At 72.9% G+C, this 922,746-nt stretch carries 740 protein-coding genes, 8 tRNA genes, 3 rRNA genes, 29 pseudogenes and 2 riboswitches (1 of these 782 running past the window's edge); of the genes and pseudogenes, 492 read left to right on the top strand and 288 right to left on the bottom strand.

Annotation, left to right across the window (positions count from 1 at the left end):
• Positions 1 to 44: 44 nt before the first annotated feature.
• From ACSMXW_RS04895 to der, 10 genes are all read left to right on the top strand, one after another.
• Positions 45 to 1,184 (top strand): ParA family protein, encoded by a 1,140-nt coding sequence (locus tag ACSMXW_RS04895; protein WP_485804237.1) that lies wholly within the window; start codon positions 45 to 47, stop codon positions 1,182 to 1,184.
• Complete coding sequence (locus ACSMXW_RS04890; RefSeq protein WP_485804236.1) at positions 1,169 to 1,843, top strand: hypothetical protein; 675 nt, start codon at positions 1,169 to 1,171, stop codon at positions 1,841 to 1,843. The genes ACSMXW_RS04895 and ACSMXW_RS04890 overlap by 16 nt, the downstream gene beginning before the upstream one ends.
• 45 nt (positions 1,844 to 1,888) lie before the next feature.
• Complete coding sequence (locus tag ACSMXW_RS04885) at positions 1,889 to 3,349, top strand: segregation and condensation protein A (protein WP_485804235.1); 1,461 nt, start codon at positions 1,889 to 1,891, stop codon at positions 3,347 to 3,349.
• Positions 3,346 to 4,032 (top strand): SMC-Scp complex subunit ScpB, encoded by a 687-nt coding sequence (scpB, locus tag ACSMXW_RS04880; protein ID WP_485804234.1) that lies wholly within the window; start codon positions 3,346 to 3,348, stop codon positions 4,030 to 4,032. The genes ACSMXW_RS04885 and scpB overlap by 4 nt, the downstream gene beginning before the upstream one ends.
• 11 nt (positions 4,033 to 4,043) lie before the next feature.
• A complete protein-coding gene (locus tag ACSMXW_RS04875) occupies positions 4,044 to 5,129 on the top strand; it encodes a pseudouridine synthase (RefSeq protein ID WP_485804233.1) in 1,086 nt (361 codons plus the stop codon).
• Between the two features lie 326 nt (positions 5,130 to 5,455).
• Entirely contained in the window at positions 5,456 to 5,818 is a 363-nt protein-coding gene (gene aroH / locus ACSMXW_RS04870) for a chorismate mutase (RefSeq protein WP_485804232.1), read from the top strand.
• The gene (locus ACSMXW_RS04865) at positions 5,815 to 6,909 is read left to right on the top strand and encodes a prephenate dehydrogenase (protein ID WP_485804231.1); all 1,095 of its coding nucleotides are present in this window, start codon (positions 5,815 to 5,817) and stop codon (positions 6,907 to 6,909) included. Before aroH ends, ACSMXW_RS04865 begins: the two co-directional genes overlap by 4 nt.
• Before the next feature lie 431 nt (positions 6,910 to 7,340).
• Complete coding sequence (gene cmk / locus ACSMXW_RS04860; protein ID WP_485807812.1) at positions 7,341 to 8,003, top strand: (d)CMP kinase; 663 nt, start codon at positions 7,341 to 7,343, stop codon at positions 8,001 to 8,003.
• Positions 8,004 to 8,089: 86 nt separating this feature from the next.
• Positions 8,090 to 8,692: a lysophospholipid acyltransferase family protein gene (locus tag ACSMXW_RS04855; protein WP_485807810.1), complete on the top strand. Its 603-nt coding sequence runs from the start codon at positions 8,090 to 8,092 to the stop codon at positions 8,690 to 8,692.
• Between the two features lie 65 nt (positions 8,693 to 8,757).
• A complete protein-coding gene (gene der, locus ACSMXW_RS04850) occupies positions 8,758 to 10,251 on the top strand; it encodes a ribosome biogenesis GTPase Der (protein WP_485804230.1) in 1,494 nt (497 codons plus the stop codon).
• Positions 10,252 to 10,568: 317 nt separating this feature from the next.
• On the opposite strand, the gene ACSMXW_RS04845 is transcribed toward der, so the two are convergent.
• Positions 10,569 to 11,492 (bottom strand): class I SAM-dependent methyltransferase, encoded by a 924-nt coding sequence (locus ACSMXW_RS04845; RefSeq protein ID WP_485804229.1) that lies wholly within the window; start codon positions 11,490 to 11,492, stop codon positions 10,569 to 10,571.
• 48 nt (positions 11,493 to 11,540) lie between these two features.
• Here ACSMXW_RS04845 and ACSMXW_RS04840 point away from each other — a divergent pair, with 48 nt between their 5' ends.
• The gene (locus tag ACSMXW_RS04840) at positions 11,541 to 12,116 is read left to right on the top strand and encodes a helix-turn-helix domain-containing protein (RefSeq protein WP_485804228.1); all 576 of its coding nucleotides are present in this window, start codon (positions 11,541 to 11,543) and stop codon (positions 12,114 to 12,116) included.
• Positions 12,117 to 12,356: 240 nt separating this feature from the next.
• Here the strand turns inward: ACSMXW_RS04840 and ACSMXW_RS04835 are convergent, their stop codons facing one another.
• Together ACSMXW_RS04835 and ACSMXW_RS04830 are read right to left on the bottom strand one after the other, a co-directional pair.
• On the bottom strand, positions 12,357 to 12,749 hold the full coding sequence (locus tag ACSMXW_RS04835; protein ID WP_485804227.1) for a hypothetical protein: 393 nt from the start codon (positions 12,747 to 12,749) through the stop codon (positions 12,357 to 12,359).
• Positions 12,750 to 12,909: 160 nt separating this feature from the next.
• Positions 12,910 to 13,908, bottom strand: coding sequence for a hypothetical protein (locus ACSMXW_RS04830; protein WP_485804226.1), 999 nt, complete (start codon positions 13,906 to 13,908; stop codon positions 12,910 to 12,912).
• A 520-nt stretch (positions 13,909 to 14,428) separates the two neighbouring features.
• Here ACSMXW_RS04830 and ACSMXW_RS04825 point away from each other — a divergent pair.
• The 3 genes from ACSMXW_RS04825 to ACSMXW_RS04815 all read left to right on the top strand — a co-directional run bounded on the left by ACSMXW_RS04825 (position 14,429) and on the right by ACSMXW_RS04815 (position 18,009).
• Complete coding sequence (locus tag ACSMXW_RS04825) at positions 14,429 to 15,697, top strand: glycosyltransferase family 4 protein (RefSeq protein WP_485804225.1); 1,269 nt, start codon at positions 14,429 to 14,431, stop codon at positions 15,695 to 15,697.
• Positions 15,694 to 16,689: a hypothetical protein gene (locus tag ACSMXW_RS04820; RefSeq protein WP_485804224.1), complete on the top strand. Its 996-nt coding sequence runs from the start codon at positions 15,694 to 15,696 to the stop codon at positions 16,687 to 16,689. Before ACSMXW_RS04825 ends, ACSMXW_RS04820 begins: the two co-directional genes overlap by 4 nt.
• A 279-nt stretch (positions 16,690 to 16,968) precedes the next feature.
• Positions 16,969 to 18,009, top strand: a complete 1,041-nt coding sequence (locus ACSMXW_RS04815) for a helix-turn-helix transcriptional regulator (RefSeq protein WP_485804223.1) — start codon at positions 16,969 to 16,971, stop codon at positions 18,007 to 18,009.
• On the opposite strand, the pseudogene ctaD reads toward ACSMXW_RS04815, so the two are convergent.
• A pseudogene (gene ctaD, locus ACSMXW_RS04810) lies at positions 17,912 to 19,594 on the bottom strand (aa3-type cytochrome oxidase subunit I); the annotation flags it as partial. The gene ACSMXW_RS04815 and the pseudogene ctaD overlap by 98 nt on opposite strands.
• 462 nt (positions 19,595 to 20,056) lie before the next feature.
• Between ctaD and ACSMXW_RS04805 the strand changes: the two are divergent.
• Entirely contained in the window at positions 20,057 to 20,272 is a 216-nt protein-coding gene (locus ACSMXW_RS04805) for an I78 family peptidase inhibitor (RefSeq protein WP_485804222.1), read from the top strand.
• Positions 20,273 to 20,376: 104 nt separating this feature from the next.
• Here the strand turns inward: ACSMXW_RS04805 and ACSMXW_RS04800 are convergent, their stop codons facing one another.
• Both ACSMXW_RS04800 and ACSMXW_RS04795 read right to left on the bottom strand, forming a co-directional pair.
• Positions 20,377 to 21,390 carry a phosphatase PAP2 family protein gene (locus ACSMXW_RS04800; protein ID WP_485804221.1) on the bottom strand — a complete coding sequence of 338 codons (1,014 nt, stop codon included), beginning with the start codon at positions 21,388 to 21,390 and terminating at the stop codon, positions 20,377 to 20,379.
• 249 nt (positions 21,391 to 21,639) lie between these two features.
• The gene (locus tag ACSMXW_RS04795; RefSeq protein ID WP_485804220.1) at positions 21,640 to 22,824 is read right to left on the bottom strand and encodes a glycosyltransferase family 39 protein; all 1,185 of its coding nucleotides are present in this window, start codon (positions 22,822 to 22,824) and stop codon (positions 21,640 to 21,642) included.
• Between the two features lie 494 nt (positions 22,825 to 23,318).
• Here ACSMXW_RS04795 and ACSMXW_RS04790 point away from each other — a divergent pair, with 494 nt between their 5' ends.
• Both ACSMXW_RS04790 and ACSMXW_RS04785 read left to right on the top strand, forming a co-directional pair.
• Positions 23,319 to 24,974 carry an MFS transporter gene (locus tag ACSMXW_RS04790; protein ID WP_485804219.1) on the top strand — a complete coding sequence of 552 codons (1,656 nt, stop codon included), beginning with the start codon at positions 23,319 to 23,321 and terminating at the stop codon, positions 24,972 to 24,974.
• Positions 24,975 to 25,359: 385 nt separating this feature from the next.
• Positions 25,360 to 26,550, top strand: a complete 1,191-nt coding sequence (locus tag ACSMXW_RS04785) for an acyl-CoA dehydrogenase family protein (RefSeq protein WP_485804218.1) — start codon at positions 25,360 to 25,362, stop codon at positions 26,548 to 26,550.
• Positions 26,551 to 26,665: 115 nt separating this feature from the next.
• On the opposite strand, the gene ACSMXW_RS04780 is transcribed toward ACSMXW_RS04785, so the two are convergent.
• The gene (locus tag ACSMXW_RS04780) at positions 26,666 to 27,109 is read right to left on the bottom strand and encodes a cell division protein SepF (protein ID WP_485804217.1); all 444 of its coding nucleotides are present in this window, start codon (positions 27,107 to 27,109) and stop codon (positions 26,666 to 26,668) included.
• 1,485 nt (positions 27,110 to 28,594) lie between these two features.
• On the opposite strand from ACSMXW_RS04780, the gene ACSMXW_RS04775 reads away from it, so the two are divergent.
• The 7 genes from ACSMXW_RS04775 (at position 28,595) to ACSMXW_RS04745 (ending at position 42,030) form a co-directional block, all read left to right on the top strand.
• Positions 28,595 to 30,412, top strand: coding sequence for an FAD/NAD(P)-binding protein (locus tag ACSMXW_RS04775; protein WP_485804216.1), 1,818 nt, complete (start codon positions 28,595 to 28,597; stop codon positions 30,410 to 30,412).
• Positions 30,413 to 30,952: 540 nt separating this feature from the next.
• Positions 30,953 to 32,053, top strand: a complete 1,101-nt coding sequence (locus ACSMXW_RS04770; RefSeq protein ID WP_485804215.1) for an LLM class flavin-dependent oxidoreductase — start codon at positions 30,953 to 30,955, stop codon at positions 32,051 to 32,053.
• Positions 32,050 to 33,513: an LLM class flavin-dependent oxidoreductase gene (locus ACSMXW_RS04765; protein WP_485804214.1), complete on the top strand. Its 1,464-nt coding sequence runs from the start codon at positions 32,050 to 32,052 to the stop codon at positions 33,511 to 33,513. The genes ACSMXW_RS04770 and ACSMXW_RS04765 overlap by 4 nt, the downstream gene beginning before the upstream one ends.
• 712 nt (positions 33,514 to 34,225) lie before the next feature.
• Positions 34,226 to 35,116: a S1 family peptidase gene (locus ACSMXW_RS04760; RefSeq protein WP_485804213.1), complete on the top strand. Its 891-nt coding sequence runs from the start codon at positions 34,226 to 34,228 to the stop codon at positions 35,114 to 35,116.
• A gap of 460 nt (positions 35,117 to 35,576) precedes the next feature.
• A complete protein-coding gene (locus ACSMXW_RS04755) occupies positions 35,577 to 36,659 on the top strand; it encodes a S1 family peptidase (RefSeq protein ID WP_485804212.1) in 1,083 nt (360 codons plus the stop codon).
• Positions 36,660 to 36,883: 224 nt separating this feature from the next.
• Positions 36,884 to 40,624 carry a DNA polymerase III subunit alpha gene (locus ACSMXW_RS04750; RefSeq protein ID WP_485804211.1) on the top strand — a complete coding sequence of 1,247 codons (3,741 nt, stop codon included), beginning with the start codon at positions 36,884 to 36,886 and terminating at the stop codon, positions 40,622 to 40,624.
• A 263-nt stretch (positions 40,625 to 40,887) separates the two neighbouring features.
• Entirely contained in the window at positions 40,888 to 42,030 is a 1,143-nt protein-coding gene (locus ACSMXW_RS04745; RefSeq protein WP_485807808.1) for a DNA polymerase Y family protein, read from the top strand.
• A 93-nt stretch (positions 42,031 to 42,123) separates the two neighbouring features.
• Here the strand turns inward: ACSMXW_RS04745 and ACSMXW_RS04740 are convergent, their stop codons facing one another.
• Positions 42,124 to 42,810 carry a response regulator gene (locus ACSMXW_RS04740; protein WP_485804210.1) on the bottom strand — a complete coding sequence of 229 codons (687 nt, stop codon included), beginning with the start codon at positions 42,808 to 42,810 and terminating at the stop codon, positions 42,124 to 42,126.
• Between the two features lie 209 nt (positions 42,811 to 43,019).
• On the opposite strand from ACSMXW_RS04740, the gene ACSMXW_RS04735 reads away from it, so the two are divergent.
• From ACSMXW_RS04735 to ACSMXW_RS04720, 4 genes are all read left to right on the top strand, one after another.
• Positions 43,020 to 44,003, top strand: coding sequence for a Bug family tripartite tricarboxylate transporter substrate binding protein (locus ACSMXW_RS04735; RefSeq protein ID WP_485804209.1), 984 nt, complete (start codon positions 43,020 to 43,022; stop codon positions 44,001 to 44,003).
• 281 nt (positions 44,004 to 44,284) lie between these two features.
• Positions 44,285 to 44,767: a tripartite tricarboxylate transporter TctB family protein gene (locus ACSMXW_RS04730; RefSeq protein WP_485807807.1), complete on the top strand. Its 483-nt coding sequence runs from the start codon at positions 44,285 to 44,287 to the stop codon at positions 44,765 to 44,767.
• Position 44,768: 1 nt separating this feature from the next.
• Entirely contained in the window at positions 44,769 to 46,265 is a 1,497-nt protein-coding gene (locus ACSMXW_RS04725; protein WP_485804208.1) for a tripartite tricarboxylate transporter permease, read from the top strand.
• Between the two features lie 112 nt (positions 46,266 to 46,377).
• Positions 46,378 to 46,833 carry a GNAT family N-acetyltransferase gene (locus tag ACSMXW_RS04720; protein ID WP_485804207.1) on the top strand — a complete coding sequence of 152 codons (456 nt, stop codon included), beginning with the start codon at positions 46,378 to 46,380 and terminating at the stop codon, positions 46,831 to 46,833.
• Between the two features lie 236 nt (positions 46,834 to 47,069).
• Here ACSMXW_RS04720 and ACSMXW_RS04715 read toward each other — a convergent pair whose 3' ends face one another.
• Positions 47,070 to 47,243: a hypothetical protein gene (locus ACSMXW_RS04715; protein WP_485804206.1), complete on the bottom strand. Its 174-nt coding sequence runs from the start codon at positions 47,241 to 47,243 to the stop codon at positions 47,070 to 47,072.
• Positions 47,244 to 47,675: 432 nt separating this feature from the next.
• Positions 47,676 to 48,602, bottom strand: a complete 927-nt coding sequence (locus tag ACSMXW_RS04710; RefSeq protein WP_485804205.1) for a GNAT family N-acetyltransferase — start codon at positions 48,600 to 48,602, stop codon at positions 47,676 to 47,678.
• 69 nt (positions 48,603 to 48,671) lie between these two features.
• Here ACSMXW_RS04710 and ACSMXW_RS04705 point away from each other — a divergent pair, with 69 nt between their 5' ends.
• Positions 48,672 to 49,049: a GntR family transcriptional regulator gene (locus ACSMXW_RS04705; RefSeq protein ID WP_485804204.1), complete on the top strand. Its 378-nt coding sequence runs from the start codon at positions 48,672 to 48,674 to the stop codon at positions 49,047 to 49,049.
• A gap of 700 nt (positions 49,050 to 49,749) precedes the next feature.
• Here ACSMXW_RS04705 and ACSMXW_RS04700 read toward each other — a convergent pair.
• Entirely contained in the window at positions 49,750 to 50,844 is a 1,095-nt protein-coding gene (locus ACSMXW_RS04700) for a DUF5925 domain-containing protein (protein ID WP_485804203.1), read from the bottom strand.
• A 276-nt stretch (positions 50,845 to 51,120) separates the two neighbouring features.
• On the opposite strand from ACSMXW_RS04700, the gene ACSMXW_RS04695 reads away from it, so the two are divergent.
• Both ACSMXW_RS04695 and ACSMXW_RS04690 read left to right on the top strand, forming a co-directional pair.
• Positions 51,121 to 51,921: an SGNH/GDSL hydrolase family protein gene (locus ACSMXW_RS04695; protein WP_485804202.1), complete on the top strand. Its 801-nt coding sequence runs from the start codon at positions 51,121 to 51,123 to the stop codon at positions 51,919 to 51,921.
• Between the two features lie 248 nt (positions 51,922 to 52,169).
• Positions 52,170 to 52,430, top strand: a complete 261-nt coding sequence (locus ACSMXW_RS04690; protein ID WP_485804201.1) for a hypothetical protein — start codon at positions 52,170 to 52,172, stop codon at positions 52,428 to 52,430.
• 486 nt (positions 52,431 to 52,916) lie between these two features.
• On the opposite strand, the gene ACSMXW_RS04685 is transcribed toward ACSMXW_RS04690, so the two are convergent.
• Entirely contained in the window at positions 52,917 to 54,116 is a 1,200-nt protein-coding gene (locus ACSMXW_RS04685) for a type ISP restriction/modification enzyme (protein ID WP_485804200.1), read from the bottom strand.
• 236 nt (positions 54,117 to 54,352) lie between these two features.
• On the opposite strand from ACSMXW_RS04685, the gene ACSMXW_RS04680 reads away from it, so the two are divergent.
• Positions 54,353 to 55,279: a CPBP family intramembrane glutamic endopeptidase gene (locus ACSMXW_RS04680; protein WP_485804199.1), complete on the top strand. Its 927-nt coding sequence runs from the start codon at positions 54,353 to 54,355 to the stop codon at positions 55,277 to 55,279.
• A gap of 214 nt (positions 55,280 to 55,493) precedes the next feature.
• On the opposite strand, the gene ACSMXW_RS04675 is transcribed toward ACSMXW_RS04680, so the two are convergent.
• Together ACSMXW_RS04675 and hmgA are read right to left on the bottom strand one after the other, a co-directional pair.
• The gene (locus ACSMXW_RS04675) at positions 55,494 to 56,243 is read right to left on the bottom strand and encodes a GntR family transcriptional regulator (RefSeq protein ID WP_485804198.1); all 750 of its coding nucleotides are present in this window, start codon (positions 56,241 to 56,243) and stop codon (positions 55,494 to 55,496) included.
• 140 nt (positions 56,244 to 56,383) lie between these two features.
• Positions 56,384 to 57,727, bottom strand: a complete 1,344-nt coding sequence (gene hmgA, locus ACSMXW_RS04670; protein ID WP_485804197.1) for a homogentisate 1,2-dioxygenase — start codon at positions 57,725 to 57,727, stop codon at positions 56,384 to 56,386.
• Between the two features lie 145 nt (positions 57,728 to 57,872).
• Between hmgA and ACSMXW_RS04665 the strand changes: the two genes are divergently transcribed.
• The 6 genes from ACSMXW_RS04665 to ACSMXW_RS04640 all read left to right on the top strand — a co-directional run bounded on the left by ACSMXW_RS04665 (position 57,873) and on the right by ACSMXW_RS04640 (position 66,422).
• Positions 57,873 to 58,493, top strand: coding sequence for a hypothetical protein (locus ACSMXW_RS04665; protein ID WP_485804196.1), 621 nt, complete (start codon positions 57,873 to 57,875; stop codon positions 58,491 to 58,493).
• The gene (locus tag ACSMXW_RS04660; protein WP_485804195.1) at positions 58,490 to 59,119 is read left to right on the top strand and encodes a TetR/AcrR family transcriptional regulator; all 630 of its coding nucleotides are present in this window, start codon (positions 58,490 to 58,492) and stop codon (positions 59,117 to 59,119) included. Before ACSMXW_RS04665 ends, ACSMXW_RS04660 begins: the two co-directional genes overlap by 4 nt.
• Positions 59,120 to 59,532: 413 nt before the next feature.
• Entirely contained in the window at positions 59,533 to 61,914 is a 2,382-nt protein-coding gene (locus ACSMXW_RS04655; RefSeq protein ID WP_485804194.1) for a molybdopterin-dependent oxidoreductase, read from the top strand.
• A 320-nt stretch (positions 61,915 to 62,234) separates the two neighbouring features.
• Entirely contained in the window at positions 62,235 to 63,674 is a 1,440-nt protein-coding gene (locus ACSMXW_RS04650) for an aldehyde dehydrogenase family protein (protein ID WP_485804193.1), read from the top strand.
• Between the two features lie 22 nt (positions 63,675 to 63,696).
• Positions 63,697 to 64,776 carry a Zn-dependent alcohol dehydrogenase gene (locus tag ACSMXW_RS04645; RefSeq protein WP_485807806.1) on the top strand — a complete coding sequence of 360 codons (1,080 nt, stop codon included), beginning with the start codon at positions 63,697 to 63,699 and terminating at the stop codon, positions 64,774 to 64,776.
• 539 nt (positions 64,777 to 65,315) lie between these two features.
• A complete protein-coding gene (locus ACSMXW_RS04640) occupies positions 65,316 to 66,422 on the top strand; it encodes a lanthionine synthetase LanC family protein (protein WP_485804192.1) in 1,107 nt (368 codons plus the stop codon).
• Between the two features lie 324 nt (positions 66,423 to 66,746).
• On the opposite strand, the gene ACSMXW_RS04635 is transcribed toward ACSMXW_RS04640, so the two are convergent.
• Complete coding sequence (locus ACSMXW_RS04635; RefSeq protein ID WP_485804191.1) at positions 66,747 to 67,496, bottom strand: TioE family transcriptional regulator; 750 nt, start codon at positions 67,494 to 67,496, stop codon at positions 66,747 to 66,749.
• Positions 67,497 to 67,555: 59 nt separating this feature from the next.
• Here ACSMXW_RS04635 and ACSMXW_RS04630 point away from each other — a divergent pair, with 59 nt between their 5' ends.
• Positions 67,556 to 68,761: an erythromycin esterase family protein gene (locus ACSMXW_RS04630; protein ID WP_485804190.1), complete on the top strand. Its 1,206-nt coding sequence runs from the start codon at positions 67,556 to 67,558 to the stop codon at positions 68,759 to 68,761.
• Positions 68,762 to 68,776: 15 nt separating this feature from the next.
• On the opposite strand, the gene ACSMXW_RS04625 is transcribed toward ACSMXW_RS04630, so the two are convergent.
• Positions 68,777 to 69,430 carry a TetR/AcrR family transcriptional regulator gene (locus ACSMXW_RS04625; RefSeq protein WP_485804189.1) on the bottom strand — a complete coding sequence of 218 codons (654 nt, stop codon included), beginning with the start codon at positions 69,428 to 69,430 and terminating at the stop codon, positions 68,777 to 68,779.
• A 170-nt stretch (positions 69,431 to 69,600) separates the two neighbouring features.
• Between ACSMXW_RS04625 and ACSMXW_RS04620 the strand changes: the two genes are divergently transcribed.
• Together ACSMXW_RS04620 and ACSMXW_RS04615 are read left to right on the top strand one after the other, a co-directional pair.
• Entirely contained in the window at positions 69,601 to 70,752 is a 1,152-nt protein-coding gene (locus tag ACSMXW_RS04620) for an acyl-CoA dehydrogenase family protein (RefSeq protein ID WP_485804188.1), read from the top strand.
• A gap of 215 nt (positions 70,753 to 70,967) precedes the next feature.
• Positions 70,968 to 71,594: a TetR/AcrR family transcriptional regulator gene (locus ACSMXW_RS04615; protein WP_485804187.1), complete on the top strand. Its 627-nt coding sequence runs from the start codon at positions 70,968 to 70,970 to the stop codon at positions 71,592 to 71,594.
• 213 nt (positions 71,595 to 71,807) lie between these two features.
• Here ACSMXW_RS04615 and ACSMXW_RS04610 read toward each other — a convergent pair whose 3' ends face one another.
• Positions 71,808 to 72,269, bottom strand: coding sequence for a MaoC family dehydratase (locus ACSMXW_RS04610; RefSeq protein WP_485804186.1), 462 nt, complete (start codon positions 72,267 to 72,269; stop codon positions 71,808 to 71,810).
• Positions 72,270 to 72,485: 216 nt separating this feature from the next.
• On the opposite strand from ACSMXW_RS04610, the gene soxR reads away from it, so the two are divergent.
• Positions 72,486 to 73,001 (top strand): redox-sensitive transcriptional activator SoxR, encoded by a 516-nt coding sequence (soxR, locus tag ACSMXW_RS04605; protein ID WP_485804185.1) that lies wholly within the window; start codon positions 72,486 to 72,488, stop codon positions 72,999 to 73,001.
• Positions 73,002 to 73,166: 165 nt separating this feature from the next.
• Here the strand turns inward: soxR and ACSMXW_RS04600 are convergent, their stop codons facing one another.
• Positions 73,167 to 73,769, bottom strand: coding sequence for a hypothetical protein (locus ACSMXW_RS04600; RefSeq protein WP_485804184.1), 603 nt, complete (start codon positions 73,767 to 73,769; stop codon positions 73,167 to 73,169).
• A 251-nt stretch (positions 73,770 to 74,020) separates the two neighbouring features.
• On the opposite strand from ACSMXW_RS04600, the gene ACSMXW_RS04595 reads away from it, so the two are divergent.
• Positions 74,021 to 76,951, top strand: a complete 2,931-nt coding sequence (locus ACSMXW_RS04595) for a penicillin acylase family protein (protein WP_485804183.1) — start codon at positions 74,021 to 74,023, stop codon at positions 76,949 to 76,951.
• A gap of 59 nt (positions 76,952 to 77,010) precedes the next feature.
• Here the strand turns inward: ACSMXW_RS04595 and ACSMXW_RS04590 are convergent, their stop codons facing one another.
• A complete protein-coding gene (locus ACSMXW_RS04590; RefSeq protein WP_485804182.1) occupies positions 77,011 to 78,267 on the bottom strand; it encodes an exo-beta-N-acetylmuramidase NamZ family protein in 1,257 nt (418 codons plus the stop codon).
• Positions 78,268 to 78,455: 188 nt separating this feature from the next.
• Between ACSMXW_RS04590 and ACSMXW_RS04585 the strand changes: the two genes are divergently transcribed.
• Genes ACSMXW_RS04585 through ACSMXW_RS04575 form a run of 3 tightly spaced genes read left to right on the top strand, consistent with a single transcriptional unit; the run spans position 78,456 to position 81,556 of the window.
• Entirely contained in the window at positions 78,456 to 79,235 is a 780-nt protein-coding gene (locus ACSMXW_RS04585) for an SDR family NAD(P)-dependent oxidoreductase (RefSeq protein ID WP_485804181.1), read from the top strand.
• The gene (locus tag ACSMXW_RS04580; protein WP_485804180.1) at positions 79,232 to 80,935 is read left to right on the top strand and encodes a class I adenylate-forming enzyme family protein; all 1,704 of its coding nucleotides are present in this window, start codon (positions 79,232 to 79,234) and stop codon (positions 80,933 to 80,935) included. The genes ACSMXW_RS04585 and ACSMXW_RS04580 overlap by 4 nt, the downstream gene beginning before the upstream one ends.
• Positions 80,936 to 80,962: 27 nt before the next feature.
• Positions 80,963 to 81,556: a TetR/AcrR family transcriptional regulator gene (locus ACSMXW_RS04575; RefSeq protein ID WP_485804179.1), complete on the top strand. Its 594-nt coding sequence runs from the start codon at positions 80,963 to 80,965 to the stop codon at positions 81,554 to 81,556.
• Between the two features lie 175 nt (positions 81,557 to 81,731).
• Here ACSMXW_RS04575 and ACSMXW_RS04570 read toward each other — a convergent pair whose 3' ends face one another.
• The 6 genes from ACSMXW_RS04570 to ACSMXW_RS04545 all read right to left on the bottom strand — a co-directional run bounded on the left by ACSMXW_RS04570 (position 81,732) and on the right by ACSMXW_RS04545 (position 86,465).
• The gene (locus tag ACSMXW_RS04570) at positions 81,732 to 82,946 is read right to left on the bottom strand and encodes an acyl-CoA dehydrogenase family protein (RefSeq protein WP_485804178.1); all 1,215 of its coding nucleotides are present in this window, start codon (positions 82,944 to 82,946) and stop codon (positions 81,732 to 81,734) included.
• Positions 82,947 to 82,952: 6 nt separating this feature from the next.
• On the bottom strand, positions 82,953 to 84,020 hold the full coding sequence (locus tag ACSMXW_RS04565; protein ID WP_485804177.1) for a phosphotransferase family protein: 1,068 nt from the start codon (positions 84,018 to 84,020) through the stop codon (positions 82,953 to 82,955).
• A gap of 268 nt (positions 84,021 to 84,288) precedes the next feature.
• Positions 84,289 to 84,609, bottom strand: coding sequence for a DUF202 domain-containing protein (locus ACSMXW_RS04560; RefSeq protein ID WP_485807804.1), 321 nt, complete (start codon positions 84,607 to 84,609; stop codon positions 84,289 to 84,291).
• Positions 84,597 to 84,986 carry a YidH family protein gene (locus tag ACSMXW_RS04555; RefSeq protein ID WP_485807803.1) on the bottom strand — a complete coding sequence of 130 codons (390 nt, stop codon included), beginning with the start codon at positions 84,984 to 84,986 and terminating at the stop codon, positions 84,597 to 84,599. Before ACSMXW_RS04555 ends, ACSMXW_RS04560 begins: the two co-directional genes overlap by 13 nt.
• A 13-nt stretch (positions 84,987 to 84,999) precedes the next feature.
• Positions 85,000 to 85,563, bottom strand: a complete 564-nt coding sequence (locus ACSMXW_RS04550; RefSeq protein ID WP_485804176.1) for an NUDIX hydrolase — start codon at positions 85,561 to 85,563, stop codon at positions 85,000 to 85,002.
• Positions 85,564 to 85,571: 8 nt separating this feature from the next.
• A complete protein-coding gene (locus tag ACSMXW_RS04545) occupies positions 85,572 to 86,465 on the bottom strand; it encodes a DMT family transporter (protein ID WP_485804175.1) in 894 nt (297 codons plus the stop codon).
• 246 nt (positions 86,466 to 86,711) lie between these two features.
• On the opposite strand from ACSMXW_RS04545, the gene ACSMXW_RS04540 reads away from it, so the two are divergent.
• The 5 genes from ACSMXW_RS04540 (at position 86,712) to ACSMXW_RS04520 (ending at position 93,234) form a co-directional block, all read left to right on the top strand.
• Complete coding sequence (locus ACSMXW_RS04540) at positions 86,712 to 88,367, top strand: FAD-binding dehydrogenase (protein ID WP_485804174.1); 1,656 nt, start codon at positions 86,712 to 86,714, stop codon at positions 88,365 to 88,367.
• A 448-nt stretch (positions 88,368 to 88,815) separates the two neighbouring features.
• Positions 88,816 to 89,763 (top strand): hypothetical protein, encoded by a 948-nt coding sequence (locus ACSMXW_RS04535; RefSeq protein WP_485804173.1) that lies wholly within the window; start codon positions 88,816 to 88,818, stop codon positions 89,761 to 89,763.
• A 356-nt stretch (positions 89,764 to 90,119) separates the two neighbouring features.
• Positions 90,120 to 91,691, top strand: coding sequence for an APC family permease (locus tag ACSMXW_RS04530; RefSeq protein WP_485804172.1), 1,572 nt, complete (start codon positions 90,120 to 90,122; stop codon positions 91,689 to 91,691).
• Between the two features lie 132 nt (positions 91,692 to 91,823).
• Positions 91,824 to 92,489 (top strand): molybdopterin-dependent oxidoreductase, encoded by a 666-nt coding sequence (locus tag ACSMXW_RS04525; protein ID WP_485807801.1) that lies wholly within the window; start codon positions 91,824 to 91,826, stop codon positions 92,487 to 92,489.
• Positions 92,473 to 93,234, top strand: a complete 762-nt coding sequence (locus ACSMXW_RS04520) for a cytochrome b/b6 domain-containing protein (RefSeq protein WP_485804171.1) — start codon at positions 92,473 to 92,475, stop codon at positions 93,232 to 93,234. The genes ACSMXW_RS04525 and ACSMXW_RS04520 overlap by 17 nt, the downstream gene beginning before the upstream one ends.
• Positions 93,235 to 93,476: 242 nt before the next feature.
• Here the strand turns inward: ACSMXW_RS04520 and ACSMXW_RS04515 are convergent, their stop codons facing one another.
• Entirely contained in the window at positions 93,477 to 94,292 is an 816-nt protein-coding gene (locus ACSMXW_RS04515; protein WP_485804170.1) for a phosphotransferase family protein, read from the bottom strand.
• An 81-nt stretch (positions 94,293 to 94,373) separates the two neighbouring features.
• Between ACSMXW_RS04515 and ACSMXW_RS04510 the strand changes: the two genes are divergently transcribed.
• Both ACSMXW_RS04510 and ACSMXW_RS04505 read left to right on the top strand, forming a co-directional pair.
• The gene (locus ACSMXW_RS04510; protein WP_485804169.1) at positions 94,374 to 94,763 is read left to right on the top strand and encodes a cupin domain-containing protein; all 390 of its coding nucleotides are present in this window, start codon (positions 94,374 to 94,376) and stop codon (positions 94,761 to 94,763) included.
• A gap of 169 nt (positions 94,764 to 94,932) precedes the next feature.
• Positions 94,933 to 95,787 carry an NAD-dependent epimerase/dehydratase family protein gene (locus tag ACSMXW_RS04505; RefSeq protein ID WP_485804168.1) on the top strand — a complete coding sequence of 285 codons (855 nt, stop codon included), beginning with the start codon at positions 94,933 to 94,935 and terminating at the stop codon, positions 95,785 to 95,787.
• A gap of 149 nt (positions 95,788 to 95,936) precedes the next feature.
• Here the strand turns inward: ACSMXW_RS04505 and ACSMXW_RS04500 are convergent, their stop codons facing one another.
• From ACSMXW_RS04500 to ACSMXW_RS04480, 5 genes are all read right to left on the bottom strand, one after another.
• The gene (locus tag ACSMXW_RS04500) at positions 95,937 to 96,542 is read right to left on the bottom strand and encodes a GPP34 family phosphoprotein (protein WP_485804167.1); all 606 of its coding nucleotides are present in this window, start codon (positions 96,540 to 96,542) and stop codon (positions 95,937 to 95,939) included.
• A gap of 328 nt (positions 96,543 to 96,870) precedes the next feature.
• The gene (locus ACSMXW_RS04495) at positions 96,871 to 97,899 is read right to left on the bottom strand and encodes an L-idonate 5-dehydrogenase (protein WP_485807799.1); all 1,029 of its coding nucleotides are present in this window, start codon (positions 97,897 to 97,899) and stop codon (positions 96,871 to 96,873) included.
• A gap of 99 nt (positions 97,900 to 97,998) precedes the next feature.
• Positions 97,999 to 98,913 carry an SDR family oxidoreductase gene (locus ACSMXW_RS04490; RefSeq protein ID WP_485804166.1) on the bottom strand — a complete coding sequence of 305 codons (915 nt, stop codon included), beginning with the start codon at positions 98,911 to 98,913 and terminating at the stop codon, positions 97,999 to 98,001.
• Between the two features lie 74 nt (positions 98,914 to 98,987).
• Positions 98,988 to 100,385 (bottom strand): GntT/GntP/DsdX family permease, encoded by a 1,398-nt coding sequence (locus ACSMXW_RS04485; RefSeq protein WP_485804165.1) that lies wholly within the window; start codon positions 100,383 to 100,385, stop codon positions 98,988 to 98,990.
• Between the two features lie 215 nt (positions 100,386 to 100,600).
• Positions 100,601 to 101,125, bottom strand: coding sequence for a gluconokinase (locus tag ACSMXW_RS04480; protein WP_485804164.1), 525 nt, complete (start codon positions 101,123 to 101,125; stop codon positions 100,601 to 100,603).
• Between the two features lie 207 nt (positions 101,126 to 101,332).
• On the opposite strand from ACSMXW_RS04480, the gene ACSMXW_RS04475 reads away from it, so the two are divergent.
• On the top strand, positions 101,333 to 102,034 hold the full coding sequence (locus ACSMXW_RS04475) for a FadR/GntR family transcriptional regulator (RefSeq protein WP_485804163.1): 702 nt from the start codon (positions 101,333 to 101,335) through the stop codon (positions 102,032 to 102,034).
• 207 nt (positions 102,035 to 102,241) lie between these two features.
• Here the strand turns inward: ACSMXW_RS04475 and ACSMXW_RS04470 are convergent, their stop codons facing one another.
• Positions 102,242 to 102,721, bottom strand: coding sequence for a YchJ family protein (locus ACSMXW_RS04470; protein ID WP_485804162.1), 480 nt, complete (start codon positions 102,719 to 102,721; stop codon positions 102,242 to 102,244).
• Positions 102,722 to 103,013: 292 nt separating this feature from the next.
• Here ACSMXW_RS04470 and ACSMXW_RS04465 point away from each other — a divergent pair, with 292 nt between their 5' ends.
• Positions 103,014 to 103,817 carry an N-formylglutamate amidohydrolase gene (locus ACSMXW_RS04465; protein WP_485804161.1) on the top strand — a complete coding sequence of 268 codons (804 nt, stop codon included), beginning with the start codon at positions 103,014 to 103,016 and terminating at the stop codon, positions 103,815 to 103,817.
• A 145-nt stretch (positions 103,818 to 103,962) separates the two neighbouring features.
• On the opposite strand, the gene ACSMXW_RS04460 is transcribed toward ACSMXW_RS04465, so the two are convergent.
• Positions 103,963 to 105,102 carry a DODA-type extradiol aromatic ring-opening family dioxygenase gene (locus ACSMXW_RS04460; RefSeq protein WP_485804160.1) on the bottom strand — a complete coding sequence of 380 codons (1,140 nt, stop codon included), beginning with the start codon at positions 105,100 to 105,102 and terminating at the stop codon, positions 103,963 to 103,965.
• A 426-nt stretch (positions 105,103 to 105,528) separates the two neighbouring features.
• Here ACSMXW_RS04460 and ACSMXW_RS04455 point away from each other — a divergent pair, with 426 nt between their 5' ends.
• The gene (locus ACSMXW_RS04455) at positions 105,529 to 106,278 is read left to right on the top strand and encodes an alpha/beta fold hydrolase (RefSeq protein ID WP_485804159.1); all 750 of its coding nucleotides are present in this window, start codon (positions 105,529 to 105,531) and stop codon (positions 106,276 to 106,278) included.
• An 11-nt stretch (positions 106,279 to 106,289) separates the two neighbouring features.
• Positions 106,290 to 107,015 carry a GntR family transcriptional regulator gene (locus ACSMXW_RS04450; RefSeq protein ID WP_485804158.1) on the top strand — a complete coding sequence of 242 codons (726 nt, stop codon included), beginning with the start codon at positions 106,290 to 106,292 and terminating at the stop codon, positions 107,013 to 107,015.
• Positions 107,016 to 107,490: 475 nt separating this feature from the next.
• Here ACSMXW_RS04450 and ACSMXW_RS04445 read toward each other — a convergent pair whose 3' ends face one another.
• A complete protein-coding gene (locus ACSMXW_RS04445) occupies positions 107,491 to 108,303 on the bottom strand; it encodes an SAM-dependent methyltransferase (protein ID WP_485804157.1) in 813 nt (270 codons plus the stop codon).
• A 228-nt stretch (positions 108,304 to 108,531) separates the two neighbouring features.
• Here ACSMXW_RS04445 and ACSMXW_RS04440 point away from each other — a divergent pair, with 228 nt between their 5' ends.
• The 7 genes from ACSMXW_RS04440 to ACSMXW_RS04410 all read left to right on the top strand — a co-directional run bounded on the left by ACSMXW_RS04440 (position 108,532) and on the right by ACSMXW_RS04410 (position 118,275).
• Positions 108,532 to 108,735 (top strand): DUF2997 domain-containing protein, encoded by a 204-nt coding sequence (locus ACSMXW_RS04440; protein WP_485804156.1) that lies wholly within the window; start codon positions 108,532 to 108,534, stop codon positions 108,733 to 108,735.
• 154 nt (positions 108,736 to 108,889) lie between these two features.
• The gene (locus tag ACSMXW_RS04435) at positions 108,890 to 110,437 is read left to right on the top strand and encodes an AAA family ATPase (RefSeq protein ID WP_485804155.1); all 1,548 of its coding nucleotides are present in this window, start codon (positions 108,890 to 108,892) and stop codon (positions 110,435 to 110,437) included.
• Between the two features lie 6 nt (positions 110,438 to 110,443).
• Positions 110,444 to 112,516, top strand: coding sequence for a hypothetical protein (locus tag ACSMXW_RS04430; protein WP_485804154.1), 2,073 nt, complete (start codon positions 110,444 to 110,446; stop codon positions 112,514 to 112,516).
• On the top strand, positions 112,513 to 114,855 hold the full coding sequence (locus ACSMXW_RS04425) for a WD40 repeat domain-containing protein (protein WP_485804153.1): 2,343 nt from the start codon (positions 112,513 to 112,515) through the stop codon (positions 114,853 to 114,855). Before ACSMXW_RS04430 ends, ACSMXW_RS04425 begins: the two co-directional genes overlap by 4 nt.
• The gene (locus ACSMXW_RS04420) at positions 114,852 to 116,474 is read left to right on the top strand and encodes an Hsp70 family protein (RefSeq protein WP_485804152.1); all 1,623 of its coding nucleotides are present in this window, start codon (positions 114,852 to 114,854) and stop codon (positions 116,472 to 116,474) included. The genes ACSMXW_RS04425 and ACSMXW_RS04420 overlap by 4 nt, the downstream gene beginning before the upstream one ends.
• Before the next feature lie 226 nt (positions 116,475 to 116,700).
• The gene (locus tag ACSMXW_RS04415) at positions 116,701 to 117,108 is read left to right on the top strand and encodes a DUF1257 domain-containing protein (protein WP_485804151.1); all 408 of its coding nucleotides are present in this window, start codon (positions 116,701 to 116,703) and stop codon (positions 117,106 to 117,108) included.
• 303 nt (positions 117,109 to 117,411) lie between these two features.
• On the top strand, positions 117,412 to 118,275 hold the full coding sequence (locus ACSMXW_RS04410; protein WP_485804150.1) for an NAD(P)-dependent oxidoreductase: 864 nt from the start codon (positions 117,412 to 117,414) through the stop codon (positions 118,273 to 118,275).
• 103 nt (positions 118,276 to 118,378) lie between these two features.
• Here the strand turns inward: ACSMXW_RS04410 and ACSMXW_RS04405 are convergent, their stop codons facing one another.
• Positions 118,379 to 119,278: an ABC transporter permease gene (locus tag ACSMXW_RS04405; protein ID WP_485804149.1), complete on the bottom strand. Its 900-nt coding sequence runs from the start codon at positions 119,276 to 119,278 to the stop codon at positions 118,379 to 118,381.
• Between the two features lie 70 nt (positions 119,279 to 119,348).
• Positions 119,349 to 120,608, bottom strand: coding sequence for a DUF1349 domain-containing protein (locus ACSMXW_RS04400; protein ID WP_485804148.1), 1,260 nt, complete (start codon positions 120,606 to 120,608; stop codon positions 119,349 to 119,351).
• A gap of 53 nt (positions 120,609 to 120,661) precedes the next feature.
• On the opposite strand from ACSMXW_RS04400, the gene ACSMXW_RS04395 reads away from it, so the two are divergent.
• The 5 genes from ACSMXW_RS04395 (at position 120,662) to ACSMXW_RS04375 (ending at position 126,134) form a co-directional block, all read left to right on the top strand.
• The gene (locus ACSMXW_RS04395; protein WP_485804147.1) at positions 120,662 to 121,669 is read left to right on the top strand and encodes a sensor histidine kinase; all 1,008 of its coding nucleotides are present in this window, start codon (positions 120,662 to 120,664) and stop codon (positions 121,667 to 121,669) included.
• Entirely contained in the window at positions 121,666 to 122,355 is a 690-nt protein-coding gene (locus ACSMXW_RS04390) for a response regulator (RefSeq protein ID WP_485804146.1), read from the top strand. The genes ACSMXW_RS04395 and ACSMXW_RS04390 overlap by 4 nt, the downstream gene beginning before the upstream one ends.
• Before the next feature lie 374 nt (positions 122,356 to 122,729).
• Positions 122,730 to 124,682, top strand: a complete 1,953-nt coding sequence (locus tag ACSMXW_RS04385; protein WP_485804145.1) for a rhamnogalacturonan lyase — start codon at positions 122,730 to 122,732, stop codon at positions 124,680 to 124,682.
• Between the two features lie 607 nt (positions 124,683 to 125,289).
• Positions 125,290 to 125,643, top strand: coding sequence for a MerR family transcriptional regulator (locus ACSMXW_RS04380; protein ID WP_485804144.1), 354 nt, complete (start codon positions 125,290 to 125,292; stop codon positions 125,641 to 125,643).
• Positions 125,644 to 125,759: 116 nt separating this feature from the next.
• Positions 125,760 to 126,134, top strand: a complete 375-nt coding sequence (locus ACSMXW_RS04375) for a hypothetical protein (RefSeq protein WP_485804143.1) — start codon at positions 125,760 to 125,762, stop codon at positions 126,132 to 126,134.
• A 76-nt stretch (positions 126,135 to 126,210) separates the two neighbouring features.
• On the opposite strand, the gene ACSMXW_RS04370 is transcribed toward ACSMXW_RS04375, so the two are convergent.
• From ACSMXW_RS04370 to ACSMXW_RS04360, 3 genes are all read right to left on the bottom strand, one after another.
• A complete protein-coding gene (locus ACSMXW_RS04370; RefSeq protein ID WP_485804142.1) occupies positions 126,211 to 126,525 on the bottom strand; it encodes an SCO5918 family protein in 315 nt (104 codons plus the stop codon).
• A 46-nt stretch (positions 126,526 to 126,571) separates the two neighbouring features.
• Complete coding sequence (locus tag ACSMXW_RS04365) at positions 126,572 to 126,916, bottom strand: CBS domain-containing protein (protein ID WP_485804141.1); 345 nt, start codon at positions 126,914 to 126,916, stop codon at positions 126,572 to 126,574.
• Positions 126,917 to 127,327: 411 nt separating this feature from the next.
• Positions 127,328 to 127,531 (bottom strand): cold-shock protein, encoded by a 204-nt coding sequence (locus ACSMXW_RS04360; protein WP_485804140.1) that lies wholly within the window; start codon positions 127,529 to 127,531, stop codon positions 127,328 to 127,330.
• A gap of 654 nt (positions 127,532 to 128,185) precedes the next feature.
• Here ACSMXW_RS04360 and ACSMXW_RS04355 point away from each other — a divergent pair.
• From ACSMXW_RS04355 to ACSMXW_RS04345, 3 genes are all read left to right on the top strand, one after another.
• Positions 128,186 to 128,386: a hypothetical protein gene (locus tag ACSMXW_RS04355; protein WP_485804139.1), complete on the top strand. Its 201-nt coding sequence runs from the start codon at positions 128,186 to 128,188 to the stop codon at positions 128,384 to 128,386.
• A gap of 68 nt (positions 128,387 to 128,454) precedes the next feature.
• Positions 128,455 to 129,996: a class III lanthionine synthetase LanKC N-terminal domain-containing protein gene (locus ACSMXW_RS04350; protein ID WP_485804138.1), complete on the top strand. Its 1,542-nt coding sequence runs from the start codon at positions 128,455 to 128,457 to the stop codon at positions 129,994 to 129,996.
• Positions 129,997 to 130,000: 4 nt separating this feature from the next.
• Complete coding sequence (locus ACSMXW_RS04345) at positions 130,001 to 131,179, top strand: lanthionine synthetase C family protein (protein ID WP_485804137.1); 1,179 nt, start codon at positions 130,001 to 130,003, stop codon at positions 131,177 to 131,179.
• Positions 131,180 to 131,323: 144 nt separating this feature from the next.
• On the opposite strand, the gene ACSMXW_RS04340 is transcribed toward ACSMXW_RS04345, so the two are convergent.
• Entirely contained in the window at positions 131,324 to 132,232 is a 909-nt protein-coding gene (locus ACSMXW_RS04340) for a LysR family transcriptional regulator (RefSeq protein WP_485804136.1), read from the bottom strand.
• Between the two features lie 72 nt (positions 132,233 to 132,304).
• On the opposite strand from ACSMXW_RS04340, the pseudogene ACSMXW_RS04335 reads away from it, so the two are divergent.
• Both ACSMXW_RS04335 and ACSMXW_RS04330 read left to right on the top strand, forming a co-directional pair.
• Positions 132,305 to 132,688, top strand: a pseudogene (locus ACSMXW_RS04335) (RidA family protein); the annotation flags it as partial.
• Entirely contained in the window at positions 132,662 to 133,108 is a 447-nt protein-coding gene (locus ACSMXW_RS04330) for an antibiotic biosynthesis monooxygenase family protein (RefSeq protein ID WP_485807797.1), read from the top strand. The pseudogene ACSMXW_RS04335 and the gene ACSMXW_RS04330, both read left to right, overlap by 27 nt.
• A gap of 148 nt (positions 133,109 to 133,256) precedes the next feature.
• Here the strand turns inward: ACSMXW_RS04330 and ACSMXW_RS04325 are convergent, their stop codons facing one another.
• The 3 genes from ACSMXW_RS04325 to ACSMXW_RS04315 all read right to left on the bottom strand — a co-directional run bounded on the left by ACSMXW_RS04325 (position 133,257) and on the right by ACSMXW_RS04315 (position 135,851).
• Positions 133,257 to 134,750, bottom strand: coding sequence for an MFS transporter (locus ACSMXW_RS04325; protein WP_485804135.1), 1,494 nt, complete (start codon positions 134,748 to 134,750; stop codon positions 133,257 to 133,259).
• Between the two features lie 133 nt (positions 134,751 to 134,883).
• On the bottom strand, positions 134,884 to 135,285 hold the full coding sequence (locus ACSMXW_RS04320; RefSeq protein WP_485804134.1) for a hypothetical protein: 402 nt from the start codon (positions 135,283 to 135,285) through the stop codon (positions 134,884 to 134,886).
• Positions 135,282 to 135,851 (bottom strand): ATP-binding protein, encoded by a 570-nt coding sequence (locus tag ACSMXW_RS04315; RefSeq protein WP_485804133.1) that lies wholly within the window; start codon positions 135,849 to 135,851, stop codon positions 135,282 to 135,284. The genes ACSMXW_RS04320 and ACSMXW_RS04315 overlap by 4 nt, the downstream gene beginning before the upstream one ends.
• Before the next feature lie 361 nt (positions 135,852 to 136,212).
• Here ACSMXW_RS04315 and ACSMXW_RS04310 point away from each other — a divergent pair, with 361 nt between their 5' ends.
• The 4 genes from ACSMXW_RS04310 (at position 136,213) to ACSMXW_RS04295 (ending at position 139,469) form a co-directional block, all read left to right on the top strand.
• The gene (locus ACSMXW_RS04310) at positions 136,213 to 137,088 is read left to right on the top strand and encodes a helix-turn-helix domain-containing protein (protein WP_485804132.1); all 876 of its coding nucleotides are present in this window, start codon (positions 136,213 to 136,215) and stop codon (positions 137,086 to 137,088) included.
• A 23-nt stretch (positions 137,089 to 137,111) separates the two neighbouring features.
• Entirely contained in the window at positions 137,112 to 137,324 is a 213-nt protein-coding gene (locus tag ACSMXW_RS04305) for a DUF397 domain-containing protein (RefSeq protein ID WP_485807795.1), read from the top strand.
• A gap of 109 nt (positions 137,325 to 137,433) precedes the next feature.
• The gene (locus ACSMXW_RS04300) at positions 137,434 to 138,249 is read left to right on the top strand and encodes an SAM-dependent methyltransferase (protein WP_485804131.1); all 816 of its coding nucleotides are present in this window, start codon (positions 137,434 to 137,436) and stop codon (positions 138,247 to 138,249) included.
• Positions 138,250 to 138,653: 404 nt separating this feature from the next.
• The gene (locus tag ACSMXW_RS04295) at positions 138,654 to 139,469 is read left to right on the top strand and encodes a hypothetical protein (RefSeq protein WP_485804130.1); all 816 of its coding nucleotides are present in this window, start codon (positions 138,654 to 138,656) and stop codon (positions 139,467 to 139,469) included.
• 90 nt (positions 139,470 to 139,559) lie between these two features.
• On the opposite strand, the gene ACSMXW_RS04290 is transcribed toward ACSMXW_RS04295, so the two are convergent.
• Both ACSMXW_RS04290 and ACSMXW_RS04285 read right to left on the bottom strand, forming a co-directional pair.
• Positions 139,560 to 140,216, bottom strand: coding sequence for a response regulator (locus ACSMXW_RS04290; protein ID WP_485804129.1), 657 nt, complete (start codon positions 140,214 to 140,216; stop codon positions 139,560 to 139,562).
• Positions 140,217 to 140,232: 16 nt separating this feature from the next.
• A pseudogene (locus ACSMXW_RS04285) lies at positions 140,233 to 140,598 on the bottom strand (sensor histidine kinase); the annotation flags it as partial.
• A 234-nt stretch (positions 140,599 to 140,832) separates the two neighbouring features.
• Between ACSMXW_RS04285 and ACSMXW_RS04280 the strand changes: the two are divergent.
• From ACSMXW_RS04280 to ACSMXW_RS04260, 5 genes are all read left to right on the top strand, one after another.
• A complete protein-coding gene (locus ACSMXW_RS04280; RefSeq protein ID WP_485804128.1) occupies positions 140,833 to 141,678 on the top strand; it encodes a class I SAM-dependent methyltransferase in 846 nt (281 codons plus the stop codon).
• A gap of 327 nt (positions 141,679 to 142,005) precedes the next feature.
• Positions 142,006 to 143,796 (top strand): sugar ABC transporter ATP-binding protein, encoded by a 1,791-nt coding sequence (locus ACSMXW_RS04275; protein WP_485804127.1) that lies wholly within the window; start codon positions 142,006 to 142,008, stop codon positions 143,794 to 143,796.
• Positions 143,793 to 144,917 carry an ABC transporter permease gene (locus ACSMXW_RS04270; RefSeq protein WP_485804126.1) on the top strand — a complete coding sequence of 375 codons (1,125 nt, stop codon included), beginning with the start codon at positions 143,793 to 143,795 and terminating at the stop codon, positions 144,915 to 144,917. The genes ACSMXW_RS04275 and ACSMXW_RS04270 overlap by 4 nt, the downstream gene beginning before the upstream one ends.
• A complete protein-coding gene (locus ACSMXW_RS04265) occupies positions 144,914 to 145,918 on the top strand; it encodes a substrate-binding domain-containing protein (protein WP_485804125.1) in 1,005 nt (334 codons plus the stop codon). Before ACSMXW_RS04270 ends, ACSMXW_RS04265 begins: the two co-directional genes overlap by 4 nt.
• Positions 145,919 to 146,129: 211 nt before the next feature.
• A complete protein-coding gene (locus tag ACSMXW_RS04260) occupies positions 146,130 to 146,354 on the top strand; it encodes a hypothetical protein (protein WP_485804124.1) in 225 nt (74 codons plus the stop codon).
• A gap of 63 nt (positions 146,355 to 146,417) precedes the next feature.
• Here the strand turns inward: ACSMXW_RS04260 and ACSMXW_RS04255 are convergent.
• Positions 146,418 to 147,434: pseudogene (locus ACSMXW_RS04255) on the bottom strand (chitinase); the annotation flags it as partial.
• A gap of 523 nt (positions 147,435 to 147,957) precedes the next feature.
• Between ACSMXW_RS04255 and ACSMXW_RS04250 the strand changes: the two are divergent.
• A complete protein-coding gene (locus tag ACSMXW_RS04250; protein WP_485804123.1) occupies positions 147,958 to 148,665 on the top strand; it encodes a dienelactone hydrolase family protein in 708 nt (235 codons plus the stop codon).
• A 193-nt stretch (positions 148,666 to 148,858) separates the two neighbouring features.
• On the opposite strand, the pseudogene ACSMXW_RS04245 reads toward ACSMXW_RS04250, so the two are convergent.
• Positions 148,859 to 149,355: pseudogene (locus ACSMXW_RS04245) on the bottom strand (hypothetical protein); the annotation flags it as partial.
• Positions 149,356 to 149,562: 207 nt separating this feature from the next.
• Between ACSMXW_RS04245 and ACSMXW_RS04240 the strand changes: the two are divergent.
• Complete coding sequence (locus ACSMXW_RS04240) at positions 149,563 to 152,985, top strand: glycosyl hydrolase (protein ID WP_485804122.1); 3,423 nt, start codon at positions 149,563 to 149,565, stop codon at positions 152,983 to 152,985.
• A 608-nt stretch (positions 152,986 to 153,593) separates the two neighbouring features.
• Positions 153,594 to 154,388: a calcium-binding protein gene (locus tag ACSMXW_RS04235; protein WP_485804121.1), complete on the top strand. Its 795-nt coding sequence runs from the start codon at positions 153,594 to 153,596 to the stop codon at positions 154,386 to 154,388.
• 372 nt (positions 154,389 to 154,760) lie between these two features.
• Here the strand turns inward: ACSMXW_RS04235 and ACSMXW_RS04230 are convergent, their stop codons facing one another.
• A complete protein-coding gene (locus ACSMXW_RS04230) occupies positions 154,761 to 154,934 on the bottom strand; it encodes a hypothetical protein (protein ID WP_485804120.1) in 174 nt (57 codons plus the stop codon).
• 294 nt (positions 154,935 to 155,228) lie between these two features.
• On the opposite strand from ACSMXW_RS04230, the gene ACSMXW_RS04225 reads away from it, so the two are divergent.
• Positions 155,229 to 158,045: a family 78 glycoside hydrolase catalytic domain gene (locus tag ACSMXW_RS04225; RefSeq protein ID WP_485804119.1), complete on the top strand. Its 2,817-nt coding sequence runs from the start codon at positions 155,229 to 155,231 to the stop codon at positions 158,043 to 158,045.
• A gap of 100 nt (positions 158,046 to 158,145) precedes the next feature.
• Here the strand turns inward: ACSMXW_RS04225 and ACSMXW_RS04220 are convergent, their stop codons facing one another.
• Positions 158,146 to 159,180: a zinc-binding dehydrogenase gene (locus tag ACSMXW_RS04220; protein WP_485804118.1), complete on the bottom strand. Its 1,035-nt coding sequence runs from the start codon at positions 159,178 to 159,180 to the stop codon at positions 158,146 to 158,148.
• A 462-nt stretch (positions 159,181 to 159,642) separates the two neighbouring features.
• Here ACSMXW_RS04220 and ACSMXW_RS04215 point away from each other — a divergent pair, with 462 nt between their 5' ends.
• From ACSMXW_RS04215 to ACSMXW_RS04200, 4 genes are all read left to right on the top strand, one after another.
• Positions 159,643 to 160,554 carry a helix-turn-helix transcriptional regulator gene (locus tag ACSMXW_RS04215; protein WP_485804117.1) on the top strand — a complete coding sequence of 304 codons (912 nt, stop codon included), beginning with the start codon at positions 159,643 to 159,645 and terminating at the stop codon, positions 160,552 to 160,554.
• 117 nt (positions 160,555 to 160,671) lie between these two features.
• Positions 160,672 to 161,706, top strand: a complete 1,035-nt coding sequence (locus tag ACSMXW_RS04210; protein ID WP_485807794.1) for a LacI family DNA-binding transcriptional regulator — start codon at positions 160,672 to 160,674, stop codon at positions 161,704 to 161,706.
• A 221-nt stretch (positions 161,707 to 161,927) separates the two neighbouring features.
• Positions 161,928 to 163,223 (top strand): MFS transporter, encoded by a 1,296-nt coding sequence (locus ACSMXW_RS04205; RefSeq protein ID WP_485804116.1) that lies wholly within the window; start codon positions 161,928 to 161,930, stop codon positions 163,221 to 163,223.
• 56 nt (positions 163,224 to 163,279) lie between these two features.
• A complete protein-coding gene (locus ACSMXW_RS04200; protein WP_485804115.1) occupies positions 163,280 to 166,096 on the top strand; it encodes a family 78 glycoside hydrolase catalytic domain in 2,817 nt (938 codons plus the stop codon).
• Between the two features lie 104 nt (positions 166,097 to 166,200).
• Here ACSMXW_RS04200 and ACSMXW_RS04195 read toward each other — a convergent pair whose 3' ends face one another.
• From ACSMXW_RS04195 to rhaI, 3 genes are all read right to left on the bottom strand, one after another.
• Complete coding sequence (locus ACSMXW_RS04195; RefSeq protein ID WP_485807792.1) at positions 166,201 to 167,610, bottom strand: rhamnulokinase; 1,410 nt, start codon at positions 167,608 to 167,610, stop codon at positions 166,201 to 166,203.
• Between the two features lie 573 nt (positions 167,611 to 168,183).
• Complete coding sequence (locus ACSMXW_RS04190) at positions 168,184 to 170,229, bottom strand: bifunctional aldolase/short-chain dehydrogenase (RefSeq protein ID WP_485804114.1); 2,046 nt, start codon at positions 170,227 to 170,229, stop codon at positions 168,184 to 168,186.
• 161 nt (positions 170,230 to 170,390) lie between these two features.
• A complete protein-coding gene (gene rhaI / locus ACSMXW_RS04185; RefSeq protein WP_485804113.1) occupies positions 170,391 to 171,557 on the bottom strand; it encodes an L-rhamnose isomerase in 1,167 nt (388 codons plus the stop codon).
• A gap of 310 nt (positions 171,558 to 171,867) precedes the next feature.
• Here rhaI and ACSMXW_RS04180 point away from each other — a divergent pair, with 310 nt between their 5' ends.
• From ACSMXW_RS04180 to ACSMXW_RS04125, 12 genes are all read left to right on the top strand, one after another.
• The gene (locus ACSMXW_RS04180) at positions 171,868 to 173,388 is read left to right on the top strand and encodes a sugar ABC transporter ATP-binding protein (RefSeq protein WP_485804112.1); all 1,521 of its coding nucleotides are present in this window, start codon (positions 171,868 to 171,870) and stop codon (positions 173,386 to 173,388) included.
• Between the two features lie 2 nt (positions 173,389 to 173,390).
• Entirely contained in the window at positions 173,391 to 174,437 is a 1,047-nt protein-coding gene (locus ACSMXW_RS04175) for an ABC transporter permease (RefSeq protein ID WP_485807791.1), read from the top strand.
• Positions 174,430 to 175,464 carry an ABC transporter permease gene (locus tag ACSMXW_RS04170; protein ID WP_485804111.1) on the top strand — a complete coding sequence of 345 codons (1,035 nt, stop codon included), beginning with the start codon at positions 174,430 to 174,432 and terminating at the stop codon, positions 175,462 to 175,464. Before ACSMXW_RS04175 ends, ACSMXW_RS04170 begins: the two co-directional genes overlap by 8 nt.
• Positions 175,465 to 175,786: 322 nt before the next feature.
• Complete coding sequence (locus ACSMXW_RS04165; RefSeq protein ID WP_485798791.1) at positions 175,787 to 176,989, top strand: IS110 family RNA-guided transposase; 1,203 nt, start codon at positions 175,787 to 175,789, stop codon at positions 176,987 to 176,989.
• Positions 176,990 to 177,097: 108 nt separating this feature from the next.
• Positions 177,098 to 178,195 carry a rhamnose ABC transporter substrate-binding protein gene (gene rhaS / locus ACSMXW_RS04160; protein WP_485804110.1) on the top strand — a complete coding sequence of 366 codons (1,098 nt, stop codon included), beginning with the start codon at positions 177,098 to 177,100 and terminating at the stop codon, positions 178,193 to 178,195.
• A 220-nt stretch (positions 178,196 to 178,415) separates the two neighbouring features.
• Positions 178,416 to 179,441: a LacI family DNA-binding transcriptional regulator gene (locus tag ACSMXW_RS04155; protein WP_485804109.1), complete on the top strand. Its 1,026-nt coding sequence runs from the start codon at positions 178,416 to 178,418 to the stop codon at positions 179,439 to 179,441.
• Between the two features lie 264 nt (positions 179,442 to 179,705).
• Positions 179,706 to 181,850 (top strand): CocE/NonD family hydrolase, encoded by a 2,145-nt coding sequence (locus tag ACSMXW_RS04150; RefSeq protein WP_485804108.1) that lies wholly within the window; start codon positions 179,706 to 179,708, stop codon positions 181,848 to 181,850.
• Positions 181,847 to 182,866, top strand: a complete 1,020-nt coding sequence (locus ACSMXW_RS04145) for an ABC transporter substrate-binding protein (protein WP_485804107.1) — start codon at positions 181,847 to 181,849, stop codon at positions 182,864 to 182,866. Before ACSMXW_RS04150 ends, ACSMXW_RS04145 begins: the two co-directional genes overlap by 4 nt.
• Positions 182,867 to 182,935: 69 nt before the next feature.
• The gene (locus ACSMXW_RS04140; RefSeq protein WP_485804106.1) at positions 182,936 to 183,979 is read left to right on the top strand and encodes an ABC transporter ATP-binding protein; all 1,044 of its coding nucleotides are present in this window, start codon (positions 182,936 to 182,938) and stop codon (positions 183,977 to 183,979) included.
• Positions 183,976 to 184,782 carry an ABC transporter permease gene (locus ACSMXW_RS04135; RefSeq protein WP_485804105.1) on the top strand — a complete coding sequence of 269 codons (807 nt, stop codon included), beginning with the start codon at positions 183,976 to 183,978 and terminating at the stop codon, positions 184,780 to 184,782. The genes ACSMXW_RS04140 and ACSMXW_RS04135 overlap by 4 nt, the downstream gene beginning before the upstream one ends.
• Positions 184,782 to 185,435 carry an ABC transporter permease gene (locus ACSMXW_RS04130; RefSeq protein WP_485804104.1) on the top strand — a complete coding sequence of 218 codons (654 nt, stop codon included), beginning with the start codon at positions 184,782 to 184,784 and terminating at the stop codon, positions 185,433 to 185,435. Before ACSMXW_RS04135 ends, ACSMXW_RS04130 begins: the two co-directional genes overlap by 1 nt.
• A gap of 139 nt (positions 185,436 to 185,574) precedes the next feature.
• On the top strand, positions 185,575 to 186,354 hold the full coding sequence (locus ACSMXW_RS04125; RefSeq protein WP_485804103.1) for an SAM-dependent methyltransferase: 780 nt from the start codon (positions 185,575 to 185,577) through the stop codon (positions 186,352 to 186,354).
• 274 nt (positions 186,355 to 186,628) lie between these two features.
• Here ACSMXW_RS04125 and ACSMXW_RS04120 read toward each other — a convergent pair whose 3' ends face one another.
• The 3 genes and pseudogenes from ACSMXW_RS04120 to ACSMXW_RS04110 all read right to left on the bottom strand — a co-directional run bounded on the left by ACSMXW_RS04120 (position 186,629) and on the right by ACSMXW_RS04110 (position 191,385).
• Positions 186,629 to 187,147 carry an inorganic diphosphatase gene (locus ACSMXW_RS04120; RefSeq protein ID WP_485804102.1) on the bottom strand — a complete coding sequence of 173 codons (519 nt, stop codon included), beginning with the start codon at positions 187,145 to 187,147 and terminating at the stop codon, positions 186,629 to 186,631.
• Between the two features lie 307 nt (positions 187,148 to 187,454).
• Positions 187,455 to 187,967, bottom strand: a pseudogene (locus ACSMXW_RS04115) (SAM-dependent methyltransferase); the annotation flags it as partial.
• Positions 187,968 to 188,088: 121 nt separating this feature from the next.
• A complete protein-coding gene (locus tag ACSMXW_RS04110) occupies positions 188,089 to 191,385 on the bottom strand; it encodes a TIM-barrel domain-containing protein (protein WP_485804101.1) in 3,297 nt (1,098 codons plus the stop codon).
• A gap of 352 nt (positions 191,386 to 191,737) precedes the next feature.
• Between ACSMXW_RS04110 and ACSMXW_RS04105 the strand changes: the two genes are divergently transcribed.
• Entirely contained in the window at positions 191,738 to 192,949 is a 1,212-nt protein-coding gene (locus ACSMXW_RS04105; protein ID WP_485804100.1) for a cysteine desulfurase family protein, read from the top strand.
• 109 nt (positions 192,950 to 193,058) lie between these two features.
• Here ACSMXW_RS04105 and ACSMXW_RS04100 read toward each other — a convergent pair whose 3' ends face one another.
• From ACSMXW_RS04100 to ACSMXW_RS04060, 9 genes are all read right to left on the bottom strand, one after another.
• On the bottom strand, positions 193,059 to 193,691 hold the full coding sequence (locus tag ACSMXW_RS04100) for a helix-turn-helix transcriptional regulator (protein WP_485804099.1): 633 nt from the start codon (positions 193,689 to 193,691) through the stop codon (positions 193,059 to 193,061).
• A 61-nt stretch (positions 193,692 to 193,752) separates the two neighbouring features.
• Entirely contained in the window at positions 193,753 to 194,640 is an 888-nt protein-coding gene (locus ACSMXW_RS04095) for a TIGR03621 family F420-dependent LLM class oxidoreductase (protein WP_485804098.1), read from the bottom strand.
• Positions 194,637 to 197,780 (bottom strand): condensation domain-containing protein, encoded by a 3,144-nt coding sequence (locus ACSMXW_RS04090; RefSeq protein ID WP_485804097.1) that lies wholly within the window; start codon positions 197,778 to 197,780, stop codon positions 194,637 to 194,639. Before ACSMXW_RS04090 ends, ACSMXW_RS04095 begins: the two co-directional genes overlap by 4 nt.
• 20 nt (positions 197,781 to 197,800) lie before the next feature.
• Entirely contained in the window at positions 197,801 to 199,390 is a 1,590-nt protein-coding gene (locus ACSMXW_RS04085; RefSeq protein WP_485804096.1) for an amino acid adenylation domain-containing protein, read from the bottom strand.
• Positions 199,387 to 199,581 carry an MbtH family protein gene (locus tag ACSMXW_RS04080; RefSeq protein ID WP_485804095.1) on the bottom strand — a complete coding sequence of 65 codons (195 nt, stop codon included), beginning with the start codon at positions 199,579 to 199,581 and terminating at the stop codon, positions 199,387 to 199,389. The genes ACSMXW_RS04085 and ACSMXW_RS04080 overlap by 4 nt, the downstream gene beginning before the upstream one ends.
• Positions 199,568 to 200,362 carry a thioesterase II family protein gene (locus ACSMXW_RS04075; RefSeq protein WP_485804094.1) on the bottom strand — a complete coding sequence of 265 codons (795 nt, stop codon included), beginning with the start codon at positions 200,360 to 200,362 and terminating at the stop codon, positions 199,568 to 199,570. Before ACSMXW_RS04075 ends, ACSMXW_RS04080 begins: the two co-directional genes overlap by 14 nt.
• Positions 200,359 to 203,502 carry an amino acid adenylation domain-containing protein gene (locus tag ACSMXW_RS04070; protein WP_485804093.1) on the bottom strand — a complete coding sequence of 1,048 codons (3,144 nt, stop codon included), beginning with the start codon at positions 203,500 to 203,502 and terminating at the stop codon, positions 200,359 to 200,361. Before ACSMXW_RS04070 ends, ACSMXW_RS04075 begins: the two co-directional genes overlap by 4 nt.
• 2 nt (positions 203,503 to 203,504) lie before the next feature.
• Entirely contained in the window at positions 203,505 to 209,396 is a 5,892-nt protein-coding gene (locus ACSMXW_RS04065; protein WP_485804092.1) for a hybrid non-ribosomal peptide synthetase/type I polyketide synthase, read from the bottom strand.
• Positions 209,393 to 209,701 (bottom strand): phosphopantetheine-binding protein, encoded by a 309-nt coding sequence (locus ACSMXW_RS04060; protein WP_485804091.1) that lies wholly within the window; start codon positions 209,699 to 209,701, stop codon positions 209,393 to 209,395. Before ACSMXW_RS04060 ends, ACSMXW_RS04065 begins: the two co-directional genes overlap by 4 nt.
• A gap of 330 nt (positions 209,702 to 210,031) precedes the next feature.
• On the opposite strand from ACSMXW_RS04060, the gene ACSMXW_RS04055 reads away from it, so the two are divergent.
• Positions 210,032 to 213,355, top strand: a complete 3,324-nt coding sequence (locus ACSMXW_RS04055) for a non-ribosomal peptide synthetase (protein ID WP_485804090.1) — start codon at positions 210,032 to 210,034, stop codon at positions 213,353 to 213,355.
• 956 nt (positions 213,356 to 214,311) lie between these two features.
• Here the strand turns inward: ACSMXW_RS04055 and ACSMXW_RS04050 are convergent.
• Positions 214,312 to 214,578, bottom strand: coding sequence for a hypothetical protein (locus tag ACSMXW_RS04050; RefSeq protein ID WP_485804089.1), 267 nt, complete (start codon positions 214,576 to 214,578; stop codon positions 214,312 to 214,314).
• A 1,304-nt stretch (positions 214,579 to 215,882) separates the two neighbouring features.
• On the bottom strand, positions 215,883 to 217,295 hold the full coding sequence (locus ACSMXW_RS04045; RefSeq protein WP_485804088.1) for an MFS transporter: 1,413 nt from the start codon (positions 217,293 to 217,295) through the stop codon (positions 215,883 to 215,885).
• A 60-nt stretch (positions 217,296 to 217,355) separates the two neighbouring features.
• Here ACSMXW_RS04045 and ACSMXW_RS04040 point away from each other — a divergent pair, with 60 nt between their 5' ends.
• A complete protein-coding gene (locus ACSMXW_RS04040; RefSeq protein ID WP_485804087.1) occupies positions 217,356 to 217,811 on the top strand; it encodes a winged helix-turn-helix transcriptional regulator in 456 nt (151 codons plus the stop codon).
• 465 nt (positions 217,812 to 218,276) lie between these two features.
• Positions 218,277 to 218,756 carry a hypothetical protein gene (locus ACSMXW_RS04035; protein ID WP_485804086.1) on the top strand — a complete coding sequence of 160 codons (480 nt, stop codon included), beginning with the start codon at positions 218,277 to 218,279 and terminating at the stop codon, positions 218,754 to 218,756.
• A 125-nt stretch (positions 218,757 to 218,881) separates the two neighbouring features.
• Here the strand turns inward: ACSMXW_RS04035 and ACSMXW_RS04030 are convergent.
• A tRNA-Leu gene (locus tag ACSMXW_RS04030) sits at positions 218,882 to 218,969 on the bottom strand.
• A 204-nt stretch (positions 218,970 to 219,173) separates the two neighbouring features.
• Between ACSMXW_RS04030 and ACSMXW_RS04025 the strand changes: the two genes are divergently transcribed.
• The 3 genes from ACSMXW_RS04025 (at position 219,174) to ACSMXW_RS04015 (ending at position 221,752) form a co-directional block, all read left to right on the top strand.
• Positions 219,174 to 220,508: a M20/M25/M40 family metallo-hydrolase gene (locus ACSMXW_RS04025; protein WP_485804085.1), complete on the top strand. Its 1,335-nt coding sequence runs from the start codon at positions 219,174 to 219,176 to the stop codon at positions 220,506 to 220,508.
• 162 nt (positions 220,509 to 220,670) lie between these two features.
• Complete coding sequence (locus tag ACSMXW_RS04020; RefSeq protein ID WP_485804084.1) at positions 220,671 to 220,904, top strand: chaplin; 234 nt, start codon at positions 220,671 to 220,673, stop codon at positions 220,902 to 220,904.
• A 146-nt stretch (positions 220,905 to 221,050) separates the two neighbouring features.
• Complete coding sequence (locus ACSMXW_RS04015) at positions 221,051 to 221,752, top strand: chaplin family protein (protein ID WP_485804083.1); 702 nt, start codon at positions 221,051 to 221,053, stop codon at positions 221,750 to 221,752.
• 310 nt (positions 221,753 to 222,062) lie between these two features.
• On the opposite strand, the gene ACSMXW_RS04010 is transcribed toward ACSMXW_RS04015, so the two are convergent.
• Positions 222,063 to 222,251, bottom strand: coding sequence for a DUF5703 family protein (locus ACSMXW_RS04010; RefSeq protein WP_189930419.1), 189 nt, complete (start codon positions 222,249 to 222,251; stop codon positions 222,063 to 222,065).
• A 47-nt stretch (positions 222,252 to 222,298) separates the two neighbouring features.
• On the opposite strand from ACSMXW_RS04010, the gene ACSMXW_RS04005 reads away from it, so the two are divergent.
• The gene (locus tag ACSMXW_RS04005; protein WP_485804082.1) at positions 222,299 to 223,036 is read left to right on the top strand and encodes a hypothetical protein; all 738 of its coding nucleotides are present in this window, start codon (positions 222,299 to 222,301) and stop codon (positions 223,034 to 223,036) included.
• Between the two features lie 182 nt (positions 223,037 to 223,218).
• Here ACSMXW_RS04005 and ACSMXW_RS04000 read toward each other — a convergent pair whose 3' ends face one another.
• Entirely contained in the window at positions 223,219 to 225,753 is a 2,535-nt protein-coding gene (locus ACSMXW_RS04000) for a helix-hairpin-helix domain-containing protein (RefSeq protein ID WP_485807790.1), read from the bottom strand.
• A gap of 266 nt (positions 225,754 to 226,019) precedes the next feature.
• Positions 226,020 to 227,000: an aldo/keto reductase gene (locus tag ACSMXW_RS03995; protein ID WP_485804081.1), complete on the bottom strand. Its 981-nt coding sequence runs from the start codon at positions 226,998 to 227,000 to the stop codon at positions 226,020 to 226,022.
• Between the two features lie 164 nt (positions 227,001 to 227,164).
• Here ACSMXW_RS03995 and ACSMXW_RS03990 point away from each other — a divergent pair, with 164 nt between their 5' ends.
• Both ACSMXW_RS03990 and ACSMXW_RS03985 read left to right on the top strand, forming a co-directional pair.
• A complete protein-coding gene (locus ACSMXW_RS03990) occupies positions 227,165 to 228,238 on the top strand; it encodes an LLM class F420-dependent oxidoreductase (protein ID WP_485804080.1) in 1,074 nt (357 codons plus the stop codon).
• A 388-nt stretch (positions 228,239 to 228,626) separates the two neighbouring features.
• On the top strand, positions 228,627 to 229,421 hold the full coding sequence (locus tag ACSMXW_RS03985; RefSeq protein ID WP_485804079.1) for a ferritin-like domain-containing protein: 795 nt from the start codon (positions 228,627 to 228,629) through the stop codon (positions 229,419 to 229,421).
• Positions 229,422 to 229,571: 150 nt separating this feature from the next.
• Here ACSMXW_RS03985 and corA read toward each other — a convergent pair whose 3' ends face one another.
• Positions 229,572 to 230,570, bottom strand: coding sequence for a magnesium/cobalt transporter CorA (corA, locus tag ACSMXW_RS03980; RefSeq protein WP_485807788.1), 999 nt, complete (start codon positions 230,568 to 230,570; stop codon positions 229,572 to 229,574).
• A 201-nt stretch (positions 230,571 to 230,771) separates the two neighbouring features.
• Complete coding sequence (locus tag ACSMXW_RS03975; protein ID WP_485807786.1) at positions 230,772 to 231,806, bottom strand: LacI family DNA-binding transcriptional regulator; 1,035 nt, start codon at positions 231,804 to 231,806, stop codon at positions 230,772 to 230,774.
• Between the two features lie 142 nt (positions 231,807 to 231,948).
• Here ACSMXW_RS03975 and ACSMXW_RS03970 point away from each other — a divergent pair, with 142 nt between their 5' ends.
• The 8 genes from ACSMXW_RS03970 to mshC all read left to right on the top strand — a co-directional run bounded on the left by ACSMXW_RS03970 (position 231,949) and on the right by mshC (position 241,372).
• Entirely contained in the window at positions 231,949 to 233,247 is a 1,299-nt protein-coding gene (locus ACSMXW_RS03970; protein WP_485807784.1) for an ABC transporter substrate-binding protein, read from the top strand.
• Between the two features lie 44 nt (positions 233,248 to 233,291).
• Positions 233,292 to 234,230: a carbohydrate ABC transporter permease gene (locus ACSMXW_RS03965; RefSeq protein WP_485804078.1), complete on the top strand. Its 939-nt coding sequence runs from the start codon at positions 233,292 to 233,294 to the stop codon at positions 234,228 to 234,230.
• A complete protein-coding gene (locus tag ACSMXW_RS03960) occupies positions 234,227 to 235,048 on the top strand; it encodes a carbohydrate ABC transporter permease (protein ID WP_485804077.1) in 822 nt (273 codons plus the stop codon). Before ACSMXW_RS03965 ends, ACSMXW_RS03960 begins: the two co-directional genes overlap by 4 nt.
• Before the next feature lie 158 nt (positions 235,049 to 235,206).
• Complete coding sequence (locus ACSMXW_RS03955; protein WP_485807782.1) at positions 235,207 to 237,531, top strand: beta-xylosidase/alpha-l-arabinosidase; 2,325 nt, start codon at positions 235,207 to 235,209, stop codon at positions 237,529 to 237,531.
• Positions 237,532 to 237,720: 189 nt separating this feature from the next.
• Positions 237,721 to 238,434 (top strand): histidine phosphatase family protein, encoded by a 714-nt coding sequence (locus ACSMXW_RS03950; RefSeq protein WP_485804076.1) that lies wholly within the window; start codon positions 237,721 to 237,723, stop codon positions 238,432 to 238,434.
• Positions 238,435 to 238,588: 154 nt separating this feature from the next.
• Positions 238,589 to 239,179, top strand: a complete 591-nt coding sequence (locus ACSMXW_RS03945) for a DUF3090 domain-containing protein (RefSeq protein ID WP_485804075.1) — start codon at positions 238,589 to 238,591, stop codon at positions 239,177 to 239,179.
• Positions 239,143 to 239,970 carry an SCO1664 family protein gene (locus ACSMXW_RS03940; protein WP_485804074.1) on the top strand — a complete coding sequence of 276 codons (828 nt, stop codon included), beginning with the start codon at positions 239,143 to 239,145 and terminating at the stop codon, positions 239,968 to 239,970. The genes ACSMXW_RS03945 and ACSMXW_RS03940 overlap by 37 nt, the downstream gene beginning before the upstream one ends.
• A 172-nt stretch (positions 239,971 to 240,142) precedes the next feature.
• The gene (gene mshC, locus ACSMXW_RS03935; RefSeq protein WP_485804073.1) at positions 240,143 to 241,372 is read left to right on the top strand and encodes a cysteine--1-D-myo-inosityl 2-amino-2-deoxy-alpha-D-glucopyranoside ligase; all 1,230 of its coding nucleotides are present in this window, start codon (positions 240,143 to 240,145) and stop codon (positions 241,370 to 241,372) included.
• A gap of 400 nt (positions 241,373 to 241,772) precedes the next feature.
• Here the strand turns inward: mshC and ACSMXW_RS03930 are convergent, their stop codons facing one another.
• The 6 genes from ACSMXW_RS03930 to ACSMXW_RS03905 form a co-directional block, all read right to left on the bottom strand.
• Positions 241,773 to 242,756, bottom strand: coding sequence for a PAC2 family protein (locus tag ACSMXW_RS03930; protein WP_485804072.1), 984 nt, complete (start codon positions 242,754 to 242,756; stop codon positions 241,773 to 241,775).
• A gap of 318 nt (positions 242,757 to 243,074) precedes the next feature.
• Entirely contained in the window at positions 243,075 to 243,746 is a 672-nt protein-coding gene (locus ACSMXW_RS03925; protein ID WP_485804070.1) for a FadR/GntR family transcriptional regulator, read from the bottom strand.
• 435 nt (positions 243,747 to 244,181) lie between these two features.
• The gene (locus ACSMXW_RS03920; protein ID WP_485804068.1) at positions 244,182 to 245,807 is read right to left on the bottom strand and encodes a glycerol-3-phosphate dehydrogenase/oxidase; all 1,626 of its coding nucleotides are present in this window, start codon (positions 245,805 to 245,807) and stop codon (positions 244,182 to 244,184) included.
• A 162-nt stretch (positions 245,808 to 245,969) separates the two neighbouring features.
• A complete protein-coding gene (gene glpK / locus ACSMXW_RS03915) occupies positions 245,970 to 247,526 on the bottom strand; it encodes a glycerol kinase GlpK (protein ID WP_485804066.1) in 1,557 nt (518 codons plus the stop codon).
• 135 nt (positions 247,527 to 247,661) lie between these two features.
• Complete coding sequence (locus ACSMXW_RS03910) at positions 247,662 to 248,453, bottom strand: MIP/aquaporin family protein (RefSeq protein ID WP_485804065.1); 792 nt, start codon at positions 248,451 to 248,453, stop codon at positions 247,662 to 247,664.
• A gap of 239 nt (positions 248,454 to 248,692) precedes the next feature.
• The gene (locus ACSMXW_RS03905; protein WP_485804063.1) at positions 248,693 to 249,457 is read right to left on the bottom strand and encodes an IclR family transcriptional regulator; all 765 of its coding nucleotides are present in this window, start codon (positions 249,455 to 249,457) and stop codon (positions 248,693 to 248,695) included.
• Positions 249,458 to 249,918: 461 nt separating this feature from the next.
• On the opposite strand from ACSMXW_RS03905, the gene metH reads away from it, so the two are divergent.
• The 4 genes from metH (at position 249,919) to ACSMXW_RS03885 (ending at position 258,470) form a co-directional block, all read left to right on the top strand.
• Complete coding sequence (gene metH, locus ACSMXW_RS03900; RefSeq protein WP_485804061.1) at positions 249,919 to 253,464, top strand: methionine synthase; 3,546 nt, start codon at positions 249,919 to 249,921, stop codon at positions 253,462 to 253,464.
• 196 nt (positions 253,465 to 253,660) lie between these two features.
• Complete coding sequence (locus ACSMXW_RS03895; RefSeq protein ID WP_485804059.1) at positions 253,661 to 254,368, top strand: HAD family hydrolase; 708 nt, start codon at positions 253,661 to 253,663, stop codon at positions 254,366 to 254,368.
• Between the two features lie 873 nt (positions 254,369 to 255,241).
• On the top strand, positions 255,242 to 256,846 hold the full coding sequence (locus ACSMXW_RS03890) for an ABC transporter substrate-binding protein (RefSeq protein WP_485804058.1): 1,605 nt from the start codon (positions 255,242 to 255,244) through the stop codon (positions 256,844 to 256,846).
• A gap of 37 nt (positions 256,847 to 256,883) precedes the next feature.
• Positions 256,884 to 258,470: an ABC transporter substrate-binding protein gene (locus ACSMXW_RS03885; RefSeq protein WP_485804056.1), complete on the top strand. Its 1,587-nt coding sequence runs from the start codon at positions 256,884 to 256,886 to the stop codon at positions 258,468 to 258,470.
• Positions 258,471 to 258,653: 183 nt separating this feature from the next.
• On the opposite strand, the gene ACSMXW_RS03880 is transcribed toward ACSMXW_RS03885, so the two are convergent.
• Positions 258,654 to 259,325 carry a response regulator gene (locus tag ACSMXW_RS03880; protein ID WP_485804054.1) on the bottom strand — a complete coding sequence of 224 codons (672 nt, stop codon included), beginning with the start codon at positions 259,323 to 259,325 and terminating at the stop codon, positions 258,654 to 258,656.
• A gap of 14 nt (positions 259,326 to 259,339) precedes the next feature.
• On the bottom strand, positions 259,340 to 260,395 hold the full coding sequence (locus ACSMXW_RS03875) for a RecB family exonuclease (protein ID WP_485804053.1): 1,056 nt from the start codon (positions 260,393 to 260,395) through the stop codon (positions 259,340 to 259,342).
• A 109-nt stretch (positions 260,396 to 260,504) separates the two neighbouring features.
• Between ACSMXW_RS03875 and ACSMXW_RS03870 the strand changes: the two genes are divergently transcribed.
• The 9 genes from ACSMXW_RS03870 to prcA all read left to right on the top strand — a co-directional run bounded on the left by ACSMXW_RS03870 (position 260,505) and on the right by prcA (position 271,552).
• Positions 260,505 to 262,232, top strand: coding sequence for a site-2 protease family protein (locus tag ACSMXW_RS03870; protein ID WP_485807780.1), 1,728 nt, complete (start codon positions 260,505 to 260,507; stop codon positions 262,230 to 262,232).
• Between the two features lie 328 nt (positions 262,233 to 262,560).
• On the top strand, positions 262,561 to 263,463 hold the full coding sequence (locus ACSMXW_RS03865) for a tRNA (adenine-N1)-methyltransferase (protein ID WP_485804051.1): 903 nt from the start codon (positions 262,561 to 262,563) through the stop codon (positions 263,461 to 263,463).
• Between the two features lie 567 nt (positions 263,464 to 264,030).
• Positions 264,031 to 264,630, top strand: a complete 600-nt coding sequence (locus tag ACSMXW_RS03860; RefSeq protein ID WP_485804049.1) for a hypothetical protein — start codon at positions 264,031 to 264,033, stop codon at positions 264,628 to 264,630.
• Between the two features lie 683 nt (positions 264,631 to 265,313).
• Positions 265,314 to 267,080 carry a proteasome ATPase gene (gene arc, locus ACSMXW_RS03855; protein ID WP_485804047.1) on the top strand — a complete coding sequence of 589 codons (1,767 nt, stop codon included), beginning with the start codon at positions 265,314 to 265,316 and terminating at the stop codon, positions 267,078 to 267,080.
• A 231-nt stretch (positions 267,081 to 267,311) separates the two neighbouring features.
• A complete protein-coding gene (gene dop, locus ACSMXW_RS03850; RefSeq protein WP_485804046.1) occupies positions 267,312 to 268,823 on the top strand; it encodes a depupylase/deamidase Dop in 1,512 nt (503 codons plus the stop codon).
• A 203-nt stretch (positions 268,824 to 269,026) separates the two neighbouring features.
• The gene (locus tag ACSMXW_RS03845) at positions 269,027 to 269,245 is read left to right on the top strand and encodes a ubiquitin-like protein Pup (protein ID WP_485804044.1); all 219 of its coding nucleotides are present in this window, start codon (positions 269,027 to 269,029) and stop codon (positions 269,243 to 269,245) included.
• 8 nt (positions 269,246 to 269,253) lie between these two features.
• Complete coding sequence (locus ACSMXW_RS03840; RefSeq protein ID WP_485804043.1) at positions 269,254 to 269,841, top strand: endonuclease VII domain-containing protein; 588 nt, start codon at positions 269,254 to 269,256, stop codon at positions 269,839 to 269,841.
• Positions 269,793 to 270,638 carry a proteasome subunit beta gene (gene prcB, locus ACSMXW_RS03835; protein ID WP_485804041.1) on the top strand — a complete coding sequence of 282 codons (846 nt, stop codon included), beginning with the start codon at positions 269,793 to 269,795 and terminating at the stop codon, positions 270,636 to 270,638. Before ACSMXW_RS03840 ends, prcB begins: the two co-directional genes overlap by 49 nt.
• Positions 270,639 to 270,706: 68 nt before the next feature.
• Positions 270,707 to 271,552: a proteasome subunit alpha gene (gene prcA / locus ACSMXW_RS03830; RefSeq protein ID WP_485804039.1), complete on the top strand. Its 846-nt coding sequence runs from the start codon at positions 270,707 to 270,709 to the stop codon at positions 271,550 to 271,552.
• Between the two features lie 114 nt (positions 271,553 to 271,666).
• Here the strand turns inward: prcA and ACSMXW_RS03825 are convergent, their stop codons facing one another.
• Complete coding sequence (locus ACSMXW_RS03825; RefSeq protein ID WP_485804038.1) at positions 271,667 to 272,881, bottom strand: LacI family DNA-binding transcriptional regulator; 1,215 nt, start codon at positions 272,879 to 272,881, stop codon at positions 271,667 to 271,669.
• A 323-nt stretch (positions 272,882 to 273,204) separates the two neighbouring features.
• On the opposite strand from ACSMXW_RS03825, the gene ACSMXW_RS03820 reads away from it, so the two are divergent.
• The 17 genes and pseudogenes from ACSMXW_RS03820 to ACSMXW_RS03740 all read left to right on the top strand — a co-directional run bounded on the left by ACSMXW_RS03820 (position 273,205) and on the right by ACSMXW_RS03740 (position 291,800).
• Positions 273,205 to 274,461, top strand: coding sequence for an MFS transporter (locus ACSMXW_RS03820; protein ID WP_485804036.1), 1,257 nt, complete (start codon positions 273,205 to 273,207; stop codon positions 274,459 to 274,461).
• 9 nt (positions 274,462 to 274,470) lie between these two features.
• The gene (pafA, locus tag ACSMXW_RS03815) at positions 274,471 to 275,832 is read left to right on the top strand and encodes a Pup--protein ligase (protein WP_485804035.1); all 1,362 of its coding nucleotides are present in this window, start codon (positions 274,471 to 274,473) and stop codon (positions 275,830 to 275,832) included.
• Between the two features lie 154 nt (positions 275,833 to 275,986).
• On the top strand, positions 275,987 to 276,988 hold the full coding sequence (locus tag ACSMXW_RS03810; protein ID WP_485804033.1) for an FKBP-type peptidyl-prolyl cis-trans isomerase: 1,002 nt from the start codon (positions 275,987 to 275,989) through the stop codon (positions 276,986 to 276,988).
• Between the two features lie 57 nt (positions 276,989 to 277,045).
• Positions 277,046 to 277,420, top strand: coding sequence for an FKBP-type peptidyl-prolyl cis-trans isomerase (locus ACSMXW_RS03805; RefSeq protein WP_485804032.1), 375 nt, complete (start codon positions 277,046 to 277,048; stop codon positions 277,418 to 277,420).
• A 173-nt stretch (positions 277,421 to 277,593) separates the two neighbouring features.
• Positions 277,594 to 278,592 (top strand): helix-turn-helix transcriptional regulator, encoded by a 999-nt coding sequence (locus tag ACSMXW_RS03800; RefSeq protein WP_485804031.1) that lies wholly within the window; start codon positions 277,594 to 277,596, stop codon positions 278,590 to 278,592.
• A 17-nt stretch (positions 278,593 to 278,609) separates the two neighbouring features.
• Positions 278,610 to 279,621 (top strand): annotated as a pseudogene (locus ACSMXW_RS03795) (helix-turn-helix transcriptional regulator); the annotation flags it as partial.
• A gap of 394 nt (positions 279,622 to 280,015) precedes the next feature.
• Positions 280,016 to 280,333 carry a hypothetical protein gene (locus tag ACSMXW_RS03790; protein ID WP_485804029.1) on the top strand — a complete coding sequence of 106 codons (318 nt, stop codon included), beginning with the start codon at positions 280,016 to 280,018 and terminating at the stop codon, positions 280,331 to 280,333.
• Between the two features lie 9 nt (positions 280,334 to 280,342).
• The gene (locus ACSMXW_RS03785; RefSeq protein WP_485804027.1) at positions 280,343 to 280,558 is read left to right on the top strand and encodes a hypothetical protein; all 216 of its coding nucleotides are present in this window, start codon (positions 280,343 to 280,345) and stop codon (positions 280,556 to 280,558) included.
• A 258-nt stretch (positions 280,559 to 280,816) separates the two neighbouring features.
• Positions 280,817 to 281,095, top strand: coding sequence for a Sec-independent protein translocase subunit TatA (tatA, locus tag ACSMXW_RS03780; protein WP_485804025.1), 279 nt, complete (start codon positions 280,817 to 280,819; stop codon positions 281,093 to 281,095).
• Positions 281,096 to 281,145: 50 nt separating this feature from the next.
• The gene (tatC, locus tag ACSMXW_RS03775; protein ID WP_485804023.1) at positions 281,146 to 282,096 is read left to right on the top strand and encodes a twin-arginine translocase subunit TatC; all 951 of its coding nucleotides are present in this window, start codon (positions 281,146 to 281,148) and stop codon (positions 282,094 to 282,096) included.
• Positions 282,097 to 282,162: 66 nt separating this feature from the next.
• Complete coding sequence (locus ACSMXW_RS03770) at positions 282,163 to 283,053, top strand: diacylglycerol kinase (RefSeq protein WP_485804021.1); 891 nt, start codon at positions 282,163 to 282,165, stop codon at positions 283,051 to 283,053.
• Positions 283,054 to 283,407: 354 nt separating this feature from the next.
• Positions 283,408 to 286,218, top strand: a complete 2,811-nt coding sequence (locus tag ACSMXW_RS03765) for a DEAD/DEAH box helicase (RefSeq protein WP_485804020.1) — start codon at positions 283,408 to 283,410, stop codon at positions 286,216 to 286,218.
• 497 nt (positions 286,219 to 286,715) lie between these two features.
• Positions 286,716 to 288,305: pseudogene (locus tag ACSMXW_RS03760) on the top strand (ATP-binding protein); the annotation flags it as partial.
• Positions 288,306 to 288,673: 368 nt separating this feature from the next.
• Positions 288,674 to 289,081, top strand: coding sequence for a roadblock/LC7 domain-containing protein (locus ACSMXW_RS03755; RefSeq protein ID WP_485804018.1), 408 nt, complete (start codon positions 288,674 to 288,676; stop codon positions 289,079 to 289,081).
• Positions 289,078 to 289,452: a DUF742 domain-containing protein gene (locus ACSMXW_RS03750; protein ID WP_485804017.1), complete on the top strand. Its 375-nt coding sequence runs from the start codon at positions 289,078 to 289,080 to the stop codon at positions 289,450 to 289,452. The genes ACSMXW_RS03755 and ACSMXW_RS03750 overlap by 4 nt, the downstream gene beginning before the upstream one ends.
• Complete coding sequence (locus ACSMXW_RS03745) at positions 289,433 to 290,044, top strand: GTP-binding protein (RefSeq protein WP_485804015.1); 612 nt, start codon at positions 289,433 to 289,435, stop codon at positions 290,042 to 290,044. Before ACSMXW_RS03750 ends, ACSMXW_RS03745 begins: the two co-directional genes overlap by 20 nt.
• A 130-nt stretch (positions 290,045 to 290,174) precedes the next feature.
• The gene (locus tag ACSMXW_RS03740; protein ID WP_485804014.1) at positions 290,175 to 291,800 is read left to right on the top strand and encodes a cytochrome P450; all 1,626 of its coding nucleotides are present in this window, start codon (positions 290,175 to 290,177) and stop codon (positions 291,798 to 291,800) included.
• 361 nt (positions 291,801 to 292,161) lie between these two features.
• Here ACSMXW_RS03740 and ACSMXW_RS03735 read toward each other — a convergent pair whose 3' ends face one another.
• Complete coding sequence (locus ACSMXW_RS03735; protein WP_485807778.1) at positions 292,162 to 293,118, bottom strand: pseudouridine synthase; 957 nt, start codon at positions 293,116 to 293,118, stop codon at positions 292,162 to 292,164.
• A 381-nt stretch (positions 293,119 to 293,499) separates the two neighbouring features.
• Between ACSMXW_RS03735 and ACSMXW_RS03730 the strand changes: the two genes are divergently transcribed.
• From ACSMXW_RS03730 to ACSMXW_RS03710, 5 genes are all read left to right on the top strand, one after another.
• On the top strand, positions 293,500 to 294,204 hold the full coding sequence (locus tag ACSMXW_RS03730) for a PadR family transcriptional regulator (RefSeq protein ID WP_485804012.1): 705 nt from the start codon (positions 293,500 to 293,502) through the stop codon (positions 294,202 to 294,204).
• 501 nt (positions 294,205 to 294,705) lie between these two features.
• Positions 294,706 to 295,782 (top strand): ABC transporter ATP-binding protein, encoded by a 1,077-nt coding sequence (locus tag ACSMXW_RS03725; RefSeq protein ID WP_485804011.1) that lies wholly within the window; start codon positions 294,706 to 294,708, stop codon positions 295,780 to 295,782.
• A complete protein-coding gene (locus tag ACSMXW_RS03720; RefSeq protein ID WP_485804009.1) occupies positions 295,779 to 296,555 on the top strand; it encodes an ABC transporter permease in 777 nt (258 codons plus the stop codon). Before ACSMXW_RS03725 ends, ACSMXW_RS03720 begins: the two co-directional genes overlap by 4 nt.
• Positions 296,556 to 296,677: 122 nt before the next feature.
• Entirely contained in the window at positions 296,678 to 297,463 is a 786-nt protein-coding gene (locus ACSMXW_RS03715; protein WP_485804008.1) for a dioxygenase family protein, read from the top strand.
• A 264-nt stretch (positions 297,464 to 297,727) separates the two neighbouring features.
• Entirely contained in the window at positions 297,728 to 297,928 is a 201-nt protein-coding gene (locus ACSMXW_RS03710) for a hypothetical protein (RefSeq protein ID WP_485804007.1), read from the top strand.
• Positions 297,929 to 298,363: 435 nt separating this feature from the next.
• Here the strand turns inward: ACSMXW_RS03710 and ACSMXW_RS03705 are convergent, their stop codons facing one another.
• The gene (locus tag ACSMXW_RS03705; protein ID WP_485804006.1) at positions 298,364 to 299,206 is read right to left on the bottom strand and encodes a siderophore-interacting protein; all 843 of its coding nucleotides are present in this window, start codon (positions 299,204 to 299,206) and stop codon (positions 298,364 to 298,366) included.
• A gap of 116 nt (positions 299,207 to 299,322) precedes the next feature.
• Positions 299,323 to 300,261: a 5'-3' exonuclease gene (locus tag ACSMXW_RS03700; protein ID WP_485807776.1), complete on the bottom strand. Its 939-nt coding sequence runs from the start codon at positions 300,259 to 300,261 to the stop codon at positions 299,323 to 299,325.
• A 438-nt stretch (positions 300,262 to 300,699) separates the two neighbouring features.
• Between ACSMXW_RS03700 and ACSMXW_RS03695 the strand changes: the two genes are divergently transcribed.
• The 4 genes from ACSMXW_RS03695 (at position 300,700) to ACSMXW_RS03680 (ending at position 306,746) form a co-directional block, all read left to right on the top strand.
• Positions 300,700 to 301,857: a quaternary amine ABC transporter ATP-binding protein gene (locus tag ACSMXW_RS03695; protein ID WP_485804004.1), complete on the top strand. Its 1,158-nt coding sequence runs from the start codon at positions 300,700 to 300,702 to the stop codon at positions 301,855 to 301,857.
• A complete protein-coding gene (locus tag ACSMXW_RS03690; RefSeq protein WP_485804002.1) occupies positions 301,850 to 304,474 on the top strand; it encodes an ABC transporter permease/substrate binding protein in 2,625 nt (874 codons plus the stop codon). Before ACSMXW_RS03695 ends, ACSMXW_RS03690 begins: the two co-directional genes overlap by 8 nt.
• 373 nt (positions 304,475 to 304,847) lie before the next feature.
• Positions 304,848 to 305,408, top strand: a complete 561-nt coding sequence (locus tag ACSMXW_RS03685) for a helix-turn-helix domain-containing protein (protein ID WP_485804001.1) — start codon at positions 304,848 to 304,850, stop codon at positions 305,406 to 305,408.
• Between the two features lie 357 nt (positions 305,409 to 305,765).
• Positions 305,766 to 306,746 (top strand): aminoglycoside phosphotransferase family protein, encoded by a 981-nt coding sequence (locus ACSMXW_RS03680; RefSeq protein ID WP_485803999.1) that lies wholly within the window; start codon positions 305,766 to 305,768, stop codon positions 306,744 to 306,746.
• Here ACSMXW_RS03680 and ACSMXW_RS03675 read toward each other — a convergent pair.
• Both ACSMXW_RS03675 and ACSMXW_RS03670 read right to left on the bottom strand, forming a co-directional pair.
• A complete protein-coding gene (locus ACSMXW_RS03675; RefSeq protein WP_485803997.1) occupies positions 306,703 to 307,395 on the bottom strand; it encodes a gamma-glutamyl-gamma-aminobutyrate hydrolase family protein in 693 nt (230 codons plus the stop codon). The genes ACSMXW_RS03680 and ACSMXW_RS03675 overlap by 44 nt on opposite strands.
• A gap of 168 nt (positions 307,396 to 307,563) precedes the next feature.
• Complete coding sequence (locus tag ACSMXW_RS03670; protein WP_485803996.1) at positions 307,564 to 308,337, bottom strand: FadR/GntR family transcriptional regulator; 774 nt, start codon at positions 308,335 to 308,337, stop codon at positions 307,564 to 307,566.
• A gap of 74 nt (positions 308,338 to 308,411) precedes the next feature.
• Between ACSMXW_RS03670 and ACSMXW_RS03665 the strand changes: the two genes are divergently transcribed.
• The 4 genes from ACSMXW_RS03665 (at position 308,412) to ACSMXW_RS03650 (ending at position 313,102) form a co-directional block, all read left to right on the top strand.
• Entirely contained in the window at positions 308,412 to 309,776 is a 1,365-nt protein-coding gene (locus ACSMXW_RS03665; protein ID WP_485803994.1) for a glutamine synthetase family protein, read from the top strand.
• An 83-nt stretch (positions 309,777 to 309,859) separates the two neighbouring features.
• Positions 309,860 to 311,206: an aldehyde dehydrogenase family protein gene (locus tag ACSMXW_RS03660; RefSeq protein ID WP_485807775.1), complete on the top strand. Its 1,347-nt coding sequence runs from the start codon at positions 309,860 to 309,862 to the stop codon at positions 311,204 to 311,206.
• 4 nt (positions 311,207 to 311,210) lie between these two features.
• Entirely contained in the window at positions 311,211 to 312,023 is an 813-nt protein-coding gene (locus tag ACSMXW_RS03655) for a 3-oxoacyl-ACP reductase (protein WP_485803992.1), read from the top strand.
• A gap of 134 nt (positions 312,024 to 312,157) precedes the next feature.
• The gene (locus ACSMXW_RS03650; RefSeq protein ID WP_485803991.1) at positions 312,158 to 313,102 is read left to right on the top strand and encodes a DUF2510 domain-containing protein; all 945 of its coding nucleotides are present in this window, start codon (positions 312,158 to 312,160) and stop codon (positions 313,100 to 313,102) included.
• A 64-nt stretch (positions 313,103 to 313,166) separates the two neighbouring features.
• Here ACSMXW_RS03650 and ACSMXW_RS03645 read toward each other — a convergent pair whose 3' ends face one another.
• Positions 313,167 to 314,369, bottom strand: coding sequence for an amino acid deaminase/aldolase (locus tag ACSMXW_RS03645; RefSeq protein WP_485803989.1), 1,203 nt, complete (start codon positions 314,367 to 314,369; stop codon positions 313,167 to 313,169).
• Positions 314,370 to 316,120: 1,751 nt separating this feature from the next.
• Between ACSMXW_RS03645 and ACSMXW_RS03640 the strand changes: the two genes are divergently transcribed.
• From ACSMXW_RS03640 to ACSMXW_RS03630, 3 genes are all read left to right on the top strand, one after another.
• The gene (locus ACSMXW_RS03640; RefSeq protein ID WP_485803987.1) at positions 316,121 to 316,987 is read left to right on the top strand and encodes a hypothetical protein; all 867 of its coding nucleotides are present in this window, start codon (positions 316,121 to 316,123) and stop codon (positions 316,985 to 316,987) included.
• 19 nt (positions 316,988 to 317,006) lie between these two features.
• Positions 317,007 to 318,179, top strand: a complete 1,173-nt coding sequence (mycP, locus tag ACSMXW_RS03635) for a type VII secretion-associated serine protease mycosin (protein ID WP_485803986.1) — start codon at positions 317,007 to 317,009, stop codon at positions 318,177 to 318,179.
• Positions 318,180 to 318,349: 170 nt separating this feature from the next.
• On the top strand, positions 318,350 to 319,150 hold the full coding sequence (locus ACSMXW_RS03630; protein ID WP_485803984.1) for an SseB family protein: 801 nt from the start codon (positions 318,350 to 318,352) through the stop codon (positions 319,148 to 319,150).
• Positions 319,151 to 319,488: 338 nt separating this feature from the next.
• Here the strand turns inward: ACSMXW_RS03630 and ACSMXW_RS03625 are convergent, their stop codons facing one another.
• Positions 319,489 to 319,908 (bottom strand): DUF1844 domain-containing protein, encoded by a 420-nt coding sequence (locus ACSMXW_RS03625; RefSeq protein WP_485803983.1) that lies wholly within the window; start codon positions 319,906 to 319,908, stop codon positions 319,489 to 319,491.
• Between the two features lie 458 nt (positions 319,909 to 320,366).
• On the opposite strand from ACSMXW_RS03625, the gene infC reads away from it, so the two are divergent.
• The 9 genes from infC to ACSMXW_RS03580 all read left to right on the top strand — a co-directional run bounded on the left by infC (position 320,367) and on the right by ACSMXW_RS03580 (position 330,675).
• A complete protein-coding gene (gene infC, locus ACSMXW_RS03620; protein WP_485807773.1) occupies positions 320,367 to 320,990 on the top strand; it encodes a translation initiation factor IF-3 in 624 nt (207 codons plus the stop codon).
• Positions 320,991 to 321,126: 136 nt separating this feature from the next.
• The gene (gene rpmI / locus ACSMXW_RS03615; RefSeq protein WP_189798372.1) at positions 321,127 to 321,321 is read left to right on the top strand and encodes a 50S ribosomal protein L35; all 195 of its coding nucleotides are present in this window, start codon (positions 321,127 to 321,129) and stop codon (positions 321,319 to 321,321) included.
• 105 nt (positions 321,322 to 321,426) lie between these two features.
• Complete coding sequence (gene rplT, locus ACSMXW_RS03610) at positions 321,427 to 321,810, top strand: 50S ribosomal protein L20 (RefSeq protein ID WP_485803981.1); 384 nt, start codon at positions 321,427 to 321,429, stop codon at positions 321,808 to 321,810.
• Positions 321,811 to 322,201: 391 nt separating this feature from the next.
• Positions 322,202 to 323,065, top strand: coding sequence for a TrmH family RNA methyltransferase (locus ACSMXW_RS03605; RefSeq protein ID WP_485803980.1), 864 nt, complete (start codon positions 322,202 to 322,204; stop codon positions 323,063 to 323,065).
• 55 nt (positions 323,066 to 323,120) lie between these two features.
• Complete coding sequence (locus tag ACSMXW_RS03600; RefSeq protein ID WP_485803979.1) at positions 323,121 to 324,248, top strand: sensor histidine kinase; 1,128 nt, start codon at positions 323,121 to 323,123, stop codon at positions 324,246 to 324,248.
• Positions 324,249 to 324,437: 189 nt separating this feature from the next.
• A complete protein-coding gene (pheS, locus tag ACSMXW_RS03595) occupies positions 324,438 to 325,571 on the top strand; it encodes a phenylalanine--tRNA ligase subunit alpha (protein ID WP_485803977.1) in 1,134 nt (377 codons plus the stop codon).
• Positions 325,571 to 328,111 carry a phenylalanine--tRNA ligase subunit beta gene (gene pheT, locus ACSMXW_RS03590; RefSeq protein WP_485803976.1) on the top strand — a complete coding sequence of 847 codons (2,541 nt, stop codon included), beginning with the start codon at positions 325,571 to 325,573 and terminating at the stop codon, positions 328,109 to 328,111. Before pheS ends, pheT begins: the two co-directional genes overlap by 1 nt.
• A 616-nt stretch (positions 328,112 to 328,727) precedes the next feature.
• Complete coding sequence (locus ACSMXW_RS03585) at positions 328,728 to 330,068, top strand: NsdA family TPR-like regulatory protein (RefSeq protein ID WP_485803974.1); 1,341 nt, start codon at positions 328,728 to 328,730, stop codon at positions 330,066 to 330,068.
• Between the two features lie 52 nt (positions 330,069 to 330,120).
• On the top strand, positions 330,121 to 330,675 hold the full coding sequence (locus ACSMXW_RS03580) for an NUDIX hydrolase (RefSeq protein WP_485803973.1): 555 nt from the start codon (positions 330,121 to 330,123) through the stop codon (positions 330,673 to 330,675).
• A gap of 19 nt (positions 330,676 to 330,694) precedes the next feature.
• On the opposite strand, the gene ACSMXW_RS03575 is transcribed toward ACSMXW_RS03580, so the two are convergent.
• The 4 genes from ACSMXW_RS03575 to ACSMXW_RS03560 form a co-directional block, all read right to left on the bottom strand.
• On the bottom strand, positions 330,695 to 330,952 hold the full coding sequence (locus tag ACSMXW_RS03575; RefSeq protein WP_485803972.1) for a hypothetical protein: 258 nt from the start codon (positions 330,950 to 330,952) through the stop codon (positions 330,695 to 330,697).
• Between the two features lie 252 nt (positions 330,953 to 331,204).
• A complete protein-coding gene (locus tag ACSMXW_RS03570) occupies positions 331,205 to 332,065 on the bottom strand; it encodes a 3-hydroxybutyryl-CoA dehydrogenase (RefSeq protein WP_485807771.1) in 861 nt (286 codons plus the stop codon).
• 206 nt (positions 332,066 to 332,271) lie between these two features.
• Positions 332,272 to 332,466: a DUF1918 domain-containing protein gene (locus tag ACSMXW_RS03565; RefSeq protein ID WP_485803971.1), complete on the bottom strand. Its 195-nt coding sequence runs from the start codon at positions 332,464 to 332,466 to the stop codon at positions 332,272 to 332,274.
• Positions 332,467 to 332,696: 230 nt separating this feature from the next.
• The gene (locus tag ACSMXW_RS03560) at positions 332,697 to 333,536 is read right to left on the bottom strand and encodes a DMT family transporter (protein ID WP_485807769.1); all 840 of its coding nucleotides are present in this window, start codon (positions 333,534 to 333,536) and stop codon (positions 332,697 to 332,699) included.
• Between the two features lie 427 nt (positions 333,537 to 333,963).
• On the opposite strand from ACSMXW_RS03560, the gene ACSMXW_RS03555 reads away from it, so the two are divergent.
• Positions 333,964 to 335,400, top strand: a complete 1,437-nt coding sequence (locus tag ACSMXW_RS03555; RefSeq protein ID WP_485803970.1) for an aminotransferase-like domain-containing protein — start codon at positions 333,964 to 333,966, stop codon at positions 335,398 to 335,400.
• Positions 335,401 to 335,462: 62 nt separating this feature from the next.
• Here the strand turns inward: ACSMXW_RS03555 and ACSMXW_RS03550 are convergent, their stop codons facing one another.
• A complete protein-coding gene (locus tag ACSMXW_RS03550; RefSeq protein WP_485803969.1) occupies positions 335,463 to 335,795 on the bottom strand; it encodes a hypothetical protein in 333 nt (110 codons plus the stop codon).
• A 211-nt stretch (positions 335,796 to 336,006) separates the two neighbouring features.
• On the opposite strand from ACSMXW_RS03550, the gene ACSMXW_RS03545 reads away from it, so the two are divergent.
• Complete coding sequence (locus ACSMXW_RS03545) at positions 336,007 to 337,212, top strand: IS110 family RNA-guided transposase (protein WP_485803968.1); 1,206 nt, start codon at positions 336,007 to 336,009, stop codon at positions 337,210 to 337,212.
• Positions 337,213 to 337,475: 263 nt separating this feature from the next.
• Here the strand turns inward: ACSMXW_RS03545 and ACSMXW_RS03540 are convergent, their stop codons facing one another.
• Together ACSMXW_RS03540 and ACSMXW_RS03535 are read right to left on the bottom strand one after the other, a co-directional pair.
• The gene (locus ACSMXW_RS03540) at positions 337,476 to 338,042 is read right to left on the bottom strand and encodes a DUF6314 family protein (protein ID WP_485803966.1); all 567 of its coding nucleotides are present in this window, start codon (positions 338,040 to 338,042) and stop codon (positions 337,476 to 337,478) included.
• Positions 338,043 to 338,687: 645 nt separating this feature from the next.
• The gene (locus ACSMXW_RS03535) at positions 338,688 to 339,242 is read right to left on the bottom strand and encodes a CGNR zinc finger domain-containing protein (RefSeq protein WP_485803964.1); all 555 of its coding nucleotides are present in this window, start codon (positions 339,240 to 339,242) and stop codon (positions 338,688 to 338,690) included.
• Positions 339,243 to 339,299: 57 nt separating this feature from the next.
• On the opposite strand from ACSMXW_RS03535, the gene ACSMXW_RS03530 reads away from it, so the two are divergent.
• Complete coding sequence (locus ACSMXW_RS03530; RefSeq protein WP_485803962.1) at positions 339,300 to 340,817, top strand: MFS transporter; 1,518 nt, start codon at positions 339,300 to 339,302, stop codon at positions 340,815 to 340,817.
• Here the strand turns inward: ACSMXW_RS03530 and ACSMXW_RS03525 are convergent.
• A complete protein-coding gene (locus tag ACSMXW_RS03525; RefSeq protein WP_485803961.1) occupies positions 340,780 to 341,745 on the bottom strand; it encodes an SDR family NAD(P)-dependent oxidoreductase in 966 nt (321 codons plus the stop codon). The genes ACSMXW_RS03530 and ACSMXW_RS03525 overlap by 38 nt on opposite strands.
• 253 nt (positions 341,746 to 341,998) lie before the next feature.
• On the opposite strand from ACSMXW_RS03525, the gene argC reads away from it, so the two are divergent.
• From argC to ACSMXW_RS03500, 5 genes are all read left to right on the top strand, one after another.
• Complete coding sequence (argC, locus tag ACSMXW_RS03520; protein ID WP_485803960.1) at positions 341,999 to 343,027, top strand: N-acetyl-gamma-glutamyl-phosphate reductase; 1,029 nt, start codon at positions 341,999 to 342,001, stop codon at positions 343,025 to 343,027.
• Positions 343,028 to 343,139: 112 nt separating this feature from the next.
• Complete coding sequence (gene argJ, locus ACSMXW_RS03515; RefSeq protein ID WP_485803959.1) at positions 343,140 to 344,297, top strand: bifunctional glutamate N-acetyltransferase/amino-acid acetyltransferase ArgJ; 1,158 nt, start codon at positions 343,140 to 343,142, stop codon at positions 344,295 to 344,297.
• A gap of 120 nt (positions 344,298 to 344,417) precedes the next feature.
• Positions 344,418 to 345,341, top strand: a complete 924-nt coding sequence (argB, locus tag ACSMXW_RS03510; RefSeq protein ID WP_485803958.1) for an acetylglutamate kinase — start codon at positions 344,418 to 344,420, stop codon at positions 345,339 to 345,341.
• A gap of 176 nt (positions 345,342 to 345,517) precedes the next feature.
• Positions 345,518 to 346,708, top strand: coding sequence for an acetylornithine transaminase (locus ACSMXW_RS03505; RefSeq protein WP_485807767.1), 1,191 nt, complete (start codon positions 345,518 to 345,520; stop codon positions 346,706 to 346,708).
• Between the two features lie 19 nt (positions 346,709 to 346,727).
• On the top strand, positions 346,728 to 347,270 hold the full coding sequence (locus tag ACSMXW_RS03500; RefSeq protein WP_485803956.1) for an arginine repressor: 543 nt from the start codon (positions 346,728 to 346,730) through the stop codon (positions 347,268 to 347,270).
• A 151-nt stretch (positions 347,271 to 347,421) separates the two neighbouring features.
• On the opposite strand, the gene ACSMXW_RS03495 is transcribed toward ACSMXW_RS03500, so the two are convergent.
• Together ACSMXW_RS03495 and ACSMXW_RS03490 are read right to left on the bottom strand one after the other, a co-directional pair.
• A complete protein-coding gene (locus ACSMXW_RS03495) occupies positions 347,422 to 348,468 on the bottom strand; it encodes a bile acid:sodium symporter family protein (RefSeq protein ID WP_485803954.1) in 1,047 nt (348 codons plus the stop codon).
• Positions 348,469 to 348,543: 75 nt separating this feature from the next.
• On the bottom strand, positions 348,544 to 349,131 hold the full coding sequence (locus tag ACSMXW_RS03490; RefSeq protein ID WP_485803952.1) for a pyridoxamine 5'-phosphate oxidase family protein: 588 nt from the start codon (positions 349,129 to 349,131) through the stop codon (positions 348,544 to 348,546).
• Between the two features lie 220 nt (positions 349,132 to 349,351).
• Between ACSMXW_RS03490 and ACSMXW_RS03485 the strand changes: the two genes are divergently transcribed.
• The 3 genes from ACSMXW_RS03485 to argH all read left to right on the top strand — a co-directional run bounded on the left by ACSMXW_RS03485 (position 349,352) and on the right by argH (position 352,814).
• Complete coding sequence (locus ACSMXW_RS03485) at positions 349,352 to 349,696, top strand: DUF488 domain-containing protein (protein WP_485807765.1); 345 nt, start codon at positions 349,352 to 349,354, stop codon at positions 349,694 to 349,696.
• Positions 349,697 to 349,994: 298 nt separating this feature from the next.
• Complete coding sequence (locus ACSMXW_RS03480; RefSeq protein ID WP_485803951.1) at positions 349,995 to 351,188, top strand: argininosuccinate synthase; 1,194 nt, start codon at positions 349,995 to 349,997, stop codon at positions 351,186 to 351,188.
• A gap of 198 nt (positions 351,189 to 351,386) precedes the next feature.
• A complete protein-coding gene (argH, locus tag ACSMXW_RS03475) occupies positions 351,387 to 352,814 on the top strand; it encodes an argininosuccinate lyase (RefSeq protein ID WP_485803949.1) in 1,428 nt (475 codons plus the stop codon).
• Between the two features lie 151 nt (positions 352,815 to 352,965).
• On the opposite strand, the gene ACSMXW_RS03470 is transcribed toward argH, so the two are convergent.
• A complete protein-coding gene (locus ACSMXW_RS03470) occupies positions 352,966 to 353,640 on the bottom strand; it encodes a lysophospholipid acyltransferase family protein (RefSeq protein WP_485803947.1) in 675 nt (224 codons plus the stop codon).
• 382 nt (positions 353,641 to 354,022) lie between these two features.
• Between ACSMXW_RS03470 and ACSMXW_RS03465 the strand changes: the two genes are divergently transcribed.
• From ACSMXW_RS03465 to ACSMXW_RS03455, 3 genes are all read left to right on the top strand, one after another.
• Positions 354,023 to 355,198 carry a glycerophosphodiester phosphodiesterase gene (locus ACSMXW_RS03465; protein WP_485803945.1) on the top strand — a complete coding sequence of 392 codons (1,176 nt, stop codon included), beginning with the start codon at positions 354,023 to 354,025 and terminating at the stop codon, positions 355,196 to 355,198.
• A 154-nt stretch (positions 355,199 to 355,352) separates the two neighbouring features.
• Positions 355,353 to 355,973 carry an RNA polymerase sigma factor gene (locus tag ACSMXW_RS03460; RefSeq protein ID WP_485803944.1) on the top strand — a complete coding sequence of 207 codons (621 nt, stop codon included), beginning with the start codon at positions 355,353 to 355,355 and terminating at the stop codon, positions 355,971 to 355,973.
• Between the two features lie 40 nt (positions 355,974 to 356,013).
• The gene (locus tag ACSMXW_RS03455) at positions 356,014 to 356,517 is read left to right on the top strand and encodes a GNAT family N-acetyltransferase (RefSeq protein WP_485807763.1); all 504 of its coding nucleotides are present in this window, start codon (positions 356,014 to 356,016) and stop codon (positions 356,515 to 356,517) included.
• A gap of 54 nt (positions 356,518 to 356,571) precedes the next feature.
• Here ACSMXW_RS03455 and ACSMXW_RS03450 read toward each other — a convergent pair whose 3' ends face one another.
• Together ACSMXW_RS03450 and ACSMXW_RS03445 are read right to left on the bottom strand one after the other, a co-directional pair.
• The gene (locus ACSMXW_RS03450; RefSeq protein WP_485803943.1) at positions 356,572 to 357,024 is read right to left on the bottom strand and encodes a hypothetical protein; all 453 of its coding nucleotides are present in this window, start codon (positions 357,022 to 357,024) and stop codon (positions 356,572 to 356,574) included.
• Between the two features lies 1 nt (position 357,025).
• Positions 357,026 to 357,385 (bottom strand): hypothetical protein, encoded by a 360-nt coding sequence (locus tag ACSMXW_RS03445; RefSeq protein WP_485803941.1) that lies wholly within the window; start codon positions 357,383 to 357,385, stop codon positions 357,026 to 357,028.
• A gap of 627 nt (positions 357,386 to 358,012) precedes the next feature.
• Between ACSMXW_RS03445 and ACSMXW_RS03440 the strand changes: the two genes are divergently transcribed.
• The 8 genes from ACSMXW_RS03440 to ACSMXW_RS03405 all read left to right on the top strand — a co-directional run bounded on the left by ACSMXW_RS03440 (position 358,013) and on the right by ACSMXW_RS03405 (position 370,528).
• A complete protein-coding gene (locus tag ACSMXW_RS03440) occupies positions 358,013 to 359,047 on the top strand; it encodes a methionine ABC transporter ATP-binding protein (RefSeq protein ID WP_485803940.1) in 1,035 nt (344 codons plus the stop codon).
• Complete coding sequence (locus ACSMXW_RS03435) at positions 359,044 to 359,808, top strand: methionine ABC transporter permease (RefSeq protein ID WP_485803939.1); 765 nt, start codon at positions 359,044 to 359,046, stop codon at positions 359,806 to 359,808. The genes ACSMXW_RS03440 and ACSMXW_RS03435 overlap by 4 nt, the downstream gene beginning before the upstream one ends.
• Positions 359,809 to 359,962: 154 nt before the next feature.
• Entirely contained in the window at positions 359,963 to 360,793 is an 831-nt protein-coding gene (locus ACSMXW_RS03430; protein WP_485803937.1) for a MetQ/NlpA family ABC transporter substrate-binding protein, read from the top strand.
• Positions 360,794 to 360,971: 178 nt separating this feature from the next.
• Entirely contained in the window at positions 360,972 to 361,619 is a 648-nt protein-coding gene (locus ACSMXW_RS03425; protein ID WP_485803936.1) for a GNAT family N-acetyltransferase, read from the top strand.
• A 198-nt stretch (positions 361,620 to 361,817) separates the two neighbouring features.
• Positions 361,818 to 363,029 carry a precorrin-6y C5,15-methyltransferase (decarboxylating) subunit CbiE gene (cbiE, locus tag ACSMXW_RS03420; RefSeq protein ID WP_485803935.1) on the top strand — a complete coding sequence of 404 codons (1,212 nt, stop codon included), beginning with the start codon at positions 361,818 to 361,820 and terminating at the stop codon, positions 363,027 to 363,029.
• 497 nt (positions 363,030 to 363,526) lie between these two features.
• Positions 363,527 to 367,804: a nicotinate-nucleotide--dimethylbenzimidazole phosphoribosyltransferase gene (gene cobT, locus ACSMXW_RS03415; protein ID WP_485803934.1), complete on the top strand. Its 4,278-nt coding sequence runs from the start codon at positions 363,527 to 363,529 to the stop codon at positions 367,802 to 367,804.
• Positions 367,805 to 368,375: 571 nt separating this feature from the next.
• Positions 368,376 to 369,608, top strand: a complete 1,233-nt coding sequence (gene cobA, locus ACSMXW_RS03410) for a uroporphyrinogen-III C-methyltransferase (protein ID WP_485803933.1) — start codon at positions 368,376 to 368,378, stop codon at positions 369,606 to 369,608.
• A gap of 101 nt (positions 369,609 to 369,709) precedes the next feature.
• Positions 369,710 to 370,528 carry a TrmH family RNA methyltransferase gene (locus tag ACSMXW_RS03405; protein WP_485803932.1) on the top strand — a complete coding sequence of 273 codons (819 nt, stop codon included), beginning with the start codon at positions 369,710 to 369,712 and terminating at the stop codon, positions 370,526 to 370,528.
• A 66-nt stretch (positions 370,529 to 370,594) separates the two neighbouring features.
• On the opposite strand, the gene ACSMXW_RS03400 is transcribed toward ACSMXW_RS03405, so the two are convergent.
• Complete coding sequence (locus ACSMXW_RS03400) at positions 370,595 to 371,902, bottom strand: serine/threonine-protein kinase (protein WP_485807761.1); 1,308 nt, start codon at positions 371,900 to 371,902, stop codon at positions 370,595 to 370,597.
• A gap of 443 nt (positions 371,903 to 372,345) precedes the next feature.
• Positions 372,346 to 373,239, bottom strand: coding sequence for an IS982 family transposase (locus tag ACSMXW_RS03395; protein WP_485803931.1), 894 nt, complete (start codon positions 373,237 to 373,239; stop codon positions 372,346 to 372,348).
• A 278-nt stretch (positions 373,240 to 373,517) separates the two neighbouring features.
• Here ACSMXW_RS03395 and ACSMXW_RS03390 point away from each other — a divergent pair, with 278 nt between their 5' ends.
• The 3 genes from ACSMXW_RS03390 to ACSMXW_RS03380 all read left to right on the top strand — a co-directional run bounded on the left by ACSMXW_RS03390 (position 373,518) and on the right by ACSMXW_RS03380 (position 375,420).
• A complete protein-coding gene (locus ACSMXW_RS03390) occupies positions 373,518 to 373,718 on the top strand; it encodes a hypothetical protein (RefSeq protein ID WP_485803929.1) in 201 nt (66 codons plus the stop codon).
• 343 nt (positions 373,719 to 374,061) lie between these two features.
• Positions 374,062 to 375,012, top strand: coding sequence for a phosphotransferase family protein (locus ACSMXW_RS03385; RefSeq protein WP_485803928.1), 951 nt, complete (start codon positions 374,062 to 374,064; stop codon positions 375,010 to 375,012).
• Positions 375,013 to 375,141: 129 nt separating this feature from the next.
• Positions 375,142 to 375,420 carry a TFIIB-type zinc ribbon-containing protein gene (locus ACSMXW_RS03380; RefSeq protein WP_485803926.1) on the top strand — a complete coding sequence of 93 codons (279 nt, stop codon included), beginning with the start codon at positions 375,142 to 375,144 and terminating at the stop codon, positions 375,418 to 375,420.
• A 256-nt stretch (positions 375,421 to 375,676) separates the two neighbouring features.
• Here the strand turns inward: ACSMXW_RS03380 and ACSMXW_RS03375 are convergent.
• From ACSMXW_RS03375 to ACSMXW_RS03355, 5 genes are all read right to left on the bottom strand, one after another.
• Positions 375,677 to 375,748: transfer RNA gene (locus ACSMXW_RS03375), tRNA-Val, on the bottom strand.
• 48 nt (positions 375,749 to 375,796) lie between these two features.
• Positions 375,797 to 375,868 (bottom strand) — tRNA-Val (locus tag ACSMXW_RS03370).
• Between the two features lie 29 nt (positions 375,869 to 375,897).
• Positions 375,898 to 375,969: transfer RNA gene (locus tag ACSMXW_RS03365), tRNA-Val, on the bottom strand.
• Position 375,970: 1 nt separating this feature from the next.
• Positions 375,971 to 376,044, bottom strand: a tRNA-Cys gene (locus ACSMXW_RS03360).
• Positions 376,045 to 376,082: 38 nt separating this feature from the next.
• Positions 376,083 to 376,155, bottom strand: a tRNA-Gly gene (locus ACSMXW_RS03355).
• Between the two features lie 601 nt (positions 376,156 to 376,756).
• Between ACSMXW_RS03355 and ACSMXW_RS03350 the strand changes: the two genes are divergently transcribed.
• Both ACSMXW_RS03350 and ACSMXW_RS03345 read left to right on the top strand, forming a co-directional pair.
• Entirely contained in the window at positions 376,757 to 377,578 is an 822-nt protein-coding gene (locus ACSMXW_RS03350) for an aminotransferase class IV (protein WP_485803925.1), read from the top strand.
• Between the two features lie 201 nt (positions 377,579 to 377,779).
• Positions 377,780 to 378,604: a GNAT family N-acetyltransferase gene (locus ACSMXW_RS03345; RefSeq protein WP_485803924.1), complete on the top strand. Its 825-nt coding sequence runs from the start codon at positions 377,780 to 377,782 to the stop codon at positions 378,602 to 378,604.
• 473 nt (positions 378,605 to 379,077) lie between these two features.
• Here the strand turns inward: ACSMXW_RS03345 and ACSMXW_RS03340 are convergent, their stop codons facing one another.
• Positions 379,078 to 379,599, bottom strand: coding sequence for a DsbA family protein (locus ACSMXW_RS03340; RefSeq protein ID WP_485803922.1), 522 nt, complete (start codon positions 379,597 to 379,599; stop codon positions 379,078 to 379,080).
• A gap of 196 nt (positions 379,600 to 379,795) precedes the next feature.
• Between ACSMXW_RS03340 and ACSMXW_RS03335 the strand changes: the two genes are divergently transcribed.
• Both ACSMXW_RS03335 and ACSMXW_RS03330 read left to right on the top strand, forming a co-directional pair.
• On the top strand, positions 379,796 to 380,260 hold the full coding sequence (locus ACSMXW_RS03335; RefSeq protein WP_485807760.1) for a hypothetical protein: 465 nt from the start codon (positions 379,796 to 379,798) through the stop codon (positions 380,258 to 380,260).
• 561 nt (positions 380,261 to 380,821) lie between these two features.
• Complete coding sequence (locus ACSMXW_RS03330) at positions 380,822 to 380,974, top strand: hypothetical protein (protein WP_485803921.1); 153 nt, start codon at positions 380,822 to 380,824, stop codon at positions 380,972 to 380,974.
• 136 nt (positions 380,975 to 381,110) lie between these two features.
• Here ACSMXW_RS03330 and ACSMXW_RS03325 read toward each other — a convergent pair whose 3' ends face one another.
• Together ACSMXW_RS03325 and ACSMXW_RS03320 are read right to left on the bottom strand one after the other, a co-directional pair.
• Positions 381,111 to 381,671, bottom strand: coding sequence for a CGNR zinc finger domain-containing protein (locus tag ACSMXW_RS03325; protein WP_485803919.1), 561 nt, complete (start codon positions 381,669 to 381,671; stop codon positions 381,111 to 381,113).
• Between the two features lie 515 nt (positions 381,672 to 382,186).
• Positions 382,187 to 382,600: an SsgA family sporulation/cell division regulator gene (locus tag ACSMXW_RS03320; protein ID WP_003959770.1), complete on the bottom strand. Its 414-nt coding sequence runs from the start codon at positions 382,598 to 382,600 to the stop codon at positions 382,187 to 382,189.
• Positions 382,601 to 382,789: 189 nt separating this feature from the next.
• Between ACSMXW_RS03320 and ACSMXW_RS03315 the strand changes: the two genes are divergently transcribed.
• The 4 genes from ACSMXW_RS03315 to ACSMXW_RS03300 all read left to right on the top strand — a co-directional run bounded on the left by ACSMXW_RS03315 (position 382,790) and on the right by ACSMXW_RS03300 (position 384,836).
• Positions 382,790 to 383,221, top strand: a complete 432-nt coding sequence (locus ACSMXW_RS03315) for a TIGR02611 family protein (protein WP_485803910.1) — start codon at positions 382,790 to 382,792, stop codon at positions 383,219 to 383,221.
• A gap of 100 nt (positions 383,222 to 383,321) precedes the next feature.
• Positions 383,322 to 383,393, top strand: a tRNA-Val gene (locus ACSMXW_RS03310).
• Between the two features lie 867 nt (positions 383,394 to 384,260).
• A complete protein-coding gene (locus ACSMXW_RS03305) occupies positions 384,261 to 384,725 on the top strand; it encodes an SRPBCC family protein (protein WP_485803908.1) in 465 nt (154 codons plus the stop codon).
• Positions 384,726 to 384,764: 39 nt separating this feature from the next.
• Positions 384,765 to 384,836, top strand: a tRNA-Val gene (locus ACSMXW_RS03300).
• Between the two features lie 129 nt (positions 384,837 to 384,965).
• Here ACSMXW_RS03300 and ACSMXW_RS03295 read toward each other — a convergent pair.
• A complete protein-coding gene (locus tag ACSMXW_RS03295) occupies positions 384,966 to 385,691 on the bottom strand; it encodes an exonuclease domain-containing protein (protein ID WP_485803906.1) in 726 nt (241 codons plus the stop codon).
• Between the two features lie 186 nt (positions 385,692 to 385,877).
• On the opposite strand from ACSMXW_RS03295, the gene ACSMXW_RS03290 reads away from it, so the two are divergent.
• The 4 genes from ACSMXW_RS03290 to ACSMXW_RS03275 all read left to right on the top strand — a co-directional run bounded on the left by ACSMXW_RS03290 (position 385,878) and on the right by ACSMXW_RS03275 (position 391,019).
• The gene (locus ACSMXW_RS03290) at positions 385,878 to 386,510 is read left to right on the top strand and encodes a DUF4365 domain-containing protein (protein ID WP_485803904.1); all 633 of its coding nucleotides are present in this window, start codon (positions 385,878 to 385,880) and stop codon (positions 386,508 to 386,510) included.
• The gene (locus ACSMXW_RS03285; protein WP_485803903.1) at positions 386,507 to 387,889 is read left to right on the top strand and encodes a hypothetical protein; all 1,383 of its coding nucleotides are present in this window, start codon (positions 386,507 to 386,509) and stop codon (positions 387,887 to 387,889) included. Before ACSMXW_RS03290 ends, ACSMXW_RS03285 begins: the two co-directional genes overlap by 4 nt.
• Before the next feature lie 490 nt (positions 387,890 to 388,379).
• Complete coding sequence (gene thrS / locus ACSMXW_RS03280; protein WP_485803902.1) at positions 388,380 to 390,362, top strand: threonine--tRNA ligase; 1,983 nt, start codon at positions 388,380 to 388,382, stop codon at positions 390,360 to 390,362.
• 90 nt (positions 390,363 to 390,452) lie between these two features.
• Complete coding sequence (locus ACSMXW_RS03275; RefSeq protein ID WP_485803901.1) at positions 390,453 to 391,019, top strand: HIT family protein; 567 nt, start codon at positions 390,453 to 390,455, stop codon at positions 391,017 to 391,019.
• A gap of 148 nt (positions 391,020 to 391,167) precedes the next feature.
• Here ACSMXW_RS03275 and ACSMXW_RS03270 read toward each other — a convergent pair whose 3' ends face one another.
• The gene (locus ACSMXW_RS03270) at positions 391,168 to 392,835 is read right to left on the bottom strand and encodes a hypothetical protein (protein ID WP_485807758.1); all 1,668 of its coding nucleotides are present in this window, start codon (positions 392,833 to 392,835) and stop codon (positions 391,168 to 391,170) included.
• A 445-nt stretch (positions 392,836 to 393,280) separates the two neighbouring features.
• Positions 393,281 to 395,497 (bottom strand): elongation factor G-like protein EF-G2, encoded by a 2,217-nt coding sequence (locus ACSMXW_RS03265; protein WP_485803899.1) that lies wholly within the window; start codon positions 395,495 to 395,497, stop codon positions 393,281 to 393,283.
• 250 nt (positions 395,498 to 395,747) lie between these two features.
• On the opposite strand from ACSMXW_RS03265, the gene pgsA reads away from it, so the two are divergent.
• From pgsA to ACSMXW_RS03190, 15 genes are all read left to right on the top strand, one after another.
• A complete protein-coding gene (gene pgsA, locus ACSMXW_RS03260) occupies positions 395,748 to 396,416 on the top strand; it encodes a phosphatidylinositol phosphate synthase (RefSeq protein ID WP_485803897.1) in 669 nt (222 codons plus the stop codon).
• A gap of 92 nt (positions 396,417 to 396,508) precedes the next feature.
• Positions 396,509 to 397,438: a phosphatidylinositol mannoside acyltransferase gene (locus tag ACSMXW_RS03255; protein ID WP_485807756.1), complete on the top strand. Its 930-nt coding sequence runs from the start codon at positions 396,509 to 396,511 to the stop codon at positions 397,436 to 397,438.
• Positions 397,435 to 398,643, top strand: a complete 1,209-nt coding sequence (locus tag ACSMXW_RS03250) for a glycosyltransferase family 4 protein (protein ID WP_485803895.1) — start codon at positions 397,435 to 397,437, stop codon at positions 398,641 to 398,643. The genes ACSMXW_RS03255 and ACSMXW_RS03250 overlap by 4 nt, the downstream gene beginning before the upstream one ends.
• A 352-nt stretch (positions 398,644 to 398,995) precedes the next feature.
• The gene (locus ACSMXW_RS03245; protein WP_485803893.1) at positions 398,996 to 399,547 is read left to right on the top strand and encodes a LemA family protein; all 552 of its coding nucleotides are present in this window, start codon (positions 398,996 to 398,998) and stop codon (positions 399,545 to 399,547) included.
• A 571-nt stretch (positions 399,548 to 400,118) separates the two neighbouring features.
• Positions 400,119 to 401,042 carry a pyridoxal 5'-phosphate synthase lyase subunit PdxS gene (gene pdxS / locus ACSMXW_RS03240; RefSeq protein WP_485803892.1) on the top strand — a complete coding sequence of 308 codons (924 nt, stop codon included), beginning with the start codon at positions 400,119 to 400,121 and terminating at the stop codon, positions 401,040 to 401,042.
• Between the two features lie 58 nt (positions 401,043 to 401,100).
• Positions 401,101 to 401,709: a pyridoxal 5'-phosphate synthase glutaminase subunit PdxT gene (gene pdxT, locus ACSMXW_RS03235; protein WP_485803890.1), complete on the top strand. Its 609-nt coding sequence runs from the start codon at positions 401,101 to 401,103 to the stop codon at positions 401,707 to 401,709.
• Between the two features lie 48 nt (positions 401,710 to 401,757).
• Positions 401,758 to 402,510, top strand: a complete 753-nt coding sequence (locus tag ACSMXW_RS03230) for a YebC/PmpR family DNA-binding transcriptional regulator (protein WP_485803888.1) — start codon at positions 401,758 to 401,760, stop codon at positions 402,508 to 402,510.
• Between the two features lie 184 nt (positions 402,511 to 402,694).
• On the top strand, positions 402,695 to 403,351 hold the full coding sequence (gene ruvC / locus ACSMXW_RS03225; RefSeq protein WP_485803887.1) for a crossover junction endodeoxyribonuclease RuvC: 657 nt from the start codon (positions 402,695 to 402,697) through the stop codon (positions 403,349 to 403,351).
• Positions 403,348 to 403,956 carry a Holliday junction branch migration protein RuvA gene (ruvA, locus tag ACSMXW_RS03220; RefSeq protein ID WP_485803885.1) on the top strand — a complete coding sequence of 203 codons (609 nt, stop codon included), beginning with the start codon at positions 403,348 to 403,350 and terminating at the stop codon, positions 403,954 to 403,956. Before ruvC ends, ruvA begins: the two co-directional genes overlap by 4 nt.
• Positions 403,957 to 404,626: 670 nt before the next feature.
• Positions 404,627 to 405,742 carry a Holliday junction branch migration DNA helicase RuvB gene (gene ruvB / locus ACSMXW_RS03215; RefSeq protein WP_485803884.1) on the top strand — a complete coding sequence of 372 codons (1,116 nt, stop codon included), beginning with the start codon at positions 404,627 to 404,629 and terminating at the stop codon, positions 405,740 to 405,742.
• A gap of 165 nt (positions 405,743 to 405,907) precedes the next feature.
• Complete coding sequence (yajC, locus tag ACSMXW_RS03210) at positions 405,908 to 406,495, top strand: preprotein translocase subunit YajC (RefSeq protein ID WP_485803883.1); 588 nt, start codon at positions 405,908 to 405,910, stop codon at positions 406,493 to 406,495.
• Between the two features lie 138 nt (positions 406,496 to 406,633).
• The gene (gene secD, locus ACSMXW_RS03205) at positions 406,634 to 408,454 is read left to right on the top strand and encodes a protein translocase subunit SecD (RefSeq protein WP_485803882.1); all 1,821 of its coding nucleotides are present in this window, start codon (positions 406,634 to 406,636) and stop codon (positions 408,452 to 408,454) included.
• A gap of 1 nt (position 408,455) precedes the next feature.
• Entirely contained in the window at positions 408,456 to 409,577 is a 1,122-nt protein-coding gene (gene secF / locus ACSMXW_RS03200; protein WP_485803880.1) for a protein translocase subunit SecF, read from the top strand.
• A 35-nt stretch (positions 409,578 to 409,612) separates the two neighbouring features.
• Positions 409,613 to 410,155 carry an adenine phosphoribosyltransferase gene (locus tag ACSMXW_RS03195; protein ID WP_485803878.1) on the top strand — a complete coding sequence of 181 codons (543 nt, stop codon included), beginning with the start codon at positions 409,613 to 409,615 and terminating at the stop codon, positions 410,153 to 410,155.
• Positions 410,156 to 410,381: 226 nt separating this feature from the next.
• Entirely contained in the window at positions 410,382 to 413,021 is a 2,640-nt protein-coding gene (locus ACSMXW_RS03190; protein ID WP_485803877.1) for a RelA/SpoT family protein, read from the top strand.
• Positions 413,022 to 413,329: 308 nt separating this feature from the next.
• Here the strand turns inward: ACSMXW_RS03190 and ACSMXW_RS03185 are convergent, their stop codons facing one another.
• Entirely contained in the window at positions 413,330 to 414,559 is a 1,230-nt protein-coding gene (locus ACSMXW_RS03185) for a DUF349 domain-containing protein (protein WP_485803876.1), read from the bottom strand.
• Between the two features lie 135 nt (positions 414,560 to 414,694).
• The gene (locus ACSMXW_RS03180; protein WP_485803875.1) at positions 414,695 to 415,528 is read right to left on the bottom strand and encodes a peptidylprolyl isomerase; all 834 of its coding nucleotides are present in this window, start codon (positions 415,526 to 415,528) and stop codon (positions 414,695 to 414,697) included.
• 170 nt (positions 415,529 to 415,698) lie between these two features.
• On the opposite strand from ACSMXW_RS03180, the gene ACSMXW_RS03175 reads away from it, so the two are divergent.
• The 18 genes from ACSMXW_RS03175 (at position 415,699) to nusB (ending at position 436,012) form a co-directional block, all read left to right on the top strand.
• The gene (locus ACSMXW_RS03175; protein WP_485803874.1) at positions 415,699 to 416,412 is read left to right on the top strand and encodes an MBL fold metallo-hydrolase; all 714 of its coding nucleotides are present in this window, start codon (positions 415,699 to 415,701) and stop codon (positions 416,410 to 416,412) included.
• 12 nt (positions 416,413 to 416,424) lie between these two features.
• Positions 416,425 to 417,687 (top strand): histidine--tRNA ligase, encoded by a 1,263-nt coding sequence (hisS, locus tag ACSMXW_RS03170; protein WP_485803872.1) that lies wholly within the window; start codon positions 416,425 to 416,427, stop codon positions 417,685 to 417,687.
• 344 nt (positions 417,688 to 418,031) lie between these two features.
• Positions 418,032 to 418,691, top strand: a complete 660-nt coding sequence (locus tag ACSMXW_RS03165; RefSeq protein ID WP_485803870.1) for a vitamin K epoxide reductase family protein — start codon at positions 418,032 to 418,034, stop codon at positions 418,689 to 418,691.
• Positions 418,692 to 418,853: 162 nt separating this feature from the next.
• A complete protein-coding gene (locus ACSMXW_RS03160; protein ID WP_485803868.1) occupies positions 418,854 to 420,221 on the top strand; it encodes a replication-associated recombination protein A in 1,368 nt (455 codons plus the stop codon).
• Positions 420,222 to 420,836: 615 nt separating this feature from the next.
• Positions 420,837 to 421,451, top strand: coding sequence for a 30S ribosomal protein S4 (gene rpsD, locus ACSMXW_RS03155; protein ID WP_485803866.1), 615 nt, complete (start codon positions 420,837 to 420,839; stop codon positions 421,449 to 421,451).
• A 371-nt stretch (positions 421,452 to 421,822) separates the two neighbouring features.
• Positions 421,823 to 422,275: a DUF948 domain-containing protein gene (locus tag ACSMXW_RS03150; RefSeq protein WP_485803864.1), complete on the top strand. Its 453-nt coding sequence runs from the start codon at positions 421,823 to 421,825 to the stop codon at positions 422,273 to 422,275.
• A 7-nt stretch (positions 422,276 to 422,282) separates the two neighbouring features.
• Positions 422,283 to 422,738 carry a DUF6167 family protein gene (locus ACSMXW_RS03145; protein WP_485803863.1) on the top strand — a complete coding sequence of 152 codons (456 nt, stop codon included), beginning with the start codon at positions 422,283 to 422,285 and terminating at the stop codon, positions 422,736 to 422,738.
• Positions 422,738 to 425,419: an alanine--tRNA ligase gene (alaS, locus tag ACSMXW_RS03140; protein ID WP_485803861.1), complete on the top strand. Its 2,682-nt coding sequence runs from the start codon at positions 422,738 to 422,740 to the stop codon at positions 425,417 to 425,419. Before ACSMXW_RS03145 ends, alaS begins: the two co-directional genes overlap by 1 nt.
• A 190-nt stretch (positions 425,420 to 425,609) precedes the next feature.
• Positions 425,610 to 426,074 carry a Holliday junction resolvase RuvX gene (gene ruvX, locus ACSMXW_RS03135; RefSeq protein WP_485807751.1) on the top strand — a complete coding sequence of 155 codons (465 nt, stop codon included), beginning with the start codon at positions 425,610 to 425,612 and terminating at the stop codon, positions 426,072 to 426,074.
• Positions 426,075 to 426,198: 124 nt separating this feature from the next.
• Positions 426,199 to 428,193, top strand: a complete 1,995-nt coding sequence (gene mltG / locus ACSMXW_RS03130) for an endolytic transglycosylase MltG (RefSeq protein ID WP_485803859.1) — start codon at positions 426,199 to 426,201, stop codon at positions 428,191 to 428,193.
• Positions 428,171 to 429,013: a shikimate dehydrogenase gene (locus ACSMXW_RS03125; RefSeq protein ID WP_485803857.1), complete on the top strand. Its 843-nt coding sequence runs from the start codon at positions 428,171 to 428,173 to the stop codon at positions 429,011 to 429,013. The genes mltG and ACSMXW_RS03125 overlap by 23 nt, the downstream gene beginning before the upstream one ends.
• A gap of 458 nt (positions 429,014 to 429,471) precedes the next feature.
• Positions 429,472 to 430,656 carry a chorismate synthase gene (aroC, locus tag ACSMXW_RS03120; protein WP_485803855.1) on the top strand — a complete coding sequence of 395 codons (1,185 nt, stop codon included), beginning with the start codon at positions 429,472 to 429,474 and terminating at the stop codon, positions 430,654 to 430,656.
• A gap of 86 nt (positions 430,657 to 430,742) precedes the next feature.
• The gene (locus ACSMXW_RS03115; protein WP_485803854.1) at positions 430,743 to 431,225 is read left to right on the top strand and encodes a shikimate kinase; all 483 of its coding nucleotides are present in this window, start codon (positions 430,743 to 430,745) and stop codon (positions 431,223 to 431,225) included.
• Positions 431,222 to 432,340, top strand: coding sequence for a 3-dehydroquinate synthase (gene aroB / locus ACSMXW_RS03110; protein WP_485803853.1), 1,119 nt, complete (start codon positions 431,222 to 431,224; stop codon positions 432,338 to 432,340). Before ACSMXW_RS03115 ends, aroB begins: the two co-directional genes overlap by 4 nt.
• A gap of 163 nt (positions 432,341 to 432,503) precedes the next feature.
• The gene (locus ACSMXW_RS03105; RefSeq protein ID WP_485803851.1) at positions 432,504 to 433,595 is read left to right on the top strand and encodes an AAA family ATPase; all 1,092 of its coding nucleotides are present in this window, start codon (positions 432,504 to 432,506) and stop codon (positions 433,593 to 433,595) included.
• Between the two features lie 241 nt (positions 433,596 to 433,836).
• Positions 433,837 to 434,958 (top strand): aminopeptidase P family protein, encoded by a 1,122-nt coding sequence (locus ACSMXW_RS03100; protein ID WP_485803849.1) that lies wholly within the window; start codon positions 433,837 to 433,839, stop codon positions 434,956 to 434,958.
• Between the two features lie 53 nt (positions 434,959 to 435,011).
• Positions 435,012 to 435,578 carry an elongation factor P gene (efp, locus tag ACSMXW_RS03095; RefSeq protein WP_485803847.1) on the top strand — a complete coding sequence of 189 codons (567 nt, stop codon included), beginning with the start codon at positions 435,012 to 435,014 and terminating at the stop codon, positions 435,576 to 435,578.
• 2 nt (positions 435,579 to 435,580) lie between these two features.
• On the top strand, positions 435,581 to 436,012 hold the full coding sequence (nusB, locus tag ACSMXW_RS03090; RefSeq protein WP_485803846.1) for a transcription antitermination factor NusB: 432 nt from the start codon (positions 435,581 to 435,583) through the stop codon (positions 436,010 to 436,012).
• Positions 436,013 to 436,191: 179 nt separating this feature from the next.
• Here nusB and bldD read toward each other — a convergent pair whose 3' ends face one another.
• Positions 436,192 to 436,692 carry a transcriptional regulator BldD gene (bldD, locus tag ACSMXW_RS03085; RefSeq protein ID WP_189930573.1) on the bottom strand — a complete coding sequence of 167 codons (501 nt, stop codon included), beginning with the start codon at positions 436,690 to 436,692 and terminating at the stop codon, positions 436,192 to 436,194.
• Between the two features lie 390 nt (positions 436,693 to 437,082).
• On the opposite strand from bldD, the gene pyrR reads away from it, so the two are divergent.
• From pyrR to ACSMXW_RS03015, 14 genes are all read left to right on the top strand, one after another.
• Positions 437,083 to 437,667, top strand: coding sequence for a bifunctional pyr operon transcriptional regulator/uracil phosphoribosyltransferase PyrR (gene pyrR, locus ACSMXW_RS03080; protein ID WP_485803844.1), 585 nt, complete (start codon positions 437,083 to 437,085; stop codon positions 437,665 to 437,667).
• A gap of 192 nt (positions 437,668 to 437,859) precedes the next feature.
• On the top strand, positions 437,860 to 438,882 hold the full coding sequence (locus tag ACSMXW_RS03075) for an aspartate carbamoyltransferase catalytic subunit (RefSeq protein WP_485803842.1): 1,023 nt from the start codon (positions 437,860 to 437,862) through the stop codon (positions 438,880 to 438,882).
• A 5-nt stretch (positions 438,883 to 438,887) separates the two neighbouring features.
• On the top strand, positions 438,888 to 440,174 hold the full coding sequence (locus tag ACSMXW_RS03070; protein WP_485803840.1) for a dihydroorotase: 1,287 nt from the start codon (positions 438,888 to 438,890) through the stop codon (positions 440,172 to 440,174).
• Positions 440,174 to 440,779: a PH-like domain-containing protein gene (locus ACSMXW_RS03065; protein WP_485807747.1), complete on the top strand. Its 606-nt coding sequence runs from the start codon at positions 440,174 to 440,176 to the stop codon at positions 440,777 to 440,779. The genes ACSMXW_RS03070 and ACSMXW_RS03065 overlap by 1 nt, the downstream gene beginning before the upstream one ends.
• Positions 440,776 to 441,993 (top strand): glutamine-hydrolyzing carbamoyl-phosphate synthase small subunit, encoded by a 1,218-nt coding sequence (gene carA / locus ACSMXW_RS03060; RefSeq protein WP_485803838.1) that lies wholly within the window; start codon positions 440,776 to 440,778, stop codon positions 441,991 to 441,993. Before ACSMXW_RS03065 ends, carA begins: the two co-directional genes overlap by 4 nt.
• Positions 441,986 to 445,294 (top strand): carbamoyl-phosphate synthase large subunit, encoded by a 3,309-nt coding sequence (gene carB, locus ACSMXW_RS03055; RefSeq protein WP_485803837.1) that lies wholly within the window; start codon positions 441,986 to 441,988, stop codon positions 445,292 to 445,294. Before carA ends, carB begins: the two co-directional genes overlap by 8 nt.
• Positions 445,295 to 445,392: 98 nt before the next feature.
• Positions 445,393 to 446,517 (top strand): quinone-dependent dihydroorotate dehydrogenase, encoded by a 1,125-nt coding sequence (locus ACSMXW_RS03050; protein ID WP_485803835.1) that lies wholly within the window; start codon positions 445,393 to 445,395, stop codon positions 446,515 to 446,517.
• A gap of 10 nt (positions 446,518 to 446,527) precedes the next feature.
• Positions 446,528 to 447,370, top strand: a complete 843-nt coding sequence (pyrF, locus tag ACSMXW_RS03045) for an orotidine-5'-phosphate decarboxylase (protein WP_485803833.1) — start codon at positions 446,528 to 446,530, stop codon at positions 447,368 to 447,370.
• A 276-nt stretch (positions 447,371 to 447,646) separates the two neighbouring features.
• Positions 447,647 to 447,970, top strand: a complete 324-nt coding sequence (locus tag ACSMXW_RS03040) for an integration host factor (RefSeq protein ID WP_069814075.1) — start codon at positions 447,647 to 447,649, stop codon at positions 447,968 to 447,970.
• A 37-nt stretch (positions 447,971 to 448,007) separates the two neighbouring features.
• Positions 448,008 to 448,601 carry a guanylate kinase gene (gene gmk, locus ACSMXW_RS03035; RefSeq protein WP_485803831.1) on the top strand — a complete coding sequence of 198 codons (594 nt, stop codon included), beginning with the start codon at positions 448,008 to 448,010 and terminating at the stop codon, positions 448,599 to 448,601.
• A gap of 62 nt (positions 448,602 to 448,663) precedes the next feature.
• Positions 448,664 to 448,936: a DNA-directed RNA polymerase subunit omega gene (gene rpoZ / locus ACSMXW_RS03030; protein WP_485803829.1), complete on the top strand. Its 273-nt coding sequence runs from the start codon at positions 448,664 to 448,666 to the stop codon at positions 448,934 to 448,936.
• Positions 448,937 to 449,283: 347 nt separating this feature from the next.
• Positions 449,284 to 450,486 carry a bifunctional phosphopantothenoylcysteine decarboxylase/phosphopantothenate--cysteine ligase CoaBC gene (coaBC, locus tag ACSMXW_RS03025; protein ID WP_485803827.1) on the top strand — a complete coding sequence of 401 codons (1,203 nt, stop codon included), beginning with the start codon at positions 449,284 to 449,286 and terminating at the stop codon, positions 450,484 to 450,486.
• A gap of 591 nt (positions 450,487 to 451,077) precedes the next feature.
• A complete protein-coding gene (metK, locus tag ACSMXW_RS03020; RefSeq protein ID WP_485803826.1) occupies positions 451,078 to 452,298 on the top strand; it encodes a methionine adenosyltransferase in 1,221 nt (406 codons plus the stop codon).
• Positions 452,299 to 452,502: 204 nt separating this feature from the next.
• A complete protein-coding gene (locus ACSMXW_RS03015) occupies positions 452,503 to 454,659 on the top strand; it encodes a primosomal protein N' (RefSeq protein WP_485803824.1) in 2,157 nt (718 codons plus the stop codon).
• A gap of 411 nt (positions 454,660 to 455,070) precedes the next feature.
• Here ACSMXW_RS03015 and ACSMXW_RS03010 read toward each other — a convergent pair whose 3' ends face one another.
• Positions 455,071 to 455,610 carry a hypothetical protein gene (locus ACSMXW_RS03010; protein WP_485803822.1) on the bottom strand — a complete coding sequence of 180 codons (540 nt, stop codon included), beginning with the start codon at positions 455,608 to 455,610 and terminating at the stop codon, positions 455,071 to 455,073.
• A gap of 661 nt (positions 455,611 to 456,271) precedes the next feature.
• On the opposite strand from ACSMXW_RS03010, the gene fmt reads away from it, so the two are divergent.
• From fmt to ACSMXW_RS02960, 10 genes and pseudogenes are all read left to right on the top strand, one after another.
• Positions 456,272 to 457,216, top strand: coding sequence for a methionyl-tRNA formyltransferase (gene fmt, locus ACSMXW_RS03005; RefSeq protein WP_485803821.1), 945 nt, complete (start codon positions 456,272 to 456,274; stop codon positions 457,214 to 457,216).
• Between the two features lie 46 nt (positions 457,217 to 457,262).
• Complete coding sequence (locus ACSMXW_RS03000) at positions 457,263 to 458,723, top strand: RsmB/NOP family class I SAM-dependent RNA methyltransferase (RefSeq protein ID WP_485803819.1); 1,461 nt, start codon at positions 457,263 to 457,265, stop codon at positions 458,721 to 458,723.
• Positions 458,724 to 459,091: 368 nt separating this feature from the next.
• Complete coding sequence (rpe, locus tag ACSMXW_RS02995) at positions 459,092 to 459,784, top strand: ribulose-phosphate 3-epimerase (RefSeq protein WP_485803817.1); 693 nt, start codon at positions 459,092 to 459,094, stop codon at positions 459,782 to 459,784.
• A gap of 194 nt (positions 459,785 to 459,978) precedes the next feature.
• Entirely contained in the window at positions 459,979 to 460,995 is a 1,017-nt protein-coding gene (locus tag ACSMXW_RS02990; RefSeq protein ID WP_485807745.1) for a sugar-binding transcriptional regulator, read from the top strand.
• Between the two features lie 46 nt (positions 460,996 to 461,041).
• A complete protein-coding gene (locus ACSMXW_RS02985; RefSeq protein WP_485803815.1) occupies positions 461,042 to 461,416 on the top strand; it encodes a barstar family protein in 375 nt (124 codons plus the stop codon).
• Positions 461,417 to 461,816: 400 nt separating this feature from the next.
• Positions 461,817 to 463,283, top strand: coding sequence for a GuaB1 family IMP dehydrogenase-related protein (locus ACSMXW_RS02980; RefSeq protein ID WP_485803814.1), 1,467 nt, complete (start codon positions 461,817 to 461,819; stop codon positions 463,281 to 463,283).
• 482 nt (positions 463,284 to 463,765) lie between these two features.
• A complete protein-coding gene (locus tag ACSMXW_RS02975; RefSeq protein WP_485803812.1) occupies positions 463,766 to 465,316 on the top strand; it encodes an amino acid permease in 1,551 nt (516 codons plus the stop codon).
• Positions 465,317 to 465,326: 10 nt separating this feature from the next.
• Positions 465,327 to 465,782, top strand: a complete 456-nt coding sequence (locus tag ACSMXW_RS02970) for an Lrp/AsnC family transcriptional regulator (RefSeq protein ID WP_485803810.1) — start codon at positions 465,327 to 465,329, stop codon at positions 465,780 to 465,782.
• 152 nt (positions 465,783 to 465,934) lie between these two features.
• Positions 465,935 to 466,027, top strand: a pseudogene (locus tag ACSMXW_RS02965) (carbon-nitrogen hydrolase); the annotation flags it as partial.
• Positions 466,028 to 466,286: 259 nt separating this feature from the next.
• A complete protein-coding gene (locus tag ACSMXW_RS02960; protein ID WP_485803809.1) occupies positions 466,287 to 467,987 on the top strand; it encodes a flavin monoamine oxidase family protein in 1,701 nt (566 codons plus the stop codon).
• Between the two features lie 431 nt (positions 467,988 to 468,418).
• On the opposite strand, the gene ACSMXW_RS02955 is transcribed toward ACSMXW_RS02960, so the two are convergent.
• Positions 468,419 to 469,165 carry a DUF5995 family protein gene (locus tag ACSMXW_RS02955; RefSeq protein WP_485803807.1) on the bottom strand — a complete coding sequence of 249 codons (747 nt, stop codon included), beginning with the start codon at positions 469,163 to 469,165 and terminating at the stop codon, positions 468,419 to 468,421.
• A 302-nt stretch (positions 469,166 to 469,467) separates the two neighbouring features.
• Here ACSMXW_RS02955 and ACSMXW_RS02950 point away from each other — a divergent pair, with 302 nt between their 5' ends.
• A complete protein-coding gene (locus tag ACSMXW_RS02950) occupies positions 469,468 to 470,769 on the top strand; it encodes an alginate lyase family protein (protein ID WP_485803805.1) in 1,302 nt (433 codons plus the stop codon).
• A 335-nt stretch (positions 470,770 to 471,104) separates the two neighbouring features.
• Here the strand turns inward: ACSMXW_RS02950 and ACSMXW_RS02945 are convergent, their stop codons facing one another.
• Positions 471,105 to 472,328: an MFS transporter gene (locus tag ACSMXW_RS02945; protein WP_485803803.1), complete on the bottom strand. Its 1,224-nt coding sequence runs from the start codon at positions 472,326 to 472,328 to the stop codon at positions 471,105 to 471,107.
• A 220-nt stretch (positions 472,329 to 472,548) separates the two neighbouring features.
• On the opposite strand from ACSMXW_RS02945, the gene ACSMXW_RS02940 reads away from it, so the two are divergent.
• Positions 472,549 to 473,733, top strand: a complete 1,185-nt coding sequence (locus tag ACSMXW_RS02940; RefSeq protein WP_485803802.1) for an ROK family transcriptional regulator — start codon at positions 472,549 to 472,551, stop codon at positions 473,731 to 473,733.
• A gap of 264 nt (positions 473,734 to 473,997) precedes the next feature.
• On the opposite strand, the gene ACSMXW_RS02935 is transcribed toward ACSMXW_RS02940, so the two are convergent.
• Both ACSMXW_RS02935 and ACSMXW_RS02930 read right to left on the bottom strand, forming a co-directional pair.
• Positions 473,998 to 474,744 (bottom strand): SDR family oxidoreductase, encoded by a 747-nt coding sequence (locus tag ACSMXW_RS02935; RefSeq protein ID WP_485803800.1) that lies wholly within the window; start codon positions 474,742 to 474,744, stop codon positions 473,998 to 474,000.
• A gap of 473 nt (positions 474,745 to 475,217) precedes the next feature.
• Positions 475,218 to 475,382: a hypothetical protein gene (locus tag ACSMXW_RS02930; protein ID WP_485803798.1), complete on the bottom strand. Its 165-nt coding sequence runs from the start codon at positions 475,380 to 475,382 to the stop codon at positions 475,218 to 475,220.
• Between the two features lie 199 nt (positions 475,383 to 475,581).
• Positions 475,582 to 475,712, top strand: a riboswitch (FMN riboswitch).
• Between the two features lie 143 nt (positions 475,713 to 475,855).
• Here ACSMXW_RS02930 and ribD point away from each other — a divergent pair.
• The 10 genes from ribD to ACSMXW_RS02880 all read left to right on the top strand — a co-directional run bounded on the left by ribD (position 475,856) and on the right by ACSMXW_RS02880 (position 485,028).
• Positions 475,856 to 476,947, top strand: a complete 1,092-nt coding sequence (ribD, locus tag ACSMXW_RS02925; protein ID WP_485803796.1) for a bifunctional diaminohydroxyphosphoribosylaminopyrimidine deaminase/5-amino-6-(5-phosphoribosylamino)uracil reductase RibD — start codon at positions 475,856 to 475,858, stop codon at positions 476,945 to 476,947.
• Complete coding sequence (locus ACSMXW_RS02920) at positions 476,948 to 477,649, top strand: riboflavin synthase (protein WP_485803794.1); 702 nt, start codon at positions 476,948 to 476,950, stop codon at positions 477,647 to 477,649. It begins immediately after the preceding gene.
• The gene (locus ACSMXW_RS02915) at positions 477,646 to 478,299 is read left to right on the top strand and encodes a nicotinamide mononucleotide transporter family protein (protein ID WP_485803792.1); all 654 of its coding nucleotides are present in this window, start codon (positions 477,646 to 477,648) and stop codon (positions 478,297 to 478,299) included. Before ACSMXW_RS02920 ends, ACSMXW_RS02915 begins: the two co-directional genes overlap by 4 nt.
• Complete coding sequence (locus tag ACSMXW_RS02910) at positions 478,296 to 479,597, top strand: bifunctional 3,4-dihydroxy-2-butanone-4-phosphate synthase/GTP cyclohydrolase II (RefSeq protein ID WP_485803790.1); 1,302 nt, start codon at positions 478,296 to 478,298, stop codon at positions 479,595 to 479,597. Before ACSMXW_RS02915 ends, ACSMXW_RS02910 begins: the two co-directional genes overlap by 4 nt.
• Before the next feature lie 129 nt (positions 479,598 to 479,726).
• Entirely contained in the window at positions 479,727 to 480,239 is a 513-nt protein-coding gene (gene ribH, locus ACSMXW_RS02905; protein ID WP_485803789.1) for a 6,7-dimethyl-8-ribityllumazine synthase, read from the top strand.
• A gap of 8 nt (positions 480,240 to 480,247) precedes the next feature.
• Complete coding sequence (locus ACSMXW_RS02900) at positions 480,248 to 480,520, top strand: phosphoribosyl-ATP diphosphatase (protein ID WP_485803787.1); 273 nt, start codon at positions 480,248 to 480,250, stop codon at positions 480,518 to 480,520.
• 135 nt (positions 480,521 to 480,655) lie between these two features.
• A complete protein-coding gene (gene hisG / locus ACSMXW_RS02895; protein ID WP_485803786.1) occupies positions 480,656 to 481,546 on the top strand; it encodes an ATP phosphoribosyltransferase in 891 nt (296 codons plus the stop codon).
• Positions 481,547 to 481,601: 55 nt separating this feature from the next.
• On the top strand, positions 481,602 to 482,162 hold the full coding sequence (locus tag ACSMXW_RS02890) for a PH domain-containing protein (RefSeq protein ID WP_485803784.1): 561 nt from the start codon (positions 481,602 to 481,604) through the stop codon (positions 482,160 to 482,162).
• A gap of 389 nt (positions 482,163 to 482,551) precedes the next feature.
• On the top strand, positions 482,552 to 483,940 hold the full coding sequence (locus tag ACSMXW_RS02885; RefSeq protein ID WP_485803782.1) for a hemolysin family protein: 1,389 nt from the start codon (positions 482,552 to 482,554) through the stop codon (positions 483,938 to 483,940).
• Positions 483,937 to 485,028: a hemolysin family protein gene (locus ACSMXW_RS02880; protein WP_485803780.1), complete on the top strand. Its 1,092-nt coding sequence runs from the start codon at positions 483,937 to 483,939 to the stop codon at positions 485,026 to 485,028. The genes ACSMXW_RS02885 and ACSMXW_RS02880 overlap by 4 nt, the downstream gene beginning before the upstream one ends.
• Before the next feature lie 61 nt (positions 485,029 to 485,089).
• Here the strand turns inward: ACSMXW_RS02880 and ACSMXW_RS02875 are convergent.
• Positions 485,090 to 485,409 (bottom strand): annotated as a pseudogene (locus ACSMXW_RS02875) (VOC family protein); the annotation flags it as partial.
• A gap of 360 nt (positions 485,410 to 485,769) precedes the next feature.
• Between ACSMXW_RS02875 and ACSMXW_RS02870 the strand changes: the two are divergent.
• Positions 485,770 to 486,195, top strand: a complete 426-nt coding sequence (locus ACSMXW_RS02870; RefSeq protein WP_485803779.1) for a GNAT family N-acetyltransferase — start codon at positions 485,770 to 485,772, stop codon at positions 486,193 to 486,195.
• A gap of 307 nt (positions 486,196 to 486,502) precedes the next feature.
• Here the strand turns inward: ACSMXW_RS02870 and ACSMXW_RS02865 are convergent, their stop codons facing one another.
• A complete protein-coding gene (locus tag ACSMXW_RS02865) occupies positions 486,503 to 487,003 on the bottom strand; it encodes a MarR family winged helix-turn-helix transcriptional regulator (protein WP_485803777.1) in 501 nt (166 codons plus the stop codon).
• 131 nt (positions 487,004 to 487,134) lie between these two features.
• On the opposite strand from ACSMXW_RS02865, the gene ACSMXW_RS02860 reads away from it, so the two are divergent.
• The 3 genes from ACSMXW_RS02860 to ACSMXW_RS02850 all read left to right on the top strand — a co-directional run bounded on the left by ACSMXW_RS02860 (position 487,135) and on the right by ACSMXW_RS02850 (position 490,016).
• Positions 487,135 to 487,332, top strand: coding sequence for a ferredoxin (locus ACSMXW_RS02860; RefSeq protein ID WP_485803775.1), 198 nt, complete (start codon positions 487,135 to 487,137; stop codon positions 487,330 to 487,332).
• Positions 487,333 to 487,418: 86 nt separating this feature from the next.
• Entirely contained in the window at positions 487,419 to 488,663 is a 1,245-nt protein-coding gene (locus ACSMXW_RS02855) for a cytochrome P450 (protein WP_485803773.1), read from the top strand.
• 198 nt (positions 488,664 to 488,861) lie between these two features.
• The gene (locus tag ACSMXW_RS02850; protein WP_485803771.1) at positions 488,862 to 490,016 is read left to right on the top strand and encodes an NAD(P)/FAD-dependent oxidoreductase; all 1,155 of its coding nucleotides are present in this window, start codon (positions 488,862 to 488,864) and stop codon (positions 490,014 to 490,016) included.
• Between the two features lie 321 nt (positions 490,017 to 490,337).
• Here the strand turns inward: ACSMXW_RS02850 and ACSMXW_RS02845 are convergent, their stop codons facing one another.
• Both ACSMXW_RS02845 and ACSMXW_RS02840 read right to left on the bottom strand, forming a co-directional pair.
• Positions 490,338 to 492,212, bottom strand: a complete 1,875-nt coding sequence (locus tag ACSMXW_RS02845) for an AAA family ATPase (protein ID WP_485803769.1) — start codon at positions 492,210 to 492,212, stop codon at positions 490,338 to 490,340.
• A 713-nt stretch (positions 492,213 to 492,925) separates the two neighbouring features.
• Positions 492,926 to 493,465, bottom strand: a pseudogene (locus tag ACSMXW_RS02840) (uridine kinase family protein); the annotation flags it as partial.
• A 299-nt stretch (positions 493,466 to 493,764) separates the two neighbouring features.
• Here ACSMXW_RS02840 and ACSMXW_RS02835 point away from each other — a divergent pair.
• On the top strand, positions 493,765 to 495,237 hold the full coding sequence (locus tag ACSMXW_RS02835; RefSeq protein WP_485803767.1) for a peptidase C39 family protein: 1,473 nt from the start codon (positions 493,765 to 493,767) through the stop codon (positions 495,235 to 495,237).
• Positions 495,238 to 495,394: 157 nt separating this feature from the next.
• Here ACSMXW_RS02835 and ACSMXW_RS02830 read toward each other — a convergent pair.
• Positions 495,395 to 496,351: pseudogene (locus ACSMXW_RS02830) on the bottom strand (GNAT family N-acetyltransferase).
• Positions 496,352 to 496,534: 183 nt separating this feature from the next.
• The gene (locus tag ACSMXW_RS02825) at positions 496,535 to 496,759 is read right to left on the bottom strand and encodes a hypothetical protein (protein ID WP_485803766.1); all 225 of its coding nucleotides are present in this window, start codon (positions 496,757 to 496,759) and stop codon (positions 496,535 to 496,537) included.
• Between the two features lie 281 nt (positions 496,760 to 497,040).
• On the opposite strand from ACSMXW_RS02825, the gene ACSMXW_RS02820 reads away from it, so the two are divergent.
• From ACSMXW_RS02820 to ACSMXW_RS02795, 6 genes are all read left to right on the top strand, one after another.
• Complete coding sequence (locus ACSMXW_RS02820) at positions 497,041 to 498,153, top strand: GDSL-type esterase/lipase family protein (RefSeq protein WP_485803764.1); 1,113 nt, start codon at positions 497,041 to 497,043, stop codon at positions 498,151 to 498,153.
• 54 nt (positions 498,154 to 498,207) lie between these two features.
• Entirely contained in the window at positions 498,208 to 499,596 is a 1,389-nt protein-coding gene (locus ACSMXW_RS02815; protein ID WP_485803763.1) for an MFS transporter, read from the top strand.
• Complete coding sequence (locus ACSMXW_RS02810; protein ID WP_485803762.1) at positions 499,593 to 500,990, top strand: acyltransferase family protein; 1,398 nt, start codon at positions 499,593 to 499,595, stop codon at positions 500,988 to 500,990. The genes ACSMXW_RS02815 and ACSMXW_RS02810 overlap by 4 nt, the downstream gene beginning before the upstream one ends.
• Before the next feature lie 12 nt (positions 500,991 to 501,002).
• Positions 501,003 to 501,935 (top strand): LLM class flavin-dependent oxidoreductase, encoded by a 933-nt coding sequence (locus ACSMXW_RS02805; protein WP_485803760.1) that lies wholly within the window; start codon positions 501,003 to 501,005, stop codon positions 501,933 to 501,935.
• Positions 501,936 to 502,250: 315 nt separating this feature from the next.
• On the top strand, positions 502,251 to 502,982 hold the full coding sequence (locus ACSMXW_RS02800; RefSeq protein WP_485803759.1) for an alpha/beta hydrolase fold domain-containing protein: 732 nt from the start codon (positions 502,251 to 502,253) through the stop codon (positions 502,980 to 502,982).
• A 442-nt stretch (positions 502,983 to 503,424) separates the two neighbouring features.
• Positions 503,425 to 504,345 carry a helix-turn-helix domain-containing protein gene (locus tag ACSMXW_RS02795; RefSeq protein ID WP_485803757.1) on the top strand — a complete coding sequence of 307 codons (921 nt, stop codon included), beginning with the start codon at positions 503,425 to 503,427 and terminating at the stop codon, positions 504,343 to 504,345.
• A 248-nt stretch (positions 504,346 to 504,593) separates the two neighbouring features.
• Here ACSMXW_RS02795 and ACSMXW_RS02790 read toward each other — a convergent pair whose 3' ends face one another.
• Positions 504,594 to 505,454 carry an alpha/beta fold hydrolase gene (locus ACSMXW_RS02790; protein ID WP_485803756.1) on the bottom strand — a complete coding sequence of 287 codons (861 nt, stop codon included), beginning with the start codon at positions 505,452 to 505,454 and terminating at the stop codon, positions 504,594 to 504,596.
• Positions 505,455 to 505,719: 265 nt separating this feature from the next.
• On the opposite strand from ACSMXW_RS02790, the gene ACSMXW_RS02785 reads away from it, so the two are divergent.
• The 14 genes and pseudogenes from ACSMXW_RS02785 to ACSMXW_RS02720 all read left to right on the top strand — a co-directional run bounded on the left by ACSMXW_RS02785 (position 505,720) and on the right by ACSMXW_RS02720 (position 520,646).
• On the top strand, positions 505,720 to 506,550 hold the full coding sequence (locus ACSMXW_RS02785; RefSeq protein ID WP_485803754.1) for a hypothetical protein: 831 nt from the start codon (positions 505,720 to 505,722) through the stop codon (positions 506,548 to 506,550).
• Positions 506,538 to 508,376 carry an asparagine synthase (glutamine-hydrolyzing) gene (gene asnB, locus ACSMXW_RS02780; RefSeq protein ID WP_485803753.1) on the top strand — a complete coding sequence of 613 codons (1,839 nt, stop codon included), beginning with the start codon at positions 506,538 to 506,540 and terminating at the stop codon, positions 508,374 to 508,376. The genes ACSMXW_RS02785 and asnB (ACSMXW_RS02780) overlap by 13 nt, the downstream gene beginning before the upstream one ends.
• A 243-nt stretch (positions 508,377 to 508,619) precedes the next feature.
• On the top strand, positions 508,620 to 510,080 hold the full coding sequence (locus ACSMXW_RS02775; RefSeq protein ID WP_485803751.1) for a 4-hydroxyphenylacetate 3-hydroxylase family protein: 1,461 nt from the start codon (positions 508,620 to 508,622) through the stop codon (positions 510,078 to 510,080).
• Positions 510,081 to 510,100: 20 nt separating this feature from the next.
• On the top strand, positions 510,101 to 510,916 hold the full coding sequence (locus tag ACSMXW_RS02770; RefSeq protein WP_485803750.1) for a class I SAM-dependent methyltransferase: 816 nt from the start codon (positions 510,101 to 510,103) through the stop codon (positions 510,914 to 510,916).
• Between the two features lie 86 nt (positions 510,917 to 511,002).
• The gene (locus tag ACSMXW_RS02765) at positions 511,003 to 512,655 is read left to right on the top strand and encodes an ABC transporter substrate-binding protein (RefSeq protein WP_485803748.1); all 1,653 of its coding nucleotides are present in this window, start codon (positions 511,003 to 511,005) and stop codon (positions 512,653 to 512,655) included.
• Positions 512,652 to 513,653, top strand: a complete 1,002-nt coding sequence (locus ACSMXW_RS02760) for an ABC transporter permease (RefSeq protein WP_485803747.1) — start codon at positions 512,652 to 512,654, stop codon at positions 513,651 to 513,653. The genes ACSMXW_RS02765 and ACSMXW_RS02760 overlap by 4 nt, the downstream gene beginning before the upstream one ends.
• On the top strand, positions 513,650 to 514,582 hold the full coding sequence (locus ACSMXW_RS02755; protein ID WP_485803745.1) for an ABC transporter permease: 933 nt from the start codon (positions 513,650 to 513,652) through the stop codon (positions 514,580 to 514,582). Before ACSMXW_RS02760 ends, ACSMXW_RS02755 begins: the two co-directional genes overlap by 4 nt.
• A 458-nt stretch (positions 514,583 to 515,040) precedes the next feature.
• Complete coding sequence (locus ACSMXW_RS02750; protein ID WP_485803744.1) at positions 515,041 to 516,693, top strand: dipeptide ABC transporter ATP-binding protein; 1,653 nt, start codon at positions 515,041 to 515,043, stop codon at positions 516,691 to 516,693.
• A 4-nt stretch (positions 516,694 to 516,697) separates the two neighbouring features.
• A complete protein-coding gene (locus ACSMXW_RS02745) occupies positions 516,698 to 517,135 on the top strand; it encodes a carbohydrate ABC transporter permease (RefSeq protein WP_485803742.1) in 438 nt (145 codons plus the stop codon).
• Positions 517,132 to 518,283: an ROK family protein gene (locus ACSMXW_RS02740; RefSeq protein ID WP_485803740.1), complete on the top strand. Its 1,152-nt coding sequence runs from the start codon at positions 517,132 to 517,134 to the stop codon at positions 518,281 to 518,283. Before ACSMXW_RS02745 ends, ACSMXW_RS02740 begins: the two co-directional genes overlap by 4 nt.
• A complete protein-coding gene (locus tag ACSMXW_RS02735; RefSeq protein ID WP_485803739.1) occupies positions 518,280 to 518,495 on the top strand; it encodes a hypothetical protein in 216 nt (71 codons plus the stop codon). Before ACSMXW_RS02740 ends, ACSMXW_RS02735 begins: the two co-directional genes overlap by 4 nt.
• 226 nt (positions 518,496 to 518,721) lie before the next feature.
• Positions 518,722 to 519,309, top strand: a pseudogene (locus tag ACSMXW_RS02730) (glycoside hydrolase family 38 N-terminal domain-containing protein); the annotation flags it as partial.
• Between the two features lie 526 nt (positions 519,310 to 519,835).
• Entirely contained in the window at positions 519,836 to 520,417 is a 582-nt protein-coding gene (locus tag ACSMXW_RS02725; RefSeq protein WP_485807743.1) for a glycoside hydrolase family 38 C-terminal domain-containing protein, read from the top strand.
• Positions 520,418 to 520,436: 19 nt separating this feature from the next.
• Positions 520,437 to 520,646, top strand: a complete 210-nt coding sequence (locus tag ACSMXW_RS02720) for a hypothetical protein (RefSeq protein ID WP_485803737.1) — start codon at positions 520,437 to 520,439, stop codon at positions 520,644 to 520,646.
• 24 nt (positions 520,647 to 520,670) lie between these two features.
• Here the strand turns inward: ACSMXW_RS02720 and ACSMXW_RS02715 are convergent, their stop codons facing one another.
• Entirely contained in the window at positions 520,671 to 522,164 is a 1,494-nt protein-coding gene (locus tag ACSMXW_RS02715; RefSeq protein WP_485803735.1) for a M1 family metallopeptidase, read from the bottom strand.
• A 152-nt stretch (positions 522,165 to 522,316) separates the two neighbouring features.
• Complete coding sequence (locus ACSMXW_RS02710) at positions 522,317 to 523,576, bottom strand: glycoside hydrolase family 18 protein (protein ID WP_485803733.1); 1,260 nt, start codon at positions 523,574 to 523,576, stop codon at positions 522,317 to 522,319.
• A 391-nt stretch (positions 523,577 to 523,967) separates the two neighbouring features.
• Between ACSMXW_RS02710 and ACSMXW_RS02705 the strand changes: the two genes are divergently transcribed.
• Positions 523,968 to 525,197, top strand: a complete 1,230-nt coding sequence (locus tag ACSMXW_RS02705) for an acyl-CoA dehydrogenase family protein (RefSeq protein ID WP_485803731.1) — start codon at positions 523,968 to 523,970, stop codon at positions 525,195 to 525,197.
• A gap of 319 nt (positions 525,198 to 525,516) precedes the next feature.
• On the opposite strand, the gene ACSMXW_RS02700 is transcribed toward ACSMXW_RS02705, so the two are convergent.
• Positions 525,517 to 525,942: a hypothetical protein gene (locus ACSMXW_RS02700; RefSeq protein WP_485803730.1), complete on the bottom strand. Its 426-nt coding sequence runs from the start codon at positions 525,940 to 525,942 to the stop codon at positions 525,517 to 525,519.
• A gap of 228 nt (positions 525,943 to 526,170) precedes the next feature.
• On the opposite strand from ACSMXW_RS02700, the gene ACSMXW_RS02695 reads away from it, so the two are divergent.
• From ACSMXW_RS02695 to fxsA, 4 genes are all read left to right on the top strand, one after another.
• The gene (locus tag ACSMXW_RS02695) at positions 526,171 to 526,611 is read left to right on the top strand and encodes an Lrp/AsnC family transcriptional regulator (RefSeq protein ID WP_485803728.1); all 441 of its coding nucleotides are present in this window, start codon (positions 526,171 to 526,173) and stop codon (positions 526,609 to 526,611) included.
• Between the two features lie 53 nt (positions 526,612 to 526,664).
• Complete coding sequence (locus ACSMXW_RS02690; protein ID WP_485803727.1) at positions 526,665 to 528,281, top strand: amidohydrolase; 1,617 nt, start codon at positions 526,665 to 526,667, stop codon at positions 528,279 to 528,281.
• A 374-nt stretch (positions 528,282 to 528,655) separates the two neighbouring features.
• On the top strand, positions 528,656 to 529,447 hold the full coding sequence (locus tag ACSMXW_RS02685) for a polyprenol monophosphomannose synthase (protein ID WP_485803726.1): 792 nt from the start codon (positions 528,656 to 528,658) through the stop codon (positions 529,445 to 529,447).
• Between the two features lie 115 nt (positions 529,448 to 529,562).
• A complete protein-coding gene (gene fxsA / locus ACSMXW_RS02680; protein WP_485803724.1) occupies positions 529,563 to 530,156 on the top strand; it encodes an FxsA family membrane protein in 594 nt (197 codons plus the stop codon).
• A 240-nt stretch (positions 530,157 to 530,396) separates the two neighbouring features.
• Here fxsA and ACSMXW_RS02675 read toward each other — a convergent pair whose 3' ends face one another.
• The 4 genes from ACSMXW_RS02675 to yczE form a co-directional block, all read right to left on the bottom strand.
• Positions 530,397 to 530,771 carry an RNA polymerase-binding protein RbpA gene (locus ACSMXW_RS02675; protein ID WP_003977404.1) on the bottom strand — a complete coding sequence of 125 codons (375 nt, stop codon included), beginning with the start codon at positions 530,769 to 530,771 and terminating at the stop codon, positions 530,397 to 530,399.
• 265 nt (positions 530,772 to 531,036) lie between these two features.
• Positions 531,037 to 532,455, bottom strand: coding sequence for an MFS transporter (locus ACSMXW_RS02670; protein WP_485803714.1), 1,419 nt, complete (start codon positions 532,453 to 532,455; stop codon positions 531,037 to 531,039).
• 157 nt (positions 532,456 to 532,612) lie between these two features.
• The gene (locus ACSMXW_RS02665; protein WP_485803713.1) at positions 532,613 to 533,380 is read right to left on the bottom strand and encodes a glycerophosphodiester phosphodiesterase family protein; all 768 of its coding nucleotides are present in this window, start codon (positions 533,378 to 533,380) and stop codon (positions 532,613 to 532,615) included.
• Positions 533,377 to 534,009: a membrane protein YczE gene (gene yczE, locus ACSMXW_RS02660; RefSeq protein ID WP_485807741.1), complete on the bottom strand. Its 633-nt coding sequence runs from the start codon at positions 534,007 to 534,009 to the stop codon at positions 533,377 to 533,379. Before yczE ends, ACSMXW_RS02665 begins: the two co-directional genes overlap by 4 nt.
• Before the next feature lie 365 nt (positions 534,010 to 534,374).
• Here yczE and ACSMXW_RS02655 point away from each other — a divergent pair, with 365 nt between their 5' ends.
• Positions 534,375 to 535,874: an SCO1417 family PLP biosynthesis transcription factor gene (locus ACSMXW_RS02655; RefSeq protein ID WP_485803712.1), complete on the top strand. Its 1,500-nt coding sequence runs from the start codon at positions 534,375 to 534,377 to the stop codon at positions 535,872 to 535,874.
• A gap of 92 nt (positions 535,875 to 535,966) precedes the next feature.
• Here ACSMXW_RS02655 and ACSMXW_RS02650 read toward each other — a convergent pair whose 3' ends face one another.
• Together ACSMXW_RS02650 and ACSMXW_RS02645 are read right to left on the bottom strand one after the other, a co-directional pair.
• Complete coding sequence (locus ACSMXW_RS02650; protein ID WP_485803711.1) at positions 535,967 to 537,532, bottom strand: P-loop NTPase family protein; 1,566 nt, start codon at positions 537,530 to 537,532, stop codon at positions 535,967 to 535,969.
• 160 nt (positions 537,533 to 537,692) lie between these two features.
• Positions 537,693 to 537,887: a hypothetical protein gene (locus ACSMXW_RS02645; RefSeq protein ID WP_485803710.1), complete on the bottom strand. Its 195-nt coding sequence runs from the start codon at positions 537,885 to 537,887 to the stop codon at positions 537,693 to 537,695.
• 316 nt (positions 537,888 to 538,203) lie between these two features.
• Here ACSMXW_RS02645 and ACSMXW_RS02640 point away from each other — a divergent pair, with 316 nt between their 5' ends.
• The 5 genes and pseudogenes from ACSMXW_RS02640 to ACSMXW_RS02620 form a co-directional block, all read left to right on the top strand.
• Positions 538,204 to 538,596 (top strand): ankyrin repeat domain-containing protein, encoded by a 393-nt coding sequence (locus tag ACSMXW_RS02640; RefSeq protein ID WP_485803709.1) that lies wholly within the window; start codon positions 538,204 to 538,206, stop codon positions 538,594 to 538,596.
• A 313-nt stretch (positions 538,597 to 538,909) separates the two neighbouring features.
• Entirely contained in the window at positions 538,910 to 540,328 is a 1,419-nt protein-coding gene (locus ACSMXW_RS02635) for a HEAT repeat domain-containing protein (RefSeq protein ID WP_485803708.1), read from the top strand.
• An 88-nt stretch (positions 540,329 to 540,416) separates the two neighbouring features.
• A complete protein-coding gene (locus ACSMXW_RS02630; protein ID WP_485803707.1) occupies positions 540,417 to 541,541 on the top strand; it encodes a glycosyltransferase family 4 protein in 1,125 nt (374 codons plus the stop codon).
• Positions 541,538 to 542,707: pseudogene (locus ACSMXW_RS02625) on the top strand (glycosyltransferase); the annotation flags it as partial. The gene ACSMXW_RS02630 and the pseudogene ACSMXW_RS02625, both read left to right, overlap by 4 nt.
• Before the next feature lie 218 nt (positions 542,708 to 542,925).
• Positions 542,926 to 543,762: pseudogene (locus ACSMXW_RS02620) on the top strand (SGNH/GDSL hydrolase family protein); the annotation flags it as partial.
• Between the two features lie 713 nt (positions 543,763 to 544,475).
• Here the strand turns inward: ACSMXW_RS02620 and ACSMXW_RS02615 are convergent.
• The 3 genes and pseudogenes from ACSMXW_RS02615 to ACSMXW_RS02605 all read right to left on the bottom strand — a co-directional run.
• Positions 544,476 to 545,342, bottom strand: a pseudogene (locus ACSMXW_RS02615) (5-oxoprolinase subunit C family protein); the annotation flags it as partial.
• Positions 545,339 to 546,028 (bottom strand): 5-oxoprolinase subunit B family protein, encoded by a 690-nt coding sequence (locus ACSMXW_RS02610; protein ID WP_485803706.1) that lies wholly within the window; start codon positions 546,026 to 546,028, stop codon positions 545,339 to 545,341. The pseudogene ACSMXW_RS02615 and the gene ACSMXW_RS02610, both read right to left, overlap by 4 nt.
• A gap of 20 nt (positions 546,029 to 546,048) precedes the next feature.
• The gene (locus tag ACSMXW_RS02605) at positions 546,049 to 546,819 is read right to left on the bottom strand and encodes a LamB/YcsF family protein (RefSeq protein ID WP_485803705.1); all 771 of its coding nucleotides are present in this window, start codon (positions 546,817 to 546,819) and stop codon (positions 546,049 to 546,051) included.
• Positions 546,820 to 547,328: 509 nt separating this feature from the next.
• On the opposite strand from ACSMXW_RS02605, the gene ACSMXW_RS02600 reads away from it, so the two are divergent.
• From ACSMXW_RS02600 to ACSMXW_RS02585, 4 genes are all read left to right on the top strand, one after another.
• Positions 547,329 to 548,033, top strand: a complete 705-nt coding sequence (locus ACSMXW_RS02600; protein ID WP_485803703.1) for a GntR family transcriptional regulator — start codon at positions 547,329 to 547,331, stop codon at positions 548,031 to 548,033.
• A gap of 229 nt (positions 548,034 to 548,262) precedes the next feature.
• Positions 548,263 to 549,789, top strand: a complete 1,527-nt coding sequence (locus ACSMXW_RS02595) for a hypothetical protein (RefSeq protein ID WP_485803702.1) — start codon at positions 548,263 to 548,265, stop codon at positions 549,787 to 549,789.
• 394 nt (positions 549,790 to 550,183) lie between these two features.
• Complete coding sequence (locus tag ACSMXW_RS02590; protein ID WP_485803700.1) at positions 550,184 to 551,077, top strand: hypothetical protein; 894 nt, start codon at positions 550,184 to 550,186, stop codon at positions 551,075 to 551,077.
• 79 nt (positions 551,078 to 551,156) lie between these two features.
• A complete protein-coding gene (locus tag ACSMXW_RS02585; protein WP_485803698.1) occupies positions 551,157 to 556,007 on the top strand; it encodes a hypothetical protein in 4,851 nt (1,616 codons plus the stop codon).
• A gap of 196 nt (positions 556,008 to 556,203) precedes the next feature.
• Here the strand turns inward: ACSMXW_RS02585 and ACSMXW_RS02580 are convergent, their stop codons facing one another.
• Both ACSMXW_RS02580 and ACSMXW_RS02575 read right to left on the bottom strand, forming a co-directional pair.
• Complete coding sequence (locus ACSMXW_RS02580) at positions 556,204 to 557,037, bottom strand: HNH endonuclease family protein (protein ID WP_485803696.1); 834 nt, start codon at positions 557,035 to 557,037, stop codon at positions 556,204 to 556,206.
• A gap of 83 nt (positions 557,038 to 557,120) precedes the next feature.
• Complete coding sequence (locus tag ACSMXW_RS02575) at positions 557,121 to 557,606, bottom strand: hypothetical protein (protein WP_485803694.1); 486 nt, start codon at positions 557,604 to 557,606, stop codon at positions 557,121 to 557,123.
• 487 nt (positions 557,607 to 558,093) lie between these two features.
• On the opposite strand from ACSMXW_RS02575, the gene ACSMXW_RS02570 reads away from it, so the two are divergent.
• From ACSMXW_RS02570 to ACSMXW_RS02550, 5 genes are read left to right on the top strand one after another with little or no spacing between them, the layout of a single operon-like run.
• Positions 558,094 to 560,784 carry a sensor histidine kinase gene (locus ACSMXW_RS02570; protein WP_485803692.1) on the top strand — a complete coding sequence of 897 codons (2,691 nt, stop codon included), beginning with the start codon at positions 558,094 to 558,096 and terminating at the stop codon, positions 560,782 to 560,784.
• A complete protein-coding gene (locus ACSMXW_RS02565; protein ID WP_485803691.1) occupies positions 560,781 to 561,221 on the top strand; it encodes a roadblock/LC7 domain-containing protein in 441 nt (146 codons plus the stop codon). Before ACSMXW_RS02570 ends, ACSMXW_RS02565 begins: the two co-directional genes overlap by 4 nt.
• A gap of 9 nt (positions 561,222 to 561,230) precedes the next feature.
• Positions 561,231 to 561,626: a DUF742 domain-containing protein gene (locus ACSMXW_RS02560; RefSeq protein ID WP_485803689.1), complete on the top strand. Its 396-nt coding sequence runs from the start codon at positions 561,231 to 561,233 to the stop codon at positions 561,624 to 561,626.
• 22 nt (positions 561,627 to 561,648) lie between these two features.
• Positions 561,649 to 565,299: a hydantoinase B/oxoprolinase family protein gene (locus ACSMXW_RS02555; RefSeq protein ID WP_485803687.1), complete on the top strand. Its 3,651-nt coding sequence runs from the start codon at positions 561,649 to 561,651 to the stop codon at positions 565,297 to 565,299.
• Positions 565,280 to 565,891 carry a GTP-binding protein gene (locus ACSMXW_RS02550; RefSeq protein WP_485803686.1) on the top strand — a complete coding sequence of 204 codons (612 nt, stop codon included), beginning with the start codon at positions 565,280 to 565,282 and terminating at the stop codon, positions 565,889 to 565,891. Before ACSMXW_RS02555 ends, ACSMXW_RS02550 begins: the two co-directional genes overlap by 20 nt.
• A 140-nt stretch (positions 565,892 to 566,031) precedes the next feature.
• On the opposite strand, the gene ACSMXW_RS02545 is transcribed toward ACSMXW_RS02550, so the two are convergent.
• Positions 566,032 to 566,376, bottom strand: coding sequence for an Mpo1-like protein (locus ACSMXW_RS02545; RefSeq protein ID WP_485803684.1), 345 nt, complete (start codon positions 566,374 to 566,376; stop codon positions 566,032 to 566,034).
• Positions 566,377 to 566,480: 104 nt separating this feature from the next.
• Here ACSMXW_RS02545 and ACSMXW_RS02540 point away from each other — a divergent pair, with 104 nt between their 5' ends.
• A complete protein-coding gene (locus ACSMXW_RS02540; protein ID WP_485803682.1) occupies positions 566,481 to 566,747 on the top strand; it encodes a hypothetical protein in 267 nt (88 codons plus the stop codon).
• A gap of 241 nt (positions 566,748 to 566,988) precedes the next feature.
• Here the strand turns inward: ACSMXW_RS02540 and ACSMXW_RS02535 are convergent, their stop codons facing one another.
• Positions 566,989 to 567,774, bottom strand: a complete 786-nt coding sequence (locus ACSMXW_RS02535) for a M15 family metallopeptidase (RefSeq protein ID WP_485803680.1) — start codon at positions 567,772 to 567,774, stop codon at positions 566,989 to 566,991.
• Positions 567,775 to 567,945: 171 nt separating this feature from the next.
• Between ACSMXW_RS02535 and ACSMXW_RS02530 the strand changes: the two genes are divergently transcribed.
• Positions 567,946 to 568,482, top strand: a complete 537-nt coding sequence (locus ACSMXW_RS02530) for an NUDIX domain-containing protein (protein WP_485803678.1) — start codon at positions 567,946 to 567,948, stop codon at positions 568,480 to 568,482.
• Between the two features lie 231 nt (positions 568,483 to 568,713).
• Here ACSMXW_RS02530 and ACSMXW_RS02525 read toward each other — a convergent pair whose 3' ends face one another.
• On the bottom strand, positions 568,714 to 571,068 hold the full coding sequence (locus ACSMXW_RS02525; protein WP_485803676.1) for a glycoside hydrolase family 31 protein: 2,355 nt from the start codon (positions 571,066 to 571,068) through the stop codon (positions 568,714 to 568,716).
• A gap of 213 nt (positions 571,069 to 571,281) precedes the next feature.
• Here ACSMXW_RS02525 and ACSMXW_RS02520 point away from each other — a divergent pair, with 213 nt between their 5' ends.
• Positions 571,282 to 573,246 carry an acetoacetate--CoA ligase gene (locus tag ACSMXW_RS02520; RefSeq protein ID WP_485803674.1) on the top strand — a complete coding sequence of 655 codons (1,965 nt, stop codon included), beginning with the start codon at positions 571,282 to 571,284 and terminating at the stop codon, positions 573,244 to 573,246.
• A 90-nt stretch (positions 573,247 to 573,336) separates the two neighbouring features.
• Complete coding sequence (locus tag ACSMXW_RS02515) at positions 573,337 to 574,230, top strand: hypothetical protein (RefSeq protein WP_485803672.1); 894 nt, start codon at positions 573,337 to 573,339, stop codon at positions 574,228 to 574,230.
• A 30-nt stretch (positions 574,231 to 574,260) separates the two neighbouring features.
• Here ACSMXW_RS02515 and ptsP read toward each other — a convergent pair whose 3' ends face one another.
• Complete coding sequence (gene ptsP / locus ACSMXW_RS02510; RefSeq protein ID WP_485807739.1) at positions 574,261 to 575,931, bottom strand: phosphoenolpyruvate--protein phosphotransferase; 1,671 nt, start codon at positions 575,929 to 575,931, stop codon at positions 574,261 to 574,263.
• A gap of 132 nt (positions 575,932 to 576,063) precedes the next feature.
• Complete coding sequence (locus tag ACSMXW_RS02505) at positions 576,064 to 576,513, bottom strand: PTS sugar transporter subunit IIA (protein WP_485803670.1); 450 nt, start codon at positions 576,511 to 576,513, stop codon at positions 576,064 to 576,066.
• 570 nt (positions 576,514 to 577,083) lie between these two features.
• Between ACSMXW_RS02505 and ACSMXW_RS02500 the strand changes: the two genes are divergently transcribed.
• The 13 genes from ACSMXW_RS02500 (at position 577,084) to ACSMXW_RS02440 (ending at position 593,301) form a co-directional block, all read left to right on the top strand.
• Positions 577,084 to 578,613, top strand: a 16S ribosomal RNA gene (locus ACSMXW_RS02500).
• Positions 578,614 to 578,939: 326 nt separating this feature from the next.
• Positions 578,940 to 582,063 (top strand): 23S ribosomal RNA (locus tag ACSMXW_RS02495).
• A 77-nt stretch (positions 582,064 to 582,140) separates the two neighbouring features.
• A 5S ribosomal RNA gene (gene rrf, locus ACSMXW_RS02490) occupies positions 582,141 to 582,257 on the top strand.
• Together the 16S, 23S and 5S rRNA genes form the textbook arrangement of a ribosomal RNA operon.
• A gap of 195 nt (positions 582,258 to 582,452) precedes the next feature.
• Positions 582,453 to 583,061: a cardiolipin synthase ClsA gene (gene clsA / locus ACSMXW_RS02485; protein WP_485803669.1), complete on the top strand. Its 609-nt coding sequence runs from the start codon at positions 582,453 to 582,455 to the stop codon at positions 583,059 to 583,061.
• 115 nt (positions 583,062 to 583,176) lie between these two features.
• A complete protein-coding gene (locus tag ACSMXW_RS02480; RefSeq protein ID WP_485803668.1) occupies positions 583,177 to 585,672 on the top strand; it encodes a sugar phosphate nucleotidyltransferase in 2,496 nt (831 codons plus the stop codon).
• A gap of 133 nt (positions 585,673 to 585,805) precedes the next feature.
• Positions 585,806 to 586,714 (top strand): DUF881 domain-containing protein, encoded by a 909-nt coding sequence (locus ACSMXW_RS02475; protein WP_485803666.1) that lies wholly within the window; start codon positions 585,806 to 585,808, stop codon positions 586,712 to 586,714.
• Complete coding sequence (locus ACSMXW_RS02470; RefSeq protein WP_485803665.1) at positions 586,711 to 587,043, top strand: small basic family protein; 333 nt, start codon at positions 586,711 to 586,713, stop codon at positions 587,041 to 587,043. Before ACSMXW_RS02475 ends, ACSMXW_RS02470 begins: the two co-directional genes overlap by 4 nt.
• A gap of 5 nt (positions 587,044 to 587,048) precedes the next feature.
• The gene (locus tag ACSMXW_RS02465; protein ID WP_485803663.1) at positions 587,049 to 588,071 is read left to right on the top strand and encodes a DUF881 domain-containing protein; all 1,023 of its coding nucleotides are present in this window, start codon (positions 587,049 to 587,051) and stop codon (positions 588,069 to 588,071) included.
• Between the two features lie 151 nt (positions 588,072 to 588,222).
• Positions 588,223 to 589,086: an FHA domain-containing protein gene (locus ACSMXW_RS02460; protein ID WP_485803662.1), complete on the top strand. Its 864-nt coding sequence runs from the start codon at positions 588,223 to 588,225 to the stop codon at positions 589,084 to 589,086.
• Between the two features lie 14 nt (positions 589,087 to 589,100).
• Positions 589,101 to 589,874, top strand: coding sequence for a transcriptional regulator FtsR (gene ftsR, locus ACSMXW_RS02455; RefSeq protein ID WP_485803660.1), 774 nt, complete (start codon positions 589,101 to 589,103; stop codon positions 589,872 to 589,874).
• An 85-nt stretch (positions 589,875 to 589,959) separates the two neighbouring features.
• On the top strand, positions 589,960 to 590,433 hold the full coding sequence (locus ACSMXW_RS02450) for a bifunctional nuclease family protein (RefSeq protein WP_006123076.1): 474 nt from the start codon (positions 589,960 to 589,962) through the stop codon (positions 590,431 to 590,433).
• Positions 590,434 to 590,632: 199 nt separating this feature from the next.
• Positions 590,633 to 591,265: a MerR family transcriptional regulator gene (locus tag ACSMXW_RS02445; RefSeq protein ID WP_485803645.1), complete on the top strand. Its 633-nt coding sequence runs from the start codon at positions 590,633 to 590,635 to the stop codon at positions 591,263 to 591,265.
• Between the two features lie 524 nt (positions 591,266 to 591,789).
• The gene (locus ACSMXW_RS02440; RefSeq protein WP_485803644.1) at positions 591,790 to 593,301 is read left to right on the top strand and encodes a DNA polymerase IV; all 1,512 of its coding nucleotides are present in this window, start codon (positions 591,790 to 591,792) and stop codon (positions 593,299 to 593,301) included.
• 332 nt (positions 593,302 to 593,633) lie between these two features.
• Here the strand turns inward: ACSMXW_RS02440 and ACSMXW_RS02435 are convergent, their stop codons facing one another.
• Positions 593,634 to 594,005: a PRC-barrel domain-containing protein gene (locus tag ACSMXW_RS02435; protein ID WP_485803642.1), complete on the bottom strand. Its 372-nt coding sequence runs from the start codon at positions 594,003 to 594,005 to the stop codon at positions 593,634 to 593,636.
• Between the two features lie 113 nt (positions 594,006 to 594,118).
• A riboswitch (glycine riboswitch) is annotated at positions 594,119 to 594,215 on the top strand.
• A 173-nt stretch (positions 594,216 to 594,388) separates the two neighbouring features.
• Between ACSMXW_RS02435 and gcvP the strand changes: the two genes are divergently transcribed.
• Positions 594,389 to 597,295 (top strand): aminomethyl-transferring glycine dehydrogenase, encoded by a 2,907-nt coding sequence (gene gcvP, locus ACSMXW_RS02430; RefSeq protein ID WP_485803641.1) that lies wholly within the window; start codon positions 594,389 to 594,391, stop codon positions 597,293 to 597,295.
• A gap of 91 nt (positions 597,296 to 597,386) precedes the next feature.
• Here gcvP and ACSMXW_RS02425 read toward each other — a convergent pair whose 3' ends face one another.
• Entirely contained in the window at positions 597,387 to 597,599 is a 213-nt protein-coding gene (locus tag ACSMXW_RS02425; protein ID WP_485808574.1) for a DUF5999 family protein, read from the bottom strand.
• Positions 597,600 to 597,848: 249 nt separating this feature from the next.
• Complete coding sequence (locus ACSMXW_RS02420; protein ID WP_485808573.1) at positions 597,849 to 598,433, bottom strand: hypothetical protein; 585 nt, start codon at positions 598,431 to 598,433, stop codon at positions 597,849 to 597,851.
• A gap of 542 nt (positions 598,434 to 598,975) precedes the next feature.
• Between ACSMXW_RS02420 and ACSMXW_RS02415 the strand changes: the two genes are divergently transcribed.
• Positions 598,976 to 600,487, top strand: coding sequence for a glutamate-cysteine ligase family protein (locus ACSMXW_RS02415; RefSeq protein WP_485803640.1), 1,512 nt, complete (start codon positions 598,976 to 598,978; stop codon positions 600,485 to 600,487).
• A 283-nt stretch (positions 600,488 to 600,770) separates the two neighbouring features.
• Positions 600,771 to 601,640, top strand: coding sequence for a CPBP family intramembrane glutamic endopeptidase (locus ACSMXW_RS02410; RefSeq protein ID WP_485808572.1), 870 nt, complete (start codon positions 600,771 to 600,773; stop codon positions 601,638 to 601,640).
• A gap of 20 nt (positions 601,641 to 601,660) precedes the next feature.
• Here the strand turns inward: ACSMXW_RS02410 and ACSMXW_RS02405 are convergent, their stop codons facing one another.
• From ACSMXW_RS02405 to ACSMXW_RS02395, 3 genes are all read right to left on the bottom strand, one after another.
• A complete protein-coding gene (locus ACSMXW_RS02405) occupies positions 601,661 to 602,263 on the bottom strand; it encodes an NUDIX hydrolase (RefSeq protein ID WP_485803638.1) in 603 nt (200 codons plus the stop codon).
• A gap of 124 nt (positions 602,264 to 602,387) precedes the next feature.
• The gene (locus tag ACSMXW_RS02400) at positions 602,388 to 603,197 is read right to left on the bottom strand and encodes a PhzF family phenazine biosynthesis protein (protein ID WP_485803637.1); all 810 of its coding nucleotides are present in this window, start codon (positions 603,195 to 603,197) and stop codon (positions 602,388 to 602,390) included.
• A gap of 147 nt (positions 603,198 to 603,344) precedes the next feature.
• Positions 603,345 to 603,536: a DUF1059 domain-containing protein gene (locus ACSMXW_RS02395; RefSeq protein WP_485803635.1), complete on the bottom strand. Its 192-nt coding sequence runs from the start codon at positions 603,534 to 603,536 to the stop codon at positions 603,345 to 603,347.
• Positions 603,537 to 603,944: 408 nt separating this feature from the next.
• Here ACSMXW_RS02395 and ACSMXW_RS02390 point away from each other — a divergent pair, with 408 nt between their 5' ends.
• From ACSMXW_RS02390 to ACSMXW_RS02380, 3 genes are all read left to right on the top strand, one after another.
• The gene (locus ACSMXW_RS02390) at positions 603,945 to 604,562 is read left to right on the top strand and encodes a PadR family transcriptional regulator (RefSeq protein ID WP_485803633.1); all 618 of its coding nucleotides are present in this window, start codon (positions 603,945 to 603,947) and stop codon (positions 604,560 to 604,562) included.
• Positions 604,563 to 604,899: 337 nt separating this feature from the next.
• Positions 604,900 to 605,442 carry a peptidase gene (locus ACSMXW_RS02385; protein WP_485803631.1) on the top strand — a complete coding sequence of 181 codons (543 nt, stop codon included), beginning with the start codon at positions 604,900 to 604,902 and terminating at the stop codon, positions 605,440 to 605,442.
• Between the two features lie 453 nt (positions 605,443 to 605,895).
• Positions 605,896 to 606,855 (top strand): DMT family transporter, encoded by a 960-nt coding sequence (locus ACSMXW_RS02380; protein WP_485803629.1) that lies wholly within the window; start codon positions 605,896 to 605,898, stop codon positions 606,853 to 606,855.
• 152 nt (positions 606,856 to 607,007) lie between these two features.
• Here ACSMXW_RS02380 and ACSMXW_RS02375 read toward each other — a convergent pair whose 3' ends face one another.
• Both ACSMXW_RS02375 and ACSMXW_RS02370 read right to left on the bottom strand, forming a co-directional pair.
• Positions 607,008 to 607,649 carry an FMN-binding negative transcriptional regulator gene (locus tag ACSMXW_RS02375; RefSeq protein WP_485803627.1) on the bottom strand — a complete coding sequence of 214 codons (642 nt, stop codon included), beginning with the start codon at positions 607,647 to 607,649 and terminating at the stop codon, positions 607,008 to 607,010.
• Complete coding sequence (locus tag ACSMXW_RS02370; RefSeq protein ID WP_485803626.1) at positions 607,649 to 608,311, bottom strand: pyridoxamine 5'-phosphate oxidase family protein; 663 nt, start codon at positions 608,309 to 608,311, stop codon at positions 607,649 to 607,651. The genes ACSMXW_RS02375 and ACSMXW_RS02370 overlap by 1 nt, the downstream gene beginning before the upstream one ends.
• A gap of 125 nt (positions 608,312 to 608,436) precedes the next feature.
• Between ACSMXW_RS02370 and ACSMXW_RS02365 the strand changes: the two genes are divergently transcribed.
• Positions 608,437 to 609,765 (top strand): aminotransferase class I/II-fold pyridoxal phosphate-dependent enzyme, encoded by a 1,329-nt coding sequence (locus ACSMXW_RS02365; protein ID WP_485803624.1) that lies wholly within the window; start codon positions 608,437 to 608,439, stop codon positions 609,763 to 609,765.
• 27 nt (positions 609,766 to 609,792) lie between these two features.
• On the opposite strand, the gene ACSMXW_RS02360 is transcribed toward ACSMXW_RS02365, so the two are convergent.
• The gene (locus tag ACSMXW_RS02360; protein ID WP_485803622.1) at positions 609,793 to 610,923 is read right to left on the bottom strand and encodes a DMT family transporter; all 1,131 of its coding nucleotides are present in this window, start codon (positions 610,921 to 610,923) and stop codon (positions 609,793 to 609,795) included.
• Positions 610,924 to 610,997: 74 nt separating this feature from the next.
• On the opposite strand from ACSMXW_RS02360, the gene ACSMXW_RS02355 reads away from it, so the two are divergent.
• A complete protein-coding gene (locus ACSMXW_RS02355) occupies positions 610,998 to 611,930 on the top strand; it encodes a LysR family transcriptional regulator (RefSeq protein WP_485803620.1) in 933 nt (310 codons plus the stop codon).
• A 61-nt stretch (positions 611,931 to 611,991) separates the two neighbouring features.
• On the opposite strand, the gene ACSMXW_RS02350 is transcribed toward ACSMXW_RS02355, so the two are convergent.
• Positions 611,992 to 612,450, bottom strand: a complete 459-nt coding sequence (locus ACSMXW_RS02350) for a Rieske (2Fe-2S) protein (protein ID WP_485803619.1) — start codon at positions 612,448 to 612,450, stop codon at positions 611,992 to 611,994.
• Positions 612,451 to 612,791: 341 nt separating this feature from the next.
• Here ACSMXW_RS02350 and ACSMXW_RS02345 point away from each other — a divergent pair, with 341 nt between their 5' ends.
• Positions 612,792 to 613,736, top strand: a complete 945-nt coding sequence (locus ACSMXW_RS02345) for an NADP-dependent oxidoreductase (protein WP_485803618.1) — start codon at positions 612,792 to 612,794, stop codon at positions 613,734 to 613,736.
• A 355-nt stretch (positions 613,737 to 614,091) separates the two neighbouring features.
• Positions 614,092 to 614,706 (top strand): TetR/AcrR family transcriptional regulator, encoded by a 615-nt coding sequence (locus tag ACSMXW_RS02340; RefSeq protein WP_485803617.1) that lies wholly within the window; start codon positions 614,092 to 614,094, stop codon positions 614,704 to 614,706.
• Between the two features lie 136 nt (positions 614,707 to 614,842).
• Here ACSMXW_RS02340 and ACSMXW_RS02335 read toward each other — a convergent pair whose 3' ends face one another.
• Both ACSMXW_RS02335 and ACSMXW_RS02330 read right to left on the bottom strand, forming a co-directional pair.
• The gene (locus ACSMXW_RS02335) at positions 614,843 to 615,046 is read right to left on the bottom strand and encodes a ferredoxin (RefSeq protein ID WP_485803615.1); all 204 of its coding nucleotides are present in this window, start codon (positions 615,044 to 615,046) and stop codon (positions 614,843 to 614,845) included.
• A gap of 50 nt (positions 615,047 to 615,096) precedes the next feature.
• Positions 615,097 to 616,311 (bottom strand): cytochrome P450, encoded by a 1,215-nt coding sequence (locus tag ACSMXW_RS02330; protein WP_485803614.1) that lies wholly within the window; start codon positions 616,309 to 616,311, stop codon positions 615,097 to 615,099.
• A gap of 819 nt (positions 616,312 to 617,130) precedes the next feature.
• Between ACSMXW_RS02330 and ACSMXW_RS02325 the strand changes: the two genes are divergently transcribed.
• Positions 617,131 to 617,904 (top strand): DUF6461 domain-containing protein, encoded by a 774-nt coding sequence (locus ACSMXW_RS02325; RefSeq protein WP_485803613.1) that lies wholly within the window; start codon positions 617,131 to 617,133, stop codon positions 617,902 to 617,904.
• A 181-nt stretch (positions 617,905 to 618,085) separates the two neighbouring features.
• Here the strand turns inward: ACSMXW_RS02325 and ACSMXW_RS02320 are convergent, their stop codons facing one another.
• A complete protein-coding gene (locus tag ACSMXW_RS02320) occupies positions 618,086 to 618,580 on the bottom strand; it encodes a cupin domain-containing protein (protein WP_485803612.1) in 495 nt (164 codons plus the stop codon).
• A gap of 210 nt (positions 618,581 to 618,790) precedes the next feature.
• Between ACSMXW_RS02320 and ACSMXW_RS02315 the strand changes: the two genes are divergently transcribed.
• The 7 genes from ACSMXW_RS02315 (at position 618,791) to ACSMXW_RS02285 (ending at position 625,245) form a co-directional block, all read left to right on the top strand.
• Positions 618,791 to 619,618, top strand: a complete 828-nt coding sequence (locus ACSMXW_RS02315) for a HipA family kinase (protein ID WP_485808570.1) — start codon at positions 618,791 to 618,793, stop codon at positions 619,616 to 619,618.
• Positions 619,615 to 619,998, top strand: coding sequence for a DUF3037 domain-containing protein (locus tag ACSMXW_RS02310; RefSeq protein WP_485803610.1), 384 nt, complete (start codon positions 619,615 to 619,617; stop codon positions 619,996 to 619,998). Before ACSMXW_RS02315 ends, ACSMXW_RS02310 begins: the two co-directional genes overlap by 4 nt.
• Before the next feature lie 168 nt (positions 619,999 to 620,166).
• The gene (gene fabG, locus ACSMXW_RS02305) at positions 620,167 to 620,928 is read left to right on the top strand and encodes a 3-oxoacyl-ACP reductase FabG (RefSeq protein ID WP_485803609.1); all 762 of its coding nucleotides are present in this window, start codon (positions 620,167 to 620,169) and stop codon (positions 620,926 to 620,928) included.
• An 18-nt stretch (positions 620,929 to 620,946) separates the two neighbouring features.
• Positions 620,947 to 621,702 carry an SDR family oxidoreductase gene (locus ACSMXW_RS02300; protein WP_485803607.1) on the top strand — a complete coding sequence of 252 codons (756 nt, stop codon included), beginning with the start codon at positions 620,947 to 620,949 and terminating at the stop codon, positions 621,700 to 621,702.
• Between the two features lie 151 nt (positions 621,703 to 621,853).
• Complete coding sequence (locus ACSMXW_RS02295; RefSeq protein WP_485803605.1) at positions 621,854 to 623,434, top strand: ABC transporter substrate-binding protein; 1,581 nt, start codon at positions 621,854 to 621,856, stop codon at positions 623,432 to 623,434.
• A 108-nt stretch (positions 623,435 to 623,542) separates the two neighbouring features.
• Positions 623,543 to 624,238, top strand: coding sequence for a uracil-DNA glycosylase (gene ung, locus ACSMXW_RS02290; RefSeq protein WP_485803603.1), 696 nt, complete (start codon positions 623,543 to 623,545; stop codon positions 624,236 to 624,238).
• A 509-nt stretch (positions 624,239 to 624,747) separates the two neighbouring features.
• Positions 624,748 to 625,245, top strand: a complete 498-nt coding sequence (locus ACSMXW_RS02285) for a hypothetical protein (protein ID WP_485803602.1) — start codon at positions 624,748 to 624,750, stop codon at positions 625,243 to 625,245.
• Positions 625,246 to 626,269: 1,024 nt separating this feature from the next.
• On the opposite strand, the gene ACSMXW_RS02280 is transcribed toward ACSMXW_RS02285, so the two are convergent.
• The gene (locus tag ACSMXW_RS02280) at positions 626,270 to 626,890 is read right to left on the bottom strand and encodes a TetR/AcrR family transcriptional regulator (RefSeq protein WP_485803601.1); all 621 of its coding nucleotides are present in this window, start codon (positions 626,888 to 626,890) and stop codon (positions 626,270 to 626,272) included.
• Positions 626,891 to 627,027: 137 nt separating this feature from the next.
• On the opposite strand from ACSMXW_RS02280, the gene ACSMXW_RS02275 reads away from it, so the two are divergent.
• Both ACSMXW_RS02275 and ACSMXW_RS02270 read left to right on the top strand, forming a co-directional pair.
• On the top strand, positions 627,028 to 628,356 hold the full coding sequence (locus ACSMXW_RS02275) for an FAD-dependent monooxygenase (protein ID WP_485803600.1): 1,329 nt from the start codon (positions 627,028 to 627,030) through the stop codon (positions 628,354 to 628,356).
• A gap of 49 nt (positions 628,357 to 628,405) precedes the next feature.
• On the top strand, positions 628,406 to 629,311 hold the full coding sequence (locus tag ACSMXW_RS02270) for a Gfo/Idh/MocA family protein (protein ID WP_485808568.1): 906 nt from the start codon (positions 628,406 to 628,408) through the stop codon (positions 629,309 to 629,311).
• On the opposite strand, the gene lnt is transcribed toward ACSMXW_RS02270, so the two are convergent.
• The gene (gene lnt / locus ACSMXW_RS02265) at positions 629,235 to 630,845 is read right to left on the bottom strand and encodes an apolipoprotein N-acyltransferase (protein WP_485803599.1); all 1,611 of its coding nucleotides are present in this window, start codon (positions 630,843 to 630,845) and stop codon (positions 629,235 to 629,237) included. The two genes, ACSMXW_RS02270 and lnt, sit on opposite strands and share 77 nt — an antisense overlap.
• Before the next feature lie 133 nt (positions 630,846 to 630,978).
• Here lnt and ACSMXW_RS02260 point away from each other — a divergent pair, with 133 nt between their 5' ends.
• Positions 630,979 to 631,617 (top strand): HAD family hydrolase, encoded by a 639-nt coding sequence (locus ACSMXW_RS02260; protein ID WP_485803597.1) that lies wholly within the window; start codon positions 630,979 to 630,981, stop codon positions 631,615 to 631,617.
• A gap of 304 nt (positions 631,618 to 631,921) precedes the next feature.
• A complete protein-coding gene (locus tag ACSMXW_RS02255) occupies positions 631,922 to 632,632 on the top strand; it encodes a type 1 glutamine amidotransferase domain-containing protein (protein ID WP_485803595.1) in 711 nt (236 codons plus the stop codon).
• 255 nt (positions 632,633 to 632,887) lie between these two features.
• Here the strand turns inward: ACSMXW_RS02255 and ACSMXW_RS02250 are convergent, their stop codons facing one another.
• Positions 632,888 to 633,067, bottom strand: coding sequence for a hypothetical protein (locus ACSMXW_RS02250; protein WP_485803594.1), 180 nt, complete (start codon positions 633,065 to 633,067; stop codon positions 632,888 to 632,890).
• Positions 633,068 to 633,734: 667 nt separating this feature from the next.
• Between ACSMXW_RS02250 and ACSMXW_RS02245 the strand changes: the two genes are divergently transcribed.
• The 6 genes from ACSMXW_RS02245 to ACSMXW_RS02220 all read left to right on the top strand — a co-directional run bounded on the left by ACSMXW_RS02245 (position 633,735) and on the right by ACSMXW_RS02220 (position 639,505).
• Positions 633,735 to 634,745, top strand: coding sequence for a DUF6807 domain-containing protein (locus ACSMXW_RS02245; RefSeq protein ID WP_485803592.1), 1,011 nt, complete (start codon positions 633,735 to 633,737; stop codon positions 634,743 to 634,745).
• The gene (locus ACSMXW_RS02240; RefSeq protein WP_485803591.1) at positions 634,742 to 636,079 is read left to right on the top strand and encodes an ABC transporter substrate-binding protein; all 1,338 of its coding nucleotides are present in this window, start codon (positions 634,742 to 634,744) and stop codon (positions 636,077 to 636,079) included. Before ACSMXW_RS02245 ends, ACSMXW_RS02240 begins: the two co-directional genes overlap by 4 nt.
• Positions 636,076 to 637,038: a carbohydrate ABC transporter permease gene (locus ACSMXW_RS02235; protein ID WP_485803590.1), complete on the top strand. Its 963-nt coding sequence runs from the start codon at positions 636,076 to 636,078 to the stop codon at positions 637,036 to 637,038. The genes ACSMXW_RS02240 and ACSMXW_RS02235 overlap by 4 nt, the downstream gene beginning before the upstream one ends.
• Positions 637,038 to 637,904, top strand: a complete 867-nt coding sequence (locus tag ACSMXW_RS02230; RefSeq protein WP_485808566.1) for a carbohydrate ABC transporter permease — start codon at positions 637,038 to 637,040, stop codon at positions 637,902 to 637,904. Before ACSMXW_RS02235 ends, ACSMXW_RS02230 begins: the two co-directional genes overlap by 1 nt.
• 162 nt (positions 637,905 to 638,066) lie before the next feature.
• On the top strand, positions 638,067 to 638,711 hold the full coding sequence (locus ACSMXW_RS02225) for a hypothetical protein (protein WP_485803588.1): 645 nt from the start codon (positions 638,067 to 638,069) through the stop codon (positions 638,709 to 638,711).
• Positions 638,712 to 638,908: 197 nt separating this feature from the next.
• Positions 638,909 to 639,505 (top strand): hypothetical protein, encoded by a 597-nt coding sequence (locus ACSMXW_RS02220; RefSeq protein ID WP_485803586.1) that lies wholly within the window; start codon positions 638,909 to 638,911, stop codon positions 639,503 to 639,505.
• Positions 639,506 to 640,225: 720 nt separating this feature from the next.
• On the opposite strand, the pseudogene ACSMXW_RS02215 reads toward ACSMXW_RS02220, so the two are convergent.
• The 3 genes and pseudogenes from ACSMXW_RS02215 to ACSMXW_RS02205 all read right to left on the bottom strand — a co-directional run.
• Positions 640,226 to 641,044, bottom strand: a pseudogene (locus ACSMXW_RS02215) (aldehyde dehydrogenase family protein); the annotation flags it as partial.
• Between the two features lie 467 nt (positions 641,045 to 641,511).
• Entirely contained in the window at positions 641,512 to 642,372 is an 861-nt protein-coding gene (locus ACSMXW_RS02210) for an alpha/beta fold hydrolase (RefSeq protein ID WP_485803585.1), read from the bottom strand.
• Between the two features lie 797 nt (positions 642,373 to 643,169).
• The gene (locus ACSMXW_RS02205; protein WP_485803583.1) at positions 643,170 to 643,898 is read right to left on the bottom strand and encodes a TVP38/TMEM64 family protein; all 729 of its coding nucleotides are present in this window, start codon (positions 643,896 to 643,898) and stop codon (positions 643,170 to 643,172) included.
• A gap of 608 nt (positions 643,899 to 644,506) precedes the next feature.
• Here ACSMXW_RS02205 and tuf point away from each other — a divergent pair.
• The gene (gene tuf, locus ACSMXW_RS02200; RefSeq protein ID WP_485803581.1) at positions 644,507 to 645,679 is read left to right on the top strand and encodes an elongation factor Tu; all 1,173 of its coding nucleotides are present in this window, start codon (positions 644,507 to 644,509) and stop codon (positions 645,677 to 645,679) included.
• A gap of 280 nt (positions 645,680 to 645,959) precedes the next feature.
• Complete coding sequence (locus ACSMXW_RS02195; RefSeq protein ID WP_485803579.1) at positions 645,960 to 646,805, top strand: spermidine synthase; 846 nt, start codon at positions 645,960 to 645,962, stop codon at positions 646,803 to 646,805.
• Between the two features lie 47 nt (positions 646,806 to 646,852).
• Here ACSMXW_RS02195 and ACSMXW_RS02190 read toward each other — a convergent pair.
• The 3 genes and pseudogenes from ACSMXW_RS02190 to ACSMXW_RS02180 form a co-directional block, all read right to left on the bottom strand.
• Positions 646,853 to 648,160: pseudogene (locus tag ACSMXW_RS02190) on the bottom strand (MFS transporter); the annotation flags it as partial.
• The gene (locus ACSMXW_RS02185) at positions 648,154 to 648,282 is read right to left on the bottom strand and encodes a hypothetical protein (RefSeq protein ID WP_485803577.1); all 129 of its coding nucleotides are present in this window, start codon (positions 648,280 to 648,282) and stop codon (positions 648,154 to 648,156) included. The pseudogene ACSMXW_RS02190 and the gene ACSMXW_RS02185, both read right to left, overlap by 7 nt.
• A 335-nt stretch (positions 648,283 to 648,617) precedes the next feature.
• Positions 648,618 to 649,655: a DUF8017 domain-containing protein gene (locus tag ACSMXW_RS02180; RefSeq protein WP_485803576.1), complete on the bottom strand. Its 1,038-nt coding sequence runs from the start codon at positions 649,653 to 649,655 to the stop codon at positions 648,618 to 648,620.
• A gap of 188 nt (positions 649,656 to 649,843) precedes the next feature.
• Here ACSMXW_RS02180 and ACSMXW_RS02175 point away from each other — a divergent pair, with 188 nt between their 5' ends.
• From ACSMXW_RS02175 to ACSMXW_RS02165, 3 genes are all read left to right on the top strand, one after another.
• Positions 649,844 to 650,296, top strand: a complete 453-nt coding sequence (locus tag ACSMXW_RS02175) for a DUF4442 domain-containing protein (protein WP_485803575.1) — start codon at positions 649,844 to 649,846, stop codon at positions 650,294 to 650,296.
• Positions 650,297 to 650,441: 145 nt separating this feature from the next.
• Positions 650,442 to 651,005 carry a GNAT family N-acetyltransferase gene (locus tag ACSMXW_RS02170; protein ID WP_485803573.1) on the top strand — a complete coding sequence of 188 codons (564 nt, stop codon included), beginning with the start codon at positions 650,442 to 650,444 and terminating at the stop codon, positions 651,003 to 651,005.
• Between the two features lie 422 nt (positions 651,006 to 651,427).
• A complete protein-coding gene (locus tag ACSMXW_RS02165; RefSeq protein WP_485803571.1) occupies positions 651,428 to 652,090 on the top strand; it encodes a DedA family protein in 663 nt (220 codons plus the stop codon).
• Positions 652,091 to 652,503: 413 nt separating this feature from the next.
• Here the strand turns inward: ACSMXW_RS02165 and ACSMXW_RS02160 are convergent, their stop codons facing one another.
• Positions 652,504 to 653,133: a gamma carbonic anhydrase family protein gene (locus ACSMXW_RS02160; protein ID WP_485803569.1), complete on the bottom strand. Its 630-nt coding sequence runs from the start codon at positions 653,131 to 653,133 to the stop codon at positions 652,504 to 652,506.
• Between the two features lie 194 nt (positions 653,134 to 653,327).
• Here ACSMXW_RS02160 and ACSMXW_RS02155 point away from each other — a divergent pair, with 194 nt between their 5' ends.
• Positions 653,328 to 654,221 (top strand): acyltransferase, encoded by an 894-nt coding sequence (locus tag ACSMXW_RS02155; RefSeq protein WP_485803567.1) that lies wholly within the window; start codon positions 653,328 to 653,330, stop codon positions 654,219 to 654,221.
• 339 nt (positions 654,222 to 654,560) lie between these two features.
• Here ACSMXW_RS02155 and ACSMXW_RS02150 read toward each other — a convergent pair whose 3' ends face one another.
• Complete coding sequence (locus ACSMXW_RS02150) at positions 654,561 to 655,427, bottom strand: EamA family transporter (RefSeq protein ID WP_485803566.1); 867 nt, start codon at positions 655,425 to 655,427, stop codon at positions 654,561 to 654,563.
• Positions 655,428 to 655,561: 134 nt separating this feature from the next.
• On the opposite strand from ACSMXW_RS02150, the gene ACSMXW_RS02145 reads away from it, so the two are divergent.
• Both ACSMXW_RS02145 and ACSMXW_RS02140 read left to right on the top strand, forming a co-directional pair.
• Positions 655,562 to 656,134 (top strand): helix-turn-helix domain-containing protein, encoded by a 573-nt coding sequence (locus ACSMXW_RS02145; protein WP_485803564.1) that lies wholly within the window; start codon positions 655,562 to 655,564, stop codon positions 656,132 to 656,134.
• A 171-nt stretch (positions 656,135 to 656,305) separates the two neighbouring features.
• The gene (locus tag ACSMXW_RS02140; RefSeq protein WP_485803563.1) at positions 656,306 to 656,860 is read left to right on the top strand and encodes a YbaK/EbsC family protein; all 555 of its coding nucleotides are present in this window, start codon (positions 656,306 to 656,308) and stop codon (positions 656,858 to 656,860) included.
• Positions 656,861 to 656,891: 31 nt separating this feature from the next.
• On the opposite strand, the pseudogene ACSMXW_RS02135 reads toward ACSMXW_RS02140, so the two are convergent.
• Together ACSMXW_RS02135 and ACSMXW_RS02130 are read right to left on the bottom strand one after the other, a co-directional pair.
• Positions 656,892 to 657,239, bottom strand: a pseudogene (locus ACSMXW_RS02135) (ATP-binding cassette domain-containing protein); the annotation flags it as partial.
• A gap of 189 nt (positions 657,240 to 657,428) precedes the next feature.
• Positions 657,429 to 657,695, bottom strand: a complete 267-nt coding sequence (locus ACSMXW_RS02130; protein WP_485803561.1) for a hypothetical protein — start codon at positions 657,693 to 657,695, stop codon at positions 657,429 to 657,431.
• A 158-nt stretch (positions 657,696 to 657,853) separates the two neighbouring features.
• On the opposite strand from ACSMXW_RS02130, the gene ACSMXW_RS02125 reads away from it, so the two are divergent.
• Complete coding sequence (locus ACSMXW_RS02125) at positions 657,854 to 658,147, top strand: hypothetical protein (protein ID WP_485803560.1); 294 nt, start codon at positions 657,854 to 657,856, stop codon at positions 658,145 to 658,147.
• Between the two features lie 51 nt (positions 658,148 to 658,198).
• Here ACSMXW_RS02125 and ACSMXW_RS02120 read toward each other — a convergent pair whose 3' ends face one another.
• The 3 genes from ACSMXW_RS02120 to ACSMXW_RS02110 form a co-directional block, all read right to left on the bottom strand.
• Complete coding sequence (locus ACSMXW_RS02120) at positions 658,199 to 659,350, bottom strand: cytochrome P450 (protein ID WP_485803558.1); 1,152 nt, start codon at positions 659,348 to 659,350, stop codon at positions 658,199 to 658,201.
• A gap of 678 nt (positions 659,351 to 660,028) precedes the next feature.
• Positions 660,029 to 660,247, bottom strand: a complete 219-nt coding sequence (locus tag ACSMXW_RS02115; RefSeq protein ID WP_485803556.1) for a hypothetical protein — start codon at positions 660,245 to 660,247, stop codon at positions 660,029 to 660,031.
• A gap of 507 nt (positions 660,248 to 660,754) precedes the next feature.
• Complete coding sequence (locus ACSMXW_RS02110; RefSeq protein ID WP_485803554.1) at positions 660,755 to 660,910, bottom strand: hypothetical protein; 156 nt, start codon at positions 660,908 to 660,910, stop codon at positions 660,755 to 660,757.
• Here ACSMXW_RS02110 and ACSMXW_RS02105 point away from each other — a divergent pair.
• Both ACSMXW_RS02105 and ACSMXW_RS02100 read left to right on the top strand, forming a co-directional pair.
• A complete protein-coding gene (locus ACSMXW_RS02105) occupies positions 660,909 to 661,331 on the top strand; it encodes a hypothetical protein (protein WP_485803552.1) in 423 nt (140 codons plus the stop codon). The two genes, ACSMXW_RS02110 and ACSMXW_RS02105, sit on opposite strands and share 2 nt — an antisense overlap.
• A 167-nt stretch (positions 661,332 to 661,498) precedes the next feature.
• Positions 661,499 to 661,708, top strand: a pseudogene (locus ACSMXW_RS02100) (extracellular solute-binding protein); the annotation flags it as partial.
• A 117-nt stretch (positions 661,709 to 661,825) separates the two neighbouring features.
• On the opposite strand, the pseudogene ACSMXW_RS02095 reads toward ACSMXW_RS02100, so the two are convergent.
• A pseudogene (locus ACSMXW_RS02095) lies at positions 661,826 to 663,032 on the bottom strand (IS110 family RNA-guided transposase).
• A gap of 210 nt (positions 663,033 to 663,242) precedes the next feature.
• On the opposite strand from ACSMXW_RS02095, the gene ACSMXW_RS02090 reads away from it, so the two are divergent.
• The 9 genes and pseudogenes from ACSMXW_RS02090 to ACSMXW_RS02050 all read left to right on the top strand — a co-directional run bounded on the left by ACSMXW_RS02090 (position 663,243) and on the right by ACSMXW_RS02050 (position 683,356).
• Positions 663,243 to 664,088 carry a VOC family protein gene (locus ACSMXW_RS02090; RefSeq protein ID WP_485803551.1) on the top strand — a complete coding sequence of 282 codons (846 nt, stop codon included), beginning with the start codon at positions 663,243 to 663,245 and terminating at the stop codon, positions 664,086 to 664,088.
• Between the two features lie 376 nt (positions 664,089 to 664,464).
• Complete coding sequence (locus ACSMXW_RS02085; RefSeq protein ID WP_485803550.1) at positions 664,465 to 666,360, top strand: GH1 family beta-glucosidase; 1,896 nt, start codon at positions 664,465 to 664,467, stop codon at positions 666,358 to 666,360.
• Positions 666,361 to 666,738: 378 nt separating this feature from the next.
• Positions 666,739 to 667,809 (top strand): LacI family DNA-binding transcriptional regulator, encoded by a 1,071-nt coding sequence (locus ACSMXW_RS02080; protein WP_485803548.1) that lies wholly within the window; start codon positions 666,739 to 666,741, stop codon positions 667,807 to 667,809.
• A 407-nt stretch (positions 667,810 to 668,216) separates the two neighbouring features.
• Positions 668,217 to 668,510: pseudogene (locus tag ACSMXW_RS02075) on the top strand (helix-turn-helix domain-containing protein); the annotation flags it as partial.
• A gap of 7 nt (positions 668,511 to 668,517) precedes the next feature.
• Positions 668,518 to 669,396, top strand: a complete 879-nt coding sequence (locus ACSMXW_RS02070; protein WP_485803546.1) for a LysR family transcriptional regulator — start codon at positions 668,518 to 668,520, stop codon at positions 669,394 to 669,396.
• Positions 669,397 to 670,043: 647 nt separating this feature from the next.
• Positions 670,044 to 679,451 (top strand): non-ribosomal peptide synthetase/type I polyketide synthase, encoded by a 9,408-nt coding sequence (locus ACSMXW_RS02065; RefSeq protein ID WP_485803544.1) that lies wholly within the window; start codon positions 670,044 to 670,046, stop codon positions 679,449 to 679,451.
• The gene (locus tag ACSMXW_RS02060; RefSeq protein WP_485803542.1) at positions 679,438 to 681,159 is read left to right on the top strand and encodes a phytoene desaturase family protein; all 1,722 of its coding nucleotides are present in this window, start codon (positions 679,438 to 679,440) and stop codon (positions 681,157 to 681,159) included. The genes ACSMXW_RS02065 and ACSMXW_RS02060 overlap by 14 nt, the downstream gene beginning before the upstream one ends.
• Before the next feature lie 17 nt (positions 681,160 to 681,176).
• The gene (locus ACSMXW_RS02055) at positions 681,177 to 682,868 is read left to right on the top strand and encodes a phytoene desaturase family protein (RefSeq protein ID WP_485808564.1); all 1,692 of its coding nucleotides are present in this window, start codon (positions 681,177 to 681,179) and stop codon (positions 682,866 to 682,868) included.
• Positions 682,868 to 683,356: a peroxiredoxin gene (locus ACSMXW_RS02050; RefSeq protein WP_485803540.1), complete on the top strand. Its 489-nt coding sequence runs from the start codon at positions 682,868 to 682,870 to the stop codon at positions 683,354 to 683,356. Before ACSMXW_RS02055 ends, ACSMXW_RS02050 begins: the two co-directional genes overlap by 1 nt.
• 311 nt (positions 683,357 to 683,667) lie before the next feature.
• Here ACSMXW_RS02050 and ACSMXW_RS02045 read toward each other — a convergent pair whose 3' ends face one another.
• Both ACSMXW_RS02045 and ACSMXW_RS02040 read right to left on the bottom strand, forming a co-directional pair.
• A complete protein-coding gene (locus tag ACSMXW_RS02045) occupies positions 683,668 to 684,999 on the bottom strand; it encodes a cytochrome P450 (RefSeq protein WP_485803539.1) in 1,332 nt (443 codons plus the stop codon).
• Between the two features lie 296 nt (positions 685,000 to 685,295).
• Positions 685,296 to 685,925, bottom strand: coding sequence for a LysE family translocator (locus ACSMXW_RS02040; protein WP_485803537.1), 630 nt, complete (start codon positions 685,923 to 685,925; stop codon positions 685,296 to 685,298).
• 123 nt (positions 685,926 to 686,048) lie between these two features.
• Between ACSMXW_RS02040 and ACSMXW_RS02035 the strand changes: the two genes are divergently transcribed.
• Complete coding sequence (locus ACSMXW_RS02035; RefSeq protein ID WP_485803536.1) at positions 686,049 to 686,501, top strand: Lrp/AsnC family transcriptional regulator; 453 nt, start codon at positions 686,049 to 686,051, stop codon at positions 686,499 to 686,501.
• A 23-nt stretch (positions 686,502 to 686,524) separates the two neighbouring features.
• On the opposite strand, the pseudogene ACSMXW_RS02030 reads toward ACSMXW_RS02035, so the two are convergent.
• Both ACSMXW_RS02030 and ACSMXW_RS02025 read right to left on the bottom strand, forming a co-directional pair.
• Positions 686,525 to 687,079: pseudogene (locus tag ACSMXW_RS02030) on the bottom strand (sensor histidine kinase); the annotation flags it as partial.
• Positions 687,080 to 687,362: 283 nt separating this feature from the next.
• Positions 687,363 to 687,770: a CoA-binding protein gene (locus ACSMXW_RS02025; protein WP_485803534.1), complete on the bottom strand. Its 408-nt coding sequence runs from the start codon at positions 687,768 to 687,770 to the stop codon at positions 687,363 to 687,365.
• 162 nt (positions 687,771 to 687,932) lie between these two features.
• On the opposite strand from ACSMXW_RS02025, the gene ACSMXW_RS02020 reads away from it, so the two are divergent.
• The 4 genes from ACSMXW_RS02020 to ACSMXW_RS02005 all read left to right on the top strand — a co-directional run bounded on the left by ACSMXW_RS02020 (position 687,933) and on the right by ACSMXW_RS02005 (position 694,067).
• Entirely contained in the window at positions 687,933 to 688,559 is a 627-nt protein-coding gene (locus ACSMXW_RS02020; protein ID WP_485803532.1) for a YigZ family protein, read from the top strand.
• 202 nt (positions 688,560 to 688,761) lie between these two features.
• Positions 688,762 to 689,925 (top strand): exonuclease SbcCD subunit D, encoded by a 1,164-nt coding sequence (locus ACSMXW_RS02015; RefSeq protein ID WP_485803531.1) that lies wholly within the window; start codon positions 688,762 to 688,764, stop codon positions 689,923 to 689,925.
• Positions 689,922 to 692,927: an AAA family ATPase gene (locus ACSMXW_RS02010; RefSeq protein WP_485803529.1), complete on the top strand. Its 3,006-nt coding sequence runs from the start codon at positions 689,922 to 689,924 to the stop codon at positions 692,925 to 692,927. Before ACSMXW_RS02015 ends, ACSMXW_RS02010 begins: the two co-directional genes overlap by 4 nt.
• 294 nt (positions 692,928 to 693,221) lie before the next feature.
• Positions 693,222 to 694,067 carry an SDR family oxidoreductase gene (locus ACSMXW_RS02005; protein ID WP_485803528.1) on the top strand — a complete coding sequence of 282 codons (846 nt, stop codon included), beginning with the start codon at positions 693,222 to 693,224 and terminating at the stop codon, positions 694,065 to 694,067.
• A gap of 102 nt (positions 694,068 to 694,169) precedes the next feature.
• Here ACSMXW_RS02005 and ACSMXW_RS02000 read toward each other — a convergent pair whose 3' ends face one another.
• The 4 genes from ACSMXW_RS02000 to ACSMXW_RS01985 form a co-directional block, all read right to left on the bottom strand.
• Positions 694,170 to 695,861: a DUF885 domain-containing protein gene (locus ACSMXW_RS02000; protein WP_485803526.1), complete on the bottom strand. Its 1,692-nt coding sequence runs from the start codon at positions 695,859 to 695,861 to the stop codon at positions 694,170 to 694,172.
• A 73-nt stretch (positions 695,862 to 695,934) separates the two neighbouring features.
• On the bottom strand, positions 695,935 to 696,654 hold the full coding sequence (locus ACSMXW_RS01995; protein ID WP_485803525.1) for a class I SAM-dependent methyltransferase: 720 nt from the start codon (positions 696,652 to 696,654) through the stop codon (positions 695,935 to 695,937).
• Positions 696,655 to 696,758: 104 nt separating this feature from the next.
• Positions 696,759 to 698,435: a GNAT family N-acetyltransferase gene (locus tag ACSMXW_RS01990; protein WP_485803524.1), complete on the bottom strand. Its 1,677-nt coding sequence runs from the start codon at positions 698,433 to 698,435 to the stop codon at positions 696,759 to 696,761.
• Between the two features lie 442 nt (positions 698,436 to 698,877).
• Positions 698,878 to 700,482 (bottom strand): alkaline phosphatase D family protein, encoded by a 1,605-nt coding sequence (locus ACSMXW_RS01985; protein WP_485803523.1) that lies wholly within the window; start codon positions 700,480 to 700,482, stop codon positions 698,878 to 698,880.
• Between the two features lie 171 nt (positions 700,483 to 700,653).
• Between ACSMXW_RS01985 and ACSMXW_RS01980 the strand changes: the two genes are divergently transcribed.
• Together ACSMXW_RS01980 and ACSMXW_RS01975 are read left to right on the top strand one after the other, a co-directional pair.
• Complete coding sequence (locus tag ACSMXW_RS01980) at positions 700,654 to 701,538, top strand: RNA polymerase sigma-70 factor (protein ID WP_485803521.1); 885 nt, start codon at positions 700,654 to 700,656, stop codon at positions 701,536 to 701,538.
• A 288-nt stretch (positions 701,539 to 701,826) separates the two neighbouring features.
• On the top strand, positions 701,827 to 702,588 hold the full coding sequence (locus ACSMXW_RS01975; protein WP_485803520.1) for a GntR family transcriptional regulator: 762 nt from the start codon (positions 701,827 to 701,829) through the stop codon (positions 702,586 to 702,588).
• A 358-nt stretch (positions 702,589 to 702,946) separates the two neighbouring features.
• On the opposite strand, the gene ACSMXW_RS01970 is transcribed toward ACSMXW_RS01975, so the two are convergent.
• Positions 702,947 to 704,104 carry an ROK family transcriptional regulator gene (locus ACSMXW_RS01970; protein WP_485803518.1) on the bottom strand — a complete coding sequence of 386 codons (1,158 nt, stop codon included), beginning with the start codon at positions 704,102 to 704,104 and terminating at the stop codon, positions 702,947 to 702,949.
• A gap of 274 nt (positions 704,105 to 704,378) precedes the next feature.
• On the opposite strand from ACSMXW_RS01970, the gene ACSMXW_RS01965 reads away from it, so the two are divergent.
• Together ACSMXW_RS01965 and ACSMXW_RS01960 are read left to right on the top strand one after the other, a co-directional pair.
• A complete protein-coding gene (locus tag ACSMXW_RS01965; protein ID WP_485803517.1) occupies positions 704,379 to 704,822 on the top strand; it encodes a hypothetical protein in 444 nt (147 codons plus the stop codon).
• A 428-nt stretch (positions 704,823 to 705,250) separates the two neighbouring features.
• A complete protein-coding gene (locus ACSMXW_RS01960) occupies positions 705,251 to 706,012 on the top strand; it encodes an SDR family NAD(P)-dependent oxidoreductase (protein ID WP_485803515.1) in 762 nt (253 codons plus the stop codon).
• A 148-nt stretch (positions 706,013 to 706,160) separates the two neighbouring features.
• Here ACSMXW_RS01960 and ACSMXW_RS01955 read toward each other — a convergent pair whose 3' ends face one another.
• Positions 706,161 to 706,502 (bottom strand): hypothetical protein, encoded by a 342-nt coding sequence (locus ACSMXW_RS01955; protein WP_485803513.1) that lies wholly within the window; start codon positions 706,500 to 706,502, stop codon positions 706,161 to 706,163.
• Between ACSMXW_RS01955 and ACSMXW_RS01950 the strand changes: the two genes are divergently transcribed.
• Positions 706,501 to 707,340, top strand: a complete 840-nt coding sequence (locus tag ACSMXW_RS01950; RefSeq protein ID WP_485803511.1) for a helix-turn-helix transcriptional regulator — start codon at positions 706,501 to 706,503, stop codon at positions 707,338 to 707,340. The two genes, ACSMXW_RS01955 and ACSMXW_RS01950, sit on opposite strands and share 2 nt — an antisense overlap.
• A gap of 91 nt (positions 707,341 to 707,431) precedes the next feature.
• On the opposite strand, the gene mug is transcribed toward ACSMXW_RS01950, so the two are convergent.
• From mug to ACSMXW_RS01920, 6 genes are all read right to left on the bottom strand, one after another.
• Entirely contained in the window at positions 707,432 to 707,977 is a 546-nt protein-coding gene (gene mug, locus ACSMXW_RS01945) for a G/U mismatch-specific DNA glycosylase (protein ID WP_485803509.1), read from the bottom strand.
• Positions 707,978 to 707,990: 13 nt separating this feature from the next.
• Entirely contained in the window at positions 707,991 to 709,463 is a 1,473-nt protein-coding gene (purB, locus tag ACSMXW_RS01940) for an adenylosuccinate lyase (RefSeq protein WP_485803508.1), read from the bottom strand.
• A 194-nt stretch (positions 709,464 to 709,657) separates the two neighbouring features.
• The gene (locus ACSMXW_RS01935; protein WP_485803506.1) at positions 709,658 to 710,434 is read right to left on the bottom strand and encodes an SGNH/GDSL hydrolase family protein; all 777 of its coding nucleotides are present in this window, start codon (positions 710,432 to 710,434) and stop codon (positions 709,658 to 709,660) included.
• Positions 710,435 to 710,516: 82 nt separating this feature from the next.
• A complete protein-coding gene (locus tag ACSMXW_RS01930) occupies positions 710,517 to 711,530 on the bottom strand; it encodes a hemolysin family protein (protein ID WP_485803504.1) in 1,014 nt (337 codons plus the stop codon).
• The gene (locus ACSMXW_RS01925; RefSeq protein ID WP_485803502.1) at positions 711,527 to 713,143 is read right to left on the bottom strand and encodes a hemolysin family protein; all 1,617 of its coding nucleotides are present in this window, start codon (positions 713,141 to 713,143) and stop codon (positions 711,527 to 711,529) included. Before ACSMXW_RS01925 ends, ACSMXW_RS01930 begins: the two co-directional genes overlap by 4 nt.
• A 351-nt stretch (positions 713,144 to 713,494) precedes the next feature.
• Positions 713,495 to 714,085: a GNAT family N-acetyltransferase gene (locus tag ACSMXW_RS01920; protein ID WP_485803500.1), complete on the bottom strand. Its 591-nt coding sequence runs from the start codon at positions 714,083 to 714,085 to the stop codon at positions 713,495 to 713,497.
• Between the two features lie 126 nt (positions 714,086 to 714,211).
• Here ACSMXW_RS01920 and ACSMXW_RS01915 point away from each other — a divergent pair, with 126 nt between their 5' ends.
• Both ACSMXW_RS01915 and ACSMXW_RS01910 read left to right on the top strand, forming a co-directional pair.
• Positions 714,212 to 714,439: an antitoxin gene (locus ACSMXW_RS01915; protein ID WP_485803498.1), complete on the top strand. Its 228-nt coding sequence runs from the start codon at positions 714,212 to 714,214 to the stop codon at positions 714,437 to 714,439.
• A 29-nt stretch (positions 714,440 to 714,468) separates the two neighbouring features.
• Positions 714,469 to 714,807 carry a fic family toxin-antitoxin system, toxin component gene (locus tag ACSMXW_RS01910; protein ID WP_485808562.1) on the top strand — a complete coding sequence of 113 codons (339 nt, stop codon included), beginning with the start codon at positions 714,469 to 714,471 and terminating at the stop codon, positions 714,805 to 714,807.
• 66 nt (positions 714,808 to 714,873) lie between these two features.
• On the opposite strand, the gene ACSMXW_RS01905 is transcribed toward ACSMXW_RS01910, so the two are convergent.
• From ACSMXW_RS01905 to bioB, 4 genes and pseudogenes are all read right to left on the bottom strand, one after another.
• Entirely contained in the window at positions 714,874 to 715,623 is a 750-nt protein-coding gene (locus ACSMXW_RS01905; protein ID WP_485803497.1) for a class I SAM-dependent methyltransferase, read from the bottom strand.
• A 312-nt stretch (positions 715,624 to 715,935) separates the two neighbouring features.
• The gene (gene bioD, locus ACSMXW_RS01900) at positions 715,936 to 716,661 is read right to left on the bottom strand and encodes a dethiobiotin synthase (protein WP_485803495.1); all 726 of its coding nucleotides are present in this window, start codon (positions 716,659 to 716,661) and stop codon (positions 715,936 to 715,938) included.
• A 71-nt stretch (positions 716,662 to 716,732) separates the two neighbouring features.
• A pseudogene (locus tag ACSMXW_RS01895) lies at positions 716,733 to 718,049 on the bottom strand (adenosylmethionine--8-amino-7-oxononanoate transaminase); the annotation flags it as partial.
• Positions 718,042 to 719,370 carry a biotin synthase BioB gene (bioB, locus tag ACSMXW_RS01890; RefSeq protein WP_485803493.1) on the bottom strand — a complete coding sequence of 443 codons (1,329 nt, stop codon included), beginning with the start codon at positions 719,368 to 719,370 and terminating at the stop codon, positions 718,042 to 718,044. The gene bioB and the pseudogene ACSMXW_RS01895, both read right to left, overlap by 8 nt.
• A 158-nt stretch (positions 719,371 to 719,528) precedes the next feature.
• Between bioB and ACSMXW_RS01885 the strand changes: the two genes are divergently transcribed.
• From ACSMXW_RS01885 to ACSMXW_RS01865, 5 genes are all read left to right on the top strand, one after another.
• Complete coding sequence (locus ACSMXW_RS01885; RefSeq protein ID WP_485803491.1) at positions 719,529 to 720,719, top strand: 8-amino-7-oxononanoate synthase; 1,191 nt, start codon at positions 719,529 to 719,531, stop codon at positions 720,717 to 720,719.
• A 263-nt stretch (positions 720,720 to 720,982) separates the two neighbouring features.
• Complete coding sequence (locus ACSMXW_RS01880; RefSeq protein ID WP_485803489.1) at positions 720,983 to 722,020, top strand: ABC transporter ATP-binding protein; 1,038 nt, start codon at positions 720,983 to 720,985, stop codon at positions 722,018 to 722,020.
• Positions 722,021 to 722,077: 57 nt separating this feature from the next.
• Positions 722,078 to 723,280, top strand: coding sequence for an ABC transporter substrate-binding protein (locus tag ACSMXW_RS01875; RefSeq protein WP_485803487.1), 1,203 nt, complete (start codon positions 722,078 to 722,080; stop codon positions 723,278 to 723,280).
• A gap of 4 nt (positions 723,281 to 723,284) precedes the next feature.
• The gene (locus tag ACSMXW_RS01870) at positions 723,285 to 724,169 is read left to right on the top strand and encodes an ABC transporter permease (protein ID WP_485803485.1); all 885 of its coding nucleotides are present in this window, start codon (positions 723,285 to 723,287) and stop codon (positions 724,167 to 724,169) included.
• A gap of 25 nt (positions 724,170 to 724,194) precedes the next feature.
• Positions 724,195 to 725,010 carry an ABC transporter permease gene (locus ACSMXW_RS01865; RefSeq protein ID WP_485803483.1) on the top strand — a complete coding sequence of 272 codons (816 nt, stop codon included), beginning with the start codon at positions 724,195 to 724,197 and terminating at the stop codon, positions 725,008 to 725,010.
• 13 nt (positions 725,011 to 725,023) lie between these two features.
• Here ACSMXW_RS01865 and ACSMXW_RS01860 read toward each other — a convergent pair whose 3' ends face one another.
• Together ACSMXW_RS01860 and ACSMXW_RS01855 are read right to left on the bottom strand one after the other, a co-directional pair.
• A complete protein-coding gene (locus ACSMXW_RS01860; RefSeq protein ID WP_485803481.1) occupies positions 725,024 to 725,248 on the bottom strand; it encodes a DUF397 domain-containing protein in 225 nt (74 codons plus the stop codon).
• Positions 725,249 to 725,259: 11 nt separating this feature from the next.
• Positions 725,260 to 726,120: a helix-turn-helix domain-containing protein gene (locus ACSMXW_RS01855; RefSeq protein ID WP_485803479.1), complete on the bottom strand. Its 861-nt coding sequence runs from the start codon at positions 726,118 to 726,120 to the stop codon at positions 725,260 to 725,262.
• Positions 726,121 to 726,381: 261 nt separating this feature from the next.
• Between ACSMXW_RS01855 and ACSMXW_RS01850 the strand changes: the two genes are divergently transcribed.
• Positions 726,382 to 726,828: an ATP-binding protein gene (locus ACSMXW_RS01850; RefSeq protein ID WP_485803477.1), complete on the top strand. Its 447-nt coding sequence runs from the start codon at positions 726,382 to 726,384 to the stop codon at positions 726,826 to 726,828.
• A gap of 8 nt (positions 726,829 to 726,836) precedes the next feature.
• Here the strand turns inward: ACSMXW_RS01850 and ACSMXW_RS01845 are convergent, their stop codons facing one another.
• From ACSMXW_RS01845 to ACSMXW_RS01835, 3 genes are read right to left on the bottom strand one after another with little or no spacing between them, the layout of a single operon-like run.
• Entirely contained in the window at positions 726,837 to 727,373 is a 537-nt protein-coding gene (locus ACSMXW_RS01845; protein WP_485803475.1) for a DUF6328 family protein, read from the bottom strand.
• 51 nt (positions 727,374 to 727,424) lie between these two features.
• Positions 727,425 to 727,745: a hypothetical protein gene (locus tag ACSMXW_RS01840; protein WP_485803473.1), complete on the bottom strand. Its 321-nt coding sequence runs from the start codon at positions 727,743 to 727,745 to the stop codon at positions 727,425 to 727,427.
• A gap of 7 nt (positions 727,746 to 727,752) precedes the next feature.
• Complete coding sequence (locus tag ACSMXW_RS01835) at positions 727,753 to 728,406, bottom strand: ATP-dependent Clp protease proteolytic subunit (RefSeq protein WP_485803472.1); 654 nt, start codon at positions 728,404 to 728,406, stop codon at positions 727,753 to 727,755.
• A 109-nt stretch (positions 728,407 to 728,515) separates the two neighbouring features.
• Between ACSMXW_RS01835 and ACSMXW_RS01830 the strand changes: the two genes are divergently transcribed.
• The 3 genes from ACSMXW_RS01830 (at position 728,516) to ACSMXW_RS01820 (ending at position 731,072) form a co-directional block, all read left to right on the top strand.
• Entirely contained in the window at positions 728,516 to 728,794 is a 279-nt protein-coding gene (locus tag ACSMXW_RS01830; RefSeq protein WP_485803471.1) for a type II toxin-antitoxin system Phd/YefM family antitoxin, read from the top strand.
• Between the two features lie 574 nt (positions 728,795 to 729,368).
• Entirely contained in the window at positions 729,369 to 729,509 is a 141-nt protein-coding gene (locus ACSMXW_RS01825; RefSeq protein ID WP_485803469.1) for a hypothetical protein, read from the top strand.
• A 291-nt stretch (positions 729,510 to 729,800) separates the two neighbouring features.
• The gene (locus tag ACSMXW_RS01820; protein WP_485803468.1) at positions 729,801 to 731,072 is read left to right on the top strand and encodes a YcaO-like family protein; all 1,272 of its coding nucleotides are present in this window, start codon (positions 729,801 to 729,803) and stop codon (positions 731,070 to 731,072) included.
• Positions 731,073 to 731,238: 166 nt separating this feature from the next.
• Here ACSMXW_RS01820 and ACSMXW_RS01815 read toward each other — a convergent pair whose 3' ends face one another.
• Positions 731,239 to 732,285, bottom strand: coding sequence for an NAD-dependent epimerase/dehydratase family protein (locus ACSMXW_RS01815; RefSeq protein WP_485803466.1), 1,047 nt, complete (start codon positions 732,283 to 732,285; stop codon positions 731,239 to 731,241).
• A 100-nt stretch (positions 732,286 to 732,385) separates the two neighbouring features.
• A complete protein-coding gene (locus tag ACSMXW_RS01810; protein ID WP_485803464.1) occupies positions 732,386 to 733,129 on the bottom strand; it encodes a lysophospholipid acyltransferase family protein in 744 nt (247 codons plus the stop codon).
• A 988-nt stretch (positions 733,130 to 734,117) separates the two neighbouring features.
• Between ACSMXW_RS01810 and ACSMXW_RS01805 the strand changes: the two genes are divergently transcribed.
• Positions 734,118 to 734,669, top strand: a complete 552-nt coding sequence (locus ACSMXW_RS01805) for an LmbU family transcriptional regulator (protein ID WP_485803463.1) — start codon at positions 734,118 to 734,120, stop codon at positions 734,667 to 734,669.
• A 613-nt stretch (positions 734,670 to 735,282) separates the two neighbouring features.
• Here ACSMXW_RS01805 and ACSMXW_RS01800 read toward each other — a convergent pair.
• The 3 genes from ACSMXW_RS01800 to ACSMXW_RS01790 form a co-directional block, all read right to left on the bottom strand.
• A complete protein-coding gene (locus ACSMXW_RS01800) occupies positions 735,283 to 735,795 on the bottom strand; it encodes a winged helix-turn-helix domain-containing protein (RefSeq protein WP_485803461.1) in 513 nt (170 codons plus the stop codon).
• Between the two features lie 342 nt (positions 735,796 to 736,137).
• Positions 736,138 to 736,602: a winged helix-turn-helix transcriptional regulator gene (locus tag ACSMXW_RS01795; protein WP_485803459.1), complete on the bottom strand. Its 465-nt coding sequence runs from the start codon at positions 736,600 to 736,602 to the stop codon at positions 736,138 to 736,140.
• Between the two features lie 400 nt (positions 736,603 to 737,002).
• Complete coding sequence (locus ACSMXW_RS01790) at positions 737,003 to 737,323, bottom strand: DUF3040 domain-containing protein (RefSeq protein WP_485803457.1); 321 nt, start codon at positions 737,321 to 737,323, stop codon at positions 737,003 to 737,005.
• Between the two features lie 353 nt (positions 737,324 to 737,676).
• Between ACSMXW_RS01790 and ACSMXW_RS01785 the strand changes: the two genes are divergently transcribed.
• Together ACSMXW_RS01785 and ACSMXW_RS01780 are read left to right on the top strand one after the other, a co-directional pair.
• Entirely contained in the window at positions 737,677 to 739,107 is a 1,431-nt protein-coding gene (locus tag ACSMXW_RS01785; protein ID WP_485803455.1) for a hypothetical protein, read from the top strand.
• 133 nt (positions 739,108 to 739,240) lie between these two features.
• Entirely contained in the window at positions 739,241 to 741,406 is a 2,166-nt protein-coding gene (locus ACSMXW_RS01780) for a tetratricopeptide repeat protein (RefSeq protein WP_485803453.1), read from the top strand.
• 3 nt (positions 741,407 to 741,409) lie between these two features.
• Here the strand turns inward: ACSMXW_RS01780 and ACSMXW_RS01775 are convergent, their stop codons facing one another.
• The 7 genes and pseudogenes from ACSMXW_RS01775 to ACSMXW_RS01745 form a co-directional block, all read right to left on the bottom strand.
• The gene (locus tag ACSMXW_RS01775; RefSeq protein WP_485803452.1) at positions 741,410 to 742,705 is read right to left on the bottom strand and encodes a hypothetical protein; all 1,296 of its coding nucleotides are present in this window, start codon (positions 742,703 to 742,705) and stop codon (positions 741,410 to 741,412) included.
• A 769-nt stretch (positions 742,706 to 743,474) separates the two neighbouring features.
• Positions 743,475 to 743,879 (bottom strand): annotated as a pseudogene (locus ACSMXW_RS01770) (hypothetical protein); the annotation flags it as partial.
• 156 nt (positions 743,880 to 744,035) lie between these two features.
• Entirely contained in the window at positions 744,036 to 744,188 is a 153-nt protein-coding gene (locus tag ACSMXW_RS01765) for a hypothetical protein (RefSeq protein WP_485803450.1), read from the bottom strand.
• Between the two features lie 127 nt (positions 744,189 to 744,315).
• Positions 744,316 to 745,266: a cytochrome c oxidase assembly protein gene (locus tag ACSMXW_RS01760; RefSeq protein WP_485803448.1), complete on the bottom strand. Its 951-nt coding sequence runs from the start codon at positions 745,264 to 745,266 to the stop codon at positions 744,316 to 744,318.
• 179 nt (positions 745,267 to 745,445) lie between these two features.
• Entirely contained in the window at positions 745,446 to 746,471 is a 1,026-nt protein-coding gene (locus tag ACSMXW_RS01755) for a 6-phosphofructokinase (RefSeq protein ID WP_485803446.1), read from the bottom strand.
• A gap of 152 nt (positions 746,472 to 746,623) precedes the next feature.
• The gene (locus tag ACSMXW_RS01750) at positions 746,624 to 747,352 is read right to left on the bottom strand and encodes a type 1 glutamine amidotransferase (RefSeq protein WP_485803445.1); all 729 of its coding nucleotides are present in this window, start codon (positions 747,350 to 747,352) and stop codon (positions 746,624 to 746,626) included.
• A gap of 39 nt (positions 747,353 to 747,391) precedes the next feature.
• Positions 747,392 to 748,630, bottom strand: a complete 1,239-nt coding sequence (locus tag ACSMXW_RS01745) for a DUF1727 domain-containing protein (protein ID WP_485803443.1) — start codon at positions 748,628 to 748,630, stop codon at positions 747,392 to 747,394.
• Between the two features lie 177 nt (positions 748,631 to 748,807).
• Between ACSMXW_RS01745 and def the strand changes: the two genes are divergently transcribed.
• Positions 748,808 to 749,404, top strand: a complete 597-nt coding sequence (gene def / locus ACSMXW_RS01740) for a peptide deformylase (protein ID WP_485803442.1) — start codon at positions 748,808 to 748,810, stop codon at positions 749,402 to 749,404.
• Positions 749,405 to 749,470: 66 nt separating this feature from the next.
• Here def and ACSMXW_RS01735 read toward each other — a convergent pair whose 3' ends face one another.
• Positions 749,471 to 750,115 carry a TetR/AcrR family transcriptional regulator gene (locus ACSMXW_RS01735; protein ID WP_485803440.1) on the bottom strand — a complete coding sequence of 215 codons (645 nt, stop codon included), beginning with the start codon at positions 750,113 to 750,115 and terminating at the stop codon, positions 749,471 to 749,473.
• A gap of 179 nt (positions 750,116 to 750,294) precedes the next feature.
• On the opposite strand from ACSMXW_RS01735, the gene ACSMXW_RS01730 reads away from it, so the two are divergent.
• Complete coding sequence (locus ACSMXW_RS01730) at positions 750,295 to 751,512, top strand: acyl-CoA dehydrogenase family protein (protein ID WP_485803439.1); 1,218 nt, start codon at positions 750,295 to 750,297, stop codon at positions 751,510 to 751,512.
• A gap of 244 nt (positions 751,513 to 751,756) precedes the next feature.
• Here ACSMXW_RS01730 and ACSMXW_RS01725 read toward each other — a convergent pair whose 3' ends face one another.
• From ACSMXW_RS01725 to ACSMXW_RS01690, 8 genes are all read right to left on the bottom strand, one after another.
• On the bottom strand, positions 751,757 to 752,350 hold the full coding sequence (locus ACSMXW_RS01725; RefSeq protein WP_485803437.1) for a cupin domain-containing protein: 594 nt from the start codon (positions 752,348 to 752,350) through the stop codon (positions 751,757 to 751,759).
• An 89-nt stretch (positions 752,351 to 752,439) separates the two neighbouring features.
• Positions 752,440 to 753,726, bottom strand: a complete 1,287-nt coding sequence (locus ACSMXW_RS01720) for a cytochrome P450 (RefSeq protein WP_485803436.1) — start codon at positions 753,724 to 753,726, stop codon at positions 752,440 to 752,442.
• Positions 753,723 to 754,805: a type III polyketide synthase gene (locus ACSMXW_RS01715; RefSeq protein ID WP_485803435.1), complete on the bottom strand. Its 1,083-nt coding sequence runs from the start codon at positions 754,803 to 754,805 to the stop codon at positions 753,723 to 753,725. The genes ACSMXW_RS01720 and ACSMXW_RS01715 overlap by 4 nt, the downstream gene beginning before the upstream one ends.
• A gap of 138 nt (positions 754,806 to 754,943) precedes the next feature.
• Positions 754,944 to 755,423 (bottom strand): hypothetical protein, encoded by a 480-nt coding sequence (locus tag ACSMXW_RS01710; RefSeq protein WP_485803433.1) that lies wholly within the window; start codon positions 755,421 to 755,423, stop codon positions 754,944 to 754,946.
• Positions 755,424 to 755,658: 235 nt separating this feature from the next.
• Positions 755,659 to 755,895 carry a DUF6213 family protein gene (locus ACSMXW_RS01705; protein WP_212911451.1) on the bottom strand — a complete coding sequence of 79 codons (237 nt, stop codon included), beginning with the start codon at positions 755,893 to 755,895 and terminating at the stop codon, positions 755,659 to 755,661.
• 137 nt (positions 755,896 to 756,032) lie between these two features.
• Positions 756,033 to 757,427 carry an NADP-dependent succinic semialdehyde dehydrogenase gene (locus ACSMXW_RS01700; protein ID WP_485803432.1) on the bottom strand — a complete coding sequence of 465 codons (1,395 nt, stop codon included), beginning with the start codon at positions 757,425 to 757,427 and terminating at the stop codon, positions 756,033 to 756,035.
• A gap of 419 nt (positions 757,428 to 757,846) precedes the next feature.
• Positions 757,847 to 758,341, bottom strand: coding sequence for an NUDIX hydrolase (locus ACSMXW_RS01695; RefSeq protein WP_485803431.1), 495 nt, complete (start codon positions 758,339 to 758,341; stop codon positions 757,847 to 757,849).
• 51 nt (positions 758,342 to 758,392) lie between these two features.
• Positions 758,393 to 759,928, bottom strand: a complete 1,536-nt coding sequence (locus tag ACSMXW_RS01690) for an ATP-dependent DNA ligase (RefSeq protein WP_485803430.1) — start codon at positions 759,926 to 759,928, stop codon at positions 758,393 to 758,395.
• Positions 759,929 to 760,243: 315 nt separating this feature from the next.
• Between ACSMXW_RS01690 and ACSMXW_RS01685 the strand changes: the two genes are divergently transcribed.
• From ACSMXW_RS01685 to ACSMXW_RS01670, 4 genes are all read left to right on the top strand, one after another.
• Positions 760,244 to 760,837, top strand: a complete 594-nt coding sequence (locus tag ACSMXW_RS01685) for an ALF repeat-containing protein (protein WP_485803429.1) — start codon at positions 760,244 to 760,246, stop codon at positions 760,835 to 760,837.
• Positions 760,838 to 761,424: 587 nt separating this feature from the next.
• A complete protein-coding gene (gene asnB / locus ACSMXW_RS01680) occupies positions 761,425 to 763,266 on the top strand; it encodes an asparagine synthase (glutamine-hydrolyzing) (RefSeq protein ID WP_485803427.1) in 1,842 nt (613 codons plus the stop codon).
• A gap of 112 nt (positions 763,267 to 763,378) precedes the next feature.
• Positions 763,379 to 764,134, top strand: a complete 756-nt coding sequence (locus tag ACSMXW_RS01675) for an MgtC/SapB family protein (protein ID WP_485803425.1) — start codon at positions 763,379 to 763,381, stop codon at positions 764,132 to 764,134.
• Between the two features lie 732 nt (positions 764,135 to 764,866).
• A complete protein-coding gene (locus ACSMXW_RS01670) occupies positions 764,867 to 766,168 on the top strand; it encodes an MFS transporter (RefSeq protein WP_485808560.1) in 1,302 nt (433 codons plus the stop codon).
• A gap of 60 nt (positions 766,169 to 766,228) precedes the next feature.
• Here the strand turns inward: ACSMXW_RS01670 and ACSMXW_RS01665 are convergent, their stop codons facing one another.
• Positions 766,229 to 767,203: an acetylxylan esterase gene (locus tag ACSMXW_RS01665; protein ID WP_485803424.1), complete on the bottom strand. Its 975-nt coding sequence runs from the start codon at positions 767,201 to 767,203 to the stop codon at positions 766,229 to 766,231.
• A gap of 174 nt (positions 767,204 to 767,377) precedes the next feature.
• Between ACSMXW_RS01665 and ACSMXW_RS01660 the strand changes: the two genes are divergently transcribed.
• From ACSMXW_RS01660 to ACSMXW_RS01635, 6 genes are all read left to right on the top strand, one after another.
• Complete coding sequence (locus ACSMXW_RS01660) at positions 767,378 to 768,121, top strand: hypothetical protein (protein ID WP_485803422.1); 744 nt, start codon at positions 767,378 to 767,380, stop codon at positions 768,119 to 768,121.
• Between the two features lie 430 nt (positions 768,122 to 768,551).
• Entirely contained in the window at positions 768,552 to 769,139 is a 588-nt protein-coding gene (locus tag ACSMXW_RS01655; protein WP_485803420.1) for an RNA polymerase sigma factor, read from the top strand.
• Positions 769,136 to 769,948 carry an Asp23/Gls24 family envelope stress response protein gene (locus ACSMXW_RS01650; protein ID WP_485803418.1) on the top strand — a complete coding sequence of 271 codons (813 nt, stop codon included), beginning with the start codon at positions 769,136 to 769,138 and terminating at the stop codon, positions 769,946 to 769,948. The genes ACSMXW_RS01655 and ACSMXW_RS01650 overlap by 4 nt, the downstream gene beginning before the upstream one ends.
• Positions 769,945 to 770,295, top strand: coding sequence for an Asp23/Gls24 family envelope stress response protein (locus ACSMXW_RS01645; protein WP_485803416.1), 351 nt, complete (start codon positions 769,945 to 769,947; stop codon positions 770,293 to 770,295). Before ACSMXW_RS01650 ends, ACSMXW_RS01645 begins: the two co-directional genes overlap by 4 nt.
• 417 nt (positions 770,296 to 770,712) lie before the next feature.
• Complete coding sequence (locus ACSMXW_RS01640) at positions 770,713 to 773,145, top strand: PQQ-dependent sugar dehydrogenase (protein WP_485803414.1); 2,433 nt, start codon at positions 770,713 to 770,715, stop codon at positions 773,143 to 773,145.
• Position 773,146: 1 nt separating this feature from the next.
• Entirely contained in the window at positions 773,147 to 774,979 is a 1,833-nt protein-coding gene (locus ACSMXW_RS01635; RefSeq protein WP_485803412.1) for a ThuA domain-containing protein, read from the top strand.
• Between the two features lie 405 nt (positions 774,980 to 775,384).
• On the opposite strand, the gene ACSMXW_RS01630 is transcribed toward ACSMXW_RS01635, so the two are convergent.
• Positions 775,385 to 775,795, bottom strand: coding sequence for a DUF2267 domain-containing protein (locus tag ACSMXW_RS01630; RefSeq protein WP_485803410.1), 411 nt, complete (start codon positions 775,793 to 775,795; stop codon positions 775,385 to 775,387).
• Positions 775,796 to 776,392: 597 nt separating this feature from the next.
• Here ACSMXW_RS01630 and ACSMXW_RS01625 point away from each other — a divergent pair.
• Positions 776,393 to 776,629 (top strand): hypothetical protein, encoded by a 237-nt coding sequence (locus ACSMXW_RS01625; protein WP_485803408.1) that lies wholly within the window; start codon positions 776,393 to 776,395, stop codon positions 776,627 to 776,629.
• A gap of 51 nt (positions 776,630 to 776,680) precedes the next feature.
• Here ACSMXW_RS01625 and ACSMXW_RS01620 read toward each other — a convergent pair whose 3' ends face one another.
• The 3 genes from ACSMXW_RS01620 to ACSMXW_RS01610 all read right to left on the bottom strand — a co-directional run bounded on the left by ACSMXW_RS01620 (position 776,681) and on the right by ACSMXW_RS01610 (position 779,777).
• Complete coding sequence (locus ACSMXW_RS01620; protein WP_485803406.1) at positions 776,681 to 777,463, bottom strand: maleylpyruvate isomerase family mycothiol-dependent enzyme; 783 nt, start codon at positions 777,461 to 777,463, stop codon at positions 776,681 to 776,683.
• Between the two features lie 166 nt (positions 777,464 to 777,629).
• On the bottom strand, positions 777,630 to 778,556 hold the full coding sequence (locus ACSMXW_RS01615; protein WP_485803404.1) for an NAD(P)-dependent oxidoreductase: 927 nt from the start codon (positions 778,554 to 778,556) through the stop codon (positions 777,630 to 777,632).
• A 36-nt stretch (positions 778,557 to 778,592) separates the two neighbouring features.
• The gene (locus tag ACSMXW_RS01610) at positions 778,593 to 779,777 is read right to left on the bottom strand and encodes a D-alanyl-D-alanine carboxypeptidase family protein (protein WP_485803403.1); all 1,185 of its coding nucleotides are present in this window, start codon (positions 779,775 to 779,777) and stop codon (positions 778,593 to 778,595) included.
• 409 nt (positions 779,778 to 780,186) lie between these two features.
• Here ACSMXW_RS01610 and ACSMXW_RS01605 point away from each other — a divergent pair, with 409 nt between their 5' ends.
• Positions 780,187 to 781,224 carry a PP2C family protein-serine/threonine phosphatase gene (locus ACSMXW_RS01605; RefSeq protein ID WP_485808558.1) on the top strand — a complete coding sequence of 346 codons (1,038 nt, stop codon included), beginning with the start codon at positions 780,187 to 780,189 and terminating at the stop codon, positions 781,222 to 781,224.
• Here the strand turns inward: ACSMXW_RS01605 and glxA are convergent.
• The gene (gene glxA / locus ACSMXW_RS01600; RefSeq protein WP_485803401.1) at positions 781,217 to 783,148 is read right to left on the bottom strand and encodes a radical copper oxidase GlxA; all 1,932 of its coding nucleotides are present in this window, start codon (positions 783,146 to 783,148) and stop codon (positions 781,217 to 781,219) included. The genes ACSMXW_RS01605 and glxA overlap by 8 nt on opposite strands.
• A 562-nt stretch (positions 783,149 to 783,710) precedes the next feature.
• Here glxA and ACSMXW_RS01595 point away from each other — a divergent pair.
• The 5 genes from ACSMXW_RS01595 to ACSMXW_RS01575 all read left to right on the top strand — a co-directional run bounded on the left by ACSMXW_RS01595 (position 783,711) and on the right by ACSMXW_RS01575 (position 789,193).
• Entirely contained in the window at positions 783,711 to 784,250 is a 540-nt protein-coding gene (locus ACSMXW_RS01595; RefSeq protein WP_485808557.1) for an RNA polymerase sigma factor, read from the top strand.
• Positions 784,234 to 785,067: a DUF4232 domain-containing protein gene (locus ACSMXW_RS01590; protein ID WP_485803399.1), complete on the top strand. Its 834-nt coding sequence runs from the start codon at positions 784,234 to 784,236 to the stop codon at positions 785,065 to 785,067. Before ACSMXW_RS01595 ends, ACSMXW_RS01590 begins: the two co-directional genes overlap by 17 nt.
• A gap of 615 nt (positions 785,068 to 785,682) precedes the next feature.
• Complete coding sequence (locus ACSMXW_RS01585) at positions 785,683 to 786,144, top strand: ATP-binding protein (protein WP_485803397.1); 462 nt, start codon at positions 785,683 to 785,685, stop codon at positions 786,142 to 786,144.
• Between the two features lie 524 nt (positions 786,145 to 786,668).
• Entirely contained in the window at positions 786,669 to 788,489 is a 1,821-nt protein-coding gene (locus ACSMXW_RS01580; RefSeq protein ID WP_485803396.1) for an MFS transporter, read from the top strand.
• Positions 788,489 to 789,193, top strand: coding sequence for a MarR family winged helix-turn-helix transcriptional regulator (locus tag ACSMXW_RS01575; RefSeq protein ID WP_485803394.1), 705 nt, complete (start codon positions 788,489 to 788,491; stop codon positions 789,191 to 789,193). Before ACSMXW_RS01580 ends, ACSMXW_RS01575 begins: the two co-directional genes overlap by 1 nt.
• Before the next feature lie 333 nt (positions 789,194 to 789,526).
• On the opposite strand, the gene ACSMXW_RS01570 is transcribed toward ACSMXW_RS01575, so the two are convergent.
• The 3 genes from ACSMXW_RS01570 to ACSMXW_RS01560 form a co-directional block, all read right to left on the bottom strand.
• Entirely contained in the window at positions 789,527 to 790,459 is a 933-nt protein-coding gene (locus tag ACSMXW_RS01570; RefSeq protein WP_485803392.1) for a putative protein N(5)-glutamine methyltransferase, read from the bottom strand.
• Positions 790,460 to 790,665: 206 nt separating this feature from the next.
• Complete coding sequence (locus tag ACSMXW_RS01565; RefSeq protein ID WP_485803391.1) at positions 790,666 to 791,610, bottom strand: ribose-phosphate diphosphokinase; 945 nt, start codon at positions 791,608 to 791,610, stop codon at positions 790,666 to 790,668.
• Between the two features lie 103 nt (positions 791,611 to 791,713).
• Positions 791,714 to 792,463, bottom strand: coding sequence for an MBL fold metallo-hydrolase (locus tag ACSMXW_RS01560; RefSeq protein WP_485803390.1), 750 nt, complete (start codon positions 792,461 to 792,463; stop codon positions 791,714 to 791,716).
• A gap of 417 nt (positions 792,464 to 792,880) precedes the next feature.
• On the opposite strand from ACSMXW_RS01560, the gene ACSMXW_RS01555 reads away from it, so the two are divergent.
• Positions 792,881 to 793,507: a LysE family translocator gene (locus ACSMXW_RS01555; RefSeq protein WP_485803388.1), complete on the top strand. Its 627-nt coding sequence runs from the start codon at positions 792,881 to 792,883 to the stop codon at positions 793,505 to 793,507.
• Between the two features lie 502 nt (positions 793,508 to 794,009).
• Here ACSMXW_RS01555 and ACSMXW_RS01550 read toward each other — a convergent pair.
• Entirely contained in the window at positions 794,010 to 795,086 is a 1,077-nt protein-coding gene (locus tag ACSMXW_RS01550; protein ID WP_485803386.1) for a LacI family DNA-binding transcriptional regulator, read from the bottom strand.
• Positions 795,087 to 795,509: 423 nt separating this feature from the next.
• Between ACSMXW_RS01550 and ACSMXW_RS01545 the strand changes: the two genes are divergently transcribed.
• From ACSMXW_RS01545 to ACSMXW_RS01520, 6 genes are all read left to right on the top strand, one after another.
• Complete coding sequence (locus ACSMXW_RS01545) at positions 795,510 to 796,838, top strand: extracellular solute-binding protein (protein ID WP_485803384.1); 1,329 nt, start codon at positions 795,510 to 795,512, stop codon at positions 796,836 to 796,838.
• A gap of 111 nt (positions 796,839 to 796,949) precedes the next feature.
• Positions 796,950 to 797,774 carry a carbohydrate ABC transporter permease gene (locus ACSMXW_RS01540; RefSeq protein WP_485808555.1) on the top strand — a complete coding sequence of 275 codons (825 nt, stop codon included), beginning with the start codon at positions 796,950 to 796,952 and terminating at the stop codon, positions 797,772 to 797,774.
• Complete coding sequence (locus ACSMXW_RS01535; protein ID WP_485803382.1) at positions 797,774 to 798,679, top strand: carbohydrate ABC transporter permease; 906 nt, start codon at positions 797,774 to 797,776, stop codon at positions 798,677 to 798,679. The genes ACSMXW_RS01540 and ACSMXW_RS01535 overlap by 1 nt, the downstream gene beginning before the upstream one ends.
• An 89-nt stretch (positions 798,680 to 798,768) precedes the next feature.
• Positions 798,769 to 800,154 (top strand): glycoside hydrolase family 5 protein, encoded by a 1,386-nt coding sequence (locus ACSMXW_RS01530; RefSeq protein WP_485803380.1) that lies wholly within the window; start codon positions 798,769 to 798,771, stop codon positions 800,152 to 800,154.
• The gene (locus tag ACSMXW_RS01525; protein ID WP_485803378.1) at positions 800,151 to 801,242 is read left to right on the top strand and encodes a mandelate racemase/muconate lactonizing enzyme family protein; all 1,092 of its coding nucleotides are present in this window, start codon (positions 800,151 to 800,153) and stop codon (positions 801,240 to 801,242) included. The genes ACSMXW_RS01530 and ACSMXW_RS01525 overlap by 4 nt, the downstream gene beginning before the upstream one ends.
• Before the next feature lie 239 nt (positions 801,243 to 801,481).
• A complete protein-coding gene (locus tag ACSMXW_RS01520; RefSeq protein WP_485803376.1) occupies positions 801,482 to 803,947 on the top strand; it encodes a SpoIIE family protein phosphatase in 2,466 nt (821 codons plus the stop codon).
• 34 nt (positions 803,948 to 803,981) lie between these two features.
• Here the strand turns inward: ACSMXW_RS01520 and rho are convergent, their stop codons facing one another.
• The 3 genes from rho to ACSMXW_RS01505 form a co-directional block, all read right to left on the bottom strand.
• Positions 803,982 to 805,166 carry a transcription termination factor Rho gene (rho, locus tag ACSMXW_RS01515; protein ID WP_485803374.1) on the bottom strand — a complete coding sequence of 395 codons (1,185 nt, stop codon included), beginning with the start codon at positions 805,164 to 805,166 and terminating at the stop codon, positions 803,982 to 803,984.
• A gap of 295 nt (positions 805,167 to 805,461) precedes the next feature.
• Positions 805,462 to 805,647: a hypothetical protein gene (locus ACSMXW_RS01510; protein WP_485803372.1), complete on the bottom strand. Its 186-nt coding sequence runs from the start codon at positions 805,645 to 805,647 to the stop codon at positions 805,462 to 805,464.
• A gap of 109 nt (positions 805,648 to 805,756) precedes the next feature.
• Complete coding sequence (locus tag ACSMXW_RS01505) at positions 805,757 to 806,188, bottom strand: VOC family protein (RefSeq protein WP_485803371.1); 432 nt, start codon at positions 806,186 to 806,188, stop codon at positions 805,757 to 805,759.
• A gap of 148 nt (positions 806,189 to 806,336) precedes the next feature.
• Between ACSMXW_RS01505 and ACSMXW_RS01500 the strand changes: the two genes are divergently transcribed.
• Positions 806,337 to 807,578, top strand: a complete 1,242-nt coding sequence (locus ACSMXW_RS01500; protein WP_485803369.1) for a class I mannose-6-phosphate isomerase — start codon at positions 806,337 to 806,339, stop codon at positions 807,576 to 807,578.
• 25 nt (positions 807,579 to 807,603) lie between these two features.
• Here ACSMXW_RS01500 and ACSMXW_RS01495 read toward each other — a convergent pair whose 3' ends face one another.
• Both ACSMXW_RS01495 and ACSMXW_RS01490 read right to left on the bottom strand, forming a co-directional pair.
• A complete protein-coding gene (locus tag ACSMXW_RS01495; protein ID WP_485803367.1) occupies positions 807,604 to 808,173 on the bottom strand; it encodes a TetR/AcrR family transcriptional regulator in 570 nt (189 codons plus the stop codon).
• A 1,240-nt stretch (positions 808,174 to 809,413) separates the two neighbouring features.
• Positions 809,414 to 810,244 (bottom strand): aldo/keto reductase, encoded by an 831-nt coding sequence (locus ACSMXW_RS01490; RefSeq protein WP_485803365.1) that lies wholly within the window; start codon positions 810,242 to 810,244, stop codon positions 809,414 to 809,416.
• Between the two features lie 240 nt (positions 810,245 to 810,484).
• Between ACSMXW_RS01490 and ACSMXW_RS01485 the strand changes: the two genes are divergently transcribed.
• The gene (locus ACSMXW_RS01485) at positions 810,485 to 810,994 is read left to right on the top strand and encodes a mycothiol transferase (protein WP_485803363.1); all 510 of its coding nucleotides are present in this window, start codon (positions 810,485 to 810,487) and stop codon (positions 810,992 to 810,994) included.
• Between the two features lie 84 nt (positions 810,995 to 811,078).
• Here ACSMXW_RS01485 and ACSMXW_RS01480 read toward each other — a convergent pair whose 3' ends face one another.
• Positions 811,079 to 811,954, bottom strand: coding sequence for a class I SAM-dependent methyltransferase (locus ACSMXW_RS01480; protein WP_485803361.1), 876 nt, complete (start codon positions 811,952 to 811,954; stop codon positions 811,079 to 811,081).
• Between the two features lie 340 nt (positions 811,955 to 812,294).
• Here ACSMXW_RS01480 and ACSMXW_RS01475 point away from each other — a divergent pair, with 340 nt between their 5' ends.
• Positions 812,295 to 813,482 (top strand): cytochrome P450, encoded by a 1,188-nt coding sequence (locus ACSMXW_RS01475; protein WP_485803360.1) that lies wholly within the window; start codon positions 812,295 to 812,297, stop codon positions 813,480 to 813,482.
• A gap of 41 nt (positions 813,483 to 813,523) precedes the next feature.
• Positions 813,524 to 813,718, top strand: coding sequence for a ferredoxin (locus tag ACSMXW_RS01470; RefSeq protein ID WP_485803358.1), 195 nt, complete (start codon positions 813,524 to 813,526; stop codon positions 813,716 to 813,718).
• A gap of 92 nt (positions 813,719 to 813,810) precedes the next feature.
• On the opposite strand, the gene ACSMXW_RS01465 is transcribed toward ACSMXW_RS01470, so the two are convergent.
• Together ACSMXW_RS01465 and ACSMXW_RS01460 are read right to left on the bottom strand one after the other, a co-directional pair.
• Complete coding sequence (locus tag ACSMXW_RS01465) at positions 813,811 to 814,002, bottom strand: antitoxin (RefSeq protein WP_485803356.1); 192 nt, start codon at positions 814,000 to 814,002, stop codon at positions 813,811 to 813,813.
• Between the two features lie 133 nt (positions 814,003 to 814,135).
• Positions 814,136 to 816,175 (bottom strand): aconitate hydratase, encoded by a 2,040-nt coding sequence (locus tag ACSMXW_RS01460; protein ID WP_485803354.1) that lies wholly within the window; start codon positions 816,173 to 816,175, stop codon positions 814,136 to 814,138.
• A gap of 558 nt (positions 816,176 to 816,733) precedes the next feature.
• Between ACSMXW_RS01460 and ACSMXW_RS01455 the strand changes: the two genes are divergently transcribed.
• The gene (locus tag ACSMXW_RS01455) at positions 816,734 to 817,366 is read left to right on the top strand and encodes an LAETG motif-containing sortase-dependent surface protein (protein WP_485803353.1); all 633 of its coding nucleotides are present in this window, start codon (positions 816,734 to 816,736) and stop codon (positions 817,364 to 817,366) included.
• A 424-nt stretch (positions 817,367 to 817,790) separates the two neighbouring features.
• Here the strand turns inward: ACSMXW_RS01455 and melA are convergent, their stop codons facing one another.
• The gene (gene melA, locus ACSMXW_RS01450) at positions 817,791 to 819,089 is read right to left on the bottom strand and encodes an alpha-galactosidase (RefSeq protein WP_485803351.1); all 1,299 of its coding nucleotides are present in this window, start codon (positions 819,087 to 819,089) and stop codon (positions 817,791 to 817,793) included.
• A 115-nt stretch (positions 819,090 to 819,204) separates the two neighbouring features.
• The gene (locus ACSMXW_RS01445) at positions 819,205 to 819,963 is read right to left on the bottom strand and encodes a DeoR/GlpR family DNA-binding transcription regulator (RefSeq protein ID WP_485803350.1); all 759 of its coding nucleotides are present in this window, start codon (positions 819,961 to 819,963) and stop codon (positions 819,205 to 819,207) included.
• 490 nt (positions 819,964 to 820,453) lie between these two features.
• Between ACSMXW_RS01445 and ACSMXW_RS01440 the strand changes: the two genes are divergently transcribed.
• The 4 genes from ACSMXW_RS01440 (at position 820,454) to ACSMXW_RS01425 (ending at position 824,756) form a co-directional block, all read left to right on the top strand.
• Complete coding sequence (locus tag ACSMXW_RS01440) at positions 820,454 to 821,782, top strand: ABC transporter substrate-binding protein (protein ID WP_485803348.1); 1,329 nt, start codon at positions 820,454 to 820,456, stop codon at positions 821,780 to 821,782.
• Positions 821,783 to 821,813: 31 nt separating this feature from the next.
• Positions 821,814 to 822,782: a carbohydrate ABC transporter permease gene (locus tag ACSMXW_RS01435; RefSeq protein WP_485803346.1), complete on the top strand. Its 969-nt coding sequence runs from the start codon at positions 821,814 to 821,816 to the stop codon at positions 822,780 to 822,782.
• The gene (locus ACSMXW_RS01430) at positions 822,782 to 823,657 is read left to right on the top strand and encodes a carbohydrate ABC transporter permease (protein ID WP_485803345.1); all 876 of its coding nucleotides are present in this window, start codon (positions 822,782 to 822,784) and stop codon (positions 823,655 to 823,657) included. The genes ACSMXW_RS01435 and ACSMXW_RS01430 overlap by 1 nt, the downstream gene beginning before the upstream one ends.
• 178 nt (positions 823,658 to 823,835) lie before the next feature.
• On the top strand, positions 823,836 to 824,756 hold the full coding sequence (locus ACSMXW_RS01425; RefSeq protein WP_485803343.1) for an SAM-dependent methyltransferase: 921 nt from the start codon (positions 823,836 to 823,838) through the stop codon (positions 824,754 to 824,756).
• A 420-nt stretch (positions 824,757 to 825,176) separates the two neighbouring features.
• On the opposite strand, the gene ACSMXW_RS01420 is transcribed toward ACSMXW_RS01425, so the two are convergent.
• Positions 825,177 to 826,826 (bottom strand): phosphodiester glycosidase family protein, encoded by a 1,650-nt coding sequence (locus tag ACSMXW_RS01420; protein WP_485803341.1) that lies wholly within the window; start codon positions 826,824 to 826,826, stop codon positions 825,177 to 825,179.
• A gap of 504 nt (positions 826,827 to 827,330) precedes the next feature.
• Here ACSMXW_RS01420 and ACSMXW_RS01415 point away from each other — a divergent pair.
• Positions 827,331 to 829,949 (top strand): ATP-binding protein, encoded by a 2,619-nt coding sequence (locus ACSMXW_RS01415; RefSeq protein WP_485803339.1) that lies wholly within the window; start codon positions 827,331 to 827,333, stop codon positions 829,947 to 829,949.
• Positions 829,950 to 829,967: 18 nt separating this feature from the next.
• On the opposite strand, the gene ACSMXW_RS01410 is transcribed toward ACSMXW_RS01415, so the two are convergent.
• Entirely contained in the window at positions 829,968 to 831,881 is a 1,914-nt protein-coding gene (locus ACSMXW_RS01410; RefSeq protein ID WP_485808554.1) for an ABC transporter ATP-binding protein, read from the bottom strand.
• Between the two features lie 601 nt (positions 831,882 to 832,482).
• On the opposite strand from ACSMXW_RS01410, the gene ACSMXW_RS01405 reads away from it, so the two are divergent.
• The 4 genes and pseudogenes from ACSMXW_RS01405 to ACSMXW_RS01390 form a co-directional block, all read left to right on the top strand.
• Positions 832,483 to 833,286: a TnsA-like heteromeric transposase endonuclease subunit gene (locus ACSMXW_RS01405; protein ID WP_485803337.1), complete on the top strand. Its 804-nt coding sequence runs from the start codon at positions 832,483 to 832,485 to the stop codon at positions 833,284 to 833,286.
• Positions 833,287 to 833,748: 462 nt separating this feature from the next.
• Positions 833,749 to 835,056 (top strand): hypothetical protein, encoded by a 1,308-nt coding sequence (locus ACSMXW_RS01400; RefSeq protein ID WP_485803335.1) that lies wholly within the window; start codon positions 833,749 to 833,751, stop codon positions 835,054 to 835,056.
• A 451-nt stretch (positions 835,057 to 835,507) separates the two neighbouring features.
• Positions 835,508 to 836,155 carry an AAA family ATPase gene (locus tag ACSMXW_RS01395; protein ID WP_485803334.1) on the top strand — a complete coding sequence of 216 codons (648 nt, stop codon included), beginning with the start codon at positions 835,508 to 835,510 and terminating at the stop codon, positions 836,153 to 836,155.
• Positions 836,156 to 836,404: 249 nt separating this feature from the next.
• A pseudogene (locus ACSMXW_RS01390) lies at positions 836,405 to 836,731 on the top strand (DUF6234 family protein); the annotation flags it as partial.
• Between the two features lie 87 nt (positions 836,732 to 836,818).
• Here the strand turns inward: ACSMXW_RS01390 and ACSMXW_RS01385 are convergent.
• Both ACSMXW_RS01385 and ACSMXW_RS01380 read right to left on the bottom strand, forming a co-directional pair.
• Positions 836,819 to 836,947, bottom strand: a complete 129-nt coding sequence (locus tag ACSMXW_RS01385; protein ID WP_485808590.1) for a hypothetical protein — start codon at positions 836,945 to 836,947, stop codon at positions 836,819 to 836,821.
• Between the two features lie 163 nt (positions 836,948 to 837,110).
• A complete protein-coding gene (locus ACSMXW_RS01380; RefSeq protein WP_485803332.1) occupies positions 837,111 to 838,019 on the bottom strand; it encodes an alpha/beta hydrolase family protein in 909 nt (302 codons plus the stop codon).
• A gap of 100 nt (positions 838,020 to 838,119) precedes the next feature.
• Here ACSMXW_RS01380 and ACSMXW_RS01375 point away from each other — a divergent pair, with 100 nt between their 5' ends.
• The 4 genes from ACSMXW_RS01375 (at position 838,120) to ACSMXW_RS01360 (ending at position 841,922) form a co-directional block, all read left to right on the top strand.
• A complete protein-coding gene (locus tag ACSMXW_RS01375; RefSeq protein ID WP_485803331.1) occupies positions 838,120 to 838,689 on the top strand; it encodes a TetR/AcrR family transcriptional regulator in 570 nt (189 codons plus the stop codon).
• 645 nt (positions 838,690 to 839,334) lie between these two features.
• Positions 839,335 to 839,856 carry an AAA family ATPase gene (locus tag ACSMXW_RS01370; protein ID WP_485803329.1) on the top strand — a complete coding sequence of 174 codons (522 nt, stop codon included), beginning with the start codon at positions 839,335 to 839,337 and terminating at the stop codon, positions 839,854 to 839,856.
• Positions 839,857 to 840,110: 254 nt separating this feature from the next.
• On the top strand, positions 840,111 to 840,392 hold the full coding sequence (locus tag ACSMXW_RS01365) for a DUF1876 domain-containing protein (RefSeq protein ID WP_485803327.1): 282 nt from the start codon (positions 840,111 to 840,113) through the stop codon (positions 840,390 to 840,392).
• A 192-nt stretch (positions 840,393 to 840,584) separates the two neighbouring features.
• Complete coding sequence (locus tag ACSMXW_RS01360; protein WP_485803326.1) at positions 840,585 to 841,922, top strand: nicotinate phosphoribosyltransferase; 1,338 nt, start codon at positions 840,585 to 840,587, stop codon at positions 841,920 to 841,922.
• 249 nt (positions 841,923 to 842,171) lie between these two features.
• Here ACSMXW_RS01360 and ACSMXW_RS01355 read toward each other — a convergent pair whose 3' ends face one another.
• The 3 genes from ACSMXW_RS01355 to ACSMXW_RS01345 form a co-directional block, all read right to left on the bottom strand.
• Entirely contained in the window at positions 842,172 to 842,879 is a 708-nt protein-coding gene (locus ACSMXW_RS01355; RefSeq protein ID WP_485803324.1) for a CBS domain-containing protein, read from the bottom strand.
• A gap of 515 nt (positions 842,880 to 843,394) precedes the next feature.
• Positions 843,395 to 845,116: a sensor histidine kinase gene (locus ACSMXW_RS01350; RefSeq protein ID WP_485803322.1), complete on the bottom strand. Its 1,722-nt coding sequence runs from the start codon at positions 845,114 to 845,116 to the stop codon at positions 843,395 to 843,397.
• A 158-nt stretch (positions 845,117 to 845,274) separates the two neighbouring features.
• Complete coding sequence (locus tag ACSMXW_RS01345; protein ID WP_485803320.1) at positions 845,275 to 845,700, bottom strand: Hsp20/alpha crystallin family protein; 426 nt, start codon at positions 845,698 to 845,700, stop codon at positions 845,275 to 845,277.
• A 395-nt stretch (positions 845,701 to 846,095) separates the two neighbouring features.
• On the opposite strand from ACSMXW_RS01345, the gene ACSMXW_RS01340 reads away from it, so the two are divergent.
• Entirely contained in the window at positions 846,096 to 846,962 is an 867-nt protein-coding gene (locus ACSMXW_RS01340; protein ID WP_485803318.1) for a universal stress protein, read from the top strand.
• Between the two features lie 173 nt (positions 846,963 to 847,135).
• On the opposite strand, the gene ACSMXW_RS01335 is transcribed toward ACSMXW_RS01340, so the two are convergent.
• From ACSMXW_RS01335 to ACSMXW_RS01325, 3 genes are all read right to left on the bottom strand, one after another.
• Positions 847,136 to 848,170 carry an Acg family FMN-binding oxidoreductase gene (locus ACSMXW_RS01335; protein ID WP_485803317.1) on the bottom strand — a complete coding sequence of 345 codons (1,035 nt, stop codon included), beginning with the start codon at positions 848,168 to 848,170 and terminating at the stop codon, positions 847,136 to 847,138.
• 547 nt (positions 848,171 to 848,717) lie between these two features.
• Complete coding sequence (locus ACSMXW_RS01330) at positions 848,718 to 849,650, bottom strand: universal stress protein (protein ID WP_485803315.1); 933 nt, start codon at positions 849,648 to 849,650, stop codon at positions 848,718 to 848,720.
• A gap of 148 nt (positions 849,651 to 849,798) precedes the next feature.
• Entirely contained in the window at positions 849,799 to 852,183 is a 2,385-nt protein-coding gene (locus ACSMXW_RS01325; protein WP_485803313.1) for a phosphoketolase family protein, read from the bottom strand.
• 535 nt (positions 852,184 to 852,718) lie between these two features.
• Between ACSMXW_RS01325 and ACSMXW_RS01320 the strand changes: the two genes are divergently transcribed.
• Positions 852,719 to 853,714, top strand: coding sequence for an extracellular catalytic domain type 1 short-chain-length polyhydroxyalkanoate depolymerase (locus tag ACSMXW_RS01320; protein WP_485803311.1), 996 nt, complete (start codon positions 852,719 to 852,721; stop codon positions 853,712 to 853,714).
• Positions 853,715 to 853,851: 137 nt separating this feature from the next.
• Here the strand turns inward: ACSMXW_RS01320 and ACSMXW_RS01315 are convergent, their stop codons facing one another.
• Positions 853,852 to 854,316: a hypothetical protein gene (locus tag ACSMXW_RS01315; RefSeq protein WP_485808552.1), complete on the bottom strand. Its 465-nt coding sequence runs from the start codon at positions 854,314 to 854,316 to the stop codon at positions 853,852 to 853,854.
• Positions 854,317 to 854,805: 489 nt separating this feature from the next.
• Here ACSMXW_RS01315 and ACSMXW_RS01310 point away from each other — a divergent pair, with 489 nt between their 5' ends.
• On the top strand, positions 854,806 to 856,017 hold the full coding sequence (locus tag ACSMXW_RS01310; RefSeq protein WP_485803309.1) for a Gfo/Idh/MocA family protein: 1,212 nt from the start codon (positions 854,806 to 854,808) through the stop codon (positions 856,015 to 856,017).
• A 78-nt stretch (positions 856,018 to 856,095) separates the two neighbouring features.
• Here ACSMXW_RS01310 and ACSMXW_RS01305 read toward each other — a convergent pair whose 3' ends face one another.
• Together ACSMXW_RS01305 and ACSMXW_RS01300 are read right to left on the bottom strand one after the other, a co-directional pair.
• Positions 856,096 to 856,641 carry a DUF6624 domain-containing protein gene (locus tag ACSMXW_RS01305; protein ID WP_485803307.1) on the bottom strand — a complete coding sequence of 182 codons (546 nt, stop codon included), beginning with the start codon at positions 856,639 to 856,641 and terminating at the stop codon, positions 856,096 to 856,098.
• Positions 856,638 to 857,063 carry an ATP-binding protein gene (locus ACSMXW_RS01300; RefSeq protein ID WP_485803305.1) on the bottom strand — a complete coding sequence of 142 codons (426 nt, stop codon included), beginning with the start codon at positions 857,061 to 857,063 and terminating at the stop codon, positions 856,638 to 856,640. The genes ACSMXW_RS01305 and ACSMXW_RS01300 overlap by 4 nt, the downstream gene beginning before the upstream one ends.
• A 314-nt stretch (positions 857,064 to 857,377) precedes the next feature.
• On the opposite strand from ACSMXW_RS01300, the gene ACSMXW_RS01295 reads away from it, so the two are divergent.
• Entirely contained in the window at positions 857,378 to 858,208 is an 831-nt protein-coding gene (locus ACSMXW_RS01295; RefSeq protein ID WP_485803303.1) for an SDR family NAD(P)-dependent oxidoreductase, read from the top strand.
• A 30-nt stretch (positions 858,209 to 858,238) separates the two neighbouring features.
• Here the strand turns inward: ACSMXW_RS01295 and ACSMXW_RS01290 are convergent, their stop codons facing one another.
• Complete coding sequence (locus tag ACSMXW_RS01290) at positions 858,239 to 859,669, bottom strand: NsdA family TPR-like regulatory protein (RefSeq protein ID WP_485803301.1); 1,431 nt, start codon at positions 859,667 to 859,669, stop codon at positions 858,239 to 858,241.
• Positions 859,670 to 860,040: 371 nt separating this feature from the next.
• Between ACSMXW_RS01290 and ACSMXW_RS01285 the strand changes: the two genes are divergently transcribed.
• The 4 genes from ACSMXW_RS01285 to ACSMXW_RS01270 all read left to right on the top strand — a co-directional run bounded on the left by ACSMXW_RS01285 (position 860,041) and on the right by ACSMXW_RS01270 (position 862,840).
• Positions 860,041 to 860,862: a helix-turn-helix domain-containing protein gene (locus ACSMXW_RS01285; RefSeq protein WP_485808550.1), complete on the top strand. Its 822-nt coding sequence runs from the start codon at positions 860,041 to 860,043 to the stop codon at positions 860,860 to 860,862.
• Positions 860,863 to 860,865: 3 nt separating this feature from the next.
• Positions 860,866 to 861,111, top strand: coding sequence for a DUF397 domain-containing protein (locus tag ACSMXW_RS01280; RefSeq protein ID WP_485803300.1), 246 nt, complete (start codon positions 860,866 to 860,868; stop codon positions 861,109 to 861,111).
• 303 nt (positions 861,112 to 861,414) lie between these two features.
• Positions 861,415 to 861,993, top strand: coding sequence for a hypothetical protein (locus ACSMXW_RS01275; protein WP_485803298.1), 579 nt, complete (start codon positions 861,415 to 861,417; stop codon positions 861,991 to 861,993).
• 37 nt (positions 861,994 to 862,030) lie between these two features.
• Positions 862,031 to 862,840, top strand: coding sequence for an SAM-dependent methyltransferase (locus ACSMXW_RS01270; protein ID WP_485803296.1), 810 nt, complete (start codon positions 862,031 to 862,033; stop codon positions 862,838 to 862,840).
• Between the two features lie 242 nt (positions 862,841 to 863,082).
• On the opposite strand, the gene ACSMXW_RS01265 is transcribed toward ACSMXW_RS01270, so the two are convergent.
• Positions 863,083 to 863,226: a hypothetical protein gene (locus ACSMXW_RS01265; protein WP_485803294.1), complete on the bottom strand. Its 144-nt coding sequence runs from the start codon at positions 863,224 to 863,226 to the stop codon at positions 863,083 to 863,085.
• Positions 863,227 to 863,349: 123 nt separating this feature from the next.
• The gene (locus ACSMXW_RS01260; RefSeq protein ID WP_485803292.1) at positions 863,350 to 864,444 is read right to left on the bottom strand and encodes a hypothetical protein; all 1,095 of its coding nucleotides are present in this window, start codon (positions 864,442 to 864,444) and stop codon (positions 863,350 to 863,352) included.
• Positions 864,445 to 864,716: 272 nt separating this feature from the next.
• Here ACSMXW_RS01260 and ACSMXW_RS01255 point away from each other — a divergent pair, with 272 nt between their 5' ends.
• The 3 genes from ACSMXW_RS01255 (at position 864,717) to ACSMXW_RS01245 (ending at position 867,737) form a co-directional block, all read left to right on the top strand.
• Complete coding sequence (locus tag ACSMXW_RS01255; RefSeq protein ID WP_485803290.1) at positions 864,717 to 865,547, top strand: M55 family metallopeptidase; 831 nt, start codon at positions 864,717 to 864,719, stop codon at positions 865,545 to 865,547.
• A gap of 232 nt (positions 865,548 to 865,779) precedes the next feature.
• Positions 865,780 to 866,595: a pectate lyase gene (locus ACSMXW_RS01250; RefSeq protein WP_485803288.1), complete on the top strand. Its 816-nt coding sequence runs from the start codon at positions 865,780 to 865,782 to the stop codon at positions 866,593 to 866,595.
• Positions 866,596 to 866,945: 350 nt separating this feature from the next.
• Positions 866,946 to 867,737, top strand: a complete 792-nt coding sequence (locus ACSMXW_RS01245) for an alpha/beta fold hydrolase (RefSeq protein ID WP_485803286.1) — start codon at positions 866,946 to 866,948, stop codon at positions 867,735 to 867,737.
• A gap of 97 nt (positions 867,738 to 867,834) precedes the next feature.
• Here ACSMXW_RS01245 and ACSMXW_RS01240 read toward each other — a convergent pair whose 3' ends face one another.
• A complete protein-coding gene (locus tag ACSMXW_RS01240; RefSeq protein ID WP_485803284.1) occupies positions 867,835 to 868,104 on the bottom strand; it encodes a transposase in 270 nt (89 codons plus the stop codon).
• Positions 868,105 to 868,402: 298 nt separating this feature from the next.
• Between ACSMXW_RS01240 and ACSMXW_RS01235 the strand changes: the two genes are divergently transcribed.
• Positions 868,403 to 868,945, top strand: coding sequence for an MOSC domain-containing protein (locus tag ACSMXW_RS01235; protein WP_485803282.1), 543 nt, complete (start codon positions 868,403 to 868,405; stop codon positions 868,943 to 868,945).
• 186 nt (positions 868,946 to 869,131) lie between these two features.
• Here the strand turns inward: ACSMXW_RS01235 and ACSMXW_RS01230 are convergent, their stop codons facing one another.
• Complete coding sequence (locus ACSMXW_RS01230) at positions 869,132 to 870,121, bottom strand: LysR family transcriptional regulator (protein ID WP_485803280.1); 990 nt, start codon at positions 870,119 to 870,121, stop codon at positions 869,132 to 869,134.
• 76 nt (positions 870,122 to 870,197) lie between these two features.
• On the opposite strand from ACSMXW_RS01230, the gene ACSMXW_RS01225 reads away from it, so the two are divergent.
• Both ACSMXW_RS01225 and ACSMXW_RS01220 read left to right on the top strand, forming a co-directional pair.
• Positions 870,198 to 870,524: a hypothetical protein gene (locus ACSMXW_RS01225; RefSeq protein ID WP_485803278.1), complete on the top strand. Its 327-nt coding sequence runs from the start codon at positions 870,198 to 870,200 to the stop codon at positions 870,522 to 870,524.
• Positions 870,499 to 871,461: an EamA family transporter gene (locus ACSMXW_RS01220; RefSeq protein ID WP_485803276.1), complete on the top strand. Its 963-nt coding sequence runs from the start codon at positions 870,499 to 870,501 to the stop codon at positions 871,459 to 871,461. Before ACSMXW_RS01225 ends, ACSMXW_RS01220 begins: the two co-directional genes overlap by 26 nt.
• Here ACSMXW_RS01220 and ACSMXW_RS01215 read toward each other — a convergent pair.
• Positions 871,437 to 872,231, bottom strand: a complete 795-nt coding sequence (locus ACSMXW_RS01215) for an SDR family NAD(P)-dependent oxidoreductase (protein WP_485803274.1) — start codon at positions 872,229 to 872,231, stop codon at positions 871,437 to 871,439. The two genes, ACSMXW_RS01220 and ACSMXW_RS01215, sit on opposite strands and share 25 nt — an antisense overlap.
• Positions 872,232 to 872,384: 153 nt before the next feature.
• On the opposite strand from ACSMXW_RS01215, the gene ACSMXW_RS01210 reads away from it, so the two are divergent.
• Positions 872,385 to 873,137, top strand: a complete 753-nt coding sequence (locus tag ACSMXW_RS01210; protein ID WP_485803272.1) for a Clp protease N-terminal domain-containing protein — start codon at positions 872,385 to 872,387, stop codon at positions 873,135 to 873,137.
• A gap of 749 nt (positions 873,138 to 873,886) precedes the next feature.
• Positions 873,887 to 875,128, top strand: coding sequence for a D-mannonate dehydratase ManD (manD, locus tag ACSMXW_RS01205; RefSeq protein ID WP_485803270.1), 1,242 nt, complete (start codon positions 873,887 to 873,889; stop codon positions 875,126 to 875,128).
• Positions 875,129 to 875,350: 222 nt separating this feature from the next.
• On the opposite strand, the gene ACSMXW_RS01200 is transcribed toward manD, so the two are convergent.
• Positions 875,351 to 876,478 (bottom strand): mandelate racemase/muconate lactonizing enzyme family protein, encoded by a 1,128-nt coding sequence (locus tag ACSMXW_RS01200; protein ID WP_485803268.1) that lies wholly within the window; start codon positions 876,476 to 876,478, stop codon positions 875,351 to 875,353.
• Complete coding sequence (locus ACSMXW_RS01195; protein ID WP_485808548.1) at positions 876,475 to 877,281, bottom strand: creatininase family protein; 807 nt, start codon at positions 877,279 to 877,281, stop codon at positions 876,475 to 876,477. Before ACSMXW_RS01195 ends, ACSMXW_RS01200 begins: the two co-directional genes overlap by 4 nt.
• A 295-nt stretch (positions 877,282 to 877,576) precedes the next feature.
• Here ACSMXW_RS01195 and ACSMXW_RS01190 point away from each other — a divergent pair, with 295 nt between their 5' ends.
• Positions 877,577 to 878,536: an ROK family protein gene (locus ACSMXW_RS01190; RefSeq protein WP_485803266.1), complete on the top strand. Its 960-nt coding sequence runs from the start codon at positions 877,577 to 877,579 to the stop codon at positions 878,534 to 878,536.
• A gap of 275 nt (positions 878,537 to 878,811) precedes the next feature.
• Here the strand turns inward: ACSMXW_RS01190 and ACSMXW_RS01185 are convergent.
• The 5 genes and pseudogenes from ACSMXW_RS01185 to ACSMXW_RS01165 all read right to left on the bottom strand — a co-directional run.
• Positions 878,812 to 879,654 (bottom strand): annotated as a pseudogene (locus ACSMXW_RS01185) (ATP-binding cassette domain-containing protein); the annotation flags it as partial.
• Positions 879,651 to 880,616, bottom strand: coding sequence for an ATP-binding cassette domain-containing protein (locus ACSMXW_RS01180; RefSeq protein WP_485803265.1), 966 nt, complete (start codon positions 880,614 to 880,616; stop codon positions 879,651 to 879,653). The gene ACSMXW_RS01180 and the pseudogene ACSMXW_RS01185, both read right to left, overlap by 4 nt.
• Complete coding sequence (locus tag ACSMXW_RS01175) at positions 880,613 to 881,527, bottom strand: ABC transporter permease (RefSeq protein ID WP_485803264.1); 915 nt, start codon at positions 881,525 to 881,527, stop codon at positions 880,613 to 880,615. The genes ACSMXW_RS01180 and ACSMXW_RS01175 overlap by 4 nt, the downstream gene beginning before the upstream one ends.
• Positions 881,524 to 882,435 (bottom strand): ABC transporter permease, encoded by a 912-nt coding sequence (locus ACSMXW_RS01170; RefSeq protein ID WP_485808546.1) that lies wholly within the window; start codon positions 882,433 to 882,435, stop codon positions 881,524 to 881,526. The genes ACSMXW_RS01175 and ACSMXW_RS01170 overlap by 4 nt, the downstream gene beginning before the upstream one ends.
• A 239-nt stretch (positions 882,436 to 882,674) precedes the next feature.
• Complete coding sequence (locus tag ACSMXW_RS01165) at positions 882,675 to 884,192, bottom strand: ABC transporter substrate-binding protein (protein ID WP_485808544.1); 1,518 nt, start codon at positions 884,190 to 884,192, stop codon at positions 882,675 to 882,677.
• 419 nt (positions 884,193 to 884,611) lie between these two features.
• Here ACSMXW_RS01165 and ACSMXW_RS01160 point away from each other — a divergent pair, with 419 nt between their 5' ends.
• From ACSMXW_RS01160 to ACSMXW_RS01150, 3 genes are all read left to right on the top strand, one after another.
• Entirely contained in the window at positions 884,612 to 885,466 is an 855-nt protein-coding gene (locus ACSMXW_RS01160; protein WP_485803262.1) for an IclR family transcriptional regulator, read from the top strand.
• Positions 885,463 to 886,638, top strand: a complete 1,176-nt coding sequence (locus tag ACSMXW_RS01155) for a serine hydrolase domain-containing protein (RefSeq protein ID WP_485803260.1) — start codon at positions 885,463 to 885,465, stop codon at positions 886,636 to 886,638. Before ACSMXW_RS01160 ends, ACSMXW_RS01155 begins: the two co-directional genes overlap by 4 nt.
• 326 nt (positions 886,639 to 886,964) lie before the next feature.
• Positions 886,965 to 887,384, top strand: a complete 420-nt coding sequence (locus ACSMXW_RS01150; protein ID WP_485803259.1) for an OsmC family protein — start codon at positions 886,965 to 886,967, stop codon at positions 887,382 to 887,384.
• 208 nt (positions 887,385 to 887,592) lie between these two features.
• Here the strand turns inward: ACSMXW_RS01150 and ACSMXW_RS01145 are convergent, their stop codons facing one another.
• The 3 genes from ACSMXW_RS01145 to ACSMXW_RS01135 are packed head-to-tail and all read right to left on the bottom strand — an operon-like array spanning position 887,593 to position 891,831.
• Positions 887,593 to 889,926 (bottom strand): dipeptide ABC transporter ATP-binding protein, encoded by a 2,334-nt coding sequence (locus ACSMXW_RS01145; RefSeq protein WP_485803258.1) that lies wholly within the window; start codon positions 889,924 to 889,926, stop codon positions 887,593 to 887,595.
• Entirely contained in the window at positions 889,923 to 890,837 is a 915-nt protein-coding gene (locus tag ACSMXW_RS01140) for an ABC transporter permease (protein WP_485803257.1), read from the bottom strand. The genes ACSMXW_RS01145 and ACSMXW_RS01140 overlap by 4 nt, the downstream gene beginning before the upstream one ends.
• 13 nt (positions 890,838 to 890,850) lie before the next feature.
• Positions 890,851 to 891,831 (bottom strand): ABC transporter permease, encoded by a 981-nt coding sequence (locus ACSMXW_RS01135; protein ID WP_485803255.1) that lies wholly within the window; start codon positions 891,829 to 891,831, stop codon positions 890,851 to 890,853.
• 179 nt (positions 891,832 to 892,010) lie between these two features.
• On the opposite strand from ACSMXW_RS01135, the gene ACSMXW_RS01130 reads away from it, so the two are divergent.
• Positions 892,011 to 893,702, top strand: coding sequence for an ABC transporter family substrate-binding protein (locus ACSMXW_RS01130; RefSeq protein WP_485803253.1), 1,692 nt, complete (start codon positions 892,011 to 892,013; stop codon positions 893,700 to 893,702).
• 97 nt (positions 893,703 to 893,799) lie between these two features.
• On the opposite strand, the gene ACSMXW_RS01125 is transcribed toward ACSMXW_RS01130, so the two are convergent.
• Positions 893,800 to 894,945 carry a glycoside hydrolase family 88 protein gene (locus tag ACSMXW_RS01125; protein WP_485803252.1) on the bottom strand — a complete coding sequence of 382 codons (1,146 nt, stop codon included), beginning with the start codon at positions 894,943 to 894,945 and terminating at the stop codon, positions 893,800 to 893,802.
• A 518-nt stretch (positions 894,946 to 895,463) separates the two neighbouring features.
• On the opposite strand from ACSMXW_RS01125, the gene ACSMXW_RS01120 reads away from it, so the two are divergent.
• Positions 895,464 to 895,805 carry a hypothetical protein gene (locus ACSMXW_RS01120; protein ID WP_485803250.1) on the top strand — a complete coding sequence of 114 codons (342 nt, stop codon included), beginning with the start codon at positions 895,464 to 895,466 and terminating at the stop codon, positions 895,803 to 895,805.
• Positions 895,806 to 895,870: 65 nt separating this feature from the next.
• Here the strand turns inward: ACSMXW_RS01120 and ACSMXW_RS01115 are convergent, their stop codons facing one another.
• From ACSMXW_RS01115 to ACSMXW_RS01105, 3 genes and pseudogenes are all read right to left on the bottom strand, one after another.
• Positions 895,871 to 896,683, bottom strand: a complete 813-nt coding sequence (locus tag ACSMXW_RS01115) for an alpha/beta fold hydrolase (protein WP_485803249.1) — start codon at positions 896,681 to 896,683, stop codon at positions 895,871 to 895,873.
• A 102-nt stretch (positions 896,684 to 896,785) separates the two neighbouring features.
• Complete coding sequence (locus ACSMXW_RS01110) at positions 896,786 to 897,022, bottom strand: hypothetical protein (protein ID WP_485808588.1); 237 nt, start codon at positions 897,020 to 897,022, stop codon at positions 896,786 to 896,788.
• A 95-nt stretch (positions 897,023 to 897,117) separates the two neighbouring features.
• Positions 897,118 to 897,491, bottom strand: a pseudogene (locus ACSMXW_RS01105) (PP2C family protein-serine/threonine phosphatase); the annotation flags it as partial.
• A 376-nt stretch (positions 897,492 to 897,867) separates the two neighbouring features.
• Between ACSMXW_RS01105 and ACSMXW_RS01100 the strand changes: the two are divergent.
• From ACSMXW_RS01100 to ACSMXW_RS01090, 3 genes are read left to right on the top strand one after another with little or no spacing between them, the layout of a single operon-like run.
• A complete protein-coding gene (locus ACSMXW_RS01100) occupies positions 897,868 to 899,340 on the top strand; it encodes an extracellular solute-binding protein (protein WP_485803247.1) in 1,473 nt (490 codons plus the stop codon).
• The gene (locus tag ACSMXW_RS01095) at positions 899,337 to 900,269 is read left to right on the top strand and encodes a carbohydrate ABC transporter permease (RefSeq protein ID WP_485803246.1); all 933 of its coding nucleotides are present in this window, start codon (positions 899,337 to 899,339) and stop codon (positions 900,267 to 900,269) included. The genes ACSMXW_RS01100 and ACSMXW_RS01095 overlap by 4 nt, the downstream gene beginning before the upstream one ends.
• Positions 900,266 to 901,087: a carbohydrate ABC transporter permease gene (locus tag ACSMXW_RS01090; RefSeq protein WP_485803244.1), complete on the top strand. Its 822-nt coding sequence runs from the start codon at positions 900,266 to 900,268 to the stop codon at positions 901,085 to 901,087. Before ACSMXW_RS01095 ends, ACSMXW_RS01090 begins: the two co-directional genes overlap by 4 nt.
• Before the next feature lie 173 nt (positions 901,088 to 901,260).
• On the opposite strand, the gene ACSMXW_RS01085 is transcribed toward ACSMXW_RS01090, so the two are convergent.
• Positions 901,261 to 901,815, bottom strand: a complete 555-nt coding sequence (locus ACSMXW_RS01085; RefSeq protein WP_485803243.1) for a ketopantoate reductase family protein — start codon at positions 901,813 to 901,815, stop codon at positions 901,261 to 901,263.
• A 92-nt stretch (positions 901,816 to 901,907) separates the two neighbouring features.
• Between ACSMXW_RS01085 and ACSMXW_RS01080 the strand changes: the two genes are divergently transcribed.
• On the top strand, positions 901,908 to 902,519 hold the full coding sequence (locus ACSMXW_RS01080; RefSeq protein ID WP_485803241.1) for a TetR/AcrR family transcriptional regulator: 612 nt from the start codon (positions 901,908 to 901,910) through the stop codon (positions 902,517 to 902,519).
• Between the two features lie 132 nt (positions 902,520 to 902,651).
• Here ACSMXW_RS01080 and ACSMXW_RS01075 read toward each other — a convergent pair whose 3' ends face one another.
• The 4 genes from ACSMXW_RS01075 to ACSMXW_RS01060 form a co-directional block, all read right to left on the bottom strand.
• Positions 902,652 to 903,488, bottom strand: coding sequence for a carbohydrate ABC transporter permease (locus ACSMXW_RS01075; RefSeq protein ID WP_485803239.1), 837 nt, complete (start codon positions 903,486 to 903,488; stop codon positions 902,652 to 902,654).
• Position 903,489: 1 nt separating this feature from the next.
• Positions 903,490 to 904,374, bottom strand: coding sequence for a carbohydrate ABC transporter permease (locus ACSMXW_RS01070; RefSeq protein ID WP_485803237.1), 885 nt, complete (start codon positions 904,372 to 904,374; stop codon positions 903,490 to 903,492).
• Between the two features lie 182 nt (positions 904,375 to 904,556).
• On the bottom strand, positions 904,557 to 905,870 hold the full coding sequence (locus ACSMXW_RS01065; RefSeq protein ID WP_485803235.1) for an ABC transporter substrate-binding protein: 1,314 nt from the start codon (positions 905,868 to 905,870) through the stop codon (positions 904,557 to 904,559).
• A gap of 115 nt (positions 905,871 to 905,985) precedes the next feature.
• Complete coding sequence (locus ACSMXW_RS01060) at positions 905,986 to 907,005, bottom strand: LacI family DNA-binding transcriptional regulator (RefSeq protein WP_485803234.1); 1,020 nt, start codon at positions 907,003 to 907,005, stop codon at positions 905,986 to 905,988.
• Between the two features lie 190 nt (positions 907,006 to 907,195).
• Between ACSMXW_RS01060 and ACSMXW_RS01055 the strand changes: the two genes are divergently transcribed.
• The 3 genes and pseudogenes from ACSMXW_RS01055 to ACSMXW_RS01045 all read left to right on the top strand — a co-directional run bounded on the left by ACSMXW_RS01055 (position 907,196) and on the right by ACSMXW_RS01045 (position 912,201).
• On the top strand, positions 907,196 to 908,542 hold the full coding sequence (locus tag ACSMXW_RS01055; protein ID WP_485803232.1) for a glycoside hydrolase family protein: 1,347 nt from the start codon (positions 907,196 to 907,198) through the stop codon (positions 908,540 to 908,542).
• Between the two features lie 518 nt (positions 908,543 to 909,060).
• The gene (locus ACSMXW_RS01050) at positions 909,061 to 910,695 is read left to right on the top strand and encodes a glycoside hydrolase family 43 protein (RefSeq protein ID WP_485803231.1); all 1,635 of its coding nucleotides are present in this window, start codon (positions 909,061 to 909,063) and stop codon (positions 910,693 to 910,695) included.
• A 97-nt stretch (positions 910,696 to 910,792) separates the two neighbouring features.
• Positions 910,793 to 912,201, top strand: a pseudogene (locus tag ACSMXW_RS01045) (non-reducing end alpha-L-arabinofuranosidase family hydrolase).
• A 125-nt stretch (positions 912,202 to 912,326) separates the two neighbouring features.
• Here ACSMXW_RS01045 and ACSMXW_RS01040 read toward each other — a convergent pair.
• Positions 912,327 to 912,650, bottom strand: coding sequence for a putative quinol monooxygenase (locus ACSMXW_RS01040; RefSeq protein WP_485803229.1), 324 nt, complete (start codon positions 912,648 to 912,650; stop codon positions 912,327 to 912,329).
• A 62-nt stretch (positions 912,651 to 912,712) separates the two neighbouring features.
• Positions 912,713 to 913,606 carry a helix-turn-helix transcriptional regulator gene (locus tag ACSMXW_RS01035; RefSeq protein WP_485803228.1) on the bottom strand — a complete coding sequence of 298 codons (894 nt, stop codon included), beginning with the start codon at positions 913,604 to 913,606 and terminating at the stop codon, positions 912,713 to 912,715.
• Positions 913,607 to 913,838: 232 nt separating this feature from the next.
• On the opposite strand from ACSMXW_RS01035, the gene ACSMXW_RS01030 reads away from it, so the two are divergent.
• Positions 913,839 to 914,669: an aldo/keto reductase gene (locus tag ACSMXW_RS01030; RefSeq protein WP_485803226.1), complete on the top strand. Its 831-nt coding sequence runs from the start codon at positions 913,839 to 913,841 to the stop codon at positions 914,667 to 914,669.
• A 254-nt stretch (positions 914,670 to 914,923) separates the two neighbouring features.
• Here ACSMXW_RS01030 and ACSMXW_RS01025 read toward each other — a convergent pair whose 3' ends face one another.
• Complete coding sequence (locus ACSMXW_RS01025; RefSeq protein ID WP_485803224.1) at positions 914,924 to 915,631, bottom strand: N-acyl homoserine lactonase family protein; 708 nt, start codon at positions 915,629 to 915,631, stop codon at positions 914,924 to 914,926.
• A gap of 439 nt (positions 915,632 to 916,070) precedes the next feature.
• Here ACSMXW_RS01025 and ACSMXW_RS01020 point away from each other — a divergent pair, with 439 nt between their 5' ends.
• Entirely contained in the window at positions 916,071 to 917,066 is a 996-nt protein-coding gene (locus ACSMXW_RS01020) for an SDR family NAD(P)-dependent oxidoreductase (RefSeq protein WP_485803222.1), read from the top strand.
• 157 nt (positions 917,067 to 917,223) lie between these two features.
• On the opposite strand, the gene ACSMXW_RS01015 is transcribed toward ACSMXW_RS01020, so the two are convergent.
• Positions 917,224 to 918,273: a CHRD domain-containing protein gene (locus tag ACSMXW_RS01015; RefSeq protein WP_485803220.1), complete on the bottom strand. Its 1,050-nt coding sequence runs from the start codon at positions 918,271 to 918,273 to the stop codon at positions 917,224 to 917,226.
• 411 nt (positions 918,274 to 918,684) lie between these two features.
• On the opposite strand from ACSMXW_RS01015, the gene ACSMXW_RS01010 reads away from it, so the two are divergent.
• Positions 918,685 to 920,193, top strand: a complete 1,509-nt coding sequence (locus ACSMXW_RS01010; protein WP_485803218.1) for a hypothetical protein — start codon at positions 918,685 to 918,687, stop codon at positions 920,191 to 920,193.
• A 249-nt stretch (positions 920,194 to 920,442) separates the two neighbouring features.
• Here ACSMXW_RS01010 and ACSMXW_RS01005 read toward each other — a convergent pair whose 3' ends face one another.
• Positions 920,443 to 921,828, bottom strand: coding sequence for an FAD-binding oxidoreductase (locus ACSMXW_RS01005; protein WP_485803216.1), 1,386 nt, complete (start codon positions 921,826 to 921,828; stop codon positions 920,443 to 920,445).
• A 368-nt stretch (positions 921,829 to 922,196) separates the two neighbouring features.
• Positions 922,197 to 922,746 carry the 3' portion of a hypothetical protein gene (locus ACSMXW_RS01000; protein WP_485803214.1) on the bottom strand. Its footprint extends 368 nt past the window's final position, so the window shows 550 of its 918 coding nt (coding positions 369-918); its start codon lies beyond the right edge, outside the window; its stop codon occupies positions 922,197 to 922,199.

The following is a 922,746-nucleotide window of genomic DNA, read 5'->3' as shown; positions in this document are numbered from 1 at the left end:
TTGTGAATGAGTCGACATTTTCTCCCGGGGGTGGGCAACCAGGAATGCCTGTGGGGGCCCAGCGTCCCGCGGGCTTTGATGCTGTCGGCTCCGTCGCTGTCCGCACCTTCGCAGCCCACCAGAGTTCTCAGGCGACCCCGCCACAGGCACAGACAGCACACCAGAGCATGGATGGCCATCACGTGAACGCCATGGCCGGCGACCGGAGTGGTGACAACCGCGGCCACTTCGCCGACTACGATGACCTGCCCGAAGGGCACTTCTACGACCCCGACGCCGAGTACGAGCCGGATCCGGAGTACGCGGCCACGCTCGCGCCCGACGCGGCCCGCCAGCGTCGCGAGCGGATCGGCCCGACCGGGCGCCCGCTGCCGTACTTCCCCATTCCCGGACCGCTGACCGACCACGGCCCGGCCAAGATCATCGCGATGTGCAACCAGAAGGGCGGCGTCGGCAAGACCACGTCGACCATCAATCTGGGCGCGGCGCTCGCCGAGTACGGACGGCGTGTCCTGCTCGTCGACTTCGACCCGCAGGGCGCGCTCTCGGTAGGCCTCGGCGTCAACCCCATGGAGCTGGACCTCACGGTCTACAACCTCCTCATGGAGCGGGGCATGGCCGCCGACGAGGTCCTTCTGAAGACCGCCGTGCCCAACATGGACCTGCTGCCGAGCAACATCGACCTGTCGGCGGCGGAGGTGCAGCTGGTGTCGGAGGTGGCCCGCGAGTCCACCCTGCAGCGCGCCCTCAAGCCGCTGATGGCCGACTACGACTACATCGTCATCGACTGCCAGCCCTCGCTCGGCCTGCTGACCGTGAACGCCCTCACCGCAGCGCACAAGGTGATCGTGCCCCTGGAGTGCGAGTTCTTCGCGCTGCGCGGCGTCGCGCTGCTCACCGAGACCATCGAGAAGGTCCAGGAGCGGCTGAATCCCGACCTCGAACTCGACGGCATCCTCGCCACCATGTACGACTCGCGAACGGTGCACAGCCGCGAGGTGCTCGCGCGTGTCGTCGAGGCCTTCGACGACCACGTCTACCACACGGTCATCGGCCGTACCGTGCGTTTCCCCGAGACCACGGTCGCCGGCGAGCCGATCACCACGTACGCCTCCAACTCCGTCGGCGCCGCCGCCTACCGCCAGCTCGCCAGGGAGGTGCTCGCCCGGTGTCACGCCGAGTGAGTCTGCCGGGGGCCGACGAACTGTTCCGCACCACCGGGGGAATGGCGCTCCAGGCGTCCACCCCGAGGCGTCAGACCAACGGCGAACCACGCGTGCCGCCGCCCGCGGGCGAGAGTGACGAGACCGCGGCCAAGGACGGCCAGCCGCGGGACGGGGCACGGCACTCGGACACCGAGCGGGTCGAGACCGTCACGGACGGCGGGCGCACGGCGGCCGAGGACACCGACAGCGGGGAGCACGGCACGGCGGAGGCGGAGCAGGGCGCGGGGGAGCCGCGCAGCCGCCTGGGGGAGCGCGCAACGGAGGACGAGGCGGCCGGCGCACGGCCCCCGCGCCGTCAGACGCAGGAGACCCCGGCAGCGGCGGCCGGACTCCAGGGGCGCGCGGCGAACGCGTCGGCGCCGGCCCAGGCGCGCAAGCGCGGGCGTACGGCCGGACGCAGGCCGAGCGGACGTGAGCGGCACGACGAGAAGATCACGGTCTACGTGTCGGCCGAGGAGCTGATGGACCTCGAACACGCCCGGCTGGTGCTGCGGGGCGAGCACGGCCTCGCGGTGGACCGCGGGCGGATCGTGCGGGAGGCCGTGGCCGTGGTCCTCGCCGATCTGGAGTCGCGCGGGGACGCGAGCATTCTCGTGCGGCGGCTGCGGGGGCGGTAGGCGGTAGCCTGTGGGGCTTGTCGCCCTCCGCCTACGGGAACGTTGATGAGCTCGGACGATGTTGAGTCGCCGCCCTCGGGCGCGGGACGCCCCGGCAGGCCGAGGCGGGCGCTGGGCCGCGGGCCCGGGGCCGCCCCGGCGCAGCGGTCTCCCTCCGCCGCGGGGCACGATCGCGAGGCCGCCGGCCCCGCCACGGATCCCGCTGCCGGGCCTGTCACGGATCCCGCCGCCGCGCCCGAGCCCGCCGCCGAGCCCGCGCCCGATCCTGTTGCCGAGCCCGAGCCCGAGCCCGAGCCCGAGCCCGAGCCCGATGCCGTGGCGGGACCCGAGCCCCGGCCCGTTCCCGAGCAGGCCCCCGAGGCACCTCCTGAACCCGCTCCCGTACGGGAACCCGCCCTTTCCGCGGTGCCAAATCCCGCCGCTGTTCCCGACGCCGCCCCCGTGGGGGAGCCCGTTCCCGCGGGGGAGACCGCCTCCGTGGGGGAGACCGAACCCGTCGCGGCGGCCGTGCGGGGAGCCGGGCCCGCCGCCGCGGCAGAAGCCGCCTCCACCCCGGTACCCACGGGGACGGCCGAGTCCGCCCCCGACGGTGCCGCTCCCGGCCAAAGTCCCCAGGAGCCCGTGGACGACGGGGTCTTCAAGGTCCGGCTGGTGAACTTCGAGGGGCCGTTCGACCTGCTGCTGGGGCTCATCTCGAAGCACAAGCTGGATGTGACCGAGGTCGCGCTGTCCAAGGTCACCGACGAGTTCATGGCCCACATCAGGGCCATGGGGCCCGACTGGGACCTGGACCAGACCACCGAGTTCCTGGTGGTCGCCGCCACCCTGCTGGACCTGAAGGCGGCCCGGCTGCTGCCCGCCGCGGAGGTCGAGGACGAGGCGGACCTCGCGCTGCTGGAGGCGCGGGACCTGCTGTTCGCGCGGCTGTTGCAGTACCGCGCGTACAAACAGATCGCGGACATCTTCGTCGACCGGCTGGACGCCGAGGCACGCCGCTACCCGCGCACCGTCGGCCTCGAACCGCACCACGCCGAGCTGCTGCCCGAGGTCGTCATCAGCATCGGCCCCGAGGGCTTCGCGAAGCTGGCGGTGAAGGCGATGCAGCCCAAGCCGGAGCCGCAGGTCTACGTCGACCACATCCACGCCCCGCTGGTGAGCGTCGTCGAGCAGGCCGAGGTGGTGGTGGCCCGGTTGCGCGAGCAGGGCGAGGCGAGCTTCCGCGCGCTGGTCGCGGACGCGGCGGACACCCTGACGGTGGTCGCCCGCTTCCTCGCGCTGCTGGAGCTCTACCGTGAGAAGGCCGTGGCGCTCGACCAGGAGGAGGCCCTGGGCGAGCTGATGGTGCGCTGGACCGGCGGCGACGGCGACGTACGGCCGCAGGTCACCGACGAGTTCGACAGGCCCCCCGAGCCTGCCGACGGCAAGGGCGGCGGCAAGGACGGCGACGAGCCCGGCGGCAGGGGCGAAGCGGCCGGGGACGGCAAGGACGGCGAGGACAGGGCATGAGCACGCACACGGACACCGGGCGGGCCGCCACCACCGGCGGCGACGCCGACGCGCCCCCCGCGGGCACCCGGGCGGTGGCGGAACTGGACCTCAAGCCCGCCCTGGAGGCCGTCCTCATGGTGGTGGACGAGCCGGCCACCGAGGAGCACCTGGCGAAGATCCTCCAGCGGCCCCGCCGGCAGATCGCGGACGCCCTCCAGGAGCTCGCCGACGAGTACACCGTCCAGGGCCGCGGCTTCGAGCTGCGCCTGGTGGCCGGTGGCTGGCGGTTCTACACCCGGCCCGAGTACGCGGCGGCGGTCGAGGGGTTCGTCCTGGACGGCCAGCAGGCCCGGCTCACCCAGGCCGCGCTGGAGACCCTCGCGGTGGTCGCCTACCGCCAGCCGGTGAGCCGTTCCCGGGTCTCCGCCGTGCGCGGGGTGAACTGCGACGGCGTCATGCGCACCCTGCTCCAGCGGGGCCTCGTCGAGGAGGCGGGCACGGAACCCGAGACAGGTGCGATCCTGTACAGGACGACGAACTACTTTCTGGAGCGCATGGGACTGCGTGGCCTCGACGAGCTCCCGGAGCTCGCGCCCTTCCTCCCGGAGGCGGAGGCGATCGAGGCCGACACGCAGGAAGGTGTGCCGTCGTTCGACCCGGATGCACCGGACCCAGACGACACACACGACGCAGACGACTAGACGGAACTGTGATGCGAAGCAGTGGCAGGAACGGCGGCGACGGCCGCAGCGGCGGCCGTGACGGCGGCCACCACGACAACCGTGGAGCGGGCGGCGGCCGCGACCGCAGGCAGCAGCGCTCGGGCCGCCCACGCCCCGAGGAGCGCCGCTACGACCGCCCCGGCGGGACAGGCGGCGGTGCCGGGAAGGGCGGGCCCCAAGGTGGTGCGGGCAGGTCCGGCACGGCCAAGTCCGGTGCGGCCAAGGGGCGCGGGGGCAGGACGTCGCCGGCCCGGTCGCGCGAGTACGAGGCCCAACTGGAACAGCGCAACCGCGACCGGTACGCCGAGAAGGCCGCCGCGAAGCGGTCCACCGCCCAGGGCGCAGGCGGCGAGCAGGAGGGCGAGCGGCTGCAGAAGGTGCTGGCCCGTGCCGGATACGGCTCCCGGCGCGCCTGCGAGGAGCTGATCGAGCAGGCCCGGGTGGAGGTCAACGGCCGGATCGTGGTGGAGCAGGGGCTGCGGGTCGACCCGGTGAAGGACGAGATCAGGGTCGACGGGCTGACCGTGGCCACGCAGTCGTACCAGTTCTTCTCGCTGAACAAGCCCGCGGGCGTGGTGTCCACCATGGAGGACCCCGAGGGGCGGCAGTGCCTCGGCGACTACGTCACCAACCGTGAGACACGGCTCTTCCACGTCGGCAGGCTCGACACGGAGACCGAGGGCGTCATCCTGCTCACCAACCACGGCGAGCTGGCCCACCGCCTCACCCACCCGCGGTACGGCGTGCGGAAGACCTACCTGGCCGCGATCCAGGGCCCGATCCCGCGCGACCTCGGCAAGCGCCTCAAGGACGGCGTCCAGCTCGACGACGGGTACGCGCGCGCCGACCACTTCCGGGTGGTCGAGCAGACCGGCAAGAACTACCTGGTCGAGGTGGTCCTCCACGAGGGCCGCAAGCACATCGTGCGCCGGATGCTCGCGGAGGCGGGCTTCCCCGTCGACAAGCTGGTACGGACCGCCTTCGGGCCGATCACCCTCGGCGACCAGAAGTCGGGCTGGCTGCGCCGGCTGTCGAACACGGAGGTGGGGATGCTGATGCGCGAGGTGGAGCTGTAACGGCCCCCCGGGAGGGGCGCGCACCGGAAGGGGCGCGGGGAACTGCCGGGGGGTACCTCCCAGCGGTTCAGCCAGTGGGGGGCAGCCACGACGAGACCCTGCGGGCGCCACCGGCCCGGAGGGGTGGTTCCGGTTGTTCCCGGTGGGTGCCGCCCACACCTCTGAGGCAGTGAGGGACGGCCGGTGGTGGGCCGGCCGCGCACTCCCCCGCGCCCCTGCCGGGCGGGGCTGCGCCCCGGCGTGGGCGCGGGGCGGGGCTACCCTGTCCGGAGCACGCCGGTGCGCGAGGCGCACCATCGGGTAACTGCGCGGGTGAGGAGCTGGTTGTGGCGGTACGAGCGGTCCGGGGTGCCGTCCAGCTCGACAGGGACGAGGCCGACCACATGGACGAGCAGGTCGGCCGGCTGATCACCGCCATCATGGAGCGGAACGAGCTGAGCACGGACGACCTGATCAGTATCTGGTTCACGGCCACCCCCGACCTGCACAGCGACTTCCCGGCCGCCGCGGCCCGCAAGCTGGGCCTCACCGACGTGCCGCTGATCTGCGCCCAGGAACTCGACATCGCGGGCGCCATGCCGCGCGTCGTCCGCGTCCTCACCCATGTCGAGACCGACCGGCCCCGCTCCGAAGTGGCCCACGTCTACCTGGGCGCGGCGGCCGCACTCCGCAAGGACATCGCCCAATGAGAACCGCGCTCGTCATCGGCACCGGACTGATCGGCACCTCCGCCGCCCTGGCTCTGACCGGCCGCGGCGTCCAGGTGTACCTCGCCGACCACGACCCCGAGCAGGCCCGCACCGCCGCCGCCCTCGGTGCGGGCACCGATGCCGAGCCGGAGGGCGCCGTCGACCTCGCGGTGGTCGCCGTGCCGCCCGCCCACGTGGCCGGCACCCTGGCCGCCGCGATGCGGCGCGGCGCCGCCCGCGGCTACCTCGACGTGGCGAGCGTCAAGGGCGGGCCCCGCCGGGAACTGGAGGCGCTCGGCCTGGACGCGGCCGCCCTGGCGGCCTACATCGGCACCCACCCCATGGCGGGACGTGAGAAGTCGGGGCCGCTCGCCGCCACCGCCGACCTCTTCGAGGGCCGGCCCTGGGTGCTCACACCCGACCGGGACACCGAGACCGAGGTGCTGAACCTCGCCCTGGAGCTGATCGCGCTCTGCCGCGCCGTCCCGGTGGTGATGGACGCCGACGCGCACGACCGCGCCGTCGCCCTCGTCTCGCACATGCCCCACCTGGTCTCCAACCTGGTCGCGGCCCGCCTGGAGCACGCCGAGGAGACGGCGGTGCGGCTCTGCGGGCAGGGCATCCGCGACGTGACCCGGATCGCCGCCTCCGAGCCCGCGATGTGGATCGACATCCTCTCCGCCAACCCGGGCCCCGTCGCCGACCTGCTCTCGGACGTCGCCGCCGACCTCGACGAGACCGTCCGGGCGCTGCGCGCCCTGCAGTCCGCCGACGAGGACAAGCGCATCGGCGGCGCGCGCGGTGTCGAGGCGGTGCTCCGGCGCGGCAACGCCGGGCAGATCAGGGTGCCCGGCAAGCACGGCGCGGCGCCCGCGGTGTACGAGAGCGTGGTCGTGCTCATCGACGACCAGCCGGGCCAGCTCGCGAGGATCTTCGCGGACGCGGGCCGGGCCGGGGTGAACATCGAGGACGTCCGTATCGAGCACGCCACCGGCCAGCAGGCCGGCCTGGTGCAGCTCATGGTGGTCCCGCAGTCGGCGCCGGTGCTGACCGCTGCGCTGCGGGAGCGGGGCTGGTCGATCCGGCAGTAGCCCTGCCGGCCCCGGCCGTGGCCCCGGGAGCCTGGTCCGGCCGCGGCGCAGGGCCGCGCGTCCGCCCCGGCTGGCGCCGGTGGCCGGACGGCGGAGGGTGCCCCTTGGGGCAGTGGCCGTCCTGCGGTCTCGTCGTGGCCGGTCGCGCAGTTCCCCGCGCCCCTTCCGGGGGCGCCGTGCGTCCATAGACCGAGGGCGGCCCGGGCGCAGGTGCCCCGGGCCCTGGCACCCGGGGCCGTAAGAAGCGCCCGGACGAGCCAGTAACCTTGTGCTGGGCACATTCGTGCCCGGACAAGCCGCACGCCCCGTCGTCCCCAGGGCGTGTCCGCGTACGATCCCGTTGCCGTACGCAGACACCCGTATCAGGAAGGTGCCCGTCTCCTGTGGAAAACGCAGTCACCGCAGAAACCGCCGCCCGGACCGTCCCGGCAGTGATCGTCGCCATCGACGGTCCGGCAGGCACGGGCAAGTCGAGCACCTCACGGGCCGTCGCGCAGCAGCTGGGACTGAGCTACCTCGACACCGGGGCGCAGTACCGCGCGATGACGTGGTGGATGGTGCACAACGGCATCGACGTCTCCGACCCGGCCGCCATCGCCGCCGCCGTGGACAAGCCCGAGATCGTCTCCGGCACCGACCCCGCGGCCCCCACCATCACCGTGGACGGCGTGGACGTCTCGGGCCCCATCCGGACGCCGGAGGTCACCGCCAAGGTCAGCGCGGTGAGCGCGGTGCCCGAGGTACGGGCCAGGATCACCGGGTTGCAGCGGTCGCTCGCCGCCGCCGCGGAGCGCGGCATCGTGGTGGAGGGCCGCGACATCGGCACGGCGGTGCTGCCCGACGCCGACCTGAAGGTCTTCCTCACCGCCTCGCCCGAGGCCCGTGCCGCGCGCCGCAGCGGGGAGCTGAAGGGCGCCGACGTGCACAGCACCCGCGAGGCCCTGATCAAGCGGGACGCCGCCGACTCCAGCCGGAAGACGTCCCCGCTCGCCAAGGCGGCCGACGCCGTCGAGGTCGACACCACCGAGCTCACCCTCCTCCAGGTCATCGAGTGCGTCGTCACGCTCGTCGAGGAGAAGCGGGCGGCGAGGTGACCGGGACCGACGCCGTCCCGGGCCGCGTGGACGGGGAGCCCTCGTTCCGCGGTGCCGAGGTCGGCCGCAGGATCGGGATCGGCCTGATGTACGGGCTGTGGCGGCCCCGGGTGCTGGGTGCCTGGCGGATGCCGGCCGGCGGCCCGGTGATCCTGGCCGTGAACCACTCCCACAACATCGACGGCCCGATGCTGATGGGCACCGCACCGCGCCCCGTGCACTTCCTGATCAAGAAGGAGGCGTTCGTCGGCCCGCTCGACCCGTTCCTGCGCGGCATCGGCCAGCTCAAGGTGGACCGGGCGACGGCCGACCGCACCGCCGTCACCCAGGCGCTGGGCGTCCTCCGGCGCGGCGGGGTGCTCGGCATCTTCCCGGAGGGTACGCGTGGTGACGGCGACTTCGCGTCGCTGCGCGCCGGGCTCGCCTACTTCGCGGTGCGCAGCGGTGCGCCGATCGTGCCGGTGGCCGTCCTGGGCAGCACGGCGGCGCGCGGCCGGCTGATACGCGGGCTGCCGCCGCTGCGCGCCCGGGTGGACGTGGTCTTCGGCGACCCCTTCCACGCCCAGCGGGGCGGGGACGGCAGGCGCACCCGCAAGGCGCTCGACGAGGCGACCGTGCGCATCCAGGAGCGCCTGACCGCCCACCTGGAAAACGCCAGGCGCATCACCGGGCGCCGGGCCACACTCTGAAGCCGGTGGGCCGCCGGACCACCGGCCCCGCCCACCGGCACCACGACGAACGAGGTACGGACTTCATGAACGACCAGATCCAGCCCGAGGGCCCCGGGAACGAGGGCGCCGGACTCGGCGGCGACGAGCACGGCGCGCTCGGTGACGCCGAGTTCGCCCGGTTCATGGAGCTCGCGGAGGAAGAGGGCTTCGACCTCCAGGACGTCGAGGGCGCCATCGAGGAGGCCGGGCACGGCCCCCTGCCGGTGCTCGCCGTCGTCGGCCGCCCCAATGTCGGCAAGTCGACACTGGTGAACCGCTTCATCGGCCGTCGGGAGGCCGTCGTCGAGGACACCCCCGGGGTCACCCGCGACCGGGTCACCTACGAGGCCGAGTGGGCGGGGCGGCGCTTCAAGGTCGTCGACACCGGCGGCTGGGAGCAGGACGTCCTCGGTATCGACGCCTCCGTCGCCGCCCAGGCCGAGTACGCCATCGACGCCGCCGACGCGGTGGTGTTCGTCGTGGACGCCACCGTGGGCGCCACCGACACCGACGAGGCCGTCGTCCGGCTGCTGCGCAAGGCCGGCAAGCCCGTGGTGCTCTGCGCCAACAAGGTGGACGGCCCGAGCGGCGAGGCCGACGCGGCCATGCTGTGGTCCCTCGGCCTCGGGGAGCCCCACCCGGTCTCCGCGCTGCACGGCCGCGGCACCGGCGACATGCTGGACGCCGTGCTGGAGGTGCTGCCCGAGGCGCCCAGGGAGACCTTCGCCGCCCAGGGCGGCGGGCCGCGCCGGGTCGCCCTCATCGGCCGCCCCAATGTCGGCAAGTCGTCACTGCTGAACAAGGTCGCCAAGGAGGAGCGGGTCGTCGTCGACGAACTCGCGGGTACCACCCGGGACCCGGTCGACGAGATCATCGAACTCGGCGGCAGGACATGGCGATTCGTCGACACGGCGGGCATCCGCAAGCGTGTCCACCTCCAGCAGGGCGCCGACTACTACGCCTCGCTGCGTACCGCGGCCGCCGTCGAGAAGGCCGAGGTCGCCGTCGTCCTCATCGACGCCGCGGACTCCATCAGCGTGCAGGACCAGCGCATCATCACCATGGCGGTGGACGCGGGCCGTGCGCTCGTCCTCGCCTACAACAAGTGGGACACCCTCGACGAGGAGCGCCGCTACTACCTGGAGCGCGAGATCGAGCGCGAGCTGGGGCAGGTGGCGTGGGCGCCCCGCGTCAACGTCTCCGCGCGCACCGGCCGGCACGTGGAGAAGCTGGTGCCCGCGATCGAGACCGCCCTCGCGGGCTGGGAGACCCGGGTGCCGACCGGGCGGCTGAACGCCTTCCTCGGCGAACTCGTCGCCGGCCATCCGCACCCGGTGCGCGGCGGCAAGCAGCCCCGGATCCTCTTCGGCACCCAGGCGGGCACCCGGCCACCGCGCTTCGTGCTCTTCGCCTCCGGCTTCATCGAGCACGGCTACCGCAGGTTCATCGAACGCCGGCTGAGGGAGGAGTTCGGCTTCGAGGGCACGCCGATCCATATCTCGGTCCGGGTACGCGAGAAGCGCGGCCGCAAGAAGTAGGCGCCCCCTTGCCGTGAGCCCGCGCCAGGGCAGGGGCGCGGGGGACGGCGCGGCCGGCTCCGGCGAGACGGTCCGGTCGCCACCGGCCCGAAGGGGCAGGCAGTCTCCGTCGTGCCCGCCCGCGGCCCGGTGGTGGGTTGCCCGCGCGGGTCCCGCCCCCGAGGGGGAGCGGCCCCGCGATGCAGGGGCGCGGGGAACTGCGTGCCCAGCCCCGATGACACCGTCGGGTCGCCACCGGCCCGAAGGGGCGGCGCGTGTCGCCGCCGGCCCACGGACCGGTGTCGCACGTCGGAGGTGCTCAGGGGCGCCGGAGGCGCTCAGGGGCGCGCGGCCACCCATACCGTCCGCGCGGTGCGCACGGTGAGGTCGGAGCGGTGCAGCACACCCTCGTCGCTCTCCTCGTCGACGAGGGCATCGAGCGCCGCCAGATCATCCGCGGTCAACCGGTCCCCGAGGAAGGAACGGATCCGGGACAGCGTCGCCTGGGCGTACCGCCCGGCCGCGGTGGGCAGCGGCGGCGCCAGGTCGATGACGAAGGGCCGCTCGGCCCGCACGGCGAAGCCGGCCCCGGCCAGGCGGGCGCCCCAGTCGGAGCCCAGCAGCGGCATGTGCTCCGCCTGGACCTCGGCCAGGACGGCATGACACCGCGCTTCGAGACCGGGCGCACCGGGCCCCGCACCGTCGGGCAGGAAGCGCGGCAGGGGGCTGTCCATCTCGGTCACCGCCAGCAGTCCGCCGGGCCGGAGCACGGAGCGCACCTCGGCAAGGACGCGGTCGGGTTCCGCGAGGTGGTGCAGGGACGCGGACGCCCAGACCAGGTCGGGCGTGCCCACGGCCGGCCATGTCTCGTCCAGGTCCGCCTGCACCGTGTGCACCCGGTCCGCCATGCCGAGCGCGCGGGCCCGGTCGCGCAGGCGGTGCAGCATGAAGGACGAGCTGTCCACGGCGGTCGTATGGGCGTCGGGGAACTGCCGCAGCAGGCCGAAGGTGCCGCTGCCGGTCCCACTGCCCAGGTCCAGGACCCGGCGCGGCGGCCGGTCGTCGGCCAGCTCGGCCAGCCAGGCGGTCACCTCGGCCAGGTGGGAGTGGAGCACCTCGGCGGAGAGGTCCAGGAGCTCGGCGAGCGCCGCCTCGTCGGTGTCGGCATGGGCGTCCGGGCCGACATCGGCGCCGTCAGGGCGCGTGTGGTCCGCATGTGTGTGTGCGTGGTGTGCGTGGTGGTGAGAGGAGTGGTTCGCCATGGGAACGACCCTACGAGGGGCTTGCGTCCATGGCATAACCTCTTGCCTATGACGCAAGACGCGGAGATCGACGTACTGGTTCGCAAGCGGATCCGGGGGCTGCGCCTGGCGCGGGGCTGGTCGCTCGACGACCTCGCGGCCCGCTGCTTCCTCAGCCCGTCCACCGTGAGCCGTATCGAGACGGGCCACCGGAGGATAGGACTCGACCAGCTCACCGTGATCGCGCGGGCCCTGGGCACCTCGCTCGACCAGCTCGTGGAGTCCGTGCACGACGAGGACGTGGTGATCAGGCCACAGCACGATACCGAGCGTGGGGTGACCACCTGGATGCTGAGCAGGCAGTCCGGGCCGCACGGCGTGACCGTCGCGAAGATGCGCCTCACCAGGCCGGTGCGGCACGGTGTGGACACGCTCCGGGTCCATCCGGGCCGGGACTGGTTCACCGTCCTGTCCGGAACGGTGGTGCTGCTGCTGGGGGAGCGGGCCATCAGGGTGGAGACGGGCCAGGCGGCGGAGTTCTCCACCATGACCCCGCACGCCTTCGGGGCGCTGGACGGCCCCGCGGAGATCCTGGGCATCCTGGACCCGGAAGGCCAGCGCACCCACCTGCGGTCGCTCTCCTGACGCGGGCCGGCCCGGCGTTGCTCCGCGCCGCGGGCGCGGGTGGGTACGGTGCCGTGGGCGCGGGTGGGTACGGTGCCGCGAGCGCGGGCGGGTACGGTGCCGCGGGCGGGTGGGTCCGGTGCCGTGGGCGGGGATGAGGTATCCGGTGCCGCGGACACGGGTGGGGTCCGGTGCGGTGGGCGACGGGTGAGGCTCCGTGCCGGGCGCGGGGGCGGGCGGGCGCCGGTACCGCGGTGGCCGTCAGTGCTCGGTTCGGCGGTGCCTGTTGGGCAGCACCGCGGGCAACAGCTCCTCGGGGCCGTGCGAGCGGCCGACGGGCCGCCAGCTGCCCGTCTGGTAGAGGCCGGCCCGGTCCAGGGGATACGACGAGGCCGCGGAGCCCGGGGCGCCGGCCTGGGCGTGCCGGGGGACGTTCAGCTCGGCGGGTCCCGGGAGCGCCGCGAAGCCCTTGAACCCCAGGTCCTCCTCTCCGCTCCGGTCGCCCGGCAGGGTCCTGAACGCCATCCGGTACTCGGCGTAGAGCCTGTCGTAGATCGGCGTGGCCGAACGGCCGCCGGTGCGCTCCGGCGCGGGGCGCATCGCGGGGATCGGGTTCTGGTACGGGGAACGGCGGGCGGGGTCGTATGTCTGCACGTATGTGCCAACGACGTCGGGGCCCGACGGATGCGGTCGGGGTGCCGCTTTCGCAGGTGAACGGGCCTGGGGACGGTGCATCCCAGCCGTTCGGGCGGCCGGCGCGGGCCGGGGCGTGCCGGTCGGGCGGCCGGTGCGGGCCGGCGTTCGGACGTCCGGTTCAGGCGCCGCTCAGCGCGAGGGCGGAGGCGACCAGCAGGCCGTGGGCGGCGGCGCGGTCCAGCGCCTCGCGCAGCAGGTCCTCGCGCGGCTGACGGCCGATCGAGCCCACCGGCGCCGCGAAGAGCAGCACCTGCCGGCGGGTGGCGGCCGCGGTGCGCCAGCCCTCGGTGACCTGGAGCGGCTGGTGCGCCTGCCACCAGGCGACCGGCGCGCCGTCGTGGCCCGGCTGGAGGACCGCGTGCAACTGCCCCATGGCGAGCAGCACCGACCAGCCGTGCAGCACCGGCGGCATCCGGTCCACGCTGCCGGCCGGCGTGAAGCCCTGTTCGAGCAGCAGCGGCAGGAACTCGTCCCCGCCGCCGGGGGCGCCGGGGCGGGTGATGGGCCCGGTCGGCTCGACGACGAGCGCCGGGTGCAGCTCACCCGCGACGAGCACCAGCCCGCTGGTGACCCCGAGTACGGCCTGTCCCGGCACGGCCTGTCCCGGCACGGCCTGTCCCGGCACGGCCTGTCCCGGCACGGCCTGTCCCGGCACGGCCTGTCCCGGTACCGCCTGCCCGGGCCCCACCGGTTCCGGCACGTCCGGCCCGGGGGCCGCAACCGGCACCGCCCTCCCCGGTACGTCCTGTCCCGGCACCGCCGCCCCTGGCTCCTGCGGGCCCACCGCCGCGCGCTCCGGTACCGCCGGGCCCCGTGCCGGCGGCGCGGACGCGGGCGCGTCCCCCGCGGCGAGCGAGCGCACCGCACCCCGCAACTGCTCCTCCGTGACCTGTACGACCTGCGAGGGCAGGCAGGCGGCGTGCGCGAAGGCGAGCACGGCGGTCTCGTCGCCGACGAACAGGACCGTGCTGGTGGGCTGCCGGCCCGGGTCGCCGGGCGTGCGGCAGGACGTGCAGTCGTAGCTGCGGGGGGCGTTCTCCCCGGCGAGCAGCCGGTCGGCTTCTTCGTCGCCGATCTCGGCGCGTACGTCGTCGCTGACGTCGAGCATGCGCGGCACGGTGGCTCCTCGGCAGTCGGTCGGTGCGGTCGGGTCCCGGGCGGACCGGGCGGTTCCCGGCCCATGCCCAGGACAACGGACGACGCGTGGCGGAGTCACGCCCCCGCGGAGCACGGAATGGCACGGCACGCAGGGACGCACGACGAGCGCCGGCGGCCGGCGGACCCCTCCGCACGGCCGGAAGGAGGATGGCCGAAAGGAGATTGCCCCGTAGTGCGCGGTATGCCATGTTAAAGTCAGTAAAACGCATATAAGACCTTTATGTATGGCTGCTGTGAGGGACCGTGGTCGACGGGCCGTGGCCGCCTGCCGAGACAGGGCGGACCCGTGCCCAGCGACCGTTCCGGAACGCGCCCGCGGCGTCCCGCCGGTTGTAGATCGCCGGCGTCCGGCCGGTTATCAATGGCACAACTCTTGTGAAACAAGACAGTGATGGCGTCCAACCCTCCTCTCCGCCCGCAGGTCGGACCCCATGTCAGGCGGGCGTGAACAGTCCGCAGCGCGCGAGATACGGGGACGCATGCACATCTCTTTCCTCATCCACAACGGCTACGGAGTCGGGGGGACGATCCGGACCACCTACAACCTGGCCGCCACGCTGGCGCAGCAGCACGACGTCGAAGTGGTATCCGTCTTCCGGCACCGCGACAGACCCCTGCTGCCGCCCGGCCCCGGGGTGCGCCTGCGCCATCTCGTCGACGCCCGGGCTCACTCCCCGGAGTCCGACGTGGACCACCCCGCCCACCGGCGGCCCACCCGGGTCTTCCCGCGCACCGACGGCCGCCATGTGCAGTACAGCGCACTCAGCGACCTGCGCATCGCCGAACACCTGGGCAGTACCGAGGCCGACGTCGTGGTCGCCACCCGTCCCGGCCTCAATGTGCACCTCGCCCGGCAGACCCGGCCGGGACCGGTGCGGGTGGGGCAGGAGCACCTCACGCTGGACAGCCACCCACGCGTCCTGCGCGCCCAACTCCGCGCCGTCTACCCCCGGCTGGACGCGCTCACCACCACCACGGAGGTCGACGCCCGCGCCTACCGGACCCGGATGCGGCTGCCCGGCGTGCACCTGGAGGCCATCCCCAACCCGGTGCCCGCACCCGCCGTCCGGCCCTCGGACGGGTCGGGCAAGTGGGTGGTGGCGGCCGGCCGACTCGTTCCGATCAAGCGGTACGACCTGCTGATCAGGGCCTTCGACAGGGTGCGCGCCGAGCGCCCCGACTGGCGGCTGCGGATCTACGGCGGCGGCGAGCAGAAGCAGCAGTTGCGCGCCCTGATCGACCGACTCGGTCTCTACAACCACGTCTTCCTGATGGGCCTCGTGCACCCCATCGAGTCCGAGTGGGTGAAGGGCTCGATCGGTGCGGTGACCTCCAGCCTGGAGTCGTTCGGCATGACGATCGTGGAGGCGATGCGCTGCGGCCTGCCCGTGGTCTCCACGGACTGCCCGCACGGCCCCGGCGAGATCATCGCCGACGGGGTGGACGGCCGGCTGGTGGAGGTCGGCAACACCGACGCCGTGGCGCGTGGCCTGCTGGAGCTGATCAACGACGACGGTCTGAGGCTGCGGATGGCCGGCGCGGCGGTCAGGGCCGCCGAGCGGTTCGACCCGGCCCGGATCGCGGAGCGCTACTCGACACTCTTCGCCACACTGGTCGCGCGGGGCGGCGGGCCCCGCAGCGCCGGCTGGCGCGAGCCCCTGTACCGCGCGGGCGGCGCCCTGGCCGGCGGTGCCCACACGGCTCGTGTCGCCGTCGGCCGCGCACTCGGAAAGGGGCGCCCCGCATGACCACCCCCTCCCCGGCTCCCGCGGCCGACCGCGACGGCCCCGGCCGCCCGGTGGACGGCGCCCCGGCCGCCACCAGCGCCCAGGACACCCGCACCCCCGGCACCGCCCCGGCGGGCGCCCCCGCGAGCCCCGCGCGCCCGTCCGGGCCCGCCCGCGCCGCCGCGGCAGCCGGCGAGCGCCCCGCTCCCCGGGCCGACTGCGCCGCCGATGCCGCCGGCGACCTGACCTTCCACGTCACCCCCCCGGCCCCGGTACCGGACGACGACCCCCTGCACCTGCTGCTGCGCCGCCGGGGCTCCGACCCCGCGGAGGAGCTCAGGCTGCCGCTCGTGCCGGGGTCCGACGGACGGCTGCGCACCACTCTCGCCGCGGCGGACCCGCTCGCCGAGGGTCGCTGGGACGCCTACCTGGAGTACCCCGGTGCGGGCGGCACGCCGCCGCGCGTCGCGCCCGGCGTCCACGATCTGCGCGCACTGGTCGACCGCGCGCTCGACCCCGCCCGAGGCCCCGTCGCCGTCCGCATCCCGTACCCCACCAAACACGGCGACCTCGCCGTGCGGAGCTGGCGGCGCGCCGTGCACGCGGAGGCCGGCGAACTGCACATCGCCGAGGGCGCGCTGACCGTGCACGGCCTGCTGTACGGCACCGCGCCCACCGCCCGGGCACAGGGGGAGCTGCGCCGCCGTGGCTCCGGCACCGTGCTGCGCGTGGCGGCCACCGTCGACGGGCACGGCTTCCGCTGCACCGTCCCGTACCGTGCGCTGGCCGACGCCGCACCGCCGGGGATCTGGGACCTGTGGCTGCGCCCGGCCGGGGAGGACGGGCCTAGGGTGCGGATCGCGCGGCTGCTCGACGACATCGCCGACAAGAAGCCCATCTTCGGTTTCCCCGCGGCCCTGGTGACGGGAGACGCGGGCCCGGTCGAGGCGCGGCCCTACTACACCGTGGACAACGACCTGGCGCTGCGCGTCGACGCCGTGGAGCCCGAGTAGGACGAGGGATGCGGCCCGTGGGCGGGCGTCGCCGTGCGCCCAGCCCGGTGAGGGGCGCGGATGGCCGCCGGCCGACAGTGACCCCGGCGGCCGCCCGCCGGGTGGGATCGGCCGCCGCTCGCCGCTCGCCGCTCGCCGCTCGCCGCTCGCCGCTCGCCGCCCGCCGCCCGCCGCGGGGGCGCGGGGCGCGGAAGAGCCGTCAGGCGCCCAGGGGGCGCGGGCCTCCGGGGCCCGGGGGCCAGGTCGGCGCGCCTGTGCGGCCCTGGCAGACTCGGGGCCATGCTGGAGACCTCGGCGCGTCTGCTGCGCCTGCTGTCCCTGCTCCAGGCGCGGTCCGACTGGCCGGGCCAGGAGCTGGCCGACCGGCTGGGCGTCACCCCGCGCACGGTGCGCCGCGACGTCGACCGGCTGCGCGGGCTCGGCTATCCCGTGCACGCCAGCCCCGGTACCGGCGGTGGCTACCAGCTCGGCGCGGGCGCGCGGCTTCCGCCGCTGCTGCTGGACGACGACGAGGCCGTGGCCGTCGCGGTCGGCCTGCGCACCGCAGCGGGCCAGGGCATCGACGGCATCGGTGAGACCTCGATGCGTGCCCTGGCCAAGCTGGAGCAGGTGCTGCCGCACCGGCTGCGCCGCCGGGTGTCGGCCCTGGGCGCCTTCACCGTCCCCCTGCTGCGCGGCGCGGGCACCGCCGCCGTCGACCCCGCCGTCCTCATGGAACTGGCGCACGCCTGCCGCGACAGCGAGCGGCTGCGCTTCGACTACCGCGACCGCACCGGTTCCACCACCCGCCGGGTGGTGGAACCGCACCGCCTGGTCTGCACCGAGCGCCGGTGGTACCTGGTCGCCTGGGACGTGGGGCGCGAGGACTGGCGGACGTTCCGCGTGGACCGCGTCACGCCCCGCCCGCCGCACGGCCCGCGCTGCGCACCACGCACGCCGCCCGCCGAGGACCTGGCCGCCTACGTCTCCCGAGGGATCTCCACGCACGCCTACCCGGCGCGGGCCGTGCTGCGCCTGCTGGTGCCCCTTGAGGAGGCGGCCGCGCGGATCTCGCCCTCGACCGGTTCCCTGGAGCCCGAGAGCGAGCAGAGCTGCCTGCTGCACACGGGCGCCATGACCATGGAGGTGCTGGTGATCCTCGTGCTGATGACGGGCTTCGAGTTCGAGGTGGTCGAGCCCGCCGAGCTGACCGACGCGCTCAGAACTCTCGGGGACCGGCTGACGGGGGTGCTTCGGAGGACCGGCGCACCGCGTCCGGCGCATACCTCGGATAGTGCAGGTCGAATGCCGGGGACTCGGAGCGGATCAGCGGAAGCTTGACGAAGTTGTGCCGGGGTGGCGGGCACGACGTGGCCCACTCCAGGGAACGGCCGTAGCCCCACGGGTCGTCGGTGTCGACCTTCCTGCCGTACCGCTTGGTCCGCCAGACGTTGTAGAAGAACGGCAGCGTGGACAGGCCGAGCAGGAACGAGCCGATCGACGAGACCATGTTGAGCGGGGTGAAGCCGTCCGCGGCCAGGTAGTCGACGTAGCGCCGCGGCATGCCCATCGCGCCCAGCCAGTGCTGCACCAGGAACGTCGTGTGGAAGCCCGCGAAGAGCGTCCAGAAGTGGATCTTGCCGAGCCGCTCGTCGAGCATCTTGCCGGTGAACTTCGGCCACCAGAAGTAGAACCCGGCGAAGGTGGCGAAGACGACGGTGCCGAACACCACGTAGTGGAAGTGCGCCACCACGAAGTAGGAGTCGGAGACCTCGAAGTCGAGCGGCGGCGACGCCAGCAGCACCCCCGTCAGGCCGCCGAAGAGGAACGTCACCAGGAAGCCCGTCGACCACAGCATCGGCGTCTCGAAGGAGAGCGAGCCGCGCAGCATGGTGCCGGTCCAGTTGAAGAACTTCACGCCGGTCGGCACCGCGATCAGGAACGACAGCAGCGAGAAGAACGGCAGCAGCACCCCGCCGGTGACGAACATGTGGTGCGCCCAGACCATGATCGACAGAGCGGTGATCGCCATGGTCGCGCCGATGAGCATCACATACCCGAAGATCGGCTTCCGGCTGAAGACCGGGATGATCTCCGTGACGATCCCGAAGAACGGCAGGGCGATGATGTACACCTCGGGATGGCCGAAGAACCAGAAGAGGTGCTGCCACAGCAGCGCACCGCCGTTGGCGGCGTCGAAGACGTGCGCCCCGAAGAGCCGGTCGGCCTCCAGCGCCAGCAGTTCCGCGGCGAGCACCGGGAAGGCCAGCAGCACCAGGATCGAGGTGAAGAGGATGTTCCAGGTGAAGATCGGCATCCGGAACATCGTCATGCCCGGCGCGCGCATGCCGATCACCGTGGTCAGGAAGTTCACCGCGCCGAGGATGGTGCCGAAGCCGGAGAGCGCGAGGCCCATGATCCACATGTCCGCGCCGGCGCCGGGCGTACGAACCTCGCTGTTGAGCGGTGCGTAGGCGAACCACCCGAAGCTGGCCGCCCCTTCCGGCAGCAGGAACGAACCGAGCACGATCAGGCCGCCGAACAGGAAGAGCCAGTACGACAGCATGTTCAGGCGCGGGAACGCGACATCGGGGGCGCCGATCTGCAACGGCATGATCTCGTTCGCGAATCCGGCGAACGTCGGTGTCGCAAACAGCAGCAGCATGATGGTGCCGTGCAGGGTGAACAACTGGTTGTACTGGTCGTTCGAGAGGAGCTGAAGTCCCGGCCTGGCAAGCTCGGCGCGCATCACCAGCGCCATGAAGCCGGCGCTCAGAAAGAACCCGAACGACGTGATCAGATAGAGATGGCCGATCTTCTTGTGGTCGGTCGTGGTCAGCCAGTCGACGATGATCGCGCCGGGGCGCCTGACGGGCTCTGCGGGTTCGGCCTCGTCAGTGGCCTGCTGCCTGGTCCGCGTGTCCATCTCTGCACCCTCGCCGTCGGGCCTGGGCCGGCCGGAAGCTGACGCCTGACATGGGCCCGGTCCGGCACCGAAGAACCGTCGCGGGCTTGAACGGACAATATGACCGGCGCCGTTCCACGGCATTTCGGAAACACTGCCGAACCGACCGTATCAGCGCATTCGGCGGGTGGCGCGGCGTCACATCGTCCGGCGTTTCGCGGCGTCGGAAAATAAGGTCCGCTTTTCTACCCACCACCCTCTCCGGCATTCCGTGGGAATGCCGGAACCACCCGAATGGCGGGCGGACATTCGGGGAAACCGATGTCGTGACTCTGTGACAGAAGCGTGACCGGGCGGGGACCGGTGACGGAAGGTCGCCGCCCTCCGCCGGCGGTGCGGGGGACCGCTCCGCCCCTCCCGTGCGGTGCGGCCGGCGGCCTGATCGGCTTTCCCGGTCCGCCCGCGGCGCATACGGTGGCCTGCATGGCACCCATACCGACGCCTCCCGCGGAACCGGAGGACGACCTGCAGGCCTATGTGGGCCTTGCCGTGGACGAGGCCGAGCGGCGGGCCACCGAGCGCGGCTGGTCCACCGTCAGGTCGCTGGCTCCCGGCACGGTCATCACCATGGAATACCGCTACGGGCGGCTGAACTTCGAGGTCAAGGACGGCATCGTGGCCCGCAGCTGGAAGGGCTGAACACGCCCGCGGGCCGGGACCGGGCTGCTGCCCGGCGCCGGCCCGCGGGGTGTGCGGAGGGGAGGAGCCCGTGGCGGCCTGGCCGTGCCGCGGGCCCGCTCGCGTCAGGCCCCGGTCAGGGGCCGTGCCGCGGAGCGCGGCGGCCGGTGGTCCGTGTGCGGCGGACGTCGGCTGCCGACCGGAGTGACCGGCGTCCGCTCGGAGCGCGTGGTGTGCGGGCCCTGCGCCAGGTGGGCCGCGGTACGGCCCGGTCGCACCGCGCCCACCGGCTCGCGCGCCGGTGCCGCGTCGGCCTCCGTGACCTGCGGCGGCGGGAAGAGCGCGGGCGGGGCGGGGGCGGGCGCGGACGTGCCGGCGGCACGCCGGCTGCGCAGGGCGTCCCGGCGGGCCAGTATCCAGCTCTCGGAGCGGGCGATCAGCGGCTCGAACCACGGCAGTGCCAGCAGGACCAGCAGTCCCGCGGCCCAGCCGAGCAGCACATCGCTCAGCCAGTGCGTACCGAGGTAGACCGTGGTGAGGCCGACGCCCAGCGCCACCACCGCGGAGGTGGCGGACAGATAGCGGCGGGCCCGTGGAGTGGACGCCAGATACGCCAGGATGCCCCAGGTCACCACGGCGTTGGCGGTGTGCCCGGAAGGGAATATATCCCCGCCGAGCCACATCTCGTTGGAGCCCACCACGGTGGCGTAGTGCGGACCGAGGCGGCCCATGCCGAGCTTGGCCGCGCCCACGGTGGCGTTGAGCAGCAGCAGCGCCGCGCCCAGCGTCAGCAGCGGGCGGAGCGTGTGCTGCCGCCAGGAGCGCCAGCCCAGCCAGGCCGCCACCATCACCGCGGTCGGACCGCGCTGGCCCAGGACGACGTAGTAGTCCAGGAAGGCGTGCACCTGCGGCCACTGCTGGTACGGCCGGAAGAACATGACCTGCCAGTCGAAGCGGACCAGCCACGACGTGGTCACCACGGCCCACACGATGGCCAGGTAGAAGGCCAGGGTCGCGCTCAGGAGCACGACCCTGTGCCGGCTCATCCTCGGTACGTCGAGGTTGGCCGGTCGTTCCGGCTCACGGTCAAGACGGGCGAAGAGCCGGTCCAGACGGGTGAGGCATCGTTCGGTACGCACTCAATCGACGTTACAGCGAGTGAGCTGAAGAGCAGCTCGAAACCGCGGCTTTGTGATGACGATGTGATGTGGGATTGCTCTCAACTGGGTACTTATTCATAGCGTATTCGCATTGCCCGGAGCGGCTTCCCGTTTCATTGCCCCGATCCTTCTTATGGGTGCTTTATGGGCCGGGCCGAATTCCGTTCACCGGTTGCTCGTTCGGAGTTTCCCCGGCGCTCACCGGGCTCCGCGCGGCACCGGAAGCGGTCAGGGCGGCCCCGAACCGTTCAGCCAGAACGCCCCGTACACCGCCGAGCCCACCGCCACACACCCCAGCACCAGCGCCGACCTGCGCGGCCGCGCCCGGGCCAGGGCCACCGCGAGCGGCAGCAGCAGGGGGAAGGCGGGCATCAACAGCCGCGGCTTGGAGCCGAAGTAGCTGTGCGCACCCAGGGCGAGTGCCGCGACGACGCCGGAGTACACCAGCAGCGGCAGCGGCTGCCGGTCGCGGGCGCCCCGCACGTACAGCCACACCAGCAGCGCCACCCCCGCCAGCAGGCCGAGCCCCGCGAACACCGAGGGGAAGCCGGCCAGCCGTCCGGCCGCGAACCGGGCGAAGGCCACGCCCCCGTCGAAGCCGTTGCCCCATTGCGCCTGCACATCCAGGTAGCCGCCGATGCCCCGGCCCGTCCGGTGGCCCACCCACAGCACATAGCCCGCGGCGCCCAGCGGGGCCAGCAGCACTCCGAGGACCGTCCGCCAGGACCACCGCCGCTCCCGCACCGCGCACCAGGCCGCCACCCACACCGCGGCCGCCACGGCCATGCCCACCGGCCGGGTGAGCCCCGCCAGGCAGGCCAGGGCGCCGGCCGCGATCCAGCGCCGGGTCAGCATCGCGTACAGCGACCAGGCGGCCAGCGCCGTGAACAGCGACTCGCTGTACGCCATGGACTGCACGACGCCCACCGGCAGCACCGCCCACAGCAGCGCCGCACAGACCCCCGCCCGTCTGCCGTACAGCAGGTCGGCCACCGCGAAGACACCCCAGGCGGCGACGAGCGAGGCCAGCCACGACGTCACCAGGCCGGCGTCCGCGTACGACAGCGGGCCCACCGCCGCGCCCAGCCGCTCCAGCCAGGGCAGCAGGGGGAAGAACGCCAGGTCGGTGTGGACGGTGCCGTCCGGCAGCCGCACCCGCCAGCCGTAGCCGTAGGCCGCCACCCGCATGTACCAGAGCGAATCCCAGCGCGCCGAGAGCAACTGGTGCGCGCTCTTGCCCGCCGGAGCACTCCACAGCGCCAGCAGCGCAAGACCCAGCGCACGCACCGCGGCATACCCCAGCAGGGCGGGAGCGGCATGCCGCAGCGCGTCCGCCGCCCGCGACGGCAGGCGGCCCGCGTTCCGCAGGGCGCCGGCCCACGACGGCGGCGGACGATGATCAAGCTCGGTCACGTGCTCGATTATCACTGGTCACACGGAAGTGGCAGGCATGCTTCGCCGGCCGTGTTCACCTGTGCGGGTGTCGCGCGGGCCCGGGCACGGGCCGGTGCGGGGGTGCCGGAGTGCGCGTCGCCGGAGTGGTGCGGGGGTGCGGGAGTGCGCGTCGCCGGAGTGGTGCGCGGGTGCCGGGAGCGCGGGTCACCGGCGTGGCACGGGGCGCCGGAACGCGGGTCACCGGCGGGGTCCACGGGCGCCGGAGCGCGGGGCCGCGGGCGGGCGTGGCGGCGCGGGAACGGCCCAGGAGAGTGGCGTACGCCACACCATGTGCCGACATCGGAGGGGGGTGCACCACATGACTTCACCGGTATCTCGCGTACGCTGGCCGCTCACTCGCCTTTCCCGCGGGAGCCGCCGCGCCGGCCGAGAGCGCCGGCGCCCCCGCACCGAGGCCGCAGACGGCATCCGGCGGCCCCATCGGAGGCGAGGGTCATGTGGGAGGTACGTACATGTCCGGGACGACCACGGCCGCGGGGCACTCCGCGGGCGCCACCCGGCATCGCCACCGGCACCGTCCGGCCCACGCGGGCACGGGCCTCGGGACCAACCGGTGGCTCGTCCTCGTCGTGCTCTGCGCCAGCCTGCTGCTCGTCGCGGTGGACGCCACCGTGCTGCACGTGGCGGTGCCCGCGGTCAGCGAGGACCTCAGGCCCGGAGCCATGGAGCTCCTGTGGATCGTCGACGTCTACCCGCTCGTCTGCGCCTCGCTGCTGATCCTCTTCGGCACGCTCGGCGACCGTGTCGGCCGCAGACGGATCCTCCTGCTCGGCTATGCCCTCTTCGGCGTCGCCTCCGCGGTGGCGGCCTTCGCCGGCAGCGCCCAGGTGCTGATCGGGGCCCGGGCGCTGCTCGGCGTCGGCGGGGCGATGATCATGCCGGCGACGCTGTCGATCCTGCGGCAGGTCTTCCCCGACCGGCGTGAGCGGGCGCTCGCCATCGGCATCTGGAGCGCGGTCGCCGCGGTGGGCGCGGCCGTCGGACCGCTGCTCGGCGGCTTCCTGCTCGAGCACTTCTGGTGGGGTTCGGTCTTCCTGGTCAACATCCCGCTGATGCTGGTCAGCCTGCCCGTGGGGCGCTGGCTGCTGCCCGAGTCGACGGGGGACGGCAACGGTCCCTGGGACGTGCTCGGGGCGCTGATGGCCGCGGCCGGGCTGTTCGGCGTGGTGCTCGGCGTGAAGTGCCTGGGCAGCGGCGGCTCGCTCTTCGGACCGGAGACGCTGGTGCCGCTGCTGGCCGGCGCGGGGCTGCTCGTGGCCTTCGTGCGGCGCCAGCGGGGGCAGGCGCAGCCGCTGGTGGACCTGCGGATGTTCGCCCGGCCCGCGTTCACCACCTCCGTCGGCTGCATCGTGCTGGCGATGCTCGCCCTGGTCGGCCTGGAACTGATCGCCGCGCAGTACCTGCAACTGGTGCTGGGGCTCTCGCCGCTCGAGACGGGGCTGCGGCTGCTGCCGCTGACCGTCGCGGCGATGGCCGCGGGCCTGGCCGGCTCGAAGATGCTGCACCGGTTCGGGCCCCGGGCGATGGTCTCGTTCGGCTTCTGCGTCACCGCGGCGGCGGTGGGCGTCCTCACTCTGATGGGAGGGCACGACGACGCCCGGCTGATGCTCGGCGGCTTCGTGCTGCTCGGCTTCGGCCTGGAGACGACGCTGTTCGGCGCCTACGAGTCGATGCTCAACGAGGCGCCCTCGGCGCAGGCCGGCGGGGCGGCGGCGATCGGTGAGACGTCGTACCAGCTGGGGGCCGGGATGGGGATCGCACTGCTGGGCAGTGTGATGAACGCCGCGTACGCACCCGGACTCTCCGCGGTCCGCGGGGTGCCCCCCGCGGACCGGCGGGACGCGAGCCACTCGCTCGGCGAGGCGTACGAGGTATCCGGCCGGCTCGGCGGCCACGCCGGGGCCGCGCTGCGGCTCGCCGCCCGGACCTCGTTCCTGCACGGCCTCCATATGACGCTGCTGGTCAGCGCGGGCCTGCTGCTGCTCGGGGCGCTGGCGGCGCTGCGGCTGCCGCGGGTGATGGACTGCGGCGCGGCCGCCGGGGTGCCGACGCCCCGCGCCGGGGACCGCACGCACACCGCCCCGCCCGTGGGCAAGCCCCCGCGCTGACCCCGGTCCCCCGGGGTGCCGGTCGGTGCGGTCGTAGCGCCACGTCCCTGACCGCCGGCCGGCGGCGGGATGAGGTGCCCGCCGTCGCGGCGGAGAGTGATGGGGCGGTTTCGGTGGGTGCTTGCTGCCGGGTGTCCGGCCGGAGAGCCGGTCGTTGCGGTGGGTGATGGCCGCCGGTCCGCGCCGGGGTTGCCCGCCGTCGCCGCGGGGACAGGGGGCCAGGCCGGTCCGGCGGCCGCCGGACGGCGCCCCGCGGCGCGCAGAGGGGGCGCCGGGGGTCGCGGAGCGCCCGGAACGTGTGGTCGTCGCGTTGCGCGACGTGGGGTGCGGCCCGTACGGTCGGGGGCAAGCAGGTTAACGTTGCTAGTTTCTGCCGGAGCCAGCCATGCCCCCAGCACAGAAGCCCCCGCCGTTCGACCCGGAGGACCCTCTCGGGCTCGACGACCTGCTGACCGGTGAGGACCTGGCCATCCGCAAGACGGTCCGCGGCTGGGCCGCGGACCGCGTGCTGCCCCGGGTGGCCGGCTGGTACGAGGCCGGCGAGCTCCCCGAGGTCAGGGAACTCGCCCGTGAACTCGGCGCGCTCGGCGCCCTCGGCATGTCGCTGGAGGGCTACGGTTGCGCGGGCGCCAGCGCCGTCCAGTACGGTCTCGCCTGTCTGGAGCTGGAGGCCGCGGACTCCGGCATCCGCTCCCTGGTGTCCGTCCAGGGCTCCCTGGCCATGTACGCCATCCACCGCTTCGGCTCCGAGGAGCAGAAGCAGCACTGGCTGCCCCGGATGGCCACCGGCGAGGTCATCGGCTGCTTCGGCCTCACCGAACCCGACCACGGCTCCGACCCGGCCGCGATGCGCACCCACGCCCGCCGCGACGGCACGGACTGGGTGCTCAGCGGCCGCAAGATGTGGATCACCAACGGCTCGGTCGCAGGCGTCGCCGTCGTCTGGGCGCGCACCGACGACGGCGTGCGCGGGTTCCTCGTGCCCGCGGGCACCCCGGGCTTCTCCGCGCCCGAGATCAAGCACAAGTGGTCGCTGCGGGCCTCGGTCACCAGCGAACTCGTCCTCGACGACGTCCGGCTGCCCGCCGATGCGGTACTGCCCGGCGTCACCGGGTTGCGCGGCCCGCTCAGCTGCCTCGGCCACGCACGCTACGGCATCGTCTGGGGAGCCATGGGTGCCGCCCGGACCTGCTTCGAGACGGCCGTCGACTACGCGCGGAGCCGGGAGCAGTTCGGCCGGCCGATCGGGGGCTTCCAGCTGACCCAGGCCAAGCTGGCCGACATGGCGCTCGAACTGCACAAGGGGATCCTGCTCGCGCACCACCTCGGCCGCAGGATGGACGCCGGCCGGCTGCGGCCGGAGCAGGTCAGCTTCGGAAAGCTCAACAACACCCGGGAGGCCCTGGAGATCTGCCGCACCGCCAGGACCATCCTGGGGGCCAACGGGATCTCTCTCGAGTACCCCGTGATGCGGCACGCCACGAATCTGGAGTCGGTGCTCACGTACGAGGGCACCGTCGAGATGCATCAGCTCGTGCTGGGCAAGGCGCTCACCGGGCTCGACGCCTTCCGGTAGGCCACACCGTTCCGGCGAGCGGGACCGGGGGCCGGCGGGTGAGCAGGCGGTCGGAGGGGGGCCGGGGTGGGGCCGGCTGACCGGGGCGGCCGGTGCGCCGGCGAGCGGCCCTGCCTCAGCTCTGGTTGAAGAACCCGTCCGAGGGACGGGCGACGGACGCGCCGCTGACGATCTCGGTGTGGGCCGGGGTCAGCAGGAAGACACGGCTGGCCACCCGGTCGATGGAACCGCGCAGCCCGAAGATCAGCCCGGCGGCGAAGTCCACCACCCGCTTGGCGTCGGCCGGCTCCATCGCCGTGAGGTTCACGATGACCGGCACACCGTCCCGGAACAGCTCGCCGATGATCCGCGCGTCACGGAAGCTGTCCGGGGTGACCGTGCCGATCCGCTGGCCCTGCTCCTCGGCGGTGTCGCTCGCTACCCGTACCCGCGGGTCGGTGACCCAGGCGTCGGCCGCTCCCCGCTCGGAACCGTCTTCCTCGTAGCCGTCGTAGTAACGGTCGTCATCGTTGTCGTCGACGAGGCCAAGCCAGGCACTCGCCTTGCGCACCGATCCCATGGACGCCTCCTCTCACCGCGGTCATTCTCCGATCCGCTTCATCCCTATGGTTGTCCATGATGCGGATGCTGCGCCAAGGGGATAGTCGCCGCGCGGGGAATTCGTGACGGTACTGGTGCACACACATTCCCCCTTGGCGCCTTGATACTCAAGGCTCTTACGGTGCACGGCTGCTGACTGAGAGTGAAATAATATTCTTCGCGGCGTCCGGGTGACGCCCGGAGCGTCCGGGTGAACGTTGCAGGATCGGTACGATGCCGCAGGTCAGACAGGGGTGGTGACGGGACGTCGCCCCGTGGCGTCGCCATCCGGGGCGTCACCCCGTCACGGGCGGCGCATACGCGCAAAACGGGGCAGCGCGTTGTGCGGAGCGAAGGCGGCGTGGCGCCGACGCGTTACAGAGCGGAGACATTTCGGGGGGAGCGCGTGTTCGGAATAGTGCTGTCCCGTGACAGTCGGCCCGGCGAGCGGAGGACGGCGTGGGACTGGTCGGCCCGTCTCCGCGGCTCCGCGGTCCGTGTGCGACGCCGGGCGGGGAGCACGGGCGTCGCGCGCGCAAGTGTGACGGACTACGGCGGCCCGCCGGTGCCGTTCTGACGGGGACTCAGGCGGAGCACGGCTCGTCGAACGCGCTCGTCGGACGCCCCCCGCGCCGCGTGCCATGCCCCCGCGCAAGTGCCATGCCCCGCAAACCTTGGCGTGCGTTCTCCGGGGCTCGGCAGGTCAGCGCGGAGCATGACGCGCGGGGCATGCCTGCGGGGCATGCCTGCGGGGAGCCCGCCGCGGAGGAGGGGAGCGCGGCGGGCGAGGGGCTGGTGGTGCACCGGCGCCGGCGGCGCCGTACGTCACATACGGTGGCACCGGACCCGGAGGGGTGTGTGAAGACACGGCGGCAGTCGGCGCCCAGCGGGCGCCGGGGCCGCCGGGCGGTAGAGCGGGGAGGAACCGCGGCGGGCGAGGCGTACCCGCGCCCGAGGGGGAGAAGCCCGGCTCAGGCGGGGTGACCGGTCGGCTCGGCAGGTATCAGCAACACGACGCCGACCACACCCGACCGAAGTCGATGTGGGAGCGCGAGACCAGCCACGGCTGCGAATGCATGCGCTCAAGTGGAACAGGTATCCGGAGGGTCGTCAACCGAACATGAGACGGGCCGCTCAGAGTCTGGACAACCGTTGACAAGCCTTGCGACACACCGCGTAATCTTCTGCGGACGGACCGCTGCTGAGGGGCTCGGTGCCGTGCACGGCCCGTGTGAAGGCATGACCTTGCTGGATCCCTGTGTCCACGGAGCCTTCGCATGTCCTTGACCACTCTCACCCGTAGCACCCCACCGGCCGGGCATCACCCGACCGCCGGCGCGCCGCGGATCGTGCCCCGCCGCCCCGGCCGGTGGGCCGCCGCCCTCCCGTACGTGACCGCCCCCTCGGCCCCCAGCGCCGGGCGGTACCGGGCGGAACGGCACCTCGTACCCGGCTCGGAGCGCCGATGACGAGGAACTCACTGGTGATCGTGGGCGCCGGGCCGCGCGCCACGGGCATAGTGGAGCGCATCGCGGCCAACGCCCCCGAGCTGTACCCCGACCCGGCGGCCCCGCTCGACATCCACCTCGTCGACCCCTATCCGCCGGGCGCCGGCCGCATCTGGCGCAAGGACCAGTCCCCGCTGCTGTGGATGAACTCGCAGGCCGAGGACATCACGATGTTCACCGACGAGTCCGTGCACCTGGCCGGCCCGGTACGCACCGGGCCCACCCTGCACGAGTGGGCCGGGATCGACGGGCGCACCTTCGCCGACCGGCAACTGCAGGGCGCCTACCTGCGCTGGGTCTACGAGCAGGCGGTGGCCGCCCTGCCGGCCGGCATCACCGTCCACCACCACCCGCAACGCGCCCTGCGGATCGGCGGCCCGCGCAAGGGGCGCCAGCAGGTGTGGCTGGCGGGCGGCGGGCGCCCGCTCCTCGCCGACCTCGTCATCCTCGCCCTCGGCCACATGGACGCCGAACTCGACGACGAGCAGCGCGGACTCGCCGACCACGCGCGCCGCCACGGACTGGTCCACCTGCCGCCGGACTTCACCGCGGACAGCGACCTGTCCGCCCTCGCCCCCGGGGAACGCGTGCTGGTACGCGGCTTCGGCCTCGCCTTCGTCGACCTGATGGTGCTCCTCACCGAGGGCCGCGGCGGACGCTACGAGCAGCCCGGCGGCTTCGGCGGTGAACTGACGTACCACCCATCGGGCCGTGAGCCGGTGCTGTACGTCGGCTCGCGCCGCGGCGTGCCGTACCACTCCAAGATCGGCTACGGCCTGACGGGCGAACGGCCGCCGCTGCCGCGGTTCTTCGGGCCCGCCGAGGTCGAGGCACTGCGCGCCGGAGCCTGGGGAGCTCTGCGCGGCGGCCGGGAGGACAGGGGCGCGGAGTTCCGGCGGGTGGTCTGGCCGCTGGTCGCCAAGGAACTGGGCTTCGCCCACTACCACCGGCTGTTCACCGCCCACCCGGAGCGCACCGCGATGCCCTGGCGGGACTTCGAGAAGGCGTACGCGGACCTGGACCCGCACGGGCCCGGTCCCGCCGCGCTCGCGGCGTCCGCCGTGCCCGACCCCGCCGACCGGCTCGACCTGGCCGCGCTGGACCGGCCGCTGGCCGGGGTCGGGTATCCCTCGCAGGCGTCCTTCCAGGCCGGGCTGCGCCGCCACATCAGAGCCGACCTGACCCGCCGCCACGACCCCGCCCACGACGCCGACCTCGCCGTCTTCCTCGGTCTGCTCTCCGTGTACGGGCAGTTGATCCCGCTCGGCGACGTAGGGCGCTGGTGGCACGGGTTCTTCAGCTTCATGGCGTCCGGGCCGCCCGGGCCGCGCCTGGAGCAGATGCTCGCGCTGTCCCGTGCCGGAGTGGTGCGGTTCCTCGGCGCGGACATGGCCGTCCGCGCGGTGCCGGGCGGCTTCACGGCCACCAGCGCCACGGTGCCCGGGAGCGTGGCCGCCCGCGCCCTCGTCGAGGCACGGCTGCCGGACCCCGCGGCGGACCGGGCCGGCGACCCGCTGCTCAGGGCCCTGTACGCGGAGGGTGCCGCGGCCACCCCCGCGGGGCTGCTCGCCGTCGCCCCGGACGACCTGCGGATACTGGACCGGTCCGGTCGGCCGCACCCACGGCGGTTCGCCCTCGGCCCCTACACGGACGCCCACGGCCACGGGGCCTTCACCCGGCCGCGCACCAACGGCCCCGCGTTCCGGCAGAACGACGCCGTGGCCCGCACCGTGCTCGCCTTCCTGCGCGACCTGAGCTGTCCCACCGCCGCCTGACCGGCGGCCCCGAGGCGGTCCCGGCACCCCGGGACCGCGCCTGAGCGCACCCGCGTATGCCCCCTTCCCCCGGCACCGCCCGCAGCGAGGATCCCGAGGAACCCCCATGTCCCCGACCAGCGACCCACCCGTCGGCAAAGAGACATCGCCCGCCGGCGACCGCGCCGTCCGCGGCCGGGACGGCTACGGCGGCCCCCTGTGGCGCTGAGGGCCGTGTCCGTCCGGCCCCCTTCGCGGCGGGCCGCCGAGGCCGTCCGTGTCCGACGCCAGTTGCGGTGCGCCGCCGGCGCCGTGCCCGCCGTCCTCCCGGCGCGGTTCCCGCACGGCGTCGTCACCGACTCCGGGCGTCCGCCGCGCGCCGACGGCGCCCCGCCGGGCGGAGGAACGGCGCGCACGGGCGGGGAAGAGGCGCCCCCGGGCTGAAGAAGGACCCGCCGGGCCGAGGAGGGACCCGCCGGGCCGAGGAGGGACCCGCCGGGCCGAGGAGGGACCCGCCGGGCTGAAGAGGGACCCGCCGGCAGAAGAAAGGACGCACACCCGATGACCGCAACGACCGGCTGGGGACGGCTGCTGCACCTGGCCGCCGCCGTCGACAGCCCCGGAGTGTGGGACGTGGCCACCCCCGTGGCACTGACCCGGCTCGCCGAACGCGGCGTGCTCGACTTCGTGTCGCTCGGCGCCCCCTTCACGAGACCCGGTCTCGACGCGCTCATGGTGCTGGCCCGGGTCGCCCCCGCCACCGGACGCATCGGCCTGGTGGCAGCCGTGCCGACCACCCACACCGAGCCGTTCCACGTCCAGGCGGCGGTGGCCACCCTGGACTGGGTGAGCCGGGGCCGGGCCGGCTGGCAGGTCGAGGTGGCCGCGACCGGGGACGAGGCACGGCTGTTCGGCCGTGGGGCCGCCGCGCCCGCCGACCGGCTGTGGTCCGCCGACCGGCTCTGGCAGGAGGCGGGAGAGGCCGCCGACGTCGCGGGCCGGCTCTGGGACAGCTGGGAGGACGACGCGGAGATCCACTCCGCGGCCGACGGCCGCTTCCTCGACCGGGACAGGCTCCACCGCGTCGACTTCGCGGGCAGCGCCTTCTCCGTCAGGGGCCCCTCGACCGTGCCGCGCCCTCCGCAGGGCCGCCCCGTCGTGGTCGTCGACGCGACTGCTCCTGCCGCCCGCGAGACCGCGGCGCGGTACGCGGACGTGGCCCTGCTGGGCGTCGCCTCCCGCGCCGAGGCGGCGGCGCTGCGCACCGGGCTGCGGCAGGCCGCGGGCGCCCACGGCCGGGACCCGGACACCCTGCGGGTGCTGGCGTCCCTCGTGATCGACCTGGGCGGTGGCGAGCACGCCGCGGAGCGCGGCCACGGCGGCGGCGGACCACGGCCCAGCGCGCACGGACCGCTCTACCGGGGCGGGCCCGTCGACCTGGCGGAGCTGATCGCGGACTGGTACGCGGGCGGTGCCGCCGACGGCTTCCACCTCAGGCCCGTCGAGCCGGCCCGCGACCTGGAACGGCTGGTGAACGGCACGGTGGCGCTGCTTCAGCACCGCGGCCTGTTCCGCACCTTCTACCCGGGCGGCACGCTCAGGGACCACCTCGGCCTGGCGCGTCCCGCCAGCCGGTACGCACGCGCCGGGGGCACCGCATGACCGGCCCCGCACGGCGGCGGATCCACCTCGCCGCCCGGTTCCCGGGCGCCGGTGGCACCACCGTCTGGTCGGATCCCGGGTGCGGGTCCCTCGTCGGCTTCACGTCTTTCGCGGACCTCGCCCGCACCGCAGAGCGGGGGCTGTTCGACTTCTTCCTGGTGTCCGAGCCCGCGCTGCGCGAGCACCGGGGACGCATCCACGACCTGGACGCGGTGGGCAGCCCCGAGCCGCTCACGGTGCTGGCCGCGCTGGCCGCGGTCACCGAACGGATCGGGCTCGCCGCCTCGGCCGGCACCGCCTTCGACGAGCCCTACGGACTCGCCCGCCGCCTCGCCTCGCTGGATCACCTCAGCGGGGGCCGGGCGGCGTGGCACGTGCTCGTCTCGCCGGGCGCACGCGACGGCGAGAACTTCCGCCGCCGCGTCGGCCCTGACGGGTTCGCTCGCTCCGACGGATTCGCTGGCTCCGACGGATTCGCTCGCTCCGGCGGGTCCGCGCGCCCCGGCGCTCCCGGCTCCGTCCGGGCGGGAGGGGCCGCCCTGAGCCGTGCGGCCGAGTTCGTCGCGACCGCCCGCGAGTTGTGGGACTCCTGGACGCCGGACGGCAGGCGACGGCCGTTCGCTCACCGGGGGAGGCACTTCGACATCGCGGGGGAGTTCACCGTGCCCCGCTGCCCGCAGGGCCACCCGGTCGTCATCCAGTCCGCGGACTCGGCGGCGGAGCGCGAGTTCGCCGCGCGCGCCGCGGACGTGCTCGTCACCCGGCACGGCGCCCTGGACGCGGGGCTGCGGCTGTGCGCCGACGCCAAGGGCCGCCTCGCCCGGTACGGCAGGGTGCCGGGCGACCTCACGGTCATGCCGGCGGTGAGCTGTGTGCTGGGTGCCACCGGGGCGGAGGCGCAGGAGCGAGCCGCCGAGCTGCGGCGCCGGCAGGTCACCCCGCAGCGGGCGCTTGTCGCGCTGGAGCGGGTCTGGGGCAGGGACCTCTCCTCGCTCGACCCGGACGGTCCGCTCCCCGACGTCGACCCGGAGCCACTCGGGGCCCGGGACTCGGACCGGGGGTCCGGCCCGTGCCAGGGCCTGGGCGCCGACGCGGATCTGGTCGCCGACGCGGATCTGGTCGTCGACCCGGTCTCAGTGGCGCATAAGTGGCGTTCCCTCTCGCGGGAGAAGGGACTGTCCATCCGGGAGACGGTGATCGAGGCGACCGGCGGCCCGTCCTTCGTGGGGACTCCTCAGACGGTCGCGGCGGAGATGGACGCCTGTGTGCAGAGCGGCGCGTGCGACGGCTTCGTTCTGGTGCCGCATCTCGCGCCGGGCGGACTCGACGAGTTCGTGGGGCAGGTGGTGCCGCTGCTCCAGGAGCGGGGGGTGCACCGTACCGAGTACGGGGGCACGACCCTGCGGGCGCATCTCGGCCTGGCCGAGCCGGCGTCTGCCGGGCCCGGCACGGAGGGGTGACTTCCGGCCATCCGGTGGCCGATCCCACCGGTGCGCCCGCGCAGCGGCGCGGGGAACCGCGCGGCCGGCCCCGACGAGGCCGTCGGATCGCCACCGGCCCGAGGGGGCGGTCGCGGTCGTCACCGGTCCACCGGCCGGTGGTGGGTTGTGCGCGCAGTTCCCCGCGCCCCTTTGGTGGGCACCCTGGGCCGCAGGGGTTCCCGCCCTGGTGAGGATGCCGTGGGCTGCAAGGGTGCCCCCTGAGGGGCGCGGGGAACCGCGCGACCGGCCCTGACGAGGCCGTTGGACCAGATCCGACGGAACCGTCGGATCGCCGCCGGCCCGAGGGGGCGGTCGCGGTCGTCGCCGGACCACCGGCCGGTAACGGGTTCACCAGGAGACCCGCCACCCCCCGCTCCTGACGCCGTGTCCGAACCCGTATCCCGTGCTCACCCCGGAGGGAACCCCATTGGCCGCGTCCCCGTCACACGCACGACTGATCAAACAGAGCCCGGCGGCGCGCGGAAAAACGCAGGCAGGCCCCCGGGCCGGGCCGTCGTGCGCGCGCAGACGGCCGAAAGGCGCCCTTGTGCCGGACCCCCCACGAACAAATACTCCGATCAGCGCTTGTCAGGAGCACGGCGTGTTCGGAATCCGGACCGGCTGCCCTGGCTGCGCCTCACGGGCCCCGACCCCACGCGGGCCCCCGACTTCCCTCAGGAGGGAACGAGCTGTGAGGATCAAGCGCACCACCCCCCGCAGTGGTATCGCGAGACGGACACGGCTGATCGCCGTCGCAACCGGAATCGTGGCCGCAGCCGCCATCGCCGTCCCCGCGGCGAACGCCGACGAGGGCCGCACCTACAGTGCGTCCCAGCTGGCGGCGGTGAGCGACTCCGTTCTGAAGGCCGATGTGCCGGGCACCGCCTGGTCCGTCGACCCGACGACCAAGCAGGTCAACGTCACCGTTGACAGCAGGGTCACCGAGGCGGACATCGCCAAGATCCAGTCCGCCGCCGGCGCCAACGCGGGCGCCATCCACATCAAGCACACGCCGGGCACGTTCAAGCCCCTGCTGTCCGGTGGTGACACCATCCAGACCTCGCAGTGGCGCTGCTCGCTCGGCTTCAACGTCCGCAGCGGCACCACCTACTACTTCCTGACCGCGGGTCACTGCACCGACGGCGCCGGCACCTGGTACAACTCCTCCGGCAGCACGATCGGCAGCACCGCGGGCTCCAGCTTCCCGGGCAACGACTACGGCATCGTCAAGTACGCCTCCGGCGTGACGCACGACGGCACCGTGGGAAGCCAGGACATCACCAGCGCGGCCACCCCGTCCGTGGGTACGACGGTCTACCGTCGCGGCTCCACCACCGGCACCCACAGCGGCCGCGTGCTCGCCCTGAACGCCACCGTGAACTACGGTGCCGACGGCATCGTGAGCGGCCTGATCGACACCAACGTCTGCGCGGAGCCCGGTGACTCCGGCGGCCCGCTGTACGGCGGCACCACCGCCTACGGCCTCACCTCCGGCGGCAGCGGCAACTGCACCTCCGGCGGGGAGACCTTCTTCCAGCCGGTGACGGAGGCGCTGAACGCCTACGGGGTCTCGATCTACTGACCGGTCCTACACGGTCTGACCGATCTGCTTCATCTGTCTGATCTGCTTCACTGATACACCTTGGTTCCACGATGGGCCCCCGCTACGCGCGTTGCGTACGGGGGCCCATCTCTGTTTTGGACTCCTTCCGGGCCAAGTTGGCTCCATTGTTTGGCCACGGAGGGTCGATTTTCAGACAGGTACATGTATTGTCTCTCGGCAGACATACGGCCGACCGCGACGTTTGCAAGGGGAATCAACGTGGTGTGACCACGGTGGGTCAGCGGTTCGGGGGTGAGGTTTGCCCGCCGTTCGGCAGTCCTGAAGTCGACCTTGTGTGCCGACTGTGCCCATCGGAATAGTGGGTGTTACCCAGGGCGTGGACACGGCATTTTTGCCGTTTTTTGGTGCCATGCTCGAACGCCTTCCGGTTTCGGGGACCCCACATTCCCGGAACCGACCCCCCACAGGAGGACGTGAGTTGAACCACCGACGCATATCAGGGCGACGTGCCGCCATCGCCGGTGCGAGTGTCACCGCACTGGTGATCGCGGGAGTCTCCTTCCAGACTGCGAACGCAAGTACGGACACCCCCACTGCAACCCCGGACATCCTCACGGTGGCCAAGGCCGGAAAGCTCGCCTCGTCGCTCACCTCGGACCTCGGCAAGGACGCCGCCGGCAGCTACTACGACGCCAAGACCAAGAGCCTTGTCGTCAACGTCCTGAACGAGAGCGCCGCCCGTGCCGTGCAGACGGCCGGTGCCAAGGCCAAGATCGTCAAGTACTCCCTGGCCCAGCTGAAGAGCGCGGGCGACACCCTCAAGGCGCACAGCACCGCGGGCACCTCCTGGGTGGTCGACCCGACCACCAACAGGCTGGTCGTCACCGCGGACCGCACGGTCACGGGCGCCAAGCTGGACAAGCTCACCAAGACGGTGAAGGGCCTCGGCGGCACCACGGTCATCAAGCACACCAAGGGTGAGTTCAAGCCGTTCATCGCGGGCGGCGACGCCATCAGCGACCCCTCCATCGGCCGCTGCTCCCTCGGCTTCAACGTCGTCAAGGACGGCCAGCCGTACTTCATCACCGCGGGCCACTGCACCGAGGAGATCACGACGTGGTCGGACTCCGACGGCAACGTGATCGGGGAGAACGCCGACTCCGACTTCCCGGGCAATGACTTCGGCCTGGTGAAGTACACCGCGGACGTCGACCACCCGAGCGAGGTCAACCTCTACAACGGCAGCTCCCAGCCCATCACCAAGGCGGGTGACGCCACCGTCGGTGAGAAGGTCAAGCGCAGCGGCTCGACCACCCAGGTGCACGACGGCACGGTCACCGGCCTGAACGCCACGGTCGACTACGGCAACGGCGACGTCGTGGAGGGCCTGATCCAGACCGACGTGTGCGCCGAGCCGGGCGACAGCGGCGGCTCGCTCTTCGACGGCGAGACCGCGCTGGGCCTGACCTCCGGCGGCAGCGGCGACTGCACCTCCGGCGGGGAGACCTTCTTCCAGCCGGTGCCCGAGGCGCTGTCCACCTTCGGGGCCGAGATCGGCTGAACCGGCTGAGGCCTGCCGGGTGCGCCCGGCGGGTCCCGTCCCACCCTTGAAGGGGCCGGTCCGTCACCGACGGACCGGCCCTTGTCGCTGCCCTCCGCCGCTCTGACCTGCGGATGTCCCCATTCGCCCGGGTAGGGGACATCACTCCCGTCGGATCGTACGTACGTTCGAGATTGGTCTATGGTGGGGGCAGGGGGAGAGAGCGGATCGGATCGGAGGTGCGTGTGCCGGACTTCACGCATCTGCATGTCGCATCCGGTTTCTCCCAGCGGTACGGGGCCTCGCACCCGGAGCGGCTGGCCGAGCGCGCCGCGGAGCGGGGCATGGACGCCCTCGCCCTCACCGACCGGAACACCCTCGCGGGCGCGGTCCGCTTCGGCCGGGCGTGCGAGGCGGCGGGAGTGCGCCCGATCTTCGGGGTGGAGCTCGCGGTGGCCGACCAGGACCGCACGGAGCAGATCCGGCTGGGGCGGGACGACGCCTTGGGCGGCACGCTCCCGGCCGGTGCCCCCTCCGGTGCCCGCCCCCTCGGTCCTGGCCGGGCAGAGCGGGAGCGTTCGGAGCGCGGCGTGCGGCGCGCCCCGGTGCGGGGCGGCGCCTTCCTGGACGAGTCGGCGCCCCGGGTCACCTTTCTCGCCCGTGCGGGCGCCCTCGGCTGGAGCGAGCTGTGCCGGCTGGTCACCGCCGCGCACCGGGCCGGCGGCGACCCCGTCCTCGACTGGTCCGAACTGCCCGCCGAAGGCCTGACCGTGCTGCTCGGGCCCGCTTCCGACGTGGGCCGGGCCCTCGCCGCCGGCCGTCCCGACCGCGCCGCGCGCCTCCTTGGCCCCTGGCGGGAGATCTTCGGAGACGCACTGCGCCTGGAGGCCGTCTGGCACGGCCGGGACGGCACGGGCCCCGGCTCCCTGCGGCTCGCCGCCCGCACCGTCGCCCTCGCCGCCGAGCAGGGCGTGCGGCCCGTGCTGAGCAACGCCGTGCGTTACGCGGACCCGGGCATGGGACCGGTCGCGGACGTGCTCGACGCGGCCCGCCGCCTGGTCCCGATCGATCCCCGCAAGGAACTGGACAGCGGTGAGCGCTGGCTGAAGGACCCCGCCGGGATGCGGGCCGCCGCCGAGCGCGTCGTCACGGCCGCGGGCTACCGTCCCGAGGCCGCGCACCGCCTGCTCGAACAGACCCGTGCGGTGGCCGAGGAGTGCAGGGTCGACCCCGAGGCGGACCTCGGGGTCGGTTCCGTCCACTTCCCCGAACCCCGCCTCGTCGGCGCCGGCCGGCGCACCGCCCAGCGCGTGCTGGCCTCCCGCGCCGCCGCGGGCATGGTGCTGCGCGGCTACGACCGACGCCCCGACGCCCGCACCTACTGGGAGCGCATGCACCACGAGCTGGACATCATCGCCCACCACGGCTTCGCCTCGTACTTCCTCACCGTGGCGCAGGTCGTCGACGACGTCAGGGAGATGGGCATCCGGGTGGCCGCACGCGGCTCGGGCGCGGGCTCCCTCCTCAACCACCTGCTCGGAATCGCGAACGCCGACCCCGTCGAGCAGCACCTGCTGATGGAACGGTTCCTGTCCAAGCGGCGGGCCGTGCTGCCCGACATCGACGTCGACGTGGAGTCCGCGCGCCGCCTGGAGGTCTACCGCAGGATCATCGACCGGTTCGGCGCCGAGCGCGTGGCGACCGTCTCCATGCCCGAGACCTACCGGGTGCGCCATGCGATCCGCGACGTGGGCGCCGCGCTCTCGATGGACCCCGCGGACATCGACCGGATCGCCAAGTCCTTCCCGCACATCCGCGCCCGCGATGCCCGCGCCGCCCTGGCGGAGCTGCCCGAGCTGCGTGAGCTGGCCGAGGAGCAGCGCGCCGCCGCCGAGCGGCACCCGGACGGCGGCCCGGGCGGGGGGTACGGGCGGTTCTGGGACCTGGTGGAGGCGCTGGACGCGCTGCCCCGCGGGATCGCCATGCACCCGTGCGGGGTGCTCCTCTCGGACGCCTCGCTGCTCTCCCGCACCCCGGTGGTGCCGACCAGCGGCGAGGGCTTCCCGATGTCCCAGTTCGACAAGGACGACGTGGAGGAGCTGGGCCTGCTCAAGCTCGACGTCCTGGGTGTGCGGATGCAGTCGGCGATGGCGCACGCGGTCGCGGAGGTCGAGCGCACCACGGGGCAGCGGGTCGACCTGGATGCGGTGGCGGCCGAGGGCTCGGGCGGCAAAGGGGATGAAGAAACGTATCGCCTGATCCGTTCCGCCGAGACGCTGGGCTGCTTCCAGATCGAGTCGCCCGGCCAGCGGGACCTGGTCGGACGGCTGCAGCCCGCCACGTTCCACGACCTCGTCGTCGACATCTCGCTCTTCAGGCCGGGGCCGGTCGCGGCCGACATGGTCCGCCCGTTCATCGAGGCACGGCACGGCCGCGCCCCGGTCCGCTACCCGCACCGGGACCTGGCGGGGCCGCTGGAGGAGACCTACGGGGTGGTGGTCTTCCACGAGCAGATCATCGAGATGGTGCACATCATGACCGGCTGCGGCCGGGACGAGGCGGACCGGGTGCGGCGGGGGCTCTCCGACCCCGAGTCGCAGGGCAGGATCCGTGTGTGGTTCGCCGAGCAGGCGGCCGCGAAGGGGTACGACGCCGAGACCGTCGCCCGCACCTGGGAGATCGTCGAGGCCTTCGGCTCCTACGGCTTCTGCAAGGCGCACGCCGTCGCCTTCGCCGTGCCGACCTACCAGTCGGCCTGGCTGAAGACGCACCACCCGGCGGCCTTCTACGCGGGGCTGCTCACCCACGACCCCGGGATGTACCCGAAGCGGCTGCTGCTCGCGGACGCACGGCGGCGGGGGGTGCCGGTGCTACCCCTGGACGTGAACCACTCGGCGGTCGATCATCATATCGAACTGGTGTCTGATGGCGAGGGGTTGGGTGACCCTTCGGACGGTCCGCCGGAGGGCACTCCGGACGGTCCGCCGGAGCCGGGATCCGAGCGGTGGGGACTCAGGCTCGGGCTCAGCGATGTGCACGGCATCAGTGAGGCCGAGGCGGCGCGGATCGCGGCGGGCCGGCCGTACGCCTCACTGCTGGACTTCTGGGAACGCGCACGGCCCAGCAAGCCGGTCGCCGAACGGCTGGCGCAGGTCGGCGCGCTGGACGCATTCGGCGCCAACCGCCGCGACCTGCAACTCCACCTGGCCGAGCTGCACCGGGGTGCACGCGGGGGATACGGCGCGCAGCTCCCGCTCGCCGGCGGGCGGCGCACCGCGGGGGCGGGGCTGCCGGACCTGAGCGACGCGGAGCGGCTCAGCGCCGAGCTGGGCGTGCTCGGCATGGACGTCTCCCACCATCTGATGGACGACCACGCCGCGTTCCTCGACGAGCTCGGCGTGCTGCCCGCGCGGCGGCTGCAGTCCGCGCGGCACGGTGAGACGGTGCTGGTCGCGGGCGCGAAGGCGGCCACCCAGACACCGCCGATCCGGTCCGGCAAGCGGGTCATCTTCACGACGCTGGACGACGGCACCGGCCTGGTCGACCTCGCCTTCTTCGACGACGCCCACGCCGCCTGCGCCCACACCGTCTTCCACTCCTGGCTGCTGCTGGTGCGCGGCGTGGTGCAGCGCCGCGGGCCGCGCAGCCTCAGCGTGGTCGGTGCCGCGGCCTGGGACCTCGCCGAGCTGGTGGAACTGCGGGCGACGGGCGGGCTCGACGCGGTGGCCGCACGGCTGGCGGAGCCGGTGGAGCCCGTCGAGCAGGCGGAGCCGGCCGGTTCGGGCGGTTCGGGCGGTGAAGCCACCGAGGAGGGCGCCGGTGCGGACGAGGCGTCCGCGGACGGTACCGGCGGCGGTACCGGGGGGCGCCGCATCCGGATGGCCACCGGCTACGAGATGCACCCCTGGGCGGACCTCCGCCCGGCGGGGGAGGGCAACAGGCCGAGGAGGAAGCTCTGGCACCAGAGTCCGGGGAGCGCGGGATGAGGACGAACGCGGCGGAGCACCGTGCGCACGCCGCTCCGGGGCCACCGGAGGCGCCGGGGGCGCCGGGCATGCGGGGTGCGCGGGATACGGACGGTACGGCGGGTCCGGGCCCGGACGGTATGGCGGGCTCGGACGTGGACGGCATGGTGGGTTCGGACGTGGACGGCATGGTGGGTTCGGACGTGGACGGTATGGCGGGCTCGGGCGCGGACGGCATGGTGGGTTCGGACGTGGACGGTATGGCGGGCTCGGGCGCGGACGGTATGACAGGTTCGGGCGCGGAAGGTATGACAGGTTCGGGCGCGGACGGCATGGCGGGTCCGGGCGGCGGGGTGTGGCCGGACGGCGGGACGGGCCCGGGCGGTGGGCCGGAGGCGGGGGACGCGGTGGACGCGGGGAATGCGGGGAATGCGGGGAATGCGACGGAGGACGCCGCCGTGCTCTGCGTTCGGCTGGTGACACCGGAAGCCGGCGGTCTGTCCGAGCTGCTGGCGCTGCTCGGCGAGCTCACCCCCGTCGTCGAGGCGGTGCCGCCCGACGGTGCGCTCGCCGATCTGCGGGGCGCGGTCCGGTACTTCGGGCGGGACGCCGTGGAACTGGCCTCGGTGCTGCGCGTCCGCGCCCTCGCCCTGCACGGCGTGGACTGCACGATCGGCGTCGGCCCCGGCCCGATGGCGGCCAGGGCCGCGGCGCGCGCCGCCGCACCGGGCACCACCCTGGCCGTGCCCGGGGGACCTGACGCCGTCGCGGCCTTCCTCGCCGGCCGGCCCGTCACGGCCATCCCAGGAGTGGGCTCCGCGACCGCACGCACCCTGGGCGCGTACGGACTGCACACCGTGGGCAGCGTCGCCGCCGCACCGTTGCCCACCGTGCAGCGGCTCATCGGCGCGCGCGCCGGGCGCGAGTTGCACGAGAAGGCGCGGGGCGTGGACCGTACCCGGGTGGTGCCGAACGCCGCGGCACGGTCGATGACCGGCGAGCGCACCTTCGACCGCGACGAGCTCGACTTCTCCGTGCACCGGTGCGCCCTGGTCTCGCTCACCTCGGACCTGGGCGCCCGGCTGCGCGCCGAGGGCCAGGTGTGCCGCGCGCTCACGCTCACCGTGCGCTGCGCGGACCGTACGGGGCGTCCGATCACCCGTAGCCGGACGCTCCCCGAGCCCACCGCGCACTCACCGGCGCTCACCGCCGCCGCGTACCGGATGTACGAGGCGCTGGGCCTGCAACGGGCGCGGGTGCGCGGCCTGGCCCTGCGCGTGGAGGGCCTTGGGCCGGCCGGCCGCGCCGCCCGTCAGCTCTCCCTCGACCCCGCCGACGACCGGGCCCGCCGCCTGGAACGGGCCGCGGACCGCGCCCGTGCCCGCTTCGGCCCGTCCGCGGTCGTTCCGGGAACCCTGGCGGCATGACTCCCCTCCGGGTGCGCGACCGGCCACGACGAGACGGTCAGGTCGTCACCGGCCCGCAGGGCCGGGCGCTGCCGCGCACGGGGACGATGGGCGTCAGCCCACCCAGCGATACCGTCGCTCCGGGCGACCCGTACCGCCGTACCGGAGCGTCACCTCCGCCCGGCCCGTGTCCGCGAAGTACTCCAGGTACCGGCGCGCGCTGACCCGGGACAGGGCGCCCGCCTCGGCGCACTCCGAGGCGGACAGGCCCGCCGGATGGTCCCGCAGGATGCGCTCCACCAGGTCGGCGGTGTGCGCGGCAAGCCCCTTCGGCAGGCCCCGTGAGCCGGGCGGGCGGGGCCCGAAGATCTGGTCCACGTCCTCCTGGCGCGCCTCGCCCAGGCCGTCGAGCCGTGCCCGCAGCGCGGCCACGTGCCGCACCTGCTCCTGGAGCGCGGCCTGGTTGAACGGCTTGATCAGGTAGTGCAGCGCGCCCGCGCGCAACGCGGCCCGCACCTTGTCCGCGTCCCGTGCCGCCGTGATGAACAGCGCGTCCACCGGCGGCCGCGACGGATCGCGTTCCTCGGCCGCCCGCAGCTCCCGCAGCACCTGGATGCCGTCCATGTCGGGCAGGTACACATCGAGCAGCAGCAGATCGGGCCGGAGCCGCTCCACCGCGCGCAGCGCCTGGGCCCCGCTGTGCGCCACCCCGACCACCGTGCAGCCGCCCACGGCGGACACATAACGGCCGTGCAGCTTGGCGACCATGAAATCGTCGTCCACGACCAGCACTTTCGTCATCGCCGTCAGGCTAGGGCGCGACCACAACGACCACAACATTCCTTGCTTGCGGAAGAGAGACAGCGTGTTGACGCGCGGGCAACATGTGGGCCACCTCACCCATGACCGCCCCGGCCCGCCCCGCGGGCGCCGCCCGGCCCCGCGGGACCGGCCCCGCCGCCCGGGACCCGGTGCCGGAGCGGCCGACCGACCGACAGGTGGTGGCACACGTGCGCCTGCGTACCCTGCTCGCCGTCCTGGGGGCCGCCGTGCTGGTGCTGGTGGCACCGCCGCTGCTCACCACGGGCAGCGGCGCCGCGACCGGCACCCAGATCCCCGGACTGCGCTTCATGGTCCCCAACACCCCCGGCGGAGGCTACGACATCACCGCCCGCACCGCGGCCAAGGACGCCGAGGACGCCGGGCTCACCCACACCATCGAGGTGTACAACCTGCCCGGCGCCGGTGGCACCGTCGGCCTCACGCGGCTGGTCGGCGAACGCGGCAACGGCAAGCTGGCCATGTCGATGGGCCTCGGCGTGGTCGGCGCGGCCCGCTCCAACCACACGCCCGCCACCCTCGCCGACACCACCCCGATCGCCCGGCTCACCGAGGAGCAGGACGTCGTCGTGGTCGCCGGGAACTCCCCGTACAAGAACGTCCGGCAGCTCGCCGACGCCTGGCGGCGGAACCCCGGCAAGGTACCCGCGGGCGGCGGCTCCTCGCCCGGCGGCCCCGACCACCTGGCCACCATGCTCATGGCGGACGCGGCCGGGATCGCCCCGAAGCGGGTCAACTACATCCCGTACGACGGCGGCGGCGAACTGATGGCCTCCATCCTCGGCAAGAAGGTCGCCTTCGGCGTCACCGGCGTGAGCGAGGTGCTGGACCAGGTCCGTTCGGGGCAGCTCCGGCTGCTCGCCACCACCGGCGCCGAGCGGGTCCCCGAACTGCACGGGCCCACCCTCAAGGAGGCCGGATTCGACGTGGACTTCACCAACTGGCGCGGCATCGTCGCCCCGCCGGGCCTCTCCGGCTCCCAGCGCACCAGGCTCACCCGCCTCGTCGAGCGACTCCACGCCTCGAAGGAGTGGCAGGACTCCCTCAAGAAGAACGGCTGGGACGACGCCTTTCTCACCGGTGACAGGTTCGGCGCGTTCCTGGCCGCCCAGGACAAGCGCGTGGTGTCGGTACTGAAGGAGCTGGGACTGTGACCGCGAAGCCCACCGGAGCGCACACGGACGACCCCGGCCGGCCCGTGCAGCCCAAGACGCTCCGGCAGGCCGGCCCCCCGCCCCAGGGGACCGCGGACCGCCCCACCGCCGCGCCCGCCGGCACCGGGGGGCCCGGGGAACCCGCCGGCGCCCCGGACTCGGCCGGCACCCCCGATCCGGCCGGCACCCCCGGCTCGGACGGCACCCCCGGCTCGGACGGCCCCGGCGGCACCGCGGAAGGGGACGCTCCCGCCGCACCGGGCACGGGCCGCCGCGCCTGGCTGCGCGAGCACTCCGAACTCGGCGTCTGCGTCCTGCTGCTCGCCCTCGGCCTGCTGGTGCTCACCGACGCGCTCACCATGCACGTCGAGCTCACCCAGCGCGGACCCGTGGGCCCGCGGACCGTGCCGCTCGTGGTCGGCGCCGGCCTGCTGATCGTCTCCGTGCTGCTCGCCGTCGACGTGCTGCGCGGCGGCCGGGGAGCGGCGGAGGGCGGCGAGGACATCGACCTCTCCGAGCCCGCCGACTGGCGCACCGTCCTGTTGCTCGCCGGGGTCTTCCTGGCCACCGCGGCCCTGATCGACCCGCTGGGCTTCCCCGTCGCGGGCACCCTGCTCTTCTGGGGCACCGCCTACGCGCTCGGCAGCCGCCGCCCGGACCGCGATCCGCTGATCGCGGCCGTGCTCTCCGTCGTCACCTTCGTCGTCTTCGACCGGCTGCTCGGAGTGCCGCTGCCGGGCGGCCCGCTGATGGGAGTGCTCTGACATGAACGCCCTCTCCTCCCTCCTCGACGGCTTCGGCACCGCACTCACCCCGCTGAACCTGCTGTGGGCCGCCGTCGGCGTGCTGCTGGGCACCGCCATCGGGGTGCTGCCCGGCATCGGCCCCGCCATGGCCGTCGCGCTGCTGCTCCCGGTGACCTACGGGCTCGAACCCACCGGCGCGTTCATCATGTTCGCCGGCATCTACTACGGCGCCATGTTCGGCGGCTCCACCACCTCGATCCTGCTCAACACCCCCGGCGAGTCCGCCGCCGTGGTCACCGCGATCGAGGGCAACCCGATGGCCAAGGCGGGGCGGGGCGCACAGGCCCTCGCGGCCGCCGCCATCGGACACTTCGCGGGCGGCATGATCGGCACCGTCCTGCTGGTGGTGCTGGCGCCGACCGTCGCCCACCTCGCTGTCGACATCGGCGCGCCCGACTACTTCGCGCTGATGGTGCTGGCGTTCATCGCCGTCACCTCCGTGCTCGGCTCCTCACGGGTCCGCGGCCTGGCCTCGCTGCTCATCGGCCTCACCCTCGGCCTGGTGGGCCTCGACCAGATGACGGGACAGCAGCGGCTCACCTTCGGGATGCTGCACCTCGCCGACGGCATCGACGTGGTGATCGTCGCGGTCGGCCTCTTCGCGATCGGGGAGGCCCTCTGGGTCGCCGCGCACCTGCGCCGCACCAGCGGCGAACCCATCCCCGTCGGCCGGCCCTGGCTGGGCAGGGACGATGTGCGGCGCACCTGGAAGTCCTGGTTGCGCGGCCCCTTCATCGGCTTCCCGTTCGGCGCGATCCCGGCGGGCGGCGCGGAGATCCCCACCTTCCTGGCGTACGTCACCGAGAAGCGCCTGTCGAAGAGGAAGGAAGAGTGGGGCAAGGGCGCCATCGAGGGCGTCGCGGGCCCCGAGTCCGCGTCCTCCGCCTCCGCCGCCGGCACCCTCGTCTCCATGCTCACCCTCGGCCTGCCCACCACCGCCGTGGCCGCGGTGATGCTCGCCGCCTTCCAGCAGTACGGCATCCAGCCGGGGCCGCTGCTCTTCCAGAAGGAACCCAAGCTGGTGTGGGGCCTGATCGCCTCGCTCTTCGTCGGCATGGTGCTGCTGCTGGCGCTCAACCTGCCGCTCGCGCCGCTCTGGGCACGGCTGCTGCGGATCCCCCGCCCCTACCTCTACGCGGGCATCCTGTTCTTCGCCGCGGTCGGCGCCTACGCGGTCGGCGGCGAGTCGTTCGACCTGGTGATCCTGCTCGTCATCGGCCTCATCGGATTCGGCATGCGGCGCTATGGACTGCCGGTGCTGCCCGCCGTCATCGGCGTCATCCTCGGCCCCAACGCCGAGCTCCAGCTCCGCCGCGCCCTGCAGATCAGCGACGGGAGCCTGTCGGGCCTGGTCGACACGCCCTTCTCGGTGGCCGTCTACGCCTTGGTACTGCTCGTGGTCGCCTGGCCGCTGGCGACCGGACTGGCCCGCCGGCTGCGCCGGCCCGCGGCGTAGCCTCCCGCATCCGCCCCGACGGGGTGGGAGGTGCCCGACGGACGCGGCCGGGGCGGCCCGCCGGCCGCGTCCGGCCGCGCCCGTCGGGCCGCCCCGGCCGTACCGTGCAGTCATGACTGAGTCCGAGGAGATCCGCAGGGTCACCTCTGACGACGTGCCCGCCGTGCGGGACATCACCGACGCCGCGTACCGCCCGTACGCCGAGCGCATCGGCCTGCTGCCCGGGCCGATGCGTGCCGATCACGCGGCGGACGTGGCGGCGGGGCGGGTGTTCGTCACCGGCGAACCGGTCATGGGCCTCGTGGTCGTCGTGCCGTACGAGGACCATGTGCTGCTGGAGAGCATCGCGGTCCGCCCGGACGCACACGGCCACGGCATCGGCCGCTGCCTGCTCGCCTTCGTGGAGGCCTGCGCCGGGGACCTCGGGCGGCCCGAGGTCAGGCTCTACACCCACGCGAAGATGTGGGAGAACCAGCGGCTCTATCCGCGGTACGGCTACGAGATGGTCGAGCGGCGCGATGACGGTCCCTACGACCGCGTGTACTACCGCAAGCGGCTCACTCCGTAGTGCCGGTGCCCCCGCGCGGCTGTGCCCGCAAGGGCGCGGGGGCGCGACCAGCCACGACGTGCCCGCACCCGGCCCGAGAGCCGAGCCCGCCTTCCCCTGCCGACGGGGCCACCGCTGACGGCCGAGCCCCCCGGGGCTGTCGCCGGGGGGCTCGGCCGGTGCGGCTTGGGCGAGGAGTTCGCCACGCGCCTTCCGGGACGCGTCAGCCGCCGGGACGGGCTCCCGCCGGGCCGGGGCTAACGCCGTCTCGTACCGTGCCGCGGCACGCTCTCTTCCCCGGACTCGGGCCACCAGGTCCTCCGGACATCCCCGCGGACCTCGGCGCGCTCCTGGCCACGCTCGTCGGCTTCGTCGTTCATCCGGCGGGCGCCCGGCCTGACGGGCGTCTTCCGTGCGTTGATTCGGCGCATGACGGCCTCCCTGCGTCTACCGGGTTCCGCATTCGTACGGAGGTAGACCCGTGGACGGGAGGCTTTCTCATCGCCTGGCCTTTGTCAGTGGCCACTATCACGTTTCACGCGGTGTCTCACATGCTGGACGTAGCCCGCGTGACCACCGGCGTCGCACCCTCCAGTGGCCGTGCGGGGCCCGCCTGGCGTGGCCGGCCAGCCGAGCTGAAACTGGCTGATTTCAATCCCCCGATGTCGTCCGCGGACGTCCCCTGATCGGGTGAGAGCACTGGGTGTCGCCGCCGGTCGGGCCCTCAGGCAGCGGGTGCTGGGCCACGGCGCCCAGGCGCGGTTCCGAACGGGCTCCCGGCGCCCTGGTCCGGGCAGGGGGTGCCGTTGTCGGTCTTCCACCGCACGTGGTCGTGCTTCAGGCGGCGCGGATAGCCGCCCTGCTCAGCCCAGTTCGCGCAGGTACCGGACCTCGGTGGCCGTGATCCGGTAGCCGCAGGAGGCGTTGACGGCCAGCATCGGGCCGTTGTCCGCGTCGTTGCCGGTGTACGCCTCCGTGCAGCCCGCGGCGCGTGCGCGGTGCAGGGCGTCGATCTTGCAGAGCCTGGCGAGGCCGCGGCCCCGGAAGCGGCGGGCGGTGCCCGTCATCATGGTGCCGTAGCGCGCGCCGCCGTCCGTGCGGCCCAGGGTGAACGCCGCGGGCTCCCCGTCCACCAGGGCGACGGTGGTCAGTTCGGGGCTGGTCAGGGGGTGCCGCCAGGTGTCCGCGAGCCACTGCTCGTACTCCGCGAACTCCATGTCGACGTCGCTGGGCTCGTCGCGGATCGTCTCCGCGTCCAGGGCGAAGACCGGGCGCGGGTCGGCAGCGAACTGCGCGCCGGAGCGCAGCTCGACACCGGCAGGGAGGGTCGGCCGCGGCGGCAGGGCGCCGGTGAGGTCCAGGCGGAGGAAGCGCGAGGGGCGGCGGGCACGGTAGCCGTGCCGCTCGGCGAACGCGTGGTTGGCCGGCTCGTCCAGCACCCAGCTGAAGACCTTGCGGACCCCGCGGGCGGCGAGGTGCTCCTCGGCCACCCGGAGCAGCGCCGAGCCCGCGCCCCGGCCCCGGCGGTCCGGGTGGACGTAGAGGTTGGCGTTGCCCACGCCGGACTCCGTGCTGTCGTGTGCGACGTTCACGGTGGCGACGCCTATGACCTCGCCGTCCTCCTCGGCCGTCAGCGCGGTCAAGTGGGCGTCCGGGTGGGCGTGCCGCACGTCGTACGCGATGGACTCGGGCGTGAAGAGGATGTGGGGCATGGCGGCATGCCTGACCCGCACGAAGGCCTCGGTCTCCGCGGGGTTCTCGGGCCGTACGGCACGGACGATCACAGTCATGCTGCGGCACGGTACGCGCGGACGGCCTCGGGGTGCCTCCCATTTTCCGGGGTGCGGGACAATCGCCCCGTGACACTGAGGATCGGCATCGACCAGGACGGCGGCGTGCCCCCGTACGAACAACTGCGCGCCCAGATCTCCGAGCAGGCCCGCTCCGGGGCGCTGCCCGTGGGCTACAAACTCCCCACGGTCCGGGGGCTCGCGGAGTCGCTGGGGCTGGCCGCCAACACCGTGGCCAAGGCGTACCGGGTCCTTGAGGCGGACGGCGTGATCGAGACCCGGGGCCGGCACGGGACGTTCGTCGCGGCGGCAGGGGGCGCGGCGGAGCGGGAAGGGGCCGCGGCGGCCCAGGCGTACGCGGAGCGGGTGCGGCGGCTCGGGCTGGCGGAGGAGGTTGCCTCCGCGTTGGTCCGCGATGCGCTGCGTGCTGTGTACGAAGAGGGGTGACCCCGGCTTCGTGATCCCCCTGCGGGGGCGGGCGGGCTTCGGCGGGCGCCCCGCCCGGGGTGCCGTCGCGTCGCCTTGGCCCGGGCAGCCGGGGCCCTTGCCTTGCCGGGGTGGCCGAAGCGGGGTGCCCCGGACCCCCTGCCCTGTCGTTGGCCCCGGGCCTCTTCGCAGTGCGGCGGGTGTGTGGACCCGCCGGCCGAGCCGATTTCGGCACCGCCGGACCACGCCGTCGGGGTTCTCGCCGTTGCGGCGGGATGGGAAGGGTGAGGCGGTGGGTGGGGATGGGCGGGGATCGGTGCGGGTTGTCTGGTGGCGGGATGGTGCGGCGGGGTGGGGGGCCTGGACAGGCGTGGCGGGAATGTGTGATGCGGCGGGCGGGTGGGCAAGGTCGCTGGCTGCGGATAGGGGCCTACGGTGGCGGGGCGCGCTGCGGGGAGGAGCGCGCTCCCTTTGAAAGCCCGTCCGGCGTTTGAGGACGAGCGCGGAGCGCGATGAGCCGATCGGGCGTTTGAGGACGGGGCCGGAGGGCGGCGCTGGAGCCGGTCCGGCGTTTGAGGACGGGGCCGGAGGGTGGTGCTGAAGCGCGCCCGGCGTCTGAGGACGAGCGCGGAGCGCGATGAGCCCGTCCGGCGTCTGAGGACGAGCCCGGAGGTCGAAGGGGACCCCGCCGCCCGAGGCGCGAGGGAAGTGGAGCCGGTCGTTACAGGTACAGCCCCGCGGCCGCACCGCCGCGGGGGTCCGGCACCGCCGGGAGAACCGTGCCGCGGCGGAGCGCATAGAGCTCCGCGAGGGTCGCACCGTCACGACCCACGCCCTTCTCCGTGCCGAGCCAGGCCACCGCTTCCGCCCGGGTGAGGGGCCCCACCTCGATGCGGGCGAGGCAGCGGCCGGGGCGTACCACCGCCGGGTGGAGGCGCTCCAGGTCCTCGTTCGTGGTGACGCCCACGAGGACGTTGCGGCCCTGGCCGAGCAGACCGTCCGTCAAGTTGAGCAGGCGGGACAGCGCCTGCCCCGCCGTGTGCTTCGCCTCGCCGCGGATCAGCTCGTCGCAGTCCTCCAGGAGCAGCAGCCGCCAACGCCCCTTCGCCGTACCGTCGTCCTCCCCGATGGCGATGTCCATCAGATAGCCGACGTCCGAGAAGAGCCGCTCGGGGTCGAGCACGCAGTCGACCTGGCACCAGTCGCGCCAGGCGCGCGCCAGTGTGCGCAGGGCCGAGGTCTTCCCGGTGCCCGGCGGGCCGTGCAGCAGCAGGAGGCGGCCCGCGATGTCCTCGGGGGTGGTCTTCATCAGGTCGTCCAGGGCGGTGGCGACCGGCGCCGTGTAGTTCTGCCGGACCTCCGCCCAGGTGCCCGCCGAGATCTGACGCGTCGTGCGGTGCGGGCCGCGCCGCGGGGAGACGTACCAGAAACCCATGGTGACGTTCTCCGGCTGGGGCTCGGGTTCGTCGTGCGCGCCGTCCGTGGCCTGCTTCAGGATCCGCTCGGCGAGCTCGGGCGCGGTCGCTGTGACGGTGACGTCCGCGCCGCGGTTCCAGCGGGAGACCAGCAGCGTCCAGCCGTCACCCTCGACCAGCGTGGCGCTGCGGTCGTCGTCCCGGGAACAGCGCAGCACCGTGCCGCCGGGCGGCAGCAGCGTGGCACCCGCGCGCACCCGGTCTATGTTCACGCTGTGCGCGTACGGCTGCTCGCCCGTCGTGAAGCGGCCGAGGAACAGCGCGTCGACGACGTCCGCGGGCGAGTCGCTGTCGTCGACCGTGAGCCGGATCGGCAGGGCGTCGAATGGGTTCGGGGACATGCCGCCATGATCCGGCACGCCCCCGTCCCGTGCATCCGGGTTTCCGAGGTGCGTCCCGGAAGGCCGGTTCCGCTCGCTTCTCCGACCCGCCTCGGCCACCCGCCCGTGCGTGGCAGCCGGCCCTGGTCGTTCGTCAATTCGGGGGGTGTCGCGTACACGAAGGGATACGGAGAGTGCGCGCCGGGGGAAAGGTTGTCATGCACGCGCGGGCCAGCTGCGGTCCGTGTCGCGCGAGTTGCGGCAGAGGCCGCCGAACACCGCTCTACGGGAGGCCCGATGAGACATGCCCGCGGCACCGCCTGCGTGTCGTCCCTCTTCCTGGCAGCCGCCTGCGCCCTGCTGGGCGCTCCGGCTGCGGACGCGGCCGCGCCCACCGGATACGCGGCCCTCGGGGACTCCTTCGCGGCCGGCGTCGGGGCCGGCGGCTACGACGGGGCGAGCGGCGCCTGCAAGCGCAGCAAGGCGGCCTACCCGCGGCTGTGGGCCGCCGCGCACTCACCCTCGTCCTTCGGCTTCACCGCCTGCGCCGGTGCCCGTACGAGTGATGTGGTGGCGGACCAGCTCGGCGCGCTTGGCCCCGGCACCGGCCTCGTCAGCATCACCGTCGGCGGCAACGACCTCGGCTTCACGGACACCATGACGACCTGCGTGCTCCAGTCGGACAGCTCCTGCCAGGACCGGATCGACGAGGCCGACGCCTACATCGACGCGACCCTGCCGGGCCGTCTCGACAGCGTCTACTCGGCCGTCGCCGCGAAGGCCCCCGCGGCGCGCGTCGTCGTCCTGGGCTACCCGCACCTCTTCGCGCCCACAGGCGACTGCGTCCTCGGGATCTCCGCTGCGGAGCGCACCGCGCTCAACGAGGCCGCCGACCATCTCAACGCCGTCACGGCCGCCCGCGCGGCCGCGCACGGATTCGCATTCGCGGACGTCACCCGGGCCTTCACCGGCCATGAGCTCTGCTCCGGCAACGAGTGGCTGCACAACGTCGACGTACTGGACGTGGCGCAGTCCTTCCACCCGACCGCCCAGGGCCAGTCCGGCGGATACCTGCCGGCGCTGACCTCGGAGGCATGACGGCGGCGCGGCGCCGGGCGGACCCCGGACGCTCCGTCCCGGGTTCCCGGGAACCTTCGGCACCAGGCGTGCATCACGCATGCGAACCGATGTCAACACCCTTATGAAGCAGGTGAATCGTGTGACCGGGATACACGAGTGTCCTCTCGGGGCGATAGGGTTTAACCTGCCCGAGCCGGGTGCGTCGTACGAGCGGGCTGACAGTGCGGTGCGCGAGTGACGGTGGGGAAGAGACGGTGGGGAGTGACATGGAACAGATAACGGTGCCCAGCAGGGCGCGCGTACCCGCGGTGAGCTGCGGGAGCAGCGCGACCAGCTCGCGGCTCGACCGCCACCTCGCGGTGCTCGGCGGCCCCGCCGTCGCGCCGCACCAGACGGCCGAGGCGACGTCCCTGATGCGCGAGATCACCACGCGCGACGCCGCGCACGACCGCAGCGGACGGGTCAAGCGGGTCTCGCTCTTCGCGCCCCTCAAGCGGCTGCGCCGCACGCTCTTCGGCGGTCGCTGACCGGTCGGCGGCAGCAGCCGGTGCCAGCCCGCCCGCACCGGCGGCGTACCGCCGACCGTCCGGCACCGCCGGGTCGCGCCCTCAGCCGCGTGTCCCCACCCCGCACCGCCATGCCCGTCGGCGGTGCGGACCTCCGCGACAACCCGGCGTGCCCACGTTCACCCGTCCCCCCACATTCACCCATCCCTCCGCGCTCACCCCTCGGGAAGTCCCCGCCCCTTCCTGAAGGGCTCCCCGCCCCTTCCTGAAGGGCTCCCCGCCCCTCATGAGGGCTCCCCACCCGCTCCGGAGGGGTGCCTCGGCTCCTGGCGGCTCCTCCACTCCGGCCCGTCCTGGCGCCCCCCGCTCCTGCCGTTCCCAGGGCCTCCCCCGTTCCCGGCGCTCTGCCGGCCCCATCAGCCCGGACGCTGCCTGAGCGCCTGAGCGCCTGAGTCCCGGGGTCCCGGAGAACCGAGCGGCACTGCGCCGCTGGAGCAGCCTGCGCCGCTAGAGCAGTGCGAACTGCCCGTCCGGCCCCTCCTCGTGATGGTCGAGCACCGAGGCCGGGCGGCGGGCCGCATCCGGTACCGGCAGGACCCCCGCGGCGCGCAGCTCGACCGCGCCGATCGGCGCCTCCAGGGCGGTCGTCAGGGCCGTCCGCTCCGCGCCGAGGCCGGCCAGCAGGGCGAGGACGGTGATCAGCTCCAGCAGCTCGGAGGTCCAGGCCTGCGGCCAGGCCGCGGGACCGATGGCCTCCAGGGTGCCCGGCTCGGGACGGTGCAGACGGCGGGTCAGCCATGACTCCAGCACCCGCACCCCGCTCACCCGGAAGTCCCACGCCTGTGGGGCCACCGGCGCGATCCGGCCGTCGTCCAGCTCCAGGGCCTCCTGCTCGGGGTCGTACCGGACCTCGACGGGGCGCGGCGGCAGGGGCGCACGGACGTAGGGGCGGCGGCCGCCCGGCAGCTTGGGGCGCTCGGGGCCGCGCCGCACCATCAGGTGCAGCATCCGGTGCCCCAGCCGGGTGCCGTGCGCCCAGGTCTCCGGGTCCGCGGTGAGCGGCACGGGGCATCCCGCCGCGCCCGGGCGGGCGGTGGCGAGCGCCCAGGCCAGCACGTCCTCGGGAGCCGGACGGTGGCCGAGCCGGGCGGCGAGGTGGTCCAGCAGGCCCGGCGCCAGGTTCGGTTCGAGCCCACCCGGTCTGCGGTACAGCGGCCGGATCCGGCCCGGGCGGCCGGCCGGGGAACGGCCGTCCGGCAGCAGGCCGGTGGCCAGCACGGCAGGGCCCTCCGCGCCGGGCACATGGCCCTGCTCCACGGCGAAGAGCTGCTGTGCGTCGGCGACCCGCCACAGCTCGGGGCGTGCCGCGTCGATCAGCCGGTGGTCGGGTATCAGCCACTGCTCGTCGAACGGGCCGTGCAGCACCCGGACCGGTTCCGGACAGGGACCGCTCTCCCGGGCCAGCCGGCCGGTCCCCGTGCGCCGGCCCGGCAGCTGTGCGACGGCGGAGTGCACCGTACGCGACCGGCTCGGCACGAAGAGCGCCGCGCGCTGCTCGTCCGGCGCGCGGACGAACGCGTCCCAGCGGGCTCTCAGGACCGCCGGGTCGGGCGCCAGCGGCCAGCCGCGCCCCAGGCGCAGCGGTGCGACGGACCACGGCAGGAGATCCGCGAGCAGCGGCGCGTCGTCGTGGGTCACGCCCGGCATGGTACGACGCCCCGCACCCGCGGGGGCCACCTCCCGGTGTACGGCCCCCGGAAGGGTCGCGCTCGGTGTCGGTGTGCGGCTCTGCCGCGTGGGCGCGAGCAACCATCCGCCGGCGGAGGGTCCGAGGACGCCCGACATCGCCCCTTCGGGCCGGTGGCGGCGTGCGGGCCCGCCGTCATGGGCCGTCGCCCGGATGCGGACGGCGGGCCGGGGCTCGATCCGCGGTGCCGGCGGGTATGAGACCGGCGTTTTTCCGCATGATGTGGTGGGATACGGATGCTCTTCCCGCCCGTCGCTGTCAACACGTCGATCGGAGCCACGTGATGACCTCCGAACGCGAATGCCCGGTTCCGTCGGTTCCCGCCGACGGAACCGGCGCTTCGCCCGTCCCGGCGGCGCTCGCGGGCGCGTGCATCGTCGCTCTGGGGATCTGCGCGGTCTTCCCCATCGGCCCGGGGGTGCCGGTGCGAACGGCGGTCGTGGGCGTCGCCGCCGTCCTGCTGATCGCTGGTGCGGGTGTGCTGAAGTCGGCGGAGGCGATCCGGGCGGCGGTGTTCGTCGGGCCGCTCTTCGGCTGTTTCGCGGTGGGGATGCTCTGCGGCTGGCCGCCTGCCGTCACCACGGTCCTGGTCTGCGTGCTCCCTCTCGGATGCCTGCTGACAGCCGGTCGGCACGCTGCCCTCGGGCCCGGCGCGCCGTGGCTGACGCGTGGTTCCCTGACCCCCGGGACTCTCTCGTTGGCCCTGGCCACCGTGGTTCTCAGCGCCGCGGCGCTCACGGCCTGGGCGCTCGTGGTGCGGCCTGAGCCGGCCGAATACCTCCGAGAGGTACAACGACTCCCGCTCGGGCTCGCGATTCTGGGCATCGTGGCGTTCGCCCTGGTCAACGCGGTGTGGGAGGAGACGCTCTTCCGGGGGGTGCTCCTGACCGAACTCGCCTCGGTCTGGGGCGCCAGGGCCGCGGTGGTGCTTCAGGCCGTGCTGTTCGGAGCCGCGCATTTCGCCGGCTTCCCCTCCGGTGTCACCGGCGTGATCATGGCAGGTACCTGGGGGTTCGTCCTGGGCGTCCTGCGCGTGCGCAGCGGCGGGATCCTGATCGGCTACGCGGTGCACGTGATCGCCGACGCCGTCATCGGAACGATCGCGGTGCTGATCCTGCGCTGAGTCCGTCGTGCGTGGCCCGCCCGGGGGAGCGAGGGGCCCGGGGGTGCGGCGATGTGGGGGCCCCGAGACGGGCGCGGGGCAGTGTCGATCGGCGGCTCCGCCGCGTGGGCGCGAGTGACCATCCGCGGCCGGTGGTCCGGGAGCGACGGAGACCGCCCCCTCCGGCCGGTGGCGATCCGCGGGTCCCGCTTGCGGCCGGTGGCGACCCGCAGCGTCAGTGGGCGTCCAAGGTGACCGTGAAGGAGAAACGGTCGCCGCGGTACTGGATGACGGCGACGTCCAGGACGCGCCCCTCGTCGTCACAGGTGACACCCGTGTAGTGCAGAATCGGGCTGAGCAGCGGAACGTTCAGCAGCCGAGCCGTGTCCGGATCGGCCAGCCGCGCCTCCACCGTGTCGGTGATCCGCCCGATACGCATCCCCGCCCCGTCGCGCAGCACCTTGGTCATCGGCCGCCGCTCAAGGTCCGCGGGGTCGATGCGGCGGGCCGCGTCCGGGCGCACATAGTTGCGGGCGTGGTTGGTGGGCTCGCCGGTCTGCTCGTCACAGCGCAGCCGGTGGTACGTCGCCACCTCGGTCATGCCCGGGAAGTGCTCGGCGTACGCGGCCGGCACCGGACCCGGGCCGTGCGCCAGCAGCCGGGACGTCATGCCCGACTGCTGGGCCACGATCGCGTCGACGGAGCCCAGCAGCCGGACCGGCGCGCCCCCGAGGGCCCCGGGCTCGATGAAGGTGCCCCGGCGGCGGTGCCGGCTGATCAGTCCCTCCTCCTCCAGCTCCTTGAGCGCCTGGCGCATGGTGAGCACGCTGACGCCGTAGTGCCCGGCGAGCTGTTCCTCGGTGGGCAGCCGGAGCGGGGCGTCCGGAGCCCGGCCCAGTATCGAGGCCCGCAGCGACTGGGAGACCTGGTACCAGAGCGGCAGCTTGCGGTTCAGGACGAGTGAGTCGGGGGCGAAGGCGGTCACGGCGGCTCCCTCCGCTCCGGCGCCGGAGGACCGTCCCGCGCCGGAGGGCACGGTCGGGCCTAAGGACAGGTTCGCGCCGGACGACTTGGCCGCGCCGGAGGGCCCGTGCTCGCCCGCCGCGGCGGGCCGCCGTGCCCGGCTCATCCGTTTCCGAAATGCCGCTGGAGCCCCTGCCACACCGCGTCGTAGTCGCGCTGCAGATGCCCCGCCCCGGCCGCCTGGGCGGTCAGCGTCACCGGCCAGCGCGTCTCGAACATGAAGGCCAGGCCGTCCTCGATCTTCTGCGGGGTCAGCTCGGCGGCGCTCGCCCTCTCGTAGGTCGCGCGGTCGGGGCCGTGCGCCGACATCATGGTGTGCAGCGAGCCACCGCCCGGGACGAAGCCGCCCCCGGTCTTGGCGTCGTACGCCCCCTCGATGAGGCCCATGTACTCGGTCATCACGTTGCGGTGGAAGTACGGTGGCCGGAAGGTGTCCTCGCCGACCAGCCAGCGGGGCGCGAACACCACGAAGTCCACGCCCGCAAGCCCCGGAGTGCCGGAGGGCGAGGTGAGGACCGTGAAGATCGACGGGTCCGGGTGGTCGTAGCTGATGGAGCCGATGACGTTGAAGCTGCGCAGGTCGTAGACGTACGGCAGATGGTTGCCGTGCCAGGCGACGACGTCCAGCGGGGAGTGGTCGTACGCCGCCTCCCAGAGGTTGCCGCAGAACTTGCTGATCACCTGGACCGGGCGGTCCGCGTCCTCGAAGGCGGCGACCGGTGCGCGGAAGTCCCGGGCGTTCGCGAGGCCGTTGGCGCCGATGGGGCCGAGCTCGGGGAGCTGGAAGGGGCGGCCGTAGTTCTCGCAGACATAGCCGCGCGCGCCCCCCTGTTCGGCGGCGGACGCCGGCGGGAGCAGCTCCACCCGGAACCGCACCCCGCGCGGGATCAGCGCGACCTCGCCGGGGCGGGCGTGCAGCATGCCGAACTCGGTGTGCAGCAGCAGCGCGCCCCGCTCCGGCACGATCAGCAGCTCGCCGTCCGCGTCGCCGAAGACCCGGTCCGTCATGGAGGTGTCGGCGTGGTAGAGGTGCACCGCCATGCCGGTGCGCCGGGTGACGTCGCCGTTGCCGCCGAGGGTCCACAGGCCGGCCACGAAGTCCGTGCCGGGCGGCGGCTCGGGGAGCGGGTCCCAGCGGAGCCGGTTGGGGTCGGGCACCGACTCGGTGAACGGGGCCGTGCGGATCGCGCCGTTGTCCCTGCGGGTGAAGGCCGGGTGGGCCGCGGAGGGGCGGATCCGGTAGAGCCACGAGCGGCGGTTCTGCTCCCGCGGCTCCGTGAACGCGCTGCCGCTCAGCTGCTCCGCGTACAGGCCCAGCGGGGCGCGCTGCGGAGAGTTGCGGCCCCGCGGCAGCGCGCCCGGCACCGCCTCGGAGCTGTGCTGGTTGCCGAAGCCGCTGAGGTAGGTCAGGCCCTCGGCGGTCTTGCGTGCGTCGTCCCCGTGCATGGCCGCTCCCTTGCGCCCCGGCCCGGCGGGGGATCCGGCCGCGCCGGGGCCCGGCGGGCGTTCGCCGCGCTCTATTCCTATGCCAAACCGTAGGATTGCAGAATCCCCTGCGCAAGACGGCGTGGCAGGGTCTACGCTCCAGGGCATGTCGTCGCCGCACTGGTTCCGGTTCTGGCTGTGCGCGCCGGTCATGCTGGCCGTGGCGCTCACGGGTCTCACGGGCTGCACCGACGCCGCGGGCGGCACCGGTGCCCCGGTGGGCCCGGCGAGTACGCCCGCCGGATCGGCGGGCACGCTCACCGACGACGGCGAGGGCCACCGGTACCGCGAGGTGCCCAAGAAGGACGCGCCGCAGGTGGACGTCGTGGTGCAGCCGGACGCCAGGGACGGGTGGGACCTGCGGCTGGCCGTCCACCACTTCCGCTTCACGCCCGCCCGGGACCGCGGCCGGCCGGCCGTCGCGGGCCGCGGCGAGGCCCGGCTCTACCTGGACGGGCGCCGGCTCGCCCTGCTGCACGGCCCCCGCTACCACCTGCCGTCGAGGCTGCTCTCCCGCGGCACGCACCAGGTCACCGCACGGCTCTACGCCGACGACCACACCGTCTGGGCGGTGGGCGGCAGGCCGGTGGAGAGCACGGCACCGCTGACCGCCTCGGCCGCGACACCCGGCGTGAGCGGCGCCCCGGACGACGCCGGCTCCGGCTCCCCGTCCGGCGCGGCCGCCTCCGGGGGCAGCGTGGCGGCGACCCCGGGGCCGACGTCTTGACGGCCGCACCGGAGGAGCCCGGAGAGCACGGCGCGCTGCGCCGTGCGCCCCTGCAACGCCGCAGCGTCGCACGGCTCGGCAGGATCCTCGACGCCTGCGCCGAACTCCTCGACGAGGTGGGGTACGAGGGGCTGAGCACCCGGGCGGTGGCCGAGCGCGCCGGCGTCGCCATCGGGTCCGTCTACCGCTTCTTCGGCAACAAGCGCGCCATGGCCGACGCCCTCGCCGCCCGGAACCTGGAACGCTACGCCGAGCGCGTCACCCGGCGGCTCGCCGGGCTCGGTCCGGGGGACTGGCGGGCGGCGATGGACGCCGTGCTCGACGAGTACCTCGCCATGAAGCGGACGGCGCCCGGCTTCACGCTGGTCGACTTCGGCAACCAGATCCCCGTAGGCACCCCGGCCGCCGACCCCAACCTCCGGGTGGCGGAACGGCTCACCGACCTCCTCTCCGGCCACCTGGGCCGCCCGCCCGACGCGGCGGTGCGCCGGGCCGTCCTGGTGGCGGTGGAGTCCGCCGACGCGCTGATCCGGCTGGCGTTCCGGATGGATCCGCACGGCGATCCGGAACTCGTCGCCGAGACACGGGCGTTGCTGCGCCGCTATCTGGCGGGCGTGCTGGGGTGACCCGGCTGCGCCGGTTTCCCGGGCAGGGCTCGGGGAATTGCGCGCGCAGCCGTTCATCGGCCGGTGGTCGGATCCGGTGGCACGTGCCTCTTCGGGCCGGTGGCGGTCTGCGGACTTCGTCGGGGCTCGTCGCTCCCCCCACTGCCTTGCAGGCGTGTGGGAGATGGCCCCAGTCCCCGCGCCCCTCGAGGACACCGGGGTGCCGCCGGCCCGCCGGCGCCGCGCTGGACGGCATACCGACCGGTCGGCATGATGGTGGGGGCAGGGAACGTGCCGGTGGGTACTGGGGCGCACCGGAGCCCGCTCCGGGCGCGGGGAGCAGGGTGGGCCACAACGTCCGGTCAAGGGCCTGCCGTTCGTCCCTACCCGTCGGTAGGCTCAGAGACGTCCGTGCGCCGACCAGGGGAGCGCTCATGCCCGGATCACCCGTAGCACTCGACACCCCGGCCACGGCCGGGTCGGCGACGCGTACCGCGCTGCGCATCTGCCCACTGTGCGAGGCCACCTGCGGGCTCTCCCTCACCATCGAGGACGGCCGTGTCACCGGGGCCCGCGGCGACCGCGACGACGTGTTCAGCCGGGGGTTCATCTGTCCCAAGGGAGCGGCGTTCGGCGCGCTGGACGCCGACCCGGACCGGCTCCGCACCCCGCTGGTGCGCAAGGGAGGCGAGCTGCGCGCGACAGGCTGGGACGAGGCCTTCGACGCGGTGGCCGGGGCCCTGCGCCCGATCGTCGAGGCGCACGGCCCGCACAGCGTGGGCGTGGTCCTCGGCAACCCCAATGTGCACACCATGGCCGGGGCGCTCTACCCGCCGGTGCTGCTGAACGCGCTCGGCACCCGGAGCCTCTTCACGGCGAGCACGGTCGACCAGATGCCCAAGCACGTCTCCAGCGGGCTGCTCTTCGGCGACTCCTTCGCGATACCGGTACCGGACCTGGACCGCACCGACCACCTGCTGCTGATCGGGGCCAACCCGGTCGAGTCCAACGGCAGCCTGTGCACGGCCCCCGACTTCGCCGGCCGGCTCAAGGCGCTGCGCGCCCGCGGCGGCACCCTCACGGTGATCGACCCCCGGCGCACCCGCACCGCCCGCCTCGCCGACCGGCACGTGCCGATCCGCCCCGGCACCGACGCCCTGCTGCTCGCCGCGCTGGCCCAGGTGCTGTTCGCCGAGGAACTGGTGCGCCCCGGCGCGCTCACACCCCACCTGGACGGCCTCGACGCCGTCCGGGACGCGCTGGCCGACCTCACCCCGGAGGCCGTCGCCGCCGCCTGCGGCGTGGCCGCCGGCACCATACGGACGCTGGCGAGGGAGCTGGCCGCCGCGCCCACCGCCGCCGTCTACGGCCGGGTCGGCAGCAACACCGTCGCCTTCGGCACCCTCACAAGCTGGCTGGTGGACGTGCTGAACGTGCTCACCGGCAACCTCGACCGCCCCGGCGGCGCGCTCTTCCCGCTGTCCGCCACCGACCGCGCCCCCAGGCAGCCCGGCCCCGGCAAGGGGTTCGCCCTCGGACGCTGGCGCAGCCGGGTGAGCGGTCACCCGGAGGCCAAGGGCGAACTGCCCCTGGCCGCCCTCGCCGAGGAGATCGACACCCCGGGGGCGGGCGGCCCGGACAGCCCGGCGCGCGGCCCGCTGCGCGCCCTCATCACCATCGCCGCCAACCCGGTGCTCTCCGCGCCGGACGGCGCTCGGCTGGAGAAGGCGCTCGACTCCCTGGACTTCATGGTCGCGGTCGACCCGTACCTGAACGAGACCACCTGCCACGCCGAGGTCGTGCTGCCCCCGCCGCCGCCCTCGCAGAGCCCGCACTACGACTTCGCCTTCAACCTCTTCGCGGTGCGCAACCAGGCCCGTTACACGCCTGCCGCGGTCCCGCTCGACCCGGCCCTGATGGCCGAGACGGAGATCCACGCCCGGCTGGTCGCCGCCGCGGCCGGCATGCACGGCGCCGCCCCGGCCGCCGTCGACGATCTGGTGATCCAGCAGACCCTCGGCAGGGCCGCCGCCGATCCGGCGTCCCCGGTGCACGGCCAGGACCCGGCGTCGCTCGCGGCCCGGCTGACCGGCGAGGACGGGCCCGAGCGGCGGCTCGACATGATGCTGCGGCTCGGCCCGTACGGGGACGGGTTCGGCGCGGACCCCGAAGGCCTGAGCCTGGCACGGCTGCTGGCGCACCCGCACGGCATCGACCTCGGCCCGCTCCGGCCCCGGCTGCCCGGCCTGCTGAAGACCCGCAGCGGACGCGTCGAGCTCTTCCCCGCGCCGATCGCCGGCGATCTGCCACGGCTGAAGGCGCTGCTCTCCGGCCCGCAGGAACCCGGCTCCCACGCCGGCGTGGACCACGGCACCCGCACCCGCACCGGCGCCGACTCCGGCACCCTGCTCCTGGTGGGCCGCCGTCACCTGCGGTCCAACAACAGCTGGATGCACAACCTCCCGCCGCTGACCGGCGGCTCCAACCGCTGCACCCTCCAGGTGCACCCCGACGACGCGGCCCGGCTCGGCCTCGCCGACGGCGCGCCGGTGCGGATCACGGGCCCCGGGGGCGAGGTCACCGCGCCCGCGGAGCTCACCGACACCGTGCGCCCCGGCGTGGTGAGCCTGCCGCACGGCTGGGGCCACGACCGCCCCGGCACCCGGATGCGCGTGGCGGCCCGGGACCCCGGCGTCAACGTCAACCAGCTCCTGGACGCGGCCCTCCTGGACCCGCTCTCCGGCACCGCGGTACTCAACGGCGTCCCCGTACGCCTCGCGGCCGTGGCCCCGGACGTCCCCGAGGGGGCGGACTGACCTGGGTCCGGCACCCGGGTCCGGCGCCCCGGGGCCGCACGCGGGTGCCGGCCCCGGGGACGCCCGGAGAGGCCGCCCTCCGGCGCCCCGGGAAGCGCCGGCCGCCGGAACGGCCCCGGAGAGCCGGCTCCCGGGGCACCCCCGAAACGGCGGAACGGGCCGGACCCGGCACCCGAGTGTGAGAAAGCCCCGAAGACCGGGCAGGCGGTCCCCGGAAGCACAGGACCGGGCAGGCGGTCCCCGGCACCAGGCCGTCCGACGGCAGAACCGAAGAGCAGGCGGTCCCCGGCCAGGCCGCGGGGAACGGAGGGAAGACCGAGATGACGAAGACCGACGGCGGCCCGGCACGGCCGGGTGGCACGCAGGCGCCCCAGGTGGTCCACCACGACCTGTACATCGACGGCGGATGGCGGCCCGCGGACGGCACCGGCACCATCTCCGTCGTCAACCCGGCCACCGAGCAGGAGATCGCCCGCGTCCCGGCGGGCACCCCCGTCGACGTCGACGCGGCGGTGCGTGCCGCGCGTGCCGCGCTGCCCGGCTGGGCCGCCACCCCGCCCGCCGAGCGGGGCGCCCGCATCGCCGCGCTCCGTGACGCGCTGGAGGCCCGCAAGGACGAGGCCGCCGAGACCGTCACCGCCGAACTGGGCGCCCCGCTCGCCTTCTCCCAGGCGGTGCACGTCGCCCTGCCGCTGCGCGTCCTCGCCTCCTACGCCGACCTCGCGGCCTCGTACCCCTTCGAGGAGCGGCTCGGCAACTCCACCGTGTACCGGGAGCCGATCGGCGTCGTCGGGGCCATCACCCCCTGGAACTACCCGCTGCACCAGGCCGTCGCCAAGGTCGCCCCGGCGCTCGCGGCGGGCTGCCCGGTCGTGCTCAAGCCCGCCGAGAACACCCCGCTGACCGCCCGCCTGCTGGCCGCGGCCGCCCATGACGCGGGGCTGCCCGCGGGCGTGTTCAACCTGGTCACCGGGCTCGGTCCGGTCGCCGGGCAGGCGCTCGCCGCGCACGAGGGCGTGGACATGGTGTCCTTCACCGGCTCCACCGCCGTCGGGCGTGACATCGGCGCGACCGCCGGAGCCGCCGTCAAGCGGGTCGCGCTGGAACTGGGCGGCAAGTCAGCCAACGTCATCCTGCCGGGCGCCGACCTCGCCCGTGCCGTGAACGTCGGCGTCGCCCAGCTCATGGCCAACTCGGGACAGACCTGCCACGCCTGGTCCCGGATGCTGGTGCACACCGACCAGTACGGCGAGGCGGTCCGGCTCGCCGAGACCGCCGCAGCCAAGTACGGCGACCGCATCGGGCCCCTCGTCACCGCCCGGCAGCGCGACCGGGTGCGCGGCTACATCGACAAGGGCCTCGCCGAGGGCGCCCGCCTCGTCGCGGGCGGCGGCGACGCGCCCCGCTCGCCGGGCTACTACGTGCGCCCCACCGTCTTCGCCGACGTCACCCCCGACATGACGATCGCCCAGGAGGAGATCTTCGGCCCGGTGCTCGCCATCCTGCGGTACACCGACGAGGACGACGCCCTGCGGATCGCCAACGGCACCCTCTACGGCCTCGGGGGCGGGGTCTGGGCCGGCGACGAGGCGGAGGCGGTCGCCTTCGCGCGCCGCATGGACACCGGCCAGGTCGACATCAACGGCGGCCGGTTCAACCCGCTCGCCCCCTTCGGCGGCTACAAGCAGTCCGGGGTCGGCCGCGAACTGGGCCCGCACGGGCTCGCCGAGTACCTCCAGACGAAGTCCCTGCAGTTCTGAGCCCCCACAGGAGAACGTGATCGTGGTCCGCGCCGCCGTCCTGCCAGCCGTCGGCTCTCCGCTGGAGATCGCCGAGATAGACCTGCCCGAGCCCGGGCCCGGCCAGGTGCGGGTGCGTCTCGCCGCGGCCGGCGTCTGCCACTCCGACCTGTCCCTGTCCGACGGCACCATGCGGGTGCCGGTGCCCGCCGTACTCGGCCACGAGGGCGCGGGCACCGTCGTCTCCGTCGGCGCCGGCGTCGACCATGTGCGCCCCGGTGACGGCGTGGTCCTCAACTGGGCGCCGTCCTGCGGCCTCTGCCACGCCTGCGCGCTGGGCGAGGTGTGGCTCTGCGAGAGCGCCCTCACCGGCACCCGGCGCGTCCACGCCCGGCACGCCGACGGCACCGAACTGCATCCCGGCCTGAACGTCGCCGCGTTCGCCGAGGAGACCGTCGTCGCGGCCGGCTGCGTGCTGCCCGCACCGCACGGCGTGCCGCTCACGGACGCCGCGCTGCTCGGCTGCGCGGTGCTCACCGGCTACGGGGCCGTGCACTACGCCGCGCAGGTCAGGGTCGGCGAGTCGGTGGCCGTCTTCGGGGCCGGGGGAGTGGGGCTCGCCACCATCCAGGCGGCCCGGATAGCCGGCGCCGAGACCGTCATCGCCGTCGACGTCTCACCGGCGAAGGAGGAACTGGCCCGCGCCGCGGGCGCCACCGCGTTCGTGCTCGCCTCGGACCGGACACCCAAGGAGATCCGCCGACTCACCGATGGACACGGGGCGGACGTCGCCGTGGAGTGCGTGGGCCGGGCCGCCGCCATCCGCAGCGCCTGGGAGTCCACCCGGCGCGGCGGCCGTACCACGGTCGTCGGGATCGGCGGCAAGGACCAGCAGGTCACGTTCAACGCCCTGGAGCTCTTCCACTTCTCCCGCACCCTCTCCGGCTGCGTCTACGGCAACTCCGACCCGGCCCGCGACCTGCCCGTGCTGGCCGCCCACATCCGCGCCGGCCGCCTGGACCCGGGCGCCCTCGTCACGGACCGCATCACGCTGGACGACATCCCGGCCGCCTTCGAGAACATGCTCGCGGGCAAGGGGGGTCGGGCACTGGTGGTGTTCTAGGGTCTGTCCGACGATCCGCGTCGGATCAGCCCGCGTCTCGCTGGGGTCAGCCCGCGTCTCGCTCGGGTCAGTCCGCGACGTCTGGTGCCGTGTATCGCAGGGCGGAGGGTCGCCCTCGTGCGTATGGGGGCACCGCCCGCCCCCGGGGCCTGGGGGAGTCAGGCCCCCGGAGCCTGGGGGCGTCAGGCCCCCGGAGCCTGGGGGCGTCAGGCCCCGGGAGCCTGGGGGAGTCCGTGGGCGTGCCCGAGAACGCGGCGAGGTGCGGTGCCGGGGGCGCCTCCCACGCCCTCACGGCCGGTAGGGGAGTCGCGGGCCCGGCGGGAATCGTCGGACAGGCTCTGACGGCATGCCACACTCCGGTGGCTGCGCACGGGCGGACGAGCGGAGGCGGGGAACGTGGCGCTGGGCGGGACCGAGACGGTGGACGAGGCGGAGGCGGTGGCCGCGGAGGGGCTGCGCTGGCTGCTCAGCACGGCACGGAACACCGGGGACGGCGGGCTGGCCTGGGCCCCCGGCCCTCCGACGACGAGACCGACCCCGTGCTCTACCACGGCACGGCCGGGGTCATCCCGGCGCTCCTGGAAGCGTGGCGGCACCTGGGCGACGACCGGTACGGCGACACGGCGGTGCGTGCGGCGCGCAGCGTGGCGGCCGCCGTGGACGACTGGCAGAACGACTCGCTGTACCTGGGCCTGACCGGCATGGCGCTGGTGTTGCGGGCCGTCCACACGGAGCTTGGCGAGCAGGCCGCCGGGGCCGCCGCGGACCGGGCCCTGGAACGCGTCCGCGCACGCTTCGACGGCATGCGCTGGAACGACTGGTTCGACCTCCTCGGCGGCAACGCCGGCATCGGGCTCGGCGCGCTCGCGGCCGGCGACGCCGACCTGGCCCTGCTCGCGGTGGAGCCCTACCTGCACACGGTGGAGGAGACCGCGGCGGGCGTCCGGTGGGAGGTGCGCAGGGACTGGCCGCCGCGCCCGCACCACGTCTCGCACGGCACGCTCGGCATCGTGTACGCGCTGGCCGCCGTCGGCGGCGCCACCGGCCGCACCGACCTGCTCGAACTGGCCCGGGCCGGCGCCGCGGACGTGGTGGCGCGCGACGAGGCCGGTCCGGACGGCTTCCTCGTCCCGCACTCCGACCCGCAGAGCCGTCCCGATCTCGTCGCCCGCCACAGCTACGGCTGGTGTCACGGCCCCGCCGGCGACGCCCAGGCCTTCCGGCTGCTCCGGGACGTCCTGGCCGACCGCGCCTGGTCGGCCCTCGCCGACCGCTGCTGGCACACCGTCACCCGCTCGGGCCTGCCGCGCCGGCTGCGGCCCGGCTTCTGGGACAACAACGGCCGATGCTGCGGCACGGCCGGCGTCCTCGCCCTGGCCTGCGACCGGATGGCCGAGCAGGACGAGCCACCGGACTTCGCGGAGACCCTCGTCACGGACCTCGTCTCCCGGCCGATCCACGACACGGACGGCGCCCGCTGGTCGAACGTGGAGCACCGGGCCACTCCCAGCGCCCTGGAACCCTGCACCGGTTGGGCCATGGGCAACGCGGGCATCGTCCGCGAACTGCTGCGCTTCGCCCGGGTGCGCCGGGGAGACGATCCGGCGTACGCCTTCACCTGGCCGGACCAGCCGGCGGTGCGCTGATCACTGACTGCCGCCGGTCACGGTTCTCCAGCGCGGACCGAGGCGGCCGAGCCATGCGTCCTGGTCGTCGCCCCGGCGGTCGATGCAGGGGGAGGGGGAGGGAACGGCAGGCGAACGTGAGGCCGGCGTCGTCTTCCTCGCCGTCGACGCACCGATGGGGTCGAACACCAGGATTCCGGGGCCGGCCCGATGCCGGATCACGCAAGCGGCGACCGGGCCTCCGAGCGATGGCCGCGGTCGTCCCACTCCTCGGACGCCGACGTCTCGGCTTCGACGTTGCCGAGAACGGCACCGGGTGCTGCCGGCCGACGGGCGACCGAAGTCTCAGCCGCGCTCGCGGAGGTACGCCTCCAACTCGGCGGCCCCGGTCAGCATCGCCCGCCCGCGGGCGGACAGTCGGCCGCGCCAGTCGCACAGTGCGGCCTCCAGCGGCTCGAGCCCGCCGGCCGCACGCACCCGGGCGATCAGCGGGGCGATCTGCTCCAGCACGTAGCCGCCCCGCCTGAGCTGGTGGGCCAGGCGGGCGTCCCGTACGTCGGCCTCGTCGTAGACGCGGTACCCGGTCCGCGGGTCGCGGCGCGGGCGCACCAGCCCGGCGCGCTCCCATTTGCGCAGCGTCGCGGGCCGGATTCCGAGTTTCCCGGCCAGCGGCCCGATGAACGTGCCGCCGGGCCCGGGCACCGCGGCCGGCTCGGACCCCGTACCGGGCTCGGGCGCCGCGCTGGGCGCCAGGTCGCGGAGGGCGCTCTCCACGGCCTGGAGGGTCCGCCGGTCGTCGAGGAGTTGGGCGTGGCTCTCGTCGATGAGGCGGAACGCCTCCTCGACCGCGTCCTCGTTCACCGCCCGCATGATCGACGTCGCCGTCCGGTGGCCGTGGCCGGGCACCAGGGCGAGGAACGTGCGCAGGGCTCCCGCGTGCAGCGAGGTGTAGGTGCGGTAGCCGTGGGGTGTGCGACCGGCGGCCGGAAGGATGCCGGCCTCCTCGTAGTTCCTGATCGCCTGCGTGGACAGACCGTGCCCGCGCGCCAGATCAACCGGCCTGAGCCGCTCACGGCTTTGAAGGTTTCGCCCCATAACCACGGACACTATCGCGACAAAGTCTCAATCGAAGGTTCAACGATAGCGTTGAAGGCATGGTCACCGACATCAAGGACACCGTCCATGCCCTCGAAGCTGCCGCCGTCACGCGGCTGCTTCCGGCCCGGCCTCGGCTGCTCGCCCTGGGCGAGCCCACCCACGGCGAGGACACGCTGGGGGAACTGCGCAACGAACTGTTCCGGCAACTCGTCGAACAGGAGGGCTTCCGGACGATCGCGGTCGAGAGCGACTGCATGACGGGCCTGGTCGTGGACGACTACGTCACCTCGGGCACGGGCACCCTCGACGACGTCATGGAGCGTGGCTTCAGCCACGAGTGGTTCAACGCGTCCGCGCCCAACCGCGAGCTGGTGCGCTGGATGCGCGCGTACAACGACGGCCGGCCCGCGTCCGAGCGGCTCCGCTTCGCCGGTTTCGACGGCCCGATGGAGATGGCCGGCGCCGCGAGCCCCCGGCAGGCCCTCACCGCCCTCCATGACTACCTCTCGGGCCGGGTGGACGCGGCCCTGCTCACCTGCACCGCGGAAACGCTCGACCGCCTGCTCGGTACGGACGACCGGTGGACCAATCCGGCCGCGATGATGGACCCGGCCCAGTCCGTGGGGCGGTCGGCCGAGGCCGGTCAGCTGCGGCTGCTCGCCGACGATCTGGCGGCGCTGCTCGACGCGCAGACGCCGCACCTGATCACGGCGACCTCGCGGGACGACTGGGACCGGGCGTGCCTGTACGCGCGCACCGCGACCGGCCTGCTGCGCTACCACTACTGGATGGCCGACCCCTCACCGGCCCGTATGACGCGGCTGTGCGCGCTGCGGGATGTGATGATGGCCCACAACCTGAGTGCCGTCGCCGATCGCGGCCCGGCACTCGTCCACGCCCACAACTCCCATCTCCAGCGGGCGAAGAGCACGATGCGGATGTGGGAGGGGCCGGTGGAGTGGTGGAGCGCCGGTGCGCTGGTGAGCGCCCGGCTCGGCGAGGGGTACGCCTTCGTGGCCACGGCCCTCGGCACGATCCGGCACCAGGGAGTGGACACCCCGCCCCCGGACACCGTCGAAGGGCTCCTGTACGCGCTCCCGGAGGACCGCTGCGTCATCGACGCGCCCCACCTGGCCGCCGCCCTCGGCGACACGCTCCCCGAAGCCCGCGTATCCCCCTGGTTCGGCTACGCCCCGCTCGACCCGGCCCACCTGGCGGACAGCGACGGCATCGTGTTCGTCAAGGACGTCCAGCAGAGCTAGGGCATTGGCCCGGGGTCAGCCCTGGCTTCCGGTGCCGCCCGCCGCCTTCCCGTACTGCACCGCCAGCCCGTCCAGCAGGGCCGTGAGCCCGGTCTCGAAGGCGCGGTCGTCGATCTTCTGCTGGCGTTCCGCGAGCAGGTGAGCCTGGCCGAGGTGGGGGTAGTCGGCGGGGTCGTACGCGGTGGCGTCGTCCACGAAGCCGCCGGCGAAGGAGCCGAGGGCGGAGCCCATGACGAAGTAGCGCATCAGGGCGCCGATGGAGGTGGCCTGGGCGGGCGGCCAGCCCGCGTCGACCATCGCGCCGAAGACCGCGTCCGCGAGCCGCAGGGCGGCCGGTCTGCGGCCCGGGCCCGATGCCAGCAGCGGAACGATGTGCGGGTGGGCGCGGAGGGCGGCGCGGTAGGAGACCGCCCAGTCGTGCAGCGCGTCCCGCCAGTTCCGGCCGTCCTCGAACATCGACAGGTCCACCTGCGCGCTCACCGAGTCCGCGACCGCCTCCAGGATCTGGTCCTTGGTGCGGAAGTGGTTGTAGAGCGAGGGCCCGCTCACCCCGAGTTCCGCGGCCAGGCGGCGGGTCGAGACGGCGGCCAGACCCTCCGCGTCCACCAGCTCACGGGCCGTGGTGACGATGCGTTCGGTGCTCAGGAGGGGCTTGCGCGGTCGGGCCATGCGGCACATAGTAGGGCTGCCGACCCAAACTAGCAGTGCTAATTAAAATCCGCCGTGCGAAGAAGCTCCGCTCGTGCGAAGACGCCCCGCCCTTCGTTCACGGAACCCGCCCTTCGTTCGCGGATCCCCGCCTTGACCATCCCTCCACCACCGCCGAGGAGTGCCGCGCAGTGAACCTGGAACTCAGCGAGGAGCAGCACGCCGTCAGGCAGCTCGCGCAGGACTTCGTGGCGCGTGAGGTCACGCCGCACGCCGCCGAGTGGGACCGCGCCGAGAGCGTGGACAGGTCGCTCGTGAAGAAGCTCGGCGCGGTCGGCTTCCTCGGCCTCACCCTGGACGAGGCGTACGGCGGGTCGGGCGGCGACCACCTGTCGTACTGCCTGGTCACGGAGGAGCTGGGGCGCGGGGACTCCTCGGTGCGCGGCATCGTCTCCGTGTCGCTGGGGCTGGTCGCCAAGAGCATCGCGCACTGGGGGAGCGAGGAGCAGAAGCAGCGCTGGCTGCCGGGGCTGACCTCCGGCGCGCTCGTCGGCTGCTTCGGCCTCACCGAGCCCGGTACCGGCTCCGACGCCGCGCACCTCACCACGCGCGCGGTGCGCGACGGCGCCGACTACCGGATCACCGGCACCAAGATGTTCATCACCAACGGCACCTGGGCCGATGTGGTCCTGCTGTTCGCGCGGACCGGGGACGAGCCGGGACACAAGGGCATCTCGGCGTTCCTGGTGCCCACCGAGACCGCGGGCCTCACCCGCCGCCCCGTCCACGGCAAGCTGGGCCTGCGCGGCCAGGCCACCGCCGAACTCGTCCTGGACGACGTCCGCGTGCCCGCATCGGCACTGCTCGGCCCCGCGGGCAAGGGGTTCTCGGTCGCGATGTCCGCGCTGGCCAAGGGGCGTATGTCGGTGGCCGCGGGCTGCGTCGGCATCGCCCAGGCCGCGCTGGACGCCGCCGTCGGGTACGCCACCCAGCGCGAGCAGTTCGGCGGCGTCATCGCCCGCCACCAGCTGGTCCAGGAGCTGATCAGCGACATATCCGTGGACGTGGACGCGGCCCGGCTGCTGACCTGGAGGGTGGCCGATCTGATCGACCGGGGCGAGCCCTTCGCCACCGAGTCGTCCAAGGCCAAGCTCTTCGCCTCCGAGGCCGCCGTGCGCGCCGCCAACAACGCACTTCAGGTCTTCGGCGGATACGGCTACATCGACGAGTACCCCGTCGGCAAACTGCTCCGCGACGCCCGCGTCATGACCCTCTACGAGGGCACCACCCAGATCCAGAAACTGGTAATAGGCCGCGCCCTCACAGGCGTCTCCGCATTCTGAGCCCCCCTCGGCCCCTGTCGGGGTGCGGTCCCGTTTGGGAGGGGCGCTGGGAACCGCGCGACGAGCCACGACGAGAGGCGTCGCCGCGGCACCGTCCCGAGGGGGCCGCTCGGGCCGCGACCGGCCACCGGCCGGTGGGGCCGTGCGTCGCGGGATCTAAGCGCTCGCTCAGCCTTCCGGTATCGTGTGCGTGCTGCCACAGGGAAGGGGCTGTGATGACCGCGGTGGAGCAGACGTCCGGCGACGAGGGCAGGCCATGGGCGGAGGTCAGCCCGGACGCGGCGCGTCGGCTGCTGATCGCCGCCGTCGAGGCCTTCGCCGAGCGCGGCTACCACGCCACGACCACCCGAGACATCGCCGGCCGCGCCGGCATGAGCCCCGCCGCGCTCTACATCCACTACAAGACGAAGGAAGAGCTGCTCCACCGCATCAGCCGGATCGGCCACGAGAAGGCCCTGCGGATCCTCCAGACCGCCGCCGACGGCTCGGGCGGCCCGGCCGACCGGCTCGCCGACGCCGTCCGCTCGTTCGTGCGGTGGCACGCGGCCCAGCACACCACCGCGCGTGTGGTGCAGTACGAGCTGGACGCCCTCGGCGGCGAGGCGCGCGCCGAGATCGTGGCGCTGCGGCGCAGGACGGACGCCGTGATCCGGGGCATCATCGAGGACGGCGTACGGGCGGGCGAGTTCGACGTGCCAGACGTCCCGGGCACCACGCTCGCGGTGCTGTCGCTCTGCGTGGACGTCGCCCGCTGGTTCAACGCCGCAGGCCGCCGCACCCCCGACGAGGTCGGCGCCCTCTACGCCGGACTCGTGCTGCGGATGGTGGGAGCCAAGCAGTAGGCCACCCGCACACCGTTCCCCCCCCGTGGGTGACCGGGACCAGATCGGGCGCGGCTCGTCCGCCAGCGCCCTGACGCGCCCCGCCGGCAAGAGGCCCCGGAAGCCGCGGCGTCGTCCCTCGGAAACGGCGGCGCGACCCGGAAGTGGTAGCCCGACTCGGAAGCGGCGGCGCGACCCGGAGGTGGTGGCCCGACACAGAAGTGGTAGCCCGACTCAGAAGTGGTAGCGCGACACCGACTCCGCCACGCACACCGGCTTCTCCTGGCCCTCCCGCTGCACGGTCACCGCGAGTGTCACCTGCACACCGCCGGCCACGTCCGTGACCTCCTTCAGCTCGGCCGTGCAGCGCACCCGCGAGCCCACCGGCACGGGAGAGGGGAAGCGCACCTTGTTCGTGCCGTAGTTGATGCCCATGGTCACGCCCTCCACCCGCAGGATCTGCGGTACGAGCACCGGCAGCAGGGAGAGCGTGAGGTAGCCGTGCGCGATGGTGGTGCCGAACGGGCCCGCCGCTGCCTTCCCAGGGTCGACGTGGATCCACTGGTGGTCTCCCGTCGCCTCCGCGAAGAGGTCGATCCGCTTCTGGTCGATCTCCAGCCAGTCGCTGTACCCCAGGCGCTCGCCGACCGCGGCGCGCAGCTCGTCGGGGGTTGTGAAGATCCTCGGCTCTGCCATGTTCCCTGGCCTCCCGGCACCGTCCCAGTCCAGCACTCGCCCACGCACACCCACCGTGCCTAAGCGCTTGCTCAGGATGGTGCGGCGGCACGGTCGATGTCAACGCGGACCGCACCGGAAGACAGCGCGCGGGCGGGCACGGCGGGTGGCCGGATGTCACGCCGTGGGCGCGGCCGCCGGCGGGGCCGGGGCGGCGGCGCCGGTATGCTGCGGGAAGTGCCGAAGACCCCGGGGAAAGTCAGCGAACTCACCGTCGGACAGCTCGCAGCGCGCAGCGGCGTCACCGTGTCCGCGCTGCACTTCTACGAGGCCAAGGGGCTGATCACCAGCCGCCGCACCCCGGGCAACCAGCGCCGTTACCAGCGCGACGCGCTCCGCAGGGTGGCCTTCGTACGGGCCGCGCAGCGGGTGGGCATACCGCTGGCCACGATCCGCGACGCCCTCGCCGAGCTGCCCGAGGGCCGTACCCCCACCCGCGCGGACTGGGCCAGGCTCTCCGAGGCCTGGCGCGCGGAGCTGGACGAGCGGATCGAGCAGCTCAACAGGTTGCGCGACCACCTCACCGACTGCATCGGCTGCGGCTGTCTGTCCCTGGACACCTGTGTGCTCTCGAACCCCGACGACGCGTTCGGCGAGCTGATGACCGGGTCCCGGCTGCTGGCCGGGCCCCGGAAACGGGGAGGGCCGGGGCGGGTGGGCCCCGCTCCCCGTGCCACCGGCGCGCCTCGGTGACGCATGGCGCCGGTGGTGCGCGCTGCTCCGCGATCAGGCGCAGCAGGACTCCGGGCGGCCCGCCTCTTGAGCGGGCCGCACCCGTGACGGGCGGCCGTCGGGTCGGGCCGGGGCCAGCGGACGCGTCGTCGGCTCGGGCCGGGGCCAGCGGACGCGCCGGTCGGATCAGGCCGAGACCAGTAGGCGCGCTCGCCGGGCGTCCGCCAGGGCCCTCGGGGTCAGGACGGGGCGCGGCACCACGATGCCGCAGTGGGTACAGACCGGGCCCGAGGACGGCTCGTGGGCCAGCCCCTGCTTCCAGACCAGCCGGGCGTCGCCGCACACCGGACAGGCCGAGCCGGGCTCGCGCTCAAGGCCCGCTATCAGCCGCCGCAGCACCTCGGCCAGCTGCTCATGGGGGTGCACCCGGGGATCGTCGCACCAGGCCACACCGCAGCCGCCCCAGGTGAGCCGGTGCCAGTCGTCGACGCTGCCCGGGCTGCGCAGACCGTCGTGCTTCTCGCGCTTGCGGCGCTCCGCGAACTTCGCCTCGTAGGCCAGCCACACCGCGCGCGCCTCTTCCAGTTCGTCGAGCGCGGCCACCAGGTCGTTCGGGTCGGGGGACCTGTCCTCCGGGTCCATGCCCGTCCGGGAGCAGAGATGGTCCCACGTCGCGCGATGTCCGTAGGGGGCAAACCTCTCCAGGCACTTCCTCAGGGAGTATCTCCGCAGTGCCAGGTCGCACTGCGGGTCACGCACCTGTCTCGCGAGACTCCGGAAACCTGCCATCGCCCTGCACCTCCGTCACACCTGCAGTTGTGTTCCACGGCGACGCCCGACGTGCCGACTCGTCGAACGTCGTCGAATAGACGTATCCCGACGCGTATCGGATCCCTCCGGTTTCCCGGCGGTCTCCGGGCCGCGCCCGAACGCCTCACCAGCGGCTGTGCGGGATGGCGAAAACATGACGTGTGTTCATCTTCACCCCCGTGGATACCACCGGTAACCTTCCGGCCCACCACCGTCGGGAGGAGTCGCACATGCGCCGCCGCACCCCACGTACCGAGATCGGCGCCCTATTCGGCGGGAAACGCCGTCCGCGACCGGTGAGATCTCCCGGGTCGTCGCTGAGATCCCTCGGGTCGCTCGGCATCACCGCTGTACTTGTGACCGCTCTGGGCCTCGGGGCCCCGGCCGGCCGGGCCACCGCAGACGCCCCCGCGAACGGCGACTACTGCGCCGGACAGTGTGCCGACATCCTGCCGCCGGGCGCGAACGGCAGTGCCACGCTCGCCGAGATCCTGGCCAACCAGGTGCTCGGCACCCAGCCCGCACATGCGGACGACGAGCTCGGACCGTACGATGCCCTGTCCTCCGGCTACCCCTCGCTCACCGATGACACACTCACACAGTTCTTCAATGACGCGTCCTTCGGGGTGCCCGGCGATCAGGTGGCCTCCGTCACCCGCCCCCGCGACGACGTCACGATCACCCGCGACAAGAAGTTCGGCGTCCCGCACATCAAGGGCACCACGCGGTACGGCACCGAGTTCGGCGCGGGCTACGCGGCGGGTCAGGACCGGCTCTGGCTGATCGACCTGTTCCGGCACGTGGGGCGCGGCGAGCTGACCTCCTTCGCGGGCGGCGCCGCGGCCAACCAGGGCCTTGAGCAGCAGTTCTGGCCCCAGGCCCCGTACACCGAGGAGGACCTGCAGAAGCAGGTCGACTTCATCAGGACGCACGGCGGGGCGCGCGGCGAGCAGGCCATGGCGGACGCCCAGGCCTACATCGACGGCCTGAACGCCTACCGCGTCAAGGCCAAGAACGACCGCACCTTCCCCGGCGAGTACGACCTCACCGGCAAGATCGACCCCATCACCAACGCCGGTGAGATAGAGCCGTTCAGGATCACCGACATGATCGCGCTCGCCTCGGTCGTCGGCAGCCTCTTCGGTGGAGGCGGCGGCGGTGAGGTCGACGCGGCGCTCTCCCTGCTCGCCGCCCAGCAGAAGTACGGCGTCGAGGACGGCACCCGCGTCTGGGAGTCGTTCCGGGAGCGGAACGACCCCGAGACGGTGCTGACCATCCACGACGGCAGCTCCTTCCCCTACGCGGGACGGCCGGACCATCCGCAGGGCGAGGCGCTGCCCGATCCCGGCTCGGTGCGGGCCGAGCCACTGGTGTACGACCGCACGGGCTCCGCGCAGCAGGGCGCCCAGGACAGGAAGGATCCCGTCGAGGCGCCGGCGAGGCTCAAACCGCTGCGGGGCATCTTCGATGACGGTGTGCTGCCCGCCGGCCTGTTCGCCCGGCACGGCGACGGCAGCGCGGTCCAGGGCATGTCGAACGCCCTGCTCGTCTCGGGCGCGCACACCGCGAGCGGCCACCCCGTCGCCGTCTTCGGACCGCAGACCGGCTACTTCGCCCCGCAGCTGCTGATGATGCAGGAGCTACAGGGGCCCGGGATCAGCGCACACGGTGCGTCGTTCGCCGGTGTCGGCATGTATGTGCAGCTCGGCCGGGGCCAGGACTACGCGTGGTCGGCGACCACCGCGGCCCAGGACATCATCGACACCTACGCCGTCCGGCTCTGTGACCCGGCCGGCGGGACCCCCACCGAGCAGTCCACCGGCTACCTCTACCACGGCACCTGCACCCCGATGGAGAAGCTGGAGCGGACCAACTCCTGGAAGCCGACGCTCGCCGACTCCACCGCCGCGGGCTCCTACCGGATGCAGGTCTTCCGCACGAACTACGGCATCGTGACGCACCGCGCCACCGTCGGCGGCAAGCCGGTGGCCTACACACTGCTGCGCTCCACCTACCGCCACGAGGCCGACTCGATCGTCGGCTTCCAGATGCTCAACGACCCCTCGTTCGTCACCGACGCCAAGAGCTTCGAGCAGGCCGCGGCGCACATCAACTACACGTTCAACTGGTTCTACGCCGACTCCCGCGACATCGCGTACTTCAACAGCGGCGCCAACCCGCAGCGCGCCCCCGGCGTCGATCCGTCCCTCCCGGTCAGCGCCGAGCAGGCCTACGAGTGGAAGGACTTCGACCCGGCCGACAACACCGCCGCCCAGACCCCCGACGCCGAGCACCCGAACTCCATCGACCAGGACTACTACGTCTCCTGGAACAACAAACAGGCGAAGGACTACTCCGCCGCCTCCTTCAGCTTCGGCGCGGTACACCGGGCCGACCTGCTGGATGAGCGGGTCAGGAAGCTGGTTCGGCAGGGCGGGGTCACCCGGGCCGCGCTGACCCGGGCGATGGCGGACGCCGCCGTCACCGACCTGCGCGGCGAGCGGGTGCTGCCCGAACTGCTGAAGGTGCTGCGCAGCCGCCCCCTCGACGGCCCGGCCGGCCCGGCCGGCCCGGCCGACCCGGCGGCCGCCGCCGCGGTGCGGCAGTTGGAGGCCTGGGCGTCCGACGGCGCCCAGCGCAGGGAGACCTCGGCCGGCTCGCACCGCTACGCGCACGCCGACGCGGTGCGGATCATGGACGCCTGGTGGCCCCGGCTGGTGGAGGCGGAGTTCCGGCCGGGCCTCGGCGACGACCTGTGGACCGCGCTCACCGGGAACCTCACGGTCGACGAGTCGCCGTCCGCCGGCCACGGTGCCACCGGAGGGCACGCCGGCTCCTCCTTCCAGTACGGCTGGTGGGGATATGTCGACAAGGACATCCGGGCGGTGCTGGGTGAGCCGGTCGACGGCCCGCTGGGCCGCGCGTACTGCGGCGGCGGGTCGCTCGACGCCTGCCGGCACGCGCTGCTGAGCAGCCTCGCCCAGGCCGCCGCGGAGCCCGCGACGGCCGTCTACCCCGGTGATGACTCCTGCGCCGCCGGTGACCAGTGGTGCGCGGACGCGATCATCCAGCGCCCGCTGGGCGGCATCAAGCACGAGCCGATCCAGTGGCAGAACCGCCCCACCTACCAGCAGGTGGTGGAGTTCCCGAGCCACCGGTAGCGACGGGCGCGGTGGGGCCCCGGCAGTCGCTGCCGGGGCCCCACCCGCGCGGCACGGACTCAGCGGTACAGCAGGTACTTCCCGCGCACCGCGCGGAACGCCGCCAGCTCGCCCTGCCACGCCGCCACGATCTCGTCGGCGCCCGCGCCCGCGTCGATCATCGTGCGCACCAGGGTGCTCCCGGTGAGCGTGTCGATGTCGTTGTCCGGGCGCCAGGCGAAGCCGTCCCAGACCTGCTTCGCGGTCACCAGCAGGGCGATACCGGTGCGCACCGGGTCGTAGCTCTCCCGGTCGTGCACGTGGATCTGCACGCCGCCCGCGGTCTTGCCCTGGAACTTACTGAACGTCGGCGCGAAGTACGCCTCGCGGAAGTACACGCCGGGCAGGTCGAGCGCGTTCGCGGCGTCGGCCCAGCGGTGGTCGATGCCCTCGGCGCCCAGCAGCTCGAACGGGCGGGTGGTGCCCCGGCCCTCCGAGAGGTTGGTGGCCTCGAACAGGCAGGTCCCCGAGTAGACCAGGGCCGTGTCGACGGTCGGCATGTTGGGGCTGGGCAGCACCCACGGCAGCCCCGACGCCTCGTAGAAGTCCGTCCGCCGCCAGCCCGTCATCAGCACGGTCTCCAGCGGCACCGGCTTCGCCAGGAACTCGCCGTTGTACAGCCGCGCCAGCTCCGCCACCGTCATCCCGTGCTGCTGCGCGATCGGTTTGCGGCCCACGAAGCTGGCGAACTCCTCGTGCAGCACGGGACCGTAGGCGTTCCGGCCGGTCACCGGGTTCGGCCTGTCCAGCACGACGAAACGTTTACCCGCCAGCGCGGCGGCCTCCATGCAGTCGTAGAGCGTCCAGATGTAGGTGTAGAAGCGGGCGCCGGCGTCCTGGATGTCGAAGACGACGGTGTCCACGCCCGAGGTGGTGAAGACGTCGGCCAGCTTCTGCCCGCTGACCTGGTAGGTGTCGTAGACCGGCAGCCCGGTGGCCGGGTCGTCGTAGCGGCCCTCGGAGCCGCCCGCCTGCGCCGTGCCGCGGAAGCCGTGCTCCGGGCCGAAGACCGCGACCAGGTTCACCCGCCGGTCCGCGTGCATCACGTCCACGATGTGCCGGACGTCGCGTGTGACCCCCGTGGGGTTGGTGACGATGCCGACCTTCTGCCCGTCGAGCAGCGCATAGCCGTCCCCGGCCAGCCGCTCGAAGCCGGTGCGCAGCCCACGGCCGCCGCCGCGGGCGTCCGCCGCCGCGGGGGCGGCGCCGGCCGCGGCCGCGGTCGCGGCCGCGGACGCCACGGTGGCGGCGAGCAGACTCCGTCTGTGCAGGTTCATGAAGTGACCTCCGTACGGGGACCGTGGGGAAGCGTGATCGCGGAGCCGGTCCGCCCGCACGCTAGCGCGCCCGCCGCGCCGGTGGAACGAGGCGGGTACCGCCGTTCACACCGCACCCCCCTTCCACACCCCCTGACCGACCGCTTAGTCTGACCGGCAGCGAGTCGAGGAAGACCCGAGGGAGACGCATGGTGGAGAGCCTGCAAGGGAGCCTGGACGGGGCGCGGGTGGTGGTGACGGGCGCGGGCGGCGGCATCGGGGCCGCCCTGGCACGCGCCTTCGCCGCGGCCGGCGCCCGGGTCGCGGTCAACGACCTGGACGCCGGCAAGGCCGAGGCGGTCGCCGCGGAGTGCGGCGGCGTCCCCGTGCCCGGAGACGCGTCCCGGACGGTGCGGGACGCCCGGGACGCCCTGGGCGGGACGGTCGACGTCTACTGCGCCAACGCGGGCGTCGGCACCGGCGGTTCCGAGGCCGCGGGGGAGGAGGCGTGGGCAGGCGCCTGGGACGTCAACGTGATGGCGCACGTGCGCGCCGCCCAGGTACTGCTGCCCGACTGGCTGGCCCGCGGCAGCGGCCGCTTCGTCTCCACCGTCTCCGCGGCGGGCCTGCTCACCATGGTCGGCGCCGCCCCGTACAGCGTCACCAAGCACGCCGCCCACGCCTTCGCGGAATGGCTCTCGCTGACCTACCGGCACCGCGGCATCAAGGTCCACGCGATCTGCCCGCAGGGCGTGCGCACCGACATGCTCACCGCCGCCGGGTCCGCGGGCGAGCTGATGCTGGCCCCGACCGCCGTCGAACCCGAGGACGTCGCCGCCGCGCTCCTCGCGGGCATCGCCGAGGACCGCTTCCTGATCCTGCCGCACCCCGAGGTCGCCGGCTACTACCGGACCCGCGCCGCCGAGCCGGACCGCTGGCTGGCCGGGATGAACAAGCTCCAGCAGAAGTGGGAGGCGATGGACGCATGACCGCCGCACGCTACGCCGACATGCCCTGGCTCGCCCTCCTCACCGACGCCCAGCGCGCCCCCGTGGACCCGCCCGACTCCCTGGTGCACGCCTTCTCCGCCGCCGTCCGCTCGGCACCGGACCGCACCGCTCTCGCCTACTTCGACGGGCGGCTCACCTACCGCGAGGCCGAGGCGCTCAGCGACTCCGTCGCCGGCCACCTCGCGGCCCGCGGCCTCGCACCCGGCGACCGGGTGGCCCTGATGCTCCAGAACACCCCCCACTTCGTGCTGGCCCTGCTCGGCGCCTACAAGGCCGGGGCGGTCGTGGTGCCCGTCAACCCGATGTACAAGTCCGCGGAGGTGCGGCACGTGCTGGCCGACGCCGAGGTCGCGGCACTGGTCTGCACCGACCGCGCCTGGGACGGGTACCTGCGCGAGGCGGCCGCCGGCACACCGGTGCGCATGGTGCTCACCGCCTGCGAGCGCGACCTGCAGACCCGCGACGACCCCCGGGTGCTCTCCTTCGAGCGCCGCCCGCCGGCCGACGACGCCGACGACCTGGTCGCCGTCGCCCGCGCCGTGCACCCCGCCCCCGGCACGCCGCCGCCGGGACCCGCCGACACCGCGCTGATCAGCTACACCTCGGGCACCAGCGGCACCCCCAAGGGCGCCACCAACACCCACGGCAACATCATGTACAACGCCGAGCGGCAGCGCACCGGCCACGGCCTGCCCGCCGGCTCGGTCTACTTCGCGCTCGCCCCGCTCTTCCACATCACCGGCATGGTCTGCGAGCTGTCCGCATGCGTGGCGAACGCCGGCACGCTGGTGCTCACGCACCGGTTCGAGCCGGGCGTGGTGCTGGACGCGTTCGCCGAGCACCGGCCCGATTACACCGTCGGGCCCGCCACCGCGTTCATGGCGCTCGCCGCCCAGCCGGCGGCCACCCGGGACCACTTCGCCTCGTTCCGGATCATCTCCTCGGGCGGTGCGCCGCTGCCGCCCGCCCTCGTCGAGAACTTCCGGGACCGCTTCGGGCCCTACCTGCACAACGGCTACGGCCTCACCGAGTGCACCGCCCCCTGCGCCTCCGTCCCGCCGGGCCGCGAGGCGCCGGTCGACCCCGTCTCGGGCACGCTCGCGGTCGGGGTGCCGGGGCCCGACACGGTGGTGCGGATCGTCGACGACGCCGGGCGTGACGTGCCGTTCGGGGAGCACGGCGAGATCGTGGTGCGCGGGCCCCAGGTGGTGCCCGGCTACTGGCGCCGCCCCGAGGCCGGCGCCGAGACCTTCCCGGACGGCGAGCTGCGCACCGGTGACATAGGCTTCATGGACGCCGACGGCTGGCTCTACGTGGTGGACCGCAAGAAGGACATGATCAACGCCTCCGGTTTCAAGGTCTGGCCCCGGGAGGTGGAAGACGTCCTCTACACCCACCCCGCGGTCCGCGAGGCCGCCGTCGTGGGCGTGCCGGACGGCTACCGCGGCGAGACCGTGAAGGCGTACGTCAGCCTCCGCCCGGGCGCCTCGGCCGGCCCCGACGAGCTGGCCGGCTACTGCCGGGAGCGGCTGGCCGCCTACAAGTACCCGCGGCAGGTGGAGATCCTGCCCGACTTGCCGAAAACCACTAGTGGGAAGATCCTCCGGCGGGAACTGCGCGCCGCGGACGCCCTCCGGCAGGAGGACCGGCAGCCGCCGGAGCGGCGCGCGGGCGCTTGACACAACACGGAAAGGCAGGTGGCGGCAGTGCCCACAACGACGGACGGAAACGGCGAGCCCGTCCCCCGGCGTCTGCTGGCGGCCGCCACCCGCCTCTTCGCCGACCGCGGCTACGACCGCACCTCCGTACAGGAGATCGTCGAGTCGGCCGGGGTCACCAAGGGCGCGCTGTACCACTACTTCGGCTCCAAGGAGGACCTCCTCCAGGAGGTCTACGCGCGTGTGCTGCGGCTCCAGCAGGAGCGCCTCGACTCCTTCGCGGACGCCGACGCGCCGGTGGAGCAGCGGCTGCGGGACGCCGCAGCCGACGTCGTCGTCACCACCATCGAGAACCTGGACGACGCGGCGATCTTCTTCCGCTCCATGCACCACCTCAGCCCCGAGAAGAACCGCCAGGTCCGGGCCGAGCGGCGGCGGTACCACGAACGGTTCCGTGCGCTCGTCGAGGAGGGCCAGCGGGCCGGCGTCTTCTCCACCGCCACCCCGGCGGACCTGGTGGTGGACTACCACTTCGGCTCGGTCCACCACCTCTCCACGTGGTACCGCCCCGACGGCCCCCTCACCCCGCAGCAGGTGGCGAACCACCTGGCCGATCTCCTGCTGCGCGCACTGCGCCCGTAGGGCACGCCCGGACGTGGGGCTGACCACGGCCCACGCAAGGGGCGCGGGGAACTGCTGGGGGTATGTCCCACACCCTCCAGGCAGTGGGGGACAGCCCCTGCGAAGGCCGCAGGGTCGGGACACAGTCCCGCGCCCCGTGAGATGGGCCGGTGCGCGGGAGACAGCCGGCGTGCCGTCAGGAGTACGCGCGCAGCTCGCGCCGGGCGAGGGATCGCTGATGGACCTCGTCCGGCCCGTCCGCGAGCCGCAACGTCCGTGCCGCCGCCCACAGCTCCGCCAGCGGAAAGTCCTGACTCACCCCGCCCGCGCCATGCACCTGCACCGCCCGGTCCAGGATGTCCGTGACCGTCCGCGGCGTCGCGATCTTGATGGCCTGGATCTCGGTGTGGGCACCCTTGTTGCCGACGGTGTCCATCAGCCAGGCCGTCTTGAGCACCAGCAGCCTGAGCTGCTCGACCGCCACCCGGGCGTCCGCGATCCACTCCTGGACGACGCCGTGGCGCGCCAGCGGCTTGCCGAACGCGGTACGGGCGACCGCCCGACGGCACATCAGCTCGATGGCACGTTCGGCCATGCCGATCAGCCGCATGCAGTGGTGGATGCGGCCGGGGCCGAGCCGGGCCTGCGCGATGGCGAAACCGCCCCCCTCCTCGCCGATCAGGTTGCTCACCGGCACCCGCACCCCGTCGAAGACCACCTCGGCGTGCCCGCCGTGGTAGTGGTCCTCGTACCCGTACACCCGCATCGCCCGGCGCACCGTCAGCCCCGGCGTGTCCCTGGGCACCAGCACCATGGACTGCTGGCGGCGGATGTCCTCGCCCGAGGGGTCCGTCTTGCCCATCACGATGAAGATCCGGCAGTCCGGGTTCATCGCCCCGGAGATGTACCACTTGCGGCCGGTGATGACGTACTCGTCGCCGTCCCGCTCGATCCGGGTCGTGATGTTGGTGGCGTCGGAGGAGGCCACGTCCGGCTCGGTCATCGCGAAGGCGGAGCGGATCTCCCCGGCGAGCAGGGGCTCCAACCACTGCTCGCGCTGCCGCTCGTCGCCGAACTGCGCCAGCACCTCCATGTTGCCGGTGTCGGGCGCCGCGCAGTTCAGCGCGGTGGGGGCGAGCTGGGGAGAGCGGCCGGTCAGCTCGGCGAGCGGGGCGTACTGGAGGTTGCTGAGCCCGGCGCCGTACCGCTCGTCGGGCAGGAAGAGGTTCCACAGGCCCTGCCGGCGGGCCTCGGCCTTCAGCTCCGCCACCACCGGCGGGGTCTGCCACGGCGAGGCGAGCGCGGCGCGCTGCTCCCCGGCCACGGCCTCCGCCGGGTACACGTGCTCGGTCAGGAAGGCCAGCAGTTTCTCGCGGAGTTCCTCGGTGCGTGCGTCGAACGCGAAGTCCATGACCCGTCAGCCTTCCTGCGGTTCGTGTCGGGTGCCGGACGCCCCGGCGGACGGGAGTCCGCCCAGCGTGGTCAGGCCGTGCTCGATGAAGACGGGGACGAGCGCCCCGATGTGGTCGAAGCCGGCGCCGACGGTCTGCCCGAGCGTGTAGCGGTAGTGGATGCCCTCCAGGATCACGGCGAGCTTGAACCACGCGAACGCCGTGTACCAGCTCACCGCCGAGACATCGCGCCCCGATCGGGCCGCGTACCGCTCCACCAGCTCGGCCGGGTCCGGGTGGCCGGGCGCACCGCTGGTGGTGCTGACCGGGGAGTCGGGCAGGCCGAGCGGCGTGCTGTACATCACCAGCAGCCCGAGGTCGGTGAGCGGGTCGCCGAGCGTCGACATCTCCCAGTCGAGCACCGCCGTGAGGGTGTCGTCCTCGTCGATCAGGACGTTGTCGAGCCGGTAGTCGCCGTGCACCACCGTGGGTGCGGGGGAGCGCGGCAGGGCGCGCGCGAGGGCGTCGTGCAACTCGTCGACGCCGGGCAGGTCCCGGCTGCGGGAGGCGGCGAGCTGCTTGGCCCAGCGGCGCAACTGCCGTTCGAGGAAGCCCTCGGGGCGGCCGAAGTCGCCGAGGCCGATCGCCCCGGGATCGACGGCGTGCAGCTCGACGAGCGTGTCGACGAGACGGAGGACCACACTCCTGGTCCGCCCGGGGCCGAGCCGCGCCAGCTGGTCCGCCGTCCGGTACGGCGTGCCCCGCATGTGCTCCATGACGTAGAACGGGGCGCCGAGCACCGACTCGTCCTCGCACAGCAGCAGCGTCCCCGGCACCGGGACGGGCGTCGGGCGCAGCGCGCTGATCACCCGGTGCTCACGGCGCATGTCGTGTGCGGTGGCCAGGACGTGGCCGAGCGGGGGACGGCGCACCACCCAGCGGGAGCGGCCGTCGCCGACGTCATAGGTGAGGTTGGACCTGCCGCCCTCGATCAGCCGGGCGGTCAGCGGCCCCGCGACGAGGCCGGGCCGCTCGCGGTCCAGCAGCTCCCGCAGCCGCTCGGGGTCGAGCCCCGGCGGATGATCTGCGCCCATGCTCTGGCTCCTTGCGCTCGCTGTGCGGATGGGGTGTGCTAACGCACGATGACACCGGGACGACGGTATCCCCCACATCATGCCGACCGGTCGGTATGGCGTCCAGTACGGCACCTTCACACGCTGTGTGCGACAACGATCATGATGTGCCTGCTGCCGGCCACCAGGCTGAGCCCCCTGCCGTCTCCTGCCCGGCCAGCTGCCGACGGGGCTTGATCGCGCCGTTCCCCGTGCCCCTTCGCGGGCGCCCCCCACGCTCACGAACCCCCTACACCAGCAGGGCCGCCGCGCACACCGCCAGCGCCGCCGTGCAGGCCGCCGTGGCCAGGGCGAGGCGGGGCGCGAGGAGTCGGGGCCGTGGCACGGCGAGCGCGTGGATGCGGTGGTGGGAGAGGGCGAGGAGGGCCAGCCACAGGGCCAGGCAGAGCGCGCAGACCAGCCAGGCGGCCGGCCGTGGGCCGTCCCGCAGCGCCGCCCTGACGGCCAGCACCGCCGTCACCGTGCACGTGAGCGTGGTGCGCCGCCAGGCGAGCCGGGTGCGCTCCGGCTGCAGGCCGGGGTCGCGGCGCGGGCGCCTCACCCGGCCCAGCCCCCGAGCACGACGACCGCCATGGCCAGCGCCACCACCGCGACCACCACGCTCAGCAGCGCCGGGAAGCGGGACACCGGCAGATCCTCGCCGCGCCGCATCGCACGCTCGCAGCGGACCCAGTGGTTGATGGCGCGCAGCGCGCACAGCACCCCCGCCACCAGCAGCGCGAGCGCAAGCCCCACCCGCCAGCCGGAGTGCAGGTCGGGCAGGAACTGGTCGACCGCGAACCCGCCGCCGATCAGCGCCAGCGCGGTCCGCAGCCAGGCGAGGAACGTCCGCTCGTTCGCCAGGGAGAACCGGTAGTCGGGCGTGTCGCCCTGCTCGGAGATGCGGGCCGGCGCGAACCAGAGGCGAACGGACTGGCGGAGGTCGATCACAGGGCGCACCCTACTCGCGGCCTCCGGCACGGAAGTCCTTCAGGCGCCGGTACGCGGCCAGGCCGTCCGGCACCCACGGCCACGCGGTGAGCTTCCCGTCGACCTCCGCGTCGGTGAGGAACGCGTGCCAGGCGACCTCCTCCACCTGCGGGCGCACCGGCAGATCACAGCGCACCTCGTAGACGGCCGACCACCATGTGCCGCCCGGACCTTGCGGGGAGCCGCCCGTCGCGCCGCCGTCCGACCCGCCGCCGGGCGCGTAGAGGAACCGGAACAGCGGTACCGGCCGTGGCAGGCCGGTCACGCCCAGTTCCTCCTCGGCCTCCCGCAGCGCCGCGTCGTCGTACGACTCGCCCGCCCCGACGACCCCGCCGACGAACATGTCGTACATCGACGGGAACACCAGCTTCTCCGGCGTCCTGCGGTGCACGAAGATCCGGCCCTCGGCGTCTCTGGCCTGGATGAACACACAGCGGTGCCGCAGCCCGCGGGCATACGCCTCGCCGCGCGGGGCCTGCCCGACGACACGGTCGTGCTCGTCGACGATGTCGAGGAGTTCGTCTGCGGGGTGCACGCGGGCGCTCAGTGGGACTGCATGTCCGGCACGCGCTCCACGGGCGCGCAGCCGCGTGGCATCGCCGGATGGAGGCCGAGCAGCACGATGCCCGCCACGATCCCCGCCAGGCCGCCCGCCTCCCAGGCCAGCGCACCCACGTCGGTGTGCAGCCGGTCCCCGAGGAAGCCCACCCCGCAGGCGATGCCGGCGAGCGGCTGTGTCGCCGTCAGCGCGGGCAGCGACATCCGCAGCGGCGCGGTCTCGAAGGCGCTCTGGACGAGGATCAGCGAGACGATACCGAGTGTGATCATGGCGTACGGCTGCCAGCTCCCGAACACCGCGGCCCAGCCGCCGTCCGAGAGGCGCTCTCCGCACACCCGGGTCAGCGCGTCCTGCACGCCGTACAGCAGACCGCCCGCGACGGCCAGGAGAACCGGGCCTGCCGCGAGCGGTTTGCGTTTCGCCACTGCCGTGAGCGCCAGTGCGCCGCCCACCATCAGGCCTATGATCAGCCAGTGCCGCACCGGGTCGGGGACGGCGCTGCCACCCTGCGGCTGGCCCGCCAGGATGAACGCGGTGACGCCGCCGGCGAGCAGAAGGAGGCCTGTCCAGCCCTGCTGGCCCAGCGGCTGCTTCGTCTGGTGTCTGGAGAGCGCCAGGGCGAACAGCAGGTTGGTCGCCAGCAGGGGCTCCACCATCGAGATCTCGCCGCGGCCCAGGGCGACGGCGCCCAGTGCCATGCCGCAGATCATCAGGCCGATGCCGCCGAGCCAGCGCGGTGAGTGCGCCAGGTCGAGGATCAGCCGCCAGGACAGGAAGTCGCGCAGCGGTGCCTGCTGTGCCGCGTTCTGCTGGAGCACGAATCCGAAGCCCAGGCAGCAGGCGGAACAGACGGCGAGGATGACTTCGAGAGCGGACAAGCGGCGCACCTCACGACGGCGGGGTCGGGGGACCCGGCGGGATGTGGTCACGACCGCAGGGATCCGAAGACCCCGGCGGGGATGTGGTCCTGAGCCGACCATAGCGCCCCGCGTGCCCGATCGCCCGCTCGGTGACATGACCGGCACATTGACGTGGACGCTCTGTTTCATCGAGCATCTACCAGCATCCGACTGATCGGTAACCGGCCGGGCGGCGTCCCGTGACGGAGCGAGAGGGACATCTTCATGGCCTACGACGCGGACGTCATCGTGATCGGTGCGGGCCTCGCCGGGCTCGTGGCGACCGCGGAACTCGTCGACGCGGGCCGCCGCGTGATCCTGCTGGACCAGGAGCCGGAGCAGTCCCTCGGCGGTCAGGCGCACTGGTCGTTCGGCGGCCTGTTCTTCGTCGGATCGCCCGAGCAGCGGCGGCTGCGGATCAAGGACAGCCACGCCCTCGCGCTCCAGGACTGGATGGGGACCGCGGGCTTCGACCGTGATGAGGATCACTGGCCCAGGCAGTGGGCGGAGGCCTACGTCGACTTCGCCGCCGGCGAGAAGCGCGCCTGGCTCTCCGCGCAGGGCGTGCGGTTCTTCCCCGTGGTCGGCTGGGCGGAGCGGGGCGGCTACGACGCCGGCGGCCACGGCAACTCGGTGCCGCGCTTCCACATCACCTGGGGCACGGGCCCCGGTCTGCTCGCGCCGTTCGTGCGGCGGGTCAGGGCGGGTGTCCGCCGCGGCCTCGTCGAACTGCGGTTCCGGCACCGGGTGACCGGTCTGGGCCGCAGCGCGGGCGCGGTCGACACGGTCACCGGCGAGATCCTCGAACCCTCGGACGCCGAGCGCGGCACGGCCAGCAGCCGCGAGGTCACCGGCTCCTTCGAACTGCGCGCCCAGGCCGTGATCGTCACCTCCGGAGGCATCGGCGGCAACCTGGACCTGGTCCGCGCCCACTGGCCCGAGCGGCTCGGCACACCCCCCGAGGCGATGGTCGCCGGGGTGCCCGCGCACGTGGACGGTCTGATGCTGGGCGTCGCCGAGCAGGCCGGCGGGCGGCTGATCAACCGGGACCGGATGTGGCACTACACGGAGGGCGTGCAGAACTGGAACCCGATATGGGAGCGGCACGGCATCCGCATCCTGCCCGGGCCCTCCTCGATCTGGCTGGACGCCGAGGGGAACCGGCTGCCCGTGCCGCTCTTCCCCGGCTTCGACACCCTCGGCGCCCTCGACCACATCATGCACACGGGCCATGACCACACGTGGTTCGTGCTCAACAAGCGGATCATCAGCAAGGAGTTCACGCTCAGCGGCTCCGAGCAGAACCCCGACCTGACCGGCCGGTCGGTGCGGGGCGTGATCGAGCGGGTCCGCGCCGACGTGCCCGGACCGGTGAAGGCCTTCATGGAGCACGGCGCCGACTTCGTCGTCGAGGACAACCTCGCGGACCTGGTGCGCGGCATGAACGCGCTCACCAAGGAGCCCCTGATCGACGAGGCGGGGCTGCGCCGCACCCTCGTCGCCCGGGACCGCGAGATCACCAACCCCTACACCAAGGACCTGCAGATCACCGCCCTGCGCGGGGCCCGCGCCTACCTCGGCGACCGCCTCATCCGCGCCGCGGCCCCGCACCGCGTCCTGGATCCCGCCGCGGGCCCGCTGATCGCGGTGAAGCTGCACATCCTGACCCGCAAGACCCTCGGCGGCCTGGAGACCGACCTCTCCGCCCGGGTACTCACCGAGGGCGGCGAGCCGCTCCCCGGCGTCTACGCGGCAGGAGAGGCCGCCGGCTTCGGCGGCGGCGGGGTACACGGCTACCGCTCCCTGGAGGGCACCTTCCTCGGCGGCTGCCTGTTCTCGGGCCGCACGGCGGGCCGGGCCGCGGCCCGCGCGGTCGGCTGATCCGGGCGGTCCGGAAGCCCGGTGGGCCGGCGCCCGCGCGTCCCGGCGGCGGTGGACTCGCGCCCTGCGCGCCGCGGGACCGGAAGCCCGGTGGGCCGGCGGCTCCGGGGTCCCCGGGCGGCACCTGCGGGTCTCCGACGGCACTCGCAGCTCTCGGTGGCGCCTGCGGGTCCCCGTCTCCGACGGCACTCGCAGGTGTCCGGTGGCACCCGCGGGTCCCCGGGCGGCATGTGCGGGTCTCGTGGGCGGCACCGTCGGGCCGCGGACGCCGCCGGCGCGTGGGGAAACAGGGAGCCGCCTCCTCCGGAAGTACCGGACCGATCGGTTCCCGTTCCGCGTGGCGAGATTGACACGTGTAGGCAGCGCAGCGGCCTTGACTGGAGCCATGCCTACCGCTTTGCTGTGCGTGATCATCTGCTCGCTAGCCGCGTCGTGAGGAAGTTCCGCGGTGCCCCCACCCCCGCCTCTCGGTCGCTCGCGCAAGCGTTCCGCCCACACCTTTGACGCCGCGCTCGACGACACCGAACTCGTCGCCGCCCGCAGCGCGCTCGCCGGGGGCCGCTGGACCGCCGTCCGCTCGCTGCTCGCCGCCACCGGTGACGACTGGGACCGCAGGGGCCACCGGCTGACCGTCCTCGCCCAGGAGCCCGGCACCGCGGCCTGGGCGGGGGACTGGCGGCTGACCGAACCCGACTCCGTCGACGCCGCCGTGCTGCTCGCCTGCGCCACCGTCTACCGCGCGCTGGCCGGCAAGGCCCGCCCCGAGGTGGCCCGTGACGCCTGTCACGAGGCCGCCGTGCTGGCGCCCGCCGACCCCTCTCCCTGGCTCGCGCTGCTCATCCTGGAGCGCACGATCGGCCGGGAGGAGGACGTCGTACGGCTCTTCGACGAGGTGCGGCACCGCTACCCCGAGCACCACCACGCCCACCACCTGATGGTGGCCCGGCTCGCCGAGCGCCGCGCGGACGCCGGCCAGGACCCGCTGCACGAGGTGTACGACTTCGCCTCCTGGGCCGCCGAACAGGCCCCCGCGGACTCGCCGCTGGCGATCCTTCCCGTCGTCGCGCACGCCGAGCGCTACCGGGTGCTGGCCGCCGCGGGCGGCGAACCCCGTGACCCCACCGCCTCCGGGCACTGGCTCGGGCGGCGCGCCCGTCTCGTGATGAAGGCCGCGTTCGACTGGTGGCTGGAGTGGGAGCGCGACGACCACCCCCGCAACCGCGTCGACCTCAACTTCCTCGCGCACGCCAAGTTCTGCGAGGGCAGACCAGCCGAGGCCGCGGCACTGTTCCACAGGATCGGGCCGCACGCCACGCCCGCCCCCTGGGGGTACCCCGACCGGGACCCGTACGAGGCGTTCCGCGCCGCCCGCGATGCCGCACTGGGCCCGTCCTGACCCACCGAAGCGGCGAGCGGGAGACGCCGTTGACAGCCCCCCGACGTCGCCGCCGCTCCCGCCGACGTTGTCGCCGAGCCCACCGAGGCCCTTGATGAACCCCCAACGCACCGAAGCCGTCGCGAGAGCCCAACGAAAGCCGTAGCGGAAGACCCGCGGAAGCGGTAGCGGAAGACCCGCGGAAGCGGAAGCCGATGACACGCGGAAGCGGAAGCCGAAGACCCGCCAAAGCCACACGAGAGCCGCACGGGAGCGGTACGCAAGCCCCCGGTGAAAGCCGCACGAGAGCCCACGGAAAACGCCCCTGAGACCCCGGCGAAAGCCTCCGCGCCGGCCCCCGCGAAAGGATCCTCCCCATGCCGACGGGCAGTTCGAGAGCAAGCGGCGCCGTACCGTCCCCGGCCGCCGGGGGCGTGGCAGGCGGCGTCGGCACCGTCAAGGCCGAGGAGCGCGCCCTGCGCTCCGGCCGGCTCGGCACGCCGGGCCTGCTGTTCGCGGTCCTCGCGGCGACCGCCCCCCTCACGGTCGTCGCCGGCCCCATGCCCACCAGCTTCGGGGTCGTGGGCGTCGCCGGGCAGCCGCTGCTCTACGTGCTGCTGGGCGCGGTCCTCGCGCTGTTCGCCTTCGGCTACGCCGAGCTCAGCCGGCACGTCCACAACGCCGGCGCCTTCTACGCCTATATCGCCCGCGGCCTCGGAGGCACCGCGGGCGCCGGCGCGGCGCTGGTCGCCCTCGTCGCCTACAGCGCGCTCCAGACGGGCGCGTACGGGATCCTCGGCTTCGAGGCCTCCGGGCTGCTCGGCACGTATCTGCACGTCCGGGTGGCCTGGTGGGTCCCCGCGCTCGCGGCGGTGGCCGTGGTGGGCGTGCTCGGCCTGCTGAGGATCGACGTCAACGCGCGGGTGCTCGGGGCGCTGCTGCTGATCGAGGTGGCGCTCGTCACCGTCTTCGACGTCTCCGCCCTGGTGCACCCCGGCGCGGACGGCCTGTCGCTGCGGGCCCTCGACCCGGGCACCCTCGCCGGCACCGGTGCGGGCACCGCCCTCTGCTTCTGCGCCGTGGGCTTCCTCGGCTTCGAGCAGGCGCCCGTCTACTCGGAGGAGACCCGGCGCCCGCAGGACGCCGTGGCCCGGGTGATGCTGCTGGCCGTCGGCTGTGCGGCCGTCCTCTCCGCGGTGAGCTGCTGGGCGCTGACGGTGGCCGCGGGGCCCTCGCACCTCGTGCCGGCCGCGCGGGAGCACGGCGCCGGGCTGGTGTTCCTCCTGGCGAGGCGGGGGCTCGGCGGCACCTTCACCGATGTGCTCCATGTCCTCTTCGTGACCGGCGTCTTCGCGTCCGCGCTCAGCCTCCACAACGTCGTCGCGCGGTACGCCTTCGCCATGGGCCGCGAGCGGCTGCTGCCCGGTTTCGTCGCCCGCACCGGGCGCGCCGGGGGCGCCCCGGTCACCGGTTCGCTGCTCCAGAGCGTGGTCTCCGCGGCGGTCGTCGGGGCGTTCGCCCGGAACGACCACGGGCCGATCGGCGATCCGACCGCTCCGGTGCTGCACCTGTCCACCTGGCTGGGCCACGTCGGGGCGCTCGGCGTCCTGCTGCTGATGGCGGTGGCCTGCCTCGCCGTCATCGTGTTCTTCGTCCGGCGCGGCGCGGGCCGTGCGCAACTGTGGCGACTCGTGGCGTCGGGGACCGCCGGGGCTGCCCTGCTGGTGCTCGTGGGGCTCACCCTGAAGGACTTCGACGTGCTCGTCGGCTCGGGACCCCGCTCGTCGCTCACCTGGGTGCTGCCGGGGATCGTCGCCGCGGCGGCGGTGGTGGGGCTGGCGCAGGGGGCCGTGCTGCGCCGGGTGCGCCCGTACCTGCACCACCGGATCGGGCTGAGCAACCAGGCGTTCCATCTGGAGCGGGTCACCGAGGTCGTGGGCGACATATGACGGAATGCTGACGGATGACCCCCCGCTCTGGTCCTGCGGCGGCCCGGATGTTCGAATCAGGGGGTGACCTCAGAACAATCCGCCGACCACGACCGTGGCGGCACTCCCCTCGGACGGCGCCTGGTCCTCGGCATGGTGGGCCTGGGCGCGCTCGGCGTGGCGGCCGCCCGGCCGCTCCAGGACGGCCTGGAGTCGTTCCTCGGCGCGGCGGCGGACAAGGATCCGACGGGGCTGACCGGGCTGCTGCCCAACGGCGGCGGCTTCCGCTACTACTCGGTGACCGCATCCGTGCCGACCAAGGGTGCCGCCGACTACCGTCTCACCGTGGACGGCCTGGTGGACCACCCCGCCTCTTACACGCTCGCCGAGCTCCGCGGCCTGCCGCAGACCCGGCTGGTGCGCGATGTGCAGTGCGTCACCGGCTGGCGGGTGCCGGACACGCCGTTCGAGGGGGTGCGTCTGTCCCGGCTGCTGGACGCCGCCGGGGTGCGGTCCTCGGCCAGGGCCGTCCGGTTCACCTGTTTCGACGGCGCGTACAGCGAGAGCCTCACGCTGGCGCAGGCCCGCCGTGACGACGTCCTGGTCGCCCTGCGCATGCAGGACAAGCCGGTCAGCCACGCACACGGCGGTCCGGTCCGCCTCTATGTGGCGCCCATGTACTTCTACAAGTCGGCCAAGTGGCTCTCCGGCATCACCGTCACCGACAAGGTCGAGCCCGGGTACTGGGAGCACTACGGCTACGACGTGGACGGCTGGGTCGGCCGCTCGAACGGACGCGACGATGCGCCGACGTCCTGACGACATGGGGGAGGGCGGCGCCGCGGCTACGGGCACCGCGGCCGCTGCTCTCGCGGCGGGTGCCGGGGCGGCCGAACGCGCGGCGGCCGTGGAGGCCGCCGGGGCCGCGGCCGGCGGCGCCCCTGCGGGCGCCGCCGGTGGGGGCGGGCTCCCCGACCGGGTGCGCCGCTTCACCCGCGCCGAGCGCTGGGTGCACCGGAGCACCGCCCTGCTGATGGGCCTGTGCGTGCTCACCGCGGCCTGCCTCTACATCCCGCAGCTCGCCGAGCTGGTCGGCCGGCGGGCCCTGGTGGTCACCGTCCACGAGTGGTCCGGGCTGCTGCTGCCGGCGCCGCTGCTCGCCGGGCTCGCCTCCCGGGCACTCCGCGCCGACCTGCGCCGGCTCAACCGCTTCGGCCCGCACGACCGCAGGTGGCTCCGCGCGGTGCGGCGGCGCGACGCCCGCCCGGAGGCGCGTCCGGCCGGGAAGTTCAACGCCGGTCAGAAGATCTACGCGGCGTGGCTCGCCGGTGCGGTGCTGGTGATGCTCGGTACCGGGCTGCTGATGTGGTTCACCCATCTCGACTCGCTGGCCCTGCGCATCGGGGCGACCTTCGTGCACGACTGGCTGGCGCTGGCCGTGGGCATCGTCCTCGCCGGCCATATCGCCATGGCCCTGGCGGACCCGGAGTCCCGACGCGGCATGCGCACGGGCTCGGTCAGCCGAACGTGGGCGAAGCGCGAGCACCGCCTGTGGCGCCCCTGAGTCCGGGGCCACCCAGGGCTCCTGGACCCCCGGCGAGGGCGCGGGGCCGTCTTAGTCGTATCCGGGCCACCGGCGGGTGCGTCCTCGCGCAGTTCCCCGCGCCCTCCCCGCGCCCCTTCCAAGGTGCTGACGCGCCCATGAGCGCCGCCCGGCAGGCGCGCGGGGTACTGCGCGGCCGGCCGCGGCGAGGCGGTCGGGTCATCACCGGCCGAAGGCGGCTGTTCCTGGGCCGGTGCAGGACATCAGGCGAGGAGCCCGGACAGCCGTGCGGCCTGCCGTTCGGCCGTTCCCGGGGGGTTGCGAGGACGCCGGGGGTCGTCGGAGGACAACAGGAACAACCACACGAGCGCCAGCAGTCTGCGGCATTGCCGTAGCCGCGCACGCTCGGCGGTGTCCAGGTCGAACAGGGCCAGGAACGCCTCGGCGTCGAGGGGCGGGCCGACCCAGCTGCCCACGTGTTCCGTGATCTCCGCCAGTTCGAAGGGCCGGTCGCTGAGTCCGGAGTCCTCGAAGTCGACGATCCGCACCCGCGTGCCGTCCCACAGATAGTTGGCGAGATTGCCGTCCCCCGGGCCGAAGACCGGGGGGACGTCCGGGCGGCCGGCTCGTTCCATGCCCGAACGGGCCAGCCATGCGAGGCCGCGGTCCATGGCCTCGCCCACCTCGCCGCCGGCCTGTGGACGAACCCGTGGCACCCAGGCACGGATCCGGGCGATGAGCCGGTGCTGCCGGCCCGGCCGGACGGGGACCTCAGCCAGGACGTCCGCCGGCACAGCCGCGTACGACGCGCTCGCCGCCGCCAGAGCCTTGAGCTGCTGATCGCCGAGTTTCCCGCCCCGAAGGGGCTCACCCGGCAGGCGCGACATCACCACGAGCGGCTCCGCGGTACGGAGGTCCGCGCTCAGGGGGACGGGAGCCAGGCCCGGCGCATGCGCGGCGAGCAGCGTCAGCGCACGCCACTCCCGCTCGCACCCTCCGCGACTCGCACCCCGGAACCTCTTGATGACGCGGTCGGGCCGGAGATCGACAGCGTGGGTACTCCATGGAACGGACGTCATGAGACGCGATCCTCCCGCGGCCGCGCGGGCACCGCCGTCTCGGTCCGGGAGAGGCCAGGAGGCACTGCTAGCGTCGCACGTGTGAACGACACCGTGTACGTGGGGAACGCCGGCAAGGACGGGGCGCTGGACCGGGGCTGGCTGCTCGGGCACTTCAAACCGCCGGGAGACCCCCGTCACAGCGGCGACGTGGAGATCAAGTGGGGCGTGCACCCGCGCGGTGACCGGCGCGCACAGTGGGTGCGCGGCGAGCACCGCACCGCCCTCCTCGTGCTCATCAGCGGCCGTTTCCGCGTCCGACTCCCCGGCCGCAGCGTCCTGCTGGAGCAGCAGGGCGACTACGTCGTGTGGGGCCACGGGGTCGATCACACCTGGCACGCGGAGGAGGAGTCCGTCGTGCTGACCGTCCGCTGGCCGTCCGTGCCCGGTTACGCGGTGACCCGCGAGGACCCCGCGCCGGAGCCGGGCTGACCTGCCGGCACGCACGCGCCGCGCACCCGGACGCGGGTGCGCCGCCGAGGCCCGCGGCGCCGGAGGAGACGGTTCCGCCGGAGGGTTGGTCGGTGGTGCTGTTTACGGATGAGGGGCGTGTGATGTCTGATACGGCTGTAAACCACTGCTTGTGAAGGTGTGTGATTCGGTGTCCCGTGTCGTCGTCACCGGTGGGAGCGGCAAGCTCGGCCGCGCCGTCGTCAGAGAACTCCTCGACCACGACTGGGACGTGGTCAACCTCGACCGGGTCGCCCCGGCCGAGCAGCTCTGCCCGTTCGTCAAGGTGGACCTCACCGACTACGGCCAGACCGTCGGGGCGCTCACGGCGGTCGACGACCGTTACGACCGCGTCGACGCCGTGGCCCATCTCGCCGCCGTGCCGGCCCCCGGGCTGCTGCCCGACACCGCCGTCTTCGAGAACAACATCACGGCCACCCACCACGTCTTCTCCGCGGCCCGGCTGGCCGGCATCCGCAATGTGGTCTGGGCGTCGAGCGAGACGGTGCTGGGCCTGCCCTTCGGGACACCGCCGCCCTACCTGCCGGTGGACGAGGAGTACCCGGCCAGGCCGGAGAGCAACTACTCGCTGGCCAAGCACCTGGAAGAGCAGATGGCGGCCCAGTTCTGCCGGTGGGACCCCGAGCTGAAGATGGTCGGCCTGCGGTTCTCCAATGTGATGGAGGTCCAGGACTACGCCCGCTTCCCCGGCTTCGACGCCGACCCGCGGCTGCGCCGCTGGAACCTGTGGTCGTACATCGACGCGCGGGACGGTGCCCAGGCGGTCCGCAAGGGCCTGGAGTACCGGGCCGCGGGCATGGAGGTCTTCGTCATCGCCAGCCCCGACACGGTGATGTCCACGCCCTCGGCGGAGCTGGCCGCCGCCGAGTTCCCGGACGTCGAGGTCAGGGGCGAACTGGGCCGCCACGAGTCGCTGATGTCCACTGCCAAGGCGCGCCGCCTGCTCGGCTACGCACCGGCGCACACCTGGCGCAACCACGTCTGAGCACCGTCACGTTCACGGTGCCGGCGCGGCAGGTGCGGTCGGTCCCGGGGGCCGGCGGGTGTGGTCGGCCCGGGTGGTCCGGCGGGTGCGACCGCCCGGCCCACCGCCCGGTCCCCGTCATACCGCCCGGTTCCGGCACACGAGCCCGCTCATACGAAGCCCCGCCAGACGTTGTCGTAGGCCGCCTCCTCTATGGCGCGGCGCTGCCGTACGGCTTCCAGCTCCATCACGGCGTCGTTGACGGCCGCGAGCACCGTCGTCACCGCCTCGCCTGCCGCCTCCGCCGCCCCGGACGGCTCGTCGCGGAGCCCGAGGGCAGCGGCGAGCGCGGCGAGGACGGGCTCCTGGGACGTCCAGCGGTCGGCCGCCCGGCGGCGCGCGGCGGAGTCGGACAGGACCTGCCGGCCGGCCAGCAGCGATGTCCAGCGGCTGTGCTGCCGGGTGACCACCCCGTCCTCTTCCAGCGCGGCGAGGTAGGCGGCGGCCAGTCCCCGGCCCCTGCGCCACAGCCAGTCTTCGACCGTTTCGTAGGGGGACGTGCGTATCAGCGCCGCGGCGGCCGCCGCCAGGAGCGGATCCGGAAGGTCGGGGGCCTGGCCCGGCAGGATGCGGTCGTCGTCCAGTGCCGCCGCCTCTTGGGTTATGAGGTCGGCGAGCTCGGCGCCGGCGAGCGCCAGCGAGAGGTCGCCCTGCGCCACGGGGCGGCTGGGTGCCACGTCCATGGCGACGATGATCAGGTCACGCGGTGTGGTCATGGCGGGCTCCGCAAGGCGTTGGGTGTCGGCAGCGGGACGGACGGAACGGTGCCGGGTGCGCCCCGGCCGCCGACGGAGGCGGGAGGACCCGGGGCGGGCGGCCCGCCGGGTGGCGCCCAGCGTGCCGAGCGTCGGCCCGGTGTGGGAGCACACGTCGTGAACAGGAGTTTCCCTTACCCAGCCGACTGTAGCGCGGCCGGGCCGGGCGCGGTCGGGCGGTGCCGGGCCGCGCACGGTCGGGCGGTCCGGGGGTGCGTGGGCCGCGGGGGTGCCGGGCGGCTCGGTCAGCCGGCGAGCGATGGGCGGTGGACGGGGTGTGCCGGCCGACTCAGGCCGCCGTGAAGTCCAGCAGCACCTTGCAGGCCCGCTCCCGGTCGGCGGCCAGTACAAAGGCGTCCTCCGCGGCCCCGGCCGGGACCACCGCGCTGATCAGGCCCTCGATGCCCGGCTCCCGGGCCAGCAGCGCCAGCGCCTCGTCGAACTCGCGGTCGAAGCGGAACGAGCCCCGCAGGTCGATCTCCCTGCTCACCACGAGGTTCCCCGCGAACGCGCTCCGCCCGGCCGGGGGCATGCCGAGCTGGACGACCACCCCGCCGCGCCGCACCAGGCGCAGGCAGGTGTCGAGACCGGCCGCCGCACCGGACGCCTCCACGGCGGCGTCCACCTCGTCCGGCCACCCGGCGGCACCGGGGTCGTCCGCGCGCACGCACACGTCCGCGCCCGCCACCCCGGCGTACCGCAGCGCCCCGGGCAGCAGGTCCGTCGCCGTCACCCGCGCGGCACCGGCCGCTTTCGCCGCCGCGACGACCAGGCAGCCGATCGGCCCGGCACCCGTGACGAGGACGTGCCGGCCGGCCACCGGACCGGCCCGCCGGACGGCGTGCAGCGCCACCGCAAGCGGCTCGGCGAGCGCCGCCCGCCGCGGCGCGAGTCCGTCCGGCAGGGCGCGGAGCTGCGCGGCGGGCACCGTGATCAGGCCCGCGAAGCCGCCCTGCACGTGGGGCAGCCGCGCCGCGCTGCCCAGGTACCGGGTGTCCCGGCACACCTGACGACGCCCGTCCCGGCACTCGGGGCAGAGCCCACACGGTGTCGCCGGATGCACGGCCACGGGTGTGCCGGGCGCGGGGCCGCCCGCGTCCGGGCCGTACCCCGCCACCGTGCCCACCACCTCGTGCCCGAGCAGCATGGGCTCGCGCAGCCGGAAGTCGCCGACCCCGCCGTGCTGCCAGTAGTGCAGGTCGGACCCGCAGACGCCGCCGTAGCGCACGGCGACCACCGCCGCACCGGGGCCCGCCACCGGCGCGGGCACCTCCTCGACGCGCAGGTCCCCCGGCCCGTACAGCACACACCCGAGCACCCCGGAACCTCCGTCCACCGCACACCTCCACGTCACCGTCAGCCGGCCGCCGCACCGGACCGGGCCCCTCGCGCGCCCCGGGCACCCGCCCGGGCCTCCTCACAGCACGCTGGTCATCCCGCCGTCCACGTACAGCACCTGCCCGCTGACGAAGTCCGCCGCGGGGGAGACGAGGAACAGGACGCCGCCGATCAGGTCGTCCGTGGTGCCCCAGCGCCCCGCCGGGGTCCTGCGGCGCACCCAGGCGCTGAACTCCTCGTCGTCGACGAGCGGCCGGGTCAGCTCGGTTGCGACGTAGCCGGGACCGAGGCCGTTGACCTGCACGCCGTACGGTCCCCAGTCGGCGCACATGCCCTTGGTGAGCATCTTCAGCGCACCCTTGGTGGCGGCGTAGGGGGCGATGCCGGGGCGCACCACCTCGCTCTGCAGCGAGCAGATGTTGACGATCTTGCCGTGACCGCGCTCCGTCATCCGCCGGGCGGCCTCGCGGCCCACCAGGAACGCGCTGGTCAGATTGGTGTCGAGGATCCGGTGCCAGTCGGCGTCGGCGAACTGGAGCAGGGGAGCGCGGAGTTGCATGCCGGCGTTGTTGACCAGGATGTCCAGCGGCCCGACCCGCTCCTCGACCGCCACGATCCCGGCCGCCACCGCGGAGGCGTCCGTGACGTCGAACGCCTCCGTGTGCACCCGGCCCGCCCGCGACGGCGGCCCGCCCGCATCGGCCGCCACCGGCCCCGCCTCCTCGGCCGCCACCCGGCTCGCCCCGGCCGGAACCGGTGCTGCGTCAGCCGGAACCGGGCCCGCCCCGGACGGTGGCCGGCCGGTACCCGACGGCGGCGCGCCGCCGGCGAGTTCCTCCGCCGCCTTGTCGAGGGCTGCCGCGTCCCGGCCGTTGAGCACCACCGTGCAGCCCGCCTCCAGCAGGCCCCTGGCCAGCGCCAGGCCGATGCCCCGGCTGGAGCCGGTGACCAGCGCGGTGCGCCCGGCGATGTCGAAGAGGGGATGGGCCGTCATGGGGCCTCCGTGCTCTGGGGCGGTCCCCGGCACCGGCCGCGCCGGGACGGTGCCGGGGACCTGCCGTACGGACGCTAGATGATCAGGGACAGCAGCAGCACCAGTGCGCCGGCGACCACCGAGACGATGGTCTCCATCACCGACCAGGTCTTCACGGTCTGTCCGACGCTCAGCCCGAAGTACTCCTTGACCATCCAGAACCCGGCGTCGTTGACATGGCTGAAGAAGAGCGACCCGGCGCCGATGGCCAGCACCAGCAGGGCCACGTGCGTGCTCGACATGCCGGCGGCCAGCGGACCGGCCAGGCCCGCCGCGGAGACCGTCGCCACCGTCGCGGAGCCGGTCGCGAGCCGGATCACCACCGCGATCAGCCAGCCGAGCACCAGCGCGGATATGGACCATTCCTTGGAGATGTCCAGGATCATCCTGCCGACGCCGCAGTCGACCAGCGTCTGCTTGAAGCCGCCGCCCGCGGCGACGATCAGCGTCACGCCCGCGATGGGGGCCAGAGAGGTCTCCACCGTGGACGAGAGCCGGTCCTTGGTGAACCCGGCCGCCCGGCCCAGCGTGAACATCCCGACGAGCACGGCGACCAGCAGCGCGATCAGCGGGTTGCCGATCACGTCGAAGATCCGCTGCACGGTGTCCGCGGGGTCGTCCACGATGATGTCGACCAGGGCCTTGAGCAGCATCAGGACCACCGGCAGCAGGATCGTCGAGACGGTGGCGGCGAACCGGGGCCGGTGCTCCAGCGATTCGGAGGGCCGGGTGGGGATCATGCGGTCCGGAGCCTGGACGTCCACCCACCGGGCCGCGTACCGGCTGAAGAGCGGTCCCGCGATGATCACGGTCGGGATGGCGACGAGGATGCCCAGCGCCAGCGTCAGGCCGAGGTTGGCCTTGACCGCGTCGATCGCGACGAGCGGGCCCGGGTGCGGCGGCACCAGACCGTGCATCACGGACAGGCCCGCGAGCGCGGGGACGCCGATCCGCATCAGCGAGTAGTTGCCGCGCCTGGCCACCAGCAGCACCACCGGGATCAGCAGCACGATGCCGATCTCGAAGAACAGCGGCAGGCCGACCACGGACGCGATCAGCACCATCGCCCAGGGCATGGCGCGTCCGCCGGCCTTGGCGAGGATGGTGTCGACGATCTCGTCGGCGCCCCCGGAGTCGGCGAGCAGCCGGCCGAGTATCGCACCGAGCGCGATCAGCACGCCCACGCTGGCGACGGTCGAGCCGAGGCCGGTGGTGAAGCTGGTGATCACCTTGTCGAGCGGCGCGCCGGCGACCGCGCCGAGCACCAGCGACCCGATGGTCAGCGCCAGAAAGGCATGGACCTTGAACTTGGTGATGAGGAGGACGAGTACGGCGATGCCCGCGAGTACGGCGATCCCGAGCTGGGCGTGGCCCGCCGAGGAGATCGGCTCGGGGGCGTCCGCTGCCAGCATCTCGACGCTGAGTCTGGTCACGGTTCTTCCCTTGTGTGTGGTGATGGTGGGCGCGCAGGGCTGCCCGGCTGCTGCGGGTGCTCCCTGCCGTGCAGGCACGAGGGGTCCCTGGACTGCACGGAGCAGTGGTGCGGATGGTTCATGTGCGGTTGTCGTGGCTGGGCGGACGCCTGCCCGGTGGGCGGCCGGTCATGCAACAGCGGGCGGGGAGGAGGAGCCCGCCGAGCCCTGCCGGGTCACGCGGGGTCGGAGCGCCCGGTGAGTCCGGCCAGCGCGTGCAGGGCCCCCTCCGTGATCTCCTCGGGGCTGCCGGAGACGTCGACGGTGACTCCGGCCTCGTCCGGCTGGAGCGGCTCCAGGGCCGCGAACTGCGAGTCCAGCAGCGCGGTGGGCATGAAGTGCCCCTGCCGGTGCGCCATCCGGTCCTCGATCAGCCGCCGGTCCCCGGCGAGGTGGACGAAGACAAGGCCGGGAGCCGCGGCCCGCAGCCGGTCACGGTAGCTCCGCTTGAGGGCCGAGCTGCTCACCACGCCCCCGCGGCCGGCCCGGCCGTGCGCCCAGGCGCCGATCGCGTCGAGCCAGGGCCACCGGTCGTCGTCGGTCAGCGGTGTCCCGGCGGACATCTTGGCGATGTTCGCCGGCGGGTGGAAGTCGTCGCCCTCGGCATAGGGGACGCCGAGGGCGGCCGCGAGCCGGGTGCCGATGGTCGTCTTGCCGGTCCCCGACACACCCATGACCACCACGACCTGGGGGGTATGCATCTCTGCCTCGCTGTCTTCGGCCACTACGCCGCCACGTCCGTCCGTACCGCCGCGTCCGTCCGCACCGGCCCGGTCTCCCGCGGAGCCGGAAACGGAGTGGACATCTTCATGCCACGTCACTGAAACCCATTAGGTCAGATGAATACAAGAGGGTGTGAGATAAAAGTCTGACTTTTTAGGGCCCGGGTCGCCTCGTAGGCTGAGGCCATGACCACCACGGCCCGCGGGCTGCACGCGCGCGTTCTGGACGCCCTCGGGCCCGCGATCACCGCCGGGGAGTACCCACCGGGCAGTGTGCTGCGCACCGACGAGCTGGCCCAGCGCTTCGAGGTCTCCCGCAGCGTGATGCGCGAGGCGGTGCGCGTGCTGGAGTCGATGCACCTGGTGGCGTCCCGGCGCCGGGTCGGCGTCACCGTCCGCCCGGCCGCCGAGTGGAACGTCTACGACCCGCAGGTGATCCGCTGGCGGCTGGCCGGCAGCGACCGCCCGCGCCAGCTCCGCTCCCTCACGGTGCTCCGCTCGGCGGTGGAGCCGGTCGCCGCCGGGCTCGCCGCCCGCCATGCCACCGCCCGCCAGTGCGCCGAGCTGACCGAGTGCGCCCTCGGCATGGTCGCCACCTCGCGCGGCCACCAGCTGGAGGGCTATCTGGTGCACGACATCGCCTTCCACCGGATCGTCCTGAACGCCTCCGGGAACGAGATGTTCGCGCGGCTCGGCGATGTGGTGGCCGAGGTGCTGGCGGGCCGCACCCACCACCAGGTGATGTTCGAGGACCCGGACCCGGCCGCCGTCACGCTGCACGTACGGGTCGCCGAGGCGGTGCGCGAGGGGGACGGCGCACGCGCCGAGGCGCTGACCCGGGAGATCACCGTCGGCGCCCTGCACGAACTGGACGTCCTGGCGCCGTGAGGGCGGTCCGGCCCGGGCGAGTCCGGGCCGGGCGAGTCCGGGCCGGGCTCCGGCCTCGCCCGTGGCCGCCGGCCGCGGTCCCGGCCCGTCGCGGGCGGCCAGGTCCGGTTCCACAACAGCTTCACGGCACCGTGGTAGCCGTCAGGCCGTCAAGCCGACCGCGCCGGGCCCGGTGGGTGCTCGCGCGGTCGCAGGACTCCGCCGGGGCTACGGGGCGACGTCCCCGTCGACGTAGAGCCACGCCCCGTCCACCCGCTCGAACCGGCTGCGCTCCCGCAGCTCACCGGCCCGGCCGAAGTCCGTGAAGCGGGCGCGGAAGGAGACCACCCCGGTGGAGTGGAACGCGGAGCCCGCCTGGGTCGCGAGGATCTCAAGGCCCGTCCAGCGCAGGCCGGTGGCGAGGCCGACGCCGGGCGGCCGGGTGCGCGGGTGCCAGGTGCGCAGCAGGTACGCCTCGTCCCGTATCGCGAACGCGCTGTACCGGGAGCGCATCAGCGCCTCCGCGGTAGCGGGCCGCGCCGCACCGGAGTGGAAGCGGCCGCAGCACGCCTCGTAGGGCTGCGCGAGGCCGCAGGGGCAGGGCCGCGGTGCCGCGGAGGCCTGCGGTGCCGTGGCGGCGGATGCGGGACGCGGCCCCCTCTTCGAGCCCTTGGGGCTCTTCGGGCGGCGCGGGGTGCCTGGGGTCATGACCGCCATTGTGTCCGACGGGGCCGGCGCCGCGCCGGGGCCCACGGGCCACCGGTCTGGCGCGGCGATGCCCGGGGTGTCGAGAACGTCGCCGCAGGCAGGTTGGTGGCGACGGGGGAGGCGGGGGAGGATGTGGGCGGCGGTGAGCAGCAGGTGCGGTGGCCCCGTGACGCTCCGCGGAGCGAGGGCCGTGCCCTCGCTCCGCGGAGCGAGGGCCGTGCCCTCGCTCCGCGGACCGAGGGCCGTGCCCTGCCGGACAACTCTCTCGAACGGACAAGAGGACGCCCGTCTCATGACCCCAGAGCCCCCCTCCTTCCACCTTCTCCCCGGTGCGGCCACCTCCCCGGTCATCCTGCACGTCCCGCACTCCAGCCGGACGGTCCCGGCGCCGGTGCGCGAGGCGATCGTGCTGGACGACGCCGCGCTGGAACGGGAGCTCGACCACATCACGGACGCGCACACGGCCGAACTGGCCGCCGAGGCGGTCGCGGTGGCCGGTGCACGCAGACCCTGGCGGTTCGTCAACGGCCTCTCCCGGCTGGTCGTCGACCCCGAGCGGTTCCCGGACGAACGCGAGGAGATGCGTGCCGTCGGCATGGGCGCCGTCTACACCCACACCACCCACCGCGCGCCGCTGCGTCCCATCGAGACGGATCCGGTGCCGCTGCTCGACCGCTACTTCCACCCGTACGCGGAGGCGATGACCGCGGCCGTCGAGGAACGCCTGGCCGCCGCCGGGCGGGCCGTCATCATCGACGTCCACTCCTATCCCACCCATGCGCTGCCGTACGAGCTGCACGGCCACGGGTACCGCCCGCCGGTGTGCCTGGGCGCCGACGAGTACCACACGCCGCCCGCCCTGCTGGAGCACGCCCGCGCGGTCTTCGCCGACTTCGGCGGCACGGCGGTCAACACCCCCTTCGCCGGCAGCTATGTGCCGCTCAAGCACCACCGCACCACGCCCGAGGTCAGCTCGCTGATGCTGGAGATCCGCCGCGACCTCTACATGTCGGAACCGGGCGGCCCGGCCGGCCTCGGCCTGGCCGCCCTGGGTACGGCACTGGCGGAACTGGTGGAGCGGGTGTCGGCGGGGTAGCGGTCACCCTGTCCGGTCCCTGTTCCGCGTCCCGCGTGGCCCGCCCGCGCCCCCTTCCGCGCCGCCGTCCCGCGGCTCCTCCCGTGGCCCGCCCATGTCCCCTTCCGCGCCGCCGTCACCGAGGGCTCGGCCCGCCTGGTCCGGCTCAGCCCGCACCGCCGGGTTCGTTCTTGACGACCTGCCAGGCCGACAGCGCCAGCAGGGGATGGGCGCCCAGTTCGACCGGGCGGTCGAAGCCGTCCGCGGCGAGGGCCTCGCGCTCGGCCGCGCTCAGGCCGCTGGCCTCGATCGCGGCGGGGCGGTCGGCGGCGAACCGGCCGCGGAACTCGCCCTCCGTGATGATCCTGCGCAGGAAGCGGTTCAGCGGCAGGCTCCTCGGCTCCGGGAAGCGGTAGTAGACGTAGTCGTCCTGGGTGAAGGTGTGCCCGCCGTACCTCGGCAGCTCGCGCCGGTCCGCCGCCGCGTCCGCAGCGGCCCCCTCCCCGCCCGGCAGCGCGGGGACGAACTGCACGACGCCGTGCCCGTGGTGGGACAGCTCCTGGTACGACAGCAGCGTCCCCGGCACCCGTCCGGTGATGCCCAGCATCACGCACCAGGTGAGCAGCTCGCTCTCGCCAACCTCGTCCAGGTTCACGGGCGTGAGGTCCAGCAGGTCGTCGTAGCGGCCGGCGGCGGTCTCCTGGATGATCCAGCGGTCGAAGGCGTAGTTCGGCTCCATGTAGCGGGCCGTGCCCGGGAAGTGGGACATGCCGCCGCTCGCGATCACCGCGATCCGCTCGGGCCGGTCCGCGAGGGCGTCGGCGATCGCCCCGCCCAGCGCGAAGCAGCGCCGGGGGCTCGGGATCGGCGGCAGGTAGGTGTTCACCAGCAGCGGGATCACGGGGATGTCGCGGTCGCCGAGGATGTACTCGAACGGGGTCAGGAACGCGTGCCCCAGCTCGGCGTCCTGCGAGTAGGTCAGGTCGAAGTCCCGTGCGACGACGCCCTTGAGCAGGTCCACCGCCAGACTCGTGTGGACCCGCTTGCGCCGGCGGAAGCGGGTGTACGCGGCCTCGCACTCCTCGGAGATGACCAGCGTGAAGGTGGGCACCGCCGCCAGCCAGAAGGTCTCCAGGTGGTCGATGCCGACCACCAGCACGGCGTCGGGACGCGTCTCGTCGAGCACCTTCGCGAAGGTGCCGAGCGCCTCGGTGCTCCTGTCCAGCTTGTCGAGCTCCTCGTACGGGGGCCGGCTCAGCAGTTGCGGAGCGTGCACCGCGGCCGCCGCGGCGACGATCTCGGCCATCTCTGCACTCCTCGTCTCTCCTCGGCGCCGCTCCCCGGCTCCAAAGCCCGGGCCACGCCGGCGGCGTCCGGTCCCGAGTCGCCCGACCTCGCGCACGCTAATCGTCAACAATTTTGTCGTCAAGGCATCGACAGGACGTGCTCAGAGGTGCCGATGGCGGTTCGGGACCGTCTGGAAGGTGGTCCTGAAGACGGTCGGCGGACGGGACTCTGCTGGGCTGTGATGGCCTTTCAGGTGCCGGACGCACCCGAGGGCCGGTAGCTGTGCCCCCTGGGCAGGGCCTCCGGAGCCGCCGGGACCCTTCCCTGGACAAGCTCCTCGCGGATTGGCAACAATATTGCGCGAACGAGCTCCGTGATCGTGACCGTCGACGGCTCCGCCGCCCGGCGCGCCGCGGCGAGTTGTCCGACCGAAGGGACGCGGACTGTGATTTTCGTGCTGGTGCCCGGCGCCTGGCACGGCGGCTGGTGCTGGAGCCGGGTCGCCCCGCTGCTGCGGGCCGCGGGCCACGAGGTGTACACGCCCACCCTCACCGGCGTCAGCGACCGCGCTCACACCCTCAGCCCCTCGGTCGGCCTCGGCACCCATGTCGAGGACGTCGTCAGGCTGCTGGACGCGTACGACCTCACGGACGTCCACCTCGTCGGGCACAGCTACGGCGGCCAGGTCGTCTCCCAGGTGGCCGGGGAACGCCCCGGGCGGCTGGCGCGCCGGATCCACCTGGACGCCTTCGTGCCGGACGACGGCGCCGCCGCCATCGACCTGCTGCCGGCCGAGGTCGCCCACCACTACCGCGAGTCGGTGCGCGACGCCGGGTTCGGCTGGCTGATCCCGCCCCGCCCGCTGACCGTCCTCGGCGTGACCGACCAGGCGGACGTGGACTGGCTGACCGAGCGGCTCACCCCGCACCCCTGGGCGACGTACCGCGAGCCCGTCCGCGTCGGGAGCGACGCCGCCTCGGTGCCCGGGACCTACATAGACTGCACCGACTGGCTCGGCGTCTTCGCGCCGTTCGCGGACAAGGCCCGCGCGCTGGGCTGGGACGTGCACCGGCTGGCCACCGGCCACGAGGCGATGGTCACCGCGCCCGCGGAGCTGGCGGCACTGCTGATGGCGGGGGACGGCGCCGGGTCCGCGGCCCCCGCGCCCGGCCCGCCCGCGGCCCGGGCGGAGTAGGGGACACGGGCATGACACGGCTGGCGCACCCGCACGACCGCCCGGCGGAGTCCGCGCGCCCCAACCCGCCGGCGGGGCGGGCACAGCCCGTCGACCTGGTCGACCGTATCCGGCTGGCCATCGCGCACGGCGAACTCCTCCCCGGTCAGCACCTGGTGGAGCACGACCTCGCGGCACAGTTCGGCGTCTCGCGCGGCGCGGTGCGCTCCGCGCTGGTGGTGCTCGACGCGGACGGCCTGGTCACGCGCTCGCCCAACCGCGGGGCGCGGGTGCGCCCCATCTCGCTGGCGGAGGCGGTCGAGATCACCGAGCTGCGTGCGGTGATCGAGGGCCTGTGCGCCGCGAAGGCCGCCCAGCGCGCCACCCCGGACGAACGCGCGGAACTCCGCCGCATGGACCACCGCATGCGGCTCGCCGTCGACGCCGGCGACACCGCCGCGTACAGCCGGCTGAGCCAGGCGGTGCACCAGGCGATCCGGGAGATCGCGGCCCAGGCCACCGCGGTGGACGTGCTGGACCGGCTGCGGTACCGCAGCGTGCGCTACCAGTTCAGCGTGGCCCGCCTGCCGGGCCGGCCCCAGCGGGGCGCCGAGGAGCACGCCGCGGTGGTCCGCGCCGTCGTCGCGGGCCGCGCCGATGAGGCGGAACACGAGATGCGCGCGCACCTGGAGAGCGTCATCGGCGCGCTCTACGACCTCGGCACGCATGGCGTGGTGTACGACATCCCAGACGCCTGAGCCCCGAACGGGCGCACGCCCGGCACCACGGCGCCCGATAGGGGCGCGGGGAACTGCGCGAGCAACCACAGTGCCCCCGCACCCGCCCGCCGTGGCGGGCCCCTTGCGGTCTCGTGCTCGGCCGCAGGCCGGTGGTGGGCTGGTCGCGCAGTTACCCGCGCCCCTGGGGTGCCGGGGTTGTCCGATACAGGCGGTGCCTCTGGGGTTGCCGGGGTTGCCCGGTACCGATGGCGCCTCTGGGGTGCCGGGGTCGCCTGGTGTCGGCGGCGCCCCGATGGGGGCGCGGGGAACTGCGCGAGCAACCACAGTGCCCCCGCACCCGCCCGCCGTGGCGGGCCCTCGCGGTCTCGTCGCCCACCACCACCCGGTGGCACCGGACCACCCGGCGGTACGGACCACCCGGCGGTACGGACCACCCGACGATACGGACCACCCGGCGGTACGGACCACCCGGCGGTACCGGTTTTCCGCGCCCCTAACGGGGCGCCACGCGGCCCACCCCCGCATACATCGGCGCCATCCCGTCGTGCTGCTCCTCGTCGGCGAGTTCCGTGTGCCACTCCCCGACCAGGACGAGACCGGGGTCCACCATGTCGAGCCCTGCGAAGAACCGCTCGACCTCCGCACGGGTGCGGGTCACCAGGGAGATGCCCCCGGCCCCGTACACGTTCACGGCCTGCTGCATGCTCTCGCCGTGGAAGTCGGCCGTGAGCTGCGACAGCACGAGATGGCTGCCGGGCGGCAGGGCGTCGAGCAGGGTGCGCAGGTGTTCGTGGGCGCCGTCCTCGTCGGTGATGAAGTGCAGCAGCGCGATCACCGACAGGGCGATGGGCTCGTCGAAGTCCAGGATCCGGCGGGCCCGGTCGATGATGGCGGCCGGTTCGCGCACGTCCGCCTCGACGTACTCGGTGACCCCCTCCGGGGTGCCGTGCAGCAGCGCGGCGGCGTGCGCGAGCACGATGGGGTCGTTGTCCACGTACACCACCCGGGCGGCGGGCTCGAAACGCTGGGCGACCTGGTGGAGGTTGGGCTCGGTCGGTATGCCGGTGCCGATGTCCAGGAACTGGCGCACGCCCGCCTCGCGGACCAGCCAGCGGGTGGCCCGCCGCATGAACGCCCGGTTGTCCTTGGCCCCCCGCTTCGCCAGCGGCGACAGCTCCAGGATCCGCTTGCCCAGCTCCTCGTCGACCGGGTAGTTGTCCTTCCCGTCGAGCAGCCAGTCGTAGACCCGCGCGGGGTGCGGCCTGCTGGTGTCGATCCGTCTGACGGAGGACTCGACTCCGGTCATGCACAGCTCCTTGAACGATCCGGGGCGGAGGTGCAGTGTGCCACCGGTTGGACCGGAGATCGGCGGAATACGGGGTTCCACGCCCGGTGCCCGTCGGGATCCGGCCACTGGCGGTTCCCGGGCCGCACGGGCGGGGACCACTCCCTGTGGCGTGCGTCAGACTGGGCGCGATCCGGGAACGCCTCCCCTTGATGGAGGGGAACGTCTTCTCCGATGGAGGGTGCGCTGATGGCCGAGGAGAGCGTGGAGATCGTCATCGCCGCGGACGGCACCGTGGAGATGAGCGTCCACGGTGTGGCGGGCATGCGCTGCGTCGCGGACACCGACCCGCTGGTCGAGCTGCTCGGCGGCGGCGTCGAACACCACCGCCTCACCGAGGAGTCCTACCAGCAGGCCGAGGACGAGCAGCAGGACCGCCTGTGGCAGGCCTGACCCGCACGCGCGGCACCGGCACGCCCCGCGGCACCGGCACGCCCCGCGGCACCGGCACGCCCCGCGGCACCGCCGCGAGCCGCGGCACCCGCAGTGTCCGGAGCGGCGCGCCCCGAGGCGGCCCCGTGCGGCCGGGCCGGAAGGAGAGCTCCGAGTGAGCAGCGTGGGCATCCATGACGAGATCAGGCTCTACCTGCGGGCCAGGGTCGCGCTGATCGTCCTGGTCACCGTCGAGGAACTGCGGGCGCTGGACGTGCTCGATGAGGTGCGCCGGCACCGCGACCCCGCGTCCGACCTGGTCACCTGGGACCTCGCGGACGGCCTGGAGTCCGCCGCGGGCCGGCAGCTGCCGAAGGCGGTCTCGCCGCCGGACGCGCTGGCGAAGATCCAGGAGCTGGCGCTCAAGGATCCCGCCCGCAGGGACCTGTACGTCCTCAAGGACTTCCACGCCTTCTGGGACCGCGACCCCGCGGTCCGGCGGCGGCTGCGCAACCTCGCCCACAAACTCGTCTACACCGGCTCCTCCCTGATCGTCACGACGCCCGTGCGCACCGTCCCCGAGGAACTGGGCGACGACGCCGTGGTGGTGGAGATGCCGCTGCCCGAGGCCGACGCGCTCCGCCGCGAGCTGGACCACCTCATCGACAGCACCAAGGGCGTGAAATCGACCCTCACGCCCGCGGGCCGCAGCAGGCTCGCGCAGGCCGCGCTGGGCCTCACGGCCGCACAGGCCCGCCGCGCCTTCGCCAAGGCCATCGTGCGCGACGAGGTGCTGGACGACCGGGACATCGCCGCCGTGGTCGCCGAGAAGAAGGCCGTCATCCGGGAGAACGAGGCGCTGGAGTTCTACACCGCCGAGGAGACCCCCGACGACCTGGGCGGTCTCGACGTGCTCAAGGAGTGGCTGCGGCTGCGCGAGCGGGCGTTCTCCGACGCGGCGCGGGAGTTCCGGCTGCCCGCGCCCAAGGGCATGGCCCTGATCGGCATCCCCGGCACCGGCAAGAGCCTGACCGCCAAGATGATCGGCGGACTGTGGCGGCTGCCGCTGCTGCGGCTGGACGTCGGGGCGCTCTTCGGATCGCTGGTGGGGGAGTCGGAGGAGCGGGTGCGCAGGGCGCTCAGGCTGGCCGAGACCGTCTCGCCGTGCGTGCTGTGGATCGACGAGGTGGAGAAGGCACTGGCGGCCGGCGGGCACGACGGGGGCACCTCCCAGCGGGTCTTCGGCACCGTCCTGACCTGGATGCAGGAGAAGACCGCACCGGTGTTCGTGGTGGCCACCGCCAACGACGTCAGCGCGCTGCCCCCGGAGACCCTGCGCCGCGGCCGGTTCGACGAGGTGTTCTTCCTGGACCTGCCCACCGAGGAGGAGCGGCGTGAGATCATCACCGTCCACCTGCGCAAGCGCGGCCGCGCCCCGGAGGCCTTCGACGTGCACCGGCTGGCCAGGGAGTGCGACGGGTTCGTCGGCGCCGAACTGGAGCAGGTGATCGTGGACGCGATGTACGAGGCGTTCGCCGACGAGCGCGACATCACCACCGACGACGTCGTCCGCGCGGCCGCCAGGACCGTGCCGCTCAGCAGATCCCAGCGGGAGACCATCGAGGACCTGCGCGCCTGGCTGCGCGAGGGCCGCGCCCAGTCGGCGTCCTTCTCCGGCGCCGCACAGGCGGCCCGCCACCAGGTGCCCGTGCTGGAGGTGTAGGGGCGGATGGCTCTCGACGACGGCACGGGCGTGGCCGGCCTGGTGCGCGCGGCCGCGCGGCGGCACACGCCGGGACCGCCCGGGCCCAAGGCGCGCCGGGCCTGGCGCCGCCTGGTCCGGCTCTGCGCGCAGGGCGACCCGGCGGCCCAGGACGCCCTGCGCGAACTGGCCGCCCGGCCGCCGGCCACGCCCGGCGCGCTGACCGACGACGACGTCATGCACCTGCTGGCCGCGGCGCCCGGCGCGGACGCCGACCGTGCCGCGTACCTCACGCTCGTCGGCCAGGACGACCAGCGCCGCGCCCTCGACCCGGACGGCACCCTCCTCGCGCTGGCCTACCGCGCCGCGTCCCCGGACGTCCGCGCCCGGCTGCGGGCCCTGCTCGCCGCCGACGGCGACGGCGGCCTCGTCCGGGTCGTGGTCACCGGCGAGCGGCGCGACCGGCTCGCCGAGCTGGGCCACGACGAACTCGACTACCTGGGCCGCCATCTCGCCGAGCGCGGCGACTGGCACGAGCTGCGCCGGCTCGCCGCCGACCTGCCCCTGGCTGGGGCCGCGGCGATGGCCCGGCTCCTGCCCGAGGCGGAACGCGGGCACGCCGACCACTCCGGGGCGGACCTCGCCGGCGGGCGGCGCGCCCCCGGCAACCCGGAGCTGCTGCGGGCGCTGGCGGCAAGCTCGCCCGGCCGGCTGCGCGCCGTCGTCGGCCGGCTGCCGCGCCGCCATCTGACCGCCCAGCACGTCGGCAAGGACGCGGTGTGCGTCTCCTTCTCCCCGGACGGCGCCGAGATGGCCGTCAGCCACGCCGCGTGGCGGGCCGACGAGGACGCGGTCGGCCACCTGGACCGGTACCGGCCCGACAAGGTGCACATCGACGTGCTGACCCTCGGCACCGGCGAGACCGAGCGGCGCCACACCGGCGGCAGCGACCGGCTCTGGGAGCACCCGATCGTGCACTGCGGCCGTGACATCGTCCTGGACGCCACCCGGGCGGGCGGCCCCGATCTCACCCGGGTCTCTCCCGGCCTGCTCACCCACCACCGGCTGGGCGAGCCCGGCGCGGCACGGCCGCGGGGACTGTGGCGGTCCAGCACCGGGGCCATGGCGCTCACGGCCACCGGGCTGGCCTTCGCCGACCAGGACGGCTCCGGGATCCGCCATGTGCCGGTGGCACCGGACGCCGGGCCTGACTGGCCGGGCATCCTCGGCGTGGCGGGGGCCGGCCAGGCACCGTCCGCGTCCGCCGGCGAGCTCCCCGGCCCGGTGCTGGCCACCCTGCCGTCCGAGGGTCTCATCGCGCTGCTCGGCGGCACCCGCCTCCACCTGCTGAACGAGCGCGGCGAGCTGCTGCACGGCACCGAGGAGGACATCACCCCCGGCATCGCGGACGTGGCGCGCCCCGCGCTGGCCTTCCTCTCGCCGACCACCGTGGCCGTGCACTACTACGGGCGGGCTGCCGACACCCTGGAGAGCGGTCAGTTCACCGACGTCTGGGAGTTCCCGCCGGACGGCGCCGCCCACCGCACCGTCCACCACAGGGGTCCCGTGCGGGAGCGCTGGCCCTGGCCCGAGTGGCAGGAGAGGTTCGCCCGGGGCCTCAGCCCGAACGACGCCTTCGCCCGCCGCATCTACACCTCGCACCCCAACCCGTTCTGGGACATCGACGAGGACACCCCCTGGCTGCAGCGCTGGTCGGGCCCCAACCCGCCCTCGATCGCCGGCACCGGCCTGATCTTCCACGGCATGGCCCCCTTCGGCGACATGTTCGTCACCGGCGCGCAGAGCGCCGGCCACGGCCACCACCTCTTCGTGCACAGCCCCCACCTCCCCGCCGCACGCGCGCTCCTCGAACGGCCCCTCGCCCACTGCACCCCGGGCGACCTGCACCAGGCGCTGCGGCTGAGTGCCCGGATCGGGGACCCCGAGGTGCGTGACCTGCTCGGACTGCTGGGCAGCGCCCTCGCCGAGCGGTTCGGCGGCGACATCGCCCTCGGCACCGGCGAGGCCGCCCCGGCGGGGCCCACCGACCTCGCCCTCGGCGGCTCACGGCGCGCCGGCGGACCAAAGACGGAGGCGTGACGGCGATGCACCTGTGGACGGCGGCCCTGATGCTGCGGCTGCCCCTCGGCGAGGGTTCACCGCGTACCGGGCGGGCGCTGCGGACCGTGCTGCGCGCCGCGGACGACGGGCGGCCCGCGGGGGTGCGCGCGGTGGCCCGCGCCCTCGCCGCGCGGGGCCCCGAGGCGGTCTGGTGGGCCTGGCTGGACCCGGCCGTGTCGGGCCCGTCCCCGCAGCGCTGGGCCTCGCCCCTGCTGCGCCGGCCGCCCGTGGCGCCCGCCACGGCGGACGGTCCGCCGTACGGCCCGTCGGCGCTGCCCGACTTCCTCGTGAACGAGGCCTGGCGGGAGTGGCTGCACGACCACCACCCGACCCTGTGGTCCCTGCTGAAGCAGTGGGACCGCCCGTCCACCGACGCCGACCCCGGCCGTCGGCTGCTCAGCCGGCTCGCGCTCGGCCATCCGGGCGTGACCCTGGACAGCCGGCTGCTCGCCGGCACGGCCCTGCGGTTCGACCACCCCGTCGGCGCGCCCGCGCGGGAGCGGCTGCTCACCCTGGCCGACACCGAGGCCGTCGACCTGTTCTGCGCCGGGGCCCACCGGTCGCCCGCCGCGGTCGCGTTCTGCGTGGCCCACCACCTCGCCCCCTCCGACGAGATCCGCAGGGCCGTGTTCTTCGTGCGCACCGGACAGCACGAGCAGTACCGGGCGCAGGACCCGGACGGCGCGCTCCTCGCCCTCGGCTACCGGGCCGCCGGCACCGAGGAGCGGGCGGCGCTGCGCGGCGCGATGACCGCCCTGGGCGACCTGGACACCCTGCGGGTGCTCGCGGGGCGGCGCGTCGGCCACGACTTCGCCTCCCTCACCCGGCAGGAACGCGCCTTCCTGGTACGGCGGCTCACCGACCGCGCGGACTGGCCGGGCCTGTGGCGCCTCGTCCCGCTGATGCCGCTGGCCGAGGCCGTGGCGACCACCCGGGCCTTCGGTCCCTGGCGGCCGCCGGGCGAGGAGGACCGGGCGCTCTTCACAGCGCTGCGGGACGCCGACCCGGCGACGATCCGCTACGGTCTCGGCGCGCTGTCCACCCTGCCGTCCACGCTGGAGGCCGTCACCGTCGCCGTGGGCGCCCGCATGGGGGCCGGATTCACCCTGCACGACCTGGACTTCTCCCCGGACGGCCGGCAACTCGCCTTCGTCGGCGGCGCACGGCGGCGGTCCTGGGCGGGAACGGTGGACTTCGGCACCCGGAAGATCGCCGTGCTGCACTCCGCCTTCCCCTTCCGCGTCACCCGGATCGCGCACCTCGGGCAGGACACCGTCCTCGTCGCCGAGGACTACTCCAACCAGAACCCGTCCGCGCCCCCCGACGCCAAGAAGCTCCACCTGATCGATCGCGAGGGCGCCGCGGAACTGCCCTTCGAGGCGGCCCACTACCTCGGCCTGGAGCGGATCGCGGGCGACCGCGCGTTCGTCGCCGCCGTGCAGGGCGCCTCGGCGGCACGGGGTGCCGAGTACGAGCTGTTCACGGGGGCGGGGCCGGCCCGGCCCTCCGACACCGGGGCGCTGCGGCGGACCGCCCGGTTCTTTCCCTGGGCAACCGCGGTCGACCCGTCGGGACGGCGCGTCGCGGTGCTCGGTCCCCGGCACGCCGTGCTCGCCGACCTCCCGAAAGGGACCGTCGACGAACTGGCCAGCGGCCCCGAGAAGGGCGTCATCGGCCGGCCGCTGGGCGCCCTGTCTCCCACCGCCCTGGTCCGGGTCACCCCCGGGGGCCACCTGGACCTCTGGCACGAGCCGCTGACGAAGGGCCGGCTGCCGCGCACCCGGCGCGTGTGGGACAACGGCACCAGCCCTCAGGCGCTCGCCTGGTCGCCCGGGCTGAGCCGCTTCCTGGCGGTGACCGACACCCACCTGGAACTGCTGTCCGTGCCGCCGCGGGCGACGCACAAGGTGCCCGCGGAGCTGGTCGCGCAGCGCATGGAGCTGGCCGGGACCGGGGGCAGGGCGGGCCCCGTACGGCTCTCCCCGGACGGCACCCGGCTCGCCGTGGGCCGCCCCTACGGCACCGTCGACGTCTACGACCTGACGCCCCGGCCGTCCGCCATCATCGAGCCCATGGGCCTGATGGGGCGCGAGGACCTCGCCGAACTCACCGCGCTGCGCGCCGAGCGGGACCTCGGCCCCAGCTTCCACAAGGCGCTGCGGCTGCTGCTCGCCTGCCTGGAGCACCGCTTCCGGCACGACATCGGCATCGGCGACACGGCCGGCCCGCTCGCCGCATCGGACCACGACATCGCCCTCGGCGGCGTCCCGGACGCCCACCGGGCCCCCCGCCCCGGCCACCGCCAAGGAGGCGCATGACCACCCGTATCGGTCTCGACTTCGGCACCGCCAACACGGTCGTGGCGGGCTGGGACCCCGAGCACGGCCGCGGCGTGCCGATCCCGCTGCCGGGCATCGACGTGCTGCGGGACGCCGGCCGGGGACCCACCCAGCGCGTGGTGCCCTCGCTGATCGCATACGTCGACGACGGTGCCGACGGCACGACCCGCCGGCTCGGCGCCCAGGTCACGCCCGAGCTGGCCGAGACCCCCGGCGTCACCGTCTTCGCCTCCACCAAGAGCAACGTCTCCGGCCGCGCGTACGACGCGCCACGCCCGGTCGGCGACCAGAAGATCACCGGACGGCAGGCCGCCACCCGGTTCCTCGGCGACGTCATGGCCCTGGCCGTGCTCGCCGTCGAGGACGACGACCTGGAGATCGTCGCCACCGCGCCCGTCGAGTCCTTCGACGCCTACCGCGACTGGCTGGTTCGCGAGGTCCGCGAGGGGCTGCCCACCGCCCGGCTGCGCGTCGTCGACGAGGCCACGGCCGCCGCGGTCGGGTACAGCGCACGCCTCCAGCCCGGCGACGCGTTCGCCGTGGTCGACTTCGGCGCCGGCACCCTGGACATCTCCGTCGTCCGGGTGCAGGAGCCCGACGCGGTGGGCTCCGGCGCCGGGGTGCGCACGCTCGCCAAGAAGGGGCTCGACCTCGGAGGCAACACCATCGACGCGCTGCTCGCCGAGCACGTCCTCGCCGGCCTGCGGCTGCCGCCCGGGGACCAGATCGGCCGCAACACCGTCTTCCGCCGCCTGCTGACATCCGCCGAGCAGGCCAAGCGCGCCCTCGCCACCGCCGGCGAGGCGGTGATCAGCGCACGGGACGCCCGCGATCCCGCCACCGTGCACCGGAGGACCGTCACCCGCGGCGAGTTCGACGCGCTGCTGCGCGACAAGGGCGTGCTGCGCCGCGTCAACCAGGCGCTGCGCGCCACCCTCGACGCCGCGGCGGCACGCGGCTACGGCACCGCGGAGATCAGGCATGTGTTCCTGGTCGGCGGGAGCTGCCTCATCCCCGCCGTGCAGGACCTCGTCCACCTGCACTTCGACCCGGAGGTGGTGCACCTGGACCGCCCGCTGGAGGCGGTCGCCGCGGGCGCCGCGGGCATCGCGGGCGGTGCCGAGCTGTACGACCACATCCAGCACGACTACGCCATCCGGCATGTGGATCCGGCCACCGGCACCTACGAGTTCGAGGTGCTCGTGGCGGCGGGCACCGCGTATCCGACGCCTGAGCCGGTCAGGACGCTCACCGTCAAGGCGGTGCACGAGGGGCAGCGGCGGCTGGGGCTCGCCGTCTACGAACTGGCCCACGCGACGTACCGGGACTCCAGCGCGGAGCTGGAGATCGCCTTCGACGCGGGCGGCGGCGCGCGGACGGTGGCGGTGACGCCGCAGCAGCGGCAGGAGCGGGCGATGCTGTGGCTCAACGAGGAGAGTCCCACGTTCCTGGTGGCCGACCCACCGGCCGCGGCGGGGGAGGAGCGGTTCCGCCTGGAATTCCGGGTGGACGCCCAGAAACGCCTCACGGTCACCGCGTACGACCTGCGCCGCCACCTCCGCATCCTGGACACCCAGCCGGTGGTCCGCCTGTCATGAGTCACGTCGACCAGTTGGGCACGGGCAGCCGGAAGGGGCGCGGGTCGTGGGGGCCGGCACCTGGTACCCCCACCGGACCCGACCCGGTAGCCCCACCGGACCCGACCCGGTACCCCACCGGACCCGACGGAGACCACCCAACGGACCGGCGGCGACGGACGACGTCGGAACAGCGGCTGACCCAGCCGGCAGAACCCACCCGCACGGAGAGCGCCGGAGGCAGAGAATGTCCCACTTCACAAGGGTTCGCACCGCCTTGCGGAACGCGGATCTCCTGGTGACCGCCCTCGCCACCGTCGGCTTCGACGCCGTGGAGCATCACGACACACCGCAGACGCTGTACGGCTACCAGGGCGACGCCAGACCCGAGCGCGCCGAAGTCATCGTGCGCCGCCGGCACATCGGCCGCCTCAGTAACGACATCGGCTTCCGCCGCCGGGACGACGGCACCTTCGAGGCCATCATCAGCGAGTACGACAGCTCCGCCTACGACCAGGCCTGGCTCGCCCGGGTCACCCGCGCCTACGGCCACGCCGCGGCGCTCCGCTACGCCGAGGAGCACGGCTACGACGTGCAGTCCGACGTCAGTGAGGCGGACGGCACCCGCAGGCTGGTGCTGCGCCGCTACACCTGAACGGGGCGCCCCTCCTCGCTCCTGACGACGGTCCGGCTCGTCTCCGACGCGTTCGGGGCGCACGCCCGTAACGGGCCCCGTTCGGCGGTCCGTTACGGGCTTCCTTGCTACGACCATTGACAATGGTATGACCACCAGATCATGCTGCCTGAGTTCCGGCCGACATCGCACGAGCCGGGCGGAAGCCGCGCCGGAACCGGCGGAGACCGCGCCGGAACCGCGGAATCCACGCCGGAACAGCGGAATCCGCGCCGGCTCCTGCGGGGACCGCGCCGGAACAACCGAAGGAAGGCACACGGAACGATGTCGGACGCGCAGCACACCGCTCCCCGGTCGGTCGGCCTCGTCGGGCTCGGCGCGATGGGGCTCCCCACCGCCCGGTTCCTGGCGAGGGCGGGCATCGACACCCACGTCTACGATCCGGACGGCACCACGATGGACCGGGCCGCGGCCGAGGGCGCGCGGCCCGCCGGCTCGGTCGAGGCCCTGGCCGCCGTGAGCGACGTCGTCCTGGTGATGGTCCCCTCGGACGAGGACGTGCTGGACGTCTGCTGCTCCGCGACCGGGATCCTGCCGTCCGCCCGCCCCGGCACCACCATGCTGATCTGCTCCTCCGTCACCCCCGACACCTGCCGCACGGTCGCCGCCGAGGCCGCACCCCGCGGTGTCGACGTGCTCGACGCCGCGCTCACCGGCGGGGTGCGCGCCGCCGAGACGGGCACGATCAACCTCCTGGTCGGCGGCGACGCCGTGGTCCTCGACCGGGTGCGCCCGCACCTCGCACCCTGGACCGGCAACGTGCACCACCTGGGGGAGCTCGGTGCCGGGCAGGTCGGCAAGACCGTCAACAACCTCTGCCACTGGGGCCAGCTCTCCGCCATCGTGGAGGCACTCCGCCTCGGCCGTGACCTCGGGGTGCACCCCGCCAAGCTGCGCGCCGCGCTGCTCGACGGCCCCGCCGCCAGCCGCACCCTCGCCGAGATGGAGCTGATGCGCCTCACCTGGCACCGCAAGGACCTCGCCAACGCCCTGCGGATGGCCGACGGCGCCGGCCGCGACCTGCCCGTCGCCCGCACCGCGCGGGAGGCCATGGAGCACATCACGGTCGCCGACATCGCCGACCTGTATGCGGAACGGACCGAGGCCGCGGGGCCCAGGACGCCCTGACCGTACGGTGCCGGGCGGCCCAACCGCTGTGCCGGTCGTGCGTCGTGTCCGGGCGTCCCGTCGCTCACGTCTCGCGCCGCCCCGCCGCCCCGCCGCCCACCGCTCACGGGTCGCGTGCGCGCAGCAGCAGCCCGCCGGTGAGCAGTGCGGCGGCGGCCCAGGCGGTGAGGACACCGAGGCCCGCCCAGGGGCCGATGGGACGGCCGTCCTGGTGAACCGTCACCTGCACGGCCAGCCCCGCGGTCATCGGCCCGGCCTGTTCCAGGTGCCGGTGCCAGCCGGGTTCCGCGACCACCGATGCCAGCACCGGGAAGAGGTACAGCAGCGCGAGCACCGTTCCGATGGAGGTGGCCGAGTCCCGTACGGCGGTGGCGACGCCCAGGGCGAGCAGCGCCACCAGCACCAGGTAGAGCACCGTTCCGACGGCCGCGCGCAGCACCGGGCCGTCGGCCGGGGACAGCGCCGGGCAGCCGTCCGCGCCGGTGCCGCCCCGGCCGGGCAGCAGGAGCCGGCCGGCCAGCAGGGACCCGAGCACGGCCATGGCCCCCGCGGCCAGCACCGCGGCGACGACTGCCGCCTTGGCGGCCAGCGCGGTCGTCCGGCGCGGCACCGCGGCGAGCGTGGTGCGGATCATGCCGGTGCCGTACTCGTCTCCGATCACCAGCACACCCAGGACCGCCGCCGCGGCATGACCCGGCATCACCCCGGACAGCGCGGTCCGCGCCGCGTCCCGGCCGGGGCCCACGCCGTGGCATCCGACGGCCGCGGACGCGGCGGCGCCCAGCGCCACGGTCACGACGACCACCGCCGCCAGCAGCCATGCGGGGGCCGGCGCGGTGCGCAGTTTCGTCCACTCCGCGTGCAGCGCCTGCCGGGCGCCCGCCCGGTCCGCGGCACGTATCCGCCGGACGACGGCCGCCCGTACACGCCGGACGACTGCCGTCCCCGTCCGCCCGACGACGGCTGCCCGCGCCCGCCGCACGACCGCCGCCCCGAGGGACATGCCCCCTCGCCCTGCCTCGCGCCCGTGGCCCGCCGGACGTCCGTGGCCCGCCCCGTGCCCGGTGCCCTGCTCATGCGTCCCGCCCGCGCAGGGCGCGCCCGGCCAGGGCCAGGGTGAGCACCGCATAGCCGCAGAGCACCGCGAACCCGGCCCACGGCGCCAGCGGGAAGTACCCGTCCGCCGGGGTGTGGCCGGCGTCGACCTGCGGATAGGCCGGCACGGTCTGCTGGACGGCGAACGCGGCCGCCGGCGTCAGCCGGGTCAGCCACCGCGAGGGGCCCACGGGCAGCACCGAGGCCACCGCGACGATGTACGGCAGAACCACCCCCACCACGGCGACGGTGACCGCGGCCGCGCCGCGCCGCAGCAGGGTGCCCACGGCCAGCGTCAGGACCGCGGCGGCCGCGAAGAGCGCCCCGGTTCCGACGACCACCCGCAGTTCGGTCGCCGTCGACACCGGATAGAGGTAGAAGCCCCTGTGCCGCGCCAGGGCGCCCACCAGCGGGACGGCCAGCGCGGCGGCGGCGAGCCCGGTGAGGAACCCGACCGTTGCGATCACCGCGGCCTTCGCCGCCAGCACCCGGCCACGCCGTGGCGTCGCGAGCAAGGTGGTGCGGATCAGGCCCCGCCGGTACTCGGCCGTGACGGACAGGGCGGCCACGACGATCACCACCATCAGCCCGGCGAACACGCCGACCAGGCTGTTCCCCGTCGTCCTGGTGCTCGAGCCCTGGCCGACCACGGCCGGGGCGACATCGCCGGCACCGGTCACCGTGAACTCGCCGCCGTCCTGCCGGTATCCGGTACCGAGCTGCCGCGCCCCGGCCGGGCCGCCGACCTCCGTGCCGGTCCAGGCGCGCCCCGCCCCCGTGCCGGGCCCCCGTGTGCCGGACGGGCCGGTGCCGGACGAACCGGTGCCCGACAGGTCCACGTGGTCGAAGCGCGAGGTGGCCGCGGTGGGGCCGCCCCGGCTGTTCGCCCCGTGCAGCGAGGGGCTGGTGACCTCGTGGTCGGGGGAGGCCGTGAACAAGCCGGCCTGCACGGTCCCGGGCAGCCCCGGCAAGTGGACGGCGCCGATGGTGCGCCAGTGGGTCCCGTCAGCCGAGTCGTAGCCCGTGAGCACACTGCCGGTGCGGGCGAGCCGCAGCCAGCGCGGCGAGCCGGCGTCGACGCGGCCGGGACAGCCCGCCAGGTCCCCTGCGTAGTCGTACTGCATCCGCACCCCGTGGCCGCCGGTGACCAGCACGGCGGCGTAGTGGGAGCCCTGCCGGGTGCTCTCCTTGATGATGACCCCTGCCTTCGCCCAGGGCCGCCCTCGCCGGCACGGCACCGCCCGCGCTGCTGCCGCCCGCTCCCGCCGCGGCGGCCGTCGCGTCGGCCGGTGTGCTCTCGCTGACGGTGTTCGGGACGGTGGCGGGGGCGGCGGCCCAGTTGGCGGCCCTGTACCGGCTGGGGCTGAGCGGCCCTGGCCAGGCCCGGGCAGCCGCCACCGCGGGCCGCGGTACCGCGGTGCGCCGCGCCGCGGACGCCCTCGCGGCCCGCTGCCCGGCTCCCGTCCTCGCCGCTCCCTGGCTCGTCCTGGCTCTCGCGGCGCCCCGGGCCGCCGGGACCGAGGCCCGGATCCTCACCCTGCTGCTGTCCTCGCTGGCCCCCGCCGCGGCCTGGGCGGGCATCGCCGGGCGGGCGCGCGGCGAGGCCCGGGTGCACCGGGCCGCACGGGAGGTCACCGCGCGCAGCCTCGTCGAGCACACCGCCCGGGGCGAACGCGCCCGTATCGCACGGGAGTTGCACGACGTGGTCGCCCACCACATCTCCGTGATCGCCGTGCAGGCCGAGACGGCCCGGCTGACCACCCCGGGCCTGCCCGACGCGGGAGCCGCGCGTCTTTCGGAGATCGGCGCCACCGCGCGCGCCGGCCTCACCGAGATGCGCCGGCTGCTCGGCGTGCTCCGTCAGGACGCCGAGCCCGACGGCGTCGGGTCCCGCCACCCCCAGCCGGGCCTTCAGCAGCTCAACGAACTCCTCGACGAGGCACGGGACGCCTCGGGCGCCGGCGTCCGGCTGATCGTCTCCGGCGCTCCGGTACCGCTGGACCCGGGGGTGGAACTCGCCGCCTACCGCATAGCGCAGGAGGCCCTGACCAACGCCCGGCGGCACGCGCCCGGCGCCGTCGACGTGGAACTGCACTACACCGCGGACACCCTGCGGCTGCGCATCCGTGACAACGGCCCCGGCCCCGGCCCGGCCACGCCGGAAAGCGGCCACGGCCTGCCCGGCATGCGCGAGCGCGCCGGGGCGGCCGGCGGGGCGCTGCGCACCGGCCCCGCACCCGGGGGCGGCTTCCTGATCGAGGCCACGCTGCCGGCCGGCAGGGCGGAGGCGGCCGCATGACCACCGCCGCCCCGCCCGTCCGGATCGTCGTCGCGGACGACCACCATGTCGTCCGCACCGGCTTCGCCGCCCTCCTGGACACCCAGCCCGACTTCACGGTCGTCGGCACCGCCTGCGACGGCGCCGAGGCCGTCCGAGTCTGCGCGGAAGCGGCTCCGGACGTTGTGCTGATGGACGTACGGATGCCGGGTGTGGACGGCATCGAGGCCACCGAACGCCTCGCCACGGGGGGCCGGAGCGGCCCGCGCGTCCTCATCCTGACCACCTTCGACCTGGACGAGTACGTCTACGACGCGCTGTGCGCGGGCGCCAGCGGCTTTCTGCTCAAGGACGTCACCGCAGAGCGCCTTTTCGACGCGGTACGGGTCGTCGCCGCGGGCCAGGTCCTGCTCGCGCCCACCGTCACCCGCCGCCTCATCAGCGAGTTCACCCGCCTGCGCCCGGGACCCCACCCCGAGCCCGCGCCGCTCGCCACGCTGACACCACGTGAGACCGAGGTGCTCCGCCTCCTCGCCGCCGGCCTGTCCAACCCCGAGATAGCCGCTCGCCTCAACTTCACCGGGGAGACGGTCAAGTCCCATGTCAGCCGCATCCTCACCAAGCTCGGCCTGCGCGACCGCACCCAGGCGGTCGTCGTCGCCTACGAGACGGGGCTGGTCGTGCCCCAGGGCCGCGACCAGCGATAGCGGGGGCGGCCCAGAGTTGCGCCGCTTGTTTAATACGTTTCAGTACCTTTTCAGGGAAGCGCTTCCATAATCCCTGGCGCATTGGCTTACGACCCCTTGCCCAGGGCCACTCATGACCCTAACGTTACGGTCTGGCGCCACTGGCCGCTCTGCTCCAGGGGCAATTAAACGTATCAATCCCCAGCGGGGAAGGTCGTCGTGCGCGCCGTTCTCCCGGGCAGGACGGCCCGGCGTCCTCCCCGTACCACCCGGAGCCCGGACACCGCCCCTCCGTGGGCTCCCGAGTTCGACCGTACGTCCCGGTTCATGCATCCATGCGACAGACACCGCGGCGCGCGCACGGCCGCAGGGAGGTTGACATGAAGCGTTTCCATATGGCAAGCAGAGTCGCCCGCTCCGGCAGCGGGCCCTTGTCGCGCGCCGGACGGCTCGTGGCCGTCGCCGCCCTGGTGGCGGGCGGCACCGCGGCCCTGGCGCCCGGCGCCCCGGCGGCCGCCGGCGCGCCCGCCGTGCCCGCGGCCGTGCCCGCCCCGGGCGCCCTTCTCACCACCGAGCACCTGGACCACGCGCCGGTGAGCGTGCACACCGCCAAGGGCAACCTCGTGAGCTGGCGCGCACTGGCCACCGACTCGGTCGGCACGGCGTTCAACGTCTACCGCGCGACCACGGGGAGCGCCGCGGGCCCGGCGACCACCCCGGGCACGACCGGTGCCGCGGACTCGGTGAAGGCCGTGACGAAGCTGACCGCGGCACCGGTGAGCGGCGCCACGGACTTCTTCGACCCGGGAGCCCCCGCGACCGCCGACTACACCATCCGCCCGGTGGTGCAGGGCATCGAGCAGCCGGAGGCCGAGCACGCCATCCCGTTCGCGGACGGCTACCTGGACGTGCCGATCTCCCCGCCGGCCGGCGGCAGCGGCTACACGTACGAGGCCAACGACGCCGCGGTGGGCGACCTGGACGGCGACGGCGACCTGGACTTCGTGCTCAAGTGGCAGCCGACGAACGCCAAGGACAACTCGCAGTCGGGCACCACCGGCAACACCGTCGTGGACGGCTACACCCTCGAAGGGGCCCGGCTGTGGCGCATCGACCTGGGCCGCAACATCCGCTCGGGCGCGCACTACACGCAGTTCCAGGTCTTCGACTACAGCGGTGACGGCCGTGCCGAGGTGGCGATGAAGACGGCCGACGGCACCGTCGACGGCACCGGCAGGACCATCGGCAACGCCTCCGCGGACTACCGGAACTCCAGCGGCTATGTGCTGTCCGGACCCGAGTACCTGACCATGTTCGACGGGCGCACCGGGGCGGCGCTGAGCACCGTCGACTACGTGCCGCCGCGCGGCACCGTCTCCTCCTGGGGAGACGACTACGGCAACCGCGTGGACCGCTTCCTCGCCGCCACCGCCTACGTCGACGGGCAGCACCCGTCGCTGATCGAGGCCCGCGGGTACTACACCCGCACCGTGATCAGCGCCTGGGACTTCTCCGGCGGCAGGCTCACCCGCCGCTGGACCTTCGACACCAACAGCTCCACCAACTCCGGCAAGGGCTACGACGGCCAGGGCAACCACAACCTGTCGGTCGCGGACGTCGACGGCGACGGCCGGGACGAGATCGTGTACGGCGCCATGGCCGTCGACGACAACGGCAACGGCCTGTGGACCACGCGGAACGGGCACGGCGACGCCATGCACGTCGGCGATCTCGACCCGTCCCGTGCCGGCCTGGAGGAGTTCAAGGTGGACGAGGACTCGTCCAAGCCGTCATCGTGGATGGCGGACGCCAGAACCGGCCAGATCCTGTGGTCGACGCCCGCGAACGGCGACAACGGCCGCGGCGTCAGCGGCGACATCTGGGCGGGCAGTCCGGGCGCGGAGTCCTGGTCGGCCGCCGCGGACGGGGTGCGCAACACCAAGGGCGCCGTGGTGGGCCGCAAGCCGTCCAGCATCAACTTCCTGGCCTGGTGGGACGGTGACACCACCCGTGAGCTGCTGGACGGCACCCATATCGACAAGTACGGCACCAGCAGCGACCAGCGGCTGCTGACGGCGGACGGCGTGCACGCCGACAACGGCACCAAGGCCACCCCCGCCCTCTCCGGTGACATCCTCGGCGACTGGCGCGAGGAGGTGGTGTGGCCGACGAGCGACAACAGGGCACTGCGTATCTACTCCACGCCCTACCAGACCGACACCCGGATCACCACACTCCTCCAGGACCGCCAGTACCGCGAGGCCCTGGCCTGGCAGAACACCGCCTACAACCAGCCCCCGCACCCCAGCTACTTCATCGGCAACGGAATGAGCACCACCCGGCGGTGACCCGACGGCCGACGGCCTGAGCACCACCGGCGGTGCCCCGGCCGTCGATGGCGCGCGGACAACGCCACCCCACTTTTTCGGACGCATGCGCGATAGGAAGGGAACTCCAGGGCTCAGAGAAAATCTGTACCAGTGAGAGTAGACATTGGCGCATGGCGGGGTTACTGTTCTGTCGTACCCAGGAAGTCGAAGAGGGCACGGCAGACACGAACTGCCGTGCAGCCGGTCAAGCAGGAGCGGAACGGCAGCAAGGTGGCGGAGCCGGGACGAAGGCTCCCCACCGCCTGCCGGGCCGGGCGGTCCCCCGGGCCGCCACAAGCAGTACCCGCGAAATCCAGCAGTACAACGAGAAACCGATCAAGGTAAGGAGCAGACACCATCGGATCGCCCGGGCGAGGAGCGAACACCGCCCGGGTACCGCAGGCCCCAGATTGGAAGGTGGTCCCCGGTCACGCATCCGCGATCCCCGCGCCTCCGCCGTCCCAGGCGGACCAGCGGAAACAGAAAGCCGGCGCAGTCCGCCGGCAGATGGTGGTGAAAGCTCGGGGCCCGGGTGCCGTACGGCACCCGGGCCCCCCGACGCGCGCGCCCCCGGAAGAAGAGGCCTATGCCCCCTCGCGGTACCCGCCCCATCCCCCCTCTCGATGACGACGACTACCCCGCCTACACCATGGGCCGGGCCGCCGAAATGCTCGGCACCACCCCGGCCTTCCTCCGTGCCCTCGACGAACACCGGCTGATCACCCCGATGCGCTCGGAAGGCGGCCACCGCCGCTACTCCCGCTACCAGATACGCATCGCCGCCCGCGCCCGGGAACTCGTCGACCAGGGCACCTCCATCGAGGCCGCCTGCCGCATCATCATCCTCGAGGACCAGCTCGAAGAGGCCCAGCGGATCAACGAGGAACTGCGTGCCCAACGCGGTGACCCGCAGCCGACGCAGCCGAAGCCCTCAGCCTGATCACGGCGCGGAGCACGCACCGCACACCGGCCGCCATGGAGCGGCGACGTCGCGGGGGACGGCGCCTTACTTCCTGGCGACGGCCCCGAACGGCTCCTGAAATAGACTCCGCTGTCATGCCTAACCTTGACGAGTTGCTTGTCGCCATCGCGGCCATGGTGGAGTCCGAGTCAAGCAACCAGATGTCGTTGACCGTGGTCGTCGGCGGGGCCGTCATCACCGGCCGACTGGCTCCCGAAGCCACGTGGAAGCAGCGTGTGTGGGAGGTCCTGAAGGACTCGGACCACCTTCACCCCTTCTCCGACGTCTTCTCCGACGATCGGCGAGAGGGCCGGACCGACCACGGGGACGCGCCCACGCATCTGCACTTCCACCTGGCGAGGATCCTGCAGGGCAGCCTCGGGATCCCCGAGACGGGCGGCATGTACCGTGTCGCCATCAAGGACGTCAGCGCCTGGACCGTGGGCGATTTCAGTTACTCCGACCAGTGAGACGGTGCCGCTGTCCCCGCTGCTCGGCCGGGTTCTCCGAGCCGCCGTCGGGGCAGCGGCTTCCTTCCGCCCGTCCTCATACGTCCAGGGGTGCGGGGCCGCCCAGCTGTTGCGACGCGACCTGGAGCGGAGTGCGGGCGGGTACACGCGTCGCCTCAGGGTGATCGTGGCAGGTGAAGCCGAGGCGGGTCATGGCCCGGGTGACTTCGCCGCTGGTGAAGTCACGGCGGTCCTGTCGGGTGATGACCTCGCCCACCTGCTTGACGGGATAGCGGCGGCGGCCGATGGTCACGGACTCGCCCGTGATGAGCTCGGGCGTGACGTCCTTCATCGAGGCCAGCACTCCGCTCTTGGTCAGGTCGAACGGGTACCGGGCGATGACACAGCGCATGATGCCTCACAGGGAGAAGGGAACGGACTGACCGGGGCGCGGCGGATCAGCGGGCGAGGGTGGGGACACCCAGGACCCGGCCACCCTCGCCGAAGGCGACGGGCCGGGCTCCGAACGAGGTGGTTCCGCCGATGACGTCCCGTAGCCGGACCCGGTCCGTGTACGTGCAGCTGTCGCGGAGGGCGTCGAGCTGCGCCCGGGTGACCGAGCCCGTGCACTGGTCGTCCCCGTCACACACGAGCAGGTACTCGGCACGGGCACCGGCCATGACGGACAGGGCCACCTCGACGGTCATGTCGTCCCAGACCCGCGGCGCGGTCGCGTCCGTGTCGTGGCGGACGGTCACGGAAGCGGCGGATGCCTGGTGTCGCTGCGCCTGAACCGGTGTCAAAGCTGCCTCCTGGGAAAAGGGGTGGGTCTGCTGGTCACGACAGGTCTCAGGCTGCCCGGTCGACGGCGGACTGCCGGTGCGCCCCGTGGTGCGCCGGTTCGCCGACCGTGCGGACGTGGCCGGTGCGGCCCCGCGCGGTTCGTGCGGAACCTTCCTCGACGCGGCACGTGTCAAGGAAATCCCGCGCAATAAGAGCGGCGCGGAGAATAACGAGAACGAGCCAAGATGATGAGGACCGGGTCGGTTGCGCCGATTGGCTCGTCCACCTGGACCCGGCCGGTTCTGGTGCATTCAAGCCGAGAGCACCGGGTATTGGCTGGAGCATTTCCGTGGGGTGGCCGGCCCCGGGAAGCGGCGAGCCGGGTCCCGCACCCCGAAGTGCGGGACCCGGCTGCGAAGTATCCGTGAACGTCAGGCGGGAACGATGTTCTCTGCCGCCGGGCCCTTCTGGCCCTGCGCGATGTCGAACGTCACCTTCTGCCCTTCCAGCAGCTCGCGGAAACCCTGGGCTGCGATGTTCGAGTAGTGGGCGAAGACATCGGGGCCGCCGCCGTCCTGCTCGATGAAGCCGAAGCCCTTTTCCGCGTTGAACCACTTCACCGTGCCAGTAGCCATTTCGAATCTCCTTCGGGACGGTGCTCGGAGTCACCCTGTCCGGACTCCGGTCGCCGTGATGATCAACCCGTCGGAAAACCTCTAGGCAACCACAACTGCAACTCCCACCGACAGTAGCATGCCTCGCTCGACCGTGCCCGGGACACAATTTCGCTCCGTCCGCCGGCCCGGGAATATTCATCGCAGGCTGCGTCGAATTCTCAGTTCATGACCACAGATATCGCTCCACCCCAACCACAGTGTTGCCGTCGTAGTCTTCCGGACACAGCGCGGTCTCCTCCTTCGACGGACAGCCCTTCGCAGTCGTGGACGTTCGCTGTCGTGGACGTTCGCCGTGGAGACGTCGACGACCAGGACCTGTTCCGCCCGATCATGGGACTGTCCGGCTGTCGGCTCGTTGCGTCAGGCAGGGGGCGGGGGTGACCTGCCACCCGTTCGGGGTACACCGCCCGGGGTGCGGCACGCCGGGTATTCCCCCAGGTCCGGTGGGGGAGTGGGCGGTCGCCGTTCCCCGGCGAGGGCTCCTCGCGCTGGCAGTGTGCGGGGAATACCGCTTGCCTGGCCGTACGTGCCGCCGACGGCTTGTGCGGCCGGCGCGCGCGTGTCCCGCCGCACTCCCAGGCGGCACGCTCTCCACGACGTGAGGAGGAAGCCATGCCCAAGGCGAACGACCAGAACGCCGCCCTCCAAGAGGTGCGGTCGAGTCTGGAACGGGCCGTCAGCGACGTCGGTCGCGTCCTGGGGCTACAGGGGCTGGAACCAGGGCAGGGCGAGACCACGGCCGGAGTCCGCGACCTGCACAGCACCCAGTCGATCGGCTGCAGCACCCTCAGCATCGGCTGCGAGCCCCGATAGACGCCGAGATGAGTCCAACACGCGGGCATATCCGCCGGGGCCTGTCCCCCTGCCTCGGCGGATGAGTCGTGGACCGTCGAGCGGCCCTGGCCGCCCATCATCTCTTCGGCCTCGTGGATCCCCGGTATTACGAGCCGCTGTCGCGCCGCCCGATCACCCCCGAGTACCGGACCGCCCTCGAGCGTCTGCTGCCGGACACCTGGGGTCTGGAGCGCCGCGACATCTGGCTGCACGCCCGCGCCGCGGCGGCGCCGCAGCGGACGGCCCCACCACCCGTTCAGGGCTTCAAGATCCACGTCTCCTCCGCACCCCCGCACGCCCTACGGCTGCTCGAACTCGCGGTGCCCGTGTGTGTGGGGAACGGCGTCGCGTTCAAGACCGCCGCCGACCCCTTCCTCCTGGGCGTGCTGAACGCGAAAACGCAGGAACGCGGAGTCTCGGGCAAGTTCATGACGATCTATCCGCCGGACGAGGGCGCCTTCACCGAACTGCTCGACACCCTGTACCGGCGGACGGCGCACGAGGCGGTCGACGGACCGTACATCCTCTCCGACCGGCGCTACCGCGACAGCAAGGTGCTCTTCTACCGGTACGGCGGCTTCCGCCCGCCTCGGCGTCTGAACACCGACGGCACGCAGACCACCTACCTCGTCTCGCCCACCGGCGAGTACGTCGCCGATCAGCGCCTGCCCTACTTCCACCTGCCCCCCTGGGTCCGTGACCCCTTCGCCGAGCCGTCCGTCGGCTCGGACGACGCCCCGCCGGGCGGCGAGGGCACCCTCCTGAAGGACCGCTACCTCGTCGAGGGCGCACTCACGTTCTCCAACGCGGGCGGTGTCTACCACGGCACGGACAAGGACACCGCACAGCCCGTCGTCATCAAGGAGGCCCGCCGACTCACCCACTGCTGGACGAGCGGGGACCGCACCTTCGACGCGGTCGACGTCCTGCGCCACGAGTACGACGTACTGCGCCACCTGGAAGGGCTGGAATTCACCCCCCGCCCCGTCGATCTCTTCCGCGAGTGGGAACACACCTTCCTGGTCGAGGAACGAATGGAAGGGGTCGGCTTTCACGACTTCTGGGCGCGGGACGACGTCATCCTCGCCCCGTACATCCACCGGGAAGGACGGGTGGACCGGTTCGTTCCGAGGTTCCGGGCGATCGCCGGCCGGCTGATCGGCATGGTCGAGGCGGTCCACGCACGCGGAGTGGTCCTCGGCGATCTCTCGCCGGGCAACATCCTGATCGACGCCGAGACGCTCCACATGTGGTTCATCGACTTCGAGAGCGCGCTCCGCGAGGACGACGAGGCCTCGCTGCCGGCCTTCGGGACGCGATGGGGCACCCCCGGATTCCTGCATCCGGAGCGTTCCTCCCGCGACAGACTGCTCCCCTGCGACGACTGGTACGCCCTCGCCATGATCCTGCACAGCTGTGTGGTCCCCGCCACTGCGCTGTTCGGCCTCAACCCCGCGGCCGAGGACACCTTCCTCGACGACTTCGTCGCCCTCGGCGTGCCCCATCAGGTGAGGTCCGTCGTCTCCTGTCTGAAGTCCGGTGCGGTGGCGGAGGCGAAGACCGTGCTCGCCGAGTGGGAAGCCGGGTGATGTGATGCCTCCCCTGCCCACCGAGGCCCCCGGGACACGGGGCCGCCAGGAACTCCTGGCCGCGGACGTACGCCGCACCGTCGACGGCATCGCCGGGCTCCTGCTCCGGACCGCCGACGAGCGGCGCACCGACCGCCTGTGGCCCTCGGACCCCATGGTGTTCTCGACCAACCCGCTCGGTGTCGCCTACGGCGCCTGCGGCCCGGCCCTCTTCCTGCGCACCGCGACGACCGCCGGCGCACCGCCGCCGGCGGTCACCTCCTGGATGCTGCGGCAGCCCGTCGGCAACGACACCTACCCACCAGGGCTGTACGTCGGACTCGGCGGGATCGCCTGGGTCTTCCACGCACTCGGGCTCCAGGACAGGGCCGAGTCCCTGATGGCGGCGGCGTACGCGTCACCGCTGCTGTACGAGGAGCCCGGCGTCGTCCTCGGAGCCGCCGGGTGGGGGCTGGCCGCCCTGTACCTCCATGCCGGGACAGGGACGCAGCGCCACCTCGACCAGGCCGTGCGGGCGGGTGAGCACCTTCTGAGGACGGCACGCCACGAGGGCGACACCTCGTACTGGCCGTGCGAGCAGGACGGACGGGTCCACTACGGGTACGGCTACGGAGCGAGCGGCATCGCCCTCTTCCTGCTCCACCTGCACCTGCGCACCGGCGACGCGCGCTTTCGTACCCACGCCGTTCGCGCCCTGGAGTTCGACCTGGCCCACGCGCACGAGAGCGGACTCGGACTGCAGTGGCAGCGGTACCAGGACGACACCGTCATGTACCCGTACTGGATCCACGGCAGCGCCGGGATCGGCAGCGTACTCGTCCGCTTCCACCATCTGCTCGGCATCGAGCGCTACGGCGCGCTCGCCCGGCGGGTGGCGGATGACGCGTTCGTCATGTACTCCTACACCCCCGGTCTCTTCGAAGGCCTGGCCGGGATCGGCGAGTTCATGCTCGACATGCACGGCTGCACAGGCGAGGAGCACTACCGGCGCCGGGCCTTCGACATCGCGCGGGCCGTGTTGTGGTTCAGGATCGTGACCGACGGCGGCAGCGCGTTCCCGGGGCGGTGGCTCACCAGGATCGCCCACGACTACGCGACCGGCTCGGCGGGGGTCGGCCTGTTCCTGTCCCGCCTCCTCCAGCCACGCGAACGTGCCTTCGTGGACCTCCAAGGCGCAGGGTGAGCGCCACGCAGGCCGGCTGAGCGGGCCCTGCGCCAGCGGGACGGCGCCGCCGGCACGCGTCCCGTCCGATCATGTGACTGTCCGGCGTGCCGGATCCGTTGTCCGTCGTCCAGTCGCAGTCGTCCAGTCGCAGTCGTCCGCGCGCTAGGGTCTGCCCGGCTGCTCTTGGCTGATGGTCGCCAGCAGGCGTGTGACCAGGGGATCATGGTCTCTCTCGCGCCAGGCGACGGCCACTCGTGTGCGGGCGGTGCCGGGTTCGATCCTGCGGAAGGCGACGCCTCTGAGGCGGATGCGGCGGATGCTCGCCGGGGCCAGGGAGACGCCCAGACCGGTTTCCACGAGGGCGCACACGGTCTGCCACTCCACCGCGTGCTGGACCACCTGCGGTGTGAACCCCGCCGCGGTGCACAGGCCGATGATCTGGTCGTGCAGTGGCGGGCCGACCGCGCGGGGCAGCAGCACGAAGGGCGAGTCCGCCAACTGCGAAAGCCGCACGCTCCGTTGTGTGGCCAGGGGATGGGTGGACGGCAGCACGGCCACGAAAGGCTCGCTGAGTACCGTCCTGAAGCCGAGCTCCGTCTCGTCGGCGGGGGGTTCGCGCAGGAGACCGATGTCGATGGTCCTGTCATGCAGCGCGGCGAGCTGCGGAGCGGTGGTCATCTCGTGGATGTCCAGGTGCACGCCGGGAAACCGGTGACGGAAGGTGCGCAGCAGACCGGGCAGGATCGTCAGGGCGAGGGAGGCGGCGAAGCCGATCCGCAGGCAGCCGGCCCGGCCACTGCCGACGGCCCGGGCCGCGGCCAGACCGTCCGCGAGGTCGGTGAGTGCCCGCCGGGCGGCGGGCAGCAGTTCGCTGCCGGCTGGGGTCAGGGCGACACGCCCGGGGGCGCGGGTGAACAGCGCGTGGCCGACCCTGTCTTCCAGGCGGCGGATCTGCTGGCTGAGCGGCGGCTGGGCGATGCCCAGGCGGGCGGCCGCGTGGCCGAAGTGGAGTTCCTCTGCGAGCACGACGAAGGCGTGCAACTGCGGTAGGGGGAGTTCGGGGCGCTCCATACGCCCAGAGATATCAGACCATGCATACGGCCGTATTAGACGTATCAGCACTGGTCACTTAGCGTTCGGCGCATGACAGAGCGACGCGCGATCCTCAGCGGCTCGACCTTTGAGGAGCAGATCGGCTATGCCCGTGCGGTGGTCGACGGCGACTGGGTCCATGTGTCCGGGACGACCGGATTCGACTACGCCACCATGACGATCTCCGACGACGTGGTGGAGCAGGCCGAACAGTGCCTGCGCAACATCGAGGCCGCACTCGCCGAGGCGAAGTGCACCTTCGCCGACGTGGTGCGCGTGCGCTACCTGCTGCCCGACCGCGAAGACTTCGCACCCTGCTGGCCGGTCCTGCGCCGCCACTTCGGCGATGTCCGGCCGGCCGCCACGATGCTCGTGTGCGGTCTCGCCGACCCGCGGATGAAGATCGAGATGGAGGTGTACGCGCGGCGGCGCACCCCGCCCCACGGTGGCGCCACGAGTGCTCACGCAAAAGCGCCTGCCGTGCCCGTCGGGGCCCATGAACCCCCCTACTACGTGGCTGTCTTCACCACGGTGCGAACCCAGGACCAGAGCGGCTACAGCGAGACCAGCGCACGTCTGGAGGACCTGGTGCGGGACGTCCCCGGGTACCTGGGGATGGACCACGCGCAGACACCCGGCGGGCTGGGCATCACCGTCGGCTACTTCCGCGACGAGGACGCCCTCACGGAGTGGCGGACCAACGCCGAGCACCGTGCGGCGCAGAAGCGCGGGCGAGACGAGTGGTACCAGAGCTACACGCTGCACGTGGCGAAGGCGGAACGGAGCAACGGGTTCACGCGCGCACAGGTCCCGCAGAGCCCCACCCACTCGTCCGGACGGCCCACAGCCACCTGACCGGGTCACCGGTGTCCGACGCGGAACGGCGAGTCCGGAAGTCGTCTTAACAGGCCCTTGCGCCCCCTTCCGCCGCGACTGACCGAGCCACCGCACGCCAACCATGCGGCCCACGGGGCGCGTGCACGACCGTCCCGCCGCGCGCGCCTCACTCCTCGGGAGGCAGCGGTTCCAAGGCCTGTGCCCCGGAACGGCCGCGCCGGCCCTCCAGCGGGGGTGCCTGCACGGTGCAGTTGACCTTGCACTCGGGCTGCGGCACGCGGACGGCCTCGGGCCGGCGTACCAGCCACACCGCGATCAACGAACCGGCCACCAGGATCCCCGCGCAGATCGGCATCGCCCGGTGGAACACCTCGTTGAACTGCGACGTGGAGCGGTACGCCTGTGCGCCGGCCCCCGCGAGCAGCGGCAGTGCCGCCACCGCGAGCAGGCCGGCCGCCCGCGCCACCGCGTTGTTGACACCGCTGGCGATGCCCGCGTGTGCGGTGTCCACCGACGCGAGCACGGTGGACGTCAGCGGCGCCACCAGCGTGACCATGCCGGCGCCCATCACCAGCAGGGCGGGCAGCACGTCCGAGGGGTACGAGGTGTGCGGTCCCACCCGCAGAATCAGCAGGATGCCCGCCGCGCAGAGCAACGGGCCCACGGTGAGCGGGATGCGCGGACCGATGCGCTCGCCCAGTTGTCCCGACTTGGCGGAGAACAGCAGCAGCAGGACGGTGGTCGGCAGCAGCGCGATGCCCGCCTTGAGCGGTGAGTAGCCCGCCACCACCTGGAGTTGCAGCGCGACGAAGAAGAAGAAGCCGCCGAAGGCGGCGTAGACGCACACCGTCACCAGGTTGACGGAGGTGAACAGCCGGGAGCGGAACAGGGACGGGGGCAGCATGGGCTCCGGCCGCCGCCGCTCGACCACCACGAACGCCACGCCCGCGACCACCCCGGCCACCCCGGCCCAGGCCTGCGGCTCGATCAGCCCGTAGGTCACCAGCACCAGTGCCGCGGCGCCCAGCGCAGCCCCGAGGACGTCGAAGCGGCCGGTGGCCCCGGGGTCGCGCGACTCCGGCACATGCCGCAGGGCGATCGGCACGCACACCAGCGCGAGCGGCACGTTCAGCAGGAACACCCAACGCCAGCCGGGCCCGTCCACCAGCCAGCCGCCGACGAACGGCCCGATCGCCGCGCCCACTCCGCCGAGGCCGGACCACAGGCCCACCGCCCGTGACCGGTCGTCGGGGTGGAAGGTGGCCTGGATCAGGGCGAGCGAGCCAGGGGTGAGCAGGGCCCCGCCGATGCCCTGGAGGGCGCGGGAGATCACCAGGATCACGTCGTTGGGCGTCACGCCGCAGAGCAGCGAGCCGGCGGCGAACCACACCACGCCCAGCACGAAGATGCGCCGCCGCCCCAGGTGGTCGCCCAGCGCCCCGCCGAGCAGGATCAGCCCGGCCAGGGCCAGCGTGTAGGCGTTGACGATCCACTGAAGCACGGCCACGTCGGCGTCGAGGTCCCGGCCGATCCGTGGCAGCGCCACATTGACGACCGTCGAGTCGAGCAGCGCCATGCTGGAGCCGAGCACGGTGGTCGTGACCACCCAGCGGCCGGTGGCGGTGGAGAGCCTGATGCTGCCGGGGGTGTTGTCGTCCATGCCCGGATCATTCCAGACCGGGCCGGGGCGGTCGGCCGCCTCCGGCCGGGGGGCACCGAGCGCGTCACGCGGGTGCGATCCGGCGTCCGGACCGGGTGTGGCCCGGCGGCGAGGGGCGGCCCCCACCTGCTGGTCAGCCCCCCGTCCCCAGGGACCACGACGGCACGACTCCCGCGATGTGGCAGGTGAGGAAGTAGAGGGGGATGGGAGGGGTGTAGGGCGAGTCGTCGCGGGGGCGGTGGATCAGGCGGGGGACATCGGGCCCGGCGGCGGAGTCCTGGTTCGGTACGGTCACATAGCCGTCCACCGCGTACCGGGTGAACGACGGCCAGCTGACATCGATGTCAGATCCAGCCGGCACGATCCACCACCACTGCCGGCCCAGGGCGAAGACACAGCCCACGGTGGGCAGGCTCTTGACGATCCGCCGGCCGTCCTGCGCCGGCATGCCGACCGCGTCGTAGCCGAGGCTGGCGTTGAGCTGTGCCGGGATGGCCAGGCGTGTGCGGTTTCCGTACTGCAGGAGCTGAGTCATGGGCGATCGCAATCGGGGACGGTGCTGCGTTCCATGGGACTGGGCCTTCCGGGCGGGGGCGGGAGGAGGCGGGGGAGGGGTGCGGCGGACCAGCCGGTGTCGGCCGCGGGGGAACCGGCCGGTGTCGGGGGCAGCTCGGCCCAGACCGTCCGTCCCGGGGTGTCCGGGTTCTGCCTGACTCCCCAGGCGCTGCTGAGCGCGCCGACGAGGAGGAGGCCGCGGCCGCGTTCGTCGTCGGGGGCCGGGGTGCGGGGGAGCGGGGTCGCCGCGCCGCCGCCCTGGTCCTCCACCTCGATGCGCAGGCTCGTTCTGCCCGCGTAGAGGCGGCACAGCACTTGGCCGCCGGCCGTGTGCGCGATCGCGTTGGTGACCAGTTCGGAGATCACCAGGGCGGCGTCCTCGCAGGTCCGGGAGCTCAGTCGCCGCTCGCGCAGCAGCCGGCGCACTCCGGCGCGGGCTCTGGCGACCGAGGCGGCGGCCGCCGGCAGGCGGAGTGCGACTGCCCGGTGCAGGGTGTCGTTCCGGGGCGTGGGGGCCGACGGCATGTGAGGGGCGGGGGAAGCCACGTCTGCTGCCTTTCATCTGCCGGCGCACATGGGTGCTGGGTCCGCACCACCCGGTGGCTGCCGCGGACCCGCCCGAGCAGCACCGGAATGTTCGCGCCACCGCCACGCTCGGGGCCCGGTTTCGCCGCGCCCGCCGTGCGACTCCGGCCGGAACAACGCCGAGTCGCCGTGACGGCCCCTCACATCGCCTGTGCTGCCAGGCCTTGTCACCAGGCGGTGACAGTACGTCCACTGTGCCACCTGCAATAAGCGAGCTGCAAGAGATAGATTGCAAATTGCAAGTCGCCAGGTGCATGCTGCTCGCGGCAACCGGTGATCGTGACAGACTGCGACGGCGGGACCCGGCGCAAGGAGGTGGGACGTGACGGCGGAAACCGCATGGGGCGGTGCTCCCCCCGTCCTCCGCATGATCCTCGGCAGGCAGCTCGAGGAGCTGCGGACCAGAGCAGGCCTGACGTATGAACAGGCGGGGGCGGCCATCGGGGTCAGCCATTCGACGATCCGCAGGCTGGAGGCCGCGAAAGTGGCCCGATTCAGGCTTGCTGACGTCGAGAAGCTGCTCCAGACCTACGGCGTCACGGAACAGCGCGAGATCGACACTTTCCTGAAGTCGGTCCGCGAGGCCAACAAGCAGGGCTGGTGGCACACCTACCGGGACGTGATGCCGGACTGGTTCGCCGCCTACCTCAGCCTGGAGCAGGCGGCGCTGCAGATCCGCGCCTATGAGGCCGAGTTCGTGCACGGCCTGCTGCAGACGGAGGGTTACGCCCGCGCCCTGCTGACCGCCGGCAACCCGCACGCCCCGACGGACGCCACGGAGCGCATGGTGGCCCTGCGGATGCAGCGTCAGGAGCTGCTGTCCCGCGCGGAGCCGCCGCGGCTGTGGGTCGTGATGGACGAGACCGTGCTGAGGTGGCCGGTGGGCGGGCCCGCGGTGATGCGGGAGCAGATCGACCATCTGATCGAGGTCAACACCCTGCCCCATGTGACCCTGCAGATCATGCCGTTCCAGAACGGGCCGCACCCGGCGATGCGGGCCGGTGCGTTCCACGTCTTCCGGTTCAAGGCCTCCGAGCTGCCGGACATCGTCTACCTCAACGGCCTTGTCGGGGCGGTCTACCTGGACAAGGACGACGACGTGGTGGTGTATCGCGAGGCTCTGGACCGGTTGGGCGCCCAGGCGGTGCCCGCCAGCAAGACCGAGGCCGTCCTCGGCGCAATTCGCAAGGAGTTCTAGTGCACCACCACATACGCAACGGCATGCCGTCCCGGGACCTCGGCACACAGGGCTGGCGCAAGCCGTGGAGCGACGACGCGGGCGGGGCGTGCGTCGAGGCGATGAAGCTGGGCGACGGGCGGGTCGCGCTGCGCCAGTCGGCCGACCCGGACAGCCCTGCGCTGATCTTCACGCCGAGGGAGATGTCCAGCTTCCTGGCGGGCGTGAAGGAAGGCGAAGCCGACTTCCTGTGCTAGCACTCGGCCCCGGGGCCGCACCCGGCCCCGGGGTGACCACCCACTGACGTGCCGCCCGGCACGGGGCAAACGGACACCACAGCCTGACGAACCTGATGGGAGGGGCGGCGTGCGAGACAACGGATGGCCGGCCGACCGTATCGACACCGAGAGTGCGCACTCGGCGCGCATCTACGACTACATCCTCGGTGGCAAGGACTTCTATCCCGCCGACAAGGAGGCGGGTGACGCGATGGCCCGCGAGTGGCCCGCGCTGCCGGTCCACATGCGGGCCAACCGGGACTTCATGAACCGGGCGGTGCGCTATCTGGCGGAGGAGGCCGGGATCCGCCAGTTCCTCGACATCGGCACCGGCATCCCGACCTCGCCCAACCTGCACGAGATAGCCCAGGCCGTCGCCCCGGACTCGCGTGTCGTCTACGTCGACAACGACCCCATCGTCCTCACCCTGTCCCAGGGCCTGCTCTCCAGCACCCCGGAGGGCAAGACGGCGTACGTCGAGGCGGACATGCGCGATCCCGCCTCGATCCTGGCCGCGCCGGAGTTGCGCGACACGCTCGACCTGGACCGGCCGGTGGCGCTGACCGTGATCGCCATCGTGCACTTCGTGCTCGACAAGGACGACGCCCGCGGGATCGTCAGCCGGCTGATGGAGCCGCTGCCCTCGGGCAGTTACCTGGCGATGTCCATCGGCACGGCCGACTTCGCCCCGGACGAGGTGGCGCGGGTGGCCCGCGAGTACGCGGCGCGCAACATGCCGATGCGGCTGCGCACGCACGCCGAGGCCGGGCAGTTCTTCGAGGGCATGGAGCTGGTCGAGCCGGGCGTCGTCCAGGTCCACAAGTGGCACCCGGACGGCACCGACACGGAGCCGATCAGGGATGAGGACATCGCCATGTACGGGGCCGTCGCCCGCAAGCTCTAGGTCCCGGCGCGCCGGCTGCCTGGCTGTCCGGTTGCCCAGTATTCATCGGAGCCCTCGTTTCCGGCCCACCGGAAACGAGGGCTCTTTCGCGCTCTCCGGCAGGGCCTCACGTTCGCCTCAGCAGGCTCCCCCCGACTTCTGGAAACCGGGCGCTTCCGAGGGAGAATCGGCGTGTGTACGGGGTCGGACCGGCCGCAACCGAAGGATGCCGGGAGCCTTGACGGCCCCCTTGGTCCAGTCCACCATGAAGGCGATAGCTCCGATGTTTCCCGGGAGCTGTATCCCGGATCGAGCCATGTCCCGTCGTGGACATGCGCTGTCCACCACCGGCAGTCCCGGCCCTGGCAGTGCGCCGTGCGCCTCGCGTGCCGCTTCGGCCGTGGCCGAGGAGAGGAAACCGTCGCGTGTCAGAGAACGCCGTTCCACGCCGCATCAGCCGCCGGACGTTACTCGGATCAGCCGCCGTCGCCGCGGTCGGCACGACCCTGCTGCGCCGGCAGCCGGCGTCCGCCCTGCCGGCGGCGACCACACTCTGGTACCCGGACCCGCCCTCCGACGGGCTCGACGCCTTCGAGGGCATCGAGGCCGACCGCGTGGGCGAGCACCCCGACCGCAAGTACGTCGTGGTGGAGGACGACCACTACCGCTTCAACATCTGGAGGGACGACCGGGACTCCACCGGCGGCGGCGACCGCCAGCGCACCGAGTCCAAGGGCATGGTGCAGGACGGGCAGGTCCTCAAGATGACCGACGGCCAGACCTGGACACTCTCCTATGAGATGTACATGCCGTCCTCGCTGCACGGCACCAGCAAGTTCACGCACATCTTCCAGACCAAGGTCCCCGCCGACAACAGCGGCCCCTACGTCACGCTCGACCTCGGCCGCAGTGGGAGCAAGGAGCTGCTGCGCGCCCGTGCCTACGCCAACTCCGGCTCGCCCGACATCGCCTCGACCGACCTGGCGCCGCTGCGCAACAAGTGGATCACCATCCAGTGGACGTTCACGATCGGCTCGTCCGGCAAGGCGAGCTTCGTGTGCCGCAACGGGACGGGCTCCAGCGCGCCCGTGGCCGTCCAGGGCAGCATGTCCGGCGTCAAGATGCCCGACAACGACGACTACCAGCGGCCCAAGTGGGGCATCTACCGGTCCGTCGAGAGCGACCCGTCCGACATCCTCGACACCTACCTGCTCTTCAGGAACTACAAGGCGTCCAGGTAGGGAACGCCGGGCGGGGGAACCCGCCGCCGGGTGCGGGCGTCGCGCCCCGCGGCGGGCCCCAGCCGGCCGCCCGCACCACGCCGCGCGCCCTCACGGCAGCAACCGCCGCTCCGCCGCCACGGCCACCGCCGCCGCCCGGGTCTCCACGCCCAGCTTCCCGTAGATGCGGCCCAGGTGGGTCTTGACGGTGGCCTCGCTGATGAACAGGGCCCGGACTATCTCGCGGTTGCCCAGGCCCCGGGCGAGCTGCCGCAGGATGTCCCGCTCCCGCGCGGACAGGCCGGGCCGGGGATCCCGCATCCGGGCCATCACCCGGTCGGCGACCGGGGGCGACAGCGCGGTGCGGCCGGCTGCCGCGGTGCGGATCACCCCGAACAGCTCCTCCGGCCGCTCGGCCTTCAGCAGATAGCCGGTGGCGCCCGCCTCGATGGCCCGCGCGATGTCGGCGTCGGTGTCGAACATGGTCAGCACCAGCACCCGGGGGCCCGGCGCGCCGCCGGCACCGCCGCCGGCCAGCCGCCGGGTCGCGGTGACACCGTCCATGCCCTCGCCGAGCTGGAGGTCCATCAGCACCACGTCGGGCCGCAGCCGGGCGGCCGGCGCGAGCGCCTCCTCGCCGCCGCCCGCCGCACCGACCACCTCGATCCCCTCGGTGCTGGCCAGCAGCGCCCGCAGGCCGGCCCGCACCACCGCAGGGTCGTCGCAGAGCAGCAGCCTGATCGGCGCGGCGGACCCCGTCGGGCTCATGGCGCGGCCTTTCCGGTCGGCCCGGGGTGAGGGGCACGGCGGCCGAGACGACGGTGCCGTCGCCGGGCGTGGACTCGACGGTGAGCGTGCCACCGAGCTGCCGAGCCCGGGCCCGCATCGCCGGCAGTCCGTGTCCGCGCGCCTGGTCGGTCGTGGTGGGCGGTTCGTGCGGCGCGGGGCCCGGGGCGAGGCCGCGGCCGTTGTCGGCGACGTCCAGGCGGACCTGGTCGCCCAGGAACGTCAGGGTCACCGCGGCGCGGGTCGCGGCGGCGTGCTCGCAGACGTTCGCCAGTGCGCCCTGGGCGATGCGCAGCAGCGCCGTGGCCGCCCGCTCCGGCAGCGGTCCCTCCGGCCCTTCGAGCCGGACGGCGACGGTCAGGCCGGCAGTCATAACCGCGGTCGGCCCCGTGCGCATCATCCGATCGGCCGATACCGACGTCCCCCGAACCGCCCCCGTGCCGCAGCCCGTCCGCGGATGCGGGCCTCCCCACCGACGGGGGACGTCGGCCTACAGATCACCACATTACCGATGAATCCGCCCGAATATGGAGCATAGTGCCGAAAAGGGGCACCGGGCATCGCGCGAGGGGCCCGAACACGACAGAAGGAGACCCGCATGCCGACCGAGAAGAACCTCACCGCCAACCGCGCCGCCCTGGGCCACCGCGTCGGTTACGCCCTGCGCCACCCCGGGCGCGTGCCGCGTCACCTGGTCCGCGCCGCCCGGGACACCTGGCTGCGGTACCGCTGGCCGGACCACATCGCGTACTACCGGGCGGTGATGCGCTCCGACACCCGCGCCGACCCGGACGCCGCGGTCGGCAGCCGCAGCCGGGAGCGGTGGCTGGCGCTCGGCGCGATGCAGTTCGACTACCTGCTCGGGTACGGCCTGCGCCCCGAGCACCGCATGCTGGAGATCGGGTGCGGCAACCTGCGGGCGGGCTGGCGGTTCATCAGGCACCTGGAGCCGGGGCACTACTACGGGATCGACATCTCGCCCGACATCCTCCTCGCGGCGCAGGACACCGTGGTGGAGATGGGACTGCAGCGGCGGCTGCCGGTGCTCACGCCCGTCCGGGACCTGACGCTGCACTTCCTGCCCGACGCGTACTTCGACGTGGTGCACGCGCACAGCGTCTTCTCGCACTCCCCGCTGCACGTCATCGAGGAGTGTCTGGCCCATGTGGGCCGGGTTCTGGCGCCCGGCGGCTGGTTCGACTTCACCTTCGACCGCACCGAGGGCGCCGAACACCACGTCCTGCGTGAGGACTTCTACTACCGCACCGAGACGCTCGTCACCCTGGCGGAGAAACACGGCCTCGCGGCCCGCTTCATGTCCGACTGGGAGGAACTGCCGCACGGCCAGTCCAAGATCAGAATCACCCACACGCCGGCGGACACCGCCGGACAACCCGGTGCCGCCGGGAGCGGCAGGACGGCGGCGGATGCCCACGCCGGCTGAGCCGTTTCTGTAATCGTTTTCTGTCTCTCCTTCCGTACGTGTGTGCCCATAACGCCCTCAGGCCGTGTGACGAGTGGTCAATGAGGGCGGTGGAAAGCCCTTACGCATGCATTGACAGGCACATGCAGCCTCCGTACCTTCATGAGCGCGTGAAATCGATTACGTGACGGGGGGCCACGGGGCGGCTGCGCCATGATCCCGGCTCCGGTGACGTGTCGACCGCACACGGAGCGCCGGTGCCTCCTCTTGCCGGAGGGTGCGGGCGGCGGCCGTCGCCGGCTCGGGGGCCCGGGCGTCGGCCGGCACGGCACGTCACGGAGGACGCATATGACCCGTCAGGCACCGCCTCTGCTGGCCATGCGGGGCATCACCAAGTCGTTTCCCGGGGTGCGGGCGCTCAGCGGCGTCGACCTCACCGTGCACGCGGGCGAGGTCGTCGCCCTGCTGGGCGAGAACGGCGCCGGGAAGTCGACGCTGATGAACGTCCTCGCCGGGGTGCACGCCGACTACGAGGGCACCATCGAACGCGACGGCCGGCCCGTGCGCATCCACTCGCCCCGGGACGCCGCCCGGCACGGCATCGCCATGATCCACCAGGAGCTGAACCTGGTGCCCGAGCTGTCCGTCGCCGAGAACGTCTTCCTGGGCAGGGAGCCGACGTCCGTCCGGGGCACGGTGCGGCGCGGGGAGATGGAGTCACGCACCGCCGAGCTGCTGGCCGGGCTCGGGCTCGACCTGCCGCCGCGCCGGGCGGTCAAGCACTGCCGGATCGCCGAGCAGCAGCTCATCGAGGTGGCCAAGGCGCTCAGCCTCGACGTGCGCCTGCTGGTGATGGACGAGCCGACCTCGGCGCTCGCGGACGCGGAGGTGCGCAGGCTGCACGCGGTGATCCGGGGCCTGACCGCGCGCGGTGTCGGCGTCGTCTACATCTCGCACCGTCTGGAGGAGCTGGAGGAGATCGCCGACTCGGTGACCGTGCTCCGGGACGGCACCTGCACCGGACGCCGTGAGATGTCCGGCACCAGCCGTGCCGAGCTGGTCCGGCTGATGGTCGGACGACCCCTGGACGAGCTGTATCCGCGGCGAGCCGCCCAGGCGCCGGCGGCCGGACCGCGCCTGACCGTCCGGGGCCTGACGCTCGCCGCGACCGAGGACCGCCCTGCCCTGCACGGCATCGACCTCACCGTCGCACCCGGCGAGATCGTGGGCATCGCGGGCCTGATGGGCGCGGGCCGCAGCGAGGTGCTCCAGGCGCTGTACGGCGACTACGGCACCCAGGCCCGCGGCGAGTTCACCCTGGGCGGCCGCCGTTACCGGCCACGCAGCCCGGGGCACGCCATCCGCCGGGGCCTCGCCCTGGTGGCGGAGGACCGCAAGGGGCAGAGCCTGGTGCTGTCGAACACCGTCCGCTTCAACAGCTCGCTGGCGGCGCTCGGCAGATTCGGCACGCCCTGGCGGACGGTCCGGCGGCGCCGCGAGGCGGCCGCGGTGCGCGAGCAGATGACCTCGCTCGCGGTCCGGACGCCCGGCATCGAGAACTCCGTGGGGCTGCTGTCCGGCGGCAACCAGCAGAAGGTGGTGATCGCCAAGTGCCTGCTCACCCAGCCGCAGCTGCTGCTCATGGACGAGCCCACGCGCGGTATCGACGTGGGCGCCAAGGCCCAGATCCACGCCCTGATGGACCGGCTCGCCGCCCAGGGCACCGCGATTCTCGCCGTCTCCTCCGAGCTGCCGGAACTGATCGGGATGTGCGACCGGATCCTGGTGCTCTGCGAGGGCCGGCTCACCGGCGAGTTCCACCGGGACCCGGCGCGGGGGCCCGTGGCGGAGCAGGAGGCGATTCTCACCGCCGCGATGGCACGGCGGACGGTCGCCGACGCGCCCGCCACGGCCGCCGTGGACCCCGGGGCGGCGGACCCGAACGCGCCCGCCCCGGCCGCGGCGCACCGGGAAGTGCCGGGCCCGAGTGACTCGGCCCTGAGCGCTCCGAATCGGGGCGCCCCGAATCGGAGCGCCCCGGCCAGGCGCACCCGGGGCGTGCGCGCCCCGGGCCCGGGCGCGCCGTACCACCCCGAGAGCCCGGCCGGAGACGACCCCGAGAAGGAGCCCGGCGCATGACAAGCACCCTCAAGGCCGCCCCCGAGACGGCGGCTCCGGCGGCGCCCGGGCGGCTGCGGCGCCTGCTGCCGCTCTTCGGCTCGCTGCAGAGCTATATCGGCCTTGTGCTGATCTTCGCGGTCGGCGTCGCCACCAAGGGCGACGTCTTCCTCGACCAGACCAACCTCACCAACGCCGTCGGCAACTTCGCCTCCCGCGGCATCCTCGCCGTCGGGGTCACCCTGGTCATCATCACCGCCGGGATCGACCTGTCGGTCGGGTCCGTGATGGGCTTCGCCTCGATGGCGGCGGCGACGATGCTCTTCCGGCACGACATGCCCGTCTGGCAGATCGTCCCCCTGTGCATGCTGATCGGGGCCGCCTTCGGCTTCGTCAACGGCGCGGGCACCTCATGGCTGCGCATCCAGTCGTTCGTGATGACGCTCGCGATGCTCTCCATCGCCCGCGGCCTCGACCGGCAGATGTCGGACAACACCTCCGTCGGCACCACCGTCGCGCGCCCCGACGGCACGCTGACGCCCAACTCGGCGTCGTTCCAGAGCCTGGGCACCCCGGGCCACAACGTCCTCGTCGGCATCATCGGACCGGACGGCGTGTACTTCCCGGTGCTCGCCTTCGTCGTCATCTGTGTGGTCTTCCACCTGCTGCTGTCCAGGTCGCGCTTCGGACGGCACGTGTACGCGGTGGGCGGCAACCCCACCGCGGCACGGCTGTCCGGCATCAACGTCACCTTCGTGACCATCGCGGTGTTCACGCTCTCCGGGATGCTCGCCGGGTTCGCGGGCCCCATCGACGCCGCCTACAGCGCCTCCGCCGACCCGATGGCCGGCAACGGCTACGAACTCGACGCGATCGCCGCGGCCGTGATCGGCGGGGCCGGCCTCTCCGGCGGCAAGGGCACCATCGCGGGCACCTTCGTCGGCGCCCTGATCCTCACCCTGCTCGACAACGTCCTCGGTCTCAACGCGGTCAGCGACAACTGGCAGCTCGTCATCAAGGGGTCGATCGTCGTCATCGCCGTCGTCCTGCAGCGCCCGGACCTGGTGCGCGATCTCGGCCGGCGCCTCACCGACCGTCCCCACCCGGCGTCCGGTACCGAGATGAAGGAGAAGAAGGCATGAAGCGAGTCATGAGGAGCAAGGCGTCCGTCGCCGCCGCACTGTGCCTGGCGGCCCTGGTCTCGGGCTGTGCGTCCAAGGCGGACACCGCGGGCTCGGGCGGCACCGGCGGCAAGGGCGGCGGCGGGCAGTTCGTCATCGGCTACTCGCAGTCCAACAACGCCGAGCCCTACCGCCAGCAGCTCAACAAACAGCTCGCCTACTACGTGAAGCAGCACAGGAACCTCAGGCTGCTGCCCATCACGGACGCCCGGCAGGACAACGCCACCCAGGTCAGCCAGGTGCAGAGCTTCATCCAGCAGAAGGTCGACCTGCTGATCGTCTCACCGAACGAGCCCGCGCCGCTGACCCCGCCGGTCGAGCAGGCGTGCGAGGCGGGCATCCCGGTGATCATCCTGGACCGCACCGTCAACACGGACTGCTACACCGCCTTCATCGGCGGCGACAACTACGAGATCGGCAGGAAGGCCGGCGAGACGGCCGTCAAGGCGCTGCCGGACGGCGGCAACGTCGCCGAGCTGCGCGGCGTCCTCTCCGACCAGCCGCAGATCGACCGGGACAAGGGTTTCCGGGACGCCGTCGAGGGCCACGGCATCAAGGTGGTGGAGTCCCGCGAGGCCAAGTGGACGCGGCCCAACGCCATCAAGGTGATGAACCAGTGGCTGGCCCGCGGCACCAAGATCGACCTGGTGTACGCGCACAACGACGACATGGCGATCGGCGCGTACGGCGCGGCGGCGGGGGCCGGTAAGGCGGACAGCATCAAGTTCCTCGGCATCGACGGCCTCGCGATCCCGGACGGCGGCATCCGCGCCGTCCAGCAGGGCCACCTGCTGACCACCTTCGTCTATCCCACCGGGGCGAAGGAGGCGGCGGACGCGGCGTACGCGCTCTCCCAGGGCAAGAAGATCGAGAAGAAGCAGACACTGGGGACGGTGACGGTCACCAAGGCCAATGCTCCGCAGGTCTACCGGCAGTTCGACATGACCACCAAGACGGGCTGACGCCCTGCACGGCCCCGATCCGGTGCCGGCCCCGGGCAGGGGCGGCGAACCGCGCGGTCGGCCACCGCGGGCCGGTGGCCGGGGACGGGACCGTAAGGGGGTCGGTCGGGCAGGCCGCCCATGGCGGGGGGTACGCCTTGGAGGCGACCGCTTGGGCCACCTGGGCGGACGAGCGGGTGCGGGGTGGTGCGCGCGGGGCGACGCTTGGGGCATGGCTGTCGTACCCCGAGTGATCGTGGCGCCGCCCTCGCCGAGCGGCGGGCGACGGGTGCGTGTGGACGGCGAGATCCTCGGCCTGGCCTACGGCCTCGGCGACCTGATCGAGTTCCTGCGCCGGGCCGGCCTGGAGACCCTGGACGAGGAGGACCTGCGGCAGGGCACCGGCCTGGTCGAATGGCGCGGCGGCGGCCCCGACGTATGGGCCGCTCCCACGTGAACGGGCCGGGGCGCCGCGGCGCATGCGGGTCGCCCCACCTGCGCGTCGCGGCGCCGTGTCCGCTCAGCCGCCGAAGTAGGAGTCGAAGTTCTTCTGGAACTCCCAGCCGCCGAACCCGTCCCAGTTCACCGACCATGTCATCAGGCCCCGCAGGTCGGGCCAGGTGCCGTGCGGGGTGTAGCCGCCGCAGCCGGTCCCCTTGGTGAGACAGTCCAGCGCCGTGTCCACGTCGGCCGGCGTGGTGTAGCCGCCACCGGCGTTCCCGCTGGCGGGCAGGCCGATCGCCACCTGGGACGGGGAGAGCGCCGGGAACACGTTCCCGGTGTCGCCCGCCACCGGGAAGCCGGTGAGCAGCATGTCCGTCATGGCGATGTGGAAGTCGGCGCCGCCCATCGTGTGGTACTGGTCGTCGAGGCCCAGGATCGGGCCGGAGTTGTAGTCCTGGACGTGCAGCAGCGTCAGGTCGTCGCGGAGTGCGTGGATCACCGGCAGGTACGCCCCGGCCCGGGGGTCCGCGCCGCTGCCGCCGCCGTAGAACTGGTAGCCGAGCTGTACGAAGAACGTCTCCGGTGCCATGGTCAGCACGAATCCGCTGCCGTACTCGGCCTTCAGGGTCTTCAGGGCGGAGATCAGGTTCACCACGACCGGCGTGGTCGGGTTCTTGAAGTCGGTGTCACCGGCGTCCAGGGACAGCGAGTGCCCCTCGAAATCGATGTCCAGGCCGTCCAGTCCCCAGGTGTCGATGATGTCGCTGACGGAGGAGACGAAGGCGTCCCTGGCGGCCGTGGTGGTGAGCTGGACCTGGCCGTTGGCGCCGCCGATGGAGATCAGCACCTTCTTGCCCTGCGCCTGCTTCGCCTTGATGGCCGCCTTGAAGTCGGCGTCCGACTCGGCGTTCGGGCACTCGGTGGTGGGACAGCGCGTGAAGCGGATGTCGCCGGAGGTGGGCGAGGTCGGCTCGCCGAAGGCCAGGTCGATGACGTCCCAGCTGTCGGGCACGTCGGCCATCGGCACATATCCGGAGCCGTTGGCGAAGCTGGCGTGCAGATAGCCGACGAGCGCGTGGGCGGGCAGGCCGGCTGCGGCCCCGGCGTTCCGGGCGGCCGAAGCGGAGGTGTCCGGCGGGGTGGGGGCGGCGGATGCGGAGGGGACGAGCGCGGTGAGCGCGGCCGCGGGCAGCGCCAGCGCGGCCAGCAGCGTGACGACCGCCCGCCGGCGGACCCGGAACAGCGCTCTCCTGCCGTGCCGGGTCCGGGCGTGGGGGGTCGGGTGACCGGCCATGGCTCTCCTTCGAGAGGAACGTGGGGGAGGCGGGGCCGCGCCCCGTAGGGGGAGCGGCCCTCTGTGGCAGGTACATGACCTTGCGTGGGACGTAGCATAGGAGGACTAGACCAATCAGCCAATAGGTTCGGACCAACGCCAACAGCTGGCCGGTGCCCTGTCTTACGCCGTGCAGACGGTGCGCGGTCGGCCCCGCGGGGCGTCTCCCGCGCCCCGGACCGGACTCCGCGATCCTCGATGGGTACGATCTCACCCAGCGGCCAGGGCAGGCGCCGGCAGGCGCCTGCCGCCCGGCCCACTCACCTCACGTGGAGCGTCGCCCATGCCCCAGCCCCCGAAGCCCACCGGAAACCCGGCACGGCAGAACGTCTCGTTCCCGAGTGCCGGCACCACCGCGCACGGCTACCTGGTGCCGCCGCCCGGCGGCAGCGGTCCCGGCGTCATCGTGATCCAGGAGTGGTGGGGCCTGGACGACCACATCGCCGATGTGACGGAACGCCTGGCCGACGAGGGCTTCGTCGCCCTGGCCCCCGACCTCTACGGCGGCAACATCGCCCACGACCCCACCGAGGCGGTGCGCCTGATGCGGGACCTGCCCGTCGAGCGGGGCGTCCAGTTGCTGTCCGGCGCGGTCGACCACCTCCTGTCCCGGCCGGAGGTCACCTCGTCCACGGTGGGCGCGGTCGGCTTCTGCATGGGCGGCGGTTTCGTGCTGTACCTGGCGGCCGTCGAACCGAGGGTGAGCGCGGCCGTCCCCTTCTACGGCGTCATCCAGGGCGACCTGCCGGACTTCTCCGGGCTGCGGGCCCAGGTGCTCGGCCACTACGGCGACCAGGACGAGAGCATTCCCGCCGAAAGCCTCGACGAACTGCGCCGGACCCTCGCGCAGCAGTCGGGCGTCGAACCCGACCTGCGGCGCTACCCGGCCGGCCATGCGTTCTTCAACGACCAGCGGCCCGCCTACCACCGCGAGTCCGCGGAACGCGCCTGGACCGCCACCGTCGAGTTCCTGCACCGGCAACTGGGCTGAGCCGGACCAGCCGGTCGGGCCCGGCCTCAAGCCCGGGTGTCCCGGCATGGGCGGCGTACTCGCGCCGTGGAGTCAGGCCCTGACGCGCCGGGGGAGTCCGGCCGGGAATTTCGGTGCGGCGCCGTCGAGGCGGTCCCGGGTGGTGGCCGGGAGCCCGCCGTACGAGGTGAAGAACGTCTGCTCGATCCTCCTCTCAGGCCTGCACGGTGAAGTCGCTCGCTCCGGACGGTTCGCTGCGCACGGCGGTGCCAAGGTGGCCGGTCAGGGGGGTGGTCACCTCGTCCTCGACCGGCGGGTCGAGCTCCTGGGCCCGGTTGCCGGTCGCGGCGAAGCACCGCAGCCGGACGGACTCCGGCGTCACGTCCAGGCGGAGGAACGACTTGAAGAACGGCGGCCGCCGCCGCCGGAGACCACGTACTGGATGGTGCGGCCGTCCACGTCCACCGGATAGCGCTGGTAGTTGTGGATGTCACCGCCCACCGCCGCCACGTAGTGGTGCGCCGGATCGCGGACGATGTCGTCGACGGTGCCGCCGCCCTCGATGACGCAGGGGTGGTGCTCGCCGTTCACGTACAGGGGAGACCCGGTGATGAGGAGCTTCGGGCGGGGCCCCTTCGACACCTCGCGTAGCCATGCCCCCTGCTCGGCGTCGACCGTTCCCAGCAGTCCCGTGTACATCCCTATGATCCGCGCATAGTGAATCGTTCAATCCATCACTCCATCGACTGGAGCGGCGGACCGGCAGGCAACTTCCCTGATTGAAACGTTGATTGAACCCTGAGGCCTGGCTAGGGTGCGCCCGGAGTTGAATCGTCCCAACCAAGTGTCACTGCGACCGCGCAGGTCCGGACTGAAAGGGATGCGATGTCGACCGACAGAAGAAGGTTCCTGAAGGGCGTGACCGGAACCGCCGCGCTGGCCGCGGGCGGGGGTGTGCTTCCTGCCGCCGGTGAGGCGTCGGCGGCGGTCGCCCGGGGCCCGGCTCCCGACCTCTCCCATCTCGGCGTCCTGACCGCCCGGAACAACGAGTCGGTGGTGGGGCGGAGCGACTTGGCGAAGGGCTTCCAGACTCCTCCGGCAGAGGCTCTGCCCCGCGTCTGGTGGCACTGGATGAACCAGAACATCACCAAGGACGGCATCAAGGCCGACCTCGACTGGTTCCATCGCATCGGCGTCGGCGGATTCGTCAATTTCGACGGCGCGGGATCGGTTCCCGTCGTCGTTCTCAAGCCGCTCGCTTACATGTCCGACGGCTGGAAGGACGCCTTCCACTATGCGATGCAGCGGGCCGACGAACTCGGCCTCGAGGCCGACGTCGCAGGATCCCCGGGCTGGTCCGAGAGCGGCGGCCCGTGGGTCGCGGCTGAGGACGGCATGAAGAAGTTCGTCTGGACGGAGACGTGGATCAGCGGCGGGCGGCAGGTGTCCGTGCGCCTTCCGCGACCTCCGGACGTGGCAGGCACGTTCCAGGATTCCGCCGCGAAGTCCGCCACCGCGGAACCCCTGCCGAAGCTGTACAAGGACGCCCGGGTGTTCGCGTACCGGGTGGACACCTCGGCCCGGAGCCAGGCGTCCCTGGGGCCCGGAATCTACGGGAGCGGCCGCCTGGCCGGCCCGGCGTCCACCCCGGAAACCAACGGCGACACCGGTGTCCCTCTGGATGCCGACAAGCTCTCGGACGACTCGGTGGCGGATGCCGTCCATCTCCCCGCCACCTCCACCGGGAACCCCACCTGGGTTCGTTTCGAGTATGCGGAGGAGGTCACTGTCAATGGCTTGACCATCGCCGCGGGGGGAAGCTTCACCGGCTGGAACGACGTGGTGGAGACCGGTCCGATTGCCCGGCTCTACAGCAGCCGGGACGGAAAGGACTACCGGCTCATCGCCGAGGGCATCTACAACGGCGTGCAACGGACGAATTTCGTTCCCGCCACCACCGCCCGGTACTTCAAGGTCGTTTTCCTGCCCGCCCAGGACACCGCGTCGACATCGCCTCTCGCCCTCTCCCGGCTGATCCTGCGGACCACCCCCACGATCCACCAGTTCGAGGTCAAGGCAGGCTTCGGGCAGACCGCGAACTACTACCACATCGACACTCCGTCCGCGGGCTCGCTCGACGCCGTGCCCACCTCCGAGGTGCGGGACCTGACCGGCCGGATGGACGCCGACGGTGTCCTGCGCTGGACGGCACCCGAAGGCAGGTGGGTGGTGGTCCGGCTCGGCTTCAGCCTGACCGGGCACCAGAACGGGCCGGCCTCGTCGGCAGCCACCGGGCTGGAGGTCGACAAGCTCGACGCCGGTCGCGTCCGGGCCTACATGAAGACCTACCTCGACATGCTGGAGGAGGCCGCCGGCAAGGACCTGATCGGCTCGAAGGGCCTCACCGGCCTGCTGAACGACAGCTACGAGGCCGGCTACCAGAACTGGACCGACAACATCCTCACCGAGTTCAAGCGGCGACGAGGATACGACCCGTCCCCCTATCTGCCGGCACTCACCGGCACGACGGTCACAAGCCCCCGGGCCTCCGACAAATTCCTCTGGGACTGGCGGCGCACGCTCAACGAACTGCTCGCGCAGAACCACTACCGGGTGGTCACCGAGGAGGCGCACAAGCGCGGATTGCAGCGCACCTATGCCGAGGCGCAGGAGGACAAGCGGGGCTGGTTCGGTGACGACATGGAGATGAGGCAGTACGCGGACGTCCCCATGGGTGCCTCGGGCGGGGCCTTCGCGCCGGGCGACGGTCCGTACGAGACGTACCGGGTCGATTCCAGGGGAGCCGCCTCGGTCGCCCACGTCTACGGCAGGCGGCACGCGTGTGCGGAGACTTTCACCTTCACCCCGCAGGGTTTCACGCCCAAGGACCTGAAGCCGACCGCGGACGAGCTCCTGGTCCAGGGAATCAACCGCTTCATGATTCACACGTCCGTGCACCAGCCCCTCGACCAGGGTCCGGGTTTCACCCTCAGCGGTATCGGCTCGTTCTTCACGCGCCTTGAGACATGGGCGGAGCAGGCAAAGCCATGGACGACCTACCTGGCCCGTTGCAGTCACGTCCTCACCCAGGGCAGGCACGTCGCGGACGTCGCCTACTTCTACGGCCAGGAAGCGCCGATCACGGGCATCTGGGGAAGGTCTTCCAAGCAGACCGATCAACCCGTCGGCTATGACTACGACTTCGTGGGCGGGACCGTCATCCTTCAGGAACTCTCCGTACGGGACGGCAGGCTCGTTACGAAGTCCGGCGCGTCGTACAGCCTGCTGTATCTCGGCGGGCTGTCGTCCCGCATCACGCTGCCCGTGCTCCGGAAGATCGCTTCCCTGGTCGAGAACGGCGCGTCCGTGGCCGGGCCACGACCGGTGGAGTCTCCCAGCCTCGCGGACGACGACCACGCGTTCCAGGAGCTGGCCACCAGGCTGTGGGGCGACGGCACCGAACGGGACCGGGTGGTGGGCGAGGGCCGGGTGTTCAACGGCGCCACGGCGGCGGAGGCGCTCCAGCAACTGGGCGTCCAGCCCGACTGCTCCTACAGCCTGCAGCAGGTGGATCCGCTCGCGTACATCCACCGCACCACCGACGACGCCGACGTCTACTACATCGTCAACCGCAGGAACGTGCGGACCACCATGCCCCTCAGCCTCCGGGCCGCGGGCAAGGCGGTCGAACTGTGGGACCCCGTCTCGGGAACCGTCACCCCGGCCACGTTCACCACGGGCGCAGGCCGCACGTCGCTCACGGTCGACCTCGGTCCGGCGGACTCCGTGTTCGTCGTCATCGCCAGGGGGACGCCTGGGAAGAACACCGCCGAGGCCGTGACCCGGCGGCAGATCGGCGCCGTGGAGGGCGCCTGGAAGGTGTCGTTCCAGCCCGGCAGGGGTGCCCCGGCCGCGACGCGGCTTCCCTACCTGGCGTCGCTGACCGAGAGCACCACACCGGGCATCCGGTACTTCTCCGGCACGGCGACGTACCAGACCGACTTCACCGCGCCGAGCGGCTGGCCCGGGCTCGGGGGACGACTGCTGCTGGACCTGGGCGAAGTGCACGACATCGCCGAGGTGAAGATCAACGGAGCCGTCGCCGGCACCGTCTGGCGGGCTCCGTACCGTGTCGACATCACCGACGCCGTGCGCAAGGGAACCAACACCCTCGAAGTGGCCGTCACCAACAGCTGGTTCAACCGCGAGGTGGGCGACGCCCAGCCGGGCGCCGACAAGGTCGCCTACATCCAGCCGCCATCCGGCGCGAAGGTCACCGCGGACACCGCACTCAAACCGGCGGGACTCATGGGGCCCGTTCGCATCTTCAACGAGAGGTAGGGCGTCAACGAGAGGGACGGCGTCAGCGAGAAGGAGGACGGAAGGGACCCGACGTGGTCCGCCTCGGCCGGCGGTGCGCTTCGATCACGAGGAGGCGCGCCGTCCCCTGGCATGTCGGCCTCCGCGCGCAGGATGCGCCCGTTACATGCAGAATCGTGCTTGATGGGTAGTGTCGTTCCCCATGGAGGTGCACGGCCATGCCGACCTGCATCACACTGATCGACCGGACCGATCAAGAGATCCGGAACAAGGACACCCCAAGCGTGCCGACGCCTTCGCCGCGGTGCCGGAGAAGCCCGGGCGAAGGCGTCGGACGCGTACGGGGCCGTTGACCTCGGCGTCTCCGTCACTGCCGTGACCGCCCGCGAGGCGTCCGTACCCTGCGGCGTGTGCCGTTTCGGTGTGAGATCAGCCGTTATGTGAGCCGCGTCAGCTGCCGCTCTCGTCACGTTGGCGTTGTGCTGCGGGTGACGGGTGGCCCGGCCGGATGTGTCGTACGGCTCCGCGGCCGCGTCGCGCCCGCAGCGGCCGCTTGCCGTGCACCGCTGTGCGGGGCTCATCGTGTCGCTCCTGATATGCCGTCGTGACCCTCGGACAGGGGTGTCCTCATGCGGAAGTCCTGGATCGGTGCCGGGGTGTTCCTGGCTCTGGTGCCGACACAGCTGTTCTGGTCCGCCGGGCCCGCGCAGGCCGCGACCGGCGTGAGCGTGAGCGATGCAGTGCTGCGGATCACCGCGGCATCGGGCGTCTCCCACAAGATCTCGGTGACCGTGATCGGGTCCGAGGTCGCCGTCTTCGATCAGGCGGACTCCCTCACCCCCGGTCCGGGATGTGAGTCGGCGGCGCCAGGGGGTACGGCGGTGGCCTGCCCCATGGCCGGGATCATCGGTATCGAGGCCAAAGCCGGGGACGGCGATGACGCCATCGAGATTTCCGGGGATATCGCCGTGCCCGTCACGATGTCCGGCGGTGGCGGCAACGACAAGCTCACGGGCGCTGGTGGCAACGACGACCTCTACGGCGAGGCCGGCAGCGACCGACTCTACGGCCAGACCGCCCACGACCGCCTGAGCGGCGGGGACGGCGACGACACCCTCTTCGGCCAGGCCGGCCACAACTACCTCTTCGGCCAGGCCGGCAACGACTACCTCGTCGGCGGGGACGACCGGGACTACCTCGGCGGCGGGGACGGCGACGACACCCTCCACGGCCAGGGCGGCCACGACACCCTCGGCGGCTGGACCGGCAACGACGGCCTCTTCGGCGAGACCGGCGACGACACCCTTTACGGCGATGCCGGCACCGACTGGCTCTACGGCGGGGCCGGCACCGACTGGCTCCTCGGCGGGGCCGGCACCGATTCCTGCCACCATGGCGAGCACCACATCGCCTGCGAGTGGTGATCGACGGCGAGGTTCACCGCTTCGGCGGTCGGAACGCGCCCGCGGATCGGCGGGGGCCGGGCACCGCGGGACGAGACGGAACGGACGGCCCGGATGACGACGCCCGACGGCCGGGCCGCGGCGCCCGTTCGTCGCCCGCGCACGAGCTGTGCGGCCTGGAGGGGGCGGCGTCGCCTTGCGGGGCAGCAGCGGCCGGTCTCTGACCCGTGTGCGCGCGAGCGCGGGCGGACGCCGCACCGCCTTCGAGACGCGCGTACGGGCCGGGGCCGCGCTCAGCGCGTCCGACTCACCCAGGGCGTCACCGGCCCTCGGCGTGCCTCCATGCCCGCCCGTACGGGAAGCCGCGGAACTCCCGGCCCCACCGTCGATGGGTCAAGTCCCGGTATGTGACCGCTCCTCGATCTCCGCCGCGTGCTCGTACACCGCCGACCGGCGCTCCGGGTGCCGCTTCACGCACGTGGCGCCCTCGATGGAGAGCTGCCCGGCCAGGTACTCCGCGGCCTCCCACGGCACCGCGCCGTGCCGGGGGTTCAATGAACGTTTCAATCAGGATGGTCACGCACGGAGCGGCCCGGTCCGCGCGCTCCCTGCGGCGAGAGCCGGTCGGTCACAGATCGGCAACGCCCATGATGACCTGAGGCTCTGTGGTCGTCATGGGTGTGCGTCGGTGCCGGGTCTGGACAGCGGCGGCGCTGACTCCTACCATCGCGTCACCCGTTGGATAAAACGATTCACTTCTCCTGGGGCACGGCCCGACCCCCTGGCACCGCCGTTCGTGCCGTGGCGTCGGGTGAACCGTCGGGCAGTTCCCACCCCCTGTCTCCAACCGAAGAGAAGCCTATGAAGAGCTCAGGAATCACCCTCGCGGTCGCCCTCACGGCGGCACTGGGACTCACCGCATCGGGGCTGGCGTCGGCGTCGTCGGGAGCATCCCGGCCCGGACCTCTGCGCGCCGTCAACCTGACGACCGACGACCAGGTCGACCCGATCGGCATCGACGACCGCACCCCGCTGCTCGCCTGGCAGCTCGACGCGCGGAACGGATCTGCGGCCACGGCGCAGGAGGCCTATCAGATCCGCGCGGCCCACAGTGCCGCGGCACTGCGCCGCGGGACCGCCGACGTCTGGGACTCCGGCCGGGTCAGGTCCCGTTCCTCAAGCGGCATAGCCTTCCCCGGAGCCGGACTCACCTCGCGCGAGACCGTGGCCTGGCAAGTGCGCGTCTGGGACACCGAGGGACACGCCTCCGGGTGGAGCGAGCCGGCCACCTGGGAGATGGGCCTGCTGAACCAGTCGGACTGGTCGGCCCGCTGGATCGAGAACGCTGCTTACGACTACACGCGCCCGGACGGCTCGGTCACCCCGCTGCCGGTGTTCGGGAAGTCCTTCACCGTGCGCGGGAAGATCGCAAAGGCCCGGCTGTACATGACCGGCCTCGGCATGTACTCCACCTCGCTGAACGGACACGCCGTCAGCTCCGACGTCCTGGAACCCGGGCAGACGACGTACTCCGCCGAGGTCGACTACCGCACCTACGACCTGACCCATGAGCTGCGGCCGGGGCCGAACGTCCTCGGCATCCAGACGGGCAGCGGCGCCTATCAGCGGGTCAAGACGCCCGGCCACTACTTCTTCGGCGGCAACCTGGAGAAGTACACCGTCTACGGCGAGCCGAAGGCGATCGCCCAGCTCGAGATCACCTATACCGACGGACGCCGGGAGACCGTCGGGTCCGACACCTCGTGGCGCACCGCGCTGGGGCCGACGACATACTCGTCATGGTGGAGCGGCGAGGAGTACGACGCCCGCCGTGCGGCGACCACGCCGACCACACCGGCCGTTCTGAGCGGCGCACCGTGGCAGCAGGCCGCGCTGGTGAAGCTGACCGCGAGCACCACGCCGAAGGACACCACCCCCCTGCGGGCCGACCCGCGTCCTCCCGTCACCGTGGCCGAGACGGTCAGGCCGGTCTCCGCCACCCGCCGCGACGACGGCTCCTACATCCTGGACTTCGGCGCCAACCGGTCCGGTTGGCCCAGCCTGAACGTGTCCGGGCCCGCCGGCACCACCATCACCATGATCCCGGCAGAGCTCCTCAAGAGCGACGGGTCGCTGGACGTCTCGTCCACCGGGGCGTCCGCGGACAACCCCATCGCCTACAAGTACACCCTGTCAGGAAAGGGCACGGAGACCTGGCACCCGCAGTTCACCTACAGCGGCTTCCGCTACCTCCGGGTGGACGGGCTCCCCTCGCCGCCCCGCTCCTCGACCGTGACGATGAAGGTGATCCACGCCTCCAACCCGCGGGCGAGCACCTTCGATTCCTCGAACCAGGTCGTCAACGAGGTGCACGCGATCACGCTGCGTGCGATGCAGAGCAACATGATGTCCGTCATGACCGACTGCCCCGACCGGGAGAAGGGCCCGTACACGGGCGACAATCTGCACAACATCGATGCCCTGCTGACCGACTACGACCTGTCGTCCTACGAGCCCCAACTGGTGCGCAACATGGCCACCGCCCAGCGCCGGCCCGGCGACGAGTCCCCGGGGCTCATCGCCAACATCGCACCCGAGTTCCACCGGGTGGCGCCCACCAAGCTCCAGTACCCGCAGGGCACGATCGAGTTCCTCGACGAGGTGAACTGGGGAGGCGCCGTCATCCGCATCCCCTGGCAGCTGTACCGGACCTACGGCGACACCCGGACCATGTCGCTGTACTACGACAACATGGTCGAGTGGCTTGACTACGAGGCGGCCAACAAGGCGGCGAACGGCGGGGACATCCCCGGGCTCGGTGACTGGTCCGCCACCGACAACAGCACGCCCATGCAGCTGGCCATCCTCGCCGGCTACTACACCGCCGCCGACGACATGGCGAAGATCGCGGGAGTGCTGCACAAGAAGGCCGACCAGACCACCTACCGGGCGCTCGCCACCCGCCTCGCCGCCGAGTTCACCTCCCGGTTCCGGCACCAGGACGACAAGGGCGTCTACTACGGCAGCGACAGCGAGACGTCCAACGCGATGGCCCTGGACGCCGGCCTGGTGCCGGCCGCCGACCGCGCCCAGGTCCTCGACCGGCTCGTCGCCTCCGTGCGCACCGCCGGCAACCACATCACCACCGGGTCCGTCGGCATCGGCCCGCTCTTCCGCGCCCTGCAGGCGGGCGGACGCGACGACGTCATCTACGACATGGTGGTCAACCCCACCTCGCCCGGCTACGGCTACCTCGTCGCCGGCGGCCACACGACGCTGTCGGAGGCCCTGGACGGATCGGGGTCGCAGAACCACCACTTCCTCGGACAGGTCGACGCCTGGCTCGTCAGCGGGCTCGCCGGCATTCGTCAGGCCCCCGGCTCCGTCGCCTACCGCGAGCTGGACATCGCGCCGGCCGTCGTCGGCGGCATGACCCATGCCTCGGGCACCTACAGCACGCCGCAGGGCACCGTGAGCAGCGCCTGGCACAAGGATGCCGCCGGCCGGTTCACCCTCACGGTCTCGGTCCCCGTCGGCAGCACCGCCACGGTGCACGTGCCGGCCGAGGCGGGGGACCACGTCACCGTCCTCGGTCAGGACGCCGCCCCTGTGAGCCGTGACAAGGCGACCGCGGTGTACCACGTCGCCGCGGGGACCCACACCTTCACGGTCTCGTAGCACCGGCGCCGGGCCCCTGCGCACTCCGCGCGGGGGCCCGGACAGGGGGCCCCGGTGGCGGCTCCGAGCGCCGCGTCGGTGGCGGTTCGGGTCAGACGGGTCAGAACCTGATGAGGGCCTTGAGGACACGACGGTCGGCCATGGCCCGGTAGGCGTCGGGGACCTGTTCCAGGGAGAAGCTCTGGTCGAAGACCCGGCCCGGCCTGATGGTGCCGTCCAGTACGTCCGGCATCAGCTCCTCGATGTAGGCGCGGGCCGGGCTGGCACCACCGGTGAGAGTGATGTTCCGCATGATCATGGACGGGCCGACGGGGCCTTCCTCGTACTGCGGAACGCCCAGGCGGCTGACGGTGCCGCCGTCGATGACCGCCCCGAGGGCGGTGTCGAGCGCCTGGCGGGTGCCGACGGCCTCGATGACCTTGCCGACGCCATCGCCGCCAGTCAGGTCCCGTATGCGGGCGATGCCCGCCTCGCCGCGTTCGGCGACGACGTCCGCGGCCCCGAACGCGCGGCCCAGGTCGGTGCGGTCGGTGTGCCGTCCCATCAGGATGATCCGCTCGGCGCCGAGCCGTCTGGCGGCCAGCACCGCGCACAGGCCGACCGCGCCGTCCCCGATGACCAGGACGTGGTCGCCGCGGCCGACGCCGGCGGTGACGGCGCCGTGGTGGCCGGTGCTCATCACGTCCGAAAGGGTCAGCAGCGAGGGCAACAGCTCGGAGCCGGCGGTGACGGGCAGTCTGACCAGGGTGCCGTCGGCGTGCGGGACGCGCACCGCCTCGCCCTGGCCGCCGTCCACGCCGTCGAAACCGTAGCGCCCGCCGCGGCGGCACGAGATGTGCAGGCCCCTCGCGCAGAAGTCGCAGGTGTTGTCGCAGTAGGTGAACGGAGTGACGACCAGGTCGCCCGGCCTGACCGAGGAGACCTCCGGGCCGGTCTCCTCGACCACACCCAGGAACTCGTGTCCCATGGGCCGGCCGGTCCCGGTGGCGGTCATCGCCCCGTAGGGCCACAGGTCGCTGCCGCACACGCACGACAGCACGGTCCGCACGACGGCATCGGTGGGCCGGCGGACCTCCGGGTGGGGACGGTCCTCGATCCGGACGTCCCGGGCGCCATACATCACGGCTGCACGCATGGAGGGGTGCTCCTCAGGTGGGAAAGGACTCATGGGAAATCGGTGCCTTGTGCGAGATGGGTGACCATGCGCCCCGGCACAGGAGGCTGGTCATGCAGCCGGGCGGTTCAGCGCTCCGTCATCCGCATCTCTGCTTCGTTGCGGTTGTCCCCGGCGGCCGGAGGCAGCGCGGTGAGCCCGGCGAGCGGCTCGGCGGTCAGCCGGACGCCGTCGGCGTCGGCGTTCTCCCCGACCGGGTGCGCAGTTTGCTGTGCTTCACGGTGCGGCTTTCCTCTCCTCCTCCATGGGCAGGCGCCCGGCGCTGACGGACGCCCGGCGGTGGCGCGACGGTGACGGGAACAGAGCCTCGTGCCTCTCCGGCCCCGGCGACAGGCCGGGTTGTGCCAGGGAGTGGCGTTCAGGGGTAATGACAGGGCCCCACACGGCTGCCGACGCGGGTCAGCGCGGTGTGACACTGTGCGCATGGCATCCCAGCAGAGCACCGGCAAGGGCGGTGGCATGGAACTGGGCCGGTTCCTGCGCGCGCGCCGCACCCAGACCAGCCCCGACCACGTCGGCCTCACCGTCGGCACCGGGCTGCGCCGCACCCCGGGCCTGCGCAGGGAGGAACTGGCCACGCTCGCCGGCATCAGCATCGACTACTACATCCGGCTGGAGCGTGGCAGGGAGACCCGCCCCAGCCCCTCCGTCCTCGACGCCCTCGCCCGCGCACTGCACCTCGACGACGCGGAGCACCAGCACCTGCGCGAGCTCGCCGCGCGCGCCGCCCACTACGCCCCCGAGCCCCCGCCCACGCCCAGCCGGTCCGTCCGCCCGCACCTCGGACTGCTGCTGGACACGGTGCGGCCGAACCCGGCCTACATCGTCAGCCGGAGCATGGACCTGCTCGCCTGGAACCCCGGGGGCCTCGCCCTGTACGACGGGATGGCCGACTGGCCGGCCGGGCAGCGCAACCTCGCCCGCTACCTCTTCCTCCACCCCACCGCACGTGAGCTGTTCCCCGACTGGGAGAGCCAGGTCCGGGGCTGTGTCGCCCGCCTGCGCGCCCTGGCCGGCACCACCCCCGACGCCCCCGACCTGACCAGCCTGGTGGGGGAACTCCTCCTCAAGAGCCCCGACTTCGCCAGGCTGTGGGAACGGTACGACGTCGTCGGGCGCAAGAACATCCACAAGACGTTCCACCACCCCCAGGTCGGCGTTCTCACCCTCAGCAGCCAGGGCATGCAGCTCGAAGGCACCCCCGGCCAGCGCCTCGGCATCTACAACGCGGAACCCGGCACCGCCGACCACGACGCCATGCTGCTGCTCGACATGACCGAGCCCCGAAAGACGCGGAATCCCGCTCGGAGCCGGCCGGGCCGGCCCTCGTCCTGACCGTCGCGCCGCTCGGAGCCGGCACCACACCACCGCCGCGGCCGCGGAACGGGCTCCGGCCCAGGCCATCAGGCCCATGGGGTAGGCTCCGGGCAACGCGCGACAGGGAGGAAACGGCTGAACAAGGCGACCATACGTGACGTTGCCGCCGCGGTTGGTGTCTCCCCCGCGACAGTGTCGAACTACTTCCACAACCCCAGGAAGCTCTCCCAGGCGACCCGGGAGCGCGTTCGGCAGGCGGTGGAGGAGCTGGGATTCGTCCCGAACGACGCCGCGCGCACGCTGCGCACCGGAGTGAATCCGATCATCGGATACATTGCCTTCGAGCTTGCGAGCGCCACCACCCCGGAGATCGCCAGTGCGATCGAGGCCAGGGTGGCATCGCGCAACATGCACCTCCTCATGGCCAACGACAGAGGTGACGGCGACCGCGAGCGCAGCTACCTGAAACTCTTCGAGCAGCAGCGCGTCACCGGGATCATCATCGCGCCCGTCGGAGACGTGGAGTCCGAGCTCGCCCGGATGCGCGAGCGGGGCATCGCCAGTGTCCTCAGTTCACGACGGGCGAGTTCGAGCGCGCAGGCGTCCGTCTCGACGGACCACGTCGCCGGCGGGCGCCTCGCCGTGCAGCACCTCATCGAGCAGGGCCGCCGGCGCATCGGATTCGTCGCCTCCGCGCTGGAACTCCAGCAGGTCCACGACCGGCTTCGCGGTGCCCTCGCCGCGGTCAGCGCGTCCGGCGAGGCCACGCTCGAAGTGATCCCCGTGCCCGAACGATCCGTCGCGGCCGGCATCGCCTCGGCGGAGGCCATCGCCCGCAGGCCCGCCGTCGAACGGCCCGACGCGCTGTTCTGCGTCAACGACCTGCTGGCCATCGGCCTGGTCCAGGCCTTCACCGCCACGCACGGCATCCGCGTCCCGGACGACGTCGCCGTGGTCGGATACGACGACATCGAATTCACCCAGTCGACCGTGGTGCCCATCACCACCGTACGGACTCCCCACACGGAGCTGGGGGAGGCGGCGGCGGACCTCCTGTTCGAGGAGATCACCCTCCTGGACGGCCGCGGCGGCACAGCCGAGCGGAACGCGCGCCCCCACATCGAGTTCTCACCGCAGCTGGTGGTACGGGCCTCGACCCGCCCCGCATAGGTCCACCCGCGCCGCCCAGGTCCACCGCCCGCTGCCCGGCCACCTCGCCCGGGCAGCCGGTCGCGGGCCGGCTCACCGACATCTTCGGCCCCTTTGGTAAATCGTTTCAATCAACGGGACCCGGAGTCTTGACACTCAAACTCTGGCTGGGTCATCGTGAGTCGGCCCTGTTGGTAAAACGTGTCACCACGGGCCACGCTTCGAGGGAGAAGGAGTTGCCCATGGCCGATACGAGCGCCGTCGCGTCACCCGGACTGGACGGCCGCCACTGGAAGCTTGCCGTGGCCGCGGGCATGGCGTCCTTCCTCGACTCGGGGGCGATCATCGCCGTCGGCCTGGGGCTCGCGATCTGGAAGGACCGCTTCGGGCTCGACGTCTGGACCGTCGGAACCCTCGGCTCCGCCCTCACCCTCTTCATCGCGGTCGGCACGCTCGTCGGTGGGCGCCTTGCCGACCTGGTCGGCCGCAACCGGATCTTCTCCGTCACGATCCTCGTCTACGCGGTGGCGGCCCTGGCCATTGCCTTCGCTCCCAACGCGGAGGTGCTCATCACGGGCGTGATCGCCGCCGGGATCGCGGCCGGTGCCGACCTGCCCACGTCGCTGGCCGTGCTCAGCGAAAGGACACCGGCCGAGGGCCGAGGACGGCTCGTCGCCTTCACCCACGTCATGTGGACCATCGGGGTCGTCGTCGTGACCGCCCTGGGTTTCGGCCTCGCCACGCTCGGCGCCACCGGCATCAGCCTGATCTTCGTCGTGCTCGCGGTGATGGGCGTGGCCACGTTCTTCTTCCGCAGCTTCTACCCTCCGTTCCAGCAGTTGGAGGAGGAAGCCGTCAGCCGTCAGGGCGCCGAGGGCGTGGACATGGCCAAGGCCATTCCTCTCCGGACGCTCCTCACCAATCGCTCCTTCACGGTGATGATGGCCCTCACGGCGCTCTTCTATCTGTTCTTCACCCTGGTGGCGAACACGTTCGGTGCGTACAAGACCTACTTCCTCGTCACCGTGGGCGGCACCAGCCAGAGCACGGCGACCGCCTTCTCCTTCGTCACCACCCTCATCGGCCTGTGCGGGACCATCGCGTTCACGCGCATCGCGGACACCAAGTGGCGCACCCGCTTCTTCGCCGCAGGCGTCGTCGTGTTCACGGCCTGCCAACTGCTGATCGCCGTCACCGGCGGGACCGTGCTGCCCCTGATGTTCGTGGCCCTCGTCCTCTACAACATCAGCTTCCCGTTCGTCGGCGAGGCGCTGTACAAGATCTGGACCCAGGAGACCTTTCCCGTCAACGCACGAGCCACGGTACAAGGAGCGACCATGGCCGTCGCGCGCTCCCTCGCCGCCGCCTTCGCGCTTGTCACACCGGCGCTCATCGACTGGAGCCCCGCGGGTCTGTACGTCCTCCTCACCGTGTTCGCCCTGGTCTCGGGCGGCGTGGGCGCCGTCATCATCCGCCGCCTCAGCCGGGGGACGGCCACCTCTCGGGCACCGGTCGACTCCACGCCCCTCACCACCTGACCGTGCACCCCGGACGAACCTCACCGCGCACCCCCGAAAGATTGGCCCGGAACAGCGTGTCCACCGAAATCACCGTCGAGGCTCCGCGCATCGGCCTCCACCCCCAGGAGTTCACCGGCGAATCCCGCCCCGTCCTGTCATGGAAGACGAGGACACCCATACCGTCCTGGGCGCAGGCGCGTGCGGAGATATCCGTGACCCGGGACGGCGACGAGACCACGGTCCACCTCGACGGACCCGAATCCGTGCACGTTCCCTGGCCCTTCGCGCCGATCGCGATGCGCGAGACGGTACACGTGCGGGTACGGGTGCACGGGACCGACGGCTCCTTTTCGCCGTGGAGCGCCGAGAGCACCGTCACCGGCGGGTTCCTGGACGGCGGCAGTTGGCACGCACGCTTCATCGGCTCGGGCGCGGACGACCCCCACCTGCTGCGCCACGTCTTCGACGTACGCCCCGGCCTGCGCCGCGCCCTGATGTACTCGACGGCATTCGGAGCGTACGACGCGGAGCTCAACGGCCGCGTCGTCGACGACGGGGAACTCAAGCCCGGCTGGACCAGCTACCAGTGGCGTCTCGCCCTGGACGTCACCGACGTCACCGAGCACCTCCACACGGGGGCGAACGCCGTCGGCATCACGCTGGCCGGCGGCTGGTACACGGAACACTACGGCTTCAGGGACGCCGCCCGCCGCTTCTACGAAGGCCATCCGGCAGCCGCCCTGCAACTCGTCCTCGCCTACGAGGACGGCACGGAGGAGACCGTCGTCACCGACGAACGGTGGACGTGGCACGGCGGGCCGGTCGTGTCGGCGAGCCTCTACCGGGGCGAGGCCTATGACGCCCGGCGACGCATCCCCCTCTGGTCCCACCCCTCGTACGACGACACCACATGGCGGAAGGCGCGCACCATCGCCGTGCCCGGCGTACTGCCCGCGCTTCGGTCCGTGCCTCCCGTCCGGGTCGTCGAACGCCTGCCGGTGAAAGAGGTCCTGACCTCGCCCAGCGGGAGGACGATCCTCGACTTCGGCCAGAATCTGGTCGGCCGCCTCCGCATCCGGGTCACCGGCGAGGCGGGCCATACCGTGACGCTGCGCCACGCCGAGGTCCTGGAGGCAGGGGAACTCGGCACCCGTCCGCTGCGCAACGCCGCCGCCACGGATCACTACACGCTCAGCGGCCAGGGCCCGGAGGTATGGGAGCCCAAGTGGACCGTGCACGGCTTCCGCTATGCCGAGATCGGCGACTGGCCCGGCGCACTCGACCCCGCCGACATCACCGCGGCCGTCCTCCACAACGACATGGCCCGGGCCGGCGACTTCCGGACGTCCCACCCGCTCCTGCAGCGGTTCCACGACAACGTCGTCTGGGGCATGCGCGGCAACTTCCTCTCGATCCCTACCGACTGCCCCCAGCGGGACGAGCGGCTCGGATGGACCGGCGACATCCAGGTGTTCGCCCCCACGGCCGCGTTCCTCTATGACAGCGACGCGTTCCTGAGGTCCTGGCTGGAGGATCTCGTCCTGGAGCAGCGTGCCGCCGGCGGTGTCGTCCCCATGGTGGTCCCGGCGGTCATCCCGCAGGTACCGGGGCTTTATGAGCCCGTCGCGGCCTGGGGAGACGCGGTCACGGTGGTGCCGAGCGTGCTGTACGAACGCTACGGGGACCGCGAGGCGCTGCTCCGGTGCTTCGACGCCATGGCCTCCTGGGTGGACGTCATCGCCGGGCGAGCAGGCGAGGACCTCCTGTGGGAGGACGGTCTCCAGTTCGGCGACTGGCTCGACCCCGACGCGCCGCCGGACCTCCCGGACAGGGCGAAGGTGGACGCGGCCATCGTCGCGACCGCCTACTTCTGCCGCTCGGCCCACCTGACGTCCAAGGCGGCCGGTCTGATCGGGCGCACAGCCGACGCGGAGCGCTACGCAGCCCTCGCGGACCGCGTAGCGCAGGCCTTCCGGGACGCCTATGTCACGCCGCGCGGCCGCATGATGTCCGACGCCCCCACCGGATACGCGCTCGCCATCGTCTTCGGCCTCGTCCACGGCAGGCAGCGGGAGGCGATGGGCCGGCGGCTGAGGGACCTCGTCCGCGCGTCGGGCTACCGCATCTCCACGGGATTCGTCGGCACCCCCATCCTGTGTGAGGCCCTCACCTCCACCGGGCACGCCGACACCGCCTCCCGGCTGCTGACCCAGACCGAGTGCCCGTCCTGGCTGTATCCCGTGACCATGGGAGCGACCACCATCTGGGAACGTTGGGACTCCATGCTCGAGGACGGCTCCATCAACCCCGGGCAGATGACCTCGTTCAACCACTACGCCCTGGGGGGTGTGGCCGACTGGCTGCACCGCTCCGTCGCCGGCCTCGCACCCCTCGGACCGGGATACCGCACCATCGGCATCGCCCCGACGCTGCTGGACGACCTCGACGACGCCTCGGCCTGGCACGAGACCCCGTACGGCACGGCGAGTTCCGCGTGGCGGCGGGACGGCGACGACGTCCGGTTCGAGGTCGTCGTACCGCCCAACACCAGCGCCCGGGTGCGGCTCCCGTCCGGTGCGACCCACGAGATCGGCAGCGGAGTCCACACCTGGGTCGAACGCCATCCTCGCCCGACGCCCTCGCGGGGCCCACTCGACCTGAGCAGCAGCCTCGCCGCGATCATCGATGACCCAGCCGCCTACCAGGCCGTTCTCACGGCGATACGCGGGATCGACCCCGCCCGGGCGGAGGTCTTCCGGCGCACCACGCGCTGGACCGCCGGGCGAGAACTGCGCGAGCCCCTCAACAAGGCGCCGCTGACGGTCCTCGACGCGGTCGAGAGAGCGCTCGGGGAGCTGCGCCCGTACGGCGGCCGCAGCACGCGGCAGTGACCCGGGAGGCGCCGGGCCGACGCCCACGCGCCCGCGGGCGGCGCCAGCGCCGCTCGCCCGCGGCCGGGCCGGCCGGTGCGAGGCGAGGGGCCCGGCGCCGTGGCTCAGTCGATCCCGAGGCGCGCGGCGGCCGCGTCCCAGCGCCGGATGTCGCCCGCCGGCTCATACCGGCGCAGCGGCTGCGTGCCGCGCACCAGGGCGCGCATGGCCTGGATGTCGGAGACGGCGCCGTACGCCCGGGCCTGCACCAGGATGTTGCCGAGAGCGGTGGCTTCGGCGGGGCCGGCGACCACGGGCAGGCCGGTGGCGTCGGCCGTGAACTGGCACAGCAGTCCGTTCCTGCTGCCTCCTCCGACCATGTGGACGTGCGTGACCTCCCGGTCGGCGAGCCGCGCGGCCTGCCGCAGCACTCCCCGGTGGGCCAGGGCGAGGCTTTCGAGAATGCACCGGACGACGGCGCCCTGGCTCTCCGGAGGGCGCTGCCCGCTGCGCACGCAGAAGTCGCTGATCGCGGCGGGCATGTCGGCGGGCGCGAGGAAGCCGGGGTCGTCCGGGTCGATCAGGGCACCGAACGGCCTGGCGCGTGCCGCGTCGGCGACCAGCTCCGGCACACCGGGGCGCTCGCCGCGGGCCTCCCATGAGCGCCGGCACTCCTCCAGCAGCCACATCCCCATGATGTTGCGCAGGTAGCGCACCGTGCCGTCGACGCCGGCCTCGTTGGTGAAGTTCGCCGCACGCGAGGCGGCGCTGAGTACCGGGGCATCCAGCTCCAGACCGGCCAGGGACCAGGTCCCGCAGGAGATGAACGCGGGATGCGGCGCCACGGAGGGCACGGCCACCACCGCGGACGCCGTGTCGTGGGAGGCGACCGTCGTGACCGGTGTGCCCGCGGGCAGAGACGTCGCCCGAACGGCATAGGGAAGCAGCTCACCGGCGAAGGTGCCCGGCTCCCGCAGGGACGGCAGGAGCCGGGGGTCCAGACCGACGTGGTCCGACAGGAGGCGGCTCCACGTGCCGGACCGGGCGTCGAGGAGGCCCGTGGTGGAGGCGTTGGTGGTCTCCGCGCCCAGGACGCCGGTGAGCCAGTAGGTGATCAGGTCGGGGATCAGGAGCAGCGTCCGGGCCGCCGCCAGCTGGGCGGTTCCGCGCGCGGCGGCCAGTTGGAAGACGGTGTTGAACGGCACGTGCTGCAGGCCGTTGATGGCGTAGAGCCGCTGCGCGCCGATCTCCTCGCGGACGCGATCGGCGACGGTGGCCGTCCGGCTGTCCCGATAGTGGTGCGGCAGGCCGAGAAGGGCCCCGTCGGCGTCCAGCAGGCCGTAGTCCACCGCCCACGTGTCGACCCCCAGGGAACGGACCGCACCGCCTCTCGCGGCTTTGCCCAGACCGTCGAGGACGTTCCGGAAGAGACCCGGCACGTCCCAGTGCAGCCCGGTGGGCAGGCGAACGGGAACGTTGGCGAATCGGTGCACCTCGGTCACGCTGAGCTCGTCCCGGCCGACCCGGCCGATCATCACCCGGCCGCTGGTGGCGCCCAGGTCCGCCGCGGCGAAGGTGGAGAGGGGAGCGGCGGGCGGGGGTGCGGTGGTCACTGTGGTCTTCCTCGGCTGTGCCTGGACGGACTGGGACGATGACGTGCGGGAGCCGGACGCGCGGAGCCGGACGGGGGGAGTGCCGGACACGCGGGAGCCGGACGTGGGAGAGTGCCGGCGACGGTCGCCGGACGCGCCGGACGCGCCGGATGGGCGGTTGTGCGGGCTGCCTCGGGGCCGGTTGGGCTCGGTGCCTCCGCAAGGCCGGTTGGACTCGCTGCCTCCGCCGGGCGGACGGGGCTCGCCGCCTCCGCGAGGCCGGCTGGGCGCCGCCCCTGCGGGCCGGTCACGCCCGCTGTGTCCGGGGGGCCGGCCGGACAGCCGGTCCCACGGACACCGGGCGCCTCTGCCACCGGACGCCTCTGCACCGAGCGCGCGCCGGTCGTCGCGACCGACCGCGCGGCAGTGGCCGGGGCCGACGGCGCGGCAGTGGCCGGGGCGACCGGCGGAGCCGGCCCCCGGATCACCGCGGCCAGGCGGAACCCGCGGCCTGCGTCACCGCAGGAAAGCGGCGGCCACACCCGCGTCCACGGGGATGTGCAGGCCCGTCGTGTGCGTGAGGTCCCCACCGGTGAGAGCGAAGACCGCGTTGGCCACGTGCTCGGGCAGCACCTCCCGCTTGAGCAGGGTGCGCTGGGCGTAGAACTCGCCCAGCTCCTCCTCCGCCACGCCGTAGACCGCGGCGCGCTTCGCGCCCCAGCCGCCGGCGAAGATGCCCGAGCCGCGGACCACGCCGTCCGGGTTGATGCCGTTGACGCGGATGCCGTGCTCGCCCAGCTCGGCCGCGAGCAGGCGCACCTGGTGCGCCTGGTCGGCCTTGGTGGCGGAGTAGGCGATGTTGTTGGGGCCGGCGAAGACGGCGTTCTTCGAGGTGATGTAGATGATGTCACCGCCCATCGCCTGCTCGGTCATCACGCGTGCCGCTTCCCGGGACACCAGGAAGGACCCCCGCGCCATGATGCTGTGCTGGAGGTCCCAGTCCTTCGACGTGGTCTCCAGAAGCGGCTTGGAGATCGAGATGCCGGCGTTGTTGACGACCAGGTCGACGCCGCCGAAGGCGAGGACCGCCTCGGCGAAGGCGGCCGCGATCTGCGCCTCGTCGGTGACGTCCACCGTCACCGCGACGGCCTTGTCGGGCCCGCCGAGTTCCTCGGCGACAGCCCGGGCACTGTCCGTGTTGAGGTCGGCGACGACCACGCAGGCCCCTTCGGCCACCAGGCGCCGTGCGGTCGCCTTGCCGATGCCGGACCCCGCGCCGGTCACGAAGGCGACCCGGGTGGCCAGCGGCTTGGGTTTCGGCATGCGCCGGAGCTTGGCCTCCTCCAGCTCCCAGTACTCGATGCGGAACTTCTCCGACTCCTCGATCGGCTGGTACGAGGAGACCGCCTCGGCGCCCCGCATGACGTTGATCGCGTTGATGTAGAACTCGCCGGCGACGCGCGCCGTCTGCTTGTCCTTGCCGTAGCTGAACATGCCCACGCCGGGAATCAGGATGATGGCGGGATCGGCGCCCCGCATGGCGGGCGAGTCCTGTGTGGCGTGCCGCTGGTAGTAGGCGGCGTACTCGGCACGGTACTCGGCGTGCAGGGCCTTGAGCCGTTCCGCCACCTCGTCCGGCGATGCCGTGGCCGGCAGATCGAGCACGAGCGGCCGGACCTTGGTGCGCAGGAAGTGGTCGGGGCAGGACGTGCCCAGCGCGGCCAGCCGCGGATGCCCGGCACGGGAGAGGAAGTCAAGCACCGTGTCGGAGTCGTCGAAGTGGCCCACCTGCGGGCGGTCCTGCGAGGCGATCGCGCGGAGCAGCGGGGCGAGCGCGGCCGCCCGGGCCCGTCGCTCCGGTCCCGGCAGAGGCTCGTAGCCCGGCAGGGTGGCGCCGAACGGCTCCGCCTTGCCCCGTTCCGCCAGGAACTCCTCCGCCGTGCGGATGATGTACAGGGAGTTCTCTTCGCACTCCTGCGACGTCTCACCCCAGGCGGTGATGCCGTGTCCGCCGAGGATGCAGCCGATGGCCTCGGGGTGCGCCTTCTTGATGGCCGCGATGTCCAGTCCGAGCTGGAAGCCGGGGCGTCGCCACGGGACCCACACCACGCGGTCGCCGAAGCACGTCCGCGTCAGTTCCTCACCGTCGGCCGCACAGGCGAGCGCGATTCCGGAGTCGGGGTGCAGGTGGTCGACATGAGGAGCGTCGACCAGGCCGTGCATGGCGGTGTCGATGGAGGGCGCGGCACCACCCTTGCCGTGCAGACAGTAGTCGAACGCGGCGACCATCTCGTCCTCCCGGTCCACACCGGGGTACACCTCCGTCAGGGCCCGGAGGCGGTCGAGCCGCAGCACGGCGAGGCCGGACTCGGTGAGGGTGCCGAGGTCGCCACCGGATCCCTTGACCCACATCAGCTCGGCGTCGGCACCGGTGACCGGGTCGGGCACGACGCCCTTGGCGGAGGCGTTGCCACCGGCGTAGTTCGTGTTGCGGGGGTCTGATCCCAGGCGGTTGGAGCGCTCCAGCAGCGCGGCGACCTCTGGAGTGGTGGCGGATGCCATGACGTGTCCTTTGCGAAGATGAGGCGGTCGGCCGTATCGACGAACGGCGCTCGGAACAACGGCGGTCGGAACAGGGCAGGGTGCGAGGCCGGGAGAGGCCGGTGCCGGTGCCGGACCTGAAGGCCCGGTCGGTACCGGACCGACAGGCCGGCCCGGCGGTGTCAGGCGCCCCAGCCGGCCTGCTCGCCGCCGACGCGGGCGGCGACGATCCGCTCGGCCCATCCGCTGTCGCGGTAGGCGGCCATGGGGTCGCCGGCGAGACCGAGCTCCTGGCGGACCTCCGCGAGCAGCGGTCGCACGTCGGTGTTGTAGGCGTCCATCAGGACGCTGTTGGCGCCGAGCACGTCGCCGGAGCTCTGGGCACCGCGGAGCGCATCGCGATCGACGAGCAGGGCCTTGGCCGTGGCCTCCTGGACGTTCATCACCGAGCGGATGATGGCCGGGATCTTCGCCTCGATGTTGTGGCACTGGTCGAGCATGAACGCGATCCCGGACTCCGGGTCGAGGCCGCCGCCCCTGACGACCTCGAACATGATCCGGAAGAGCTGGAACGGGTCGGCCGCGCCGACCATGAGGTCGTCGTCCGCGTAGAAGCGGGAGTTGAAGTCGAAGCCGCCGAGCTTCCGCTCGCGCAGCAGGAAGGCCACGATGAACTCGATGTTGGTGCCGGGGGCGTGGTGTCCGGTGTCCACGACGACCTGGGCCCTGGGGCCGAGCCTCAGGCAGTGGGCGTAGCTCGTGCCCCAGTCCGGCACGTCGGTGGTGTAGAAGGCGGGCTCGAAGAGCTTGTACTCCAGCAGCATCCGCTGGTCGTCACCGAGGCGCTCGTACACGGCGGACAGCGCCTCGGCCAGCCGGTCCTGCCGGACCGCGATGTCGTCCTGGCCGGGATAGTTGGTGCCGTCGGCGAACCACAGCTTCAGGTCCCGTGATCCGGTCGCGTCCATGATGTCGACGCATTCGAGAAGGTGCGCCAGGGCTTTTCGCCGCACAGCGGGGTCCGGGTTGGTGACGGAGCCGAGCTTGTAGTCGTCGTCCTGGAAGACGTTGGCGTTGATCGTGCCCAGCGTCAGGCCCCGGTCCTTGGCGTGGGCGGCGAGGGCCCCGTAGTCGTCGACCCGGTCCCACGGAATGTGGAGGGCGACCGTGGGGGCGACTCCGGTGGCCGCGTGGACCTGGGCGGCGTCGTCCAGCTTCTCGTAGGGATCGCGCGGGACACCGGCCTGACGGAACACCTTGAAACGGGTTCCCGAGTTGCCATATGCCCATGAAGGGGTCTCGATGTGCTGACGCTTCAGTGTTGCCTTGACGGTTGGCAGATCGGTCATGGCACCTTCTATGAATCGTTTCATACCACTCGGACACGCTAGGCTCCGCCGTTCGCCCTGTCAACGGCTGGATGCCCCGAACGTGCGGTTGGGTGTGGGGTCGTTATGGAATCGTGCCGTCGATTCTCCCCGGTGGTCCTGGTTCCGTCGCCAGGTGTGCGACGGGGGAAGCTCTTGGTGCCGGGGCCGCTTCGGCGTCCGGAAGACTCTTGACGCTGGGATGGGGTGGGACTAACGTCCCGGCAACCCCATTGAAACATTTCATCCGTGGGGCCGCGTACCCCGTGGACCGGGAGACCCAGGAGAAGTCATGACCGACCCCGAACCGGAACGGACTCCGGTCCTCGCCCTGGAGGGGGTGAACAAGTCCTTCGGCGCAGTGCGTGCTCTGCGAGACGTCTCCCTGCACCTCCATGCGGGGGAGGCACACGCCCTGGCCGGGGAGAACGGCGCCGGCAAGTCCACCTTGATCAAGACCCTCGCGGGTGTCCACCGGCCCGACTCCGGCAGCATCCTGCTCGACGGCAGGCCGGTGGTCTTCCACGGACCCGCGGACGCGCGCGACGCGGGGGTGGCCGTCATCTACCAGGAGCCGACCCTCTTCCCCGATCTGTCGGTGGCGGAGAACATCTTCGTCGGCCGCCAGCCGCGCCGCTCCTTCGGCCGGGTCGACCACAAGGCCGTCAGGAGGGCCACGACCGCGCTCTTCGAGCGGCTCGGCGTGAACCTGGACCCCGATCGCCCGTCCCGCGGCCTGTCCATCGCCGATCAGCAGCTGGTCGAGATCGCCAAGGCGCTGTCCTTCGACGCCCGGGTGCTCATCATGGACGAGCCCACGGCCGCCCTCACGGGCGCCGAGGTCACCCGGCTCTTCAACGTCGTCAGGACGCTGCGTGAGGGGGGTGCGGCCGTGCTGTTCATCTCCCACCGCCTGGAGGAGGTCTTCGCCCTGTGCCAGCGGGTGACGACCCTGCGGGACGGCGCATGGATCTCCACCGAGCCGGTTCTGGGCCTCACCGAGGACGATCTGGTCCGCAGGATGGTCGGCCGTGAGCTGGCCGAGCTCTACCCGAAGCAGGACGCTGAGGTCGGCTCCGTCGCGCTCAGCGTGCGGAGGCTGACGCGGGAGGGCGTCTTCACGGATGTCTCGTTCGACGTCAGGCACGGCGAGATCGTCGGTCTGGCGGGTCTCGTCGGAGCGGGACGCAGCGAGGTCGCCCGAGCGGTCTTCGGCGTCGACCGGTGGGACGGCGGCGAGGTACACGTGGACGGCAGACCGCTGAAGCCGGGCGCCCCCAGCCTGGCCATGGCGGCCGGCCTCGCCCTGGTCCCCGAGGACCGCAGGGCCCAGGGCCTGGTGATGGAGATGTCCATCGCGCGCAACATCAACCTCACCGGCCTGCGGGACGCCAGCACGATGGGGATGATGAGCCGCGCCGCCGAACGCAGCCGTGCGGTCGACTGGGCAGTCCGTCTCCAGGTCAAATACGGCCGACTGGCCGACCTGGTGGGCACGCTCTCCGGAGGCAACCAGCAGAAGGTCGTCCTGGCCAAGTGGCTCGCCACCCGGCCGCGGGTGCTGATCGTCGACGAGCCCACCCGCGGCATCGACGTGGGCACCAAGGCCGAGGTGCACCGGCTGCTGTCCCAGCTCGCGGCCGACGGCATGGCCGTGCTGATGATCTCCTCCGACCTTCCGGAGATCCTCGGGATGGCCGACCGCGTCCTGGTCATGCACGAAGGGCGACTGACCGCGGAGCTCTCCCGCGGCGACGCGACCGAGGAGTCGGTGATGGAGGCGGCCACCGGTCGTACGAGGAGCGCAGCGTGACCATGACCGTGAAACCGTCTGCCGCCACTGCCTCGAAAGACGCCGAGAGCGGCGGCTTCCTCGACCGGGTGCTCAGGATCCGGGAACTCGCCATCCTCGTCGTGCTGGTGCTCATGCTGGTGGCCACGCAACTCGACAACAGCGACTTCCTCTCCCGGCAGGGCATCAAGGACCTGCTGCTCAACGCCACCATCCTGGTGCTGGTGGGAGTCGGCCAGTCCATGGTGGTCATCACCCGCAACGTCGACCTGTCGGTCGGCTCGACCCTCGGCATCACCGCCTTCGCCGCCGGAGAGTTCCTGCGCGGGGGCGGCGACCCGCTGCTCGCCGTGCTGTTGGCCGTCGCACTCGGTGCCGCGTTCGGCGTGGTCAACGGCCTGCTGGTCAGCCTGGGCAAGGTGCCGGCCCTCGTCGTGACCCTGGGCACGCTCTACATCATCCGGGGCGTCGACTCGATCTGGTTCGGAGCGCAGCAGATCACCGCCGCCGACCTGCCCGGCGGATTCGTGAGCTTCGGACACGGCGGCCTCGGCCCGGTGCCCTATCTCGCCGTCCTCACCGCGATCGTCCTGATCGCCGCCGCCTACTACCTGCGCAGCTACCGCAGCGGTCGTGACCTGTACGCCCAGGGCTCCAGCCCCGAGGCCGCCCAACTGGCCGGCATCCCCGTGCGCAAGCGGATCCTGACCGCCTACCTCGTGTGCGGCGCCCTGGCCGGCCTGGCCGGCGTCCTCTACCTCGCCCGGTTCGGCAACGTCGACTCCGGCACCGGCAACGGCTACGAACTCACCGTCGTCAGCGCCGTCGTGGTCGGGGGAGTGGCCTTCACCGGCGGCTCCGGCAGCGTCTACGGCGCCGCACTCGGTGCCCTGCTGCTCACGTCCATCAACGGCGTCCTGCCCGCCATCGGCGTCAGCTCGGTGTGGGTGCAGGCCATCGACGGCATCCTGCTCCTGCTCGCCATCGCCGTGGACCGGGTGGTCGCGCTGCGGGTTGCCGCCCTGCTCCGTAAACGGGCCGCACAGACAAGGAGTGCCCACCATGCCTGAGTCCGCCACGAGCGGCGCCCACCTGCGGGCCCGGGACGCGCTGCGCTGGGACACGGTCGTCGGTCTCCTGCTGGTCGTCCTCCTGGTCTGCTCGTTCTTGCTGGTCGACAACTTCGGCAACGCGCTGAACCTGTCGTTCCTCATCGGCAACACCCTGCCGATCGCCCTCATCGCCCTGCCCATGACCATGCTGGTCATCTCCGGCGAGATCGACCTCTCGGTCGGCTCCACCGTCGGCCTGTCAGGCGCCATCATGGGCAAGCTCTGGAACGAGGGTCTCGCCATCGAGACCATCATCCCCCTGTGCGTCCTGCTCGGCGTGGTCTGCGGTCTGATCAACGGTCTGCTCGTGACCAGACTCGGACTGCCGTCCCTCGCCGTCACCATCGGCACCCTCGCGGCCTACCGCGGGATCGCGCAGATCGTGCTGGGATCCGACTCCGTCACCGACTTCCCCCAGCAGTACCTCGACTTCTCCTCCGACCGCATCGGCGGCACCTTCATCCCCCAGGCCGCCGTCCCCTGGGCGGTGCTGCTGCTCATCGCCGTCGTCGTGCTGCACGCCATGCCGGCCGGCCGCGCCCTGTTCGCCGTCGGAGCCTGTGAGGAAGCCGCTCGGTTCGCCGGTGTGCGGGTCAAGCGGCTGAAGCTGTCCATGTTCGTCGCCACCGGCACCGTCTCCGCGCTCACGGGTGTCTTCTGGGTCCTCCACTACGCCAGCGCCCGGTACGACAACGCCACCGGCCTGGAACTGTCGGTCATCGCGGCCGTACTGCTCGGTGGGATCGACTTCGACGGCGGCAGGGGAACGCTCGGCGGCGCGATCGCCGGTGTCTTCCTCCTCGGCACGCTGCAGAACGTGATGAGCCTGGTCAACGTCTCCGCGCAGTCCCAGATAGTCGTCACCGGAGCCCTTCTGGTCGTCTCGGTCCTGGCCCCACGCGTGGCACGCCAGGTCGGAGCCGTCCGGGCCCGGCGCAGGACCACCAAGCAGGAGCGTCCGCCCACGGCGGCGTCGCCCGCCTGATCCCGCCGCCTGGTCCCGCCCCCGGGGCGACCCCGCGGCCCCCTGGTTCCCCTGGTCCCCGTTATCTTCTTCGCGGTCCTGCAAGAGGGCCGCTGGCCTCCGGGTCCGGTATGACTGTGTCCCCCTGTCGATGGGATGACCTGGGGGGTGGTGTCACCGGGCCCGTGGGGTGCCGTGGGAGACGCTGATGAGAGGTCCGACTACCGCCTGGCCGGGCGCAACGCCCGGCATCCTGCGGGCGGCAGGTCTGCATAACGTGGATGCGCGCGTACGGCTCCATCGCCCTGGCCAGCACCGCACGAGCCCTGTTCGGGAGGACGGGTTGTACGACATCGACGACGTAGGCGTCTTCCTCGGCCTGGACGTCGGCAAGAGCGCCCATCACGGACACGGCCTGACTCCTGCCGGCAAGAAGATCTTCGACAAGCCGCTGCCCAACAGCGAGACGAAGCTGCGAGCGGTGTTCGACAAGCTCGCCGCGAAGTTCGGCACCGTCCTGGTGATCGTGGACCAGCCTGCCTCGATCGGAGCCCTCCCACTCACCGTCGCCCGCAACGCCGGCTGCAAGGTCGCCTACCTGCCAGGCCTGGCCATGCGCCGGATCGCCGACCTCTACCCGGGCGAGGCCAAGACCGACGCGAAGGACGCCGCGGTGATCGCGGATGCCGCCCGCACCATGCCGCACACCCTGCGCTCGCTTCACATGACCGACGAGATCACCGCCGAGCTGACCGTCCTGGTCGGCTTCGACCAGGACCTCGCGGCCGAGGCCACCCGCACCTCCAACCGGATACGCGGCCTGCTCACCCAGTTCCACCCAAGCTTGGAACGCGTGCTCGGGCCACGTCTGGACCACCAGGCCATCACCTGGCTGCTGGAACGCTACGGCTCCCCAGCCGCCCTGCGAAGGGCAGGTCGTCGCAGGCTCGTGGAGGTGATCCGGCCCAAAGCCCCACGCATGGCCCAGCGACTGATCGACGACGTCTTCACCGCGCTCGACGAACAGAGCGTCGTGGTCCCAGGCACCGGCACCCTCGACGTCGTGATCCCGTCCCTGGCCCGCTCCCTCGCCGCCGTTCACGACCAGCGCCGGGCCTTGGAAACCCAGATCGGGACACTGCTGGAGGACCACCCTCTTTCGAAGGTCCTGACCTCGATTCCGGGGGTCGCGGTCAGGACCGCAGCCACCTTGCTGGTCACCGTCGGCGACGGCACCAGCTTCCCCACCGCCGCCCACCTGGCCTCCTACGCCGGCCTCGCCCCGACAACGAAGTCGTCGGGAACCTCGATCCACGGCGAACACGCACCCAGAGGCGGCAACCGGCAACTCAAACGCGCGATGTTCCTCTCCGCATTCGCCGCCCTGCACGATCCCGCCTCCCGCACCTACTACGACCGCTGCCGAGCCCGCGGAAAAACCCACACACAAGCCCTTCTCCGCCTCGCTCGCCACCGCATCAGCGTCCTGTTCGCCATGCTCCGCGACGGCACCTTCTACGAACCCAGAACCCCACGCCTCGCTTGACGAAAGACATAGAGGCACCCTCCCGTGCGGAGCGCGACCCCGTCGAGCCCCGAATGAAGCGCACGCCACCGGCACAGCCACGCGCCGTGTGACATGAAAGGAACCCGCATGTCCTTCAGCACCCTCACCGCCCGACGCACCATGGCCGCCATCGCGGTCGTCTCGGCCGTCGCACTGAGCGCGGCCGCCTGTGGTGGAACCACCAAGAAGTCCACCGAGGCCCAGGGCGGATCCAAAGGCTCGGGCGCCGCCTCCGCCTCCGCCGACCCCAAGGCGCCCACCAAGAAGGGGCTGACCATCGCCTACCTGCCCAAGCAGGTGAACAACCCCTACTTCACGGCCGCGGACAAGGGCGGGAAGAAGGCCGTGGAGGCCCTGGGGGAGACCTTCAAGGAAGTCGGCACCAGCAGTGGCACCGACACCGCCGGGCAGGTCTCCTACGTCAACACCCTGACCCAGCAGCGGGTCAACGCGATCGCGGTGTCGGCCCAGGACCCCGGCGCACTCTGCACATCGCTGAACCAGGCGCGCAAGAGCGGTGTCAAGGTGGTCACCTACGACTCCGACACCAACACCGACTGCCGGGACGTCTTCGTCTCCCAGGCCAGCGCCGAGGACCTGGGCCGGACCCAGGTGCAGCTGATGGCCAAGCAGATCGGGAACAAGGGAAAGATCGCCATCCTCTCCGCCGCGCAGACCGCGACCAACCAGAACACCTGGATAAAGTTCATGAAGGATGAGCTGAAGAAGCCGCAGTACAAGGACATCAAGCTGGTCAAGGTCGCCTACGGAAACGACGACCCGCAGCAGTCGTTCCAGCAGACGCAGGGACTTCTGCAGCAATACCGCGACCTGAAGGGCATCATTTCGCCGACCACCGTGGGCATCAAGGCCGCCGCCCAGTACCTGTCCGGGTCCAAGTACAAGGGCAGGGTGCAGCTGACCGGTCTCGGCCAGCCGAACGACATGCGTTCCTACGTGAAGAACGGCACGGTCAGGTCCTTCGAGCTGTGGGACCCCGCGAAGCTGGGAGCGCTCGCCGGCTACACGGCCATAGCGCTTGCCTCGGGACAGATCAGCGGTGCCCCGGGGCAGACGTTCACCGCGGGCGACATGGGCTCGTTCACCATCGGCAAGGACAGCGTCGTCGACCTCGGCAAGCCGGCCGTCTTCGACAAGTCGAACATCGACAAGTACCACTTCTGACCTTCCGGGCGTCGGCACGATGCCCCGCCACATGCGCACCCGGGTCACCGGCCCGCGTCGAGCGGCCGGTGGCCCGGGAGATCACGGGCCCCGGCCTCGGCGATCGATTCGCCTGCGGCACACATTCAACGGCGAACGCGGCCAACGCCCTGTGAAAGAATGCACTTTCAACAGCTGCGGCAGATGCGGTCGGCGCGGCCGGTTCGGAGCATGGAGTCCCATGGTTGGCATCAAGGACGTGGCACGTCAGGCCGGTGTGTCGGTCGGCACCGTCTCCAATGTCATCAACCGGCCGCACATAGTCGGTGAAGAGACCAGAATCCGGGTCCAGTCCGTGATCGACCGCCTCGGCTATGTCCGGAGCGAGTCCGCCCGCCAGCTGAGAGGCGGGGCCAGCCGTATCGTGGCACTGCTCGTCCTGGATATGGGAAATCCGTTCTTCGTCGATATCGCAAGCGGAGCGGAAAGGACCGCGCGCCAGTCGGGCCTCGGCGTCATGGTGTGCAACAGCGCCCAGAACGCCAAGGACGAGGCGGACTACATCTCCCTCTTCGCCGAACAGCGGGTACGAGGCGTTCTCGTCACCCCGGCGGACACGACGGGCCGGAGCCTGGATGCGCTCCGCAGACAGGGCATTCCCTATGTGCTGGTGGACCGCGTGGCACCCGGGGCCACGACCTGCTCCGTCTCCGTCGACGACGTCGTGGGCGGCAGGCTGGCCGCACAACACCTCATCTCCACCGGCCACACCTCCCTCGTCTATGTGGGCGGCCCTCCGGACCTGCCACAGGTGCGTGACCGCCGGACCGGCGTCCTTGCCGCACTGAAGAACGCGGGGCTACCCCCCGACGCGCTCCGTGAGGTCTCGGCGGACCGGTTGGACGTCGCCGCCGGACGGGACGCGGGAGCCAGGCTCATCGGCCTCTCGCCGCGCCCCACGGCCGTCTTCTGCGCCAACGACCTGCTGGCCCTCGGCGTCCTCCAGGCGGCCTTCGCCGCGCGCATCAACGTACCCGAGCACATGGCGATCGTCGGGTACGACGACATCCAGTTCGCCGCGGCGGCAGCGGTGCCGCTCACATCCGTGCGGCAGCCGGCCGTGTCGATGGGTCGCATCGGCGCCGAAATGCTCCTCGAAGAGACCGCCGGCGGCGCCACGGCGCACGAGCACCGCAAGGTCATCCTGGAACCCGAACTCGTCGTACGGGACTCCAGCCTGGCGACGCGCGGACAAGGGGCGCGGTAAGCGGGTGATCCCTCTCCCGCTTCGGTCGGCCGGAAGGGGAAAGTCCGGTACCGAGGGGGATGCGGAGCGATACTCCACGGGCCGCCGAGCGCGCCGAATGCATTTTCCGACGCCATTCCCATGGCGTTTTCAGCAGGCGATCTGTTTCTGCTGTACCCAGTTTTTCCTGACTCATTCCTGTGTTCATCTTCACGAGTTCACATGACCTCCGAAGACCGGCATAGACGGATATAACGAGTGTGAACGTTCGTCTAATGTGCGCCCATGCCCACTACCGGAACCCCGGCCACCGCCGGAGAGACCGCGGAGCGCCGCCCGCAGGAGCACCCTGACGACCGGCCGCACCACGCCGTACGCGTGCTGCGCCACGTGTGGATACCCCTGAAGGACGGTGCCAGGCTCGCCGCCCGGATCTGGCTGCCGGCGGACGCCCGGGGGCCGGTGCCGACCGTGCTCGAGTACATCCCGTACCGCAAGAACGACGCCACCGCGCCCCGCGACGTCACACTGCACGCGCCCTTCGCGCAGGCCGGCTTCGCCTCGCTGCGCGTCGACTGCCGGGGCAGCGGCGACTCCGACGGAGTGATGCTCGACGAGTACCACCCGACCGAGCTGGCCGACGCTCTTGAGGTCCTCGCCTGGATCGAGCGGCAGGACTGGTCGGACGGGCAGGTCGCGATCATCGGCAAGTCCTGGGGCGGTTTCAACGGGTTGCAGATCGCCGCGCTCGACCCGCCCCAACTGCGCTGCGTCGTCACTGTCTGCTCCACCGACGACCGGTACGCCGACGACGTGCACTACGCGGGCGGCGCCCTGCTCGCCTCCGAGATGCTGCCCTGGGCGGCGACGATGCTCGCGTACAACGCCCGCCCCGGTGACCCCGCCGTGCTCGGCGAGTCCTGGCGTCAGCGGTGGCTGGACCGGCTGGAGGCGACCGTTCCGTACGCCGAGGAATGGGTCACCCACCAGCGCCGGGACGCGTACTGGGAGCACGGCTCGGTCTGCGAGGACTACTCAGCGATCAAGGTCCCGGTGTACGCGGTGGGCGGCTGGATCGACCAGTACCGCGGCGCCGTCTTCCGGCTGATGGCCGGCCTCCAGGCGGCGGGCGTACCGGTCAGGGGTCTGGTCGGACCCTGGGCGCACAACTACCCGCACCAGGGGCTGCCGGGACCCGCCATCGACTTCGTCGGCGAGTGCGTCCGCTGGTTCGACCGCTGGATGCGCGGCGGCGCCACGGACGGCACAGCCGCCCCAGCGCGCACGCCCGGTGCGAACGGTGCGGAACCGGGCGGCGGGACCGCGGCCGTAGACGACGAGCCGCCACTGCGGGTGTGGATGCCGGAGCCCGCGCCGCTCGGCGCCGACCGCGTGCACCGCGCCGGCCGCTGGGTCGCCGAGCCGTCCTGGCCGTCGCCGGGTGTCACCCCCCGCCGGCTGCCGCTGGGCGAACTGGGCGGCGCCCCGGGCACGGCCGTGCTGCGCTCGCCGCTCGCCATCGGCGCCGCGACGAGCGACTTCCTCAAGTTCGGCGACGTACCCGGGCAGTACGCCGACCAGGCGCCCGACGACGGGCGGGCCTGCTCCTTCACCGGGCCCCCGCTGCCCGAACGGGTGGAGATCCTCGGTGTCCCCGAGGTCACCCTGCGGGTCACCAGCGACCGCCCGCAGGCCCAGCTCGCCGTGCGGCTGTGCGAGGTCACACCGGACGGCGCCTCCCGGCTGGTCACCACCGGGCTGCTCAACCTCACCCACCGCGCCGGGCACGCCGAACCCGAACCGCTCCAGCCGGGCCGGGCGTACGAGGTGACCGTCCCGCTCTTCGCCATCGGCCACGCCTTCGGTGCCGGCAACCGCATCCGGGTGGCCGTCTCCGCCTCGCTGTGGCCGTGGATGTGGCCCTCGCCCCGGACCGTGGCGCTCGAACTGGACACCGGCCACGGAGAGCTGGTTCTTCCCGTACGGGAGCCGCGCCCGGCCGAGGAGGCCGCGCTGCGCGACTTCGGACCGCCGTCCCCGGTCCCGCCGCACACCATCGAGACCGAGGCGCTGCCGGGCGCGCGCCGGGTGACGTACGACCCCGCGAGCCGGGAGCAGATCATCGTCGCCACGCCGTCCGACGGCTCGACGACCGACCGCGCCGACGGCCTGACCCGCAGCGCGCGCGACCTGAACCGCTTCCGGCTGGTGGAGGGCGACCCGCTCTCCGCGAGCGTCGAGTGCGAGCGGGAGGAGCGCATCGGGCGCGGGGAGTGGGCGGTACGGGTGTGCACCCGGTCCCGGATGACCGCCGACGAGCGGGACTTCCTCGTCGTCAACCACCTTGCCGCGTACGAGGGCTCGGGCGCGGCGGAGCGCGAGGTCTTCGCCCGTACCTGGACTCGCTCGATCCCCAGGGACCAGGTGTGAGCGGCCACAGAGCGGGCCGCCGCGTGGTCAGGCGCACGGCACGCCGCACGGCCGCGCTCACGGCACGCCGCGACGCCGCACCCCGCGAGGGCGCACCCCGCGTGGGCGCACGCCGCGTGGGCCGGTGCCGTGCCGCGGGAGCGGTGCTGCTGGTGCTCGCGAGCATCGCCGCGCTGAGCGGCTGCGGAGCCGCGGCCGCCGGCGGCCGGCCCACGGTGGTGATCGGCGCGAAGGAGTTCACCGAGCAGTGGGTCATCGGCGAGCTGTACGAGCAGGCGCTGCGCAAGGCCGGGTACAGCGTGGAGCTCAAGTCGAACATCGGCAGCACCAACATCATCGACGGCGCCCTGACCTCCGGCCAGATCGACCTCTATCCCGAGTACACGGGCGTCATCCTCCAGGTGCTGGCCAAGCAGACCGAGATCCCCGGCAGCGCGGCCGAGACCTTCCGCAAGGCGAAGGCGTTCCAGGAGAAGCGGGGCCTGACGATGCTGCCGCCGACGCCGTTCCAGAACCGCGACGCGGTGGGCGTGAAGCCCGCCTTCGCCGCCAAGTACGGCCTGAAGACCATCGCCGACCTGCGCAGGGCTCCGCACGTCGTGTTCGCCGAGTACCCCGACAACCTCGTCGGCGCGCTGGGCTACCACCAGCTCGTCAAGACGTACGACCTGCCGAACACCGAGGTGAAGACCCTCAACATCGGACTGCAGTACTCCGCCCTGGACCACGGCCAGGTCGACGCCGCGGACGTCTTCACCACCGACCCGCAGCTCGCACGCGGCGGCTACACGCTGCTGAGGGACACCAAGAGCTTCTACGGCTACCAGAACCTCGCCCCCGTGCTGCGCAAGGGCGTCCTCAAGGAGCAGGGCCCCGGTTTCGCGAAGGTGCTGAACCGGATCGACGCGCTGCTCACCGACGAGGCCGTCCGCGAGATGAACCGGGCCGTCGACACCGTACGCCTGGCGCCCTCCGAGGTCGCCACGGACTTCCTGCGGGCGAACGGGATGGCCTGAGCGCCGCGCCCCCGTGGCGCGCCGCCCGCACCCGCACGTACCGCTGTCGCCATCCCAGGAGAGACCCCGATGAGCCAGGAAACCACCCCACCGAGAAGTCCGGCGGGCGAGCACGACAGCGCTGCCCCCGGCCCCGCCGAAGCGCAGGAGATCGTCTTCGACCGGGTCGTGAAGAACTACCGGGGCTCCGGGGCGCCGGCCGTCGACGAACTGTCGCTGACCGTCCCGGCGGGCGAGATCTGCGTCCTGCTCGGTCCGTCCGGCAGCGGCAAGACCACGGCCCTGATGATGGTCAACCGGCTGACCGACCTCACCGGCGGCGACATCAGGATCGGCGGCCGTTCCATCCTCGACATGGACCCGATCGCGCTGCGCCGCTCCATCGGCTACGTCATCCAGCAGGTCGGCCTCTTCCCGCACCTGTCCATAGCGGACAACGTCGCGACCGTGCCGAAGGTCCTCGGCTGGGACCGGGGGCGTACGAAGCAGCGCGTGGCCGAACTGCTCGACCTGGTGGGGCTGCCGGTCGCCGAGTACGGCAAGCGCTATCCGGCGCAGCTCTCCGGTGGCCAGCAGCAGCGCGTCGGCATCGCCCGTGCGCTGGCCGCCGACCCTCCGGTGATGCTGATGGACGAGCCGTTCGGCGCGCTGGACCCGATCACCCGGGAGCGGGTGCAGGACGAGTTCCTGGCGCTGCACGAGCGGATCAGGAAGACCGTCATCTTCGTCAGCCACGACATCGACGAGGCCGTGAAGATGGGCACGCGGATAGCCGTGCTCCGGGAGGGCGGGCGGCTCGCGCAGTACGACACCCCGCAGGCGCTGCTGAATGAGCCCGCCGACGAGTTCGTGGCCCGCTTCGTCGGCGCCGACCGGGGCCTGAAGCGGCTCACCCTGATCCGGCTGGCCGACCTGGAGCTGGCGGCGGAGGGCACTGCGGCGGCGGCCGCCGAGCCGTCCCGGCTGCCCTCGCTCTCCGGGGACGCGTCGCTGCGCTCGGCGCTCTCCCTGATGATCGCCGAGGGCACCGAGGCGCTGCGCGTGACGGGCCCGGACGGCCGCGTGCTGGGGACCGCGACCCTCGACGCCGTACGGAAGGCGGGCGCGGCATGAGCGCGGCGCTTCCGCTGGCCATGGGCTCCATGGGCTCCATGGGCGCCGTCAGTGCCGTCACCGCCGGGGCACCGGCGGGCGTCGGCTCCGCAGGGCCCGGCCATCCCGTCATCCCCGACTTCGGCGAGCCCAGCAGGTGCGTGGCCCAGGACGCCACCTTCTGCACCGACTGGTTCACCGCCCACTGGTCGACCCTCTTCTGGCCCGCGCTGGTACAGCACATCGAGCTGACGCTGGTCGCGGTCGTCATCGGCTTCGTCATCGCGATGACGGCCGCCGTCCTCGCGCACTTCCAGGGCCGGCTCGCCGCCCCGGTCTCCGCGGTGTCGTCGTTCCTCTACACCGTGCCGCCGCTCGCGCTCTTCCAACTGCTGGTGCCGGCCACCGGCTTCTCGGTGCTGACGGTGGAGGTGGCGCTCGTCGCGTACAGCCTCTACCTGCTCTTCACCACCATCCTCACCGGGCTGCGCGAGGTCCCCCAGGACGCCATCCGGGCCGCGCGGGGCATGGGGCTGACCCGGCGGCAGATCCTCTTCAGGGTGGAGATCCCGCTGGCGGTGCCCGCGATCATCTCGGGCCTGCGCGTGACGACGGTGATGACCATCGGCACGGTCGCCATCGCCGCCTACGTCATCGACGAGGGCCTGGGCTCGCTGATCCTCAAGGCGCTCCAGTCGCCGTTCAACACCCAGTTCGTCGGCGCCGGGGCGCTGGCGGTCGCGCTGGCGCTGGCCGCCGACGGCCTGCTGGTGCTCGGCGGCCGGCTGCTCACGCCGTGGTCGCACCGCAGGAGGACCGCGTGATGGACACCTTCGTCGGCTCGTTCACGTTCATGCGTGACCAACTGCCGCTGCTGTTGGACAAGACCGGCCAGCACCTGTGGATGTGCGGCCTGGTCATCGGCGTCTCGCTGGTCGTCGCGGTGCCCGCCGGGCTGTGGCTGGGGCACCTGCACCGCGGCGAGTTCCTGACCACCAGCATCTCCAACGTGGGCAGGGCGCTGCCCAGCCTCGCCGTCATCGCCATCGGCCTCGGCGTCATCGGCCTCAACTTCGCCAATATCGCCGTCGCGCTGCTGATCTGCGCGATCCCGCCGATCCTCAGCCAGGCGTACCTCGCCGTCGAGCAGGTCGACCAGAATCTGGTGCGTGCGGCGCGGGGGATGGGGCTGACCGCGTGGCAGGTCCTCGTGGGCGTCGAGCTTCCCCTCGCGCTGCCGTTGCTCTTCTCCGGCATCCGGATCGCGGTGGTGTACGTGATCTCCAGCGCCACCCTCGCGACCGTTGCGGGCGGCGGGGGACTGGGTGACATCGTGCTCGGCCAGGCCAACTACGGCTTGCAGGGCGTGATCGCCGCCGCGCTGTGGGTCGCCGCCCTCGCGCTGGTCGCCGACGGGCTGCTGGCGCTGGCCGGGCGGCTGCTGGTACCGCGCGGGCTCCGGGTGGCGCGGGGCTGACGCCGGTCCGCCGGGCGTCGGCACCCGCGGCGCGTCAGTGCTGAAGTGTCACGAAGACCGTTCAGGAGTCGCTTGCCCAACGGTTACCGTTCGGCCCACGGGGACTCACACGAGAGACGGACGAGACAGGATGTGGCACATGAGCGGGATAGACACCTCGCGTGCGCACTCGGCGCGGGTCTGGAACTACTGGCTCGGCGGGAAGGACTGGTACCTGGTCGACCGGGAGGTGGGAGAGCGCCTTTTAGGCGCTTATCCGGGGATTCGGCGGACCGCGCTGTTTCAACGGCAGTTCCTGGTCCGGGCGGTTCGTCACCTGGCGGGCGAAGCACGCATCCGCCAGTTCCTGGATCTGGGGACGGGGCTGCCGACGGCGGACAACACGCATGAGGTCGCCCAGCGGGTGGCGCCCGAGAGCCGCATCGTCTATGTCGACAACGATCCGCTGGTACTGGCGCACGCCCGCGCGCTGCTGACCAGCGCTCCCGAGGGCCGGACCGGGTACATCGACTGCGACGCGCGCGAGCCGGAGCGCATCCTCGAACAGGCGGCCGAGATCCTGGACCTCACCTCACCGGTGGCCGTGACCATGCTCGGCGTCCTCGGGCATATCCCCGATGAGGACCGGCCCGGCCGCATCGTGCGCCGACTCATGGACGCGCTTCCGCCGGGCAGCCATCTGGCGATCAGCGACGGAACCAACACCAACGTGACGCTCAACAGCGCCACGACCGACTACAACGACCATCTGGCCGGGAAGTACACCCTGCGCAGTCCGGAGCAGATCACCGCTTTCTTCGACGGCCTGGAGCTCTTGGATCCGGGGGTGGTCACCATCGAGAGCTGGCGTCCGGAACGCGCCCTCTCCGAGGAGGAAGGGCCGGTGGACGCGGTGTGCGGGATGGCCGTGAAGCCGTGAGCACGCACGGTGCGGGGAGAAGGGCGGTAGCCGCCGGACGATCGATCGGTCACCCACCGTCACTGGTGACGTCGCCGTCGCTCCGCGAACGCCGAACCCTCCGAAGCTCCGGGTGTACCGACCGAGAAGACGGCCGAACTCCTCAGCCATCGGTTCCGCACCCTGCGGTGGTCCTCATCGCCCGCGCGCATGCGCGGGCCGGCAGGGAAGGGGAGTTGCAGGCCGTACCCCGGTGGACCGGTTGCCCCACCCGGCCGGGCGCCGCCGGTGGCCGTCACGGACGGTGTCCGGCTTGTCCGGTCTGGGCCGCCCGCGCGCCGGCCCCGCGGAGTCGGGACTCCTCTATCTCCTTCAGGGCCTGCTCGCGGCCTTCCCAGTGCGAGCCCTCCACCGACTTTCCAGGTTCCAGCTCCTTGTACACCTCGAAGAAATGAGTGATCTCCAAGCGGTCGAAGTCAGCGACATCGGTGATGTTCTGTATCGCCGCGTACCGCGGATCGTGCGCCGGCACGCAGAGGATCTTCTCGTCGGGGCCCTGCTCGTCCCGCATCGCGAACATCCCGATCGCCCGGCATCGGATCATGCAGCCGGGAAACGTGGGCTCCTCGGTGAGGATCAGCGCGTCCAGAGGGTCGCCGTCGCGGCCGAGGGTGCCCTCGATGTAGCCGTAGTCGGCGGGATAGCGGGTGGCGGTGAACAGCATGCGGTCGAGGCGGATGCGGCCCGCCGCGTGGTCCATCTCGTACTTGTTGCGTGACCCCTGGGGGATCTCGACGGTGACCTCGAATTCCATGACGAACTCCCGGGGGAGGTGCGGCGGGCGTCGGTGACGCGGAGTGGTCGCCGCTCGACCGGTCAGGGCTGGAGATCATGATGCCTGTATGGTGCGTAGTACCCGGAATGCCGGAATCAAGGCGTACGCCCGGACTCCGGCATTCCGGTCATGGCCCTCCAACGCCGGGGGTGCGGCCGCCCGGACCGCAGCCCGGCCTGCTCGTGCCGCTCGCGTACGAGGCGGTGCCGGCGCAGGTGCCGCCCGCGTCCTGGGTGAGGCGGTGGTGCCGGCGGCTGCCATGCGCCACCCCTCGGTCGCCGTGCCGCTACCGCTTGACGCCCACTCCGCCCCAGAGGCTGACCTCCGCGTCCGTGGGCTCCCGGTACCCCTCGACGGCCCCCCTGGCCTCCGTGCGCCACCGGCGCACCACCTCGATGCCGGGCCCGACGAGGTCGAGGCCGTCGAAGAAGCGTGTGACCTCGTCCTCGCTGCGGACGCGGAAGGGCGTCCCGCTGTCGTAGCAGATCCGGACGATCTTGTCCCAGGTCTCCGGGGCGAAGTCCGCGGTGCAGTGCGAGACGGCCAGGACACTCCCCGAGGGGAGGGCGCCCAGCAGACGGCTCACGGTCTCGTACGGCTTCTGGGCGTCGGTGACGAAGTGCAGCAGGGCGTTGAGGGACAGCGCGACGGGCTTGGCCAGGTCCAGGACCTGCCCGAGCTGCGGGGCGTTCAGGATCGCGCCGGGGTCGTTGAAGTCCGCCTGGATGTAGGCCGTGCGGCCCTCGGGCGTACCCCGCAGCAGGGTCTGCGCGTATCTCAGCACCAGCGGATCGTGGTCGGGGCCCCTGGCGGCAGTGCGGGGCCCGCGCCGCCGCGGACCGGGTGAGTGTGTCCGGTGCGCGGCGGGCGCGGGCCCCGCGTTCAGGTGTTCCTGTGCCTCTCCTCCTGGTGGGTGACCGTCATTTCTCCTGGTAGGTGATGGTTACCGGGGCGTGGACGCTGTGGCGGGGCAGGGTGATGGTCAGCACCCCGGTGGCACTGTCCCAGTGGTACGCGTGCGGCGACAGGCGCACCCCGGTCGCCGTGACCTCGGTGGGCGCGTGCGTCCCCATGAGGGCGAGCGTCCACCGGCGGTCCCGCACCTGACCGGGGAAGGAGCCCTTCACCGCACTGATCGACACTGTGTGACGGGCACCGGTGTGCCGGTAACGGACGGTCGTCGTGGCGCTCCGGTTCTGCTGCGGGCCTGCCCCGTTGTCCTCGTAGAGGCTGAACGAGCCCTCGGCGCCGGTGGCGACGCTCAGCGTGACGTCGGTCAGGGGATTCCGGTCGTTGTCCGTGACGTCGTGGGTGCGCGTGGGCAGGATGCCGCCGGCCTTGACGAAGACCGGCATCGAGTCGAGGCCGGTGGTGACGTCCTGGGTGGTCCCGCCGGTGTAGGTCTTGCCGGTGAAGTAGTCCGTCCATCGGCCGGGCGGGAACCAGACCGAGGTCGTGGCGGAGTCGCCGGGCGTGGTCACGGGGGCCACGAGGACGTTCGGGCCGTAGAAGTACTCACTGCCGGCCGTCGCGTAGGCCTGCGCCTCGTCGGGATACTCCAGGTAGGTGGGCCGGACGATCGGCACACCGGTGCGGTTCGCCTCGGCGGCGAGCGTGTAGGTGTACGGCAGCAGGTTCTCGCGGAGATTGAGGAACGCGTCGGCCGACTTCCGTGCCGCGGTGCCGTACTGCCACGGCAGCCGGTCGCTGTGGTTGCTGTGCAGACGGTCGATCGGCTGGAAGGCGCCGAACTGGACCCAGCGGGCGTACAGGTCGTCCGGCAGCTTGTGCGTGGTGAGGGTCCGCCCGCCGTCGGTGTACGTCTCCGAACCGGTCAGGCCGGTCGTGTCGTTGTGGCCGCCGATGTCATGCGTGATGGCAGCCATTCCGGTCGCGGCGGACTCGCCCGGGGTGTACCCGACCTCCAGCTTCAGCGTGCCCCACGTGGAGGAGGTGTCGCCGGTGAAGTGGACGGTGGTGCGTTTGTCCGCCCACGGGCCGGTCGGCAGCGCCTGCTGGCCGCTGTACCCGCCGGCCTGCAACGAGCCGTAGGCGCGGGAGAGGACGAAGCCCCGGCCGAGGGTCTTGGCGGTGGCGGTGGCGTACTGCTGGTTGATCCACGCGTCCGGGCTCACGCCCGGCAGCGACGACTGCGACGCGTCGCAGCACCAGTCCAGCCACCAGAAGTCGTTGCCCTCCTGGTCCAGGGTCCGGTGCAGGTCCATGTACGCCTTCAGCTGGTCCGGGTCGCCGAAGTCGAACGTGTAGCAGTTGTCCTCCACCTCGGCGCCCGAGGCGCAGCCGCCCTTGTGCAGTTTGCCCTTCGCCGTGGCCTGCGCCTGGGCGAACTGGGGGTCGGACGCCAGGATGCTGGGGTGGACGTTGAGCGTGTTGTGCAGCCCCTGCGACGCGGACCAGTCGAAGAACCCCTTCGGATCGGGGAACTTCGCCGTGTCCATCTCCCAGCCGCTCCAGTCGTTGACGGCCTTGTAGTCCGTGTCCGTGACCAGGACGTCCAGTGGCACGCCCTCGGACCGGAAGGCCGGCATGATCCTGTTCTCGTAGTCCGCCGCGGTGCGGTCGATGTACTCCGAGTACCAGACACCGTAGGCCCACGAAGGCAGCAGTGCGGGTGGCCCGGTCAGGGTGGCCAGGTCCATGAGCCCCTGCTTGTAGTCATGCCCGTAGCCGAAGACGTAGCCGTCCTGGTAGGGCCGGCCACCGTGGCCGGGCCGCGGCGTGACCTTCTGCGCGGCGGTGTCGTACAGAGCCGACGGCGTGTCGTCGAGCAGGTACCAGCCGTCCCGGTTCAGCAGTCCGGGTGTCGTGACGGGGGCGTCGCCGTTGCCGGTCACGCCGTCCAGACCTCGGCGGTACCCTCCGAGCGCGATGTGCGGCGGGGGCGCCGCCTCGTTCGCGGCGGCCACGGAGACGGTGTCCGCGTTGACGTGGCAGCTCGCCGCGCCCGGGCAGTCGAGGGTGATGTCGTCTGATCCCGCCTTGAGGGTGACCGGAACCGATGCCGTCCGCCAGTCGTCCCAGTCCTTCGTCGCGGGGAACGACAACGTGCGGGTGGCACCGCCCGCGGTGACGGAGCCCTCGCGGGTCTGGTGGAGGCCGTCGCTGCCCGCGCCGTTGGCATAGCGCACCCGCAGCGTGTAGTCACCGTCGGCGGGCACGCCGACCACATGGGTGGTCAGGCTCGACCCCTGGCTGAGCTCGGCGACGAAGCCGCTGCCCGCGTATCCCTTGTGGTCGGTCGCGCTGACCGCCGTGCCGCCGATCCGTCCGTCCTCCGCCTCGCAGCTCACGCCGTAGCGGCAGTCGACGATCGCGGCCGTGGAGGCCGGGGGGTACGCGTCGCCCGGCCGGACGAGCGCGAGGCTGTCGACGTTGACGTCACCGGAGTCCGCGGCGGTCCGGGTGAGGGTGAGGGCGTGGTGGCCGGCGCCGAGCGCGACACTCGCCGTGGCGAGCTTCCAGGTGTCCCAGTCCGCCGTGGTCGGCAGGGTGACGGTCTGCGGATCCCCGCCGTCCACGGAGAGCGTCAGCGTACGGGTGGTGTTCTTGCCGTCGCCGCCCAGGGAGTTGGCGTACCGCATGGCGAACTGGTAGGTACCGGCCGTGCTGACATCGATGTCAGCGGATGCCGAGCTGCCTGTGCTCTCGAACCCCGCGGCAAAACCCGGTCCCGTGTGACCCTCGTGGTCGGAGCTTACGGAGACACCGTTGAGCAGCAGATCCTCGGCCTCGCACAACGCCCCGGGCGTGCAGGTCAGCCGCTGCCAGGGGGTGGCGGTCACCGGGGTGTCGCCGGCGTCCTGCTGCACGGTGAGGTTCTGCGCGTCGAACGGCCCGGAACCGACCCGGTAGCGCAGGGTCATCGCGCTGGTCCTGATGGTCAGCCAGCCGTCAGAGGTCCTGGCGCTGTAGGCGGCCGGTGTGAACCCGGCACGGCCGATCGCGTTGAACGTCGCGTCGTCGGTGAACTTCCGGTCACCCGCGTACTCGGTACGGATCAGCGTCGGCGAGAGGATCTCGAAGCGGGCGTCCCCCGAGGAGACGGTCGGGATGTGAGGGGCGGCGGCGTGGGAACCGCCGGCCGACGCTGGGCCGCCACCTGCCAGCGTCACGGCGGCGGCAGTGCTCAGAACGGCGGCGAGGCCGACCTGCCGCCGCAGGGATCTGGGCCACCGCCGTATGGATGGGCGTCTCATGGGCAACTCCGCTGTCAGGTCGGCCGGACGGCACGTACGTCCACGCCGCGCCGGCCGACGACCGCTGGGACCGAGGGGATCCGTTGCGGCCCGAACTCTTCCATCGTTGGAAATGTGCAGTTGGCATGACAGCACGTTCACAGGAGGATGTCCATAAGACGATGTTTTACGTGGTCGGTGCGGGGAGGCGGGTGCAGCGGCAGCCGGGGCGGCGGAGGGCCGGGTGGTTGCGGGGGCGGCGTTCGCGGCCGGGGCCCGGCCCGGAAGCCGCGTGTCGTCGCCGTGGGACGGGCGAGGCCTGGGAGCCTGTCCTCATGACGTGTTGCTTCCAGCGGTCCGGTGTGGCGGTGGCATGACCCACTGCCTGCCGTCGCATCCCGGGCTGACCGGTCCCGTGGTCTACCTGGACTACAACGCCACGACCCCCGTCGACCCGCGCGTCGCCGAGGCGATGCGGCCCCACCTGACCGACTTCTTCGGCAACCCCTCCAGCAGCCACCCGTACGGCGCCGCACCGCGGGCCGCGCTGGCCCGCGCCCGCGACCAGGTGGCCGCGCTGATCGGTGCCCGCCCGACGGAGATCGCTTTCACCGCTTCCGGTTCCGAGGCCGACCTGCTCGCCCTGCGCGGCGCGGTGCTGGCCTGCGGCAGGCCCCACCCGCATGTGATCACCCAGGCCACGGAGCACCCGGCCGTCCTCCAGACCTGCCGTGCGCTCGAGCGCCTGCACGGGGTGCGGGTGACGGTGCTACAGGTCGACGGCGAGGGCCTGCTCCACCCTTCCGCACTGGCCACCGCCCTCGATGAGGACACGGTGCTGGTGTCCGTGATGGCCGCCAACAACGAGACCGGCACCCTTCAGCCCATCACGGAACTCGCCGCCCTCGCCCACGCGCACGGGGCGCTGTTCCACTGCGACGCCGCCCAGGCCGCCGGAAAGATCCCCCTCGACGTCGAGGCCCTCGGCGTGGATCTCCTCACGGTGGCCGGGCACAAGATGTACGCCCCCAAAGGGACCGCCGCGCTGTACGTGCGCCGGGGCGTGGAGCTGGAACCGGTCGTCTACGGCGGCGGCCAGGAACGCGGCCTCAGGGCCGGCACCGAGAACACCGCGCTGGCCGTGGCGCTCGGTACCGCCGCCCGGCTGGCTGCCGACGACCTCGCCCGCGGTGAGCCCGCCCGTATCGCCGCGCTCCGCGACGACCTGCACCAGCGCCTGGCCGACGCCCTACCCGGCCGCGTCCACCTCAACGGCCCCGCCGAGCGGCGGCTGCCGAACACGCTGAACGTCAGCATCGACGACTCGTCCGGACCCGAGCTGCTCGCGGCCGCACCCGAGATCGCGGCCTCCACCGGCTCGGCCTGTCACAGCGGCACCCACACCCCCTCCCCGGTCCTGACCGCCATGGGCGTGGACCCCGGCCGGGCGCTGGGGGCGCTGCGACTGTCGCTGGGCCGCTGGACCACGGCCGGGGACATCGAGACGGCGGCGGCCGCGCTGACCGAGGCGGCGGCGTCGACCAAGGTGGCGGCCGTGCCGACCAAGGTGGCGGCCGTGCCCTGACGCGGGCCTGTCGGCCCGCGTCAGCGGCCGGGAACCAGCGTCTGCGGGGTCACCATCGCGGTCCCCCCGGCCGGGGACCGCGATGGGCACCCGCAAGGGGCCGGCGGGCCTACAGGGCGCCGGCCCGCAGGGCGTAGGCCACGGCGTGGGTGCGGTTGCTGAGACGCAGCCGGGTGACCACCTTGTGGACGATGCCCTTCACCGTCCGCTCCGAACACCCGAGTCGCGCTGCTGCTTCCTTGGTGCTGAGTCCGTCGGCGAGTAGTCGGAGTACCGCGACCTCACGTTCGGTGAGACCGGAGAAATCCAGGCCGTGCGGCGTGAGAACGGTGTCCCGGATGGTCTTGATCTGGCTGATCAGACTCTGCTGAACACTGTCGGCGGGCTGGGAGCGGCCCAGGGCGGTGGCGGCGACGGTCCGTACGATCCGGTCGAAGTTGGTCTGCGCTCTGTGCAGCAGGCTGACCAGGCCGCAGTCGATCGCCCGCAGCATGGTGTGCTCCGGGAAGTCGTTGGCGACGATGATCAGCGGAAGTCTTGCTCTCCGGTCTAACCGATTCGCACGTTCAACCCTGGTGAGCAGGTCACCTGTCACCATCGTTGCGAACATGAGCAGGACGTCCGCGGGCCGCTGTGTGTTCAGAGCCCGCGCCGCCACTTCCTGGTACGAAGACAGCCGCGCGATCGCGCCCTCACCCGTGATGGGATCGTCGGCGAGCACGGCTACGTCGATGGGTCTCATACTTTGTCATACGTGTCCGGACGGGCGAAGGTTAACTTTCGTGACCAAGCCCACACCGGTCTCACCGGCCCGACAGCAGACTCACGACCGGCGCGAAGTCCCGCATGGCCGACTCCTGCACGCAGACGAACGAGAAGCCGAACCGCTTCCGCCGCTCACGGAGCTGGGCGGCCATCTGCTCCGGGGTGCCGATCAGCACGGTGGGGATGTCCGCGACCTGTTCGGCCGTCAGGTGGGGCATTCGGCGTCGGAGCGACGCGGCAGCCCGCATCCGGTCGCCGGTCACCACCACCGTCTGCGCCAGGATGTTCCGCTCGACGCGGTCCGCGCGTCCCCCGGCAGCCTTCTCGAAGTACCGGACGCGTTCCTCGACGGCCTCGGCACCGAGCAGTTCGAGGGCGCCCCGGGTGGCGCCCGGCCTCAGCACGGCTGCGGAGAAGGAGACGATGTCGGCGTGGCGCCCGGCCAGCCGCAGCACACGGTCGCCGTTGGCCCCGATCATCAGCGGCGGCCGGACCGGCGGGTTCGGGTCGCCGAGCTCCCGGGGGTGGTCCAGGAGCCGGGAGAGCTCGGCGACCGTCTCCTCCAGGCGCCGCACCCGGTCGCCGGCCGTGCCCCATGCGACCCCGGCCTTCTCGAACTCGGACCGCACGTACCCGGTGCCGATGCCCACCTCCAGCCGGTGCCCCGTGAGCCGTGCCGTGGTCATGACCTCCCGGGCCAGCAGCACGGGGTTCCAGAAGGCGCTGTTGAGGACGGAGGTGGCCAGCCGCACCCGCTCGGTCACCGCGGCGGCGGCCATCAGCGCGGGGAACGGTGCCTGGCCGCCCAGATGGTCCGAGACGGTCAGGACGTCGTACCCGAGACGCTCGACGGCGCGGCACTTCTCGAGCCACGCCTGCCGTCCGTCCAGGGAGGTGAGGTTGACCCCGAAGCGGAAAGCGTTCATGAACCCTCCCGGTGGGCGGCGGCGCGGGTGTGGACGGAGGCGAACGAGGGCCCGAGGTCCAGGTCGGCCACAGCCACCGGCAGGTACTCCTCGAAGCGACCCAGCACCCCGGCGATCCCGCCACCCACCGCCTGTGCGTCCTGGGCGCTGATGCGGTCGCCACGGTAGGAGAGCGTTCCCCGTATTCCGCCCGGTGCCTCGGCGAAGGTGACGGTCATGGCGAACTTGCTGATCTCGGTGCCCTGGGCCACGAAGTCCACCGCCGTCAGCCGGGCGTCCCCCAGCTGGGCCGACCAGCGCGCCAGGCCGACGTTGTTGACCATGACATCGACGTATGGCGTGCTGCCGGGTGTCCGGGCCGGCCTCAGGCCCCGAACGACCTCCTCGAAGGGTGCGTCCTGGTGCTCGAAGGCTCCGATGACCTCCTGACGCACCCCCTGAAGCAGGTCGGCCAGGGTCGTGGCCGGAGTGCAGAGGGAGCGCAGCACAAGCGTGTTGAGGCAGGGGCCGATGACCTCGCCGTCCGGGAGGCCGCCGCGGTGGGCGACCGGAACACCATGGGTGAGGTCGCCCAGCCCGGTCCACCGGTGCAGTACCGCGGCGACCGCGGCGGCCTCGATCATGAACGTGGAGACCTTGTGCTGCACCTGCACCGGCAGCAGGGCCGCCGAGGTCCCGGGCGCCAGCGGCAGCACGACGCCGCTGTGCGGCACGGGGACCTCCGGGCGCGGCAGGCCCAGCGAGGCGGGCGCGCCCTCCAGCCGCCGGTGCCAGTAGGCGAGGTCGTCCGCCGCGTCCGAGCCCGCGCTCTGCGCGGCGACCAGGTCCCGGTACTGGTGCCGTGGTGGGGGCGGCGGCTGTGACGCGCCTGCCGCGGCCTCGTAGCAGCGCTCCAGGTCCCGCAGCAGGACCGTCACCGACTCGCCGTCGAGCACCAGGTGGTGCGCGCACAAGGAGAGCACCTGGCGCTCTTCCGCCACGGTGAACAGGCCCGCCCGCAGGAGCCTGCCACTGCGCGGATCCAGCCGCTCCGCAGTGGTGTCGGACCACTTGCGCAGCCACGGCTCCCGGTCCTCGCCGGTCAGCGCCGTCAGGTCCTCCTGGGCCACCGGCGGCGACCACGGCGCCATGACCTCCTGGAACAACCGGCCGTCGCGGTCCACGAAGCGGGTGCGCAGGATCTCGTGGCGCTCCGTCAGCAGGGCCAGCGCACGCCGCAGCACCCGCGGGTCCAACCGCCCGGCGACGTCCCAGAAGAGCGGCACATGGTAGCGGGCGTTGGCCGGGTCGAGGCGCTCGGCGAGCCAGATGCCCTCCTGGAAACGGGAGGCCGGGAACACCGGTCCCGCGGCGCGACCGGTAGGAGGGGGCGAGGCAGGGCCTCCGCCGACCGGGGCGTCCGCCTTCCGCCGCTCGACGACACCGGCCAGGTCACCGAGCACGGGATGCGTCAACAGATCGCGTACGGAGACGTCGGCACGCAGCCGGTCGGCGATCCTGGTCACCAGGGCGGCGGCCACCAGGGAGTGGCCGCCCAGCGCGAAGAAGGAGTCGCGGACCGTGACCTCCGGCACCCCGAGCACCTCGCGCCAGACCTCCGCAAGGGCGTCGACCGTGGCGGGCGCTGCCGCCACCGGTGGTCCGTCGGTCTCGGGACGAGCCTGCGCCGTCGCCGCCGCCGTCGCCGCCGTCGCCGCCGTCGCCGCCGTCGCCTCCGTCGCCTCCGTCGCCTCCTGTGCCGCCGTGGCGTGCGACTGCGTGGCAGCCGCACCCGCAACCGACGCTGACGGGAACCGCGCCAGGCTCTCGGCGAGCGGCCGGTACGGGTCGGCGACCATGTCCGCCACCACCGCCAGGTGATCGGCTGCGAGCGCGGCGACCAGTTCGGGGTCGATGGTGCGGCCGGGGTCCTGCCACACCAGTTGGGTACCGCCGCTGTCCTCCTGGAGCAGCACGTTCAGCCGGTAGTCGGAGGCGCTGGTCGCATCGACCAGGTCCAGCACGGCCCGCCTGCCGTCGTGGAGGAGCTCCAGGCCCCGTACGTCCGCCGCCGCCGCCCGGGTCGCGTTCCAGTAGGTCAGCACCACCTCGTGGGTCCGTGCCCGCGCCCCGGGGCCGAGCAGGTCGGCGGCGCGCAGGATGGCGGGCAGCGGCAGGTCTCCGTGGGCGATCCCGGCGCGCACGTCCGCGCGCAGTCGGCCGAGCAGCCGCTCGTAGGTGTCCTCGCCGCGCAGCCGCTGCCGGATCGGCAGGATGTTGGCGAACGAGCCGACGCTGCGGGCGTGGGCGGGGTCGGTCCGGCCGTGGTAGGGCGTGGAGATGATCAGGTCGTCGGCGCCGGTGCGGAGGTGGACCGCGACGAACAGGGCACCGAACATCACCGTGAAGTACGTGACGCCCAGCTGGCGGGCAACACGCCGGGCGCCCTCTTCCAGCTCCGGCGGGACCGGGCAGATCCACGGGCGGTACGGTCCCTCGCCGCGGTGGGCGGGCAGCGGGCGGGCCGGTGCGCCGGCCAGCGTCTTTCGCCAGAACGACCGGAGCGGCTCGCCCTCGGCGCCGGACGCCAGCTCCCACGAGTGCCGTGCGTAGGCGGCCAGCGGCGCCAGGTCCTGTGGCCCGCCCAGCGGCCGGCCGCGGTACGCCCTGCTCAGGTCGTCCAGCAGGAAGGGGGTGGAGACACCGTCCAGCACGAGGTGGTGGACGGCGAACACCACCGTGGTCTCCCGCTCACCGCGGACCACGTCGACCCGGGCCAGTGGACCGCGGTCCAGGTCGATGGGCCTCAGCCGGGCCTGCGTCACGGCCTCCGCGAACTCCTCGGCACCACCCTCCACGGTGCGCACGACGAAGGGCACCGCGGGCGCGTCGGCCCAGGTCAGTCGCGTACCGCCGGCGGTGTTGACGACCCGGCCGAGCAGCGTGGGATGGCGTCGGCACAGCTCGTCGACGGCCTCGCGCAGCCGCCCGGTGTCCAGGTCGCCGCGGACCGCGAAGGTCAACGGAAGGATGTGCTCCCATCGCTCGGGTGCGAGCTGCCAGGAGACCCACATCGCCTCCTGCACGGCGGACAGCGGTAGCTGTTCGGCGAGCGGTTCGCGCGCGGCCGGGCCGGAACCGCCCGTGACGGTGTCACTCATGTTCTCTCCGATACCTGGCGTCATTGCTCCCGCTCCGCGATGAGGGCGCGCCTGTCGGCCTTGCCGGAAGGGGTCAGCGGGAGGGAGGGCACGTGGACGTACCGGCCGGGCATCATGAAGGCCGGCAGCGCGGCTCTGCCGCGGGCGGCCAGCCGCGCGGCCACACCGTCCTCGGGTACGCCGGGGCGCAGCGAGTAGAAGGCCACCAGCATGCGTTCGCCGATACGGCTGGTGGTCGGGACCACCACGAGGTCCAGCACCCCCTCGGTGCCGCGCAGCACGTGCTCGATCTCGCCGGTCTCGATCCGGTACCCGTTGATCTTCACCTGGTCGTCCGCCCGTCCGGCGTACTCCAGCGTGCCGTCCGGCCGGAGAAGCACCAGGTCGCCGCTGCGGTAGTACCGCCGGGCCTGGCCATCGCCGTCGATGTCGAGGATCGGGTAGCGGGCGGCGCTCAGCTCGGGGCGGTTGAGGTAGCCGATGGCCAACTGCGGCCCCGCCTGGTGCAGTTCGCCGACCTCGCCGGGCCCCACCCGGCGGTCGTGCTCGTCCAGCACCGCCACGTCCACTCCGGCGAGCGGCACTCCGATGTTGAGCCCCGGATCCGGGTCCCCCGGCTTCCTCACGGCTGCCGGGTCGATGTCCTCGGGCAGCAGGCGGCGGTGGGTGGCCAGCACCGTGGTCTCCGTGATCCCGTACATGTTGACGAACTCCGTGGCCGTGCCGAGCGTCCGCCGCCAGTCCCGGACCGCCTCGATGTCCACCGGCTCGCCGCCGAAGACGACATACCGCAGCGCGAGGTCCGCACCGCCCTGCACACGGTCCGTCGCCGCCCGGGAGAGGTAGCGGAAGACCGAGGGCACCTGGTTGAGGACGGTGACGCGGTGCTCGGCCAGGAAGCCCAGCATCGCTTCGGGGGAGCGGGCCACGTCGCCCGGCACCACCGCGAGCCGTGCGCCGTGGCTGAGGGCTCCCCACATCTCCCAGACCGAGAAGTCGAAGCAGTAGGAGTGGAAGAGGGCCCAGACATCGTCCGCGTTCAGGTCGAAGACCCGGTCGCACCCGGCGAGCAGCGCCGTCACGTTGCCGTGCGAGACCAGCACGCCCTTGGGATCGCCGGACGAGCCGGAGGTGTAGATCACGTACGCGGGCATGTCCGGCGTGACCTCCACCGAAGCCGCGGGCTCCTCGCCGGGCCACAGCTCCTCATCGACCCAGACCACCTGCGCCTCGGGGAGCACCGGCGTGGGGTCCTGGTCGGCGACCACCAGGTCCAGCGCCGCGTCCCGGGCCATGTAACGGATCCGGTCGCGGGGGTAGTCGGGGTCCAGCGGGACGTAGGCGCATCCCGCCTTCAGGACCGCGAGGACGGACGTCACCACGTGCGCGCCGCGGCGCACGTGGAGTCCTATGCGGCTCCCCGGCGCGGGCCGGTGGCGCAGGAGCACGGCCGCCAGCCGGGACGACCGCTCGTCGAGTTCGCGGTAGGTGAGGGTCTGGCGGCCGTAGGTGACGGCCGGTGCGTGCGGAGTGCGTGCCGCCTGCCGCTGGAACAGCCGGTGCAGGCAGGCGTCCGCCGGGCCGCTCGTGGTTTCCGCCGCGCCGTTCACGACCGCACGCTCTTCGGCCGCATGTCGGTCCACAGGTCCTCGATCGCCGACAGGCACTCGGACTTCGGCCCGGACACCCCCGCCGGCTCCCAGCCCGCCGGGATGTCGCGGTCGTCGGGCCAGATGGAGAACTGGTCCTCGTCGTTGCGCACCACGATGTAGCGCCGCAGGTTGTCGTCATCCTCGAACACGGTGCGATTCCCTTTCCCCGGCCGCCTGATCGGGCCGGATGTGACCCAGCAGCGTGCCGGTCAGGTCCGAGAACATGGCCGTGCCGCCGGGTTCGTTGTGGAAGAAGTGGCCACCGGGCACGATCCGCAGCCGGAACTCCCGAGTGGTGTGGACCCGCCAGGCCTCCAGGTCGGCGGGGGAGACGACGGCGTCGGCGCTCCCGCCGAACACGCTGATCGGAACGTCGAGCGGCGGCCGTTCGCGGTATTCGTACGTGTGGTCAAGCTCGAAGTCGGCGCGCAGCGCGGGCACCACGAGCCGCCGGATGTCCGTGTCGGCCAGCGCCTCCGCGGGTGTCCCGCCGAGCTCGTCGACCAGCCGCAACAGGTCCTCCTCGGGCAGCAGGTGGTGCGCGAGCCGCGCGCTCCCCAGGGCCGGTGCCTTGTGCGCCGCCACGATCAGCGCGGCCGGCGGGACGTCCGCCGACCGGCACAGCCGGTCGGCGACCTCGAAGGCGATGAGGGCGCCGAGGCTGTGGCCGAAGAGCACGACCGGCCGCCCGGATTCGGCCGCGACCGCCCCGGCCAGGGCGTCGGCCAGCGGTGCCATGCGGGTGAACGGCGCCTCGCGGTGCCGGGCGCCCCGGCCGGGCGGCTGCACCGCGCACACCTCCACCGAGGTGGGCAGCAGGGCCGACCACGGGTGGAACATGGCGGCCGAGCAGCCGGCCCCGGGTACGCAGACCAGGCGCACCGGCGCGTGCGGACGCGGCGGGAAGCGCAGCAGCCACCGGTCGTTCACGGTTCCTCCCGCAGTGGTGCCGTGCCCGCCCGGCGCAGATGCGCGGCGAGGTCGGCGATGGTGGGATGACGGAAGACATCGCCGACGGTCAGCCGCAGCCCGGCCTCCCGCGCACGGTGCATCACCTGGATGCTCTTCAGGGAGTCCCCGCCGATGTCGAAGAAGTCCTCCGCGACGCCGGTCGACTCCCTGGCCAGCACCTGCGACCAGATGTCCGCGAGCAGCCGTTCGACGGCGTCCCGGGGAGCCGTGCGGACCGCCGCGGGAGCGTCCGCGGGTGCGGGGAGGGCGCTCAGGTCCACCTTGCCGCTGGACCCGAGAGGCAGACGGGGCAGGACGACGAACCGGGACGGCACCATGTAGTCCGGCAGCCGCTCCCGCAGCAGCCCCCGGACCGCCGTGACCAGGGCATCCGGGTCGTCGCCGCCGCGCGCCACCAGGTAACCGGTGAGTCCGGAGCCGTCGGCCTTGACGACGGCGTCGCGGACGCCTGGGTGGCCGCGCAGCGTGTTCTCGATCTCCCCGGGCTCGATGCGATAGCCCCGGACCTTCAGCTGGTGGTCGTTGCGTCCCAGGTAGTCGATGGTGCCGTCGGGCCGCCACCGCACCAGGTCACCGGTGCGGTACAGGCGGCTGCCCGGCCGGTTCGCGTACGGGTGCGGCACGAACCGGTCGGCGGTCAGGGCGGGCCGGCCCAGATAGCCGCGGGCCAGGGCGACCCCGCCGAGGTACAGCTCGCCGGTCACCCCCACCGGCACGGGGTGCAGTTCGGAGTCGAGGATCAGCGTCTCCACGCCCGCGATGGGCCGGCCGATGGGCACCCGGGGGTCATCCGAGGGACCGCACTCCCATTGCGTCACCTCGATCGACGCCTCCGTCGGCCCGTACAGGTTGAACAGCCGCACGGCAAGCCGCTCCAGCAGACGGTCCCGCAGCGGTCCCGGCAGCGCCTGGCCGCTGCACAGCACCCGTCGCAACGAGGCGCAGCGGTCCAGATCGGGTTGGCCCAGGAAGCCCTCCAGCATGGGCGGCACGAAGTGGACCGTGGTGACCGCCTCCCGCTCGATGAGGTCGACCAGATAGGCCGGGTCGCGGTGTCCGCCCGGCGCGGCGACCACCAGGGCGGCCCCCACCGTCAGCGGCCACAGCAGTTCCCACACGGACACGTCGAACGTGTAGGGGGTCTTGTGCATGACGCGGTCGGCCTGCGTCAGGTGGTGGGACTGCCGCATGCAGCCGATCCGATTGGCCAGGCCCCGGTGCGGGACCCCGGTCGCCTTCGGCTCCCCGGTGGACCCGGACGTGTAGATGACATAGGCCAGCTGCTCCGGCAGCACGGACCCGCACGTCATCGCCGCACCCGAGCGCGCCGCGGCGTCCTGAGGGAGGTCGTCCACCAGGACCACCGGGACGCCCGCGCCGACCAGCGCGGGAGCCGTGGCACGGGTGGCCAGCACGTGGGAGGCGCCTGAGGCGCGGACCAGGCGCGCCAGCCGGGCCGGCGGGTCGTCGGGGGAGAGCGGCAGGTACGCGCTCCTGGCCGCGAGCACCCCGACCACCGAGGTGACCAGTTCCATGCCCCGCTCCAGGCACAGGGCCACCACCGTCTCGGGCCCCGCGCCCCGGGCGGTCAGCAGGCGGGCCAGCGTACCGGCTCGTCCGACCAGCCGGGCGTACGTCAGCCGCTCGCCCTCGAAGACCACCGCGGTCGCCTCCGGCGTACGACGTGCCTGACGGTCGATCAGCTCGTGCACCGGGCACTCCCAGGGGTGGGCGCTGCCGCCGTGGCTCCACTCGTGCAGGATCCGGTCGCGCTCCTCCTTCCCGTCGGGACGGAACCGGGACAACCGGGTCTCCGGCGCCTGAAGGGCGGCCTCCAGGACTCGCAGGTACTGTCCGGCGAGGCGTGTCGCGGACTCGGCGTCGAACAGCTCCGTCCGGTAGTGCCACGCGCACTCGGCGCCCCGGTGCCGCGGCTGGATCTCCAGCCACAGATCGGTGAAGACGGTGGAGGGGGTGACCGGGAAGATCTCCGCCCGCAGCTCGTGGAACGCCGGGGCCTCGGCTGGCTGCTGGAGTGCGAACATCGTCTGGAACAGCGGGTCGTGACTGGTGGCCCGCCCGGGCACCAGCTCCTTGACGATCCGCTCCAGGGGAACGTCCTGGTGCGCGAAGGCGTCGGCGGAGGTGCGCCGGACGCGACGGAGCAGTTCGGTGAAGGAAGGGTCCCCGGACAGGTCGACCCGCAGCGGCAGGGTGTTGACGAACATGCCGACGAGCGGTTTGAGCTCGGGATCGGTACGGCCCGCGCTCGGGCAGCCGATCACCATGTCGTACGCCCCGGACAGCCGGGACAGCAGCACGGCGTATGCCGACAGCAGCACCATGAACGGAGTCACTCGCCGCCGCCGCGCCAGAGCGCGGACCTCCTCCCACAGCCCCTCGTCCAGCGGGGTGCGGTACGTCGCGCCCTCGAACCCCTGGACCGCGGGCCTGGTGTGCGTGGTGGGCAGCTCCAGCAGCGCGGGCGCCCCGGCCAGCCGCTCACTCCAGTGGCCGAGGGAGGTGCGCAGACGTTCGCCGGCCGCCGCGCCGCGCTCCCGTGCGGCGTGATCGGCGAACCGCAGCCGCAGCGGTGGCAGGTCCGCGGCGCGGCCTTGGCGGTGCGCCGTGTAGAGGGCGGCCAGCTCGTCCAGCAGCAGGCCCATCGACCAGCCGTCGCAGACGCTGTGGTGGCCCACCACGCTCAGGACGTGGTCGACGTCGCCGAGCTTCAGCAGCCTGGTGCGGATCAGGGGCCCGGCCGCGAGGTCGAAGACCCGCGCGGTCTCCCGGTCCACGGCCGCCTGTGCCCGCGGCAAACGCTCCCGCGGTCCTTCGCCGCTCAGGTCCGTCACCGGCAGGTCGACGGCGAGCGCGGCGGCGATCCGCTGGTACGGCTCGCCGTCCACCGTCGTGAACGTGGTGCGCAGTGCCTCGTGGCGGGCCACGACGTCATCCAGCGCGCGGCGCAGCGCGACCATGTCCAGTGGGCCTCGCAGCCGCAGCGCCGTGACCACGTTGTAAGCGGCGTTGCCGGAGCCCCTCTGGTCCAGGAACCACAGCCTGCGCTGGGCCAGGGAGGCCGGTGCGGTGCGCACGGTCACGACTGGCCCCCGGTACCGCTCGGGGCGTCCGTGGCGTCGGCGGCGGCCTGGTAGCCCTCGATCACCCGCGCGAGGCCGCTGACGGTCGGCTCGTCGAGTACGTCCTCGAGGGTCAGTCCCACGTCGAAGGCCTTCTCCGCGAGCGAGACCAGCTCCACGGCGGCCAGCGAGTCTCCGCCGTACTCGAAGAAGTCGGCGTCCGACACGTCCTCGGCAATGCCCAGCACCTGCTGGAACAGCAGCCGCAGGGTCGGCTCCACCTCTCGCGCCGGGGCGCCGCCGGGCACATCCGAGGCCCCGGCCTCGGCAGGCGCGGTGCGGGGCGCGGGCCGCGCCAGGTGCTCGCTCCGCTCGAACGGGTACGTGGGCAGCGGCACACGGCGGCGGGTCGTGCCTTCGTGCAGCCGCCGCCAGTCGATCCGTACGCCCGCCCGCCACAGCCGTCCCACCGCGTCCAGCAGTGCGGGCAGTTCGCTGCCGGCGCCGGTCCCCTCGGCGTGCAGGCAGTCCACCACCTCGCCCGTGTCCGCGGCATCGCGCGGCCCGGCGGGCCCGACCCGCAGCAGCAGCCGTCCCGGCTCATCGCGCAGACCCGCCGCCCGGTCGTCCGGCGCCGCCGCACCCGCGCCTGCTCCCGCCCGGGCCACCGCCAGCGCGAGACCGTCGGCGAGCGGCAGCCCACCGCGGACGCACTCCGCGATCAGCGCGCCGGTGCCGTCGCCGAACGCCGCTGCGGGCACCACGCCCCAGTCCATCAGCAGCCGCGCCAGCGCGTACCGCGCGGTGAAGGACTCGGCTGCCGCCGCCTGCGGACCGCCCGACACCCCGGTGGAGACCGCACGGCAGGCCTCGGCGGCAGCCTGGAACGCGGGGAAGGCGTCGAAGGCGCGAGCCCAGACGGCGTCCCCGGCGCCGGTGTCCGGGAACCGGAAGACGACCGACGGTTCACCGGCGGGCGGCACATCGACGTCGTGTTCCGTCGCGGAGGACAGGGCTTCAAGGGCGTCCGCCCGGTCGGTGCACACGGCGTACCGACGGAAGGAGAAGGCGTGCCGGCCACGTTGCAGGGTGTACGCGACGTCGTCGAGCGACAGTCCGGGATGGCGCCGCAGATGGCCGGCCAGGTCCGCGGTCATGCCGTCCAGCGCTGCCCGGGACCTGGCAGAGAGCACGAGCAGGACCGCGGACGCGGCGGGCGACGCCGGCGCCGGCTCGGGCGCCTCCTCCAGCACCGCGTGGGCGTTGGTGCCGCCGATGCCGAAGGAGCTGACCCCCGCCCGCCTCGGCAGGCGGCCGGTGTCCCATGCGCGGCTCTCGGTGTGCACGGCGAACGGGCCGGCCGCGAAGTCGATCCGCGGGTTCGGGGCCGTGTAGTGCAGGGTGGGGGGAAGCGTTCGGTGCTCCAGCGCGAGCACCGTCTTGATCAGCCCGGCCACGCCCGCGGCCGTGTCGGTGTGGCCGATGTTCGTCTTGACCGAGCCCAGCGCCACCGTGCCGGGGGAGGTGTCGCCGTCGGCGAAGGCCTGTGCCAGCGCGGTCACCTCGATGGGGTCGCCGACAGGTGTGCCCGTGCCGTGCGCCTCGACGTAGCTGACGGACTCGCTCGGCACGTCGGCGGCCAGCAGCGCGGCGCGGATCACCGCGGCCTGCCCGCGCACCCCTGGCGCGGTGTAACCGGCCCGGTGGCGGCCGTCGTTGTTCACCGCGGAGCCGCGGATCACCGCGTGCACGTGGTCGCCGTCGTCGAGCGCGTCCTGAAGGCGCCGCAGCACGACGATCCCGGCGCCGTCGCCCGCCACGATGCCGCGGGCGTCCGCGGAGAAGGTGCGGCAGCGGCCGTCGGGCGACATGGTGCCGCCCTCGCGGTGCCAGTAGCCGGTGCGGGGCACCCGCAGGGTGACACCGCCGGCCAGTGCCATGTCGCACTCCCCGGCCAGCAGTGCCCGGCTCGCCTCGTGCACGGCGACCAGCGAGGTCGAGCACGCCGTCTGCACGGCGACGCTGGGGCCGGTCAGACCGAGGGCGTAGCTCACCCGGGTGACGAGGTGTTCGGGCTCGTTGGCGAGGCTCAGGGCCAGCTCGTCCACTCCCGGGAACCGCTCCGCTAGCGACTGCACCAGGGCGGCGTAGCCGTTCCGCCCGGCCCCGGCGTACAGGCCCACCACGCCCGGCGCCTCGCTCGGGTCGTACCCGGCCCGCTCCAGCGCCTCCCAGGCCAGTTCGAGGAAGACCCGGTGCTGCGGATTCAGCAGAACCGCGTCCCGGGCGGTGACGCCGAAGAAGTCCGCGTCGAAGTCTCCGATGCCGTCCACCACGCCGTGTGCCGGGACGTAGTGCGGATCGCGCAGCAGGTCCGGGTCCTCGCCCCAGGACGCCAACTCCCCACCCGGGATGTCGCGGATCGAGTCGGTCCCGGTCACCATGTTCTGCCAGAACGCCTCCGGCGTCGCCGCGCCGGGGAAGCGGCAGGCCATCCCGATGACGGCCATGTGTGTGTCGATGTCGGTGTCCGTCATGTCTCCAGCCCTTCTGGAAGGGGTCGTGGGCGCCCCGGACCGCCGCCGCGCGGCCTGGCCGCGCTCCGCCACGAGCCGGGCCGGGCCGCGGCGGCGCCGCTCCGCGGCCGCGCCGGTGTCGTCAGGGCGGTCGTCCACCCGCCCGCCCAGGTGCCGGGCCAGAGCCGCGATGGTCGGGTGCTCGTAGAGCCTTGCGATCGTCACCGGACGCCCGAGCTCCCGGGCGAGCCGGTCACCGACCGTCGCCAGCAGCAGCGAATGGCCACCGACGTCGAAGAAGTTGTCGTCCGGGCCGAAGGAGTCGTGGCCTAGGGCGCCCGACCAGACCCGGGCGATCAGCTCCCGCACGGGGTCCGTGAAGGCCGAGCGGCCGGAGGGCGGCGGCACGAGCGCGACCGCGCCGGCGGCCACGGCCCCGCGGTCCACCTTGCCGTTGGCGTTCAACGGCAGCGCGGTCAGTACGGAGTACCGGTGGGGACGCATGTACCCGGGCAGCGAACGGGCCGCGTACGCCTGGAGTTCGGCGGGGTCAGGGGCGGATGCGCCGTTCGTGAGCACCAGGTAGGCGGCCAGCCCCGAGCCGTCGGGGGTGACCACGGCGTCGCGGACGCCGGGGTGGCCGCGCAGCGTGTTCTCGATCTCCCCGGGTTCGATGCGGAAACCGCGGATCTTGAGCTGGTGGTCGTTGCGGCCCACGAAGTCCAGCGTGCCGTCGGCGCGCCAGCGCACAAGGTCGCCGGTGCGGTAGAGGCGGGCTCCGGGCGCCGAGCCGTACGGGTGGGGCACGAAGCGGTCGGCGGTGAGGGCGGGCCGGCCCAGATAGCCGCGGGCCAGGGCCGCACCGCCGAGGTACAGCTCCCCGGTGACCCCGGCCGGCACGGGGTGGAGTTCCGTGTCCAGGACGTACGCCTCCACCCCCGCGACGGGACGGCCGATCGCGGGTGCCTGGTCACCGCCGTGGACGGTGCCCGAGGTCGCCACGACGGTGCACTCGGTGGGGCCGTAGTTGTTCACCAGGCGGAAGGGCAGCGGCCGAGCCGGGGCGTGCAGCCGGTCGCCGCCGGTCAGCACCGAGCGCGGCGCGGCTCCGGGCGGCCACCGCTGCTCCAGGACGCGCTCCAGGAGAGGCGTCGGCAGGAAGGCGCTGGTGACCTGACGTTCGGCCAGCCAGCCGCACAACACGCCCGGCGAGAGGAGGGTTTCGGCCGGCGGGACCTCCAGCGTCGCCCCCGCCGCGAGCGCCGACCAGATCTCCCAGACGGAAGCGTCGAAGCCGGGGGCGGCGACCATCGTCGTACGGTCGCCCGGTCCGATCCCGAACTCCCGCTGGTGCCATGCCACCAGGCCCGACAGCGCGCGATGCTCGACCATGACCCCCTTCGGGCGGCCGGTCGAGCCCGAGGTGTACACCACGTAGGCCAGGTCCGCCGGATCCGGTCGGGCGGACAGGGGCTGCCGACCGCCGTCCCCCCGGATGCCGTCCAGAGTGCGGACCGGCCGACCGCCGTCCGCGGGGAGCGCCTCCCGGTCGGTCAGGACCAGCAGCGGCTCCGCCTCGGCGAGGATGGCCCCCAGCCGTGCGGGCGGCTGCGCGGGATCGAGGGGTAGGTAGGCGGCACCCGACTTCACGATGCCGAGCTGTGCGGTCACGAGGTCCACGCCCCGCGGCAGCAGGGTCGCCACGAGCGCCCCGGGCCCGGCCCCGGCGGCCCGCAGACCGGCGGCGACCTCGTCGGCGGTGCGTTCCAGCTCGCCGTACGACACGGCCCGTTCCGGGGTCCGCACCGCCACCGCGGAGGGGTGCGACCCGGCGTTCCGTGACACCAGCTGGTCCACCCGCTCCGGCTCGGGCCCGGCAGCCGAAGCGCCGGCGGCGGACGCGGAGCCGGACCAGGTCGCCAGCAGGGTCCGCCGTTCCGCCGCCCCGAGCAGGGGGAGCCGCGAGACGGGGGTGTCCGGTGCGGCCAGAGCGGCGGTCACCAGCCGGACGTACCGCTCACCCGCCAGCTCCGCGGTGCGGGCGTCGTAGACATCGGTCCGGTAGTCCACCCACGCCTGAGGCCGCTGCCGGTCCCAGACCACGCGCAGCGTGAGGTCGAACGCGGGGGCCGGCGCCGGGAGCGGCAGTGCGCAGGTCTCGAGGTCCCCGAGGGCGGGCTCCTCGGCCGGCGGTTCCTGGTAGGTGAAGGCGCTCTGGAACAGCGGGTGCAGGGCGGGTGAGCGCTGCGGCCGTACTTCCTCCACCAGCGTCTGGAAGGGCAGTTCCTGGTGCTCCTGGCCGTCCAGCAGGGTGTCCCGCACCTGCCGCAGCAGTTCGGCGAAGGTGGTGCCCGCCCGAAGCCGGACCCGCAGCGGCAGCATGGTGGCGAACAGTCCGACGACGCGCTCGACCCCCAGAGAGGTCCGCCCACTGGCCGGCACCCCGATGACGACGTCGTCCGCCGACGACATCCGGGCGAGCAGTGCCGCATAGGCGCTGAGCAGGACGACCAAGCGGGTGACGCGGTACCGGGACCCGACCGCGTCGGCCTGCTCCACCAGCGTCCGGGGCAGCGGGACGAGGTGGCTTGCTCCCTTGCCGCTCGGCGCCTGCGGCGGCGACAGAGGACTCGGCAACGACGACCGGGGTGGGGCTCCGGCGAGCTGCCGCCGCCAGTAGGCCAGTGCCTCGTCGCGGCCCGGGCCCCCGAGGCGGTCGGCCTCCCCGGCGGCCCAGTCCTGGTACTGGCACCCCGGCGGGGGGAGCGGGTCCGGCAGCCCCCCGACGGCCGCTTCGTAGAGGGCGGACAGCTCCTCGTCGATCAGCCCCATGGACCATCCGTCGGTGACGATGTGGTGGAAGGCCAGGACCAGGGCGTGGTCGTCGTCCGCCCGGCGCACCAGACGGGCCCGGAAGACCGGCCCGTTCACCAGGTCGAACGGGGCCAGCGCCGCCCGCGCCACCTCGTCGTCCAGCGCCGGTCCGCGCGCCGCCTCCGGCAGGTCGCGGAGGTCCCGCACGGTGAGGGGCACCGGCTCGGCCGGGCCGATCCGCATGACGGGGAGCCCGCCGGACAGCGGGAAGGTGGCACGCAGCACCGCGTGCCGCCGGGCAAGGCCGCTCACCGCCCGCTCCAGGGCACCCGCATCCAGCCGGCCGCGCAGTCTGACGGCCTTCGGCACGTTGTACTCGTTGCTGCTCGGGCGCAGTTGCCACAGGAACCACAGTCGTTGCTGGGCGGACGAGAGCCGCGACGACGAGAAGGCCGGCTCGGCGCCGTGCGAGGGTGAACCGTGCGACGGCGAACCGTGCGACGGCACGGTGTCCCGCTGCGGGCGGTCCGGCAACGGCCCGTGCGGGAGCCGGCCCTCCTCAAGCGCGTCCCCGTTCACGGCCGAGGGCTCCCCTCGATGTCCCGGCCGCGTGCCGAGGCGTCGCCGGCAGGCGTCACGAACTCCGCGAGTTCGGCCACGGTCGGCCTTTCGAAGAACTCGGCCAGCGTCACCTCGACGCGCAGATCCCTCCGCATACGGGAAATCACCTGTGATGCCGCCAGCGAATGACCGCCGAGTTCGAAGAAATCGTCGTCGGCGGCGACAGGATTGATACGCAGGACTTCTTCCCATATCGCAGTGATCGTTCGCTGTGTTTCCGAGCGTGATACGACTGGGTCCGTCGGGTCGTTCCGGGAAACCATCCTCACAAGCTCCCTCGCTGTCCGGGGCGTGGGTATGCACCGCCAGGCGTGGTGTGACGGGCTGTGCCGAGCGGGCGCCAAGTCCCATGGCCTGCGACTTTCGCCTGTTCACTCGCCCCGCCGCGCACATCATGGGCGATCTTGCGACGCTGCTCCAAGGAGGTCGCCCCGAAGAGGCGGATCGGTTTGCACGAAAGGGCATTTCCGTCCGCGCACGCTCCGGGAACGTGTCATCGTCTTCCGGGAACGATGGCCGGGGCCTGCTCGATCCGGTTTTCCGTCGGCCGTCGTGCGTCATCAGCGCATGCACAGCAAGGAGTCGCTGTTGTGATGTCCGACACCAGCCGGGTGACCGATATCGATCCGCTGCCAGGGCCTCAGGCCGGCCATCCTCCTTTGACGCCGGCCCAGCATTCGCTGTGGTTCATGGACCGCCTCCATCCGGGAAGTTCGCTGTACAACGTCCCGTTCGCCGTGCGTCTCGGCGGGCCACTCGACGCGGACGTGCTTCAGGAGGCCCTCAACCGGGTGGTCGCCCGTCACGAACCTCTGAGGACGACCTTCCCGCTGCACGCGGACCAGCCCTACCAGCGCGTCGCCCCCCGGGCCCGGATCCCGCTCCAGGTCACCGATCTGTCACCGCTGACCGCCACGGAACGCGACGAGTGCCGCGGCCGGATGCTGGAGCAGTGGTCACAGGAGCCGTTCGACCTGGCCGGGGGACCCGTCTTCCGTGCCCGGCTCCTCCGGCTCGGCGCAGACGATCATGTTCTGGGCCTGTTCCTGCACCACATCGTCTGTGACGGCCAGTCCATGCGCCTGCTCTTCGACGAACTCGGCCGGCAGTACCGGGAGGCCGTCGCCGGGCCACCCCTGCCCATGTCATTCACCGACTGGGCGACCCGGCTGCGGCGGCAGCCGCCCGATCCGTCCCTGACCGACTGGTGGCTGGGCTATCTCGACGGCGCTCCCACCTCACTCGCCTTCCCCTCCGGCACACGCGGGGCCGGCCCCCGGTCCATCGAGGGCGGCGTGCACGGCTTCACGCTGCCCCGGGAAACGGTCCGTGGCGCCGCCGCGCTGGCCCGCGGCGCGCGCACGACGCCCTTCGCGGTGTTCCTGGCCGCCTACGGCGCGCTCCTGGGCCAGCTGACCGGCCGGCAGGACGTGCTGGTGGGCGTGCCCGCCACGAGCCGGCCACTGCCCGAACTGGAAGCGGTGATCGGGCTGTTCGTCGACACGGTCCCGGTACGGGTGGACCTGTCGGGCAACCCGTCCTTCGGAGAACTGATCACGCGGGTGCGCGGATCGCTCCTGGCCGCCCTTGACCACCAACTCCCCTTCGACGCGCTGGTGGACCGGATGCGGCTGCCCCGCGGCCCCGGCGGGACGCCGCTCGTCCAGGCGACCTTCGGCTTCGAGGCCGAGCCACTGGTGAACGCGGACTTCGGCGGACTCGACGCCAGTCTGCTGCCGTTCCCGTCGCTGCCGGCGAAGTTCGACCTGGACGCGGCGATCGTCCCGGCGCCGGACGGCAGCGACCGCTACGAAGGAACGATCGGGTATGCCGCGGACCTGTTCACCCCGGCGGCGGTCGCGCGGCTGGCGGACCGATTCTCCCGGCTGCTCACCGGCGGCGCCCAGGACCCCGGGCGCCGGCTGGCGGACCTGCTGGTGCCGGACACCGTACCCCTGCCGCAGGGCGGGCCCCCGAGGCCGCTGGCGACGCCGGTGCACGAACTGTTCGTACGGCAGGCGCGCGCCACTCCGGACGCCCCCGCCATCCGGGACGGCGGCACCGTGACCACCTACGGGGAGTTGGACGAGCGGTCCGACGCCGTCGCGCGGCGACTGCGCTCGGCGGGCGTGCGGGCGGGCGACACCGTCGGCGTGCTGCTCCCGGGCGACACCGGCACACCGGTGGCGGTACTCGGAGCGCTCAAGGCCCAGGCCACCTACCTGCCGCTGGACCAGCGCCACTCCGCCGCGCACCTGGCCTGGCTCCTCGACCGCTGCGGCGTGCGCCTGGTCCTGACCGACCGGCGGTCGGCCGGCCGGGTGGCCGAGGCCGGAGCCGTACCGGTGGGCGTGGACGGCGCGGCGCGGGCGGGCGCGGGCGTGGACGGCGCGGCGCGGGCGGGCGCGGACGGGGCGGACAACGTGCCGGGCGGACCGCCGACGCCGGAGGTGTGTGCCGGCGGGGCGCCGCCGGAGCCGCACGCGGGGCCGCGGAGTGTCGCGTACGTCATCTTCACGTCCGGGTCGACCGGAGAACCGAAGGGCGTCGCCGCCGAGCACGGCGCGCTGGCCAACCACGCACAGGCGATGAAGGAGAGGCTGGGCCTGACACCCGGCGATCGCGTGCTGCAGTTCGCGAGCCTGTCCTTCGACGTCGCCGCCGAGGAGATCTTCCCGACGCTCCTCGCGGGAGCCTGCCTCGTGATGTGCCCGGAGCCGCCGGCACCCACCGGCCTCACCCGCGTACTCGACCAGGGCGGGGTCACGGTCGCCAACCTGCCGGCAGGCTACTGGCAGCGCTGGGCCGCCTCGTTGGATCCCGGGGCCGGGTTCCCCGTGCCCACGCTCAGGCTCATGGTGGTGGGCAGCGAACGGGTCGACGCACCGACCCTGACCGCCTGGTGCCGCTGGACGGGCGTGCCGCTGATCAACGCCTACGGCCTGACCGAGACGACCATCACCTCACTGGTGTACCCCGTCGAGCCGGGCTTCCAGGACGCGGTCGTCCCCGTCGGGGTACCGGTGGACGGTGTGCGCGCCTACGTCCTGGACCCCGAACTGCGACCCGTTCCGCCCGGTGTCGAGGGGGAGTTGTACATCGGCGGGGCCGGCCTCGCCCGGGGCTACCTCGACCGCCCCGCCCTGACCGCCGAACGCTTCGTGCCGGACCCGTTCGCCCTTGTTCCCGGCGTGCGCATGCACCGTAGCGGCGACCGCGCCCGGCGGCGGGCCGACGGAGCCGTGGAGGTCCTGGGCCGCCTGGACGACCAGCTCAAGGTCCTCGGCTACCGGATAGAGCCCCACCAGGTGGAGAGCGCCCTGGCGGACCATCCCGACGTGCTCCAGGCCGCCGTCACCCTCCATGAGGGGGCCGACGGCACGCCCCGGCTGTACGGCTACGTGGTGCCACGGGACGGCGGCGGCGTGCCGGCCGGCCTCCGCGGGCACCTGGCCGCCCGCCTCCCCTACCACCTGGTGCCCGCCTCCCTGATCCCCCTGGCCGACCTGCCGCTCACCCCCAGCGGCAAGGTCGACCGCGCGGCCCTCCCCAGGCCGGCGTCCTCCGCGGCGACCCCGTCCGCGGTCCACGCGCCGCCCCGGTCCTCCGGGGAGAGGCGGCTCGCCGCGATCTGGCAGGACGTCCTCGGGGTCCCGCGGGTCGGCCGCCACGACAACTTCTTCGACATCGGCGGCAACTCCTTCTCCCTCGCCACCGTCCACGCCAAGGTCGAAGGACTTCTCGGCGTCCGCATGCCCCTCGTCACCCTCTACGAGCACCCGACCATCGCCGCCCTCGCCCGGCACCTCTCCGGCTCCGCCCTTCCCGACGGCTCGTCCGCCCCCACCGACCGGACGCCCTCCGACGTCCGGGCAGGCCTGAGCCGGCTCGCCAAACGCCGCCGCGGCAGGCCATGACGGCCGTCCGCCGCCGCACTCGCCGGGGGCGGGCCCACCGGGCACGGGTCGCTCCGAGCACCGTCTCGTCCGTACGCAACGGGCCGCGGTCCCGCTCCGGGGAGACGCGCCGCCGCGGGCGGGGGAAAAAGCAGACGGTGCGGGCCGAGGCAAAGCGTGTGTGCGGGTCGGGACAGAGCGTGTGGTGCGGGTCGGGATGCGGCCCGCGCCATACGCGCCGCAGAACGACAAAGCCCCACGGCCGCGGGGGGCCGTGGGGAAAGGGTTGTGTCCGAGGGGGGAGTTGGACCAATACCCCACGGATCGCGCCGCTCAGCGCGGAACTGGCGCTGACAGTGCCGTAGCCGCAGGTCGGCGCCCCTGGCAGGAGCCACACAACACGGCTGGTCATGTGCGGGGCGCTGACCTGCGGATTCGCGCCACGGTGCGCGTGGAGGGGCGCTTGCGACTCGCACCCGTTGGGCCGGGAACACGTCGGCAACCGCAGAACTCCAGCAGTTCCCCTCCGCAAGTCGGCCTTCTTCGCAGCAGGACCGGCTTGTCTTGCCCCAGAGGGTGGGGCTGGCGCCGAGGTAAGCCCAACGCCGCCAGTGATTGATCTTGGGGTTCAGCCGGCGCTGGTTCGTCACCCATTCGGCTCACCAGCGCGCTGGGACTCTGCCAGCCAACGTCTTCCGTCCGTTGCCATGGCTGCCTCCTTGGTCTGTCCGCGCCGCCCGAGCTAACATGCGGACGTGCCGCCGCCAGCGCCGGAGCCGTACTGCCGGCCCACGGCACGCCCGCAGGGCGGTGGCTGACGGCGGCATGGGGACCGGGGAGTCCTGGCGGGACTCAGCTCCGTTGCCAGGACAGGCTGCACCTGGCAGCGACTGCCCCCGCGTCTGTCATGGGTGAAGTGGGACCTTCACCATCGCGCGCCCGTGTTTCAGTCACCTCCGACGCGGGCCGGTCAGCCTTCAGGGGGTGAAGTACCACAGCTCGGTCCCGTCGGCCCCACCACAGTAATAAAAGGCGCCCGCAGGCTTGTTGGTGACTTCCAGATTAAGGACTGCGGCATCCTGGGCGCACACAGATGCGCTCGTCTCCTTGCCGACGAACTGGTTTGACCCGGCGAGAGTCTGGGCCGGAGCAGCGGGCGCGGCGACAGCTGAGGGTATGGCCAGGAGTCCGGCACCGACTGCCAGACCTGCGGCGGCCAGGGCTTTTGTAGCCAGGCGGTTCATGTGTTTCCTCATTTGATTAGATGGTACATGGCGTGGGCTCATATCATTCTCTGGAGAATGATATTGCTGTATATCTGCGGGAGGTTCGCAAGGGCCAGTGGAATCCGGCGGCCTCTTGAACGTGATCACGTGCTCGATTGTGAGATCGTTACGGAAGGTACTGGTAGCAACCACCGTTCAGATTCAAATAACCGGCGGGACACTGGCCGTTCACCGCTGGCCCGGCGTAGATGAGATTATCTGTGGTGGTGCCGTTGGAGGGCGCGGCGCTGGCAGTTGGGGCGATGGCCAGGCCGGCAACGAGACCGGCGCCCAGCATTGCTGCGAGACTCCACTTGCGAAGAGCAGTAAGCATCTGTTTCCCATCCGGGTTCGATGAATTGAGGCGTAAACCCTTGGAGTGCGCCGTTCAACGGACCGGGTCGGCGCGTCAGGATCGTCGAGGCGTCTGATCCGTGAAACTACCGTATCGCATACGGTTATGTCGATCCACTGGATGTATGGCCTCCGTCACTCGACATCTCGTCAATGAGCGGTGTGCATCGTGTAGTTGCAGGTCGGGGTCTGGTGTGCACGGACCACGGGATGCTCGGGCTGGTCGCCGGGCGACGGGCCGCTTGCTGTGCCCGGCGGCGAGAGCGTGGATGGTGGCGTCGCGCGGGTGCGTTCGGCGAACCGGTGCCCTGTCGGCCAGGGGCCACGCAGCTGGCTCCACCTCTTCCTGCGGTTCCTCAGGCTGGGCCGGCGTGGGACGCCAGCAGCCACGGTGCCGGTAGACGCGCACTTCTCGGCTGCTTCGCCCCAGGTGGTGCCAGAGATGCCATCGGTCGGCGACCTGGAGGGGCCTGCGGGGCTCCGCCGGGTGGCACCTTCGGCGAAGAGGGGCGCCCGGTCACAGCAGACGATCTCGATGCCGGGCCGCTCGGCAAGCCAGGCCGCGAGCGTGTCCGCCTCCCTATTGGGTAAGGAAGTCGACCGGGGGACGTGTCTCGACGTCGATGAGGAGGGTTCCGTAGACACGGCCCTGCGCTGGGCGTACTTGCCCACGCCTACCACGCGGGGTACTGCGGTGGCGGGTTGGTGATCTTGACCATGAATGGCCTCCGAGAGCGCAGTCAATGTATGCCGGGTTCTTGCCATGAGCGGAGCCCGGACAGTGCCGAGGGCCATGGGAGTCGATCGCGCGGTGCCATAATGATCGGCTTTCGCTCCCGTGCACCTGTTCCAGCAGTCGGGCCCCCGCCGCGTGGGTTACATGCCCCGAATGTGTTTTTCCAAGGCAGGTAGACGCTGGCTCGTGCGAGTCAAGGGGCACTGACCGGCTTGTGGGAGTTGAGCATCACGCCCGCGGCGATGATCTGGATGACGGCGATGAAGATCCAGCCGTGGTGGAAGGCAGCGACGGCATGGCCCGGTTGTGGGGTACCGACGATGCTGACGAACGAGGCGGCTCCGAGGGCGTTGCCGATCTGCTGGAACGTGGACGCGATCCCGAGCGCGGTGGAGGGCCGGGCCGGCTCGACGACCCTGAGGGCGACGGAGGTGAACGAGGGCATGGCGGTACCGACACCCAAGCCGGTGACGACCTGGCCCGGCAGGAAGCCGGTGAGGTACCGCGGTTCCGCGTCGATGCGGAGGACGAGCCAGGCGGCCCCGACGGCCACGAGCAGGCCGCCGATGGCACCGAGGCGGTGCGGCCCGAGCCGCGGCCCGAGCCTGCGGGAGGCGGGGACCGCCACTGTGGCCGCCAGGATCGGGCCCGGGCTCATCTCCAAGCCGGTCAGCAGGATCGATTGGTGCCAGTGCAGGGTGAGGAACTGGGTGCCGGCAAGGATCGCGGCGGAGAAGCCGACGCCGAACAGCAGTGCGGCGCCGACGGCGAACAGAAACGTGTGGTGTCGCAAGAGGCCCAAGTCGAGCGCCGGCGCCTCGTGTAGGCGCGATCGGTGGATGACGTAGGCCAGCAGCACGACCGCCGAGAAGACGCTGACGACGGTGGCCGACGAGAGGAGCCCCCATTCGTCGGTCTTGCCGATGGTGAGTGTGAGGGCGCCGACCCCGACGATCAGCCCGGCCGTGCCGATGAGGTCCGGCATGCGCCAGCCCGCCTGGTCACGGCTTTCCCGCAGCCACCCGGCTCCGAAGATCAGTGCCGCAAGCCCGATCGGTACGTTGACCAGGAAAATCCATCGCCAGTCCGACTGGACGAGTACGGCACCCAGCAGCGGCCCGCTCGCCGCGCCGACGGCGCCGACCGACGCATACGCGCCGAAGACGACGGGTCGCTGCTGTGGCGGGAACTCCGGCAGGACGACGGCCAGCGCCGAGGGAGTGAACAGCGCCGCGCCGGCGCCCTGGGCGATCCGCGCCCCTATCAGCATCCATGGAGAGACCGCGAGAGAGCACGCCATGGACGCGAGCACGAAGAGCCCGAGCCCCACCAGGAAGAGCCGCTTGCGGCCGACAGCGTCGGCGATCCGGCCGGCCGGCACCAACAGCCCGGCGAACACGATCGCGTACGCGGTGAACACCCACGACAGGTCCGCGAGGCCGGTCCCGGGAAAGCTCGCGCCGATGGCCGGCAAGGCGAGGTTGACAATGAACGTGTCCAGTAGGGACACGTACACGGCGACCGACACGATGACGAACGAGGTCCAAGCGTGCCGGCTGTTCGCCGTACCGGTGCCGACACGGGCACGGCTGGTGGGTTTCATCATGCGACTTACGCTAGAGATAGTGAGTCGCATGATGCAACTTACTTTGCTAGCCTGTGGGGCATGTTGGGTCGCATGTACGAGGGGCAGCAGTGTTCGATCGCGCGGTCGCTGGAAGTCGTCGGCGAGCGCTGGTCGTTGCTGATCGTGCGCGACGTCTTCCTCGGCGTCCGGCGCTTCGACGAGCTGCAGAGGAGCCTCGGAGTCACCAGGAGTGTGCTGTCGACCAGGCTCGGACGCCTGGTCTGCGAGGGGGTGCTCGAACGGGTCCCCTACCAGACCCGTCCGCCGCGGTACGAGTACCGGGCCACCGAGAAGGGGCTGGAGCTGTGGCCGGTGCTGATGCACCTCCTCGACTGGGGCGACCGGCACTACGCCGACGAGTCCGGGCCGCCACGGGTCGTGGAGCACGTCGACTGTGGCGGGCGGATGGACCGGGACCTGTGCTGTGACCGCTGCGGCGAACGACTGCGCCCCGACACGGCCGTCTCTCGACTCGTGCACAAACCCGCCCCATGACACGGGGACGAGTTGTTCTCACCGACGCGCCCGGCGGGAAGAAGGTGGGTGGACGCGAGAGACACCTCGTGGTGGACTGCCTCGGCCTGGTCAGAACGTCTTCTCCCTGAGTCCGACATCCAGGAGCCATAGGGCGGCGACCTGGTTCTCGGCCAGGGCCTTGGTGCGGTCGGGCGGCACCGGCCGCCACTCGATGCCGATCGTGGGGTCGGATTCGATCCAGCCCTGGCGCTGGCACCAGCCGATTGCCTTGCGTGCGATGGATAGCTCCCGGTGACGGTGTCGGCGTCCATCGCGTCCGCCCGCGCCGCCGCCAGCTCGGCCGGCACCTCCGGTAGCGCCGGGTCGTCGATCGCGGCGACAGGGACGGCGGGCGGCTTCGCGCCCCGGCGGGCGGATCCGGTCGGCGCGGGTTCGCCGCTATCCATGGACTGCAACCGCGCGCCCACCAGCAGAAAGAGCCCCATGGTGACCGCTCATGACCTCGCCCTTCCATGGCTGCGATCCGCCCGGACACAAGCACCAGCAAACAGTCCCGACCGCTCGCCCCTCTGCGGTTCGCCTTCTACGGACGCGTCTCCACCGAAGACCACCAAGACCCCGGAAGCGTCCCGTCAATGGCAACTCGGCCGCGCCCGCACCCCCATCGAACCCCTCACGGGCACGATCACCGAGGAGTACTTCGACATCGGACAGAGCCGCGCCCTGCCCTGGAAGCGCCGTCCCGACGCCGCAGCGCTCCTGGTGGCACTGGCCGACCCACGGCGCGGATTCGACGCCGCTGTCGTCAGCCAGTGGATGGCCGAGACCCAGGCCCGCCGCACCCGGGCGGAAGCGGATCTGCGTACGGCGGCCGGGCGCCCGGTGGCCGGATGTCCCGTGACGAGATCGCCCGGCTCGTGGCGTCCCGTCAGCGATCTCGCGGCCGTCGTGCGGCAAGCGTAGCTGGCGGACAGGGCGGAGATCTACCGGCAGCTCGGGCTCACCCTCACCTACGACCCCGGACAGCAGAAAGTGCTGGTTGAAATGGATCTCAACCAGCACTTCCCGCAAACCCGTGGGCTATCAGTTGGTGTCCGAGGGGGGACTTGAACCCCCACGCCCGATAAAGGGCACTAGCACCTCAAGCTAGCGCGTCTGCCATTCCGCCACCCGGACTCAGGTGTGCCGCTCGGTTCCCCGTGACGACGTGGAAAACCATAGCAAACATTCCGGCGACCTCGACGCACGGCCGTCGCGCTGGCCGACGGCGTGAACGCGGTGTGACGCAGCCTGCCCGGCCTTGGGCGACGAGGGGTGGGCGCGGCAGGATGAAGAGGTGAGAAGCAGCGACGACCAGCGGGAACAGCGGGAGGTAGCAGCGTGAACGAGTCGAGTGCGGGCAGGACCGGCGCGGGCGTGACCGGCGAGGACGAGGTCGTCGACCTCTGTCGCGATCTGATCAGGATCGACACCAGCAACTACGGCGACCACTCGGGGCCGGGCGAGCGCGCCGCCGCCGAGTACATCGCGGAGAAGCTCGCCGAGGTCGGCCTCGAACCGCGGATCTTCGAGTCGCACCCCGGCCGGGCCTCCACCGTCGCCAGGATCGAGGGCGAGGACCCGTCGCGGCCCGCACTGCTGATCCACGGCCACACCGACGTCGTACCGGCCAACGCCGCCGACTGGACCCACGATCCGTTCGGCGGCGAGATCGTCGACGGCTGCGTCTGGGGCCGGGGCGCGGTCGACATGAAGGACATGGACGCGATGACCCTCGCCGTCGTCCGCGACCGGCTGCGCAGCGGCCGCAAGCCGCCCCGCGACGTCGTGCTGGCCTTCCTCGCCGACGAGGAGGCGGGCGGCATCTACGGCGCACGGCACCTCGTCGACCGTCACCCGGATCTCTTCGAAGGGGTCACGGAGGCCATCGGCGAGGTCGGCGGCTTCTCGTTCACCGTCAACGAGAAGCTGCGGCTGTACCTCGTGGAGACCGCCGAGAAGGGCATGCACTGGATGCGCCTCACCGTCGAGGGCACGGCGGGGCACGGCTCGATGACCAACACCGACAACGCCGTGACGGAGCTGTGCGAGGCCGTCGGCCGGCTCGGCCGGCACACCTGGCCGGTGCGGGTCACCAAGACCGTGCGGGCCTTCCTCGACGAGCTCTCCGACGCGCTGGGCACCCCGCTCGACCCGGAGGACATGGAGGCGACCCTCGCCAAACTCGGCGGCATCGCGAAGATGATCGGCACCACGCTGCGCAACTCCGCGGCTCCCACCATGCTCGGCGCCGGCTACAAGGTGAACGTCATCCCCGGCGAGGCCACCGCCCACGTCGACGGGCGCTTCCTGCCCGGCTTCGAGGAGGAGTTCCTCGCCGACCTCGACCGGATCCTCGGCCCGCGGGTCAGGCGCGAGGACGTCCACCACGACAAGGCGCTGGAGACCAGCTTCGACGGCGCCCTCGTCGACGCCATGCAGGGCGCGCTGCGCGCCGAGGACCCCATCGCGCACGCCGTGCCGTACATGCTGTCCGGCGGCACCGACGCCAAGTCCTTCCACGACCTGGGCATTCGGTGCTTCGGCTTCGCTCCGCTCCAGCTGCCGCCCGAGCTGGACTTCGCCGGCATGTTCCACGGCGTGGACGAGCGGGTGCCGGTGGACGGCCTCAAGTTCGGTGTACGGGTGCTGGATCGGTTCCTCGACGCGGCATGATTCTCCGCTTGATACTCAAACGATCACTCCAATAATCGTCCGCATGTGCGCCATTGGGCTGAGACGAGTGAATGGGACGATCAGGTCGTAGCTCGATTACTCCCTCCTCGTTACAGGAGGTGCGGTCCGCAACTGGGGCCGCGCTGTCAAACAGGAGGAACAATGATCAAGAAGGTCGTCGCTGCTGCGGCCGTCACCGGTGGTCTCATGCTGGCGGGCGCGGGTGTCGCCTCCGCCGACGCCGGTGCCGTCGGGGGCGCGGTGGGCTCGCCGGGTGTGATCTCGGGCAACAACGTCCAGGTGCCCGTGCACGTCCAGGCGAACGCGTGCGGCAACAACGTCGGCGTGATCCAGGTCCTGCCGATCACCGGGGCCAATGTCTGCGGCAACGTCTGACGTTGCGCGTCCCCCTCTGAGGGTCTGAGCTCAGGTCCCGAAGCGCGGTTCGCCTGCGCTTCGGGACCGTTGGGCGCCAGCGCACGCGTCACACGGCACGTGCCATTTCCAGGCATTTTCCGGAAGCTTAAAGACAGGAACAGCTAATGCGACAGGTCATGCGCAAGGGCCTGATCACCGTGGCCGCCGCGACCGGCGTCATCGCCGGCACCGGCGGCCTCGCCCACGCCGACGCGGGCGCCTCCGGCGGGGCCGCCGGTTCGCCGGGTGTGGCGTCGGGCAACTCCGTGCAGGTCCCGGTGCACATCCCGGTGAACGTGTGCGGCAACAACGTCTCGGTCGTCGGGGTACTGCCGATCACCGCGGGCAACGACTGCTCCAACGCCTCGGGGGGCGGCGGCTCGACCGGCGGCGGATCCTCGGCCTCCGGCGGGAGCAGCAACTCGCCGGGCGTGGGCTCCGGCAACAACGTCCAGGTGCCGATCGACGTTCCGGTGAACGTGTGCGGCAACAACGTCCAGGTCGGCGGCGTCGGAGCCGTGAGCAACGCCTCCTGCACCAACCAGGGCGGTGGCATCGACGTACCGCCGCCCACCCTGCCCCCCGCCCAGCCGCCCGAGCACCCGGGCAACCCCGGAAACCCCGGTAACCCCGAGCAGCCGGGGAAGCCGCACCAGCCGTCCAAGCCCGTTGACCACGAGCCGCAGGGCTCCGTCAGTCAGCCGGCGGGGTCCGAGCAGCTCGCGGAGACCGGCAGCGCGCTGCCGCTGGGCGCGACGCTGACGGCGAGCGGGGGCGCGCTCCTCGCGGGCGCGGTGCTCTACCGGAAGACGCGGGCCCGGGCGTAACGGTCCTGCACAGTCCCGCAAGCACAGGGAGCGGGCCCCGGCACCGGGGCCCGCTCCACGTCTGTGTCTCCGTGTGTTTCGTTTATGTCCCTGCGTGTGTCTGTGACCCCGTGGGTCTCTGAATCCCCCGGGTGTCCCGGGGCATCTCTGGGGTCTCTGGGCTCTTTGGGCTCTCGTGGGTCTCTGACAACTGTATTCTCTGTGTTGTCAGATGATCGCTGTGAGTCGTCACCCGGGTGCGGACCGAACGCGACGGGCGGCGGGGCGGGGGATCAGCCGCCCGGGGCGCGGGGCGCCGGGGGCGCCGGCCTCACCATGTGGCGCGTACCTGGCGGATGATCCGGCGTCGCAGCCGCACCCTGCGGCTGCCGTCGGGATCGAGCCGCAGGCGGTGCAGCTCCCAGTGTCCGTACTCGGCGTGGTCCGTGAGCAGGCGCGTGGTCTCCTTCCGGGAGACCCCACGCGGCACATAGACATCGACAAATTCGTATTCCGGCATCGAATCTATTGTGCGGCCACCGGCCCGTTACGGATAGCGTCTGCACTATGTCTGATGCTGCGCAGCCGACCGCTGCCGAGGTACGCACCGCCGCCGAGGCGGTCAAGACCGCGCTCGACCGCCACCTGGCCGCGGTGGAGCGGAGGTCGGGTGACGACGACCCGGCCGTCTACGAGGCGTTCAACGAGCTCGCCGCCGCCGCAGAGGAGTACGACGAGCTCCTCTACGAACGCTATGACGAGGTCACCCCCTTCGAGATCCCCGGCGCGGAGGAGAACCCGCCGTACGCGGGTCCCGAGGAGCCGAACGCACTGAGCGTGCTGATTCGCCGCGACTACTCCATCGTGGCTCCGCAGCGGCTGCTGGCCCAGGCCGGACGGGTCGAGGCCGCCGACGAGGAGGGCGCCACCGACGACGGCGCCGGTGACACCGTGCAGGGCGCGGTGGGCATCCTCTTCGGCGAGTTCGAGCCGGACGAGATCGCCTCCCGCCACAAGGAGTTCGGCCTGGAGGAGGGCGACTCCACGCTCTGGGTCACGGCCGACGACGAGCTTCCGGAGCCCGGCGAGTGGCTCGATGCGCCGTTCGAGGGGGTCGACGCCCAGCGCGTCGTCTGCCGCTTCGACGTCAGCGCCGTCTTCGACGACGAGCAGGACGACGAGGACGACGAGGACGACGAGCTGGCCGACGACTACGACGCGGCGGCGGACGCCCAGGACGACGACGAGCTGGCGGATGTCGACGAGGACGACCTGGAGCCGCTGGACGCCGACCGGTCGCGGTGAGCGGCCCGGGCGTGCCGCGCGCAGGCACGTCTGTCCCGGGCCGTCGGTGAACGGTCGGCTCTCGCGGCCGGTCGCTCCCCGCAAAGGGCTCCCTCAGCTCCCTCACCGCCTTGAAGGCTGGGAGGTACTCCCAGAGATGCCCCCCGGTTCGCCGCGCCCCTGCCGGGGCGCGGGCGGTGTCGTCAGGCCGGGCGGGGGGCGGGGGCGAGCTGTGTCCTCAGGAGGGTGGGCAGGCGGGTGGTGCGCGGCTTTGCGGGGCGCTCCGTGACGGCCCGGGGGAGTGCCTGGTCGGCGCCCTGGACCACCGAGAGATGGCGCTCGCCCCGGCCGAAGGCCGTGTACACCCAGGCCCTGGTGAGCGCCTGGGTGGCGTCGCCGGGCAGCACCACCACGGCCGCCGGCCTGCGCAGGCCCACCGCCTGGTGCGCGGTGAGCGCCCAACCGTGCCGCACGGACTGCTCCACCCGCTCCTTCGGCACCACCACGGGTGAGCCGTCGCAGTCCAGGTGCAGGCCCTCGGCGTCGGCCTTCACCACCCGGCCGGGGGCCGTGCGCCCCGGTGCGGGGGCGTAGGCGACCCGGTCGCCGGGGTCGAAGCCGCCGAAGCGGCCGGGGCCTGGATTCAGCCGCTCTTTGAGCGCGGCGTTGAGCGCACGGGTGCCCGCGGCCCCGCCGTGCCCCGGAGTGATCACCTGGGTCTCCTCGGCGGGCACCCCGAACGTCCTCGGTACCGAGTCCGCGACCAGCTGCACCGTGCGGTGCACCGCCTCGCCCGCGTCCCGCACCGGTACCACCACGACCTCCTTGCCGGGCGCCTCCACCTGCTGCAGCTCACCGGCGCCGACACCGGAGACCAACTCGCCGATCGGGCCGGGGTCGGGGATGCGGGAGGCGATGTGCGGGCACACCCGGGCGGCCAGGAGGTCCGCGAACACCCGGCCGGGCCCCGCGGACCAGAGCACGGCCGGATCGCCGCTGAGTACCAGCCGGGCGCCGTCCGGCAGGGACTCGACGAGCATCGCGGCCGTCTCCACGTCCAGCTGCGGGGCGTCCAGCACCACCAGCAGGTCGGCGGCCGGCGCGCCCTCCGCGTCCCGGCCGGGGCCCTCGTCCCCGGCGAGCAGTCCGTGGACGGTGACGACGGTGCCGGCGGGCGGCGCCGGGGACGACGCGCTGCCCGCGGCCGGGCCGCCGGCATCCCGTGGGCCTGCCACGGTGGCCGTGCCGGGGTCGGCGGGGCCGCCCGCCACGCCACCCGGACCACCCGCGCCCCCCGGTCCCCCCGGTCCGGTCTCCGGGGACCCGCCGCCCAGCGCCGCTGTGACCAGAGCGGCAAAGCGGCGCCGGCTGTCCGCCGTGTGCGTGGCCGCGCAGACCCGCAGGCCGAGGGAGTGTGCCGCGGCGACCAGGGCGGCGGGCTCGGCGCGTGAGGCCTCGCCGCCGGAGTGCAGCACCAGGCTGTGCCCGGCCGTCGCACGCAGCAGCTCCGCCGCGGCGCCGGGCGCCGCGGGGGCCGCCGCCTCCCAGGCCGCCGGGTCCTGGGCCTGCTGGGGCGCGGAGGTCACCAGGCGGGCGAGGCCGTCGGCGAGGCTCTCCTCGGCGAGTGCGTACCGCTCCAGTCCGACCAGGACCCGTACGGGGGCGCCCTCCTCGGTGTCCGCGCCGTCCGGCCCCTGCGCGGCGCCGTCCCGGGCGTACGCCGGGCCGTCCTGCGCCTGCGGGGCGCCGGGGCCGGCCGCCGCGCCGGGGGAGGAGGGTCCGGGGTGGCCGGCCGGGGTGTCCAGGGCATCCTGGAAGACCAGGGCGTCGCCCTCGGCAATGGCGCTCTGCACGGCGGCGTCCGGGTCGGGCACGGAGTACCGGCCCAGGGCGCCGCTCAACGCCGGGGCCTCCAGGGCAGTGTGCCCGGCGAGCGCCGCCTGGTCCAGCAGCCAGACCGTCAGCGCCCTGCCGCGCCGCTCGTCCTCGGGGCCGCACTCCGGGCCCAGCAGCGCCCTGGCGAAGCCGTCGGCCTGGTCGGGCCGGACGCCGGGGACCCTGAGCAACTGCCAGGGGTCGTCCCGCAGCACCTCCGCCACGTCCTCCCCGAGGGCCGCTGCCGCCGGGCCGGCGAGCTGGGCGGGCGCGCCGCCGGCCGCCAGCACGTCGCCGGCCGCCTGCACGGCCTCGTCCGAGGCAGGAGCGGCCGACGGGGGCGTCACGGGCGCGGAACGCTCCGCCGGCGCGGGCCCCCGGGGTGCGCTGCGGGGGGTGCGCTCCGCGTCGAAGACGCTGCTCGACGGCCGGGCGCCGCCCTCCACCGCCCGGACCGCCGCCAGCAGGTCCGCGGCGGTGCCGCTGAGCTTGCGTCCGCTCTCGATGGGCTCCTGCCGCTCGGCCCTGCGCTGCTCGATCCGCCGCCGCAACTCCCGCTGGGCGGCCAGCTCGGCCTCGGCCTCCGACAACCCGGCGCCGTCACCGGGGCTGTCACCGGCGCCATCGCCGGCACTGACCTCGGCACTGACCTCGGCACTGTCCTCGGCGCGATCACCGGTGCCGTCTCCGGCAGCGGTCTCATGCCCCGCGGCGTCACCTGCGCCGTCCCTGCGGTCAGCGCGGTCCGTGCCGCCCGCGTCGCCCGCGTCGTGGTCCGGTGTCCCACCACCGGCCGGCCCGTCGCCGCCGGGTCCGCCGGGGACCGCGCCCTCGTCGTCGGCCGTCCCGCCGGGGCCGGGCACGGCGCTCCCGGACGCCCCTGCGCTCCGGTCCCCGGTGACGCCCGAGGGCGCACCGTCCGCAGGGCCGTCCGCCGCGCGCGCCCCACCGGACTCGGCGACGCCGCCGCCGGCCGGTCCACCGCTGCCGGCCGCCCCGCCGGACTCCGCGTCGCCCCGGGCCGCGGTGCCCGCCTCCGTACCGGGGGGCGTGCCGTCCGCCGGGCCGTCCGCCGGGCCGTCCGGCCCGGCGCCCTGCTGCTGGGCGTGACCTTCGGCGGGCTCCGTGCTCACAGCGTGCTCCAGTCGTGATCGGGGTAGCGGTGCACGGGCGCGGACACGTCGTCCAGCGCCCGGCAGATCTCGTCAGGAAGACTAAGCGCCTCCACTGACAGCACGGCCGTGAGCTGCTGGGCCGTGCGGGCGCCGACGATGGGGGCGGCCACGCCGGGGCGGTCGCGCACCCAGGCGAGCGCGACCTGGAGCGGGGTGGCGGCGAGGCCGTCCGCCGCGGTGGTCACGGCGTCCACGATGTGGCCCGCCGCCTCGTCCAGATACGGCTCGACGAACGGCGCGAGGTCGGAGGCGCCGCGCGAGTCGGGCGGTATGGCATGGCGGTACTTGCCCGTGAGCACCCCGCGGCCCAGCGGCGACGAGGGCAGCAGGCCGATGCCGAGGTCGAGCGCGGCGGGCAGCACCTCGCGCTCGATGCCGCGCTGCAGCAGCGAGTACTCCATCTGTGTGCTGGCCAGCCGGGTACGGGTGCCGGGCGCCGCGAGCTGCCAGGTCGCCGCCTTCGCCAGCTGCCAGCCGCAGAAGTTCGAGACCCCCGCGTAGCGGGCGCGGCCGCTGCTGACGGCGATGTCCAGGGCCTGAAGGGTCTCCTCCAGCGGGGTGCGGGGGTCGAACGCGTGCACCTGCCACAGGTCCACGTAGTCCGTGCCGAGGCGGGCCAGTGAGGCGTCCAGCGCGCCGAGCAGGTGGCCGCGGGAGCCGTCGAAGCGCCGGTCCGGGTCCGGTACGCTGCCCGCCTTGGTCGCCACGACCAGGTCGCGGCGCGGGACCAGGCCCTCGATGAGCCGGCCCAGGACGTACTCGGCCTCTCCGTCGCCGTACACGTCCGCCGTGTCGACGAGGGTGCCCCCGGCCTCCCAGAACGTCTTCAGGAGGTCCGCCGCGTCGTTCTCGTCGGTGTCCCGGCCCCAGGTGAGGGTGCCGAGGCCGAGCCGGGACACACGCAGGCCGGTGCGGCCGAGATGCCTTTGTTCCATGGGCGCTGAGATTACTGGTCGGCCGCCCCGATGTGGCGCCCTGTGGACAACCGGTACGGCGGTCCACCCCCGCGTCGTACCCGGGACACCCGTCGCTGACGGCGCGGGCGTCGGCGCGCTAGGGTCGGCACACACACGTTACTGACGGGTAAGGGGAAGCGGTCATGCAGCTCGGGATCAACCTCGGTTACTGGGGCGCCGGGATGGACGCCGACAACCTGGCGGTGGCCCAGGAGGCGGACCGGCTCGGGTACGCCGTCTGCTGGGCCGCGGAGGCCTACGGTTCGGACGTGCCGACCGTGCTCTCCTGGGTGGCCGCCAAGACCGAGCGCATCGACGTCGGCTCCGCGATCCTCCAGATCCCGGCCCGCCAGCCCACGATGACCGCGATGACCGCGGCGACCCTGGACACGCTCTCCGGCGGGCGTTTCCGGCTGGGCATCGGCGTGTCGGGCCCGCAGGTCTCCGAGGGCTGGTACGGCGTCAAGTTCGACAAGCCGCTCGCCCGCACCCGCGAGTACGTGGAGATCGTCCGCAGGGCGATGTCCCGCGAGCGGCTCTCCTACGAGGGCGAGCACTGGACGCTGCCGCTGCCCGGCGGGCCGGGCAAGCCGCTGAAGCTCATCGTGCACCCCCAGCGCGAGCACATCCCGCTCTACATCGCGGCCATCGGCCCGAAGAACCTGGAGCAGACGGGCGAGATCGCGGACGGCGCCCTGCTGGTGTTCTCCGCCGCGGAGCACCTGGAGGAGACCGCGATCCGGCACGTGCGCGCCGGGCGCGAGAAGGCCGGGCTCACCATGGCGGGCTTCGACGTGGTGCCGACGCTGCCGATCGCGGTGGCTCCCGTGGGCGCGGCGGGCGGCGACGAGGACGTGCGCGCGCTCGCGGACCTCTTCCGTCCCTACACCGCCCTCTACGTCGGCGGCATGGGCAGCCGCAAGCAGAACTTCTACAACCAGCTCGCACAGCGCATGGGCTACGAGAAGGAGGCCGCGGAGATCCAGGAGAAGTACCTGGCCGGGGACAAGGACGGTGCCGCCGCCGCAGTGCCGCACCGGCTCATCGACCAGACCGCGCTGCTCGGCTCGGTGGCCCGGATCGCCGACCGGATGCAGGCCTACGCGGACGCCGGCGTCACCACCCTGACGCTGTCGCCCGCGGGCTTCACGCTCGACGAGCGTCTCGCGTCCCTGCGGGCGGGCACCGAGGCCCTGGAGCGCGCGGGCCTCGCATAGCGGGCGGCCTCTCACAGCGGGCGGAGCCGAGGCATCCGCCCGTGCTCCGCCCGGCACGGGACGGCCGCCCGGCGCGGAACACCTGCCCGGCCCGGAACGCACGCCCACCTCGGGACGCCCACCACCTCGGGGCCTCCGGTCCCAGGACCCGGGCCCCCGGCCCGGGCCCCGAGGCTCCCCGGGCGGTCGGCGGTCGGCGGTCGGCGGTCAATGGTCGGCGGTCGGTGGTTGACGGTCGGCGGCCGGGCAGCCGCACGTCCCGAGCCGGACAGACGGGCTCAAACGCCTCGTCATCCCTCTTTCAGCCGATTCATCCGACTCCTAGGTTGCCGTCCGCTCACGTCAGCATTTGACTCGGTCTCTGCTGACCCCTGTACGGAGGTATCGGATGCTTTCGGCCAAGAGTCTCTTTCTGGAGATCCTCGACAACGACGACTCGTTCCGGCTCTTCTGCTCCATCGCGGCCAGCGGTGAGTCCCAGGGCGGCTGGGAGAACAACCGCATCGCGGCGCTGGTCCCCGAGAGCGAACGGGCGCTCGCACCGAAGGTGGCCCGGCACGGTGCCGACGAGGACAAGCACGGGCGGATCTTCCGCGCGCTGCTGAAGAAGCGCGGCCTGCGCCCGGTCGACGTCCCCCGCGAGACCGACTACACGCTCCTCCTCGAACAGAACGGCATCGGCCTCGCGCACGACAAGCTCAGGGGCGACGAGCAGCTCACCGTGCCCGACATCATCGTCTACCTCGCGCACAGCAGGGTCACGGAGCAGCGCGCGGCCGAGCAGATGGCGCTGCTGCGCCGCATCTTCGCGGACCACCCGGAGGTCGGCCGCGCCGTGCGGATGATCGCCGACGACGAGGACAACCACCTCGCGTACTGCCACGAGGAGCTGCTGCGCCTCGCACGCGCCGGACACGGCCGCACCATCCAGCGCGCGCTGCGCGCGTGCGCGCGCGCCGAGATCCGGGTGCACCGGGACGTGAGCCTCGCCGTGATGGGCCACATGGGACGCATCCTGGGCTGGTCCCGGGCCAGGATGGCGGTGATCAGCGCGGGCGTCCACGCCACCTACGGGTACGAGCGGCTGGGCGGCTGGCGGCGCATGGTGACCCTCAGCATGCCCGAGCGCCGCAACGCGCTGGGCGGCCCGGCCACCCCGGAGCCGGCACCCGAGTACGCCTGAGCACGCGGGACGGGCCCGAGCGGGACGTCCGGCGGCAGCAGCGGGACGGTCCCGCGCGGCCCCGCACGGGCCGCCCACACGCCTCATAGGCCCCCCACACGCCCCATAGGCCCCCGCGCCCCGCACGGCCCCGCGCCCCGCACAGCTCCGCTAGAGCCAGCCGCGGCGTTTGAAGAGCCGGAAGAGGAGGATCTCCAGGACGACCATCAGGGCGATGACGGCCGGGTAGCCCCACCTCCAGTGCAGCTCCGGCATGTGGACGAAGTTCATGCCGTAGATGCCCGCGATCAGGGTGGGGACGGCCACCATGGCGGCCCAGGCCGAGATCTTCCGCATGTCGTCGTTCTGCCGCACGCTCATCTGCGCCAGGTGCGCCGAGAGGATGTCGGACACCAGCCGGTCCAGGCTGTCCACGGACTCGTTGACCCGCGTGAGGTGGTCGCTGACGTCGCGGAAGAAGGGCTGCGCCGTGGGGGCCACGAACGGCACGGTCGACGAGTAGGCCCCGGAGCCGGACAGCCGGGCCACCGGCACGGCCAGTGGGCCCGTGGCCCTGCGGAACTCCAGGACCTGCCGCTTGAACCGGTAGATGCGGGACGCGGTGGAGTTGGTGGCGCCGCTCTCGGGTGAGAAGACCTCCGTCTCCAGCTCCTCCAGGTCGGCCTGGAGCTCCGTCGCGACGTCCAGGTAGTGGTCGACGGTGGCGTCGGCGACCGCGTACAGCACGGCGGTGGGGCCGTGCTTCAGCATGTCGGGCTCCGCCTCCAGGCGCCGGCGCACCGCGGCGAGGGGGGAGATGTCGCCGTGCCGGACGGTCACCACGAAGGCGTCGCCGACGAAGAGCATGATCTCCCCGGAGGAGACCTCGTCGTTGGGCGCGTCGTAGGCGACCGGCTTGAGGACCACGAACAGCGAGTCGTCGTAGATCTCCAGCTTGGGCCGCTGGTGTGCCTTGAGCGCGTCCTCCACCGCGAGGACGTGGAGCCCGAACTCCTCGGAGATGTGTTCGAACTCCTCCTTGGTGGGTTCGTGCACCCCGATCCAGACGAAGGCCTCCCCGTGGGCACGGGCCTGCGCCAGGGCATCGGAGAAGTCGGACGGGCCCTCGGTGCGGCGCCCGTCCTGGTAGATGGCGCAGTCCACGATCACGGCGGGCATTCTTCCCCGCATCGGCCGCGGATGCACCTCCGCGGGCGTGTGCCGTCCATCGCACTTCCCGTCCGACCCTTCGGGCCCCACCGGCCGAAGGGGGCTGTTCCTGTCGCTCCCGGGCCACCGGCCGGTGGCCCGGGAGCAGGACCGCAAGGGACCGGGCGGTGGGCGAGACCCCCTCCGGTGCCGGGACGGGCCCTACTCCTCGGGGACCCGGGCCGTGCTGTGCCGCACCACCAGCTCGGTGCCCAGCTCGATCCGGGGCTCGGTGGTGTCCCCCCGGCGCAGCTGGAGCACCATCTGCGCCGCCGTCTCCGCCATCCTGCGCAGCGGCTGGTGGACGGTGGTGAGCGCCGGGCTCGACCAGCGCGCGAGGGGGATGTCGTCGTACCCCACCACGGAGAGGTCCGTGGGCACCCGCAGGCCCCGCACCCGCGCCGCCTCCAGCACGCCGAGCCCCTGCAGGTCGCTGCCCGAGAAGATCGCGGTGGGCGGGTTCGCGTGGCCCAGCAGCGCCTCCGCGTGCTGGAAGCCGCCCTGCACGTGGAAGTCACCGAAACGGATGAGCTCGGGGTCCACCTCCAGGCCGGCCATGCTCATCGCCGAGCGGAAGCCGTCGACGCGGGCCAGCGAGCAGAGCATGTCCTCGGGCCCGGAGATGATGGCGATCCTGCGGTGTCCCAGCTCGATCAGGTGCCGGGTGGCGGCGAGGCCCCCGGCCCAGTTGGCGGACCCCACGGACGGCACGTCGGGCTCCGGGTCGCCGGCCGGGTCGACGATGGCGAACGGGATGGCGCGCGAGCGGAGCTTGTGCTTCAGCTCGTCCGGGAGCGTGGAGAAGACCAGCACCACGCCGAGCGGCCGGCGGCGCAGCACGCCGTCGATCCACTCGGGACCCGGTGCGTGCCGGGTGCCGGACTCGGTCAGCACGACGCTGGCGCCCGCCGACTTGGCGACGTTCTCCACGCCGCGGATGAGTTCCATCGCCCAGGTGCTCTCCAGCTCGTGGAAGACGAGCTCGATGAGCGGCGCCTCGGAGGCGGCCGCCGAGGACCGCCGGTAGCCATGGGCGTCCAGCAGGCTTTCGATCTTCACGCGGGTGGGCGCGGAGACGTCCGGCCTGCCGTTGAGGACCTTCGAAACTGTCGAAAGGGAGACGCCAGCTTTGGCCGCCACCTGCGCCAGGGTGACGCGCCCGGCGGGCTCATCGTCGTCACGCATGGTGAGAAGGATAGGGCACGGACTCAAGAGGAGGGTCCTGATAACGGTTTGGTAGCGCCCTTCTCCATATGTTGACCACTATGCGGCACAGTCATACCGTCGCTCGGCAATGGACTTTCGGCGAAGCTGCCGAAACTTTCGAAGGGCGACGATGATGAAGGCACCCGCACGGCTCCCACGCGCTCTCGCCGCCGCGACGGCCATGGTCATGGGGCTGTCACTGGCGGCCTGCGGCAACTCGGATTCCGGGAGCGACTCCAACACCTTCCACGTGCTGGTCTACGGAGACACCGGCAACAAGGTGGAGAGGGACATCGTCGCGGAGTTCAACAAGACCTCGAAGGTCAAGGCGGTTCTCGACACCATCCCCGGCGCCGACTACCAGGCGAAGCTGCAGACCATCATCAACACCAAGCAGGCGCCGGACGTCTTCTTCAACTGGGGCGGCGGCAGCATCAGGCCGTTCGTCAAGGCGGGGCTGCTGCAGCCGCTGGACGACATGATCAAGCAGAACCCGAAGCTGAAGAGCATGTTCGTGCCCTCGGTCTTCAACGCCGCCGAAGTCGACGGCAAGCCGTACGGCATCCCCATGCGCGGCACCCAGCCCGTGCTGCTCTTCGACAACAAGACGGTGCTCGCCGAGGCCGGCGTGAAGCAGCCCAAGACCCTGGACGACCTGCTGGCGGCCGTCCCGAAGCTCAAGGCCAAGGGCGTCACGCCCATCGCCCTGGGCGGCGGCGACAAATGGCCCACGCTCATGTGGTTCGAGTACCTCTACGACCGCATCGCGGGCCCCGACCTGCTGAAGAAGGCCCTCGCGGGCGACAAGGACGTCTGGGCCAGCGCCGACAGCAAGAAGGCCCTCACAACGATCAAGCAGCTGGTCGACTCGGGCGCCTTCGGCAAGAACTTCGACTCGGTGAAGTACACCGACGGCGGCTCGGTGTCCCTGGTCAACAAGGGCAAGGCCGCCTTCGAGCTGATGGGGTCCTGGTACTTCTCCCAGCAGCAGGACAGCGCACCCAAGTTCGCCAAGGACGGCCTCGAGTACACCACGTTCCCGACCGTCTCCGGCGGCAAGGGCGACCCGAACGACATCGTCGGAAACACCAACAACTACTACTCGGTGATGAAGAAGGCCCCGCACAAGGACGCCATCGCCAAGTTCCTGGCGTTCATGTACTCGGACCACTTCATCAACGACCAGCTGCAGATCGGCAACCTGCCCACCACCACCAACACCCGGCAGGCGCTGCGCACCTCCAACAACGCCACCTACCTGCAGTACCAGTACGACCTGGTGGCCAAGGCCCCCAGCTTCCAGCTCTCCTGGGACCAGGCCTACACCCAGGACAACTCCACCCAGCTGCAGAACGCCATCCAGCAGTACTTCAACGGCAGCATCGACCAGAACGGGTTCATCAAGGCCATGCAGGCCCTGAAGACCGACTGATCGCCCGCACGGCCCCCGACACCACCTGAGAGAGACTCATTCCCTTGGTCACCCTCGCCGCATCCCCCCGGCATGGGCAGCGACGGCGGACACGGCGCCCGGTCAGCACCACGACCGGGCGCCCGGGCATCGCCTGGGCGCTTCCCGCCACCGTCTTCTTCCTGCTGTTCGCCATCGTGCCGCTGATACTCGTCGCCGTGCTCTCCTTCGCCAGCTGGAGCGGACTCGGCGATCCGGTGTTCAACGGACTCGACAACTGGAAGAAGCTCTTCGACGACCCGGTCATGATCAAGAGCCTCTGGCTGAGCGTGCTGCTCACCGCGCTCGGGGTCGCCGTCCAGACCCCGCTGAGCATCCTGCTCGGCGTCTGGGCGGCCGGGCCGCAGCGCAACCGGGCCGTCCTCTCGGCCATCTTCTTCATACCGCTGCTGCTGTCCGCCACCGCCGTCTCGATCCTCTGGCGCTCCCTGCTCGACCCGAACTTCGGCGTGCCCTCGCAGATGAAGTGGCTCTTCGGCGACGGGAACCTGTTCGGCAACCAGAGCACCGCCATCGGCGTGCTGGTCTTCGTCGGCGCCTGGCAGTACACGCCCCTGCACACCCTCATCTACCAGGGCGCCACCCGCGCCATACCCGAGGTGCTGTACCAGGCCGCCGCCATCGACGGCGCGGGCCGGGTGCGGCAGTTCTTCCACGTCACCCTGCCCCAGCTGCGGAACGCGATCATCACCTCGATGATCCTGATGATCGTCGGCGGCCTGACCACCTTCGACACCGTGCTGATCCTCACCCAGGGCGGCCCCGGCACGGACACCACCATCAGCGCCTACTACATGTACGACAAGGCCTTCAAGGGCTTCGACTACGGCACCGGCGCCGCCGTCGCCCTGCTCCTCGTCGTCGTCGCCACCGTGATCTCCCTGATCGTGGTCCGCGTCTCCGGCTTCGACAAGATGACGGGCACCCAGGAGGGCGTCTCATGAGGCAGCGCCCCAACTACCTCGCGGGCGCGGCCTCCCTGTGCTGGCTGGTCCTGATCGGGCTCCCCGTCTATGTGATGCTGGGCGCCTCCTTCCAGTCCCAGAGCGACTTCAGCGCCGCGGGACCGCTCAGCTGGCCCGCCCACTTCACCTTCGACAACTTCGTCGCCGACTTCCAGAACGGCTTCGGCCGGTACTTCCTGAACACCCTGGTCGTCACCGCCAGCGTGGTGGCGATCGTGGTGCTGCTCGTGCCACCACTCGCCTTCGCCATCGTGCGGAACATCGGCCGCCGCTCCACGCGGAGCGTCTTCCGGCTCTTCCTGCTCGGCCTCGCCGTGCCCGCCCAGGCCGTGATCGTGCCGATGTTCTACGTGATGAGCCAGCTGGGCCTCTACGACAACCTCATCGGCGTCATCCTGCCCACCGCGGCCTTCTGCCTGCCGGTGTGCGCCCTGATCCTCACCGGCAGCATGCGTGAGATCGCCCCCGAGCTGTTCGAGGCGATGACCGTGGACGGCGCCTCCACCCACCGGGTCTTCTTCCAGCTGGTGGTACCGCTGTCCCGCGGCGGCCTGTCGACCATCGTGGTCTTCTCCGCGCTCCAGGCGTGGAACGGCTTCCTCTTCCCGCTGGTGCTCACCCAGTCGGAGTCCAGCAAGGTGATCACGCTCGGCCTGTACAACTTCCGTACGCAGTACGGCACGAACGTCCCCGGCCTGCTGGCCGCCGTCCTGATGTCCACCGTGCCCATCCTGCTCGTCTATCTCTTCGCCCGCCGCGCCCTGATCCAGGGACTGATGGGCGTGGGAGGAAAGTGACCCCCAACGTGACCGCCAACGACACCGGGCACCCGCAGGCAGCAGCGGCGGACGGCCCCGCCGCGCCCGCCCCCGCCCCGACCGGCACCCGGCCCGCACCCGGCAGGACGCCCGTCCCCGACACCGCCCTGGCCCGGGTCGACGAGCTGATCGCCACCATGACCCTGGAGGAGAAGACCGCCCAGCTCTACGGGCTCTGGGCGGGCGCCTCCGCGGACGGCGCCGAAGTCGCCCCGCACCAGCACGACATGGAGGTCCCGCCGTCCCTGGAGGAGCTGCTGCCGCACGGACTCGGCCAGCTCACCCGCCCGTTCGGCACCACCCCCGTCGACCCCGCGCTCGGCGCGCTCTCACTGCTGCGCACCCAGAAGCGCATCATCGAGGCGAACCGGTTCGGCATCCCGGCGCTCGCCCATGACGAGTGCCTCGCCGGATTCGCAGCCTGGGGAGCCACCACCTACCCCGTGCCGCTCGCCTGGGGCGCCTCCTTCGACCCCGCCCTCGTCCACGACATCGCCCGGGCCATCGGCGACGACATGCGCTCCGTCGGCGTCCACCAGGGCCTCGCGCCCGTGCTCGACGTGGTGCGCGACGCCCGCTGGGGCCGCGTCGAGGAGACCATCGGCGAGGACCCCTACCTCGTCGGCACCATGGCCACCGCCTACATCCAGGGCCTGGAGTCGGCGGGCATCGTCGCCACCCTCAAGCACTTCGCCGGCTACTCCGCCTCCCGCGCCGGACGCAACCTCGCCCCCGTCTCCATGGGACCGCGGGAACGCGCCGACGTCATCCTGCCGCCGTTCGAGATGGCGGTGCGGGAAAGCGGCGTGCGCTCCGTCATGCACGCCTACACCGACACCGACGGTCTGCCGTCCGCCGCCGACGAGGAACTGCTCACCGGGCTGCTCCGGGACGCCTGGGGCTTCACCGGCACCGTCGTCGCCGACTACTTCGGCATCGCCTTCCTCCAGAAGCTGCACGCCGTCGCCGCCGACCTGTCCGACGCCGCCGGCACCGCGCTGAGCGCCGGGGTCGACGTCGAACTGCCCACCGTCAACGCCTACGGTGCCCCGCTGCGCGCCGCCGTCGAGGCCGGTGACGTCGCCGAGGACCTGGTCGACCGTGCGCTGCGCCGGGTACTGCTGCAGAAGGCCGAGCTGGGACTGCTGGACGCCGACTACTCGCCGGTGCCGGCCGCGCTGGCCGGCACCGACCCGGAGGCCCCGGACGCCCCCGAGCGGCTGCGCGGCACCGTCGACCTGGACAGCGCCCGCAACCGCGAGCGCGCCCGCGCCCTCGCCGAGGCCTCCGTGGTCCTGGTGCGCAACGACGGCGCCCTGCCCCTTCGCCGGCCCGCCCGGATCGCTCTCATCGGGCCCCAGGCCACCACCCCGACGGCGGTGCTCGGCTGCTACTCGTTCCCCGTGCACGTCGGCAGCCAGCACCCCGAGGTGCCCGTCGGGATCGGCCTGCCCACCCTGCACGACGCGCTGACCGCGGAGTTCCCCGAGGCGGACATCGTTGTCGCCCCCGGGTGCACCGTCGACGGGCCCGGTACCGACGGCTTCGCCGCGGCCCTCGAGGCCGCCCGGGACAGCGACGTCGCCGTCGTCGCCCTCGGCGACCGGGCCGGTCTCTTCGGCCGCGGCACCAGCGGCGAGGGCTGCGACGCCGAGTCCCTCGCACTGCCCGGCGTCCAGGGCCGGCTCCTGGACGCGCTGCTCGACACCGGCACCCCCGTCGTCCTCACCCTGCTCTCCGGCCGGCCCTACGCGCTCGGCGGCGCCGCCGAGCGGGCCGCCGCCATCGTGACGGCGTTCTTCCCCGGCCAGGAGGGGCCCGCCGCCGTCGCCGGCGTGCTCTCCGGCCGGGTCAACCCGTCCGGGCGGCTGCCGGTGAGCGTGCCGGCCTCCTCCGGGGGGCAGCCAGCGACCTACCTGGCCGCACCGCTGGCCCGTGCCAGCGACGTCTCCAACATCGACCCCACGGCCGCCTTCCCCTTCGGCCACGGCCTGTCGTACACCACTTTCGGCTGGTCCGGCCTCACCGTCGAGGACGGGACCGCGCCCACCGACGGCACCCTGCGGCTCTCCTTCACCCTCGCCAACACCGGTGAGCGGGCGGGTGCCGAGGTCGTACAGGTCTACGTGCACGACCCGGTCGCGTCCGTGGTGCAGCCCGTGCAGCGCCTCGTCGGCTACCTCAAGGTCGCCCTGGAGCCGGGGGAGAGCACCCGGGTCAAGGTGGCCGTCCCCGCCGACGTCACGTCCTTCACCGGACGCGACGGCCGCCGCCGCGTCGAGCCCGGCGACCTGGAGCTGCGCCTCGGCGCGTCCAGTGCCGACATCCGGCTGACCGCCCGCACCCGCCTCACGGGCACGGTCCGGCACGTCGACCACACCCGCGCCCTGCACGCCGTGGTCGAACGCACCGGCGAGCCCACCGCGGCGTCCACCGGGGAGGCCACCGGCGGAGGCGACTGACCCGCACGCCGACCCGCCGCCCGGGCGCCCGGCCGCCCGGGCGGCCGGAGGACGTGGACGCCCACGTCCGGCACACCGGAACGGCAGGGCGGCAGGCGCACACCCGGAACGGCCCCGCGCCCGCGCCAGGGGTACGCCGGGGCGGCCGTGCGGCGCCGCACCCGCCGGTCAGGCTCTAGGCTGGCGGGCATGCCCACGCTGATACTCCTACGGCACGGCCGGTCCACCGCCAACACCACCGGTGTGCTCGCCGGCCGCACTCCCGGCGTCGGACTCGACGAACGCGGCCTCGGCCAGGCTGCCGCCCTGCCGGAACGCCTCGCCGGGCTGCCGCTCGCCGTGGCCGTCAGCAGCCCCCTCCAGCGGTGCCGGGAGACCCTGGCGCCGCTGCTCGACTCCCGCCCCGGCCTCGCCCTGCACACCGACGACCGGCTCAACGAGTGCGACTACGGCGACTGGTCGGGCCGCAAGCTGGCCGAGCTCAAGGACGAGCCCCTCATGGAGACCGTCCAGCAGCACCCCTCCGCCGCCGCCTTCCCCGGCGGGGAGTCCCTGCGCGCCATGGCGTCCCGCGCCGCGGAGGCGGTGCGCGAGTGGAACGCCCGCGTCGAGCGCGAGCACGGCCCCGACGCGGTGTACGTGATGTGCTCGCACGGCGACGTCATCAAGTCCCTCGTCGCCGAGGCCCTCGGACTGCACCTCGACCTCTTCCAGCGGATCTCCGTGGACCCCTGCTCGGTCACCGTCGTGCGCTACACCCGCCTGCGCCCCTTCCTGCTCCGCCTCGGCGACACCGGCGACCTCGGCTCGGTGGTGCCGCGTGACACCGCCGCGGACGGCAAGGGAGAAGCGCGGGCCGCGGAGGGCGACGCGACGGTCGGGGGCGGTGCGGGCACACCGTGATCGTTCGCAGCAGTAGGGTGAAGCGATCGCACCGGGCGCGCGCCCGGCGCGGCCACCCTGCCCCCGACCCGACGACCCACCAGACAGACCGGCAACAGACCGGCGTCAGACCCAGCAGCCGATAACTACAGTCGATCCCATATGGAGACAGGACGTGTCCCGTCAGGTGTTCCTCTACGACCCACCGGAACGTTTCGTGGCCGGCACGGTCGGGCTGCCCGGGCGCCGCACCTTCTTCCTCCAGGCCTCCGCCGGTACCAGGGTGACCAGCGTCGCCCTGGAGAAGACCCAGGTGGCAGCGCTCGCCGAGCGGATGGATGAGCTTCTCGACGAGGTCGTACGGCGCAGCGGCGGCAGTGCCTCCGTACCGGCCGTCGCCCCTGCCGAGATCGCCGACACCGCCCCGCTCGACACCCCCGTGGAGGAGGAGTTCCGCGTGGGCACCATGGCCCTGGCGTGGGACGGCGACGAGCAGCGCATGATCGTGGAGGCCCAGGCCCTGGTCGAACTGGACGCCGACTCCGAGGACGACCTCGCCGCGGCCGAGGAACGGCTGCTGCAGGACGAGGAGAACGGCCCGCCGATGCTGCGCGTACGGCTCAGCGGCGCCCAGGCCAGGGCCTTCGCCAAGCGCGCCCTGGAAGTCGTCAACGCCGGACGCCCGCCCTGCCCGCTCTGCAGCCTGCCGCTCGACCCGGAGGGACACGTATGTCCGCGCCAGAACGGATACCGCCGCGGAGCGTGACCGCGGCCGATCTGCTCGCGCACGGCGAGCTGACGGTGCGCGGGAGGATCCGGGAGGCGTCGAACGCGGTGCTGTTCTGCACCGTCGAGTACGAGGGCGAGCGCGCGGAGTGCGTCTACAAGCCCGTCGCCGGCGAGCGGCCGCTCTGGGACTTCCCCGACGGCACCCTGGCGCAGCGCGAGGTGGCCGCGTACGAGGTCTCCGAGGCGCTCGGCTGGGAGCTGGTGCCGCCGACCGTGCTGCGCGACGGTCCTTACGGCGAGGGCATGTGCCAGCTGTGGATCGAGACACTGCCGCCGGACGCCGCGCCCGAGCTCCTCGCTCTCGTCGACGGGGAGGAGCCGGAGCCCGGCTGGAAGGCCATCGGGCTCGCCGAGGTCGCCGAGGGCCGCACGGCACTGCTGGTGCACGCCGACGACCCCCGGCTGCGTCGGCTCGCCGTGCTCGACGCCGTGATCAACAACGCCGACCGCAAGGGCGGGCACCTGCTGCCGGCCGCGGAGGAGCGGCTGTACGGCATCGACCACGGCGTCACCTTCAACGCCGATGACAAGCTGCGCACCCTCCTGTGGGGGTGGGCGGGGGAGCCCCTGCCCGAGGAGGCCCTGACCGCGCTCGCCGGGCTGTCGAAGGCGCTGGCCGACGGGGCGCCGCTCGCGACCCGGCTCGCCGAGCTGATCACCGCCGCGGAGCTGGCGGCCACCCGGAGCAGGGTGGCCGCGCTGCTCGACTCGGGCCTGCACCCCGCCCCGTCCGGCGAGTGGCCGGCCATCCCGTGGCCCCCGGTGTAGGCACGGCGCCATGAGCCACCGCGGCCACGCCCCGGCGGTCGGGCGACGGAACCGGCCCGACCTGGGCGGGCGGCCCACACGCACACACGGCGGGGGAGTGCAAGAGGGCCTTCCCGGCCATCTGTCCTGGTCCGGTTCGTAGGTGGAGCCCTCGTCCGGTTAGGCTCATGACATGCATGCCTGGCCTGCTTCTGAGGTCCCCGCCCTGCCCGGCAGAGGCCGCGACCTACGGATCCACGACACTGCGACCGGCGGCCTCCTCACCCTCGACCCCGGTCCCGTCGCCCGCATCTACGTCTGCGGGATCACCCCGTACGACGCGACCCATCTGGGTCACGCGGCGACCTACAACGCGTTCGACCTCGTGCAGCGCGTGTGGCTCGACACCCAGCGGCAGGTCCACTACGTCCAGAACGTCACCGATGTCGACGACCCCCTGCTGGAGCGCGCGATCCGCGACGGCATCGAGTGGGAGGGCCTCGCCGAGCGCGAGACCGCCCTGTTCCGCGAGGACATGACGGCCCTGCGGATGCTGCCCCCGCGGCACTTCATCGGCGCGGTGGAGGCCATACCCGGCATCGTCCCGCTCGTGGAGCGGCTGCGGGATGCCGGCGCCGCGTACGAGCTGGAGGGCGACATCTACTTCTCCGTCGCCGCGGACGCGCACTTCGGCGCCGTCTCGCACCTGGACGCCGCCGCCATGCGGCTGCTCTGTGCCGAGCGGGGCGGCGACCCCGAGCGGCCCGGCAAGAAGAACCCGCTGGATCCGCTGCTGTGGCGGGCCGCCAGGGAGGGCGAGCCGAGCTGGGACGGCGGCTCGCTGGGCCCCGGCAGGCCCGGCTGGCACATCGAGTGCGTGGCGATCGCGCTGGACCACCTGGGCATGGGCTTCGACGTCCAGGGCGGCGGCTCCGACCTCGCCTTCCCGCACCACGAGATGGGCGCCTCGCACGCCCAGACGCTCACCGGTGAGTTCCCCTTCGCCAAGGCCTACGTGCACGCCGGGATGGTGGCGCTCGACGGCGAGAAGATGTCCAAGTCCAAGGGGAACCTGGTCTTCGTCTCCCAGCTCCGCCGGGACGGCGTGGACCCCGCCGCGATCCGGCTCGCGCTGCTGGCCCACCACTACCGGTCCGACTGGGAGTGGACGAGCGAGGTGCTCGACACGGCGGTGGCCCGGCTGGAGCGGTGGCGTTCCGCGGTCTCCCGCCCCGACGGGCCGCCCGCGCTCGGCCTCGTGGAGGAGGTCCGCGAGGCCCTGGCGCACGACCTGGACGCCCCCGCCGCGCTCGCCGCCATCGACCGCTGGGCGGCGCTTCAACACGCCCAGGGCGGAACGGACCCCGGCGCCCCCGGCGTCGTCTCCCGCACGGCGGACGCTCTCCTGGGCATCGCCCTGTAACCCACCGGCCCCGGCCGGCGAGCACGGGGGCGGGGCTGTCACCTGGTGCGGCTCCGCCGCGTGGGCGCGCTCAGCCTCGCCGAGGCGGTCGGGTCGTCGCTGTCCCGAGGGGCTGTGTCTGTTTCCGAGGGGCCGTGTCTGCCGCGTTCGGAACGACCGGCCGGTGGTGGGTCGGTCGCGGAGTTCCGCGCGCCCCTTCAGGGCGGGGCTGTGCCCCGGGCTTCCTCAGGGGCGCGGGGAACCGCACGACCGGCCTCGACGGGGCGGTCGGGTGGACACCGTCCCGAGGGGGCCGTTTCCGTCGCCGCGGGGCCGCCGGCCGGAGGTGGGCTGGGCGGGCCGACCCCCGCGCCCCTGACGGGCACCGTGGGTCTCGGGTCCCCGCGCCCCGGACGGGGCGCTACTCCTCGGAGGAGTCCTCGCCCTCGTCCTCGTCCCGCCTCGGCCGCCGAGGCGGCCGCGTGCGGCCGCTCGGGTTGTCGCGCAGGAACGAGGAGTCGCCGCCCTCCGTCGCGTGGCCGCCCGCGGCGCCACCCGGACCGCTGCCGTCCCGCCGGCGCAGATAGCGTTCGAACTCGCGGGCGATGGCTTCGCCGGACGCCTCGGGGAGGTCCGCGGTGTCCCGCGCCTCCTCCAGCGTCTGCACGTACTCCGCGACCTCGCTGTCCTCGGCGGCGAGCTGGTCCACGCCCAGCTGCCACGCCCGCGCGTCCTCGGGCAGCTCGCCCAGCGGGATGCGCAGATCGATCAGGTCCTCCAGGCGGTTGAGCAGTGCCAGGGTGGCCTTCGGGTTCGGCGGCTGCGAGACATAGTGGGGCACGGCCGCCCACAGGCTCACGGCGGGCACCCCGGCATGCGTGCAGGCCTCCTGGAGGATGCCGACGATGCCCGTGGGCCCCTCGTACTTCGTCTCCTCCAGGTTCATGGTGCGGGCCAGGTCCGGGTCAGAGGTGATGCCGCTGACGGGGACGGGTCGGGTGTGCGGGGTGTCGCCGAGCAGTGCGCCCAGCACCACCACCAGCTCCACGCCCAGCTCGTGCGCGAAGCCCAGCAGCTCGTTGCAGAACGAGCGCCAGCGCATGGACGGCTCGATGCCCCGGACCAGCACCAGGTCGCGCGGCTTCTCGCCGCCCACCCTGACCACCGAGAGCCGGGTCGTCGGCCAGGTGATCTTGCGGATCCCGCCGTCCAGCCACACCGTGGGGCGGTTGACCTGGAAGTCGTAGTAGTCCTCGGCGTCCAGCGCCGCGAACACCTCGCCCTTCCACTCCCGCTCCAGGTGCGCGACCGCGGTGGAGGCGGCGTCGCCCGCATCGTTCCAGCCCTCGAACGCTGCCACCATGACCGGGTCGACCAGCTCGGGAATCCCTTCGAGCTCGATCACCCAGTGCCTCCTTCCGACGTACCTCCCGTACGTCCCAACCTTACGGCCCCGGCGGGGCCCCTCCGCAGCCCCTTTGCGCGGGTGAGTGAAGTGATCATCGCCCTGTCGGTGATCGCGTAAACTGCTGCTGCCGCGTCCATGCGCGGGCGCTCGCCGCACCCGTGGCACGGCCCCGCCGCGCAGGTGGCCGGGTGCGTGGAGCCGCCCTGTCGCGTTCCGTGCTCACGCCGGGACCCGCCGTGCGTCAGGGCTGATCGGAGCCGCCGGGCCGAGCCGGGTCGGAGTGCGTCAGCCTGCGCGCCGCCGCGACCAGCGTGATCAGAGTGTGGAACGCAGCCACTGCTCGACGCTCGCGATGTGCACCGTCGCCCATGAGCGGGCCGCCTCCGCGTCCCGGTCGCGCAGCGCCGCGAGGATCGCGCGGTGCTCGTGCAGCGTGCGGCTGACCGCGTCCTCCTGCGTCAGGCCGCGCCAGATCCTGGCCCGGGTCGTCGGCCCCGAGAGGCCGTCCAGCAGCGAGCACAGCACGGAGTTCCCGGACGTCTGCACGATGCCGCGGTGGAACTCCAGGTCGCACGCGACCAGTTCCTCCACCGAGGGTGCCGCGCCCAGCGCGTCCAGTTGGAGCGTCAGCGCGTCCAACTGGGCGTTGCTGATCCGGGAGGCGGCCATCGCCGTCGCGGCCGGCTCCAGGATGCGGCGCACCGCGAGGAACTCGAGGACCGTGTCGTCGCGGTGGAAGTCCACCACGAAGCTCAGCGCCTCCAGCAGCACCTGCGGGTCCAGGCTGGTGACGTAGGTGCCGTCGCCCTGCCGTACGTCAAGGATCCGGATCAGCGACAGGGCGCGCACCGCCTCCCGCAGGGAGTTGCGGGACAGGCCCAGGTCCGCCGCCAGCTCGCTCTCCTTCGGCAGCCGGTCGCCGGGGCGCAGCGCGCCGGAGACGATCATTCCCTTGATCTTCTCGATCGCCTCGTCGGTGACAGCCATGGCCCCGCCCTCCCGGTTAGACATCCGATGTCTGAGCACATTATGCGGGTGGTACGAGCCCCCGGCCGCCGCCCCCGAAGGAACCGCCGCCCCGCACCGGGGCCCGGCCGGCGCCCCGCGCCGGAGGCCGACACGACGGCGTGACCGGCGCGTTCGCCGTGCCCCGTGCGGGGGCGGAGGCGCGTGAGCGCCCTGACAGGGGCACGCGGAACCGCGCGACGAGCCACGACGAGGCGGTCGGTTCGGCACCGTCCGAGGGAGGCTGTCTCCGTCGCGTCCCGGGCCACCGGCCGGTGGTGGGTTGCGCGCGCGGTTCCCCGCGCCCCTGCAAGACGGGGCTGCGCCCCGATCACCGGCCCGAGGGGGCAGACCGGGGCCGTGGCCGCGCCGCCGGCCGGTGGGGGGCGGGGCCGGAGGCGCCGGGGTGCCCCCGGCTCAGGCGCGGTCGAGCAGGCGCTGCACCCCGGCCCGCACCCGCTCGTCGTCCAGCCCCCGGATCGTGAGGGTGGTCCGCCGGCGCAGCACGTCCTCGACGGTCTCGGCCCACTCGTGGTCCCGGGCCCAGACGACCTGCGCCCAGATCTCCGGGGCCTCCGGATGGATGCGCTCGGCCAGTTCGGGATGCTCGTCGGCGAGACGGGCGATGCCGAAGGCGAGCGAGCCGTAGTGCGTGGCCAGGTGCCGGGCCGTGTCCGGCGCCATCTGACGGCCCGGCACCGGGTGCTCCACCAGCAGCCGGTGGGCCACCGCGCGAGGGCTCGCCACACCGGGCAGCGGCATCCGCCTCGGCAGCCGCGCCACCGGCTCGAAGTCCTCGCCCAACGGACTGCCCGGCAGCGCCTGGAGCTTGGCCATCACGGTACGGCCGATGTGCCGGAAGGTCGTCCACTTGCCGCCCGCCACGGACAGCATGCCGCCCCTGCCCTCGGTGACGACCGTCTCCCGCTTCGCCTTGGCGGTATCCCCGGGACCGCCGGGCAGCACCCGCAGGCCGGCGAAGGAGTAGGTGATCAGATCGCGCGAGAGCTGCCGGTCGCGCAGCGACCAAGACGCCTCGTCCAGGATCTGCGTGACGTCCCGCGCGGTGACCGAGACATCCGCCGGATCCCCCTCGTACGCCTCGTCCGTGGTGCCCAGCAGGAGCATGTCCTCCCAGGGCAGCGCGAAGGTGATGCGGTACTTGTCGATGGGCGTGGCCAGCGCCGCCCGCCAGGGCGAGGTGCGCTTGAGGACCAGGTGGGCGCCCTTCGACAGCCGTATGGACGGCTCGGCGCCCGGGTCCTCCATGCGCCGCAGGTGGTCGACCCAGGGCCCGGTCGCGTTGAGCACCAGGCGGGCGTTCACCCCGAACTCGGTGCCGTCCCTGCGGTCCCTGAGGTCCGCGCCCGTGACCCGGCCCAGCGTGAAGCGCAGCCCCGTCACCTCGGCGTGGTTCAGCACCACCGCCCCGGCGTCCACCGCCGCGCGGACCGTCATCAGGGCCATCCGGGCGTCGTTCATCTGGTCGTCGCCGTACACGGCCACGGCCCTGAGGTTCTCCGTGCGCAGCTCCGGCACGTCCTGGCGGGCCTTGGCGGGGCTGAGCAGGTGGCCTATGCCGTCGCCGAACGCGGACAGCGCCGAGTAGGCGAGGACACCCGCGCCCAGCTTGGCCGCGCCGTGCGGGCCGCCCCGGTAGACGGGCAGGTAGAAGCGGAGCGGGTTGGACAGGTGGGGCGCCACCTGGCGGGCGACCGCACGGCGTTCGAAGTGGTTCTCCGCCACCAGCCGCACCGCGCCCGTCTGCAGGTACCGCAGCCCGCCGTGCAGCAGCTTCGAGGAGGCCGACGAGGTGGCCGAGGCGAAGTCCCCGGCGTCCACCAGGGCCACCCGCAGCCCGGACTGGGCGGCGTGCCAGGCGGTCGAGATCCCCAGGATCCCGCCGCCGATCACCAGGAGGTCGTAGGTCGCGCGGGACAGCCGCTCCCGGGTCTCGGCGCGGCTGTCCATGCCCCGCGCCGCCCGGGGCCCGGCCGCCGGCCGGGCCCCGTCGGGGGCGGGGACGCTCTGCAGGGTGGTCATGGTGGTGTCTCCCCACGCTTGTGGTGCTTCGGCACGGCGCCGGCGCGGGACCCCGGGACCGCCTGTGCGGATCCCGGGTCGCGCCGTCACCGTGCTCCCGGTGGTGGCCCGGGCCCGGCGCGCGGACGCCACCGTGGTCCGGGCCTCGTGGCCCCCGTCGTCTCAGTCCTCGGACAGCCAGCCCATCGTGCGCTGGACGGCCTTGAGCCACAGCTTGTACTCGCGGTCGCGGGTCGCGGCGTCCATCCGGGGCGTCCACTCCGCGGCCCGCCGCCAGTTGGCCCGCAGCGCGTCGATGTCCGGCCAGAAGCCGGTGGCGAGTCCGGCGGCGTAGGCGGCGCCGAGGGCGGTCGTCTCGGCGACCATCGGACGCACCACGGGCGCGTCGAGGACGTCGGAGAGGGTCTGCATCAGCAGGTTGTTGGCGGTCATGCCGCCGTCCACCTTGAGGGCGCTCACCGTCACGCCGGAGTCCTTCTTCATCGCGTCGGCGATCTCCTTGGTCTGCCACGCGGTGGCCTCCAGCACGGCACGCGCGATGTGCGCCTTGGTGACGTACCGGCTGAGCCCGGCGATCACCCCGCGTGCGTCGGAGCGCCAGTACGGCGCGAACAGGCCGGAGAAGGCCGGCACGAAGTAGGCGCCGCCGTTGTCCTCCACCTGGGACGCCAGCGTCTCGATCTCGGCAGCCGTGCTGATCAGGCCCATCTGGTCGCGCATCCACTGCACCAGGGCGCCGGTGACGGCGATGGAGCCCTCCAGGGCGTACACCGCCTGCTGGTCGCCGATGCGGTAGCCGACCGTGGTGATCAGGCCCGAGTAGGAGTTGATGGCCTTGTGGGCGGTGTTGATCAGCATGAAGGTGCCGGTGCCGTACGTGGACTTGGCCTCGCCCTCGTCGAAGCACGTCTGGCCGAACAGCGCCGCCTGCTGGTCGCCGAGCGCCGAGGCGACCGGCACCCCGCGCAGCAGCTCGCCGAGCGGGCCGCCCCTGACCTCGCCGTACACCTCCGCCGAGGAGCGGATCTCGGGCAGCATCTGCTGGGGCACGCCGATGGAGTTGCAGATGCGCGCGTCCCACTCCATGCTGTGCAGGTTCATCAGCAGCGTGCGGGAGGCGTTGGTCACGTCGGTGACGTGCCGGCCGCCGTTGACGCCACCGGTGAGATTCCAGATGACCCAGGAGTCCATGGTGCCGAAGAGGATGTCGCCGGCCTCGGCGCGCTCCCGCAGGCCCTCGACGTTGTCGAGCAGCCAGCGGGCCTTCGGCCCGGCGAAGTAGGTGGCCAGCGGCAGGCCCGTCTCGCGGCGGAAGCGGTCCTGGCCGACGTTGCGGCCCAGCTCCTTGGTGAGCGCGTCGGTGCGGGTGTCCTGCCAGACGATGGCGTTGTGCACCGGCTGACCGGTCTTCCTGTCCCACAGCAGGGTGGTCTCGCGCTGGTTGGTGATGCCGATCGCCTTGATGTCGTCACGGGTGACGCCCGCCTTGGTGATGGCGCCGGCGACGACCTCCTGCACATTGCGCCAGATCTCGGTGGCGTTGTGCTCGACCCAGCCCGGCCTGGGGAAGATCTGCTCGTGCTCCTTCTGGTCGACGGAGACGATCCGGCCGTCCCGGTCGAAGACGATGCAGCGGCTGGACGTGGTGCCCTGGTCGATGGCCGCGATGAACGGCCCCTCGCCGTGGGAGTGGGAAGCGGTGGTGGATGCGTCGGTCACGGTGTGCTCCAGAAGTTCTCGGGTGGCTTCTCGGCTCGGGGGAGTGGTGACTGGGGCCCACGGGCGAAGGACACGCCCGGGCCCTTGGGGCACGCGACCCGGGGACGGCGCGCTCGCCTCGCCGCACCGCGTCCGTCAGGCGAACGCGACGTTGTACAGGCCGGCCGCGAGGGCGCCGCCGATCAGCGGGCCGACGACGGGTATCCAGGCGTAGCCCCAGTCGGAGCCGCCCTTGTTCGGCAGCGGGAGCAGGGCGTGCACGATGCGGGGACCGAGGTCGCGTACCGGGTTGATGGCGTAGCCGGTGGGCCCGCCGAGCGAGAGGCCGATGCCGACCACCACGAACGACGTGATCAGGGCACCGAGGGTGCCCAGGCCGTTGCCGCTGTCGTTGAGGCCCTGGGTGAGGATGGCGATGACCAGGACGAAGGTGGCGATGATCTCGGTCAGCAGGTTCTGGACGACATTGCGGACCTCGGGGCCCGTGGAGAAGACGCCGAGCACCGGGCCCGCCGCGGGCGCCGCCTTCTGGCCGACCATGGCCTCGTCGGCGGGCTGGGCGGCGACGACCGCGGGGTCGGTGAGGTGTGCCTGGAACTGCCCGTAGTAGGCGAGCCACACGAGCACCGCGCCGATGATCGCACCGAGCAGCTCCGAGCCCAGGTAGACCGGGACGTCGCTCCACTTGGTGCCGCCTTCTATGGCGAGCCCTATGGTCACCGCCGGGTTGAGATGGGCGCCGGAGACGCCGCCCGCGACATAGGCGCCGGTCAGCACCGCGAAACCCCAGCCGAGGGTGATCGCGACCCAGCCGGCGTTCTGCGCCTTGGAACGCTTGAGTGTGGCGGCGGCACAGACACCGCCGCCCAGCAGGATGAGCAGGGCGGTACCCGTGGTCTCGCCGATGAAGATGTCGGAGCTGGACACCCGCGACTCCTTTGTCCTTCGTCCAGGGGAAGGCGAACCCCAGGATTCCCGCCCCGGTGGTCCGCGCCCCTCATCACGTGAGGGTGTTGCGGCCGTGGCGTTGCCACACTCTAGCGCTTATTGCCGTCAAGTGTTCGACAATGCCGACCGACGGACGCGAGTCTTGCTCCGGTATTACTGGCTCGTCAAGGGTCCGGCGGCGAAAATCCGATCGTTCACCGATCCCCGGCCCGGTGCCCTCAGAAACGTCCGGCGCCCAGGTCCCGGGAGACGGCGCGGGCACAGTCGCGCACCGCGGCGATCAGCTCGGGGCGCAGCTCCCCGTCCCGGCACACCCGCTCCACGGCGCCGGTGACGCCCACCGCGCCCACCGGCATCCGGCGCCGGTCGTGGATGGGCGCCGCCACCGAGGCCACGCCCTCCCAGGTCTCCTCTATGTCGGCGGCCCAGCCCCGCGCCCGCGTGAGCGCGAGCACCGCCTCGAAGTCCTCCGGCGAGCAGATCGTGCGCCCCGTGTAGGGCTTGCGCTCCGCCTCCAGGGCCTGGCTGTGCGCCACGGGGTCGTAGGCGGCGAGGACCTTGCCGAGGGCGGTCGCGTGCAGCGGCTGCATCGCGCCGACCTCCAGCACCTGCCGGCTGTCGTCGGGCCGGAAGACGTGGTGCACGATGAGCACGCCGTGCTGGTGCAGTACGCCCAGGTAGGCGGCCTCGCCCGTGGAGCGCGCCAGGTCGTCCGTCCACACCAGGGCCCGGGAGCGCAACTCGTGCACGTCCAGATAGCTGTTGCCGAGCCTGAGCAGCTCCGCGCCGAGCTGGTAGCGGCCCGAGGCGGGATCCTGCTCGACGAAGCCCTCCTCGTGCAGGGTGCGCAGGATGCCGTGCGCGGTGCCCTTCGCAAGGCCCAGGGAGGAGGCGATGTCCGAGAGGCCGAGCCGCCGCTCGCCACCGGCCAGCAGCCGCAGCATCGCGGCCGCCCGTTCGAGCGACTGGATGTTCCGTGCCATCGCCTTGCAGCCTCCGTTCCTCGGCGGCCTCCACCGGGCCACGTCCGCGCATGACCTCCTGAAGGCCCACGTCACACGCATGGCCCCCGAAGAGGCATGGTCGGCATTGCTGAACAGTATCGGTCGTTGCCGACCTGTCGCCAATGGTCGACAAACAGTGTCCGGTATCCGCCCGCCCACCCGGTCGGCCCACAGCCGACCCGTCCGGCGCATCACGGCCCGCCCACGCACGCGCAACGAAGAGCGCTCAGCGCTCGCCCCGCTCGTGCCCCGCCGCCACGGGCCGCCCATGCGGCGCCGGGTGCCCCCGTGCGCCGGGCGCCCCCGTGCACCCGTCCGTGTGCACCCGTCCGTCTCCTGGACGGACCGGCGCACCGGCGCCGGTCCCGGCTACGCTGGCCGGGTGCGCCTTCCCCGGGAGGGCGCAAAGCCGACAGCCGTCGCATCCAGGGAGCTCTCTCATGGCCTCGTCGCCGACCTCTTCCACCCCTACGACAGCGCCCGGCAGCCGAGCGCGCATCGCCGCCCTCCGAGAAGCCCTCGCCACCCGGGTCGTGGTGGCCGACGGAGCCATGGGCACCATGCTCCAGGCGCAGGACCCCACCCTCGACGACTTCCAGAACCTCGAGGGCTGCAACGAAGTCCTGAACGTCACCCGCCCCGACATCGTCCGCTCCGTCCACGAGGAGTACTTCGCGGCGGGTGTCGACTGCGTGGAGACCAACACCTTCGGTGCCAACGCCTCCGCCATGGGCGAGTACGAGATCGCCCACCGCATCGTCGAGCTCTCCGAGGCCGGCGCCCGGATCGCCCGCGACGTCGCCGACACCGTCACCGCCGAGACCGGCCGGCAGCGCTGGGTGCTGGGCTCCATGGGCCCCGGCACCAAGCTCCCCACCCTCGGCCACGCCCCCTACCCGGTGCTGCGCGACGGCTTCCAGCAGAACGCCGAGGGCCTGATCGCCGGCGGCGCCGACGCCCTCATCGTCGAGACCACCCAGGACCTGCTCCAGACCAAGGCCGCCGTGCTGGGCGCCCGGCGCGCCATCGAGACGAGCGGCAGCGACCTCCCGCTGCTCGTCTCGCTCGCCTTCGAGACCACCGGCACCATGCTGCTCGGCTCGGAGATCGGCGCCGCGCTGACCGTGCTCGAACCCCTCGGCATCGACATGATCGGCCTCAACTGCTCCACCGGGCCCGCCGAGATGAGCGAGCACCTGCGCTACCTCACCCGCCACTCCCGCATCCCGCTGCTGTGCATGCCCAACGCCGGCCTCCCGGTGCTCGGCAAGGACGGGGCGCACTTCCCCCTCGACCCCGAGGGGCTCGCCGACGCCCAGGAGACCTTCGTCCGCGAGTACGGCCTGTCCCTCGTCGGCGGCTGCTGCGGCACCACCCCCGAGCACCTGCGCCAGGTCGTCGAGCGGGTGCACGGCACCGTCCCCGCGCCCCGCGAGCCGCAGCCCGAGCCCGGCGCCGCCTCCCTCTACCAGGCGGTACCGTTCCGCCAGGACACCGCGTACCTCGCCATCGGGGAGCGCACCAACGCCAACGGCTCCAAGAAGTTCCGCACCGCCATGCTGGAGGGCCGCTGGGACGACTGCGTGGAGATGGCCCGCGAGCAGATCCGCGAGGGCGCCCACATGCTGGACCTCTGCGTGGACTACGTCGGCCGGGACGGCGTCGCCGACATGACCGAGCTCGCCGGCCGCTTCGCCACCGCCTCCACCCTGCCGATCGTGCTGGACTCCACCGAGGTCGACGTGCTCCGGGCCGGCCTGGAGAAGCTCGGCGGCCGGGCCGTCATCAACTCCGTCAACTACGAGGACGGCGACGGCCCCGAGTCCCGCTTCGCCAAGGTGACCGCGCTGGCCCGCGAGCACGGCGCGGCCCTGATCGCGCTCACCATCGACGAGGAGGGCCAGGCCCGCACCGCCGAGCGCAAGGTCGCCGTCGCCGAGCGGCTGATCGCCGACCTGACCGGCAACTGGGGCATCCGCGAGTCCGACATCCTCATCGACTGCCTGACGTTCACCATCTGCACCGGCCAGGAGGAGTCCCGGCGGGACGGCATCGCCACCATCGAGGCGATCCGCGAGCTGAAGAAGCGCCACCCCGACGTGCAGACCACCCTCGGCCTGTCGAACATCTCCTTCGGCCTCAACCCCGCCGCCCGGATCGTGCTCAACTCCGTCTTCCTGGACGAGTGCGTCAAGGCCGGCCTGGACTCGGCGATCGTGCACGCCTCCAAGATCCTGCCGATCGCCCGCCTGGACGAGGAGCAGGTGCAGGCCGCCCTCGACCTCGTCTACGACCGGCGCCGCCCGGCGCAGGGCGACGAGCCCGCCTACGACCCCCTGCAGCGCCTGATGGAGCTGTTCGAGGGCGTCGACACCAAGTCGATGAGGGCCGGCAAGGCCGAGGAACTCGCCGCGCTGCCCCTGGAGGAACGCCTCAAGCGGCGCATCGTCGACGGCGAGAAGAACGGCCTGGAGGCCGACCTCGACAGCGCCCTCGAGACCCGCCCCGCCCTCGACATCGTCAACGACACCCTGCTGGACGGCATGAAGGTGGTCGGCGAGCTGTTCGGCTCCGGGCAGATGCAGCTGCCGTTCGTGCTCCAGTCCGCCGAGGTGATGAAGTCGGCGGTGGCCTATCTGGAGCCGCACATGGAGAAGTCGGAGGACGGCGGGGGCAAGGGCACCATCGTGCTCGCGACCGTCCGCGGCGACGTGCACGACATCGGCAAGAACCTCGTCGACATCATCCTCTCCAACAACGGCTACAACGTCGTCAACCTGGGCATCAAGCAGCCCGTCTCCGCGATCCTCGACGCCGCCCAGGAGCACGGGGCGGACGTCATCGGCATGTCCGGACTGCTGGTCAAGTCGACCGTGATCATGAAGGAGAACCTGGAGGAGCTGAACCAGCGCGGCCTCGCCGACCGCTACCCGGTGATCCTCGGCGGTGCCGCCCTCACCCGCGCCTACGTCGAGCAGGACCTCCACGAGCTGTACCCGGGCGAAGTCCGCTACGCGCGCGACGCGTTCGAGGGCCTGCACCTGATGGACGCCCTCATGGCCGTCAAGCGCGGCGTGCCCGGCGCCGCGCTGCCCGAGCTCAGGCAGCGGCGCGTACGGGCCGCCACGACCGTGGTGGAGGAGCGCCCCGAGGTCGGCACCGTCCGCTCCGACGTCGCCACCGACAACCCCGTGCCCACCCCGCCATTCTGGGGCAGCCGGGTCGTCAAGGGCATCCCGCTGGGCGACTATGCCTCCTGGCTGGACGAGGGCGCCCTCTTCAAGGGCCAGTGGGGCCTCAAGCAGGCCCGCAGCGGCGAGGGACCCACGTACGAGGAGCTGGTCGAGTCGGACGGCCGGCCCCGGCTGCGCGGCTGGCTGGAGCGGCTGCACACGGAGAACCTGCTGGAGGCGGCCGCCGTGTACGGCTACTACCCGTGCGTCTCCAAGGGCGACGACCTGATCATCCTGGACGAGCAGGGCAACGAGCGCACCCGCTTCACCTTCCCGCGCCAGCGCCGCGGCCGCAGGCTCTGCCTCGCCGACTTCTTCCGTCCCGAGGACTCCGGCGAGCAGGACGTGGTCGGCTTCCAGGTCGTCACCGTCGGCTCCCGGATCGGGCAGGCGACCGCCCGGCTCTTCGAGGACGACTCCTACCGGGACTACCTGGAGCTGCACGGCCTGTCCGTGCAGCTCGCCGAGGCCCTGGCCGAGTACTGGCACGCCCGGGTCCGGGCCGAGCTGGGCTTCGGGGGTGAGGACCCCGCCGATGTCGAGGACATGTTCGCGCTGAAGTACCGCGGGGCCCGCTTCTCGCTCGGCTACGGTGCCTGCCCCGACCTGGAGGACCGGGCGAAGATCGCCGAGCTGCTGGAGCCCGAGCGGATCGGGGTGCGCCTGTCGGAGGAGTTCCAGCTCCACCCGGAGCAGTCCACCGACGCCATCGTGATCCACCATCCCGAGGCGAAATACTTCAATGCCCGATAAATGTGGTGTGCATCACATTGGGCCGGTCGTGTCACTCGTCATGGCCGGTCCGATGTGCCCGGGATGCGCCACGCGGTCGCCGACGCCGCGCGACCGTCACCCGGGAGTCGTAGACTGGTCGGTCCAGCGCTGGCCGGTTGCCCTCTTCCGCACGTGAGGCGACCGGCCTTCTCGTCCCGCACGGAGGTACACCCGGATGACCAGTACCGTCCCCGCTGTCGATGCCCACATGGCCGAAGGCTCCGCTCTGGGAGCCGTGCTGCTCGACATGGACGGCACGCTCGTCGACACCGAGGGCTTCTGGTGGGACGCGGAGGTCGAGGTCTTCGCCAGGTTCGGCCACGCCCTCGACGAGGCCTGGCGCGATGTGGTCGTGGGCGGCCCCATGACCCGCAGCGCGGCCTTCCTGATCGAGTCCACCGGCGCCGACGTCACCGTCCCCGAGCTGACCGTGCTGCTCAACCAGGGCTTCGAGGAGCGCATCACCAGGGCGCTGCCGCTGATGCCGGGCGCCAGACGGCTGCTGGCGGAGCTGGCGGAACACGAGATCCCCACCGCCCTGGTGTCGGCCACCCACCGGCGCATCATGGACCGCATCCTCGTCTCCCTGGGCCCGGAGAACTTCCGGCTGACCATCGCCGGCGACGAGGTCGAGCGCACCAAGCCGCACCCCGACCCCTACCTGCTGGCCGCGGCCGGCCTGGGCGTGCACCCGGGCCGCTGCGCCGTCATCGAGGACACCGCCACCGGTGTGGCCGCCGCGGAGGCGGCGGGCTGCCGGGTGATCGCGGTCCCGTCCGTCGCCCCCGTCCCGCCGGCCGACGGGCGCACCATCGTCTCCTCCCTCGAAGAGGTCGACCTGCCCTTCCTGCGGGGTCTGATGGCGCTTCCCGCGAGTGCCTGAGGGGCCTGACGGCCCCTCCGGTAAGCGTCCGACGGGGTAAGCCGGCCGGCCGGAACGGGGGCGGCCGGCCGGAACCGGCCGCGCCGCCCGGGGACGGTTTCCGGCGGCTTGCGGCCACCCGGCAGGGGCTTTCAGCGGCGTCTTCGGGCCACCGGCGGAACACCCACCCGGCGCGGCACACGGCCTGCTCGCCCGGCGGACATGGCCGACTCGGCCCGTAGGCGGACGGTTGCACCGGACGTACACGGCCGCTTCCGCCCGGAGGCGGACGGTTGCACCGTACGTACACGGCCGACTCCGCCCGGAGGCGGACGGTTGCACCGTACGTACACGGCCGACTCCGCCCGGAGGCGGACGGTTGCACCGTACGTACACGGCCGACTCCGCCGGATGTGCACGGCCGGTTCCACCGGACCTACACGGCCGGTTCCACCGGACCTACACGGCCGCTTCCGCCCGGAGGCGGCCGGGGCTCCACCCGGAGCGCGCGCCGGAAAATCCCCTGGCGTACGCCCCACGAACGGCGGTGTGCAACCGCACGCCGGCTCCGCGCGCGTGGTCTGTGACCTTTCTCACCTTTCCCGAGGTTGAACTGCTTTCCTCGGTATGCCGCCTCCCGTGCGGCCCGCCCTGGCCGGGCGTCCTTGTGTCCCGATTCCGGATGTCCTGCGCGGAACCTTCCTCTGTAATGCTTTCGGTGTGTCCGCGGCCGGTCTCGCACGGTAACGGCGGGCTCGCCCACACCCCGTCGGCGCGCCGGACGGCGCGGACTAATCTCGTCGCGACGACCACCACCACGTTCCCCCCGCCCCGTCGGCACATCATCTCCCCATGCCCGGGGCGCGGGATCGACCGCCCTGGAGACTTTCGAGGATGAACCGCAGGACCTTGACGCTGCCGGTAGTGATCGGCCTCATGGCCCCCCTGCTCGCCGCCTGTGGCGGATCGGGGAGCGGCAGCGGCGACAAGGCCATCGTGGTCGGCACCACCGACCGGTTCTCGGCCTCCAAGGAGGTGCCGGCCCCCCTCGACCCCGCGTACGCCTACGACGCGGGCTCCTGGAACGTGCTCCGGCAGACCCTCCAGACCCTGATGACCCTGCCCCGCGGCGGCGGCGACCCGGTGCCCGAGGCGGCCAGGCAGTGCACCTTCACCGACACCGGCGACGAACGGTACGCCTGTACCCTCCGCTCCGGACTGGCCTTCGCGGACGGCCACCCGGTCACCGCCGCCGATGTGAAGTACTCCGTCGATCGGGTGCTCCGCATCAAGGCCGACAGCGGTGTCTCCGGACTGCTCTCGAACATCGACATGGTGGAGACCCAGGGCCGCGACAAGGTCGTCTTCCACCTCAAGACACCGGACGCCACCTTCCCGTACAAGCTCGCCACACCCGCCGCCGGCATCGTCTCGCCCGCCGACTACCCGCGGGACCACCTCCGCACCGGCTTCAAGGTCGACGGCTCGGGCCCCTACCGGTTCCAGGCCAGGACCAGGGCGGGCACCCTCACCACCGCCGTCTTCACCAGGAACCCGCACTACACGGGCAAGCTGACGCCCAAGAACGACACGGTCGAACTGCGCAGCTTCCCCGAGGACCCGGACGCGATGGGCCGGGCCCTGGAGAAGGGCGACATCGACCTGATGGCCCGCACGCTGTCGCCCGAGCAGATAAAGAAGTACGCCGACCACCCCGCCGGCGATGTCGACCTCGTCGAGTCGCCCGGCCTGGAGATCCGCTACCTGGGCTTCAACACCGACGCGCCGCCCGTGAAGAACAAGGCCGTCCGGCAGGCCATGGCGCAGGTCGTGGACCGTGGCGCCCTCGCCTCCAGCGTGTACGGCACCACCGCGGAGCCGCTGTACTCGCTGGTCCCCGCCACCATCACCGGCCATACCAACGCCTTCTTCAACCGGTACGGCGACCCCAGCCCCGCCAAGGCCCGCGCCATCCTGGAGAACGCCGGCGTCAGCACCCCCGTCCGGCTGACCCTGCACTACACCAGCGACCACTACGGCCGCACCACCAAGAAGGAGTTCGAGACGTTGCAGCGCCAGCTCAACGGCAGCGGACTCTTCCAGGTGGACATCAAGGGCACCCCCTGGGACCAGTACCGCGCCGAGCAACTCAAGGGCCGCTACGCCGTCTACGGGCTGGGTTGGTTCCCCGACTTCCCGGACGCCGACAACTTCGTCGCCCCCTTCCTCGACAAGGACAACTTCCTCGCCTCCCCGTACACCAACTCCACCATCCGCGACCACCTGATACCGCAGTCCCGCCGGGAGGCGGACCGGCTCAACGCCTCCAAGAGCCTCACCCGCATCCAGGACATCGTCGCCACCGACGTACCGGTGCTGCCGCTGTGGCAGGGCAAGCAGTACGTGGCCGCACGCGACGACGTCCAGGGGGCGGAGTGGGCGCTCGACACCTCATCGAACCTCCAGCTGTGGGAGCTCAGCCGCGGCGTCAGCGACTGATCCACCGAGCAGAACGACCGAGACCCAGCACATGCACATGATCTTGCGGAACCGGTGGCCGGCCCTCGCGATCGCCGTCGGACTCGCCGGCGCCTTCCTCACGGGCTGCGGCAGCGACCAGTCGAGTTCGGCGGGAACCGGAAAGTCCGTGGTCGTGGGCATGTCCGACGACGTCCTGGCGACCGACCCCGCCTCCGGCTACGACCCGGGCTCCTGGCTGCTGTTCAACAACGTCTTCCAGTCCCTGCTGAGCTTTCCCAACGGCGCCACGGAACCCGCCCCCGAGGCGGCCAAGTCCTGCACGTTCACCGACACCCGCAGCATGACCTACCGCTGCACCCTGCGGGACGGGCTGAAGTTCAGCAACGGTGACGACCTCACGGCCACCGATGTGAAGTTCTCCTTCGACCGCATGATGCGCATAAACGATCCTGCCGGGCCGGCCATCATGTTCCCCGGCCTGAGCAAGGTGGAGACCCCCGACGCGCACACCGTCGTCTTCACCCTCAAGGTCCCCGACGCAACCTTCCCCAGCAAGATCGCATCCGGCGCCGGGTCCATCGTCGACCACCGCGTCTACCCGGCCGACAAGCTGCGAACCGACGGAAAGGCCATCGGCTCCGGCCCCTACACCCTGACCTCGTTCGGCAAGAAGCGGGCCGTCTTCGGGATCAACCCCCACTACAAGGGCACCGCGAAGGTCCACAACTCCGGCGTCACCCTCGCCTTCTTCCACGGCGACCAGGCCCACCTCAAGCAGGCCCTGCTGGCCGGCGACGTCGACCTCGCCTACCGGGGCCTGGCCGCCAAGGACATCGCCGACATCCAGCGGGACGCCGGCAGCGACAGCAAGGGCATCGACGTCGTCGAGGGCACCAGCGCCGAGGTCCAGCACCTCGTCTTCAACATGAACGACCCGGTGGCGGGCAAGCTCGGCGTCCGCAAGGCCATCGCCTACCTACTGGACCGCAACGCCCTGATCGACAAGGTGTACGACAACACCGCCACCCCGCTCTACTCGATCATCCCGGCCGGCATCATCGGCCACAACACGGCCTTCTTCGACACCTACGGCCCCCACCCCCAGCGCGACAAGGCCGAGCAGGCCCTCCGCGAGGACGGCATCACCGGCAAGGTCAAGCTCACCCTGTGGTCCACCCCGTCCCGCTACGGCCCCGCGACCGACCAGGAACTGAGGACCATCGCCGCCCAGCTCAACGCCAGCGGCCTCTTCGACGCCGACATGAAGTCCGTCGCGTTCGAGCAGTACCAGCGCGACATCAACAGCGGCAAGTACGGCGTCTACGTGAAGGGATGGGTGCCGGACTACCCCGACCCCGACAACTTCACCCAGCCGTTCTTCGGCGCCGGAAACGTGCTGGAGAACCACTTCGAGAACGAGATCATCACCAAGGACATCATCCCGGCCACCGCCGCCCGGAGCGACCGCACCGCGACCGTCCAGGACTACGGCAGGCTTCAGGACATCGTCGCCGACGAGCTGCCCGTCCTGCCCGTCTGGCAGGCCAAGCAGTACGCCGTCGTGCACGGCAACGTCTACGGGGTGGAGAACTGCCTCGATCCGTCGACGGTGTTCCGGTTCTGGGAGCTCAGCAAGGACTGAGGCCGGCGGGTCCTGGCCCGGCCCCCCGGGTCAGGTGACCGTCCACCGGTGTCGTCGTGCCCGCTCGCGCAGTTGCCCCCGCCCCCCATCGGGGCGCAGCCCCGCCTTGAAGCGGCGCGGGCGGTGGGCCGGGCACGCAGTCCCCCGCGCCCCCTGAGCGGGCCGGACCAGGGCGGAGCCCGGTTACTGGGCGCCGGGGCGGACCAGACCGCTCTCGTACGCGTACACCGCGGCCTGCACACGATCGCGCAGCCCCAGCTTCGTCAGCACATGCCCCACATGCGTCTTCACAGTCGTCTCACTGACGAACAGATCCGCGGCGATCTCCGCGTTCGACAACCCGCGCGCCACCAGCTTCAGCACCTCCACCTCACGCTCCGTGAGCGTGTGCAGGGTGTCGGGCACCGGCTCGTCACCCGACGGGAGGTGCCCCGCGTACTTGTCGAGCAGCCGGCGCGTGATACTCGGCGCCAGCATCGCCTCGCCCGCCGCGACCACCCGGATCGCCTGCACCAGCTCGTTCGCCGGGGCGTCCTTCAGCAGGAAGCCGCTCGCGCCCGCCCGGAGCGCCTCCACCACGTACTCGTCGAGATCGAACGTGGTCAGCACCAGCACCTTCGCCGGACCGTCCCGGCCGGGCCCGGAGATCTGACGAGTGGCCTCCACCCCGTCCATCCGCGGCATCCGGATGTCCATCAGCACCACGTCGGGCTGCAGCGCCCGCACCTGGTCCAACGCCTGGAGGCCGTCCCCGGCCTCGCCGACGACCGCGATGTCCTGCTCGGCCTCCAGGATCATCCTGAAGCCCGTGCGCAGCAGCGGCTGGTCGTCGACCAGCAGGACGCGGATGGCCACGTAAGTCTCCTTCGCTAGTGGGGCCCCATTCTGCCCTGCGGACCGCCCTCCGGCTCAGCCGCCCCGAGCGGCAGGGCCAGCGGCAGCGGGTACGGCGGGGGAGTACCGCCGAACTCCGGGCACACCGCCTGGTGATCGCACCAGCCGCACAGCTTCGACGGCCGCGGCCGCCAATCGCCCGTCTCCGTCGCCAGCCGGATCGCCTCCCACAGGGCCTGCAGCTTCCGCTCCACCGCCTGAAGGTCCGACAGGACCGGGTCGTACGTCACCACATCGCCGCTGCCCAGGTACACCAACTGCAGCCGGCGCGGGACGACACCCTTCAGCCGCCACACCACCAGCGCGTAGAAGTTCATCTGGAACAACGCGCCCTGCGCGTACTCGGGGCGCGGCGCCTTGCCTGTCTTGTAGTCGACGATGCGCACCTCGCCCGTCGGCGCCACGTCCACGCGGTCGATGATGCCCCGCAGCCGCAGGCCCGACTCCAGCTGCGTCTCCACGAACAACTCGCGCTCCGCCGGCTCCAGGCGCGTCGGATCCTCCAGCGTGAACCAGCGCTCCACCAACTCCTCGGCCTCCGCGAGCCAGCGGGCCATGCTCGCGCCCGCCTCGTCCTCGCCGGCGTCCGCGAACAGCTCCGCAAGCTCCGGCCGGGCCTGCCTCAGCCGCTCCCACTGCCCCGGGAGCAGCGACTTCGCCCGGGGCGCGGTGCGCTGCGCCGCGGGCGCGTCGAACAGCCGCTCAAGCACCGCATGCACCAGCGTCCCCCGAGTGGCCGCCGCGCTCGGCTTCTCCGGCAGCCGGTCGATCACCCGGAAGCGGTACAGCAGCGGACACTGCATGAAGTCACTCGCCCGTGACGGCGACAGCGACGAGGGCCACGCGGCACCGCCGCCCCGTCCGGCGCCGCCCCCGCCCTGCGCGGGCACCGCACGCCCCCCGCCGGCCCCGCCCTCAGCGGTGACCGCGCCCCCGGCGCCGCCCCCGCCGTCCACCGCGACCGCACGCTCCCCGCCGGCCGCGCCGCCCCCGCCCTCCGTGCCGGCCCCGCCGGCCGCGCTGGTCTCCATGACCCAAGACCCTACGACCCGCCACTGACACCCCGCCGCATACCATCGACGCCAGACCCTCTCGCCCTGCATGATCAGGAGCGAGGAATGCTTCGAACGAGGGGACATCGTGGACGAGAGCGGCGGGAGCGGGCAGCCGCTGTCCGGCAGCGGCGACGCGAACCACCGCGGCGCCGACGGGGAACACCCCGAGAACCCCGAGTGTTCAGAGAGAACAGAGCACCCAGAGCATTCCGAGGGCACAGTGGCACGCCCAGAGCAGATCCAGGACACGGCACCGGCGGACCAGGACGCCGGCGCGGGCCGCCCCGCCCCCGGCAGCCCCGGGGCCGCCGCCCGAGAGCACCCCGAACCCGGGCCACCGGCACCCGCGGCGCCCGCCTCCGACACCCCGCACGGCGACGACCGGGTGCGGCTCGCCCACTCCGGCCCCGGCACGCCGGACGCCCCCGACGACCAGCCGACACGTCCTGAGGACGACCACCCGACGCACCCACGAGGCCAAAACCCGGCAGATCCCGGGGACCACCACCCGGCGGACCCCCGAGGCAGCAACCCGGCGGGCCCCGGGGACGACCACCCGGCAGGCTCCGGACCCTACCCGGCCGACCCGGGCGACGGACCCCGGGAACCCCTCGGCACCACCACCCCGCCCCCCGGCAAGGCAGGACCGCCCCGCAAGCCGGGACCCGGCGGCGGCATCCTCATGGGCCGCCCCTTCGGCGTGCCCGTCTACGTCGCCCCGAGCTGGTTCCTCGTCGCCGCCCTGATCACCTGGGTCTTCGGCGGACAGCTCGACCGCGTACTGCCCGAGCTGGGCGTCGCGCGCTACCTCGTCTCCCTCTTCTTCGCGGTCGCCTTCTACGGCTCCGTCCTCATCCACGAACTCGCCCACACCGTCGCCGCCCTCCGCTTCCAGCTGCCGGTGCGCCGCATCCAGCTGCAGTTCTTCGGCGGCGTCTCGGAGATCGAGAAGGAGTCCGAGACACCCGGCCGCGAGTTCACCCTCGCCTTCGTCGGACCACTGCTCTCCCTCGTCCTGTCGGCCGTCTTCTTCGCCGCCCTGCAAGCCGTCGAACCCCGCACCGTGCCCGGCGTGCTGCTCGCCGGCCTGATGGCCTCCAACCTGATCGTCGCCGTCTTCAACCTCCTGCCGGGCCTGCCCCTCGACGGCGGCCGCATGCTCCGCGCCGTCGTCTGGAAAATCAGCGGCAAGCCCATGACCGGCACCGTCGCCGCCGCCTGGGTCGGCCGGGCGCTCGCCCTCACCGTCCTCGTCGGCCTGCCGCTGCTCACCCAGTCGGGCGCCCTCGGCGCGCGCTCCGCCGACACCAGCGGCGTGGACACCATCACCGACGCCCTGCTGGCCGCGATCCTCGCCGCCATCATCTGGACCGGCGCCGGCAACAGCCTCCGCATGGCCCGGCTCAGAGAGCACCTCCCCGAGCTGCGCGCCCGCACCCTGACCCGGCGCGCCATCCCCGTACAGACCGACACCCCGCTGTCCGAGGCACTCCGCCGCGCCAACGAGGCCGGCGCCCGCGCCCTCGTCGTCGTCGACCCCCAGGGCGCGCCGCTCTCCGTCGTCCGCGAGAACGCCATCGTCGGCATCCCCGAGCACCGCCGCCCCTGGGTCGCCGTCAGCACCGTCGCCCAGGAGCTCACCGACGGCATGCGCGTCTCCGCGGAGCTGGCCGGCGAAGAACTCCTCGACGCGCTGCGGGCCAGCCCCGCCACCGAGTACCTCGTCATCGAGGAGACCGGCGAGATCTACGGCGTGCTGTCCGCCGCGGACGTCGAGCGCGCCTTCGTCAAGGCCATGGCCCGCCCGAGCTGACCCCGGCGCGCGGGCCGGACCGCCGCAGCGCGTCCGCCGGGTGTGCCTGCGCCGCGCACGTACCGGGTGTGCCTGCGCCCGGCACGTACCGGATGTGCCTGCGCCCGGCACGTACCGGATGTGCCTGCGCCCAGCACGTCCACGGGGCGCACCCGCACAGAGCACGTCCGCGGCCCGTGCCCCACGCGTCCGCGGGCCGCCGCACCGAGTGCCCGCGCCGGGTGCCCGTTGCCGAGTGCGCGCGCCCGCGCCGCCCCGTCCCGGACGGGCGCTCCGGAGCCCACCCGCCCCGTCGGCACCCCCACCCACCGCCCGGTAGGCTGACCACATGTCCGAACCGACCGGTGCCGCCCGCCGTCGCGGGCCCTTCAAGGTCGGGGACCAGGTCCAGCTCACCGACCCCAAGGGACGCCACTACACGTTCACGCTCGAGGCCGGGAAGAACTTCCACACCCATAAGGGCTCCTTCCCCCACGACGAGCTGATCGGCGCCCCCGAGGGCAGTGTTGTCCGCACCACGGGAAACGTCGCCTACCTGGCGCTGCGCCCCCTGCTCCCCGACTACGTCCTGTCCATGCCCCGCGGCGCCGCCGTGGTCTACCCCAAGGACGCGGGCCAGATCCTGTCCTTCGCCGACATCTTCCCCGGCGCCCGCGTCGTGGAGGCCGGCGTCGGCTCCGGATCCCTCAGCGCCTTCCTGCTACGGGCCATCGGCGACCAGGGCATGCTGCACTCCTACGAGCGGCGCGCGGACTTCGCGGACATCGCCCGGCAGAACGTCGAGCGCTACTTCGGCGGCCCCCACCCCGCCTGGCAGCTCACCGTCGGCGACCTCCAGGACCACCTCTCCGACACCGACGTCGACCGTGTCATCCTCGACATGCTCGCCCCCTGGGAGTGCCTCGACGCCGTGTCCAAAGCCCTCGTCCCCGGCGGCATCCTCTGCTCCTATGTGGCCACCACCACCCAGCTCGCGCGCACCGTGGAGTCCATCCGCGAGATCGGCTGCTTCAACGAGCCCACGGCCTGGGAGACCATGATCCGCAACTGGCACATCGAGGGCCTCGCCGTCCGCCCCGACCACCGCATGATCGGGCACACCGGCTTCCTGCTGACCGCCCGCCGCCTCGCCGACGGCGTCGAGCCCCCGATGCGCCGCCGCAGGCCCGCCAAGGGCGCCTACGGCGAGGACTACGCAGGGCCCAACGCCGACGGCGGCACGCCCCGCTAGCCGCCCCTCCCAGCCGCCGGCCCTCCCAGCCCCTCCCAGCCGCCGGCCCTCCCAGCCGCCGGCTCCCCGGCAGGCAGAGCCGCCGTCCGGTCGCCACCCCAGGCCGCGGCCCCGCGCCGCCGCCCGCCCGCAGTCCGCCAGGGCCGCCGTCCCGTTCCCCCGCCCGGGGCCCGGACGGCGGCCCCTTCTCGTGCGCTCTCCCGTGGGCCCGCCGCAACGCCTCCGCGCCGCCCCCGCAACGACGAACGGCAGCGTCCTGCCACGCCCCGCGACGTCCCCGCAAGCCCCCTCCGCGACGTCCCCGCAAGCCCCCTCCGCGACGGCCCAGCAGGCCCCCGCGACGACCCCTCAGCCCCCCGTGACGTCCCCCGCACGGCCCCCTGCGGACGCCCCCGCAGCGCCCCGTCAAGGGCCGCCGGTACCACGCTTCGGTGTTTCCCTGACGCAACGACAGCCGACCGGTACCCCGGCGTTCCCCGCGGATGTGAGTTATGGCACCATGCTGGCCACCCCGCCTCGTCACACCCCCACCCCCCGCCGGCTCAGCCATCGCAGGAGACACTCCTAGTGCAGCAATCCGTGGTCCCGGAACTCGCACTCGCACACACCGCGACCCGCCCGATCCACTGGGTCGCCACCGCCACGGCAGTCGCCGCGGTCGTAGCCGTCTCCGGCTTCCTGCAGCCCGGCGCAGCCACCGCCGCCCAATCGGGCGCACACGCCACCGGCAGATCCGCCCCGCACGGCACCCCCCTCCCCGCCCCCGACCCGGACGCCGTCTCCTACCCCCTCACATGCGGCCCCGCCAAGGCCCTCGTGAAGACCTCCGCCACCGGCGACCTGGACGGCGACGGCCGGCCCGAGACCCTCGCCGTCGTGCACTGCGACGCAGGCTCCGGTACCCCGCCCGACGGCCTCTATGTGCTCACCGCGCCCGCCGACGACGCCCACGCCGACCCCCGGGTCGTCGCCACCCTCGTCGACCCCGAGGACCGCCGCACCGTCACCGGCCTCACCGTGCGCAACGCCTCCGTCACCGCCACCCTCCTCGGCTACTCCTCCCCGGACATCCCGAGCTGCTGCCCCGACCAGCGGCAGAAAGCCGCCTGGACCTGGCACGACGGCGCATTCGTACGCTCCGATCCCTCCGCCGCGCGCACCATCTGAACCCCCGCGCACCGGACGGCGCACCCCCCGGGAGCCGGCGCACCCCGGCTCACCCGCCAGGCGGACACCCCGCGGCCGTGCCACCCGCAGCCACCCGGCCACACCGGGCCCGGGGCACCCGAACCGCAGAATTCCACCTTGTCCGAAATGCGCCCCTCATGGATACACTCTCCAGGACACTCCCTCACTCAGTTCCCCGACATCCCGCACCGACGGCACCGGCACGGGCACCGTCGCCCCCAGGCTCCCGCAGCAGCCGGCGCCCCGCCCCACACCCGCGAGACCAGCCATATCCAGCGCCGGGACCCCGGGCGCACACTGGGCAAAGACGCCGCCGCCCACACCGGGCCCCGACCGGACCGAACCCCCGGAACCGCACCCACCGGCCCCCGGGAACGGTCCGCTGCCGAACGGTCACCATCCCCGCCCCACGCCGCTCCGAGCAGGCCACCCGCCGAGCAAGTCCGGCCAGCACGGACGGGTGTTGACCGCACCGAACGTACAACTGTCAGCTTCCGGATGTTGTCCCTACGTAGTTGGGTGGGTATCCCCCTGGCGTGAGGGAGAGCGCAAGGGTGAAGATCGGACACACCCCGACCGTCTTTGTGATCTAGGGGTTTCAATCGACACCCACCCAGGTAGGGTCAGGAAGCGTCCAGCTCCCTTTGGAGGAGGTGAGGACCGTGGCAGCCCACGACGACGACATGAACCGCGGCATCCGGCCCGGTCGCGGGTCCGAGGACCCCGCCGGCCAGATCGCCTATCTTGAGCAGGAGATCGCCGTCCTGCGACGCAAGCTCGCCGACTCTCCGCGCCACACGAGGATTCTCGAAGAGCGGATCGTCGAGCTGCAGACCAACCTGGCCGGCGTCTCCGCGCAGAACGAGCGACTTGCCAACACACTCCGTGAGGCCCGAGACCAGATCGTGGCCCTCAAGGAGGAGGTCGACCGGCTCGCACAGCCACCGGCCGGCTTCGGCGTCTTCCTCACGGCCAACGAGGACGGCACCGCCGACATCTTCACCGGAGGCCGCAAACTCCGTGTGAACGTCAGCCCCAGCGTCGAGCTCGACGAGCTCAAGCGCGGCCAGGAAGTGATGCTCAACGAAGCACTCAACGTGGTCGACGCCCTCGAATTCGAGCGCGCAGGAGACATCGTCACCCTCAAGGAGATCCTCGAGGACGGCGAGCGTGCCCTCGTGCTCGGGCACACCGACGAGGAACGGGTGGTCAGGCTCGCCGAGCCACTGCTCGACGTCACCATCCGCCCCGGCGACGCACTCCTTCTGGAGCCCCGCTCGGGCTACGTCTACGAGGTCATCCCCAAGAGCGAGGTCGAAGAGCTCGTCCTCGAAGAAGTCCCGGACATCAGCTACGACAAGATCGGCGGCCTCGGCGGCCAGATCGAGATGATCCGCGACGCGGTCGAGCTCCCCTACCTCTACCCCGACCTCTTCAAGGAGCACGAGCTGCGGCCCCCGAAGGGCGTCCTGCTCTACGGCCCACCCGGCTGCGGCAAGACGCTCATCGCCAAGGCGGTCGCCAACTCCCTGGCCAAGAAGGTCGCGGAGGTCACAGGACAGCCCGCAGGAAAGAGCTACTTCCTCAACATCAAAGGACCGGAACTCCTCAACAAGTACGTCGGCGAGACCGAGCGGCACATCCGCCTCGTCTTCCAGCGCGCCCGCGAGAAGGCGAGCGAAGGCACCCCGGTCATCGTGTTCTTCGACGAAATGGAATCCCTCTTCCGCACCCGCGGCTCCGGTGTCAGCTCCGACGTGGAGAACACCATCGTCCCGCAGCTGCTCGCCGAGATCGACGGCGTCGAGGGGCTGGAGAACGTCATCGTCATCGGCGCCTCCAACCGCGAAGACATGATCGACCCCGCCATCCTCCGCCCGGGCCGCCTCGATGTGAAGATCAAGATCGAGCGCCCCGACGCAGAGGCCGCCAAGGACATCTTCGCCAAGTACCTCACCGACCGGCTCCCCCTGCACGCCGACGACCTCGCCGAACACAGCGGCGACAAGGCCGCCACCGTCCAGGGCATGATCCAGTCCGTGGTCGAGCAGATGTACGCCGAATCCGAGGAGAACCGCTTCCTGGAAGTCACCTACGCCAACGGTGACAAGGAAGTCCTCTACTTCAAGGACTTCAATTCCGGCGCAATGATCGAGAACATCGTCGGCCGCGCCAAGAAGATGGCCATCAAGGCCTTCCTCGAACAGGACCAGAAAGGCCTCCGCGTCTCCCACCTCCTCCAGGCATGCGTGGACGAGTTCAAGGAGAACGAGGACCTTCCCAACACCACCAACCCCGACGACTGGGCCAGGATCTCCGGAAAGAAGGGCGAGCGGATCGTCTACATCCGCACCCTCGTCACCGGAAAGCAGGGCGCGGACACCGGGCGCTCCATCGACACGGTGGCAAACACCGGACAATACCTGTAAAGGCAGGGTGGCTGCGGGTGCCCTCACCGGGGTACCCGCAGCCACCTGTTTTTCACGCCACCACCCCAACCGACCAATGACCGAAATGATCTCCCCACCAGCGCAAAGGCGTTCTAGGCTCTTTCGTACCGCCCCGTCGCGCAGTGCGGGGAAGCACACCGCACACCCGCGCCACCCGCGGTACACGAGCGCCGCCCCCGCCCGGGGCCGCCGCCTGGCAAGGAGGGCCGCATGACCGTACGGCGAGTAATGGGCATCGAGACGGAGTACGGCATCTCCGTTCCCGGTCACCCCAATGCCAATGCCATGCTCACCTCATCCCAGATCGTCAACGCCTACGCGGCCGCGATGCAACGGGCCCGCCGAGCCCGCTGGGACTTCGAGGAGGAGAACCCCCTACGGGACGCACGGGGCTTCGACCTCGCCCGCGAGGCCGCCGACGCCAGCCAGCTCACCGACGAGGACATCGGCCTCGCCAACGTCATCCTCACCAACGGCGCCCGCCTCTACGTCGACCACGCCCACCCCGAGTACAGCGCCCCCGAGGTCACCAACCCCCGCGACGCCGTCCTCTGGGACAAGGCGGGCGAACGCATCATGGCCGAGGCAGCCGAACGAGCCGCCCAGCTCCCCGGCGCCCAGCCCATCCACCTCTACAAGAACAACACCGACAACAAGGGCGCCTCCTACGGCACGCACGAGAACTACCTCATGAAACGGGAGACCCCGTTCTCCGACATCGTGCGCCACCTGACGCCCTTCTTCGTCTCCCGCCAGGTCGTCACCGGCGCCGGCCGTGTGGGCATCGGCCAGGACGGCCACGAACACGGCTTCCAGCTCAGCCAGCGCGCCGACTACTTCGAGGTCGAGGTGGGCCTGGAGACCACCCTCAAACGGCCCATCATCAACACCCGCGACGAGCCGCACGCCGACGCCGAGAAATACCGCCGCCTGCACGTCATCATCGGCGACGCCAACCTCTCCGAGATCTCCACCTACCTCAAGCTCGGCACCACGGCACTCGTCCTCTCCATGATCGAAGACGGCTTCATCGCCGTCGACCTCGCCGTCGACCAGCCCGTCCGCACCCTCCACGAGGTCTCGCACGACCCCACCCTGGGCCACCTCATCACCCTCCGCAACGGCCGCTCACTCACGGCCGTACAGCTCCAGATGGAGTACTACGAGCTCGCCCGCAAATACGTCGAGGAGCGCTACGGGGACGACGCCGACGACCAGACCAAGGACGTCCTCACCCGCTGGGAGGACGTCCTGGGCCGCCTCGAACGCGACCCCATGAGCCTCGCGGGCGAACTCGACTGGGTCGCCAAACGCGAGCTCATGGAGGGCTACCGGCGCCGCGACAGCCTCGACTGGGACTCCGCCCGGCTGCACCTGGTCGACCTCCAGTACGCCGACGTACGCCCCGACAAGGGCCTCTACAACCGTCTGGAGGCCCGCGGCAAGATGCAGCGCCTGCTCGACGAGACCGAGGTGACCAGGGCCCGTACGCAGCCCCCGGAGGACACCAGGGCCTACTTCCGCGGCCGCTGCCTCGACCAGTACGCGGACGACGTGGCCGCAGCCTCCTGGGACTCCGTGATCTTCGACCTGCCCGGTCGGGACTCCCTCCAGCGGGTACCCACCATGGAGCCCCTTCGCGGAACGCGTAATCACGTCAAGGAGCTGCTGGACCGCTGCCGCACCGCGGAAGATCTGGTCAGGGTGCTCTCCGGCGGCTGACGGCCGCCGGGCCGGGGACCTGGTGCCGGCCCGCCCGGGCCGCCCACCAGGGCTGAACAACCTGCCGTCAGGGAATCATCGAGGTGGTTCCCGGACGTTGCAAGAACTGCAGGGCCGATGTCGGACCCTGCTTGTAGGGTCTGATCTTGTACGACTGGTTACGGTCTACATGTCGAAGTCTCGAACCGAGCGGGGTGAGGGTCATGGCAACCAAGGACACCGGCGGCGGACAGCAGAAGGCGACGCGTTCCACCGACGAGGTGGACGAGCAGACTGAGGACGCGCAGGCGTCGGACGACCTCAAGGAACGCCAGGAGAAGCTGAACGATGACGTCGACTCCGTGCTGGACGAGATCGACGATGTCCTCGAGGACAACGCTGAGGACTTCGTGCGAAGCTTCGTTCAGAAGGGTGGACAGTAGTCACATTCATGAACGGGGGAGCTAAGAGGTGCTCGCGGTGCAAGGAGCGTCTTCCTCGCGCCGCGTTCGCCAGCAACAAGGCTATGAGGGATGGCCTCCAGGCGTACTGCCGTAGTTGCTCGACCGAGTACTACCGGCAGCGCCAGGAGGCCAAGGGGAAGACCGTCCGAGTCAAGGTGCCGGTCCCGGAGGGTCACAAGCGGTGCCCTCAGTGCGGCCTGATCAAGCCGCACGATGAATGGCACCGGAATGCCACGGCCTCGGACGGACTGGCCACGCGCTGCAAGACGTGCAAGGCCGCCCAGGGGCGGGCCGGCCACCTGAAGCGGCAGTACGGCATGACCGAATCCGAGCGTGACGCGTTGGTCGCGTCGCAGAAGGGCTTGTGCGTGATCTGTCTGTCCGCTCCCGCGGCGCATGTGGATCACTGCCACAACACGGGTAGGGTCCGTGGCGTACTGTGCTTCAACTGCAACTCGGCCATCGGCAAGTTGGGAGACGATCCCGACACCGTTCGGCGGGCCGCTGCCTACTTGGAAGGAAAGTCGTGGAAGCCAACACTCGTGGCACCGGGCGTCTACCTGCTGCCTTCCTGACGCCTGGGTCCTCGTCCTTCATGGACTTCCTGTCCGCGCACCAGCCCGAGATGCTGCCGGCGAACCGCGCCCTGCCTCCGGTGCAGGGCGCGCTCGAGGTGCCGCACGGCACCACCATCGTGGGGGTCACCTATCCGGGCGGCGTGGTGCTGGCCGGTGACCGGCGGGCCACCATGGGCAATGTGATCGCCCAGCGTGACGTGGAGAAGGTCTTCCCCGCGGACGAGTACTCGGCCGTGGCGATGGCGGGCGTGGCGGGCCTGGGCGTGGAGATGGTGAAGCTCTTCCAGCTGGAGCTGGAGCACTTCGAGAAGGTGGAGGGGACCACGCTGTCCCTGGAGGGCAAGGCCAACCGCCTCTCGACGATGATCAGGTCGAATCTGTCGATGGCGATGCAGGGCCTGGCGGTGGTGCCGGTCTTCGCGGGCTGGGACGTGGACCGTGAGAAGGGCCGGATCTTCACGTATGACGTGACGGGTGGCCGTTCGGAGGAGCAGGGTTTCGCCGCGACGGGTTCGGGTTCGGTCTATGCGCGGGGTTCGATGAAGAAGCTGTACCGCGACGACCTGACCGAGGAGCAGGCGACGACCCTCGTCGTGCAGGCGTTGTACGACGCGGCCGACGAGGACTCGGCGACGGGTGGCCCGGATGTGGCGCGGCGGATCTATCCGTTGATCTCGGTGATCGATCCGGAGGGTTTCCGGAGGCTGAGTGACGAGGAGTCCTCCGCGATTGTGCGCTCGGTCGTGGATCAGCGGCTTGAGCAGCCGGATGGTCCGCGGGCGTCGCTGCTCTGATCGGGTTGTCGCTGGTCAGCGAGAGCCCCGGTAGACATAACCTCTGAACAGAAAGGGACGGACAGCCGGTGTCGACGCCGTTCTATGTCTCACCCCAGCAGGCCATGGCCGACCGGGCGGAGTACGCGCGCAAGGGTATTGCCCGGGGCCGCAGCCTGGTCGTGCTGCAGTATGCCGACGGCATCGTGTTCGTCGGTGAGAACCCGTCCCGTGCGCTGCACAAGTTCAGCGAGATCTATGACCGGATCGGTTTTGCGGCGGCCGGTAAGTACAACGAGTACGAGAATCTCCGTATCGGTGGTGTCCGTTATGCGGATCTGCGGGGCTATACGTACGACCGGGACGATGTGACCGCTCGTGGTCTGGCAAATGTGTACGCGCAGACGCTGGGCACGATTTTCTCGAGTGCGGCGGAGAAGCCGTATGAGGTGGAGTTGGTGGTCGCGGAGGTGGGGGAGACCCCCGAGGGCGATCAGATCTACCGGTTGCCGCATGACGGTTCGATCGTGGACGAGCATGGCTCGGTGGCGGTCGGCGGCAATGCGGAGCAGATCAGCAGTTATCTGGATCAGCGTCACCGGGACGGGATGACGTTGGCGGAGGCGCTGAAGCTGGCCGTGCAGGCGTTGTCGCGGGACACGAACGGCACTGAGCGGGAGATTCCCGCGGAGCGTCTGGAGGTGGCCGTGCTGGATCGTACGCGGCCGCAGCAGCGGAAGTTCAAGCGGATCGTGGGGCGGCAGCTGGCGCGGCTTCTGGAGGCGGAGGGTGCCTCTGAGGGGTCGGGGGCCGGGGACGCGTCGGGTGATGCGGGTGCTTCGGCTTCCGGTGGCTCGGGGGTTTCGGAGGGGAAGGATGCGGGCGCGTCGGATGAGAAGGAGGGCGGCTCGGGTTCGGATTCCCCGGAGGCGTGAGGACGGGGGTCGCCCCCCGTCGGTTGTGTGAGGTGTGCCCGGTCGTTCGGTGGAGCGGCCGGGCACTGTCGTGTCCGGGCAGGCGCTGTCCGGGCGCGTGGGGTGCCGCCGTCCTCAGTCGTGGGCCGGTGGGGGGCCGGTGGAGGCGCGGACGACGAGGTGGCAGGGGAGGGTGTCGGGGGCGGGTGGGTGTCCGTCGAGGAGGGCGAGGAGGGCGGTCATGCCGCGTTCGCCGATGGCCTCCGCGGGGAGTCGGACGGTGGTCAGTTCGGGGTCGATGGCGGTGGCGAGGGTGAGGTCGTCGAAGCCGGTGACGGAGAGGTCCTGGGGGATGCGCAGGCCGAGGCGGCGTGCGGCTTTGCAGGCGGCTGCGGCCATGGTGTCGTCGTCGCAGACGAGGGCGGTGGGCCGTGGGGTGCCGGGGGCGGTGAGGGCGGCGTGGGCGGCGGCGCGGGCGCCGTCCGGGGTGAGGGGTGCGGGGGTGCGGCGGAGTTCGGTGCCGGTGCCGTGCAGGGCCTTCTCGAGGGCGTGGGCGCGGGTGCGGAAGGTCCAGGAGTCGACGTCGGCGGCGAGGTGCAGGATGCGTCGGTGGCCGAGGGTGAGCAGATGGTGTGTCACCTGTCGCATGCCGTCGGCGATGTCGGGGTTGACGGTGGTGGTGGCGGGGTCGGTGGTGGGGTCGCTGTCGAGCATGACGAGGGGGAGGCGGTCGCCGCGGAGGGCGGTGAGGGTGTGGGCGGCCATGGAGGAGGCGATGACGCCGTCGAGTGCGGCGGGGGCGGAGGCGAAGGGGTCGGTGACGAGGGGGGTGGGTTCCGTGTCGCCGGCGGGGGTCGGTGTCCTGGCGGGTCCGGTGCCTTCGGGGGTGGGGTAGAGGACGATGCCGAAGCCGTGGTGGGCGGCGACGCGGGCGGCGCCGGTGTGCACATGGGCGAAGAATTCGCTGGTGAGGGCGGGGACGACGAGGAGGGCGGTTCTGGTGCTGCCGAGCCGTAGGCTGCGTGCGGCGAGGTTGGGCCGGTAGCCGAGGTCGCGGGCGGCGGTGCGGACGCGCTCCGCGGTGGTGGCGGAGACCCTGCCGTGCCATTTGCCGCTGAGGACGAGGGAGACGGCGGCCTGGGAGACTCCGGCGGCGCGTGCGACGTCCCGGCTGGTGGGGCGTGCGGTGTCCCGGCTGGTGGGGCGTGCGGCGTCCCGGCCGGTGGGCCGTGCGGCGTCCTGGCCGGTGGGGCGTGCGGCGTCCCGGCCGGTGGGCCGTGCCTGGTCGCGGCCGGGGGCCGAGGTGTGCCCGGTGGGAGCTTGCTTCCGGGTGTGTTCTCCGGTGGTCACCGGGGGCCTTCCTGTCGTCGGGCCTGTGCCGGGTCCCTAGGGGGCTTCTGATGGATCTCCTTGGCGTCGCGACGCCCGGCACGCACTCTCGCCGCACCGGGCACAAGCCCACGCCACGGAGATCCATCAGAAGCCCCCTAGGTGGGGCCGGCGGTGTCGCGCGGTGGACCGCGGTCCGTGGACATGGTACGTATGACCCCGCGAGGTTATACGTAAAACTAGAGCGTGCCCGGCCGGGCGCCCTGCTCGCGGTCCGGGCACGGGTTACGGGGCTGGGGCGGCCGGAGGCCGTCGAGGGTGCGTGGAGAGGTGGGCGGCGGTTCATGGCGGCCGGGTATGCGGAGATCCTGCGGACGAGACACGCGGTGCGGTTGCTGACGGGCACGCTGGTGGGCCGGCTGCCGAACGCGACGGCGCCGATCGCGGTGCTGCTGTTCGTGCGGGCCGAGGGCGGCTCGTACAGCCTGGCGGGTGCGCTGGCGGCGGTGTACGGGGTGGCGAACGCGGTGGGGCAGCCGGTGCTGGGGCGGCTGGTGGATCTGTGGGGGCAGCCGCGGGTGCAGTTGCCCGCGGCGCTCCTCTCGGCGTTGGCCACGGCGGTGTTCGCGCTGGTGGGCACGGGTGTGCCGGGGGTGGCCTACGCGGCGATGGCGGTGGCGGGGCTGACCGTGCCGCCGTTGGAGGGCGGGCTGCGGGCGCTGTGGCCGAGCATTCTGCGGGCGGAACGGGTGCACACGGCGTACGCGATGGACGCGGTGGCGCAGGAGGTGATGTTCACCGTCGGGCCGCTGCTGGTGAGCGTGTGTGTGGCGGTGTGGTCGGCGCGGGCGGCGTTGCTGCTGATCAATGCCCTGGGCGTGCTGGGTGCGCTGTCGGTGGTGGTGTCGGCGCCGTCGCGCGCGTGGCGGTCGGCGCCGCGGGTGCCGCACTGGCTGGGTGCGCTGCGGGCGCCGGGGCTGCTGGCGCTGCTGGGTGCGTTTCTGTTCGTGGGGATCGCGCTGGGGTCGATCGCGGTGGCCGGGGTGTCGTACGCCGACACGCACGGTGGTGAGGCGGTGTACGGCTGGCTGATGGCGGCGCTGGGGCTGGGGGCGCTGGTCGGGGGCGCGGTGTACGGGGTGCGCCCGTGGGCGGGTGCGCCGGAGCGGCGGCTGGCGGTGCTGGTGGGGCTGCTGGCGGTGGGGTATGTGCCGTTGCTGCTGGTGCCGGGGGCGGTGGCGATGACGGCGCTTTCGGTGGTGGCGGGGGTGTTCCTCGCGCCGTCGATCGCGTGTGCCTTCGTGGTGGTGGACCGGCACGCGCCCGCGGGGACGGTGACGGAGGCGTTCTCGTGGCTGGTGACGACGTTCACGGTGGGTTCGGCGGTGGGGTCCGCTGTGGCGGGTCCGGTGGTGGAGTGGGGCGGGACCGTCCGGGGGTTTGCGGTGCCGGGCTGTGCGGGGGCGGTGGCGTTTCTGGTGCTGCTGGCCACGCGGCGGGTCCTCGCAGCTACCGGGCGTGCGGCGGGTGAGGGGGTGACGTCGGAAAATGATCGGAATGGTGTCCCCGAAGCCGGTTTCAGTGAGCGCGGTCGGGCGTAATGTTCAGTCATGGACCGCCGCATTTTCGGGCTGGAGAACGAGTACGGCGTCACGTGTACGTTCCGGGGACAGCGCCGCCTGTCTCCTGACGAGGTGGCGCGGTACCTCTTCCGCCGTGTTGTGTCATGGGGCCGCAGCAGCAATGTCTTCCTGCGGAACGGCGCCCGCCTCTATCTCGACGTGGGTTCGCACCCGGAGTACGCCACCCCGGAGTGCGACAGCGTGACGGAGCTGGTCACGCACGACAAGGCGGGCGAGCGCATTCTCGAGGGCCTCCTGGTGGACGCCGAGCGCCGTCTGCACGAAGAGGGCATCGCCGGTGATGTCTATCTCTTCAAGAACAACACCGACTCGGCGGGGAACTCCTACGGATGCCATGAGAACTATTTGGTGGCCCGCCACGGCGAGTTCTCACGGCTCGCCGACATCCTGATTCCGTTCCTCGTCACCCGGCAGCTGCTGTGCGGGGCGGGCAAGGTGCTGCAGACGCCTCGCGGTGCGGTGTACTGCGTGAGTCAGCGCGCCGAGCACATCTGGGAGGGCGTCAGCTCGGCCACGACCCGTTCGAGGCCCATCATCAACACCCGGGACGAGCCGCACGCGGATGCGGAGCGTTACCGCAGGCTGCACGTGATCGTCGGCGACTCGAACATGTCGGAGACGACGATGCTGCTCAAGGTCGGCGCGACCGACCTGGTGCTGCGGATGATCGAGGCCGGCACGGTGATGCGGGACCTCACGCTGGAGAACCCGATCCGGGCGATCCGCGAGGTCAGCCACGACACCACGGGCCGTCGCAAGGTGCGTCTGGCGAGCGGCCGTGAGGCGTCGGCGCTGGAGGTGCAGCGGGAGTACTTCGAGAAGGCGGTGGACTTCTGCGACCGCCGCGGCATCCGCAAGGGCACGGTCGAGCGGGTGCTCGAGCTGTGGGGCCGGGCGCTGGAGGCGATCGAGCAGGAGGATCTGGACCGCATCGGCACCGAGATCGACTGGGTGATGAAGTACAAGCTCATCGAGCGGTACCGCAGCAAGAACAACATGACCATGTCGCATCCGCGGGTCGCGCAGATAGACCTCGCCTACCACGACATCCACCGCCGTCGTGGCCTGTACTACCTGCTGGAGCGGAACGGTCAGGCGACCCGGGTCTGCAACGATCTGAAGATCTTCGAGGGCAAGTCGGTGCCGCCGCAGACGACCCGGGCCCGGCTGCGGGGCGACTTCATCCGGCGTGCCCAGGAGCAGCGCCGGGACTTCACGGTCGACTGGGTGCACCTCAAGCTCAACGACCAGGCGCAGCGGACCGTGCTCTGCAAGGATCCGTTCCGCAGTGTGGACGACCGGGTGGAGAAGCTCATCGCCGGGATGTGATCAGCTTCACATCAGCATCGCCTTCACATCCGCACGAGGGCCCCGCAGGCGGCAGCCGCGGGGCCCTCGTGCATGCCGTGCTTCAGGCGGCGGGTGCGCGGCCGTAGAGTGTGGCGGGCCGGGAACACCCCCACTACCTTTCGAGGACTCCGACGTGCGACGCCGACTTGCTGCCTTGCTCATCGTGCCGGCCCTGGCACTGACCGCCTGCGGAGGTGGCGACTCGGGGAAGAAGAAGGAAGCCTCCGCCTCCCCGAGCCAGTCGGCGCAGGCGGTGAACCTCAAGCCGGTGGAGACCGCCGCGCCCATGCCGAAGGTCAGCGGCGAGAAGGGCAAGAAGGCCGCCATCACCATCCCCAAGGGGTCGCCGAGCGGGAAGTTCGTCGTGCACTCCCTGAAGGAGGGCGACGGGCCGGTGGTGAAGCAGGACGACCTGGTCGTCTCGCACTACACCGTCAAGGTGTGGCAGGGCGGCAAGGACCTGGGCAGCTCCTACGACAAGGGCGCCGCGCCGCAGGTCATCCCGGCCGGCAAGAAGACCATCATCGCGGCCTTCTCGCAGGCGGTGATGGGCCAGAAGGTGGGCGGCCGTGTGCTGGTCGTGGCGCCGCCGGACGCGGGCTTCGGCAGCCAGGGCAACCAGCAGCTGGGCGTGAAGGGCACCGACACCCTGGTCCTGGTGCTGGACATCGACCGGATCATTCCGAGCGCCGCGTCGGGCAAGCAGTCCCCGATCCCGTCGGACCTTCCGCAGATCAAGGCCGACAAGCCGGCGCCCGCCGTGATCTCGGTGCCGAAGAAGAACCCGCCGAAGGACCTCGTCTCGCGGGTGCTGATCCAGGGCAGGGGCGCCGAGGTCAAGAGCGGCCAGACGGTGTACATGCAGTACAGCGGGGCCGCCTGGAAGCCGAACGAGGGCAAGGCGGAGGCCAAGCTCTTCGACTCCTCGTACAACGTGGGCACGCCATTCTCCACGGTGATCGGCGAGAAGCAGGTGATCGAGGGCTGGGACAAGGGTCTGGTCGGCAAGAAGGTCGGCAGCCGGGTGCTGTTGGTGATCCCGCCGGAGCTGGCCTACAAGGACCAGGCCAAGGGGGCGGAGCTGCCGGCGAACTCGACCCTGGTCTTCGTGGTGGACATCCTTGCCGCGATGTGACGGCGCGGATGCGAGACTGTCCGGGTTGCCCAACCGTACTGAGCAGGAGCACGTGACGTGAGCATCGAGAAGCCCGAGGTCGACTTCCCGGGCGGGGAGCCCCCGGCGGAGCTGGAGATCAAGGACATCTGGGAGGGGGACGGGTCGGTCGCCAAGGCCGGGGACACCGTCTCGGTCCACTATGTGGGTGTGGCCTTCTCCACCGGTGAGGAGTTCGACGCCAGCTGGAACCGCGGCACACCGCTCCAGTTCCAGCTCGGTGCCGGCCAGGTCATCGCCGGCTGGGACCAGGGCGTGCAGGGCATGAAGGTGGGCGGCCGCCGGCAGCTCACCATCCCGGCGCACCTCGCCTACGGCGACCGTGGCGCGGGTGGCGGCCGGATCGCCCCGGGTGAGACGCTGATCTTCGTCTGCGACCTGGTGGCGGTCTGAGCGCCTCCAGCGGTCTGTCCTGAGATGACCGGATTCGCGTGCCGGGAGTGATCGACCCCCCGGCCGCCGCAGGACCCATGCCCTCGGGCATGGGTCCTCGCTTTTGCCGTGCCGCCCATCAGCGGTACGGTCGGGCGGGCGGAAGGGCCTAGTGAGAGGACGTAGGGGCGGCGATGGCCATTGCCAAGGCCGAGCGGCTGATGAACCTGGCGCTGTGCCTGCTCGGCACCCGGCGCCCGCTCAGCAAGCGTGAGCTGCGGGACTCGATCGAGGCATACGTGGAGGCGGCAGCGGCGGCAGCGGCGGCTGCTGCGGGCAGTGGCGGCACGGCCGGCTCCGACGACTCGTTCAACCGCATGTTCGAGCGGGACAAGGACGACCTGCGTGAACTGGGCCTCGTCATCGACACCGTGGAGAACATCGACGGCGAGGTCGGCTACCTGGCCCGCCGGGACAGCAACCGCCTGCCGCCCATCTCCCTGGACGCCGAGGAGGCCGCCGCGCTCGGCCTCGCCGCCAAGGTGTGGCAGCAGGCCCGGCTCGCGGGAGCGGCCAGCGGCGCCCTGCAGAAGCTGCGTGCCGCCGGCCTGCCCGAGGACGTCGACCCGTATGAGACGCACGGCGCGCTGGAGCCCCGCATCCCCGCCCACGAGGCCGCCTTCGAGCCGCTGATGCTGGCCTGCCGGGACCGCAGGGCCGTCACCTTCGAGTACCGCAAGGCCACCGCCGTCCACCCCGAGCAGCGGGTCGTCGAGCCCTGGGCGCTGGAGTGCTGGCGCGGTCACTGGTACCTCGCCGGATGGGACCGCGAGCGGCGCGCCGAGCGGGTGTTCCGGCTCTCCAGGATCACCGGCCGGGTCAGGAGCCGCGGCGGCGCGTTCACCGCCGAGGTGCCCGACGTTGTCACCGTCCGTGAGACGGTCGCCGCCTGGGCCGGCGAGGGCGCCGACCGGCGCGCGCGCATCCGGCTCCGCGCCGGCGCCGGCTACCCACTGCGCGCCAAGGCGGACTCGGTGCGGGAACTCGGCGACGGGTGGGACGAGTTGGAGATTCCGTACGGGCACGGCCTGGACGCCTGGCTGGTCGAGTTCGGCCCGGACGTGGTCGTGCTCGAACCCGCCGAGCTGCGGGCCGACGTGGTGGACCGGCTGCGCGCCGTAGCCAAGGGCTGAGGGGGAGAGCAAGGACCATGGACGCCACATCCGCGCGCCCCGGCCGGCCGGCCCGGCCCGCCCGGCCGCCGAACGCCATCGACCAGACCCGCCGGATGCTCTCCCTGGTGACCTACCTGCGGGAGCGGCCCGGCGCCCGCGTCAGCGACGTGGCCCGCGCCTTCGGCATCACCGAGGACGAGCTGATCTCCGACCTGGACGTCCTGCCCATGTGCGGCACCAGCTTCCGCGGCGGCGACCTGCTCGACATCGACACCGACGGTGACCGCATCTGGTGGCGCAACCCCGGCGCGCTGGCCGCGGAGGCCGCCGAGCCGCTGCGGATCGCCGCGGACGAGGCCACCGCGCTGCTGGTCGCCGCGCGCGCGGTGGCCACCCTCCCGGGGCTGCGGGAGAGCGACCGGCGGGCCCTGCTGCGGGCCACCGCCAAGCTGGAGACGGCCGCCGGTGAGGCCGCCGGCGCCAGTGCCCGGCTCTCGGTCACCTTCGAGTCCGAGGGAGGCGTCTTCGCCGACGTCGACCGTGCCATCTCCGAGCGGCGCAGGCTCTGGATCCGCTACTACTCGCCGGCCCGCGACGAGGTCACCGAGCGTGAGATCGACCCGATAAGGCTGGTGAGCGTCGGGCACACCTATGTGGAGGCCTGGTGCCGCCGCTCGGAGGCGCGCCGCACCTTCCGGCTCGACCGGGTCGCTGAGATCAAGGTACTCGACGAGCCCTCCGCGCCGCCCGAGGTCGAGCTGCGCGACCTGTCCGAGGGCCTGGTGCAGCCCGCCGCCGAGGATCCCGAGGTGGTCGTCGAGGTGGGCCCCGGCGGGCGCTGGGTCGCCGAGTACTACCCCCACGACAGCGCGGAGGAGTTGCCCGAGGGCGGCCTGCGGATCACCCTGCGCACCCCCGACCCGGCCTCCCTGCGCAGGCTCGCCCTTCGGCTCGGCCGCGACGGCCGGATCGTCTCCCCGCGCGAGCTCGCCGAGAGCGCCCGGCAGGCTGCGGCAGCGGCCCTCGCGGCCTACGACGCCCCCGTGACGTGCCCGGACCCCGCGCCGTCCGCGCCCCCTGTGCCGCCCGCCGCACCGCCCAAGGATCCGGCGGTGTCGCCCACTCCGCCGTACCCGCCGTCCGCCCGGCCCGCGCCGCCGTCCACCCACCCCACGCCGGCCACGTCCCCCACCCCGGCGCCGCCCGCGGCAGCGGGGGACACCGGAGCGGGTGGCCCGGCGGCGCGCCCCGCCGTGGCGGGCGTGGTCGGGCACCCCGGCCCCGGCGAGCCCGCCCCCGCGCCGCGGGAGCGGCCCCCGGTCGCGGGCACCCCGGCACCGTCCGGGCCCGCACCCGCCCCCGGGCCTCTCCCGCCCGGCACACCCCCCGCGCGCACCCCCGATCCCCACACCTCCCCCCACGACAGGCAGGAGCAGAAGCTTTGAGCACGTCGGTCATGTCCGGCACGGAAGGCGCCCAGGGTCACGACGCCCCTCAGCCGGCGCAGGACGACCCCGGCATCGCCGCCGTGGGCCCGGTGCTGTTCAAGGCCGCCTGCCCCGACTGCCGGGCCAGGTTCGAACTCCATGCGGAAGCCCTGCGGCTCGCCATCGGCGCCACCCGCAAGACGACCTTCTACTCCTTCACCTGCCCCGAGTGCGGCGCCGCGGTCCGCAAGCCCGCAGGCGAGCGCATCGTCGAACTGCTCACCGGCGGCGGGGTGCGCACCCTGCGGCTGCACACCCCCCGCCGCTCGTAGGAGGCCTGAATGTTCTGGGCGATGCTCGCGGTGGCGGGCGGCTTCCTCGGACTGGTGGTGCTCGGCGTCCTCGCCGTACGGGTCTACCTGGAGGCCGAGCGGCTCGGCCGGCAGGTGACGCATTCCGCACAGCGCATCGGCCGCGCGGCCCGGGACCTGGAAGAGGCGGCGGAGGCCGCCGAGGCCGCGGCGGCCGCCGCCGGGACCGGCGCGGAGCTACGCTGACCCGCCGCGCCCGGCCCGGTTCCAGGCGCGCGGCGGCCCGGCCCGGCCCGCAGCGGCCTGTCGAAGTGCCAGGCCATGCAGGTACGCTGCTGACCGTGGCCCGAGGACGAGGCGCGGGCCGCGCCGGGAGTACGCTCGGGGATTGCTCCGCGTTTACCCCTGAGGGTTACGATCCCTGACAGCACGGTGGCCGGAGGATGTTCCGGTCGATCGGGCCGCAATCCCGTCCCACGCCGCCTCGGTGAGAAGGTAGAGACCATGTTCGGAAGGCTCGGCGCCCCCGAGATCATTCTCATCCTCGTCGTCATCGTCCTGCTGTTCGGTGCGAAGAAGCTTCCGGACATGGCCCGTTCCCTCGGCAAGTCCGCACGGATCCTCAAGAGCGAGGCCAAGGCGATGAAGTCGGACGGCGCGTCCCAGACCGCCCCCGCCGACCCGCCCGCGTCCGAGCCCTCGCAGCGCACCATCCAGGCGGCACCCGGCGACGTGAGCAGCTCCCGTCCGGTCTCCGAACCGACGGACACCACGCAGCGCTGACGACGCCGGAGCGGCCAGTCATGGACCGCCGCATGAGATGAGGACGTGGGTTGCTCAGGTCTGCCCGCAAGAAGGAGAAGGATCCCGAGGGCCGGATGCCCCTCGCGGATCATCTGCGCGAGCTGCGTAACAGGCTCGCCAAGGCCGTCCTGGCGATCATTGTGGTCACGATCGTCGCCGCCTTCTTCTACAAGGACATCGTCGAGTTCTTCACGAACCCGATCCTGGACGCCGTGGGGTGCCACCGCAGCTTCGGCGACCTCGCCCAGCACGAGAGCGGCACCTGCGCCCGCATCGTCCTGAACGGGCTGCTGACGCCGTTCACGCTGGCGCTCAAGGTCTCGCTGATGGTCGGTGTCATCGTGGCCTCGCCCATCTGGCTCTACCAGCTCTGGGCGTTCGTCGCACCCGGCCTGCACCGGCACGAGAAGAAGTACGCCCGGGCCTTCGTGGGCACGGGTGTTCCGCTCTTCCTCGGCGGGGCGTTCTTCGCCTACAAGACCCTGCCGACGATGGCGACCGTGCTGCTGAACTTCTCGCCCGGCGGCCTGGACAACTTCCTCCCGCTGGACGAGCTGATCGACCTGATCACCCGGATGGTGGTGATCTTCGGCCTCTCCTTCGAGCTGCCGCTGCTGCTGGTGATGCTCAACCTCACCGGTGTGCTCAGCGGCCGGCGGATGCTCGGCTGGTGGCGGGCGATGATCATGGGCATCACCGTCTTCGCGGCCGTCGCCACGCCCAGCACCGACCCGCTCACCATGCTGGCCCTCGCCGGCCCGATCTGGGTGCTGTACTTCGCCGCCACCGTCTTCTCCATCGCCAACGACCGCCGCAAGGCCCGTATCGAGGAGGCCGGACCCGGCGACGACGAGGCGTCCGACCTCGACCTCACCCCCGAGGACATCGGCGAGGTGGAGCCCGTCCCCGCACGTCGCGCCCTGCCCGAGCAGGCCACCGGCGACGAGGACCGGATCAACGGTTACGACGACGTGACCTGAGCGGCCCGCGGCCGGCCCGCCCGGCTTGTAGGGTCCTCCCGCAGACGCCGCCCGGGGGGACCCGCAGTGACCAGCGAGATCAGCCTCTTCGTCAACCCCGCCGCAGGCCGTGGCCGAGGCGCTCACGCGGCGCAGCCGGCCGCTGCCGCACTGCGCACGGCCGGCTTCTCGGTGCGCACCGTCGTCGGCCGGGACGCCCGGGACGCACTGCGCAGGGCCCGTGACGCCGTCCGGGACGGCACCGGCGCCCTGGTGGCCGTCGGCGGCGACGGTATGGTCGGCCTCGCCCTGCAGGCAGTCGCCGGCACCACCACCCCGCTCGGCGTGGTCGCCGCCGGCACCGGCAACGACTTCGCCCGCGCCCTGGCGCTGCCGCTGCGGGACCCGGCGGCGGGCGGCCGGCTCGTCGCCGACGCCCTCACATGCGCCCGGCTCCGCGAGGTCGACCTCGGCCGGGCCGCGGGCCGCTGGTTCTGCACCGTCCTCGCCTCCGGCTTCGACTCCCGCGTCAACGACCGGGGCAACCGGATGCGCTGGCCCACCGGCCGCCTCAAGTACGACCTGGCGATGGTCGCCGAGCTCGCCGCGTTCCGGCCCGTGCCGTACCGCATCACCCTCGACGACGGCACGCCCCTGCACACCGAGGCGACCCTGGTGGCCGTCGGCAACGGCCCCTCCTACGGCGGCGGCATGAGGATCTGCGCCGGGGCCGACCTCGGCGACGGTCTCTTCGACGTCACCGTCGTCGGGGACTGCACGCGCGCCACACTCCTCAAGGTGTTCCCGCGGGTCTACTCGGGCACCCACCTGGACCATCCCAAGGTCACCGTCCACCGTGCCGCCAAGGTCGAGCTGGCCGCCCCGGGCACCACCGGCTACGCCGACGGGGAGCGGGTCGGGGCACTGCCGTTGACCGCCGAGTGCGTGGCGGGGGCCGTTCGGGTGCTGGTGGGTTGAGCGGGGCCCCGCCCCGGTGCGGCGGGGGCCTGCGGCCTCGCGGACCCGCGGTGGTGTGTGTCTCTGCTCCGGTGCCGGTGCCGGTGCCGGTGGCGGTGCCGGTGCTGGTGGCGGTGCCGGTGCTGGTGCCGATGCGGAAGAGAGTGCCCCTTCGGGCCGTGGTGACCTGGCGGTCTCGTCCTCGGCTTGTCGCGCAGTTTTCCGCGCACCTGCCGGGGGCGCGCCCGCCTGCCGGCCCCCCGCCGCGCGGCGCTGTCCGACAGTCCCGTACGGCACCGCGCTGACCAGGAGCGATGCTCCGATCCCCATAAAGATCGTGCTCTGTCACAGGGGGCGGGTAGGCTCGAAAGTACGATGACTGAGGACCTCTCACCGGCCGAGCGGTACGCGGCAGCCCGTAAGCGTGCCGCCGAGCAAGCCACCGCGCTCGGCACCTTCCGCGGGATGTACGACTTCGACCTGGACCCTTTCCAGACCGAGGCGTGTCGGGCCCTTGAGGCCGGCAAGGGCGTGCTGGTGGCCGCACCCACCGGCTCCGGCAAGACCATCGTCGGGGAATTCGCCGTCCACCTGGCCCTGAAGCAGGGCAAGAAGTGCTTCTACACCACGCCCATCAAGGCGCTCTCCAACCAGAAGTACTCCGACCTCGCCAAACGCTACGGCCCCGACCAGGTCGGCCTGCTCACCGGCGACAACAGCGTCAATGCCGACGCCCCCGTGGTCGTGATGACCACCGAGGTGCTGCGGAACATGCTCTACGCCGGCTCGGAGACCCTCCGCGGCCTCGGCTATGTCGTCATGGACGAGGTGCACTACCTCTCGGACCGCTTCCGCGGCGCCGTCTGGGAGGAAGTGATCATCCACCTTCCGGAGTCGGTCACCCTGGTCTCCCTGTCGGCCACCGTGTCGAACGCCGAGGAGTTCGGTGACTGGCTCGACACCGTCCGCGGCGACACCGAGGTGATCGTCTCCGAGCACCGCCCGGTGCCGCTGTTCCAGCACGTGCTGGCCGGGCGGCGGATGTACGACCTCTTCGAGGAGGGCGAGGGCTCCAAGAAGGCCGTCAACCCCGACCTCACCCGCCTCGCCAGGACCGACGCCACCCGCCCGCCGTACGGGCCCGGCCGCAGACGCGGCAGGAGCCTTCGGGAGGCCGACCGCGAGCGTGAGCGCCGCCAGCGCTCCCGGATCTGGACCCCGAGCCGCCCCGAGGTCATCGAGCGGCTGGACGCCGAGGGTCTGCTGCCCGCGATCACCTTCATCTTCAGCCGCGCCGGCTGCGAGTCCGCCGTGCAGCAGTGCCTCTTCGCCGGCCTCAGGCTCAACGACGACGAGGCCCGCGTCCGCGTCCGCGAGATCGTCGAGCAGCGCACCGCCTCCATTCCCCCCGAGGACCTCCACGTCCTCGGCTACTACGAATGGCTGGAAGGCCTGGAGCGCGGTATCGCCGCGCACCACGCGGGCATGCTGCCGACCTTCAAGGAGGTCGTGGAGGAACTGTTCGTGCGGGGCCTGGTCAAGGCCGTCTTCGCCACCGAGACGCTCGCCCTGGGCATCAACATGCCCGCACGCTCGGTGGTCCTGGAGAAGCTCGTCAAGTGGAACGGCGAGCAGCACGCCGACATCACGCCAGGCGAGTACACGCAGCTCACCGGGCGCGCCGGGCGGCGCGGCATCGACGTCGAAGGGCATGCCGTGGTGCTCTGGCAGCGCGCCATGAGCCCCGAACACCTCGCGGGCCTCGCGGGCACCCGCACCTACCCGCTCCGTTCCAGCTTCAAGCCCTCGTACAACATGGCCGTCAACCTGGTCGAGCAGTTCGGCAGGCACACCTCCCGCGAGCTGCTGGAGACGTCCTTCGCACAGTTCCAGGCCGACAAGTCCGTGGTGGGCATCTCCCGCCAGGTGCAGCGGAACGAGGAGGGCCTCGCGGGCTACAAGGAGTCCATGACCTGCCACCTCGGCGACTTCGAGGAGTACGCCCGGCTCCGCCGGGACCTGAAGGACCGTGAGACCGAGCTGGCCAAGCAGGGCGCGGCCCAGCGGCGTGCCGCGGCGGCCGCCGCCCTGGAGAAGCTGCGCCCCGGCGACGTCATCCACGTGCCCACCGGCAAGTTCGCCGGCCTCGCCCTCGTGCTCGACCCCGGCATGCCCGCCGGGCGGGTGGGCGGGCACCGCGGCTTCGACCCGCACGACGGCCCCCGGCCCCTGGTGCTCACCGCGGAACGGCAGGTCAAGCGGCTGGCGTCGATGGACTTCCCGGTGCCGGTGGAGCCGTTGGAGCGGATGCGCATCCCCAAGTCGTTCAACCCCCGCAGCCCGCAGTCCCGCCGCGACCTGGCGTCCGCGCTGCGCACCAAGGCCGGCCACATCGTCCCCGAGCGGCACCGCAAGCAGCGCGCCGCCGCCGCGGACGACCGCGAGATCGCCCGGCTCCGCGCCGAGTTGCGCGCCCACCCCTGCCACGGCTGCAGCGACCGGGAGAACCACGCCCGCTGGGCCGAGCGCTACCACCGCCTGCTGCGCGACACCCACCAGCTGGAGCGCCGCATCGAGGGCCGCACCAACACCATCGCCCGCACCTTCGACCGCATCGTCGCGCTCCTCACCGAGCTGGACTACCTCCGCGGGGACGAGGTCACCGAGCACGGCAAGCGCCTCGCCCGGCTCTACGGCGAGTTGGACCTGCTCGCCAGCGAGTGCCTGCGCGAAGGCGTCTGGGAGGGCCTCGCCCCCGCCGAACTGGCCGCGTGCGTCTCGGCGCTGGTCTACGAGGCCCGCATCGGTGACGACGCCCTGGCGCCCAAGCTGCCGTCGGGGCGCGCGAAGGCGGCGCTCGGCGAGATGGTCCGCATCTGGGGCCGGCTCGACGCCCTGGAGGAGGACTTCAGGATCAACCAGGCCGAGGGCGTCGGCCAGCGCGAGCCCGACCTCGGCTTCGCCTGGGCCGCCTACATGTGGGCCTCCGGCAAGGGACTCGACGAGGTGCTGCGCGAGGCGGAGATGCCCGCGGGCGACTTCGTGCGGTGGTGCAAGCAGGTGATCGACGTCCTCGGCCAGATCTCGGCCGCCGCGCCCGTCGACGGGTCCACGGTCCCGAAGAACGCCCGCAAGGCGGTGGACGCACTGCTGCGCGGCGTCGTCGCGTACTCGTCGGTGGGCTGACGGCCCGAACGGCGGCGCCCGCCCGCCCCACGGCCCCCGCCCCGACCGAACGGCGCCGCTCGCCCGGAGCGGCGCCGCGCACCCGAACGCGAACGGCACCCGAACGCGCACGGCGCCGCCCACTGTGAGCAGGCCCCCAACCGTGCCGCGCGCTCCGCACGGCCCCGACCGCCCCGCCTTCGCGGAGGAGGGGCCGGGGCGGGGCGTGCGGAGGAACAGCTAGGCTCCCTGCCTACCGGAATCGATCACTCCTTGTTTGCGGCGATCACCCCGCGTGTAAATGGGCCAGAGTCTACGCTGCCCGTACCGGTCTGTCAGAGGCTCTTGGAATATGACACGGGCGATGTTCCCGTCGGACTAAACTCCCACGCAGTGCAGCGAGTTGAGGGTATTCACGCGCTTTCTCCCCATAGCTCCCCTGTGGGCGTACGCATGACCCGTGCCTGCTGTCACACCACTGACACACCGTCCCCGAGCCAACAGTTCAGAAGGCATACATGGTGAGTGAACAATCACCTCCCCGTGGCCGCGACGTCCGTTACGCCCGCGTCCTGTTACCGCCCGCACTCCTCATGGCGGGCGGTGCCGTGGGCGCCGCGGCCGCCGTCACGCCGCCCGCCAGGCTCGCCGTCGGCCTGTGCGGGGCACTGTGCACCGTGCTGGTGCTCGCCGTGGCCGCCGTGGCCGTCCGCCGCGGGCGGGCCGCCCAGGAGCTGCGCGCCCGCTTCACCGACCGGCTCGCCTTCCTGGAACGCCGCCTCGCCGCGCACGACGAGGAGACCGTCCGCCTCGGCCGCCGGCTCATCCCCGACGCCGTCTTCCGCCTGAAGCAGGGCGAGTCGCCCGACGAGGTCATCCGTGCCGTCGTCGACGAGGACCCCGCCCACCGCGACCTCCCCCAGCCCCAGCGCGCCCTGCTCCGCTCCGTACTGGAGACCGTAGACGAGGAGGAGGCGCGCCGCGAGATCACCCAGCGCGCCTTCGTCAACATCGCCCGCCGCGTGCAGGCCATCGTCCACCAGCAGGCCGCCGAGCTGCGCGGCATGGAGGAGGACTACGGCCGCAGCCCCGAGGTCTTCGACGACCTGCTCCGCATCGATCACGGCACCGCGCTCATCGGCCGCCTCGCCGACAGCATCGCCGTGCTCGGCGGCGCCCGGCCGGGCCGTCAGTGGCCCCGGCCCGTACCGCTGTTCAGCGTGCTGCGCGGCGCCATGTCCCGGATCCTCGAGTACCAGCGCATCGAGCTGCACTCGATCGTCAAGGTCGCCGTGAAGGGCCCGGCCGTCGAACCCCTCATCCACGCCTGCGCGGAGCTGCTCGACAACGCCACCCGCTACTCGCCGCCGCAGACCAAGGTGCACGTCACCGCCGTCGAGGTGCAGTCCGGGGTGGCCATCGAGATCGAGGACGGCGGAGTCAGCCTCAGCGAGGAGGCCCGGGCCCGGGCCGAGCGGATCCTCTCCGGGCCCGAGGCGGACATCGACCTCAAGGACCTCGGCGAGACCCCCAGGCTCGGCATGGCCGTCGTCGGGCGGCTCTCGCGGATGTACAACCTGCGGGTGTCGCTGCGGCAGTCCGCCTACGGCGGTGTGCGCGCCGTCCTGGTCGCCCCGCACGACATGCTCACCACCGGCCCGGCGCCCGGTCTCGCCCACGGCATCGGCGCCTCCGCCGTACCCCGGATCGCCGAGGACGGCACGCTGGTCACCGCGGTGCCCACCAAGAAGCGCCGCCCCACGGGACCGGTGCCCTCGCCCGTGCTGCCCGCGCAGCGCCCCGCCCCGGGACCCATGGAGGACGACACCCCCGTGGTGACCGAGTGGACCGCCATGGGGCTGCCGCAGCGCCGCAGCCGGGTCAAGACCCCGCTCAGCCGGCGCATCGCCGAGGCCCGCGCCGAGGAGGCCGCACGGCAGGCCGCCGAGTCGGGTTCCGCGTCCGCCGCCGCCCTCGCGGCGCGCACCGCCTCGTCGGGGCAGCAGCAGGCCCCGGGCCCGGGGCCCGAGCCCGGCCTGTGGGTCGAGGCCTTCATGAAGGGCGTGCACGGCGGCGACGGAGCCGCCGCGGGCACCGGCTCCGCCGCGGCCGGTGGCAACGGGTCGGGTTCCGGCCCGGGGTCCGCCTCCGGCACGGGGTCCGCCTCCGGCCCGGGCACCGGGACCGCGCCCGGCGCGCAGGGCCGCGACGACACGGGCGCCGAAGCGGGCGCATGGGCTGAGGCGGACGGACTGGCCGAAGCGGGCCGGACGGCCGAGGCCGGCCTCTCGGCCGCAGCCGTCTCCCCGGCCGCAGCCGCATCTGCCGCAGAAGCCGGCCGGCCGACTGAGGCCGCGTCGCCGGCCGATGCCGTGCCACCGGCCGAGGCCGCGGCGGACCACACCCGGCCGGGCGGTACCGAGCGCCCGGCGGCACGAAGAGACTCCGATGACATGGTGGACGAAGGGGACCCCCAGTGATCCAGCAGCGCGCCAACTTCGACTGGATGCTCAAGGAGCTCGCCGACGGCGTCCCGGGGGTCCGCCAGGTCGTGGTCCTCTCCGCCGACGGCCTGCGCATCGCCCGCTACGGCGGCGAGCCCGACGCCGCCGACCGGATCGCCGCCGCCTGCGCCGGACTCCAGAGCCTGGCCGCCGCTGTGGGCACCGAGTTCCCCGACAGCGACGGCCGGATGCGGATGGTCCTCATCGAGATCAGCGGCGGCTTCTTCTACCTGATGGCGGCCGGCACCGGAGCCTACCTCGCCGTGCTCGCCGACGAGACCGTCGAGGCCGGGCTGATCAGCAACCGCATGCGGGACCTCGTCGTCCGTATCGGCGCCCACCTCACCAGCCCGCCGAGGCGCGACGGGCAGGCCGGATGACTCCTCCCCGGCGCCGGCGACGCCCGCCGGAAGCGGGCCTGGAGGGCAATCCGGAGCGGTTGTACGTGCTCACCGGCGGCCCGGACGGCGGGGAGCGGGCCCCGCTCGACCTGGTCACCCTGATCGTGGCGGGTGCCGAGCCGCCGCCCACCGCGGGGCCCGAGCACACCGCCGTCCTGCGGTTGTGCGCCAACCCCCTGTCCGTGGCCGAGATATCGGCCTACCTCAATCTGCCGTTCAGCGTGGTCACCGTGCTGCTGACCGAGCTGCTGGCGGCCGAACTCGTGGTGGCGCGTGCGCCGATCGTCCGCTCCGCGCTCCCGGACCGTTCCCTTCTCGAAGCGGTGATGCATGGACTTCAAAAGCTCTGACACGATCACGGGCCCCAGAAGCGAGGACGTGCTGCCGGACACGGCCACGGCAGCCGTGAAGATCGTGATCGTGGGCGGCTTCGGCGTCGGCAAGACGACCATGGTCGGCTCGGTCAGCGAGATCCGCCCGCTGACCACCGAGGAGACCATGACCAAGGCCGGCATCGGCATCGACGACGACTACGGCTCCGCGAGCAAGACGGCCACCACCGTCGCCATGGACTTCGGCCGGATCAGCATCACCGACCAGCTCGTCCTGTACCTCTTCGGCACCCCAGGGCAGGAGCGCTTCTGGTTCCTCTGGAACGGCCTCTTCGAGGGCGCGCTCGGCGCCGTGGTGCTCATCGACACCCGGCGGCTGGAGGTGAGCTTCGACGTGATCGGCCGCCTGGAGGAGCGCGGGGTGCCCTTCGTGGTGGCCGTCAACGAGTTCCCCGACGCGCCGCGCTACCCCGTCGAGGAACTGCGCACCGCCCTCGACCTGCCCGAGGACGTGCCCATCGTGTCCTGCGACGCCCGCAGCCGCGCCTCCAGCAGGGACGCCCTGATGACGCTGATGCGGTTCCTGCACTCCCTCGCCCTCACCCCCTGACACGTCGTCAGGGAAACGGCGGCCCAGCCGCGCCGGCACCGGCCGCGGCAGGCCGCCGTCCCGCCGCGCGGCCGGGCCACCGTGCGGCACCGCCCCGCCCATCCGACCCTCCCCTCCCGGAGCCCTCACCGTGACCGACTCCTCCACCCGCCCCGCCCCGGGCGGTACCTGCGCACCAGAGCCGGGCTGCCCGGTGCACGCCGCGGGCGGCACCGGACCCGGCGGCCTGTACCGCCTGAGCGCCGCCGAGGTCCAGCAGGACCTCGCGGACCTCTACGAACGACTCCGCGCCGAGCACGGCCAGGTCGCGCCGGTCCTGCTCCACGACGACGTACCGATCTGGGCGGTCCTCGGCCACACCGAGAACCTGCACATGGTCCGCACCGCCTCGCACTTCACCCGCGACACCCGGCAGTGGCGGGCCGTGCGGGACGGCACCGCCGGCCCCGGCCATCCGCTCGCGCCGGTCTTCACCTGGCAGCCGATGTGCTCCTTCGCGGAGGGCGCCGAGCACCGGCGGCTGCGGGGCGCCGTGACCAGCGCGATGGCGAGCATCGACCACCGCGGCGTGCGCCGCTACATCAACCGCTACAGCCAGCGGCTCGTCAACGACTTCTGCGAGGCGGGCACCGCCGACCTGGTGGGTCAGTTCGCCGAGCACCTGCCGATGATGGTGATGTGCCAGATCCTCGGCATGCCCGAGGAGTACAACGAGCGCATGGTCCAGGCCGCCCGCGACATGATCAAGGGCACCGAGACCGCCATCGCCAGCAACGCCTATGTGATGGAGGCGCTGTACCGCCTGGTCGCCCGGCGCCGCTCCGAGCCCGGCGACGACTTCACCGGTGCGTTGCTCACCCATGAGTCAGGGCTCACCGACGAGGAGGTGGCGCAGCATCTGCGGCTGGTCCTCATCGCCTCCTTCGAGGCCACCGCCAATCTGATCGCCAATGTGCTGCGGGTCGTGATGACCGATCCGCGCTTCCGCGCCCGGCTCGGCGGCGGCCAGATGACCGTGCCGGAGGCCGTGGAGCAGTCGCTCTGGGACGAGCCGCCGTTCAGCGCCATCCTGACGTACGTCGCCAAGCAGGACACCGAGCTGGGCGGCCAGCAGATCAAGGCGGGGGACGGGCTCATGTTCGGCATCGCGCCCGGCAACGCCGACCCGGTGGTCCGCCCCGAACCCGGCGCCCATATGCAGGGCAACCGGTCCCACCTGGCCTTCGGCGGCGGCCCGCACGAGTGCCCCGGGCAGGACATCGGCCGTGCCATCGCCGACACCGGCGTCGACGCGCTGCTCACCAGGCTGCCGGACGTGCGGCTCGCGGTCCCGGAGGACGAACTGCGCTGGACCTCGTCGATCTCCTCCCGGCACCTGGTCGCGCTGCCCGTACGCTTCGACCCCAAACCCCCACAGGACGTCATGCGCCGCCCCAGCGCGGCGCCCGAGCTGCCGCGGGAGACCGACTGGCAGGTGGCCTCGCCTGCCCCGGAGGCCGCCCCCGGGGCCGCCGTGGGGGCCGCTCCCGCCGCCGGTACGGGCGCGGGCACGGCGGGCACCAGGCCGTCACCGGTCCCGGCCGGGGACGCCATGCGACCGGCGCCCGCTTCCGCGCAGGCGGCCGGAGACGCGGGACAGGCGGCTGCGGCGCAGCCGCAGGCGGCCGGGAAGTCGGCGGGGTTCCCCGCGGCGGCGGGGGACGTGCAGCCCCGGGGCACCTGGCGGCGGCTACTGCTCTGGTGGCGCGGCGACTGACGGAGGTGCCCGACGGGACGGACGACTGGCCGACGGTGATGGGCGACTGACGGGACGGACGACTGGCCGACGGTGATGGGCGACTGACGGGACGGACGACCGACCGACGGCGATGGGCGACTGACGGGACGGACGACCGACCGACGGTGATGGGTGACTGACGGGACGGCGGGTGCTGCCGGGGTGGGGCCGAGTGGTTACGCCCCGGCCGACGGTGCGCCGGGCGCGGAGGGGCCGGAGACGGTGCCGCCGGAAGGCTGCGGTCGGTCGGCTCCGGCCGATGGTGTGGCCGGGCAGCCGAGCGGTCGCGCCCCGGCCGGCGGTACGGCCGGGAGGGTGCGACAGGGGTGCGGCCGCGCGGTCAGGCCCCGGAGCCGCCGGGCGGCCGGCTTCCCGGCGGCGGCCAGGCCGTCAGCTCCCGCTCGCTGGTGAACCGGTGGGCCAGGCCCGTCACCGGGTCGCTGAACTCCAGGATGCGGGCCAGCAGTTGCAGCGGCCGGCTGAAGTCGTCGTCCGGCACCCGACCCGTCACCTCCGGATAGATCGGGTCGCCGAGGATCGGCACACCGAGGCCGTTCATGTGCACCCGCAGCTGGTGCGTGCGTCCCGTGCGGGGCAGGAGCCGGTACCGGGCGAGGCCCGCGCGGTGCTCCAGCAGTTCGATGCGGCTGACGGCATTGGGCTCGCCCGTCACCTCGCGCGCCGCCAGCACCCCGCGCTCCTTCTCGATCCGGCTGCGTACCGTGCGGGGCAGGGCGAGGCCGGGGTCGTGGCGGGCGACGGCCTCGTACTCCTTGTGGACCCGCCGGTCGCGGAAGAGCGTCTGGTAGGCGCCGCGTTCGTCCGGGCGCACGGTGAACAGCACCAGGCCGGCGGTGAGCCGGTCGAGTCGGTGGGCGGCGCTGACGGTGGTCACGCCCAGCTCCCGGCGCAGCCGGGCGAGCGCCGTCTCGGTGACATGTCCGCCCCGCGGGGTGGTGGCGAGGAAGTGTGGTTTGTCCGCCACCACGATGTGCTCGTCGCGGTACACCACCGGCAGCGGGAACGGCACGGGTGTCTCGGGCCGGTGCTCCCGGTGGAACCACACCGACCCGCCCGGCGCGTACGGGGCGTCCGGTGCGACGGGCCGGCCCGCGGCGTCGACGAACGCGCCCTCGCGCAGCATCGCGTCCACCACCTCGGCGCCCGGCGCGAGCCGCTCCACCAGATGGTCGCGCACGGTGGCCCACGCCCCGCCGGCCGGCAGCCTGACCCGCACGGCATCGATACCGTCGCGCTGGGGGAGGGGTGGTGGGGCAGTGCGCCGCTTCCGTGTCATCACCAGCAAGAATACGGCCACGACGCCGGACCTCGGGGCCGCCGGCGGCCGTCCCCGCCACCGCCGGCCGGCCGTACCTGTCGGCCGGCAGCCTTCCGCAGCAGTTCCACGGCCCCCGCCCCGTGCCCATGCCGTCCTGTCCCGCACCCACCCGCGCCCGCGCGGACACCCCTGCACGCCCCCTCGGCCCTCTTCTCCCGAAGCTGACGCGAAATGCAGCCTCGGGAGAACACGTCCCTCTCACGGGACTCCTCCGCCCGGTTTCGCGATACATCGCGGCTCGCGTTGACGTCGGGGAGTAGTCGCGTTATGTTCGGCGGCGAATATTCGTCATCAAGGTCCCGCCGAGTGGCGGGTCGGCGACAAGGTGGGAGGTGTCCGGTGGCCGTGCAGCGCCGCAAGCTCGGCAATCCGCTCGCGCTCGCGGTGATGGTGCTGCTCAGCGAGCGGCCGATGCATCCCTATGACATCGCCCAGACCCTCAGGAGGCGCGGCAAGGACGCCACCCTGAAGATCAACTACGGCTCGCTCTACACCGTCGTGCAGAACCTGGAGAAGCACGGCTTCGTGGCGGTGCAGGACGTCCAGCGGCAGGGCAACCGCCCCGAGCGCACGGTCTTCGGACTCACCGAGGCGGGCCGCGAGGAGATGACCGAGTGGCTCTCCGACCTGCTGGCCGTGCCCGCGCGGGAGTACCCGATCTTCGAGACGGCGCTCTCGCTGATGGGGGTGCTGCACCCGGACGAGGTGATCACGCTGCTGGAGGAGCGGCTCGGGGCGCTTGAGGTACAGGCGGCCAGCGCCCGCGGGGTGCTGGCCAAGCTGACCGAGATGATGCCCCGGATCTTCCTCGTCGAGATCGAGTACCAGGCGCACATGGTCGGGGCACAGGCGGCCTGGCTGTCCGGCCTGCTCACCGAGCTGAGGGAGGGCACGCTCGACGGGGTGCAGGCCTGGCGGACGTACCACGAGACCGGAGAGCTCCCGCCCGAGTTCCGGGCCGCGGAGAAGACCACGCCCCGCTCCGCCGGCGGCACCGGGACCGGCACACCGCCGGGCGCGGCCGACAGACCGACGGGAGGATGAGGGACAGCAGACGTCGGACGGCCGGAGACGGCACCCGTGCGGCGGGCGGCCCCCGCGGTACGGGCACGCCAGCGCGGCGCGCCTCGTCCGTGCAGAGACCGTGGCGGAGCCGCGGCAGCTCCACGGCGGATCCGCGCGGAGCCGCGGCAGATCCCCGGCGGACCCGCAGCGAATCCCCTGAGGGAGCCCATCCGTGACACGCCGTCCGCAGAGACAAGCCGTCCGCAGAAAGGCGCATCCGCAGAAAAAGCATTCTCAGAAAAGCGCATCCGCAGAGAAGCGCATAGCAGAGAAGAGACCCCGGCGGGGCTGTTGCAGCAGCGCCCGCCGAGGTCGCGAACCCCGGACCGGACCCGCGAAGACGCAGGGCCAGGCGATCGAGGTGCGGCACACCCACCATAGCCCGGCGCTCTGAGCAGGGACGGTTCGGCATACCCGGGATCCGGCACACGCCCGTGTCCCGGTCCGACCCGACCCCGCTCACACAGGAGAGCAGCTGTCATGAGTACACCCGCGCCCGCCGTCGTGGCGCACCGACTGACCAAGACCTATCCGGGGGGTGTCACCGCCCTCAGCGGCATGGACGTCACCGTCGAGGCCGGCACCGTCTTCGGCCTGCTCGGGCCGAACGGAGCGGGCAAGTCCACCACCGTCAAGATCCTCACCACGCTCGCCCGCCCCGACGCGGGCACCGCAGTCGTCGCGGGGCACGATGTGCTGCGCCACCCCGGCCGGGTGCGCCGCGCCATCGGGGTCGTCGCCCAGCGGTCCGGCGCCGATCCCATGGCCACCGGGCGCGAGAACCTCCGTCTCCAGGGACGGCTGCACGGGGTGCGGGGTGCCGCCCTGCGCGCCCGTGTCGACGAGTTGCTGGACCGGTTCGGCCTCGCCGACGCGGGTGACCGCCCGGTCAAGGGCTACTCGGGCGGCATGCAGCGCAGGCTGGACGTGGCGCTCGGTCTCGTGCACCGGCCCGCGGTGCTGTTCCTGGACGAGCCGACCACCGGCCTGGACCCCGAGGCGCGGACGGCGATGTGGGAGGAGATCGCCCGGCTCGCCGGTGACGAGGGGATGACCATCCTGCTCACCACGCACTACCTGGAGGAGGCCGACCGGCTCGCCGAGCGCATCGCCATCGTCGACCGGGGCCGTGTCGTCGTCGAAGGCACCCCCGACGCGCTCAAGGGTGAACTCCGCGGCGATGCCGTCCACATGGAGCTGAGGGAACCGCTCGGCGAGGCGGGCGGCGCCCGGTTGCGGGGTGCCCTCGACGGGCTGTCCGGCGTTCATGACGTACTGCTCGACGGGCGGCGCCTGAGCGTGCGCGCCGACGACGGCCCCGCCGCGGTGCCGGCACTGCTCGCGGCGCTGGAGCCGGCCGGCGTCGGCGTCGCGGCGGCGACGGTCGCACGGCCCTCTCTTGACGATGTCTACCTGCGCTACACGGGGCGGCGTTACGCGGAAGCGGAGGCCGCGGCGGAGGCTCCGGAAGGAGCCGCGGCGGCCGCACCGCAAGCTGGCCCCGGTGGTCCCGTCGACCAGTCCGAGGCCCTCGCCTCCTCCGGAGGCGCACGATGAGCCGCGCCCTCGCCGACACCTGGTACATGACGCAGCGTCAGCTCATGGCGTCCGGACGCCAGCCCGCGTTCCTGCTGATCACGCTCATCCAGCCGGTGATCTGGCTCTTCCTGTTCGGGAACCTCTTCAAGAAGGTCGTCGAACTCGGCGGCTTCGGCACCACCTCCTACCTCGACTACCTGGTGCCGGGCATCGTCGTGATGAGCGCGCTCGGCTCCAGCATGTGGGCCGGCATGGGGACCCTGGAGGAGATCGAGCGCGGGACGCTCAACCGCTTCCTCACCACGCCGGTCAGCCGCGCCGCCCTGATGAACGCGAACGTGGTGCACAACGGCATCAGCGTCGCCGTGCAGTCCGTCGTCATCGTGCTGCTGGGCCTGCTGGGCGGGGCCTCCTACCCGGGCGGGCCCGGCGGAGTGGTGGTCCTGATCGTCGCCGCGGTGCTGCTCGGCACGGTCTTCGGGGCGCTGTCGAACGCCCTGGGGATGCTGGTGCGGCAGCGTGAGTCCATCATCGGCATCAACACCTTCCTGCTGCTGCCGCTGACCTTCCTGTCCAGCGCCTTCATGGCACCGGCACAGATGCCCGGCTGGATGCGGCACATCGCCGACTTCAACCCGCTCAACTGGGCGATGATCGCGGGCCGTTCCGCCATGTCCGCACATCCGGACCGGCTCGACGTGCTCACCCGCGGCGGCGCCCTCCTGGTACTGGCCGTGGCGGCGGTGTGGCTGTCGACACGGACGTTCAGGTCCTACCAGCGCTCGGTGTAGCGACCGCGGCCTGCCGGCCGCCCGGAAGGCGGGTGGTCGGCAGGCCGGTGGGGCGTCGGTGGCCTACACTTACTTGAGCATTCAATCAAGTGGGCCTCATGGGTGGTCCGGAGGAGTAACGGATGGTGAACGCGATGGTGGAGCGCATGCCCGCCCTGTATCTCTCCCATGGTGCTCCGCCGCTCGCGGACGACGCGGTGTGGACGCGCGAGCTCGCCGACTGGTCCGCGCGGCTCCCCCGACCCACGTCGATACTGATCGTCTCCGCGCACTGGGAAGAGGCCCCGCTCGCGCTGGGCGCGACGACGACGGTTCCCCTCGTCCACGACTTCTGGGGTTTCCCCGAGCGCTACTACGACGTCAGGTATGACGCCCCGGGGGCGCCGGAGCTCGCAGCGTCGGTCCGCAAGCTGCTCGGCCGGGCCGGTACTCCCGTGCAGGACGTGCCCGACCGGGGACTGGACCACGGGGCCTACGTCCCGCTCAAGGAGATGTTCCCCGGGGCCGACGTCCCGGTCTTGCAGGCGTCGATGCCCACGCTGGATCCGGGCGAGTTGCTGGAGATCGGGCGCAGGTTGGCGCCGCTGCGTGACGAGGGCGTGCTGATCGTGGGCAGCGGTTTCTTCACGCACAACCTGGCGGCGCTGCGGCTAGGGGACGGCGAGGTGCCCTCCTGGTCCCTGGAGTTCGACGACTGGGGACGCCGGGCGTTGGCCTCGCAGGACATCGACGCCCTGCTGGACTTCCGGCACAAGGCTCCCGCCGGCCGCCTGGCGCACCCGAGGACGGAGCACTTCGCGCCGCTGTTCGTGACGCTGGGGGCGGCGGAGGGAGACCTCGACCGGGGGTGCAGCGTGATCGACGGGTTCTGGATGGGCCTGGCGAAGCGGTCGGTGCAGTACGGCTGATTCCGCGGCAGGGCGGGGCGGCCCGCACCGCCGGGCGGACTCGGCCGCGTGCGCACGGCCCTGACCCACCCATGGACGGCCGAGCCGTTGTCTCGTGCCGAGGTGCGGCCGCGTACTGAGCCGTGTGCTCGGCCCAGCGGCTCCTGGCCTTGGCGCGGGACGACGGGGTGTCCGCTGGACCGGAGGACGGACCGACGCGTTTGCCCTCCGGCGTCTCGGGGACCCGATGGCCTCCGGAAGTCCGATCAACAGGAGGTGATCGTCGTGCCCGAGCCGGGAAGCAAGAAGTACGACACCCGGCGGGCCCGCCTCCGCAAGGACGCGGAGGAGTCCGGGATCAGCGATCAGGACGCGAACAGGGCGGCCAACGAGGAACTTCAGGAAGGTGACGAGTGGCGCAGCCGGGGCCCGCGTACCGAGCGCGGCCGGGGGCCGAAGGGCGAGCGCCCGGGGAGCAGCGACTGACGCCGGGCGGCCCGGTCCGCGGGGGAAGGGGGCGCGGTACGCCCGGCGGCGCAGGGGACCGCGGAAGGACTCGAGCTCCTGCGCAGGCCCCCTCAGCGCTGCCGCCGGGGCCGGGCCGGCGGCTTGGGCTGCCGTCATGGCGCCAGGCGACGAACCAGACGAAGCAGCGGGGCGCCCATCCGCGCCGGCGTACCCACCGACGCGGGCGGCCGGCCGGGGGCGCGGCTGGTACCGCGGCGACTGCCATGTGCACTCGCTCTCCCGAGGCACCGTGGCGACGGCTCGTGGCGACCGCCCGGGGCGCGGGGCGTGCCGGTCCGCGGTGGTCGCTGTTGCCCGGGTGACCGTGCCGGTTCCGGTGGCCGTACCCGCTCTGGGGACGGTGGCCGCACCACCCCGGGCGGTGGGGTCCCGCCGGACCGCTCCCGTGGCCGGTCAGGAGGCCGCCGGCAGCTCCTGCTCGGCCTCCACCTGTGCGTTCCACTCCCGCTTGGAGGCGCGCCAGCTCTCGTCGTCGTGGCCCAGGCGCCAGTAGCCGGAGATGGAGAGGCGCTCGCGTGGCACCTGCCGCTCCAGGCGCAGGTGGCGGCGGAGCTCCCGCACCCAGCCTGCCTCGCCGTGCACGAAGGCATGCGGCTGCCCCGCGGGGAAGTCGAGAGCGCGGACGGCCGCGAGCAGGGCCTCGCCGACGGCCCGCTCGCCGCGGTGTAGCCAGACGACCTCCGCGGCGGAGGCGATCTTCTGCTCCTCACCGGCGTCGGCCACCTCCACGAAGGCATGGGCGCGGGTGCCGTCCGGCAGCGCCTCCAGGGCCGCGGCGATGGCGGGCAGGGCGCTCTCGTCGCCGGCCAGCAGGTGCCAGTCCGCCGCCGGATCCGGGGCGTAGCCGCCGCCGGGGCCGAAGAAGCGCACGGTCTCGCCGGGCCGGGCGTGCAGTGCCCAGGGGCCCGCGATGCCCTCGTCGCCGTGGATCACGAAGTCGATCGTCAGCTCGCCCACCGCAGGATCCCAGGACCGCACCGTGTACGCGCGGGTCACCGGCCACTGCTCCCGCGGCAGCCGCTCGCGGATCTGCTCCATGTCGAAGGGCTCGGGGTAGACCACGCCCTCGGGGGCGAACAGCAGCTTCACATAGTGGTCGGTGAACTCGCCCGCGGGGAAGGCGGCGAGACCCGGGCCCCCCAGCACCACGCGCTGCATGTGCGGGGTGAGCCGCTCGGTGCGCACGACCTGCGCATGGCGGACCTGACGGGCCGTGCGCGCCGGACGATCTGCCATTTCGGCCTCCCTGTGATCACGAATGCTTAGGCTTACCTAAGTTATCATCAGGGTGCCCCGTTCCCAGGCCGTGTATGTCACACACCTCTCGCGCCATGTCACGCACCACTCACGGTTCACCCCTCCAGCGTGACCAGCAGGCGCCGCAGGGATCCGCCGAGGCCCCAGCGCGAGGCCAGCTCCTCCAGTGCGGCCGGGTCGCGGGGGGCATGCGGCAGGGTGGTGTCCACCTCGGGCAACGGGATGTCGGAGGCGACCCTGACCACTTTCGGGGCCACCGCGAGATAGGGCGCGGCCTCCGTGATCCGCTTGCGCTGCGTGGGGGTGAGCCTGGCGAGCGGATCGGCCACCGCGGCGATGATGCCGGCGAGGTCGCCGAACTCGGCGAGCAGCTTCGCCGCCGTCTTCTCGCCGATGCCGGGCACGCCCGGCAGGCCGTCGCTGGGATCTCCGCGCAGCAGCGCCAGGTCCGCGTAGCCGGCGCCGTCCACCCCGTACTTCCCGCGCAGCAGCGCCTCGTCGGTGACCTGGAGCGAGCCGACGCCCTTGAGCGGGTACAGCACGCGCACCCCGCGGGCGTCGTCTACGAGCTGGTACAGGTCGCGGTCGCCGGTGACGATGTCGACGGGGCCGGTGGCGCGGGCGGTGAACGTGCCGATGACGTCGTCCGCCTCGTAGCCCTCGACGCCGACGCGGGCGATGCCGAGGGCGTCGAGCACGTCCTCGATCACCGGCACCTGGGGCGTGAGGGTGTCCGGGACCTCTTCCTCGTCGGGCCCGCCGGGGACCTCCTCGGCGACCCGGTGGGCCTTGTAGGAGGGGATCAGCGCCACCCGCCACGCTGGGCGCCAGTCCGCGTCCATGCAGGCGACCAGGGAGTGCGGGCGGTGGTCGCGCACCAGGCGGTCGATGAACTCCAGCAGCCCCCGCACCGCGTTCACCGGGGTGCCGTCCGGGGCGCGGACGGAGTCCGGGACGCCGAAGTAGGCCCGGAAGTACAGGGAGGCGGTGTCGAGCAGCATCAGCCGGCGGGTGTCCTGAGTCACGCACCGCATCATGCCGCACCCCACTGACAGCGCGACGGGCAGCGCGCCCGCCCACGTCCCCCGGCCGCGGCGTCCCCCGCCCACGGCGTCCCGGCCGCGGATTCTGTCGGGGCCGCGGCCGGGGACAGGTCCCCACCGCTCCGCGCAACCCGCGCAACCCGCGCAACCCGCGCAACCCGCGCAACCCGCGCAACCCGCGCAACCCGCGCAACCCGCGCAACCCGCGCAACCCGCTAGAAGCGGAGCGCTACCCGACAGAAGTGAACGGGCTGTGAACTGAACCACTTGTGTGTTTGCCTCACCTAACTCAGGGCAGGCGCGCACCCGGAGCGGACCCGGTCGTGTCCGCACGGCGGAACCGGCCGGTCACGCGGCCGGAGCAGGCCGCTCCGGGGCCCGCCGGCGGGGGAGGCGGGCCGTAGTCCTGGTTCGATCCGAGAGGTGTATGTGTCGATGCTGCAAGCCGAGCACCTGTACAAAGTGTTCGGCAGACATCCCGAGAACGCGGTGGACAGGCTCCGCGCCGGAGCGAGCCGGGAGGAGCTGCGGGCCGACGGTGCGACCGCCGCGGTGATCGACGCCTCGTTCGGCGTCGAGCAGGGCGAGATCTTCGTCGTCATGGGCCTGTCGGGGTCCGGTAAGTCCACCCTGCTCCGTATGCTCAACGGCCTGCTGGAGCCGTCCGCGGGGCACGTGCGCTTCGACGGGCAGGACCTGACCTCCCTCGGCCCCAGGGAGCTGCGCGAGGTCCGCTCGAAGAAGATCAGCATGGTCTTCCAGCACTTCGCCCTGTTCCCGCACCGCAGCGTCCTGGAGAACGCCGCGTACGGCCTGGAGGTGCAGGGCATCCCGCGCGCCGAGCGCGAGAAGCGCGCCCTGGAGGCGCTGGACCTGGCGGGCCTCGCGGGCTGGGAGAAGTCCTGGCCCGACGAGCTGTCCGGCGGCATGCAGCAGCGCGTCGGGCTCGCCAGGGCGCTGGCCACCGATGCCGACCTGCTCCTCATGGACGAGTCGTTCAGCGCGCTCGACCCGCTGATCAGGCGCGACATGCAGGACCAGCTCCTGGAGCTGCAGAAGCGGCTGAAGAAGACGATCGTCTTCATCACCCACGACCTGAACGAGGCCATGCGCCTCGGTGACCGCATCGCCGTCATGCGCGACGGCCGGATCGTCCAGATCGGCACCGCCGAGGACATCCTGGTGACCCCGGCCAACGACTACGTCGCCGCGTTCACCCAGGACGTCGACCGCTCCCGGGTGCTGACCGCCGGCTCGATCATGGCCGACCCGGACAGCGCCTACGGCACCACGGCGGACGGCACCCGGCTGCGCACCCCCGAGGACGTGCTCGCCGCCGCGCCCGCCACGGTCACCGAGGACACTCCGATCATCGAGCTGTTCACGCCCTGCGCCACCAGCGGCACCGCCGTCGCGGTCACCGGCGAGGACGGCGAGCTCACCGGCGTCGTGCCGCGCGCCAGGCTGCTGGCCGTGCTCGGCGAGCCGATGACCCCGGCCGACCACGACCAGGGCGGCTCCGACGGGGTGCCCGGCCCCGGCCGGCGTCGCGGCGACGCGGAGGGCAAGGTGACCGCGGGTGCCTAGGCTCAAGTTCGGCGACTGGGTCGAAGACGTCGTCGACTGGCTCCAGACGCACCTGAGCTGGCTCTTCGACCTCATCAGTACCGTCCTGGACGGGATGTACCACGGTGTGGACGCCGTCCTCGGCGGCGGTGAGCCGCTCCTGATGGCCGGCATCCTGGCCGTCGTCGCGTGGTGGCTGCGCGGCCTGCTGCCGGGTGTGCTCGCCTTCGTCGGCTTCGCGCTGATCGACTCGCTCGCCCTGTGGGACGACGCGATGTCCACGCTCTCGCTGGTCGTCGTCGCCGCCGTGATCACCGTCGTGATCGCGGTGCCGCTGGGCGTCTGGGCGTCGCGTAACCGCCGGGTGAGCGCCGCGGTGCGGCCGGTGCTCGACGTCATGCAGACCATGCCGGCGTTCGTGTACCTGATCCCGGGCGTGATGTTCTTCGGCGTCGGCACCACCCCGGGCATCATCGCCACGATCGTCTTCGCGATGCCCCCCGGCGTGCGGATGACCGAGCTGGGCATCCGGCAGGTCGACGAGGAGCTGGTGGAGGCCGCCGACGCCTTCGGCACCAGCCCCCGGGACACCCTCGCCCGGGTCCAGCTCCCGCTGGCCCTGCCCACCATCATGGCCGGTATCAACCAGGTCATCATGCTGGCGCTGTCCATGGTCGTCATCGGCGGCATGGCCGGCGCGGGCGGCCTCGGCGAGAAGGTGTACGCGGCGATCACCCAGCTCCAGGTCGGCCTGGCCGCCGAGAGCGGGGTGGCGGTGGTCATCCTCGCCATGTACCTGGACCGGATGACGAGCGCGCTGAACTTGCGGGTGTCGCCGCTCGGCCGCCGCGCCGCGGCCAGGGCGGCCGCCGCCGTGCGCCGGTTCAAGTTCGCCCACTACCGCCCGGGCACCGCCGTCGCCCTGGTCGGCGTGGTGGTCCTCGCGCTCGTCGCGGGCGGCCTCAACCTGGCGGACTCCGGCGGCAGCGGCGCCCAGGCCGGGGCCGAGGTCGGCGCGGGCAAGACCGTCAACATCGGCTACATCCCCTGGGACGAGGGCATCGCCACCACCTTCCTCTGGAAGGACCTCCTGGAGCAGCGCGGTTACACGGTCAACCTCAAGCAGCTCGACGCGGGCCCGCTCTACTCGGGTGTGGCGCGCGGCGACATCGACTTCCAGACGGACGCCTGGCTGCCCACCACGCACAAGGCGTACTGGGACAAGTACCGCGGCCGGCTCGACGACCTGGGCGGCTGGTACGGTCCGACGTCGCTGGAGCTGACCGTGCCCTCGTATGTGAAGGGCGTCGACTCGCTGGCCGACCTCAAGGGCAGGGGCGGCATGTTCGGCGGGAAGATCATCGGCATCGAGGCCAGTGCCGGTGAGATGGCCACCCTGAACAACAAGGTCATGGGCGCCTACGGTCTCAAGAGCGAGTACAAGGTGGTGTCGTCCAGCACGTCGTCGATGCTGGCCGAGCTGGACAGGTCGATCAAGAAGAAGGAACCGATCGTCGTCACCCTCTGGTCGCCGCACTGGGCCTACGGCAAGTACGACCTGAAGAAGCTCAAGGACCCTAAGGGTGCCTGGGGCAAGGGCGAGCAGATCCACACCGTCGCCCACAAGGGCTTCGCGCAGAAGGACCCCACCGTCGCGAACTGGCTGAAGCGGTTCAAGCTCACCGAGCAGCAGCTCACCAGCCTGGAGAACGCGATCCAGGGCGCCGGCGAGGGCCACGAGCAGGACGGCGTGAAGGCCTGGCTGAAGAAGAACCCGGGCCTGGTGGACAAGCTGGCCCCGGTCCCCGGCGGACAGGGCGGCGCACAGCGGGGCAAGGACGCCGGCAAGACCGTCAACATGGGTTACTTCCCGTGGGACGAGGCCATCGCGTCCACCTACCTCTGGGAGAACATCCTCGAGGACCGCGGGTACAAGACGAACGTGAAGCAGCTCGACCCCGGCCCGCTGTACACCGCGCTGTCCCGCGGCGACATGGACGTCCAACTGGACGGCTGGCTGCCGACCACGCACAAGCAGTACTGGGAGAGATACAAGAACAACCTCGACGACGTGGGCTCCTGGTACGGTCCGACGTCGCTGGAGCTGACGGTGCCCTCGTATGTGAAGGGCGTCGACTCGCTGGCCGACCTCAAGGGCAGGAGCGGCATGTTCGGCGGGAAGATCATCGGCATCGAGGCCAGTGCCGGTGAGATGGCCACGTTGAACAACAAGGTGCTCAAGGCCTACGGCCTGGACGGCGAGTACAAGGTGGTCTCGTCGAGCACGTCGTCGATGCTGGCCGAGCTGGACAGGTCGATCAAGAAGAAGGAACCGGTCGTGGTGGTGCTGTGGACACCCCACTGGGCGTACGGCAAGTACGACCTGAAGAAGCTCAAGGACCCGAAGGGTGCCTGGGGCAAGGGTGACCTGATCCACACCGTCGCGCACAAGGGCTTCGGCAAGAAGTTCCCCGAGCTGAACGGCTGGCTGAAGCACTTCAGGCTCAGCGAGAGCGAGCTGGCCTCGCTGGAGGTGGCCATCCAGAACGGCGGCGCGGGCAACGAGAAGCAGTCCGCCCGGCACTGGCTGGACGCCCACCCGGGCATGGAGGACAGACTCGCACCCGTCGCCGGCTGACCGGCCGGAGACGACACCGGCACCTCGTAGGGGTGGGTTCCGCAGGCCGCGGAACCCACCCCTACGCCTGTCCGCGCTGGCTCCGCCCGCCTGTTCCGCGGCACCCTGGGGACCCGGTGGGCAGCGGTGCGACGCGGACGTGTGCCTCCGGGAGGCGCCCGACCGGAGAGCGGTGTAAGGAGGAGCACAGCACAACCGGATGAAACCGTTTACTGAACGTGCGTAAGGTGCAGAGAACTTCACAGGGCGGCACCGACTGGTGCCACTCCGCAATCCACGAGCCTCAGCACGGAACGTACGGCCGAATGCGCGGGACCATGGAGACTTGAGCGACGACGCACGGCGACACGACGCACGGGAGGGAGCCGGAGCGATGGACGACAAAGAGGCACCCCGGGTGGGTGCGGCCGTCCGGCGGCGGCGCAGGGCCCTGGAGCTCACCCTCGCCGTCGTCGCCGAGCGCAGCGGCCTGTCCGTGCCCTTCCTGAGCCAGGTCGAGAACGAGCGGGCGCGGCCCAGCATGCGCTCCCTGGAGAAGGTCGCCGACGCCCTGTGCACCACGGCCGTCGAGCTGCTCGCCGCGGCCGATCCGGCGCGCAGTGTGGACGTGGTGCGCGCCGACGACAGCCAGGGCCTGCCGAAGGGCGGCCTGGTGCGGCAGTTGGTGCGCGGCCACCACCACCTCCAGGCGATGGAGTTCACCGGCGACCACGACGCGGGCCGCGAGTTCCAGCACCGCAACGACGAGCTGCTGTACGTCGCCGACGGCGCCGCGGAGGTGGAGGCCGAGGGCAGCGCCTACCGCCTGGGCCGCGGCGACGCCCTGTACATGACCGGTGGCGTGCGGCACCGCTGGCGCGCGACGGAACCCGACACCCGGATCGTGGTGGTGGCGCTGGCCGACCACATCGACGCCGTGGAGGACCGCCGCTGAGCGACGCGGTTCGCGTGCGCGGATCGCCACCGTTCGGAAGGGGTGGTTCAGGCCGTCTCCCGACCAGGGCCCGTGACGGGTCGCCCGCGGCCCCCGGATGTCGGGTTGCGCCCCGAGCGAGCGCGGGGGGCGTCAGTACCGGCCGGGGGATCGGCCCGAGGGCCGGCCGTACCCGCCGTGCCCACCGGCACCCGGACGGCCCGCGCGGGCGTCCGCGCCCGCCGCTGCCCTCCCGGGCTCGGCCGCTCACCCTGTGTCGTACCGGCAGGTCAGAAGGGTCCGCCGGGGCAGTGACGAACGGTGCGTACGGAGGGCCGTCGAGTGGCGGGCCCGCCCGGAAGCACCGACGATGTCGTCATGCCTCCCTTCGCCACCGATGTTCCGCCCGCCGCCGGTGTCCGCACGCCCTGGGAGCGTCTTCCGGGGCGTGTCCGCGATGCCGTCGCGGCCATCCTGGGCGGCCCGGTGGCGACCGCGACCACCCAGCGCGGCGGATTCTCACCCGGTGTGGCGGCCCGGGTCGGCACGGTCGACGGGCGGCGGGCCTTCGTCAAGGCGGTCAGCTGTGAGGCGGAGCCCGTCACACCCGGCATGCACCGCACCGAGGCCCGCCACACGGCCGCCCTGCCCGCCCGGGTGGCCGCGCCCCAGCTGCTCGGCAGCTACGACGACGGCACCTGGGTCGCCCTGGTCTTCGAGGACATCCCCGGGCACCAGCCGCACGTGCCCTGGCGGGCCGACGAGCTGAACCGTGTGCTGAACGCCGTGCACGACCTGGCCGGCACCCTCACCCCGTCACCGGTCGACGCGCCGTCCGTGGCGGTGCGTCAGGCGGACGCGTTCTCGGGCTGGCAGCAGCTCCTGGCGAGCGGGGACACCCGCGGCCTCGACCCCTGGGCCGTGCGCCACCTGCCGTACCTCGCCGAGCTGAGCGCGCCGTGGGCCGAGCACGCCGCCGGCGACACCCTCACCCACGGCGACCTGCGTGCCGACAACATCCTGCTCACCGCGGACGGCGGCGTGACCTTCGTCGACTGGCCGCACGCGTCGCTCGCCGCGCCCTGGTTCGACCTCCTGACGCTGCTGCCGGGGGTGCACGCGCAGGGCGGGCCGGCGCCCGAGGAGGTGTTCACCTCCCATCCGCTCGGCCGGGACGCCGACCCGGCCGGGGTGACGGCGGTGCTCGCGGCCCTCGCGGGCCACTTCGTCGCACACGCCCGCAGGCCGTCGCCGCAGGGCCTGCCCACCATGCGCGCGTTCCAGTACGCGCAGGGCGTCGTCTCGCTCGGCTGGCTCAGGACGCGACTGGCGAAGCGGCCCGTACGAGGTCCTGCATGACCCGCAGGTCGTCGCCCATCTCCGGGTGCCACTGCACGCCCAGCACCCAGGGCGCACCGGGTAGTTCCACGGCCTCCACCGTGCCGTCCGCGGCACGGGCGCCGACCACGAGGCCGCTGCCCAGCCGGTCCAGCGCCTGGTGATGGAAGACGGGCACACTGGTCTCCTCCGGCACCAGGCTCGCGTACCGGGTGCCCGGCACCGGTGTCACCGGGTGCGCGCCGAAGACGCCGGGACGGTCGGCATGGCCCTCCAGGTGCTGGACGAGGGTGCCGCCGAGGGAGACGTTCAGGGCCTGCATGCCGCGGCATATCGCCAGCATCGGGGTGCCGGCGGCCAGGGCGGCGTCGATCAGCGCCAGCTCCCAGGCGTCCCGCTCGTGCGCGGGCGGTCCGGTGCGCGGGTCGCGCTCGGCGCCGTACCGGTCCGGGTCGACGTCCGGGCCGCCCGCGATGACGAGCCCGTCGAGCCGCTCGACGGCCTCCGCCGCGTGGCCGGGGGAGTCCGGCGGGAGCATGACGGCGATGCCGCCGGCCGCCTGCACCAGCCGCCGGTAGCCGTCCGGCAGCAGCACCGCGGGCAGCGTCCAGGCGCCCCAGCGCACCTCGGACTCCAGATACGTACTGACACCGATCAGTGGCCTGCCCATCTGGTCCTCCTCCACGGTGCGGCACCGCACCGGCGGCATTCGCCGGGCCCCCGGTCCGGCCGACCGCGCACCGGCCGGACGGACCCCAAAGGAATGTTTTCATACCTTTGTGGGCCCGTCGAACCCTCAGACGACCCGGATCTCCGGCGCCGGGCGGGGCCCGCCGGCTCAGGACAGGAAGCCGCGCAGCAGTGCGGCCGTCCCCGCGCAGTGCTCCCGCATCGCCGCCCGCGCGCCCTCCGCGTCGCCGTCCAGCACCGCCCGCACCACGGCCGTGTGCTGGCGCTGCGAGTGCTCCAGGTTGCGCACCAGCAGCGGGATGCAGTCCAGCAGGTCGTTGAGGGTCGCCCGGACGGCCGCGTACCGGCCGGCCAGCGTCGGCGAACCGGACAGCTCGGCGAGGGTCAGGTGCAGCAGGGTGTCCTGGCGGCGGTAGTCGGCCAGCGGCGCGTCACGGGTGCGCGCGAGCGCACCGCGCAGCCGGGCGGCGTCCCGCTCCGTGAGGCCGTGCGCCGCGCACAGCTCCGCCGCCCCCGTCTCCAGCACCGCCCGGAACCTGAGCACATCCTCGACGTCCACCGCGCCGACCCGCCGCCGCAGCTCCGCCTCGCCCGGCGCCCCGGCCCTGGGCAGCACGAACGTCCCGCCGTACCGGCCGCGCCGCGACTCGACCAGGCCCTGCTCCTGAAGCACCTTCAGCACCTCGCGCAGCGTGACCCGGCTGATGCCGAGCCGCCCTGCCAGGTCCCGCTCGGCCGGCAGCCGCCCGCCGCCGGGGACCAGGCCGAGCCGGACGATCTGCAGGATCTGCTCCAGCGCCTCCTCGAAGCCGTTCCCCGTCCGCACCGGGCGCAGCACGGTGGCCAGCGAGCCGCCCGCCGGCCCCGGGACGCCCGCCGGCTCCACCCGGTCCGTGCGCGCTCCGCCCCCGCTCCCCGACATGCGCCCGCGCCCCCTTCCCAACCAATGGTCTACAGCAATACCTTATGGGGCGGCTGACAGAAGGAGACCTCCCCGTGGCAGACCGCACACCACCGCTCACCGTCGAGGAGCTGACGGCCCTGGTCGCGGGCGGTGAGATCGACACCGTCGTGCTGGCCTTCCCGGACATGCAGGGCCGGCTCCAGGGCAAGCGGTTCGCCGCCCGGTTCTTCCTGGACGAGGTCCTCCGGCACGGCACCGAGGCCTGCAACTACCTGCTCGCCGTCGACACGGAGATGAACACCGTGGACGGCTACGCGATGTCCTCCTGGGAGCGCGGCTACGGCGACTTCGCGCTGCACCCGGACACCGCCACCCTGCGCCGCCTGCCCTGGCACGAGGGCACCGCCCTGCTGCTGGCCGACCTCTCCTGGGCGGACGGCTCCCCGGTGGCCGCCGCCCCCCGGCAGATCCTGCGCCGCCAGATCGAGCGCCTCGCCGAGCACGGCCTCACCGCCCAGGTCGGCACGGAGCTGGAGTTCATCGTCTTCAGGGACACCTACGAACAGGCCTGGAATGCGCACTACCGCGACCTCACCCCGGCCAACCAGTACAACGTCGACTACTCCGTGCTCGGCACCGGCCGCATAGAGCCCCTGCTGCGCCGCATCCGCAACGAGATGGCCGGCGCCGGGTTCGCCGTCGAGTCCGCGAAGGGCGAGTGCAACCCCGGCCAGCACGAGATCGTCTTCCGCTATGCCGACGCCCTGACCACCTGCGACCAGCACGCGATCTACAAGACCGGCGCCAAGGAGATCGCCGCCCAGGAGGGCATGGCGCTCACCTTCATGGCCAAGTACAACGAGCGCGAGGGCAACTCCTGCCACATCCACCTCTCGCTCACCGACACGGACGGCGCGAGCGTCATGCCCGGCGACGGCGAGGCCGGCATGTCCCCGCTGATGCGGCACTTCCTGGCCGGACAGATCGCCGCGCTGCGCGACTTCGCCCTGCTGTACGCGCCGGGCGTCAACTCGTACAAGCGCTTCCAGCCCGGCTCCTTCGCCCCCACCGCGGTCGCCTGGGGCCTGGACAACCGCACCTGCGCCCTGCGGGTCGTCGGGCACGGCCGCTCGCTGCGCTTCGAGAACCGGCTGCCCGGCGGGGACGTCAACCCCCACCTCGCCGTCGCCGGCATGATCGCCGCCGGCCTGCACGGCATCGAGCAGCGCCTCGAACCCCCCGCCGCCTGCCCCGGCAACGCCTACGCCGCCGACTACCAGCATGTGCCCGCCACCCTGCGGGAGGCCGCCGGGCTCTGGGCGAACAGCGCCCTGGCCCGGGCCGCCTTCGGCGACGAGGTGGTCGAGCACTACCGCACCATGGCCCGCGTCGAGCTGGACGCCTTCGACGCCGCCGTCACCGACTGGGAGCTGCGCCGCTCCTTCGAACGCCTGTGAGGCCCCCCGTGCCCGAGACAGCCGCCACCGAGCCCGCAGGACCCGCAGCGGCACCCGGAGCCACCGGCCGCTTCGAGCTCCCGGTGCGCAACCCCGCCACCGAGGAGCTCGTCGCCACCGTCCCCGCCGCCACCGCCGAGGACGTGCACACCGCCGTCGTCCGGGCCACCGCCGCCCAGCGGACCTGGGCGGGCCTGGCGCCGGGCGACCGCGCCCGGCTGCTGCGGCGCTTCGCCGCCGTCGTCGACGAGCACCGCGAAGAGCTGGCCCGGCTGGAGGTCATGGAGGCCGGCCATGTCATCGGCAACGCCCGCTGGGAGGCCGGCAACGTCCGCGACCTCCTCGACTACGCGGCCGGCGGAGTGGAGCGGCTCACCGGCCGGCAGATCCCGGTGCCCGGCGGAGTCGACCTCACGCTCCTCGAACCGCTCGGCGTGGTCGGCGTCATCGCCCCTTGGAACTTCCCGATGCCCATCGCCGCCTGGGGCACCGCGCCCGCCCTCGCCGCCGGCAACGCCGTCCTCCTCAAACCCGCCGAGACCACGCCGCTCACGGCCCTCAGGCTCGCCGAGCTCGCCCTCGACGCCGGCCTGCCCGAGCACCTCTTCCAGGTGCTGCCCGGCACCGGCGAGACCGCAGGCACCGCGCTCGTCGAGCACCCCGGCGTGGCGAAGATCGTCTTCACCGGCTCCACCCGCGTCGGCAAGGAGATCATGGCCCGCTGCGCCCGGCAGGTGAAGCGGCTCACCCTGGAGCTGGGCGGCAAGAGCCCCAACATCGTCTTCGCCGACGCCGACCTGGAGCAGGCGGCCGCCACCGCCCCGATGGCCTTCCTGGACAACGCGGGACAGGACTGCTGCGCCCGCACCCGCATCCTCGTCCAGCGCTCCGTCCACGACCGCTTCCTCGACCTGCTCGCGCCCGCCGTCGAAGCCGTCACCGTCGGCGACCCCGCCGACGAGGGCACCGCCATGGGCCCGCTGATCTCCGCCGCCCAGCTCGCCCGGGTGCGGGGCTATGTGCCCGACGGCGCCGCCGCGATCCGCGGCACCGCGCCCACGGGAGGCGGCTACTGGTTCCCGCCGACCGTCCTGACCGACGCGGACCCCGACTCGCCGGTGGCCTGCGAGGAGGTCTTCGGCCCCGTCGCGGTGACCCTGCCGTTCGACGACGAGGCCGACGCGGTGCGGCTCGCCAACGCCACCCCGTACGGCCTGTCCGGCTCCATCTGGACCCGGGACGTGGGCCGCGCGCTGCGCATGTCGTCCGCCGTCGCCGCCGGAAACCTCTCCGTCAACTCCCACTCCAGCGTCCGCTACTGGACGCCGTTCGGCGGCTTCCGGCAGTCGGGCCTCGGCCGCGAGCTCGGCCCCGACGCGCTCACCGCCTTCACCGAGACCAAGAACGTCTTCATCGCCACGGAGGCCTGAGCACATGCCCGACAACCGCACCGCGCCCGGTGACGAGCGCGACCGGATCGTCTGCCGCCGCCTGGTGGGCCGCACCGCCGTCGTCACCGGCGCGGGCAGCGGCATCGGCCTCGCCGCCGCACGCCGCCTGGCCGGGGAAGGCGCGCACGTGGTCTGCGGCGACATCGACGAGCGGGCCGGCAGGGCCGCCGCCGAGGCGACCGGCGGGACCTTCGTCCAGGTGGACGTCACCGACGCCGGGCAGGTCGACACGCTCTTCAAGGTCGCGAACGACACCTACGGCTCCGTCGACGTCGCCTTCAACAACGCCGGCATCTCGCCGCCCGAGGACGACTCCATCCTCGAGACCGGCCTCGACGCCTGGCGGCGGGTGCAGGAGGTCAACCTCACCTCCGTCTACCTCTGCTGCAAGGCCGCCCTGCCCTATATGCGCAGGCAGCGCCGGGGCTCCATCATCAACACCGCCTCCTTCGTCGCCCTCATGGGCGCGGCGACCTCGCAGATCTCGTACACCGCGTCCAAGGGCGGCGTGCTCGCCATGTCGCGGGAGCTGGGGGTGCAGTTCGCGCGGGAGGGCATCCGGGTGAACGCGCTCTGCCCCGGCCCCGTCAACACCCCGCTGCTGCAGGAGCTGTTCGCCAAGGACCCCGAGCGGGCCGCCCGGCGCCTGGTGCACATTCCCTTGGGGAGGTTCGCGGAGGCCACCGAGATCGCCGCCGCCGTCGCCTTCCTCGCCAGCGACGACTCCTCCTTCGTGAACGCGACGGACTTCGTCGTGGACGGCGGGATCTCCGGGGCGTACGTGACACCGCTGTAGGGGGCGGGGTCACGGGCCCCTCGGCCCTCCCGGCCGGCGTGCGGACCAGGGCGCACACGGCGCCCGCCCGAAGTCACCCGTGCCGCCGGGGCCAACGGCGGAAGGTCCGTCAGCGCATGCTCTACAGTTCCGGCATGAGCATGACGCCGCCGCCCGGCTGGTATCCCGACCCGTCGGTGCCGGCCACGGAGCGCTGGTGGGACGGGACGGCCTGGACCGAGCACCGCAGGGCGCAGCCGTCCCCACCGCCTCAGCCGGCGACCGTCCCCATGGCGCTCGGGCCGGCCCAGCCGGTGCCCGGCCGGGGTCCGGGGCGCGGCAAGGCCATCGCGCTGACGGTCTCGGCGCTGGTCGTCGTCGCGGCGGTGGTCACCGGCGCCCTCGTGCTCGGCGGTGGGGACGACGGCACGGGGGCGGGCGGCACGGCCGCCTCCTCCGCGCCGGCCCCGGCCGGCGGCGGGCCGGGCCCCACCGCGTCCGGCACCCCGTCGCCCACCCCCTCCGCCGACCCCTCCCTGGCCGTGGACGACCTGGACAACATCACGCTGCCGGTGCTCGACGGCTGGACCAAGCCCGAGTACACCGTCGACGACTCCGTCCTGCTCACCACCCCCGGCACCTACGACTGCCCCGGCGACGACAACCAGTGCCACCACGGCCAGGTCAGCTCGAGCACCGTCACCGGCACCGACGAGACCTCACCGAAGGCGGTGGCGAGGAAGGACATCCAGGAGGCCGCCGGCCACTTCTACGACCGCGACGAGCTGGGCAACCGCCCCTTCAACGGGATCACGTCGCACCGGCAGACCAAGGAGGGCTCCGTAGCGGTCGCCGGGCGCGCCGGGTACATGGTGCGCTGGCGGGTGCGGACGGCGACGGGGCCCGGCGGGTATGTCGAGTCGCTGGTCTTCCCCTCAAGCATCGGGTCCGGGTCGCTGGTGTGCGTGCGCTTCGCCTTCGACGCGGGCCCGGACGGGCCGCCGCTCGCCGACATGGACAGGATCACCGAGGGCATCAGGCCCGTCGGGGCCGCGGCGACCAGCGGCGGGGTCGGCAGCAGCGTGGGACCTTCGCGGTAGCGGCGCGGCCGGCGCGCGGGATCCGGCGGGGCTGCCGCGCGGGCCCCGGGGGCAGCGGCGTGCCTCAGAGGAACGTGTGCCCCTCGCCGCGGTAGGTGGGCACGGCGGCCGTCACCCGGTCGCCCTCCACCAGGTGCAGGACGTCGAACCGCTCGCACAGCTCACCGGCCTTGGCGTGCCGGAACCACACCTTGTCGCCGATCAGCAGGTCGTCGGCGGCGGAGCCGAGCAGCGGGGTCTGCACCTCCCCGGGCCCCTCCTGCGGGTCGTACCGCAGCCCGCCGGGGAGGTACGGCACCGGCAGCCGGTCCCGTCCGGCCGCGCCCGAGGCGGGGTAGCCGCCGCCCAGCACCGTCACCACACCGACCCCCGGCCTGCGCACCACCGGCAGGGCGAAGAGCGCGGCGGGACGGCCGGTGAACGACGTGTAGTTGTCGAACAGCCGCGGCACATACAGCCCCGACCCGGCGGCGATCTCCGTCACCGCGTCCTCGGCGGCGGTGCCCTGCACGCTGCCGGTGCCGCCGCCGTTCACGAACTCCAGGTCCGGGGCGAGGGCGCGCACCGCGTGCACCGCCTGCGCGCGGCGCGCGGCCAGCTCCCGGCGGGCGGCGGACTGCATCGTCCGCACCGCGCGGGACCGCGCTGGACGCCCGCGCACCGCGTCTCCCACGCCCGCGATGTGGCCCTCGTACCCCATCACGCCCACCAGCCGGAACCCCGGCCTCCGCAGCACGGCACGGGCCACCTCCGCGAGCGCCGCGGGGGAGTGCAGCGGCGAGCGGCGGGCGCCCACCCGGACCCGGCCGCCGAACAGGCGCAGGGACGTGTCGAGTTCCAGACAGACCCGGATGGTCTCGCGGCCGCCCGCGCGCGCGTCGTCGATCAGCCGCAGCTGTGCGGGGTCGTCGATCATCACCGTGACGGCCGCCGCGAGCTTGGGGTCGCCCGCCAGCTCGGCGTAGCCCCGCCGGTCCACCGACGGGTAGGCGAGCAGCACGTCGTCGAAGCCGGTCCCGGCCAGCCAGAGGCACTCCGCCAGCGTGAACGCCATGATCCCGGAGAAGCCGTCCTTCGCCAGCACCCGCTCGAGCAGCGCCCGGCAGCGCACGGACTTGCTGGCCACCCGGATCGGCTTGCCGCCCGCACGCCGCACGAGGTCGGCCGCGTTGGCGTCGAAGGCGTCCAGGTCCACCAGGGCCAGCGGCGCGTCCAGGTGTGCGGTCGCCCGGTCGTACCGGGCGCGGTCGGCGGAGGGGGCGGTCATGACCGCAGACTGCCAGACGGGTCCGGCCGCGGGTAGGGCACGGGAGACGGAACGTGTGTGACGGCCCGTGGAACGGGGAGGGATTGCGGAGGGGTTGGGCCGGATCCGGGGAGGGCGCGGGATGATACGGACAGATCAACTCTGGCCTGCGAACCGGTTCTCGCCCGGCCGCTGTCAGCCCGTAAAGTGACGCGCACGCAGGCGGGAACGGGTCGGTTCCGGCCCGCGTCGACACACGGTGTCCGCCGGCCCGGCGCACACCGGGGCAGGTGCCGGTACGAGGAAGCGGGGGGCGCATGAGCACGGAGGCGCAGCGCTCACCCGTTCCGCCGCGGCCCACCGCCCCACCCGGGCAGCCCCGGCAGCCGTCCGGGGCACCCTCCGCGACCCCGTCCAAAGCACCCTCCGCGGTCCCCTCCGCGATCCCGGAACAGCCCCCACCGCCCGCCGCCTCCGCGCGCCTTCCCGACACCCCGCCACCACCGGCACCCACCCGGGCCCCCGGTACCGGGCCGTCCGCGCCGGCCGGGCGGGGCGTGGCCCCCGGGCCGTCCGCGCCGGCGGCGGCCCGCAGTACGGACGCGACGGCGGCCGCCCCCGGTACGGATGTGCCGCGGGCTGTTCCCGGCACGGACGCGCCGACGGTCGTCACACGCGGCGCCGGCGCACCCGCCGGCGCGAGTGGCACGAGCGCACCGGCTGCCGTCCGTGGCACGAGCGCACCGGCTGCCGTCCGTGGCACGAGCGCACCGGCTGCCGTCCGTGGTACCAGCGCACCGGCTGCCGTTCGCAGTGCGGGTGCGCCGGCGGTATTCCGTGGTGAGGGTGCACCGACGGCCGCCGCCGACGCCTCGGCGCCGGGTTCGCCGCAACGCCCGCCGGCGGCACCGCGGCGGTCCCCGAACGCGCCCCAGGCCGGCGTGCCCGCACAGCCAGGGAGACCGGCCCGGCAGGACGCCTCGCCGCGTCCCGGGGCCCAGCGGCAGGACGTTTCGGCGCGGCCCGGTACGCCGCCGCGGCAGTCCGCTCCTGAACGATTCGGCGGGTCGCTTCGCCAAGGCGCTCCCGAAGGGGCCGGGGCCTCGCCTCATGAAGGTGCTCCCGGACAGCCTGGTGCTTCTCCTCGCGGAGGTGCTCCCGGACGGCCCGGTGCTTCTCCTCGCGAAGGTGCTCCCGGACAGCCCGGCACGTTGCCCCGACAGGCCGCTCCCGAACGGTCAGGGACCCCGCGGCAGCAGGGCGCTGAGGGACGGACCAGGACGGCGGCCGGTCAGGCTCCTCCGGGACGGCCCGCCACGCCGGCCCAGCGGAGTGCTCCCGAGGCGCCGCGCGCTCCGCTCCAGCAGGAGTCGTCGGCGCGTTCCGGCACCCCGCCACGGCAGTCCGCTCCCGAGCAGCCCGGCTCCCCACGCCGGGAGGGCGTTCCCGAACAGCCCCGTCCCGCCGCCCCGCCCCGCCCCGCGGTGCCGCCCGGCGGGTCTGCGGCCGTCCCACCGCCCCCGGGCCACCCGCCTGCGGGCGGCGCGCCGGCGGGACCCGGAAGCAGGGCGACGGGCGCCGCCGGGGCCGCCCCCGCTGCCGCGCCGTCCGGCCTACCGCCGAAGCCCCGGCCCCCGGTCGTGCCGCCCGGCGCGCCGCCCAAGCCTGCCGTCCCTCCGACCGGCGTACCGCCGAAGCCCGCCGCCCCGCCCCCGGGGGCCGCGGCCGAGGGGGTGCGCGAGGCCACCGCGGCGCGGCGTGCCGTGGGCGCCGTGGACCTGACCCCGGGACCGGGCGCCGGCCGGCCGTTCGTGTTCTTCGCGCGGCCGGAGACCTTCGACGACAGCACCACACGCCTGCGTCCGATACGCGACCGCCGCGCCCTGCGCATGCCGCCGCGCGCGGCCGCCGCCGCGGCCTGCGTGGTGCTCGGGCTCGGCCTCATCGGCGGCGCGGTCACCGGCAGCTGGCTGACCGGCGACAGCTCCGCCGCGCCTGGCCCCGCGCAGTCCTTCGCGGCCGCCGCGGAGCTGTGGCACAACACCCCCGTGGACCAGCTCTTCCCGCCCGTCGTGCACGGCGACGGCGCGGGCCCCGGCGGTGCCGACCGCGTCTGGACCAGGGTCGCCGTGGCCCCCGACGCGGGCTGTGCGCACGCCTTCGACCCGCTGCTGCACAAGGCGCTCGCACCGGTCGGCTGCCTGCGCCTGCTCCGCGCCACCTACACCGACGCCACCCGCAGCAGCGTCACCACCGTCGGCCTGCTCTTCACCAAGGCCGACGCCGCCGCGATGGGCGCGCTGCGCCACCGGTTCACCGACGAGGGGCTCGACCGGCGCACGGACCTGATGCCGCGCCCGTACCCGGCGAAGGACACGGCCGCGGCAGCCTTCGGCGACGCCCAGCGCGCCTCCTGGACGGTGTCGGTGCTCACCGAGGCCCCCGTGGTCGTCTGGGCCGTCTCCGGTTTCGCGGACGGCCGCACCGTCCAGGACCCGCAGCCCGCCGCCGATGCCATGCAGCCCGCGGCCACCACGGCCCCCGCCCAGGCGGGCCTCGGGTTCGACGCGAAGGGCCTCGCCGACCGCGTCGAACGCGGCCTGCGGAAGTCCGTCAGCACCGACACGGAGCACTCTTGAGCACCGCCACGGAGCCCTCATGACCCGCCGGACCGCGCGCGTACGCACCCGGCGGCTGCGCGGCACCGCCACCGTCCTCCTCGCCGCCTCACTCGTCCTGCTGCCGTCCACCGCGACCCACGCCGACGACATACGCGCCCAGGAGTGGGCCCTCGACGCGCTGCACGCGGACCAGGCCTGGACGACCACCAAGGGCAAGGGCGTCACCGTCGCGGTGCTGGACACCGGGGTCGACGCCGAGCATCCCGACCTCGCCGGCAACGTGCTGGCGGGCAAGGACATGATCGGGTTCGGCGCGGGGCGCGGCGACCGGAGCTGGGCCCGGCACGGCACCGCCATGGCCGGCATCATCGCGGGCCACGGGCACGGCGCCGACCACGCGGACGGCGTCCTGGGCATCGCGCCCGAGGCGAAGATCCTGCCGGTCCGGGTGATCCTGGAGGACGGCGACCCCGCCCGCAAGAAGGCCCGCACCACCCGCGGCGGCGCCCTCGCGGACGGCATCCGCTGGGCCGCGGACCACGGCGCCGACGTCATCAACCTCTCCCTCGGCGACGACTCCGCCTCCGCCCACCCGGAGGCCGCGGAGGACGCCGCCGTCCAGTACGCCCTGAAGAAGGGCGCCGTCGTCGTCGCCTCCGCGGGCAACGGCGGCGAGAAGGGCGACCACATCTCGTACCCGGCCGCCTACCCGGGCGTGATCGCCGCGACCGCCGTCGACCGCTACGACATCCGAGCCGGGTTCTCCACCCGCCGCTGGTACGCCACGGTGAGCGCGCCCGGCGTGGACGTCGTCCTCGCCGACCCCGACCACCACTACTACAAGGGCTGGGGCACCAGCGCCGCCTCGGCCTATGTGTCCGGCGCCGTCGCCCTGGTGCGCGCCGCCCACCCGGGGCTCTCCCCGGCCCAGATCAAGAAGCTGCTGGAGGACACCGCGGACCAGCCGCCGGCGGGCGGCCGCGACGACTCCCGCGGCTACGGACTCGTCGACCCCGCCGCCGCCATCCGCGAGGGCGGCAAGCTCAGGCCGGAGGGGCCCCGGTCCGCCGCCTACGGCGCGAAGTACTTCGGCCCCGGACCGGACGCCTCCGACGAGGGGGACGCCATGGACTGGGCCGGCCCCGTCGCCGGCGGCCTCGGCGTGCTGCTGCTGGTCGCGGCGGTACTGCTGTGGCGCGGCCGCGTGTGATCCGGCCTCCGGCCCCCTTTGCACGGGACCCGCGTGCCGGGGTGGTACGGCCGGTTGCGGGGCGCCGGTGCCGCCGTGGCCGTCCGCGCAGTTCCCCGCGCCTCTTCATCGCGGGGCTGCGCCCGATGGGGGCTTGGGGCTGTGTGCCGGGGGCCGGATAGGGTCGGGGCGTGTCCGCCAAGAAGAACATCCCCGACTCCGGCTTCTCCGGTGACGACGGCTCGGCCGACCCCCGGCTCGCCGCCGCGCTGGCCGCGTGGGCCGAGGACCGGTCGGCCGAGCAGCCGGTGCTCGACGCGCTCAGGTCCGCCCGGCTGCTCGTCCCCGTCGTCGCCGTGCTGGGCGAGCTGGCCGACGCCGGGGAGGACGGCGCCGGGGAGGCCGGTGAGGGGCGGCCGGACGGGCACGGCGCGGGGCTGCCGCGCGAGAAGACCAGCGACATGGCCGTCCCCACCCTGCGGGCCGGCGGCCGCACCGCGCTCCCCGCGTTCACCTCCACCGCCGCGCTCGCGCGCTGGGACCCCGCCGCGCGCCCCGTCGCCGTACGGCTGCACCAGGCGCTCGAGGCGGCCGCGCACGAGCACGCCGACACCCTGGTGCTCGACCTGGCCGGGCCTGTCCCCTACCAGCTCACCGGGCCCGCCCTGCGGGCGCTCGCGGAGGGCCGCACCGCCCTCGACCCGCTCGCCGACCCCGCGGTGCGCCAGGCGGTGCGCGCCGCGCTCGCCGCGGAGCCCGCGGTGGCCAGCGCGCACCTCGGGCCGGGCAGCGCCGACGGCACCCTCGCCGTCGTGCTGGACGCCGCGACCGGGCCCGCGGCCCAGGAGGCGCTCGGCGGCCTCGCCCGGCGGCTGGCCGCCGACGAGACCCTCAGGTCCCGGCTGGTGCGCGGCCTCGACCTGGCGGTCCTGCCGCCCGGCACCAGGCCGCCCGGGACACCGCTGTACGAGCGGGCACACGCGCGTACCTAGTGCGGTGACCGGGAAGGTGTGCCGGAAGCTCGCGGCGTCCGGTGCGGTGCATCGCAAGGCGGAGCATCGCCCGCGTACTGGATGTACTCGGGTGCTCGGGTGATGCGACAACGCGGCGAGATGCCGTGCCTGGGGGCACCTCCCACGCCCTTTCGGGCAGTGGGGGAATTGCGAGCCGGTGAACGTTTCCGGTCACAGCACCAGGTGGCGCGCGGGGCTCGGGCGGTCGGTACGCCTGTGGACGCCCCGGATACGGCGATATGGCGGGCTCGCCCCGGCCGGCCCGACATGGCGGGCCCACCCCGCCGGCCCGGGGCTCGCCCCCGCCGGCCCCGGACTCAGCCGAAGACCGCGCCCGTGTACTTCTCGCCGGGCCCCCGGCCGGGCTCGTCGGGCACGTCCGACGCCTCGCGGAACGCGAGCTGGAGCGACCTGAGACCGTCGCGCAGCGGGGCGGCGTGGAACGAGCTGATCTCCGTGCCGCCCGCGTCGACCAGGCCGGCCAGCGCATGGATCAGCTTGCGCGCCTCGTCCAGGTCCTTGTGCTGCTCGCCGCCGTCGGCGAGGCCCAGGTTGACCGCGGCGGCGCTCATCAGGTGCACCGCCACGGTGGTGATCACCTCCACCGCGGGGACGTCCGCGATGTCGCGGGTGATCGTGTCGAAGTCGGGGGCCCGGGCATCCCCGGAGGCGTCCGCGACGAAGGCGTCGGCGGAGGAGGCGTCGGCGGCCTGCGGGGGCGGGGTGGCGTCACTCATGGGCCCCCACCATAGGCCCCTGCGCCCGGCCGCTCGCCCACCGTCACCACGGCGCCCCGCGGGTGGTCTCCAGGGCGTGGGACATCCGTACGGGCGGCCGTCCGGCCAGGCCGGAAAGGATCAACGGCCGCGCGGTTAGCCGGATGCGGCCGAAGCTGCTAACCTTGTGTGACGACCGGCTGGACACCTCCGTAGATCCAGGTGCCCGGCCCGCAAGTGGAGGCTCCGATCTCCCACCTGGCCGTCCGCTGGACGGCGGGTCACCGGTCAGGCGGCAGCGTCCCCGACGCCCGCCCGATGCGCCCCGCGGTCAGCGGCGGTGCTCCGGTAATGACAGGAGCCCCGCATGTGATCGTTCCGGGGCATTTTTCATGGCCCGGCGCGGTTGGTCTATACGAGACGAATACGTTGCGCGGCCCTCCGCCAGATGAGCCGCGTGGTGCTACCGAGGAGGATCCATCAGCGCCGAGCCCCGCATCAACGACCGGATTCGCGTTCCCGAGGTGCGACTTGTCGGTCCCAGTGGCGAGCAGGTCGGGATTGTTCCGCTTGCCAAGGCCCTGGAGCTTGCGCAGGAGTACGACCTCGACCTGGTCGAGGTCGCGGCGAACGCCCGTCCGCCCGTCTGCAAGCTCATGGACTACGGGAAGTTCAAGTACGAGTCGGCCATGAAGGCCCGTGAGGCGCGCAAGAACCAGGCGCACACGGTCATCAAGGAGATGAAGCTCCGGCCGAAGATCGACCCGCACGACTACGACACCAAGAAGGGTCATGTCGTCCGGTTCCTCAAGCAGGGCGACAAGGTCAAGATCACGATCATGTTCCGTGGTCGCGAGCAGTCCCGGCCGGAGCTGGGCTACCGGCTGCTGCAGCGCCTCGCGGAGGACGTCCAGGATCTGGGCTTCGTCGAGTCGAACCCCAAGCAGGACGGCCGGAACATGATCATGGTTCTCGGTCCGCACAAGAAGAAGACCGAGGCGATGGCCGAGGCCCGGGAAGCTCAGGCCGCCCGCAAGGCCGAGCGACAGGGCCGCGGCTCGGCGACCTCCGAGGAGTCCGCCGAGCAGCCCGCCGAGGCCTGATCCCCGGACCGCACGACCCGCGCGTCCGTGCGACCGTGTGCTCCGGGGGCCCACCCACCGATACACCTGACGCTTTCGTGTGCCCGGCCCGATGGACCGGGCATCGAAGCGCCACAGACGAGGAGAGTACGGCGCCATGCCGAAGAACAAGACGCACAGCGGTGCCAGCAAGCGCTTCAAGGTCACCGGCTCCGGCAAGGTGCTCCGTGAGCGCGCCGGCAAGCGCCACCTGCTTGAGCACAAGCCGTCCCGTCTGACTCGGCGCCTCACCGGCAACGCCGAGATGGCCCCGGCCGACGCCAAGAAGATCAAGAAGCTTCTCGGCAAGTGACGCCGCGGCCCCCGTCGGGGCCGCGCGGCGTCAGGACCGGGACCCAGCCGACACCGGGCCGGTGAGTGAAGGACAGCAACCGGCCCCGCTACAAGGAGTTAACAAGTGGCACGCGTCAAGCGGGCAGTCAACGCCCACAAGAAGCGCCGGGCGATCCTCGAGCAGGCCAGCGGCTACCGCGGCCAGCGCTCTCGCCTCTACCGCAAGGCGAAGGAGCAGGTCACCCACTCCCTCGTCTACAACTACAACGACCGCAAGAAGCGCAAGGGCGACTTCCGGCAGCTGTGGATCCAGCGCATCAACGCCGCCGCCCGCGCCAACGGCATGACGTACAACCGCTTCATCCAGGGTCTGAAGGCCGCCAACATCGAGGTGGACCGCAAGATCCTGGCCGAGCTCGCCGTGAACGACTCCGCGGCCTTCGCGGCGCTCGTCGAGGCAGCGCAGAAGGCGCTGCCGGCTGATGTGAACGCGCCCAGGGCTGCGTGACGCCTGCGGCTGGCTTCAGCCGATGCTTCGGACCCGTGGGCCGCAGGCCCGCGGGTCCGGTTGTGCGGGCCCCTGCACCCGGGCTGCTCCCTCGGTCCGCTCGCCGAGACGCGCGCCTGCGGCGGGCCTTGCCCCTTGCGGTCTCTCGCTTGGCCACCCGCCGATGAGGGCTGGTCGCGCAGTTCCCCGCGCCCCTTGATGACGGCGCTTCGCGCCCGTAGGGGCGCGGGGAACTGCGCGAGCAACCAAGACGCGCCTGCGGCGGGCCACCGAGCCGAGCCCCCTGCGGTCTCGTCTCTTCCCACCGGCCGGTGGGGCCTGGTCGCGCAGTTCCCCGCGCCCCTACGGGGCGCCCCGCGCCCGATATTCGTTCCCGTACCGAAGGTGCACCATGCCCGCCGCGTCCGAGTTGATCTCCCCCCGATCCGCGCGGGTGGCCGCCGCACGGCGGCTGGTGCGGCGGAACGTGCGCGGCAAGGAGCGGCGGTTCCTCGCCGAGGGGCCGCAGGCCGTGCGGGAGGCCGTCGCCCACCGCCCCGCGGCCGACGGGGCGCCCGCGCTCGTCGAACTGTTCGCGACCCCCGAGGCGGCCGAGCGGTACGCGGACATCGTCGCCGCCGCCGGGGAGCTGGGCGCCCGGGTACACCTGGCCGACGAGGCGGTCGTCGCCGACATCTCCACGACCGTCACCCCCCAGGGCCTGGTCGGCGTCTGCCGCTTCCTCGACACGCCCTTCGAGGCGGTCCTCGCGGCCCGGCCACGCCTCGTGGCGGTGCTCGCCCACGTCCGCGACCCCGGCAACGCCGGCACCGTGCTGCGCTGCGCCGACGCCGCGGGCGCCGACGCCGTCGTGCTCACCGACGCCTCCGTCGACGTCTACAACCCCAAGGCGGTACGCGCCTCCGTCGGCTCCCTCTTCCACCTGCCCGTCGCCGTCGGCGTGCCCGTCGAGCAGGCCGTGCACGGGCTCGGGGAGACCGGCGTGCGGGTGCTCGCCGCGGACGGGGCAGGCCCCCACGACCTGGACACGGAGCTGGACCGCGGCACCATGGGCGCACCCACCGCATGGGTGTTCGGCAACGAGGCCTGGGGGCTGCCCGAGGAGACCAGGGCACTCGCCGACGCGGTGGTGCGCGTGCCCATCCACGGCAGGGCCGAGAGCCTGAACCTCGCCACGGCCGCCGCCGTGTGCCTCTACGCCTCCGCTCGTGCACAGCGCGCGCCGGGAGGGTGCCGCAGCGTCACCGGAGCCTAGTAGTGTGGCGGGCTCGGGAGAGCCCACCGCGCCGGCTAGGGAGATGGGATCGGGCATGGGTGTCGGCACCAGCAGGCCACGTCAGGCACGCGGAGCGGGGCATGCGCCGCTGCCCGGGCGTGCAGGCGCCGACCCGCTCGCCGTCGATCCGGACGAGCTGCCCGACGGCCTGGTGATCGCCGACGAGACCGGCTCGGTGGTCTGCTTCAACGCCGCCGCCGCCCGGATCACCGCCGTCAGCGCCGCCGACGCCCTCGGCGCCCCGCTGGAGCGCGCGCTGCCCCTGGAGGACCTGGAGGGTCGCCGCTGGTGGCAGCTCACCGACCCCTACGGCGGCCTCGCCATCCGGGTCGGCCAGCCGGAGCGGAACCTGCTGCTGCCCGGCGGCCGGGAGGTCCTCGTCGCCGCCCGCTACGTCCGCGCCGCACCCACGGGACCCGTACAGCGGGTGATCGTCTCGCTGCGCGACACCGAGGCCCGCCGCCGCACCGAGCGCAGCCACGCCGAGCTGATCGCCACGGTCGCCCACGAGCTGCGCTCCCCGCTGACGTCCGTGAAGGGCTTCACGGCCACCCTGCTCGCGAAGTGGGAACGGTTCACGGACGACCAGAAGCGGCTGATGCTGGAGACCGTCGACGCCGACGCCAATCGCGTCACCCGGCTGATCGCCGAGTTGCTGGACATCTCCCGCATCGACTCCGGGCGCCTGGAGGTGCGCCGCCAGCCCGTCGACATCGGCGCCGCCGTAGGCCGGCACATCCAGGCCCACGTAGCCTCGGGACGCCCCGCCGACCGCTTCCTGGTGCGCATCCGCCACCCGCTGCCCGAGCTGTGGGCCGACCCGGACAAGATCGACCAGGTGCTCAGCAACCTGCTGGAAAACGCGGTGCGGCACGGCGAGGGGACTGTCACCATCGACGTCGAGCCCGTCCCCGGACCCCGGGAGCGCGGCGGAGGCACCATGGTCACCGTCAGCGACGAGGGGCCCGGCATCCCGGAGGAGTCCATGAACCGCGTCTTCACCCGCTTCTGGCGGGGCAGCAAGCGCGGCGGCACGGGCCTCGGGCTCTACATCGTCAAGGGCATCGTGGAGGCGCACGGCGGCTCCATCACCGTCGGCCGCGCCCCCGGCGGCGGTGCCCAGTTCCGGTTTACGCTGCCCGTGGGCGCCCCGGCCTTCTGAGCCCGGGCCGCCCGCGGGCGCCGCCGCACACGGCCACCCCGTTAGACTCGGCCACTGGCACCTTTGCGTCCCCCGTCACGGGCGGCCCGGCCGACCAGGCCCCGCACCGACGGGACACCCTGCAGGACGCAGGGGCGGCGCCGGGGACACCGGGGACCATCCGCCAGCCAACCGGAAGCACGGGAAGAGATGTCGGCACCCAATAAGTCGTACGACCCTGTCGAGGTCGAGGCACTGAAACCGGAAGAGATCGAGCGCATGCGGGACGAGGCGCTCGCCGCCTTCGCGGCCGCCGCCGACCTCCAGCAGCTCCAGGAGGCCAAGACCGCCCACACCGGCGGCACCTCCCCGCTGGCGCTCGCCAACCGGGAGATCGGCGCCCTGCCCCCGCACGCCAAGGCCGAGGCCGGCAAGCGCGTCGGCCAAGCCCGCGCCGCGGTGGGCCGCGCGCTCGCCGCCCGGCAGAGCGAGCTGGAGGCCGAGCGGGACGCCCGCGTGCTGGTCGAGGAGGCCGTGGACGTCACACTGCCCTACGACCGCACCCCGGCCGGCGCCCGCCACCCGCTGACCACCTTCATGGAGCGGGTCTCCGACGTCTTCGTCGCCATGGGCTACGAGATCGCGGAGGGCCCCGAGGCCGAGGCCGAGTGGTTCAACTTCGACGCGCTCAACTTCGGCCCCGACCACCCGGCCCGGCAGATGCAGGACACGTTCTTCGTACGCGGCCCGGAGGGCGCCGGCGACGACGAGTCCGCCTCCGGCGTGGTACTGCGCACCCACACGTCCCCGGTGCAGGCCCGCGCCCTGCTCGGCCGCGAGCTGCCCGTCTACGTCGTCTGCCCCGGCCGCGTGTACCGCACGGACGAGCTGGACGCCACGCACACCCCGGTCTTCCACCAGATCGAACTGCTCGCCGTCGACGAGGGCCTGACCATGGCCGACCTCAAGGGCACCCTGGACCACATGGTGCAGTCGCTCTTCGGGCCCGACATGACGACCCGGCTGCGGCCCAACTACTTCCCCTTCACCGAGCCGTCCGCAGAGATGGACATGCTCTGCTACGTCTGCAAGGGCGAGTCCGTCGGCAACCCCGACCGGCCCTGCCGGACCTGCGCCAGCGAGGGCTGGATCGAGCTCGGCGGCTGCGGCATGGTCAACCCCCGGGTGCTGGTCGCCTGCGGCGTCGATCCCGAGAGGTACAGCGGCTTCGCCTTCGGGTTCGGCATCGAGCGGATGCTGATGTTCCGCCACAACATCGAGGACATGCGAGACATGGTCGAGGGTGACGTCCGGTTCACCCGGCCGTTCGGGATGGAGATCTGATGCGGGTCCCGCTTTCCTGGCTGCGGGAGTACGTCGACCTGCCGGCGACGGAGACCGGCCGTGACGTGCAGGCCAAGCTGATTTCGGCCGGCCTCGAGGTGGAGACCGTGGACCACCTCGGCGCCGACGTCAAGGGCCCGCTGGTGGTCGGCCGGGTGCTGACCATCGAGGAGCTGACCGAGTTCAAGAAGCCGATCCGGTACTGCACGGTCGACGTCGGCAGTTCCAACGGAACGGGAGAGCCGCAGGAGATCGTCTGCGGTGCCACCAACTTCTCCGTCGGCGACAAGGTCGTCGTCTCCCTGCCCGGCGCCGTGCTGCCCGGCGGCTTCGAGATCGCCGAGCGGAAGACCTACGGCCGGATGTCCCGCGGCATGATCTGCTCCAGCGGCGAGCTGGGCCTCGGCGACGACGGCGGCAAGGGCATCCTCGTCCTGCCGCCCGAGCACGAGGCGGGCACCGACGCCATCGAGCTGCTGGAGCTCGTGGACGAGGTCCTCGACATCGCCGTCACCCCCGACCGCGGCTACTGCCTGTCGCTGCGCGGCGTCGCCCGTGAGACCGCCACCGCCTACGGTCTCACGCTGCGCGACCCGGCCCTGCTCGACGTTCCCGCGCCGAACACCTTCGGCTACCCGGTCGTGGTCAGCGACCCGGGCGCCTGCGACCGCTTCACGGCCCGCACCGTCACCGGCCTCGACCCGGAGGCACGCTCCCCGATCTGGCTGCAGCGCCGTCTGCAGAAGGCCGGCATGCGTCCCATCTCGCTGGCCGTGGACGTCACCAACTACGTGATGCTGGAGCTCGGCCAGCCCCTGCACGCCTACGACAAGCACCGCATCGAGGGCGCCATCGGGGTGCGCCGGGCCCGGCCCGGCGAGAAGCTCACCACGCTCGACGACGTCGAGCGGGTGCTCGACCCCGAGGACCTGGTCATCACCGACGACCGGGGCCCGATCGGGCTCGCCGGCGTGATGGGCGGCGCGCACACCGAGATCGCGGACGCCACCGCCGACCCCGAGACCGGCGAGGTCGCGGGCAGCACCGACGTCGTCATCGAGGCCGCGCACTTCGACCCCGTCGCCATCGCCCGGGCCGCCCGCCGCCACAAGCTCTCCTCCGAGGCGTCCCGGCGCTTCGAGCGCGGCGTCGACCCCCAGGCGGCCGCCGCCGCGGCCCAGCGCACCGTCGACCTGCTGGTGCTGCTCGCGGGCGGCACCGCGGACCCCGGCGTCACCGAGGCCGCCGCGCCCTCCGTGCCCCGCACCATCACCATCCCCGCCGACCACCCGGACCGGGTCGCGGGCCTGGCCTACGGCCGCGAGACCGTCGTCCGCCGCCTCCAGCAGATCGGCTGCGACGTCCTCGGGCAGGACGAGCTGGTGGTCACGGTGCCGTCCTGGCGCCCCGACCTCGTCGACCCGAACGACCTCGCCGAGGAGGTCATCCGCCTCGAGGGGTACGAGAACCTCCCGGCCACCCTGCCCAGGCCCCCCGCGGGCCGGGGCCTCACCGAGCGGCAGCGGCTGCACCGCCGCGTCGGGCGGGCGCTCGCCGGAGCGGGCTATGTGGAGGCGCTGAACTACCCGTTCGTCAGCGAGTCGGTCTTCGACCAGCTCGGCCTGGACGCGGACGACCCGGCCCGCCGCGTGGTCACCCTCGTCAACCCGCTCTCCGACGAGGAGCCGGCGCTGCGCACCACACTGCTGCCCGGCCTGCTCGGCGCGCTGCGGCGCAACGACGGCCGGGGCAGCCACGACCTGGCCCTCTTCGAGACCGGCCTGGTCTTCCAGCCCCGCGAGCGCCAGCAGGTCGCCGCGCGGCTCCCGGTCGACCGCCGGCCCAGCGACGAGGAGATCGTCACCCTCACCGAGGCGCTGCCCATCCAGCCGCGCCACCTCGCCGTCGTCCTCGCGGGCGCCCGTGAGCAGGCCGGCTGGTGGGGCGGGGACCGCCCGGCCGGGTGGGCCGACGCCATCGAGGCCGCCCGGATCGCCGCCCGGGAGGTGGGCGCCGAGCTCACCGTCCGCGCAGGCCGCTACGGCCCCTGGCACCCGGGCCGGTGCGCCGAGCTCGTGGTGCGCGTCCCCGTCGGCGGCGAGGGCGTCGAGCAGGTCATCGGGCACGCCGGGGAGCTGCACCCGGGTGTCGTCAAGACGCTCGGGCTGCCCGCCCGCACCTGCGCGATGGAGCTCGACCTCGACCGCCTCCAGGAGGCGAGCCCCGGCGTGGTGCAGGCGCCGCGGATCTCCACCTTCCCGGTCGCCACGCAGGACGTCGCGCTCGTCGTCGACGCACCCGTGCCGGCCGCGGACGTCGAGGCGGCGCTGCGCGAGGGTGCGGGAGAACTGCTGGAGTCCCTCCGGCTGTTCGACGTCTTCACCGGCGAGCAGATCGGCCAGGGCCGCAAGTCCCTCGCGTACGCCCTGCGGTTCCGTGCGCCCGACCGTACGCTGACCGTCGAGGAGGCCAGTGCGGCGCGGGACGCGGCGGTCGCGCTCGCCGCCGAGCGCGTCGGGGCGGTACTCCGGGGGGCCTGAGCCCCGGCCCCCGTTCGCCTGCGGCGGGCCACCGGGCCGAGCCCCCTGCGGTCTGTTCGCTCGGCCACCGGCGGGTGGGAGTTGGTCGCGCCCGCGTGGCGGAGCCGCAGATCGACACAGCCCCGCGCCCCTGATCTCGGCGCTTCGCGCCCCGACAGGGGCGCGGGGAACCGCGCGCAACCACGATGCGCCTGCGGTGGGCCACCCTGGCCGAGCCTCGTGCGGTCGTGTGCTTGGCCACTGGCGGGTGGGGGCTGGTGGCGCCGTTCCCCGCGCCCCTTTGGTGGCGTTTCGCGCCACTATGTGCCTGCGGCGGGCCACCTGGCGGAGCCTCGTGCGGTCGTGTGCTTGGCCACTGGCGGGTGGGGGCTGGTGGCGCCGTTCCCCGCGCCCCTTTGGTGGCGCTTCGCCCCACGACGTGCCTGCGGTGGGCCGCCGGCAAGGAGCCGTACGCCAAGGCCGGTTCACACCCCGTGTGAAGGGAAGACTCTCCTGCACGGGCACAGCGATAACCTGCGGTAAGTGCGGCTGCGCAAGCAGCCACCCGCTGCGCGAGCAGCCACCGCCCGCTCGCCCCCCACGCCGTCCTGTCCGCTGCGCGCCTCCGGAGGGCCCGATGCAGCCCAACACCCTGCTCGACGCGATCCTCGACGAAGCGGGCATCTCGCATGCGGGCCTCGCCGCCCACGTCAATCAGGCCGGCAAGGCCCGCGGTCTCGCGCTCAGATACGAACACACCGCGGTCGCCCGCTGGTTGAAGGGCCAGCGGCCGCGCGGACAGGTGCCCGACCTGATCTGCGAGGTGCTCGCCGCCCGGCTGCACCGGCCCGTCACGCTCGACGACATAGGCCTCGGCGTGCCGGGCAGGCCGGCCCCGTCGGGCGCCACCTCGCTCTCCGGGTTCGTCGAGCGGGCCACCGCCCTGTGGCGCTCCGACGAGCAGCAGCGCCAGCACATCCTCGGCGCCCCCGCCGTCACCGGCACCCCGGCCGTGATGCCGGTCTGGGAGTGGGAGAACCCACCGGAGGACGTCGACGTCTCCCGCGGCGGCCGGCGCAGGGTGAGCATGTCCGACATCGAGGTGCTGCGCGCCGCGCGCACGCACTACGAGCAGATGTACCGCAAGGCCGGCGGGGTGGCCACCCGCACCCGCATCGTCGGCTTCCTCAACGCCGAGGCCACGCCGCTGCTGCGCGGCAGCTACCCGGACCCCACCGGGCGCCAACTGCACCGCGCCACCGGCGGCCTGGTCGCGATCGCGGGGATCTGCGCCTACGACTCCGACGCCCACGGCCTCGCCCAGCGCTACTTCCACCAGGCGCTGCGCCTCGCCAAGGCCAGCGGGGACCGCGGCCTCGGCGCGTATGTGATCGCGCTGCTGGTCAACCAGTCGCTGTTCATGCGCGAGTACCGGCAGGCGGTCGCCTTCGCCGAGGCCGCGCTGCGCGCCGCCGGCAAGCACATCACCCCCGCCCTGGCCTCCGACCTGTACGCGATGCAGGCCAAGGCGTATGCGCACCTCGGCGACGGCAGCAGCGCGCTGTCCTGCATCCGGCGCGCGGAGACCGCCGCCGACCGCATCCGGCGCGGCCACGAGCCGGACGAGACGGGTTACGTCCAGCCGGGCCTGGTGAACGTCCAGGTGGCGGAGGCCCTGCTCAGCCTCGGTGACCTGGCGGGAGCCCAGGAGCACGCCGCGGCCGCGGTCGGCACCCCGGCGCACGACCGCGGCCGGGTGCACCGGCTCGCCATCCTCAGCCAGATCGAGCTGCGCCAGGGCAATGCCGATCAAGCGGTGGCGACCGCGGTGCAGATGGCCGAGCAGGCGCGGGGCATGGAATCGCAGCGGTTGCGCGACCGCCTGCGAGCGGTGCGCGAACACCTCGTCCGCACGGGCGGGGCGGGCACGGCGGAGGCCGCCGAACTCATCGACGGCGCACTGCGCGTACCACTCTGAGCACACCCCTGCTGCGATATAGCCATCTATCCGACCGGAAGGTGGCAGAACCGTGCAGTGGAGAAAGCAGAGCGAACAGACCGTCTATGCGAACCGGTGGTTCGACGTCAACCTCGCCGATGTGGAACTGCCCGACGGGAAGCACCTGGACCACTTCCTGATCCGGCTGCGGCCCGTCGCCGTCGCCACCGTCGTCAACGCCGCCAACGAGGTGCTGCTGCTGTGGCGGCACCGGTTCATCACCGACAGCTGGGGCTGGGAGCTGCCCGCCGGGGTCGTCGAGGACGGCGAGGACGTCGCCGACGCGGCGGCGCGTGAGCTGGAGGAGGAGACCGGCTGGCGGCCGGGGCCCCTGCGGCACCTGATGACCGTGGAGCCCTCCAACGGGCTCTCCGACGCCAGGCACCACATCTTCTGGGCCGACGACGGGGTACGCACCGGCCATCCCGTGGACGATTTCGAATCGGACCGCCGTGAATGGGTCCCCCTCGAACTCGTCCCCGGCATGGTGGCCCGCGGTGAGGTCCCGGCCGCCAACATGGCGGCGGCCCTGCTCCTGTTGCACCATCTCAGGGTGGGGCAGGACGCCGTACCGCATCCCTCCTGATCGCGGGGTCAGCAGAGGCCTAGAGGCGCAGCAGCTGCCAGACGGCCACGACCACCGTACCCACCGCCGCCAGTGCGGCCACGGCGGGCAGGGGCCAGCGGGTGTGCTCCAGAGCAGCCACCCGAGTGTTCAGGTCGTCCTGTTCCTTGGCACTCTGCTCGTCGCGCTGGGTGAGCAACGCCAGATGGCCTTCCATCCGGGCGAGGCCCACATCCAGCTGTCTGCGTAACTCTGCGATGTCTTCCAGGACCACGGGATGCTCGGGGTCGGGGGTCACAGATCCGCTCCTTTCCGTAGGTGTCACATCCCCTTGTATCTACGGAAAGTCAATCCCCCCTGGTGGGCGCGGCGAAAGCGTGTGCGGGGGGTGGGTGTGTGTTAGCGGCGCACACGGTGTGTGAAAGGGGCGTGCCCGGCGCTCGCAGGAGTGCCGGGCACGAAACCGACTACACGGAGTGATGTGTTCCGGGGTAGCTGCCCGTGACCAGCGGTGGAGACCCCGTGACCGACTGAGGGAGGCGCCGTGACCTCAGGTGTAGTCGTAGAAACCCGAGCCGCTCTTCCGGCCGAGCCGGCCCGCGTCGACCATCCGCTGGAGCAGCGGGGGAGCGGCGTACAGGGGCTCCTTGTACTCCTCGTACATCGAGGTGGCCACCGAGACGACGGTGTCCAGGCCGATCAGGTCGGAGAGCCGGAGCGGGCCCATGGGGTGGGCGCAGCCGAGCACCATGCCGTCGTCGATGTCCTCCCGGCTGGCGATGCCCGACTCGAACATCCGGACGGCGGCGAGCAGGTAGGGGATGAGCAGGGCGTTGACGACGAAACCCGAGCGGTCCTGGGCCCGGATCGCATGCTTGCCGAGCACCTTCTCGGCGAGTGTCTGCGCCCGGCTGATGGTGCCCTCGGCCGTGGTCAGCGCCGGGATCAGCTCCACCAGCTTCTGCACCGGGGCCGGGTTGAAGAAGTGGATGCCGATGACATGGTCCGGGCGGGTGGTGGCGACGGCCAGCCTGACCAGCGGGATGGAGGAGGTGTTGGATGCCAGGATGGCGTCCCGCCGCGTCACCACGGCGTCGAGCACCCGGAAGATCTCGGTCTTGACCTGCTCGTTCTCGACGACGGCCTCGATGACCAGATCACGGTCGGCGAACTCGCCGAGGTCGGTGGTGAAGCTCAGCCGCTCCCGGGTGGCCTCCTCGTCGGCCGTGCTGATCTTGCCGCGCTCGGCGGCCCGGGAGAGCGAGTTGTACAGCCGGGTGCGGCCGATCTCCAGGGCCTCTCCGGTGGTCTCCGCGACCATGACCCGCAGGCCGGCGCGGGCGCACACCTCCGCGATGCCCGCCCCCATCTGGCCACAGCCCACCACGCCGACGCGTGTGATGTCGGTCAGGGTGTCCGTCACATCGTCCCTTTCGTGATCCTCGACTCCGGCGGCCGCGCGTGCCGTGCCCGCGGGTGCCCGCCTCGGGCTGCACGGTACTCCGGAAGGGCACACCGCCCGCCGGCCGGGTCGGACGTGCCGACCCGGCCGGCGGTGTGCGTGGCGATGAATCTACGGTGGGGCGGGTGTGCGGGGGCGGAAGGTGGGTCCGCGCGTCACCGCGTCGGCTTCTCGGGCCGGACGACCGAGTCGGGGCCCGGGGACATCACGGCCTCGTGCCCGTCCTCGAACCGCACCCGGTACGGGGGGTTTCCGTCGGTGCCGAGAACTTCGACGATCTGCGCGACCTTGTCCTCCTGCCCGACAACCCTGCCGTGCATCAGGAGCCGGTCGCCCTTGGTTGCCTGCATCGGAGTGACCTCCTCGTCACGCCCGGTGGAGAGCCGCCCGGACCGGGGCGGGGCCCTCTCCCGGGGCCAGCGTTCCGTGGTCTGTCCGCGGCTGTCAGTTTACGACCGGGTCGTGGCCGACGGCGATCCGTGGGCGGCAGATGGGCGCGACGCCCGCACCCGGGACCACCCGGCTCGGCGCCGGTGCGCTCCTGACCGCCGCCGGCGACACCGGCCTTCTGTGGTTTCTCCTACCCACGGGAGCGCTGGGTCACCGCGATGCACACCAGGACCGCCACCGCGGTCAGCGGAGCCCACACCGTCAAGCGTTCGCCGAGCAGCAGCACCGACCAGACGAGGGTGAGCAGCGGCTGGCCGAGCTGGAGCTGGCTGGCCCTGGGGATGCCGATCGCGGCCATGCCCCGGTACCACACCACCAGGCCCAGGAACTGCGACCCGGCCGCCAGCCACAGCACCCCGGCGACGCTGTGCGCCGTCAAGGCCACCGGTTCGCGGGTGAGCGCGAGGCAGGCACCGGCCAGCGAGACCGGCAGCACCAGCACCAGGGCCCAGCCGATGACCTGCCACCCCGGCATCATCCGGGCCAGGCGGCCGCCCTCGGTGTAGCCGGCGGCGCAGACCACCAGGGCGGCGAAGAGATAGACGTCCGCCCTGCTCAGCGTGCCGTCGCTCTGCTGCACGGCGTAGGCGACCACCGCGGCGGCCCCGGCCAGCGCGGCCCACCAGAACGGGCGGGACGGACGGGCACCGGTGCGCAGCGCGGAACCCACCGCCGTCGTCAGCGGCAGCAGGCCCACGACCACCGCCGCATGTGCCGTGCTGGACGTCTGGAGAGCCAGCGTCGTCAGGGTCGGGAAGCCGAGCACCACACCGGCCGCGACCACCGCGAGGGAGGCCCAGTGCCTCCGCTCCGGCGGTGCCACCCGCCGGGCGATCAGGCAGCCGCCGGCGAGCACCCCCGCGAGCAGCGTCCGTACCGTCGTCAGCGACCAGGGGCCGAAGCCCGTGAGGCCCCAGGCGGTGGCCGGGAAGGTGAGCGAGAAGGCGGCCACCCCGAGTGCGGCCTCCAGGGCGCCGAGCCGGGCCCGGCGGGGAGCGCGTTCCGGGTGGGGAGGGCGTTTCGTGCGGGGGGCGTGTGCCGGGAGCGAGGCGTCGGCCGGGGCGGGTGCGACCGCCGTGCGCGGGGTGTCCGGCGGGGCGGTGGCGGCTGCCTGGCGCGCGGCGGCCGGCGTGTGGGCCGGCGTGTGGGCGGCCGGCGGGTGTGGGGCGCCCGCCGGACGGCAGGATGTGTCCACTCGGCCGGGTGTGTCCCCGGGACTCACGGGGTGGGCCGGCCGTGGGGCGTGTGCCGGGCCTGGTGTGCCCGCCGGGCCTCGGGCGGCCGCGGTACCGGCTGCCTCCGCTGACCGGGGTGTGCCCGATGTGGCCCTGCCGGGGCGGGGGCCGGAGGGCCCGACCGCTATCCGGGTCTCCGCAGTAGCGCTATCCTCAGCTCTCATGTCAGAGCGTAGCAGTGTGGACGAGTTGGCCGACACCTTGCGTGTTGAGCTGAACCGCTACTCGCCGGGTGGAAAGCTCCCGTCCAGCCGTGTGCTCGTCGAACGCTTCCGGGTGAGCCCCGTGACCGTCTCCCGTGCGCTGGCGCAGCTCGCCGCGGAGGGGCTGGTGGTGACCCGGCCGGGTGCCGGAGCGTTCCGCGCCGGGCCCCGGGCCGACGCGCCCGCCGTGGGTGACACGTCCTGGCAGGAGGTTGCCCTCAGCGCGGACGGGGGCCCCGAGGTGGTGCCGCGCACGGTCGACGCCGCCGGCCTCCTCGCCACCCTCGCCGTCCCGCCGCCGGGCGTGATCCCGTTCAACGACGGCTATCTGCACCGGTCGCTGCGCCCCGAGCGGGCGCTGGCCGAGGCGCTGGCGCGGGCCGGGCGCCGCCCCGGGGCCTGGGACCGGCCGCCCCTGGAAGGTCTGACCGGGCTCAGGGAGTGGTTCGCCCGGGGCATCGGCGGCGCGGTCACCGCCGCGGACGTCCTGATCGCCGCGGGCGGCCAGTCCGCGCTGACCACCGTGCTGCGGGCGCTGGCCCCGCCCGGTGCGCCCGTGCTGGTGGAGTCGCCCACCTATCCCGGCATGCTCGCCGTCGCCCGCGCCGCCGGACTGCGTCCGGTGCCGGTGCCCGTGGACGCCGACGGGATCCGTCCGCCGCTGCTCGCCGCCGCCTTCCGGGCGACCGGTGCCCGGCTGGTGGTATGCCAGCCGCTGTTCCAGAACCCCACGGGGGCGGTGCTCGCCGCGGACCGGCGCGCCGAGGTGCTGCGGATCGCACGGGAGGCGGGCGCCTTCGTCGTGGAGGACGACTATGTGCGCAGGCTGGTCCACTCGGACGCCGGACCGCTGCCCGGGCCGCTGGTGAGCGAGGACCCGGACGGCGTGGTGGTGCACGTCTGCTCCCTCACCAAGGCCACCTCGCCCAGCTTCCGGGTCTGTGCCGTGGCCGCTCGCGGGCCGGTGCTGGACCGGTTGAAGGCCATCCAGGTGGTGGAGAACTTCTTCGTCCCCGGCCCCCTCCAGGAGGCGGCCCTGGAGCTGGTCGGGGCCCCCGCGTGGGCGCGGCACCTGCGGACCGTGGCCGGTGAACTGCGGGTGCGCCGGGACGCCCTGGTCGCGGAGCTGGGTCGCCGGCTGCCCGAGCTGGCGCTGCCGTTCGTCCCGGCCGGCGGCTACCACCTGTGGCTGCGGCTGCCGGACGGCGCGGACGAGTCGGCGTGGGTGGCCGCCGCCCTGCGGGCCGGGGTGGCGGTGGCACCCGGCCGGGTCTACTTCTGCGCCGAGCCGTCCGCCTCGTACGTACGGGTGAGCTTCGCCGGTGTGGCGGACCTGGCCGAGATCACGGAGGGGGTCCGGCGGCTGCGGCGGGCGTGGGACGAGATCCGGGGCTGACCCGCCCCGCGACCCGGGCGGCCGGCGGTCCCCCGGGTCCGCGGCGCTCTCCCGAGCGCGGCTCAGGAGAACCGCACCGAGCGGACGCCCACCAGCGGATAGCCCCAGCTGTCGTAGGGGCTCAGGACGTAGGCGGCGCCGGTGCAGGCCGCGCCGGTGAAGACGGTGGCCGTCGAGTCGGTGAGGTTGCGCGGAGAGTGCGGGGAGGACGTCCCCGTGACCGGGAAGTCGATGCACCGTCGGCTCGGCGGGTCGACCAGGCCGGTGATGTACCGGTCCGTGCCGCTCTCGAAGGAGTACGCGAAGGTGCCGCTGGCCGCGTGCGCGGCGGTGGGCAGCGCGAAGGTGAGGCCCAGCGCGGCGACGGCCGCGGTCAGGGTGCTGCGAAGACGCATGAGGTCGTCCCTAAGAATGGTTGGCGGTCCGGGAGGACCGGGTGTGGCTGATGAGGTGTTGCCGTTGATGGCTCGAAAGGAATGGCCGCCCGGTCCTCCGGGACGCTCCGACCACTGATTGAGAACTGTGGTCATCGCTGGTTAGGGACCTGTCGGCGGGGTGTTCTTCGGGCCACGGAGTGCTGGTCGAGAAGGACATGGAGCAACGGACTTGAGCACGCGGCAGACGCGGATATGGGTCGGTATCGATGCCGGCAAGGGCCACCACTGGGCAGTGGGGCTCGGCCTGGACGGGGAGACCCTGTTCTCGACAAAGGTGATCAACGATGAGGCCCAGATCCTGACCCTCATCGAGACCGCCCGCGAGTGGGCCGAGGATGTGCGGTGGGCGGTGGACATCTCCGGCCGGGCCTCCACGCTGCTGCTGGCCCTGCTGATCGCACACGACCAGAACGTGGTCTACGTTCCCGGCCGGACGGTCAACCGGATGTCCGGCGCTTACCAGGGCGAGGGCAAAACCGACGCCAAGGACGCACGGGTCATCGCCGATCAGGCCCGCATGCGCCCAAAGGGCTTCGCGGTCCTGGACACGCCCCCGGAACTGGTCTCCACGCTCCGGGTCCTGACGAACTACCGGGCTGACCTGATCGCCGACCGGGTCCGGCTGATCAACCGGCTCCGTGACCTGCTGGTGGGCATCTGCCCGGCGCTGGAGCGGGCCTTCGACTACTCCGCGGCCAACGGCCCGGTCGTCATGCTCACCGAGTACCAAACCCCCGCTGCCCTGCGAAGGATCGGCGTCAAGCGGCTGACGGCCTGGCTGGAACGCCGCAAGGTCCGCAGTGCCGGCACCGTCGCGGCCAAGGCCGTTGAGGCTGCCCAGTCCCAGCAGATCGCCCTGCCCGGCGAGAAGCGGGCCGCCAAGCTCGTCTGCGACCTCGCTCACCAGCTCCTGTCCCTGGACGAGCGGATCAAGGACAACGACCGGGAGATCCGCGAGACCTTCCGCGCCGACGACCGTGCCGAGATCATCGAGTCCATGCCCGGCATGGGTCCGATCCTGGGAGCCGAGTTCGTCGCCATCGTCAGTGACCTGTCCGGCTATCGCGACGTTGGCCGCCTCGCCTCCCACGCCGGCCTGGCCCCCGTCGCCCGGGACTCCGGCCGCCGCACCGGCAACTACCACCGGCCCAAACGCTACAACCGGCGCCTGCGGCACATCTTCTACCTGGCCGCACAGACCGCCATGATGCGGCCCGGCCCATCTCGCGACTACTACCTGCGGAAGCGATCCGAAGGGTTGATCCACACCCAAGCATTGCTTGCGCTCGCCCGACGTCGAGTCGACGTGCTGTGGGCCATGCTGCGTGACCAAAGGCTGTTCACCTCCGCCCCGCCGGTCACGCAAGCGGCTTGACTTCATCATTGAGATTCCTTCCGTCGTGTCGCCGTCCGCGGCAGGGCGGCAGGGGGCCGGCGCGGACCGGTGCGACGTCGTCGGACGAGATCTTCGTGCGGGCCGCGTCCCGGTTCCGGCGCCGACGCCCGGAGGGCATACGAAAAGAGCAATGCATCATCCCGTGCTATTCACGGACAAATCCCCCGCATGCGACGGGCGATGGGGCCCGTGCGGGGCTCTGCACGGGGCCCTGCGCGCAACTGCGGTGGTTCCGGCGCGCGTCAGTGGTCTCGGCCCGGCTCCCCGGTACGGCGCGTGTACTCGGTGACGAGGAGCTGGTCCTTCGCCGGTCCCACGACCCGCCAGACGGTGCGCCACCGGTCGGGGCCGAGGACCGTGAACTCGCCCCGGTAGTGGTCCGCCGCACACGGGTGGTGGGCGACATGGTGGCCGGAGCCCAGGTCGAGGTCGTGGAAGGGGCGGCCGTCGGCGAACTCGACACGGGCGGTGCCGGGCCGGGCGCCCGGCAGGAAGCGCAGCACGCGCTCGGCGGGGCGAGCCGCGCCCTGCCAGCTGAACGTGCCGGACTCCAGGCTCAGCAGTCCCGCGGCACCCGCGGCCGCCCCTTCACCGCGGCCACCGCCCGTGCCCTCCGCGTCGAGCGGCGCGAACACCGTGGTGCCGGTGAAGGTGCCCTCGGCGCCGCTCGACGCATCCCGCACGGTGCGTTCGACGTGCCAGGCGCCGGCGAGGTAACCGAGCACGTCGGAGACCGGCAGGGGCCCGGATACCGCGTCAGGCCCGGATGCCTGCGCCGAATGCGACCGCGAGCCGCCCGTCCCGGTCATCGTCTCCCGCTCCTCGGTGTCCCAGCAGCCATGGCTGAACGGTAGGCCGTCCCACCCCCGACGGGCCACCGGCCCCACACCCGTGCGGGGTCCACCGCGGCACGGAGGCCCGCTGTGGGCGCGGTAGTGCCTGGAGGGTGCGGGGAGCTGCGCGACCGGCCCCGACGAGACCGCCGGGTCGCCACCGGCCCGAAGGGGCTGCCTCTGGCGCCACCGGCCCGAGGAGCTGTGCCCCTGGCGGGAACGGGCCGTGCAGCGAGGAGGGGGACCGCGCCACAGGCCCGGCAGCGACAGCGGCTCATAGGAGCGCCCCCACCGGCTCTCCACGGAACGACGCGCCCGCGCCCACGCCGACGGACAGGACATAGGGATGCGCGAGGGACGCGCCGGCGCCAGGGCCCCCAGTTCGTGGCTGACCCCGGGCACCGGTTCACCGGGTCCGTCGGGCTGTGCAAGGGGAGTTGGGCCACTTCGGCCAGCGTCGTGCCCGCGGCCATGTGATCATGGACGGCGAGAACGCCCGTGGCGTGATGCACCAGGCCGGCTGAGCGGTGCCACGACTGGGCCGGAGGGCACCCCCACCGCGTCGTGGGCCGACACGGGCCGCGTCAGGGGCCGATCGGTGCCGATCTGTGCCGGACCGGGTCACGCGCGGGCGCGCCGGTGGGCCGCGACCCGTTCCCGGGTGGCGCAGCGCCGTGAGCAGTAGCGGCGCTCCGGACCGCTGCCCAGCCTGAGGAAGACGTTCCGGCACCTCGGCGAGGCGCAGACACCGCCCGGGGGCCGCTGCCGGTCCCAGACCAGCACCGTCAGCGCCAGGCAGGACGAGGCGAGGAACCACTCGCCCCAGGGCGCGTCGTCATCGCTGTCCAGGTGTGGATGCCAGGGCGAGCTGCCGCCGTGCGAGGTGAGGCGGAGAGTGCCGGTGCTCTCCGCCAGCAGGGCGTTGAGGGCGGCCGCCGCCCTGTCGGCGTCCTCGGCGGCGAACACCGCGCGCAGCCGCAGGGCCGCCGTGCGCATCGCGGCGACGTCGGCGCCGGTCAGCTCCAGGGGGCCGCGCTCGCCGTGCGCCCGCAGCACATCCACGATCTCCTCGGCCCGAGGGGGCTCGCCGGAGAGGGCGTTCAGCAACGCGGCGGTGCGCCGTGCGGTGCTCAGCACGGAGTGCCGGGTGAACCAGTCGTCTTCTGCGGGCGGCACATCGGCGACTGTAACGCATCTTGCTGGGTTTTTCGTTACCTCCGTAACGTCTTATCTATGGAGAAGCGTTACGGGCTGGGCCGCTTCCTCGCCGGGGCGGTGGCCGCACGTACGGGGGACGAGATGGCGGGGCCCTCGTTGCTGCTCGCCGGGCCCGCGGTGACCGGCTCGCCCGCCCTGGGGCCTGCCCTCATCGCCGGCATCATGATCGCGGCGGCGGTCGGCGGCCCCGTCCTCGGCGTCCTGCTCGACAGGGCGGCGCGGCCTGGGCACCTGCTCGCCTTGGCACTCGGCTGCCATGCGGCCGGACTGGTGGTGCTCCTGGCCGGCCTCGGGCGGTTGCCGGACGGCTGGCTGCTGCTGCTCGCGGTCCTCGTAGGGCTGCCAGGACCCGCGCTGTCCGGTGGCTGGACCTCCCAGCTCCCGCGCGCCGTCCCACCCGAGCGGTTGCCAGGGGCGACCGCGCTCGACGCGATGACGTTCACCGCCGCGGGGCTGGCGGGACCCGCCTGCGCCGGGGGCGTCGCGGTGCTGCTCGGCGCGCCTGCGGCGGTGGCCGTCTCCGGTGCGCTGGTCTGCATCGCCGTGCCGTCCGCCGTCGCGTTGCCGCCGGCCCGTCACCGTGCCGGGCCGGCGCGCCCCCCGTCGGCGGTTGCCGGGCCGGGGCACGCGAGGGCGGCCGCCGCCGACCTCGCCGCCGGCTTCGGTGCCCTGTTCGGGTTGCGCCGGCTGGCCCGGGCGACCGTCGCCTCTGTGCTCTCCTGCCTCGGCGAGGGCATGCTGGTCGCCTCCTGTCCGGTACTCGGGGCGGCGGCGTTCGGGCGGCCGGAGTACGGGACGCTGCTGCTGACCGGGGTGGCGGTTGCCGCGCTCGCCGCGAACGCGGTCGTCTTCCGCCGCCCCCGGCTCGCCGCCCGTCCCGACGCCCTCGTCCTCGGCAGCACGCTCGTACTCGCCGCGGCCTTCGGCCTGGCGGCCGCCGGCGGCCCCGTGCTGCTCGTGCTCGCGATGCTGCTGACCGGCGTCGCCGAGGGGCCGCAGCTCACGGCGCTGTTCGCGGTACGCCACCGGGAGGCGCCCGAGCGGTTGCGCGGCCAGGTCTTCACCACCGGCGCCAGCCTGAAGATCACCGCGTATGCCTGCGGAGCGGGCCTCGCGGGGCCCCTCGCCGCCCGGTCGCTGGCTACCGCCCTGCTGACGGCGGCCGGTTGCCAACTCCTGGCCGCACTCGCCTTCGCGGCCCTCACACCGCGCCGGGTCCGCCCGGTCGGGACGGGGGAGAAGGCGTCCCGGGCAGGGAGGGCGGGAGCCGTCGGCGGAGACAGGATGGCGGGGAGAGCAAGCGGGCACGGGACGACGGGAACGGGCGGCGGGACGACGGGAACGGGCGGCGGGACGACGGGAACGGGCGGCGGGATGACGGGAACGGGCGGCGGCGACGGGACGGTGGAAAGAGCCGGCGGTGACAGGGCGACGGGAGCAGCCGGCGGGCACGGGATGGCGGGAGTGGCCCGCCGGCACCGGCGGGCCACCGCGTTCAGGCCGTCCCGTCCCCGAACGCGTCCACGCCCGTGAGCCGTGCCGACAGCGCCCACAGGCGCGCCGCCTGCTCGGGGTCGACGGCGTAGTCGCGTACGCCGCCCGCGGAGTCACCGCTGCCCGCTGGCTCGGCGATGTCGCAGTCCTCGCAGTACACGCCGCCCTTGCCGGCCAGCTGGGGTGAGGTCGCCGCCCAGACCTGGGTCGCCGCACCCTGCTGGGGCGTCTTGAAGGAGTCGTTCACGGGGTTGCCGTCCTCGTCGATCCAGCCGAAGGCGACCATCTCCTCCTTGGCGAGGTGGCGCTGCAAGGGGGTGAGGATGCCGCCCGGGTGCAGCGCGAACGCACGCACCCCGGCGTCCCGGGCGAGCGCGTCCAGGTGCACCGCGAACAGTACGTTCGCGGTCTTCGCCTGGCCGTAGGCCGCCCACTTGTCGTAGCCGGACGTGAAGTGGATGTCGTCCCAGCGGATGGCGGAGCGCCGGTGGCCGCCGGACGACACCGCCACCACGCGGGCGCCCGGTGCGACGGCGGGGCGGAGCCGGTTGACGAGCGCGAAGTGGCCGAGGTGGTTGGTGGCGAACTGCGCCTCCCAGCCCGGGCCCACCCGGGTCTCCGGGCAGGCCATCACCCCGGCGTTGTTGATCATGATGTCGATGCGGCGGCCGGAGGCGAGGAAGCGCTCGGCGAACCCGCGCACGCTGCCGAGGTCGGCGAGGTCCAGCTCGTCGACCTCCACGCCGGCCACGCCGCTCAGCGCCTCCGCCGCGGTCGCGGGCCGCCGCGCGGGCACCACCACCCGGGCACCCGCACCGGCCAGCGCCCGCGTCGTCTCCAGGCCGATCCCCGAGTAGCCACCGGTGACGACCGCCAGCTTCCCGGAGAGATCGATCCCGCGCAGCACCTCCTCCGCCGTGCTGTCCGCTCCGAAACCCGATCCGATCTTGTGCTGACGAGTACTCATGGCGCGCACGCTACGTATTCGAGCGTTCTCGAAGTCAAGGGCGTGCCTGGGCGGGAACGGGCAAGGCACGGCTGCCGGCGAGCGGGGCCCGCCGGTCGCGCTGGGGAGCGGGGCCGGCCGGTCGCGCCGGAGGGCGAGGGCGCCGGCCGCCGAAGACCGGCAGGTGCTGCCCGGCAGTCCGGACAGGAGCAGTCGGCCGGCCATTGCATAGGTGTGCCGCTCTGCGTATAGTCATGCTGTGGAGGAGGAACCCATGGCCATACGTGCGGCAGTGGCAGGAGCGAGCGGGTATGCGGGTGGCGAGTTGCTGCGGCTGCTCCTCGGGCACCCCGGGGTGGAGATCGGAGCGCTGACGGCACACGCGAACGCCGGGCAGCGGCTCGGCGGCGTGCAGCCGCATCTGCTGCCGCTCGCCGACCGGGTGCTCGAGCCCACCGGCGCCGAGGCCCTCGCCGGGCACGACGTCGTCTTCCTCGCGCTGCCGCACGGCGAGTCCGCCGCGGTGGCCGAGCAACTGGGCCCCGATGTACTCGTCGTCGACATGGGAGCCGACTTCCGGCTCGCGGACCCGGCGGCCTGGCGGCGGTTCTACGGCTCGGAGCACGCCGGGACCTGGCCGTACGGGCTGCCGGAGCTACCGGGCGGCCGCACCGCGCTGGAGGGGGCCAGGCGCATCGCGGTGCCCGGCTGCTACCCGACGGCGGTCGCCCTGGCACTGTTCCCCGCGTACCTGGCCGGCCTGGTCGAGCCGGACGCCGTGGTCGTCGCCGCGAGCGGCACCTCCGGCGCCGGGAAGTCGCCCAAGCCGCACCTGCTGGGCAGCGAGGTGATGGGCTCCGTCTCCCCGTACGGCGTGGGCGGGGTGCACCGGCACACCCCCGAGATGAGCCAGAGCCTCAGCGCGGTGGCGGGTGAGCCCGTCACGGTCTCGTTCACCCCGACGCTCGTCCCGATGCCCCGCGGCATCCTCGCCACCTGCTCGGCCCGCGCCAAGGACGGCGTGCGTGCGCAGGCGGTACGGGCCGCCTATGAGAAGGCGCTGGCGGACGAGCCGTTCGCCCGGCTGCTGCCCGCGGGCAGTTGGCCCGCCACCGCCTCCGTGTACGGCTCGAACGCCGCGCAGATCCAGGTCGCGCTGGACGAGACCGCGGGCCGCGTCATCGCGGTCAGCGCCATCGACAACCTCACCAAGGGCACCGCGGGCGGCGCGATCCAGAGCATGAACATCGCCCTCGGCCTCCCCGAGGACACCGGACTGACCACCGCAGGAATCGCCCCGTGAGCCGGGGCCACCTCCCGGCGGCCAAGGGAGCGGGCACCGCCGCCGGCCCCCGGGCGGCGACGGGAGCCGCGCCCCGGTGCGACGCGGGCGGAGAACCGAACGAGGAGACACAGTGAGTGTCACAGCCGCCAAGGGCTTCAAGGCCACGGGCGTCGCCGCAGGGATCAAGGAGAGCGGCGGGCTCGACCTGGCCCTGGTCGTCAACACCGGCCCCCGCCTCGCCGCCGCGGGCGTCTTCACGTCCAACCGTGTGAAGGCCGCCCCGGTGCTCTGGTCCGAGCAGGTGCTCGCGGGCGGACAGGTGTCCGCGGTGGTGCTCAACTCGGGTGGCGCCAACGCCTGCACCGGACCGGAGGGCTTCCAGGACACCCATGCCACCGCCGAGCGCGCCGCCGAGGTGCTCGAAGGGCACAGCGCGGCGGAGATCGCCGTCGCCTCGACCGGCCTGATCGGTGTCCGGCTGCCGATGGACAAGCTGCTGCCCGGCGTGACCCTGGCCGCCGGCGAGCTGTCCGAGCACGGCGGCGAGAAGGCCGCCCTCGCCATCATGACCACCGACACCGTGCACAAGACCGCGGTCGTGCAGGGCGACGGGGGCTGGACGGTGGGCGGCATGGCCAAGGGCGCCGGCATGCTCGCCCCGGGCCTCGCCACCATGCTCGTCGTCCTCACCACCGACGCCGATGTGGCGCCCGAAGCGCTCGACAAGGCGCTCCGCGCGGCCACCCGCACCACCTTCGACCGGATCGACTCCGACGGCTGCATGTCGACCAACGACACCGTGCTGCTGCTCGCCTCGGGCGCCTCCGGCGTCGTCCCGGGGCACGACGAGTTCACCGAGGCGGTGCGGACGGTCTGCGACGACCTCGGGCGGCAGCTCATCAGGGACGCCGAGGGCGCGAGCAAGGACATCAGGATCGACGTCGTGGGGGCGGCCAGCGAGGAGGACGCCGTGCAGGTGGGCCGCTCCATCGCTCGGAACAACCTCCTGAAGTGCGCCGTCCACGGCGAGGACCCGAACTGGGGCCGGGTGCTCTCCGCCATCGGCACCACCTCCGCCGTCTTCGAGCCCGACCGGCTGAACGTCGCCATCAACGGCGTCTGGGTCTGCCGCGACGGCTCCGTGGGCGAGGACCGCGACCGCGTCGACATGCGCTTCCGGGAGGTCACCATCACGGCCGACCTCGCCGCGGGCCCCGCCACCGCCACCATCTGGACCAACGACCTGACCGCCGACTACGTCCACGAGAACAGCGCCTACTCCTCCTGACCGCTCAGCCGTCCAGTCGCTCAGCCGCTGCCCGGCCGCCCGGCCGACCGCGGCACCCGCCCCCGCGCGAGCGACAGCGGCCCGTGCCCCCGTCCCTCCCGGCCCGAAGGTGCCGCCCGCATGACCACTCGCCAGCACACCGCACTGCCCAAGGCGCAGATCCTCATCGAGGCCCTGCCCTGGCTGACCAGGCACCACGGCAAGACGATCGTGATCAAGTTCGGCGGCAACGCCATGGTGGACGAGGCGCTGAAGGCCGCGTTCGCACAGGACGTCGCCTTCCTGCGGCGCGCCGGCCTCAAGCCCGTCGTGGTGCACGGCGGCGGGCCGCAGATCAGCGCCCAGCTCGACCGGCACGGCCTGGTCTCCGAGTTCAAGGCGGGGCTCAGGGTCACCACACCAGAGGCCATGGACGTGGTCCGCATGGTGCTCGCCGGGCAGGTGCAGCGCGAACTCGTCGGCCTGCTCAACCGGCACGGCCCGCTCGCCGTCGGCCTCACCGGCGAGGACGCCCACACCCTCACCGCCACCAAGCACCTGCCCAGGATCGACGGCGAACTGGTCGACATAGGCCGGGTCGGCGAGATCACCGAGATCGACACCGGCGCCATCGAGGCGCTGCTCGCGGACGGCCGGATCCCGGTGGTGTCCTCCATCGCACGCTCCGCCGACGACGGCCACGTCTACAACGTCAACGCCGACACCGCGGCCGCCGCGCTCGCCGCGGCGCTGAAGGCGGAGACGCTGATGGTCCTCACCGACGTGGAGGGCCTCTACGAGGACTGGCCGAACAGCGACGACGTGATCAGCAGGCTCACCGCGACCGAGCTGGAGAAGCTGCTGCCCGAGCTGGCCAGCGGCATGGTCCCGAAGATGGAGGGCTGCCTGCACGCGGTGCGCAACGGCGTCACCACGGCCCGCGTCATCGACGGCCGCGTCCAGCACTCGATCCTGCTGGAGATCTTCACCGACGAAGGCATCGGCACGATGGTCGTGCCGGACGACCCCGACACCACGCACGCACCGCAGAAGGGGACCGCATGACCGGCATCACGGGAACACCCGCCACGGGAACACCCGCCACGGGAACCCCCGCCACGGGAACACCCACGACCGGCACCAGGCAAGCGCCCGCCACGGAAGCGCGGGACACCGTGCACACCGCCGACGGGCCGGCCGGCGGCAACGCCGCCCTCGTCCGCCGCTGGCAGGGCGCGCTCATGAACAACTACGGCACCCCCCGCATACCGCTCGTGCGCGGCGAGGGCGTCCGGCTCTGGGACGCCGAGGGCACCTGCTACCTCGACTACGTGGGTGGCATCGCGGTGAACGCGCTGGGCCACGCGCACCCCGCGGTCGTCGACGCCGTCAGCCGCCAGATCGCGTCCCTCGGCCACGTCTCCAACCTCTTCGTCGCCGAGCCGCCGGTCGCGCTCGCCGAGCGGCTGATCCAGCTCTTCGGCCGGGACGGGCGCGTGTACTTCTGCAACTCCGGCGCGGAGGCCAACGAGGGCGCCTTCAAGATCGGACGGCTGACCGGCCGCACCCACATGGTCGCCGCCGTCGGCGGCTTCCACGGCCGCACCATGGGCGCCCTCGCCCTCACCGGCCAGCCGGGCAAGCAGCAGCCCTTCCTGCCGCTGCCGGGCGCCGTCACCCATGTCCCGTACGGCGACGTGGAGGCGCTGCGGGCCGCCGTCACCGAGGACACCGCGCTCGTCCTCATCGAACCGATCCAGGGCGAGAACGGCGTGATCGTGCCGCCCGCGGGCTACCTGCGCGCGGCCCGCGAGATCACCCGGGCCACCGGCACCCTCCTCGCGCTCGACGAGGTGCAGACCGGCATCGGACGCACCGGCCACTGGTTCGAGTACCAGGCGCACGACGGCGTCGACCCCGACATCGTCACTCTCGCCAAGGGCCTCGGCGGTGGCCTGCCCATCGGGGCCACCGTCGCCTTCGGCGCCGCCGCCGGCCTGCTGGAGCCCGGCCACCACGGCACCACCTTCGGCGGCAACCCCGTCGCCTGCGCGGCCGGGCTCGCCGTCCTCGACACCATCGCCGCCGACGGGCTGCTGGAGAACGTCAAGCGGGCGGGGGAGCGGCTGCGGGACGGCATCGAGCGGCACGGCGGCCCGGACGGCACCGGGCGCCACCCACTGGTCAGCCATGTCAGGGGCGCCGGCCTGCTGCTGGGTATCGTGCTCACCGAACCTGTTGCGCCCCAGGTGCAGCAGGCGGCTCAGGACGCCGGCCTCCTGGTCAACGCGCCCGCCCCCGACGTCGTACGGCTCATGCCGCCGCTGACCCTGCGCGACGAGGAGGTGGACGCCTTCCTCCAGGCGCTGCCCGGCGTTCTGGACAAGGCGTACCAGGTGTACCAGCAGGGGGAAGGGCCGGCCCGAGAATGATCCGGAGACTGAGACGACGATGAGCCAGGCGCAGGACCACGGACCCGAGCACGGCGGGCCTGCCGTGCCGCAGACCCGCACCGCCCGCCACCGCCGCATCGTGGACATCCTCAACCGTGAGCCGGTGCGCTCGCAGAGCCAGTTGGCGAAGCTCCTCGCGGACGACGGACTCTCCGTCACCCAGGCGACGCTCTCCCGCGACCTGGACGAGCTCAACGCCGTGAAGATCCGCAACACCGAGGGCGACCTCATCTACGCGGTGCCCAGCGAGGGAGGATTCCGCACGCCCCGGGCGCCGCTGGGCGAGTCGGCGAAGGAGGAGCGGATGCGCAGGCTCTCGACCGAGCTGTTGATCTCCGCGGAGGCCTCGGCCAACCTCGTGGTCCTGCGCACCCCGCCCGGTGCGGCCCAGTTCCTCGCCTCGGCGATCGACCAGGCCGAGCTGCACGACATCCTGGGCACCATCGCGGGGGACGACACGGTGCTCCTGATCAGCCGGCAGCCGACCGGTGGCCAGGCGCTGGCCGACCATCTGCTGCGGCTGGCGCAGAACGACAGCTGAACGTCTCCCGGGCGGCCACCGACGTCCCTCGGGCCCGTGAACGTCCCCCGGGGCTCACGCCCCCGTACGCCCGGGGCCCCGTACGCTCGGGGCGCCCCGGGCGCGGGTCCTGGGCGTGGGCCCGGGACGTGCGCCCGGGGGTGAGCGCGGTTCAGGCGTGCTGCGCCCGCCGCGACCGGTGGGACATCCAGGCCGCGACCACGGCACCCGAGACGTTGTGCCACACGGAGAAGACGGCCGAGGGCAGGGCGGCGAGGGGGCTGAAGTGGGCCGTGGCGAGCGAGGCGGCGAGGCCGGAGTTCTGCATCCCCACCTCGAAGGCCATGGCACGCGACGCGGGCATGCCCAGTCGCGCCAGCCGCCCCGCGCCGTAGCCGAGGGCCAGGCCCAGCCCGTTGTGGAGCACCACCGCGAGCAGCACCAGCGCCGCCGCCGACTTGATTGCCGCCGAACTGCCCGCCACCACCACGGCCACGATCGCCGACACCGTCAGCGCGGAGAGCCACGGCAGAGCGCCCAGCAGCCGGTCCAGATACCGGCCGAGGACGAGGCGCACGACGAGACCGCCCAGCACCGGCAGCAGCACCGTCTTGAGGATGTCCGTGACCATGGCGGACGCGTCCACCGGCAGGTACTCGCCCGCGAGCAGCAGGGTCAGCGGCGGTGTGATCAGCGGGGCGAGCACGGTGGAGACCGTGGCGACCGACACCGACAGGGCCACGTCGCCGCGCGCGAGGTAGGTCACCACGTTGGACGCGGTGCCGCTCGGCGCGCAGCCCACCAGGATCACCCCGGCCGCCAGCTGCGGGGACAGCCCCAGCGCATGGGCGATCAGCCAGCCGAGCCCCGGCATGATCACATAGTGCGCCACCAGGCCAAGACCCACCGCCCAGGGCCGCCGTGCCACGCCCCTGAAGTCCCGCGGGGTCATGGTCAGGCCCATACAGAACATCACCACACCCAGCAGGTACGGCACGTCCTCGGCCCACCCGGTGAAGGTTCCCGGCGTCGCCATGCCCGCGGCGCCCGCGGCGAGCACCAGCACCGGGAAGAGGGTGACGGCGCGGCGCGCGGCGCGGTCGGCGTCCGGCGGCGGAGCGCCGGCGGGGTCCGGGCCCGCGGTGGTGCCGTGCGCCTGGGCTGCGGCCGGGCCCGCGCTGCCGTCCCGGTCTTCGGTCTCTTCAGGGTCCGTCTGCACGGCCGCGATGCAACGCGTCCCGGGCCGGGCACGCAACCCTGTCTCGTCATGTGGGAGAGCGCCCGCGGCGCCGGTTCAGAAGGTGGACTCCGGCAGGGGCAGCGGCAGCCCGGGGAGCCCGTCCAGGCTGGTGGCGACGTGCTCCTTCTTCTGGAAGTAGGCGTCGAGCGACGTGTCGTCCTCGCGCGCGAACCGCTTGCCGTGCAGATCCCGGTCGCTCTCGTAGGCCATGTACGGCACGGCGTAGCCGCAGGTGTCGCGGATCAGCTCGGCCGTGACGACGATGATCGCGCGCAGCCCGTGCCGGTGGGGATCGATGTCCGGGAAGTGCCCGAGCAGCTCGTTGAACCGGGGGTCGTCCCGGAACACCGGCTCGCCGCGGCCGTGCACCCGCACGATGTTCGGCGGGCCCTGGAAGGCGCACCACATCAGCGTGATCCGGCCGTTCTCGCGCAGGTGGGCGATCGTCTCGGCGTTGCTGCCCGCGAAGTCCAGATACGCCACCGTGTGCTCGTCGAGCACGGTGAAGGAGCCGGTGAGGCCCTTGGGAGAGAGGTTCACCGTGCCGTCGCCGGACAGCGGCGCGGTCGCGGTGAAGAAGAGGGGCTGTGCCTCGATGAACGAGCGGAGTCTGCCGTCGATGCGTTCATAGGTCTTTCCCATGGTCACCGATTATTCGGTACGGCGCTCCGGCTGCCCAGGGATTATGCGGGCCGTCTCGACTGGCGGGACCGCACCACGGCGGGACCATGGAGCTATGGCGAGCAGCGGACGACAGCAGACGGGGCGGCGCCGGACGGGGCGGCAGGGCGCGCGGGGCACGTCTCACGGCAGCGGGGAACACGGCGGCTCGCGCGGCCGGAGCGGACCGCCGCAGGTCCGCATGCGCCGCGTCTACGATCCGGCGGAGCCCGCGGACGGCGCCAGGGTCCTCGTGGACCGGATCTGGCCGCGCGGCCTGGCCAAGGACAAGGTGCCGCTGGACGCGTGGCTGAAGGACGTGGCCCCGTCCGGGGAGCTGCGGAAGTGGTACGGGCACGATCCCGACCGGTACGGCGAGTTCGCGGAGCGTTACCGTGCGGAGCTGGCCGAGCCGGAGCGGCGGGAGGCGCTCGAGCGGCTGGTGGAGATGGCTGCGGAGGGGCCGGTGACGCTGCTCACCGCGACGAAGGATCTTGCGCACAGTCAGGCTCGGGTGCTGATGGAGGCGCTTACGGGGGGCGAGTGAGGGCCGCGCCCCGGCCCCCTGTGGCCTGCGGGCCGGGTGCGGCCCGCAGGGCGTCGTCCCCGGCTTGCCGCCGGTCGGTGTGCCGTTCTCCGCGGTTCCCCGCGCCCCCTTGGTGGGGGTGCGGTCGTCGGTTTGCCGGCGGTGGGTGGGCTGTCTGCGCGGTTCCCCGCGCCCCTTGGCAGGGGTTGCCGTCGTCGGTGTCCCCGGCCGGGGCGAGGCACCCGTCTGCTGGATTGACGAAACATACGGCGCTATGCATACTCATGCATATCAGCGAATGCACTGTGAGGAGAATCCCGTGACCGAGCGCGTCGTACTCGCCTATTCGGGCGGCCTTGACACCTCCGTCGCCATCGGCTGGATCGCCGAGGAGACGGGCGCCGAGGTCATCGCCGTCGCCGTCGACGTCGGCCAGGGCGGTGAGGACCTGGACGTCATCCGCAAGCGCGCGCTCGCGTGCGGGGCGGTCGAGGCCGAGGTCGCGGACGCCAAGGAGGAATTCGCCGCAGAGTACTGCCTCCCGGCGATCAAGGCCAACGCCCTGTACATGGACCGCTACCCGCTGGTCTCCGCGCTCTCCCGGCCCACCATCGTCAAGCACCTCGTCGCCGCCGCCAAGAAGCACGGCGCGAGCACCGTGGCGCACGGCTGCACGGGCAAGGGCAACGACCAGGTCCGCTTCGAGGCCGGCATCGTCGCCCTCGCCCCCGACCTCAAGTGCATCGCCCCCGTCCGCGACTACGCCATGACCCGCGACAAGGCGATCGCCTTCTGCGAGGAGAAGGACCTCCCGATCGCCACCACCAAGAAGTCCCCGTACTCGATCGACCAGAACGCCTTCGGCCGCGCCATCGAGACCGGCTTCCTGGAGGACATCTGGAACGCCCCGATCGAGGACATCTACGAGTACACGAAGGACCCGTCCGTCCCGCGTGAGCCCGACGAGGTCGTGATCTCCTTCGAGGCCGGCGTCCCGGTCGCCGTGGACGGCACGCCCGTCACCCCGCTGGAGGCCATCCAGCAGCTCAACCAGCGCGCGGGCGCCCAGGGCATCGGCCGGATCGACATGGTCGAGGACCGCCTCGTCGGCATCAAGTCCCGCGAGGTCTACGAGGCCCCCGGTGCGATCGCGCTGATCACCGCGCACCAGGAACTGGAGAACGTCACCGTCGAGCGCGAGCTGGCCCGCTACAAGCGGCAGGTCGAGCAGCGCTGGGGCGAGCTGGTCTACGACGGCCTGTGGTTCTCGCCGCTCAAGCGCGCCCTGGACGGCTTCATCAACGAGGCCAACCAGCACGTCACCGGCGACATCCGGATGACCATGCACGGCGGCCGCGCCGTCGTCACCGGCCGCAGGTCCGGCTCCTCGCTCTACGACTTCAACCTGGCCACCTACGACTCGGGCGACACCTTCGACCAGTCCAAGGCGCAGGGCTTCATCGAGATCTTCGGCCTCTCGCAGAAGATCGCCGCCCGCCGCGACCTGGCCTAGCCGCCGCAGGGGCCGGACCCGCCGGTCGGACGGCAGGCCGCGCCCCGCCGGCACACCGCGTACCCGGTGTCCGCCGGCCACGCCATAGTCTGAACACCGCCTCCCCGCCCGACCGCGGGGAGGCGGTCGCACATCGACGCCTCGCCCGTATGCCGCGGGCCGTGGCACCCGACCCGCAGGACGCAAGGAGCAACCGCAGTGAGCAGCAACAAGGGTGACGTCCGGCTCTGGGGCGGCCGGTTCGCCGACGGCCCCGCCGAGGCCCTGGCCCGGCTCTCGGCCTCCGTCCACTTCGACTGGCGGCTCGCTCCGTACGACATCGCGGGCTCGCGGGCGCACGCGCGTGTGCTGCACCGGGCGGGACTGCTCACCGAGGACGAGCTGGAACGGATGCTTCAGGGCCTGGACCGACTCGCGGCCGACGTCGCGGACGGCTCGTTCACGGGCACCGTCGCCGACGAGGACGTGCACACCGCCCTGGAGCGCGGCCTGCTGGAGCGCCTCGGCCCCGATCTCGGTGGCAAGCTGCGCGCGGGGCGGTCGCGGAACGACCAGGTGGCCACGCTCTTCCGGATGTACCTGCGCGACCACGCCCGCATCATCGGCGGCCTGATCACCGACCTCCAGGAGGCGCTGGTGGGGCTCGCCGAGGCCCACCCGGACGTCGCCATGCCCGGCCGTACCCACCTCCAGCACGCGCAGCCGGTGCTCTTCGCCCACCACGTGCTGGCGCATGTGCAGGCCCTGTCGCGGGACGCGGAGCGGCTGCGGCAGTGGGACGAGCGCACGGCCGTCTCGCCGTACGGCTCGGGCGCCCTGGCCGGCTCCTCCCTGGGACTCGACCCGGAGGCGGTCGCCGAGGACCTGGGCTTCGAGGGCGGCAGCGCCGCCAACTCCATCGACGGCACCGCCGCGCGTGACTTCGCCGCCGAGTTCGCCTTCATCACCGCGATGATCGGCGTCGACCTCTCCCGGATCGCGGAGGAGGTCATCATCTGGAACACGAAGGAGTTCTCCTTCGTCACCCTCCACGACTCCTTCTCCACGGGCTCGTCGATCATGCCGCAGAAGAAGAACCCCGACATCGCCGAGCTGGCGCGCGGCAAGTCGGGACGGCTGATCGGCAACCTCACCGGCCTGCTCGCCACCCTCAAGGCGCTCCCGCTCGCCTACAACCGCGACCTGCAGGAGGACAAGGAACCCGTCTTCGACTCCTGCGACCAGCTGGAGGTGCTGCTGCCCGCCTTCACCGGCATGATGGCCACCCTCACCGTCAACCGCGAACGCATGGCGGAACTCGCCCCGGCGGGCTTCTCGCTCGCCACCGACATCGCCGAGTGGCTGGTCCGGCAGGGCGTGCCGTTCCGCGTCGCACACGAGGTGGCGGGGGAGTGCGTCAAGGAGTGCGAGACGCTGGGCATCGAGCTCGACCAGCTCACCGACGAGCAGTTCGCCAAGATCTCCCCGCACCTGACGCCCGGCGTCCGCGCCGTCCTCGACGTGCCCGGCGCCCTCGCGTCCCGGAGCGCCCGTGGGGGCACCGCCCCCTCGGCGGTGGCGGCCCAGCTCACCGAGGTCAAGGCCGACCTGGCCGTCCAGCGGGCGTGGGCCGACGCCAGGCGCTGACGGCACCCGGCGGAGCGGTGGGCCGGCACGGCGCCGGCCCACCGTGCGGTGCCACCGCTGCGGTGCCGTCGACCTGGTGCCACCGACCGACCTGGCGTCACCGATGCGTGTCACCGATGCCGGTCACCGGTGCCGTGTCACCGGCGCGACGTCACGCGGCCGACTTCGCCTTGGTGGCGTACATGTCCACGTACTCCTGGCCCGACAGCCGCATGACCTCCGTCATCACCGAGTCGGTCACGGCGCGCAGCACATAGCGGTCGCGGTCCATGCCCTCGTAACGGGAGAACTCCATCGGAGCGCCGAACCGGACCGTCACCCGGCCCGGCCGGGGCATGCCGGTGCCGCCCGGCTGGAGCTTGTCGGTGCCGATCACCGCGAACGGCACCACCGGCGCACCGGTCATCAGCGTCAGACGGGCGATGCCCGTACGGCCCCGGTAGAGCCGGCCGTCGGGGGAGCGGGTGCCCTCCGGGTAGATGCCGAACATCCGGCCCTCCTCCAGTACCCGCCGGCCCGTCATCAGCGCGGCCACCCCGCCGCTCGCGCCGTCCCGGTCCACCGGGATCATGCCGACCCCGGTGAAGAACCACGCCATCAGACGGCCCTTCAGGCCCTTGCCCGTGACGTACTCGTCCTTGCCGATGAAGAACACCTGGCGGTCGCAGACGACCGGCAGCACGATCGAGTCGATGAAGGTGAGGTGGTTGCCCGCCATGATCACCGGACCCGAGGCGGGAATGTGCTCGGCGCCCTCCACCCGTGGCCGGAACATCAGGCGCATCACCGGTCCGAGCACTGCCTTGATGAACGCGAAACGGGACAACGGGCCCTCCGTGGTCAAGGGAATCGACTGCTGCGCCTGGTGCACTCGTTGCGGAAGTCTCCGCAGGTGAGGACGATACTCGGGACGCCGTGACGATTGCACATCGGCCACCGGGCGGATACCCGCCCGGCACACGGCGGCCGGGAGTCCCCCACATCCCGCACAGCGCGGCGACACCGCCCAGGTGCGCAGGCCGAGAGGGTGCGCACGGGTGCCGCGGGCAGGCGCTCCTGCCGGCGCCGGCCACCTGACATCAGCCGTCCGTTCCGTCTCAGGTCTCCCCTCCGTCACTCCCCGGCACCTACGATCGGTCGGTCCGGCCGGCCGGACCGGCAGGGCCGGAGCGCAGCCCCGACACGGCAGCACACCAGGAGGAATGCCCATGGCGAAGCAGGCGTCGAACGAGCAGCGACCGGGAACGGGACCGGGCCGGCGGACGGTCCTCGGCGCGGCGGTCCTCGGCGCGGGCGGAGCCGTCGCCGGCCTGCCCCAGGCGGCTCGGGCCGCCGAGCGCTCCGGCGGCACCGGCCACGGGCACGGACTCGACCTGCCGGCGGTCACCGTCATCGGCCACCGCGGCACGGCGGGATACCGCCCCGAGCACACCCTCGGCTCCTACCAGCACGCCCTGGACCTCGGGGCGCACATCGTCGAGCAGGACGTGGTGCCCACCAAGGACGGCCACCTGGTATGCCGTCACGAGAACGACATCTCCGCCACTACGGACGTCGCCCAGCACCCCGAGTTCGCCGACCGCAAGACCACCAAGACGGTGGACGGCACCAAGCTCACCGGCTGGTTCACCGAGGACTTCACCCTCGCCGAGCTCAAGACCCTGCGTGCGATCGAGCGCATCCCCGCCAACCGCCCGGACAACACCCTGTACAACGGCCGCTGGGCGGTGCCCACCTACGAGGAGGTCCTGCAGTGGGCCGACCGGCAGGGCACGAGGCGCGGCCGGCCGGTGTGGCTGTACGTGGAGACCAAGCACCCGACCTACTTCCGGGGCCTCGGCTTCGACGTCGAGAACCTGCTGGCGCGGCTGCTCCGCAAGTACCGCCGGGACCGGGCGGACTCCCCGCTCATCCTGCAGTCCTTCGAGCCCACCAGCATCCAGCGGCTGACCAGGCTCGTCGACTCGCCGGGCATCGTGCTGCTGGACGCCGCGGGCACCCGCCCCTGGGACTTCGTCGCCGCGGGTGACCCGCGCACCGTCGACGACCTGGTCGAGCCCGCGGGCCTGCGGTGGATCGCGTCGTTCGCGCAGGGCATCGGGCCCACGCTCGACCTGATCATCCCCAAGGACTCCAGCGGCAAGCTGACCTCGCCGACCACGCTGGTCCGCGACGCACACGCCGCCGGGCTGATCCTGCACCCCTACACGATGCGCAACGAGAACACGTTCCTGCCCGCCGACTACCGCAGGGGCACCGACCCCAACGCCTACGGCGACGCCTTCGGCGCCTTCCGCAGGTACTTCGAGACCGGTATCGACGGCATCTTCTCCGACAACGCCGACACGGCCCTGCTCGCCCGCGAGGACTTCGTGGCCGGCTGACGGCTCCGGACGGCGGCCACGGCCGGGACGTCGCGGCGCGCCACAGCGAACACGGGCTCGCACGGCGTCAACGGCCGGGGCCCCGCGCCCCGCGGGCGAGTGACAGAGCGGCCGTCCCGGCAACCAGGACCGGGGCGGCCGCGTCACGCCCGGCATGGACAGCACGACATCCCGCACGGCCGGCCCTGGCGCGCCGCACCCCGCCGGCGCCGGCACGGCCCGCCCCGCCGGCTCCGGTGACCCCCGGCCCGCCGGCCGTGACACCGCCACCGCACTCATCGACGACCTGCGCCCGCTGCTCGCCGCCGAGGCCGCGGCCGAGGCGCCCGCGGCGGGTGCCGAGCCGGGCGATCTGGAGCAGGCCGTGTGGCTGCGGCTGCTCGAACTGCTGCACACGGCGGGGCCCCCGAACGACCCGGCGCGCTGGCTGCGCCGCGCGGTCCGCTCGGAGGCGCGCCGCTGCCGCCGTACCGCCCGCCGGTCCTCCGGATACCCGGCGGAGCCCGCCGACGCCTCCTGGCGCGGCACCGAACCTCAGGTCATCGCCGCGCTGCGGCGCCGTGCGCTGCGCGCCGCGGTGCGCCGGCTGCCCGGCCGCTGCGCCACCGTCGTGACGGCACTCCTGTCACCCCAGGACCCCACCTACCGGGAAATCGCAGGACAGTTGGGTATCTCACAGGGCAGCCTGGGGCCGGAGCGTTCCCGATGCCTGGGATGCCTGCGCAGAATGCTCACCGCGGAGGTTGCAGTTCCGGGCCGACGGGGAAAGCACTGATGGACAACCGGCGGAACAGGTGAGCGAGAGGCATGCACACATGGGCATGAGCGTGACCATCTCTGCGGCGGACCAGCAGGACGCGGAGCAGATCCTCAAACTGCAGTACCTCTGTTACCAGAGCGAGGCCGAGCTGTACGGCGACTACACCATCGAGCCGCTCACCCAGACGCTCGACGCGCTGAAGGAGGAGCTCACCCGCGGCCGGGTGCTCGTGGCGCGGCTCGGGCCCGAGGTGGTGGCCTCGGTACGGGGCAGCATCGACGACGAGGGCGTCGCCCACATCGGCAAGCTCATCGTGCACCCCCGGATGCAGCGGCACGGCCTCGGGGGGCGGCTGCTCTCCGCCATCGAGGAGCAGTTGCGTGCCGACGGCGACGTCCGGCGCTTCCAGCTCTTCACCGGCCACCGCAGCGAGCACAACATCCGGCTCTACCGGCGGCACGGCTACGCGCCCGCCGGCACGCAGCGGATCGACGACGCGCTCACCCTCATCACCCTGACGAAGGACCCGCAGACCCCCGCGTACGTGGCCAGCGCCTGAGGCGCCCGGTGCCCGACGCGGGCCCGGCGGCTGACGCGTCCGGCGTCTGACGCCTCAGGCGGACGTCCCCTGGGCGGAGCCGACCGAGCGGGCTGCCCTGCGCAGCCACATCATGGCGGTGACCGGCAGGATCACGGGGATGAAGAGGTATCCGATGCCGTAGTCCGACCAGACCGTGGCATCCGGGAACGCCGAGGGATCCAGCAGCGTCCAGGTGCCCACGACGAGCACACCGGCGAGCTCGGCGGCGCAGCACACCTGCGCCGCCCTGCGCGCCCGCTCGCCGCCGCGCACCAGCGAGTAGGTGATGAAGCCGTACACCACCCCCGCGACCGCCGACAGGGAGTAGGCCAGCGGCGCGTGCTGGAAGTCCGTGCAGATCTGGACGACCGAGCGGGACACCGCACCGACCACCATCACCCCGTACAGCCACACCAGCAGCATGCCCGGCCCGCTGATCAGCCGGGTCCGCGGGGCGCCCGCCCGCTTCCGATCGGTCACCGCCACCTCAGCCTCCCCAGATGTCGTACAGCCGCAGTTCGAGCACGGCGAGCACCACGCCCCCGGCCGCGACGGTCGCCGAGCCCCAGCGGGTGCGTTCCGCCAGCGACATGAAGGCCGCGGCGGGGGTGCAGGCGAACGCGCCCAGCAGATAGGCCACGAAGATCACCGTGCCCTGCTCCGGCTTCCCGCCCCGTGCCAGCTGGACGATGCCCACGACGAGCTGCACCGTGGCCAGCAGGGCGACCACGGCCATGCCGATGAAGTGCCAGTCCTTGGTGGGCTGGTCCCGGTAGGCCGCGAGGCCGCACCAGGCCGCGAGCACGATCGCGCACACGGCGAGCACGATCGTCAGGGCATCAAGCATGCGGCGACCTTATTACGGGGCCGTGCGGCCCCGTGTCCCAGCCCCCGCTCGCCGGTGCCCCCGGAGGGGCGCGGGGATCTGCGCGACCGGCCCCCGCGATGGCCGCGGGACGTCACCGGTCTGAAGGGGCGGTTTCTGCCGTGTCCCGGCCACCGGCCGGTGGGTGGATGGCTGGTCGCGCGGTTCCACGCGCCCCCACGGGGGCACCGTCGGACACGGGGACACCCCCAGGGCACCGTCGGACAGGGACGCGGCCCCGGGGGCACCGGGGCCGCCCACCCCTGAAGCGCGCCGTGGCCCGTCTGCTTTACTGGGGCGCATGACCACGACGAGCAGCCGCCGTTCCGCGACCGAGGCGATCACGACGCCCGGTGCTCGTTGTCGGTGCCGAATGTGCGCCCTCTGAGGGCCCAGCACCGCACTGACGCTCGCGCCCCGAAGCGAGACCCCGGCACGCCGCGCGCCCGGCCCATCGCCGGTGCCCCGCACGGCGCGTCCCGGGCAGGGCACACACCGCCGCCGCCCCGGGCGCCCCTGGGCCGCGCCGTGCCCCGCCCGATTCCGCCCTGCATCCCCCGTGCCCGGCGTCCACCGAGCGCCGCGGCACCCGACGATGACGGACTCCACGTGATCACCACCACAGGCCTCACCAAGGTCTACCGCTCACGCGGCCGAGAGATCACCGCTCTCGACGGCGTCGACCTCCATGTCCGCGAAGGCGAGGTGTACGGCGTCATCGGCCGCAGCGGCGCCGGAAAGTCCTCGCTCATCCGCTGTGTCAACCTCCTGGAGCGGCCCACCTCCGGCACCGTGACCGTCGCCGGCCAGGACCTCACCGCGCTCGCGGGGCGCGGCCGGCGCGCCGGCCGGGAACTGCGCGCGGCGCGCAGCCGCATCGGCATGGTGTTCCAGCACTTCCACCTGCTGTCGTCGCGCACCGTCCAGGACAACGTCGAACTGCCGCTGGAGATCCTCGGCCACTCCCGCAGGGCACGCGCCACCAAGGCCCGCGACCTGCTCGAACTCGTCGGCCTCGCCGACCGGGCCAGGGCCTACCCCGCGCAGCTCTCCGGCGGCCAGAAGCAGCGCGTGGGCATCGCCCGCGCCCTCGCCGGCGACCCGAAGGTGCTGCTCTCCGACGAGGCGACCAGCGCCCTCGACCCGGAGACCACCCGCTCCATCCTGGGGCTGCTGCGCGACCTCAACCGCAGGCTCGGCCTCACCGTGCTGCTCATCACGCACGAGATGGACGTCGTCAAGACCGTCTGCGACTCGGCCGCCCTGATGGAGAACGGCCGGATCGTGGAGTCGGGCACCGTCGCGGAACTCCTCGGCACACCCGGCTCCCACCTGGCCCGCGCGCTCTTCCCGGTGAACGGCGACACCTCCGCCGGCGACCGCACCGTGGTGGACGTCACGTTCCACGGTGAGGCCGCCACGAGGCCCGTCGTCTCCCAGCTGTCCCGCACCTACAACATCGACATCTCGATCCTCGGCGCCGCGGTGGACACCGTCGGCGGCACGCAGGTCGGCCGGATGCGCATGGAGCTGCCCGGCCGCTACGAGGAGAACGTCGTGCCGATCGGCTTCCTGCGCGAACAGGGCCTGGGCGTCGAGGTCCAGGGCCGGCCGGCCCCGCGTGCCGAGGAGGGCGCCAAGTGACCTGGTCCGAGATGCAGCCGCTGCTGTCCCAGGCGTGCGGCGACACGCTCTACATGGTCGGCTGGTCCACTCTGATCGCCGTCGTCGGCGGGCTTCCGCTGGGCATCCTGCTCGTCCTCACCGACCGCGCCGGTCTCCTGGCGAACGCCCTGGTGAACAAGGTGCTCGGGCAGGTCGTGAACATCGCACGCTCGATGCCGTTCATCATCCTGATGGTGGCGCTGATGGGCTTCACCCGGTGGATCACCGGCACCACCATCGGCCGCGAGGCCGCCATCGTTCCGCTGGCCATCGGCGCCATCCCCTTCTACGCCCGGCTCGTGGAGACCTCCGTCCGCGAGGTGGACGGCGGACTCGTCGAGGCCGTGCAGGCGATGGGCGGCAGTACCTGGAAGGTGATCCGCAGCGTCCTGGTGCCCGAGTCGCTGCCCTCGCTGATCTCCGGCGCCACCACCACCGTCGTCGCCCTCATCGGCTACTCGGCGATGGCCGGCACCGTCGGCGCCGGAGGCCTCGGTGACATCGCGGTCCGCTACGGCTACCAGCGTTTCGAGACCGGACTGATGTGGATCACCGTGGCGATCCTGGCCGTGGTGATCTCCGTCATCCAGTTCGCCGGGGACTGCGCCGCCCGCCGGCTGCACCGCCGCGGCGGCCAGACGGGGCCCGCCCCCCGGCTGCGGCTGCTGCGCACCGCCGCGCCGGCCGCCGGGGACACCTCCCACGCCGTCGAGGCGGTGGGGGACGGCCGGCATCCCTGACGGCCAACCAGCCCTCAGGGGCACCCGCCGGCAGACCGGGAATCCGAAAGACCGGGGTCCGACAGGACCGGGCACCCGACAGGACCGGGCGCCCACTCCGGAAAACGTCCCCGCACACCCCTGCGGGGACGCACCGTGCAGAAAGGCACTTTTCGTGCGTCACTTCATCAAGATCACCACTGTCGCCCTGACCGCGGGAGCCCTCACCCTCGGGCTCGCCGCCTGCGGTTCCGGCTCGGCCGAGGACGGCGCGGACGCGCCGCTCGTCGTGGCCGCCTCGCCCACCCCGCACGCCGAGATCCTGAACTACGTCAGGGACCACCTCGCCAAGAAGGCCGGCCTCAAGCTCGAGGTCAAGGAGTTCACGGACTACGTCACGCCCAACACGGCCACCCAGGACGGCTCCGTCGACGCCAACTACTTCCAGCACAAGCCGTACCTGGACGACTTCAACAAGAAGAACGGCACCGACGTTGTGCCCGTCCCCGGCGGCACCGTGCACCTGGAACCGCTCGGCGTCTACTCCAAGAGCGTCAAGAAGCCGGCGGCGCTGAAGGACGGCGCCACCGTCTCCCTGCCGAACGACACCACCAACGAGGCCCGCGCCCTGAAGCTGCTGGCCACGCAGGGCCTCATCGAGCTCAAGAGCGGCGCCGGCCTGGAGGCCACCCCCAAGGACATCGCCGACAACCCCAAGCACCTGCAGTTCAAGGAGCTGGAGGCCGCCCAGGTGCCCCGCTCCCTGGACGACGTGGACGCCGCGGTGATCAACGGCAACTACGCCCTGGAGGCCCACCTCAGCCCCGCCAAGGACGCCATCGCCGCGGAGAGCGCCGAGAACAACCCGTACGCCAACTTCCTCGCCGTGAAGAAGGGCAACGAGGACGACCCCCGGGTTCGAAGGCTCGCCAAGCTGCTGACGTCGCCGCAGGTGAAGAAGTTCATAGAGGACACGTACAAGGGCGCCGTCGTGCCCGCGTTCTGACCGCCGCAGCCGTCCCGCCGGCCCCGGACGCCCGCGCACGGAAGCGGCGCCCGGGGCTCCGGCGTGCGCGGACACCGGCCGCCGACGCCACCCCCGTGGTGCGCCGGCCGGCCGCGATGCTGCATGCTGGGGCACTCGACAGGCCTGAAGGTTCCCGATGATGGTTACGGAGCGGCGCATGACGACACCCTTTCCCGGGTTCCCCGACATCTCCATCAGCACGGAGCGGCTGGTGCTGCGCCCGCTCGACGACGCCGACGTCCAGGCCTTCACCGAGATGATGAACGACGAGCTGGTCACCACCTGGACCCCGGTGCCCGTGCCCTACACCGAGCAGGACGCCCGTGCCCTGATCACCCGCGAGGCGCCCGCACTGCGCGCCGAGGGCCGGGGCCTGGTGCTCGCCGTCGCGGAGTTCCTCACCCAGCGCCTGGTCGGTGTGGTGCACCTGCACCACACCGACTGGCGGGTGCGCTCCGCGGAGGTGACCTACATCATCGCGCCCTGGGCCCGCGGCGAGGGCTACGCCTCGGAGGCCCTGTTCGCGACCGCGCAATGGCTGTTCCACGACCAGAAGTTCGAACGCCTGGAGCTGCGCACCGCCGCCGACAACACCGCGGCCCAGCAGGTCGCCCAGAAGATCGGCTGCATCAGCGAGGGCGTGCTCAGAGGCGCCTGGATAGCCCGCACCAGAACCGAGGACGGCCGCTGGACCGACGTGCGCACCGACCTCATCGTGTGGAGCCTCCTCCCCGAGGACCTGGAGGGCGTCCCGGAACACCTCGCCGACCACGGCGGCTTCTCCACCTACTCCGACTGGAACTGACCGCCCGCTCCGCCCGGACCGACGGGGCACCCACGGTGGGGACCGACCGCTCCCCGGCCCGCGCCCGGCCGGACCGCGGCACGTCCCTGCGGAGTCACCAGGTACGCTCACGGTGCCTCGCCCGAGGCCGAGAGCCCGGGGCACCCCGCCGCGGCAGCCCCTGACGACCTGCGACAACCCCCCAGGAGACTGACGAGAATGGCCGACCGGGTCACGGTGATCGGCTGGGACGGATCGCCGCTGACGGACGCAGCGCGCTCGGCACTGTCCGCCGCCACCCTCGTGGCCGGCGCCGCCCACCACCTGGCGCTCCCCGAAACACCCGCGGGCGCGGAACGCATCCGGCTCGGCAGCGTGGCCCTCGCCGCCCGCCGGATCGCCGCCCACCGCGGCACCGCCGTCGTCCTCGCGGACGGCGACCCCGGCTTCTTCGGCGTGGTACGCACCCTGCGCGCCCCCGAGTTCGGCCTGGAGGTGGAGGTGGTGCCCGCCGTCTCGTCCGTGGCCGCGGCCTTCGCACGGGCCGGTATGCCCTGGGACGACGCCCAGGTCGTGGTCGCCCACCCCCGCACCCTGCGCAGGGCCGTGAACGTGTGCCGGGCGCACGCCAAGACCGCCGTGCTCACCTCGCCGGGGGCGGGCCCCGCCGAACTCGGCCTGCTCCTGGAGGGCGTGCACCGTACCTTCGTGATCTGCGAGGAACTCGGCACGGAACGCGAACAGGTCACCGTCGTCACCTCCGACAAGGCCGCCGACCACACCTGGCGCGACCCCAACGTCGTCATCGTCGTCGGCGCCGCGGCCACCGGCGAGACCGGCTGGATCGCGGGCCGCGAGCCCGGCCCCGCACGCGGCTGGGCGCTGCCCGGCGCCGTCTACGGCGGCGACCTGCACGAGGGCGACAGCGCCCCGCTGCGCGCCGCCCAACTCGCCCGGCTCGGCCCCCGGGTGGGCGACCTCGTGTGGGACATCGGCTCCGGCAGCGGCGCCCTGAGCGCGGAGGCCGGACGGTTCGGCGCCGCCGTCATCGCCGTCGACCGGGACGCGGACGCCTGCGCCCGCACCACCGCCACCGCACGCCGCTTCGGCGTCCACCTCCAGGTCGTGCACGGCACCGCGCCGCACATCCTGGAGAGCCTCCCCGAGCCCGACGTCGTCCGCGTCGCGGGCGGTGGAGCGCCCGTGGTGTCCGCCGTCGCCGACCGCCGTCCCGAGCGCATCGTCACCCACGCCGCCACCCGCGACGAGGCCGAACTCATCGGCCGGGACCTCATGGAACACGGCTACGACGTCGAGTGCTCCCTGCTCCAGTCCGTCGAACTCGACACCCGCGCCTGGACCGAGAGCGAACGCAGCGTCGCCTTCCTGATCTGCGGCATCCTCCAGGAACGCCGCGACACCGGCCGCTGACGCCCGGCCCGCACGGGCTCCGGTGCACCCCGCCGGGCACCACCCCGGGCGAAGGCCGGAACCCGCCCGCCCCGTGATCCCGTGCCCGCCCGTCGCGAGGTAGGCTGGCCGACCGATGTACTGCATTCGGGTGTTCTGCGATGTCGTCGCTCAATGTCCGGACAACGGAACCGTTTTGGGGACGCGTGTGGTACGGCGGGTCACGGGGCCGTGTGACGGAACACGTCCCGGGCCGGGTCACAGGGCGTGCAAGGGCGCATGTCCTGCGGTGGAACAAAGGACGCGCCCGGGCGCGATCCACAGCGGGCCGTGGCGGAGTCAGGCCGCGACGGCGGACGGAACGGGGCACGCCCACGAGGGGCGTCGCCCCCGGGTGTTCGTGCCGCGCGGCGGGCACGCTCGTTCTCCATGGCGGGCGGACGTGCGCCGCTCCGGGCGCCCCCGGCCGCGGCGCGGGGACCGTCGAGGAAGCACTAACCGATGGGCGAGGGGTACGCATGACCGAGACCGGCCAGATCCCGGCCGAGGGACTGCCGGAGAACGCAGGCAACGGGGTTGCTTCCGGACCCGCCCCGGGCCCGGAAGTCCAGCACGGCGGCCACACCGCGGACGCCCACCCCTATGTCGACCCCTCCGTGCCCTCCGTGCCCTCTGAGAATCACCATGCCGACGACGACATGCTGCTGATGCCCGGCGCCCAGAGCGCCTGGAAGGAGGGCCAGACGCACGTCCCCGCGGCGTACCCCGAGCCGGCGCCCGCGGGCGCCCCGGGCGGCCACGCCGAGCAGGTTCCGCACCCGGCCCCGGTGGCCCAGGGCGGGGCGGCCGGTGCAGGCGCCGTCCAGCAGGAGACGGTCTCGGCAGGCACCGGCCACGAGGCGGCCCCGCCGTCCGCCGCTCCCGGCACCCAGGACGGCGAACCGGGCGGCGGCGCCCCCGTCCACGGCGCTCAGGCGTCCGCCGGTGTCGCGCAGCAGCCGACCACGGGCGAGCCGACGCCGTACGGAGCGCCCGGCCATGACACCGTTGCCCCCGGCGGCGCCCCCGCCCCGGCGCCCCAGCAGGCCGCCGCGCGGCGCCCGTTGCGCCTCGGGCCGCCCGTCCCCGACGCCTCCTCGACCCTGGTGCGCACGCTCGCCGACCGCGGCCCGGCCAGCGCCCCGGCGCCCCGCCCCGCACCCGTCCCGGCGGGCCCCGAGTACCTGGACACACCCCTCGACGACCCCACCCAGGCCGGGCCCCAGCTCGGTGCCCTCCCGCCACACGGCGGCGCCCCCTGGTCGCCCTACCCCGAGGACGGCCCCGCCGAGCCCGTCGGCCAGGCGCAGCCGGAGCCGCCGGCCACCGGCGAGGAGGCCCTGACCACCGCTCAAGCCCCCGGCACCGAGACCCAGGCCGGCGGGTACGCCTACGGGGACGGCGCGGTGCCGCCCTACACGGAGGGCCCGGCGCTCCAGGACGGCACGGGCCACACCGGTGAGCAGTCCGCCGTGGGCGGGCCGGCCGACGGCACGGGCCATCCGGACGCCTCCGGTCACCCGGGGCCGGGCGCGGGCCACCCGGAGGGCACCCAGGACCCGCACGCGCTCCAGGACGCACCTGCGCACCAGGCCCCGCACGTTCTCCAGGACCCGCATGCGCCGCACGACGCCGCGTCCGGGGCCGGTCCGGCCTACGGCGTGCAGGACGCCGTCCCGTATCCCGCGGAGCAGGCAATGGGTGCCCTGGACGGTGCCGGGCAGCCCCTGCCCGCCGCCCACCCGGGCCCCCTTCCGCACGCCTCCGGGGCGTACGCCGCGGCCGGCGACGCAGCCCAGCCGGTCGGGCAGTTCGTACCGGTGGCCGGGTCCGTGCCGACCACCCCGCACCTGGCGCCGACGCCCCCGCACGCCCTGACGTTCCCGCAGCCGCCCGCCGACACCGCGGAGGCCCTCGCCTTCGGCACCGCGGCCGAGGGACACGCCATGCGGGACGGCGTGCCCGGGCCGGAGGCCGGGGCGACCGGTGCGCACGGCGCCGCCGCGGAGCAGCCCCCGTCCGCCGGCGGGGACATGACCGGCGCCGGGCCCGCCCCCGAGGCCGTGCCCGACCCGTACGCGGCGGCCGGCGACCCGGCCGCCACCGAGACCGAAGGCACCGGAGGCACCGGAGGCACCGGAGGGCCCGGAGACGGTCTCCCGCCCGAGGGGGCCCTGCCGGACGAGCCGATCGGCGGCACCGTGGCCGAGGACACCCCCGCGGGCGACCAGACCGCCGATGCCGTGCAGCCCGAGGGCGACGCACCCGGGGCCGTGCCGGCCGGTGCCGGGGCCCCGGCGGTGGCGGAGACCCCCGAGGCAGCGGAGTCCGCGGACGTGGCCGCCCCCGGCGTCCCCGCGTCGGACCCGGCACCGGACGCTGCCGCCGGACCGGACGCGCCTGACGCGCCGGCCGGGCCGCAGGGCGACCCGAGCGGTGCCGGGGACGTCACCGTCGTCCCCGAAGCGCAGCTCACGGCCGCACAGCCGCACCCGGACCCTGCCGTGGCACAGGACCAGGAAGCCACGGACACGGCCGGAGCTGACGTGGACGTGAGGGACGCGTCCGCGGTGGACGCCTCCGGTGACGCCCGGCCCACCGTGCCGGCCCCCCGCGACGGCGACCACCCCCAGCCGGTGCCGCCGCTCGACGCCGCACGGGCCGACGGACCGACCCTCGACGGCGTACCGGTCGACGCTCTGTCCGCCGACGCCGCGGCCACGGCCGGGGAGGCGGCGACCGGCACGGAGGATCCCGTTCCGGAAGCGGCCGGCCCCGGCACGGCCACCGCCCCGGCGAAGTCGCCGGCCGGCCCCGACGGGCCGGAGAGCGGCACGGGCGAGGAGCCGGAGGGCGCCGCCACTGTCGAGCCGGAGGGCGCCGCCACTGTCGAACCGGAGGGCGCCGACGCCGTGGGCGCCCTCGTGGAGCCCGCCCCGCAGGAGGGCCCGGCCGAGCCTGGCGCCGACGCTCCCGCGGCGGACGACGCGGAGCAGCCGTCCCGTCCCGAGCCGGCCCACCAGGGGCCCCCGGCGGCCGGGTACGCCGACGCCGAGCGCGAGGCCGTCCTGCGGGTGATGCGCGAGCGCCGGGACATCCGCAACGGCTTCCGCGACGACCCCATCCCGCCCGATGTGCTGCTGCGCGTCCTGGAGGCCGCGCACGCCGCGCCCAGCGTCGGCCACTCCCAGCCCTGGGACTTCGTCGTGATCCGCAGCGCGGAAACCCGGCGCACCATGCACGAACTGGCCATGCGGCAGCGCGAGGTGTACGCCAAGTCGCTGCCCAAGGGGCGGGCCAAGGCGTTCCGGGAGCTGAAGATCGAGGCGATCCTCGACACGCCCGTGAACATCGTCGTCACGGCCGACCCGACCCGGGGCGGCAGGCACACCCTCGGCCGCCACACCCAGCCCCAGATGGCGCCGTACTCCTCGGCGCTGGCCGTCGAGAACCTGTGGCTGGCGGCGCGCGCCGAGGGCCTGGGGGTCGGCTGGGTCAGCTTCTTCGACGAGCGCGAGATGGTGCGCGCGCTCGGCCTGCCCGAGCACCTGAACGTCGTCGCGTATCTGTGCGTCGGCTACGTCGACGAGTTTCCCGCCGAGCCCGAGCTGGCGCAGGCCGGCTGGTCCAAGCGGCGCCCGCTGTCCTGGGCGGTGCACGAGGAGACGTACGGGCGCCGCGCCCTGCCCGGGTCGGAGCCGCACGACCTGCTCTCCGAGACCATCGCCGGGATCCGCCCGCTGGACGCCAAGGCACTCGGCGAGGCCTGGGAGCGGCAGAAGCGGATGACCAAGCCGTCCGGGGCGCTCGGCATGCTGGAGATCATTTCCGCCCAGCTCTCCGGACTGTCCCGGATGTGCCCGCCGCCCATTCCCGAACCGGCGGTCGTCGCCGTCTTCGCGGGCGACCACGGCGTGCACGCCCAGGGCGTCACCCCCTGGCCGCAGGAGGTCACCGGCCAGATGGTGGCCAACTTCCTGAGCGGGGGAGCGGTGTGCAACGCCTTCGCCAACCAGGTCGGCGCCGAGGTGTGCGTCGTCGACGTGGGCGTGGCCTCCGACCTGCCCGCCACGCCCGGCCTCCTGCCCCGCAAGGTGCGCGCCGGCACCGGCGACATGACCACGGGGCCGGCGCTCACCCGCGAGGAGGTCAAGGCCGCCATCGAGGTCGGCATCGAGACCGCCCGCGACCTGGTCGCGGCCGGCAACAAGGCGCTGCTCACCGGTGAGATGGGCATCGCCAACACCACGGTCTCGGCCGCCCTCATCGCCGTCTTCACCGGCGCGGAGCCCGCGGAGGTCACCGGCCGGGGCACCGGCATCAACGACGAGACGCTCTCCCTGAAGACCGAGGTGGTGCGCCGCGCCCTTGAGCTCCACCAGCCGGATCCGGCCGACCCCATAGGGGTGCTGGCCGCGGTCGGCGGCCTGGAGCACGCGGCGATGGTCGGCCTGCTGCTGGGCGGCGCGTCCCTGCGCACTCCCGTCGTCCTGGACGGCGTGAGCGCCGGCGCCGCCGCGCTGGCCGCCCGCGCCATCGCCCCCGAGGTGCTGGCCGCCTGCATCGCGGGCCACCGCAGCGCCGAACCGGGCCACGTGGTGGCGCTCACCAAGCTCGGCCTGCGCCCCCTGGTCGACCTGGACCTGCGCCTCGGCGAGGGCACCGGTGCCCTCCTGGCCCTCCCGCTGATCCAGAGCGCGGCCCGCGCCATGCACGAGGTGGCCACGTTCGACTCGGCGGGCGTGACCGAGAAATAGCGCAGCACCTCGGTCCGGGCATGGGCTCCTGGTCTGGCACGAGCCCTTGGCCGGGGGCCCTGGCCAGGACCAGGGGCCCCGGCCAAGGCCCCGGCCAAGGCCCCGGCCAAGGCCCCGGCCAGGGTTCTGGCCCGCGGGCAGGGGCGACGCCTTCGGGCAGGGCAGGGCCCCGGCCGGGACCCACGCCCCTGGCCCCGGCACAGGGCTTTCGGGCAGGGGCACCCGAGCTCCGTTCGGGATCCGCGCCAGGGGGAATCGCTCCCGGCGGGGGCCCGAGCAGTCGGGGCCGGTCGGTCCGCGGGCCGCCGGGGTGGCCTCCCCAGCCAGAGCAGGGGGCGCGCGGGCACCCGCCCCGCGCCCGGACCGTACGCCCCGCTCCCCGGGCGCTCCCCGGGCCCGTACGGACCCGGGTCGCTCTCCGGGCTGGTACGGACCCGATCCCGCCTGTGTGACCGGCCGCCCGCCCCGCTCCGGGGTCCGCGGGTGGCCCCGGCCCCCGACGCGGCGACGAGGCCGCCTGATCCCGCGCCGTATCGTGGACCGCAACCTCCTCAAGGAGCCCCGCACAGTCATGTCCGAACACCCCGCCTATCCCGTCGGTCTCCGCCTGACCGGCCGGCGCACCGTCGTCCTCGGCGCCGGCCAGGTGGCCCAGCGCCGCCTGCCCGCCCTGCTCGCCGCCGGCGCCGACGTCGTCCTCGTCTCGCCGTCCGCCACCCCCTCGGTGGAGGCCATGGCCGAGCGCGGCGAGCTCCGCTGGGAGCGCCGCCGGTACGCAGAGGGAGACCTCGCGGGCGCCTGGTACGCCCTGATCGCCACCAGTGACCCCGAGGCCAACGCCGCTGCGTCGGCCGAGGGCGAGAGGGAGCGCGTGTGGTGCGTGCGCGCTGACGACGCCGAGGCCGCGAGCGCCCTGACCCCGGCCACCGGCCGTGGCGCCGGCGTCTCGGTCGCGGTGCTCAGCGCCACGCTGCACGACCGCGACCCGCGCCGCACCGCGGCCGTCCGCGACGCGATCGTGGAGGGGCTCCGCGACGGTTCGCTCGTCGCCCGCCAGCACCGCGCCCGCACCCCCGGCGTCGCCCTGGTCGGCGGCGGCCCGGGCGACCCCGAGCTGATCACGGTGCGCGGCCGGCGGCTGCTCGCCGAGGCGGACGTCGTCATCGCCGACCGCCTCGGCCCCCGCGACCTGCTGGACGAACTGCCCCCGCACGTCGAGGTGATCGACGCCGCCAAGATCCCGTACGGCAGGTTCATGGCCCAGGAGGCCATCAACAACGCCCTGATCGAGCACGCCAAGGCCGGCAAGGCGGTGGTCCGGCTGAAGGGCGGCGATCCGTTCGTGTTCGGCCGGGGCATGGAGGAGGTGCAGGCACTCGCCGCCGCGGGCATCACCTGCACCGTCGTGCCCGGGATCTCCAGCACCATCTCCGTGCCGGGCGCTGCGGGCATCCCGGTCACCCACCGGGGCGTCGCGCATGAGTTCACCGTGGTCAGCGGGCATGTCGCGCCGGATGACGAGCGGTCCCTGGTCGACTGGAAGGCGCTCGCCGCACTGCGCGGCACGCTGGTCGTGCTGATGGGCGTCGACAAGATCGGCAGCATCGCGGCCGCCCTGATCGCCCATGGCAGGCCCGCGGACACGCCCGTGGCACTGGTGCAGGAAGGCACCACCGCCACCCAGCGCCGCGTCGACGCCACCCTCGGCACCGTGGCGGACGTCGTCAGGACCGAGCGGGTCAAGCCGCCCGCGGTCATCGTCATCGGCCCCGTGGTGCGGATCGGTCCGGACACCCCGGCATGAGCACACCCCCCGAGGCCGCCGGGCCCGCCGGAGGCATCCGGCACGGCCCGGCGCCGCACCCCCGCAGCCCGGCAACGACCAGCAGAGAAGGCGGTACCCCGGTGGCCGTACCCCAGACGGTGGACGATCCCGGCGACCCCCGGCTGCGCGACTACACCGACCTGACGGACGTGGAGCTGCGCCGCAGGCGGGAGCCGGCCGAGGGGCTGTTCATCGCCGAGGGCGAGAAGGTCATCAGGCGCGCCCTGGACGCCGGGTTCACCATGCGGTCGATGCTGCTGTCCGAGAAGTGGTTCGGCACCATGGCCGACATCATCGAGGCCGCCACCGCACCCGTGTACGCGGTCACGCCCGAGCTGGCCGAGCAGGTCACCGGCTACCACGTGCACCGCGGCGCGCTCGCCGCCATGCAGCGCAGGCCGCTGCCCGCCGCCGGGGAACTGCTGCAGGAGGCGCGCCGTGTCGTGGTCATGGAGTCCGTGAACGACCACACCAATGTGGGGGCGATCTTCCGCTCCGCCGCGGCGCTCGGCATGGACGCCGTCCTGCTCTCACCGGACTGTGCCGACCCGCTGTACCGGCGTGCGGTGAAGGTCTCCATGGGAGCGGTGTTCTCCGTGCCGTACGCGCGCGTGCCGGCCTGGCCGGGCGGCCTCGACGCGCTCGGGCAGGCCGGGTTCGAGCTGCTCGCGCTCACGCCGGACGAGCGGGCCGTCGCCCTCGACGAGGTGGGCGCGCACCGCATGCCCAGGGTGGCCCTGATGGTCGGCGCCGAGGGCACCGGACTGTCCCGGCGCGCCCTCGCCGCCGCCGATGTCCGGGTGCGCATCCCGATGGCGCACGGCGTCGACTCCCTGAACGTCGGCGCGGCGGCCGCGGTCGCGTTCTACGCGGTGACGGTGGGGCGGCCGGAGAGCTGAGTCCGGGCGGTTCGGCCCGCCTCACGCGGCCCCACAGGGCGTTCGGAGCCCGCCCGCAGAGGCCGCTCAGGGGCCGCCCGTGGTCCCCGCCCAGCCGGCCGCCCCGCCGACCTGCACGTGGGCCGGTGCGGTGGCCCCGCCGAGCCCTCGGCTCGGGCCCTGGCAACCCTGGGCTGCCGCGATGCCGAGTGCGACCAGCAGGGTCACCACCACGAACACGAAGAGCCGCTGCCGCAGCAACCGCGGATTGGCCGGGCGCCGCCCGGAGCCGGACGGCCGGGGCCCGCTACGGCCCGTGCCACCGCGCGCCGCGGACTTCGCGCCCGGGCGTGTCGTCTCACGGCCCGGCTGGGAGCGTGGGCCGGGGCGTGCCGCGGACGGCCGTGCGCCGCCGGGCCGTGCGCTGCCGTTGCGGGGCGGGGGAGTGCCCTGGGGCGGGACGGGGGCGCGGCGCTGGGTGCGCTGCTCGGCGTACTCCTCGGCGAGCCGTCCCGTGGGTCGGCCGAGGTCGCCGCGCGGGACGGCAGGCCGGACGTCCGTCAGGCCCTGGGCCTCCCGGGCGGCGATCTCCTTGAGACGCAGGGAGAGTTGGAGCGTGCTCGGCCGCTCCTCGGGGTCCTTGGCGAGGCAGGCGCTGACCAACGGGGCCAGCGCGTCCGGCACGCCGTGCAGCTGGGGCTCCTCGTGCACCACCCGGTACAGCATCACCTCGGAACTGCCCTGCCCGAAGGGGGAGTCGGCGGTCGCGGCGTAGGCGAGCGTGGCGCCCAGCGCGAAGACGTCCGTGGCGGGTGTGACGGCGGCGCCGCGCACCTGCTCGGGGGCGAGGAAGCCGGGCGAGCCGACCGCGGTGCCGACATGGGTGAGCGTGCTGGCGCCGGTCGCCCATGCGATGCCGAAGTCGATGATCCGCGGCCCCTTGGGGGACAGCAGGATGTTGGACGGCTTCAGGTCACGGTGCACCACGCCCGCTTCGTGGACGGCGACCAGTCCCTCGGAGAGGGCGGCACCCACGGCAGCGACGTCGGCCGCCGACAGGGGGCCTTCTTCGGCCACTTTGTCGTGCAGCGAGGGGCCGGGGACGTACTGCGTGGCGAACCACGGGCGGTCCGCCTCCAAGTCGGCGGCGACCAGCCGCGCCGTGCAACCGCCCCGGATCCTGCGGGCCGCCGAGACCTCGCGTGCGAAGCGGGACCGGAACTCCTGGTCCTCCGCCAGGTCCGGCCGGATCACCTTCAGCGCGACCCGCTGGCCACGGCGGTCCGAGCCCAGGTAGACGACGCCCATCCCGCCCGCACCCAGCCGCCGGTGGAGCCTGAACGAGCCGACGACTCGCGGGTCCTCGCGCCGGAGCCGCATCATCGCCATGTCCATCCCCGTTGCCCGGTCCGTTTGACGAGCCACAGCTTACGTTTCCGTGGCCTGGTGCGCGCAGAGGCCGCGCCCTCACGGACCGACCGAATCTCGCCATCGGGCGCGAGAGGGAAAACACGCGCCCCCACCGCGCCGCCACACGTCTTCCCTCCGGCACCGCTTCCAACCGTGCGGAAGGACAGGCGCGTTGGGCCTCCGACGACGGGCGTGGCACCGCGCCGGGGGCCATGGCCTGCGCCGGGGGCGCACATCAGAGCGCGCCCCGGAGCGGGCGAGCCGGTCCCGGGCAATCGCACAACCGTTGCGTACGGAACCGGAATAAGTGATCGACATCACTCCCTGTGTCCGTCTCATCAGCGGCGATCTCCGGCCACCGGCGCGCCGGTGGCCATCCCTTGCGGGAAGACCCTGAGACCTAGACGAGTAAGTCCGAAGGCTTTGGTTCAGTGGTCGTAGGCGGTCAGTGAGCGTGTGATGGGTCGGCCTGTGTTGCGGTTGTGCCAGATCGCGGCTGTCATCGCCAGGATGCGTTGTCCGACGCGGGCGAGGACTCCGGCAGGGGTTCTCGCCCTGTGGCGTTCGAGGTCGAGTTGGCCTTTGAGGGTGTCGTTGACCGACTCGATGAGCTGGCGGATGGGCTTGAGCAGGTGTTCGCCGGGGCGGGGCTTGAGGTTGCGGTAACTCGGCCGCAGTAGGGTCATTCCGCGCGCGGCCATGAAGGCGTCGAGATCCTTCGACACGTAGCCCTTGTCGCCGACGATCGTCTGCCCCGGGTGTGTGGCCTGCAGATCCTGGTCGCCCGTGATCATGTCGACCAGCACCTCGCGTTCGTCGACTTTCGGGTTGGCCAGGGCCCAGGCGATCGGCAGCCCGCCGGGGGTGCACATCAGGTGGAGCCGCAGGCCCCAGAAGAACCGGGAGTGGGAGGGGCAGTAGCCGTATCCGGCCCAGCCGGCCAGGTCGGAGCGTTTGACGGTGGGCCGTGAGTGGGCGCACTCGACGGGTGTGGAGTCCACGATCCACACGTCGTCGTGCCACAGGTCGGTGTCGCGGGCGAAGGTGCGGATGAATCGGCTGATCAGTGTGTTCGCGGCCCGCAGGCGCTTGTTGTAGCCGGACTGCCCGGGCAGGTAGGGGAACTCGGCGGCCAGGTGGGCGCGGGCGAAACGCAGCCAGCGGGCTTCGGAGACGAATCCGAGCAGGGCCTGCATCACCGCCAGCGTCAACAGCTCTGCATCACTCAGCCTCGGCGGACGGCCCCATCGGCGCGATCCCACCAGAGAGTCGTCGATCTTCACGTACAGTGCAGTCGCGAGGGTTTCGAGGTCTGTCGTCACAAACGGACCAACGAGACCCTCGCTTCATGCACCCGGCCCCTTTGGACTTACTCGTCTAGGCCCTCTTCTCCACCCAGGGGAGTACTCCGGCCGTGGAGGCTCATCCTCCGGGAGGCCCGGCAATCGGTACGAAGGCATGACGTCCCGGAACGGCCGCGCGCCTAGATTGGTCGTCAAGCGGCGGGTGCAGCACTCGTCCCCCGAGGTCCGACACCCGCCGCCGCAGCACACCGGACACAGCCGGACAGCCGGCACTCAGACCGACCAGGAGAGGGACCATGGCGGACACGGCACCTCGCACGGCGATCCGCGCACTCGGGCGCAGGCCCGCGCTCGGCGCCCGCCCGTCCGGCACCCGCCACCCGCTGGTGGCGGCGGCCATGGTCCTGCCCCTGGCGGCCCTGCTCGTGGTCGCCTTCGGCGGCTGGGACGCAGTGGTCACACAAGCGTCGTCCGTGGGCGTGATGCTGGGGCGCTGAGCGGCGCACCAGGCCCGGGAGAGCGGCCCGGGCGGGGACATCCAGCCCGAAACCCCGTGGGGACGGGGGTGCGGCGGACGGCACACTGCCCGCGCAGCTGGGGAGCTGCGCGGGCAGCCTTCTCTTCCACCGAAGTCGGGGGCTGCGGCGGGACCTTGGTGCGGGTGGCCTCGGTTCGGGGCGGCCGTGTCCGGCCGGGCCCGGCCGCGGCGGGAACGCACGGCGGCCCGGTGGGGCGGGGGGCGGTGGGGCGCGCGGCCCCGGCCGCGGAGGATGGAGCGCGGCACCGGTGATGCGTAGGCTCACCGCGGAGGGGATCGTCGTACGAACGCAGGGAGAACCGGTGACCACAGACGTGCTTCCCGCGCTGACGGCGAAGGTGCGGCGGGCCGTGCACCCGGCCGCCGCGCCGTGCGCCTGTGCGGAGCCGGGCACCGTGCTCGCCGACCGCGCCGACGGCACCGTCGTCCGCCATGGCGAGGTGGTGGCCAAGGCCCACGCCCCGGGGACCGACGCCGCGCAACTCTCCCTGCGGATGGCGGTGGCCGCCCACCCGGCGCTGGACGGTGTACTGCTGGCGCCACTGCACCCGGACGCCGACGCCCTGCGGGACCGCCTGGTGAGCCTGTGGCCACACGGGTCGCCGGTGGCGCCGGACACCGACCCCGAGCGCGCGCCCTGGGCGGAGGCCGCGGCCCTGCTGGCCCGCCTGCACAGGGTGGAGCCCGCCCAACTCTCCCTGCCGCTGCCGCCGATGAGAGGCCCCGCGAAGGCCGCGCGCGCCGTGGCACGGCTGCGCGCCGCAGGGTCGCACCCGGGTGCCGCACCGGTCCTGCGCGCCTGGGAGGCGCTGCCCGCGTGGGCGCGGGACGAGGCCCCCATGCCGGTCCCGTGGCGGCTGTGCCACGGTGATCTGCACCTCGGCCAACTGGTGCGCAGCCCGGAGGGCACGGGGCCCTGGCGGCTGATCGACGTGGACGATCTGGGCCTCGGTGTGCCCGGATGGGACCTGGCCCGGCCCGGGGCCTGGTTCGCCGCGGGCGTCGTGGGCCCCGCGGAGTGGGCCTCTTTCCTGGGCGCCTACCGGGCGTCCGGTGGGCCCGCCGTGCCGCCCGTGGGCGACCCGTGGCCCGTGCTGGACGTGCCTGCCCGCGCCCTGAGCGTGCAGATCGCGGCGCTGGCGATCGCGAAGGCGGTGGCCGCGCGCCGCGCCCTGGACGAGGTGGAGGAGGCCATGGTCGACGCCTGCGTCCGGATGGCGGATGTGCCGGTGGTGACGGAGGAGCCGACCTGACGCACGAGTGAGAAGACACGGGCGGTGCCGAGGGAGGGGGAGAAGGGCGCCGCCAAGTAGGGTGCAACCGACCGAAAGCCGGGCAGCGTTCCGGCGAAACCGAGCCGGACAGCGAGGAGTTGAGCCGGGATGCAGTGTCCCAAGTGCCATGCCCCGATGAACACGTACAACCGCAACGGCATCCAGATCGAGCAGTGCAGCGGATGCCGCGGGATCTTTCTCGACTACGGCGAGCTGGAGGCTCTGACCCGGCTGGAGTCCCAGTGGGCCCAGCCCGCCCCGCCGCCGCAGGCCTACCCGGCGGCGCCGGCTCCGGCCTGGGGCCACGGCGGTCACGGCGGGCACGGTGGCCACTACGGTCACCACGGCCACCACCGGGGCCTCGGGCGCCTGCTCTTCTCGTCCTGACCCCACGCGTTGCCCCGGCCCCGGCACATCTGTACCGGGGCCGGGAGCATCGCCGTCGGCCCCGTGCGCGGGAGCATCGCCGTCGGCCCTGTGTGCGTGTACTTCGTGCCCGGTCCCGCGAACCGACGGCCACCCGGGCGCGCGTCGGGGGTGCGGGTGGCGAAGAAGCCCCCGCCAGGCGCGGCGAAGCCGCGTGGAAAGCAACGAGGGCGGCGTGGTCCGCGTTCTCAACGGACACACGTCGCCCTCGTTCGAGTGGACGATACTGGGATTGAACCAGTGACCTCTTCCGTGTCAGGGAAGCGCTCTCCCGCTGAGCTAATCGTCCCGGGAAAGGCATCGGCGCGACCTGACGGCCGCGCCGCGCCTGCTCGCGTGCGCGATACTGGGATTGAACCAGTGACCTCTTCCGTGTCAGGGAAGCGCTCTCCCGCTGAGCTAATCGCGCGGGGAACCAGCCGTACCGGGCCGGTCCAGTGGACGATACTGGGATTGAACCAGTGGCCTCTTCCGTGTCAGGGAAGCGCTCTCCCGCTGAGCTAATCGTCCATGGAGGTGGAGACGGGATTTGAACCCGTGTAGACGGCTTTGCAGGCCGTTGCCTCGCCTCTCGGCCACTCCACCAGGGGTGTCGCAGTCCCGGGAGACCCCTTCACCCTTCGAGCGGACGACGAGGCTCGAACTCGCGACCTCAACCTTGGCAAGGTTGCGCTCTACCAACTGAGCTACGTCCGCCTGTCCCTTCGGTCCGCTGCCGCGTCCCGGTGACGTGGTGAACTCTAGCGGATTCCGGGGCCAGTACAAAAACGCGTTTACGCAGCGTGCTGCGCTGTGACCACCCCGGGCCGTGATCGGGGCGGCTCGGCGGCCCCCGTTCTAGACTCACACCCGTGCACGTACCCGCTCACGGCCCGACCCCTCCGGCGCGCTCCGGGGGCCCGGCGGCCGCGCCCCGGCGAGGGGCGGCGAGCGGGCCGGCGGCCCCGTGGTCCAGCGGTTTCCCGGTGGTGCCGGTGGACGCCGGGGGCGGAGAGGTGGGGGACCGGTGGCGCCGCCGCGTGCGGTGCGCCGGTGCCCCCGCCGGGGCCGGCGGTGGGCTCGGCACAGGGCGGCGGTGGGCTGCGCACGGCCGGCCGACGGCGCGTCGCCGCTCGGTCGCGGAGCGTGTCCGGCCGTCCGAGGGCGGCGGCCCGGTACCCGCGCCCCCGGCCGCCGGTGGAATGTCCGTTCGGCCGCGGCCCCGGCCCGCGGTGGCGTCCGGGCGGGACGGAGCGGGACAGTGGGAACCAGTACAGCGGCACCCCTGCGGCGCCGGCCCGAGTGAAGGGACCCTTACGTGAAGATCTGGCTCGACGGCGCGCTCCAGGACGTCGCGTCCGCCCGCGTCTCCGTGTTCGACCACGGGCTGACCGTCGGCGACGGCATCTTCGAGACGGTGAAGGCCATCGAAGGGCGGCCCTTCGCGCTGAGCAGGCATCTGGACCGGCTGGCCCGCTCGGCGCGCGGCCTCGGCCTTCCCGAACCCGACCGCGACGAGGTGCGGCGTGCCTGCGCCGCCGTCCTCGATGCCGATCCCATGCCGCTGGCCAGGCTCCGCATCACCTACACCGGGGGGCTCTCGCCGCTCGGCTCGGACCGCGGGGAGCAGGGCCCCACCCTGATCGTCGCCGCGGGGGAGGCCGCCCGCAGGCCCGACACCACCGCGACGATCACGGTCCCCTGGACGCGCAACGAACGCGGCGCCCTGGCCGGCCTGAAGACCACCTCCTACGCCGAGAACGTGGTCGCCCTCGCCCGCGCCCACGAGCAGGGCGCGTCCGAGGCGCTGTTCGCCAACACGGTCGGCGGACTGTGCGAGGGCACCGGCACCAATGTGTTCGTCGTCCTCGACGGTGAGATCCACACGCCGCCGCTCGCCTCCGGTTGCCTGGCCGGCATCACCCGGGCACTGGTCGTCGAGTGGACCGGCGCACGCGAGACGGACCTGCCGTTCGAGATCCTGCGGGAGGCCGACGAGGTCTTCGTGACGTCCTCGCTCCGCGACATCCAGGCCGTCCACCGCGTCGACGACCGTGAGCTGTCCGGCGCTCCGGGTCCCGTCACCGCCAAGGCGATGCGCCTCTTCGACGAGCGTGCGGGGGCCGACCTCGACCCGTGACCTCCGGCGCGCGCCCGGCCGCGCGCAGCGCACACCCGGCGCCGCGCATCGTTGAACGGCCTCGCGCGCGTGGCGGCGGAGTACGGCACACGCGCGTGAGGGACGGTCCGGCCCGGGCGGGTCCGGCCCGGGCCGGACCCGCCACCGATTCGCCCGGTACACGGGTGACGTGCGCGCCGGCATCGGGGTAGAAACCTCGGGATGACCACCACCCTGCGGCCGACCGAGCCGCTCCAGCGCGCCGCTGACGGGGGGCTGTCCCGCCACTACCAGGTGTGTGTGAACAGCCGCCCCGTGGGCGCCCTGCACCTCGCCACCCACCCCGAGTTCGGCCCCCGGGTGGCCGTCATACGGGAGCTGCACATAGAAGAGCGGGACCGGGGTCGCGGCCGGGGAGCCGTGGCCGCGCTGGCCGCGGAGGAGGTGGCCCGTTCCTGGGGCTGCACCCGGATCGAGGCGGTGGCCCTGGCGGAGTCCGAGGCCGCGCTGGGCCTTGCCGGCGCACTCGGCTACAGCGAGCGCGGCCGCGCCTTGGAGAAGGCACTCGGCGGGGAGCGGCCGGAGCTCCCCGTAGGCAGTGTTGCCAGACCCATGACGCAGGCCGAGTACGGCCCGTGGTACGAGGAGCGGAAGCAGGACTACGCCCGCTCCTGGGTCGCCCGGGGCGTCCCGGAGGCCGAGGCCAGGGCCAAGTCGGAGGCCGACCACGCCCGCGAACTGCCCCAGGGCCTGGCCACCGAGACCGTACTGGTGACGGTCCTGGAGCACGCGGGCGAGCCGGTCGGCACGCTCTGGCTGGGCTTCAGGGAGGGATCCGGCTTCGTGCTGAGCGTGGCGGTCCACGAGGCGCACCGCGGCCGGGGCCACGGCAGATCGCTGATGCTGGTCGCCGAGGACCAGACGCTGTCCACGGGCCGCGACACCATCGGCCTCCACGTCTTCGCGGGCAACACCCCGGCACTGCGCCTGTACGCCTCCCTCGGCTACCGGCCGAAGAGCTACGGACTGTACAAGCAACTCGCCTAGACGACAGAGGTCTGGACGCCCAGAGGGGCGAGATCCGGCCAGCGAGGGATGAACCCTGGCCCGGGAGGAGCGCCGCGCGCCGCCGGGCACTGCCTTGTCCGGGAGAGCGGGGAGTGCCCTGCCCGGCAGAGTCGGGGAGCACCCTCCCCGGAAGAGGCCGGGGAGCGCTGCCGGGAGCGGGGGAGTGCCCTGCCCAGGAGCGGCGCGGGCTGCTGCGTCCGGGAACGGGAGTGCTGAGGCTGGGGAGGGGCGCCGGGCGCCGGGCGCGTGGGGCAGCGCCGTGCCTGGGCGGCACGGACTGTGTGGGCGACACCGCGCCCGGCGGAAGCACCAGCTCCTGGGGAGGCACCGGCTCCCTAGGAAGTACCGACCCCCCCAGGAAGCACCGCCCCCCAGGGGAGAGACCTCGTATGGGGCGCGGCCCGGGGTTTCGTACGGGCGCGGCCGGGGCCTCGTACGACCGGGAGGAGCTCTCAGTCGCCCGCCAGCAGTCCGTCCGCGATCTCCTCGATCCGGGCCCGCAGTCCCTCCTGGCTCTTGCCGCCGTCCAGGCGCCGCCCGCCGATCACGTACGTGGGCGTGCCGGTCACCCCGATCGCCTTGCCCTCCGCCTGGTCCGCGTCCACGGCGAGGATGTGCCGGCCGTCGATGAGGGCGGTGTCGAACTCCTCGGCGTCCAGGCCCAGTTCCCCCGCGACCTCGACGAGGAACGGCTCTCCCTTGCGTCCGAGCTCGTCGACCCTGCCGAGCACCGCCTCCACGTAGGGCCAGCCGCGGCCCTGCGCCAGGGCCTCCTCGGCCGCCTGTGCCGCGGCGAAGGCGTGCCGGTGCTTGTCGAGGGGGAAGTGCCGCAACCGCAGTTCGAGGCGGTCGCCGTAGCGCTCGCGCAGCGCGCGCAGGTCGTCGAGCGCGGTGCGGCAGTCGGGGCACTGGAGCTCGCACCAGACGTCCAGGACGGGGCGTGGGGCGGGCCGTGCGGTCGAAGAGTCGTTCATGGGTCCAGTCTCCCAGCCCGGGGGCGCCCGCCCGGCACGGATGGTCGCCGGGTTCCACGGCAGCCGCTCGGCGGGACCTGAGAAGGATCCCGACCCGGAGATCTCCCTGAAGGGGCGCCCAGGGCGTGGCCTCGGGGTGCGGGCCGGGGCAGGATGGGAGCAGGTAGTTGCCGCCGCCGCGTCCCTGGAGGACAGGATGCTCGCCGAGACCGTCTGCTCCGCCGTGTCCGCGGCGGGCCTGGGCATCGCCGTGGTCACGGCCTACCGCAAGCGCTTCCTCGCGGCCACCCGTATCGCCGCCTACGCCCTCGTACCCGTCGCCCTGGTCATGACGGGAGCCGTGAAATGGCTGGCCCACACGGCGTTCAGCCCCACTGCCTGGGCGGGCTTCGGCGTCCTCGGTGTCGCCTGGCTGCTGTTCATGGTCACGCGCGCCGTCGAGCGGCGCAGGGGCGGCACCCGCAAGGAGCGCAGGGCGGCGAAGGCGGCCAAGCGGGAGTCCGTCGCGCCCGGGGCCTCCGCGCCGGCGCTCGACCCGTCGGCGGGCCGTGCCGGGCAGTCCCAGCCCAAGCCCGCCCGGGGCAGGCAACCTGGCGGTCGCAGCGGTGGCGACGACGACTTCAGCGACATCGAGGCCATTTTGAAGAAGCACGGGATCTGACCGGGCTCTCGCCAGGACGTGCACAGGTGCACGGAAGCCGCTGACCGTCAGCGCGCCATCGGCGTTGGCCCTCAGCGCGCCATCGGCGTTGATCGTCCGCGTGCTATCGGCGTTGATCGTCCGCGCGCCACCGGCGTTGATCGTCCGCGTGCCGCCCACGCTGACCCCGCGCGCCGCCGGCTGACTGCCCGTGTTTCGACGGCGGCTGGTTCCCCGAGTGCCCTGGTTGACGGCGCCCGTGCGGCGGCGGCTGACTCGCAGTGCCGCCCGCCGGCTCACTGCGCGCTGCCAGCGCTGAACCGGCGCTGACCTCCCCGTGCTGCCCGCTGATCGCCCGCAGACCGAAGACGCTGATCCTCCGAGGCTGCCTGCCACGGCGCATTCCGCGGGTTTCCGCGCCCTGGGTGAGCGCCCGCGCGCCGGAGAACTGCTGCGGGCCGTCATTCTACGCCACTCTCCGTCACCTGGCGGTCACCGCGTCACGGAATCCGGCGAACTACCGCACAATTCGGGCGTGTTGATCGCCAAGGGGGCCTGACCTGCGCCATTATCGCCGGCGAGATGCTCGACACAAAGCAAAGCGACGCCGCTCCGGCCACCGAGGAGCGGCGAGGCTGCCTTTTCGCCCTTTCCCAGCCACCTTTGATGATCTTCCTGACGGTGATCGGCTGTCTTCTCCTGCTGGCGTCGCTGCACGATCTGTTACTGCTCTGAGCCGCTGCGCTCCCGTCCGAGAACCGCCCCTGTCCGTTGTCCGTCCGCTGGACCCAGAAGGTCTGGCAGTACCAGGAAGGTCCAGCGGTACCGAGGAAGCTCGCCGTCGCGCTCCGGCTCCGGCCGCGCGCGGCGGTCAGCCGGCGGTGGCCTCCTTGCGTCGCGCACGGTAGGCGGCGACGTGCAGGCGGTTGCCGCAGGTACGGCTGTCGCAGTATCTGCGGGACCGGTTGCGGGACAGGTCCACGAAGGCGTTCCGGCAGTCCGGCGCCGCACAGCGCCGCAGCCGCTCCTGCTCGCCGGCCACCACGAAGAACGCCAGCGCCATCCCGCAGTCCGCCGCCAGGTGGTCCGCGACGGACGCGCCCGGGGCGAAGTAGTGCACGTGCCAGTCGAAGCCGTCGTGGTCCGTGAGCTGGGGCGTCGTCCCCGCGCCCGCCAGCAGTTCGTTGATCAGCTTGGCGGCGCTCCGGGCGTCGTGCGTCGCGAAGATCTCCGTGAACCGGGTGCGTGCCGCGCGTACCGCGGCGAGGTCCCGCTCCGAGAGATCGCCCACGTCGCTCAGGTTGTGCCGGTGCACGAACGAGCGCAGGGCCGCCACATCCGCCAGCCCGTCGGGGGCGTCCGCGTCCGGTGCGGAGTTCACCAGATCGACCACGGCGTCGAGGGCGCACCGGGTGTCGTGGTTGATCAGCACGATTAGCTCCCTGCCCGTCTGGATCGGGCCGGAGCCCGCCGATGCTCGCCGATGCTAGCGGCTTCGCGACACGAACGGCCCGGCCTTCGGATCCGTTCCCGTCCGACCCGGGGGTTCCGGCGCCGCCGGGATGCCGGCGGGCGGGCAGGCCGGCGCGGGTGGCGGGTCGGCGGGCAGCAGGCCGGCGGGGAGCGGGTCGGCGAGCGGGGTCGGCGGGGAGCCGGACCTCGTCCGGTGGGCCGGCGGGAGCGGGTGGCGGGTCGGCGAGCTGTCGGGGTGGCCGGCCGGCGGCGCGCAGGGAGTGGGGCGCCGGAGGACCGGCGCCCGGGTGCAGGGGCGCCCGGGGGCGCGCACCGGCGCCGCCCCCGTGGTTCGCCCACGGTGACGGCGCCGGTCAGTGCCCTATGCGGTTGTCGCGTGGAGTAGTGGTCTCGTGTGGGCGGTGGGCTCGTGTGTCGCTGGACTTGCGCCGTCTCCCCGAGTCGGACGGCGCCGGGGCCGCTCCCGGCCCTGGCCTAGCTCTCGGCCAGGATGTGGGACAGCTCCGTGTCCAGGTCGAAGTGGCGATGCTCCGTGCCCGGCGGCACGGCGGCATCCGTACGCTTCAGGAACGACTCCAGGGCCCGCGCCGGGGCCTCGAGCAGAGCCTCGCCCTCCGGCGAGCTCAGGGCGATGCAGACGACGCCCTGACCGTGGCTGCGGGACGGCCAGACGCGGACGTCTCCCGTGCCGGTGGGCCTGTGCAGGCCCTCGGCGAGGAGGTCGCGGGCGAACACCCACTCGACGGTCTCCTCGGCTCCGGTGTGGAAGGTGGCGTGCACGGCATACGGGTCGGCCGTGTCATACCGCAGTCCCGCGGGGACAGGCAGTGAGGACTCGCTCGACACAACGAGGCGCAGGTGCAGCTCGCAGCTGACCGTGGTGTTCATAAGCGCCAGGGCCTTTCGCTCAGTGTGCGCTCGGGGATTCGCACGTCGGCGAAATCGACATGCCACCTACGGTGCCGTTGTAAACCCCCTTGAGGGTTTTGAGTGTCTTTAGGTAGCTCGTACGGCGGAGTTCTGTTTACCGGTGGCGTCCATTCCGGTGACTGGTTTGCTTCGGGTACGTTTGGTCGTATGAATACGGGGAGTGACGAAATCCGGTCGGGCTCGACCATGGCCGAAGAGCCGCCGGATCGTGGGCTCGGGTCGCGGGCGCCCAATTTCGTCAAGAAGAACCGGACCCTCCACCTGAGCTGGCGGGTGGGTGTCTTCATCGTGGGCCTCGCCGTGGTCTGCGGCGGTGTGCTGCTGCTTCCGCTGCCCGGGCCGGGCTGGCTCGTGATCTTCGCCGGGGTGGGGCTCTGGGCGACCGAGTTCGTCTGGGCGCAACTCGTGCTCCGCTGGGCCAAACGCAAGGTCACCGCGGCGACACGGCGCGCGCTCGACCCCGCCGTCCGGCGCCGGAACACCATCGTGACCTGCACTGTCGTGATCGCCGTCGGTGCGGCCGTCGGGGTCTACGTGTGGCAGCTCGGCTGGACGCTTCCCTGGGACGCGGCACGCTGACCGCCGCCCGGCCCGACCGGCCGTCGGGGGCGGCCGCGGCAGGTCCCCCGGGGGTGGTCACGGGCACCCGCTGACATGCGGTAATGTTCTCTGTGCGCCCGGGCGATTAGCTCAGTGGGAGAGCGCTTCGTTCACACCGAAGAGGTCACTGGTTCGAACCCAGTATCGCCCACCGGAACGAGGATGGCGCCGTTGCGCACAGCGTGGCGGCGCCATCCTCTTTTCGTCGTGCGCCCGCTTTTCGTCGTGCGCCTTCCGCTTTCGCCGTGAGCCGCTCACGGGCCGTGCGCCCGGTTCCGTCAAGGACGGACCCGGCGCTCTCCCGCGAGGCGGGCCCGCCGTCACCGCGCCCCCTGTCACCGCCCGACGGCCTCCGTGACCCCTGCCGTCTTCCTCTGCCCCGGTGACGCCTCCGCCGTCCCTCTCCCTCGCTCGACCTCCCCCCGGCATGCCTCGTGGCGCGCCGGCGAGCGTTGTCATGCGCTGCCTCTCGCGGCCGTTGACGCACCGGCGCGGCGCCCCGGCTGGGGGTGGCGGACGCTCCGCGGGAAGGTCCGCGTACCGCCGTGCGGGGGATGTTCGGGGGCTGGTCCGCGTGGCGCCTTCAGCGGGGCGCGGGCGATCGCGGCACTCTTGCGGGGGGAGAGGTTCCGCTTATTGGCGGATACGGTCCGTGGTCCGTCCGGAGGACGGAAACTGACGGAACTTCACCCTTTGGGAGCTCCTTGCGCCCATGCGCACCCCTGACGGTCCGGTCCGCATTTTCGCAATCCCGGCGATTTCCGTTCCGGCGGGTCGCATTCCGCGCATGCCGGCGGTCGGCTATGCGTTCCCGGCGTACGCGAGAAACGAAAGTCCGGGCAATGCGGCGGAATTCCCTCGGGCACCTCCGGGGAACCCTGCGAGATCCGGCACCGTAGATCCGTTCCGGTCCCCCGCAGGGCGTCACCTGGTCCCGGCGTATCCGTCCGAAAGCCTCTGTATCCGACCTGAACACCCCCGTTCCCGGCGCTCGCATCACCGTCGGCAGACTGGGGCCATGGACTGGTGCCACTACCGATTCCGCAGTGTCTGGCGGCTGCCCGCGGAGCCCGGCAAGGTGTACGAGGTGCTGGCGCGCGCCCACGAGTACCCCGTGTGGTGGCCCCAGGTCCGTGAGGCGACCCGGCTCGACGAGCGCTCCGGCACAGCGCGTTTCCGCTCCCTGCTGCCGTACGACCTCGTGGTCACCGCGCGCCAGCGGCGGCGGGCGCCGGACGCCGGGGTCCTGGAGATAGCGATGAGCGGCGACCTGGACGGCTGGGCGCGCTGGACCGTCGCCGCCGCGCCCGGCGCCCCCGGAGCCGCCACCGGCACCCACGCCCTGTACGAGCAGGAAGTCGAGGTGCGCAAGCCCCTCATGCGGCGGCTCGCGGTGCCCTGCCGGCCCGTCTTCCTCCTCAATCACGCCCTGATGATGCGCGCCGGGCGGCGCGGGCTGCTCGCCCTCCTGGAATCCGTTTGAACCACGGGCACTCGGACCTGTATTGTTCACCTCGTTCCCGGGCGATTAGCTCAGTGGGAGAGCGCTTCGTTCACACCGAAGAGGCCACTGGTTCGAACCCAGTATCGCCCACATATGCGAAGGCGACGTGGGTCCGCAGTGGATGCGGGCCCACGTCGCCTTCGCTGCTTTCCGCCCGGGGCGAGGCCTCCAGCGGCAGCGCCCCGCGCGACCGGGTCAAGGCTCCTGCCGGGACAGGGCTCACGCCGCCGCGGGGAGTTCGGGACGGAGCGGCCAGGACGGGTCCACCGCCTCGGGGGAGCCGCTGTGCGCGAACCACGCCTGTAGGCCCCGGGCCTGGGCGGCATGCCAGTCCGTCTGCAGGGCGTGCAGCTCGGACGGTGTGAGCCGCTCCAGCCGGGCCGCGAACCGCTGGCCCACCGCGCGCACCACATCCATCGCGGCCAGCGCGTCGGCCGCCGCGTCATGCGCGGAGGACAGCTCCACCCCGTACTGCACGCAGAGGTCGGCGAGGGTGCGGCGGCCCTTGCGGTACCGGTCCAGATGCTTGTCGAGCACCCGGGGATCCAGCACGCACAGCGGCGCGCCCGCCAGATACGCGGCCAGGGATGACGCACGGTGCCGGCGCAGCTCACGGTCGAGCAGCGTCAGATCGAACGGTGCGTTCATCACCACCAGGGGGCGGCCCGCCGCGCTGTGCCCCGCAAGCTCCCTGCCTATCTCCTCCATCACCGGCGCGGGCCAGCGGCCCTCCCGCTCCAGGTGGCGCTGCGTCAGACCGTGCACCGCCGTGGCCTCCTCCGGCACCGGCACCCCCGGGTTCACCAGCCAGCGCAGGACGCGCGGCTTCACCCCAGGGGCGTCCTGGACGACGACGGCGGCCGACACGATGCGGTCGGTCTCGACGTCCACACCCGTGGTCTCGGTGTCGAAAGCGGCCAGAGGTCCCTCGTACCAGCACGTCATGTGCACCCCAACTCCCTCATGGCCTTCGGCAGTTGACGCGCCGTCTCCTGCCCCGATTTGGTGATACCCGGGCTGTTTGCGCACTACGCCGTTTGCGCCCGACGGCACACGGAGACAACACGGGTACGGGGCCCGGTGGTTGAGGCCCCACGTGGGGATGCACCAATTCCGGAAGGCCCGTGGGACATGACCCTCGCGCAGCCCGAACGGGGCGGGCTGTCCCCCGCGGACGGGCGGCAGCCCGGCACCACGCCGTCCGCGCTGCGCGGCAGCCTCGCCGTCACCGCCTGCATGGAGACCCTGCAGGTGGGCTATCTGCACGCGGTCGCCGCGGCCGCCGGCTGCTCGCTCTCACAGCCCTTTCCCGACAACGGCATCGACTGGCACGTCAGCCACAGCGCACCGGGGCACACGGTCGACGACGAGGTGACCATCAAGGTGCAGCTCAAATGCACCTACCAGATCCCGCCCAACCCGGCCGCCCGGCGCCCGCCCGGACCCGGCCGGACCGCCCCCCGCCGGACGGGCGAGACCTTCTCGTTCACCCTGGACAACGAGCACCTGGCGAAGCTCGCCCGCACCCCCGTCTCCGTGCACAAGATCCTCGTCGTGATGCTCGTCCCACGCTCCCAGGACGACTGGCTGCGAGCCGGTCACGACCGGCTCGACCTGCGGCACTGCTGCTACTGGATCAACCTCGCCGGGCACCCGATCACCGGCCGGCGCAGGACGACCGTGCGGATACCGACCTCACGCATCTTCGACGACCGTGCGCTCTGCGAGATCATGACGCGGGTCGGAAGGGGAGGCACACCGTGACACACCCACCCTTCGACCAGCCCCCGCGGCCGCGGCCCGCACGGGGCACGCCGCCCGCCCAGGGGCCCGGGCCCGCGCGGGGCCGGGATCCCGGCCCCGGCCGGGGCGGCGGGCCCGGTCAGGCACCCCACGGAGGGTTCGGCGACGGAGGCAGGGAGCACCCCGCCGACACCGAAGGCCCCTGGTACCGGGCGCCCGAGCCGGACCGGGTGGACCCGGCGGTGCTCGGCGCCCTGCTCGCCCGGCACGGCTGGCAGCGCCGCGGCGGCCCGCCCGGCCGGTACGGCCGCTGGACCCCGCCCGGCGCCGCGGAGGGCCGGGGCACGGGCACCAGCCTGCTGGTCCCCGAGAGCCGCGGCTATCCCGACAGCGAGGACCTGCTCGGCGATGCCCTCACCGCTCTGGACCGCAGCGGCACGCCCGCCGCCCGTGAGGTGCTGCTCGCGCTCGCCGTGCCCAGCGACGAGATCCGCTGGTGGCGCGATGTGCCCATCGGCCCCGGGGGCGCCCCCCACGCCTTCGGAGCGGTGGGGGAGGGGGCCCCAGCATGGCCGGTGGAGGAGAGGCTGCGGGGCGCCGCCCGCCGGATGCTGCTGGCCGGTGCCCTCGCGACCCGCGCCAGCGCCGGGTACTACGGCGCACGGCACCGCGGCCCGGCGGCCGCATCGCTGCGGAACGTGCTGGTGGGCACGGCGGAGGGCGGACGGCGGCTCACCGCGTTCCTGCCCGTCGACGTGGCCCGGCCCCTCGCGGTCCGGCTGCACCAGGCGCTCTTCGCCGCCCGGGAGGCCATCGACTACCGGCGTGCCACCGGCCGCATGGACGCCTTCGAGGGCGCCGTGGCAGCAGGCGTCAGCCATGAGCTGACCGAGTCGCTCGTCGCCCTGGTGCGCGGCACCCAGGGCGCCCGGATCGGCGTCGCATGGTCGCCCGCGGCCGGCGCGCCCGAGGGCTGTGCGGCCGCCTCGGAACCCGTCGAGTTCTCCCCGGGCGACCTGCCCGCGCTGCGCGAGGCGAGCGCCCGCTACCAGCGCACCGAGCCCTCCGTACCGGTCCGCGTCACCGGCACCGTCGTCCGCCTGCGCAGCTCCGGCCCACGTGGCGAGGGCACCGTGCGGCTCCGGGTGCTCGCCGGCGCCGAGGTGGCCTGGGTGCGGCTGACCCTCGACGAGGAGGCGTACCGCATCGCGGGGCATGCGCACCTGGTGGGGCTGCCGATCCGGGTGCACGGCAGGCTGGAGAGCCGCGGCGGCTTCCGCAGGCTCACCGACGCCCATGACGTGGTGCCCGTCCAGGTCGACGAGGCGGAGCGGGACAGCCTGATGAAGTCGCTCCAGGAGAACCTGGACTTCTTCGGGGAGGCGTGCAGCGGAGACTGAGACCGGTGGGGGCGTGAGCGGACCGTGCGCCGTGGAGAGCCGCGGGTCCGGCCGACTCGCCTGGCGGGGGGAGCCGCGGGTTCGGTCGGACCGCGGGCGGCCCGCCGCCGGCTGCGGCGGCAGTCCGCGGCGCCTGGTTCGGCCGGGCCCCCGCCGTGGGGGAGCCGCGAGCGCCCGAGGGCCGCCCGGTGGCGACCCGCGGGCCGTGCGGGCCGTGTGCGGTGGGCGACCCGCGGGCCGTGCGGGCCGTGCGCGGGCACCCGCGGGGCCGTGCGCATCGCGCGCCGCGGACGGTCCGGAACTCAGGTGGACCGCGCGCCGCGGACGGGCCGGCCCCGGACCGGCTGTGCGCCGCACGCGGGCCGGCGATGCCGGTCGGCCGGGGCCGCGGGCGGCTGTTTAGCGGTCGGCACCCGGGGCTCGGTACGATCGAGCACCGACGGCGCAGCCGAGCCGGTGCGCCGCACCCACCTTCAGGCAGGAGAGACCGGTGTCAGACGTCCGTGTGATCATCCAACGCGTTTCCGAGCGGGAAGAGCGCGTGGTCACCCCGGGCACTACGGCCGCCGACCTCTTCGCCGGCGAGCGCACCGTCGTCGCGGCCCGCGTGGGCGGCGAGCTGAAGGACCTCGCGTACGAGGTCAAGGACGGCGAGCAGGTCGAGCCCGTCGAGATCTCCTCCCAGGACGGTCTGAACATCCTGCGCCACTCCACCGCGCACGTCATGGCCCAGGCCGTGCAGGAGATCTTCCCCGAGGCCAAGCTGGGCATCGGCCCGCCCATCCGGGACGGCTTCTACTACGACTTCGACGTCCCCGAGCCGTTCACCCCCGAGGACCTCAAGCGCATCGAGAAGAAGATGCAGGAGATCCAGAAGCGCGGCCAGCGCTTCTCGCGCCGGGTCACCACCGACGAGGCGGCGCGCGAGGAACTGGCCGACGAGCCGTACAAGCTGGAGCTGATCGGCCTCAAGGGGAACGCGGCGCAGGCCGCCGAGGGCGCCGACGCCGAGGTCGGCGGCGGCGAGCTGACCATCTACGACAATCTCGACGCCAAGACCGGCGAGCTGTGCTGGAAGGACCTCTGCCGCGGCCCGCACCTGCCCACCACCCGCGCCATCCCGGCGTTCAAGCTGATGCGCTCGGCCGCCGCCTACTGGCGCGGCAGCGAGAAGAACCCGCAGCTCCAGCGGATCTACGGCACCGCATGGCCGTCCAAGGACGAACTGAAGGCGCACCTCGACTTCCTCGCGGAGGCCGAGCGCCGCGACCACCGCAAGCTCGGCAACGAGCTGGACCTCTTCTCGTTCCCGGAGGAACTCGGCCCCGGCCTCGCCGTCTTCCACCCCAAGGGCGGCATCGTGCGGCGCGAGATGGAGACCTACTCCCGCCGGCGGCACGAGGACGCGGACTACCAGTTCGTGAACACCCCGCACATCTCCAAGGAACGCCTCTTCGAGATCTCGGGCCACCTGCCGAGCTACGCCGAGGCCATGTTCCCGCCGCTGCAGTTCGACGAGCAGAACTACCGCCTCAAGGCGATGAACTGCCCGATGCACAACCTGGTCTACAAGGCCCGCGGCCGCTCCTACCGCGAACTCCCCCTGCGCCTCTTCGAGTTCGGCACCGTCTACCGCTACGAGAAGTCGGGCGTCGTGCACGGCCTGACCCGCTCCCGGGGCTTCACCCAGGACGACTCGCACATCTACTGCACCAAGGAGCAGATGCCGCAGGAGCTCGACTCGCTCCTGACCTTCGTGCTCGACCTGCTGCGCGACTACGGCCTGCACGACTTCGAGCTGGAGCTCTCCACCCGCGACCCGGAGTCCGACAAGTTCATCGGCGAGGACGCGGAGTGGGAGGAGGCCACCGAGACCCTGCGCCAGGCCGCCGAGAAGCAGGGCCTGCCGCTGGTGCCCGACCCGGGCGGCGCCGCGTACTACGGCCCGAAGATCTCCGTGCAGGCCCGTGACGCCATCGGCCGCTCCTGGCAGATGTCCACTATCCAGGTCGACTTCCAGCAGCCCAAGCGGTTCGGCCTGGAGTACACCGCCGCGGACGGCTCCAAGCAGCAGCCCGTGATGATCCACAGGGCCCTCTTCGGCTCCATCGAGCGGTTCTTCGCCGTGCTGCTGGAGCACTACGCGGGTGCCTTCCCGGCGTGGCTCGCGCCGGTGCAGGCGATCGGGATCCCGGTCGGGGACAGCCACGTGCCGTACCTGGCTGAGTTCGCCAGGAAGGCCAGGGACCGGGGCCTCAGGGTCGAGGTCGACACCTCGGCGGACCGGATGCAGAAGAAGATCAGGAACGCCCAGAAGGAGAAGATCCCCTTCATGGTGATCGTCGGCGACGACGACATGAACGCGGGCACCGTCTCCTTCCGCTACCGCGACGGCTCCCAGGAGAACGGCATCCCCGTCGACGAGGCCCTGGCGAAGATCGTGAAGGTCGTCGAGGACCGCGCCCAGGTCTGACACGAGCGCGTCGGCGGCACTCCCGACCAGCGGCCCGAAGGCCTCCGGAACCCTCCGGGGGCCTTTGCCCTGCCTGCCCCGTGAAGCCATATGCTGCACACCATGACGAGTGAGCCGGAGCAGCAGATCGGGGTGGGGACGCCGGACGCGTTCCAGCGCCTGTGGACGCCCCATCGGATGGCGTACATCCAGGGCGAGAACAAGCCGACCGGCCCGGGAGCGGGCGACGGATGTCCCTTCTGCTCCATTCCGGCAAAGTCCGACGAGGACGGGCTGATCGTCAGGCGCGGCGAGCAGGTCTACGCGGTGCTGAACCTCTACCCGTACAACGGCGGACACCTCATGGTCGTCCCCTTCCGGCACGTCGCCGACTACACGGACCTCACCGTCCAGGAGACCGCGGAGCTCGCCGAACTCACCAAGCAGGCGATGACCGCCCTGCGGGTCGCCTCCGGCGCGCACGGCTTCAACATCGGCATGAACCAGGGAGCCGTCGCGGGCGCGGGCATCGCCGCCCACCTGCACCAGCATGTCGTGCCCCGCTGGGGCGGCGACACCAACTTCATGCCGGTCGTGGCCCACACCAAGGTGCTGCCGCAGCTCCTCGCGGACACCCGCACCATGCTCGCCGCGGCCTGGCCGACGACGGCCGAGTAGCCGGCCAGGACCCACACGAGGGCGGAACGGAGGGTGCCCCGGCCGGTCCAGGGCACCCACGCTCGTGCCGCGACCTCACTCAGCCGCGGCCCCGGAGGACCGGCCCGGCACCGCAACGGGCCCCAGCCGGCCGTCCGCGCCGGCGCCGCTACGCGTCGTACACATCCGCCTTGCCCGGCGACGGGTCCTGGATCTGACCGCTGAGGGCGCCGGAGCGGCTGCCGAACTTCTCGGTGTCGACGCCGTTCTCCTGCAGGACCTTGATCGCTGCCGCATGGACCACCCGGAGCACGGGAGTGGCGGTGCGCAGGGCGTCGTCGGCCATGAATCGGTGCCGCCACGGCTTGTCCGCCCAGGCGTGCCGGAGGCCGAACGGCTCGGGCAGCGCCAGGCTGCCGCCCAGGAAGTCCAGCAGCGGCGGATACCACGTGAACGGGGCGCGCACGGCGAGCCGCACCACCTCGTCCGGCTTGACCACCGGCAGCGTGATGGACTTGGTCTCCCAGAACCTGATCGGCTTCGCGACCGTCTTCGTCTCGGGCGAGGGCTTCGACGTGAACAGCGAGTGCACCGGCCCCAGCGCATGCCCGGTCACCTCGATGCGCAGCGTCTGGTGGAGCACGGTCACCGTGATCAGCATGGTGATCACGAGCTGACCGTCCCACAAGGTGAACTGCACGCCCAGATAGTGGCGGTTGCCGCTGCCGAACTGCTGCTCGTTGCAGATCCGCTGGATTTCGTGAGGCTTGATCTGGAACGCCTCCACATCGGTGCCGCTCGGCCGGGAGACGCTGTCCGCGTTCTCGCCGATGGGGGTGACGATCCAGTGCCGTACCGACGGGGTCGGGAAGCCGCCCGTGTGGATGGGGGTGCGCTCCAGCAGGCGGAGCTGGTCGTGGATGGCGCGTATCACGTCCCAGCTGCGGAAGGGGTTGATCTCCGTGCCCGGCTCGCGGGGCACCAGGTCCTCCGCCAGCTGCCAGCTTCCCCAGCGGGTGCCCATGCCGAGGATGCCCTTGGGCCCGGCGTAGAACACGGAATTGGACTGCTGCTCCGCGGAGAGCTTGGCCAGGCCCTGCCGGAGCTGCTCGGCGCCGGTCTCATTGGGATGGGTCGGCACCGCCTCCGGGATCTTGGGGCCGACGCCGCCGCCGGAGAGCAGTCCTGCCCACCGGTCGCGGAGATCCTGGGCCGTGCGCTCGCAGATCCGCCGGGCCCAGTACCAGCCGATCACCGGTGCCACGAGGCAGGCCCGGCCGTACCAGGCCCAGAAGCCCGTGAAGGGCAGCTTGACGATGAAGATCACCGCCAGGATCGCGAAGCCCAGCAGCAGCGCGGTGGAGAGCGCGGAGGCCCGCTTGTCGGAGGTCTTGTTGATCAACCGCCGGAGCTGGAAGACCAGCAGCCAGGCGACCAGGCCCGGCAGGAAGATCAGCCCGCACAGCACCATCACGGCCGTCAGCCAGCTGTCGCGCTGGCGGCGGATGCGGCTCGCGGCCAGGCAGTGCTCGACGATCACCTGCGGCTCGGTGCCGAAGGACTGGATGAGCGGCTTGCGCCCCCCGCCCAGCATCCGCACCTGGACGGCACGCGAGAAGGCCTCACCCAGATTGGGCTTGAACAGGGCGATCTTGCCCGGCTTCACCTTCGACTGGTGCCAGTCGCTGTTGGCGTCGAGGATCTTCTCGACGTCGCTGTCGCGGTACGCGGCCGACGCCAGGGCCTGCGTGGCCGCGGTCTGGCCCGGGGCACCCGCGAGCGGGACCTGTGCTCCCGGCCTGAAATCGAATACGTCGTCCGCCACTGCCGCCCCCATCGCCGCCACGCCCGCGCTCTTGCGGGCCCTTCCCGACTTCCCTGCCCGGCACACCTGTTGGTCGGGTCATCGACTTGATCAGGTCATCAGCGTATCGAGGTCGGAAGATCTCTGCTCGGGCCTGTGGAAAACCTCGCCCGCCCTCCCGTGCGCCCGGCCGACTCGGCCCGGACGTGCGCGAAGGCCGCCCCGCCCCGGGGCAGCCCGGCGGCCGGCCCGACCGCTCGCCCACGCCGGCCGGACCTCGCCCCGGGCCTCGCACCCGCTCGGGCGCGCTCCGCCGTACCGGCTCGTTCCGCTCGTCGTGCATGTCCCGCTGGTGTCACGCCCGATGGGGCACGTGCACCCGATGCCGCCCGCACGGGCGGGCATCCGGGCACTCCGTGTCACATCAGGTCACGTCGTGTCGTTCGATCAAGCAGTGTCTCCCCGGTTGTGTGCCGGTTCATGCGACGGCCGTGGCCTGATCGCGGATCCGTTCAGCGATCTGCGGGGGCATCGGCTCGTGCCGGGCGTAGGAGCGCCCGAACTGCGCGGTGCCGTGCGAGAGGGAACGCAGGTCGACCGCGTACCGGCCGATCTCGATCTCGGGAACCTCGGCGCGGATCAGCGTGCGCCCGCCCGGCGCCTGCTCGGTGCCGACCACACGTCCGCGCCGGCCCGACAGGTCGCTCATCACGGCACCAACGTAGGAGTCCCCGACGAGCACCCGCACCTCCGCCACGGGTTCCAGCAGATGGATCCGGGCGCCCACCGCGGCCTCGCGCAGGGCGAGCGCGCCCGCCGTCTGGAACGCCGCGTCGGACGAGTCGACCGAGTGCGCCTTGCCGTCGAGCAGGGTGACCCGCACGTCGACCAGTGGACTGCCGGTCGCCACCCCCTTCGCGGCCTGGGCGCGCACGCCCTTCTCCACGGACGGGATGAACTGCCGCGGCACCGCGCCGCCGACGACCTTGTCGACGAACTCGATGCCGCTGCCCTCGGGCAGGGGCTCCACCTCGATCTCGCAGATCGCGAACTGCCCATGCCCGCCGGACTGCTTCACATGGCGCCCGCGGCCGGCCGCCTTGCCCGCGAAGGTCTCCCGCAGGGACACCTTGTACGGCACGACGTCGACCTGCACCCCGTAACGCGAACGCAGCCGCTCCAGGGCGACGTCCGCGTGGGCCTCGCCCAGGCACCACAGCACCAACTGGTGGGTGTCCTGGTTCTGCTCCAGGCGCATCGTCGGATCCTCGGCGACAAGACGGGCCAGGCCCTGGGACAACTTGTCCTCGTCCGCCTTGCTGTGCGCCTCGATGGCCAGCGGCAGCAGCGGGTCGGGCATCTCCCACGGCTCCATCAGCAGGGGGGTGTCCCGCCCGGAGAGCGTGTCACCGGTCTCGGCCTGCGAGAGCTTCGAGACGCAGGCCAGGTCGCCGGCCACGCACTGCGCCAGCGGCCGCTGCTGCTTGCCGAACGGCGACGTCAGCGCGCCCAGGCGCTCGTCCGCCTCGTGCAGGGCGCGCTCGTCCATGCCGCGGTCCGCCATGCCGTGTCCCGAGACGTGCACCGTCTCGTCGGGGCGCAGCGTCCCGGAGAAGACCCGGACCAGCGACACCCGCCCCACGTACGGGTCCGACGCCGTCTTCACCACCTCGGCGACCAGCGGCCCCTTTGGGTCACAGGCCGGCGTGGGCCGCGACGCGCCCTGCGGAGTGGTCACCGTGGGCACCGGGTGCTCGAGGGGCGAGGGGAAGCCGCCCGTCATCAGCTCCAGCAGCTCCACGGTGCCGAGTCCGGCGCGGCAGCCGGCCGGAGCCGGGGCGGCCGCCAACACCGGGTGGAACACGCCGCGCGCCACCGCCTTCTCCAGATCCGCCACCAGCGTCTTGACGTCGATCTCCGAGCCCTCGAGATAGCGGTCCATGAGGGTCTCGTCCTCGCTCTCGGAGATGATCCCCTCGATGAGCCGGTTACGCGCCTCGGTGATCAGCGGCACCCGCTCCTCGTCGGGCTCCCGCTCCTCGCGCGTGCCCGAGGCGTAGTCGTACACACGCTGCGACAGCAGGCCGGTCAGACCGGTCACCGGCGCGTGGCCGTCCGGTCCCGGCGTGCCGTACAGCGGCAGGTACAGCGGCAGCACCGCGTCCGGATCGTCCGCGCCGAACGCCTCGGCGCACACCCGGGTCATCTCCTCGAAGTCGGCGCGTGCGGCCTCCAGGTGGGTGATCACGATGGCGCGCGGCATGCCCACGGCCGCGCACTCCTCCCACACGGCGCGGGGCGCGCCCATGATGCCCTCCGCGCCCTCCGCTGCCGAGACGACGAAAAGGGCCGCGTCCGCCGCTCGCAGACCGGCCCTGAGTTCCCCGACGAAGTCGGCGTATCCGGGAGTGTCCAGAAGGTTGATCTTGTATCCGCCCCATTCCAGGGGGATCAGTGAGAGCTGTACCGAGCGCTGCTGCCGGTGCTCTATCTCGTCGTAGTCGGAAAGGGTGCCGCCGTCCTCGACGCGGCCCGCGCGGTTCACCGCTCCGGCCGTCAGCGCGAGGGCCTCCACCAGCGTCGTCTTGCCCGAACCGCTGTGGCCGACCAGTACCACGTTCCGTACCGAGGCGGGGTGGCCGGCCGTCGCTGCCCTGCCGGCGGCCCCGGTGTGGGTGTTCGCCTTGTCGCCCATGCTGTGCCTCCCGGTCACGTACTCGGTGAGGTCCTGCCTGGCGCGGGGCGCGCGGGCCGCGTGCGGTGGCGGCTCCGGCGACGCCCGCGGTTGTCTTTCGAGCTTTCCACTCCCGTCATGGTGCGTCCATACGTCGTACGGGATCCCGCCGGCCACGGGTGCCCGGGGGCGGCCCCCGCGCACGCGTGGCTACGATGGGCCATCCGGCGGCCAGCAGGGGCCGCCCGTCCCACGGACCCTCGGGAAAACCATGCTGAACAAGTACGCGCGTGCGTTCTTCACGCGTGTCCTCACCCCGTTCGCCGCCTTCCTCATCCGCCGCGGGGTCAGCCCCGACACGGTCACCCTGATCGGTACGGCCGGGGTGGTGGCGGGCGCTCTGGTGTTCTTCCCCCGTGGCGAGTTCTTCTGGGGCACGGTCGTCATCACCCTGTTCGTCTTCTCGGACCTGGTGGACGGCAACATGGCCCGCCAGCTCGGCCGCTCCAGCCGCTGGGGCGCCTTCCTCGACTCCACGCTGGACCGCGTCGCGGACGCCGCCGTCTTCGGCGGCCTCGCGCTCTGGTACGCGGGCCGCGGCGACAACGACATCCTCTGTGCCGTCACCCTGTTCTGCCTGGCCAGCGGCCAGGTGGTGTCGTACACCAAGGCGCGCGGCGAGGCGATCGGGCTGCCGGTCGCGGTGAACGGCCTGGTCGAGCGCGCGGAGCGGCTGGTGGTCACGCTGGTCCTCGCCGGGTTCGCGGGCCTGCACAAGTTCGGTGTGCCGGGCATCCAGGTGCTCCTGCCGATCGCCCTGTGGGCGGTGGCCGTGGGCAGCCTGATCACGCTCGTCCAGCGCGTCGTCACCGTCCGCAAGGAGGCCGAGGAGGCCGACGCGGGCACCCCGGCCCAGAGCAGCAGCGGGGCCGCCTCATGAGCGGTACGGAGGACTCCTCCGGTGCCCCGGGCGAGGGCCCGGGGCCGCACGGTGCCACGGCGGTGCCGGGCGGCACGGGCCGCGGCCTCGCGGTGCGAGCCACGGAGCACCTGAGTGACGCGCTGTACGGCCTCGGCTGGGGCACCGTCAAGAGACTCCCCGAGCCCGTCGCCGTCCGGCTCGGGCGGACCATCGCGGACACCGCCTGGCAGCGCCGCGGCAAGGGCGTGCGGCAACTGGAGCGCAACCTCGCCCGTGTGGTGCCAGGCGCCGGCCCGGAGCGGCTCAGCGCCCTCTCCAAGGCGGGCATGCGGTCCTACATGCGCTACTGGATGGAGTCCTTCCGGCTCCCCGCCTGGAGCGAGGAGCGGATCCGCAGTGGCTTCGACCCGAAGGACGTGCACCACCTGACGGACGGCCTCGCCTCCGGCCGGGGCGTCATCCTGGCGCTGCCCCACCTCGGCAACTGGGACCTGGCGGGCGCCTGGGTCACCACCGCGCTCCGGACGCCGTTCACCACCGTCATGGAACGCCTCAAGCCGGAGTCCCTCTACGACCGGTTCGTCGCCTACCGGGCCGGTCTCGGCATGGAGGTGCTACCGCACACCGGAGGCTCGGCCTTCGGCACCCTGGCACGGCGGCTGCGCGCCGGCGGCCTGGTCTGCCTGGTCGCCGACCGCGACCTGTCCGCCTCGGGAACCGAGGTGACGTTCTTCGGGGAGCGCACCCGGATGCCCGGGGGCCCCGCGATGCTCGCCCAGCAGACCGGCGCCCTGCTGCTGCCGGTCACCCTCTGGTACGACGGGTCACCGGTGATGCGGGGCCGGGTGCATCCGGCCATCGACGTCCCCGAGGCAGGCAACCGCCGCGAAAAGGCGTCTGTGATGACACAGGCCCTCGCCGACGTGTTCGCCGCGGGCATCGCCGAACACCCGGAGGACTGGCACATGCTGCAACGGCTCTGGCTCGCCGACCTCGACCCCGCCCGGCAGAGCGCCGGGGCCGACCGGGAGACGCCGTGAGGATCGGCATCGTCTGCCCGTACTCCTGGGACGTGCCCGGCGGCGTCCAGTTCCACATCCGCGATCTCGCCCAGCACCTGATCGGCCGCGGCCACGAGGTCTCCGTGCTGGCCCCCGCGGACGACGACACGCCCCTGCCGCCGTACGTGGTCTCCGCGGGCCGGGCCGTCCCCGTGCCCTACAACGGATCGGTCGCGCGGCTCAACTTCGGCATCCTGTCGGCGGCCCGGGTCCGCCGCTGGCTGCACGACGGCTCCTTCGACGTCATCCACATCCACGAGCCCAGTTCGCCGTCGCTGGGGCTGCTCACCTGCTGGGCCGCCCAGGGGCCCATGGTGGCCACCTTCCACACGTCCAATCCGCGCTCCAAGGCGATGATCGCCGCGTACGCGCTCCTCCAGCACGCCCTGGAGAAGATCAGCGCGCGCATCGCGGTCAGCGAGTACGCCCGGCGCACGCTCGTCGAGCACCTGGGCGGCGACGCCGTCGTCATCCCCAACGGTGTCGACGTCGACTTCTTCGCCAAGGCCGAGCCCCGGGCGGCCTGGCAGTCGGAGCTCACCCGGGGGACCGCCGCGGACGGCGGGCGGGCCGAGGGCGGCACGATCGGCTTCATAGGGCGCATCGACGAGCCACGCAAGGGCCTGCCCGTGCTGATGAGGGCGCTGCCGAAGATCCTCGCGGAGCGCCCCGGTGCCCGGCTCCTGGTCGCCGGGCGCGGCGACAGCAAGGAGGCCCTGGAGAGCCTCCCGGAGCACCTGCACGCGCGCGTGGAGTTCCTCGGCATGGTCAGTGACGAGGACAAGGCCCGCCTGCTGCGCAGCGTCGACCTCTACGTGGCGCCCAACACGGGCGGCGAGAGCTTCGGGATCATCCTCGTGGAGGCGATGTCCGCCGGGGCGCCGGTGCTCGCCTCCGACCTGGACGCCTTCGCCCAGGTCCTGGACCACGGCGCGGCCGGCGAGCTGTTCGCCAACGAGGACGCCGACGCGCTGGCCGCCGCCGCGGTACGGCTGCTCGGCGACGACGCGCGCCGCACCGAGCTGCGCCGCCGCGGCAGCGCCCATGTACGGCGCTTCGACTGGTCGACGGTCGGCGCGGACATCCTGGCCGTCTACGAGACCGTCACCGACGGCGCGGCCTCCGTGGCCGCCGACGAGCGCACCACGGGCCTACGGGCCCGCCTCGGGCTGGCCCGCGACTGAGCACCAGGACGCGCCTGCACGGGAGGCGGCATCGCCGGGGCATCGGGGGCGGGGTCGTCCGGGGCGGCCCTGGAAGGGGCCGGGGCCCTGCGGGGCCCTGCGTGCTCGGCCGCCACGGGCCGTGGCGGGGAATCGAGCCGGCATGGAGCAGGACGGGCCCTGAGAAGGGCGCGGGGAACTGCGGCGCGGGGAACTGCGCGCACGGCTCCCACGGCTCCCACGGCTTGCACGGGCCGGCCGCCGGAAACGCGCCCGCAAGGGACAGGGCGAGCGGCGCCCGGGGGCCGGGGGCATCGGGGCCCTGCCCCCGACCGACGGTGGACGCGGGCGGCCGCACCGCACACGGGTAGCCTTGCCGCCCGTGACCACACTGATCTGGATCGTCGTCGTCCTGATCGCGATCGCCCTCTACCTGAGCTGGACCGCGGGACGGCTGGACCGGCTGCACGCCCGCATCGACGCCACCCGAGCCGCGCTCGACGCCCAATTGGTGCGGCGCGCCTCGGTCGCCCAGGAACTGGCGACCTCCGGTGTCCTCGATCCGGCCGCGTCCATCGTGCTCTACGAGGCCGCGCACGCCTCCCGGCAGGCCGAGGAGGAGCAGCGGGAGGTCGCCGAGAGCGAGCTGAGCCAGGCGCTGCGAGCGGTCTTCTCGGAGGCCCAGCAGGTGGAGGCGGTCCGTGAGGCGCCCGGCGGCGAGGCGGCCATCCAGGAGCTCTCCCAGGCCGTACGGCGGGTGCCCATGGCACGCCGCTTCCACAACGACGCCGTCGGCGCCGCCCGTGCGCTGCGCAGGCACCGCAAGGTGAGGTGGTTCCGGCTCGCCGGCCATGCGCCCTTCCCGATGGCCTTCGAGATGGACGACCGGCCGCCCGCGGCCCTGGCGGACCGGCTCGCCGCGTAGACGGGGTTCCGACCTCCGCGGACCCGACCGTCCCGGCCGCGCTCCGGCGCTCTTCGAGGAGCCCGCGACCGGCCCCCACCCGCCGGTGGGCGGGCAGATCGCGGCAAGGCGCCTGTGGGCGGGCAGATCGCGGCAAGGCGCCTGTGGGCGGGCAGATCGCGGCAAGGCGCCTGTGGGCGGGCAGATCGCGGCAAGGCGCCTGTGGGCGAGCAGATCACCGCAAGGCGCCGGTGGGGAGGCAGATCACCGCAAGGGCTCGGCCTGGTGGGCCGCCGCAGGCGCATCGTGGGTGCCCGCACAGCTCCCGCGCCCCTGTCGGGGCGCGAAGTGCCGAGCCGCGCTCCGAGCGCGTGCCGAGCCGCGCTCCGAGCGCGTGCCGAGCCACCGCTCGGCACGAGCCGAGCCCTGCTCAGGGGCGCCTCCGGCCGTGCGGCGAAGGCCCCGTACGGGCCCGCACGCGCGCGTGTCGGCACAAAACGATCCACTGGCGCATCATTGGCCCTTGTAGTGGCCCCTTTGCGCGCCGCACCCTCATGTCGCAGCAATCGCCTTCACCCAAGTGAGGTCATACGTGTCCAGCACGCTTCCCAGCACCACCCAGAACGACGGGGCCCCCGCGACCGGCACCGCGCGCGTCAAGCGCGGCATGGCCGAGCAGCTCAAGGGCGGCGTGATCATGGATGTCGTCACGCCGGACCAGGCGAAGATCGCCGAGGACGCGGGCGCCGTCGCAGTGATGGCCCTGGAGCGGGTACCGGCCGACATCCGCAAGCACGGCGGGGTGGCCCGGATGTCCGACCCGGACATGATCGAGGGCATCATCAACGCCGTCTCCATCCCCGTGATGGCCAAGTCCCGGATCGGGCACTTCGTGGAGGCCCAGGTCCTGCAGTCCCTGGGAGTCGACTACATCGACGAGTCCGAGGTGCTCACCCCGGCCGACGAGGTCAACCACTCCGACAAGTGGGCGTTCACCACCCCCTTCGTCTGCGGTGCCACCAACCTCGGCGAGGCACTGCGCCGGATCGCCGAGGGCGCGGCCATGATCCGCTCCAAGGGCGAGGCCGGCACCGGCAACGTCGTCGAGGCCGTCCGCCACCTGCGGCAGATCAAGAACGAGATCGGCAGGCTGCGCGCCCTCGACGACCACGAGCTGTACGCCGCGGCCAAGGAGCTGCGCGCCCCTCACGAGCTCGTCAAGGAGGTCGCCGCCCTGGGCAAGCTGCCCGTGGTGCTGTTCTCGGCCGGCGGCGTGGCCACCCCGGCGGACGCCGCACTGATGCGCCAGCTCGGCGCCGAGGGCGTCTTCGTGGGCTCGGGGATCTTCAAGTCCGGCGACCCGGCCAAGCGCGCCGCCGCCATCGTGAAGGCCACCACCTTCTACGACGACCCCAAGATCATCGCCGATGCCTCCCGCAACCTGGGCGAGGCCATGGTCGGCATCAACCTGGACACCCTCCCGGAGGCGGAGCGCTACGCCGACCGCGGCTGGTGAGCGGCTCCGCCGTGCAAGCAGGAACCACCCGAGCAACGAGGCACAGGTCACCCCACCGATGAACACCGCCCCTGTCATAGGCGTCCTGGCCCTCCAGGGCGACGTACGGGAGCACGTGTCCGCCCTGACCACGGCCGGCGCCGTGGCCAGGGCGGTGCGGCGCCCCGAGGAACTCGCCGCCGTCGACGGACTCGTCGTGCCCGGCGGAGAGTCCACCACCATCTCCAAGCTGGCCGTGCTGTTCGGCCTGATGGAGCCACTGCGCACGCGCGTGCGTGCCGGGCTCCCCGTCTACGGCACCTGCGCGGGCATGATCATGCTCGCCGACAAGATCCTGGACCCGCGCTCCGGGCAGGAGACCTTCGGCGGCATCGACATGATCGTGCGCCGCAACGCCTTCGGCCGGCAGAACGAGTCCTTCGAGGCCGCGGTCGAGGTCAGCGGTGTCGACGGCGGCCCGGTGGAGGGCGTCTTCATCCGCGCCCCCTGGGTGGAGTCCGTCGGCGCGGCGGCCGAGGTGCTGGCCCGGCACGACGGGCACATCGTCGCTGTGCGCCAGGGCAGCGCGCTCGCCACCTCGTTCCATCCCGAACTCACCGGCGACCACCGGATGCACGCGTTCTTCGTGGACATGGTGCGCGGCCAGGGGAGCCCCCGGTCCTTGTAGGATCTCTGGAGTTCGTTCAGAGATGGGTTACGCGAAGGAGACAGGCAGATGTCCGGCCACTCTAAATGGGCCACGACGAAGCACAAGAAGGCCGTGATCGACGCCAAGCGCGGCAAGCTCTTCGCGAAGCTCATCAAGAACATCGAGGTCGCGGCGCGCATGGGAGGTGCCGACCCGGACGGCAACCCCACGCTGTTCGACGCCATCCAGAAGGCCAAGAAGCAGTCGGTACCGAACAAGAACATCGACTCTGCGGTCAAGCGCGGTGCGGGCCTTGAGGCCGGCGGCGCGGACTACGAGACGATCATGTACGAGGGGTACGGACCCAACGGCGTCGCGGTGCTCATCGAGTGCCTCACCGACAACCGCAATCGCGCGGCCTCGGACGTGCGCGTCGCGATGACGCGCAACGGCGGCTCGATGGCGGACCCGGGCTCCGTCTCCTACCTCTTCAACCGCAAGGGCGTCGTGATCGTCCCCAAGGGTGACCTCTCCGAGGACGACGTGCTCGGCGCGGTGCTCGATGCGGGCGCCGAGGAGGTCAACGACCTGGGCGAGTCCTTCGAGGTGCTCAGCGAGGCCTCCGATCTGGTCGCCGTGCGCAGCGCCCTCCAGGAGGCCGGCATCGACTACGACTCCGCCGAGGCCAACTTCGTCCCCACCATGCAGGTCGAGCTGGACGAGGAGGGCGCGAAGAAGATCTTCAAGCTGATCGACGCCCTGGAGGACAGCGACGACGTGCAGAACGTCTTCGCCAACTTCGACGTCTCGGACGAGATCATGGAGAAGGTCGGCGCCTGACCGCCGCCCCGGCGAGGGCCGCGCACGCCACGGGCCGGCGGGACACCCCGCCGGCCCGTTGTACTGGGCGCCCGACGGCGGTGCCGGGCGCCCACCGGCCGACGTCGGACGCTCTGTCAGTGGGAACCGATAGCGTGCTCTGGACGATTCCGGCAGGCCGTGCAGCGCGGCGAGGGGAGGGCAGATGCGGGTGCTGGGCGTGGACCCGGGCCTGACGCGGTGCGGCGTCGGCGTGGTCGAAGGCGTCGCGGGACGCAGGCTCACCATGGTCGGCGTCGGCGTGGTGCGCACGCCCGCGGACGCGGAGATAGGGCACCGCCTGGTCGCCATCGAGCAGGGCATCGAGCAGTGGCTGGACGAGCACCGGCCGGAGTTCGTCGCCGTGGAGCGCGTCTTCAGCCAGCACAATGTGCGCACGGTCATGGGCACCGCCCAGGCCAGTGCCGTCGCTGTCCTGTGTGCCGCGCGCCGTGGGCTCCCGGTGGCCCTGCACACCCCCAGCGAGGTCAAGGCCGCCGTCACCGGCAGCGGGCGCGCCGACAAGGCCCAGGTCACCGCCATGGTGACCCGCCTGCTGCGGCTGGCCGCGCCCCCCAAGCCGGCCGACGCGGCCGACGCCCTCGCGCTCGCCATCTGCCACATCTGGCGCGCCCCCGCGATGCATCGGCTCCAGCAGGCCCACGCGCACGCCCGTGCGGGCGCCGGCGCCGCCCGCCGGCCCACCGCGCCCGCCACCCCGGCCGCGCCCGGGACGCCCCACCCACCCACGGGCCGGCAGCCCGCCCCGGCAGGGGAGCCGCCCGCGCGGGCGGCCCGCACCTCACGAAAGGCCCCCCGTTGATCGCCTTCGTCAGCGGCCCCGTCGCCGCGCTCGCCCCGGACGCCGCGGTGGTGGAGGTCGGCGGCGTCGGCATCGCCGTCCAGTGCACCCCGGACACCCTCTCCGCACTCCGTGTCGGCTCCCACGCCAAGCTGGCCACCTCGCTCGTGGTCCGCGAGGACTCCCTGACGCTCTACGGCTTCGCCGACGACGACGAGCGGCAGGTCTTCGAACTGCTGCAGACCGCCAGCGGCGTGGGGCCGCGCCTGGCACAGGCCATGCTCGCCGTGCACCGCCCCGACGCTCTCCGCAGGGCCGTCGCGAGTGGCGACGAGAAGGCCCTGACCGCCGTCCCCGGCATCGGCAAGAAGGGCGCCCAGAAGCTCCTGCTGGAGCTGAAGGACCGGCTGGGCGAGCCCGCCGGCTCCGCCGTGGGCGTCGGCACCCCGGCCGGCACCGGCTGGCGCGAACAGGTGCACGCCGCACTCCTCGGCCTCGGCTACGCCACCCGCGAGGCGGACGAGGCCGTCGCCGCCGTCACCCCCCAGGCCGAGGCCGCCGGAGCCGCCCCCCAGGTGGGCCCGCTGCTGAAGGCCGCCCTCCGGACCCTGAACCGCACCCGATGACCCGGCGAAGCCGCGCAACCACACCGGACGCGCACCGGGGCGCCGGAGGCCGCCGCGGTACCGGTCCGCTGAGCGGCGCCCGAGCCCCGGAAAGGGCCCGGAGAACCGCGCGACCTGCCACGAGGAGACCGTCAGGTCGGCACCGCCAAGATGTGCACCGGCACACGCCGTGGCTGCACTGGCACACGCCGTGTCCACGCCGGCAGACTCCGGAACCGCACCGGCACACGCCAGGTCAGCGCCGGCACACTCCCGAGCCACACCGATGCAGTGCCCACCCGCACCGGCGCGCTCTCCGGCCGCTCCGCAGCAGTCCGGAGCCGAGCCGGAGCGGCCAGGATCCGAGCCTGAGCGGTCCGGATCCGCTCAGCAGCAGTCCCGAACCTCTCCGCAGCAGTCCCGATCGGCGCCCGACCAGTCCCGGTCCGGGCCCGAGCAGTCCCGAAGCGTTCCCCGGCAGTCCGCACCGGAGCAGTCCCGAAGCGTTCCCCGGCAGTCCGCGCCGGTGCAGTCCGGAAAGGCACCGGCGCATGCCGGGTCCGCCCCCGGGGCAGACGCCCCCGCACGCGCCGGCGCCCGGTCGCCGGCGTCCAGCCGCACGCCCAGGGCGCGTGCCCGGCCCCCGGCCGGCCGCGCCCGCCGACCCGTACGACACCGCGAGGCTCACCGCATGAACTGGGACGACGACACGACCAGCGGCCCGCCCACCGCGCCCGGCACCCCTGCCGCCCCCGGCGCGGGGGACCGGCTCGTCGGCGCGTTCGCCGACCGCGAGGACCAGGCCGTCGAGGCGGCGCTGCGCCCCAAGGACCTCGACGAGTTCATCGGCCAGGAGAAGGTCCGCGAACAGCTCGACCTGGTGCTGCGTGCCGCTCGCGCGCGCGGTGCCACCGCCGACCACGTCCTCCTCTCCGGCGCCCCCGGCCTCGGCAAGACCACCCTCTCCATGATCATCGCCGCCGAGATGGCCGCCCCGATCCGGATCACCAGCGGACCCGCCATCCAGCACGCCGGCGACCTCGCCGCGATCCTCTCCTCGCTCCAGGAGGGCGAGGTGCTCTTCCTGGACGAGATCCACCGGATGTCGCGGCCCGCCGAGGAAATGCTCTACATGGCCATGGAGGACTTCCGCGTCGACGTGATCGTCGGCAAGGGGCCGGGCGCCACCGCGATCCCGCTCGACCTGCCGCCGTTCACCCTGGTCGGTGCCACCACCCGGGCGGGCCTGCTGCCGCCCCCGCTGCGCGACCGCTTCGGCTTCACGGCGCACATGGAGTTCTACGAGCCCACCGAGCTGGAGCGGGTCATCCACCGCTCCGCACACCTGCTCGACGTGCACATCGAGGCGGAGGGCGCCGCCGAGATCGCCGGCCGGTCCCGCGGCACGCCCCGGATCGCCAACCGCCTGCTGCGCCGGGTGCGCGACTACGCCCAGGTCAAGGCCGACGGGGTGATCACCCGTGAGGTGGCCGCCGCCGCCCTCGCCGTGTACGAGGTCGACGCGCGCGGCCTCGACCGGCTGGACCGCGCGGTACTGGAGGCCCTGCTCAAGCTCTTCGGCGGCGGCCCCGTGGGATTGTCCACACTCTCGGTGGCCGTGGGGGAGGAGCGTGAGACGGTGGAGGAGGTGGCCGAGCCGTTCCTGGTGCGGGAGGGCCTGCTCGCCCGTACGCCCCGCGGCCGGATCGCCACCCCGGCGGCCTGGGCGCACCTGGGCCTGACACCGCCCCCGGCACCCGGCGGCGGCCCGGGCGGAAGTGGGCAACAACACTTGTTCGGGGCATGACGGCGCGGGTGGTCGCCAGGCCAGGAACTGCGGTGCCATGCTGAGCGTTGTTCCATCCGTGCGGACTCGCCTAGACTCCGCCGATGCCGCCCTTGTGGCCGGCATCGACCACCCCCGACCCTGGCCGCCCAGTCCTGTGCGGCCGTATGAAGGAAGTTCCGACCCGTGAGTCTCGTGACCCTCCTCCCGTTCATCGTGCTCATCGGGGCCATGTTCCTGATGACCAGGTCCGCCAAGCGCAAGCAGGCGCAGGCGGCGCAGATGCGGGACCACATGCAGCCCGGTTCCGGCGTCCGCACGATCGGCGGCATGTACGCCACCGTCAAGGAGGTCCACGAGGAGACGGTCCTCCTGGAAGTCGACGCCGGCACCCACGCGATCTTCGCGAAGAACGCCATCGGCGCCGTCCTCGACGACGAGGAGTACAACCGCATCGTGCACGGCGCCGGGGACGCCATCGACCTGGACACCCCGATCGTGCCGGACGACGCGTCCTCCCTCACCGAGACCGAAGACACCGACGAGCCCGCCGACACTTCTGACGGCTCGCCCGTCGACCTCGGCAAGCGGGATGTGGCCGACGAGAAGCCGGCAGAGCCCGCCAAGTCCGCCGAGGCCGACAAGGACGACGCCCGCGCGGCCGACGAGAAGCCCGCGGCCACCGAGGCCAAGGACGCGACCGAGGTCGACGCCGCCCCGGCAGCCGACGACGCGGAGCCGAAGAAGACCGAGGGCGAGTCCGAGGCGAAGTAGCCACGGCCGGGGACCGCGGAGAACCCGCTCGCACACCGCCGTCCCAGGCCCGTGCGGGCTTCGCGCGGTATCTCGACACCATGTCATGGCCGCCCGTGCGCTCCCCGCGCCGGGCGGTCGGAGAGGGAGAACGAGAAGGTGGCAGCACCCACAAGGGGCCGGCGGACGAGCGCCCCGGGTAAACCAGGCCGTGCCCTGGTCCTCATCCTGATCGCGCTCGTCGCGCTCACCGGGGGGATGTTCCTGTCCGGGAACACCACACCGCGCCTGGGTATCGACCTCGCCGGGGGCACGAGCATCACGCTCCAGGCGAAGAACACCCCGGGCCAGAAGAACGCGGTCAACAAGACCAACATGAACACGGCCGTCAGCATCATCGAGCGCCGTGTCAACGGCCTCGGCGTCAGCGAGGCCGAGGTGCAGACGCAGGGCAATGACAACATCATCGTCAACATCCCCCGCGGCACGAACTCCAAGCAGGCCCGTGAGCAGGTGGGCACCACCGCTCAGCTCTTCTTCCGCCCGGTGCTGACCCTGGCCAGCGGAGCGCCCGCGCCCAAGCAGTCCGCCAGCCCGTCGACGGGTGCCAGCAAGAGCCCCGGCGCCGGTAGCAGCGCGTCCTCCGGCAAGGCCAAGGGCGGCAGCGGCCAGCAGGCGACCTCCTCCGGCAGCGCCACCCCGAGCAACTCCGCGTCCCCGCAGGGCAGGGCCCTCTCCCAGGCTCTCAAGGCCGACCCCACGCCGTCGTCCTCGTCGTCCTCCTCGGACAAGGCCTCCTCCGGCAGTGGCACGGCCAGCGCGCCGCCGCCCAGCCCGTCCGACAGCGGTGCGGCCGGTGACGCAGCAACCGCCGCGCTGCAGTCCAAGTTCGACAAGCTGGACTGCACCGACGCCGCCGTGCGCGCCAAGACCAGCGAGGCCGCAGCCAAGCCGGACGACCCCACGGTCGCCTGCGGCAAGGACTCCCAGGGCCAGTGGCAGAAGTACATCCTCGGCCCCGCCGCGGTCGCCGGCACCGATGTGAGCAAGGCCCAGGCGGTCTACGACACCCAGGGTGCAGCGGGCTGGCAGGTCACGATGCAGTTCACCGGCAAGGGCACCAAGAAGTTCGCCGACATCACCGGTGAGCTGGCCAAGAAGCAGTCGCCGCAGAACCAGTTCGCCATCGTCCTGGACGGCGAGGTCGTCTCCGACCCCTATGTCCGTGAGGCGCTGACCGGCGGCAACGCCGAGATCTCCGGCAACTTCAACCAGCAGTCCGCCCAGGACCTGGCCAACATGCTCTCCTACGGTGCGCTGCCGCTCTCCTTCGAGGAGCAGAGCGTCACCACCGTCTCCCCGGCCCTCGGCGGCGAGCAGCTGCACGCCGGCCTGATCGCCGGTGCCATCGGCCTCGCCCTGGTCGTGCTCTACCTGGTCTTCTACTACCGCGGCCTGTCGACGATCGCCATCGCCTCGCTGCTGGTCTCCGCCGCCCTGACGTACACGATCATGGCGCTGCTCGGCCCGACCATCGGCTTCGCGCTGAACCTCCCCGCGGTCTGCGGTGCGATCGTGGCGATCGGCATCACGGCCGACTCTTTCATCGTGTTCTTCGAACGCATAAGGGACGGCATCCGCGAGGGCCGCTCGCTGCGCCCCGCCGTCGAGCGGGCCTGGCCGCGGGCCCGGCGCACCATCCTGGTGTCCGACTTCGTGTCGTTCCTCGCCGCGGCCGTGCTGTTCATCGTCACCGTCGGCAAGGTGCAGGGCTTCGCGTTCACCCTCGGCCTGACCACCATCCTCGACGTGGTCGTCGTCTTCCTGTTCACCAAGCCGCTGATGACCATCCTGGCCCGCAGGAAGTTCTTCGCGAGCGGTCATTCCTGGTCGGGCCTCGATCCCAAGCGGCTCGGCGTGAGACCACCCCTGCGCCGCTCCCGCCGCGTGAGCGCCCCCGTCGACCCGAAGGAGGCGTGAGATGTCCAAACTCGGCACCCTCGGCGCCCGGCTGCACCGCGGCGAGATCGGCTACGACTTCATCGCCAAGCGGAAGATCTGGTACAGCATCTCCATCCTGATCACCATCACGGCCTTCGTCGGCCTGGTGGTGCGCGGGCTCAACATGAGCATCGACTTCCAGGGTGGCGCCGTCTTCACCACCCCGAAGACCAGCGTGTCGGTGACCAGTGCGGAGCACTCTGCGGAGCGGGCCTCCGGCAAGGACGCGGTCGTCCAGAAGCTCGGCACCGGCGGCCTGCGCATCCAGGTCAGCGGCATCGACACCGCCAAGTCCGACCAGATCAAGGACAGGCTGGCCACGGACCTCGACGTCAAGTCGGACGACATCAACGCCGACCTGGTCGGCCCGAGCTGGGGCGAGACCATCGCCAACAAGGCCTGGACCGGCCTCGGCGTCTTCATGGTGCTCGTCGTGGTCTACCTGGCGATCGCGTTCGAGTGGCGGATGGCGCTGGCCGCCCTGGTCGCCCTCATCCATGACATCACCATCACGGTCGGTGTCTACGCCCTCGTGGGCTTCGAGGTCTCGCCCGGTACGGTCATCGGCCTGCTGACCATCCTCGGTTACTCGCTGTACGACACGGTGGTCGTCTTCGACAGCCTCAAGGAGAGCTCGAAGGACATCCTCAAGCAGAACCGCTGGACCTACAGCGAGATCGCCAACCGGTCGATCAACAGCACTCTCGTGCGGTCCATCAACACCACCGTGGTCGCCCTGCTCCCGGTAGCCGGTCTGCTGTTCATCGGCGGTGGCCTGCTCGGCGCGGGCATGCTGAACGACATCTCCCTGTCGCTGTTCGTCGGTCTGGCCGCCGGCGCGTACTCGTCGATCTTCATCGCCACCCCGCTGGTCACCGATCTCAAGGAGCGGGAGCAGGCGATGAAGGCGCTGAAGAAGCGCGTGCTCGCCAAGCGGGCAGCGGCGGCCGCCAAGGGTGAGCCGCTCGCGCCCGCCGCCACCGAGCCCGAGGAGCCGCAGGACGAGGAGCCGGAGGACGCCACCCCGGCCGTCGTCGGGCAGCGCGTCCAGCCCACGTCCCGCAACCGCGGCCGCGGCCGTCCCTCCGGGAAGCGCCGATGACCGAGGTGGGGACCCGAACTCAGACGGGGGAGGCCGTGTCGACCGACGTCCGCGACCTGCTGCTCAGCCGCATCCGGGACGTCCCGGACTACCCGGAGCCCGGGGTGATGTTCAAGGACATCACCCCGCTGCTGGCCGACCCCGCGGCCTTCGCCGCGCTCACGGACGCGCTGGCGGAGTTCACCGTCCGCCACGGAGCCACCAAGGTGGTCGGTCTGGAAGCGCGCGGCTTCATCCTGGGCGCGCCGGTCGCCGTCCGGGCGGGACTCGGCTTCGTCCCCGTCCGGAAGGCCGGAAAGCTGCCCGGCGCCACCCTCGGTCAGTCGTACGACCTCGAGTACGGCTCCGCCGAGATCGAGGTGCACGCCGAGGACCTGTCCGGGGGCGACCGGGTGATGATCATCGACGATGTGCTGGCCACCGGAGGCACCGCCGAGGCATCGGTGCGGCTCATCCGCCGGGCCGGCGCGGAGGTCGCGGGCATCGCCATCCTCATGGAGCTCGGATTCCTCGGCGGCCGCACCCGTCTGGAGCCCTCGCTCGAAGGCGCCCCCCTGGAAGCGCTCATCACACTCTGATGGCGTAACGCACACCCTCGGGGGACGAGCCGCACCGGCACACGGGCGCCCGGCAGCGCCCCGCACCACCCCTTGGCGGGCCCGGAGGAATCCGGCGCCCGCCTCTGGTGTTTTTCAGCCAGAGGCCCGGCTCCATGGCCGAAGACGAGCCAAGGCCCCGAGGTGGCTACCATGGGCTATCCGGGGCCCGACCGGTGGACCCGGACCGCGCGCACGAGGAGCGCCCTTGCCAGACGAGGCCCAGCCACTTGCCGCCGCGCCCGATCAGCAGGCCGACCGGGCAGCCGCGCCCGCTTCCGGCCCGGCCCGCCGGGTGTCACACGCGCCCCACGGACCGCAGAGCACGGGCGAGCGGGCGGTGGATGAGCCGCGCCCCGGTCAGGCCGCCGAACGGCCGCAGCAGCCCGCCTCAGGGCCCGCGAGCGCCACTCCCGCCGCTCGCGCAGGCTCCGGCGCGGGTACCGGTCGCCCCGCGACCGCTCCGGCCCGTCCACCGGCCGCCACACCCGCCGTACGGCCCGCCACGGGCCAGCCCGCCCGCTCCGGCTCGTCCAACCGCGTGCGCGCCCGGCTCGCGCGCCTCGGCGTCCAGCGCTCCAACCCGTACAACCCCGTCCTGGAACCCCTGCTGCGGATAGTGCGCAGCAACGACCCCAAGATCGAGACGGCCACGCTCCGCCAGGTCGAGCGTGCCTACCAGGTCGCCGAGCGCTGGCACCGTGGCCAGAAGCGGAAGAGCGGCGACCCGTACATCACCCACCCGCTCGCCGTGACCACCATCCTCGCCGAGCTCGGCATGGACCCGGCCACCCTGATGGCCGGCCTGCTGCACGACACCGTCGAGGACACCGAGTACGGCCTCGACACGCTCCGGCGCGACTTCGGCGAGCAGGTCGCCCTGCTCGTGGACGGTGTCACCAAGCTGGACAAGGTCAAGTTCGGCGAGGCCGCCCAGGCCGAGACGGTACGCAAGATGGTCGTCGCGATGGCCAAGGACCCCCGCGTCCTGGTGATCAAGCTCGCGGACCGCCTGCACAACATGCGCACCATGCGCTATCTGAAGCGCGAGAAGCAGGAGAAGAAGGCCCGCGAGACGCTGGAGATCTACGCCCCGCTGGCCCACCGGCTGGGTATGAACACCATCAAATGGGAGCTGGAGGACCTGGCCTTCGCCATCCTCTACCCCAAGATGTACGACGAAATCGTCCGGCTGGTCGCCGAGCGTGCCCCGAAGCGGGACGAGTACCTGGCCATAGTGACCGACGAGGTACAGGCCGACCTGCGCGCCGCCCGCATCAAGGCCACCGTCACCGGCCGGCCCAAGCACTACTACAGCGTCTACCAGAAGATGATCGTCCGCGGCCGGGACTTCGCGGAGATCTACGACCTGGTGGGCATCCGCGTCCTGGTCGACACGGTCCGCGACTGCTACGCCGCGCTGGGCACCGTGCACGCCCGCTGGAACCCGGTCCCCGGCCGGTTCAAGGACTACATCGCGATGCCCAAGTTCAACATGTACCAGTCCCTGCACACCACGGTGATCGGCCCCAACGGCAAGCCCGTGGAGCTGCAGATCCGCACGTTCGACATGCACCGCAGGGCCGAGTACGGCATCGCCGCGCACTGGAAGTACAAGCAGGAGGCCGTGGCCGGCGCCTCCAAGGTGCGCACCGACGCGCCCAAGGGCTCGGGCCGGACCAGCAGGGGCGGCCGCGGTGGCCGTGACGCCGACGCGGTCAACGACATGGCGTGGCTGCGCCAGCTCCTCGACTGGCAGAAGGAGACCGAGGACCCCAGCGAGTTCCTGGAGTCCCTGCGCTTCGACCTCTCCCGCAACGAGGTCTTCGTCTTCACCCCCAAGGGCGATGTCATAGCGCTGCCCGCGGGCGCCACCCCCGTCGACTTCGCCTACGCGGTGCACACCGAGGTCGGCCACCGCACCATAGGCGCACGGGTCAACGGCCGGCTCGTGCCCCTGGAGTCCACGCTCGACAACGGCGACCTGGTGGAGGTCTTCACCTCCAAGGCCGCGGGCGCGGGCCCGTCCCGCGACTGGCTGAGCTTCGTCAAGTCACCGCGGGCCAGGAACAAGATCCGCGCCTGGTTCTCCAAGGAGCGCCGCGAGGAGGCCATAGAGCAGGGCAAGGACGCCATCGCGCGGGCGATGCGGAAGCAGAACCTCCCCATCCAGCGGATCCTCACCGGCGACTCGCTGGTCACCCTGGCACACGAGATGCGCTACCCGGACATCTCCGCGCTCTACGCGGCGATCGGCGAGGGCCATGTGGCGGCGCAGAACGTCGTCCACAAGCTCGTCCAGGCCGTCGGCGGAGAGGACGCCGCCAACGAGGACATCGCCGAGGGCGCGCCCCCGTCCCGCGGCCGGAGCCGCAAACGCCGCTCGAACGACCCCGGGGTCGTGGTCAAGGGCGTCGACGACGTCTGGGTCAAGCTGGCCCGCTGCTGTACGCCCGTCCCCGGCGATCCGATCATCGGCTTCGTCACCCGCGGCAACGGCGTCTCGGTGCACCGTGCGGACTGCGTGAACGTCGAGTCGCTCTCCCGGCAGCCGGAGCGGATCCTGGACGTGGAGTGGGCGCCCACGCAGTCGTCGGTGTTCCTGGTCGCCATCCAGGTGGAGGCCCTGGACCGGTCCCGGCTGCTCTCGGACGTCACCCGCGTGCTGTCCGACCAGCACGTGAACATCCTCTCCGCGGCCGTCCAGACCTCCCGCGACCGCGTCGCCACCTCCCGCTTCACCTTCGAGATGGGCGACCCCAAACACCTGGGCCACGTCCTGAAGGCCGTGCGTGGCGTGGAGGGCGTCTACGACGTCTACCGCGTCACGTCGGCCCGCCGCTCCTGAACCGCCCGGCAGGGGAAGCCTTTCCGCCCAGGGGCGGCCTCATACGGGCGCAGGGAACTGCGCGTGCAACCCGCCTCCGGACAGGTGGCCCGGACACAACGGGAATCGCCCCTTCGGGGCAGTGGCGACCTACCACCTTCGCCCGTGGCCTGTCGCGCAGTCCCCCGCGCCCCCTCTAAGTGCACATGGCCGGCGGGGCGAGAAGGGGGTGCCGGGCCCGAAGGCCCGGCGACGGCGGCGGGAACCCGCCCGGCGACAGCGCGGGTACCCGCCCTGCGACAGCGGCGGGAACCCGCCGAAGGGCGGACTCAGCCGCCGAACTCCTGCAACCCCTTGAGCGCCTGGTCCAGCAGAGCCTGGCGCCCCGCGAGCTCCTTCTCGAGCTTGTCCGCCTTGGCGGTGTTCCCGGCGGCCCTGGCCGCGTCGATCTGCCCGCGCAGCTTGTCCACCGCGGCCTGCAACTGACCGGTCAGCCCCTCGGCGCGGGCGCGCGCCTCAGGATTGGTGCGCCGCCACTCCGCCTCCTCGGACTCCTGCAGCGCCCGCTCCACCGCATGCATCCGGCCCTCCACCTTGGCCCGGGCATCGCGCGGCACATGCCCGATGGCCTCCCACCGCTCGTTGATCGAGCGGAAGGCAGCACGGGCCGCCTTCAGATCGGTGACCGGAACCAGGCGCTCGGCCTCCTCGGCAAGCTCCTCCTTGAGTTTGAGGTTCTCCGCCTGCTCGGCGTCACGCTCCGCGAAAACCGCACTGCGCGCCGCGAAGAACACGTCCTGCGCCCCGCGGAAGCGATTCCACAGGTCGTCCTCGTGCTCACGCTGCGCACGGCCCGCCGCCTTCCACTCCGCCATCAGCTCGCGGTAACGGGCGGCCGTGGCGCCCCAGTCGGTCGAGTCCGACAGCGACTCGGCCTCGGCCACCAGCCGCTCCTTGACCCTGCGGGCCTCCTCGCGCTGCGCGTCCAGCGAGGCGAAGTGCGCCTTGCGGCGCTTGGAGAACGCCGACCTGGCATGCGAGAAGCGGTGCCACAGCTCGTCGTCCGACTTGCGGTCCAGACGCGGCAGCCCCTTCCAGGTGTCCACCAGGGACCGCAGCCGCTCACCGGCGGCACGCCACTGCTCGCTCTGCGCCAGCTCCTCGGCCTCGGCGACCAGCGCCTCCTTGGCCTGCCGGGCCTCCTCCGACTGCCGGGCCCGCTGCGCCTTGCGCTCCTCACGGCGCGCCTCGACGGTCTCGCCCAGCGTGTTCAGCCGGGCCCGCAGGGCATCCAGATCGCCCACCGCATGGTGCGCGTCCACCTGCTCGCGAAGGTGATCGATGGCCGCCTGGGCGTCCTTGGCGGACAGGTCGGTCGTCTGCACCCGGCGTTCGAGGAGGCCGATCTCCACAGCCAGGCCCTCATACTTGCGCTCGAAATAGGCCAGCGCTTCCTCGGGGGAGCCCGCCTGCCAGGAACCGACGACCTGCTCGCCGTCGGCCGTACGCACGTACACGGTCCCCGCCTCGTCGACGCGGCCCCACGGGTCGCTGCTCACAGCGCCTCCTCCACATGATGCGCGCCAAGGCCCCGATGGCCCCCCGGCATCTTCCACAGTTTCGTCACGGCCAATCTAGGCGAACGGCACGGCGGCTGTCCGCATCCAGCGCGACCGAAATTTCGCAGTTGGCGCTCAGGATTTCCGTACGGTGGCCTTGTTGATGACCACCGTGGCATTCGGTGCGCCGTCGCCCTGCCCAGTGCTCTCACCGGCCTTGGCGATTTTCTTCAGCACCGTCATGCCGTCCTTGGAAAGCGTGCCGAACGGTGTGTAGTAGGGCGGCAACTGACTGTCCTGGTAGACGAGGAAGAACTGGCTGCCACCGGTGTTCTTGCCCTGCTTGGTCTGCGGGTTGTACTGATTGGCCATTGCGACGGTGCCGGCCGGGTAGACGTTCCCCTTCAGGCGTTTGTCCTTCAGGTTCTCGTCGGGAATCGTGTAGCCGGGACCGCCGGCGCCGGTGCCCTTCGGGTCGCCGCACTGGAGCACATAGATACCGGACGTGGTGAGCCGGTGACACTTCGTGTGGTCGAAGTACCCCTTGTTCGCGAGGAAGTCGAAGGAATTCACCGTGTGCGGCGCCTTCGCGGCCTCCATGCTGATCGGCATGTCACCGCAGGTGGTCTCGAGATTCAGCGTGTAGGTCGCCGACTTGTCGATGGTGAGGGCCGGCTCCTTCTTGAAGCTGAGGTTCTTCACCTTGCCCTTCGCGGGCTTCTCGCACGGGTCGGGCGCCTTGCTGGGACTGGGCGGCGTGCTCGGCTGGGCGGCCGCCGAGTCCTTCGAGCCGCTGTCGAACCCGTCGGTCGCCCAGGCGCCCGCTCCGATGGCCACGACCACCACGACACCCGCGGCGATCGCCGCGTTGCGCCTGCGTGCCTTGCGCCGGGCGGTCTCCCGCCGCTGCTGCTGCCGCAAGAACTTCTCCCGGGCGAGCTGCCGCCGCCGCTGATCGCTGCTGACCACCGGTGTCTCTCCTTGTGAGTCTCGAATAGCCGACCGTGTTCGTTCGTGTGCCCGTACCGTATATGGGTTCGCTGTGTGAACGGCAGCGCCGGTAGGCTCTGAGTCTGCCGCGGCTCCGGCCCCCGGGGCGCGCCGCGGCCTACGCACAGGACGAGAAGCGAAGGACGATCGTGCTCATTGCCGGGTTCCCCGCCGGGGCCTGGGGCACCAACTGCTACCTGGTCGCCCCCGCCGCGGGCGAGGAGTGCGTGATCATCGACCCCGGCCACGAGGCCGCACGGGGCGTCGAGGAGGCCCTGCGGAAACATCGGCTCAAGCCCGTCGCCGTCATCCTCACCCACGGCCACATCGACCACGTCGCCTCGGTCGTGCCGGTCTGCGGCGCCCATGGCGTGCCCGCCTGGATCCACCCCGAGGACCGCTACATGATGAGCGACCCGGAAAAGGGCCTCGGCCGTTCCGTCGGGATGCCGTTGATGGGCGAGCTGACCGTGGGCGAGCCGGACGACGTCCGCGAGCTGTCCGAGGGCACCCGCCTCGCCCTGGCCGGCGTCGAACTCACCGTCTCCCACGCCCCCGGCCATACCAAGGGGTCGGTGACCTTCCGGGTGCCCGAGGCCGCGGACATCCCGCAGGTGCTGTTCTCGGGCGACCTGTTGTTCGCCGGCTCCGTCGGACGCACCGACCTGCCCGGCGGCAGCCACGCCGAGCTCCTCGAGTCCCTGGCCCGTGTGTGCCTTCCGCTCGACGACTCGACCGTGGTGCTGTCGGGGCACGGTCCCCAGACGACCATCGGCCAGGAGCGCGCCACCAACCCGTATCTGCGGCAGGTGGCCGCCGGCCCGGGAGCGGCAGGGGATGCCGCCCCCCGACGAGGAATGTGACGACTCAATTCCGTGAGCACCTTCAAGGCCCCCAAGGGCACCTACGACCTGCTGCCGCCGGACTCGGCCGCCTATCTCGCCGTCCGTGAGGCCATCGCCGCGCCGCTGCGGAACTCCGGCTACGGCTACGTCGAGACGCCCGGCTTCGAGAACGTGGAGCTGTTCGCCCGCGGTGTCGGCGAGTCCACCGACATCGTCACCAAGGAGATGTACGCCTTCGAGACCAAGGGCGGCGACCGGCTCGCACTGCGCCCCGAAGGCACCGCCTCCGTACTCCGCGCGGCCCTGGAGGCCAACCTCCACAAGGCGGGCAACCTCCCGGTGAAGCTCTGGTACTCGGGCTCGTACTACCGCTACGAGCGCCCGCAGAAGGGCCGCTACCGCCACTTCTCGCAGGTGGGCGCCGAGGCCATCGGCGCCGAGGACCCCGCACTCGACGCCGAGCTGATCATCCTCGCCGACCAGGCCTACCGCAGCCTGGGCCTCAAGGACTTCCGTATCCTGCTGAACTCCCTCGGCGACCGCGAGTGCCGCCCGGCGTACCGCCCGGCCCTCCAGGACTTCCTGCGCGGCCTCGACCTGGACGAGGACACCAGGCGCCGGGTCGACATCAACCCCCTGCGCGTCCTCGACGACAAGCGCCCGCAGGTGCAGGAGCAGCTCGCCGGCGCGCCGCTGCTGCGTGACTACCTGTGCGACGCCTGCAAGGCCTACCACGAGCAGGTGCGCGAGCTGATCGCCGCGGCGGGCGTCCGCTACGAGGACGATCCCCGGCTGGTCCGCGGGCTCGACTACTACACCCGCACCACCTTCGAGTTCGTCCACGACGGCCTCGGCTCCCAGTCCGCGGTGGGCGGCGGCGGGCGCTACGACGGCCTCTCCGAGATGATCGGCGGCCCCTCGCTGCCGTCGGTCGGCTGGGCGCTCGGCGTCGACCGCACCGTGCTCGCGCTGCGCGCCGAGGGTGTCGAGCTCGACACCCCGGCCACCACCAGCGTCTTCGCGGTGCCGCTCGGCGAGGAGGCCAGGCGCGTGCTGTTCGCCAAGGTCACCGAGCTGCGCAGGGCCGGCATCGCGGCCGACTTCGCCTTCGGCGGCCGGGGGCTCAAGGGCGCGATGAAGGCGGCCAACCGGTCGGGCGCCCGGTATGTGCTCGTCGCGGGCGAGCGGGACCTCGCCGAGGGCGTGGTGCAGCTCAAGGAGATGGAGTCCGGCGACCAGCGCCCCGTCGCCCTGGAGGGGGTCGTGGCCGAGCTGACGGCGCTGTTCGGCTGAGGGCGGGGGCCTTGCCGGAGCGCACGGCCTGTCCCGGTGAGCGGGCCCCGGGGGAGCGGGCTCGGGGAAGGAATCCGGGGAAGCGGGACCGGGCGGGAGCGGCCGCCGGGTCGCACGGTCCGTCCCGGCGGCCCCGGCCGCACGGGCCGGGCGATGCCCGGCCCGGGGGCCGCAGCCGGGCGCCCGGCCCTACCCGCGGCCCGCCCCGGCCGAGAATGCCCTGTCACGGCTGAGTGGGCACGGTCGTGCACACGTACTTATCCACAAGCCACGGTGAGAGGTGCTCTCGTACGGCACAATGACTGCGGCCAGGTTCCCCACCTCCCTAGCGACGGAACGGCGTGATGAGCAAGACGACGACAGTCAGGGACGACACGTCCCCGGCCCGGGACCGCTCGGGGCCCGAGACCTCGCGCAGCCTCGGCGGTAGCCGGGCCTTCGCCCTGCTCCTGGTGATCACCGGCGCAGCCGGTCTGCTTGCGAGCTGGGTCATCACGCTCGACAAGTTCAAGATCCTGGAAGCCAAGGTCGCCGGCCACACCTTCACCCCGGCCTGCAGCCTCAATCCGGTGGTGTCCTGCGGCAGCGTGATGGAGAGCAAGCAGGCCGCCGCCTTCGGCTTTCCCAACCCGATGCTGGGCCTCGCGGCCTACGCCATCGTGATATGCGTGGGCATGAGCCTGCTGGCGGGCGCCCGCTTCCCCCGCTGGTACTGGCTCACCTTCAACGCCGGCACCCTCTTCGGCGTCGGGTTCTGCACCTGGCTCGAGTTCCAGTCCCTGTACCGGATCAACGCCCTGTGCCTGTGGTGCTCCCTCGCCTGGGTCGCCACGATCACCATGTTCTGGTACGTGACGTCCTTCAACGTCCGCAGCGGCTACCTCCCCGCGCCCCGCTGGCTGCGGAGCTTCTTCGGGGAGTTCACCTGGGTCGTGCCGGTGCTGCACATCGGCGTCATCGGCATGATGGTGCTGACCCGCTGGTGGGACTTCTGGACCGGCTGACGGCACCGCCCGCGACCGGGCGGGCATCCGGCAGGTCCGACGGCCGTCCGGCCCAGGCACCCGGCACGTCCGGCGGCCTCGCGGCCCGGGCGGCCGGCTCCGACCCCGGCCCGGCCGCCGGCCCGGCCGGGAATGTCGGTGCGGTGTCATAGGCTTCAGGGCGTGGAGCCCGATCTGTTCACCGCCGCCGCCGAGGACCGTCAGGAGAAGGACCCGGCAAGCAGCCCGCTGGCCGTCCGGATGCGCCCGCGCACCCTCGACGAAGTCGTCGGCCAGCAGCATCTGCTGAAGCCCGGCTCGCCCCTGCGCCGACTGGTCGGCGAGAGCGGCGGAGGGCCCGCAGGTCCCTCCTCGGTGATCCTCTGGGGCCCACCGGGCACGGGCAAGACCACCCTGGCCTACGTCGTCTCGCGCGCCACGAACAAGCGGTTCGTGGAGCTCTCCGCGATCACCGCGGGCGTCAAGGAAGTACGCGCCGTGATCGACGGCGCCCGCCGCGCGACCGGCGGCTTCGGCAAGGAGACCGTCCTCTTCCTGGACGAGATCCACCGCTTCAGCAAGGCCCAGCAGGACTCCCTGCTGCCCGCCGTCGAGAACCGCTGGGTCACCCTGATCGCGGCGACCACCGAGAACCCCTACTTCTCGGTGATCTCGCCCCTGCTCTCCCGCTCGCTGCTGCTCACCCTGGAGCCCCTCACCGACGACGACATCAGCGGTCTGCTGCGGCGCGCCCTCACCGAGGAGCGCGGGCTCGGCGGCGCGGTCGGCCTGCCCGACGACGCCGCGGCCCACCTGCTGCGCATCGCCGGCGGCGACGCCCGCCGCGGCCTCACCGCCCTGGAGGCGGGCGCCGGCGCCGCGCTCGCCAAGGGCGAGTCGGAGATCACGCTGCAGACCCTGGAGGAGTCGGTCAACCGCGCCGCGGTCACCTACGACCGGGACGGCGACCAGCACTACGACGTCGCCAGCGCCCTGATCAAGTCGATCCGAGGCTCCGACGTGGACGCGGCCCTGCACTACCTGGCGCGCATGATCGAGGCGGGGGAGGACCCGCGGTTCATCGCCCGGCGGCTGATGATCTCCGCCAGCGAGGACATCGGCCTCGCGGACCCCACCGCCCTGCCGACCGCCGTGGCGGCGGCCCAGGCCGTCGCCCTGATCGGTTTCCCCGAGGCCGCGCTCACGCTCAGCCACGCCACCATCGCCCTGGCACTCGCCCCGAAGTCCAACGCCGCCACCCTCGCCATCGGCGCCGCCATGGAGGACGTCCGCAAGGGCCTGGCGGGGCCGGTGCCGCCGCACCTGCGCGACGGGCACTACAAGGGCGCGGCCAAGCTCGGCCACGCGCAGGGGTACGTCTACCCGCACGACATACCCGGCGGCATCGCGGCCCAGCAGTACGCGCCGGACGCGATCAAGGACAAGCGCTACTACCAGCCCACGCGCTACGGGGCGGAGGCCCGGTACGCGGACGTCGTCGAGCGGGTGCGGGAGCGGCTCGCGGGCGAGCCGCAACAGAAGGAGGCCTGACCCACCGCCTCCGGCGCTCTGGACGTCCCGGTCGCCACCAAGGGGTGCGGGGGGACTGCGCGGGCAACCACCCACCGGCCGCCCCCCACTGCCGTGAGGACGTGGGAAGTGCCCTACCGGCGACGGGGAGAAACCGCCCCTCCGGAGCGGTGCGACGTGACGCCTTCGTCGTGGTCGGCCGCGCAGTTCCCCGCGCCCCCGGGCGGGTGCCGTGGTCAGTACCGGCCGGTAGGGTGCCGTCCCGGATCGCCGATTCGGATGCGCGGTGTCCCGGTCACGGGCATTCCCGGCGACCCGGTAGACTGCTACGAAGCGCTGCGTCCCGTGTCCGGCCCAGGTCGGCTCACCAGAGCGGGACAGTCAGCCGGAGCCCCGCCCCCGGGCGGGGAGCTCCAGGAGCGTCGCGCACCGGCGATCGGTGTCGCGGGCAGCCCACCACCCCCGAGCGGAGGTCGGTGGGCCACTCGCGTGCTGCACGTATGTGCCCAGACCAGGGAAGCGGCTGCCCGGCGGGAGCGGCGAATCGTCCGCCCCGCAGGGATTCCCGGGCTGCGGATGCGACCTCCCCTAACCCTGGTGAAGCCGATATCGCTGAAGACAAGAGAGGTTTGGTTCGTGGCGAACCAGTCCCGCCCCAAGGTCAAGAAGTCGCGTGCTCTCGGCATCGCGCTGACGCCGAAGGCCGTGAAGTACTTCGAGGCCCGTCCCTACCCGCCGGGTGAGCACGGCCGCGGCCGCAAGCAGAACTCGGACTACAAGGTCCGGCTGCTGGAGAAGCAGCGGCTGCGCGCGCAGTACGACGTCTCCGAGCGCCAGCTCGTCCGCGCCTACGAGCGCGCCAGCAAGGTCCAGGGCAAGACCGGCGAGGCCCTGATCATCGAGCTGGAGCGGCGCCTCGACGCGCTGGTGCTGCGCTCCGGTATCGCGCGGACCATCTACCAGGCCCGCCAGATGGTCGTGCACGGCCACATCGAGGTCAACGGCAAGAAGGTCGACAAGCCGTCCTACCGGGTCCGCCCGGACGACGTCGTCATGGTGCGCGAGCGCTCCCGCGAGAAGTCGCTCTTCCAGGTCGCCCGCGAGGGCGGGTTCGCGCCCGAGGGTGAGACCCCGCGCTACCTTCAGGTCAACCTGAAGGCGCTGGCGTTCCGCCTGGACCGCGACCCGAACCGCAAGGAGATCCCGGTCATCTGCGACGAGCAGCTCGTCGTCGAGTACTACGCCCGCTGACGCGGACGGATCCGCGCCCAGGCGCACCCGGCCCGCCGCCCTCCCGCCGTCCTCGACGACCGGAAGCGCGGCGGGCTCGCGCGTCCCCGGGCGTCCCGGGGCGGGGGCCCACGCCCCAGGCCCCCTGGCCGGCACGGTCCGGCGTCGTCCGGCACTGGTCCGGCGTCGTCCTGCACTGGTCCGGCGTCGTCCTGCACGGTCCGGCGTCGTCCGGCACTGGTCCGGCCCCCGCCGGAGGCACCGCGTGTGCCCCACTCCCCGTGCCCGGCACAATGCGGTAGGGAACGCCTCCCGCGGCGCGATAGGCTCGGGAGACGACCTGCGCGGGCGGGTCCCCCATGTTCAGCGCGATGTTCAGGGAGCGGTGCTGCGTGTCCGGTGGAGAGGTGGCCGGGATCCTGGTGGCCGTCTTCTGGGCGATTCTGGTCTCGTTCCTCGCCGTGGCGCTCGCGAGGCTGGCCCAGACGCTCAGGGCGACCACCAAGCTCGTCGCGGACGTGACCGAGCAGGCCGTGCCGCTGCTGGCCGAGGCCTCCGCCGCGGTGCGCTCCGCACAGACCCAGATCGACCGGGTGGACGCCATCGCGACCGACGTCCAGGAGGTCACTTCGAACGCCTCCGCGCTCTCCACGACCGTCGCCTCCACCTTCGGCGGCCCCCTGGTCAAGGTCGCCGCCTTCGGCTACGGAGTGCGCCGGGCACTCGGTCGCAGGAGCGCCGGGGAGCAGGCCCCGGCGGCCGAGAGGACCGCCCCGTCCCGGCGCACCGTGATCGTCGGCCGGACCCTGCCGTCCGCCCGGCGGGGAAAGCGGAAGAAGGGCTGACGCTGCGATGTTCCGCCGTACGTTCTGGTTCACCGCGGGCGCCGCGGCCGGCGTGTGGGCCACCACCAAGGTCAACCGCAAGCTCAGGCAGCTCGCCCCGGACAGCCTCGCGGCGCAGGCCGCGCACAAGGCCGTCGACGCCGGGCACCGCCTCAGGGAGTTCGCACTCGACGTCCGCGACGGCATGGCGCAGCGCGAGACGGAGCTGGGCGAGGCCCTCGGCCTGACCAGCGCGCCCGAGGGCCCCGAGGGACCCGGCCGCGCCCAGGCCGCCCGGGTGCTGCCGCCGGCCAGGCCCCGCCCCGCGCTCGGCCCCGCCGGCAAGGCGGCGCCCGCCCCCCGGCGAGCGCCCGGACCCGGCACCCCCGGAGCCGACGACCACCCACCGCACGATTCAACCCCCGGATACGCCGCCAGGACCGAGCGCACGGCGTACTCCCACGACCGGAATGAGGACCACTGATGGAGTCGGCTGAAATCCGCCGCCGCTGGTTGCGCTTCTTCGAAGAGCGCGGGCACAAGGTCGTGCCGTCGGCGTCGCTGATCGCGGACGACCCGACCCTGCTGCTGGTCCCCGCCGGCATGGTGCCCTTCAAGCCGTACTTCCTCGGCGAGGCCGCGCCGCCCGCCCCGCGCGCCACCAGCGTGCAGAAGTGCGTGCGCACCCCCGACATCGAAGAGGTCGGCAAGACCACCCGGCACGGCACGTTCTTCCAGATGTGCGGCAACTTCTCGTTCGGGGACTACTTCAAGGAAGGCGCCATCACCTACGCCTGGGAGCTGCTCACCACCCCCCGGGACAAGGGCGGCTACGGGCTCGACCCCGAGCGGCTGTGGATCACCGTCTACCTCGACGACGACGAGGCCGAGCGGATCTGGCGCGAGGTCGTCGGCGTCCCGGCCGAGCGGATCCAGCGGCTCGGCAAGAAGGACAACTTCTGGTCCATGGGCGTGCCGGGCCCCTGCGGCCCCTGCTCCGAGATCAACTACGACCGCGGGCCCGAGTACGGCCCCGAGGGCGGCCCCGCCGTCAACGACGAGCGGTACGTGGAGATCTGGAACCTGGTCTTCATGCAGTACGAGCGGGGCGAGGGCATCGGCAAGGAGGACTTCGAGATCCTGGGCGACCTGCCCAGCAAGAACATCGACACCGGTCTCGGCCTGGAACGCCTCGCCATGATCCTCCAGGGCGTGCGGAACATGTACGAGATCGACACCTCGCGTGCCGTGATCGACAAGGCCACCGAGCTGACCGGCCGTGCCTACGGCGACGCCGAGGACAGCGACGTCTCGCTGCGGGTCGTATCCGACCACATGCGCGCCTCCGTGATGCTCATCGGCGACGGCGTGACACCCGGCAACGAGGGCCGCGGCTATGTACTGCGCCGCATCATGCGCCGCGCCATCCGCAACATGCGCCTGCTCGGCGCCACCGGCCCGGTCGTCGGCGAGCTCGTCGACGTGGTCATCAAGACCATGGGGGAGCAGTACCCGGAGCTGATCAGCGAGCGCAAGCGGATCGAGACGGTCGCCCTCGCCGAGGAGGCCGCGTTTCTCAACACGCTCAAGTCCGGCACCGCCATCCTGGACAACGCCGTCTCCGAGGCCAAGGCCGCCGGCTCCCGGGTGCTCCCCGGCGACAAGGCGTTCCTGCTCCACGACACCTGGGGCTTTCCCATCGACCTCACCCTGGAGATGGCCGCCGAACAGGGCCTCTCGGTCGACGAGGCCGGCTTCCGGCGCCTGATGACGGAGCAGCGCGAGCGCGCCAAGGCCGACGCCCGGGCCAAGAAGACCGGCCACGCCGACCTCGGTGCCTACCGCGCCATCGCCGACTCCGCCGGCAGCACCGACTTCACCGGCTACGCCTCGTACGAGAACGAGGCCACCATCGTCGGCCTGCTCGCGAACGGCGTGGCCTCGCCCGCCGCCGGCGAGGGCGACGAGGTGGAGATCGTCCTGGACCGCACCCCGTTCTACGCCGAGGGCGGCGGCCAGATCGGCGACAGCGGCCGCATCCAGCTCGACACCGGCGCCGTCGTCCTCGTCAACGACGTGCAGAAGCCGGTCCCCGGCGTGCACGTCCACAAGGGCGTCGTCCAGGTCGGCGAGGTCACCGTCGGCGCGCCGGTCTGGGCCTCCATCGACGTGAGCCGGCGGCGCGCGATCGCCCGCGCCCACTCCGCCACCCACCTCACCCACCAGGCCCTGCGCGACGCCCTGGGCCCGACGGCCGCCCAGGCCGGCTCGGAGAACCAGCCCGGCAGGTTCCGCTTCGACTTCGGCTCCCCGTCCGCCGTGCCCGGCAGCGTGATGGTCGACGTCGAGCAGAAGATCAACGAGGTGCTCGCCAGGGACCTGGACGTCAGCGCCGAGATCATGGGCCTGGAGGAGGCCAGGCGGCAGGGCGCCATCGCCGAGTTCGGCGAGAAGTACGGCGAACGGGTGCGCGTCGTCACCATCGGCGACTTCTCCAAGGAACTGTGCGGCGGCACGCATGTGCACAACACCGCCCAGCTCGGCCTGGTGAAGCTGCTCGGCGAGTCGTCCATCGGCTCCGGCGTACGGCGCATCGAGGCCCTGGTCGGCGTGGACGCGTACAACTTCCTCGCCCGGGAGCACACGGTCGTCGCCCAGCTCCAGGAGCTCCTCAAGGGTCGTCCGGAGGAGCTGCCCGAGAGGATCTCCGGCATGCTCGCCCGGCTCAAGGACGCCGAGAAGGAGATCGAGAAGTTCCGCGCGGAGAAGGTCCTGCAGGCAGCCGCGGGGCTCGCCGAGAGCGCCCGGGACATCCACGGCACCGCCCTCGTCACCGGGCGGGTCCCGGACGGTACCGGCGCCGACGACCTGCGCAGGCTGGTCCTGGACGTGCGCGGCCGGCTGAACCAGTCGGGGCCGTCCGACCGCCCCGTGGTCGTCGCGCTGTTCTCCGTCGTGAACAACCGCCCGCTGACCGTGATCGCCACCGACGAGGCCGCCCGCGGCCGCGGACTGAAGGCGGGCGACCTGGTCCGTGTCGCCGCCAAGACCCTCGGCGGAGGCGGCGGCGGCAAGCCCGACGTCGCCCAGGGCGGTGGCCAGAACCCGTCCGCCATCGGCGAGGCGGTCGCCGCGGTGGAACGCCTCGTGGCCGAGAAGGCGTGAGGCGGGCCACGGCGATGACGGCCGAGAGTACGGCGCCGCACGGTCCCGGGGTGCGCGGTGCCGGGACACACGCCCCGCCGGCGTATGGCCCGGCGGCACGCGGTCGGGTGCCGTATGGCGTTACGGCGCTCCGGCCCCCGGCACGGGCGGCGCACGGTCCGCGGGCGGTGGCGCCGTGACCGCGGGCGGGATGCGCCGCGGCCGGCGCCTCGCGGTGGACGTCGGGGACGCCCGGATCGGGGTCGCCTCCTGCGATCCCGACGGCATCCTCGCCACCCCGGTGGAGACCGTGCCGGGACGCGACGTCCCGGCGGCCCACCGCAGGCTCCGGCAGCTGGTCGAGGAGTACGAGCCCATCGAGGTCCTCGTCGGGCTGCCGCGCTCGCTCAGCGGCGGCGAGGGCCCGGCCGCCGCCAAGGTCCGCGCCTTCGCCCAGCAGCTCGCGCGGGGCGTCGCGCCCGTGCCGGTACGGTTGGTGGACGAGCGGATGAGCACCGTCACCGCCGGCCAGGGCCTGCGTGCCTCGGGCATCACGGTCAAGAAGGGCCGGTCCGTCATCGACCAGGCCGCGGCCGTGGTGATCCTGCAGAACGCCCTGGAGACGGAGCGGGTCTCGGGCCGGGCCCCCGGCGAAGGCATCGAAGTGGTGCCCTGATCGCGATACGGTAACGTTCCGCGCGATGTGCCGGTGTTCGAACAGCTGATGCACAGCAGGAGAGGCGGACGGTGCCGTGCCACGAGCGCCCGGCAGCGGGGCGCCTCGCGGCTCTAGGGGATCGATGACTGAGTATGGCCGGGGCCCGGGCCCCGAACCATGGCATCCGGAGGACCCGTTGTACGGGGACGTCGGATACGGCGGGCAGCAGGCGCCCACGGGCCGGTTCCCCCACGAGGAGCAGCATCCGGAGCAGTACCCCTACGAGGGCCGGCCGCAGTACCACCCGCAGACGGAACCCCAGCATCCGCAGGCACCGCGGCAGCCCGGGGCTTACGGCCAGTCCGGGCCCTATGACCAGGCAGGTCCTTACGACCACTCCGGGGCCTACGACCCGTCCGGGGCGGCCGGGCCCTACGACCACTCCGGGGCCTACGACCGGTCCGCGTACGACCAGTGGGGTACGGGCCGGCGGCCGATCCCCGGCCAGCACCAGCCGGGCGTCCCCCCGCAGGCACCCGGCCAGCAGCACCCACAGGTGCCGGGCCAGCAGACGTATCCGCAGCTGCCCGGGCAGGGGTACGGCGAGGGGTACGGCGACCCGTCGGGCCACGGCGGTCACCCCGGTCACGGCGGCTACCCGGGCCAGGGCCAGGGCCAGGACCCGGCGTACGGCGGGCAGTACCAGCAGAGCGGCTGGGACACCGGTCAGCACGGCCAGGCCCCGGGCGGCGCTGGTGCCGCCGATCCCTACGCGCAGCAGCCGGGCGGACACCACGGCGAGGATGCCTACGGCGGCCCCGGCGGCTACCCGCCGCCCGCACCGGGCGGGCCCGAGCCCCGGCCATCCGCGGCACAGCGCCCCGGTCCCGGGGCCGAACCGGATCCGCCCACCGACTGGGACCCCGGTCCCGACCAGGGCGAACACGCCTTCTTCGCCGGCGACGGCGGCGAGGACGATGACGACGACGCGGGCGACCGCGCCGGCCGCCGCGGCCGGGGCGAGCGCCGCGGGCGCGGCGGAGGCACCGGCAAGAAGCGCCGCAGCGGATGCGCCTGCTTCGTGGTGGCCGTGGTGCTGGTCGGCGGTGTCTCCGGCGCGGGTTGGTTCGGTTACCGGTTCTACGAGGACCACTTCGGACCACCGCCGGACTTCAGCGGCGAGGGGACCGCCCAGAGCGTGACCGTCACGATCCCCGAGGGCGCCGGCGGCTACACCATCGGGCAGCTGCTGAAGAAGTACGGGGTCGTGAAGAGCGTCGACGCGTTCGTCCAGGCCCAGCAGCAGAACCCCAAGGGCCAGACCATCCAGGACGGCGTGTACACGCTCAAGAGGCAGATGTCCGCCGCGAGCGCCGTCTCGCTGATGCTCGACCCCAAGAGCCGCAACAGCCTCATCATCGCCGAGGGCCGGCGGAACGCCTGGGTGTACGACCAGATCGACAAACGCCTCGGCCTCAAGGCGGGCACCACCGAGTCGGTGGCCAGGAAGGACTGGAAGAAACTCGGCCTGCCGTCCTGGGCGGTCAACCACAGCAACGTCAAGGACCCGCTGGAGGGCTTCCTCTACCCGTCCAGCTATCCGGTGGCCAAGGGCATGAAGCCGGAGGACGTCCTGAAACGGATGGTCTCCGCGGCCACCCGGAAGTACCAGGCGGCGAATCTCGAGGCCGAGGCCAAGCGGCTGCACCTCGACGGCCCCTGGCAGGTGATAACCGTCGCCAGCCTGGTCCAGGCCGAGGGCAAGACCCATGACGACTTCCGCAAGATGGCCGAGGTCGTCTACAACCGCCTCAAGCCCACCAACACGCAGACCAACCAGCTGCTGCAGTTCGACTCGACGTTCAACTACCTGAAGGGCCAGAGCAACATCCACATCAGCGAGTCGGAGATCAACAGCGACCACGACCCGTACAACACCTACACGCAGAGGGGCCTCACCCCGGGACCGATCGGCAACCCCGGCGAGGAGGCGCTCGCCGCCACGCTCCATCCCACGCACGACGGCTGGTTCTACTTCGTGGCGACCGACGGGATGAACAAGACCGAGTTCGCCAAGACCTATGCCGATTTCCAGAGGCTCAAGGAAAAGTTCAATGACCACTCGGGCAGCAACTGACGCCCACAGGGCGGCCGTTCTGGGCTCGCCGATCGCCCATTCGCTGTCGCCCGTGCTGCACCGTGCGGCCTATGCGGAACTCGGCCTGAAGGACTGGACGTACGACCGCTTCGAGGTGGACGAGGCCGCACTGCCCGGATTCCTGGCCGGCCTCGGCCCGCAGTGGGCGGGTCTCTCGCTGACGATGCCGCTCAAGCGGGCGGTCATCCCGCTGCTCGACGAGATCAGCGACACCGCCGCGGCCGTGGAGGCCGTCAACACGGTCGTGTTCACCGAGGACGGCCGCAGGGTCGGCGACAACACCGACATCCCCGGCATGATCGCCGCGCTGCGGGAACGCGGCATCGACAAGGTCGAGTCCGCCGCGGTCCTCGGCGCGGGCGCCACGGCGTCCTCGGCGCTGGCGGCGCTCGCCCGGATCTGCTCGGGTGAGGTCGTCGCGTACGTGCGGAGCGAGGCGCGCGCCGCCGAGATGCGGCGCTGGGGCGCACGCCTGGGAGTGGAGGTGCGGACGGCCGCGTGGGGGGCGGCCGGGGAGGCGCTGAGCGCCCCGCTGGTGATCTCCACCACCCCGGCGGGTGCGGCGGACGCCCTGGCGGCGCAGGTGCCCGAGCGGGTCGGGACGCTCTTCGATGTGCTCTACGAGCCCTGGCCGACCGTGCTCGCCGAGCGGTGGGCTTCGCGCGGCGGCGCCGTTGTCGGGGGGCTCGACCTCCTGGTGCACCAGGCCGTGCTTCAGGTCGAGCGGATGACGGGGTGCTCGCCTGCGCCGCTGGGCGTGATGCGGGCGGCCGGCGAGCGGGCGCTGACGGGGCCCTGAGGCCCCGCGAGACCGCGTTGTGAGGGTGTGCGCTCCTTCTTCGGGCGCCCGCCGGTGGGGCGCGCGGTTCCCCGCGCTCCTTTTCTGGGCCCGCGCCCCCCGGCTGCGGGCATGGCGCTGTGATATTCCGGAATTTCCGCTGGTGGGGGCTGGTCGCGCAGTTCCCGTGCCCCTGGGTGGGGGGACAGTGACGTTGCGGTCACCCTGGTCCGCCCCGGAGGGGCGTGGGGACTGCGCGGGGCGACCACCGTGACGCCCGCGGAGGGAAACGCCGCCGCATGGCCCTGCCGGGCGGCACCGCGCCTTGGCGGGGGTCAGCAGCCGCCGGGGCGTCCCGCCCTGTGGACCGCGGGACGTTTCACGACGTGGGACGTGGCAGGATCGGGGGAGGCGGGGCAGGGGCGCGTGGGTGTCCGGTCGCGTTGTGGCAGTGCGGGGCGCGAGAAAGAGGAGCAACGTTGAGCAGGTTGCGCTGGCTGACCGCGGGGGAGTCCCACGGACCGGCCCTGGTGGCGACGCTGGAGGGGCTGCCCGCGGGCGTCCCGGTCACCACGGACATGGTGGCGGACCACCTGGCCCGCAGGCGGCTGGGCTACGGCCGCGGGGCCCGGATGAAGTTCGAGCGCGACGAGATCACCTTCCTGGGTGGAATCCGGCACGGCCTGACCCTGGGCTCGCCCGTCGCGATCATGGTGGGCAACACGGAGTGGCCCAAGTGGGAGCAGGTCATGGCGGCCGACCCCGTCGACCCCGCCGTCCTTGAGGGCCTGGCCCGCAACGCGCCGCTGACCCGGCCCCGGCCGGGCCACGCCGACCTGGCGGGCATGCAGAAGTACGGCTTCGACGAGGCGCGCCCCGTCCTGGAACGAGCCTCCGCGCGGGAGACCGCGGCCCGGGTCGCGCTCGGCGCCGTGGCCCGGTCGTACCTGAAGGAGACCGCGGGGATCGAGATCGTCTCGCACGTCGTGGAGCTGGCCGGCGCCAAGGCCCCGTACGGGGTCTACCCGACGCCGTCCGATGTGGCGCGGCTGGACGAGGACCCGGTGCGCTGCCTGGACGCCGACGCGTCGAAGGCGATGGTGGCCGAGATCGACCAGGCCCACCAGGACGGCGACACCCTGGGTGGCGTCGTCGAGGTACTGGCGTACGGCGTGCCCGTCGGCCTCGGTTCGCACGTGCACTGGGACCGGCGCCTCGACGCGCGCCTCGCTGCCGCCCTGATGGGCATCCAGGCGATCAAGGGCGTGGAGCTGGGCGACGGCTTCGAGCTGGCCCGGGTGCCGGGCTCCAAGGCGCACGACGAGATCGTGCCCGGGGAGACGGGCATCCGGCGCGCCACCGGCCGCTCCGGCGGCACCGAGGGCGGCCTGAGCAACGGCGAGCTGCTGCGGGTGCGCGCCGCGATGAAGCCGATCGCCACCGTGCCCCGGGCGCTGGCCACCGTCGACGTGACCACCGGCGAGCCCACCAAGGCCCACCACCAGCGCTCCGACGTGTGCGCCGTGCCGGCCGCCGGCATCGTCGCCGAGGCCATGGTGGCGCTGGTCCTCGCCGACGCGGTGGCGGAGAAGTTCGGCGGCGACAGCGTCGCCGAGACCGCGCGGAACGTCCGGTCGTACCTAGAGAACCTGCCGATCCGGTGAGCGAGGGGAGCGCAGTGCAGGCGTCGGAGGCACACGGGACGGAGCCTCGTCCGGGCACGGGACCGGTCGTCGTCCTGATCGGGCCGATGGGTGTCGGGAAGTCCACGGTCGGCGCGCTGCTCGCCACCGCGCTCGGGCGGACCTTCCGGGACACCGACGACGACATCGAGACCGTCGAGGGCCGCCCGATCTCCGACATCTTCGTGGACGCGGGCGAGACGTACTTCCGCGAGGTCGAGAAGGCGGCCGTGCACAGGGCACTCGCCGAGCACGACGGCGTGCTCGCGCTCGGCGGCGGCGCCGTGCTGGACGCCGGCACCCGGCGGCTGCTCGCCGACCACCCGGTCGTCTACCTCGCCATGGACGTGGAGGAGGCGGTCAGACGCACCGGCCTGAACGTCGCCCGCCCGCTGCTCGCCGTCAATCCGCGACGGCAGTGGCGGGAGCTGATGGAACAGCGCCGTCCCCTCTACACCGAGGTGGCGCGCGCCGTCGTCGCCACCGACGACCGCTCACCCGAAGAGGTCGCCCAAGCCGTCCTGGCCGCACTGGAGTTGGAGAAGGCATGACCCACGACGCCCACCGTACGGATCCGGCCGGCCAGGACGTCACCCGTATCCACGTCGGCGGCACCGGCACGGATCCCTACGAGGTGCTGGTCGGGCGGCAGCTGCTGGGCGAGCTCGGCCGGCTGGTCGGCGAGCGGGCCCGGCGGGTCGCGGTCGTCCACCCGAAGGCGCTGGCCGAGCGCGGTGAGGCGGTGCGCGCCGACCTGGCGGCCCAGGGGTACGAGGCCCTTGCCGTCCAGGTGCCGGACGCCGAGCAGGCCAAGACCGCCCAGGTCGCGGCGGACTGCTGGGAGACCCTGGGCCGGGCCGGCTTCACCCGCAGCGACGTGGTCGTCGGCGTCGGCGGTGGTGCCGGTACCGACCTGGCCGGCTTCGTGGCGGCGACCTGGCTGCGCGGAGTGCGCTGGGTGGCCGTGCCCACCACGGTGCTCGGCATGGTCGACGCCGCTGTGGGCGGCAAGACCGGCATCAACACCGCGGAGGGCAAGAACCTGGTCGGAGCCTTCCACCCGCCCGCCGGGGTGCTCTGCGACCTGGACGCGCTCGCGTCGCTGCCCACCGCGGACCACGTCTCCGGGCTCGCCGAGATCATCAAGGCCGGCTTCATCGCCGACCCCGTGATCCTCGACCTCATCGAGGCCGATCCCGAGGCCGCCAAGGGCGCGGGGGGACCGCACACCGCCGAGCTGGTCGAGCGCTCCATCCGCGTCAAGGCCGAGGTGGTCTCCGCGGACCTCAAGGAGGCCGGCCGCCGCGAGATCCTCAACTACGGCCACACGCTCGGACACGCCATCGAGAAGAACGAGGGCTACACCTGGCGGCACGGCGAGGCGGTCTCCGTCGGCATGGTCTTCGCCGCCGAACTCGGCCGCCTGACCGGCCGCCTCGACGAGGCGACCGCCGAGCGGCACCGCACCGTCCTGCGGTCGGTCGGGCTGCCGCTCAACTACCGCGGCGACCAGTGGCCCCAGCTGCTGTCGACCATGAAGGTCGACAAGAAGTCCCGTGGCGACCTGCTGCGTTTCATCGTGCTCGACGGTCTCGCCAAGCCGGCCGTGCTGGAGGGGCCCGAGCCCGAGACGCTGCTCGCCGCGTTCGGCGCGGTGGCCGGATAACGGCCACGCCCGGCCCCGGGCGTGAAACCCCCGGGGCCACTGGGCACTTTGCGGCCCTCCCGGCCGTTCGCACAAACGGCGGCCGGGGAAGGGTACCGTTCAGTAGCATCGGGGCCGAGGCCCCCGCCCGCGCCATCGCCTGTACGAGACGGAGTGCCACCGGATGCCTCACGCAGTGGGATCACCGCTGCCGCCGCCCCCTCGACCGGGGCATGGACCGGCCGCCGCACCGCCCCCGCCGCCCCCCGGCGGCCACCGGGGCCCGGTGAGCGATCCTGCGACCCTGTCGATGACCCCACAGGTCCGCGACCACACGCGAGCACCGGGGGGCGGGCCCGCGGATCCGTCGGGGGCGCCGGGATCCGTTCCCGCCGGCGCGCCGGGTGCCGCTCCCGCCGGTTCCCCGGGTGTTCCGGGCGGCCCCGCGCCCATGGGCGCGGCCGTCCCACCGCACCCTCCCCAGGGACCCGGACCCCTCGGGCATCCGCACCCCGGGCCGGGTGGCGGGCCGCATCCGCCGCTCCAGGTCCCCGCGCCGCAGGTGCCCGCCCCCGCGCCCCACGCGCCGGGTCCGATCGCGCCGCCCCCGGCGCCGGTGCCGCCCCGCTCCGAGACGACGGGGCAAGTCCAGCTGCCGCCGGGCGGCCCGGTGGCCATGCCGAGCCCGCCGCCCGCCACGGGCAGCGCCGACCCCACGACCACCACGCTCGCGGTACTGCTGATCGGCCCTGCGGGCGCCGGCAAGACCAGCGTGGCCCGGCACTGGGCCGAGCGGCGCAGGGTGCCGACGGCGCACATCAGCCTGGACGACGTCCGCGAGTGGGTACGGTCCGGCTTCGCCGACCCCCAGTCCGGGTGGAACGACAACTCGGAGGCCCAGTACCGTCTGGCCCGCCGCACCTGCGGCTTCGCCGCGCGCAACTTCCTGGCCAACGGGATCTCCTGCATCCTCGACGACGCGGTCTTCCCGGACCGCCCGGTGGTCGGGCTCGGCGGCTGGAAGCGGCACGTCGGGCCCGGGCTGCTGCCCGTCGTGCTGCTGCCCGGCCTGGAGATCGTCCTGGAGCGGAACGCCGAGCGGAGGGGGAACCGCCGCCTCACGGACGAGGAGGTGGCCCGCATCCACGGCAGGATGGCGGGCTGGTACGGCTCCGGGCTGCCCATCATCGACAACTCCCACATGGACATCGCCGAAACGGCCCACGTCCTGGACGAGGCCCTGACCCGCGCCATAGCCAGCCCCCCGACCTGGTGACCCGGGCGGGGTCGCCCAGGGCACGCCCTGGGCCGGGGGCCGGCCCCACGTATGGGTGCGCACGGAGAGAGGCGCGGCGACCTGCGCGAACGGCCCCACCGGCCGGCGGACCGGGGACGGCAGGGGCTGCCCCTTGCGGGCGGTGGCGACCCGCAGGGACGCGATCGGACGGGGCCGGGGCCGAACCCGGTCAGCCGCATACAACCGGGCCCGGAACGCGTCGGGCCCGTACGCTCGGGTCATGTCAGAGGTGTACGCGGCCCGCCGGGACCGGCTCAGGGCGTACTGCGCGGCCGGCGGCAGCGCCGCCGCGCTGGTCTCCCGGCCCGCCAACGTCCGCTACCTCACCGGCGCCGCACTCCCCGGCGCCGTCCTCCTGCTCGGCCGGGACGCGCTCGGCCGGGACACGGACGTGCTGCTGTGCTCCGCCGCCCCCACCGGACAGCCCGACGAAGGGCACCCCGACGAAGCGCTCGACGCCCGGATCCTGGAGGCCTCCGGTGGCGATCCCGCGGTGGCCGCCGCCGACCTCGCCGCCGCCTCGGGCGCCGACTCGCTCGCCCTGGAGGAGCACGACCTCACGGTGGCCCGCCACCGCGCCCTGCACCACGCGGCCCCGCACCTCAGGCTCGCCGACCTCGGCGGCGCCGTGGAGCAGCTCAGGTACGTCAAGGACGAAGAGGAGATCTCCTGCCTGCGGATCGCCGCGGAGATCGCCGACCAGGCCCTCGGTGAACTCCTGGAGTCGATCCTGGTCGGCCGCACCGAGCGGCACCTCGCCCTGGAACTGGAGCGCAGGCTCGTCGACCACGGCGCCGACGGCCCCGCCTTCCCCACCAGCGTGGCCACCGGCGCGAACGCCGGCAGCCCCGGCCACGTCCCCACCGACCGCAGGGTCGAGGAGGGCGATTTCCTCTCGGTCTGCCTGGGCGCCGCCTACCGCGGCTACCGCTGCGAGATCGGCCGCACCTTCGTCATCGGCACCTCGCCCGCGGACTGGCAGGTCGAGCTGTACGACCTGGTGTTCGCCGCCCAGCGGGCCGGCCGGGAAGCGCTGGCACCCGGCACACCCTGCCGCGACGTGGACCGCGCGGCCCGCCAGGTGCTCGACTCGGCCGGGTACGCGCGGGGCCTCACCCAGCTGACCGGACACGGCGTCGGACTCGAAATCGACGAGGACCCGCAGCTTGCCCCCACCGCCATGGGTAAACTGGACGCTTGCGTGCCGGTCACCGTCGAACCGGGGGTCCACCTCCCGGGCAGGGGCGGGGTCCGGATCGATGACACGCTCGTCGTCCGCCCCGAGGCAGACGGCGGACCCGAGCTACTCACCATCACGACCAAGGAGCTGCTCGCGCTCTAGCGCACGCTCCGCTCTGGTCGTCCACCAGCGTCAGTCCAGGAGATTCCGCAACCGTGGCTTCCACGAACGACCTCAAGAACGGCATGGTGCTCAAGCTCGAGGGGGGCCAGCTCTGGTCCGTCGTCGAGTTCCAGCACGTCAAGCCCGGCAAGGGCCCGGCATTCGTGCGCACCAAGCTCAAGAACGTGCTCTCCGGCAAGGTCGTCGACAAGACCTTCAACGCCGGCGTCAAGGTCGAAACGGCCACTGTCGACAAGCGCGGAATGCAGTTCTCCTACATGGACGGCGACTACTTCGTCTTCATGGACATGGAGACCTACGACCAGCTCCACGTCGACCGCAAGGCCGTCGGCGACGCGGCGAACTTCCTGGTGGAGGGCTTCGACGCGGTCGTCGCCCAGCACGAGGGCGAGGTGCTCTACGTCGAGCTCCCGGCAGCCGTCGAGCTGACCGTCAAGGAGACCGAGCCCGGCGTCCAGGGCGACCGCTCCACGGGCGGCACCAAGCCCGCCACGCTGGAGACCGGCCACCAGATCCAGGTCCCGCTCTTCATCACCACCGGCGAGAAGATCAAGGTCGACACCCGAACGAGCGACTACCTCGGCCGGGTGAACGGCTGACCGTGGCTGCCCGTAACACGGCCCGCAAGCGTGCCTTCCAGATCATCTTCGAAGCGGACCACCGGGACGCCGACGTCCTGACGGTCCTCGCGGACTGGATCCGGCACGCCCAGACCGACCCCCGGCAGCCGCCGGTCAGCGAGTACACCATGCAGCTTGTGGAGGGTTACGCCAAACAGGCGAACCGCATCGACGAGCTGCTGACGCAGTACGCGGTGGGGTGGACGCTCGACCGGATGCCGGTCGTCGACCGCAACATCCTGCGCCTCGGCGCATACGAGCTCATCTGGGTCGACGAGACCCCCGACGCGGTCGTGCTCGACGAGGCCGTCCAGCTGGCCAAGGAATTCTCCACGGAGGAGTCTCCGGCCTTCGTCAATGGCCTTCTCGGCCGACTCAAGGACCTCAAGCCCAGCCTCCGCCGGGAGCCGTGACCCCGGCAGGCTCCCGCCGTGTCCCACGGGATGCGGCGGGAGCCTGCCACCCGCCCGGCAGGGCGAGCGGTGCGCCGCACGGGGACGGCGGCGATGAGCCGCACCAGCACGCCGAGGGCGGGCCCATCGCTGATGGGCCCGCCCTTCGACGTGACGTTTCTCCCCGATTTGGGTGTGCTTCAGCTCTCCTCGTGGGCCACGGCGCGGCGCGCGTCCGCGTCGAGAACACCCCAATTGATGAGCTGCTCGGTCAGGACGGAAGGCGACTGATCGTAAATGACCGCAAGAGTGCGCAGGTCGTCCTGGCGGATCGACAGCACCTTGCCGTTGTAGTCGCCGCGCTGGGACTGGATCGTCGCGGCGTAGCGCTGCAGCGGGCCGGCCTTCTCGGCGGGGACGTGGGCGAGACGCTCCAGGTCCAGGACGAGCTTCGGCGGCGGCTCGGCGGCACCGCCGGGCGTGGTGCCCGGCAGGAGCTCCTGTACCGGCACGCCGTAGAAGTCCGCCAGCTCGGCCAGACGCTGCACGGTCACGGCACGGTCGCCGCGCTCGTACGACCCGACCACGACCGCCTTCCAGCGTCCCTGGGACTTCTCCTCCACGCCGTGGAGGGAAAGGCCCTGCTGGGTGCGGATGGCCCGGAGCTTTGCTCCGAGCTGTTTGGCGTATTCGCTGGACATATGGCTCCCCGGACGCAGTATCGACGTGCGGCTCAGCCGCGTGGCTGGTGACTCACTGTGAGGTTACGCAGCGTTACGGGGGTCCGTCAAGCCGAACCAGAATTGACGGAACCAGACCGTGATCGGTTCCCCGCCTCGCCGGCGGGGGCGCGGGGAACCGTGCGACCGGCACCGGCGGGACCCCGGATGTCGCCATCGGCCCGAAGGGGCGGTCTCTGCCGTTTCCGGGCCACGGGCCCTGCTGGAGCCTCCTGGCGGGGCACCGGGTGCTGTGAGGGGCCTCACGTGAGGGAGTGGGCCAGGGGAGTGAACGTGGCTGATACCGTGGTGGCGGAAGATCGACGTCCTTTAATGTCCGTCCCGTGAGGCGGAGAAGGAGGTCCGTTTCGTATGGACGCGAACGCACCCGGTCCCGCACGGCCCGTTCTTGAGGGCCCCGACATCGCACGGGTGCTGACCCGCATCGCCCACGAGATCGTCGAGCGCGCCAAGGGCGCCGACGACGTGGTTCTGCTCGGCATTCCGACCCGGGGAGTCTTCATCGCCCAGCGGGTCGCCGCCAAGCTCGAGGAGATCACCGGCCGCGGGATCCCGGTCGGCTCGCTGGACATCACCATGTACCGGGACGACCTGCGCATGCGCCCGCCGCGCGCACTGGCCCGCACCGACATCCCGGCCGACGGCATCGACGGCCGCCTGGTCGTCCTCGTCGACGATGTGCTCTTCTCCGGCCGCACCATCCGCGCCGCGCTCGACGCGCTGAACGACATCGGCCGCCCCCGTGCCGTGCAGCTCGCCGTCCTGGTCGACCGCGGCCACCGCGAGCTGCCCATCCGCGCCGACTACGTCGGCAAGAACCTCCCCACCTCGCTGCGGGAGACGGTCAGAGTCCAGCTCGCCGAGGAGGACGGCCGGGACGCCGTGCTGCTCGGGGTGCTCGACGCCGGGCAGGCCGCCCCCGCCGGCCAGCCGTAGCCGCACCCCCAGGCCCGCGCCCGTCCACGCCGGCCCCGCACCTCCGTACCCGCCCACCGACCGGCTGCCGGGCACCCGCATGCCCGCCCGCCACCGCCCAGGCCGGCAACGCCCCGCGCGCGCCGCCACCGCCCTCTGCCGAGTGCGCCCCGCGCTCGCACCTCCGCCCCGGAGCCTTACGGAGCCTGAACGATGCAGCGTCATCTCATCTCGGCCGCCGACCTCACCCGCGACGACGCCGTCCTCGTCCTCGACACCGCCGAGGAGATGGCCCGGGTCGCGGACCGCCCGATCAAGAAGCTGCCGACCCTGCGCGGCCGCACCGTGGTCAATCTCTTCTTCGAGGACTCCACCCGGACCCGGATCTCCTTCGAGGCCGCCGAGAAGCGGCTGTCCGCGGACGTGATCAACTTCAGCGCCAAGGGCTCCTCGGTCTCCAAGGGCGAGTCACTCAAGGACACCGCGCAGACACTGGAGGCGATGGGCGTCGACGCGGTCGTCATCAGGCACAGCGCCTCCGGCGCTCCCTACCGGCTCGCCACCTCCGGCTGGATCGACGCCGCCGTGATCAACGCGGGCGACGGCACCCACCAGCACCCCACGCAGGCGCTGCTCGACGCGTTCACCATGCGCCGCCGCCTGGTGGGCCGGGACGCCGGCCTCGGCCGGGACCTCTCCGGCAAGCGGATCACCATCGTCGGCGACGTCCTGCACAGCAGGGTCGCCCGCTCCAATGTCGACCTCCTGCACACCCTCGGCGCCGACGTGGTGCTCGTGGCGCCGCCCACCCTGCTGCCGGTCGGCGTGGACTCCTGGCCGTGCGAGGTCTCCTACGACCTGGACGCCGTGCTGCCGAAGTCCGACGCCGTGATGATGCTGCGGGTGCAGCGGGAGCGGATGAACGCCGCTTTCTTCCCGACCGAGCGCGAGTACGCGCGCCGCTACGGCCTGAACGGCGACCGGATGGCGAAAATGCCGGAGCACGCCGTGGTCATGCACCCGGGGCCCATGGTGCGCGGCATGGAGATCACCGCCGAGGTGGCGGACTCCGACCGCTGCACCGTGGTCGAGCAGGTGACCAACGGCGTCTCCATCCGCATGGCCGTGCTGTACCTGCTGCTCGGCGGCAACGAGCCCGCCGTGAGCCACACCCGCCCCGCCTCCCAGCCAGCCAGCGAGCCCGCCGCGCCGACCGGCGCGGCCGAGGAGAAGTGACCCACATGAGCAAGATCCTGATCCGCGGCGCCAAGGTGCTCGGCGGCGAGCCGCAGGACGTGCTGATCGACGGCGAGGTCATCGAGGCGGTCGGGCCCGGCCTGTCCGCCGAGGACGCCGAGACCGTCGAGGCGGCCGGCAAGGTCCTGCTGCCTGGCCTGGTCGACCTCCACACCCACCTGCGCGAGCCCGGCCGTGAGGACTCCGAGACCGTCCTCACCGGCACCCGGGCCGCCGCCCTCGGCGGCTACACGGCCGTACACGCCATGGCGAACACCTTCCCCGTCGCCGACACCGCGGGCGTCGTCGAGCAGGTCTGGCGGCTCGGCCGGGAGTACGGCTACTGCGACGTGCAGCCGGTGGGCGCGGTGACCGTCGGTCTGGAGGGCGCCAAGCTCGCCGAGCTGGGCGCCATGCACGACTCCGCGGCCGGCGTGACCGTCTTCTCCGACGACGGCAAGTGCGTCGACGACGCCGTGATCATGCGCAGGGCCCTGGAGTACGTGAAGGCCTTCGACGGAGTCGTCGCCCAGCACGCCCAGGAACCCCGGCTGACCGAGGGTGCCCAGATGAACGAGGGCGTGGTCTCCGCCGAGCTGGGCCTCGGCGGCTGGCCCGCCGTCGCCGAGGAGTCGATCATCGCCCGCGATGTGCTGCTGGCCGCGCACGTCGGCTCCCGGGTGCACATCTGCCACCTGTCCACGGCCGGCTCCGTGGAGATCGTGCGGTGGGCGAAGTCCAAGGGCTGGAACGTCACTGCCGAGGTCACCCCGCACCACCTGCTGCTCACCGACGAGCTCGTGCGCAGCTACGACCCCGTCTACAAGGTCAACCCGCCGCTGCGCACCGCCACCGATGTGATGGCCCTGCGCGAGGCGCTCGCCGACGGCACCATCGACTGCGTCGCCACCGACCACGCCCCCCACCCGCACGAGGACAAGGACTGCGAGTGGGCCGCCGCCGCCATGGGGATGGTCGGCCTGGAGACCGCGCTCTCCGTCGTCCAGGAGACCATGGTCGACTCCGGCCTGCTGGACTGGGCAGGCGTCGCCGACCGGATGTCGCACCGGCCCGCCGCGATCGGCCGGCTGCCCGGCCACGGGCGGCCCGTCGCGGCCGGCGAGCCGGCCAACCTCACGCTGGTCGACCCCGCGTACCGCGGCGTCGTGGACCCCGCGGGCTTCGCCTCCCGCAGCCGCAACACGCCCTACGAGGGCCGGGAGCTGCCGGGCCGCGTCACCCACACCTGGCTGCGGGGCAGGGCAACCGTCGTCGACGGGAAGGTCTCATGATGACCGCTCACTCGCCCCTGCGCTCCCTCGGCGGCCCGGTCGCCGTGCTGGTGACCGTCGCCGGGCAGACGTCCGCGGATGTGAGCGACTGGCCCGCGCGCGCGAGCTGGCTCGTCGGGATCCTGCTGCTGATCGCGCTGGTCTGCTGGCTGATGCGGGAGGGCTGGCGGTGGCGCGCCACCCTCCAGAGCGGCCTGCCCGCGCTGCCCGCCCTGCCGGCCGATCCCGGCACGCCCCGGCTCACGATGACCGGCCGCTACCACGGCTCGACCGCCGCGGGACGCTGGCTGGACCGGATCGTGGCACACGGCCTCGGCGCCCGCAGCAAGGCCGAGCTCACCCTCTACGACGCGGGGCTGAGCGTGCGGCGGCCCGGGTCCACCGACTTCTTCGTGCCCGCGGAGCGGCTCCGCGCGGCCCGCCTCGACAACGCCATCGCCGGCAAGGTCCTCACCGCGGACGGGCTGCTCGTCGTCACCTGGGCGCACGGCGAGGAGCTGATCGACTCCGGGTTCCGCCTGGACCGGGCCGCCGAGCACCCCGCATGGGCCGCCGCCCTCACCACCCCCGAAACGCACCCTCGCAAGGAAGGCGCGACACGATGACCGCCACGCCGGCCACCACACCCGCACCGACCGCCGCCGGCCGCCCCGCAGGGCGGCACCTGCCCCCAGCCGTGCTGGTCCTCGAGGATGGCCGGGTCTTCCGCGGCCGTGCCTTCGGGGCCGTGGGGGAGACCTTCGGCGAGGCGGTCTTCTCCACCGGCATGACCGGTTACCAGGAGACCCTCACCGACCCGTCGTACCACCGGCAGGTCGTGGTGATGACCGCCCCGCACATCGGCAACACCGGAGTCAACGACGAGGACCCCGAGTCGGCCCGCATCTGGGTGGCCGGGTTCGTCGTCCGCGACCCCGCACGGACCCCGTCGAACTGGCGCTCCCGGCGGACGCTGGACGAGGAGCTGGCCGCCCAGGGCGTGGTCGGCATCCGTGGCATCGACACCCGCGCCCTCACCCGCCACCTGCGCGAGCGCGGCGCCATGCGGGTCGGCATCTTCTCCGGGGACACGCTGCCCGACACCGCCGACATGCTCGCCCGGGTCCGCGGCACCGCCGTCATGACCGGCGCGGACCTCGCCGCCGAAGTGGCCACCAAGGAGCCGTACACCGTGCCCGCGCTGGGCCCGGACGGCCGGCCCCTCCCGCCCGGCACGGCCCGTTTCAAGGTGGCCGCGGTGGACCTCGGCATCAAGGGCATGACCCCGCGCCGGATGGCCGAGCGCGGCATCGAGGTCCACGTGCTGCCCGCCACGGCGAGCGCCGAGGACGTCCTCGCCGTCCAGCCGGACGGCGTGTTCTTCTCCAACGGCCCGGGTGATCCGGCCACCGCGGACGGCCCGGTCGCCGTGATGCGGGAGGTCCTCCAGCGGCGCATCCCGCTCTTCGGCATCTGCTTCGGCAACCAGATCCTCGGCCGCGCCCTCGGCTTCGGCACCTTCAAGCTCAAGTACGGGCACCGCGGGATCAACCAGCCGGTCCAGGAGCGGGACGCCAGCGGCACATGGGGAAAGGTGGAGGTGACCGCGCACAACCACGGCTTCGCCGTCGACGCCCCCCTCGACCGGGTCTCCGAGACCCCCTACGGGCGCGCCGAGGTCTCCCACGTCTGCCTGAACGACCAGGTCGTGGAGGGGCTCAGGCTGCTCGACCGGCCGGCGTTCAGCGTCCAGTACCACCCCGAGGCGGCCGCGGGGCCGCACGACGCCGCGTACCTCTTCGACCGCTTCGTCTCCCTGATGGAGGACCAGCGTGCCTAAGCGCACCGACATCCAGTCCGTCCTGGTCATCGGCTCGGGGCCGATCGTCATCGGCCAGGCCGCCGAGTTCGACTACTCGGGCACCCAGGCGTGCCGGGTCCTCAAAGCCGAGGGCCTGCGGGTGATCCTGGTCAACTCCAACCCGGCGACGATCATGACCGACCCGGAGATCGCCGACGCCACCTACGTCGAACCGATCACCCCCGGCTTCGTCGAGAAGATCATCGCCAAGGAGCGCCCGGACGCCCTGCTGCCCACCCTGGGCGGCCAGACCGCGCTGAACACGGCGATCGCCCTGCACGACTCGGGCGTCCTCGAGAAGTACGGCGTGGAGCTGATCGGCGCCAACGTGGCGGCGATCAACAAGGGCGAGGACCGCGACCAGTTCAAGGACGTCGTGGAGGAGGTCCGCAAGAAGATCGGGCACGGCGAGTCGGCCCGTTCGGTGATCTGCCACTCCATGGACGACGTCCTGGCGGGCGTGGCGGAGCTCGGCGGCTACCCCGTGGTCGTCCGGCCGTCCTTCACCATGGGCGGCGCCGGCTCCGGCTTCGCCCACGACGAGGAGGAGCTGCGCCGGATCGCCGGGCAGGGCCTCGCCCTGTCGCCGACGACCGAAGTGCTCCTGGAGGAGTCCATCCTCGGCTGGAAGGAGTACGAGCTGGAGCTGATGCGCGACAAGAACGACAACGTCGTGGTCGTCTGCTCCATCGAGAACTTCGACCCGATGGGCGTGCACACCGGCGACTCCATCACCGTCGCCCCCGCGATGACGCTCACCGACCGCGAGTACCAGGTCCTGCGGAACATCGGCATCGCCGTCATCCGCGAGGTGGGCGTCGACACCGGCGGATGCAACATCCAGTTCGCGGTGAACCCCGCCGACGGCCGGGTCATCGTGATCGAGATGAACCCCCGCGTCTCGCGGTCCTCGGCGCTCGCCTCCAAGGCCACCGGCTTCCCCATCGCCAAGATCGCCGCCAAGCTCGCCGTCGGCTACACCCTCGACGAGATCCCCAACGACATCACCGAACAGACCCCGGCGTCCTTCGAGCCGACCCTGGACTACGTGGTCGTCAAGGCACCGCGGTTCGCCTTCGAGAAGTTCCCCTCCGCCGACAGCGGCCTCACCACCACCATGAAGTCGGTCGGCGAGGCCATGGCCATCGGCCGCAACTTCACCGAGGCCCTGCAGAAGGCGCTGCGCTCGCTGGAGAAGGCGGGCAGCCAGTTCACCTTCACGGGGGACCCCGGGGACAAGGACGAGCTGCTGCGCGCCGCCGCCCGCCCCACCGACGGCCGCGTCAACACGGTGATGCAGGCCATCCGCGCCGGGGCCACCCCCGAGGAGGTCTTCGAGGCGACCCGGATCGACCCCTGGTTCGTCGACCAGCTGTTCCTGATCAAGGAGGTCGCCGACGAACTGGCCGCCGCCCCCGAGCTCACCCCCGAGCTGCTCGGCGAGGCCAAGCGGCACGGCTTCTCGGACGTCCAGATCGGCGGCATCCGGGGCCTGCGCGAGGACGTCGTCCGCGAGGTCAGGCACGCCCTCGGCGTCCGGCCCGTCTACAAGACCGTCGACACCTGCGCCGCCGAGTTCGCCGCCAGGACGCCGTACTTCTACTCCTCCTACGACGAGGAGACCGAGGTCGCGCCGCGGCAGCGGCCCGCCGTGATCATCCTCGGCTCGGGCCCCAACCGGATCGGCCAGGGCATCGAGTTCGACTACTCCTGTGTGCACGCCTCCTTCGCGCTGAGCGAGGCGGGTTACGAGACGGTGATGGTCAACTGCAACCCGGAGACCGTCTCCACCGACTACGACACCTCCGACCGGCTCTACTTCGAGCCGCTGACCCTGGAGGACGTCCTGGAGATCGTGCACGCCGAGACCCAGGCCGGCCCCGTCGCGGGCGTCGTCGTGCAACTCGGCGGGCAGACACCGCTCGGCCTCGCGCAGGCGCTCAAGGACAACGGCGTGCCCGTCGTCGGCACCCCTCCGGAGGCCATCCACGCCGCCGAGGACCGCGGCGCCTTCGGCCGGGTGCTCGCCGAGGCCGGCCTGCCCGCGCCCAAGCACGGCACCGCCACCACCTTCACCGAGGCCAAGGTGATCGCCGACGAGATCGGCTACCCGGTGCTGGTACGCCCGTCGTACGTCCTCGGTGGACGCGGCATGGAAATCGTCTACGACGAGGCACGGCTCTCCGCCTACATCAGCGAGTCGACCGAGATCAGTCCGACCCGTCCGGTGCTCGTCGACCGCTTCCTCGACGACGCCATCGAGATCGACGTGGACGCGCTCTACGACGGCGAGGAGCTGTACCTCGGCGGGGTCATGGAGCACATCGAGGAGGCCGGGATCCACTCCGGCGACTCCGCCTGTGCGCTGCCGCCGATCACGCTGGGCGGCCACGACATCAAGCGGCTGCGGACCTCCACCGAGGCGATCGCCCGCGGGGTGGGCGTACGGGGGCTGATCAACATCCAGTTCGCGCTGGCCGGCGACATCCTCTACGTCCTGGAGGCCAACCCGCGCGCCTCCCGCACCGTCCCCTTCACCTCGAAGGCGACCGCGGTACCGCTCGCCAAGGCGGCCGCCCGGATCTCGCTCGGCGCCACCGTCGCCGGCCTGCGCGCCGAGGGCCTGCTGCCGCCCCGCGGTGACGGCGGCGACCTGCCGCTGGACGCGCCGATCTCCGTCAAGGAGGCGGTGCTGCCCTGGTCCCGGTTCCGGGACATCCGCGGCCGCGGCGTCGACACCGTGCTCGGCCCCGAGATGCGCTCCACCGGCGAGGTCATGGGCATCGACTCGGTCTTCGGGACCGCCTACGCCAAGTCCCAGGCCGGCGCCTACGGGCCGCTGCCCACCAAGGGCCGTGCCTTCATCTCCGTCGCCAACCGCGACAAACGGTCCATGATCTTCCCGGCCCGTGAGCTGGTGGGCCACGGCTTCGAGCTGCTGGCGACCTCCGGCACCGCCGAGGTGCTGCGGCGCAACGGCATCAGCGCCACGGTCGTGCGCAAGCAGTCCGAGGGCCCGGGGCCGAACGGCGAGAAGACCATCGTCCAGCTGATCCACGAGGGCGAGGTCGACCTGATCGTCAACACTCCCTACGGCACCGGCGGCCGCCTGGACGGCTACGACATCCGCACGGCCGCAGTGGCCCGCGGTGTGCCCTGCCTCACCACGGTGCAGGCGCTCGCCGCCGCCGTGCAGGGCATCGACGCGCTCGGGCACGGCGATGTCGGGGTGCGCTCCCTGCAGGAGCACGCCCGGCACCTGACCGAGGCCCGCGTCTAGCGCCCGGGGGGACACCGCGCGGTGTCCCCCTCGCCGTGCCCATCCCGGCCGCCCGCACGGCGGATCACGGTTTCCTCCCACGGACCGACGGACCCCACATGTACACGCTCTTCTTCCGCCTGGCCTTCCGCCGTATGGACCCCGAGCGGGCCCACCGGATGGCGTTCTCCTGGATCCGGGGGGCGGCCCGCGTCCCCGGGCTGCGCCGGCTGCTCGCGGCCCTCCTCGGGCCGCACCGGCCCGAGCTGCGCGTCGAGGCCTTCGGCCGCAGGATGCCGGGCCCGCTGGGGCTCGCCGCCGGCTTCGACAAGAACGCGGTCGGCATCGACGGGATGGCGATGCTCGGCTTCGCCCACGTCGAGATCGGCACGGTCACCGGGGAACCGCAGCCGGGCAACCCCCGCCCGCGCCTCTTCCGGCTCACCGGCGACCGTGCGCTGATCAACCGGATGGGCTTCAACAACGAGGGCTCGGCCGCCGTCGCAGCCCGGCTCGCCGCCCGCCGTGCCGTCCTGCCGGCCACGGTCGGCGTCAACATCGGCAAGACCAAGGTCGTCCCCGAGGAGGAGGCGGAGGGCGACTACGTGACGTCCACCGAGCGCCTCGCGCCCCATGCGGACTACCTGGTCGTCAACGTCTCCTCGCCGAACACCCCGGGGCTGCGCAACCTCCAGGCCACGGACCGGCTGCGGCCGCTGCTGACCGCCGTGCGCGCGGCCGCCGCCCGCAGCGTCCCGGAGCGCCGGGTGCCGCTGCTGGTGAAGATCGCGCCCGACCTGGCCGACGCCGACGTGGACGCGGTCGCGGACCTGGCCCTGGAACTGGGCCTGGACGGCATCATCGCCACCAACACCACCATCGCGCGCGACGGCCTCGGCCTCACCGCGGGCCCCGCGCTCGTCCGGCAGACCGGCGGGCTCTCCGGCGCGCCGCTGAGAACGCGCTCCCTGGAGGTTCTGCGGCGCCTGCACGCGCGCGTGGGCGACCGGATGACCCTGGTGGCCGTCGGCGGCGTGGAGAGCGCCGAGGACGCCTGGCAGCGGATCCTCGCCGGCGCCACCCTGGTGCAGGGCTACACCGCCCTGATCTACCGGGGCCCCTTCTGGGCGCGCTCCGTCCACCGGGGCCTGGCGGCCCGCCTGAGCGCCTCCCCGTACGCCACCCTGGCCGAGGCGGTCGGCGACCCGCGGCACCACCTCCAGAGCCCCGTACCACCCATGTGAGGAGTCCCACATGACCCCGGAACCCTTCGGAGCACGGCTGCGCCGCGCCATGGACGAGCGCGGCCCGCTGTGCGTCGGCATCGACCCGCACGGCTCGCTGCTCGGCGACTGGGGCCTCGGCGACGACGTCCAGGGCCTGGAGCGCTTCAGCCGCACCGTCGTCGACGCCCTGGCCGGCCGGGTCGCCGCGCTGAAGCCGCAGAGCGCCTTCTACGAGCGTTTCGGCGCCCGTGGCATCGCCGTCCTGGAGAAGACCGTCGCGGCCGCCAGGGAGGCCGGCGCGCTGGTCGTCATGGACGCCAAGCGCGGCGACATCGGCTCCACCATGGCGGCCTACGCGGAGACCTTCCTCCACAGGGACGCGCCGCTGTTCGCCGACGCCCTGACCGTCTCGCCGTACCTCGGCCACGGCTCCCTGCGGCCGGCCTTCGACCTGGCCAGGGAGAGCGGCTGCGGGCTCTTCGTGCTGGCGCTCACCTCCAACCCGGAGGGCGCCGAGGTCCAGCACGCCAGGCGCCCGGACGGCCGCACCGTCGGGGCGGCGGTGCTGGCCCGGCTGGCGGAGGAGAACGCGGGGGCGGCCCCCCTCGGCTCGTTCGGCGCGGTCGTCGGCGCCACCCTCGGCGACCTCTCCTCGTACGACCTCGGGATCAACGGGCCGCTGCTCGCCCCCGGCATCGGCGCCCAGGGCGCGACGCCGGCCGACCTCCCGGGGGTCTTCGGCGCCGCCGTGCGCAACGTGGTCCCCAGTGTCAGCCGCGGAGTGCTGCGCGCCGGCCCCGATCCGGCCGCGCTGAGGGCCGCGGCGGCCCGGTTCGCGGATGAAGTACGCGCCGCCGTGGCCATCGGATGACGTCTTCCCTGGTCGGTTCGGTGGCGGATCGGACAGAAAACCGGGGTTTTTTGTGTAAAATGTCCGGCTCGGCAAAGGCTGACCAGGACTTTTCGTCTGTTCTCGCTGACTGAAGCGGACTTGGCCGCTAGTCTCCGTCGAGTGGGGGCGCCTCCCACGCCCCTACGACAGTGGGGGAGCACGGGCAAACGCGTTGCTCGTTGCTCCTCAGGTGTGGGGCGACTAGGTTCCTCACCGGTCCGTATCCAACAGTTCGACATCCGAGGTGACGTAGGCGTGGCTCTTCCGCCCCTTACCCCTGAACAGCGCGCAGCCGCGCTCGAAAAGGCCGCCGCGGCTCGCCGGGAGCGGGCCGAGGTCAAGAATCGACTCAAGCACTCCGGCGCCTCGCTCCACGAGGTGATCAAGCAGGGCCAGGAGAATGACGTCATCGGCAAGATGAAGGTCTCCGCGCTGCTCGAATCCCTGCCCGGCGTGGGCAAGGTCCGCGCCAAACAGATCATGGAGCGGCTCGGGATCTCCGAGAGTCGTCGTGTGCGCGGTCTCGGCTCGAACCAGATCGCATCCCTGGAGCGAGAGTTCGGCGGCAACGCCGCCTGACGTCCCGGCCCCGTACGCGAAGCTGGATAATCGCTGCATGGCTGCAACATCCCGGGGGACGTCCCCCGTACCCCCGGACGCACGTCCGCGGCTGACCGTGCTCTCCGGCCCCTCGGGGGTCGGCAAGAGCACGGTCGTCGCGCATCTACGCAAGGCACACCCCGAGGTCTGGCTCTCGGTGTCCGCCACCACCCGCAGGCCCCGGCCGGGTGAGCGGGACGGCGTCCAGTACTACTTCGTCACGGACGACGAATTCGACAAGCTGATCGCCAACGGCGAGCTCCTGGAGTGGGCCGAATTCGCCGGCCACCGCTACGGCACCCCGCGCGGGGCCGTGCTGCGCAGGCTGGAGGCGGGCGAGCCCGTCCTCCTGGAGATCGACCTGCAGGGCGCCAGGCTGGTGCGCGAGTCCATGCCGGACGCCCAGCTGGTCTTCCTGTCCCCGCCCTCCTGGGACGAGCTGGTGCGCAGGCTGACCGGCCGCGGCACCGAGTCCCCCGAGGTCATCGAGCGCCGTCTCCAGGCGGCCAGGGTCGAGCTCGCCGCGGAGTCGGAGTTCGATGTGACCTTGGTCAACACCTCCGTCGAGCATGTGGCCGGTGAGCTGCTAGCCTTGATGGACGTTGTGTGATCGATGTCCGCTGTGTCCGGCGCCTCACACTGATCATCTCCCCATCTTCCGGAAGGTAGCGCGTGTCCTCTTCCACCACCGCGCCCGAGGGCATCATCAACCCCCCGATCGACGAGCTCCTCGAGGCCACCGACTCGAAGTACAGCCTCGTGATCTACGCGGCCAAGCGCGCCCGCCAGATCAACGCGTACTACTCGCAGCTCGGCGAGGGCCTCCTCGAGTACGTCGGCCCCCTCGTCGACACCCATGTCCACGAGAAGCCGCTCTCGATCGCCCTGCGCGAGATCAACGCCGGCCTGCTGACGTCCGAGTCCGTCGAGGGCACGGGCCAGTAGCCCGGCCCGCGGGCCACCGCCGGCGAGCGGCCGGGTGGTGACGTTCCGCGGTTCCACCGTGACACCAGGGGCCCGGCAGCACCGCTGCCGGGCCCCTGGTGTGTCCTCGGCCCGTGCCTGTCACCCCCGTGGATGTCACCGGGGGTCCGTGGTGTGTCATGGGGAATGTCGGAGGTCCGTAGGGTTCCGGAGGAATGCTCCGGGTGAGATCGGGGGCAAGGATCCGGTCAAGGTCCGGTGAGAGGCTCGGGCGGGAGCCCGCGGAAGGCTCCGATCCGGTTCCGGGGGAAGGCCCCGGATGACGCGAAGGCTCCGGAGGAGGCTCCGGACGCAGGCGGGGAGGCACGGTGGACAGGCCGAAGGTGGTTCTGGGGGTCAGCGGCGGCGTCGCCGCCTACAAGGCGTGCGAGCTGCTGCGCCGGCTGACCGAGTCGGGCCATGAGGTGCGGGTGGTGCCGACCGACTCCGCGCTCCGGTTCGTGGGCGCCGCGACCTGGTCCGCGCTCTCCGGGAACCCCGTCGCCACCGAGGTCTGGTCCGACGTCCACGAGGTCCCGCACGTCCGCATCGGCCAGTCCGCCGACCTGGTGGTGATCGCCCCCGCCACCGCCGACCTGCTCGCCAAGGCCGCCCACGGCCTGGCCGACGACCTCCTGACGAACACCCTCCTGACCGCCCGCTGCCCCGTCGTCTTCGTCCCCGCCATGCACACCGAGATGTGGGAGCACCCGGCCACCCAGCAGAACGTCTCCACACTGCGCCGCCGTGGAGCCGTCGTCATCGAGCCCGCCGTGGGCCGCCTCACCGGTGTGGACACCGGCAAGGGCCGCTTCCCCGAGCCCTCCGAGATCTTCGAGCTCTGCCGTCGGGTGCTCGCCCGCGGCCTGGGCCCTGCGGACCTCGCCGGGCGGCACGTCGTGGTCAGCGCGGGCGGCACCCGGGAGCCTCTCGACCCGGTGCGCTTCCTCGGCAACCGCTCCTCCGGCAAGCAGGGCTACGCCCTCGCCAGGGCCGCCGCGGCGCGCGGCGCGGGCGTCACCCTGGTGGCCGCGAACACGGCCCTGCCCGACCCGGCCGGGGTGGACGTCGTGCGCGTCGGCACCGCACTCCAGATGCGCGAGGCCGTGGTGAAGGCGGCCGCCCAGGCCGACGCCGTGGTGATGGCCGCCGCCGTGGCCGACTTCCGGCCCGCCGCCTACGCCACCGGGAAGATCAAGAAGGAGGAGGGCAGGGACCCGGAGCCCGTCGCGCTGGTCCGCAACCCCGACATCCTCGCCGAACTCTCCGCCGACCGCCCCCGGCCCGGCCAGATCGTCGTCGGCTTCGCCGCGGAGACGGACGACGTCCTGGAGAACGGCCGCGCCAAGCTCCGCCGCAAGGGCTGCGACCTGCTCGTCGTCAACGAGGTGGGCGAGAGCAAGGCTTTCGGTGCGGAGGAGAACGAAGCGGTGATCCTCGGCGCGGACGGCACCGAGACTCCCGTGTCCCGGGGTCCCAAGGGCGCCCTGGCCGACGTCGTCTGGGACCTGGTGGCGGCCCGCCTCAGCTGAGCCGCGCCCCGGCGCGGGGGCGCCATTGCCCGGCTCCACTCGCGTGTGCGGCTCCACCTCGCGGGTGCGCTCGGCCCCGGCAGGGGCGCGGGGAACACCGGCAGGTGGCCGGGCAGGACCGCAAGGGGGCTCGCGCCGGTGGCCCGCCGCAGGCGACGTGGGAGCTGGTCGCGCGGTTCCCCGCGCCCCTTTCAGCGCGCCTGGGGAAGCCCCGCCGGTGGGGGGAGCGGCCCTGTCGGGCACTGGGGTACCGCCGTCGGCCGGCGGGCCGGACGTGGCAGTCGGGGGAGGGGTGGTGCACACCCGCTCCCCGGCGCACTGGTCCGCCACCCAGCCGGTGACCTGGCGAAACACCGAATGAACACGCTGTGTAGAACCAATGCGCCCGAAAACGATCCGGGGTGGCGTGACCCCGCCCGGCCCCCGCCGTCGTATCGTGGTCCGGATCGACCGGCGCGCGCCCGCCCAAGTGGCGAGACGCCCGGGCCGCGGGCGATTTTGCCCGATAAACTGTTCACGGACGCCGCCGGGCGCAGCCCCTGGCCCGTCCACAAAGATCAGCCAGCAGCCGCTGCAACCCCAGGGAGCGATGTGTCCCGCCGTCTCTTCACCTCGGAGTCCGTCACCGAAGGTCACCCCGACAAGATCGCTGACCAGATCAGCGACACCATCCTCGATGCGCTCCTGCGGGAGGACCCGGCTTCCCGGGTCGCCGTCGAGACCCTGATCACCACCGGCCAGGTCCATGTCGCCGGGGAGGTCACCACCCAGGCCTACGCACCCATCGCCCAGCTGGTGCGCGAGAAGATCCTGGAGATCGGTTACGACTCGTCGAAGAAGGGCTTCGACGGCGCCTCCTGCGGCGTCTCGGTGTCCATCGGCTCCCAGTCCCCGGACATCGCCCAGGGCGTCGACACGGCGTACGAGACGCGCGTCGAGGGCGCCGAGGCCGAGCTCGACGAGCTGGACCGGCAGGGCGCCGGTGACCAGGGCCTGATGTTCGGCTACGCCTGCGACGAGACCCCCGAGCTGATGCCGCTGCCGATCCGCCTGGCGCACCGCCTCTCCGAGCGCCTCTCGGAGGTCCGCAAGAACGGCACCATTCCCTACCTCCGACCGGACGGCAAGACCCAGGTCACCATCGAGTACGACGGCGACAAGGCGACCCGCCTCGACACCGTCGTGGTCTCCTCGCAGCACGCCAGCGACATCGACCTGGAGTCGCTGCTCGCGCCCGACATCCGCGAGTTCGTCGTCGAGCCCGAGCTGAAGGCCCTCGTCGACGACGGCATCAAGCTGGACACCGACGGCTACCGCCTGCTGGTCAACCCCACGGGACGCTTCGAGATCGGCGGCCCGATGGGTGACGCGGGCCTGACCGGCCGCAAGATCATCATCGACACGTACGGTGGCATGGCCCGGCACGGTGGCGGTGCGTTCTCCGGCAAGGACCCGTCCAAGGTGGACCGGTCGGCGGCGTACGCGATGCGGTGGGTCGCCAAGAACGTGGTCGCCGCGGGCCTCGCGTCCCGCTGCGAGGTCCAGGTCGCCTACGCCATCGGCAAGGCGGAGCCCGTCGGCCTCTTCGTCGAGACCTTCGGCACCAACGCCGTGGACACGGAGAAGATCGAGGCCGCGATCGGCGAGGTCTTCGACCTCCGCCCCGCCGCGATCATCCGGGACCTGAACCTGCTCCGTCCGATCTACGCCCAGACGGCCAAGTACGGCCACTTCGGCCGCGAGCTGCCCGACTTCACCTGGGAGCGCACGGACCGCGTGGACGCCCTCCGCTCGGCAGCGGGCCTCCTGTAACCCTCCCGCCCACCGGACGCGCCCCGGCGCCCCGGTGCGATCGGCCCAAGCCGGCCCGGCAGCCCTTCAAGGGGTGCCGGGCCGGCTCCGTTCTCTCCCGGCCGGGGCCTCGCGGGGACGGGCGCCGAGGCCGGCGTCCGGTCGGGTGGGGGAGGGGTTCGTTAGGGCCGGGGAGTGTCGGTGGTCTCTGGTAGGAATGCTGGTGTGAGCAGCGACAACGGGCAGGGTGGCGGTGCGGCGGGAGGCGTGCCGCCGGAGCAGCTTGCGCTGATCCGGGAGAGCGTGCGCAAGGCCGGTACACCGCGGGCCAAGCCGCGGACCTGGCGGGGGGCGGAGCTGGCGGAGCGGCTGCCGGTGGCGCGGGTGGCGGTCGACAAGGGCGTGCTCCATCTCGACCGGTACTTCGACTACGCGGTCCCCAAGGAGCTGGACGAGCAGGCGCAGCCGGGGGTGCGGGTGCGGGTGCGGTTCGGCGCCGGGGGCCGCCGGGTGCAGGGCGGGCGCCGTGAGGGCGGCGGGCTCGTGGACGGCTTCCTGGTGGAGCGGGTCGCCGAGTCCGACTACTCGGGGCCGCTGGCGGCGCTCGCCCAGGTCGTCTCGCCGGAGCCCGTGCTCGACGCCGAGTTGCTGGGCCTGGCCAGGACCGTCGCGGACCGCTACGCGGGCAGCCTCGCGGACGTGCTCCAGCTCGCCATCCCCCCGCGCAGCGCCCGCGCCGAGTCCCGGCCCTCGCCCGAGCCCGCCCCGCCGCCCCCGGTGCCCGACGCGGGCCCCTGGGAGCGTTATCCGCGCGGCCCCGCCTTTGTCGAGGCGCTCGCCACCGGCGGTGCTCCACGGGCCGTGTGGAACGCCCTGCCGGGCCCGCAGTGGGCCGATGCGCTGGCCCACGCGGTGGCGGCGACGCTGTCCTCGGGCCGGGGCGCCCTGGTCGTGGTGCCCGACTGGCGCGCCGTGGCCCGGGTGGACGCCGCCCTGACGGCCCTGCTCGGCGAGGGTCGTCATGCGGTGCTGACCGCGGAGGCGGGCCCGGAGAAGCGGTATGCGCAGTGGCTCGCCGTGCGCCGCGGCTCGGTGCGTGCGGTGGTGGGCACCCGGGCGGCGATGTTCGCACCCGTGCGGGACCTGGGCCTGGTCGCCATCTGGGATGACGGCGACGACAGCCACAGCGAGCTGCACGCCCCGCAGCCGCACGCCCGCGAGGTGCTGCTGCTGCGCGCCGCGCACAGCGGCTGCGGCTTCCTGCTGGGCGCCTGGGGCTGCACGGTGGAGGCGGCGCAACTCGTCGAGAACGGCTGGGCGCTGCCCCTGGTCGCCGACCGGGAGCAGGCCCGCCGTGCCGCGCCCCTGGTGCGTACGGTGCAGGACACCGACCTCGCCCGAGACGAGGCGGCCCGCGCCGCCCGGCTGCCCAGCCTGGCCTGGCAGGCGGCCCGCGAGGGGCTGGCGAGCGGCCCGGTGCTGGTCCAGGTGCCCCGGCGGGGGTACGTGCCGCGGCTGGCCTGTGAACGCTGCCGTACTCCCGCCCGCTGCACGCAGTGCGCAGGACCGCTTCAGGCGGCGTCCGACGGGTCGCTGCGGTGCGGTTGGTGTGGCCGGGGCGAGCCCGCGTGGCACTGCACGGAGTGCGGCGCCTTCCGGCTCCGTGCCCAGGTGGTGGGGGCGCGCCGGACGGCCGAGGAACTGGGCCGGGCGTTCCCCTCGGTGCCGGTGCGGACCTCCGGGCGTGAACAGGTCCTGGACACCGTCCCGGGCAGCCCGGCGCTCGTGGTCAGCACGCCCGGCGCCGAGCCCGTCGCCGAGGGCGGCTACGCGGCCGCGCTGCTGCTGGACGGCTGGACGATGCTCGGCCGCCCCGACCTGCGGGCCGGCGAGGACGCGCTGCGCCGCTGGATCGCCGCGGCTGCGCTGGTGCGGGGCGAGGAGGCGGGCGGCACCGTCGTGGTCGTCGCGGAGCCCACCCTGCTGCCGGTGCAGGCCCTGGTGCGCTGGGACCCGGTCGGGTTCGCGGTCCGGGAGCGTACGGAGCGGGAGGAGCTGGGCTTTCCTCCGGTGTCGCGGATGGCGTCGGTGACCGGACCGCCGGACGCGGTGGCCGGCTTTCTCGCCGAGGTCGAGCTGCCGGGTGACGCACAGGTGCTCGGCCCGGTGCTGCTGCCGGTCAGTCCCCCGGGAAGCCCCCGCCGGACCGGCGCCCCGCCGCCAGGGGAGCAGTGGGAGCGTGCCCTGATCAGGGTTCCCCAGGGCAGCGGCGCCGCGCTCGCCGCCGCGCTGAAGTCGGCCCAGGCGGCCCGCTCGGCGAGGTCCTCCCGTGGGGCTGCGGAGCCGGTGTGGGTGCGGATCGATCCGCCGGACATCGGCTGAGGGGTGCGGGGCTGGGGGCTCTGTGCCGTATGCCTCCGGTGGGGCCGCCCGTTGCCCCGGGTGGGCCGCCCGTTCCGGCGGGCGATCGTTTCCGGTGGGCCGCCTGTGGGCGGTGGGTCGCCTGTGGGCGGTGGGCTGTCCGGTGTCGTCGGCTGGCAGCGATTCGCAACGCCCGGGTCGGGCCCGGCCGCGCGACGGGAACCGTGGCCCAAGACGGCCTCGGGCCACGGCGTACCGCCGGGCCCCCGGCCTACTCGATCCGCGGCCGGTGCCGCCGTGCCCCCGGAACCAGCCCGTGGCACCCCGGCCCGGCCGGCTCCCGGGTCGTACCGCCGGGCCCCGGGCAGCAGCCCCGAGTCGGCCTCCGGTCCGCGCCGGCCGCCACGGAGCCCCGCCGGTCCGCGGCGTCCCTCAGGGGTGCCGCGGACCGGGGAAGGCACCCGGTCGGGGCTCATCGCGCAGTGGGGTGCCGCCGGGAGTGGGCTGACCGGGCATCGAGCGGGCGGCCGGGACCGAGGGCAGCCCACCGGTGAGGGGGAGCGGATGCGTCCCGGCGGCCTGGGTGTCGGTGCCACGCTCGGCCTCGGCGGCGGCCTGGGCCGCGGCGCGGCGGGCGCCGTAGCGGCGGTGCACCGCCTGCTTGGTGACGCCGAGCGCGGAGCCCACCGCGTCCCACGAGAAGCCCAGTGAGCGGTCGAAGTCCACCGCGGCCGTGACCAGGGTCTCCACGCTGTCGCGGAGCTCCTGGGCGAGGCGGACGGTCGGGGCGGGCGCCCGGCCGTAGACGACGAAGCCCGTGGCGGGGCCCGAGCGCCGCGGGCGGTATACGTTGCCCAACTGGGCGGTGAGGGTGCGCAGTGCGTCCACCTGCCGGCGGACCCGCTCGATGTCCCGCACCAGCAGATGCAGGCTGGCGCGAGCCTGGGCGTCGTGGGTTGCGTGGTCGGCCATGGACAAGCCTCTCGAACCGGCGTCGAAAACGGGTCGGGCCGCGTACGCGGCCCATCTGGTCAACTCTCTCTTGACCAACGCGCCACTCCCTGTGTGGTCACGGTGACGGGGCGCAGCGGCATATGCGACCGCGCACGCAGCGCGTCCGCCTGGAGCACCGCACGCGGACGAGCCCCGGGGCGGCGCCCCCGGGTGCGTCGCCCCCTCGGTCAGCGGATCCTGGGGCTCCGCCCGGCCCCCGGGGGGAGCCGCGTGCTCAGTGGGGCTCCGCCCCGCCCCCGGGGAGAGCTGCGTGCTCGGACGTCAGCGGCCGGTACGCCGGGCGCTGACGCGGGGACTCCGCCCGGGGCTTGGCCGGGTGCCCCGCCGCGGGAGTCGTGGTTGGTCGCATAGTTCCCGGCCCCGTGGGGCTGCGACGCTGTCGGGCCGCGCTCCCCTCGGGCCCGCCCCATCGCCGGGTGGCCGGGGACGGGATCCGGAGGACCTCCGCCTGGTGGCCCGTCACAGCCACGTCGTGGTGGCCCGTCACAGCCACGTCGTTGTCACGGCGTCCGCGGACCCCGGCGACCGGACGCGGCCTAGACTGGTGCGCTGCCGTGCGCCCCCGTGCCACGGCACGCGCACGCCCCGACGCTCCCGCCCGAGAGGCCGACAGCCACCGATGAAGCTCGTCTTCGCAGGCACCCCCGAGGTCGCCGTTCCCGCCCTGGACGCCCTGATCGCCTCCGAGCGGCACGAGGTGGCCGCCGTCGTCACCCGCCCCGACGCGCCCGCGGGCCGCGGCCGCAGGCTGGTCGCGAGCCCCGTCGCGGAGCGCGCGGAGGAGGCCGGCATCGAGGTCCTGAAGCCGGCGAAGCCGCGCGACGAGGCGTTCCTCGACCGGCTGCGGGAGATCGCGCCGGACTGCTGCCCCGTGGTGGCCTACGGCGCGCTGCTGCCCCGGGTGGCGCTGGACATCCCGGCGCACGGCTGGGTCAACCTGCACTTCTCGCTGCTGCCGGCCTGGCGCGGCGCGGCGCCCGTGCAGCACGCCGTCATGGCGGGCGACGAGATCACCGGCGCCTCCACCTTCCAGATCGAGGAGGGCCTGGACTCGGGCCCGGTGTACGGCACGGTCACCGAGGCGGTCCGCCCCACCGACACCAGCGGCGACCTGCTCACCCGGCTGGCCCTGGCCGGCGCCGGGCTGCTGGTGGCCACGATGGACGGCATCGAGGACGGCACCCTCAAGGCGGTGCCGCAGCCGGCCGAGGGCATCACCCTCGCGCCCAAGGTCACGGTCGACGACGCCCGGGTGGACTGGACGGCACCGGCACTGCGCGTCGACCGCGTGGTCCGCGGCTGCACGCCCGCGCCCGGCGCGTGGACCGTCTTCCGCGGCGAACGGCTGAAGCTGGTGCAGGTCGCGCCGGCGCGGGACCGCACCGACCTGGCCCCGGGCGAGCTGGCCGCCGGCAAGAACCACGTCCTGGCGGGCACCGGCTCGCACGCCGTGGAGCTGCTGTGGGTGCAGGCGCAGGGCAAGAAGCCGATGCGCGGCGCCGACTGGGCCCGCGGCGTGCGCATCGCCCCGGGCGAACGGCTGGGCGGCGGCGACGTAGTCTGAAGGGTACGGGCAGCCTGCCCGGCTCAGGAACATCAGCGGAGCACTTTTGACCAGCCAGCACGAGCCGCCCGGCCGGCGCCGGGCACCCGGCGGCCCCCGGACGGGGAAGCAGCACAAGCCGTACCGCCGTCCCAAGAGGGACCCCGTCCGCATCCTCGCGTTCGAGGCGCTGCGCGCGGTCGACGAGCGGGACGCGTACGCCAACCTCGTCCTGCCCCCGCTGCTGCGCAGGGCCCGTGAGAAGGGCGAACTCGACGGCCGCGACGCGGCCCTCGCCACCGAGCTGGTGTACGGCACCCTGCGCCGCCAGGGCACCTACGACGCCGTGATCGCGGAGTGCGTCGACCGGCCGCTGCGCGAGGTCGACCCGCCGGTGCTCGACGTGCTCAGCCTCGGCGCGCACCAGCTCCTCGGCACCCGGATCCCGACGCACGCCGCGGTGTCCGCCTCGGTGGAGCTGGCCCGGGTGGTGCTCGGTGACGGGCGCGCCAAGTTCGTCAACGCCGTGCTGCGCAAGATCGCGCAGGACGACCTGGACGGCTGGCTGGCCCGCGTGGCACCACCGTACGACGACGACCCCGAGGACCACCTCGCCGTGGTGCACGCGCACCCGCGCTGGATCGTCTCGGCGCTCTGGGACGCCCTGGGCGGCGGCCGCTCGGGCATCGAGGAACTCCTCGCGGCCGACAACGAACGGCCCGAGGTGACCCTCGTCGCCCGCCCCGGCCGCGCCACCACCGACGAGCTGCTGGCGGCACTGGACTCCCCGGCCGCGCATCCGGGCCGTTGGTCCCCGTACGCGGTACGGCTCACCGAGGGCGGCGAGCCGGGCGCGCTCGACGCCGTCCGGGAAGGGCGCGCGGGGGTGCAGGACGAGGGCAGCCAGCTGGTGGCCGCGGCCCTGGCGGCGGCCCCGCTCGACGGCCCCGACCGGCTCTGGCTGGACGGCTGCGCGGGCCCCGGCGGCAAGGCGGCGCTGCTGGGCGGTCTCGCGGCCCAGCGCGGCGCCACCCTGGTCGCCGCCGAGAAACAGCCGCACCGCGCGGGGCTGGTGGCCCGGGCACTGTCCGGCAATCCCGGGCCGTACCAGGTGGTCACCGCGGACGGCACCCGGCCGCCGTGGCGGCCCGGCAGCTTCGACCGGGTGCTGGTGGACGTGCCCTGCACCGGCCTCGGCGCGCTGCGCCGCCGCCCCGAGGCCCGCTGGCGCCGCCGCCCCGACGACCTGGACGGCTTCGCGCCGCTCCAGCGCGAACTGCTGCGCTCGGCGCTCGCGTCGGCGCGCCCCGGCGGCGTGGTCGCCTATGCGACCTGCTCCCCGCACCTGGCCGAGACCAGGGCGGTGGTCGACGACGTCCTCAAACGGGACGGCGGCGCCCGGCTCATCGACGCGCGACCGCTGATGCCCGGAGTGCCGTCGCTCGGCGAGGGCCCCGACATCCAGCTCTGGCCGCACCTGCACGGCACGGACGCGATGTACCTGGCACTGATGCGCAGAACGGACTGATGCACAGAACGACTGATGCGCAGAACGACTGATGCGCAGAACGGACTGATGGGCGGAACCACGCTCATGGGCAGAGCGCGCTGCCGGGCAGACCGCACACGCACGACGGACTGCCGCGCGCCGCGGTCAGGCACGGCGCACTGCGGCGCACGGCGGAGGCACAGACGGAGTGAGCCCGCGGGCCAGGACGGAGTGACGCACGGAGCGCACGCGCAGAACGGATACGCGGGGCGGACTGCCGCGCAGAACGGACTCTTGGGAAGAACCGACTGACGCGCGGCACGGGCTGGGGAGTTGAGGCGGACGTCGCGGCCGCCCGGGCGGACTCCGGGCGCGGCGGCCGGGGCGGGGCATGGCAGGCTTGGGGCATGGCCCCGCAGATCAACCCCAGCATCCTGTCCGCCGACTTCGCGCGCCTCGCCGACGAGGCAAGGGCGGTGGAGGGCGCCGACTGGCTCCACGTCGACGTCATGGACAACCACTTCGTCCCCAATCTCACGCTCGGTGTCCCGGTCGTGGAGTCCCTGGCCCGGGCCACGGACACCCCGCTGGACTGCCACCTGATGATCGAGGACGCCGACCGCTGGGCCCCGCAGTACGTGGAGGCGGGCGCCTCGTCCGTGACGTTCCACGCGGAGGCCGCCGGGGCCCCGGTCCGCCTGGCGCGCGAGATCAGGGCGAAGGGCGCCCGAGTGGGCATGGCCCTCAAGCCCGCCACCCCCATCGAGCCCTACGAGGACCTGCTTCCGGAACTCGACATGGTGCTGATCATGACGGTCGAGCCGGGCTTCGGCGGGCAGGCGTTCCTCGACATCATGCTGCCGAAGATCCGCCGCACCCGGCAGCTGATCGGCAAGCACGGCCTCGACATGTGGCTGCAGGTCGACGGCGGGGTCTCCGAGAGCACCATCGAGCGGTGCGCGGAGGCCGGCGCGGACGTCTTCGTGGCCGGTTCCGCGGTCTACGGCGCCGCCGACCCGGCCGCCGCGGTCCGCGCCCTGCGCGACCAGGCCCGGACCGCCACGGCAGGCGCGGAGTGGGCCCCGGCGCACGGAGCGTGACCGCACGCCCGTCCGAGCCTCCCGACCACCGGAAGGCATCCGGGACAAGGGCGCGTGAACGCCGGCCATCAGGGCCGGTCGACCTTCCCCAGAGCCCGAAGGGCCTGGGAGGCACCCCCTGGGATCTGCAAGGATGAACGGCGGATCCGAGTGCGAACGACGACAAGAGCAGTGAGGAGATCGCCGTGTCCGGCATGTCGGCGGGTCGGCCTGCTCTGCGGATGGGACCCGCGGAGCTGGTACAGGCGGCGGCCATGGCCCGCCGCTTCTATCTGGAGGGCAAGTCCAAGATCCAGATCGCCGAGGAGTTCGGCGTGAGCCGCTTCAAGGTGGCCCGGGTCCTGGAGACCGCCCTCGAACGCGATCTGGTGAGGATCGAGATCAGGGTGCCCGCCGAGCTGGACGCCGAGCGCTCGGACGCGCTGCGCGCCCGCTACGGCCTGCGGCACGCGGTCGTCGTCGAGTCCCCGGCGGAGGCCCACGAGACCCCCGACCCGGAGAACCTCGGCGAGGTCGCCGCCGACCTGCTCGGCGAGCTGGTCACCGAGGGCGATGTACTGGGGCTGGCCTGGGGCAGGTCCACCATCCACATGGCCGCCGCCCTGGACCGGCTGCCGCCGTGCACGGTGGTGCAGCTCACGGGCGTGTACGACGCGGGCACGGCGGAGCGCGGCTCGGTGGAGGCGGTCCGGCGCGCCGCGCAGGTCTCCGGCGGCGAGGCCCACCCCATCTACGCCCCGATGCTGCTGCCCGACTCGGCCACCGCGGACGCGTTGCGGCACCAGACCGGGATCGCCCGCGCCTTCGAGTACTTCGACAAGGTGACCGTGGCGTGCGTGTCCATCGGCTCCTGGGAAGCGGGCATCTCCACCGTCCACGACATGCTCAGCGAGGAGGAGCGCTCGCACTACGCCTCGCTCGGCGTCGCGGCGGAGATGTCCGCGCACCTCTTCGACGCGGAGGGCCGCAGGGTCGGACGGGACCTGGGGGAGCGGTGCATCACCGTGGAGGCCGACCGGCTGCGCCGCATCCCCGAGGTCGTCGCGATCGCCGGCGGCCAGCGCAAGGGCCCCGCCATCGACGCGGTGCTCCGCTCCGGCCTGGTGACCAGCCTGGTCACCGACACCACCGCGGCCGACTTCCTGATGTCCACGGGACCCGCCCCGCACCCGGCCCTGGACCGCACGGACCCGGACAGCCACGCGGCGTGAGCCGCGGCCGCCGGGCCCGGCGGCACGCACCGAAGGTGGTGGACAGATGACGGACGCGCCGTTCGCCCCGGTCCTGGCGGCCCTGCGGACCACCGGCTGGACCGGCAGCGTCCTGGAGCTCGACGGGGTTACGGAGAAGGCGGCCTTCCTGGACCGCTGCGCCCGGGCGCTGGACGCCCCGGACTGGTTCGGGCGCAACTGGGACGCGCTCGCCGACGCCCTCAAGGACCTCTCCTGGCTCCCCGCGGCCCCCGGTCGGCTGCTGCTGGTCTCCGGCTGGCAGGAGTACGCGGCGGCGCGGCCGGGCGAATGGGCCACGGCCCAGGAGGTGTTCGCGGAGGCCGAGGCGCACTGGAGCGGCCGCGCCGGGGGCTTCTCCGTGCTGCTCACCGTGGGCGCGACGGGACGGGGCCGCGGCTGACCCAGCCGGGCTTGCCGCACGGTGCCTGAGCGGTGCCGGCGCGGCGCACGTGGCCGGCTCGTGCGGCGCTCGTGTTCCGGCTCGGGTCGCGGTTGGTGGGGTGTGCGTGTTCCGGCTCGGGTCGCGGTTGGTGGGGTGTGCGTGTTCCGGCTCGGGCCGCGGTTCGTGGGGTGCGCGTGTTCCGCCCGTGCGGCGGCCGCCGCGGCTGCCCGGGTGACGCCCGGCAGGCGGTTCGCCCGGATGTTCGCGCTCGGGTAATGTCTCCATGTAAGGCAGGTTCTCTGCCCCGGCACTGACAGTGAGGCCCCCGTACCGTGCGCGCACGGACCAGGTATCGGCGGGGGTGTTTTGTTGTGTCCGCGGGGTGGCCTGCGTCGCTTCGCATGAAAATGTGAGACGTATGCATTTCCTTGAGCCCGGCACCGGCCGCCACGTGACCTCGCCCCCGGTCTCCTACGACCTGACCTACGACGACGTCTTCATGGTGCCGAACCGCTCCTCGGTCGTCTCCCGGCAGGACGTCGACCTCTCCTCGCCGGACGGCAGCGGCACCACGATCCCCCTGGTCGTCGCCAACATGACCGCCATCGCGGGCCGCCGGATGGCCGAGACGGTCGCCCGCCGCGGCGGCCTCGCCGTCATCCCGCAGGACATCCCGATCGAGGTGGTCGCCGACGTCACCTCCTGGGTCAAGCAGCGCCACCTCGTGTTGGACACGCCCATCGTGCTCGGCCCCACGCAGACCGTCGCCGACGCCCTCGCCCTGCTGCCCAAGCGCTCCCACGACGCCGGTGTCGTCGTCGACGAGGAGCACCGGCCGGTCGGCGTCGTCACCGACGCCGACCTGAGCGGCGTGGACCGCTTCACGCAGCTGTCCGAGGTGATGTCCCGCGACCTCCTGCTCGTGTCCGCCGACATCGACCCGCGCACCGCCTTCAACAAGCTGGACGCGGCCAACCGCCGCTTCGCCCCCGCCGTGGACGCGGACGGCAGGCTCGCCGGCATCCTCACCCGCAAGGGCGCCCTGCGGGCCACCCTGTACACCCCCGCCACCGACGTGTCCGGCCGGCTGCGGATCGCCGCCGCCGTCGGCATCAACGGCGATGTCGCGGGCAAGGCCAAGCAGCTCCTGGACGCCGGTGTGGACACCCTTGTCGTCGACACCGCACACGGCCACCAGGAGTCCATGCTGAACGCCCTCAGGGCCGTGCGGGCGCTCGACCCTCAGGTGCCGCTGGTCGCCGGCAACGTCGTCTCGGCCGAGGGAGTGCGGGACCTCATCGCGGCCGGTGCGGACATCGTCAAGGTGGGCGTGGGCCCCGGCGCCATGTGCACCACCCGGATGATGACCGGCGTGGGCCGCCCCCAGTTCTCCGCCGTCCTGGAGTGCGCCACCGAGGCACGCGCGCACGGCAAGCACGTGTGGGCCGACGGCGGTGTGCGGCATCCCCGCGACGTCGCCATGGCGCTCGCCGCCGGCGCCTCCAACGTCATGATCGGTTCCTGGTTCGCCGGGACCCACGAGTCGCCCGGCGACCTCCAGCAGGCCGCGGACGGCCGCTTCTACAAGGAGTCGTTCGGGATGGCCTCCGCCCGCGCGGTGCGCAACCGCACCGTGGAGGAGTCGGCGTACGACAGGGCGCGCAAGGGGCTGTTCGAGGAGGGCATCTCCACCTCCCGGATGTACCTGGACCCCTCCCGCCCCGGTGTGGAGGACCTGATCGACTCGATCATCGCGGGGGTGCGGTCCGCCTGCACCTACGCCGGTGCGGCCTCGCTGGAGGAGTTCGCCGGGCGGGCGGTCGTGGGGGTGCAGAGTGCGGCGGGGTATGCGGAGGGTAAGCCTCTGCACGCGAGCTGGAGCTGAGCCACCTGGCGGTGGCGGGGGCGTGACCGCCGTTCGCCGCTCGGCGGCCGAGGCCGTGAGTGCCGGCCGGTGAGGGCGGCGCGCCGTTGCCACCCGCCGGTGGCGGGGGCGGTGGAGGCGTCCCTTCGGGCGGTGAGGGGCCCCGGGTTTCGTCGTGGCTCGGTGCGCGGCACCCCGCGGTCCTTCGGGGTGGCTGGGGTGCTGTGGTGGGCCGCCGGCTGTCGTGGCTTGGCGCGCGGGTCCTCGCGGCCCCTTTGAGGGTCGCGATCCAGGACCGCGCAACGAACGGTCGCGTGAGGTGGGGCGTGCGCAATGGTCTTGTGCCGATGCGCAAGGCTGCTGCATTACGATCGGGAAGGCCCGGCTCGTAAGGTCATGCGCTGTACGCGGCGCGGTGGGTGTCGGCGGCGCGGCGCGGTCCGCACGTGAGGCCGCCCCGGTGCCCACCGTGCCAGATCCCGCAGTGACCAAGGAGCCAGCGCGTGCCCGACCACGGCGCCCCCACGCTCAGCCCCCGCCGACCCGGTGCCCCGCCCACGCCCCGCGACCTCCGGATGATGCGCCGCAAACCGGTGGAGCTGCTGGTCGCAGAGGGTGGCCGGGGTGCGGGCGGCACCCTGCGGCGGTCCCTCGGACTGACCCAGCTCACCATGATCAGCGTCGGTGCCACGCTGGGCACGGGGATCTTCGTGGTGCTCGGCGAGGCCGTGCCCGAGGCGGGCCCGGCCGTCACGCTCTCCTTCGTGGCGGCCGGTCTCACGGCCTTCTTCTCCGCGCTCTCGTACGCCGAGCTGGCCGGCACCATCCCCGTCTCGGGCTCCTCGTATTCGTATGCGTATGCAACGCTCGGGGAACTGGTCGCCTGGATCTGCGGCTGGTGCCTGATCCTTGAGTACGGGGTGTCGGTCGCCGCCGTCGCCGTCGGCTGGGGCCAGTACCTCAACGAGCTGCTCGACGGCACCCTCGGCGTCACCCTCCCCGAGGCGCTCTCCGCCCCGCCCGGCGACGGCGGTGTCTTCAACCTGCCCGCCCTCGCCGTCGTGCTGCTCGCGATGGCCTTCCTGCTCGGCGGGGCACGGGAGTCGGCGCGCGTCAACACCGTGATGGTCGGGGTGAAGATCGCCGCACTGCTGCTGTTCTGCGGCATAGGCGTGGCCGGCGTCCGGTCCGGCGACTACACGCCGTTCATGCCGCTCGGCATGGCAGGGGTGAGCGGTGCCGGCGCCACCCTCTTCTTCTCGTACATAGGCTTCGACGCGGCCTCCACCGCCGGCGAGGAGGCGAGGGACGCCCAGCGTGACCTGCCCCGGGCGATCATGCTCTCGCTCGTCGTGGTGACAGCGCTCTACGTGCTGGTGGCCGCGGTGGCCGTGGGCGCCCGGCCCTGGCGGAGCTTCGCCGGGTCGGAGGCGACGCTCGCCACGATCATGAAAGACGTCACCGGGCAGTCGTTCTGGGCCACGCTGCTCGCCGGAGGCGCGGTGGTCGCCATCGCCAGCGTGGTGCTGACCGTGCTCTACGGCCAGACCCGCATCCTCTTCGCGATGTCCCGGGACGGCCTGGTGCCCCGCGTCTTCTCCCGCGTCCACCGCGGCACCGGTGTGCCCCGCGCGAACACGGTGATCGTCTCACTGTTCTGCGGTGCGCTGGCCGCGGCCGTCCCGCTCGGCAGCCTCGCCGACGCCACCAGCATCGGCACTCTCTTCGCCTTCGCGCTCGTCAACGTCTCCGTCGTGGTGCTGCGCCGCACCAGGCCCGCGATGGCCCGCGCCTTCCGGGTGCCGCTGTCGCCGCTGCCGCCCGTCCTCGGCTTCGCCTTCTGCGTCTGGATGATGTCCGGCCTGTCCCGGGTCACCTGGGTGGTGTTCGGGATCTGGATGGCCGCGGGGATCGTGTTCTACTTCGTCTACGGCCACCGCCGTTCCCGCCTCGCGACGCGAGCGGCTCCACTGAGCCCGAGCCCCGAGCAGCCCGATCACCCCGAGCAGCCCGAGCAGGCCTGGGCAGACCGACCGGACCGAGCAGAGAAGTGACCCACCGCCCGTGCGACTGAACGATCTCGACGAACGCATCGTGCACGCCCTCGCCGAGGACGCCCGCCGCTCCTACGCCGACATCGGCCAGCTCGTCGGGCTCTCGGCGCCCGCCGTGAAGCGGCGGGTGGACCGACTGCGCACCACCGGCGCCATCACCGGGTTCACCGTACGGGTGGACCCGGCCGCCCTGGGCTGGCAGACCGAGGGGTTCATCGAGCTCTACTGCCGCAGCAACACCTCTCCGGAGGCGATCCAGCGGGGCCTGGAGCGGTATCCGGAGGTGGTGTCGGCGTCCACGGTCACCGGTGAGGCCGACGCGGTGGTGCAGGTCTTCGCCGAGGACATGCGGCACTTCGAGCAGGTGCTCGAGCGGATCGCGGGGGAGCCCTTCGTGGAGCGCACCAAGTCCGTGCTGGTGCTGTCGCCACTGCTGAGGCGGTTCTCGTCGGGGGCGCCCGGCTGACCGCCGCAACGAATCGCCGTTCAGGCCCCGGTCGACGCAATGAATGCGCTGGATATGCGCAAGAGTCGGATCTTGTCCCGCTTCCGCGGGCGGCCGTACCGTCGAGGCGTTCCCCGTCCCTGCCCGTCCTCGTGAGGTCCGCCATGTCCGCGCTGCGTCCCGCCCTGCTGCAGAGCTCCGGCCGGCCCGGATCGGCCGCCGCGCACCTCGCGGAGCTGGACGAGGCCGCCGGCCGGGCCCGTGCCCGGCGCACCCTGGAGCTGGTCTGCGCAGCCGTGGACCCGGCGCTCCGCGCCGAGGCCCGCCAGGCCGCCCGCTCCCTGCGCGACCGCCGCCCCGCCCGTTACGCCCCCTTGGTCCGTGACACGGCCTGACCCGGCCGCCGGCCCCGGCCACGGCCTGATCCGGTCGCCGTCCCGGGCCACGCCCTGAGCCGGCTCCGGCCCGCGGCGTGGCCGGAGCCTCCCCCGATCCACCCCTGACCACCGCAAGGAGCCGCACCCCATGACGTCCACGGTGCCCACCGCCGTCCCGCACGCCGCGGCGCAGCAGCCCATCACGATGTTCGGGCCGGACTTCCCGTACGCGTACGACGACTTCCTCGCCCACCCCGCGGGCCTGGGACAGATCCCCGCCACCCGGCACGGCACCGAGGTGGCGGTGGTCGGCGGTGGGCTCTCCGGCATCGTGACCGCGTACGAGCTGATGAGGATGGGGCTGCGTCCGGTGGTGTACGAGGCGGACCGGATCGGCGGGCGGCTGCGCACCGTCGGCTTCGACGGCGCGGCCGACGGGGGCGCGCTCACCGCGGAGCTGGGCGCCATGCGCTTCCCGCCCTCGTCGACGGCGCTCCAGCACTACATCGACCTGGTGGGCCTGCGGACGAAGCCGTTCCCGAACCCGCTGGCGGAGGCCACCCCGTCCACGGTCGTCGACCTCAAGGGCGAGTCGCACTACGCGAGAACGCTGGACGACCTGCCCGAGGTGTACCGGCAGGTCGCCGAGGCCTGGCGGACCTGCCTGGAGGAGGGCGCCGAGTTCTCCCGGATGAACCGCGCCATCCGGGAGCGCGATGTGCCGACCGTCCGCGCGATCTGGTCCCGGCTGGTCGAACGGCTCGACAACCAGACCTTCTACGGCTTCCTGTGCGCCTCCGAGGCGTTCAGGTCCTTCCGTCACCGGGAGATCTTCGGACAGGTCGGCTTCGGCACCGGCGGTTGGGACACCGACTTCCCCAACTCCATCCTGGAGATCCTGCGTGTGGTGTACACAGAGGCCGACGACCACCACCGCGGCATCGTCGGCGGCAGCCAGCAGTTGCCCACGAGGCTCTGGGAGCGTGCCCCGCAGAAGCTCGTCCACTGGCCGCAGGGCACCTCGCTGGCGTCGCTGCACCAGGGCGGCACGCCCCGCCCCGCGGTGACCCGGCTGCACCGCGCCGCGGGCGGCCTCATCACCGTCACGGACGCCTCGGGCGCGATCCGCAGCTATCCCGCGGTGGTCTTCACGGCCCAGTCCTGGATGCTGCTCTCCAAGATCGCGTGCGACGAGTCGCTCTTCCCGATCGACCACTGGACGGCGATCGAGCGCACCCACTACATGGAGTCCAGCAAGCTCTTCGTGCCGGTGGACCGGCCGTTCTGGCTGGACAAGGACGAACGCACGGGGCGCGACCGGATGTCGATGACCCTGACGGACCGGATGACCCGCGGCACCTACCTCCTGGACGACGGCCCCGACCGGCCCGCGGTGATCTGCCTGTCGTACACCTGGTGCGACGACAGCCTGAAGTGGCTCCCGCTCACCGCGCACGAGCGCATGGAGGTGATGCTCGCCTCGCTCCGCGAGATCTACCCGGACGTGGACATCCGGAGCCACATCATCGGCAGCCCGGTGACCGTGTCCTGGGAGAACGAGCCGTACTTCATGGGCGCGTTCAAGGCGAACCTGCCGGGCCACTACCGCTACCAGCGCAGGCTCTTCACCCACTTCATGCAGGATCCGCTGCCCGCGGACAAGCGCGGCATCTTCCTCGCGGGCGACGACATCTCCTGGACGGCCGGCTGGGCGGAGGGCGCCGTCCAGACCGCCCTCAACGCCGTATGGGGGGTGATGCACCAACTCGGCGGCACCTGCGACCCGTCCAACCCCGGCCCGGGCGACGTGTTCCACGAGATCGCCCCGGTAGAACTCCCCGAGGACTGAGCACGGCTCCCCTGCGTTTCCGGTGTCAGGTAGGGGCGCGGGGAACTGCGCGACCGGCCACCACCGGCGGCTGGCCGAGGAAGCTTCCGCAAGGGGCCTGATGGTGGCGCGCGGTGGTCGTGCCTGTTGGTCGCCCGGATGTTTCCGGTGTCAGGTAGGGGCGCGGGGAACTGCGCGACCGGCCACCACCGGCGGGGGGCCGAGGAAGCTTCCGCAAGGGGCCTGATGGTGGCGCGCGGTGGTCGTGCCTGTTGGTCGCCCGGATGTTTCCGGTGTCAGGTAGGGGCGCGGGGAACTGCGCGACCGGCCACCACCGGCGGCTGGCCGAAGAAGCAACCGCAAGGGGCCGGACCGGACAGCCCGCCGCAGGCGAGTGGTGGCCCCTCGGGCGGCCCCCGCGCGGGGGGCAGGAGAGGGGGCGCGGGGGAGACCTACCGCCCCCGCCCAGCCCCGGGCACCCGCACCGCCGGAGAACCGTGCCCACCCGGCAGCAGCGGAGTGAGCAGCATCCGCCCGACGAGCCCGACCGCCGCGTCGAGCCGCTGGACGAACTCCCCGGCGACGACGGGGAACTGCCGCAGTTCCCAGAGCGCCCGCGCCGCGGACCACGCACCGTCCCTCGCCCGCTCCAGGCTCCAGGAGCCCAGCAGATGGGTGAGCGGGTCGGCCACCTGAAGCAGATCGGGTCCCGGCATCACGTCCTCGCGGATCTGCTCCTCCAGCGTCACCAGCAGGTCGCCGACCCGGTCGAACTCGTCCTCCAGATCGGCGGGCGCACAGCCGAGCGCCCGGCAGGAGTCCACGACGGCGAGGCAGAGGTCGTGCCCGATATGGGCGTTGATGCCCGCGAGGGCGAACTGCAGCGGCCGGACGCCAGGATGGTGGCGGTAGCGGAACAACGGCCGCCAGCAGGAGGGCGGGCGGCCGTCGGCGGCCGCCGCGTCGACGGCCGCGAGGTAGTGCTCGGCGAAGCGCACGTCCAGGGCGACCGCCTGGCTGCGATCGCCGAGCCGTCCCAGCGCGACACCGCGGTCCACCGCCTCGGTGACGGACAGGTACACGCGGTTGAAGACCGCGACGCCGTCGTCGGCGGGCAGGACCTCCGCAAGCTCGCGCATCCGCGCGATCACCCCGTCGATCCCCTGCCCGGGGACCGTGGACTGCTCCGAGTGGGCCATGCAGGCAGGATCGCAGCAGCCGGCTGAGTCCGGCGCCGTTCGCGCCCGGACTTCCCCGGAACGAGCGAACGCGCCCCGCCCGGCGCGGCGGTTGGGCCCCGCCGGGCCCAGCACCCTTCACCGGCCCGCCCGTTGAGCGCAGGGACCCATGCATGAATCGTTGCGCGAGGCATTGTCACGTGGATCAGGCACGTCTACGCTCACACGGTCTTGCTCATGAATGATGTTCACGTACATGACCTGCTGGTGAGCGGTTGGTCCCTAGGTGACCCCCACCGTCATCGGTTCCGAAGGAGTGCTCGATGAGCAGAAGACCCCGCCTGCGGCTCGGCGCGGTGGTGGCGGCCGCGGCGGCCCTCGCCGCCCTGCTGGTGCCGGCGGCCTCGGCCGCCGCCCACGACCACCCGGCCGGGCACCAGGGGCTGGTCCCGCCCGCCCCGCGGACGGCCGTGCTCGACGGCAAGCGCCTGCAGGCCGCCAAGCTCCGCCTGGAGCTGGGCGACCCCGGCCTGAAGAAGGCCGTCGAGAACCTCACCGCCCAGGCCGACGACTGGCTCGGCCAGGGCCCGTGGACCGTGGTCGACAAGCCGGCGCCCGCCCCGGGCGGCGACCCACACGACTACCTGAGCCAGGCCCCGTACTGGTGGCCCTCCCAGCCGAAGACCGACGACAACCCGCGCGGCTGCCCCTACGTCCAGCGGGACGGCGAGCGCAACCCCGAGGTCGACACCGGCACCGACCGACCGGACGTCGGCAAGGTCTTCGAGTCCTCCTACACCCTCAGCCTCGCCTGGTACTACACGGGTGAGAGGAAGTACGCGGAGCACGCCGCCGACATCCTGCGCACCTGGTTCCTCGACCCGGCCACCCGGATGAACCCCAACCTGGACCACGCGCAGTTCATCCCGTGCAAGTACGACGGCCGGGCCATCGGCATCATCGACTTCTCGCAGTCGTACACCAGCGTGGTGGACGCCATCGCCCTGCTGGACACCGGCGCGCCCGGGTGGTCCAAGGGCGACCGCACCGCCATGGCCGCCTGGAACAAGGACTTCCTCGACTGGCTGGTGAACAGCGACTTCGGCAAGGAGGAGGGCGCCGCGGAGAACAACCACGGCACGTTCTACGACATGCAGGTGGCCGCGCTCGCCTACGCCACCGGGGACAGGGACCTGGCCCGGACGACGGTGCTGGACGCGCGCCGGAAGCGGATCGACGCGCAGATCGCGGCGGACGGCAGCCAGCCGCAGGAGCTCGCCAGGACGCGGAGCTGGCACTACTCCACCTTCGACCTGGTCGCCTACACCCGGCTCGCGCAGATCGGGCGGCACGTCGGGGCGGACCTGTGGACGTACCGGGGGCCGGACGGGCAGAGCCTGTTCAAGGCGGTCGACTTCCTGCTGCCGGCCGCCACCGGCGCCGCCGACTGGAAGTACCCCGAGCTGGAGTTCTACCGGTACGCGGCGAGCGACATCGTGCACGCCGCCGCCGACGCCGGTGACCGCGACGCGCGCGCCGCGGTGCCACACCTCCAGGAGCCCCCGGGCGGCGACCTGTGGGCGCTGCGCCCCGCCGCAGAGCAACTCGACTCGATCGCGGGCTGAACCCACCGCGCCCCGGCCGGGCCCCACCGCCCCGGCCGGGGCACGGACCACAAGGCCCACCGTCACGACAGGGGCGCCGCGGGGAACCGCGGGAAGAGCTCCCACCGGCCGGTGGTCTGACAGGAGACCACAAGGGGCAGCGCCGCAACGGGGGCGCGGGGAATGGCCACAGCGCCCACCGGCCGGTGGTCTGGTACGAGACCGCAAGGGGTACCGCCACACCAGGGGCGCGGGGAACCGCGCACCACTCCCACCGTCCGCCGGACCGGCACGAGACCCCGAGGGCGCACCCCTGGAACCCGCAGCTGGAACCCGCAGCGCCCCGCCCCGCCCCGCTACGACCGCTCGACCGCCGCCGTACCCTCGCCCGCGGCCGCGGCCGGCACCGCGGGCCTGCCGCCGGGCCGCAACACCCCCGCGCCCACCGCGAGCCCGCACGCCAGCACCGTCACCAGACCGAACGACACCTCCAGGCTGGTGGCCTGAGCGATGCTGCCGACCGCCGAGGGGGCGACCAGGCCCGAGGCGTACATGATGGTGGCGACGCCCGCGATGGCCTGGCTCGGGCGGGGGCCGCTGCGCCCGGCGGCGGCGAACGCCAGCGGGACGACCACGGCGATGCCGAGCCCCATCAGCGCGAACCCGGTCATGGCCACCGCCGGGTGCGGCGCGACGACCACCAGGAACCCGCCGAGCGCGGCGAGCACCCCGCCGCCGCGCACCGTGCGCACCGGGCCGAACCTGTCCACGAGCGCGTCGCCGGCGAGCCGCGCCACCGCCATGGTGAGCGTGAAGCCGGTGGTCGACGCGGCGGCCAGGCCGGCGGAGGTGTCCAGCACATCGCGCAGGTAGACCGCGGACCAGTCCAGGCCCGCGCCCTCGGCGAACACCGCGCAGAACCCGACCGCGCCGATCAGCAGCGCGGAGCGGGGCGGCAACGCGAACCGCGGCGGCGGCTCCTCCTCCTGCGCCGGACGCAGGTCGAGCACCCAGCGGCAGGCGGCGACGCCGGTCACGGTGAGCACGGCGGCGGCCAGCGCATGGTGCACCCGGGCGTCCGTGCCCAGATGGGCGGCGAGGGTACCGCCGGCGGAGCCGAGCACCGCGCCCGCACTCCACATCCCGTGCAGCCCCGACATGATCGACCGGCCGAGGCGGTTCTCTATCTCGACGCCCAGCGCGTTCATCGCCACGTCCGCCATGCCCGCCGTCGCCCCGTACACGAGCATGGCGGCGCACAGCGCGAGCAGGTTCGGTGCGAGCGAGGGCAGCACCAGCGCCAGCGTCCACAGCGCGATCAGCCCCCGCAGGGCGGCGCGGGAGCCGAACCGGTGGCTCACCCGGCCGGCCAGGGGCATGGCCAGCGACGCGCCGATCGCCCCGAACGCCAGCGCGAGTCCCAACTGCCCGGGGCTCGCATGGGCGTGGTCCTGGATCCACGGCACCCGGGTCGCGAAGGACCCGGTCACCGAGCCGTGCACACAGAAGACCACGGCGACCGCGTACCTGGCGTGCCGCACGGCCTTCCCGGCCTGGCCCGCACGGGCCCCCTCGGTCATGTCGCCGCCCCTCCCCGCGTCCCTCGCGGTGCTCGTCCGTGTGGTCGACGGGGCCATGTCGGCACCCGCCCCGTGGGTCCGGCGTAAACTATCAGGAACCCTGCCTGATAAATAGTGGATTTCCCGCTACGGACCGGCCTCGGCAACCGGGCGCACCGGTCACCAGGCTGCCGGGCGCGCGCCCTCCGGGCGTGCAGGGCCCGTCTGAAAGGATCCAGGCATGCCCGCATCACCGAGCACGGCCCGGGCGATCAACGACCGCCTTGCACTGCGCCTGCTCCAGCGCGAGGGCCCGTTGACGGCCGGGCAGCTGAAGAAACTCACCGGCCTCTCCCGGCCCACCGTCGCCGACCTGGTGGCCCGGCTCCAGGGCTCCGGGCTGATCACCGTGGTCGGCGAGACGGGCGCGAGCCGCCGCGGCCCGAACGCCCGGCTGTACGGGATCGTGGCCGACCGGGCGCACCTCGCCGCCCTGGACGTGCGCACCCACGGCGTCACCGTCGTCGTCACGGACCTGCTGGGCGCCTCGCTCGCCGAGGCATCGCTGCCGGTGGACGCCGGCACCCGCACCGCGTCGGCGGTGACCGGCGCCGTCCGGCTCGTCGAGCGTACGGCGGTTCGGGCGGGCGGACGGCCGCTGCACTCCGTGGCGATCGGCGCACCCGGCCTCATCGACCCGGTGAGCGGTGAACTCCGCGGCACCACCGACCTGCCCGAGTGGCACCGCAGCCTCGTCGGCGCCCTCCAGGACCGGCTGCCCGCCCGGGTCCTGGTGGAGAACGAGACCAACCTCGCCGCCCTCGCCGAGCGGCAGGACGGCGCCGCCCGCGACCGCGAGACGTTCGTGCTGCTCTGGCTCGGACACGGTGTCGGGGCCGCGGTGGTGCTGGACGGCGCGCTGCGCCGGGGGGCGTCGGGCGGCGCGGGGGAGATCGGGTTCCTGCCGGTGCCCGGTGCCTCGGTGCCGCCGTCCGGCACCGGCCGCGACGACGGCTTCCACCACCTCGTCTCCTCGTCGGCCATCTGCGCCCTCGCCGCGGAGCACGGCCTCGCGGCCGCCGCCGAGCCGGGCGCATCGCAGGCCGCGGCCCTGGTGCGGGCAGCCGTCGCCGAAGGCGAGAAGCGCTTCCTGGACGCCCTCGCGGAACGGATCGCCCTGGGCGCCGCCGCGGCGGCCGCCGTCCTCGATCCCGGCTGCGTGGTGCTGGGCGGCGAGATCGGCCTGGCCGGCGGGCCGGATCTCGCCACCCGCGTCGGGCGGCGCCTGGGCGACATCTCGCCGCTGCACACGGACGTGCGCGCCGGCGAACTCGGCGGCGCCGCGGTGCTGCGCGGCGCGCTGCTGATGGCCCGCGAGGCGGCCCAGGACGAGCTGTTCCCGCCGGGGGCGGCGTCGATCGGGTAGCCGGGGCCGGCGCCCTTGGGCACGGGGGAGCGCGCGTGACCCATCCACCCGGCCGTTGCGCCGCGAGGGCGTCCGAGGAGCCACCGGAGCCGGCGGAGCCGCCTTCCGGCAGCGGCGATCCGACGACGGTCTCGTCGTGTCCGGTCGCGCGGTTCGGTGGCCCCTCGGGCCCACGTCTCCGACCCCGTCCGCGTTCCGCGCCCCTTCCAGGGCGCCGCGTGCCCGTGAGCGGCGCCCCGGCGCGGGCGCGGAGCCGTGCCCCGACTACACCGGCTGCCCGAACCGCTTCGCCAGGTACTCCCCGAAGGTGCGCCGGCCCACCGCCCGCTGTGGGGTGAGGTGGCCGCCCTCCCGCATGGCGCGGTACGCCTTGCCCGCCAGCGGCACCGAGACCACCGGGCGCCGGCGTCCGGTCGCCCGCAGATAGGCGCGGGCCAGCTCGGGAAAGCCCAGCACCTCCGGACCGCCCAGGTCCGGCACCCGGCCGGAAGGCTCACCGACGGCGAGCCCGGCCAACCGGTCCGCGACCTCCGCGACCTCGATCGGCTGATCGCTCACACCGGCCGGCAGCAGCATCACCGGCGGCTTCGCCAGGGCCCCCAGCGCGGTCACCAGCAGGTCGTGGAACTGGGTGGCGCGCAGCAGCGTCCAGCCCACGCCGGAGTCGGCGATGGTGCGCTCCACCGCCAGCTTGGCGCGGTAGTAGCCGAGTGGCACCTCGTCCACGCCGACGATCGAGATGAACACCACATGCCGGACGCCGGTCCTGCGCACCGCGTCGACGAGTCGCCGACCCGCCTGTTCGTCGCCACGGGGCGCGCTCGCGCAGTGCACGACGACCTCCGCGCCGCTCAGCGCCTCGTCCAGGCCGGCGCCGGTGCGCAGATCCACCGCGTACGGCGGCGGCGCGTGCCTGCTCAGCACCCGCACGTCGTGGTCCTGGCTCCGCAGCCGCTCCGTGACCAGTCCGCCGAGATTTCCGGTTCCGCCGGTCACCACGATCGTGGCCATCGCCGTTCAGCCCCTTCGTCCGTGTCGGCGCTCCCGGTGGAGCGCCCGTCACCACTGAGAACCGGCGAGCCCCCCGATGTGTGACAACGGGGCACGGCACCGCCCGGAGCCGGAGCCCCGCAACCGGCTCCGGGCAGCGCCGGCGAGGGGCGCCCGCGAGCTGGCGGGTGACATACAGCAGCTTGTCCGGACCGACCACCGCCCGCACCCCGGCGGTCGGCCCTGTCCCGCACCTCGGCGATCGCCCTGTTCCGCACCTCGAACGATGCCCCCGCGATCAGCCGCCGCCCCTCGTGCGCCGCCGCCCCGGAGCGTCCTCGACCTCGGCGACCGCCCTCTCGATGGCGGCCGTGAGCCGCCCTGTGACGCACCGCGGCAACGCTACCGGCCAGGCCCGTCCCGCGATCGGCCGGCCGGCGGAGAACGCCCGTCCGCCACCGTCGCCCGACGGGACGACGTCCTTGGCCGGCGGGCTACTCCAGCCGGGTGGGGTCGCCCTTGCGGGCCGCCGCCAGGAACGACTCGACGAGCGCACGCTGCCGCTCGGGTCCGGCGCAGCGGCGCCGCTCCGGCGTGACCAGGCGCAGGGCGGCCCTCCCGTAGAGCTGCCGCCCCTTGGCCTCGGGCAGCTCCGGCACGGGCGGTGGTGCTCGAATCGCTGGGCGAGATCAGCGGTCACCCGGCCGGCGTACCAGAGTGGCGGGGCAGCCCGGCACGCCCGGCGCGGCCCGGGGACCCGGCCATGTGCGCGTCCCCGGAGACGGCTGTGAGCCAGCCCACAGCTCGGGCGCCCACCGTCCGGTGCCGGGCGTGGCACACTGTGTTCCGTACCAGAAGCAGCGCACTCCGGGGTCGGTGAAAGTCCGAACCGGCGGTTAAAGTCCGCGACCCGGCCGCATCCAGTGGCCGGTTGACCAGGTGAAATTCCTGGACCGACGGTGAAAGTCCGGATGGGAGGCAGTGCGCGGCGGGCGGGCATCCGTGCACGCCGCCGGTGGTCCGTCTCAGGGCGGGCCCGCGATCCGGCGTCGTTCCCCGGAAGGTTCCACCCGCGCTGTGTGTCGTTCGTCGACAGCCCCGGAGTCCGCGCCCGAAGAGGCAGGAGGACCCGGTGGCCACCCCAGCGGAAGCAGCCGCGATGCGGCGCGCGATCGAACTCGCCGCACACGGACTCGGCTCCACCAGCCCCAATCCCGTGGTCGGCTGCGTCCTGCTCGACGCCGAGGGCCGGACCGTGGGCGAGGGCCACCACCAGCGCGCCGGCGGCCCGCACGCCGAGGTCCACGCGCTGCGCGCGGCCGGCGACCGGGCCCGCGGCGCCACCGCCCTGGTCACCCTCGAACCCTGCAACCACACCGGTCGCACCGGCCCCTGCGCCCAGGCCCTGATCGAGGCCGGCGTCGCACGGGTCGTCTACGCGGTCTCCGACCCCGACCCCACCGCCACCGGCGGCGCCGCCACCCTGCGCGCCGCGGGCATCGACGTCGAGTCCGGGCTGCTGGAGGCGGAGGCCGCCGCCGGCAACGCCGCCTGGCTGACGTCCGTCCGCCTGGGCCGGCCGCACATCACCCTGAAGTACGCCGCCACGCTCGACGGCCGCATCGCCGCCGCTGACGGCACCAGCCAGTGGATCACCTCCGCGGAGTCCCGCGCCGACGTCCACCGGCTGCGCGCCGAGAGCGACGCCGTCGTGGTCGGCGCCGGCACGGCCCGCGCCGACGACCCGCACCTGGCCGCCCGCGGCACCGACGGCGCGCACCAGCCGCTGCGCGTGGTGGTCGACTCCGGCGCCAGGGCCCTCAAGCCGGGCGCCCGCGTCCTGGACGACGCGGCGCCCACCCTGGTCGCCGTCGCCGAGGACGCCGAGACGGCCCACCTGACCGGCCTCGCCGAGGTGGTCCGGCTGCCGCGCACCGGCGCCGGACTCGCCGTCCCCGCCCTCCTGGACGCCCTGCACGGCCGGGGCGTCCGCTCCGTACTGCTCGAAGGCGGTCCGACGCTCGCCGGGTCCTTCGTGGCCGCGGGCGCGGTCGACCGCGTCATCGGCTATGTCGCCCCGGTCCTGCTCGGGGCCGGCCCCGCCGCACTGGGCGAGGCAGGAATCACCACCCTCACCGAGGCGTTGCGCCTCGAGGTGACCGAGACCGTCCGCCTCGGGCCTGATCTGCGGATCACCGCCGCGCCGCCAGCGAAGGAGAGCTGAGTGTTCACCGGAATCGTGGAAGAGCTGGGCGAGATCACCGGCGTCGAGGACCTCGGCGACGCATCCCGCTTCCGGCTGCGCGGACCCGTCGTCACCGCGGGCGCGAAGCACGGCGACTCGATCGCCGTCAACGGCGTCTGCCTGACGGTCGTGGACCTGGACGGCGACGAGTTCACCGCCGACGTCATGGCGGAGACCCTGAACAGGTCCAGCCTCGGCGCGCTGGTGCCCGGCTCCCGCGTCAACCTCGAGCGGCCCACCGCCGTCGGCGCCCGGCTCGGCGGCCACATCGTGCAGGGCCACGTCGACGCCGTCGGCACCCTCCTGGAGCGCAAGCGCTCCGAACACTGGGAGATCGTCAGGATCGGCCTGCCCGCGCAGCTCTCCCGCTACATCGTCGAGAAAGGCTCCATCACCGTCGACGGCATCAGCCTCACCGTCGTCGACGCCGGGCCGGACCACTTCACCGTCAGCCTCATCCCCACCACCCTCGCGCTGACCACCCTCGGCATCAAGGAGCCGGGCGACCCGGTCAACCTGGAGGTGGACGTCGTCGCCAAGTACGTCGAGCGGCTGCTCGCGGCCGAGCGCTCGGCGGCGGCCGACGCCACGGCTGCCGACGCCATGGCTGCCGACGCCATGGCCGCCGATGCGGCGGCCGGCACCCCCGGAGGCCGCGAACCGGCAAGGGACGCCCGGTGAGCACCTTCGACTGGCTGAACTCCGAGGCGTTTACCGCCTTCGGACAGCGCATCATCTGGTCCGACCTGGCCGGCAACACCATCGGCCTCGTCGGGCTGGCACTCGGCTGGCTCAGATCCGTGTGGACCTGGCCCGCCCAGCTGCTCTCCGCCCTCATCCTCGTCGCGGCCAACATCTCCGTGCAGCAGTCCGGCAGCGTCGGCAAGCAGCTCGTGATCATCGTCACCGCCGTCTGGGGCTGGCAGCAGTGGAGCCAGGGCCGCCGCCGGGCCCAGGACGGCGACCTCGCCACCCGGTTCGCGTCCTGGCGCGAACGGGGCCTGCTGCTGGCGACCGCCGCCGTCGGCACCCTCGCGGTCGGCGGCCTCTTCACCGCCTTCCCCTCGCTCTCCTGGAACCCCTGGCCGGACGCCTATGTGTTCGTCGGCACGCTGGTCGCGATGGTGGCGCAGGCGCGCCGCCTCGTCGAGTTCTGGTTCGCCTGGCTGCTGGTCGACCTGGTCGGCGTGCCGCTCAACTTCACCAGCGGCCTGGCCTTCTCCGGCCTGATCTACATCGTCTACGGCGCTCTTGTCCTGTGGGGCATGCGCGCCTGGTGGCTGCGCTCGCGGCAGGGCGCGCAGCCCCCTCTGGAAGGAGCCCCGGCATGACCATCGCACCCGTCCGGTTCCCCACCGGCGACCTCACCGCCGGGGCGACCCGGACCGGGCTCGACCCGGTGGAGCAGGCCATCGCCGACATCGCGGAGGGGCGCCCGGTCGTCGTCGTCGACGACGAGGACCGCGAGAACGAGGGCGACCTCGTCATCGCCGCGGAGGCGGTCACCCCCGAGATCGTCGCCTTCATGATGTCCGAGTGCCGCGGCCTCATCTGCGCGCCCATGGAAGCCGAGGAACTGGACCGGCTGAACCTGCCGCAGATGGTCGAGCAGAACACCGAGTCGATGAGCACCGCGTTCACCGTCTCCGTGGACGCGGCCTCCGCGCACGGCGTGACCACCGGCATCTCCGCCGCCGACCGCGCCCGCACGCTGCGGCTGCTCGCCGACGGCACGGCGGAGGCCGCGGACTTCGTGCGGCCCGGCCATGTCTTCCCGCTGCGCGCCAGGGCCGGCGGGGTGCTGACCCGCGCCGGGCACACCGAGGCCGCCGTCGACCTGGCCAGGCTCGCCGGCCTGCGCCCGGCGGGCGCGATCGTCGAGATCGCCGCCGAGGACGGCACCATGCTGCGGCTGCCCGAACTGGTCGCGTTCGCCCGCAAGCACGGCCTGTCGATCATCTCCATCGAGGACCTGATCGCCTACCGGCGCGGCGCCGAGCCCGCCGTGCGCCGCGAGGCGACCGTGCGCCTGCCCACCGTCTCCGGCGACTTCACCGCCTACGGCTACCGCTCCGCCGACGACGGAGTCGAGCACGTCGCCCTGGTCCACGGCGACCTCCGCGACGGCGAGGACGTGCTGGTGCGTGTGCACTCCGAGTGCCTCACCGGCGACGTCTTCGGCTCGCTGCGCTGCGACTGCGGGCCCCAGCTCACCGCCGCCATGGAGCGCATCGCGGCGGAGGGCCGCGGTGTGGTCGTCTACCTCCGCGGCCACGAGGGCCGCGGCATCGGCCTGCTCTCCAAGCTGCGCGCCTACGAACTCCAGGAGCGCGGCCGGGACACGCTCGACGCCAATCTGGAGCTCGGCCTGCCCGCGGACGCCCGCGACTACGGCGCGGGGGCGCAGATCCTCGCCGACCTCGGGGTGCGCAGTGTCCGGCTGATGACCAACAACCCCGACAAGACCGACGCCCTCGTCCGGCACGGCATCCAGGTCACCGGCCGGGAACCGATGCCCGTCCAGGCCGGCGAGCACAACCTGCGGTACCTGCGCACCAAGCGCGACCGCATGGGCCACGACCTGCCCTGGCTGGACACCCCCGCCATGGCCGCCTGCGGCAACCAGTGACCGGACCCCGGCCGCCCGGGGTCCGTCCCCGGCCCCCGGAGCGGTGCGGGCAGCCCGGACACCACGGAACAGCCCCAGCACCACCCAGCACATCCACCAGCACCACCCAGCACCAAGGAGCGAGAGCGCGTGAGCGGCAAGGGTGCCCCCGTACTGAGCGTGACGAACACCGGAGGCCTGCGGGTCGCGGTCGTCGCCGCCCAGTGGCACGAGAAGATCATGAACGGCCTCGTCGGCGGCGCCCGGCGCGCCCTGGACGAACTCGGCATCGAGCAGCACACCGTGCTGCGGGTGCCGGGCAGCTTCGAGTTGCCCGTCGCGGCCAGGGCGCTCGCGGTGCACGGCTATGACGCCGTGGTCGCGCTCGGCGTGGTGGTCCGCGGCGGCACCCCGCACTTCGACTACGTCTGCCAGGGCGTGACGCAGGGGCTCACCCAGGTGTCCGTCGACACCGGAGTGCCCATCGGCTTCGGCGTGCTGACCTGCGACACCGAGGAGCAGGCGCTCGACCGCGCGGGCCTCGAAGGCTCCCATGAGGACAAGGGGCACGAGGCCGTGACCGCGGCCGTCGCCACCGCCGCCACGCTCCGTATGATCCCCGAGCCCTCACGTCAGGGGATGGCGGGCGCCCGCGTAGAGTAGGCGGCATCATGTCCAAGAAGACGTTCGAGGAGCTCTTCACCGAGCTCCTGCACAAGGCGCAGCACGGCGACCCCGCCACCTCCCGCACCGCGGAACTGGTCGGCAAGGGCGTCCATGCCATCGGCAAGAAGGTCGTCGAGGAGGCCGCCGAGGTCTGGATGGCCGCCGAGCACGAGGGCCGGGAGGCCACCGCCGAGGAGATCTCCCAGCTGCTGTACCACGTGCAGGTGATGATGGTCGCCCGCGGCATCACCCTCGACGACGTCTACGCCCACCTCTGAGCCGCGGCCCGGGGCGGGCCCCGGCACCGGCCGCGGGGCCCGCCCCGGCGGGCCGCGGCAGTCCCCTCCCGACGGACCGGACACCCCGGACCGGTACGCACACTCCCGCATCTTCCCGCAAAGGAACACCACCTCATGCTGCGCATCGCCGTCCCCAACAAGGGTTCACTCTCCGGACCTGCGTCGGAGATGCTCCATGAGGCCGGGTACCAGCAGCGCAGGGACTCCAAGGAACTGGTGATCGTCGACCCGGCCAACGAGGTCGAGTTCTTCTACCTGCGCCCCCGCGACATCGCCATCTACGTCTCCTCCGGGCGTCTGGACATCGGCATCACCGGGCGCGACCTGCTGGTGGACTCCGGCGCCGACGCCGAGGAGATCCTGCCGCTCGGCTTCGCGCGCTCCACGTTCCGCTACGCCACCCGGCCCGGCACGGCGAGCAGCGTGAAGGACCTGGAGGGCATGACCATCGCCACCTCCTACGAGGGCATCGTCGCCGGCCACCTCGCGCAGGAGGGCGTCGACGCCACCGTCGTCCACCTCGACGGCGCCGTGGAGACCGCCATCGAGCTGGGTGTCGCCCAGGTCATCGCCGACGTCGTGGAGACCGGCACCTCGCTGCGCAACGCCGGGCTCCAGGTCATGGGCGAGCCGATCATGCACTCCGAAGCGGTGGTCATCCGTCCCAAGACGCGGACGGGCTCGTCCGGGGGAACCCCCACCACGGATGCCGACGCGGACACCGACCAGCCCAAGGTCCAGCAGTTCCTGCGCCGGCTCCAGGGCGTCCTCGTCGCCCGCACCTACGTGATGATGGACTACGACTGCCGTGCCGAGGATCTGGAACGCGCCGTGGCCGTAACGCCCGGCCTGGAGTCCCCGACGGTCTCGCCGTTGCACAATGAGGGCTGGGTCGCCGTGCGCGCCATGGTGCCCGCCAAGGAGGCCCAGAAGATCATGGACGACCTGTACGCCATCGGCGCCCGGGCCATCCTGACCACGGCCATCCACGCCTGCCGCCTCTGACCGGGCCGCGCCGACCCGGCCGGCCCCGCCGACCGACCCTCTTCGGAGCACCGTGATGACGGACCCGACGCCACCGCACCCCGCACGGCAGGACGCCGCACAGGGCGACGGCACACAGCCCACCGCCGGACGGCCGGGCCCGGCCGCGCCACCCGCCGCCGGGCTGCCGGAGCTGCCCGTCACCTTCCGGCCGGCGGTCACCCGGGCGGTCCTGCTGGCCGGCGGCCTGGCGCTCTTCGTCGTGCTCACGGCCGTCGCCCTGCTGCTGCCCGACCTCGGCGCGGCGGAGCGGCTCAGCTTCGTCGTCACCGCGGCGCTGCTCTGTACGGTGCCGCTCCTGCTGAGCAGGCCCAAGGTGGTCGCCGACGCCTCCGGCGTGACCGTCGTGAACATCCTGGGCGGGCGGCGGCTCGACTGGGCCGAGATCCTCCAGGTCAACCTGCGGCCCGGCGACCCCTGGGTGTTCCTGAACCTCAGCGACGGCACCAGCCTGCCCGCCCTCGGCATCCAGCCGGGGCTCGCCAGGCGCCGTGCCATCGACCAGGCCCGCACCCTGCGGGCCCTCGTCGACGCCCGTGCCGCCAGCGAGCAGGGCCCCGGTGCGGGAGGGGGCTGAGCGCTACGCCGCCGGCGGGCGCTTCGGCGACTTCGGCGAGCATCCGTACGCCCGCACGTCGGCCCGTGCACGTCCGCGCCGGGCGCACAACGGCCCGCGAGCGCCCCTGAGAGCGCCCCGGGGAGACATCCGGGACTCCTCCGGGGCGTTCACACTGCCGCATAAGTGGCTGTCTTGATTAATCTGGTTCCCGAGGCGCATGATGCGCCCTCGCCCCTGCCGTGCCGCACCGGCGCGCGGGGGCTCCTGCTGACCAAGGAGTGACTTCCTCAGGCGATGGACGGTTCGTCCTGCAGTACCTGCGCCGCCCCCTCCCTTCCCCAGTGCCTTGAGGGCATGGGAAACACCCGCCGCGCGGACCGCGTCCGCGGCGGCTCGGAGGCGGCGGCATGATCACCCCGTTGCTGCTCCTGGGAGCGGCCCTCCTCCTGATCCTCGCCAACGGCTTCTTCGTGGCGGCCGAATTCGGCCTGGTGACCGTCGAGCGCCCGGACGCCGAGCAGGCCGCGGCCGCCGGCGACAAGCGCGCGAACTCCGTCGTGTCGGCGCTGAAGGAGCTGTCCTTCCAGCTCTCCGGCACCCAGCTCGGCATCACCATCACCTCGCTCGTCGTCGGCATGCTCGCCGAGCCGGCCCTGGCCGCCCTCCTCGACGCCCCCCTCACCGCGACGGGCCTGCCCGTGGGCGCCGTCCCCGGTGTCTCCGCGGTGGTCGGGATGCTGATCGCCTCCGCCGTACAGATGGTGATCGGCGAGCTGGTGCCCAAGAACTGGGCCGTGTCCCGGCCCCTCCAGGTCGCGCGCTTCGTCGCCGGCCCGCAGCACGCCTTCGCCCGGCTGCTGCACCCGGTCATCTCCGGCCTGAACAGGGTCGCGAACCGCCTGGTGCGGGCCCTCGGCGTGGAGCCCGCCGACGAGCTGGCGTCCGCCCGCACGCCCGGCGAACTGGTCTCGCTGGCCCGCCACTCCGCGCAGGCCGGCGCCCTGGAGCAGGACACCGCCGACCTGTTCGTGCGCACCCTGTCGCTGGGCGAGCTGACCGCCCAGCACGTGATGACGCCCCGGGTGAAGGTCAGCGCCCTGCAGTCGTCCGCGACCGCGGAGGACGTCGTCAACCTCACCCGTGCCACCGGCCTGTCCCGCTTCCCCGTCTACCGGGAGCGGATCGACGAGATCGTCGGCATGGTGCACCTGAAGGACGCCCTCGCGATACCGGTGCACGCCCGGCTGCGCACCTCCGTGGGCCGGATCGCCCAGGCACCGCTGCTGGTCCCCGAGACGCTGCCGGTGCAGCCGCTGCTGGCCCGGCTGCGCAGCGAGCAGCCCATCGCCGTCGTCGTGGACGAGTACGGCGGTACCGCGGGCGTCGTCACCCTGGAGGACATCGTCGAGGAGCTGGTCGGCGAGGTCCGCGACGAGCACGACGCCAAGGACGTGCCCGAGCTCGCCCCCGCCCCCGCCGAGGACGGCCGGCCCGCCTGGGACGCCGACGGCAGCTGCCGTGTCGACACCCTGCGGACCATCGGCCTGCACGTCCCCGAGGGCCCCTACGAGACCGTCGCCGGCCTGGTCGCGGACCTGCTGGGCCGTATCCCGGCCCCCGGTGACCGCGCCGAGTTGCCCGGCTGGCGGCTCCAGGTGAGACAGGTGGGCCACTACCGGGCCGAACGGGTCAGGCTCGTCAGGACGCCCGAGGCCGCTGAGGCCCCCGGGACGACCGCCCGCGTCCCGGCGGCGGCCGTCAGGGCCCGCAGGGGTGCGGTGGAGGCGGTCCGATGACGCTGCTCCAGTTGCTGTTCACCGTTCTGCTGGTACTGGCCAACGGGTTCTTCGTGGGCGCCGAGTTCGCGCTGGTCTCCGTGCGCCGCAGCCAGATCGAGCCGCTGAAGACCGTGCCCGCCCGTCAGGTGCTCTACGGCCTGGAGCACCTGCCCCAGATGATGGCCGCCGCGCAGTTCGGCATCACCGTCTGCTCGCTGACCCTCGGCGCCGTCGCGGAGCCCACCGTCGCGCGGCTGCTGGAGCCGGCGTTCGCCGCCGTCCGGCTGCCCGAGGGCCTGGTCCATCCGCTGGGCTATGTGATCGCGCTTGTGCTGGTGGTCTTCCTGCATCTGGTCATCGGCGAGATGGTGCCCAAGAACCTCGCCATGGCGGACCCGGAGAAGACGGCGCTGCGGCTCGGACCGGGCCTCGTCGCCTTCGCCCGGCTCTGCCGGCCGGTCACCGCGGCCCTCGGGGCCTGCGCCCGGGGTGTGCTGAGGCTCTTCGGGGTCGAGCCCAAGGACGAGGTGGAGGCCGTCTTCACCAGCGAGCAGCTCAACCGCCTGGTCGTCGACTCCGGCGAGGCGGGGCTGCTCGACCCCGAGGAGCAGGAGCGCCTGGGGGACGCGCTGGAGCTGGGCACGCGCCCGGTCACGGACGTGCTGCTGGACCGCGCCTCGCTGGTGACGGTGGACCCCACCGTCACCCCGGGCCAGGTCGTGGCGCTCACCGCCCGCACGGGCTACTCGCGCTTCCCGGTGAGCGCGGACGGCGGTGCCTTCATGGGCTATCTCCACGTGAAGGACGTGCTGGAGCTGGAGGACAGCGACCGCGCCGTGCCCCAGCACGTGTGGCGGCCGATGACCACGCTCAGCGCGGAGCTGCCGCTCGACGACGCCCTGACCGTGATGCGCCGCGCTGCGACCCACCTGGCGCAGGTCGCCGATGCCTCGGGCCGTGTGGTGGGTCTGGTGACGCTGGAAGACGTCCTGGAACTGCTCGTGGGCGAGGTCCGCGACCCCGCCCACCGGGATCCCGGTGGTGCGCCGGCTCCGCGGCTCGGGGAGCCGCGTAGTGCGGCCCCGGAGGACGCGATGGCGAGCTGACGCTCGCGGGGTGCCGACAGTCAGGGCCCGCCCCGTCGGGGTGCCCGTCCCGCTCGGGCCAGGCGCGGTCGTGGAGAGTGACCTGGTAGCCGTCGGGGTCGGCGAAGGTGAATGTCCGGCCGAAGGGGCCGTCGATCGGTGCGGAGACGATGGGGTGACCGTCGGCGACGAGAGCATCGTGAATGGCCTGGACGTCTGTGGCGTGGAGCCAGATCGCGGCACCGATGCCGGGCTGGGCAACGGATGCGAGATCGGTGCCGGGAACGACGTCGCGGAGTGCGAACGCGATCGGCTTCGTCTCGAAATCGACGGCGTCGGAGGTCCGGCCTGCGAGCGGACGAGGCCGAGGTACTGCTCGTAGACCTGCGGAGCATGATCCATTCCCTGCGCGATGGCAACGACGGTGCATAGCCCGTTCCCCGGCGCACGTCTCGCCGCGCCCGGACAGGAGTGCAGCCGAGCCGGGAGACTTCGGGAGCCGTCCCAGAAGGCCCAATCGTCACTCGGAGTGGCCGCTGCACGGAAGCTGGGCCAGAACCACGACTCGGGTTCTGGCTCAGGTTGTGTGAGTCGTCACTGTGTGCAGTCGCTGTGGCCGTCCGGCCGCATATTTCTGTGCAGCCATGGTGGTCGGTCTCATACGGTGCCGAGATGCTGACTGTACGAGCTATGACGGACGCCGATGTTGCGGCTGTGTCAGCGGTACGAGTGGCAGGCTGGAGGGCCGCGTACGTTGGGATAGTGCCTCAGTCCTTCCTCGATGGCCTGACGGTCGAGGCGGATATTCAGCAGCGCCGAAGGCACTTCAGGAGGTCGAAGGAAGGCACAACCAACCTGGTGGCGGTCGACGCCCATGGGCGAGTTGTGGGTTGGGCGTGCCTCGGGCCTTTTCGAGATGACCAGGCAGGTACGAATGTGGGTGAGCTTTACGCTCTCTATGTTCAGCCCTCACTCACTGGGTCCGGAATCGGTCGCGCGCTACTCGAAGCCGTGTACGCTCACGCTGACGCCTATGGCTTCGACGTGATGCTGTTGTGGGTCCTCACCGACAACACCAGGGCACGTCGTTTCTACGAGATGGCCGGCTATGTCGCTGACGGTGCTGTCCAGGCTCACGACTACGACGGAGTGTCCGTACCTGAGATTCGTTACCGGCGCACGCTGTAGGGGTGCGCCATCGACCGGGTGGACCCCTCAGAAGATCAGGCGAGGAGAACCCGTTTCCGTAGGAGACGGAAGCCGGCGCGGCCGAACATCTGGCGTTTGAGCATCTTGAAAGTTACGTGGAATCTGCCGGGGTGACCATGTCCCTCCGGTGGAACCACGGACCGGTCGCCGCCTGCTCGTGCCGGCCGAGCACCGGCCGAACTCACCCGTCACCGGGCACGGCGCGAGCCTTCGACTAGACGCGTGCCATCCGGTGCCCGGCGCTGGTGCCCGAGGGGCGGCCGGTCCGCCCGGTGCGCCGGTGAGGTCACGTCCGCGGCGCGTTGTCCGGCGCGTCCTCCTCCGTCGTGGCGTCCGGGAACACGCGGGTGCTCAGCAGCGCCAGGACGTCGGCCGCCGCCATGATCGTCTCGGTGCTCACGTCCGCCAGGCTCTCCGCGAGCATCGCCTCCACCGCCGCCGTCACCCGTCGCAGCGTGTCGTGGCCCTGCTGGGTCAGCTCGATCAGCTGGACCCGGCGGTCCTCGCCGGTGGCCCGCGCCAGCAGCCCCTGCTCCTGCAACTGCGTTACCTGCCGCGTCACATGGGGATTGCGGACGTCGAGACGTGCCGCGATCTCCCCGATCCGCAGCGGTGCCGACTCATCCGCCAGTGTCCGCAGGACGGCGAGTCCCGGCCGGTCGATCGGCATGCCGGCGGCCGCCACGGACCGCTCGTGCAGCCGTCGTCCCGTCAGCCGGTATGCCACTGCGCTCAGTGCGGACTGGAGCGCCTCGACGGCGTCCGCCCGGGCCGGTGTGGTGGTCACAGGGTCATCATGCCGGACCGTTCGGTTCCGGGGCCAACCATGGGCCGCAGACCGGAGACGCCATTGCACAGCCCGCCGCCGTGGGGTATTGCTTACTTAGGGTAGGTAATAGTCATCAGGAGGAGAACGCCGTGCACCTCGAAATCGATCAGGAACGGTGCTGTGCCGCGGGCCAGTGCGTGCTCGCCGCGGACGACGTGTTCGACCAGCGCGACGAGGACGGCGTCGTGGTCCTGCTCGACGCGGACCCGGAGGGGCCCGCGGCGGCTCGCGCGGCGGAGGCGGCCGCGCTCTGCCCCGCGGGCGCCATCACCGTCGTCACCTCGTGACGTGGCCGAGCCGCCCCCAACCCCCCTCACCCCAAAGCCCTCACCCCCAACCCCCCTCGCCCCCATCTCCGTCAGGAGCGCCTTGCATGGCTGAGACCACGACCGCCCCCGCCACCGCAGAGGACCCCCGCGACTACCCGATGTCCCGCGCGTCCGGCTGCCCCTTCGACCCCCCGCCCCAGCTCGCCCGGCTGCGTGAGGAGGTGCCGTTCTCCCGGGTGCGGATCTGGAACGGCACCATCCCCTGGCTCGTCACCCGCTACGAGGACCAGCGTGCGATCCTCAGCGACGAGCGGTTCAGCGCCGATTGGCGGCGCCCCGGCCACCCCGTGGCGAATCCCGGCTTCGCGGCCCGCATCGCCAACAGCACCCGGGTGCCCTTCATCCTCATGGACGACCCGGAGCACAACCAGGTGCGCCGCATGTTCACCTCGTACTTCTCCGTCAAGCGGACCCGGGCGCTCCAGCCGAGGCTTCAGGAGATTATCGACGAACTGCTCGACGGGATGGAGGCGTCGGGCCCGCCGGTGGACCTGGTCTCGTCGTTCGCGCTTGCGCTGCCCTCGCTGGTGATAGCGGAGATCCTGGGCGTGCCGCGCGAGGACCAGCCGCTGTTCCAGCGCGAGTCGCGGGCGCTCCTCTCCATGGACATCGAGCCCGACCGGGCCGTCAAGGCCAACGACACACTGACCGAGTACCTCGAAGGACTGCTCGCCGAGAAGGAGCGCGATCCGCAGGACGACCTGCTCAGCCATGTGCTCGCCGACCATGTGCACACCGGCGCCACCAGCAGGGAGCAACTGGTGCAGGACGCGATCCTGCTGTTGAGCGCCGGCCACGAGACGACGACCAACATGCTCGCCCTCGGCACCCTCGCCCTGCTGCGCAACCCGGAGCAACTGGCCGCCGTGCGCGACGCCGACGACCCGGCGCACACCGCACTCGCCGTCGAGGAGCTCCTGCGCTATCTGACCATCGTGCAGACCGGCCGGCGGCGCGTCGCGCTGGTGGACGTGGAGGTGTCCGGACAGCTCATCCGCGCGGGCGAGGGCGTCATCCTGACCATCGACTCGGCCAATCGCGACACGGCCGTCTTCGAGGACCCCGACCGCCTTGATGTGACCCGGTCCAACGCGCGGCACCACATGGCCTTCGGCCAGGGCACCCACCAGTGCCTCGGCCAGAACCTGGCACGCACCGAGCTCCAGCTCGCCTACCCGGCGCTGCTGCGCCGCTTCCCGACGCTGCGCCCGGCGATCGAGGAGGACGCCATCCGCTACAAGCACGACGCGGTGGTCTACGGCGTCCACGAGCTGCCCGTCGCCTGGTGACCGCCCGCGCCGCCGGCCGCCGTCCCGCTCCCGTACCGGGACGGCGGCGGGCGGCGCCCGACCGACATCAGGTCCGTGGCGGCGCAGCAGCCCGTCACCCGCTGAGAGGCGAGAACACATGCGCGAGCACATGAGAGGTGCCGCCGGTCGGGACACGACCGCCCCGGTCCGTTCCGCGCCCACCGCCGGGAGGATGGCGTGAACCTTCGCAGGATCGTCGTGGTCGGCGCGTCCGCGGCGGGCAACACCGCGGCCCGGACGCTGCGCGACGAGGGCTTCGACGGTGAGATCACGGTGGTCGGCGCCGAGGACCTGCCGCCCTACGACCGGCCCCCGCTGTCCAAACAGCTCCTGGAGGGCAGATGGGAGCCGGACCGGGTGAGCCTGCCGCCCGCCCCGGAGGTGTCCTGGCGGCTCGGCGTCGCGGCCACGGCCCTTAACGCAGGGGCCCGCCGGGTGTCGCTGTCGGACGGGTCCGTCCTCGGCTACGACGGCCTGGTCATCGCCACCGGCGTGACACCGCGGCACCTGCCGTCCGGGCACGGCCTCGCGGGCGTGCACACCCTGCGGACGCTTCCGGACACCCTGGCGCTGCGCAAGGAACTCCAGGACGCCGCGGACGTCGTGATCGTCGGCGCCGGCTTCCTCGGCGCGGAGGCCGCGGCCACGGCGCGCGCCCTCGGCAGGACGGTGACCCTAGTCGACCCGCTGCCCGCGCCCATGGTGCGCCAGTTCGGCCCCCGGCTCGGCGGGCGGCTCGCGCGGCTGCACACCGAACACGGTGTCGCCGTGCGCACCGGCACCGGCGTCGCGGAGCTGACCGGCGACGGCGGCCACATCACGGCGGTGCGGCTGACGGACGGCACCCGGGTCCCCGCGGACGTCGTCCTGGTCGCCGTCGGCTCGGCGCCCGCGACCGGCTGGCTTTCGGGCAGCGGGCTCTCGCTGAGCGACGGTGTCGACTGCGACGAGTCGTGCCGCGCGGCGCCCGGCGTGGTGGCCGCGGGCGACGTCGCGAGCTGGGTGCACCCCGGCGTCGGCCGCCGGATCCGTCTGGAGCACCGGATGAACGCCACGGAACAGGCCATGGCGGCGGCACGCACACTCCTGGGCACGGGGACCCCGTTCGCCCCGGTGCCCTACTTCTGGACCGACCAGTACGACGTGAAGATCCAGGCCTACGGCGCCTGGACCGACCGGGCCGTGTTCGAGGCCGTCCACGGCGACCTCGACGCCGACCGGTTCGCGGGCGTCTTCCGCGAGCACGGCACCGTCACCGGCGTACTCGGCTGGAACCTGCCCCGCGAGACCCGGACCCTGCGCACCACCTGGCTACGCCCGCACGGCGCCTGACCGCGCATGGCGTCCCACCGGCCGACCACCCCGATCTCATGGGCGGATTCACCCAACTGGGTCCAGACGGTGGCCGACAGCGGGGACGGGATCTCGGCGTACGATTCGTGGATAAAGCCAGGGCACCTTCTGACGTGTCCGGACCACCGGCCGGCGGTGCGTTGCTCGGTCCCACGCGGCGGAGCCGCATATCGACACGGCCCCGCGCCGCTGACGGGGGTGGCGCGGGCCGTCGGCAGACCCGCCCCGACGGGGGCCGAGGCGGGGCGGCGGCGGGCCCGCCACGGGCCGAAGTGGGTCGACGGATCCTGCAAGGTGCCCTTACAACGCCGTGGGGTCGCCGGGGCCCCGCCCCGACAGGACCTCCCCGTACGCCTGCATCAGGTCCGGCAGCCGGAGCGTCGCGAGGTCCGTGCGGCCCGGGGTGCCGGGGTACCCGGAGAGCCGCAGGTCGCGGTAGGCACAGCTCTTCTCGTAGAGGGTGCGCAGGAAGCGGCCGTTGCCCAGCTCGTCGATCCAGCCCTGGTCGACGACGTGCCCGCTGATGGAGCGGAGTTCCTCCAGCGCCTCCTCGTCCCAGACGTCGCCGTTCTCCGCGGCCAGCACCTCGCCGATCGCGGTGAGCTCCAGGGGACGGTACGAGGGGAAGTCGACGCGGGTGGTGAAGCGGGACGAGAGACCGGGGTTGGCGGCGAGCAGCCGGTCCATCCCCTCGGGGTAGCCGGCCAGGATCACCACGAGGTGGTCGCGATTGTCCTCGGCGCGCTTCAGCAGCACCTGCAGTGCCTCGTCGCCATAGGCGTCGCCCTTGCCGTACCCGGTGTTGGACAGGGCGTACGCCTCGTCCACGAAGAGGACGCCGCCGATGGCGGAGTCGATGAGCTCATTGGCCTTGACGGCGGTCTGGCCGAGGTACTCGCCGACCAGGTCGGCGCGCTGCGCCTCCACCAGATGGTCCCCGCCGAGCAGGCCGAGGGCGTAGAAGACCCGGCCGAGGATCCGGGCGACTGTGGTCTTGCCGGTGCCGGAGGGCCCGGAGAAGACGAAGTGGCGCTTCGGGGGCTGCACGGGCAGGCCCTGCCCCGCGCGCAACCGGGCCATGTTGAGCTGCGCGGAGAGCGCCTTCACCTGCCGCTTCACCGGCTCCAGGCCGACCATGCGCTCCAGCTCGGCGAGCGCCTCCTCCAGGAGTGCGGGATCGGCGGGGCCCGCGGGCAGCTGGGGCGGGCCGGCCTGCACCGGCACCACGGCCTTCTCGCGGACGGTGTCGGTCTCGCCGGTCACGCCGGGCGCGGGCGTCGGCTCCGGATCGCCCAGCTTCAGGTCCCGGCCCTCCATCCCGTAGAGCGGATCCGTGCCGTCCACGGCGTCCACGCTGTCCTGCCCGACCCCGGCGAGGGCGATGGCGGCGACGTCTGCGGCCTCGTCGTACCCGTCGCCCTCGGCTATCGCGGCCAGCCGGGCCGAGGTGTCCATGAAGGCGGGGTCCACCCGGTGCACCGCGCGGTACAGCGGCAGGGCCGCCGCGCTGCGGCCGGTGCCCTCGTGGGCGCGGGCCAGCCAGTACCGCAGCTCCTTGCGCTGCGGCTGCTCGCTGCGGCAGCGCATCAGCGCGGCCGACAGCAGCGGCTCCGCCTGCCCGTACATGTCGAGCCGGACCCGTGCCATACCGCCGAACAGGCCCGCCTCGATGCCGAGCATGGGATCGTCGAGCAGCGGATCGGTGTGCCGGACGAGCTGCTCCCAGTCCTTGACGAGATAGGCGCGGCAGGCGTGCAGGAAGCGGACCTGCCCGTCGGCGTCGACCGGCGGGAGCCCCGCCAGCGCGCGGTCCAGCTCGGGGACGTGCCGGCCGTCCAGCCAGTGCGAGGCGTGCGCGAGGAGCAGATCCCGCGGCGACTCCAGCACGGGCTGCACCCACCAGCCCAGCCAGTACCAGGAGTTGAGCGTCCTGCGGTGGCGGGCGCGCTGCTCCCCGAAGCGGTCCCGGTGCTGGAACATCCTGAGCAGGGCGGACGTGGTGTCGATGCGCAGCGCGTGCAGCCCCAGCCAGCCGTCGGCCATACCGGGGTCGAGCCGCACCGCCGTCCTGAACTCCTCCTCGGCCTGCGGATAGGCACCCATCGTGTAGGCGTCGACTCCCCGGAGCCAGGCCAGGTCGGCCGGGGCGGGTGAGCCCTGCGTGCCGAAGTCCATCACGTCCCCCACAGACCGTGCCCCCGTGGTGTGCCGACGGGTTTTGTGCCCGCCGACTCCTTCGCCGAACCGTTGTGCCGTGGACGGGAATTGACTCGGTGCTCTGAGCGGCCGTCCGGTAACTGCATCGCACAGCATCGTACCTGCGCGGCAGTGGCGGGCCGAAGGGTGCCGCACTGTGGGATGGGCCGCGTTTGAAGCACTTGGGGCGCATGCCGGGCCGCTGCCCGCAGAGGTGGCGGACCCAGGGCGAACCCCAGAGCGGTGACCCAGGGTGAGGGAGAGTCGGTGTCTGTGATCAAGACAATGGGGACGCAAAGGACAGAACGAAGCCCCCGATCACGGGGGAACAACCGGGGGCTTCGCGTCTGCGGGGTCTCGAAAGACCGCACATTGAGAACGTAAGACCTGTACGCCCCCGGGGTCAAGCCGAGTTGGGGTACTTATGGAAGTCGTTTTCCGCCTGTTTAGTTAACCGGCGGGTAGTCGTCACGGTATGTGATTGCCTGAGCTGATCCTGCTGTGGGGAACGCGCCGGGAAGTCCTCCCGCGGGTCCCGGCAGTACCGCGTACGCCGGCGGTGGCAGGGGTGCCAGGGGCCGCTCGGGTCCCGGAGATTGCTCCGGCACGCCGGTTCCCGCGTTTTTCCGCCGTCCCTCGGTGGCCACGGCCACCGGCGCTCCCGCCGGCCTCGGGGGCCGCACCCGGTCGCACTGCCGTACGAGGAGGTGGGCGAAGGGGCGGGACGGATCGGCCGCGAAGTGCCGCTGCTCCGCGAGGGTCCAGCCGTCCCAGAACGCGTCGAGCGCGGGCCCGTCCCGGCGCCGGCCGCGCCGCCAGGACTCCTCGCGCGGCAGGTCCATCCAGAGCAGGCAGGCCAGCGCGGGCCGCAGCGCGGCGCGCCCCGCACCGACCCCCTCGACGAGCACGACGGGCGCGGGCGGCAGCTCCACCGCCGGGCCGCGGCGGCGCGCACGCCAGTCGTAGGGGCGGTAGCGCGCCGCCTCGCCGCGGCGCAGGGGCTCGATCACCTCTTCTTGCAGTCGCCCGGTCCAGCCGAACAACTCCTCGTGCGTGGCGAGGTCGTCCAGGGCGAGGACGGGGGCCTCGCCGAGCGCGGCGGCCAGCAGCGTCGTGAAGGTGGACTTCCCCGATCCCGCGTGCCCGTCGACGGCCACCAGGCGGACCGGACCGCAGGACGGCGCCAGCCGGTGCAGGGCGCCGGCCAGGCGGGGGAGTGCGGCTGGTGTGATCACCGTGTCCAGCGTACCTGCGAGGAACCCTTCGCCGGCCGTCCCCTCGCCGGCCGTCCCCCCACTGGCCCCAAGGGGTGGGAGGAGCCCCGGGACACAGCCCCGCTCCCGGCGGCGTGCCCGGACAGGCGGCCTCGGACGTTCACTGGTAGAGGCCAATATTGGTGGCCCTCATGGTCACTTGGCGCTGGCAGAAGGCGGGCCCCAGCGGTCATAGTGGCCCCACAGGCGTCGTTGTGGCCCACCGCCGCGCATCGCGACCTGCCCTGAGGGGCTGAGTGGACTGGGGGTTCCCTGGAATGACCAGAGCAGCCGACAGCAGCAGAGCCATCACCGAGAACGGGACGCCTCCGGCGTCCGCGGGCGACCCCGGCACGCAGGCCGGGGTCGCCGCATCCCGGCGCGCCGTGCTGGCCGCCGCCGCGTCCACCGCGCTCGCGGCGACGGTCACCGCCGCCGTCCCGGCCGCCGCGGCGGCGCGCACCCCCGGCGCGCAGGCCGCGGCCGGCCGCAGTGGGCACGCCCGGAAGGAGGACGGGGTCCCGCAGGTGGACTACCACGCCTGGACCTCGTACGCCGACTGGCGCGGGGGCACCGCGGAGGGCACCCTGGCCGTCGGCGGCGCCCGACCGGGCCTGACCATCGCCACCCCCCTCGGCACCACCGACTACACCGACCCGCACACCGGCACCACCGCGACGTGGGAGTACGCCCGCTGGACGTCCCCCGTCCACCAGCTGACCGTGCCGGCCACCGAGGCCATCGCGTCGTGGAACGCAGCCACCCCCGCGGGCACCTGGATCCAGGTCGAGCTCCAGGGCACCTACTCGGACGGCGCCGCCACCCCCTGGTACGTGATGGGGCGCTGGGCCGCGGGCGACGCCGACATCAAGCGCACCTCCGTCGACGGCCAGTCCGACGGCCGCAGCAGCGTCTACACGGACACCTTCGCGATCGACGACACCGCGTCCGGCCTGCGGCTGGCCTCCTACCGGCTGCGGCTGACGCTGTACCGGAAGCCGGGCAGCAAGGCGGCGCCGCTGGTGTGGCGGCTGGGAGCGATGGGCTCCGACATCCCCGACCGGTTCACGGTGCCCGCCTCGACGCCCGGTCTGGCCAAGGAGCTGACCGTCCCGCGTTTCTCGCAGGACGTGCACGCGGGTCAGTACCCGCAGTACGACGGCGGCGGCGAGGCCTGGTGCAGCCCCACCTCCTCGCAGATGATCATCCAGTACTGGGGCCACCGGCCGTCCGCCGCCGACCTGTCCTGGGTGGACCCGTCCTACGCCGACCCGCAGGTCTGCCAGGCGGCCCGGTACACCTACGACTACCAGTACGAGGGCTGCGGCAACTGGCCGTTCAACGCGGCCTACGCGGCCACGTACCCCGGGCTCCAGGGCGTCGTCACCCGGCTGGGCTCGCTGGGCGACCTGGAGAAGCTGATCGTGGCGGGCATCCCGGCCATCACCTCCCAGTCGTTCCTTGAGGAGGAGCTGACCGGCGCGGGCTACGGCACGTCCGGGCACCTGATGACGGTCATCGGGTTCACCGCGGACGGCGACGTGATCGCCAACGACCCCGCCTCGCCCGACGACGACGCGGTGCGCCGCGTCTACGACCGGCGCGAGTGGGAGAACATCTGGCTCAGGACCAAGCGGTACAACGCCAAGGGCGACGTGGTCTCCGGCACCGGCGGCGTCTGCTACCTGTACTTCCCGGCGGCGCCGACGGCGGCCCAGGCGGCGGCTCTGGCAGCCGTCGGCGTCTGCTGACGCGGGCGCCCGAACGAGCCGGTGAGGCAGCCGGGCCGGCCGGCAGGGAGACGGTGACGAGGCTCCGCCCCGTGAGCGGGGGCGGAGTCCCGTCGGGCGGGGCGGAGCCTCGCCGGCGGGCCCTGGAGAGCGTCGTCCGTCCCGTGCGGCCGGCGCCTCAGCCCGTGCCCTGGTCCTCCGGCACGTCCGGCCGGCTCCAGGTCATGGTGATCTCGCCGCCGAAGTGCACGTATCCGGCGCGCCGGAACGCGTTCGCCATCGGTGTGTTGCCGAGGTCCGTGCCGGCGCGGATGCGGGGCACGCCCTGCCCGGCGAGGACGCGGGTGCCCTCGGCGAGGATGTCGCCGATGTGGCCGCGCCCGCGGTGTTCGGGCAGCACCCCGATGTAGGCGATGATCGGGTTGTAGCCGTTGGGGGCCGGTATGACGAAACCCACGGGCTCCCCGCCGGGCAGGATGGCGACGCGCTACCAGTGACGGGGGCTCGTGTAGCGGGCGAGTTCCGCCTCGTAGTGCCTGACCGCCGCCGCCCGCGCGGACATCCGGGCCAGGTCGGCGCGGCTGTGCGCGTCCAGCGTGCCGTCCAGCACGGCGGTCATCAGGGTCAGCAGGTCCCCGCTGTCCCGCACCGGCCGGAACTCCAGACGGTCACCGGGCGGCGGGACGGGCGTTCCCGGCCGCCACTCCAGGTGGAGCCGCTCGACGAACGGCCGGGCGCCGGCGCGCGCCAGGATCGTCATACGGTCCCGGACGGCGTCCCTGGTGGCCGGCGCCGCACGCCAGTCGGGCGGCACATGGCGGCTGTACTCGGGTGGCCGGGATCCGCTGCGGAGGGTGGCGGCCATCGCGGTGCGCAGCAGCCGGATCCCGACGTCCAGGCGTTCGGGGCCGGGAAGGGTGTCGTCGACGTCGAGTACGTCCAGCAGGAACGGCGTACCGCTCCCGGGCCGGCTCCACCAGGCGACCCTGGCCGGCAGCCGGTCGCCGTGCAGCGCGACCCACATCCACTCCGGCCGTCGGCGGCCCTGGGCGAGGTCGTCCGGCATTTCCGGGTTCAGGACGTAGGGCAGCCGGTTGAAGAAGTCGGTCTCGTGGCGCCCGGTGAGCGGGCGCATGGTCAGGTTGATCGATTCCACGGTTGAGGCACGCTCCGGTGAAGGTGCCCGTCCGCTCCGGGGTCAGCGCTGGTGGCCGCCCCGGGAGGAGACGAGCGCGGTGGTCATGGCAGTCATCGGCTCACCCCTCCTCTCGCTCTGTCGTGGCCCCGCGGTCCGGTGCGGGGCTGGGGGCCACCATGCCTATCCGACCGCGGTGCTGTCCGCAATTCCTTTTCGGGCGCCGGGGACGTCCGCGGGACGGCCCGCGCCCTGGTCCGGCCGAGCCGCGGCCCACTCCTGGAGCAGCGCCTGGTACTCGGCCCGCTGCCGCCCGCTGAGCCGGCCGCCCGAGCGCACCATCAGGGCGCGGATCTGCTCGTTCAGCTCGGCTGCAGACCGCGGTCGGGACTCGGACATCGAGGGCATGGTGGAAGCCTAGGTGCCATTGCTGGCAAAAGCCTATGAGATGGCGTGCATTGGCCGGTGAGCTGCACCACGCGCAGCGTATGACCCGGGGTCACAGCAGTGGGGACTGCCTTGTCCGCGGCGCGCGGTCCTCCCAGGATGGGCCGGACATCCGTCGCGAGGGGAGACCGCCGTGCCGCGCCGAGACCGCCCCGGGCCCACCCCGGTGCCGCACGGGCCGAGGCGTCCGGCGGTGTGCTCCGGCCCCACCGGAAGGCCCTGAGGTGCCCGGGACCCTGCGCGTGCCGCACGACGACCCGCGGCTGCGGTACCGGGGCGCGGTCTCGCTCCAGCGCGGCCCCGGCTGGACGGCGCCCTGGCGGCTGCCGCACGAGGAGGCCGCGCTGCACCTGCCGGAGGGCGGCACCGGGCGCGCCGCGATGCCCGCCGGGGTGCGGGTGACCTTCCGTACCGACGCCCGCGCGCTGCGCTGCCTCTACCAGGCCGACCCGCCGCCGCGGCTGAACGGACCCCAGGAACTGCCGCACCTGGACGTGCTCTGCGGGCAGCGGCTCCGCACCGTGCTGCTCGACGCCGACGGGCGCGACCACGGCTTCCGGGTGGGGCTGCCCGGCCGGCCGGGCGGGGCGCCGGGCCTGGTGGAGCTGTGGCTGCCGACGTATGCGCGGTTCCGGCTGCGTGAACTGGTCTTCGAGGGCGCCACGGAGCTCCTGCGCGACGACCGGGAGGGGCCGCGCTGGGTGCTCTACGGCAGCTCGGTCTCGCAGGGCCGCGGCGCCGCCTCGCCCGCCCGGGCCTGGCCGGCGCTGGTGGCCCGCCGCACCGGCTGGGACCTCACCTCGCTGGCGCTCGGCGCCGCCTGCTACCTCCAGCCGATGACCGCCCGGCTGATCCGGGACCTGCCAGCGGACCTCGTCACCGCCTGCGCCGGCATCAACATCCAGGCGCTGGGCACCCACAACGGCGACTCGCTCGCCGCCGCCGTGGTCGGCTTCGTGGCCACGGTGCGGGAGGGCCACCCCACCACGCCGTTCATCCTGATGTCGACGATCGTCGCGCCCGACCGCGAGGACGTGCCCGGGCCCTCCGGGCTCACGCTCGCCGCGAGCCGGGGACACATCCGCCGGGCCGTCGAACTGCTCCGCCGGCACGGCGACAGGTGGCTCGGCTACCTCGACGGCCTGGACGTCTTCGGCCCGGAGCTGGCCCACCTGCTGCTGGAGCCCGAGGGCATCGACCGGCTGCACCTCTCGCCGGCCGGCCACGCCGTCTTCGCCGACCGCTTCCTCGCCCGGGTGGGGCCCGGCCCCGGGCCCGGACCGCTGCGGCCGACCCCGCTGAGCCAGCCTGTGTGTACCAGTAACAGCATGAACGCAGGTCTGGCTGAAGGCTGACGGCGGGGCGACGATCGGACGGCGAAGGATCGTCCGTCCGCAGAGAGGAAGCCCGTGTCCGGCGCCTCAGAGCCCCCCACGACCGACGCGACGACCGACGAGACACCGCACGCCCCGCCCCCGCAGACGCTGCACTGGGCCCGCTACACCGGCGTCTACCTGCTGCTCTTCCTCATCGGCACCGAGACGTTCCTGATCTCGCCGCTGCTGCCCACCATCGCCGACTCGGTCGGTGTCACCGAGGCCGCGGCGGCGACCAGCGTCACCGCCTACACCATCGTCTACGCCGTCACCGCGCCCTTCCTCGGTGCCGTCTCCGACCGCTTCGGGCGGCAGCCGACCATCGTCGCGGGTACCGTGTTCTTCCTGCTCGGCAATGTCCTCGCCGCCGTCGCGGGCACCCTGACGGTACTGGTCGCGGCCCGGGTGCTGGGCGCGCTGGGCGCCGGGCTCGCGGGCCCCTCCATCTGGGCGCACCTCGCCGAGACCGCTCCGGAGGCGGTGCGCGGCCGGGCCGTCGGGCTCGGCATGGCGCTGTTCTCGGCCGGGCAGGTGCTGGGCGTGCCGGCCGGCAGCTTCCTCGCGGGCTGGGGCGGCTGGCGGTCCTCCTTCTGGGCGCTCGCCGCGCTCACCCTGGCAGCGCTGCCCCTGGTGCACCGTCAGACCCGCTCCCGCCTGCCGCGGCCCGCGGACCGCCCGGGGCTCCGCCTCGGGGCGGTCTTCGAGGTCTGGCGGGACGGGGTGCTGCGGCACACGCTCGTCGTCGTGCTGTTCCTGCAGGCCGCCAACCTCGGCGCCTACACCTACCTGGGGGCGGTCCTGCACGAGCGCTTCGGCCTCTCCGTCAGGGCGCTCGGGCTGCTGGGCATCCTGGTCGGCGCGGGCAGCGCGCTCGGGTCGCTCACCGCCGGGCGGATCGGCGACCGGGCGCGCCGGCGCGGCACGGGCGACGCGCTCTGGATCCCGGTGTGGGCGGCGGTCCTGGGCGGCTCCGCGGTGCTCGCGGTGCTCGGCACGCCACTGCCGCTGGCCGGCGCCGGCGTGCTGGTCTGGTTCTTCGCCGGCGGCGCCTTCGGCACCAACGTCCAGACCCTGCTGCTGGACGCCCGGCCCGCCCTGGGCGCCACCTCCAGCTCCTGGAACAGCGCCACGCTGTACGCGGGCACCGCGGTCGGGGTCGCGGCGGTCGGTCTCTTCCCGGACGCCGGCACCGGCAGCGCCCTCATCGGCGGCGGCCTCGCGCTGCTGTCGGCGCTCACCGCCCTGCCCCTGGTGAGCCGGCTGCGCGGCCCCGGGGACGGCGCCCGGGGCGCGGCAGCCGCCGGCCCGGCCACACCCGGCGGCGTGGCCCCCGCGGCCGACGCCGCCGCGGCACCGGCGGCCATCCACGGACCGTCCGCCGCCCATCCCACGGACGCACCGAAGGCGGTCGATCCGTCATGAGCGCGCCCTCCCCGGCACCGGCCCACGGACCGGGCCCGGAGCCGGCTCCGCCCGGCCACGCGGCGCCGCTCGCCACACAGGGCGGCCGCCCGGCCGCGGCCCCGCAGACCGTTGTCCCGGCCGGCGCCCTCCCGGCCGTCCCCCGCGAGGCCGCCGCCCCCGAGGCCCTCGCCTCCGCGCCCCCCGGCCCCGCCGCGCCCCGGGACGCCGGTGACCCTGCCCCGGAACCGGCGACCCCCGCCCCCGTCGCCGTGGACACCAGCAGGGCGTACGCGGACGCCCTGGACGGCATGCGGGCGATCGCCGCGCTCATGGTGATCGCCCTGCACACCGGGATCTACTCGGGGCAGGTGGCCTCAAGCTGGCTGGGCATCGGGCACGGCGGGGCCCTGGGGCCCGTGCTGTCCCGGTTCACCCTCGGAGTGCCCGTCTTCTTCGTGCTCTCCGGGCTGCTGCTGTACCGGCCCTACGCCAATGCCGGGCGCGACGGCGGCCCCCGCCCGTCCGCGGCCCGCTACCTGTGGCACCGCGCGCTGCGCATCCTGCCCGCCTACTGGGCGGTGACGCTGGTGGCCCTGGCGGCCTTCGCCCCGGAGACCTTCCGGCACCCGTGGGCGACCGTGCGCCCGCTCGCGCTGCTGCACATCTACCAGGCGAACGTCATCCCCGTCGGCATCACCCAGACCTGGAGCCTGGCCACCGAGGCCTCCTTCTACGTGCTGCTGCCGCTGCTCGCGCTCGCCCTGCACCCGCTGCTGCGCAGGCCCGCCGCGGCGCTCACGGCGCTGGGCGCCCTGGAGGCCGTCTCGCTGGTCTCGGTCGTGCTCACCCATCTGCCGGACGCGGGACCCTACCCGGCCGCCGGCTTCTGGCTGCCGCCGTACATCGGCTACTTCGCGGCGGGCATGGCCCTCGCGGTGCTGGCCTCCCGCGGCACCGGACTCGGCGCGCTCGCCCGCCACCCATGGGCGGGCTGGGGCGTGGCCGTGGCCGCCTACGCCGTGGAGTCCACGCCGCTGACCGGCACCACGTCCGTCTACCCCACCGTGTCCCAGGCGCTGCTGCAGCACCTGCTGGACCTGGTGGTCGCCGTGGCGCTGGTGGCGCCGCTGGTGCTGCGCACCGACCGGGGGCCGGCCCCGCTGCTGGCCCGCCGCGCACCGGCCCGGCTCGGCAGGATCTCCTACGCCGTGTTCCTCTGGCACATGGTGGTCGTCGAGACCTTCCTGCGGCTCACCGGCGAACGGGCCGGCGGTGCCGCGTTCGCGGTGCTCTTCCCCGTCACCGTCGCCGTCACCGTCGCGATCGCCGTTGTCTCCGACATCCTGATCGAGAAGCCCGCGCGCCGGCTGCGCCGCGCCACCGACGTCCCCTCGTCACCGACGCCACTGTGAGGAGCACCACCGATGGCCACCCCGAACCCACAGCTCCGCTGGGGGGTCAACCTCCCGCTGCCCGCGGTGCAACCGCGTGAGAGCCGGCGGACCGTGCAGGCGCTGCCGGACCTGGGATACGACGACGTCTGGACCGGCGAGGGCAGCGGTGTCGACGCCTTCACCCCGCTCGCCGCGGCCGCCGCGTGGCAGCCGCGGCTGCGGGTCGGCACGGGCGTGGTGCCGGCGCAGACCCGGGGCCCCGGCGTGCTCGCGGCCACCGCGCTGGGCCTCGCCGAGCTCGCCGCCGGGGGCGTCCTGCTCGGCGTGGGCTCCTCGGTACCCGCCCATGTCACCGCGCTCAACGGCCTGCCGCACGCCGGACCGCTGGAGACGGTGCGGCGCACGGTGCGGGCGGTGCGCAAGGAACTGGCCGGCCGCCCGCCGAAGGTGATCGTCGGCGCGCTGCGGCCCCGGATGCTCCGGCTGGCCTACGAGGAGGCCGACGGGGCGATCCTGAACATCCTCACGGCCGAGGACGTGCCGAAGGTGATCGGCGCCGCGGGCGGCCCGTACCCGGACCGCGAGACGGTCGTGAAGATCTTCCTGTGCCCGACGCCGAACGCCGACGAGGCGCGGCGGGCCGGCCGCGGCTTCCTCGGCTGGATCCTCAACCAGGCGCCGTACCACGCCTTCCACGAGTGGCTCGGCCGCGGCGAGGAACTGCGCGCGTCCCACGAGCGGTACCAGGCGGTGGACCGGCAGGGCGCCGCGCTCGCGCTGCCCGACGCGCTGGTCGACGAGCTGTGGCTGCACGGCGAGCCGGACGAACTGCGCGAGCGCATCGCCCGGTTCGTGCACCCGGGCGTCAGCACCGTGCTGCTGTACGTGGCCCCGACGGCCGCGCTCGCCGCCCGGCCCGACCGGCTGCCCGAGCTGCTCGCCCGACTCAGGCCGCAGCTGTGAGCCCCCGGCCCGCCGACGGCAGCGCACCCGTCGGTGCGACTCGACCGGTCGGTGCGACTCGACCGGTCGGTGCGACTCGACCGGTCGGTGCGACTCGACCTGTCGGCTCGATGCCACCTGCCGGTGCCACGCCGTCCGCCGGTGCCACACCGTCCATCGGGGCCGCCCCGTCCGCCGGTGGCATCCCGTCCGTCGGCGCCACCTCGCGCCATGAGGCCGTCACCGACCCGGTACGGGCATGGGCGCTCGCGGCCGAGGGCCGGGCGCCGCTCGGGCACGGTCCGCGCGGACATCGAGCATGCCGGGCGGCCCGCCGTGCGCATCAGACCCGGCACGGGAGGGCGCCGCGGCACCCTGCTGTACCTGCACGGCGGCGGTTACCGGGCGGGCTCGCCGCGGGTGTCGGAGGGCGCCGCGTCGTTCCTCGCCGCGGAGCTGGACGCCGAGGTGCTGCTGCCGTCCTACCGGCTGGCGGGGGAGCGGCCGTTCCCGGCCGCCGTGCGGGACGCCACCGCCGCCTACCGTGCCCTGCTGGAGGGCGGCACGCCGCCGGAGCGGGTGGCCGTGCTGGGCGACTCCGCCGGCGGCGGGCTCGCGGCGGCCGCGCTGCTGGCCGCACGGGACGCCGGCCTGCCGGGGCCCGCCGCGCTCGGTGGCCTCTCGCCCTGGTACGACCCCACCGTGACGGCCGGCGCCTACGAGCGCTGCCGTACCACCGACACCGTGCTCAGCCGTGCCTCGATGCGCGACTCCGCGGCGCGCTACCTCGCGGGCGCCGACCCCCGCACCCCGCTCGCCTCACCGCTCTTCGCGGACACGGCGGCGCTCGCCCGGCTGCCACCGGTGCTGGTGCAGTGCGGCGCCGGGGAGGTGCTGGCCGACGACGCGGCGGAGTTCGCCCGCCGGGTCACCGCGGCCGGCGGGCGTGCCGTGCACCGGAGCTGGCCCGGCCAGGGGCACTGCTGGCACCTCGCGGTGCCCGGGCTCCCCGCCGCACGGGAGGCGCTGGCGGCCACGGCGGCGTTCCTGGGCACCCATCTCGGATGACGGAGGCCGAGCGCCGGAGACGACCGCCGACCGCCCACCCGGGGTGACGCGGACCTCCCGGCCGAGGCGATCGGGACCGCCCGCCCCGGTGGCCCGGGCCGTCCTCCCCGGGTGGCGCGGGGCACCGGCCGGACGTCGCGCGGGCCACCTGGCCCGGGGTGGCGCGAGTCACCCGCTCGACGCGGCGCGGGCCGCCGTCCGACGTGGCGGAGACTTTAGAGGCTGTGCCCTCGCGCCGCCGCTGCCGACCGTTATGCTGCCCCCCGATTTCCGTAACCAGGCGGCCCTGCGGGGAGGGCGAGGATGGAACTCAAGGCGTTGCCCTGCCACCGCCGACCCGTGTCCGATGCCGGGTCCCCGGGGTCCGCTGACAGCGCCGTCGGACCACTGCCGACGGCCTGACCTGCTGCCATGACTCCGACGAGCGGGAGGCCACAACCCCGTGCACACCCCCCACGAGCACACGCCTGTCAGCGCCCACCCCAAGGAACTCGGCTTATTCCTGCGGGCCCACCGCGAACGCCGCCGCCCCGAGGACGTCGGGCTGCCCCAGACGGGGCGCCGCCGTACGCCGGGCCTGCGCCGCGAGGAGGTCGCCGCGCTGTCCGGTGTGGGCCTCGCCTGGTACACCTGGCTGGAGCAGGGCCGGGTTGTCTCCTCCAAGAAGGTGCTGGAGGCCGTGGCGAGGACCCTGGGCCTGGACACGGCGTCGTACCGGCATGTGCTCGCGCTCGCCGGGCACCTCCCCCCGGACCGGGGCGAGACCGAGCACGGTGCCGTCGCCCGCCGCACCCAGCCCCTGCTCGACTCCTGGGAGACCAGCCCGGCCGTGCTGCTGGACTGCCGCTTCGACATCACCGCGTGGAACGCCGCATACGCCGCCGTCTGGTCCGACCCGGCGCGGCTGCCCGCCAGCCGCCGGAACCTGATGTGGTGCATGGCAGGCGACCCGGCCCTGCGCGAGGGCCTCAAGGAGTGGGAGGACGTGGCCCGAGCGGTGCTCTTCCACTTCCGCGCCCAGACGGCCCGCCGCGCCGAGGACCGCCGCACCCAGGAGGTGTACGCGGTGCTCAACCACGACTTCCCCGAACTCGCCGACTGGTGGAACTGCCAGGGCGTGGACGATCTGACGGCGCGCGAGGTCGCCGTGGTGCTGCCCGCCGGGGAGCTGCACCTGACGTTCTCCGCGTTCCGGCCGGTCGACGACCCCGAGGCCCTGGTGCTGGTGCAGGCGCCGGTGGGCGAGCAGGACCGCGCTCTGGTGTCCCGTCAGCTGCACGAGCGCGGCCGGTGCGGTGAGGCCGCGCTCGGCGGCGGCCTGGTGCGGATCGGTGCGCGGACGGCGATGCGACGGGTGGGGTGAGGCCGTGTGGGGCCTCGCGTCGGGCCCCGGCGCTGCCCCCGCCGTCCGGGGCGCTGCCGTGCCGGCGCCGCGACCTCGCCCCCGCTCCTGGTGGGTGACCCCCGCTGCGGGCCTCCTTCTAGCGCTGCTCCCCGCGCCCCTCCTCGCGCGGCCGATGTCGCGGGTGTGCTTGCGGCGCTCCGGGTCTCTCGCGCGGTTCCCCGCGCCCCCTGGTGGTGGCCGTGGTCGTTCGGCGTATCGAGTTCGGCTCACCGGAAGAACGCCAGCAGTTCCGCGGCCGTCTCGCGCGGCGCCTCCTCGGGCAGGAAGTGCCCGCAGTCCAGGGCCCTGCCGCGTACGTCGTCCGCCCAGCGGCGCCAGACGGCCGGCACATCGTGGTGGCGGGCGGTGGGGGACCGGCCGCCCCACAGCGCAAGCACCGGCACGTCGATGCGCCGGCCGCGGGCGAGGTCGTCGGCGTCATGCTCCGCGTCCGGGCCGAACATGGCCCGGTAGTCCTCGCACATGGCGTGCACGGTCGCCCGGTCGGACACCGCGCGGCGGTACGCCGCCAGCGCCTCGGGGGCGAACAGCCGGGCGTGCGCGCCGAAATAGAAGGCCTCGGGATCGGCGGCGATCAGCGTCTCGGGCAGCGGCGCCGGCTGGGCGAGGAAGAACCAGCGCCACAACCGCCGGGCCACGGCCGCGTCGGTGCGCGCCAGCGCGTCCGCGGTGGGCACCACGTCCAGGACCGCGAGCCGGGTGACCCGCCCGGGGTGGTCCAGGGCGAGCCGGTAGGCGCAGCGTGCGCCCCGGTCGTGCCCGGCCACGGCGAAGCGCTCGTACCCGAAGTGCGCCATCACCCGTACCTGGTCCAGCGCCATGGCGCGCTTGGCGTAGGGCAGATGGCCGGCATCAGTGGGCGGCTTGCCGCTCGCCCCGTAGCCGCGCAGATCGGTGGCGATCACCGTGAACTCCCCGGCGAGCAGTGGTGCCACCGCATGCCACATGGCATGAGTCTGCGGAAATCCGTGCAGAAGAAGCAGAGGTGGGCCGCTGCCGCCCCGCTGCCCGTGCACCGGCACTCCGTCCGCATCCACCGTAAACGACTCGAATCCTGCGAAGCGCATTTGCGACAGCATAACGCCCGGTCCGGCGTGTGGAATTCAGCCAGGCATGGTGTTATCGGGAGTCATAGGATGCCGGGTGGTCCCGGTATCACCTTGATATTGACGGTGCTCACCTCGATTTCTACTGTCGAGCTCATGATTTCGGGGGGAGTCCGCGTACGCGCCACGGCCTGTGGCGCTTGGCACCGGGAACTCTTCCATCGCGTCTGTATCGCCCCTGACATCGCAGTTCGCAAGACACCCGCGAAGTACGGGAGGGCGGTCCGTGCCGGAGAATTCCATGATGATGAGCCACGCCGAGAGAAGTGCGTTGTGGCAGCAGCGCCTCTTCGAGGCCGAAGCGGGCCTTACCCGGTATCTCACGGAACGGCGTGGTGGGCGCGATCTCGCCGACTGGATCACGGTACGGGGCGAGGTGTTCTCGGGGCTGCCGGAGAGTGACGGCGAACCGGCGGCGTGGCAGCGTGTGTTTTTCCGCGCCCAGGCCCTGATGGAGCGCTTCCTCATCTCCCGGTACGGCCATGGCGAACTGCGCGCCTGGGCCGAGGCCAACGCCCAGGTGCACCGCTATGTGGAGCCGGACCGCGGGCAGGGCGCGCTGGACCCGGTGCTGCGCATCGCCCGGCAGGCCGAGTTGTACGCGTCCCGGTACCGGCTGCTGCACGCCGGACGGGACCGCGCCGGGGTCGAGATCGCGCACTGCGCCATCTGGGACTACCGCGAGAAGGCGCGCAGCCGCGGTGTGCCGCTCAGTCTGAAGTCACCCTGCGAGTACTGCACCCACGCCACCGCGGCCAACATCGCCGTCAAGGGGTATGTGCCGCGCCACGAACTGCTGGACGGCCCGGACGGGCACGGTTGCCGCTGGGAGGCCGTCGCCATCGGCGATCCCGCGGCCGGCGATCCTGTGGCCGGCGATCCCGCGGCCGGCGAACCGGCTCCCGGCCACCGCGCCCTCCTCCAGGACCCCCGCGGAGCCGGCCCCGCCCCCGCCCAAGGCCCTCGTGGCGCCGGCCGCATCCCCGCTCCGGACACCCGCGGCGTCGACCACCCCGCGCGGCCCCGCGCCGGAGGGGGCGGCGCATGTGCGGCATAGCCGGCTGGGTGGACTTCGGCCGCGACCTGCGCGGGGAGGCCCGGACGGTGCGGGCCATGACGGACACGATGGTCCGCCGCGGCCCCGACGCCGGCGACGTCTGGCTCGGTGAGCACGCCGCCCTCGGTCACCGGCGGCTGGCCGTCATCGACATCGAGGGCGGCGCCCAGCCCATGCGGGTGCACGACGACCGGGGCCGGCTGCTCGCCGTCATCACGTACAGCGGCGAGGTCTACAACTTCGCCGAGCTCCGCCACCAACTCGCCCTGCTCGGGCACCGCTTCACCACCCGCTCCGACACGGAGGTGGTGCTCCGCGCCCACCTGGAGTGGGGCGAGGCATCGGTCACCCGGCTGAACGGGATGTTCGCCTACGCCGTCTGGGACGCCCGCGCGCAGGAACTGCTGCTGGTGCGCGACCGTCTCGGCATCAAGCCGCTGTACTACGCGCCCGGACCGGGCCGGCTGCTGTTCGGCTCGGAGCCCAAGGCGGTGCTGGCCAGCGGTCTGGTCACTCCGGAGCTGGACGCCGAGGGCGTCGCCGAACTGTTCGCGGTGCCCGCCGCCCCCACCCCGGGTCACGCCGTCTACCGCGGGCTGCACGAGGTGCGCCCCGCGCACACGGTGCGCTTCACCCGCGCCGGCCTCACCACCCACCGCTACTGGGAACTCGCCTCCGCGCCCCACCCGGACACCCCCGAGCGCACCGCGGCACACGTCAGGGAACTGCTCACGGACATCGTCCGCCGCCAGCTCGTCAGCGATGTGCCGCTCGGGCTGCTGCTCTCCGGCGGCCTGGACTCCGGCACGCTGACCGCGCTCGCCGTCGCGGAACGCCGCGGCCGCCACGCGGAGAAGACCGCCACCTTCTCGGTGGACTTCCCCACGGGCGAGGAGCCCGAGAGGCTCGGCGACTGGAACCGCGCCGAGGACGCCCCGTACATCGCCGAACTGGTGTCCGCGCTGGGTACCGCCCACACCTCCGTGGTGCTGCCCGGAACCGAGCTGCTGGCGCACCGCGACATCGGCCTGACCGCCCGCGACCGGCCCGGCTGGGGCGAGCCTGACGTCTCGCTGCACCTGCTCTTCCGCGGCGTGCGGGCGCATGCGACGGTCGCGCTCTCCGGCGAGGTCGCCGACGAGGTCTTCGGCGGCTACCCCTACTTCCACCGGCCGCCGGGCGAGCCCCTGGACGCCTTCCCCTGGCTGACCGGCACGTCCACGCCCGCCGCCCTGCTCAGGCCCGATGTGGCCGCCCGCGTGAGGCCCGCGGAGTACACCCGTGAGCGGCTGCGGGACGCGCTCGCCGACGTGCCCGCGCTGCCCGGCGAGCAGGGCGCCGAGCGGCGCGCCCGGCAGATCACGTACCTCGCCCTGACCCGCTGGCTGCCCGCCCTGCTGGACCGCAAGGACCGCATGAGCATGGCCGCGGGCCTGGAGGTCCGGGTGCCGTTCGCCGACCACCGGCTCGTCGAGTACCTGTGGAACGTGCCCTGGGCGGTCAAGAACGCGGGCGGCACCCCCAAGGCGCTGCTGCGCCGCGCGGTGGCCGGTCTGCTGCCGGGCTCGGTGCGCGGCCGCCCCAAGAGCGGCTACCCGGCCAGCTCGTCACCCGCCTACCGGCGGGCCCTGCACGACCGGGTCGCGGCGCTCACCCGCCGGGACTCGCCCGTCTTCGAGCTGGTGGACAGGGGCGCCGTCCGGGCGCACCTGGAGCGTGGCACGGTCCTCCCCGGGCCGCGCGCCGCCCCGCACCCCACCGGCGGGCTCGACTACCTGCTCGCGCTCGACACCTGGCTGACGGAGTACCGGGTGAGGCTGGTGTGAGGCCCCGCCCGCCCCAGCGCCGCCGGCCCGGCCCAGCGGCGCCCGCCTCCCCCGACCCGTCCCCCGCGGTTCCGCTTCGGCCACCGGCCGGTGGGGCCGGTCGCCCTCCCAGTGCCTCAACGGCATGGGCGGTGCCCCCGACGCGGCGAGGCCGCACGCCGAAACGGCACCGCGCCCCCTGATGGGCGCTTCGCGCCCGTCCCGTACCCCGTGAACGTCCGACTACCCCGGGAGACCGCCGCATTGAGTTCCTACGCCTCCGTGGTCGAGCCGCGCGGCGCGCTGGACGGCGCGCGGTATCTCGCCTCCCTGGACGACGGGCGCGCCGTGTGGCTCGACGGTGAGCGGGTCGAGAACGTCGCGGAGCACCCGGCGTTCACCGGCCCGGTGCGGGAGCTGGCGCGCCTGCTCGATCTCCAGCACCATCCCGCACACCGCGACCTGCTCACCGTCCCCGACCCGGGCGGCGGGCTGCGCATCGGCCGCGGCTACCACCCGCCCCGCAGCATCGAGGACCTGACCGCGGCCCGCAGGAGCGCCGCCGTGTGGATGCGGGAGACCTGGGGGCAGCACGGCCGCGCCCCGGCGTTCATGGCGTCCATCGCGGTCGGCCTCTACGACTTCCGCAACCGCCTGGAGAGCAACAGGCCGGGCTTCGGCGGCCACGCCGAGGCCTGGTACTGCTTCATGGCCGAGCGGGACCTGCTGCTCACCCACGCCCTCGGCGACCCCCAGATCGACCGCGGCGCGAGCCCCGTGGACCACCCCGACCACGCGCTGCGCATCCTTGCCGAGGACCCGGACGGAATCGTGGTGCGCGGCGCCAAGCAGCTCACCACCCTCGCCCCGTTCGCCCACGAGGTGCTGGTCTACCTCTCGGCGTCCTTCGCGCAGCGCGGCGCCGAGGAGTTCGTGGTGTGGTTCGCACTGCCGATCGCCACCCCCGGGCTGCACATCCTGTGCCGCGAGCCCTTCGGCGCCGGCGGACACGGCCACGCCCACCCCTTCGCGTCCCGCTTCGACGAGCAGGACGCGATGCTCTTCTTCGACGATGTGCGGGTGCCCTGGGACCGGGTCTTCCTGATGCACGACGGCGCGCTGGCCCGCGAGGGCCTCGGCCGCATCAACGCCTGGAGCCAGTACGTCGGCCAGGTCCGCTACCAGGAGCGGCTGCGCACCCTGCTCGGCGTGGGCACCCTGCTCGCCGAGGCGATCGGCGTCAGCGGCTTCCGGAACGTCCAGGAGGACCTGGGCGAACTCACCGCCTACGTGGAGATCCTGGACCACTTCCTGGCCGCGGGCGAGGCCACCGCGCACCGCACCGACGGCGGCCTGCTGGCCCCAGGCCCCACCCCTGCGGCGGCGATCTGGGCGGCCTCGGTCGCGGGCCGTGCCGTGGACGTCGTCCGCGCCATCGGCCAGTCGGGCCCCCTGATGCAGCCCACCGAGAAGGACCTGCGGAACCCGGAGCTGCGGCCCTTCCTCGACCGCTGGATGCACGGCAAGGACATCGGCGCGGCCGAGAAGTCCCGCCTGTTCCGGCTGGCCTGGGACCTCACCTCCGACAGCTTCGGCCAGCGCCAGCACCTCTATGAGTCCGTGCACCGCGGCGACCTCGCCCGCAACCGCATCAACCTCTTCCACCGGCACGACCAGACCGACGTCCGCGAGCGCATCCAGGCGCTCATCTCCCGGCCCCTGTGACCGGCCGCCAAGGAGCTGCGATGACACGGAACACCCTGGCCAGGGCCCGGGAACTGGCCGGCTACGACGACGTCAGCCGGATCCGCCAGGCACAGGACCACGACTGGGTGCTGGACCTCGCGCCCCGCCCGCCGCGGCGCATCGCGGACCTGGGCTGCGGCACCGGCGCCCTGCTCGACGCGGCACTCGGCCGGTGGCCCGGGGCCGGCCGGGCGCTCGGCGTGGACGGCGCGCCCGCACGCGTCCGTGAGGCCGCCGCCCGGCTCGCGGGGCGCGCCGAGGTGCGCGAGGGCGACCTGCGGCACCTGCCGCCGCTCGGCGAGTCGTTCGACCTGATCACCATGACCTCCGTGCTGCACTGGCTCTACCCCGACGAGGCACGGGCGTTCGCCTGGGCCGCCGCACACCTGGCCCCCTCAGGCGCGTTCCTGCTCACCACCCACCACCCCGACCTGGACGCGTCGGGGCAGGGCGGCGAGGACGTGGTCGCCCGGGACGCGCTGGCCCTGCTCGGCGCCGGTCCCGGGGCCCTGGACGGGATCGTGCCGATGGGCGAGCGCGCCCGGCCCGCCGACGCCGTCGCCGCCCTGCTCGGGGAGGGTCTGGTGGTGGACCGCTGCGAGGAGCGGCGGGTGCCGGTCAGGACGGGCAGCGCCGAGGAGTACCGGCGCTTCCACGCCGCCACCTTCGGCACCTACTTCAGCCGCCTGGTCCCCGAGGACGGCCAGGAGGACTTCTTCGCCGCCGTCGGCGAGGCCGCCGCACGGCGGATGGCCGAGCACGGCGAGGTCTACGCCATCACGGTGCGCGCCTGGCGCGCCCGGCCCGCCGGGTGACGGACACCCGCACACCGTCCGCACCGACAGACCCGGCACCCGTCACACCGTCCCTCCAGAAGAGAAGAACCGAACGGAGCACCCCCTTGCCCACCCGCAGATCGTTCCTGGCGCTTCCCGTGGCCGCACTGGCCGCCTCGGGACTGAGCGCCTGTTCCACCGACGACGGGGCCGCGCAGGCCGGTGACGGCACGCCGCAGGACGGCGGCACCGTCACCTTCGCCACCGACGTCGAGCCGGACATCCTCGACCCGCACGTCAGCCCCGCCGACATCGCGGGCGCCGTGATGCGCAACGTCTTCGACTCGCTCGTGGCCCAGGACGACAAGGGCGACTTCACGCCCTGGCTCGCCACCTCCTGGAAGATCTCGGACGACGGCAGGGTCTACACGTTCGCGCTCCGCAGGGACGTGGTGTTCTCCGACGGCACACGATTCGACGCCCACGCGGTCAAGGTCAACTTCGACCGGATCGTGGCGCCCGCCACCAAGTCGCAGTACGCCGCCAAGCTCATCGGCCCCTACGACCGCACCGAGATCGTCGACGACCACACCGTCCGGGTGCACCTGAAGGAGGCCTACGGGTCGTTCCTGCACGCGGCCAGCACCACCTACCTCGGCTTCTACTCGCCGAAGGCGCTCAGCGAGCACCCGGACGAGCTGACCGCGGGCAGCAGGTACAGCGTGGGCACCGGGCCGTTCCGGCTCCTGACCCGCGTCAAGGGGCAGCGGCTGGTCTTCGAGCGCAACGCGGGCTACAAGTGGCCGCCACCCAGCGCCCGCACCACCGGCCGCCACCCGCACATCGACAAGCTGGTCGTCAGCTTCCTGCCCGAGAGCGCCACCCGGCTCGGCGCCGTCACCTCCGGCCAGGCGGACATCGCCGACGCGGTGCCGGCCGGCCGGGTGCGCACCCTGAAGTCCGGCAGCTCGCTCGGCATCCGCGGCCACGACTCGCCCGGCATCGTCTACGAGTACTACTTCAACACCGAGCGCGCGCCGTTCAACCAGCGCGACGCCCGGCTCGCCGTGCAGTACGCGGTGGACACCGAGGCCATCACCAAGGCCGTCTTCGCCGGACAGTACGACCGCGCCTGGAGCCCGCTCAGCTCCGTCACCCCCGGCTACGACGCGCTGCTCCAGGGCACCTGGGGGCACGACCCCAAGAAGGCCGGGCAGCTCCTGGACGGGCTCGGCTGGACGGGCCGGGACAAGGACGGCTACCGCACCATGAACGGCAAGCGGCTCTCCATCACCCTGCTGTTCGTGCCGCAGTACACCAAGACCGAGCAGCAGACCTACGACACCGCCGTGCAGGACCAGCTCAAGAAGGCCGGGATCGAGCTGAACCTGGTGCCCATGGACGTGGGCGCCTACACGCCCCGCCGGAACAAGGGCGACTACGACATGATCGCCTTCTCCTGGGGCGGCGGCGACCCCGACCTGCTGCGCAACGTCTTCCACTCCGAGAGCCAGCTCGCCGACGGCGGTGCCAACGGCTCCCGGCTGCACGACGCGGACATCGACCACTGGCTGGACCGGGCCAAGGCCTCCACCGACCGGGCCGAGCGCGACGAGCTGTACGCGAAGGTGCAGCGCCGGGTGATCGAGCAGGGCTTCGCGCTGCCCGCCTATGTGGGCACGCGGCAGATGGCCGTCAACGACCGGGTCAGGGGCGTGACGTTCGACGCCTCTGCCTGGCCGCTGTTCCACGACGCCTGGGTGGTCGACGGCGCGTGAGAAAGACCCCTGACTCCCCGCGCCGGCCCGGGGCGGCCGGCGCGGGGGGCGGAGCCGCGGGTCCCGTCGTCCGCTTCGTGCTGCGGCGGCTGGCCGCGGGGCTGCTGGTGCTGTGGGGCGCCGCCACCCTCGCGTTCCTCGCCCTGCACCTGGTGCCCGGCGACATCGTCGACACGCTCCTCGGCCCCAGCACCACCGCAACGCCCGCCCTGCGTGCCCGGATCCGCGCGGACTACGGCCTGGACCAGCCGCTGCCCGTGCAGTACGCGCACACGCTGGTGTCGCTGGCCACCGGCGACCTGGGCCGCTCCTACCAGCTCGGCGAGCCGGTGACGGCAGTGCTCTCCGGGCAGGTCGCGCCCACCGTCGAACTGGCCCTGGCCGCCTGCGCCACCGCACTGCTGCTCGCCTTCGGCGCTGCCTATGCCACCGCCGGACGGGGACGGGCCGCCCGTACGGCCGCCTCGGGTGTGGAACTGCTGGCCACCTCCGTGCCGTCGTTCTGGCTCGGCATCCTGGGCCTGACGTTCCTCTCCTACCGGTGGCACGTGCTACCCGCCACCGGCGCCGACGGACCCGCCTCCCTGGTGCTGCCGGCCCTCACCCTCGCCCTGCCGATCGCGGGCGTGCTGGCCCAGGTGATCCGGCAGGAGCTGGACCTCGCGCCGACCCGCCCCTTCGTGCTCACCGCGCGCTCCCGGGGCGCATCGGAGCGCCGGGTGTTCCTGCGGCACACCGGGCGGCACGCCGCGCTGCCCGTCGCCACCATGGCGGGCTGGATCATGGGCAGCCTGCTGAGCGGCGCCGTGCTCACCGAGACGGTCTTCGCCCGCCCCGGCCTCGGCCGGGTCCTGGTCACCGCCGTCACCGGCAAGGACATTCCGGTGGTCAGCGCCCTGGTGGTGCTGTCCGCCGCCGCCTTCGTCGTCGTCAACCTCCTCGTGGACCTGCTCTACCTGGCCATCGACCCCCGCCTGCGGACGGAGGCCCCGGCATGACCGGCGCACTCGAAGCGGTCGGCGACCCCGTACGGCCGGACGGGCCGCGGCGACCCGGGCCCGGGCCCGGCCCCGACCGCGGCCAGGCCCCCGGCGGGCCGGGCGGCGGGCGGCGCCGGCGCACGTCGCCCGTGCTCGTGGCGGTGTTCGGCGCCCTCGGGGGACTCGCTCTGCTGGCGGTGCTGGCCCCCGGGCTGCTCGCCCCCTACGCGCCGACCGACACCCATGTGCTCTCGGCCTTCCAGGCGCCCAGCGCGGCCCACCCCTTCGGCACCGACGAACTCGGCCGCGACGTGCTGTCGCGGGTCGTCTACGGTGCCCGGACCTCCCTCACCATCGGCTTCGGCGCCTCCGCCATCGGCGTGGCCGGCGGGGCGCTGGCCGGGCTGCTCGCCGCCGTCGGCGGCCGCCGCGCCGACCAGCTGCTGATGCGCGCCATGGACGTGCTGCTGGCCTTCCCCGAACTGCTGCTCGCACTGCTGGTGGTGAGCGTGGTGGGAGCGGGGACGTTCAACGTGCTGGCCGCGATCGGCTTCGCCGCGGTGCCCCACTACGCCCGTCTGGTGCGGGCGCAGGCACTGGTCGTGCTGCGCTCCGGATACGTGGAGGCGGCGGTGGTGCTGGGCGGCGGCAGGGCGGCCGTCGTGCTCCGGCACGTGCTGCCCAACGTGACGGGACCGCTGCTGGTGCTCGCCGCCATCGGCACCGGCACCGCGGTGGTCTCCGGCGCCGCGCTCAGCTTCCTCGGCCTCGGGCCCGCGCCGCCCGCCGCCGAGTGGGGCGCCATGCTCTCCGACGGCCGCGAATACCTCGCCACCGCCTGGTGGGTGGGCGTCTTCCCAGGGGTCGCGGTGGCCGCCGTGGTGCTCACCCTCACCCTGCTCGGCCGCCACCTGAAGTCCCGTGCCGACAAAGGAGAGCGCCCGTGACCGACAAGACCGAGGGAGCGGACGGGCGCGGGGCGGCCCGCACGGCCGGTGTGTGCCGTGGGGGAGAAGGGGCCGGCGAGGGTGGTGTGTCCCATAAGCGTGACGGGTCTGGTGACGGTGGCGGGTCGGGTGAGGCTGTCGTGTCCGGTGATGGGGGCGGTGGCGGGTCGGGTGAGGCTGTCGTGTCCGGTGATGGGGGCGGTGGCGGGTCGGGTGAGGCTGTCGTGTCCGGTGATGGGGGCGGTGGCGGGTCGGGTGAGGCTGTCGTGTCCGGTGATGGGGATGGTGGCGGGTCGGGTGAGGCTGTCGTGTCCGGTGACGGTGGTGTGTCCGGGGACCGTGACGGGGACGGTGGCGTGGTCGGCGGCGCGTCCGGTGATGGTGGCACGTCCGGTGATGGTGGCGTGACTGGCGACCGTCGGGTGACTGGTGACCGTGCCGTTTCGGGCGCGGCCGGGATGGCAGCCATGGCCGGTGGGGGCGGCGGCACCGATGGCCGCCCCCTGGTCCGCGTGGCCGGACTGCACGTGCGGTTCGGCGCGGTCGGCGCCGTGCGCGGGGTGGACCTCAGCGTCCGGCCCGGTGAATGTCTCGCCCTCGTCGGCGAGTCGGGGTCGGGCAAGAGCACCGTGGCGCGGGCGCTGCTCGGCCTCGCCGGTGCCGGTGCCGAGGTCACCGCACGGCGGCTGGAGATCGCGGGGCGGGACGCGCGGAGCTTCACCGAGCGGGACTGGCGCGGGGTGCGCGGCAGGCACGCCGCCCTGGTCTCCCAGGACGCCCTGGTCTCGCTGGACCCGCTGCGCACCCTGCGTGCCGAGATCGCGGAACCGATGCGGGTGCACGGCACGGTCGCCCGTGAGCGCGTCGCGGAGCGGGTCGTCGAACTCCTCGCGGCGGTCGGGGTGCCCGAGCCCGCGGCCCGCGCCGCCCAGTACCCGCACCAGCTCTCGGGTGGCCTGCGGCAGCGCGCCCTGATCGCCTCCGCGCTCGCCGCCGACCCCGGGCTGCTGATCGCAGACGAGCCCACCACCGCGCTGGACGTCACCGTGCAGGAGCAGATCCTCGACCTCTTCCGCGCCGCCAAGCAGGCGGGCAGGGGCATCCTCCTCATCAGCCACGACCTGGCCGTGGTCGCCCGGATCGCGGACCGTACGGCCGTCCTGAGGGCCGGCGAGATCGTCGAGGAGGGCGCCACCCGGCGGCTGATCCGCCGGCCCCACCACCCGTACACGCGCCTGCTGCTGGCCTCGGTCCCGGCGCCGCGCACCGCGCCGTCGGCCCCGGAGCCCGCCGTGGTGCTCTCGGCCGACGGCCTGCGCAAGAGCTACGGCGGGCGGACCGCCGTGGACGGCGTGGCGCTGCGGCTGCGCAGCGGCGAGGCGCTGGGGCTGGTCGGCGGGTCGGGGTCCGGCAAGACGACGGTGGCCCGCCTGGTGCTCGGCCTGTCCCGTCCGGACGCGGGGGAGGTGCGGCTCGAGGGCGCGCCGTGGTCGGCACTGCCGGAGCGCCGCCGCCGAGCACGGCGGCACCGCATCCAGCTCGTGCCGCAGGATCCGTACGGCTCCTTCGACCCGCGCTGGACCGTCCGCAGGATCATCGCCGAGGCGCTGCCGCGCGGTGCGGGGCGCCAGGACCGGATCAGCGAACTGCTCGCTCTGGTCGGCCTCTCGGACGACCACCTGGCCCGCCGCCCGCACCAGCTCTCCGGCGGCCAGCGGCAGCGGGTGGCGATCGCCCGAGCCCTCGCCCCCGAGCCCGCGGTGCTCGTCTGCGACGAGCCGGTCTCCGCGCTGGACGTCTCCGTGCAGGCCCAGATCCTCGACCTCCTGGACGGCCTGCGGGGCCGCCTCGGCCTGGCGCTGCTGTTCATCTCGCACGACCTCGCCGTGGTCCGCCACGTCAGCGACCGGGTCGCGGTGCTGCACCGGGGCCGGATCGTCGAGGAGAACACGGCCGCCGAGCTGTTCACGGCCCCGCGGCACCCGTACACCAGGCGACTGCTGGCCGCGTCCCCCGCCCTGGCCCCGGCCGGGGCCGCCGGTGCCCCCGGGCATGCCCCCGGCAGGACGGCGGCCCCCGCCGGCGGCGACCGGAGCCGGGACCCCGCATGACCCGATGACCCTGGTGCCGCTGTGGGCGCCCAACCTGTTCGGCAGCGCCTTCTGCATCTTCCCGCTCAGGCAGTTCTTCCCGGGCCTGCCGCGCGAGCTGTTCGAGGCGGCCCGCATCGACGGGGCAAGCTACTTCGGGATGTTCTGGCGGATCGCGGTGCCGCTGTGCCGGCCGGCCCTGGTGGTCACCTTCGTCTTCGAGGTGCAGGCCGCCTGGACCGACCTGGTGCGGCCGCTGATCTACCTGCGCGACCCGAGCCTCTACACCGTGCCGCGCGGTCTGAAGGCCGTGCTCGACCAGTTCGGCGAGGAAGGACAGATGGAGTGGGAGATCGTGTGCGCCGCGAGCGTCGTCGTCACCCTGCCCATGATCTCGTCTTCTTCCTGGGCCGGCGGCACTTCGTCTCCGGCATCGCCACCACAGGACGGAAGGGTTGAATGACGCACCACCACAAGGCCGGCGGACCGGGGGAGCCGGCCGGGCGGGCCGTGCTCGCCCTGGACATCGGCGGCACCAAACTCGCCGCGGGCGTGGTGGCCGAGGACGGCACCCCGCTCTCCTTCACCAGCCGCCGGACCGGTGCCGCCGACGGCCCCGAGGCCGCCCTCGCCCGCCTCTTCGAGCTCGGTGAGAAGGTCCTCGCGGACGCCGACGTGCCCACCGAACGGCTGCTGGGCACCGGCATCGGCTGTGGCGGCCCGCTGGACCCGTACACCGGCGTCCTGATCGCCCCGCCGCACCTGCCCGGCTGGACCCAGATCCCGGTCACCGACCTCGCCCGCGAGCACTACGGGCTGCCCGCGGTGCTGGACAACGACGGCACCGCGGGCGCCGCGGGGCAGTGGCGCTTCGGCGCCGGCCGCGGGGTGCGCCACCTGCTGTACCTGACGGTGTCCACGGGCATCGGCGGCGGTCTGGTGCTGGACGGCCGGACGTTCCGCGGCGGCGCGGGCAACGGCGGCGAGCCCGGCCACGTCACCGTGCGCTCCGACGGCCGCACCTGCCGCAGCTGCGGGCGGCGCCGCCCAGGCCATGGGCCCCGCGGCCCGCACCGCCCGGATCGTACGGGCCGCGGGCGGCGACGCCGCCGGTGTGCTCGGCGCCGCGGCCATCGGCCTGGAACGGCTGCCCGCCCTATGACCGACCCGCACCACCACACCCCTGGGAACGCCTGCACCATGCACGACGTCCTCGCCCGCCAGCTCGCCGACCACCTGCACGCGGCGGAAGGCACCCGGGACCTGCTGCCCGCCCTCGGCCGGGTGGCCAAGGACCTCATCGAGGTCTACTCCGGCGACGGCCGCCTCTACACCTTCGGCAACGGCGGCAGCGCCGCCGACGCCCAGCACCTCGCGGCCGAGCTGATCGGCCGCTACCGCCGCGAACGGCGCCCGCTGGCCGCGGTCTCGCTGACCACCGATCCCTCGGTGGTCAGCTGCATCGGCAACGACTACTCCTTCGACAACCTCTTCGCCCGCCAGGTGCGGGCGCTCGCCAGGCCCGGGGACATGGTCGCGGCCTTCACCACCTCGGGCCTTCGCCCAACGTGGTGCGGGGCCTCGCCGCGGCCCGCGCGGCCGGCGCCGTGACCGTGCTGTTCACCGGCGCCGGCCGGTCCGGCGACGGACCGGTCCCGGCACCCCCACCCGCCGCCGAGCACGCGGACCACGTCCTGCTGGTGCCCGCGGCGGCCACCGCCCGGATCCAGGAGATGCACCTGCTGCTGCTCCACCTGCTCAGCGAACAGGTGGACGTCTGGGCCGCCCAGACCGACCACGACCGTTCGGAGAGCCGGATATGACCCAGCCGCGGAACCTGGCGAGCTCCCCGTCCGAGCCGCAGCACCCCCTGAGCGCCCCGCCCGAGCCGGAGATCCGCACGAGCGCCGTTCTCCTGCCGGAGGCGCCCGTGGGCGCCCCGCCCCGGCCGGGGCACCCGGCGAGCGCCCCGCCCACCACGCCCGAGCCGCCCCGCCCACCACGCCCGAGCCCCCGCACGCCGAGTCCTCCCGGGGACCCGACAGCTATGTGTTCCTGCGCCCGGGCCCCCACGAGCAGGCGCTGCCCGGCCAGTTCTTCCACTGGCAGGCCCCGGATGGCTCCCCGGTCCTGGCCTACCGGCTGCCGCACGAGTACTGCAGCCCCGGCCAGGACATCGTCGGCCACCTGGACAAGGCGCTGACCATCCTGCCGAACGACGATCCGGAGCTGATGGTCTTCTACGGCGTCGGCAACCACGGCGGCGGACCCACCAAAGCCAACCTGGACAGCGTCCGCCGCCTGGACGCGCTCGGCGGCCTGCCCCGGCTCGCCTTCAGCCACCCCCGGGCGTTCTTCGACCGTGTCAAGGATCGCGCCGGCATCCCCGTGCACGCAGGCGAACTCCAGCACCACGGCCCCGGCTGCTACTCGGCGCACTCCGGCGTCAAGCGGTGGAACCGGCGCACGGAGAACGAGTTGCAGCGCGCCGAGAAGTGGGCGGTCGTCGCCCGCGCCGTGGCCGGCGAGACGTATCCGCTGCGGGAGCTGACGGAGGCGTGGAAGCTGGTGCTGTTCAACCAGTTCCACGACATCCTCGCCGGCACCTCCCTCCGCTCCGCCTACGAGGACGCGCGCGACGACTACGGCCGGGCCCGCTCGCTGGCCGCCGAGGTGCTCAACCGCTCCGTGCAGGCGGTGGCGCGGCGCATCGACATCCCGCAGCGCGACGGGACGGTGCCGCTGGTCGTCTTCAACCCGCATCCGTGGGAGCTGCACACGGACGTCGAGGCGGAGTTCGCCCGGGCGACCGCGGTCCGGCTCACCGACGACGAGGGCACCGCCGTGCCGGTGCAGCAGATCCGCTCCGAGGCCGCGCTGAACGGCAACCGCGGCAGGATCATCTTCCGCGCGTCGGTACCGCCGCTGGGGCACCGCGTCTACCACCTGCTCCCCGGCGAGCCCCCCGCGGCGGACACCGGCGCCGTCACCGCCACCGGCACCACTCTGGAGAACGCCCACCTGAGGATCACCGTCGACCCCGAGACCGGCTGGCTCGGGTCGCTGCACGACAAGGACACCGGCACCGAGCTGCTGCCCGGCCGGCCGGGACCGCACGCCGTCGTCATCGACGATCCCTCCGACACGTGGGGCCACCGCATCCGTGCCTACGACCGCGTCGCCGGGGTCTTCGACTGCCGCCGCGTACGGATCACCGAGCGGGGCCCCCGTGCGGGCCGCCCTGCGCATCGAGAGTGCCTACGGGCGCTCCACGCTGGTCGAGGAGCTGGTGCTGTCCGCCGGCTCCCGGCAGGTGGAAGTGCGCACCACCGTCGACTGGCACGAGCAGCTGAAACTCCTCAAGTTCCGCTTCCCGACCGCGCTCACCGACACCACCGCCACCCACGAGATCCCCTACGGCCACCTGGAACGCACCCCCGACGGCACCGAGGAGCCCGCACAGGCCTGGGTGGACGTGACCGGCACCCTCCCCGACGGGCGCCAAGCCGGGCTGACCGTCGCCAACGACGGCAAGTACGGCCACGACGTGACCGGCGGCGAGATCGGGCTCACCGCGCTGCGCAGCCCCGTCTCCGCCTGGCACGAGCCCCACCGACTCGACCCGGACGGCGTCTACGACCACCTCGACCAGGGCCGTCAGGACTTCCGACCTGATCCGCGGGCAGGCCGCCGGACTCGGCACCGACGTCACCCTCACGGTCTCCACCTGTCCCGGCGTCCATGAGGCGCGCCGCGCCGGGGACGTGGAGCGGCATGACGAGCTGATCGCCGCGGAGGCCCGGCGACTGGCCGCGGGGAACGACGTGCTGGTGCTCGCGCAGACCTCCGTGGCCGCCGCGGTCCGCACCCTGCCGCCCGGCGCCCTGGACGTCCCGGTGCTGACCTCGCCGCGCAGCGGAACGGCCCAGCTCGCGGGCCTCGGCGCCCCCGGGGCGGGGGAGCCGGGCGCGTGAGCGGTACGGCGGCGGCCCCGTGCCTCAGGCCACGACCGGATCCACCACCCAGTCGGGGTGACCCGGCATCGGCGGGGTCGTGGCGCCGTACAGCCACGGGCGCAGGAAGCCGGACAGGTCCCGGCCGGCCACCTCGGACGCCAGGTCGACGTAGTCCTGCGTGCTCGCCGCCCGGCCATGGTAGCGCGCGAACCAGGTCCGCTCGATCCGCTGGAACGTGGCGTCGCCGACCTTCTCCCCGAGGGCGTACAGCACCAGCGCCGAGCCGTCGTAGCGCATCTTCTTGAAGAGGCCCGGCCCGGTGGGCCCGGCGGGCGCGCCCACGTCGTGCCGCCACTGGTCGTGCTGGCGGTACGCCTCCTTCATGGCCGCCTCGAAGCTGTCCCCGCCGTGCGCCTCGGAGTAGAGCCGCTCGTAGTAGCGCGCGTGGCCTTCGCTCAGCCAGAGGTCGGACCAGGTCTTCAGGGCCACGCTGTCGCCGAGCCACTGGTGGGTCAGCTCGTGGACCATGTTGGTCTCGGCGTCGACCCTGGTGCCCAGCAGGTCGGCCCTGGGGATCAGCGAGAGGCCCTGCGTCTCCAGGGCCACGCCGAGGTCGGTGTCGCCGACCAGGATGCCGTAGCGGTCGAAAGGGTAGGGCCCGAGCCGCTGCTCCAGCCAGCCGAGGTGGTCCGGGGTCAGCTTCAGGTACTGCTCGGTCGGCGCGGCCAGCGCGTCCGGCACCACGTCGCGGACGGGCAGGCCGTGCGGGCCCGTCCGGTCCACGAAGGTGAACCTGCCGATGCCCAGCTGGACGTACTGCGGGGTGACGGGCTGCTCGGACTCGTAGGTCCACCTGACCCGGCCGTCGGCGCCCGTGGTGTGCCCCGCCGGCCGGCCGTTGGCCACGGCCCTGAGGTCCGGCGGGGTGGTGATGTGGAACGTGAACGGCGCCCGCAGGCTGGGGTGGTCGTCCGCGGGGAAGATCAGCTTGGCGCCGTTCGGCTGCGGGTACAGGATCGTGCCGTCGGGCGTGGGGATCCAGCCGTAGTCCGAGATGGCGTCGTCGCGGTGCCGGGTCTGGGTGGGGTCCGCGGTGTAGGCGACCACGACCGTGAAGGCCGCACCGTCGGCTATCGGCGCGGCGGGTGTGATCACCAGTTCGTCGCCGTCCCGCGCGAACGCTGCGGCGCGGCCGTTCACGGTGACCGTGTGCAGGGTGTTGCCCGCGAAGTCCAGGTCGAAGCGGGAGAGCGCCTGGGTGGCGGTGGCCCGGATCGTGGTGGTCGCCTCGAACGGCGTCCTCGGGGCCTGCCAGTCGAAGTCCAGGGTGTAGTGGCGGACGGTGTAGCCGCCGTTGCCGTCCAGCGGGAAGATCGGGTCGCCGAGCCCCGGGGCGCCCGGCGAGGGCGGTGCGGACAGCGCCGGCGGTGACGCGGCCTGGGAGACGCCTCCGGTGAGGGCGGCCGCGGCGGTGATCACGGCGGCCAGGGCGAGAAGGGCTGATCTGCGGCGGCGGGCGGTGCGGTGGGTGCTCATCGGGGCCCTTCGGTCGGCGGATGCTCTCTGTCGGCCGCCTGGTGGGGGAGCAGGCGTCGCCCGGTCAGACACACGGGGCCCGTGGGGCGTTGTACACCGGCAGGGACGCGGAAGGGCGGGAGCCCGTGAGGCCCCCGCCCACTGCCGTCCGCTCAGGTGATCGCCTTGATCAGCTCGCCGTTCGGCGTGTCGCCGCTGAGCTCCCAGAGGAAGGTGCCGCCGAGGCCCTGCTGGTCCTTGTACGCCATCTTCCCGGCGATGGTCGCCGGGGTGTCGTAGCTCCACCAGTCGCTGCCGCAGTGCGCGTAGGCGGTGCCGGCGACGGTGCCGGTGGCCGGGCACTTGGTCTTGAGCACCTTGTAGTCGTCGATGCCCTGCTCGTAGGTGCCCTGCGCGGGGCCGGTGGCCTTGCCGCCCGGGGCGTCCTGGGTGACGCCGGTCCAGCCGCGCCCGTAGAAGCCGATGCCGAGCAGCAGCTTGTCGGCCGGCACGCCGAGGCTCCTGAGCTTCTTGATCGTGGCGTCGGTGTTGAACGCGGCGTTCGGGATGCCGCTGTAGGACGTCAGCGGCGAGTGCGGGGCGGTGGGGCCCTGCGCGTCCCAGGCGCCGAAGTAGTCGTACGTCATCGGGTTGTACCAGTCGACGTACTGCGCGGCGCCCGCGTAGTCCGCCGCGTCCAGCTTGCCGCCGCCGGCGGCGTCGGCCGCGATCGCCGAGGTGACCAGCTCGCCGCCGAACCTGGCGCGCAGCGCGGCCATCAGGTTCCGGTAGGCGGCCGGGCCGCTGGTGTCGCAGGTCAGGCCGCAGGCGTTCGGGTACTCCCAGTCGATGTCGATGCCATCGAAGACGTCGGCCCAGCGGGAGTCCTCCACCAGGTCGTAGCACGACTGGGCGAACGCGGCCGGGTTCTGCGCGGCCTGGGCGAAGCCGCCGGACCAGGTCCAGCCGCCGAAGGACCACAGGACCTTCAGGTCGGGGTGCAGCTTCTTGAGCTTGCGGAGCTGGTTGAAGCTGCCGCGCAGCGGCTGGTCCCAGGTGTCGGCGACCCCGTCGACGGACTGGTCCGCGGTGTACGCCTTGTCGATGTCGGCGTAGGAGTCGCCCATCGTGCACTTGCCGCCCTGGACGTTGCCGAAGGCGTAGTTGATGTGCGTGAGCTTCGCGGCGGAGCCGGAGGTCTCGATGTTCTTGACGTGGTAGTTGCGGTCGTAGACGCCCCATTCGGTGAAGTAGCCGACGACCCGGGAGCCGGCGGCGACCTCGCTCCCGGCGTCCGGCTGCGCGCTGGCGCTGCCGGCGCCGGCGAGCAGCCCGGCGCCGAGTGCGGCGCAACACGCCGCGGACACCAGGGCGCGCAGGCGTGCGCCCGGGCGCAGGGCTCTGAGAAGACGTGATCTGAGCGGTCTGAGCATCGGTTCTCCTCGTGGGGGAGGGGAGCGAACGTCGTTGACGTGCCGTGCCGTGAACCTCTGAGCGCCCGGCCGACCATATGAGGGCGCTCCCCGCACAGTAGAGAGGACTAGACCATTGCGTCAATGGTTCGTACCAACCATTCCGGGCGGCGCGATGGCGCGCCCCTGACCGGCGGACCGGCACATTCCCGTCCCCCGATACGCCGGTGACGGTCCGCCTCGGATCGGGCATACTCAACCCGCCACCGCCGCTGATCAGCTCCGTCCGCGACCCGGGCGGCCCGCGCCGGCAGCGGGGCAGCACGTTCCCGGGCATGCCCCGGACCCGGCGACGCCGCCACACCCGGTGCGTGCCGTCGCCGCAGCGCCCGACAGGGAGGAGAGCTCCGCCATGACAGAGGCAACGGGGGACGCGCGTAGCGCGCCGGTCGACGGCAGCGGCGGGAGGGGGCCGGGCCACGCCCCGGGCCCCGTGGACCGCGACCTGCCCACCGAGGAGTCCCGCGAACTGCTCGCGCTCGTGCGCGACGTGGTCCGCCGTGAGATCGCACCGGTCGCCGCCGAGGAGGAGGACGCCGGGCACTTCCCCCGCGACCTGTTCGCCCTGCTCTCGGCGTCGGGCCTGCTCGGCCTGCCCTACGACACGGAGTACGAGGGCGGCGGCCAGCCGTACGAGGTCTATCTCCAGATGGTCGAGGAGCTCGCCGCCGCCCGCCTGACCGTCGGCCTCGGCGTCAGCGTGCACACTCTCTCCTGCCATGCGCTGGCCGCCTTCGGCAGCAAGGAGCAGCGCGCGGAGCACCTGCCCGCCATGCTCGGCGGTGGACTCCTCGGCGCCTACTGCCTGTCCGAGCCGGGCTCCGGCTCGGACGCCGCGTCACTCAGGACCAGCGCGGTGCGCGACGGCGACGTCTGGGTGCTGAACGGCACCAAGGCCTGGATCACCCACGGCGGCATCGCGGACTTCTACACGGTCCTGGCCCGCACCTCCGGCGAGGGCGCGCACGGCATCACGGCCTTCCTGGTGCCGGGCGACGCACCGGGGCTGAGCGCCGCGGCGCCGGAGCGGAAGATGGGCATGAAGGGCTCGCCCACCGCACAGGTTCACCTGGACGGGGTACGGGTGCCGGACGCGCGCCGCATCGGCGACGAGGGCCAGGGGTTCGCCATCGCGCTCTCCGCGCTGGACTCCGGGCGGCTCGGCATCGCCGCCTGTGCGGTCGGCCTCGCCCAGGCCGCGCTGGACGAGGCCATGGCATACGCCCTGGACCGGCGGCAGTTCGGCCGGCCGATCGCGGACTTCCAGGGGCTGCGGTTCCTGCTCGCCGACATGGCGACCGCCATCGAGGCGGGCCGCGCCCTCTACCTCTCCGCGGCACGGCTGCGCGACGCCGGCAAGTCCTTCTCCCGGCAGGCCGCCATGGCCAAGCTGCTCTGCACGGACACCGCCATGCGGGTCACCACGGACGCCGTCCAGGTGCTCGGCGGGTACGGCTACACCGCCGACTTCCCCGCGGAGCGGTATCTGCGCGAGGCCAAGATGCTGCAGATCGTGGAGGGCACCAACCAGATCCAGCGCGTGGTCATCGCCCGTCACCTGCTCGGTCCTGAAGCCGGCTGAGCCTGCCGGACGCGACCGGGGGCGCCGCGAGCCCGACCCACTCGGGGTCGTGGCGTCCCGGCGGCGTCCTGCCGCGCTCCGCCCAGGTGCGCAGCAGGGCACGGTGAATCGGCGGGTCCGGCCGCGGCGGGCGGGCCACCCGGGGACCGATTCCGCCGAGACGGGTACCAGAAGGCGGCGGCGACCGGCCGCCGGCCGGGTCGGGACGGTCATACCCGGCCGACGCGGCCACCGCACGCGGGGTCACCGCCAGGCGAGATCATCCGTCAGTTCACGCCGCACGGCGGCCGCGTGGCTCTCGTCCCGTACGCCGTACGGCTCAGGCCGCGGGGCGCCGCATCCGCGGGGTCTGCATCGGACGGGAAGCAGGGCCGCCCACGTGCGAGAACGGCTGTGTGCGCCAGTCGAGGCCCTGAGGGAGCGTCATCAGCAGGGCCGCCTCCTGCTCCTGGGCCTCCGGCGAGGTGTCGGGAGACCAGGCGTCCGCCGCCGGTCGGCCCGTGCCCGCGCAGACCTGGAGGCCGAACGGGTCCCAGGGCGAGGGACACAGCGCATGCTCGGGCAGGACGTCCTCGTCCGCCAGGAGCGCGATGGACTGGGCGCAGTCCGGGCAGATCACCCGGTAGGTCTCGAAGGTGTCGTCGGGGTCGAACTCGGCGTCGGGTTCGACACCCTCCGGCGCGGGCTCGGTGACCGGCTGCTGCCTCGTGCGGGCAGCACGACCGGGGCGTTTCAGACTCTGCATGGATATGTATCCCCCTCGGGTGGGCCGACCAGCCGCTGCGGCCTCGACCACAGCAAGCATTTCCCGTCCCGCCCGGCGGGTAATCGCGGCATGCCGACCCACGCGGCCGGAACATTGTGGTTTTCATCACATGAACCCCGAGGTGTCTGGCGTCCGGCTCCGCGCGGCGTCCCCGCGGCCCCCTCACGAGTACCCGTGGGGAACGGCCGCCCTGTAGGTTCTTGCGCCATGGAGGAGCTGGATCGGCGGATCGTGCGACTGCTCGTCGAGGACGGGCGGATGAGTTATACGGACCTGGGCAAGGCCACCGGTCTGTCGACGTCGGCCGTGCACCAGCGGGTGCGTCGGCTGGAGCAGCGCGGTGTCATCCGCGGCTACACGGCCGTCGTCGACCCGGAGGCCGTCGGGCTGCCGATGACGGCGTTCATCTCCGTGAAGCCCTTCGACCCCAGCGCCCCCGACGACATCGCCGAGCGGCTCGCCGAGGTCCCCGAGATCGAGGCCTGCCACAGCGTCGCCGGCGACGAGAACTACATCCTCAAGGTGCGCGTCGCCACCCCGTACGAGCTGGAGGACCTGCTGGCCCGGGTGCGCTCCCTCGCCGGTGTCTCGACCCGTACGACCGTCGTCCTGTCCACCCCCTACGAGGCCCGCCCACCGCGCCTGTAGCCGAGGGAGTGTCCCGCGGCCGGACGGGCCGCCCGGGCGGGGACACTGGTGCCATGACTCACCGCACCACGCTGCTGCGCCGCGGCACCGTCCACACTCCGGCGGACCCGTACGCCACCGCCATGCTCACCGAGGGCGACCGGGTGGCCTGGGTGGGCTCGGAAGCGGCCGCCGACGGCCTCGCCGACGGCGTGGACGAGACCGTGGACCTCGACGGCGCCCTGGTCACCCCGGCGTTCACGGACGCCCATGTGCACACCACGGCCACCGGCCTCGCGCTCACCGGGCTCGACCTCAGCACGGCAGGCTCGCTCGACGAGGCCCTCGTCCGGATCCGCGCGTACGCCGCGGCCCGGCCCGGCGACCGGGTGCTCCTCGGGCACGGCTGGGACGCGGCCCGCTGGCCCGGCGGCCGGCCGCCCACCCGCGAGGAGCTCGACCGGGCCACCGGCGGCCGGCCGCTGTACCTCTCCCGCATCGACGTGCACTCGGCCGCGGTGACCACGGCGCTGCTCGACCTGGTGCCGGGCATCGCCGGCCACGCCGGCTACCAGCCCGAGGGGCCGCTCACCCGCGACGCCCACCACGCCGTGCGCGCCGCCGCCCACGCCGCCGTCACCCCGCGGCAGCGCACCGACGCCCAGCGCGCCGCCCTGCGGCACGCCGCGTCGCTGGGCATCGGGGTCCTCCACGAGTGCGGCGGTCCCGAGATCTCCAGCGAGGACGACTTCACCGGGCTGCTCGCCCTGGCGGCCGCCGAACCGGGCCCGCGCGTGCTCGGATACTGGGCGGCGCCGGTGACCGGGGAGAAGGACGCCGCCCTGGTGCGCGAACTCGGTGCGCTCGGCGCGGCCGGCGACCTGTTCGTGGACGGCGCCCTCGGCTCCCATACCGCCTGCCTGCACGCGTCGTACGCCGATGCCGCCCACACCGGCGCCGCCTACCTGGACGCCGACGACATCGCCGCCCATGTCGCCGCCTGCACGGAGGCCGGGCTCCAGGCCGGCTTCCACGCCATCGGCGACGCCGCCGTGGCCGCCGTCGTCGAGGGCACGCGGGCCGCCGCCGAACGTGTCGGCCTCGCGCGGGTGCGCACCGGGCGGCACCGGGTCGAGCACGCCGAGATGCTCACCCCCGAAACGGTCGCCGGCTTCGCCGAGCTCGGCCTCACCGCGTCCGTGCAGCCGGTCTTCGACGAGCTGTGGGGCGGCGAGGACGGCATGTACGCGCGGCGCCTCGGCCCCGAACGGGCCCGCACCCTCAACCCGTTCGCGGCCCTGCTGCGGGCCGGGGTGCCCCTCGCGCTGGGCTCCGACAGCCCCGTGACCCCGCTCGGGCCGTGGGCGGCGATGCGCGCCGCCGCGTACCATCGCACCCCGGAGCACCGGATCTCCGTGCGGGCCGCGTTCACGGCGCACACCCGGGGCGGACGGCGGGCCGCCGGCCAGGACGACGGGGGAGCGCTGGTGCCGGGCGCGCCGGCGGACTACGCGGTGTGGCGCACCGGCGAGCTGGTGGTGCGGGCGCCTGACGACCGCGTGGCGCGCTGGTCCACCGACCCACGCTCCGGGGTCGCGGGGCTGCCCGACCTCGCCCCCGGCCGCGAACTCCCGGTCTGTCTGCGCACGGTGGTCGGCGGGCGGACGGTCCACGTGCGGCCGGCCGAGTGATGCCGGCCGAGTGACGCCGGCGCGACGCACCGCGCCGGCGGGTCCAAAGCGGTGTGGCGATGTCCTCACTTTTACCGTTGACCTGCGGTTCTCTCCGGACGGCGAGTTCGGTCGCGGGAGCCTGCCGCCGGCAAAGAGCCCCCTGTCTGCCTCGCCCGCGAGCGAGGCGGACGGTGCGGCCCGGACGGGCCCGGGGCGTCGAGTGGACACCGGCTCTCGGCCGGCACACAGCCGGCGCGTCCCCGGCCGGCCCGGAGGGCGCCGGGCCCCTCCGCCGGATACGACCTGATCGGCGGCAAACGGTCTGTGCCGGCACGGCGCCACAGGCCCTGGCCATTAAGGTGGTCCCCTGTCACGACAGATAGGGGCAGTTAGTGAACGACGGCGATGGGGTGTCCGCGGTGCCCGGCCGTGGGAGCCGGTTCGGCCCGCTGGGGACGGCCCTGGTGATCATCCCGACCTACAACGAGGCCGAGAACATCAAGTCCATCGTGGGCCGGGTGCGGGAGAGCGTGCCCGACGCGCACGTCCTCGTCGCCGACGACAACAGCCCCGACGGCACCGGCAAGCTGGCCGACGAACTCGCCGCCGTGGACGAACATGTGCACGTACTGCACCGCACCGGCAAGGAGGGCCTGGGAGCCGCCTATCTGGCCGGCTTCCGGTGGGGGCTCGAGCGGGACTACGGCGTGCTCATCGAGATGGACGCCGACGGCTCCCACCAGCCGGAGGAGCTGCCCCGGCTGCTGACCGCGCTGGGCAACGCCGACCTCGTGCTGGGTTCCCGATGGGTGCCGGGCGGACGCGTCGTCAACTGGCCCAAGTACCGGGAGCTGATCTCCCGCGGCGGCAGCACGTATTCGCGGGTCCTGCTCGACATGCCGCTCAAGGACATCACCGGCGGGTTCCGGGCCTTCAGGCGCGAGACCCTCGAAGGGCTCGGCCTCGGCCAGGTCGCCTCGCAGGGCTACTGCTTCCAGGTCGACCTGGCCCGCCGCGCGGTCAGGGCCGGTTACCAGGTCGTGGAGGTGCCGATCACCTTCGTGGAGCGGGTGTACGGGGACTCCAAGATGAGCCGGGACATCTTCGTGGAGGCGCTCTGGCGGGTCACCTCGTGGGGCGTGACGGAGCGGTTCGGCAAGCTGCTCGGCCGCCCCGGGGAGTGAACGGCCCCGGGGCCCGACCGTGCCCCGGGCCCGTCCCGGACGTGCGCTGCGGAGCCCGGCGGGAAGAGGCGGGGTATCCGTGCCGGACGGGTCCCTGGCCAGGCACACTGGAAGCATGACGACTGGCGCACCGCCCCCGATCCACCAGGTCCGGCCCCGGCGCTCGCGTGCCCGGGCCCTCGTGCCGCTCGGCGTGGCCCTGTGGGTGGTGCTGGAGATCTGGCTGCTGACCCTGATCGCCGGCGCGGCGGGCGGTTTCACCATCTTCCTGCTGCTGGTCGCCGGCGTGGTGGCCGGTGGTGCGGTGGTCAAGCGGGCCGGCCGGCGCGCCTTCCGTCATCTCAACCGCACCATCCAGGCGCAGACCCGGGGTGCCGCGCCGGAGGACGAGCAGCACGGCGAGGGCAACGGCCTGCTGATGCTCGCCGGTCTGCTGCTGATCATTCCCGGCCCGCTCTCCGACGTCCTCGGACTGCTGCTGCTGATCCCACCGGTACGCGGGGCCGTCCGCCGGATCACGGAGCGGATGGTGGAGCGCAGGCTGCGCTCGGCCGTGCCTGGCACCTGGGGCGAGGCTTTCCAGCAGGCCCGGATGCACCAGCAGGACGGCAAGGTCGTCCAGGGCGAGGTCATCCGCGACGACGAGCGCCCCGGCCGGGGCGACCGCCATCCCGACTCGGGGCCGCGCCCGCCGCTCACCGGCGGCTGAGCGCCCGGCCGACCACCGGGCGGCTGATCCGGAGCCGGTCGCGCGGCGCGCCGAAGGGCGCCGCCCCGGTGGGGCGTGCGGAGGGCTCCGGTCCGCACCGGCGGTGACCCGGAGGTGACCCCTGGGCGATCCGTGCGGTGAGCCGGCAGTGGCCGGCGCCGAGGACGGACACGGCCGCGGGCCGTGACCTTGAGGTCACGGCCCGCGGCCGTGCACGTGCTCCGCCCCCGGAGGGGTCTCTCAGGCGGACTTGCGGCTGTCCCGCGGATGAACGGCGATGTTCATCGCGCCGGACCGCAGCACCGCCAGGCGCTCCTCAAGGACCTCCTCGAGCTCCTCGCGGGTGCGCCGCTCCATCAGCATGTCCCAGTGCGTCCGCGCGGGCTTCGCCTTCTTCTCCTCGGGGCCGTCGCCGTCCACCAGGAGCGCCTGGGCCCCGCAGACCTTGCACTCCCACTCCGGCGGAATCTCCGCCTCGACGGAGAAGGGCATCTCGAAGCGGTGCCCCTTCTCGCATGCGTACTCCACGGCCTGGCGCGGCGCCAGGTCGATACCGCGGTCGGTCTCGTAGCTGGTCACCACGAGACGCGTGCCGCGAAGAGCTCGCTCACTCATGAATCGTGCCTCCCGGGCTTGATGCCCACAGGACAGGTGTCGCTGTCGTCGTCATCCGGTCAACGTCCGGTCGGCGGTAAAGATTCCCGTTCGGGGTCATGCGTCGCCGTCGTAGCCGCAGCCTTGCCAACAATTCCGTACCCGCCGTCGCCCGGTTTGTCACATCTGACAGGAGATGTCACCCAGCGTTTCCTCTTCCTTGACGCGCAGTAACGGTCCGCCCAGCAGGCCAAACGCGTACACTACCGGCCTTTGCCCTCGGGTGCTAAATCCGTTCCGGCACCGGATTGCCCGCAGCCCGGATCGCACGCCGCACAGGTATCCGGGCGAGCAGGGCGAATCCCAGCACGAAGAAGACGATCAGCGACAGGATCGCGCTCCGGTAGCTGCCGGTGAGCTGGTACGTCAGGCCGAACAGCAGCGGGCCCACCCATGCCAGGCCGCGGTCGCTCATCTCATAGGCGGAGAAGTACTCGGCCTCCTTGCCGCGCGGCACCAGGTGCGAGAAGAGCGAGCGGGAGAGGGCCTGGGTGCCGCCCAGCACCAGGCCGATGGCGACCGCCAGCACGAAGAACCAGCCGGGCGCGCCCGCGGGCAGGAAGTACCCGGCCGCCAGTGTCGCCGTCCAGGCCACCAGCGAGCCCAGGATGGTGCGCCGGGCCCCGTGCACGCGCGCGAGCCGCCCCATCCCGAGCGCCCCGCCGACCGCGAGCACCTGCACCAGCAGCACCGCCGTGATCAGGGTGGACTGGCTCAGGCCCAGTTCCTCGGACCCGTAGACGGACGCCTGCGAGATGACCGTCTGGATGCCGTCGCTGTAGACGAGGTACGCGACCAGGAAGGCGAAGGTGAGCGGGCGGCGGCGCATGTCCCGGACGGTCGCCGCCAGTTGCCGCCAGCCCTGTCCGGCGCCGCTGCCGGCCGCCACCGCGCCCGCCGTGTCCCGGCGGGCGTCGCGCAGCCTGCGCAGCGGGATCACGGCGAAGGCACCCCACCAGATGCCCGCGGTGGCCAGGCAGATCCGCACCGCCGTCCCCTCGGAGACGCCGAAGCCGTCGTGGGCCGTGAAGAGCCCCAGGTCCACCAGCAGCACGAGAGCACCGGACGCGTAGCCGAAGGCCCAGCCCCGGGACGAGACCGCGTCGCGCTCCTCGGGCAGCGCTATCCGGGGCAGATAGGAGTTGTACAGCGCCATGGAGACGGCGATCGACGCATTGGCGACGATCAGCAGCAGCCCGCCGAGGAGGTAGCGGTCGCCGGCCAGGAAGAACATCCCGGTGGTGGCCCCCGCGCCCAGGTAGGCGGCGGCCCCCAGGAGGGGCTTCTTGCGGCCGGTGCGGTCGGCGGCCGAGCCGGCGAGCGGCATCACCAGGACCGCCAGGACGACGGAGGCGGACACGCAGTAGGGGAAGAACGAGCCCGCCCGCACGGCCAGCCCCAGCGGGTGCACATACCCGTGCGCGTCGGCCGCGGTCTTGGCCACGTCCGTCAGGTAGGGCCCGAGGAACACGGTCAGCACGCTGGTGGAGTAGACCGAGCACGCCCAGTCGTAGAAGTACCAGCCGCGCTGCTCGCGCCGCCGGGCCGCGGCGTCGGCCGGCGGGGCGGCGTCGTCCCGGGCGTCCCCCTCGGGCGCGCTCCCGCCGCCCGACCCGCCCCTGGTGCCCACGGTGTCGCCGGTCACGCGCCCTCGCCTTCCCTCCGCCCCGGACCGTGCCCCGACACAGGGGGCCGCGGCGGGCTCTCGCGTGCGACACGTGCGATCGTGCCGCACGCGCGCGTGCCACCCGGCCTGCGAGCAGTGCCCACGCGCGCGTGCCGCCCCGCTCGCGGGCCGGCCGTCAGACCCAGCTGCCCCGTTCCTCGAGGACCGCACGCAATGTCTTGATGTGATCGGTCATGATGCCATCAACGCCCAGGTCCAGGAGCCGGTGCATCTCGTCCGGCTCGTCGACCGTCCACACGTGCACCTGGAGGCCGCGGGCGTGGGCGCTGCGCACGAAACGGCGGTCGACCACCCGCACCCCGGACTGCTCCACCGGCACCTGGGCGCACACGGCCGATCTTCGGGGGCCCGTCGGAAGTCCGTACGAGCGCAGCCGCAGGCCGAGCACGCCCCGGGTGCCCAGGGAGGTGGCGAGCCGGGACCCGGCGAGGCGCTGGGCGCGGGCGACGCGTGCCTCGGAGAAGGAGCCCACGCACACCCGGTCCCACGCCTTGGCGCGCTCGATGATCTCCAGCAGCGGAAGCAGCGCGGGCTCCGCCTTCACGTCCACGTTCCAGCGCACCTCGGGGAACGTCTCCAGCAGTTCCTCGAAGAGCGGTACCGGCTCGCTGCCCGCCACCCTCGCCCGGCCGACCTCGCGCCACGGCAGGTCCGCGATGCGTCCCGCGCCGTCCGTCAGCCGGTCGAGCGTGGCGTCGTGGAAGGCGACCAGAGTGCCGTCCGCGGTGGCGTGCACGTCGGTCTCGATGTAGCGGTAGCCGGCGTCGACCGCGCGGTGGAACGCGGCCATGGTGTTCTCCAGGCCGTCCGCGGCGCCGCCGCGGTGGGCGAAGGCGAGGGGGCCGGGGTGGTCCAGATAGGGGTGGCGGGTCTGCGTGGTCACCGCCGCAGTATGGCGTCCCCCGGTGACCCCTTGGCGACGACCGTGCTGCCGGCGGATGCCGGGCGTACGGCGAAGGCCCGCAGGAAGAACTGCGTGAGCGGACCGATCGACAGGGCGTAGAGCAGCGTGCCGGCGCCCACACTTCCACCGAGCACGAAGCCCGTGGCCACCACGGTGACCTCGAGGGCCGTGCGCACCAGCCGGATCGAGCGGCCGGTGCGCCGGTGCAGGCCGGTCATCAGCCCGTCGCGCGGTCCGGGGCCGAAGGCCGCGGCGATGTACAGGCCGGTCGCCAGGCCGTTCAGCACGATCGCCCCGGCCATCAGCGGAACGCGGACGGCCAGCGCGTGCGGTGGCGGCACCACGTGGAGCGTGGCGTCCATCGCGAGGCCGATCACCAGGACGTTGGAGACCGTGCCGATCCCGGGGCGCTGCCGGAGCGGGATCCACAGCAGCAGGATCAGGGCGCCCACCAGGGTGGTGACCTCCCCCATCGACAGGCCCGTGCGCTCGGCGATGCCCTGGTGCAGCACGTTCCACGGTTCGAGGCCGAGGCCGGCCGCCACCAGCAGGCCCGAGCTCATGCCGTAGAGGGTGAGACCCGTGTAGAGCCGGACGAGGCGCCGGATGAGGCGTGCGGCCGTGCGCTTGCCCCGTGAGCTCCGGGTGCGCCCTGAGCCTTCAGCATCGTGTGAGCCTTCAGCGTGCTGTGGGTCCCCAGCGTGCCGCGAGTCCTGCGAGGCCTGTGATCCCCCTGACTCCCGTCGACCCGTGCCGTCCCCCGGCCGCGTCCGGAAGCGGGCCCGCAAGGCGGCGGAGGCACCCCGTCTCCGCGCCGGAGGCGGCTGCCGCACAGGTGCGGACGAGCTGGACGGGGCGGTCGGATCGGGCACGGCTGGTCTCCCCTGTGGCAATGATGGACTGATGCGTGTCACTCTGTGGCGTGGAAAGTGGAGCCATCCATGGCCAATTCGAGGAAGGTGGACTGATCTCCATGGCGCAGTGGACTTCAGCCGTGGGGTCGCCGCAGCTGGCCCGGCTGCTCCGCTCCCAGCAGCACAGGCCCGCGGGGCCGGGCGCCCGGCGGCCTCCGGCGTACCGCGCGCTCGCCGACGGCATCCGGCTGCTCGTCCTGGAGGGCCGGGTCCCGGTCGCCGCGCGACTGCCGGCCGAGCGCGAGCTGGCCCTCGCGCTCTCGGTCAGCCGCACCACCGTCGCCGCCGCCTACGAGGAACTGCGCACCGAGGGCTTCCTGGAGTCCCGCAGGGGCGCCGGGAGCTGGACCGCGGTGCCGGCGGGCAACCCGCTGCCGGCGCGCGGTCTGGAGCCGCTGCCGCCGGAGGCGCTGGGCTCCATGATCGACCTCGGCCGTGCCTCGTTGCCCGCCCCCGAGCCCTGGCTCACCCGCGCCGTGCGGGGCGCCCTGGAGGAGCTGCCGCCGTACGCGCACACCCATGGCGACTACCCCGCCGGACTGCCCGCGCTCCGCGAGCTGCTGGCGGAGCGGTACACAGCCCGGGGCGTGCCCACGATGCCGGAGCAGATCATGGTGACCACCGGCGCCATGGGGGCGATGGACGCGATCTGCCACCTCTTCGCGGGGCGTGGCGAGCGCATCGCCGTGGAGTCGCCGAGCTACGCCAACATCCTCCAGCTGATGCGCGAGGCGGGTGCCCGGCTCGTGCCGGTCGCCATGGCCGAGGGGCTGGCCGGATGGGATCTGGAGCGGTGGCGGCAGGTGTTGCGGGACGCGGCCCCGCGGCTCGCCTATGTGGTGGCCGACTTCCACAACCCCACCGGCGCCCTGGCCGACGAGGACCAGCGCCGCCGCATGGTCGACGCCGCGCGCTCCGCGGGCACCGTGCTGGTCGTCGACGAGACCATGAACGAACTCTGGCTCGACCCGGGCGTCACCATGCCGCGCCCGGTCTGCGGCTTCGACCCGGCCGGCGCCACGGTCATCACCGTGGGTTCGGTGAGCAAGGCGTTCTGGGCGGGGATGCGCATCGGCTGGGTGCGCGCCGCCCCCGACGTCATCCGCAGCCTGGTGGCCGCCCGCGCCTATGCGGACCTGGGCACCCCGGTGCTGGAGCAGCTCGCGGTGAACTGGCTGCTCAGCACGGGAGGCTGGCAGGAGGCCCTGGGCACCCGGCGCACCCAGGCCCGGGAGAACCGGGACGCGCTCGTCGCCGCCCTCCGCCGCGAGCTGCCCGACTGGGACTTCGCGGTGCCCTCCGGGGGGCTCACCCTGTGGGTGCGCACCGGCGGCGTGTCCGGGTCGCGGCTCGCCGAGGTGGGGGAGCGGGTCGGGGTGCGCGTCGCGTCCGGGCCCCGGTTCGGGGTCGACGGCGCGTTCGAGGGGTTCGTCCGGCTGCCGTTCACCGTGAGCGGCGCGGTCGCCGAGGAGGCCGCCGTGCGGCTCGCGTCCGCCGCCCGCCTGGTCGCCGAGGGGGCCAGCGGGGGAGCCGAGTCGCCGAGGACGTTCGTGGCGTGACGACCCGGCCCCGTGCGGCGGGACGCCTCGCACGCCCGGCGGGACGCTTCGCGCCTTCCGTGGTGTGGCGTCTCCGTTCCGGCGCGGAACGGTCAGGGGCCGGCGGGCGCCGGCACCGGGGCCGGCGGGGCGCCGGGCCGCGCCGGGGGAACGGGTCCGGGGAGCAGGTCGAGCACGGCCCGCCGGTGGGCCGCGGCGGCCGCGTCGTCGTACGGGTCCGGGGTCGCCGGGACCTGCAACCGCACCACGGGGCCCGGACCCAGGCGTGCGTAGCCGCGGCCGGGCGGTACGTACGGGACGGGAGTGGTGTGCGGCGGCGCGCCGAGCACGTACGCGATCACCTCGGCCGGTACCGCCCCGAGCACCACACGCGCGTGTGCGTGCTGCCACACCGACGGGTCGAGCGTGTCCAGGGCGTCCGCACGCTCGGCGACGACGACCGTCACCCGCGCGGTGCTGCCGTGCCGCAGGGCCACCCGGAGCAGCGACTGCGGATCCGGGCGGCCGTCCGCGGCGGCGAGCTCGGACAGCAGCGCGGGACGGTCCAGCAGCACCCAGAGCGGGCGCCGGACGTCCGCCGGTGGCGGTTGGCCCGCCTGCCGCGCGGCGGTCAGGGCGACCAGCCGGCGCAGGGTCTCGTGCCCCACCCACTCCAGCCCCGCCGGCGCGCCGGTGAGCCCGCACTCCACCGCCAGCACTCCGGCCCGGCCCGTGAGACAGGCGTACCCGCCCGTGCCGCCGCCGTCGACGATCAGCACGTCGCCGTCCCCGAGCGCCTGCAGGGCGAGCCAGCGCAGCAGCGTCGTGGTGCCGCTGCCCGGGCCGCCCACGGCCAGCAGGTGCGGCTGTGCGCCGCCCGGACCCGTGTGCCACACCAGGGGCGGCGGGTCGCACCCCGCGGGGTCGTCCAGCACCGGAAGGGTCAACGGGACGCCGGTGGGGTCGGTGCAGCCGAGCACCGTCTCGCCGGGCGCCGTGCCGAAGCGCTGGGCCGTGACACCGGTGGGCAGCGGCGGCAGGACGGTGACCGTCAGCTCGTTGGCCTCCTCGTCCCACCAGAAGTGGTACTCGCGGTCACGGCCCGACTTGGCCGGCACAAGACGCTCCACGCGCGCGCGTGCGTCCGCCTCGCCGTCCGTGAAGGACGCCGGGTAGCGCAGCACCAGACGGCACAGGCGGCCGTCCGCGTCGAACTCGTGGTACGGGAACGCGCTCTGCCACGTGCCACCGTGCGCATACAGCGGGTCCGGGTCCCCGGGGCGCGAGAAGTACGGCACGAGCGCTTCGTAGAGGGCGGACAGGCGTAGGCCCGCGGCGTCGTCGTCCGGCTCCGGACCCGCGACGCGGGGCCCGCCGCGGCCGTGCCAGAGCGCCGCCACGGTGAGGGCGGCGAGGGCGAGCGGCGGGCCGAAGGGCACGAGCGCCACGATCAGCACGGCGGAGCCCGCCAGGAACAGCACGGGTCCGCGCCGGCCCTTGGGGGTCCCGGCCCAGCCGCGCCGGCCGGCGGCGGCCAGCCGGCGCAGGCCCCGCGCGACGGTGAGCAGGGGGTGCAGGAGGCCGGTGGCTTCCAGGACCGCCGTACGCGCCCGCGCCCGGCCCGCGACGAGCGTGCCGCTCCCGCTGCGGAGGACACGGGGGAGGGGGCACCGGGCCACGTCGGTCTCCTGAGGGGGGAAGTGTCGGGTCGCACGGACGTCGGGGCGGATGCGGCGGACACCGGGAGGGGCGCCGCACGGACAGCGGGAGGGGCGCCGCACGGACACCGGAGCGATGCCGGGGAGCGTGGCGCGCGTCAGGGGAGGAGCGTCGCGCGCGTCAGAACTTGATGCCGCTGATCAGACCGGCGAGGCTCGCGCCTCCGGCGTGGATGCTCGGGGCGATGGCGGTGCCCGCCAGATAGAAGCCGAAGAGGGAACAGACCAGCGCGTGAGAGGGCTTCAGCCCGTCCTTGCGGAAGAAGAGGAAGACGATGATGCCGAGCAGCAACGCGCCGGAGATGCTGAGGATCATGGATTTCTCCTGTCGAGGACACGCACCGTGGGTGCTTCCAGGCTCACAGCTTGTATCCGTACGACAAAAGGTGCAAATGAGTGAAAAGGCCTCACCTCTCTTCAGTGTGCGGCGTGTTGGGCCATCGCCGGACGCACGGCCCGTACCGGCGGACGGCATGGGGTGATCCTCGCTCGGGCGGCGCCCGGCTCCACGCCGCCACGGGCAGTACCCTGGCGAATCACCCGGACGGCGCGCCGTCGAACGGGTGTCCCGCCGCACTGCCGCAGCCGCCCATGGAAAGGCGTTCCGCACATGATCGAAAGGCGTTCCGCACATGAGTGAAGCCCCGGACCCCGAGGTCGTGGAGCTCGCCACCAAGATCTTCGATCTGGCCCGCCAGGGTGAGACCGAAGCGCTCGCCGCCTACGTCGACGCGGGCGTCCCCGCGAACCTCACCAACGACCGCGGCGACTCGCTCGTCATGCTCGCCGCCTACCACGGCCACGCCGGCACGGTTCGGGCCCTGCTGGACCGCGGTGCCACCCCCGACCAGGCCAACGACCGCGGCCAGACCCCGCTGGCAGGCGCCGTCTTCAAGGGCGAGGACGCCGTGATCAGGGTCCTGCTGGACGCCGGCGCCGACCCCTCCGCAGGCACCCCCTCGGCGCGCGACACGGCCCGGATGTTCGGCAAGACGGACCTGCTCGGGCTGTTCGGCGACGGCTGAGCCACGGCCCGGCCGCCGGGGCGTGCGCCGGCGGCCGACCGGCGGACCTGCGGTGGCAGGCCGGGAGAAATGTGGTCGCGGTGCACCAAACCCCTGCGCCATCATGACGTCGTGATTCACGGACGCGGCGGCTGGGCAGGTGTTGCCGCACCGCGCGGCCCGTGAGCGGCCCCCCCCGCGGGGCCCACCGACGAGAGGCAGAGAAAAGATGGTCTACAGCAGGCTTCGGACGACGACCGCCCCCACGTGGTGTCGCGCTGCCAGGTAGTGCACGATCCCGGTTGCGTCGACGCTTGATGTGAGGCTGTTTCCCATGTTCGAACCGGTCATAGCGCCCAGCGGTACGCTGCTCGGCCTGCTGCAGCGCGGCCGCGGCGACGGCACCCTGCACGCGCTCACCGCCCCCCGGGCCGAAGCGCTCACGGCCCTGAACCAGTGCGTCCGCAGCGACCCCCGCCGCGACTGGCAGGTGGAGAACCGCTCGCTGTACTACGCCCGCCTCTACCTCGACCTGCACGGCGGCCTGGAGGAGATCGAGCAGCACCTCTTCGACCCCGAGGACCTGCTGGACACGGACGAGTCACGCACCGGTCTCGCGCTGTCCGTCCTCGGCCACCTCGCCTCGTACGGCAGGCGTGACGCCCTGGTCCTGCTCCGCCGCTACGCCGCATCGGGCAGCAACTGGGCCTGGGCCCTGGACGAACTGGCCCTGCGCGACGACGACGCGGGCCTCAGGACGCTCGCCGCGCCGGTGCTGGCCCGCTTCCCGGCCGACGCCCAGGGCGATGCCGAGCTGGCCGGCGCCGTGCGGGACGCCTTCGAGCCACGCCCCTGGCGGCTGTGGGCCGAGGACCCCCGTGAAGCGCTCGCCGCCCGGGTCCGCGCCGCACAGGAGAGGGGCTCCTTCGACCGCTGGCAGCGCCAGATGCGGCCGCAGGGCCCCCGGCCTGAGTGGAGCGTCCAGGCCGTCCTCGACTGGGCCGACCAGGGTCTGCAACGCGGCACCCCGCTGCACGCCCCCGCCGCCCGCTGCCTGACCGCCGTCGCCGCGCCCGAGGACCGCCCGCGGATCGTCGAGGCCGCCCGCAGCGGCCCGGACGGCGCCCGCTGCACGGCCCTGCGCTATCTCGCCGACGCCCAGGACCCCCAGGTGCTCGACCTGATCGAGGCCGCCGTCGCGGCCCCCTCGGCCACCGTGGTGTCGGCGGCCGTGGCCGCGTTCGAGCGCATGCGCACCGACGCCGCCGTGGAGAGTGCCCGCCGTTGGGCCCAGCGGCCCGATCCGCTCGGCGCGGCCGCCGGCCGGGTGCTCGCCTGCCGCGGCACCACCCGCGATACCGACCTGGTGCTCGGGGCGCTGCGCGAGACGGTGCGCGGCGAGGGGCCCGACGCACCGTCCCTCGGCCCCCTCGTCGACGGCACGGGGCGGCTCGGCATCGTGTGCGCCGCGCCCGTGCTGCGCCATGTGTACCGCGAGACCGCCTCGTCCCAGCTGCGCGGCCGCACCGCCCGCGCCCTCGCCGCCACCGACCCCTCGTTTCCCGCAGGTTTCGCCGTCGAATGCCTCTGGGACTGTGAGGAGTCCACCCGCGAGGTCGCCGCGCGGCACGCCGAGACGGGTGACGCACGCGTGGTGGACCAGCTCAGAAGGCTCGCGGCCGATCCCGCGGAGGAGGCGGACGTGCAGACCGCGGTGCGCAGCCGGATCGGCCCGGACATCCCCTCCGTATGACCGAAACCGGCCCAACGCTCATGGGACGTTCCTCGTCACGAAAGATCCTCGTTGACGTGGCCACGTCCGGCACGACGACAACACGAGTATGCGTGTCGTCATCGTCAGCGAATCCTTCCCCCCAGACGTCAACGGTGTGGCCCACTGCGCCCTGCAGACTGCCCGCCACCTCGCCGCCCGCGGTCATGAGCCCCTCGTCGTCGCCCCGGCCACCGCGGCCGGACCCGACGCCGACGCCGCGGCGCCCTGCCCCGTGGTGCGCGTCCCCTCCCTCCCCCTGCCCGGCTACGCCCAGGTCAGGGTGGCCCTGCCGAGCCGCAGGGTGGCCGCCGCGCTGACCGCGCACCGCGCCGACATCGTCCACCTGGCGAGCCCCTTCGTGCTGGGCGTGCGCGGCATGGCCGCGGCGGGACGGCTGGGCATCCCCGCCGTCGCCGTCTACCAGACCGACCTCGCCGGCTACGCCCGCACGTACATGGGCGGCGGGGAGTCCGCGGCGTGGCGGCGGCTGCGCGGGGTGCACTCGGCGGCCGACCGCACCCTGGCGCCGTCCACCGCGGCCCTGCGCGACCTTCAGACGCACGGGGTGCCCCGGGTGCGGCTGTGGCCGCGCGGCGTGGACACCGAGCGTTTCCAGCCTGCCCACCGTGACTCCGCCCTGCGCCGCGACCTCGCCCCCGGTGGCGAGGTCATCGTCGGGTACGTCGGCCGCCTGGCGCCCGAGAAGCAGGTCGAACTGCTCGCCGGGGCCTGCTCCCTGGAGGGCGTCCGGGTGGTCGTGGTGGGCGACGGGCCCAGCGAGGACGCGCTGCGCAGGCAACTGCCCGGCGCCGTCTTCCTCGGCCGCCGCACCGGCGCCGACCTGGCCCGGATCTTCGCCTCGCTGGACGTCTTCGTGCACACCGGACCCTATGAAACCTTCTGCCAGACCGTGCAGGAGGCCATGGCGAGCCGCCTGCCCGTCGTGGCCCCCGCCGCCGGCGGGCCGCTCGACCTGGTGGGCCACGGGCGGACCGGACTGCTGGTGCCGCCGGGCGACAAGGACGCCGTCCGGGACGCCGTGCGGACCCTGGCCGCCGACGCCGGCCTGCGCGCCCGGTACGGGGCGGCGGGCCGGGCCGCGGTCGAGGGCCGCACCTGGCAGGCCGTCGGCGACCGGCTCCTCGGACACTACGCCGAGGTGCTCCAGGCCCGTTCGGCGGTGGCGGCATGAGCGACCCGTCCGGGACCGGGCCGGCCCTGCGCATCGTACGGCTCGCCAACTTCGTGGCCCCTGCGTCCGGCGGGCTGCGCACGGCACTGCGCGAACTGGGCGCCGGATACCGTGCGGCCGGGCACGACCCGGTGCTGATCATCCCCGGAGAGCGCATCGAGCGCCGGGAGACCGGACAGGGCACCGTCATCACCCTGCCGGGCCCGGTACTGCCCGGCACCGGCGGCTACCGCGTGCTCGTCGACCGCCGCCGCCTCACCCGCGTCCTGGAGCGGCTCGCCCCCGACCGCCTGGAGGTGTCCGACCGCACCACCCTGCGCTGGACGGGCGAGTGGGCGCGCCGTGCGCGTATCCCCGCCGTGATGGTCTCCCACGAGACCGCCGACGGCGTGCTGCGCACCTGGGGCGTGCCGGAGCCCGTGGCCCGGCGGGTCGCGGACACGCTCAACTCCCGCACCGCTTGGGCGTACGGCAAGGTGGTGTGCACCACCGAGTGGGCCGAGCGCGAGTTCGCCCGGATCGGGGCGCGCAATGTCGTACGGGCGCCGCTCGGCGTCGACCTGCGCGAACGGCACCCGCGGCTCGCCGACCCGGAGCTGCGTCGTGCCCATGCACGCGACGACGAGGTGCTGCTGGTGCTCTGCTCCCGGCTGTCCGTCGAGAAGCGGCCCGGCACCGCGCTGGACGCGCTCGCGGCGCTGCGCGGCCGCGGCATACGGGCCCGTCTCGTCGTCGCCGGGGACGGGCCGCTGCGACCGCGCCTGGAGCAGCGCGCCGGACAGCGGAGGCTGCCCGTGACGTTCCTCGGCCACGTCGACGACCGTGCACTCCTGGGCGCGCTCCAGGCCTCCGCGGACGTCTGCCTGGCCCCGGGCCCCGCGGAGACCTTCGGCCTCGCCGCCCTGGAGGCGCTGGCGTGCGGCACGCCGGTGGTGGCCAGCGCGTCCTCGGCGCTGCCGGGGATCGTCGGTACGGCGGGTGCGGCGGCCAGGGACAACGGCGCGGCCTTCGCGGACGCCGTCCTCGCCATGCTCGACCGGCCCGAGTCCGACCGCCGGCAGGCGGCACGCGCGCGTGCGGAGTGCTTCGGCTGGGACATCGCCGTGGCGGGCTTCCTGCGCGCACACGGCGCGGTGCCGCGGGTGCGGTCCGCCGGGCCCGTCGCCGCGGGCCCGGCGGCTCTGCCGGCGCCGGCCGGGCTCGCCGTACGGTCCGTGGGCACGGCGCGGGCCGCGGGCGGGGGACGGCCCGCGGGCGGAGCGCGATCCTACGGCCCCGAGCGGCCGTCCGGGGCCGCGTGGGACGGGGCGGGTGTGCGGGGTGGACCCGGTGCCGGGGGCGGTGCGGGTGCCTGGGACGGATCCGGTGCCGGGGGTGGTGGGGGATGAGGGCCATACGGTTCGTGGCGCTCGGCGACTCCCTCACCGAGGGGGTCGGCGACCCGGTGGGCGACGGGTGGCGCGGCTGGGCCGCCCTGCTCGCCGGGGGTCTCGGCCCTGCGGGCGCCGTCGAGTTCCACAACCTCGCGGTCAGCGGCGCACGGACCCTGGACGTGCTGGAGCGCCAGACACCGCGCGCGCTGGCCCTGCGACCCGACCTGGTCTCCGTGATCGTCGGGGTCAACGACACCCTGCGCCGCACGTACGACATCGACGTGGTGGCCGCCGGGCTGAGCCGGGTCTACGCGGCGTTCGCGGCCCAGGGCGCCGCCCTCGTCACCGCATGCCTGCCCGACCCGGGGGCCGTGCTCGGGCTACCGCGGCTGCTGGCCCGGCCGCTCGCCCGGCGGCAGCGGTCGGTCAACGCGGTGGTGCACGCCCTGACGGAGCGCCACGCCGCGTTCCACCTGCATCTGGCGGAGGGGGAGTGGGTCACCGACCGGGCGATGTGGAGCGCGGACCGGCTGCACCCCGGCGAGCGCGGGCACCGCATGCTGGCCGTCCGGGTGCACCGGATGCTGGCGGAGGCGGGCATCGCGGCCGGACCGGCACCGCCGGCCGAGCCCGAGCTGCCGCCGCCCACCTGGGCGGCGAAGGCGCGGTGGCTGGCCACCGCGGGCACCGCCTGGGTGCTGCGCAGGTCCACGGACCTGCTGCCGCAGTTGCTCGCCCTGGCCGCGCACGAGGTACGGCACCGGGTGCGCGGCACCAGCGCCCGGCTGGACGCGCACGCGTCCCGGGCGGTGGCCGCGGCGCTGGCGGCGGTGACGGCACAGGAGCGGGCCGCGTCGCCGCGAGCTGCTCCGGTCCCCTCTGTCCCGGTCTCCTCCGTGCAGGTTTCCTCTGTCCCGGTCTCCTCCGTGCAGGTTTCCTCTGTCCCGGTCTCCTCCGTGCAGGTTTCCTCTGTCCCGGTGCCCTCCGTGCAGGTTTCCTCCGTCTCGGTACTATCCGTGCCGGCTTGTTGTGTTCCGGTCTCCTCCAGGCCGGTTTCCTGGGAGCCGGTTTCCTGTGACCCGGTCGCTTCTGTTCCGGTCTGCCGCGTGCCGGCCCGCTGCGTGCCGGGCTGCTCTGCACCGGACCGCGTCGGACCACCTACCGCCGGAGGGTCCCGCGTCGTGTCGCGGCACTCGGCTGTGCCGGGCGGGGGTGCGCCGGGTGGGGATGTGCGGAGTGGGGATGTGCCCGGCGGGGCTGTGCCGGGCACGGCCGTGACCGGCGGAGTCGTGCCGCTCGGTGATGTGGCGTATGAGGCTGTGCCACACGGGGCCGTGCTGTGCGGGGCCACGCCGTCCGGCTCTGCGTCCGGCCCTGCGGCACCCCTCGGGCCGCGCGGTCTGACCGGGCCGCCCGGTCAGCCTGCCTCGGGCGGGGCGGCCGCGGGGGGAGCGGCGCCGGCCGGCATGCCCTCCCCTGCCGGCGGTCCCTCCTCGGCCGCCGCGTCCGATCCGGCGGCGGCCACGGGCGTCGTCGGCGACCCGCCTGCCTCGTCCGACGTCCTCCTGCCGACCGCTGCGAACCGCACCGGTGTGCCCGGTGCCGCCTGGGCGGCGGCGGCCAGCGCGGGCTCCCGGACGACCGCCACCACGGGGTAGCCGCCCGTCGTCGGATGGTCGGCGAGGAACACCACGGGCCTGCCGTCCGGAGGCACCTGTATGGCGCCCAGCACCAGACCCTCACTGGGCAGTTCGTCCTGTACCAGGCGCTTTAGGGGCGGTCCTTCGGTGCGCAGCCCTATGCGGTTGCTCGCCGGGGACACCCGGTACGCGCGCGTGGTGAGCGTGGCGCGTGCCGCCGCCGTGAACCAGTCGTGCCGAGGGCCCCAGGTCACCGGCAGCACCAGCTCCCCGGGCGGCCCGGGCTGCGGGACGGTGTCCACGCGCGCGTGCGGCCCTGCCACGGCCCCCAGCGGCAGGACCGTCCCGTCGGTGAGCGGCGGCGGCCCGAGCCCGGAGAGCAGGTCCGTGGACCGGCTGCCGAGGACCGGGTCCACGGCCACCCCGCCGGCCAGGGCCACATAGCTGCGCACACCGTGCACCGCGGGCCCCACATCCAGGACGCTCCCCGGCGGCACCCTCACAGGGGCGCCCCAGGCCACCGGCCGGCCGTCCACCCGTACCGCGCACGCCGCCCCCGCGACCGCCGCCGTCACCGCGCGACACGCCCGCAGGGCGCAGCCCGTGAGCGTGGTCTCCAGAACGGCGGCGGACGGGGCGTTGCCCACCAGGCGGTTGGCCAGCGCGGCGGCGCCCGGGTCGAGGGCGCCCGAGCGCGGCACCCCCAGATGGGCGTGCCCCGGACGGCCCGCGTCCTGGACGGTCGTCAGCGCACCGGCCCGTACCACCGCCACAGCCCGGTCGCTCACCGCGGTTCCTCGAACGGGAGCGGATCCCCGGACGGGAGCGGGCCCCCGGACGGGAGCGGGCCCCCGGACGCGAGCGGCTCTTCGGGCAGGAAGCGCACCCGAGCCCCGGGCGTCAGCAGGGCGGCCGGCACGCGCTCGGGGTCCCACAGGACGGCGTCCGTCGTCCCGATGAGCTGCCAGCCGCCCGGCGACGTGCGCGGATACACGCCCGTGTAGGGGCCGGCGAGCGCCACCGAGCCGGCCGGGACCGCGGTGCGGGGAGTGTCCCTCCTCGGCACCCGGTAGCGCTCCGGCAGCCCCGTCAGATAGCCGAAGCCCGGGGAGAAGCCGCAGAAGGCGACACGGAACTCGGCTGCCGCATGGATGCCGCTCACCTCCCCGGGACGCACCCCCCAGGCGGCCGCCACGTCCGCGAGGTCGGGTCCGTCGTACCGCACGGGGATCTCGATGACGTTCCCCCCGCGCGCGGGACGTGCGGGAAAGCGCCATGACGGCAGCCGTGCGGCGAGCGCCCCGGGATCCGGTACGCCGTCGAGCAGGACGGTGCGGGCGGCGGGCACGATCTCGCGGGCGCACAGGGAGCCGGCCGCGCGGCGCCGCAGCAGTTCCTCATGGAGCGCCGCCGCCTCGTCACCGCCCGCCAGCTCCACGAGCACCGCATGCTCGCCGACCGGAAGGACGCTCATGCGTGGATCCTGACGCTCCCTCATGCGAACGCCCGCACGGGGACGCCGGCATCCTCCAGCCGGGCCCGCACCCGCCGGGCCAGGTCCACCGCTCCGGGGGTGTCGCCGTGCAGGCACAGCGAGCGGGCCCTTACCGGGACTTCCTGGCCGCAGTGGGAGGTGACCACCCCGAGACGCGCGAGGCGCACCGAGCGTTCGACCACCGCGTGCGGATCCGTCACCACCGCCCCCTCCTCGCTCCGCGGCACCAGCGTCCCCGCGCGCGTGTACGCCCGGTCGCCGAAGGCCTCCGCGACGACCGGCAGCCCGGCCGCGCCGGCCGCCTCCAGCAGCCGGGACCCGGGCAGCCCCAGCACCGGCAGGCGGGTGCCGTCCCCGGCGAGCAGCACCCCGTCGACCACGGCCGCCGCCTGCTCGCCGTCGTGCACGACCCGGTTGTAGAGCGCGCCGTGCGGCTTCACGTACGCGACACGGGTGCCGGCCGCGCGCGCGAAGACCTGCAGCGCGCCTATCTGGTACGCCACCTCGGCCGCCAGCTCGCCGGGCGGCACGTCCATGCCGCGGCGGCCGAAGCCGGCGAGGTCGCGGTAGGAGACCTGGGCGCCTATCCGCACCCCCCGCGCGGCGGCGAGGTCGCACACCCGCCGCATGGTGGGCGCGTCCCCCGCATGGAAGCCGCATGCCACGTTGGCGCTGGTCACGACGGTCAGCAGCGCCGCGTCATCGGTGAGCCGCCAGTGGCCGAAGCCCTCGCCCAGGTCGGCGTTGAGGTCGATGGGGGGAACGGTCATGGGTCCCTTCTCCGGTCGTGGGTGCGCCGCCTCGGACTCGCGGCGCTGTTTCCCTGCGGACTGCGGCGTCTACGCCGCGCTGGGGCTACGGCGGCTACGGGGGCGTGGCGCCGCTCTTCAGCGCCCTTGTGGCGCTGCACGCCGTGGCAGCGGTGCGAGGCGTCCGCGGGCTCCGGCAGTCCAGCGTAGAGCCGCCGAAAGCGCCCGTGAGCGCGCGGCGTCCCTGTGGACCGAGCGCCCAGCCGGCCGAACGCGCCGGGGCCGGCGGGACGTTCGCCCCCGGCCGTCCGCCCGGGCGGTGCGACCGGAGCGCGGGGAGGAGTCGTGGCCATGAAGCGCCTCGCAGAAGGTGAAGGTGCGTGAGAACCGCGCTGTTCCGTCGTGCCGCCGCAGGCGGCCTGTGCGGGAGCCGGGACAGGTGGCCAACCCTCGACCCAAGGTAGAGGATCGTTGAACGATCCCTCAATACCCATGTTGTTCCGTGTTCCTCCCTGCGGTTGAATTCAGGAATGGCCCCACTGCCGGAACTTGCCGACGACCGCGCCCTGCTGGGCCGCACCAGCACCGCGGAGCGGGTGGCCGACATCCTCAGGAGCCGTATCGCCGAGGGGTACTTCCCGCCCGGCACCCGGCTCTCGGAGGACGGCATCGGGGGCGCGCTCGGGGTCTCGCGCAACACCCTGCGCGAGTCCTTCCGGCTGCTCACCCATGAACGGCTGCTGACGCACCAGCTGAACCGCGGGGTATTCGTCCGGGTCCTGACGGTCGAGGACGTCGAGGACATCTACCGGATCCGCCGCCTCGTCGAGTGCGCCGTCGTGCGCGGCCTCGGCGACCGGCCCTGCGAACTGGACGGCGTCGCCGAGTCGGTGACCGCTGGCCGCAAAGCGGCGCGGGCCCGTGACTGGAAGGGCGTGTCCACGGCCAACATCCACTTCCACCGCGAACTGGTCGCCCTCGCGGGCAGCGAGCGCACCGACGAGCTGATGCGCAGCGTGTTCGCCGAACTCCGCCTCGCCTTCCACGTCGTGGCCGACCCCCGCCGCCTCCACGAGCCCTACCTCACCCGCAACCAGCTCATCCTGGAGACCCTGCAGGCCGGCCGGTACGCGGAGGCCGAGGCCCTGCTCGGGGACTACCTCGACGACTCACGACGTCAACTCGTCGACGTCTACGGCCGCCGGGTCGCCGAGGGCGAGCGGAAGGCCCACTGACCCTCGGGCGGGTGCGGGTGCGGGTGCGGGTGCGGGTGCGGGTACGGATACGGGTACGGATACGGATGCCGGTGCCGTCCGGCCACGGCGCGGCGGCCTTCCGGGTCCGGTCCGGCGTCGGCACACGAGCCGCCGGGTGCGGGTGAGCGCGAGGGTCCGGAGCCGGCCGGCGCGGCCGTGGCATTCGTGGTTTGGGCTGTTGTCACACCCAGGACCTAGTCTGTGCACCGTGACTTCGCCCGCCTCGACGGACCACGCTCCGTCCCAGCTCAGCGCGGGGCCGCGCCCCGCGCCGGGCCCGGCCGCCGACGAGGGCCTGGCCCGCCGCCTGCGCGCCCTCGCCTGCACCGCCCCGCTGCACGACCTGGACGCCCGCAAGGCCAACCTCGCGGGCGAGTACTCGGTGTACGGCATGGCGGAGCTCGCCCTCGCGGCCATCGACCTGGTCACCCTGCACATGGACTTCGACACCGGCGCCGACCACGAGCAGGTCGTCGCCAGGCTGCTGCCGCGCATCGCCGCCCAGGCCCCCCGGCGGCCCACCGAGGAGCACGAGCGCGTCGCCCGCTGGGTCCTGGAGAACCTGATCAACGTCGGCAGCGTCGACCGCGGCTTCCGCGCCGTCTACGGCACGTTCGCCCCCGACGGCAGCTACGTACGCCGCGACTACGACTTCAAGCTCGTCGAGGAGGTCCCCGGGCACGGCGGCGGCGTCTGGCTGCGCACCACGGACGAAGCGGTCAACGTCCTCGTCGGAGCCCTGGACACCGACGTCACCAGCGCCCAGATCGCGGCCGAGGTGAAGCTGGAGGTGCTCATCAGCCGCGGCAGGCTCGCCGACGCTCAGCTCGCCGCCGAGCAGGCCCGCTACCGCACGGTGCAGTACGCCGAGACCCTGCGCAGAGCCCTGGAGGCCACCCGGCGCAATGTCCGCGCGGTGGACTGGCTCCGCACCGTCCCCGACCTGATCACCGAGGCCCTCGACCACGTGGCCGACCGCTACCGCCACGAGAACGCCATCCTCACCAACATCCGCAAGTCCCGCGACGAGTCCGAGGACGCCGAGCACAAGCGCCGTGCCGCCGAGCTCGTCGACATCGTGAAGGACTGCATCCGCCGCCACACCCAGCTCCAGTCCCGGCTCCTGGAGGCCGGGCCGCTGTTCCGCGCCGAGCAGGACCGCCAGGCCTTCGCCGCGCCCGCCGCGCGCGCCGGACTCGACCTCTACGGACACCTCGTCGCGCCCCTGCTGCCGCTCCCCGTGGAGCAGGCCACCCGGGTCACCGACGCCTACTTCGCCCGCGGCACGGGCCTGCGGACCCCCTCGTCCGTGCGCATGACGGACCTGGTCGACCTCCTCCTGACGCCACCCATGGAACGCGAGCACCTGGGCGCCGAGATGCCCGAGCCCGACCTCATCGCCACCCCGGACGACAGCCGGTTCAGCGAGGAGCAGCTCGCCGTCGCCATGGAGCTGCTCGACCTACCCCCCGACGCGCCCCGCCGCCTGTCGGGCCTGCTCGCCGAGGCCCGCCGCCGCGACCCCGACCTGCCGTACCTGGTCGCCCTGCTCGCCGTGCACGCCGCCAGCCCCGCGGTCGGCACCGCCTACCGCCAGGGCGAGCAACAGCTCCTCTTCGCCGTCGACGACGGCACGGAGCTGGACGACCCCGAGTTCGGCGGCGCGGACCTCATCGTGGGCACCGCCCGCCTGGACGCCGCGGGCATGGCCGCGGACCGGACGGAGGCGGCATGAGCCCCGGGCTCCGTGCAGCGGAGCGCGTCCCTGTCCGGCACCCCGCGCCTCCGTCGTGCGCGCTGTCGCCGTGGTGTGCCTCGTCGCCGTGGTGTGCCCCGCCCGCGCGGGGTGCGGCATCCCCGCGGTGCGCCGCACCCTCGCGGTGCGCCTCCGGCGCTCGTCCCGCCCCACGGGCCTTCGTCCGTCGTCCCGCCCCAGGGTCCCTCGTCGGCTGCCCCTCCACAGGGGTCCCCGGCCGTCGCCCCGCGACAGGTCCCAGTGGTGCTCGTCCCGTCACCGGTATCCCCAGCGGTCGTCCGACCATCTGTACCCCCGGCGGTCACCCCGTCCCGGGCGCCCCCGGCGGCCACCCGTGCACCCGCACCTCACCACCCAGCAAGGAGCACCAGCCGTGAGCGACCATCACGCAGACGGTGGCGCGTGGGGCGAGCCGGGCGACCGGCCGGAGGGCGGCGCTGGCGCGCCCCTCACCCCGGCCGACGCCGCGGACGCCGCGCGGCTCGTCGCCTTCGGTCTCCAGCCCCGCCTCCAGCCCGCCCGCGACCAGGAGTACGCGGAGCTGCTCCGCCGCTACCGTGACGACCCGCCGTTCGCGCGCCTCGCGGACGCCGTGGCCGCCGGGCTCGGCCTGATCGTGCTGGAGGTGTCCCCGCGCGCGGGCATGGCCGTGACCGCCGCGGAGGACTCGGTGTTCGCCGTCCGCATGGGCGACTACGCGCGCCGCGCCTCCGCCGACGCCACCGACCGCTTCCTGCACGGCCTCGCCCATCTCGCCGTGGCCGCGCTGGCCTTCCCGCGCCCTGAAGACCTAGCCGACGACGGCTACATCGGACGCCTCACGGTCAACGGCGTGGACGCGTTCGTCCGGCAGGCCTGCCGCCGCCTGGAGGAGCGCGCCGAGGAGCAGGGCGAGAACACCGACCCGGCCAGCGACGCCCCCGGCCTGGAGGCCGCCTGGCGGGTCTGGGCGCGGCGCAGCTCCACCGGCGCCACCAAGGACGCCCGCCGCCCGGCCGGCTCCACCACCGGCATCGTCGCCAAGGCCGTCGCCTTCCTCGCCGACTCCGGCTTCCTGCAGCGCACCGGGGACGACGCGGGAGGCACCTACCGCACCACCGCCCGTTACCAGCTCCAGGTCCGCGACATGGCGGGCAGCGCCGCCCTGGCGGAGCTGCTGGAGCTGGGCATCGTGCCCGTCACCGACGGCACGGCCACCCTGCTGCCCCCCGCCGACCCCGACGACCTGGAGCTGGCCGCCGACGCCGGCCTGCCCTTCCACTCCTGACCCGGCCGGGCCCCTGCCGGGCCCGGCTCCCCGACCCGTCCGCCGCCAGCCGGCGCCACCACCACGAGAGCCCGCCGCCATGTACGAGCTGTCCCGCGTCCGCCTCTACTCCATCGGCCCCGCCGGTGCGCGCTACGCCGACACCGTGCTGGACCTGCGGGGCGTCGGTGAGCCCGTGCCCGACCCGGCGCCCACCCAGGGCGAGTTCTTCGAGGAGGAGCCCGCTGGACCGCCGCGCCGCCCCGCCCCGGCCGGTGTGCTCTTCCTGGAGAACGGCGGCGGCAAGTCCGTGCTCCTCAAGCTGATCTTCTCCGTGATGCTGCCGGGGCACCGCAACACCCTCGGCGGCGCCAGCTCGGGGGTGCTGCGCAAGTTCCTGCTCGCCGACGACTGCGGCCATGTCGCCCTGGAGTGGCAGCACACCCGCACCGGCGCCTGTGTGGTCGTCGGCAAGGTGAGCGAGTGGCGCGGACGGCAGGTCTCCAACGACCCGCGGAAGTTCGCCGAGGCCTGGTACTCCTTCCGGCCCGGCCCGGGGCTCAGCCTGGACAACCTCCCCGTCGCCGAGTCCACCGCCGTGCGCCCCCCGGTCGAGGGGGCCTCCTGCGCCCAGGGCCGCCGGCGCACCATGAAGGGCTTCCGCGACGCGCTCACCGAGGCCGACAAGGCGTACCCGCACCTCGACGTCCACTGGGAGGAGATCCACGAGCGCTGGACCGAGCACCTCGGCGACCTCGGCCTCGACCCCGAGCTCTTCCGCTACCAGCGCGAGATGAACGCCGACGAGGGCGAGGCCGCCGGCCTCTTCGCGGTCAAGAAGGACGCCGACTTCACCGACCTGCTGCTGCGCGCGGTCACCGACACCCGGGACACCGACGGCCTCGCCGACCTGGTCGGCGGCTTCGGCAACAAGCTCGGGCGGCGTGCCGAGCTCATGGCGGAACGCGACTTCACCGCCGGCTCCGTCGACCTGCTCGGCCGCATCGTGGAGGCCGCAGGCGCCCGGGCACGCGCGCGTGACATCCACGCCGGGGCCGAGCGCCGCACCAGGACCCTCGCCCGCCGGGTCGCCGCGCGCCGCGGCCGGGAGCGGGAGCGCGCCGCCGAGCTCGCCCAGCAGGTCACCACCGCCGCCGGCACGGTCACCGAGGCGGAGCGGGCCCGCGAACGCAGCGCCCTCATCGCGGCGGAGCTGGCGTACCGGCACGCCTCGCTCGCCCTCCAGGGCGCCGAGAAGGCCGCCGCCGCCCACAAGCGCGAGCTGGCCGACGCACGGAGCCTGTACGCGGCGTGGCAGGCCGCCGAGGCCGTGCTGCGGCACCGGGCCGCCGCCGACCGGTCGGCCCGCGTCGCCGCCGCCATCCGCGAGGCCGAGCGGGACGCGGCCCCGGCGCTGGCCGCCCGCGCGCAGGCCGCCGCCGACCTGGTGCGCGCCCTGCAGGCGGCAGCGGACGACGCCGAGCACCTGGCCGCCGAGGGCGAGGCCCGCTCCCTCGCGCTCCAGGAGACCGGCGAGGCGGCACACCGGGACGCCACCGCCGCCGCGACCGAGGCCCAGCGCGCCCGCAGCGAGGCCGACCACCTGCGCCAGCGGCTCGCCGAGGTCGAGCAGGAGACCGCCGAGGCGGTGCGCGCGGGCTGGCTCGACGACACCGCGCCCGACGCCGACCCGGCCCGTGCCGCCCTAGCCGCAAGCGACGCCGAGAAGACCGCGGTCGCCGCCTGGGACACGGCACGTGAGGCGGCCCGCCGCACCGCGGACGAGGCCCGCGCGGCGGTGGCCGCGGAAGGCCGCGCCGAGCTGACCGCGGCCCGCGCCGCCGACGCCGCGGCCGCCGCGGAGCGCGCCTACGAGGCCGAGCTGCGCACCGCCGACGCCCTGGCCGCCGAGGAGCGCCTGGGGGAGCTGCTCGGCCTGCCGTCCACCCGGCGGGCGGGGCGGACGATCCCGTCGCCGCGCTCTGGCGGGGGCACGGCGGCAGGCGCCGCGGAGGACGACGGCACACCCCGCGCGTCCACCCCGTCCACCGGACCCGGCGGCGCGGCCGGCGGATCCGGCCGTGCGGGCGAGGGGGCCGGCCGTACGGCGCCCGGCCCCGGCCGCGCCGGGACGTCCCCGACCGGCCCGGCGGAGTCCGGCGGTGGGGAGCCCGGCGAAGCCGGCGGCGCCCTCACCGCGGCCGAGCTCGACCGGAACGCCGAGGACCTGGCGGGCCTGCTCGACGAGCAGGTCTCCGCGGCCGAACGGCACCTTTTCGAGCTGCGCACGGCCGCCGCGGACGACGCCCGGATCCTGGGCGCCCTCGGCGACGGCGGCCTGCTGCCGCCCGGTCCCGACGTGCTCGCCACCGTCGAGTTCCTGGGGGAGCACGGCATCCCCGCCCTGCCCGGCTGGCGGTACCTCGCCCAGGCGGTCGACCCGGTCGACCACGCGCGCGTGCTCGCCGCCCGCCCCGAACTCGTCGACGGTGTCGTCATCACCGACCCCGCCGGCCACGCCCGCGCGCGGGAGGTGCTGGCCGACGCGGCCCTGCTGCCCCGCTCCGCCGTCGCGGTGGGGACGGCGGCCGCCCTGCTCGCGCCCGTGCCCGAGCCGGTCGGCGAGGGCGCGGAGGCGGGCGGCGCAGACGCACCGGCGGTCTTCCTGGTGCCGCCCAACCCCGCCATGCACGACGAGCAGGCCGCGGACGAGGAGCGTCACACCCTGCGCGCCCGTGCCGCCGAGCGTGACGAGGAGATCCGGCACCTGGCCGCGCGGCTGGCCAAGGACCGCGAGCTGGCGGCCCGCCTCACCTCGTGGCGGACTGCCTGCCCTGCGGGCCGCCTCGCCGAGCTGGCGGCCGCCGCGGAGTCCGCGCGCACCTTCACGCAGGACGCCGAGGCCGAGCTCACCGAGGCCCGGGCGGCCCGGGCCGAGGCGGAGGAGGCGGCGTCCGAGGCCGCCGCCGTCCGGGACGAGCGCCAGGACGCCGCACAGCGCGCCCGGCGCGCGGCCGACGCGCTCGCGGGCCTCGCCTTCCGGCTCCGGGAACGTGCGGGCTGGCAGGCGCGGCTGCGGGAACTCGCCGACGACGCCGTGGAGTTCCAGGCCCGCGCCCAGGCCTTCCTGGAGCGTGCCCGTGCCGCCGACGAGGACCGCCGCGCCGCGCAGCGCGCCGCCGACGACGCCCACCGCACCGCCCGCGCGCTGCGTGCCGAGCGCGCCGAGATCGCCGGCGCCCCCGACGACCTCCCCGACGCCCCACCGCGGGCGGAGGACGACGGGACGGACGGTCCGCCCGCCTCGCTCCCCGCGCTGCGGGAGGCCTACCGCGCCGCCTCCCAGGTGTACGAGAAGGTCGGCGTCGGCGCCGACCTACGGGCCGAGCAGGCGCGTGCCGAGAGCGACGAGAGCGCCGCCCGCGCGGAACTGGGCCGCCTCAGCAACAAGGTGAGGACCCGTGCCGCGCAGCTCCTCGAATCCCCCGACGGAGCCGACGGCCCTTCCCGGCAGGCCGCCGCGGCCCGGGCCGAGGAACTGGTGCAGCTCCTGGAGAGCCGGGCGTCCAGCGCGAGCGAGCAGCTCGGCAGGCTGCGCGGCGAGGCCGAGCGGCTGGCCCCGGCGGACGGCGAGGCACACACCGAACTCCCCGCCGAGCTGGTCCCCTCGGACACCGAGCACGCCCAGCAACTGCTGCGCTCCGCCACCGCCGACCTCACCGCGCACACCGAGGCGGTGGGCGAGGCACGCGACGCGCACGCGGAGCTGCTGGCCGCCCACCGTGCGGCCGAGGACGCCGCGGGCGGCTTCGACGAGACCGCCGCCCTCCTGCGCGACCTGCTCCGCGACCACCAGGACCACGACGACACCGAGGAGCCCGAGCCCTACCCCGGGAGCCTCGCCGAGGCCCGGCACGCGGCAGGCGAGGCACGCCGTTCCCTGCGGGGCTGCGCCGCAGACCTGTCCGCCGCCGAGGCGGCCGTCCGCGAGGCCTGCGACACCCTCGTCCGCCACGCCAACGCCACCCGGTTCGAGCAGGTCCGCACCCCCGCACGCCAGCAGATCAGGGAGCTGCCCGGCTCGGCCCTCCCGGAGCACGCCGAGAAGTGGGCGGAGGCCTTCGCACCGAGGCTCAGGGTGCTCACCGACGAGCTGGGGCAGCTGGAGCGCAACCGTCACAGCATCGTGGACCGGCTGCGCGGCATGGTCGAGCAGGCGCTCGCCACGCTGCGGTCGGCCCAGCGCCTCTCCCGGCTGCCGGAGGGCCTCGGCGAGTGGTCCGGCCAGGAGTTCCTGCGGATCCGCTTCGAGGAGCCCGACCAGGCCACGCTCACCGAGCGGCTCGGCGACGTCATCGACGAGGCCACCCGGGCCGCCGTCAGGAAGAACTCGGATCTGCGTCGCGACGGGATGTCCCTGCTGCTGCGGGGCGTACAGGCGGCCCTGCAGCCTCGCGGCGTGAGCGTGGAGATCCTCAAGCCGGACGCGGTGCTGCGCGCCGAGCGGGTTCCGGTCGGCCAGATGGGCGACGTGTTCTCCGGGGGCCAGTTGCTCACCGCGGCGATCGCGCTCTACTGCACGATGGCCGCCCTGCGCTCCAACGACCGGGGGCGTGACAAGCACCGGCACGCGGGCACCCTGTTCCTGGACAACCCCATCGGCCGGGCCAACGCCACCTACCTGCTGGAACTCCAGCGCGCCGTGGCCGACGCCCTGGGCGTGCAGCTCCTCTACACCACCGGCCTCTTCGACACCACGGCCCTCGCCGAGTTCCCCCTGGTCATCCGGCTCCGCAACGACGCCGACCTGAGGGCCGGTCTCAAGTACATCAGCGTGGAGGAGCATCTCCGTCCGGGACTCCCCGAGCAGGAGAGCGGCGAGGGCGCGGTGCACGGCGAGATCACCGCGACCCGCATGTACAAACGACCGGCGGCCGCTCGGCCCAGCTGAGCCGAGCCGAGTGCGCCCGGCCGCTGCGCCGCCTGCCGGCGCGGAGGCGGCGGCCAGGAGCTTCCGCAGGAGCCACGAGCGCGCCCGGGTCCCACAGAGGTGCCCGTGATGAAACATCCGGACGTACCCGCCCGGTCCGCTTCCGCTTCCGCTCCGCGGACCCGGGACCCGCCGTCGCACCCTTGTCCCGACCAGGTCACCCGCCGCACTGCCGCAGCATCATGCGCTTGTCGGCGGTGGTCACCGGAAGGTCGTACTTCAGTGAGACCTGGGCGAACCGGACCGAGTAGGAGCAGCGGATCCGCTTGTTCGGGGGCAGCCAGGAGGCCGGTCCCGAGTCGCCCTTCGCGCCGTTGGTCCGGCCGTCCGCCGGGATCAGATTGAGCGGGTCGTTGGCGATGTCCTCCCTCTTCCCCTTCGGCCAGTGCGCGGCGCCCATCTGCCAGTCGTACGAGAGCGGCATGACGTGGTCGATCTGCACGGTGATGGCACGGGACTTGGTCCAGTCGATGGTCTTCCCGGTGTAGGGGTCGTGCAGGGTCATGGCGGCCACCACGCAGTCGGAGCCGGACCGCAAGCGGATGTCCTCACCATCCCGCTTGAGGAGGTCGTTCCGGGAGTCGCAGCCGTTGTGGGCGTAGGGGACGGCGCCGGGCGCCGTGTCCATCCAGGCGTAGCCGAACTCGTCCCGGTCGTATCCGGTCTTCGGGCCTCGGCCCTTGGTGGCGACCTTCTCGATGAGGGCCCGTGCCCTCGCCCTCTCCGCGTCGGAGGTGATGGCCGCCAGCCCCGGCTTCGTACCGTCCGGGTTGTCCAGCGGACTCACCGCGCGGCCGTGTGCCCGGGCGCCTCCGGACCCGGGCGAGGGGGCGCCGTCCTGCACGGCATCGCACCCGGTCAGGGACGCTCCGGCCGCGGCCGTCACCACCGCCAGGAGTATGAGCGGGACGCGTCTTCTGCCCCTGCGCCCCGGGTGGCCGTTCGCCTCTGCGGCGTGCCCTGCCGGCCGACGCCGTATCCAAGTCTCCATCACGGCGCGAAGTGTAAGGACACAGATCGATCCCTGTCCGCCTGCGCCCCCCGCATGCGGTCCGCACCGTCTACGGCGGACCCCTACGAATGAGAGAGCTGCCGTGGCCCCCGTGTCCTGCGTATCCGCCCGGGCCTGCGCTCGGCGGCCCGGGCCTCGCGCCGGGCTCTGCGGCGCTCCCGCCGTAGCTGCCGCGCCGAGCTGTTGGGGGCGGAGACCACGCCATTGCGCTGGTTCCACACCTGGCGGGTGACCCAGACGTCGAGGACGCCCCAGGTCGCCACGATCGTGCTGGCGACGCTGCTGAGCACCATGGGGAACGCCAGCCAGGAGCCGGCCAGGGTGCACAGGAAGGCCGTCATCGCCTGGATGAGCGTCAGCGCGACTATGAGGACGGCGCGGACGGCGGCCGTACGCACCGGATCGGGTAGCCGGCGGCGAGGTGAGGGGTCGTCGACCCAGAGCTGCTCGCGGTGCCCCGCGGGGTCGCCCGTGGAGCGGCGCCACTGCTTGGGCACTCCCACCGGCGCGTCCCAGTCGGCCGCTTCGTCCTGCCCTGCCCTGACCATCAGCCTCGTCACTCCCCACCGTCCAGCGGAATTCGCCTCGCCACGGCCCGTGCCCCACGGAGGGGACGCGGGACGTGCGTGAGGCGACTGGTGCGTCCGGTCCACCCGTGCCTGCCCGGCTTGGCCCGCTCTACGCCATCCGGGGTGGACGTGGCTGCTGTGACCCCGTCCGTACCCGGTTCCCGTAGGAGGAGACGAGTGGGCGCGCCCGAAGATTCCCCCGGGACCGAAAGATTCAAGCCAACTGCTGGCCGGACTTCGCCTGAAGATCACCCCTTCCGGTTGCGCCGCCCGGGGATGCAATCTCCCGTAATGGGCGGACAACTGCGGACGCCCCTCCTGCCCACGGCCACGAAACCGCCCGTACCGGCCTTCGAGTTGAGGGGAGGGCAGTAGTAGGCTCGCGCCGTTTCTTGACGTACTTCGCGCACGCTGTTCATGTAGACGCACCGACCCCCGGGCCGCAGGGGGCAAGCTGGGGGAGGCCATGCGCTTTCGCGGGAAATCGATCCGCCGGAAGATCGTGGCGTTGCTGCTCGTACCACTGGTGACCCTGACCGCCATCTGGGGCTTCGCCACGGTCCTGACCGGCCACGAGGCGGCTCAGCTCTGGGGCAACTCGAAGGTCGTCGAGGCGATGAGCTACCCCGTCGAGGACGCCGCCCGGGTCCTGGAGCGCGAGCGCCGTCAGACGCTCATCTACCTGGCCGACCCGCGCGCCGCGAGGGCGCTGGACAACATGCGCGACAGCCGCAAGGCGACCGACGCCCTCGTCCGCAAGGTGCGCAGGAACGCCAAGTCCGAGGCCGTCCGGGACAACATCACCGCCGACGCCGACGAGCGCCTGACCGCCGTGCTCGAAGGCTTCGAGGGGCTGGACTCGCTGCGCAGCAGCGTCGAGGCCGGCGGCATCACCGGCACCACCGCCCTGGACCTCTACGACGAGCTGATCGACCCGTGCTACGCGTTCCTGAGCTCCGTTCAGGTCGTCAACGACCTGAACCTCTCGAACCAGGGCCAGGCGCTGGTCTCCGTGGCCCGCGCCCGCGAGCTGCTCTCCCGAGAGGACGCGGTGATCGCCGCCGCGATGGTGTCGCACCGGCTGAACACGACCGACATCCGCGAGGTCTCCGACCTCATCGCGCAGCGCACCCTGCTCTACGACAACAACCTGCCCCTGCTGCCCGACGAGGACCGCGGTAGCTACGAACGCTACTGGCAGGGCAACGCCACCCGGTCGCTGCGCGTCGCAGAGCAGGCCTTCGCCCAGGCGACGCCCGGTGTGCCGCGCGCGGTCAGCAGCGACATGGAGTGGAACAAGATGGCCGGCAAGGTCCTCCAAGACCTCGCCGACCGCGACAGCGCCGCCGACGACCGCTTCCAGGACCGGCTCAAGCCGGTGGCCGTCAACGTGCTCGTCCGCGCCGGCGTCGCCGGCGTCCTCGGCCTGGCCGCCCTGCTGTTCTCCGTCTTCGTCTCGGTGCGCATCGGCCGCAGCCTCATCCGCGACCTGCGCGGGCTGCGTACGGAGGCGCACGAGGCGTCCGGCGTGCGGCTGCCCAGCGTGATGCGCCGACTGGCCGCGGGCGAACAGGTCGACGTCGAGACGGAGGCTCCGCGCCTGGACTACGACAGAAACGAGATAGGCCAGGTCGGCCAGGCGCTCAACACCCTCCAGCGAGCCGCCGTCGAGGCCGCCGTCCGCCAGGCGGAGTTGCGCCGCGGGGTCTCCGAGGTGTTCGTCAACCTCGCCCGCCGCAGTCAGGTGCTGCTGCACAAGCAGCTCACCCTGCTGGACAGCATGGAGCGCAGGACCGAGGACACCGACGAGCTCGCCGACCTCTTCCGGCTCGACCACCTCACCACCCGTATGCGCCGGCACGCCGAGGGCCTGGTCATCCTCTCCGGTGCCGCCCCCTCACGCCAGTGGCGGAAGCCCGTCCAGCTGATGGACGTGGTCCGTGCCTCCGTCGCCGAGGTCGAGGACTACGAGCGCATCGAGGTGCGCAGGCTGCCGCGGATCGCCGTCGCGGGCACCGCCGTCGCCGACCTCACCCACCTGATCGCCGAACTGCTGGAGAACGCCACCGTGTTCTCCCCGCCGCACACCGCCGTCCACGTCCTGGGTGAGCGCGTGGCCAACGGCTTCACGCTGGAGATCCACGACCGGGGCCTCGGCATGGCGCCCGAGGTCCTGCTGGATGCGAACCTGCGCCTGTCCGAGACGCCCGAGTTCGAGCTCTCCGACACCGACCGGCTCGGTCTCTTCGTGGTCAGCCGGCTCGCGCAGCGGCAGAACGTACGCGTCTCGCTCCAGCCCTCTCCGTACGGCGGCACCACCGCCGTGGTCTTCATCCCGGACGCGCTGCTGACCGACTCCCTCGAGTCCGACACGGGCGGGCTGCGGATCGAGCCCTCGCTCGAGGAGGGGACGGCGACCGGCCGGGCCGGCACGGGCCGCGCCCAGCTGTCCAAGGTGCCGTCCCAGGAACCGGGTGACCTGCCGGCGGACCTGCTGGACGGTCCCGTGGAGCTGGAGCCCCCGGTCCGCTCCGGGATGGACGACCTCGACGACTTCCCCGGCGCGCTCGACGACGACGAGGACGAGCGCGGCGGCCTCTTCCGCCCGCGCCGGTCCGTCGCCGGCGTGCCCGGCGAGCAGCACCAGCAGGCCTCCGAGACCCAGCAGGGACACGGCGAGCCGGCGCGACCCGATGGCCCGGCAGATCCGGCGCCGCTGCCCAGGCGCCAGGCGCCCAAACTGGTCAGCTCGCACGGCCGCCCGGTCGCCCCGAGCAGATCACGGGAGGCGGACACCACGGAACGACACACGGGCACGCCCCCGGAGCCCGCGGTGCAGAGCGACCTGCCCCGGCGCCGCAGGCCCGCGCAGGCCGCGGCTCCCCGGCGGGAGCAGGGGCAGGGCGCCACAGCCCTGCCGCGCAGGGTCCGGCAGGCCAGCCTCGCCCCGCAGCTCAAGAACGGGCCCGACCGGCGGAACGAACGCGATTCCGGCCGGGACGGCAACGGGCCTTTCGAACGTGACGCCGACGAGGTGCGCAGCAGGATGGCCTCGCTGCAACGCGGTTGGCGCCGCGGCCGGGAGGAGAACGCCGCAGGGGACGACGGCCCCGGCGGCTCGGCACAGGGAACGACATTGGAGGGGGACGGTCGATGACCGCACCGAAGGCCGCCGGCCAGACCACGACGCCGGGGGGTGCCGGAGAGCTCAACTGGCTGCTCGACGACCTGGTACAGCGGGTCGCCAGCATTCGCAAGGCACTCGTGCTCTCCAGCGACGGTCTTCCCACCGGCGTGTCCGAGGACCTGACGCGGGAGGACAGCGAGCACCTGGCCGCTGTCGCCTCCGGTTTCCACAGCCTGGCCAAGGGAGTCGGCCGGCACTTCGAGGCCGGTGGCGTCCGGCAGACCGTGGTGGAGCTCGACGAGGCCTTCCTGTTCGTCACGGCCGCGGGCGACGGAAGCTGCCTGGCCGTGCTCTCCGACGCCGACTCCGATGTCGGACAGGTCGCCTATGAGATGACGCTTCTGGTCAAACGGGTCGGCGCGCATCTTGCCGCCGCACCGCGCACCGACCTGCCCGCGGGCGGGTAGTGGGATGGCATGAGAGCAGAAGGTCACGAGACGCCCCGCTGGTTCGACGACGACGCCGGACCGGTGGTGCGTCCGTATGCCATGACCCGCGGCCGCACAGCCACCGCGGGGCAGCACCGGCTCGACCTCATCGCCCTGGTGATCACCGAGCCACGGGTGGGCGACCTGGAGGCGGAGCAGACGCTGTCCCCGGAGCATGTGCACATCGCGGAGCTGTGCCGCGACACGCCCCAGTCGGTCGCCGAGCTCGCCTCCGCTCTCGACCTGCCGATCGGCGTGGTCCGCGTCCTCATCGGCGATCTCGCCGACCAGGAAATGGTGCATGTGACCCGTCCCGTGCCCCCCGCCGAGCTGCCCGACGAGAGTATTCTGCGCGACGTGATCAACGGGCTCCGAGCGCTCTGATCAGGGCAAAAGCGGGAGTGAGATGACAGGCTGGCAGTTCTGGGTCGACCGAGGCGGCACCTTCACCGACATCGTCGCACGCCGCCCCGACGGGCGTCTGGTCACCCACAAGCTCCTCTCGGACAATCCGGGGCGGTACGCGGACGCCGCCGTGGCGGGCATCCGTGAACTGCTGGGGGACGCCGACCCCGGCCGGGCGATCGAGGCCGTCCGGATGGGCACCACCGTCGCCACCAACGCCCTTCTCGAACGCAAGGGCGAACGCACCCTCCTCGTCATCACCCGCGGACTGCGCGACGCACTGCGCATCGCCGACCAGAGCCGGCCCGCGATCTTCGCCCGCGAGATCGCCCTCTCCGAACTGCTCTACGAACGCGTCATCGAGGCGGACGAGCGCATCGCCGCGGACGGCGAGGTGCTGCGCGCCCCCGACCTGGACGCCCTGGCCGGCCCCTTGACGCAGGCCCATCAGGACGGCATCCGCGCCGTCGCGGTGGTCTGCATGCACAGCCATCTGCACCCGGCCCACGAGCGTGCCATCGGTGCGCTCGCGGAGCGCGTCGGCTTCTCCCAGATCTCGCTCTCCAGCGAGGTCAGCCCGCTGATGAAGCTGGTGCCCCGGGGGGACACCGCGGTCGTCGACGCCTATCTCTCGCCGGTGCTGCGCCGGTACGTCCGACACGTCGCCGACGAACTGCAGGGCGTCCGCCTGATGTTCATGCAGTCCAATGGCGGGCTGACCGAGGCCGGGCACTTCCGCGGCAAGGACGCCATCCTCTCCGGGCCCGCCGGCGGCATCGTGGGCATGGCGCGCATGTCGCAGATGGCCGGCTTCGACCGTGTCATCGGCTTCGACATGGGCGGCACCTCCACGGACGTCTCCCACTTCGCCGGCGAGTACGAGCGGGTCTTCACCACCAGGATCGCCGGGGTCCGGCTGCGCGCGCCCATGCTGGACATCCACACCGTCGCCGCCGGCGGGGGCTCCGTCCTGCACTTCGACGGCAGCCGCTACCGGGTGGGCCCCGACTCCGCGGGCGCCGACCCGGGACCGGCCTGCTACCGGGCCGGCGGCCCGCTGACCGTGACCGACGCCAATGTGGCCCTCGGCCGCATCCAGCCGGCCCACTTCCCGCACGTCTTCGGACCCGGGGGCGACCAGCCGCTCGACGACGCCCTGGTACGGGACCGCTTCGCGGAGCTGGCCCGCGAGATCCACGAGCGGACCGGGGACGACCGCACCCCCGAGCAGGTCGCCGAGGGGTATCTGCGCATCGCCGTGGCCAATATCGCCAATGCCGTCAAGCGCATCTCCGTCCAGAAGGGCCATGACGTCACCCGCTATGCGCTGACCACCTTCGGCGGCGCCGGCGGCCAGCACGCCTGCAAGGTCGCGGACGCGCTGGGCATCCGCACCGTCCTCGTACCGCCCATGGCCGGCGTGCTCTCCGCGCTGGGGATCGGCCTCGCCGACACCACGGCCATGCGGGAGCAGTCCGTCGAGGCGCGGCTGGAGCCGGCGGCCATGCCGGGCATCCTGAAGACCGCCGACGACCTGGCGGCCGCGGCCCGGGACGAACTGCGCGCCGAGGACGTGCCCGACGAGCGCATCCGCATCACCCGCCGCGCACAGCTCCGCTATGACGGCACCGACACCGCACTCACCGTGCCCCTCGACGAGCCCGACACCATGATGCGCACCTTCGAGGACCGGCACCGGGCCACCTACTCCTTCACGCTGGAGCGGCCCGTCGTCGTCGAGGCGCTCTCCGTGGAGGCGACCGGGCTCTCCGAGCCCCCCGACCTCTCCGCGCTGGCCCAGCACTCCACCACCCCCGCATCCGCACGGACCGTCACGCTCTACACCGGTGGCACCTGGCGGGAGGTCCCGCTGCGCCGGCGCGAGGACCTGCCCCCCGGCGAGGCCGTCACCGGCCCGGCGATCATCGCCGAGGCCGGGTCCACGACGGTCGTGGACGACGGCTGGCAGGCCGCGATGAACCCCGACGGCCACCTGATCATGGAACGCGTGGCGGCCCCCGAGGGTTCCGAGGTGGGCACGGAAGCCGACCCCGTTCTGCTTGAGGTCTTCAACAACCTCTTCATGTCGATCGCCGAGCAGATGGGCGCCCGCCTGGAGTCCACGGCCCAGTCCGTGAACATCAAGGAGCGGCTCGACTTCTCCTGCGCCCTCTTCGACCCCCACGGCAACCTGGTCGCCAACGCCCCGCACATCCCCGTCCACCTGGGTTCCATGGGCACCGCGGTCAAGGAGGTCATCCGCCGCCGCGACCGCATCAGGCCAGGCGACACCTACGCCGTGAACGACCCGTACCACGGCGGCACCCACCTGCCCGACGTCACCGTCATCACGCCGGTCTTCGACACCGCCCGCCCGGAGGAGGAGTCGCCCGCCGGCGGCGATCCGCGGATCCTCTTCTACGTCGCCTCCCGCGGCCACCACGCCGAGATCGGCGGCATCGCGCCCGGTTCGATGCCGGCGAACAGTCGCACCATCGACGAGGAGGGCGTCCTCTTCGACAACTGGCTGCTCGTCGAGGACGGCCGCTTCCGGGAGGCGGAGACCCGCCGCCTGCTCACCGAGGCCCCCCACCCGTCCCGCAACCCGGACACCAACCTGGCCGACCTGCGCGCCCAGATCGCCGCCAACCAGAAGGGCGTCGACGAGGTGGGCCGCATGATCGGGAACTTCGGCCTCGACGTCGTCCAGGCGTACATGAAGCACGTCCAGGACAATGCCGAGGACGCGGTGCGACGCGTCATCGACGCCCTGGAGGACGGCTCCACGGAGTACGAGACGGACTCCGGGGCGGTCATCCGCGTGAAGATCACCGTGCACCGGGCGGAGCGCTCGGCGACGATCGACTTCACAGGGACGTCGCCCCAGCTGGCCACCAACTTCAACGCGCCCTTCTCGGTGGTCAACGCGGCCGTCCTGTACGTCTTCCGGACGCTCGTCGCGGACGACATCCCCCTGAACGACGGCTGTCTGCGCCCGCTGCGGATCATCGTGCCGCCCGGCTCGCTGCTCGCCCCCGAGCCGCCGGCCGCGGTCGTGGCCGGCAACGTGGAGACCTCACAGGCCGTCACCGGCGCTCTGTACCGGGCCCTCGGAGTCCAGGCGGAGGGCTCCGGCACCATGAACAACGTCACCTTCGGCAACGATCGCCACCAGTACTACGAGACGGTGGCCTCCGGTTCCGGCGCGGGCGACGGCTTCCACGGCGCGCCCGTCGTGCAGACCCATATGACGAATTCGCGGCTGACGGACCCGGAGGTCCTGGAGTGGCGGCTGCCCGTGCTCCTGGAGGAGTTCACGGTGCGGCGGGGCAGCGGCGGCGCGGGGCGCTGGCGGGGCGGGGACGGCGCGCTGCGCCGCATCCGCTTCCGTGAGCCCATGACCGTCTCCACCCTGTCCCAGCACCGCAGGGTGCCCCCCTACGGCATGGCCGGCGGACGCCCCGGCGCTCTGGGCGCCAACCGTGTGGAGCGGGTGGACGGCACCGTCGTCCACCTGAAGGGCAGCGACTCGGCAGACGTGCGTCCCGGGGACGTGCTCGCCATCGAAACCCCCGGCGGCGGGGGATACGGTCCACCGCCGTCCGACCCCAGCGAGGCAGGAGAGAAGACGGATGATGTTCGCCAGAGCTGAGCGGGGAAAGGCGCCGATCGAGCCCGTCACGCTCAAGATCCTGGTGGCCGGCGGCTTCGGCGTGGGCAAGACCACGCTCGTCGGCGCGGTCAGCGAGATCAAACCGCTGCGCACCGAGGAGATGCTCAGCGAGGCCGGGCGCCCTGTCGACGACACCAGCGGCGTGGAGCGGAAGACCACCACCACCGTGGCGATGGACTTCGGCCGGATCACCCTCCGCGAGGACCTTGTGCTCTACCTCTTCGGCACCCCGGGCCAGGACCGGTTCTGGTTCCTGTGGGACGAACTGGCCACCGGGGCCCTGGGCGCCGTCGTGCTGGCCGACACCCGCCGTCTGGAGGACTGCTTCGCGGCCGTCGACTACTTCGAGCGCCGGGCCATACCCTTCGTCGTCGGGGTCAACTGTTTCGAGGGCGCCGCTGTGTACCCCGCTGAGGCCGTGCGGCAGGCCCTCGACCTCGACGACCAGGTGCCGGTGGTGCTCTGCGACGCACGTGAGCGGAACTCCGTCAAGGAGGTCCTGATAGACGTCGTCGAGCACGCCATGCTGATATCGGCGGCCTCCAGAGAGCCCGCGGCCACGCAGAGCTGACCCGGCGCCACGCCCGTCACGCTCGTCCCAGGGGCGCACGGCGCTCTCCCGCTCGTTCCCACCAGCGGCTCGCCGGCCTGCGCGCGGCGCCGGTCGCGGCGGACCGTGCGGCACCGGCCCGGGACCGCACGGACCGGCCGTCAGCTGTTCTCGGCCAGCCATTTCGCCGCGATCTCACCCAGCTCCCGGTCGCGGCCCGCCAGCATCATGCGGATCATCCGGACGTCGCCCCGCAGCGACCACGCCGGATGGCCGAACGTCGCCGGGTTGTTCTTCTCGATCAGGTAGTGCGCCGGCCATGCCGTGCCGTATCCGATCAGCGGCAGAGCGGCCGCGTACCGCTTGCGCCCGCGGGCGAGCCCGTAGGCGCTCACCGCGAGCCCGGTGAGCGTGCCGGCGAGGTGCACCCACCGGGTGGCGGCCTTCGAGTGCATGGCGACGTAATACGGCCAAAATTCTTCATATGAATCGAAGGTCTGCTGCATAGGAGCACGGTAGTGCGCCGCGCGGACATCGGGCATGCCCCGGGCGGTGCCGTTTCCGCGAGTCGGAACGGGGCCTTTGACCTGCCACCTTAGGATCCGGAGGCGTGGCACATACCTTCGGTGAACTCGTCGAGAAACAGCAGTTGGCGGACGAGGCGTACGCGAAAGTCCAGGACCTTCGGGAGCAGTACGGGCCGCCCGCGGCCGCCGCCCAGACGGAGCAGCAGTCCGAGACGTACGAGACCGCGCTGCGGGCCTGGCGGGACCTGGACCGGGAGGTGCAGGCCGCGATCACGGAGTTCGCCAAGGGGCACGGACTCGCCAGGACGGAGGTGGAGGACCAGGTGAGGGCTGAGGCCGGGCGGGACTGAGCCGGGGCGCCGGTACCGTTTCGGGCCGTGCCGGGCCGGAGCCGGCCGCGCGCCGTGTCCGCGCGCCGTGGCGAACGCCGCGTTGCTCCGGCAGGCGGTTCCGGGGCACGGAGAGGCCCGGCGGCACTCCGCACCGAGGCCCGTGCGTGGCCCTCGGACCGCCGGACGCGCGGGATCACGGTCAGCGCGGGCACATCCCCGACGGGGCGTCAGCAGAACCGTGATCGCACCCGGGACGGAGTCAGGGCGTCAGCGACCGCCGTGCGACGGGGAAGTCGAAGTAGGTGCCGGGGAAGACCTCCGGCTGGAAGGTGTAGTGCCACCACTCCTCCGGAAGGTTCACGAACCCCTGCTCGGAGAGCACGTTCCGCAGGAAGTCCCGGTGGGCCCGCTGAACCCCCACGATCCGGGGATCGTCCGTGTGGGCGAGGGTGTCGAAACAGTCGAAGCCCGTGCCCATGTCGATGGAGTCGTCCGGGAAACGCTGCTCCTTGGGGCCGTAGCACGGCTTGAGGGGCTCGCCCGGCACGTAGGGGCGGGTGGGGAGCGCCGGGAGCCGGACCACCGTCAGATCGACCGTGGAGCCGCGGCTGTGCCCCGACTGCTCGGCGATGTAGCCGTCGGCGAACAGCCTCGTCTTGTCGACATGCGGATAGAACTCCGCCTTCATGCGCTGGTCGTCCAGGTCTTCGGCCCAGCGGACGAACCAGTCGACGGCGCGCTGCGGCCGGTAGCAGTCGTACACCTTCAGGGAGTAGCCCTTGGCGAGCAGGTCCTTCTGCGCCCGGTGCAGGGCATCCGCCGCGGCCCGGGTCAGAATGCACATGGGCCGGCGGTAGCCGTCGACCGGCACGCCGGTGAAGTTGTGGGGAGTGAAGTACCGCATCTCCTGGATGATCGTCGGATCGACGTCGCGGAGGGCGACGAACTCCCGGGGGGCCTTGGGCTCCGGCCGGGCGTGCGCCGGTGCGGCCCCGCCCGCGACGGCGAGCAGTGCCGTGAGCGTGACGGCGAGTCTGCGCAGCACCGGGCGCCGGCGTGGCGCCCCTCGGGACGTCGTCCGGGGTGGGGCGAGGCGGTCGGCGCGGCGTCGTCCGGCGGAGGGTGGGAGAAGCATGAGTCGTGTCATGTCCCTGCTGTACCAGGAGGGCGGGTACCGCGGAAGACGCTGAGCCGATGATCGGATACAGTCCGCGGCGTGTCCGCTACCCAACACCCATCTCTCAACCCCGTTCCGAATTCGCACTGTTCGAGCTGCGGGGCGCCCTACGCGGGCGATGTATCCGGCTGGCCCAGGACCTGTCCGTCCTGTGGCCATGTCGCCTACCGCAACCCCCTTCCGGTCGCCGTGGCCCTCCAGCCCGTGTACGACCAGAAGGGCACCTCTCTGGTCGTCGTGACCCGGGCCATCGCCCCCGCGCGCGGGGGCACGGCACTGCCCGGCGGCTTCATCGACGACCGCGAGGACTGGCGGCACGCCGTCGTCCGTGAGCTCAAGGAGGAGACCGGCATCGACGCGGCCAGCCGCGACGTCCGGCTCATCGACGCGATGAGCTCACCCGACGGCCATCTGCTGCTGTTCGGCCTCCTGCCCGAGAGGCCCGCACCCGAGCTGCCGCAGTCCCGGCCGACCGAGGAGACCGAGGGCTGGGACCTGCTGCGCAGGCCGGCCGAGCTCGCTTTCCCGCTGCACACGGCGGTCGTGCAGGCGTGGTTCGAAGGCCGCTACGTCTGACGGCGTCACGCGGCAGCGTCAGGGCGCCGGAGCACACCCTCGGCAAGGGCCCCGTGGGGCCCTCTGACGGTCGATCCCGGCCCCTTCGCCCCTGCCGTCCGAGCCGCCAGATCCGGGCGTTCACACGGCCTTCTGCGGCCGCCCGGATCCCGCCGGCGCACCGGGCCCGCACGGCGGCCCGAGGCCCCGGCAGGGCCCTCGGCCCGGACGGCCGCAGAAGCCGGCCGGGCCTCACAGTCCCCGAATGCGCACAGGACGGCCCGCCGCCCGCGGGCCGTCGTCGGTCTCCCGCTGCACCGTGACCCGGGCACCGGCCCGCAGCACGCCGTACTGCTCGGCCTCCGGCACCGACCACCCGTCCCCCGGGTCGGCGACGACGAGACCGCCTCCACCCCGTCCGGCAGCGGGCGCCCACACCTCCAACTCGATCCCGCCCGCGCCGCCGAGCACCGGCAGCACCGAACCCGCACGCGCCAGCACCGGCACACGGGACAGCGGCGCCGGGACGACGACCTGCCCGGGTCCCTCGTGGACCTCCTCGGTGAACGTGTCGTACCAGCGTCCGGCCGGCAGCCGCACCGTCCGCCGCACCACGCCCGGCGCCACGACGGGCGCCACCAGGAGCGCGTCACCGAGCAGGAACGCGTCCTCGCAGTCGCGCAGCGCACGGTCCTCAGGAGACCCCCACCACACCGGCCGCACCCACGGCGCCCCGGTACGGCGGGCCAGATGAGCCAGCGTCATGAAGTAGGGGCTAAGACGCCGCCGCTCGGCGAGCGCCACGCGCGCGTGCCCCAGCAGCTCGTCCCCGAGCCCCCAGGCCTCGCCGCCCGCGTGCCCCGTCCCGACGGTGCGCAGCAGCGGTAGGAAGGCGGCCAGCTGCAGCCGGCGGATCCACAGCTCCCCGTGGATGCCCCCGTCACCACCGGCCAGGTCGGGCGCAGCGTACGGCACGCCGCAGAGACCCAGCCCCAGCACCACGGACAGTGCCGCGCGCAGCCCGTCCCAGCCGTCGGCCACCGCCCCCGGCGAGGCCCCGCCGTAGCGCTGCATCCCCACCCAGCCGGACCGCGAGAGGAGAAACGGCCGCTCGTCCGAGCGGTGCCGGGACAGCGCCTCGTGGGCTGCCCTGGCCAGGCCGAGGCTGTAGACGTTGTGCGCACCGCGGTGGTCACCGCCATGGCCGTCCAGGTCGTGCCGGGCCGAGCGCGGCAGCGTGGCATCGCCGAACGCCACCCGGGCGACCGGCTCGTCCAGGGTGTGCCAGAACCCGGCGAAGCCCTGCTTCAGACGCTCGTCGTACTGCTCACCCCACCAAACCCGGCCCCGTTCACCCGTGACGTCCGGGTACACCGACTCACCCGCCTGTGCCTCGCCGCGGACCAGCCGGCCCGCCGCGTCCCGCACGAAGACGCCTGCGGACGCCCCGCTGTCGAACACGGCATGGCCGCGCTCGGCCTTCACCGCCGGAGAGACGGCCGACACCAGCCTGATGCCGTCCGCGAGCAGCTCGCCGGCAAGCTGCGGAAGCTTCGGAAAGCGCTCCTCGTCGACGGTGAAGCTCCGCCCGCCCGCACCGTGCCCGAGCCCCAGATGCAGCGCCTCCAGTGGCAGCTCCCGCGCGCGGTGACCCGCCACGATGCGCCGAACCTCCTGCTCGCCGCCCTGGTCGGGAACCAGATGGTGGTGGCCGAGCGCCCAGCCCGGCGGCACCGCAGGAGCGCCCGTGAGCCCCGCCCAGGTGTGCAGCACGCGCGCCGGGGTGCCGACCACCACCCAGCAGCGCAGTGGGCCGCCCTCCATGCGCAGCTCGCACACCCCCGCGCGGTCGTGCCCCGACCCCGCCCCCTCCTCGCCCTCCCGCAGCGTGACCGTGCCGTCCCAGGTGGTGTCGTGGAACACCAGGTGCGTCCCGGCGTCGGCCACCACGAGTTGCACGGGCATCGTGATGTGCAGGGGCCCGTCCTGCGGCCCGTACGCACCCTGGGGGTCGGTGTTCCACAGCCGGTACGCGCCGTCCCGCAGCCGCGGCCCGCAGGCCCGGGCCCCGAGCCCGAAGAAGCGTGCGTCGGCGGCCACCTCCGAGCGCTGTACCCAGCGCGCCTCGCCGCCGTTCTGCGGCTGCCACCAGCGCGGCGGACAGTCGCGGCGCAGCAGCACGCCGCCGGGCGTCTGCACCTCGACGGCGCCGTGCCGGGAGACGACCACGGTCACCCGCTCGGCCACCACGCGCCAGCCGCCGTCCTTGTCCGGCTCCAGCACCGCCCGGGAGTCCGGCTCGGGGGCGGCGCCCGCAAGCGCCCAGGACGGCAGCGGCCCGGCCCCTCCCCAGCCCCAGAAGACCGCGCCGCCCGCCGTCACCGAGACCCGCAGCTCGGACCGCTCGAAGCGGACCACACCGCCGCCCGGGCCCGACTCCACCCCGGTCATCGCACCCGGCACCCGCGCCCGTTCGGCGCCCCGCGGCGGCAGCCCCGCCGCGTCCGTGCGGTACCTGCGCCAGGCCGCACGTATGGCCCGCAGTCCGCCCGCGGAGCCCATCCCGCGCACCGCCTTCACCGAACGCACCAGGTCACGACCGTCCATACCGATCACCCTGCCATCCGCCCGGGCACCCGGAGACGTCGTTCAACTGCCGTTCACCCGTGGCGGGGGCACATCTTCACGGGGGCGACTGTGTGCGCCTCACCCTGGCGTGGAAGTCGATCACGTGGCATCGTCCCAGTCAGCCGTGTCACGCGCACACCCCGCACGTGCGCGACCGACGCACACGACGCGCCGCACCCCCGGGAGCCGCCCATGTCCACAGCGAACCCCTCGCCGCTCTGGCAGCCCGACGAGCGCACCGCCGAGCAGGCGAGGATCACCCGCTTCCAGACCTGGGCCGCCGAGCACCACGGCGCCCCCGCCACAGGCGGCTACGCGGCGCTCCACCGGTGGTCCGTGACGGAGCTGGAGGCCTTCTGGACGGCCGTCGCCGAGTGGTTCGACGTCCGCTTCGGCACACCCTACGCGCGCGTGCTGGACGATCGCGGCATGCCCGGCGCCCACTGGTTCCCCGGCGCCACGGTCAACTACGCCGAGCACGCACTGCGCGCCGCGGACGACCGTGCCGACGACCCCGCGATCATCCACGTGGACGAGACCCACGAGCCCCACGTCATCGGCTGGGGCGAGCTGCGCCGCCAGGTCGGCTCACTCGCCGCGGAGTTGCGCGGTCTCGGCGTGCGCCCCGGGGACCGAGTCAGCGGCTACCTCCCCAACATCCCCCAGGCCGCCGTCGCTCTGCTGGCCAGCGCCGCGGTGGGAGCCGTCTGGACGTCCTGCTCGCCCGACTTCGGCGCACGCAGCGTCCTGGACCGGTTCCAGCAGGTGGAGCCCGTGGTCCTGTTCACCGTGGACGGCTACCGGTACGGCGGCAAGGAACACGACCGCAGGGAGACCGTGGCCGAACTCCGCCGTGAGCTGCCCGGCCTGCGCGCCGTCGTCCACGTCCCCCTGCTGGGCACGCCCGCCCCGGAGGGAGCCCTGGACTGGTCCGCCCTCACGGCCGGCAGCACCCCGCCCCGCTACGAGCAGGTGCCCTTCGAGCATCCCCTGTGGGTGCTCTACTCGTCCGGCACCACCGGACTGCCCAAAGCGATCGTGCAGTCCCAGGGCGGCATCCTCCTGGAGCACCTGAAACAGCTCGGCCTGCACTGCGACCTCGGACCCGAGGACCGCTTCTTCTGGTACACGTCCACCGGCTGGATGATGTGGAACTTCCTCGTCTCCGGCCTGCTGACGGGCACCACCGTCATCCTCTACGACGGCAGCCCCGGCCATCCGGACACCGGCGCCCAGTGGCGGGTCGCCGCCCGCACCGGCGCCACGCTCTACGGCACGTCCGCCGCCTACGTGATGGCCTGCCGCAAGGCCGGCATCGAACCCGCCCGCGCTTACGACCTCTCCCGCGTCCGCTGCGTCGCCACGACCGGCTCGCCGCTTCCGCCGGACGGCTTCCGCTGGCTGCACGGCGTGCGCGACGACCTGTGGATCGCCTCCGTCAGCGGCGGCACCGACGTGTGCTCCTGCTTCGCGGGCGCCGTCGCCACCCTCCCCGTGTACATCGGAGAACTCCAGGCCCCCTGCCTCGGCACCGACCTGCAGGCCTGGGACGCGCAGGGCAGGCCGGTCGTCGACGAGGTGGGGGAGCTTGTCGTCACCCGGCCCATGCCGTCCATGCCGATCCACTTCTGGAACGACCCGGACGGCCGCAGGTACCACGACAGCTACTTCGACACCTATCCCGGCGTCTGGCGGCACGGCGACTGGATCACCGTCACCCCACGCGGCTCCGTCGTCATCCACGGCCGTTCCGACTCCACCCTCAACAGGCAGGGCGTCCGCATGGGCTCCGCCGACATCTACGAAGCCGTCGAGCGCCTCCCGGAGGTCCGCGAATCCCTCGTCATCGGCATCGAGCAGCCCGACGGGGGCTACTGGATGCCGCTCTTCGTCCACCTGGCACCCGAGGCCGTCCTCGACGACGCCCTGCGTGACCGCATCAAGCAGACCATCCGCTCGAACCTCTCCCCGAGGCACGTCCCCGACGAGATCATCGAGGTGCCCGGCGTCCCGCACACCCTCACCGGCAAACGCATCGAGGTGCCCGTCAAACGCCTCCTGCAGGGCACCCCCATGGACAGGGCGGTCAACCCCGGCTCCGTCGACGACCTCGAGCTGCTGCGCTTCTACGAGAAACTCGCGCACGAACGCCGCTGATCAGACGCCGTCCGGCGGCCGGCCCCGGCCCGTTGTCAGTGCCTCCCGTTACGGTGAGTGAGCATTGACCGACCGTGCACAGGGGGAACGATGACGCACACCGAGTCCGGCACCATGCAGCAGATCCTGCACCGGGAGATGCCCGCCACCATCGCGCTCCTCGCCGACGAGGAGGACTTCACGGCGATGCGGCGCTACGGCACCTTCGCCTTCGACGACCACCGCACCTACCTCCGCCAGATCGAGACCCTGCTCAGAAGGCTCGCCGCGGAGGGCAGGCACACCTCGGTGGCCCTCTTCGACCCCGAGGAGTACGAGGAGTACTGCACCGGCACCGGCCTCGAACCGGACACCTCCGCCAGCCGCACCCGCTTCACGGCCGAACTGGCCGCCGGCGCACCCACCATCCGCTACGAGGGCCAGCAGCTCGCCGACCTCGTCCCGGCCCTGGTCACGGCCGCCCTGCGCCAGGCCACCTGGGAGTACGCCACCCTGCTGCTGGCGGGCATCGGCGCCTGCGCCGTCTGCGGCGAGGACATCGGCTGGTCCTCCTACGCGCGCGCGTCCGACCTGGTCGTCCGCGTACTGCACCGGGCGGGACCGGGCACCCACCACCTGGTCTGCAGTGCCGCCACCCCGGCGGACACCCTCCTGTCCGCACTGGACGTCGCCTACGACGGCGACGGCCGGGCCCGCATCGACGAGGCCGCGATCCGGGAGTTCGCCACCGTGCTCGCCACGGGAATCGCCACCGGCTCCGCGGGCGGCCTGGTGGTGCGCACCACCGGCAAGGACACCCGGGACCGTGTCTACGGCTGGCGGCTCACGGGCTGGAAGCTCGAGCCCCTCACCGCCGCCGAGGTCTTCGACGCCTACTGCACCGACACCCTGACCGGGGACGTCATCGCCCCGGAGTCGAACGTCGACTACGGCCCGCCGCCCGACCTCGGCGACGACGGCCCCCCGACGGGCCACGCCCACTGACAGCGGCAGGCCCGGGGAGGCCGTCCCGTGCTATTCGCCGCTGAGCACCGCGGAGGCGGCCTCCCGCGCCCGCTCGGCCGTGTCCTCGGCACGCGCCGCCGCGGCCGCCCGCTCGCACTGGGCCAGCGTGTACCGGCCCAGCGCGGCCCGCACATGGGGAATGGACGCCGCGCCCATCGACAAGGAGGTGACCCCGAGCCCCGTCAGCACACACGCCAGCAGCGGATCAGACGCGGCCTCCCCGCACACCCCGCAGCTCTTTCCCTCGGCCTTGGCCGCCTCCGCGGACAGCGCGACCAGGTCGAGCAGCGCAGGCTGCCAGGGATCCTGCAGCCGCGACACGGCCCCCACCTGACGGTCGGCGGCGAAGGTGTACTGCGCGAGGTCGTTGGTGCCCAGCGACAGGAACTCCACTTCCTGGAGGATGGCGCGGGCCCGGAGCGCCGCCGAGGGAACCTCCACCATGGCCCCGATCTTCGCCTGCAGCCCCGCCGCCCGGCAGGCCTCGGCGAACGCCCTGGCGTCCGTCCGGTCCGCGACCATCGGCGCCATCACCTCCAGGTAGACGGGCAGCCCCTCGGCGGCCGTCGCCAGCGCCGAGAGCTGCGTCCGCAGCACCTCGGGGTGGTCCAGCAGGGAGCGCAGCCCACGCACGCCCAACGCGGGATTGGGCTCGGCGGCCGGTGTCAGGAACTCCAGCGGCTTGTCGGCCCCCGCATCCAGCACCCGCACCACGACCCGCCCCTCGGGAAAGGCCTCCAGCACGGTCCGGTACGCCTCGATCTGCTTCTGCTCGGACGGCGCCCTGGTGCTGTCGTCCAGGAAGAGGAACTCCGTACGGAAGAGCCCCACGCCCTCTGCGCCCGCCTCCACCGCGGCGGCGACGTCTCCCGGCCCACCGATGTTGGCCAGCAGCGGCACCTTGTGACCGTCCGCGGTCGCGCCGGGGCCCGTGACGGCCGCCAGTGCGGCCGCACGCTCGGCCGCCGCGGCCCTGAGCTGCTCCTTCGTGCGCGCGCTGGGGTCGAGGAAGATCTCCCCGGTGCTGCCGTCCACGGCGACCTCGGTGCCCTCGGCCAGTTCGACGGCGCGGGGCAGCGCGACCACCGCGGGGACACCGAGCGCCCGGGCCAGGATCGCGGTGTGACTGGTCGGCCCGCCCGCCTCGGTGACGAAGCCGAGCACCAGGGTCGGGTCGAGCAGCGCCGTGTCCGCGGGCGCCAGATCGCGCGCCACCAGTACATACGGCTCGTCGCTGTCCGGCACGCCCGGCATCGGCACCCCGAGCAGCCGGGCGACGATGCGGTTGCGCACGTCGTCCAGGTCCGCCACGCGGCCGGCCAGGTACTCACCGGCAGCGGCCAGCAGCTCCCGGTAGGCGGCGAAGCCGTCGTACACCGCGCGTTCCGCTGTGCTGCCGTCCGCGATGCGCCGCTCCACGTCGGACATCAGCTCCGGATCCCGGGCCATCAGCGCCTGTGCCTCGAGCACCGCCTGCGCCTCGCCCCCGGCGAGGTTGCCGCGGGCCACGAGGTCGGCGGCGACCGCCTCCGCGGCCTGACGGGCGCGCGCCTGCTCGCGCTCGGCGTCCTCCTTGGCGATCTGCCTGGCAGGGGGCTCCAGAACGGCGGTCCCCATGTGCCGCACCTCGCCGATCGCCACGCCGTGGCTCACTCCGACGCCTCGCAGCGTTGTCTCCATCACACCCGTCTCCGAGATGGGCGGCGGCCGCGGCCACCGCGGTCGTTGTCTACTTGTCGATTTGTCGATGCTCCGGCGGCGCGCCGTGAGGGGGCCACCGGGCCCGCTCTCGTGCCCAGCAGGACCGGTTGCTCAGGCCCAGTCGAAGAGGACGTCGCCGGACTTCACCGCGCCGTCCTCCAGCACGCCCGTGAGCACGTCCGCGGTGGCTTCCAGGGCCACGACCGGGCACACCGGGGACTTGCCGAGGGCTTCGACGGCCGCCGGGTTCCACCTGATCACCGCCTGCCCCCGCGCGACAGTGTCGCCCTTTGCGACCAGCAGCTCGAAGCCCTCACCGTTGAGCTGGACCGTGTCGATCCCCAGGTGCGTCAGCACCCCATGACCCTCCGCGTCCACCACGACGAAGGCGTGCGGGTGCAGCGACAGGATGGTCCCGTCGACGGGCGCGACGGCTTCCGAGGGCTCACGGACCGGATCGATCGCCGTCCCGGGCCCGACCATCGCACCCGAGAACACCGGATCGGGCACCGCGGCCAGTCCGATGGCTCGTCCGGCGAGCGGGGCTGTCACGCTGGTCATGGGGCCTCCCAGGGGCACAGATGAGCCGGCGCCGTCGCTGCCTGACCGGACGGCGCGCTGTTGAGCAGGTTAAGTCATGGGAAGTCCGGGTTCCGTACGGGAGGTCCCGGTTGGCTGGCGTAGGAGCACGCCACAAACGATTTGCGCCTGTCCTATAGGAGCTGTATGGTTGTACTCCTGTTTGGAGCTAGGTGACGCTTCAGCGCCGAGGCTCAGTGACGTCTACTGGTCAGATCGTAACTTCGGACCCGGTCCGGCATGTCCGCGGGGCCGTCGTCGGGGTGCGGAAAATGACCTGGTAGAGTCGGCGAACAGAACGAAGGGAAACGCCCGGAGGAAAGCCACGGACGGGTTTTGTGGCGAGTACAATGGAAGTGTCCGTTCCTTGAGAACTCAACAGCGTGCTAAAAGTCAACGCCAGATATGTTGATACCCCGTGCATCAGGGACCTCTGTCCTTGGTGAACGTGGTTCCTTTGAAGAAACACAGCGAGGATGCTGTGGACGGGTCGGGATCATTCCTCTTGACCTGTCCTGCTCTCGTGTGTGTCACCGGGAGTACCCGGAAGCATTCACGGAGAGTTTGATCCTGGCTCAGGACGAACGCTGGCGGCGTGCTTAACACATGCAAGTCGAACGATGAACCGGTTTCGGCCGGGGATTAGTGGCGAACGGGTGAGTAACACGTGGGCAATCTGCCCTTCACTCTGGGACAAGCCCTGGAAACGGGGTCTAATACCGGATATGACCACCGACCGCATGGTCTGGTGGTGGAAAGCTCCGGCGGTGAAGGATGAGCCCGCGGCCTATCAGCTTGTTGGTGGGGTGATGGCCTACCAAGGCGACGACGGGTAGCCGGCCTGAGAGGGCGACCGGCCACACTGGGACTGAGACACGGCCCAGACTCCTACGGGAGGCAGCAGTGGGGAATATTGCACAATGGGCGCAAGCCTGATGCAGCGACGCCGCGTGGGGGATGACGGCCTTCGGGTTGTAAACCTCTTTCAGCAGGGAAGAAGCCGCAAGGTGACGGTACTTGCAGAAGAAGCGCCGGCTAACTACGTGCCAGCAGCCGCGGTAATACGTAGGGCGCAAGCGTTGTCCGGAATTATTGGGCGTAAAGAGCTCGTAGGCGGCGTGTCACGTCGGTTGTGAAAGCCCGGGGCTTAACTCCGGGTCTGCAGTCGATACGGGCATGCTTGAGTTCGGTAGGGGAGATCGGAATTCCTGGTGTAGCGGTGAAATGCGCAGATATCAGGAGGAACACCGGTGGCGAAGGCGGATCTCTGGGCCGATACTGACGCTGAGGAGCGAAAGCGTGGGGAGCGAACAGGATTAGATACCCTGGTAGTCCACGCCGTAAACGGTGGGCACTAGGTGTGGGTCACATTCCACGTGGTCCGTGCCGCAGCTAACGCATTAAGTGCCCCGCCTGGGGAGTACGGCCGCAAGGCTAAAACTCAAAGGAATTGACGGGGGCCCGCACAAGCGGCGGAGCATGTGGCTTAATTCGACGCAACGCGAAGAACCTTACCAAGGCTTGACATACACCGGAAAACCGTGGAGACACGGTCCCCCTTGTGGTCGGTGTACAGGTGGTGCATGGCTGTCGTCAGCTCGTGTCGTGAGATGTTGGGTTAAGTCCCGCAACGAGCGCAACCCTTGTCCCGTGTTGCCAGCAGGCCCTTGTGGTGCTGGGGACTCACGGGAGACCGCCGGGGTCAACTCGGAGGAAGGTGGGGACGACGTCAAGTCATCATGCCCCTTATGTCTTGGGCTGCACACGTGCTACAATGGCCGGTACAATGAGTTGCGATGCCGTGAGGTGGAGCGAATCTCAAAAAGCCGGTCTCAGTTCGGATTGGGGTCTGCAACTCGACCCCATGAAGTCGGAGTCGCTAGTAATCGCAGATCAGCAGTGCTGCGGTGAATACGTTCCCGGGCCTTGTACACACCGCCCGTCACGTCACGAAAGTCGGTAACACCCGAAGCCGGTGGCCCAACCCCTTGTGGGAGGGAGTCGTCGAAGGTGGGACTGGCGATTGGGACGAAGTCGTAACAAGGTAGCCGTACCGGAAGGTGCGGCTGGATCACCTCCTTTCTAAGGAGCATCTTGGCTGCCAGGCTTGAGGGTCTGGTGGTCCAGAGCCATTTCGTCGGCGTGTGTTCGACGGTGGTTAGCTCATGGGTGGAACGTTGACTATTCGGCCTGGTTCTGGGCTGGAGGCTGCTAGTACTGCCCTTGTGGGGGCGTGGAACGTGGTTCTTCGGGTGGGACGGGTTGAGCACGCTGTTGGGTGTCTGAGGGCGCGGCCGCTTGTTGGTTGTGTCTTCGGTTGCCGGCCCCAGTGAACTCAAGCCGTGTGGTTTGGGGTGGTGGGTGGTTGGTCGTTGTTTGAGAACTGCACAGTGGACGCGAGCATCTGTGGCCAAGTTTTTAAGGGCGCATGGTGGATGCCTTGGCACCAGGAACCGATGAAGGACGTGGGAGGCCGCGATAGGCCCCGGGGAGCTGTCAACCGAGCTGTGATCCGGGGGTGTCCGAATGGGGAAACCCGGCAGTCGTTATGGGCTGTCACCCATACCTGAACTCATAGGGTATGTGGAGGGAACGCGGGGAAGTGAAACATCTCAGTACCCGCAGGAAGAGAAAACAACCGTGATTCCGGGAGTAGTGGCGAGCGAAACTGGATGAGGCTAAACCTTGTATGTGTGAGACCCGGCAGGGGTTGCATGCAGGGGGTTGTGGGAGCTTTCTTTCGTGATCTGCCGGTCGCGAGGCAAGTGAGAAATCGTTGATGTAGGCGAAGGGCATGCGAAAGGCCCGGCGTAGAGGGTAAGACCCCCGTAGCTGAAATGTCAGCGACTTGTTTGAGAGTTTCCCGAGTAGCATGGGGCCCGAGAAATCCTGTGTGAATCTGGCGGGACCACCCGCTAAGCCTAAATATTCCCTGGTGACCGATAGCGGATAGTACCGTGAGGGAATGGTGAAAAGTACCCCGGGAGGGGAGTGAAATAGTACCTGAAACCGTGTGCCTACAAGCCGTGGGAGCGTCGCTGGCGGGAACTTGTTCCTGTTAGTCGTGACTGCGTGCCTTTTGAAGAATGAGCCTGCGAGTTTGCGGCATGTTGCGAGGTTAACCTGTTGTGGGGGAGCCGTAGCGAAAGCGAGTCCGAATAGGGCGGTGGAGTAGCGTGCTCAAGACCCGAAGCGGAGTGATCTAGCCATGGGCAGGTTGAAGCGGCTGTAAGAGGTCGTGGAGGACCGAACCCACCAGGGTTGAAAACCTGGGGGATGACCTGTGGTTAGGGGTGAAAGGCCAATCAAACTCCGTGATAGCTGGTTCTCCCCGAAATGCATTTAGGTGCAGCGTCGTGTGTTTCTTGCCGGAGGTAGAGCACTGGATAGGCGATGGGCCTTACCGGGTTACTGACCTTAGCCAAACTCCGAATGCCGGTAAGTGAGAGCGCGGCAGTGAGACTGTGGGGGATAAGCTCCATGGTCGAGAGGGAAACAGCCCAGAGCATCGACTAAGGCCCCTAAGCGTGTGCTAAGTGGGAAAGGATGTGGAGTCGCAGAGACAACCAGGAGGTTGGCTTAGAAGCAGCCATCCTTGAAAGAGTGCGTAATAGCTCACTGGTCTAGTGATTCCGCGCCGATAATGTAGCGGGGCTCAAGCACACCGCCGAAGTCGTGTCATTGCGATATTACTCTTAACGGAGGTCGTGATGGGTAGGGGAGCGTCGTCTGCTGAGTGAAGCAGCACCGGAAGGTAGTTGTGGACGGTTGACGAGTGAGAATGCAGGCATGAGTAGCGATTCACACGTGGGAAACGTGTGCGCCGATTGACTAAGGGTTCCTGGGTCAAGCTGATCTGCCCAGGGTAAGTCGGGACCTAAGGCGAGGCCGACAGGCGTAGTCGATGGATAACCGGTTGATATTCCGGTACCCGCTGTGAAGCGTCAACGCCGAACCAGGTGATGCTAAGCCCGTGAAGCCGCCCCGGAGCCTTCGGGCAAAGGGGAGTGGTGGAACCGGCGAACCGAACCTGTACTAGGTGAGTGATGGGGTGACGCAGGAAGGTAGTCCATCCCGGGCGGTGGTTGTCCCGGGGTAAGGGTGTAGCCCGAGGGGTAGGGAAATCCGTCCCTCACAAGGGTGAGACCCGATGCCGAGCCGATTACGGCGAAGTGGACGATCCTATGCTGTCGAGAAAAGCCTCTAGCGAGTTTCATGGCGGCCCGTACCCTAAACCGACTCAGGTGGTCTGGTAGAGAATACCGAGGCGTTCGGGTGAACTATGGTTAAGGAACTCGGCAAAATGCCCCCGTAACTTCGGGAGAAGGGGGGCCATTCCTGGTGACGGCACTTGCTGCCTGAGCTGGGGGTGGCCGCAGAGACCAGCGAGAAGCGACTGTTTACTAAAAACACAGGTCCGTGCGAAGCCGTAAGGCGATGTATACGGACTGACGCCTGCCCGGTGCTGGAACGTTAAGGGGACCGGTTAGCTCACTTTCGGGTGGGCGAAGCTGAGAACTTAAGCGCCAGTAAACGGCGGTGGTAACTATAACCATCCTAAGGTAGCGAAATTCCTTGTCGGGTAAGTTCCGACCTGCACGAATGGCGTAACGACTTCTTGACTGTCTCAACCATAGGCCCGGTGAAATTGCAGTACGAGTAAAGATGCTCGTTTCGCGCAGCAGGACGGAAAGACCCCGGGACCTTTACTATAGTTTGATATTGGTGTTCGGTTCGGCTTGTGTAGGATAGGTGGGAGACTGTGATGCGGGCACGCCAGTGTTCGTGGAGTCGTTGTTGAAATACCACTCTGGTCGTGCTGGATGTCTAACCTGGGTCCGTGATCCGGATCAGGGACAGTGTCTGATGGGTAGTTTAACTGGGGCGGTTGCCTCCTAAAGGGTAACGGAGGCGCCCAAAGGTTCCCTCAGCCTGGTTGGTAATCAGGTGTTGAGTGCAAGTGCACAAGGGAGCTTGACTGTGAGACTGACGGGTCGAGCAGGGACGAAAGTCGGGACTAGTGATCCGGCGGTGGCTTGTGGAAGCGCCGTCGCTCAACGGATAAAAGGTACCCCGGGGATAACAGGCTGATCTTCCCCAAGAGTCCATATCGACGGGATGGTTTGGCACCTCGATGTCGGCTCGTCGCATCCTGGGGCTGGAGTCGGTCCCAAGGGTTGGGCTGTTCGCCCATTAAAGCGGTACGCGAGCTGGGTTTAGAACGTCGTGAGACAGTTCGGTCCCTATCCGCTGTGCGCGTAGGAGTCTTGAGAAGGGCTGTCCCTAGTACGAGAGGACCGGGACGGACGAACCTCTGGTGTGCCAGTTGTCCTGCCAAGGGCACGGCTGGTTGGCTACGTTCGGGAGGGATAACCGCTGAAAGCATCTAAGCGGGAAGCCTGCTTCGAGATGAGGGCTCCCACCTACTTGATGGGGTAAGGCTCCCAGTAGACGACTGGGTTGATAGGCCAGGTCTGGAAGCACCGCAAGGTGTGGAGGTGACTGGTACTAATAGGCCGAGGGCTTGTCCTCAGATGCTCGCGTCCACTGTGTTGGTTCTGAAACCACGAACAACCACCCACCCTTGGGTGGGGTTGACGTATATGCGTTTCGGTGGTCATAGCGAAAGGGAAACGCCCGGTTACATTCCGAACCCGGAAGCTAAGCCTTTCAGCGCCGATGGTACTGCAGGGGGGACCCTGTGGGAGAGTAGGACACCGCCGAACTAATCGTGAAAGAGCCCTTGTACCGGACCCAGGTACAAGGGCTCTTTCTTGCTCTGTCGGCTTTGTTCTCTCCGGGGGTCCGGCCCTTTTCCGGCCCCCTCCCCATCTCCGGCCCACCCCTCCGCACCCGTCCCCGCCTCTGCCGGTAAGGTCAGGAGGCATCATTGGCTCGTTTCACCCACAGGAGGCCCCCGGGTGGAGGTCCAGGAGACCCGTGTCCAGACGGACCGGGTCCTCACCATCCCCAACATCCTCAGCATGGCGCGCCTCGTCGGCGTGCCGCTGTTCCTGTGGCTGATCCTCCGGCCCGAGTTCGGAGGGCCGACGAGCGACGGATGGGCATTGCTCGTCCTGGCGCTCAGCGGGATCACCGACTACCTCGACGGCAAGCTGGCCCGCCGATGGAATCAGATCAGCAGCCTCGGACGTCTCCTCGACCCCGCAGCCGACCGCCTCTACATTCTGTCCACATTGGCAGGGCTCACCTGGCGCGGAATTCTCCCCCTCTGGTTGACCGCCGCACTGGTGGCACGTGAACTCCTTCTGCTGGTGATGGTCGGCATCCTGCGGCGGCACGGCTATCCGCCACCCCAGGTGAACTTCCTGGGCAAAGCGGCCACATTCAACCTGATGTACGCTTTCCCTCTGCTACTGCTCAGTGACGGAAGCGGATGGATCGCGTCAACCGCCACCGTTTTCGGATGGGCGTTCGCCGGATGGGGTACAACCCTGTATTGGTGGGCAGGGATCCTGTACGTGGTCCAGGTCCGCCGACTTGTCAGTGTGGACACCGCGGCCGATTGACCCTGCCGGCCGGGCGTCCAGGACGGCTCGGGATGGCCCGCATCTGCTCTGTGCGGGAGAATCGGGATGGGTGAAGTCGGCCAGACCGTCGTCTCTCGAGGAGGACGTTTCCGACATGAAGGCCGTCGTGATGGCCGGGGGCGAAGGCACTCGCCTTCGCCCGATGACCTCAAGCATGCCCAAGCCGCTCCTGCCCGTGGCCAACCGGCCGATCATGGAGCATGTGCTAAGGCTACTCAAAAGGCATGGGCTGAATGAGACCGTCGTCACAGTCCAGTTTCTGGCCTCCCTGGTCAAGAACTACTTCGGGGACGGCGACGAACTCGGCATGGAGCTCACCTATGCCAATGAGGAGAAGCCGCTCGGTACTGCCGGCAGCGTGAAGAACGCCGAAGCCGCCCTGAAGGACGACGCGTTCCTTGTGATCTCCGGTGACGCGCTCACCGACTTCGACCTCACCGACCTGATCAATTTCCACAAGGAGAAGGGCGCACTGGTCACGGTGTGCCTGACGCGCGTCCCCAACCCCCTGGAATTCGGCATCACCATCGTCGACGACGACGGCAAGGTGGAGCGCTTTCTGGAGAAGCCGACCTGGGGGCAGGTCTTCTCCGACACGGTGAACACCGGAATCTACGTGATGGAACCAGAAGTGTTCGATTACGTGGAGGCCGACGTATCCGTGGACTGGTCAGGCGACGTCTTCCCCCAGCTCCTCAAGGAAGGCAAGCCGATCTACGGCTATGTCGCCGAGGGCTACTGGGAGGACGTCGGCACGCACGAGAGCTACGTCAAGGCGCAGGCCGACGTACTCGAGGGCAAGGTCGACGTCGACATCGACGGATTCGAGATCTCCCCCGGCGTCTGGGTCGCCGAGGGCGCCGAGGTCCACCCCGACGCCGTCCTGCGCGGCCCCCTCTACATCGGCGACTACGCCAAGGTCGAGGCCGACGCAGAACTCCGGGAGCACACCGTCGTCGGCTCCAACGTCGTCGTCAAGAGCGGAGCCTTCCTCCACAGGGCCGTACTGCACGACAACGTCTACATCGGCCAGCACAGCAACCTCCGGGGCTGTGTCGTCGGCAAGAACACCGACATCATGCGAGCCGCCCGGATCGAGGACGGCGCCGTCATCGGCGACGAATGTCTCGTCGGTGAGGAATCGATCGTCCAGGGCAATGTCCGCGTCTACCCGTTCAAGACCATCGAGGCCGGCGCGTTCGTCAACACCTCGGTCATCTGGGAGTCCCGCGGGCAGGCCCACCTGTTCGGCGCCCGGGGCGTCTCCGGCATCCTGAACGTCGAGATTACCCCCGAGCTCGCGGTGCGGCTGGCGGGCGCGTACGCCACCACCCTCAAGAAGGGCTCCACCGTCACCACCGCCCGTGACCACTCCCGTGGCGCACGAGCCCTCAAGCGCGCCGTCATCTCCGCCCTGCAGGCCAGCGCCATCGACGTACGCGACCTGGAGAACGTGCCGCTGCCCGTGGCGCGGCAGCAGACCGCGCGCGGCAGCGCCGGCGGGATCATGATCCGGACCACGCCGGGGGTGCCGGACTCCGTCGACATCATGTTCTTCGACGGCCGGGGAGCAGACCTCTCGCAGGCCAGCCAGCGCAAGCTCGACCGGGTCTACGCACGGCAGGAGTACCGCAGGGCGTTCCCCGGGGAGATCGGCGACCTGCACTTCCCCTCCAGCGTCTTCGACTCCTACACGGGCTCCCTGCTGCGGAACGTGGACATCTCCGGAATCGCCGAATCCGGCCTGAAGGTCGTCGTCGACGCCTCCAACGGCAGCGCCGGCCTGGTGCTGCCCAGCCTGCTCGGGAAGCTCGGCGTCGACTCGCTGACCATCAACCCCGGCCTGGACGAGTCGCGGCCCACGGAGACCGCGCAGACCCGCAGGGCAGGTCTGGTGCGGCTGGGCGAGATCGTGGCCTCCGCGGGTGCCGCCTTCGGGGTGCGCTTCGACCCGGTGGGCGAGCGGCTCTCCCTGGTCGATGAGAAGGGCCGGATCGTCGAGGACGACCGTGCCCTGCTGGTGATGCTGGACCTGGTGGCCGCCGAGCGCCGCAGCGGGCGGGTGGCGCTGCCCGTGACCACCACCCGGATCGCCGAGCAGGTCGCCGCGTACCACGGCACACAGGTGGAGTGGACGACCACCTCGCCCGACGACCTCACCCGCGTCGGTCGCGCCGACTCGACGATCTTCGGGGGCGACGGCAGGGGCGCGTTCATCGTGCCCGAGTTCAGCAGCGTCTTCGACGGCACCGCCGCGTTCGTACGGCTGATCGGCCTGGTGGCCCGCACCCAGCTCACCCTCAGCCAGATCGACGCCCGCATCCCGCGGGCGCACGTCCTCCAGCGCGACCTGGCGACGCCGTGGGCCGTCAAGGGCCTCGTCATGCGGCGCATCGTCGAGGCGGCCGGCGACCGCTTCGTCGACACCACGGACGGCGTACGGGTCGTGGAGGCCGACGGCCGCTGGGTCATGGTCCTGCCGGACCCCGCGGAAGCGGTCACCCACCTGTGGGCGGAGGGGCCCGACGACGCCTCCGCGCAGGACCTCCTCGAAGAGTGGTCGACGGTCGTGGACAGCGCCGGGCACTGACTGCCACGGTGCGCGCCGGGTACCGGCACACGGCGCGCGCCGGGCACGGGCAACCATGCGCCGGGCGGCTCTTCGCGGGCCGCCCGGCGCGTTCGGTGGGGCCATTCGGAGGAAGCTGCCACGACGTGCGACGATGTGCGGCATGCCGCAGCAGCCCCCCGTTCGGAGTACGTCGTCGTACCCTGCCCGTCCGGACGCGTCCATGTCGCTGCTCACCAACGTCATGGACCATGCCCTCGACGAGGGTTACGCGGAGGCGGCTGCGCGCCGCAGGTCCCAGGCGGAACCCCGCCTGCCACGTGCCCTGCGCGGCCGGCTCGGGCTCGCCGCGGGCCTGGTGCTCGCGGCGGCCGTGGTGACCGTCGGAGCCGCACAGACGCGGGCGGCGGCGCCGGTCGTCGCCAAGGAGCGCGAGGAGCTCATCGACCGGATCGACGCGGAGACCAAGGCGGCCGACAAGCTGGAGTCGCAGGTCGACACCCTCCGCGGCCAGGTGAGCGCGCGCCAGCGCGAGGCACTGCAGAAGGACGGCAGCCCCCAGGGGAACCTGGTGGAGCTGTTGTCGGGAGCCACCCCGGCGCACGGCCCGGGGGTGAAGCTCGTCGTCGACGACGCGAAGTCGGCGGAGCAGGGCAGCGACGGCCAGCGGGAGAGCGCAGGGTTCTCCGACACGGGCCGGGTCCGCGACCGGGACATGCAGCGGGTCGTCAACGGCCTGTGGGAGTCCGGAGCCGAGGCGGTCTCGATCAACGGCCAGCGGCTGACGGCCCTGTCCGCGATCCGCGCCGCAGGTGACGCCATACTCGTCGACAACCGACCGCTGGTGCCGCCGTACACCGTGCTCGCCGTGGGGGACGGGCAGAACCTGAGCACCCGCTTCCAGAACAGCGGGGACGGCCAGTACCTGCACGCGCTGCAGGACAACTTCGGCATCCGGACCGCCATCTCCGTCCAGGACGACCTCCGGCTGCCGGCGGCACCCAGCGTCATCGTACGAACAGCCAAGCCAGGATCACCGAGAACGGAGAAGGGCACATCGTGATCGCCGTACTGGGCCTCGTGGTGGGAGTCGTGGTGGGACTTTTGGTCAGGCCCGAGGTTCCCGCAGTGGTCGAGCCGTATCTTCCCATCGCGGTGGTGGCGGCGCTGGACGCCGTGTTCGGCGGGGTGCGGGCGATGCTCGACGGGATCTTCGACGACAAGGTGTTCGTGGTGTCGTTCCTGTCGAACGTCGTCGTCGCGGCGCTGATCGTGTTCCTGGGCGACAAGCTCGGTGTGGGCGCACAGCTGTCCACCGGTGTGGTCGTGGTCCTCGGTATCCGGATCTTCTCCAACGCGGCCGCCATCCGCCGGCACGTGTTCCGGGCGTGAGGCCGATGAGTGGAGAGCCGACGCCAGGACGCCGCCAGGGCAAGGACCTGCCGGACCTGCGCAAGGAGCTGCCGGCCGAGGTGCCCGCCCCCGCCACGGGTGACCGGGCCGCAACGGGAGCGCGCGAGCCGTCCGGGGAGCGCGGCCCCGCGCAGGACGGTGACCGGGAGCAGAGCGGCCGGGCACCGACCGTGCCCGGCCCCGGCGGCGCCGAACGGGCCGGACAGGGCCGGCGGCCGGCGGCGCCCGCGGGCCCCGAAGCCGGGCCCGGCAGGGGAGCCGACGAGGAGCGGCGGGAGCCGGCGCTGACGGGCCGCCAGCGGCTGGCGAAGTCACTGTGGCCGCCGCGGGTGAGCCGGGCACAACTCACCGTAGCCGTGCTGCTGTGCGGGCTCGGCTTCGGGCTCGCCATCCAGGTGGCGTCCACCAGCGACAACAGCGCACTGCGCGGGGCACGCCAGGAAGATCTCGTCCGCATTCTCGATGAACTCGGCGACCGCACACAACGTCTACAAGATGAGAAGCAGAGCCTGCAGGACCAGCGCACCGAGCTGGAGAACAGCTCGGACCAGGCCGAGGAGGCCCGCAAGCAGACCGCCGAGAAGGAACGCCAACTCGGCATTCTGGCGGGCACCGTGGCCGCGCAGGGCCCCGGGATCACCCTGACCATCGACGACACCAAGGGGACGGTGAAGGCGGACATGCTGCTGGACACGATCCAGGAGCTGCGCGCGGCGGGAGCCGAGGCCATCCAGGTCAACGACGTGCGGATCGTGGTCAACAGCTATGTCACAGACCTGGACCACGGGGGTATCAGTGTGGACGGTCGCACGATCGGAAAACCGTATCGTTTCAAGGTGATCGGCAAACCGGAGGATCTGGAGCCGGCGCTCAACATCCCTGGTGGAGTGGTGCAGACACTGGAGAAAGAGCAGGCCGCGGTGGCGGTGCGGCGGGCCGGGACGGTTGTCGTTGACGCCTTGCGACCGGCGAAGCGTCCTGACTACGCTCAGTCGTCCTCCCGGTGAGAGCGCGGTGCATGGAGGGTGCCGGCCAGGGGCAGGAGGATGCGGGGGGTCGGCGCACCGAAGAAGTGAAGTGTGGTGGAAACTGTCTGGTGCATACGGACGTTGTGAGGGTGTCTGTAGCGCCGACGTACGCCGGTGTGTGCAGTGAGGGTTGGTCCTGCCCCACGGGCGGGTCTGTATCGGTCAAGGGGAATCGCCCGTGAAGTTGTTTGCGAAGTTGTTCGGCAAGACCGCACGAGAGGGCAGTGGCAGTGGCGCCTCCCGGCGCCGTGCGCGCTCAGCGGAGGTGGGGAGAGAGGAGACCGAGCGTCCGCTGTTCCGGGACCAGCTCGCTGCTCCAGGTGGTGACATTTCGGGCGAGCAGGGTGCCGGTTCTGTTGACCCCGCCGCATCGGGCCGCATAGGTTTCGGGGAATCGTCAGCCTCAAGTACGGGTGGAGGGTTCCCGCCCGGCGCGGGGCAGCCACGGCGGGAGGACCCCTCGATGTCCTTGGTGTGTACGAGGTGCGGAAACCGCAATGCACAGGCCAGCCGATTCTGCTCCAACTGCGGGGCGCCGTTGAGGAGCGGCGCGAGCGAGCGCCCGTCCGAGACCACCTCCACGATCTCCATCTCCGGCCTCGAGGCCTACGAGGCGGAGGTCACCGGCCAGACGCCGTCCCCCGCGCTCTCCTCGGAGGCCCAGGCCGCCGTGGACGCGCTGCCCCTCGGGTCGGCACTGCTGATCGTGCGCCGTGGTCCGAACTCGGGCAGCCGCTTCCTGCTGGACGGCGACCTGACCACGGCCGGCCGGCACCCGCAGAGTGACATCTTCCTCGACGACGTGACGGTCTCGCGCCGGCACGTCGAGTTCCGCCGTGGCGCCGACGGTGTCTTCACCGTCGCGGACGTGGGCTCGCTGAACGGCACCTATGTCAACCGCGAGCGGATCGAGTCGGCCCCGCTCTCGAACGGCGACGAGGTGCAGATCGGTAAGTACCGCCTGGTCTTCTACGCGAGCCAGCGCGGCGTCTGACCGTAGGAAGGTCCATGCTGCAATCACCGAGCGGCGGCACCGGCGACGGTGCCGCCGCCGCGGACGACAGGCCGATGAGCATCGGGGCCGTGCTGAAGGTGCTGCGGGAGGAGTTCCCGGAGGTCACCATCTCCAAGATCCGTTTCCTGGAGTCTGAGGGGCTTATCGACCCCCAGCGCACGCCCTCGGGCTACCGGAAGTTCAGCAGCGCGGACGTCGAGCGTCTCGGCCATGTGCTGAGAATGCAGCGTGACCACTACCTGCCACTCAAGGTGATCAGGGCCCACCTGGACGCCCTGGAACGCGGCGAACCCCTCCCCGCCCCTTCAGGGGCGCGCCACGGCGACCAGGAGGGCGGCCGGACCCTCTCCGGGCTGTTCGCCCTGTACGACCTCCACGAGGGCGCTGAGGCGCCGACGGCGGCCCGTGTCGGCCGTGCCGAGCTGCTGGCCGCCGCCGGGATCGAGGAGCGCGACCTCGACGAGTGGGAGTCCTACGGGCTGCTCGCCCCCCTGCCGGAGGGCGACTACGAGGCGGGGGCGGTGACCGTGGCCGCTCTGGTGGGTGAGCTGGGCCAGTTCGGAATCGAGCCCAGGCACCTCAGGGCCATAAAGGCCTCCGCGGACCGGGCCGCCGGCCTCGTCGACCAGGTCGTGGCGCCGTTGCGCCGCCATCGGAATCCGCAGACCAGAGCCCACGCCGAGGCCCGCACCAAGGAACTCGCCGGCCTCGCCGTGCGGCTGCACGCCGCGCTTGTGCAGAGCGCCCTCGGTGTCCGTCTGCCCTGAATGACGGGGGCTGTGCCCCGAATCATCTGGTGTGCGTCGGGTGCCCGACTACCCAAAGGTGGCAGGCACGGCCTAGGGTTGCTGTGTGAATGAGCTCGACGTCGTAGGTGTCCGGGTGGAGATGCCCTCCAACCAGCCGATCGTGCTCCTGCGTGAGGTGGGAGGCGACCGGTACCTCCCTATTTGGATCGGCCCGGGCGAGGCGACGGCCATCGCCTTCGCCCAGCAGGGCATGGCTCCGGCCAGACCGCTGACACACGACCTTTTCAAGGACGTCCTTGAGGCCGTCGGCCAGGAGCTCACGGAAGTGCGCATCACCGACCTGCGTGAGGGCGTCTTCTATGCGGAGCTGGTGTTCGCCAGCGGCGTGGAGGTCAGTGCGCGCCCGTCGGACGCCATAGCGCTGGCGCTGCGCACCGGTACGCCCATCTACGGGAGCGACGGCGTGCTGGACGACGCCGGCATCGCCATTCCGGACGAGCAGGAGGACGAGGTGGAGAAGTTCCGCGAGTTCCTCGACCAGATCTCGCCCGAGGACTTCGGCACCAACAGCCAGTGACCGATGGCGCCCGGTGACCGACTCCGGGGATCTTCGGCGGGGATCTTCGCCGGGCGCATTCGGCCAGCCTTTCCCCGTGGCGGAGTACGGTAAACCACTCGTAGGGTGATTATCACTCGGCGTGCCGAGTGTGGCGATCGTTGACGCACCCCTAGTGACTGCCTACCGTCGTCAGAGCAGGTCAAGGACGGAGGTCGGCGTGAGAAGCAGCGGCGACGGCACGGCTGGGGGTCCCGGGCGCAGTCCGGTGGAGAGCGTTCCGTTCTCGTTGCGTGGGAGCGGGGCCGGCCACCATCCAGGCCTTCCGAAGGCGATAGACGGCGGCAGCGCGGCACCGGAGGAGATCGGCTACCGGGGCCCGGCGGCATGTGCGGCTGCGGGCATCACCTACCGCCAGCTGGACTACTGGGCGCGCACCGGCCTCGTCGAGCCGAGCGTGCGCCCCGCGTATGGATCCGGCACCCAGCGGCTCTACAGCTTCCGCGACATCGTCGCCCTGAAGATCGTCAAGCGCTTCCTGGACACCGGGGTCTCCCTCCAGAACATCCGGGCCGCGGTCCGCCATCTGCGTGAACGCGGCTTCACCGACCTTGAGCGCATGACGCTGATGAGCGATGGCGCCACGGTCTACGAGTGCACCTCACCCGACGAGGTGCACGCCCTGCTCCAGGGCGGGCAGGGTGTCTTCGGTATCGCCGTCGGTGTGGTCTGGCGCGACGTGGAGAGCGCACTCTCCCGGCTGCACGGCGAGCGCGTCGACACCGGCGAGACCCTGATCGGCCACCACCCCGAGGACGAGCTGGCCAGCAGGCGGCGCAATCGGGCGGTGTGAAGGGGCCACGGCCAAGGGCGCTTCCGGGATCCCGGTGCTCCCGGGTCCGGGGTGCCTCCGGGGCGGAGTCCCGGTGCTCTCACGCGCGCCGGAGTGGTGTGCCGCGGCCGTGCAAGGGGCGTGGCGGCGGGTGCGCCCGTTGACACCGCCATCCGCTGACACCGGCCGGCACCCGTTGACACCGGTACAGAAATCCCGCGGTCCGGCGCACCGGGTGAACCGCCCCGTCCGGTACCTCGGACGCCGGGCCGTCACGCACACCGGGCACGTCGCACACCGGGTACACCGCACGCCAGGCGATGGCGCGCCCCGGACACGTCGCACCCCGGTCACGCCGCACCCGGGGCACACCGCAGCCGAGGACACCGCTTGCCGAGCTGTCGCGCGCGCCGGGCCCTGCCGCGTCAGGGCGTCGCGCACACCGGTCACGCCGCCCGCCGCCCGGGACCCGGGGACCCGGCGCCCGGGACCCGGAAGGCGTCGTTCACCTCGCGATGTCAGTGGTGTAGGGCAGCATCGGGAGTGTGAGACGCGAGCCCACCGTCATGCATCTCGACATGGACGCCTTCTACGCCTCGGCCGAGCAGGCGGCGAAGCCCAGCCTGCGCGGCAAAGCGGTGGTGGTGGGCGGTCTCGGGCCCCGTGGGGTCGTCGCCACCGCCTCCTACGAGGCGCGCCGCTTCGGTGTGCACTCGGCCATGCCGATGGGGCAGGCGCGCAGGCTCGCCCCCCACGCGGCCTACCTGGTCCCGCGCTTCGCCCTCTACCGCGACATCAGCGAGCAGGTGATGGGCCTGCTGCGGCAGCTGTCGCCGCTCGTGGAGCCACTGAGCCTCGACGAGGCCTTCGTGGACCTGGAGGCCGCGGGCGCCGCCTGGGACGGCCCCTCGGCGCGCGCCGTGGGGCAGCGGCTGCGCGCCGACATCCGGGCGCTCACCGGCCTCACCGGCTCCGTGGGCCTCGCGGCGTCCAAGATGCTGGCGAAGATCGCCTCCGAGGAGGCCAAGCCCGACGGCCTGGTCCTCATAGAACCGGGCACCGAGCGCGAACTGCTCGCCCCCATGCCCGTCCGCACCCTGCCGGGCGTCGGCCCCGCCACCGGCGACCACCTGCGCCGCGCCGGCATCACCACGGTCGGGGAGATCGCGGAAGCGGGCGAGGACGAGCTGGTCAGGCTGGTCGGCAAGGCGCACGGCAGCGCGCTGTACGCCATGGCGCTGGCCCGGGACGAGCGCCCCGTGGTGGCGGAGCGCGACACGAAGTCCGTCTCCGTGGAGGACACCTACGACGTCGACATCCACGACCGGGTACGGGTGCGCACCGAGGTGCAGCGGCTCGCCGACCGCTGTGTGCAGCGGCTGCGCGCCGCGGGCCGCTCCGGCCGCACCGTCGTGCTGAAGGTGCGGCGCTACGACTTCTCCACGCTGACGAGATCGGAGACCCTGCGCGGCCCCACGGACGACCGGGGCGTGGTGCGGGAGGCCGCCGCCCGCCTGCTGGAGGCCGTGGACACCACCGGGGGAGTGCGGCTGCTGGGCGTCGGTGTCAGCGGGCTCGCGGACTTCACGCAGGAGGACCTGTTCGCGCAGGCCGCGGAGGTGCGGACCGCAGAGCCCGAGCCCGTGGCCGAGCAGGAGCAGGAGGAAACGCCCGTTCCGGCCGGGCGGCGCTGGCCGGCGGGCCACGATGTGCACCATGCCGCATACGGGCCGGGCTGGATCCAGGGCAGCGGCCTCGGCAGGGTGACCGTCCGGTTCGAGACCCCAGGATCCCCGCCCGGCCGCGTCCGCACCTTCCGCACCGACGACCCGGACCTCACCCTCTCCGACCCCCTGCCCCTGGTACCGGAGGCGATCACGGGCACACCACCGGGGCACATGGGCACACCACCGGGGCAGGGACAGGAGGACGGCCCCGGCCTGGAGGAGGGCGGCTCCGGACCGGCGAACGACGGCACCGGGCCCGTGAGCCGGGACCCCGACCCCGAACGAAGACCGAGCGCCGAAGCTCCGGACGGCGGTGCCGCACCGCCGTGAACACCGTGTGCGTGGCCGCCGGCCGGGGCGCGGCGAACCGCGCGACCGGCCACCACAGCACCGTCAGGTCGCCACCGTCGCAAGGGGGCGTTTCCGTCGTCTTCGGGCCACCGGCCCGGTAGGGGGCAGGTCGCGCGGTTTCCCGCGCCCCGCTTGCGGGGCGTCGGCGCGCGCCCGAGTCCGGGGCGCGGGCCGCCAGCACCCCGGTGCCGCATTGCCGTGCACACCGTGAGGTGTTTCCGTGGCCCCGTGCCGGCGCTCGGCCTCGGAGGGCCCCCGCCGTGCGCCGCCCGGGTGTGGGCCGCGGGGTGCGGCCCACATGTGCTCACTCCTCACCCCTCGTCCTGCCCCGCCAACCGCCCGAAGTCACGGTCCTCGGGAGGCGGCGGTGCCGCCGTGTCGAGGCCGTAGTGGTGGTACAGCTGCAACTCCTGGGCGGGCGAGAGATGGCGGCCCACGCCGAAGTCCGGCGCGTCCTTGATCAGTGCCCGGTCGAACGGCACACGGAGCGTGCCCTCCTCCAGGCGGCTCGGCTCCAGGGGTACGAAGGCGTCCCGGCTGAAGAAGCCGGTCCGTATGGCGGCCCACTCGGGGACGCCGGTCGCGTCGTCGAGGTACACCTCGTCGACCGTGCCGATCTTCGTGCCGTTGCGGTCGAACGCCTTGCGGCCGATCAGGTGGCGCGGATCGATGTCGCTCTGCACGATCCCTCCAGTGGTTTCCACATCATCCGTAGGCACTACGAAAAAGCACATTCCGGACGTCGGCCACTCGAACGTTCTGCCGCGGCCCCCGCTGGTAGGCTGGCCGTGGCTGCTGAACCCGTGCGGGAGAGCTCCCCGGCTCAGGCCGTGGGGCGCCGAAGGAGCAAATCCTCCCCGGAAACTCTCAGGCCCACGTACCGCACGGACGAGGTCACTCTGGAAAGCAGAGCGGGAGCCCAGGCCTCCGTTCTCACCGACGGTGAAAGCCGGGCGCCGATGGCGCACCGGTGAAGCTCTCAGGTCGAGATGACAGAGGGGGAGGCCGATTCGGGCACCCGCCGTGGTGTCCCTCGCAGGTCGTAGCAGACCAGGAGGCCTCCGCCATGTCCCTCAACCGTACCCCGCTCGCCCGGCTCGAAGAGGGCATCCCCTTCGCCCGGCGCCATATCGGACCCGACGCAGAGGCGCTGGCCAAGATGCTCGCGCAGGTCGGTTACGGCTCCCTGGACGAGCTGACGGACGCCGCCGTCCCCGACGTGATCAAGGACACCGAGGGCCTCCAGTTGCCCGCCGCCCGCACCGAGGCCGAGGTCCTGGACGAACTGCACGCCCTCGCCCAGCGCAATGACGTGCTCGACTCCATGATCGGACTCGGCTACTACGGCACGTTCACGCCCCCGGTGATCCTCCGCAACGTCCTGGAGAACCCGGCCTGGTACACCGCGTACACGCCCTACCAGCCGGAGATCTCGCAGGGCCGCCTCGAGGCGCTGCTCAACTTCCAGACGGTGGTGTCCGACCTGACCGGCCTGCGTACGGCCGGCGCCTCCCTGCTCGACGAGGGCACCGCCGCCGCCGAGGCGATGGCGCTGTCCAGGCGGGTCGGCAAGGTCAAGGACGGTGTCTTCGTGGTGGACGCCGACGCCCTCCCGCAGACCATCGGCGTGATCCGGACCCGCGCGGAACCCGCGGGGGTCGAGGTCGTCGTCGCCGACCTCGCCGCCGGAATCCCCGCGGAGGCGGCCGAGCGCGGCGTGGTCGGCGTGCTGGTGCAGTACCCGGGCGCCTCGGGTGCCGTGCGCGACATCCGCCCCGTCGTCGAGCAGGCCCACGAGCTGGGCGCCATCGTCACCGTCGCCGCCGACCTGCTCGCCCTCACCCTGCTGCGCTCGCCCGGTGAGCTGGGCGCGGACATCGCGGTCGGCACCACACAGCGCTTCGGTGTGCCCATGGGCTTCGGCGGGCCGCACGCCGGCTACCTCGCCGTGCGCGAGGAGTACGCCCGCAACCTCCCCGGCCGGCTGGTGGGTGTCTCCGTCGACGCCGACGGCCACCAGGCCTACCGCTTGGCGCTGCAGACCCGCGAGCAGCACATCCGCCGCGAGAAGGCCACCAGCAACATCTGCACCGCGCAGGTCCTGCTCGCCGTGATGGCGGCGATGTACGCCGTCCACCACGGCCCCGACGGCCTGCGCGCCATCGCCCGGCGCACCCACCGGTACGCCACGCTGCTCGCCGAGGGCCTGCGGCGCGGCGGCGTCGAGGTGGTGCACGACGTCTTCTTCGACACCATCACCGCACGGGTGCCGGGCCGGGCCGCCGCCGTGGTGCGGGCGGCCCGGCAGGACGGTGTGAACCTCCGCCTCACCGACGCCGACCACGTCGGCATCGCCTGCGACGAGACCACCACCCGTGCCCACCTCGGCACGGTGTGGACCGCCTTCGGTGTGACCGCCGACATCGACGCACTGGACGCGGCGCTCACCGCCGCGGACGGCACCGACGGCGACGCGCTCCCCGAGGCGCTGCTGCGCACTGACACGTACCTGACCCACCCGGTCTTCCACCAGTACCGCTCCGAGACCGCCATGCTGCGGTACCTGCGCAGGCTCGCCGACCGCGACTACGCCCTCGACCGGGGCATGATCCCGCTCGGCTCCTGCACCATGAAGCTCAACGCCACCACGGAGATGGAGCCCATCACCTGGCCGGGCTTCGGCGCCCTGCACCCCTTCGCCCCCGCCGAGCAGGCGCAGGGCTACCTCAGCCTCATCCAGGAGCTGGAGGACCAGCTCGCCAGGATCACCGGCTACGACAAGGTCTCCCTCCAGCCCAACGCCGGCTCACAGGGTGAGTTCGCCGGGCTGCTCGCGGTGCGCGGGTACCACCGGGCCCGTGGCGACGAGCAGCGCACCGTCTGCCTGATCCCGTCCTCGGCGCACGGCACCAACGCCGCGAGCGCAGTGCTGGCCGGGATGCGGGTCGTGGTGGTCAAGACCTCGGACGACGGCGAGATCGACATCGCCGACCTGCGCGCGAAGATCGAGCGGCACCGCGACCAGCTCGCCGTGCTGATGATCACCTACCCGTCGACGCACGGCGTGTTCGAGGAGCACGTCGCCGACATCTGCGCGGCCGTGCACGACGCCGGCGGTCAGGTGTACGTCGACGGTGCCAACCTCAACGCCCTGATGGGCCTCGCCCGGCCGGGCCGCTTCGGCGGCGACGTCTCGCACCTCAACCTGCACAAGACCTTCTGCATCCCGCACGGCGGCGGCGGGCCCGGCGTCGGCCCCGTCGCGGTGCGCGAGCACCTCGCCCCGTATCTGCCCAACCACCCGCTGCAGCCCGCCGCGGGGCCCGAGACCGGTGTCGGCCCGGTCGCGGCCGCGCCCTGGGGCTCCGCGGGCATCCTGCCGATCTCGTGGGCGTTCGTGCGCCTGATGGGCGGCGAGGGGCTCAAGCGCGCCACTCAGGTGGCGGTGCTCAGCGCCAACTACATCGCCCGCCGCCTAGAGCCCCACTTCCCGGTGCTCTACACCGGCCCCGGCGGCCTGGTCGCCCATGAGTGCATCATCGACCTGCGCCCGCTGACCAAGGCCACCGGCATCTCCGTGGACGACGTCGCCAAGCGCCTCATTGACTACGGCTTCCACGCGCCCACGATGTCGTTCCCGGTGGCGGGCACCCTGATGATCGAGCCCACCGAGAGCGAGGACCTCGCCGAGCTCGACCGGTTCTGCGACGCGATGATCGCCATCCGCGCGGAGATCGACCAGGTGGCCGCGGGCGCCTGGCCCGCGGACGACAACCCGCTGCGGAACGCCCCGCACACCGCTGAGTCCCTCGGCGCCGAGTGGCAGCATCCGTACACACGCCAGGAAGCCGTCTTCCCGGCGGGGGTGACCGCCGCGGACAAGTACTGGCCGCCGGTGCGCCGCATCGACCAGGCCTACGGCGACCGTAACCTGGTCTGCGCCTGCCCGCCGCCGGACGCCTACGAGGACTGAGCACCGACACGCAAAGGGGCCGGCCCGGTCAGTCGGGCCGGCCCCATCGGCGCCCGGGCCCGCGCCGCGCGGGACCCCGTGCCGGTCGCCGCTAGGCCGTCACCACCCGTGCCGTGCCGAGCGGCCGGCGCGGCGCGATGACCCGGCCGTCCGGCAGCAGCTCGCCGGTGTCCTCGAAGAGCAGGACACCGTTGCACAGCAGGCTCCACCCCTGCTCCGGGTGGTGCGCCACCGGGTGGGCGGCCTCCCGGTCTGCGGAGTCCGCCGACGGGCACGGTGGCCGGTGCGGGCAGGTGGTCGGCAGCTCGCGCTGCGATGTGGTCGCTGTCCTGTGGCTCGATGCGGTCATTGCCGCCCCCCGTATCGGATCGGTCCTGTCGCCGCTTTCGCCCTGCGGGCGGCGGTCCGCAGGGAATGCGCGGCAGCTCTCCTCACTCGTTGAGGACGCGTCACACGGGCGGTTGGTTCGGCCCGATCGCGGGCGCGGGCGGGTGGTGGGGCGCGGGCCGGGCGGCGGCACGGCCCGGTCGGGCGGCGGTGGGGCGGCGGCGGGTCAGGCGGGCGAGCTCAGCAGGGGTGTCGGGGTGAGCCGCTGGGTGAGCACGGGGAGCAGCTCGGCGAAGCGGTACGGACGGTGCGGGGCGATGCCGGGCGGCGCGGGGGCCAGCGGCACCAGCACATCGGAGGGGGCGGGGTGTCCGGTGGTGGCGTCCGCCGCGCAGTCGCCGTGCAGCCAGAGCGTGAGCATGTACAACTCGGGCACGGAGAGCACGCGCGGCTGGTATGCGGACGGCAGGCTCTCGGCCTGGCGCAGAGCCTGCTCGGTGGCCGTGACGTACGGCCCCTCGAAGAAGTGGGAGAACGCCCAGCCGTCCGGCGTGAGCATGGTGTCGGCGGCGGCCACCGCATGGCCCCCGCTGCGGAGCAGGAAGCGCCACGCGGTGAGGCGGGTGGGCGCGTGTCCGGAGGGCGTGATCCGGTCCAGGACGTGGACGGGCAGCGGGGACTCGGCGGTGATGGGCTGCTGGGCGGCGCGGAGCGCCGGGGTGGGTGCCTCACGGACGGCTGTGGGGGAGTTCAGTGCCATGAGGACGCTGCGCTGGGCCGGCGCGGGAGCAGGGGGGACGTGCAGCATGATGGGTCGCCTCTCATTCGACAGGCAGGGTGAAGCGGGGCACGTGCGGACGGCGCTGTCGGCGGTCGGATCACGGTGGCGGGATTGGCGTGGGACTCACCCACCGGTACCAACTCTCTGCCCCGTCCGCGAAGTTTATACGACACGTGTTCCCACGAAGTTTCGCCTAGCTGTCCCCGATATTGCGAGCAAGGCGCTTTCCGGTCACCATGATGTGGTATTCATCCGCATTTTGCGTGGCATCACGGCCGTGACCTCGAAATCTTCACTTTGAACAGACGGCCGATTCTCGTCTGCGTTTATCGACGGAGGCCTCGCCGAATCCGAGGGAATCCGGACGTAGAGTCCTTCATCGTGCATGCCGTGCCGTGATCAGGCGTGTACGCATTGCTCATGCCTCGTGAATGTGCCGATGGCCGACTAACATCGACCGTACCCGTCCCGAGGGCCGCCCGAGGAGGCGTTTTCGATCACACCGCCAGGGCATCATCCACCGTGACACATCAGCCGGGCCGTGGGCCGCCCATTCGAGGAGGGACACTTCGATGGGGGAGAAGGTCGTGGCAGGCGCAATCGACCTGTCCGATCGGCAGGAGTACCGGGAGAAGCTCAGGCAGTGCCTGTCGGTGCTGGCGCGACTGCTGGAGGAGCAGCGCTTCGACCGTCCCAGGAACCTCATGGGACTGGAGATCGAGCTGAATCTCGCGGGGCCCGACGGCATGCCGAGGATGATGAATGCGCAGGTACTCGAGCGCATCGCAAGCCGTGATTTCCAGACCGAGCTCGCCATGTTCAATCTCGAAGTGAACATCGCTCCACGCCGTTTGGGCGACCGCGTTCTCGACCGCCTCGCCGAAGAACTCCGCACCGGGCTCGGCTACGCTCACCGAAAAGCGAAGGAAGTCGACGCCGGCATCGTGATGATCGGCATTCTGCCCACCCTGGCCCGCCAGGACCTGGTCTCCGCGAACCTGTCGGACGTCGACCGCTATGCGCTGCTGAACGACCAGATCGTGGCCGCGCGGGGCGAGGATTTCACCCTCGACATCGAGGGTGTGGAGCGACTGCGGTGCACCTCGGCCTCCATCGCCCCCGAGGCGGCGTGCACATCTGTGCAATTGCACCTTCAGGTGACCCCGGGGCGGTTCGCGGGAGTGTGGAACGCCGCGCAGGCGGTTGCGGCCGCGCAGATCGTGGTCGGGGCCAACTCGCCGTTCCTCTTCGGGCATGAGCTCTGGCGCGAGTCCCGCCCGCCGTTGTTCCAGCAGTCCATCGACACCCGGCCCCCCGAGCTGCGCGCCCAGGGCGTACGGCCGCGCACCTGGTTCGGCGAGCGCTGGATCGATTCCGCGCGGGACCTCTTCGAGGAGAACCTGCGTTACTTCCCCGCGCTGCTGCCCATCTGCGACGCCGAGGACCCCCAGCGCGTGCTGGACGAGGGCGGGGCGCCGAAGCTCGCCGAGCTGGTCCTGCACAACGGCACCGTCTACCGCTGGAACCGCCCGGTCTACGGTGTCGCCGACGGCGTGCCGCACCTGCGCGTGGAGAACCGCGTGTTGCCGGCCGGCCCCACGGTCGTCGACGTCGTCGCCAACGCCGCGTTCTACTACGGCCTGGTCAGGGCGCTGGCGGACGAGCCGCGCCCGATCTGGTCCCGGCTGCCGTTCCACGCCGCGGCCGCCAACTTCGACGCGGCCTGCCGGTACGGGATCGACGCCGAGCTCGAATGGCCACGGCGCGGCCGGTACGGCGGTCTGGCCCGGGTGCCCGGCGTGTCCCTCGTCCGCGACGAACTGCTGCCGCTCGCCGCGGCCGGGCTGGACGCCTGGGGTGTGGAGCCGGCCGACCGGGACCTGTACCTGGGACTGATCGAGGAGCGCTGCCGACGGCGCCAGAACGGTGCCGCCTGGCAGGCCGCCACCTTCCACCGGGCCCTGGAGAGCGGACTGGAACGGCAGGCGGCCCTCGCGGCCACCACTCACCGTTACTGCGAGCTGATGGAGTTGGGCGATCCGGTGCACACCTGGCCGGTGGCGCCCCCGGGCGCGGTGTCGTAGCCGCACAGCCGCCGCACCGGGGGTCTCCGGGCTCCTCCTGCCCGCCGAACGAACGCCGAACGAACGCCGCCACAGGCCGTCGGACGCGTGTCCCTCGCCCCTCCCCTCGCGGGGCGTCCGCGGGCGGGGCCGTGCCCGTACCGTGCCCCCGAAGGCGCCGGTGGGGCCGGGCATCCGGCAGAGTGGAGTCCTCGGCGCGGACGCGCACGGGACGTGGCGCCGACGCGCGCGACGGGATCACTCCCCAGGAGGCAGGGTGCGGGCGAAGGCGGAGGCGGACGCGGTGGCCGAGGGGCTGCCCGCGCAGGGGCAGGAGCGCCGCGTCCTCTCGCGGGAGACCCTGCTGGTACTCGGGCTCTCGCTCGGTGCCAGCGGTGTTTCCGCGCTGATCAGCTTTGTGGGCTCGGTGACCAAGCCGGGCGGCCTCAAGGACCAGGCGGCCACGCTGAACGCCTCGGCCGCCCCCGGCCGTCCCTGGCTGGACCTCGCCTGGCAGCTCTTCGGCATCGCCACCGCGCTGGTGCCCGTCGCCCTGGTCGCGCACCTGCTGCTGCGGGAGAGGGCCGTGCTGCGGGGGAGTTCCGGGCCACGTGAGGGTTCCGCGCTGCACGGGGGGTCCCGGCTGCGGGAGGACTCCGAGCCGCGCGCGGACTCCGGACTGCGGGGGATCGGGTTCGACGGCGGCCGGCCGCGTTTCGACCTGGCGCGCGGCGCGGTGATCGCGGCCGTGATCGGCAGCACCGGCATCGCGTTCTACCTGGCCGCCCGCGGCCTCGGCTTCAACCTGACGGTGGTGCCGGAGGCGCTGCCCGGCGTCTGGTGGAAGTACCCCGTCCTCGTCCTGTCCGCGGTGCAGAACGCGGTGCTCGAGGAGGTGATCGTGGTCGGCTACCTGCTGCGCCGCCTCGGCCAGTTGGGCTGGAAGCCGGGGAACACGCTGCTGGCCAGTTCGGTACTGCGCGGGTCGTACCACCTCTACCAGGGCGTCGGCGGTTTCCTCGGAAACATGGCCATGGGCGCGGTCTTCGTCTTCCTCTACCGCCGCTGGGGCCGGGTCGGACCCCTGGTGGTGGCCCACTCCCTCCTCGACATCGGCGCGTTCGTGGGGTACGCGCTGCTCGCGGGCAAGGTGGGCTGGCTGCCGACGGCGTGAACGGCGTGCCCGCGGTCGGGTCAGGGGACAGGGTCGGGCGGGGCCGTGCCGTCCTGGTACCGGGCCGCGTCGCCCCCGGCCGCATCGAGGAGCTGCTCGGCGCGGTCCAGTGTCTCGCGGAGGTTGGCCTCCGTCGTCGTCTCCCGCGCCCGCGGAAGGGAGAGCCACCGCAAGGGCGCGGTGGGCCGCTCGGGGCGGGCCGTCTCCGGGGCGCGGGTGGCGAACAGGAAGCGCAGGTCCACGTGGTCGTGCGCCGGCTCCTTCGCCGAGGCCGGCACCGGGACGATCACCAGGTGCACCAGCGAGGCGTCGGGCCAGGGCACGAGGTCGGTGAGGCCGGTCTCCTCGGCGCCTTCGCGCAGCGCGATGTCGAGCGGGCGTGACTCGCCCGGGTCCGCATGACCGCCGATCTGGAGCCAGGCGCCCTGGCGCTCGTGCCAGCGCAGCAGGGTGCGGTGGGTCTCGGGGTGCACGATCAGGGCGGACGCCGTGAAGTGCGGGTAACTCTCGCGTTGCCAGGGATCGCCGGCCGACAGCAGGTCCCGGGCACGGTCGAGGTCTGCGGCCTCCTCGGTGCCCCGGGGCCGGTGACCGGCCAGCACCTCGGCAAGTGAGCCTGTCACCACCGGAGCCTTCCTCACTGTCGGCGTGGCGGGAACCGCGTCGCATGCGTCGGGCACCCGGCGGTGACCGTAATGATGCCGGCGGATGATCGTCAACTGGTTTGAGAGCGCCCCGGCATGGCCGTCAGGCGAGGAGTTCGCCGTCGATGACGGTGACCGCGTGGCCGGTGAGGAGGGTGCGCTCGGCACGCAGCTCGGTCTGCACCAGGCCGGTGCGGGCGGAGGCCTGGAGGCCGGTGAGGGAGGTGCGGCCCAGACGGCGGGACCAGAAGGGGGCGAGGGCGGTGTGGGCGCTGCCGGTGACCGGGTCCTCGTCGATGCCGACCTTGGGGAAGAAGCAGCGTGACACGTAGTCGTAGGGGGAGGACGGGGCCGCGGCCGGGGCGGTGGTGATGATGCCGCGGTCCGAGTGCCGCACGAGGGCACGGTGGTCCGGTGCGAGGCCGCGCACGGTCGCCTCGTCGGCCAGTTCGATCACCAGGTCCCCGACGTGGGGGCCGGTGTCGTGGGCGCTCAGGGGCTTGGCGCCCAGCGCGGTGTCCAGCCCGTCGGGCACCGCCACCTCGGTGAGCGGCGCGGTCGGGAAGTCCATGGTGATGGCGCCGTCCGCGCGGGGCTCCGTGACGAGGGTGCCGCAGCGTGCGGCGAAGCGGATCCGGTCCTCGGCGGTGCCCGTGGTGTGCAGCACGTGCGCGGTGGCCAGCGTGGCGTGCCCGCACATGTCGACCTCGGTGACGGGCGTGAACCAGCGCAGCGCCCAGTCCGTGTCACCGCCCGCGGGCAGCGGGTGCGCGAAGGCGGTCTCGGAGAGGTTGACCTCCGAGGCCACCTGCTGGAGCCAGGCGTCGTCGGGGAAGCTGTCCAGAAGGACCACGCCGGCTGGGTTGCCCGCGAAGGGGCGGTCGGTGAAGGCGTCCACGATTCGAATCCGCATGGGGAGACGGTAGGCCGCTCCCGGGATCCGCCGCCAAGGCCAATTCCGGTGTTCTGGCCTTGGCGGGAGTTTCGTCGTGGCCGGTCGCGCGGTTTCCCGTGCCCGTCGGACACCCCAGCGCGCGGGGGGATGCCGCGCGCCCCAGGCTCAGGCGTGCTGCGGCGCCTCGTCCTTCAGGCCGGAGCGGATCTGCTCCCGTAGTTCGGGGGTGTCCTCGTGGCCGTGCGCGGAAGCGGCGTGCTCCGCGGCGGCGCGGACGACTTCCTCCTCCTCACCGGAGATGGCGAGGGTGCACTTCGTCTCGCTGGGCATGTCTCGGCAGTCGGCTACCTTTCGCATGACACACCTCCTCACTCCCCAGCGTAGATCCGCGACCCGGCAGGCACCCGGGTCCGTCGCCGGTCCGACACCGAGTGGGTCGAGGGAACCGCGGCGGACACGCCCGGGCAGGCCGCATGCGAACTCGCGACAAGAGGCCTTGTCACGAGGCCCGAGGTGATCGGCATCGGTCGGGCCCGCCCGCCGCCGAGGTCGGAGGCCGCGAGGGCCGCGAGGAGCTGCCGGAATCCGTGACGGGCGAACGGCGTCAGGTACGAGCATCGGATATGTCCGACATACATATATATAGAGGATGAACGTCACCTGTTCTCGCTCTTGATCTGTTTGCGTTCTCGGCATTACCGATATATCTTTGACGCATCGCGATCGATCAAAGCGATCGACGAAACGATGAGAGGAGCGATGGCGATGCGTCCACATGGACCTGAGCACGGGCATGGTGGTTGCGGTCCCGGTCACCCCGGTCGGGGTGGCTTCGAGCGGCGCCGTGCCGCCTTCGGGCCCTTCGGCCCCGGCGGTTTCGGGCCCGGTGGTTTCGGGCCCGGCGGCCCCTGGGGCGGTCGAGGCCGTGGCGGACCACGGGGGCGGGCGCGGCGCGGCGACGTACGCGCTTCGATCCTCGCCCTGCTGAAGGACCGCCCGATGCACGGCTACGAGATGATCCAGGAGATCGCCGAGAGGAGCGGCGGGGCGTGGAAGCCCAGCCCCGGCTCCGTCTACCCGACCCTCCAGCTGTTGGAGGACGAGGGCCTGATCACCAGCGCCAGCGAGGGCGGCAAGAAGCTGTTCTCGCTCACCGACGCGGGCCGCGAGGCGGCGGACCAGGGCTCGGAGGCGCCCTGGGAGGAGGCCGGCCGCGGTGTCGACTGGGAGACGCTGAACGAGATCAGGCAGGCCGGATTCGGCCTGATGGAAGCGTTCGGGCAGGTCTGGAAGACCGGCGACAAGGACCAGCGCGACAAGGCCCTGGCCGTCATCAACGACACCCGCAAGCGGCTCTACCTGATCCTCGCCGGCGAGGAGTGACCGCCGGGCCCTCGGGGTACGGCAGGTAGGGCCCGCCTCCGGATGGCAAGAAAGCGAGCAGGAGGTGAGTCCGCGGTGAGCAGAAACGCGCGCTCCGTATGGCGTGCAGGCGGGCGTCCCGCGAGAATATGCGGGGCGCCTGCCGCCGTGGCAATCCCCTGACCGCGCGGACGAACACACGGGCCGGTGGTAAGGAGGCGCGCACAGGTAAGGTCACCGCGGGCCGGAAGTCATCCTTGAGAAGGAGATCCCACGTATGGATGCCCACCCTGTGTTGGACGTGAGAATGCTTCCCCCCGCTGATGACCTGACCGCACGGGGCTGATGGGGTAGGGGAGTGCCACCCCGTATTCCGCGTCAGCCCGCCGAGCGCGGACCCAACCGTGTCGAGCTCGACGCGAGGCTCAGCGCCGAGCTGCTCTCCGCGATGGCAGGCGCCCGCCGCCGCGCCGCGCGGGACGGGGACAGTCAGATCGACACCGCTCACCTGCTGCACTCCCTGCTGGAGTCCGACCCGCAGGTGCGGCTTGTCTTCGACGGTGCCGTCCTGGCCCGGCTGCTCGGCTACCTGGTCCAGCGGAGCATCGGTTACGGCCTGCAGTGGCAGAGTTCGGTGGAGGACTCCGGCAGCGTGCCGGTGGTGCGGGAGGCCGGCTGGTCGCCCGCCGCCGCCTTCGCCATGGACGCCGCGCGGAAGCGCTCCGAGCAGCGCGGCGACGCACAGGCACGCGGCCTCGACCTCCTGGTCGCGCTCGCCGCGGACACGGAGTGCCGCGCCGTCGAGGTACTCGGCCGGGCCGGGGTGCGGGCCGCGGAACTGGAGTCCCGCGTCGAGGCGGCCGAGGACGGCGGCCAGGCCGAGGAAGACATCGGGGTTTAGCCGTTCCCCCCGCTCCGCCCGGCCGGCGGCCTCGGCGTCGACGTCCTCCGGACGGCCGTCTCGGGGTCGACGTCCTCCGGACGCGAGGTGTTCCGTCCGGGGCGGCGCACATGACGGGTTCCGGGCCACTCCCCCACGGAGTGCGGACCGACCGGGCTGCGTGACCCCTCCTCCCCACAGGACCGCCGGCCGTAGGCGTGGGGAGCGGCCGGACCCGCCACGAGATCGCCGGTCGTAGGGGAGGAGACCGGAGCGGTTGTCGCTGCGCCCGCCCGCCCGTACAGTGTCGATCATGCATTCCGACGCACTCGTTCTTCCGCCCCCGGCCCGCTGACGCGGGCCCTCCGGAGCGCAGCCCGGCCGACCGGCCGGGCCGAACGGTGCTGCCCGCAGAGGAAGTCCACGCCCTGACGGGGCGCCATCCGAACTTCTGCACCTCTGCGGAGAATCCACGTGTCGAATGCCGTATCCCCTGCTGCCCCGAGCCTGTCCACGGGCAGAGGTCTCAGTTATCTGGTCGTCGCCGGTGTCGCCTGGGGCACCGCCGGCGCGGCCGCGTCGCTGCTCTACCGGGCCGGTGACCTCGGCCCGATCGCCCTCTCCTTCTGGCGCTGCCTCGGCGGGTACGCCCTGCTGCTCGCCGCCCGGCCGCTACGGCAAAGGCCCCGCGTGATCCGGCATGAGCCACGGCGCAGCAAGGCACTGCGCGTCGCCGTCACCGGCGTCGCGCTCGCCGTCTTCCAGACCGCCTATTTCGCGGCCGTCGAGACGACCGGGCTCGCCGTCGCCACCGTGGTGACCCTCGGGGCCGGACCTGTCCTCATCGCCCTCGGTGCCCGCATCACCATGGGGGAGCTGCTCGGCCTCGGTGGCACCGCCGCCGTCGCCGGGGCCCTGACCGGGCTTGCCGTGCTGGTGCTCGGCGGCAGCCATGCGACGGTACGGCCCTGGGGCATCGTGCTGGCCGTGCTGTCCGCCGCCGGGTACGCCGTCATGACGCTGGTGACGCGCCGGTGGGGACGGAACGGCAGCGGAGACGGTACGGGTACGACCGCATGGGTGTTCGCCATGGCCGTGTTCTGCCTGCTGCCCTTCGCCCTGGCCGAGGGGCTGGTGCCGCACACCGCGCACCCCGGCCGGGTCGTGCTCCTGCTGGTGTACATCGCCGCGGTGCCCACCGCGCTGGCCTACGGGCTGTACTTCGCGGGCGCGGCCGTCGTGCGCTCCGCCACCGTCTCCGTGATCATGCTCCTGGAGCCGGTCAGCGCCGCCGTGCTCGCCGTCGCCCTGCTGGGAGAGCGGCTGACGGTGCCGACGGTGGCCGGGACACTGCTCATGCTGGTCGCCGTCGGGGGCCTGGCCGTGGCGGAGGCCAGAAGCGCGGCCGCGCAACGGGAGACGCCGGCGGCCTGAGCCCGCCGCCGGCCACCCGGCACCGGAGACCGGCCACCCCGGCACCGGTCACCCCGGCACCGGAGACCGGCCACCCCGGCACCGGCCACCCCGCGGCACCGGTCACCCGGCTCCGGAAGAACGGGGCACCGGAAGACCCGGGCACCGGCACCTCACCCCCCACGCCGCCGAAGCTGGTGCGCGCGGGCCGCGGAGTCGCGCGCGCCCGCCCGCTCCGCGAGGCCGGCGACGATCTGGTCCTGCACCTCGGGCTCCCTGTGCGTGGCGTACTTGAACTTGGCCCGCACCTGCGTCACCTCCAGCCGCAGCCCCCGGATACCGGGGAGCATCCGGCCGTACGGAGCCTCGCCCACGGCGGCCGGGGCCGACATGCCGGCCGGCTGGAAGTGCCCGACCTGGCGGTTGAGCAGGTCCGCCTTCTGGGCGGCGTCGTCCACGATGTGGGCGGTGCAGCGGAGCTGGACGGCCGCGTACAGGCTCGTCGGCACGCCGTGCTCGGGCGGTGTGCCGTGCGCCGCCTGCCAGGGGCCCGGCACGTAGACGTAGTCGTCGACCACACTCAGCAGCACCTCGGGGTCGGACTCCAGAGCGTGCCAGATCGGGTTGGGGCGGGCCAGATGGGTGATCACCTCGCCCTGCGGGCCGCGCCCGGCGTCATAGGCGAAGTGCAGCGGCTGGACGTGCGGGGGTTCGCCGGGCAGGCCGTTCACGGCGAGCTGCCCGAAGTCGTGGTCGGCGAGCCAGGCCCGCCACTCGGCGTCGTCGTGGGGCGCGTCCCAGGGATGGATCAGCATCACAGCACCGTCAGGTAGTCGGGCACGGCGACCGCGCCGTGCAGGTCCTTTGAGGGGACGGGCGCCTCGTACCCCTTGCGGAGCGGCACCACCCCGGCCCAGTGCGGGAGGGAGAGGTCCTCCGGGTCGTCGTCCGGACCGCCGGTGCGCAGCTTGGCGGAGACCTCTGTCAGGTCCAGGCGCAGGACGGCGGTCGCGGCCAGCTCCCTGGCGTTCCCGGGGCGCGTGTCTGCGGCACGGCCGGGTACGACATGGTCCACCAGCGCGTCCAGGGCGGTGCGCTTCTCATCCGGGTCGGTCACCTGGTGGGCGGTGCCGTGCACCACCACCGAGCGGTAGTTCACCGAGTGGTGGAAGGCGGACCTGGCCAGCACCAGGCCGTCGACATGCGTGACGGTCACACAGACCGGGAGACCGGTGTCCGCGCGCTCGGCCATCTGCAGCGGGCGCGAACCGGTGGATCCGTGCAGGTACAGGCGCTCGCCGACGCGGCCGAACAGCGTGGGCAGCACCACGGGGGCGCCGTCGCGCACAAAGCCCAGGTGGCAGACGTACGCCTCGTCGAGTATCGCGTGCACCAGCGCGCGGTCATACACGGCGCGCTCGCGGGAACGAGTGGGGACGGTGCGGTCGGTGGGTGCGTAAGCGGACTGGTTCGGCATGCGTCTTCCCTCGCGGGCCGGGGCTTGTGAACGGAAGGGGGGCGTGCGGTGGACGCCGGGCGCACCGGGCACCCCGATCGCTTGCTCGCTTGCCAACGGTTTTGTACTAGCGCAATATTGGTTTTGTGCTAGAAGAGTATCCGATCAGGGGCCGGCGCGCAGCTGAGATCGCCGGCAGCGTCGAACGTGCGGTGGGCACCGGCGAGTTGGCGCCCGGCGCCGCGCTGCCGCCGATGCGGGAGCTGGCCGAGCGGCTGGGCGTCAATCCGCATACGGTGGCGGCCGCGTACCGCACCCTGCGGGACCGGGGCGTCGTGGAGACCGCGGGCCGCCGCGGTACCCGCGTCCGGCCCAGACCGGCGACGACCTCCCGTGATCTGGCGCGGGTCGCCGCCCCGCCCGGGGTGCGTGATGTCTCCCAGGGCAACCCCGACCCGGCCCTGCTGCCCCCGCTCGCCGAGGCCTTCGCGGCGGCAGCGGCGGAGGCCGACGCCCGCCCCGTGCTGTACGGCGAGAGCGGAGTGGAACCCGAGCTGGCCCGCCGGGCACGGGCGGCCTTCGACGCCGACGGCGTGCCGCCCGGCCCGGTCGCGGTGGCCTCCGGGGCGCTGGACGCAGTCGAGCGGGTGCTCGTCGCACACCTCAAGCCCGGTGACGCGGTCGCCGTTGAAGACCCGGGCTGGGCCGCCCTTCTGGACCTGGTCCCGGCGCTCGGGCTGCGCACCGTCCCCTTCCGCGTCGACGACGAGGGGCCGCTGCCGGGCTCGGCCGCACAGGCACTGCGCGGCGGGGCACGCGCGATCGTCGTCACCGACCGGGCGCAGAACCCGCTCGGCGGTTCGGTGAGCGCCGAGCGCGCCGACGCGCTGCGGGCGGTGCTCGCCGACCACCCGGACGTGCTGCTCATCGAGGACGACCACGGGCACGACATCGTCGGCCTCCCGCTGCACCCGCTGGCCACCGCCGCGCGGACCTGGGCGCTGGTCCGCTCCGTCGCCAAGGCGCACGGCCCCGACCTCCGGCTGGCCGTCCTCACCGGTGACGAGGTCACCGTCGACCGGTTGCTGGGGCGGCAGCGGCTCGGCCCCGGGTGGGTCAGCCGCCTCCAGCAGCGCGCCGTCGTCCACCTGTGGGAGCGGGAGGCGGTGGGGCCGTCGGTCGCTGCCGCCTACGACGCACGCAGGACGGCCCTGATCGCGGCGCTCGCCGAGCGGGGCGTGCCCGCGCGGGGGCGCAGCGGCATGAACGTCTGGGTCCCGGTGCGGGACGAGACCGGTGCCGTGGCGCGGTTGCTGCACTCCGGGTGGGCGGTGGCGCCGGGCGCGGCCTTCAGGCTCGCTTCCCCGCCCGGGATCCGGATCACCGTCTCCGAACTGACCGGGGACGACATCGGGCGGATGGCGGACGCCGTCGCGGACGCCCTCGGCCCCGCCCCCGCACGACGTTACGACTGATGCCCGCTGTTACGACTGAGCCCGTCGTTACGACTGAGCCCGCACGCCGGCCGCCTCCGCGCCGCCGTCGCGCGCGGGCGGCGTGCCCTGCTTGGGCCGGGACTGCGTGAGCGCCGCGCCGGCGATCACTATCGCGGCGCCCACCGGTGTCGACCAGGTCAGGGACTCGCCGAGCACGGCGACGCCGGCGGCGGTGGCGATCACCGGAATGAAGTACGTGACCATCTGCGCCGTCGTCGGGCCGACCTCGTGCACCAGCCCGTACTGCACCAGCAGCGCGAACCCCGTGCCCAGCGCCCCCAGCGCGACCACCGCCAGCAGCGGGGCCACGGCGAGGCGGGCGGGGGCCGGGCTGAACAGCGGCGTGACGACGGCGAGCTGCACCGTCGCCATGAGGAGCTGACCGCCCGTCATCGACAGGTGGGAGTGCCGGGCGCCGGCCAGGGTGCGCCGGACGTAGATCCACCCGACGGGGTAGCTCAGCGAGGCGAGCAGGGCCAGGGCCGTGCCCCGCACGTCCAGGCCGCTGAAGCCCTGCCAGACGCCGAGCACCGTCAGAACGCCGAGGAAACCGAGGCCGAGGCCCGCGACCCGGCGCCGGGTGGGCCGGTCCTCGGAGAGCGCCACCAGCGACAGCGCCATGCCCCACAGCGGCGACGACGCATTGCAGATCCCGGCCAGCGTGGACGGGATGGTCAGCTCCGCGAAGGCGAACAGCGAGAAGGGCAGGGCGTTCAGCAGGAAGGCGGCGACCGCCAGGTGACCCCAGGTGCGGGGTCCGCGCGGCAGCCGCTCGCGCTTGACCACCATCGCCACGGCGAGCACCGCCGTACCGAAGAACAGCCTCCCCAGTGTCACCTGGAGTGGTGCGTACGCCTCGGTGCCCACCTTGATCAGGAGAAAGCTGAAGCCCCAGATGAGCGAGAGCAGACCGAAGCGGAGCCGCCAGTCCAGCGCGGCACGCCCGGCGGTGGGCGGGGGCGTGGCGCCGGCCTCACCGGCAGCGGCGGAGGCGGCCCCGGTGGTGGCCTCACCCGGGGTTGCGGATGCGGCCGGGGCCGAGGCGGCGGGCCCTGCTCCGGCGGTGGCGCCGGCGGGCCCCGAGCCGGTGGCGGCGGACGGGCGCAGGCGCACGGTGGCACGGGGAGTGACGGTCATATCCGCCAGCATGGGTGTGGCGACGTCTTAGTACAAGTGAGATTTCATTCCATGTATCGCGTAGCATCGCTTACGTGTTGAACCTGGAGCGCCTCCGTACTCTCGACGCCCTCGCCCGGCACGGCTCGGTCAGCGGTGCCGCGGCGGGCTTGCACGTCACGACGTCAGCGGTCTCCCAGCAGATGACGAAGCTGGAGCGCGAGGTGGGGCAGCAACTCGTCGCCAAGAACGGGCGCGGGGTCCGCCTCACGGACGCCGGCCGGCTGCTCTCCGAGCACGCCGCGCGCATCCTCTCCCAGGTGGAGCTGGCCCAGGCGGACCTGGAGGCGCACCGCGGCCAGGCCGTGGGCGAGCTGCGCATCGCGGCCTTTCCCACGGCCGCCCGCGGCCTGCTGCCGTCCGCGGTCGCCGCGCTCCGCACCCGGCACCCGGGCCTGCGGGTCCGCATCGAGGAACGGGAGCCCGAGTACGGCGTGCGGGGCGTGATCCGCGGCGATCAGGACCTCGCCGTCGTCCTCGACTGGCACGACAAGCCCCTGCCGCTGCCCGAGGGCCTCCTGAAGGCCGCGATCCTCGACGACCCGGCGGACGTCGCGATGCCCGAGGGGCACCCGCTCGCGGACCGGACGGAGGTCGACCTGGAAGAGCTGGCGGACGACGAGTGGATCACCTGGCCGGAGGGCCAGTTCTGCGACGAGTGGCTGCTGTCCACGCTGCGTGCCAAGGGCTTCGAGCCGCACATCGTGCACCGCGCGGAGGAGCACCACACACAGCTGGCGCTGGTCGCCGCGGGGCTCGGGGTCTGTGTGGCGCCGCGCCTGGGCCGCGGTCCGGTACCCGCTGGGGTGCGTACGGTCCCGGTGCGGCACCGCGTGCACCGGCATGTCTACGTCGTTTGGCGGGCCGACGCCGACCGGCGTCCGTCCATCCGCGCCGCGGTCGCCGCACTGCGGGGCACCCCACACGCGACGGACGGTCAGGACGGCGGCGGCCCCCCGCCGCCCTGACCGCCACTCCCGGCCCGTCCGCCCCGCCTCCCTGGTCCGGGCGGTGCGGGCGGCCGGGTGCTCAGGCCAGCTTGATCTCGTCGCCGGAGACCTGGATCTTCATGGCCTCCAGCGGCGACGTCGCCGGCGGGTGCTTCACACTGCCGTCCTCGATGGAGAACTTGCTTCCGTGGCACGGGCAGTTGATGGTGCCGCCGGACACGCTCGACACCGTGCACCCCTGGTGGGTGCAGGTGCTGGTGAACGCCTTGAAGTCGCCCTTCGTCGGCTGGGTCACCACCACCTGCTGGTCCTTGAAGATCTTCCCGCCACCCTCGGGGATGTCGGTCGTCTTGGCCAGCGGGCTCGCGGTCTCCTTGTCGGGGCTCTTGGCGGAACCGGACCCGGACCCGGAGTCGGCGGAGCCGGAATCACTGGATCCGCCGCATGCGGCAAGGGTGGCGGCCAGCCCCGCGGCGCCGGCCGCTGCGACGACCGTCCGGCGGGACGGGGAAGAGAGGGATTCCTGCGAAAGGCTCATACGTGCCTGCCTCCGGGCTTGTGCGTGTGCGTGTGCCGTGCGTGACGCCGGTGCCGAGTGACAGCGGCGACGTATGGAGTACGTACGGCCGCGGCCGGGTGTTCAACGCGCTTCCGGCATCCTCGGCAACGGCCCGTGCACCCGTGCGCTCGCCGCGCTCCTGCCGCGCGCCGTCGGCCGCCCCGCGCGCGGCCAGTGGGGGAGACGAGGCTCAGGGGCTCGGCCGTGCGAGGCACCAAGGCTCGGGGACCTGAAAGTGATCTCTGGAGCTCGACGCCGCGGCGAGAACCGGCCTCACCCGGGCTTTTCCCCCGGAGCGCCGGGCGTGATTGGCTGAGGTCATGAAGGCAATTGGTTTTACCGAGTTCGGTGGTCCCGACGTACTTCATGAGGTGGAGCTGCCCACTCCCGAGCCCGGAGCCGGCGAGGTACGGGTACGGGTGCGTGCTGCGGCGGTGAGCCCGACGGACACCGTGCGGCGCAGCGGCGCCCGCGCACGGGAGATGCGGGAGGACGCGGCACCGTACGTGGTCGGGATGGACGTGGCCGGAGTGCTGGAGAAAATCGGCCCGGGCACCGAGACCGACCTGGCCGTGGGCGAGCACGTCATGGGCATCGTCGTGCCGCGGGGCTCGCACGGCGGCTACGCGGAGCAGGTGGTGCTGCCCGCCGACTCGGTGGTACGGGCCCCGGCCGGTGCCGACGACGCCGCCGCGTCGACGCTGCCCATGAACGGGCTCACCGCGCGGATGACCCTCGATCTGCTCGGCCTGCGGGCCGGGCAGACGATCGCGGTCACCGGGGCCGCCGGCGTGTACGGCGGCTATGTGGTCCAGTTGGCCAGGACGGAGGGACTGCGCGTGGTTGCCGACGCCGCCCCGCGCGACCGGGACCTGGTACGGGAGCTGGGGGCGGACATCATCGTCGACCGAGGCGACGACGTGGCCGAGTACATCCGCCGGGCCGTGCCCGAAGGAGCGGACGCACTCGCCGACGGAGCCGTCCTGGACGACAAGGTGGTCGGCGCGGTGCGCGACGGCGGCCGTATCGCGACGGTCCGCTATTACACCGGCGCGCGCACGCGCGGCATCACCTACCACCCGGTACAGGTCCGCGAGTACGCCACCGAGCGGGCCAAGCTCGACGAGCTACGGGATCTCGTCGAGCAGGGCAGGCTGACACTGCGGGTCGCCGGCACGTATCCCGCCGCGCAGGCCGCGGAGGCCCACCGGCGGCTGGCGGCCGGAGGCATCCGGGGCCGTCTGGTCCTCACGTTCGGGGACTGAAGGCCGGTTCGCCGCACTCCATGGCGCCGTGGCGCCGACGTGCACGGTGCTCGCCGGCACCGGGGCGGTGTGCGCCGCCGGCGCTCTGCGCGCCGGCGCGCGAAGCCCGGCCCGGTCAGCGACCCTGGCGGCCTGCCAGCCTGGCGGCCTGGCGGCCTTGCACGGCAGCCGCCCGAGCCCGGTCCTGGAACCGCGGACACCGGCGGCCGGAGGCGACCGTGCGCGTCACCGCGCTACCCGGCGCCGGCGGGGACGGCCGGCCACCCGGCGCGGCGGGGAACTCCCACGGCGCCGTGCGGGTGCGGCCACCGTCGACGTAAAGCGATGGTCAACTATCACTTGCTAGCATGACAGGATGCCGACCCAGACCCGCAGGCCGTTGCGCGCCGATGCGGCGCGTAATTCGGAGAAGATCGTCAGAGCCGCGCGTGAGGTCTATGCCGAGCGGGGGCCCGAGGCCTCGCTGGACGAGATCGCGCGGCGGGCCGGTGTGGGGATCGCGACGCTGTTCAGGCGTTTCCCCGACAAGGGGGCCCTGCTGCGCGCGGTGCTGGACCAGCAGTTCGCGGAACAGGTCATGCCCGCCGTCGGCCGGGCCCTTGAGGACACGGACCCGCGTCGCGGCCTGGCGCTGGTGATGGAGGCCGCGCTGTCGTCGGCGGTCCGCGACTACAACGTGCTGACCGCCGCGCGGAACGCGGGGGAGTTGACGGGCGAGGTCGGCGACCGTTTCTTCGAGGCCCTGGACCTGCTCGTGGAGCGTGGCCGCCGGACCGGGGTGATCCGCGCGGACCTCGTGCCGGAGGATCTGCGCAGGATCATGGCCATGCTGGTCAGCGTGCTGTGGACGATGGACCCCGCCACGGGCGGATGGCGGCGCTACGTCGCCCTGGTGCTCGACGGGCTCTCGCCGGCGGCCGCCGGCCCGCTGCCCTGCCCCGCCCCCGCACTGAGGCCTCCCGAGCGCTGAGACCTCCCGGACCTCCCGGACACTGGGCCTCCCGAACGCTGGGGCGGGACGGTCCGGCGGAGACTCCAGCCTCCGCCGGACCGCGTTCCCTTCGTGCGGGTTTCGCCTACCGCGGTTTCGCCTGCTGCGGTTTCGCCTACTGCGGGTCGTTGCGCACGGAGATGGCCGTCCCCGGGCACATGGCGGCGGCCTGCCTGGCCCGGCCGTGTGCCGAGGGTGCCGGGGCGGCGTCGAGGACGACGACCTTCCCCTCGTCGTCGTCCTGGTCGAAGACCTCGGGCGCGGTCAGGGCGCACTGACCGGACGCGACGCACCTGTCCCGGTCGACTTCCACCTGCATGGTGTCTCCTGAACGGTCGTCCGGCCGGGCGCCCTCGGGGCGGACCGTGGTCACCACAGCACCGGGACGGCGCTGACACCGCCGGTCAGGCGCTCGGAGTGCTCGCGCAGGGTGTGGGGATCCGCGGCCAGGCGCAGGCCGGGGAAGCGCCGGAAGAGGGCGGTGAAGGCGATGCGCATCTCCGTGCGGGCCAGGGCGTTGCCGATGCAGTAGTGCCCGCCGTGCCCGAAGGCCAGGTGGGCGTTGGGCGTGCGGTCCGGGTTGAACGTGTCCGGCTCGGTGAACGCCGCCTGATCCCGGTTGGCGGCGTTGATCGCCACGAGCACCGCGTCGCCGCGGGCGATGGTGACCGCGCCGATCCGCACGTCCTCGCGTGCGTAGCGCATGAGGCCGAGTCCGCCGGGGGCGGACATGCGCAGGATCTCCTCCACGGTCTGCTGGACGAGTCCTTCGGGGTCGGCGGCGAAGCGGTCGCGCCGGGCGGGTTCGCTCAGCAGGAACAGCGTGCCGAAGTCGATGCGGGTCGAGGTGGTCTCGTGGCCGGCGAAGAGCAGACCTGCCGCGAGCCGGGTCATGTCGTCCTCGGTGAAGGTCGGATCCTCGGCCTGCACCTTGAGGATGTCGGTGACGACGTCCTGTCCGGGGTGTTCGCGCTTGGTCTCGGCCAGCCGGCCCATGTACGCCTGGAAGTCCGCCATCGCCGCCTGGGCGTCGGCACCGCCGTGGAGGGCCCCGATGCGCTCGGACCAGTCGCGCAACAGGTCGCGGTCGGACTGGGACACGCCGAGGAGTTCGCAGATGACCTGCACGGGAAGCGGGAAGGAGAGCAGGTCGTGGAGGTTGACCGGGGTGTCCGGGTGCTCGGCGCGGGCGCGCTCCATGTCGTCCAGGCAGCGTTCGGTCAGCTCCTGGATCCGGCTGCTGAGCCGTCGCATGCGCGGGACGGAGAACGCGGGCGTGAGGACCTTACGCATCCGGGCGTGCTCGCGCTCCTCGTCCTCGAAGCTGCCGGTCGGCCCCGACTGGATCGCGGCGCCGGAGATCTTCGACGCCTTCTCGGGGGCGGGGTGGGCTTTGCCGAAGCGGCGGTCGCTCAGGATCGTGCGGGCCTCGTCGTAGGCCGTCACCAGCCAGGCCGGATCTCCGGCGGGGGTCGTCACCCGGGCCAGCGGCCCCTGGTCGCGCAGCAGGGCGAACAGCGGCGCGAGGTCCAGGGGATTGGGGCGGGTGAAGGGCAGTTGCGGTGCGGAGGTGGGGGCGGTCATGGTCTCTCCTCGCGGGGCTCGTGCCGGATCGGTGTTCCGTCTGCTGCACCACCGCCGGGAAGCGCGGGGTGCGGTGGCGCGGCGCGGTGGGGCGCGAGCGCCCGTTCCGCGACGGGAGCGGCCCTGGCTGCGGACGGGCGCCGGGCGGCCCCTGCGGCAGGGTGGCCGGCAGGCACCCCTGCCCGGCCGTTCCGCTCGCCCCATGAGGTGGCCCTTCCGCAGGTGGCGCCAGCCCACCACCAGGTAAGTGATACCTGACTATCTGTTGTGCGGAGCGTAACACAACTGATACCCGGCTATCGGAAGTGTGGCCGCGATCCGGCCGGAACGCCGTCCACCGCGTTCCGCCGTCCCCCGAAGCCGACTTCGCCCCCTGCCCGGCCTTCACACTCTCCGTTTCCGGCGCGACCGCGCGCCGACCGGTCGGGTCGGTGGGGCGGACGGGGCGGGCTGTCGTGGTGCGGGCAGCCGCCGGGAGTGGGCGGTTCAAGCGCCGGTGAGTTGGCCGGATTCCTCCATGCCGCGGGCGGTGGCCACCGCCCGCGGCATGGAGGACGTGCGACGGTGGCGTCCGATCAGCCACCGGCAACACCGCATCCAGCCGGGGCTCTTCCGCACCGGGCCGGCATCGATGAGCCGGGCGCCGTCCACCCCCCGGCGTGTGGCATCGTCATGGCCCGTCAGCGGTGGCGGCAGCGGTGTGCGCCCCGGTGGAGAAAGCCCGGTGAGGCGATATCCCTCGGACGGGACGGCGTGCTGCGTGCGGGTACCGACTCCACGGTCCTGCAGAGGTGGACCGGCCGCTTTCGACTCGATCCGATGTCGTTCGCGGTGTCCGCGGTGGTCGTGCGCAACCAGGGCGACGTGGTCCTGTTGAGCGAGGACGGCTCCGAGGTCTACGACAGCGGGACCGCCGCGGAGGAGGCTCGGCTCGCCGAACTCCACCGGGAGTACGCCCGCCGGGAGGCGGAGGAGAACGCCAAGCCGGTACGCCCGGCCGGCAGCGGAATGGCGACGGACTGGTTCGGCGTGCTGGACCTCTCCGGTCCCTTCACGATCACGTGGATGGAGCGGGTCGACGAGCGTGAGGCCCTGCTCCGGCTGGGCGCCGGTCCCGGGACGATCAGGCCGATGACCTACGAGGAAGTCGTCTCCGCGGCCTTCCCCGACAGCGGCGAACTGGTCATGTGCGCGCTGGCCGTGCCGATCGACGACTGGGTCATGGTGATCGAACCGTGCGGGATCGAAGGCATGGAGCGCGCGCCGGAGGCGTCGGCGCGGACCCAGGCCATCGTCTACCACGAGGGCTTCGACGGCGAACGCGTCTTCGCCTGGTACCGGGACGGGGAAACGGTCGCGGCGTACCAGGACGACGACTCCGACCTCCTGGACAGCGGCGCGCCAGCGCCCGACGGCACGGCCCCCGACGCGATGGTGCCGTTCATGCAGCAGATCGGCCTGGGCGTGTACCGCGAGGACACCGGCGACTTCCTCCCGCCACCGATCGAGATCGCCTGCCTGATGGCCGGCATCGGCCCCAGCCCCGAACACTTCGCGGGGAAACGCCTGGGCGCCGTCTTCGGCACATGGTGACGAGGCGTGCCGTGCCAGCCGAGCGGCCGCACAGCGGACACGGTCGTACCCGGAGGCGACAGGCGACCTCGGCGAGACCCGCCTCGCCCTTGTCCCGGGATCAGAAGATCAACCGCGCCGTCTCCGGTCCGCCGTCCTCGGACCGGTGAGGCGGGATCACGTCGACCGTGTCGCCGGCGCCTCAGGGTGTGGGCGGGGGACCGACGATTTCGATGCCGAAGCGGGCGCCCAAGGTCCTCAGGGCCTCGGTGTCGGGCGGGCCGGGCGGGCCCTCCAGGGGTGCCTCCGGTGGAGTGCCGGCCTCGATCACGAATCGTTCGAACCCCGCGGGCATCACCAGATTGAGAAGGCGCGCGGTCCGCGAGGTGACGACGAGTGCGTGCGGCAGGCGGCGGGGCAGGACGGCCACGACCCCGGGGCCCGCCGTGTACTCGTCGTCGCCGACCACAAAGCGGACGCTGCCGTCCAGTACGAAGAAGATCTCGTCCTCGCGGTCGTGGACGTGCCTGGGCGTCGCGTAACCGCGTTCCGCCTGGTGATCCAGGAGAGCGAAGGTGCCCGCCGTGTGCTCTCCACCGGCACGGATCCGGACCAGCGAGCTCAGAAGTCTTGTCGCCTTCTGAGTGCGGGGGTCGGTCAGCACAGGCGCGGAGGGGTAGGCGGGCAGGTCGGTCATGGTGACTCCTCGGGGCCTTGCCGATGCCCTCCATCCTGTACCACCGGCCGCGGGCACGCATGCTCCAGCAGACCCTCGTCCGCCGGTTCGTCCCAGTCCAAGCAGCGACAGGGGAGAAGCCTTGCTGCGCGGTGGCTCGGGCATGCCTCAACAGCTGTCACCCTCGGTTACTATGCTCACTTCATGCCAGAGGCCGGAAGCACTGGGAAAATGCTGACCGAAGTCGCCGTAAGCCGCTACATCGCGCCCCTGCGTGAGGGGGGATCGCTCCCCGGCCTTGTCGAGGCTGACGACCGGGGCGCCTATGTCGTGAAGTTCACCGGCGCGGGACAGGGCCGCAAGACCCTGGTCGCCGAGGTGATCTGCGGGCGGCTCGCCCGGCGCCTCGGGCTGCGCGTCCCGGAGCTCGTCACCGTCCGGCTCGACCCGGTGCTCGGCCTCGGCGAGCCGGACCCCGAGGTGCAGGACCTGCTCAAGGCGAGCGGGGGGCTGAACCTGGGCGTGGGCTACCTCTCCGGCGCGCTCGGCTTCGATCCCCTCGCCTACGGGGTCGACCCCCGCCAGGCGGGCCGGATCGTATGGTTCGACGCCTGGGTGGGCAATGTCGACCGGTCCTGGCGGAACCCCAACATGCTGGTCTGGCAGGGGGAACTCTGGCTGATCGACCACGGCGCCACCATGATCTGGCACCACAACTGGCCCGCCGCACGGGCCGCCGCCGCCCGCCCCTACGACGCCTCCGACCACGCCCTGGCCGCCTTCGCCCCCGATGTCGCCGCGGCGGCGGCCGAGCTGGCCCCCCGGGTCACGCCGGAGCTGCTCGCCGAGGCCACCGCGGACATCCCCGACGCCTGGCTGGCCGACGAGGCGGGCTTCGCGGGACCCGACGAGGTGCGCGAGGCCTACGCCTCCGCGCTCCTGGCGCGCGCCGCCACCGTCCACGAAACCATCACCCTGGGCCGGCCCGCCGGCGGCCGTCCGCCACAGTCGTCGGGCTGGTTGCAGCCCGCCCCCGCACCCACCGGTGAGGCCACATGAGCGACCGGAACGTCTTCGAGTACGCGCTGCTGCGGGTGGTACCGCGGGTGGAGCGGGGCGAGCGGATCAACGCCGGTGTGATCGTCTACTGCCGCGCCCACGGATATGTGGCCGCGCGCACCCACCTCGACGAGGCCAGGCTGAGGGCCCTCGACCCCGCCGCGGACGTCACGGGCGTGCGAGCCGCCCTGCGCGCCGTGGAACGGGTCTGCCGTGGCGGCGACGAAGCGGGCCAGGCCGGCCGGGACGACGCGGGGCGCCGCTTCCGGTGGCTGATCGCGCCCCGCTCCACCGTCGTCCAGCCGGGTCCCGTGCACACCGGGCTGACGGACGATCCCGAGGCGGAGGCGGACCGGCTGCTCGACCTGCTGGTGCGGTGAGCCCGGCGCACGCCGCGAGGTGAAAGGGGCACGCCGGCCGGCGGGCCGTTGACACCGGATGCCCGGCCTTCTAGCGTCACGCCTACCGTAGGTACTAAGCGGTCGCTCACCCGGCGGGCGCCGTACCGGACCGGCTGTCCCAGGACGAGGGGAACGAGGAGAACCAGAATGCCCACCACAGAGCAGCGCGTCGCCATCGTCACCGGCGCCGCGCGTGGCATCGGCGCCGCCACCGCGGTACGACTGGCAGCGGACGGCCGTGCCGTGGCCGTGATCGACCTGGACGAGGGCGCCTGCACGGACACCGTCGACAAGATCACCGCCGCCGGCGGCAGGGCACAAGCGGTCGGCTGCGACGTCAGCGACGAGGAGCAGGTGGCGGCCGCGGTGCAGCGCATCGCCACCGACCTCGGGGCGCCGACGATCCTGGTGAACAACGCCGGTGTGCTCCGCGACAACCTCCTGTTCAAGATGAGCGCGTCCGACTGGGACACGGTCATGAACGTCCACCTGCGCGGCGCCTTCCTGATGACCCGCGCGGCCCAGAAGTACATGGTCGACGCCTCGTTCGGCCGTATCGTCAACCTGTCCTCGTCCTCCGCGCTCGGCAACCGCGGCCAGGTCAACTACGCCGCGGCCAAGGCCGGCATGCAGGGCTTCACCAAGACCCTCGCCAAGGAGCTGGGCAAGTTCGGCATCACCGCCAACGCCGTCGCGCCCGGGTTCATCGCCACCGAGATGACCAAGGCCACCGCCGAGCGCGTCGGCATGGGCTTCGAGGACTTCCAGGCCGCCGCCGCCACGCAGATCCCCGTCCAGCGCGTCGGGCAGCCCGAGGACGTCGCCAACGCCATCTCCTTCTTCACCGGCGACGCGGCCGGGTTCGTCTCCGGCCAGGTCATGTACGTGGCCGGCGGACCGCTCAACTGATCGCGAGGAACACCCCAGATGACACAGCAGGACAGCGGCAGGGCCGCCCTGATCACGGGCGCGAGCCGAGGCATCGGCTACGGCGTGGCGCAGGCGATGGTCGCCCGCGGCGACCGGGTCTGCATCACCGGCCGCAACGAGGACGCCCTCAGGGAGGCCGCCGAGAAGCTGGGCGCGGACCGCGTCCTCGTCGTGCCCGGCAAGGCCCACGACGAGGCGCACCAGGCGCTCGCCGTCGAGCGCACCATGGAGACCTTCGGCCGGATCGACTACCTGGTGAACAACGCCGGCACCAACCCCGTGTTCGGGCCGATGGCCGACCTCGATCTGGGCGTGGCGCGCAAGGTGTACGAGACCAATGTCCTCTCGGCACTCGGCTTCGCCCAGCGCACCTGGAAGGCATGGCAGAAGGAGAACGGCGGCGCGATCGTCAACATAGCCTCCATCGCGGGCGTCTCCGCGTCTCCCTTCGTCGGCGCCTACGGCATGAGCAAGGCAGCCATGATCAACCTCACCCTCCAGCTGGCCCATGAGTTCGCGCCGCGCGTGCGGGTCAACGCCATCGCGCCCGCGGTGGTCAAGACCCGCTTCGCGAAGGCCCTCTACGAGGGCCGCGAGGAGGAGGTCACCGCTGCCTACCCGCTGGGCCGGCTCGGCGCGCCCGAGGACGTCGGGGGCGCCGCCGCCTTCCTCACCTCCGACCAGTCGGACTGGATCACCGGCCAGACCCTCGTCGTGGACGGTGGCATCTTCCTGAACGCGGGAGTCGGCTGACCGGCCGGCTGACACCGGGACACGCGCTCTTCTCCACCGACGTGTTGGGCGATGCGGCGGCCACCACACCCGCACCGGACGCGCCGGACCGGGCGGTACGGCCCTGCGATATCGTCGGCCGACTCATGGCGTGCCTGATCGAGGAGAGCGCGTGTTCAACCGGATCCGTTGTGTACGGCCCATCGCGGCGACCGCCTCCATATCCGTGCTTGCCGGATGTGGGCTCATGTCCTCAAACGACGCCGGTGATGGACACCGGATCGCCGTGGGGACCACCAGCGCCCCCAGCACACTGGACCCCGCGGCGTCCTGGGACGGCTCCTGGGAGCTGTTCCGGAACGTGTACCAGACGCTGCTCGCCTACCCCGACGGTGCCACGCAGCCCAAGCCGGACGCCGCGAAGAGCTGTACGTTCACGGACGCCGGGAAACGCACCTACCGTTGCAGACTCCGGCCTGACCTGACGTTCTCCAACGGGGACACCCTCGACGCCAAAGCCGTCAAGTACTCCATCGACCGGATAGGACGGATCAACGTGCCGGGCGGTCCTGCCGGACTGCTGGGCAGCCTGGACAGCGTCGAGACCCAGGGTGACTCGGTGGTGGTCTTCCACCTCAAGAAGGCCGACGCCACCTTCCCCTTCGTGCTCGCCACGCCCGCCATGTCCATCGTCGACCCCGCGGACTACCCGGCCGACGCCGTCCGCAAGGGCAACCGGATCACCGCGTCCGGGCCCTACACCCTGAAGAACTACGTGCCCGGCAGGAAGGCCGAGCTCACCAAGAACTCCCGTTACAAGGGGCCTGCCCACCTCAAGAACGACGCCACCACCATCCACTACTTCCAGGACTCGCACGACATGGTCCGGGCCCTGAAGAAGAAGCAGATCGACGTCACCGTCCGAGGTCTGGCCGCCGACGACATCGTCGCCCTCCAGGGCGACCGGTCGCACGAGGGCATCCAGCTGATCGAGGAGGCCGGCACCGAGACCAGCTACCTCGTCTTCAACCCGAAGGACCCCTGGGCGCGCAAGCTCCCGGTGCGCCGGGCGGTCGCCCAGCTCATCGACCGGGGCGCCATCGCGGACAAGGTCTACAAGGGGACGGTCGACCCGCTCTACTCGATGATCCCGAAGGGGGTCCTCGGCCACACCGCCGGGTTCTTCGACGACTACGGCGCCCCCAGTGCCTCCAAGGCCCGTGCGATCCTCACCGACGCCGGCATCACCGAGCCCGTCCCGCTCACCATGTGGTACACCTCCGACCGGTACGGCTCGGCGACCGCTCCGATGTTCCAGGAGATCAAGCGGCAGCTGGAGGAGTCCGGGCTGTTCGAGGTGACCCTGAAGAGCCGTCCGTGGACACGGTTCGAGGCCGGTTACCAGAACGGCGAGTACCCGGTGTTCGGCCGCGGCTGGTCGCCGGACTTCCCCGACCCGGACGACTTCGTCTCGCCCTTCGTGGGGAAGCAGAACGCCCTGGGCACCCCCTACGACTCCCCGAAGATCACCGACGAGCTGCTGCCGGCGTCCCGCGAGCAGAGCGACCGCGGAGAGACCGTCAAGCAGTTCGAGCAGGCCCAGGACATCCTGGAGCAGGACGCCCGGCTGCTGCCGCTGTGGCAGAGCAGACTGTTCGTGGCGGCCGGCGACGACATCTCCGGTGCCGAGAGCGCCTTCGACTCGGGATCGATCATGGAGATGTGGGAGCTGGGCAGGAAGACGAGCTGGTAGGACGGGGGTACCGGCCGAGTGTCAGTGGTCGCCGGTAGGTTCTGTGTCCTGACGGCGACCGCAGGATCCACGCGGCCGCCAAGTGGACGTACCCCGGAGGAAGTTGACGTGACCGACACCGCCATGCTGCCCGAGTCCTGGCGCGGCGTCCTCGGCGAGGAGCTGCAGAAGCCGTATTTCGCGCAGCTCACCGAGTTCGTGGAGGAGGAGCGGGCGAAGGGTCCCGTCTACCCGCCGCGCGAGGAGGTGTTCGCAGCCCTCGACGCCACACCCTTCGACCAGGTGAAGGTCCTCATCCTCGGCCAGGACCCCTACCACGGCGAGGGCCAGGGGCACGGCCTGTGCTTCTCGGTGCGCCCCGGCGTCAAGACGCCCCCGTCGCTGCGGAACGTCTACAAGGAGCTCCATGACGAGCTTGGCCTCCCCATCCCGGACAACGGCTACCTGATGCCCTGGGCCCGCCAGGGCGTCCTGCTGCTCAACGCCGTGCTGACCGTCCGCGCCGGCGAGCCCAACTCACACAAGGGCAAGGGCTGGGAGAAGTTCACGGACGCGGTGATCCGCGCGGTGGCCGAGCGGTCCGACCCGGCGGTCTTCGTGCTCTGGGGGAACTACGCCCAGAAGAAGCTCCCGCTCATCGACGAGAAGCGGCACACCGTCGTCAAGGGAGCCCACCCCTCGCCCCTCTCCGCCCGGAAGTTCTTCGGCTCCCGCCCGTTCACCCAGATCGACAAGGCGGTCGCCGAGCAGGGGCACACGCCGATCTCATGGCGCATCCCCGATCTGGGGACGACCGCGAAGTAGGGCGGGCGCGCCGCCGCCCGGTGAGCCGCGCGCCCGCGCCCCTTGCCGCTCACCGCTCACCGCTTACCGCAGGCATGGGCCCCCGAGGCCTCCGAGGCGCCGGAGGCCCCCGAGGCCCCGGAGGCCCGCGCCCAGGCTTGATCGTGAGGCGCCGGTCTGCCTTGTCCGCGGCGGCGGGCGCCATGCTCGACCGGGTCCGACGAGGGCTCCGCCCCATCACGGAGCCTGGTCGGTCGGTGCGGTTCGGGAGCCGCTGCGCGCTTCGGGCACCGGCGGGCTGCGGCACGGGCGGCCGGCGGTGGCGCGGCAGGGTGGGGCGCCGGGAGGCGACGTCGGCGGCAGGGCGGTGGCACGGCTGGCGGAGCGTCGCCGTCACCGTGCTGGCCCAGTCCCGGATGCGGAGGGCGGCCGGCTCGCGCCATTGTCGGTGGCGGTGGACAGCGGGGTGATGGGGCGGCGGCAGGGCGGCAGCGGGCGGCCGTGTCGCGGGCCGGAGCGTGGAGGACGCGGTGGCGGAGTATCAGGAGGACGCGCGGCGCACGACCGACGACAGGCTGATGACCAGAATCGGCCAAGTGGTCATGTTGCACCACGGCGGCGACCGCGAGGAGGCGCGCGGCCGCTTCCTGGCCCTCTGGGCGGAGATCGGTGATAACGGCGATCCCATCCACCGATGCACTCTCGCGCACTACATGGCGGACACCCAGGACGACCCCGCCGACGAACTGGCCTGGGACCTGCGCGCCCTGTCGGCCGCGGAGGAACTGGCCGGACCGCCGTCCGCCCCGGGTGTCCGAGGCGGCCCGCCCGCCGTCCGCGCCTTCCTCCCCGCCCTGTACCTCAACCTGGCCGCTGACTACGACCGCCTCGGCCACACCGAGGCGGCGCGCAGCCATGTGCGCCGCGCCCGCGGCGCCGTCGCCGACCTGGGCGACGACCGGTACGGAGACGGCGTCCGCGCCGCCATCGGCCGCCTGGAGCGGAAGCTCACCGACAAGTCGACATGACGTCGGCGCCTCGGCGGCGGCCGGTGCCTCCCGCTCAGGCTCACGCCCTTCGGGCCCACACCGCTCCTCGGGCCCGCACCGCCCTTCGGGCCCACACCGCCCTTCCGGCCCACACCGTTCCCGGGCCCGCATCGTTCCCCCGGCCGCACCCTCCCCCTCCGGCCGCACCCTCCCCCGTGGGATCACGTTCTTCCCCCACCGGTGGTGCGCCGCGGGTGCGTCGGGGGCACCCACTCCCCGGGGCTACACCCTTCTCACGGCCACACCCCCGCCGGGCCGCACCCCGCCGTCCCGCCACCGCTCGGGGACCGGCGGCCGTTCGCCGTGCCGAAGGGGCAGGTGCCGGTCCCCGGCGGGGCCACCCAGAGCGGTCCCGCGGGTCCGATCGGAATCGGAACCGGTGGAAACTGTGGGACCGGCGCGCCAGGCACCGGCGCGCCAGGAGCCCGCACGCCAGGCGCCGGCGCCCCTGGATGCGACGCGTACCCGCCCGCGGGCGGCGCCCCGATCCGTGGCCGACGGGCGCCACCGTTCGGCGCGCCCACGTGTCCGTGCGCACCCGGCTGACCGCCCCTCGGTCGCACGCCCCGCCGCGGCTCACCGGCCCGGGGGCGACGCTCGCGGGCCATCCGTTCCAGTGCCTCGAGCGCCGGCGCCCGAACCGTCCGCGGCGGCCTCGCGCGGTCCGGGCCCGGGGCGGGGCCCGGTGCCAGACCCGGCCGGGTCGGGGGAGAGGAGGCGGGCTGGACCGGGCCCGGCGGTGGCTGCACGGTCACACAGGCCGTGACGGCCGAGACCGCCGCGGCGATCAGGAGCGCCGCCGATGTCGTGGTTCTGTGCACTCGGGTAACTCTGCTGTGTCATGCCCCTTTTCTGGGGGTGTATGGGGGTCGGATGGACCGCACGAGTGAACACTCGAACAGGTGTGTACTCCGAGTGTGCGCTCCGAGTGTGCGCTCCGGGTGTGCACTCGGGGTGGGGTGACCGGGTGTGCGCTCCGGGCGGGGCGCCCCTCCGGGTGTCCTCAGCGCCCGGTGCCGAGCAGACCGGCGAGGAGTTCGCGGACGCTGACCCGCAGTTCTTCCGCGGACGGCAGGTCGGCGTGGTAGGAGCCGGCCACGCAGGAGAACATCATCCCGTCGCACCAGGCTGTCAGCGACAGCGCGTGGCGTGCCGGGTCCGTCGAGCCCACCGCCGTCACCATGGCCTCCAGCAGATCGCGGAAGCGCCGGCCCGCGGCGTCGAAGAACTCCCGCAGTTCGGGCCGCCTGGTGGCTTCCAGGGTCAGTTCGTAGCGGGCGGCCAGCAGTTCCCGGTGGTCGTTGACATAGCGGTGCACCGCCAGGGCGAGGCTGTCGGCCAGCGCCTCGGGGCCGCCCCGTGGGTCCGGCATCTCCTCGGGCGCGAGCGCGCGCGCATCGCGTTCGGCCAGCCGCCGCACCGCCGCCTGGAGCAGTGCGAGCCGGGTGCGGGCGTGGTTCGACGTGGATCCCTGGGGGAGGCCCGCCGCCTCGTCGACCGCGCGGTGCGTCAGGCCCCGCATGCCGCGCTCGGCGAGCAGCTTCAGCGCGGTGTCGGCGACGATCTCGGCCCGGGAACGGCGCGCGTACGAGCCGGAGTGCCGGGTGGGGGTGGCTGCGGACATGGGCCCAACCTACCCATGGCACTACAGGTGTAGTAACGTCGACGGTGGATCACTACAGATGTAGTGCCCGCCTGTGGGTTCCGGGGACGGCCGATCGTGCGCCCGAGCGCCCGACGGGCCGGAGAGAGGAGATTCGGATGGCGCACGGCACGCGGGCCGGTCAGGGCACGCGCTCGGGCGCGGGGGCGCCACGGGCCGTCGTGATCGGCGGCGGCATAGGCGGCCTGACCGCGGCGGTGGCGCTGCACCAGCGGGGCTGGCGGGTGACGGTCCTGGAGCGCGCCGCCTCGCTGGAGCCGGTCGGCGCCGCCCTCTCGCTGTCGCCCAACGCGCTGCGCGCTCTCGATGTGATCGGCGTGGGCGACGAGGTCCGCGCCCTCGCCGCCTGGCAGGGCGACGGCGGCCTGCGGGCCCCGTCGGGCCGCTGGCTCTCGCGTACGAACGCCGAGCGGACGGCCGCACGGTTCGGCGACCCCCTGGTGCTGTCGCAGCGCTCGGCGCTGCTGGACCTGCTCGTCGCCCGGCTCCCGGCGGGTGCCGTCCGCACCGCCTCGGAGGCCGCCCTCGCCGACGCCGGCGACCCGGGCACCGCGGGCGCCCCGGAGTCTTCCGGCGTCTCGGAGACCTCCGGCGTCCCCCGCGCCCCCCACACCCCAGGCACCCCCGCAGCGCCCGCCCGCCCGGCCCGGGTGACCACCCCGGAAGGCGACCTGGAAGCCGAACTGGTCGTCGCGGCCGACGGCATCCACTCCCGCACCCGGGCCGCGCTCTTCCCGGAGCACCCCGCGCCCGTCTACGCCGGATTCACCGCCTGGCGCCTGGTGATCCCGGATCCGGGAATCCCCTTCGCACCGCACGAGACCTGGGGCAGGGGTCTGCTCTGGGGCACCCAGCCGCTCAAGGACGGCTCCGTGTACGCCTATGCCGCCGCCCGCACACCGCCCGGCGGCCGGGCGCCGGACGACGAGCGGGCCGAACTGCGGCGCCTCTTCGGACACTGGCACCAGCCGATCCCGGCGATCATCGAGGCCGTTCCCGCGGACGAGGTGATGCGCCACGACATCCACCACATCACGCCACCGCTGCCCGCCCACCACCGCGGCCGGGTGGCGGTGCTCGGGGATGCGGCGCACGCCATGCTGCCCACCCTCGGTCAGGGCGGCAACCAGGCCATCGAGGACGCCGTCGTCCTCGCCCACCACGCCGACCCCACCGCACAGGTCCCCGACCTCGACGCGTACACCTGGGACCGCCGGCCGCGCACCACGGCCATCGCCGCCGCCGCGGTGAGCGCCGGCCGCATGATCATGCTGCGCTCGGCGCCCGCCGTGGCGTTGCGGAACACCGCCATCGCCGTCGCCTCCGCGCTCGTCCCCGGCGCCCTGCTGCGCGGTTTCGAGAAGGTGGCCGCCTGGCGGCCACCCCAGGACACGTATGCTTCCCCCACATCGGAGCACACCCCCTGACTGAACGCTCCGTGACGAGAACCCCGTGACGAGAGCTGAGGAGACACCGGTGAAGGTCGGCTGCATCGGACTCGGCGACATCGCCCGGAAGGCGTACCTGCCGGTGCTCACCGCACTGCCGGACGTCGAGCTCCACCTGCACACCCGCACGCCCGCGACACTGGCCCGGGTGGCCGCCGCCCACCACATCCCGGTCGAGCGCTGCCACGAGGACCTTGACGCGCTGCTCGCCCAGGGCCTCGACGCGGCGTTCGTGCACGCCCCCACCGCGGTGCACCCGGAGATCACCGCCCGGCTGCTGGAGGCGGGCGTGCCCACCTGCGTCGACAAGCCGCTCGCCTACGAGCTGGCCGACTCCGAGCGGCTGGTGCGCCTCGCGGAGCGGCGCCGTGTCAGCCTCATGGTGGCCTTCAACCGGCGGTACGCACCCGGCTATGCGCAGTGCGCAGAGCACCCGCGGGAGCTGATCCTCCTGCAGAAGAACCGGGTCGGCCTGCCCGAGGAGCCCCGCACCTTCATCCTGGACGACTTCATCCATGTCGTCGACACCCTGCGCTTCCTGGCCCCGGGCGCGATCGACCACGTGAGCGTGCGGGCCCGCACGGTGGGTGGGCTGCTGGACCACGTCGTGCTCCAGCTCGGCGGTGCCGGCTTCACCGCGCTCGGGGTGATGAACCACCGCAACGGCTCCGCCGAGGAGATCCTGGAAGTCTCGGGACAGGACAGCAAGCGGCAGGTGGTCAACCTGGCCGACGTCGTCGACCACAAGGGCCAGCCGAGCGTGCGACGGCGCGGCGACTGGGTCCCGGTGGCACGCCAGCGCGGCCTCGAACAGGTCGTCCTCGCGTTCCTGGACGCGGTGCGCACGGGCACTGTGCTCAGCGCGCAGGACGCCCTGGCGACCCATGAGCTGTGCGAGCGGGTGGTGACGGCCGTACGGGAACAGAGCGCCTGAGCACGCGGGCGCTCTCCACCCCGCCGAGCAGGGCCAGCACCAGCAGCGCGCCGTACACGGGCCAGTCCCCGAAGCGCACGTACGGGGTGGTGCCGGTGGCCACCGGCACCTCGTAGACCGCGGTGCCCGCGGTGTCGGTGCCGAGCGGTGCGCCGATGCGCCTGCCGTCCGGCCCGTACCCCGCGGTCGTCCCCGTCAGCGTCGCGTGTACCACCGAACGCCCGGTCTCCGCGGCCCGCAGCGCCGCGAGCGCCGCGTGCTGTGCGGGGGCCCAACTGTGCTGGAACGACGACGTGGACGACTGCACCACCAGCACGTCGGCGCCGTCGGCCGCGAGATGGCGGCTCATGTCGGGGAAGGCGGACTCGAAGCATATGAGGGGCCCGACCCGCAGGTCCCGACCGCCGCCGACGCCGCGCGGCACGTCCATGAGGACCTGCTGCCGCCCGCGGATCCGGTCCTCACCGGCCGCCTTCCCGACGGACGTGGCCCAGCCGAGGACGGCCCGCGCGGGAACGTACTCGCCGAACGGCACCAGGCGCATCTTGTCGTACCGGTCACCGGTGGGGCCGCCCGGGCCGATCAGGACCGAGCTCTTGAAGATGCCGGGGCCGCCCGGGGCATGCGCGGGGGCCGCACGGCGTGCGTCCACGTTCACCAGGACGTCCGCGCCGACCTCCCGGGAGAGACCGGCGATACGGGCGGCGATGCCGGGGTGGGCCCCGAGGTCGACGCCCACACTGCTCTCGCCCCAGACCACCAGGTCGGGGTCCCGGCCGGCCAGTTCCCGGGTCAGCCGCTCCTCGCGCGCCCGCCGCCGCTCGCCGCTGCCCGCACCGGCGACGACACCGGGCTGGACGACGGCGACCCGGACCCCGCCCGCGGGCTCGGGCCGCGGGGCCTCGGCCCACGCGGTGCCGGTGAGCACCGCCATCACGAGCAGGCCGCCCACGGCGGGCGCCCGTGCCGGCGGCGCCGACAGCAGCAGCACCACACCGGTGTTGACGGCCACCACCAGCAGGCTCACCAGCCACACCCCGCCCAGCGAGGCGAGCCGCAGCGCCGGCGCGACCTGCCACTGGCTGGAGCCCAGCAGCCCCCACGGCCCCCCGAGGCCCTGCCACGACCTGACCAACTCGATCACCAGCCAGCCGGACGGCACCACCACCAGCGCCCCGAGTGCCCGGCCAGGCAAGGGGGTTCCGCCCAGCACCCGGCGGACCAGCGCACCCCAGGGCGCCCACAGCGCACCGAGCAGGGCGGCTATCAGCACCGTGAACACATGCAGGCTCGGCAGCAGCCAGTGGTGCACCGCCACCATGAAGCCCGTCCCGCCCAGCCACCCGTCGTACGCGGCCCGGCGGGGGGTGTCCGCGGAGCGCACCAGCAGCAGCCACGGCACCAGGGCCACGTAGGCGAACCACCACCACGCCGGTGCGGGGAAGGCCAGCGCGGGCAGCGCCCCGGCTCCGGCCGCCGCCGCGCCACGCCACCGGGGCGACGTGAGCCACCGGGCGTCCCTCAGCACATCCATCCCGCCCCTCCCGCTCCGGACGCCCCGTTCCCGGCCACCCAGTGTGCGGTCTCGCCGCGATCACCGACAGAGGGCCTCCCCGGGTCCGCGCCGGACCGCCCGGCGGGCGGCGCGGGGCCGTACGCTGTCGACGATGCAGACCTTCGTGTTCGACGTGGGGGAGACCCTCATCAAGGACGACCGCTACTGGGCGGGCTGGGCCGACTGGCTGGGCGTTCCGCGGCACACCGTCTCGGCGCTGGTGGGTGTGGTCGTCTCACAGGGCCGCGACAACACCGACGCGCTCCGGCTGCTCAGCCCCGACATCGACGTGGACTCCGCCTACCACGCCCGGGAGACCGCCGGCCGCGGAGAGTACCTCGACGAGAGTGACCTCTACCCCGATGTGCGGCCCGCCCTCGGGCGGCTGCGCGCGCTCGGCAAGCGGGTGATCGTGGCCGGCAACCAGACGGCGCGCGCCGGTGAGCTGCTGCGCGACCTGGACCTGCCCGCCGACGCCGTCGTCACCTCGGGGGACTGGGGTGTGGCCAAGCCGGACCCGGCGTTCTTCGAGCGGGTCCTCGAACTCGCCAAGGCACCCCCGGAGCGGACCGTGTACGTCGGTGACCACCCCGCCAACGACGTCTTTCCGGCGAAGGCCGCCGGCATGCGCGTCGCCCACATCCGGCGCGGCCCGTGGGGGCACCTGTGGGCGGACGAGCCGGATGTGGCGGCCGCCGCGGACTGGCGCGTCAAGTCCCTTACGGAACTGGTCGGCGCCGCCGGCGGATGAGCCCCTTCGCCCGGGTGCCGCTCACCGCCGTCCGCCTCCGCGCGCGCGTCCGGCGCCCCGCACCGACGCCGGCGCACCCCCCACTGCCGTCGCCACCGTCCGCGCGGAGCGGCGGGCACGCACTGTCCGGGAGCGGAACGCTCGCTCCGGCGGGAAGGAACGCGCTGTACGGAGAGGCCGGAACCGCCGTTGTGCGGACCTGCCGGCGTTATGCCTCCGGCATACGGGGGACCCCGGTATCGAATACGCGGCGCAGCCGTCCCGGCGGGGCGCCGGGGACGTATCCGTGCCGAGGGAGACCGTCATGCCATCGATCCTCATGGTGCTGACCGGGGCGACCCGGTGGAGCCTGAACGACGGAACACAGCACCCGACCGGCTTCTGGGCCGAGGAGTTCGTGGAGCCGCACCGCATCCTCAGCGACGCCGGGGTGGGCATCACGCTGGCCACGCCGGGTGGCCGGCGGCCCGTACCGGACGCGGTCAGCCTGAAGCCGGAGATGAACGGCGGCGACCCGCCGAGGGCGGACGAGATGCGCTCCTACCTGGCGGAGGCGGGCGATGCCCTCGACGCGCCGGGACGCCTGGAGGACGCGCTCCCCGCCGCGTACGACGGAATCGTCGTCCCCGGCGGCCACGGCCCGATGCAGGATCTGGCCGTGAACGAGGAGATCGGCGGGCTGCTCGCGGCCCTGCTGCCCGATTCCTCGAAGGTGGTGGGCTCGCTCTGCCACGGGCCTGCCTCCTTCCTGCCGGCGGGCGACGAGGAGAACTGGCTGTTCAAGGGGCGGACGATGACGTCGTTCACGGATGAGGAGGAACGCCAGGTGGGGCTGGCCGGCAAGGCGCCCTGGCTGCTGGAGTCGCGGCTGCGGTCCGCCGGAGCGCGCTTCGTGGCCGGCCCCGCCTGGTCCTCGCACGTCGTCGTGGACGGCAATCTGGTCACCGGCCAGAACCCCGGTTCCGCCAGGGAGGCCGCGCAGGCCATCGTGAAGGAGCTCGGAGCCCGCACCTGAGCTGCCGTCAGGCAGCCGTCCGGACAGGGGGGCGTCGGCGGATGGGGTGTCGGCACCGGACGCCCGGCCTCTCGGGCGGTCAGCCGCAGATGTGCCGGCCCTGGCCGTTCGTCTGACGGCCGGGGCCTTCCGGTGTGTATGAGGGCGGTCGGGGGCGGATGAGGCAGGTGGTCCGTGCGGCGCTGGGGGCCTCATCTGCGGGGGGTCGTACGGTGGGCCGGGCGCCAGGGGTGCGCACGGCCCCATGCCGAGGGGTCAGGCCGCTTCGATGATCTCCCGTCGCATCGCCTCGGCCCACTCGGTCACCAGTGCCTCGTACTCCCGTCGCTGGTCCGTCGAGAGCGTGCCTCCGGCACGCAGCCACAGCGCACGGATCTGCTCGTTGACCTCGGCAGAAGATCGCACGGGACGACGTGTCTCACGGATAGGGGACATGTTTCAAGCTTAGGGGGTGAATATGACTCCCCGCTCCGCTCTGTCAGTAATCCATTGCCACGTGTAGTTGCCAAAGCGGCTCTGACCAGGCCAATTGCGTGTGAAAGAACCTTGCGTATATCTGATGTGATGTTGGCCGCATCGAGGTTTGGCGCTGGAGGGGCCTGGAGAAGGCAGCCTTCCTGCGTGGGCTCTGTCTGACAGGAAGGCTTCCCGCATGCGTCGCCCTTCCTCTGGATTCTTTCGTATGTCTGTCGGGGGTGGGCAGAAGCCGCTATGGGACGGCTGGTGCGGGCCGCGCGGCATGGGGTTCCCGGGACGGGTGGGTGGTGTGCGCGGGCGTCGGCGGGCCGTGTGTGCGAGCGGGAACCTGACGATGCCCGGGCGGCTGCCCTGCCCTGCCCTGCCCTGCCCTGCCCTGCCCTGGCCTGCCCTGCCCGGCCGGGCACGGGCGCCTCCCATGCCCGCCAGGGCAGGGCTGGGGCGGTCCCAGCCCTGCCCTGGCCCCATGGAAGGTCTCACCGGCGGGTGGGTGTGCGGGGCTTCCGGGATTCCCGCGCACGGTTGTTGACCCTGTCGCTCCCCGGCCCCTAAGTTGCCGCGCAAGGGGGCGAAAGCGCTTGCTATGAAACGATTCACAATCGCCTGAAGGCATCAAGGAGGCCGTATGAACGGTGAGGCCACCCGGACGGCCGGAGACGGCCTCCACGCGACAGCCGCCCCCGCGGCGGGCACGGCGGACCCGGCTGGCCGGACCGGGCCGCGCATCGTGCACACGCACGGCGAGAGCGTCACCGTCACCGAACCGCGTACCGGTGTCGAGCTGTTCCGCTACGTCTACCGGCCGGAAGCGGCGTTCGAGGCGCCGAAGCCCTACCTGCACCCCATCAGGACGCTGACGGGCGACGTGGTCACCGACTACCGGCCCAACGACCACCGCTGGCACAAGGGCCTCCAGATGACGGCCTCGCACCTGTCGGGACAGAACCTGTGGGGCGGCAACACCTATGTGCACGGCGAGGGATACCTCCCGCTGCCGGAGCGGGTGGGCTCCATGGCCCATGTGGCCTTCGACGAACTCGCCGCGCACGGCGGCGGCCTCGTCCTCGCCGAGCGGCTGACCTGGCACCCCTACGGCGGCGAGCTGTGGGCCGAGGAGACCCGGCGGATCGAGGTGCGCGACGTGGACCCGGCCGCCGGGACCTGGGCGATGGTCTGGAGCACCGAGGTGACCAACCGCAGGAAGGAGCCGCTGCGGTTCGGCAGCCCCACGACACACGGTCGTGAGATGGCGGGCTACACGGGACTGTTCTGGCGGGGGCCGCGCGGCTTCCGCGGCGGCCGGATCCTCGCCCCAGACGCCGAGGGCCCCGGCCTGATGGGCCGGCAGGCACCCTGGCTCGCCTACGGTGCCGAGCACGACGGCACCGACGGCCACGCCACCCTGATCTTCGAGCACGCGCCCGAGAACGGCCACGCCGGTGACGGAGGCAACCACCCCGCTCACTGGTTCGTGCGCAACGAGCCCTTCGCCGCTGTCGCACCGTCCCTGGCCTTCTTCGACGAGCTCCGGCTCGCCCCCGGCGACACCCTGCGCCGCCGCTACCGGATCGTCGTGGCCGCCGCGGCCTGGGAGCGGGACGACATCGCCGGCTACCTCCGGGAGCACCCGTGGTGACCCGCGGGCCGGCCCCCGCCAGGACGCCGCGCCGCGGCCGGGCCGCCACCCTGCTCGCCGCCGCCGGCACCGCCTGCGCCCTGCTGCTGTCCGGCTGCTCCGGCAGCGGGGCGGGCAGCGCCGGCGGCGGGCGGATCACCCTCACGTTCACCTGGTGGGGCAACGACGACCGCGCCAAGCGCACGAACGAGGTGGTCGACCTCTTCGAGAAACGGCATCCCGGAATCACCGTGCGCACCACGTTCGCCAGTTACGACACCTATGTGCCGAAGCTCGCCACCCAGGCCGCCGGCGGCGACCTGCCGGACGTGGCGCAGCTCGACTACCGGCAGATCTCGCAGTACGCCGGCAGCGGCACCCTCCTCGACCTCGGCCCGTACCTCAAGAACGGCACCATCCGCACCGCCGACTTCGACAGGAACCTGACCCGCACCGGTGTCTACGACGGCACCCAGGTCGCCATCCCGATGAGCGTGGGCACCACCGGATTCGCCTATGACTCCGTGGTCTTCCACAAGGCCGGGGTGCCCGCCCCCAAGCCCGGCTGGACCTGGGACGACTGGGTCGAGGCGGGCCGGAGGATCAGCGCTCTCGGCCTCAAGGGCCCAGACGGGCGCCCCTACACGGGTCTCGGGGACATCGGCGGCACCGAGGACGCGTTCGAGGAGTGGCTGCGCGGTCAGGGCAAACAGCTCTACGCCTCCGAGCACAGGATCGGCTTCACAGTCCGCGACCTGACCCGGTTCTGGACCTGGACGGACCGGCTGCGCCGCGAGGGCGTGGTGTCGCAGGCCAAGGACACCGCACAGATCGGCAGCGTCGCCGAGGACAGCCCCCTCGCCCGGGGCCTGGCCGCCACCGACTTCAACTGGGACGCGCCCTTCCTGGCCTACCCCCCGATGCTCGGCCCCGGCATCCACTTCGCGCCGGTGCCCTCCACCAGGGGACGGCTCGGCCAGTACTTCAAGCCGAGCATGCTCATCGGGATCGGCGCGGACAGCGCCCACCCCAAGGAGGCCGCCGAGCTGATCGACTTCATCCTCAACGAACCGGACGCCGGCCGGATCCTCGGCGTCAGCCGTTCCACCCCCGCCAACCGGAGGATCGCGGAGTCGGTGGGCAGGACCCTCAAGGGCCCGGAGAAGGAGGTCTACGACTACGGCAGGAAGATAGCCGCCTACGGCACCGACCCACCGCCCGCCGCGCCCCCGCGCGGTGACGTGGTCCTCCAGGTGTCCTTCGGCCGCACCTACCAGCAGGTGATCTTCGAACGGCAGAGCCCGGCCGAGGCCGCGGCGGAGTTCGTGGCGGAAGCAGGGAGGGAACTGCGATGACATCCGCGACCCGCACCGCCGTACCGCGCACAGCCGGCCCACCCAGGGCCGGCACAGCCGGGCGCCGCCCGCCGCGCCGGGAGAGGCAGGGCCCCGCCTATGTGTTCCTGACCCCGTGGATGCTGGGCGTCGGCCTGCTGACGCTGGTGCCGATGGCCGCCTCCCTCTACCTGTCCTTCACCGACTACAACCTCTTCGACCCGCCGAAGTGGGTGGGGCTGCGCAACTACACCGAGATGTTCACCGAGGATCCGCGCTACTGGCGGTCGGTCGGCACCACCCTGCTGTTCGTCGTGGTCGCCGTGCCGCTGAAGCTGGCGCTGGCACTCGGCATCGCCCTGCTGCTGAAGGGCATGCGGCGCGCCAAGGGCTTCTACCGGTCGGCCTTCTACGCCCCGTCGCTGCTCGGCGCCAGCATGTCCATCGCCCTGGTGTGGCGGGCGCTCTACAACGACGGCGGCACCGTCGACAGCGTTCTGTCGTCGGTCGGCATCCACATCGGCGGCTGGGTCAACGATCCCGGTCTGGCCGTGTTCGTGGTGGCCCTGCTCACCGTCTGGCAGTTCGGCGCCCCGATGGTGATCTTCCTGGCCGGTCTCCAGCAGATACCCGTCGACCTGTACGAGGCCGCCGCGCTGGACGGGGCGGGGCGGTGGCGGCAGTTCTTCTCGGTGACCGTGCCGATGCTGTCCCCGGTGCTCTTCTTCAACCTGGTCCTGGAGACCATCCAGTCCTTCCAGGTGTTCACCCCCGCCTTCGCCGTCAGCCGGGGCAAGGGCGGACCCGCCGACGCCACCAACTTCTACACGCTCTACCTGTATGAACGAGGGTTCACCGACTCCCACATGGGCTACGCGTCCGCCATGGCGTGGGTGCTGCTGCTGGCCGTCGGCGCGGTGACCGTCGTGCTCTTCCGCTCCTCCCGTTCCTGGGTCTTCTACGCCGACGAGGGGGCATGATGACGTCCGCCCTGCTGACCGCGGCCCGCCGCCCGCGCGGTGCCCGCCGGATCCTGCTGCACGCGACGGCACTGGTGGTCCTGCTGGTGCTGCTCTACCCGCTGGCGTGGCTCCTCGCCACCTCGCTGAAACCGGCCGACGAGGTCCTCACCAGCCTGAAGCTGCTGCCGAGCCACCTGGAGTGGTCGAACTACACCACCGCACTCGAGGGCGTCAGCGGAGTCACCGTGACCCGGTTGCTCGGCAATTCCCTGCTGATCTCCCTGGGCTGCGTGCTCGGCAACGTCCTCTCGTGCTCGCTGGCCGCCTATGCGTTCGCGCGGCTGCGGTTCCGGATGCGGGGACCGATGTTCGCCTTCATGGTGGCGACGATGATGCTGCCGCAGCACGCCGTGCTGATCCCGCAGTACATCATCTTCAACAAGCTCGGCATGGTGGACACCTACTGGCCGCTGATCCTGCCGAAGTTCCTCGCCACGGACGCGTTCTTCGTCTTCCTCATCGTCCAGTTCATGCGCGGCTTGCCGCGCGAGATGGAGGAGTCGGCGCGCATCGACGGGTGCGGGCCCTTCAGGACCTTCTGGTCGGTGGTGCTGCCGCTGACCAGGCCCGCCGTGATCACCACCGCCATCTTCAGCTTCATCTGGTCCTGGAACGACTTCTTCACCCAGCTCATCTACCTCTTCGACCCGGAGAAGTTCACCATCACGCTGGCTCTGCGGAACTTCGTCGACGAGTCGAGCACCTCCGCGTACGGGCCGATGTTCGCGATGTCGGTGATCTCGGTGCTGCCCATCGTGCTGTTCTTCTTCGCGTTCCAGCGCTATCTCGTGCAGGGCGTGGCGACATCCGGGCTCAAGGGCTGAGCCGGGCACCCGAGTCAGACGGGAGTGATCATGCAGTCCTCCGCAGTGTCCCCGGCGTCAGCGGCGTCCCCAGTGTCCCAAGCGCCCCCGGTGTCCGTTCCGTCCGCGGGGTCCGCGGGATCCGCGGGGTCTCCGGCGTCCGCGGCGTCTCCGGCGTCCGCCGTGTTCGCGCCGGAGCGCCATGAGCCCGGTGAGCCGTTCGGGAGCCGCTTCGTGCTCTTCGCCGACATGCTGGCCATCGGCCTGGCCACGGCCGTCGCCTGCCTGCCGGTGGTCACCGCCCCGGTCGCGTTCGCGGCGGCATGCGCCGTGCTGCGCGGTGCGATCCACGAGGACCGGCCCGCCGGCCTCGGCCGGTACGTGGCGGAACTACGCTCCCACGGCCCGCGCAGGACGCTGGTGGTGGGCGCCGTGACGCTGGCCGGGTGTGCGCTGCTCACGCTCGACCTGCTGCTGGCGCGGGCCGGCCTGCCCGGGGCGGGCGGGGTGTCCGTGGTGGTGGCGGTGGTCGCGGCGGGCGCGCTGGTGGTGGGGCTGCGCGGCGCGGCCGAGCCACGGGTCGCGCAGAGCTGGCGGGCGGCGGTGCGCGCCGCCGCGGCCCGCTCGGCGGCCGATCTGTCCGGTTCCGCGCTGGTGCTGGCGGCGGTGCTGCTCTGCGCCACGCTGGTCTGGATGCTGCCGCTGCTGGCGCCGCTCACCCCGGGCGCCCTCGCCTTCGCCGTGACCGTGGTCTCGCTGCGTACGCCGGCGGGCGCCGCGGCACCGCCCGCCGGGGCCACGACCGCCGAGCCGGCGCGGGAGCCGTAGTCGGCGGAACAGCCGTGAAGCGGTCATACCCACCGCTCGTGCCCAGCCGTGAAGGTCCGCCACCCGGCCTGTGCCGGTAACCTCCACACATCGAACACACTCTGCCCGCAACAACCCTGCGGATGGCCGAAACCACCCGCGTAGACTTCCGCACCGCCAGCCACACCCAACCAGGCTCGGGACAAGGCAGAGGGACTATGAGCAGACACCGCCGACAGCGTGTGATAGGCCGGGCGCGGTCGACCGTCATCAAGACCGCCGCCGCGATGGGCGTGGCCACCGCCATCGCCGCCGGGGCCCACTCCGTCGCGGACAGCCCCGTGCACACCCAGGCGTCCTCCGCACCACGGGACGATGTTCCCGAGACGAGCGAGGACCAACTGGCCACCGCCCAGGACACCGCGGACGCCCGGACACCGGCGGACACCCCGTCGGACCTGGCCACCGACTCCGCGCGTGCGCCGCAGGCGATCCAGCCGGCGTCGCACCACGTCGCGGCGGGCGGCGCGGGCACGGCGCACGCGCAGCAGCACGCCGCCGGCGCGGTGGCCCACTCGCCCTCCGCCCACTCCTCCGCACCCTCGACCGCGGCCACCGCGGCCACCGCGGCCACGCCCGGGACCCCTGCCCCGAGCCAGTCCTCGTCCGCGCAGCCGCCGGCCGGCCAGTCGCCGTCGTCGCCCTCCGACCCGTCGGGCGGCGGCCAGTCCGGCCAGGACGGGCAGGGCCAGGGAGGGCTCCTGACCGGCGTCGTGCACGGTGTCGGCGGCGTCCTCGGCGGACTCCTCGGCTGACGCCCGCGCAGCCCGTTCCGCCCCGCCCGGGCGCGCTGCCGCGCCCCCGGGCGGGGCGTCCGTCGTGGACGACCGGGATCACGCGACGCCGGCGGACGAAGGCTCTGCCGACGCCGCGCCAAGCTGTGTGACCCTGGCCTATTCCGTTTACGAAGGATGCGTGAGTGTGGCAGTGGAGAAGTTTTCATCAGACTGACTTTACGGTTGGCCGGGATCGACAATCCTCTCGTCAACGTTTCGGCGCGGCTCTTCTCGCCGAGCTTCAGGGCGTTCTGGCGGTTCCGCCTGGGCGATTACTTCACCCGGCGCGCAGGTCTCCAGCCTTGCTCTTTCGTGAGGGTCCGTCGATGGTGTCGGCGGACCCTCTCGCGTTTCGGGGTGGGTGACGGGCAGGACCGTGGCCCGATTATCCGTCGGGTGGGCGCCGGGTTGCAGTGCCCGGGGTTGTGTGCGAATGGGGAAGACGTCTGCCCTGCCGGTCGGCCTGGGGTGGTCAGGAGCGCGAGTCGCCCGAGGCGCCTGTGATCTCGCCGATCCAAAGCCAGCGGTCTGGACGATCTCCAACCAGACCTTGCTCTGCGTGGCGTTGCGAGGGGGCAGGTTGGGCAGGCCGTGGACTGGGCGGCCCGGATCCGGTCCTCCGCCCGTTATGGAAGTCCGCGTCTCCAAGCGGAACCCTCTACCGGTCGGCCGCCGGTGCGTCGCACCGGCCAGGGTGTGTCAGGTGCGTGGGAAACCAAGGTCGACACCCCGGGTGGGCAGGTTCTGCCATCGGGAGGTGATCACCTTCTGCTGCGTGAAGAACCGAAAGCCCTCGGCACCGTACGCCTTGATGTCTCCGAACAGGGAGTCTTTCCAGCCACCGAAGGGGAACGAGGCCACGGGCACGGGGATGGGCACGTTGATGCCGACCATGCCCACGCTGACCTGCCTCCGGAAGCGGCGGGCCACACCGCCGTCGTTGGTGAAAACTGCGGACCCGTTTCCGAAAGCGCCCGAGTTGATCAGGCTGATGCCGTGCTCGTAGGTGGGCACCCGCACGACAGACAGCACCGGACCGAAGATCTCCTCCCGGTAGGCTCTGTTGTTGACGGGCACCCGGTCGAGGAGTGTCGGCCCGAGCCAGAACCCCTCGGGGTCGCCCTCGGCCGCGGTCGTGCGGCCATCGACGACGACATCGGCGCCGTCCTGCCGTGCGATGTCGATGTAAGACGCGACCTTGTCTCGGTGCTGCCGAGTCACCAAGGGGCCCATGTCGCAGCCGCGGCGTCCGTCACCGACCCTGAGCTTCGCCATGCGCTCGGTGATTCCCCTGATCATGTCGTCCGCGACCGGCTCGACCGCGACGACGACGGAGACGGCCATGCACCGTTCGCCGGCCGAGCCAAACCCTGCGCTGACGGCCGCGTCGGCCACGAGGTCGAGATCGGCACCCGGCAGGACCAGCATATGGTTCTTCGCACCGCCGAGCGCCTGCACCCGTTTCCCGTGGGCAGTCGCCGTCTCGTGGACGTACCGGGCGGTGGGTGTCGAACCGAGTCTTCGGCTGGGGCACCGGGATGCGCATGATGTCGAGGTGCGGCGAGGTGCCGCGGAGGACCGCGGCCTTCATGGTGCGCGGTGGTGAATGGGGAAGGCACCAGTTACTCCTTTGTCTACCGGGAGCGCCGTGCCCCGGGAGTAGCGGGATGAGTAGCGCCGGCCGTAACGCTCGCCAGCGGATGGACGGTGAGTCGCCGTCCATCCGCCGACCACACGGGAAGGGACAGCCGTCCGGCAGGGTCGGGACACTTGACGGTCGTCCGGGGCACGAGAGACGGGACGGCGGCCCACCGCCGCTCTCCCCGCCCGTGCGGAGTGGTCAATCACACCGCGCATCGTGTGGAACGGCTGCCGGCACCGCGCAGTGGGTGGGATGGCGCGAAGAGAGCGACGGCCCCGGTAACCGCCCTGATCCGCCCGGTCGTCCACCGGGCTTCGATGCGTGCAACGCTCGCTGCTCGGCCTCACCAGCCGAGGAACTCGTTGACCTCCCGCGCGAACTCGTCGGCGTACTGGAAGAGGAAGCCATGGCCCGCGTCGGGGTAGATGGAGAGCTTGGCGTTCGGGAGGTGCTTCGCGAGCAGGTAGCTGTTCTCGGTAGGCACCATGATGTCGTTCGACCCGTTGGCCACCAGCGTCGGCTGGACGATGGCGGACAGACGGCTCAGCCGGGTCTCGTCCGGTATGCCCCAGTCGTATATGGCGGTGAGCTGGCGGTCGCGCGTCACGAGGTCGCTCGGCACGTCACGGTCCTTCTCACGCGCGGTGAAGATCCGCTCGGTGGCCTCCTTCCCTTTCGCCTGGCTGGTCGACGTGGGCTCGTAGAAGAGGAAGTGGAAACCTTCGGGAACGGGCACCTCGCCCGTCGCCACCTCGCGCACCCGGTCGGTCCAGCCGTGCATGTTCCGGCCGCCGCGGGGCCCGGTGCCGGCCAGGACGATCCGGCGCACCCAGTGGCGCCTCAGCAGCGCCACCTCCTGGGCGACGAACCCGCCGAGCGAGAAGCCGAAGAGGTCGTACTGGCGCAACCCGAGCGCGTCGAGAAAGTCGATCGCACCATGAGCCATCCCCTCGACCGTGGTCGGCACCTGGCCCGTCGTGCTCGCCACTCCGACGTTATTCACGAGTATGACTTCGCGGCATGCGGCGATGAGGTCTATGAGGTGGTGATCCCAGTTGTCGAGGTTGCCGCGGAAGTGCTGCAAGAAGACGAGCGGAACGGCAGACGTTTCGGCATTGCCGAACCGGCGATAGGTGTACACAACCCCGTTTGCCGCTTCGATGGTCAAGTTCGGTGCATGCAGTTGGCCGATGATCTCAGGCACGGTCTGTTGCCTTTCGTGAGCCGGGCATGGAAGTTCTCGCGAGAAACAAGGGGCTAACTAGTCGGCTACACCGCGGGAGCGGCACATCGGCAGCGGAAGTCGCCAGCAAAAAGGGAAAAACAAACCCGTTTGGGCGCGCGAAGTTCCAGCCCTCCACCGAATGAGTCACGGATCTCGCCGAGCAGGCCAGCTCAACGCTTCTGCTCTTAGGAACCGCACGGTACACCGATCTGTTTCCTCTGGGCAAGACGGGTCTTCCAGAAGGCCAACTACCCGGCGCCGCCGAAGGGAGGCCCGAAGGCGACTATCAGTCAGTAGACGTTCGAGCCGCGAAGCCCATGGGCAAGCTGCAACAGTGACGGGATCGGTTCGCGCAGGAAACGAGCACCCGGCGCAGCGGTACGGATCAACCGCTAACCCGACTCAGTCGGGGGATCTTGGGGGTCCCCGGCGGGGCAACCTGATCAACGGGCATGCTCGGCTCTGTTCAAGAATCGATGCTGGCCGACTCCGCGAGCGTCTCACCGAGGGCGGCCGAGCCGACCGTCTCCTCGACCTCGCGCTCGCGCGCCTGAAGGAGGCCGGTCTCGTCCGCGAGCGCACCACCCAGCGCACAGCATGCTGGTACTGACTCGCGCCGGTCCCTTTGGGATGAGACAGACGGAGGCGTCATCCTGCCCCAGTCGTCACCCCATCCGACCATCAACACCCAACTGCACGCCCAGCCCCACCGACACCGCAGATCCACACCAGGAAAACCAGAGAATAGCGGCACATCACGGGTGAAAACGACCTCTTTAGTGTCCGCGCAGCCGGTGGCGGGCGCGCCACGCGACCGCGGCTCCGGCCGCACCGGTCACCACGATGAACCCCATCGCGATCAGGAAGACCGGTGACAGCGGCGCAGCGGCCCGGGCGCCCGCGACGACGTACGCCGCCGTGTTCGGCACCGAGCCCAGACAGGTCGCCAGCACAAAGGCCGGCCAGCGCATCCGGGAGACCGCCGCGCAGTAGTTCGCCGCCCAGAACGGCACGCCGGGAAAGAGCCGTATCGCCATCATCGAGCGGAAGCCATGCCTGCTGAGCTGGCCGTCGGCGGCCTTCAGCAGCCGGGCCCTCAGCAGCGGCCGCAGCGCGTCCTGCCCGAGCATCCGGCCGAGACCGAACGCGATCCCCGCCCCGGCGACCGTGCCGGCGAGCGCCGCAGCCAGACCGAGCTGCGAGCCGAACAACGCGCCTGCCGCGAGATTCAGCAGCGGCCGCGGCACGAACGCCACCGTGCACACGCCGTAGGCCGCCGCGAATACCACCGCGGCCGCGGCACCGCCGAGCCGGGGCGGCCAGCCGTCGGCCAGCAACCGCTGCGGCTCGAACAACAGCACACACGCACCGCCGGCCGCCAGCAGCACCACCAGCATCGACAGCCGCGACCACGGGGACAGCAGGGCTCGCAGACAGCGCCCCGCCACGCCCGGCGGCACCGCCGGCGCGGGGTCAGCTGCGGGTGGAGCGGCCGAGTTGAGCACTCCGGGAGACTAACCGAAGCACCCACCTGATCGCCGCATCCGGTCCCCCGGCAGCTCCGGCCACCCCGGCGGACCGCGAGACGCGCGGTCCGCCACCGGCGCGGAGGGGCGGTTTCTGTCGGTTTCCGGCCGTCGGCCGGTGGGTGGTTGCTCGCGTAGTTCCCCCGCGCGCCGTTCGGGGGCGGCCGGCCACCGGCGCCAAAGGGGCGCGGGCAACGGCGCCCGGCCCCCGCGAGACCCGCGGTTCCCACTCGGCCCACGGGGCAGTCCCTGTCGTGTTCCGGCCGCCGGAACCGGGGCGGGGAACCCCGGGGCGTGCCCCGAGGACATCCGTCCTGGCCACGGAGCCGAAAACCATTCGACGGGCGCCCGGCGACCGGTGATGATCGGTGACATGTTCCGGCACGCCTTCCTCCTCGCCGCATCCGCAGCCGCGGATGCGCTGGGTGCTGCCGGCGCACTGGTTCTGACGGCCGCAGCCGACGGCGCACGAAGCTGACCCTTCCCGGATCGTCCGGCGGACCCCGCAGGGGGAGGGTCGGCCGGGCCGACGGGGTCCCCGCTCCCGCCTCGCGGGTAGCTCTCACTTCTCCTCACCGAGGACAGCCATGCCCAAGACGGCATACGTGCGCACCAAACCGCATCTGAACATCGGCACCATGGGCCACGTCGACCACGGCAAGACCACCCTGACCGCCGCCATCACCAAGGTCCTGGCCAAGCGCGGCGCCGGCACCCGCTACGTGTCCTTCGACCGCATCGACCGTGCCCCCGAGGAGGCCGCCCGCGGCATCACCATCAACATCGCGCACGTCGAGTACGAGACCGACACCCGCCACTACGCGCACGTCGACATGCCGGGCCACGCCGACTACGTCAAGAACATGATCACCGGAGCGGCGCAGCTGGACGGCGCGATCCTGGTGGTCTCCGCCGTCGACGGCATCATGCCGCAGACGTCCGAGCACGTGCTGCTGGCCCGCCAGGTGGGCGTGGACCACATCGTCGTCGCGCTCAACAAGGCCGACGCGGGCGACGAGGAGCTCACCGACCTGGTCGAGCTGGAGGTGCGCGAGTTGCTGACCGCCCACGGCTACGCAGGCGACGCCGTGCCCGTGGTCCGGGTCTCCGGGCTCGGGGCGCTGGCCGGCGAGCCCCGCTGGACGGCCTCGGTCGAGGCGCTGCTCGACGCGGTGGACACCTACGTCCCGATGCCCGAACGGTATATCGACGCGCCGTTCCTGCTGCCCGTGGAGAACGTCCTGATCATCACGGGCCGCGGCACCGTCGTCACCGGCGCCGTGGAACGCGGCACCGTGCGCGTCGGCGACCGCGTCCAGGTGCTGGGCGCGGACACCACCACGGTGGTCACCGGCCTGGAGACCTTCGGCAAGCCCATGGCCGAGGCACAGGCCGGGGACAATGTGGCGCTGCTGCTGCGCGGCGTGCCGCGCGACGCGGTGCGCCGCGGCCATGTCGTCGCGGCGCCCGGCAGCGTCACACCCAGCCGGCGGTTCACCGCGCGGGTGTACCTGCTGCCGGCCGCCGAGGGCGGCCGCAGGACCCCGATCGCCAGCGGCTACCGCCCGCAGTTCTACATCAGGACGGCGGACGTGGTCGGCGACGTCGACCTGGCCGAGCAGGGCGTCGCGAGGCCCGGTGACACGGTCGCGATGACCGTCGTGCTCGGCCGTGACGTGCCCCTGGAGGCCGGCCTCGGCTTCGCCGTGCGCGAGGGCGGGCGCACGGTCGGCGCGGGCACGGTGACCGAGGTCGGCTGACGCGCCGGCGCCCGGTGGTGGGCGGCGGCGTGCGCCTGACGAGCCGAGTGGGCGCGTCGGGCGTACGCCGCCGGGCGGCGCCGGGCGGGTGCCGCGGCGAGCAGTGCGCCGCCCGGGGCCCAGCCGGGTGCCGCACAGCACGCACCGACGGCGGGGAGGAGGGGAAGCCCGTGGGTGCGGGCTTGCCGTGCGCCGCCGTTCCCGCACCGTGCACCCCGGGCGCCCGCCGCACGCCCCCGCCCCCTGCAGTCGGCCGGCGGGCGGGCGGCACAATGGCCTGGTGGACGAGTCGATTCCGGTGACCAGGGCCGTGGACCACGGCACCGCCAGGCTGCTGCCGGACGTCGACCGCCCGCACGCCTGGCTGCTCACGGTCGACGGCGCCCCGCAGTCGTACGTCGACCTGGACGACCCCACCCACCTGGAATTCGAGTACGCCCGGCGGGTGGGGCACGTCGTGGACACCATGGCGCCGCGTGGCCGGCCGCTCGACGTCGTCCACCTCGGCGGCGGTGCGCTGACGCTGCCGCGCTACGCGGCCGCCACCCGCCCCGGCTCACGCCAGGACGTGGTGGAGGCCGACCGGGGCCTGCTGCGGCTGGTCACGGAGCGGCTGCCACTGCCTCCGGACGCGGGCATCCGCCTGCACACCGCGGACGCCAGGGCCTGGCTGGAGGCGGCGGAGCCGGCCGCCGCCGACCTGGTCATCGGGGACGTCTTCGGCGGCTCCCGGGTCCCGGCCCACCTCACCTCGCTGGCCTACGCCCGCACGGTGGAGCGGGTACTGCGGCCCGGCGGCGTCTACGTGGCCAACCTCGCCGACGGCGCGCCGTTCACCTTCCTGCGCTCGCAACTGGCCACGCTGGCCGCGGTCTTCGAGGAACTGGCCCTGGTCGCGGAGCCGGCCGTGCTGCGCGGGCGCCGGTTCGGTAACACCCTGGTGATCGCCTCCCACCGGGAGACCGACCTCGCCGCCCTGGCCCGGCGCACCGCCGCCGACGCCTTCCCGGCGCGCGTGCAGCACGGGACGGTGCTACGGCGCCTGATGGGCGACGCGTCACCAGTGCACGACGAGGACGCCACCGCTTCGCCGCCCCCGCCGGACGGCACGTTCAGCGTGGGCTGACGGCCCTGCGACGGCACCGGAGGCAACGCCTCCGTACTGCTCGCGGCCCCGGTGACGGCCACGGACCTCCCGGAACCGGCGGTCGGCACGGCTCCCGGTGCCCGTACCTCCTCCCTGGTGTGCACGGCGTCGGCGGGCTGCACCGTGCGGGTGACCTCCACGGTCCCCGCGGACGTCGTCGCGCCCGCGGTGCGGCGGGTGAGCCGGCGTACGTCAGGCACGAGGAGAACGGCGGCCGTCACCAGCACCACCAGCGCGGAGCACCCCCACAGCGCGGCGCCGCGGCCGACCGCGTGCTCGGCGGGACCCGCGAGCGCGGTGGCCACCGGCACCATGCCGATCGAGTCGAGCCAGTCGTAGGCGGAGACCCGGGAGAACTTCTCCTCCGGAATCTCCTGGTGCATCGTGGTGATCCAGGAGACGCCGAAGACCTCGATGGTGGCGCCGCTCACCAGCATCACCGCACACAGCACACCCACCGGCACCGGCACCGCGAGCGCGGCCGAGGGCAGTGCCAGCGGGAGGACACACAGCGTGCCCGCGAGCAGCGGGCGCCGCGGCCTGAAGCGCACCATGAGCAGCGCCCCGCAGACCGTCCCCGCGCCGAAGGCGCCCAGTGCGAGTCCCCAGGGCCCCGCCCCGCCCAGCCGGTCCCGGGCGACCAGCGGACCGTAGACCGACTCGGCGGCACCGACCACCGCGACCACCACCGAGAACTGCGCCACGATGGACCACAGCCAGGGCCGGCCGACGAACTCCCGCCAGCCGTCCCGCAAGTCCGCGAGCATGCCGCCGCCCGGTTCCCGCGGCGCCATGTGGCCGAGGTCCAGCAGTGAGCGCAGGCCGCCCGCGACCGCGAAGCAGCCGGCGTCCACCACCAGCACCCAGCCGGGACCGAGCGCGGCCACCAGGGCGCCGCCGAGCGCGGCGCCACCGATGCCGGCGCCGTTCATCGCCATGCGGTAGACGGCGAACGCCCGCCCGGCCTGCTCCCCGGACACCGACGCCATCAGCATGCCCTCGGAGGCCGGGCCGAAGAACGCCTGGCCGGTGCCGCCCAGCGAGGTGAGCAGCATCATCTGCCACAGCCGTGGCTCGCCGGCCAGCACGAGGACGCCGAAGGCGGCTTGCGAGAGGCAGTTGAGGGCGTTGGCGGCGACCATCACCCGGTGCCGCGGCAGCCGGTCCGCGACGGCCCCGCCGACCAGCAGGAAGACCACCAGGGGCAGGGTCCTGGCCGCCGCCACCAGACCCACCTCGGAGCTGTCGCCGCCCGTGCCGAGGACCGCGAAGGCCGCCGCGATCAGCGCGCCCTGGCTGCCCAGGTTGGTCACCACCGTGGCGGCGGTCAGCAGGCTGTAGTTCCGGCCCGGCCACCCGGAACGGTGCGTGGCGGGCGCGGCTCGTAGCGGATCAGCATGGCCAGGGCGACGGCGGCCAGCGCCGCGAGGCCGGGCACGTCGTCGGGAGGGGGCACCCCGGGACTGTCGCCGGTGCGCGGGCTGGTCGCAAACGATTTGCCCGGGCCGTGCGTCCGGGCGGGTGCTCTGCGGCGGGCCGTCCGGGCGGTGTCGATGGCCGGCGGCCGGCGAAGGGGGCGCGGTGGGCGGCGACCGCCGGCCGCGCGGTGGGCGACGGGACGAGGCCGTCCCCGGCTGCGTGGCGCCGACCCGGGCCGAGGCCGCCCGGACGGGGCCGCCGTGGGCGCGCCGGCCGGCGCCTTCGCGGTCGCGGAGGCCGTGCGCTCAAGCCGGCCGGCCTCACCGCTTCAGGACCCGGTCGCCTCGGGCCGGGTCCGTCCGGGCCCGCTCGTCACTCGCCGGTGGGCGGGTCCTGGGTGAGGCGCACCGTGCTGAGGATCTTCTGGATGGTCTTCTCGGAGAGCTCGTCCTTGACCCCCTTCACGCCGTAGAGGTCCCAGCTCACGATGTCGCCCGCGCCGTTCTTGAAGGCGAAGGTGATGGCCTTGCCGTCCGTGGCGCACTTTCCGCGCTGGGGGGTGTTCGTGGAGTGCGCCGTGGTGACGCTCCCCTTGAGCCCGGACGCGGTCGTGTAGGGCTTCGCCTTGGTGTACGAGATGCTCTTCTTGTCGGGGTGTGTGTAACCGCCGTAGATCCACCACGGCACCCGGGACTCGGCCGCTTCGTCGGTGTTCTTCGCGCCGTTCTCGCCGCGCGCTCCGGCGGTGGCCAGGGCCGTGTCCTCCGGCGTGCCGTCCTTGTCCGAGTCGTCGGTGCACCACTTGGCCTTGAGGTCCGCGGGCGCCGTGACCGTCGTGCGGTCCGTCTTCCCGCCCTTCTCGTCCCACTCGAAGCCGACGCTCAGGGTCGGTGCCTCGACCTCCCAGTCCGGCGGCACGTCGAAGACCGTGCCGAACCGTGGATTGATCACCGTCTTCCAGCCCGGGATGGTCGGCTTCTCCTTGCCCTCGGTGCCGCGCGGGTTGTCGTCGCTCCCGGCGCTGTCGTCCGGGGCAGGCTGGGCCGGGGTGGAGGCGGCGGGCGAGGACTCGGCGGGGGCGGGGCCGGCCTTGTCGTCCTTCTTGCCGCCCAGGACCAGGAAGCCGGTCACACCGGCCGCGACCACCACGGCGCCCGCGGCCACCAGCGCCGTGATCATCGTCTTCCTGCGGTCGTCGCGCGGCGGCTGGGGCGTGCCTCCCGGCACCGTCGGGGCGGACCACTGCGGCTGTCCGGGCTGCTGTGCCGGCTGCTGGGCGTACGGGTTCGGCTGCTGATAGCCCGGCTGCTGGTAAGGATTCGGCTGCTGGTACCCCGGTTGCTGGTAAGGGTTCTGACTCTGGTTCTGCGGGTTCTGCTCGCCCCCGGGCGGCTGCTCTCCTGGCCACATGGGCAGCACCTTAGTGGCGCCACGGACACGTTTCGGTCACCGGGCCTCGTCAGGTCCGTACCGGAACAGCGGCGCCCGGAAAGGCCGTTCGCGGACGGTTCGCGGCACGGTCGCACCACGTCCGGGACCGCACGCCGGGGCTGCATGAGGACTGGCCAGCATTACTACCCGTCGGTAACATCCCGCTCATGACAGTTGAAAGCGCCTCGGCGGGTGACATGCTGGCCGCCGCCGTCCCGATGGTACGTACCCTGAACGTGGAGTTCGTCGAGGTCACCGCGGAGCGTGCCGTGCTCCGGCTTCCGGACCAGCCGGAGTACCACAACCACCTCGGCGGCCCCCACGCGGGCGCCATGTTCACCTTGGCCGAGTCCGCCAGCGGTGCCATCGTCCTCACGGCCTTCGGCGATCAGCTCTCCCGTGCGGTGCCGCTCGCGGTGCGGGCTGAGATCGACTACCAGAAGCTGGCCATGGGATCCGTGACGGCAACGGCGACTCTGGGCCGCCCGGCCTCCGAGGTCGTTGCGGAACTCGACGACGGCAGGCGGCCGGAGTTCCCCGTCGGTATCGCACTACGGCGCGAGGACGGGGCTGTCACAGGGGAGATGACGGTCGTGTGGACCCTGCGCCCGAAGGGCTGAGAGGCGAGGCCCCCTCCGACGCGTAAGGCCGTTCCGGCGGACCTCGCCGTGTGGCTCCCCGCACGGTCGTACCGGCACGGCTGCACGGGGCCCGCCGCCACGGTGACGCGTTGGCGAGGGCGATGAGCAGGCTTATCGTCAACGCGTGTCGATCATTGTGCGCACGTCGCGACCGGAAGACCACCCTGCGATCCTGGACCTGATGGACAGGGCCCGCGGGGAAGGGCTCGGTGATGAGGAGCGCGCCCGGCGAGGGTTCGTCCAGGGCGTCATGGACGAGGCGGTACTCCGCCGATTCCAGCACGGTACGGGCGTTTTCATCGCCGAGGAGGACGGAGAACTCGCGGGATTCGCGATGACGAGCGAGCCGGGCGGAATACCTGAAGGACACCCGGCCGCAATCGCCGTCGAGACCGTTCTGAGGACGTTTCCCGAGCAGGACGGTGAGAAGGTGTTCCTCTACGGGCCCGTTGCGGTCGACGACCGCTACCAGGGGCGTGGTGTGCTGACGAAACTGCTCGTTGCGCTCAGTGGTGACCTGAAGAAGAGCTTCGACCTGGGTGTGGCCTTCGTGGAGCTCTTGAACGAGCGCTCCCTCGCCGTACACCGGCACTACGGCATGAACGAGGTCGCACATTTCGAGACCGACGGACGCTCCTACGCCGCCTTCACCTTCGACCCCGAGGCCCTGGCGCGGCGGGGGAGCTGAGCGGCACCCCCTGTCCCCTCGCGGACCCAGCGACCGGCGGTAGCCGATGTCCCGGCTCGGCGCCACGGGCCGCGGAGCTCGGCGGCCGCGTCAGCGTCGGCGGCCAGGTGCCGGGGCGGTCCGGGCGAGCCACCACGTCGAGCACGGCCTCGGCCGCGCCGTCCCCCCCCGGCCGCGCCGTTCCCCCGGCCGCGCCGTTCCCCCGGCCGCCGTACGGAAGGGCCCCCTCATGGCCGAACAGTCCTCATGGCCGGGGTGGCCCTCACGGCCGACACACCGGTCCCACCGGCCGCAGGGACACGGCGCGCCGGCGGGGCGAACCGGTAGGCTTCGGCGCAGGCGTGCGGGGGGCGCGCGGACAGTGCACGGGGGAGCCTGCGGACCTGGTCCGCGGGCGAGGCGGGGAAGCGGGAGGACCGGCGTTGAACGTCCACGAGTGGCTGACGCACGTACCGGCGGTCAGCGTCTATGCGCTGGTCGCCCTGGTGATCGGCATGGAGAGTCTGGGCATTCCGCTGCCCGGCGAGATCGTGCTGGTGGCCGCCGCGCTGCTCTCCTCCCAGCAGGGACACATCGATCCGGTGGTCCTGGGTGCCTGCGCCAGCGCGGGCGCCGTCATCGGTGACTCCACCGGCTATGCCATCGGGCGCAAGGGCGGCCGCCCGTTGATCGCCTGGCTCGGCCGGAAGTTTCCCAAACACTTCGGTCCCGGCCATGTGGCGACCGCCGAGCGATCCTTCGAGAAGTGGGGGATGTGGGCGGTGTTCTTCGGCCGCTTCATCGCCCTGCTGCGGATCTTCGCAGGGCCGCTGGCCGGTGTGCTCCACATGCCGTACTGGAAGTTCCTCATCGCCAACCTGCTGGGCGGTGTGGTCTGGGCAGGCGGCACCACGGCCGTCATCTACTACCTCGGCGTGGTCGCCGAGTCGTGGCTCAAGCGGTTCTCCTGGCTGGGTCTGCTGCTTGCGGTGCTGATCGGGCTGGCCTCCATGCTGGTCATCCGGCGTCGGGCGAAGAAGGCTGAGCATGCGGGGGCGGCGGGGGTTGAGCGGGAGCCTGAGCGGGCGGGGGCAGAGGCGGAGTAGGCCTCCGCCGACCCGCCCCCCCCCCCGTGCCCCGGCTTTCCTGGTTCGGCTTTCGTGGTTCCTGCTCTGCGGCCGGCCCCCGCGGGTTTCGGGCCCCGGTTTCTGTCCGCTTCGGCTCCGCCGGGCTCGCCGCGCGGCGGTCGTCCCGGCTGGGCCTCGGTGGCCGGGCGGGGGCTGTGTGGGGGGCTTGGCGCGGTGGCCCGGTGCGGGTGCGTCGCGGTTTGTCGCGCAGTTCCCCGCGCCCCTGTTCCGGCCGGTGTCCGCGCACCCTTTTTCCGAATGGCGCTTGGTGGTCCGCTGCGGGGTGCGTCGTGGGTTCCCGCGCAGTTCCCGCGCCCGCCCGTCGGGGTGGGGCTTGGTGGTTTGCCGCGGGTGTCGCGCGGTCGGGGAGCGAGGTGGGGAGTGAGGTGGGGCTACTCCTGGTGGGGGGTGTCGGTGGAGCCCTTGTCCGTGGTGTCGGGCTCATCCGGGAGGCGGAATTCGTGGGCGCCGTGGAGTTTCCTGCCGATGTGGCCCTCCGCGTGGGCGGTGGCGTGCGCCTTGGCCAGTTCGATGTAGACGGTGGCGTTGAGGGTGATGCCCTCGCGCTCCTCGTCCGTGAGCGGGCGGCGCACCTTGGCCGGCACGCCCGCGACCAGCGAACCCGGCGGCACCTGCATGCCCTGCGGCACCAGCGCCTGTGCGGCCACCAGGGAACCCGTACCGATCACCGCGCCGTTCAGCACGGTCGCCCCCATGCCGATCAGGCAGTCGTCCTCGATCATGCAGCCGTGCACCACCGCATTGTGGCCGACGGAGACCCGCTCGCCGATCGACACCGGGAAGCCGGGGTCGGAGTGCACGGTGGAGTTGTCCTGGATGTTGCTGCCCGCACCGAGCTCGATCGGGCTGTAGTCGGCACGCAGCACCGACCCGTACCAGACACTCGCGCCGGCCCGAACGGTCACCTCACCGATCACGACCGACGCCGGGGCGACGAAGGCGCCCTCCTCGATCACCGGCTCCTTGCCGCCCACCGCGCTGATCAGTGCTCGGTCGGTCATCGGCATCTCCTCGCTGCGTTGCGGGCCGTCTGCCCGGTACGGCTGCCGCGCCGGGTCACACTCGTACGGTACGAGACCGGCCTGGCGCGACCGCAGGGTAAGGGACGCGCCCGCACCCCGCACAGCCGGGGTGGGGCGAAGATCACAGCAGGTGCCCCTGCTGGCCCCGAGCCGGCGCTGAGTACGGTGGGTGAGTGCCCAAGAACAAGAACGTGTTCTCGTCCCCGGCGGACTGGGGGCGCCGTCTTGCGCAGTCCCTGGTCCACAGCTGCTGGGCGTGGGCCCAGCGTGCTGGAGCGGTGACCGCGCGGCATCCGGGCCGGCTGCGGTTCGGGGCGATCGGGACCGGCACCCGCCTCGCCTTCCCGCAGGGCACCGTCTTCGGTGAGCCGTGGATCCACCTCGGTGCGCACTGCATCATCGCGGAGCAGGTCACGCTCACAGCCGGTCTGGTGCCGGGCGTCGACCTCGGACCCGAGCCTGTGCTGCGGCTCGGTGACGGTGTCGTCATCGGCCGCGGCAGCCATGTCATCGCGGACACCAAGGTCACCATCGGCGACGACTGCTACTTCGGCCCCTACGTGTACATCACGTCCACCAATCACTCGTACGACGACCCGCACCGCCCCATCGGCAAGCAGTGGCCGCGCATGGAACCCGTGGAGATCGGGCCGGGGTGCTGGATCGGCACCGGCGCGGTGATCCTGCCCGGCGCCGTCGTGGGACGGAACGTCGTGGTCGCGGCCGGGGCCGTGGTGCGTGGCCCGGTGCCGGACCACAGCGTCGTCGCGGGGGCCCCTGCCCGGGTGGTGCGGCGCTGGTGCCCCGACTCGGGCTGGCAGCCGCCCCTGCGCACCCCCGCACCGGTGGCCATCCCGGAGGGCATCACCCCCGAGCAACTGCTCGCGCTCGCCGCCTTCGAGGAGGCCGAGGCGGGGAGGACAGGGGAGGCGGCGAGGACCGCCGAGCCGGGGAGTGCTGCTGAAGCGGGAAGGGCGGAGACAGCGGGGACGGCGGGGACGGCGGAGACCGGGGGCTCCGCGGACGCCGTGTCCGCGGAGGCCACGGTGGACACCGGCCGGTCCTGATCACCGACAGCCGATCCCGACCACCGACAGCCGGTCCTGATCACCACCGACAACCGATCCCGACCACCGACAGTTGATCCCGATCCTCCGAGCCGACGCGCCCCGCTCCCGGAGGCTGGGGCGACCACAGCCGCAGGCCGCCGGGCGCAGCGCCCGGCACTCACCACCAGCCCCCCGGTACCAGTCCCGCCAGCCTCGGGTACCAGCCCCGCCAGCCCCCGGTACCAGCCCCGCCAGCCCCGGGTACCAGCCCCGCCACCCGCGGTAGCCCGACAGGAGGAGGGCCGGCAAGCGAGCGGCCCGCCGCTGGAGCGCCCCGTGCCCGCCGCCCCCGCCCCCTCACCCCGTCGCCAGCAACACCGCTCCGAGCATGGCGAGGCCCGCCCCTGCCGCCTGTATCCCGCGCAGCCGCTCGCTGAGGAACCCGCGGGCCGCGAGGGCCGTGACCACCGGGTAGAGCGAGGCGAGGACCGCCGCCACGGCGACGGGGCCGTGCTGGGCCGCCACGGCATAGGTGCCGTTGGCCGCGACGTCGGCCAGGCCGACGAAGGCGAGCGCAGGCAGGGCACGCAGGATGACGCGTATCCCGCCCTCCGGCGGCAGCGCCGCCGCACCCCTGCGCACCGACCGCACGAGCGCCGCGCCACCCACCACGACATTGGTCAGGCGCTGCACAAGGAGGGCGAGGAACAGGCCCCTGACGGTCGTGGCCGCCTCCGCGATCAGCGCCATCACCGTGCCGAACCCGACCGCCGCCACCAGGGTGAACGCGATCGTCCGGCGCTGCACGGGCTCGCCGCGCACTTCCGGGCCGCCCGCGAGCACCACGCCCGCCACCGCGATGCCTATGCCCGCCACCCGGAGGAGGTCCGGCCGCTCGCCCAGCACCAGGCCCACGGTCACCGGCACCAGGACACTGAGGGAGCCGAGGGGTGAGACGACGCCCATGGGGCCGACGGCCAGCGCGCGGTAGAAGGCGAGCAGAGCGATCGTGCCCACGGCCCCGGCGCCGACCGCGAACCACAGCTTCGGGCTCGCCTCGTGCCAGGCGCCGGTCACGACGACCGCGGTGCCCAGCACCGCGACGGTGCAGGCCTGCGAGACGGCGACCACCGTGAGCGCCGGGATACGGCGGCTGAGCAGTCCGCCGCCGAAGTCGCCCAACCCGAACAGCAGGCTGGTGGTCAGGGCCAGGAGCGCAGTCATGGAGGCCTCGCAGGACGGTACGGGGTGGTACGGGCGGTTCGGGTCGTGCAGGGCAGTACAGTGCACTGCATCGTGAGTACAGCACAGCGTAGTGCAGTTCACTGTACTCTGTCATCTAGGATATTGGACTCAAGGTGTCGGATCTCGATCAGCTCACGCAGTCGCTCGCCCGTAACCTCAAGCGCTGGCGCGGTGAGCGGGGATACACGCTCGACGCGCTCGCCGCACGTGCCGGGGTCAGCCGGGGCATGATCATCCAGATCGAGCAGGCGCGTACCAATCCGAGCGTCGGCACCACCGTCAAGCTCGCCGACGCACTCGGCGTCAGCATCGCCACCCTGCTCGACCACGACCAGGGCCCGCAGGTCAGGCTGGTGCCGGGCGAGGAGGCGGTGCGCATGTGGTCGACGCCCGCGGGCAGCAGCAGCACGCTGCTGGTGGGCGCGGAGCGGCGCGGCCCGCTGGAGCTCTGGTCGTGGCTGCTGATGCCCGGCGACGGCAGCTCTTCGGACCCGCACCCGGTCGGTACCACCGAGCTGCTGCACGTCGAGGAGGGGACCCTCACCGTGGTCGTCGACGGCCTGGAGCACACCGTGCCGTCCGGCTCGTCCGCGGCGTTCGACGCCCATGTGCCGCACGGCTACCGCAACGAGGGCACCGAGCCGGTGCGGATGACGATGGCCGTGTCCGTGCCGCCGCACCCGTGAGCGTCGCCGCCGTACCCGCGACGGTCGCCCCGCACCCCGTCATCTCTCCCCGCGCCCCGCGCCCGTCGTCTCCGCACCCGTCATCTCTCCCCGCGCCCCGCGCCCGTCGCCTCCGCACCCGTGACGACCGCCCCCGCCGCCCCCGCACCGCCGGCTGCTAGCGTTCCCGCCATGCGTGCACCCATCGGAGACTTCGTGGACGCGACGCCCGCCCCCGAGTGCCTGGACCGGCTCGTGGCGCCGGTCGCGGACGCCGTGCGGCGCTGGACCGGGGCCGTCCCCGCCGAGCAACTCCTCCACGTCGACACCGAGCCCGAGTGGGCCGACACCGCCACCTTCGTCGAGCACTACGGGCCCGAGCTGCTGGCCACCTCGGCCAACTGCGTGGTCGTGGCGGGCAAGCGGGGCGGCACCACCACTCTCGCGGCGTGCGTCGTGCTGTCCACCACGCGCGTCGACGTCAACGGCGTGGTCCGCCGCCACCTGGGCGTCCGCAAGGCGTCGTTCGCCCCGATGGAGACGGCCATCGCCGAGACCGGCATGGAGTACGGCGGCATCACCCCCATCGGGCTGCCGGAGGGCTGGCCGCTGCTGGTGGACTCGGCCGCCGCCGACCTGCCGCACGTCCTGATCGGCAGTGGGCAGCGGCGCGGCAAGCTCATCGTGCCGGGCAAGGCGCTCGCCGGGCTGCCGGGCGCCGTCGTCCTGGAGGGCCTGGGCACCTGACCCACCGGCGGCGGCGCTCGCCGGTCCTCCCTCACGGCCCCGCCGGCTGCAGCCGGGCATACACCCCCTCGCGTTCGACGCGTTGGCGGTGGGCGCCGACCTCCGTGATCCGGCCGCCGTCCATCACCACGATGCGGTCGGCGCGCCGGAACGTGGAGAGCCGGTGGGCGACGACGAAGACGGTACGCCCGCACCGGCAGGCCCCGGGGCCTGCCGCACCAGGCCTCCGAGCGGTTGCCGAGCGCGGAGGTGGCCTCGTCGAGGACGGCACTCGCGGGTCCCGGATCGGGGCGCGCGCGATCGCGAGGCGCTGCGGCTGCCCGCCGCACAGCCGGGCGCCGCGCTCCGCGAGCACGGAGTCCAGGCCTGGCGGCGACCGATCCATCAGGGGTCTGATACTGGTGAGCTCGCGTATGCAACTGCCGCAAGTTCTCCATTGCGGTGGCCTGGATCATGACCCTGTGTGGCTGAAAAGGGGAACGTCCTCAAGCTTCTCGTGCTGGCTGGTCGGCCAGCCGGTGATCACCAACCGATGGCGGTATCGGCGGTTACCAGCGGATGTGCTTTGTCAGAGGGATGTAGCGACGACCTGGTCGATCGAGGGCCCGAGGAAGGCGAGCGTCAGTCCTGCCCGTCGGTTGATCCACTGCTGGTCGGTGGAGCCGGAAGTGCCATAGCGACGCTGCCTGACGTCGTTCACGACGTCCGTGGGGGCGCCTAGTTCGGCGAGTACGTCGAGGGCCTCTCCCTTGGTGATCAGTCTGCCGTCCTGCAAGGTCGTTGTTGCTCTGGCCGGGGTCAGCAGGCCGAGGTCGATCAAATGCCGCGCGTCCACTGCCCTCAACACCGAACAGCGGCCGGACGTCGGTGAACCACTCGTCCAGGACGCATGAGTGGAACCACCCCCACCTCCAGGACTACGAGGGCGATCCCGAGGCTCGCTCGTTCACCCGGTAGGAGCTCCAGCGATTCCTCGACTACGCCGACGGCCACGTGGAGCGGGCCATCCGCGGCAGGCGCAAGGGGACATCAGCCGCTTACCGGGACGCCACCCCGTCCAAGGTCATCCACGGGTGGGGGCTTCGCCGGCCCCAGACGTCGAAGCTGGATCTGGTCGACTTCGGCAAGAACCCCAAGGCGCCCCAGATCGGGAGGTACGGGACGCTCAACGCCCGCTACGGCAAGGCCGAGAAGGGACAGCCTCCGCGCCGACGGAACGTCTTGCTGAAGGACTGGGCGGTTGAGGCGGTCGAGGACTACATCGTGAATGTCCGGCCGCACTTCTGACTTTCCGGCGTTCTATCCAGCAGCAGGTCGGTCATGAGTGCAGGTCCCCTGTCACCAGGTCGCGAGCAGGTGGAGAGGGCTGCGGGTGACGGTGCCGTGTCGCCACGGGATGTCGTCGGCAGTGCTGGTGAGATGCAGGGCGGGCAAGCGACTGGCGAGGCGGTGGAGGGCGAGCTGGAGCTCGGCTCGGGCGAGCCAGGTTCCCAGGCAGTAGTGCTGTCCCGCACCGAAGGCGAGGGAGGGCTTCGGCAAGGGTGTGAACAGGTCGTCGTGGGGGTTGCCCGGGAAGGCTGCGGGGTCGCGGTTGGCGGCGACGTGGTCGGTCATGACCAAGGCGCCGGTGCGGATCGTCACGCCGCCGAGTCGGATGTCCGCGGTGGCGGCGAGGACGTGGCCGGGGCGTTCTTCGCGGTCACCGAGGGGGATCAGGTGGAGCAGGCGTTCGGTGAGGACGGCGGCAGCCTGTTCGTCGGCACCCAGTCGGGCCCAGGCCCCGGGCTGTTCGGCCAGCAGGTAGAGCAGGGCGTTGCTGAGCATGGTCATAGTGGTGTCGTGGCCGCCGGCGATCATGGTGGCGATCAGGTTGACGAGCTTGGCCTCGGGGATGCCGCCTTCACGGTCGGCGGCCTGGACGACGGAGCTGACCAGGTCGTCGCCGGGTGCCCTTCGCCGCCTGGTGATCAGCGCGGTGGCGAAATCGGCCAGTTCGCGTCGGGCGCGGTCGCCCCTTTCTGGCGCTGCGGTGGCCCCGGCGAAGGCGTGTTCGGCCCAGTGGAGCAGCCGCTCGGTGGGAACGTCGTCTACGGCCAGCAGCCGGTGCATGACGCTGCAGGGCAGGGGCAGGGCGTAGCCGGTGACGAGGTCGGCGGGCGGTCCCTGCTCGACTAGGTCATCGAGGAGCCGGTCGATGACTGCGGCCACCCACGGTCGCATGCGCTCGACCGCGCGCGGAGTGAAGGCCCGGCCAAGGGCACGCCGCAGGCGCAGGTGCGCGTCGCCGTCCTGCCGGACGATGGAGTCCCGGCTGTCCAGCAGGCTGGCGCTGCCGGTGACCGGCGGCGCACCGGGTGCGTGGACTGGTGAGCGCCCGAAGCGGGGGTCGGTGAGAACCTGGTGGACGTCGTCATATCGGGTGACGAGCCAGACGGGCGTGCCGTTCGGCAGCTCCGTGAGCCTGGGCGGCCCGGGTACCGGGGATTCCACTCGGTGTAGGGGGACGGTACGGGCGACGGGCACGGTGTTCCTCCTAGCTCCTGCTGCAACGACGGGCCCGGGACGGCCGGGCGTGCCTCATACCCAACTGACAACAACCCTGTGATTCAGGTCATCAGGCGACTTCTGGGACTTGCCGGCTCGGTGATCCATCCGTTGGGGTCCCCTGTGGGAACGCATGTGGGAACGCATGCGGGATCGGGGGGATCGCCACATCCGGCGATGTCGGCGCGTGTCGCGTCGGTGATCGACGGGACGGGCTCTCCACCTTCTGCAGTCATACGAACCCTCCCTGTTCCTATGTCCAGGGGGCTTCTGACGGGTCTCCGAGGCGTCGCGACGCCCGGCACGCTCCCCCACCGGGGGCGCCCCCAGAGCACACACCTGGGGGTACCGCCCACGTCCTCAAGGCAGTGGGGAGTCGCTCCTTCACCCACGGAGATCCACCAGAAGCCCCCTAGACGACCAGGACGCCCGACGGGGCGCCGTCAAGCGGATCATGGACAGGAGCGGAAGCACCGAAACCGAAGGGCGGTCAGCCGCACCCGATCGGATGGGAGAGCCCTGCTGGCCGCCCCTGGGCCGCAGCGAAGCCGTCGGTGTCTGCTCGTGGCTGCAAAGGGCCGCGTGATGATCTCCAGACCGTGCCGTGCAGCCATTCCTCGGGGATCACGCCGAGGTTGTCCCCGTAGGAGTGAGCAACTCGCGAGGGGCACGGGTGTACGCGCCGAACTCCTCGTACTCGCCCAGCAGTACGAGCGCATGCGGAAACGGGCCTCCGTCTGGCCAGATCTTCTCCGGGACGAAGAAGTTCTCCAACGGTGCTCCAGCCGTCTGGGGGAGGATCTCGTCCAGGAGGGTGGCGGCCAGGGCCCCGTACCCGGGCACTCACCTTGGAGGCAAGGAACAAGACCGCTGCGTCTCGGCCCGGGCGATTCCGCGAGCGCATGAGCGTCCCGCAGGGCGGCCCGCACCGCCGCCCCGTCCGCGTGCGCGCGCCCGTAGGCGACGCTTCGTGGATGGTGCCCTCGAAGAGGATCGACTCCTGGGGGAGGGCCGACAGGACGCGGCGGGCAGGTGGGGGGCGGACGGCTCGTCGGGGGACGCACCCGCGGAAGGCGGCTGCGTCACGGCTTCATCCCGCCGTCGCCCCAGAGGCATGCAATCCCGTTCTTCGCCCCGCCGGCGGTCCGCGCACGAAGCTGCACGGGAGCCTTGTGCCGCGGGGCGGATGACAGGTATCCACACCGCGGATGACCCGCGTCCGGGCCCTGGGAAGCGCGCGCGGGGGCGTTGACCTGCCCGGTCGGGGAGCGAAGGATCAACGGGAGTCGATCCCGCCACCGCGCGGGAACGCGGGCGAGGAAGGCAGGTGAGGGCGGTGCGGTCGACGACTCAGGCGGGAGCCCGGCCGGGCCCCGGCACCCGGCGGCCCTGGTCCCGCAGATCGGTGCTGCGTGCCGCCGCCGGCTCCGCCGCCGGGACGGCGGTGGCCCCCGCGGTGGCCGGGTGCGGCTCGGCCTCGGGGTCGGGCAGGACGACGGTGCGCATGTGGACCTGGTACACCCAGCAGCAGGAGCAGTTCCTGCGGCTCATCGACGAGTTCGAGCGGCGCCACCCGTCCATCCACGTCGAGAACCGCGTCTTCGGCGACAGCGGCTCCTACCTCCCGGCCCTCCAGGCCGCGGTCGCCGCGGGCAGGCCCCCGGAGATCTTCGCGCCGCACGTGCTCGCCGTTCCCGCGCAGCGAGTAGAGGACGGGTTGCAGAGGCAGCTTGACGAAGGCGGTCTCCGCCTGCTCGGTGTTGACGGCGTTGATGCCGTTGTTGAACACCTTGCCGTCGATGAGCCGGACGGACGATCCGAAGCTGGTGCTCGACCTGGACATGGGCCGCTCGGGCGCCGGCTTGGGACTCCGCTCCGGTCGTCGAGTCGCTGGCCATGGTGCGCATGCCGCTGCATCCGGAAGTAGACGACGGCGATGGGGATGAGGGAGATGGTGAGCGCGGCGCTGAGCAGCGGCCAGTCGGTGCCGTACTGTCGCGGGGAAGAACTGCTTGAGGAAGGCGTCGCCGAGCGCCTTGCGCAGGTCGAGCGCGATGCCCGCGTTGCCGTAGGCGAACGGACGGCGGCAAGCAGTACGCCATCGGGTGGATGGCGCAGACGTTCGGCATGTTCTACCAGCCGAAGCTGTTCCGGGACGCGCGCGTGGACGTCCCCGAGGCCTGGGACGACCTCCTGCGGATCGCGCCCGCGCTCGGCCGCGACAAGATCATCCCCTGCATGCTCTACAACAACCCGGGCAACAACGGCCTGGACTTCTGGCTGCCGCTGATCACCCAGGACTAGGCAGGGCCCGGGCCGCTCCCGGCCGGCCCGCCGCCGGGGCCCGTTGCCCGCATCCGGCCCCGCGCCCGCTCCCGGCGCGGGAAGCACTCACACGGAAAAGGAATCTCAATGACGAAGTCAAGCCGCCTGCGTGACCGGTGGGGCGGGGGTGAACAGCCTCTTGTCACGCAGCATGGCCCAGAGCACGTCGACCCGGCGGCGGGCGAGCGCGAGCAGGGCCTGGGTGTGGATCAGCCCTTCGGACCGCTTCCTGAGGTAGTAGTCACGGGAGGGGCCGGGCCGCATCATCGCGGTCTGGGCCGCCAGGTAGAAGATGTGCCGCAGGCGCCGGTTGTAGCGCTTGGGCCGGTGGTAGTTGCCGCTGCGGCGGCCGGAGTCGCGGGCGACCGGGGCAAGGCCGGTATGCGAGGCGAGGCGGCCAGCGTCACGGTATCCGGACAGGTCACCGACGATGGCGACGAACTCGGCGCCGAGGATGGGCCCCATACCGGGCATCGACTCGATGATCTCCGCGCGGTCGTCGGTGCGGAAGGTCTCGCGGATCTCCCGGTCGTTGTCCTTGATCCGCTCGTCCAGGGCCAGGAGCTGGTGGGCCAGGTCGCAGACCAGCTTCGCGGCCCGCTTCTCGCCGGGCAGCGTGGTCATCTGGGACTGGGCGGCCTCTACCGCCTTGTCAGCGACCGCCTGGGCTCCACGGACCTTGCGCCGTTCCAGCCAGGTCGTCAGCCGCTTGACGCCGATCCGGCGCAGGGCGGCCGGGGTCTGGTACTCGGTCAGCATGACCACCGGGCCCTTGGCCGCGGAGTAATCGAAGGCCCGCTCCAGAGCGGGGCAGATGCCCACCAGCAGGTCACGGAGCCGGTTGATCAGCCGGACCCGGTCGGCGATGAGGTCAGCAGGGTAGTTGGTCAAGACCCGGAGGGTGGTGACCAGCTCCGGGGGCGTGTCCAGCGGGGCGAAGTCCTTCGGGCGCATGTGGGCCTGGTCGGCGATGACCTTCGCGTCCTTGGCGTCGGTCTTGCCTTCACCCCGGTAGGCGCCGGACATGCGGTTGACCGTGCGGCCCGGCACGTAGACGACCTGCTGGCCGTGGGCGACCAGCAGAGCCAGCAGCAGTGTGGAGGCCCGGCCGGAGATGTCCACCGCCCACTGGACCTCGTCGGCCCGCTCGCGGGGCGGTCTCGATGAGGGCGAGGATCTGGGCCTCGTCGTTGATCACCTTCGTGGAGAACAGCGTCTCGCCGTCGGCGTCGAGGGCCACTGCCCAGTGGTGTCCCTTGCCAGCGTCGATGCCGACCCATATCCGCGCCTGCCGCGTGCTCAAGTCCCTCGCTCCGTATCCCTCGTGACCATCACTGCATGGCCCGAAGAACACCCCGCCGACAGGTCCCTAACCAGCGATGACCGCAGTTCTCAATCAGTGGTCGGAGCGTCCCGGAGGACCGGGCGGCCAGTCCTCTCGAGCCATCAACGGCAACCCGACATCAGCCACACCCGGTCCTCCCGGACCGCCAACCATTCTTAGGGAACCTTCATGTCCGTCATGTCGCACGTCGAGATCGGAGTGCGCGACCTCACCCGCTCCCAGGAGTTCTACGGGGGGCTGCTCGGCTTCACCCCCCTCCCCGCCGAGAGCGGCGGCGACACGCTGGTGATGCAGGCCGGCACGGCCCGCGTGAAACTGATCGAGACCGGTCCGGACGGCACCCCGAGCGGCTGGTCGGGCGACGACCTCCAACGCGGCTTCCGGCACTTCGGGCTCAAGGTCGACGAGGTCGACCGCCGGGTCGCGAGGCTCGTCGAGGCCGGGGTGGAGATCCGGGTGCAGCCGGTGGACGCCTTCGGCGGGGTCCGGCTCGCGTTCTTCGCCGACCCGGACGGCGCCCACCTGGAGTTCGTCGCCGGGCCCCTGCAGTACCAGCCGCTGTGGTCGCCCGAGCTGGCCGCGGAGGAGGAGGCGAGCCTCGGCGGCGGCTGGGACGGCGAGCCCCGCTTCGACCACGTCGCCGTCACCGTCTCCGACCTCGACCGGGCCCTGGCGTACTACCGGGACACCCTCGGCATCCCGGTGGTCGGCCAGCTCGACCGGCGGCACGAGGACGAACGCGGCTTCTGCATCACCTACTTCCGCGCCGGCGACACGGTCATCGAGGTGTTCAGCTTCGACGTGGACACCGTGTCCAGCCCCTGGCAGCCGGAGCCCGACCTGCTCGGCATCCGGGCCATCGGCATCGACGTCGCCGACCCCGACGCGACCCGTGCCGCGCTCACCGCGGCCGGCGGCGAGCCGGTCGCGTGGCGGGGCGGCGACCGCGGTGCCGACCTGGTCGCCGACCAGGACAGGGTGGTCGCGGACCTGGTCCGGGTGGCGGACCGGTGAGCCGCACCGCCCGGACCCCGGCGCGTCCCGCGACGGCCCGCACCACCGTGGCCGGCACCGCCCGGCCCCCGGCCCGCGCTGCCAGGACCCTGGTCCGGACCCGCGCCCGTACCGGCTGGACCCTGGCCTGTACCGCCTCGGCCCGTGCCGGATGGGCCTCGGCCTGTACTGCCTCGGCCCGTACCGGCTGGACCCCGGCCCACACCGCCTGGGCCTCGGCCCGTAATGCCTCGGCCCGCCCCACTCGGGCCACGGACAGCACCGCCACGGCCGGCACCACCCGGGCTGAGGCCCGCGCCGCCCGGGCCTCAGCCCGCGCCGCCCGGGTCGCGACACCGCACCACGCCGCCACCGCACGACCGGAGCCGGGAGCCTCATGACCTCCTCCGCAGCAGCCGCCCCCGCCCCCCGCCGAGCTCCCGCGCCGGCCGCTCGGCACGGCGTCGCGGTGCTCAACGCCGCGCCGTTCGCCGCCGGCGTGCTCGCCAAGGGCCCGCGGGAACAGCCGACATACGCCTACCGCGCCATGACGGAACCGGTCCGCGAGCGGCTTGAGGCACTGACCGCGCTCTGCCGGGAGGCGGGCGTGCCGCTCGCCGCGGCGGCGCTGCAGTTCTCGCTGCGCGAGCCGCGCATCGCCGCCATCGTGGTCGGCGTCTCCACCCCGGAGCGGGTCCGCCAGACGCTGGACCTCGCCGCCGTGCCCGTCCCCGACGAGCTGTGGACCGCCGCCGCGGCCTGCGCCCTGCCCCCTGCCCCCCGAACTCCAGCTCGACGCCAGCCCTGGGAGCGCTCAGCGATGACCGACACCGGCCACACGCCCACCGCCGGCCCCGCCGGTTCACCAGCACCGCTCGTCCTGCCCCCCGGCTTCGCCTGGGGCACCGCCACCGCCTCGTACCAGATCGAGGGCGCGGTCACCGACGACGGCCGTGGCCCGTCCATCTGGGACACCTTCGTACGCACCCCGGGCGCCGTCGTGAACGGCGACACCGGTGACGTGGCCGACGACCACTACCACCGCTACCGCGAGGACGTCGAACTGCTGGCCGGCCTGGGTGCCACCCACTACCGGTTCTCGCTCGCCTGGCCCCGGCTGCAGCCCGACGGCACCGGAGAACTCCTCACCGCCGGTACCGACTTCTACCAGCGGCTGGTCGACGCCCTGCTGGAGAAGGGCATCGAACCCTGGGTCACCCTCTACCACTGGGACCTCCCGCAGCCGCTCCAGGACCTCGGCGGCTGGCCGCACCGGGACACCGCGGACCGGTTCGCCGACTACGCGGCACGCGTCTTCGGCAAGCTCGGCGACCGGGTGCGGTTCTGGACCACCCACAACGAACCGTGGTGCGCGGCCTTCCTCGGGTACGGCAGCGGCCACCATGCGCCCGGCCTCACCGACCCGGTGGCCGCCGTGCGCGCCGCCCACCACCTGCTGCTCGGCCACGGCCGCGCGGTGCGGGCGATGCGGGCCGCCGACCAGGCGGGCGGCGGGCGCGAGCACCGGATCGGCATCACGCTCAACCTCTACGACACCGTCCCGGCCCGCCCCGACGGGCCCGCCGACCGGGCCGCCGCGCGGCGCATCGACGGCCTGATGAACCGCATGTTCCTCGACCCGGTGCTGCGCGGCGGCTACCCGACCGACGTGCTCGACCACATCCGCGACCGGGTGGCGGACCCCGCCGGCTGGATCCGGGACGGCGACGCGGAGGAGATCGCCCAGCCCGTCGACTTCCTCGGCATCAACTGCTATGCCCGGCACGTGGTGCGGGCCGCGGACGAGCCGGCGGACCCGGGTCCGTCCGCATGGGTGGGCTGCGAGGACATCGAGTTCGCCGGGACCGGGCGGCCCCGGACCGCGATGGGCTGGGAGATCGACCCCGAGGGGATCCACGATGTGATCAACCGGGTGCACCGGGAGTACGGCGGCGGGGCCGGTCGCCCGCTGCCGCTGTACATCACCGAGAACGGCGCCGCCTTCGACGACCCCGACTTCCCGGGGCCCGACGGCGCGGTCCACGACCCCGAGCGGACCGCCTACCTGGACGCCTATGTACGTGCGGCACTACGGGCCCGCACCGAGGGCGCCGACCTGCGCGGCTACTTCGTCTGGTCCCTGATGGACAACTTCGAGTGGGCCTGGGGCTACACCCGCCGCTTCGGCATCGTGCACGTCGACTACACCACCCAGCGCCGCACGGTGAAGGACAGCGGCCACTGGTTCACAGACGTCGCACGCCGCAGCGCCGCGCCCCCCACCCCGTCCTGACACCACGCCGCGCCACGCCAAGGGGTGCGGGGAACTGCGCGAGCAACAAGGGACGCGTCGGCACGCGGCAACGGTGCTGAGTCTGCGCGGGTGTCCCGCCAAGGGGTGCGGGGAACTGCGCGAGCAACAAGGGACGCGCCGGCACGCGGCAACGGTCCTCAGCCCGCGCGGCGTGTCCCGCCAAGGGCGTTGGGAACTGCGCAAACAGCACAAAGACGCGCCCGCACCCGCCGACCGCCCTCAGCCCGCACCACGGTGCCCCGCCATCGGCGCGCAGGCTTCGCGCGAGCGACCAGGGGGCCGGCCACGTGGGCCGGGGAGCAACCCCGGTCCACGAAAACGCCGCGCGCCCAGGCACGTACAGTGCACGCAGGAGGCATGAAGACGATGGAGGACGCGGGGACCGCCCGCCGCCGGCCGGAGCCGCGCGCCGTGACCATCAGGGACGTCGCCGCGGCGGCCGGAGTGTCCAAGGCGGCCGTGTCCAAGGCGCTCAACGGCAGGCCAGGCGTGTCCGAGGACACCCGCCGTCGCATCCTAGAGACGGCGGCCCGCTTCGGGTGGCGGCCCAACTCCACCGCCGCGGCCCTGGCGCACGGCAGGACCCGGGCGATCGGCATGATCCTGGACCGCCCGCCGGACCTGCTGAGTGCCGACCCGTTCTTCCCCGAACTGCTGTCCGGCGTGGAGCGGGTGCTCGCCAGGCTCGGGTACGCGCTGCTGCTGCGGATCTGCACGGTCGACTCGGCGGACGAGGAGCGGCGGCTGTACCGGCGGCTGGTCGCCGAGCACCGGGTCAGCGGGCTGCTGCTGGCCGACCCCCGCTGCCGAGACGAGCGGTTCCGGGTGGTGCGGGAGCTGGGCGTGCCCGCGGTGCTGATCAGCCGCCCCTGGCGGGAGGCCGGCCTGCCCTGGGTGGGGGAGCGGTTCCCGGCGAGCGGCATCGACGAGGTGGTACGGCACTTCGCCGCGCTCGGCCACCGCCGTATCGGCTATGTGCGCGGCCCCGAGCACCTGGCCCACATCGCCCACCGGCTGCGGGTGTTCCACGAGACGGCGGCGGCCGGCGGACTCGCCGTCACCGCCGTGCACGAGGCCGACTTCACCGCGCCGGGCGGCGCCGCCGCCACGCAGGCCCTGCTGTGCGGGCCGGACCGGCCCACCGCGGTCTTCTACGACAGCGACATCATGGCCATCGCCGGCATCCAGACGCTGCGCGCGGCGGGCCTGTCCGTACCGGGCGACATCTCGGTGGCGGGCCACGACGACCTGGCCATCAGCCAGTGGATCACTCCCCGGCTGACCACCGTCCGCCAGGACGTCCAGGGCCGCGGCGAACGCGCCGCGCTGCGCCTGCTCCGTGAGCTGGAGCCGGACCTGCCCGAACCGGGCCCGCTGCCCGAGTCTTCCCTGGTGATCCGGGAGTCGACGGGGGCGCCGTCCGCCTGACCGAGAGCAGGGCCCGGGCGGAGGGCATGACGCGCAGCGCCGGATGTTCGTGGACACCCTGCGCGCCTACGAGGCGGAGGTGTCCGAGGACGACTGAGCGGTCTCTGTGGGCGGCGTCCGAGCGGGGGACCGGGCGCGTCCGGTGTCCCGAACCGGGGTGTCCGGCCCCGTGCGGGACCGCGCTCCCGCGGTGAACACCCCGTGTGCCGACCGTACTCGCGCGGTGTCCGGCCCCGTGGGGGACCGCAGTCCTGCGGTGAACTCCCCCTATTCCGGCCGCCCGCTCATCAGGCGACGGCCCAGTGAGCTGACCTGCCCCCGCGGCGTCCGCACCCCGCGGCGTCCGCCGTCGCGCCGTTGGGTACCCCCGGCGCGCCCGCGGCCGGCGTGCCCGCGGTCGGCAGTCCATGGCGCATGCGCCCCGTGTCGATGCGCACCCCACCGCCGTGCGCGCCCCATCGCCGCTCGCACTCGACGGCCGTGCGCCCCCCGGGCGATTTCCGCGCGCACGCACCTGGCCACCGCCGAACCCCTCGGTTACCTTCGAAACCGGTGCATCACGAAACCGGTTAACCGGACGGTGGCGGGAGGTCCGGAGCATGGATTACCGGCTGGAGTGGGTGGCGAGTTTCGTCGCGGTGGCCGACCACGGCGGGTTCTCCGCGGCGGCGAGCGCGGTACGGCGGTCACAGCCCCGGGTCAGTACGCATGTCGCGGACCTCGAACGGGCGCTGGGGCTGCGGCTCTTCGACCGCACCCCGGCAGCCGGTGGTGCTCACCCCCGAGGGCCGGGCCCTGCTGCCGCACGCCCGAGCGGCCCTTCGCACGATCGCCTCGCTCGGCTCGGTGGCCGCCGAGGCCCGCCAGGGACTGCACCGTGAAGTCCGCCTCGGCGTGGACCCGTCGGCCGCGCCGTTCCTGCTGCCGAGGCTGATGATGAGGCTGCGTGAGCGGCACCCGGGTATCCACGTCGTCTCCCTGGAGGCGCCCGCCGCCGAACTCGGGAGGGAACTCGCCGCCGGCCGCCTCGACCTGTCCGCGCACGCCTGGGACGGTGCGGCGGCGCCGTCCGGCTCGGCCCTGGACTCCTGCGAACTCTGGCCGGGCACCCCGGTGGCCGTGCTGCGCGACGCCGACGCGCGGGGCGCGGGCGGCGCGGGCGCGGCGCGGGCCGCTGCCGCCGGTGATCTGCCGCTGGCGGCACCGGAGTTGACGGGCCCGCTGGTCGTCTCGGACGACGCTGCCGGCACCGGCCGGCTGGCCGCGGAGGCCGGCCGGGACCGGGACGCCGCCGTCTTCCGCACCGGCCAGATCCAGACCCTGGTGTCCATGGTGAGGCAGGGCTGGGGGACCGGCGTCGCGGACGCGCTCGGTCTCTCCACGGCCGACCTGCACGGCCTGACGGTACGCTGGATCCGCGCCCGGACCGGGGCGACCCGGCTCTGGTGGCGCACGGACGGGCCGGACTCGCCCGCGCGCGGCGCCGTCCGGGACTGCCTGCGCCTGGCCGCGGCACCGGCCACCCATCAGATCCGACGGGTCCTCACGGCGGGCCGCCACGCGGCACGGGTCCCGGCGGGGGAGTGAGCGAGCCGCCTTCCGCCGCCCGTCGGTCGTCATGGGCCGGCGCCGGTAATCGCGGGGCGAACGCGTGCCGTTCGGCCTCACGAATGTGGCGGGCGCGATGACAGCATTCCGTCGGGTGACACGGCGCCGGCTGCTTTCCTCGTTCGATTTGCGGATTTCTTTGCGAGCCCTCCTCGCCGCCGGGTGGCATACGGAAATAGGCGCCTAAGGCAACGTCAACATGCCTTTGACCAGGAGGAGTTGGCCCTGGAGGCCCTTCGTCAGGGCGTGCGCCAAGGGCATTTCATATTACTTTAGGTGCATCGTAACGAAGAACTTTTCTGTCGCTGCAAGATTTGATTTACCCGGCCGTGGCCGGTGGCAGAATTCGGGAGCCGGATCGGCCGCTCCCTTTCCGGTTTTCCCTTTTTCGTACCTGCGCTCCGGCGCAGCAGACCCCCGCCCGACAAGGCCCCTCGACTCGGCTGACCCTCGTCCACTCGGTGACACGGCTGACGCGCGCCCGGAATCCGGCTGCCGGGAGATCCGGCATGCCCGCGGCACCGCGGGACGCGCCGTCGGCACGGCACCGCGGGGCCGTCGGCCTGTCGCCGGCCCCTCTCGCTCCTCCACCCGCGCCACGGCGCCCTCACCCATGGATTGGGAACATGACGGATTCGCTCTCCGCTGCCTCCCCCGACCGGATCGCGATCATCGGCATCGGCTGCCGTTTCCCGGGCCATGCCCGCGACCACCGGACGTTCTGGCGGAACCTGATCGACGGCAGGGACTGTCTCACCCCCACGCCCGCCGACCGGTACGACTTCGCCACCCTCGGCAGCCGGGACAGGGACAGGCCCGGGCGGATGGTCGGCGGCAGAGGCGGATACATCGACGGATTCGACGAGTTCGATCCGGCCTTCTTCGGGATCAGCCCACGCGAGGCCGGCCATATGGACCCCCAGCAGCGCAAGCTCCTCGAGGTGGCGTGGGAGGCGCTGGAGGACGGCGGGCAGCGGCCGGAGGAACTGGCCGGCGCCCAGGTGGGCGTCTACATCGGCGCGTTCACACTGGACTACAAGATCCTTCAGTTCTCCGACCTCGGCTTCGAGTCGCTGGCCGCGCACACCGCGACCGGCACCATGATGGCGATCCTGGCCAACCGCATCTCCCACTGCTTCGACTTCCGCGGCCCCAGCATCTCCCTCGACACCGCGTGCAGCGGGTCACTGGTCGCCGTGCACCTGGCGTGCCAGAGCCTGCTGCGCGGCGAGACGGAGCTGGCCCTCGCCGGCGGGACGCTGCTGCACATGGCGCCGCAGTACACCATCGCCGAGACCAAGGGCGGCTTCCTGTCGGCGGACGGCCGGTCGCGCGCGTTCGACACCGCCGCCGACGGCTACGTGCGCGCCGAGGGCGTCGGCGTCGTCGTGCTCAAGCGGCTGGCGGACGCGCTGCGCGACAACGACCCGATCCACGCGGTGGTGACCGGCACCGCCGTCAACCAGGACGGCCGCACCAACGGCATCACGGTGCCCAACCCCGACGCCCAGGTCACCCTCGTCGAACGGGTCTGCGCCGAGGCCGGCATCACGCCCGGTGACCTGCAGTACGTCGAGGCCCACGGCACCTCGACCCCGGTCGGCGACCGCACCGAGGCGGCCACGCTCGGACAGGCGCTGGCCGTCGGGCGCAAGCCGGGCGCTCCCTGCTACGTCGGATCGGTCAAGACGAACATCGGCCACGCCGAGTCGGCCGCCGGCATCGCCGGGCTGATCAAGACCGCGCTCGCCCTCGAGCACCGCCGCATCCCCCCACACATCAACCTGGAGCGGCTCAGCCCCGCCATCGACCCGGACCTGCCGTTCGAGATCCCGACCCGGGCCGTGGACTGGCCGGAGCACGACGGCCCCGCCAGGGCCGGCGTCAACTCCTTCGGCTTCGGCGGCACCAACGCCCACGTCCTGCTGGAGGAGGCACCGCCGCGGCGGCCGGCGGAAGACTCCGCGAGGCCGCCCGCGTACACCGTGCTGCCGCTGAGCGCCCGGGACCCCGGAGCGCTCCCCGACCTCGCCGCCGGTATCCGCCGGGAGCTGGCCGGCGCGGACGGACCGCCCGCCGCGCTCGCCGACCTCGGACACACCCTGGCCCACCGGCGCCAGCACCACGAGCACCGGGTGTCGGTGGTGTACTCCTCGCCGCAGTCGCTCGACGAGGCGCTCGCCGCCTGCGAGCGTGGCGAGCCGCACCCGCGGGTGCTGACGGGACGCCGGCGTGAGCCCCGGCACCGGCTGATGGCCTGGGTGTTCACCGGCATGGGCCCGCAGTGGTGGGGCATGGGACGCGGCCTGTTCGAGACCGAGCCGGTGTACCGCGAGGCGGTGCTGCGCTGCGACCGCGAGATCCGCCGCCAGGCCGGCTGGTCGCTCGCGGACGAACTCGCCGCCGACGAGGCCGAGTCGAGGATGGCGGAGACCTGGCTCGCCCAGCCCGCCAACTTCGCCGTGCAGGTCGGCCTCGCCGCCCTCTGGCGCAGCCGCGGCGTGCACCCCGACGCCGTCGTCGGCCACAGCACCGGCGAGGCCGCCGCCTTCTACGAGGCGGGGGTCTACAGCCTCGCCGACGCCGTGCGGGTCGTGCTGCACCGCAGCCGCCTCCAGCAGACCCTGGCGGGCACCGGCACCATGCTCGCCGTCGGCCTGCCGGAGCCGGACGCCGCCCGCCTGATCCGGCCGCACCGGGACCGGGTGTCCGTGGCCGCCGCCAACAGCCCCTCGTCGACGACGCTCTCCGGCGACCGGGAAGTGCTGCGCGACCTCGCGGAACAGCTCCGCGAGGACCAGGTCTTCGCCAAGTTCCTGACCGTGCAGGTGCCGTACCACAGCGTCCGGATGGACGGGATCAAGGACGAGCTGCTCGCCGCGCTGGCCGGACTGCGGCCCCGCCCCGCCCGGCTGCCGCTCCACCTCACCGCGCAGGAGGGCACCGCGCACGGCACCGAACTCGACGCCGCCTACTGGTGGCGCAACGTCCGCGACCAGGTGAGGTTCCGCTCCGCCGTCGAACGGCTCGCCCGCGACGGGCACCGGATCTTCCTGGAGATCGGACCGCACCCGGTCCTCGGCCACGCCATCCGCGAATGCCTCCAGGAGGCCGCGCACGGCACCGGGCCGCGGGACGGCGACCCGGAGAGTCTGGTGCTGCCGTCCATCCGCCGTGCGGAGGACGAACCGGAGCGGTTCACGCGCTCGCTGGCCGCGCTGCACGGCGCCGGCGTCGACGTCGACTGGGACGTGCTGCAGCCCGCGGGACGGCCCGTCGCCCTGCCGCCCTACCCGTTCAGGCGGGACCGCCACTGGGTGGAGCCCGCACCCGTACGGCAGGTCAGGCTCGGGGCGCTCGACCACCCGCTGCTCGGCCGCCGCACCACGCACACCCACCCCACCTGGGAGTCCCGCCTCGATTCGGAACGCCTGCCCTACCTGGCCGACCACCGCATCCAGGGCAATGTGGTCTTCCCCGCGGCCGGATACCTGGAGATGGCCGCGCAGGCCGTGCGGGCGCTCACCGGCGGCGGCGAGGCCACGCTCACCGGGATCGAACTGCACAAGGCGCTGTTCCTGTCCGAGGACACCGCAGGCACCGTCCAGCTCACCCTCGACCCCACCAGTGCCCGGTTCACCATCGCCACGCCCGGTGAGGCGGGCGCCGTGCACGCCACCGGGGCCGTCCACACCGAGCAGCGGCGCAGCCCGGGAGCGCCGCTCGACCCGGCGGCCGTCCGCGCCCGCAGCCGCCGGCACCTGAAGCGCCCGGACTGCTACGCGGCGCTCGCGGAGCCGGGCTACCAGTACGGCCCGGCGTTCCAGGCCATCGAGGAGGTGTGGATCGGCGACGGCGAGGCACTGGCCAGGATCCGCCCCGAGACGCCACCCGAGGACGCCGCGGAGAGCCATGTCCACCCCGTGCTCCTGGACGCCTGCCTCCAGACCCTGCTGATGGCGCGGCTCCCCGACGGCGACGCGGCCGGTGCGGCCGGCGGCATCCGCCTGCCGGTGTCGATCCGGGAGGTGCGGCTGCGCCCCGCCGGCGACCGTCCGCTGTGGGCGCACGCCACGGTCGTGCGGAACGACGACGGGCTGACCGGCGACGGCGCGCTGACCGGCGACATTGCCCTGTACACCGACGACGGCGAACCGCTCGGCCGGATCACCGGCTGCACCGCCGTCGACGTCGAGCACGCCGCCGGCTCCGTCGGCCGGGACACCATCGACGGCTGGCTGGCCGAACCCGTCTGGACGGAACTGCCCCCGGTACCCGACGGGGCCGCCCCGCCCGCCGGACTGCTCGTCCTCGCCGACGACGGCGGCGTCGGCGACGCCCTCGCCCGGCTGGCCCGTGACCGCGGCGCCGTGTGCCATGTCGTACGGCACGGCAGCGCCTACCGGCACGGGGCGGGCGGCAGCACCGTACGGCCGGGCCGGCCCGACGACCTGCGCCGGCTCTTCGCGGAGCTCGACGTGCCCGTCGACACCGTCGTCCACCTGTGGAACCTGGACCTGCCCACGCTCGACGCCACCGCCCACGGCGACCTCGGCGAGCACGCGGGACTCGGCGCCTACTCCCTGGTCTGCCTCGCCCAGGTGCTGCCGTCCGCCTGCCCCGACGCCCGGCTGCACATCGTCACCCGCGGCACCCAGGCGGCGGCGGAGCAGGACCGCGTCGAGCCGCTGGGGGCGCCCGCGTGGGGCGTCGGCCGGGTGCTGTGGCAGCAGGAGCTCACCGCGCACCGCGGCAAGCTGATCGACCTTCAGGCGCCCGGCGGCGCGGAGGGAACACCCGACGCCGAGGCCGAGGCGCTGCTGCGCGAGGTGTCCGGCACGGACCCGTCCCGCGACCCCGACGAGGAGGAGATCGCCCTGCGCGGCGGGCGGCGCCACACCTGCCGGCTCCGGCGGCCGACCGGGCTCAGCCGCCCGCTGCCGTTGCGGCTGCGCCCCGACGGCAGCTACCTGGTGACCGGTGCGTTCGGGGCCCTCGGCCGGCTGCTGTGCCGCACCCTGGTCGCGCGCGGCGCCCGCCGGCTGGTGCTGGCCGGCCGTGGCGGACTGCCCCCGCGCGAGCAGTGGGCCGCGATCGACCCGGCGACCCCCGCCGGCCGGCGGATCACCTTCGTCAGGGAACTGGAGGCGATGGGAGCCCAAGCGGTCCCCGCGGCGCTGGACATCACCGACGAGGCGGCGTTCTCCGCATGGCTGGCCGACCACCGGCGGCACGGACTGCCGCCGCTGCGGGGCGTGTTCCACCTCGCGGGACAGGTCAGGGACGCGACCGTGCCGGAGATGGACCGGGCGGCCTTCGACACCGCCTACGGCCCGAAGGCGGCAGGCGGCCTGCTGCTGCACCGGCTGCTGCGCGACGAACCACTCGACCACTTCGTGCTGTTCTCCTCCATCGCCTCCCTGCTCACCACCGCGGGCCAGACCAACTACGCCGCGGGCAACGCGTTCCTGGACGCGCTGGCCCACCACCGCAGGGCCCGGGGCCTGCCCGCGCTCAGCCTCGACTGGGGGCCCTGGGCCACCGGCATGATCGAGGAACTGGGCCTCGTCGAGCACTACCGCAGCGCCCGGGGCATGTACTCGCTGACGCCGGGCGCCGGCATGGCCGTGCTGGAACGGGTCATCGGGCAGCACCCCGCACAACTGCTCGTCGCCACCGTCACCGACTGGCCGGTCTTCCTCGCCTGGTACCCCGCACCACCGCCGCTGGTGGCCGAGCTGGCCGCGGGCCGGGGCGAGAGGCCGGCCGAGGAGACGGACGGCTTCCTCGCGCGCCTCGCCGCGGCCGACGAGGAGACCCGCAGGCACCTGCTGACGGAGCGCTTCACCGCGCTGGTCGCCGACGCCATGGGAATCCCGCCCGCCCGCATCGGCCCGGGCGACGAACTGGGCGCGCTGGGCCTGGACTCCCTGCTGGCGATGGAGCTGCGCGCCCGGCTCCGCACCGAGCTGGGCGTCGCCCTGCCGGTGGTGGCGCTGCTCGGCAACGCCTCCGTCGACGCCCTGGTCACCCGCCTCTCCGACGGCCTGGGCGAGCACCTGAAGCCCGGCGCGGGAGAAGACGGCGCCGGCGCGGACGCGGAGCTCCCGGCCGCCGTGGAGCACACCGACGAGCTGCGCCACCCCCTGACGCACAACCAGAAGGCCCTCTGGTTCCTCAAGCAGCTCAACCCGGACGCGTTCGCCTACAACATCGGCGGCGCGGTCGAGGTGCGCACCGAGCTCGATCCCGACCTTCTGTTCGCCGCCTTCCGCGCCCTGGTCGAGCGGCACCCGTCCCTGCGGGCGTCCTTCGTCCTGGAGGACGGCGGCCCCGTGCAGCTGATCCGGCCCGGGGCCCGCGGGGAGACCCGCCTGTTCGACGTCGAGGGGCGGCCGTGGGCGGAGGTGCACGAGATGATCGTGCGCGAGTACCGCAGGCCCTACGACCTCGCGAACGACCCGCTGATCCGCCTGCACGTGTTCCGGCGCGGCCCGGACCGATGGGTGATCATGAAGGGCGTCCACCACATCGTCTCCGACGCCGTCTCCACGTTCGTCTTCATCGAGGAGCTGTTCGCGCTCTACGAGGGGATGCGGCACGGCAACCCGGTGGAGCTGCCGCCCGTGCGCGCCCGCTACCTCGACTTCCTCAACTGGCAGAACCGGTTCCTGGCGGGCCCGGACGCCCAGCGGATGCTCACCTACTGGCAGGAGCACCTGCCCGCCGAGCTGCCCGTCCTCGCCCTGCCCACCGACAAGCCGCGCCCGCCGGTCACGACCCACAACGGCGCCTCGGAGTTCTTCCGGCTGGACGCCGACCTCACGGCCCGCGTGCACGCCCTGGCCCGCGAGCACAACGTCACCGTCTTCGTGGTGCTGCTGAGCGCCTACTACCTGCTGCTGCACCGGTACTCGGGCCAGGACGACATCGTGGTCGGCAGTCCCGTCACCGGCCGCACCCAGGAGGAGTTCGCCGGCACCTACGGCTACTTCGTCAACCCCCTGCCGCTGCACGTCAGCCTGGCCGGCCCGCCCTCCGCCGGCGACCTCCTCGCACGGGTGCGAGGCGCCGTGCTCGGCGGGCTCGACAACCAGGAGTACCCGTTCGTGCTGCTGGTCGAGAAGCTGGGCCTGCGGCACGACCCCAGCCGCTCCGCGGTCTTCCAGGCGATGTTCATCCTGCTCGCCCACAAGGTCTCCACCGAGCAGTACGGGTACCGGCTCGACTACATCGAGCTGCCCGAGGAGGAGGGGCAGTTCGACCTCACGCTGTCCGCCTACGAGGACCGCGCGGACGGCTGCTTCCACTGCGTGTTCAAGTACAACTCGGACCTCTTCGTGCCGCGTACCGTCCGGCGGATGGCCAAGCACTACGTGCGCCTGCTGGACGCGCTGACCCGGGCGCCCGCCGACGCGCCCGTCGGCGCGCTGCCGCTGCTCGACGCCGCGGAGCGCCGTCTGGTCCTCGGCGAGTGGAGCGGTGCGGCACGGCGGGCACCGGCAGGACCGCCGGTGCACGAGCGGATCCTGAGCGCCGCGGCCGCGTCCCCGGCCGCCGTCGCCGTCACGGCGCCCTCGGCGTCCGGAGAGGCCCGGTCGCTCACCTACGGCGAACTCGACCGCGGCTCCCGGCGGGCCGCCCGGACCCTGCGCCGTCTGGGTGCGGGACCGGGCACGACCGTCGCCGTCTGCCTGGACAAGTCGCCCGAGCTGATCACCACCCTGCTGGCGGTCTGGCGGACCGGCGCCGCCTACCTGCCGCTGGATCCCGAGCACCCCGCCGACCGGCTCGCCTACATGACCGGCCACGCCGGCGCGAACCTGCTCGTCACCCGGCCCGGCGGGACCGTCCCGCCCGGCTGCGCGGCCACCGTCGTCACCGTGCACGACCTGCTCGTGGACCCGGCCGCCGAGGCCGCCGGGGCCGCCGACGACCCGGCAGGCGAGCCGGACGCCACGGTCGGCCGGCACGACACCGCCTACGTCATGCACACCTCCGGCTCCACCGGGCGCCCCAAGGCCGTCCGGATCAGCCACCGGAGCCTCGCCGCCGCCGAGGCGGCCTGGCGCGCAGAGTACCGCCTGGACCACGACGTCCGGGTGCACCTCCAGATGGCCGGCGTCGCCTTCGACGTCTTCACCGGCGACCTGGTGCGCGCCCTGTGCTCCGGCGGCACGCTGGTGCTCGTCGACCGCGAACTGCTCTTCGACACCGCACGCCTGTACCGCACGATGGTGCGCGAGCGTGTCGACTGCGGGGAGTTCGTGCCGGCCGTCGCCCGGGCGCTGATGAGCCACTGCGAGGAGCACGGCACCCGGCTGGACTTCCTCCGGCTGCTGATCGTCGGCTCCGACACCTGGAAGGTGGCCGAGCACCGGCGGCTGCGGGCGCTGTGCGGACCGGAGACCCGGCTCGTCAACTCCTACGGCCTGACCGAGGCCACCATCGACAGCACCTGGTTCGAGGGCCCCGTCGACCACCTCGAACCGGGCAGGACGGTGCCCATCGGCCGGCCCTTCCCCGGCAGTGCCGTGTACGTCCTGGACGGCTGCGGCGAGCCGGTGCCGCCGGGGGTGCGGGGCGAGCTGTGGATCGGCGGCACGGGTGTGGCGGACGGCTACGTGGGCGACCCGGAGCAGAGCGCGGAGCGCTTCGTCGTCCGCACCCTGGACGGCGCGGGGACCGGCCCCGACCGCCTCTACCGCACCGGGGACCTGGCGTGCTGGGACGCGGACGGCGTCCTGCACCTGCTGGGCCGTACCGACAGCCAGGTCAAGGTGGCCGGCCACCGCATCGAGACCGGTGAGATCGAGGCCCTGCTGGTCCAGCACCCCGCCGTCACCCAGGCCTGCGTGACGGTCCGCGGGGACGGCGACGACGGCGCGCTCTGCGCCTACTGCGTGCCGGCCCCGGGCGCCGCCGCCGACCCGCGGGAACTGCGCAGGCACCTCGCCGAGTCGCTGCCGTCCTTCATGCTCCCGGCGTACTTCACCGAGCTTCCCCGGCTGCCGCTGACCTCCAACGGCAAGGTCGACGCCGCCGCGCTGCCGGCCCCCGTCTACGACCCGGGCGGCGACCCCCACGAGCCCCCGGTGACGCTGTACGAGCAGCGGATGGCCGCCCACTGGAGTGAACTGCTCGGCCTGCGGCGGGCCGGCCTCGCCGACGACTTCTTCGCGGCGGGCGGCAGCTCCATCAAGCTGATCGAGCTGATCCACCGGCTGCGCGGCGAGTTCGGCATCGACGTCCCGGTCAGCCTGCTGTTCCGGGTCACCACGCTGCGCGGCATGGCCCGCACCGTGGAGCACGTCGTCACGGGGCGGATCGCGGGCGCCCAGCCGTACCTGACCTTCAACGCGGCCGCGGGCGCGGACCGCACGGTCTTCTGCTTCCCGCCCGCCGGCGGCCACGGCCTCGTCCACCGGCAGCTCGCCGCCCACCTGCCGGAACACCGGCTGATCGCCTTCAACCACCTGCCCGGCGACGACAAGGTGGCCCGCTACGCCGATCAGGTGGCGGCCGTGACCGGGGACACCCCGGGCACGCTCTTCGGCTACTCCCTCGGCGGCAACCTCGCCTTCGAGGTGGCCAAGGAACTGGAACGCCGTGGCCACACCGTGGCCGGCGTGATCATCGTGGACTCCTACCGGGCCCGCGAGGCCTACCCGCTGGACGCCGAGCGCATCGCCGCGTTCGAGCACGAACTCCGCGAGCACCTGCGGCGCCACACCGGCTCCGAGACCGTGGCGGAGGAGACCCTGCACCAGGCCCGCGAGTACCTCGACTTCTGCAGCCGCACACCCAACCTCGGCACCGTCGCGGCACCCCTCACGGTGATCTCCGACGAGGACAAGCTGCCCCTCTACGAGGCCGGCCGGCGGGGCAGCTGGCACGGCAGCTCCACCAGCCGCACCGTGCTGCTCCGGGGCCACGGCCCGCACGAGGAGATGCTCGACGGCGACCACGCCCAGCGCAACGCCAACCTGCTCCGCGCCGTACTCTCCGAGGACGTCACCCGTGCCAGCGCGTGAGGTGGGACCCGACTGGAGCGCACGTGACCGGCCGCTCGGCGCGCCCCCCAGGGTCATCGTCATCGGCGCCGGCGTCGCGGGCCTGGCCACCGGCTGCTACGCGCAGATGAGCGGCCTGGAGACACGGATCTTCGAGAAGCACGTCCTGCCGGGCGGCTGCTGCACCGCCTGGTCCCGCGACGGGTACCTCTTCGACTACTGCATCGAGTGGCTGATCGGCACCGCGGAGGGCAACGACGCGCACCGGATCTGGCGCGAGCTGGGCGCCCTGGACGGCAAGAGCGTCGCCAACTTCGAGCTGTTCAACCGGGTGGTGGACGTGGACGGCCGGTCGGTGACGTTCTACAACGACCCCGAGCGCCTGCAGAAGCACCTGCTCGCCCTCTCGCCCGGCGACGGGCGCCGGATCCGGGCGTTCTGCCGCGACCTGAGCCGGTTCACGCGGCTCGACCTGTACCCGTTCCTGACACCGCCGCCGCTGCGTTCGCTGCGGGAGCGCGCCGAGCTGCTGCGGACGGTGCTGCCCAGGTTCCGGCTGCTCTGGCGGACCGCGGCAACCCCCATGCACGCCTACGCGGACCGCTTCCGCGACCCGCTGCTGCGCCGCGCGTTCCGCAACATCTTCTTCCAGGACCCGGAGGACTTCCCCGTGCTGCCCTACCTGTTCAACATGGCGGCGGCGCACAACCGCAACGCGGGCTTCCCCCAGGGCGGCTCCCTCGGCCTCGCCCGGTCCATCGAGAGCCGCTACACCGGTCTCGGCGGAGTGATCGGCTACCGCTCCCGGGTCGAGCGGATCATCGTCGAGGACGGCCGCGCGGTCGGCGTGGAACTCAGGGGAGGAGCCCGGCACTACGCGGACCACGTCGTGTCGGCCTGCGACGGGCACACCACGGTCTACGGGCTGCTCGGCGGCCGGTACACGGGCCCCCGCATCGAGCGGCTCTACCGGGACATCCAGCCCCGGCCCGGCGCGCTCTTCCCCGCCGTGGTCTCCGTCTTCGTCGGCGTGCACGGCACGGTCGGCGAGGGGGACCCGCACAGCACCACCTACCTGCTCGACCCCGAGGAGGCCACCCGGCTGCCCGGCGCCCTGCAACACAGCCTCGTGGTGCAGCTCCGCTCCCGCTACACGGAGGGTCTCGCCCCGGCCGGCAGGTCCCTGCTGCACTGCACCTACTTCAGCGACCACCACTCCTGGAAGGATCTGCGCACCCGCAGCCGCCGCGCCTACCGGGCACGCAAGCAGCAGGCAGCCGACGCGGTGCTGGACCTCCTGGAACGCCGCTACCCCGGCATCTGCGGGCGCGTCGAGGTGCTGGACGTCGCCTCGCCAGCCACCACCGAGCGGTACACCGGCAACAGCCAGGGCAGCATCCTCGCCTGGAAGGCGTTCTCGGAGGCCGACGACGTGGCCGCCCGCCTGGTGGCCCGGGACCGGATGCGGCTGCCCGGCCTGCGCGGCTTCTCCATGGCGGGGCAGTGGGTCGGCCTCGGCGGCCTGATCAGGGCCGCGTCCACCGGCCGGTTCGCCGTGCAGTACCTGTGCGAGGAGCTCGGGGTGCCGTTCCGCGCCTGGGAGAGCACCGACGACGAGCCCTGGCACAGCGGAAAGCTCGGCAGCCTGCCCCAGCTCGACCGGTGGAAGGCACACCGGCCGGGGGAGACACCGGCGCGCGGCCGGACGACGAGGGGAGGACGGGCATGAGCGCGGACCGGCGGACCATGGTCATCGTCGGCGGCGGCCTGGGCGGGCTCTCCACGGGCTGCTACGCCCAGATGAACGGGTACCGGTCCACGATCCTGGAGATGCACGAGCTGCCGGGCGGCTGCTGCACCTCCTGGGACCGCGGGGCCTTCACCTTCGACTGCTGCGTGAGCTGGCTGCTCGGCTGCGGCCCCGGCAACGAGATGCACCGCATCTGGCTGGAGCTGGGCGCCCTCCAGGGCAAGCAGGTACGGCACTTCGACGTCTTCAACACCGTCCGCGACCAGCAGGGCCGCGAGGTGCGCTTCTACTCCGACCCCGACCGTCTGGAGGCCCACCTGCTCGCCATCTCCCCGGCGGACGCCCGGCCGATCCGGCGGTTCTGCGCCGGGCTGCGGGCCTTCAGACGGTGCCTGCGGCACTACCCGTTCCTCACCCCCGTCGGCCTCATGCCACCCCTCGAACGGTGGCGGATGCTCGCCCGCTTCGTGCCGTACTTCCCCGCCATCCGCCATGCGATCAGCACCCTGATGACGGACTACTCGGCGCAGTTCCGCCACCCGCTGCTGCGTGAGGCGTTCAATTACATCCTCTTCGAGAAGCACCCGGCCTTCCCGGTGCTGCCGTTCCTCTTCCAGCTCGCCTCCCACGCCAACCTCTCCGCCGGGGTGCCCGAGGGCGGCTCCCTGGGGCTGGCCCGCTCCATCGAGCAGCGCTATCGGCGGCTGGGCGGCGAGATCCGGTACAACGCCAAGGTGGTTGAGATCCTGGTCGAGCGGGACCGGGCGGTCGGGGTGCGGCTCAGCGACGGGCGCGAGATCCGCGCGGACATCGTGGTCTCCGCCTGCGACGGGCGGACCACGCTGCTCGACCTGCTGGGTGGCCGCTACCTCGACGACACCTACCGCGAGCTGTACACCAGGACCATCGACGAACCCGGAATGATCTTCCCCGGCTATGTCACGGTCTTCCTCGGACTGCGCCGCCCCTTCCCCGCCGCGGCGCCCTGCACGACGTACCTGCTGGACGACGCCCGCGCGGCCGACCTGGTCGGTATCCGGCACCCCAGCATCAACGTGCAGTTCCGCAGCGCCTACTACCCCGAGCTGTCGCCGCCCGGCTCCGCGGTGGTCTACGCCAGCTACTTCAGTGATGCCGCCCCGTGGCGGGAACTGAGCACCGGCGAGGAGCAGACCAGCCGGGTGCGGCGCGGGCAGGAACTGCACACCCTGCCGGTCGGCCGGGGCCGCGCCTACCAGCGGGCGAAGCGCAGGGTGCGGGACACGGTCGTCGGCCTGCTGGACGAGCGGTACCCGGGCCTCGCGTCGGCCACGGCGGTGCGGGACGTGTCCACGCCGCTGACACAGGTGCGCTACACCGGCAACCACGACGGCACCGTGCTCGGCTGGCAGCCGTTCGTGGCGGGCGGCGAGACCATCGAGAAGCAGATCAAGCGGTACGGCCCCACGCTGCCCGGCCTGCGGAACTTCTACCTCTCCGGCGTCTGGGCCACCACCGGCGGCCTCATCAGGGCGGCCGCGGCCGGGCGGCACGTCATGCAGTTCGTCTGCCGGGATGACGGCAGGACGTTCCGTGCGAGCATCGACGAGACCGCCGCCCCGCCCACCCATGTGGTGCTGCCCGTCGGTCAGTGGGAGGGTGCGTCGAAGACACAGCCGCCGGCGACCGGACCGCGAAGGGACCAGTAATGACCAAAGCACCCGAGGTGGGCTCCGCCGCACCGGACTTCACCCTGCCGGGCCTGCTGCTCGGGCCGGACGGCGCCGAGCGCGGCGAGTACCGGCTCGCCGACGCCAAGGGGAGCCCGCTCGTGCTGGTCTTCTACCCCGGCGACGACACCATGGTGTGCACCAAGCAGTTGTGTGCGTACACCTCCGACCTGGATCGGTTCCGGGACCTCGGAGCGGACGTGTGGGCCATCAGCCCGCAGGACCTCGACAGCCACGAGCGGTTCGCGCGCAAACGCTCGCTCGCCTTCCCGCTGCTGGCGGACGGCGGCGAGGCAGTGGCGGCGTCCTACGGCATCACGGCGCCGGGTGTGGGCCTGCGCCGCTCGGTGTTCGTCCTGGACGGCGACGGCATCGTCCGCTGGCGTCACATCGCCCTGGTGGGACTGACGTTCCGCAGCAGCGACACCCTCGTGGAACAACTCGCGCTGCTGCGCGACGGTCGGTGAGGGGCCGCCGGGCGTACGGCGGGGCACGCGCCGGGCGGTGAGCGGCCAGGTCCAATGCGGTGCGGGCGCGCCCGGTGGGGCGGGCGGCGCTCGGCGCGGTGCGGCGCACTCGGTGTGGCGGGATGCGCCCGGCGTGGCGAGGGCGCACTCGGTGGGGTGAGGCGTGCTCGGTGGGGGCGAGCGCACTCGGTGGGGACAGGGCGTACTCGGTGGAGGCGACGACCCACTCGGTGGGGTGAGGCCGCTCCCGGCTCGGTGAGGCCTGCCCCCGCGGGATCCCTCGCGAGGCCTGCCCCCGCGGAGGGATTCCGCTACCAGGCGACCGGCAGCTCCGCCACGCCGCCCTGCTGCACATACGGGGCATGGCCCGGCACCTGCCCGGCGGGCACCGCCAGCCGCAGCGCGGGAATGCGCCGGAGGAGGGTGGTGAGCGCGATCTCCAGCTCGGCACGGGCGAGGATCCGGCCGATGCAGCTGTGGATCCCGTGCCCGAACGCGGCGTGGCGCCCGGCCGCGCGGCGGATGTCCAGGGTGTCTGGCTCCGCCCAGACCGCGGGATCCCGGTTCATCAGCATCGTCGAGACGATCACGCCCTCGCCGGCCCTGATGGTCCGCCCGGCCACCGGAATGTCCTCCACCGCCACCCGGGGCAGTCCGTCGGCGACCGACACGAGCCGGGTCAACTCGTCGACCGCGGTGGCCACCAGCGAAGGATCCGCACGCAGCCTCCATAGCTGCTCCGGGTGCTCCAGCAGGACGAGCACGGCGGAGGCGAGGGTGGTGGCCGTGCTCTCGGAGCCGCCCAGCAGTACCACGCAGGTCATCGCGACCTCGTCATGGCTGAGCCCCGGGTCGGTGGCGCGGTGCGCGATCAGGTCGTCGATGAGCCCTTCGCCGGGCTCCCGTTCGCGCGCGGCGACCAGGCCGGTCAGGTACCGCCGGATCTCGGCGAAGGCCTCCTCGGGCGTGCCGTCGCCGTCGTCGCGGGGCGGGGAGAGCATGCGCCGGGAGCGGTCCGCGAACCAGGAGTGGTCCCGCTGCGGGATGCCGAGGGCCGCGAAGGTGGTGGCGAAGGTCAGCGGCATCGCGTAGGCGGTCACCAACTCGGCCTCGCCGCCGTCCGCTCCGCCGCCGGCGGCGAGCATCGCGTCGATCAGCTCCCGCGCGGCCCGCTCGATGCCGGGGCGCAGCTCCGCGACCCGCCGGACCCCGAAGGCGGCGGCCACCCGTCGGCGCTGCCTGGCGTGCTCCGGATTGTCGGCGCCGACCAGCGGAAGCACCACGCGCTGCGCGCGCTGCTGCACTTCCTGACGCTCCGTGAAGTAGGGGAAGGCGGGGTGCAGCGCATCGGAGGACAGCCGCGGGTCGAGCAGCAGGGCGCGCCCCTCGGTGTACCCGGACACCAGCCACACCTGCCGTCCGTCGTACAGCCTCACCCGGGACAGGGGACCCTCGTCGCGCAGGCGCGCGTAACCGGGCGGCATCTGGTACGGGCAGACGCGCTCCATCGGGAACGCCGGGGCCGGGTCGGGGTCCGGTGGGGCCGGCTCGTCGTCCGGTGAGGCCGGTTCGTCGTGCGGTGGGGCTGAGCCGGGGTGCGGCGGGGGCGGGTACGGGTCCGACGGGGTACTGGTGGCTGCCACGGCTCTCCTCACTCCGCTCGGCACCACACTCGGCCTCTCATCGCACGGACACCAGACGGAGCGAGGGAAAACCCCTCGTATGTGTGTCATTCCGGCCTCGGGGAACGCTCGGGCACCGCGGCGCGCCGCACGTCGTGATCGCCGCGTACACCCTGGCGGGGCACCCTCTGGCAGCGGTCCACGCCGACGAGCCCGGGATCGCCCCGCCGCAGCCATCGAGTCCGCCCCTCGCTCACCCGGCGGCTCGCCGCCGGGTGCGAAGGCCTGCTGCTTCGTGGGTGATCGCAGCGTCCCGGTCACGAGGGGGACTGGGCGAGGAGCCGCTCGGCCAGCAGCAGGGCGCCGATGACGGCCATCGCCGCGCCGGAGCAGCGAGTCACCGTTCGGGCCATCGCCGGCCTGGCCCGTAGCAACAGCCGTGCCATGGTGCCGACGCCCGTGTAGACCACGGCGCAGTTGGCCGTGTGCACCAGGCCCAGCAGCGCGATCTGCGCCGCGAACGGCCAGGTCGTGTCGGGGGCGATGAACTGCGGCAGGAGAGCCAGGAACAGCAGCAGCCCCTTCGGGTTGAGGCCGCTGACTCCGGCGCCCCTGGCGGCTCGCCGCAGCCACGAACCGGCGCTCTCGTCGGCTCCGGCCCGGGGCGTGGAGGGGCGGGTCAGCGTGGCTGTCCCCAGCCAGACGAGGTAGAGCGCGCCGACCGCCGTGAGCGCGGTCAGCACCCAGGGGGAACGGGCCGCGAGCGCGCCCACTCCGGCCGCGACGACCGCGGTCAGCGCGAGGTAGCCGACCAGCAGACCGCCCACGGCCGGCAGGATCGTCCGGTCCCGCAGCCCGGCCGCGATCGCGTATGACCAGTCCGCGCCGGGCACCAGCACCAGCAGGAACGACACCGCCCAGAACGCGGTGACGCCACCGACCGCCATGGCGGTCTCCTCTCGTAGTCCGCGGGTCTCGTGCGTCTGTGAGAGGCGAGATTAGGCGATTTCCACCAGAAGATGTTTCCAATGTTTCCACGCTGAGCCGGGTTGAGTGGAAGGATCTTCCCCATGGATGAAGTGGACCGGAGGATCCTTGCCGAGCTGCAGCGCGATGGGCGGCTCACCCTCACCGAGTTGGCAGAGCGGGTGCGCCTGAGCGTCTCCCCCTGCCACCGCCGCCTGCGTGCTCTGGAGCGCTCCGGCGCCATCACCGGCTACCGCGCCCAGCTCGACGCGGCCGCGCTCGGCCTGACCTTCGAGGCGCTCGTCTTCGTGACCATGCGATATGAGGACCGCGAGACCATCTCCGCCTTCGAGTCGGCCGTCGCAGCCGTCCCCAACGTCCTCCAGGCGCAGCGCCTGTTCGGTGACCCGGATTACCTCCTGCGCGTGGTCACCCGCGACCTGACCGCCTATCGGGAGCTCTACGACGAGCGCCTGGCGACTCTTCCCGGGGTCCAGCGCCTCAGCTCCACCCTCGTCATGAAGGGCGTCGTCGAAGCCCGTCCCCTGCCTCTGTGATCAGGTGCCGCGACGTGGTCGCCTCACCCGCTGCCGGGGACGGGCGAGTCCACCGGCGAAGCCGGCCCTTCGATCCCGGCCAGGTGCCCGGCCGCGGGAAGGCGGATGGTGAAGACGGAGCCGTGGCCGGGCCGGCTCGTGGCGGTGATGTCGCCGCCGTGGGCCTCGGCGAGCTTGCGGGCGATGGACAGGCCGAGGCCGCTGCCCCCCGTGTGGCGGTTGCGGGACTTCTCCGCCCGCCAGAAGCGCTCGAAGACGTGCGGGAGGTCGTCGGCGGCGATGCCGGTCCCGGTGTCGGCGACCTCGATCAGGGCGTGGTCGCCGTCGTCGCGGCAGGTGAGCGTGACGGTGCCGCCGGGCGGGGTGTGCCGGACGGCGTTGGACACCAGGTTCCCGACCACCTGCCGCAGCCGTACCGGATCCGCGGTGAGGGGCGCGGTGGCGCCGGGCCGCACGGCGAGGGTCACACCGGTGGCGTCGGCGGTGGCCTGGTGAGCGGTGGCGACCTGCGCGAGGACGTCGGCCGGGTCGACCGGTTCGGTGCGCAGCCGCAGCTCTCCGGCATCGGCGCGCTCCAGGTAGCGGCGTATCAGCTCGGCCTGCTTCGGATCGTCCTCCGCCACCAGGACATGTGCGGACATGCGGGCGAGTCCAGGCCAGCGCCCGGGGCCGGAAGAGGTCCCGACGGCAGAGGCGAGCGCCGTGCGGCGCACCGCACCGGACTGCGCCGCGGCCCCGTGCGGGAGCGCGGGGAACAGGGAACAGCGCGCCCAGCCTCTCCCGGCCGGTGGCCGGGAGCCAGAGCGCAACGGGCCCGGCCGGTTGCCCCGTCCGGGGATCCGAAGATCCCGCGGTGGTCCGCTAACGGAGGGACTTGAGCTCGATCGCCGGGCAGCGGTCCATGACCATCTCCAGGCCCGCGGCGCGGGTGCGCGCGTACGCCTCCTCGTCGACGACCCCGAGCTGGAACCAGACTGCCTTCGCGCCCTTGGCGACGGCGGCGTCCGCCACGGCACCGGCGAGGTCGCTGTTCACGAAGACGTCCACGACGTCGACGTCGAAGGGAATGGCGTCGAGGGACGGATAGCCCTGTTCCCCGTGCACGCGCTCGGCCTTCGGGTGCACGGGGACGATCCGCTTCCCGTGGCGCTGCAGGACCTGGGCGACTCCGTAGGCCGCCCGTCGCTCGTTCGAGGAGAGGCCGACGATCGCCCAGGTGTCTCCGAGCTCGTCGAGGATCTTGCGGATCGTCCTGGTGTCGCTGTGCACGCTGTGCCTCCACGGGTCGGATGTCACCGCACCATGCCAACGGCCGACGGCTGCCCGCCATTCCTGAGCGGTCCTCGCGAGCCGGCGGGCGCGGCGCCCCGGCCGCGACGAAGGACCGCGCCCCGTGGTTCCCCCGGCCCGGCCGGCGCATACGCTGGGCGGATGCCGGACGAGTACCGCACCCTGGCCCGCGAGGGCAGTCACGAGACCGAGGTCAACCGCTCGCGCTTCCTGTGCACCCTCGCGCCCGCCGGCACCGAGCGGCAGGCCCAGGAGCTGATCGCCCGCGTCCGCGGTGCCAACGCCGACGCCAACCACAACTGCTTCGCCTACGTCATCGGCGCCGACGCCTCCGTGCAGAAGGCCGGCGACGACGGTGAGCCGGGCGGCACCGCGGGCGTCCCCATGCTCCAGATGCTGCTCCGCCGCGACATGCGGTACGTCGTCGCCGTGGTCACCCGGTACTTCGGCGGGGTGAAGCTCGGTGCCGGGGGCCTGATCCGCGCCTACGGCGGCGCGGTCGGCGAGGCGCTGGACGCGCTCGGCACCGTCACCCGCAGGCGCTTCCGGCTGGTCACCGTCACTGTCGACCACCAGCGCGCCGGCCGCCTCCAGAACGATCTGCGCGCCACCGGGCGCGACATCCGCGACGTCCGCTACAGCGAGGCGGTCGACCTCACCGTCGCGCTCCCGGACGCCGACGTCCCCGCCTTCCGGGACTGGCTCGCCTCGGCCACGGCGGGCGCCGCCCGGCTCCGCCTCGGCCCGGAGGCCTACGGAGAGGTCTGACCGGTCCGCGCCGGGCGCGGGGCCGGGGGAACCGCCCGGCGATCGGGACGCGTCCGCCCGGCCGCGGCTCCCCGGCCGGCACGGCGGGGTCCTGCAACAGGCGGGTGGTGCACCCCTGACCGTGCGCCGCGGAGGCGCGGGGGGCGGGGCGCGGTCAGAGGCGGCGGGGCGCTGTCAGTGGTGGCCGATAGGGTCGGGGACCGTGAGGTTGCTGCATACGTCGGACTGGCACCTGGGACGCTCGTTCCACCGGGTCAGCCTGCTGGACGCCCAGGCCGAGTTCGTCACGCACCTGGTCGACACGGTCCGCGAACGGGCCGTGGACGCCGTGCTCGTGGCGGGCGACGTCTACGACCGGGCCGTACCGCCGCTCGCCGCCGTCGAGTTGTTCGACGACGCGCTGCACCGGCTGGCCGCCCTCGGCGTGCCCACGGTCATGATCTCCGGAAACCACGACTCGGCCCGCAGGCTCGGCGTCGGCTCCGGGCTGCTCGGCCGCGCCGGCGTCCACCTGCGCACCGACCCCGCCCGCTGCGCCACCCCCGTCCTGCTGTCCGACGAGCACGGGGAGGTGGCCGTCTACGGCCTGCCGTACCTCGAACCCTCCCTGGTGAAGGACGAGTTCCAGGTGACAGGACCGAGCCACGAGGCGGTACTGGCCGCCGCCATGGACCGCATACGCACCGACCTCGCAGGCCGGCCCCCCGGCACCCGCTCCGTGGTGCTGGCGCACGCCTTCGTCACCGGCGGAGAGGCCAGCGACAGCGAGCGTGACATCACGGTCGGCGGCGTCGCCGCGGTGCCCGCCGGTGTCTTCACCGGCGTCGACTACGTCGCACTCGGCCACCTGCACGGCAGCCAGACCATCACCCCCCGGGTGCGGTACGCGGGCTCCCCCCTCGCCTACTCCTTCTCGGAGGCCGCCCACCGCAAGAGCATGTGGCTCGTCGACCTCGCGGCCGACGGTGAGGTGACCGCCGAGCGCGTCGCATGCCCGGTGCCGCGCCGGCTCGCCCGCATCCGCGGCCGCCTGGACGACCTGCTGGCCGACCCGGCGCTCGCCGGGCACGAGGACGCCTGGGTGGAGGCCACCCTGACCGACCCCGTCCGGCCCGCCGAGCCCATGGCGCGGCTGGCCGAGCGCTTCCCCGGCGTCCTCAGCCTGCTCTTCGCCCCGGAGCGGCCCCCCGGCGATCGGGACGTGTCCTACGCCCGGCGCCTCGCCGGCCGCGACGACCAGCAGATCGCGGAGGACTTCATCGCCCACGTGCGCGGCGCGGGCCCCGACGAGGACGAACGCACCGTGCTGCGCGAGGCGTTCGACGGCGTCCGTGCCGAGGACACGCTGCGGGAGGTGGTCCGGTGAGGCTGCACCGGCTGCGGCTCACCGCGTTCGGGCCCTTCGGCGGGCGCCAGGAGGTGGACTTCGACGCCCTGTCCGCCGCCGGCCTGTTCCTGCTGCACGGCCCCACCGGCGCCGGCAAGACCTCCGTCCTCGACGCCGTCTGCTACGCCCTCTACGGCTCGGTGCCCGGCGCCCGGCACACCGGCGGCCAGGGCGGCGGGCTGCGCAGCGACCACGCCGACCCCGGCACGCGCACCGAGGTGTGCCTCGAGTTCAGCGTCGCCGGACGGCGCCTCGAAGTGACCCGGCAGCCTCCCTGGGAGCGCCCCAAGCGGCGCGGCAGCGGCACCACCACCGACAAGGCGCAGAGCGCCCTCAGGGAGTACCGCGCGAGCGAGGGCACCTGGCGCGACCTCAGCCGCTCCCACCAGGAGATCGGCGAGGAGATCGGCGCCCTGCTCGGCATGAGCAAGGAGCAGTTCTGCCAGGTCGTGCTGCTGCCCCAAGGGGACTTCGCGCGCTTTCTGCGGGCCGACGCCGAGGCCCGTGGCCGGCTCCTCGGCCGGCTCTTCGACACCCGCAGGTTCGCCGCGGTGGAGCAGCACCTGGCAGAGCGCCGCCGGGCCGGCGAGGCCGCCGTCCGCGAGGCGGACGCCGAGCTGCTGGCCGACGCCCACCGCATCCAGCAGGCCGCCGGTGACGCCCTCGAACTCCCGCTGCCCGACGCCGCACCCGGCGACCCCGGCCTCGCCGAGACCCTGCTGACCTGGGCCGCCGTCGCCCGCAGCAGCGCCCGCGAGGTGCTGACCGTCCGAGCGGCCGCCCTCTCCGCAGCCGAGACCGCGGCCGCCTCCGCGGCCGAGCGGTTGGACGGTGTCCGCGAACTCCACCGTCTCCAGCGGAGGTTCGCCGAGGCCCGCGAGCGCGCCGAACGCCTTGCCGAGGCCGCCGATGCGCACCTCCGCGACCAGCAGGCCATGGAGGGCGCCCGCAAGGCCGACACCGTGGCCCCCGCCCGCCAGCTCCGGGACGCGGCGGCGGCCGAGCACCGCGCGGCCCGCGCCGCGGAGGCACGTGCGCGTGCCGCCCTGCCGGCCGAGCTGGCCGGCGCCGGTGCCCCCGGCCTCGCCGCCGCGGCACGCAGGGCCGCGGAGGAGCTCGGCGGCCTGGAGACCGCCCGGCGCGCCGAGGCCCGCCTCGCGGAGATCACCGAGGAGCGGGCGGCACTGGACCGCCAGGAGCGCGCCGACGACGAACTGCTGGAGGAGGCCGGCGCCTGGCTCGCCGACTGGGAGCCGACGAGGACGGCACTCCAGGCCGCCGTCGACACCGCACAGGACGCCGCCGCCCGCTCCGAACAGCTCGCGGGCCGGCTGGAGGCGGCCGAGGCACGGCTCGCCGCCGCCCGCCGCCGCGACCGCCTGGCCGGGGCGGCTGAGGCCGCCCAGGAGCAGGTCCTCGCCGCCCGCGAACGCGCCACCACCGCCCGCGAGTACTGGCTCGACCTCAAGGAGCAGCGCCTGCGCAGCATCGCCGCCGAGCTGGCCGCCGGCCTTGTGGACGGCCGCCCCTGCGACGTCTGCGGCGCCACCCGGCACCCCAGCCCCGCCCGCAAGGCCGCCGGTCATGTCGACGCCCGCGCCGAGGAGGCCGCCCTCGCCGCCCACCAGCGCGCCGAAGAGGCCCGTGCCGAGGCGGAGCGGACGCTGAGCGAGGCCCGGGAAGCCCTCGCGGCCGCCACCGCCGAGGCGTCGGCGACCCCCACGGAGGACCTCGCGGAGGAGACCGAGGACCTGCGGCGACAGCACGCGGAGGCGCACCGCGCGGCCTGCGGGGTGCACGCCGCCCGCGAGGCCTTGGCCCACGCCGAGCAGGAGCACGGCCGCAGACTCGCCGCCCAGCAGGAGGCCGCCCGCCGCGCCGCCTCCCGCGCGTCCCTGCGCGACGTGCTGGACCGCGAACGGGTCACCCTGGAAGCGGAGCTGACCCGCGCGCGGGGGGACGCGGACAGCGTGGCCGCCCGCGCCCGCCGCCTGGAGCGCCGAGCCGCCCTGCTCACGGACGCCGCGGACGCCGTACGCACCGCCGAGGACACCGCCCAGCGGGTGAAGGACGCCGACGCCCGCCTCGCCGACGCCGCCTTCCGCGCCGGGTTCGACACCCCCGAGGCCGCCGCCGACGCGTTCCTGAACCCGGCCCTCCAGCGCGAGCTGCAGCGCCGGCTCGACGCCCGGCGGCAGGACGAGGCGGCCGTGCGCGCGGTGCTCGCCGAGCAGGACACCGCGCGTGCCGCGGAACGCCCACCGGCCGACCCCGGCGCAGCCGAGCGCGCCGCCGCCGGCGCGGAGACGAGGTTCCGTCAGGCCGCTTCGGCGCACGACGCCGCCGCCCGCCGCTGCGCCGAACTCGACCGCCTCTCCGCGCGCGCCGCCCGCGGGGCGCGGCGGCTCGCGCCGCTGCGCGCGGGCCACGACCGGGTCGCCCGCATCGCCGCCCTCACCGCCGGCACCTCCGCCGAGAACGAGCGCAGAATGCGACTGGAGTCCTATGTGCTGGCCGCGCGTCTGGAGCAGGTTGCCGCGGCCGCCTCGGCCCGGCTCCAGCGCATGTCCCAGGGCCGCTACACCCTGGTGCACTCCGACGACCGGGCCGGACGCGGCCGCTCCGGCCTCGGCCTGCACGTAGTCGACGCGTGGACCGGCCGCGAGAGGGACACCGCCACCCTCTCCGGCGGTGAGACCTTCTTCGCCTCGCTCGCCCTGGCGCTCGGCCTCGCCGACGTCGTCACCGACGAGGCGGGCGGCGTCCGGCTCGACACCCTCTTCATCGACGAGGGCTTCGGCAGCCTGGACGACCAGACCCTCGACGAGGTGCTGGACGTCCTGGACGCCCTCCGCGAGCGGGACCGCAGCGTCGGCATCGTCAGCCACGTCCCCGACCTGCGGCGCCGGATCCGCACCCAGCTGGAGGTGGTCAAGGGCCGCGGCGGCTCGTCCGTACGGCAGCGGGAGGGCGGGGACTGAGCATCCGTGCCCCGCTGACCCGCTGACCCGCTGACCCGGCGACCGGGGGAGGCCGGTGCCGGCCGTACGGGGGCCGGCGCGCCGCGGGGCGGCAGGGACCGGTAAGCGGGGTCGTGGTGCGCCGGGCCGGCGCGAGGGAGAGGCGGCGGTATGGAGGCGGCGGTACGGCCACGGCGCGCCGGGGGGGAAGATGGCCGGGGCCCGGCAGTGTGGCGTGTCACGCCGGGAAGAAGGCTGGGCCCCGCGCGGAAAACCGGGTGCGGACCCGCCCGCACCCCAGCAGGATGTCGGGCCATGCCCCTTCCCCCTCCGCCCACCGCTGCCGAACTCCGCCGGGACCCGCTGCCGTTGCGCGGGCGCACGGCCCTGGTGACCGGAGCCAGCCGCCGCGACGGCATCGGCTACGCCGTGGCCCGCCGGCTGGCCGCCTACGGTGCCAGTGTGTATGTGCACCACCATGTGCCGCACGACGCCGCGATGCCGTGGGGCGCCGACCGCGTCGAGGACGTGGTGGCCGGCGTCCGGGAGGCGCTGGCCGACGAGGAGGCCCTCGTCGCCGACGGCCCCGGCGACCTGGCCGATCCGGCGGCCCCCGCGGAACTGGTCGGCCGTGCCGCCGCAGAGCTGGGCGGGCGGCTCGACATCCTCGTCGCCAACCACGCCCTCAGCGGCTCCGACGGGTCCCTCGACACGATCGACGCGGCCATGCTCGACGCGCACTGGGCCGTGGACGCCCGGTCGGTGATCCTGCTCGTCCAGGCCTACGCCCGGCTGCGGGCCGCACTGCCGCCCCGCACCCCCGGCGGCCGGGTGGTGATGATGACCTCCGGGCAGGACCACGACGGCGGCATGCCCGGGGAACTGGCCTACAGCCTGCAGAAGGGCGCCCTGGCCTCCGTGACGGGCTCCCTCGCGGCCACGCTCGCCCCGCACGCCGTCACCGTGAACACCGTCAACCCCGGCCCCGTCGACACGGGCTACCTCACCGGAGAGGCATACGACCGGATCGCCGCCATGTTCCCCGCGGGGCGCTGGGGCATGCCCGACGACCCGGCCCGGCTCATCGCCTGGCTCGCCACCGACGAGGCGGAGTGGATCACCGGCCAGGTCATCGACTCCGAGGGCGGCATCGCCCGCTGAGCGGGACGTGCCCGCGCGGGCAGCTCCGGTGGTGCCCACCGCGGTGCCCCGGCGCGCCGGGACGTGGACATCCGGCGCGCCGTGCATCCGAGCGCCGGCCGCCTACAGCTTCGACAGCTCGTCCACCAGGTCGTCCAGCCCCAGCGAGCCCTGGGAGAGCGCCGCCATGTGCCAGGCCTTGGCGTCGAAGGCGTCGCCGTGCCGCTTCCTGGCGTTCTCACGGCCGAGCAGCCAGGCGCGCTCACCCAGTTTGTAGCCGATGGCCTGGCCGGGAATGGACAGGTACCGGGTGAGCTCGCTCGCCACGAAGTCCGCCGGGCGGCTGCTGTGCTTGCCGAAGAACTCCTGGGCCAGCTCCGGTGTCCACCGCTCGCCCGGGTGGAACGGCGAGTCCGCCGGGATGGCGAGGCCGAGGTGCATGCCGATGTCGACGATGACCCGGACGGAGCGCATCATCTGCGCGTCCAGGTAGCCGAGCCGCTCCTCCGGGTCGGTGAGGAAGCCCAGCTCGTCCATGAGCCGCTCGGCGTAGAGCGCCCACCCCTCGACGTTGGCGCTCACCATGCCCAGACTGGCCTGGTAACGGGAGAGGGACTCCGCGACGTGGATCCACTGCGCGAGCTGGAGGTGGTGGCCCGGCACGCCCTCGTGGTACCAGGTGGAGACCAGGTCGTAGACCGGGAAGCGGGTCTGCCCCATGGTCGGCAGCCAGGTGCGGCCCGGCCGTGAGAAGTCCTCCGACGGCTGCGTGTAGTACGGGGCCGCGGCGCCGCCCGGGGGAGCGATGCAGGACTCCACCCTGCGGACCCGCTCGGCCAGCTCGAAGTGGGTGCCGTCCAGTGCGCCGATGGCCTTGTCCATCAGGCCCTGGAGCCAGTCGCGGACCTCGTCGACGCCCTCGATGTGCCGGCCGTGCCGGTCGGCGTGCGCCAGCGCCTCCCAGGGCGTGGCCGCGCCGGGCAGGACCTTCTCCGCCTCGGTCCGCATCTCGCCGAGCAGGCGGTGGAACTCCGACCAGCCGTACGCGTACGCCTCGTCGAGGTCCAGGTCCGTGCCGTTGTAGTAGCGCGACCAGCGGGCGTAGCGCTCCCGGCCGACCGGGTTGGGGGCGCCCTCGACGGCCGGCGCGTACACGCCGCGCATCCAGTCCCGCAGCGCCACCACCGCCTCGCCGGCGGACCGGGCCGCCTCGGCAAGCTCACCGCGGAGGATCCCGGGTCCGGCGTCCGAGAACTCCTCGAACCAGCTCCGGCCGGTGTTGCCCGGGTCGGCCCACTCGGTGAGCTGCTCGACGAAGGTCGCCGTCGGCCGGGGCCCGGCGAGCAGCTTCCGCTCCAGGCCCAGCTCGAGCGAGGCGCGGTATCCCTCGAACGCGGCCGGCACGGCCCGCAGCCGCTCGGCGATCGCGGCCCAGTCCGCCTCGGTCTCGGTCGGGGTGACGGTGAAGGCCTCACGGACCGAGTGCACCGGCGAGGAGATGTTGCTGACGGCGCGCAGGTGCTCGTCCGCCTCGTACACGGCGAGTTCGGCGGTCAGCCGTTCGCGCAGCAGGCGCCCGCAGCGGCGCTCGATGTCCTGCTCTGCACCCGGGGAGCGCTCCGCCTCGTCGAGCCGGGCCAGCGTGCGCCGCGCCAGCTCGGCACGTGCCCCGTGGCCGGCGGGGGAGTAGTCGGGCAGCTTGCTGTGGCTCTCCTTGACACCGAGGAAGGTGCCGGCGACGGGATCGAGGGTGATGAACTCGTCGACGTAGGCGTCGGCGACTGCACGGGGTAGCGTGATCTTCGTCTCTGACATGGAGCCATCCTCATACGGGGAAGGGGTCGGCGTCAGCCGGATTCCGGGCACGTGGCCACAAGATCACCGGACGCTAAGAGTGCGGGTCCGGTGCGGCGCCCGCCCGGCGGCGCCCGGCCGGGGCGCGGCGGTCCGGGCGGGCCGGTCGCCACGGTCTGCGCGCCAGGACGCAGGCCCCCGGCACGGGTGCGTTCTCCGCCTGCCGGACCAGGGTGGCCTGCACGGACAGCCCGGCACCTGCGGCCAGCCCCGCGACGTGGCCGGTGGGCAGCCGGTGGACGTCTAGCGCCATCGGGTGGCCGCCGTACCCCGTCGTCTTGCGCCGCTTCTCGTCGCCGACGTGGAAGCCGAGCAGCAGGTGGCCACCGGGCGCCAGCACCCGGTGGAACTCCCGGAACACCGTCGGCAGCACCTCCCTCGGGGTGTGGACGATCGAGTACCAGGCGACGACGCCGGCGAGCTCGCCGTCCGCCTGCTCCAGAGCCGTCATGGTTCCCGTCTCGAACCGCAGCCCCGGGTGGTCCCGCCGGGCCACGCCGACCATCGAGGGGGAGAGGTCGATGCCGAACGCGGCCAGCCCGAGGGAGGCGAGATACGCCGTCACATGCCCGGGTCCGCAGCCCACATCGGCGACCGGGCCGCCCCCGGCGGCCCCCACCAGCTCCGCGAACGCGCCCATCATGGCGCGCCCCAGCGTGTCCTTTCGGAACGCGGGCGGCACGAGTGCCGCGTAGTCGGCGGCCACGGTGTCGTACGACGTCCGGATCTCGCGCAGGTGCGTCGGCTCGGTCATGTACGGACCCTACGGCGCGGCACTGACACCGCCCGCCTCCGGGCCGGGTGCCCCCCCGGGCCCCGCACCCGGCCCGGAGGGGATTCAGGGGCGCTGCCGGTGGCTCACCGGTGCCGGCCGTCCCGCAGGTGTGCGGGGACCCGGGCCGGCGCCGGGTCGAGCCGGGCCGTGATCACGAGGGTGCCCTCCTCGATCTGGTAGTCGAGCGGCAGCCCGAGGCCGCGCATCGCGGCGACCATGCCGGTGTTGGACGCCCGGGTGACGGCGTAGACGTGCGAGCAGCCCGCCTCGGCGGCCATGGCGACCAGCCGCCCCAGCAGCTCGCGGCCGATGCCGCGGCGCTGCCAGTCGTCCTCCACCAGCAGGGCGACCTCGGTCTCCTCGCCGTCCCACAGCAGATGGCCGAGGGCCACTATGCGCCCGGACGCCGTCTGCGCGGCGAGGGTCCGGCCGAAGCGGGGGCTGAGCAGGTGGTCGAGGTAGCCGTCGGCATCGTCGAGGGGACCGTGGTAGCGCATGCCCAGGGTGTGCGTGGAGCACCGTCCGTGCATCGCCCTGGCCGCCGCGAGGTCGGTGCTGTCCGCGCGGCGCACGGTGATCGCCTGGCCGCGCGGCAGCGTGAGGACGTCCCGGCCGCCGGGGACGCGGGGGCCGAGCCGTGCGTCCAGCTCGACGAGCGCCCGGGCACGGGCGAACTCCGTCGGGGTGAAGGGCAGATAGGGCCGCTCCACGGTGATCAGCCCGCCGTCGGGCGCCCGCAGGTGCAGCACCGTCCCTTCGAGCGTCCCCTCGACGGGCGGCAGGGGGCCCTGGCCGGCGGCCCGGTCACCGCCGTCAGGACCGGCGGTCCCGCGGGCGGCCGGGGGAGGCACCGGGCCCGCGGGAGCCCCGGACGCCTCCCGGGCACGCCGGATGGCCGTGCTGTGGGCGCCGGGTGCGCAGGGCGCGGAAGGGGTCTCCTCGGCGCCGCCGCGGGCGTGGTCGGCGGCGGGCGCGGGGAACGAGCGGATGGTGCAGCGGCCGAGCAGCCCGCGCAGCGCGAGCGGCAGCTCCGCGGGGTCGAGGGCGGTCCGGGTGGCGAGTCCCAGCACACGGGTGGGCGTGTCCACCAGGTCGTGGGCGTCGGCACGCTCCATCCAGGTGTCCCCGCCGCCCACGGCGCAGACGGCACCGCTGACGTCCGCGGCGGTCAGCCGGGCCGGGACGCGCAGCAGGAACTCGTCGACGGTGCCCTCGGCCAGCGGGTGCGTCTGCAGACTGAGGATGTCGATCTCCCGTTCGGCCATCGCGGCGCACAGCACGGCCAGCGACCCCGGCGCGTCCCGTACGGTCGTCCGCATCCGCCACAGGGTGGTCGGGGGCATGGCGGACTCGGGGGCGGTGACCGGCGGCTCTGCGGACGCGGCCGGGGCGGGAGAGGGGCCCCGGGGTGTGCCGGGCGGCGTGTGCTCGGGCGGTGTGCCCCCGGATCCGCCGCTGCCGGGCGCGGCCGGCGCGCCCGGGACGGTCAGCCCGGCGGCGGCGCGCGGCGGGTGGGCGTCGGGCACCGGTGCCGGCGGGGCGTGGCTGTGGCGGCGCGCCCACCACATGTGGAAGCCGGCCGTGGCGAGCAGGACCAGCGCGGAGACGCACAGCAGCAGGGGGCCGTCCGGGCCGTGTCCGATGAGGTTCGCCATGACGTCGGCGACCGCCACCGCCGTGAAGAGCGCGGCCAGCTCCACCAGGTCCCGGCGCCAGTGATGGACCGGGCGGCCGTGCCGGGCACGCGTCACATCAGACATGTCTGGACTCATGGTGCCACTCTGTACAGGAGGTGTTGCGGCGTCACGAACGCTTCGTGACCGTCAGGTAAAGCCGGGCGCCGGTGCCCGCACGCCGCTCGGCCAAGGGCCCGTTCTGCCTGGTGGGGCGGCCGGTGCCGGGGCCGCGGGGCCGGCCTCGGGACACCGCGCGGCAGGCCCGGGAGCGGCGTTCTTCGGCCACCGTGGCCACTCTGCGTGGTCCACGGCGTGCCCCCGGACCGCCGGCCGTCGCGGCCGGCGGTCCGGGGGCCGGCCCGGGGCCCTCGCGAGCCCCTGTGCGGAGCCGGGGCGCCTGCGCGATGCCCGGGCGACCACGGCCGCGCGCGGCGCGCCGGGCCCCGGCGCGCGGCCGTGGGCGTGGCCACTGCCGACCGCGAGGCCGACCCCCCTGGCTCCTGCCCGACCTCCGGGCGCCCCCGGGCTACTGTCCGACCCGGCCCGGCTGGAGGACCTGGGTGAACAGCACGCCGCCGCCCTGTTCCCGGAGCCGGACGGTCAGCTCGCCGCTGTGCCCGTCGATGTCGACCTCGCCGAAGTACTGCGGGGACTCGGCCGGCGACACATTGGGCCGGTCGGGCGCCTTGACGAACGCCTGCCGGGGACCGAAGGTGCCGTCCAGCGCGGTGGCCTGGAAGCCGCCCGCGGCCAGCGGGCCCGACACGAACTCCCAGAACGGCGCGAAGTCCTTGAACGCCGCACGCGACGGGTCGTAGTGCTGCGCGGAGGTGTAGTGCACGTCCGCCGTCAGCCAGAGCGTGCCGGTGATGCCCTCGTGCTTGATGTACCGCAGCAGTTCCGCGATCTGCAGCTCACGGCCCAGCGGCACGCCGGGGTCGCCCTGCGCCACCGCCTCGAAGTTCACCGCCCCGTCGGTGACCACGAGGCCCAGCGGCATGTCCGAGGCGATCACCTTCCACACCGCCCGCGACCTGCTCAACTCGCGCTTCAGCCAGGCGAGCTGATGGGCGCCCAGGATGCCGGTGGCGTCGTCGGGCTGCCGGTCGGGCGAGTTGGGGTTGCGGTAGGTGCGCATGTCGAGGACGAACACGTCGAGCAGCGGTCCGTGCCGCAGCACCCGGTACACCCGGCCGTCCGGGTCGCCCGGCGGCAGTGTGGAGATCGGGAAGTACTCGCTGAACGCGCGCAGGGACCGCTGGGCGAGCACCCGGGTGTCCTTGACCGTGTACTTGGCGTCGTCCAGGATCTGCCCCGGGTACCAGTTGTTGTGGACCTCGTGGTCGTCCCACTGGGTGACGGTGGGGACCTGCGCGGAGAACGCCAGCAGATTGTGGTCGAGGCGGTTGTACCGGAAGGCGCCGCGGAACTCCGCCAGCGTCTCGGCCACCTTCGACTTCTCCTCCGTGGTGACGTTCCGCCACACCCGGCCGTCCGGGAGGGTCACGCTCGGGGGGATCGGGCTGTCCGCGTAGATGTTGTCGCCGCTGCACAGGAAGAAGTCCGGATCGAGGCGGCGCATGTCCTCGAAGACCCGGTAACCGCCGAGGTCGGGGTTGATGCCCCAGCCCTGGCCCGCGATGTCGCCCGACCACAGGAACCGCACTCCCGCGCGTCTGCCCACCGGCGAGGTGCGGAACGTGCCGGCGACCGGCTCGCCGGTGCGCCGCGGGTCGTCCGGGTCGGCCAGCAGCACCCGGTAGTGGATCTGCTCGCCGGCCGGCAGCCCGTGCAGCGGCGTGGTGCCGGTGAAGTCGGTGTCGGGCCCGAGCAGCGGCCCCTGCCGGCGCACGGGATTGCGGAAGGACTCGGTGGCCGCGGTCTCCACGATCATCCGTGCGGGCCGGTCGGAGCGGACCCACGCCAGGCCCGAGTGGGCGGTGACGTCCCCGGCCTGCACACCCCACCCCGCGACCGGCCGGCCGGAGCGGACGAGGGCCGGTGCCGCGACAGCCGGCGCCGCGGAGGCCGCGGAGGCCACCGTGGGCACGGCGAGCGCCGCGGAGGCGGCGAGCGAGCCGCGCAGCACGCTGCGGCGACCGGGGAGCGGACGGTGCGGAGTGGATGACATGCGGCGCCTCCAGGACGGGTACGGGCGATTGCCGAGTCACACCTACTGGGGAGTGACCACGCGGGCTCAAACGCCAAGTGAACAACCGCCCTTGGCCTCCCGCCCACCCTGTTGCCGACGACGCGCCCGATCCGCCTGGACAGCGGCGCGCGGGTCCGGTGGGATGGACGCGTGCGGACGGATACGGCGACCGAGGTCTTCGAAGAGCACCGCCCTGTGCTGATGGGCGTCGCCTACCGCATGCTCGGCCGGGTGGCCGACGCGGAGGACGTCGTCCAGGAGACATGGCTGCGCTGGTCGGCCGCCGACCGCGCCGAAGTGCGGTCCCCGCGCGCGTACCTGGTGCGCGTCACCACCCGCCTCGCCGTCGACAGGCTGCGTCAGATCGCCGCACGCCGCGAGGCCTATGTGGGCCCCTGGCTGCCCGAACCGCTCGTGACCGACCTGGGCGGGACCGCGCCCGACGCCGCGGAGCGCGCCGTGCTCGCCGACACCGTGTCGCTCGCCGTGCTCGTCGTCCTGGAGTCGCTGTCGCCCCTGGAGCGTGCCGTCTTCGTGCTCAGGGAGGCCTTCGCCGTCCCCTTCACGGAGATCGCCGCCATCCTGGACCGCAGCGAGCCGGCCGTCCGCCAGCTCGCCAGCCGGGCCCGCAGGCACGTCGACGAGCGCCGGCCGCGCTACGACGTCGACCCCGCGGCCCGCCGCGACCTGACCGAGCGCTTCCTGGCCGCCGCGCTCGACGGCGACCTGGACGGCCTGCTGGCCCTGCTCGCGCCGGACGCCAGCCTGGTGGCGGACAGCGGCGGCAAGGCCAAGGCGCCGGTACGGGTCATCGAGACCGCGGACAAGGTGGGGCGGTTCCTGCTCGGCGTGGCGCACCGGTCCCCCGCCGATCCGCGGTTCCGCTTCGTGGAGGTCAACGGAGGCGACGCCCTGCTGGTCCTCTCCGGGGACAAGCCGGACAGCGTCTTCCAGGTGGAGGTCTCCGAGGGGCGCATCCAGCGCGTCCACATCCTGCGCAACCCTGACAAGCTGATCCATCTGGGCGACGCCTGAGGCGCTCGGCCGCGGCGTGCCCTCGGCGGTGGGGCGGCCGTCGGAGGCGGCCATGGCAGTAGCGCCGCGACGCACCTCGTCGCCGCGCGGCGGGGGGCGTCGCCGTGCCGTGGCACCCGTGTGCGCGGGTGGGCCGCGCCGGAAGAACACCAGTCGTACGCGTGGTACCGGTCCCGGATTGGTCTTGACCAACTCCGGGCGTCGCCGTATCGTCAGCCATAGTGCAGGAACCTTTAATAAAGAACGAAGTCAAAACTCTGCCAGGAAACGGCGATTGCGGAGGACAGGGTGGGGACCACGCAGCTCGAATCGGTGCCGGAGCCCAAGTACTGGCACCTCAGGACCGTGCTCAGTGAGGCGCTCGACTCCGAGTTTGCGGTCGGGGAGATCCTGCCGAACGAGAGGGACCTCGCCGCCCGCTTCGGCGTCGCGCGCGCGACGCTCCGGCAGGCCTTGGAGCAGCTCGAACTCGAAGGGCGCCTGCAGCGCCGCCGAGGCGTCGGCACCACCGTCGCGCCGCCGCGCGTGGGCGTGGCCGTGGGCCCGTCCGGCCATGCCTGGCCGGGTGCGGCCGACGACGCCTGGCAGCCCGTGGACAGCACGCTGACGACGCCGCCGGCCGCGGTGGCGCGCATGCTGGAGACCGACGCCCAGGAGCCCGTGCACACGGTCCGCCGCAGCCGGGTCTCGCACGGTCAGCCGGTCGCCGCCGAGCTGCTGTACATCCCGTCCGCCTCGGTCCCCGACCTCTCCGGCATAGACGCGCCGACGGGCACCACGCGCGCGCGTGCCGTGCTCAGGGAGCTGCAGCGGCGGCCTCTGGAGGGCCAGGACCGCTCCGTCGAGCTGGGCTCCGCGGGCGCCGACGACGCCAAGGAGCTGGACCGCCTCCCCGGCGCCCCGGTGCTGGTCGTCACCACCCGGTTCTCCGCCGAGGGGCGCACGGCCGCGGTCTCGGTGGCCACCTACCGCGCCGACACCTGCCGCCTCACCTTTGGCGACTCCGGAGGCGTCGAGATCCACCACGGCCCGGAGACCCGCGCCTCCTGACGACGCACCCCGCGAGGGCGAGGCGAGTCGTACGCCCCGGCCCCCGGCCGGTGGGGTCGGTGCCCTGAGGCGCTGGGGACGGCCGCCAGGGGTTCTCGGCCCTTCGGGCCGGCGCACCTCTGCGGTGCCTGGTGCACGTGGGTGCCGTGCCTGGTGCACGTGCGCCGTTTCGTGCGCGTGTGCTGTGCCCGGTGCGGGTATTCCGTGCCGCGTGCAGCGTGCCGTACCTGATGTAGGCGTTGCTCCCTCGTGCACGTCCGCACGCGCCCGGTGCACGTAGTAGGGCCGTGCTGCACGCGTCCGTGTGTGTCACGACGCGTCCGTGTGTCACGCGTGGCCGCCCCGTGCGGGGAGCGGCTCAGTGCCGGGCCGTCACCGTGCTCTCCACGGCGAACAGCTCCTCCTCCACATGGTCGAGCGCAAGCCTGAGCGCTCCGGTCGCCACCGCGGCCTCGCCCAGCACCGACAGGGCCACCCGCGGTGGCCTCAGACAGTAACGGGCCAGCTCGCCGCGGAGCGGCTCCAGGACGCCGTCGAGGCCCGCGGCCCAGCCGCCCACCACGACCAGCTCCGGATCGAGGGCCAGCACCAGCGCCGCCACGTCGTGCACCAGGCGCTGGATGAAGCGGTCGACGGCCGCCCGCGCCCCGGCGTCACCCTCACGCGCCTTGCGGAAGACCTCCGCCACCGCCTGCTCGTCCAGCGGGTGCAGCGGCTCGTCCGTGGTGGACAGCAGCGTCTCCGGGGTGGCCTCGCGGCCCAGCAGGTGGAGCGCTCCTATCTCGCCCGCCGCGCCCCCGTACCCCCGGTGCAGTCGCCCGCCGATGAGGGACCCGGCCCCCGGGCTCAGCCCCGCCAGGACGAACACCACGTCGTCCGACTCGGTCGCGGCGCCCTTCCAGTGCTCGGCCACCGCCGCGGTGTTGGCGTCGTTCTCCACGAGCACCGGGCACTTGAACGAGCGCTGCAACCGCTCGCCCAGCGGCAGACCCGTCCACTCCGGCAGCGCGGTGCCCAGCCGGACGGTCCCGTCGGCCTCCACGATGCCCGGACTGCCCACACCGACCGCCCGCAGCGAGCCGCGCGGGACGCCGGCGCGGCGCAGCAGATCGGCGACCACCGACCGCAGCCGGTCCAGCCGTTCGTCGGCGGGCGCGGTCTCGGGCACCTCCTTGGAGGCGGTGCCGAGCACCCGGCCGTCCAGGTCGGACAGCAGGGCCGCGACCCGGTGGGCGCCTATCTCAAGACCCAGCAGATGCCCCGCCTCGGCACGGAACCGGAACCTGCGCGCGGGCCGTCCCTGACGCCGTGTCGCACCCTCCTCCGCCGCGGCCTCCACCACGAGGCCGGCCTCGATCAGGCCCTCGACGACGCCTTCCACCGTGGGCCTGGACAGGCCCGTCACCTGAGTGATCTCGGTCAGCGTCGCTAAGTCCGTGGCGCGCAGCGCGTGCAGCACCACCGCCGAATTGATCCTCCGGAGCAGAGAGGGATCCCCGCCGGTCAGCCGCCCCAACGTCCGTCCTCCCAGCCAGTGCGCGTGATGGCCGGATGTTACTCGCCAGGAGGGGTCGGCGGCGAGTACGGGGGCGCGGGTGCCCGGAGCACGGCACCGCCGCCCGCGCCTGGTGCGGCACCCGTGGGGGCACCCGCGGGCCTGCCACCGGCGACCGCGGGCCTGCCACCGGCGCCCGCGGCACCCGCGGCTCGAAACGGTCGCCGACGGCCTCGAAACGGTTGCTGACGGGGCGCCAGGACCCGGTGTCAGTGGGGGCGGGTTTACTGGAGGCATGAGCGCAGCCCCGCACCTTGCCGCCATCGACGCGCTGTGCGCCCGGGAATTTCCCGCGACGCACGGCAGATCGGACCCGGGCACCGGTGGTCCGGGCTATCACCTGGCGGAGTGGAGCGCGGAGGGCGTCGCCTGGGACGAGCCCGACTGCGCCTCGCGCGAGGCCGCCGAGGAGCAGTGCGAGGCCGAGCGCGACGCACTCTCGGCCCGGCTCGCCGAACGCTGGGGCGCGCCTGAGATATTCGGCCTCGGCGGCGTCCTCCTCCGGGCGATGGAGCACGGCGAGGACATGCCCGAGCCCTGGGCACGGCTCAGCGCCCTCGCCTCCGACGCCCATGTGTGGCACACGGGCAGCCGCTGGATAGCCCTCGCCGTCTCCCGGCTCGACCCGGCCCGGCCGCCGTCCCTGCTGGCCGCCGTCACGGAGACGGACCCGCCGTAGCGGAGCCGCGCAGGCCCGCAGGGCTCGCGGGCCGCCGGGGCCCGGCGGGCGGCGCCGCGACCCGCCGGAAGCCCGCTGCCGGATCGTCGCCGCGCAGGACAGGGCGCCGCCACCGGCGTTCCACGGGCACGAATCCCCGGCCACGGGTGGTCCGACACGCGCGGTGGTCCGACATACGAGGGCGGTCCGACACGCGCGGGTGATCCACGGCACCCGTGATCCACCGGGCACGACGGGAGGGCACCGTGCGCCCTGCCGGGCATCCGGCCTCAGAGGGGGGCTCGGGGGGCTCCGGCTCAAGGGGGGATCGGCCGTCCCTGGATGAGCTGTGCCTTCATCCCCGGCGGAGCGGAGTGGATCGTTGGCGGTGGCGGGTGTTCCGCTCGTGCCTCCCGCACGAGGGCCCGCCACCATCCGTGAGGAGTCCCGTGAGCCAGAACAAGATCGCCCTGATCACCGGCGGGAACCGTGGCCTGGGCCGGGCCACCGCGCTCAAACTCGCCGAGGAGGGTACCGACGTCGTCCTCACCTACCGGTCGCACAAGGAAGAGGCCGCGGCCGTCGTGGACGCCGTCAAGGCGGTGGGCGGCCGGGCCGTCGCCCTGGAGTTGGACACCACCGAGTTCGGCGCCTTCCCCGCTTTCGCGGGCGCCGTCCGGGAGGCTCTGCGGACCGTCTGGGACCGCGACACGTTCGACTTCCTGGTCAACAACGCCGGCGTGGCCGCGACCACCCCGGTCGGCGAGACCACCGTCGAGGCGTTCGACCTGCTCGTGGACGTGCACTTCAAGGGCGTCGTCTTCCTGACCCAGGAACTGCTGCCGTTGCTCGCCGACGGCGGGCGGATCGTGAACCTGTCCACCGGACTGGCCAGGTTCGTCGGTGCGGGCTGGTCGGTGTACGGCTCGGTCAAGGCCGCGGTCGAGACCTGGACGCGGTACCTGGCCAAAGAACTGGGCGGCCGGGGCATCAGCGTGAACGCGGTCGCGGCCGGCCCGATCGCCACGGACTTCGCCGGCGGTGTGATCCGGGACGACGAGGGGTTCCGGGCGCTCACGGCCTCCCAGACCGCGCTGGGCCGGGTCGGTGAGCCCGAGGACATCGGAGGCGTGATCGCGGCTCTGCTGGGGCCGGGCACCGGCTGGATCACCGCCCAGCGCATCGAGGCCTCCGGCGGCACGCTGCTCTGAGGGACTCCCGGGCGCTGCCCGTGCGCCCGTGCGGCCTCGCCCGGCCGGCCGACGCCCAGCCGCCCTGCCGCCGCGCCCAGGGGCCCTATCCCCGCGCCCAGGGGCCCTATCCCCGCGCCCAGGGGCCCTATCCCCGCGCCCAGGGGCCCTATCCCCGCGCCCAGCGGCCCCGCCACCGCGCCCAGCGGCCCCGCCACCGCGCCCAGCGGCCCCGCCACCGCGCCCGGCCGCCGGCCATCCGGCCCCCCACCGCCGCGCCTGCCGACCCGCTGCGGCCGCCGGACTGCCGCGCATGCCGGGCTGCCACGCCGCCGCGACGGCTGCCCAGCCCTCCGCGCCCGCCGGGCCGGCCGCCCGCCGGCCCGCCCGCCACGCCCTCGCGCGCCGCCCGGCCGATCCAGCCGACCCGGCCGATCCAGCCGACCCGGCCGATCCAGCCGACCCGGCCGGTCCTGCCGTCACCGCCGAGCGAAAGTGACAATGTGTCCATGGACCGTGAACAACTGGCGGACTTCCTGCGTGCCCGCCGTGCCGCCCTCCAGCCGGAGGACGTCGGGCTGCCGCGCGGACAGCGGCGGCGGACCCGCGGGCTGCGCCGCGAGGAGGTCGCCGCGCTGTGCGGGATGTCCGCCGACTACTACACCCGCATCGAGCAGCAGCGCGGGCCCATGCCGTCCGAACCGATGCTCGCCGCCCTCGCCAGGGGGCTGCACCTGTCCCTCGACGAGCGCGACCACCTCTTCCGCATAGCCGGGCACAACGCCCCCGCCCGGGGCCCCGGCGGCGACCACGTCAGCCCCGGCATGATGCGCATACTCGACCGCCTGGCCGACACGCCCGCCCAGGTCATCAGCGCCGTCGGGGAGACCCTCGTGCAGACCCGCCTCGCCGCCGCCCTGCTCGGTGACGGGACCCGGTACACGGGGCTGGACCGCAGCCTCATCCACCGCTGGTTCACCGATCCCCCGGCCCGCCGGATCCACCCCCCGGAGGATCACCCGAAGCACAGCCGGACCTTCACCTCGGACCTGCGCGCCGCCTACTCCCGCCAGGGTCCCGACTCCCGCGCCGGGGAGATCGTCGCGTCCCTGCTGGCACGGAGCGAGGAGTTCGCGGCCCTCTGGGCGGAGCACGAGGTCGGCGTCAGGATCCACGACCGCAAGCGCATCGCCCACCCGGAACTCGGCATCGTGGAGGTGCACTGCCAGGTCCTCCACGACCCCGGGCAGGCCCAGTCGCTGCTCGTCTACACCGCCACCCCCGGCACCGAGAGCCACGACAAACTGCAGCTCCTGTCCGTCCTCGGCGACCGCCGGCCGCACCTGTGAACACGGCGCCCACCGGGCGGGCACCGGGCCCGGGGCCGTGGAGCGGCCGGCCCGCCCGCCGGCACGGGGCCGCGGCGGTACCGGCCCGTGCTCAGGCCTGGGCCGCCTCCCGCAGCCGGGCGAACTCCTCCGCCATCGTCGCCGCCGTCCAATGGGCGTTGAGGCCGCTGGGGTTGGGCAGCACCCAGATGCGGCTGCTGCCGATGGTGGTCCGCTGCGGCCCGATCACGGCGCGCCGGTCGCCGAAGGCGGTGCGGTAGGCCGTTATGCCGGCGACCGCGAGCCAGGCGGGGCGCAGCCGGGCGACCTTGTCCGTGAGGATGCGGCCGCCCTCGCGGTACTCCTCGTCGGTGAGCTCGTCGGCGCGTGCGGTGGCCCTGGCGACGACGTTCGTGATGCCGATGCCGTGGTCGAGCAGCTTGTGCTGCTCGGAGGGGTGGTACTGCCGGGGCGTGAACCCGGACAGGTGCAGCACCGGCCAGAAGCGGTTGCCCGGCCGCCCGAAGTGGTGGCCGGTCGCGGCCGTCCAGAGGCCCGGGTTGATCCCGCAGAAGAGCACCCGCAGCCCCTCCGCGACCACGTCGGGCACCAGGAGGTCGCGCGCGGCCTCCAGCTCCGCGGTGGTGAAGCGCGGCATGGCGGCGCCCCCGTCAGAGGATGGCGCCGGGCGTGTACCCGGCGGCTTCCGGATGCTGCTTGACGACGGCGTCGATCCGCCCGACGACCGCCGCCACCTGGTCCGCGGCCGCTCCCGTGAAGGACAGCCGGTCGGCCATCAGGGCGTCGAGCCCCGCGCGGTCCAGCGGGATCCGGTCGTCGGCGGCGAGCTTGTCCAGCAGGTCGTTGCGCTCCGCGCCCTGCTCGCGCATCGCGAGGGCCGTGGCGACCGCGTGCTCCTTGATGGCCTCGTGCGCCACCTCACGGCCGACGCCCCCGCGCACCGCACCCATCAGCACCTTCGTCGTCGCCAGGAACGGCAGGTAGCGGTCGAGCTCACGGGCGACGACGGCGGGGAAGGCGCCGAACTCGTCCAGCACCGTCAGGAACGTCTCCAGCAGGCCGTCCAGCGCGAAGAACGCGTCGGGCAGCGCCACCCTGCGCACCACGGAGCAGGAGACATCGCCCTCGTTCCACTGGTCGCCGGCCAGCTCGCCCGCCATGGACGCATAGCCGCGCAGCACCACCATCAGGCCGTTCACGCGCTCGCAGGAGCGGGTGTTCATCTTGTGCGGCATCGCGGAGGAGCCCACCTGGCCCGGCTTGAACCCCTCGGTGACCAGCTCCTGGCCCGCCATCAGCCGGATGGTCTTCGCCAGCGACGACGGCGCCGCGGCGAGCTGCACCAGGGCCGTGACCACCTCGTAGTCGAGTGAGCGGGGGTAGACCTGGCCGACCGAGTCGAACGCGTGTGAGAAGCCCAGGTGACCGGCGACCCGGCGCTCCAGATCGGCCAGCTTCGCGGTGTCCCCGCCCAGCAGGTCCAGCATGTCCTGGGCGGTGCCGACCGGGCCCTTGACGCCGCGCAGCGGATACCGGCCCAGCAGCTCCTCCAGGCGGCCGTATGCCACCAGCAGCTCGTCGGCCGCGGTCGCGAAGCGCTTGCCCAGGGTGGTGGCCTGCGCGGCGACATTGTGGGAGCGGCCCGCCATGACCAGCTCCGCGTGCTCGGACGCCAGCTTCCCGAGGCGGGCCAGGACCGCCACGGTCCGGTTCCCGACCAGCTCCAGCGAGCGGCGGACCTGGAGCTGCTCGACGTTCTCGGTGAGGTCGCGGGACGTCATGCCCTTGTGGATCTGCTCGTGGCCCGCCAGGGCGTTGAACTCCTCGATCCGGGCCTTCACATCGTGCCGGGTGACCCGCTCGCGCTCCGCGATGGACGCCAGGTCGACCCGGTCGAGCACCCGCTCGTACGCGGCGAGCGCGTCCTTTGGTACGTCGATCCCGAGGTCCCGCTGGGCCCGCAGCACCGCCAGCCACAGCCTGCGCTCCAGCCGCACCTTCTCCTCGGGGGACCACAGGGCGGCGAGCTCGGCCGAGGCGTAGCGGCCGGCCAGGACGTTGGGGATCACGGGCTTGGCGGCGCCGGACGCGGCGGACGGCGCGGAGGGTGCGGAGGAAGTCACGTGGACCGATTCTACTGGCGGTCCGCCGGCGGTCCGCGCAGGCCGGTGACGGCGGCGGACCGCGGGCCCCGCTCTCGGAGCCCGCCGTCGGGGCCCGCGCCGGTACGGCGAGCGGACCCCGCCGTCGGACATGCCCTTGTACGGGACCGGAGCCCGCCGTCAGGCCCGCCCCAAACGCAGCGGAACCCCCGCCCTCAGACCTCGTCCTCGTACGGCAGCAGCTCGGGGCGCTTGGGTGGGCGGCCGTCGCCCGACGAGCGGCCCGTGAGCCTGCGGCCGATCCACGGCAGCAGGTGCTCGCGCGTGAACCTCAGGTCCGCGGCCCGCCGCGCCGCCCAGCCGGGCAGCACCGCCGCGGGCAGCTCGGCACGCCAGTCGCTCTCGGCCGGGTGGCCGAGGGCCTGCCAGACGGCCTCGGCCACCCGCCGGTGGCCCTCGCCCGTCAGGTGCAGCCGGTCCGCGTCCCACAACCGCGGGTCGCCCAGCACGGGCGCGCCGAAGAGGTCGACGACGAGTGCGCCGTGCCGGGCGGCCAGCTCGTCTATGCAGGCGAACAGCGCCTCCACGCGGGGCCGCACCCGCTCCAGCACCGGGCCCCGGCGGCCCGGGCTGCGCATCAGCACCAGCCGCCGGCACGAGGGCGCGAGCCGCTCCACGGCCTCCTCCAGAAGCCCGCGCACCCGCCCCATGTCGCAGCGCGGCCGCAGCGCGTCGTTCAGCCCGCCGACCAGGGTGATCACATCCGCGCCCATGGCGGCGGCCGTCTCCACCTGCTCGTCGACGATCTGCCCGATCAGCTTGCCGCGCACCGCGAGGTTCGCGTAGCGGAAACCGGGCGTACGGGCGGCCATCCGCGCGGCGAGGAGATCGGCCCAGCCGCGGTAGGAACCGTCGGGCAGCAGGTCCGACATGCCTTCGGTGAAGCTGTCACCGACCGCGACCAGGCTCTTGTAGTCGACATTCTCTTGCATAGCGCAGCGATCGTATCCCGGCGCGCCGGCACCCGGCCGACGGTCAGGGGCGCCCCCGGGCCCGAGCCCGGGAAGGGCGCGCTCACACCGGCTGGCCGAACAGCTCCCGGAGCACGTCCGCCATGGTCACCAGGCCGGCCAGCCGGCCGTCCGCGCCGCGCACCGCCGCGATGTGGGTGCGGCTGCGCCGCATCGCCGTGAGCGCGTCGTCCAGCGGACTCGTCTCCCGCACCTGCGTGATGGCGCGCATCTCGCTCCTGCGGAACGGCTCGTTGCGCGGCATGGCGTCCAGCGCGTCCTTGACGTGCAGGTAGCCGACGATACGGCGGCCCGCGTCCACCACCGGGAAGCGGGAGAAGCCGGTCTCGGCCGCCAGCCGCTCCAACTCCTCCGGAGTGATGCCCAGGCGCGCGTAGACCACCCGCTCCAGCGGCAGCAGCACGTCCCGCACCGTGAGGCGGCCCAGCTCCAGCGCATCGTGCAGGCGCTCCTGCGCGCGGTCGTCGAGCAGGCCGGCGTCGCCCGAGTCCTTCACCAGGCGGGCCAGGCCGGCGTCCGAGATCGTGGCCGCCACCTCGCCCCGCACCTCCACCCGCAGCAGCTTGAGCGCTCCGTTGGCCAGCGCGTTCACCCCGAAGATCACCGGGCGCAGCGCCCGCGCGATGCCGACCAGCGGCGGTCCCAGCAGCAGGGCGCTGCGCACCGGCTCGGCCAGCGCGATGTTCTTCGGGATCATCTCGCCGAGCAGCATGTGCAGGTATGTGGCGGCGACCAGCGCGATCACGAACGAGACCGGGTGCACCAGGCCCTGTGACAGGCCCACGGCGTGGAAGACCGGCTCCACCAGGTGCGCGATGGCGGGCTCCGCGACCACGCCCAGCACCAGCGTGCACAGTGTGATGCCGAGCTGGGCCGCGGCCATCAGCGCCGACACGTGCTCCAGGCCCCACAGCACGCTGCGCGCGCGCCGGTCGCCGGCCTGCGCCCGGGGCTCCACCTGGCTGCGGCGCACCGAGACCAGGGCGAACTCCCCGCCGACGAAGAAGGCGTTGGCGACCAGGGTCGCGAGGCCGATGAGCAGTTCGAGGACGGTCATGGGGCGCTCCCCGCGCCGCCGCCGGTGCCGGACCCGGGGGCGGGTCCGGGCCCACCGCCCGGGCCGGCGCCGCCGCCCGCCCCCGGCCCGTCGCCTGGGCCGGGTGCGTCGCCTGGGCCGGGTGTGTCGCTTGGGCGGGGCGAGCCGCCTGGCCCGGCCGGCCCCGCCGCTCCGGGTGCGCCGCCCGGCCCTCGGCCGTCGTCCCGCCGGGTGCCGTCCGCCTCGCCGACCGGGTGCCCGCCGTCGCGCCTGCGGCCCCGCCCGGGGTGCAGGTCGGCCCGGGTGCTGCCGTTCCCGCCGTCCCGGCCGCTGGGCGGCGCGTGCAGCATGACGCGCGCCGCCCGGTGGCCCGAGGCGTCCACCACCTCCAGGCCCCATCCGTCGACGTCCACCCGGTCGCCGGGGGACGGAATCCGGCCCAACTCGGTCGCGATCAGCCCTGCAAGCGTCTCGTAGGGGCCCTCCGGGGCGTGCAGGCCGATCCGCTCCAGCCGGTCGATGCGGGCCGAGCCGTCCGCCGCGTACAGGGCCCGGCCCTCCCGGTCCCGGCCGCTGCGGGCCAGGTCGGGCAGCTCGTGCGGGTCGTGCTCGTCGCGTACCTCGCCGACGACCTCCTCCACGATGTCCTCCAGGGTGGCGACCCCAGCCGTGCCGCCGTACTCGTCGATGACGACGGCCAGCGTGCGGCGGGTGGCGAGGCGGTCCAGGAGGCGGTCGACGGTGAGCGTCTCGGGCACCAGCAGGGCCTCCCGCGCAAGCGCCGTGACGGGGGTGGCCGGCCGGTGCTCGGCGGGTACGGCCAGGACGTCCTTGATGTGCACCACACCGGTGACGGTGTCGAGGCTGTCGCGGTAGACCGGGAAGCGGGACAGGCCGGTGGCCCGGGTCGCGTTGGCCACGTCCTCGCACGTCGCCTGCGCGTCCAGCGCGATCACCTGTACCCGTGGTGTCATCACGTTCTCGGCGGTCAGCTCCGCCAGGTTGAGGGTGCGCACGAACAGCTCCGCGGTGTCCGCCTCCAGAGCGCCCTCCCGTGCCGAGTGCTCGGCGAGCGCGATCAGCTCCTGGGGGTTGCGTGCCGAGGCCAGCTCCTCGCGCGGTTCGAGGCCGAGGCGGCGCACGGCGCGGTTGGCGGTGTTGTTCAGGTGCGCGATGAACGGCCGGAAGGCGGTGCTGAACACTCGCTGCGGGGTGGCCACCCGCCGCGCCACGGCCAGCGGTGAGGAGATCGCCCAGTTCTTCGGCACCAGCTCGCCCACGATCATCAGGAAGACGGTGGACACCGCCGTGCCCAGCACGAGCGCGACCGACCGCGCCGTGGCGTGCGAGGCGCCCAGGCCCTGCAGCGGACCGGCGAGGAGCGTCGCGACGGACGGTTCCGACAGCATGCCGACGACGAGGTTGGTGACCGTGATCCCGAGCTGTGCCCCCGAGAGCTGGAAGGTGAGCTGCCGCACCGCCCGCAGCGCCCCCCGGGCCCCGCGCACGCCGCGCTCCACGGCCTCCTCGAGCTCGCTGCGCTCGACCGTGGTGAGGGAGAACTCCGCCGCGACGAAGGCGCCGCAGGCCAGCGAGAGCAGCACCGCCACGAGGAGCAGGAGCACTTCGATCATCGGGTCACCTCCGTCCCATCCTCGGGCAGGCCCGGGGCGGCCGCGCGGTCTCGCGGCCAGGGGGCACGGGGGAGCGGGCGGGAACGCGGGGGATGGGCAGGCTCGCCCATGGGGGGAGGCCGACACCTTTCATGCGGGTAAGGGTGTCCCGTCATCGTAAAGAAAGGCATCGGCACGGCCGCCGCGCGCCGCACCGGCACGAGTGCCCCGGAGCGGTCGCCGGCGCCCGCGGTGCGGCGAGCCCCGAGCGGACGGAGCCGTGATGCCGTGCGGACGGAGCCGTGGTTCCGTGCGGGCGACGCGGTGAGCCCCCGCTGCCGGGGGGCGCGACGGCGCCGTCGCCCGTCGCCTCTACAGCGGCTTCACCCAGCGACGCCAGTGGTCTTCCCGGTGGTAGCCGGCGGCCGCCCAGGTGTGGTGCGCTCGCTCGTTGGCCTCCAGGACCATGGCGTCGACCCGTCGTCCGCCCAAGGCGCCGAATCGCTGCTCCGCCGCTTCGAGGAGGGCTGTGGCGATGCCCTGCCGGCGGTGGTCCGGGTGTACGGCGAGCCGGTAGGCGGAGCAGCGCCAGCCGTCGAAGCCGGCTATCACGGTGCCCACGAGGCGGCCGTCGCGCTCCGCGAGGAGCAGGGCGTCGGGGTCACGTGCGAGGAGCCGGGCCACTCCGTCGTGGTCGTCGCTGATGCTCGTGCCCTCCGCGGCTTCGCGCCAGAACCGCAACACGTCGTCGACGTCGGAGAGGCCGGCGCAGCGGATATGGAGATCGCTCATTCGGATGAGCCAAGCAGAGCGGCGCCGCGCCGGGCGAGCGGTTTTCGCGCTGCCGCCCGGCCGCCCCGCTCGCTCCCCGGACGCCGCACCCGGGCGGCGACGGAGGTGGCGCCGGCATGCCCGGGTGGTCCGGCGCCATCGGGCGAGGACACACGATGCACGGAACGGCACATGCCGTGGCGAAAGCCCCGGGAGGTGGTCCCGGCGCGGGCGGCTGGAGACGGCAGGCGCCGGGTGAACCCCGGCGTGGTCGTCGATCCGCTTGCCATGCTAGCGACCGGGCGCTAGCGTTCTGGTATGGCGAAGACTCAGTTGAATGTGCGGGTGGACGAGGACACCGCCCGGACCGCCCGCGAACGCGCGCTGGCCCGGGGCATGAGTGTCAACCGCTACATCGAGGAGCTCGTCAGACAGGACGCCGGAGAGGTGGGCCAGACGTTCGTGGACGCCGCCGCCGACTTCATGAAGCAGTACGGGTCCATATTCGCCGAAGAGTTCGGCTCGGAGCGCGAAGGCCGTCGTTGAACCTGCACATCGATCTCGCCTGGCTCCTGATGATCGCCGAACAGAAGACGCCAGGGGACCCCCAGGTCACCGACTGGGGAGCGCTCGTCGCCGCGGTCAGCAGGCACGAGGCGGACATATTCGGCATCCCCGTGTACGACACCCCGCAGGCCAGGGCGGCGGCCCTGCTCCAGCTCCTGCTGCACATCCCCGCGCTGGAGCGCTCGAACGCGATGTTCGCCTCCGCGGTGGCCTACGCCTATCTCGTCGCCAGCGGACTGAAGGTCGTCACCTCTCCCGAGCAGGTGCGGTCGCTGGCTCGCCTTGTGAAGGACGGCAGCGCGAGCGTGCACGACATCGCGCAGGAGCTGCGGCACTGGAGTCTGTGAGCGGCGGTCTCGGGGCCCGGCACCCCGCCCGGCCGTGCGTGGCCGGCGTGCCGTGGAGCCGCCCGGTCATGGGAGGCACCCGGTCGCGGGAGCGGCACCGTTGGGCGGCCGGCTGTGGGGCCTGCCCGGCCTCGTGGTCCAGTGGCCGGTGCGTTCCGGACGGTGCGCCGTGCCGGCGACACAGTACGAGGTCGGGGTGCGCAGGCCGCGCTCCGGCACCAGCAGCCGTCGGTAGGGGCCCAGCTCGAACCCGGCGTCCCGCAGCGCCCCGAGGGTGTCCCGCCCGACATGGCAGCCGCCGAAGAGGCGCGGCCAGACGGTGCGGTCCAGAGCTCGCTGCACCGTCACCATCGCGCCGCCCTGCCAGGCCCTGCCGTGTTCGAAGAACCTCAGCTCGCCTCCGGGGCGCAGCACCCGCCCGATCTCGGTCAGGGCCCGAGGCACATCGCGGACGCTGCACAGCACCAGCGAGAGCACCGCTGCATCGAAGCCCTCGCTCTTCACGGGCAGCGCCTCGGCCGCGCCCGGCACCACGTCCACCGGGACGTCCGCGCGCAGCGCCGTGCGCGCCGCGAGCTGCCGCAGCCGGTGTTCCGGCTCGATGGCGACGACCTCGGAGACGGTCCGGGGGTAGTACGCGAAATTCAGGCCGTTGCCCGCGCCGATCTCGATGACCCGCCCGCTGAGGCCCGCGAGCAGACGTGCGCGGTGCGGGCCGATCCAGGGCTCGGCGGCCTCGCTCATCCGGGCGTAGCAGCGTGCGAAGAGAGGGTGGTGGACTGCGTCCTTCCGTACCTTGCCCGGCCACACCGGCATGGGACCGCCTCCTCGGGTGGGGCGTCCGCCCGGGGCGGCGGACACGGACGTCGGTACGTGTCGATTGTCTCTCCGAACGACCGCGGTGGCCCGCCACGGCGCGCCTCATCGGCCCCCTGCCCGGGCCCGGCCCGTCCCGGGGGCTCCTGGCGCCTCCCGGTCACCGGGGTGCGTCCGGTTGGTCGCGGGGTTCCCCGCGTGCCCTGTGCCGAGTGGTGCCCGGCGCCCCGTGCCGCGTGCCTCCCCGCGCCCCCGTGCCGCGCGGTTCCCCGCGCCCCTTGCGGAGTGCGGGGAACCTGCTTCCGGGAGGGCTCAGGACGGGCTCGCCGGGTAGCGGGTCGTGAACCGTGCCGCGTCCCACCGGCCGCCCAGCGGAGGCGCCAGCCAGTCGGCGGCGCGGGCGCGGAAGGCGGGCGGGGGCAGGGCGGCGGCTCCCTCGGGCAGGGCGCCCAGGAGGGGGGCGCCCGCGGCCACCGGCAGGTCGACCAGGTTGCAGCGCTCGGCGAGACCGGGCTCGCGCGGCCAGGAGCCGAGGACCACCCCCAGCTGCGTCAGGCCACGGGCCCGCAGCGCCTCGGCGGTGAGCGTCACCGAGTTGAGCGTGCCGAGCCCCGGCGGGGCCACCACCAGCACCTCGGCCGCCAGCTCACGGGCGGCGTCGGCGAGCGTGGCGCCGGTGGCGTCGAACCGCACCAGCAGGCCGCCGGCCCCCTCGATCAGGACGAGGTCGTGGTCGGCGGCCAGCTTTTCCGCGGCCACGGCGACGTCCTCCGGCGGCACCGGCGGCAGGCCGGCCCGCAGGGCCGCCGTCGCGGGCGCCAAGGGGTCGGGGAAGCGGGCGAGCTCCAACGCCGTGACCTCACCCGCGAGCCTGACCACCTCGGCGGTGTCGCCCGGTTCGCCGGGCGCCACCCCCGTCTGGGCCGGTTTGAGGACCGCGACGGAGCGCCCGGCCGCCCGGGCGACGGCCGCCAGGGCCGCCGTCGTCACGGTCTTGCCGATCTCCGTGCCCGTGCCCGTCACCACGACGACCGTCATCGCTCTCCACCTTCTCCCGCGGTCGGTGCCGTTCCCGTGCCGCTCACCACCGCTCCCGCGGCGGCCGCCTCCGCCGCCGCGCACACCGCGCGGCAGATCCGCGCCACGTCCTCGTCGCCCGTGACATACGGCGGCATGGTGTAGAGCAGATCGCGGAACGGCCTGAGCCAGACGCCCGCGTCGACCGCCGCCCGGGTCGCCGCGGCCATGGCCCGCTCGTCCAGCGCACGTTCCAGCTGCACCACGCCGATCGCGCCGAGCACCCGGACGTCCCTTACCCCGGGCAGCGCCGCCGCCGGCCCGAGGCCGGTGCGCAGGCCCCGCTCGATGCGCCGGACCTCGGCGGCCCAGTCCTGCCCGAGGAGCAGCGACACGGAGGCATCCGCGACGGCCGCGGCCAGCGGGTTGCCCATGAAGGTCGGGCCGTGCGCCAGCACCGGCACCTCGCCCCTGGCGATGCCGGCGGCGACGCGCGCGGTGCACAGCGTCGCCGCCATCGTCAGGTAACCGCCGGTCAGGGCCTTGCCCACACACATCACATCGGGTGTGACCCCCGCCTGGCCGGCCGCGAACAGCGTGCCCGTGCGGCCGAAGCCGGTGGCGATCTCGTCGAAGACGAGCAGCACACCGTGCCGGTCGCACGCCTCCCGGAGGACCCGCAGATAGCGGGGGGAGTGGAAGCGCATTCCGCCCGCCCCCTGCACCACCGGCTCCACGATCACCGCGGCCAGCTCGCCGGCGTGCCGTGCCACCAGCTCGTCCAGCGCCTGTGCGTACCGCTCCTCGTACCCGGCGGGCGGCGGATCCGCGAAGATCTGGCGCGGCAGGACGCCGGACCACAGTGCGTGCATGCCGCCGTCCGGGTCGCAGACCGACATCGGCTGCCAGGTGTCGCCGTGGTAGCCGCCGCGCCAGGTCAGCAGCCTGTGCTTGGCCGGGCGGCCGAGGGAACGCCAGTACTGCAGGCACATCTTGATCGCGACCTCGACGGAGACCGAGCCGGAGTCCGCCAGGAAGACGTGCTCCAGGCCCTCGGGTGTGATGTCGACAAGTCGCTTCGCCAGGCGGATGGCGGGCTCGTGGGTGAGGCCGCCGAACATCACATGGCTCATCCGGCCGAGCTGCCGGCGCGCCGCCTCGTTGAGCACCGGGTGGTTGTAGCCGTGGATCGCCGACCACCACGACGCCATGCCGTCCACCAGCTCACGGCCGTCCGCGAGCCGCAGCCGCACTCCCGAGGCGGACTCCACCAGCAGGGGCTCCTGGCGGCCGGGCATGGGTCCGTACGGGTGCCAGACGTGCCGGCGGTCGAGCTCCAGCAACTCCGGAAGCCCGGGTGCCTCCCGCAGCGGCCCCGGCACGACGCCCGCCCGGGCCGCCTCACGCATTGGGCGCGAGATCGGTGCCGGCGCCGCGACGGCGCAGGGCCACCAGGTCGGCGTGGGAGACGGGGGCGGGCTGCTCCGCCGCACCCGCGCCGCTCCCGCCGGGCCGACCACCCGAGCGCTCGCGGTCATCCGAGCCATCAAGGTCACCCGGGCCATCAAGGTCACCCGGGCCGCCAAGGTCACCCGGGCCCCCACGGCGGTCTGTGCCCGCCAGGTCCCCCGAGCCCTCGCGGCCGTCCAGGCTCTGGTGGTCGCCCCCGCAGCCGCACCCCCCTGTGCCCCCGCACCCGCCCTGCACCGGGTGGCCGGCGGACGGGCGCCGGTGGTCGGGGAGTGTCGTGGTGTCGGTGCCCTCCACCTCGAATCCGGCGTCCGCGATCATGTCGAGGTCCGCCTTGCCCGCCTGGCCCTCGCTCGTCAGGTAGTCACCGAGGAAGATCGAGTTGGCGAGGTGCAGGGCGAGCGGCTGGAGAGTCCGCAGGTGGATCTCGCGCCCGCCGGCGATCCGCACCTCCGCGTCCGGGCAGACGAAGCGGACCATGGCCAGGATGCGCAGGCACTGCTGCGGGGTCAGGTTCCACTCCGTGCCCAGCGGGGTGCCCTCGAAGGGGATGAGGAAGTTCACCGGCACCGAGTCCGGGTTGAGCGCGCGCAGCGCGAAGACGACATCGACCAGGTCCTCGGCCGTCTCGCCCATGCCCGCGATCAGCCCCGAGCAGGCGGACAGCCCGGCGGCCTGTGCCTGCCGGACGGTGTCCACCCGGTCGTCGTAGGTGTGCGTGGTGGTGATCTCGCCGTAGGTCGCGGCCGAGGTGTTGAGGTTGTGGTTGTAGGCGTCGGCGCCGGCCGTGCGGAGCCGCTCGGCCTGGCCCGCGGAGAGCAGCCCGAGGCAGGCGCACACCTCCACGCCCTCGTTCTGCTCCTTGATCGCCGCGATGGTGCCGGACACCCGGTCGACGTCGTGGTCCGTCGGTCCCCTGCCGCTGGCCACCAGGCAGACCCGCTTGGCGCCGCCCGCGACCCCGGCCGCCGCGGCGCGTGCGGCCTCGTCCGGTTTCAGCCAGGTGTATTTGAGGATGCCGGTCTGCGAGCCGAGGCGCTGCGAGCAGTACGAGCAGTCCTCGGGGCACAGGCCCGACTTGAGGTTGACCAGATAGTTGAGTTTGACCCGTCGTCCGAACCAGTGCCTGCGCACCCGTCCGGCCGCCGCCACCACATCGAGGAGTTCGTCGTCGGAGGTCGTCAGCACGGCGAGCGCTTCCTCGCGGGTCGGCGGCTCGCACCGAAGTCCCTTGTCCACCAGTGTGTTCAGCAGGTCCATGGACTTGATCCTTGCGCACGGAGGAGCCCCGAGCCAAGGAGGATTCGCACAACACCACACGCCCAAGGTGTGGGTATTGCCACAGGCTGGGTAGCCGAGGCGGCGGTTAGGGTCTGTGCATTGCCTACAAAACCACCTCTGCCCTTCCGGAGCCCCGCATGCCCACAGCGCCCTTCGACTGGATCGACGCGCAGGCCCGCGAGCGCGATGCCGCCGGTCTGGTCCGCTCCCTCCGCCCCCGGGCGCCGGGCGCCCAGCGGCTCGATCTGGCCGGCAACGACTACCTGGGCCTCGCCCGCCACCCGGAGGTCACGGCCGCGGCGGCCGAGGCGGCCCGGCTCTGGGGTGCCGGGGCCACCGGTTCCCGGCTGGTCACGGGCACCACGGAGCTGCACGCGGAGCTGGAGCGCGAACTGGCCGCGTTCTGCGGCGCCGAGGCCGCCCTGGTGTTCTCCTCCGGCTATGCGGCCAACCTCGCCGCCGTCACCTCGCTCGCCCCGCGCGGGAGCCTGATCGTCTCCGACGCGGGCAACCACGCCTCGCTCATCGACGGCTGCCGGCTGGCCCGCGGCGCCAAGCAGGTGGTGCCGCACGCGGACCCCGAGGCGGTGCGCAAGGCGCTGGCGGGGCATCGGGGACCCGCGATCGTAGTCTGCGACTCGGTGTTCTCGGTGGACGGCGACGCGATCCCGCTGGCCCCGCTCGCCGCCGTCTGCCGTGCCGAGGGCGCCGGCCTGGTGGTCGACGACGCGCACGGCTTCGGCGTGCTGGGCGACGGCGGCCGGGGCGCGCCCTGGGCTGCGGGGCTCGCCGGCGCCGGGGACACCGTCACCGTCGTGACCCTCTCCAAGGCCCTCGGCAGCCAGGGCGGCGCCGTGCTCGGCCCGGCCCGGGTGATCGACCACATCCTCAACACCGCGAGGACGTTCTTCTTCGACACCGGCCTCGCGCCGGCCGCGGTGGGTGCCGCACTGGCCGCCCTGCGGCTGCTGCGGCGCGAGCCCGACCGCCCGCGGCGCGCCCGCGCGGCCGCCACCGCCCTGCACACCCGCCTCACCGGCGCCGGCCTGACCGGCGCCCGCCCCGACGCGGCGGTGGTCTCCGTGCACGCCCCGTCCCCGCAGGAGGCGCTGGACTGGTCCGCCGCGTGCCGCGCCGTGGGCGTGGAGGTGGGCTGCTTCCGCCCGCCCTCCGTCTCCGACGGCATCTCCCGCGTCCGCCTCGCCGCCCGCGCCGACTTGACGGCGCGTGAGATCGACCGCGCCGTGGAGACGGTGCTGCGCACCGCGCCCGAAGCCGCCGGGGCCCGCACCGGCCCGCCCGGGTGTGAGGACGTGAGGGGAGGGTGAGGAATCGGCCAGTGCGGTGCTTGAGGACGGTCCCGTAGGGGAAGGAATCAGCCCGTCCTGGGGGTGCCTCGCAGGCCCTTGAGGCTCCCCGTGTCCTGAAGGCCTGGGAGGTGTCCGCAGGGGGCAGCCCCCCGGACGTTCGGGGACGAGCCCACCGGGCGATCAGCGAGCCGGTCTCCCGACGGACGGCTGGCCGGGGGCGAAGGGCACGCACAACCGCATCGAGGTCCGATCCACCCCGGGCACACCAGAAGGGACCCGCCATGGAGCGAGCGGCGATCCGGCTGAGGGGACTGACGAAGACCTTCGGCCCGGTGCAGGCGGTGGCCGGGGTCGACCTAACCGTGTCCGACGGCGAGTTCTTCTCGATGCTGGGGCCCTCGGGCTCCGGCAAGACCACGGTGCTGCGCCTGGTCGCGGGGTTCGAGACACCCACGTCGGGCTCGATCGAGCTGGCGGGCCGCGACGTGACCCGCCTCGCGCCCTTCGAGCGCGACGTGCACACGGTCTTCCAGGACTACGCGCTCTTCCCGCACATGACGGTCGAGCAGAACATCGCGTATCCGCTCAGGATCCGGGGCGTGCCGAAGCCGGAGCGGCTGCGCCGGGCCGGTGAGGCGCTGGAACTGGTGCGGCTCACCGGCTACGGCGGGCGGCGCCCCGCGCAGCTCTCCGGCGGCCAGCGGCAGCGCGTGGGGCTCGCCCGCGCACTGGTGGGCCGCCCGCGGGTGCTGCTCCTGGACGAGCCGCTGGGCGCCCTCGACCTGAAGCTGCGCGAAGAGATGCAGACAGAGCTCAAGCAACTCCAGCGGGAGGTGGGCATCACGTTCGTGTTCGTCACCCACGACCAGGAGGAGGCGCTGGCGATGAGCGACCGGATAGCCGTCTTCCACCGGGGCCGGGTGGAGCAGGCCGGCACGCCCGCGGAAATCTACGAGCGGCCGGCGAACGCCTTCGTGGCGGGTTTCGTCGGCACCTCCAACCTGCTCACCGGCGAGGTCGCCAAGCGGCTCCTCGGCGCCTCGGGGACCTTCAGCGTCCGCCCCGAGAAGATCGTCCTGACGGCCGGCACCGGCGTCCGGGACGGCCCCGAGCACATCGCGGCCTCGGGCACCGTCGCCGACGTCGTCTACCTCGGCGACACGACCCGGTTCCTGGTCGACCTGGACGCCGGCGGCAGCCTCACCGTCCTCCAGCAGAACCTCCAGGCCTCGTCCGAGGACGTCGCCGCCCACCGGGGCGCCCGCGTCGGCCTCCGCTGGCACCGCCGGCACACCGTCCCGATCCCGGACCCCGGCTGACCACCCCACCGTACGTACGCCCCGCCAGTCCCCTCACGTCTGGAGAATGTCGTGCGCGTGAACCCCGCTCTCAAGGCCGCAGCGACCGTCGCTGCGCTTCTCGTGGCCACCGCCTGCGGATCCTCCGACTCCGGCGGCTCCTCGCGGTCGCCGGGCGCCGGCGGACTCCATCCGCCGCACCTCAAGGCGCAGTCCGAGCTGGGCAGGACGGAGGGACAGGTCAACCTGATCGCCTGGGCCGGCTATGTCGAGGACGGCTCGAACGACCCCGAGGTGGACTGGGTCACCGACTTCGAGAAACGCACCGGCTGCCGCGTCAACGCCAAGACGGCGGCCACCTCCGACGAGATGGTGTCGCTGATGAAGACCGGCGACTACGATGCCGTGTCGGCCTCCGGCGACGCCTCGCTCCGCCTGATCGCCTCCGGCGACGCGGCCCCCGTCAACACCAAGCTGGTGCCCGACTACACGGACGTCTTCGCCGGGCTGAAGAACCAGCCCTGGAACTCCGTGGACGGCGTCCCCTACGGCATTCCGCACGGCCGCGGCGCCAACCTCCTCATGTACAACACCCAGAAGGTCACCCCGGCCCCCGACTCGTGGTCCGCGGTCTTCGACGACGCCTCCCGGTACAAGGGCAGGGTCACCGCTTACGACTCGCCGATCTACATCGCGGACGCCGCGCTGTACCTGATGGCCACCAAGCCGGGCCTCGGCATCAAGAACCCGTACGCCCTGGACCAGAAGCAGTTCGACGCCTCGGTGGACCTGCTGAGGAAGCAGAACGCGGACGTCGGCGAGTACTGGAGCGACTACCTCAAGGAGATCTCCGCCTTCAAGAGCGGCGACTCGGTCGTCGGCACCGCCTGGCAGGTCATCGCCAACCTCGCCGCATCCGAGGGCGCCAAGGTCAAGGCCGTGCTGCCCAAGGAGGGTGCCACCGGCTGGTCCGACACCTGGATGCTGGCCGCCAGGGCCAAGCACCCCAACTGCGCCTACAAGTGGTTCGACTGGATCATCTCGCCGAAGGTCAACGCCCAGGTCGCCGAGTACTTCGGCGAGGCCCCCTCGAACGCCAGGGCCTGTGCCGAGACCGCCGACAGGAACCACTGCGCGGTCTTCCACGCGAGCGACGAGCGGTACTGGAAGAAGGTGCACTACTGGACCACGCCCATCGAGCAGTGCCTCGACGGCCGCACCGACGTCCGGTGCGTGCCGTACGCGAAGTGGGTGCAGGCCTGGAACGAGATCAAGGGCTGACGCCATGACGTCGACCGGGCAGGCCGCCGGAGGGGTCCGGCGGCTCGCCGGGGCGCTGCACCGCCGTCCACGGCTGCGCCTGTCGCTGCTGCTCTCCGCGCCGCTGCTGTGGCTGGTGGTGGCCTACCTCGGCTCCCTCGCGGCGCTGTTCCTCTCCGCGTTCTGGACCACGGACTCCTTCACGTCCGAGGTCGTGAAGGTGTGGTCCACGGAGAACTTCTCGTCCCTGCTCTCCGATCCGCTGTACCGGAGGGTCGCGCTGCGCAGCGTCGGGGTGGCGCTCGCCGTCACCGTGCTCTGCGCCGTCATCGCGTTCCCCGTCGCCTTCTACACGGCCCGGGTGGCGCGCCCCAGGCGGCGGCCGCTGCTGGTGGCGGCGATCCTCACCCCGCTGTGGGCCAGCTACCTGGTGAAGGTCTACGCGTGGCGGCTCATCCTGGCCACCGGCGGACCGCTCGACTGGGCGCTGGCGCCGCTCGGCCTGAGCGGTCCGGGGTACGGACTCGCCGCCACCGTCGTCGTGCTGACCTACCTCTGGCTGCCGTACATGATCCTGCCGATCCACGCCGGGCTCGAACGGCTCCCGGAGAGCCTGCTGGACGCCTCCGCCGACCTCGGGGCGCGCTCGTGGCGCACCTTCCGGTCGGTGGTGCTGCCGATGGTGCTGCCCTCGGTGGCCGCGGGCTCGGTCTTCACGTTCTCGCTCAGCCTTGGCGACTACATCACCGTGCAGATCGTCGGCGGCAAGACGCAGTTGATCGGCAACCTCGTCTACTCGAACGTCACGCTGAACCTGCCCCTGGCCGCGGCGCTCGGCATGGTCCCCGTCGTCGTCATCGTGCTCTACCTGCTGGCGGTGCGCCGCACCGGCGCGCTGAGCGGCCTCTGAGGCAGTCCATGAGGAGGATCGAGCCATGCGCCTCACGCGTTCCGCGCGCATAGCGCTGCGCGCCGTCGCGGCCCTGGGTTTCGCGGTCGTCTACCTGCCGCTGCTGGTCGTCCTGTTGAACTCCTTCAACCGGGACCGCAGCGCCGGCTGGCCGCCGTCCGGCCTCACCCTGCACTGGTGGGCGGCGGCCTGGCAGAACTCCGGTGCCAGGCACGCGCTGTGGACGTCCGTGCAGGCGGGTGCCGCGGCCACCGCGGTTGCCCTGGCGCTCGGCACGCTGATCGCGTTCGCGGTGCAGCGGCATGCGTTCTTCGGGCGCGAGGCGGTCTCGTTCGCCGTGGTGCTGCCCATCGCGCTGCCCGGCATCGTCACCGGGATCGCGCTGAACTCCGCCATCAAGACGGTACTGGAGCCGCTGGGCGTCCAACTGGGCCTGTTCACGGTCGTCGTCGGCCACGCCACCTTCTGCGTGGTGGTGGTCTTCAACAACGTTGTGGCACGGCTGCGCAGGGCGCCCGGATCCGTCGAGGAGGCCGCGATGGACCTGGGCGCCCACACCTTCCGGGCCTTCGCCGACATCACCTTCCCGCTGGTGCGCTCCGCGCTGGCCGCCGGCGGGCTGCTGGCGTTCGCGCTGTCCTTCGACGAGATCGTGGTGACGACCTTCACGGCGGGGCCGGGAGTGCAGACCCTGCCCCTGTGGATCTTCGACAACATGGCACGACCCCAGCAGGCCCCGGTGGTCAACGTGGTGGCGGCGGTGCTGGTGCTGGTGTCCGTGCTGCCGATCTACCTTGCGCAGCGGCTCGCCTCCGACACCGCGCCGGGCAGCAGGATCTGACCGGCGGCCCGCCTCAGCGCACGCCCGTGAGGAAGGCCCGCCACGCGCCGGGCGAGAACAACACGGCGGGCCCCGCGGGCCGCTTGGAGTCCCGCACCGCCAGCAGCCCGGCCCCCGGACCCGCCGTCAGCGCGGCCGCCTCCACGCAGTTGTTCGCTCCCGTGCTGTGGCTGCTGCGGCGCCACGCTGCGCCGTGCAGTGCGGTGCTGGACGGTACGTGCCGAAACCGTGCGGCCATAAGAGTGCTCCCTACGCTCCCTCGCCGACGCGGGCGATGAATTCCAGTGAATCCTCGGGGGAAAGGGCGTACCCCTGAAGTGAGGTGAAGGCAACTGTGTACGCCCAGAGGTCTTCTTTCCGCTCCAGATAGAGGCTACTCGTTAAATGGTCGAGAACGACGACATCGAGATCGGAAATGTTCGGAAAAGATAGAACAACAAAGGGGCCGGTGACCCCGATGTGCGCCCCGGCGGCGAACGGCAGGACCTGGAGCCGTACATGCGGCCGGCCCCCGGCCTCCAGCAGCGCCCGCAGCTGACGGCCCATCACCGCGGCGCCGCCCACCGAGCGCCGCAGCACGGCCTCGTCCAGCACCGCGCTGAACTGCACCGGCGGCTCCGCACGCAGCACGTCCTGGCGCGCCAGACGCACCTCCACCAGCGCCTCCACGCGGTCGTCCGGCGCGGAGCCCAGCGCGGCCCTCGTCACGGCGCGGGCGTAGTCAGGCGTCTGCAGCAGCCCCGGCACCACCGAGGTCTCCAGCGTCCGCACCCGGCACGCCTGTGCCTCCAGGCTGATGAAGTCCCGATAGGCGGGCGGCAGCAGACCCCGGTAGGCATGCCACCAGTCGTGCCGCCCGCCGTCGTGCTCCGAGCCCGCGAGGGCCGCCAGGAGCTGGCGCTGCCCCGGGTCCGTCACCCCGTAGGCGTCCAGCAGCAGGCGTACGTCGCCGGGGCGCACCCCGCTCCTGCCGGTCTCGATCCGGCTCACCTTCGACTGGTGCCAGCCGACGAGCGCCGCGGCTCCGCCGCTGGTGAGCCCGGCGCCCAGCCGCAGGGCGCGCAGTTCGGCACCGAGTCTTCGCCGGCGCACCGCGGGACCGTACCGCATGGCCGTCTCCTCTCCGACTCTCCCCGGGCCGCCTCGGACAGCAGCCCGCTCGCTAGAGGAAGCGCCCTGCCGCGCCCAAATACGGTCGATCGCAGCAGAGTTCACCGCATCGAGGGACAGATATATGCACTTCTCGGTGGATCGGCACCCCTGACCGGTGGGCGGGTGGCAGTCTGGCGCCCAGCACCGGTCCGGGGCCGCCCCTCGAGCCATCCGCCATGTGTCGGAGCTCGGCCCCGGTGGGAAAGGGACGACGCCGTCATGGCAGACCTTCAGGAAGCATCCGTCACTCTGCCGAGCGATCCAGCCTCGGTCTCCGCAGCGCGCACCTACGTCGGCAACCTCCTCACCCAGTGGGGGCTGCCCGGGGAGGCGGACGTGGCCGACACCGTGCGGCTGATCGTCTCCGAGCTCGCCACCAACGCCGTTCAGCACACCCTCGGACAGTCGCCCACCTTCACGATCGACGTCGCACTGGAGCGCGACGAGCAGCTCCGCATCGGCGTCACCGACAGCCACCCGCGGCACCCCAAGCGGTTGCCCGCCGCCGTCCAGCAGGACAACGGCCGGGGCATGGTGATCATCCGCTGGCTGATCGCGGAGTACGGCGGCCGGCTCTTCGTCGACCCCACCCCCGAGGGCGGCAAGACGGTGTGGATCACCCTGCCCTGGGTGGCCCCTGTGCGGGAGGGCCCGTTCACCGGGTAGGGCACGGCCTACCGGGTAGGGCCACCGCCCGGCGGGCCGTCTGCCGGCGCGGAGGGCCGGCCCGGGGCGGCCGTCCGGCGTCGTGCGAGCATGGGCATGACACCCCACAGGCCGGTGTGCAGCAGGAACACCCCGATGCCCGTCACGATCCCCGCCGCCCTGCCGAGCGCCACGTCCACGACCAGCAGCACCGATCCGGTCACCGCCAGCGCAAGCGTGGCCATGCCGACGATGGCGAGCCGCGAGGACATCTCCACGATCTGCGGCTTGGCGTGCCGCCGGAACAGCCAGCGGTGCAGCGCCGCGGGCGCCATGAACAGCGCCGTGGCGAGCACCGCGAGCAGCAGCGTCCCCACGTACACGCCCCGCTGGGCGTCGTCCAGCGAGGGGAAGCGGGGCGTGAAGGCCAGGGTGAGCAGGAAGGCGGAGAGGATCTGCACCCCGGTCTGCGTGACCCGCAACTCCTGCAGCAGCTCGGAGAAGTTGCGGTCCGCCCGCTCCATCGGGGTCTCATTGCGTGCGTGCTCTGCAGGCTGCTCGTCCATAACGCCATGAGTAACCCGTCCGGCGCACGCGTACGCCCGCCGGCGCGAGCGTCACGCGGAAGGCCCGTCGGCGTGCCGGTCCGGCACCGTGACCCGGGCGGCGCGCCGCTCGCCGTCCAGGACGCGCAGCGCACGCGTCAGGGTCTCGGCATGCAGCTCGCTCTCGCCGCGCTGGTGCATCAGCACCAGCGCGTCCCGGAGCGTGGCAGCCTTGGACACCAGCGCCTGGGCGGCGCGCAGGCCGCTGTAGGTGTCGCCGGCGCGGGCCGGGTTGATGCGGCCCAGCAGGTCCACGACCGCCAGGTAGCTGTCGATCAGGTCGCCCTCTGCCCGGGTGAGGGCGGGCAGCGGGGGAAGCTCGGGTGGCAGCATCGGCACCTCACTTCGCATCGAAGTACGAGTCCGAACTCCTGCGGTTGGGCACGACGCGGTCCGCCAGGCCGTACTCGACCGCCTGCTGGGCGTCGAGGATCTTGTCCCGCTCGATGTCGATGCTGATCTGCTCCTTGCTCCTGCCGGTGTGCCGGGCGAGCATCTCCTCCAGCAGCGAGCGGGTGCGCAGGATCTCGTCCGCCTGGATGGCCAGGTCCGAGGCCTGGCCCTCGATGGGCTCGGCGAACTCCGGCTGGTGGATCAGCACCCGGGCGTCCGGCAGCGCGGACCGCTTGCCGTGGGTGCCCGCGGCCAGCAGCACCGCGGCCGCCGACCCCGCCTGGCCGAGGCAGATGGTCTCCACCTCGCAGGTGACGAACTGCATGGTGTCGTAGATCGCCGTCATGGCGCTGAAGGAGCCGCCGGGGGAGTTGATGTACAGCGAGATGTCCCGGTCCGGCGCCAGGTACTCGAGGTGCATGAACTGCGCCATCACATCGTTCGCCGAGGTGTCGTCGATCGGGGTGCCGAGGAAGACGATCCGCTCGTCCAGCAGCTTGGAGTACGGATCCAGCGTGCGCTGGCCCATGCTGGTGCGTTCGGTGAACTCGGGCAGGACATAGCGGCCGGTGGGACCGGAAGAACCGGACGGACGGGTCATGGCAGCGCCTCCTGGGAGCGGCGGTCTCCGTGGGTGCACGCCTCAGCGAGGCGCGTCTCACACCCCTGTAAAAAATGTACAGGATGTACGTGACGTTATGATGAGGAGCATGGCCTACGAGATTCCGGTGACGCAAGCGCGGGCAGAGCTCGCCGATCTGATCAATCGCGTCGTCTACGGCGGTGAACGAGTGGTCGTCACCCGGCACGGCAAACCTCTGGTCGCCCTGGTATCGGCCGCCGACCTGCGACGTCTCGAAGAGGAGCAGGGCGCGGTCGGGGAGCAGGTGATCAGCTCGGTGTCCGCGATCGGCGCGGTGCCGTCCGCTCCCGGTGAACCCCAGAGGTTCGGCATCGCCGCGGAGCACCGCAGTCCCGACGCCCACTGACCCGCCCCCTGGCGCCGCGGGGCGCGCCGGTGGGCGCCCCCGCGCGACCGGACGCGGTCAGCGCCGCGGATCCGCGGCATGGTCACCAGGGGTCCCATCGCCACGCCTGAGGGTCATTGGCGGCAGAGAGAATGATCGTTCATTCTTTGTCGGCGGGCGCCCACCGTCACATGGAGTCCCGACGTGGGTGTCGAGTCCTGGCATATGTAGAGAATGAACGTTCAACGATGAGCTGATCGCCGCGATCGTCAGGGAAGTGCAAGAGCTCCTGGGGGGCGTTCGAGGCGGCGGCACCGGAGGGGGCGTGAGTCGTCGTCCGGTGGAGGGTTCCGGGGTGGGCGGCGCCTGATCCGTGAGGCGTCCGTCCGCTTGTGGGTCGACTGTGCTCGCTTTATGGGTGGGATGTGCCCGGCAAAAGGGGTGTGTCTTATTAATTGCGCTTTTAGGTGAGTGATACGCCCTGACAGGGCCCGGTATTTCAGTCACTCATTGGCGGAAACGCAACTGGCCTCACAGAGGCAACCCGCCTAAGACTAAGAAAGGTTAAAGAAACCGCCAAGTAGGGAGGTCTGTCATGGGACTTGCGATCAACGTCGACATCTCGGGTTTTCGGAACCCTGAGGAGCCCGAGCTGGCCACCAGCGAGGTGCAGATGCTGAGCGACATCGAGGCGGAGAGCACCACGACCGACTCGCGCAACGCGGACGCCGTCTAGTCGGTGAACGGGGGCCGAGGCCAGTGCAGATGGCCTCGGCCCCCGTGCCGATTGTGCCCCCCTGCGCTGCCGCGCACAGCGGAACCCGCGAAGACGACAGCGCGAGCCGGCGAAGGCAGCCGCAGCCAGCGAAACCGACAGCCGCAGCCAGCCAATCCGACAGCCGGAACCGGCGGAGCCGACGGCCGGATGCCGCAGAGGTGCGAGCCGAACGCTCCTCCGGGCCGGCCCTCCGCGTGGTACCAGGACGACAGTCCCACGCCGAGAGACGAGAGAGAGGAGAGGGCCCCCGTGACCGCTTCAGCCCCCACGACCGTCACCGACGCCCCGCAGTACGGTGAGCGGGCCGCCTCCCTCGAAGAGGCCGAACGGCACGCGAGCGCCGCCGCCGCCGAGTTGGGCATGACGTGTTCCCTCAGGCCGCTGCCCGCCGGGGCCGCCGAGCCCGGTGCCTGGCGCTGCGACCTCCACCGTGACGGGGCGCCGGTGTCCAACGGCGTCGGCTTCGGCAAGGGCGCGGGAGCGGCGGCGCGGGTGGGCGCCGTCTTCGAGGCGTTCGAGCACCACCTCAGCGAGATGCCGCCCGTGGAACAGGTCGTGCTGTGCGACGCCCACCGGGTCGTCGCCGCCCTGGGCAGACAGGACGCCGTGCTCGCCCTGCTGGCGGACGGCCCCGACCGGCCGCTCGCCTGCCTGCCCTACCGCTCCGTGACGGGCGGCCCGGACACGGACGTGCCCGCATTCCTCTCGATGCCCGCCTACCTGGAGCAGCCGGCCGCGGCGCGTCACGCCTGCGGCGACGCCTACGACTACCGCGTGCTCTGCCGCTACTCGCTCAACAGCGGCTGGGCGGCCGGGGTGACACGCGCCGATGCCATGGTGCACGCCATCAACGAGATCATCGAGCGGGACGCGATGTCGCTGCTGCTGATCCGCCAGTTCCTCTCCCGCACGCCCCCACCGTTGCGCGTGCTGGACGCCGCCACCCTGCCCGCACCGCTGGCCGCGCTGCACCACGCCGCCGAGGAGTACGTCGGCGGCCGGGTGTGGCTGCTGGACATGACCAGCGACCTGGGCGTACCGGCCTACTGGGCCTATCTGCCCGCCGAGCCCGGCGCCGCGGCCCGGGTGCGCGGCTGTGGTGCGTCCCTCTCACCGGCGTACGCCGTGGAGCGCGCGCTGCACGAACTGATCCAGTTGGACAGCGGTGTCGCCGACGCCGAGGAGGAGGCGGCGGCGACGATCCACACCGAGGCCCACCCGGCGCTGCACCGTTGCTACCTCGCCGACTTCTCACCCCGTCTCGGGGACGCGCGCACCGTGCCGTTCCGGGCCGTCGAGAGCCCGCGCACTCCCCAGGGCCACCTGGACGCCCTGCTGGCGCTGCTGCGCCGGCACGGCCACGGCGCCTGGGTGTGGGACAGATACGTCAGCGACCACCTGGCCGTCGTCAACGTCTTCGTCCCCGGCATGGAACGCTTCATGGTCGTCACCGACGGCCAGGTCGTCCTTCCCGGCCCCCGCGGCCTCGCCGCGCGTGTCCGGGGGAACGGCACGGGGTGAGACCGGGCCCGGGATGCGCAGTCAGCGGCCGGACGCCCCTTCCCGGGCGGGGCGCATCGGGACGGGGCCGGGCACACGGGACGGGGCCGGGCACACGGGCCGGGACCGGGCGCGGCGCCGCGCGGGCAGGGAAGGGGTCCCGCTCGTCCGGAGGAGTGCCGCCTGGTCAGGAGCGGTGGCGGGCGAGCCAGGCGGCCTCGGCCGCGTAGTCGAAGAGGCCGGTCCCAACGTCGTATGCCCGGGCCAGGTCCGGGAACGCACTGCGCCAGTCGCGGCCGTGCAGCCGTGCGGTGAGCCACTCCACCGTCTCCGGCAGGGAGTCCCGGTAGGTGGTGACGGGACGGTAGCCGAGTTCGCGTTCGGCCGCGGTCATGTCGTAGACGACGGGGTGCGGGGTGGACCAGGGGGTGCCGCCGACGCCCGACGCCGGCGGCTCGCCCGGCAGCAGCACGGTCTCGGTCCGGACGCCCATGACCGCGTCGATCGCCGCGCCGATCTCCTGGACGGTCGGCGCCTCGGGATCGCCCGCGTTCAGCACCCGGGAGGCCGGGCGGGCCGCCGCCAGCCGGATCAGCTCGGCGAGCGTGTGCACGCTCACCGGGTGGAAGCGGCTCAGCCCGCGGTGCGCGAGCACCCGCACCCTCCTGCCGTCCAGATTCCGCTTCACGAAGTACAGCTCGCGGGGCGTCCGGCAGTGCGGCCCGTGGATCGCGCCCGCCCGCAGCAGCGTTGTCGGCAGCCGGTCGCCCGCGGCCGCCAACTCCCGCTCCAGGGCCACCTTCCGGGTGCCGTAGCTCTGCTCGCCGGCGGGCACCGTCCGCTGGCTCTCCGGGAGGGGCACCGGGTAGCGGGGGAAGCCGTCCGGCTCCTGCTGGGTGTCGAAGCTGCGGTTCTCGGCGTCCGCGTACACCGCCCCGCTGGAGATCACCACCGCGGAGCCGATCCGGTCGGCGAAGGACAGCAACTGCCCTGCTTCCGCCGGCCCGTAGGCGACCATGTCGACGAGCACGTCACAGCCCTCGCCGAGCACGGCCGCGAACGCGTCGTCGTCGGCGCGGTCCACGGGCACCGCCCTGACCTCGCCCGGCCATCCGTCATCCCGGCCGCCGCCGCGCGACGCCGCCGTCACCGTCCAGCCGTCCCCGGCGAGAGCCCGCACCGCGGCCCGTCCGATCTGGCCCGTCGCCCCGATCACCACTGCATGTCGTCCCATGCACGGACCGTATGAGCGGACCGGCCGGCGCGGCCAGCATGTTTCGCCGACCGCAGAGTGGCCGACGGCACCTGCGACGTCTCGGCGCCGGCACGGGGAGTCAGCTCAGCGGCATCCGCGGGAACTTCCTGCCGCGCTCGGCGCCGCCCGTCTCGCCCCCCTGCTCGGCGGCCTGCTCGGCCTTGACCACGGCCGCGTACTTGTCCACGTACTCCTGGCCCGACAACTCCAGGATGGCGTACATGATCTCGTCCGTGACCGCGCGCAGGATGGCCTTCTCCTCCTCCATGCCGTAGAAGCGGGAGAAGTCCAGCGGTGCGCCGAACCTGATCGTCACGGGGCGCAGGCTGGGCAGCACCTGGCCGGGCGGCTGCGCCTCGAAGGTGCCGATCATCGCGCACGGGACCACCGGGACCCGGGCCTTGAGCGCCATGGCGGCCACGCCGACCTTGCCCTTGTAAAGCCGGCCGTCGTGCGAGCGGGTGCCCTCCGGGTAGATGCCCAGCAACTCGCCCTTCCCCAGCACGCCCAGGCCCTCGCGGATGGCCGCCTGCCCGGCCTCCTTGCCCGACCGGTCCACCGGGATCTGGCCCACGCTGTGGAAGAACGCCGCGGTGAGCCGGCCCTTGATGCCGCCCCCGGTGAAGTACTCGGCCTTCGCCAGGAATGTGATACGCCGCTTCAGGATCGCCGGCATCAGGAAATGGTCGGAGAACGACAGATGATTTCCGGCGATGATCGCCGCGCCGGACGCCGGAACATGGTCCAGACCCTCGATCCTCGGCCGGAACAGCAACCGCAGCAGTGGGCCCAGGAACACGTACTTGAGCACGTAGTAGAACACGGGTGGCTCCCTGATGAGTCGGCTCCGGGCTGCGTACTGCGATTGCGTTCTGCCAGGTCACAGCGTGTTTAGGAGTGATCAGTGTAGGTCCAGGGGTCGTCGTCTGTAACCACTTCTGATCGGAGTCGTACGGACTCGTGACAGAAGAGCACCGCCGTTTCTGGGCACTCCTGACCGGGAGCGGTGCCGGCGCTTCCCGGGCGGGGGCGCGCGGGGGCTCGGAGGCACCGGGCACCGAGGGTCCCTCCTGCGCCGGGAGCGGGGCCGGGGCGGGCGGGAGCCGTTGCACGCCGTCCCATGCGGACCGCCGCCCAGCCGGTGGGGCGGGAGCCGAGGAGCCGGTGGTACCGGGGTGACGGCTGAGGCGGCGGACTGTCAGGGGAGCCGCTGCCGGGGACCGCGGGACGGGACGGTCGCCGGTGTGCGGCAGTTTCCGGTGCGATGTGCCGTGCCAGCCGGATGTTCGGGAGGGTGATTGCGTTGGCGATTATCCCCGGGAGCCAGGAGATTTATACGATTAATATCACGGATTTGAATGCGGGGGACTTCCCGAGGCGGTTCAGGAGGATTGCTGGCCGGAATCGTATGCGTTCCGCACGGTATCGGTCCGATGGATGAGCGGCAGGTCACGGGGCTCTTCCCGGATCCTCCGGGGGCGCCTGGGGCACACCACGGGATTCCCTCCGGGCGCGTCAAGCGGAGAATCGGACGAGGCCTTCCGGGTATGTCGACCTGCCGGTCTTGACGGTCTGATTTCCCTTCCCGTAGCGTTTTGCAAAGGCAGCCGCAGGACACGCTGCAGACGGTTGCACGATGACGGCGAGGGTGTGTGCCGGTGGAATTCCGGCCCGCATTCTCCGCGCAGGGGGAGAGCGTATTGAACAGGACACGGGCGGACACGGCCGTCCCCCGGGCCCCGGTCCGGGGCGCGCCTCCACCGCGGCTCGGTCGGCCGCGCGGGGCCCGCGTCGAGGCGGACCAGCTCCTGATGACCAAGGTCGGACTGCGTTTTCCGGCCGAGCTGAGTTTCGCGGAGTGGGAGCGTGCTGGACACCACCTCTCCCGCATCGTGGATTCCTCGGCCTGGTGCCTCGGCGACTGGCTGATGTACGGCAAGGAGCATTACGCCGACCGTTATCAGCGGGCCATTCGCGCCGCCGGACTCCAATACCAGACGTTGCGGAACTACGCATGGGTCGCCCGCCGGTTCCCGCTGCACCGCAGGCGCGCGCGACTGAGTTTTCAGCACCACGCGGAGGTGGCGTCGCTGCCGCTGGACAAGCAGGATCTGCTGCTCGACCAGGCCGAGCGGCTGAAGTGGACCACCAAGCAACTCCGGGGTCATATCCAGGACGAGCGCTCCGGCGCCAAGGGGCCGCGGCAGGAGTTCGCGCTGATTCCCCGGATCCAGGTGCCGAGCAGCCGTCTGGTGTCCTGGCGCAGAGCCGCCCATCACTCGGGCACCGAATTCGACCACTGGGTGCTGACGGCACTCGACCGCGCCGCGGAACAGGAGTTGGGCGAGCTGCCGGACGAGTGAGGGCGGATCCGCCGCCCCTGCGGTGCCCGATCCGCCCCCTGCGGTGCCCGGTGGGCCCTCGTTGCCCTCGGTGGCCCGTTGCCCGCCGGCCCGTTGCCCGCCGGCCCGTTGCTCCCGTGGTCCGTCGCTCGCGTGGTGCGCCACCGGGTGGCGGTGCCTGGTCGTTGGGCGGGTGGGTCTGTGCGGGCCGTGCCGATCCCGGCCGGCCTGGGCGTGTTCCGTGCCGCGCCGGTGCGCAAGGTGTCTTCCGCGCCGTACCGTCCGCCCGGATGCCTTCCGCGCGGTGCCGTCCGACCGACTGCGTTCCGCCTCGCGGACGTACGGGGCTGCCCGGACCTGCCGCCCGTGTACGTGCCGTCGCCTGGCGCCCGGTGCCGGCGGATGCGGCCCACCGCCGGCACCGGGCTGTCGACGCGCGGCTCCGCACGCACGATGGCCCGGAACGCGCCGGGACCCGCGGGCGGCGGAGGCCGGACGGCCGCCCGGCGGCGGTCGGTTGGCGGTCGGACGGCGGCCGGTTGGCCGCCGCCGTCCGGGCCGACGAGGACCGCCGGCCCGGACGGCGGGTGCCCGCCGAGCCGGCCGCCGTCCGGGACCGCGTCCCGGCCCGCCGTCACGGACAGGAGCGTGCCGGCCGCTCCGCCTCCGCGAGCGGCTCCAGCAGATACCCGCGTCCCCAGGCCGTGCGGATCGCGAGGTTGACCGGGACGAGGCGCCTCCTGAGCCGCATGATGTGCAGGTCCAGGGAGTTGCGCGTCGGGTTGCTCAACGCGGACCTGGCCAGGCGCTGTCGCAGCTCGTGACGGGGCACGACCGCCTCGAAGCGCTCCACGAACAGCTCCATCAGCTCGGTCTGGGTGGTGGATATCGTCACCCACTGCGCATCGAAGTAGAGCGTGCCCGAGGAGTCCAGGACGGGGGTCCTGCGACTGCGTGCCCGGTGCCGGAGGGTGGCGACCCGGGCCTCCAGGTCGGTACGGGATATCGGGGCACGTACCCAGTCCTCGCGCGGATCGCTGCACAGCGGTGGCTCCGCCCCGCCCTCCACCACGAGCAGACAGGGAATTCCTTCTCGCTTGCAGTGGCTGCGTAAGTTCGCCTGGGCGGGCCATCGCACGAACTTCACATCACTATTGGAGCTCTTGTACACGGCGACCCCCAGAGTGAATGGTCCCTGGCGCAGGCGGCGCCAACAGGATCAAAGAACCCTAGCAAGAGGATCGAAGGCCGGACAAGAACAGATTAATTTTCCTTGAGGATCCGGCGCCTGTTTTCTCCCGTGCCACAGCGGTTTCCCGGGGCTCTCCCGGATTCGGGAACGTCCTGTCGACAGGACATCCGGCAGGTAAGCGGAACGTCTGGTATCGCGAAACCCGCGCTTTTCGCGCGGGGCGCATTCCGGTGTTCCATGACGCGCCGTCGAGTCAGGATTTCGCGCCGTTTCCGGTCGTCACACCGCCGATGGGTTTCACGCCTCCCCCTCGGCCGGGCGCCGCGCCGGGTACCGGGAGCGCACCGCGGGGCTCGCGGCCGGACCCGCCGCGAACACGAGCGCCCCGGTGTCGACCCGGCGGCCCGTGGCCCGGTCCACCAGCACCGGCTCCACCTCCTGGCCGGTGGCGGCGTCCACCAGGACGACACTGCGCCGCTCGGGAGGCAGCCGGCCGTTGGCCCACGCGGCCAGGGCCAGCAGGACGGGCCTCAGCGAGCGGCCGAGGTCCGTGAGTACATAGGCGTCGTGCCGTGGTTCGCTCTCGCTCGGCAGATGCGTCATGAGGCCGGTTCTGACCAAGGTGTCCAACCGATTGGCAACCATGTTCGGTGCTATTTCCAGACTGTCGCGGAACTCTTCGAAGTGCGTGTGCCCCTCGCATGCCTCATGCAGCAACTCCAGCGCCCACCAGTCGCCGATGTGCCGCACGGCCCATGTCAATGGGTGGTCCTCCGTGCGCGCGCCCACCGTCATTTCCCTCCGCATCGCGCGCCGGTCGCGCAACAGTGCGCCGACGCGGTTGAGGCCAGAATTAAAAGGTTGAGCCTCAAATCTTCTGCGCACACTATTACGAGGACCCCGCCGGGCGTGCCCGCTATGTCGCCGTCCTGTCAGCGACCGGGACAGACGGCCTCCCCCCGACCGGGGCAGACTGCCCCCCTTCGCCCCGCACCCCCAACTGCCCCCCTTTCGCCCCGCACCCCCCGTGACCCCCTACCGTTCCCGCTCGGTGCCCCATGCCCGCCGACGGACCTGCCCGGAGGGCCGCGCTGCCCGCACGGGCCGGACGTGGGCGGTCCGGCCGGACGGACGATCCGGCCGGACCGGCCGGACCGGCCGGTCAGACCCTGTCGTGGCGCTCCGCCCGACGGCTCAGCGCCCGCCGGCCGCCCAGCAGCGCAAACGTCCAGGTCGCGGCGAAGGCCCAGATCACACCCGGGTTGGACGTGCTGATGCCGACCACCAGGAGGATCAGCGAGGCCAGGGCCGCCATGGCCATGAAGAACCCGCGGGCCGCTCCCGAGGCCGCCCACGCGCTGTGCAGCCGGAAGCTGATGCGCACCGCGCGCAGCCGTCGGTTCAGACGGTGGTCACGGTCGAGGGCCGCCTCCATCTCGTCCAGGATCCGTTGCTCGCGCTCGGGGAGCCGGCCTTTCGCCATGATCGCTACCTCCCACCACTCGTCTCGGCTCCGCCACGAGTGCCCCGGCACCCCTCAGCCCTAACGACACGGCCGCACCCACCGGACGCGGCGCCCCCGACCGCCCGGCGACGCCCGTGGTGGGCGGGGCGGAACGGGCCGTTCGGCGCGCAGGTCCGGCCCCTGTCCGAGACGCTTCCCGCGGCCCGGTAGGGTCCGATGGTCCCGGAGCAGGGACCCGGGGCCCGGGACCCATGACCCGGGGCCGGAACCGGGGCAGGGACCGGTGACCCGGGACGGCCGCGCGGGCGCGCGGCGCCGGGCGGTGCCGGGGGTGTCGAGGGGAGCGGAACCGTTGGGGCGGCAAGGTGCGAATGACGTTTGACTGGCGTCGGCGGCGTCCGGTGGTGGTGCGGACCCGGCGCGAGCGGATCGTGCGCGGCATCCTCCTCGCGGGCGTCGTGGTGCTCGCCATGATCGCGGTCCTGTCCATGTGCGGCACCGGCGCGCCCCGGGAGACCACCGGCGCCACCGGGCCCGAGCGGCCCCCGCGCCCCAGCTTCCCGGTGCCCGCCGGCTACGACACGGGCACGGGCTGGGACGTGTCCGGTGTCTCCGAGGAGTACGCGGTGGCCGAGAACACCGGCAGCGTCGCCGTGCTCGACGACACCGGGCGGGACCGCGCCGTCCGGGTGCGCGCCATCGACGTCACAAGCGGCAGGACCCGCTGGACGAGTGACCCCGTGAGGCCACTGGCCCGGTCCTGGACGAGGCCGCGGCTGCTGGCCGTCGCCAAGGGCCGCCGTGAGTTCTTCGTGGCCTGGTCCTACGGCGACGTCAGCACATCCGTCCTGGGCGGCGCCAGGACCGTCGTCTCCCTGGACATCTACGACGCGGCCTACGGCACCCGACGGCACCTGGAGGTGCCCTGGTCCGAGGCCCCCGACGTGACCGCCGGCGGTCCGGGGATCCTCATCGGACGCGGCGGCGACCACGCCGCCGTCGTCGATCCCGCCGACGGCGAGGTGACCAGCACGGCGGCGAAGGACCTCAAGTACCCCCGCGGTTGCGGCTCCTGCCGCCGCGACACCGACATCCGCGGGCTGACGTCGGACGGCCTGCTGGTGAGGGGCGCCAGGGAGTTCTGGGTGCGCGGCGGCTGGTACGGCCGCAGGACCGCCCCCAAGGGCACCGACCCCGCCTCCGGGGTGCCGGTCTCCGTGACCGCCGACCGCGTGCTCGTCAGATGGCGAAAGAGGCCCGGCAGCAAGAAGGCCGCCGAGTTCGAGACGTGGGCCGTGCACGACGCCCACAGCGGCAGGGTGCTTGCCGCCGCCGACTGCCACCGGCCGGCCGTCGACCCGGGCAGGTACCCGGAGCTGGTGTTCTCCTTCTCCGGCCGGTACGCCGTGTCCGGGGCGCTCGCCTTCGACCTCACCGGCCACAGGGGCTACTGCTTCGACAAGGAGGCGGGCAGCACGCACGGCGGCGCCCCACAGGCCCCCGCCCCGGACGCGGCCGACCCGGACGACCCCGCGGTCGACAAGGCCCCGCGGCCGCTGACCCTGACCACCGTGACCGACCAGGGCGTCGCCTACGGCACCACCGGCGTGCACACCGCCGCCGACGTACGCGCCGGCGCCGGCAAGCCCCTCCAGGTCTTGCCGGGGACGCACGCGCCCCACCTCCTCACCCCCGCCGCCCACCTGCCCGCCGCCGACCTCGGCGGCTACGGCCTCTTCATGTACACCGACACCAAGGACGTCCAGCACCTGGTCGGCTACCGGCGCACCACGGCGGACTGACCCGGCGCACTACGGCGGACTGACCCGGCGCGTACGGGCGTTGGCCCACACGCGCCCGGGCACGTTCGCTACCGTTGATCACCCGTGGCGGCGGGTGCCCGCCACGGTGCGGGCGGATTGGGGGAGGTGCGGGATGGTCGATCCCCTCTCGGTGGCGGCACTCACGGCCATGGTCGGCGCCGTCGGCTCCGGCATGGCGAACGAGGCCGGAAAGCGTGCCTATGAACTGCTCGGCGGCCTCGCCACCCGCATCGCCGGGCGCGAGGTCCCCGCGCCCTCCGCACCGGCCGAGTGGGACGCCCTGGTGCGGCTGCTGCGGGACGGTGCCCAGCGCGACCCCCGGCACGCCAGGAGCCTCGCCGGCATGCAGGCCCTGGTGCACACGGCACTCGACCGCTCCCACGCCCGGTACGGCGGCGCACCCCCGTTCCCGCCCGGCGTCCGTTCCTTCACGGACCGTCAGGAGGCCCTGGCCCGGCTCACCCGCGAGGCGTCCCGCAAGGCCGACGGCCGCCCGCGCCGCGCTCTCGTGCACGGCCCGGAGGGCATCGGCACCAGCGCCCTGGCCGTGCAGTGGTGCCGCGCCAACGCCCGGCGGCACCCCGACGGGCTGCTCTATGCCGACCTCCGCGGCGAGGGCCCCGGCCACGGCCGCGACGCCACCGTGGCCCTGCGCGACCTGCTGACCGGGCTCGGGCTCGCGCCCGAGGACATCCCGCCCGGCCACGACGAACGCGCCCGGCTCTTCCACCGGCTCACCGAGGACCGGCACCTGTGCGTCGTCCTCGACCACGCCGAGTCGGCCGCCCAGGTCGAACCCCTCCTCAGCGGCGGCTCCGGCGTGTTCACCATCGTCGTCGCGCACCGCCTGCTGCCCGGCCTGGACGCCGAACCGGTACCGGTCGGACCGCTCAAGCCGCGCGACGCGACCCGGCTCCTGACGCAGGTGGCCGGCAAGGAGGCTGTCGCGGCGGCGCGCGCCGTGCTGCCCTCGCTGCTGGAACGGTGTGCCGGCCGGCCCTACGCCCTGCTGGCCACCGTGCCGGACCTGGCCGCGGCGCCGCACGGAGCGCCCGGCCACCGCCGCGACACCGCAGGCGCCGTGCCCGGGACGGACCCCGTGGCGGCCATCGCCGCACGGGCCTGCGCGCGCCTGCCGGAGGAGGCCGCCCGCTGCTACCGCCTGTGGGCCCTGCGGCCCTGGCCCGCCCTCGGCCCGGCCGCCGCCGCGGCCATCGCCGAGGTCCCCGAGCAGGCCGCCGCCGAACTCCTCCACCGACTCGCCGAGCAGCGCCTGCTGGAGTCCGCAGGACCCGGCCGCTACCGCTACCGGGACGGCGTCCGCCGGCACGGGGAGGCCGAAGCGGTACGGCAGGACGGGCTCGCCGCCTGCGCCCGCGCCGTGCGGCGCGGAGTGGCCCACTACCTCGACTTCGCGGTGCACGCGGATCTCGCGGCGCTGCCGCAGCGCTGGCACCTCGGCCCCCGCTACCGGAGCGCCGCACCGGACCGGTACGCGGGCCCCGGCGAGGCCGTCGCGGCCCTCAAGGCCGAACTCCCCAATCTCGTCCAGGCGGTACGCGCGGCCGAGGAGTTCGAGGACGGCGACTCGGTGTGCCAGCTCACCGAGGCCCTGTGGGCGGTGCAGCTCAAGGCGGGCCGGCACGATGAACTGCTGCCGGCGCTGCGGATCGCGGCCCGCGTCGCCCACGAGCGGTTCCCCGGCACCCGGATGGCGGGACGCATGCACACCCAACTCGCCTTCGGCCTCAAGGAACTGCGCCTGTTCACGGAGGCGGAGGCACAGCTCGGGCGCGCGGCGGACGCGGTCCGCGCCGCCGGGCACACCCAGGGTGTGGCGACCGCCGTGGAATCGCTCGGCCTGCTCAGGCTGGACCAGTGGCGCTGGCAGGAGGCCCTGGACTGCTTCACCGAGGCCGCCGCCGTGCTCGACGGCATCGCCCCCGGCGACGAGGGCCACGCCGACCTGCCCCGCGCACGCGCCCTGCTGCACCGGCACCGGGGCCGGGCGCTGCGCGGCCTGGACCGGCTGCCCGAGTCACTTGAGGAGTCGGCCACCGCGCTCGCCCACTTCCGGTCCAGTGGCGAGCGGTACAACGCCGCACGCACCCTCTCCGACCTCGCCGAGACCCACCTGAAGGCCGCCGACCCGCGGGCCGCGCGGCCCCTCGTCGACGAGGCGCTCGCCGCGCTGGAGAGCGAGCAGGCCGACCACCACGTCATCCACCTGCGGGCACTGCGCGCCCAGTGCGTGGACGCCCTCGGAGCACCGGGCTGACGGTCACTCCAGGGCGGTGACGGTCACCCGGTGGGCGCCGTGCCCGGTGCGTACCGTCAGTCCGCTCGCGCACAGTTCCGCCAGGGACCCGCCGCCCGCGAGCCAGGCGTGCAGCGCGGATGCGTGGACGGCTGGGTCGGCGCCGTGCGGTTCCCCGGTGAGCCGGACGAGACGGCCCTGCCGGGTGCGGACCGTGCAGTGGCCCGGCGCGGTGACGTACGCGGTCAGCGCGCAGTAGCGGAAGCGTTCCAGGGTCTGCGCCGTCCACTCCTCGGGCGGGCCGAGCCTGGGGTCCTCGGCGGCCGCGTACTGGAGGATCACATCCGCCTGTGCCAGCAACCCCGGGTCCAGGGTGTCCTCGTGCACAGCGGTGTGCGCGGCGCCGTCCTCGGCCGGTTCGTGGGACGGGGCCGCATACCGGGTCACCGCGATGTCGCCGGGGCCCAGGAGCCGGGTGAGGACGCGCAGGGGAGCGGTGCGGACGACGGGCTGGTACGGCGGCAGCGGCAGCGGATCGAGCAGGGCCGGAGCGGCCGGTTCGGGCACGCCCATCAGGCTGTAGAAGCTGCGGCGCAGCAGCGCGGCGGACCGGCCGGGCGCGGAGCTGGTGAGCCGTGCGGGCCCCGGCAGCGGCCGGTGCTCCGCGAGCACCGCGTCGAGCTGGGGCCGCAGCGGGGCGTACGGGTCGAGTCGCGGCGCCTGACGGACGAACGCGGCAACGGGGGAGTCCGCGCCGAGCACCGAGAGGGCACCGGCGCCGAGGAGCACGGGGGTGCCGAGGGCGGCGGCGTAGTAACTGACGGAACCGAAGTCGCCGAGCACCGCGTCCGCGGCGATGAGCGCCTGGCGCCAGCCGGCCAGCGGGTCGACCAGGGTCAGCCCGGCGCGCCGGGCGCGGTCCAGCCAGGTACGGATCTGCCCGGGGCCGTGACCGTGCCAGATGTTGGGGTGCAGGACGGCGGCGAGGCGGTAGTCGTCGGCGGGCAGCTCGGCGGTCAGCCGCGGCAGCAGCAGGGGGAGGACGTCGTCCGTGCCGCCGTCGCCGAAGAGCGACTCGGGGTTCCAGGTGGAGTTGAGCAGCAGGAGCCGCTGGCCGTGCGCGACGCCCAGCGCCCTGCGGAAGCGGGCCCTGCGGGGCCGGGCCGCCAGGATGCGGTCGTAGCAGGGGTCTCCGGCGAGCACCGCGGTGGGGGCTGCCTCCGGGCAGGCGGCGCGCAGCCGCCCGAGCTGCTCGGGGTGCGACAGCACCAGCGCGTCCGCGATCGGCTCCCCGTCGGCCAGCAGTGACGCCCGCGACATCCCGAACACCCCGGGATCCGGCCTGCCCGACCACCCATCCCCACGGCCGTCAGGCTCTGCGGAAGCGTTTCCGTACTGCGACTCTCCGGGCGTCCGCGCCTCCGGGTCTCCGTTCTGCGGTTCTCCGGCTTCCGTGGCTGTGCGGCTTCCGGGCTTCCCGGTTTCGGGCTTCCGGGCTTCCGGGCTTCCGGGCTTCCGGGCTTCCGGGCTTCCGGGCTTCCGGGCTTCCGGGCTTCCGGGCTTCCGGGCTTCCGGGCTTCCGGGCTTCCGGGCTTCCGGGCTTCCGGGCTTCCGGGCTTCCGGGCTTCCGGGCTTCCGGGCTTCCGGGCTTCCGGGCTTCCGGGCTTCCGGGCTTCCGGGCTTCCGGGCTTCCGGGCTTCCGGGCTTCCGGGCTTCCGGGCTTCCGGGCTTCCGGGCTTCCGGGCTTCCGGGCTTCCGGGCTTCCGGGCTTCCGGGCTTCCGGGCTTCCGGGCTTCCGGGCTTCCGGGCTTCCGGGCTTCCGGGCTTCCGGGCTTCCGGGCTTCCGGGCTTCCGGGCTTCCGGGCTTCCGGGCTTCCGGGCTTCCGGGCTTCCGGGCTTCCGGGCTTCCGGGCTTCCGGGCTTCCGGGCTTCCGGGCTTCCGGGCTTCCGGGCTTCCGGGCTTCCGGGCTTCCGGGCTTCCCGGCTTCCCGGCTTCCCGGCTTCCCGGCTTCCCGGCTTCCCGGCTTCCCGGCTTCCCGGCTTCCCGGCTTCCCGGCTTCCCGGCTTCCCGGCTTCCCGGCTTCCCGGCTTCCCGGCTTCCCGGCTTCCCGGCTGTGGGCAGCCTCTTATTATAGCCAACCCCGTGGGAGAGTATGAGGAGTTTGCCCGGAATGCTCTTCAGGTCCCCGCCGAGGCTTGCCGAGATCGCCAGGTCCACGCGGGTGCGCAACGCCTGCTCCCACGGCAGCACCGGCACGCCCACCTCCGCCAGCAGTTCTGCCACACCGTGCTGGAAGGGCGAGGAGCCGGTGCAGGTCGCCAGCAACTGCACGCCGAGGTCGTCGCGGAAGAGCGGCAGGACGTCGAGGAGCCTGGTGGCGGAGGTGACGTTGTGTACGACGAGCAGGACGGTTCGGCAGCGGCCGCGGGTGGTCCAGCGCAGCGCGTCCGCGCCGACCGGTACGCGTATCCAGCCGGCCTCCGACTCCGCCACCGCCACTCCCTGGTCTCCTGCCCCTCCCGCGCGGACCGGGCAACGATAACCAAGGCCCGGGGAGCGGTGTCGTGGGCCCCGGGGCCCGCGGGCCGTGGCCGGGGCACGCCTGACGGGTCGGGCCCGCCGGCCGGACGCCACCGGACGAGGTGCGGCTCAGCGTGCGGCGATCATGCCCAGGGTGATCAGGCCGAGGACGACCCAGCCGAACCACAGCCAGCCGTTGCTTCCCATAGCCACCGTGTAGGCGGTCACCACGACCAGCGCCCCTACGGTGACGACCCCCATCGCCTTGGTGGAACCGGGCATCGCGGCACCCTCCTCACACCGGCCGGGCGGAGCCCCGCCCGCGCCGCGGTCCGACGCGATCTCGGTGCCCATCATCCTCCCGCCGGACGGCCCCGGACCAGCGGCCCTTCGGACACCCGGCGGGCGGTCAGTGCCCGCGGGCGTGGAGGGACGCCAGGTAGGCGTTGTACGCCTCCAGCTCCTTGTCGCCGTCCCGGTCCGCGGCCCGGTCCTCGCGGCGCGCCTGGCGCTGTTCCGAGCGGTACCACTGGAACAGCAGGGCCAGCAGCACCAGCACCGACGGCACCTCGCTGAACGCCCAGGCGATGCCGCCCGCCGCGGTCTGGTCGGAGAGCGCGTCGACGCCCAGCGAGGCAGGCGGATGCCGGTAGGCGCCGACCAGCGGGGTCGACGCCATCATCAGCGCGATCCCGAAGAACGCGTGGAACGGCATCCCCGCGAACAGCTCCAGCATCCGCAGTACATAGCCCGGGCGGTGCGGCCCCGGGTCCACGCCCATGATCGGCCAGAAGAAGGCCAGGCCGACCACCAGGAAGTGCACCATCATCACGAGGTGGCCGGTCCTGGACTCCATCAGGAAGTCGAAGATCGGCGTGAAGTACAGCCCGTAGAGGCTCGCGATGAACAGCGGGATGGTGAAGGCGGGGTGGGTGACGACCCGCATGAACCGGCTGTGCAGCAGCTTCAGCAGCACTTCGCGCGGCCCGGTGCGGCCCCGGCCCGCGACCGGCAGCGCGCGCAGCAGCAGCGTGACGGGCGCGCCGAGCAGCAGCAGGATCGGCGAGAGCATGCTGATGACCATGTGCTGCACCATGTGCACGCTGAACATGACCATGCCGTAGTCGTTGAGCCCGGTGCACATCACCACCAGCACGGTCAGCACGCCCAGGGTGAATGCCGCGGTCCTGGCCACCGGCCACTGGTCCCCGCGGCGCACCAGCCGCACCACGCCCCACCCGTACAGGCCGAGCGCCACCAGGCAGGCGACGAGGAAGAACGGGTCGGCGGACCAGGCGAGCCCGCGGCCCAGCGTGAACGGCGGCAGATCCATCGTCATGCCATGCCCGCCGTGATCCATCCGCCGGCTCCTGTTTCTGGGACATCCCCGGCCTACCGGGCCCCCTCACCGCCGGAAAGGCGTGGAAGGTACCGCCGGGGAGGATTGTGCGCTGCTGTCCGCACCAGACTAGGCCTGCCGTCCGCCGGACCGGCGACCGGGGTGCGGCGCGCGCCGCGGCTCCCGGCGGGCCGCGGCCCTCACAGCACGCACTCGGCCTCGGCGTACCGCTGGTCGGGCACGGTCTTCAACGTGTCCACGGCATCGGCCAGCGAGACCATCCGGATGTCGGTGCCGCGCAGCGCCGTCATGTGCCCGAACTCACCGCGGTGCACGGCCTCCACCGCATGCCAGCCGAACCGGGTGGCGAGCACGCGGTCGTACGCGGTGGGGGTGCCGCCGCGCTGCACATGGCCGAGGATCACCGGCCGCGCCTCCTTGCCGAGGCGTGCCTCCAGCTCGACGGAGAGCTGGCGGGCGACGCCGGCGAAGCGCTCGTGGCCGTAGACGTCCGTGCCCCCCTCGTCGAAGTCCATGGAGCCCGCGCGGGGCTTGGCGCCCTCGGCGGCCACCACGATCGCGAACTTCTTGCCCGCGGCGAAGCGGTCCCCGATCCGCGCCGTCAACTCGTCGATGTCGAAGGGCCGCTCGGGCACCACGATGGCGTGCGCGCCCGCCGCCATGCCCGAGTGCAGCGCGATCCAGCCGGTGTGACGGCCCATGACCTCCACGATCAGCACCCGCTGGTGGGACTCGGCGGTGGTCTTCAGCCGGTCGAGCGCCTCCGTGGCGACGCCCACGGCGGTGTCGAAGCCGAAGGTGACGTCCGTGCCTGCGATGTCGTTGTCGATCGTCTTGGGGACGCCGACGATCGGCAGGCCCGCGTCGGAGAGCATCCGGGCCGCCTTCAGCGTGCCCTCGCCGCCGATCGGGATGATCGCGTCGAGGCCGAGGTCGGCGAGGTGCCCCTTCGCGCGCTCCACGCCGTCCCGCAGGTGCGCGGGCTGGACGCGGGAGGAGCCGAGGATGGTGCCGCCACGGGCCAGGATGCCGCCCACCGCGTCCAGGTCGAGCTTGCGGTAGTCGCAGGTGAGCAGGCCCTTCCAACCGTCCTGGAAGCCGATGACCTCGTCGCTGTGGTCCACGAGGGCGCGGTGCACGATCGAGCGGATCACGGCGTTCAGGCCGGGGCAGTCGCCGCCGGAGGTGAGGACACCCATACGCATAGCGCTGGCTACCTTCATATCTTTACAACGTGGGCCGACGGCCGGACCGCGTCGTCCGGCTGGATCCCCGCCAGCCTACCGGCGCCGGGCGGCCCCGCCGAACCGGCGTCCGCCTGCTGGACGGGGCCGCGCTCAGGTGTTCGGCAAGGGGCTCAGGCGGGCTGCTGGGCGGCGGCGATGCGCTCGGCGCGGAGGGCCTCGTACCACCGGTCGTCGGCCGGCGGCAGGGCGTTCACATCGAGCGCCAGTTTGAGCAGCAGGTCCGCGATGCCCGGGTTGCGGGCCAGCACCGGGCCATGCATATACGTACCGAAGACCGTGTCGTTATACGCACCCTCGGTGCCGTCGCCGGTGCCGTTGCCCTTGCCGAGGCGGAGCCGGGCCAACGGCCTGGCGCTCGGGCCGAGGTGGGTGATGCCCTGGTGGTTCTCGAAGCCGGTGAGCTGCGGCAGGCGCAGCTGCGGGTCGATGTCGGCCAGCACGTCCCCGACGCACCGCTCGCCCTCGCCGCGCGTGGAGACCACGTCGAGCAGGCCGAGACCCGGCTCGCGCTCGCCGAGGTCGTTGATGAACTCATGGCCGAGGATCTGGTAGCCGGCGCACACCGAGAAGACGATGGCGCCGTTGCCGACCGCCCGGGAGAGGCCGCCGTCGCGGCGCAGCCGCTCGGCCGCGAGCCGCTGCGGGCGGTCCTCGCCACCGCCGATCAGGTAGATGTCGCCGGAGGTGGGCACCGGCTGGTCGCTGCGCACGTCGATACGGGTCACGGCCAGGCGCCGCTGCCGGGCCCGGCGCTCCACGACCAGCACATTGCCCTGGTCACCGTAGGTGCTGAGCAGGTCCGGGTAGACCCACACCACACGCAAGCTGCTGTCGCTCATGCTGAAAGGCGTCCTTCTCGGTTCTTCGGGCTCGGCGTGTCAGTTCCCGACGCGGCGGCGCAGGTCCTGGAACGCGGTGTAGTTCGCGATGGTCTCGATCCGGCCCGGGGGCGCCGCCTGTACCGCCTCGTCCACGTTCGCACAGACCTGGAACGACTGGTTCGCGACCTCCAGGCGCACCGCCAGGTCGAGCTTGCGGTCGCCGATCACGAAGATCGGGTGGCCGGTGAGCCGGGTGTAGTCGACGTCCCACAGCCAGGAGGTGTCGGTGCCGTCCGCGCCGCGGGCGTTCACCGAGAGGATGACCGGGGTGGGTGGCTGGTCGATCAGCGAGAACGTCTCCAGCCAGCCGGCCGGGTTCTTCGCCAGCAGCAGCCGCAGGTCACGCCCGAGGAACTGCACGACGTCGTACCGCCCGGCGACCGCCTGGACCTGGTACATCCGCTCCAGCGCGACCTGCGGCGGCACGCCGAAGGCGGCGGCGACCGCGGCGGACGTGGCGGCGTTGGCCTTGTTGGCGCGGCCCGGGAGCTGGAGGTGGATGGGCCAGGCGGAGCCCTGCGGGTCGATCACGTGGTCGCCGGCGAGCGCCCAGCTCGGGGTGGGGCGGCGGAAGCCGCACTCGCCGCAGAACCAGTCCTCGCCGGGGCGCTGCATCACACCACCGCAGGACGGGCAGGACCAGGCGTCGTCCTTCCACATCTGCCCGGCGGCCACCCAGACGACGTTCGGCGAGGAGGACGCGGCCCAGACCACCAGCGGGTCGTCGGCGTTGGCGATCACGATCGCCTTGGAGCCGGCCAGGCCCTCGCGCCAGTGCTCGGCGAGCATCCGGGTCTCGGCGGCCCGGTCGAGCTGGTCGCGGGAGAGGTTCAGCAGCGCGATGGCCTTCGGCTCCACGTCCCGGGCGACGCCGGACAGGTACTTCTCGTCGACCTCTATGACGCCGAACCTGGCGTCCGAGCCGCCGGCGAGGGCCGAGGTGATACCGGCAGGCATGTTGGCGCCGAGGGCGTTGGAGACGACGGGGCCCACCGCGCGCAGCGCCTCGGCGATCAGCCGGGTGGTGGTCGTCTTGCCGTTGGTGGCGGAGACCAGGACCACGTCCAGGTGCTGGGCGAGCCGGCCCAGCAGCTCGGGGTCGAGCTTGAGCGCCACCCGGCCGCCGATCACGGAACCGCTCCCGCGGCCCGCTGCACGGGATACCGCCGCGGCGGCCCTGCCCGCCGTCACGGCCAGCTTGGCCCGCGGCGTCAGCGGGTCCGAGTTGCCTGCCATTGTCGAGGTTCCTCCTTGGATGCAGCGCTGTGCCGGCCCCGGGCGAGTGGGTGCGGCCATCACGTGCCCCTCAGCCTATCGAGATCCGGTCACGGGCCCGAACAACGGCACTGTTACGGATCGGCCGCCGACCGGCCCCGGGCGGGGGCGTGCCGTGCGGACCGTACTCTTGCCGTCATGCGACACGGCTCGATACCGGGCGCCAGAGGGCGCGTACGACCGCTCGCCCTGTTCGGCGACCCGGTGCTGCACACGCCGTGTGCGCAGGTCACCGACTTCGGGCCGGCCCTCGACCGGCTAGTTGAGGACATGTACGCGACAATGTACGCGGCCCACGGGGTGGGGCTGGCCGCCAACCAGGTGGGGCAGGGACTCGCGGTCTTCGTGTACGACTGTCCGGACGACGACGAGCGGCGCCATCTGGGGCACGTGGTGAACCCGCGGCTGGTGGCGGCGGACGGTGACGTGGTGCGCGGGCCCGAGGGGTGCCTGTCGCTGCCCGGCGTCGAGGCGGGGACTCCGCGCTTCGACCATGCGGTGGTGGCGGGGGTCGATCTGCGGGGTGAGCCGGTGACGGTGCACGGCACCGGGTTCTTCGCGCGGTGCCTGCAGCACGAGGTGGACCACCTCGGGGGGCGCGTGTACACGGAGCGGGTTGTGGGGTGGCGCCGGCGGCGTGTGCGGCGGGCGGTGGCTCGTGTGTCCGGGGGGCGCGCCCCCCAGTCCCCCGGGGATCGGCCCCCGGCCTCGTCCTCGATCGCCGGGTCGGCTTGATCTGCCGCCCCTCGGGCTCGTCCTGAAGCGCCGGACCGGCTTGATGCCACCGTGCGACCGGCCGCGTCAGAAGCGGGGGCCGCCCGCCACGTCGCCCGCCGCGGCCAGGCGGCCCCACAGCAGGTCCGCGAGGCTGTGCACGAGCTCCGAGCGGGAGCAGGGGCGGTCGGCGAGCCACCAGTCGCCGGCCGCGTGCATCATGCCGACGATGCCGTGGCCCCAGACGCGGGCGAGCAGCTGGCCCTCCGGGCCCAGGTCGACGCGTTCCTCTATGACCTTCGCCAGTTCCTCCCCGAGGCGGCGCAGCAGGGGAGCGGAGTGGCGGCCCACGTCGAAGCCGGCCTCGCCCCCCGGGGAACCCTCCGACGGGTGCATCAGGAAGCGGTACACCTGCGGGCGCGCCTCGATGGCCGCCAGATAGGTGTCGAGGGTGGCCTCCACCCGCTTGCGGCGCTCCGCGGGCGCGTCGAGCGCCGCGCGCAGGGCCTCCAGCAGGGCGTCGGTGTGCCGCTTGGCGAGCGCCGCGTAGAGTCCTCCCTTGTCGCCGAAGTGGCGGTAGAGGATCGGCTTGGTGATGCCCGCCTCGGCGGCGATCGCGTTCATCGAGGCGCCGGGTCCGTCACGCAGCACCACCCGGTCGGCGGCCTCGAGCAGCTCGCGCCGCCGCTGCTCCGAGGACCGCTGCGGTGCGGTCCGCTGTGTGATGTCCATGAATTCTCCCCGCCCGTGGTGAGTCGGTGACGCCTGCGCAAACTAACACTTGCGGAAGGGTTGGCCTCGAACGCGCTGCCGGGCGGGGGTGGGGCGGCGGGAGTTGACATCGGCTACCGGCCGGTAACAGACTCCTGTTACCGCAAGTAATAGCGGGGAAAGACAGTGCTGGAGGGGACATGGCGGAGTTCACCATGGAACTCAACGACGAGCAGAAGGAGGTCCAGGAGTGGGTCCACGGCTTCGCCGCCCAGGTCATACGTCCCGCGGCCGCCGAGTGGGACGAGCGTGAGGAGACGCCCTGGCCGGTGATCCAGGAGGCCGCCAAGGTGGGCATCTACTCCCTGGACTTCTACGCCCAGCAGTACTTCGACCCCACCGGCCTCGGCCTCCCGATGGCCATGGAGGAGCTGTTCTGGGGGGACGCGGGCATCGGCCTGTCGATCGTGGGCACCGGCCTCGCGGCCGTGGGCGTCCTCGCCAACGGCACCGATGAGCAGATAGGCACCTGGATACCCCAGATGTACGGCGACCCCGACGACGTCAAGGTCGCCGCCTTCTGCTCGTCCGAGCCCGACGCAGGCTCCGACGTCGCCTCGATGCGCACCCGCGCCGTCTACGACGAGGCCAAGGACGAGTGGGTGCTCAACGGCACCAAGACCTGGGCGACCAACGGCGGCATCGCCAACGTCCACGTGGTCGTCGCCGTCGTCGACCCCGAGCTGGGCTCCAAGGGCCATGCCTCCTTCATCGTCCCGCCCGGCACGCCCGGCCTGTCCCAGGGCCAGAAGTTCAAGAAGCACGGCATCCGCGCCTCGCACACCGCCGAGGTCGTGCTCGACGACGTACGGGTGCCGGGCTCCTGCCTGCTCGGCGGCAAGGAGAAGCTGGACGAGCGGCTGGCCAGGGCGAGGGAGCGCGCCAAGGGGAGCGTGAAGAACGCCGCCATGGCCACCTTCGAGGCGTCCCGCCCGGCGGTCGGCGCGATGGCGGTCGGCACCGCACGCGCCGCGTACGAGGTGGCGCTCGACTACGCCAGGACCCGTGAGCAGTTCGGCCGGCCGATCATCGACAACCAGGGCGTCGCCTTCCAGCTGGCCGACATGCGCACCCGTATCGACGCGGCCCGGCTGCTGGTCTGGCGCGCCTCCTGGATGGCCGCGAACGGCAGGAAGTTCACCTCGGCCGAGGGCTCCATGTCCAAGCTGTTCGCGAGCGAGACCGCCAAGCAGGTGACCGCCCAGGCCGTGCAGATTCTCGGCGGTAACGGCTACACCCGTGAGTACCCCGTGGAGCGGATGCACCGGGACGCCGCGATCTACACCATCTTCGAGGGCACGAGCGAGATCCAGCGCCTGGTCATCGCGCGGACCCTGTCGGGCATGCCGATCCGCTGACGCCCGCCGGCGGCGGTCACCCGGCCCCCGGGGGGCTCCGCGCTCCGCGCTTCGAGCGGAGCCGGGACGGTGGAGGGCGGTGGCCGGGGGCGGCCGCGGCTGTCCCTGTGAACTCCTGGACGACCGGATCCGCGTCCCCGTCGCCCTCACCGCCGGGGGCCGTGGCGGTCCGCGCGTCCCGTGGTGGCCGGGCGCGCGGTTCCCGTGCCCCTGTCGGGGACGGGCACGCCCGGACGCTTCCGGGTCAGGGCACGGCGGGCGGGCGGTCCTCCGCCACCCGGGGCCGCGGCCGACGGGTGGCGGGCGGCGGGCCGTGCCTGAGCGGGGTGAGCTGCTCGATGTCGTAGCGGCGGCGCAGCTCTGCGATGGCCGCGTGGTCGGGCGGGCCGCCGGCCGCGAGGATCTCCAGCAGCTCGTCGAAGTACCGCTCGTGGTCGGGTGGCGGTGAGGCCTGGAAGAACATCTTCGCGGGGCTGTCCGTGGGGTTGGCGAACGCGTGCGGGCAGCCCGGCGGCACCACGATGACGGTGCCCGGCGTGGCCCGCACCACCCGGTTGCCCGACGCCGACTCCCAGCGCTGCCAGCGGTCCGGGGTGCGCACCCGGGGCTCGAAGGCGAGCACGTCCAGCTCGCCCTCCAGTACGTAGAACAGCTCCTCGCTCTTGGTGTGCACATGAGCGCCCACGTCGAAGCCGGGCGGCACCATCACCTCGAAGCTCGACGCGCTGCGCGAGTGCGAGCCGGTCACCTTGAACGTCACCTGCTGGGCGGGCGTGCGCACCGTGCGGCCGTGCCCCGGCGGCACCAGCAGGCCCTCGGGCGGGGTGAGCGCGGTCATGGGTCTCCCTGGAGACGGTTCGGACGGTCGGTGCCTCCCGGGCCCGCGGGGCCCGGGAGGCCGTGTTCACCGGAGCACACGGGCGCCGGTCACCAGGTGACGGGCAGGGCCTCCGGGCCCCGGATCAGCGCGCCGCGGCGCCACGGGACCTCCTCGGGCGGCACCGCGAGCCGCAGCCGGGGCAGCCGGTCGAGCAGGGTGTTCACCATCAGCTCGGTCTCCATCCTGGCGAGGATGCCGCCCGGGCAGTAGTGCGGGCCGTGCCCGAAGGAGACATGCGGGTTGGGCGTGCGGTCGAAGTCGATCCGGTCCGGGTCGGGGAAGACGTCCGGGTCGCGGTTGGCGGCCAGGTACGAGACGTACACCGGCTCGCCCTTGCGGATGAGCGTCCCTCTGATCACCACGTCCTCCATGGCGATCCGGGAGAGGCCGACCGCGGAGCGGTGCGGGATGTACCGCAGCAGCTCGTCGATGGCCTGCCCGCGCACGCCGGGCTCGGCGCGCAGCCGGTCGGCCAGCTCGGGCCGGGCCAGCAGCAGGTAGAACATCTGGCCGCTGTTGTTGGTGACCGCCTCGCCGCCGATCTGGATCAGCACCGCGAGGCCCACCGCCTCGTCCAGGCTCATCTCGCCCCGGCCCACCGCGGCGCCCAGCAGCGAGGTGACGTCCTCGGCCGCGCTGCCGCGCCGCTCGCCGATCAGTTCGGTGTAGCGCGCCGCCATCTCGTCCTTCGCCCGCTCACTGACGTGGGCGCCGTGCGACGAGGAGAGGATGAGCTGGGTCCAGGTGTGCATCCGCTCGTGGTCCTCGTCCGGTACGCCCATCAGCTCGCAGATCACGGCGATCGGGAACGGGCTCAGTACGCGCTCCGTGAGGTCGGCGGGCGGGCCGTCCGCGAGCAGCCGGTCCACCAGGGAGTGCAGCGCGGCAGCCGACCGCTCGCGCACCGCCTCCACGCCCCGCGCGGTGAACGCGGGTGCCACGGCCCGGCGCAGCCGGGTGTGGTCCGGGGGATCGGCGAAGCCGACCGCGCCCGGCACCGGGATGAAGTGCGGGGCCAGCCGGGTGACCTGGCGCTCCATGACGGCCTGCCGGCTGAACCGGGGATCGTTCGTCACCATGCGCACATCGTCGTGGCGGGTGACCAGCCAGGCCCAGCCCTCGCCGTTCGGCAGCCGGATCCGGGTCACCGGGCCCTCGCGCATCAGCTCGGCCAGTACCGGGTCGAACTCCACGGAGGTCAGGTCCAGCGCGGGCCAGAACCGCACGGGCGGCAGGGCGCGGGGGTCGGAGCCGACCGTGTCGTCCGCGCTCCCGGGGGGTCTGTCGGCCGGCTCCTCGAGGGCCGTGGGGCCGGCTGTCGTGTCGTCGGTCATACGGTGACCTCCACCGCGGTGGGGACCCGGTCGTCGGACGTCCAGTTGCCGAGTGCCATCTCGGCCGTGATGCCCGGTCCGAATCCGGCGAGCAGACCACGGGCACCGTCCTCGGCGCCCCCTTCGTCGAACAGCCTGCGCAGCGCGTCCAGGACGACGGCGCTGGCGATGTTCCCGTACTCCGTGAGCGTCTCCCTGCTGAAGCGGAACGCTTTGGGCGGGACGCGCAGGAACTTGGTGAGGTCGTCCAGGATCCGGGGACCGCCGGCATGGATGATGTAGAAGTCCAGGTCGGAGGCGTCCCAGCCGTGGAGTCCCGCGAGCTGCTTGAGCGCGGGAGCAAGCGGCTCCATGGTGCCAGGCACGCGTTTGTCCAGCAGGAAGTGGAATCCGGTCGCGCGGACGTCGTAGGCGATCCAGTCCTCCGTCTTGGGGATCAGGTACGAGCCGTTGCGGACCAGTTGGACGCCGGTGCCCCCGGAGCCGCGCACCACCGCGGCAGCGATGCCGTCGCCGAACAGCCCGTTGGAGAGCAGCGAGCCCACGCCGAGATCCATCGGCTGGTAGCACAGCGAGCAGAACTCGCAGGCGACGATGAGTGCGTTCTTCTCGGGATAGGCGGTGCAGAAGTCGTGGGCGCGGTTGATCGCGGCGCCGCCGGCGGCGCAGCCGAGCTGGGCGATCGGTATCTGGCGGGTGTTGCTGGGGAAGTCCAGCGTATTGATCAGCCAGGCGGTCAGCGACGGCATCATGAAGCCCGTGCAGGACACGTAGATGATCACGTCGATGTCGCCGGGGGACAGATCGGCGTCGTCCAGGGCGCTCAGCACGACGCCGGGCACCCGGGCCTTGGCCTCGGCCTCGTACAGTTTGTTGCGCTGCTCGAACCCCGGATGCTTCAGGGTCTCCGAGATGGGCTGCACGATGTGCCGGGTCAGGACCCCGGTGTTGCCGATCAGCCGCAGCGCCAGCGGGAGTTGAGGGTGGTTGGCGTGGAGGGTGCGCGCGAGGTCGAGCGTCTCCTCCATGGTGATGACGTGTTCCGGCACGGAGACCGTGGGCTTGCACAAAGTGGCCATGAACCTGAACCTTCTCTCGCCCCCCGAGTGTGAAGGTGGATGTCCCCACGATCTCCCGACCCGGCGGGGATATCGCGCCGGACTACTCCAGACCGGGTGAACATCGCACGCCGCGGGCCACCAGGTCGGCCCGGGCGGCTAGCGGCCAGTGGCCGGTGCGCTGTCGTCCGGCCGGGATGCCGGCTCCTGCCCGTGCCACCGCTCGGGGGTGCGGACGTCCGCGCCGGGCGCGGCACGCACGTACACCTCGGAGACGGGCGGCAGGATCAGTACGTGGGGGTGGCGGTGTGCCATGGCGTGCGCACCAGGCCACCATCTCGGGGCGTCCGGCGCCCACCGCCCGTGCGGGTGACCCGCAGCCGGGTGACCGGCGGACGCCCAGAACCTCCCGTGGCCGGCGGGCGGACCGCCGTCCGGCCGGGTGGCGCCGAGGACCAGCCGGGTCTGCGCGCACGCGGTGCCCGATGCGAACGGTGCCATGGCCCGGGCGGGGGAGCGCTGCGCCGGGGCGGACGGCTGATCGTCGAGAGCCGCACAGGCGATGGGCACCACGGCGGTCAGTGCGGCGAACACCGCACCCGTGGTGACCAGACGCGTACGTGGGTGACGGAACCACATCGTCGGGGATCCTCACTGCTCGTCGGCTGGATGGCGCCCACTGTGGCAAGGAGCGAAGGCCGCGGATACCCCTAGTTCGGAAGCTTGCGGTCAAACCGCCGGTTTGGTGTATGTATTCACAAGACAGTCATCTAGGACAACTGGCTTCATCGGTCAGGACGCATGCAGACTCAGTCGTGACCGGTCGCTTGTGGTCATGTCCGGTCGGGTGAGTGCCGCGCCGGGCGGTTTCGCCTCAGTCGCGGCTGCCACTGCTGTGCGCGATGCACGCCACGTCGATGCGGTCGGCCAGTTTGGCCAGCTCGATGGTGAGCGTGGCGACCGTGTCCTCGTCGAGGTCGTCCCGGCCGGAGTGCACCAGATGCAGCCAGTGCCCGCCCACGGCGCGGAGCAGCTTGCTGACGTCGGCGGCCGCCACGTGCAGCTGGCCGTGGTGGTCGATGATCAGGGGCGGTGTCACTTCACGACCCACTGGATCCTCCCGGGGGACGACGACCCTGTGGATCGTAGCCGCTCCGGGCGCGTGCGCCGCGCAGCAGCGCGCGCGCCGGACGGCGTGCCGGGAGAGAGAACGCGCGGCCCGAACCCGGCACGCGCCCGTCCGGCGGCTCAGTCCCGCTGCCAGACGGTCGTGATGTTGCAGAACTCGTGGATGCCGTGCCCCGACAGCTCCCGGCCGTAGCCGGAGCGCTTCACGCCGCCGAACGGGAACGCCGGGTGGGAGGCCGTCATGCCGTTCACATACACACCGCCGGCCTGGAGATCGCGCGCGAAGCGCGCCACCTCGGTGTCGTCCCGCGTCCAGACGTTGGAGCTCAGCCCGAAGGGCGTGTCGTTGGCGAGCCGCACGGCGGCGTCCAGGTCCGGCACCCGGTAGAGCGACGCCACCGGCCCGAACGCCTCCTCGTGGTGGATCCGCATGGCGTCGGTGACGTCCGCGAGGACGGTCGGCGCGTAGTACCAGCCGCGGTCGCCCAGTTCCTCGGGCCGCAGCCCACCACACAGCACCGTGGCGCCCTTCTGCACCGCGTCCGCCACGAGCCCCTCCAGGTCCGCCCGGCCCTGCTCGCTGGAGAGCGGCCCGACCTCGGTCTCCTCCTCCATCGGGTCGCCCACCCGCAGCGCCCGCATGCCCTCGGTGAAGCGCTGCGCGAAGGCGTCGTAGACGTCCTCGTGCACGATGAACCGCTTCGCCGCGATGCACGACTGGCCGTTGTTCTGCACGCGAGCCGTCACCGCCGTCCGCGCGGCCTGCTCCAGGTCGGCCGAGGGCATCACCACGAAGGGGTCGCTGCCGCCCAGCTCCAGCACCGTCTTCTTGACCTCGTCCCCGGCGATCGACGCCACCGAGCGGCCCGCGGGCTCGCTGCCGGTGAGCGTCGCGGCGGCCACCCGGGGGTCGCGCAGCACGTCCTCCACCGCACGCGACCCGATGAGCAGCGTCTGGAAGCAGCCCTCGGGGAAGCTGGCCCTGCGGAACAGGTCCTCCAGGTAGAGCGCCGTCTGCGGCACGTTCGAGGCGTGCTTGAGCAGGCCCACGTTGCCCGCCATCAGCGCCGGTGCGGCGAACCTGATCACCTGCCAGAGCGGGAAGTTCCACGGCATCACGGCCAGCACCACACCCAGCGGGCGGTAGACCACCCGCACGCGGTCCGCGCCGGAGTCCTCGATGTCCGTGGCCGAGGGGTACTCGTCCGCGAGCAGGGACTCCGCGCGCGCCGCGTACCAGCGCATCGCCTTGACGCACTTCGCGGCCTCCGCGCGTGCCTGGGCGAGCGGCTTGCCCATCTCGGTGGTCATGACGCGCGCGATGTCCTTCTCGTCCTCCTCCAGCAGGTCGGCGGCGCGCCCGAGCAGCACCGCGCGGTCGCCGAAGGTGGTGTTGCGGTAGCTGGCGAAGGCCTCGGCGGCGGTCGCGATCCGCTGTTCGACCTCCCCGGCGCTCAGGGCGTCGTAGGTCTTCAGCGTCTCGCCGCTGGCCGGGTTCACCGTCGCGATGGGCATGGGGACGACCTCCTGAAGCCGGTTCCTCGACCTTGACCCCGCACACGCCGCACCGCAAACGGACCGCGCCCGGGTCCGCCCGCGTACCCACACGCGGCCGGCTCATGCGCCGGCGCACGAGGCGGGCCGGACACCCCGGCCCCTGGCAGGAGCATGGGGAGGCCCCCACCGGGGGCGGGCGGGGGAGACGGGGCCCTGGGGGCGGGGGCTGCGCGACAAGGCCCCACGGGGGATGGCTGGTGAGGAGACGGGTAGGGGCAGGGCCTTGGTAGGGGCGCGGGGAACTGCGCGACAAGGTCCCACGGGGAGTGGCTGGGAGGAGACCGGAAGGGGCAGGGCCTTGATAGGGGCGCGGGGAACCGCGCGACAGGCCCCACCGCCAGGTGGACGGAGAACAGCGAGCGGTACGCTCAGCTCCCTCACCCCGAGGCGACCCGCTCCGCGAGCCGCTCCAGGAACACCACCTGCGCCTTCACGATCCGCCCCCCGGCCTCGGCGAGGCGGAACCACGCCACCCGGTCGAGCTCGGGAAAGACGGCGGTGCGCCCCGAGCCCCGCGGCCACTCCATCGTGAACGTCCCCGGCGTCACCGCCCCCGGATCGAGATCCCCGGGCACGGCCCACGCGGTGACGACCTTCCCGCCCGACTGCCGTACCTCGCCCAGCGGCACCGGCTCGCCCTCCGGCGGCGGCAGCCCCAGCTCCTCCGCGAACTCGCGCCGCGCCGCCTCCCACGGATTCTCCGGCGGCTCGTACTCGCCCTTGGGCAGGGTCCAGGCGCCGGCGTCGCGGCGCGCCCAGAACGGGCCGCCCATATGGCCGAGCAGGACCTCCGTGTCGTCCACCGCGGCCTGTCCGCCGCCCCCGGACGGCGGCCGGAACAGCAGCAGTCCGGCGCTGCGCTTCTCCGTCATGATCCCAGTGTGACCGGGGCGCGGCCGCCAGTGCACAGGGGCCGGCCGCGGTCACGCATGGGCGGACAGGACCGTTTCCACGGTGTCCGCCTCCTCGGGCGGCTTGTCCTCCCGGTAGCGCACCACCCGTGCGAAGCGGAGCGTGACGCCCGCCGGGTACCGCGTGGAGCGCTGCAGGCCGTCGTAGGCGATCTCCACGACCAGCTCGGGACGGACCGTCACCACATGGCCGTCGTCGTGCACCGCGAGCTCGCGCAACCGCTCGGTCTGCCAGGCCAGCATCCGGTCCGTCAGGCCCTTGAACGTCTTTCCGAGCATGGCGAACGAGCCGTCGGGACGGCGGGCGCCCAGATGCAGGTTGGAGAGCGTGCCGGTGCGCCGGCCGTGGCCCCACTCGGCGGCCAGCACCACCAGGTCGAGCGTGTGCACCGGCTTGACCTTCAGCCAGGACGCGCCGCGCCGGCCGGCACTGTAGGCGGCGTCCAGCGCCTTGACGACCACGCCCTCGTGCCCGCGTGCCAGGGTCTCGGCGAGGAAGGCGTCCGCGGCGCGGCGCGCCCGCTCGTCGGCCGCGTCGGTCACCACGGTGCGCCGCACCCGCATCGGCTCGGCGACCAGCCGGGCCAGCTCGTCGTGGCGCCGGTCGAACGGCAGTGCGAGCAGGTCGCTGCCGTCCACGGACAGCACGTCGAAGAAGACCGGTGACACCGGAAGCTCAGCGGCGGCCGTCGCGACGTCCAGCCGGGAGCCCACCCGCCCGGCGATGTCCTGGAAGGCCCGCGGCCGGCCGTCCTCGTCGAGCGCCAGCACCTCCCCGTCCAGGATGAAGCTCTCCACCGGGGATTCCAGGGCCACGGCGGTGACCTCGGGCAGCCGCTCGGTGATGTCGTCCAGCGTGCGGGTGTAGACCCGTACGTCCCGGCCCCGCCGGTGCACCTGGATGCGGATGCCGTCCAGCTTCTCCTCCACCGCGCTGGGCCCGAGCCGGTCCAGCGCGTCGCCCACCGAGGCCGCGGTGCGGGCCAGCATCGGCTGCACCGGGCGGCCGACCGTCAGCGTGAACTCCTCCACGGCCCCCGGCCCCCGTGCGAGCAGTGCCTCGGCGACGGCCTGCAGCGAGCCCGCCAGCATGACCGCCCGCCGCACCTCGGCGGCGCGGGCGCCGGTGGCCTCGGCCAGGCCCTCGACGGCGAGCGCGTCCAGCGCGCCCTGCCGGACCTCGCCCGTGAGCAGCCCGATCAGGAACCGCTGCTCGTCCGCGGTGGCCGCGCCCAGCAGCGCCGCGACCAGCCGACGGCGTTCGGCCCCCGATCCCGGGCCCGCGACCGCGCCCAGCTCGGTGAGGGCGGCGTCCACCTCGCGCACTGTCAGGGCCGGCTCCGGCGCGGGCGGCACCGGGTGCCGCAGCACGCTCCAGCCGATGCCGAGCCGGCCCTGCGGGAGCCGGCCGGCGAGGTACGGGATGACCACCGGCACGTCCGCGGGCTCGGCGTCCCGGAACAGCTCCGCCAGCAGGGCGGTCTTGCGGGACCGCGCCGAGGTGGCGGCGACGTCCCGGGAGACCTGGGCCAGCCGGGCAAGCAGCATGCAGCCATCGTGCACCCCCACGGCCCACCGCGCCCAGCCCGCCCACGGCTCCCACCCGGGGCAGCTGTGCCCCGGTGCGTACCAGCGGAGCGGGGAACTGCGGGCCCGGCCCCGACGCGTCGGCGGGGGCCACCGGGCCGAGCCGGCGATCTCCGGCCCGCCAGTGCTCGGTGAGCGCGGACGACGCCCCGGCCGTGGAGAGGGACGACGCGGGTGTCGCGTGATCACGACATGTGTCCGGATATCGTTGGTGCTTCCGGCGCACGAGGTTTGAGAATTGCCTCACATACCGCACGATCATGGAGGCACACACTCGTGAGACCGACCCGCACCGCGCTGTTCGTCGCTGCCACCGCCCTGACGCCCGCCCTCCTTTTCACCGCCCCGGCATTCGCCGCCGCTCCGACGGCCACGTCCACCGCGGCGACGGCCACGTCCGACACGCCGGTGGACGAGATGACGGAAGCCGAACTGCGTGCCGCGATAGCCGACATCCTGGCGAAGAACAGCGGGGTGGCAGTCGTCCGAGAAGCCGACAAGGCTCTCAACGGCACCGTGGAGGACATGCGCGCGTTCCTGGAGACCGGGTACCGGCAGGCCCAGTTCGAGGACGATCGGGTTGCCATCGCGCGCATTCTGTACAAGGCGATGAAGGATGGCGACAAGGCGGTCATCGCGGGGTGCAACGAGGCGCTTGACGCTGGCACGCCGGAGGCGGCACGCGCGTTCCGGACGACGGGATATCGGCTCGCCCAAGCGGAGGACGACGCCGTCTACATCGCCCGCATGCTTGCGGACCCGAACATCAGCGACGCTCTGCGCGCCGCCGCCGGGGCGGCCCTCGACGACGGCTCCCCGGAGGCCCTGCGGTACTTCCGGGTGACCGGGCAGTACGAGGTGGACGGCTAGGACCCGTCAGGCCGATCATGATCGGGCCGGAGGCGGACCAGGGGCGGACCGGGGGCCGACCGGGTGATGGGGTGGGCGGGCGGCAACGGCCGCCGGCGCAGGTGGCGTCCGGTGGTGAGGTCGCCGCGCGATCCGACACCCCGACGAGCAGGTGCTCGGGTGGACAAGTCCCAGGGGTGCGGGGTGTGCCCTGTGTGGTTCCTGCCCGGCGACCGGTCGGTGGGGCCCGAGCGTGCGCTTCGCCGCGCCCCTGCCGGGGCCGGGGCGGCTGCCCCGGGTTGAGGAAAGTTTTGCCGATGGCCTGATCATTGCGGTCCGGGCCGTGCACCCCGGCCCGGACCGCCTGGCGGAAGAGGCATTCCGGAGGAACGCATTCCGCCGCCCGGATCGCCGGGCGGCTGGAATGCAGCGGTGTCGTGGCCCGCATTGTCAAGGCCACGTTGACCTTCGTAGCCCACGTGACCCACGCTCGTAACATAGGTGCTGGATACAACTGATTCCGCTACCGGCGCATTCTTGTGCAAACCCCTCTGACCAATGCGGTGCCTATCGGCCGGTACGGAGTCTGAAATCGGGAGGAAAACGGGATGTGTGGCATCACCGGCTGGGTCTCCTTCGACCGTGATCTGGCGGCATCCGCCGAGACATTGGATGCAATGACGGAGACCATGTCCTGCCGGGGCCCCGACGACCGGGGCACGTGGATCGGCGGACCCGCCGCACTCGGACACCGCAGGCTGGCGATCATCGACCTGCCTGGCGGCCGTCAGCCGATGAGCGCGGAGACGCCCGAGGGCGCCGTCGCCATGGTCTACTCCGGGGAGACCTACAACTTCACCGAGCTGCGCAGCGAACTGGCCGGCCGCGGCCACCGTTTCAGGACCGACTCGGACACCGAGGTGGTGCTGCGCGGCTACCTGGAGTGGGGCGAGGCGGTGGCCGACCGGCTGAACGGCATGTACGCCTTCGCGATCTGGGACGGCCGGCACGACAAGCTGGTGATGATCCGCGACCGCATGGGCATCAAGCCCTTCTACTACTACAAGACGCCCGACGGCGTGCTGTTCGGCTCCGAACCCAAGGCGATCCTGGCCAACCCCCTGGCCCGGGCCCGGGTCACCCTGGACGGCTTCAGGGAGCTGTTCACGGTCATCAAGACGCCCGGCCACGCCATCTGGGACGGCATGCGCGAGGTCGAGCCCGGTACCGTCGTCACCGTGGACCGCTCGGGGCTGCGGCGGCACGTCTACTGGCAGTTGGAGACCCGGCCGCACACCGACGACCGCGCGACCTCCATCGCCACCGTCCGCGAGCTGCTCGACGACATCGTGCGCCGCCAGCTCGTCTCCGACGTGCCGCGCTGCACCCTGCTCTCCGGCGGCCTGGACTCGTCCGCGATGACCGCGCTGGCCGCCCGGCAGCTCGGCGAGCGGGGCGAGCGCGTGCGCAGCTTCGCCGTGGACTTCGTCGGGCAGGCCGAGAACTTCGTCGCCGACGAACTGCGCCAGACCCCCGACACCCCCTTCGTGCACGACGTGGCGCGCGAGTCGGGCACCGACCACCGCGACATCGTGCTGGACTCCAACGCCCTCGCCGACCCCGAGGTGCGGGCCCGGGTGATCCGCGCCCGGGACATCCCGGCCGGCCTGGGCGACCTGGACGCCTCGCTGTACCTCCTCTTCAAGGCCATCCGCGAGCACTCGACGGTGGCCCTTTCGGGCGAGTCCGCGGACGAGGTCTTCGGCGGCTACCTGCAGTTCTTCGACGAGGAGGCCCGCAAGGGCGGCACCTTCCCGTGGCTGGCGCAGTTCCGCACGCACTTCGGCGACGACGCGGGTGTGCTCCGCGACGACCTGCACGGCGTCCTGGACCTGGGGACGTACGTCGACGACAGCTACCGGAGCGCGATATCGGCCGTGCAACGGCTCGACGGCGAGAGCGACTTCGAGTTCACGATGCGCAAGATCTGCCACCAGCACCTGACCCGTTTCGTCCGGGTGCTGCTCGACCGCAAGGACCGTGCCAGCATGGCCGTCGGCCTTGAGGTGCGGGTGCCGTTCTGCGACCACCGGCTCGTCGAGTACGTCTACAACACCCCCTGGTCCCTGAAGTCGTTCGACGGGCGCGAGAAGAGCCTGCTGCGCGAGGCCACCGCCGACGTGCTGCCGCGCTCGGTGTACGAGCGGGTCAAGAGCCCCTACCCGTCGACACAGGACCCGAAGTACGCCGTCGCCCTCCAGGAGCACGCCAAGGAGCTGCTGTCCAAGCCCTCTCATCAGGTCTTCGACATCATCGACCGGGGCAAGCTCGAAGCCGCCGCGCACCGCGAGTCCCCGCAGATCGGCCAGGCGTCCCGGCGCGGCCTGGAGCGCACGCTCGACCTCGCGCTCTGGTTGGAGATGTACAAGCCCGAGCTCGTCCTGAGCTGACGAGCCCCGGCACCCGGGCCGGCGCGGCGCCCGAGCGCTGCCTCGGCCCGGAGAAGCGCCCCGGGGACATGGGTGAACGGGTGTGCGGATGCCGCGGAGGGACAATCGGACCATGTCCGTCTCTCCGCTGCACCCCGCACTCGCCGGCCCGTCGCTCCTCGACACGTCCGCGGGACAAGGACCGCGGCAGTTCGCGGAGTTGGCGGTGGCCCTGCTCCTGTCGTCGCTGATCGGCCTGGAACGGGAGGCGCGGCAGAAGAGCGCGGGGCTGCGCACCCACACCCTGGTCGGGGTGGGCAGCGCGCTCTTCATGGAGGTCTCGCTGCACGGCTTCGGCGCCATGCTGGGCCTGGACAGCGTCGCCTTCGACCCCTCCCGGGTGGCCGCGCAGATCGTGTCGGGCATCGGCTTCATCGGCGGCGGGCTGATCTTCGTCAGGCGGGACGCCGTGCGTGGACTCACCACGGCGGCGACCGTCTGGCTGACCTGCGCCATCGGTATGGCATGCGGCGGAGGCCTGGTGCTGCTGGCCGCGGGGGCCACGGCGGTGCACTTCCTGGTGATCCGGGGCTTTCCCCGGATGTTCGCCTGGCTGCCCTCCGCGCCTGCCGCCGGGCGGGTGGAGCTGCGCGTGCGGTACATGCCGCGCAGAGGGCTGCTCGCCCGGGCCCTGGAGCTGTGCACCGGACGTGGCTTCCAGGTCGTGGACGTCCAGGTCGCGGGCCGCCCCGAGGGTGGAGCCGGCCCCGTCGACGTGCTCCTGCGCCTGGAGGGCACCGGCACGGCGCACCAGCTCGTGGCGGAGCTGGCGGAGTGGGACGGCATCAGCGGGGTGCGCCTCGGGCGGGAGCCGGACCGGACGGAGTGAGTCGCCGCACGGCCACTCGTCCGGCTGCGCGGCGTACGGCTGTCGCCTGCGTCGCCTGCGTCGCCTGCGTCGCGTGTGTTGCCTGCGTCGCGTGTGTTGCCTGCGTCGCCTGTGGCCCGTGCGACCGTTGGCAGTCCTGCCACACCCTGCCGCCGGCGTCCTGGCTCCCGTCACAGGGTGCCCGGTGGCTCCCGTCACAGGGTGCCCGGGGCGCCACAAGGCGCCCGGGGTGGCTGCCCCCGCCGGGGTGTCCGGCCCCGCCGCCCCCTCTCGTCCCGTCGCCTGGTCGTCCCGCCCCGCACGGTCCGGCGTTCCCCGTGGCCCGGTGTCCCCGGCCCGTGGCTCACGCCGGCGAGCGGGCGCGAGAGGGCAGGATAGTCAGCCAAACTTTGCAGTTAACCTGTCTACATTCTATGCTGAGTGTATGCAGCACGCAGTCGATACGACCTCGGTAAGCCAGTGACCAACGGCAGCCCCCAGGACACCGGCGCACGGCCCACCATCCCCGGGCCCCGCGCTGTCGACCACCCCGGCACCTCCCGCCCGGCCGTGCTGGCCGGCGGGCAGGCGCACGCCGCGGAGCGGCGGGTACGGACCACGGACGCCCGGGCGGAGGCCGCGGGCGGCACCGGGCGGCCGGAGAAGGGCCGTGGCGAGGAGCGGCGCGGCTTCAGCGGCCGGCTCACCGCACCCCTGCTCCTCGGCTCCCTGCTCAACCCGCTGAACACCACCATGATCTCCACCGGTCTGGTGGCGATCGGCCATGCCTTCGGCATCGGCGCCGCCCAGACCGCCTGGCTGATCTCGGTGCTCTACCTGGCCAGCGCCATCGCGCAGCCCGTGCTCGGCAAGCTCGCCGATGTGCTCGGGCCGCGCCGGGTGTTCCTCGGCGGTCTCGTCGTGGTCGCCGCCTCGGGCCTGGTCGGTGCCATGGCACCGACGTTCGCCTGGCTGGTGGTCTCCCGGCTGCTGCTCGGCATCGGCACGTCCGCGGCGTATCCCGCGGCCATGTCGGTACTGCGCGACGAATCCCACCGGATCGGCCGGAGAACGCCACGCCCGGTGCTGGCACGGCTCTCCTTCGCGGCGCTCGGCAGCGCCGCCGTCGGCCCCACGCTGGGCGGCCTGCTGGTGACGGCGGTCGGCTGGCGCGGCATCTTCGCGGTGAACGTGCCGGTGGCCCTGATCGCGTTCGTCAGCGCCCTCCTGTGGATCCCGGCGGACCCGCGGCGCGGCTCGGCGGGCGCCGGCCGGCCGGCCGGGTCCGGTGACCGGCCGCAGGCGGCGCTCGACCCGCTCGGCATCGGGCTGTTCTCCACCGCGCTGACCGTGCTGGTCTTCTTCCTGCTCGACCTCTCCCACCCGATCTGGTGGCTGCTCGCGCCGTTCGCCGTGCTGAGCACCGCCCTGGCGGTCTGGCAGCTGCGCTGCGCCCACCCCTTCATCGACCTGCGCATGCTCGCCGGCAACGCCGCCCTGGCCCGCACCTACCTGCGGCACGGGGTGAGCTACCTGCTGATCTACTGCGTGATGTACGGCTACACGCAGTGGCTGGAGGAGGGGCGGGGCTTCTCGTCCGGTCACACCGGGCTGCTGATGCTGCCGATGTCGGTGTGCGCGCTCGTCTGCTCGCTGCTCGGCTCCCGTACGAAGGGCATCCGGGTGCCGCTCATCGTCGGCAGTGTGCTGCTCACCGTGGGCGCGGGCGGGCTGATCCTGGTGGGTGGTGCCACCCCGCTGGCCGTCCTGCTGCTGGTCGGCGCCTGCTTCGGCATCCCGCAGGGGCTGATCGGCACCAGCAACCAGGCGGCCGTGCAGTTCCACGCCCCGGCGAACGACATCGGCGCCGCGGCCGGGCTCCAGCGCACCGCCCAGTACCTCGGCGCCATCACCGCGTCCAGCCTGATCGCGCTCGCCTACGGGCAGCGCGCGAGCGACGGAGGCCTGCACCTGATGGGTATGGCCTCCGGTGTGCTCGGCGTCCTCCTCATCGCCCTCACGGTCACCGACCGGGCACTCAGGCGCCGCGCCTGACCCTGTCGGGGGCGCCCCCGGCCGGGGCCGCGGTCCGCGGAGGGGCCGCGCCGAGAGCCCTCAGCCCCGGCGCAGCAACGGCGGCAGCCACCGCAGCTGGACCGCCTCCTGGAACGGGCCGCCCCCCTCGTGGTCGTTGAAGTCGTACACCTCGATCGCCTTGTCGGGGTTGGCGTAGGCGTTGAACGCCGCGAAGACGGTGGACGGCGGGCAGGTCTGGTCCTCGAGGGCCGTCGAGAACAGCGCGGGGGCCCGGCCGCGGGCCGCGAAGTGCACGCCGTCGAAGTACGCGAGCGTCCGTCCCACCTGCTCGGTGCGTCCGCGGTGCGCCTTGAGGTACCTGCCGATCTCGCGGTACGGGTCACGGTCGGTGAGCGTGATCGCGCGCGGGAAGTCGCAGAGGAACGGCACGTCCGGCGCCACCGCCACCAGGTCGGGCACCAGGCCCGAGACGGCGAGGGTGATGCCGCCGCCCTGGCTGATCCCGGTCACCGCGGTGCGCGCGGCGTCCGTCAGCGGGTGGGACCGTGCGGCCTCCACGGCGCGCACGGCATCCGTGAAGACCCGCCGGTAGTAGTACTCGTGGGGATCCTCGATGCCCCGGGTCATGGAGCCGGGGTGGGCGGGCGCGCTGCCCGCCGGGTCGGGGGTGTCGCCGGGGGTGTGGCCACTGCCCTGCCCACGGGTGTCCATCACGAAGTGGGCGAAGCCCGCCGACGCCCACAGCAGATGGGAGTGTGCGAGTCCGCGCCCGCCGCCGTACCCCACGAACGTCACCACCAGGGGAAGCGGCTCGCTCGTCCCGGCGGGAAGCGTCAGCCAGCCCTTGACCGGGTGGCCGCCGAACCCCGCGAACGTCACGTCGAACACGTCGACCGTGCGCAGGTGCGTGTCCACCGGATCGAACCGGGCGTCCAGCGCGTGGGTGCGCGCCTCGGCGAGGGTCTTCGTCCAGAACGCGTCGAAGTCGCCGGGCTCGGCGGACGAGCTGCGGTAGTCGCGGAGTTGGGCCAGTGGCAGGTCGAACAGAGCCATGGGGAACCGCCTTGAGATGGGGAATCGGCCATCCGCACGGTACGTCGTCGCACGCGATGACGGCAGTGGCCCGGACCACGGCCGCCCTTGGCGGCGGTGGGACCCGGCCACCCGGATACCATCGGCCTGTGGCCACCGGGAGCCCGCCGTCGTCCACGCCCACCGGAGGAAACCGTGCCGTCCCAGCCGCCGTCGTCCCACCCCGCAGAGGGCGTCCTCGCCCGGGCCGGCGAGCTGCTCGGCGACGCGGCCCCGGAGCGCGGTGGGGCGCTGTGGCGGCTGGCCGCCGACGGCAGGCAGCTGGACGCCAACCTGATCAGGCTCGCGCCCGGCACGACCGTGCCGGAGCACGTGGAGTCCGCCCTGGACGTGCTGGTGTGCGTCGTGGCCGGCGACGGACGGCTCACCACGGACGCCGGCGACCAGGAGCTGCGGCCGGGTTTCGTGGCCTGGCTGCCGCGCGGCGCCCGCCGGGCCGTACGCGCGGGCGCCGCGGGCCTGGCCTATGTCACGGCACACCGCCGCCGTCCGGGACTGGCCATCGCCACCCGGGACGGCGCGGCGGCAACCGGGGGCGGAGCGGCAGGCACCGCGGAGGGAGCGGCCCGCACGCCGGACGAAGCGGCCCGTACCCGGGACGACGAGGCGCGCCCCGCGGCCGACGAGGCGCACCCCGCGAGGGACGCGGCACACCCCGGAGACGACGCGGCACACCCCGCAGACGACGCGGCGCGCCTCCCGGCCGGCGTGCGGCGCCCCGCGGCCGACGAGGTGCGGCCCCGCCTCCTCCCCGCGGTGCCCGACGGCGGTGAACCGGCCTGCCTGCTGCACCGGGTGTGCCCCGAGTGCGGCCGGCTCGCGCAGGAGAACGACGCCCGCTACTGCGCCCGGTGCGGCGAGCGGCTGCCCACCGGGTAGCGGCTGCCCACCAGTAGCCGCAGCCGACGGAGAAGGCCGGCGCGGAAGGCATCCCCGGGGACAGCGGCTTCCCATCGGAACGCATGGCCGGGTCCAGCGGCTGCCCACCGGAAGGCACCCCCCGGCCCAGTGGCTCTCCAGCGGAAGGCACCCTCCAGGGAAGCGGCTGCCCATCGGGTGCCGCCCGGCCGGCGGTGGGCCGTCCAGCGAGGAGTGGCCGCCCACCGAGTGACGGTGCCCGCCGACGGAGTGACCGCGGCCCGGCACCACCGGGCGCGCCGCCCGTCCCGCGCCCGGCGGACTGCCACCGTGGTCCTGCACCCCGGCAGCGTCATGCAGCCGGCGCGGAGCGTGCCGCACACCGGCACACGCGGTCGCACACGGCAGGGGTGGTCCTGCACACCAGCAGCGCGGGTAAAGGAGCGGCCCATTGCGCCGGGACGGCACGCAGCCGGCCGAACGGGAGCGGCAGGGCGGCGCGCCCGACGACGCCCTGCTGGTGGCGCGCGCCCGCGAAGGCGACGAGGACTCCTTCGAGGAGCTGGTGCACCGGCACGGTCCCGCGCTGCTGAGCCTCGCGACCCGGCTGCTGGGCGACCGCGCGGAGGCCGAGGACGCCGTCCAGGACGCCTTCGTGGGGGCCTGGCGCCGCCTGCCCGAGTTCCGCGGCCAGGCGGCGTTCCGCACCTGGATGTACCGCATCGTCACCAACCGCAGCCTCAATCTGCTGCGCGCCCGGCGGCCCGTCACCGGCCTGGAGGCGGTGGCGGAGCCCGCCGCCCCGGAGCACCAGGCGTCGCCCGAGCGGCTGGCCGAGTCGGACGCGGCCCTGCGCGCCCTCGCCGAGGCCATGGCGGGCCTGTCGCCCGAGCAGCGCGCGTGCTGGGTGCTGCGGGACCTGCACGACCTGTCGTACGACGAGATCGCGGACGTGCTCGGAGTGGGGCGGCAGGCGGTCCGCGGGCGGATCTTCCGGGCCCGGCGGCATCTGATGGCGGCCATGGAGGCGTGGCGGTGAGCGAGAACCAGGTACCGCCGGGCGGCGATCCGGACGACGAGGTGCTCCCCTGCGGCAGGCTCCTCAGCGCGGTCTGGGAGGCCTACGACACGCGGACGGTCGCCCAGGACCCGCACCTGCACACCTGCCCGCACTGCACGGCCGCCCTGCGCGAACTGCGGGTGCTGGACCATGTCGTCGAGCAGGCGCGCGCCATGGCGGACCGGCCGCACCGCCGCACCGCGGACCGGCGGTCCGCCGCCGGCCGGCCACCGGACACCGGCGAGCAGCCACCGGACACCGCGGTGCCGCCGCCCGGTGCAGCGGGCCGGCCGCCGGGCGCCGCGGGCGACCCGTTCACTTCCCGGGTGATGGACCTGGTCAGGCTGGAGCTGCGGCCCGGTGCCGCGCTCCCGCTCGGCCGGGCCGAGGAGGACCTGTGGATCGCGGAGACGGCGGTGGCCAAGGCGTTCCGGTCGGCGGCCGACGCGCTGCCGTGGGTGCGCGCGGGCAGCTGCCGGGTCCGCGTCGCGAGCCCCGCCGCCGACGGTCCCCGGGGCCCTGTGCTGGTGCGCATGGACGTGGTGACGTCCCTGGAGCGCAACCTCCAGGACGTCGCCGAAGCGGTCCGGCACCGGATCCTCGACACCGCCGGGCGCACCCTGGGCCTCCAGGTGCACGCCGTGGACGTGACCGTCGCCGACGTGCTGGACGACGGCGGCCGGGCGTACGGAACCGCCTTCAACCGGGCGGGCGGCGGCCCCGGCACCGGTCGTGCGGCCGGCAGCCGGGGGGCCGGGGACGGCCCGTGGAGAGGGACGGACCGATGACGACGCAGGACGTCCGCCGGGAGATCGAGGAGACCGTCGCCGTGGCGGCGGGCCGGGTGCCGGGCGTCGCGGCCCTCAGCCCGCGCCATTCGCGGCTGGTGCGCGACGGCACCGCCGGGCTCGCCAGGGCGGGGGGCCGCCCGGAGCAGGTGCCGGGCGTAGCGGCGCGGCTCGACGCGGGGCGGCGGACCTGGCACGTCGAGGTGACGGTGAGCACGCTCCGCGGCCACCGTGCCCTGGACGTCGGCCGTGCGGTGCGGGCCGCCACGGACGAGGCCGCCCGGGGTGTGCTCACCGGGTCGCGCGACGCGGTCGCCGTCACCGTCACGGTCACCGCGCTGGTCTGAGGGCGCCGGCCCCGCTCCGTCCGTGAGTGCCGGCACCGGCTCCGGAGCGCGGGCCCCGGTCCGTGAGCGGGGCCACTCGAAAAGGCGGCCCGGCCGGTCCCGAAAGGCGAGCGGTCACGAAAGGCGGGGTCGTCCGAAAGGCCGGGCCGGAAACATCGACGTCACGACATTTTGACACGACCTTGACAAATCCTCGGGGGAATTGCGAGCATGCAAAAGAATTGAGCTGCCGCGCAAAAATCTTTTGCATTCTGTGCAATAAGTCGCTTGTCATGTCTTCGGGTTGGAGGGGCCCTCAGCCCCCGTCCCGGGGCGCCAAGCGCGTCCCACCAGCGCGTCAGCAGTGCACACCAGGAGCAAGCGCGGCCGGCGCGCGCCTTGCCTGACACCCCACGCACGTCAGGAAGGAAAAGGCTCATGTCACGACACCCCCGCAAAGGGTGGAGACTGATCACGGCACTCGCCCTGATCATTGCCGGTGGGGCCGCTGTCGCCGCCCCGGCCGGCGGTGCACCACAGGACATTCCCGCCGACGACTACCAGCAGGTCCAGCTCGCCGTCGGCCCCGACGAACTGGGCGAGGCCATGTCGCTGGCGGTGCTGCCCGACCGGTCCGTCCTGCACACCTCACGGGACGGCACCCTGCGGCTCACCGACGCCGCCGGCAACACCAAGGTCGCCGCGAAGCTGAACGTGTACACCCATGACGAGGAGGGGTTGCAGGGCGTCGCGGCGGACCCGCACTTCGCCCAGAACCGCTTCGTCTACCTGTACTACTCGCCCCGGCTCGGCACCCCGGACGGGGACGCCCCCGTGAACGGGTCGGCCGCGGAGTTCGAGCCGTTCAAGGGGCACCTGAACCTCTCCCGGTTCGTGCTGAAGAGCGACGGCACACTGGACACGGCCAGCGAGAAGGTCCTCCTGGAGGTCGGCAACGACCGCGGGCAGTGCTGCCACGTCGGCGGTGACATCGACTTCGACAGCAAGGGCAACCTCCTGCTGACCACCGGCGACGACACCAACCCGTTCGAGTCGCAGGGCTACTCACCGCTGGACGAACGCGGCGACCGCAACCCGCAGTTCGACGCCCAGCGCTCCGCGGGCAACACCGACGACCTGCGCGGCAAGCTGCTGCGCATCCACCCGGAGGCGGACGGCACCTACACGGTCCCGGCCGGCAACCTCTTCCCCGCCGGGACCGCCAACACCCGCCCCGAGATCTACGCCATGGGCTTCCGCAACCCGTTCCGCATGCAGGTCGACAAGGCCACGGACATCGTCTACCTCGGCGACTACGGACCCGACGCCGGCACCACCGCCGCCGACCGCGGCCCCGGCGGGCAGGTGGAGTTCGACCGCATCACCAAGGCGGGCAACTTCGGCTGGCCCTACTGCACCGGCACCAACACCACCGACGAGACGTACAACGAGTACACCTTCCCCAGCGGCCCCTCCGGCGCCAAGTACGACTGCGCGGGCGGCCCCACCAACAACTCGCCCCACAACACCGGCCTGCAGAAGCTGCCGCCGGCCCAGCCCGCGTGGATCCGCTACGGCGGCGACGCCGGTTCCCCGCCGGAGTTCGGCGGCGGTTCCGAGTCCCCGATGGGCGGCCCGGTCTACCACTACGACGCGGCGCTCGACTCGCCCGTGAAGTTCCCGCAGTCGCTGGACGGCACGTTCTTCGCCGAGGAGTACGGCCGCAAGTGGATCAAGCCGATCACGGTCAACGCCGACGGCTCCCCGGGCACGATCGAGAGCTTCCCGTGGACCGGCACCCAGGTGATGGACTCCGCGTTCGGCCCGGACGGCGCGCTGTACGTGCTCGACTACGGCACCGGCTCCGGCAACCAGGCCCTCTACCGGATCGAGTACGTCGGGGGCAGCAACCGCAGCCCCATCGCCAAGGCGGCCGCGGACGTCACCTCCGGAAAGACCCCGCTGACCGTGCACTTCTCCTCGGCGGGCAGTTCCGACCCCGAGGGCGAGGCCCTCGGCTACTCCTGGGACTTCGGCGACGGCCAGACGTCGACCGAGGCCAACCCGACCCACCAGTACACCAAGGAGGGCACGTTCGCCCCGACCCTGACCGTCAAGGACCCCGAGGGACTGACCGGCACCGCGAGCCTCGTGATCACCGCGGGCAACACCGTGCCCACGGTGAACCTCACGACCCCCCTGGACGGCCAGCTGTTCAACTTCGGTGACACCGTCCCCTTCTCGGTGCAGGTGAGCGATCCCGAGGACGGCCAGGTCGACTGCAGCAAGGTCAAGGTCACCTATCTGCTCGGCCACGACAGCCACTCCCACCAGATCAGCACCAAGACCGGCTGCACCGGGTCGTTCCCGCTGCCCACCGACGGCGAGCACGACAGCGCAGCCAACCTGTTCGGCGTCTTCGACGCCGAGTACACCGACGCCGGCGGCCTGACCACGCACAGCACGAGGAAGCTCCAGCCGCGGCACCGGCAGGCCGAGCACTTCGGCAGCCAGTCCGGCATCGAACTCGCCGGGCACGGCGCGGCCGAGGGCGGCAGCACGGTCGGCTTCACCGACGACGGCGACTGGATCTCCTTCACGCCCTACGCGCTCGGCGACGCCGGGACGTTCACCGCGCGCATCGCCTCCGCCGGCCCCGGCGGCACCCTGGAGGTGCGGGCCGGCTCCCAGACGGGCACCCTGCTGGGCACCGTCACCGTGCCCTCCACCGGCGGCTGGGAGAACTACCAGAACGTCACCGGCGACCTGAGCGGTGGCCCCGCCGGCACCACCAGCCTCTACCTGGTCTTCAAGGGCCCCTCCGGACAGGGCAACCTCTTCGACCTCGACTCCTTCACGATCGGCTCCTGACATGAGACGACCACACATGGAACGAGCGGACACCCGCCGGCGGCCTGCCGGGCGCCGCGGCCGGGGCGGGCACGCCCTGCACCGGCTCGTCACCGGCATCGCCACCGCCACCGCCCTGGCGCTCGCCGCGCTGTTCGCGGCACCCGGCGCCCAGGCCCACCCCGACGCCGGCTTCGACGTGCTGGTCTTCTCCAAGACCGCCGGATTCCGGCACGACTCCATCCCGGCCGGCATCCAGGCCATCACCGAACTGGGCGCCGCGAACGGCTTCACCGTGACGGCCACCGAGGACGCGGCCGCCTTCACCCCCGCAAGGCTCGCCCCGTACGAGGCCGTCGTCTTCCTCAGCACCACCGGCGACGTCCTCGACGACACCCAGCAGACCGCCTTCCAGGGCTACATCGAGAACGGCGGCGGTTACGTCGGCGTGCACGCCGCCGCCGACACCGAGTACGACTGGCCCTTCTACGGCACCCTGATGGGCGCCTGGTTCCAGGGCCACCCGGCGCCGCAGCAGGCGACCGTGGTCACCGAGGACCATGACCACCCCGCGACGGCGGGCCTGGACGACCGGTGGACCAGGACCGACGAGTGGTACAACTACCGCACCAACCCACGCCCCGACGTGCACGTGCTGCAGAGCCTGGACGAGTCCAGCTACAGCGGCGGCACCATGAACGGCGACCACCCCATCACCTGGTGCCACCCGCAGGGCAAGGGCCGCTCGTTCTACACGGGTCTCGGCCACACCCAGGAGTCGTACACCGAGGCCGCCTTCCGGTCCCTGCTGCTCGGCGGGATCCGGTACGCGGCCGGCGCGGTCGCCGCCGACTGCGCTCCGCCCACCGCCCAGCAGGCCGGGACGCCCTCGCCGAACGTCCACCTCTTCTACTACCCGTGGTACGGCACACCCGAGGTGAACGGCGACTGGCGGCACTGGCAGCAGGGCGGGCACACCCCGCCCGAGGACATCGGCGCCGACCTCTACCCCAAGCTCGGCCCCTACGACTCCGGCGACGTGGACGGAGCCGTGGCCCAGCACATGAAGTGGGTCCGGGAGTCGGGCGCCGGCGTCATCGTCTACAGCTGGTGGGGGCAGGGCAGTTACGAGGACACGCTCGCCCCGCGCGTCCTCGCCGCCGCCCAGGCCGAGGGCATCAAGGTGGCCTGGCACATCGAGCCCTACCAGGGCCGCACCGCCGCCTCCGTCGCCGACGACATCCGGTACATCGACGCCACCTACGGCGGCAGCCCGGCGTTCTACCGGTCCGCCGACCACGGCAACCGCCCCGCGTTCTACGTCTTCGACAGCCTGCAGACCGGTGACTGGTCGGCGCTGGACGCGGTGACCGGCGACAACATCGTGCTCGCCCAGACCACCGACACCAGCAAGATCAGCCACTTCAACGGTCTCTACACCTACGACGGCATCGCCGGGGTCACCGCGCCCGGCTGGAAGAACGCCGGTGACTACGCACGGCAGCACGGCCTGGTGTGGTCGCCGTCCGTGGCACCCGGCTACATCGACGACCGGGCGGTGCCCGGCAACACCACCCCGACCGTGGGCCGCGCGGACGGCGCGACCTACGACCTCGAGTGGTCGAACGCGCTGGACCCCGCCATCGGCGGCTCACCCACCTGGGTCTCCGTCACCTCGTTCAACGAGTGGCACGAGGGCAGCTCCATCGAGCCTGCGGCGGCGAACCCGCCCGCGGGCCACGGGTACCAGACCTACGACGGCGCCTACGGCAGGACCGGCAGTGCGGCCGAGACCGCCTATCTCGACCGCACCGCCGAATGGGTGGCGACCTTCGAGGCCGCGCGCCGGGAGTGACGGCGACGGCCGCGGGCACTCCCCCCGGGGCTGACCCCGACCGCCGGGGACGGCTGCCGGGCCCCGACGGGCCCCGGCAGCCGGCCCCGGCACACCGCGGCACGTCGAGGTGCCGGTGCGCCGGGGGAGTACCTGTGGGCACGGCGGGCTCCGGTGCCTGAGCGCGGTGGGCGTCCTCACCCGGTACCGGGCCGGGCGCGGGCGCTCTCAGCCCGGCCCGTCCCGAGCAGCGGTGGGTACGACCAGGACGCTGCACGCGGGCCTGCCGGCCACCATCGCCGCCAGGGGCATCCGCGGTTGCCCGACCGCCAGCCCGCCCGGCCGCCGCGCCCGGCCGCCGGTCCAGGCGCCGCGGTCGGCCCCGGGCAGCCCCCGCCCCGGCCCGCGACCGGGCCGCGGGGCCCCCTACGCGTTGCCGGTGCTGCCGGCGAAGAGCACCTCGGCGGTGTCGTCGTCCAGCGAGTGACGGATCTTGTCCGTCACCGCGCCCTGCGTGGCCTCGGTGACCACCTCCACGACGCACCGCGCCTCGTGCACCGCCTTCGGATAGTCCGCCCCGGAACGCAGGGCCACCCGGTCGAAGAACTCCGGCCGGGTCATCCGCACCCCCGTGCCGGGCTGGTCGGGTGCCATGGCGACCCTGCGCAGGTGCTCGCCGATCTCCATCGGCAGCTGTGCCGCGAGATTGTCGGCCAGGGGGGCGGGCACGCGCTCGGCCAGGGTCTCCAGAGTCGCCCTGGTCGCGGTCTCCGCCGCGCCGCGGCTGCTCAGCCGGGCCCGTGCCTGCACCTGGCCGACGAAGGTGTCGTGGTCCATGAGCGCATCTCCTGACTACTCGGCCGTCATGATCTCGCCGACCTGCTGGGCCCTCTCGGTCCTCCTCCGCTGCCGGCGCCGGGGCACCCGGGGCCCATGGCCCCGGTCGTTGCGGGGATGCCCCGGGGTTCCGGCGGCGGGTACCCGGCAGGTTGCCGGCCAAGCCTCACTCCTTGCCCTGCCGGCCCTTCTTCCGCATCCGGCGGCGTTGGCGAGGTGTCAGGTCCCCGCGTCCCGTCCGGCCCAGGTAGACCTGTCTGCGCTGATCGTTCTGCATGGTGCGGGGCCTCCTCGGTGCGGTCGCGGGCCTGCCCTGCGGGCGCGCCCGCAGGGCAGGGCGCTGGTAGTCGTACGTCCACCATGAACCGGGAAGCCGGCCGGCCGCGACCGCGGACGCCGTCCCACCCCGGCGGCCGCGGTCCCCCGGCACCGCGTGCCGTGGACGGCCGGGCGCCGCCCGCCGGGGTGGACTCGATAGGCCGGACGGCCCCCGGGGTGAGCCGCCGCCGGGCGGCCGGCGGCAGCCGCGCACTACCGTCCGAGACACCGTCCATGGGCGCCCTGCGCTGCCCGCACTGCAAGAGGAGCTGACCCTTCATGGCCGTCTGCGAGGTCTGCAAGAACGACTACGAGATGGCGTTCGAGGTGCACGCCGCGGGAGCGGTGCACACTTTCGACAGCATCGAGTGTGCCGCCCAGAAGATGGCCCCCATCTGCGACAACTGCCAGTGCCGCATCCTCGGCCACGGGATGCAGGCGGCGGACGGGCGGTTCTTCTGCTGTGCGCACTGCGCCCGCGTGAGGGGTGTGGACCGGCTCATGGACCACGCCTGACGCGCTCGCCCGTGGGCCTGCCTCCCGTGCCGCCCCACGGAGGCGGGCGGGTCAGAAGCCCGGGAAGACGCGGCGCAGGTCGTCGAGCGTGAAGGCGCCGGTCGCGGTGACACCCGGGGGAGTGTGCTCGGGGGCGTGGCGTCCCGTGACGAGCCGCAGCCAGTACTCCGCCGGTGCGCTCAGCTCGCCGTCCGGGTCGGTCGGGGCGTCCGTGATCCCGGCCTTCTCCCCGAGATCGAGGCCGAGGGTGCGTTCGGGAGCGGTGAGCCGGACGCCGATCCGCCCGGCGAGCGCCTCGGGCTTGGCGACGAAGGCGGTGAGCATCGCCGAGGTGTCGAACAGCAGCGGGACGGCCTCCGGCGCGAGCGCCGCCGTGGTGTCGAACACGACATCGATGTCCCAGGCATGCAGGGTGAACTCGCTCAGCCGCAGCGCGCCGTATCCGGCCACGTCGAGCGGGGCGGGCAGAAAACCGAGCGTGATGCGCAGGTCGGCGCGCTGCCGCGGGGTCAGCTTCTCCAGCGCGGTGACCAGTGCCTCGTCCGCCGTCAGAAAGCCCTCGGCGCGCTCGGCACGCGACATCGCGTCCCAGCGGGCCCAGACGGAGGCGTTGAAGTCACCGTCGGGGGCGCCCGTGCCGTCCAGCGCGCCGCTGACGGTGGCGAGGCCGATCTCGGCACCGCTGCCGAGGTGGCTGAGCACCTGGGAGACGTCCCATTCGGACGCGCCGGAGGGACGGCCGAGGTCGTCGGCGGAGAACTTCCGTATCAGGGCGGACAGGCGGTCGTGGCCGCTGCGCAGCGCCGCGATCACCTGGTCGGCACGTTCGGTCATCAGTACTCCATGAATCGTCGAAAGCACACAGGCGAAGGACGGCCTGCGTCACGCGGGAGTTACCGGCGTGATGACGGAACACCCGTGTGCCTGCTGAGGATTCCGCGCCGCGGTGGGGTGGGCGCAGACGCCGGCCGGTGCCCGCGGGACACCGGTCCTTAGGGCGTCACCGGCGCAGGCGGAGGCCGGACTCCTCCTCCAGCAGGGCCACGGCCAGGAGTTCGCCGTCCACGGGGCCGTAGCGGTCGAGGGCCCGGCCGTGCAGGTCCAGCACCGCGTCCGTGATCCCGTGCGGCGTGCCGAGGTGCCGGGCCGCGTCCGCGACGGCCGCCAGCTGGTCGTGGATGCGGTCGAGCCGGTAGGAGCGGAGGTAGTCGCCGTCCAGCAGCGCCGGCAGGTCCTGCCGGATGAATTCGCTGCCCGCGGCGCTGTCCGCCAGGGCGTCGCGCAGCACGGTCAGGTCGACGCCGGCGCGGCGGCCGAGCAGGAGCGCCTCCGCGGTCGCCGCGGCCTGGCCGAACCACAGGAGGTTGATCAGGAGCTTGACGGTGTAGCCGGCACCGTGCCCGCCGACATGCGCGATCCGGTGCGGATCGGCGACCGTCTCCAGCAGCGGGCGGCACCGTGCCAGCACGTCGGCGTCGCCGCCCACGAACATCCGCAGCCGGGCGTCCCACGCGTCCTTCGGGCCTCCGCCCAGGGGCGCTTCGAGCACCTGGACGCCGTGGGCGTGGGCGCGGTTCCTGACCGGCCCGGCGGCGACGGGCGTGTTGCTGGTCATGTCGATCCAGACGGCGCCCGGCGCGAGCGCCGCGAACACCGCCTCGTCCAGCGCCGCCACCTCGGCCGGCCCGGGCAGCACCGTGACGAGCACGTCGGCCCCCGCGGCGACGTCCTCGGCCGAGCCGCCCCAGGACGCCCCGGCGTCGAGCGCCGCCCGCGACCGGTCCGGCCGCACGTCGCAGGCCGACACGGTGTGACCCGCGCGAACGAGGTGCGCGCACACGGGAGTCCCCATCCGCCCCAGCCCCAGGAGCCCGATCCTCATCACCGTTGCATCGTAAATCTTCCCGGTCGGCTGCTCACGAGGCATGCTCGCCAGGTCGCCGGGGGCGGGGGCGGCGCGGGCTCAGGACGACGACGGGCGGCTCCGGGGGCGCAACGCCAGCCAGCCCCAGCCCGCCATCAGCACCGCCGCGGCCCCCGCCGCGACGAGCGTGCCGGTGCTGAAGAGGGGACCGGGCCGGGCGGCGGGGGTCCGTGCCGCGACCCGCGCCACGCGGCGCTCCGCGTGCGGCTGCGGCAGCCTCCCCAGCGAGCCCACCGGCCGTACCTCCCCGGCCGCGGCGAAACCCCAGTTCAGCAGGGAACGCGCCTCGCTGTAGACGGCGTGGCCCTCGCCGGACTCCGGATGCATCACCGTCACCAGGATGGTGCGCGAGCCGCGGTGGGCGGCGGCGATGAGGGTGTTGCCGGCGTTCGTGGTGTAGCCGTTCTTGACGCCGATGAGACCCTCGTACTGGCCCACGCCGTCCGCGCCGGTGAGCAGCCGGTTGGTGTTCTCGATGCCGAACGAGCCCCGGCTGTCGGGGAACCGCGCGAAGCCGGTCGAGCAGTACCGCGCGAACTGCTTGTCCGCCAGGCCCGCCCTGCCGAACACCGCGAGGTCGTACGCCGACGAGACCTGGCCCCGCTCGTCGTAGCCGTCCGGCGTCACCACGTGCGTGTCCCGCGCGCCCAGCTCCACCGCCTTGGCCTGCATCTGCCGCACCGCCGCCCGCTCTCCGCCGATCATGGACGACAGCACGTGCACGGCGTCGTTGCCGGAGCGCAGGAACACCCCGCGCCACAGGTCGTCCACCCGGTAGGTCTGCCCCGGTTCCACCCCGACGAGGCTGCTGCCCTCGCCGACGCCCGCGAGATCCTTCGCTGTGACCTTGTGCCGGGTGGCCGGATCGAGCCGCGGGAGGGCGGTCAGCGCGAACAGGGACTTCAGCGTGCTCGCCGGCGGCAGTTTGCGGTGGGCGTTGTGCGCGGCCAGCACCTCGCCGGTGGTCGCGTCCGCGACCAGCCACGACATCGACGACACGTTCGCCGGCAGGGCCGGTGCCCCGGCCATCCGACGCACCTGCGTGCCGGGCCGGTCCAGCAGGGACTGCGGCGGCGCGGGCCGGGGCCGGGGCGGCTCGGGCTCGTGGGGAAGGGCAGGACGGGCGAGGGCCGTGCCGGCCGAGCCGGGCAGCAGCAGGAGCGCGCTGGCGGCGAGGGCCGCGGCGCGTGCGGTGCGGCGGCACGGGTGTGATCTGATGGCCATTCAGCCACGGTAGGAAGAACCTGGCCGGTTCGCAGATCGGCTTGCTCCGCCTGGCGTCCCCGTCCTCCGGACGGACCCGGCCGAACGGAGTACTTCCCTGTCGGGCCGTGCGCCGGCCCACCTGGCGGCGCGGGGAACTGCCCGGGCAACCCCGACGCGCCCGCGGCGGGCCGGCGGGCCGAGCACCTTGCGGTCACTCGCCCGACCACCTGCGGGGCTGGTCGCGCCCACGCGGCGGAGCCGCATGCCGAACACAGCCGACGCCCTGAACGGATCGCCGTGCTGCGATCGGGTCACGGGCCCGGAGTGCCCGTAGGCGTGACGGGACCGCGCTGCCTAGCCTTGCACCGTGCCTCAGGGAGAGAAGCGGCGCTATCCCGCCACACTGACCTTCCTTCCGGTCGCCGTGATGACGATCGTCGTCGTCGTGGACGTCTCCCTGGGCCCAGGAGGCGGCCTGCTTCCCCTGGTGGCGCTCGGGCCCGCCTTCTCGGGGCTGGTCGGCAGCTGGCGCCGCACCGCGCTGATCGGCCTCGTGTCGCTGGGGTTCTGCATCGGCCTCGGCATCTACGACCACCTCTTCCAGGAGCGCCGCGGCTTCACCGCGATGGCGTCCGTCGCCGGGGTGACCGTCGCCGGTGTGGTGGCGGCCGTGACCCGCCGCCGCCGGGAGGCGGAACTCGCCACCGTCCGCTCGATCGCCGAGGCCGCCCAGCGGGTGGTGCTGCGCCCCGTGCCGCGCCGGGTGGGATCGCTGGCCCTCGCCGTGTCCTACACCTCCGCCCTCGCCGAGGCGCGGGTCGGCGGCGACCTCTACGAGGTGGCCGACACGCCCTACGGAGTCCGGGTCATCATCGGTGACGTGCAGGGCAAGGGCCTGGCCGCGGTGGAGACGGCGGCGCTGGTGCTCGGCGCGTTCCGGGAGGCGGCGCACGACGAGCCGGACCTGGCCTCCCTCGGAGCCCGGCTCGAGCGGAGCGCGGCACGCGAGCTGGAGGGCGAGAAGTTCGTGACCGCGCTCCTCGCCGAGGCGCGCGACGACAACAGCCTGGTCCTCCTCGACTACGGCCACCCGGCACCGATGGTGGTGCGACGGGACGGCCGCGTCGAGTTCCCGGAGCCGCCCGGCCACGCCACCCCGCTCGGTCTGAGCGTCGCGGGCGGCGCACGGCCCACGCCGTACCGGGCCGACCTCGGCCCTGGCGACCAGATGTTGCTCTACACCGACGGCGTCACCGAGGCCCGTGACACGTCCGGCGTCTTCTACCCGCTCGCCGAGCGCGCCGCGTTCCTGATGGAGGCGGATCCGCAGGCCGCCCTCGAAGCGCTCCGCGCGGACCTGGTCCGCTATGCCGGCGGGCCCCCGCACGACGACGCGGCCATGCTGGTGCTGCGCCGCCTGGCCGAGGACACCACGGGGCCCTGGGGCGCCACCGCCGTCAGATGACGTGGACCCAGGCCGCCTTGGACGGCGTGCCCTTCTTGCTGGTGGCGAAGACCATGTACCAGCCGGACGGCACCAGGGTGCGGTCCTCGGGGATCGTCACCGTGAGCCGCCCGGCGCCGTGCTGCACGGACAGCGCGATGGAGCGCTGGTCGAAGTCGGTGACGTGGGTGGCGGACCCCGGCCGCATCAGCCGCATCGTGGCGACGTCGCCGGCGTCCGGGCTGCGGAAGACGACCCGGCCGCCGCGCTGCACCCTGGCCCGGCCGTCGAGAGTCAGCCGGGGGCGGTGGCCGTGGTACAGGTACGGCGGCGAGTACACCTCCACACGCTGCTCGAACCGGCCGAGCCGGGTGTTGGCCTTGTCCGAGAAGAGCGGGTCGGAGCCGAAGACGGCCACCCGCCCGTCCGGCAGCAGCAGCGCCTCGGTGTGGTAGTTGCGGCCCACGGACGGCGCCGCGGCGGGGGTGAAGCGGTTGTGGGCCGGGTCGTAGAACTGCGCCCGGAGGATGTTGCTGGCGCCGCGTCCCCGGTAGTCCCGGCTGCCGCCCGTCGTGAAGAGGGTGTCGTCCGGCATGATCACGCTGTTCAGGTAACGGGTCTTCTCGGGCAGCGGGGGCCCGTTGCGGAACGTCGGTGTGGCGGACTTGAGGTCGATGATCGCGGTACGCGCGGTCGCCTTGGTCGACTCGCCGACGCCGCCACCGCCGAGCACCATCACCCGCTGGTCCTGGGCGGGCGGCAGCAGCACCGAGGACGACGTCTCCAGGATGTCCGGGTGGGTGAGGCCGGAGACCGGGGTGAACGTGTTGTCGTCCAGGTTCCACAGGCCCGGCTTGCGTCCCACGGTCGCCGGGCCGTAGCCGGCGTTGGAGCCCGTGTAGAAGATCGTGTCACGGCGGGTCAGGAAGAAGGACGGGTAGGTGGGGAAGAACCGGGCCGGGGCGGCGGACCAGGTCTTGGTCCACGGGTCGTAGATCTCGTTCTTGCCGGGCACCACCTGGCCGATGTCGTCCAGGCCCGAGACGGCGAGGACGCGGCCGTCGGTGAGGGTGGTCAGCGTCGGGTACCAGCGGGCCTCGCGCATCGGGGCGACCCGCGTGTACTTCTCGGTGGCGGGGTCGAACTCGTAGGCGTCCCTGATGCCCTGGAAGTCCTTCTTGTCGAGGCCGATCTTGTTCGCGATGCCGTAGACGTTGCGGGCGTCCTCGCCCTTGAGGCCGCCGATGGCGTACTGCTCGGTGGTGTTGGTGATACCCCGGGGGCCGTCCTCGGTGGCCTCGACGTAGACGCGGGCCTCGCTCGCGGTGACCCGGACCTTTCCGGTGCGCCCGCTGACGGCCTTGGTGGCGGGCGGCACCCGGATGTCGGCCTGGGTGCGGTACGCCATGCCGGAGGGGGAACGGAAGACGGTGCCCTTGGGCAGCACCCGGGCCCTGTCCGGATCCTCGTTCTTGACCAGCATCGCGCCGCCGGCCCGCTTCACGTCCCCCTTCAGCGTCTCGTACCGGCCGGTGCCGCCGGCCACCAGGATCTTGCCGTCGGGGAGCTGGGCGTGTCCGGCGCAGAACATGTCGTCCGGAGTGTCGATCTTCCGGAAGGTGTTCTTCACCGGGTCCCACAGCGTGCTGCGGAAGCTCCCGCCGTGGAAGTGCTTGACGTCGTTGCCCGAGCCCGCCACCAGCAGCACCTTCCCGGTGTACAGCAGCACCGCGTGGATCGAGTTGAGCTGGTACTTCTTCGGCATCGCGGCCAGTGCCCAGTGGCCACGCGCCGCCTTGTACGCGGGCCGGTTGATGGCGTACTGGTGGTACTCGTCCCGGGCGAAGCCGACCACCGCTGGGGCGTTCAGGCCGATCAGCACCAGCACCACTCCGGTGCCCAGCCAGGTCTTACGGGCCTTCAGACGGGACGGGCGCGAAGTCATCGGCTGCCTCCGGAAGCGGAACGGACCTGACTACCGACGACTACCGCACCCGCCGATGCCGTCGGCGCAGACACTCTGGAGGGCCCGGGGGCAATGGTCCGAACCGGGCAACGAGCCGTCGGACGCCTGCCGTCCGACGCGCAACGGCCGGCCGTACCCGTGTCCCACGGCGGATACGGCCGGCCGGCGGACAGTGACGCGCCCGATGACCAGTCGGGGCGGTCACTCTGTCACCCCTGCAGGCGTGCGCCTGCCCCCGCCCCGGCCGCCTACACCTGTCGTCCCGCACCCGCGTGCCCGCCGCCGGTCCGTACCCGCCTGTTCTCGGCCTTGATCACATCGTTCCCGGCCATGAGCCGGCCGGGGACGTGACGCGTCCCGGGGGAGAACGGAGCGGAACTTGGCGATTTCTTTACAACCGCAGGTCCCGTGACGGGCTCTCAAAGGGTGACGGGCACAGCACCACCAGGCCGGACCTGAGGTGCACGCACCATGCTCGACCGTGCCGCGCACCACGACGGCACGCCCAGGACCCTTCGAGATCGGGATCGGCGGGATGCGGATGGACGCCGTGCACGACACAGCGTCACGCCCGGCGGGCGGACGGCGGGCGAGCCGTGCCCGGGAGGCCGCCGCCGCGGAGCTGTTCGCGGCGGTCTACCCCAGGCTGGCCGGCTGGTGCCGGAGCCTGGTGCACTCCGACGAGACGGCACACGAGATGGCCGCCGAGGCCTTCACCCGGCTCTGGTCCCGCTGGGGAACGGTCGACGCGCCCGTGCCCTACCTGTACTCCATCGCCTCCAACCTGATCAAACAGCACTGGCGGCGGACCGACCGGGAGCACCAGGCGCTGCGCCGGCTGGCCAGGGACGCCACCGAGCCCGCACCCGCCGCGGACCGGGGAATGGTGATCAAACACCTGGTCCAGGGCCTCCCGGAGCGGCAGCGGGTGCCCGTGCTCCTGCACTACTACGCAGGGCTGACGATCGGCGAGATCGCCGCGACCCTGCACCGCCGCCCGGGAACGGTCAAGAGCGACCTGCACACCGCACGTCAGATTCTGAGGGCAGAACTGCGAGGACTCCATGAAACCACGACATGATCATGACTATCCCGACGGTGAACGGGAGCCGTCCGAGCTCTCCGACGCGTTCCACCGGCGGACGACCCCGCTGCCGCCGCCGCCCGGCAGCTTCGAGGAGATCCGGGGACGGGCCAGGGCCCGGCGCAGGGCCCGGGTCCTGTGGACGGGCGTCGCCGCCGCCGGCTGCGTCGCGGCCGTCGCCGTCGCCCTGAACATGACCAACGACTCTCCGCCGGCGGCCGTGGCGGTGCGGCCCGCCGGCACCCTGGCCTCCCACCCGGCCACCGGCCACTCCGAGGACGACGGCTCCACGGCGCCCTCCAGCACTCCGGACGACTCCGCGCCCGCCGCCGGCGACCAGCAGCGGACCACGTCCGCGCCCCCGCAGACCGGCACCAAGGCCGCACAGGGCCCGGCCACCTGCGAGACCTCCGACCTCACGATCACCCTCGGCACGGGGGAGGGGGCAGCCGGCTCGCAGTACCGGCCGCTGCGGGTCACCAACGACGCGGACACGCCGTGCTCGCTGTTCGGCTTCCCCGGCGTCTCCATGGTCGACGGCCAGGGGCACCAGATCGGCAAGCCCGCCGACCGGGACGGCTCCCAGGCCCATGGCCGGGTGGTGCTGAAGCCCGGGCAGCGTGCGCAGGTCACGCTGCGCATCGTGGATCCGGGGGTGTACGCGGACAGCACGTGCCACATCACGGACGCCGCGGGCGTCCGGGTGTACCCGCCCGGGGAGAGGGCATCCGTGATCGTGCCGGCCAAGGGGCTCCGAGGGTGCGCGAGTGACTCCGTCACGACCTTGAGCGTCACGTCGTACGGGGTCCACTGAGGCGCGGGGCGCGCGGGGCGCGCGAGGCGCGCGCAAGGCCATGCGGGTTCGGCACGGTGGGTCGGTGCGGGTTCGTCGTGGTTGGTCGCGCAGTTCCCCGCGCCCCTTTTTTGGCGCTTCGCGCTCCGGCTGCATGGGGCTTGTCCTGGTGGGTCGGTGCGGGTTCGTCGTGGTTGGTCGCGCAGTTCCCCGCGCCCCTTTTTTGGCGCTTCGCGCTCCGGCTGCATGGGGCTTGTCCTGGTGGGTCGGTGCGGGTTCGTCGTGGTTGGTCGCGCAGTTCCCCGCGCCCCCTTTTTTGGCGCTTCGCGCCCCGGCCGTATCGGGTTCGTCCTGGTGGGTTGGTGCGGCTTTGTTGTAGTTGGTTGCGCCGTTCCCGCGGTCCCTTTTGGTGCTTCGCGCCCTCGTGGGTCGGGGGCCGGGAGGGGCGCGGGGAACTGCGCGACCAGCTTCCACCGGCCGGTGGGGGAGACGGGAGCGGAAGGGGTTCGGCGGGGCGGCCGCGCCCCGGTGCACCCTCCGGTTGCGGCCCCCGTCCCCTCCGGTGACCCTTGAACTCACCCACCGCATACCTCGCTGGACGGTGAGTCGGGCCCTGCCGCAAAGGAGCACAGATCCATGACCGCGCCGGTCAACTGCTACTACGTCCTCGAAGTGCAGGCATCCGGGGAACGCGACCCGCACATCCGCAGCATCCTCGCCGCCCACCTCCGCTACTGGGGCCTGGAGCAGCACATCACCCCCGTCTGCCGGGGCGTGCGGGAACTCTTCCTCAACGTGGCCCGGCACGCGGGCGAGAACAAGGCCTGCGTGATCGAGCTCCGCTGGAACGGCCGGTTCCTGACGGCCGCGGTCTCCGACCGCGCACGGACCCTGCCGCAACCCCTCGGCCCGGCGCGGGGCGGCCTCGCGACCGTCGCCGCGGTGAGCGACACCTGGGGCGCCTGCCCCACCGCCGACGGCAAGATCGTCTGGTTCACCCGGCGCGCCACCAGCAGCGACGGCCGACCGCTGCACTGGCCGCGGCCGAAGCCGGCCCCTCCCACGGCCGCGCGCCCCCTGCACCGCGTGCCGTCCTGACCGGGCCCCGGCACGCCGGACGGTGCCGTAAGGAAGCCGGGGCGGGACCCGCCGCACACCGACCGGCGGCGGTGCACCGCCGCGCTCGCCGCCGCGTCGCGAGCGCCGCCGGACGCGCGGCGGTCGCGAGCACCGCCGAGCCCGCCGTCGGATCGCGTCTTGCGCCAGCTCGGTGCCGGGCTCGATGCGCCCCACGCTCAGCACGGCGAGCCGGCCACAGGACAGCAGCGCCGCAGCGGTGAGCCACGTCCACGTGTGTCCGGTCCTGCCGTTCCATTGGGGCACCGGCGGCGCGGTCGGGCGGTCGTGGTGCGCTACGCGGCGCCGCTCGCCGCTCTCCGCGCTCGCGACGGCACGGCCTCCCCGGCACGGCCTCCCCGGCACGGCCCCCCGGCACGGCCCCCCGGAAGGGTCCCGCGCAGGGGCCCCGGGCCCGCGCCTTGTCACCGGCCCCACCGGTATTAAATTGGTTGATGTCAAGCAAGTAATTGTTCGAGTCGTCGACCGCGGTGGGAGTGGTTCGCGTGGGACAGGCTGCTGAGGTGGGGAAGGCGGGTCCCCCACAGGCGTCGGCCGGGTCCGGGTACAAGTGGGTCGCGCTGTCCAACACGACCCTCGGCGTGCTGATCGCCACCATCAACCAGTCGATCATGCTGATCGCGCTGCCCGACATCTTCCGGGGCATCGGCGTCGACCCGCTGCAGCCCGGGAACACCAGCCTGCTGCTCTGGCTGATCATGAGCTACCTCGTGGTCACGGCGGTCCTCGTGGTCAGCTTCGGCAGGCTGGGCGACATCTACGGCAGGACCCGGATGTACAACCTGGGCTTCGCCGTCTTCACCGTGTTCTCCGTGCTGCTCTCCGCGACCTGGATGACGGGCACGGACGGCGCGGTGTGGCTGATCGCCATGCGCGTCCTGCAGGGCGTCGGCGGCGCCATGCTGATGGCCAACTCCAGCGCGATCCTGACCGACGCCTTCCCGGCCCGCCAGCGCGGCCTCGCGCTGGGGCTCAACCAGGTCGCGGGCATCGCGGGATCGTTCGTGGGCCTGGTGCTCGGCGGCCTGCTGGGCCCGGTCAACTGGCGCCTGGTCTTCCTGGTGTCCGTGCCGTTCGGCGTCTTCGGCACGATCTGGGCGTACCTGCGCCTGCGCGACACCGGTGTGCGTACCCCGGCCCGGCTCGACTGGTGGGGCAACGTCACCTTCGCGGTCGGCCTGATCGCCCTGCTCACCGGCATCACCTACGGAATCCAGCCGTACGCGGGGCACAGCATGGGCTGGACCAACCCGTTCGTCCTCGCGGCCATGGCCGGCGGCGTGGTCGTGCTCGTCCTCTTCTGCGTGATCGAGACGAGGGTCGCCTCGCCGATGTTCCACCTGGATCTGTTCCGGATACGGGCCTTCACCGCGGGGAACCTCGCGGGGCTGCTCGCCTCGCTGGGCCGCGGCGGACTGATGTTCGTCCTGATCATCTGGCTGCAGGGCATCTGGCTGCCCCGGCACGGCTACAGCTTCGCCCAGACGCCGCTGTGGGCGGGCATCTACATGCTGCCTCTGACGGTCGGCTTCCTGGTGGCGGGCCCGGTGTCCGGCTGGCTCTCGGACCGGTTCGGCGCCCGCACCTTCGCCACTGGAGGCATGGTGCTCGCGGCCGCCACGTTCGTGGGCCTGGAGGTCCTGCCGGTGGACTTCTCCTACGTGTGGTTCGCCCTGATCCTGCTGCTCAACGGCATCGGCATGGGGCTGTTCGCGTCGCCGAACCGTGCCGCCATCATGAACAGCCTGCCCCCCGACCAGCGCGGGGTGGGCGCCGGCATCAGCACCACGTTCCAGAACTCCGCCATGGTGCTGTCCATCGGCATCTTCTTCTCGCTGATGATCACCGGCCTGGCCGGCTCCCTGCCGCACGCGCTCACCACCGGCCTGACGGCCCAGGGCGTGCCCGCCGCCGACGCCGGCAAGATCGCGGCCCTGCCGCCGGTGGGCGTGCTCTTCGCCTCGCTCCTCGGCTACAACCCCATCAGGACGCTGCTCGGCCCCCATGTCCTCGGCCAGCTGCCCGCCGGGCACGCCTCGTACCTGACGGGCCGGCAGTTCTTCCCCCAGCTCATCTCGGGGCCGTTCGCCGACGGCCTGTCCGTGGCCTTCGCGTTCGCCATCGCCTGCTGCCTGGTCGCGGGCTTGGCCTCGCTGCTGCGCGGCGGCCGGTATTACCACGACGACCGCGGACGCCGGACGCCCACGCCCCCGGCCGTCCACGCCTCGCAGGCACCGGACGCCCTGGGCGGCGAGCCGGAGCCGGGGGCGCCGCGCTCCGCCACCACCCGACCGAGGAGCACCTGATGCCCGCCCACACCCCGGGGCACGGCGCGTCCGCCCGGCCCGCCGACGCCGCGGCCGAGCCGGACGCCGCCACGGAGCCCGCCGCAGGGCCCGGGCCCGACGCCGCCGACTACGGGCTCGAGGCTGCCGGGCCGGAGCCTGCCGGGCCGGAGCCTGCCGGGCCCGAGCCTGCGGACGCCGCCGGGCTGGCCGCCCGGCTGCGTGCCGCGATCCAGCACCTGATGCCGCTGCTGCGCGCCCAGAGCGTGCACAGCGACCTCACCCCGAGCCGGCTGACGGCGCTGGCCGCGCTCGCGGACGCCGGACCGCTGCGCATCAGCGATCTCGCCGGCCGCATGGGCATCGCCCTGTCCACCACGTCGCGGATGATCGACCTCCTGGAGGGGCTCGGCTGGGCCGAGCGCCGCCCCGACCCGGCAGACCAGCGTGCCAGCCTGATCAGCCTGAGCCACGAGGGACGCGCGGTCCTGGACGCGGTGCGCCAGGAGCACACGGGCAAGCTCGCCACCGAGATCGCCCGCCTGCGCCCCGACCACGCACGCCGGCTGTGCGAAGCCCTCCCCGCCCTGGAGGCCCTGGCCGCCGCCGCACCGCCGGACGCCGGCCCCGGCCCCGCGGGCGGCCGGGCGGAGGGCGAGACCGGCATGGACCCGCACCGGACAGCCGCGCCGCGGGAGGCGCCGCACAGGACCGCACACCGATGAGAGGCCGCCGTCTGCGGCAGGACCGCCGTGGGCGGCGGACCCGCCACCAGACGGCAGAACGAGGACGCCCGAGGGCACGGCCGCGGCTCACCGCGGCTCACGGCCCGGGGGCACGGACGGCGGCCCGACACGGCTGACGGCGGCCTGACGCGGCTGACAGGGGGCCCGACACGGCTGGCAGGAGTCCGCCAGGGCTGGCGACGACCCGGCGGCAGCACGGCCCGGTCACCAGGTGCCGTGCGGCCCGGGTCACCAACTTCTTCGTGCGGCCGCCGGAGCCCGTGGTTGTCCCGGCCCCGCCGGGACGGAGGCAGCGGGCGCCCCGCTCCCTCGTCACTCCGTGGCCACGGGCTGGGTGCCGATCACGACGGTGGCCCCCAGTTCCGCGTCGGTGGTCAGGTGCGCCACCAGGCCGCCGGCGGTGAACGCCTCGATGGCCGCGGCGGCCTGGCGGGTGCTCGTCTCGACCAGCACATGACCACCGGGCGCCAGCCAGCGCGGCGCCTGAGCGGCCACCCGCCGCAGCACGTCGAGCCCGTCCGAGCCGCCGTCCAGGGCGACCTGCGGCTCGTGGACGCGCGCCTCCTGGGGGAGCAGGGCCATGTCGCCGGTGGGCACGTACGGCACATTCGCGGTGAGCACGTCGACACGGCCGCGCAGCGTCGGCGGGAGCGGTTCGAACAGGTCGCCCTCGTACACCGTGCCGTCCGGCAGATTGCGGCGGGCGCACCGCACCGCCGCCGGGTCGACGTCCGCCGCGTACAGCTCGGCCACCTCCAGTGCGGCGGCGAGCGCGGCGGCCACGGCCCCCGAGCCGCAGCACAGATCGAGCACCACCACGGGGCGCGGCGGGGCGAGCGCTACGGCCCTGCCGACCAGGAACTCGGTACGGCGCCGGGGAACGAAGACACCGGGGGCCACGGCTATCCGCCGGCCGCGGAACTCGGCCCAGCCGAGGACCTGTTCCAGCGGGAGCCCGGCGACGCGCCGCTCCACCATGGCGGCCAGCTCGGACGGCGCCTGGGCCTCGGCGAGCAGGAGGTCCGCCTCGTCCTCGGCGAAGACGCACCCGGAGGCGCGCAGCCTGGCGACGACGGCGGCACGGTCGGGACCGGCCCCGGAGAGGCCGGTCCCGGTGAGAGCGGCCTCGGTGAGACCCGCCGCGTCGGCTTCGGCGTCGGCCGCGGTTCCGGCGGCGGACTCCGTCGCCGCGGGACCGGGGGCCGCGGGGGAGGCGGAGGCGGGGGATGACGGGGATTCTGACATGGGACAGGAGAGCCTTTCGGGACGCCGAGGGGCACTCCCCGGCCTCTCCGGCCTCTCCCGGTGTCCTACACCGAGGGGACCGGACGGTCGCGAAGAGGGAGCACCCGACCTGCTACAGCGGTAATGGGTCTCACCTCCTCGGTCGTCCATGGCCTGGACCAGCCACACTACCCCAGTGCGTCCGGGAGCGGCCGGCCGGGCCCGGCTCAGCCCTGGTCGAACAGCGCGCTGACCGACTCGCCGTTGTGAATGCGCCGGACCGCCTCGGCCAGGGCGGGGGCGATGGACAGCACCCGCAGCTTCGGCGTGATCTTGCCATCCGGCACCGGCACCGTGTTGGTGCAGACGATCTCCAGCACGTCCGGCTGCTCGTCGAGCCGCCGCAGCGCATCGGCCGCGAACAGGCCGTGCGTGCAGGCGACCCGGATGGACCGCGGGCCCAGCTCGCGCAGCCGGTCCAGCAGTTCCAGCACGGTGCTGCCCTTGGCGATCTCGTCGTCCAGGACGATCACGTCACGGTCGGCGATCTCCCCGATGACGGCGCTGATGCTGACCCGGTCGTCGGCGAACCGCTGTTTGGCGCCGGCCGCCACCTGCGCCCCCAGCATCCGTGCGAACGCCGCCGCCTCCTTGGCGTTGCCGAGGTCGGGGGAGACCACCGTGGCGCGGGACAGGTCGTGGCCCTGGAAGTGCCCGGCCAGCTCCCGCAGCGCGTGCAGGTGGTCCACCGGCACCGAGAAGAACCCGTGCACCTGCGGGGAGTGCAGGGTCATCGCGAGCACCCGGCTCGCGCCGGCCGCGACCAGCAGGTCCGCGATGAGCCGTCCGCCGATGGAGATCCGGGGTGCGTCCTTCTTGTCGGAGCGCGCGTATGAGAAGTGCGGCATGACGACGGTGATCCGCGCGGCCGACGCGCCACGGGCCGCGTCGCACATCAGCAGCAGCTCCACCAGGTGCTCCTGCACCGGGGCGACCAGCGGCTGGATCAGGAAGACGTCACGCTCGCGGCAGTTGTCCTGCAACTGGACCTCGAGGCAGTCGTTGGCGAACCGGCTGGAGCGCACCGGGCTGAGCGGCACCCCCAGGTGCGCGCACACCTCCGCGGCCAGCTCCGGGTGGGCGCTCCCGCTGAACACGGCGATGTCACGCACGAATCGCTCCTCGCACAGGTCCGTCTCCGGCACAGGTCCATGCCGGCCGGTTCCATGATCGGCCGGACGGACGCCATGGTACTGAGCGGCCCGCCGCCCCGGCTCAGGACGCCCGTTCGTAGGCGAGTTGCGCGGCGCTCCGGACGGAGCCGCGGTGCAGGGGACCGTGACCCGGCAGGAGGGTGTCCGCGTCCAGCTTCTCGATGATCCGCAGGGACTCGCGCGTCTCGGCGCGGTCCTTGTCGAACATCACGGGCAGCAGCTGCGGGCCGCGCTGTCCCGTCGCGGCATGGCCGCTGACCAGGGCGTCGCCGCTGATCACGAGGCCCGCCTCCGGCAGGTGGTAGACGCAGTGGCCCGCGGTGTGCCCCGGGGTGTGGACGGGCACCGGCCCACCGGGCAGGTCCAGCGGCTCCGCGGCGGGGAACGCCTGCGGGGAGCTCACCCGGACGTCCCCGAGTCCGCCGGCGCGCACCGCGTGCACCACCCAGGGCAGCACACGCGGCCGCCATGCGTTGGCGAGGACCTGGCCGACGGAGACCTGGTGCAGGAACTCCCGCCGGGCGTGCGGCACTTCGGCCTCGTGCAGGTACACCGGTGTGCCATGGGTGGCGTTCAGGTACTCGACCGACCCGATGTGGTCCGAGTGCGCATGCGTGACGAGGATCGCGCGCACCGCCTCCGGGCGGTGGCCGAGGATCGCCAGCGAGTCGAGCAGCAGGCGGCGGTCGCCCGGGTAGCCGGTGTCGATCAGGGTGACGTCGTCGCCCTCGGCGATGACGACCCAGTTGGTGTTGCTGCCGTGCACCAGATGCACACCGGCGGCAGCCTGGACGATGGTGTCTTCCCGCATGACCTTCCCGACGTCGAGCCCCGGCCCGGACAGGGCCGCAAGGAGGTTAGACGATCAGCGTTCCGCCTCCACCGGCGGCCCCCGCTCCCAGCGGCTCCCGGGTTGGCCGCCCTGGGAACGGACGCCGTCGCCGGACCGCGGCGTGCCGCCCGGACACCGGGCGCCTCCCGGAGCGACCGGCGGCGTGCGCGCAGGTGCCGGTCCGCCCTGGCCGGAGGCGGCTCCGGTCAGGCGATCGTCCTGTGGCATCATCCGCGACGGAAGTACGGACGACCGGCCGACCGACCGACCGGACGGCCGACCGACCGGACGACCGGCCGGCCGGCCGACCCAGGATCTGCGCCGCCCGCCGCGGGTCCGCCGCGGCGCGCCGCGTACGTCGCCCGTCCCTCGAACCCCCGCGGCAAGGAAACCCTCATGCTCCAGGTGCTCTGGCTCGGCACCCTGCTCGGCGCCGGAGCGGCGCTGTCCGTCGGCCCGATCTTCGTCACCATCCTGCAGACCGCGGCCACCCGCGGCTTCGGCCCCGCGCTGCGCGTCATCCTCGGCTCCGCCACCGCCGATCTGATCCTGCTCGTACCCGCGCTGGCGTTCGCCTGGGTCATCGCCGCCGTGGCCCGGGCCTCCTTCTGGGTGGGCCTCGCCGGAGCCGTCTGCTTCCTCTGCCTCGCCGCGGTGGCCGTCCGCGACGCGCACCGGTTGTGGCGGGGCCGCCTGTCCACCGGACCGGGCGAGCCGTGGGCCTTCTGGAAGGGCGTCACCGCCAACCTCGCCAACCCGCTCACATGGACCTTCTGGCTGGCCACCGGCACCCCGACGATGCTGCAGGCGCGGCACCTGGCCGGCTGGCCCGGCCTCGCGCTGTTCACGGTGGTCTGGTTCGTCGTCGGCTCCGGCCTGGAGGCCGCCTTCGCCCTGGCCGTCGCACGTTCCGGCCGCCGCATGGGCGCCCGCGGACAGAGCCTGGTCACCGCCCTGTCCGGGGCCCTGTTCCTGGCCCTCGCCGCCGCCTTCGTCGTCCACGACGTCATCCCGGTCAGCTGACCGGGGAGCCCCGGAGGGCGTGCCGGGGGTCCGGGTGGTCGGCCCTGGTGTCCGGTGGGCAGGGGCAGGGGCAGGGGCCGCATCGCGAGGGCGCGGGTGCCCTGGCGGGGGCGCGGGCCGGGGGAACCGCGCGCTCGGCCCTCGACAGCCGACGGCCGCAAACGGACCGCAAACGGACCGCAAACGGACCGCAAGGGGCACAGGCCCCCGGGCCCGCGGCAGGCGCCCCCGCGCCGGAGGGGCGCGGAAACGCCCCGAAGCCGGTAGGGCCCGGAAGGTGAAAACGTCCCGAAGCCGTGGGCACCCGGAGCTGAAACGTGCCGAAGCCGAAACCTCCGAAGCCGAAACGGCCCCAAGCCGAGAATCCCGAACCGAAAGCGGCCCCAAGCCGGTGGGCGCCACAACCGTGGGCACCACGAACGGGGCGCGACAACCGTGGACGCCACAGCCGTGGACGCCACAGCCGTGGACGCCCCAACCCACAAGCACCCGAAGCCGGGACTCACCGCACCACGTGCGAAGCCCCCGCGTCCGCCACGGACCCCCCGAGCCCGCCGGCCCGACCCCGCACCCCGGGCGGCTCCGCACACGATCCCCGCACCACCAGCCGAGTCGGGAGCATCACCTGCCCCTGTGCCGGCTCGCGCTCCGCGAGGAGATCCAGCAGCATCTCCACCGCCCGCTGTCCCATGAGCTGCAGCGGCTGCTCGATGGTGGTGAGCGCGGGCTCCACCATGGTGCTCTCGGGGATGTTGTCGAACCCGATCACCGACAGGTCATCGGGCACCCGCATGCCGAGGGTCAGCGCGGTCTCCATGGTGGCGATCGCGGACACGTCGTTCGCCGCGAAGACGGCAGTGGGCCGCTCGGGCAGCGTCAGCAGCGCCCGCGCCGCCTGCACCGACTCGTCGTCCTCGTAGCCGGCGTTGCGCAGCAGGTCCGGGTCGAAGGGCACCCCGGCGGCCTCAAGGGCGGTGCGGTAGCCCAACTCCCGCTGCCTGCTGGACTCCAGGTCCCGGGGCGGCCGGCCGAGGAACCCGATGCGGCGGTGGCCGAGACCCAGCAGGTGCTCCACGGCCCGCCGCGCGCCGCGGACGTTGTCCGCCGCCACCGTCCAGCCGCCGTCGCCCCCGCTGTGCGGATCCACCGCGACCACCGGCGAGCCGATGTCCGCCGTGGAGACCGTGGGTGTCACCAGCACCGCGCCGTCGATCAGCGTGCCCGACAGCCGGGACAGGTACCGCCGTTCCCAGCCGACCCGTCCGCCGGCCTCCGCACCGGTCGAGTACACGACCAGCTCGTACCCGGTGCCCTTGAGGCCGCGGGCCACGCCCTTCAGCAGCTCGGCGCTGTACGGCTCGATGGCCCACACCAGGACGCCGACGACGTTGGTGCGGTGGTTGCGCAGGCTGCGCGCGACCAGGCTCGACTCGTATCCGAGCTCGTCGATGGCGGCGCGCACCCGCCGCAGCGTGCTCGCGGCCACACCATGGCGGTCGTTGAGCACCTTGGAGACGGTCGCGACCGAGACGCCCGCGTGCGCGGCGACCTCCCGGATGGTCACTCGGTTGCTGGTCACGGTCCGGATTCTACTGGCCTGTCCCACCGTCACCGATAACGTTATCGATAACGATTGACATCCCTGCCGGGGTGCTAGCACGATGGCCGGGCGCCGCGGCGAGGCGCCTCGCCGCGGCGGCGCGAGGTGTCCGGTGACACGTGAGCGGCACCGGTCGGCAGGCCATCACTTCAGGGGTCGTGGTGGCCTGCACCGCCGGTGACCGCATGCGTGCCAGGGGCCGCGGCGGCGGAGGCCGTGGACGAATCCGATCAAGGGGGAAGCAGCTCAACGGAGTTGCAGCGCGCCGTCGCCGATCGCACTACCATCCGCAGGCGACCCCTGGGCGTGGTCCCGGTAAGCGCTTGCAGCACTGGTGCCGCGCCATCCCTCCATCCACACCCCTGGACACGCTGTCGTGGCCAGGGAAGAGAGGCGGACAGCATGACGGCATCGGTCAGCTCACGAAGGACCGTGCTCGCGGCGGGCCTTGCCGCCCTGTTCGGCGGCGCCGTGGCGGGCTGCGGCACCTCGGGCCCCAAGACGGGCGGCACGGGCGGCTCCGGTGACGGGGCATCGGCCTGGATCCTGAGCGGCGTGACGGAGCAGGTCTTCCGGAACTCCTTCAACTCGTGGAACGACGCCCACCCCGACCAGAAGTTCACCGTCCAGTCCTTTGCCAACGACCCGTACAAGCAGAAGGTCCGTACCGCGGTGGGTGCGGGCCAGGCGCCCACGCTGATCTACGGCTGGGGCGGCGGCGTCCTGGCGTCCTATGTGAAGGCGCACGCGGTGGAGGACCTCAGCGACCTCGCCGCCGACCCCGATGTGAAGAACCGCTTCCTCTCCTCGGTCGCGGCCGGCGGGAAGGTCGACGGCAAGACGTACGCGCTGCCGAACAACGGCATCAAGCCGGTGATGGTCTATTACAACAAGGAGCTGTTCGACAAGATCGGCGCTGAGCCGCCGAAGACCTGGGACGAACTGATGAGCCAGGTCGCCGAGTTCAAGCAGGCCAAGATCGCCCCGTTCACGGTGAGCGGCCAGGCCAAGTGGCCGCTGCTGCCGTGGCTCTCCTACCTGATGGACCGCATCGGCGGCCCCGGAGTGCTGAACGACATCCTGGCCGGCAAGCACAAGGCGTGGTCCGACCCGGCGGTGACCGAGGCGAACACCAAGATCCAGGAGCTTGTCGACGCCGGCGGGTTCGTGGACGACTTCGCCTCCATCACCACGGACAGCGGCGCCGACGTGGCCCTGCTATACACCGGCAAGGCGGCCATGACACTGGCACTGCCGATCGCCTACCAGACCATTCAGCAGGCCGACCCGAGCTTCATCAAGGACGGCAAGCTCGGGTACTTCCCCTTCCCGACGGTCTCCGGCGGCAAGGGCGACCCGCACGACGTGGTCGGCAACCCCTCCAACTTCTGGTCGATCTCGGCGTCCGCCTCCGACGCCGCCAAGGAGGCAGCCCGTGCCTACCTGAAGAGCGGTCTGCTGAACAGCCAGTACGTCGGCGATCTGCTCACCGAGGGCAATGTGCCGCCGGTGGCCGATCTCGGCCCGCGGATCGCCAGGTCGAGCGATCCCGACTACTTCTCCGCGGTCTATGACATGTCCGCGAAAGCCTCGAACTTCGCCCTCTCGCTGGACCAGGCGCTCACCCCCAAGGCCGGGGACGCGGTGCTCACCAACCTCCAGCAGATCTTCCTCAAGGAGATCACCCCGGAGAAGTTCGCGGCCAACATGAACGCCACCCTCTCCGCCTGAAATCGAGTTGACGTGTCGGTCCTTCACCCCCGAACGCAGGCGGCCCGCTCCCCGCTCACGGGTGAGCGCCGCCCCGGCGCCAGCGGACTGCTGGTGCTCCCGGCGCTGCTGATGTTCGTCGTCTTCGCCCTGGTCCCGCTCGTGGGCGCCGTGGTCCTCAGCTTCACGCAGTGGGACGGTCTCGGTGCCATCCGCTGGGCCGGCTGGCACAACTGGTCCACCGTGGTGAAGGACCCGGTCACCGGCAACGCCCTGCTGCTCACCTTCAAGATCATTGTGGTGTCCTGGCTGGTACAGACCCCGATCAGCCTGCTGCTCGGGGTCTTCACCGCCGGCACCCAGCGGTACCGCGCCGTGCTCGCCGCGCTGTACTTCCTGCCGCTGCTGCTCTCCTCGGCGGCCGTCGCCATCGCCTTCAAGGCGATCCTCGACCCGCACTTCGGCATCGGCGGCGCGCCCGGCCTGGGCTTCCTCGCCCAGAACTGGCTGGGCGATCCCGACCTGGTGCTCTATGTGGTGATCTCCGTGATCGCCTGGCAGTTCGTGCCCTTCCACACGCTGCTGTACCAGGCCGCCGTACGGCAGATCCCGGCCTCGCTCTACGAGGCGGCGACCATCGACGGCGCCGGACGCCTGAAGCAGTTCCGCTACGTCACGCTGCCGCAGTTGCGCGGCACGATCATCACCTCGTCCACGCTGATGGTCACCGGCTCGCTGACCTACTTCGACGTGGTCTTCGTCCTCACCGGGGGAGGTCCGGGCAACAGCACCCGGCTGCTGCCCCTCGACATGTACCTCACCGGCTTCTCCGCCAACGACATGGGCGCCGCCAGCGTGCTGGCCGTGATCCTCGTCGTGATCGGGCTCGCCCTGGCGCTCGCGCTGACCAGGTTCACGGGCTTCAGCCGGATGCGCAGCGACCAGGAGGGGCTCTGATGGCCACCACGACCACCCCTGCCGCCGGGCCCCGCAGCCGGACCGGCCGGCCGTCCGTCCCGCTCGGCCCACGCCGGCCGCGCACCCTGCGCAGGCGGCCCAACGTGCCCGCCGCGGTGGCCGGGTTCGTCTGGCTCGCCGTGATCATCCTGCCGGTCTACTACGTGGTCATCACCAGCCTGCGCACCCAGAGCGGCTTCTTCCTGGGCAACCCGCTCGCCCCGAACAGGGACCTGACCCTCGGCAACTACGCGGAGGTGCTGGAGAAGGGCTTCGGGACCTACTTCCTGAACAGCGTGATCGTCACCGTCGCCTCGGTGGCGCTGACCGTCGCCCTGTCCCTGACGGCCGCCTACGCGGTGGTGCGCGGCCGGGGCCGGCTGGTGCGCTCCGCCTTCTCCGTCTTCCTGCTGGGGCTCGCCGTCCCCGTGCACGCCACGATCATCCCGCTGTACTACATGATCACCCGCGTGCACCTCTACGACAGCCTGCTGGCGCTGATCCTGCCGTCGATCGGCTTCGCCGTGCCGGTCACCGTACTGATCCTCGCGAACTTCATCCGGGACATCCCCGGGGAGCTCTTCGAGTCCATGCGCCTGGACGGCGGCAACGACGCACGGATCCTGTGGCACCTAGTCGTCCCGCTGGCCCGGCCCGCCATCGTCACCGTCGGCATCTACGACGCCCTGCACGTCTGGAACGGCTTCCTCTTCCCCCTGATCCTCACCCAGAGCCCCGGCCGCCGGGTGCTGCCGATGGCGCTGTGGGCCTTCCAGGGCGAGCACACCATCAACGTCCCGGCGGTGCTGGCCGCCGTGGTCCTGTCCACCCTGCCGATGCTCGCCGCCTACCTGGTCGGGCGCCGCCACCTCGTCCGCGGTCTGACCGCCGGGTTCAGCCGGTGAGCGCGGGGCGCGGGTGCCACCCCGGGCCGGCGACAGGCCACCGGACACCTCGCGGCACACCGCCGCAGCACGCAAGGAGTACCTCCCCCATGAACGACCCGTCCGTGATGCTCCAGGTCGAGGACGACCACCTCGCCACCGCCGCCGGTGAGCCGGTGCGGCTGCGCGGCGTCGGTCTCGGCGGCTGGATGAACATGGAGAACTTCATCACCGGCTTCCCGGCCACCGAGGAACTCCAGCGCGCCGCCCTCCGCCGGGTCGTCGGCGAGGAGGCCTACCACGCCTTCTTCGACCGCTTCCTGGAGGTGTTCTTCACCGACGCCGACGCCGCCCTGCTCGCCGGCATGGGCATGAACTGCGTCCGGGTGCCCTTCCACTACCGGCACTTCGAGGACGACGACCGCCCCATGGAGCTGAAGAGACGCGGCTTCGAACTGCTGGACAGGGTGGTCGACAGCTGCGCACGGCACGGCCTGTACACGGTGCTCGACCTGCATGCCGCCCCCGGCTACCACAACCAGCGCTGGCACAGCGACAACCCCACCCACCGCTCGTTCTTCTGGACCCACCGGCACTTCCAGGACCGCGTGGTGCACCTCTGGGAGGCGCTGGCCGAGCACTACCGCGACAACCCGTGGGTGGCGGGCTACAACCCCCTCAACGAACCCGCCGACTCCGACGGCCACACCATCGGCCCGTTCTACGAGCGGCTGCACGCCGCCATCCGGGCCGTCGACCCGCACCACGTCATCTTCCTGGACGGCAACCGGCACGCCACCGAGTTCGACCTCTTCGCCGACCCCTGGCCGAACACCGTCTACACCGTCCACGACTACGCCCTCGCCGGCTTCGCGGACAGCGGCGACTACCCGGGCGTCTCCCGCGGCCAGTACGTGGACCGCGACTTCCTCGAGAACCGCTTCCTGACCCGCTCCGCCTACATGCGCAGCACCCGCACCCCCATCTGGGTGGGCGAGTTCGGCCCCGTCTACAGCGGCGACCCGAAGCGCGACGCGGACCGCTACCAGGTGCTCGCCGACCAGCTCGCCCTCTACGACGAGCAGGGCGCCGGCTGGAGCCTGTGGACGTACAAGGACATCGGCCTGCAGGGCATCGCGCACCTGCCCGCCGAGTCGCCGTACCTGCGCAGGATCGCCCCCGTGCTGGAGAAGAAGGCCCGGCTCGGCGTGGACGTGTGGGGCGGTGTGGACACCGGTGTGCGGCACATCCTGGACCCGATCGAGAAGACCGTCGCCGAGGAGTTCCCCTCCTTCGACCCGCTGCCGTTCGGCCAGCAGCAGTGGATCCACGTCCTGGTGCGGCACATCCTGCTCGCCGAGCCCATGGTCGACGACTTCGCACGCTGCTTCGCCGGGCTCGACGCCGACAACATGCGGGCGCTCGCCGACTGCTTCGCGCTGGAGCGGTGCACCGTGCGCACCCCGCTCGTGGACGTGCTGAAGGAGCACCTGTGAGGATCACCGCGATCGAGACGCTGCTGCGCGGCCCGCTCGCCGTCGTCCGGGTGCACACCGACGACGGCCTCACCGGCATCGGGCAGACCGCGCCCTACGAGGCGGCCACCAGCGTCGGCGTCCTGCACACCATGGTCGCCCCGCTGTTCCTCGGCCGGGACCCCTGGGACGTGGAGGCGCTCGTCGACGCCTGTGTGCGGGAGCACTACAAGTTCTCCGGCGGCTTCCTGCTGCGTGCCCTCGCCGGTGTGGACACCGCCCTTTGGGACGTCCTCGGCAAGGCCGCGGGACGGCCCGTCAGCAAACTGCTCGGCGGGCACGTGAGGCCGTCCGTGCCGGTGTACGCCTCCAGCATGCGACGCGACATCACACCGGAGGCGGAGGGCGAGCGCCTTGCGGAGGAGGTCGCCGAGCGGGGCTTTCGGGCGGTGAAGGTCCGGGTGGGCGACGCCATGGGCCGTGACCGGGACGCCGCGCCCGGCAGGACCGAGCGGATCGTCCCGCACCTGCGCCGCGCGCTCGGCGACGACGTGGAGCTGTCCGCGGACGCCAACGGCGGCTACGCGGCCGGCCGCGCCGTCCGGGTCGGCCGGATGCTGGAGGAGTACGGCTACTTCCACTTCGAGGAGCCGTGCCCCTTCTCCGACATCGAGCAGACGGCACGGGTCGCCGCCGCGCTCGACATCCCCGTCTCCGGCGGCGAGCAGGACACGTCGCTCGCGCAGTTCCACCGCATGATCACCACCGGGGCCGTGGACATCGTGCAGCCGGACATCGGCTACCTCGGCGGTGTGTCACGGGCCCGCAAGGTCGCCGTGCTCGCCGAGGCGGCGGGCATCCCCTGCACCCCGCACTGCGCCAACGACTCGCTGCTCCAGATCTTCACCCTGCACCTCGCCGCCGCGCTGCCCGCCTGCAGCCGGTACCAGGAGTGGAGCATCGAGAGCACCCCGTGGACCCGGGGTGTGTACGCGCCGCTGCTGAAGGTGGTGGACGGCGAGGTGGCCGCGCCCACCGCGCCGGGCTGGGGCATCGAGCTCGACCCGGACTTCGTACGGGCGGCGGAGAGCCGTCGCTCGGCGCTGTGAGCCGGGCGCCGCACTCCGGTCACCCGGCGGTGTGAGCCGGCTCCCGGTGCCGTCGCCCGGTGCCGCGGGCCGGCCCCGGAGCGCCCCCGCCCGGCGGAGTGCGCCGGGCACCGGAACGGTAGGTGGCAGGGGCACGCATTCGCCCGCCGACCTGCCGTTCCCGACCTGCCGCGACCTTTTCGACCTTGGGCTGTCACGAGGGGTGCGCAAGCGGCCCGAAAGCGCTGTAATGACCAATTGTGGTCAGCGACGGCTCGACGGGACGGGAAACGGGAGCGTTGCGTGTCGAAAGTGCCCTGGAGGCGCTGCCCTCGGATCTGGACGCCAAGGAACGTGCACGGTCCGTCATCGAGCAGGTCCTGGTCTTCACCGGTGCCGCGTTCGCGGCCGTCTACCAGCCCGCGAGCGGCGGCGAGGAACTGCGCCTGACCGCCGCGGCGGGCGTGCCGCGCTCCCTCTACGGCCTGACGGACGGCTACCCCGCGGGCGACGACGCCCCGGTGGCCGCCGCGCACCGCTCGGGGGCGCCGCTCTGGCTGACCGCGGAGGACCTCGCGGCGCGCCGCGGCGCCGGGGAGACGGCGTCCAAGGACATGTCGCTGGCGGCGCTGCCGCTGAGCGGCGACGGCTTCGGCCGCGGCTGCCTGCTGGCGGTCGTGGACGGCCCGGACGGCTTCGGAGCAGAGGACCGGCGGCGCCTCGAACTGTTCGCCGGCGCGGTCGTCGCCCCGCCGCCGCGGAGGATGCCGCCCGGCGCCACGATGGTCACGCCGGACGGCGACCTGCCCGCGAGCACGTTCACCCTGGCCATGGACACCGGCCACATCGAGGTCGCCGACCATGTGCTGGAGCTCTTCGGCATTCCCCCGGAGGACTTCGACGGCCGGGTGGAGACGCTCCTCGCGCTGACCGTGCCGGAGGACCTGCCCACCCTGATGTCCGTGGTGGAGCCGGGACACATGGCCATCGGCGACCGCGAGCTGGACTTCCGCATCCGCCGGCCCTCCGGCGAGCCCAGGTGGCTGCGGCTGCGCGGCCAGGTGCTGCCCGGCGGCCCGGGCCGGCCGCCCCGGCTGCTCGGCACCGTCGTCGACACCTCCCTGCTGCGGCCCGGCGCGGGCGACGTCTTCCGCGTCCAGCAACTGGCCGCCGTGCTGGCGGCGGCCGGCACCGTCCGCGACGTCGGCCACGCCATCGTCGCCGCCCTGCGGCACCCCCTCGGCGCGGCCCGTGCCGCACTCGCCGAGCTGGAGTCGGACCGGCTCGTCGTCACCGTCCTCGACCCGCCCGAGCCGGAGGCCTGGCCCGAGCTGTGGCGCACCGAGTGGCGCACGGAGTGGCCCGACGCGCCGATGCGCGCCATGCCCACCGTCGCGGCCGCCGTCCACGACGGCCGGCCCGTGGTGTGGCCCGCGAACGCCTCCCTCGAACCCGCGCTCGCCGGCGTCGGCCCCGGCGGGCTCGCGGTGCTGCCGCTGCCCGCGCGGGGACGCACGGTCGGGGTCTGCCTCATTGGCTGGGACGAGCCGCACACCTCGGGCGCCGACGAGCGCGCCCTGCTGACCGCCGCCGCCGGGCTCGCGGGCCAGGAGCTGATGCGGGTGCACGCCCTCGACGCCGAGCACGAGCTGGTCGGCATGCTGCAGCGGGCCCTGCTGCCGCCCCGGCTGCCCGAGCTGCCGGGCGGGAAGGCGGTGGCCCGCTACCTGCCCAGCACTGTCGGCCTGGAAGTCGGCGGCGACTGGTACGACGTCATCCCGATGCCCGACAGCCATGTGGCCCTGGTCATCGGCGACGTCCAGGGCCACAACGCCGGGGCCGCCACCCTGATGGGCCAGATGCGCACCGCGCTGCGTGCCTACGCCGTCGAGGGCCACCCGCCCGACGTGGTGGTCTCGCACGCCAACCGGCTGCTCCTCGGCATGGAGAGCGACCTCTTCGCCACCTGCTGCTACGTCGACGTCGACATGGAGGAGGGCACCGCCTGGTGCGTCCGGGCCGGGCACCTGCCACCGGTGCTGCGCCACCCGGACGGCTCGACACAGCTGGTGGAGACCGAGGGCGGGCCACCGCTCGGCGTGGTCACCGAGGCAGAGTTCCCCATGACGCCGCTGCGGCTCCAGCCGGGCTCGCTGCTGGTGCTCACCACCGACGGTCTGGTGGAGTCCGCCGAGCTGGATCTCGACGAAGGCCTGCGGCGGCTGCGCGAGCGGCTGGAGCGTACCGACCCCGGCCACCTCGGCCAGGTCGCCGACACACTGCTCGCCGGGGGCAACCGCAATGACGACGTCGCCCTGCTGCTGTTGCGCTACGACGGCATGGCGGTACGCCCGCTGCGGGAGAGCTGGACCATCTGGCGGGTGCCCGAGGCGCCCCGGCACGCCCGCCGCTTCACCACCCGCACCCTGCGCGCCTGGGGTGTCACCGAGGAACTCGACGCGGTCCTGCTGGTCGTCTCCGAACTGGTCACCAACGCCCTCGTGCACACCGAGGGACAGGTGCGCCTGGAACTCACGCTCATCAACGACCGGCTGCGGGTCGCCGTGGGCGACTCCTCACCGCGTACCCCGATCAAGCCGACGAACATCGGCTGGGAGGCCACCGGCGGCCGCGGCATCCTGCTGGTGCAGGCCGTCTCCGACTCCTGGGGGAGCCTGCCGGTGAGCGGTGGCAAACAGGTGTGGAGCGAGATCGTGGTGGGCTGAGCCCCAGGCGTGTCGGTGAGCGGCTGCCCGCCGGTCAGGCCCCGGGTACCGTCTGGTGGATCCGGCGGAGGAAGGCCGCGTTGTCGGGGGTGCCGCGCAACCGGTCGAGCAGGGTGCCGAGGGCGGCGTGGCCGTCGCCGGCGCGCAGGGCCCGGCGCAGGCCCCGCAGGGCCGCCAGCTCGTACGGCGGCACGAGGAGTTCCTCGCGCCGGGTGCCGGAGCCGGGGATGTCGACCGCGGGGAAGACCCGCCGGTCGGCCTGCGCCCGGTCCAGTCGCAGTTCCATGTTGCCGGTGCTCTTGAGCTCCTCGAAGAAGTAGTCGTCGGCGCGGGAGCCCGTCTCGACGAGGGCGGTGGCGAGGATGGTGAGGGAGCCGGCCTCCTCGGTGAGGCGGGCGGCTCCGAACAGCCGCTTGGGTCCGTGCAGGGCGGCGGCGTCCACCCCGCCGCTGAGGGTGCGCCCGCCCGCGGCGGCCGCGTTGTTGTGCGCGCGGCACAGCCGGGTCAGGGAGTCCAGCAGGATGATGACGTCCCGGCCGTCCTCGACCATCCGCTGGGCGCGTGCCACGGCCAGCTCCGCCAGGGCGATGTGCTCCCTGGCCGACCGGTCGAAGGTGGAGGCGAGCACGTCGCCGCGCACCCGGCGGCGCATGTCGGTGACCTCTTCGGGACGTTCGTCGAGCAGCACCACCATGAGGTGGCACTCGGGGTGGTTGGCCGCGAGCGCGTCGGCGAGCTGCTGGAGCAGCACCGTCTTGCCCGCCTTGGGCGGCGCCACGATCAGCCCGCGCTGCCCCTTGCCGATCGGGGCCACCAGGTCGACGACGCGCGCCGTGAGGCCACCGCCGGTGTGCTCCAGGCGGAGCCGTTCGCGCGGGTGCAGAGGGGTGAGGTCGTGGAAGTGCGGTCGGGGGCCCCGGCCGTCCGGCGGGCGGCCGTTGATGAGGGCGACCTGGCCGAGTGAGTCCTGCCCGTTGCCCTCGCCCACGACGACGTCACCCTTGCGCAGTCCCAGCCGGCGGATCTGTGCGGCGGTCACCTGCGTGTCGCCGGGTGCGGGCAGCAGGTCGCGGCCGCGCAGAAAGCCGTGTCCGTTCCTGGTGATGTCCAGTACGCCGGCGGTCTGCTCCGGCTGCGCGGGGCGGGGGGCTCGGGGTGTGGTGCGAGGGGCGGATCGAGGGGTGGAGCGGGGTGTGGATCGTTCGAGTGTGGTGGTCATTCAGGTCCTTTCCGGTTCTTCCGGGGGATGGCCCGACGGGGCCGGGAAGCGGCGGGGCGCACGGTGGGACAGCACTGCGCCCGCACCGTGCCGGGAACGGCCCGGCGCGGTGTTGCGACGGCACACGGGTGGCCGGGCAGCGGAGGAACGGCAGAAGACCGGAAGGCGGCTTCATGCCGGAGCGAGCGAAGGAGCAGACCGCTGCGGGAGACCGAGCGCCAGAAGGAGGAGATGCGCAATCGGTGGGGGAGGAGAAGCACGGGCGCCCAAAAAGCGGCGCACACACGCGCTGCACTCAATATACCACCGGTGGTATCCGGTGGGTAGTACACACCGGACACCACCGGTGGTGCACACCGGACAGGTGGATGCCGGACAGGTGGATGCCGGACAGGTGGATGCCGGACAGGTGGATGCCGACGGCGGCGCCGGTGTCGTCGAGGCGGCCGGTGGTGCCGGCGTCGTCGAGCGGTGTGGTCACGACCTGGTTGGTCCGCGGCCAGGCGAGTTGCGACCCGGGCTCGGGTGACACCTCGGGCCCCGGCCACGGCGAGGGTGCGGGCCCCGGTGCCACCGGGGCGACCAGGGGGTCAGCCGGCGAAGATCTGGGAGTCGTCGGCGAACGCCTTGAACTCCAGGGCGTTGCCGGCTGGGTCGAGGAGGAACATCGTCCACTGCTCGCCGGGCTGTCCCGCGAACCGCACGTAGGGCTCGATGACGAATGACGTGCCCGCGGCACGGAGCCGTTCGGCGAGTGCGTGGAACTCCGGTATGGCGAGGATGAGGCCGAAGTGCGGCACGGGGACGTCGTGGCCGTCCACCCGGTTCCTGGCGCGCTCAGGGCCGGCCGGGGCGAGGTGGGTGACGAACTGGTGGCCGTGCAGATTCCAGTCCACCCAGGTGTCGGAGCTCCGGCCTTGCTCCAGGCCGAGCACTTCGCCGTAGAAATGCCGGGCGGCGATCAGGTCGTCGACCGGCATCGCCAGGTGGAACCGTGGGATCGGCGCGTCGGGAACAGTCATGTGGTGTTCTTCCTCTCTGGACGTGGCATCCGTCTGCCGAACCACCACATTCGTGGTCGGTGGCGCCCTCCAGGCTGTCAGTGTCTTCCGCGGCCTGGAAGGGGAGGTGCATCCTGACCGGGCGCTCGACATCGGAAGGAACACCCTCGTGCCGGAAGGCGAGACGCACCAGGCCGGCGCGCACGGCGAGCACTGTGTGCTGCGACGGCGCCGGGAGTCGCCGCCCGGCTCGGGCGTCCGGTGCCCGGAAGTCGGCGAGCGGGTGCGCCACGACGTCGAGTCCACCCGCACCGCCCGACTCAGCGACGAGAGGACACCGATGCCGAGCGAGACGAAGCGCACCCACCCCGACCCTGTCGTCTGCGACGGCCGGGGCCCGCTCCCGCTGCCCGCCAACCGGCCGGCGAACCGCCCGTACCGAGGAGGCAGCGGGATCGCCCGGTTCCGGGGCGTCGACCTGCCCGACGACCGCCGGCCCGAGGACTTCCTGGCCTCGACGACCGAGGTCTTCGCCGGTGGGGGTGTGGGGCTGACGGTGCTGCCTGACGGGCGGACGCTCCGCGCGGCCGTCCAGGAGGACCCGTCGGCCTGGCTCGGGCCCGCTCACGTCCGGACGTTCGGTGCGAACACCAAACTGCTGGTGAAGCTCCTGAGCACGGATGAGCGGCTGTTCGTCCACTACCATCCCGACGCCGCCTTCGCCGAGCGGCACCTGGGCCGCGACACCGGCAAGACGGAGGCCTGGGTAGTCCTGGACACCGTCGGCGACGGCTACGCACTCGTCGGCTTCACCGACGACGTCACCGCGTCCCAGGTCGAGTCATGGGTGGCCCGCCAGGCCGTGGACGAGATGCTCGCCGCCATGCGGAAGGTGCCGTTGCGGCCGGGTGACACGCTGCTCGTCCCCGCCCGGACCCCGCACGCGATCGGCCCCGGGGTGACGCTCGTGGAACTCCAGGAGCCGAGCGATCTCTCCCTGCTGCTGGAGTACCGGTCCTTCGGCCTCACGGCCGAGGACGCGTTCCTCGGTCTGCCTCCCGCGACGGCCCTCGCGGGACTCGACCGGATCGCCATGGACGACACCCGGCTCGCCGGCCTGCTCAACGCCGCCGGTGGCGCCACCGGTCCCGGGGAGCCGCTGCTGTCGCCCGGCGCCGAACCGTTCTTCCGGGCCTTCCGCCGGAAGACCGACGGCACCGACCACCTCGACCCGGGCTTCGGCGTCCTCGTCGTCGAAGAAGGCGAAGGATGGCTTGGGAGCCGGGAGCGGCGGCTCCCGCTGGCCGCCGGCACCTGTGTGCTCATCCCGTACGGAGCGGGCCGGGTGACGCTCGGCGGGACGCTGTCCGCGATCCACTGCACACCCCCTGCGCCCGGCTCGGCACCCTGATCCCGGACGGCGGACACACCCCGCCTCAGGGACTCGGTGCCACCAGCACGGCCACGCTCCGTGCGAGGTCGCGGCGTTCGTCGTCGGTCCAGCGGGGTGGCCCGGCGAGGTTTCCCATGGCCAGGGCGAGGACGTGGTCGAGCAGCCGGCCGGCCGGCAGGCGGTCGCTGACGAGGCCGGCCGCCTGCGCCCGGGCCACGGCGGAGACCTTGTCGGCCATGGCGCTCGCCACCGCGGGCATGGTCTGCATGAGGTCGGGGCGTTCCAGGTACTGCCAGAGCCTCAGCCGGACCAGGTGCGGGTTGCCGCGGTAGACGTCGAAGACCTGCTGCGCGTAGCCGGGCAGGTCGGCGGGGTCGAGGGCGACGGCGCTCTGGGCGAGCAGCACGTGGTGCTGCAGGACGGCGTCGAACAGCCCGTCCTTGTTGCCGTAATAGGCGTAGATCATCCGTGGGTTGGCCTGCGCGCGCTCGGCGATCCGGGCGACCCGTCCCCCGGACAGACCGGCTGCGGAGAACTCCTCCGTGGCGGCCTCCAAGATCCGCCGCCGGGTCGCCTCCGCGTCCCGCGTGGCCCTGTCCTGCGCCGTGCCCACTGCCGCACCACCCGCTCGCCGTCCGTACCTGTGCCGGCCGCCTCGTCGGCGACTCCGCGGGAGGAAGCCTAGTGCCGCGGCAGGCGACGTTTGCCCGTCAAGGAGCGGCGTCCGGTGCGTGCTCTCGGTGTGCCGGCCGGAAGTCCTCGTACTGGATGTACTTGGGCTTTCGGCCGGTGCGGCGAGAGGGCGTGCCGGACGCCGCGACGGGGCGAACGTTGCCTGTTGCGGCACTAGTTCGCCACCGGTACGCCGTCGGCACGGATGGTGCCGAGCTTCTCCCCCAGCACCCTCGGTGAGCAGACGACCACGTACCCGGGAGGGGACGGTCACCGCGTGGTCGGACGAGGCTGCCGCCCTGCTGGAGCTGCCGGCGCGGGCCGTGATCGGGCGTCCGTTCCACGATCTCGTGGTGGATGACCCGGCCGCCCGGACCACGGGCCTTGCCCCCTCTCCGGGGGTGCTGCGCCTCAGGCGCGGGTGGCCGGGCCGGACGGACGTGAGCGTGTGCGTCATCCGCCTCAGCCGGCTGCGTACGGCCATACAGACCTATGCCGACCTCGAACTGGAACCGGGAGAGCTGCTCGCCCATGACCGAGCAGCCCCCGAACCCCGAGGACGGGCCAGGCGCCCCCCGTACTCAACCCGCTCTGAGTGCCGGGCCGGGGAGCGGGCGGGCCGCCTGAGGGGTGGGCGGGCGCCGCGGGCGTCCGCTGTGCAGAGGCGTGGGACGACGGCGTGTTCAGGGTTCTGAGGCGAGGGGACGCGGCTCCCCGTGGAAACCCCGCCCGGCCGGCAGCCCTCGGCCCGGCCGCCGGTCGGCCCGCACGGCGGCCAGGCGGCCGGTGCGCTGTCGCCGTCCGTGCCGCCGGTCTGCACCGAGCCGTCCGGCCACTCCGGTCGGAGCGCCGGCGCTCGGGGCCCTGGTGCCGGGCGAGCGGCCGACGCTCGCGCAGTGGGTGGGTTGCGCGCTGGTCCTGGTCGGCGCCTACGCCACGACGGGGGGCGTGCTGGGGAACCGCGGCGATGGCGGTCCGCGCGGACGGCGCCACGCCGGCGTTCGCAGCCGGTCGTGGTGGACGCCCACCGCGGTGCCCGCGCGCCGCCCCGCGAAGCCCCGCCCACTGCGGCCGCGCCCGCCGGTGCACCGTGGCCCGTGCCCCGGCGGAGGCGGGTGAGGCGGCGCGGCCGCGCCTCCCGGACCGGACGGTCGGAGACCGGACGATCAGCGGTCGGGCGGTCAGAACTCCTCGTGATGGTCCGGATCGCCGCCGATGCGCCGCTGGCCCCGGTCACCGATCGCGGCGAGGTCCGCGGCGGAGAGTTCGAAGCCGAAGACGTCGATGTTCTCCCGCTGCCGGCCCGGGTCCCCGGACTTGGGGATGGGCACCGCACCGAGCTGGGTGTGCCAGCGCAGCACCACCTGGGCCGGGCTGACGCCGTGGTTCCGGGCCACGGCAGCGATCGCGGGGTCGGTCAGCAGGTCGCTGCCTCGGCCGAGCGGGCTCCAGCTCTCCGTGACGATGTTCCGGCCCGCGTGGAAGGCGCGCAGCTCGTCCTGGGGGAGCAGCGGGTGCATCTCGACCTGGTTGACCGCGGGGAGCTCGCCGGTCTCCTCCTGGAGCCTGCGGATCTGCGCCGGGGTGAAGTTGGAGACGCCGATGGAGCGGACCAGGCCGTCCGAGCGCAGCTTGATCATGGCCTTCCAGGAGTCCACGTACTTGCTCACGCGCGGCAGCGGCCAGTGGATCAGGTACAGGTCGACGTACTCCAGGCCGAGCCGGGCCCGGGACTCCTCGAAGGAGCGGAGCGTCTCCTCGTAGCCGTGGTCGCGGCCGGGGAGCTTGGTGGTGACCATGATCTCGTCGCGCGGCACATCGCTGCGGGCGATGCCGCGTCCGGTGCCGGTTTCGTTGCGGTAGTTGGTGGCCGTGTCGATCAGCCGGTAGCCGAGCTGCAGGGCGCCTGCGACGGCCTGCTCCGCCTCGGTGTCGTCCAGGGGATAGGTACCCAGACCGAGGCCGGGAATGGTCGAGCCGTCGTTGAGCGGGTACGCCGGGACGCTGGGCACGGATGGCTCCTCTTTCCGGGTGCTGGCTGGCCCGGTCAGCGTATATCGGCCATCCGGCCCGGTTCCGGTCCGGCCGTCCCGGCGGGCGGTGCGGGCCGGCCGAGGAGGCCGGTGGGCGGCGGGGCCGGACGCGCACCCGGGTGCGATCGTGCGGCCGGCGGGTGTCGGACGGGGCACGCGGGGAAGATCGTGGCAGACACCCCCTAGCTGGTATCACGACGCATACGCAAAGGACAGGGCATGAACAGCGCGGCACTGCTGAGCGACGCATACGGGCGCATCAAGGAGGAGGTGCACTCCGCGGTGGAGGGCCTGAGCGCCGCGGAGCTGAACGAGCGCCTCGACCCGGGCGCGAACTCCATCTCCTGGCTGGTCTGGCACCTGACCCGGATTCAGGACGACCACGTCTCCGAGGTCGCCCAGCGGGAGCAGGTGTGGATCGCCGAGGGCTGGGCCGGCCGCTTCGGCCTGCCGTTCGCCGACGAGGACACGGGCTTCGGTCACACCGGCAAGCAGGTCGGCCGGGTGAAGGTGGACTCCGGTCAGCTCCTGCTGGGCTACTACGACGCGGTGCACGAGCAGAGCATGGAATTCGTCCGGGGCCTGAAGGACAAGGACCTGGACCGTGTCGTCGACGAGAGCTGGACGCCCGCGGTCACCCTCGGCGTACGGCTCGTCAGCGTGCTCGGGGACGACCTGGAGCACGCCGGGCAGGCCAACTTCGTACGGGGTGCCCTGGAACGCCGTTGAGGCACCCGGGCCGCCTGCGGGCCCGTCCCGGCGGCCCCGCACGACGCGTGCCGGCCCGGCCGCCGCCCGCCCGGCACCCCCGGCTCAGGGCCGGGCCAGCAGCGCGTACATCAGGGGAACGCGCGGCGCGGTGTCCGGCAGGCGCCACCAGCCGGAGTCGGCGCGCAGCATCCCGGACCACCGCGGCCAGGGCAGCTCATGGCTCTCGCGGAGCCGCTCGACGCGCAGTCCCGCGCCGGTCACCGCGGTCACCACCTCGCCGATGCCGTGCATCCACTCGAAGCACTCGGTGGCGCCCTGCACCGCGGGCCCGTCGGTGTACGTGCGGCGGGCGTCCCTGCGCAGGGCGCCGCGGCCCTCCAGGTAGTCGTGGCGCAGCAGCAACTCCTCGCCCCCGTCGGCCTCCGGAGTGAGCCCGAGTGCGTTCAGCAGCGGGTGGAACTCCACGACGTAGAGCCGTCCGTCCGGCCGCAGCAGGCGGCTGATCGTTTCTGCCCAGAGGTCCAGGTCGGGGAGGTAGCACAGCGCGCCCTTGCCGGTATAGACCACGTCGAACCTGCGGCCGCCCAGTGCCCGCACGGCGTCGTGCACATCGGACTTGACGTACTCGACGTCCGCTCCCGCCGAGCGGGCCAGGTCCGCCGCGGCCGCCACCGCGGCACCGGAGATGTCGAGCCCGACGGTGTGCGCTCCGCGGCCCGCGAAGGCGAGGGTCTCGGTGCCCAGGTGGCACTGCAGGTGGATCACGTCGCGCCCGTCCAGCGGCCCCATGTCCTGCCACTCGAACGGGGCGAACCAGCGTGCCGGATCGAGGCCTTCGGCGATTCCATAGAAGCGGCTGGCCAGGTGGACGGGGGTGCGTGCGTCCCAGTTGGCCTCGATGGCCTGTATGCGCTGCCGGTCCGCGGGGCTCAGCGGGGCGGGGGCCGGGGATCCGGGTCGTCCATGTGCCTCGGTCATGGGGTCATCTCACCACGACAGGGCGCCGCCCGGCCGGGGTGCCGTCCATCGGAAACGGAAGGAGGCATCGCATTCACGCCAAGGCCAACCGGAGAAAGTAGACGCTCGCGTACACAATCAGCGTGATTTTCAGACGCGAACCTACCGGCGTGTCGAGGTTTGGGCCCGGACAACCCCAGGTCGGGACTGTCATGTACAAGCCTGAAACCCAAGGTGAGGGCGGTGACCGGCCGAATCGTCCCCCGCGGCGATCTGGCCGGTCTGTATGTCGACCGGTTAGGAGCCCGAGGCATCTAATGAAGATCGGCAAGGCAGACTCACCGCTTGCGAGGACCCCCCGATGACTGAAACCGTTGCCTTCCCCCAGGATCGCACCTGTCCCTACCACCCGCCGAAGGCCTACCAGCCGATGGCCGAGCAGCGCCCGCTCTCCCGGGTCACCCTCTACGACGGCCGCGACGTCTGGGTGGTCACCGGCCATGCGGCCGCCCGCCAGCTCCTCGTCGACCCCCGGCTCTCCAGCAACCGCAACAACCCGGCGTTCCCCATGACCAACGCACGGTTCGCCGCCATACGCAACCGCACCACGGCGCTGCTCGGCGTCGACGACCCGGTGCACAACACCCAGCGCAGGATGCTGATCCCCAGCTTCACGCTCAAGCGGATCAACTCGCTGCGTCCGCGGATCCAGGAGACCGTCGACCGGCTGCTCGACGCCATGGTCGAGAAGGGGGCTCCCGCAGAGCTGGTGAGCGCGTTCGCGCTGCCTGTGCCGTCCATGGTGATCTGCCACCTGCTGGGCGTGCCGTACGCCGACCACGACTTCTTCGAGGAGCAGTCACGCCGGCTGCTGCGCGGCCCGCGCGCCGAGGACTCCCAGGCGGCCCGGGACGAACTCATGGCCTACCTGGACGACCTGATCACGAAGAAGCAGCAGGAGCCCGGCGAGGGCATCCTCGACGACCTCATCGTCGAGCAGTACGCCAAGGGCACGGTGGACCGCGAGGAACTGATCAACCTCGCGCTGATCCTGCTGGTGGCCGGCCACGAGACCACCGCCAACATGATCTCGCTCGGCACCTTCACGCTGCTCCAGCACCCCGAACAGCTCGCCGAACTGCGGGCCGACTCCTCGCTGATGCCCGCCGCGGTGGAGGAGCTGCTGCGCTTCCTGTCGATCGCCGACGGCCTGGTGCGGGTGGCCAAGGAGGACATCGAGGTCGGCGGCACCACCATCCGCACCGACGACGGCGTCCTCTTCTCGACCTCTGTCATCAACCGCGACGAGGACACCTACGAGAAGCCGGACTCCCTGGACTGGCACCGCTCCGTCCGGCACCATGTCGCGTTCGGATTCGGCGTCCACCAGTGCCTCGGGCAGAACCTGGCCCGCGCCGAGATGGAGATCGCCCTGCGGACCCTGTTCGAGCGGCTGCCCGGGCTGCGCCTCGCGGCTCCGGCCGAGGAGATTCCGTTCAAGCCGGGAGACACCCTTCAGGGGATGATTGAACTGCCCGTCGCCTGGTAGGGAATGGAGCGTAGCGGCGACTCGAGGAAAGGCGTGACGCGATGGACATCGCAATCGACAAGGACACCTGCGTCGGAGCGGGCATGTGCGCCCTGACGGCTCCGAGCGTGTTCACCCAGGACGACGACGGGTTCAGCGAGCTGCTGCCGGGCCGTGAGGACGGCGGCGGCGACCCGCTGGTGCGCGAGGCCGCCCGGGCCTGTCCGGTGGGGGCCATCAAGATCGCGGGCGACTAGCGGGCCCGGGGCCCGAAGGACCTCGACCCGACCCGTCCGCCGTCACGGCACACGTCACTCCGGCGGACGGGCCGGCTCGCCGGCCGTTCACGTCACTGCTGGGGCGGATTCTCGTCCTGGCCTCGGCCGAACTCGTCCTTGGCCTTGTCCCGGGCGGTGTCGACCTTGCCCTGGTACTTGCCCTGCGTCTTTTCGTTCGTGTAGTCGGCACCCTTGTCCGCGGCCTTCTCCGCCTGCTGGGGGTGGCCTTTCATCATGTTCTTGATCTTGTCCATGACGGACATGATTCAGCCTCCTTGAACGGCCTTCCACATCCCCCGTCAGCATTCAGGGTTCCCCGTGTGGCGGGACAATCCCATCCGGCCGCGCATTCTTTGCGTTCTCACCCGCGGTGAGAAATCGGCTACCCGCCGGCCGCTACCCGGTGCCGCCCTGCTGCTCCGCCGCCAGCGCCGGAATGGTGCCGCCGGCGAGCACCGTGCGCCTGCGGTGCGCGGGAAGGTGGTGGTGCAGGCGGTACTCCTCGCCGCGGGTGGTGTTGACCGCGACCAGGGACGGCTCGGCGTCGGAGGCGAGCGCCGCGCGCAGTCCGTCCAGGCGCAGCTCGTCGCCCTGCCGTACCCGCTCGTAGTCCGCCGGGTCGTCGAATTCCAGCGCGAGGACGCCGAAATTCGCCAGATTCTGCCAGTGAATACGCGCATATGATTGCGCGATCACCGCACGCAGCCCCAGATAGCGGGGTGTGATGGCCGCGTGCTCGCGGGACGAACCCTGCCCGTAGTTGTCGCCCGCCACCACGATATGGCCGCCCTTGTCCTGGTACTCGGCGGCGCGGCGCGGATATTCGGGATCGATACGGGTGAACGTGAACTCGGCGAGCCGGGGAATGTGCGAGCGGAACGGCAGCGCCTTGGCGCCGGCCGGCGAGATCTCGTCCGTGGAGACGTCGTCGCCCATCTTCAGCAGCACCGGTCCCCGGATCGTGTCCGGCAGCGGGTCGAGCGTGGGGAGCGCGGAGATTCCGGGGCCGCGCACCAGGCTGATGCGGGCCGCCTGCTCGGCGGGCAGCGGGGGCTCCAGCATGGCCGGGTTCCGCGCCGCGCGCCGCATGGTGCCGTCCGCCGGGTACGACGCGCCGGTGTCCGCGGCCCACTCCCGGGGATCGGTGATGACGCCGCTCAGCGCGGAGGCGGCGGCGGTCTCCGGCGAGCAGAGCCACACCGCGTCCTCCTCGGTGCCGGAGCGGCCCGGGAAGTTCCGCGGGAAGGTGCGCAGCGAATTGCGGCCCACGGCCGGCGCCTGGCCCATGCCGATGCAGCCGAGGCAGCCCGCCTGGTGGATGCGGGCGCCCGCGGCGATCAGGTCGAGCACGGCACCCGAGCGCGTGAGGTCCTGCAGGATCTCACGCGATGTCGGGTTGACGTCCAGGCTGACTCCGGCGCCCGTCTGCCTGCCCCGTACCATCGCCGCCACGGTCGCGAAGTCCCGCAGGCCCGGATTGGCGGACGAGCCGATGACGGCCTGGGAGATCTCCTCGCCCGCCACCTCGCGCACCGGCACCACGTTCCCGGGGGAGGTGGGGCGGGCGATGAGGGGCTCCAGGGCGGCGAGATCGATCTCCTCCTCAAGGTCGTAGCGGGCGTCCGGCTCGGGGGCCAGTGGGGTGAAGTCCTCCTCGCGGCCCTCGGCCCGCAGGAACGCGCGCACCGCGTCGTCCGCGGGGAAGACGGTGGTGGTCGCGCCCAGCTCCGCGCCCATGTTGGCGATCACGTGGCGGTCCATCGCGGTGAGGGAGGCGAGGCCGGGGCCGTGGTACTCCAGCACCCGGTTCACCGCGCCCTTCACGCCATGCCTGCGCAGCATCTCCAGGACCACGTCCTTGGCGCTCACCCAGTCCGGCAGCGCGCCCGTCAGCCGTACGCCCCAGATCTGCGGCATGGTGATGCGCAGCGGGTGGCCCGCCATGGCGAGGGCCACCTCCAGGCCGCCGGTGCCCACCGCGAACATCCCCAGCGAGCCCGCGGCGCAGGTGTGCGAGTCCGAGCCGGCCAGGGTGGCGCCCGGCCGGCCGAAGTGCTGCATGTGCACCGGGTGCGAGACCCCGTTGCCCGGCTTGGAGTACCAGATGCCGAAGCGGCTGGCCGCGGAGCGCAGGAACGCGTGGTCCTCGGCGTTGCGCTCGTCGGTCTGGAGGATGTTGTGGTCGACGTACTGCACGCTGACGTCGGTCTGCACCCGGTCCAGGCCGAGGGCCTCCAGCTCCTGCATCACGAGGGTGCCCGTGGCGTCCTGGGTGAGCGTCTGGTCGATCCGCAGGCCGATCTCGCCGCCCGGTTCCAGGGTGCCCTCCACCAGGTGGCCGGCGACGAGCCGCTGGGCCACGGTGCCGTGCGCCCCGTTCGCGCCGTGCGCGCCGTGCTGTGCGGCGTCTGCCGCCGTGTGCGTGCCTCCTGCCATGCCGCGCCTCCGCCTGAGCGACTGTCCTTTGGTGCCCCGGCCCGTTCGCGGCCGAGCGCTGTGCCGGCCGGGTACCCGGCAGGGCCACGCTGACTCCGCTCCGGAAGAGGGCACGGGGCTGGGTCCCGCGGCCACCTCCCACGTCCTCAAGACAGGGGGCAGGCCCTGCCGCGTGGGCGCGCTCGGCCCCCACCGGCGGGTGGCCGGAGCCGAGCCGGGAGGGACTGGGCGGACCGGTCCGGGCCGGCGGACCGGCCCGCCGGCCCCGGCGCCGCCGAAGTGGGCCACTCGCCGCCATGCCGATCGATTCAAGCCAGTGTCCCTCACGCACATCCGCACCCGGGGTGCCGGGCGCATATGCCGTTCCGGTGGCGACCCGCGCGCCCCGCACGGTAACCTGCGGCCGCCCGGGCGCCGGCTGATCGCACAGGAATGCGCAGCCCCTCGTGGCTGATGATCATCTGTGAGGCATGGGGCGGCTGCGAGCCCCGGAAGCCGAGGGAGTACTGTGCCCGCGCACGAGCTTCACCCCAACTACACATCTTGTGTGGAGGATTCATGAATGGACCCACCCGGGCCTGGCGTCGTCCGGGCTTTCTGATAAGCAGCGCCGTGGCGGGCATCGCCGCGGTCGGGCTGTGCTCCGTCCCCGCGTCGGCGCACACCCCGAACTGGTCGGTGGACTGCTCGCAGGTGACGGTCGACCTCACGGCCTACAGCGGCAATGTGAAGAACACCGTCACCATCACCGTGGACGGCAAGGACCTGCTGGCCACCACGCCCTTCGGCAGCTCGTTCCACAAGACGATCGCGCTGCCCGAGCACACCAGCGAGCTGCCGGTGCACCTCGTGGTCAAGGCCGGCGATGGTGACCAGTACTCGAAGGACGACACGAAGACGGCCCCGGTGTGCGCCTCGGCGCCCGCCACCCCGCCGCCTTCGAAGCCGGCGACGCCCACGCCGTCCAAGCCGGCGACGCCCACCGCGGCCCCCACCTCTGCGTCCCCGGCGCCCAGCACCTCGTCCGCGAGTGCCGCGCCGGCGCCGAGCAGCAAGCCGAGCCCGTCCGATCTCGCCGAGACCGGTTCGTCCAGCTCCACGCCGATCATCGCCGGCGCGGCCGCCGTGGTCGTCGTCGCCGGTGGCGGCATCCTGCTGGCCACCCGCAAGCGCGCTGCCGCTCGTCGCTGACGTTCCGTCAGGACATCGCTGTCGTAGGACATCGCTGTCGTCGTCACGCCGGCCTCGACCGAGGTCGGGCCGGCGCTGACCGCCATGCCGTCTCGTGCCCTGTGGCCCCCTGTCACCGGGGCACGGTTCGGCGGCCCGCCGCCTCTCCCGGCGCCGGGCCCCTTTTCTTTCGCAGTCCCCGGCTCCGGCTCTTCGCCCGCCGGCCGCCCAGGGTCGAGCCCGCCCTCAGAGGCCAAGGTAAGGCCCCCTCGGGCGTCCGCGAGACGGGCCTCCTCCAGGTCCGGGGAACGCGGGGTGACCAGCGCGATCACCGCCTGTGGACCGGGGCCCCGGTGCCCCGCCTGATCAGGACCACCACGCCCGCGAGCGCCGCCCAGACGAGCGTGCCGGCGGCCCGCTCCGGTGGGGCCGGCCGGCGCCATGGTCACCTGCCGCGCAACGCCTTCGGGATCAGCTCGCCGTGGGCGGCGAACAGTTCGTCGCACATCTCCACCGCCTGCCGGGTGGTGAGCACGCTCGCCGTGTTGGGATCGAGCAGGGCGGCCTGGTAGACGTGGTCGCGGTCGCCGTCCAGCACGGCGCGCACGGTCAGCTCCACGACGTTGAGGAAGGTGCGGTTCAGCGCCGCGAGCTGCGGCGGCAGGGCGCCGACCGGCTGCGGATGCGGGCCCTCGGCGTCCACGACGGCGGGCACCTCGACGCAGCACTCGTCGGGCAGACTGGTGATGAGGCCGCCGTTGCGGACGTTGAGGTAGATCTCCCGCGGCCGGCCCGTCCGGTGGGCGTGGATGAACTCCGAGGCCAGCTCCGAGGTGGTGTCGACGGGCAGCGGCCCACCGTCCTCCAGGGCGCGCCGGGTCTCCTCGAACTCGTCGATGTTCCGCTCCGAGCGCCGCAGGTACTCGCCGACCGGGACGCGGAAGTGCTCGACCTCGCCGGGGTGGCGCATGAACCACGGCACGTACTCGGCGCTGTGCTCGCTGGACTCGGTGGGGAAGTAGCCGAACCGGCGGAAGATCTCCACCCGGACGCGGCGCCGCAACTCCGGATCGGCGTCGACAGCGGCGCGCAGCGCCGGATAAAGGTCCCGCCCACGGTGCTCGAAGCGGAGCACGAACGCCTGGTGGTTGAAGCCGGCGGTGACGAAGTCGATCTCCTTTGAGGGCACCCCGACCAGCTCACCGAGCGTGCGGTGCGTGTCGCGCACCGAGTGGCACATGCCGACGACCCGCTGGAACGGCGAGCCCGCGTAGACCGCCCACGGCAGCATCGCCATCGGATTGCTGTAGTTCAGCAGATAGGCGTCCGGCGCGACCTCGGCCAGCTCCTCGCCGATCCGGATCAGCACCGGGATCGTCCGCAGTCCCCGGAAGATGCCGCCGATGCCGATGGTGTCCGAGATGGTCTGATGCACCCCGTACCGCTCGGGGATGTCGAAGTCGGCGCGGGTGGCCCGGTACCCGCCCACCTGGATCTCGTTGATGACGTAGTCGGCTCCCTCGACGGCGGCACGCCTGTCGAGGCTCGACGAGACCCGGGCACCCGCCCCGGTCTGCTCGTTGAGGCGCCGCACCAGCGCCTCCGCATGGCTCAGCCGGCCGGCGTCGATGTCGTGGAGGGACAGCTCGAGCTGCCCGTGGAACTCCGGGTACGAGCAGAGATCGCTGACGACATTCCGGGTGAACTCGACACTGCCGGCCCCGATGAACGCAACCTTGGTCATGCCCGGCACTATGACCGCTGCGTCAGCGGACGCACAATAACGAACGAGAAACGCGCAGTTTTTTTGCGCAGAAGTGCGCGGTGGATCGCGGTGGATCGGCGAGGGCCCACGGGGATCACACGAGCACGACGTCGCAGCCCTGCTCCCGGATCCGCTCCACCTGGCCCCGCTCCGCCCGGTCGTCGGTGATCAGGACGTCCACCGCCGACAGCGCGCAGACCTGCGCGAGCGCCAGCCGGCCGAGCTTCGTCGCGTCGGCGAGCACGATCCGCCTGCGGGCCCGGCGCAGCAGCTCGCCGTTGGCCCGTGCGCCCGCCGGGTCGTAGTTCGTGCAGCCGGCCGCGGCGTCCACGCCGTCCACGCCGAGGAACGCCACGTCCAGGTTGTACTGCGTGAAGAACGCCTCCGTGTTGTGGCCCACCGTCTCCTGGCTGCTGCTGCGCAGCTCGCCGCCCCCGACGAACACCCTCAGCCGCGGGTTGTCCAGCAGGTGCAGCGCGACGTTGAGGGCGTTGGTCACCACGGTGAGCCCCTCGTGGTCCAGCAGCAGGTGCGCGAACTCGGCCACCGTGGTGCCGCCGGTCATGCCGACCACGCGGGCGCCCTGGACGTGCCGGCGGGCCTCGTGCGCGATCCTGCGCTTCTCGTCCAGGTCCTGGGCCGTCTTGTAGTTCAGCGGCATGTCGGTGAACGCGGAGTGCGTCGTCGCGCCGCCCCGGGTGCGGCTCACCAGGCGCTGCTGCTCCAGCAGTTCGAGGTCGCGGCGGATGGTCGCGTGGGACACGCCGAACTGCCGGGCCAGCGCGTCCACGTCCATGGAGCCGTGCCCGACGATCACGGACAGTATCTGGTTGAGGCGTTCTCTGCGTCGCATGGTCGGAACCTAACGCACGGGCGATCGGACGGGCTGCGCGTTTCACGGGTCGACTGCACGCAAGCTGCGCATTCTCTCTGACATATCCCCCTGAAAGGGGCGGACGAGGCATTGCCTTCTTCCGCGGACCGAGGGGCCACCCAGAGCGTAAGCACAGGGAAAGCCGGGGGAAAGTTCCGTGCATCGAGTGGTTGACGCCTGGCCGCTCGCCTGCAACAGTCCTACGCAAGCAAGCATCGTGATCGAGAAACGCGCGATTAGTTGCTTGATTAATGCGCGAAATGCTCGCTAGCGATGGTCGACTTGATTGCCCCTCGCCTGTCATCCGCCGGGGGCGTGCCCGCGTCGGCGCGATCACGCCCGGGTTGGCCAGGGCCCGTCACACGTCCGCCCCGTTCGTCCGCACCGGATGGTGGCGGTGGGGGCCCGCAAGCCCCCGACGTGTCCGCGGCGCGGCGGGACATCTTCCCCATGAGAGAGGTGTCGCCCAATGCTCTCCACACGACAAGGCGTCAGAGGCGCGGTGGGACTCTCCCTCCTGTCGTGTCTCGCGCTGGCCACCACCGCCTGCGGCGGGGGCGGCACCACGGCGTCGTCGGCGACCCGAGGGGTGACGATCAACGTCGCCCTCGCCATCCCCTCACCCCCCAAGGCGTCGCTCGACGCGTTCACCAAGTCCACCGGCATCACGGTGCACTGGACGAACATCGACTGGGACAGCCTGCAGACGAAGATCGCGGCCGCCGCCACCGCCCACACCTACTTCGCGGACGCCACGGATGTCGACTGGTCCCGGGTGGGCCAGCTGAGCAAGCTCAAGTGGTTCCACCCGATGCAGGACTACCTCGACACCAAGGCCCTGGCGCCGGACATGCCGCAGATGACGTCGTTCACGGTGGGCAAAGAGGTGGTGGGCGTCCCCTTCGACGCGTCCTTCCTGACGACCACCGTCAACAAGAAGATGTTCGCGAAGGCCGGCATCACCACCATGCCGAGGACGATGGCGCAGTACACGGCCGACCTCAGGAAGATCAAGGCGAAGGGTGTCGTCGACCACCCCCTGGACATCCCGTTCGCCGCGGCGGAGGGCCTGTCCACGTACTGGTACCAGACCACCGCCGCCTTCGGCGGCACCATACTCGACGGGCACGGCAGGCCGCAGTTCACCAGCCCCGGCTCCGCCGGATACAAGGCCGCGCAGTGGATGACCGACGCCATCAGGCAGGGCCTGGTCGCCCCCGGAAACATCAACACCACCGACAGCCAGGGCACCCAGACGGAGATGGCGAAGGGCAGGGTCGCCAGCGTCTTCAGCGACTACTCGGGCAACGTCGGCAGCCTCTACGACGTCCCCTCCTCCTCGACCGTCACCAAGCAGGTGAGCTACCTGCCCACGCCCGGCGTGCGCGGGCCCGCGCCCAACCTCAGCAACCCGGACGGCATCGGCATCCCGGCGACCGCCAAGTACCCGGCCGCGGCAGCCAAGTTCATCAAGTGGTTCACCGCCGCCGACCAGCAGGCCGCGTTCGCGGGCATCGACGGTCCCGAGAAGACGCTGCGGACCTACAGCCTGCCCTCCCGGCTGAGCGCGGTGCACCGACTCGCCGCCAAGGGAGACCTGGTCGGCGCCACCGCCATGAGCACCATGCTCAAGTCGAGCACCAGGCCCGTCTTCCCGCAGGGCGCGCCGCCGTGGTACCCGCAGTTCTCCAACGCCGTCTACACCAACCTGCACGCCGCCGCCACCGGGAGCCAGAGCGTCCAAGCGGCGATCAAGGCCATCGCCGCCACCGCGAACCGGCTCGCCGCCGGATCGTGACCGAGCACGCGCCGGCCATGAGGAACCGCCCATGACACGACTGAAGCTCGAGGCACCGCAGGCGACGGCGCCGGACCCCGGCACGCCGGGCGCCGCAACGCCCAGCGGCCACCGCCCCGGCGGGGCCCGCCGGCGCCGCTTCGACCCGCTGCCCTATGCGCTCGTCGCACCCCTGGTGCTCTTCATCGTCCTCCTTGCGGCGGTCCCCGCCGTCTTCACGATCGTCGAGTCCTTCTTCCGGGTCGACGCGCTCGACCCGCCGACGCGCTTCATCGGCCTCGGCAACTTCCGGAGCCTGTTCCACTCCTCCGCGGTACGCGCCGCCGCCGGCAACACCGTGCTGTACGTGGTGATCGGCGTGGCGCTGTCCACCGTCCTCGGCATCGCGATGGCGATCACCCTGCAGCGCCGGTTCGCCGGCCGTGCCGTGCTCATCGCCGTCCTCATCCTGCCGTGGGCGCTGCCCGGCGTCGTCGAGGGCATCGTGTGGAGCGGCATCTGGGACGGCAACTCGGGGCTCCTCAACAGCGTGCTCACCTCGCTGCACCTGATCGACCACTACCAGAACTTCCTCGGCCAGAACCGGCTGGAGACGATCGCGCTGATCGAACTCGTGCAGGTCTGGCAGATCACTCCGCTGTCCGCCCTGCTGATCCTGGCCTCGCTGCAGAACATCCCGCACGACCTGTACGAGGCGGCGACGCTCGACGGCTGCTCGTCCTGGGGCGCGTTCCGGCGTGTCACGCTGCCGCTCGCCAGGCCCGGCATCGCGGTCGCGATGGTGCAGGCGGTGATCGCTACGCTGAACGTCTTCGACCAGCCCTATGTGCTCAACGGCGCGGCGTCCACCGGCTCGTCGGTGATGGCGCAGACCTACTACATCAGCTTCCAGAACCTGGACTTCGGCGCGGGCTACGCGCTGTCCCTGCTGGTCACGGCGGTCACCCTCGTGCTGTCCTTCCTCGTCGTCAAGTTCGTGCACCGGACGGTGGAGTACTGATGTCCTTCCACGTGACCCCGTTCCGCGTGATGCCGTTCGGCGTGGTCCGCCGGTTCCGCGTCCGGTGGCTCGGCATAGCGTTCATCCTGCTGTGGTCGCTCGTCCCCATCTACTGGACGATCAACACCAGCCTCCAGACCGAGGCCCAGGCGGGCAGCAGGCCCGCACACTACGTGCCGCCCGCGCCGACCCTGCGGAACTACTCCACGCTGCTCGGCGGCTCGGGCGAGGTCCCGGGGCAGATCCGGCAGTCCGCGGCCAACATCTTCATCGAGTGCGGCGCCGCCACGATCGTCACCGTGGTGCTGTCCACACTCGCGGCCTACGCCTTCGCCCGGATGTCGTTCCGAGGCCGCGGCGTGCTCTTCTACGGCGTGCTCGCCACCATGGCCTTCCCCGCCTACACCACGCTGATCCCGCTGTACCGCATCCTCGGGGACCTCCGCCTGGTCAACACGTACACCGGCATCGTCCTGGTGTACGTCTCCGGCTTCCTGCCGCTGGCGACCTGGATCATGTACAACTACCTCCGCACCCTGCCGCCCGCCATCGAGGAGGCCGGGCTCGTCGACGGCGCCAGCCGGCTCCAGGTCCTGCGGCACGTCCTGCTGCCGCTGGCGGTGCCGGGCCTCATCTCGGCGACCGTCATCACCTTCCTCTTCTCGTGGACGCAGTTCCTCTTCCCGCTGGTGCTCTCCACCGACCAGTCCACCGAGCCGCTCACCGTGGTCATCGCCGCACTGCAGGGGCAGCACGTCGTCCCCTCCACCCTGCTGAGCGCGGCCGGCGTGATCACCATCGCGGTGCCCGCGGTCATCGCCATCGCCCTCAACCGGTACATCGTGAGCGGGCTGGTGAGCGGAAGCGTGAAATGACGTCCACGACCGGCTGACCTCGGGCCGCGTCCCGGCACCGGCCGCACGCCCCAGGTCCCGTGCGTTCCCCTCCGGTCCGTCGTGGCAAGCTGATCCACACCGGATGGACGGCCGCACCGGAACGGCCCCGCGCCGCGGGCGGCGCACACCCGCCGGCCGGGAGAAAGGAAGCACCACGGTGGCTCAGGAAGTGCCGGGGCACGATCAGACCCACGTACCGTCGGACGTCGGGTGGACGGCCCTGATGACCGCCCACATGCGGGCCATCGAGTCGGCGCGGGACGACCGGCTGTTCACGGACCCGCTCGCCATGGCCCTCGTCGACATGCTGCAGGACACGGTGCGCACCGGCCGGGACGCGGTCCTGCCGACCGGCCCCGCCGAGCTGACCGGCCCGCTCACCGAGACCTGGTACATGCTCGCCACCTTCCTGGGGGTGCGCACGCGCTACTACGACCGGCTGGTGCTCTCCGCCGTCGAGCGCGGCACCCGGCAGGTGGTGCTGCTCGCGGCCGGGCTCGACGCGCGCGCCTTCCGGCTCGGCCTGCCCGCGGACACTGCCGTGTTCGAGGTGGACACCGAGCCCGTCCTGCGGTTCAAGGACCGGGTGGTGAGCCAGGCGGGGCTTCGGCCGACGGCGCGGCGCACCGCGGTGCCGGCCGACCTGCGCGGCCCCTGGCAGGACGCGCTCATGGGGGCCGGCTTCGACCCCGGCCTGCCCACCGTCTGGCTGGTGGAGGGGCTGTTCATGTACCTCGCCGGCAAGGACTGCGACGCCCTGCTCGACCGCCTCACCGAACTCAGCGGCCCCGGCAGCCGGATCGCTCTGGAGTACTACGAGGACAATCCGCGGCACGCGGACGTGGGCGTGGCCGACGAGGTCGAGGACGCGGTCATCGCCCGCATCCTGAGCTTCTTCCAGTCCGGCCCCGCCCTTCCGCCCGGCCCGTGGCTCGCCGCCCACGGCTGGCGGCCCGAGGTCACCACACTGGCCGCGGAGATCACCGCCGCCGGCCGGCGACTCCCCCTGATGTTCAGCCCCGGCCGCCCCCACGAGGTGAACCTCTGGCTCGCCCACGGCACGGTGGGCACCCCGTAGGGCCGGGGGCACCGCGTGAGCGACCCCGGCGCGCCTGCGGCGGGCCACCGGGCCGAGTCCCCGGCGGTGGCTGTGGCCACCGGCTGGCGGGCGCCCCGTGGGGGCGCGGGGCACTGCGCGAGCGACCACATCGTGCCCCCGGTGGACCACCGGGCCGAGCCGCTCGCGGAGTGGTGTGACCACCGGCTGGTGGAGGTGGGGCGTGCAGTTCCCCGCGCCCCTCTCCTGGGAACGGCTTGACACCGGGGCTTGATGTCGGGGCTTGCGGGGCGCCGCACAGGGGCGCGGGGAACTGCGCGAGCAACCACGGTGTGCCCGCGGCGGGCCACCGGGCTCGGCCCGTTGCGGTCTCGCGTGTGGCCGCCGCCCGCCGGCCACCGCACGGCGGACCGAGAGGCCGAGACGGGGGAGCCGGGGGCGTCAGCCCCCGGGAAGGACCTGGACGGTGTCGCCGACGGCCCGTTCACCCGTCGCGTCGGACGGATGGTTCACGAGGCGTCCGCCGACGGCCATCGCAGTGGAACCTCCGCCGTCCAGGTTCAGCGCCCGAACCGCGCCGAGCGACTTCATGAAGGCCGCCCCCTCGGCGAGCGTGAACCCCTCGCTGCCGCCGGCGAGGCGGCCGTCGACGGTGACCAGCAGCAGCCGGCCCTTGCCGTCGACCCCGGCCATCGTGCGGGGCTGGCGGGTGCCGGCCCAGGCGTAGCCGAACGACAGGTCCGACGGGTCGACGGTGCCCTCCGCGGCGGCGTCGATGTGCACCCGACCGTCCGACACCAGCATGGGTGCCGCGCTGACGATGCTGTCGTGCGGCCCGAGAGCCAGGGCCCTGCCGTGGTCGTCGCGGACCACGGTCCGCACGGTGGCCTCCTGGCCCACCACGGCATGCCCGGTGAGCCATCCGGCGGCGGCGCCGATGCCCTGGAGCACGGTGTGCCCGGGAGAGACCTCGCCACCGCGGCCGCCGACGGACACCACCCGGCCCCGCGCGTCGAGCACCACCTGGGTGCCCGCGCCGGCCGGGAGGGCGTGGCCGTACTCCGGGGTGAAGGCGACCAGGTCGTCCCGTTCGGTGCAGGTGACGTCCTGCCGGGGCAGTGCCGTGGGCGAGCCGCCGGGCTGGCCGCAGTCGCGCACCAGGCCCGGCGTGCGGTTCAGGCCGTGCACGGGGTAGCCGGAGCCGCCGATGCGCGCGGTCGCGGTCGTGGTGAGGTTCGCGATGCCGACCCGCCGGCCGCCGTCGCCGAGGACCAGCGCGGCCCGGGATCCCGACGCGAGGGACTCCAGCCGGCCGCCGTATGCGCCGAGGCCCGCCTGGAGGCCCTGGGCCCCGTCGGCGTCCGACGTGATGAAGAAGCCGCCGTTCACCCCGACCAGCGAACCGAGGCCGGCGGCCACCGACGATGTCGTCCCGCGCTGCGCGAGGCGCCCGTCGTGGGTGGCCTGGACCGAGCCGGTGAAGGCGCCCGGGTCGACGACCGCCACGTGGATGTGCTCGACGTCCGCGGGCTGGTCGGAGTCGTATCCCGTCCACTCGACCGCGGTGTGGAAGCCCGCCGCCGTGAGGCGTGTGGCCTGCTCCTGCGCGGTCTGCTGCGACGGGTACGAGCCGACCCGGACCCGGACGCCCATCAGACCCCGCGGCGTGTCCGCGTACCGCGGCCACGGGATCCTGGCCTCGGTGGGTGTGAAGCCCGCGGCGCGCAGCCGGGCGGTGGTCTGCGCCGCCCACGCCGTGCCGCCGACCTCGGCCCAGGCCTGCGCACCGGTGAACGCGGCCTTCACCGGCGCCTGTACGGTCACCGTCCAGCTCGGTGCCGCCGCCGGGTCGGTGAGCGTGCCGGTGCGCACCTGCACACCGGGGGCGACGCGCTGCGTCGTCCAGTGCGCCGTGGCCGTGCCCGCGGATGTGGCCGGTGCGGTGGGTGTGTCCGCCGCGGCCGAGACCGTCGCGGCACCGCCCGCGACGGTGAGCGGAGCCGCCACGGCGAGCGTCATCGCGATCCGCACCGCCGGCCGGATACGGCGGCCACCACTGCCACTGCCTTTGCCTCTGCCCGGAATGTTCATGCCTCTCCTTCGTCGTCGGGCGGCCGGCCGGACCGGCGGGTGAAGAGCGGGCGGGTGGCTCCCGCGCCGGACCGTCGCCCGCTCCGCGCCGGACCGTCGCCCGCTCCGCGCCGGACCGTCCCCCGCCCGCGCCGTGCTGGAGTCCAGTCCTTCCGTGCGAACACGCGCCCAGGCACACCGGTACGGGGGGCGGCCCACCGGTGAACGGCCGGTGCCGCCCCGCGGACCCGTCACCACGCCCGGGGCGACCACTCACGCAACGTAGTCCCTCAGGGCCGATCCGCGGCAGGGTGCGGGAACAAGCCGCGGCCCGTGCGGGTACAGACGGCGGCCCGTGTGGGCACGGCCGCGGCCCTGCCGGAACAAGCCGGGGCACATGCGGCGGTGAGCGGAGGCGCACGCGGGAGCGGGCCCCGGACCTGAGAGGCTGTAGGGCGCGGCTTCACGGGAAGCCGGCTGGTGGGCCTGCCCAGCCCACCCCTTGGACGAGACGGGACCCGGACCATGGCACGCGGCAAGCTACGCATCTACCTGGGGGCGGCGCCGGGTGTCGGCAAGACCTACGCGATGCTGTCCGAGGCCCACCGCCGCCTGGAGCGCGGCACGGACGTGGTGGTCGCGTTCGTCGAGCACCACAACCGCCCGCGCACCGAGCTGATGCTGCGCGGCCTCGAACAGGTGCCGCGCGCCGAGCTGACCTACCGGGGCGGCACGTTCACGGAGATGGACGTGGACGCCGTGCTCGCCCGGGGACCAGCCGTCGCCTATGTCGACGAGCTGCCGCACACCAACGTCCCCGGCTCGCGCAACGCCAAGCGCTGGCAGGACGTCGAGGAACTCCTCGGGGCCGGCATCGACGTCGTTTCGACGGTGAACATCCAGCACCTGGAGTCGCTCGGCGACATCGTCGAGTCGATCACGGGGATCCGGCAGCGCGAGACCATCCCCGACGAGGTGGTGCGCCGCGCCGACCAGATCGAGCTGGTCGACATGTCACCCCAGGCGCTGCGCCGCCGGCTGGCGCACGGCAACATCTACCAGCCCGACAAGGTCGACGCGGCCATGTCGAACTTCTTCCGCATCGGCAACCTCACCGCCCTGCGGGAGCTGGCGCTGCTCTGGGTCGCCGACCGGGTGGACGAATACCTCAAGGAGTACCGCAGCGAACACCGTGTCTCGAAGATCTGGGGCTCCCGGGAGCGCATCGTCGTCGGCCTCACCGGCGGTCCCGAGGGCCGCACGCTGATCCGCCGCGCGGCCCGCCTCGCCGAGAAGGGCGCGGGCGGCGAGGTGCTCGCCGTGCACATAGCCGGTGCCGACGGCCTGGCCTCCGCGTCCCCGAAGGAACTCGCCGTCCAGCGCAAGCTGGTGGAGGATCTGGGCGGCACCTACCACCACGTCGTCGGCGACGACGCGCCCACCGCGCTGCTCGCCTTCGCCCGCGGTGTGAACGCCACCCAGACCGTGCTCGGCGTCTCGCGCCGCAAGCCCTGGCAGTACGTCCTCGGCCCCGGTGTCAGCGCCACGGTCGCCCGCGAGTCGGGGCCCGACCTGGACGTGCACATCGTCACGCACGAGGAGGCCGCCCGGGGCCGGGGGCTGCCCGTGGCGCGCGGTGCGCGGCTCGGCCGCTCGCGCGTCATCTGGGGCTGGCTGGTCGGCGTGGCCGGCCCCGCCGTGCTCGTCGCCCTGCTGGACGGCGCCGCGCCGGGCCTCGGCCTCGCCAACGACATGCTGCTGTTCCTCGCGCTGACGGTGGCCGCGGCCCTGCTCGGGGGAGTGCTCCCGGCGCTCGCCTCGGCGGCCGTCGGCTCGCTCCTGCTGAACTGGTTCTGCACCCCGCCCGTGCACCGGCTCACGATCTCGGACCCGGAGAACATCCTCGCCCTGGCGATCTTCGTGGGGGTGGCGGTATCGGTGGCCTCGGTCGTCGACCTGGCGGCCCGGCGCACCCACCAGGCGGCCCGGCTGCGCGCCGAGTCGGAGATCCTGTCCTTCCTCGCGGGCAGCGTGCTGCGCGGCGAGAACAGCCTGGCGGAGCTGCTGGAGAGGGTGCGGGAGACCTTCGGCATGGACTCCGTGGCCCTGCTGGAGCGGGAGAGCGAGGTCGCGCCCTGGACCTGTGCGGGCAGCGTCGGACCCCGCCCCGAGGACGAACGCCCGGAGCACGCCGACGTGGAGATGCCGGTCGGCGACCACATGGCCCTGGTGCTCACCGGCCGGGTGCTGCCCGCCGAGGACCGCCGGGTGCTCGCCGCCTTCGCCGCCCAGGCGGCCGTGGTGGTGGACCGCGCACGCCTGAAGGACGAGGCGGAGCAGGCCCGCATCCTGATGGAGGGCAACCGCATCCGCACGGCCCTGCTCGCCGCCGTCAGCCACGACCTGCGCACGCCGCTCGCCGGCATCAAGGCATCGGTGTCCTCCCTGCGGTCCGGGGACGTCGCATGGTCGCCGGCGGACCGGTCCGCGCTCCTGGAGTCCATCGAGGAGGGCGCCGACCGGCTCGACGGCCTGGTTGGCAACCTCCTGGACATGTCCCGGCTGCAGACCGGCACCGTCACCCCGCTGAGCCGTGAGACGGACCTCGACGAGGTGGTGCCGATGGCGGTGAGGGGCGTGCCCGAGTCCAGCGTGGTCCTGGACATCCCGGAGACCCTGCCGATGGTCGTCGCCGACTCGGGCCTCCTGGAGCGCTCGGTCGCGAACGTCGTGGAGAACGCCGTCCAGCACAGCACGGCCGGCACCGTCGTCCGCATCTCCGCGAGCGCGCTCGCGGACCGTGTGGAGGTGCGCGTCGCGGACCGCGGTCCGGGCGTGCCGGACGAGGCCAAGGACCGCATATTCGAGCCGTTCCAGCGGTACGGGGACGCCCCGCGCGGCGCGGGCGTGGGCCTCGGCCTGGCGGTGGCGCGCGGCTTCGCCGAGGCCATGGGCGGCACCCTCGCAGCGGAGGACACGCCCGGGGGCGGTCTGACGATGGTCCTCACCCTGCCGGCCACCGGGGGATCCCCGGTGACCGGCGAGGCGCCGGTGGTGAGCGGCTCCGCGGAGACGGGCGGTTCGACGGCGGCGGACGACTCCGCGCCGGCGGGTGACCCGCCCGTGGCCCGGGCGCGCCGCTAGGGCACGCCCAGGGCGGCCCTAGGAGGCGTCCTGCTTGCCGGGCGCCGGGGTGGCCGCCGGCACCACCGGGGGCCGGTCCGTGGCCTCGGTGGGCCGGGCCGTCTCCCTCGTGTGCTGGTACGACCACAGGTCCCTGAAGAGCCCGTCCTGGGCGACGAGTTCAGGGAAGGTGCCCTCCTGGACGACACGCCCCTTGTCCAGGACCAGGATGCGGTCGGCGACGGCGACGTTCGTCAGACGGTGGGTGATCAGGACGACGGCGCGGGTCTCCGCCAGCCGGCGCAGTCCCGCGAAGATCCGGTGCTCGCCCAGCGGGTCGAGCGCGGCGGTGGGCTCGTCCAGGACCAGCAGGCCGGCAGGGCGGTAGAAGGCGCGCGTCAGCGCGATGCGCTGCCACTGTCCCCCGGAGAGCTCCTGCCCGCCCAGCCAGTCGCGGGCCAGCACCGTGTCGAGGCCGGACCGCAGCTCGCCGACCACCTCGTCGGCGCCCGACGCGGCGCACGCCGTGTGGATGCGGGCGTCACCACCGGGCGCGGGCTGTCCCAGGGTGATGTTCTCGCGGGCGGTGAGCGGCCAGCGGGCGTAGTCCTGGGGCACCAGGGCGACACGGGACCACATGGCCGTGGGGTCGAGGTCCCCGGTGGGGACGCCGTCCCAGGTGACCGATCCCGTGGTGGGCAGGTACAGCCCGCTCAGCAGCTTCGCCAGGGTGGTCTTCCCGCTGCCGTTGTACCCGACGAGCGCGATGACCTCGCCGCGCCGCAGGGTCAGGGAGACCCCGCGCAACGCGTCGTGGGCCGCCTCCTCGTACCGGAAGACAAGGTCGCGCACCACGATCTCCCGCGGCCCGGCCGGCACGGTCGTGCCGCGCCGCATGCCGAAGCCGCCGGCCTCCGCCAGGAACTCGGACCAGTCGTCCATGTACAGCCCGGTACGCATGATGCGCGCACCGCCGGTGACCAGGCCGCGCAGGGCGGTCCCGACGGTGCCCAGCGCGAAGACGGCCGTCCCGGCGTGCCCGACGCTCATCCGCCCGGTGGCCAGCAGCCACACCACCGCGCCCCACACGGCCGCCGAGGCCAGCCCGCCACAGAGGGCGCCCAGCAGCGACATCCACGCGCCGGTGTCGGCGGCGCGCCGGTCGGCGGCGTTGATGCGCTCGGTGATCCGCCGGTAGCGGTCGACGAGGAAGTCGGACATGGTGCCCGCACGGATCTGGTCGGCGGCGTACCGGTCGCACACGTGCCAGCGCAGAATCGACAGCATCCGGTGGTCGCCGTTGGAACGCAGCCGGGCCAGGTACCGCACCCGTGCCGCACTGATCTGCGCCACCGCCTGCGGGAAGCTGGCCAGTGCCAGCAGGGGCAGGAGCGCGGGGTGCAGCGCCGTCAGCACACCGGCGCCGGCGATCAGCGAGGCGAGCGAGGCGATCAGGTCCTGGCCCTCGGACACCAGGTCCTGGGCCACCTCGGCGCCGCGGTCGGCGGCCTCCTTGCGGTGGTTGAAGCCGGGCGCGTCGTAGGCGGACAGCTCGACCCCGGTGACCGCCCGCAGGAGCCTGCGCTCGGCCTCCCGCGACATCTGCGGCCCCAGCCGGGAGGCGAGCCAGGCGACGGTGATGCCCAGCAGCGCGCGCAGCGCGGCGGCGCCCGCGAGCATCGCGAGCGACGGCCACGCGGACAGCAGCCGGCGGTAGATGTCGCCCTCGGACAGCAGGGCGGCGAGGGTTCCGCTGACCGCGAGCAGCCCGAGGGCCTGCAGCGCGCCGGCGGCGGCCTGGCAGACCAGCAGGCCGACGGCCGCCCAGGGGTCGATGCTCCACGCCAGCGCCACCGACCGGCGTACCAGCTGCGGCAGCCGGCGCGCCATGTCCAGCAGACGGATCTGCCGGATGGCCCGCTCCCGGCTGCCGGTCCTGTCGATGAACCGCAGCTCCTCCTCACCGCCGTGGTCCACCCTGGCGCTCCGCTCCTCTTCACCGTTCAGCTTCTCCGCGCCGCTCTGCTCCTCTCCACTGTTCCGCTCCTCCTCGGGAGCCGGTCCTCGTCCACCGCGCGGTGCGCGGCGCCGGTTGCTCGCCATCTGATCCTGGTCTCCTTCCACGGGTTCCTGCGGGGCGTACGGGATGCAGGCCGGGCGTCAACGGCGCGCCGGGGGCGGTCCTCCACCCCGCGGTGGCAAGGCGGGGGAAATCGAACGCCGGGGGTGGGGGACGGTGGTGGGTGCCTTGATCACGATTCCTCCGGGAGGGGCCGCGATGGGTACAGGTGCTCTAAAGAACGCCCCCGTCCGTGGGCCCGTAACGGGCTGGACGGGGGCAGATCATGAACAGATGTTCCAGCGCGGGGGCGGAGGTCGAGGGACGGCTGTGTGACACCGATCGGTAGTTGGCCATCTCGTTCGACAGTTGGCCAGTCCCCTCGATCGGGTGGTCGTGAGGCGGCGTTTTCTGATCAAGTACAGGCTTCTGTACGCGGGCTATGAACAGGGCTGCTGTGCTGCTTGCGTGAGTGGTACGCGGAGGCGGGCAAGGGTGGCCTCGGACGCGTGCGGGCTGGAGCAGTTGGTCGCCCCGTACGCCGTCGGCGAGGACGTACAGAGGCGATGGTCGCTGGGCCAGGGCTGGCTGGGGCGGTGGATGACGACCTGGCGGTTCGAGGGGGAGGAGGTCGTCTGGGCGGCGCGGGATCTGGAGTCGGTGCCGTTGTTCACGTCGCAGCCGGTACGCCGTTTCGGCTGGGGGACCCGGCAGCGGCACCGGCCGGGGCTGCAGTTCATGGTCTCCACCGGCCGGCACCACGGGTTCGAGTCGTTGGAGGAGCAACGCCTGCTCCTCGCACTGGACTTTCTGCGGGTGAGGGAGGTGCTGCCGCAGCCGTTCCGGCTGAGCTTCGAACATGCCGGGGGACGGATGGAGCACACTCCCGACTTCCTGGCGGTCATGGCTGACGGCGGCCGGTGGCTCCTGGACGTGAGGCCGCGGCCGCGGATCGGCGAGGACGACAAGCTGAAGTTCGCCGCGACCAACGAGCTGGCGCTGTCGTGTGGTTGGCGATATGCGGTGGTGACCGGCTGGCGCCCGCACGTGTGGTCGGTGCTGGACGCCTTGTCGGCCCAGCGCCGGCCTGTCGATGATCCGCTCGGGCTCCAGGAGGAGCTTCTCGCCGCTGCCGAGGACCCGGTGGCCTTCGGCGAGCCGGTGCAGGCCACGCGGCTGCCGGTGGTGGCCCGCGCCCACGCCTTGCACCTGATCTGGCACGGACGGCTCGCGATCGAGCTGGCCGAGCCGCTGCGCGATGCGACGCTGGTCTGGGCGGGCGCCGGACGGGCTGCCTGATGCCGGACGGGATGCTGGCGTTGGCGCCGGGAGCCGGCATCCGGCTCAACGGTGTCGAGTGGACGGTTGAGGACGTTGAACCGCAGGCCGGCGCCGTGGTGCTCCGGGATGTCGCAGGTGAGGTGGAACGCCGCCCGATCCGATGGCTCATGCACCACCCGGACTGCCGGCCCGGCAAACCGGCTGCGGAACAGCCTCCACGGCCACGCGGGCAGCTGCTGAAGACCAATCTCAGCGATCACCAGCTGAAACGGGCACGGCTGCGGGCCGAGCACGTGCTCGAGGCGGAGACCGGCTACCGCGCCGGCCACCCCGCGCGGGCCCTGCCGGGCGAACCGCGACCCGAGTACGACCCGGCCACCACCACGGTGACCCAGCGGCGCCGGGCCAAGGCCGCCGAGCTGAAGGCCCTCGGGCCCGCGGAGGCAGCCCGCGGAGGCGGAGATGCTGGGGCTGGCGCACATGAGCGAGCGCACGCTGCGGCGGCTGGCGGCGGGGAGCATCGAGGACATCGTGGCCGGCTGCGCGGATGGCCGGTGGACCCGCCGGGGCGGCGGGCACCCGAGCGTCACCGAGGAGATCCGGGAGGCGATCTTCGCGGTGAGACGCGAGTGCCTGCAGCGCTCGCGCATCAGCATGCGGGCCAAGCACCGGCTGCTGCACCAGTACGTCCGCGAGGTGTTCTCGGACTTCCCGACCGAGAAGGTCCCCGGCTACGACACCCTGGCCGCGGTCTGGGAGGAGTGGTTCGGCCCGGACGGAGCCCGGCAGCGCTACCAGCGCACGGCGGACGCCATCGGGGACACCTCCGCGCGGGTGGTGGTGCACCGCCCGGGCCAGGTCGTCGCGCTGGACACCACTCCGCTGCCGGTGAAGGTCCGCGAGGCGGTGTTCGGCGATCCGGTGTCGGTGATGCTGACGATCGCGCTGGACTGCTACACGCACTCGATCGTCGCGTTCCGGCTGACGCTGGTGTCGGACACCTCGGTGGACATCGCGATGCTGCTGCGGGATGTGATGATGCCGCTGCCCCTGCGGGAGGGCTGGGGCTCGGAGATGGAGTGGCCCTACCCCGGTGTCCCGGCCACGGTGGTCGCCCAGTTCGCCGGCCACCGGGTTGCGGCTTTGCCGTTCTTCTCCCCGGAGACGGTCACCACCGATCACGGCGGGCCCTACAAGAACCACCACGTGGTGGAGGCGGAGGGGACGCTGGGCTGCAACATCCTGCCCGCCCGCGTTCTGCGGTCGACGGACAAGTACGCCGTTGAGCGGGCGTTTGCCGCGATCAACAGCATGTTGCTGGAACACTTGCTGGGCTTCACCGGGGCCGACGTCGCCGACCGCGGCGCCGATCCGGAGGCGGATGCGGTGCTGTCGATGGCCCAGATGGAGAACGTGATCGCCTCCTGGGTGGTGAAGGTCTGGCAGAACCACGTCCTGGGCGAGTACGCGCCGGCCTGGGGCCCGGGCGAGGACCACAGCCCCAACTCGCTGCTCGCCGCGGCGATGCACCAGGGCGGCTTCGCCCTGCAGATCCCCAAGCCGGAGCTCTACTACGGCCTGCACAAGGCCCATTACGTCAAGATCCACCCGGGGCGAGGGGTGAAGATCGGCGGGCTTTGGTATCAGGACGAGGTGCTGGACGACCCCCGCTTCCACCAGCCATCGAGCCGGGGCGGCCGGCACAAGGGCCAGTGGGTCATCCGCTCCGACCGCCGCGACCGGCGGACGGTACCCCCTGCGCTGGACCGGCCTGCCGCGGGAAGGTGAGGTCCCGGCGTTCTCCGACAAGACGGCCGAGGCCCTGCTGGCGGAGGTTCGCCGGCGGAAGCTGGCCCCGCGTTCGGACGCTGAACTCCTCCCCGTCCTGCTGGACTTGCTCGGCTCGGTGATCCCGGTCGAGAAGTGGCCGACGCAGATGACCAAGCGGGAACGCAGGGCCCGCTCCCGCCAGGCCGAGCAGGCCCGCACCGCCGGCACCGACCGCCCGAAGACGGCCGCGGAAGAGTCGGCCGAGAGCAAGGTTCCTGCCCTGGCCCGAGCAGGTCCGCAGTGTCGAACAGGCCGTCGACGACGACCGGCGCCGCCGCCGCGGGGACGTCGCCCGGAGCCGGCCGGCTCCCGTCCCGCCGCCGCGGCTGGGCGACTCCCTGCGGCGCCGGTCCCTGTTCCTTCTGCCGCCCGACGATGACGAGACCACAGCCCAGCACAAGGAGCACGGGTGAGCCAGGAACCGGACCGCCACCATCTCGCCGAGGCCCTGATCCGGTCGTCGCCGCGGCGGGACACCTACGCCGGCTGGCAGCGCTGGCGCACGACGCGCGGCCCGTTCACACCTGCCCCGCGGCTCACCCTGGCCGAGTGGCGAGCCCTGAGCCCGGCCCAGCGGGCCCTGCACGACCTGCACCGCACGGCCACCCACGTGAACCTGCCGCTGCAGGAAACCCCGATGTCGCTGAAGGTGGCCCGGCTGGTCAACCGGCGCATCCGCAACAACGCTCTCAAGACCCGGCCTCCACCCCGGGCCGGGGTGATGGTCACCGGCTGGGGCTATCAGGGCAAGACGGAGACGGTCTGCGAAGTGGCCGCCGCGTTCGAGGACGCCAGGCTGGCCATGCACAACTACGTCCATCCCGGCGCCGTGGACGGCACCCGGGATCTGCATGCCCCCGTCGCCTACGTCCAGACCCCCGTCACCGCGAAACCGAAGAGCACCTGCCAGTCGATCCTGGGCTTCTTCGGCGCGCAGGCCCGGCGCCTGACCCTGCCTCAGCTGATCCGGCAGGTCGCCGACTCCCTCGACGACCACGGCACCAAGGCCCTGATCCTGGACGACATCACCCGTCTGCGCCAGGCCCCTGCCCCGTGATCGCTCATGCTCGGCTACAACCACGACACCACAGCCCGGCTCGCCGAAGCCTGGCGTCACTCTGCCCCGGTGACCACTCACGGTGACCACAAACCGTCAGAAGCTGAAGAATCGGCGACTCCCGATCACGCGAGGTGGCCAGTGTCACACCCCTTCCCGAGCGAAGTCACGCACCACATGCCTCTGCGCGAATGAGATTTGGGTACGCATACTCATGCACATCACCACCAGGCTCGGCACCCTGCAGCCATGGCAAATCACCCCCCAGCGCCGAATCGCTGGTGCCCCTGGTCGCACCGGACACGCCGGGGCGTGGACCTTGCCCTCGCGATACCGCTGTTCCTGCTGGAGACCGCGTGGCTGGTGCTGGACTCGGTATTCGGTCTCGGCCTGGAGGTATGGGCGGCGCAAGGCGACCAAGCGCGGGTCGACGCAGCCACCCTCGCGTACATTGATCGGGTCTGGGTGCTGCTGGTCGTCGTACTCATCGTGGCAGTTCTCGCTGGACTCTTCCGCACTCGCTGGACGGTGATCGCACACCTGCTGGTGGCTCTCCTGGCTGGATTGGTGCTGGCGGCCACACAGCACCAGTGGAATACCGACCACGCCCCGCCCCCGGGTGCATCCGCTATAGCGCGAACTGCTGAGACAGCCGGGCGCCGCTCATATCTCGGGCGTCAGGGTCAGCAGGAAGCGGCCCATTGGGAACGCGGCGGAGGGTCGAGCCGCGTGGATGGCGTGGGCGGCCGCCCAGGAGTGCCCGGCGTAGACCCCGGCCGTGAGTTCCCGCATGGCCACTTCGCGCATCACCTGGCGCCGTCGGCCGCCAGCCATGCGAACCGAGGCGTGAGCAGAGGCGAGGGAGCGGCTCAGAGCACCGCCGCGTCCTCTGCCGGTCAGGCCGGGGCGAGCTCGGCCGTTCGGCGCCGGGCGTCCCCCGACTGTCGGGCTGGGCTCACTTGCTGGTGACGCTCCAGGTACCGTCGCCTCCCTTGGCGGTGTTGCCGAGGGCGGTCCACTCGGCGTCGTTGAGGTTGAGGGCAGCGAGGAGGTAGGCGGAGATCGCGTCGGCGAGGAGGACGACGCGGGCGGGGTCCTCGTCGGTGGTCTCGGCGACCATCTCGCCAGCGATGCCGCCCATAGTGTGCTCGGCCTCGGCGATGGTGAGCAGGCTCTTGGGGGCCGGGCTGAGGTGGTAGGCGTCGGTGAACCACTCCGGCCCCCGGGTGGAGAGCTGCGACTGATCCTTGCCGCCCGCGACAACCAGGGTCGGGGTAGTCATGGTGGAGAAGTCCGGCTTCATGAACGGAAGGTTCTCGGCGGCGAACGGGGTGAGGGTATCGCCGGTTCCGGTCGCCGCGATCAGCGCGCCGGCCGAGACCGCGGAGTGGGAGAAGTCCTCGCCGGGAACGCCGTCTGCGTCCAGCACGCGCGCACCGAGGAGGGCGCCTGCGGTCTGGGCGCCCCAGGAGTGGCCGACCACGGCGGTGCGCTCACGGTCGGCGCGGGTCTCCAAGCCAGCCTGAGCCAGGATGTCGCCGAGGTTGTCGAGGACCGCGTGGAGGTCGGCGATCCGCACGCGCCAGATGGTGGCGAAGCGCGGGTCGTCCCAGGCGATGGCGTTACGGCGGGAGTCCAGGTGGGTGGGCTGCACCACGACGAATCCGGCGGCGGCCCACCGGTCGACGAGGGGCTCGTACCCGTCCAGGGACCACGCGTTTCCGTGGGAGAAAACGATCAGGGGCAGGTTCTGGCCCGACCGGGGGGCGGTGACCTTCACCTGCAGGTCGATCCCGCGCCCGGGCGCGGGAACGGGGATGGGCTTGACCGAGACGATCTGCTGGCCGAGGGGGCGGGAAGACATGGGAGACCTGTGCTTTCTCCGGAGCGGCTCTGCCACACTTTGACGGAGCGACGTTCCGCCAACTTAGCGGAACATTGTTCCGCGAGCAAAGGGAGGCATCGTGCCGGAGTCGGTCGGGGTACGCCAAGCACAGGCGCAGCGCACCCGCAGCGGCGTACTGGAGGCTGCTGCGGCGGTCTTCGTGGACCAAGGCATCCAGGCGCCCGTCCGCGACATCGCCGAACGCGCCGGCGTGGGTGTCGGCACGGTCTACCGGAACTTCCCGACCCGCGCAGACCTCGTCACCGCCGTCTACCGGCACCAGATCGACGCCTGTACCGCTCTCGCGCCCCGGCTCCTTGAGGAATCCGCCTCGCCGTTCACCGCGCTGACCCTGTGGACGGACGCGTTCGTGGACTTCCTCGTGACCAAGCACGGCCTCGGCGCGGCACTGGGGTCCGGTGATCCGGGTCTGGAGAACCTCCACGCCCTCATGCTCAACACCCTGGTCCCGGCCTGCGCGACGCTGCTGGACGCCTGCACCGAAACCGACGAACTCCGCCCCGGCGTCACCGCCTACACGCTCATGCGCGCCATCGGAAACCTCTGCATCACCGGCCCCGACTACGACCAGGCCGACGCCAAGCGCATGGTCGCCCTCCTCCTCACCGGATGCCGCAACAGGGCATGACAGCAGGCCCGGTGCCCCGCGCCGCCCGCACAGGTGAGGAGGGCACGGTCCACGGGATGTCCGGGCGCAAGAAGAAGACCCCCTCGACAGCCCACGCAAGCACCAGGCCGCTTCGGAATTCGTCTGGTCGCGCGTCACCGGCAGCGAGCGCGCGCTCGCCCCTCTCATCCCCGCCCTGCCGCCCCAGCTACGGGACCGCAGGCACTGGGATCGATCGCCAACTGCCTCGCGACCCCGGGACCGAACACCCATTACGCCCAGCTCAAGCCACTCCTGATGGAGTACGCCGACGAGCTGGCCGCAGCCGTCGACCAACTCCCGACTGGCCGACTACCAGCCGACATAATGGCCAACTACGAATCGTCACAACCGCCTGACCAGTGAAGACCGCGGGGCCGCTGGCCACCTAGCGATCGAGGTCACACGGCTGGTGTGACCTCGGCCGATGGCTGACCGTCGCGTTCGACAGGGACCCGTCCCGTTCGACTGGTGGCGGGTCCGCACGGCGGGGCGGTGGCGAGACTCCGACTTCTCGGGACGGGTGACACCTGATCTTGGTGGTCGAACCACCCCGGCAAGCGGGAATCCGTACCGGATTCCCGCCGTTGCCCCCTCCCGTGCCCGCACCGCGCTAGCGTCGGTCCCGTGATCGTATGGCTCAACGGCACCCACGGTGCGGGTAAGACGACGACCAGTGCACTCGTACAGCAACTGATTCCGGATTCACGGGTGTTCGACGCCGAGAAGGTCGGCGAGACGCTCATGGACATCAGGCCGGGGCTGCCCGCGACGGACAACTTCCAGCACTGGCCGCCGTGGCGGCAGCTCGTCGTCGAGACCGCCCGCCGCGTGCTCGACTACACCGGCGGCATCCTGGTGATCCCGATGACCGTCCTGGTCGAGCAGTACTGGCGCGAGATCAGCGCGGGCCTCGCACACCATGCCATCCCGGTACGCCACTTCGTCCTCCACGCCGACCAGGACACCCTGCGCGGGCGTATCCGGGGGGACACTCTTCTTGGCCCTTCCACCTTCCGTCTCAAGTACCTGGAGCCCTACGCCGAGGCGGCCCGTACGTGGCTGCACAGCGAGGCCGAGGTCGTCGACACCACGCACCTCACGCCCGCCCGGGCCGCCCTGCAGATCGCGGAGGCCGTCAAGAGCTGAGGTCCGCCCGCCACAGGGCCTCGTGCGGCCTGGCGCAGGTGATCGCATCGCACGTCGTGGGGCGAGGAAGGGTCGTGGGGCGAGGAAGGCGCGTCCCCGCGACCTGCGCGGCGTGCCGGTCCGCTGCCGGTCCGGCCGAAGCCGCCGGCGCCGGCCCATGGTCCGGCTGTCGGGTGCTCGGGGACCTTCGGCCCCGTGACCCGGGCCCACCGGGCGTCCGACAGTGGCTGTGGCACTAGGCAAGGAGCGGACCAATGGCGCACACAGTCGAGTGGAAGGTGCACCTCCACCTCTTCGAGGACGAGGGCACGACAAAGGCACGAGCCGTGGTGGACACCGGGGCCAACTCGGTCGTGGGCAACGGCCTCGCCCGCTGCAACCCGAACGACCGCGAGGTCCCGGAGATCGGCGACGAACTGGCGGCCGGCAGGGCGATGCGCGACATCGCCCAGCAGCTCCTGGGCACGGCACAACGCGACATAGAGAGCGCGAACGCACCGTCGCAGCAGGGGAGCGAGGCGGCCTGGCCCATGTGAGCGGACCAGCCGCGGTCTCGGCTGCCCCCGGGGGGCGGTGGCGGTCCGCGGATCTCGTCGTGGCCGCTCGCTGCCCCACTGCCTCAACGGCGTGGGCGGTACCGCCGACGCGGCGGAGCCGCATCGCGACACCTCGGGGGACGCCTTCAGGGCGGGGCTGCGCCCCGGAACCCCAGGAAAGGAGACGGCGCCGTGCCGGACGCCACCATCACCGACCTCTACGAGGTCACCATGGCGCTGTCGTACCTGGAGGAGGGACTGACGGCGCCCGCGACGTTCAGCCTGTTCGTCCGAGACCTGCCGCCCGAGCGTGGCTTCCTCGTGGCGGCCGGTCTCGAGTCCGCGCTCGACTACCTCGCGGAGTTCCGGATCGGCCGCGCGGACACCGAGGCCTTCGCGGCCGCCCTGCACCGGTCGCCCGACGACCTCGAACCCCTGGTGGGGACCGGCTTCACGGGCGAGGTCCGTGCCGTGCCCGAGGGCCGGACGGTACTGGGCGGGGAGCCGCTGCTGGAGGTGACCGCGCCGCTGCCCGAGGCGCAGCTCGTGGAGACCTGCCTGCTCAACATGGTCAGCCACCAGACACTGGTGGCGTCCAAGGCGGCACGCTGCGTCCTCGCCGCGGACGGCAGGCAGGTCGTGGACTTCTCGCTGCGCCGCACCCACGGCCTGGAGGCCGGTATGCAGGCGGCGAGGGTGGGCGCCATGGTCGGCTTCGCGGGCACCAGCAACGTGGCGGCCGCCCTCGCGCAGGGGATACGCGCCCGGGGCACGATGGCGCACTCCTACATCGAGGCGTTCCCTGACGAGGAGACCGCGTTCCGCGCCTTCGCCCGTGCGCACCCCGGTCCCATGACCTTCCTCGTGGACACCTACGACACCAGGCAGGGCGTGGCCACCGCGATCCGGGTGATGAAGGACCTGGGCCTGGGCCCTGACTGCGCCGTCCGGCTGGACAGCGGGGACCTCGGCGGTCTGGCCCGCCACGCCCGGCGGATGCTGGACGACGCCGGGCTTGCGGAGGTGCTGATCGTGGCCAGCGGCGGGCTCGACGAGTACCAGCTGGCCGACCTGGTGCGCTCCGGGGCGCCGATCGACGTCTACGCCGTGGGCACCCGCGTGGGCGTGTCGGCCGACGCGCCCTTCCTGGACTCGGCGTACAAGCTCACCGCCTACGACGGCCGACCGGTGATGAAGCTGTCGTCCGCGAAGGTCACGGCACCCGGCGCCAAGCAGGTGTTCAGGACCGCGGACCACACCGACGTCATCGCACTGCGCGACGAGGAGCCGCCGGAGGGCGGCCGTCCGCTGCTGGAGACGGTGATGACGGAGGGCCGGCGCGGCCACGACGTGGACCCGCCGTCGCGGGCGCGCGAGCGCTTCGGCCACGACGTCGCGAGCCTCCCGGCGGCGGCCCGCCGGATACGCCACCCGGAACCGCCGCGGCCGCGCATCTCCGAGCGGCTGTGGGACCTCACGGAGCAGGTGCACCGCAGGATCGAGCGCGAGAACCCGCCCGCGTACCGCTGACCGGCCGTCTGCCGGCGCCCGTCGGAGCCGGTGGAGCCGGTCCTGCCGGTGGAGGTGGGTTCGGGTCGCTCCCGCGCCCGCCGGCCGGCCGCCGGGCTGCCACGAGTGACGGTCGCGGGTGACGGTTGCATGTTCCCCTCAGTGCCGGCGCACGGAGCCGCACCGTCGCCGGGCCGCCGACGGTCGCAGGACCGCCTGACGTCACCGGTGCTCCGTACCGCTACCGGGTCCGCCGGGCTCCCCGTTCCGCTACCGGGGTCCGTGCGTCTCCAGGCCCGCACCTTCCGGTGTGCCGAGGGAGCCTTCGTCCCCACCCTCGCGCAGCGCCGACGCACCCGGATCGAAGCGGACGTCCACGACCCCTTCCACGGCCCGCACGGCCCGGATCACCAAGGGGATCAGCGCCCCGCCCGGGACCTCGCCGACCAGGGTGACCACCCCGTCGCGCACGGAGACGTCCGCCGGCGCGGGCGGAGGCAGGCCGGGGAGCACGTCTTCCCTGATCTCCGCGGCGATGTCCTCGTCCGAGCGGAGGAACACCTTCAGAAGGTCACCGCGGCTGACCACACCCTGGAGCAGGCCGGTCTCGTCGGTGACCGGCAGCCGCTTGATGCCCAGCCGGGCCATGGTCCGCGCGGCCTCGGCGATGGTGGCGTCGGGGCGCACGGTGACCGCGGGGCTCGTCATCAGGTCCTCGGCGTACTGGGCGGCGGCCTTGGCGGCCGCACCGAGGTCCGCCGCGGAGGGCTCGGGGTCCTCGGTCCGGTACTCCTCCTTGGGCAGCAGGTCCGCCTCGGATACCACCCCGATGACCCTGCCCTCGCCCGCCAGCACCGGAAGTGCGCTGATGCCCCACTGCCGCATCAGCTCGACCATCTCCTTGTAGGCCGCCCTCGGCCCCACTGCGACGGCGGTCGGCGTCATCACATCGCTCACGGTGTGCGGTGCCGCGGTCATGCGGCTTCCTCCTCCGTCCCGGTGCACGACCGGTCCGTCCCGGTGCACGGCCGGTCCGTCGACGGAGCGACGGTGCGCGTGTGGTCCGTGCGTGACCGGTCACGCACGGACGGCCCGAGTCGGGGACGCGGAGCCCACCGCCGCAGCCGTGGGCCGGCACACCTGCCACCCCATGGTTCAAGGATGCGGCCGTAGGGCCCGGGCCGTCAGGGCCGGACGGGGCAAGTCTGCGGGCCGGCCGGCACGCGTAGGGCGCGAGGTCCGGCGTGACTCCGGCGCGGGCCCCGCGACGGCCCCTTGGGGAGTGAGCGTCCGCGGGTCTCGTCGTGGCCGGTCGCGCAGTTCCCCGCGCCCCTCCCGGGGCGGGGCCGCGCCCCGGCTGGGACCGCACGCGGCGCCACCGCACGCCGGTAGACAGCACCACCATGCCGGCACACGGCGCCACCGCACGTCGACACAGCCCCGTCACGCCGGCGCACCCGCCGCCTGGCGGACGCGGTGGCCCGGCTCCGGGCTCAGTCCCCGCTCAGCGGCACGTCCCAGATCAGCGCGGTGCCGCCGGAGGAGGGCGTGGTCAGCTCCAGGGCACCGCCGAGCTGCTCCGCGCGTTCGGCGAGGTTCCGCAGGCCGCTGCGGTGGCCGTGGCCCCGCCTGGGCATGCCCACCCCGTCGTCGGAGACGGTGAGCCGGACACGCCGGCCGTCGGTGTGCAGCACGACGTCCGCCCGTGCGGCCCGCGCATGCCGCGCGACGTTGCTCAGCGCCTCCGACACCACGGCCACCACATGGTCCGCCACGTTCGCCGGCACCTGGGTGTCGAGCAGCCCCTCCAGCCGCACGCCGGGCGAGAACCCGAGGGCGCCCGCCGCCTCGCCCGCCGCGCGCACCACCCGCGCGCGCAGGCCCTGCCCGCCGGACTCGTCGTGCTCGCGCAACCCCAGGATCGTGGAACGGATGATCTTGATGGTCTCGTCCAGGTCGTTGACGGCCCGGTCCACCCGCTCCTGCGCCCCGGCGTTCTCGATGAGGCGACCGGCGCTCTGCAGCGTCATGCCCGTCGCGAACAGCCGCTGGATGGCGAGGTCGTGCAGGTCCCTCGCGATCCGGTCACGCTCCTCGAGGAGCACGATCTGCTCGGCGTCGCTGCGCCGGTCGGCCAGCTCCATGGCGAGCGCTGCCTGGCCAGCGAAGGCCAGCAGCAGCTCGGTCTCCTTCTTGGAGAACACCGTCTCCCCGGCCCTGCGGGCCAGCAGCACCACGCCGCGCACCCCCGCACCGGTGCCGACGGGCACCGCCACCGCGGGCCCGAGGCCGGTGAACCGCGGGTGGCCCACCGTCACCCGGACGTCCTGCCCGACGTCCGGGCTGATCACCGGAGCCGCCGCGCTGAAGGCCGCCCCCATGAAGGTGCCCTCCACGGGCAGCACGCGCCCCGGCTGGTCGGTGGCCTGGTCACCGATCGCCAGTTCCACGGTCAGCGTGTCGCCGTCCTCGGTCGGCACCGCGACCACGGCCAGCGACGCCACCATGATCTCCCGGGCGCGCTCCGCGATCAGATGCAGCACGTCGCCGCGCGACCCGCCGGACAGCAGGCCGTACGTGATCTCGGCGTTGGCGCGCAGCCAGCGCTCGCGTCGCCTGGACTCCTCGTAGAGACGGGCGTTGTCGATGGCCACGCCTGCCGCCACCGCGAGCGTGGACAGCACCGACTCGTCCTCCTTGTCGAAGCGGGCCCCGCCGCGCTTCTCCGTCAGGTACAGGTTGCCGAAGACCTGGTCGCGGACCCGGATGGGGACCCCGAGGAAGGTGTTCATCGGCGGGTGGTGCTCCGGGAAGCCGTAGGACGAGGGGTGCTCGGAGATCTTGTCGAGACGCAGCGGGTGCGGGTCCCGGATCAGCTCGCCGAGGATGCCGTGGCCCTCGGGGTAGTGCCCGATGGCGGCGATCTCCTCGTCGCGGACCCCCACGGTGAGGAAGTCGGAGAGCCGCTTGCCGTCCGGCGCGATCACACCGAGCGCGGCGTACCTGGCGTCGACGAGCACCGCCGCCGCCTCCACGATGCGGCGCAGCACCTGCTGGAGGTCCAGCTCGCTGCCGACGGACAGCACCGCCTCAAGCAGCCGGTGCACCCGGTCGCGGGTGCCGCGGGCGGCGTCGAGGCGGGCCTGCAGCTCTTCCAGCAGTTCGTCCAGCTTGAGCTGCGGCAGTGGCACGGGGACGCCTTCGGAGCTCTCCACCGCTGATTCCTCCCGGCCGGGCCGGCCGATGGATTCCGCCTTCCACCTGCCACGCTACCCGCACCACGCACCACAGGCGCCCCGGGCGGCGCCCGAGCCCCGAAGGGGTGCGTGTGGCCCCCGGGGCCGCCCGGGGCGCGGGGGGAGTGGACCCCGGCTCACGCCGAGCGCTTCTTCACCTCGATCCGCTTCGCCTCGGACGCCGCCCGGCGCATCCCCACGCTGATCGTGAGCATCCCGTCGGTGTAGCCGGCCTCCACGTCGTTCTCGTCGGCCCCCGCCGGCAGCGGCACACTCCGCATCAGGGTCCCGTACCGTATCTCGCTGCGCTCCTTCTCGATGTCGCGCTCGACGCGTTCGGCCCTGATGGTGAGCACACCCTCCTCGACGGTGAGGTCCAGGTTCTCCACGTCGACGCCCGGCAGTTCCGCACGCATCATGTAGCGGTCGCCCTCGGCGTACGTCTCGATCCGCATGGCATACAGATCGGACATGCCAGGCAGGGCGAACCGGGACGGGAACCCCTCGAACCACTCCGGCAGCTCCGGGAACGAGAACCGCTGCTTGCGTGCGAGTGCGTTCATGACCATGCCTCCTTGTCGGGGTCTTCCGGGTCTTCCGGGTCTTTCCGGTCTTCCTTCGGGCCTCTCCGGCCTCCTCCGGGTCCGGAGAAGACCGCGGTTCCCAGTGCAGCGCGCGGAAGGCCCCCGTGCTGGTGCCGAACAGCCCGCCTTCCGGACCGAACGTCCCCGTGCCCCGGCCCGCCCCACCACCGGGGACGCAGGCCCGGCCGGCGGGCCTGGTGCCTACGGCGGTGTCGCGGGCCCGGTCGCCGGACGGGACCGCTCGGCCCTACCGGCGGCGGTCCCACCGGCGCGAGGCTGACAACGGACGGGTCGGGCCCGCGCACCGGCGACCCTCCGCGGAGCCCCGCGCACCGGCCCGAACGGCGGCCGACCGGACCGGAGGTTCAGGCGACATGACGTGGCAGACCATGACGGCCGGTGTCGACGGCACACCGGAGAGCTTCGCGGCCGCCGTCTGGGCCGCCGAGGAGGCCGCCGGCCGCGGCCTGGAGCTGCGGCTGGTGCACGTCTTCGACCCCGACGCGGCACCCGCCCGGCAGGACGCCGCCGACGCCGCGCGGGAGCGCGGACGGCGGCTGCTCGACGAGCTGGCTGCGGAGGTGGGCTGCACCCGCCCGGCGCTGCACGTGGCGACGGCCCAGCCCGAGGGCGAGCCGGTCGCCGAACTGTGCCGGGCGGCCCGGGAGACGGAGCTGCTGGTGCTCGGCTCCCGGGGGCTCGGGGGCCTCGCCGGCTTCGTCGCGGGCTCCGTGTCCCTCGGGGTGCTGGCGCACGTCAGGCGACCGGTCGTCCTGGTCCGGGAGCGGCGGGCGCGTCCGGGCACGTGGCCGGACGGCGAGGTCGTGGCCGGGCTCGACCCCCGCGGCAGCCACGACGACGTGCTGGACTTCGCCTTCCGGGCAGCGGAGCGGTACGGGGACGGCCTCCGGGCGGTGCACGCCTGGTCGATCCCCGGCCTCTTCGGGCCCGACCTGGCCGGCTGCACCTCCCTGGTGCGGACCGACTGCATGGGCGCGCACGGCCGGGACCTGGACGAGGCCCTCGCGCCCTGGGCGGAGAAGTACCCGGCGGTCACGGTGCACAGGCAGAGCGGCCAGGGGCGCGCCGCTCAGGCCCTCGTCGAGGCGTCGGGGCACGCCAGGCTGGTCGTCGTCGGGCGCAGGAACCGCCCGCCGGGGCCGCGGGGCCGCATCGGCCCCGTCACCCACGCCGTGGTGCACCACGCCGAGGCGCCGGTCGCCGTGATCCCGCACGACTGAGCCGGGGCGCGCCCGGGTGGGGCGCGCGGGGGACTGCGCGAACGGCCACCGCGAGACCCCCGCATCGTCGCTGCCGTCGCTGCCGTCACTGCCCCAAGGAGGCTGTTCCTGCCGTGTCCCGCCCACCGGCCGGTGGGCGCACAGACCCGGCGTGCCGGACCGGCACCCGGTCCTCACACGACCGACAGCACCTCGCCCAGCGGCCTGCGCGGCGTCGTCGGCGGCTGCGGACCCTGCCCGAGGCGCAGCAGCATCTGCGCGTACCCCATGGCGGCCAGCGGCTCGTGCAGTGCCCAGCGCAGCTCGCGCCACTCGACCGCGGCCGCGTCGAGGGACAGCGCCAGGTCGTCGAGCGTGGCACGCAGCAGCACGCGCTCCAGCGCCTGGCCCGCCCGGAGCCAGTCGAGCGGGCCGTCCTCGCGGGTGCCCAGCACGGCGAGCGCCGGCGCCTCGTCGAACGCGGCGGTGCCACAGCCCTGCGGCGGCACGGGCTCGGTGACGTCGACGGGACCCGGACCGGCACCTCCACCCCGTCCACCCCGCGCAGCGGCCGCGGGCACGGCCGAGGCCAGGGCGGCACCGGATGCGTCGACGGGACGGTTCCTGCTCCAGCGAGCCACCACGCCGCGCACGTCCTCGGCCGACATTCCCGGTGCCTCGGCGTCCTCGGCGAGGTCCAGCAGCCGCTGGGCCTCCCAGGCATCAGGGAACGCCAGCCGGGCACCTTCCGCGACGGCCGCGCCCCGCAGCTCGTCGAGCAGCACGGCGGGCAGCTGTCCGCCGGTGAACGGGCGCCCGCTGCCGTGCCGGCCGACTGCCGGGTAGAGCTCGGCGAGGTCGTCCCGCTCGTCGCCGGCCCGTTCCAGGGCGGTCACCGCGAGCAGTTCGGGGTCGTCCGGTTCGGGCAGCAGCAGGGTCCGCGTCCGCCAGCCGTGGTGCGCGGCGGAGACCCGCAGGTTGAACAGCGCGGCTCCGCACTCCAGGCACGGTTCCCGGGGGGCCGGGTGCGCGTGGGGCAGCGCGCGGGAGAGGTCCATGCGCAGCTCCAGCGCCGCGCCGTCCCGCACGAACCGGAACCGCCATGGCTCCTCGTGGTGCGGCGAAGGCGCCGTGACGGCGTCGCCGACCAGCGTCGCCACGATCCGCTCGTCGAGCGTGGAGGACACCGCAGCCTCCTTCATGCGTGCGTGCCGGAAACCGGTGGTCATACCGGCATGGTCGGCACCCGGGGCCGCGCCGGGGAAGGGCCGAGGGGCCCGGTGCGGGCGCCGGACGGGCCTGGCCCACGCATGGCCGGCCGCGACCCGGCACCACGCCGGACGCGGCGGGCACGCATGCAGGACGGGGCGGGCACCCACGCCGGACGGTGGCGGGCACGCATGCAGGACGGGGCGGGCACCCACGCACAAGCGGTCCGGCAACCCGTGCCTTCAAGCAGCCGACGCCCTCAAGCAGTCCGCAACCACTCACGACACGACCCGGCACCCACCCCGGACGGTCCGGCACCCACGTCGCCCGCGGCGGGCACCCACCCCGGCCGGTCCGGCACCCACCCGGCCGATCCGGCACCCATGTCGCCCCGCGGCGGGCACCCGCCTCGACGACCCGGCACCCACCCGGCCGATCAGGCATCCCCCACCCCGGCCGATCCGGTACCCATGTCGCCCCGCGGCGGGCACCCACCTCGACGACCCGGCACCCACCCCGGACGGTCCGGCGCCGCACCCGGGTCGTGCTACCCGGGCCGGGGCGTCCTCAGTCGTGTGGCACCACGGCCACCGGCGCGTCCGAGTGGTGCAGGACCGTGTGGGTCACCGAGCCGATGTGGCCCGCACCGAGGCGGCCCCCCGCGAGCCCCCGGTTGCGCCGGCCGACGACCAGCAGCGCCGCTCCCCGCGACGCGTCCACCAGGTGCGAGGCCGCCTTGCCCACCACCGGCTGCTCGATCACCTCGACGCCGGGGAACGCCTCCTGCCAGGGCCGCAGCGCGTCGGCGACCCTGCCGCGCGCTCCCTGCCGGGCCTTGGGGGCACCGGCGTCACGGCGTACCAGGCCGTTCTCGTCGCCGTCCGGGTCCGGTGGCGAGCCACCGTGCACGACCCGCAGCCGGGTCCCGCGCACCGCGGCGGCCTCGAAGGCGAACGCGATGGCGGGCTCCGGCGGGGCCCGGGCGTCGAGGCCGAGCACCACGTCCCGGTACGCCACGGGAACGCCCTCCGCACGGGACTGGGGACCCCCGGGCCCGGCCGCGCCGCTCGCGCGCTCGCCGACCACGACGACCGGCCGTACACACCGCGCCACGGCCGCCAGCGCCACCGACCCCACCAGGTAGCCGGCCACCATGCTCAGCCTGCGGGCGCCCAGCACCAGCAGCTCGGCCTCCCGCGCGGCATCCACCAGGGCGGTGCCCGGCTGCCCGGTGAGCTGCTCGTGGCTGACCCGCAGTCCGGGCCGTGCCCGGGTCAGGTCGTCCCGCACGGCGTCGAGCAGCGGCGCGCGCCGCGCTGTCCGGTCGCCCCTGAGCCCCGGTCGTGGCCCGGCCGGCGGCGCATACGCGTAGGACTGCCACACCCAGGCGTGCACCAGGTGCAGAGGCAGATCGCGCAGCACCGCCTCGTCGGCGGCCCACTCGGCGGCGATACGGCTCTCCCGTGAGCCGTCGAGCCCCGCCACCACGCTCCTGGCCATCGGCGTGACCTCCTCCGACCGGATGCGCTCCCCAGGGTCCGCGGCCGCGCGGCACCCGGGGCAGGGGCCACCCGTCCCCGTGGGGGGCCGGCCGGCCCATCCGGGCCGGGTCCGGGCCTGCACGGCGCGCCCCTTCCCGGGCGGCCGATCAGCGCGCCCAGCTCCAGTCCGCCACCTCGGGCAGGTCGTTGCCGTGCTCGCGCACCCACGCGTGGTGGCGCAGCCGGGTGTCCTCCATGAGCTGCCGTACCGGGGCCGCCCGCACCGCGAGGCCCGGCACCCGGTCGATGACGTCCATGACGAGCCGGTACCGGTCCAGGTCGTTGCGGACCACCATGTCGAACGGGGTGGTGGTCGTGCCGATCTCCTTGTAGCCGCGCACGTGCAGGTGCGGGTGGCCGGTGCGCCGGTAGGCCAGGCGGTGGATCAGCCACGGGTAGCCGTGGTAGGCGAAGATGACGGGCTTGTCCCGGGTGAACAGGGCGTCGTACTCCCGCTCGGTCATCCCGTGCGGGTGCTCGCCCTGGGGCAGCAGGCGGGCCAGGTCGACGACGTTGACCATGCGGACGGTCAGCTCCGGCAGGTGTGTGCGGAGCAGTTGCACGGCGGCGAGCGCCTCCTGCGTCGGCACGTCGCCCGCGGCCGCCATCACCACGTCGGGCTCCCGGGTGCCGTCCTCGTTCCCGGCCCAGTGCCAGATCCCGGCGCCCCGGGCACAGTGCGCGTTGGCCTCGTCCAGGGACAGCCAGTCGAAGCAGGGCTGCTTGCCGGCCACCACGACGTTCACGTAGTCCCGGCTGCGCAGCACGTGGTCGGCGATGGACAGCAGGGTGTTGGCGTCCGGCGGCAGGTAGACCCGGACGGCCTCCGGGGCCTTGTTGAGGATGTGGTCGACGAAACCGGGGTCCTGGTGCGAGAAGCCGTTGTGGTCCTGGCGCCAGACGTGCGAGGTCAGCAGGTAGTTGAGCGAGGCGATGGAGGCCCGCCACGGGAGCCTTCGGGTGATGCGGAGCCACTTGATGTGCTGGTTGACCATCGAGTCGACGATGTGCGCGAACGCCTCGTAGCTGGCGAACAGGCCGTGCCTGCCGGTCAGCAGGTAGCCCTCCAGCCAGCCCTGGCAGGTGTGCTCCGAGAGGATCTCCATCACCCGGCCGTGCCGGTCCAGGTCCTCATCGACCGGGAGTTGCTGTTCCTGCCAGGCCTTGCCGGAGGCCCCGTAGACCGCCTGGAGGCGGTTGGACGCGGTCTCGTCGGCGCCGACGAGCCGGAAGTTCCGGCTGTCCGCGGTGGCTCGCATGATCTCCTCGAGCAGGTCTCCGAGCACCCGGGTCGGCTCGTGTGCCGTCCTGCCGGGTGCCTCCACCGGGACGGCGTACCGCTCAAGTGGCGGGACGGGCAGCTCACGCAGCAGCAGCCCGCCGTTGGCGTACGGCGTGGCGCCGAGCCGCCGGGCGCCCTCCGGTACGCAGTCCAGCACCTCCGGGCGGGGCCGCCCCTGCTCGTCGAAGAGTTCCCGCGGACCGTAGGAGCGCATCCAGGACTCCAGCTGCCGCAGGTGCTCCGGGTTCTCCCGGACCGCGGCCAGCGGCACCTGGTGGGACCGCCAGGTGCCCTCGACGGGCAGCGAGTCGACCTCGGCGGGGCCGGTCCAGCCCTTCGGGGTGCGCAGCACGATCATGGGCCAGCGGGGGCGCTCCGCCGACCCCTCGTGCCGGGCGCCGCGCTGGATCAGGGCGATGTGGTCGAGGGCCGTGTCCATGGCCTGCGCCAGCGCGCGGTGCACCGTGTCCGGGTCGTCCCCGGTGACGTGCAGGGGGGTGTGCCCGTAGCCGCGCAGCAGGTCGTCGAGTTCGGCCTCGGGCAGCCGTGCGAGCACCGTCGGGTTCGCGATCTTGTAGCCGTTGAGGTGCAGGATCGGCAGCACGGCTCCGTCGTGCACCGGGTCGAGGAACTTGTTGGAGTGCCAGGACGCGGCCAGCGGCCCCGTCTCCGCCTCGCCGTCCCCGATGACGCAGGCGACCACCAGGTCCGGGTGGTCCAGCGCGGCCCCGTAGGCGTGCGCCAGGGAGTAGCCCAGCTCACCGCCCTCGTGGATGGAGCCGGGGGTCTCGGGCGCGACATGGCTGGGCACCCCGCCGGGGAAGGAGAACTGCCTGAAGAGCCTGGCCATGCCCTGGGCGTCGCGGGAGACGTCCGGATAGGTCGCCGAGTACGACCCCTCGAGCCAGGAGCCCGCGAGCACCGCGGGCCCTCCGTGTCCCGGACCCCAGACACACAGCATGTCCTGGTCGCGGGCCTTGATCACCCGGTTGAGGTGGGTGTAGACGAGGTTCAGCCCCGGGGTCGTGCCCCAGTGACCCAGCAGCCGCGGTTTGACGTGCTCGGGCCGCAGCGGCTCGGTCAGCAGGGGGTTGGCCATCAGGTAGATCTGGCCGACCGCCAGGTAGTTGGCCGCCCGCCAGTGGGCGTCGAGCGCGCGCACCTCGTCGTCCGTGAGCCACCCTGTCGTCTTCTCCGGAGCGTCGAGCATGAGGGTTCCTTCCGCGGTGAGAGACGGATGCACGTCTTCTTCCACCGGCCGCCCCGGCACACGACCGCGGCAGGGCCGGACGGGCTACCGGGTGGCCGCCCCGACAGAACCGAAACCGCCCCCGGACGCCCGCCGACTGCTGCCCGGCCCCCGGCAGGGGCGCGGGGATCTGCGCGCGCGACCCGAGTGGACTCGCGGACTGCCACCGGTGGAGGGGGCAGTTCCTGCCGACCGGGCCACCGACCGGAACAAGGCGACACGCAGGCCGCCGGGGCGCGCCGGCGCGCCCCGCACCCCCACCTGTGGCGGGACACCACAGTCCCCGCACCCCAGGTGTGTGCCCCGCATCCGCTGGCCGCCCGGCGCCCAGCGCCTACGGTGCGCTGAGACCCCGGGCCGGCCCGGCCCCACGACGGCCCCCACGGGCAGCGTATGGCCCACCCGAAAGGGAGGGCACAGCCCGCACACCGCCGCACCACGCCGGGCCGCCCGACTGCCGGGTCGCACCCCCACTCCTACTCGAACGGGAGGCCACATGACAGCACGTGACCGCACCCGCAGATTCCGGCTCCGCTTCCTCTGGGCGGCGCTGGTGGCGCTGCTCACCGGGATGCTCGCCATGCCGCAGAGCGCGTCGGCGGCCGGCCTCACCCAGGTGACGGGCTTCGGCTCCAACCCGGGCAACCTCGGCATGTACGCCTACCTCCCGGACGGACTGCCGTCCGGCGCGCCCCTGGTCGTCGCCCTGCACGGCTGCACGCAGAGCGCGAACGACTACTACAGCCACTCCGGATGGCCGAAGTTCGCCGACGCCGACGGCTTCGCCGTGGTCTTCCCACAGACAACGGCCGCCAACAACGTCACGTCATGCTTCAACTGGTTCCAGCCGGGCGACTACACCCGGGGCCAGGGCGAGGCCCTCTCGATCAGGCAGATGGTGGACTACGCCCTCGCGCACTATGGCAGCGACCCCCGCCGGGTCTACGTCACCGGGCTCTCCGCGGGCGGCGCCATGACCGCGGTGCTGCTCGCCGACTACCCGGACGTGTTCGCCGGTGGCGCCATCGACTCCGGCGTCCCCGCGGGCTGCGCGACCAGCCTGATCACCGCCACGACCTGCATGTACACCGCGGTGAGCAAGACACCGACGACCTGGGGCAACCTGGTCCGCAACGCCTCCGGCGGCTGGCGCGGCCCCTGGCCCCGGGTGGCGATCTGGCACGGCACCAGCGACACCACGGTGGTGCCCGCGAACGCCACCGAGTCGCGCGACCAGTGGACCAACGTGTGGGGCATCGGCACCACCCCGTCCGCCACGGAGAGCCTGCCCGGCGGTACCACCAGGGCGGTCTACACGGACGCGGGCGGGCAGTCGGTCGTGGAGACGTACACCGTCTCCGGCATGACCCACGGCCTCGCCGTCGATCCCGGCTCGGGCGCCGAGCAGTGCGGCACGACCGGCGCCTACTACCTGGACCGGATCTGCTCCAGCTACTACACGGCGCGGTTCTGGGGACTGGACGGCTCGTAAGGAAGGGAAGACCCGAGCCGCCGGCCGCCCACCCCGGTCCGCGGGACCCGTGGACGGCCCGGCCCGGGCGTGGCCCATGCGCCCGAGGGCGGTGCCGCGGCGTGCGGCACCGCCCTCGGGCGGGCCGGGCGGGGTGCTCAGAACACGAACGGGCCCGGGTCCTGCGGCGTGGTGGCCGTGCAGGTCGCCGTGATGCCGATGACGGTGACCTTCAGGGACTGCGCCTCCAGGCTGTCGCCGGCGGCTACGGTGCCGGTCAGCGGCCCGGAGTCGACACCGCCGCCCGCGGGGATGCCGGGGTTCGACTTGCCGCTGAAGGTGACGGTGTCCGAGCCGTTCGCGGTCAGGGTGAGGGTGGACGAGGCGGAGCCCGCCGGGATGTCGAACGGGGCGGTCACGGCGTCCGTGGCGATCTCGATGGTGGCCGACGTGCCGTCCTGGTTGGCGGTCAGGGTGGCCGTCCCCGAGCCGAAGCTGCCGCAGTCGAAGCCGATGGTGGCCGACTCGGGGGTCACGGCGGTCGCGCAGGGGGCCAGGGCGAGGCTGGCGGCGGCCACACCGGCGGCCAGGGCGGTGCTGATTCCAGGCGTGCCGAGTTTCACGGTGATCCTGCTCTCCTGTGGGGGGATTTCGTGGGGGGTGTGCAGCATCCCGCCACCGACGCCTGGCATGGCACAACTCATGCGCGGCATGGGGGAGTTGTACGCCGATGCGCCGCCAGTGGCGTGAGCGTTGCCCATTGAGGCACGCACGGGTTCCGAGGGCAAGACCGCTGACGCCCATTGTTGACATGACCGAGACAAAGTCAGCCGCCTCCGCTCACCGCGCTCGCACCCGGCCGCACCCGGGCGTCGCGCGCCGAACCCGGAAGAGGGGCGCGGGGGAACCGCGCGAGCGACCACGACGAGAGGTGAGGCGAGCGCACCGCGCACCCCGCCACCCGGAAGCCCGTTTCCGCGTACCGCAAGCCGGGCATCGATGTCTCGGCCCTGCGTCAGAGACGCTGCGTCAGAGGCCCTGCGTCAGAGACCGTGCGTCAAAGGCTCTCAGCCGTACCCGTCGTACCCGTCGCACCCGGTGAAGGGACACCCATGACGTTCTCCCTCGGCATCGTCGGCGCAGGGCAGTTCAGCGGGCACTTCGCCCAGCTCTTCCAGGCCCACCCCGGCGTCGGCGAGGTGTACGTCACGGATCTGCTGCCGGAGCGCGCCGAGCGGCTCGTCGCGGACAAGGGCCTCGCCGGGACCTTCGCCTCCTACGGGGCGATGCTCGCCGCGCGGCAGCTGGACGCGGTGGCCGTCTTCACCCAGCGCTGGACCCACGGACCGCTGGTCCTGGCGGCCCTGGAGGCCGGCAAGCACGTCTACTCCGCCGTGCCGATGGGCGTCAGCCGTGCGGAGATCGCCGCCATCGTCGACGCCGTGCGCAGCACCGGCCTGATCTACATGATGGGGGAGACCAGCCAGTACAACCCGGCCACCGTGCACGCCCGCAACCAGATCGCCGCGGGCGCCTTCGGCCGCCTCTTCTACGCCGAGGGCGACTACGTGCACGACATGGACCTCGGGTTCTACGCCGCCTACCAGTACAGCGGCGGGGCGAACTGGAAGGCCACGGCGAGCTACCCGCCGCTGATGTACCCCACGCACTCGATCGGCGGGATACTCGGCGCCTGGGACACCCACGCGGTGAGCGTCTCCGCGATCGGGGTGCGCGACGAGCGCGGCGACGGGGTCTTCGACAAGGAGGTCAGCCAGTTCGGCAACGACATCTCGAACGCCACCGCCCTCTTCGAGACGGCCGGCGGCGGCTCCTTCCGCACCAACGAGTTCCGCCGCGTCGGCTACCCCTCGCACATCCGGGAGTCACGCTTCCGGTTCTTCGGCACGGAGGCCAGCATGGAGCAACTGGCCACGGTGAGTCTCTGGCAGGACAAGAAGGGCGTCACCGACATCACCGAGCAGCTCAGGCCCAAGCCCACCCTGGCGCCGGACGACCCCTCGCTGCGGCACGTCGACCCCGCGCTGCGGGCCGCGTTCACCTCCGGCTCCGCGCCGGTGCACGACCGGCGGCGACTGCCGCGTGCGTTCGACCTGCTGCCCAGCGGCCACGAGGGCAGCCACCACTTCCTCGCGGACGACTTCGTGACCGCGGTCAACACCCGCACCCTGCCGTCCGTGAACGCCTGGGTCGCCGCCCGCTACACCCTGCCCGGCATCGTCGCCCACGAGTCCGCCCGGCAGGGCGGCGCCCGGCTGCCGATCGACGACCTCGGCGACGCCCCCGGGTCCTGGCCCGTGTAGCGGCCGGTGACGGGCCCGTGCCCTGAGCCTGTCCGGTACCCGGGCCCGTCCGGTACCGGGCCTGTCCGGAACCCGGCGTCAGCTCCGCTGCCGCAGCGCCCTCAGCTGCTCCTCGAGTGGCCCGAGCCCCACGTCGCGACGGCGCTCGTCGAGGTCCTGCGGGTTGCGGATCTCGTACGGGCGCAGGGTGGCGGGGTTGACCCGGGTGCCGTAGAACTGCGGCCTGCCCAGCTCCACCGCGCAGTGGTCCGCGATGTAGGCGTGGTGCACGGCGGGACAGGTGCCGTCCGCCGCCGCCTCGGCGATCAGATCGCGGCAGCTGAGCTGGAAGGACAGGTCGGGGGTGTGCAGCAGGACCATCAGCCCCGCCGTGGACGCCTCCTCGCCGACCGCATGTGCGGTGGGCCAGCCGTGCCGGCGCACGATGGCCTTCAGCGCCTCGCCGTTCTCGCGCCGGCAGACGGCCACCCGCCGGCGTACGAGGTCCGCACGGGGCGCGGCCTGCGCCTCGCCCGTCAGCCGGCGGTCCTCGCCCGCCCTGCGGACCAGCTCCGCGGCCAAGTCGGCCGCGAGGGCGGGGGCCAGCGCCCGCCGTGCGCCGCCCGCCCGCGCCGCACCGCTCATGCCCGGCTCCCCACGCAGAGCGTGAACCACACCTTCTTGCCGGTGCCGTGCGGGTCGGGCGGCTCCGTGCCCCACTCGTCGACCAGGGCGTCGACGATGGACAGCCCGCGCCCCGACTCGGCGGCGGCATCGGGCGTCCGCAGCCGGGGCTGCAGCGGTGAGGGATCCGCGACGGTCACCCGCAGCTCCCGGTCGGTGCACTCCAGGGTGAGGGCGATGACGTCCCGGGGGTGGCTGCTCGCGTGTCGCACCGCGTTGGCGAACAACTCGTCCGTCGCCAGGACGGCGTTGTCCACCAGATCGGACAGCCGCCAGAGCTTGAGGTGCGCGGTGACCATGCGCCGTACCCCGGAGGCGTACGAGGGGTGCGCGGGGACGGCGGTCTGGAAGAGCAACGGCTTGCTCAGCGGAATCAAGGCCACCTCACCACGCAGTCCCGGCCGGTCCAGGTGCGCTGCGCCGACCGGTGGGCGCGGTGAGCCGGTGGGGGAGAGGGCCTGTGGCGAGGCGCTCCCGATGCCGTCATGGGTCGTCCTTCTCTGCGTGCAGCACGAGTGGGGGCAAGGCAGCCGCAGCGGCTGTACGCGCAGCAAACAGCCCCGGACCGTGCGGTGGCCAGGGGGTGTGGGGGTTGTCCGGTTGGTGGGGCGTAGTGGCGGCGCACCCCGCGGTGTCGTACGGGGACGGCGGGTGTCGCAGGGGAGCGGTGGTGTACGCCGTATGTTTCGATGATGCGATGAATGTGAGCGAGGGCCCGGCCCCCGGGCGCCCGCGGGGGTTCGGCCAGGGACCGGGCATACGGGGAAAGCGGGTGGTGGTCACCGGCGGCGGCCGGGGGCTCGGTGAGCAGATCGTACGTCTCCTGGTGGCCGAGGGGGCCTCGGTGGCGACCTGTGCCCGCACCCCCGGGGACCTCGCGGCGCTGGCCGCGTCGCTGGACCCCGCGGACCGGGAGCGGTTGTACACGCAACCGCTCGACGTCACCGAGCCCGATCTGCTCGAAAGCTTCGTGGCTGCCGCGCAGAAACGTTTCGATGGACTGGATGGCGTGGTGGCCTGCGCGGGCGGCTCCCGGGGCGGTGGCCTGGAGCGGTCCGACCCGGCCGACTGGGCCGCGACATGGGCGGTGAACGTGGGCCACACCGTCCGCCTGATCCGCGCCGCCGTGCCGCATCTGCGGGCCTCCGGAGGCGGGTCCGTGGTGGTGATCGCCTCTATCTCCGGCTGGAAGCCCGCGCCCGGCGCCCAGTACGGGGCCGCGAAGTCCGCTCAGATCCACCTGGCCGCCTCCCTGGCCCGTGAACTCGGCCCGGACGGCATCCGTGTGAACACCGTCTCGCCGGGCTCGATGCTGATCCCCGGCCGGCGCTGGGACCGGATGCGCACCGAGCGTCCCGAGGCCTTCGAGGCCTTCACGGCGGCGGAACTGCCGACCGGCCGGCCCGTCGCGCCGCAGGAGGTGGCACGGGTGGTCGCCTTCCTGCTGTCCGACTGGTCCAGCGGCATCTCCGGGGCTCACCTCCCTGTCGACCGCGCCCAGAACGCTCCGACTCCCGACGGCTACTAGGGTTCGCCCTGGCGCACCCCACCGCGCCGCTCAGGCCGCCATGCCGAGCACCGCGCGCGACCTGCGCTCGAATTCCTGGACGAGGGGCTCCTTGCGGCGGGGTTCCAGGCGCATACGGAAGTCGCGCAGGGCCTGGATGGAACGCTCGCTGTGCACCGAGCCGAGGGTGTCCAGCGCCTCGGTGGCGGTGCCTATCGCCTCGTCGAGACGGTTCTGCTGGAGGTGGGCCGTGGCCAGCACGGACCGGCTGATGGCCTGGCGGCGGCGCCGGTCGGCGTTGGCGCTCACCGACTCCCCGGCCATCCGCTCGGCGTCGGCCGCAAGGCCCAGGTCCCGATAGCACACGGCGGCCTCGGCCTGCAGGTAGTGGTGGTCGAGGAAGCGCACCCAGGGCGACTCGTACGCCGGGCCCCGGCTGGCCTCCCACTGGTCCTCCGCGGCCCGCAGCGCCTCGCACGCCTCGCGGCGGTGGCCCTGCGCGGCGTGCCCGCGGGCCGCCATCGCGTACAGCCGCATCAGGCCTAGCGGGCTGCCGCCGGGCCTGGCCGTGGCGATGCCGGCCCTGGCCAGCGCCACGCCCTCGTCGGGCCGGCCGAGGTTGGTGGCCAGGTGTGACATCCCGGCCAGGATCTGACCGCCCAGCACACGGTCCCGCCCTTCGGCGCACAGCCGCAGGCCCTGGGTCATGTAGCGCTGCGCCAGGCCGTACTCCCCGGCGTCGTACGAGCTCCAGCCGGCCATGGCCGCAAGCCGTGCCGCCGCCGCGAAGAGCTGCCGCTGCTGGTGCGACGGCGCCCCGCGCTGCTGCAGCATCGGGACGACCTCCGTGGCGAGGTAGTGCACGATGCTGGTGCGCACTCCGCCGCCGCCGTAGTTGTTGTCCATCTGGTCGAACATGCTGATCATCGCGTGGACCTGCTCGACCGGACCGCTCGACGACACCGCCGCGAGCTGGGCGGCCCCCCCGGGCCCGGCCTCCTCGATGTGTTCCACGAGCCAGAGCAGCCAGGCGCGCTGAGGGCTGGTCAGGGCTCCCGCGACAAAGGGCACGGTACCCAGCAGGGTGCGCCGGGAGATATCGGTCGAGCCGAGTTCTGCCAGTGTGTGCAAGGTCTCCCCCACGTCCTCGCCGTAGACGAGTGCCCGGCTCACCACCGGGCGTTGCTGATCGGTGAGAAAGCCGAGGTCCGCGGGGGAGACCGAGTGGCCGAGGCGCTCGGAAAGCACGGCCGCGATGAGTTCTGGAGTGTTGCCCCGGGGCTGCTGCCCCTGGAGCCAGCGAGTGACGGACGCCTTGTCGTAGTGCGGCTCGGAGCCCTGCCGGCGGCCCAGTTCATTGACGCGGTGGGCCAGCGAGGCATAGGAACACCCGGCGTCCTTGAGCGCGGCCGCCAGTGCCTTGTTGGTCCCACCGGCACCCTTCGCAGGGTTCCTTGCTTGTCCGTTGGTCACGGTGGCCATCCAGGTCTCGCATCACGGTCCCATGCGGCCCGGTCCGTCATGCAAACAGACCGGGCCGCTCCCGGCCGCCCCGCTCCCCAGAACCCCCCGGTTTCAGCAACGGCAGCGGAGACGACCAAGCTCACACAGCGCCAACCCCGCCCCGGGCACGCCGGGTTGGTGAACCGCAGCGGGGTGTGCAACAGATCACGTGCTCACTATGAGGTGCGACACAACCATTCCGCAACCAGCATTCTGATAATTTCATGTCGATCCCAGCGCGTACGTTTGTATCAAGGGTGGCGTGGCAGACTGCTCGCTGTGACAACAGGACCGGGAGGTAGCACGTGAGCGACGGCCGCTCCGGTGGTAGTGCCCCCACCGTCCTGCGGATGGTCCTGGGCAAGCGCCTGCGTCAGCTACGCGAGCAGGCCGGGGTGTCCTTCGAGGAGGCCGCGTCGGCCATCGAGGTGACGCCCCTGACGGTCCGCCGCATGGAGAAGGCGGAGGTCGGCCTGCGCATCCCGTATGTGCGCGAACTACTGCGTACGTACGGGGTGGCGGACACGGAGGTCGACGACTTCCTCACGATGGCACGCAAGGCCAATCAGCCCGGGTGGTGGTACAAGTACCGCGACGTGCTGCCCGATTGGTTCAGCGCCTACGTCAGCCTGGAGAGCGAAGCCACCGTCATCCGGGTGTACGAGCCGCACTACGTCCCCGGCCTACTGCAGACCCATGACTACACCACCGCGCTGATGCGCGTCGGCTTCCCCAACGAGTCGGACGAGGAGATCGAACGCCGCGTGGCCCTGCGCATGCGCCGGCAGGACCTGCTCGCCAAGCCCGAGTCGCCGGCCCTGTGGGCCATCCTTGAGGAGACCGCGCTGCGCCGCCCGGTGGGCGGCACCGAGGTGATGCGGGCCCAGATCGACCGGCTCGTGGAAGCACTCGACCTGCCGAAGGTGCGCATCCAGATCATGATGACGTCCGCCGGCGCGCACCCCGGCGCCTACGGACCCTTCCACTACTTCCGCTTCGGGTTCACCGAACTCCCCGACGTCGTCTACACGGAGAGCGTGGCCGGCGCGGTCTACGTCGACCAGCCGCGCGACGTCGTCTCCTACCTCGAAGTCATGGACCGGATGACCGTCCAGGCGGAGCCGGTCGCCCGCACCCCGGAGATCCTCGCCGAACTGCGTAAGGAGTTGTGACCCATGGGATCCCAAGGCCCCATCTACAGCGGCATGCCCGCCACCGACCTCGGCACCGAGGGCTGGCACAAGCCCTGGAGCGGGACCAACGGCGGCAGCTGCGTCGAGGCCAAACGGCTGCCGGACGGCAGCGTCGCCTTCCGCCAGTCGACCGACCCCGAGGGCCCGGCCCTGGTGTACTCCCGGCACGAGGTGGCCACCTTCCTCGCCGGCGTCAAGTCCGGCGCCGCCGACTTCCTGATCGCCTGACCGTCCCCCCCCGATCGCCTGACCGACCCCCGCCGACCGGTCCGCGCCCGGTAGCCGTGCCGGCCATGGCTGCTCAGGCCCCGGCGCCCGGCCGGACCGGCCCGCCGCCCCCGACCTCTCGGCTCCGAGCCCCTTCCCACCCGGCTCCGCAACCCTTCCTGCACACGCGCCACTACGGCCGCACAACCGGACAACCCCCGCATGCCCTCCCGCCGCGGGAGGCGCCCGCCCACACTGGGGGCGGCGGGGGCCCGGTGCCGCCCCGGAATCCAGCGAGCCGAGTTCCGAAGGGGAGTGGCACGGATGAACCTCCAGGAGGCCATGACCCGGTACCGCACCCTGGTCGTCGACGGCCGTGACGGCCTGAGCAGAGCCGCGCTGCTCGCCGACCTCGCCCACCACGGCTTCCTGATCAGACACACCTCCCGAGTACTGCACCACCTCGACCCGACCCAGCCGTTCCGGGAACTCCTCGCGGGCCCGGGGCGGCTCGCCGTCGACGGCAGCATCATCCGCGAGCTGGTCTACGGCCCTCTGCGGCACGGGCGCTCCCGGGTGACCTGGATCCAGGCCCTGGACTTCGCGGAGGCCGTCGCCGAGCGCGACGGGGCGCTGATCCACATGACCGAGCCCCGCGTCCCGGAGCAGGCCAGGACCGCGGACGGCCACCGCTCGACCGCCGCCCAGCACCTCGACGACACGGACGACGAGGCCGCCGACGCACGGGCCGCCTACGAACGGGCCTTCCGCACCCTGGCACAGCACGTCCCCGTGGTACGGGTGCACCCCGGTGATGCCGGCGCGCACGGCCTCACCAGACCGGGAGCCGTCCGCCGGCGCACGCAACGCATGTGGATCACGCGGCAGTTGCCGGTAGGTTGATGACAGAACCCGCATCGTGCAAGGCAGGAGACCCGTCATGGCAGACGCCCGGCCGACACCCGACCAGGACGCATTGTCCAAGATCGACACATCGGTTCCCCACTCGGCCCGCATCTGGAACTACTGGATGGGCGGGAAGGACAACTACGAAGTCGACCGGATCGCCGGCGACGCGTACCGTGAGACCGCGCCGAACATCGAGACGATGGCGCGCGCCTCCCGTGCCTACCTGATCCGCACCGTCACCCACGTGGCGTCCGAGTGCGGCATCCGGCAGTTCCTGGACATCGGCACCGGCCTGCCCACCTACGACAACACCCACCAGGTCGCCCAGCGCATCGCCCCCGAATCCCGCATCGTCTACGTCGACAACGACCCGCTCGTCCTGCGGCACGCCCAGGCCCTGCTCACCAGCACCGCGGAGGGCGTCACCGACTACATCGACGCGGACCTGCACCAGCCCGAGCGGATCCTTCAGGCCGCCGGCCGCGTCCTGGACTTCAGCAAGCCGGTCGCTCTGATGCTGATGGGCATCCTCGGTCACATCCAGGACTACGAGGAGGCCAAGTCGATCGTCCGGACGCTCCAGGCCGCCCTGCCCTCCGGCAGCTACTTCGTCCACTACGACAGCACGGACACCGACACCGCGCTGCAGGAGGCCCAGCAGGGGTACGACGACACCGGCGCCATCCCCTACGTCCTGCGCAGCCCCGAGCAGGTCTCGGCCTACTACGAGGGTCTCGAACTGCTGGAGCCCGGGATCGTCTCCTGTCCGCTGTGGCGCCCCGAGCCGGGGACCACCCCGGAGCCGACGGACGTGTACGGGGGCGTGGCACGCAAGCCGTGACCCCCCGCCGTGGGGCGCCCGGTCTGTCAGGGGCGCCCCCAGCCCCGTCCGGCGGGTGTCGCCATCCCCGTCGGCGGCGCGGCCTCGCCCCTGGGGCGCAGGGGACGGCCCGCGTCACCACGACACGCCGACGGCGGGTCTCGGGCAGGCCCCGTGCGGTCCGTTCACCGGCCGGCGGCCGGTGGGGGCCGGGGCCGCGGTTTCCCGCGCCCCGGCAGGCCGCGCCCCCACAGGGCGCGGCCCTATGGGGACCCAGGCTCCGTCGTGCCGTCATCGGGCGGAGGGGGCGCGAGGCGGTTGGACAGGCGGTAGGTGATGCGGACGTCGCGGTAGCGCACGTCGGGTGCCACCGGCTCGTCCAGGTTGTCGCGGGTGCTGCGGCTCACCGACCTGTGGCCCGGTGAGCCGCTGAAGCGGACGTCCGTGCGGGGCGGGCCGCGGAAGCGCAGCTCACGGCTCCGGACGTCCGAGGTGAACTCGATGTCCGTGGGGCCCTCCTCGGGCGGCGTTCACGGCGGACGGCTCTCCGGCCGTTCCTCCGCCCCCCGGCTGCGTGTCACCCGGCGCGCCTGCTCCTCGCCGCCGCGGGCCGCGCGGCGCTCGCCGCCGGGTGCCCTTCTGGCCGGCCGGGCGGCCGCGCGCTTTCTGCGAGCGGCGCCCGCGGTCCCGCCGGCCGCCCCCGCCGCCTGGTCCGTGGCCTCTTCCGCCACCTCACCCGCCCGGCCGCCCGCCTCCCGCGCGGCACCGCCCGCCTCGTCGACCGCTTCCCGGGCTCCCCTGCCCGCCTCGCCCACGGCCTCCCCGGCGCCCTCGCCGACGTCCTCGACGGTGCGCCGTGCGCCCTCGCCCACCTCTCCGGCGGCCTTCCCCGCCCCCTCGCCCACGTCGCCGACGGCTTCCCGGGCGCCGCCGCCGACGTCCTCGACGGCCCGGCCCGCACCCTCGCCGACGCTCTCCACGGTGCGCCCCGCGCCCTGGCCCACGTCCTCGACGGCCCGGCCGGCGCTCTTGCCGAGGTGCCCCACCGCCTCGCCGGCGTGCTCGCCGACCGCTCCCACCGCGGTCCCCGCGCCCTGGCCCAGTTCGCCCACGGCCTGCCGCGCTCCGGTGCCCACCTCCTGCGCCGCCGACCCAAGGCCCGAGGTGATCTGCTCCAGGATCTGCGGATTGCGGTCGATCGTCGTCAGGACCCTGCTGATGACGTCGGCGACGTTGTCGAGCCGCACCTTGAGCAGGGCCTGCGCCGACACCCCCTTGATGTCCAGGTGCACCGCGCCCAGCGAGACATCGGCGCCGACGTTGAGCCGCAGCAGGTCCAGCACTTCGGCCTGGAGCGACACCCGGGCGCGCAGCTCCTCCACGTCCAGAGCGATCTCGTCTACCTTGACCTCCGGCACGTCCAGGTACACATCCGGCTCCACGGACGGCTGCCGGGCCGGCAGCTCCTCGTCCGGATACGCCTCGGCCTCCTCCCCGTAGGCCTCGTAGGCGTCCTCCTCGTACCCGCCGGCCGGCTCGGCTTCACCCCGGTCGTCACGGGCGTGCTGCTCGTCGTGGCTGTCGCGGTCCTCGTACGTCTCGTCGGCATTCTCGGCACGGTCCATGGTGGGCTGCCCATCATGCTGCGGTTTGTACCGTTCGTACTCCTCCCACGGTATCCGTGATCGCCGCCTGCCGCCTGCCGCCTGCCGCCCTGCCGACTTCCTTCCCCACATCGGCCACCGTGGCGCCGACCGCTGTGACACCGGCCGGTCCCGGCCGTTTCCGGCCGTCCGCCGGGACCGGCGGCGTCCGCGGGAACCGCGGAAGGCCGGATCCGCGTGCGCGAATGGGGACCGGCGTCTGCCGGTTCGACCGAGCGAGGGAGCGCAGCGGAGTGCGGATCTACATCAGCGTGGACATGGAGGGCATCACCGGGCTCGTGGACGCCGCCGACGTCCAGCCCGGCGGCCGGGACTACGAGCGCGGGCGCCTGATGATGGCGGAGGATGTGAACGCCGCCATTCGCGGTGCCGTCGCCGCGGGCGCCACCGACATCGTCGTCAACGACGCGCACGGCCCCATGCGCAACCTGCTGCCGGAGGCCCTGCACGCCCCGGCCCGCCTCGTGCGGGGCAGGCCCAAGCCCATGGGCATGCTCGCGGGGCTCACCCCCGAGTACGACGCGATGATCTGTGTCGGCTACCACGCGCGAGCCGGTGCGCTCGGCGTGCTCAGCCACAGCTTTATGGGGCACGAGATCGAGGACATCTGGCTGGACGGCCGACCGGTGGGGGAGATCGCGCTCGCCCATGCCACGGCCGCATGGCTGGGCGTGCCCGTGGTGACGCTCACCGGTGACGACGCTGCCTGCGCGGAGATGGCGGACTGGGACGGCTCGGTCTTCACCGTGGCCGTGAAGTACGCGCGGGACCGCTTCGCCGCCGAGTTGCGTCCGCCGGCCGAGGCCCGCCGGGACATCGAGGAGACGGTCGCGGCCGGTCTGTCCGCGGTGCCGAAGGTCCGTCCCGTGGTGGCGGATTCGGCCACCCTCGCGGTCCGCTGGCAGTCGGCGTCCGTGGCCGCAGTCCTGACGGGCATCCCGGGAGTCACCGCCACCGACAGCCGCACCGTGCAGGCGCAGGGCGAACTGCCCGCCCTGTACCGGCTGTTCGGAGTGTGGATGCGGGTGGCGGCGTCGCTGACGGATCAGCCGCCGTACTGCTGACGCGCCCGGAAACCGCTGTCCGGCGCGGGGCGCGCACCGGTACGGATCGGCGGAGTCCACACACTGAGCGGGAATGTCCACGCCCCGAGTGGCACAGTCCCGCACGGCCCCCTCCGGACGCCCTCCCGGTGCCCGGTGGCGGGGCCGCAGCGGCGTGACGGCGGGCCGAGCGGCCCAGCCGGGGCACGGCCGAGCACGGGCGCACCTTCCCCCACTTCTGAGGAGCGACGACATGACACCGAACAGACACCACCGGCGACAGCGCGGCCTGGCGGTTCTCGTACCGGTACTCGCCGTGCCCGCGGCCCTGCTCGCGGTGCCCGCGGCGGCGACGCCCGGGCCCCACCTCCAGGCGGTGGCCGCCGCCTGGCCCACCCCGACGGGGCAGCAGAACGTGAGCAGCACCATCCAGGTCAGCGGCACCCTGGACGGCAGGATGGTCCGCTACGTAGGCAGCGGCGACCTCGGCGACGGCGGCCAGGACGAGGGCCAGGACCCGCTCTTCGACCTGGCGAACGGCGCCACCCTGCAGAACGTCGTCATCGGCTCGCCCGCCGCGGACGGCATCCACTGCGAGGGCACCTGCACCCTGAAGAACGTGTGGTGGGAGGACGTCGGCGAGGACGCCGCCACGCTGAAGGGCAAGTCGTCGTCGCAGACGATGACCATCGACGGCGGCGGCGCCCGCAAGGCCAGCGACAAGGTCTTCCAGCACAACGGCCCCGGCACCATGGTGATCCGGAACTTCCAGGTCCAGGACTTCGGCAAGCTCTACCGGTCCTGCGGCAACTGCAGCTCGCAGTACGCCCGGCACGTGCAGGTCCAGGACGTCACGGTCACCGCGCCCGGCAAGGCCATCGTCGGCATCAACACCAACTACGGCGACACGGCCCGGCTCTCCGGCATCACCGTGATCGGCGACAGCAGCCACAAGATCGTCCCGTGTCTGAAGTACAGGGGCGTCACCGACGGCGAGCCCAGTGAGATCGGCAGCGGTCCGGACAGCACCAACTGTCTCTACGCGGCCTCGGACATCAGGTACCAGTAACCCCGAGGCCGCCGACGGTCTCCGCCCCATCGGACCGTGGCGCAGAACCCGGCGGCGCACAGCACCCGGTGGCGCACAGGGCTGGTGGCGCACAGCACCGGTGACACGCAGCACCGGTGACACTCAGGACCCGGTGGCGCACGGACGCCCACGGAGGGCCGGTCCTCCGTGGGCGTTCCGCTGCCGGCCACCCGCTCCCGCCGCACGGGAGCCCGGCTCCGCAGCATGGGAACTCGGCAGGTCCGCGGCGTGGGGACGGTGGCGGTCCCACCCGGCGCGGAAGGCACGGAAGGCGCGGGGGAGCGGGGCGGGTGCGTCGCGTCCCCGGCAGGTGTGAAAATAGCCGCATCATGCCTCACGCACGGGCGGCCGACGGCGCCGCGCTCCACTACGAGGTCCACGGCGCGGGCCGGCCCCTGGTCCTGCTGAGCGGCCAGTCCAACGACCTGCACTGGTGGGACTCCGTCCGGGACGCCTTCGCGGCCGAGTTCTCCACCGTCGTCCTCGACTACCGCGGCACCGGGGGCAGCGACCGGCCCGACACCGACACCTACAGCACCCCCGGGTTCGCCCGCGACGTGCTGGCCGTGCTCGACCACGCCGGCATCGACCGCGCTCATGTCTACGGCACGTCGATGGGCGGCCGGGTCGCGCAGTGGATCGCCGCCGACCATCCCGAGCGCGTGGACCGGCTGGTGCTCGGCTGCACCTCGCCCGGCGCCCCGCACGGTGTGGAACGCGGCCCCGGGATACGGCGCGCCCTGGCCCAGCCCGACGCGGCCGCCGCGCGGCGCACCCTGCTCGAGCTGATGTACACACCCGGCTGGCTCGCCACCCACGACGGCCCGTTCCACACCCTCGGCGACCCGACGATGCCGGGCCACGCCCGCCGCCGTCACCTGCAGGCCAGCGCGCGGCACGACGCGTGGGACGCGCTGCCCCGCATCGCCGCGCCCACCCTCGTGGTGCACGGCACGGACGACACGTTCAACCCCACCGCCAACGCCCCCCTGATCGCTGGCCGGATCCCCGGCGCCCGCCTGCACCTCGTCCCCGGTGCGCGGCACGCCTACTTCGAGGAGTTCGCGGACGTCGCCACACCACCGGTGCTGGAGTTCCTCACGGCGCGGGGCACCTGGTAGGGAAGATCCCTGGCGCAGTGGTGACGCTGCGGCGGGCGGCCCGCAGGATGCCGGTGAAGGAGAGACGATCGGGATCGATCCGGCGGGCGGCAGCCGTTCACGACATCAGCACTCGCAAGGCGTGGTGGACCAGCGGACGCGCCCAGATCTGCTGACGCACCCTCTCTGGTGTCTTGCCCGACAGGACCACCCTCGCCCCACACTGGTGGGTCTTGATCTCCCCGTACCCGGACTCGATCTTCCAGCGCTGGTGGTAGAGCGCAGCCAGCTCCCCAGCCGGATACTTCGTCGCGTGCAGTAGATCGGTCACCAGGCGGTATCCGCCCTCTTCCACCCCGGGAACGCCCTTGAGCCGGTGGGTGATCACGCGGACGCAAGTGAGCCGTCAGCGTCAGCTCCCCGACCCGTCAGCCGTCCGACTCCGCATCTGGATGCGGCGGTACCGGCGGCGCTCGAGCCGTGGAGCAAGGCCCGGGCGGTGCACGATCAGGGCAGGGTCCTGCTGGATGTCGCGCTCGCGGTGGCACTGGGCGGGGAGGATCTCCGACTCAGGTCACCAGTGGCCGGAGCACGAGCCCTGCGGCGGACGATCGGGTTAGGCTCGGTGCGGCTCCACCCTCCGGGCGGGAGACGTCCGGGCAGGTCACGGAAGAGAGGCCCGAGGGATGACCGGAACGGTGACTGCGGTCAGCAGCAACGGCACCTACTCGTTCACCAAGCCGAACAAGGACAGCATCACCCTGCTCGCCGGTCTCGGGGTGGAGGGGGACGTGCACGCCGGTGTGACCGTCAAGCACCGCTCACGCATCGCGCAGGACCCCACGCAGCCGAACCTCCGCCAGGTCCACCTCATCCACGAGGAGCTCTTCACCGAGGTGGCCGACGCCGGGTTCACGGTCGCTCCCGGCGAGCTGGGCGAGAACGTCACCACCCGCGGTATCGACCTGCTGAGCCTGCCGGCCGGCACCCTGCTCGGCCTCGGCCCCGACGCCGTGGTGGAGGTGACCGGCCTGCGCAATCCCTGTGTCCAGATCGACCACTTCCAGGACGGCCTGCTGAAGCAGGTCGTCGGCCGCGACGAGTCGGGAGCCGTGGTGCGCAAGGCCGGCATCATGAGCATCGTGAAGGAGGGCGGCGTGGTGCGGCCCGGCGACACCATCACCGTTCGACTGCCCCAGCCACCGCACCGGCCGCTGGAGCGGGTCTGACAGGCACGGCGGGTCTGACAAGGCACTGCGGGTCTGACAGGGACACGAACAACGTCGGCTGCCCGGAACGCCGACGGCCCCAGAACCTCCGCGTGACGCCGGAACGTCCACGACACCGGAACATCCGCGACGCCGGGACCCCACGACCCGGGGGAACGACTGCGGTCCGGCACGAGCAGTGAGCCGTCAGGCCCCTCGTCCGTGCTCTGCCGGCGCCTCCAGCGCCCCCGGTGCCCGCCCGGCGGTCCCCGGCGCCTCGGCCGGGGCACCCGGCGGCAGTACCGCCTGCGCCGCCCGGGCCCGTAGCGCCCTGAGCCCTTCGGCTATGGGGCGCTGGTCCCGGCTTCCCGTGCGGATGCAGGTCATGACCCGGCGGGCGACCGGCGGGCGGTCGCCGAGGGGCACGCGGACCAGCCGGGCGTGTCCGGTGAGAGGCACCAGGCGCGGTACCAGGCACACGCCGAGACCATGGCCGATCAGCGTCAGCACCGCATGCCAGTCGTCCGCGTGGTGCACCATCCGGGGTGAGAAACCGGCGGCTGCGCACAGTGCCTGGATGAGCTGGTGGTGGTCGTGGTGCGGTGAGATCCAGTCCTCGGCGGCCGCGTCGGGGAGGACCGCGCCGGCGCGGGCGGCGAGCCGGTGGCCGGCCGGGACGACCAGGTCGATCACGTCGTCCAGCAGGGGCTCCTGATGGAACCGCGGGTCGTCCACCGGAGGCACGCCCGGCAGCGGCGGCAGCACCCCGATGTCCAGCCGTCCCGACAGCACCTGCTGGTAGCACGCGCGCGTGTCGACCTCCGTCACATGGGTGCGGACGGGCGGCGCGGAGTGCAGCAGATCGGCGGCGGCCGGCGCGAGCAGCGAGCCGATGCTCGTGGCGAACCCGCCGATGCGCAGCAGCCGGTGCGGGCTCTCCTCGTGGCTCGTGAGGTCGGCGCGGGCCCGCTCCCACTGGGCCCACAGCGCGTCGGCGTGCCCGAGCAGGACATGGCCCGCCGAGGTGAGGCGCAGACGGCGCCCCTCCGGCTCCAGGAGCGCCGTGCCCACGTCCCGTGCGAGCTGTTTGAGCTGCTGCGAGACCGCGGAGGGGGAGAGGCTCAGCTCCCGTGCGGCGGCCGTCACGGTGCCCTGCTCGTGCAGCACACGGAAGGTGCGCAGCAATTCCAGATCCATCTTGCAGCTCCTCTGCACGGTTCCCTGCCGGATTTTGCGATGGACGTGCACATAGGCTCCCGGAATGCTCGGGTCCATGACAGGGCCTCAGCAGCATGAGCATCCACAGCGGCACGGACAGGACGATCCTCGGCGGCAGGAACGGGAGCAGCACCGGTGCACGGCGTGCGGCTGGCCCCTGCGTGCGGAGGAGACCGAGGTCTCGCGCCACCGGGTGATGGGAGGAGCCGTCGTGTACGCCCGCTGCCCGTGCGGCCGGCTGCGGGTCTGGTTCGAGCCGGAACGCACCGGTGCCCGGGTACGGCTGGTGGTGGAGGGGAGCGGACAGATATCCGACCCGGCGTGGCGGCCCGCCCTCCGCACCCGGAAAGGTCCCCATGGCCGGGACACGCACACGTCCTGACGGCCCCGAAGGACCCCCGGCGGCGGCGTCCGGACGCCCCTGGGGACGGCCGCTGCCCGCGCCCGTCCTGGTCCTGGGCAGCGTCGTCAGCGTGCAGACCGGTCAAGCGCTGGGCAAGCGGCTCTTCGAGACGACGGGCGGTCCGGCCGGCGCGGTGGCGCTGCGGTTGTCCCTCGCCGCACTCGTGCTGCTCGCGGTGTGGCGTCCCCGCCTGCCGACGCGGTGGACGGACCTGGTCCCGGTCCTGGGATACGGCACGGCGATCGCCGGTATGAACCTCGTCTACCCGGCCATGGCGCGGATGCCGGTGGGGGTGGCGATGACCGTGCAGCTCACGGGCCCCCTTGCGGTTTCGCTTGCGACGGCGCGCCGCTGGCGCGAGGGGGTGTGGGGGCTGCTGGCGACGACGGGGGTCGTGCTGTTCCTGCTGCCCGGCCCCACCGGCCGCCCGCTGTCCCCCGCCGGTATCGCCTTCGCCGTGGGGGCGGCGGTGGCGATGGGTGGCTACCTGCTGCTGAGCCGGTGGGCAGGAGCCACGATGTCGGGCGGCGGTCCGCTGGCCCTCGCACTGTCATGGGCCGCGCTGGTCACGCTGCCCTTCGCCCTGGCGGACGACGCGGACAGGCTGGTGCGGGCGGACGCGCTGCCGAGCGGGCTGCTGGTCGCCGTGCTGTCGGCGGCCCTGCCCTACTCCCTGGAGCTGACCGCTCTGCGCCGCCTGCCCGTCCGGGTGGTGGGCGTCATGCAGAGCTTGGAGCCCCTCGCGGCCGCGCTCGCCGGACTGCTGCTGCTCGGCGAGCGCCTGACGGCGCCGCAGTGGCTGGCGATCGGATGTGTCACCGCTGCGTCGGCCGGCGCGGTGGCCTCCGGGCGTATCCCGGAACCGGACAGGAACGGTCAGGGTGGGAACGATCAGGGCAGGATCGCGTCCACGTAGCCGCCGTCCACCCGCAGCGCGCCGCCCGTCGTCGCCGACGCCTGGTCCGAGCTGAGGTAGACCACCATGTTCGCGATCTCCTCCGGCTCGATCAGGCGTTGCAGCAGGGACTGCGGCCGGTACGTGCGCATGAAGTCGCGCTGGGCCTCGTCCCAGGGCAGGTCGCGGTCGACCAGCTCGTAGACGAAGTCCTCCACGCCTCCGGTGTGGGTGGGACCCGCGATCACCGAGTTCACCGTCACCCCGGTGCCCGCGGCCTCCTTGGCGAATCCCCGACCCACGGCGAGCAGCGCCGTCTTGGACATCCCGTACTGGATCATCTCCTTGGGGATGGCCACCGCGGAGTCGCTGGCGATGTACTGGATGCGCCCCCAGCCGCGCTCCACCATGCCGGGCAGCACGGCCCGGGTCAGCCGGACCCCGGCCAGCACGTTGACCTCGAAGTAGCGCCGCCACTCCTCGTCGGTGATCTCCAGCGCGGGGCGGGCGCCGAAGATGCCGAGGTTGTTGATGAGGATGTCCACCTGCGGCAGCAGCTCCGTCACCCGCTCGGCGCCCTCCTCGGTGGTCACGTCCGCCGGCACGGCGACGAAGTCCGCGCCGGGCACCAGCGAGAACAGGTGCGCCACGGCCTGCGCCACGCCGTCCTTGCTCCTGCCGTTGACGCCGACCCGTGCGCCCGCGCGGGCCAGGCCCGCCGCAATGGCCGCCCCGATGCCCTGGGTGGATCCGGTGACCAGCGCCGTACGTCCGGAGAGATTGATCTGCATCAGCACACTTCCTCATGTCTGCGATCGCCTGTCGGTCTGCTCCTACCCGGTTACCCGATCTTGTCGATCATGAGCGGCACCCCGCCGCCCACCCGGCTCCCTGCTGTCAACTCAGGGTTGACGATGGTGTGGGTGTCAACCTAAGGTTGCCTCATGGAGGAGCCCACACGCATCCAGACATCCGTCCGTCTCGACGACCTCATCGACGCCATCAAGAAGGTCCACACCGAGGTCCTCGACCAGCTCACCGATGCCGTCCTGGCCGCCGAGCACCTGGGGGAGCTCGCCGACCACCTCATCGGCCACTTCGTCGACCAGGCGCGCCGTTCCGGTGCCTCGTGGAGCGAGATCGGCAAGAGCATGGGCGTCACCCGGCAGGCCGCCCAGAAGCGGTTCGTCCCCAAGGACCTCGGCAGCCTCTCCGACCTGGACCCCAGCCAGGGCTTCAGCAGGTTCACCCCGCGCGCCCGCAAGGTGGTGGTGGCGGCGCAGAACGAGGCGCACGCCGCCCACCACGACAAGATCCTCTGCGCCCACCTGGTCCTGGGCCTGCTGAGCGAGCCGCAGGGGCTGGCCGTCCAGGCGATCACCGCGCAGGGCGTGACACCGGACCGCGTCCGGCAGGCCGCCAAGGAGGCCCTGCCCCCGGCGGCCGAACAGTTGCCCGCGCTCATCCCGTTCGACGCGAGCGCGCGCAAGGCCTTGGAGCTGACGTTCCGTGAGGCCCTGCGGCTCGGGCACAACTACATCGGCACCGAGCACATCCTGCTCGCCCTGCTGGAGTGCGAGGACGGCGAGGGGGTGCTCAGCGGGCTCGGCATCGGCAAGGCGGCCGCCGAGGAATCCGTCACCGCCGCGCTCTCCGCGATCGTCGGCCAGCAGGCGAAGGAAGGAGAGAAGGGCTGACGGCCCGAAGGCCCCCGCCATCCACCCGGGCTCCGGAGCACGCACCTCGTGCCTCGGAGCCCCTGCCCGTGTGCGGTTTCCACACCAATGACCCCATGTGGGCAGCACCTCGAAAGCGGTGCGGGAACCGCGGCGCATCTCCGCCGGCATCTCCGCCGGCCCCTGCGCGCCCTCGTAGGCCGGCCTCGCCGCCTCGCCGCCTCGCCGCCTCACCGGCCTCGGCGACGGTCCCGGCGCATCCGACGCGCGCTCTCGACAGTGACCATGGGAGATCGATATACCTGGCGGGTGCCGGGCCGCACCCGCGGTGGAACCCGGCGCGGCCCCCCGGCAGCCGGCGGCGGCTCCGACCACCACCGGACGAAGATCCCAGGCCGTCGGTGTGGAAGCCGCCAGGCCACCCGCGGCGCAGGACCCGGGGCCATCAGCGGGCGAAGCCCGCAGGCCGGCGGCGCAAGAAGACGGCAGGCCAGCAGCGGAAGGCGAGCAGTTCACCGTGAAAGCGCAACTCCGCCGGGCTCGGCACGGCGGGACCTCGTCGTCCGGGTCGGCGCCGACGTCCGGTCCCGCACCAAGGGACCCTGAGGACCCCTGATGCCGTGCAGCCGCGATCCGGGCGCATCGACGAGGAACCGGGCGCCCTGCGGGACCACGGCATCCCCTCACCCGCAGCTTCCCGTACCGGCCCGACCCGATCCCGCCCCGCCCCGCCCGCTGGAACCCGTATCCACCCCACAGGAGTCGCCCATATGAAGATCCGCTCGGCCGACGTCATCGTCACCAGCCCGGGACGCAACTTCGTCACCCTGCGCATCACCACCGACGACGGCCTCACCGGGCTGGGGGACGCCACCCTCAATGGCCGCGAGCTCGCCGTCGCCAGCTATCTGCGCGACCATGTCGCACCGCTGCTGATCGAGCGGGACGCCGGCCGGATCGAGGACACCTGGCAGTACCTGTACCGCGGCGCGTACTGGCGGCGCGGGCCGGTCACCATGGCGGCCATCGCCGCGGTGGACACCGCCCTGTGGGACATCAAGGCCAAGGCCGCCGGGATGCCGCTCTACCAACTCCTCGGCGGCGCGTCCCGCACCGGGGCCCTCGCCTACGGCCACGCGTCCGGGCGCGACCTGCCCGAGCTGATGGACTCGGTACGCGCCCACCTCGCGCAGGGTTACCGCGCCATCCGCATCCAGACCGGCATCCCCGGGCTCGACTCGGTGTACGGCGTGGCCGCCTCCGCGGCGGCCGGCGGCGACCGCTACGACTACGAACCCGCCAGGCGCTCCGGCGCCGGCCGGACCCTGCCCGTCGAGGAGACCTGGGACACCCGCGCCTACCTGCGGCATGTACCGGCGGTCTTCGAGGCGGTGCGCGCGGAGTTCGGTCCCGAACTGCCGCTGCTGCACGACGGCCACCACCGCATGACGCCCATCCAGGCGGCCGGACTGGGCAAGGCGCTGGAGCCCTACGACCTGTTCTGGCTGGAGGACGCCACACCCGGCGAGGACCAGGCGGCCCTGCGGCTGATCCGCCAGCACACCACCACCCCCCTCGCCATCGGTGAGGTCTTCAACTCCGTCCACGACTACACGACCCTGCTCAGCGAGCGGCTGATCGACTACGTGCGCTCCGCTGTCACCCACACCGGCGGTGTCACCGCCATGCGCAAACTCCTCGACCACGCCGCGGTGTACGGCATCAGGTCCGGTCTGCACGGCCCCACGGACATCTCACCGGTCGGCATGGCCGCCGCGCTCCACCTGGACCTCGCCGTGCACAACTTCGGCATCCAGGAGTACATGCGGCACTCCGCCCGGACCCTGGAGGTCTTCCGCACCTCCTACACCTTCACCGACGGCCTCCTCCACCCCTCCGACACGCCCGGCCTCGGTGTCGATCTGGACGACGAGGCCGCGGCCGCCTTCCCGTACACCCCTGCCTACCTCCCCGTGAACCGTCTGAGGGACGGCACAGTCCACGACTGGTGATCCGCGGCACCTGGCCTGTCCCGTGGACGGCCCGCGATGCTCGGCGGTTTCGGTCTTGCTGACGGGGCCGGGGTGGTTCCCGGAGCCGGTCCGGCGTTCGAGGACGAGCCCGGAGGATGACCTGGGGAGCCCGCCCGGCGTTCGGGGACGAGCCCGGAGGGCGATGGACGGCAGGCGGCACGACCGGCACCGCCCCCGGCCGGCCGCCGCGCCGAGCGGCCCTCACCCCGTGAGATCCCCCTCGCGCTCGTTGACGGAAGCGAAGTACCGCACCTTCTCCTCGTCCACCCGCACCCCGAGCCCCGGCCCCGTGGGCACCCGCAGCCGCCCCGCCTCCAGCCGCAACGGCTCGATGATGTCGTCCGCGTGCAGGTAGTACATGCTGTCGATGGCCCGCGAGAGCACCGGCGTACTCGCCACCACCGCCAGATGCGCCGCGGTGGCGATACCGAGCTCACCCCCGCTGTGCAGGTTCATGCCGAGCCCGAACGTCTCGCAGTGCGCGGCGAGCGCCTTGGTCGCCGCGATCCCGCCCCACTTGTAGACGTCGCCGTGCACGACGTCCACCGCGTTCAGCCGGACCGCGGGCGCGAAGTCCTCGAAGCGGACGACGCACATGTTGGTGCAGAGCGGAATGCGCACCTTTGCCGCCACCTGGCTCATGCCCTCGATCCCCACGCACGGGTCCTCCAGGTACTCCAGGTCCAGCTCCTCCAGCGCGATCCCGGCGCGCACCGCGTCCGGCACCGACCACGCGGCGTTCGGGTCGACCCGCAGATTCACGCCCGGCAGGGCGTCCCGCAGCGCCCGCATGACGGCCACGTCGCCCTCGACGTCCCGGGTGCCCTTCAGCTTGACCGCCGTGAAGCCGCCCTCGGCGACCACCCGCGCCGCGTGCTCCGCCAGCGCCCGCGGTAGCCCCGCGGCGTCCGCGCCGGGCGCGTCCGCGCGGGTGACCAGCGCGGTGATCGGCACCTCGTCACGCACCGGGCCGCCCAGCAGGTCCGTGACCGACTGGCCGGTGACCTTGCCCATCACGTCCCAGCAGGCGACGTCCAGGGCGGCGATCGCCGCATAGCCGAGGTAACCGTAGAAGAACGGCACCATGTGCTGCTTGCGGTGGAACCGCTCCAGGGCGAACGGGCTCGTGCCGATCAGGTCCCCGGCGATCGACCGGATGATCGCGGCCACCGGCCCGCCCCACATCGTCTCGCCCCAGCCCTCCACGCCCTCGTCCGTGCGGAGCCGGACCACCGTCCGCGTCTCGCCCGTCTTGGTCTCGAAGGAGCTCGTGAACGGGTTGGTCAGGGGCAGGTTCACGACCTGCACGTCGACATCTGTGATCTTCATGCCTCTCCTCGGACGGCAGCGGTGGGCGCGACGGCGGTGGCGGCGGTGGCGGTCATGGGGTCCGCGGCGGTCGCCGCGTCGAACGCGCGGATCGCCCTGGCCAGGCCCCGGGCCCGGGCGTCCAGCAGTCGCCGACCCTGCTCGGCTTCGGCACCGGAGGCGTCGTCCGTGGCCCCGCCCACCCGCGCCCACTCCCCGTGCCGCTCGACGGTGAGGCCCGGGTGGGGCGGACGGTCGAAGAGCGGTGGTGGATCGACCGGAGCGCGCGGCGGCACCGGCGTGCGCACCAGCGCGGGGTGGGCCGCGAGCATCAGCGACGTCTCGAACCAGCCCGCGTGGCCGGGGGTACGGTCAGGGCGTTCGCCGGGCGCCTCCCCGGCCGCCAGCGTCCAGTAGGAACAGGCGGCCACCGTGGCCCGCGCACGCAGCGTGAAGCGCTTCGCCGCCAGGCGCATGATCTCGTCGTTGCCGCCGTGCCCGTTGACCACCATGATCCGCCGGTAGCCGCTGGTCACCAGCGAGTCGAGCAGGTCGTCGAGGACCGCGGCCAGGGTGGACGCGGAGAGCGAGAGCGCCGCCGCGAAGAGGTGGTGCGGGCTGTGCCCGAACGGCAGGGTGGGCAGCCGCACCAGCGCGGGCGCACCGGGCTCCGCGGCGAGCAGCGCCGTCGCCCGGTCGGTGACCGCCTCGACGAGCAGGGTGTCCGTACCCATCGGCAGGTGCCCGGCGTGCTGCTCCTGGGAGCCGATGGGCAGCAGGGCGATGGCGCGCTCGCCGGCGTCGCGGACCTGACGCCAGGTCAGCTCGGTGAGGCGGGCGGTGCTGGTGGACGCGGCCCGGGCGGCACCGTCCGGAACGGCGGGGGCGGTCCCGCCACCGGAGTCGTCTCCGATGCCGGTGTCCGATGGTGCGATGGAGGTACGGCCCGTGCCGGCCGGGTCGTCCGCCGGGGGCTCGGTGCCGGTGGCGCGGAATGCGCCCGTGGTGTCGGTCATGGGGGTACGGTCCTGGTCGGGGCGGTTCTGTCGGGTCACGGTGCTGCCTTCCGTAATCTCACGGCTCTACCTCAGGAAACGCCACGCGTGGCAGAGTCGGCGCATGGTGCATGAACGTCCTCCGCTGCGGCTGGTGCCCGAGCCCGCGACGCCCCCGGTCACACCGTCCGCCCCCCGGGTGCTGGGCGCGGTCGAACTGCTGCCCGGGCGTGTCAGGGCGGCCGTGCTGACCGTCTCGGGCCGGGTACTGGAACGCACCGAGGCGGCGTACGACGCGGCGGCACCCGCCCCCGCCGAGGTGGACGCGGCACTCGCCCGTGCCGCCCGGGTGTTCGCCGGGCGGGCGCCCGTGGGCGTGGGCATCGCCGCCGCCGGGCTCGTCGATCCGGACGCCGGTGTGATCACCGAGGTCAACGACGTGCCCGCGCTGCACGGCTACCCGGTGGGCGAGCGGCTGCGGGCGCTGACCGGGGCACCGGTCCGGGTGGAGCACCGGGCGCGCCTTCAGGTGCTGGGCGACCGGTGGTTCGGGCCCGGCCGGGGCCGGCGCACCTTCGCGTCGGTGTCCACCGGTGAGGTGCTGGGCGTCGGCATCCTCTACGAGGGCGAGGTGCTGGCCCCGCACGGCGGCCGCAGCGGCGCCCATATGACCGTCTCGGCCAGCGGCGAGCGCTGTACCTGCGGCAGCCGGGGATGCTGGAAGACCCTGGCCACCACCCGCTGGCTGCGCGCCCGCGCCCGGGCGGCCGGTCTCGGCCCCGACCGTTCGCTGGCCGCGCTCGCCGGGCGCGACGACGAGCCGGCCCGTGCCGTGGTGGCCGAGTACGCGGACCATCTCGCCCTCGGCCTGGTCAACGTCCAGCAGCTCTTCGCACCCGGCCTCTTCGTGCTGCACGGTGAGGCACGCGAGGGCGGCGAGCGCTTCCGGGCGTTGATCGAGCGGCGGCTGCGGTCCGGTGTCGCGGCGGCGGGCGCGGAGGAGCCCCGGGTCCTCGTCAGCGACGCGGCCGTGGACGACGTCGCCCTGCTGGGCGGTGCGGGGCTGGTGCTGTCGCATCTCTAGCCGCCGAGCCCGCCGGGCCCGCCGAGCCCGCCGGGCCCGATGGGGCCGCCGGGCCCGATGGGGCCGCCGGGCCCGATGGGGCCGCCGAGACCGCCGGGCCCGCCGAGACCGCCGGGACCGATGGGGCCGCCGGCGCCCGGGTCGCCGTGGCGGCCGTCCGCACCGTCGGCGTCGGCCGCGGCGCGGCAACCCTCCGCGTCCCCGGCGCCGGATGCGCGGGGACGGCCGCCCGCAGCCGCGGTGCCGCTGTCGGCGCCGGCGCCCTTCCCGCCGCGGCGGCCGCCCGCGCGGCGGGCCCGGCGCGGGTCGGGGACCGGCACCGCGTCCAGCAGCCGGCGGGTGTAGGGATGCCCGGGTGCGTGGAAGACCCGCGCGGCGTCACCCACCTCCACCAGCCGCCCCCGGTGCATCACGGCGACGCGGTCGGCCACCTGCCGCACCACGGCGAGGTTGTGTGAGACGAAGACGTACGTCAGACCGTGCCGCCGCTGCAACTCGGCCAGCAGCTCCAGGGTCCTGGCCTGCACGGAGACGTCCAGGGCACTGGTCGGCTCGTCGAGCACCACAAGCCGGGGCTCCAGCGCGAGAGCACGGGCGATGGAGACGCGCTGCCGCTGGCCGCCGGAGAACTCGTGCGGATAGCGGTCCTGCATCGCCGCGTCCAGGCCGACCGCCGCCAGGAGTTCGCCGACCCGCTCCCGGGTGCGCGCCCTGCCCCGCCGGCCGCGGGCCGCCGGGTCGTGGGTGACCAGCGGCTCCGCCACGACGTCGGCGATGCGCCAGCGCGGGTTCATGCTGGAGTACGGGTCCTGGAGGACCACCTGCATCTGCCGCCGCAGGCGCCGCAGCCCCGCCGGGGAGAGCGCCGCGAGGTCCTGGCCGTCGAAACTCACCCGCCCCGCGGTGGGCGTGAGCAGGCGCAGCAGCAGCCGGGTCAGCGTCGTCTTCCCGCAGCCCGACTCGCCGACCAGCGCCAGCGTCTCGCCCTCGTGCACGGTCAGGGACACGTCGTCGACGGCGAGCGAGCCGTGCCTGCCGCCGAACTCCTTGCGCAGACCCGCCAGTTCGACGAGCACCGGGGACGAGGGGCCGCCCGCGGGCGTTGTGGTGGTGGTCATGCCCGCTCCAGACGGGGGGTGGCGTCCAGCAGCCGGCGGGTGTAGTCGTCTGCGGGGTGGTCGAAGACATCGAGGACAGGACCGCTCTCCACGACCCGGCCCCGGTTCATCACCACGACGCGGTCGGCGGTCTCGGCGACCACGCCCAGGTCATGGGTGATCAGGACCACGGCCATGCCGTGCCGCCGCTGGAGGCCGACCAGCAGGTCCAGGATCTGCCGCTGCACGGTGACGTCCAGCGCGGTGGTGGGCTCGTCGGCGATGAGCAGCCGGGGCCGGCCGACCAGCGCCGTGGCGATCATCACCCGCTGGCGCAGGCCTCCGGAGAGCTCGTGCGGGTACTGCCCGTAACGACGCCCGGGCTCGGGCACGCCCACCTCGTCCAGCGCGGCGAGCGCCTGCTCCCGCGCCCGGGCGCGGGACAGCCCCTGGTGGTGCCTGAGCACCTCGGCGACCTGGGCGCCCACCCGCTGGAGCGGGTCGAGGCTGGTCATGGGGTCCTGGAACACCATCGCGATGTCCCGGCCGCGGATCCGGCCCAGCTCCCTCGTGGACAGGGCGAGCAGGTCGCGCCCGCCGAAGCGGATCTCGCCACCCGCGTACACGCACGGCGGCTCAGGGTTCAGCCGCAGCACGGACAGCGCGGTGGCGGTCTTGCCGCTGCCGGACTCCCCGACGACGGCGACGGTCTCACCGGCCGCCACCCGCAGGTCGACGCCGCGGACGGCGTGCACCACGGAGGAGCCGAGGCGGAAGTCGACGCTGAGGCCGGCGATGTCGAGCAGCCAAGTGGCCTCCGCCGGGCCCGTGGCGCCCGCTGGATCCGCCGCGCCTGCCGGGTCCGCCGCGCCTGCCGGGCCCGCGGCGCCCGGCGGGTCCGCGGCGCCCGGCGGGGCGGTCGGTGGAAGTGTGGCCGGGTCCGGGGTGGCCGGCTGGGATGCGGCCGGGTGTGATTCGGTCATCGGCGGTACGCCTTCGGGTCCGCGACGTCCCGCAGGGCGTCGCCCGTGATGTTGACGGCGAGCGAGGTGAGCATGAGGGCCACCCCCGGGAAGACCGCGACCCACCAGGACGTGCCCAGGTAGAGCTGGCCGTCCGCGAGCATCGAGCCCCAGGTGACGGTCTCCTTGGGCACGCCGAGCCCCAGATAGCTCAGGGACGCCTCGGCGACGATGGCCGCCGCGACATGCAGGGTGCCGATGGTGGCCAGCGGCGCCATGACGTTGGGCAGCAGGTGCCTGCGCATGATCGCGGCGTCGGTGGCCCCGATGGCCCGCGCCTCGGTGATGAAGTCCCGAGAACGCAGCGACAGCACCTCCGAGCGGACCACACGGGCGTACGACACCCAGCCCGTGAAGCCCAGCACCAGGATGACGTACCACAGGCCCGAGCCGGTGAAGCCCACGATGGCGAGGGCCAGCAGGATCGGCGGGAACGCGAGCTGCACGTCCGCGATCCGCATCAGGACCCGGTCCGGCCAGCCGCCGAAGTACCCGGACGCCAGGCCGATAACGGTGCCGAGTGCCCCGGCGAGCAGCGCGGCGCCCGCGCCGACCAGCAGCGAGACCCGGGTGCCGTAGATGACACGGGAGAGCATGTCCCGGCCGAGCTGGTCGGTGCCGAGCGGGTGGGCGCCGCTGCCGCCGGCCTGCCACGCCGGCGGGCGCAGCCGCATCAGCAGGTCCTGCGCGTCGGGGTCGGCCGGGGCGAGCAGCGGCGCGAAGAGCGCGGCGACGACCAGGACGGCGAGGAAGACCAGCGCGACCACGGCCAGCCGGTTGCGCAGCAGAGTGCGCAGTGCGATCGACCGTGGGCTGAGGCCCTTGGGGGCCCCGGGCGGGGCGGTGGGGACGGTGGTGGTCGTGACGGTCATGAGGAGGCCCTCACCCTCGGGTCGAGCAGCCGGTAGGAGAGGTCGACCAGCAGGTTCACCACGACGAACGTCGCCGCGAAGAACAGCACGGCCGCCTGCACCAGTGGGAAGTCACGGTGGGAGATCGCCTCGATGGTGAGCTGGCCGACGCCCGGCCAGGAGAACACCTGCTCGGTGAGGATGGCCCCGCCGAGCAGTCCTCCGATCTCCAGGCCGACGACGGTCACCACCGGCAGCGAGGCGTTGCGCAGGCCGTGCGTGAGCACCACCTTGAGCGGGCCGAAGCCCTTGGCACGTGCGGTGCGGATGTGGTCGCTGGCGAGCACGTCGATCAGCGATGAGCGCAGCAGCCGGGCTACGACCGCGACCGAGTACACGGCGAGAGTCACGGACGGCAGCACCAGGTTGGCGAAGGTGCCGTACCCGGAGGCGGGCAGGGCGTGCAGCCCGACCGCGAACACCAGGATCAGCAGGATGCCCACCCAGAACGGTGGCGTGGACTGGCCGAGCAGGACGCCCGTCATCACGCTCCGGTCGGTGGCCCGGCCGCGCCGCATGGCCGCGATCACCCCGGCAGGCAGCGCCACCGCCAGCGTCACCACCAGGGCGCCCGCGGCCAGTTGCAGCGTGGCGGGCAGCCGGGCGGCGAGCACCTGGCCGACGGGCTGGTGGTAGAAGAGCGACGTGCCGAGGTCGAGCCGGGGCAACCCCCACAGATAGTCCAGGTACTGCGTGAAGAGCGGCCGGTCCAGGCCCAGGCCGGCCCGCAGCACCGCCTCCTGGTGGGCGGTGGCGTCCGGCGGCAGCAGGAGCTTGACGGGGTCTCCGGAGAGCCGGACGAGGAAGAACGACACGGTCGCCGTGCACAGCAGGACGAACACGGCGCTCGCGACCCGGGTGAGCACCATCCGCAGGAGGCCCGCCCAGTGGCCGCCCACGGCGGCGCGGGCCCCGGCGCCCTGCCCCTCGGCCGCCTGGCCGCGGGCGAGCCCGGCCCCGTTGCCCCGTCCCGCCCCGCCGTCGGGTCCGTCGCCGGGCGCCGCGCCGCCGCCGGGCCCCGCGCCGCCGCCGGGCCCCGCGCCGCCGCCGGGCCCCGCGCCGTCGCCGGGCGCCGCGCCGCCGCGGGCGCGCCGGAAGGAGAGGCCGCTCATCGGGAGACCTCCGCACTCGCCATGTCGAGCACTCCCGCCGCCCCCGGCCGCCAGTGCGGCCGGTCATTGCGGGCGTAGATGGTGTCGGTCTGGTAGAGGAAGACGAACGGAGCCTCCTCGCGCATCAGCCGCTGAAGGTCCGAGAAGGCCCGCTCGCGCCGCGCCGGGTCCACGGACAGCTCCTCGAGGTCGACCAGGTGGTCCGCCTCCTTGGAGTGCCAGCGGCTCTGGCGGCGGTCGCTGCGGACGTTCGACTGCACCATGCTCTCGCCGTCCAGCGTCCACACCGTGCTGGCCGCCAGGTACATCGGCCCGAGCGCACCGTGGTCGGTGCTGGTCAGCCGCTCCGAGTAGGTGCCGGGGTCGAGCAGGTCGACCTTGGCGTGCACCCCGGCCCTGGCCAGCAGCCCGGACAGTGCCTCGGCGACGTTCGAGTCGACGTTGGAGGCGGTCAGGGTGGTGCTGAAGCCGTGCGGGTGGCCCGCCTCGGCGAGCAGCCCCCGCGCGGTGGCCACGGATCGGGTGAACGGCCTGATGGCCGGGTCGAACCCGAAGGCGCCGCGCGGGACCATCGCCGGCACCTCGCGGGCCTTGCCCCCCAGCACCGCCTTGATCAGCAGCGGGACGTCGATGGCGTGGTTGAGGGCCTGGCGTACCCGCCGGTCCCGCAGCGGCCCCTCGTCGAGTGTGTTGAGGGAGAGGTACGAGGTGCGGATGCCGGTGTGACTCTCCAGCGTGACGCCGGTGTAGCCGTCGAGCTGCTGGGCGGCGTCCGGGGTGAGCCCGGTGACCAGGTCGACACCGCCGCTCTGCAACGCGGCAAGCGACGACGAGGCGTTGGGCGCGGGGCTGAAGACCAGCTCGTCGACGCGCGGCCGGCCATTCCAGTGTCCGGGCCAGGCACGCATCCGCAGCTCGTGGTCGCGCTGCCAGCGGACGAACGTGAACGGTCCGGTGCCCACGGGATGCGTGGCGAACGCGTCGTCGCCGACGTCCCTCAGATGGCGCGGCGGCACCACGACACCGCCGAACAGCGACAGCTTGTCGGGCAGGATCGGGTCGTGCAGTGTGGTGTGCAGGTCCACCGTCAACCGGTCGACGACGGTGACGCCCTTGACGTACCGCAGCTCCACGATCGGCGACTTGGTGGCCGGGTCGAGCAGCCGCTCGATGCTGAACTTCACCGCCGCCGCGTCGCACGGCTCGCCGTTGTGGAACCGCACCCCGGGGCGCAGCCGGAACCGCCACACCAGCGGGCCCCTGGTCGACCAGGACAGCGCGAGCCGGGGGCGCAGCCTATTGTCCCGGCCGCGGGTGGTGAGGGTGTCGAACATGTTGATGAGGGCGTTCATCGACACCATGTCGCCCTGCTTCTGCGGGTCCATCGTCTCGGGATCGCCCGGCTGGGAGACCCGCAGCACATTGCCCGCCCCGCGACCCGGCGAGGCGCCGCACCCGGTCAGCAGCGCCGGTGCGGACAGTGCCGGGACGAGCAGCCCGCCCAGGCGCAGCACGCTCCGCCGGGACGCCCGCACCGGGCCCGGCGCGCCGCCCCGCCCACCGGCCCCGCTCCCGGCGCGGCCCACCGGACCGCCGCCCGCGATGTGCTCCGGGCCGCCCGCTGGGGAGCCCATGGACGCGCTCGCGGAGGAGCCCGCCGGCCCGTCTGCGGAGGAGCCCACCGGCCCGCCCGCGGGGGAGCGGCCCGAGTCGGGCGCCGGGCAGGGAGCCGGCCCGATCGCCGGGGAGCGGTCCGGCCCGCTCGGTGGCGCGGCGCCCGGAATTCCGTCCCGGTCCGGTGTGTCGCGGAGGGCCGGGGGCCCGGCTCCCTCCGCCGTGTCGCGTTGGACCACGGTCCACCTCCGGCCCATCGTTCCGTTGAGCATGATGAGCGTTCCGGAAAACGGAACGCGGTGGGGTTAAGCTAGGCGACATGGTGAAACCGGTCAACACCTCTGCCAGCGCGCACGAACCCGGGAAGGGCCCGGTCGACAAGGCGATGGAGGTGCTCGACGCCCTCGCGCGGGCGGATGGTCCGCAGCGACTCGGCGAGATCGCCCGCCGTACCGGTCTCACCAAGCCCACCGTCCACCGCCATCTGCGGACCCTCGCCGACTGCGGCTTCGCCCAGCAGACCGAGGGCGGCGCGTACCGTGCTGGGCCGCGCCTGCTGGGCCTGGCGGCGGCCGCCCTGCACGCGGGCACCGACCTCCGGCTCACCCGCCCCGTCCTCGCGGACCTGCGCCGCCGCACCGGTCAGCTCGCCCACTACGCCGTACGGGACGGGGCCGAGGCCGTCCACCTCGCACTGTCCGAGCCCGCCGGCGAGTACCGGATGGCCATCGAGCCCGGCGACCGTGCGCCGCTGCACTCCAGCGCCGTCGGTCTCGCCATGCTGTCCGCGCTGCCCGCTCCCGAGGCCGCCGCGGTACTGTCCGGCGCGCTGCTGGACGGCGCCGCGCTGCCCGCCCGCACCCCGGCCACTCCCACCGACCCCGCGGCGCTCCGCGCGGAGCTGGCGGAGACCGCCCGGCGCGGCTATGCGATCGACGACGAGTACGACGAGCCGGACGTGCGCTCCGTCGCCGCGCCCGTGCTCGACGCCGAGGGGCGGGTCGTGGGGGCGATCGGCGTCTCAGGGCTGACCTTCGCGCTGGACGACGCGAGCGTGGCGGTGTTCGGCCCCATGGTGCGCGCCGCGGCCCGCGCCGTCTCGACGGGCCTCGGCGGAGCACCGCCCCGGCTCGGCCCGGTGGCATCGGACGGGACGAAGGGCGGCCGGGCGTGAGCGCGCTCGCCGGTCTGCTCGCCGCGGGGCGTGAGCGACGTGTGTACTCCGGGGCCGCCTGGTCGGTGGGCACCGCCGACGGCCCGCTCGACCGTGGCTGGACGGGCACGAGGAGCTGGGGCGGCGACGGCCTCGGCGACAGCGCCGGCGCCCCCTACCGCGCCGGGGCGGCCCGTGGTGCTCCGGACGGGACGGCCGGGCAGGGCCGCGGTACCCCGGACCGTACGGCGGAGCCGGACGGCGGCGCTCTCGACGGCGACGAGCTCTGGGACCTCGCCTCCGTCACCAAGCCGATCGTCGGGCTCGCCGTGCTGGCTCTCGTCGAACGGGGTGCGCTCGCCCTCACCGACACCGTGGGCGGCCACCGCCCCGAGTACCGGGGCGGCACCGCCGCCGGCCTGACGGTGTACCAGCTCCTCACCCACACCTCCGGGCTGCCCGGGCGGATCCCCCTCTACCGCTCCTACCCGACCAGGGCGGAACTGCTCAGGGCGCTCGGCGAACTGCCCCTGCGGGCCGCGCCGGGCACCCGGGTCGAATACTCCTCACAGGGCTTCATGCTGCTCGGCCTGGTCGCCGAGGCCGCCGCGGGCCGGCCGCTGGACGAGCTGGTGGCGGACCTGGTCTGCACGCCGCTCGGCATGACCGGCACGGTCTTCAGGCCGGACGCGGCGGGCCGGGCGCGCGCGGTGGCCACCGAGCGGTGTCCCTGGCGCGGCCGCACCGTCGTCGGCGAGGTGCACGACGAGAACGCCGTGGTGCTGGGCGGCGTCTGCGGGCACGCCGGACTCTTCGCGCCGCTCGCCGACCTGGAGCGGCTGGGCCGCGCCCTGGCCGGCGGCGCCCGCGCGCTCCTGCGGCCCGACACCTTCGCGCTGATGACGGCCCCGCACACCGACACCCTGCGACTCCGCCGCTGCCTCGCCTGGCAGGGCCAGGACCCCGAGGGCTCACCCGTGGGTGACTCCTTCGGCCCGGACGCCTACGGGCACACCGGCTTCACCGGCACAAGCATCTGGCTCGACCCCGCCACCGGCCGCTATGCGGTCCTGCTCACCAACCGCGTCCACCCGACCCGCGAGGGACGGGGCATCGAGGCCGTACGGCACGCGTTCCACGACCGGGCTGCGGAACTGCCGCCCGCCGGGCCCGGGGCCGTCGCGCGGCAGTGACACCACGTCCACCGTCCCCCGGCAGACCCCGAGGGTGTCACCGGCGCGCACGGTCGGAATGCCGGCGGGTACGCCGGATGGCTGCGCCGGCCGGGTGTCGGCGCGCGGTGCGGCACCGGTGGTGCTCGAATGACGGAGGGCACCTCCGCACGGACCGCGCACCATCGGCCCGGCGACCGGAACACCCGCGGCCGGAACGCCAGGACGACCGGGACGCCAGGACGACCGGGACGCCAGGACGACCGGGACGCGGGCCGCGGCGGCCGGGGCGGGCCCGGAGCGCGAAGGCGACGCGGGAGACCGGACGAGGCGACGCGGGAGAGCAGATGACGGACACGGACCGGGCCCTGTACACGACCACGGTGGCGTCCCTCGGCGGGCCCGACCGTGTGGAGACCGTGGGCGACGGGGCGCACCGCCTGCTGGTCAGCGCGCCGCCGGCCCTGACGTCCACGGACCGCCAGGCCTGGAACCCCGAGCAGCTCTACGCCGCCGCCGTCGCCTCCTGCCTCCACCAGGCGCTCGGCGTCGTCGCCAGTGAGACCGGCGCGGACCTGACGGGCAGCGAGGTGCACGCGGCGGTCACCCTTGAGCATGCCGGGGCGCTCCGCTACGACTTCACCACCCGGGTCAGCGTCCACCTCCCGCGCGTCGACGCCGGCCGGCGCTCCGCCCTGATCGAACAGGCCATGAGAAGCTGCCCCATGGCCGCCGACATCCAGCTGGAGGAGGCCGCCACACCGTAGGCGGCGCGGGCCCGGGCGTGCGGGGCCGCTGCGTCACCGGCCCCTGCGGGCCCGCGCGCCCACCGGCCCGTACGTCCCCGGACCCGGGTGGGCGCCCCACCCACCCGCCGACCCGTATGCCGACCGGCCCGGCGTCCAGCCCCGTACGTCCACCGATCCGTACACCCCTCGCCCCGCGCCCACCGGACCGTCCCCCGGTCGACGGGGGTCAGACCACCGTCCGCGCCCGGGGGAAGTGGCAGGCCGTCAGCTGGTCGGGGCCCTGGGGAAGCAGAGCGGGGCGCTCCGTCTCGCAGCGTGTCCGGTCCCCGGCGTCCAGCCGGGCGAACACCGGGCAGCGGCCGCGGAACCGGCAGCCCGGGTCGCGGTGCGTCGGGCTCGGCGGGTCCCCGGCCAGCAGGATCCGCTCCCGGCGGCGCTCCCGCGGGGGATCCGGCAGCGGCACGGCGGACAGCAGCGCCTGGGTGTAGGGGTGCCGGGGCCGCGCGAAGACCTTGTCCACCGCGCCCGCCTCCACCGTCCGCCCCATGTACATCACGCTCACCCGGTCCGCGATGTGCCGCACCACGGACAGGTCGTGCGAGACGAAGAGGTAGGCGAGGCCCAGCTCCGCCTTGAGCTGCTGGAGGAGGTTGAGCACACCCGCCTGGATCGACACGTCGAGCGCGGACACCGGCTCGTCGAGCACCAGCAGCCGGGGGCCGACCGCCAGCGCCCGCGCGATGCCGATGCGCTGTCGCTGCCCGCCGGAGAACTCGTGCGGAAAGCGCGCCGCGTGCTCCTGCTCCAGCCCGACGAGCTCCAGCAGCTCCGGTATCCGGCGGCGGATCGTCGCACGGTCGGTGCCCAGCGCCTGCAGTGGCTCCGCGATGATGTCGGCGACCGTCATCCGGGGGTCGAGGCTGGCCATCGGGTCCTGGAAGACGATCTGCACCCGGCCCCTCAGCTCCTGGGCCTGACGCCGGGTCAGCCGGGCGGTGGACCGCCCGAGGACCTCGATCTCACCGCTCTCCGGCGGCCGCAGCCCCAGGATCTCGTAGAGCGTGGACGACTTCCCGGACCCCGACTCGCCCACCAGCCCGAGTGTCTCGCCGCGGCCGACCTCCAGCTCGACCCCGTCGACGGCGTACACACTGCCCGTCCTGCGCTTGAAGACACTGCCCTTGTAGAGCGGGAACGTCTTGTACAGCCCGCGCACGCTGAGCACCGGTCCCGCGTCCCCCGCCGGGGCCGGCTCGGCGGCGGGGGACGGCAGCGCCGGCACCGGGAACACGTCCGCAGGCCCGAGGCGGCGCGCCAGGATCTCGTCGGCCCGTATGCAGGCAGCGAGGTGGTCCGCGTCGGGCCCGGGCCCCGGTGCAGGGGGAGCGGTGGCGTCCGGGCGCGTCCCCGTCCCGCTCCGGCTCCGGCCCCCGGGCAGCAGTCCCGGTTCGGCCGTGCGGCAGGCGGGCTCGGCGAGCGGGCAGCGCGGCGCGAAGGAGCACCCGTCGGGCAGCGCACCGGCCGCGGGCGGCGACCCCGGGATCGGCACCAGCACGGTGCGGGACGGCACGCCGCCCGAGCCACCGGCGTCGGACCCGTCGCCCCTGCCCGAGCCGTCGGCGTCGAACTCGCCGCCCCTGCCCGAGCCGTCGGCGTCGGACCCGCCGCCCCCGCCCGAGCCGCCGGCCCCCGACTCGCCGCTCCCGCCTGAACCACCGGCCCCCGACTCGCCGTCACCGTCGGGACCCTCGCCCCGGACAGCAGCCCGCTCCGGCGCCGGCAGTGCCCCGTCCAGCCGGGGCACGGCGCCCAGCAGGCCGAGTGTGTACGGCATCCGGGGCCGGGCGAACAACTCGTCCACGGGTGCGGTCTCGACGATCCGGCCCGCGTACATCACGGCGACCCGGTCCGCGCTGCCCGCGATCACGCCGAGGTCGTGGCTGACGAGCACCATGGCCGCCCCGGTCTCCCGCTGCGCGGTGCGCAGCACATCGAGGACCTGCGCCTGGATCGTGACGTCGAGAGCCGTGGTCGGTTCGTCCGCGAGGATGACGTCGGGGTCGTTGGCGACGGCCATGGCGATCATGGCCCGCTGCCGCATGCCGCCCGAGAACTCGTGCGGGAACGCTGCGGCCCTGAGCTGCGGCTCGGGTATCCCGACGAGATCGAGCAGCTCCACGGCGCGCTGCGCGGCCTTCTCCTTGGGCACGTCCTGGTGCGCACGGATCGCCTCGGCGATCTGCTCGCCGATCCGGTAGACCGGGGTGAACGCCGACAGCGGGTCCTGGAAGACCATGGCCACGCGGTTGCCGCGGACGGTGTTCAACAGGCTCTCGCCCGCCCCCAGCAGCTCGGTTCCGTCCAGGCGGACCGAGCCGGTGGCCGTGGCGCCGTCCGGCAGCAGCCCCAGGACAGCCAGCGCGGTGACGGACTTGCCGGACCCCGACTCGCCGACGATGCCGAGGACTTCGCCCCGGCGCAGCGTGAGGTCGAGCCCCCGCACCGCCGGGGTGCCGCCGAAGCGGACGGTGAGGTCGCGGACCTCGAGGAGAGCGCTCACGCCCGTGCCTTTCGCGCCGTCGGGTCGAACGCGTCACGCAGCCCGTCCCCGATGAGGTTGACCGCGAGCACGAACACCACCAGCAGCCCGGCCGCGAAGAAGAACATCCAGGGGTAGGTCACCGCCGCGCCGGTGTTGTCGGCGATGAGGGTGCCCAGGGAGACGTCGGGCGGCTGCACACCGAACCCGAAGTACGACAGGGCGGTCTCGCTCATCACCGCGCCGCCCACCGCGATCGTCGCGTCGATGATCAGGAACGAGGCGATGTTGGGCAGGATGTGCCGCACGATGATCCGCGCGGGCCGCACCCCCATGTACCGGGCCGCCCGCACGAACTCCCGCTCGCGCAGGGACAGCGTCATCGACCGCACCACCCGTGCCGTGATCATCCAGGCGAACAGCGTGAGCAGTCCGACGAACGCGAGCCACCCCGTCGCCCTCAGCCGCGGCGCCGCGATCGCGATGATCAGGAAGCTGGGGAACACCAGCAGCAGGTCCACCAGGAACATCAGGCCCCGGTCGGTCCAGCCGCCGAAGTAGCCCGCGCTCGTCCCCACCACCGCCGCGAGCACCGTCGCCACCAGGCCCACCAACAGGCCGATCAGCAGTGACTTCTGCAGGCCGCGCACGGTCTGTGCGAAGACGTCCTGGCCGATGCGGTTGGTGCCGAACCAGTGGTCGGCGGAGGGGGCCGAGCGCAGCGCGGTGTAGTCGATGTCGGCGTAGGACCAGTGCGTCAGGAACGGGCCCGCGAAGGCCAGCACGAACAACAGCACCACCACGACCACCCCGGCCACGGCACTCCTGCGGGCCAGGAACCGGCGCAGCACCGTCCTGCCGCGGCCCGGCAGGGCGGCCGCGCCCAGCGGCGCCTCGACGGCGGCGGCCGCCACCACACTCTCGGTCGTCATGTCCGGATCTCCCTCAGCTCCGTACCCGCGGGTCGAGCGCCGCGTGCAGGACGTCCGCCAGGAAGCCGGACAGCAGGACGACGACGGCCGCGAAGGCGGACACGGCCACCACCGAGTTGACGTCCTCCTTGCCGATCGACTCCACCAGCCACTCGCCCATGCCGTGCCACCCGAACACGATCTCGGTGAAGGTGGCCCCCGTGAACAGCGCCAGGAAACCGTACGAGAAGTAGGTCGACATGGGGATCAGCGCCGTACGCAGCCCGTGCCGCAGCAGCGCCCGGCCCCGGCTCAGCCCCTTGGCGCGCGCCGTGCGCAGATAGTCAGCGCCGAGCACGTCCAGCATGGTGTTGCGCTGGTAGCGGCTGTAGGCGGCGATGGTCACCAGGCCGATGGAGAGCGTGGGCAGCAGCAGGTGCACGCCCCGGTCGCGCAGCAGAGCCAGCGCGCCGCCGTGCAGGTCGGGGTCCTTCTCGCCGGTGAACTGGATCAGATCGGTGCCCAGCACCGAGTTGAGCTTGATGGCGCCGATCTTCAGCAGCACCGCGAGCAGGAACGTCGGCGTGGACAGCAGCAGGAACGAGGCGAGGGTCACCGCACGGTCGGAGATCCGGTACTGCCGCACCGCCGTCCAGGCGCCGGCCAGCACGCCGACGACGGTACCCAGCACCGTCCCCGTGATCAGCAGCCGCAGGCTCACCCCTAGCCGCCGGACCAGCTCGGCCGTGACCGAGGTGTCGTCGATGGTGCGCCCGAAGTCGCCGTGCACCGCGCCCGTGAGCCAGTGCCAGAGCCGCTCGGGCAGCGGTGTGTCGCCGTTGATGCCGAGCACCGTGAGCTGGGCGCTGACGGTCTCCGGGGAGGGGCGGGGCTGGCGTCCCTCGAAGTAGGCGCGCGGATCGAGCGCCGTGGAGGCGAGCACATACGAGATGCAGACGGCGGCCACCAGCAGAACAGCGTAGTAACCGAGCCTTCTGGCCAGATAGGCCGTCACAGGGTGTTTCCTCTCTCCGCTCGACCACCAGTCGATCTTCGTATCAGAACATTGCTGCTCTGTTAAGAGGGAATGTCAGATGCGCGGAGACGGGTACGGCCGGGCGGTTGTGGATCTACCATCCCCACGGCTGCGCCGCACGCTCCCCGTGCCGGCCTTGTATGTACCGGAGGAACGTCATGTCCAGACCCTCGCGCCCTGTCACGCTCACCGTCGCCGCCGTCTCGGCAGCGCTGGTGATGGCTGGATGTGGCTCCTCCGGCGACTCCCACGAGGCGCGCAAGAACGGCACGGCGCCCGCGGCCGATGCCCAGGCCGTCAACGCCCAGCCCGTGTCGGACGTACGCCAGGGCGGGCGGCTCAAGCTCTCCGTCCAGAAGTGGGTCCACCAGTACAACTGGTACCAGGTGGACGGCACCGACGGCGACGCGGTGGCCATCCTGGAGCAGGTCGAGCCGGTGCTGATGCCCCGCGACGCCAAGGGCGTCCCGCACCCCGACCCCAACTTCCTGCTCTCCGTGAAGGTCACCTCGACCAGTCCGCAGGTCGTGACGTACAAGCTCAACCCGAAGGCCAAGTGGTCCAACGGCAAGCACCTGAGCTACCGCGACTTCCAGGCCATCTGGAAGGCGGTGGGCGGCGGCGACGACAGGTACCTGGTGGCCGACTCCAGCGGCTACGACCAGATATCCAAGGTGGCACGCGGCGCCGACGACCAGGAGGTCGTGGTCACCTTCAGCAGGCCGTACGCGGACTGGCAGCGGCTCTTCCGCCCGCTGCTGCCGGCGGACGGCATCGACACGCCGGAGAAGTTCAACAAGGGCTGGATCGAGCGGATCCCGATCACCGGCAGTTCCTGGAAGATCAAGTCCTTCGACAAGACCGGCCAGACCGTCTCCACCGTCCCCGACCCCAACTGGTGGGGCCCCAAGCCCAAGCTGGACTCGATCACCTACCGGGCCCTCGAACAGCCCGCGGACACCGAGGCCTACCTCAACAAGGAGATCGACTACGCGCCCGCCATCCTCCCCGAGGACTACAAGCGGCTCGCCAAGGCGCCGGGCACGGACATCAGGCGCGGCGCCCGCTGGGACGAGGTGCACATCACGCTGAGCGACCGGGGTCCCCTCAAGGACCTGAAGGTCCGGCAGGCGCTGGACCTCGCCATCGACCGCAAGGGCATCGTGGCGGCCTTCGCCAAGGACCTCGACTTCCCGGTGCAGACACTCGACAACCACTTCTTCATGCCGAACCAGGCCGGGTACGAGGCCAACGCCGGCAAGTGGGGCACCTTCGACCTGGCGGGCGCGAAGAAGCTGCTCGACGAGGCCGGCTGGAAGGACAACGGCCCCGGCAGGCCCCGCACCAAGGCGGGGCAGCAGCTCAGCCTCGACTACGTCATCTCGGCGGGCACCTCGTCGGCAATGCTCGACCAGGCCCAGATCGTGCAGCAGCAGCTCGGCCAGGCCGGTTTCAAGATCAACATTCAGAAGGTCCCGGACGCCGACTTCTCCGACAAGTACCTGGACCGCGGCGACTTCGACCTGACCAGTTTCCGCAACGTCGACTACATCTTCCACTCCCAGCTCTTCCCGACCTTCCGGCAGCCGAAGGGCAAGCAGACCTATCTGAACTTCGGCGGCATCGGCTCCCCGGAGATCGACGAGCTGCTCAGCCGGGCGGCGGGGGAGACGGACGTCGCGAAGTCCAACGCCCTCTACAACCAGGCCGACACCAAGATCTGGGCCGAGGCCCACTCCATCGAGCTCTACCAGCGGCCCCAGATCCTCGCGGTCCGCTCGGGCCTCGCGAACTTCGGCGCCAGCGGGCTCGGTGACCTCGACTACACGAAGGTGGGCTGGGAGAAGTAGGTGTTCTGCCGGGACGGTTCGCCGCGGGGCGCCGACGGGCCCCGTGGCCGGCTCCCCGTCAGGGGCGCGGGGACGGCTCCCCGCGCCCCTGTCACGGTCAGGACGCGAGCGCGGCAAGCTCGGTACCGGCGAGCAGGAATCCGCCCACGCCGAAGTCCGAGGTGCTGTCGTAGGTGACGGGCTGGCTGGAGTCGGGCCGGTCGCCCACCCCCTGCACATAGCCCAGGAAGCCGTCCGGATGGACGGCCGTCGCGACCAGCCCGTTCCAGGCCCGGGCGGCCACCGGGAGCCAGGTCGCCCGGTCGACCAGCCCCGCGCCGACCGCGTACGCCGTGCCGTACGTGAAGAACGCGGTGCCGCTGGTCTCCGGACCCGGGAAATGGTCCGGATCGGCCAGGTTGACGTTCCAGAACCCGTCCGGGCGCTGGATCGGCCCCAGCGCCGTCACCAGCCGCACCAGGGCGTCGCGGTACTCGGCGGCGTGGTCCGCATCGTCGGGAAGGGCCTTGAGGGTCTTCACATGTCCGCCGGCGACCCAGCCGTTGCCGCGGGACCACACCACCGGTTTGCCGTTCGGCGACCCGATCCCGCCGGGCAGGAAGTTGTCGTCGCGGTACCAGAGCCCGGTCCCCGCGTCGTACAGGCCGGGCCCGCCCTGCACGTTCTTCGTGTGGTCGTACAGCTTGTACAGCTTGTCCCAGAACGCGGGGTCCGCGCGCAGTCTGCCGAAGCGCGCGAACGGCGGCATGCCCATGTGCAGGGCGTCGTCCCACCACCAGTCGTCGTTCTTGTCCGGCTGGTCCGTGATCATGTGCCGCAGCGTCGCCTCCGCCGCGGCGATCTTCTGCTCGTCGGGCCCGGCCTCGTAGAGGTCCAGATAGGCCTGGATCGCCGTGAAGTCGTCCGCGTTGCGGGTGGTGGTGCCGCCGGATATGCCGTACGAGTGCTGCTCGGCCCAGGCCCGCGTGTAGTCGAGGTAGCGGCCTTCCCCGGTGAGCCGGTGGAGCGCCATCAGCCCGCTGTAGAAGGTCGCGCGGGCCCATTTGTTGTCGCCCGCCCCGTTGGAGGAGATCCAGTGGTCGGCGACGCGCCGCAGGACCCTTGTGATCTCGGCACGGGAGGGCAGCCGGCCGGACGGGGGCTCGGCCGCCGATGCGCTGCCGCGGGCGCCCGGGAAGGCGCCGAGCACCGGCGCCGCCACGGCCAGCGCGGCTCCTCCGAGCAGTAGCCGTCGTCTATCCATGTGAACCACCTTCCTTGACGCGGAATCACCCATCATGAAGGTCTGTACCTTTGCTCGTCCATGGTGCGGAAGCCACTCTTCATCTCGGGCGGCGGCATCCCGACCATCGGTGGAGCCGCCCCGACGCCTCCTGAGCTGATTCATGCGAGTAAGTAATGTTCCTCTACGTGAACAACCGGCTCCTGGTGAGCGGGCGATCTGCTCCGGCCCTCGGGCACGGGAGAGCGGCGCCGGCGGCCCCTTGGGAGGCACCCGGAGAGCGATGCCGGCGGCCCTTCGGAGGCACCGGGAAACGGACGTGCGGCCGGGACCGGGGGATGTCACCCTCTTCCGGGTGACCTCGACCGAGACGAGCCGGTCCCACCTGCGCGGCCGGTCGCCCGCCGCCGCGTCCACCGGCGTCCTCCGCCGCGTCTTCTGGTACACGCCGGGAGCGTACCGAGCCACGCGGTCGGCCGAGCGGATGCGGCGCTGCTAGTCTTCCGCCGTCGCATTGCCCACGGACGGAGGACGGCGCCATGGCGTCTGGGGTGTGGCCCGGGGATGAGATACGCACCACCGACCGCGTCTGGCGCTGGGCGGCCTTCCTCGTCGTCCTCGCCGACCTCGCCCTGACGGCGTTCGAGATCCGGCACTACGACGGTGCCTACGACGACTGCGGCCTGGACGACCACGCCTGCCGGCAGGGCGTCAGCCACCACCTGGACACCTCGCACACCTGGCTGGCCGTCGCCGCCGTACCCCTGGTCGTGGCACTCTTCCTGCCCCTGAGGCAGCGGACGACGCCGTGGCGCATCGCCTGCGTGGCGGTCCTCGCGCTGTGCTTCCTGGCCAGGCTGATCCTGATGGTGTCCACCTGACGCCCCCGCCCCGGCAGTCGGAGAGGCCACCGCGCCCTGGCAGCCGGGGCGAGGCAGCCGCGGACTCATCCCCTGTGGCGGGCCACGAACTCCTCGACCGTCGTGGCGACCAACGCGGGATCCTCCAGCGGCATCGCGTGGCTGACCCCCGGCAGCACCCGGGTCTCGGAGTGCGGCAGCCACGAGGCGAGTTGGGCGCTGCGCGCCCGGTGGGGCGTGCCCAGCCGTTCTCCCTCCCCGCCCACGACCAGCAGGACGGGAGCGGTGACGGCGGCTGCCTCCGCGGATCCGAAGGACCACGCGGCGAAGGCGGCGGCCTCGGCCGTGAAGAAGTACCGGCTGCTCGCGACGGCCGCCCGCAGCCCGTCCTCGCCGAGCTCGCGGACGAACACCTCGCGGAAGCCCGACCCGCTCACACCCCCGAGGAAGAGGTCGAAGGCACGCGCGTAGTCGCCCTCGCGGGCCGCTTCGACAGCGCGGGGCATCGCCGGTTTCCCGGGCTCGTCCGGCGCATAGGGGAACGCGGGCTCCAGGAGGACGAGTGAACGCACCAGGTCGGGCCGGGCCTGGGCGAGTTGCAGCGCGACCGAGCCGCCCGTGGAGTGCCCGGCCACGTGGGCGCTCGGCACGCCCGCCGCCTGAAGAACCCGCACGGCGTGCCCGGCGTGGGCCGCCACGCCGGCACCGCCCGCCAGATCCTCGCTCTGACCGTACCCGGCCCGGTGCACACGCAGCACGCGGTACCCGTCCTCGACGAGGCGCCGGCCCGCGGGGGCGAACCAGTCCGCGGAGAAGGAGCCGTGCAGCAGCAGCACTGCGTCACCCTCGCCCTCGTCCGTGTAGGCGATCCGTGCGTCGCCTGTGTCCACCGGCCTCATCGCCGTTCTCCCTCGCATGCCCTCGGGACCGTCTTGGCTGTCTGCCGAGGCGGTCGCTCCAAAACGCCCTTCCCCTGATCAAAGGGGCAGAGCGGACGGTGCTCACGGTATCCGCTCCCGGTTCAGCCCATGTCGTGCGCGTCCGGCGCGTCCCACGCCCCTGCGCACGCTGTCCGCGGGCGTGGTGTCCTCCGGCAGACCGGCGAGGGCCTCGACGTCCTCCGGCCGGTAGGGGGTGGGGCCGTTCCACTCCAGGAGCAGCACGGTGGCGTCGTCGCTGAGATGCCCCTCGTGGTGCAGAAGGTGACGTCGGAGCAGGCGGCGCAGCGTCCCGGGCACCGGCAGGCCGGCCTCCCGGGCACCGGCAGGCCGGCCTCCCGGTGCCGGGCGAGGAAGTCGGTGAAGCGGGCCAGTCCGAACTCCTCGCCCATCCGGTTGCGGGCCTCGGTGATGCCGTCCGTGTAGAGCAGCAGCCGGTCCCCGGGCTGCAGCCGGGCCCCGCACACCGCGGCGGGCAGGCCCAGGTCGGTGCCCATCGGTGGCGCGGGAGGACAGAGCAGCAGGAAGGCGTGCCCCTGCGGAGTACCACGGGCGGATGGTGGCCGCGGCTGGCCCAGGTGAGCCTCCCGCTGCGGGTGTCCAACTCGGCCAGGATGCCGGTGGCGTACCGGGCGCCGTCGAACCGCTCCATGAGCGCCCTCTCGACCGCCTGCGCGGTTCTCCATGCCCCGCTGCGCTGCCGCCGGTGGTTGCGGGCCGCGGCCATGGCGAGGTTCGCGGTCAGACCGGCCGCGGTGTCGTGGTCCATGGCGTCGAACAGGCTCAGATGGACGACGTCCCAGGCCCCGATCACCCGACCTACCCACCGGGGACGCACCCGTACCGCGTCCCGGCCGGGCCTCGCCCTATCGGGCACCGCGTGCGGGCCATTCGGCGGCCGGTGCGGCACCAGCCCGAGCCGCGCCCGCCCCGGATCCGCGGCGCCCTCTCCTTGACCCGCCGAGCCCCAGCGGGTATCACGTCCCTCGCTCCCGGACGCCGGCACCCCGGGGGACGTGCGCGCCGAGGGGACGACCGGTACCGGGGGAGAGGATGACATGTCCACACAACGAACGGACGCCCGGACGCCCCACGCCCCGGACGCCCCACGCCCCGGACGCCCCACGGCAGGAAGGCCCCATGCGATGAACCCCGACCCCGCCCCGGCCGCCCGGCGCGGGCGGACCACCGGTGCCCTCGCCCTGATCGCCTGCGCCACCCTGCTCGCCGCGGCCTGCGTGCCCGGCACCGACGGCTCGGGCGCGGCCCGCGGCGGCGTCGGGGGAGGCACCGCGATACCCGACCCCGGCAGGGCCGGGAAGGTCACCCTGACGGTCTGGGACCAGGAGGTGCGCGGCGGCCAGAACGCCGAGATCGAGCGGCTCAACCGCGGATTCGAGGACCGGTACCCGAACGTGCGCGTCAAACGGGTCGCCCGCAGCTTCACCGACCTCAAGACCACGCTCAAGCTCGCGATATCCGGCAACCACCCGCCGGACGTGATCCAGGCCAACCAGGGCTACCCCGACATGGTCTCCTTCGTGCGCGCCGGCCTGCTCACGCCGCTCGACGACTACGCCGGGATCTACGCCTGGAACACCCGCTACCCCGGCACCCTCCTCGACCTCAACCGGGTCTCCGCCGACGGGACGCGCTTCGGCACCGGCCGTCTCTACGGCATCTCCCAGACCGGGGAGTACATCGGCGTCTACTACAACAAGGACATCCTCGCCAGGGCCGGCCTGCGACCGCCTGCGACCTGGCGGCAGTTCAGCGCGGCGCTGCCCAGGCTGAAGCAGCGGGGCCAGCTGCCCGTGCAGTTCGGCAACCTGGACAAGTACCCTGCGATCCACCTCTTCGGAGTGCTCCAGGACGAGGCGGGCGGCGCGACCGGGACCCGGGACACCGTCCTCGGCCGCGGCCCCGGCTTCGACAACTCCGCCACCCGCGCCGCCGCCCGGGAACTCGCGGACTGGACCAGGCGCGGCTATCTGCCGCCCGGCGCCAACGGCACCGGCTATGACGCCGCCGCACGGCAGTTCACCGCCGGCAGAGGCGCCTTCCTCATCACCGGCACCTGGGAACTCGCCGACCTGAAGAAGACCATGGGGAACTCCCTCGGCATCATGCCGCCCCCGCCCGGCGAACCCGGCGGAGCGCCCGTGACCACCGGCGGCCAGGGACTCGCCTGGTCCATCACCTCCCGGTCGAAGCACCCCGACGTCGCCGCCGCCTACCTCGACTTCCTCACCGACGCCCACGCCGCCGACGTGATGACAGAGGAAGGCGTCCTCCCCGTGCTGCCGGGGAAGGCGGCCCACCGGCTCCCCGCGAACCGCGCCGAGGGGCAGATGGTCGCCGGCTGGGAACGGCTCAACGCCCACGACGGTCTCGTGCCCTACCTCGACTACACCACCCCGGACTTCTACGACTTCCTCGCCGCGAAGCTCCAGGACGTCATCGGCGGCCGGCTCCCCCCGGACGACCTGCCCACCGCGATGCAGCACGAGTACGCCTCGTTCACGGCACGGCAGAACGCACGCCGGGGCGGCGGGCAGGGCGGCGCGGCGCACCTCGACGCGGGGCAGGCCGGTGCCGGTCGGCAGGCCGCCCGATGAGGCCGGCACGCGGCGCGGTCCGCTTCCGGGACCGCGTGCGCGCCCGCTACCGCCGGCGGGCGCCCGGCGAGCCGCGCGCCGTCGGCTACCTGTACGTCCTGCCCGCACTCGCCCTCTACGCCGTCTTCCTGCTCTTCCCGTTCGGGCAGAGCGTGTGGCTGTCGCTGCTGCACTGGGACGGCCTGAACGTGGCCACCTGGGCCGGCTGGGACAACTACCGCGACCTGGTCGCCGACCGCTCGCTCCGGGCGGCCTTCCTGCACGCGCTGGTGCTGCTGCTGTTCTACGCCGCGCTGCCGGTGGCCGTGGGGCTCCTGCTCGCCGCCGCGCTGACGCGCTTCCGGGTGCGCGGCATGACCTTCTTCCGCACCGTGCTGTTCCTGCCGCAGGTGCTGGCGATGGTCGTGGTCGGCGTGACCTGGCGCTCGATCCTCGCCCCCGACGGGCTCGTGGACGACACCCTGCGGCTGCTCGGCCTCGGTGCCCTGGCCCGCCCCTGGCTCGGCGACGGCACCTGGGCGCTGCCCGCGGTCGGCGTGATCGGCACCTGGGTCGAGACGGGGCTGTGCCTGGTGCTCTTCCTCGCCGGCGCCCAGCGCATCCCCCGGGAGCTGTACGAGGCGGTGCGCCTGGACGGGGCGGGGGCCCTGCGGGAGTTCCGCACCGTCACCCTGCACGGGCTGCGCCCCCAGGTGGCGGTCGCGCTGACCCTCACCATCGTGGCGGGGCTGCGGAACTTCGACCTGGTCTACATCACCACCGGCGGTGGCCCCGGGAACGCCACGTCCGTGCCCGCGTACGAGGTGTACCACCGGGCCTTCGAGACCGGCGAGGTCGGCTCCGCCGCCGCACTGGGCGTCGGCCTGACGGTACTGATCTTCGTGCTCACCGTCGTGGTGGCACGGCTGGCGGAGGGGCGCAGCGCATGACGGGCCGATTCGAACGCGGTGTCACCTACGCCATCCTGTCGGTCTTCACCGTCCTCAGCCTCACCCCCGTCCTCGGTGTCCTCTCCACCGCGCTCGCCCCGGGCGGTGCCTCGGGCACCGGGTTCCGGCTGCCGTCGGGACTCGACTGGGGGCACTTCTCCGCCGCCTGGAGCCGCGGCCACTTCGGCACCTACCTGGTCAACTCGGTACTGGTCACCACCGCCGTGGTGGTCGTCGGCGGGCTGCTGTCCATACTCGCCGCCTACGCGTTCGCCGTGCTCCGATTCCCCGGCTCCACGGTGCTCTACCACCTGTTCGTCATCGGGCTGACGCTCCCCGAGGAGGCCCTGGTCGTGCCGCTCTACTTCGATCTGCGGAGCTGGCGGATGACCGACACCTACTGGGGGCTGATCCTGCCGCAGACGGCGCAGTCCCTCGCCTTCGGCGTGTTCTGGATGCGCACGTACTTCCGGCACAGCCCCCGCTCCGTCATCGAGGCCGCGCGGATCGACGGGGCCACCAGCTGGACCACGCTGTGGCGCATCCTGGTCCCCATGGGCCGCCCGGCGGTGTCGACGATGGTCGTGATGGTCTTCATGTGGACCTGGAACGAGTTCCTGATCGCCCTCGTCATGGTCAGCGACGAGCGCTACCGGACCGTCCCCCTCTCCCTCGCCTTCTTCCAGGGGCAGTACGGCTCCGACACGGCCCTGCTCGCGGCCGCCTCGGTCCTCGTCGCGCTGCCCGTGGTCGTCGTCTACGCCGCCCTGCAGCGCAGGTTCATCGCGGGCATGCTGAGCGGCTCCGTCAAGGAGTGACCCCCGCGCGTCCCTCACGGAGTGACCCTCGCGTCCCTCATGGCACGTCCCACCGTGCCCCACCGGTCCTCCTGGCGTGGCGACCCCCAGCCCGGACGCGGCGATCCGACGCGCTCACGCAGGCTCTCGCGAGTCGCGCGCCGGGCCCACGTCCCGGCATCCGCGGCCCGACCTCATCGTGCGGCACACGTCATGCGCACCCCGCGCGGCGAGATCACTGTCAGGACCGGACCGCAGACCGGCACCGCGCCGAAGACGCCGACGCGCAGCCGGACCACGTCGGCGCTCTGCGGCAGGGACTCCGTGAACGCGAGCGGTGCGCGCAGCAGGGGCACGGTGTGACCGATCAGCGGCGCCGCGCCGCGGTCGGCCACGTCACCGCTGAGCCAGGCGACCTCCAGGCGGTTGCCGCGTTCGATGTCGTGGTGCATGGAGGAGGTCATGTCGGCGGGCACCCGGTCGGTGAACGCCAGCCGGTCATCGGCGTAGTCCTCGGGCAGCGGCACGCCCTGCGCGCGGGCCACCTGCACCACCTCGTCCATCACGCCCCGCAGGAACGCCCGGGAACGGGGGTGGTCGCGGATCGGGCCGATGGGGGAGCGCGCCGTGGTCGTCGTGGCCGAGAGCCCCACCAGGAAGACGAACTTCTCCCAGACGGCCCGCTCGATCGCGTCGCTGACCTCGACATCGATGCCGCTTTCCGCGCAGGCGTCGCGGAACGCCCGCACACGCGGTGAGAGCCGGCCGTCGTACTCGCGAGCCGGGCGCCGAAGTAGCCGCCCACGCCTCCCGCACCCACGACCGCGATACGCATGACACCGTGGGACGCAAGCGTGGATTCGATGTCCAGGACGCCCTCGACGCGGCTCTTGAGACCTTCTGGGAGCATGGCTTCGACGCCACGTCGATGCAGAGTCTGTGCCGTGCCATGGGCTTGCAACCGGGCAGCGCCTATGTGGCGTTCGGCAGCAAGCGGGACCTGTTCGTCGCCGCCGTGCGCCGCTATGCCGAGACGGTGTCGGCCGAGGCGGTCGCCCTGATCAACTGCGCGCCCAGCGGCCTGGGGGGCATCCGGGCGTACTTCGCCCACCTGGTGGACGCGATGGTCGACGGCAAGCGCCGCTGGGGCTGCCTGATCACCAACTCGCTCGTCGAGTTCGCCGAACGGGACCCCGAGCTGGCCGGCATGGTCCGGATCCATCTGGCCAATCTCCAGACGAGCTTCGCCGCCGCCCTCGCCCGGGCCCGCGCCGAGGGGGAACTGCGGCCGGGCGCCGGTCCCGACTCGGCCGCCCTCCTGGTGGCCGTCGTCCAGGGCATGAACGTGATGGCCAGGAGCCGCCCCGGGCGCCAGGCCCTCCAGACGGTGGCCGATACCGCGCTGGCCGGCCTGCTGCCCCCACCCACCGGCCCCTCGCCCACCGGTTCCTGACGGCACTGCCGCACGCGGGGCGTGCGGCGGCGGCCGCCGAGGGCGATACGACTCCGCGCCTCCGTCCGTCGGCAACGGGACGGACGGCTGACGGGAGCGGCCTTGCGGACCTGGGGCGCCGCTTACCGTTCCTCAGCCCTTGACCGCGGAGCTGGCGATGCCCTGGACGAACCAACGCTGGAAGAAGGTGAAGACGATCAGGACGGGCAGGACCAGGAGGACTCCGAAGGCGAGGATCTGGCCCCAGTCGGGAGGCTGCTGGCCCTGGAAGACGCTCAGCTCCAGGGGCAGGGGACGGACCGAGGGGTCGGAGACCATCAGGACCGGCCAGAGGAAGGAGCCCCACTGGGTGAGGAAGGTCAGGATCGCCACGGAGGCGAACACGGGCCTGCTCATCGGCACCACGATGGCGAAGAAGGTCCGCCAGGGGCCGGCGCCGTCGATGCGGGCGGCTTCCTCGATGCTGACGGGCAGCGCGCGGAAGAACGTGGCGAACTGGTAGATGGAGAAGGCGTTGGCGACGAAGGGTACCGCCTGGATGACAAGGGTGTTGCGGGCCCCGTTGAACAGGTAGAACAACGGGACGGCGACCGCTTCGAAGGGCACCAGCATCAGGAGCAGGATCAGGGCGAAGAGCGCCGGGCTGCCGCGCCAGCGCAGCCGGGTGAGCCCGTAGGCCGCCATCGAGTTGACGACGAGGCCCCCGAGGACGACCACCGCCGCCAGGAGCAGGGAGACCCCCATGAAGTGCCAGAAGTAGCCGGTGCTGTCGGAGTCGAGGGCGGCCAGGACCGCCCGGTAGTTGTGCAGGGTCAGATGGGTGGGCAGGAAACCGGACAGGCCGCTGAGTACCTGGTCGGACGGCTTGAGGCTGCCGAGGAACAGGTACAGGGCGGGCAGGACGAAGATAAGGGCCAGCACGCTCAGGACGAGGTAGTCCAGGGTCCGGCCGAGCGGCGTTCGGGTCATCTCAGTCCTCCGGGTCGGGGCGCACGAAGCGGCGCTGGAGCAGCGTCAGGACGACGACGATCAGGAAGAAGACAACGGTCACCGCGGCGGCCTGCCCGATGTCGTTGCGGTCGAAGGCAGTGGTGACGGCCTGGTACATCACCGTGTGAGTGGCGTTCTCGTTGAGCCCGCCACCGCGAATCAGGATGTAGACCTGGTCGAAGACGCGGAACGACAGCACGGAGGTGAGCAGGGCGACGAACACCAGGGTGTTGCGGATTCCGGGCAGCGTCACGTGGCGGAACCGCTGCCAGCGGCCGGCGCGATCGAGTTGGGCGGCCTCGTGGAGTTCGGCCGGTATCTGCTGGAGACCCGCGAGCAGGATCACCATCTGGAAGCCGACGCCCTGCCAGATGGACAGCACGATCACCGAGACCATGGCGGTGGCGGCGGAACCGAGCCAGTCGTGGGCGCCCCAGTGGCCGAGGCTGAGGTGGTGCAGGACGGAGTTGAGCATGCCCTGGTCGCTCCGGGCGAGGATCAGCCGCCAGACGACGGCGACCAGCGCCATGGGGAAGACCACCGGCATGAAGAACAGCGAACGGAAGAAGCCGATGGCCTTCAGCGTGCGGTTGAGCAGGATCGCCAGGCCGAGGGCCAGTGCGGTCTGCACGGGTACCACGACGGCGGCGAAGACCAGGTTGTTCAGCAGGGCCCGCAAGAACGGGCCGGACAGGTCCGGATCGGTGAACAGCCTTCGGTACTGCTCCAACCCGAAGAAGCGGGGCGGCAGCGGGGAGCCGAGCCGCACGTTGTAGAAGGACAGCACGACGGCGTAGCCGAACGGCACACCGACGAAGGCGATCAGGCCGACGAGCGCGGGCGCGGACATCAGCAGTCCATGCACCCATTCGCGGCTTCTGCGCACGGGCCGTCCGGGCCGTCCGGGCCGTCCGGACGCAGGCGGCGGCGCCGGTACCCGGCCCCCGGCCAGGGCCTGCGCGGGGCTGTCTGAGGTCACGGTGGGGTCCTGTTCCCGGCCGCTGAGCCGGGATCCCGTTCACAGGGATCCCCGCCGGCCGATGTGTGCTACGGGATCTTGTAACCCTGGTTGTCCGAGAAGTCCTGGTCGATGGCCCTCGCGGCCTTGGTCAGGGCCGCCTTGGGATCGGCTCCGCCGAAGACCGAGTTCAGTGCCTCGCTGAACTGCGAGGTGATGGCCGGGTAACCGGCGGTCACGGGCCGGGTGACGGCGACGCAGGACGAGGTGATGTGCGTGTCACCGCAGGGCTTGGCGAGCTGGTCCGCGAGGAGCTGGAGCGGTCCGCCGGGCTTGTAGAGGGGGCTCTTGGCGAGCGCGGTCCTGGTCGCCGGCGGCGCGCCGTTCGCCGTGGTCATCGCCGAGACGTTGGTGTCATCGAGCAGGTAGTCCAGGAACGCGCCGGCGGCCTTCCCGTTCTTGGTGTCGGCGCCGATGCCCCAGGTCCACGAGCCCTGTCCGGTCTTGGGGCCGTTGCCGAAGTCCGGGAGGGGCAGCACCGTCAGGTCGGAGCCGAGGGCCTTGTGGTAGGCCGGGTACATCCAGTGTCCGACCCAGCTGAGGGCCACCCGGCCCTTGGCGAAGGCGTTGCCGTCGGTGTTCGGGTCGGTGTACGTCTTCCATGACTGGAAGGTCCTGAGCGCGGAGACCGCGCCGGGGGAGTCGATGGCGCCGGCCGCCTTGCCGTTCTTGAGCAGGGCGCCGCCCGCGGACCAGACGATCGGTGCGAACTGGTACGTACCGGCCTCCGTGTCCAGGCCGGTGTTCTCCTGGATGTCGAGGCTCTTGCCGTCCGGGTCCCGGGCGGCCAGCTTCCGGACCGCGTCCGTGAACTGCTTCGCGGTCCAGTCGTCGGACAGGCCGGTCGGGTAGCTCACGTCCGCCGCCTTGAGCAGCTTCTTGTTGGCGAACAGGCCCATCCCGGAGTCGTACATGCCGAGGGCGTACAGCTTGCCGCCCACCGTTCCCTCGGCTTTGACGGCGCTGGTGGCGTTGGCCACCGTCTTGCCGGAGACGTATGAGGTGATCGGGGTGATCTTCCTGTTGTAGACGAAGTTGGCGACCGTCGGTCCGTCCATCTCCAGGACGTCCGGGAGCTCGGAGGCGTTGGTGGTGGTGATCGTCTTGGTGTAGTCGTTCTGGGGTATCAGCTTCAGCTTCACCCTGATCTTGTGCTGTGAGCTGTTGAAGCCCTGTACCGCCTTCTGCAGGGCGGTGTCCTCGTTGGTCTGCCCCTGGTGGCCCCATACGGTGATGACGCCGGAGCCGTTGCCCGCGGACGCCTTGGCGGGCGTACCGCCCGTGCCGCAGGCGGCCACAGCCACCAGCGGCAGGGTGAGGGCGAGGCCGGTCAGGCTTTTCATGGGCAGCCGTCGTTCCCTGACGGACATGATCTCTACCTCCGTGTTGTGTGGATCGCGTTGAACGTGTGCGCGCGCCCACGGAGCCGTCGGCGGCGGCCGGCCCGCACCCCGGGGATCACTGGGGACGACGCGGGTTGGGCGGGGCGGTGGTGTCGCGGAGCTTCAGACGGATGGGAAGCTGCACGTGGGCGGGCGGTGCGAGGTCCGTGTGCTCCAACTGCCGCAGCAGCAGCCCGGCGGCCTGTGCGCCCTGGGCCGCGACGGGCTGGGCGATGGTGGTCAACCCGATCACGTCGGCCAGTTCGTGGTCGTCGAAGCCGATGATCGACACGTCGTCGGGCACCCGGAGCCGGTGCAGCCGCAGCGCCCGCAGCGCGCCCATCGCCATCTCGTCGGACTGTGCGAACACCGCCGTCGGTGGCCGGGAAGCGGCGAGCAGTTCCGTCATGGCGCGCTCGCCGCCCTCGACCGTGTAGCCGCCGTCCGCCTCCAGAGCAGGGTCATAGGCCAGCCCGGCGTCCGACAGAACCTCCAGGTACGCCTGTCTCCGCTGCACCGGTGCCGTCCAGTGCTGCGGTCCGCTGTCACCCGAGATCATGCCGATCCTTCGATGCCCGAGGTTGACCAGATGCCGTACCGCACTCTGCGCACCGGCCCGGTCGTCGATGCCCACCACCGTGAAGCCCGGTCTGGGCTCACCCACGATGGCGGCCAGCGGCACGCCGAGTGATCGGAGCGCGTCCGCCTCGTCGTCGTCGGGCACCAGGAGCGACAGCACCGCGTCGACGCGTTTGCGTACCGGCAGCTTGGTGAAGAACCGCTTGCGCGCCTCCGGCGAGCCGAGGTTGTACAGCAGGACGTCGTATCCCGCGGCACTGAGCACATGCTCCGCGGCGTCCACGACGGTGCCGAAGAACCAGCGTCCGACATACGGCACGACCACTCCGATGCTGAACGTCCGCCCGCTGGCCAGGCTCGACGCGGAGCGCGACGCGGTGTAGCCCAGCGCGGCGGCCACCTCCACGATCCGCGCCCGCACTTCGTCCGACACCCCGGGCTGGCCGCGCAGTGCCCGGGACACCGTGGACGCCGATACCCCCGTGGCACGAGCGACGTCAGTGATGCTGGCCGTCACCGTCACTACCTCCGATCCGGGCGCACATCCACGTGAGCCGCTGGCGACCAGACCGTAAAGCTGTGACAGTCAGTTGCGCAAGCGCTTGAGCTCAGTTTTACTGGGCGAGATCTTTGGTAGCTGGGATATCGCTGCTGTAGTAACGCATACGTTTGCGTTATGCGAGCGAGCCAACCGACAGGAGCTGTCCGTGCGTTACGCCCCGCCCGGCCTGTGTGTGAACGACTTCGCGCTCATCCGCCACCCGGACGGCAGCCACACGGTGCTGCACCTCCAAGGCCCCTGGACCCGGGAGTTCGACCATCTGCGGATGGAGACCTCCTTCGGGCGGGCCACCACCACCGACCTGGTGCGCTGGGAGACGCAGGGCACCGCGTTCGGCAACGGACTGCCCGGTCGCTTCGACCAGCAGGCCGTATGGACCATGCACCCCCTCGCCCATGGCGACGGTCTTGCCATGTTCTACACCGGCGTGTCGGGACTCACGCCGGGCGGCTGGCCGCTGCAGTCGGTCGGCCTGGCCCGGTCGGACCGCGGGGACGGCACCTCCTGGCGCCGACACGGCACCGTGCCGGTGGTCGAGGCCGACCCGCGCTGGTACCGCACCGGCGAACGCATGGCCTGGCGGGACCCCTTCGTCGTGCGCGACGACGAGGCGGACGGCTGGCTCATGGCCGTCTGCGCCAGCGACGCGGCCCTGCCCGTCGAGACAAGCGGTTGCGTGGGCCTCGCCACCTCGGACGACCTGGAACACTGGACCGTCCACCCGCCGCTCCTTTCTCCCGGGGACGTCGACGAACTGGAGTGCCCGACGTTGGAGCGACTCGATGACGGGTCCTGGCTGCTCCTCGGTTCCATAGGCGCCACCCGCGGCTTCGAGTCCTGGACCGCGCCGAGGCTCCGCGGCCCCTGGACCCGCCATGGGCAGCTCGGCCCCACGGGCACCTACGCCCCCCGCATCACCACCACCGCCGACGGCTCCCGTGTCGTGTTGCACACCACGCCCCGCCGTGTCGGCCTCTCCGACACCGGTGACCGCTGCCGGGGCATGCTCGCCCAGCCGAAGCTCCTCGTCACCCCGCAGGGCGGGGCTCCCCACCTCGCCTGGTGGTCAGGCCTGGACCCCTGGCTCGGAGAGGAGACCGGCGAACCCGTCCTGCACGGTGTCGCCGACATCCCCGTCGCGGGCCGCCTGGAGGTGACCCTGCGCACCGACCGGCCCGGCGGTGCCGCCGCAGCCCTGGCCGTCCGATACGACGGCCGGGACCTCCGGGTCACGGGCCCGCACGGCACCACGCTCGACCGGACCATCCTGTCCCGGACGCCCGACACTCTGCGGATCCTCACCGTGGGGGAGTACGTCGAGGTCTACGCGGACGGCGTCTTCGTTCTGACCAGCCTGAGCTACGCGGGTCACCCCACACGGTGGACGCTGGCCGCGCCGGCCGGCAGGCGTCCTGTGCCGGTGCGGCCGGTCCGCCTGCCGTACCTGGACCGTGACGACGCCTCCGCGATCTGGCCCGGCCCGTCCGTCTGAACGGCGGCCTGCCGCCGCACCGTGCGCGGCTGCCGTGGCCCGGGCGATGAGAGCGAGCGCCGCCTTTCGACTCCGGCGGCTTCGCGCGATCGAGGTGAAAACTTCTCGGATTATTCATCGAACACTTTCGCATCGCAAGAGTCCGTGCTCTCCGGTCTCGGTCATGAGTGCAGGGGATACTCGCTGAAGACGTGAGGCTTTGATGGGTCTATACCCCATTGGTCGGTCAAGGGGAGAGCGAAATTGTTCGAAACGTCGGACGGCGGGTTCCGATAGAAGGCAGTTGCGGTGAGAGGTATTGACGTACTTCGGGGGACGCATATCATCGCTGGCTGTCCGAGGTACTGAAAAGCGTTCGATATTTCAAACGCAGTGGTGTCAACACGCCCATCGCGCAGACGAGAAGGACACACGACAGCCGTCACCTGAGAGGCCGTCCTCGCAACAGCCCCATGCTCTCGGGAGAACCGCGTCACCCCTTGTCCGTCCGACACCTCCACCAAGGAGAACGATCCCCTGTGTCCCCGCCTCCTTCCCCACACAGCCGCAGGCAGGTGTTGAAGGCCGCCACCTCTCTGGCCGCGGCCGGCGCCCTGCCGGTTCCGTTCGCCTCGCCTGCCGCGCCGTCCACCGCGGCGGGGCCGCGGCCCGGCGCCGGGGCGACCTTCTCGAACCCGGTGATCTGGCAGGACTTCGCGGACGTCGACATCATCCGCGTAGGCGACACGTACTACCTGTCGGCCTCGACGATGCACTACTCGCCGGGCGCGCCGATCCTCCGCTCGTACGACCTGGTGAACTGGGAGTTCGCCGGTCACTCGGTGCCCACGCTGGACTTCGGCCCGGCGTACGACCTGAACGGCGGGCGGGCGTACGTCAAGGGCATCTGGGCCTCCTCGCTCAACTACCGCCCGAGCAACCGCACGTTCTACTGGATCGGCTGTATCGAGTTCGCGAAGTCCTACATCTACACGGCCGGGCGGGTCGAGGGACCCTGGACCAGGCTCGCGGTGATCGACAACGCCTATTACGACTGCGGGTTGCTCATCGATGACGACGACACGATGTACGTGTCGTACGGCAACACCGAGATCAGCGTCGCCCAGTTGTCCGCGGACGGCAGGACCCAGGTCAGGGCCGAGCAGGTGTTCACCACGCCGTCGAGTGTGGGAACCCTGGAAGGGTCCCGCTTCTACAAGGTGGGCGGGAACTACTACATCTTCCTCACCCGCCCGGCCAACGGTCAGTACATCCTGAAGTCGACCGGCGGTCCCTTCGGCCCGTACACGATGCAGCAGGTTCTCCTCGACCTTCCGGGTCCGATCCCCGGGGGCGGGGTCCCGCACCAGGGCGGGCTCGTGGAGACCCAGAACGGCGACTGGTACTACATGGCCTTCGTCGACGCCTACCCCGGCGGCCGGATGCCCGCCATGGCCCCCATCACGTGGAACTCCGGCGGCTGGCCCGTACTGAAGACCGTGGACGGAGCGTGGGGCACCTCGTACCCGGTCCCGAACCTCCCGGCCCGTCCGGTCACCCCGCTCGTCGGCGTCGACACCTTCGACGGCACGTCCCTGAAGCCGCAGTGGGAGTGGAACCACAACCCCGACACCGGCAAGTTCTCCGTCGGCAACGGCCTGACGCTGCACACGGCGACCGTCACCGACGACCTCTACTCGGCCCGCAACACGCTCACGCACCGCATCCAGGGGCCCACCTCCACGGCGACGATCATCCTGGACCACACAAACATGAAGGACGGCGACCGGGCCGGCCTCGCGGTCCTGCGTGACTCCTCCGCGTGGATCGGCATCAAGCGCGAGGGCGGCAGGGCCCGGGTCTGCATGGTCAACGGCATCACCATGGACCGCAACTGGAACACCTCGGGCACCGGCGCCGAGGCCTCGAGCGCCGCCGTCTCGGGCACCCGGATCTGGCTGCGCGCCCAGGCCGACATCCGCCCCGGCTCCGGCCGACCGGTCACCTTCTCCTACAGCACCGACGGCCGCGCCTTCACCACCCTGGGGCCGACGTTCGCGATGGGCAACGCCTGGCAGTTCTTCATGGGCCACCGGTACGCCGTCTTCAACCACGCCACCCAGGCGCTCGGCGGCTCGGTGAAGGTCGAGCGGTTCGAGTTGTCCACGCCCTGACCGGGCCGTCCTCATCGTCCCCTCCCACCGGGGGGAGCACGACACACCGCGCGCACACCCAACCCTTCCTGCACCACCGACCGATTCAGGGAGAGTCATGAAGCGCCTGTCCAGACTCCGCCGACGCGCCACCATGGCGTTAGGAACGCTCGGGGCCGCCACGTTCGTCGTGGCGGGGGCCGCCGTGGTGCCCAGTTCCGCGGCCAGCACCCTGGGCGCGCAGGCCGCCCAGTCCGGGCGCTACTTCGGCACCGCCGTGGCCGCCGGGAAGCTCGGTGACTCGGTGTACTCCGGCATCCTCGACCGGGAATTCAACATGATCACCCCGGAGAACGAGATGAAGTGGGCCACCACGGAGCCCTCCCGGGGCTCTTTCAACTTCGGCCCCGCCGACCAGATCGTGAACCACGCCGCGGCACACGGCCAGCGGATGCGCGGCCACACCCTCGTCTGGCACTCCCAGCTGCCGAGCTGGGTCGGCAACATCAGGGACGTGAACACGCTGCGCAGCGTGATGAACAACCACATCACCACCGAGATGTCCCACTACAGGGGCAGGATCTACGCCTGGGACGTGGTCAACGAGGCCTTCGCCGACGGCAGCACCCAGCACCGCAGCTCGGTCTTCCAGAACGTCCTGGGCAACGGCTTCATCGAGGAGGCGTTCCGCACCGCCCGCTCCGCCGACCCCTCGGCCAAGCTCTGCTACAACGACTACAACATCGAGGACTGGAACGCCGCCAAGACGCAGGGCGTCTACGCCATGGTCAAGGACTTCAAGTCCCGTGGCGTGCCGATCGACTGCGTCGGATTCCAGAGCCACTTCGGCTCCAGCGGCCCGCCGGCCAGCTTCCAGACCACGCTGTCCAGCTTCGCCGCCCTCGGTGTGGACGTGCAGCTCACCGAACTGGACATCGCCCAGGCCCCGTCGAGCGCGTACGCGAACACGGTCAGGGCCTGCATGAACGTCTCCCGCTGCACCGGCATCACGGTGTGGGGCATCCGCGACAGCGACTCCTGGCGCACCGGTGAGAACCCGCTGCTGTTCGACGGCAACGGCAACAAGAAGGCCGCCTACAGTGCCGTCCTGTCGGCGCTGGGCGGCAGTGGTGTGGCCGGCGCGCGGCACCCGGCGCCGGCCGCCGCGACGTCTGCAAGGTCCAGGGCAGCAACCAGTACCTGCTGATCGTCGAGGCCATCGGCTCCGACGGCCGCCGCTACTTCCGCTCCTGGACCTCCGGCAGCATCAACGGCTCCTGGAGCCCGCTCGCCGACACCGAGTCCAACCCGTTCGCCCGGGCCAACAACGTGACCTTCCCCGGCGGCGCGTGGACCAAGGACATCAGCCACGGCGAGATGATCCGTGCCGGCTACGACCAGACCCTGACCATCAACCCCTGCAAGATGCGGTACCTCTACCAGGGGTTGGACCCCTCGGCCGGGGGCGACTACAACAGCTTGCCCTTGCGTCTGGGCCTGCTCACCCAGACCAACTCCACCTGCTGACCGGAGACGGGAGCCCCCCGGCCGCGGCGCGCGCGACGCTGCGGCCGGGGCGGCGTCGGCGGTCCAGCGGCCGCGGTTCGCCTGTTCGGCCTGACGGCGGCGCCGTCCGTCCGCCGCCGCGGCGATCAGTCGATCGTGATCTCTCCCATGGCGCTCCATCCCTGCGCGCCCGGAATCGTGGTGCTGACGATGTCGGGGGTGCGGCGCAGCAGGGGACGCATGGTCTCCAGGCCGGCGCGGAAGTGATCGGACGTGACGTGTGCCTCGGCGGCGTCGTCCTGGAAAGCCTCGACCAGTACGTAGGTGTCGGGATCTTCCAGGCTGCGGGACCACTCGAACCAGAGGTTGCCCGGTTCCTGCCGGGTCGCGGTGGTGAACGCCTCGACACGCCGGGGCCATTCCTCGGCATGCTCCGGCTTCACGGGGAACTTGACGACGATGAAGATCATTGCACCACCTTACGCCTCCGTCCCGCGCGAGAGTGCCTCACCGCCAACCCCGCACGGACTCGTCAGGTGGGCCGAGGGCTGGGGGAGGAGTTCTCCCTCTGCTTCGTCGTCGTCCAGCTGGCCAGCAGACGGAGGGCCTGCTCGGAAGGGGACCCGGGTTCCGCGGTGTGTACGGCGAAGGTCTGCTCGTCCTCCCCGACCGGGGCGAAAGCCTCATAGCCCAGCGTCAGTGCGCCGACCAGGGGATGGTTGTAGTGCTTCACACCACTGCTGCGGCGCAGTACGTCCTGATCGGCCCACCAGCGGCGGAAGTCCTGGTTGTGCACGGAGAGCTCACCGATGAGCTCGGTGAGCTGCGGGTCGTGGGGGTGGCGACCGGCGTACAGGTGCAGTGCGGCCACCGCGTCGCGGGCCGCCTGCTCCCAGTCGGCGTAGAGCTGCTGAGCGGCTTCGTCGAGAAAGATGAAACGTGCCATGTTCCGCTCGCGTCGGGGCACGGCGTCGAAGTCGGTCAGCAGGGCTCGCGCCAGGTGGTTGGTGGCCAGGACGTCCAGACGCCGTCCGGTGACCATGGCGGGGACATCGGTGAGGCTGTCGATCAGCAGGTGTATGCCCGGCCGGACACGTTGCGGTGGCACCGGACGCCTGGGTACCCGCCGTGCGGGGCGAGCCAGAGTCATCAGGTGTTCACGCTCTGTGCCGTCCAGAGCCAGGGCACGGGCGACGGCGTCCAGCACGGCCTCGGATGCCTGGATGCGACCGCGTTCCAGACGCACGTAGTAGTCGACGCTGATGCCTGCCAGGAGGGCGACCTCTTCGCGGCGCAGGCCGGGAACGCGACGGATTCCCGGTTGGGGCGCCAGCCCCACGTCTTCGGGGGAAACCCTCGCTCGACGGGAGCGCAGGTAGGCCCCCAGGTCGATCTGTCCTTGCGGGCCGGGGGCGTGGGCGGTCATGCGTTCAGGCTAGTGCGGCGCAAACGGCCATGGGGTGCCCAGAGGGGGTCTGACGTGCCCCCGGAAGGATTCGGCCCCTTTGGTCACGCTCGGCAAGCGGGCCGGGTGCTTACCTGGAGTGGCCACCGGAAAGGGTGGCCGAATGCCATGGATGGTTGTGAAAGGCGGGGTGGACGTGCCCTCGGATTCTGAAGCGGGCAGCGCCACGGTCACGGTCGGGGATTCTCTGACCGTGGGCCGTGTCGGTTACGGGGCCATGCAGCTCACCGGCAGGCAGGTGTGGGGAGAATATCCGGACGAGGCGGGCGGCATCGCCATGCTGCGTGCCGTCGTGGACAGCGGGATCACGTTCATCGACACGGCCGACGTCTACGGTCCGCACAGCAATGAGATTCTCATCCGAAAGGCCCTCCACCCCTATCCGGAGAACCTGGTCATCGCGACCAAGGGCGGCTTCGTACGGGGTGGTTTCGACTACTCGACACTGGATGCCGTCGGCAACAGGAACTACCTGCGGCAGAGCGCGCACATGAGTGCGCGCCGGCTGGGTGTGGAGGAGATCGACCTCTATTACCTGCACAGTGGCCGGGCCACCGACGTGCCGTTCGAGGAGCAGGTCGGCACACTCGCGGAACTGCGCGAGCTGGGTCTGATCCGCAACATCGGGCTGTCCAACATCACCGTGGAGCAGTTCCACGCCGCCCGGGCCATCGTCGAGATCGCCGCGGTCACCGCGCTGTACAACGTGAGCAATCGCAGCGGAGCCGCCCTGCTGGCGGCCGCCGAGGAGGCAGGGGCGGTCTTCTCCCCCTGGCACCCGGTCACCACCCATGACGGCCCCCACACCGAACGTGTCGAGCAGACGCTTGCGCGGATCGGTGCCCGGTACGGCGCGAGCGTGCAGCAGGTGGCACTCGCATGGCAACTGCATCGCTCACCCGTCTCGCTACCGGTCCCGGGGACCACGAACCCGGAGCACCTCAAACAGAACGTCGAGGCGGAGGCCGTACACCTCACCGACGCCGAGGTGCGGACACTTGTCGAACTCGTTCCCGAGTCCTGAAGCGGCGGCCAGGACACGTTCACCGGACGCGTCAGACCTCCCCCGCGCCGATGCCGCCGGCCACCGAGGCCCCGCCCACCCCTCATCGCCGGAGCCAACCTGACGCTCGGCGCCGGTGATCTGCCGCGGCTGCGCCGGTTCCACAGAGGCCTGGGGTGGGAGGAGCTGCCATCCAGCGGCGAGGGCTGGGCGAGCTTCCTGCTCGGCGGCCCGTAGCGGACCCGCGACCTGTCGACCGGGTGGCCACGGCCCGCTCAGGTGCCGCGGGCCGGTTCCCAGATCGAGCAGTCGTGGGCAAAGAGCACACGGCGTGGGTCGAAGTCGGCGAGCCTCGCCAACCAGGGCTGGACGGAAGGAAGCGGCTGACCCACGCCGTCGAGTGCGGCCTGGCGGGCCAGGTGGTCCGACGCGAACTGGGACGCGGAGTCGTGTGCCTGGCCGGCGAGGACCACGGTGCCGTCGCCTTGTCGGAGGACAAGCGACTGGTGTCCTCGGGTGTGCCCGGGGGTCGGAACGATCCAGACTCCTGGCCAGACCTCCGCCTCCCCGGCGAGTTCCTCGTAGGTCGCGCCGGAGAAGTCGACGAGTTCATCCACGGTGTAGTCGCCCCGGCGGGCCGTGGCCAGTTCCGATTCCTGGACCAGGACGGGCTTGCCGGTCAGGAGAGGATTGCCTCCGCAGTGGTCGAAGTGCAGATGGCAGTTCACGACGAGAGAGATGTCGCCGAGGCCTACTCCGGACGCCGACAGGGCGTCCGGTAGCGGACGACGCCGGGGGCGGTAGTGCGCTTCGGTCTCGTGGTCCGCCGTGCCGATGCCGGTGTCGAAAAGGATCAAGCCCTGGTCGTGGCGGACCAGATAGGCGAGCACGGGTTCCACCCGCGGCTGCGGTCCGCCGGTCTCCGAGGCGGGCCGGATGAAGTACCCCAGGTCAAGCCGGCGCACTGCGATATTGCTCCCCATGCGGCCATTCTGGCAGGCTGCGACGTCCCGTCGAGCCGCTCTGCCGACAGCAGATTCACCACCGGCTGCCCTCAGCGTGGGACGTTCCCGCTCCGGGGATTCAGCCTGCGCCCGAGTCCTGCTGGCTCGGGTTGCGGCCTTGGCCACGCAGTCGGACACGGTGCCGGCCTCGCCCGTGGTCGACCTCCCGCAGGGACTTCGCGCGGGGTCAGGCCCACGGCCCGGCAGCACGCCGACGCGGGGCCACGGGCGTGAGGCGGGACGGCCGTACGCTTCCCGTAGTCGGCGCGCTGACCATGACCATGGTAATTTTCGCGCATCGCTCATGGCGGGCGAGAAGCCGATCCCCGATCCCCGGGCCCCTGGGCCTGGTTCTCGGCCGCCTCCGGCTCTGCCGAGTCCGTTCGGGGAGGGACGTCTCAACGGCGTCGTGGTGATCATGAAGATGCAGCAGTGCGGGCTCGGGACGGGGTTCGGGGCGCTGAGCACTGCCGCGCAGGTACTTCAGGGCACCTCTCTGTCGGGAAAGCTGGCCGTGGTGACAGGGGGGTACTCGGGGATCGGTCTGGAGACGACCCGTGCACTGGTGGGCGCCGGTGCGCACGTGGTCGTCCCGGCGCGACGGACGAAGGTGGCGCAGGAGGTGCTGGGCGGTCTCCCGCGCGTGGAGATCGAGGAGCTTGACCTGGCCGCGCTGGACAGCGTCCGGGCGTTCAGCGACCGCTTGCTCGCCTCCGGCCGCGGCATCGACATCCTTGTGAACAACGCCAGTGTCGCGGCCTGCCCGGAAACACGCGTCGGGCCCGGATGGGAGTTGCAGTTCGCCGTCAACCACCTCGGCCACTACGCCCTCGTGAACGGTCTGTGGCCGGCGCTGACGCGGGGCGCCCGCGTGGTCTCGGTGTCGTCCCGCGCCCACCACGACTCACCTGTGCGGTGGGACGACATGCACTTCCGGAACGGGTACGACAAGTGGTTGGCATACGGGCAGTCGAAGACCGCCAACGTCCTTTTCACCGTACGTCTCGACGAGCTGGCCAAGAGGAGGGGTGTACGGGCGTTGGCGGTCCACCCCGGGACCATCGTCACCACGAACGCGTTCCGCCACCTCAGTCGCAGCGAGATGGCGGAAAAGGGATGGATTCACCCGGACGGCACCGCCGCCGCGGCCTCGGCCAAGACCGCCGAACAAGGCGCGGCCACACAGGTATGGGCGGCTACGTCCCCCCAGCTGGAAAACATGGGCGGTGTCTACTGTGAGGATTGCGATGTCGCCGAGCAGGCGGTCGACGGGAACAGCACACGCGGTGTGCGGGACTACGCCATCGATCCCGAGCAGGCCGAGCGTCTGTGGCGCCTGTCCGCCGAACTGACCGGGATCGACGCCTTCGTCCAGGACCTGTCGGCACATGGTCCACACCAGCAGATCATGTGACGACGGGCCCTGGTGGCGGTTGCCTCAGAAGGCCTGCTCCGCCGGCCGCGGCCGGCGGACTCGGTGGCTCAAGTCCGCGCTCGCGTGCGGCCGACCGTCCGCGCGGTGATGCAGTTCGAGCGGTGTCCTGAGCGCCGCCGGGTGGCAGCGACGAGCGTCATGTGGGGCTGAGGAACAGGTAGTCCGCGGTATAGCCCACACGGGCCCGCGGCTGCGCGGACGGGTTGCAGGTGCCCGCTGGAGCGACGCCACCGACCGTGTTGAGCCGCAGGACGGTCTGCGTCTTGGCGAGGACGCCTTGCGGGCTCCCGGTCTGCTTCGCGCTGAGGAACAGTTCGGGGATGTTCGTCGCGCCGTTGTCCAGCTTGTTGATCACAGATCCGGAGACGGACGAGCCGTCGGGGGCGACCCACTGCGGCGGTCCGGCCGGGCCCGGCCTGGCGAACGTGTGCTTGATGCCGCCCGACAGCGTGGCGTCCACGTTGTCCTGGGTGAACCTGTGGGCGCCGTCGGCCTGCTTCGTGCAGGCGTAGACCTGGGTGCCCTTGATGACGGGGTGAGCCGTCGAGTCCCGGATGGCGTCGGGCAGGGAAACCCTGGTGGGCAGCGAGAACACCTGGCCGCGGACGGCACCGCCGGGGAACTCGTCGGTGTGCAGGTTGAAGTAGAAGTTCTCCGGGTGGGCCTCGATGTCCCGCAGCAGCGCGTCGTCGGTCACCTTGGCCGTGCCGAAGACGTACTTCTTGCCGTCGGCGAGCTTCGTCATGAAGAAGGGGATCTTCACATCGCCGTTGACTCCCCGCGCGCCCTGGTGGATGTGCCCCATGGTGGGGGCCCCGATGCCGGTCCAGGCGAAGGCGAACGAGACCTCGTGGCCCTGGATGCGCATGAGCGCGATGGCACTGCCGTCCTTGTCTCCGACCGGCGGTTTGCCCTCGACCGGAACTTCGTTGTCGCCGCTGAGCACCGAGGCGAAGAACGTGGCGCCCGGGGCGTCCTTGCCGTACCTGTCGAGCACGCTGATCGGTTGCCCGGCGCCCCCGGCGGCGCTCGGCGCCCCCGCGGCCGCCGGCGCCGACGACGCGGTGGCGCCCGCAGGTGTCTGCGCGGTGCCCTTGTCATCGGTGCAGGCGGTGAGTGTGAGCCCGACGGCGGCGGTGAGCGCGGCAGCGGCCAGGGCCGCTCTCGGTAGTCCTCTGGACGTCAATCTCCGGCCTCCTGTTGCTGGTGCTGTGGACTCGGAAACGTCCACGCGCTCTAGAACGGGAGCTGGGCGCCGTTGGGTCACCTGACGGAATGAGACGTATGCCATAACCCCGAACCGTCCCTCTGCGGTCCCTCGCGTGATAGGCGGGCCGCCTGCGCCCGCCTCATAGCACCGCGTCGTGAGGCGCGGCGCCCGGCATGCCGGGCTCGCGGACTCGCCGACCCGCCATGCGTTCCCACACGTTCCGGGGCGTCGGGCCCAAGGTCATCCCTAGACAGCCGGGGAGCCCCGCACGCGCCTACGGCACCCGCCGAGCCGAGTCCGCCGCCGAAGCGGCTGCCTTGACGCGCATGGCGAGCGGACAAAAAATTGTCGCGATCACGTCACCTACGAGTGAGGCGGAAAAGTTCCGTGTTCCGTTCCAAGATCAAGGCTGCCGCGGTGGTCCTCGCCGTACTGTCGGCGACGACCCCCCTGTGGGCGGCCGGGCCGGCTTCGGCACGGAGCGACGGGCCCCAGTGCGTCGGCTCCGTCGCGCCCCTGTCGGTCGAGGAGAACCGGCTGAGCTGGGTCCTGCCCGACGACGCCGACCCCGCGAACCCCGAGCCGACGTCGTTCGCCCAGCAGATGATCAAGGGCGGCGGGTTCCAGGACTACGGCCCGGCGTTCACGCAGGCCCTGTGCCGTACGCCGAACCTTGAAGCCGCGACGGCATTCGTGAAGCGCGAGGGCCAGGACCTCTGGCAGGCGGCGGTACAACGGGCCCAACAGCGCGGCCCGGTCGCCGGCGACCTGCCCTACAGCGACGACCGCCCGCTCTACTGGACCCGCCTGCAGTCGACCGCCACGCTGCGCCGCTGGACACCCGACTTCCCGCTGTCCGACACGCAGCGATCCACGCTCATCACGACGTTCGACCGGGCCTCGCGGGGGATGTTCGACATCCACTTCCCCGGCGGCAAGGGAGTCAAGCGCGTCATCATGAGCGGTTTCGACCCGTACACGCTGGACGGCGGCACCACCGGCAGCGCGGCGGGGACGGTCGGCAACAACATCCGCCACGGCAACCCGTCCGGTGCCACCGCGCTCGCGCTCGATGGCACCACGTACAAGACCCAGGACGGCCGGACCGCCTACATCCAGGCGTACACGCTGCCGGTCAACTACACGGAATTCCGGGCGGGTTACCTGGAGGACACCGTCGGGCCGTTCATGCGTCCGGGTCCCCGGCGGGTCGACGCGTCGATCACCGTGAGCCAGGCCGGCGACTCGGTGTTCGACCTCGAACAGTGGAACGGCCGCTACCACGGGGTCTCGCCGGGCAACGACCACAGTCAGCCCTGCCCGACGGTGAACGGCACCCCGCAGCTGGCGGTCGACAACCACGGCTGCGACTCCACGGTCGTCGGCCGCTGGGGCGGGCCGAAGCAGTTCAGCCTGACCGATCCACCGCAGTGGACCACCACCACGCTGCCGATCGCGCAGATGATCAAGGCGAACACCGGCGCCTCGATCCCCCGTCCGCCCGGCGACGAGTGGCCCGAGAAGTCCGTGGCGTTCGGCGTGGTCTGGCACACCAACTACACCGAGTTCCCGGACTGCTCCGCACCCCGGCCGGTGGCCCGCAACAGCCCACCCCCGACGGACTACCCGCCGACGACCGCCCCGACGCCGCCGGACGCCGACTCGTGCTCCTACAGCGGTGGTGGCGGCAACTACCTGTCCAACGAGAGCGCCTACCGCAACACCCTGCTCCGGGACCGCATGGGCCTGAAGATCCCGGCCGGCCACATCCACACGCCGGACATGCAGCGCTTCGAGAAGCCGTTCGACGTGAGCGACGGCACCTTCGACGCCTGGCGCCTCGCCATCGTCGCGCAGGCCGGCAACCTCATCCGTGTGGTCGCCGACAACTCCTGAGCAACGACCACGGCCAGAGGGCACATCGATCACCGTGGCCGCCGTCCCGGTTCTCCGGTGCGGCGGCCACCGCCGTGTCAGGGGGTCTCGATGCGACGGCGCCAGGGCGCGGCGCTTGCTGCCTGGGCGAGCCGCGGAGTGCGCCGTCATGACCGGCCACCACGGATGACGGGGACTGGCGCCTGACGCCGAGTTCACGCGCAGGGGTGAAGCCGGTGGCACCCGCCGGGTTACCGGGTTCTCCGGTGGTCACGGCCGGGGAGTCGGCCTGATGTTCTGGTTGGCGTGGAAGAGGTTGTCCGGGTCGTAGGTCCGTTTGACCTGTGCGAGCCGGTCGTAGTGGGTGCCGTAGGTGGCGCGGACCCGCTCTTCGTCCTCGCCCGCGCCCATGAAGTTCACGTACGAGCCGCCCATCGAGTACGGGTGCATCTCCTCCCAGTAGTCGACGCACCACTGCTTGATGGTCTCGGCGTTGGCCGGGTCGGGGTCGATGCCCGCGAAGACGCCGGACCAGATGGCGTGCCGGTAGCTCCACGCGGTGTCGTGCGGTCCCACCCGGTGGGTGGCTCCGTCGACGGGGTAGAGGTGCATGAGCGACAGCGGGGTGGGAATGTTCTCGCCGTACTTGAGGTGTAGGTCCGAGGCGGCGTCCGGGATGTGGTCGAAGAAGTCGCCGCGCCAGTACCACTGGTATCCGGAGGGGATCAGGTCGTCGAACATGCTCTGCAGTGCGGGGTAGGGCATGGGTGCCGTGAAGTGGAAGGCGGGTGGTGCGGGCTCCCGCACCGACGTGAGCGCCTCCGGGAGGCGGCTCGGGTCACCGGTGTAGCACCACACGACACCGCACACCTTCTGCCCGTGGAGTTCGTCGGGGAACGGCGGGGCGGGCGGGATGGTGAAGAGCGCGAAGAAGCCGTACACGTCCTCGGGTGCCTGCGGGAGGAAGTCGCGGTACCAGGCCAGCACCTCGCGGGTGCGGTCGACCGGCCACACCGTGATCGCGGCCCCGACCGTGTCCACCGGGTGGAGCCGGTACGTGAAGGAGGTGACGATGCCGAAGTTGCCGCCGCCCCCGCGCAGTGCCCAGAACAGGTCCGGGTTCTCGTTCCTGTTCGCGGTGGTGAAGCTGCCGTCGGCGAGCACGACGTCCGCGGACAGCAGGTTGTCCACGGTCAGGCCGTACTTGCGGGTGAGGTAGCCGTGACCGCCGCCGAGGGTCAGGCCCGCTGTGCCGGTCATCGAAACGATGCCGGTGGGTGTGGCGAGGCCGAAGGCGTGGGTGGCGTGGTCGAGGTCGCCGAGACGGCTGCCGGCGCCGACCTGGGCGGTCCTGGCGGCGGGGTCGACGCGTACGCCCCGCATCGGCGAGAGGTCGATGGTGACGCCGCCGTTCACCAGGCACAGGCCGGGGCCGCTGTGTCCGCCACCCCGGACGGCGAGTTCGAGTCCGTGGTCACGGACGAAGGTGACCGCGGCCATGACGTCCGCAGCGTCCGCGCACCGCACGATGGCAGCGGGACGCTTGTCGATCATTGCGTTGTAGACCTTACGGGCCTCGGGGTATGCGGCGTCTTGCGGGCCTATGACCGGCCCGCGCAGCGAGGTCTGCATCGCTTCCAGAGTTGTGCTGTCCATGACGCTCTCCTCGATCGGGGCTGTAACCTCGTCCCCCGGCCCGGGCCACGCGAGCGGACGCTACAGAGCTCTCACAACCAGCGTCCCGCCTGCCCCGGGGCCATGCAATTCCCCTGGCCCGCCGCCCGCCGCCCGCCGCGCTCCCGGCACGTTCACCGGGGGTTCGTCACCCGCACTCTGTGCGTCCGGGACCACACGTGATGCCACGGGGCGGTCACCCGGTGAAGCCGGAAGCCGGGGCCCGACCAGCCCTCACCCGCGCCCCCGGAAGCCGCTGCGCATCTCCATGCAAGCCGGCCACCGCTGTCTGCCAGGGGATGCGGCAAGACGGATGCGCGACAGCAACCGCACCGCGCGTCGGGCATGGCTCAGGGTCTGTGGGCGATCGTCTTCTCCCGTATCAGTTTCTCCAGCTCTGTGTCCGACAGCGGGTGCAGAGTGTTCAGGAGACGGTGTAGCCCGGCTTCGCCGAGGGTCTGGCTGGTGACCTCGGCCTCCGCGTTCCGGTGCCGGCGAGTGAGGGTGACGGCGCGGCCGCTGCCGGGGAAGTCGCGGACCGTGCGCATCTCGCCGTGCGCGTCCACGGTGCAGGTCACGTCCTCTTCCGCGAGCCCGGGGCACTGAAGTTCCGGCGTGAGCGGCGAGCGCACCGTGAGGGCCACGTAGCCGTACCGCCGAACGGAGTGGTACTCGACGCTGAAGGAAGCGGGGCCGACTTCGGCACGGGCTGCTCGCATGCCGGGCGGCGTAGCGATCACGTACAGCAGCTCCGGATGCTCCCGGTACCGCGCGACCTCCGCCTCGTGCCGGCTCTGCCGCGACTGCGCCGGGCCGAGGAAGCCGCCATAGGCCACCCCGGCGGCCAGCGCGGCCACCGCCCCCAGCCGCACCCACCGGCTCGGCACGAAGAACGCCGCG

The organism is Streptomyces sp. DSM 116793, assembly GCF_057320905.1.
The sequence above is the reverse complement of the archived record's forward strand: the minus strand, read 5'-3'. Positions and strand labels throughout refer to the sequence as shown.

What these genes read in the sequence shown, in the direction of transcription:
- ACSMXW_RS01535 (WP_485803382.1), top strand. Translation starts at nt 797,774, where the DNA reads ATGGCCACCACGACCACCCCTGCCGCCGGGCCCCGCAGCCGGACCGGC.
- ACSMXW_RS02605 (WP_485803705.1), bottom strand. Translation starts at nt 546,819, where the DNA reads ATGACCGTTCCCCCCATCGACCTCAACGCCGACCTGGGCGAGGGCTTC.
- ACSMXW_RS01805 (WP_485803463.1), top strand. Translation starts at nt 734,118, where the DNA reads ATGACCAAGGTCGGACTGCGTTTTCCGGCCGAGCTGAGTTTCGCGGAG.
- ACSMXW_RS04865 (WP_485804231.1), top strand. Translation starts at nt 5,815, where the DNA reads ATGAGAACCGCGCTCGTCATCGGCACCGGACTGATCGGCACCTCCGCC.
- ACSMXW_RS03115 (WP_485803854.1), top strand. Translation starts at nt 430,743, where the DNA reads ATGGGTGTCGGGAAGTCCACGGTCGGCGCGCTGCTCGCCACCGCGCTC.
- ACSMXW_RS03335 (WP_485807760.1), top strand. Translation starts at nt 379,796, where the DNA reads ATGCTCGCCGAGACCGTCTGCTCCGCCGTGTCCGCGGCGGGCCTGGGC.
- ACSMXW_RS04450 (WP_485804158.1), top strand. Translation starts at nt 106,290, where the DNA reads ATGACACGGCTGGCGCACCCGCACGACCGCCCGGCGGAGTCCGCGCGC.
- ACSMXW_RS03275 (WP_485803901.1), top strand. Translation starts at nt 390,453, where the DNA reads ATGCTGCACACCATGACGAGTGAGCCGGAGCAGCAGATCGGGGTGGGG.
- ACSMXW_RS04120 (WP_485804102.1), bottom strand. Translation starts at nt 187,147, where the DNA reads ATGGAATTCGAGGTCACCGTCGAGATCCCCCAGGGGTCACGCAACAAG.
- ACSMXW_RS02770 (WP_485803750.1), top strand. Translation starts at nt 510,101, where the DNA reads ATGACACGGAACACCCTGGCCAGGGCCCGGGAACTGGCCGGCTACGAC.
- ACSMXW_RS01385 (WP_485808590.1), bottom strand. Translation starts at nt 836,947, where the DNA reads ATGCGGGAACTCACGGCCGGGGTCTACGCCGGGCACTCCTGGGCGGCC.
- ACSMXW_RS03050 (WP_485803835.1), top strand. Translation starts at nt 445,393, where the DNA reads ATGTACACGCTCTTCTTCCGCCTGGCCTTCCGCCGTATGGACCCCGAG.
- ACSMXW_RS02880 (WP_485803780.1), top strand. Translation starts at nt 483,937, where the DNA reads ATGACGCTGCTCCAGTTGCTGTTCACCGTTCTGCTGGTACTGGCCAAC.
- ACSMXW_RS02360 (WP_485803622.1), bottom strand. Translation starts at nt 610,923, where the DNA reads ATGACCGTCACTCCCCGTGCCACCGTGCGCCTGCGCCCGTCCGCCGCC.
- ACSMXW_RS02935 (WP_485803800.1), bottom strand. Translation starts at nt 474,744, where the DNA reads ATGGCCACGATCGTGGTGACCGGCGGAACCGGAAATCTCGGCGGACTG.
- ACSMXW_RS01590 (WP_485803399.1), top strand. Translation starts at nt 784,234, where the DNA reads ATGAAACCACGACATGATCATGACTATCCCGACGGTGAACGGGAGCCG.
- ACSMXW_RS04580 (WP_485804180.1), top strand. Translation starts at nt 79,232, where the DNA reads ATGACCGCCGCACGCTACGCCGACATGCCCTGGCTCGCCCTCCTCACC.
- ACSMXW_RS02575 (WP_485803694.1), bottom strand. Translation starts at nt 557,606, where the DNA reads ATGGTCAGGGCAGGGCAGGACGAAGCGGCCGACTGGGACGCGCCGGTG.
- ACSMXW_RS02940 (WP_485803802.1), top strand. Translation starts at nt 472,549, where the DNA reads ATGCCCGCATCACCGAGCACGGCCCGGGCGATCAACGACCGCCTTGCA.
- ACSMXW_RS04130 (WP_485804104.1), top strand. Translation starts at nt 184,782, where the DNA reads ATGGACACCTTCGTCGGCTCGTTCACGTTCATGCGTGACCAACTGCCG.
- ACSMXW_RS01020 (WP_485803222.1), top strand. Translation starts at nt 916,071, where the DNA reads ATGAAGATGCAGCAGTGCGGGCTCGGGACGGGGTTCGGGGCGCTGAGC.
- ACSMXW_RS01815 (WP_485803466.1), bottom strand. Translation starts at nt 732,285, where the DNA reads ATGGGACGACATGCAGTGGTGATCGGGGCGACGGGCCAGATCGGACGG.
- ACSMXW_RS04015 (WP_485804083.1), top strand. Translation starts at nt 221,051, where the DNA reads ATGCGACAGGTCATGCGCAAGGGCCTGATCACCGTGGCCGCCGCGACC.
- ACSMXW_RS04840 (WP_485804228.1), top strand. Translation starts at nt 11,541, where the DNA reads ATGACGCAAGACGCGGAGATCGACGTACTGGTTCGCAAGCGGATCCGG.
- ACSMXW_RS02515 (WP_485803672.1), top strand. Translation starts at nt 573,337, where the DNA reads ATGACGCACACCGAGTCCGGCACCATGCAGCAGATCCTGCACCGGGAG.
- ACSMXW_RS02825 (WP_485803766.1), bottom strand. Translation starts at nt 496,759, where the DNA reads ATGCCCTCGATGTCCGAGTCCCGACCGCGGTCTGCAGCCGAGCTGAAC.
- ACSMXW_RS01455 (WP_485803353.1), top strand. Translation starts at nt 816,734, where the DNA reads ATGAATGGACCCACCCGGGCCTGGCGTCGTCCGGGCTTTCTGATAAGC.
- ACSMXW_RS02640 (WP_485803709.1), top strand. Translation starts at nt 538,204, where the DNA reads ATGAGTGAAGCCCCGGACCCCGAGGTCGTGGAGCTCGCCACCAAGATC.
- ACSMXW_RS04635 (WP_485804191.1), bottom strand. Translation starts at nt 67,496, where the DNA reads ATGGGGCGAAACCTTCAAAGCCGTGAGCGGCTCAGGCCGGTTGATCTG.
- ACSMXW_RS01905 (WP_485803497.1), bottom strand. Translation starts at nt 715,623, where the DNA reads ATGCCGGTGTGGCCGGGCAAGGTACGGAAGGACGCAGTCCACCACCCT.
- ACSMXW_RS01915 (WP_485803498.1), top strand. Translation starts at nt 714,212, where the DNA reads ATGGCGAAGACTCAGTTGAATGTGCGGGTGGACGAGGACACCGCCCGG.
- tatA (WP_485804025.1), top strand. Translation starts at nt 280,817, where the DNA reads ATGTTCGGAAGGCTCGGCGCCCCCGAGATCATTCTCATCCTCGTCGTC.
- cobT (WP_485803934.1), top strand. Translation starts at nt 363,527, where the DNA reads ATGACCGAGACCGGCCAGATCCCGGCCGAGGGACTGCCGGAGAACGCA.
- ACSMXW_RS02375 (WP_485803627.1), bottom strand. Translation starts at nt 607,649, where the DNA reads ATGCTGATCCATCCCTGGGACGCGCCCCACGACGACGCCGAGTGGCGG.
- ACSMXW_RS02645 (WP_485803710.1), bottom strand. Translation starts at nt 537,887, where the DNA reads ATGATCCTCAGCATCTCCGGCGCGTTGCTGCTCGGCATCATCGTCTTC.
- ACSMXW_RS01715 (WP_485803435.1), bottom strand. Translation starts at nt 754,805, where the DNA reads ATGGCCACTTTGTGCAAGCCCACGGTCTCCGTGCCGGAACACGTCATC.
- ACSMXW_RS01475 (WP_485803360.1), top strand. Translation starts at nt 812,295, where the DNA reads ATGACTGAAACCGTTGCCTTCCCCCAGGATCGCACCTGTCCCTACCAC.
- ACSMXW_RS04280 (WP_485804128.1), top strand. Translation starts at nt 140,833, where the DNA reads ATGCCGACCGAGAAGAACCTCACCGCCAACCGCGCCGCCCTGGGCCAC.
- ACSMXW_RS01855 (WP_485803479.1), bottom strand. Translation starts at nt 726,120, where the DNA reads ATGCGGTACGGTCCCGCGGTGCGCCGGCGAAGACTCGGTGCCGAACTG.
- ACSMXW_RS03785 (WP_485804027.1), top strand. Translation starts at nt 280,343, where the DNA reads ATGTTCTGGGCGATGCTCGCGGTGGCGGGCGGCTTCCTCGGACTGGTG.
- ACSMXW_RS02465 (WP_485803663.1), top strand. Translation starts at nt 587,049, where the DNA reads ATGAGTGGAGAGCCGACGCCAGGACGCCGCCAGGGCAAGGACCTGCCG.
- ACSMXW_RS04325 (WP_485804135.1), bottom strand. Translation starts at nt 134,750, where the DNA reads ATGGACGACAACACCCCCGGCAGCATCAGGCTCTCCACCGCCACCGGC.
- ACSMXW_RS01505 (WP_485803371.1), bottom strand. Translation starts at nt 806,188, where the DNA reads ATGACTGTTCCCGACGCGCCGATCCCACGGTTCCACCTGGCGATGCCG.
- ACSMXW_RS01645 (WP_485803416.1), top strand. Translation starts at nt 769,945, where the DNA reads ATGACGACGCAGGACGTCCGCCGGGAGATCGAGGAGACCGTCGCCGTG.
- ACSMXW_RS02235 (WP_485803590.1), top strand. Translation starts at nt 636,076, where the DNA reads ATGACATCCGCGACCCGCACCGCCGTACCGCGCACAGCCGGCCCACCC.
- ACSMXW_RS01005 (WP_485803216.1), bottom strand. Translation starts at nt 921,828, where the DNA reads ATGGACAGCACAACTCTGGAAGCGATGCAGACCTCGCTGCGCGGGCCG.
- ruvC (WP_485803887.1), top strand. Translation starts at nt 402,695, where the DNA reads ATGCGGGTGCTGGGCGTGGACCCGGGCCTGACGCGGTGCGGCGTCGGC.
- ACSMXW_RS02560 (WP_485803689.1), top strand. Translation starts at nt 561,231, where the DNA reads ATGAGAGCAGAAGGTCACGAGACGCCCCGCTGGTTCGACGACGACGCC.
- pdxT (WP_485803890.1), top strand. Translation starts at nt 401,101, where the DNA reads ATGAACACCGCCCCTGTCATAGGCGTCCTGGCCCTCCAGGGCGACGTA.
- ACSMXW_RS03490 (WP_485803952.1), bottom strand. Translation starts at nt 349,131, where the DNA reads ATGGGAAAGACCTATGAACGCATCGACGGCAGACTCCGCTCGTTCATC.
- ACSMXW_RS03455 (WP_485807763.1), top strand. Translation starts at nt 356,014, where the DNA reads ATGGGCATGAGCGTGACCATCTCTGCGGCGGACCAGCAGGACGCGGAG.
- ACSMXW_RS04780 (WP_485804217.1), bottom strand. Translation starts at nt 27,109, where the DNA reads ATGGGATCGGTGCGCAAGGCGAGTGCCTGGCTTGGCCTCGTCGACGAC.
- ACSMXW_RS02315 (WP_485808570.1), top strand. Translation starts at nt 618,791, where the DNA reads ATGCTGACCGAAGTCGCCGTAAGCCGCTACATCGCGCCCCTGCGTGAG.
- ACSMXW_RS04010 (WP_189930419.1), bottom strand. Translation starts at nt 222,251, where the DNA reads ATGCCGGAATACGAATTTGTCGATGTCTATGTGCCGCGTGGGGTCTCC.
- ACSMXW_RS04180 (WP_485804112.1), top strand. Translation starts at nt 171,868, where the DNA reads ATGACCGACCCCGAACCGGAACGGACTCCGGTCCTCGCCCTGGAGGGG.
- ACSMXW_RS02890 (WP_485803784.1), top strand. Translation starts at nt 481,602, where the DNA reads ATGACGGACCCGACGCCACCGCACCCCGCACGGCAGGACGCCGCACAG.
- ACSMXW_RS04090 (WP_485804097.1), bottom strand. Translation starts at nt 197,780, where the DNA reads ATGAGTGACACCGTCACGGGCGGTTCCGGCCCGGCCGCGCGCGAACCG.
- ACSMXW_RS02675 (WP_003977404.1), bottom strand. Translation starts at nt 530,771, where the DNA reads ATGAGTGAGCGAGCTCTTCGCGGCACGCGTCTCGTGGTGACCAGCTAC.
- ACSMXW_RS01040 (WP_485803229.1), bottom strand. Translation starts at nt 912,650, where the DNA reads ATGATCTTCATCGTCGTCAAGTTCCCCGTGAAGCCGGAGCATGCCGAG.
- ACSMXW_RS01190 (WP_485803266.1), top strand. Translation starts at nt 877,577, where the DNA reads ATGGTGCATGAACGTCCTCCGCTGCGGCTGGTGCCCGAGCCCGCGACG.
- ACSMXW_RS01695 (WP_485803431.1), bottom strand. Translation starts at nt 758,341, where the DNA reads ATGACGGAGAAGCGCAGCGCCGGACTGCTGCTGTTCCGGCCGCCGTCC.
- ACSMXW_RS04585 (WP_485804181.1), top strand. Translation starts at nt 78,456, where the DNA reads ATGGTGGAGAGCCTGCAAGGGAGCCTGGACGGGGCGCGGGTGGTGGTG.
- ACSMXW_RS03725 (WP_485804011.1), top strand. Translation starts at nt 294,706, where the DNA reads ATGAGTACACCCGCGCCCGCCGTCGTGGCGCACCGACTGACCAAGACC.
- ACSMXW_RS02610 (WP_485803706.1), bottom strand. Translation starts at nt 546,028, where the DNA reads ATGAGCGTCCTTCCGGTCGGCGAGCATGCGGTGCTCGTGGAGCTGGCG.
- ACSMXW_RS01635 (WP_485803412.1), top strand. Translation starts at nt 773,147, where the DNA reads ATGAGACGACCACACATGGAACGAGCGGACACCCGCCGGCGGCCTGCC.
- ACSMXW_RS04040 (WP_485804087.1), top strand. Translation starts at nt 217,356, where the DNA reads ATGTTGGGTCGCATGTACGAGGGGCAGCAGTGTTCGATCGCGCGGTCG.
- ACSMXW_RS04250 (WP_485804123.1), top strand. Translation starts at nt 147,958, where the DNA reads ATGCCCCAGCCCCCGAAGCCCACCGGAAACCCGGCACGGCAGAACGTC.
- ACSMXW_RS04630 (WP_485804190.1), top strand. Translation starts at nt 67,556, where the DNA reads ATGGTCACCGACATCAAGGACACCGTCCATGCCCTCGAAGCTGCCGCC.
- ACSMXW_RS04785 (WP_485804218.1), top strand. Translation starts at nt 25,360, where the DNA reads ATGCCCCCAGCACAGAAGCCCCCGCCGTTCGACCCGGAGGACCCTCTC.
- ACSMXW_RS04710 (WP_485804205.1), bottom strand. Translation starts at nt 48,602, where the DNA reads ATGACTGTGATCGTCCGTGCCGTACGGCCCGAGAACCCCGCGGAGACC.
- ACSMXW_RS02855 (WP_485803773.1), top strand. Translation starts at nt 487,419, where the DNA reads ATGGCTGAGACCACGACCGCCCCCGCCACCGCAGAGGACCCCCGCGAC.
- ACSMXW_RS02255 (WP_485803595.1), top strand. Translation starts at nt 631,922, where the DNA reads ATGCCATCGATCCTCATGGTGCTGACCGGGGCGACCCGGTGGAGCCTG.
- ACSMXW_RS01790 (WP_485803457.1), bottom strand. Translation starts at nt 737,323, where the DNA reads ATGGCGAAAGGCCGGCTCCCCGAGCGCGAGCAACGGATCCTGGACGAG.
- ACSMXW_RS02310 (WP_485803610.1), top strand. Translation starts at nt 619,615, where the DNA reads ATGAGCGACCGGAACGTCTTCGAGTACGCGCTGCTGCGGGTGGTACCG.
- ACSMXW_RS01345 (WP_485803320.1), bottom strand. Translation starts at nt 845,700, where the DNA reads ATGAACGCACTCGCACGCAAGCAGCGGTTCTCGTTCCCGGAGCTGCCG.
- ACSMXW_RS03750 (WP_485804017.1), top strand. Translation starts at nt 289,078, where the DNA reads ATGACTCCTCCCCGGCGCCGGCGACGCCCGCCGGAAGCGGGCCTGGAG.
- ACSMXW_RS01445 (WP_485803350.1), bottom strand. Translation starts at nt 819,963, where the DNA reads ATGCGACGCAGAGAACGCCTCAACCAGATACTGTCCGTGATCGTCGGG.
- pgsA (WP_485803897.1), top strand. Translation starts at nt 395,748, where the DNA reads ATGCTGAACAAGTACGCGCGTGCGTTCTTCACGCGTGTCCTCACCCCG.
- ACSMXW_RS04695 (WP_485804202.1), top strand. Translation starts at nt 51,121, where the DNA reads ATGAGACATGCCCGCGGCACCGCCTGCGTGTCGTCCCTCTTCCTGGCA.
- ACSMXW_RS04155 (WP_485804109.1), top strand. Translation starts at nt 178,416, where the DNA reads ATGGTTGGCATCAAGGACGTGGCACGTCAGGCCGGTGTGTCGGTCGGC.
- ACSMXW_RS04105 (WP_485804100.1), top strand. Translation starts at nt 191,738, where the DNA reads ATGACCCACTGCCTGCCGTCGCATCCCGGGCTGACCGGTCCCGTGGTC.
- ACSMXW_RS02390 (WP_485803633.1), top strand. Translation starts at nt 603,945, where the DNA reads ATGCGTCCACATGGACCTGAGCACGGGCATGGTGGTTGCGGTCCCGGT.
- ACSMXW_RS01310 (WP_485803309.1), top strand. Translation starts at nt 854,806, where the DNA reads ATGACGTTCTCCCTCGGCATCGTCGGCGCAGGGCAGTTCAGCGGGCAC.
- ACSMXW_RS01470 (WP_485803358.1), top strand. Translation starts at nt 813,524, where the DNA reads ATGGACATCGCAATCGACAAGGACACCTGCGTCGGAGCGGGCATGTGC.
- ACSMXW_RS03485 (WP_485807765.1), top strand. Translation starts at nt 349,352, where the DNA reads ATGCGCCGCGTCTACGATCCGGCGGAGCCCGCGGACGGCGCCAGGGTC.
- ACSMXW_RS01605 (WP_485808558.1), top strand. Translation starts at nt 780,187, where the DNA reads ATGACGATCGTCGTCGTCGTGGACGTCTCCCTGGGCCCAGGAGGCGGC.
- ACSMXW_RS01745 (WP_485803443.1), bottom strand. Translation starts at nt 748,630, where the DNA reads ATGGCAGGCAACTCGGACCCGCTGACGCCGCGGGCCAAGCTGGCCGTG.
- ACSMXW_RS02525 (WP_485803676.1), bottom strand. Translation starts at nt 571,068, where the DNA reads ATGGACGGTCGTGACCTGGTGCGTTCGGTGAAGGCGGTGCGCGGGATG.
- ACSMXW_RS01170 (WP_485808546.1), bottom strand. Translation starts at nt 882,435, where the DNA reads ATGGTGCTCACCCGGGTCGCGAGCGCCGTGTTCGTCCTGCTGTGCACG.
- ACSMXW_RS02350 (WP_485803619.1), bottom strand. Translation starts at nt 612,450, where the DNA reads ATGAGCCTTTCGCAGGAATCCCTCTCTTCCCCGTCCCGCCGGACGGTC.
- ACSMXW_RS03390 (WP_485803929.1), top strand. Translation starts at nt 373,518, where the DNA reads ATGGCGGACACGGCACCTCGCACGGCGATCCGCGCACTCGGGCGCAGG.
- ACSMXW_RS02345 (WP_485803618.1), top strand. Translation starts at nt 612,792, where the DNA reads ATGAAGGCAATTGGTTTTACCGAGTTCGGTGGTCCCGACGTACTTCAT.
- ACSMXW_RS04415 (WP_485804151.1), top strand. Translation starts at nt 116,701, where the DNA reads ATGTCCCACTTCACAAGGGTTCGCACCGCCTTGCGGAACGCGGATCTC.
- ACSMXW_RS04515 (WP_485804170.1), bottom strand. Translation starts at nt 94,292, where the DNA reads ATGACGTCCGTTCCATGGAGTACCCACGCTGTCGATCTCCGGCCCGAC.
- ACSMXW_RS02220 (WP_485803586.1), top strand. Translation starts at nt 638,909, where the DNA reads ATGAGCAGACACCGCCGACAGCGTGTGATAGGCCGGGCGCGGTCGACC.
- ACSMXW_RS03010 (WP_485803822.1), bottom strand. Translation starts at nt 455,610, where the DNA reads ATGGCCGACCACGCAACCCACGACGCCCAGGCTCGCGCCAGCCTGCAT.
- ACSMXW_RS01095 (WP_485803246.1), top strand. Translation starts at nt 899,337, where the DNA reads ATGAGGCCGGCACGCGGCGCGGTCCGCTTCCGGGACCGCGTGCGCGCC.
- ACSMXW_RS02320 (WP_485803612.1), bottom strand. Translation starts at nt 618,580, where the DNA reads ATGACCGACCTGCCCGCCTACCCCTCCGCGCCTGTGCTGACCGACCCC.
- ACSMXW_RS02900 (WP_485803787.1), top strand. Translation starts at nt 480,248, where the DNA reads ATGTCCAAGAAGACGTTCGAGGAGCTCTTCACCGAGCTCCTGCACAAG.
- ACSMXW_RS04420 (WP_485804152.1), top strand. Translation starts at nt 114,852, where the DNA reads ATGACCACCCGTATCGGTCTCGACTTCGGCACCGCCAACACGGTCGTG.
- ACSMXW_RS01235 (WP_485803282.1), top strand. Translation starts at nt 868,403, where the DNA reads ATGACCGGAACGGTGACTGCGGTCAGCAGCAACGGCACCTACTCGTTC.
- ACSMXW_RS04095 (WP_485804098.1), bottom strand. Translation starts at nt 194,640, where the DNA reads ATGAACGCTTTCCGCTTCGGGGTCAACCTCACCTCCCTGGACGGACGG.
- metH (WP_485804061.1), top strand. Translation starts at nt 249,919, where the DNA reads ATGGCCTCGTCGCCGACCTCTTCCACCCCTACGACAGCGCCCGGCAGC.
- ACSMXW_RS03655 (WP_485803992.1), top strand. Translation starts at nt 311,211, where the DNA reads ATGCCCGACAACCGCACCGCGCCCGGTGACGAGCGCGACCGGATCGTC.
- ACSMXW_RS02160 (WP_485803569.1), bottom strand. Translation starts at nt 653,133, where the DNA reads ATGACCGACCGAGCACTGATCAGCGCGGTGGGCGGCAAGGAGCCGGTG.
- ruvX (WP_485807751.1), top strand. Translation starts at nt 425,610, where the DNA reads ATGCGCCGCGGCCGGCGCCTCGCGGTGGACGTCGGGGACGCCCGGATC.
- ACSMXW_RS03735 (WP_485807778.1), bottom strand. Translation starts at nt 293,118, where the DNA reads ATGACACGGAAGCGGCGCACTGCCCCACCACCCCTCCCCCAGCGCGAC.
- ACSMXW_RS04140 (WP_485804106.1), top strand. Translation starts at nt 182,936, where the DNA reads ATGAGCCAGGAAACCACCCCACCGAGAAGTCCGGCGGGCGAGCACGAC.
- ACSMXW_RS04740 (WP_485804210.1), bottom strand. Translation starts at nt 42,810, where the DNA reads ATGACGAAAGTGCTGGTCGTGGACGACGATTTCATGGTCGCCAAGCTG.
- ACSMXW_RS01670 (WP_485808560.1), top strand. Translation starts at nt 764,867, where the DNA reads ATGATCTCCACCGGTCTGGTGGCGATCGGCCATGCCTTCGGCATCGGC.
- ACSMXW_RS04665 (WP_485804196.1), top strand. Translation starts at nt 57,873, where the DNA reads ATGTCGTCGCCGCACTGGTTCCGGTTCTGGCTGTGCGCGCCGGTCATG.
- ACSMXW_RS04520 (WP_485804171.1), top strand. Translation starts at nt 92,473, where the DNA reads ATGCGCCGACGTCCTGACGACATGGGGGAGGGCGGCGCCGCGGCTACG.
- ACSMXW_RS02910 (WP_485803790.1), top strand. Translation starts at nt 478,296, where the DNA reads ATGACCATCGCACCCGTCCGGTTCCCCACCGGCGACCTCACCGCCGGG.
- secF (WP_485803880.1), top strand. Translation starts at nt 408,456, where the DNA reads ATGTCCAAACTCGGCACCCTCGGCGCCCGGCTGCACCGCGGCGAGATC.
- ACSMXW_RS01130 (WP_485803253.1), top strand. Translation starts at nt 892,011, where the DNA reads ATGTCCAGACCCTCGCGCCCTGTCACGCTCACCGTCGCCGCCGTCTCG.
- ACSMXW_RS02175 (WP_485803575.1), top strand. Translation starts at nt 649,844, where the DNA reads ATGACAGTTGAAAGCGCCTCGGCGGGTGACATGCTGGCCGCCGCCGTC.
- gcvP (WP_485803641.1), top strand. Translation starts at nt 594,389, where the DNA reads ATGTCCCTCAACCGTACCCCGCTCGCCCGGCTCGAAGAGGGCATCCCC.
- ACSMXW_RS01100 (WP_485803247.1), top strand. Translation starts at nt 897,868, where the DNA reads ATGAACCCCGACCCCGCCCCGGCCGCCCGGCGCGGGCGGACCACCGGT.
- ACSMXW_RS03305 (WP_485803908.1), top strand. Translation starts at nt 384,261, where the DNA reads ATGGACTGGTGCCACTACCGATTCCGCAGTGTCTGGCGGCTGCCCGCG.
- ACSMXW_RS01725 (WP_485803437.1), bottom strand. Translation starts at nt 752,350, where the DNA reads ATGACCGCGCTCACCCCGCCCGAGGGCCTGCTGGTGCCGCCGGGGCAC.
- ACSMXW_RS02280 (WP_485803601.1), bottom strand. Translation starts at nt 626,890, where the DNA reads ATGTCCGCAGCCACCCCCACCCGGCACTCCGGCTCGTACGCGCGCCGT.
- ACSMXW_RS03950 (WP_485804076.1), top strand. Translation starts at nt 237,721, where the DNA reads ATGCCCACGCTGATACTCCTACGGCACGGCCGGTCCACCGCCAACACC.
- ACSMXW_RS01775 (WP_485803452.1), bottom strand. Translation starts at nt 742,705, where the DNA reads ATGTCGCGGGCGTCACTGCTGGCCGACGGGGAGCCGATCGCGGACGCG.
- ACSMXW_RS03320 (WP_003959770.1), bottom strand. Translation starts at nt 382,600, where the DNA reads ATGAACACCACGGTCAGCTGCGAGCTGCACCTGCGCCTCGTTGTGTCG.
- ACSMXW_RS03670 (WP_485803996.1), bottom strand. Translation starts at nt 308,337, where the DNA reads ATGTCGGGGAGCGGGGGCGGAGCGCGCACGGACCGGGTGGAGCCGGCG.
- ACSMXW_RS02415 (WP_485803640.1), top strand. Translation starts at nt 598,976, where the DNA reads ATGGGGGAGAAGGTCGTGGCAGGCGCAATCGACCTGTCCGATCGGCAG.
- ACSMXW_RS03315 (WP_485803910.1), top strand. Translation starts at nt 382,790, where the DNA reads ATGAATACGGGGAGTGACGAAATCCGGTCGGGCTCGACCATGGCCGAA.
- ACSMXW_RS01460 (WP_485803354.1), bottom strand. Translation starts at nt 816,175, where the DNA reads ATGGCAGGAGGCACGCACACGGCGGCAGACGCCGCACAGCACGGCGCG.
- ACSMXW_RS04610 (WP_485804186.1), bottom strand. Translation starts at nt 72,269, where the DNA reads ATGGCAGAGCCGAGGATCTTCACAACCCCCGACGAGCTGCGCGCCGCG.
- ACSMXW_RS02700 (WP_485803730.1), bottom strand. Translation starts at nt 525,942, where the DNA reads ATGCAGAGTCTGAAACGCCCCGGTCGTGCTGCCCGCACGAGGCAGCAG.
- ACSMXW_RS03765 (WP_485804020.1), top strand. Translation starts at nt 283,408, where the DNA reads ATGACTGAGGACCTCTCACCGGCCGAGCGGTACGCGGCAGCCCGTAAG.
- ACSMXW_RS02330 (WP_485803614.1), bottom strand. Translation starts at nt 616,311, where the DNA reads ATGACCGCCCCCACCTCCGCACCGCAACTGCCCTTCACCCGCCCCAAT.
- der (WP_485804230.1), top strand. Translation starts at nt 8,758, where the DNA reads ATGAACGACCAGATCCAGCCCGAGGGCCCCGGGAACGAGGGCGCCGGA.
- cbiE (WP_485803935.1), top strand. Translation starts at nt 361,818, where the DNA reads ATGGCCGACCGGGTCACGGTGATCGGCTGGGACGGATCGCCGCTGACG.
- ACSMXW_RS04220 (WP_485804118.1), bottom strand. Translation starts at nt 159,180, where the DNA reads ATGCGTGCAGCCGTGATGTATGGCGCCCGGGACGTCCGGATCGAGGAC.
- ACSMXW_RS02105 (WP_485803552.1), top strand. Translation starts at nt 660,909, where the DNA reads ATGTGGACCTGGTACACCCAGCAGCAGGAGCAGTTCCTGCGGCTCATC.
- ACSMXW_RS03680 (WP_485803999.1), top strand. Translation starts at nt 305,766, where the DNA reads ATGCCTCCCTTCGCCACCGATGTTCCGCCCGCCGCCGGTGTCCGCACG.
- ACSMXW_RS01865 (WP_485803483.1), top strand. Translation starts at nt 724,195, where the DNA reads ATGCGCCTCACGCGTTCCGCGCGCATAGCGCTGCGCGCCGTCGCGGCC.
- mycP (WP_485803986.1), top strand. Translation starts at nt 317,007, where the DNA reads ATGACCCGCCGGACCGCGCGCGTACGCACCCGGCGGCTGCGCGGCACC.
- ACSMXW_RS04340 (WP_485804136.1), bottom strand. Translation starts at nt 132,232, where the DNA reads ATGGAGCGCCCCGAACTCCCCCTACCGCAGTTGCACGCCTTCGTCGTG.
- ACSMXW_RS04175 (WP_485807791.1), top strand. Translation starts at nt 173,391, where the DNA reads ATGACCGTGAAACCGTCTGCCGCCACTGCCTCGAAAGACGCCGAGAGC.
- ACSMXW_RS02945 (WP_485803803.1), bottom strand. Translation starts at nt 472,328, where the DNA reads ATGACCGAGGGGGCCCGTGCGGGCCAGGCCGGGAAGGCCGTGCGGCAC.
- ACSMXW_RS02740 (WP_485803740.1), top strand. Translation starts at nt 517,132, where the DNA reads ATGACGCACCACCACAAGGCCGGCGGACCGGGGGAGCCGGCCGGGCGG.
- fabG (WP_485803609.1), top strand. Translation starts at nt 620,167, where the DNA reads ATGCCCACCACAGAGCAGCGCGTCGCCATCGTCACCGGCGCCGCGCGT.
- ACSMXW_RS01355 (WP_485803324.1), bottom strand. Translation starts at nt 842,879, where the DNA reads ATGACCGCGGCACCGCACACCGTGAGCGATGTGATGACGCCGACCGCC.
- ptsP (WP_485807739.1), bottom strand. Translation starts at nt 575,931, where the DNA reads ATGGAGACAACGCTGCGAGGCGTCGGAGTGAGCCACGGCGTGGCGATC.
- ACSMXW_RS01880 (WP_485803489.1), top strand. Translation starts at nt 720,983, where the DNA reads ATGGAGCGAGCGGCGATCCGGCTGAGGGGACTGACGAAGACCTTCGGC.
- ACSMXW_RS02690 (WP_485803727.1), top strand. Translation starts at nt 526,665, where the DNA reads ATGACTCACCGCACCACGCTGCTGCGCCGCGGCACCGTCCACACTCCG.
- rpmI (WP_189798372.1), top strand. Translation starts at nt 321,127, where the DNA reads ATGCCGAAGAACAAGACGCACAGCGGTGCCAGCAAGCGCTTCAAGGTC.
- ACSMXW_RS02635 (WP_485803708.1), top strand. Translation starts at nt 538,910, where the DNA reads ATGTTCGAACCGGTCATAGCGCCCAGCGGTACGCTGCTCGGCCTGCTG.
- ACSMXW_RS01610 (WP_485803403.1), bottom strand. Translation starts at nt 779,777, where the DNA reads ATGGCCATCAGATCACACCCGTGCCGCCGCACCGCACGCGCCGCGGCC.
- mltG (WP_485803859.1), top strand. Translation starts at nt 426,199, where the DNA reads ATGACTGAGTATGGCCGGGGCCCGGGCCCCGAACCATGGCATCCGGAG.
- ACSMXW_RS04020 (WP_485804084.1), top strand. Translation starts at nt 220,671, where the DNA reads ATGATCAAGAAGGTCGTCGCTGCTGCGGCCGTCACCGGTGGTCTCATG.
- ACSMXW_RS01200 (WP_485803268.1), bottom strand. Translation starts at nt 876,478, where the DNA reads ATGAAGATCACAGATGTCGACGTGCAGGTCGTGAACCTGCCCCTGACC.
- ACSMXW_RS03675 (WP_485803997.1), bottom strand. Translation starts at nt 307,395, where the DNA reads ATGGGCAGGCCACTGATCGGTGTCAGTACGTATCTGGAGTCCGAGGTG.
- ACSMXW_RS01925 (WP_485803502.1), bottom strand. Translation starts at nt 713,143, where the DNA reads ATGATCGAAGTGCTCCTGCTCCTCGTGGCGGTGCTGCTCTCGCTGGCC.
- ACSMXW_RS03565 (WP_485803971.1), bottom strand. Translation starts at nt 332,466, where the DNA reads ATGCAGGCAACCAAGGGCGACCGGCTCCTGATGCACGGCAGGGTTGTC.
- ACSMXW_RS03445 (WP_485803941.1), bottom strand. Translation starts at nt 357,385, where the DNA reads ATGCTTGATGCCCTGACGATCGTGCTCGCCGTGTGCGCGATCGTGCTC.
- ACSMXW_RS04490 (WP_485804166.1), bottom strand. Translation starts at nt 98,913, where the DNA reads ATGACGGCCCATCCCCTCTTCGACATCGCCGGGCGCACCGCGCTGGTC.
- ACSMXW_RS01415 (WP_485803339.1), top strand. Translation starts at nt 827,331, where the DNA reads ATGGCACGCGGCAAGCTACGCATCTACCTGGGGGCGGCGCCGGGTGTC.
- ftsR (WP_485803660.1), top strand. Translation starts at nt 589,101, where the DNA reads ATGCTGCAATCACCGAGCGGCGGCACCGGCGACGGTGCCGCCGCCGCG.
- ACSMXW_RS02710 (WP_485803733.1), bottom strand. Translation starts at nt 523,576, where the DNA reads ATGCTCAGACCGCTCAGATCACGTCTTCTCAGAGCCCTGCGCCCGGGC.
- ACSMXW_RS04135 (WP_485804105.1), top strand. Translation starts at nt 183,976, where the DNA reads ATGAGCGCGGCGCTTCCGCTGGCCATGGGCTCCATGGGCTCCATGGGC.
- ACSMXW_RS01530 (WP_485803380.1), top strand. Translation starts at nt 798,769, where the DNA reads ATGAACGACCCGTCCGTGATGCTCCAGGTCGAGGACGACCACCTCGCC.
- ACSMXW_RS04290 (WP_485804129.1), bottom strand. Translation starts at nt 140,216, where the DNA reads ATGAGCCCGACGGGGTCCGCCGCGCCGATCAGGCTGCTGCTCTGCGAC.
- ACSMXW_RS02555 (WP_485803687.1), top strand. Translation starts at nt 561,649, where the DNA reads ATGACAGGCTGGCAGTTCTGGGTCGACCGAGGCGGCACCTTCACCGAC.
- ACSMXW_RS03995 (WP_485804081.1), bottom strand. Translation starts at nt 227,000, where the DNA reads ATGGAACAAAGGCATCTCGGCCGCACCGGCCTGCGTGTGTCCCGGCTC.
- ACSMXW_RS01665 (WP_485803424.1), bottom strand. Translation starts at nt 767,203, where the DNA reads ATGGCTCTGTTCGACCTGCCACTGGCCCAACTCCGCGACTACCGCAGC.
- ACSMXW_RS02300 (WP_485803607.1), top strand. Translation starts at nt 620,947, where the DNA reads ATGACACAGCAGGACAGCGGCAGGGCCGCCCTGATCACGGGCGCGAGC.
- pyrR (WP_485803844.1), top strand. Translation starts at nt 437,083, where the DNA reads ATGGACGCGAACGCACCCGGTCCCGCACGGCCCGTTCTTGAGGGCCCC.
- ACSMXW_RS02250 (WP_485803594.1), bottom strand. Translation starts at nt 633,067, where the DNA reads ATGTCCCCTATCCGTGAGACACGTCGTCCCGTGCGATCTTCTGCCGAG.
- ACSMXW_RS04410 (WP_485804150.1), top strand. Translation starts at nt 117,412, where the DNA reads ATGTCGGACGCGCAGCACACCGCTCCCCGGTCGGTCGGCCTCGTCGGG.
- ACSMXW_RS03345 (WP_485803924.1), top strand. Translation starts at nt 377,780, where the DNA reads ATGACCACCACCCTGCGGCCGACCGAGCCGCTCCAGCGCGCCGCTGAC.
- ACSMXW_RS02245 (WP_485803592.1), top strand. Translation starts at nt 633,735, where the DNA reads ATGAACGGTGAGGCCACCCGGACGGCCGGAGACGGCCTCCACGCGACA.
- ACSMXW_RS01640 (WP_485803414.1), top strand. Translation starts at nt 770,713, where the DNA reads ATGTCACGACACCCCCGCAAAGGGTGGAGACTGATCACGGCACTCGCC.
- ACSMXW_RS03955 (WP_485807782.1), top strand. Translation starts at nt 235,207, where the DNA reads ATGACCCTGGAGGAGAAGACCGCCCAGCTCTACGGGCTCTGGGCGGGC.
- ACSMXW_RS02035 (WP_485803536.1), top strand. Translation starts at nt 686,049, where the DNA reads ATGGATGAAGTGGACCGGAGGATCCTTGCCGAGCTGCAGCGCGATGGG.
- melA (WP_485803351.1), bottom strand. Translation starts at nt 819,089, where the DNA reads ATGACCAAGGTTGCGTTCATCGGGGCCGGCAGTGTCGAGTTCACCCGG.
- ACSMXW_RS01630 (WP_485803410.1), bottom strand. Translation starts at nt 775,795, where the DNA reads ATGGACCACGACACCTTCGTCGGCCAGGTGCAGGCACGGGCCCGGCTG.
- hisG (WP_485803786.1), top strand. Translation starts at nt 480,656, where the DNA reads ATGCTGCGCATCGCCGTCCCCAACAAGGGTTCACTCTCCGGACCTGCG.
- ACSMXW_RS01290 (WP_485803301.1), bottom strand. Translation starts at nt 859,669, where the DNA reads ATGGCCACCGTGACCAACGGACAAGCAAGGAACCCTGCGAAGGGTGCC.
- ACSMXW_RS03530 (WP_485803962.1), top strand. Translation starts at nt 339,300, where the DNA reads ATGGAGAAGCGTTACGGGCTGGGCCGCTTCCTCGCCGGGGCGGTGGCC.
- ACSMXW_RS04235 (WP_485804121.1), top strand. Translation starts at nt 153,594, where the DNA reads ATGCGGAAGTCCTGGATCGGTGCCGGGGTGTTCCTGGCTCTGGTGCCG.
- ACSMXW_RS03685 (WP_485804001.1), top strand. Translation starts at nt 304,848, where the DNA reads ATGGACGACAAAGAGGCACCCCGGGTGGGTGCGGCCGTCCGGCGGCGG.
- ACSMXW_RS02655 (WP_485803712.1), top strand. Translation starts at nt 534,375, where the DNA reads ATGGCGCAGTGGACTTCAGCCGTGGGGTCGCCGCAGCTGGCCCGGCTG.
- ACSMXW_RS01330 (WP_485803315.1), bottom strand. Translation starts at nt 849,650, where the DNA reads ATGGCCAGGAGCGTGGTGGCGGGGCTCGACGGCTCACGGGAGAGCCGT.
- ACSMXW_RS02565 (WP_485803691.1), top strand. Translation starts at nt 560,781, where the DNA reads ATGACCGCACCGAAGGCCGCCGGCCAGACCACGACGCCGGGGGGTGCC.
- ACSMXW_RS01825 (WP_485803469.1), top strand. Translation starts at nt 729,369, where the DNA reads ATGGGACTTGCGATCAACGTCGACATCTCGGGTTTTCGGAACCCTGAG.
- ACSMXW_RS04805 (WP_485804222.1), top strand. Translation starts at nt 20,057, where the DNA reads ATGGCACCCATACCGACGCCTCCCGCGGAACCGGAGGACGACCTGCAG.
- ACSMXW_RS02020 (WP_485803532.1), top strand. Translation starts at nt 687,933, where the DNA reads ATGCCGGACGAGTACCGCACCCTGGCCCGCGAGGGCAGTCACGAGACC.
- ACSMXW_RS04595 (WP_485804183.1), top strand. Translation starts at nt 74,021, where the DNA reads ATGCGCCGCCGCACCCCACGTACCGAGATCGGCGCCCTATTCGGCGGG.
- mshC (WP_485804073.1), top strand. Translation starts at nt 240,143, where the DNA reads ATGCATGCCTGGCCTGCTTCTGAGGTCCCCGCCCTGCCCGGCAGAGGC.
- ACSMXW_RS04270 (WP_485804126.1), top strand. Translation starts at nt 143,793, where the DNA reads ATGACAAGCACCCTCAAGGCCGCCCCCGAGACGGCGGCTCCGGCGGCG.
- ACSMXW_RS02885 (WP_485803782.1), top strand. Translation starts at nt 482,552, where the DNA reads ATGATCACCCCGTTGCTGCTCCTGGGAGCGGCCCTCCTCCTGATCCTC.
- ACSMXW_RS04260 (WP_485804124.1), top strand. Translation starts at nt 146,130, where the DNA reads ATGGCTGTCGTACCCCGAGTGATCGTGGCGCCGCCCTCGCCGAGCGGC.
- ACSMXW_RS01150 (WP_485803259.1), top strand. Translation starts at nt 886,965, where the DNA reads ATGACGGACACGGACCGGGCCCTGTACACGACCACGGTGGCGTCCCTC.
- ACSMXW_RS04815 (WP_485804223.1), top strand. Translation starts at nt 16,969, where the DNA reads ATGCTGGAGACCTCGGCGCGTCTGCTGCGCCTGCTGTCCCTGCTCCAG.
- asnB (WP_485803427.1), top strand. Translation starts at nt 761,425, where the DNA reads ATGTGTGGCATCACCGGCTGGGTCTCCTTCGACCGTGATCTGGCGGCA.
- ACSMXW_RS04565 (WP_485804177.1), bottom strand. Translation starts at nt 84,020, where the DNA reads ATGGGCGCAGATCATCCGCCGGGGCTCGACCCCGAGCGGCTGCGGGAG.
- ACSMXW_RS01210 (WP_485803272.1), top strand. Translation starts at nt 872,385, where the DNA reads ATGGAGGAGCCCACACGCATCCAGACATCCGTCCGTCTCGACGACCTC.
- gmk (WP_485803831.1), top strand. Translation starts at nt 448,008, where the DNA reads ATGGCTGCAACATCCCGGGGGACGTCCCCCGTACCCCCGGACGCACGT.
- ACSMXW_RS01595 (WP_485808557.1), top strand. Translation starts at nt 783,711, where the DNA reads ATGGACGCCGTGCACGACACAGCGTCACGCCCGGCGGGCGGACGGCGG.
- ACSMXW_RS04525 (WP_485807801.1), top strand. Translation starts at nt 91,824, where the DNA reads ATGGTGGGCCTGGGCGCGCTCGGCGTGGCGGCCGCCCGGCCGCTCCAG.
- ACSMXW_RS04190 (WP_485804114.1), bottom strand. Translation starts at nt 170,229, where the DNA reads ATGGCATCCGCCACCACTCCAGAGGTCGCCGCGCTGCTGGAGCGCTCC.
- ACSMXW_RS01025 (WP_485803224.1), bottom strand. Translation starts at nt 915,631, where the DNA reads ATGGGGAGCAATATCGCAGTGCGCCGGCTTGACCTGGGGTACTTCATC.
- ACSMXW_RS02395 (WP_485803635.1), bottom strand. Translation starts at nt 603,536, where the DNA reads ATGCGAAAGGTAGCCGACTGCCGAGACATGCCCAGCGAGACGAAGTGC.
- ACSMXW_RS03925 (WP_485804070.1), bottom strand. Translation starts at nt 243,746, where the DNA reads ATGGCTGTCACCGACGAGGCGATCGAGAAGATCAAGGGAATGATCGTC.
- ACSMXW_RS04150 (WP_485804108.1), top strand. Translation starts at nt 179,706, where the DNA reads ATGCCCACTACCGGAACCCCGGCCACCGCCGGAGAGACCGCGGAGCGC.
- ACSMXW_RS01220 (WP_485803276.1), top strand. Translation starts at nt 870,499, where the DNA reads ATGGCCGGGACACGCACACGTCCTGACGGCCCCGAAGGACCCCCGGCG.
- ACSMXW_RS04385 (WP_485804145.1), top strand. Translation starts at nt 122,730, where the DNA reads ATGGCAAGCAGAGTCGCCCGCTCCGGCAGCGGGCCCTTGTCGCGCGCC.
- bioB (WP_485803493.1), bottom strand. Translation starts at nt 719,370, where the DNA reads ATGGACCTGCTGAACACACTGGTGGACAAGGGACTTCGGTGCGAGCCG.
- dop (WP_485804046.1), top strand. Translation starts at nt 267,312, where the DNA reads ATGACCGTACGGCGAGTAATGGGCATCGAGACGGAGTACGGCATCTCC.
- ACSMXW_RS03885 (WP_485804056.1), top strand. Translation starts at nt 256,884, where the DNA reads ATGATCTTGCGGAACCGGTGGCCGGCCCTCGCGATCGCCGTCGGACTC.
- ACSMXW_RS03600 (WP_485803979.1), top strand. Translation starts at nt 323,121, where the DNA reads ATGGGTGTCGGCACCAGCAGGCCACGTCAGGCACGCGGAGCGGGGCAT.
- ACSMXW_RS01575 (WP_485803394.1), top strand. Translation starts at nt 788,489, where the DNA reads ATGCCCGCCCACACCCCGGGGCACGGCGCGTCCGCCCGGCCCGCCGAC.
- ACSMXW_RS03645 (WP_485803989.1), bottom strand. Translation starts at nt 314,369, where the DNA reads ATGACCGCCCCCTCCGCCGACCGCGCCCGGTACGACCGGGCGACCGCA.
- ACSMXW_RS04305 (WP_485807795.1), top strand. Translation starts at nt 137,112, where the DNA reads ATGCCGTCCCGGGACCTCGGCACACAGGGCTGGCGCAAGCCGTGGAGC.
- ACSMXW_RS01560 (WP_485803390.1), bottom strand. Translation starts at nt 792,463, where the DNA reads ATGCGGGAAGACACCATCGTCCAGGCTGCCGCCGGTGTGCATCTGGTG.
- ACSMXW_RS01750 (WP_485803445.1), bottom strand. Translation starts at nt 747,352, where the DNA reads ATGAGCGACAGCAGCTTGCGTGTGGTGTGGGTCTACCCGGACCTGCTC.
- ACSMXW_RS02695 (WP_485803728.1), top strand. Translation starts at nt 526,171, where the DNA reads ATGGAGGAGCTGGATCGGCGGATCGTGCGACTGCTCGTCGAGGACGGG.
- ACSMXW_RS02480 (WP_485803668.1), top strand. Translation starts at nt 583,177, where the DNA reads ATGAAGGCCGTCGTGATGGCCGGGGGCGAAGGCACTCGCCTTCGCCCG.
- ACSMXW_RS02715 (WP_485803735.1), bottom strand. Translation starts at nt 522,164, where the DNA reads ATGAGCACCCACCGCACCGCCCGCCGCCGCAGATCAGCCCTTCTCGCC.
- ACSMXW_RS03845 (WP_485804044.1), top strand. Translation starts at nt 269,027, where the DNA reads ATGGCAACCAAGGACACCGGCGGCGGACAGCAGAAGGCGACGCGTTCC.
- ACSMXW_RS03800 (WP_485804031.1), top strand. Translation starts at nt 277,594, where the DNA reads ATGGCCATTGCCAAGGCCGAGCGGCTGATGAACCTGGCGCTGTGCCTG.
- ACSMXW_RS01765 (WP_485803450.1), bottom strand. Translation starts at nt 744,188, where the DNA reads ATGCCCGGTTCCACCAAGGCGATGGGGGTCGTCACCGTAGGGGCGCTG.
- ACSMXW_RS01870 (WP_485803485.1), top strand. Translation starts at nt 723,285, where the DNA reads ATGACGTCGACCGGGCAGGCCGCCGGAGGGGTCCGGCGGCTCGCCGGG.
- ACSMXW_RS02370 (WP_485803626.1), bottom strand. Translation starts at nt 608,311, where the DNA reads ATGCCGAACCAGTCCGCTTACGCACCCACCGACCGCACCGTCCCCACT.
- ACSMXW_RS04600 (WP_485804184.1), bottom strand. Translation starts at nt 73,769, where the DNA reads ATGGCAGGTTTCCGGAGTCTCGCGAGACAGGTGCGTGACCCGCAGTGC.
- ACSMXW_RS03550 (WP_485803969.1), bottom strand. Translation starts at nt 335,795, where the DNA reads ATGCGTCTTCGCAGCACCCTGACCGCGGCCGTCGCCGCGCTGGGCCTC.
- ACSMXW_RS04820 (WP_485804224.1), top strand. Translation starts at nt 15,694, where the DNA reads ATGACCACCCCCTCCCCGGCTCCCGCGGCCGACCGCGACGGCCCCGGC.
- ACSMXW_RS04745 (WP_485807808.1), top strand. Translation starts at nt 40,888, where the DNA reads ATGACAGGTTCGGGCGCGGAAGGTATGACAGGTTCGGGCGCGGACGGC.
- argB (WP_485803958.1), top strand. Translation starts at nt 344,418, where the DNA reads ATGACCACTCGCCAGCACACCGCACTGCCCAAGGCGCAGATCCTCATC.
- ACSMXW_RS04380 (WP_485804144.1), top strand. Translation starts at nt 125,290, where the DNA reads ATGCCCCCTCGCGGTACCCGCCCCATCCCCCCTCTCGATGACGACGAC.
- ACSMXW_RS04445 (WP_485804157.1), bottom strand. Translation starts at nt 108,303, where the DNA reads ATGACCGGAGTCGAGTCCTCCGTCAGACGGATCGACACCAGCAGGCCG.
- ACSMXW_RS02580 (WP_485803696.1), bottom strand. Translation starts at nt 557,037, where the DNA reads ATGGAGACTTGGATACGGCGTCGGCCGGCAGGGCACGCCGCAGAGGCG.
- ACSMXW_RS01325 (WP_485803313.1), bottom strand. Translation starts at nt 852,183, where the DNA reads ATGCTCGACGCTCCGGAGAAGACGACAGGGTGGCTCACGGACGACGAG.
- ACSMXW_RS02050 (WP_485803540.1), top strand. Translation starts at nt 682,868, where the DNA reads ATGACCAAAGCACCCGAGGTGGGCTCCGCCGCACCGGACTTCACCCTG.
- ACSMXW_RS04790 (WP_485804219.1), top strand. Translation starts at nt 23,319, where the DNA reads ATGTCCGGGACGACCACGGCCGCGGGGCACTCCGCGGGCGCCACCCGG.
- ACSMXW_RS03290 (WP_485803904.1), top strand. Translation starts at nt 385,878, where the DNA reads ATGACCCTCGCGCAGCCCGAACGGGGCGGGCTGTCCCCCGCGGACGGG.
- ACSMXW_RS02955 (WP_485803807.1), bottom strand. Translation starts at nt 469,165, where the DNA reads ATGGCCCACTCGGAGCAGTCCACGGTCCCCGGGCAGGGGATCGACGGG.
- ACSMXW_RS04045 (WP_485804088.1), bottom strand. Translation starts at nt 217,295, where the DNA reads ATGATGAAACCCACCAGCCGTGCCCGTGTCGGCACCGGTACGGCGAAC.
- bldD (WP_189930573.1), bottom strand. Translation starts at nt 436,692, where the DNA reads ATGTCCAGCGAATACGCCAAACAGCTCGGAGCAAAGCTCCGGGCCATC.
- ACSMXW_RS04765 (WP_485804214.1), top strand. Translation starts at nt 32,050, where the DNA reads ATGACCGGCCCCGCACGGCGGCGGATCCACCTCGCCGCCCGGTTCCCG.
- ACSMXW_RS04055 (WP_485804090.1), top strand. Translation starts at nt 210,032, where the DNA reads ATGTCCGACACCAGCCGGGTGACCGATATCGATCCGCTGCCAGGGCCT.
- ACSMXW_RS01930 (WP_485803504.1), bottom strand. Translation starts at nt 711,530, where the DNA reads ATGACCGTCCTCGAACTGCTCATCGGCCTCGCGACCCTGGTCGCCAAC.
- pheS (WP_485803977.1), top strand. Translation starts at nt 324,438, where the DNA reads ATGTCGGCACCCAATAAGTCGTACGACCCTGTCGAGGTCGAGGCACTG.
- alaS (WP_485803861.1), top strand. Translation starts at nt 422,738, where the DNA reads ATGGAGTCGGCTGAAATCCGCCGCCGCTGGTTGCGCTTCTTCGAAGAG.
- ACSMXW_RS04655 (WP_485804194.1), top strand. Translation starts at nt 59,533, where the DNA reads ATGCCCGGATCACCCGTAGCACTCGACACCCCGGCCACGGCCGGGTCG.
- rhaS (WP_485804110.1), top strand. Translation starts at nt 177,098, where the DNA reads ATGTCCTTCAGCACCCTCACCGCCCGACGCACCATGGCCGCCATCGCG.
- rpe (WP_485803817.1), top strand. Translation starts at nt 459,092, where the DNA reads ATGGCCCCGCAGATCAACCCCAGCATCCTGTCCGCCGACTTCGCGCGC.
- ACSMXW_RS02550 (WP_485803686.1), top strand. Translation starts at nt 565,280, where the DNA reads ATGATGTTCGCCAGAGCTGAGCGGGGAAAGGCGCCGATCGAGCCCGTC.
- ACSMXW_RS01860 (WP_485803481.1), bottom strand. Translation starts at nt 725,248, where the DNA reads ATGGCCGCACGGTTTCGGCACGTACCGTCCAGCACCGCACTGCACGGC.
- ACSMXW_RS04625 (WP_485804189.1), bottom strand. Translation starts at nt 69,430, where the DNA reads ATGGCCCGACCGCGCAAGCCCCTCCTGAGCACCGAACGCATCGTCACC.
- ACSMXW_RS02805 (WP_485803760.1), top strand. Translation starts at nt 501,003, where the DNA reads ATGGCCACCCCGAACCCACAGCTCCGCTGGGGGGTCAACCTCCCGCTG.
- ACSMXW_RS04355 (WP_485804139.1), top strand. Translation starts at nt 128,186, where the DNA reads ATGCCCAAGGCGAACGACCAGAACGCCGCCCTCCAAGAGGTGCGGTCG.
- ACSMXW_RS01675 (WP_485803425.1), top strand. Translation starts at nt 763,379, where the DNA reads ATGTCCGTCTCTCCGCTGCACCCCGCACTCGCCGGCCCGTCGCTCCTC.
- ACSMXW_RS04725 (WP_485804208.1), top strand. Translation starts at nt 44,769, where the DNA reads ATGAACGCCCTCTCCTCCCTCCTCGACGGCTTCGGCACCGCACTCACC.
- scpB (WP_485804234.1), top strand. Translation starts at nt 3,346, where the DNA reads ATGAGCACGCACACGGACACCGGGCGGGCCGCCACCACCGGCGGCGAC.
- ACSMXW_RS03465 (WP_485803945.1), top strand. Translation starts at nt 354,023, where the DNA reads ATGGCGAAGCAGGCGTCGAACGAGCAGCGACCGGGAACGGGACCGGGC.
- ACSMXW_RS04650 (WP_485804193.1), top strand. Translation starts at nt 62,235, where the DNA reads ATGACGAAGACCGACGGCGGCCCGGCACGGCCGGGTGGCACGCAGGCG.
- ACSMXW_RS03715 (WP_485804008.1), top strand. Translation starts at nt 296,678, where the DNA reads ATGGTGAACGCGATGGTGGAGCGCATGCCCGCCCTGTATCTCTCCCAT.
- ACSMXW_RS04390 (WP_485804146.1), top strand. Translation starts at nt 121,666, where the DNA reads ATGACCACCGCCGCCCCGCCCGTCCGGATCGTCGTCGCGGACGACCAC.
- ACSMXW_RS04855 (WP_485807810.1), top strand. Translation starts at nt 8,090, where the DNA reads ATGTACGGGCTGTGGCGGCCCCGGGTGCTGGGTGCCTGGCGGATGCCG.
- ACSMXW_RS04320 (WP_485804134.1), bottom strand. Translation starts at nt 135,285, where the DNA reads ATGACTCAGCTCCTGCAGTACGGAAACCGCACACGCCTGGCCATCCCG.
- ACSMXW_RS02985 (WP_485803815.1), top strand. Translation starts at nt 461,042, where the DNA reads ATGACGGACGCGCCGTTCGCCCCGGTCCTGGCGGCCCTGCGGACCACC.
- ACSMXW_RS01720 (WP_485803436.1), bottom strand. Translation starts at nt 753,726, where the DNA reads ATGACCGACGACACGACAGCCGGCCCCACGGCCCTCGAGGAGCCGGCC.
- fmt (WP_485803821.1), top strand. Translation starts at nt 456,272, where the DNA reads ATGAAGCTCGTCTTCGCAGGCACCCCCGAGGTCGCCGTTCCCGCCCTG.
- ACSMXW_RS04715 (WP_485804206.1), bottom strand. Translation starts at nt 47,243, where the DNA reads ATGCGCCGAATCAACGCACGGAAGACGCCCGTCAGGCCGGGCGCCCGC.
- ACSMXW_RS01230 (WP_485803280.1), bottom strand. Translation starts at nt 870,121, where the DNA reads ATGGATCTGGAATTGCTGCGCACCTTCCGTGTGCTGCACGAGCAGGGC.
- ACSMXW_RS01965 (WP_485803517.1), top strand. Translation starts at nt 704,379, where the DNA reads ATGAGCGCAGCCCCGCACCTTGCCGCCATCGACGCGCTGTGCGCCCGG.
- ACSMXW_RS02585 (WP_485803698.1), top strand. Translation starts at nt 551,157, where the DNA reads ATGTACGAGCTGTCCCGCGTCCGCCTCTACTCCATCGGCCCCGCCGGT.
- ACSMXW_RS04845 (WP_485804229.1), bottom strand. Translation starts at nt 11,492, where the DNA reads ATGGCGAACCACTCCTCTCACCACCACGCACACCACGCACACACACAT.
- ACSMXW_RS04125 (WP_485804103.1), top strand. Translation starts at nt 185,575, where the DNA reads ATGAGCGGGATAGACACCTCGCGTGCGCACTCGGCGCGGGTCTGGAAC.
- ACSMXW_RS01140 (WP_485803257.1), bottom strand. Translation starts at nt 890,837, where the DNA reads ATGACGACCGAGAGTGTGGTGGCGGCCGCCGCCGTCGAGGCGCCGCTG.
- ACSMXW_RS02705 (WP_485803731.1), top strand. Translation starts at nt 523,968, where the DNA reads ATGACAGAGGCAACGGGGGACGCGCGTAGCGCGCCGGTCGACGGCAGC.
- ACSMXW_RS03940 (WP_485804074.1), top strand. Translation starts at nt 239,143, where the DNA reads ATGTCCGCGCCAGAACGGATACCGCCGCGGAGCGTGACCGCGGCCGAT.
- glxA (WP_485803401.1), bottom strand. Translation starts at nt 783,148, where the DNA reads ATGACTTCGCGCCCGTCCCGTCTGAAGGCCCGTAAGACCTGGCTGGGC.
- ACSMXW_RS01730 (WP_485803439.1), top strand. Translation starts at nt 750,295, where the DNA reads ATGGCGGAGTTCACCATGGAACTCAACGACGAGCAGAAGGAGGTCCAG.
- ACSMXW_RS01780 (WP_485803453.1), top strand. Translation starts at nt 739,241, where the DNA reads ATGGTCGATCCCCTCTCGGTGGCGGCACTCACGGCCATGGTCGGCGCC.
- ACSMXW_RS01430 (WP_485803345.1), top strand. Translation starts at nt 822,782, where the DNA reads ATGTCCTTCCACGTGACCCCGTTCCGCGTGATGCCGTTCGGCGTGGTC.
- ACSMXW_RS04680 (WP_485804199.1), top strand. Translation starts at nt 54,353, where the DNA reads ATGAGACCGGCGTTTTTCCGCATGATGTGGTGGGATACGGATGCTCTT.
- ACSMXW_RS01955 (WP_485803513.1), bottom strand. Translation starts at nt 706,502, where the DNA reads ATGGACACATTGTCACTTTCGCTCGGCGGTGACGGCAGGACCGGCCGG.
- ACSMXW_RS01225 (WP_485803278.1), top strand. Translation starts at nt 870,198, where the DNA reads ATGACAGGGCCTCAGCAGCATGAGCATCCACAGCGGCACGGACAGGAC.
- aroB (WP_485803853.1), top strand. Translation starts at nt 431,222, where the DNA reads ATGACCCACGACGCCCACCGTACGGATCCGGCCGGCCAGGACGTCACC.
- ACSMXW_RS01285 (WP_485808550.1), top strand. Translation starts at nt 860,041, where the DNA reads ATGGTCCTGGGCAAGCGCCTGCGTCAGCTACGCGAGCAGGCCGGGGTG.
- ACSMXW_RS02340 (WP_485803617.1), top strand. Translation starts at nt 614,092, where the DNA reads ATGCCGACCCAGACCCGCAGGCCGTTGCGCGCCGATGCGGCGCGTAAT.
- ACSMXW_RS02750 (WP_485803744.1), top strand. Translation starts at nt 515,041, where the DNA reads ATGGCAGCCATGGCCGGTGGGGGCGGCGGCACCGATGGCCGCCCCCTG.
- ACSMXW_RS03840 (WP_485804043.1), top strand. Translation starts at nt 269,254, where the DNA reads ATGAACGGGGGAGCTAAGAGGTGCTCGCGGTGCAAGGAGCGTCTTCCT.
- ACSMXW_RS03460 (WP_485803944.1), top strand. Translation starts at nt 355,353, where the DNA reads ATGGACAGCACGACATCCCGCACGGCCGGCCCTGGCGCGCCGCACCCC.
- ACSMXW_RS04825 (WP_485804225.1), top strand. Translation starts at nt 14,429, where the DNA reads ATGCACATCTCTTTCCTCATCCACAACGGCTACGGAGTCGGGGGGACG.
- ACSMXW_RS01320 (WP_485803311.1), top strand. Translation starts at nt 852,719, where the DNA reads ATGACAGCACGTGACCGCACCCGCAGATTCCGGCTCCGCTTCCTCTGG.
- ACSMXW_RS01090 (WP_485803244.1), top strand. Translation starts at nt 900,266, where the DNA reads ATGACGGGCCGATTCGAACGCGGTGTCACCTACGCCATCCTGTCGGTC.
- ACSMXW_RS03230 (WP_485803888.1), top strand. Translation starts at nt 401,758, where the DNA reads ATGTCCGGCCACTCTAAATGGGCCACGACGAAGCACAAGAAGGCCGTG.
- ACSMXW_RS03070 (WP_485803840.1), top strand. Translation starts at nt 438,888, where the DNA reads ATGAGCAAGATCCTGATCCGCGGCGCCAAGGTGCTCGGCGGCGAGCCG.
- ACSMXW_RS03895 (WP_485804059.1), top strand. Translation starts at nt 253,661, where the DNA reads ATGACCAGTACCGTCCCCGCTGTCGATGCCCACATGGCCGAAGGCTCC.
- ACSMXW_RS01950 (WP_485803511.1), top strand. Translation starts at nt 706,501, where the DNA reads ATGGACCGTGAACAACTGGCGGACTTCCTGCGTGCCCGCCGTGCCGCC.
- ACSMXW_RS01280 (WP_485803300.1), top strand. Translation starts at nt 860,866, where the DNA reads ATGGGATCCCAAGGCCCCATCTACAGCGGCATGCCCGCCACCGACCTC.
- ACSMXW_RS04775 (WP_485804216.1), top strand. Translation starts at nt 28,595, where the DNA reads ATGACGAGGAACTCACTGGTGATCGTGGGCGCCGGGCCGCGCGCCACG.
- ACSMXW_RS01555 (WP_485803388.1), top strand. Translation starts at nt 792,881, where the DNA reads ATGCTCCAGGTGCTCTGGCTCGGCACCCTGCTCGGCGCCGGAGCGGCG.
- ACSMXW_RS01250 (WP_485803288.1), top strand. Translation starts at nt 865,780, where the DNA reads ATGACACCGAACAGACACCACCGGCGACAGCGCGGCCTGGCGGTTCTC.
- ACSMXW_RS04685 (WP_485804200.1), bottom strand. Translation starts at nt 54,116, where the DNA reads ATGCCGGGCGTGACCCACGACGACGCGCCGCTGCTCGCGGATCTCCTG.
- ACSMXW_RS01570 (WP_485803392.1), bottom strand. Translation starts at nt 790,459, where the DNA reads ATGTCAGAATCCCCGTCATCCCCCGCCTCCGCCTCCCCCGCGGCCCCC.
- ACSMXW_RS01735 (WP_485803440.1), bottom strand. Translation starts at nt 750,115, where the DNA reads ATGGACATCACACAGCGGACCGCACCGCAGCGGTCCTCGGAGCAGCGG.
- ACSMXW_RS03400 (WP_485807761.1), bottom strand. Translation starts at nt 371,902, where the DNA reads ATGGACATGGCGATGATGCGGCTCCGGCGCGAGGACCCGCGAGTCGTC.
- ACSMXW_RS03425 (WP_485803936.1), top strand. Translation starts at nt 360,972, where the DNA reads ATGACGACACCCTTTCCCGGGTTCCCCGACATCTCCATCAGCACGGAG.
- ACSMXW_RS04370 (WP_485804142.1), bottom strand. Translation starts at nt 126,525, where the DNA reads ATGCGCTGTGTCATCGCCCGGTACCCGTTCGACCTGACCAAGAGCGGA.
- manD (WP_485803270.1), top strand. Translation starts at nt 873,887, where the DNA reads ATGAAGATCCGCTCGGCCGACGTCATCGTCACCAGCCCGGGACGCAAC.
- ACSMXW_RS04110 (WP_485804101.1), bottom strand. Translation starts at nt 191,385, where the DNA reads ATGAGACGCCCATCCATACGGCGGTGGCCCAGATCCCTGCGGCGGCAG.
- ACSMXW_RS01835 (WP_485803472.1), bottom strand. Translation starts at nt 728,406, where the DNA reads ATGACCCGTCCGTCCGGTTCTTCCGGTCCCACCGGCCGCTATGTCCTG.
- ACSMXW_RS04330 (WP_485807797.1), top strand. Translation starts at nt 132,662, where the DNA reads ATGGAGGTGTACGCGCGGCGGCGCACCCCGCCCCACGGTGGCGCCACG.
- ACSMXW_RS02950 (WP_485803805.1), top strand. Translation starts at nt 469,468, where the DNA reads ATGAGCAGAAGACCCCGCCTGCGGCTCGGCGCGGTGGTGGCGGCCGCG.
- lnt (WP_485803599.1), bottom strand. Translation starts at nt 630,845, where the DNA reads ATGGATGTGCTGAGGGACGCCCGGTGGCTCACGTCGCCCCGGTGGCGT.
- ACSMXW_RS01215 (WP_485803274.1), bottom strand. Translation starts at nt 872,231, where the DNA reads ATGCAGATCAATCTCTCCGGACGTACGGCGCTGGTCACCGGATCCACC.
- ACSMXW_RS01990 (WP_485803524.1), bottom strand. Translation starts at nt 698,435, where the DNA reads ATGTCTGATGTGACGCGTGCCCGGCACGGCCGCCCGGTCCATCACTGG.
- ACSMXW_RS01935 (WP_485803506.1), bottom strand. Translation starts at nt 710,434, where the DNA reads ATGCAAGAGAATGTCGACTACAAGAGCCTGGTCGCGGTCGGTGACAGC.
- ACSMXW_RS01400 (WP_485803335.1), top strand. Translation starts at nt 833,749, where the DNA reads ATGAGCGAGCGCACGCTGCGGCGGCTGGCGGCGGGGAGCATCGAGGAC.
- ACSMXW_RS04275 (WP_485804127.1), top strand. Translation starts at nt 142,006, where the DNA reads ATGACCCGTCAGGCACCGCCTCTGCTGGCCATGCGGGGCATCACCAAG.
- ACSMXW_RS02080 (WP_485803548.1), top strand. Translation starts at nt 666,739, where the DNA reads ATGAAGACGATGGAGGACGCGGGGACCGCCCGCCGCCGGCCGGAGCCG.
- ACSMXW_RS01075 (WP_485803239.1), bottom strand. Translation starts at nt 903,488, where the DNA reads ATGACCCGAACGCCGCTCGGCCGGACCCTGGACTACCTCGTCCTGAGC.
- ACSMXW_RS02545 (WP_485803684.1), bottom strand. Translation starts at nt 566,376, where the DNA reads ATGCAGCAGACCTTCGATTCATATGAAGAATTTTGGCCGTATTACGTC.
- ACSMXW_RS04460 (WP_485804160.1), bottom strand. Translation starts at nt 105,102, where the DNA reads ATGGCCGAGATCGTCGCCGCGGCGGCCGCGGTGCACGCTCCGCAACTG.
- ACSMXW_RS01160 (WP_485803262.1), top strand. Translation starts at nt 884,612, where the DNA reads ATGGTGAAACCGGTCAACACCTCTGCCAGCGCGCACGAACCCGGGAAG.
- ACSMXW_RS04195 (WP_485807792.1), bottom strand. Translation starts at nt 167,610, where the DNA reads ATGATCGGCCGGGTCGGCCGGGACGAGCTCAGCGTGACCGAGGTGCAC.
- ACSMXW_RS02810 (WP_485803762.1), top strand. Translation starts at nt 499,593, where the DNA reads ATGAGCGCGCCCTCCCCGGCACCGGCCCACGGACCGGGCCCGGAGCCG.
- ACSMXW_RS01700 (WP_485803432.1), bottom strand. Translation starts at nt 757,427, where the DNA reads ATGCCCATCGCGACGGTGAACCCGGCCAGCGGCGAGACGCTGAAGACC.
- ACSMXW_RS04405 (WP_485804149.1), bottom strand. Translation starts at nt 119,278, where the DNA reads ATGTCCCTCGGGGCGGCGGTCGTGCGGCGGGCGCGGGCAGCCGTCGTC.
- ACSMXW_RS04720 (WP_485804207.1), top strand. Translation starts at nt 46,378, where the DNA reads ATGACTGAGTCCGAGGAGATCCGCAGGGTCACCTCTGACGACGTGCCC.
- ACSMXW_RS04570 (WP_485804178.1), bottom strand. Translation starts at nt 82,946, where the DNA reads ATGGACTTCGCGTTCGACGCACGCACCGAGGAACTCCGCGAGAAACTG.
- ACSMXW_RS03075 (WP_485803842.1), top strand. Translation starts at nt 437,860, where the DNA reads ATGCAGCGTCATCTCATCTCGGCCGCCGACCTCACCCGCGACGACGCC.
- ACSMXW_RS01760 (WP_485803448.1), bottom strand. Translation starts at nt 745,266, where the DNA reads ATGGATCACGGCGGGCATGGCATGACGATGGATCTGCCGCCGTTCACG.
- ACSMXW_RS01295 (WP_485803303.1), top strand. Translation starts at nt 857,378, where the DNA reads ATGAATGTGAGCGAGGGCCCGGCCCCCGGGCGCCCGCGGGGGTTCGGC.
- ACSMXW_RS01585 (WP_485803397.1), top strand. Translation starts at nt 785,683, where the DNA reads ATGACCGCGCCGGTCAACTGCTACTACGTCCTCGAAGTGCAGGCATCC.
- ACSMXW_RS04700 (WP_485804203.1), bottom strand. Translation starts at nt 50,844, where the DNA reads ATGTCCCCGAACCCATTCGACGCCCTGCCGATCCGGCTCACGGTCGAC.
- ACSMXW_RS04475 (WP_485804163.1), top strand. Translation starts at nt 101,333, where the DNA reads ATGACCACCACGGCCCGCGGGCTGCACGCGCGCGTTCTGGACGCCCTC.
- ACSMXW_RS02335 (WP_485803615.1), bottom strand. Translation starts at nt 615,046, where the DNA reads ATGCAGGTGGAAGTCGACCGGGACAGGTGCGTCGCGTCCGGTCAGTGC.
- ACSMXW_RS01885 (WP_485803491.1), top strand. Translation starts at nt 719,529, where the DNA reads ATGCCCACAGCGCCCTTCGACTGGATCGACGCGCAGGCCCGCGAGCGC.
- pheT (WP_485803976.1), top strand. Translation starts at nt 325,571, where the DNA reads ATGCGGGTCCCGCTTTCCTGGCTGCGGGAGTACGTCGACCTGCCGGCG.
- ACSMXW_RS01785 (WP_485803455.1), top strand. Translation starts at nt 737,677, where the DNA reads ATGACGTTTGACTGGCGTCGGCGGCGTCCGGTGGTGGTGCGGACCCGG.
- ACSMXW_RS03920 (WP_485804068.1), bottom strand. Translation starts at nt 245,807, where the DNA reads ATGACCACCCTGCAGAGCGTCCCCGCCCCCGACGGGGCCCGGCCGGCG.
- ACSMXW_RS01995 (WP_485803525.1), bottom strand. Translation starts at nt 696,654, where the DNA reads ATGACCGAGCCGACGCACCTGCGCGAGATCCGGACGTCGTACGACACC.
- ACSMXW_RS01480 (WP_485803361.1), bottom strand. Translation starts at nt 811,954, where the DNA reads ATGACCGAGGCACATGGACGACCCGGATCCCCGGCCCCCGCCCCGCTG.
- ACSMXW_RS01540 (WP_485808555.1), top strand. Translation starts at nt 796,950, where the DNA reads ATGTTCGTCGTCTTCGCCCTGGTCCCGCTCGTGGGCGCCGTGGTCCTC.
- ACSMXW_RS01615 (WP_485803404.1), bottom strand. Translation starts at nt 778,556, where the DNA reads ATGCCTCGTGAGCAGCCGACCGGGAAGATTTACGATGCAACGGTGATG.
- ACSMXW_RS01465 (WP_485803356.1), bottom strand. Translation starts at nt 814,002, where the DNA reads ATGTCCGTCATGGACAAGATCAAGAACATGATGAAAGGCCACCCCCAG.
- ACSMXW_RS04530 (WP_485804172.1), top strand. Translation starts at nt 90,120, where the DNA reads ATGCCGACGGGCAGTTCGAGAGCAAGCGGCGCCGTACCGTCCCCGGCC.
- ACSMXW_RS03065 (WP_485807747.1), top strand. Translation starts at nt 440,174, where the DNA reads ATGACCGCTCACTCGCCCCTGCGCTCCCTCGGCGGCCCGGTCGCCGTG.
- ACSMXW_RS03990 (WP_485804080.1), top strand. Translation starts at nt 227,165, where the DNA reads ATGCAGCTCGGGATCAACCTCGGTTACTGGGGCGCCGGGATGGACGCC.
- ACSMXW_RS02065 (WP_485803544.1), top strand. Translation starts at nt 670,044, where the DNA reads ATGACGGATTCGCTCTCCGCTGCCTCCCCCGACCGGATCGCGATCATC.
- ACSMXW_RS02005 (WP_485803528.1), top strand. Translation starts at nt 693,222, where the DNA reads ATGCCCCTTCCCCCTCCGCCCACCGCTGCCGAACTCCGCCGGGACCCG.
- rhaI (WP_485804113.1), bottom strand. Translation starts at nt 171,557, where the DNA reads ATGACCGATCTGCCAACCGTCAAGGCAACACTGAAGCGTCAGCACATC.
- ACSMXW_RS02090 (WP_485803551.1), top strand. Translation starts at nt 663,243, where the DNA reads ATGTCCGTCATGTCGCACGTCGAGATCGGAGTGCGCGACCTCACCCGC.
- ACSMXW_RS04005 (WP_485804082.1), top strand. Translation starts at nt 222,299, where the DNA reads ATGTCTGATGCTGCGCAGCCGACCGCTGCCGAGGTACGCACCGCCGCC.
- ACSMXW_RS03875 (WP_485804053.1), bottom strand. Translation starts at nt 260,395, where the DNA reads ATGGAGACCAGCGCGGCCGGCGGGGCCGGCACGGAGGGCGGGGGCGGC.
- ACSMXW_RS02475 (WP_485803666.1), top strand. Translation starts at nt 585,806, where the DNA reads ATGTGCGGCATGCCGCAGCAGCCCCCCGTTCGGAGTACGTCGTCGTAC.
- ACSMXW_RS03720 (WP_485804009.1), top strand. Translation starts at nt 295,779, where the DNA reads ATGAGCCGCGCCCTCGCCGACACCTGGTACATGACGCAGCGTCAGCTC.
- ACSMXW_RS04615 (WP_485804187.1), top strand. Translation starts at nt 70,968, where the DNA reads ATGACCGCGGTGGAGCAGACGTCCGGCGACGAGGGCAGGCCATGGGCG.
- ACSMXW_RS03700 (WP_485807776.1), bottom strand. Translation starts at nt 300,261, where the DNA reads ATGCGGTGCGTGACTCAGGACACCCGCCGGCTGATGCTGCTCGACACC.
- ACSMXW_RS01910 (WP_485808562.1), top strand. Translation starts at nt 714,469, where the DNA reads ATGATCGCCGAACAGAAGACGCCAGGGGACCCCCAGGTCACCGACTGG.
- ACSMXW_RS02990 (WP_485807745.1), top strand. Translation starts at nt 459,979, where the DNA reads ATGTCGGCGGGTCGGCCTGCTCTGCGGATGGGACCCGCGGAGCTGGTA.
- cobA (WP_485803933.1), top strand. Translation starts at nt 368,376, where the DNA reads ATGTCCGAACACCCCGCCTATCCCGTCGGTCTCCGCCTGACCGGCCGG.
- ACSMXW_RS03705 (WP_485804006.1), bottom strand. Translation starts at nt 299,206, where the DNA reads ATGGCAGATCGTCCGGCGCGCACGGCCCGTCAGGTCCGCCATGCGCAG.
- ACSMXW_RS01270 (WP_485803296.1), top strand. Translation starts at nt 862,031, where the DNA reads ATGGCAGACGCCCGGCCGACACCCGACCAGGACGCATTGTCCAAGATC.
- ACSMXW_RS04060 (WP_485804091.1), bottom strand. Translation starts at nt 209,701, where the DNA reads ATGGTTTCCCGGAACGACCCGACGGACCCAGTCGTATCACGCTCGGAA.
- ACSMXW_RS03525 (WP_485803961.1), bottom strand. Translation starts at nt 341,745, where the DNA reads ATGAGTACTCGTCAGCACAAGATCGGATCGGGTTTCGGAGCGGACAGC.
- ACSMXW_RS02140 (WP_485803563.1), top strand. Translation starts at nt 656,306, where the DNA reads ATGCGTGCACCCATCGGAGACTTCGTGGACGCGACGCCCGCCCCCGAG.
- ACSMXW_RS01840 (WP_485803473.1), bottom strand. Translation starts at nt 727,745, where the DNA reads ATGCTGCCACCCGAGCTTCCCCCGCTGCCCGCCCTCACCCGGGCAGAG.
- ACSMXW_RS04480 (WP_485804164.1), bottom strand. Translation starts at nt 101,125, where the DNA reads ATGCATACCCCCCAGGTCGTGGTGGTCATGGGTGTGTCGGGGACCGGC.
- ACSMXW_RS02150 (WP_485803566.1), bottom strand. Translation starts at nt 655,427, where the DNA reads ATGACTGCGCTCCTGGCCCTGACCACCAGCCTGCTGTTCGGGTTGGGC.
- ACSMXW_RS02325 (WP_485803613.1), top strand. Translation starts at nt 617,131, where the DNA reads ATGTCGTTCGCGGTGTCCGCGGTGGTCGTGCGCAACCAGGGCGACGTG.
- ACSMXW_RS04215 (WP_485804117.1), top strand. Translation starts at nt 159,643, where the DNA reads ATGGCATCCCAGCAGAGCACCGGCAAGGGCGGTGGCATGGAACTGGGC.
- ACSMXW_RS02570 (WP_485803692.1), top strand. Translation starts at nt 558,094, where the DNA reads ATGCGCTTTCGCGGGAAATCGATCCGCCGGAAGATCGTGGCGTTGCTG.
- ACSMXW_RS03890 (WP_485804058.1), top strand. Translation starts at nt 255,242, where the DNA reads ATGAACCGCAGGACCTTGACGCTGCCGGTAGTGATCGGCCTCATGGCC.
- ACSMXW_RS01275 (WP_485803298.1), top strand. Translation starts at nt 861,415, where the DNA reads ATGAACCTCCAGGAGGCCATGACCCGGTACCGCACCCTGGTCGTCGAC.
- ACSMXW_RS01380 (WP_485803332.1), bottom strand. Translation starts at nt 838,019, where the DNA reads ATGTCTTCCCGCCCCCTCGGCCAGCAGATCGTCTCGGTCAAGCCCATC.
- ACSMXW_RS04540 (WP_485804174.1), top strand. Translation starts at nt 86,712, where the DNA reads ATGGCCTACGACGCGGACGTCATCGTGATCGGTGCGGGCCTCGCCGGG.
- argC (WP_485803960.1), top strand. Translation starts at nt 341,999, where the DNA reads ATGGCCATACGTGCGGCAGTGGCAGGAGCGAGCGGGTATGCGGGTGGC.
- ACSMXW_RS03100 (WP_485803849.1), top strand. Translation starts at nt 433,837, where the DNA reads ATGTCAGAGGTGTACGCGGCCCGCCGGGACCGGCTCAGGGCGTACTGC.
- def (WP_485803442.1), top strand. Translation starts at nt 748,808, where the DNA reads ATGCGACACGGCTCGATACCGGGCGCCAGAGGGCGCGTACGACCGCTC.
- ACSMXW_RS04440 (WP_485804156.1), top strand. Translation starts at nt 108,532, where the DNA reads ATGGCCGAGGAGAGCGTGGAGATCGTCATCGCCGCGGACGGCACCGTG.
- ACSMXW_RS01175 (WP_485803264.1), bottom strand. Translation starts at nt 881,527, where the DNA reads ATGACCGTCACGACCACCACCGTCCCCACCGCCCCGCCCGGGGCCCCC.
- ACSMXW_RS03555 (WP_485803970.1), top strand. Translation starts at nt 333,964, where the DNA reads ATGTCAGAGCGTAGCAGTGTGGACGAGTTGGCCGACACCTTGCGTGTT.
- ruvB (WP_485803884.1), top strand. Translation starts at nt 404,627, where the DNA reads ATGAACTGGGACGACGACACGACCAGCGGCCCGCCCACCGCGCCCGGC.
- ACSMXW_RS04170 (WP_485804111.1), top strand. Translation starts at nt 174,430, where the DNA reads ATGCCTGAGTCCGCCACGAGCGGCGCCCACCTGCGGGCCCGGGACGCG.
- ACSMXW_RS03505 (WP_485807767.1), top strand. Translation starts at nt 345,518, where the DNA reads ATGAACAACTACGGCACCCCCCGCATACCGCTCGTGCGCGGCGAGGGC.
- ACSMXW_RS03745 (WP_485804015.1), top strand. Translation starts at nt 289,433, where the DNA reads ATGGACTTCAAAAGCTCTGACACGATCACGGGCCCCAGAAGCGAGGAC.
- ACSMXW_RS04770 (WP_485804215.1), top strand. Translation starts at nt 30,953, where the DNA reads ATGACCGCAACGACCGGCTGGGGACGGCTGCTGCACCTGGCCGCCGCC.
- ACSMXW_RS02980 (WP_485803814.1), top strand. Translation starts at nt 461,817, where the DNA reads ATGCATTTCCTTGAGCCCGGCACCGGCCGCCACGTGACCTCGCCCCCG.
- ACSMXW_RS02520 (WP_485803674.1), top strand. Translation starts at nt 571,282, where the DNA reads ATGTCCACAGCGAACCCCTCGCCGCTCTGGCAGCCCGACGAGCGCACC.
- ACSMXW_RS01305 (WP_485803307.1), bottom strand. Translation starts at nt 856,641, where the DNA reads ATGAGCGGTGCGGCGCGGGCGGGCGGCGCACGGCGGGCGCTGGCCCCC.
- ACSMXW_RS03165 (WP_485803870.1), top strand. Translation starts at nt 418,032, where the DNA reads ATGAGCAAGACGACGACAGTCAGGGACGACACGTCCCCGGCCCGGGAC.
- ACSMXW_RS03295 (WP_485803906.1), bottom strand. Translation starts at nt 385,691, where the DNA reads ATGACGTGCTGGTACGAGGGACCTCTGGCCGCTTTCGACACCGAGACC.
- ACSMXW_RS01035 (WP_485803228.1), bottom strand. Translation starts at nt 913,606, where the DNA reads ATGACCGCCCACGCCCCCGGCCCGCAAGGACAGATCGACCTGGGGGCC.
- ACSMXW_RS03970 (WP_485807784.1), top strand. Translation starts at nt 231,949, where the DNA reads ATGAAGGCACCCGCACGGCTCCCACGCGCTCTCGCCGCCGCGACGGCC.
- ACSMXW_RS03270 (WP_485807758.1), bottom strand. Translation starts at nt 392,835, where the DNA reads ATGGGGGCGGCAGTGGCGGACGACGTATTCGATTTCAGGCCGGGAGCA.
- ACSMXW_RS03585 (WP_485803974.1), top strand. Translation starts at nt 328,728, where the DNA reads ATGCAGCCCAACACCCTGCTCGACGCGATCCTCGACGAAGCGGGCATC.
- fxsA (WP_485803724.1), top strand. Translation starts at nt 529,563, where the DNA reads ATGACGACTGGCGCACCGCCCCCGATCCACCAGGTCCGGCCCCGGCGC.
- ACSMXW_RS02110 (WP_485803554.1), bottom strand. Translation starts at nt 660,910, where the DNA reads ATGCGCACCGTCGTCCTGCCCGACCCCGAGGCCGAGCCGCACCCGGCC.
- ACSMXW_RS01340 (WP_485803318.1), top strand. Translation starts at nt 846,096, where the DNA reads ATGACGTGGCAGACCATGACGGCCGGTGTCGACGGCACACCGGAGAGC.
- ACSMXW_RS04895 (WP_485804237.1), top strand. Translation starts at nt 45, where the DNA reads ATGCCTGTGGGGGCCCAGCGTCCCGCGGGCTTTGATGCTGTCGGCTCC.
- ACSMXW_RS04205 (WP_485804116.1), top strand. Translation starts at nt 161,928, where the DNA reads ATGGCCGATACGAGCGCCGTCGCGTCACCCGGACTGGACGGCCGCCAC.
- ACSMXW_RS03820 (WP_485804036.1), top strand. Translation starts at nt 273,205, where the DNA reads ATGGCGGCCGGGTATGCGGAGATCCTGCGGACGAGACACGCGGTGCGG.
- ACSMXW_RS01435 (WP_485803346.1), top strand. Translation starts at nt 821,814, where the DNA reads ATGACACGACTGAAGCTCGAGGCACCGCAGGCGACGGCGCCGGACCCC.
- ACSMXW_RS03340 (WP_485803922.1), bottom strand. Translation starts at nt 379,599, where the DNA reads ATGAACGACTCTTCGACCGCACGGCCCGCCCCACGCCCCGTCCTGGAC.
- ACSMXW_RS04265 (WP_485804125.1), top strand. Translation starts at nt 144,914, where the DNA reads ATGAAGCGAGTCATGAGGAGCAAGGCGTCCGTCGCCGCCGCACTGTGC.
- ACSMXW_RS01420 (WP_485803341.1), bottom strand. Translation starts at nt 826,826, where the DNA reads ATGAACATTCCGGGCAGAGGCAAAGGCAGTGGCAGTGGTGGCCGCCGT.
- ACSMXW_RS04500 (WP_485804167.1), bottom strand. Translation starts at nt 96,542, where the DNA reads ATGACCACACCGCGTGACCTGATCATCGTCGCCATGGACGTGGCACCC.
- ACSMXW_RS02040 (WP_485803537.1), bottom strand. Translation starts at nt 685,925, where the DNA reads ATGGCGGTCGGTGGCGTCACCGCGTTCTGGGCGGTGTCGTTCCTGCTG.
- ACSMXW_RS01365 (WP_485803327.1), top strand. Translation starts at nt 840,111, where the DNA reads ATGGCGCACACAGTCGAGTGGAAGGTGCACCTCCACCTCTTCGAGGAC.
- ACSMXW_RS04375 (WP_485804143.1), top strand. Translation starts at nt 125,760, where the DNA reads ATGCCTAACCTTGACGAGTTGCTTGTCGCCATCGCGGCCATGGTGGAG.
- ACSMXW_RS04100 (WP_485804099.1), bottom strand. Translation starts at nt 193,691, where the DNA reads ATGAGACCCATCGACGTAGCCGTGCTCGCCGACGATCCCATCACGGGT.
- ACSMXW_RS01625 (WP_485803408.1), top strand. Translation starts at nt 776,393, where the DNA reads ATGGCCGTCTGCGAGGTCTGCAAGAACGACTACGAGATGGCGTTCGAG.
- ACSMXW_RS01620 (WP_485803406.1), bottom strand. Translation starts at nt 777,463, where the DNA reads ATGACCGAACGTGCCGACCAGGTGATCGCGGCGCTGCGCAGCGGCCAC.
- ACSMXW_RS02790 (WP_485803756.1), bottom strand. Translation starts at nt 505,454, where the DNA reads ATGCGCTTCGCAGGATTCGAGTCGTTTACGGTGGATGCGGACGGAGTG.
- ACSMXW_RS03145 (WP_485803863.1), top strand. Translation starts at nt 422,283, where the DNA reads ATGTTCCGCCGTACGTTCTGGTTCACCGCGGGCGCCGCGGCCGGCGTG.
- ACSMXW_RS03865 (WP_485804051.1), top strand. Translation starts at nt 262,561, where the DNA reads ATGTCCGAACCGACCGGTGCCGCCCGCCGTCGCGGGCCCTTCAAGGTC.
- ACSMXW_RS02180 (WP_485803576.1), bottom strand. Translation starts at nt 649,655, where the DNA reads ATGTGGCCAGGAGAGCAGCCGCCCGGGGGCGAGCAGAACCCGCAGAAC.
- ACSMXW_RS04345 (WP_485804137.1), top strand. Translation starts at nt 130,001, where the DNA reads ATGCCTCCCCTGCCCACCGAGGCCCCCGGGACACGGGGCCGCCAGGAA.
- ACSMXW_RS01065 (WP_485803235.1), bottom strand. Translation starts at nt 905,870, where the DNA reads ATGAAAAGCCTGACCGGCCTCGCCCTCACCCTGCCGCTGGTGGCTGTG.
- ACSMXW_RS04050 (WP_485804089.1), bottom strand. Translation starts at nt 214,578, where the DNA reads ATGAACCGCCTGGCTACAAAAGCCCTGGCCGCCGCAGGTCTGGCAGTC.
- ACSMXW_RS03605 (WP_485803980.1), top strand. Translation starts at nt 322,202, where the DNA reads ATGCCCGCCGCGTCCGAGTTGATCTCCCCCCGATCCGCGCGGGTGGCC.
- ACSMXW_RS03540 (WP_485803966.1), bottom strand. Translation starts at nt 338,042, where the DNA reads ATGACCGGGACGGGCGGCTCGCGGTCGCATTCGGCGCAGGCATCCGGG.
- ACSMXW_RS03125 (WP_485803857.1), top strand. Translation starts at nt 428,171, where the DNA reads ATGACCACTCGGGCAGCAACTGACGCCCACAGGGCGGCCGTTCTGGGC.
- ACSMXW_RS04885 (WP_485804235.1), top strand. Translation starts at nt 1,889, where the DNA reads ATGAGCTCGGACGATGTTGAGTCGCCGCCCTCGGGCGCGGGACGCCCC.
- ACSMXW_RS04430 (WP_485804154.1), top strand. Translation starts at nt 110,444, where the DNA reads ATGGCTCTCGACGACGGCACGGGCGTGGCCGGCCTGGTGCGCGCGGCC.
- bioD (WP_485803495.1), bottom strand. Translation starts at nt 716,661, where the DNA reads ATGACGGTCGTCGTGGTGACGGGCACGGGCACGGAGATCGGCAAGACC.
- ACSMXW_RS04590 (WP_485804182.1), bottom strand. Translation starts at nt 78,267, where the DNA reads ATGAACCTGCACAGACGGAGTCTGCTCGCCGCCACCGTGGCGTCCGCG.
- ACSMXW_RS04690 (WP_485804201.1), top strand. Translation starts at nt 52,170, where the DNA reads ATGGAACAGATAACGGTGCCCAGCAGGGCGCGCGTACCCGCGGTGAGC.
- ACSMXW_RS02055 (WP_485808564.1), top strand. Translation starts at nt 681,177, where the DNA reads ATGGTCATCGTCGGCGGCGGCCTGGGCGGGCTCTCCACGGGCTGCTAC.
- ACSMXW_RS02505 (WP_485803670.1), bottom strand. Translation starts at nt 576,513, where the DNA reads ATGACCAGCGTGACAGCCCCGCTCGCCGGACGAGCCATCGGACTGGCC.
- ACSMXW_RS03500 (WP_485803956.1), top strand. Translation starts at nt 346,728, where the DNA reads ATGAGCCAGGCGCAGGACCACGGACCCGAGCACGGCGGGCCTGCCGTG.
- ACSMXW_RS03380 (WP_485803926.1), top strand. Translation starts at nt 375,142, where the DNA reads ATGCAGTGTCCCAAGTGCCATGCCCCGATGAACACGTACAACCGCAAC.
- ACSMXW_RS02070 (WP_485803546.1), top strand. Translation starts at nt 668,518, where the DNA reads ATGTCGCGGACCTCGAACGGGCGCTGGGGCTGCGGCTCTTCGACCGCA.
- ACSMXW_RS01985 (WP_485803523.1), bottom strand. Translation starts at nt 700,482, where the DNA reads ATGTCATCCACTCCGCACCGTCCGCTCCCCGGTCGCCGCAGCGTGCTG.
- ACSMXW_RS02600 (WP_485803703.1), top strand. Translation starts at nt 547,329, where the DNA reads ATGGCCCCACTGCCGGAACTTGCCGACGACCGCGCCCTGCTGGGCCGC.
- ACSMXW_RS01180 (WP_485803265.1), bottom strand. Translation starts at nt 880,616, where the DNA reads ATGACCGAATCACACCCGGCCGCATCCCAGCCGGCCACCCCGGACCCG.
- pafA (WP_485804035.1), top strand. Translation starts at nt 274,471, where the DNA reads ATGGACCGCCGCATTTTCGGGCTGGAGAACGAGTACGGCGTCACGTGT.
- hmgA (WP_485804197.1), bottom strand. Translation starts at nt 57,727, where the DNA reads ATGCACGGGGACGACGCACGCAAGACCGCCGAGGGCCTGACCTACCTC.
- ACSMXW_RS03265 (WP_485803899.1), bottom strand. Translation starts at nt 395,497, where the DNA reads ATGGGCGACAAGGCGAACACCCACACCGGGGCCGCCGGCAGGGCAGCG.
- ACSMXW_RS03960 (WP_485804077.1), top strand. Translation starts at nt 234,227, where the DNA reads ATGAGGCAGCGCCCCAACTACCTCGCGGGCGCGGCCTCCCTGTGCTGG.
- ACSMXW_RS01755 (WP_485803446.1), bottom strand. Translation starts at nt 746,471, where the DNA reads ATGCGTATGGGTGTCCTCACCTCCGGCGGCGACTGCCCCGGCCTGAAC.
- ACSMXW_RS01260 (WP_485803292.1), bottom strand. Translation starts at nt 864,444, where the DNA reads ATGGACCGTGCCGAGAATGCCGACGAGACGTACGAGGACCGCGACAGC.
- ACSMXW_RS03650 (WP_485803991.1), top strand. Translation starts at nt 312,158, where the DNA reads ATGAGCATGACGCCGCCGCCCGGCTGGTATCCCGACCCGTCGGTGCCG.
- ACSMXW_RS03105 (WP_485803851.1), top strand. Translation starts at nt 432,504, where the DNA reads ATGCCTCACGCAGTGGGATCACCGCTGCCGCCGCCCCCTCGACCGGGG.
- ACSMXW_RS01830 (WP_485803471.1), top strand. Translation starts at nt 728,516, where the DNA reads ATGGCCTACGAGATTCCGGTGACGCAAGCGCGGGCAGAGCTCGCCGAT.
- ACSMXW_RS01545 (WP_485803384.1), top strand. Translation starts at nt 795,510, where the DNA reads ATGACGGCATCGGTCAGCTCACGAAGGACCGTGCTCGCGGCGGGCCTT.
- ACSMXW_RS01485 (WP_485803363.1), top strand. Translation starts at nt 810,485, where the DNA reads ATGAACAGCGCGGCACTGCTGAGCGACGCATACGGGCGCATCAAGGAG.
- ACSMXW_RS03985 (WP_485804079.1), top strand. Translation starts at nt 228,627, where the DNA reads ATGCTTTCGGCCAAGAGTCTCTTTCTGGAGATCCTCGACAACGACGAC.
- ACSMXW_RS03905 (WP_485804063.1), bottom strand. Translation starts at nt 249,457, where the DNA reads ATGGCACGGAACATCCAGTCGCTCGAACGGGCGGCCGCGATGCTGCGG.
- ACSMXW_RS01690 (WP_485803430.1), bottom strand. Translation starts at nt 759,928, where the DNA reads ATGCTGCTTGCCCGGCTGGCCCAGGTCTCCCGGGACGTCGCCGCCACC.
- ACSMXW_RS01845 (WP_485803475.1), bottom strand. Translation starts at nt 727,373, where the DNA reads ATGGACGAGCAGCCTGCAGAGCACGCACGCAATGAGACCCCGATGGAG.
- ACSMXW_RS01850 (WP_485803477.1), top strand. Translation starts at nt 726,382, where the DNA reads ATGGCAGACCTTCAGGAAGCATCCGTCACTCTGCCGAGCGATCCAGCC.
- ACSMXW_RS04470 (WP_485804162.1), bottom strand. Translation starts at nt 102,721, where the DNA reads ATGACCCCAGGCACCCCGCGCCGCCCGAAGAGCCCCAAGGGCTCGAAG.
- ACSMXW_RS03625 (WP_485803983.1), bottom strand. Translation starts at nt 319,908, where the DNA reads ATGAGTGACGCCACCCCGCCCCCGCAGGCCGCCGACGCCTCCTCCGCC.
- ACSMXW_RS01710 (WP_485803433.1), bottom strand. Translation starts at nt 755,423, where the DNA reads ATGTGGTTCCGTCACCCACGTACGCGTCTGGTCACCACGGGTGCGGTG.
- ACSMXW_RS04360 (WP_485804140.1), bottom strand. Translation starts at nt 127,531, where the DNA reads ATGGCTACTGGCACGGTGAAGTGGTTCAACGCGGAAAAGGGCTTCGGC.
- ACSMXW_RS02085 (WP_485803550.1), top strand. Translation starts at nt 664,465, where the DNA reads ATGACCTCCTCCGCAGCAGCCGCCCCCGCCCCCCGCCGAGCTCCCGCG.
- ACSMXW_RS04225 (WP_485804119.1), top strand. Translation starts at nt 155,229, where the DNA reads ATGAAGAGCTCAGGAATCACCCTCGCGGTCGCCCTCACGGCGGCACTG.
- ACSMXW_RS02230 (WP_485808566.1), top strand. Translation starts at nt 637,038, where the DNA reads ATGACGTCCGCCCTGCTGACCGCGGCCCGCCGCCCGCGCGGTGCCCGC.
- ACSMXW_RS01115 (WP_485803249.1), bottom strand. Translation starts at nt 896,683, where the DNA reads ATGAGGCCGGTGGACACAGGCGACGCACGGATCGCCTACACGGACGAG.
- mug (WP_485803509.1), bottom strand. Translation starts at nt 707,977, where the DNA reads ATGCCGCGCTTCACCACCGCGGAGCTGGAGGCCGCGCGCGACCTCCTG.
- rho (WP_485803374.1), bottom strand. Translation starts at nt 805,166, where the DNA reads ATGACCACCACACTCGAACGATCCACACCCCGCTCCACCCCTCGATCC.
- ACSMXW_RS01125 (WP_485803252.1), bottom strand. Translation starts at nt 894,945, where the DNA reads ATGGATAGACGACGGCTACTGCTCGGAGGAGCCGCGCTGGCCGTGGCG.
- ACSMXW_RS02275 (WP_485803600.1), top strand. Translation starts at nt 627,028, where the DNA reads ATGGCGCACGGCACGCGGGCCGGTCAGGGCACGCGCTCGGGCGCGGGG.
- ACSMXW_RS02755 (WP_485803745.1), top strand. Translation starts at nt 513,650, where the DNA reads ATGACCGGCGCACTCGAAGCGGTCGGCGACCCCGTACGGCCGGACGGG.
- ACSMXW_RS02000 (WP_485803526.1), bottom strand. Translation starts at nt 695,861, where the DNA reads ATGTCAGAGACGAAGATCACGCTACCCCGTGCAGTCGCCGACGCCTAC.
- ACSMXW_RS02960 (WP_485803809.1), top strand. Translation starts at nt 466,287, where the DNA reads ATGACGTCCACGGTGCCCACCGCCGTCCCGCACGCCGCGGCGCAGCAG.
- ACSMXW_RS04035 (WP_485804086.1), top strand. Translation starts at nt 218,277, where the DNA reads ATGGTGACCGCTCATGACCTCGCCCTTCCATGGCTGCGATCCGCCCGG.
- carA (WP_485803838.1), top strand. Translation starts at nt 440,776, where the DNA reads ATGACCGCCACGCCGGCCACCACACCCGCACCGACCGCCGCCGGCCGC.
- ACSMXW_RS02845 (WP_485803769.1), bottom strand. Translation starts at nt 492,212, where the DNA reads ATGGACTTCGGCACGCAGGGCTCACCCGCCCCGGCCGACCTGGCCTGG.
- ACSMXW_RS02400 (WP_485803637.1), bottom strand. Translation starts at nt 603,197, where the DNA reads ATGCGGATTCGAATCGTGGACGCCTTCACCGACCGCCCCTTCGCGGGC.
- ACSMXW_RS02260 (WP_485803597.1), top strand. Translation starts at nt 630,979, where the DNA reads ATGCAGACCTTCGTGTTCGACGTGGGGGAGACCCTCATCAAGGACGAC.
- pyrF (WP_485803833.1), top strand. Translation starts at nt 446,528, where the DNA reads ATGACCCCGGAACCCTTCGGAGCACGGCTGCGCCGCGCCATGGACGAG.
- ACSMXW_RS04465 (WP_485804161.1), top strand. Translation starts at nt 103,014, where the DNA reads ATGACCCCAGAGCCCCCCTCCTTCCACCTTCTCCCCGGTGCGGCCACC.
- ACSMXW_RS02745 (WP_485803742.1), top strand. Translation starts at nt 516,698, where the DNA reads ATGACCCTGGTGCCGCTGTGGGCGCCCAACCTGTTCGGCAGCGCCTTC.
- tuf (WP_485803581.1), top strand. Translation starts at nt 644,507, where the DNA reads ATGCCCAAGACGGCATACGTGCGCACCAAACCGCATCTGAACATCGGC.
- ACSMXW_RS03330 (WP_485803921.1), top strand. Translation starts at nt 380,822, where the DNA reads ATGCTCGACACAAAGCAAAGCGACGCCGCTCCGGCCACCGAGGAGCGG.
- ACSMXW_RS01245 (WP_485803286.1), top strand. Translation starts at nt 866,946, where the DNA reads ATGCCTCACGCACGGGCGGCCGACGGCGCCGCGCTCCACTACGAGGTC.
- ACSMXW_RS01440 (WP_485803348.1), top strand. Translation starts at nt 820,454, where the DNA reads ATGCTCTCCACACGACAAGGCGTCAGAGGCGCGGTGGGACTCTCCCTC.
- ACSMXW_RS01120 (WP_485803250.1), top strand. Translation starts at nt 895,464, where the DNA reads ATGGCGTCTGGGGTGTGGCCCGGGGATGAGATACGCACCACCGACCGC.
- ACSMXW_RS02630 (WP_485803707.1), top strand. Translation starts at nt 540,417, where the DNA reads ATGCGTGTCGTCATCGTCAGCGAATCCTTCCCCCCAGACGTCAACGGT.
- ACSMXW_RS01335 (WP_485803317.1), bottom strand. Translation starts at nt 848,170, where the DNA reads ATGACCACCGGTTTCCGGCACGCACGCATGAAGGAGGCTGCGGTGTCC.
- ACSMXW_RS02835 (WP_485803767.1), top strand. Translation starts at nt 493,765, where the DNA reads ATGACCAGAGCAGCCGACAGCAGCAGAGCCATCACCGAGAACGGGACG.
- ACSMXW_RS04875 (WP_485804233.1), top strand. Translation starts at nt 4,044, where the DNA reads ATGCGAAGCAGTGGCAGGAACGGCGGCGACGGCCGCAGCGGCGGCCGT.
- asnB (WP_485803753.1), top strand. Translation starts at nt 506,538, where the DNA reads ATGTGCGGCATAGCCGGCTGGGTGGACTTCGGCCGCGACCTGCGCGGG.